Here is a 922,746-nt window from a genome sequence, read left to right as displayed (position 1 = left end):
GACGCCGCCGCCGTCGATGAGACGGCGCGCCTCGCCGGCGCTCGCAGCCATGCCGGCATCGGCCAGCAGCTTCGCCAGATAGACGGTGCCGTCGTCGTTGGGCGTCAGGTCGGCCGCGAACTCGGGAATGTCGTCGGGCACGGCGTGCTGCTTGAACACGAGGTCGAACTGCTCCTCGGCCGCCTGCGCCGCCGCCTCGTCGTAGTACGCCGCCACGATGTTCTGCGCTAACGCGCGCTTCACCTTGTTGGGATGCAGCTCGTCGGCGGCCAAGCCGCGCTCGATTTCGTCGATCTGATCGACCGGCAGCGCGGAGGCGAGACGGTAGTACTTCACCATCAGCTCGTCGGGAATGGACATGACCTTGCCGAATATGTCGGCGGGCTCGTCGGTGAGGCCGATGTAGTTGCCGTAGCTCTTGGACATCTTCTGCACGCCGTCGGTGCCTTCGAGCAGGGGAAGCGTGAGGCACACCTGCGGCTCCATGCCCATCTTCTCCATGAGCTCGCGGCCTGCGAGCAGGTTGAACAGCTGATCGGTGCCGCCCAACTCGACGTCGGCCTCGATGACGACCGAGTCGTAGGCCTGCATGAGCGGATAGAGGAATTCGTGCAGGCTGATGGACTGGTTCGACGTGTAGCGGTTGTGGAAGTCGTCGCGCTCGAGGATGCGGGCCACCGTGAAGTTGCTGGCCAGCTTCAGCAGGCCCTCCATGTCGAGGGCGAGCAGCCACTCGGAGTTGTAGCGCAGCGTGGTCTTCTCGGGATCGAGGATTTTAAACGCCTGGTCGACGTAGGTCTGAGCGTTCGCCTTGATCTGCTCGGACGTGAGCTGCGGGCGCGTGGAGTTGCGGCCCGACGGATCGCCGATGAGCGCGGTGCCGTCGCCGATGATGAGCGTGACGCCGTGACCGAGGTCCTGGAACTGACGCAGCTTGCGCAGCGGCACGGCGTGCCCGAGGTGGATGTCGGGAGCCGTGGGATCGACGCCCAGCTTGATGTTGAGCGGCTTGCCCCGCTTGAGCTTCTCGAGCAGCGCGCTCTCCGGCACGATCTGCGCCGCGCCGGAAGCGATGGTGTGCAGTTGTTCTTCCGCGGAAAGCATGATCTCCTCTTTCTATATATACACGTAGCTCATGATTCTATCATAGGGGGCAAGGAAGGGGCGCGGGAGGCTGCGAGGGATGCGAAGAGGGGGCATTGGTTGCGCCCGCGCGAGGTGGGTTGGTTCCAGAGGCTCGACGCGGGCGCATGGGAGGTTAGGAGACTCCCCTGAACAGGTGGCCGCTGGTGGTGCCGGGGGTTTTGGCGATGGCGTTGCCGTCGGCGTGGGCCACGTTGCGCGCGCGGACGGCGCGCTGCACGGCCTTCGTCGTCTCCTCGACGTTCATGAGCGTCGTGTCCACCATGAACGACGTCACACCGGCGTGGATGAGATCGGGCAGCGTCTGCGCCACGTCGAGCTGCACGCCGTTGAACAGGTGGCTGCGGCCCATGGCATCGGTGATGACCGGGAACTCGTACTCCTTGCGGTCGCGCAGGTAGTGCGGGCTCTTGCGCCGCGGGCACGCGTCGCAGTTCTCGTCGCAGGGGCCCTGGCTCATGAGCAGGCAGTGTTCCGTGACCATGAGCTCCTGGGCGCCGATGATGGTGAGGCCGAGCTCGACCGGCGCATCCTCGGCGATGTCGGCGATCTGCCCCAACGTGAGTTCGGGCGACAGCCACACGCGCCGCGCGCCCAACTCGGCGGCGGCGGCCAGCGACAGCGGGTTCGTGATGGGCACGTGCGGGCCCACCTCCACCTCGGCACCGAATTCGGCCGCGCGCACGAGCCCGGCCAGGTTCTCGGCGACGACCGGCTTGCCCGGCTTGACGTAGCGCCAGGGATCGAAGTCGAGGGCCGCCTCGCGCGTGCCCGGAACCTGATCGTGCTCGACAGTGGGCAGGGCGACGACGGCCTGCTTCGGATAGCCGGCCTGCTCGGCGGTCGAGGAGCGCTGGCCGGCCACCACGGCCTCGCCGCGCTTGTAGTTGAGCGCCGGCACGTAGATGATGTCGGCGCCGGCGCGCTTCGCCGCACGGGCGCACGCGGGGTTCGTGGCCCAGGCCGCGATGCGCACGCCGCGCGGGCGCGCGGGCGCGGGAGCCGTGCGCTCCCGCACGCGCAGCAGCGCACGGTCGCGCATGGGCGCGAGCAGCCGTTCCGAGAGGTCGTCGAGCGCAGCGGCGCGCACGCGATGCAGCTGCGAGAAGCCGATGCCCACGCCCTCGTCGAGCTCCACGTCGAGCGACACGAGCTCGAACGGGGTCTGACCCAGGCGGTCGATATGCGCCCGCACGTCGTCGGCGGCCACCGGCTTCGTGCGCGCAGCCTCCACCGCATCGCCCTCGGCCGAGCCGACCACCGTCGCGGCCGCTTCGCTGTAGGCGGCGCTCGGCGCCAGCGAGAACTCCACGCGCAGCGGCTGGCCGATGCGCAGCACGGCGCGACCCGTCACCGCCACGCGCGGCTCGAACAGATCGTCTTCGAACGCCGCCTCGGCGCTGCGCACGCGGAACACGCGGTCGCCCTTCCCCACCGGCCGGTCGGGCGACACGCGCACGTTGCCCTGCGCATCGAGCGACACCTGGTCGAGCGTATAGGCGAAGTGTCCTTTGTTCGTCCAGAATTCCAGCACGTCGTCGACCGCGAGCGGGCGCTCGGCCGCGACGGTGGCGATGCCGTTCTTCGCCGACAGCACGCGTCCCACGAACACGCCGCGATTGTTCGGACGGCCGTAGCTCATGATGTCGTTGCCGCGCTGGTTTTCCAGGTAAGCCGTGGTGAAGCCGCGCGAGAACGCCTCGGCCAGCGTGGCATGCTCGCCGTCGGTGGCCCGCACGGCCTTGCCGCTTGCCGCGGCGCGTTCGGCAAGCGTGCGGTCGAGCACGGCGCGGTACGTCTGCGTGACGGCGAACACGTACTCGGGAGACTTCATGCGGCCCTCGATCTTGAACGAGGTCACGCCCGCGTCAACGAGCTGCGGAAGCAGGTCGATGGTACACAGATCCTGGGGAGACAGCAGGTGCTCGCCGGGGGCCGGAAGGTTCTTGCGCAGCGCCATGTTGTGCAGCGTGTAGGGCAGGCGGCACGCCTGGGCGCACAGCCCGCGGTTCGCCGAGCGGCCGCCGATGAGCGACGACATGAAGCACTGCCCCGAGTAGCATACGCACAGCGCGCCGTGGGCGAACGACTCCACCTCCATGTCGAACCCGTCCGCGACCTTCGCAAGGTGCGCGATCTCGGGGATGGACAGCTCGCGGGCGAGCGTCACGCGCTGCGCGCCCAGCTTCGCCGCCGCCTCGATACCGGCGGCGTTGTGCGTGTTCATCTGCGTGGATATATGCAGTCGCGTCTTGGGGAGCGTGCGCGCGATCTCGGATGCGATGCCGATGTCCTGCACGATAAACGCATCGGCGCCGGCACGGTACGCCTGGCGCACCGTCTCGAGCGCACGCGCCACCTCGGAGGGCAGCACGGCGGTGTTGAACGTCACGTACACGCGCACGCCGCGCAGATGCGCGTACGCGCATGCGTCGGACAGCGTCTCGAGCGTGAAGTTGTCGGCGCCGCGGCGGGCGTTGAACGATTCGAGGCCCAGGTACACGGCGTCCGCCCCGCCGCGCACGGCGGCTCGGAGCGCCGCGGCGTTGCCGGCCGGCGCGAGCAGTTCGATGGCATGCTGCATGGTGATTCCTTACCTATATATAGTAGTGCGTCGCGCACCCTGTGGAACAGGATGCGATCCGGTGTAGAGAGTTCCGGAGTTCTCCGGTCGAACGTTACGATTCGGTATCAGCGCTATGGTAGTATAGTCGAACGATGAAAATTCGGCGAAAACAGCGCGAAATGCGCACCCACGCGGTGAAATGGGCCCTCCTCGTGACGGTGGCCGCCTTGTGCTTCGTCGGCTATGCCGGGGTTCAGGGCGTCGTCGGCGTCATGGAGGGCTGGACGAAGGACCTTCCCAGCATCGAGGACACCGACTTCACCAACACGTCCCGCGAGTCCGTGATGTACGCCGGCGACGAGACCACGTTGCTGGCCGAGTTCCAGCTGGAGAAGCGCGACCCGGTTGCGTACGAGGACATCAGCCCGTACGTGCTGGAGGGCACGGTGGACACCGAGGACGTGCGCTTCTACGAGCACACCGGCGTGGACATCCCCGGCATCGCGCGCGCGTTCGTCAACAACCTGCGCGGGGGCGACCTTGAGGGCGCGTCCACCATCACGCAGCAGCTCGTGCGCAACACCGTGCTTTCAGAAGAGGCGAACGACATCTCGTTCGAGCGCAAGATCCGCGAGGCCCAGCTGGCCATCGACCTGGAGAAGCGCTTCAGCAAAGACGATATCCTGGTCAAGTACCTCAACATCATCAACTACGGCGACGGCTGCTACGGCATCGAGGCGGCCGCGCAGAACTACTTCCAGGTGTCGGCGCTCGACCTGACGCTGGCGCAGGCCGCCACGCTCGTGGGCATCCCCCAGTCGCCTACCTACCTCAACCCCAAGGCGTATCCGGACGACTGCCTCGAACGACGCAACGTGGTGCTCGACCGCATGCTGACGGCCGGCGACATCACGCAGCAGGAGCACGACGACGCGCAAGCCGAGGAGCTGGGGCTGAACCCGGCGCCCGACGCGCCTGCGGACGGCATTTACGCGTACCCCTACTTCACGAGCTACGTGCGCACGCTGTTGTTCGACGAGAACAATCCCTACGGGTGCTCATACGCCGACCTGTTCAAGGGCGGGCTGACCATCTACACGTCGCTCGACCCGGCAATGCAGGATGCGGCGCAGGCGGCGGTGGACGACCAGCGCGCGAGCATGGCCGACAACCTGGACGCTTCCATCGTGGCCATCGACGTGGCGACCGGCCAGGTGAAGGCCATGACGCGCGGCGTGCCCTACGGCCAGGGCGAAGGCGAGAGCCAGGTGAACATCGCCACGGGCGACGGCGGCACGGGCCGTCAGGCCGGCTCCACGTTCAAGGCGTTCACGCTGGCCGCCGCCATCGAGCAGGGCATCTCGCCGCAAACGCTGGTCGATTGCTCGTCGCCCCTGAAGGCGGGCCAGGACGGTGCGCCCCAGGACTTCGAGAACTTCGGCGGCGCGAACTACGGCATCCAGTCCATCCAGAGCGCCACGGCCATCTCGTCGAACACCGGCTACCTGCGCCTGTCGAACAGCATCGGCCAGGCGTCCACCACCGAGATGGCGAGCCGCCTGGGCGTGACCTCGCCCATGGATCCCGTGTACACCGCGACCGAGGGCGTGGCCGACGTCAACCCGCTGGAGATGGCCAGCTCCTACGCGACGCTGGCAAGCGGCGGTGTCAAGCGCACCCCCACGGTGATCACGAAGATCGTCGACCGCGACGGCACCGTCATCTACGAGGCGGGCGACACGAGCGAGCGCGTGCTGGACGAAGCGGTTTCCGCCGCGACGACGAAGGTGCTGCAAACGGTGTTCACGCAGAGCAACGGCACGGCCACGTCCGCCCGGCTGAACAACGGGCAGCCCGTGGCGGGCAAGACGGGCACGGCAAGCCTGTTCACCGACCACTGGCTGGTGGGCTACACGCCCAGCCTGTCGTGCGCTGCGTGGATCGGCGACCCGTCGGGTGCCGTCCCCACCGACACGTCGCTCACCGCGAACGCGCTGTGGAAGGACTTCATGGATCGGACGACCGACGGCCAGGCCATCGAGAACTTCCCCACCGTCGCCGACCCGCCGTACAACAACCCGTACAACATCGCCCAGAAGAACAAGCTGGGCAAGAAGGTGGAAGACGCCAAGAAGGACGCCGACGACAAGGACGACGATGCCGACGGCGGAACCAAGGACGTGAACTCGGCGCCGAGCACCGTGGGCAAGACGTTCGACCAGGCAATCGAGCTGCTGAACGGCTACGAGGCCGGCTACGTGCAGGAGTATTCGGACACCGTGCCGGAGGGCACGGTGATCAGCCAATCGGTGCAGGACGGCCAGGTGGTCATCGTCGTGTCGAAGGGGCCGAAACCGGCTGCGTAACGAAGACAAAAAAGAAGCGCCTCCCACACGGAAGGCGCTTCTTTTTTGTCTTCGCGGAACGTGCGCTACAGGTGCGCCACCACGAGGTCGCCCATCTGGACGGTGCCGACCACCTTGTCGGCAGGCGTGCAGACCTGCTTGATGTCGCCGGTGCGCCAGCCCTCGTCAAGCACGGCGGTCACCGCGCGGCGGATGTCGTCGGCGGCTTCGCCCATGTCGAAGCTGTAGCGCAGCATCATCTCGACGGACAGGATCTGCGCGAGCGGGTTCGCGATGCCCTTCCCCGCGATGTCGGGCGCGCTGCCGTGGCTGGGCTCGTAGAGCGCCGTGCCGTCGCCGAGGCTGGCGCTGGCCAACATGCCCAACGAGCCGGTGATCTGCGCGGCTTCGTCGGACAGGATGTCGCCGAACATGTTCTCGGTCACCACCACGTCGAAATCGACGGGGCGGCTGATGAGCTGCATGGCCGTGTTGTCCACGAGCAGGTCCTCGAGCTCCACGTCGGGGTACTCCTCCGCGCCGATGCGGTGCACGATCTCGCGCCACATGCGGCTCGTCTCCAGCACGTTCGCCTTATCGACGCTGGTCACCTTGTTGCGGCGCTTGCGCGCGGCCTCGAACGCCTGGCGCGCGATGCGCTCGACCTCGTACTCGCGATACTCTAGCGTGTCGTAAGCGCGCTGGCCGGAAGCGCCGTCCGTACCGCAGCCCTCTTCGTCGTAGAAGCGCTCGCGCAGGCCGAAGTACAGGCCGCCGGTCAGCTCGCGCACGATCATCATGTCCACGCCGTCCACGATCTCGGGCTTGAGCGTAGATGCGTCGGCCAGCGCAGCGAAGATCTGCACGGGACGCAGGTTCGTGTACAGGCCCAGCGCCTTGCGGATGCCCAGCAAGCCCTGCTCGGGACGGGGCTTCGACGGATCGGTGGTGTCCCACTTCGGGCCGCCGACGGCCGCCAGCAGCACGGCGTCGGACGTTTCGGCCACGCGCAGCGTCTCCTCCGGCAGCGCAACGCCCGTCGCGTCGATGGCGCATCCGCCCAGCAACGCCTCGGTGTACGAGAACGCCGTATCGTACTTCGCGCCCACCGCGTTCAGCACCTTGACGCCCTCGGCGATGATCTCGGGCCCGATGCCGTCGCCGGGAAGCAGGCAGATGTTGTAGGTTTTAGTCATGGCTCTACTCCTCGCCAAGCTTCGCTTTCGTGCGGTTGATCAGGCCGCCGGCTTCGATGATCTCGCGGATGAACGGGGGGAACGGCTGGGCCTCGAAGGTCTGGCCCGTCGTCTCGTTCACGATGACGCCCGCGTCGGCGTCCACGTTCACCACATCGCCCTGGCTGATGGCGTCCACCGCTTCGGGGCATTCCATGATGGCGAGGCCCGTGTTGATGGAGTTGCGGTAGAAGATGCGCGCGAAGCTCTTGGCGATGACCACGTCGACGCCGGCCGCCTTGATGGCGATGGGCGCGTGCTCGCGCGACGAGCCGCAGCCGAAGTTCTCGTCGGCCACGATGATGTCGCCGGGTTGCACGCGTTCGATGAACGAAGTGTCGAGGTCCTCGAGGCAGTGCTTCGCCAGCTCGGCCGGATCGGACGTGGTCAGATAACGGGCCGGGATGATGACGTCGGTATCGATGTCGCGCCCGTACCGGTGCGCGGTTCCTTTGAATTGCATGGTCGCAGTCCCTCCTAGTCCAAGTCTTCGGGCAGGCCGATGTGGCCGAGCACCGCGCTCGCCGCGGCGATGGCCGGCGAGGACAGGTAGACCTCGCTCGTGGGGTCGCCCATGCGGCCGACGAAGTTGCGGTTCGTCGTGGCGATGGCGCGCTCGCCGGCGGCCAGGATGCCCATGTAGCCGCCCAGGCAGGGGCCGCACGTGGGCGTGGACACGGCGCAGTTCGCGTCGAGGAACACGTCCATGAGGCCTTCCTCCATGCACTGGCGGTACACGGCCTGCGTGGCGGGGATCACGATGCAGCGCACGTCGGGATGGACGGTGCGGCCGCGCAGCACGTCGGCGGCCTGGCGCATGTCGACGATGCGGCCGTTCGTGCAGCTGCCGATGACGGCCTGGTCGATCTTGACGTCGCGCGCCTCGGCGGCCGGGCGCGTGTTCGACGGCAGGTGCGGGAACGACACGGTGGGCACGATGGAGGCGGCGTCGATCTCGTACACCTTCGCGTACGTCGCATCGGCGTCGGAGTGGTACTCGGTGTAGGGGCGCTCGGTGCGGCCGTCCATATAGGCGCGCGTCACGTCGTCGACCTCGATGAGGCCGGCTTTGCCGCCCGCTTCGATGGCCATGTTCGAGATGCTCATGCGCTCGTCCATGCCCATGGTCCGAATAGCGCTGCCGGTGAACTCCATGGCCTGGTAGAGCGCGCCGTCCACGCCGATCATGCCGATGATGTGCAGGATGACGTCCTTGCCGGTGACGCCGGGGGCAAGCTCGCCCTCGATCTTGAACAGCAGCGACTCGGGCACCTTGAACCACGCCTTGCCGGTGGCGTAGCCCACGCCGGCGTCGGTGGAGCCCACGCCCGTGGCGAACGCGCCCAGCGCGCCGTACGTGCAGGTGTGGCTGTCCGCGCCGATGATGAGGTCGCCCGCGCCGACGACGCCCTGCTCGGGAAGCAGCGCGTGCTCGACGCCCATGCAGCCCACCTCGTAGTAATGGGTGATGCCCTGCTCGCGCGCGAAGTCGCGCACGATCTTGGCCTGCTCGGCGCTCTTGATGTCCTTGTTGGGAACGTAGTGGTCGGGCACGAGGGCGATCTTCGTAGGATCGAACACCTTCTCGACGCCGATCTTGCGGAATTCTTTGACGGCGATGGGGGCGGTGACGTCGTTGGACAGCACGAGGTCGAGATCGCATTCGATCAGCTGACCCGGCTCCACTTCGTCGAGCCCCGCATGGGCGGCGAGGATTTTCTCCGCCATGGTCATGGGACGTGGCATGTGTGCTCCTTTGTGCGGTGGGTCTCGGGTGCCCGCGCTTCCCCGCGCGAACTCCTGGAAATCGCCGTTCATTGTACCACTCGCTTTAGCACGCAAAAGGAAGAGCCCCGGAGGGCTCTTCAATAATGAAGCGATTTACAGATTTTACCGGTCGATTACCAGGATCCGTGGTATCCGTAGCCGTAGGAACCCGAGTCCAGGCTTCCCATCATCCCGTACACCGCAGCGGAGATCGCGCCGGTGATCAGGAAGCTCATGATGAACCAGAACACGATGTTGATGACGAATCCGATGACGGTGAACTTGAGCGCGTCGCTCTTCACCTGCGGCATCTTGTCGACGTTCACGAGCCACGAGATAATGATGCCCGGGATGCCCATGAGGGCGCCCACCACGAGCCAGGCGAACTTCATGCCGCCGGTGAGCTGCATGAGCGGCGCAGGCGGGTAGAATGCCTGGGGCTGCGGCTGGGGCGCGCCGTACATCGGCTGTTGGGGCTGCGGTTGCGGCTGGGGCTGCGCGGGCGGAACCTGCTGGCCCATCGGGGGCTGTTGCTGCGGCATCGGCTCGGTCGGGGGCTCGGGCGTGACGGGAGGCTGCGGCGCCGCGTCGGGCTGCTGCGGGGCGTTCGTGTCGGTGCTCTTCATATCGTCAGCCATGATAACCTGCTTTCGAATCGATTGTCGTTTCCAGCAGTATAAAGCCCTCACCTGCGGAAATCAGTAAGATTCGCGTATCCGTCATCGAACCGACATGAGAATACACCAGTTGGTGTAGAGGGAGAGACGAGGGGATGCGAGACGAAGGGACGGGGGTGAGACAGAGGGACGGGGTAATCGTCTCATTTTGCCCGCAAAATGAGACGATTACCCCGTCCCTCTGTCTCACCCCCGTCTCACGACAGCGCGGTGCAGAGGGCGTCGAGCAGCGTGATGGCGAAATGCTGCGCGGAGCGACCCTCGCCTGCATCCTCCCACATGGTACCGGGAAGCTCGACGGCGATGCGCGACGGACTGACGGCATCGGCCACGCCGATGGCCGTTTCCAGACGCAGCGACAACGTCTCCTCGTCCTCGAAGCTGACGCGCGGCACGGTGGTCACCGTCAGCTCGCCCGGCAGGACGATGTGCACGAGCAGCATCGAGTCGTCGGGGGCGACGAGCAGCGAGTCGGCGCTCATGATCTTTGATGCGGGGTTCGTGGCCAGCGCGAGGTTCGACATGCGCGATGCGACGCTGCGCGTGAAGTCCTGCGTGCCGAACAGGCACAGCGCATTGCGCTCGAGCACGTCGGCGGCGCGGGCGAACCCGAGGTGGCTGGAACCGTGCACCGCCTCCTTGCCCTCCCACGAATGGTGGAGGTTGCGGATGGCGGCGTACGTGTAGGCGCCGGCGATGCCGTCGGACGGCAGGCCCAGGTTGAGCTGGAACTTGCGCAGCGCAAGCTCGGTGAACGCGCCGAAGATGCCGTCGGTGGCGCCGCAGGCGAAGCCGAGCGCGCCCAGCGCGTGCTGCAGCTCCAGCACGTCATGGCCGTGGAAGTGCGGCATGCGCAGGTACAGGGTACGGTCGCCCAGCGTGAACGAGGCGTCGACGAGCGCCGCCCACACCTTCTCGGTCACCTCGTCGGTGAGGGGCAGGCCCGCGCCGCCGCAGAACGCCTGCACGGCCTCGGCCGTGGTATCGCCGAACTCGCCGTCAACGTCGGCGGGATCGAGCAGCCCGATGGTGACGAGGCGCTGCTGCACGTCTTCGACCGCGGGACCGGTGTCATGTCGCTTAATGGTTTCCATGAGCGTCATGGTAGCGCAAGATGGAAGCGCCGCCCCAGACGGGGCGGCGCTTCCACCAAAGCAACAGAGGCATAGACATGGTCGGCAAGCCGCTGGAAAAGCTTACTTCAACCGGTTGACGAACCAGTCGGCCATGCTCACCAGCAAATCGCGGGCCGTGGACGGGCGCACCATGTCGGTAAGGCGGTTCTTCGCGATGCTCGTGAGGTTCTCGGCGTAGTTGCGCGCGTAGTCGATGCTGCCGGACGCCTCCATGATGGCGACGGCCTCGGCGAGCACCTTCTGGTCCTTCTCCTTCGACGACAGGATCTCGATCAGGCGATCGCGATCGTCGGAGCGCTGCAGCGCGTGGACCACCATGAGCGTGCGCTTGCCCTCGGTGATGTCGTTGCGGAAGTCCTTCTGCGTGCTCTCCTCCGAACCGACGAGGTTCAGCAGGTCGTCCTGTATCTGGAACGCGAGTCCGGTGTCCAGGCCGTAGTTGCGCAGCGCCTCGATCTCGATCTCGGTGCCGCCGCCGATGATGGCGCCGATGGCCAGGGGCACCGCGCCGGAATAATGCGCGGTTTTGTGCGTGGCCATGACGAGGTAGTCCTCGGGCGTGATGTCGTAGCGGCCGTCGCGCGCCCATCCGATGTCGAGCGCCTGGCCCTCGATGGTGCGGCGGGTCATGTCGATGAGCTCGGTGATGACGCGCACCTTCGTGGCGTCGTCGAGGCTCTGGTCCGACACCACCGTGCCGTTGACGAGGGAAAGCGCGAGGTCGCCCGCGTTGATGGCCAGCCCCATGCCCTCGGTGAGGTGCATGCACGGCTCGCCGCGGCGAAGCTCGGCCTCGTCGGCGATGTCGTCGTGGATGAGGGCCGCGGTATGGAAGTGCTCGATGGCAGCCGCGGCGCTGGTCGCGCGCGCCATGTCGCCGCCCACGGCGCGACAGGCCGCGAAGCAGATGAGCGGGCGATGGCGCTTGCCGCCGTTCTGGCTGTACGCCGTGAGCGGCTGGTACAGGTAGCGGTCCATGTCCGCGTGCGTGCCCTTCGGGATGAAGGAGTTCACCAGGTCGCCCACGCGGTCGGCGTACGACGTCAGGTACTGCTCGAACGACTCGGGAGGTTCTTCTACGGCTGCGATGATTTCGTTGATTGTCTCCATAGCACTTTCTCTGTAGGCCTGGGCGAATGATCCGCTCGACATGGTATCACAAAGAAAAGCGAGCACTTTCCGTGCGCTGCGCCAGCGGCTTATTTTTCCGGGTTTCTCCGCATATCAGGTTGAGAGTATGCAACGCTTTGCGTCAAGTGTCGCTTAGCTTGCTACACTGGGAGCATCGAAGATCCCGCGCGAAAAGGAGGCGTCCATGAACGTCAGCCCCGCATTCCAAGCATTCGCTCAAGAGGCTCCACAGCACCAGCAGGCATGGTCGGAGGCGGTGCAGGCGCTCGGCGCGGCCAGCGCGCTCGACGACAAGACCGCCGCTCTCGCCTACCTCGCCGTCATGGCCGCGGCGCGTCTCGATAGCGGCCTGCCGTTCCACGTGAAGATGGCGAAGATGCACGGTGCCACGCGCGACGAGGTGATCAGCGCGGTGCTCATCGGGCTGCCGGCCGTCGGCAACGTCGTGACCGCGTCGCTGCCCGCCGTGCTGGAAGCGTACGACGAGGAGTAGGAAGCGGAAAACGCGTGCTATGGAGAAGGTGGTAGGAGCGGTGGGACTCGAACCCACAAGACCGAAGCCGGCGGATTTTAAGTCCGCTGCGTATGCCAATTCCGCCACGCTCCCGTGCGCGAGGGCTCGCTGAAAACGAGCAGGCCCTATGGTAGCAAACTTTATCGGACGGCGGGGCCTGAGCGCGCCGCTTCATCCAAAATGATGCCGTGAAGGATGTCCGACTCGCTCACCGTGAACGAGTCGACGCCGGCCAGGTCGAGCACCGTCTGCAGGATCACCATGCCCGCCACGATGACGGGCGCCCGGCCCGGATCGAGCCCGACGATGCGCTCGCGCTGGGCAAGCGGCACGCCTTCCAGCTGGGCGGCCACGTCGTCGAGCATAGGCCGCGTGACGCGGGCCTTGTGCACGCGGGACGTGTCGTACACCTCCATGCGCTCGTGGATCGACACCACCGTGGTGGCCGTGCCGGCCACCGCCACCAGCCGCTCGGGCGCGAAGCCCGCCCCCCGCAGCTCGTCGAAGTAAGGGCGCATGCCCTCCTCCACCCACGCGCGGGCCCGCTCGAGCTCGGCGGCGCTGGGCGGGTCGGTGACGAAGAACTTCTCCGTCACCCGACGGCATCCGATGTTGAACGAGTGCGAGCGATCGGGCCGTCCGCCCGCGCGCCCGGCAATGACCTCGGTCGAGCCGCCGCCGATGTCCACGACGAGCAGCCGCTCTCCCAAAAAGTCGCACGACGCGCCCGCGAACGAGAGCGCCGCCTCGCGCTCGCCGGGGATGACGGACAGCGTGACGCCCAGGCCCGCCAGCAGCGCCTCGAACTCGTCGGCATTGCGCGCGTCGCGCGCTGCCGACGTTGCCATGGCTTTCATCGTGATAGCGGGATGCTCCGGCGCGGCGAGCCCGCGCAGCACGTCGAGGAAACGCGCGACGGTATCGGCCACGCGCCGCATCGCCTCGGGCTTCAGCATGCCCGTGGCGTCCACACCCTCGCCGAGGTTCGTGATGGCGTACTCGCGATCGAGCTCGTGGAGCCGCCCGGCCTCGTCCACGTCGGCCACGAGCATGCGGCACGTCACCGTGCCGATGTCGATGGCCGCGTAACGACCCGCCTTGTATCCGCTTTCGGCGCGCTCGGGTTCCGCGATGGCGCTCATGACGACCCCTCTCCTCGGTCTATTCGACGCCGAACAGGGCGTCGAGGAACGGCGAATACCACGTTTCCGGAGCCTCGACGCTGCCCGGCGTGATGTTGGCTCGGAACGAGGACGCTTCCTCTTCGTCGAGGTCGAGGCCGCGCACGTTCGCCGTCTCCTCGCCCTTCTTCACCCAACCGAACTGCTCGTGCGCGCGATCCTCGATGCCGGCGTCGGTCTGCAGCGACGAGACGTCGCTTTCCAGGGCGCCGTTGCGCTCCTCGAGCGCCGCGTACTCGGCGGCCAGCTGGTCGCGTTCTCGCAGCGCATGGTAGTACTGCTGCGCGGGCGAATACAAAAAGGCGCATGAGAGCACGAGACAAACGACGACGGCCGCGCTCGCGATGAACTTCGGAGACGACTTGAGCGACGCGAGCGAGCCCAGCGAGAAGCCGCGCTTCGCCGAAGCCTGCGCGCTTTCCGCGTTCTGCATACGCGCGGCCTGGCGGTGCTTCGCGCCCATCTCGCCCTTGTACACCGCGGCGCGCGGGCCCGCTTGCGAAGCATCGGAGGGCTTCGAGCCGCCGAACTGCTTGGTGAACGCGCGCTCGGCCTTGCTCTTGGCGCGCGCCTTCTTGCGCTGCTCCTTGCGGGTCAGGCGGCGCTCCTCGACGTCCTCTTCGGGCTGCTCCTCGATACGCTCGTCAAACGAGGTGAAGCGTCCCGCACCGTACGGGCCGGACGAGCGACGGGCGCTCGACGACGGACGCGGCGCGGCATGGCGGCCGGCAGGACGGTCGAACGTCGAGATGCGGGCGAACGAACCGTCGACTACGCTGGCGGACGGTCGCCGCGAAGCGCTCGCGGAACGCGCATGCGCCGGCGTGCGCGCGCTCCCCCGGCTCTCGCCTGGTTGACGGAAGGGCGACTCGAACGAGGGGATGGCGTCGACGGTGTGGATAACGGGGCGCGATTCGGGCGCAGCAGAAGCGGGGCGACGCGCACGGGTGTCGCGTTTCGCCTCGTCAAACGAGAGAATATAGGGCTGCGTTGCCAAGGAAAAGGGCTCCTCTGTGCATCGTGTTTCGTGTTTGGTTTGTTTAATGCAGAAGCTTGGGAAAGCATACCACACCGACGCCCGCCTCGCCACCGAGGCAGGGGCGGGCGGGCGCGTCGTTAAGAACTTGTTGAATGCTCGCGTGATCGAGGAAAACAGCGCATGACCGCGAGCCGAAAACCGGCCTAGAGGTCGAGTTTGTTAATATAAGAACTCCATTTTTTGAAGGACTCGTCGCTGATTGCGTGCTCCATGAGGCAGGCTTCCTTTTCAGCCTGCTCCTCGGGAATGCCAAGCGCCTTCGTGAGGAACGTGAACAGCATGTGATGGCGATCGAGCACCGACATGCCGTAGGCGTACCCTTCTTCGGTGAGCGTGATGTCGCCGTAATAGGGCTGGTCGGCTAAGCCTTTTTCCTTGAGCGAGCTCACGGCCTTGTTCACCGAGGCCTTCGACACGTCGAGCTTCGTCGCGATGTCGACCGACCTGACCGATACCTCCGTCGTGCCTCCCAGCATCACGATGGCTTCAAGGTAGTCCTCGTGCGACATGGACATTTTTTCCACGGAACCCTCCTTCTGTTCGTTTCCTCATCGTACCACACGACTGGCTGAACCGGGCGAAACCGGACGCCGAAGCGGGTCGTGAAGCAAGGGGGAGGAGCCGACGAGGGAAGGGGGTCCCTCGTCGGCGTGCTGTGCGATGGGCGGCCAGACGAGAGGAGAGCCCCCACCACCGTGTCAGCAAAAAGAGGAGGTGTCCGCGAGTTCGATTTCTTCGGCCTCGCTGACAATTGTTAGTCTACGATAACTTGCGGACGTCAGCAATATAAGTTCACCAAGGTTTACAATTCCTCCACATTGGCCCGCCCCCACCGCTCTCCCGAAAGCGACGAAACGGATGTTTCACGTGAAACATCCGTTCGATACACGATGCCGCCGTATCGCTCGCGCATCCCGGAGGGCCCTCGATGGCAGGTTTTTCACCGAATTCGGAGCTTTGGGACGGGGTCAGGGGCGCGGCTGCGCATCCCTTTCCGAATAAGGCCAGGTGTCTGGAAGGCGCTTGCCCTCCGGCGCGCCGCAGCGCCCTCCCGGCCGCGTCGACGATTCCGAATTCGGTGAGAACTTGCCATCCCGGGCGTCTTCCGCTGCACGGCGGGCGCCCGCGCGGGCCCTTCCTGGGATGATGCGGCGAACAGGGAGTCGGAACGGATGTTTCACGTGAAACATCCGTTCGCTGATCGCTTTGCAGGCGCGCGGCGCTTAGCGGCGAGGCTCGGCCGCGGCGTGCTTCTGCATGTCGGCCACCATGCGGTCGGCGGCACCGCAGCCGGAGCAGCCCGCGCATCCGCCGGCGCATCCGCCGTGCGCGTCATCCCCCTTGTGGCAATCGCACGGGCCGTTGCGCACCAGGCGTCGAATCGCGAGGAACGCGAGCGCCAGCACGACGAGTCCGACGACCACCGTGGACGGGGTGAATTCCAAACCGAGCATCGTACGTCCTTTCTCCGGCGCCGCTTACGCGACGCCGCCCTCAGCTTCGAGCTTGCCTGCGGCCTCGCCCTTCTTCTTGTCGAAGGCGGGCATGGGCCGGAAGATCTGGAACAGCATGCCGGCCAGCACCACAACCGCAACGCCGGTCCACAGGTTGAACGTCAGCTCGCCGGTGATGAGGCCGCCGAACTGGTAGAACATCAGCCCGATGCACCATGCGAAGACGGTCATGTAGCCGATGGTGAACCAGGTCCATTTCGCGTTGCCCATCTCGCGCCAGATGGTACCGATGGCGGCGAAGCAGGGCGCGCACAGCAGGTTGAAGGCGCAGAAGGCGAGGATGGCCGGCACCGATCCCGCGAACAGGGCAGCGAACGCGGCCCACATGGCAGGATCGGTCTCCCCAACCTCGCCCAGGCTGGTCAGAATGCCGACGGTGGCCACGACGTTCTCCTTCGCCACAAGGCCGGTGACGGACGTGACGGTGGCCTGCCAATCTCCGAAGCCGAGCGGCGCGAAGATCCAGCCGATCGCGTTGCCCAAACCCGCCATGAGGCTGTACTGGATGTAGTTGTCCGTCTCGGTGTCGAGCAAACCGAAACCCTCGCCCGCGTCGCCGAAGTTCATGAGCAGCCAGATGACGATGGTGGACAGGAAGATGATCGTACCGGCTTTGACGATGTAGCCCTTGATGCGGTCCCACGTGGACAGCAGGACGGACTTCACCGTAGGCATATGATAGGTTGGGAGCTCCATGACGAAGGGCGACGCGGGGCCGGCGAACATCCTGGTCTTCTTCAGCATGACGCCCGAGACGATGATGGCGATGACGCCCAAGAAGTAGAACGCGGGCGCAATCCACCAGGTTTGCTCGGTATTGCCTCCGGCGATGGCGCCGAACACGAGCGCGATGATGGGCATCTTCGCGCCGCAGGGGATCATCGTCGTCGTCATGATGGTCATGCGGCGGTCCTTCTCGTTCTCGATGGTCTTCGTGGCCGTGACGGCCGGCACGCCGCAACCGGACGCGACGAGCATCGGGATGAAGCTCTTGCCGGACAGGCCGAAGCGGCGGAACACGCGGTCCATGATGAACGCGACGCGCGCCAGGTAGCCGCACCCTTCGAGCAACGCCAAGAGCAGGAATAGGATGATCATCTGGGGGATGAAGCCGATCACGGCGCCGACGCCCGCGACGATGCCGTCCATCACGAGGCTCTGGAGCCACGGGGCGACGTCGACCGCTTCGAGGGCGCCTCCGATCACCGCTCCCAAACCGGGGATCCACAGACCGTACGAGCCGTCGGAGGGGTCGGGCTCCTCTTCGGCCAACAACGCCAGCTCCTCCTCGCTCGCACCTGCCTCCTCGGCGGCGGCCACGGACTCTTCCCATGCGCCCACGGCCTCTTCGTAGGTCGCGCCGCCGGTGTACAGAAAGCCGTCGCCGGAGATGCCGTCGTTGGCCCAGTCGGTGACCACGCCCGTGCCCACGGAGATGGCCAGGTAGTACACGAGCGCCATGACCACCACGAAGATGGGCAGGCCCAGCCAACGGTTCGTCACCACGCGGTCGATCTTCTGCGTGGTGGTCATGCCCTTGCGCGAGCGCTTCATCGTCTCGTCGACGACGTGCGTGATGGCGTTGTAGCGCTCGGACGTGATGATGCTCTCGGCGTCGTCGTCGAGCTTGCCCTCCACCTCTTCGCGGATCGCCTCGACCGCCTTGAGGTCGGCTTCGCTGAGCTTCATGTTGGCAACGGTGCGCTCCTCGCCTTCGAACAGCTTGATGGCGAACCAGCGCGCGGTTGCCAGGGACACGCGGTTGCCCAGGATGCCCTCGATCTTCTCGATGGCCTCTTCCACCTGCGCGTCGAAGGGCATCTTCGGTTCGGCGGGCTTGCCGGCCTTCGCGGCGTGCACGGCGGTTTCCATGAGCTCGGCCATGCCGTGCCCCCTGAGCGCCGTCGTCTCGACGACGGGGCAGCCCAGCTGCTTCGACAAGCCGGCCACGTCGATCTTGTCGCCGTTCTTCTTCACGAGGTCCATCATGTTGAGCGCCACCACGACGGGCACGCCCAGGTCGAGGATCTGCGTGGTCAGGTACAGGTTGCGTTCGAGGTTCGTCGCGTCCACGAGGTTCACGACAACATCGGGGCCGCCTTCCAACAGGTAGTCGCGCGTCACGATCTCCTCAGGAGAGTACGGCGACAGCGAGTACACGCCCGGCAAGTCCGTGATGACCACGTCCTTGTCGCGGGTGTACTTCCCTTCCTTCTTCTCAACGGTCACGCCCGGCCAGTTGCCAACGTACTGGCTGGCGCCGGTCAGATCGTTGAACATCGTCGTCTTGCCGCAGTTCGGGTTGCCGGCAAGCGCTATGCGAATTCCCATGTTCAGCCTTTCCATCTGCTTCGAAGCCTCCAGGGGTCTGCCATCCCCCGTCGGTCTGTTATAAGTTAGCTGCTACTAACTTAGCCTCAAAAAAGAAGCGCCGCGGCGCCTCTACCCTCGTCGTCTGGCGCTCGCGCCCGGCAACGTCAGCCGACGAGGATGCTCTCCGCCTCGCTCTTGCGCAGCGACAGCTCGTATCCGCGCACCGTGACCTCGATCGGGTCGCCCAACGGCGCGACCTTGCGGACGAACACGCTCGTCCCTTTGGTGATGCCCATATCCATGATGTGGCGCTTGAGCGCGCCCTCGCCGTTCAGGCGACGGACGGTGGCGGTGTCGCCGATAGCCACGTCGCGCAACGTTCGACCTTGAACTTCTGCCATATGCCTTTCCCTTTCCTTGAGGTTCCCTACGATCGCGCCAACCTGATGAGCTTTGGACAACGTGAGGCATCGGATGTTTCACGTGAAACATCCGTTCGTGCTTTGCCGCAGTCGCGTGACCGCGCTATGCGGCGGCATTCGTGATGATGCGGGATGCAACCTGGCGGTTGAGCGCAACCTGGGTGCCCTTGACCTCGACGATGAGGTCGCCGGCCGCCTCGGAGACCACCGTCACCCGCGCGCCCTCGACGAAACCGAGGTTCTCCAGATGGTGATGAAGGTCGCCTCGGCCGCGCACCTTCGCGATCGTGCCGGTCTCGCCGCCCTTGAGAAACGAGAGCGGCATCTGCTGGCACGCGATGCCGGGCGCGGACCCCGCGTCCGAACGACCGACCGTTCCCTGCATGCTTGCAACCGTTGCGTTGTCCATGGTGGCTCCCATCGAGTTAGCTTCATGTAACAAAAGTATCTTATAGCAAACTTTTGCAGAATGGAAGCCTTGGCTAACATTTTTTGAAACCGTTGACGGAGCGTCGTGCGCGAGAGGGCGAGGTGCACGACGGAGCGTCGTGCGCGACGGGTGCGGTGCGCGATGGGACAAGAGAGACGAGACGAGCGGGCGAGGACCGGACGTCCCCTGCGGGCTCAGTCGTCTTTGAGGGTCATGGCGTTCACGGCGACGATGACGGTGGACAGGCTCATGAGAACCGCGCCCACCGCAGGGCTGAGCAGGATGCCCACAGGAGCGAGGATGCCGGCGGCCAGCGGAATGGCCACGATGTTGTAGCCGGCGCCCCACCAGAGGTTCTGCTTGATCTTGCGCGTGGTGTTCGTGCCGAGGTCGAGCAGGCGCACGATATCCTCGGGGTCGCTTTTCACGAGCACGACGTCAGCGGAGTCGATGGCAACGTCGGTGCCCGCCCCGATGGCCACGCCCACGTCCGCGCGCGCCAGCGCCGGCGCGTCGTTGATGCCGTCGCCCACCATCATCACCACATCGCCTGCATCGCGGCGCTGCTGCACGAGCTTCACCTTGTCCTGCGGAAGCAACCCAGCTTGGAGCTCGTCGATGCCGAGCGCGTGCGCCACGGCACGGGCCGCCGCCTCGTTGTCGCCGGTGAGCATGACGGGGCGCACGCCGCGCGCCTTGAGCGCTTGCACCGCTTCGCGGGCGGTGGGTTTGATCTGATCGCCTTGCGCCACCACGCCGCGCACCTCTCCGTCGATCACGAGGTAGCTGACGGTGAGACCGCGACCCGCCAGCTCGTCGAAGGCGGCGCGATCGTAGGGAATGCGCTGCTCGTCAAGGTAGCGCGCGTTCGCGATAAGGGCGTGCGAGCCGTCCGCGAGCACGCCCTTCAAGCCGACGCCGGCGACGGCTTGCACGTCGCGCGCGTCCGCGGGACGCACGTCGCGCTCGCGCGCAGCGGCCACGATGCTGGCGGCCAGCGGATGCGACGACGACTGCTCGAGGCCCGCCATGAGCGCGAGGACGCGGTCGTCGGCGGCGTCGGGGGCGGCGTCGGGGGCGGCGTCGGCGCGCCGCTTCCCCACCGCACGCACCTCCGCCACACGGAAGTCGCCCTCGGTGAGCGTGCCCGTCTTGTCCATCATCACCACGTTCATCTGCGGCGCCACCTCGAGGGCGCGACGGCGGCGCACGAGCAGGCCGTGGCGCGCGCCAAGCGAGGTCGAGCGCGCCGCCACGAGCGGAATGGCCAGGCCCAACGCGTGCGGGCACGCGATGACGAACACGGTGACCATGCGCGTGAGCGCGTCGGACACGCTGCCGGTGACGGCGAGCCACGCGGCGAACGCGGCGAGGCCGACGCCCACGGCGGCGTAGAACAGCCAGCGCGCCACCTTGTCCGACAGCACCTCGGCATGCGATTTCTCCTGTTGGGCCTGCGAGACGAGCTGCATGACCTGGGCGAGGTAGCCCGACTGCCCCGTGCCGGTAACGCGCACGTACAGCGTGCCGTCGCCGTTCTGTGAGCCGCCGAACACCGTGTCGCCCGCCTTCGCCTCCACGGCGCGCGCCTCGCCCGTGACGAGCGCCTCGTTGACGGACGACGAGCCGTCTGTCACCTCGCCGTCGGCGGGCACCTTCTCCCCCGCCTCCACCATGACGGTTTGGCCTACCTGCACCTCGTCGAGCGGCACGTCGGCGTATGAACCGTCCGCCTGCTTCACGTGCGCCTGCGCCGGCAGCAGCTCGGCCATCTCTTTGAGCGCGTCGCCCGCCCCCATGACGGCCCGCATCTCGATCCAATGGCCCAGCAGCATGATGACGACGAGCGTGGCCAACTCCCAGAAGAAGTCCATGTGCATACCATCGTCGTGGAGGATGGAGCCCATGACGAACGCGTACATGCTGTAGACGTAGGCCGTGGTGATGCCGAGCGCCACGAGCGTCATCATGGCGGGCTTGCGGTTGCGCACCTCGTCCACCGCGCCCCGTAGAAACGGCCAGCCGCCGTAGGCAAACAGCGCCGTGGCCAGCACGGCCACAAGCCAGTCCGAACCGGGGAACGACAGCGTGATGGGCAGCGCAAGCCCCATCGGCGATGACAGGAGCAGGATGGGAACCGCCAGCACGAGGCTCACGAAGAACCGCCGCTTGAGGTTCGCTCCGTGCATCATGCCGCCGGATGAAACGTTCTGCCCGTGGCCCATCGCGTGCTCCTTGCTCCGCATTGTTCGTTGAGTACATCGACTGTGAGGAAAATAGTAAGGAGAGACGCGCGAAACGGCGGACGACCGCGGGTTTCGTCACGAAGCGGTAGCCCACAGGACACCGAGCGGCTCTGACGTTGGGGGTTACGCGGCAAAAAAGGACTCCGCCGCGCATCGGCCCCCCAGCTTCCTGCTCGGCCAGGCGCCTGAGCGTCACAAAATCCACCGCTGCGAAGCTCGATTCCCGGGCGCGCGTCGTAGCGGCGATGCGCGCCCTGGGCAAACGTCTACGAAGCGGGCGAAGATGCCAGGCGGAAGGCCGCTGAAAGCCCTCCGAGGCGGCTGGATCGCTCCCCAGCGATTGATTTTGTGTCTCGAGCGCCGTTTTCGGTGCGCTCGCGGGCGGTCGTCCCGCAGGCTGCTTCCCGATGCCGGGGCCGCCGGGATCGGTGTCGAAACGGCGGCGCTATGTGTGGCGAAACCGGGTTTTTGGCAGCCTTGGCGCACCTTTGCGAGATTCCTGCGGGCAAAACCTCAGATCGCCGATTCTCGCGACCGCGAAGCAGCGCCTCCGATCGCCTCGGAGCTGCCAAAAACCCGGTTTTGCCACACACCGAGCCCCCTCCGCGTACACGATGATCGCTTGGAGCCAGTTTCCGACAAGCCGAGGGATCGGCGCGCGGAAACGTTCCGATCCATGCGAGCCTCGCGCCAGGAGGGCCGTGCGCGTGGGGGCGCATGGAAATCCCGTGCCGATTCTGCCGCCGGGATAATTCTCAGCATAGTATACTGAGACGTGATACTGGTTCGGCGGAACACGGACGAAAGTGCAGGACATGGCTCAAAACCTCTACTCCGACACCCGCGGGCAAAGCGAGCGCCCGATCACCTTCACGGAAGCCGTCATCGACGGTTTGGCCGCAGGCGGCGGCCTGTACGTGCCCGAGCGCATTCCCGAGCTCTCCCTAGAGGACATCGCGGCGCTGGCGCAGCTGCCCTACGCCCAGCGTGCGGCGCGCATATACGAGGCTTACCAGGTGGACCTGCCCGCCGAGACCATCGAAGAGCTCATGGCCCAAGCCTACGGCGACAACTTCGACGACGAGCACATCTGCCCCATCACGTCGCTTACAGCCGACACCCACGTGCTGGAACTGTGGCACGGCCCCACGAGCGCGTTCAAGGACATGGCGCTGCAGTGCCTGCCGCGGTTCTTCTCCGCAAGCGCCGCTCAGCTGCGCGAGCAGGGAAAGCTCGACCACGACTTCCTCATCCTCGTAGCCACGTCGGGCGACACGGGCAAGGCCGCGCTCGAGGGCTTCCGCGACGTGGACGGCGTGTCCATCGCCGTGATGTACCCCGACGGCGGCGTGAGCGACATCCAGTTCAAGCAGATGGCCACGCAGCGCGGGCGCAACGTGCAGGTGTGGGGCGTGCGCGGCAACTTCGACGACTGCCAAACCGGCGCGAAGAACGTGTTCGGCGACGAAGCGTTCACGGAGCAGCTGCTGGAAGAGCACGGCGTTGCGCTGTCGAGCGCGAACTCCATCAACTGGGGACGCCTCATGCCCCAGATCGTGTACTACGTGTCGGCCTACGCGCAACTGGTGGCCGACGGCAAGCTCTCACTGGGCGACGAGCTGGACGTGTGCGTGCCCACGGGCAACTTCGGCAACATCCTGGCCGCCTACTACGCCAAGCGCATGGGCGTGCCGCTGGGCATGCTGTACTGCGCCAGCAACGAGAACCGCGTGCTCACCGACTTCATCAACACGGGCACCTACGACATCTCCGAGCGCCCCTTCGTGCTGACGCCCTCCCCTTCGATGGACATCCTCGTGTCGTCGAACCTGGAGCGCCAGTTGTTCGAGCTGACGGGGCGCGACGCCGAAGCCATCGCCGGCTGGATGTCCGACCTGCGCGAGCAGCGCCGCTTCCGCGTGGACGAGAACACGTTCGCCCGCGTGAGGGAGCTGTTCGCCTCCGACTCCATCGACAACGCCACGTGCCTTCGCACCATCAAGCGCGTGTTCGACGAGCACGGCTACCTGCTGGACCCGCACACGGCCGTCGCCTACCAGACCGCCGAGAACCTCCGGGGCGAGAACCCCGTGCTCATCGCGAGCACGGCGCACTGGGCCAAGTTCGGCGACAACGTATATCGCGCGCTGCACGGCATCGAGCCGGGCGCCGCACTGCCCGACGACGTGGCCGTGCTTTCCGGCTGCGAGCTGAACGACCTGATCGCACGCGAGGCGGGGGCGAACGACGTCCCCCGCGGCCTGGCCGAGCTCGACGCGCTGCCCATCCGCTTCGGCGACGTCATCGACGGCGGAACGAACGACATCGAGGCGGCGGCGCTGCGCTTCCTTGCAGAGCTGGACGCCTAACGCGCCCCCGCGCGCACCGGTCACGAGAAAAGGACGGAACACCATGAGCGACCTTTCGAACCTGAAGCCGACGATCCGGCTCTCCATCATGAACCCGGACGCCGAGAGCGGCTCGCTGTTCGGACGCGGCATCGCCAGCCTGTGCCTGGGCGTGCGTGAGACCGGCTCGCTCAACGCCGCCGCCAAGGGCATGGGCATGGCCTACAGCAAGGCATGGCGCATCATCAAGGAGACGGAGGCGGCGCTCGACCTGCAGCTGCTCAACCGCGACGGCGCGCACGGCAGCGATTTGACCGACGCCGGCAACAAGCTCCTCGATGCCTACCTCGCCATCGAGGAGAAGCTGCAGAAGGAAGCCGAAGACCTGTTCAGCGACGTGCTGAAGTAACACCGTGTCGCTTTCGCACGAGCGCACGCCACGGAAGCTGCTGGGATTCCGATCGGGGAATCCTTGGAAAAGCTCGTGTGCGCTCGTGTTCTTCTGCTTGCTCTACCTTGCATTCGTCCTGACGCTCATGCCGCCGGTCGCAGCCGGCAACCAAGACGTGCTGGTGTACAAGGCCATGCACGCGACCTTGTTCGCGATCTTCATTCTGCCGATCGTCCTTCTCTCCGATTTCGCCTGGTGCCGGCGCGTCCCCTTCTTCTCGTCGCCGCGCGCATCCCAGCGCATGCTGGGCGTCGGCCTGCTCGCCGTTCTCCTCGTCTGCCTCTGCGCGAACCTCGCGTACCTGCACACGCCCGAATACCGCGCGGCCGCAGCCCATCGCACGGCCGTGGCGTTCGGCGCGGAAGACGCGAGCATGCCCGCGTCCGAAGGGAGCGCGGGCATGTCGGGAGAGGTCGCACGCGAGACCGGGCACGGTTCCGAACGCGACGAGGGAGCAGGCCTGTACAACGCGTGGAACGAGCGGCACGAAGGCTGCGGCACCGATTAGGCGGCCGCGCTCGCGTCGAGCTCGATCCAGCTTCTCGCTGCTTCGATCAGGCGAACGTAGACGTCGCGTTCTCCGTGCTGACGCGCGAAAACGCACAGCGCGGGCACCCAGCTCGCCAGGTGCCGCCTGAGGAACTCGTCGGCGAAGCGGCCCGCCGCGCGTCCCTTCTCGCCCCCCATCGCCTCCAAACGCCGCACGTGCGCCATGAACGCCAGCTCGACCGAAAGATGATCGGGGCGCAGGCCGTTCACGAGCGGCGGGAACCCGCGCAACGCGCGATGATCGAACCCGTACGCCCGGTAGCAGGCGAGCACCTCGGTCATGCGGGGGCCATCGAGATGACCGGGCTCGAGGCGACCGTCCTCGCCTTCCCGAGCGTCGAGCATGCAGCTCTCGATCGCAGGAAGGTAGCGCGGCGACACGGCGACGACCAGGCGATCGTAGAAGCTCTGTTCCACATCGGCATCGTCGTCGACCGCCCCGGACGCTACGTGGCCCGCGGCCTCGAGCAGCTTCGCCATGCGATTGCGCACGTCCTCGTCCGGCACCGTGACCAGCACCGACGCGAACAGCGCGTAGATGGCGGCCGCATCGGCACGATCGTTTTCCATTTCCGTCTCCTTCCCTATCGTCCGGGCGCTCGGCTGGATCGCGAGCGCCCGGACGGATCGACGAGCGCTAGAACCCGGCGCCCATGCTCATACCCACCGCGGCTACGACGATGACGTAGCGCAGCGCGAACCCGCCGACGCAGGCGGCAACGTAGCCCACGAGGGCGAGCGTCGTCGCGCGGTGATCGGCCGAGCGCAGGCGCACGATGCCGGCCACCAGCGGAACCGCCACCCCGCACGCCACGGCGCCCAGCCAGAACACGAGCGCATTCGATCCCGCCAGCATTCCCTGAACGGTGGCCGTCGCAGCCACGGAACCCGCCTCGCCGCCCGTGATGGCCGTCACCGCCAGCAGCACGATCAGGAACAGCCCGACCAGCGCCGGCAACGCCGCTTCGACCTTCGGCAGAAAAGCGATCCCTTCAAGCTCGTCGCGAGCGGCGAAGTACGCGACGGCCGAGACGAACGCGAAGCCCGTGAGCGCCGCCGAGCACACGAACAGAAACGGCAGCACCGCGAGATTCCACAGCGGATACGATGCCGAGTAGCCCAGCAGGACGCCCGTGTACGTGGCCACGCCGGCGGCGCACACGATGCCCAGCACGTCGAGCGCGCGCGGCACGTCCTTCTTACACAGCTGGACGACCAGGCTGATCACGCTGACCGCCAAAAAGAGGCTGAGGCAGATCACGCCCCAGGTCATGGGCGAGCCCAGGTTCGTGACGAGGTAGAAGAACCGCACGGGATCGCCCAGGCCGGCCCTCGCGTCGATCATGAGCGTGAGCGCCCCAGCGGCAACCGCGACCGGGCCCACGATGGAGCCGATGAGCCTGATCTTCTTCGAGCCGCCCGGCGCCCAGCCTGCCAGAATGGAGAGCAGGAACGCACCCGCGCCCAATCCTGCCAGGAACAGATCGCATGCGACAACGCCATCCCACACCGCCATGCTACTCACCCCTCTCCATGTCTTCGAGTTTCACCGCGACGCGGCCTCCGTGCAGCACCGACGACGACTTCGGCAACGCGTTCGTCTCGGCGAGGCCGACGTAGCACGTGTTGGTCTCGATGCCGAGCTCGGGCAGCATGCCCTCAACCTGCACCTTCGCCACTTTCCGAGCAACTTCGCTGTTCGGATCGTTCAGGTCGCCGAACAGGCGGGCATGGGTGGGGCAGTTGCCGGCGCATGCCGGTAGCAGCCCCTGCGACGTGCGATTCACGCAGAACGTGCATTTCTCCACCTCGCCCGCATCGTTTTGCCACCGCACGGCGAAGGGGCAGGCGGCCATGCAGTACTTGCAGCCGATGCAGCGGTTCTGGTCCACGAGGATCAGTCCGTCGTCGTTGCGGTACGTTGCCCCCGTGGGGCATACGGCCAGGCACGGCGCATTGTCGCAGTGGTTGCACAGGTGCGGCACGTTCGCGCGCACAACCTGCGGGTACTCGCCCGCATCCCACGTTTCGATCCATGTGTTGAACTGCTTGACGGCCAACCCGTTCTCGAACTTGCATGCGTTCACGCATGCGTGGCATCCGATGCACAGAGACACGTCGATCAACATGAAGGGCCGCTTGCCCGATTTCGTCTCAGCTCGTTGCATGATTCACCCTCTATTCTTCTCATCTCATAGGTCCACAAAGGTCAGCGAGGGATCCCATGGTGCCCGAGATCGTGGGGAGGGCGAGGGCGAAGCGTACAACGGGTACGCGAGCCCTCGGCCTCGCCGCGAGGTCGGGTGTCATGGGAAGCCGCAGCGTCGACCGGTTCCGACGGCCGTCAGGCCGTCGGAACCACCAATTTGAACATGCCGCCGTTGCGGCCCGGCGTGGACGCCTCGGGGTCCGAGAAGGCGAAGATGCCGCCTTCGCCCACCTGCGGATCGAGCATCTGGCAGAGCTGGACGCCGGCGTCGATGTCAGGATTGCCAGGGATCGTCTCGTCGCCTATCGTCAGATCAGTGGAGCCGTACGCGTCCTGCGTGTAGCCGAACGAAATGCCGATGGTCCCCCGCGCCGTGCCGCCGCGCACCATGGCGATGCCCTCCATCACATCCCCCGAGGGGTTGACGGCCTGCACGGTGTCGCCGTCCTGGATACCCAGCTCGCGCGCGTCTTCGATGTTGATTTCCAGATAGTTGTGCGGCGACAGCTCGCGCAAAAGCGCGCTGTCGGACAACATGGTGACGCAGCGGAAGTACGGCTTGTGGCTGGCCGCGGCGAAGGGATACTCCTCGCGGGAGTACACGTCCTCGATGGGCGTGCCGTCGCTGAACACTTCGGCATGCCAGCCGAGCGCCCCCTCGTAGTGCTTCCCGGTGTAGTGGTTCTTCACCGAGCCGCGCTCTTCGGAGTAGAAGTTCACCATGTACGCGCCCGCATACGTCTGCCGGCCCTCGTCGTCGAACGTGTCGGCCTCGGGCCACGTGCGGCACCCGCGGCTGAGCAGGCGCTGCACCTTCGGCCACTCCTCGGCCGTGACGGCCTTCTTCCACGCGTCCGGCAGGGTGTCGAGCGCCTGCATCTCGATTTCCTCCTGAGAGAGGTCGTCGATCACGCCGTCCTCGTACGCCACGTTCGCCAGCGCCTTGACGTAGTAGTCGCAGGCATCGTTGAACGGGAGCTTCTCGCCCGTCGCCGACAGCAGCCCCTCGTCGCCGTAGCCTGGCAGCCCCAGCTTGCGCCCGACGTCGCAGAGGAACGCATCGAAGCTGGCGTGGCGACCGTCGTCGAGCTTCATGGACCTCGGCTCCACCATCGGCCACTGCAGGAAGTTGCCCTTGTGGCCCCACCATGCGGCATGCTGGGAGATGCCGAAGTGCTCGCGGTACATGGTGTCCGGCACGATGTAGTCGGCCATGTGGGCGAACGTGCCTTCGACCACGTCCGAGCATATGGCCAGCGGGATGATGTCGGGATCCTTGAACGCCGCCATCACCTCGTCGCGCATGGCGCCCGGCGTTGCTTTAATGGGGTTGCACTGCCACGTGAGCAGGATCTTCGCCTTATGCGGGTAGCCGTTGGCCAGCGACAGCACCATCTGGTTGTCGGACGTGCCCACGCCTCCCGGATACCACGGCAGCAAGGGCTTGGGGTCCTGTTCGCCGGCGGCGACGCGGCGCTTGTACTCGCTCGTATCCTCCCACGCGAACCCGGTGCGGTCGACGCGCGCGTCGGGCTTGTCGGTGGGCATGCCCTCGGCCTTGCTCAACAGGTAGCGGTCGCCATTTCCGGGCCCCACCACGCCCACGAACGTGGCGATGAGGCTGCCCTTCATGCAAAGGGCGCCCGTGAGGCCCGCCAGCGTGGAGAAGCAGCTGGTCGCGTCCGTGCCGTTCGCCGACGTGACGCCGCCGGCGCCGTTGACGGACGACTTCGTGCCGTGAGCGACGAACTCGCTCGCCACCTCTTCGATGACCTCGACCGGCACGTCGCACGCCTGGGAATACTCTTCGATGGTGTGCTCGTTCGCGCTGTCCTTGAGGAACAGGTAGGCCGTGCGCACCTTCACGCCGTTGACCTCTCCTTCCCACTCCATGAGGCCCTTGTCGCTGTCGAGGCTGACGGCGGGCTGCTTCGTGGCGGCGTCGATGCACACGTACTGGTCCTCGAAAGCGTTTTCCTTCTCGGAGGGCTCGAGGCCCGCATCTTCGGGATGCATCATGCGGCGGTAGTTCGGATGGGCCTCGTCCACGATGACGAGGTGCGTGGCGTTCGTGCACGCGTTGAAACCCAGCTTGACGGCCTGGGGCAGGTTCGGTGCGCACATGAAGTCCTCGTTGTACTTCTTGTTGTCGATGATCCAGCGGATCATGCCCATGGTCAACGCCGAGTTCGTGGCCGGCTTGATGGGATACCACACGGCGTTGTCCTGCGCCGGGGTCACCACGCCGTTTCCGAGGTTCGGATCGAACACGACGATTGTCGCCTGCTTGTTCTCGATGGTGGACGCAACCCGTTTGAGGTCGCTCATCACGCTGCCGCCGTTGGCCCCGGGGAAGGTGCCCATCCAGATAGCGTACTCGTTGAACTCGGCGTCGATGCCGAGGTCGTCGCCGTCGCCCGACTGGTAGGGGTAGACGCCCTTCGCGCCGTAGCACGACGAATGGTGGGAGTACTTGTTGGAGCTGCCGTACATGCTGATGAAGCGCGTGGACGTCTGGCCGCGGCCGTCGGTGCGCCCGCCGCAGTAGATGAGGCCGTTCGCCTTCGAGCCGAACTCGGGGGCGTCGGGCACAAGCGGCGTGTCGAAGTCGCGCACGGCGCGGAACCCTTCGATCTCGCGGTCCTCGCCGATGTCCTTGAACAGCTTGCCCCCTTCGACCACCTCTTCGATGAGCTGATCCCAACCGATGGGCTGCCATTTGCCCTCGCCGCGCTTGCCCGCGCGCTTGAGCGGCATGGTGATGCGGTGCGCGTTCAAGTACACGTCGAGCGCGCCGAGCGAACGGCCGCAGCACGTGGCCGCCCCGGTCTGCTTCGAAGGCGACTGCGTCATCGTGCGGTACGCCTCCGTGAGCGGCTCGTCGAACGGCAACACCGGATAGGCGTTGCACGGGTTGTACGGGTTGCCGCCCTGTGCCAGTATCTCGCGCGATTCTCGATCGAGCTTCAGCCGCACGCCGCACATGGCGTAGCACCCCACGCAGTTGCTGTAACGCACGATGACCTCGTCGTTCACCTTGATCTGGTCGGTGTCCGGATCGTACGTCGCCTCCAATTTGCGACCGCGGCCCGAAACCGGGAATTCCGGATCAACCGGCGCCGCCTCGAGCGCCTCGGCATCGTCCGGCAGCCCGATCCCCACCAGCGCCGACGCGCCGACGAGCCCGGACAGCTGGGCGAATCGCCTTCTCGACATATCCATGGTTCCCATGTACGTTCCCCCTCTTCTCGTCCCATGCTTGCACCACGTAGATCAACATAGACAACGGCTGCCGAAGCCGCATCGGTATGATCGAATGGAACGGGCGCGCTGGGCCGAGAAAGCATCATTGGAACTCAATGATTTTCCGTTCGCCGAGTTCAACGCCTCGTGGGAACGGCCCTTCTCTCAACCCGTCCAGGCGATATAGGGTAAAATCGACGCATGGACAGCAAAGCCGGGGAGGGCAGGTATGGCTGAAACGCGGAATCCATCCGTGCTGGGACCGATCAGGCTCATCGTCGCCTCAAGCACGCGACGACGCGCTTTGGCCGCGTTCGTCATCCTGTACGCATGGGAATACCTCGCGTTCTTTTCGAGCGCGTTGACCAAAGGGTCGCCCGTGCTGAGCCCGAGTCTTCCCGAGCAATGCTGGTGCGCTGCCGGGCTGGCGCTTGCGGTGAGCGCTACGGGCCTGCTCGTCAGACGACGCTCGAGGCCCTTGCGCTTTTCTCGCAGGGTCTACCTGCTCGCCGCCGTTCTGATGGGTGCCTGCTGCCTCGGCATCTGGATGATGCACACGTACAACGTGCTGCCCGACGTGCTGCCCTTCGCCTGCTCGGCCCTCATCGGCCTGCTTCTCCCGTTGATGTACCTCTACCGGATCGACCACTTCCCCGAGCTCGAAACCTCGTTTCTCGGCACCTTCTTCGGCTTGGTGTCGGTGTTCTCGCTGCTGGTGTATCTCGTGTTCATCATGCTTCCCACCGGGTGCGCCGTGGCGTTCTGCACGGTGGCTCCGCTGGCGTTCGCGCTGATGAGCTCCGACCTGCCCGACCTCGAGCGCCGCCCTGCCGGCGCCGAGCGCAGCGCTCCCTCGAAGCTGATCGAGCACGATGCGCCTTTCTCGGTGAAGCCGATGCTGTTGAACTACGCAAGCGCCTTCATCTTCATCGTCTGGCTGAACTTCGCCTTCTTCCGCGTGATAGCCGCTCCGTGGGATTTCGAGTCGCGCTCGTGGTACTCGCCTTCGGTCTTCGTCACCACGTTGCTGGTGACGCTCACGCTGTTTCTGATCATTCGCAAAACCGCGACCCGCACGCATCAACGGGGGCAGGCCCGCTTCGCCATCGTCGTGTTCGCCGTGAGCTATCTCATCCTGTACGTGCGGTTCTACAGCCCGCTGCTCGCGACCATCGCGTTCTCGTTCTGCTTCGCCTGCATGATCGCCCTCGAAGCGCTGGCCTGGAGCTTTTGGTATCAAGCCGTCAAGCAGGACCGGCGCTTCGCTTCGGTGCCCCTGCTGATCTACCTCATGGCGAAGGGGGCGGGCATTTTCGCTGGCGTGATGTTAGGCGAGCAGTCGTGCCTGATCACCAATGGGGTTATACCGGTCACGGCCCCCCTGTTCTTCCTCGTGGTGCTGTTCGCATGCGGCATGGCCATCAAGTTGGAGGACTTCGACAAGCTGTTCATCGGGGGCGACGCGCGGCCGCTGCAAGGATACGAGACCGACTTCGGAAGGCTCGTCATCGCCGACGCGATCGAGTCCGCCGCCGAGGGTCCGACCGCCTCGGCGGCGGACTCGATCGCGTCGGCGATGACCGCCGAGAGCGCCGCGGATGCGCTTGCCGAACGCTTCGCGCTCTCCCCGCGCGAAACCGATGTCGCGCGCCTGCTGCTTGCCGGGCGCAACCGGCCGTACATCAAGGATGCGCTGTTCATCTCGGCGGGAACGGTGAACTCGCACATCTCGAGCATCTACCGCAAGACCGAGGTGAACTCGCAGCAGGACCTCATCTCGCTGGCCGAGGCCATCGGCGGCGAGGCGCATCCGCGGACGGACGCTTAGCGGTCGCGGTAGTAGCGGACGACGAGCTGGGTACGGTTCTTCAGGTCGAGTTTTTGGAGGATGGCGCTGATGTGGTTGCGCACGGTTCCCTCGCTCAGGTACAGCGTGGCCGCGATCTCCTTGTTGTCGAACCCCTCGGCAACCAGATCAACGATGGCGGCCTCCCGCTCGGTGAGATCGTCGTGCAAATCGCCGCCCGACGCGCCGGCGGTCTTCGTCGGCGGGGTGCCGCCGCGCATGAGCGCGTCCATGCGATCGAGAACCTCGCTGCCGAGCACGCTCTGGCCGGCCATGACCGTGCGCAACGCCGGCGCGATGGTGGCGACTTCCTGCTTGATGAGGTAGCCTTTCGCCCCCAGGCGCAGGGCGCGCACGATGTACTCGTCGTCGGAGAACGTCGTGAGGAACACGATGCGCGCATCCGGGTGCTCGCCGAGGATGCGCTCGGCGGCGTCGAGCCCGCCCGTCCCGGGCATTTGGATGTCCATGAGCAGCACGTCGGGGCGCTCCCGCTCGAACAGCTCCACCGCCTCGCTCCCGTCGCCGCCGAGCGCGCACACTTCCACGTCGTCCTGCGCCTCGAGGATGGTTTGCAGCGACATCCGCACGAACGGGTCGTCGTCGACGATAAGCGTCCTGATCATACCCTCTCCTTCGATGATTCCTTCGGTATGGTGGCGAACACGCGGAAGCCCTTGCGATAGCCGGTGCGCAGCCGGCCGCCCAACGAGCTCACGCGCTCCTCCATCGTCTGCAGGCCGATGCCGGCGTGCGCAGGCGCGTCGCCCGACGCCGCAGGGCGCACCTCGCCGCCACGAGAGCCGTCGTCCTGCACCACGAGCTGATAGAGCGCCGGGTACTCGATCACCGACACGTCGACGCGCGTGGCGTCGCTGTGCTTCGCCACGTTCGACAACGCCTCGCGCACGACGGCCACCAGGCCGTACGCCACGGGCAGCGGCACGTCGCGCACATCGTACACGAGGCGCACGCCGTCGAGGCCGCAGGCTCCGATGACGCCGTCGAGTCGCGCACGCAGGTCGAACGCGTCGTCGTGCAGGTCGTGCACGCTTTTGCGCACGGTGTCCATGGCCTCGTGCAGGGTCGCGCCCACCGAAGCCAGCTCGCCGCGCACGCGCTCGTCGTCGGCATGCACCACCTGCAGCGCCTCCACCTGCAGCACCGAGCGCGTGAGCAGATGGCCTACGTTGTCGTGGATCTCGCGGGCGATACGGCTGCGCTCGGACAAGGTGGCCAGGCGCACCTCGTAGTCCTGTGCGGCTATGAGCTCGCGGTTCTTGTTCGCCAGCGACAGCGATGCCTCCTGCGACTCGTCGCGCAGCACCCGGTAGCGCTCACGCTCCTCGCCCATGCGCGCGGTGCGCCACGCCATGAGGCAGGCCGCGACGCTCATCACGGCCACGGCGGCCACGAGCAGGAAGTCCTGGGTTCGCAGCGCGAAGGCGAGCGGCACGGTCCAGCTGAACCTAACGGGCCAGAACCGCTCGGCGGACAGCACGTACGCGACCGCAGGCAGGAGCACGACGAATTCCGGCACGAGCAAGGTCGTCAGCAGAAACGCGCCCGCCGCCGCGTAGCGTAGGCGCGCGTGCGGATACACGTCGAAGCAGCACACCACCACGATGGCGCACAGCAGCGCCGCAACGTGCGCGCCGGCGAACATCGTAAACGGCAGCAGCAGCAAGCACAGCGCGACGAGGATGATTTCGTCGATAACCCGATCCATGCGACACAGTATAGCCGAGCCGGGGGACGGGAGTGAGACAGGGGGACGGGGTAATTGTCTCATCTTGAGGGCAAGATGAGACAATTACCCCGTCCCCCTGTCTCACTCCCGTCCCCCTGTCCCCCTGAGAGGTTCGTGACAAATGTCATGGCCGGGGGCGAAACCGATGACGACGCACACTTCCGCCGAAAGCCCCGCGCGAGCATGATGGAGGCAGGAAAGAAACCGCGGAACGAAACCGCACACGAGGAGGAACCATGGACATCGTAGCCGTCGACAATTTGGTCAAGCGCTACAACGAGGTGCTCGCGCTCGATCACTTCAGCCTGCACATCGAGCCGGGCGAGATATTCGGCCTTTTGGGCCCGAACGGGTCGGGCAAGACCACCGCCATCAACTGCATCCTGCAGCTGCTGACCTACGACAAGGGCACCATCGAGCTGTTCGGCCAGGCCATGCGCCCGTCGAGCTACGATCTGAAACGCCGGATCGGCATCGTGCCCCAGAACGTGGCCGTGTTCGAGGAGCTGAACGTGCGCGAGAACATCGACTACTTCTGCGCGCTGTACGTGAACGATCGGGCAAAACGCCGCGACCTCGTGGACGAGGCCATCGCGTTCGTCGGGCTGGAGGACTACGTGAAGTTCCGCCCCCGCAAGCTGTCGGGAGGCCTGCTGCGACGCCTGAACATCGCGTGCGGCATCGCGCACAAGCCTGAACTCATCTTCTTCGACGAGCCCACCGTGGCCGTCGACCCGCAAAGCCGCAACGCCATCCTCGAGGGCATCCAGAAGATGAACAGCCAGGGCTCCACCGTGGTGTACACGAGCCACTACATGGAGGAGGTGGAGGAGATCTGCACGCGCATCATGATCATGGACCACGGGCAGGCGCTGGCCACCGGCACGAACGCCGAGCTCAAAGCGATGATCGGCACGGGCGAGAAGATCCAGATCGACGCGCCCGAGCTCAACGAAATCGCCTTGGCGCACCTCGACGAGCTGCCGCACGTCACGCGTGCGCTGTATCGCGAAGGCACGCTGGAGCTGGCCTGCCAAAACGGCACGCACAACCTGAGCGATGTGCTGGCGGTGCTGCAGAAAGACGGCGTGCAGTTCGGACGCATCTACGCCGAGCCGCCCACGTTGAACGACGTGTTCCTGGAGATCACCGGCACCGAGCTGCGCGATTAGCGGCGGAAGGACGGTCATCATGTTCAATGTTTTCAAAGGTGCCCTGCTCACGCTGACGCGCGAAAAGAGCGTGTTCATCTGGTCGCTGGCGTTTCCCCTGATCCTGTCCACCATGTTCGTGTTCATGTTCGCGAACCTGGACGATGCGGGGCAGTTCGAGCCCATCCCCACCGTGGTGGTCGACGAGAATCTCGACGCCGCTCCCGGGTTCTCCGAGATGATAGACACGCTGTCCGAGCCGGGCGACGACCAGATGCTCGACGTGGTGCGCGTGAACACCGAGCAGGAGGCGCGCGACCTCATGAGCGGCAACGAGGCTGCGGGCGCCGGGTACTTCAACGTCGCGTCGGACGGCGCCGCCGGGTACTTCACCGTGGACGCCGACGGCGAGCCCACCGTGCATGTGAAAGCCGGCGTCACGCCCGACTCGCTCGACAGCGCCTACCAGTCCATCCTGAAGACCATCGGGGACGCGTACGTGCGCAACGCGGCGCTCATCGAAGACGTCGCCGCCACGAACCCCGCCGCGCTGGCCGATACGGCGGCGCTGGAGAAGCTGCTCGATACCGGCGACCTCACCGAGAAGATCGATGTCACGCAGAACCCGCCCAAGGAATCGGTGCGCTACTTCTTCGCGCTGTTGGGCATGGCGGCGCTGTTCGGCGGGCAGATCGGCATGATCGCCATCTGCCGCACGCAGCCGAACCTGAGCCCGCTGGGCGCGCGGCGCGCCGTGGCCGCGCTGAGCCGCGCGAAGACGCTCACGGCCACGCTGGCCGCGAGCTGGGTGCTCACGTTCGTATGCATCATCATTGCGTTCGCGTACATCCGCTTCGTCGCCGGCGTCGACTTCGGCGGGCGCGATGCGATGTGCGTCGCGGTGATCGCGGCGGCGGCCCTCGTGGCGACGGCGTTCGGCACGCTGCTGGGTTCGCTGCCGAAGGTGGACGAGGGCGTGAAAGGCGGCCTTTTGTCGGGCATCGTGTGCTTCGCATCGCTGTTCGCCGGATTGTACGGCTCCCCCACGATGAAGCTGGCCGACACCATCACCGCCACTGCGCCGGCGGTGCAGCTGGTCAACCCCGCAGTGCAGATCTCCCAGGCGTTCTACAGCATCATGTACTACGACACCTACCAGCGCACGATCGAGCACATCTTGATCCTGCTGGCCATGGCTGCGGTGCTGTTCGCCGCATCGGCTTTGTTCATTAGGAGGCAGCGCTATGCAAGTCTTTAAGATCGCGATCAAAACGGTGCTGCGGCACCCCATGTACCTCCTCGTGTACGCTGGCTTCCTCAGCTTGATGGGCGTGTTCATCGCGAGCGGCCTGACCTTCGGAGGCTCGAGCGACAACGAATTCTCGCCGTACGAGACGAAGTTCGCCGTGATCGATCGCGACGCGAGCGCGTTCTCGGAGGGGCTGACCGCCTACCTGCGCGAACAGGGCACGGAAGTGCCGGTGGAGGACAGCCCGATGGCCTTGCAGGATGCCGTCGCCAAAGGCCAAAGCTCCTACACGCTGATCATCCCCGAAGGGTTCGGCGAGGCGTTCGCGAAGGCGGCGCGGGAGGGCGACGAGCTCCCCACGCTGGAAACCGTGTACAGCTACTACTCCACCGAGGGCAACCTGATGGACCAGATGGTGAACGAGTATCTGGGCATCGCGCGGGCGTACGCCGGGCTGGAGGGAGCCGCGTCGCTGAACGACATCGTGCAGCACACCGACGAGATCATGGCGGAGGCCGCCGAGGCCGACAGCGTGCAGGTTGGAGGCACCTCGTCGGAAGCGCAGCGGTTCGTGTTCTTCCTGCAATGGGGCACCTACACCCTGTTCGCGTCCATCATCGTGTGCGTGGGCGTGCTCATGACCACGCTCAACCGCACCGACCTGCGTCGCCGCAACCTCGTGTCGCCGTTGCCGACGCTCTCGTACGGCTTGCAGGTGGGGGCCGGCAGCCTGCTGGTCATGGTGGCGGTGTGGCTGTGGACGATCTGCCTGGGCCTGACCGTGTTCCACGAGGCGGTGTCGATGATCAGCGGCACGGGCCTTGCGCTCATGCTCGCGGCGTCGTTCGCGTTCGCCACGATCCCGCTTTCGGTGGGCTACCTGCTCGGCCAGCTGGGCGTTGGCGAATTCGCAAGCAACGCGCTGGGCAACATCCTCGGCATGGTCATCTCGTTTCTGGGCGGCGCTTGGATCGCCTTCGACTTGCTCGACCCTGCCGTGCAGACGGTGGCCCACTTCCTGCCCGCGTACTGGTACACGAGCGCGCTGCAAAGCGCAGCCGACCTGACCGTCGCCTCATCTGACGCGGTGCTGCCCATTTTGGCGAACATCGGCGTGATGCTGCTGTTCACGCTGGCCATCTTCGCGGTGGCGCTGGTGGCAGGACGCCTGCGCGTGCAGAGCAACGAAGCCGGCGGCAACGCGGGAGCCGCGAGCGCGGCCACCCGCGCGTAACCGCCGGCTCGCCTGCGAACGCGAGCGCTCGTAGGCGAGACGCGCTAGGGAGCGCATCCGACAGGATTGTCGGATGCGCTTTTGCGCGGGCGTCCCTGTTTCGGGGGATTGCTCAAACGCTCCTTCACGCTCCACAGGTACACGTAGTTGTCGCGGCCCTGCTTTTTGGAGGCGAGCTGGCCCGAGCCGACCATCTGGCGCACGCGGGCATCGCTCACGCCGAGCATGGAGGCCGCCATCCTGGTGGTAAGCATTCCCCGCTCGGTATCGACGTCGACCGAAACGGCCACCAGCAAGCCCTCGTGGTCCTGCGGGTACGTCGGCTTCGGCAACGGCTTGTCGAGCTGCAGGTAGTCGTCGATGAGGAGCCAGAGGACCTCCTCTGCCATCGTGACGGCATCTTCCATGTCATCGCCGTCGGTGTAGCCGCCTTCGAAGTCGATGAAACAAACGCTATAGCCTCCCAATTCGTTCTCGGTGAACACAGCCGGATACACGTAATGCATGTCAACCTCGCTCTCGTCGATTGCCCGATCAACGCCACCCGGCATCTTTGCGAATTCTTTCCCACGTACCCTTCGCCAACTCTTTGCGATGGAGCGGGACAGTGACCCTTTTTCCGTCCTTCGACAACTTCCGATGAGATCCTTTACAGCCGTTGCCCTGCCAGCCTTCCCTGAGTAATCGACGGTATATCTCGAACGGTTTCGGAGGCATGCGATCGGCTCCTTCCCAAAACTATAACTTAAACGTTAGTATTACTCAAGCGTAAGGTTTATGACAGGGCGATGCCGTCGTAGACGGGGACCGACCATTGCAGGTACGCGACGGTATTGCGGGTGATGCGCGCCGAGCGGGCGAGGCCGCCCTCGCCTGCAGGCGTCGCATAGGCTCCCGGCTCGCAGGTCGCTTCGCGCATGCGGTCGTGCTGCTTGAACCACGCGCTGCCGCCTCGATCGAACGAGAGGCGCTCGCCGTAGAACAGCTCGCGCGCTTGGGGAAGCTCGACACCGTGCGCAAGCGGCCGAAGCCCGCCCTCGTCGGCGAACAGCTCGCGATCGGCGAAGAGGGCGACGGTTCGGTCGGTGGGCGCGTAGGAGACCCTTACGCGGTTGCGCCCGTACAGCGCGAGCCCCGCTTCAGGCACGGCCGAGCCCTCGACGAAGGGCTGCGTGCAGGCGGCGTCGAGGTACCAGCCGTCGAAGCCCGCGCAGTCGGGGCGCGTCGCCTGCGCGGCAGCCCGGGCGTTCGCCCGATAAGCGGTCCCTGCTTCGACGGATTCCGAGAACACGGGCGAACCGGCGCCGTCGGCGTAGTAGGCGATGCGCGCGTACGGCTGCCACTGCGCGTAGTAGGTCGTGCTCGACCCGATGGACACGCGATCGCCCGCCTTGCCGATGGGCGAGCCGCCCGAAGGGGCGTCGTACCATCCCTTGAACGCGCAATCCGCCTTCGTTCCCGGATCGGGCAGCTCGACGACTCCCTCGCTCCATTGCGCGTAGAGGTTCGTGGTTCCCGTCGTCGTGCGCAGGTTCCTGACGGAGACCCGGTTCCCGTACGACGCCCCGCCTCCGTCGGCGCGCGTGTTCCACGACTTCCATTTCCATGTGCAGTCCAGCCGCGTGACGCCCGCCGACCCTCCCTGGGCGTCGCACGTGAGCGCGTAGCTGCGCCGGAACCCGTTCGAGGTGAGCGTCTTCGCCGCATCGTACACGTGCGACGACGACGCGGTGCTTCCGGAGGTCGCGCCGTTTCCGTTGTAGGACACGGTGTAGGAGATCGGCTTCCACACGGCGTACAGCGGGATGACGTTCGAGCCCGAGGGCGACGGCTGGCCGGCGGACGGGTCGCGGAAGAACGCCGTGGGATGCGTACCCTCCCAATCGTGCGGGATGTTGCTGCACTGTTGGAGGTTCCAATCCTCGTATCCCACCTTCTGGCCGGGAGCGATGTCCACAGCCCCGTTCTTGACGGTCGACCACCCTTCGAACGTGTAGCCGACCCTCGTGGGTTTCTGCGATGAGATGTTCGCCGTGGTGCCGATGTACTTGTAGTGCGCTGCGGGCGCGCCGGTTCCGCCGTTCGCATCGTAGGCGATTTTCACACGCGGCCAGAAGTCGACGTACCCGTAGTTGTTGAGCCCGTAATCGGCGTTCGTGAGGTACACGTGGCAGGCCATGAGCGCGTCGAACCCTCCATGCTTGGACACGACGGAGCCGCCCCATCCGTATCCGTACGTGGCGATGCACCCGAACCCGTTGCCGTTGCCGCTGCCGTCCAGCTTGCCGCTGCCCATCACCGCGCCCGCCCGGGTCCATCGGCCGTTGCCGCCCGAGTACCAGGCGAGGTCGTCCTGTCCGTTCGCGACGCTCCAGACGGCGAACTGGTAGGCTTCGATTCGCGAATGGATGCCGCCGGGAGCGTTCCAGCTGGGCATGTCGAAGCGCGGACCGATGGGGTCGGAGCCGATGAGCTCGAGGTAGTTCGCCGACGGGTCGACCCTGATCCAGGCGCGATTGTAGATCGACGTGGTGTTCGTCGTCCGATAGGAGTACGCGAAGGCCTCGCCCGTCTCCAGGGCGGCGAGGCCGAAGCTCGCGCACAACAGCACGGCCGCCGCCAGCAGCGTGCGCGCGATGCGTTGCTTTTCACGCTTCGGCATGAGCCCCCTCCTCGCTTTGCCGCACCAAGGCGCGCTCGAACGCCGCATCCGCATCGTCTTCGAGCACGAAGCTGGCTTCGGCGACGGCGCGCAGCTCGCCCTCGGCCATATCGCGCGCGTCGATCGCCCGGTAGACCACCTCGAGAGCGTCGGATTTCGGCGCGCCTTCCCCATAGCTCCGCGCGGCCGGATCGCTTGCGGCGAGCACGGCGCCGTCGCGCAGCATGAGCATCGGCAGCTGGGGAACGATCTCGTACGACCCCGCGCCGAGATAGGCGGTGCGCACGTCTGCCCCCTCGAAGACGAGCTGCTCGTCGCACGGCGAGCCGTCGAGCTGGGTGCCCGAGACGAACACTCCCAGCTCGGTGTTCTCAGGCGACCAGCCGTCGCATCGCAGGGCGACCTCCAACTCGATCGTGCCTGCGTCGCCGCCTGCGGCATCGTCTGTGTATTCGCACGCCCTCCAGCCGAAAAACGCGACGGAGGCCACCACGACCGCAGCGACCGCCGCCACGCCGTACGCGACGCGCCTCTCGGGCCTCGCTCCCTTGTTCAACCCTCGCTTCACGTAAGCCCCCTCATCCCATCGAATTGTTCAAGAAGTCCAGCAGATCGACCACCGTCGGCACCACCACGAGCGCAACCGTGGGCGGCAGGAAGCACAGCGATAGCACGATATCGAGCTTCGTCGGCATCTTGCGGATGCGCTCCATCGCCTCCGCCTGCGCCGTCTCGCGCGCCAGCGCCGCCTGGGCGGCGAGCCCTTCGGTGAGAGACGACCCCTGGCTCACCGCCTGGGTCAGTTGCGCGACGAACGCGCTGACGTCCTGGCTGCAACACCGTTGCCCCAGGTGCTCGAGCGCCTCCTCGCGCGAACGTCCCAACAGGTTCACCTCCTGGTCGACGAGCGAGAACTCTCGGGCAAGGGGGCCGTCCATGCTCTCGGCCACTTCGCGAAAGCATTGCTCGATCGGGGAGCCCGCAGCGATGGCGATGCCGAGCAGCTCCATCGCGTCGGGCAGCTTGAGCTCGATCGCCCTCCTCCGCCCGCGCTCCCTGCGCGACAGCCACCATGACGGGGCCATCCAACCGACCGCCGCGCCGCAGCCCGCAGCTCCCGCCACCGCGAACGGGGCGAACCCTGCGCCTGCTGCGAGAACGCCCGCGAACCCCGCGCACCCCAGCGCGGCCACGGCGCGGATGCTCCGCCATGTCTCGGGCTCGAGCTCCACGCCGGCTCTGGAAAGGCGCTCGCGGCTCGACTCGATGTCGGCGCGGGTGAGCGGCACGTACCGGTCGAGCAGCGTCGCGAGCGCGTCGAACGCCGCTCGGAAGCGTCGGCGGGGAGACGAGGCGCCCGCCCGGCCGTCTTCCGCGGAAGCGCGCGCCGTCGGCGTCGCAACGACGGCGGGCCGGGCAAGGGCCGCGTAGCGCACGAGCCCCTCGTAGGCCGCAAGTCCGACCGCCGCGCCGAGCACGAGCATCGCGCAGATCGCCGCGCCCGCACCTCCCCCGATCATGACTCGCTCCGATCGACCGCCGTGATGCGCTGGCAAGCCAGCAGCCCGAACGCCTCAGAGCACGCTGCGACGCCCAGCACCGCCCAGCCGAGCGGCTGGGTGCGGTAGAACTGAGAGAAGTCCGCGTTGGTCGCGAACATGATGAAGAAGATCGCGGGCATGGCGAGCGCGACGAACCACTTCGCCAGGCGCGTGCCGGCGAGCTCGGTCTTCAATTCGCGCGACGTGCGCAACCGTGCCGCAGCATGCGCGGCTACGAGGTCGAGCACGGGCGCGATGGCTCCGCCGAACCGCTGCTGTATCCTGACGGCCGCTGCGAGCGCGCGCACGTCGGGGCTGCCGGTTCGGCGCGCCATCGCCTCGAACGCCGCTGCGAGCGACGTGCCGTACGCCGTATCGGCCAGCACGCGCGCGAGCTCCTCGCGCAGCGGGTCTTCCACATGGGACGCGGCCGTGCGCAGCGCGCGTTCGAGCGTGAGCGAGCTGCGCACGCTGGCCGCGATCTGGGGAAGCGCACGGGCGAGCTGCCGGTCGAGCAGCTCTTTGCGGCGCTTGCGCAGAAGGCGCAGCCGCGCCGCCGATCCTGCCAGCACCGCGAAGCCGGCCGCCGCCCCGGCAATCGCATCGCCCGCAAGCGCGGTGACCAGCGAAAACGAGACGAAAGCAAGCGCGGCGACGCCCACCGCCCAGCTCGTCGCCGACGCGTCAACTCCCGCTTCGTGAAGCGCGCGGGCGAGAAACGGCAGCTGCGGGCCCTTCCGCTCCTTCGCAGCGGCCTCCCCCGCTTCGTAGAGGCCGCGATCGCTCAACGCCCTGCCGCGCCACGCCGCGCGCTCCTGCCGCACGAGCACATACGCCCACGCGGCAGCCGCAACGCACCCCGCAACGAGGCCTCCCGGCAACACGAGTCCTATCATGGTTCAGCCCTCCTCACTGCTCGAAAAACCAGGCGGGGTCGTACCACACCCCCGACGCGCGCATGCGCTCCTTGATGCGCTGAGGCTGCACGCCGCATGCGCGCCACGATCCGGCGACGGAGCCGTATGCATCGACGCCCTCGACGTCGAAGACGAACAGCTCTGCGCGCGGGATGACGAGGCTCCCCTCGGGAAGCGGGTCGACCGCCACGACGCTCGTCACCCGGCGCGCCCCGTCCTGCATGCGCTCGACGTGCACGACGAGGCCGCCTTGCAGGGACTCGGCGATCTGCTGGACGATGACGTCGCGGCTGAGATCGCCGTCGGCATAGCCCACCATCGTGCGCAAGCGGCTGATGGCATTGCCCGGGTCGTTCGCGTGCACCGTGGTCATCGAGCCCGGGTGGTCGGTCTGCATGGCCTGCAGCATGTCGTACGCTTCGGCGCCGCGGCACTCGCCCACGATGATGCGGTCGGGGCGACGGCGCAACGACAGCGCCACGAGCTCGCGCATGCCCACCGACCCCTCGCCTTCCGTGTTCGCCTCGCGTGTCTGCATCCGCTCCACGTGCGGCGTTTGCAGGCGCAGCTCGGGCGTGTCCTCGATGGTGATCACCCGTTCTTCGGGAGGGATGAACCCTGAGAGCGCGCCGAGCAACGTGGTCTTGCCCGATCCCGTTCCGCCCGATATCACGAGCGGGCAGCGCGCCTGCACCGCCGCTCGGAGAAACTGCGACATCGCATCGGTCAGCATGCCCATGCGCACGAGGTCCTCCATGCCCAGCATGCTCGACGAGAACGTGCGCACGTTGAGGGCGGGGCCGTCGGGAGCGATGGGCGGCACCACGTAGGTGGCGCGCGCCCGGCCCCCCGGCAGCATCGCGCAGCCCATTGCGTGCGCTTCGTCGCACCGCTTGCCCGACTGCTCGGCGATCTTGTTGATGATGCGGCGCAGGTGCTCCGCGTCGTCGAACTCCACGTCCGGTCGGTACTCGATGCGCCCCGCACGCTCCACGTACACGATGGGCGCGCGGAAAGGCAGCGCGGGATCGTCCAGGTCGACGCCGCCGCCGTTGACCATGATCTCCGTGACGGACTCGTCTTCGAGCAGCCTTTGGAGCGGCCCGTAGTGGAGGAAGTCGTCGATCATCGCGCGGGAAAGCTCCTCGAACTCGTACGGGGGAAGCGGCACGCCCGATTCGCGCGCGACCTCTTCCACGAGCCGGCGGATGAGCTCCTCGACCGCAGCGGGGCCGACGGCGTCGCCGCGCAACCGCACCGCAGCCTCGTCGCGCACGGCTCGCTTGATCGCGCGCTCAGTCGCCCTGTCCATCGTCGCCCACCTCCCCGAGCGCATCGTCTGCGGCTATGAGGACGAGGCTCACCCGTCCCGCGAACTGGGCTTCGCGCACCGCATCGGCCTCGCCGGGCGAAACCTCCACGGTGACGGAAGCGGATCCGCTCTGCACGCCGGTCGCATCGTCTCCGACCGCGAGAACCCGGGCCCTCTCGCATACCGTCTCGAGGAACGCCTCGCCTGCAGACGCGCCTTCCGCCGACACGATGCGCACGGCATCGTAGGGCCGCACGTGGCCCGCGAGCCCCGTCTCCACGTCCACTGCGAGCGTGACCGCCTGCATGCCCGCGCCCAGCTCGGAGGAAAGGCGATCGCCGCCAGCCCCCGTCACGAGCGACGAGGACAGCTGCGCCCCTGCGGGAATGTCGACGAGGGCGCGTCCGCCCGAGAGGCCCCCTTCGGCGCCGAGCGCTTCCGCTCCCAATGCCGAGGACGCCCGATAGGACGCGGGCACGTCTTGCACCTCGATGTCCTCGGCCGTGAGCGCATCGCCGGCGCGGATGTCCGCGGCCGCCACGAGCGTGGGAAGCGCTCCTGCGGTTGCGTGCTGCACGGCCGAGCGCGAAGCGGCGGCTGACCACACGCCGTACGACACCGACACCGCCGCCAATGCGACCGAGACGGCGACGATCGTCGCCAACCGTTTGACGCGCGGCGCGTCCTCCTTCCGCGGCCGAGCCTTCGCGGCGGGCTTCACGCGATCGCCCGCGACGGCCGGCATCGACGCCGTCGCCTGCACGCCCCCTCGAGGCGCCCCGAAGCCCGGTCGTCCTACCCCTCCGCCCGCCGCCGGCCCGTCCCCGTCCGTTCCGCATCGCGATGCCCGCGCCGCAAAGCCTCCGCCCCACGCCGCTGCATCGCCGCCGTTGCCGCCCATCACCATAGCCCGTTCCTCTCTCGTTATCGCCGGCACCGCGCCGGACTATTCCCGTTCTCCGCGCGACGCGGACCGCGCCGCTTCTGCAAGCTCCGCAGGAAAGGCATCGAGCGAGCTCAGCGCCTCGTACGACCAGGAAGTCGCATCCGCTCCCGCCGGATAGTCGTACCGGCCGCAACGCCTTTGCGCCGGGCGCCACACCCGCTCGCCGGCGTACGGCATCGCCGTCATCACCCGGTACGACGCGACCGGCAGCGTATCGATGCCGAAGCCGCGCGCGAACACCGTCGGCGAATCCTCCTCGAGCTGCATGCCGATGGCCCAGTGGCGCTCCGTCGAGGAAGCGCTCGCCTCCGGCGCTTCGTAGAACCATACGGACGCCTTCCCCCGAAACCCCGCGTCGCGCACGGTGCGGGCCACGCGGTCGGCCACCATGCGCCCCGGGTCGTCATCGTTTTTCGCCACGAGCGCGAACGATGCATCCATGCAGGCGGCGCGCGCGGCATCGAGCGCGTTTTCCTGACGCGCCTTCGCCGCGTAGGCGATGCCCTGGTCGACGGAGAACGCCACCACTGCGAACAGCACGAGCGCCGCCACCACCGCGAGCGGCACCATGGAACCGCGCTCGTCGCGGCGACCCCTCGCATTCATAACCCCTCCTGCCTGATCTCGATCACCCGGTCGTCCGTGAACGTGCACTGCACGTGCCGCTCGAGCACGCGCCCCGTCAGCCCGGGCAGATCCGCGATGGCCGGCAGCCGGTAGCGCACGTCGTACGACACCGCGACCATCGTCGCCCGCTCCTCGATCACGCCGCCGTCGCGCACGGGCCGCTCCCCATTCGTCTGCTCGCTCGTCCAGCAGACGCGCTCGACGTGCAGACGCTCGGGATCGAGCTGGGTCGATGCGCCGAGGATCCCTTCCTTGACGAACCGTTCCTTGTCCGCCGCCAGCTCGAAACCCGCGGCGTCGAGCTGGCGGCACGCGCGCGTGATCTCGGAAGACACCTGGCTCGCCGCAAGCGTCATGCCCGCCAGCTGCATGATCGAGAACAGAACCGCCAACAACAGCGGCATCGCGATCACGAACTGGACCACCTCGCTTCCCCGCTCGCCCTCCCTCACCACGCCCCTCCTTCCACCGTCTCGTCCGCAACGCCTCGAACCTGGGCGTGAAACGCGAACCGCCCCGCGCCTTCGCCCTCGCTCCCGCCCGACAACGCCGCCCCGAGCGGCGTGAGGTACTGGCCCGCCAGCTCGAGCGATACCTCGACGGGCCTCGACCGAGCGTGCGACGCACGCTCGTCGTACGCACCCGACGCATCGTTGTAGAACCGGTGCGCGTAGGCGCGATCCTCCACTTCCCCATAGCGGACCGACACGCTCAGCCGCAAGCCTTCGCGATCGAGCGCCGGCGCCGCGGCGTAAGCCGCCTCGCGCAGCTGCGACTCAGCGACGTCGCCCGCAGGACGCCCCGAAGCTTCGCGGCACGCCGCGTGCGCAGCATCGTCGAGCGCCATGGACAAAAACACCGAGCGTCCCAGATCGACCACGGCGAAGAGGAACAGGAGCAGCAGCGGCAACGCAACGACGAACGTCACGACGCTGCTGCCCCGCTCCGAGCGCCCTTTACGCCGCACCGGACGTGATTTTCGAGAACATGTCGGTCACCGAGGTTCCCGCTTTCGTGATGGCCGTCTGGATGTTGCCCTGCAGCAACAGCAGCGCGGCTCCCAGCCCTACCGCGAATCCCAGCACGATGACCGTCTGCACGATCTCGGAACCGCCGTCCTCTTCGCCCACCACGAGCCATGCCCGAGCCTTGCTCAGCTTTGCTGCCGCATCTTACCTCATCGTGTTCATACCTTGCTCCTTCTCGTCGATTCATCCCATACCGTGCAAGCTCGCCAGCGCGCCGCCGACCAGCCAAACCGCGAGAAACGGCGCCATCGGGATGCCGCTTCTCCACGACAGCCTCCCCGCGGCGATGCCCGCAAGCGAGAACGCTGCCGCGCCGCCGTAGCACAGCGCGGCTCCCACCGGCGTCGCCGCGCCGCTGACCAGCGAGAGCGCCGCCATGCATCGCACGTCGCCGTACCCCACCGGCGCGCGGCCCGCATGGCCGAACAGCCGGTTCGCCGCAAGGCAGCACAGCACCGCGATCGCAGCGAACGCACAGCCAGCCAGCACGCCGCGAAGCCCTGAGGTCGATGCCTGGAAGACGAGGCCCGCCGCCGCAAGGGCCGCGCAGGTTTCGAGCGGCACGATCCTCGCCCGCAGGTCGCAAACCGCGGCCACCGCCATCGCGACGGCTGCCGCCGCCAACGCCGCCCCCGGCCCCGGCGAGTTCGCCTGCCACACGATCGCGCAGCCCGCCGCCGCGCCCGCCAGCGCCAAGAGGCAGCGATGCCGACGCTTCGCGCGATACGAGCAGCGCGCTTCTTGATCGGATTCGCCGCGCGCCGGCTCGACGGCATCCACCGCGCACCCCGCCTCGACGAGCGCCCGCAACCGCTCGCGCGGCAGGCTTCCCGCCTGCGCGTCGCGCACCGTCTGCTCCCTCCACAATCCGAGCGACCCCTCGACTCCTGCCGCGCGCGGCGAAGGCTCCCGCTGGGGATGCGCCCGCTTGAACGCGCGGTACGTTGCGAGCGAATCCCACCACCACGCACGCGCACGACGATAGGCCCGTCCCAGGAGGACGGAGGCCAGCCAAGGCACGGCGAGCCCGCCTATCAGCCCGCCCGCGCACCCGGCCGCGACGACGAGGGCGACCGGGCCCGTCACGAGCAGCCTGCCGCGCTCGCCAGCACCCCGCCGCCCGCCGGGGCGTCGCGTGCATGGGTGCCGCGCAGAACGCGCTCGCGGCCAACCCCTTCCGCACGCACCGCGCCCTCGGGCTGAAACCGCACGACGAGCCCTCCTTCCCGGCCCGCCGATTCCACCGTGGGCGCGTACCCCGGCAGCTCGAAACGCACGGTCCACCCGGCCCCGTCGCGCGGGGGAGCGGCAGGGCGCTGTTTCGCCGGCGCGGAAGGCGCCTCCTCGCAACCGGCCCGACCCGGCACCAGATCGCCGCCCAGCCCCTCGGGGCGCATCGCCGGGCAGCGTCCGCCCGGAACCGCTTGCATCGCGCCCGATGCCGACGCCGCAACCGGCGCTGCAGCCGACATCGCCACCGGTGCCGCAACCGGCACAACCCCCGGCGCCGCAACCTTCGGCCGCGGCTCGGCCGGCTCCTCTCCATAGCGGTGCAGGCACCCGAAGCACACCTCGGCGTCGTCGAACGCACGAGCCCCGCATATTGGACACGTCTTCATTGCCTCTCTCCTTTCAGACAAACCACGCCCACGCGATCCCCTGCGGAAAACCATGGAGTCGCACAGGACGAGAACCGCTCGACCACCGCCTCGGCGTCCTTGTTGCGCAACCGCCGGAACGGCCCGACGTCGCGATGAGCCTCCAGCACGAGCCCCGCCGCATCCACGAACGCGATGTCGAGACGGTGTCGCATGCCCGCCGTGTGCACGTCGTTGCACGGAACGAACAGCAGCGCCTCGCCGTGCTCGGACGAGAACAGCAGCCCCCGCGCCCTGCGCACCGTGCGCGTGGCGAGCCGCAGGGGCCGCCCCGCCGGCGCATCGCTCCTTCGTTCGTCCACCGCCGTCACGCTCCTTCCTCCGTCGTGTACCGCACGACCACGCTCGTCCAGTCGCCCACGTCGATGCAGGCGACGAACATCCACCGATACCGACCCTTTTCCTTCACGAACGACCCCGTTCCCTCATGGCCGCTGCTCACGCCGCTCCATCCTTTTGCGCGCAGTTCCCCTTCAAGCGCGGCGAGCGTCTCCGCAGCCCCTCCGGCGCAGGAAAATCCCAACACGCCGTTGCGCTCGTCCGCCCGCACGTCGCATCGCCCCTCGAGTCGCAGCGCCTCGTCTTCGAAGCCCGCGGGAGGCCCGGCGTCGCTCGCCTCGGTCGGCGAGCGAGCCGCCTCGCGCAGCACGCCCGGACGGTCGGCCGACGCGAGCGCGAGCGCGACGACCAGCCCCGCGACGAGAGCGGCCGCGATCGCCCAAGCACGCCGGCGGCGGACGCCGATCGACGGCGCGCTCATAGCAGCACGCCCGGCTTGTAGCAGTCGACCGCGATGCTCGCCGCATGCGTCAACGGCGGCAGGGCGATCCCGAACACCGAGGAGCGCAGGCCCAAGCCGAACAGCGTAGGGTCATACTCCAAGGTGCCCGTGAACCGCGTGTGCCCGCCCGCGGTCCCCTCCACCGACACGCGCGCCTCCTCGTTCGCCGCATCGAACGCGGCAGCCAAGTCCGCTTGCACGAGGGCGACGCTTTGCTCGATGCCTTGACCGGAGGCGGGCGAGGTCGCATATACTCGCACCGCATCGCGGAAGGCGTCGTCGAACGCGGCGCACTCCGAGAAGAACGTGAGCGCGTTCACCGCGATGACCGCCACGACGATCAGCACGGGAAACGCCACCGCGAGCTCGACCGTCATCTGGCCCCGCTCGTCGCGCGCTTGCATCACTCCCATATCCTCACCCCTGTCACCTGCGCGTATACCCCGCGCAACGCGTCCGCCACCCGTTGCACCAGATCGGATGCCGCATCCTTCGCCGCCTGGGGCAGCGCGATGCGCACCGGGAACGACGGGCCGCCGTCCCAGAGCTCGATTTCGGCGATCTCGACGGTCCCGTCGAAGCCCTGGATGCCTTCGACCGCCTCGCCCTCCACCAACCCCACGATCGAGGAGAACACGTCGTTCGAGCCCAGCGGGTGCGCTATCGCCTGCTCCTTGAGAGAGAGCAGGCGCGCGCCGAACGCCCCTTTGTCCCGCGCGGCAACGTGCGCCGAATTCACCAGCACCGGCTTGAGCGCGTCGAGCTCGGCGGGCGCGAGTCCTGCGGCTCGCACGACCTCTCGCAACGTCCCCGCCGCCCACGCGCCCAAGCCGCTCGCCCCTGCGAGCGGCAGCTCGTCGAGCGACGTCGACACGGCCTCGTCGAGCGCTTCCTGGCCCCGTGCGTACGCGCCTAGGAGCCCCGACCAGCAATCGAGCACCGTGCCCAGCGCTCCCACGGCCGTCCCTCCCTGGTCCTTCACGCCGTCGAGCAGCGACGACACCACGGTGGCCCCCTCTTCGGAGGAATCGGCGACGAGCGTCGCGGCCGACACCGCGGCCCTCGCGCCAAGCGCGCCGCTGCCGCGCACGAACGAGCTGCCGAACCCGTCCGCCGCAGAGACGCTCCCCGTGTTCGCCACGAGCGCGACAACGCCGTAGCGCCCCGGAGGCTGCGCCGAGAGGCGCTTGCCCGCGACCTTGCCGAGCGCGTCTTTCACCTGGTCGAACAGGCCTCCTGCGCGCCGCTTCACCTCGCTTGCCAGCGGATCGAGCTTCGCGCGGGCCTTCTCGTAATCGTCGGCCGCCTTCGCGACGGCTTCGTAGTGGTACTCGAATCCGTTCTCGATAGACGACGAGGCGGCGGCCACCTTGCCCATGCTGGCTGCCGAGAATCCGCATTCCGGACACTCGGCGAACGACTCCGCCTCCGTCTGGGCGATCGACACGAGGCTGCCCGCCCCGGCCGCCGCAGGGCACCCGGCCCACGCATGGGCCGTGGCGCGCCCCGCCTCGTCCACCGTGCAGGGGTACGCAGCCTCCGTGTACAGCGCCGTCGCCCTCATCTCCGCTGTGTTCTTCGGAAGGTGCGGGAACGACGCGTCGAACGAGTCGTCGCTCTCGTGCACGTACCCGCGCCCTACCTCCTCGACCGCGAACGCGTAGAACCGCTTGCGCAGCGCCGAGCGCGCCTGCTCCTCCACCGAGCCGCCCTCCGGCGCCTCCGCAGCGAGGCGTCGCGGATAGTAGGCCTGCGCGCGCTTGAGCGCTACGGAGAACGACCAGGTATCCACGCTTCTGAACAGCGGGTTCTCCGCACCGTGCATGCCCGCCAACGTCGCCGCGCGCTCGTACATGCAGTAGGACGGGTCGAGGCCGCAGTCGTGCTCGAACGCGCGCAGCTTGGCCTCGTTGGCCCGTTCGGCGGCGCGCTCGGCCTCGTCTGCCGCCTGGCGCACCTCGTCGGCCTCGTCGCCCACCGCCGCGCCCACCTCCTCGAGCTCGGCGGCCCCGTCCACGGAGATCTCCTCTCCCGCAGCGGGCGTGAGCACGGCAAGCGCCACGTAGTTCGACGAGGAGCCGTTGTTCGCCGATGCCACCGACGCCGCGTTCGCTGCGGCGAGGAACGGCAGCAGCCGTTGCAGGCGATCGAGCCCGTCGGCCGCCTTCTCGGCGAACCGGTCGCGCGCCCGGGCCACGTCGCGCCCCGCTTTCAGCAACGTCTCGGACGCGGAAGCGGTGGCCGGCGTGCACAGCGCCGCCACGCCGAGGCCCGTCGCCACGAGGCTCGTCAACGACAGCGACAGCACCACGGCGTCGCACACCCGCACGACGATCATGAATTCGCCCACCTCGTTCTGAGCGGCCAGCGCCGCGGCATCGGCCACGTTCTGCACCTCCGACGACGCGGAGCCCACCCGGTACGCCTGCCCTGCCGAGAACACGAGCGCCAGCGTGATCAGCAGCGCCAGCACCATGCCGACCGTCGTCATGCCCTCTTCGTCCCGGAACGCATCGATCATCATGACGCCCACGCCCCGATCCACCCCGCCGGGTCGGACCCCGCTTCGGACGTGCGAACCCACGACGGCTGCGTCGGCTGCTCCGCCGTCACCCGCACCTCGAGGTTGCCGTTGCCGTTCACGATGCCGAGCAAGGCGCCCGCCGCATCGATCAACGGCAGCGGGCGCACTTCGTTCACGATGGTCACGCGGACGACGTCCGAACGCTCGTCGCCTTCGAGCCGGATGTCCCAGCTGCACGCGCCCTCGTGCACGTGGAAGCAGGAGACGGGCGGGACGGCCCCGAGCCGGTGGCGGATGAACGCCTCGCAGCTCTCGGCCATGTCGCCCGCAGCGGCCGTCCTCGTCGCGAGCAGGCGGCATCCCTCGGACGCCGCCGCCTGCATCACGAGGCGGTCGTACAGCAGCATGCCGGGCTGCATGAGCAGCAACAACCCGACGAACAGCACCGGCAGCAGAAACGCCGCCTCCACCGTCGCCTGACCCGACTCGCGCCTTCGCAGCATGCCCCCTCCTTCCTCTCTCCGTTCGCTAATACAGAAACACATCAGCCACCGACCCCGGCATCGCCATCTGGACGTGGTGCGAGGCCGACGAGAGCGCATGATCGACGAACATACCGGCCTCCAAGCCGCGCCACAGGGCGCCGCACGCGATCACCGCCGCCAGAAACGCTGCCGTGACCAGCGCGAACTCGATCGTCCCTTGGCCGCGTTCATCGGGAGCGCACGACGCGCTCCGTGCCAGGCTTTCGCTTACAGCCCGTTGATCCCTTCCGCGATGGCGTTCCACAGCTCTTGCAGCTTCGGCCGGAACACGGTGATCGCGATGATGGCGATCACCACCAGCACGCCCACGAGGATGGCGTATTCCGTCGTCCCCTGCCCATCCTCTCGATCGAGCGCTCGCCGAGCACGGCACGTCGCCCGCGCCATCCATCTCCAATACGCTTCCATGCGCAAACCTCCTCATCTCATAACCCTTCCATCAGCTCGAGCAGCACTGGCCCCAGCACGAGCAGCAGCATGGCCGGAAGGATGAGCGTGCCGGTGGGCACCATCATCTTCACCGGAGCCTTCGCCACCTGCTCCTCCACCTGCGCACGGTGCACCGCGCGCGCCTCGGCCGCAGCCGACTCCAGCCCCTCGGCCAACGACGAGCCGAAGCGCAGCGAGCGCACCATGCCCTCCACGACGCGCGCGAACAGCGGCGAGTCGTACGAGGCGGCCAGGTCGCGCAGCGCGTCCTCGCGATTCGTCAGCCCCAACGACCAGGCACGTTGAGCGCCCGCGCACGCACGCGCCAGCTCCGACGCGAAGTGCGACCCGTACAGCGCGAACCCGCGGTCGAACGACAGGCCGCTGCGCAAGCCGAGCGTCACCACCTCGAGCATCTCCGAAAGGTCGCGCTCGAGCCCGTCGGCCCGCATGCGGCGCGCCCGTTTCACGGCCCGGGGCATCGCGAGCGCGCCGGCCGCCGCCCCGGCGAGCGCGCCGAGCACGGCGAGCTCCGTGGACAGCACCGCGCCCACGAGCGCGCCCACGAGCACTCCGGCGCACGTCAGGCGCACCGCAGCTTCGCAAAACCCTTCCGCCGATACGACGCGCTCCAAGCCTGCCTGCTTCGCGTGCCGGGAAAACCACCTTCGAGCTCGCAAGAGCCGCAGGCGGCCGGCCAGCGAATCGGTCGCGCCGAGGGCGAGCCTCTGGCTGAGCCCTGCCGCGTACCGCACGAGGCGGGGCTCTCCGCCTGTGGGTTCTCCGTGCGCGCCGGATGCGGCCGCCGCCCGGCGCAACCGCTCGCGCCGCGTTGCGGCAGCCCGCCGCCGCAGCAGCGCGGCGCCCGCCAGCCCGCCGGCCGCCCCGGCGGCCGCCATGGCCGCCGCAACCAGCAACGGTGCCTGCGCATACCCCATCACCCCACCTCCACGGCCAGCATGCGGCGCACCGCCGCGATGCCCGCCGCCTGCATGCCCAACGCCAGCACGAGCAGCGCAATCCCCAGCGGGCTCTCGAAGAACGGCGCGAGGAACCCTTCGCTCACCAGCGAGAACACCGCTATGAGCACGAAGGGCAGCACGCTCACCACCCGCGCCGACAGCTTCGCCTGCGCCGTCTGCACGCGCAGCGCGCGCCGCAGCCCGATCTCGTTCTCCACCGTGTCGCGCGCGGCGTCGAGCACCTGCTTCATGCTGCCGCCCGCCTGGTGCTGCACGTCGAGCGCGACGGCGACGAACGCCAGCTCGGCCACCGTCGAGCCGTCCCGCAGCACGGCGAGGGCCTGCTCGGCGCTGCCGCCGGTCTCCATCCGATGCGCCGCGCGGGCGAACAGCGACCCGAGCGGCCCCTTCACCTCCCCTGCCACCTGCTGAAACGTCTGCAGCAGCGACAATCCCGACTGGAAGCACACGCCCATCGAGCGCAACGCGTCGGGAATGCCCTCGCGCAGGGCATCGCGCCGCTTGTCCTGCACCGTGCGCAGCCAGACGACCGCGCACGCGCACAAACACGCGACGACGGCGATCCCGCACACGGGCGAGCGCGACAACGCGCACGCGCCCAAGCCGACGACGGCAAGCGCCGCAACGCACGCCGACAGCAGCGATTCCTCCGTCGTCATCAGGCCGTGCGCGTCAGCCACCCGTACCGCTTCCCGCACGAGCACCGCGAGCTTCCGATTGCCCAGGAGCGCCCGCGCAACCGGAAGCATCCCGCGCACCCCGTTGCGCAGCAGCCAGGCGATCCTACCCGGGCGGATCTCCGCATCGACGGCGATCGCCGCAGGTCGGCGGCGTGAACGGCTCGTCAGCGACACGCTCGCCGCCGTCCCGCAGCCGAACGCGGCAAACGCGCCTACGCCGGCGAGCACGAGCTGCGCTTCCATCGCTCCACCTCCTCGAACCCGGCCACGCCCTTCTCCGCCACCTCGTCGATCCACGACGGGAGCGCCGCCCACCGGCCCGCAGGCGCCGCGACGCCCCGCGCGAACAGCGCACGGACCGTGCAGCAGCGCTTCTCGCCGTCGTACGCGAGCTCGGCCACGTCCGAGACGAACCGCGATCCGTCCAACGCGCGAGCCGTCTGCACGACCACGTCGAAGGCGCTGGCCACGTTCGACTCGATGACGTCCACGGGCAAGTCCACCGCGTAGCGCACCATCGTCGCAAGGCGCGACACCACGTCGGACGGAGAGTTCGCGTGCAGCGTGGTCAGCGAGCCGTCGTGGCCGGTGTTCATGGCCTGCAGCATATCGAGCGCCTCGGCACCGCGGCACTCGCCCACCACGATGCGGTCGGGGCGCATGCGCAGCGCGTTGATCACGAGGTCGCGGATGGTCACCTCCCCCGTGCCCTCCGCGTTCCGGGGCCGCGCTTCCAGGCGCACGACGTGCGGATGCTCCAGGAACCGCAGCTCGGCCGAATCCTCGATGGTGATGATGCGCTCCGACGGCGACAGCTCGCACGACAGCGCGTTGAGCAGCGTGGTCTTGCCGCTGCCCGTGCCGCCCGACACGGCGATGCTCTTGCGCGTGCGAACCGCCCACACGAGAAACGTTCGCATCGTATCGTCGAACGACCCCGTCGCCTGCATGTCGTCCAAGGTCATCACCCGTTTCGCGAACTTTCGGACGGTCATCACGGGGCCGTCGAGCGCAAGGGGCGGGATGATCACGTGCACGCGGTGGCCTTCGGGCAGCCGCGCGTTCACCATGGGCGACGCCTCGTCGACGCGGCGCCCGAGCGGCCCCAGCACGCGGTCGATGAGCGCGCGCAGCTGCCCCTCGTCGGCGAAGCGCTGCTCGCTGCGGCACAGGCGCCCGTCGCGCTCGAAGAACACGTCGGAGGGTCCGTTCACCATGACCTCGGTGACCGACTCGTCGGCCAGCAACGGCTCGAGCGGGCCGAAGCCGAACACCGTGTCGATGAGATCGTCGGTCAGGCGCTGCCGCTCCCGTTCGGAAACGCCCGCCCAGGCGGCGCCCTCGAACGCCTGGCGACAGGCGCTTTTCAGCTCGTTGCGGGCACGGCTGGGCTGCTGCGCCATGATGGCGGCGATCTCGTCGATGGACACGAACGCCTGAATGTGCTCCTTGAGCTGCTCGAGCGCCCCGTCGCCTGGCGCGGGGGCGAGCGACGGCGCATCGTCGACGTCGCGCACGCGGCTCATGAGAGACATGCCGCCTCCTTCCTCCTGCGGCGCGGCCGCTTGTTCATCGGCAGGCGGAACCCCGTCGCGCGCGGCGACCCGTCCTCCGGTTGCGGCACCGCGCGCCCGCCGGCAGGCAACACGGACGCCAGCACCTGCTCAAGGCTCGCGCACAGATCGTTCTTCGATGCGAGCAGCTCGAACGGCAGGCCCGAACCCAGCAGCTCCTCCACGTCCCCGCCGCCGTCCTTGAGCTCGAACACGTGGGCGCCGCGCAGCGCGCACGACACGTCGATGGACGTGAACAGCGCGTTCTTCGCGCACCGGTTGAGGGCGTACAGGAAGGGGCCAGTCGCGATGCCGCACCGCGCGCACAAATCGAGCGCGTGTTGGCAGGCACGTAACGACGACGGACGCTGGTCGACGAGGAACAGGGCCTTCGAGCTGCGCTCGAGCAGCAGGGCGTGTTGCTCGGCCCAGGCGGCGCCCGTGTTCGCCACCACCACGTCGAAGCGGGCCATCAGCTGGTCGAGCAGCTGCGGAGCCTGCCCGACGACGGCCTCGCTGTCCTCGAGGCGGCGCGGCGCGGCCAAAAGCGCCGGTTGCCGCCCGTCGGAGCGCAGCTGGTCGAGGCGCGCCGGCGCGGCCAGCACGTCGTCGACGGTCAGCGGGTCCTGCGCGCCCATGAGCGCCGGGACGTCGCCGAATTGCAGGTCGAAATCGAGCAGCAGGGTGTTGAAGCCCATCCGCTGCGCGACGAGCGCCGAAAGCACGGCCACCGTGCTCTTGCCCGCGCCGCCGCTCCCGCTGACCACGGGCAGCAGGAACCCGGCATGCGCCCGCGGGCGACGATCCTCGAGCTGCGCCGACCGAGGCGCGGGAGCGGGCGCGGGCCCCGGGACGGGTCGCGCGACCGGAGCGGACGCAGTCGCGGGCGCATGGGCCTGCGGCGCCGTCGTCGGCCACGGGCACGCGTAGGCCTGCTTGCGGCGCGCGTAGCGATCGGCCAGCGCCTGGCGCGTGAGGGAGGCGTCGATGCCCGTGGCGCTCACCCTGCTCTTGAGCGAACCCGTGTCCTCGAACGCCAGCATGCACACGCAGCGGTCGCTGCGGTCCCGCTTGAGCGTTGCCGCCAGGTTGATAGGCGCCACGTCGTCGCTCGACGCCACCCACACCTCGTCCACCAGGCGATCCGCGCGCAGGAACCGGCGCGCTTCCTCGGCGGAGGAGAAGAGGCGAAGCCACCCTTGAGCCGCCAGGTTCTCGCCTGCCAGCCCGATGGCCTCGGGATGCTGCAAGCTCATCGCGTCGGCGCACAGCGCCACCAAAGATCCGCTCATCGCTCCCCCTCGCTTCCCGGCAACGTGAAGTACAGCTCGGTTTTCTGCGCCGCCGCGACGATTTCCTGCACCGACTCGGGCGCGACGGCCACGGTGATCCACGAGACTTTCGCATCGGATGCCGACCCCTGCGTGCTCGCGCTCGTGGCCAGCACGAGCACGCCGCTTGCCAGCACGTCGGTCGACGTGCCGCCGGTGGCGTACATGTCCACCTGCGAGCCGGCCGCGACGGCGCCGCCCACCGCCTGCACGTCCTTCGCCGGAACGCTCACCGCCGTCAAGCCCTCGGGCACGTCGAGGCGGTTGCCCGCTTCGCGAAAACGCCGCCCCGACAGCACCTCGCCCGCGAGGATCGTCGACGACGCCTTCCTCCCCACCACGTCGTCGGCCGACCGAAACGCCTCGGCGGGCAGCAGGTCGGCCACCCACAAACGCGTCTCCACCGCACCCGCATCCACCGATTCGCCCGCCGCGATATCGCGTTTCGCCACGCACACTTCCAGTTGCTCGCCCCCGTAGCGCGCCAACGCCTCCGCCCGCGCCGCATCGGCTTCGCCGCGCACGCCCTGGGTGTATGCAAGCACGCATGCCGCGCACGCCAACCCGCAGGCAATGCCGACGATCGTTGTTCTGCTCCGCTTCATATCGTCCTCTCCGCCGTTTTCCCTCCTTTCAGTATGACCAGCTCATCTCACGTTTCGATGGCACAGTTCACCATGAAAAACCGTCTGGACCTTGCGCGTTTACGACGCCGATCCAACGCCGATTCCACGTTTCGTGCCACCCGTTCCAATGCGCATTGCACGTGCTGCGCCACAAAATCCCACGCCGTTCCAGCGCGTCTTGTCGCGCCGGGGCGAGAGATGAGGCTTTCCTGGGGATTCGTTGCGCGAATGCGTCTTCTATGCGAGAATGAATGCTCGCTGCACGGCGCGTGAAATGCGGCGACAAAACGGGCGATTGGCGCAGCGGGAGCGCAGGTCCCTTACAAGGACAAGGTCGGGGGTTCAAATCCCTCATCGCCCACCACGGCAAGCAAAAGGGGCCGTCGGATGTTCCGACGGCCCCTTTTTTCGCAGTCGCACACGAACGAATGTTTCACGTGAAACATCGAGCGTCGAGGCGCTTTCAAGCCGCGCCGCCCTCGTCGCAAACCGGGACGACACCTTACCGCCCGGCTTGCGCACGTTTTTCGCCTCAATGTTGCGCTTCGAGCGGGTTGCGGGCGCATCGATTCTCGTGACCTGGGAAAATGCCGCGCCGGGTCAGCCGGCGGCGTGCGAAGCTCCTTCCGGAAAGGCTCCGACGCAACATTTGGGAGCAAACTGTGCAAAACGGAGGAGAAAGGGGGCGGAAACGAGCGCCTCTCACGAAACATCCGAAGCGCGGCAAGGCAGCGGGTGGTGCGACGCGCGGCCACCCCGCTCCACGCATACGCTCGCGACGCGCAGTCGCCTCTCCCCACGCCCCACGCATACGCTCGCGGCGCGCGGCCACCTCTCCCCACGCTCCACGCACACGCTCGCGGCGCAACGCGCGGCCCCCGCCCGCTGCTACTTGCGGCCCTTCGGAGCCCAGTCTCTCATGCCGGGGATGGCACCGCCGGCCACTTCCCAGAGGTACAGGCTGGCCACCGAGCCGTACGGCGCGTAGCGGCGGCGGTACTTCGCGAACAGCTCGGGCGTGATGCGCCGATGGTGGTACACCATGCGCAAGCCGCGCTGGATGGCCAGGTCGCCCCAGCTCAGGATGTTAGGACGTTGCATCGAGAACGTCATGAGCATCTCGGCCGTCCACACGCCGATGCCCGGCAGCGCCGAGAGGACGCGGCACACCTCGTCGTCGGGCAGCTCGGCCAACCCGTCGAGGTCCACCTCGCCGGACAGCACGCGCTCGGCCGCCCCCTTGATGTAGCTCACCTTGCGAAACGAGATGCCCACCCGCTGCAGCTCCTCGTCGGGACAGGCGGCCATCGTTTCAGGCGTCACCTCGCCGAACGCCTCGAGCACGCGATTCCAGATAGTGATCTGGGCTTTCGTCGAAATCTGCTGGCCCACGATGCAGTTCACGAGCGCGGCGAACAGGTCGGGATGCACCTCGCGTTCGATATGCCCGATAGCCGCCATCACCTCGGCCAGCTTGGGATCGCGCGCGGCGAGGTACGCGACCTCTTCTTCGCCGTATTCGAACACCGCCATGCCGGGCCCCTCTCGTCGCCACGCCTCGTTTCGCCCCAGTATAACGAAAGACCCGGCCGAGGGAGGGGCCGGGTCTTCGATAATCTCGAGGCGGGAAGGGAGGGAGGTATCCCGCCTCAAGCGGATATGCTCGCTTGGCTACTTCGTGCTGCGCTCGCGCAGCTCATGGCAGGTGCCGCATTCGTACACGCCGCGGTGGTGGCACTGGGCGCAGTACTTCTTGGCATCCTTCTGCAGGTCCTTCGAGTGGTTGTTGTGGCAGTCGGTGCACGTAGCCGGGTTCTCCTCGTGCTTCTCGCCCGCCGGGCGCTCGTGGGGGTTCACCGTCGTGCCGTTGTCGTCGGTGAGCGCCGTGGAGTCCGCGGTCTTCGCGGCCATGTCCTCGAGCGTGCCGTGGCACGACTCGCACGTGGCCGGGTCCACCGTGACCATCGTCGGCTTCGAGGCCGGCTTGTCGCCGAACTTCACGTCGGCGTGCGCGGTCGAAAGCTCGCTCTCGGCGGTATGGCACTGGGCGCACGTCACGCCTTCTGCCTTATGCGCCGTGCCCTGCGGGCAGGCTGCATCGGTCTCGGACTCGGCTTCGGTGGTATGGCACATCGAGCAGTCGGAATCCATGGTCCAGTTCACGGGCTGGCCGTCCATGGCCGAGGCGCCGAAGCCCGAGCCCGAGCCGGAGCCCTCTGCCTGCTGCCCGGACTCGGCCGGTGCGTCGGATTCCGCCTTCGGCGCGCAGCCCGCGAGCGTCCACATCGCGGCCGTGAGCGCGAGGACGACGCCGAGGACGGCGAGCACGACGAGGCGCCGGTCGGCGGTGTGTGCTTGCACGGTCATGCGCTTCTCCTATCAATCTCGTCTTGCGGTTGTCGGGCGGTTTCCCGCCCCCGAGCCCGCCGAGGAACGGCGGGCCGAAGGTCGGCGGTTTCCCGCCGGGGTGCGCCCGCCGGGGGAGCGGCGGGCGCAGGGGGTAGATTCGCACCCGGCGCCACTGGGGAGAGGGACGCCGGATCGATCATCGATACGGATCCGCTACTTCGCGTCCCAGGCCTCGAGGCCTGCGGCGTGACGAGCGGAAATGCGGCCCCACACCTGGTTCTCGGCGTTGTTGCCGCCGGTGATGCCGTAGCTGTGGCTCTGGAAGTTGCCGAAGCAGCCCGCCGCGTACAGGCGCGGGATGGGGTTCTGAGCCGGGTCGAGCACCTGGCCGTGCTCGTTCTTCATCGGGCCGCCCAGCGTGGAGCAGGAGCCGGGGTAGATGGAGATGGCGTAGTAAGGGCCTTCGTCCAGCGCGACGAGGGTCTTCTCGGCGCGGTCGAAGCGCGCGTCCTTCTTGGCCTCGCAGAACGCCTGGTACTCGTCGAAGGTGGCCTTCAGCGTGTCCACGTCCATCCAGTGGTCGAAGTCCTTGATCTTCTTGCCCAGCTCCTCGAGCGTGTCGCCCTTGAGGATCCAGCCCTTGTCGAGCTCGGCCTTGTTGTCCTGGCTCCAGCCGTCCCACGCGCGGATGGAATCCGGCAGGTCGGACGCGAAGTTGCCGCACTCGAAGGAGTCGCCCTGGCTCGTGGACATCTTGCCGGCGTCGAAGCAGCTCTGGTCGAAGATGCACCACGACGGGATGCGGTCGTAGTCGTCGATGGCGTCGTCGAAGTGCAGCAGCGTGTGCCAGCCGTTGTGCGGCGAGCCCATGCTGTTCTCGTTGACGTAGCGCTTGCCCAGGCGGTTCACGTTGAAGTAGCTGAAGCCGGGCATGAAGTACAGGATGGAGAAGTCGTTCTCGGGGTCGCGCGTCCACATGGAGTACATGGAGATCGCCATGTCCATGTGCCACAGCTTCGCTCCCACGTCCTCGACCATCTTGATGCCGTCGCCCGTGTTGTACTGCCAGCCCTCGAACTTGAAGGGATAGCACTTGAGGTACTCGTTCTTGAGGTCCTCGTTGAACTCGAAGCCGCCCAGCGTCAGGATGACGCCCTTGCGGGCCTTCACGGTCTTCTCCTCGGAGCCGATCATCGTGTACGCGCCGACGATCTCCTTGGTCTCCGGGTTCTGGATGAGGCGCTCGTCATGGCAGTCGAACATGACCTGCACGCCCAGCTTCTCGCGCTGCGCGTCCAGCTCGTGGAACGACAGCATGCCGAAGCCGTCGACGGAGGACAGCTTGCAGGAGCCCTCGTAGGCGTTGTCGTCCAGGAAGTAGTACTCGGGGATGGCGCCGGCCAGCGCGACCTCGGACACCTCGTAGGTCATGCCGTACTTGTCGGCGTACTCGGTGTTGCGGGCGCACTCGTTCACCCAGGCGTCGATCATCGGCTCAGGCGTCTTGCCGTGCGTGAAGGCCTTGATGTACTTCGCGAAGCGGTCCTTCTCGCTCTCCTCGACGATGGTCCACTCGCCGTTGTTGATGGAGCTGTTTCCGCCGCCGCGCTCGGGAGCCTTCTCCAGCACGATGACTTCCTGGCCGCACTCGTCGGCGCCGATGAGGGACGCCCACATGCCCGCGCCGCCGTAGCCGATGACCAAGAGATCGCACTCGTAGTCCCAGCTCTTCGGCATCCAATCGCCCGAAGCCGCGCCCGTCGAGCCCGACGCGCAGCCGGCCAGCGCGGCGGAGCCCGCCACGGCGGCGGCAGCGACGCCCGCACCCTTCAGGAACGAACGACGGGAAACTCCGCCTTCCATGCCTTTGCTCATAGTGTTCCTTCCTCCTACTCGGATGAATGCCCCTCCTTCGAAGCATCCGTTCTTGCCTTTCTCACCCTACGCTTCCGTCGGAGCGGGCACATCTGACGAGCAGTCTGATTTTCAGCACGGCATCTGACGTTGGATAGGATTTTCCAGGTCAGCCACCTATCGGATGCTCCATCCGATTTGATCAACGTTTGAAATTGCGTATGATGATTCCTATAGTTTTTGTTGCAGACGGGAGGGAGCCGCGCCCAAGCGCGGCCCGTGGCATGGACGCTGGGGAGAGATGCACATGCAGTACGGCACCAACAAAGGTGAGGGCATCGGCGCGCTGTCGGCCGATGCGACCGAAGGGGCTACCGATGCCGAACGCGATTCGCGCACGCTCGACTACCTGATAACCGTTATCGGATTCGGCCTGTGCCGTGCGTGGATCGTCTTCTGCCTGGGCGCGCCGCTCATCGCCGGGGCCGCGTCTTCGTTCACGTGGGCCTATTTGCTGTTCGGCGCACTGAGCGCACTCGCCGTGTCCTTCATAGTGAATCGCAGCGGCAAGCGCGAGGGTGTCGTGCGCGTCGCGCTGTTCCGCCTCACGCCCGTCGCCCTTGCGACCAGCGGCGTGGTCATCCCTCTCGCGCTGACCACGGACAGCGCCCCGCTCATGGTGGCCGGGCTCGTCCTCGGCGGCCTGGGCGCCGGACCGTTGCAGGTGCTGTGGGGCGACCGTTTCGCACGGCACGCCACCAACTTCGCCGCGTTCGCCTCGCCTATGGCAGCCGTCGTCACCGCGCTCGTGGCCGGCATGTCGAGCGACCACACGAGCTTCATCGGGTTCGCGGTGATCCCCCTGCTGTCGTTCGGCCTGCTGCTGTTCGAAGCGAACCGTACCGGATTGTCCTGGAGCGACCTGGCGCGGAAGCCGCGCGAGGCGAAGACCGCCGAGCTGGCCGGCCCGAGCGATGCGATGCGTGCGGGCGACGAGAGCAACCGGGACGAGCGCGGCATGAAGTTCGGCGTGGGCAAGCTCATGTTCTCCATCATGACGTTCTCGTTCCTCTGCCGGCTCTTCGATGCCATGCCGTCGCACGCCGACCCGTTCTCCTTCATCGGCGGGAGCGCCATCTTCGCGCTCATCGTGGTGGGCGTGGTGTTCCTCGTCATCGTGGCGAAGCTGGGCGACCGCTTCAACGCCGCGCTCACCTACCGGTTGTCGCTGCCCATCATGGTGGCGGGATTCGTGGCCATCGCACTGTTCTTCGACACGCATGCGGCGGTGTCCATCCTGCTGATCAACGTGGGATACGAGTTCTTCGACATCCTCACCTGGGTGCTGTTCGTGGACGTGTCGCGCAGGAAAAACGAGAACGCCCTGCACATCTTCGGGCTGGGCGTGGCGTTCATGTTCGCGGGCATGGGCGTGGGCACGATGGCGGGAAAGGCGTGCGACGCGATGATCGCCAGCGGCGACGTGCAGATTTCCGTCGTGGCCATGCTGGCCACGCTGTGCCTCGTGGTGGTGGCGTTCATGGTGCTGCCCGAGGGCGTGGTGTCGCAGCTTTCGCAGACGATGCGCACGAACCGCAAGGAGAAGGAAGCCGAGGAAGAGCCCGCCGTCGCCGTCGCGGACGCACGCGCAGGGCGGCTCGAGCAGCACTGCGCGTGCGTGGCGCGGGACTACGGCCTGACGCCGCGCGAGAGCGAGGTCATCGTGCTGCTGGCCTACGGCCGCACGCTGTCCATCATCGCCCGCGACCTGCAGATAGCAAAGGGAACCGCCCGCACCCACATCGAGAACATCTACCGCAAGCTCGACGTCCACAAGCAGCAAGAGCTGATCGACTTGGTGGAGACGTACGAGTAAGGGGCGCCTGCGCGCCCGATGAGACGGAGGGACGGGGGTAATGTCTCATCCTGCAGGATGAGACATTACCCCCGTCCCTCCGTCTCATCCTCGCTTGCGCTATTCGGCGGGCTGACCCTCTTCATGCTCCGCCGCTGCGGCGGCTTCGCGTTCGGCCTTCTCGCGCTCCAGCTCTTCGAGCACTTCCTTTGGGGTTTTCGGACGGGGCAGCTCGTGCGAGATCGCCTCGGCCAAAGCTTCCTCATCTGCGCCTTCGATGGCGATGCCCTTGATCACGTCGCCGATCGTCAGCTCTTGCATCGCGTCGAGGCCATCGACGACCTGGCCGAACACGGTGAACTTGTCGTCGAATTCAGGCTGCTCCGACAGCGAGAAGTAGAACTGGCAGCTCCCCGAGTTCGGGTCGGACTTGTGCGCCATGCAGAGGCTGCCCAGCACATGCTTGTTGTTCGGGTTGGCCTCCCATTCGTCGACGATGGTGTAGCGCGCGTCGCCCGTGCCGGGATGGATGCCGCGAATCACGCCGCGCGCTGCGGCGTCCACCTGCGCCGGGCCCAGCGTGCGCGTCGTCGGGCAGCCGCCCAGCACGACGGAGCCGGGCTTGTGCGCATGGAATTTCAGCTTGTCGTAGAAGCCGCGCGCCGCCAGCTCGATGAAGTTGCCCACGGTCACGGGCGCGTCCTTGCCGGCCAGCTGCACGCGGATCGTGCCGCGCGACGTCTCGATGACGGCGACCTCGTTGCCGTTGGGTTGGTAGTGCGGGGTGTATACGGGCAAGACGATTCGTCCCATGGATGCCTCCTTGTATCGCTCGAATCTAGTGCATCCCCCATGATACCCGCGGCGCGTTTCTCCGCATCAGATGGAGCATCGTATTTCTATCGGAGCCCCGCGCCACGTACGCCCACGCGCGCGTGGTCGCCCGAAAAACGAGGAAAGCGGCCGAGAAGTTCGTGTTTCGGCCGACGATGCGCACGGCGATCGCCGATACGCTTCGACGTGAAAAGGGGTATCATCGGATGACCGAGACAGAAGAGAGGAATCGCCATGCCGTCGATCGTTCGCGCCGTGTATTTCAGCCCCACGCACACCACCAGGACCATCGTGCAGGAGGTGGCGAGCGCACTGGCCGCACCGCTGGAAGCTTCCGTCGAAACCGCGGACCTCACGTTGCCGCGGCGGCGTCCGGCCGACGTTTCGTGCGGGGCCGACGACGTGCTCGTGTTCGGGTTCCCCGTGTACGCCGGGCGTGTGCCCGTGCTGCTGCACGACGAGTTCGCGCATCTGGAAGGGCGCGGGACGCCGGCCGTGATCGTGGGGCTGTACGGCAACCGCGACTTCGACGACGCGCTGCTGGAAGCCGCCGACCTGCTGGGCGAGCGCGGATTCAACGTGGTCGCCGCAGGAGCGTTCGTCGGAGAGCACTCGCTCACGGCGCGCGTGGGAGCCGGCCGCCCCGACGCCGACGACGTCGCCGCGGCGCAGCGCTTCGGCGCGGAACTGGGAGAGCGCCTGGCGCGCGCACGCGAGCTCCCCGCGCCCGCCATCAAGGGCAACCGCCCCTACAAGGAGCTCAAGCCCGGCGCCGACGTGCGCCCGATCACCTCTGACGCGTGCACGAGCTGCGGCATCTGCGTCGCGCGCTGCCCGCTCGGCATCATCCACGAAGACGACCCCGCGCTCGTCGACGCCGGATGCCTTCATTGCTGCGCGTGCGTCAAGAGCTGCCCCGAGGACGCGAAACGCTTCTCGAGCGAGTCTACCGACCGAGTGATAGCCATGCTGGAATCGACGTGCCTCGAACGCAAGGAGCCCGAGCTGTTCTGGTAGGGCGCACGTCTGCGCGAGCGCAGCGCACCATCGGCGCCGCTGCGCTCGCAGACGCGAGGCGTCCCGCTAGTCGATCAGCGCTTCGCCCAGCACCGAGTCGAATCGAACCGACGTGCCGTCGGCGTAGGCTACGTTCCACACGCGGTAGTCGAGATGATCGGGCACGCCGCCGCCTTCGAGCGCGCAGCCCTCACCAGACGTGTCCACGTCGTCGCCTGCGCGGCCGCCGACCTCGACCGCTTCCGCCTCCACCGCGAAGTCGCCGGCATCGACGTCGGCCGCGCGATCCTCGGCTGCGATGTCCGACGGGTCGACGCCTTGGCGCAGCGCCGCCTCGGCCTCGGCTACGGCTTCGGCAAGCTCGCTGTCCGTCGGCGCGTCGCGCTTCGATTGCGAGCCCTGCAGCTCGCCGGTCCACCCCTCCCCCGTCGCAAGATCCACCTCTTCCGAATAGCGGTCGACTTCCTGCAAGACGGGTCGATGCTCGGCCTCGTACTGCTGCGCTTCCAGGTACTCGGCGCGATGGGCGTCGGCGCGCTGCGCCTCGATGCTGGCGCATGCGGGGATTCGGATGGCGGCGATAGCGTCCGCGCCGAACGCGCCTCCCACGAGCAGCTGACGCGCACGGGCGACGAATCCGGCCGCCTCGGGCGGGATGGAGGAGTCCTTCATGCGAATGGCGATGACCGGCCCCGTGCCGAACTTCACTTCGGCCCACGCGAACGGCACCGGCTGCTCGCCGTTGTTCTCGCGAGCGTCGTTCTCGCGCGCCACGAGCGCCGATGTTTCGGCGAACTCCTCGTCGAGCCAGGTGGTAAGCGCGTCGCGCCACAACGGATCGTCGTCGGCCTCGGCGGTCACCGCATCGTCGCCCAGGTCGAACCGCAGCACGTTGGCACGCTGCGAGCCCTTCGCGGCGCGCACCACGTCGGTGGGGGCGACGGCCGTGAAGCGGCGCGCCATCTCGACGCTGTCGCCGCCCTGATAGCTGTCCTCGTCGAGGACGATATGCAGTTGCACGGGAGGATGGATCGATGCGGGCATAGTGATTCCTTTCGACGCGCGCCGAGCGCGGGCATCCGAGGGCGGGCGCGGCGCTTCGGCGGAATGTTCAGTATCCGGGCATTGTCGCCCACGCCAACCGTCTCGCACCTGGCCGCGCCCGCCCGTTGCGCAATCGTTGCGCCCCCTTAACGCGGGAGACGCAGGCGCAATCGTCGGGATGAGACAAAGGGACGGGGTAAATGTCTCATTAAGAGACAACGGGACGGGGTTGCCGTCTCGCTTCTGCCCCGTCGTAGCCGCGAAGCGGGAATCGCTGCCGCTTATGCAACTTTTTCGACTTTGTGGCAAAGTGGGCGGCGTGCCACCAGGGGTTTTGTCTCCCCTGATTCCCGCCTCCCGCCGACTCGGCGAACAACGGCAGTGAAACGCCTGATGAGGGGATCATGCGCAGAAGCCAGTTTGCCATAAAGTCGAAAAAGTTGCAGAGATGCCGCCAGATGCCGCTTTCGAGGCGTGCGTCGATCGAAGCGGTTGCGTCGCACGCGAGGCGGACGACGCGAAGGGGCGCGAACGAGACAAAACCTCCGTCCCTTTGTCTCATTGCAGAAAAGCCGCCGCCCCAGGGAGGGAGGGGCGGCGGCTCGTCGATGAGGGCCGGGGGCCGCGGGAGGCGGCACCCGGGAGGAATGGCTTAGATGTCGAGGCTGGGGATCTTCGCGTCGGCGTCGCCGCCGGCGGCGTTGATGCCGGCGATACGGCCGAAGGTCACGCAGCGGCCGTGCCCGATGCCCGGCACGTAGGTGGGATAGTCGCCCGCGCCGAAGAACTCGCCGGCGGCCGAGCCGCACACGTACAGGCCCTCGATCGGCTTATCCTCGGCGTCGAGCACCTGGCAGTCGGTGTTCGTGCGCAGGCCGCCGCACATGGTGAGCAGGCTGGCCACCAGCTTGCCGGCGTAGAACGGCGGATCCTGCACCTTGCCCATCACTTCGGGGCGCTTGCCGAAGTCGAGGTCCTTACCCAGGTCGCACAGCTCGTTGTAGCGGGCGACCGTGGCCTCGAGGTTCTCGGGCGGCACGCCCATCTTCTCGGCGAGCTGCTTCAGCGAATCGGCCTTCAGCGTCTGGCCGCTCTCGACCTCGCCCTCGAGCACGATCTGCTGCGCCTCCAGGTTGTACTCGCCGCCCACGGGCTGCGTGAGCTGACCCCACTGCAAACCGCCGCCGAGGCCGGCGTCCATCTGGGCCTTCACCTGCTCGAGGCCGTGGGAGTCGTAGATGGTCCAGGCGTCCTTCTGCGTCTGCAGCGCCTTCGTCACGCTCTTCGACTGGGTGTTCACGTCTTCGTTCTTGAAGCGCTTGCCCTCCCAGTTCACATGCAGGAAGCCGTAGCTGGCCGCGCCGAAGTCGAGGTGCATGACGGCCGAATGCGGCTCGGATTTCTGCATGGCCGCGCCGGCCCACAGGGCCTGCTTGTGCATGTCGCCGGTGTCGACGTCGGGCGGATTGTAGAAGCGGCCGTCCATGGCGTAGGCGGTCATGGGCGAGTAGTACTGGAACATCTCGTCGTCGGCGGCGTAGTCACCCGAGGCGATGATGACCGACTTCGCGTTGATCTGGGTGTACTCGTTCTTGCCGGTGGCGACGATCGCGCCGGTCACCGGGCCGTCGCCGTCGCGGACGAGGCGCTCGCTCTTCGTCTCCCAACGAATCTCGCCGCCCAGCTCCTCGATGGTCTCGTACAGCGCCGGCACGAGCACCGCGTTGCCGTACACGTCGCCCACGCCCGAGCCCTTATAGAACGTGAAGTTGATGGTCTCCTCGTACTTGTCGGCCTGGTAGAAGATGTGCGTGACCGGGTACTCGGTGTAGTCGGGGCCCTTGTAGTAGCCGTCCCACAGCAGCGCCTCGAGGCCCTTCTTGGTGGCCAGGTCGTACAGCCAGTCGAAGCACGCGCCGCTCTTGTGCGCGAACTCCCACAGCAGCGGCTCCTTCACACGGCCCTGCGCCCAGTTGATCCAGCGACGCACGACGTTGTTGTAATTGGGCTCTTCGACGAGGCCCTGATCCACGAGACCCTGTTGCACCTTCGTGTGGAAGCCGGCGATATGGACGCCGCGCGCAACCACGCACTCGGGGTTCTTGTCGATGGTGATGACCTTCTTCGCGCCCTCCTCGAGCGCGGCGATGGTGGCGCAGCAGCCGCCGAGGCCCGCACCCACGACGAGCACGTCGCAGTCCTCGGTGTTCGTGATCTTGTCCGCAGGGATGTCCTCGGGCGCGATCTCCCAGCTGTGCATGCCGGCCACATCGGGACCGGCCGAAGCGCCGCTGTCGGCCACGGGCATGCCGCCCGTCGCGCCGTCGGCCGCGCCGGACGTCGAGGCCTTGCCCGCATCGGCGGAACCCTGTGGCGCACAGCCTGCCAGCCCGGCGACGGCCGCACCCGCGAGCGCGGTGCCGCCCAGACCCAAGAACGCTCGACGCGAAAGACCTTGCTTCTTCTCTTCCTCCATGAGTGATTCCCTCCTCCATTGCTTGCTCGCGGCCCCTTGTCGCCGCGTTGCATCGACCATACGCCCGACCTCGCCGGTCATCATCCCGTCGACCGGGGGAACTTCGCCTCCCCTCCCGGATTTCCCCCTACCTGGGGGATGCTTTTCGCACGGGCAGAGCAGCAGAAGATGATGCGCTCGCGTATAATCTCCGACGGGGATCGCTGTGGGATACGCCATCCGCGCGCGGCGCGCGATTCAGGCGTTCGATGCATGCAAGGGGAGGATGCGGATGAAACCATCGTTGCGCAAGGAGCTGTGGCGCACGCCCGACCTGTTGGGGTTCGCGGCCCATTGGACCTGGATCTGGTGCGTGTTCTGGAGCTCGCTGTTCTACGGCGAGGGAACGCTGCTCGGTTCGTCAGGCGGTGCGGGCGCGGCAACGGGGCTTGCAGGCATCGCGCTCGAGCCGCTCTGGGTGACGTCGCTGCTGGCGAACGTGGTGACCATCGCGTTTCTGCTGCTGCTCTCCTACGTGCGCAATCCGCTGTCCGACGTGAAGGGGCTCCCCCAGCTTGCCGCCGCGCTCACCGCGCTCGGCACCGTCGCCATCTCCCATCCGGCGCTCGCCGGCACGGGCGATGCCGCCTCGACCCTCTACCTGACCGGATCGCTGCTGACCGGCGTGGGCAGCGGCATCGTCGTGGTGCTGTGGGCCGAGCTGCTGGCATCGTTAGGATCGCAGCGCACCGTGAACTACAGCGTGGTGTCGCTGCTCATCGCCGCGGTGGCGTACTTGCTCGTGCGGATGCTGCCCGTCGACGCAGCGCAGCTCGTGGTCGCCCTGCTCCCCTTGGTCAGCATGGGATGCTTCGTCCACTTCAAGCGTAGCGTGCCCCGGCCGCCGCGCGCGATGCGCAACGTGCGCGTGCACGAGAAGCCTCCCGTGCGCATGATGGTGATCGCCGTGTTCTTCGGCGTGTCGTTCGGCGCCATGAAGGGACTCATCGCCCCGGTGGGCGACGATTGGATCGGCGTGCGCGACCAGCTGAACATCATCGCCATCGCAGGCGGCGCGCTGGCCGTGTTCGTCACGATGAGCGTGTACAAGATGGACTTCGACCACCTCACGTACCAGATCGCGCTGCCGCTCATGGCGGCGGGGTTCCTGTTCCTGCCGCTGCACGAGCCGTGGAACGTCATCGGCACCGCCGTGCACCAGTTCGGCTACCAGTACTTCTACATCGTGCTGTGGGCGCTGTGGCCCGTGCTGGCGTCGCGCGGCAGGGTGCCGACCGGTTGGGTGGTGGGCTGGGGACTGCTGTGCATCCAGCTAGGGCAGTTCGTCGGCTCGGTCGCGGCCGCCCTCGCGCTCACCGTGGTGCACGGCGACCTCGGGCTGGCCATGCTGTCGGCGGGCATCGTGTTCGTGATCCTCATCATCGCGCTGTTCGCCATGGGAAGCGGGTCGGCGAACACGGGTTGGGGGTTCGTGAAACCGATGGAGGAGGCCGACGCCACGTCCGACTTCGAGAAGGCGGGCACGCGCCTGGCGCGCAGCTGCCGCTTGTCGCCGCGCGAGATCGAGGTGTTCTTCCTGCTGGCGAAGGGGCGCAACCGCGCCTACATACGCGAGGAGCTGGTCATCGGCGACGAGACGGTGAAGAGCCACGTGAAGAGCATCTACCGCAAAACCGACGTCCACTCCCAACAAGAGCTGATCGACCTGCTAGAGCGAGAAAGCGGCGTGGAGGGATAGGTTCTGCCGGAATTGAGGCCCGCCGTCCTCATGAGGACGCTCATGAGGACGGCGGGCGACTCGTTGCAAGGTTTGGTCTGCTTTCTGCAACTTTTTCGACTTCGTGGCAAGCGGAACAGAGTGCCACCTGGGGATTTACTTGCACATGGTGGCCTCGCGGTTGCCGCGCGTTTTCTTGCGCTTGCGAAACGCCTGATGGGAGAACCGGCTTCGGGAGCCCACTTGCCACGAAGTCGAAAAAGTTGCAGAAGAGGCGCCGGAACCCGCTCGGGAGCCCGGCCCCGGCCCTCCTCGAGGGCGATCCGTCGTTTGCAAGGGGGTATGGGGAGACGAATCGCGCTCGAGGAGGGCCGGGGCCTCTCTGTGCGCCTGCGGGAGGGCTCACCTGGTCGGCGGCGCCCCCGCAGGCGCTATCGGGGGGATGCGCTAGTAGAACATGAACACGCTGAGCCCCAGGTTGTAGAAGACGACGCGCATGCAGACGGCTCCGACGAGGGCGGCGATTATGGCTGCCGGGGCCCAGAGCTTCCAGTTCCCCGTGCGCCTGCCCATGAAGGCTGCGGCCAGGGGGACGATCGCGCCTACCGCCACGGCGCCGAGCCACAGCAGCGGGGCCTGGGAGCCCACCGTCGCGGCGGCGTCGGCCATGGCCTTCGTCGGGTGGGTCGGGTCGAAGTAGAGGCCGACGTCGGCGAAGGAGCCGGCGGAGAGCTGGAGGAAGGCGGCGAAGGCGAGGGCCGCGAGGGCGTTCGCGGCGGCGCCGGCGAGGGCCGCGAGACCCGCGGAGGCCCCGGCGCCGGCTGCGCGCTCGGCGGGCTGGTCCCCGGGTCCCCCTGCAGCCAAGGCGGAGAGGAGGAGGAACGTCGCGGGCCCCAACACGCAGGCGTTGCCGAGGACGTAGAGGATCCAGAGGATCGAGTCCCACGCGGGACGGGCGGCCATGGTGTACGAGTGCGCCATGACGGCCACGAGCGCCACCGACAGCGCGACGGACAGCCACGCCAGCCACTTCGGCACGCTCGCGCCGTCGTCGGACTTGCGCATGAGCACGAGGTAGGCCACGGCGACCACGGCAAGCACCACGATCGCGATCAGCTCCTGCGTGATGCCCGAAGTCAGGTGCCCGAACCCGTTGAAGATCCGCTCCCAGTGCTCCAGATGGAAGAACACCGCGATCCCGCCGGCGGCCAGCAAGACGGCCGACACAACCCAAGCCGGCACCTGCGCCCGCTTCCCGACGCCGAACACGGCCATCAAGGCCTGCGTCCCGAACAGCCCCGCGCTCCACGCCACCAGCGTGGTGAACAAAATCAAAGGCCACTGGAGTTCCATTATTCACCGCCTCCTTGCCACGTACGATTGCGCAGGATGTACACGAAGCTCGGGTTGTTCCCCACGTTTGGCAGGCGATACACATCGCTTTCGGCATACGACTCGATCTCGTCGACCAACTTCGCGCGACTCTGGACGGTCGCATCGTAGTCGACGTTCCTTGAAGCGATATCGATGGGAGCCGGGCCCTCGAAACCTGCGATCCCTTGCTCCAGATCACCGAAATAGCGCGCACGGCCGCCACATTGCGTGACGCACTGCGGCAGCTCTCCCTGGGCGATCTTCTGCTCGCACAAGGTGCACTTCTCCACCACGCGCTCGACCTCGTTCAAATACCGCACGCCGTACGGGCACGACATCGCGCAGAACTGGCAGCCGATGCACTTGGACTTGTCGATCTGCACGGTTCCGTCCTCCAGCTTGTGCGAGGCGCCGGTCGGGCACACCTTCACGCACTCGGGGTCGGCGCAGTGCTGGCATTGCACGGTGAGAAAGTACATCTCCACATCGGGGAACTCGGCGCCTTCGAACTTCGGATTCGGGCCGATGCGCAGCACCTTGTTCCAATACGACCCGATAGGAACGTCGTTCACCACTTTGCAGGTCACCGAGCATGCCAGGCAGCCTACGCACCGATTGAGATCGGTGGCAATCGCATACTGAGTCATAGCCTAGTCCCTCCCCTCGTAGTTCGGCAGCCATTCCTTCAAACGCGGGTCATCGGGCGACGTGATCATCTCGGTCCCGTCGACGTCGCACGGCACGGGATTGCCGAACGGCGAGTTCTCGGGCGTGGCTTTGTACACCTTCACGTTGTAAGCGCGCGCGTACGAAGATCCGCACAGAGGATCGCGCATGTCCTTGTTCACCAGGCAGTTGATGCTGATGAGGTCGAAACCCTTCGTCGCGCCGTGGAACTCGGGCAGCCACCACTGATGCTCGCAGTTGATGGTTCCCGGGCGGATGCCGTGATAGAGATCCGCCACTTGTCGCACCTTGCCGCGCTCTGTCTCGATCCACACCCAATCGCCCTGTTCTATGCCGAGCTCAAGCGCATCCTTCGGGTTGATCTCTACGCGCGGCACCGGCCACAACTCGCGGCACCACGGCAGCTGCCGGTGCTCGGAATGGAAGTACACGGGAATGCGACGGCCCGTCGTCATGATGTAGGGGTACTCCTGAGCCCGCTCAGGCTGTGCAACGGGGCTCTCCGGGGGCTCGGAATACGTGGGAAGGTTGTACCGGCCGTCAGGATGGTACGTCTCGATGATGGTCGACCATATCTCCTGCTTGAGCGTGGGCGTCTGCAAGCCCGGCTTGCCATCGGAGCGGCAGTGGCCCGTTTCGTAGCGTCGGTAGGTGCCCCAGTCGTCGGGGTATTCCTTCTTGCAGTCGCGGAAACCGGTCTTCTGAAACTCCTGCTTCCATTCCTCCCAGGTAAGACCCATCGGCTCGCATGCCGCATCAAGCTCCTTGATGGAGTCCGGCCACGGATCGTCGGGGTCGGCGCTCCAGGGAATGCCCATGGCCTTGCACAGCTGGATGATGATGTCCACGTCGAACCAGCTCTCGCCGAGGGGCTCCACGCACTTGCAATGGCTTCCCTCCATGCCGCCAGACCCTTGGGAGCGGCGAGGGCAATCCACCTCGAGCCAATGGCGCGCAGGCAGCAGGATATCCGCCAACTGGGACGTGGGCGTATGCCACAGGTCGATGTCCAGCAGGAAGTCCAGCTTCTTCAAGCCTTCCCAACCCCAAAGAGCGTTGGACATGTTCATCACATCGCCCGACTGGCAGACGCCGCCGTACAACGGGTACGGCGCCCCTTCGTTGTTGCACGCATCCCAAATGGCCGTCGAATCGGCCCAGATGCCGTGATGCTTGAGCAAAGGAATGTCCTCCACGCCCAGCACCTTGTCCCACAAGTCAGCCGACGCCATGGGCAGACCGCTGCCCATCATGGCGAACTCTTCGTCGAAAGTCGCGGCCGTTGCGCCGCGATTGCCGCCGGGGGTGTCGAAGTTCCCCGTGATCCCCACGATGAGATCGCAGATACGGCTGTTCTGGACCGAGTTGCACGCATGCTCGATGGCCAGCATGTACTGGATGCCACCGTTGCCGTATCCGGTCGATGGATCGATGGGCGTCGCATAGGTGATGGCCGCCTCGCGCAAAGCATCAGCCGAAACGCTGGTGATCTCCTCCACCCTCTCGGGCGTGAAATCGGCTACGTAGTCTGAGAACGTTTGCCACACCGTTTTGCAGACCGAAGTCGAACCGTCTTTCAGGGTGACTTCCACCTGCCCGAATATCTGAGGATCGATCTCCGGATCGAACCCGGTAGGATCGGGCACCCAACCTTGCGTCACGCCGGGTGCGAGGTGCTTTTGCCGCGCCTCCTTCCCCGTCAGCGTGCGAGGCTGCTCGCCCTCCCAGTATCCCGTATCCGCATCGAAATACGTAAGCCGCTGGTTCAACTGATCGTAGACCATGAACCGTTTCGGACTGCCGTCTTCCTGCACATCGGATTCCTTGAGCAGGCGCGTTTTGATTTCTTCTGGACCGCCGGCACCCATCTGCTGCCAACCGGAAGGCTCGATATCCTCGCACACGAGGAACGGGCCGTTCGTCCACCGCTTCACCCAAAGCTCGTCGTATAGGTTGTTCTCCATGATCACGTTGAGCCAGCCGAGCCCCACCGCGCCGTCGGTGCCGGGACGCAGCGGATTCCATATGTCGGCTTCTTTGCCGAGGTTCGTCTGACGCGGATCGACGATGATGTGCTTGTCCGCCTTGACTGCAGCATCGACCGTCGTGCGACACGAGTCATCGTAGTTGGACAGCTCCGAAGCGCCGCCCCATTGCACGAACACGCTCGGCCGGTCGACCGTGGCCATCCAGCTGTACGCACGAGCCGACACCATGCCGGTGGCCACATGGCGGGGACCCTTGCAAATCTGGTACGCCTGATGGGTGTTCGCCGTGTTCAGAATGCCCTGCATGCCGAGCGCGCTCGCCATGCAGTAGATGCGGCTGGTGCCGCACATCGAGAACATGGAGTTCCCGCCGCGCTGCTCCTTGATCTCGTTGAGCTTCGTGCCGGCTTCGGCGAGAGCCTCGTCCCAGCTGATGCGCACCCAACCCGGATCGTCGTCGCCCTTGGGATTCGTGCGTTTCATGGGATACGCGAGCCGATCGGGATGGTAGCACGCCTGCAGCGAAGCCTGCGACTTGCTGCAGCTGTTCCCCGACGACGCGAACGAGCTCTCGTCCCCCTCGATCTTGATAGCGCGGCCGTTCTCCACCGTCACCCACACGCCGCATTCCATCTTGCCGCACCCGCGGCACATCGTGCGAATACGCTGCACGCCGTCCGACGACGCAACCGTTCCGCTGTCGTGCTCTTCGGCAAGCGCCGCCGGCGCCGTTGCCGACGTCAGCGCAAGCGCAGCGCTCGTCACCCCTGCGAGCCTCATGAAGCTGCGACGGCTCATGGTGCCAAACGACCGCCTTTGCGTGGTGTTCGCCATAGCTCCTCCTCTGCCGGTTCCCTTTTCACCCGCACTCCAACGAGCGGGCCGGACCAAGCGTCCGTGCGAACCATGATGCAGATCGAGCGCGAGTTGAGCACCCCACCGCTGATGCGAACTCTGTTCAACCAGGTCAGAAACCCTACTATCGAGCTCATGAAAGACCTACCACCGAGAGTGGTATTTCGCCATCCGCCCGCCGCCGCGGTATCGGCGAATTGCTATACTGACGACAATGCTCGAACGAGCCTTATCGCCATGGGGATGTGAGTAAAAGGGGGTCCGCATGACAGACGAACGAGGATCGTCGCCGCTTGCGCTGGCGATTCGCGAGGTGCCGGGAATCGCGATCGCTTCGATCGGCTTCGGATGCGCGCTGCTCGCCGTCGAAGGCGACCGCCTCTCGACGATCAGAACCGTCAATATCAGCGGCGAATACCACGCCGTCGCGTCGCTCGTATCGTTCCTTCTCCTGATCATGCTGGCTCTTGCGTATCGCAAGCTGGACGCGCCCACCCACGTTCCCGCCGCGATCGTCATCGGCGCAGGAGCGTTGATGACGGCTTCCATGTTCGTCGTCTTGCAGCAAAGCGTATGGGAGGACAACCCCATCGTATCCTCCATCGCGCGCATCGTGTTCGGGCTTGGAGAGGGCGTCATCCTGTTTCTCTGGATGAAAGCGCTCTTTCCCTACGGGGCGCGCGCCTGCGCCGCCGTGCTGGGCCTGGGCACCATCGTCGTAGCGGCAATGAACAGCCTCATCGCGTTTCTGAAGGTGGATGCCGCCTACGGCACGGTATCGCTGCTCCCCATCGTGTCGATGGTGCTGCTCTGCTATTTCAGGGAATACGCCCGTTCGCGCGCGCCGCGTGCGGATCGCGACGACATCCCGAGCGAGGACGCCTGCGCGAGCCCGGAGCGGAGCTTGGTGGCGGGAATCGGCTGCCCCGATCGATCCCTCATCGTCCCCTCGGACCAGGCTCCTCGCGGTCGACGAGTATTCGTCGTGACGATGATGCTGTCGCTGGCTTGCTATGCCGTGGTGTTCGGACATATCCACTACCAATGGATTCCCCTGCAAGACGGCGGGACGGTATCGCTCATCATCCAGCTGGGCACGGCCGTGGGCACCGCATGCGGCGGAGCGGCTATCCTCGTGCTCGTCCAGTACTTCTGGAACAGGCGGAGCCTCGAGCTGTACAAGGTGTTCCTCATACCCACCGTGCTTCTTGCCTTGTGGCTGTCGTCCTTCGTGAACGAGACGTGGATATTCCTCTACCTCGTCTTGCTGAACATCACGCAGAAGCTGGTGTTCCTCTTTATCATGCTGGCCCCCTTCCTCATCGAAAGCAAACGGCCGTACCTGATGCCCTGGTGCGTCGCGTTCCTCTCGTTCACCGCAGGCAAGGCGGCGAGCTCTCTTCTATTGGAGCATATGTCGCCCGACGTATTCGTGTCCAGCTCGGTCATCGCGCTTGTCGTATTGTTCGCCTGCGGAGCCATCACGTCGCTTTCGGGAAGCATCACCGACTACCACACGCCAATCCGCGGTCAATGGCCCGGCCCTGACGCACCCGACGTTCACGATGCGCTTCCCCACGCGAACAAGCTGCAGAACGCGTGCCATGCGCTCACCGACCAGTACCAGCTGACGGGGCGCGAGGAGGAGATCCTCGTATTGCTGGCACGCGGCCGCACCGCGCAGCATATCGCGGACACGCTCGTCATCACGCAGTCCACCGCGAAGACTCACCTCCGCAACATCTATGCGAAGATGGACGTCCACAACCAGCAGGAGATCCTCAATCTGGTCGAGCAGACCATCGACGAGCAGAAGAAGGCATGAGCGCGCTGCACGGCCATTACCCTTGCGACCGAAGCTCTTTCAGCCTCCGGAAAAACGTCGAGACGCTCACGCCGAGCCGAGCCGCCGCCTCTTCGGCATCCAGCTCGCGCGCTTCATAGCTCGAAACCACCTCACGCAGCACGAGTTCGTCCATCGGCTTGCGCTTGCGGCCCTTGTACGCGCCCCGCTCGGCAGCCGCGCGCACACCCGAGATGCGCTTCTCCTCGCGCGCGCGATACGCCTTCTCGTACATGGATAGAAGGACGTCGTGCAGCACCTTGCGCTCGCTGTCGGCAATAGGCTCGCCGTTCAGAAAGAGGGCATCGCCTCGGCACAGCGCCGAAAGCACCGCTCTTGCAGCCTGCTCGGAGTTCGCGGCGCCCGCGATCGCGTCGGCCACGTCGACATCGGTACCGACCTCGCGTTCTTCAAACGGCCGAACGTACAAGCCATCTCCTATGTAGCGCGTATCGGTCCTGATGAGCCATTCGATCTTGTCGAGGTACTCCATGCCGCATGCATCGAGGAGCTGCCACAAGCCCTCGCGGCTCTCGGACGGTGCCCGCTCGCTCACAAACGTCGGGGTGACGTTCTCGCGCACGTACTCCCGCTTACGCAGCGACAGGTCGTACCCCGGCACCCCCTGAAAAAGCGGGGGCTCGAGCAAATCGATCACCGGCCAATTCGGAACGAACGTATAGCGAAACGACTCGTCCTCGCGCACCAGGTACGTGATCGCCCCCACCTCGTATACCAGGCCCCCGGGACCATCGAGGCTGATCATTCCCGTAGTCGTCGATTCCCTCATGCGCCCCTCCTCACCAGGTCCGAATAGGGGGCTTCCAGAATGCCCCGATAGCGCGCATCGAGCATATGGCAGTAAAACTCCTTGCGCCGATCGCTTATGTTCGGAACGGATCGCACGAGCTGATGAGCCGCTTCCAAGTCCATACGCTCCATGACCTCTCGCAGGGCTCGATTGCACTCGTCGAATTCCAAGCTGGACACGACGTCATAGTACGAGCTTTTCCGCCCACGCAACCGGATTTGAGAAGTGGGGAACCCGTATACGCGCTTCGCCGTCTCGTCTTCCGATTCCATGACGCGCTCCATCTCATCCTCGTCGACAAGCGCGGGGAACAGGCACGAGCCGTTATCGAAGGTCGGCGCGAGCGAATAAGCACCATTGCGTTTGACGAATCCCCAGTTGGCTCCATGTCGATCGAAATTTCCGAGGAGCGCATCGACAACGAACGTCTCCCAGAACATTGCGATCGTCCCCGACACATCGACGAGCTTCGAATTGTCGCGAAGCATCTGCATGATGTCCGCGTATTCGTATTGATACCGTTCCTTATCCTGGTCGAGCGTGCTCTCGCCCACATCGTTGAACGGGACGAACTGTTCGCCCGCGCCTACGAAGCTCTTGCAGGCAACCACGTCCTCGCCTTCGAATGTGCCGAGGAAGGTCTTTTGGGCATCGAATCCAAGCAGCTCGAAGATATGCGAGCCGAGGTATTCGGAAACGTGGTTGTACCTCATGCCGAAAGGCGTGCGTTTGCGAAATTTGAGCATGTAGTCACTGAAGGTTCCATCACCGTTGGGAACAAGGATGGATTCCTTGCGCTCCGAGCCTCCGTAGTTTATCCAGCCGCGCTCATAGAGGGAGAAATCGATCAGTTCCATGTGTCAATGCTTTCATTAACGATAGATTTTTATTTTGATAGTATAGAACGGCTATCGAGGATTGTCAAAATTCAAATCTATCGTTAATGAAAGCATTGGCAAAGCCCTCCTCGAGAGCGATCCGTCGTTTGCAAGGGGGTATGGGGAGACGAATCGCGCTCGAGGAGGGCTGAGGGGGTCGCGCGCACCGGGGAGGGCTCCGACCCGTGCGCCTGCGGAGTGGCTCGCCGGTCGGCGGCGCCTCCGCAGGCGCTATCGGAGGATGCGCTAGTAGAACATGAAGACCGAGAGTCCCAAGTTGTAGAAGACGACGCGCATGCAGACGGCTCCGACGAGGGCGGCGGCTATCGCGATCGGGGCCCAGAGCCTCCAGTTGCCCGTGCGCCTGCCTAGGAAGGCGGCGGCGAAGGGGGCGATCGCGCCGACCGCCACGGCGCCGAGCCACAGCAGCGGGGCCTGGGAGGCGACCGTCGCGGCGGCGTCGGCCATGGCCTTCGTCGGGTGCGTCGGGTCGAAGTAGAGGCCGACGTCGGCGAAGGAGCCGGCGGAGAGCTGGAGGAAGATCGCGAAGGCGAGGGCCGCGAGGGCGTAGAGGGCGGCGCCTGCGAGGGCCGTCCTACCGGCTAGGGCCCCGGCGTCGGCTGCGCGCTCGGCGGGCTGGTCCCGGGGCGGCACTGCAGCCAGGATGAGGAGGAACGTCGCGGGCCCCAACACGCAGGCGTTGCCGAGGACGTAGAGGATCCAGAGGATCGAGTCCCACGCGGGACGGGCGGCCATGGTATACGAGTGCGCCATGACGGCCACGAGCACCATCGACAGCGCGACGGACAGCCACGCCAGCCACTTGGGCACGCTCGCGCCGTCGTCGGACTTGCGCATGAGCACGAGGTAGGCCACGGCGACCACGGCAAGCACCACGATCGCGATCAATTCCTGCGTGATGCCCGAGGTCAGGTGCCCGAACCCGTTGAAGATCCGCTCCCAGTGCTCCAGATGGAAGAACACCGCGATCCCGCCGGCCGCGAGCAGCACGGCCGACGCGATCCACGCCGGCACCTGCGCCCGCTTCCCGACGCCGAACACGGCCATCAAGGCCTGCGTCCCGAACAGCCCCGCACTCCACGCCACCAGCGTGGTGAACAAAATCAAAGGCCACTGGAGTTCCATCATTCATCACCCTTCCAGTCGCGGTTGCGCAGGATGAACGCGAAGTTCGGATCGTTGCCGACGTTCGGCAGATGATGCAGATCGGTGCTCGCATCGAAGTCCTGCGCCAACTCGCCCAGCGTCACGCGGTTGCCCGCATACAGGCCGTCGTAGGTGCGATCGGTGTCGTAGCCGACGGCGGGGGCTTCGAACGACTCGATCCCCTGGTCCAGATCGCCGAAGAACCGGGCGCGCCCTCCGCACTGGATGACGCATTGCGGCAACCCGCCCTGCCCCACGATCTGCGCGCACAGCGTGCACTTCTCCACGACGCCCTCTTCCTCGTTCAGGTACCGCACGTTGTAGGGGCACGACATCGCGCAGAATTGGCAGCCGATGCACTTCGCCTTGTCGATCTGCACGGTGCCGTCCTCCAGCTTGTGCGAGGCGCCCGTCGGGCACACCTTCACGCACTCGGGGTCGGCGCAGTGCTGGCACTGCACGGGCAGGTAGTACATCTCCACGTCGTGCGACGACGTGGCCCCCTCTTTCAGCGAGGGGCCGATGCGCAGCACCTTGTTCCAATAGTTGCCCACCGGCACGTTGTTGACCGCCTTGCAGGCAACCATGCAGGCCAGGCAGCCGACGCACCGGTTCAAATCGGTGACGATCGCGTACTGGGTCATGGCTTTACGCCTCCTCTCGGATGGTGTAGTTCGGCAGCCATTCCTTCAGGCGCGGGTCGGAGGCATCGTAGATGATCTCGGTGCCGTCCTCGGGCGCGCAGGGGATGACCTTGCCGTCGGGGCAGTTCTCGGGCGTGGCCTTGTAGATCTTCACGGGCACGCCGCGCATGTGGGACGACCCGATGAACGGATCCTGGCCGTAAGGATCCCAGATGCACTCGATGTTCGACAGCTCGAACCCGTGCGTCGGCGCGGGCAGCTCGGGGAACCACCAGGCGTGCTCGGCGTTCGCCCACCCCTTCGCGATGCCGTAGTACAAGTCGACGCACTGGCGCACCTTGCCCCACTCCGTCTCGATCCAGGCCCAATCGCCCTGCTCGAGCCCCAGCTCGGCAGCGTCTTCAGGGTTCACCTCCAAACGCGGTGCCGGCCACAGCTCACGGCACCACGGCAACTGCCGGTGCTCGGAGTGGAAGTACACGGGGATGCGGCGGCCGGTGGTGAGGATGATGGGATACTCGTTCGTGTCCACGTCTCCCTTGGGACCCGATTTCGGCTCGTCGTAGTGCGGCATCATCTCGTGCACCAGATCGAACTTGCCGGGGTTGAACTCGTTCGCCTTGTCCACGCAGTACGTCTCGAACACGAGCGGCCAAAACTCCACGAGGCCCGTCGGCGTGGGGCAGCCGAAGTTGTTCACCGGCACGCCGTCGTCGCCCACCTTCCCGCTGAACGGAGCGCCCGTACACGCGTCTTTTGCGATGCGCATCCAGCCGGTCTCGAAGCGGCGGTACGTGCCCCAGCGGTCGGGCTCGATCTCCTTGGCGTTGATCCAGCCGTTCTCCTGGAAGTCCTCCACGAAGTCGTCCCAATGCTGCCATTTCACCTTGGGATTGGTCTTCGAGTTGTTCTGGAACCAGTCCTCCAAACGCTCGTCCACGTGGTAGCCGCCGGGCGCGTCGCCCGCGATGTTGGTCCAGGTTCCGTTCGGGCCGCCCACGGCGTCGAACAGCAGGCGGTTGATGTCGTAGTCGAACTTCGTGTCGCTGGGCGGCTCGACCGCGCGGATGGTGGCGCCGATGCCGCCGGACGCGCCCTGGGACACGCGGATGTTGTTGATCTCCAGCCAATGCTGGCACGGCAGCAGGATGTCGGCCATCTCGGTGCCGGGATGGTGGAACATGTTGATGTCCACCCAGAAATCGAGCGACTGCAACGCCTCCCAGGCCAGGTTCGCGTTCGACATGTTCATGAACGAGCCAGATTCGTTGATGCCGCCGCGCACGGGGTACGGCTCGCCGGTGAGGCAGGCGTCCCAGATGCGCGTCGCGTCGGCCCACTCGTTGTAGTACGCCGTGATGGGGAACTCGTCGGCGCCCACCATGTTCGACAGCGTGTCGTAGCGGTCGGGCACGTTGAGGGGATCGGGCGTGACGCCTTCCACGGGGATCTCGCCCAAGGCGATCAGCTGGGCTTTCACTTCCTGCGGCATGTTCGAGCCGGGCGCGGCCGTGGCCTGCTCGTCGATGGGCGAGCGCGTGAGGCCGCGGTTGCCGGCGGGCGTGTCGAAGTTGCCGGTCATGTAGATGAGGTGCAGCACCGCGCGCACCGTTTGCGTGCAGTTGCCGATCTGGTCGGGCGCGAGGTTCAGATGGATGCCGCCGTTGCCGTAATCCTGGCCCTCGGGGCGCGTGGCCCACACGAGGCACGCCTCCTCGATGAGCGCAGGGTCGAGTCCCGTGATCTCGGAGCACCACGCGGGCGTGCAGTCCTTCACCGACTCTTCGAGGTACGCCCACACCGGCTTCGCCGTGTGCTTCATTCCATCGAGCAGCTCCACCTCATGCGTTTCATGCAGGTCGAGATCGATGCCGGCTTCCTCCAGCTCGTGATAGGACAGTGGCGGCAGATACCCTTCCTGCGACGTGCCCTGGTACACGACCTCCATCTGGTCGCGCGTGGGGGCCACGTGGTTGCAGCCCTCCCATTGCGTGGTGTCGACGTCCCACATCACCAAGCCGCCCGCTCCGTCGTTGGCAGACGAGTTCCACGCGTAGAACTTGCGCGGGCTGCCGCCTTCCACCACGTCGCTTTCCTTCAGCAGGCGCGTCTTGAGCTTCGTGCCCACGATGTCGGCGGGGATGCCGGCGGTGTTGAGCGGCGTGGACAGGTCGATGTAGCGGCCGCCCGTAGGCTCCCGATCCTCCACCACGAGGAACGACGAGTTCGTCCAGCGTTTCACGAATTCCCAGTCCACCAGGTCGTTCTTGATGACGAGGTGCTGCCAGCACAGCGCGAGCGCGCCGTCGGAGCCGGGGCGCAGGTTCAGCCAGTAATCGGCCTCCTTGCCCGAGCCGGACAGGCGCGGATCGATGCAGATATGCACATCGGCCTCGGTCATCTTGTCCACGAGGTTGCGGCAGCTGTCGTCGTAGTTGGAGTTCTCGGGCGCGGTCCCCCATTGCACGTACACGCGCGGTCCGTCGCGCAGCGCCATCCACGGCGCTCCGTCGACCGAGGTGATCCAGCCCATCAAGCGGCGCGGCCCCTTGCAGATCTCCGACGCCACATGCGCGTTCGGCGTGTTGAACAGCCATTTGTAGAACGCGTAAGGCCCGTACACCCACTGGCGCGACGTTCCCGCCATGTTGAAGATGCACTGTCCGCCATAGCGATCCATCAACTCGTTGAACTTGGTGCCGATGGTTTCCATCGCCTCGTCCCACGTGATGCGCTGCCAACCGGGATCCTCGCCCTTGGGATTCGTGCGCTTCATGGGATGGTAGATGCGGTCGGGGTGGTACGCCGCCTGGATGGACGACTGCGACTTGCCGCAGCAGTTTCCGCTCGACTGGAACGACGATTGGTCGCCCTCCACCTTGATGGCGCGGCCGTTTTGCACGGTCACCCACACGCCGCACTCCATCTTCCCGCAGCCGCGACAGCAGGTGCGCACGCGCTTCACGTCGTCGCCGCGCGCAGCCGCTCCGGCGTCTTCGGCCAGCGCCGCGTTCGGGGCGACCGTCGCCGCGCAGGCCAACGCCGCACCCGTCACGGCCGTGAGCTTCGTGAACGCACGGCGCGTCAGATTGAGCTTTCCCATTCCTCCTCCTTCTCCGTCTCGTCCTTGCGACGGCTTGTCGAGAACGCCCGCCGCTTTGTTCGAGCATGCGCGGCGGAGGGCGTCCGCGCATCATGCGTTTCTGCGAAAAATCGGGCGATCCGAACGCTTTCCCATCATGCATTTCCCATGATTTTGGAGAAACGCCTGATGAGCGAAGCATGATGTCGCGTATCAACCTATCGGGCCACGCAAGCCGGACGGATGGCGCACGCTATAATGAGCCGCAGGGGATCGAGATCTTGAGGGGGAATTCTCGTGACGCACATGCCGAAACCGTTGACCACCGCTCGGGACCGCCTGCGCGAGACGTCGCCGCGCAGCCTGCTGAACCTGCGCATGCTCGGCTTCGCCCTGGCGCGCGCTTGGGTGTACCTCATGTTCCTGGGAGCCGCCACAAGCTCCATCACCTGGAACGGGCAACCGCTTCCCGGCGCGGCCTACCTGGTATCGACGCTCGTGCTGTGCGCGACCCTGTTCGCAAGCGCGATCTTCCATCGGCGATTCACGGCTCTCATCGGCCGACGCGCGTTCCGCTTCCTCGGCCCGGCCCTCACCACCCTCGGCACGCTGGCCCTCGCCTGCGCGACGCTGCCGACCGTCCCCGCGTTCGCGCTGTGCGCGGTCGGATCGGCGTCCACCGGCATCGGTTCGGGACTCATCGACTTGGGATACGGCGAGCTGTACCGCAACGTCGACCCCCGCCGCACGTCGTTCGAGGCCCCGCTCGCCTTCCTGATCGCCGCGGCCCTCTTCCCCGCCGTCCTGGCCTTGCCGCCCGTAGGCGCATGCGTGATTTGCGCGCTGCTGCCCGCCGTATCGGGATGGATCCTGTTCGTCAAGCTGAAAACGTGGTCGTCGAAGGCCGAACCGGTCGTGCAGCCGTTCGAGATCCATTTGGGGAAGTTCTCGTGGAAGATCGGCATCTGCGCCTGCCTTATCGGCATGGCCGACGGCGTGGTGCGCGCGGTGTTCATCACCGCGAACGGGGCCAGCGTGGAGAATTTCTACCGCTTCCCATTGCTTTGGTCGAGCCTGCTCACCATCGCCATCGTCTACGGCTGCGTGCTGCTCTCCAGCAAAACGGGCCTGCGCCCCGTGTACCGCTCGGTGATGCTGGTCATGGCCGTGTTCTTCATGCTGCTGCCCGTGTTCACCGGCTTTTCCGAGATCGAGAGCACCATCGCGCTGGCCGGCTACGGCACGTTCAACGTGCTCATCTGGATACTGCTCGCCGACATCTCGTTCACGTACCGGCTGTCGGGCGTCATGGTGTTCGGCATCGGCTGGGGCATGGTGACGCTCGGCGTGCTGCTCGGTTCCTCGTTGGGGCAGCTCGTGTGCACGTTCGCGCCGTTCTCGCCGCAGAGCCTCAGCCTGATCGCGCTGCTGGCGACGCTGGCCATCCTCATCTCGTACATGTTCGTGTTCAACGAGAACGACCTCATCGCGCTGGCGAAGGGCGATGAGGACAAGGGCGGCGCCGAGCCGAGGCGCCAGCGTTTCCAAGACCGCTGCAAGGACGTGGCCGGGGAATACGGTCTGTCGCCGAAGGAAACCGAGATCATGATCCTGTTCGCGAAGGGCCGCTCGAGCACCCGCATCCAGGAAGACCTCTACCTGTCGCGCGGCACGGTGACCACCCACCTGCGCCACATTTACCAAAAAATGGACGTCCACAGCAAGCAGGAGTTCCTGGACGTGATAGAGGGGCGGGAGTAGCGCGCGCAACCCAGGCGTCGCGACCGTCCCTCGCAGCATTTCGCCTATGGCTGCAGAAGCGAGAGCCTCGCCCGCTTCCGATGAGACAAAGGGAGACAAAGGGACGGGGGTAATGTCTCATTTCCCTCACTTCGCGACCCAAAACCGATCGCGAAGCAGGAATCGCACCCTCTTCTGCAACTTTTTCGACTTTGTGGCAAGCGCGTTCCCGAAGCCGGCTTCTCCATCAGGCGTTTCACGGATGCAAGGAAAGCGTACAAGCGGAAAGAGGCAGCGGCTCACGGAGAAATCCCTGGTCGAGTTTCGCCACGCTCGCCACAAAGTCGAAAAAGTTGCAGAAGAGGCACCGAATCCGGTTTTCGGGAGGGAACGCCTAAGGATGGAAAGGCTGCCAGCCCTCTTCGAGAGCGATCCGTCGTTTGCAAGGGGGTATGGGGAGACGAATCGCGCTCGAAGAGGGCTGGCAGGAGGTTGTTTCACGTGAAACATCCGTTCTTTTACTGCTGATGTTTCACGTGAAACATTTCTGCAGGTGCCGCGCCGTCGGCCGGGCGGCGCGGCACCGGGGGGCTAGTAGAACATGAAGACCGAAAGCCCCAGGTTGTAGAAGACGACGCGCATGCAGACGGCTCCGATCAAGGCGGCGGCTATCGCGATCGGGGCCCAGAGCCTCCAGTTGCTCGTGCGCCTGCCTAGGAAGGCGGCGGCCAGGGGGACGATCGCGCCGACCGCCACGGCGCCGAGCCACAGCAGCGGGGCCTGGGAGGCGACCGTCGCGGCGGCGTCGGCCATGGCCTTCGTCGGGTGCGTCGGGTCGAAGTAGAGGCCGACGTCGGCGAAGGAGCCGGCGGAGAGCTGGAGGAAGATCGCGAAGGCGAGGGCCGTTACGGCGTTGGCGGCTGCGCCGACGAGGGCGGCGAGACCCGCTGGGGCCCCGACGTCGGCTGCGCGCTCGGCGGGTCGGTCCCCGGGTTCCCCTGCAGCCAAGGTGGAGAGGAGGAGGAACGTCGCGGGGCCGAGCACGCAGGCGTTGCCGAGGACGTAGAGTATCCAGAGGATCGAGTCCCACGCGGGGCGGGCGGCCATCGTGTACGAGTGCGCCATGACGGCCACGAGCACCACCGACAGCGCCACGGCGACCCACGCCAGCCACCTCGGCACGCTCGCGCCGTCGTCGGACTTGCGCATGAGCACGAGGTAGGCCACGGCGGCCACGGCCAGCACCACGATCGCGATCAATTCCTGGGTGATCCCGGAGGTCAAATGCCCGAACCCGTTGAAGATCCGCTCCCAGTGCTCCAGATGGAAGAACACCGCGATCCCGCCGGCCGCGAGCAGCACGGCCGACACAACCCACGCCGGCGCCTGCGCCCGCTTCCCGACGCCGAACGCCGCCATCAAGGCCTGCGTCCCGAACAGCCCCGCCGACCAGGCAACCAGGGTGGTGAACAAAATCAAAGGCCACTGGAGTTCCATGGTCTACCCCCTCCACTTTCGGTCGGAGCGCAGCAGGTACATGAGCTCCGGGCCATTTCCAACATCGGGCAGACGATGGATTTCGTCTTCCGTATACGGTTCGACGTACTCCTTCAGCGTCACGCGCGTCTGTTGCATCTCGGCGTAGTCGCAAGACAGCGCTTGCGGATGCGCCGGCGCTTCGAAGTTGTCCACGCCCTGGTCCAGGTCGCCGAAGAAGCGCGCACGCGAGCCGCACTGGGCCACGCACTGCGGCAGCTCGCCTTGGGCCACCTTCTGCTCGCACAGCGTGCATTTCTCCACCACGCGTTCCTCCTCGTTCAGGTAGCGAACGTTATAGGGGCAGCTCATGGCGCAGAACTGACAGCCGATGCACTTCGACTTGTCGATCTGCACGGTGCCGTCCTCGGCCTTGTGCGAGGCGCCCGTCGGGCACACCTTCACGCATTCGGGGTCGGCGCAGTGCTGGCACTGGATGGGCAGGAAGTACATCTCCACATCGGGCCAGTCGCCGCTACCGCCCTCTTTCGGGTTCGGCCCCACGCGCAGCGTCTTGATCCAGAACGACCCCACGGGCACGTTGTTGACCGCCTTGCAGGCGACCGTGCAGGCAAGGCAGCCGACGCACCGGTTCAGATCGGTGATGATTGCGTACTGCGTCATCGTTTACGCCCCCTCTCCCATCCACGCTTCTTCGCCTTCGACGCGGGATCGCAGCCCCGTCCCCATCCATTCCTTCAACCGCGGGTCGCCCGCATCGCAGATGCACGGGTTGCCCTGCGGGTCGCACGGAACCGGGTTGCCGAACGGCGAGTTCTCCTCGGTCGCTTTGTACACCAGCACGGGAACCGAGCGCATCGTGGCCGCGCCGCACACGACGTCCTGGCCGTACGGATCCATCACGCAGTTGATATTCACCAGCTCGTAGCCATGGCTGGCCGAATCCATCTCGGGGAACCACCACGCATGGTTGGCGTTCACCACGCCTTTGCTGATGCCGTAGTACAGATCCAGCACCTCGCGCACCTTGCCCCACGGGCTCTCGATCCACACCCAATCGCCCTGCTCGAGCCCCAGGCGCGCGGCGTCGTTCGGGTTCATCTCCAGGCGCGGCGCGGGCCACAGCTCGCGGCACCACGGCAGCTGGCGATGCTCGGAGTGGAAGTACACCGGCTGGCGCGCGCCCGTGGTCATGAGGAACGTCGCATCGGCGTGCTCCTGCAAGCTGGCAGGATAGTCGGCGTTGCGGATCTTCGACTCGTCGATGTCGGCGGCCTTCGCGGCGTCGAAGTACTCGGGCGTGGTCACCGGCGAGTTCGTGGGCTCGCGGTACACGGGGAACTTGTCCTCGTCGCCCAGATACGCCTCGCACACGAGCGACCAGATCTCGATGAGGCCCGACGGCGTCATGAAGCCCGGATGGTCGTCCACGAGCGGATACAGGTTGAAGCCGCCCTGCTGGCGACGCCAGCCCATCTCGTGGCGGCGGTACGTGCCCCACCGCTCGGGATGCCACGTGCGGCAATCCATCCAGCCGTTCTTCTGGAAGTGCTCTTTCGCCTGCTCCCAGGTGGGTCCGTCGGGGAACTCGGCCGTCTTCCACGCGTCCACGTTGTCCTTGAGCACGCGGCTGCGGTTCGGCCAACGGTAGTCGGTCTTCTCGCCGAAGTTGAGGATCTCGGACGGCTCGGCCGACTCGTCCTTCGTGTTCCACGGCACGCCCATGGCCTTGTACATGCCCACGTTCCAGTCGGGGTCGTAGATGCACTCGCCCGGAGCCTCGACAGCGGCGCACCCGCAGCCGAAGAACCCGCCGGCGCCCTGGCTGACGCGCGTCGTGTCTACTTCCAGCCAGTGATAGCACGGGAAGATGACGTCGGCGTTGCCGTTGTTCGGGCAGAACCACAGGTTGATGTCGGTGAAGAAGTCGAGCTTCGTCATGGCCTCCCACGCCACGTCGATGTTGCCCATGTTCATGAAATCGCCCGACTGGCACACGCCCGCGTGCAGCTGATACGGCACGTCGTTGTCGAGGCAGCCGTCCCAGATGGCGTTCGCATCCGCCCAGCGCGCCCAGTAGCGGTTGAGCGGGAAGCGCTCGGCGTCCACTTCGTTGGCCTGGCGCTCGAATACGGTCTTGGGATTCGGCCACGCTTGCGACGTGCGGAACGCGCCTCCCATGCGCTTGGCGATGACGAGGGCCTCCTCATGGCTGGGCACCTTGTTGCCGTAGCGTTCGGCCAAAGGCGAGTCGTTGTCGATGAGGTACTGCACGAAATCCTGCATCTTCGCGGCGAGCCCTTCGAGATCAACATCGCGGCCGTCCCATGTCTTGGCCTCGTCGCCGTACGGCGCGCCGAGCTGCATGTTGGAACGCCCGGGGTTGCCGTCGAACTGAGCCTTCGACGAACCGCGGTTGCCGGCCGGCTCGTCGGAGTTGCCGGTGATGCACGAAAGGATCTGCAACGCGCGCACATTCTGAATGGAGTTGCCGTTCTGATCGGTGGCCAGCTGGAAGTGGATGCCGCCGTTGCCGTGGAGCGGGTTGACGCGCGTCGTCCAAGCCCGCACGGCTTCCTCGTTCTTCCCAGCCGGAACACCGGTGACCTCTTCGGCCTTCTCCATCGTATATTCGCTCGTCATCCGATGGAACGCATCCCACACGGTGCGCGCCTGGTGCACGGAGCCGTCCTTGAGCGTAACCTCCACCTCGCCGGGCAGCAGCGCCGGGCGCTTCGGCAAACCCTTGGGGTTGCAGGCGTCCGAGCCGTCGGGAAAGCGGTCGGGCTCGGTGGCCGGGTCGGCGAACGTCGACTGGTCGGGCAGCCACGCGTCGGCCACGAGCGGCTTGTACGGATGCTCGATCCACGTGCCCGTGGTGGGGACGCGGTGCTCCTCGCCCTCCCACATGCCGAGCTCGGCATCCCAGTACGTCAGGCGCTCGTTCGCCTCGTCCCACACGATGAAACGCTGGTACTTGCCGTCCTCCTTGAGGTCGGCCTCGGTCAGCAGCTTCGTCTTCATGTTGATGCCGCCGTTGCCCTCGACCAGCCAGCCTTCGGTGAGGTTCGGCTTGTCGTCGACGTAGAGGAACGACGCGTTCGACCAACGGCGCACCATGGTGTCGTCGTAGGCCTCGTTCTCGATGACCCAGTTGAGCCACGACAGCGCCAGCGCGCCGTCGGTACCGGGGCGCAGCGGCAGCCAGATGTCGGCCTCCTTGCCCAGCGGCGTGACGCGCGGGTCCACCACGATGTGCTTCGACGCGCGGTGCGCGACGTCGGTGACGGTGCGGTTCGTGGAGTCGTAGTTGGAGTACTCGCACGCCGTGCCCCACTGCACGTACACGCTGGGCTCGGCCTCCACCTCCATCCACGGCGACCCCATCTCGTCGGTCATGATGCCGCCGAAGTGGCGCGGGCCTTTGCACACCTGGTAGGCCAAGTGCGCGTTCGGCGTGCCGAACAGCTGCTTCATGCCCTGATAGGGCCCTAGCGACCACACGCGCGACGTACCGCACATCACGAAGATGGACTCTCCGCCGTACTTCTCCTTCACCTCCTTGAGCTTCTCGCCGCATATCTCGAACGCCTCGTCCAGCGTGATGCGCACCCACCCGGGATCGTCCTCGCCCTTGGGGTTCGTGCGCTTCACCGGGAAGCGAAGGCGGTCGGGATGGTACAGCGCCTGCATCGACGACTGCGACTTCGAGCAGCAGTGCCCGCGGCTTTGCGGCGCGGACTCGTCGCCTTCTACTTTGATTACCTTGCCGTCGCGTACGGTCACCCAAACGCCGCACTCCACTTTGCCGCAGGCACGGCAGCACGAGCGAACGCGTTTGACCTCCCCCGCATCGGCATCGACGCCCTCGGCGAGCGCCTGCATCGGCTCGGCGACCGCTGCGAGCGATGCAGCGGCACCGGTGACCGCCATCGTCTTCATGAAGCTGCGGCGCGTGAGCGTGAGCTGAGCCATTGATCCCCACCTTCCTTTCTCGTCTCTCGCTTCATACCTGAAACGATGGAGCCATCCTAGGCGGCGAAAGCGGGTACGCCCTCCCAGCAACGCTATGATTTTGCGTCGATGCGGGGCGGCCGGGCATCATACCGAGGCTATGATTTTTTACAAAACCCCAGGAAACAACTATCAACGAAGGGGAAAGGTGGCAGGCGCGGAGCAGCAACCCGACGACGGTGCAGTATGATGGGCGGCGAGGGTTCGCAGACGAGGGGGAAAGCGGGTACCTGATGGAAATCAAGCTTCCGCGGCTCAAAGTGGAGGTGCGCGAGGACGAGGGGTTTTCGCTGGGAAAGCTGTCGCCGGCGCTCATCGTCGGTTTCGGCGCCCATTGGGCATGGGTCTATCTCACGATGTTCAACGGCCAGCAGCTGTTCTTCTGGAATGCAGCCGACGCCGCGGTGCCGGCCGGACTCTTCCATCCCGTGTCGCTCATATTCTTCGTCATGTCCCTGCTGAGCTACGGCGTGCTGTCGCGCGCGTACCGCCGTCTGTTCGCCACGCAGCGGCGCCGCGCGCGCATCCGATTCGTCGGTGCGACGCTCGGCTGCATCGGCACGCTGCTCATGTGCCTGGCGGACGTCGGAACGCCGCTGGGAATCGCCGCGCTCGCAGCGGGAGGCGCAGCCACCGGCATCGGCTCGGCCATCCTCCTGATGAGCTACGGCGTGTCGTTCGGACAATGCGACATCGCCACCATCGTCACCAGCACGGCGCTCTCGCTGGTGGCGGGCATCGCGCTGTACACGGCGGTGTCGAACCTCGACCTGCTCCATCCGCTGGGAGCCCTGGCCGCAGCGCTCATTCCGTTCCTCGAATGCTGGTGCCTCTACCGGTGCAGCACCGTGCTCGTCGACAAACTCGAGTTCGCTGCCATCACGCTCAAGGTGAGGAAAACCCCGTTCGCGCTGCGCCTATGCGCGCCCAGCCTGCTGTTCGGGTTCGCGTTGGGCACCGTACGCACGCAGGCCATCGCCGACATGCACCTGGTCGGAGGATTGGGAACGCAGATCGTCTGCATCGGGGCGGCCGCGCTCACGGCGTGCGCGCTCATGATCGCCGTCATGCTGACACAGCGCCAGCACATCAACTTCATGTTCCGCCCTCTGCTGCCCCTCATCGCGATCGCGCTGGTCGCGGTCTACTTCATCGCCGACGCAACGCCCTTCACCACGTTCGCGCTGCTGCTGTGCTACCTCCTGTTCGAGGGCACCATGTGGGTGAGCTACGCCGACATCACCCAGCGCTTCCGCCTGACGTCGTTCGTGGTGTTCGGGTTCGGACGCGGGGCGCTCGCGCTGGGCGCGCTCCTCGGGATAACCGCCTCGCTCGCCGTGCCTGCACTCGACTCCGCCGTAAACCCGGCGAACACGCTGATCATCGTGCTCGCATGCATCATCTTCGGCTTCGGCGCTTTGCCGCGCGGAAGCGAGCTTCGCGCCCTCATCGTGGGCGAGTCGGATAATCCGGCAGGTGAGGCGCTTCGCGGGCGCGGGCGCGCCGAGTCGCCCGAGAAGGCGCGCGCCGGCCGGTTCAAGCGCAAGTGCGAGCTGGTGGCGAACCGCTACCTCCTGTCGAAGAAGGAGACGGAAGTCCTGTTCCTGCTGGCGAAAGGCCGCAACGCCGCCTACATCCAGGAGCAGCTCTACATCTCCGAGGGCACCGCCCGCACCCACATGCGCCACATCTACAAAAAGCTCGACATCCACACCCAGCAAGAGCTGATGGACCTGGTGGAGGGGGCGGAGGAAGAAGCCGCGTAAGCGAAGCGACCGCGGGCGCGGCACTTGAAGCGTCGACCGACCCGCTCCCCCAACACCCAAGCTCGCTAGCGGTAGCGGAGCAGGAATGAGACAAAGGGACGGGGTTAACGTCTCACTCGTCGCCGTCGCCAACGCGAAACGGACATCGCGGCCGCTTCTGCAACTTTTTCGACTTTGTGGCAAGCGAGAGGAAATCCGACCAGGGGTTTCTCCGAGCATTGCCGCCGCTTTCTAACAGCACGTTTTCTCGCGACCGCGAAACGCCTGATGGGAGAAGCAGCTTCGAGAGCGCGCTTGCCACAAAGTCGAAAAAGTTGCAGAAGCGGCACCGGAACCCGTTCGGATACAACCGACCAGGCCCTCTTTCGCAGACCGGTTTCGGCCGTGCCGCCCCGAACGCGGCGGCACGGCCAGCCCCCTCGACGCTGCGCACGCCGCTTTAGCGCTCGTACACCTGGTCGCAGCCGAGGAGAGCCTTCATGGAGTGCCAGATCTGGTGGGGGTTGCCCGGAGGGTTCTTGAGCGGCTTCATCGGATAGCGCTCCTGCGCGCCCGACAGCAGGTCGACGGCGAACACCTCGTGGGACAGCTCGAGCGCCCCCTGCGCGCAGATATCGGTGCAGCACCGGCACTTCACGCAATCGACCGGACGGTGCGTCACGCCGATCGAGCCGTCCTCGCCCGCGTACTTCGCGATGGCCCCGGTGGGACAGAACGTAGCGCACATCTGGCACGACGAGCACTTCTCGGGGTCGATGATCACGTGACCCCACAGGCGCGTGTCGATGAGCACGTCCTGCGGCTGCCCCAGCGCGCCGAGCGCCGCAAGCAAGCGACCGCGGCGGTCGGGGATGAAATGAGGCAGCGTGCCGTCCTTGCCAACCTTCACGAACTTCGGCTCCGGCGGCTCCTCCACGCCCAGCGCGTCCTTGACGGCGTAGTCGGCGGTGACCGCCGCGGCGCTCTTCGCCTCGTCCTTCACGCTGGAGAAGAAGCTCCGGCGGCTTGCGTCGTAGCCCTCGTCGCCCGACCGGCGCACGGCCGAGGGAAGCTTTTCCACCAGGTCGATGCGCATATCGTTGTTCCAGGTTTCCAGCAGCGCGAGCGCCGTGTCGCGCACGAGCCGGGCCGTCTCGAACCCCGAGGCGTGCTCGCACTCCGCGCACCGCGCCTGCACGAGGACCACGCGTCGCGCGCCGCGCGCCGCCAGCGTGACCAGCAGGCTCTCCTCCACGCGTCCCAAACAGGTGACGCCCACCACCTTCGCGGGGTCGTACAGCCCGTCCGCCGCGGCAAGCAGCTGTTCGCACGCGACGACCACCTCGCCGTCGGCCGCCTCGCAGGCCGCGCGGCACGATTGCAGCAGCTCGGCATCGTTTGGACGATGCGCCTCGAGCGCGCAGGTGGGGCACACGGTGGCGCAGGTGCCGCACCCGATGCACCGCTCGGGCTCGATGGTCAGCTCGTTGTCGTCGTAGGAGATGCAACCGCTCGTGCACACCTCGGCACACTTCATGCACGTCGCGTTGCGATTGCGCACAACAGCGCAACGGCCCTGATGAACCGTGATGTCGGCGCTCTGAAGTTGTTCGAGCAGACCGAGGAAATTAGCCACGTGAGCCATGACTTCACCCTTTCTCGTCTACCCCCTTGCACCGCCTAGTATAGCCACTTTCGCCGCAGCGTGCGAGAAAAATCGCGCTTGACACCTTTCGCGGCGCTCCCTATCATGTGGCCTTGGGGAGTCCGCCGGCACGCAGGTTGCGTGCGAAGCGGACATTGTTTGCAAAAGTGGGAACCTCAGGGGTGAGGTTCGCGGTGCTGTGCGCCGTAGATGCAAACAATGTCACGAGGGGCGGAACATGACTCACGATTCCACGAACCAACACCTTTCTCTTGAGCCCGACTACGACGGGTTCGATCCACTTGAAGACTTCGACGACGACGAAACCGAAGGGCGTGCCGACGAGTTCGTCGCCACGGTGAGCGCCGCCGAGGATGCGCTCGCACGCGAGAACGCGGACGCCGGTGCGGACGCGACCCCGTCCGGCGCGTCCGTCGCCTGCGAGCGCCCCGCCGAGGAACGCATCGACGACCTGCTGAAAGCCATGGCGCCGCGCCGCACGGTGCTGCTGGGCATCCTGGCCGCGTGCGCCCAGCCGCAGCCCGCCTCCGCCGTGAAGGCGCAGGTGGACGAGCTGCAAGCGAACAACTTCTCGGTGTACAGCGCGGCCAACCTGTGCTCCCTGCTGGAGAAGGCGGGCGCGCTCGAGCGCGTCACGGCCGACGGCGATCCCGCCGACGACGCCGAGATCGAGCCGGAAACCGTCGTCGTGGACGGCGTCGAGTACCTGGAAGCGCGCGAGCCCGTCGAAACCTACTGGCTTGCCACCGCGCCCGGCATCGCGGCGCTCGAAGCCGACAAGCCGCTCGACCGCCTGCGCGCCCTCCTGGAGGAGGATGCCGCCTACGCGCCCATCTACCAGCGCATTCTCAACCTGTGCGCAGCGGATGGCGGCGCCGCCACGCCCGCTATCAACGACGCGGTCGACCACGATCCGCTCGTGCAGAAGCCCCGCTTCTACGCGCCCCACTTCATCGACCGGCTGGAGAAATGCGACGCGCTCGTCTGGAAGAAGGCGTGGTGCATCACCGACATCGGCCGCACCGGCCTCGACCTGCTCGCCGACGCCCCCGCAACCGCCGCATCCAAGGAGGACTAACCATGACCGACGCAACCGCATCCGCACCCCAGCCCCTCGCCGACGAGGCCACGATGCAGGAGTTCATCACCCTCAACGAGCAGCGCGCCGCCACGTACGGCCTGCTGTCGCGCCTGTACCGCGTGGAGGTGGACGAGCCTCTCCTCGACGAGCTGCGCGGCATGCGCTTCCCTGCCAAGACGGGCAACAAGAACGTGGACGAGGGCTACCGCCTGCTGGCCACGTACCTGAGCAACACCTGGGACAACAGCATCACCGACCTCGCCATCGACTACGTGCGCGTGTTCATCGGGCACGGCGTGGACGCGTTCTCGGCCGCCTACCCGTTCGAATCGGTGTACACCTCCGAGAAGCGCCTGCTCATGCAAGAGGCACGTGACGAGGTGCTGGCCATCTACCGCAGCGCCGGCCTCGACAAGCAGGACACGTGGAAGGAGGGCGAGGACCACGTGGCGCTCGAGCTGGAATTCCAGCAGATCATGGCCACGCGCACGGTGAACGCGCTGCGCGGCGGCGACGAGGCCGAGGCGATCGCCCTGCTGACCGCGCAGAAGAACTTCCTCGAAGACCACCTGGCGGCATGGGCCCCCATGATGACGTCCGACATGAAGCGCTTCGCGCAGACCGACCTCTACCGCGGCCTCGCGTACCTGACGGACGGCTTCCTCCAAACCGACGAGGCGTTCCTCGCCGACGTGCTGGCCGCGGACTAGCCGCGCGGGATCGAAAGAAGGAGCGATGGAGAACAAGCAGGAGAGAACCTACGCCGGCATGACGCGCCGCACGCTGTGCTTGGGCGCGGGCGGCGCGGCGGTCATGCTGGGCTTGGGCGGATTGAAGTACGCGGGATCGCAGTCCCTCGTGCGCCCGCCGGGAGGCCAGGACGAGGAGCGGCTCATCTCGGCGTGCATCCGCTGCGAGAAATGCTACGAGATCTGCCCGCGCGACGTCATCGCGCCCGCCCACCTCGAGGACGGCGTGCTGAACATGCGCACCCCCACGTTCGACTTCTCCGCGAACTGGTGCGACTGGTGCGCCGACGAGCACGACGGCACCCCGCTGTGCGTGAGCGCCTGCCCCACCGAAGCGCTCAAGCTGCCCGCCGACGCCACGGCCGAGAACACCATCATCGGCAAGGCGGTCATCCACGAGGATTGGTGCCTGGCCTACAAGCTCACCGGATGCCGGTTCTGCTACGACGCGTGCCCCTACGAGGCCATGGAGCTGGACAAGGACAACCGTCCCATCGTGCTGGAGGACAAGTGCAACGGATGCGGCGCGTGCGAGAGCGTGTGCGTCTCGCTGCAAAACGGCTCCATCGCCGAGGGGGCCACGGCGCGCGCCATCGTCGTCCACCCGCTCGACGAAGTTGAAGGATAGGTGCCCCCATGAAGAAGAATTCCAAAACGCTGCGCACCGCCTGCGCGCTGGCCATCATCGCCGTCGTCACCGTCGGCTTCGTGACGAACGTCGGGATCGGCACCATGTCGGCGCCGGGCATCTGGGACATCTCCATCCTGTGCCCGCTGGGCGCCCTGGGCACCATGCTCGCCTCCAAGATGATGGTGCCGCGCGCCGTGATCTCGCTGATCGCGATGGTGCTGCTCATCGTCCTGTTCGCTCGCGCGTTCTGCGGATGGATGTGCCCCGTGCCGCTCGTGCAGAAGCTGCGCGGCGTGTTCGCGAAGAAGCAGCCTGCCAAGCGCGACGATGCCGTCGACGCCGACGTCGACACCAAGCCCGAGCCCGCTGCCGCGCCGCTCACGAAGGCCGAGGCCGACGCGCTGAGCGTCTCGTGCTCGAAGGGAGCGAAGGACGCGGGCGGATGCGCCTCCTGCGCGGCCAAGCGCGGGGCCGCGCCCGACGCGCGCCACTTCGTGCTGGGCGGCGCGTTGGCGTCCACCTTCGTCTTCGGCTTCCCGGTGTTCTGCCTCGTCTGCCCCATCGGGCTCACGTTCGCCACCATCCTGCTGGTCATCAACCTGTTCGCGCACGGCGACGTCACCTGGTCGCTCATCGTGGTGCCCGCGCTGCTCATCGCCGAAGTGCTGCTGTTCAAGAAGTGGTGCCACAAGCTGTGCCCGCTCTCGGCGTTCATGAGCCTCATCGCGAAGGCGAACAAGACGTTCGTGCCCACAATCGACGATGGGTTGTGCCTGGAGACGGCCAAGGGAGCCGCGTGCGGAGCCTGCGGCCGCGCCTGCGAAGAGGGCATCGACCCGCGCCATCCGCAGCTGTCGCGCGCCGCATGGAGCGAGTGCACGAAATGCCGCGCCTGCGTGGACGCATGCCCCGCGAACGCGATCACCATGCCGCTGCTGCCCAAGCGCTCGTCGGACGCACCCGTCGCCACGACCGTCGATGCGGCCGGCACGAGCGACGCTCGCAACGCCGACGATGCGCGCACCGCACCGTAAACCCCTCCCGCACGGCCCGGCCAGCTGCAGCAGCCGGGCCGCGCTTCCGGAATCGGGCGCGCCCCGCTTCCGGGCAAAAGGCGGCTTGGCAAGGGCTCTGGGGGACAAGCCGCCTTTTGCCCGGAAGCGGCACCCCTCCCCCTCCCTCCCGATGAAAGAGGGGTGCCGCTTCCGCACCGAACCTGACGAACGCGACCTGGAGGAATGAAAACCCATGACAGGTGAAACGACCTTCGAAACGACGGAATCCCTGCTCATCACCGGAGGCGTCGGCAGCGGCAAGACGCAGCGCCTCGTCGAGCGCGCCGCCGCGCTGCTGACGAAGGACGCAGCGGCGCACAGCGTGCTGGTGCTGTGCGCGACGCCCCAGGCGGCGCGCCTGTTCTCGGAGCGGCTGGCCGCCCGGGCAGGCGCCGAGCGCGCCGCGGGCGCGACCGTGACCACCGCGCGGGCCTTGGCGCTCGACGTGCTGGCCGACGATGGCGCGCGCCGCTGGTCGGGACGGGAGCCGCGGCTGCTGACCGCCTTCGAGGAGACGTTCCTCATGGAGGACATGAAGGTGAGCGGGCTCAGGCCGAGGCGGCTGCGCGAGATGCTCAAGTTCTTCTACCGGTCGTGGACCGAGCTGGCCGACGACGATCCCGCCTGGCTGCTGCCGGGCGAGGAGACCGACGTCCATGCGCTGCTGAAGGCGAACCTGTCCTTCATGCGCGCCATCGTGGAGCCCGAGGCGGCGAACCTCGCCGTGCGCTACCTGCGCGGCTGCGACGAAGCGCGCGCCGCCCGCTCCTGGGCGCACGTGCTGGTGGACGACTTCGCGTGCGCGAGCCGCGCCTCCCAAACGCTGGCGAGCCTCGTCGCCGCACGCTCGATCGCCGTGGCGGGCGATGCGGAAACCTGCATCGAGGTGTACGATTCCTACCCCTATGCCGACGGGATCGACGAGTTCCTCGCGACGCATCCCCACGCCGTTCACGAGCGGCTGGCCGCCGATGCGGCCGCCGCGCGCACCCCGCTGGTCCTGCGCAGCGACACCCCCGAAGCCGAGTTCGAGCTGGTCGCGCGCACCGTCGCCGAGGCCGTCGCCGCCGGCACGTCCGCGCGGCGGATCGTCGTGGCCGTGCCGAACGGCGTGTGGTCGCGCAACGTGGTCGTCGCGCTCGCGGCGCAGGGCGTGCGCGCCGAAGCGCTTCCCGACGCGCAGCCTTTGCGCGGCGACATCCGCGACAACGCCCGCTGCGTGCCCGCGCGCATCGCGACGGCGCTCAACCTGGCGGCGAACCCGGACGACGCCGCGGCGTGGCGCTGCTGGTGCGGCTTCGGCGACTACCTCGTGAACAGCGCGGCCCTCGCCAACCTGCGCTCGCGCGCCGAGGAGCAGGGCATCGGCCTCGTGCAGGCGCTCGCTGCCGTCGACAGCAGCGACGACCAGGTGGTGGGCGCGCAGCGCGTGGCCGAAGCGCACCGCGCCGGGCGCGCGCTCATCGAGCAGGCGCGCGGGCTGACGGGCGAGGCGCTGCTCGACGAGCTGGCGCGCATCGTCACCGGAGGGACGGAGCAGCACGCACCCGCCGTCCTGCGCGAGCGGTGCCTGGCCGACGACGGCTCGGGCAGCGGCGGCGCGGCCGACGATGCCGCCGCGATGACGCGGCGCCTGGCCGAGCGCCTGCTCGCACCCACCCTGGAGGCTGCCGACGCGGTGGCCGTCGTTCCCTACGACCTCGCGTGCGGCTTCTCGCCCGACCTGCTGATCGTCGCCGGCTTCGTCAACGGCTTCATCCCCTCCCGCGACTACTTCGACGCCACGGTGACCCCGCCCGAGCGCCAGGAGAAGATGCGCGCCGTCGACGAGCGGCGCGTGCGCGCGCTGACGGGAAAGGCCGGCCGCACGCTGGCGCTGTCGTATTTCACGTCCACCGACCTCGAAAGCGCGGGCAAGCTGAAGCTCAAGATCAGCCGCATCCGCCTGAAGGACGGCATCCGCACCTGCGCCATCGAGCCCAGCGTGTTCCTGGATGAGACAAAGGGACGGGGTTAATGACTCATTCAGAGAGCATCGGGACATGATCGACGGGGGAATGAGTCATTAACCCCGTCCCTTTGTCTCATTGCACAGCTAGAGACCCAGCATGATCCTGATGATCTCGTCGTTGGTGGCGCGCATGCCGTCGCGGCCGAGGCGGGCGATGCTGTCGATGGTGTTCTCCACGCCCTTCTTCACGATGCCGTCGCCGCCGTAGAACTGCTGGCCGTCGCGGTACATCACGTAGCCGAGGATGCCGGCGTTCACCGAGAAAGCGATCTTGCCGGCGCACGAGGGCTTCGCGCCGTCGCACACCATGCCCGCCACGATGGACAGCGCGTTCACCACGGCGTGCACGGCCTCCTCGTAGCCGCCGCCGTCGAGGTACGCGATGCCGGCGCCCGCCGCCGCGCCCGCGCACACGGCGCCGCAGAACGCCGATAGCCGCCCGATGCCCGTTTTCTGATGGATGGCCACGAGGTTCGACAGCACGAGCGCGCGGTAGAGCTGCTCGTCGGTGGAACCCAGGTGGCGCGCATACACGATGAGCGGCACCGACACGGTGATGCCCTGGTTGCCGCTGCCGGAGTTGATGACCACGGGCAGCTCGCAGCCGCTCATGCGCGCGTCGGACGCCGCTGCGGCGCACGCGCACGCGCGCACCTTCACGTCGTCGCCGTAGGCGCCCAGCATGACGCTGCCGATGTTCGCGCCCCAGTCGCCGGCCAGCCCCTCGCACGCGATGGCGTCGTTGCAGACGATTTGCCGATCGAGCAGGTCGCGCACGTCGTCCAGCTCCGCGGTCATGGCGAAATCCCAGATGCCCTCCATCGACAGAACGCCGCGGTCGGTCATCCCCTCGGCCGAGCCTCCCTCGGAGGTGGGCGCGCTGTCGCGCAGCACGGCGCCGTCGCGCTCCTCGCGCACGATGTTCGTATGGAAGTCGGCGATGCGCACGAGCGCGCTGCGCGCCGGAGCATCGGGGGCTTCGGCGAACACACGCACGACGATGTCGAAGTCGAGCCCCGTATCGGCGCGCTTTACCGTGATGGGCGTGCGCTCCAGGTACGCCGCGACCTCTTCGATGTCGGCCGGGGACACATCGGCGATCACCTCGAGGCTGCGATCGGCCTGCCCGGCCACGATGCCTGCGGCCGCTGCGGCTTCGATGCCCTTGAGCCCGCCGGTATGGGGAACCACCACGCTCTTCGCGTTCTTGATGATACTGCCGCTGGCCGCCACCTCCACGCGCGCGGGAAGCGCCCCCAACAGCTCGCGCGCACGCGCGGCCGCTAGCGCGATGGCGATCGGCTCGGTGCATCCCATCGCGGCGACGAGCTCCTCTTCGAGGATGGCCACGTACTGCCCGTACCGCTCGTCCGTCCGCTCCATGAAGCACTCCTTTTCGCTCCGCCCGTCGCATGCAACGAACCATGATAGCACCCCGTGCGCCCTTCCGTGCCGCGCCCACGCTGCAAACCGCGTGCGGCGCGCCTCCCCCGTTTTCGGGTATCTTCGGCGTTTTGCCTGGACACGGGCCGATATACCCGGTTCCGCGCGATGACGCGGCGAGGGGCGGCGCGTAGCATGCAACCCGTCGAAATCGTACGAACGAGGAGGGAACCATGGGAGAACACACCATCAGCCGCCGCAACTTCTTGGCAGGGCTCACCGCGACGGGCGCGCTCGCCGCAGCCGGCGCGCTTGCCGGATGCGCCCCGCAGGCGCAGGCGGAAGGCGGCAAGGACGGCAAGGCCGACGCCGCCGTGCAGGGCAGCTGGCGTGACAAGCCGGCGATGCCCGCCGACATCGCCGAGACGCTAGAAGCCGACCTCGTGGTGGTCGGTGCCGGCAACGGCGGGCTCGTGGCGGCCACCACGGCCGCGCAGAACGGCGCGAAGGTCATCGTGCTGGAAAAGGGCGGCAACATCGCCGCGGCGCGCGAGGCCGTCGGCGCGCTCAACTCCGCGCTCGAACCGGACCATCACGAAGACGTCCCCACGCTGCTCAATCACGCGAACCAGACCCAGGCCGGCGACGCCAACATGCTGATGTACAAGACCTGGGCCGAGAAGTCCGGCGAGATGATCGAATGGATGAAGGAGACGCTCGAGCCCAAGGGCATGCTGTTCCCGTTCGAGTGGCACAAGCCCGACGACCCGCATGCCTACTACCCGGCCATGTGCTACAACCCCTGCATGGGCGAATACAACCCCGACGGCCCGAACTACGGCGCGTACGCGCACCTCGAAGTGATGAACGAGGTGCTGGGCGAGCTGGGCGGCGAAGTCATGTTCATGACGCCCGCGAAGATGCTCGTGCAGGACGAGTCGGGTAAGGTGACCGGCGTCATCGCCGAGTCGAAGGACAAGGGAACCATCCAGATCAACGCAAAGAACGGCGTCATCGTATGCACGGGCGGCTACGGCGCGAACGACGAGATGCTGCAAGACTTGTGCCCGGGCAACTCCAATTGGTGCGTGCTGCGCGACAGCGTGACCGAAGAGGGCGACGGCATCCGCATGGCGCTGTGGGCCGGCGCCGAGCTCGAGGCCGGCGGCTCCTGCATGATCTGGAACCGCGGCATCATGTTCGACGACACCGAGTTCGACGGTTCCTACCAGGGCGGCGACATCTTCCTGCCCAGCAGCCAGCCGTTCCTCCACGTAAACGCCAACGGCGAGCGCTTCATGAACGAGGACCAGTGCTACCCCATGAGCTACGCGGGCGGCGCGAACCAGCCCGGCCACTTCTCGTGGATCGTCTGGGACGGCAGCTACTGGGAGGACATCGAGCAGTTCGACACGTGCGGATGCTCGCGCCTGTTCCCCGCGCCGTCGGGCACCGCGTTCAACGCCGACGTGTACGACTGCGAAGCCATCACGAAAGAGCATCTCGACTCGTTCTGGCTGGAGCCGCGCATCGAATCGGGCGCGCTCAAGAAATGCGACACGCTCGACGAGCTGGCGAAGGCCATGAAGTTCGACGCCGACCAAACCGCCACGTTCAAGGCAACCATCGAGCGTTACAACGAGCTGGTCGCGGCGGGCGAGGACTCCGACTTCGGCAAGCCGGCCTACCGTCTGAGCGCCGTGGACGAGCCGCCCTTCTACGCCGCGCGCATCGCCGGCGAGCTGCTGGTCACCATCCATGGCGTGATCACGAACACCGATTCGCAGCCGCTGCGCAAGGACGGCAGCGTCATCGACGGCCTGTACGTGTGCGGCAACGACCAGGGCGGTTTCTATCCCCACAACTACCCCAGCAACTTCACGGGCATCAACGCGGGCCGCACCGCCACGTTCGCCCGGATCGCCGCCAAGCACGCTTTGGGCGTCGCGTAAGCGCGCAGCATCAACCTCACGTCCTGCTCCCCCTTGGGGGAGCAGGACGCTTCGCGCGGAGGTCGGGACGCTTCGCGGAGATGAGGCCCGCGTGAATCGTCCCGCGTCTTTCCGCTTCTTTATATGACTTAAAGCATCATGGACAAAAAGGCGAGTATTCTCTAGATTATCGTCGGAAAAACCGGGAGCCAAAATTTCGCTTTCGCATAAGGCCTGGTGAAAGGGCCGCGCGTTTAATTATGTCATTCCAAGGATAAAGAATACTCCGGTTTTTGTCCATGCGATGGACGACAAGCAGAAGCGAGCGGCTCGTCAGACAGACACACCCCCCCCCGAGCAGCGACGATCGACGCGAGGTCGCTAGTGCACCAAATCGATGAGCTCTTGGCGGCTGTGGACATCGAGCTTGGTGTAGACGTGCTTGGCGTGGGTGGCGGCCGTCTCGCGCGAGATGACGAGGGCGTCGCGCACGTAGGGAATGGAGCGCCCGCGCGCCAGCAGGTCGAACACCTCGGTCTCGCGCGGGGTGAGACCGCCGCGACAGGCGAGCTCGAGGATGCGGACGGTCAGCTCGTCCACCTCAGACGCGGCATCGGCGACGGAATCGCCGGGGAGCGTCGGCGAAGGAGCGGACTCGCCGAGCGCCGCGACCGCGGCGTCCTCCTTGCCCGCACCGAACGCGAACGCCCGACCGTCGCTGAGCACGAACATGGTCGCGCCCACCAGCAGCGCGATGGACACCGCGACCACCTGGTCGAGCGAGAACGCCCCCGCCCCCATACCGGACTCGATCAACACGAGCGCCACCACGCCCAAGAGATCGCCGAGGTGCACGAAGATCCACCCGAGCCCGTAGGACTGCACGGGCGTCGCCGCCCCCTGCACAGCGTAGCGTGCGAAGTACATCTGCGTGATCAGGCAGAACGCGAATCGCGCGGCGATGGCCACCACGTAAGCGACGTACGCGCCCGCGCCCTCCCCCAGCACGATGAACGCCGCGAAGCCCACCACGAGCGCCGGGCACATCCACCGGTAGAGGAACGACAGCGACACGCGACGCGGTCCCGCCGTTGCCGACAGGCCCACCATCAACATGAACGCGATGCTCACCACGAGCGCCACCTGTGAAGCCGTCGCATCCTGCCCCGACGACGCCGACCAGAACGAGCCCTCGACGCACACGAACAGGCATGCCGCGAGAATGCCGAACCCGGCACGCCCCATCGACTTCAACACGCGCGGCAGCCCCTTGAGCGCGCTGTCGTGCGCCTCGGCGAACGCACGCTGCTCGGCAGCGCCGCGATACTCGGCCGTCGCCTTGCGCCCTTGCGCGTCGCGCCACGACAGCAGCAGGCACAAGCCCGACAGCAGGGGAAACGCCGTCACCACCGCAAGCGCCATCCAACCCTGCATCGCCGAAACCACCAGCACGAGCACGGCGGCCGCCACAGCCGATGCCGGCGCGAGGAACTCCACTTCCTCCTGAGTCACCTTCGCGTAGTACTCGCCCCACATCACCCACATGAAGCCGCTGCCGAACCCCGTGAGCACCCCGCCGGCCACGAACAGCACGGCAGTCGCCCCGAAATCGGGCAGCTCGCAAAACAAAAGCGGCGTGGAAATCGCCGTGGCCAGCGGCGCGATCCAGAACAGCGCCGCGTGCTGGGTGGGCGAGCCCAGCCGCTTCTCCAACACCACGATGAGCACGAGCATGATCACCGACATGGACACGGGCAGGCCCGTGAAGAACAGGTCCCAACCCGCGCCGCCGCCCGCCAACGTCGAGGCTTTCGCGCCGGTGTAACCGCTCACCGCGTTGGTGTAGAACACGCAGAACACCCAGGCCAGCAGAAACGCCCAACCCAGGCGCCGCAGCGGCGCGAACCGCTCGACCGCCTCCACGAGCGACCGCTCGCGCCGTCCTTGCGCGCTCTCGACCATGCGCCCCGTCTCCCTCCGCCGTCATTCACGTCCCGTCTTTGTACCACAGGATGCGGCTCTTGGCAAAAGAGCTTGCGCCGAGGGGGGGGGGGCAGCTGCTATCATGGTGGGAAGCCGACCGCACGAGAAAGGAACGCCCGATGAGAAGCAGAACCTTCGCACTGCCGGCGGCCCTCGCGTTGTGCTGCGCCCTGACCGGCTGCTCGGGCCTCGCCACTGCCGAGCAGAAATCGGTCTACCGCGACGACGCCCGCATCGCCCAAGGAGCCGACACGTATTCCGTGGTGGACAGCAGAGGCTCCATCTTCGACCGGCACCTCGGCGAGCTGAACGGCCTGGAAACATGGCTCCAGCTCTCCATTCCCGAGGAAGGCGGCGCGTTCCGCATCGACTACGACGTCGACGTATCGACCGGCGACTTCAAGCTCGTGTTCGTCGACGGCAAGAACGTCGACATCGTCTACGAAGGAACGGGCGTCGGCAGCCGCACCTTCACGTTGGAGCCGGGCGACTACGCCCTCAAAGCCGTCGGCACGCATGCGGGCGCCGACATCGAGCTCAAGCTGCAAGCGAGCGAAGGCGTGGCGGGCGTCGAGCCTGACGGCCTGCTCGGCGATCCGCGCGACGTGGAGCTGGAGCCGCTCAAGGACGACGCGTAGCGCGTGACCTCCGCGCGGTCGGACACGCGAATTCGCCCGTGCTAAGCAATTTTTTCGTTTTGCGAACGATTCGGCGTCTCAAAGCGCCCTCGGATGCCGACCCGCAAAGACGGTCTTCGCGTTTCCGCAGGTCGGGCGATGCTAACCTGGTCGCGGCAAGATAGCGCGCGCCCCGAACGTTCGCAAAACGCAAAAATTGCTTGGAACTTGGCGATTCGCGTGTCGCGCGGCCCCTACCCCGCCGCGCGCATGACCATGCGCTTGACGTCTTCGCGGTACTCGGGGCGCACGAGATAGTACGCGTACGCTTCCAGCACGGTTCGGAAAGCCACGCCGCGGCCGACGATCTTGAAGTACCCGATGCCGTGCGAATCGTGCAGGTCGCGCACTTCACGGTCGGTGAAGATCACCGGATGGCCCGGCTCATGGTCGAAGAACTCGGCGCGCTGGGCCACGCACTCGAAAGGCCGCATCGCGCCCGAGCGCTGGTCCTCGCTGTTGTGCAGGTAGTGCTCTTGGCGATGCGGACAGCGGTAGGCGCAGAACTCGTTCACCATGACCTCCACCTTGTCGCGGTCTTCGAGCGCCGCGAGGAACGCCGGGTCCTTGTGGCGGTTGTAGTCGAGCACCACGTAGTCGTAGCGCTTCGTCATGCGGTTCACCTCGGCTGCGTCCGCCAGCGCGCGCGTGGTGGACAGCACGCAGCGCATGCCGTAGCGCTCGCGCACGTAATCGCCCACGAGATCGGCGTACACGATGGCCTCGGCACCGTAGCGGCTGGCGATGGCCAGCATCGCGTTCAGGTACTCGTCGCGCACGTCGTCCTCGCCGGCCAGCATGTTCGTCAGCGTGAGGCGCGCCTTCACGCCGTGCTCGGCCAGCAGCGAGAACGCCTCCTCCATCTGGCGAGGCGTGGAACGCTCGCGCATAAACGCTCGTCCGCCGTTCAGATTGCACGCGGGAAAGCATCCGTACACGCTGTCGATGCGCACGCCGTCTTGGAACAGCGCCGGGCGCTGCTCGAGCAGACTGATGAAGAACAGGTTGAGCCCGAGCCCCACCGTGAAGTCCGGCAGCGTGTACTTGATCATGTCGATCCTCCGATACTTACTGGTCGTTCGTAACGTCAGCGAGAGGCACCCTGGTGGCCGAGATCGTGGGCAAGGCGAGGGCGAAGCGTACTTCGGTACGCGAACCCTCGCCCTCGCCGCGAGATCGGGTGGCATGGGAAACCGCAGCGTCGACCGGTTCCGTCGGCCGTCAGGCCGACGGAACCCCTTTAGAACATGCACATCTCTAAGTCTTCGCCGAGCGTCGAGTGCAGCTTATCGTACATCGACGAGGGCTTGTTCGGGGTCCACGCAGGACGCTTCATGGCGAAGCATACGGCTTCCTTGCCCATGAACTGCTTGATGGGCACGCGCCCGCTCACCGTGATGGCATGCTCGGGGCAGATGCGCTCGCACAGACGGCACTGCATGCAGGCGCTCGGACGGTGCACGACGCCGAACACGCCGTCCTCGTCGAGCTTTTTGATGGCGCCCGTGGGGCAGAACACCGCGCACATGCGGCACGAGCTGCACCGTTCAGCGTCGATGGACACGGCGCCGATCACGCGCGTCTCCACCTCGTCCGCCTCCGGCTGGCCGATATGCTGCAGGTAGTTGTACAGGCGCACGCGACGCGTGGGAACGAACTGCGACAGCGTGCCGTCGGCCCCCACCTTGCGATACGCCGCGGGAACGGGCTCGGCGTCGGCCATCCCCAGCTCCGCGGACACCGCCGCGCCGGCTGCACGGGTCGACGCGTCCTTGGCAGAGCGGAAGAAATCGCGCCGCCCCACCCCGTCGCCGCCCTGGCGACGCGCGCCGCCGGACGCGTCGGAAACCAGCACGCGTTCGGGCACGTGCTCCACCACCTCGACGGGCATGGAAGACCCGAACGCCTCCAGCAGGTTGCGCGAGCCCTCCACCACGTCGCGCATGAGCGCGCCGCCCGGTGCATGCGGGCACGTCTCGCACGGACCGCACGCGAGGGTCGCGTCGAAGGCGCGGTACGCCGCCAGCCCCACGAGCGCCGACTCGTCCATGCGGCCCAAGCACGGCACCGCGCACGCGGCCGGCGCGTCGTCGACCGCGACGCCGGCCGCCTCGAGCGCCGTCTCGCACACGATGACGGGATGGCCCTTCGTCGCCACGATAGAGTGCTTGAGCTGGACCGTCAGCTCGGCGTCCGTCGGGTTGCGCAGCTCGATGGCGCAGGTGGGGCACGCTGTGGCGCACGTGCCGCACCCGATGCAGCGCTCGGGCTCCACGAGCAGCTCGCCCGTGCGGTACGCCAACGCGCCCGACGTGCACGCCTCCACGCAGCGCAGGCAGTCGGCGTTGCGGTTGCGCACCGAGATGCAGCGCTCCTCGTGCACGGCGATGGCGTCGCTCTCGATTTCTCCCAGCAGGGCCAGCAGGCCGTTGATCAGGGACATGGCCTACCCCCTTTCCGGAATCTCGTCGACAGGCAGCTCCGTCACCTGCGCCTGCTTCTTCGGCAGCAGCGGGAACGTGATGGCGTGCTCGGGGCACACGTCGGCGCAAGCGCGGCACTTGCTGCAGTCGTTGAGCGTCGTCTCGCCCGCCGCGATGTCGTGCAGGTTGATGCCCTCGGGGCACGCCTGCTCGCACAGGTTGCAGGCCTTGCCGCGGCCCTCGCGCAGGCACTTCCCGGCGTCCACCTGGGGGCGGAACGTCCGGTTCAGCCCGCTGAACAGCGAAAGCAGCGCGCCCAGGGGGCAGAAGCGCTGGCACCACTTCGGCAGCAGCAGGATCTCCAGCGCGATGATGAGCGGGAAGGCGACGACGGTCCACGTGGTGTCGCCGAACGCGAACAGGCGCATGACCAGCAGCACCGTGGCGAACGTGAGGCCGATCGGGCAGATGAGGCAGAACACCGGGAAGCCGAAGACGAGCGTGGATCCCAGCGCCGCCGCGAGGATGCCGTGGCGGCTGTCGATTTTGATGCCCTTGGCCTTGCCGCAAGGAGAAGCGCAGGCGGAGCAGGGGGTACGGGGAGCGGGAGCGGGGTGCGATGCGTCCGTCTCGTCACCTGCGGAATGAGACGTTAACCCCGTCCCTTTGTCTCCTTTCTTCTTTCCCCGCGACATGAAGTGCACGGGGCATGCCCAGGCGCAGAACACCTTGCCCAGCGCGATGCACACCACGAGCACGACCGCCACGCTGATCACGGCCATCGGGATGGCCGTGCGCTCGGCGATCATGGCCAGCAGCGCGCCCAGGGGGCACAGCAGCGTGATGGACTCGAAGCCGATGCCGCAGAAGTTGCCGATGCCGCCGGCCGTGAAGTATCCCACGGCCACCACGGCGAGCACCGCCAGCATGATCAGGAACCGCAGTCGATAGGTTTTGAGCTTCTTCATCCCGCTCACGCCTCCACTTCTTCGGTCGGACGAATGACGATGGCGCGATCGGTGGCGCCGGCCGTGATGGAACCGGCCGACAGCGAGATGCACGCCAGCTCGCAAGCGCCGCAGCCGTTGCACGCGTTTACATCCACCACGGGCACGTTGTCGGCGCCCAGCTCGAGCGCCTCGTAGTTGCACACGTCCACGCACTCGTGGCAGCCCATGCCCTTCGCGGCCAGGCACCAATCGCGGTTGAGCTCCGCCTTGCCGATGATCGCCGTGGACGGGTCGGGGCACACGAGCGCATGCGTCGGGCACGCCGCGACGCACCTCGGCCCACCCGGCTCGTTTTCGCAGAAATCGCACCATCCGCTCTTGAAGTCCATGCGCGGCGTGCGCGCGTTCAAGATGCCGTCCTCAAGATGAGCAGGCGCAATGGCATGCTTCGGGCACACCTCGCGACACTTCTCGCAATGTAGGCAGCCGCGCACGAGCTGCTCCTCGTCCTGCCCTCCCGGCGGGCGCAGCAGCGTCTGGCTCGGAAGGTACTTCACGCCGCCCAGGCCGATGACGGCACAAGCGCCCACGGCGCCCAGGGCGAACGTGCGGCGCGACACGCGGGGGCTCGCAGCGCGCTTGGGCTCGACGTCGTGCTCGCCCATCACGCAACCTCGACTTCCGCCTCGGCTTCGCACGCATCCGCTTCCGCGACTTCGTTTTCGGACAGCACGGCGTCCAGGAATTCCCGGTCGTTGCGCAAAAAGCCGTCGGTCAGCTTGCCTAGCCCCTTGTAGAAGTCGGTCTGGGGGAACTTCCGCAGGTCGGCCGCCATCATGGGGTACCATGCCAGCAGGTGGTCCTCCAGGAAGTTGCGCTGCGACAGCAGCAGCTTCAGGCACTCGTCCTCGTCGCCGGCCTCGTACGCGGCGATGGCGCGCTCGCACAGGATCTGCTCGAACTCCAGCTCCAGCGCGATGTGGTCCTCGCCCTCCTTCCAGCTTTCCTGCTTGTCCAGGCCGAAGGCGCGGTACAACACGAGCACCTCGTCGCGCGCGTCCTGCATCATGAGACGCTTCGGGCTCGTGTACACCGACTCGTACGGATACGCGGCCGAGAAGCCGTCGTTGCCCGACCCGATGAACGCGCGCACGTAGTCCACCGCCAGCTCGGTGAGCACGCATCCGTCGGCCTGGCTCAGGTAGCCGCAGATCAGCCGATAGCCCTCGTCCACCAGCTCGTTGCCGGTGTTCGTCGGGAAGCGCATGGACAGAAGCGTGTCGTAGAGCTCCTGATCGACCTCCACGCGGAACAGGCGCGAGAGGAATTGGTAGGTTGCCCTGCGGCCGCGCAGCACGTCGGCGAAGTCGATTTCCTGATCATGGGACATGAGTAGCTCCTTCTCTAGCGTTCGGTCGAAGAGGTTGCGGCGAACACGCCGGACGCGAGCACGCTGCGGCCCAGATCGGTGATGGTCCAGGCGTCGCGCCATTCGATGGCGCCCGTCTCTTCCAGCTTGCCGCGGAAGAACCCGCAGAAGCGGCGCGGTTCTTGGCACAGCGGATCGCCGTCCACCGCCTGATCGAGTTCCTTGGTGGGGCAGCCGCCCTCGCGCGCGCACAGCTCCAGCACGCGTTGGAAGATGGGCAGGTAGCGCTCGTCCTCCGTGACCTTCTCGACCACGCGGTTCTCGTTGACGTGCGCAGCGACGGCGTCGAGTCCGGCACGGGTGGCCCGGTAGCGGCACGGCGCCGCAGGCGTCACCGAGATGAAGTCGCCCTCGTCCTCGGCGGGCACGGCGGCGTCGGCGGCGGCATCGTCGACGCTGTCGGCGCCCTCGGTGCCCTCGTCCGCGATGCGCTCGAGGGCGCCGTCGCGCTCGAGCAGCTGCACCACCTGCGCCGAGCCGTACACGCTCGTGGTGGCGGGATACGCCGCGTCCAGGTCGATCACGATTTCGTCCATCGTCTTCGGCTCGACGCAGAACGCCACGGCGTGCAGCAGGCGGAACTGCTGGCCGGGAATGCCCGCCAGCAGCTTCTCGATGCGCTCGGCCGGCGACAGCGGCACCACCGGAGGCACCACGCTCTTGTCGGCGTCGGGGATGGGCGGCAGGTAGTCCGCCTCGGCGTCGTCCCGCTCGCCGTCGTCCAAACTCAAGTCGGCCAGGGGGTCGAAATCGTCATCGATCACAAAAACATCGACATCGCTCATATCTCTCAGTCCTTTCAAAACACCGGGGGTTGGGAATCGCGAGGGTCCGGCGGCCGGCAAGCCGCCGGAGCCTCTACATGGTCGTGGATGCGTAGAGCACCTTGGTTGGCAGCTCGCGCGGCACATCGGGCGCCAGGGACAGCGCTTCCTCGTCGAGGGACGCGAACTCGGACGGCGCCACGCTCGCCAGGCGCTCGCCATCGCGCATGAACACGCGCGTGGTCTGCACCTTGGTAAACGCGGTGTTCTCCAGGCGGTCGCGCATGAAGCGCGTGCACACCGTGCGCTCGCCGGCCGTGGCCAGCACGTCGAGGAACAGCGCGCGCTCGCGCTCGAGGGCCACGCGGCGGTGGTCGATGGTGAACTTGTCGTCCACCGCATCGTTCGCGGGAAGGAAGCCGTTCACGAGGCCGGTGACGAACGCGATGCGCACATGGCGCCCATGGCAGCGCGCGTACGCGACGACGTGCACGGCGTCGCGCGCAACGTCCTCGACCGGCGCGCGGAACGCTTCGCGCGCCAGGCGTTCGATGTCGGCATGCGCGGCATCGTCGCCCAGCAGTTCCACCAGGCGCGGGGACAACGGCATCCCGTGCGCGTCGAACAGCTCCACGGCGGCTTCGCGCGTCAAACCGCCCGCGCACGCCCGCTGCAGCTCGTCCAGCTCGTCGAGCGGGCCGTCGAACTTGCCGAAGATCGTCGAGGCGCGGTCGGCGTCCCGCTGTGTACGCAGCTGCGCCACGGCCTCCGACGCGGCGATGTCGCGCTCGCGCGCATACGCCATCAGCTCCAAGAACGCGTCCGAGCGCAGCAGCCAGTCGCCGAATCCCAACCATGAACGCAGCGACGTGAAGTCGTGCGGGTCGAGGTACAGGCGCAAGAACGCGGCCAGCTTGAGGTCGGCGAAGCGGCCCTCAGTGCGGGGGTCGCCCTTGATCTTCCCGCCGCCGAAGCCGCGCTCGACCGCGACGCCGCGCGCCTCGAGGGCGGCGGACACGCGCGCGCCCCAAGCGGCGTTCGGCACCGCCACCAGCACATCGCGCGGGGCGACACCGTCGTTCAGGCACGCCTCCACCGATGCGGCCACGAACGCGCACTCGGCCTCGGGATCGTCGAGCGCGCGGCTCTCGCGCACCGCCTCCGGCCGTTCGGCCGCCAGCGTCACCAGGCAACCGGCCTCGTCAGCCAAGGCGCGGAACCCCTCGAAGCACGGGTACGGCTCCTCGGCGCTCGGCGCGGCCAGCGTGCGCCCGGCGGCCACGAGCCCGCTCACGGCCAGATGGCGCACGAGACGCTGCGACGCCTTGCTGAGCGAGCCGTAGTCGTCGACCACGAGCGTCAGCGGCTCGGGCTCGATGCCGGCGGCCACCAGGCCGCGATAGGCCAGCGACGACACCTCGCACGGCAGCAGCGCGCGCCGCACCTCGAGGTTCTCGGTCAGGATGGCGTGCACGGTCTGCTCTTCGGCGGTGATCAACCAGCGCTCGTCCTCGTCGGCGCACTCGCTCATGCTCTTGTAGAAGAACTTGAGCATCTCGCGCAAGCGGCCGGGCTTGAGCCCGCTCACCTTCACGTCCTCCATGAGCACGGCCAGCTCGTTGTCGTCGAGCACGCGCGCGGCGCGGCCCACGGCGTCCTGCACCCGCGCATCGCCCATGACAGCCAGGCCCAGCTCGCGCATCGACACCACGTCGGCCTCGCCCAGCAGCGGGTCGTCGCCCACGAGCGCCCGGTAGCGCCCGGCCGCCACCGCGTCGGCGCACACGATGCGCACGGGCGAGCCCGTCGCGGCAACGCTGCGCGCGCACGCCAGCAGCGCCGGCGCGACGTCGTCGGACGCGTCGTGCTCCAAGCACGCGCAAACGCTGGCAGCTTCGCCCGCTTCCTTATGCAGTTCTTCAAGAAGATTGTTCGCCGCGTCTTCGACGGACGCAGCAGTATAAGCACTCATATTCGGTCTCCATCCACGTTCTTCGGATGAAGCCCTTTGCTCGAAGCCCCCCAGCTTCATAGCGCTCTCACTCATATGCAGTATGCCCAACCGGCGCGGTCGCGTCTACCATCATTCCGAAACGGAATGGATGAAATCGAGCGCCTCCTGCTTGTCGCCCACGCCCAGCTTGCGGTACACGCCGCCCAGCACGTCGGCCACCTCGTCGCGCGAAAGCCCCAGCTCGCCCTCGATCACGTCGAAGCCGCGCTCCTCCACGTACAGGATGAGCGCGCCCAGCTCGCGCCGGTCGAGCCCGCAGCGCTCGGCCGCGAGCCGGCACTTGCAGCGCCTCCGCCCGCCCGCGCGCTGTCCGCAGCCTCGACGCCCGTCGCGCCCGCGGCCCCCGCATCCGCACCAGCGCCCGGCGCCTGCCCGTCGCGCGCCGCATGCACGAGCGCGACCGTGGCGCGCAGCAGCTGCTCCATCTGCCGCGCCTGGGCGTACAGCACGCCGCCCGCCTCGGTCAGGCTCACGCCGCTGCGGTCGCGCACGAACAGGTCCGCCCCGAACTCGCGCTCGAGCAAGGCGACGTGTTTGCTCAACGTCGACTGCGTGAGATGCAGCGTGCGCGCAGCCGCCGTGAAGCTGCCGCATTCGGCAACCTTCGCGAACTCGCGCAGATACGTCGTCTCCATCGCCTCAGACCGCCTCGTCCGGCGAGTCGATTGTCTCGTGGGCTAGATCGATAAGCTCTTGGCGGTTGTCCACGCCCGTCTTCTGGTAGATGTGCCGGATATGGGTGCTCACCGTGCCGGCCGAGATGAACAGCGTCTCTTGGATGCGCGAGATGGTGCGTCCTTCCAGCAGCAGCGGCAGCACGTCGGTCTCGCGCGGCGACAGGGCGAAGCGCTCCGAGATGAGCGCGCACGGATCCACGGGATCGGCCGGCTCCTCGTCGCGCTCTTCGGGCACCGTGCCCATCAGGCTGACCTCACCGATGCCGATTTTGACGAGATCCGTCTCCGTGAACAGGAACAGGTGCGCGATGAACAAGAGCGACACCGCCACCAGCGTGACCAGGGTGAGGTCGAACATGCTCACGCCCGTGGCCTCCAGCGAGTGGGCGAACAGCGAGCCTGCGGTCTCGCCGCCGTACAGCGCCACGAACCCCAGGCCGATGGTGCGCGCCGGGCTCACGCGAAAGCTCGACGCCACGTCGATGCACACCACGCACAGCACCAGCACGAAGCAGTGGTAGCCGCCGAAGATGAGCGCGCTCGAGTACGTGTTGTTGTCGGACATGAAGGGCGTGGACAGGCAGCCCAGGCACAGCATGAGCATGGACACGCGGTACGAGAAGAAGATGCTGTCGCGATGCAGGAACACGGCGATCAGGCAAATCACCAGCACGCCGATGAAGCCGCCCAGGAACAAATACGCGCCGAAGATGTCCTGCACCTCGTAGGTTTTGAAGCCCGACACCACGTCGAAGAACCCCATGAGCATGCCGATGAGCACGGCGCCCAGAAGCGCCTTCGCGAACAGGGCGATCGTTTGACGGGAGAGCGGCTGCTCGGGCCCGCGCGGCAGCTGGGGCGTGGTGCCCGCACAGCGCCTGAGCAGCAGCGCCGAGAGCACGGGCATGACCACGATGAGCGCGATCACGGGCACCGTCGGCCCCACGATCAGCAGAAACCCCACGACGATGGCAGCGCACAGCGACGCCGCAAGCTCCACGAGCGCCAAGCGTCCGCCCAGCCCCGATTCCAACTCGATCCAGCACAGGAACAGCACGGCCGATCCCGTTCCGGTCATGACGGCGCTCAAGCCCAGCACGAGCATGCCGACGGGCGTGGTGGGGTCGGAGAACGGCGTGAGCACGCTGCCCACGCTCATCATGATGGCGGATCCCAGCACGATGGAACGGTTGGCGCTCACCCGCTCGCGCCGCACGATGACGGCGACGAACAGCATGGTGACCACCATGGCCACGAGCGATATGAGCAAGCTGGTGTACAGCGAGCCGCGCACGTCCGACGAGAACCCGTACGGCACGATGCTGTAGAACATCATGAGCATCCACAGCCACTGCAGGGCGGCGCCCGCAATGCGCCTAAGCGAAAGGCTCGTTCCTAACGCGGTATCCCATGCACTCCGAAGCTTTTCCATGCCTGCCCCACCCCCTGAGCCCGTGCGAAACACTGCTCGCGTCGACCCCTCTGTCGACGCGTTCGATTATACGGAAAAGATGAGCGTCCCTCTTTGAGGAAATTATCCTAGTTTCGAGACAATTTACGGGAGACGATTACCGTATTGCCTGATCAACTACCCATCGTTTTATTCATGATCACAAAATCATAAGAATTTATGATGCGGCAAACCCCTGCTTCGCAACCTTTGCACGATGCTCGGCAGGCCCTCGCATCCGTATGGTCGGCCTATGCGACACGGGGACTTTGCACCGCATGCGGCATCCGGCTTCACGCGGCAGCCCCCCGCCCCGTTCCGCATGACCGAAGGACGAGCACGACAAGCAAGACGAGAACGAGGAGAAAGAAGGAGGAGGAGTATGGGTAACCTGACCATGTCACGACGCACGTTCGTCAAGACCGCCGCCATCACCGGTGCGGCAGCCGCGGCGTTCGGCGCTTCGACGCACACCGCGCTGGCCGAAGAGACGTACAGCAGCGTGTCCGGCAACGACACCGTGGCCGTGAAGACGTGCTGCCGCGGATGCGGCAAGATGGAGTGCGGCGTCAAGGTCATCGTCCAGAACGGACGTGCCATACGCGTCGAGGGCGACGAGGGAGCGTTCCAGTCCATGGGCAACTGCTGCACCAAGTCGCAGTCGTCCATCCAGGCGGCGTACCACCCCGACCGTCTGCACTACCCCATGAAGCGCACGAACCCGAAGGGCGAGGAGCCCGGCTGGCAGCGCATCTCGTGGGACGAGGCCATGCAGTCCATCGTGGACAACTTCATGGACATCAAGGCGAAGCACGGCGGCGAGGCCATCGCCTGCCAGGTGGGCACCTCGCGCATCTGGTGCATGCATTCCGAGTCCATCCTGAAGAACATGCTGGAGACGCCGAACAACGTGGAAGCCTGGCAGATCTGCAAGGGCCCGCGCCACTTCGCCACCACCATGGTGTCGCAGTTCGCCATGTCGTGGATGGAAACCATCACGCGCCCGAAAGTGTACGTGCAGTGGGGCGGCGCGTCCGAGCTGTCCAACTACGATGACTCCTGCCGCACCACGGTGGACGTGGCGTCGCGCGCCGACGTGCACATCAGCGTCGATCCCCGCATGGCCAACATGGGCAAGGAAGCCGACTTCTGGCAGCACCTGCGCCCCGGCACCGACGGCGCCCTGGCCCTGGCCTGGACGAACGTCATCATCGAAAAGAAGCTCTACGACGATTTGTACGTGAAGAAGTGGACGAACGCCCCGTTCCTCGTGTGCGAGGACATGGAGCCCTCCGGCTTCCCCACCGTGCGCACCGACGGTTCGTACTGGGACGTGAAGACGCGCCTGCTCAAGGAAAGCGACATCAAAGAGGACGGCAGCCCCTACAAGTTCCTCGTGTACGACAACAACTGGGAGAAGCTGAAGGCCGAGGGCGTCGAGCACGAGTACGGCGCGTTCACCTGGTTCAACGCTGACCAGGAAGGCGTCATCGACGAAACCGGCGGCTTCTGGGAAGGCGAGAACTACGACTCCGAGAAGGCGCGCGAAGGCCGCGAGGCCTCGCAGGACAACCTGCTGCCGGGCCAGACGCAGGGCTGGATCCCCGATCCCATGCCGTTCGATCCCGCCATCGACCCCGCGCTCGAAGGCGAGTTCGAGATCACGCTCAAGGACGGCAAGACCGTGAAGGTCAAGCCCGTGTGGGAGTACTACAAGGCTCGCGCCGCCGAGTACAAGCCCGAAGTCGCCGCGGAGATCACCGGCATCCCCGCCTCCGAGATCGAGGCGGCCGCCACGGCGTACGGCACGCGCATCGACCCGTCCACCGGCTACGGCAACGGCGGCATACAGTACATGCTGGCCGTCGAGCACTTCTGCAGCGCCATCCAGAACTGCCGCGCCTTCGACAACCTCGTGGGCATCACCGGCAACATGGACACCCCGGGCGGCAACCGCGGCCCGACAATCGTGCCCATCGACGGCGACCTACAGGGCTTCAGCGCCTGGGCGCCGGGCGCCTCCACCCCGCCGGCGGAGGTCAACCAGAAGCAGATCGGCATCGACAAGTTCCCGCTGATCGGCTGGTGGCAGTACTGGTGCGACAGCCACTCGCTGTGGGACGCCGTCATCACGGGCGATCCCTACCCGGTGCGCGCCCTGTGGAACGAGTCCGGCAACTTCATGAGCCAGACGAACACCACCCGAGCCTGGGAAGCGCTGCTGTCGCTCGACTTCTACGTGGACCTCAACCTGTGGCACACGCCGCAAAACGACACGGCCGACATCATCCTGCCGGTCGCCCACTGGATCGAGCTCAACTCGCCCCGCGCGTCGCAGGGTTCCGCCGGCGCCATGGGCGCCACGGTCAAGTGCGTGCAGCCGCCCGCGGAGGCCAAGTACGATCCCGAGATCGTCATGGACCTCGCCAAGCGCATGAACTGGCAGTGGACCAACGAGCCCGGCAACGAGTGGCCCGACATCAACTGGCAGCTGGACGACTCCATCAAGCTGCTCACCGATGACGAGCTGACCTACACCACGTGGCACGTCGAGAACGGCAAGCCCACGTTCGAGCGTCACGGCGTTCCGATGGCCGAGGTCACGCCCAAGTACAAGACCTGGGACGAGTACGTCAAGGCCTTCCAGGAGCACGGCTGGTGGCAGGCGAAGGACATCGAGCCGCGCAACTGGGGCACGTACCGTCGCTACCAGACCGGCGCGATGCGCGCACGCGACCGCGTGTGGGCCCGCCTCGACTACACGGCCGGCAAGGGCATCGGCGACTGGAAGCCGGGTTGGTTCACCCCGACGATGAAGCAGGAGATCTGGTCCACCGTCATGGAATCGCACCATCCCGACCATCCCGAGTGGTTCGTTCCCAGCTACACCGAGCCGCCTCACGGCCCGAAGGACGGCGACCGCATCAAGGAGTACCCGCTGACCGCGACCACCGGCCGCCGCATCCCGGTGTACTTCCACTCCGAGCATCGCCAGCTTCCCTGGTGCCGCGAGCTGTGGCCCGTGCCGCGCGTGGAGATCAACCCGAAGACGGCCGCCGAGTACGGCATCGAGCAGGGCGACTGGGTGTGGATCGAAACCGAGTGGGGCAAGATCCGCGAGGTGGCCGACCTGTACTACGGCGTGAAGGAAGACGTTATCAACCTCGAGCACACGTGGTGGTACCCCGAGGTGAAAGACGCCGGTCACGGCTGGCAGTACTCCCAGGTCAACCAGCTTATCGACCACGGTGCCCAGGACCCGCACTCCGGCACGTCCAACCTGCGCGCCTACCAGGTGAAGATCTACAAGGCCACGCCCGAGAACTCGCCGTACAACAACCCCGTGCCGTGCGACTCGACCGGCACCCCCATCATCCATACCTCCGACGACCCCCGTCTGAAGGAATGGTTGCCGAACTACGAAGGGAGGGAGTAAACCATGACGAAGGCTATCATCACCGACCTCAACCGGTGCGTGGGCTGCCTCGCGTGCTCGGTCGCCTGCAAGGCGGTCAACAACGTGCCCATCGGCAGCTACTGGAACAAGGTCGTGCGCGTGGGGCCGAACCCCATCCCGGGCGGATCGGGACAGTACCCCGACGTGTACATGTACTTCCTGCCCATCAGCTGCCAGCACTGCGAGAACCCCGAGTGCGTGAAGGTGTGCCCGACCGAGGCGTCGCACGTCGCCGAGGATGGCTCCATCCAGATCGACAAGGAGAAGTGCATCGGCTGCCAGTTCTGCGTCATGGCCTGCCCCTACGGCGTCCGCTACCTCAACGAGGAGGAGAAGGTCGTCGAGAAGTGCACGCTGTGCGAGCAGAAGCTGGCCCAGGGCGAGCTGCCCCAGTGCGTCAGCCAGTGCGGCGGCAACGCCCGCTACATCGGCGACACCGAGGCCGGCTACGAGTCGTTCGAGGGTTCCGAAGACCCGTTGGGCAACCGTCGCAAGATGCTCGACTTCCTCGAGCCCTTCACCGACGCCGACGTGCACAGGCTGCCCGACGTGGGCAACAAGCCCTCGTACTCCTACATCCTACGCGACCATCACTGGGAAGGAGGTGATGAGTAATGGAAACTCAGTGGCCTCTCGTTATCTTCACGCTGTTCGTATGCTTGACCTGCGGCACGCTGGGCGGCATGTCCATCCTGGCGCTCAAGGGCGAAGGTAAGAACCTGCAGATGACTGCGCTCATCACGTCCGCCGTCTCGCTCGTGGTGGGCGGCATCGGAGCCTTCCTGCACCTCGAGCATTGGGAGCGCATCTTCAACGGCTTCGGGCACATCACGTCCGGCATCACCCAGGAACTCATCGGGTGCGTGGCGCTTGCCATCGTCATCGTCGTGTGGTTCGTGATGCTGCGCGGCGAGAAGCCGGTTCCCAAGGCGCTCGCTTGGGTGACCATCGTGGTGGCCGTGCTCATGGTGGCCGCGACCGCGCACTCCTACTTCATGCCGGCCCGTCCGGCGTGGGGCCTGGCGCTCGTGGCGTTCTACCTGGGCAACGCCTGCCTGCTGGGCGCTGTGGCCATCTGGCTGATCTCCATCCTGAAGAAGGACGAGACCGCCGAGGCGACGGGCATCCAGCTCACGTTCATCGCCGCCCTCGTGCAGCTCGTGGCCGACGTGGTGTTCGTCATCGCCTGCGCCCTGTCGAGCTTCGCCCAGTACGGCCACTATGCCGACCCGACGTCCATGACCACGGCTCCGACGCACATCGACAGCCTGCTGGGCATCATGGTCACCGGCGCGGGCGCCCCGATGTTCTGGGGTTCCATCATCTGCGTCATCGTCGCGGCGGCCTGCGCCCTCGTGGCCAAGAAGAAGGTGGGCGCCTCCAAGACGCTCATGGTCGTCGCCGCCATCGTGGCGCTGGCCACCTCCGTGATGTTCCGCGTGCTGATCTACCAGCTGGGCTACCCCGTGGTCCTGCTGTACTAAGCGCGTAGCGTTCCACGATCCCGCGTTCCGGGGAGGAGCTGCAAACCTCCCCGGAACGCGGGATCGTGGAACGCTACGCGCTTAGTACAGCAGGACCACGGGGTAGCCCAGCTGGTAGATCNGGCGCTGGCCACCTCCGTGATGTTCCGCGTGCTGATCTACCAGCTGGGCTACCCCGTGGTCCTGCTGTACTAAGCGCGTAGCGTTCCACGATCCCGCGTTCCGGGGAGGAGCTGCAAACCTCCCCGGAACCGATCGAGGCAAGCGGGGCGATCCCCTTCCCTCCAGCCCTGCTTGCCTCGATCGCCCGCCGCAACCCCTCCCCTCATGCGGCGCAGCAGATCGACCCCCGGCCCGGCCGTCCGCCCCTCCCCCAGATTGCGGACCGCCGGGCATCCTTGCGTCTTGAATGCCGACGGCGATGCACGCGCGGGCACCTTCGGCGCATGTGCACGATAATCGCTGAAATGCTGCATGATCGCGCTTCGATTCGTAACCCTCAACCGCGCTTCCCGCAGCCGCCCGCCTCCGGGAAGCTTCACGTGAAACAACGACCCCCTGTTTGGCGCATAGCCGCAAGAACGTTCCGCCCGAGGGCATGCGGGTATCCTGGTACACGGGGGGGGTTTCGGCAGGAATTTCCCCTATTGGCAACCCCGCTGCCCGCCCGGCACCTGCAGCCGAGGTCACGACCTGGCCTTTCCCTCCGACCCTCCCGGAACGGAGGGCTTCTGGAAACGTCCCATCGGCCAATAGGGGAAATTCCTGCCAACCTTGGCCTTCCCGCTGAGATTTCGCGCCGAATAGAGAGTAGGCACCTCCGTTCGCACTACGCGCTCCGTGCTCCTCATCCCGAGCCCGCGCTTCCGCCTCGAGTAGCCCACCAGCGGAAACCCTCATTTCGCGAAAAAGGGGTGATGCGCATCGCCGGGCGCTTGCGTACGCTCGAACCGTCGTCGACGACAAACACGACACATCAGCGGGAAGGGGACTATCATGGGGAAACATGAACAGCAGAACGGCGTTTCGCGTCGAAGCTTTCTGAAGGCGTCGGGAGCCACGGCGGCCGTCGCCGCCGGCGCGCTTTTGTGGGGCTGCGCGCCCAGCAGCGCGCAGGAAGGCGCCTCCACCGAGTCGGGCATCCCGACGTCGTGGGACGAGGAAGCCGACGTGGTGGTGGTCGGAGGAGGAGGTGCCGGCATGTCGGCCGCGCTCATGGCCGCCGAAGCGGGAGCCTCCGTCATCGTGCTGGAGAAAGGTCCCACCACCGGAGGATCGACCGCCTTGTGCGGCCAGGCCATCATGGGCGTAGGCACGTCCGTCCAGAAAGCCGCCGGTATCAAGGACTCAGTCGAGGAGGCCATGAAGTACTTCTCGGCCATCGGCGACGGGCGCGACGACCTCGTGCGCTTCGTGGTGGAGAACAGCGCCGACGCGGTGGAGTGGCTGATCGGATTGGGGATGCAGGTGCCCGCCGAGATCGGCAACCCGGGCCTTGTGTTCGGCGGCCAGGAGAAAGAGCGCGCCGACCTGACCGCGCCCGTCATGCGCACGCACTACGCCGTCAAGCCCGATCCGGGCCTGTGGCCCGTGCTGCAGAAGGCGGCCGACGCCCAGGAGGGCATCGTCGTGCGCACGGGCACGCCGGTGGCGAAGCTCGTGCAGCATCCCGACACCGGCGAGGTGCTGGGCGTGCTGGCGGGCGACGGGAGGCAGAAAGCCGTCAAAGCCCGCAAGGGCGTGGTGCTGGCGGCGGGCGGGTTCGCGCGCAACGCCGACATGATGCACGCGCTCATCTCGCGCTACGACGTGCAGACCACCGCGAACGAATGCGACACCGGCGACGGCATGAACCTCGGCCTGTCCGCCGGCAGCGGCGTGGGATACTTCGGCATGCTGTCGAACGTTCAGTTCTCCAAGCCCGTCATGCCGTGCGCCTTCATCGTATTGGGACCCGACACCATGGAGGGCAAGCCTCCTTTCATCTCGGTGAACGTACAGGGCGAGCGCTGGACCAACGAGCGTAAGTTCTACTCCTACATTTGCGACGATCTGCTGAAGCAACCCGAAGGGCGCGCCTTCGTGCTGACGTGCGGCGACGCGGGCAAGGCAGGACTTGGACGCGCTGCCGAGCAGGCGTTTGCAGGCGATACCATCGCCGAGCTGGCTGCCGCCATGGGCGTGGGCGCGGATGCGTTGAGCGCCACGGTCGAGCAGTGGAACGCCTCGTGCGCCCAGGGCGCCGACGCGCAGTTCGGGCGTCCGAGCGAGCTTTACCCGCTCGAGAACGGTCCCTTCTACGCCGCGGAGGTGAAGCCCGGCTGCGCCTGTTCGTTCGGGGGCGTGACCGTCGACACCGAAATGCGGGCGATGCGGGCCGCGGGCGACGAAGCCATCCCGCGCCTGTACGCGGCCGGCACGAACAGCATGGCGCTGGGACGCTTCTACCCCACATGCGGATCGGCAGTGGCCACGGCCATCACCACGGGACGGCGCGCCGGCACGAACGCTGCGGCCGAAACGCCCTGGGAGGAGTAGCCCCAGCACGCACCCGGCATCGAGCATAAAGCAAAACGCGCGCGGAACCGCAGCTGAGTCGCGGCGCGTTTTGCTATGCTGGGCTCACCCCTCCGAACACCCGCATCGGACCCGAAGGAACGCATGAAACGCGCGCGCATCCATACCCTGCTCCTGCTTATGGGCGGCTTCATCGCCCATAAGCTCAGCATCCTGTTGGCATGGAACGGCGACGCCCTCGCCGAGCTCCCCTGGGACAACCTGCAGCCCAACTGCTTCGTCGCGCTGTTCTGCACCTGGGGCGTCGTCACGGGCGTCGTACTGCTGGGCACCTTGGCGCTGTTTGCGCACAGGGGGCTGGGATGGCCGAGCGCCTCGCGGTTGCTGGCGCCCGCGTTCGCTCTGGCGTTGGGCGGGGCGCTCGCATTCCTCTCGCTCGTGTTCTCCGGCTCGTCGATGCTGCCGGTCATGCTCGCTGCCGGCATCATGTCGGCGGGATACGCCCTGCTGCACTTCGTGTGGGCCGTGCTGGCGCTGCGCTCCAGTCTGCTGACCGTCCTCGCCGCCCTCACCGTGGGGCAGCTGGTCACCTCGCTCTCGTTCCTGGCCATCAAACAGGCCGGGACAGAGGTGCAGGCCAGCTTTCTCATCGCCTCGTGCGCCGTCCTCTTCGTCACCGTGCACGCCTTGGCCGCGCGCGAGAGCAGCTCCGACGACCGATTGCCCCTCGTATCGTCCGAGAAGGCGCGCTCGCTGCGCGACCCGCTCATCATCGGCATCGCCGCGTCCGCGCTGGGCGTGGGCATCCTGTGGGGCTCGTCGCCGTCGCTGCGCGATTACACGCTGTGGGTGTTCGGCGCCGTGGCGGTATGCGCCACGTTCTTCGCGGTGTCGCTCGCCCGCAAGCGCGAGGCGAACCCCGAGGCGCTCATCCGCCTCGTGTTCGCCATGCTGGGCATCGCTATCCTGCTGAACGCCGTCGTCCCCGACTGGCACGCCGTGTTCATGGGCGCGGTGTGGGTAGGCTACTCCATGCTGTCGCTGTGCGTGTTCTTGCTGGGCAGGAACGGCGAGGGCGCAAGCGACCGCCCCGACGGTACGCAGCTGGTCGTCGCCCTGGCCCTCTTCGACGTCTGCATCGCGCTCGGCCTGGCTACCGGACGCGCCATGAGCGTTGCCGCGCCCTCGATCGAAACGCCTACCACGGTGGCGGTTGCGCTGCTGCTGGCGTTCATCTTCCTGTTCGGCACCCGCACGCGCGCCCGCGCGAACCGCGCGGAGGAACGGCCCGCCGACATCGAGGACATCAACGAGGTTATCCGCGTCCAGTGCCGGACGTTCGGCGCGCGCCATGACCTCACCGAGGCCGAATGCGACACGCTGTTCTACGTGGTGAAAGGGCTTACCATCAAGCGTATCGCCGGGGAGCGCTTCGTGTCGCTCAACACCATCAAATCCCAGATGACGAGCATCTACCGCAAGGTGGGCGTGCACTCGAAGCAAGATCTGCTGGCGATGCTCGAGCGCGAGCATCCCCGCACCTCGTAGCGTCACGCCGCACCTCCGCCTCAAGCATGCGCCCAGAGGCGGTGGCGCTCGGTGAGCGCTCCGCATCGGATGTTTCACATAAAACATTTGTTTGCGATGTGCGGGCCGACGCATGACGCGCTGAGCGAGCGCGCGCGGCGCGTCCAACCTCCTGCATGAGGCGTGCGATGCCTCGTTTCCCCCTGCCGCACGAGGCATCGCACAGCGGAAAAACCCGAAGCCTTGCGGGGACTCTTCCCGACCCCTCATGCGGGTAAAACGATTATATTCCCTGGTGAATAGTCATTTTTGTGCAGCCGCCTACATACGCACGAACACCGTTCGCGAGGCCTCGTTCTTCTTGAACACCCGTTCACCTGACGACGTATTTCCAATCGCCGCAGTAACATTTCTGAGCCGAACGTCGCGCCCGTACCATAAAAAGGGAAATCGGCGTCGGACGAGCGCCGGTGAACGGAAGGAGAGCAACCATGCCCTGGTTCGACCTCGCGCCCTGGCTCATCGCCCTGGCGCCCTTCGCGGGACTGTTCGCAGCTGCGTTCGCGAAACGCAAAGACCCCGCCATCGTGGGGGACAGAGTCTACCGGCACGACCCCCCGGCCCGCATCTCGCACTGGACGCACGCCTTGGGCGTGGCCGTCTGCCTCGTGTCGGGCATCATCCTGGGACTCAGGTTCACGCCCGCGTTCGTGGAGGACGGCCCGGCCGCCGTCGTATGGATGAACGTGCACTTCGTAGCCGCGGTCTCGTTTCTGTTCGGTACGTTCTTCTACCTGGGGAACACCATCATCTCGTGCCACCGCTTCAAGGAGCATCTCCCCTCGCGCGACGCCGTGGTCACGACGATCCATCACTACGGCCGCAAGCTAGGCTTCAAAAACCTCACGCCCGTCGAGGAGGACAAGTACTTCGAAAGCGAGAAGATCGCCTACCTCATGGCGCTCGGATGCTCGGTGCTGCTCGTGCTGTCCGGTCTGGTGAAAGCACTGGCGCACGTATTCCTCACGCTGCCCGACGCGTTCATGAACGTCATCACGTGGACGCATGACCTGGCCGCCGTGCTCATGCTGCTGTTCTTCCTCGCTCACGTGTTCTTCGCCGCCATCGCGCCCATGGCGTGGCGCACCTTCCCCTCGATGCTGTTCGGGTGGATGCCGCGCGACGAGGCCGAGCACGAGCACGTCGCCTGGATGAGGCGCCTCAAGGCCGCCGGACGGATCGAGGAGCCCGCGAGCACCCCGTCGGCTCCCGCGGAACCGGCAGCCGACGGCGCCGCGGCAGCGAGCGTCCCCGAACCCGCCAAGGAGGTGTAGCCGGCATGGACGAGCACGATGACGAGCGCATCGTCGAAACCCCCGAGGCCGACCGCCTGTTCGCCCCGCCCACGCCGGAAGAGGCCGCTCACGCGCTGCGCGACCTCGGATGGAACGAGCGGTTCGTGTGCACGCGCATGGCATCGGCGCGCGGCAACACCGAGACGTACGTGTACAGCCTCGAGCAGGCCGCCGTGCTCTTGCTGGACGGCAGCTCCTCGGGCCTGTCGCTGAGGTCGAACAGCTCGCTTCTGTGGGTCAACCTCGACGCCTTCGTGCGCTGGGTGCGCGAGACGATCGGCGACAGGGCGTTCGCCGACGTGCTGGAAGCCAAGCTGGCAGAACGAGAGGCGTACAACGACAAGCTTGAGACGCTGCGCCAGGTGATGAGCCTGCGCATGGCGCACTACGCGCCCTACTTCCGCGAAGACGAGAGTGAGGAGAACGACCAATGACGAACCAAGACGAGACCACGGCGCAGGCCAAGGAAGGCCTGACCCGTCGCCAGTTCCTCGCCGGCATCGGAGGGTTGGGAGTCGGCGCCATCCTGGGCGGCGGGATCATGGCCATCGCCCTGCCCGACGACGTGTACGCCATCGAGGCATCCGACGGCTACCTGCTGGTGGACACCAAGAAATGCGCAGGCTGCGAAAGCTGCATGCTCGCCTGCTCGCTCGTGCACAACGGCAAGGAGAACCTGGCGCTCTCGCGCATCCAGATCGCCAAGAACGCGCTGACGAACTTCCCCATCGACATCGCCCAGCACCAGTGCCGCCAGTGCCCCTACCCCTCGTGCGTCGAAGCGTGCCCCGTGGGCGCCATGCACGTGGATCCCGAAACCCACGTGCGCATGGTGGACGAAGGCAAGTGCATCGGGTGCGAACGCTGCGTCGAGGGCTGCCCCTTCACCCCCTCGCGCGTGCAGTGGAACTTCGAGGAGAAGCACGCGCAGAAGTGCGACCTGTGCAAGAACACGCCGTTCTGGGATCGCGAAGGCGGCCCGCGCGGCGACCAGGCATGCGTTTGCGTCTGCCCGATGAAGGCGATCACCCTGGTCAACGAGCTGCCGGTCCAAACCGACGAAGGCTACGAGGTCAACCTCAGGAACAACAACTGGGACGCGCTGCACTTCCCCATCGACGATGCCGGAGCCGTGCCGCCGGCAATCCGCAACCCGGCCAAGTTCCAGGCGAAGAAGACGGACGACTCATCGGCGAAGATCGCGTAGCGCGAAACGGCGCAAGATAGGAGAAACGGAAATGGGCGACACCTTGTTCGGATACGCGGGGAAGATCCTCGTGCTCGATCTAACGACCGAATCAAGCGAGATCATCGACAGCGCGCCGTACCTCGAAGAGTGGATCGGCGGCCACGGGCTCGCTTCGAAGCTGTTCTGGGACTACTGCACCGACAAGACCGTGGAGGCGTTCGATCCGAAAAACGTGATCGTCATCGCATCGAACGTGTTCGCCGGCACCTTGGCACCCGCCGGCGCCGGCCGCATCGAGATGACGGGCATCGGATCGTACTCGAATCCCGAATGGTATTCCCGGTCGAGCATGGGAGGTCGCGTGGGCGGCATGATGAAGGCGGCTGGGTTCGACGCCGTCGTCGTGCAGGGCAAGGCCGAGAAGCCCGTGTGGGTGAGCGTGGTGAACGGCGCCGCCGAGATCAAGAGCGCCGAGAGCCTCTGGGGCAAGGACACCTGGGAGACCCAAACCGCCATCTGGGACGACATCACGCACAACACCCCCACCGGCGACTGGTTCGAACTCACCAAGAGCCGCGACGGCGGGCGCTCGGCCAACCGTCCCGCCGTGATGGCCATAGGCCCGGCGGGCGAGAATCTCGCGCGCATCGGCACCGTGCAGCACGACGCGGCGCACGCCTCCGGCCAAAGCGGCTTCGGCGGCGTATGGGGGTCGAAGAACCTCAAGGCGATTGGATTCCTCGGAACCAATTCAGTTGCCATCGCCGACCCGGGCGCGCTCATGAGCATTCGCCTGGAAGTGCAGGAGAAGCTCGGCTACAACGTGGACAACCCGAAGTACCAAGCGCCCGACAAGGGCATCGGCTACTACAACACGTTCGTCCACAACCCCTACGGCAACGACCCCAACGTGGCGTCGCGCCCCGACGGCTGTCAGGGCTGCTTCCGCAACTGCCGCAACACGTACGCCGACCACGAGGGCAACTCGGGCATGCTGTGCACGGCGGGCTACTACTACACGGCCAGCGGCAAGGACCTCGACCGACGCAAGACCACGTCGCTGCTGAACCAGTTGGGCATCAACGGCTACGAAGCCGACATGCCCACCTATCTGTACAACCTCTACAAGATGGGAGTCATGGGCAAGGGGAAGGAAATCGACACCGACCTGCCCTTCGAGCAGTACAACAAGTTCGATTTCATCGACACCCTGCTGCATCGCATGGCCAACCGCGAGGAGATCGGCGACGACCTGGCAGAAGGCCTATCGCGCGCGGCCGAGCGCTGGGGCCGCTGGGAAGAGGACTCCGCAAGCATTTTGAAGCGTCCGAACTGGGGCTATGCCGAGCACTACGACCCGCGCCTCGAGGTCGAGTGGAGCTACGGCTCCATCCTGGGCGAGCGCGACGTGCTGGAGCACGGCATCAACTGGCCGCTGCACCACGCCGGCACCATGCCGATGCTCATCGGGGAAACGCCGCCGTGGAGCGCCGAGGAGCTGGTCAACCAGATCGTGAAGGCGAACGGCCTGAACGACCCGATGTGCTACAACTACAGCGCCGAGGGCATCTACGCCGATCCGAAGCTCAAGGCGTGCTCGTGGCTGCGCCACTACTCGCGCTTCTGGTCGAACTCGACGGGCCTGTGCGACTGGATGTGGCCGAACTTCATCAACTTCGCGAACTGGAACCCCGACGACTTCGCGGGCATGTCGCCCGACGTCGAGGTGGCCATGTTCAAGGCGGTTACCGGACGCGACCTGTCCTACGAGGAAAGCCTCGAGCACGGCCGCAAGTTCTACATGATCGACCGGGCGATCTGGGTGCTGCAAGGCCGCGAGCGCGAAGCCGAGCAGTTCGCCGAATACGTGTACGAGCAGGTCACCGACACGCCCTACGGACTGCCCGCGTACGAGGACGGCGCCTGGCACTGGTCGACGTGCCTCGGCCGCAAGCTCGACCGCGACAAGTTCGAGGACGCCAAGACGCGCTTGTACGCGCTCGAAGGGTGGAACGAGAAGGGCTATCCGATGAAGAGCGAGCTCGAGGGCTTCGGTTTGTCCGACGTCGCGCAGGCCTTGGACGCCGTCGGCAAGCTGGGCTGATCGGATGCCAAGGTGAGCCCTTCGAACACCTTCGACGCAGCCGCGATGGGCGCGCAGTTCCCGCTCATCGCGGCCGGCAGGCTCGAGGACAAACCCCTCGCCTATCTCGACAATGCGGCTACGACGCAGAAGCCCACGTGCGTGCTGTCGTCCCTCGAGCGCTACTACCGTTGCGAGAATGCGAACGCCGATCGCGGGGCGTACCCGCTGGCCCTGACGTCGACGAAGCGGTACGAGAGGGCGCGGCGCACGGCGGCGCGCTTCATCGGCGCGGATGCCGACGAGATCGTGTTCACCTCGGGCGCCACGGCGGGGCTCAACCTGGTTGCGTACTCCTGGGGGATGGCGCACCTGGAGCCCGGCGACGAGGTGGCGCTCACCATGGCCGAGCACCACAGCAACCTGCTGCCTTGGCAGCAGGTTGCCCAGATCAAGGGCGCGAAGCTCGTGTACCTATTGCTCGACGAGCAGGGCATGGTCCCCGACGAGGAGATCGACGCCAAGATCGGCCCGCGCACGAAGATCGCCACCGTGGCCCATGTCTCTAACGTGCTGGGAAGCGTGCTGCCCGTGCGGCGCATCGCCGACGCGGTGCACGCGCACGGCGGCGTGCTCGTGGCCGACTGCGCGCAGAGCGTCGCCCACCTGCCGGTCGACGTGCAGGCGCTCGGCGCCGACTTCCTGGCGTTCTCGGGCCACAAGATGTTCGGGCCGCAGGGCATCGGCGTGCTGTACGGCCGCCGCGCGCTGCTGTCCCAGATGGCTCCCCTGCTTCGCGGCGGGGGCATGATCGACAGCGTGTTCGAGCAGTCCGCCACGTTCGCCGACGCGCCAGCGCGCTTCGAGGCCGGCACGCCCAACATCGCCGGCGCCGTCGGTCTGGCCGAAGCCATGCAGTTCATGTTGGGCGTGGGATACGATGCCGTGCGCGCGCACGAACGCCACCTCCTCGAGCGCTTGCTGAACGGCTTGGCAGCGCTGCCGGCCGTGCGCGTGCACGGCGCCCCCGCGCTCGGAACCGGTCCGTGCGGCCCGAACGACGAGGTGGGCCGCTGCGCCGTGGCGTCGTTCAACGTGAGCGGCATCGACGCGAACGACGTGGCCGCCGCGCTCGCCCGCGACAACATCGCCATCCGCGCCGGAGCCCACTGCGCCGAACCGCTCGTGCGCTTCCTGGGAGAGCGCTCCACCTGCCGCGCCAGCCTGGCGCTGTACAACACCGACGAGGACGTGGATCGGCTGCTCGAAGGCCTCGAGCATGCGAAGCGCACCGTGTCGCGCATGATCATGGCCAGCATGCATTAGCGACGCTTCGTTCTGCGCCCGGCATAACAGGGCGACCGACCTCATCATTTTCCGTTTGCCGGGCCCCAACCCGTCGCCGAAGTCCTACAATGGATCAAAGGGCTTGAGGACAGGAGATCCGATGCCGGGCAGCCGACAAAAGAGCGTCTCAACGCAGGGCCACACATACGTTATCAACCGCTCGTACCGCGTCGTCTACCTCGACCACGCTGCGCGGCGCGTGTTCCCCGGAGGCCGGGTCGGCGAGCTGTGCTACGAATGCTTCCGTGGGCAGACCGAGCCCTGCAAGGACTGTCCCTGGAATCCCGATTCCGACGAGCATGCCACGCAAAGCGTCATCTACAGCGCGCGCGTGGGCCGGTGGTACGAGCTCACCTGCCTCGAGCTGGATTGGTTCGACGAAGGCCCCTGCGTGCTGTTCTCGGGCCATCCCGTCGATGAGCACAGCCGCGGCCTGTTCAGCTCGCTGAGCGAGCCGTCCTCTTACGACGAGCTGTTCGAACTCAACCTCACCGACGACGCGTACAAGGTGCTCTACCACGAACCCGGCAAGTTCGTGATCCCGGCGGTCGAGGGGCGTCTCGGCACCATGTTCCCCGACGTGCGCGATCACATGATCCATCCCGAGGACCGCGATCGCTTCGCCGCGTTCTGGGACTTCGACACGCTGCTCGATCGCATCGAAGGCGCAGGCGGCGCACTGCGCGGCGAGTTCCGCAAGCGCCTCGTATCGGGAGGATGGAACTGGGCGGCCATGACCGCGGTGTCCGTCAAGCGCGGCGGCAACGGCGAGCGCGTGGTGATGTGCTTCATCGCCGATGCCGAAGACGAGGTGCGGCGCCGCACGTCGCAGGCCGAGCGCTCCCAGATCCAGCTGCTGCGCGAGCGCGATCAGCTGACCGGCCTGTACAACGCCACCACGTTCTACGATAAGGCCGAGCGGCTCGTGAACGGCACGCCCGAAACCGCCTACGACGCCGTGTACATCGACATCGAGCACTTCAAGATATTCAACGAGTGGCACGGGCGCGAGGCGGGGGACGCCATCCTGCGCGCCATCGCCGAACGCATCGAGGCCATCGCCCGGCACCGGGGCGGCATCGCCGGCTATCTGGGCGGCGACGACTTCACCCTCATCCTCCCCCGCGGCCTGCTCACCGAGGAGAGCGTGGAGCTGGAGCTGAAGAAAGAGCCGTTCGACTCCGAGGACACCATCGGGTTCCAACCCGCTTTCGGCGTGTGCGCCATCAACCGCCCCGACGTTTCGGTGGTCACCGCCTGCGACCACGCGATGATCGCGATGAACTCCGTCAAGGGAGCGTACACCAAGCGCATCGCCTGGTACGACCCGGGCATGACCGAGGAGATGGAGAACGAGGCCAAGATCCTTCTCGAGGTGAAGCGGGCGCTGGCGAACCGCGAGTTCGTGCTGTACTGGCAGCCCCAATGCAGCACGCGCACCGAGCGCATCGTGGGCCTCGAGGCCCTCGTGCGCTGGCAGCATCCCGCGCGCGGCCTCGTCATGCCGGGCGCATTCATCCCCGTGCTCGAACGCAACAACTTCATCGCAAGCCTCGACCTGTACGTGTGGGACGAGACGTGCCGCCACATCCGCTCGTGGATCGATCGCGGCGGCACTCCCATCCCCGTGTCGGTGAACATCTCGCGGGCCGACCTGTACGCCATCGACGTCGTCGAGTCGTTGGAAGGCCTCGTGACGAAGTACGACCTGGATCACAAGCTGCTGGAGCTGGAGATCACCGAGAGCGCGTACGCCGAGGACCAGAAAATGGCCGACGCGGTGGCGCGCCTCAAGGAGCTCGGCTTCACCATCCTCATGGACGACTTCGGCAGCGGCTACTCCTCGCTCAACATGCTGAAGGACATCACCGTCGACATCCTGAAGATCGACATGGGCTTCCTCACGCGGCAGAACGAATCGCAGCGCAGCGAGAGCATCCTCGAGGCCATCGTATCCATGGCGCGTTTCATGGATCTGCGCATCATCGCCGAAGGCGCCGAGACGAAGGAGCAGGTGGACTTCCTGCAGGGCATCGGGTGCGACTACGCGCAGGGGTACTACTTCCACCATCCCATGTCCACCGAGGCGCTCGAGAAGCTGCTGGCGCAGGACGGCATCGTGGACTACCGCGGCGTGCTGAGTCCCAGCATGGAGCTCATCGACGTCAACGCCCTGCTGCACGACGACATGATCAGCCGCGCCACCGTGGACAACCTGATCGGCGGCCTGGCCATCTACGACGTGTACGCCGACCATTTCGAGCTGTCGCAGGTGAACAACGAGTACTACCACGTCACCGGCTGCAATTCCGTGGACCTGCGCGAGCGCCAGCACCTCATCTCGCGCCAGGTGCATCCCGACGACCTCGGGCTCGTGCGAGCCATGTTCGCCGAAGCGTACGAGCACCCCGTCACAGGCGCCGAAGCCACGTTTCGCCGCTACCGCCTGAACGGCGAGCTCATGTGGATGCGCATGCGCGCGTTCTTCCTGCGCCGCGAGAAGGATCGCACCATCTTCTTCGCCTCGCTGTCCGACGTAACCGGGCAGAAGGAGCAGGAACAGGAGCTTGAGCTCGAGGACGAGATCCTGCACCGCATCATCCAGCAGTCGGATCTGAACGTATGGGTGTACGACATCGCATCAGACCGCCTGGCGTTCCAGAACCTCTCGTCGAGCGGCATCGCCTCGTTGTTGGCCGCCTCCGCCGACGAAGAGGACACCGCCAGCCTGGGCGACGACGTGAGCAACGTGTTGCGCCGCCTGTCGCGCGAGGCCATGTGGGGCCGCCCCGCCGCGCGCACGATCAAAGTATGGTCGAACACGGGCGAGCCGCTGACGCTGCACATCGAGCGCGAGATCGTGCCCAACGCCAACGGAAAGCCCGCGCGCGTCATCGGCTATCTGGAGGATCCCTTGCAGGATTCGCAAGCCAAGCTGGCGCGCGCGAACGACAATCGGCTGCTCGACATTCTCAAGGGCACGGCGGTGGATCACTGGTACGTCAACGTGAACACGAAGAACTTCCTCAATTCTGCCGATCGGCGCGCGTGGCGCTACTGGGCCGGGCTCTCGCTGGAAGACTGGTCGAACGTCACGCTCGAGGACCGCATCGGCCCCTACCTCAGATCGAGCGAGGACGCGGAGGCCATCGAGCGCTTCCTCGACTTCGACGACATGCTGCGACGGTTCGACGACGAGGAGCGCTACAGCTCGCTCGAGTACCGCCGCACCGACGAATCCGGCGAGCGCTGGATGGAGCTGAGCTATCGCATGGTGCAGCTCGAGGAGGGCGGCGCCGTCTACGCCTACCTGTCGGTCACCGACATCGACGAGCGCAAGCGCCGCGAGCTGGATTTGGAGAACAAAGCCGAGCACGACGCACTCACCGGGCTGCTGAACCGCCAGAGCGCCTCGTTGCGCATGGCGACCGCCCTGGAACGCACCGTGGAGCGCGGCTATCGCGGCGCGTTCGCCATCATCGACCTCGACGACTTCAAGCAGGTGAACGACACGTACGGCCACCTGTCGGGCGACACGGTGCTTGCCGGCGTGGCGCAGCATTTGCGCGCAGCCTTCAGGAAGGGCGACCTCATCTGCCGCTGGGGCGGCGACGAGTTCGTCGTGTACTGCGAGGACATGGAACGCGAGGACATGGCAAGGCGCATCGCCGATTTGAGCGCGAGCCCCTGGAACGCGACGGTGCAGGGCAACCAGGTGATCGACCTGTCGGTTTCGACCGGCATCGCGATGGTGCCGCAGGACGGCAGCGCGTTCAAAACAGTCTACGAGCGGGCCGATCGAGCGCTCTACCAGGCGAAGTCGAAAGGCAAGGCGCATTTCTGCTTCTTCCAAACAGGAGCGTCTCACCCCGTCCCCCTGTCTCACTCCGCCCCTCTGTCTCACACGCCGAGGCCTGCCGTCATGTGCATCATGTAGAACGCGAAGCGCATGATGAAGATGCCGCCGAGCACGAGCGCGGCAGCTCCCGCCGTGCGCGCGACGGACAGCCGGGCGCGGCCCCAGAGCGCCGCGACGTCCAGGCCGATGCCCGCAATGCCCAGCACGCCGAACGCGCCGATCATGAGGCCGTACGAGGGAACCAGCTGCGCGGCCGTCAGGTACGAGTTCTCGATAGTGCCCAGGTCGGCGGCCTGCAAGCCGAACGTCGCAACGTTGGCCGCCAGCGCCAGCGCGGCCACGACGACCAGCACGCGCCCCCTGCGCCCCGCGACGGGCTCGTACCCTGCGATGCGCAGCCCCGCGACGGCGAGGACGGGGCCGCCGACGAGAGCGTTGATCACGAGGTTGACGGGCACGTAGACGGTGTACCACGACACGATGGTATCGGCGGCGTAGGCGAAGCCCACCGCCACCACGAACACCGCGCCCGCCAGCATGGCCAGCACGAGCCAGGCCCGTTGCAGCCGCACGCGGGGATGCTCGGCGAAGTTGTACAGCCAGTACAGCCCCGCCAGCGCGAGGAACACCACGGCGAAGAACACCTCGGTGGACAGCGGGCTGCGCCCCACGCCGATGAACACGTACAGCGCGTTGGCTGGATTGCCCAGGTGGGTGGCCGACGCCACGAGGCCAACCATGGCCACCACGAGAGGAATGCCCAGAAACACGTTGAGGCGCTGGCGCATGGCGTCGGACGTGCCGCGCGCCAGCGCGGAAAGCCCCATGCAGATGAACGCAACCACGCCCGACGGCGCCAACGTCGTGAACAGCACGAGCGTGATCTCGCCGAGCGCGGTGTCGAATCCTGAAATCATGCAGGCGATCCTAGCGGTAGAACCTCGGGTAGACGACGTCCAGGGCCAGCTCGTTCTGGATGCCTTCGAGCGACGCCTTCGTCAGGCGCGCGAGGCCTTCGTAGAACGGGTGCGCGGCCGCCTCGGCGAGCTCGTCGAGGAAGTGCGACGACCAGGTGAGCAGGTGCTTCCGCAGGTACTCGTCCAGGTCGGCCGGCCGCTCGCGCGCGAGCCACGCCATGAGCGCGAGCATGAGGCCGATGTGGTCCTCGGGGTCCTTGTCGTCCGTCTGGCGCGCGATGCCGCGCCCGCGCATCCAGCGGCGCAGCTCCAGCGTGCTCGCGCCGAACACGACGCACTCGCGGTCGGTGTACACCGAGCCCCAGGGAGGGGCCGGCTTCGGCGCGGGGCCGACGAACAGGCGGCGGTACTCCCACACGAGGCCGTCGTCGTCCGTGCCCGCAGCCAGGCCGGCCGCCATGAGGCCGAGGTCGGCGCGCGCCTCCCCCTCGTCGGCGAAGGGCCATTCGGCGGCTGCCGCCTCGGCGTCGAGGGCGGCCATCGCCTCGAAGGCGGGGCCGGCGTCGCCCTTCACCGGGTCTTGCAGGAAAAACGGCCCCAAGGTCTCGCCGACGAAGGCGATGGCCTCGCGCACGTCCTCGGACAAGGGCACGGTTGCTTCTTCGCTCATTGCTCGATCTCCTTATCGGTTGCCCGAAATCCAACTTCCAACAGGTTCGCCACCGCACCGTCCTTCGACTCCGCCGGACGGGCGTCGTCGGGAGGCTTGATGAACAGGTTCGGCACCGTCGCGGCCGGGTCGGGCAGCGGCGCGATGGCGGCGCGCTCGCCCAGCTTCGCCATCTCCTCGGCCGTGCCGAAGTCCAGGGCGCGGGCCGGGCAGGCCTCGACGCACACCGGCTTCTCGCCCGCGGCCACACGCTCGATGCAGCCGTCGCACTTCACGCTGTGCCCCTTGTCGCGGTCCACGCGCGGCGCGTTGTAGGGACACGACAGATGGCAGTACCCGCAGCCGATGCAGTGTCGTTCGTTGACGCTGACGAGCCCGGTTTCCTCGTCCTTGTGCATGGCCTCGGTGGGGCACACGCGCACGCACACCGGGTCGTCGCAGTGGTTGCACGCCACCGTCACGTTGTACGAAAAGCAGGTGGAGCTGAACGTGCCGTCGTCCGCGCGCACGGTGTCGCCGCCCGTGTACTCGTACACGCGGCGATACGCGGTGCCGACGTCGAGGTCGTAGGCGTCTTTGCAGGCGAGCATGCACGTCTTACACCCTGAGCAACGCGTCCCGTCGAAGAAAAAAGCCTGTTGAGACATGTGGCGACCTCCTCTCGTCAACACGATCCGCAACCATCGGCCCCCTTCCAAGAAGGCGGGGCACGCCTATTCTAGCGTACCCCGCCTTCCCTCGCGCCGAGCGCTTCAGATCGCCACGAGCCCCTCATGCAGAGGCCCGTGGCGCTTGTTCGTCGCCGAGCGCGTTACGCAACCTCAAGCGGGTTCGCGATCTCGGCTGCGCCGACCGGCTGAGCGTCGGCGGACGCCTTGATGTAGATGTTCGGGCTCGTCTCGGAGGGGTCGGGCAAGGGAGCGATGTTGCCTCGCTCGCCCAGCTTCGCCATCTCCTCGGCCGTGCCGAAGTCCAGGGCGCGGGCCGGGCAGGCCTCCACGCACACCGGCTTCTCGCCCGCGGCCACGCGCTCGGCGCATCCGTTGCAGCGCACGGCCTTCTTCTTCTCCTCGTCCACCTTCGGCGCGTTGTACGGGCACACGATGGCGCACGTGCCGCAGCCGATGCACTTCTCCTCGTCGATGGACATGAGGCCCGTGTCGGCGTCCTTGACGATGGCGCTCTGCGGGCACTTCTCGAAGCAGATCGGCGTGTCGCAGTGGTTGCACGACATGGACAGCGGATAGCTGACGCACGTGGTGGTCAGGATGCCGTCGGCGTCCTTCACGGTGTCGCCGACGGTCACCTCGTACACATGGCGGAACGAGATGCCCAGATCGATGTTCTTGTAGTCCTTGCACGCCATCTGGCAGGTCTTGCACCCGGTGCAGCGCGTGCCGTCAAAGTAGAATGCCTGTTGAGACATGGTATATCACCCTTATCTTCGCTCGTCGCCCTACGCCTTGGTAACCTGGCAGATGTTGCTGTGCTGAGGGTTGCCCTTCGCCAGCGGAGACGGACGATGGGTCGTCAGCGTGTTGATGCAGCCGCCCTTGTCCACGCGATCGCCGTACATGTCGGCATCGTGCCACGCGCCCTGCGAGATGCACACCGTGCCGGGAACCACGCGCGGCGTGACCTTCGCCAGGATCTCGATTTCGCCGAACGCGTTCTTCACGCGGATCTTGTCGCCCTGCTTGATGCTGCGCTCCTTCGCGTCGGCGGGGTTGATCCAAGCCTCCTGCGGGTTGACTTCCTTGAGCAGCTCGATGCCGCCCCAGGAGGAGTGCGTGCGACCGCGGTAGTGGAAGCCGCTGCAACGCAGGGGGAACTCATCGGTGGGCACGTCGGTCTCGGTGAAGCCATGCGTGTACACCGGGATGGGCGAAATGAGGTCTTCCTCGCCGAGCTCCCAGGTGGAGGCGATGCCGGCCAGCGTTTCGGAGTAGATCTCGATCTTGCCCGTGGGCGTGTCCAGCGGGTTGGCCGCCGGATCGTTGCGGAACGCCTCGAACGCGATGGTCGCGCCCTTCGGGTTCTTGCGCGTGTAGACGCCCATTTCCATGGCCTCGTCGTACGTCGGCAGCTCGGTGTCCTTCTCGCGCGTCTTCTCGTAGAGTTCCTTGATCCACTCTTCCTGCGTCTTGCCCTCGGTGAACTGGTCCTTCACGCCCATCTTGTCGGCGATGAGGGTCAGGGCGTCGTAGAGGGTCTTGCGCTCGAACTTCGGCGTGGTGCACGGCTGGCCGCTGATCATGTAGGCGTTGTCGCCGCCGGTGCCGATCTGCGACACCTGCTCGAAGCGGAACAGGTCGGGCAGCAGGATGTCGGCGTACTTGGCGGAGTCCGTCATGGCCGTCTCCCACACCACGATGAACTCGCACTTGCTCTCGTCTGCCAGGATGTCGTGGGCGTAGTTGATGTCGCCGTGCTGGTTCGTCAGGCAGTTGCCGGCGTAGTTCAGCATGCACTTGATGTTCTGGTTGAGCTTGTCGGCGCCCGTCACGGCGGAGTTGAGCGCCGTCATCTCCGTGCCATGGTCGATGGCCTCGGTGAACAGGAACACGGGGATCTTCGCCTTGATGGGGTTGTCGCCGGCCGGCAGGGACGTCAGGCTGATGGAGTACGATCCCTCGCGGCAGCCGTTGCTCGTGCCCGGCAGGCCGACCTGGCCGGTCAGCAGCGGCAGCATCATGATGGACCAGCAGTTCAGCTCGCCGTTGCTGCGGCGCTGCGGACCCCAGCCCTGCACGACGTACAGCGGCTTGGCCTCGCCGATCTCCTGCGCGAGCTCGCGGATGCGGTCGGCGGAGATGCCGCAGATGGGGGCTGCCCACTCGGGGGTCTTCTCCACCATGTCGTAGCCGGTGCCCATGATGTAGTCCTTGTAGGACTTGTTCTGGCCCTTGGCGCTCTCGGGCATGGTGTCCTCGTCGTAGCCGACGCAGTACGTGTCGAGGAATTCCTTGTCCACCTGATCGTTCGCGATCAGCTCGTGCGCGATGGCGGAGCAGAGCGCGGCGTCGGTGCCGGGGTTGATGGGCTGCCACTCGGCAGAACGGCCCATGACGGAATCGTTCATGCGGGGGTCGATGTAGATCATCTTGCCCTTCGTGGTCTCGCGCAGGTGCACCCAGTCGTAGTGCGACACGGCGCCGCCCTGACGCGTCTCGGTCGGGCTCGTGCCGAACGCGAGAATGAGCGCGGCGTCCTCGGCGGCGTTGAGCGTGCTGCCGCTGAAGCCGGATGCGCCGTAGGTGTGGGGCACGATCATTTCCATCTGCATGGCGCTGTAATCGCCGTACGAACCCAGGTAACCGCCGAGGCAGTTCATGAAACGAGGCAGCGAGCGCGCCGTCGTGGAGCTTACGCCCGTTGCGTAGGGGATGTACACGGATTCGTTGCCGTACTCGTCGATGATGCGCTTGAGCTCGCTGGCGATCGTGTCAACGGCTTCGTCCCACGAGATTTGCTCGAACTTGCCTTCGCCGCGCTTGCCGACGCGCTTCATGGGGTAGTTGATGCGGTCGGGGTTCGCGAGCCAACGGCGGTACGTGCGGCCGCGCAGGCAGGCGCGGGGCTGCACCTCGTCGAAGCCGGCGTCCTTGCTCGTGTAGGTTTCCACCCAGGCGACCTCGTCGTCCTGCACGTGGAACTTCAGGCTGCAACGGCCGGGGCAGTTGATGGCGCAGTGGCCCCACGTCGTGGTCTCCTCGACGGCCTGCGTCGTGGCGGCATCGCCGCTCTTGCCCTGCTCCGCGCTCGGCGAGCAGGCGAACAACGTGCCGCTGCCGAACGCTGCGGCACCCAGGCCGGCCAGCGCCGAGCCCTTGACGAACGTGCGACGGGAAACGCTATCCATCGGATTTGTCATGGTCCCTCCCTCTTTCACTCTCTCGTCCTATGCTCCGCTTCCCAGGCGGAACGCTTCGCATTGTGGCACTCGCGCCTCTCCGCCGTGTCACATAAAATATGCGAACTTGGAGTTTTGCCTGATCAAGGCTGTCACCCTCACCAGCTTTCGACCGAGATCAAGCGACTCCGCGCCTCTGTGCCGAACTCTTGTTGGCATGCGACCGGTCAAAACAGGAGCAATGGACGGCAGGTCTCGCGCTCTGCCGGCTGAGTCGGCGGAGGGTCGCAGGGAGCCCTGTTCCTCGGAGCACGGTAATAGAATCGAAGAAAATTTTCGATATTTTACCGTATCGGGCGATCGAAGCTTGGGAATCTCCTGCGAAGACGGGAAAATCATCGAATGGAGCGAGAAAAGCCGGATTCGGGGCGATTTGAAGCGGTTTTCGGACGCTGGATCCCGAAGTTCGGTACAATATTGTCGAAAAATCCCGAATTCCTTACCGTAATCGCTCCGCAGCCGGAAGGGCTCGTTGAACGCGACTGCGACACGCTCGAGCCCCGTCTTGTCCGAGATGCAGAACTGCACCTACTTCGAAATCGGCGAGACGGTGGTGGCGCCCTTCTTCCAGACGGCGCGCGAAGAACGGGGAAGTCGGGTATACTGCACAGGCATCGAACCGCTCGCAACCACAGGAAGCCGCCGTGCGCATCAAGGGAATCGCCAGCATCTTGAAGCCGAACATCACCTCGCTCGGCTACGGCCTGTTCTTGGCCATCAACGCCGCGGGCGTGTGGGGTGGCGTGTTCCCGTTTTTGCCAATGGAGTTCCAAACCACCGAGATCGTGTTCTGGTTCTTCCTCGCGCAATCGCTCGTGTTCTCGTTCAGCTACTTCGCCAGCGCCCTGGGATCGTACTTCTTCCCCGGGCCGACGCGCACGTTCATCGTACGGTTGGCCACCATGCCCTACTTCCTGGGATGGTGCTGCCTCATCGCGGCCATCTACCTCGACGCATGGGCGCTGCCGCTCGTGATCGTCGGCGGCGCGCTGCTGGGGCTGGGCTCGGCCGGTTTTTACATGCTGTGGCAGCGGCTGTTCGCCAGCCAGGATTCCGACACCGGCAACCGCGATCTCATCCTTGGCACCGTATACGCGGCGGTGCTGTACTTCTCGCTGTACCTTATTCCGCAAGCGGTCACGGCGTTCCTCATCCCGCTCGTGTTCCTGCCGCTGTTCGGGTTGACCATCGTGCTGAAAAGCCGCGAGATCGACCTCGACCAAGCCATGTTCCAGGACGTGCCGCGCGACCATCCCCGCGTGTACCAACGGCTCGCGAACGATTATTGGCGCAGCGCCCTGTGCGTGGGCGCGCTGGGATTCTGCACCGGCATCATGCGCTCGCTGGCCATCGGCGAGCCGACGGTGGGATCGCTCGTGAACGTGCTGTCGATGGGCGGCTCGCTGACCGCCGCCGTGGCGCTGCTGGTGCTGTGGCAGTTCAAGAACCTCAGCGTGAACGTGGTGGGCGCGTACCGCATCTTCTTCCCGTTCGTCATCACGTCGTTCCTGCTGCTGCCGTTTCTCCCCGAGGAGTACGCACGTTGGCTGGCCGGCGGCCTGTACGCCGTGTACAGCGTGGCCATCATGCTCATGATGATCCAATGCGCGCAGGCCTCGCGCGACCGCGGCATCAACCCGGTGTTCATCTACGGGTTCTTCGGCGGTATCGTGTACGCTTTGCACGACGTGGGCTTCATCGGCGGGACGTTCGCCGAGCAGACCATGATCATCGGCATCGCGCCGCTTGCCGTCGTGGCACTCGTGGCGGTGTATTTGCTGGGGCTCATGTACTTCATCGGACAGGGCGGGTTCCGCCGCATCCTCGGACGCAGCGGCTCCGGCCGCGACGACGCGGCGGCCAGCATCGAGCTTGTGGCGCTGCGCGCGCATGCGGTGGAGAAGAGGCCCGCGAACGCCGAGGCGGATGTTGCGCCGGCAAAGAAGGCGAACGGCAAGCGAGGCGACAAGCCGCCGCGCAACGCTCGACCCCGTCGCGAGGAGAAGGAGCGCGTGTACCTCGACCGCATCTCGAAGCAGGCTGCGCTGCTGCAGCAGCATTATCGCCTAAGCGAGCGCGAGACGGAGGTCATGGAGCTCATCGCCCGCGGCAACACCGTGGCGCGCATCGCGGAGGACCTCGTGGTCACCGAGAACACCATCCGCACGCATTCGAAGCGCATTTACGCGAAGCTCGACATCCACAAGAAGCAGGAGCTGCTCGACCTCATCGAGTCGTTCGACCCCAACGATCTACAGGAGTAGCGAGCATTCGCATGGGGCTGCGATGGAAAAGCAGCGCCAAAGGTCGAGCGCGCGTCGCTTCCGGCGCATCGCAGCTCGCATGCAGCCGTGGCGGATCGAAGGATTCCGCCCAGGATGATCCGGCTCGCGTCGATCTCGGTTTGGCGGCGAGGCGGCGTACTGCTACAAACGTACCGATTTCGGCGGCTCGTACTCTGCTCGTGCCCGGTTCCGGAAGATCGTTTCGACAAAAAGCCTGGTCACGGGAAGCAACCTCCACTTGATCCATTCGAGCACGCCGAAATCGGCAGTTTTGCAGCAATCGATGGTAGCCCGCTGCGCGATTCGACCCCGAAGCGCACGAAAAAGCCGCCGGCTCCCGAACGGGGCGCCGACGGCTCGCCAACCGCTGCAGCAGAAAGCTGCTGCTAGAACTGCAGCGCGTAGAACATGACACGCGCCACGATGAGCGCGATCAACACGGCCGCGTTGCCCGCGACGAGCACGGGAACCGCCGAGCGAACCGCAGTCCTGGCCTCGTCGCGCTCGTCGGCCATATCGCGCACGGGGATGGCTGCGGCTGCGCCAGCCGTGCGACCCATCGGCGCAACAGAGCGATCAGGCGAATAGGCAGAGCGCAGGCACGCGAGTGTGACGACGAACCCCACGATGGCGATGGCCAGGTACACCCACCCGCCCGGAAGAGCGTCGGAGCCGGGGAAGAACGCGCTCACCAGCGCCTGAGCGTTGAGCATCTGGGCCGTCACGGCGAAGATGGACGCCAACGCGCCGATCAACGCGACGATCAGCGAGAAGCGGGCGAATCCGGTGCCCCGCGTCTCCGACAGCGAACCCGCAGCCGCGATGACGAGCGTGCCCAGCGGCACGCCTCCGACAAGGCAGAAGCCCGCGAATCCGATGGGAACGACGATGGAGGCCCAGGTAGCCACGCCGGACGTCATGTAGACGACGCCGATAGAGACGGCGTAGGCGATAGCGAGCACGCTCATCGCCGCGGCGAAGGCCTTGCGCACGCCGTACGTCATGACGCCCGCCATCGCGACGATCCAATACACCACCGCCGCCACGGCGAACACCACGGCCATGACCACCGCGAACGTCAACGCGCCGGGATCGACGCCCTGGAACGCCAACAGCGTGGACTGGGGAGATCCGAAGAACATGAACGCAGCGGCCAACCCGACCGCCAGGATGACGAGCGGCAGCGCCGTCCATCGGTCGATGCGTTGCAGCGCGTCGGGCGTGAAGTCCGTCGTGAGGAACGCGTTCGAAAGCCCGACGAACGCGCCGGACGCCATCGGAGCTATCGCCGTGAAGAGCAGCAGCGGAAGCTGCGCGAAAACAAGATCCATGGTCATCAACCTCCTTGGAGCGAGAAGCTCCGAACGAAACCGTTGCATCGGTTCATCCTAGGTTGACCCATGGCTCCCGCAGCGAAGCCGCTCCGAAGTTCAGCGCCGCGTTGCTGCATCGTGACAACGCCGTCAGGATGACACGTGACGCCCGGATACGCAACGATCGCGTATCCTTCGGCTCGCCTCGACCTGATGACGGGCAGCATTTGTTAGGGTAGCAACCTTCGTCACTCGGCCCGCATGCAGAGGAGGTTTTGCATGACCCGCATTCAAAGAGGCTGGGCGGTGGCCGCCGCCCTCGCTGGAGCGCTGCTCGCCTGCACGATCGCGCTGATCGCGGCCGCCGCGATGCCGCCGGCGCCCTCGATCGCGCTCGCGCTTCTCGCCTGCATCCTGTTCACAATCGCAGCTCGCCAGGCGCGCCGCCCGTAGGCGGCGCGGAGATCGGCGTCAGCCCAGATCGAACACGTCTGCGATGCGGTAGACGCCGGCGGGCTTGCCATGGAGGAACGCGGCGCAGTCGACGGCGCCGCGGGCGAAGCAGTCATCGCTGTAGGAGTAATGGGTGATCTCCAAGCGCTCGCCGAGGCCGCCGAAGTACACCTTGTGGTCGCTCGTGATGTCGCCGGCACGCAGCGAATGGAAGCCCACGCCGCCGGGCTTGCGCGCGCCGTGGCCGCCGCGGCCGTATTCGGCCAGCTCGTCGAGCGTGGTGCCCTTGAGCTCGGCGATCATGTTGCCGATGATGACGGCGGTGCCGCTGGGTGCGTCCAGCTTGCAGCGGTCGTGTTGATCGATGATCTCGATATCCGTCTCGTCCACGAGGGCCCGTGCGGCGATCTCCACCAGCTTGAGCATCACGTTCACCATCTTCGACGTGTTGCATTTGAAGATCACCGGAATGCGCTGGCCGGCCGCCTCGAAGCGCTCGAACTGCTCGGGCGTGAACCCGGTGCTGGCGGTGACGAGGGCCTTCCCATGCTCGACGGCCAGGCCGAGCGTTTCGAGACATTGCTCCACGCTGGACACGTCGATGAGCGCATCGCACCGGTCGATGACGGATGCGAGGTCGTCCACCACGGGGATGCCCAGGTCGCGCCCGAGGCCCACCACCTGGCCGAGGTCGCGGCCGATGTAGTCGCGCCCCGCAGGGCCCACGCCGCCCACCAGCTCCATGCCCTCGCGCTCGTCCACGAACCGGCTGATGGGCTGCCCCATCTGCCCATGACATCCGACGACGATCACCTTCATGCCGTGCTCCTTCCCTGCCGTATGGCAGCGTCGCCTGCGGCGCGCTGTTCGTTGCCGTCAGTATAAAGGGTGCGACCAGCAAGCGACAGCGCACGACCGCGTCGGCGGCGTTCGGGCGACGCGCGGCGCGCCGCTATCGCTCGGGCGCTCGAGCTCGGCACGGCACTCGAGGCACCTGCTGACGACGTCGGTTTCCCGCCAGAGGCGAATATGGCAGAAATGTGCGGGTATGCGACCGAATCCAGGGACTATCATCCGAAATTCGGTTCGATCGAACATAAAGCCCCAGGTCGAGTTCTTCAATCGCCGGAATCCATTTGCATATCCGCAAATTTCTGCCGCGAACACGCCGCCCAACCAACAACGCGACGGGCACCAAGGCCGGGAGAGGCGGGCGGACGCTACCCCGTCGCATCCTCCCCGCCGAACAGCACGTCGAACAGGTAGCGCGTGATGGTGGCGCGGCGCACCACGCCGATAAGCTTGCCGTTCTCGTCGATGACCGGCACCTTCTTGAATTTCTTCTTCGCCAGCACGTCGGCGATCTCGCCCACGGTTTGGTCGGCCGTGGCGCACAGCACCTTCTGCACGGCCAGCTCCATGACGTTGCGATGCTTGAGCGCGCGAGCCTTCTCCTCGAAGGACTCGTTGTCGTACAGCACCATGTTGGCGTAGCCGCCGCCGAAGATGGAGCGCGTCTTCTGCGCGGCCACCGCCTTCATGATGTCGCCGTCGCTGATGAACCCCACCACGTGGAGCTCTTCGTCCACCACGGCGAGGCCGCTCGTGCCCAGCTCGTTGAACAGGGCCACCACCTCGCCGAGATCTTGATCGTAGCGGCACGTGAACACGTCCCGCTCCATGATGGCGCCAATCGTCTGGTTCATCGTCCAGCTCCTTCCCGAGCCTCTTCCAAATCAACCGCACACAAAGCCTCGACCTGCGGTGCAGCCGTCGCGATCGCGCGCTTCTTCACGTTGCGCACCTTCAAGATGGCGATGATCAGCGCGACCGCCGCCACCGCCGCGGAGATGCCGTACGCCACGTCGATGCCCGCCGCCGTGGACGCCACGGGGCCGGCCTCGGCGTTTGCCGCGGTCACCATGGTCATCACCGTCACGATGAGCGCCGTGCTCACCGCGCCGCCCACCTGGCGACCCGTGTTGCTGATGGCGTTGCCGTGCGCGATCATGTCGTTCGACAGCGCATTGATGCCCCAGGTGGTCACCGGCATGTTCGCCAGCGTCAGCCCCGAAGATTGGACGACGTAGAACACCACGAGGTACGCGACCGTCGTCTTGTCGTCGACGAAGGACAGCGCCGCCAGCGAGCCGGCGAGCCCCGTCAGGCCCACGATGGCGATGACGCGCGGGCCGAACCTGTCGAACAGCATGCCGCTGATAGGGCTGAGGAAAATGGTGGCCACGGCGCCGGGCGTCATGAGGATGCCGGTTTCGAACGCCGTCAGCCCCAAAACGTTCTGCAGGTAGATGGGCAGGATGACGCTGCCCACGGCCAGCGCCGAGTTGACCACCGTCACGATGACGGCCGAGTACGCGAACGTGGGCGTCTTGAGGGCGCGCAGTTGCAGCAGCGGCTCGTCGATGTGCAGCTGGCGATGGATGAACCACGCGAGCGCGACCACGCCTACCACGATGCTGCCGATGACCACGGCGTTGCTCCAACCCAGCGTACTGGCGCTGGAGAAGCCGTACAGCAGCCCGCCGAACGCGAACGTGGACAGGATGATGGACGGCACGTCGAGGTGTGGGCGCTTGAGCTCGCCCACGTTCGTGAGCAGGAAGAAGCTCACCACCAGCACGAGGATGGCCAGTGGGATCATCGCCCAGAACATCATGCGCCAACCCCACGCGTCGATGATGCCGCCGGCCAGCACGGGGCCGGCCGCCGGCGCGCAGCTCATCACGATACCGGCCATGCCCATGGCCGTGCCGCGCTTCTCGGGCGGGAAGATGAGCATGGGCACCACGCCCACGAGCGGCAGCTGCACGCCTGCGCCGGCCGCCTGCAGCACACGGCCCACGATGAGGAGCTCGAATGAGGGGGCCGCTGCGCACAGCGCCGTGCCCACGATGAACGAGACGAGCGAAACGAAGAACAGCTTGCGCGTGGAGAAACGGTCGATGAGAAACCCGGTGATAGGCACCATGATGCCGTTGACCAGCATGTAGATGGACGTCACCCACTGCGCAGTGCCGGCCGAGATGGAAAACGCGTCCATCAGCTTGGGCAACGCGGGCGACAGGACGGTCTGGTTCAGGATGGCAAGGAACGCACCGGCCAGCACGATGCCGATGACGGTGATCTCCTTGCGGGTCACCTTGTGCTGCTGGGCTATCAATTGTTGCTCGTTCAAGAGCGCATCAACTTCCTTTGCGAACGCGTCGAAGACCAAGCCGCGCCGAAGCGGCGGTCGATCGTCGAGTATGGGATTTCGAGGGGAATGAAAGCTGCCGGGGACGCGTCAGCGGACGCGCATCACCCGAGGGGGCTCGTTCAGCGCCAACCCTGCCACACGCCGTAGTCCACTTCGCCATGCGCGCGGAACGCGGCCGTGCGCGAGCGGCGCCGCGAAAGCTGGGCGAGGCTGGCGTAGCGTTCGTATAGGTTCAGAAGCGATTTCATAGCGGGCAAGTATACCGGAAGCCGAAACCCCCGTATCTTCGAGAAAGCGGCCCGCTTCAAGCGATTTCCACAGTTCCGGCAAAAACGGCAACGATCCGCAAAGCAAGGCATCGGAGCCGAAGGTTCGTGGCAGGTTTCGACGGAAAACCGCCTTCGGCAAGCCCTTGGATCGGCCCGCATGCAACCGAGCTGGGGGATCGCTTTCCTGAACTGGGAAAACGTAGAACGATACATCGTGGATCGCACGAGGGTGCCCGCAGAAACGCGGTTTTCCGTCGGAAACCGCCACAAGACGGACCGTATCCGGCGCGGGGCGCGGGGCGAGCCGTATCGAGCGCACGACCCGCCCAGCGCCGTCCGGCAGAAGGCGCTTCTACGCTTTCCGCACGTCCACCCAGAGGTCGAATTGCGCGGCGCCGCCCCCGATGGGGTCGCAGACGCCGCCTCCACCGGCGAGCTTTTCCTCAGGCAGCAGCTCGTTCATGCAGAACCCGCGCCCGCGTCCTCCGGCCAGGCCGGTCTTCTGCTTGCCGGGCTCGTCGCCATCGAGGACGCCTTCCTCTTCCAAGTAGTCGGGCGTCGGGCCAACCCGCTCGCCGTCGATGACGATCGGACGCGCGGCGTAGCCCGCGTGTCCGAACGAGTAGTTCGCACCCACCACGCCGGGACGGATGCCCTCGGTCACGCGCACATGCCCGGCCAGCACGCCCTCGGGTCCCACGATCTCCACGGCGTCGCCGTTCGCCAACCCGCGCTCGGCGGCATCGGCCGGCGCCATCCACACGAAGTTCTCGGTGGTCAGCTCGCGCAGCCACGACGAGGCGATGGTGCGGTGCGTGCCGTTCGTGCGGGCCTTCCAATTGATGAACGCGAGCGGGCGCTCGGAGGGGCGCTCCATCGGCGTGCCATCGGCGAAGGCGACAGGCGCCGCATGGGCCAGGCCGTCGAAGTTCTCGCCGGTCAGCGCGTCTTTCAACGAAGCCGTCTTCGGATCGTAGAACGCGCACAGCCCGGCGTAGCGCGTCTTGATGAGGTCGCCCTCGTAGCCGTCTCCCTTCGTCGGGTCGGCCGACGCGAAGCGCCCGCCGCGGTTGAGGACGTACACCACCTTCGGCCACTCCTCTTCCGCGACCGCGGCCTTCCACGTCGCGAGGTCGAAGGCGTCGCCCAACGCACGGGTGCGGGCGCGCTCGAACAGGGCCAGCTCGTCGGCATCGGCGTCGGGCACCGGCTGCTCGCCGGCGTACGCGATGTTCGCGGCCATCTTCAACCAGTAGTCGTGCTCGGTCGAGAGCGCCGCCGCACCGCCCGCGCCGCCCTTGCCCACCGGAACGGCATGCTCGCCCACGCCCGGCAGCTCGAGGCGCTGCATGATGTCGAGGTAGACGTCCTCCACCGAGCGCGGGCCCTCGTAGGCGCGAACGGCCGGCTGGCCCAGCTGGATGAGCTGGTACTGCTGGTTGGGGTAGATGGACTCCTGGCTGAACCGCTCGAGGTAGGTTTTGTCGGGCAGCACGAAGTCGGCGAAGCGCGACGTGTCGCCGATTTCCACGTCGAACGACACGAGCAGGTTGATCTTGGCGGGATCGCCCAGCACGTCGCCGAGGCGCTGGCCGCCCGGCGTGGAATCCACGAGCGAGTGGCGGTGGACGAACAGCGCGCCCAGGTGGTCGTACACGTAGCCGGCGCGCAGCGTCGGGACGATCTCGTGCGACAGGTTTCCCGGCAGCGGGTACCATGGCCGGGGTGCCGGGTAGCCGTCCTGCTTGAAGTAGCTGGTCTTCTCGTACTCCGTCTTCTGGCGCGTGATGGGAATGCCCCAGCCCGCGTGCGCGTCCGGTACCGTCTGCAGGTCGTAGCGGCCCGTGAACGGGGCGAACTTGGCGGCGGCGGCGATATGGCCGCCCTTCCAATCGTGGTTGCCGATGAGGAAGTTGAGGTAGCCCACCGCGCGTACCGCGTCGAACCCGTTGGCGTGCATGGCCGGGCCGCGGTAGCTCATGACGCAGGCGCGCTTGCCGTGCGAGGTGAACTCGCGCGCAACCTCCTCCACCACGGCGGGCTCGATGCCCGCGTCGGCGGCGTACTCCTCGAGTGTGCGCTCCTCGATGCGCTCCTTCAAAAGCTGGAACACGCTTTTCACGCGCGTCGGCGCGCCCTTGACCTCCACCTGGGCGTCCGCCAGCAGATCGGCCGCGCCCTCAACGGCGTCGGCGGCGGTCAGCTCGCCGTCCACGAGCACGAACCGCGCGTCCTCGGCCAGCGGCTCGCCGTCGGCGCCCGGCTCGCCTGAGCGCCCGAGCAGCTTCGCGGTGACGACGGGGCGGTTCGGCAGATCGACCGCCACGAGGTGCGTAGCATCCGACCACGTGGGCTCGCCGAGCGCCGCGGCCGCTTTCTTTCCGGGCGCCGCCAGGTACCGGGCGTCGTAGCGCTCGTTGGCGACGATCCACGACATCAGGGCGAAAGCCAGCTCGGCGTCCTTGCCGGGCACCACGGGCAGCCACCCGTCGGCCTTCGACGCGCTGCGCCCCTGGCGCGGGTCCACCACATAGAGCTTCATGCCGCGCTCGCGCGCCGCCGACAGGCGCGGCGCCAGCCACGACGGCCCCTTGTTCGCCGTCATCGGCTCGGTACCCCAGATGATGAGGCATTCGCAGTGGTCGATGTCGGCGTACATGCGCTTGTGGTTCGTCGTGGGATGCGTGCGCACGTTGGCCATGACGCCGGTCATGCCGCACACGCCGCCGTGGTTGAAGTTGTTGACGGAGCCGAACCCCTGCTGCGTGAGGCGGTCGCCGATGAGGAACATGCGATCGCCGCCGGCCGAGCAGAACAAGTTGGACTTCGGGCCCAGGTCGGGGTGCGACGTGTCGATGAGGATGTCGGCCCACTTCGCGTCGAACGCGTCCTGGGTCATCTCGCCGGACTCCACGAGCGCGACATCGGCCTCCACCTGCTTCTTCGGCGCCCAGGCGTACCATTCCGCAATACCGGGCGTGCCGAGGGTCGGCGAGCCGTGCACGATCTCGTCGAGCGCCGTGTCCCAGTCCACCGTTTCCCACTCGTCGCTTCCGCGCGCGCCGACGCGTCGCAGGGGCTTCGCGATGCGGAAGCGATCATGCGCCAGCTGGATGCCCGCTTGGCCCTTGAGACAGATCATGCCGCCGTTCGTTGCGCGACCTGCAACCGCCATGTCGTCGCCGGGGGCAAGCGCGTCCTCGGGACGCGTCGCGTAGGGGACGGGCGCGTAGGGCTGCGAATTGAGCGGCGAGTACGGGTTGCCCGCGATCTTGCGCACGAGCGCCGTGGCGCCCTCGTTCGCGCCTGCGCCGTCGGCGGCGTCGGCCACGCGCACCTTGATGGTGCAGTACGTGTTGCAGTTGTTGCACATCGACAGGATCACGTCGTCGGCCGCGTACGCGCCGGTGGCAAAGCCGCGCCCGTGCGGCTCGTCGGTCAGCGGGTCGTCGGCGGCCATGTAGGCGCCCAGGCCGCCGCCGGCCAACACGGCGCCGGCGGCAACCGCGCACCCGGCGCCGATCACCGCGCGACGCGACGGCGTGCCGAACATGCTCGCGTGCTGCGGCTCGTCTGCCGGATCCCGATGCTCTTCGTCTCTACGCTGCGCCTCCATCGCGCACCTCCTTCGCCCACGAGCCCTCGTCGCGCGGCGCCGCACCCGCATCAGATGCCGCCGCCGTTTCCGCATACGCGCTCTCCAACCGCTCCTCGCCCTCGCTCGCGCCCACGCGCTCGAGTGGCAACAGCCGTACGGCCAGGCCGTAGCAGCCCACGGCCAAGCCCAGCACGAACACGGCCACCATCACCTCGCCCGCGCTGGGCACGTACGCCGGGGTCGGCAGGCTGGCCAGAAGCGGCACCGAGAACCCGGCTACCACCAGCACGTAGCGCAGCGCGAGGATGCCCGCCATCGCCGAGAGCGCCGCACCCACGGCCCACGCGCCTCCTGCGGCCGCGTCCGCGCGTCCGTTGCGCGAGCGCGCCGCGCCTACCGCCAGCAGCACCGCGGGCGCCACGAGCCCGAGCCCGATCTCACCCAGCCAGAACAGCGGCGCCAAAGGACCCGCCACCATCACCTGCACGGCCGCTGCCACCGCCGGGTCGCCCGACAACAGCGCAGGCGCCACCTGGAAGAACACGCAGAACGCCAGCGCGAACAGCGACGCCGCCAGCACGCGGTTCAGCCCCGCGAGCGCGCCTGCGTCCGGCCGTGCGCCGCGCAAGCGCGCGAGCAGCCGGTACGCCACGATCAGAAACGCGGCAGCCGTCACGATGGCCATGACGTAGAACAGCACCGACGTGATGCCGCCCTCCCACAGCCCGCGGGTCTTCACCGCGGCGAAGAACATGCCCGTGCCGCCCGGAGGGCCCACGAACGACGTGGCCACGCCCACGCCGGCCAGCACGCGGATGGCCAGGTTCACGTTGCCGCGCCGCCTGAGCCCCTCGTCGCTCGACGCGCCCGCAGCCGCGCCCGCATCGCCGTCCCCGTCGCCGCCCGCCGCTGCCTCCGCCGCGCGCTTGTCGCTGAGCAGCACGAGCGCGAACTGCACGACGGCGATCGCCATGAAGAACACGTACGCCTTGATTTCCCAGGCCAAAGGCGACGACCAGTGGAAGAACAGCAACGTGCCCAGCGAATGCCGGATGGCGCCCAGGTCGATGCCGATGAAGACCATCGACACGATCAGCGACACGATGCTCAGGCCCAGCGACAGGCGCGCGATGGGCGCGAAGCGCGGCAACCTCAGCAGGTACACGAGCGCCGACACCAGGTACAGGCCGCCCGCCAGCCCCGAGAACCAGATGTACACCACCACCCACAGGCCCCAGGGCACGGCGTTCGTGGCTCCGGCCATGCCCAGCCCGTTCGCCAACCGGTCGAACATGGAGAACGCGCCCGCCGCCAGCAGCACGCCCACGACGACGGCCCAGGCCACGGTGGCGCGGCGCGAGAACGGCGCCGGCAGCGCGTAGGTCCGCGGCCGCGGGCCGCCCGACCCCTGCACGCTTTGCGCCCTCTGCTTGTCAGTTGATGCCATAGCTTCTCACCTCGCTCATTTCAGGTAGTAGACGGACGGGTTCGTGCCCAGCTCCTCGCGCAGGCGGAACGCCCGCGGCGAGGCCGCCAGCTGCGCCACCTTCGACGCCGGGTCGCTCAAGTCGCCGAAGTACCGCGCATCGCCGATGCACGTCTCGCAGCATGCGGGCGCCTCGCCCTCGGCGATGCGGTGCGCGCAGAACGTGCACTTGCGCACCGTGCCGTACGTGCCCCGATACGCGCCGCGCGCGCCGCGATCCACGCCGTACTCGGGCGCGGTCACCTGGTCGGCGGCCTGCATCTCGAGAGCGTACGACGATCCCTCGTCGGCCGAGCGCGCGCCGTAGGGACAGGCGGCGATGCAGTACTTGCAGCCGATGCAGCGGTCGGCGTCGATCACGACGATGCCGTCTTCGCCGCGGTACGTGGCGCGCACCGGGCACACCGACACGCACGCCGGGTTCTCGCACTGCATGCAGGGACGCGGCACCGCCTCGATGCGCACGTTAGGGTACGCGCCCGTCTCCTGCTCGAGCACCACGTTGTACGTGATGCCGGGCGGCGTGCGGTTCTCGGCTTTGCATGCGACGGTGCACGAGTCGCACCCGACGCATTTCGCAAGGTCGATGACCATGCCCCAATGCGGAACGCGGGAGTCTTCCATGGATGGCACCTCGATTCGTACGAATACAGGCGGGCGCCGCGCGGAGGGGGATGCGCGGCGCCCTCGGGAGGGGAAACGGCGGCTCCGAAGGGGGTCGGTCCGCCCGCGTCCCGCCAGGGAGTAGCGGGACGCGCGGATAAGCGAGAGGAGAGAGAACTACAGGAACAGCACCGGCAGCGCAGCCAAGATGACCAGCAGGCGCAACATGAAGCCGCCCACCAGCACGCCGGCCTCGCCGATGACGCTGACCACGAGCGAGGTGGTCGACGTCTCGACGCGCTTCGCGATGAACACCGGGTAACCCTCGATGAGGAACGGTGCCACGAGGCCCAACAGCACGATACCGCCCCAGAACGCCGGGGCGTACTGCCCCACCACGAGCGACTGCACCGACGCCGCGCCCTCGAAGCTGCCCGCCGCCACGATGATGAGCATGGTGAACAGCACCACCATCTCGATGGCCGACAGGATGACGTGCGACTTCTTGATGAGCCACATCTGCTCGAAGCGCTCGCGATCGACGATGAGCCCCACCAAGGAGGTGGCCGCAAGGCCCGCCGACAGCGCCGACACCACGAACAGGATGGGCAGGATGGCGTTGTTCCACAGCGGGTACGCCTTCACGACGCCCAGCAGGAAGCCGGTGTAGGCGGCCACCGCGAACGCGAACACGATGCCGATCCACGTGAGCCACTTCGGCACGCGCTTCTTCAGGATCTCGAGCAGCGCGACAACGAGCGTCACCGGCATGTACACGCAGATGAAGTACACGCCCAGCGTCATCACCGAACCGGGGTTCGAGATGAGCCAGAAGAAGCGCAGCGGGTTCATGAGCCCGGCTTCGGCATCCAGCATGAGCATGAGCAGGCCGATGCCGACGAACACGGGAGCGATGATGCGGCCAGCGACGCGCATCTTGACGCTCTCAGGGTACTTGGCTTCGACGAACGCGGACGTCAGGAACGCTCCCGCCGACGCGCCGGCCAGAAACAGGTACCATGCGATCATAGGTCCCCAAACCATGGTTCATCACCTCACGTAGTAGATCTTGGATACGGTCAGATTGTCGGCCAGCGGCTGCGCGTGGTACCGCGCGATGGCCTGGTTGATCTCGCTGTCGGGATCGTCCAGGTCGCCGAAGATGCGAGCGCCCGAGATGCAGGTGCCCACGCATGCGGGCGGGTTGCCCGGGTTCTCGCCATCCCAGCAGAAGCGGCACTTCTCCACCACGCCGGTCTTCTCCTGCACGATGCGGGCGCCGTAGGGGCACGCGGCCATGCAGTACTTGCAGCCGATGCACTTGTTCTCGTCGACCAGCACCACGCCGGAATCGGTGATGTAGGTGGCGTGCGTCGGGCACACGGCCGCGCAGGGAGCGTCCTCGCAGTGCATGCACTGGGTGGGGACGACCTCGTTGTAGACGTTGGGGAACTCCCCCGTCTCGATCTCGTGGTACGTGATGAACGATTCTTCGGGTTCCAGATGGTTCCTCATCTGGCAGGCGATGCGGCAGGCCGAGCAGCCGACGCACTTCTTCGTGTTGATGAGCATTCCGTAGCGTGCCATGTTACGCCTCCACCTTCTTCACTGTGACGGCTACTTCCTGGCTCATCATCGATCCCACGCCCGGCTCGGCGTCGAGGGGGATGAAGTCGGTCAGGCTGATGCCGTACTGATACGCGCGGGTCTGGTACGGCGAGTCTCCGCCGTAATGCGTGGGCAGGAACACGACGCCGGGCTTGAGGCGCTGGGTCACGCGTACCTCCACCTGGCCGGTGTGCTCGCTCGACGACACCTCTACCGTGTCGCCCGTCTGGATGCCCAGGTTCTCGGCGTCCTTTGCGGCCATCCACAGACGCTCCATGTGGTACTCGCGCGAGATGGCGTTGAGCGCGGCGATGTTCTGCGTCATGGTGTGGGAATGGATGCCCTGCTTGCCGCCGATGATGGCGAACTCGCCGTCCTTCGGCTCCACCTTGCGCGGCACCCAGCCGATCACCGGGTTGAGACCCGCCTCGCTCACCTTGTCGGTTTTGAACTCGAACTTGCCCGACGCCGTCTTGAACGTGGGGGTTCCGTACTCGAAGTGCGGGTCGGGCAGCTCCACCACGCCGTCCTTCTTCATCTGGTCGAGCGTCACGCCCACGGTGGCCAGTTGCGCCTCGGCCCAATCCTCGGCGGTGAACTGGAAGTACTCGCCCACGCCGCACGCCTCCGCCAAGCCGTTGAAGATCTCATCGCACGTCTTCGTGTCGGGATGCACCTTGTCGATGGCCACGGTGCGCATGCCCACGAAGTGCTTCTTGCCGCCCACGAACTCGGGAAGCTCAAGGCGCTCGAGGTACGTCACTTCGGGCAGCACGTAGTCGGACTGCAGCGCGGTTTCGGACATCTGCACGTCGATGGTGACCACGAGGTCGGTCTTCTCGAGGGCTTCGGCCCACTTCTTCGGCTGCGCATAGCCCTTCGCCGCGTTCGAATTGTAGAAGAACAGGCCCTTCATCTCGCCGTTGAGCGCGGCCTGCAACGCGGCGACGTTCGTGCCGGCGCTGGCGAGAGCGAGCGGGTACTCCTTGTCGCCCACACGCTTGGCCTCGGGCTTCGCGGGCGCCTTGAAGCGAGCGTCCTCGATGGCGCCGGCCTTCGGCGAGGACGTCAGCAGCGCTCCGCCCTTCGCGCCCCAGCTGCCCAGAAGCGCGTTGACGGCCGTGATGGCGCGCGCCGTGTCGAACGAGTTGTTGTACGAGCAGCCGATGACGGCTCGCCAGCCCGACTCGATGGAGGCCGCCGGAGCCGCCTTCGCCATGGCGCGGGCGAGCTCCTCGATGGTGGCCGCCGGGACGTCGGTGATCTTCTCGGCCCACGCGGGCGTGTACTCTTTGGCCTGCGCGGCGAACTCGTCGAAGCCGTAGGTGCTCTGCTCCACGAACTCGTGGTCGTACAGATCCTCTTCGATGAGCACGTTCGCCATGGCGAGCAGCAGGGCCAGATCGGTGCCGGGATTGATGGGCACCCAGTCGCTGGCGAAGATGCCGGAATTGTTGAGGCGCGGGTCGACGATGACCACGCGCGTGCCGTTCTCGGCCGCGTCGGCCAGGCTCTGCACCGACGAGGGGCGGATGCCGTCGCCGTAGCTGCGCCCGATGAACATGACCATCTTGGCGTTGGCGAAATCGTTCGAGAAGCCCGTGGCGCCGATGGTCTGCTGGTAGGCGCTCTCCTTCGACAGGTTGCACGACGAGGAGTGCGCGTACACGTTCGCCGAGCCCAGCGCGTTCATGAAGCGGGCGGAGTATTGCTTGCCCGAGGGGCGCGGGTCCTGGATGATGGCCAGCGACTCGGGCCCGCTCTGCGCGATGATGGCCTTCGTCTTCTCGCCGATCTCCGTGAACGCGGTGTCCCAGTCGATGGGCTCGAACGAGCCGTCGTCCTTGCGGCGCATCGGCTGAGTCACCCGCTCGTCGGAGTACGCCATCTGGGCCAGGCCATGGCCGCGGCCGCAGATGCGCCCCTTCGCGTACGGGTGCGTCTCGTTGCCTTTGAGCGTCCACAGCTGGCCGTCCACCGTGGTGGCCACGAGCCCGCACTTGCTGGAGCAGCCGTTGCACAGCGACGGAGCCGTTTTGACCGCGCCCGGTTCGGCCGCTGCGGCGCGCTCCGCCTGCCATGAGCCGAGCGAGATGGAACCCGCTGCGCAGGCGAGCGCGGCCGTTGCGGCCGAACCCTTGAGGAACGTTCTACGCGATACCGTTGTTTCCCTCATTCCTTTCCTCCCTTTCTTGCCGTTCGATCGTCTTGTCTATCGCCTGTCGCCCTGAGCGTAGGCGCGAAGCGATGCGTCGCGCCCGTCCAGGACGGAGAGGGTTATCCTGTTCGCCAGCGCCGTGAGCGCCCGCAGAAACGCGATGCCGTCCAGCAGGTTCCGGCGACGTGCGGGCACGAGCGCCCCGTTGTGCGCCACCATGTCGGCGCGGTCTGCCAGCGCTGCATCGTAATCGCCCAACCAGTCGAAGTGGTCGGCTGCCAGCTGGCGCGCGGCGGCATCGTTTTCAGCCGCCAGCAGCAGCGCCAGCAGCTCCAGCTCGAGCGTCAGATGGTCGGGCATCGAGGCGAACGCCTCGGGCACGCGGATGTCCAGCTGTCCGTACACCGCATCGAGATGCCGCGCCGGGTCGCCGAGGTACAGCCCCAGGGCAGCGCCGAACGCGTTGCCTTCCTGCGACGACCAAGGCTTGTACAGCGACTCCACCGGCATGGCGGCGAGCGGCATGCCCGGTACCAGCAACTCGTCCTGGAACGACGAGCGCACCTGCCACGACGGAAGCGCGAGCGCGTCTCCGAGCGATGGGCCCGCAGCGGCGCGCACGTCCTGCCATGCGGCGTTTCGCTGCACATGACCGTAATCCTCATGCTTCAGATGGGAAAAAAGCGGCGCGATGAGCGATAATAGCGAGGCTGTGTTCTTCATGGCCATAGCGGGCACGGTTCGTCCTTTCTCGACGCGGCTCATCCTAGGCGCGGCGAGGGAAGGCCGGGTAATCAGTTTCTGGTGATTTGATTGTTTTGCCTGATGAGAAGCATCATAAGCGCACAATGTGAGATAGTGCCGACACGAAAGCGTTACGCGTTCGTCGATTCGGGAGGAGCTGGATGTGAGCACACGGCTGGCGGTTGCGCGCGACCGGCGCAGCATGCGCATGGTTTGGAAAACGTTGCGATTCCGTCACGTCGGCCTCGCTTTTTTCTGGGCATGCAGCATGCTCACCTTCCGCAGCTCCATCCTGCTGCAGGGGCCCGCGAACACGCCGGAGCTCGAAACGCTCGTCGTGCTCGTCTCGTTCATCGCGAACATGACCACCCTGTTCGCCATCGCCGCGTTCATGGAGCGCGACCCCCGCACGTTCGACCGCTTGCCCGGCTGGCTGTTCTGCGCGTTCATCGTCGCCGGCCTCTTGGTCATCGACGTTGCGGGACGCAGCAGCTCGGAAGGCGCGATGATGGCGCTGCTCGTGGGCGGCTCGGTGCTGGCCGGCATCGGCTACGGCTACTATTGGGGGAGCTGGGCGGAATACCTCGGCCGCATGCACCCCTCGCGCACGTCGTTCTACGTGCCCGTGGCGTTCCTTCTCACCGCAGCGCTGTTCCTGATCATCTCGCTCTCGGCCGAATACGAGAGCGTTCCGCCGCTCGCGCTCATGCTGCCGCTGCCCATCCTGTCGCTCGTCTGCCTGCGACGCTGCCATGCGGAGGTGCCCGACGGTCGCTACGCGCGCACGGTTGACTCGAAGCGCTATCTGACGGCGCTCGCCTCGCTCGTCTCGCTCATCGTGGCGAGTCTCGTGCTGTCGTTGCTGTTCGGCCTCGTGTGGGAGATGACGGTGCTGTCGGTGGGGTCGGTGAACGAAGCGCATCAGGCGCCGCTCGTGGCGAACCTCGCCGTGGCCGTATGCCTGATCGGGCTCGTGCTGTACGCGCACAAGCGGATGGATCTGGCGCTGGCCTTCCGCGTCATCGTGCCCGTGATCGTCATCCTGTTCGCGGTGCTGCCGTTTTTCTGGGAGACGAGCCCCGTGGCGCTCAACGTCATCATGAGCGCGAGCTACGGGGTGTTCGACGTGATCATCTGGTACATGGTGGTGTCGACCGCTTACGACTTCGCCGTGTCGGGCTTCGTCATCGGCGGGCTCGTGCGGGCGCTGTCCATCCTGGCGCGGCTGCTGGGCATCGGCATCGGCTATCTGCTCATGCTCATCCCGGGAAGCCCGTCGCTTTTGATCGTGGGCGTATCGGTGGGTGCGGTGTACGTGCTGGCCATGCTGGGGCTGTTCTACCGCACGCGACGCCGAGGCGCGCCGATCGTCGCGACGGAGGAGCCGGACGCCGAGCCGGCCGCACCGGCGGTGCCGACCGCGACCGAGCCCGCCGCGGCGCCTGAGCCAGCGCCCTTGGCGCAACCCGATGCGGAGGCTATCGACGAGCCTGCGACCGCGTCTCCCCTGAGCGAGGAGGCCGCGTTCGAGATGATCGCCGAGGACTTCAGCCTCACGCGCCGCGAAGCCGAGCTGCTCCCCTTCATCGCGCGCGGGCGCTCGGCGCGCGTCATCGCCGACGCGCTGTTCGTGTCCGAGAACACAATCCGCACCCACACCCGCCGCATCCTCGAGAAGACCGACCTGCACTCCAAGCAGCAGGTCATCGACCTCATCGAGAAGTACCGCTAGCGCGCTGGGAGTGAGACAGAGGGAGGGAGTGAGACAGAGGGACGGGGAGTGAGACAGAGGGACGGGGTAATTGTCTCATTTTGCGTGCAAAATGAGACAATTACCCCGTCCCTCTGTCTCACTCCCCGTCCCTCTGTCTCACTCCCTCCCTCTGTCTCACCCCGGTAGCGCGCCTGGGGCGCTTCGACGCAGAATTCCCGCGCGCATGCGCACGGTCGCCCGATTCGTACGGATTACCGCCGAAAACCGTACGAATCGGGCGACAGTCGATTTCCCAAGAGCCACGCGCAAAAAACGGGCGCCGCGGAGAGGGATGCGGCGCCCGTCGGGCAGTGCGTATGTCGCGCAGAGCGCGTTGGATGCTGCGGCTCTACAGGTACATCACCGGCAGCGCGGCCAGGATGACCAGCAGGCGCAGCACGAAGCCGCCCACCAACACGCCGGCCTCGCCGATGACGCTGACCACCATCGACGTCATAGACGTCTCGACGCGCTTCGTGATGAACACCGGGTAGCCCTCGATGATGAACGGAGCCACGAGGCCCAAGAGCACGAGGCCGCCCCAGAACGCCGGAGCGTACTGGCCCACCAGCAGCGCCTGCACCGACGCGGCGCCTTCGACGCTGCCCGCGCTCACGATGATGAGCATCGTCGCGAGCACCACGATCTCGATGGCCGACAGGATGACGTGCGACTTCTTGATGAGCCACATCTGCTCGAAGCGCTCGCGATCCACAATGAGGCCCACGAGCGACGTGGCCGCGAGGCCCGCCGACAGCGCCGACACCACGAACAGGATGGGCAGGATGGCGTTGTTCCACAGCGGGAAGGCCTTCACCACGCCCAGCAGGAAGCCGGTGTAGGCCGCCACCGCGAACGCGAACACGATGCCGATCCACGTGAGCCACTTCGGCACGCGCTTCTTCAGGATCTCGAGCAGCGCCGACACGAGCGACACCGGCATGAAGACGCAGATGAAGTACACGCCCAGCGTCATGACGGAGCCGGGGTTCGCGATCAGCCAGAAGAAGCGCAGCGGGTTGTGCAGGCCGGCTTCCGCGTCAAGCATGAGCATGACCAGGCCGATGCCCAGAAAAACCGGGGCGATGATGCGGCCGGCCACGCGCATCTTCACGCTATCGGGATACTTCGCCTCGACGAAAGCCGAGGTCAAGAAGGCACCTGCCGACGCGCCGGCCAGAAACAGGTACCATGCGATCATAGGTCCCCAAACCATGGTTCATCACCTCACGTAGTAGATCTTGGATTCGGTCAGGTCGCCCGCGAGAGGCTGGGCGTTCGTGCGGGCGATCTCGCGCGAGATGTCGCTGTCGGGATCGTCGAGGTCGCCGAACACACGCGCACCGGAGATGCAGGTGCCCACGCACGCCGGCGGGTTGCCCGGCTCGCCTTCGTACCAGCAGAAGCGGCACTTCTCGATGACGCCGGTCTTCTCGATCTGGATGCGCACGCCGTAGGGGCACGCCGCCATGCAGTACTTGCAGCCGATGCACTTCTCCTCGTCGACCAACACCACGCCGGATTCGGTGGTGTAGGTGGCGTGCGTCGGGCACACCTGCTGGCAGGGGGCGTCCACGCAGTGCATGCACTGCACGGGCACGGTCTCGGCGTACACGCTGGGATAGGTTCCCTGCTCGATCTCCTGGTAGCTGATGAACGCCTCTTCGGGCTCCAGCTTGTTGATCATCTGGCACGCCATGCGGCAGGCGTAGCAGCCCACGCACTTCTTGGTGTTGATGAGCATTCCGTAGCGGGTCATGTTACGCCTCCACCTTCCTCACCGTGACGGCCACTTCCTGGCTCATGGTGGCACCCGTGCCGGGCTCCATGTGGAACGGCACGAAATCGGTCATGTTCAAGCCGAACTCGTACGCGCGGCTCTGGTACGGCGACGATCCGCCGTAGTGCGTGGGCAGGAACACCACGCCCGGGCGCATGCGCTGCGTCACGCGCGCGGCCACCTGGCCGGTATGCTCGCTCGACGCGATCTCGATCAGGTCGCCGTCGGCGATGTTCAGCTCGGCCGCATCCTGCGCCGAGATCCACGCGCGCTCCAAGCCGTACTCGCGCGAGATAGCGTTCATCGTGGCCACGTTCTGGGTCATCGTGTGCGAGTGGATGCCCTGCTTGCCGCCCACCAGGAAGAACTCGCCCTGCTTGGGCTCCACGAGGCGCGGTGTCCAGCCGATGACCGGGTTGAGGCCGGCCTCGCCAACCGCCTCGGACATGAACTGGAACTTCTCCGTCGGGGTCTTGAACTTCGGCGTCTTGTACTCGAAGCCGGGATCGGGAAGCTCCACGATGCCCTTCTCCTTGAGCTCGTCGAGGCTCACGCCCACCGTCTCCAGCTGCGCGGCGGCAAGCTCCTCCACCGTGAAGGGGAAGTACTGGCCCACGCCGCACGCCTCGGCCAACCCGGCGAAGATCTCGTCGCACGGCTTCGTCTCGGGATGGATGGGCTCGAGCACCTGGGTGCGCATGGCCACGTAATGCTTCTTGCCGCCGATGAACTCGGGCAGCTCCATGCGCTCGAGGTAGGTGCACTCGGGCAGCACGTAGTCGGACGCGAGCGCCGTCTCGGACATCTGCACGTCGATGGTGACCACGAGGTCGGCCTTATCGAGGCCCTCGCGCCACACCTTCGGCTGGGCGTAGCCCTGCACGGCGTTGGAGTTGTAGAAGAACACGCCCTTCATTTCGCCGTCGAGCGCAGCCTGCAGCACGGCCAGGTTCGAACCCATGCCGCTGGGAGCGAGCGGGTACTCTTTGTCGCCCACGCGCTTGGCCTCGGGCTTCGGAGCGGAGGGGAACTTCTGCTTGTCGATGTCGCCCGCCTTCGGCGAGGACGTGAGCAGCGCGCCGCCCTTCGCGCCCCAGCTGCCCAGAAGCGCGTTCACCGCCGTCACCGCGCGGGCAGTGTCGAACGAGTTCTGGTGCGCGCAGCCGAACGCCGCGCGCCACGAAGCCTCGACAGCGGCCGCAGGGGCGGCCTTGGCGAGCGCCCGGGCGATCTCCTCGATGGTGGCCGCCGGCACGCCGCACTGCTGCTCGGCCCACGCCGGAGTGTACTCCTTGGCCTGCGCCGCGAACTCCTCGAAGCCCACGGTGCTCTGCTCGACGAACTCGTGATCGTAGAGGTCTTCTTCGATGAGCACGTTGCAGATGCCCAGCAAGAACGCCAGGTCGGTGCCGGGCTTGATGGACACCCAATCGGTGGCGAAGATGCCCGTGTTGTTGAGGCGCGGGTCCACGATGACGACGCGCGTGCCCTTGTCAGCCGCAGCGGCCAGGCTCTGCACCGACGAGGGGCGGATGCCGTCGCCGTAGCTGCGACCGATGAACACGACCATCTTGGAGCTGCCGAAGTCGACGGAGAAGTTGCCCGTGCCGATGGTCTGCGCGAAGCCGGCCTCCTTCGAGGAGTTGCAGGCCGCGCCGTGCGTGTAGATGTTGGCGGAGCCGAGCGCGTTGATGAAGCGCTTGGAGTACTCCTTGCCCGAGGGGCGCGGGTCCTGCACGATGGCCAGGGCTTCGGGGCCGTTCTTGGCCAGGATGTCCTTTACCTTCGCGCCGATCTCGGAGAACGCGGTGTCCCAGTCGATGGCCTCGAACGAGCCGTCAGCCGCGCGGCGCATGGGCTGGGTCAGACGCTCGTCGGAATAGGCGATCTGCGCCACGCCGTGGCCGCGACCGCAGATAGTGCCCTTGGCGTAGGGATGCTCGTCGCTGCCGCGCAGCGTGAACAGCTGGCCGCCGAGCGTGGTGGCCACGAGGCCGCACTTGCTGGAGCAGCCGTTGCAGAGCGACGCGCCCTCCTTGCGCTCGTACGATCCCTCGGCATGGGCCGACTCGGCCTGCCATGCGCCGAGGGAGCACACGCCCGCGCCCGTCGCGGCCAGCGCCGCGGTGGCCGCAGACCCCTTGAGGAACGTCCGCCGTGTTACGGATGAGTTCATTTCGCTTCCTTCCTTTCCTCCCTTGTTGGTGCCGTTTTCGCCTCGTCCGGCATCGGCGCGTCCTGCCCTATGCGTTGCGCGAGCTCGCCCAGAAGCGCAACGTACGCGCGCACCTGGCCGATGCCGCGCGCCAAGGCGGCGCGCGCCTCCTCGTCGAAGGCCGAAGCCGAGGCCGCCTGCTCCGCGCGCTCGCCGAGCGCTGCGTCGTAGGCGTCGAGCCAGTCGAAATGATCCCGTGCAAGAAGGCGGGCAGCCTCCTCGTTGCCCGCTTCCACGTAGAGCGCGAGCAGCTCGCACAGAAGCGTCAGATGGTCGGGCATCGCCGCGAAACGCTCCGGCACCTCCACCTGAAGCGCATCGTAGAGCGCCTGCACGTGGCGTGCCGCGTCGCCCAGGTACATCCCGCGCGCTCCGCCGAACTGCGAGCCCGGCAGAGACGTCCAAGGCTTGTAGAGCGACTCCACCGGCATGGCCGCGAGCGGCATGCCCGGCGTGAGCACCTCGCGCTCCACCATGCGGCGAGCGGCATCGTCCACCGGATCGGGGACGGCGAGGCCGCATGCGGCGAGCGAGCGCCGGACGTCCTCGGGCAGCCGGACGGTTTCGAGCTCGTTGCAGCACGAGCCCTCCCCTTCGGCTTCCGTCGCGTCGCCGGCTGAACCGGTCGTGAAAACCGGAGCGCACGCCAGTAATCCTATCAGTATGGTATCATTTTCCACGTCGACCATCGCAGCCCCCTTCCTTCGACGCTGGCCATGCTATGACGAGGGTGTCGGGGCAGTATCATCAATTATTGATGATTTGATTGTTTGCGCTGGTGGTAAGCTTTTCTACAGCAACAAGAGAACTGCGCGCCGTCTGTCGGGAAGCGGGCGGCGCTGATGACGAGGAGGGGTTCGTTCATGCCCGAAGGCCTGTCGCGCTCACGCGATCGACGCAGCATGCGCATGGTGTGGAAGACGCTGCGCATGCGCCATCTCGGGCTCGCGTTCTTCTGGGCGTGCAGCATGCTCACGTTCCGCAGCTCCATCCTGCTGTCGGGGCCCTTCTACACCACCGGGTACCAGACGCTCGTCGTGATCGTGTCGTTCGTCGCCAACATGACCACGCTGTTCCTCGTGGCGGCGCGCATGGAGCGCAACCCCTCGTTCTACGACAAGCTGCCCGCGTCCGCGTTCACCGCGTGCATCATGGCGGGGCTCGGGCTGCTCGCAGGATCGGGCGTGGCCGCAAGCTCCGGCTTCCTGCCCGGCGAGGTGGCGCTCGCGCCGCTTCTGGCGGGCGCGGTGCTGGCGGGCGTGGGCTACGGCTACTTTTGGGGAAGCTGGGCGGAATGCCTCGGGCGCATGCACCCCTCGCGCACGTCGTTCTACCTTCCGGCGGTGCTGCTGCTCACGGCGTTGCTGTTCGTGGCGTTCTCGTTCTGCTCGGAGGAGCTGGGCGTGCCCGCGCTGCTGCTCATGCTGCCCCTTCCCGTGCTGTCGCAGCTGTGCCTGACGCGCTGCAACCGCGAGGTGCCGTCCGAGCGAGCCGCGCTCTCCACGGACCCGCAGCGCTACCGCACGGCGCTCGGCTCGCTCGTGAGCCTCATCGTGGCGAGCCTCGTGCTGTCGTGCCTGTTCGGATACGTATGGCAGATGACCGTGGTGTCGGTGGACTCCGCCTACGAGGCGCATCGGCTGCCGCTCATCGCCAACGTGGTGGCGGCTGTCGCCCTCATCGGCCTCGTGCTGTTCGCGCGCCGGCGCATCGACCTCGCGCTCACGTTCAAGGTGATCGTGCCCATCCTCGTGGTGCTGTTCGCGCTCATGCCGGCGTTTTGGACGACGAACCCGGTGGAGCTCAACGTGGTGATGAGCGCCTGCTACGGCGTGTTCGACGTGATCATCTGGTACATGGTGGCATCCACGGCCTACGACCTATCCGTTTCGGGATTCGTGGTGGGAGGCATCGTGCGCGGCATCTCCATCATCGCGCGCCTCGTGGGCATCGGCATCGGCTACGTGGTCATGCTCATTCCCGAGAGTCCGTCCATCCTGGTCATCGGGGTATCGGTGGGTGCGGTGTACGTGCTGGCCATGCTCGCGTTGCTCCAGAACACGCGCCATCGGTTCTCGTTCCTGAACCTGGGGAACGCCAAGGCCAAGGAGGAGAGCGAACCGGCGGCGGCGCAGGGGCCGGAGCCGCGGCAGGCGGCGGCGCAGGCGGCCACGGCGCTCGAGTCGGGGAACGGGGAGCCCGCCCCTGTCGCCGCGGCACTCGCGGAGCCCGACGGCGACGTGTTCGACCAGATCTCCGACTACTACGGCCTGACGCGTCGCGAGGCGGAGGTGCTCCCCTATCTGGCGCGCGGGCGCTCCGCGAAGGTGATCGCCGAGGCGCTGTTCGTGTCGGAGAGCACCGTGCGCACGCACACGCGGCGTATTTTGGAGAAGACGGCCCTGCACTCGAAGCAGGACCTCATCGACCTCATCGAGAAGTACGAGTGAGCACCATGAACCCCGCCCTTTTCAAGCCCTGCACCGTCGGCATCGTCCGCGTCATCACCCAGGACCAGGAGCGCACCGATGCGCATGGGCGGCTCGTCGAGCGAGCTTTTTCACAGGTGCGCACGATATCGCGCTGCATCCCCGACCAGCCCGAAGGCGTGCACGATGCCGACACGTTGCGCGGAGCAGAGCCGAAAGTGGTTGCGCTCGCCCGCCAGCTGGTCGAGCTGGGCGCCGACGGCATCATCGTGAGCTGTGCCGACGATCCTGGCGTGGCCGAAACGCGCGCCGTCTTAGACGTGCCGGTGGTGGGCGCGGGCGAGAGCATGGCCGCTGCCGCCGCGCGCCACGAGGGCCGCGTGGGCGTCATCGGCATCACGCCCGAAGCGCCGCCCGCGTTCAGACGCATGCTGGGGGCGCGCTTGCTGGCGAACCTCGTGCCCGACGGGGTGCGCGACACGCGCGATCTGAACACGCTCGCAGGTCAGCGCGCCGCGATCGCGACGGCTCGCAGGCTGCGCAGCGAGGGCGCATCGGTCATCGCGCTTGCGTGCACGGGGTTTTCGACCATCGAGCTGGCGCCGATGCTGGAAGGCGCAGCCGGCATCCCCGTGCTCGACCCCGTGATGTGCGAGACGCTCGCGCTGCTGCGCGCGCTTGGCAAGTAGGGCGGAGCGAGGCAGGGGAACGGGGAGTGAGACAGAGGGACGGGGTAATTGTCTCATTTTGCCCGCAAAATGAGACAATTACCCCGTCCCTCTGTCTCACTCCCCGTTCCCCTGCCTCGCTCCGCCCCCCCTATCCCTCGGTGACGTCGCCGGACTGGTTGAGGCTGATGGGGTCGCCCACGAACGTCGAGGGCACCTGGAACAGCGTCTTGAAGAAGTCCTTGGTGCGCGCAGGCACCTCGCGCAGGTCGTACTGGAACTGCTTGGAATAATCGTGGTAGTCGCTGGCCACGCCGATGGCCTCGAGGCCGAGGCCCTGCGCGGCGTACAGCGCGCGGTACAGGTGGTAGGTCTGGGTGGCTACGACTATGCGCTGCGCGCCGAACACGTTCTTCGCGCGGTACATGCTCTCGTACGTGGAGAACCCGGCATGGTCGCAGAAGATATCCTGGCTCGGCACGCCTTGGGAAATGGCGTAGTCCTTCATCACTTGCACCTCGTTGTACGATACGGTGCTGTTGTCGCCGCTCATGATGAGCTTCGGCGCCGCGCCTACCTTGTACAGAGCGATGCCGTCGTCGAGACGATCCTGCAAGATGCCCGACGGCGTTCCATCGGCGAACACGGACGCGCCCAGCACCACGATGGCGTCGGCGTTGTAGCCCTCCGCCGCCTGAGGCTCGACGATGCGGTCCTTCGTGCTGACGACGGTCACCACGTTCGTCACCGCGAACACGGCAACGACCACGAGCATGCATCCGAGCACCAAACCCAGCATCGTCTTCAACCATCCATGTTTCTTACGTCGTGTCATAGGGGTCGATGATAGCAAACCACACGACGCCCCCGCCAGACGATCTCCCGCTCGTCATCGAAACTCAAAGCCGATTACACGATAATAGCGCGAGAGAGGAGCGGCGGGTTCTCAGGGCAGGATGCAGCGGTGGCCGGGCGACGAGCTGCAGCCGTTGCACGAGACGCAGCGCGGCGCATACGCTCGATCGCCCATCCAGAGGTTCGGCAAATCCGGTTCGCAGATGAGCGGACGGCATAAGCCGAACCCGGCGATGCCGTCTTCGATCGCAAGGCGCTCCATCGCGGCGAAGCGACGGTTGCCTCCCGTGAGGATCACGGGGATGTCCGCCTCGCGCACGAGCCGCTGCGCATAGGCGGCGAAGAACGGCTCGCCGGCATAGTCCTTCGCACGGCAGGCGCGCCAGTTCCCGCTCACCTCGATGGCCGACACACCGCGCGCCGCAAGCAGCTTCGCCACCTCGATGCTGTCGTCCTCGGTCAGGCCTCCCGCCACGCCGTCGGAACTGTTCAACTTCACGAGCAGCGGGAACTCCGCGCCCGCCCGCGCTCGGACGGCGTCGACGACCTCGACGAGGAAACGGGCGCGGTTCTCGAGAGAACCGCCGTACTCGTCTGCGCGCCGGTTGAGCAGCGGGTTCAAGAACTGGCTGAGCAGGTAGCCGTGCGCCGCGTGCAGCTCCACGCCGTCGAATCCCGCGGCCTGAGCGCGCGCGGCTGCGTCGGCGAACGCATCCGCGAGCACCCGCAGGTCGGTCGCGCTCGCTTCGACCGGGATGATGCCGGTCTTCGGATGGGCGACGGCCGACGGCCCGAGGATGCGCGCGCTCGGCGGATCCAGCTTCGTCGCCGAGCCGCCGTACACGATTTGCGACACGACGCGCGCCCCGCGTTGATGCAGATCATCGACGAGCTTTCGGTATTCGGCAACGAACGAGTCGTCGTAGATGCCGAGCATACGCGGGTTCGGCTGCTCCTCGCGCGTGACGTATGCATAGCTCACGATGATCGTGCCCACCCCGCCTCCGGCGAGCTCCTCGTAGACGGCGCGCAGCTCCGGCGTCAGATGCCCGTCGTCGGTGGCCAGCGCCTCGTAGGTGGCCGCTCGTACGAACCGGTTCCTCGCCCGCAGCGTCCCGATCTGCAACTCCTCGAACAAGACGCTCATGGCATCGCCTCCTCATGCGCGAACGTTTCCAGCAACTCTTCCCGCAACGCGATGTGCGCATGCGCGAATCCCGGATCGCGGTACTGCGGACGCTTGCCCGTCAGCTTCGCCAGCTGATGCGCCAGACGGTTGAACGGTCCCCCGTCCATTGCCTGCCCCTGCGCCACCGTCGCCACCGCGAAGCCCAACGCCTGCAGCGTGGCTCAACGACGCGCGCCGCTCGTTTGCCTCTGCAAATCGAGGTGATAGAGCGCGCTGTCGTATTTGACGACCGACTACGAGGAATCCTTGAACGCACTTTAACATAGAGTTGCCGTCGGCGATATGCATCACCGACGCGCCCGCAAGCAAGGTTCACACAGAGAGCCGAGATCGTTGTCTCGCGTGCCAATCCATGAGTTTCTGCCTGCCGAAAGAGGTCAGTGCATACGCATTCTCAAGCTGGGCGCCGTTGTCGAAATAGCGCGGGATCACCGTGAGAGCTCCTTCTTTCTGCAGCAGCTTGCAGACCCGGCGCACCTGACCGTTGGACAGGTCCAAGGAACGCGCCAGGCTGCTATACGACAGGCAAGGCAACTCGCCGGGTTCTGCAAGTCTCTCAAGGTACGAAAGCACGTGCATCTTTCGATCCTTCATCACGGCATTAGATATTCTCGCCAAGGCGAGCCCCCTTTCTGATTGTCGGTAGAGACAACATCACGACACCACGATCCGGGTTCCCAGCTCGGCCCCGTTGAGAGGCTGCGAAGGGTCGTCCAGGCTGAACGTCGCTATTTCCACCGTCACGGGGTACGTACCCGCATCCAGCGTCCGGCTCAGATGGATGCTCGGAATGGCTTGGCCGGGAGGCACCAGGTCGGATCGGTACAGCACTTCGCCGCCGTCCTTCAGTTTCACGGTGAATCGCATATAGCAGGGATTGCCCTCGGTGTTGACGAGGGGCACCTCCACGGTATCGGTTCCCGCCTTCATATCCCAATCGGAATAGGTAGGTATGCGTATCCTGCCCCGCTCGCCACCATCGGGGTTCTCGTATCCGGGAATGCTGTACTCGGCAGCAGCAGGGTCGATGCGAACGTCGTTCTTCGGCTGCGTGAGAAGAACCGTCGTCGCAATCGCTGCACCAACGAGCGCGAGAAGGATGAGAGCAGCGAGGGCGATACGCCTTTTTCGCCTGGAACGATGCCGGTCGTCGGCCAACGCATGGTTCAACGTCGATTCCACCTTTCTGTGATGTTCGGAACAGACGCCGCCCCGTCGCAGACGCGACGGGGCGGCGATCGTTTCGGGAAACGCGCCTACGGAATGACCGTCTTGGCGTCGTCGTAGGTGAAGGTGAGCGTGTCGGTGTGCGAGCCGCTCTCCGCAGCGTCGCCAGTACGCTTAGCAACGCCCACTGCCGTGCTGTTCGTCTTGGTGAACGTGCCGATATCGGTCTTGGCGGTGCCCGTGGTCGTGTCGAACTTCTGCGTCGTCACTCCGGCTCCGGTGTAGGCGATCTCGTAGGCAACCGGATCGAGGGGGGCCGTGGATTTCTGCAGCTTGAAGCCGTTCGCGGACTTGAGAGCGAGCTTCACTCCGGCGTTAGGGAAATCTTGATCCGGAATTTGATCGACCGAACCGCCGGGCGTGGTGTTGTACAGGTTTACCGTTGCATCCACGCCTACGGCTTTGTCGGGGCCGAAGGGGATGGAGGTGGGGATCTCGAAGCCCCAGCCGTTCGTGCCGGGCACCTGCTGCGAAGACGAATACGTCACGTTCGTCGTGCCGGTCTGCTCTACCGCGAACGCGGGAGCCGCCGCCCCAACGGTCAGAGCGGCAGCGCACGCCCCCGTCAACAGGATACGCCCCACATTGCGGTTCATCTTGATGTTCATGCTGCACTTCCTTTCGCTCGCATGCTTTCCGGCATGCATGTCTGTTTGCCGCGGGAGCCGACGTGCCGCCCCCTTGCTTCTATGTTCACGCACTCTCGTGCGGTTGAACCTTGTTTGCGTCGTCGGCGCGGAACCGGAAGCGGTTGGCGCATCGCGTGGCGCACCATGCGCAGAGCGCTACCAGGACCAGGGCGCTTACGCCGATCCAGAGGCCATCGCCCGTCCGCGTCAAGCTGTGCCAGATCCCGCCGGACGCATCGGTACCGCCGCCCTCCGCGAGAGGCGCCGTGCCGAACGCCACCTCGATGTCGACCTGCGCATCCTCCGCCGCCAGCGTCAGCAGTCCTTCCCCGCTGATCGCACCTGAAACGTCCTCGCCGTCCACAAGCACGGATGCGACGAAGGATCCTTCATCGGGCACTATGCGAAAATCAAGGAGCTGGCCCCGAGATACTTCGACCTCGACCGTTCCATCGCGCACGACGACGAGGGGCGACGGTGCTTGCGAAGAGCGCTGCCCCGCCCCGGCATCCTGCACGGAACGAACGCCGACCAGCTCGAGCTGGCCCCGTCCGCTCGCGGTTACGGCGAAGGGCCAGGTCTGAGGCGAGTATTCGACGATGGCGCTTCCCGAGCGCTCGTCGGCCCAGGCAGTCGCCGGCATCGCCGCAGGCAACGCGCACAGCAAGCAGAACACGAGAAGCCCTCCGCACACCAGTTTTCGAGCCGACGAACGCGTCATGGGGTCACCCCCTTCTGCACGATGTCGACGCGGAACGTCATCGTGCCCGCATAGCGGACGTTCGGCTTGAACACGCTGACCGGGTCGATGCTTGCCAGCATGAAAGATCCCGCTTTCTTCGCCCCGTCGCTCGGATCGATCGTCATGAGCGGTGACGGAACCGCGCCCGGGTTGTCGGCATCGTTGACCCCGGGATCGTACACGCCTCCATCAAGCGTCTGCACCTCGATCACCTTGGCATCTCCATCGCCCGAGAGCGCGAGCAGGGGCGCATCCGCAGACGGGCGCGTCACCGACACCTGGTACACCTGGTCGGAAGGCCACGTCGCACCGGGGGCTTCCGCCTCGGCCGAAACGGTCACCGCGTGATCGTCCGGACCGCCATCCGGCGAAGTCGGCTCGGAGTAGAGCCTGTTGCCGGAAGGCTCCAGCGAGATGTGCTGGGGGATCGAGAGGAATCCAAGCAGCGCAGGGTCGTCGGCTCCCAAGTCTACGGCCTTCCACTGCGCGTAGAGCGTCACCGTGCCGCCCTCGACAGGCGCAGGATCGGGCGTGGCGATCGAAGCGCCCGGGGAGAAGAAGTTCGACCCCTCCGTGCGGTCGCCCTCGGGCAGGTCGGGCGAGGTCGCCCAGCCGACGAACGCGTAACCGCCCATGGCGAACCCGTTCTCGGGAAGCGCTGCGGGCCGGCCGTACGTCAGGCCCGCAAGGCCGGTCGTCGTACCGGAGACCCAAGCCTCGTCAGGCACGGTTGCGCCCTCCGGGCCGGCCTTGCCGAGCTTCGGGTCCTGTGCGACCATGAACTCCCAGTTGTCGTCGAACTCGACGTCGTAGGAGTTCGCGATCCACCGGTTGTAGAACTCGGGCTTGTCGCCGTCCACGGCCGTCACGGTCTCGGGATCCACCGGCGAACCCGTCCCGCCCGGCCCGGGGCCGGTTCTCCACCCTGCGTTCGCCGCGGCGTCATAGGCACCCGGCTGCGTGCGGTACCCAGGTTTGTTCAGGCCGAAGTTCGCGATCCCGTGCATCTCTTCGACGGGGGTGTGCCCTACGCCCACCCATTGGACGTGCGTGCCGATCAAATCGGAGAAGCCCTCGTCGCCGTAGTAGTTGAACTCGAACGGCACGCCTTTGTCCACCGATTGCAGCGTCACCGTACCGTGCGAGAGCGGCCCCGAGCCTCCCGTGCGCCATATCTCGTAGCCGTACGTGAACGTGGAGCCCGCCGTCTCGACGAGGGCCTTATCGTACGTCGCCACATGATCCTGCTTCCACGTAGCGACGTTGTCGGGCTGAACGTTCGAGCCGACGCCCGGTACGTTCAGCCCGACCGCGTCCACCCGGTCGTGCACCAACCCTAGCGCATGGAGCGCCTCGAGGATGATATCGGCCTTGCCCGGCCCGCCCGCGGCCGAGTCGCCCCAGACGGCGGGCTCGTCCACCGTTTGACCGGCCAAGATGTCTGCGCCGACGCTTCCCGGCTTGTCGAGGTTCGCATTGCGCGGCAGTTCAAGACCGGCCATGTGGTTGCCCGCGAAGGCCCGAGCGCCTACCGATTGCAGCGAGTCGGGCAGCTTGACGCCGCTCAGCTGAGCGTTCTCGAATGCAGAAGCGCCAATCGAAATCACCGTACGGCGGTCGAGGGGGAGGTAGCCCAGGGGCTTGCTCGGATCGAGGGGGTTCGGAAACGCGCCGAGGTTCGTGTTCATGAACGCCTTGTCGCCGATCTTGACGTTGAGCTTCGTCACCCCGCTCGTCGGTTCCGGGATATCGATGTACGAGAGCGAGGTGCAGTCCTTGAAGGCGGATGCGCTCAACGTGATGGTGATCACTGAAGAGGATCCGAAGACACCGGTTCCCACGTACACGGTTTCGAGCGAGGAGCAGCCCTGAAACGCCTGCTGCCCGATGGCGTTCCCGTTACTTATGCTATCCAACAAGGGAGCGTTGTTGAAATTGAAGGATCTGAGGCTGGTGCAACCCTGGAAAGCTCGGTTTCCGACGCGGTGAAGCGTATTGCCCTCGGGCACGGAAACGTCTATCAGGCTCGTGAGGCCCTTGAACATCTCGTCGGGGACGACGATCCAGCTTTGGGAAAGAACGACCTTCGTCACCCCGGGGTTGTCCGCAATGATGCCTGCCGCAGGTATCTGAGTGGTATTCTTGGCGAACGATATCTCGCCCGACAGCCTGTTGCCCGCGAACGCGTACGCCCCAAGGGTGGAGAACACCTTCCCGCTTATGGGATCGTTCGCTATGAGGTTGTTCTGAAACGCGCTGCTGCCCAGGGAGACAGAGCCCGCCTGAAACGTAACGGCGGTTATCCGGCTGTTGACGAAGGCAGAGGATCCCACGGTGTTTATGCTCGCAGGGAACACGAGAGGACCCGCTATCCTGTTATCTGCGAACGCCCTGCTCGGGATCGAGCTGAGGGCAGTGTCGGACGGGATGTCGAGCGACGTGAACTTGCATCCGTCAAACGCCTGCAACCCAAGATCGCCCAGCGTTTTAGGAAGGGAGAGCGACCCCCCTATCCCCCCGTCACCCATGAACGCATAGTTTCCGATCGACCTAAGGTTCGGGGGGAGGACCACGCCCGTCACTCCCGATGCGTCCTTGAAGGCATACGATCCTATGGCCGTGAGCTTCGCACATTTCGAGAAATCGAGCGCGCCTGTCAATCCCGAGCCCGCGAATGCCTGCGTCTCGATGCGCTCCAGATTGACCGCTTGGGAGAAGTCGATGCCGCACTTCAGGTTCTGGTACTTGGTGTACCCTCCCTCGATCGCGACGACCTTCTTGTTGGTAGCCGGATTCGTCGCGGGCACGTGCACCGTGCCCGACGTGATGGTTCCGCCAGTGTAGCCGGTTATCTTGCAGGTGTCGTCATCGATGCCGGCGAAGGTCCACGAGAATCCCGGAGGGTCGGCTGCCAAAGGCGCAGCCGCCAGCGCATTCGGCACCACCGCTTGAGGAGTCGAGGGTTCCGTTTCATACGAGTCCGCCTCTTGCGTAGAGCTGGAATCGAGCGCTTCGGAACCGCCTTGCGCACCTTCGTCGACAACGTCGACGATGCTCTCATCGCTTCTCGCATTCTCATCCTTATCCGGAATCTCAGCTTCTTCGCCCTGAGCAGGAAGGTCGGCCTCCACAAGCGTTTCGGGCTCGGCATCGGGCGCAGGCGGAGTCGACGGCTCGTCCGCCGAAACCCCTTCGCCGTACTCCATCGGCGCCGCGATGGGAGCGGGGTTCTGCTGGTCAGAGCCCGCTTGCGTTTCCTCTCCAACGGCATCGGAAGCCGTCGGGAGCGCTGCGACCAGCAGCAACGTCGCGCACAGAACGCCCAGACATGCCTGCGTGCTTCGCTTGATGCGCTTGATCGTTCGGCGAACGCCGTTTCCTCTTTTCTGGGTTTTGACCATACAAGAACCTCTTAGCATCCTTTTCATTCGTGGACTCCCGGCACCTCTCGCGTTTCATGCTCATCCGGTTTTTCTCGACAAGCATCGAGGTCAGCGTGCTTCGTGCGCGGAGCCCTTTTCGCATTCAGCCCCCCCCCCCGGCCAGGCGCTCCTCGAACGAAGCCCTATCGAGCGGGGGCGCGTACAGGAACCCTTGCGCGCAATCGACTCCCACATCCCTGAGGAACGCGGCCTGCTCCTCGGTTTCAACGCCCTCGACGGTGACGGCCAGACCCAGATCATGGGCCAGCTGCACGAGGGACCTGATGACTGCCCCGTCGCGCTCGGACATCTGCGTGCGCAGAAACACTTTGTCGATCTTGACGACATCGACGGGAGAGCCCGCCAAAGACTCGAGCGACGTCGATCCCGCGCCGAAATCGTCGACCGCAACGGAGAGACCGGCGTCGCGCAATTCCGCAAGCGACGCTTTGAGCTGCGCGCTGTCGATGCTCCACGCCCGTTCGGACACTTCCAATCTGAGCAAGCGCGACGGGAGGCGGTATGCGCGCAGCAAAGCCTCGATCCTGCGCAGCAGGTCCGGCACGCGGAGGGAGAGGCGGGACACATTGACCGACACGGGGACCGCCTTCAGCCCCGCATCGATCCATTCCCGCAGATGAACGAGCGCGCGCACGATCATGTGCATGTCGAGCTCGACGATGAACCCGGTTTCCTCGAGCACGGGCACGAACCGGGCAGGACTTGGATAACTACCCGTGACGCGATTCCAGCGCGCGAGGATCTCCACCCCCGCCAAGCGGTTGTCCGGACACGATACGATCGGCTGGAACCGCGGGCTGATCAAGCCCTCGCGCAAGGAGGGAGCGAACTCGCGGACGATGTCCTGGAAGAAGTACGCCTCGTCGCGCAGCTCGGCACGATAGGTGCGCACCCGGCTCTCGCCTGCGCCGTGCTTCGCCGCCCGAAGGGCGAGCAGCGCATTGTCGAGCATGCCGGCCGCGTCGAGGTCATGGCCCTCGACTTCGTACACGCCCGACCGGACGCTGCAGAACGCGCCTTCGGGACGATACGAAAAACGGGCGAGGAACACGGCCTCGTCCAGAAGCTCTCGGGGAACGAGCAGGGCGAAGCGGTCCGCGTACAGGCGCGCCGCCGCGCTTTCGGGGCTCAGCAAGCGGGAAAGAGCGTCGCTGAGCAACACGAGCAGGGTGTCGCCGGCGTCGTAGCCGAAACGCGCGTTGTACGCGCAGAACCTATCGACGTCGACGCATACGAGAACGTAACGGATGCGCGGATGCGCCGAGACGAGCTCGTCCACATGCGCGAGAAAACCAGCGCGCGTTTCGAGCCCGGTTAAGCCGTCGCACTCATAGCACGGTGAAGCCCCCCCCCCCGCTGACATGTTCTGTCGACCGGAGGAGATCGAACGGTTAGAAGCTATGCATCGAGATGCTGGGGAAGTAAGATACCCCCCCCCCCAGCTATAACGGAGGCATCGGGCATCCGGCGCGAACTCTTCGCATGAGCTTGATCTGCGGATATCTGAGCCATGTCCCGTCCTCCCTAAATTCCTATTGCTTTTGTAGCAAATCTAATGATTCGGATAAGTATGACGAGGAGACTCGTATCCGTCAACCCTAAAAATGACGAACGCACTGTCTTTATAGGGAGAAACCCGAGAAGTCGCTCCGCAAAAATTAGGGCGGTCCGGACAACCGGACCGCCCTGCAACTAGCAGCTTGTCGCACGGACCTACTTCGCGACGATGTTCACCAGGCGACCGGGCACCACGACGACCTTCTTGACGTCCTTGCCCGCGAGCGCCGCCTCGACGGCGGCGAGGCCGGCGGCCTTCACGTCGTCCTCCGGCGCGTCGGCGGCAACGGTGATCTTGGCCTTCACCTTGCCGTTCACCTGCACGGCCAGCTCGACCTCGTCGGCCTTGGCCTGCTCGGGATCGAACGCGGGCCACGGCTGCGTGTGCACGGAGCCGTCGTTGCCCAGCACGGCGCTCCACAGCTCCTCGGCCCAGTGCGGCGCGATGGGCGCCATGAGCTTCACGATGACCTCGGCCACGTCGGCGTCGATGGCGCGGGAGCCCTCGCACGCCGCGCGTTCCTCGGGCGAGCACTTGCGCAAGTAGTCGCTCGCCGCGTTCGTCAGCTCCATGATGGCGGCGATGGCCGTGTTGAAGTTGTTGCGATCGAAGTCGTCGATGACCTTGCCCACCACGCGATGACGCTCGCGGTTGAGCTTTTGCAGGGCCTCGACGCCTTCGGCCTCGCTCGCGCCGGGCTGGTAGAGCGACTCGTCGTCGGCCTTGCCCACGAGGTCGTTCACGATGCGCCACGCGCGGTTCATGAACTTGTATATGCCGGCCAGGCCGCCCTCGTCCCACAGCAGATCCTTGTCGGGCGGGGCCATGAACAGGATGTAGGCGCGCACGGCGTCGGCGCCGTACTCGGCGATCATGTCCTCGGGGGCGATGACGTTGCCCTTCGACTTCGACATCGTCTCGCCGTGCTCGTCCTTCACCATGCCCTGGCACAGCAGGTTCGCGAACGGCTCGTCGAACTCGAGCATTCCCAGGTCGCGCAGCACCTTCGTGTAGAAGCGGCTGTACAGCAGGTGCAGGATGGCGTGCTCGATGCCGCCGATGTACTGGTCGACGGGCATCCAGCGGTTCGCCTTCTCGGGCGCGAACGGCAGCTCCTTGTTGTGCGGATCGGTGTAGCGCAGGTAGTACCAGCTCGAGCACGTGAACGTGTCCATCGTGTCCGTCTCGCGCTTCGCCGGGCCGCCGCACGTCGGGCACGTCGTGTTCACGAACGCCTCGTGCGTGGCCAGCGTCTCGCCCGCAGCGAGGTCGATGTCCTCGGGCAGGCGCACGGGCAGGTCGCTTTCGGGCACGGGAACGAGCCCGCACGTCGGGCAATGGACGGCCGGGATGGGATTGCCCCAGTAGCGCTGGCGGCTGATCAGCCAGTCGCGCAGACGGAACTGCACGGTCTTCTTGCCCTTGCCCTCGGCGGCGAGGTCGTCGATGATGGCGTCCACGGCCGGGCTGTGCTTGCCGCCCGTCATGCCGGTGTACTTCCCGGACTGCACGAGCACGCCCTCGGCGTCGTAGGCCGCTTCCCAGTCCACCGACGTCACCACGCGTTCCTGCACACCGTTGAGCTGGGGATACAGCGGATCATCCTCGCCCAGAATGATGGGGATGATAGGCAGGTCGTACTTGCGCGCGAACTCGAAGTCGCGCTGGTCGCCGCACGGCACGGCCATGACCGCGCCGGTGCCGTAGTCGCTGACGATGTAGTCGGCCACCCACACGGGCACCTTCTCGCCGTTGACGGGGTTCACCATGTAACGGCCGGTGAACGCGCCATGCTTCTCGCGGTCGCCCTGGGCGCGCTCGACGGCGCTCACCTTGGCGGCCTGCTCCACCACCTCGCGCACGCCGGCCTCGTACTCGGTGCCCTCGACCAGCTCCATGAGGCCCTGGTACTCGGGCGCCAGCAGGAAGAACGAGCAGCCGAACAGGGTGTCGGGACGCGTGGTGAACACGGTGATGGTGTCTGCCTCGGTGGGTTCGGCCGGAGCTTCGCCGTCGGGCCCGCACAGCACGAAGTCGATCTCGGCACCTTCGGAGCGGCCGATCCAGTTCGCCTGCATCTGCTTGACGCGCTCGGGCCAGCCGTCCAGCTGATCGAGGTCGTCGAGCAGTTCCTGGGCGTAGTCGGTGATCTTGAAGTACCACTGCGTGAGGTCTCGCTTCTCCACCGCGCCGTGGCAGCGCCAGCACTGGCCCTCGGTGACCTGCTCGTTCGCCAGCACAGTCTGGCAGTTGGGGCACCAGTTCACCGGGCTGTTGCGGCGCTCCACCAGGCCGCGCTTCCAGAACTGCAGGAAGATCCACTGGCCCCAGCGGTAGTATTCGGGGTCGCACGCCACCACGGTGCGGTCCCAGTCGTACGAGAAGCCCATGCGCTTGAAGCTGGCCTTCTGCGTGTCGATGTTGGCGTAGGTCCACTTCGCCGGATGGCTGTTGTGCTTGATGGCCGCGTTCTCGGCCGGCAGGCCGAACGCGTCCCAGCCCATGGGATGCAGCACGTCGAAGCCGCGCATCTTGTAGTAGCGCGCCGTGACGTCGCCGATGGTGTAGTTGCGCACGTGGCCCATGTGGATGTCGCCCGAAGGATACGGGAACATCTCGAGCACGTACTTCTTCGGCTTCGAAGCATCCTCGGTTACTTTATACAGGTCGATGTCGGCCCACTCCTGCTGCCAACGGGGCTCGATCTCGTGCGGGTTGTACGGTTTCATGGTCATGGGCGTATCCTCGTCAGGCCGTCGCCCGCCCGCGCGCGTCCGCGCGGAGGGCCTTTTGTTCGCGAATGTTCCCATTATAGTGATATTGGCCGAAACGCGAAGTGCGAGATGAAGAATTTGCGGACGATCTGGGAGAAGCGATCGGTGCCCTATCGTGAATCCGCCAGCGCCGTCTTCAACAATCCGCTCTCGTCTGCCGTTTCAGCCAAATCCACCACGCGAAGCGTTTTTCCCAGAGGGGCGAGCACCTTGATAAGCGTGTCGAGGCGCGGGGCCGTATCGCCTTTTTCGAGCCGTGCTATAACGGGCTGCCGCACCCCTGCCGCTTCTTCAAGCTGGCTTTGGGACAGTCCGCTGGCTTTCCGCGCAGATGAAACCTCCTCGATCACTCTGTTCCGCTCGTTCTCCTCGACTTCGGCCCCCTTCCCGTTCTCATACAACTCGTTTCCGGAAAGGTCGAGATCGTCGTTCCACGATATACCGTAGCCTCCACCGTCGACCCTTACTTGAGAGAACAGCAGAGGATCTCGCAAGGCCTCGAAAGCTTTCCAGGTTTTCGTCAGCGGCTCCACGTCGTAAAACTTGGCTTCTCCGCCCTGAAACCACACCAGCAAGGTCATTCGATACAGGGGGTATACCGCCGTCACCTTCCTGAACACTGCTTCACGATCCTTTCGTTACGCCAGAGGGGCAAGCCGACGAAACTCCTGCGTCTCCCACATGTCCAACAATTCGACTTGATGAACGAGAATCCAATCGCGAACCAGGCCGAATGCCCTTTGAGGCAATGATCCGTCCATAATCGAAACATCGCGTATGCCGATAGCAGCAGCATACGCGTCGCAGAACGCATGAACATGGGGAGGGTTGTGCTCGCTTTGCTGAAAGTACATGCGAATGACGATACCATAGAACATCGCAATGATCGGCACGAGCACCCCCTTCATGATTCTTTTTAAGCATTATATCATAATAACTTATTAGTATGTACGAGAGAAAACCTTACTGTACGAACACCAAACAGTCGTCGGATGAACGCTCCTCGTCGAGCGCGTAGCCGGCGACGTCGAACGCACGCAGGTCATCGGGGCGCTCGACGCCGTGCTCGGCGCACCAGCGCACCATGGACCCGCGGGCGGCTTTGGCGGCGGTCGAGCGCTGCACCAGGCGGCCGCGCGCGTCGACGGTGCCGAACAGGCAGGTGATCATGCGGCACGAGCCCGCGACATGGGGCGCGACGGCCTTCGCGTACTCCACCGATGCGAGGTTCACGATGACGTCGGTCTCTGCGGCGAGTGCGCTATACAGGCGATCGCCCCAGAACTCGTACAGCGTGCGCGCGCCGTCCACCGCGAGCTTGGCCTGCATCTCGAGGCGATAAGGCACGACGCCGTCGAGCGGGCGCAGCACACCGTAGAAACCCGAGAGGATGCGGAGGTGCTGCTGCAGGTAGCCCAGCTGGTCGGCCGTCATCACCTGCGGCGCCACGTGCTGGTACTGGATGCCCTCGTAGGCGAGCACCGCCGGCGTCAGCGCGCCCGCATGCACGTCGAGCGTGCGGAAGCGCTCGTAGTTGAGCTCGGCCAGCGCATCGCTGCACTGCCACAGCGCCTTCGCTTCGTCGTACGACAGCGCCCGCACCGCGTCGGCCAACCGCGCCGCCTCGTCCGCGAACATGGGAAGCTCGCGCCACCCAAACGCGTCGTCGACGCAGTTCATCTTCTTAGCAGGAGATACGATGATGCGCATGCTGCTCCTTTAGCTCGCTTCCACCTTCAAAATCACGGTGGTTCGGTACACGTCGTCCTCTTGGGAGGTTTCCAGCTTGCCGTCGTGGCGGTCGGCGAGGGTTTTGAGGATGCTGAGGCCCCAACCGTGCTCGGGCAGGCGCCCGCCACGGCCCGACCGCGAGCTTGCGCGGCGATGCACGCCAGGCTCCGACGGCGCGCAGCTGTTCTGCATGCGCACCACGAGATAGCCGGAATCGACGCGCGCCTTCAATTCGATGAACCGCGCGCTCGCAGGAACCTTCGCGCACGCGTTGGTCGCATTGTCCAGCAGGTTCGAGAACACCGCGCACAGCTCTACGCTGGGCAGCGGGATGTCGTCGGCCAACGCCAGGTCGAGCGAAAGGCGGATGCCCGACTCCTCGCACACGGCGGCCTTCATCGAAACGAGCGCGTCCACCACAAGATGCTCGCACGAGCGCTTGCTCGCGGAATCCATGATGCCCACCGCCTTCAACAGCCCCTGCGACGCCGCCTCGGCCTCGCGTTGCTCCAGCAGCTCGTCCACCGCGGCAAGCTCACAAGCGACGTCTTCGCGCACGCGGCGTGCCTCGTCGATATCTGCGGACAACCGCTGCAGATACTCCTCCTGCGCCTGCAGCTGCTCCTCGAGCAGGCGCACGCGCTCGCGCGAAAGCTCGCGCTTTTCGGATTCTTCCAGCGCCCTGAACAGCAGCAAGTCGACCGGGCCGCACAGGGTGCCTACGACCACGATCAATACGAACATCCAAAGCGGCAAGAAGTAGGCGATGGCGTAGTAGAACAGGAACACCACGATGCACAGCTGGCTGAAGGGGAACAGCAGGTTGATCAAAAGGCGCGCCGGCGGCACGTCGCGCAACCGACGGGCAAGCACTACCATGATCGAGCACATCAGCAGCAACACGCACGCCGCAACGGCGACCCTCACGATCACGAGCCCACCCCTTCGCCTTCATCGGAACCCGAACACAGGCGCTGCACCAAAACGAGATGCTCGCGCGCTTCTTGAAACCTTCCGCGCTCTGCCATCGCCAGAATCACCTGGACGTGATTGCCCAGGTCGTGACGCAGACATACCGTACGCTCGACGCCTTCGACGAATTCTCCATATTGCGCCAAGTACCGATCCAACTGCGCCTCGAGCATCGTCGCGCGCTCGTCGTCGCGCCGTTTCTGATCGTAACGATTCATCGCGACGATCAGCAGCAAGTCGGCCACGAGGCCCAGCAGGGACAGCAGCGTGCCCGCCACATAATACGGCATCGATTCGCCGATCAAGCCGAACGTCAAGAACAACATAGCGCTCACCAGCACGAGCTGCAACAGCGTGAACAACGCGGGAAGCCACGCGACGCGCCCGCGCTCCTGATCCTTATCGTCGAACCGGCGCACGATCGCGCAGAGAAGCGCGAGCAGCACGGCAAGAAGTGCGAGGTGAATAGCGTGGGTGGCGAAGAATGCTCCGGGATGCTGTCGAACCGCATCGTAGTCGGAAATAGGAGCGCCGGTCATCGTCATCCATAGCGCTCCGCCCGGCAGCTCCACGAAGAAGATGACCAGATGAGCCAACACGATGATCGATATTCTGCGCGCCAGGCTGCCCTTCGACATGACCAAGAAGGTGAGCGACATCAGCACGGATGCGATTGGCCTGAACCCGAAGTCCATGTGCGATCGCAAACCTGTCACGAGCAATACGAGCCCCAGGTACAACACCCAATAGACGGGAAGACTGCGAATGACGAGCATCTTTGACAACGCATAAGCAAAGACAATTTGAGCGGGCAGAACCCCGGCGATGTCGATAAGGCTATCGGGCATGCAGAAGCGCGTCCCCTACAGCTTGGACTGGATGTGCGCGAAAATTGCCTCGCGCACGAGCTTGCGGCGTTTTTGGCTGACGGGGACGGACACGCCCGAGGCGAGCATCACGCTGTCCCCTTTCAGCTCCTTGACGTGATCCATGTTCACGAGGAAGCTTTTGTGACATTGGACGAACGAAGCGGGCAGCTCGGCCGCGAGATCGGACAACGATGCGTACGCCTCGATATCTTCGGTCCCCGCATGGATGCGGACCTTGCGCCGATCGCTTTCGATATAGCCGATCTGCTCCGGCGCGACCAGCACCACCTTGCCGCCGAAGCGAATGCTGAGCGGCTTGTTCGCACGCGCCGTGAGCCGCTCGAAAGCACGGTCGAGCGCGTCGTCCAAGTCGTCCTGGGCAACTGGTTTTGCCAGGAAGTACACGTGCTCGGTGCGATACACGCTCGTGCAGTACTCGATGAAGCCGGTGACGTAGATCACCTGCGTGCCGCACCCGGCGGGGAAATGGCGCTTGACCAGGTCGATGCCGTTCGCGTCTTCCGATCCCAGCTCGATGTCCATCATGAGGACGTCAACGGGCGAGCCTTCCGCTAGGCGGGCCTCCAAAGATGCGGCGTCGGAGATATGTTCGACGACCACCTCGCCGCCGCGCGGGGAACGCCCGACCATGCGGCACAGGATCTCCGCTTGAGCGGCATCATCTTCTACTAGTACAACCTGGTACATGGCATCGGCTTACGTCTTTTTTGGCTGATAGGAAGGGCGAAGCGGGCTTCGCTTCACGAGATTATATACGATGACGCCCCCCCCCCCGCCAAGTTTCCGATCATTTCGATACATACCATGATACAAACGATGATATATGATCTCGAGCGCGCGAGAATTCGCCGCGCTCGGCGAGGGCCATGGCCGCATGCGCCTGGTTGCGCACGTCGTGGCGCATCTTCGCCGTCTGCTCGACCTCGACGACGAACGCATCGCAGCGCGCGAGGCACGCGTCAAGGGCGGCGTCAAGCATGCGCGCCCGCTCGCCATCCTTCTCAGCGCTCATCGCGCGGTCCATCGACGAGAACAACAGGATGTCGGCCACCAGACACAAGGCGCACGCCGCAATCGCAACCGATAGGGACAGCGCACTTGCATCAACCGCGGCAATGGAAATGCCCAACGCAAGCATCAGGAAGATGTGGGTCATCGCGAACGCCGCGAATATCCACGAAAGACGGCTCCCCTCCATGCCTGCAAAGCGCCGTGCAACGCTCGAAACAAAGCGCAGCAACAGGAGAAGGACGAGCCAGCTCACTACGCTAGAAACCGCATACGCAGACAGGTGCGCGAGAACGAACTGCACGTACACACCCTCGTTTTCGGGAACAGCCTGGCCCGTCACCAGGGCGAACACGGCGTAGAGTACGAGCATCGCGCACGACTCGCACACGAATGCCGCCAACACGGTCACTGCACGCACGGGCGCGCTTCCCTCAAACAGGAAGAATGGGAGCGCGCATTGCACGGCGAAAATCAGAGCGACGCCAACCCATACGTCCACAAAACCCGCACCGAAGCCGTTAAGCATCGTTTCCGTTCCCACGAACACGATGCCGAACAGCAACGGAAAGCGCATAGGCAACACGCGCGACAAGCCGAACGCGAACACCGCCGAGCCGAGCAAAGCGTCGACGGTATAGAAGACAGTTGCCGCATTCACGCCCTACTCCTCGGCCAGGGCGTCCAGCGCCCATTGGGCGGCTACCATGCTGCCTTTGACCAGGACGCTTTCGTCCACTTCGTAGTAGCAGCTGTGCTGCGGATGCTCGGCGCCCACCTCGGGATTGCGGCAGCCGATGAACGCGAACACGCCCGGCACTCGGCGCAAGTACTCGCTGAAGTCCTCGCCCGACAGCGTGCCCTCATACGAGCCGACGGCTTCCTCGCCCAGCACCTCCACCACGGCGCGACGCGCCAGCTCGGCGCAGGCCGGGTCGTTCGCCAAACCCGCGTTGCCCGACTCGAACGTGAAGCGTGCCTCGGCATTAAACGCGCGGGCGATCTTGCCCACGATGCGCTCGAGGCGATCGGGCACCTCGGCGCGCAGCCGGTCGCTCCACGTGCGCACCGTGCCGGTGAGGTAGGCCGACCCCGCCATGATGTTGCGCGCCTCGCCGCCGTGGAACTCGCCCACCGTGACCACCACCGGCTCGAACGGCGACACGTCGCGGCTCACGAGGATCTGCAGCGCGGTAACCATCTCGGCGCCCACCACGATGGCGTCCACGCCCTTGTGCGGCATGGAGCCGTGCGCGCTCACGCCTTCGATATCGATGCGGAACCAGTCGGTGTGCGCCATGCGCTGGCCCGGCTCGCACGAGACGAGGCCCGCGTCGAGCTCGCTCCAGATATGCGCGCCGAAGATGGCGTCCACCCCGTCGAGGGCGCCGGCGTCCATCATCATGGTGGAGCCGATGGAAATCTCCTCGGCCGGCTGGAACAGCACGCGCACCTCGCCGCGCAGCTCGTCGCGCAGGTCGTTCAGCAGGCGCGCGGCACCCAACATCATGGCCATGTGGCAATCATGGCCGCAGGCATGCATGATACCCGGGCACGCGGAGGCGTAGGGCGCGCCCGTCTGCTCGGTCACGGGAAGCGCATCGATGTCGGCCCGCAACGCAACGCACTTTCGCCAACCGCCCGACGCGGTGCCCGCAATGGACGCTACCACGCCCGTGCCCGCCACGCGCTGGTACGGAATGCCCAGTTCATCGAGCTGCGCACACAGCTCGTCGGACGTCCATCGCTCCTTGCCGCTCAGCTCGGGATGGCGGTGGAAACGCCTCCTCAGCGCGATGACATCCGGTCCGATCGCGGCGCCCATCGCTCGAAGACGCTCGGTGGTGGTCGGTTGCAGCGTGCTCATCGAAGTTCCTTTTCTCCAGATGCTTTTACCAGCAGCGTACCATACCTGCAACGTTACAGGCTGATGCCGTAGGTCATGTGCATCATGTAGAACGCGAATCGCATGACGAAGATTCCGGCGAACACCAGCACCGACGCTGTGGCAGCCGACGCCTTCGACACGCCGCGCCCGCGCAGCAGCCCCGCTGCATCCACTGCGAGTCCCGCCGCCGTTAGCAAGCAGAAAGCGAGTACCATCGCCCCGTAGGCGGGCACGAGCTGTTCGACCGATACGAGGTAGTTCCGCATACTCAGCACGCTCGCGCCCTGGGCGGCGTACACGGCCACGTTCGCCACGAGGGCTGCCAGCGAAAGCGCAAGCAGCGCCCCGCCCGGACGCCCCGCAAGCGGCGACCAACGCGAGAACCGCAAGCCTGCGAGCGCCAGCACCGGGCCGCCCACCAGCGCGTTCAGGCACAGTGCGACGGGAACGAAAGGCGTGTCCCAGGTGATCACCGTTCTGCTGGCATAGGCGAACGCCACCGAGGCCAAGAATGCGAACGACGCGACGATGGCAGCCCCCAGCAGCGCGTTCTGCACGCGCGGGCGCGCATGCTCGGCGAACTGGTAGAGCCAATGCGAGCCCGACGCGCCCAAGAACAGCACGGCCGCGCACACCTCGTTGGACAGCGGGCTCGCGCCCACGCGCGAGAACACGTACAACGCGTTGTCGGGATTGCCCAGGTGGGTGGCCGACGCCACGAGCCCCACGAGCGTCACGAGGAAGGGGACGAGCAGCGCGCCGCTCACCCGCTTGCGCTCGTCGCCCCGCGCACGCAGCGCCGCCGCGCCCATGATGGCGTACGCCACCGCGCCCGATGGGGCCAGCGTGGTGAACAGCACGAGCGTGATCTCGTTGAACGCGGTGGCGAACCCGGTCATCGCATGCGCCTACCGATAGAAGCGAGGATAGGTCACGTCGAGCCCGCGCGCCTGCTGGATGCCTTCGAGCGACGCCTTCGTCAGGCGCGCGAGGCCTTCGTAGAACGGGTGCGCGGCCGCCTCGGCGAGCTCGTCGAGGAAGTGCGACGACCAGGTGAGCAGATGCTTCTGCAGGAAAGCGTCCAGGTCGGCAGGCCGCTCGCGCGCGAGCCACGCCATGAGCGCGAGCATGAGGCCGATGTGGTCCTCGGGGTCCTTGTCGTCCGTCTGGCGCGCGATGCCGCGCTCGCGCATCCAGCGGCGCAGCTCGAGCGTGCTCGCGCCGAACACGACGCACTCGCGGTCGGTGTACACGGAGCCCCAGGGAGGGGCCGGCTTCGGCGCGGGGCCGACGAACAGGCGGCGGTACTCCCACACGAGGCCGTCGTCCCCGCAGCCGCCGGCAAGGCCGCCCGCCATGAGGCCGAGCGCGGCGCGCGCCTCCCCCTCGTCGGCGAAGGGCCATTCGGCGGCGGCCGCCTCGGCGTCGAGGGCGGCCATCGCCTCGAAGGCGGGGCCGGCGTCGCCCTTTGCCGGGTCTTGCAGGAAAAACGGGGCGAGCGTATCGCCCACGAACGCGATAGCCTCAAGCTGAGCCTGGCGTTCATCGGTTCGAGCATCCATAGTTGTTCCCCTCACACGAGTTCGCGTACATTGTGGACCAAGCCTTCCGCAAGCACCCGGTCCGCCTGTTCCTCAAGGCATACGGGAAGGTTCAGCACCAGGTTGGGAGCCGTTTTCGACGAGTCGGGCAGCGGGGGCATGTCGGCCGCCCAACCGTAACGCGCCCGTAAGTCGGCGATCGGTCCGAAGTCGAGCGCGCGCAGCGGGCACGCTTCCACGCAGACGGGGGTGCGCCCTTCGCGCACCCGGTCGAGACACCCGTCGCACTTCACGCTGTGCCCCACGCCGCGATCGACCTTCGGCGCATGGTACGGGCACGACAGCGCGCAGTAGCCGCAGCCGATGCAGCGATGCTCGTCCACGCTCACGAGTCCTTGCTCGTTCTTGCCCATGGCGCCGGTCGGGCACACCTCCATGCATGCAGGATTCGAGCAGTGATTGCACGCCGACGACACGTAGAACGCAAAACAGTCTTGCGTCCAGCACCCGCGCTCGTCTTGTGTCCAACTGCCGCTTGCCACCTCGTACACCTGGCGAAACGACACGGAAGCATCCAAATTGCGGTAGTCTTTGCACGCGAGCATGCACGTCTTGCAGCCCGTGCATCGTTTCGCATTGAAGTAGAAACCGACTTGCTCCACCGCGTCCTCCCCCGATCGTCGGCCATGCCGACGCGCCGCCCGTCCCCTTGCGACGCCTCGGGTGCCGCGCGTTCCAGCTGCGCGGCACCCGTTCGATTCCGTTCAGAAGATTCTACGCGATCTCGCGCTCGTTGAGCACCGATCCCGTCGTATCTCCAGCCGGTTTCGCGTTCACCGGTTCGGTGATTACGATGTTCGGCTTCGTCTCGTCAGCGCTGGGCAGCGGTGCCACGGCCGCCACCTCGCCGTACTTCTTCCGCAGCTCCGAAATCTCGCCGAAATCGAGCGCGCGCAGCGGGCACGCTTCCACGCAGATAGGCTGCTTGCCTTGCGTCACGCGGTCGGCGCACAGGTCGCAGCGCACCGCCTTCTTCTTTTCCTCATCCACCTTCGGCGCGCTATACGGGCACGTGATGGAGCACGTGCCGCACCCGATGCACTTCTCGGGATCGTTGTTCACGATGCCGGTGTCGGGATCCTTCGAGATAGCCCCCTGCGGGCACTTCGCCATGCAGGCCGGGCTGTCGCAATGATTGCACGCCACGGAGACATAATAGCTGAACGCGTCGTTGCTCCACAGCCCGTCAACCTGGTTCCACGAACCGCCGCCGTACTCGTACACCGTGCGATACGACAGCTCGGGCGACAGATCTTTGTTATCCTTGCAGGCCAAGACGCACGTTTTGCAACCCGTGCAGCGCTTGCCGTCGAAATGAAATCCATACTGAGTCATGGTCTACCCCCTTAGGCCTTCTTGACCTCGACGAGATTGGTGTGTTGCGGGTTCGCCTTCGCCAGCGGCGTGGGGCGAAGCGAGGTGAGCGTGTTGATGCAGCCGCCCTTGTCCACCTTGTTGCCGGACATGTCGGCGTCGTGCCACGCGCCCTGGCCCATCGACACCACGCCGGGCATGATGCGCGGCGTGACCTTCGCCACGATCTCCACCGTTCCGCGGTCGTTGAACACCTGCACCGTGTCGCCGTCCTTGATGCCGCGCTCGGTCGCATCGAGCGGGTTCATCCACAGCTCCTGCGGGTTCGCCTGCTTGAGGACGTCAATGCAGCCGTAGGATGAATGGGCGCGCGCCTTGTAGTGGTAGCCCGGCATCTGTAACGGGTACGTCTCGCGCAGCGGGTCGTCCCAGCCCTCGGCGCCCGGCGTGTAGACGGGAAGAGGATGGATAATGTCGCCTTCGGCCAACTCCCAGGTGTCGGCGATCTCGGCCAGCTGCTCGGAGTAGATCTCGATTTTGCCCGACGGTGTCTTGAGCGGATTGGCCTCGGGATCGTCGCGGAAGTCCTTGAGCGCCACCTGATGGCCGTCCGGATCCTTGCGGCGGTACACGCCCATCTGCTTCATCTCGTCGTAGGAGGGCAGGTCGGCGTCTTCCTTGCAGGCCTCTTCGTAGCAGTACTTGAGCCAGGCCTCCTCGTCGCGTCCTTCCGTGAACTTCTCCTCGTTGCCCATGCGCTTGGCGATCTCACGCAGGTCGGCGTAGAGGGTGCGGCGCTCGAACTTCGGCGACGTCACCGGCTCTCCCATTATGATGAAGCCCATGTTGCCGGCGTAGTCGTTGGAGACGAAGTTCGGCTGCTCCACCGGCATGAGGTCGGGCAGCAGCACGTCGGCGTACTTCGCTGAGTCGGTCATGAACGTCTCCCACACCACGATGAACTCGCATTTGCTCTCGTCTTGCAGGATCTCGTGCGTGCGGTTGATGTCGCTGTGCTGGTTCGTGATGGTGTTGCCGGCGTAGTTGAAGATCATCTTGATGGGCACATCCAGCTTGTCCTTGCCGCGCACGCCGTGGGCGAGCTTGGTCATCTCGGTGCCGTGATCGATGGCGTCGGTCCAGGTGAACGTCGCGATGGACGTCTCCACCGGGTTCTTGTCAGAGGGAACGGAGAACGGCGAGAAGTAGAAGCCGTCAAGGTCGGAGCCCGTGTTGCCGCCGCTGATGCCCACGTTGCCCGTGAGGACGGGCAGCATGCAGATGGCGCGTGCGGTCTGCTCGCCGTTGGACTGGCGCTGCGGGCCCTTGCCCTGGTAGATGGCGCACGGCTTGGCGGTGCCGATCTCGCGGGCCAGCTCGACGATGGTGTCGGCCGGGATGCCCGTGATGCCCTCGGCCCACTCCGGCGTCTTCTCGACCCCGTCTTCGCCCTGGCCCATGATGTAGGACCGGTACGATTTGTTCTGGCCCTGGGCGCTTTCGGGCATGGAATCCTCATCGTAACCGATGCAGTACGTGGCCAGGAAATCGTGGTCCACGAGGTCTTCCTCGATCAACACGTGCGCGATGGCGTCCACGAGCGCCGCGTCGGTGCCGGGACGGATGGGGACCCACTGGTCGGCGCGCGTGGCAACCGTGTCGCTGTAACGCGGGTCGATGACGACGACCTTCGCGCCGCCCTGCTCGAGCGCCTGCTCCAGATGGTAGGTGGGGCCGGCGCCGCCCGCCTTCGTCTCGACGGAGTTCTCGCCGAACATTACGACCAGCTTCGCGTTCACGATGTCGGAGTTCGAGTTCGCGGCGCGCTTGCCGTACAGGTACGGCAGCGCCGCGGAAATCTGCGCGGAGCTGTAGCTGCCGTAGCGCCCGAGGCATCCGCCGTTCATGTTGATGAAACGGGAGAGGAACGAGCCGATGTTGCTGGCGTTCACGCCCGAAGCGTAGTGGTTCCAGATGGCCTCGGGACCGTACTCGTCGAGGATGCGCTGGTAGTTCTCGGCGATGAGGTCGTAGGCCTCATCCCACGAGATCTCTTCAAACTTGCCTTCGCCGCGCTTGCCGACGCGCTTCATGGGATAGCTCAGGCGGTCGGGGTGGTTGATCCAGCGGCGGATGGAGCGGCCGCGCAGGCACGCGCGGATCTGATGGTCGCCGTACACGTCGTCGCCCGTATTGTCGCTTTCGACCCACGTCACTTCGTCGTTGGATACGTGCAGGCGCAGCGCGCAGCGTCCTTCGCAGTTGACCGAGCAATGGCCCCATACCACGCGCTCGTCGGCCGCCTCGGTTGCGCCGCTTCCTTCGGTGCCCGCGCTTTCCGATTGGGGCGAGCACGCAAACAGCGTTCCCGTGCCGAGCGCGGCCGCGCCCAATCCGGCTAGGGCCGACCCTTTCACGAACGTGCGGCGAGAAACGGCATGCTCTTTCGTTTTCGTCATGATCCCTCCTTGATTCCCTCGTCTGCTCATGCGTTCCGTATGGACGAAACACCGCGCATTGTAGGCTCCTCGGCTTGTCCGCGTGTTACATGAAATATGTACATTTTTCGTTTAGCCTGTTCAGAGCTTTGCAGTGCGAGAACATCATCATTCCCCGCCCTGAGGTTGTCTCGGTATACTGACGAGGGTAATTCTAACGACCGGGGATGCGCATCCAGGGGAGGATCATAATGAACGCGGCGACCGTACTGCGCGCTTTCAAACCGAATACCACGCTGTTCGGCTACGCGTCGTTCCTTGCCGTGAACGCCGCCGGCGCATGGGGCGGCGTGTTCCCGTTCCTGCCGATGAAGATGCAGGAGCCGCAAACGCTGTTCTGGTTCTTCCTCGTTCAGTCGCTCGTGTTCGCCGGCTGCTTCTTCCTGAGCGTGGTGGGCTCGTACCACATGCCCGGGCCCACGCGATTTTTCATCGTCAGGCTGTCGGCCGTGCCGTATCTGCTGGGATGGTTCTGCCTCATCGGCTCGATGTACCTGGACGCATGGATGATGCCCCTCGTCATCGCGGGCGGCGGGTTCATCGGCGTGGGGTCGGCCGGGTTCTACATGCTGTGGCAGCGCCTGTTCGCCAGCCAGGACTCCGACACGGGCAACCACGACCTCATACTGGGAACCGCGTACGCCTCGGTGCTGTACTTCGCGCTGCATCTCATCCCCCGCGCCGTCACCGTGTACCTTATCCCGCTGGTCATCATGCCGTTTTTCGCGCTGGCGATATCGCTGAAGAGCCGCGAGATCAATTTCGACCAACCCATGTTCGAAGACGTGCCGAAGAAGAACAGGGACGTGTACCGTCAGGCGATCTCCACCCTTGCGCGCCCGGCGCTGTGCGTAGGGTCGCTCGGGCTGTGCGCGGGGCTCATCCGGGCGCTCGCCATCGACGACCCTTCCATAGGCTCGCTCGTGAACGCGCTTTCCATGGGCGCGTCGCTGGTCACGGCGGTCGCGTTTCTTGTCTTGTGGCAATTCAAGAGCGTCCGGCTCAACGTGGTTTCGCTGTTCCGCATCGTGTTTCCGGTGATCATCACCGGTTTCGTGCTGCTGCCGTTTTTGGGCGACGTATACGCTCGCTGGCTTGCGGCCATCCTGTACGCGGCGTACAGCGTCACCATCATGCTCATGATGATCCAGTGCGCCCAGTCGTCGCGCGACCACGGGACGAACCCCGTGTTCGTGTACGGGTTCTTCGGCGGCGTGGTGTACGCCCTGCACGACGCGGGATTCATCGGCGGAACGCTTGCGGGGCAGGTGGCCATCCCAGGCCTCTCGTCGCATGCCGTGGTGGCGCTCGGCGCCGGGTACCTGCTGGGATTCATGTACTTCTTCGGGCAAGGCGGCTTCCACAGCGCGCTGCGAGGGGTACGGGGCTCAGTGCCGGACGTCGAGCTCGTGTCATTGGGACCGCTGCCCGACGCCGCTTTCAGGCGGGAGGGAACGTCCCGTCCCGCACGCAAGCATGCCGTCGGCGAGCCCGTCTATCAGGATCGTATCTCCAAACAGGTGGCGCGCATCCGTCAGGAATTCCGGCTGAGCGCGCGCGAAGCCGAGGTCATGGAGCACATCGTGCGCGGCAAGACCGTGGTGCGCATCGCCGAAGAGCTCGTGATCTCCGAGAACACCGTACGCATGCACTCGAAGCGCATCTACGCCAAGCTCGACGTGCACAAGAAGCAGGACCTCATCGATCTCGTGGATTCGTTCGACCCGGAACCGGGAAGCTAGCCGCGCGCCTTCGCTTCTTCGAGTCGCTGCTCGAGGTATGCTTGGTGCTTGCGTTCCTCTTCGGTCCAGTCGCCGAACAAAATGTCCCGGAGCGCGTCGCTCGCGCGTCCCTCGCCGTCTGCGCTGGAGAACAGGCAGCGCTCGCTGCGACTGTAGAGATCGACGCTGTCGAACATGCCGGAATCCTCGAGCACCTTCAGGTTGTCGACGATGCTCTCTACGATCAAAAGGTGGTGCGCAGGGTCGACCGCGCGCGGCTCCGTGCCCGCGATGCGCATCTGCTCGTAGCGCAGCTGACAGCTGACCAGCGATATCTCGGGTTTCACCGCCATGAGCGCCAGCGACACACCGTATCCGCGACCGCGCAAAAACGCCGCCGTTCTGAGGGGAACGTCGGAGGTGCGCAGCGTCCCCTCGATGACGAGGTTGTACCCCATAATAGAAAGGGCGTCGATGACCGCCTCGACCATCCGGCCGGCCCATGCAGCCGTATGAGCCGGGGCATCGATCCCGTATTGCGCGCTGATCTGATCGAATCGAGGATGATAGCCGCGATAATCATCGCCGTTAACGATGACAATGTTCTGATCGAACTCATCCCGACACAAACGATGCAGCATGGTTTTTCCCGAGCCGCTTTGTCCACCCAACAGAACTGCCCTCGGATCATCCCTCACCGTTATGCGGGCGTTGGATACAAGCAGCTGCACAATCGACTGAAGCCCTTCACAAAATTCTTGATCAGAGTAATCTTCTATGTTCGTCATGTCATGCGGCTCTCGCATCGCATCCATGTACGAGATTGATTAAGCAATCGATTCTTCCTTTAAGCTCAGCTAACCGTATCCTGTTGGAGTTTTCTCGATATGTGATGCTCGGCATAATCTGCGCAAGCTGCTTGAGAGCGTCTTCATACACTAACGTTGCAACCTTATCGCCCTTTTTCCGTGCGGCAATAAGAAGGTTCGAAGTCTTCCCTGCTAACTGTGCAGCTTGCTCGTTGAGCACTTCCTGCTGCAGCGTGATCTCGTATATCTCGTTGATGTCCATGATGTCCCCGTCCTCGTCGAAGGAAACCAGCGCGTACACGATCTTCTCGGTTTTGTCCCGCTGGCTTTTCGTCAGCAGCTCTCCGTCCCGCTCGAGGCAACCCCGCATGAACGCGGGATCGTCCGCGGCGCGTATGAGGTTCGCGTTCGCCTTGCTGGGCTTTTGCCCGTTCTCGTAGCGCACGACGCTCGCCTCGCCGAGCCCCAGCAAGCGAGCGAACCCCTGCTGCGTCAGCCCGTACTTCTCCCGAATGCGTTTGATGTCTCGCGGCGTCAGTTCATTCGACATATCTGCCTCCGATAGTATCTATCTTTTGATTGAAATAAGTATATCATATGATCGACCATCATGAAAGCATCGGCACAAAAAAGGGGCGCCATCCTCGAACGGCGCCCCTTCCAGCAGTGCATCGACGGCGGCTCTACGCCCAATCCCTGCGCATGACCTCCCATTTCGCGTCGCGCGCGGCAACCACGCTGGCGACATCCTCGTCGGTGAGGGCCTTGAAGCGGCCTTGGCGGCGCAGGTAGGCCTCGACGCTGGCGAATTCGCGCGGGTTGCGGTTCAGCTTGAACGCGCCGCACTCATACTCGGCCAGGTACCACAGGCCGCAGTCGACGATGTCCTTCGAGATGTCCACCGTCTCGTCCACGTCGCAGCCCCACCCAGTCGGGCACGGCGCCATCACGTGGATGTACTTCGTGCCGCGGATGGCAGCGGCGTGCTCCACCTTGCGGATGAAGTCGTTGAGGTAGCCGATGGACGCGGTGGCCGCATACGGGATGCCGTGCGCGGCCACGATCTCGAACATGTTCTTCTTCTGCGTCAGGCAGCCGTGCATGTTCGAACCTGCCGGCGTGGTGGTGGTCTTCGCGCCGAACGGCGTAAGCGAGCTCTTCTGGATGCCCGTGTTCATGTACGCCTCGTTGTCGTAGCAGATGTACAGCACGTCGTCGTTGCGGTCGATGGCGCCCGACAGCGCCTGGATGCCGATGTCGGCCGTGCCGCCGTCGCCCGCGAAGCCCACCACCGTGCAGTCGTCGGGCTTCTTGCCCTGGGCGCGCAGGCCAGCCTCGATGCCGGTCAGCACGCTGGCTGTTGCGGCGAACGGCGTGATTATCGCGTTGTTGGCGAAGCTGAGCTGCGGGAAGTTGAAGCCGACGGCGCTCATGCAGCCCGCAGGCAGCGCGCACACCGCATTCGGCCCCAGCACCTTGAGCGCCGCGCGCACGGCGAGCGAACCGCCGCAGCCGGCGCACGCCTTGTGGCCGAAGAAGAACTCGTCGTTGGAAATGGTCTTGGCATTCACGGCCATGGTTACTTCTCCTCCTTCTCGGCAGCGCCCAGCGCGTCGGCGGGCGAATCGATGCCGAGGAACGACACGCGGGGCAGGTCGACGCCCTCGGCCGCCTGCGCAAGCATGGCGAACATGCCCGTCGCCTGTGTCTCGGATATGTCATCGCCGCCCAGGCCGCCCACGAAGTTGTAGGTGGGCACCCCCACGGCCGCCTGCTGCAGCGCGGAGTTCACGTTCGTGAACACGGTGCCCTCGGCACCGAACGACACGTCCTTCTCCAGCACGCCCACGGCCTTCGCGCCGCGCAGCGCCTCGGCGATGAGCGCGCCCGGCATGGGGCGCAGGTAGCGGATGCGCAGCATGCCCGCACGAACTCCCTGGGCGCGCAACTCGCGCACCACCGAGCGCACGAGCCCGGCCGCCGACCCGAGCGTCACGAGGATCACATCGGCGTCGTCGCAGCTCAGCGTCTCGATCATACCGGAGTACCGACGACCGAACGCTTCCGCGAACCGCTCCTCCACCTGCGCGACCACGGCAGGCGCATCGAGCATGTCGCGGTGCTCCCAGTACTTGAAGTAGCGGTTGTACTCGGGACCGGCCGAGAAGCCGATGTTCACCGGGTTCTCGAAGTCGAACCGGTTGCCCGCGGGCTCGTAGGGCGGCAGGAACGCGTCGGCCTCGGCCGGCTCGGGCACGTCCACCGTCTCGTAGGTGTGCGTGAGCGCGAAGCCGTCGAGGTTCACCATCACCGGCGTGGCCACGCGCGCGTCCTCGGCCACGGCGTAGGCCATGAGCGCCAGGTCGAGCGCCTCCTGGTTGTCTTCGGCGTACACCTGGATCCAGCCATGGTCGAGCAGCGCCAGCGAGTCGCGCTGGTCGCCGTAGATGTTCCAAGGGAGCGCCGTGGCGCGGTTCGCGTTCATCATGACGATGGGGAACCGGCCGCCCGACGCGTAGGTCAGGCACTCGGCCATGTACAGCAGACCCTGGCTCGACGTGGCCGTGAACGTGCGCGCGCCTGTGGCCGACGCGCCGATGGCGCACGACAGCGCCGAGTGCTCGGATTCCACATGCACGTACTCGGCCGTCAACGATCCGTCCTCCACCATCTCGCTCAGGCGCTCCACCACCACCGTCTGCGGCGTGATGGGGTACGCGGAAATCACCTGCGGGCGCGCCAGGCGCACGCCCTCGGCAAACGCCTCGTCGCCGGAAAGGAACCGTTTCATCGAGCATCCGCCTCGCTTTCAGGGATCATCGTGATGGAACCGAACGCGCACGCCTTCGCGCAGATGCCGCATCCCTTGCAGAAGTCGAGGTCGATGGCCACCGGCGCGGGCGCTACCGCAGGCCCTACGACGTCAGCGAGGGTTTCCGCAGTGCCCGAGCTGGGGTCGATGGCGGAGGCGTGGCGTGCTTGGGCACGCGAGCCTTCGCCAGCGGCCGCGGATCGGGTGCTGCGGGAAGCCGCAGTGCCGGCTGGTTCCGTCGGCTGATAAGCCGGCGGAACCTTGTACACGGTGCCGTCGGGACAGTACAGGTAGCACTGGAGGCATCCCGTGCACGACGCGGCGTCGATCACGGGGCGCTGGTTGCGCCACCCGGCGTTCTTCACCGTGAGATAGCCCGCCTCGAAGCACGTGGAATGCGCGAAATCGGAAGGGTCGAGCGCGCCGGAGCGAAGGGTGGGAATATGGACGGCAGGCCTGCGAGCTCCTTCGGCGTGCGACGCGAGGGGTTCGTCGGATAGACCCGAATCGCCCTCCACGCAGGAGCCAGGGGCGGCGGACCCAGGAACAACGCCCGTTGCGCAGGACGCACAGGCCGTCGTCATCGCTTCCCGAGCCGCCTCCACGATCGCGATGTTCTTCGCATGCAGCTTCGCCGGCATGTACTGACGGATGGCCTCCTGCACGTTCTCGACGCTCACGCGGTCGCACAGCGCCGACAGCGCGCCGAGGAACACCGTGTTCGGAATCGGCCGACCCAGAATAGCGGCCGAGATGCCGTCGGCATCGAGCGCGACGATCCGCTCGTCGTCGAACGCGCGCGTGCTGTTCACCAGCACGACGCCGTCGGGCTTCAGCTCGTTTTCCCAGCCCGCGCCCAGCAGCGTGTCATCGAGGTAGATGACGTAGTCGGCTTGGGACACCGCGCTGCGATCTCCGATGGGCTGGTCGGACAGCTTCGCGAACGCCCGCATCGGCGCCCCGCGCCGCTCGGGGCCGAACGACGGAAATGCCAGCGCATGCGCACCCGCGTCAAGCGATGCCGCCGCGCCCAGCAGCCGTGCCGCCGTAAAGGCACCCTGGCCGCCTCGGCCGTGCCATAGTATCTCGATCATGAACTCTCCCCTTCGCATCTTCGCACGTTGGTCATGCAAGTATAGCGCTCGCATGCGCAGCGGCGCGGCGCGCACCGGCCAAAGCGCGCACGTTGACGGCCAAACAGCACATCAAGCTCGGCCAAGAAGACGCAGCCTTGCGGGTGAGGGCGCAGGCGTTCTCCCAAGAGACCGGCGCGGCTGATGCGTCCCTTTACCCCGAGGAGGCTGTCACGATTCTGGGCGCGAATCGTCAGCCATGACAAAATCGAGGGGCTCTCACGTGCACGCGGAGGGAGCTCGATGTGTGGCAAAAGCGGGTTTTTGGCAATTCGGAGGCGATCGGAGACGCTGCTTCCCGGTCGCGAGAATTGGCGACCTGGGGTTTTGCACGAAAGCATCTCGAAAAGGAGTGCGAAGACTGCCAAAAACCCGATTTTGCCACATATAGCGCTGCCGTTCCGCCGATCCCGGTTCCGAGAAGCAGCTCACGGGATGGCGACCCGCTCGTACAGATGTTTCACGTGAAACATACCGCCCACGAGGCGGCGGGGCGCTACGTCTGCACGCTACGGTTGACATACCTGAAGATCCGCCCCTTCACGAGCTGCGCCAACAGGTGCACGGTCGGCGAGAGGCACGGGCGCGTATCCACGGAAAAGTCATCGCGAGTCACAAAAATCGCCCCAGCGGCGATTTTTGCGACTTGACGGCTCACGACCTCTTCCTCGCGCGGTCTTCTACCGTTGCTGTGTATCTCGTCCATCCACGCCATGATGAACTATACTTTTCAAAACACGACTTGGTTCGAGAAGGGGCTGAGAAGCACAGCATGGCGCGCTTCACGTTCAAAAAAGAGCAGGCCGAGGGGCTGCACGCAAAGCACCGCGAAGACCTTGAGCATCCGGAAGACCTCGCCGAAGGCGGGTCCGCACCGTCCGACACGACGCCGTTTCTTGGGGCGTCTTCGCGCGAGCGCCGCGAGGCAGCCGGGAGCAAGCCCCGCAAGCCCAACTTCATCACGCGACAAGTCAACCGTTGGTGCAACCGGCTGCTGGGAGCGGTGTCCGAACGCTCGCTGGCCGACCAGGAGGAAGAGTACGCCGCGCACCGCACCACCCGCGACTACGTGTGGAACACGGTGGGCGTGGGCGCATGGGGCATGGTGTTTCCCATCCTCACCGTCGTGGTCACGCAGCTCGTGGGCGTCGAGCAGGCGGGCATGTTCTCACTCGCGTTCGTCACCGGCACGCTGCTCATGATCCTGGCCAACTACGGCGTTCGTACCTACCAGGTGTCCGATGTGACCGAGGAGCATTCGTTCTCGGATTACCAGATCAACCGCTGGATCACCTGCGAGTTCATGGTGCTCGTCGGCGTGGTGTACTGCATGGTGCGCGGCTACGAGAGCCAGATGTTCACCATCAGCCTGGGCGTGTACCTCTACAAGATGGTGGACGGCCTGGCCGACGTGTACGAAGGACGATTGCAGCAGGTGGACAAGCTGTACCTGTCGGGCGTGTCGCAGGCGTTCCGCTCCGTCGTGGTGCTCGTGGTGTTCTCTCTGTGCCTGCTCGTCACGCGCAACCTCGCGGTTTCGTGCATCGTCATGGCCGTCGCGGCGTTCGCCACCTTCATCGTGCTCACGTTCCCGCTGGCCATGTTCGAGACGCCAAGGTCGAAACGTTGGAACGTCGGCAGCATCGTCGAGCTGTTCAAACAGTGCTTTCCCCTGTTCATCGCGCTGTTCTTGTACGCGTTCATCGACAACATGCCGAAGTTCGTGATGGAAGGCGTGCTGAGCTACGACAACCAGCTGTACTTCAACGCGCTGTACTTCCCCGCGCAGGGCATCCTGCTGACCGTCGGGTTCATCTACAAGCCGCTGCTCGTGAAGATGGCGAACGTGTGGGCCGACCCTGCGAAGCGCAAGCGGTTCGACCTGATCATCGTCGTGATCATGGCGGTCATCGTCGCGGTCACCGGCGTCACGGCGCTTGCCATGGCATGGATCGGCATTCCCGTGATGAGCTTCTTGTACGGCGTGGACTTCGAGCAATTCCGCGGGCTATGCTACATCATGCTGGCAGCGGGCGGCGTGACGGCGGCGATCGACTTCCTGTACCAAGTGATCACCGTGCTGCGCCAGCAGCGCTCCGTCACGAAACTGTACGTGATCACGTTCGGATTCGCGTTGTTCGTGCCCATCCTGCTGGTGAACTTCACCGGGCTGCCCGGTGCCGTGATCGGCTACCTCATCGTGATGTGCATCCTGTTCGTGCTGCTGATCTGGGAATACATGCGCATCCGCATGGCGCTCTCGCACGAAAAGACGGCAACGGCCGAGATGCCCCGGCCAATGCGTCCCAGCGAGGCGCGTGCCGAGCGCGCCCGCCGCGAGCAGGTACGCGCGAAGTGGGGCGCTCACGGCGCGCCGCCCATCAGCGACGACGCCCTCGACTTGGCCGGCAGGCACCGTGCGCTCGACGAAGACGACGACCCGTTACTTCAGTAGCCTGTCGGTTTCAAGCAGGACACGGCTTCACGCAGCGCTTGATCAACCCCGCGATGAGCAAAGCTGCGGTTTCCGATGTTTCACGTGAAACATCCGTACGTGTTGCACGGCATCGCGCATCGAGCGCCTCTCTTCGGTGGCGCAAAAAGCGCCCCTCAAAGGAGGGGCGCTTCACGTTGCGAGGGGATGCTTCCTAGAACCGCGCGTACTTCTCGAGGTTCTTCTTGAGAGTGTCGACGAATCGCTGACCGATGTCGCTGAGCGCTTCGCCCTTGCGCACCACGTAGCCGAGGTGCAGCTTCACGTCGGTGTCGAGCGGCACGGTGTTGAGGCCCGCGCCGTCGGAGATGCCCACGAGGATGCCGCTCGTCACCGTGTAGCCGTTGAGCGCCACGATGAGCTCGGACAGCGATGCGCGGTCGGTGCACGCGATGCTCTTGGCGCGCGGCACGCTGGCCAGCGCTTCCTCGGCGAAGGCGACCGGCGCGTCCTCGTCCTGCTCGAAGTAGAGGTACGGGAAGTCTTCCATGTCCTCGAGCGTCAGGACGCTGGCGTTCACCATCGGATGGCTCTTCGGCAGAGCGACGCGCGGGGCCGACTGGATGAGTTCGACGAACTCGAGACCCGCCGCGTCGAGCGCGGCGTTCACCTCGTCGGCCGTGGCCGACGTCTCGAACAGCACGCCCAGCTCGCTCTTCCCGTCGACGACGTCGTCGATGACGCCCTGCGTCGTACGGTCGCGTAGGGCATAGCGGAAGGAATCGCCGCCGAGCGCCAGCACGGTGTGCGCGAACGTCTGCACGTTGAACAGGTAATGCTGGCCGGAAACGGCGAAGGTGGTTTCAGTGGTCATAGATGGTCCCTTTCCTATCGCGTGACGCAGCCGCGCTCGTCGATGAAGCGCGAGGCCTTGTGTTCGGACGACGTGCCCAGCTTGCCTGCATCATACACGATAACCTTGGCCGGGCGCACGCCCGTGTGCGCCTTGAGCGCAGCCTCGGTGCGGCTCGCTACCTCGTCGTAGGGTTCGTCGCTGCCGAGCGAACGCTCGACGGACACCTCGTACTTGCAGGTGAAGTTCTTCTCGTACACGCGAATGGAGTACTCACCCGTGAGGCCGTCCAGGCCGCGCACCACGTACTCGATGTCGCTGGGGAACACGTTGACGGCGCCCACGATGAACATCTCGTCCTTGCGGCCCGTCACGTGGATGCGGGCCAGCGTGCGGCCGCATTCGCAGGTGTCGGTGCTCACGTAGCCGATGTCGCCCGTGCGGAAGCGGATCATCGGGCGGGCCTTCTTGCACAGCGTCGTGTACACGAGCTCGCCCGTCTCGCCCGGCGCCAGCACCTCGCCAGTCGTCGGGTCCACCGTTTCCACGAGGATCTGGTCCTCCACGATGTGCAGGCCGTCGTGCGCCTCGCAGGCGGCTGCGCATGCGCCGTAGATGTCGGACAGGCCATAGAAGTCGACGACCTTCGCGCCCCACAGGTTCTCGATGGCCTCGCGCGTCGATGTGATGGAACCGCCCGCCTCGCCAGCCACGATGATGGTGTGGATGTTGAAATCGGTCTTGGGATCGAAGCCCTTCTCCTTCGCGATCTCGCCGAGATGCCACGCGTAGGACGGCGACGTCCAGATGACCGTGGGTTGGTACTGCTTCAGCACGAACAGCAGGCGGTCGGACGGCACGGCGCCCACCCAGATGGCCAGCGCGCCCAGTCGCTGCGCGCCGATGACGTCGGGGCCGCCCACGTACAGGGCGAAGTTCAGGCCGTGCACGTAGCGGTCGTTCGGGCGCATGCCCGCTTGCCAGAACAGACGCGCCTCGGTGTCCTGCCACAGATCGAAGTCCTCCTGCGTGAAGGGGCTGACCGTGGGAACGCCCGTCGAGCCGGACGAGGTGGCCATGAAGATGACCTCCTCTTCGGGCACGCTGCACATCTCGCCGAAGAAGCTTCCCACGTGCTGCGTCTCGCGCTCGGTTTTCTTGTCGCAGAAGGGGAACTTCGCGATGTCGTCGAGCGTTTGGATGTCGGCGGGCTTCACGCCGGCCTCGTCGAACGCGCGCTGGTAGTAGACGGTGTTGTCGTATGCGTAGGCCACCATGTCCTTCAGGCGTTGCAGTTGCAGCGCCTCAAGCTCCGGCCGCGGCATGCATTCGATCTCCGGATCATAGTACTTCTGATCGTAGGGGATGTCCTTCGCCATGGTTGCTCCTTGTTCGTCATGCGGTTTCGTCGCTGCCCGCACGTTCGCCCCGCCGAGTTGAGCTTCGGAATGTTTCACGTGAAACATTCGTTCGCTATCAGGGCTTTTCGCGTGCAATGCAGCGTATTGCATGAAACCACGAACGCTGCCGAAACACAACCTCCCGGGTCATTCGATGTTTTGATGGTTTGCTATCTATCGAACAGATAGCTGGGTAAAATGGCGGAAAGAACGTCGAACGAACCGCCCGACGTCCCGAAGATTCGACGCCCGAGCACGGAAGGCACCTCCCATGACCCTGCAGCAGCTGCGCTACCTCATCGCCATCGCGGAATACGGCTCCATCAACGCGGCGGCGCAAAACCTGTACGCGTCGCAGTCGAACCTGTCCACCGCCATCAAGGAGCTGGAGCAGGAACTGGGCATCACCGTGTTCACGCGCAGCAACCGCGGCGTGACGCTGACGAACGACGGCACCGAGCTGCTGGGCTACGCGCGCCAGGTGATCGAGCAGGCCGACATGCTGGAGATGCGCTACGCCGACAAGGGCTCCACCCACCTGCGGCTGGCCGTGTCCACGCAGCATTACGCGTTCAGCGTGCAGGCGTTCGTGAACGTGGTGGAGGAATGCGTCGGCGAGGAGTACGAGTTCATCCTGCGCGAGAGCACCACGGCCGAGATCATCGACGACGTGCGCACGTTCCGCAGCGAGGTGGGCATCCTGTACACCGACGACTTCAACCGGCGCGTGCTGCAGAAGGCGTTCGACGACGCCGACGTGGCCTACGCTCCCCTGTTCGACGCGCGCGTGCACGTGTTCGTGGGCGAGCACCACCCGCTGGCGGGCGCCACGCTGCTGCGTCCCGACGACCTGGCCGACTATCCGCGCTACTCGTTCGAGCAGGGCACCACCAACTCGTTCTACTACTCCGAAGAGCCGCTCAGCCACCTGCCGCACAAGCGCAACATCCGCATCTCGGATCGCGGCACGCTCACCAACCTGCTGACCAGCTACAACGGCTACACCCTGTCAACCGGCGTGCTGTCGGCCGAAATGCACTCGGGCATCGCCAGCATTCCGCTCGATGTGGACGAAGCCATGCAGGTGGGCTACATCATGCACAACGAGCGCCGCCCGAGCGACCTGCTGCTGCGCTACATCGACGAGCTGCACGCCATCATCGAAGCGAACCCGAGCGTCTCCGCGCTACCGTCCTGACGGCGAGGAGCGCGCCTGCGGCCAGCGCGGCCGCGAGAACGCCCGCGAGCGCGAGCGCGCCGGGCGCGGCGTCGCCGGTGGCGGGTAGGATCGCGCCGGAACCGCCCGAGGAAGCAGGGGTCGGAGACGGCTGGGGCGTCGGCGGCACGGGCGTCGGCGTGGGCGTAGGCGTGGGATCGACGGCCCGCACCTCCACGGCCTTCGCGACGGCCGGATCATCCAGCGAGGTGATCGTGCCCGCCCCCGTTCCAATGACCTGGCCGTACGTCATCTTGAACCTATCCGTTTCCACTTCGATTGCCTGCGGGGCGCCGCCTGCGGGAGCCACCACCGAGCTGCGCTCCAGCGTGATGCGGCTGCCGGGAACCTGGCCGTACGCCCAGATGGCCGCCGTTGAGCCGCTCGCTTGCACGTTCGCGTGGCGCATGATCAGGTTGACCGTGCCGCCCTCTTCCATGTTCTCGGCGCGCAGGCCCACGCCCAACCCCTCGGACGAGGCCGCCGTGGCGCGCACCGTGGAGTCAGCGATCGCGAAGCGGTCGCTCGAGAAGCTGAAGATGCCAGCCGCATCGCCCGCCGCCTCCACCTCGACGTTCACCTCGGAGCCGTTCGCGATGAAAAGCCCTATCGTGTTGATGCCGTTCGCGAACCCGGGCGACCCCGCGGTCGCGTCGACGCGCACGTCCACCTGCGAGCCGTTCGCCTCGAAGCCCTCGTTCGCCGTCATGCCCATCGAGCCGCCCGGGCCCTGGGCCGACACGGAAACCGACGACCCGTCGATACGGGTGGCGCCGCTCGAGGCCGTTCCCACTGCCGACGTCTCGTCGCCATCCGACGTCACGTTGACCTCGACCGACGTGTTCTCCACTGCGAGATCGCCGTACGAGTAGACGCCGTACAGCACGTCGCCCTCGCCGGCCGTGGCGTTAACGGTCAAGCTGCCGTCGCCTTCGACGGTGAGCGCGCCGCCCTCGTCGTACCCGGTAACGAGAGCCGTGTTCCCTCCGTCGCGTGATGCGTCGTAGTCGATCACGTTCTCGCCGGTCAGCGTGATGTCGAGCGCGCCGTTCGCCGTGATCCTGCCGCCCACGTAGTCGGTCATCCCGAACGCGTCGGCACCGTCCCACTCCCACGTCCCGCCGCCCGAGCCGTGCCCGGACGCGGCCTTGTCGTACGATGTTCCCTCCACGCTGATCTGCGTGGATGCGAACGCCGTCATCGGCACCAGCAGCAAGCTCAGCATCGACGCGGCAACGCAGGCGAACAGGCGCGAAGCGCGGGATCGAACGGCGCAGAATCGGTTCATGGGAGTCCTCCAAGTCGACAGCATGATGGTTCCATCCTACGCGCCCGGCCCGCGCACCATCACGCCACTCCACTCCCGAAAGCGAAGCGTTTCCGTCCGTTCCCCCGTGCGCAAAAAAGCGCCGCCCGCGGGTGCGGACGGCGCTCGAGGTGCTTATGCGACCCAAATTTTTAACGCAACTCGTCTCGAACGGCGTGACCAACAAGCGTGCCCGACACGAGCGCCATCATATGGGAGAAACCACCCGTCATGAAGCCATAGTTCGACACGATCACCGAACCCGCCGCCTTCAAGTTGTCGAATACGAGAGCTCCGTCTTCCCTGATCGGCGCGAACGACTCGTCCACCTTGACGCCGATGTCTGCGAGGTTGTACAGCGTCCTCATGAGGAACGCGTAGTATGGGCCGCTCTCCGCGATCTCCACCATGTCGCCGTGCGCCGTGTCGAAGTCGACCCCCTCGCCTGCCTGATACGCGGCTCGGTATTCCTCGATGGTCGTTGCGAATCCGTCGGCGTCGATACCCGCCGCCCCGGCGAGCGCGGCCAGATCGTCCGCCTTCCAAGCGACGCCTCGGTTGCAGGCGAAAGTCAGCTCGTCCTGAAATTGCTCGACCGCCTTGCCGCTCACGATGCCGAACACCTTATTGTCCGGCTGCGCGATATAGGTTTTGTTCGCCACGGCGCGGCTGCGTTCAGCCTCGTTGAAGAAACGCTTGCCCTCGACGTTCACCATTACGCACGGAGCATAGTTCTGCAGGATCGCGGTCTTTCCGTAATGTCCGACGCGACCGTCAGGGCCAGGCTGGTAATGCACTTTTCCGTCGAGCACGACACCGCCCGCATCTTCGACCCATGCGATGCCGTCGCCGGTCGTTCCCGCGCAACCGAAATGAACGGCGCCCTCCGCACTGGGCACATACTTTTTCATGCGTTCGCCATGAGCTCCGAGACAGCCGGTGGCGAGAATGATGCGCTTCGGACGAATCGTATAGGCAAGGCGGTTCGCCTTGTCGACCACCTTCACGCCAGTCACCGTCGAACCCTCGACGACCAGTTCTTCCACCTGCGTGCTTTTCCGTATATCGACGTTCGCATCGAGGACCGCGAATTCGAGGGATTGCGCCAGGTACGGACCGCCCGCATTCGAGCCATGAACATAGCCGTTCGCATCCGGCACCTGGGCGGCATTATCGCCCGTCACCGGGTCGCGAACCGTCCACAAGGCAGACGGAAGACCGCACACAGGCTCTGTCTTTCCGAGCGCATCGCTCACGGGCATGTAGAGGCCTCGATCAGCGAGAGCGCGTGTGACCGGCCCCGTTCCATCGAGCACCTTCGCGAACAGGATCTCGTTCATGTATCCTTGAGCGTCGTTTTCCTTCGTGAACGCAATGAGCTCGCCCGTGGGGCTCTGCGATCCCACCGCCTCGTTGTACCGCGTGCCGTTCAGCGCGAGGATCATGCAATCGGATACGCGAATGCATCCACCCGTGTACCCGAGCTGCTCGACCAGCACCACGTTCAACCCGCTGTCGGCTCCGGGAGACATGACCTCATCCGTACGAGCGGCCAAGGCGGCGCACAGCCCCGCCGCACCTCCCCCGATCACCAGCACGTCGCAGTCCACGTCGTCGCCCGCCACGACTTCCGACGTCGGAGCCCCCATGAAAGGCGATATGTCGACACCTGCCTCGTCGAGCGCGTTCTTAGCCGCGTCCATGATGCCCTGGCTGCTCCACGTCGCGCCCGACACGGCATCAACGTTCAGCGATTGCCGCTCCACCATAGCTCTCGTGATGCCCTCGATAGCCGCATGCGAGATGAACGGCGAATCGCCCGATTCCAGCACGTGGACGCTTTCGAGCGCTCCGTCTTCGGACAACGAGACCGCCACCTTGATCTCGCTCTTCAAGCCCGAAGCTGCCCCCTTGAGTACCCGAGCCCCTTCAGATGGCTCCTTTGCTCTAACATCTTTCGCGGGGGCACATCCGACCGTCGTAAGCATGGCTCCCGCGCCTATTGCGACCGCACCCGTCAAAAATCCCCTTCGTGAAACATCCCTCATGGTCTCCTCCTTCGACCGCTGCTTGCATGAGCGGAAGCGAAGCGCATCCGCCCTTCCAAGCTTGATGGCTCAAGAGAAGTCCGACAATGATACGAACCCTTTGAAACCTTCGAGATTCACTCGAACGAAAGGTATGATTTAGCGTTTTCCGCCCGCCTCGACGAGGTCGATAAGCTCTTGGCGAGAATGGACGTCAAGCTTTCGATAGATATTGTGCGCATGCGAGCGCGCCGTCCCCTCGGCGATGCACAGCTCACTTTGCACGTAAGGAAGACTACGGCCGACTGCCAACAATCGCAGGACTTCGGTCTCGCGATGAGTCAACTCATAACGTGACGACATCTCTTCGAAGACGGCATCGAATGAACGCTTGTCCCCGTCCGAACTACGGAGCGCAAGCATGTCAAAGGAGCTGGTGAAGCATAGCAAGTACACCATGACGCACACAACAATGCCAATCGCGAACAGGAAAATGCCGGCGGTGGAGTCGACGTTGAACCCGTGCAGCGACGCGTAATAGTACACAAGGTTCACCGTCTTGGTCACCAAATGCGAGATCAGGATGATTGACAGGCTGGGAAGCAGCTTCGATTTCGCGGCTAAAACCATGAATACCATGAGCACGACCATCATCGTCGTGTGAACAAACATCGAAGCCACCGCTTCGAAGTTGAAGAAGTTCTTCGTTTCCAACGATGTCAGCAACCCGACGACAAACGACATGGTCACCACGGCCGCCATGCAATAAAACCTCAGTTTCCCGTTGCTGTTCAAGTTGTCCCTGTCGGCACGTTCCATCCGTCGCGGGTAACGACCCCGGAAACAGACAAACGCCGCTGGAGGAAGCAGCGCAACAACGAACATAGCTCCGGAAAATGCCGATAGCAGATACAACAAGGGGATGCACACGAAATAACCCGCGATAGCTATACCCACGATATCCTTGACACCCGGTATCGTGGTAAGCGCAAGATAGGACAAAAGCACGCATACCACCTGGCCGAAGCAAAGCGCAGCCAACGTTCCCACCAGCAAGACCAGGTTGGCCATACCGTCCAGATCGAAAAGCGACACAACGCAAACAGTTTCAACTGCCATCGCCGCAACGAGCGAACAGACGAGCAGCGCTCTTTGCGACAAAGCATCGAAAGTCCGCAGAAATGTGACGGCAATCAGATAGGAAAGGAACAATGAGGCGTAGTACGAAAGATAATGCGAGCCTCCGAATACCATCGAAAGATCGAACGCCAACGGCCACCTCGACAAGAACTGAACCATCCAAATGTAACAACAAGCCACGCCGGCGATGTAGCGTAAGCGCGTTTTCCCCGAGATAGCCTCATGCGACATCGTAACCACAGCATTCGACAAGGAAGACCCCTCCCATCCGCCTTGAGCACTGAGCGATTCGCTCGTTAGTATAGAGCAAGCATGGGGGTTCGCACCGGAGGTCGACGCTCCTTTTATATGCAAAAGCGCCGCCCGCGGGTGCGGACGGCGCTTCGACGTACGTTGGCGCGCTGAGTGCCGAGCGGCTTAGTGGATGGTGCTGCTCACGTAGGGGGTCTTGTCCTTGAGCACCACGTCGTGGGCACCGCCCTCGACGATGGACGTCGACGACACCACGGTGAGCTTCGCCTTGTCCTGCAGCTCGGGGATGGTGAGCGCGCCGCAGTTGCACATCGTGGACTTCACCTTCGACAGCGTGAGGTCGACGTTGTCCTTGAGCGTGCCAGCGTAGGGCACGTAGCTGTCCACGCCCTCCTCGAACGACATGCCCTTCTTGTCGCCGCCCAGGTCATAGCGCTGCCAGTTGCGGGCACGCGCGGAGCCTTCGCCCCAGTACTCCTTCATGTAGGAGCCGTTGATGTTCACCTTGTTCGTGGGGCTCTCGTCGAAGCGGGCGAAGTAGCGGCCCAGCATGACGAAGTCGGCGCCCATGGCCAAGGCCAGCGTCAGGTGATGGTCGTACACGATGCCGCCGTCGGAGCAGATGGGGATGTAGACGCCCGTCTCCTCGAAGTACTCGTCACGGGCCTTCGCCACCTCGATGGTGGCCGTGGCCTGGCCGCGGCCGATGCCCTTCTGCTCGCGCGTGATGCAGATGGAGCCGCCGCCGATGCCGATCTTGATGAAGTCGGCGCCCGCATCGGCCAGAAAGCGGAAGCCCTCGGCATCCACCACGTTGCCCGCGCCCACCTTCACGTCGTCGCCGTAGTGCTCGCGAATCCACTCGATGGTGAACTTCTGCCAGTCGGAATAACCCTCGGAGCTGTCGATGCACAGCACGTCGGCACCGGCCTCCACGAGCGCCGGAACGCGCTCGGCGTAGTCGCGCGTGTTGATGCCCGCACCCACCATGTAGCGCTTGTGGGAGTCCAGCATCTCGTTGGGGTTCGACTTGTGCGAGTCGTAGTCCTTGCGGAACACCAGGTACATGAGGCAATCGTCGTCGTCCACCACGGGCAGCGAGTTCAGCTTGTTGTCCCAGATGATGTCGTTGGCAACCTTGAGGCTGGTGTCGGCCGGGGCCACGATCATCTTCTCGCGCGGGGTCATGAAGTCGGCCACCTTCGCGTCCATGGACATGCGGGACAGGCGGTAGTCGCGATCGGTGACCACACCCACCAGCTTGCCGTGCGGCGTGCCGTCGGCGGTGACGGGCATCGTGGAGTGGCCGTGCTCTTCCTTGAGGGCCACCACGTCGGCGAGCGTCATCTCGGGCGACAGGTTCGCGTCGCTCGTCACGAAGCCGGCCTTGTAGTCCTTGACGCGGGCGACCATAGCCGCCTGGTTCTCGATGGTCTGCGAGCCGTAAATGAACGACAGGCCACCCTCGGTGGCCAGCGCGATGGCCATGCCGTCGTCGGACACGGACTGCATGATGGCGGACACCATGGGGATGTTCAACGAGATAGGGGCTTCTTCGCCACGCTTGAACTTCACGAGCGGCGTCTTCAAGCTCACGTCGGCGGGGATGCACTGGGCCGACGAATAGCCGGGGACAAGCAAGTACTCGTTAAAGGTACGGGACGGCTCGTCGAAATAGTATGCCATGAACTCCTCCATCTGCGATCGGTGCGGTGATCCGGCGGCCCGGCGACGCGACCGCGCCGTCAAGTCCACCGTTACTCAGGTGTTACCCGCTATTATAGCCACGGGAGCCCCGCCCACGCGAGCAATCCCAGGGAATATGGAGAAAAATATGCGCCTCCCATCCGGCACCGCAGGCCAGGCCGGCGCTCGCAGACGTATCGCACGCCAGACGATTGCACTTCGCGCCGAATCCCTACCTGACCGCACAGACGAAGCGGGAAAACAGGGGTCCGTGTGACTTTTTCGAGGTTGTGGCAGAGCGTTCAAAAACAACATCCTTCTGACCTGCGGTTTCAGAAAACGTAATTAGCACGACGTTTTGCAGATTCCATCGGGAAAACCACCGTCAGCAAAACCCCTGATCATGGCTGTGCAGAATTCTTCCCTCTGCCACAACCTCGAAAAAGTTACACAAGGGAGCACAAAACGCGCTCTCGAAGAAATTCAGTGCCCAAACCGGCCGGTCGGCAGACCGAAGCAACCATGTAGAGCGTACGGGGAAGAACGGGTGAACGAATCCGCGAGCGCCCGCACGCAACCGTCACGGCGCAAACAACTTCCTCGTTTCGCCAAGTCTACCCGCTTCTACCCGATGCTACCGGCTACCCCATCCCCAACCAGGTTCGCACAATAGGCACGTAGCCCGCCACGAACACCACCGTGATCAGACCCGGCAGCACGTAGCGCACGTACAGGCGCGTCCAATGCGGGAAGCCGATGCCCTTGCCGGTGTCGGCCTCGCGGACGAACGCGTTCCAGCCCCAGCCGCGCTTCGACGTGCAGAACAGCAGCAGCACGAGGCTGCCGATGGGCAGCACCGTGTTCGAGATGAGGAAGTCCTCGATGTCGAGGATGTTCCCGATGCCCGGCACCTCCACGCCGGCCCACAGGTTGAAACCCAGCACGCATGGCAGCGACAGCAACGCCAGCGCCACACCGTTCACCAGGCACGCCTTCGTGCGCGGCAGGTTCCACTCGTCCATGCTGAAGCCCACGATGTTCTCGAACACCGCAATAACGGTGGACAGCGCCGCAAAGCTCATGAACAGGAAGAACAATGCGCCCCACAGCTGCCCGAACGGCATGTGCGAGAACACCGAGGGCAGCGTGACGAACACGAGGCCCGGGCCCGCTCCCGGCTCCACGCCGAACGCGAAGCACGCCGGGAAGATGACGAGGCCCGCCATGATGGCCACGAGCGTGTCGAGCCCCGCGATGCTGAGCGCCTCGCCCGTGAGGCGCCGATCCTTGCCGATATAGCTGCCGAAGATGGACATGGACCCCACGCCCACCGACACCATGAAGAACGCCTGTCCCATCGCCGCGAACACGGCCTCGAAGAACGTGCCCCACCCGTTCGCGAACAGCTTTCCGAAGTCGGGCATGAGGTAGAACGCGAGGCCCTCCCCCGCGCCCGGCAGCGTGACCGCGCGCACGCACAGGATGGCGAGCACGGCGAACAGCGCACCCATCATCACCTTCGTCACGCGCTCGATGCCCTTTTGCAGGCCCGCGCGCGTCACCGCCACGCCGATGCCCACCGTGAGGACCATGTACGCGGCCGACTCGACGGGGTTCGCCAGCAGCGCGTCGTACACCGCCGAGACGCCGGACGCGTCGAGCCCCTCGAACGTGCCCATAGCGCTGCGCACCATGAACGCCAGCATCCATCCCGTCACCACGGTGTAGAACATCATGAGCAGGTAGTTCCCGCCCAGCGCGATCCACTTGAAGCGGTGCCACTTCGATCCGGCGGGCTCGAGCGTGTCGTAGCTGCGCGCGATGCCCTTCTGGCTGGCGCGCCCCACCGAGAACTCCATGATGAGGATGGGCAGCGCGAACACCAGCAGGAAGAACATGATGAGCAGCACGAAGGCCGCGCCGCCGTACTGCCCCACGATGTAGGGAAAGCGCCACACGTTGCCCAACCCGATGGCGCAGCCAGCGCTGATCAGGATGAACCCCAAGCGCGAGCCGAATTTTTCTCGAGCCATGAATCCTCGCTTATCGAAAAGCGCCCGGATCAAGCGGCCCGGGCGCGCATATGCAATGCGAGCAGTGTAACGGAAAACGACGACGCGGCCAATTGACGGTTTCGCGCCCTTCGGAGAGCGTGCGCCCGCGCATCGCCAACTTTGCGCCTGTGTCGAGAAATCCTCCAGTCGTGGCCGTTTTCGACGGATATCCGTCGTTCGGAAGGGCTTCGCCCGAACACGCGCGCCGCTCATAGGAAGACGTTTTCCAAAGAACCAGTTCAGCGGCTTGGTGCATTTTTCCGAGCCGCGAGATGCTTTGAACGGCGACGTATATCCGTCGAAAACGGCCACGAAACGAGAATTCACGAGCGCGCCGGCCGAGCAGACGCAAGCGGGCGCACTCGCCGCGCCCGCCCCGCTGTCCCGCAGTCGCAGCCCCTACGCGTTCTTCAAGAACGCCTCGTAGCCTTTGAACGCCTCGTAGATGTCGGCTTTGCTCGTGACTTCCCAGGGGGAGTGCATCGACAGCACCGGCACGCCGGAGTCGATGACGTCCATCCCATATTTGGCGGGGATGTAGGCGATGGTCCCGCCGCCGCCCACGTCCACCTTGCCCAGCTCGGCGGTCTGGAACGACACGCCCGCGTCGTCCATGACGCGGCGGATGCGCGCGACGTACTCGGCGTTCGCGTCGTTGGAGCCGCTCTTGCCGCGGCTGCCCGTGTACTTGTTGAACACGAGGCCGCGCCCGAGGAACGCCGAGTTCTTCGCCTCGAACGCGCTCGCGTAAGCGGGATCGAAGCCGGCGGACACGTCGGACGACAGCATGCTGGAGGACGCCAGCGCGCGGCGCAGCGGCAACGGGCCGCTCTCGCCCGCCAGCTCCATGACCTCGGCGATGGTGTTCTCGAAGAACTGCGACGCCATGCCGGTGGCGCCCACGCTGCCGATCTCCTCCTTGTCCACGAGCACGCACACCGCCGTCTTCTCGGGCGCTTCGGCGAGCGCAAGCTGCGCGACCAGCGACGTGTAGGCGCACACGCGGTCGTCCTGGCCGTAGCCGATCACCATGCTGCGGTCGAACCCGAGATCGCGCGCGCGACCGGCGGGAACCACCTCGAGCTCGGCCGAGAGGAAGTCCTCTTCGTCGATGCCGTACGTATCGGCCAGCAGCTTGAGCGCGAACGCCTTGACGGGCTCCTTCTCGGCGTCCTTCGTCTCGCTTTCGCCCCCGATCGCATCCGCATCTGCATCCTGCGCGGCGCTGACAGCCGGGCGATTGCCGATGAGGAGGTCGAGATCCTCGCCCTCCACCACTTCGTTGGCCTTCTTCGCCATCTGCTTGCCTGCCAGGTGGATGAGCAGGTCGGTGACGCAGAACACCGGGTCATCCGGGTCGTCGCCCACCTGGACGTCCACCACGGTGCCGTCTTTCTTCGCGATCACGCCGTGCAGCGCCAGCGGCAGCGTGACCCACTGGTAGTTCTTGATGCCGCCGTAATAGTGCGTGTCAAGCAGCGCGAACCCGTTCGATTCGTACAGCGGGTTCTGCTTGAGGTCGAGGCGCGGGCTGTCGATGTGCGCGCCCAGGATGTTGAGGCCCTCGGCGAGCGGACGCTTCCCGAGATGCGTCAAAATGAGCGCCTTGCCATGCGCCTGCGCCCACACCTTGTCGCCCGCTTTAAGCGCGCGACCCTCGCGCACCGCCTCGACGAGGCTCACGTAGCCGTGCTCTTCGGCCAGCGCAATCGCTGCAGCAGCGCATTCGCGTTCTGTCTTGTTGTCCGAGATGAAGTCGATGTACTCGGCTGCCAGATGCTCGAGCGCCTCGAGGTCGGCCTCGTCGTACTTCTTCCAAGCTACGTCTCGTTCCATATGCGGTCCTTTCATCGCAAAAGACACGGTGTCCTATCGTCTCGTTCGCGCTCAATTGTAGTGCGACTTCGATTAAAAGTGGCCCACGCGAATCGTTCTGTCAAAAACTCGCGGAAACCGAGGCCTCGGTACGAGGAAATCCGACTGATGAGGTGAGATCATGAGGACAGAAAGCAGCCGCTTGGCTAGGTTCGGCCAATGCAGGTGCAGCGCTTTGGCAAGATGGAGCTTTTCGACGGATACTGCCGCGCGTTAAGCTCCCTGCCCCTCGGAATACGGTAAAGAAATCAGAAATAAATTTTGATATCTTACCGTAACAAGCGAACAGCATCTCGGGGTCGCTTCCAAAGGCGGAAAATCCGCTCAAGTCAGCCGAAAAAGTCGGGCAGTGGGCGGCCAAAGACGATTTTCAAGCTCGAAATTCCAAAGTTCGGTACTATATCGAGAAAAAATTCCGGATTCATTACCGTAGTTGCGCGCTCGCTACGCTATCTGCATCTTTTGGTTTCCGAAGGTAACCGTTCGGTAAACTCGGTGAAGATTGGGGATTCTCACCATGAGAAAGCGGGAGAATCGACCATGATTGACGAACTATCAACCATTGCGTAACACCTGCGCTTCCTTGGCGAAGCGCGCTCGAAAGGCACCTCATGCTGCAACTGCTCAATATATGCAAGTCGTACACGACGGCCGACTTCACGCAAACCGCGCTCGACAACGTGTCGGTTTCGTTCCGCGACAACGAGTTCGTGGCCATCCTGGGCCCCTCGGGCTCGGGCAAGACGACGCTGCTCAACATCGTGGGCGGCCTCGACCATTACGACTCGGGCAACCTCATCATCGACGGCATTTCCACCGAACAGTATAAAGATAAGGATTGGGACGCCTACCGCAACAACCGCATCGGCTTCGTGTTCCAAAGCTACAACCTCATCCCCCACCAGACGGTGCTGTCCAACGTGGAGCTGGCGCTCACGCTGTCGGGCGTGTCGCGCGCCGAGCGGCACGATCGCGCCGTGGCCGCGTTGCAGCAGGTAGGCCTGGGCGACCACATCAACAAGAAGCCCAGCCAGCTGTCCGGCGGCCAGATGCAGCGCGTGGCCATCGCGCGCGCCCTCATCAACGACCCCGAGATCCTGCTGGCCGACGAGCCCACCGGCGCCCTCGACTCCAAGACGAGCGTCCAGATCATGGACCTGCTCACCGAGATCGCGAACGACCGCCTCGTCATCATGGTCACGCATAACCCCGAGCTGGCCGAGGACTACGCCACGCGCATCGTCACGCTCACCGACGGCGTCATCCGCTCGGACACCGACCCCTTCGACCCCACCGCCGAGGACATGCGCGAGAGCGAGAAGCCCGCGCGCCGCACGAAGATGTCGTTTTTCACGGCGCTCGCGCTGTCGTTCAAAAACCTCATGACGAAGAAGGGCCGCACGCTCATGACGGCGTTCGCGGGCTCCATCGGCATCATCGGCATCGCGTCGATCCTAGCGCTGGCCAACGGCGTGAACAACTACATCAAATCCGTCGAGGAGGAGACGCTTTCGGAGTACCCCCTGCAAATCCAGAGCACCGGCTTCGACATGACGTCCATGATGTTCGGCGCAGCGGGAGAGGGGGCGGAAGCCTCCGGCGACGGCGGCACCGAAGAGAAGCCTGAAGACTCCGTGCACGTCGTGGAGATGGTGTCGAACATGGTGTCGAGCATCGGGTCGAACGACCTGGCCTCGCTCAAGGAATACCTCGACAGCGGCGAGAGCGACATCGACCAGTACACGAACGCCATCGAGTACACCTACAACGTTGCGCCGCAGATCTTCAGCTCCGATGCCGAGAAGCTGCGCCAGGTCAACCCCGACAAATCGTTCTCCGCGCTGGGACTGGGCTCCTCCACCAGCTCGAACAGCCTCATGTCCATGTCCATGAGCACCGACACGTTCTACGAGATGCCGAGCGACCCCGGCCTGTACGAGTACCAGTACGACGTGAAGGCCGGCCGCTGGCCCGAGAACCACAACGAGGTGGTGCTCGTGCTGACGGGCAACGGCGGCATCAGCGACTTCATGCTGTACACGCTGGGCCTGCGCGACTCGGCCGAGCTCGACGACATGGTGAAGAAGTTCGCCGCCGAAGAAGAGGTGACCGCGCCCACCGACATGGAGGACCCCTCCTACGAGGACATTCTGGGCGTCTCGTTCAAGCTGGTGAACGCCGCCGACTATTACGTCCACGACGACGAGTTCAACGTGTGGAAAGACAAGACCGACGACGAAGCGTACATGCGCGAGCTGGTGGAGAACGGCGAGGACATCGAAGTGGTGGGCGTGGTGCAGCCGCGCGACGACGCCACTGCCACCATGCTGAGCTCGGGCATCAACTACCCGGCGACGCTGACCGACTACGTGATCGAGGAGGCCGCCGACAGCGCCATCGTGAAGGACCAGATCGCCCACCCCGACACGAACGTGTTCACGGGCAAGTCCTTCGATGACGAGGGAGACGACGAGGACGCCTTCAGCATGGAGTCGCTGTTCACCATCGACGGCGACGCCATCCAGGCCGCGTTCAAGTTTGACGAAAGCGCGCTGACCAGCGGGTTGTCCGGCATGTCGCTCGATCTTTCGGGGCTGTCGCTCGACATGGGCTCACTGCCGGCGTTCGACGGCTCGTCCATCACCATCGACCCCTCGAGCATCGACATGGGGCAGTACCTCGACTTCAGCGACATCAAGCTCGATATGGGCGACGTGCAGCCGGACATGGATTCGGCGAAGATGCAAGCCGCCATGAAGGAGATCATGGAGGGCTTCCAGCCCTGGTACAAGAACTGGGCGCAGGAGCAGGTCGCGCAAGGCAAGGTTCCTACCATGGAGGACGGCGCCAAAGCCTACCTCGCAAGCGACGAGGTCCAGAAGAAGATCGCAGCCGCCATCATGGGCTCCATCGACATGGACAAGGCAACCGAGGCCCTGCAAGCCCAGCTGCAGCAGCAGATCGGCGCGAAGATGCAGCAGGCCGTGCCCGCCATGGCCCAAGCGCTGCAAAGCCAGCTGCAGGCGTCCATCTCCACCGCCATGAGCTCGTACATGCAAAACGTGCTGGGCGCGTACATGCAGCAGATGTCGGCGGCCGTGGAGGCCCAGGTGTCGGCCGCCATGCAGCAGTCGATGAGCCAAATCGCGGCGAATATGTCCAACGCCATGAGCATCGACGAGTCCGCGTTCCAGAACGCCTTCAAGATGAACATGAGCGAGGAAGAGCTCGGCGAGCTGATGATGTCGCTCATGAACACCGAGGACACCTCGTACGACAACAACCTGAAGAAGCTGGGCTACGCCGACCCCGCCAAGCCGGGCGGCATCGACATCTACCCCATCGACTTCGAGAGCAAAGAAAAGGTCATCGAGATCCTCGACGGCTACAACGACCGCATGACCGACGAGGGCCAGGAAGACAAGGTCATCACCTATACCGACTTCGTGGGCACGCTTATGTCCTCGGTCACCGACATCGTGAACATGATCAGCTACGTGCTGGTGGCGTTCGTGGCCATCTCGCTCGTGGTGTCGTCCATCATGATCGGCGTCATCACCTACATCAGCGTGCTCGAGCGCAAGAAGGAGATCGGCATCCTGCGCTCCATCGGCGCCAGCAAAGGCGACATCAGCCGCGTGTTCAACGCCGAGACGATCATCGTGGGCTTCACGGCCGGCGTCATCGGCATCGGCCTGACCGCGCTGGCCTGCATACCCGCCAACGCCATCGTGTACTCGCTGTTCGACGTGGCAGATGTGGCCTCGCTTCCGTGGCAGGCGGCCGTCATCCTGGTGGCCATCAGCGTGTTCCTCACGTTCCTGGCCGGCCTCATCCCCTCGAGCGCCGCCAGTCGCAAAGACCCCGTGGAGGCGCTGCGCAGCGAGTAAGCGCCTCGATCCCCAAACCCTGGAAACGCGCGGCACGCATCGGCCGCGCGTTTCTTTTTGTCCGCAACAACCCCGCTCATCCGCGTTCCAGCGCACGCTCCCGCTCCTCCTTTCGCGCACGGAGAAAAGTATCGGCTGAAACCTCATCCCGGATGATAGTTCTGCATTTTCGGGACTCGTATACTGGCGCTGGCGGCATAGGCACCGCTTGGCCGCTTCGGCTCCCATCTCGACAAAAGGGGTTGTTATGTCTCGCATCCAGAAGATCTCGCGCGGCGCCGCGGCTTTCGGAGCGCTCGTGTTCGCGCTCGCGCTTGCGCTGGCGTTCTCGTTCAGCGCCAACGGAAACGCCCATGCTGACGTGAAGCCCGCGGGCACGATCGAGGATATGCAGCAAGTCGCGTCGAATCCCACGTACGACGGCACGCCGCAGCAAGGCTACGGGGAACCCCGTACTGCACGTACACGGACGACGACGGAGCCGTGCACACGTACACCGGGCCGTTCACCGTCACCTACACGGGCACCGTCCACGAGGGCACAGCCTACGAGTATTCCTACGGCCCCGCCACCGAGGCGCCCACGCAAGCCGGCAGCTACCAGGTTGAGCTCTCGCTGCCCGGCAGCGCGCCCTGCACGGCAGCTCCCTCCGCAAGGAGCTTCATCATCAAGCGGGCCCCGCTCGCCGCCACCGTATCGCCCGACGATGAGAACGCAACGAGGCCCTACGACTACTCGGAAACGCCGACGTTCACGGACGTCAAACTGACAGCATTCACGGGCTTGGCGCCCGACGACAAGGGAAAGGTGGACATAACCGTAACCGGCGACGCGCTGAAGCGGGACGGCACGGGCGCACTGGCTCCCGATGGCAACGTCGCAACCGACAACGGCACGCCGGCAGGGAACCCGACGGGAAAGCCGTTCAAGGCCACGAGCGTGTCCTACAACAACCCGACCAGCTGCAACTACGATCTGCAGACGGGCCCCGATGCGTACAGCGTATCGGGTGAGGTCATGATCGTCAAAATGCCGATGAAGGATATCAACGAAGCGACCAAGCACGAAGTATGGAACGAGTACGGCGCCTCCTATAGTATGCCCGTGTATTCCATACCGAAGGGCAGCACGTCTGCCGACTACACGATCATCACGGACATGACGGAAACCCAGGGTCTGTATAAAGCCGAGATCGAGAACATAAACAATGAGACCTATCTCAAGGTCTACGCCAACGGCAAGGGCGACGACGCCTACGACGCCGTGACGGTTCGGATGAGCGCGCTCGAAAACCATGAGGACTTCAACGTCACCTTGCACGTGCAGTACTTTAGGGAGACAGTGAAGGCTATCGAAGGTGTGACCGCGCTGCCCTCGCCCGTCAAATACGACGGCCAACCCCATGCAGGTTTCGAGGGAACCCCGACAGCCTACTACCTCTACAATGGCAACCGCGTGGACTACGGCACCTCGCCAGACGAAACGTTCGCCATCTCCTACACCGGCACGGCCGCCGACGGCACGCGCTACGATTCCGCCACGCCGCCCACGAACGCCGGCACCTACCAGGTGACGATAGCGATCTCGCCGGGCCACGTATGCAAGGGCTCGACCACGTTCGACTTCGCCATCGTACAGTGCTCGGCCAGCGTCACCTGGATGGACACGCTCAACCGCATCCATGGGGACGGCAAGGAGGTGACCGCGCACGTCGTCGGCGCCGTTACCGGCACCGACGTGTCGCTGACGGTAACGGGAGGCAACGAGACCGACGCGGGCACGCACAGAGCAACTGCCGTTCTCGCAGGCGCCGACCGCAGCAACTACGTCATCCAGGACGGCTCGGATTCCGTTTCCTACACCATCGGCAAAGCCGCAGCGTTCGATTTGAGCACGACGGCAACTGCGCTGGTTGGCAGCCAGACCACGGTCGACCTCTCCAGCCTGTCAGGACTGCCGAACGACCTCGGCCCCGATCCCGTTCAAGCCGCGACCACGTTCACCAAAAACGGGCTTGCCGACGCGCAATTCGACGCGGCGTCGGGCAAGCTGACGCTCACCGCTTCCAGCAGCGTCACAACCGGCGCAACCGACACCGTGCGCATCGCGCTTTCCGGCATGACGAACTACGAGAACAGCACCATCGTCGTAGCCGTGCAGTACGAGAAGGCTTCCGCAACCATCGGCGGCATCGATGCGCGGAACGCGGCTTACGACGGATCGCCGCATGCGGGATACACGGGCACCCCGACGGCCGCCTATCGATTGACCAATGCGGGCGAGCCGCTTGTCTACAACGGGCCGTTCGACATCTCCTACACCGGCACGGCCGCCGACGGCACGGCTTACGGACCCGTATCCACGCCGCCCACCGCAGCCGGAATCTACCGGGCGACGTTCGCGCTGCCCCAAAACGCGCCCTGCACGGGCCAGCCGGCCGTGCTCGATTTCGCCATCGACAAGGCGTCGCTCGTGTTCCGCGCGCTCGACGCCTCCATGACGGCAGGCGATTCCCTGCCGCCGCTCGGCTACGCCGCCGAAGGGCTCGCGGACTCCGATCACGTCATCCAGGAGCCCCGCCTGTCGGTTGCGGGCGACACGACGGCAGCCGGCTCCCTCGCCATCGCCATCGACGGCGGCATCGTAGACAACCAGGCATGCTACAACGTGTCCTACGCGGGCGGCACGCTCACCGTCAACGCCGTCCCGAAGCCCGAGCCCGCGCCCGAGCCTCCGGCGAAGCCTGAGCCCAAGCCCCTTCCCAAGCCCACGGCGGAGCCTGAGGCCGAGGCCGCCATCCCCGCAACCGGCGACAACGCCCTGCCTGAACTGCTCGTTTGCGCAGCGGGAGCCGCCGTGCTCGCCATCGGCATCGCCGCAGGAAGGCGTCGCCGCAACGAGCGGGAGTGACCGCGGCCCCTACAGCAGCCCCAGCTCTCGCGCGCGCAGAACGGCGTCGGGCGCGGCGTGGACGTCCAGCTTGCGGTAGGTCGCCTGCACGTGGCTTTTCACCGTGGGCAGCGACAAGCCGGTCTCGGCGGCGATCTCGGCATTGCGCAGGCCGCGCGCGAGCAGTTCGAGCACGCGCTTCTGCTGCGGCGACAGCTTCACCGGCTTGGTGCGCACGCCGAGGTTGGCGCATACGCCGCGGAAGCGCCGCGCGCGATCGTGCGCGGCCAGGTAGGCCTCCTGCACGAACGCGCGCTCGAGCGGCCCGTCGTAGCCCGAGCGCGCCAGACGCTCGACCAGGCTCTTCAGCACCGGCTCCACCGCTGCGCCCTCGTCGGCCACCACGCGGAAGAACCCGTAAGGCGCGAGTGCTTCCATCCCCTCGAGCAGCACGTCCACAGCGTCGGCCCGTCGCCGAGCAGCCCACAACAGCGCCGCCAGGAGCGCGCACGCCTCGCCCACGTCGAGCGGACGGTTGAACGACCGCCCGAATGCGCGCAAGCGCTCCAGCAAGCGTTCGGCCTCGTCCGCCTCCCCGAGCACGATGAGCGCTCGCGCGGTGGTGAAGTGCTGGAACGAGCGCACGAACTCGATGCGCTCGACGTCGGTGACGAAGTACTCGTCCAGCCACGCACGCGCTGCGCGCTTGTCCGCATCGAACAGCGCGAGCTTCGCTCGGTACGCTTTCAGGTTGGGCAGGAAATGCGGCGCTTCCGTCTCCGTGAGCGCCACGAGGTCGTCGAGCGCAACCGCAGCCTCCGATTCGCGCTCCATCTGCCACAACGTCGCGTGCTTCATCACCATGATGCATACGCGCCCGTCCTCGCGGTTCTCCGGCACGAGCGCCTTCTCGGTTTCGCGCAGCCCAGCGAGCGCCTCGTCCAGGCGATTGCGCTCGTAGGCGAAGCACGCGGGCAACAGCGGACGCACGTAGCCCCATTCCGCCCCCAGCAGCGGCGCGAACGTGCGGCCGATCAGCTCCATGCCGCCGTCCTCCAGCGCGATGGCCGAGTAATCCACGTTGCTGCGATGCGGATAGGGCAGGTTGTGCGTGAACGACGCGATCTCGGTGGCCAGCCCCGACGGGGTGAAGCGCTTCACGAACCGGCCGAACAGCGAGAATTTCCGCGCCTTCTCGATGATGGTGGTGCGGTGGTCCACGCTGTAAGCCAGAAGCGCGAACTCCATGAACCGCGAGTCCGACGCCGCGATGCGCGGCAGGGCTCGGTACAGCTCGTCCAGGTGGTGCTCGAACGCCGTGCGCTGGCTGGTGAGATAAAAGTACCACGCGGCCAGCACGCGCAGAGGCGGGCACACGCGGTACGCGTCGGCGGGAAGCGACTCGATATCGAGCGTGCGCAGGAAGTCCGCGTAGTCGGCAACCGAGCCGCGCGCGTTCTCGAACAGGAACAGCAGCAGGTAGGTGTCCATGCCGGAGAAATCGCCGCTCTCGAACCAGAACCGCAAGGCGCGCGTGTAGTCGTGCCGGTCGCGGAAGTGCTCGGCCGCGCGCTTGCAGAGCGCCACGCGGTCCACGCCCGCCTCCGCGGCCTTCTCGCGCAGAAAATCGCGGAACAGGTGATGGTAACGGTACGTGTCGCCGTGCAACCGCGAGAGGAAGGTGTTCGTGCGGGCGAGGCGCTCCATGACCTCCCGGGCGTCGTCGCGCCCGGACAGCAGCGCCGCCAACGTCGGGTCGAACTCCTCCGCCACGCTGGTGGCCAGGCAGAACGAGCGCAGCTGGTCGTCCCAAGCACCCCACACCTGCTCTTCGAAATAGCTCGCGAACAGGTAGTGGCCGTTGCGTCCGTCCGTGCGATCCGACTTCGCGAGCGCCGCCACGCCGATGGCCCACCCCTCGGTGGCTGCGTGCACGAGACGCGTCTCGTCGGGCGTGGGGAAGCGGCCGAGCGCGTTGAAGTAGCCGCGTATCTCGTCGGGCGCGAATCGCAGATCGTCCGCTCCGAGCACCGCCGGGCCCTCCGTGCCGCCGAGCGTGCGCCATTCCTCGGGCAGCTCGGCGCGCGACAGCAGCAGCACGGCGAACGCGCCGGGCAGGCGACGGAGCACGGCGGGCAACGATTTGACGATCTCGCGGTTGCGAATGAGGTGCATGTCGTCGACGATCAGCGCGTAGCGGCGCTCGAGCGGGCGCATCTCCATCACCAGCTGCACCGTGTGCTCCACGGGCGATGCGGAAAACGTCGGGCTTCCCAGCACGGCGCGCATGCCCGCATTATCCGGCTGGATGGAATAGAGGCCCCATGCCAGCTGCTTGTAGAACACCGAGGGCACGTCGTCGTAGCGGTCGAGGCCGATCCACACGCACGCGCGTTTCGCCTGCTTCAACCACAGCAGCGCCGACACCGTCTTGCCGCTGCCCGCCGGCGCGCCCAGGTACACGAAGCGCCGCGTGCGGACGGCTCGGCCGATGGCGTCCACCACCCGCAGGCGCGGCGCGCACACGTCGGGAAGGTCCGCCGGTGCGAACTTCTCGCTTAGAATCAGCTCTGCGTCGTCGCGCTCCATAGCATCCCCCTCATTCCCTTTCGAGGGAGAAGTATATCGCCAAAACCTCATCCCGAATGATACTTTTCGCTGACAGGCGCCGATATCGTGTCATACAGGGAACGTTTCACGATCCCACGGCCGAATAAGAGGAGGTGCTCCAATGAACCGATCAAACGACGCATTCGACTTCGCCATCCGCGTGGCCGAACTGGTGCGGTACTTGCGCGAGAAGCCCGAGCGCTTTCCTCTTGCCGCCGAGATGCTGGCCGCCGGCGTGCGCGCAGGCATGGCGGCGCGCGATCTGGAAGATTTGGCGGACGCCGCCCAGGCGTCCCGCGCTCGCGAGGCCTCAGCCGCCATCGACGAAGTGCGCTACTACCTGGAGATGGCCGTGCGCTCCGGCTACCTGACCGAGCTCGAAGCGGCTCGCGTCCGTCAGATGGGAACCGACCTGCGGGAAGCGCTCGTCGGCGAGCCTCCGCCCCCTCCCGCCGACGAGCCTTCTCCCGACCCCGTCCAAGGAGCTTCTTCATGAACGCCGCCGCACGAGCATCGGCATCGCCGCAGATCGCAGGATCGTCCGCCGCCACACCTAGCCCGAACCGTTCGCGTCAGACACCGAGGAGATGTCCATGAAACCGAGCAAGCGAACATCCCAATCCCTGCGCTCAACGCTCTGCCTCCTGCTTGCGCTGAGCATGGTCGCCCTCGTCGCTCCGTTCCCCGGAGCCGGCGCGGGCGCCGCGTTCGCCGAGCAACAAGAAGGCGATGCGCCGAAGCCGCAGGACGCCCCTTCCCCGGACAACCCGGACGAGGGACTGCCGGCCGACCCCGCAGCCGAGCCGACGAACGGCACGCCCGCCGATCGAGTCGACGATCCAGCTGACGACCCTGCAACGAACCCCGCCGACGGCCCCGCAGCGGCCCCTGCCGGCGATGCCGACAGCGCGCCAGCGAGCAGCTCCGACGCCCAGCCCGCTCCCACCGCCGACAGCGGCGGCCCCGAGGTGCGCGGACCCGGCGAGTACCTCATCACGAAGCTGGCCGACGAGGCCATCGACTTCGCCGACAGCGCCATCGTGGCAACGCTCGACTACGCGGCCGAGAAGACCGGCTACAACATCTTCTCCAAAGCGGGCGACCTGCTCACGCTGCCCTCCGGCAAGGGCGACCGCGAGCTCGAGAAGCTCTGCAACGAGATCCTCGACGAACTGGCCGTCGTCGACGAGGACATCAAGAACCTCGGAGACCAGCTGGAAAGCGACATCCTGCACCTCGAGAGCCTCATCTCCACGAACCAATGGGCCACCGACCGCCGCACGCTCACCGAGCTGGCGCAGAAGTACACCGACGCCTACAACGACTATCAGCACTACCTTCAGGCGGCGGCGGACTTGAGCGAGGCAAAGGAGTCGGGCGACCCGAACGCCGCCATGTACGAGACGAAGATGCAGGGCTACCTGGAGAACTTCACCGACAAGTTCGACCCGACGAAGGTAGGCGATCCCATCTCGTTCGCAAGCGACATCCGCAAGCTCGCCTCGGTGTGCTGCAAGGCGTACCCCAGCTTCGGAGTCACCGCCGACGCAGGCGACCTCCCGCAACTCTTCCTGCTGCAGGAAGCCAACTCGGTGTGCAACCAGACGCAGGCCTTCGAGCACCAGAAGTTCGCCGCGCTGACCGCGCAAGCCAACGAGTGCATGGCCGCCTTCGCGCGCCTTTCCTACGTGAACCGGCTCTGGGTGGACTACCAGGCGTCCGTCGCGCCCGACAAGAAGGTCCCCGCGAAGTACCTCACCGAGCAGGAAACAGTGGCCAACCAAGTCGTGCAGGCCGTGAACGACCTTTCCGCGCAGATGCAGGAATACGGTGGCGGCCTCATGCGCCCCTACGACTTCGAAGTGCTGGCGGATATCAACTACTCGAACGGCGGAACGACGCACATGTACGGCCATTACCTGGCGTTCTCCCGGCCGAAGGACCTCAAGATCGGGGCTTCTTGGACACGGCCTTCGATGCTGGCCTACCAGGGCAAGCCGATAGGCTCGAGCACGCCGTTCTTGCTCATGCAGACCGACCACGGCCCGCTTAAGCACAACGACCTGATCGTGTACCAGCGCGACTCCGAGCACACGCCGCGCGGCACGAACTACTGGGACTACTCCACCATGAACCAGGACTGGTACAACCTGGTGGTCACCAGGGACGCGAACTACCGGCTCATCGACGACGCCTCGTCGTTCGCCAAGCTGGTCAGCCCCCAATCCTACGCGCTGTCGGGTGGGCAGGATCTCATCCCCTACCTGGTTAATTACGGCGGCATGGACGCGAGCCTGCTGCCGCCGAGCACCACCACCGCGCTCACCATGAAATGGAAGTCGGCAGCGACCACGCACGACGTCAGCGAGCATTTCAATCATCCCGGCATGGTGGGCAGCTGGTGCTTCACCTATGATTACGTGGCCGACCTGACCCATTACCGCCTGGACCAGAGCTCCAAAGAACTGTCCAAACGAATGGCCACCGCGAACACGAGCCCCTACCACTACGACGAGAAGCTGAGGAATCAGCCGATGCTGGTCATGATGGAGGGTGTGAGTCCGCAGACCCACACCCTCGGCATCGAGCAGACACCCGAGACGAGCGTGCACGTGCAGGATGCACGCGGCAACCTGACGGCATCGGGCGCTTGGCTCAATTCGGCTCAGCGGCTCACCATCACGGTGGCTTCCGGAAACTTCGGCGAGCTGCAGCTGGTCGACCGCTTCGGAAACGTACTCGACACGCTGCTCACCGCGGAGGCGTTCGACCTCTGCGCCGACGAGCACGGCATCGTCACGCTGTCAACGACCATGCCGTACCAGGACTGCATGGTGCGCGTCGTCGATCCCGGCCAACAGCCGGCATCGCCCGCCGACCCGGCAGCCTGCGCGCTGGGCGGATTCGACGACGGCCAGCTGTTCGAGCCGGGCGCGAGCGTATCGTTCGCAGCGAGCGGCACGGAAGAGGACGCGATCAACGCTCCATGGGGCACGCAGCGGCTGCGCCCCTCCGCATGGAGCGTCGCGCTGCTGACCGATTCCGACGCCACCGTCATCGCCGACGGCGCTTGGACGGCACACCCCTTCGAGGGGATGCTGCCCACGGGCGGCATGGTCGACGGCACCTATCGGCTGACGGCGACGTTCGCTCGCGAGCGCTTCGAGAACGGGGCCTGGGTGGACGTCGGCGCGGCCCACGCGCTCAGCCGAACGTTCACGATCCACGACCAACACGTGATCACCGGCCCAGAGGAACCCGCAGGGCCGGCTGTCGCCCCCGGAGGCACGGGCGTTGCGCTTGCGCCTACAGGCGACTGGCCGGCCGGATGGCTGGCGATGCTCGGCGCGCTCCTGACCGCGGCCATCGGAGCGATCTCGCTCTCGCTTCATCGGCTGCGCGACCCCAAGGGAAAGTGAGTATACTCCTATGACCTGCAACCATCGCATCGATCGACGCTCGTTCATCGCCGGAACGTTCGCCACGGGAGCACTCGTGGCCGGAGCTGCCGTGTGCGGTTGCTCGACCGGCGGCACCAATGGAGGGGACAACCCATCCGGCGCTGAGGGCTTTGCTCCACGCAGCCTTACGGCCGATCCCAAGCCGGCAACCGAAACCACGCGCGCCGCCAACGACGCGGTATACGCGCTGCTCGACTTCTCCGACGAGCAGGAGCGCGCGTTCGCCACTCGAGGCCTCATCGCCGCTCCCGACGCGCTCGAAATCGTCGACGACACCGGAAAAGCGGTGTGGAGCCAGAAAGCCTACGCGTTCCTGGACGGAGCCGACGGCCAGCCGGCCGATGCGCCCGACACCGCGAACCCGAGCCTTTGGCGTAATGCGCAGCTCAACCACCTGTACGGTCTGTTCGAGGTCGTAGAGGGCATTTACCAGGTACGAGGCTACGACATGACGAACATCACGTTCGTGCGCGGCGACACCGGTTGGATCGTGTTCGACCCGCTCATGAGCTGCGAATGCTCGCGGGCAGCCTTCGCTTTAGTGACCGAGAATCTTGGCGAACGACCCGTCACCGGCATCGTCATGAGCCATCCGCACGTCGACCACTACGGCGGCATCAAGGGAATCGTGAGCGAGGAGGACGTGGCCGCGCGCAACATCCCGATCATCGTTCCCAGCGAGTTCGCCGAACATGCCGTGTCCGAGAACGTCTACGCCGGCAACGCGATGGGCCGCCGCGCGGGATATCAGTACGGCACGTTCCTGGAGCCGGGCCCGCAGGGAAAGCTCGCCATCGGGATCGGCATGGGACAATCGACCGGCACCGTCACCTACCTTCCGCCGAACGACGAGATCGTCTCCACGGGCGAGACACGCGAGGTGGACGGCGTACTCATGGAGTTCCACATGACGCCGGGCACTGAGGCGCCGGCCGAGATGAATACGTGGTTTCCCCAGTTCAAAGCGTTATGGATGGCTGAAAACTGCACCGGCACGCTCCACAACCTCTACACCCTGCGCGGAGCCGAGGTTCGCGACGGCAACGCGTGGGCGAACTACCTCATGGAGGCAAGGGCGCGCTACGGCAGCGAAGCGCAGGTGACGTTCCAGTCGCACAACTGGCCGCATTGGGGCAACGACGAGCTGAACGAATACCTCGTGAACACGGCGGCGATGTACAAGTTCATCACCGACCAGACGCTCATGTACTTGAACCAGGGGCTCACGTCCAACGAGATCGCTCACCTGATCCAACTGCCGCCCGCGCTCGAGCAAAGCTGGTATACGCGTCAGTACTACGGCACCGTCGCGCACAACGCGAAAGCCGTCTACCAGAAGTACATGGGCTGGTACGACGCGAACCCCGTGCACCTGAACGCGTTGCCGCCGCAGGAATTCGCCCAGAAGCTCTCGGCGTACCTCGGCGACGCGGATGCCGTGCTGGCGAAGGCCCAGGCCGACTTCGACGACGGCCAGTACCAATGGGTGGCCGAAGTGACGAACCTGCTCGTGTTCGCCGACCCGTCCAACCAGCCCGCCCGCCTGCTGTGCGCCGACGCGCTCGAACAGCTGGGCTACGCGGCCGAGTCGGGTCCGTGGCGCAACGCCTACCTCACCGCCGCATTGGAGCTGCGCAACGGCGTGGATGCCGATCCGCGATTCCGCGCCACTGGCAGCGCCGACATCCTACGCGCCATGACGCCGGACATGATGCTCGACTATGTTGGGGTGCTGTTGGACGCGAACGCGGCCGCCGATCTGAACCTCACCGTGAACCTCGCGTTCACCGACGAGGAGCCGTACCTGCTGATGGTGCGCAGCGGCGTGGTGCTGTACGAGCGCGGGACCCAGGCCGACGAAGCCGATGCCACGCTCACCCTGCCGCGGCTCGGCATGTTCGCTATTTTGAAGAATGACCAGGAGGCGCAAGCCGCGAACATTCGCATCGACGGCGATCAAGACGTCGTGGAAAAGCTCACGGAACACCTGGTCTCCTACGAGTTCTTCTTCAACGTCGTGGAGCCGTAGCTGACGGATGGGCGCGAAGCGGCATGCACGGCTGCAACGACCGCATGACCACCGAAGGCCGGGAAGGTCATTACCGCGCCGCCCCGGCACACCGAAGGGCCCGCAGCTCGCACCGAAGCCGCGGGCCCTTCTTCAAGGGAGGGGAAGGATCGTCGTCTATCGTCTAGAGGCCGGCCACCGTCTTGCCGGCGAGGCGGCCGAAGGTGATCGTGCGCCCGCACGCGACGCCGGGCAGCAGCTCGGGATAGTTGTTCGCGAAGAACCCGCCTGAGTCGTTCCCCGCCGCGTACAGGCCGGGAATGGGGTCGTGGTTTCCGTCGAGCACTTGCAAGTCGGTGTTCACGCGCAAGCCGTCGAGCGTGCACAGCAGCTGGCCGCCGATGGTGGCCGCGCGGAACGGGGGCGTGTCGAGCGGCAGCATGCGATAGCCCTCCTTACCGAAGTCCTCGTCGACGCCCTTCTCGCACAGCTCGTTGTAGCGCTCGACGCTTTCGACGAACGCCTTGGCGGGAATCTGCAGCTTCTCGGCCAGGCCTTCCAGCGTGTCGGACTCCACCACCACACCCGCCGGGATCAACGTCTCCTCCATCATGCCCGTTTCGGACTCCACGTTGAAAATCTGCACGTGGCCGCCCGTCGGGCTGGGGATGATGCGCGAGCACGCCAGCGTGTGGAACTGTTCCACCTGCTGCACCCAGTTCGCATCCCAAATCTCGCAGTACACGCCATCGCGCTCCAACGAGCCCGCTGCGTACATGAAATCGTACGGAACGCTCTCGTTGCAGAAGCGCTCGCCGTCCTTGTTCACCTTGAGGAAGGGCTGGCTGCCGATGTGCGTCATGATGCCCGGTTGCGTGTAGGCGCAACCGCCCTTCGCACCTGCCGGAACGCCGCCGCGGTCGAACACCATCACCGTCGGCTGCTCGTCCATGGCCGCACCCGCCCAGAGAGCCGCGCGGATGCCGTCTCCGTTGTTCGACTCGCCCGGCGCCTCGAGCGCGGTGCAGTGATCCACCGCCATCTTGTTCTTCGCCGTCATCATGTCGACGTTGCTGCAATATCCGCCCGTCGCGATGATCACGCCCTTCGACGCGTTGACGCGCACGTAGCCATCCTTCGACTCCGCGAGCACGCCGCTCACGCGCCCCGTTCCGCCGTCCTCGCGCTCCAGTTGCTTCATCGCCGTCGACACCCGCACGTCCACGCCCAGCTCTTCGACCTTCTTCGCCACGAAGTCGAGGCTCTTCAGCTTCTCGTCATCGTTCTGCACGTTGTGCTGCATCGCGAACGTCTTGTACGCGCCATGGTCTTCGGCGCCGACGTCCGTTTCCAGGAACACGTACGCACTCGGGTCCTGCTCGCGCACCACCGCGTCGAGCCAGTCGACCGTCTCGCCGGAATGATCGGCCCACAGGCGGATGAGCCGCTGATCGCAGCGATGAGACGCATAGAAGCACAGCTGCTCGATCACTTCGTGCTTGTCGATTTCGACGCCCTTCTCCTGCTGCATCGACGAGCCCAGCGCGCCGATCCACTCGCGGCAGTTGGCGCCCACCTGCGGCGTTTTCTCCAGCAGCACCACCCGCGCGCCCTCTTCGGCGGCCGCGGCGGCGGCGAACAACCCGGCGTTGCCCCCGCCGATCACCACGACGTCCGTCTCCACGGTTTCGACGATATCCGACGCGGCAACCTCTTCGGGCGCGCCCAGCCAATCGGCTCCGGCGTTCGATTCGGCCGCATCGGCGTCGGCCGCCTTCTGCTGCGGCGAGCACCCTGCAAGTCCCGCCGTCGCCACGCCCGCGGTTGCCAGCGCGCCTAAACCGAGAAAGCTCCGACGGCTCAATGTTCCCTTCGACTTCATACCCATCCTCCTTCTTTCACGACACACGCCCTCTTGCGAGGCCTTCGCCAACCAACGGAACCAGCATGAAGCCGTTCGCGCACGGGCACATCGCGGCTGCTGGGGGATTTCGCCCCGCGCAGGGCCCGTTCGCTATCCTAAAAAAGAGGGGAATTTACCCTCGCACCCCCTCTCACCGGGGGTTGGATATGGTACAAAGACATGAGTTGCAGAGGGGAGGGGGCAACGGCATATGGCAAGCGTCAGCACGTTCTTGAAGGACATGAGCGAGTGCATCGACGCGCGTCTTCTGGGCGCGTCGGCATCGTTCGGCTCGTACGCGCTCGGGCTGGGGGCGCTCGCTTCCGTCCCGTCGTCGTCGGGCGGGCTCGAAGACGCCGCGCGCTCGGCGCTGCCGCTTGCCGCGCTCGTCGGCCTCGCCCTCTGCTTCACAGCCAGCCGCCGGGACGCGAGCTTCCCCCGCCGCGGATGGCTGTGGGCGGCGAGCGCCGCGTTGGCCCTGTGCGCGCTCGCCCTGTTCCTTGTCGGCGACGCGCTGGTGGAAACGGCAGCGTCATGCGTCGCCTGGGCGGCGCTCCCCTTCTGCCTGACGGCGCTCGTCCGACGCTTCGGCGTGCTGCCGCTTCGCCGGCGGATCGCCATGAGCGCTGCGTCGGTTATCTGCGCCCTCGGGGGCCTGCTCGTGCTCGCGCTGCTTGCCGCTCCGGTCGCGTTCGCGGTCATGGCCGCCCTGCCCCTCGCCGCCACCGCCTGCCTGCCCGAGCCGTCCGAGCTTCCCGGCTGCGAGGATGCCGAACGACCCGACGCGGCGGTTGGCTCGCAGACCAATCCGGTTCGCTTCGCGCCGTCGTTCCTGGTCACCGCGCTCACCTACAGCGCGCTCGCATCGCTTTCGGCCGGTGTCGAGATGCCGGACGACAGCGCGCTCGGATTGCCCGCCCGCGCCGCCGCGCTCTCGATCGCAGGCATCGTGCTGCTGTCGCTGCACAAAGGACGCAAGGGGTTCGTGGAAGACTCCAACTCGGCGTACAAGCCCGTGCCGCCGCTCATGGCGCTCGGCCTGGTGCTGATCGCCTGGACGCCCGAGCCGTTTGCCCTGTGGGGAGCCGCTCTCGTCGCGGCCGGGTTCAGCGTGTTCTTCGTCTACTACTGGATTATCATCGGCAACCACATCCAGAAGTTCTCGTGGAACGCCGCGCAAGCGGCGGCTTGGGCGTGCGCACCGCTGTTCGCGGGCCTTGCCGCAGGGCGCCTGCTTTCCGGCGGCATCTTCGCCGTGACGGAAAGCCCGCTGCAAACCACGGCGGTGCTGGGCCTGTTCCTGCTCGCGCTCGTCCTGTGGGCGGTCGCGAAGGGCGACCTGTTCGCGAACGAACCAGGAGACGCCTCGAACGTTTTCAAACTTGAACCGCCGATGCCTGCCGCACTCGCCCACGAGGACGAGGCCGCGCTTGCAGCGTTCGCGCAGCGCTACGGCATCTCGAAGCGCGAGCAAGACGTGGTGCGCCTCCTGTCGAAGGGACGCAACGTCCCCTTCATCTGCGACGAGCTGTTCATCGCCAAGAGCACCGTCCAAACCCACATCAAGCACATCTACGCGAAGACCGGCGCCACGAACCGCCAAGAACTCCTCGACGTCATCGAAGCGGTCAGGTGATCGAGCGCCCACATTGTGGACGTTGTGCGAATCGGGAAACTGGTTCGATTACCCCCTTGCGCGGCGTTGTCGTTGGGGGTATGATTCTTATTGAGATTGATTCTCATTAAGAGGGCACAGACGAAAACGTAAGACGAGAAGGAGATTTGCTCATGAAGGTACGTTCCGAGATCCCCACCGCTGACAATTCCACGAACATGGACGGCTTCGGCACCTGCGAAGTCGGCACCACGCTCGACAACCTGAAGGCCGCCATCGGTGGCGAGACCGGCGCCTCTGCCAAGTACGCCGCGTTCGCCAAGGCCGCCAAGGAGCAGGGCTACGACCAGATCGCTCGCCTGTTCGAGGCCACTTCGGCCGCCGAGCAGATCCACATCGGCCTCGAGTACGCGCTCGTCGCCGAGATGGAGCCGGGCTTCGAGAAGCCGGCCGCCCCTGAGGCCGAGGGCGTGCAGACCGACCTGAACCTCATCATGGGCGCTCAGGGCGAGATCTTCGAGACCTCCGACATGTACCCGGCGTTCATCAAGAAGGCGCAGGAAGAGGGCAACACCAAGGCCGTGCAGGTGTTCACCCGCGCCAAGCTGGCCGAGTCCGTGCACGCCGAGCGCTACCTGGCGGCGTACAACGACATCGACGCTCCCGACGACGATGCGTTCTACCTGTGCCCCATCTGCGGTTACATCCACAAGGGCGAGAACTTCGAGAAGTGCCCCATCTGCTTCTGCCCGAAGACCTCCTTCAAGGCGTTCTAAGCCCCGTTTTTCCATCTGCCAAGCGAAACGGCCGCCCCTCGGGTGGCCGTTTCCATATCTGGGGCACGATGCGCTTCTCACGATGCGCCGATAAAGCCTCAGCCCGCCCCGCCGCCGCTCTTCCCGATGTTTCACGTGAAACATTTGTACTGGTTGCCCGTTCGACGCACAATCCCCGGTTTTGACCCGCCTCCAACGGACTCTGCGCCCGTTCGTCACCCGCAGTGCATCCGCACGCTGTCGAAATGGCAAAAAGCAACCGGATTCGGATGTTTTCGGGCTGCCTTAGCGGGGCCGGGTGCTTCCAGCAGCACGGAGCTCGTCGTGAACAGGCATTATGCGGGACAAGACCTCCAGATGCGGCTGTGGCCCGGCCGAAAACACCCGAATCCGGTTGTTTTTTGCCATCGGCGCCCCGTTCGGAAGCACGAGGGGCAGGGCTCGCGAGGCGGGTGCGACCCGTCGGGCAGTTGCGCCCTGATCGTGAAGTTAGTGCATTTGTACTAGCCATCCGCTCGACGCATGGCTCCCGACAACTCCCTGATCGCCCCCATTCGGTGCAGTTTTCACTCGAATGTTGCATATTCGCAGCGCGCGGAGGATCGCAAGGCGACAAGGTGAGAAACGACCTGGGAAAACACGCGTCATCGGGAAGGCACGGGAGCGGCAGGAGGTCGAATCCGCAACATTTGGGCGAAAACCGCACGCGAGAGACCGCCTCCGACTCCGCCCGCCGTTCCCTCCCGAATGTTTCACGTGAAACATTCGTTCGTGCGATACCCGGGGACGGGTTGCGCTATCATGGGGGTTCACACGAAAGAAGGCTCACATGGAACAGGAACCCATCTCCCTCACGATTGACGGCATCCTCGCGCACAACCACTCGTTCGTCGAGCGTCGCGAGTTCGAGCGCTACGCCACCGACAAGTACCCCGACAAGAAGCTGGCCATCGTGTCGTGCATGGACACGCGCCTCACCGCGCTGCTGCTGGCTGCGCTCGGGCTGAAGAACGGCGACGCGAAAATCATCAAGGTGGCCGGCGCCGAAGTGGCGCACCCCTTCGGCAGCGTCATGCGCTCACTGTTGATCGCTGTGTGCGAGCTGGGCGTGGAAGACATCATGATCGTGGCCCACACGAACTGCGGCGCACAGCACATGAGCGGCAAGGAAATGGTGGCGAATATGGAGCGGCTCGGCGTGTCGGCCGAGCGCATCGAGTTCGCGCGGCATTGCGGCATCGACTTCGACAAATGGCTGGCCGGCTTCGGCGACACCGAGGAGGCCGTGCGCAAGAGCGTCGACATGGTGACGAACCACCCCGTCATGCCGCCTCACGTGCGCGTGGCCGGCTTCATCATGGACTCCGACACCGGCGAGCTCACCCAGGTGGATTGCTAGGCGCGAGGCGCCAGGCGACAATGCGCACGCTGACGCGTAGTTCACTACCCCTTCGGAACCTTCGGCGTCTTCAGGGAATCGGTCATGTTGTTGAGGGCGGCGTCGCTGAAGCCCTCGCTGTAGGCGCTCGGGATGACCACGGTGCCGCCCGATCCCTTCACGCTCTCGTACAAGAGGTGCATCGTGCGCAGACGCAGGGCCACCTCGTTCTCCTCGTACACGTGCGCCGCGTCCACGAGCATGGCCGAGATGTCCTTCTCCACCTCGGCCAGCACCATGCGCGCGTTCTTCTCGCGCTCGGCCTGGGCCTCGGTGGACATGACTTCCTGCAGCTCCTGGGGAATCACGATGTCGCGGATCTCCACCGACAGCACGGTGACGCCCCACAGCGACGTGCGCTCCTCGATAACTTCCTGCAGCTCCTGGTCCAGCTGGTTGCGGCGGATGGCCACCTCCGACACGCTCGCGCGGCCGATGGCGTCGCGCAGCGCAGTCTGCGCCACGAGCGACACGGAGTTGTAGTAGTTCTCCACCTCGAGGCAGGCCTTCTCGGCGTCCCACACCATCCAGAACAGCACGGCGTCCACGTTGATGGGAACGAGGTCGCTCGTCAGCGTCTCCTCGGCGCCGAACCCGGTGACCATGATGCGCTGGTCGGCCTTGAGGGCGGTCTGCTCGATGAAGGGGATGGTGAAGTACAGGCCGGGGCCCTTCGAGCGGCTGAACTTGCCGAACCGCAGCACGACCACGCGCTCCCACTGCATGGCGATGTGGATGGACATCTCGGCCAGGCACGCCAGCGCGAAGCCGACGAGCACCACCCATACGGTGAACGCGCCGGCGATCAGGTAGCCCGCGGCGATGGCCAGCACGAGCGCCACCACGAACACGAACGCCGAGAACATGAGCGAGCCGTTCTGCGACGTGCGTCGGTCGGTGCGCGAGTTGTACTTCTCGATGGAGAACGGCTTGGCGGCCGGCGCGTCAGTTTGATTCTTTCCTTTGCGATTTTTCATACAAGCCCCGTCTCATGCTCGCGCCGCCTTCCACGTCCTGCTGGACGCGATGGGCGACGTCGATCATCCTCAACATGATTTCATCAAGCGTCATGCCCAAAGCGAGGCACCGCCTGATGCTCTCCTCGATTTCCGTATCGGCGATGGACTGCACGTCGTCGGCAGCCAGGTTCCCGATATCACGGACGAACACACCGCGCCCTCGAACCGACTCCACGTATCCGTCGTGCTCGAGGTTGATGTACACCTTGCTCACGGTGTTGTAGTTGATGGCGGCTTCGGCGGCGAGCGTGCGGACGCTGGGCAGCTGGTCCCCGGGCTGGTAGTGGCCGGTCTTGATCAAGTAGACGAACCGGTTGCGCAGCTGCACCCACACGGGCAGCCCCGACGACTCGTCTATCTCGAATAATGCCATGCCACTTCCCTACTCCGTCTACAGGGGACCATCCGTCCCGCATTGTACAAGATAACCAGCTTGCTCAGCGGCGGCAACCGCGCATCTTCAATGCATCCCCGACCAAACAACGCAGAACCGCAGCAGCAGCCCGCCCGCGATGCACAGCGCATCCACCGGCAACAGCCGCACCAGACGACTCGTCGCCGCCACATACGCCTCGCTCGCCAACGGGACGAGCAGGCCCAAGCCCATCAGCCCCACGACGAACCATGGGCCCAGCCCCTCCGGATCGAACAGCACCGCCAACGACGCGTGGGCGAACGGATCGAGGTACGCCAACCCCACGAACGCGGCGAGCGCCGTCACCTCGAGCGCCAGCACGACAAGGTGCGCACTATGGAGCCGAAGCAGCCGATCGTCGAGCAGCCGCACGTCCCGCCCGAACGCGCTCAGCACGAACACTGACGAAAGGCCTGCCGACAGCGACGACAACACGAACAGCACCGGCACCGCCACGTTGAACCACAGCGCAACGGCCTCGATGCTGCCCACGTACACGCCCGTGTACCCCATCATGAGCAACGACGCCGCCGCGCACACCGCTTCGCCCGTTTTGCGCGCGGGCGCATGGACGAATGGGATGTACAGCACGTTCACGGCCAACAAAAACCCCGCCACTAGAAGGTTCGCCAGCAACGTGAACGAACCGAACGACAGGATAGAAAGCGTCGGTCGAGTGAACAGCATGAACACCCGCTCGGGACGCCCAAGATCGAGTAACAGGCACAGCGCTGCTAGACACAGAACGACGAAGCCGGCGCCGAAGCACCGGGCTTTGAGATCGTCGAACGCTTTCGTTTGAGCCTGCGAGCGCCGCACGCTTCGATGGAATGCGAGCGACCAGATTGCCGTCACGAACATGATGCCCGCCCCGCATCCCCCAAGGAACAGGTAGAGCACCACCAAAGTCCCGAACACTTCAACTCCTCTCCCCCGAAGTCGTTCAGTCCATGATAGGGCCTCGCCCTCCCTCTGGCTAGCCGCCCATGCGCTTGAACACCTGCCCATCCTCGTCGAATGCAACGTCGAATCGCCGAGCATAGCATGCACACAGGCCGAATACGAAGTCGCCCGCGCCTCGGAAGTAGTTGGATGCCGCGCGCTCGTTCACGCTGTAACGCCAGGCCGCAAGCCAAGGTAGTACATGCTCGACGAGAAACGCCTCCTGATCGTGCGCAAGCTCAGCCGCACGCCGCTCGTCGTTCTCGGCACGCGCCTCGGCCTCAAGCCCTATCAGATGCCCGACGAACCCCAGCATGAGGCCCAGATGATCGTCGGGCTCCGCGTGAAGGCGCTCGATCTTCAAACCATAGCGCTGGTACCACGCACGAACCTCAAGCGTGTGCTTGCTGAACAGCTGGCTGTTCGGATCGACGTAGAACGATTCCCAACTGGGAGCGTCGGGCGTTCCAGCACCCACGAACAACCGGAACCATTCGCGCTTGAGAGCAGCCAGGCGCTCCTCGTCGAACGGTTCGTCGCACCAGGCATCCATTGCCGTCAAGCCCGCGCGCACGTGGGCATCGTCCATGCCGAATGGAGCCTCCGCGAACATGCGCTGCTCCACCTGACCGGCCACTTCGGCATCGTCCGGCTCGCAATACAGCAGACGCGAGGCGGCAGCGAAGCACGCTTCCACGCACGCAAGCGTTTCCTGGTCGTACGGGATACTCATTGATGCCTCCTTTGGTACTGCCGTCTCATATGGCACATTCATTCATCGTTTCGGTCGAACGAGCCTATTCTGGCACGAATTTGCGGTTTGGGTACAAAGAACAGCTGCGAGACCGAAGTTCGGGAAGAGCGACCTGGCCTTTTTCGAACATCAAGCCGAAACCGCATGTTCTGAAGGAGTTTTTTGCGCCCAAACCGAAAATTCGTGCCAAGTTCTGCGATCGAAACCCTCTTGAGAGCTTCATCCCGCTGTTCGAGACGTCTCCCAGCCCGAACAGCCGGGCGACCGCCGCAACGGTCGCCCGGCACCAAAGCCGCTAGATCTCTTCTTCCAGGTTCACGAGCGCGCCTGTTCCGCTGCCCGTCTTCTGGGCGTTGCGGTGCGGGTTCATGATGAGGTTCGGATGCGTCGTGTCCTTCGGCAGGGGCTCCACTTCCACGTCGCCCTCCCCGTACTTCGCGATCATGTCCTCGCGCGTGCCGAAATCGAGTGCGCGCATGGGACAGCCGGTGACGCAGATAGGCTTGCCGTCCCCTTCAACCTCGGCTTTGCACATATCGCACTTCATCATGTAGCCCTCTTCTTCGCCGTACGTCGGGGCGTCGTAGGGGCATACGGTCTGGCAGGTCTTGCAGCCGATGCACACCTCGTGATCGGTCCACACGATGCCGGTTTCCTCGTCCTTCTGCATGGCGCCCGTCGGGCAGTTCGCCACGCACGCCGGATCGACGCAGTGGTTGCAGGCCATGGAGACGAAGTAGCCGAACACGCCGTTGGGCACGTAGCTGCCCGCCTCGTTCTGCTCCCACGTGCCGCCCTGGTAGTTCAACACCTTGCGGTACAGATTGTTTACCGGAAGCTTGTAGGTTTCCTTGCAAGCGACTTGGCATGTTTTGCAGCCGGAGCACTTGTTGGAATCAAAGTAGAATGCGTACTGAGCCATGATGCACCTCCCTTATTCCACGCCGACCGGCATGACGATGGGCCGATTCTTGTCGGGATCGAGCTTGATGTCGCCCGTATACTTCTCCACCTGCACGAGCGTGCCGGTCCACGATTGGGACGCTTCGCCGGAAGACTTCGGCGCCTGCAGGATGTTGGGGTCGCCCCCGATATCGATGCCCGTCGCCTCGTCGATCTGGATCCACGCGCCGTCCTGCAGCGCCACCGAACCGGGAACGAGCGTCGGAAGCACCTTCGCAGGACGGAGCACCTGGCCATGAGGGCTGGTCATAAGCACGAGATCGCCGTTCTTGATGCCGCGCTCGGCGGCGTCCACCTCGCTCATGAAGCATTCCTGCGGGAACGCCTCGCGCAGCGATGTGACGTTGTCGTTCACCGTGTGGGCGCGGCGCAACGAATGAGGCGTCCACAACAGCAGCGGGTATTCGTCGGTTTGGGTGCCCTGACCTTGTTCGGGATCCCCGATCTGCCATTTCGCGATCGGCGAGATCGTGGAGAAGCCAACCGAGTTGACGTAGCCTGACAGCATCGGGCAGTAAATCTCGAACTTGCCCGTGGATGTGGCCAGGGGATTCGCCGCTGGATCGGCGTAAAATGCCTTATACGGGATGTTCGTCAGCTTGTCGCCGAAAGAGCGCTTGGCCTTGTAAAGCCCCTTCTCCTTGAGCTCGGCCACCGTCATGATGCCTTCTTGCGGGGCTCCCTCAACGCCAAGTTCGTCGATGTCCTCCTGCGTGATGGTCAACAGCGGGGCGTATTGCATGGTGTCGTGGTCGGTCATGTACATGGCGCCGGCAAGCGATGTGTACGTGCGCTCGGCATCGGTCATGGTGTTCACGGCCGCAGGGTCTACATTCAATCGCTTCGCAAGCTCTTCCGCCACGTACGACTCGGGCTTCGACTCGAACAGCGGTTCCATGATGCGATCGGCCCAGTACACCGTCTCGGAGTTGTTCGTCCAAGCGAGGTTGCCCTTCTCCCACCACGTGGCAATCGGCAGCACGATGTCGCAATACTGACGCGACGGATCGAAGAACGGGTTCGCGCCCCACACGAAGTCCATTTTCCGAAACACCTCGATGGCCGCATTGGCGTTCGGCAGCGAGTTCAGCGAATTCTGATAACCACCGGAATAGATCACATGAATGTCAATCGGCTTCTTGCCGCCGGGCCATATGTCGCGACCGTATTCACCGTTCAAGATGGAAACCCAGCACTCGGTGTGATCGATCTTCTCCCATGACGCAGGGTCTTCGATCTTCGACCAGTCGGGAGTCGACATGACGGAAGGAGGCGTCAGCGGGTTCGCTGGATTCTTCTTCGCGCCGTTCGACGAATCGCCTGCCGACACGAACGGAGCACCCGACATGCCTTCGTGCAAACCGACCCAGCTGGCGTAGTTGCCCGGCGTGCCGAGGCCGCCGTGCATCATGGCGAGCGTGTAGAATGCCTGCGCGAACATCTCACCCGCAGGTATTTTCGTCGTGGATTGGCCGGCGAAGAAGTCCACCTTCTCGGCTGCGTGGATCTCCTCGGCCAGACGGCGAATCGTATCGGCTGGAACGCCGCAGATGGCCTCCGCCCACTCGGGCGTCTTGGGCTCGTTGTCGTACGTGCCCAGCACGTAGTCCTTGAAGTTGTCCTCGGCCGGAGCCCCCTCGGGCATATGCTCGGCGTCGAATCCCACGCAGTACGTGTCGAGGAATTCCTGATCGTACAGGCCGTTCTCGATCTGATGGTACATCATGCCGATGCACAACGCCGTATCGGTGCCAGGACGCACGGCAACCCACTCGTCCGCAACCGCCTGTACCGTCTGGTTCAACCACGGATCGACGATGATGACCTTGCCACCCTGTTCGCGCGCGTAGTCGAGCTGATATGCGGTGTTTCCGCCCTTGTTGGCCATCCAGTTATTGCCGAAATGGAAGTGCAGATCGCTCTCGGCGACGGACAATGCGTCGGGAGCGTTGAGCATGCCGCCGGTCATGAACAGTTCGGGAAGCGGCCACGAACCGAGCGAAACGGTGCCCATGTCGTGGTGCACGGCTCCGCCCAAGCTGTTGAGCAGGCAGATGACCGGATCGAAGTACGTGTCGCCGATGTCGTCGTAGGCGGCGGCGAGAATCGATCGGTTGCCATACGTATCGTACGCCTTCTTCATCTCGGCGGCGATGTAATCGAGCGCGTCGTCCCAGCTGATACGCTCCCACTCGTCCTTGCCACGCATCTCGCCGTTGGGATTCTCAGGACTCCAGCCCTTGCGCTTCATGGGGTACTTGATGCGCGCCGGCGACGTGATGTTGCTGATCTGCGCGCGTCCACGCGGACAGGCGCGGCGCTGGGGCACCTCGATCGAATCCTCATCTTGCTCGTCAGTTCGTATTTTGAGCGGCACACCGTCCTCTACGTACACCTTGAGCAAGCAACGCGAAGAACCGCAGCTGCAATTGTTCATGCAGGCTCCGGTTTTCCACTCGCCCTTCCCCTCTGCAGCGGGAGCGGCTCCCCCTTCATCGGAACCCGCGTCTCCCGCAGGTGCGCAGCCCGTGAATCCGACCAATGCCGCAGCGCCTGCAGTAGCCGATCCCCATTTGACGAAACTGCGTCGTGTCAGCGAATTGCCCATTTTTGACCCCCTCTTCATCGCGTCCGGGAAACAAAGCCCGTATACGGAATGTCCCCCCGACAATTCCAATCACGACCGTCCTTGAGCTCATACCGTCATACTTTCATATGATGCTCATTGCGGCCATAGTATCACCATAAACTATGACAGTCAACGAAGAATAGCACGTAGTATGTCCCTAAGTTGAGGACAATTGCCCAGGAAAACGACCTGGTGGTTCAACAGTAGCTGCCATATTGCTATTCAAGCTATACTATGATAGTATGACAGAATCGTGACCAACAAAGGGGGTTGGTATGAGGTTCTTGATCGCATTGGCGTGCTGCATCGTTCTTGTTGTTCCACTTGCGAAGCCGTTGAAGCGCTACCCTGTCCCATTCTACCTCGCGGCGCTTGCGCTTGTGGGCCTGTACTGGTTCGGGACGAGCGCGAACGCGACGGGCGGCCTGTGGCCGCACTTCATGCCGCTCATGCAGCGATGCGCACTTGCATTCGCGCTGTTCACGGTCGTGATGTTCGTGGGCGTGTTCGACGAGGGGTCGCCCCTGCGGGCGCGGCTCATGCCCATCCGACGGCAGCTGTCCATCCTGGGATGCGTGTTCGCGCTTGGGCACCTGGCATTCTACGGCGTCTCCTACGTGCCGCGGCTGGGCTCGGCGTTCGCCGGGAACCTCGGGTTCTCGCTGGCTCTCGCAGGGCCGCTGACAGCTCTCATGGCCGTCTTGCTGGTCACCTCGTTCCAGGCGGTGAAGCGGCGGATGAGCGCCGCGCGCTGGAAGAGCGTGCAGCGCCTGGCATACCCGTTCTACCTGCTCACGTACGTGCATCTCGCGTTGCTGCTGGGTCCGTCCGCGCTCGCCGGACGCGACACGGCCGCCATCAGCCTGGCGGTGTACTCCGTTACGATAGGCGTCTACGCTGTGCTGCGCATGCGGCGCGCCCTCCTGCGCCACCACGCGCCCGACCCGCATGCCGCGACGGTCGGCTGACGCGCCTTCGACGTTCCCTCCCTCCCCTGAACGGGCGGCTCGCACGAGCCGCCCGTTCGCATCAGCAGCCGCAACGCCCGATGTTTCGTGCGAAACACCTGTTCTTGTGCCTCTTATGCCGTACGCGCGCTCGGTAACCTGCTTGTCAGGCCCACTTGCGAGTGACGCCGCGGGCGTCGGCGAGAGCCTCGTCGCCCCACTGAGCGAAAAGGTTGTCGTGATAGGTGTCGGGACGGTAGGTTTTGGCCTGGCCGTAGCCGTCGATCACTTGGATGGCGTTCAGCATGTCGCGCGCGATGACGGCAGGATCGTCCGCCTCCGCGGCGCTGGCGGGCAGGGCGCGCCACACGTAGGCGAGCGGACGGTCGTACTGGTCGGTGACGCTCGTGTCGTACTGCAACCACAGCGTGTCGCCTTCGCCCACAAGCTCTTTCATGTGGTCGGATGCCAGCACGCCCTCCTCGCAGTTGCGCTCCTCCTGAGGTGCCACGCTCTCGGGGGTGTCTATTCCGATCAAACGCACCGACACGTGGTCGCCGTTCTCGGTCGCAACGGCGAGCGTGTCGCCGTCCACCACGTGGCGCACCGTCACGCGTTCGAACGAGGCGGGATCGAGGTGCGCGCGCTGCGTCTCCGTCCCGCGCGACGCATCCCGATCGGCGGCGCGGTACGCCGCGTCGCTCACGCCTGCGGACGCTGCGCCCGAAATCGACGTCGCAGCCGCCTGCTGCGACGAGCTCGGCGACGGAGCATCGGCTATGACGGCATTGATCCACGACGCGCCCAGCAGCACGACAAGCGTGATGACGGCAGCGGCCCGCCGGGACCGTTTCGGATGTTTCACGTGAAACATTTGTTCCCGTTCCACCGTCACGAGAGCCCCTCGCCCACTTCGAACAGCGTCTGGCCGTCGAGCGACGCGATGCGCACGCCCAGCACGCGACCATCCTCCACCACCATGCGTCCCGTGCACTTCGGGAACCCGCCGCGCGGACGGAACGGCGCGCCGGGGCAGACGACGTACGACGCCGGGCGCGCCTCGGGCCCGTACACCAGCTCGGGAACATGCGTGTGCCCGTGGACGCACACCTGCGGGATAGGATCGCCCGCTGCCAGGCCCGCGCAGCCGTTGAACCCGATCTGCACGTCGCGCGGATAGTGCGCCACGAGGAAGCGCACGCCGTCGATGACGGGGTGCGCGAAGCGGCACACCCGTGCGCCGTACTCGTCGAAGTCGTCGTTGCCGAGCACCACCGTGGTCGGCGCCAGCGCCTTGAGCGCATGGAGGATCTCAGGGCCGCCGATGTCGCCCGCATGGATGATGTGGTCAACGTCGGCCATGGCCGCAAGCGCCTCATCGGGCAACCGTCCGTGCGTGTCGGATATAAGACCGATAACGGTCATGCCGCTCCTTCCCTCGCTGCAAACCGAGCAAGCACTCAGTATAGGCCAAGGAACCGTGCCTTTCGCAACCCGTAAAACCTTCGTTGAGCCTTCAAAAATGACGAACTCGTTACGAATTAGCACTCTCGGTTGTCGAGTGCTAATTCTCATCTTAGAATGGGGGCATACCAAGCGAGGCGGCGTGCCGGCGCAGCCGGAACCACCGCCCACCACGTAAGACGAAAGACGACACGAGGAGTTGATGAACATGGCTATGATGGTACCGATGCGAAGGAACCGCAACCTGTTGAGCGAGCTGATGACCGACCCGTTCGACGCGTTCTTCGATGCGGCAACCGCTCCGATGCAGGCGATGCAGAAGATGTCCCCCACGCTCATGCGCACCGACATCAAGGAAACGGACGCGGGATACGAGCTGACTATCGACCTGCCCGGCTTCAAGAAGGACGACGTGCAGGCCGAGCTCAAGGACGGCTACCTCACCATCACCGCCCAGACGCAGTCCGAGTCCGAGGACAAGGACGAGAAGGGCACGTACGTCCGCAAGGAGCGCTTCAGCGGGAAGTGCAGCCGCACGTTCTTCGTGGGCGACGACATCGAGGAAGACGACATCAAGGCGAAGTTCGAGGACGGCGTGTTGAACATCGCCGTTCCGAAGAAGCAGGAGCAGCCGAAGCTCGAGGAGAAGAAGACCATCTCCATCGAAGGCTAGGCATTCGAACAGCGAGGCATCCCCGCCGCGTACTGGGGCGCGGCGGGGCGGGAAAGGCGACCGCGAGGTCGTCTTTCTTTGTGAGCTGATCGCGTACGGCCGACGCGATGCAGGAACCCGTACGGATGTTTCACGTGAAACATCCGGCTCGAGGTGCGTGGTATCATGAGGAGAACCCGATTGGAGGATCCATGGACGAAACCGTACGCGACATCGAGACGTTCCGCAGCTGGGTGGCCGACACGCCGCCGGGCAGCATGGTGTTCTTCGGCGGCGCGGGCGTGTCCACCGAGAGCGGCATCCCCGACTTCCGCAGCCCGGACGGCCTGTACGCGCAGAAGTACCCCTACCCGCCCGAGCAGATGACCAGCCGCAGCTTCTTCGACGAGAACCCTGGCGCGTTCTTCGATTTCTACTGCGACCGCATGCTGGCGCTCGACGCCCAGCCGAACCGCGCGCATCGCAAGCTGGCCGAACTCGAGCAGGCGGGCACGCTGGCCTCCGTGGTGACGCAGAACATCGACGGCCTTCATCAGAAGGCGGGCAGCGCGCGCGTGTTCGAGCTGCACGGCAGCGTCCTGCGCAATTTCTGCATGCAGTGCGGCGCGCCCTATCCCGTGGACGACCTGCTGGCCCTTCGCACGCAAAGCGCCGACGGCATCCCGCGATGTCCCGTCTGCGACGGGATCGTCAAGCCCGACGTCGTCCTGTACGAGGAGCCTCTCGACGAACGCACGATGCACGGCGCCGTCGACGCTATCGCGCTGGCCGATCTGCTGGTCGTGGCAGGCACCTCCCTGGCCGTGTACCCGGCCGCGGGGCTCATCGACTTCTTCACCGGCAGCCGGCTCGTCATCGTCAACCGCACCCCCACCCCGCGCGACCGCCAAGCCGACCTCTGCATCGCCGCGAACGTCGGCGAGGTGTTCGACTTCTAGACCGCGCACGACCGCCTTCGAGAACAGGAGCCTGACCCCATGCCCAAACCCGCTTCCGCCATCCCCCAGCTCTCCGACATCCGCCAAGTATCCGACGGCTGGATCAAGAAGTACGTCCTGACGTACGCGATGCCCGACGGCTCCACATACGAGTACGAAAGCGCCTCGCGCAAGAACCTCGACGCGTACCGCGCCGAGCTCGACGCCAACGCGGCCGGCGAAGCGTCGCCCGCCGATGCCGTATGCATCGTCGGGCAAACTGCAACCGACGAGCTGCTGCTCATCCGCGAGTTTCGCTACCCCCTGAACAGCTGGTGCATCGCGTTCCCGGCCGGCCTCATGGAACCCGGCGAGGATCTGGCAACGTGCGTGGACCGCGAGCTGCGCGAGGAGACGGGTTACGCTCTACGCGCCGACGCGGGCGAAGCGGCGGCGCTCCAACCGTTGCCGCAGGCCGGCTACTCGTCGACCGGCCTCACCGACGAGACCGTGCACGTCGTGTTCGCCCAGGTGGAAAAGGTGGCCGACGCGCAACCGGAACCGGCGGAGCTCATCGAGCCGTTCCTGCTGCCCATCGCCGACGTCCCCCGCTTCCTCGCGGAAAACGAAACCCCCATCGGCACCCGCGCCCAGCTCGTCCTCGAAGCCTTCGCCCGCCACCACTAGCCGGCGGTGATGCTCTCGGCTTCGTCGTCCAGTCGAAGAAGAAGCTCCGCTTGGGAATGTACGCCCAGCTTGCTGTAGAGGTTGCGCATATGCGTCTTCACCGTCGACTGGCTCACCACCAGCTTCTCGGCAATGTAGGGAGCGCGGTAGTTCTGCGCCAGCAACACGAGGATCTCGCGCTCGCGCGGGGTCAAATCGAAGCGCGCGGCAACGGCGGCGCAGCGCTCCTCAAGACCCGCGCGGGCCGCCTCGACCGCGGCCACCTCGCTCGCCTCGCGCCTCGCCGCCTGTCGCTGCATGATCAAGAACGACAGCGCCACCCCTCCCGCGAACGTCGCCAGCACGACCACTACCGTCAAACTTGCGTACAGCGGGGCGGGCACGGCTGCGTGCAACCCCGCGAACAGGGCACGGATGGCGATCATGAAGGCGAACGAGAACAGCAGGGGCGTTGACGCATTCCCTTTGCGCACCCTCTCTGAGAATAAGAACGGCGTCATCATGATGTAGAACAGCGTCACCTTGTACGTGGAATCCACGATGAGCATGTGCAGGAACCATAAGTCGCCCGACGCCTGCGCCGTGTAGAACGACACGAACGTCACGGGAAGCACGAACAGCTCGTACACCAGGATGAAGCTGCGGTTCCATACGCGCTTGACGACGAGCAGCATGATGAGTCCGGCAGCGACGATGCCGCACCCGATAGCCATTTGGATCAGCGCCGCCATCGCCGCGTCGCCCTGCAGCCCCATCCACGTCGACTGCGACGAGACCATGGGGCCGCGACACACGAGGGGCAGCGCGATCAAGCTGACCGCGACGGCTCGATCCTTGAACGTCGAGCAGGCGAAACGAGGAAGCGGACGGTCGAGCTCGTCGCCCGCCCGGCGCTCGCCACCCTGAGGTTTTGGCCCGTACAGCACGAACAGCCCTCCGGCAACCACGGGCAGCGCGCCCAGCAGCACGCGCGCGATCTCTCCCGAGAACAGCGCGAGGCCCATGGTCAGCAGCCCGGACAACAGGCACGCGGCGGCGAACGCACAGGCGGCGCGGCGCGCGCCCAGCGAAATGAGGCGCTCGCCCCACAGGACCAGCAGCAAACCCGTTCCCACGCGATACAGTACGAGCGTCGCCAGCGCCAAACCGTCATCCACCAGCGAAGCATACAGAAGAAGCCACGTGGAAGCCACCGACAGCAGGGCGACCGCGCCACGCACCGAGCGGCGATCGCTCACGCGCCACGCGGGGCGCAGGCGATACAGAGCGACGATCGCCAGCATCACCGCAGCCTCGACGGCGTACGGAACCGGCGCGAACATGGAAAAGCTCACGAAGCGAGCAACGGGCATGCGCTGGATCTCAAGCGCCATGAGCGCGCACGCCAACCCGACGACCGCGCAGCCGATGCCGGGCGTTCGCGAGAAGAACAAACGAACCGATCCCATGAAACCCCTCCTCCCACGATACGTTTATATCAGAAAACCAGGATGAGATGATCCGCCGCCTGCAACTTCATACCGTTTGTAGGAGGAAATTCCCCCTCTCGCTTGGTAGGTTCGAACAAGCTTGGATGCCGGGCCGCGAACCGCCCTCCCTCCCATGCGGCTCAAGGTCCGCATCCAGGCATGCACGCATCAAGGAAAGGAGAGGGAGCTATGGAACTGAATCGTCGAGATTTTCTGAAAGGGGCGCTTGCCACCGGCATCGTCGCCACGGGGGCAGGGCTCGCAGGCTGTTCGCCGGCCGCGCCGGAAGCGAACGGCGGCGAGACCGCATCGACCTACCCCGCAGGGCTTCAAGCGAGCGACTTCGAGGAGTCGCCCGTCGTCGTCGAGCCCATCACCGACATCGCCGAGGAGAAGACGTTCGACGTCGTGGTCGTCGGCGCCGGCACGGGCGGCGTCCCCGCTGCGCTGAGCGCGCTTGAAGAAGGCGCGACCGTCGCCGTGCTGCAGAAGGAGTCGAAGCCCATCGCCCAGGGCGGCACCTGCTCGGGCGTGCTGCTCGACCAAAGCGACGAGCAGGGCGTGATGAACTACCTGCAAGGATACCTCGAGGATTGCCGTTGGCGCGCCGACCGCAAGCTGGCCGAAACGTACTGCAGGTACTCGGGCGAGGCCATCCGCTGGACGCAGGTGCGCACGGCCGAAGCGGGCTTTCCGCCCTACACGGTGCGCCCCACGGCCGTGACCGAATACGAGGACGGCTCGAAGTGCGCGCGTCGCAGCATCATGTTCGGACCGAAGCCGTACAACAACGGCACGATGGTGGAGCATTTGGCCGAGCTGGCCGCAAGCAAGGGCGTGGAATTCTTCTATTCGACGCCAGGCGTGCAGCTGGTCACCGACGACTCCGGAACCGTCACGGGCGTGATCGGCAAAAGCGGCAGCTCGTACATCAAGTTCAACGCGACGAAGGGCGTCATCCTCTCCACCGGCGACTACCAGAACAACCAGAGCCTCGTGGAGCGCTACTGCCCCGACGTGAAGGAGTTCGACCGCAAGCAGAGCAACAAGACCGGCGACGGCATCCTCATGTCCATGGCCGTAGGCGCCGGGTTCGTGCCCGTGGGCCACTCCCACATGATGCACGATTTCGACTCCGGCCCCATGTTCGACGAGCCGTTCCTGTTCGTGAACGAGAACGGCGAGCGGTTCATGAACGAGGACTGCGTGTTCGAGGAAGTGAACTGCGTACTGCGCAACCAGCCGAAACCTGGCTGGTACTCGCAGATCTTCGACGACGACTACGTGGAGCAGGTCACAGAATGGGGCGGCAAGCCCACCGACAAGGAAAAGATCCAGGTGTACATGCCCGACGTCGAGATGGATCGCTCGGCCGAAAGCGGCGCGAACGTCATCGAAAGCCTCATCGGCACGTATCGCTGCGACACCCTCGACGAGCTTGCCGCGAAGCTGGAAATCCCCGCCGACGCGCTCAAGAAGTCCGTCGCGCGTTACAACGAGCTGGTCGAAGCCGGGTTCGACGAGGACTTCGGCAAGCAGGCGAAGTACCTCAAGAAGATCGAGAAGGCGCCGTTCTGGGGCATCCATAAGCATGTGCGCGTATCCGCGCTGTGCGCCGGCGTCACCGTGAACGAGAACTACCAGGCGCTGCGCACCGACGGAGAAGTCATCCCGAACCTTTGGGTGACCGGTTTCAGCGCCGGCCAGCTGTGCGGCAGCCCCGATTGGTCGATGTACCAGGGCGGCATGTCGGCCGGGCATTGCATCATGACGGGACGCATCTGCGGCATACAGGCAGCCACCGGCGGCAAGCTGGAATCCAAGAGCCCCGTCACGGAAGCCGACGTGGAAGCGCTGGCGTAACCGGGCATCGAAGCGTCGCGGCGGCCGTCGAGGCCGCCGCGGGTCAGGCTAGCGGTTGGTCACCTCGACCTGCAAACCCTCCATCACGTCGAGGGCCTTCTCATGCAGGGCGGGGTCGAACGACGCGGTGCAGGCGGCATCCACGATGATGGGCACCTCGGGGCAGGCCGCCTGCGCGAGCACGGCGTTCGAGATCACGCAGATGTTGGACACGAGGCCTACCAGCTCGATGCTCTCGAACGGCGGCTTGTCCAGCTCGGCGGCGGCTCGCTGCGCCACGCGCAGCCACTCGAACAGGTCGGCCGAGCCGAACGTCGGCTTGCTGAACACCTCGTCTATCGGGCGCACGAGCGACGCGATCTCGCCGTACAGCGCGTGCCCGGGCGTCCCCTCGACGCAATGCTCCACCGGCAGGTTGCGCCCTTCGCGCGTTTTTAGGTAGTCGCGACGATGCGTGTCGAGCGTCCACACGATCTCGTCGGCGCGCTCTCGATATTCGGCGACCTTCGCGGCGATGGGGCCCGCCAGCTTCTCTGCCCCGGGAAAGCCCAGCGCCCCGTCCACGAAATCGTTCTGATAGTCCACAACGATCAACAGGCGTTTCATGCGCTCTTCTCCTCACTCTCGGCTTGCATGCTCCTCAGCTCGCTCAGCAGCCACAGGTACTGATCCTGCACGCGCTCGTACGCCGCCGCCACCGGCAGGCACGCAGCGGCGACCGAAACCATGATGGCATCGTAGTCGCACGTCATCGCGTCCACCACCGCGGCATCGATCTTGCCTGCGGCGACCTGCTCGGCCAGCAACTCGAGCACCTTTTCCTTAGGATACGCCTTCTTGTAGCTGCGCGTGCCCACGAGCGCGCTCACGATGTCGGCCACCGCGATGATGCGATCGGGCAGCGCCAGCTCGTCGGCATGCAGCCCGCGCGGGTACCCCGTTCCGTCGAGCTTCTCGTGGTGGCGCACAGCCGGCAAAATCATGGAGAGCTCCACGCAGTCTTCGAGAATGCCCTCGGTCAGCGCCACATGCGTGCGCATGACCGCCATTTCATCGTCGTCGAGACGGCCCGGCTTCTCCAGAATGGACAGCGGGATGCCGATCTTGCCCACGTCGTGCACGAGCGCGCTCGCATACACGCGCGCGGCGGACGGCTGGTCGCCCATCAGACGCAACGCCAGCTCGTAAGCAACCCATGCCGTGGTTACCGTATGGGTGACGGTGTGACGGCTGCGGAAATCGATGACGTGCACGAGCATGTCGAGATACGACGTGGCCGAGCCCGTTCCCGACGGATCGGCCACGATATGTGCGAGATCGGGCGCGCTCACCCCGTCGCGCAGCACCGACAGCATGTCGAAGCGTCGCTGCGCCTCGGAGAACAGCGCCAGCGCATCGGGCGAGAACAGCCCCGGACGCACATCCGCCAGCAAACGCTCCACCTCGGCCGCGTCGACCTGCGGGTGCTCGAGCAGCAGGATGTCCACGCGATCGGCCACATGCAAGGCGCTGGCCAGGAATTTCACGTACGGGTCTTGGTTCGTGAACCCGTCGTAGGGCATGTGGTGGTACAGGATCACCTCAGCGTAATCGACGAGGGGCGACAGCTCCTTGAAGAACAGATAGCCGTAAAACGAGTGCTCCCACACGCTGTCGGTCTCGAACGCCACCATGCGATCGATCTCCTCCGTGCGGTACGCCCCCACGTCGTGCAGCAGCGCGACGAAGTAGGCCGCCCGCCGCTGCGTCGCGTCGACCATGCCGCTCACTTCCAGCATGGCGTCGAACAACGTGGCAACCCGCAGCCCGTGATCGACAAGCCGCGGGTCCACGCAGTTGAGCGCGCGTTGCACCATGACGGACACCGCCACGATGGACAGACCGTCATCGAATCCCTCAGGATGCGAGAAGCGAGGCTCACGCGAAACCGTCAGCCCTCCCTCGTACGATCCTGCGGGAAAGCCGCTCAATCGAGCTTCGCCATCTGGGCGCGCGCCTTGTCCAGCTGCGCCTGCACGTCGATGCCCACGATGTCGAGGCCCTCGGCCGCCACGAAGCGGATCTCGGGGATGCCGAACATCTTGGCGATGCCGCTGACGTACTCGAAGCCGAAGTTCGCCCCCTCCACGAAGCCGCCGCACGTGGTGATGTACGTGATGCGCTTGGCCTTGCAGATGCCCTCGCAACGCGCGTCTTCGGTGTAATGGAACGTCAGCTCGCACACGCTGACGTGCTCGAGGTAGGTCTTGAACGCAGCCGGGAACGAGAGGTCCCAGTACGGAACGCCGATGACGATGTCGTCCGCTTCGGCGAACTGGCGCGACAGGCTGAAGATGGGATCGTCCCACTCCCCCGCCTTCTGCTTCTCCGTGCGGTAGGCCACCATCTCGGCGTCGAACGGCTTGAGGTCGAGCGCCGCGACGTCGACTTCCGTGACGTCATCGAAGCGTTCCAGGTATTCACGGCACAGCGCAAGCGTGCGCGAGGCCTCGCCGCGCATGCACGCGTTGACGAACAGCGTGGTCATTCGTTCTCCTTCTGTCTATGCGAACCGAAGCGCGTGGGTGAACCCGGCCCAGCTGAGCGGGTCGGTGTCGCGCACACGCGCGCCAAAGGTGGGGGCGTGAACGTAGTGCGAGCCGCCCGCGCTGCACGCGATGCCCGCGTGCCCGTTATAGCCGTCGCCGTAGCTGATCCACAGCACGTCGCCCGGCTGCGCCTCGGAAACCGGCAGACGCGCGGCCGCGGCGTAGTACATGGATTCGGTCTGGTGCGGCACCGAGATGCCCACCTGGGCGTACGCCCACGTCACCAGGCCCGAGCAGTCGAACTCGTTCGGGCCGGCCGCGCCCCACACGTAGGGGCAGCCGATACGCGACAGCGCGTAGTCCACCACCGAGCCCTGCGACGGGATGGAGGCGGTGTTCGTGCTGTACGCGTACGTGCGCGTGACCTGGGCCGCGACAGCGGCGGCTTCGGCGGCGCGCGCCGCTTCCTGCTCCTGTACCAGCAGCGCCTGCGCCTCGGCGTCCAACTGCTGCAACGTGGTTTCCAGCTCGGCGATGGTCAGCTCGGCGTCGGCTTTGATGCGCGCCGCTTCCTCGGTCTTCTCCGCGGCGATGCGCTCCTGCTCTTCCAACTCGAGCTTCGCCGCTTCAACCTCGGCGCGCAGGTCTTTCGTCTCCTGCACCATCGCGGCATCGTTGTCGTTGATGTCGTTCAGCAAGTCCCAGCTCGTGGCGAACTCTTCGAACGTGGCGGCGCCCAAGATGATGTCGAGCGCCGTGGTTTGGCCGTTGCGGTACATGCTGCGCGCACGCTTGCTCAGCTTGTCCTGCAAATCGGCGATCTGGGCGTTCGCCTCGTCGATGCGCGCCTGAGCGTCGGCAACGGCCTGCACCGCCGCTTCGTGCTCGTCGAGCGCCTTGTAGTAGTTCTCGCCGGCGATGGTCAGCTGCTCTTGCATCTCGTTGATGCGGGCGCGGACGGAATCGGCTTCTGCGAACTTATCGGCGGACGTGGGGTCGGCGAACGCAAGCGTCGGCCGCAACAGCGTGGCCGCGCCCAAGGCGGCTGCACCGAATATAAACGTGCGGCGATCGATGCCGCGCGCGAAGTCAGTCATGTAAACCTCCTCGTATTCGCTGCGCATACCTCACCGTTGAGTCGTATCCTCTTATTTTGGACGATTCGGCACCGCAACGAGCAACGAATTCGTGACAACTATAACACGGCGACTTGACGGTTTCACAATCTTCACGTCCTGCACGTAGCCGCAGATGGCGATTCGAATTCCAAGGGTTCCATAACGTCGCCGACGCCCAGGCCGCCGTGGGCGCAAAACGGCACCCGTGACAATTTCAGGACGTGCGATTCGGGTTTTGCCGGTTCGACGGCAAGAAAAACCCCAGGTGGCGGAAAACCCTTTCCCTTTCCGGAGTTCGCCGCCGTCGCGGAAATTGTCATGGGTGGCGTTTTGCGCCCAAAAGAGCAATGCCGAAGCCGGGATGGAACGGAGAGGGATGCCGCACCGCGCGCCCCGAGAGAGCGAGGGTTCCATGGCGGAAAGGGGGAGAAATTCGTCGTCGAAACGTCCCGTTTGGGCTCCCGGAACGAGCACCGCTCGAATTCTACCAGGTCGGCTCTATGGCCTCAGGGCGCTTCGCATGCGGGAAGGCGTTTCGACGACGAATTTCTCCCCCTTTCCGCCACGAACGACCGGCGCGATCGCTCGACAGCGCTAGACGCTTCCGGCCTCTCCATCGTCCAACCGGGCCAATGCGGCCCTCATCGTCTTCGTCACCGTCACTCGGTTCATGTTCAACAACGAAGCGATGTCCTCATGCGTGAGCTCGTCAAGCCCTATCCCCTGGCTTTTCAAATGCTTGAGCACGTATACGATCTTGTCAACGCTATCGGGCAGGGCGAGGTGATAGGAGAAGTCGATCATCCGCGCCAAGTTGCTCTCCATGTTCTTCAAGAACAGGTTGGTAAGCACAGGGAACCTATCTGCCAGGCTCCGCGCATCGGCAACGGATATCAGCCCTCCCCTGACCGGCTGCAACACTTCGGAGAACGAGCTTTTGTGGGGAAAGGGATCGGTCAAAGGAGTACCGAAAAACGTGCCGAGAGCACATCCGGGGCCGTCGAACGACAATCCGAATTGCTTTCCATTCGGAAGCACGATCTTTTGGACCGCCAGCCCCTCCTTGATGATGAACAGTCTCGGATTGTACGTGGGGACGTAAAGCCGTTTATACTTTCCGTAGTGTACGGACGTGCACACATCGCATAGATGCGTGCGAACCTCGGGGGCAATTTGCGCGCAAAACGGATTCAGACACGTGCATGGCTTGCTGGTGCTTTTACTCATGGACTCACCCCGTAACGCTCGATTGAAAAGCAAGCGAATCCCCTTTCGCGCTGCCTTATATATTCTAGATGATACCTATACTTTACATGCAGAGCGGCACGCGATCAAATGCCAAAATCCCCTGTACGTCCGAAAGGGATCCCGAAAACCGGAGTCCCTTCCGAACGCGCATATCATCTTTTACGGGCGCGGCGAACACGCCGAAACTTACCCGTACCGGTATTCAATCCCCATCGAGGGCTGAGGATTCTCCCAACTTACGACGATCGTATCCCCGCATGCTATGCGGCACGTGCCGCATTCCAGGCAGCCTGCGTAGTCGAAGGACCTCGCTCCCTCGTCGTCGATCTTGTACAGCGCCGCAGGACACACGCGGACGAGCTTCATGAACTCGTCCAGCGGACCGTTCTCATCGAGCAGGATATGGGCATGTCCTTCATCGACGTTGTACTTGTTCAGGCTCAGGCACTCGTCCACGTTGACGGTGATCGGGCACAGCTCGCTCATAGGGCCTTCATCCCCTTCCTCGCATCTTTGAAGATGGCGCCAAACCCAACGCGCTTGACGATGGGCATGATCGATTTCTTCAGCGGTTTCACCGGGCTGCCGTCCACCACGAACATTTCGTTCATGATGTCGCGGATCATGGCGGGGTACTCGTTGAAAAGCCGGGTCGTCTCCTCCATGAAATGCGGGAACCGTCTGAACTGGCTCAGATCCTGCAAGACGAAGCCGCTTTCAAGCGCCGCGACGTAACCGCCCAGGCCCGCCTTCGAGGTGTCGCCCGCATCGAGGGCCTTCGCCGCGCATCGGCCGGCATGCATGCCCGCAGCGATGGCGTAGTCCATGCCGCGTACCATGTACCCGAGGTTGACGCACATCATGGCCGATTCTCCGGCGAGCATCACGCCGTCGCCCACGAGCTCGGGCATCATGTCCAAACCGCCCTCAGGCACCATGTGCCCCGAATGCTCGACGACCTTCCCCCCTTCGATGAGGGGAGCCACCGCCGGATGGCCCTTGAAGTCCTCGAGCATCTGGTAGATCGGCGTCGGAGACTCCGCCAGCGTGGAGATGGTCGCGACCAAACCCAGGGAGATGGACGATTTGTTGGCGTACATGAAGCCGCCGCCGATGGAGCCGTGCGTCGCATCGCCCACGAAAAGCCACGCGGCTCCCTTGCCCTTCCCGCACAGCAGGCGATCCTCGATCTGCGAGTCCGGGACCTCGATGACCTGCTTGATGCCCACCGCCATCGCGGACGCAGCGGGACGCCTGAAGCCAACCGCCTGGTCGATGAGGAGCGAGTTCACGCCGTCGCACAGGATGACCACGTCGGCCGTGATCTCGTCCTCGCCGGCGCTCACGCCGATGACCTTGCCGGCATCGTCCTTCAGAAGGCGCTCGACGGCGATGCCGTAGATGTACTCAGCTCCGGCGTCCTCCGCCTGCATGGCCAGCCACTGGTCGAACGGCCCGCGAAGCACGGAGTACGAGTTGCTGCCCTCGCGCTGCATGAGGTCCGACGTGAAGTCGACGGTGAAGTTCGCATCCGGAGCCAGCATGGAGATGCGCTCATGCGTGATCTCGCGCTCGAGCGGCGCGTCCTTCTCGAAGTCGGGGAACACTTCTTTCAGGGAATGGGCGTACAGACGCCCTCCCGTCATGTTCTTCGCGCCCGCATAGTTCCCTCGTTCGATGACGAGCACGCTCTTCCCTGCTTTCGCAAGCTCGTACGCGGCGATCGGACCCGCGCAACCCGAGCCGACGACGATTGCGTCAAAATCAGCCATATGCCCTCCCTAGTCGAATTACCAACGCCAAACGCAAACAGAACCCCGAGCCGATCCTCACTCGTGCGAGATAAGCCTATGGCGCAGCACCTTCCCTGCCTCGTTCGTCGGCAGGGACTCTACAAAATGGAACTGCTTGGGAATCTTGTACGAATCCAAGCGCAGCTTCAAGAACGCTTTCAAAACCTGCGCGCGATCCTCGTCGGAAGCAGGATGATCTTGGGGCTTCATGACGACGTACGCGCATATCTTCTTGCCCCATTCGGGGTCGGGAACCCCCACGACAGCGGCCTCGCTCACCTCCGGATGGCGCAGGATCTCCCGCTCCACCTCGCACACGTAGACGTTCATCCCCCCGGTCACGATCATGTCGGTGCGGCGGTCCGAGAAGTGCAGATAGCCCTCGTCGTCCAGATAGCCCATGTCCCCCACGCAGTAGAAGCCGTCGGGGCTCTTGACCCGCTTCGCCTCCTCGTCATCGGAGAGGCGCATCGCGACCCCTCCCGTCCTCCGCATGTAAATCTCCCCGACGACGCCCGGAGGCAACTCCACGCCGTCCTCGCGGATGGCGATCTCGCAATCGACGGCCTTCCCGACGCTGCCCGGATGCTGCAGCCACTCGTCGCCGCGGATGACCGTCATCCCGATCAGCTCGGACATGGAATAGATCTCGTAGACGTGCTCCGCCCCGACAAGGCCTATCCAGCGGCGCTTCAGCTCCTGGGTGCAGAAGCCTCCCGTATGGCAGAGCGCCGTGAGGGACGAGAGGTCGGCGTCGTCGACCTCGGGCAAGGCGGCGATGCGCCTCATCATCGTCGGAACCATGGAGATCGCGTTCACCTTCAAGTCCACGATAAGCTCGAGCGCCTGCCGGGCGTCGGCCTTCTCCATGATCGCCAGTCGATGCCCCGCCATCAGCCCCATGAAGGCCGAGCTCCCGGCCGCACCGTGGTTCAACGGCCCGATGAGCAGCTGGGTCTGATCGTAGTCCTGACCGCTCATGCGGAACCAGTCCGCGAGGATCTCGGCCGATGCGCCGATCGCCGAGTCCTGCATGACCGCTTTCGGCGTGCCGGTCGTTCCCGCCGTCAGGATGATCTTGCACGACGTGCATGCGGCGTCGGCGGGCAGGGCGCTCGGGTCGACGTCTTGAAGCCGGGGGTCTCTGGGGGCGTACACATGGCAGTTCTCGCGATGCCCGCATTCCCTCTCCGTCACCATCACGGCGGGGTCGAGGGCGTCGAGCACCATCTGCCGCACCTCCTCGGAAAGCCTTGTCGAGACGGGGACGTAGCATCCCCCGGCTTTCCATATCCCAATTGCCCAGACGATGTGGTCCGAGCAATTGGGAAGTTCCACGATGGCACAGAAGGGGCGCTTTTCGCTCGCATCCCAAAGCAGGGCCGCAACGCTGTCGCTCGCATCCCGCAGCTGCGCGTACGTCATCGCGCGACGCTCGCCCGAGCGGGACACCTCGACGAGCACATCCTCGTCGGGACGCTCCTCCGCGTAGCCGTCCATGATCTCGCCTATGGGACGAAAAGCGTTCAGGTCCATGTTCATCCTTCCGTGCCTACCGCAACGTGCCGCGCGATCCCCGCTAGGCGCGCTTCTCCAGCTCCGCGATCAAGGCGGGGACGGCTTCGTAGAGGTCTGCCGGCATGCAGTAGTCCGATTGCTTCATCAAGGCGCAGTCCTCATCCTTGTTGATCGTGGCGATGACCTTGGAATCGCCGATGCCGACCGTATGCTGCACCTGACCGGAGATGCCGATCTCCACGATCAGGTCGGGCTTCACGAAGTTGCCGGAAATGCCGATGTAGCGCTCGGTGGGCATCCAGCCGTTGCCTTCGGCGAGCGGACGGGTGCAGCCGACCTCCGCATGCAGGAGCTTCGCCAGCTTCCCGATCATCTCCAAGTCGGACTCTTCGGAGATGCCCCTGCCGACGGCTACGATGCGCTTCGCCGCTGCGATGTCGACCGCCTCCGAGGCCTTCTCCTTCGTCTCGAGCACGCGGATGGACCACGCCGGCTCCACGTACGCCGCCTCGATGACGGAACCGTCCTCGTCCGCCTCCTCCGCAGCGAAGGAGCTCGGCCCGAACATCGCCATGCAGATCCCGTCGCTCTTGACCTTCCGGTGCGCGCCGCCTCCGTACACGAGCTGGCTTGCAACAAGATCGTCGCCCATGTCCTTCACGTCGGAGAACACGTTCACGCCGAGGCGCGCCGCAAGGCGGGCCGCCAGCGCTCGGCAGACGACCGTCGTGCCGAAGAACAGCGCTGCAGGGCCTTCGTCCCTCACAAGCTTCTCCATGGTCGGGACGTAGTCCTCGGGCGAGGACCCGCCGGCTCCGAGAACGTACGCATCGGCCCCGATCCGCACGACTTCCTGCGGGTCGAGCGTTCCGGGAACCACCAGGACGGCAGGCTTTTCCTTCCCGATCGACCGTGCGCCCGCAACCAGCTCCGCGACAGCCGACTGCGTGTCGGCGTAAACCCAGATCCTAGACATTGGCGAAACCTCCTTCCAGTAGGCCGTCGCGTTCCAAGGCGTTCACGAACTCGGTCGCGATCTCCTCGGCGCTGCCCTCGATGACGATGCGCTTGCGGTCCTTCTCCTTAGGAGCGCGCAGCTCAAGAACGGTGGAAGCCGCGGGAACCTCGCCGATGTCGGCGAGCGACAGCTCCGTGACGGGCTTCTTGCCGGCGTCCAGGATGTCCCGCATCGAAGGGATGCAGGGTTCGAAGATATCAGAGGTGACGCTCACCACAGCTGGGAGCGGGATCTCCAACGTGTGCACCGCGTTGCCGACCGTGCGCTCGGCGACGAGCTTGCCGTCCTCGATGCCCACGAGCTTGCTGACGGCGTTGGTCGTCGGGACGCCGAGCATCTCGCCGAGCTGCAGCCCGACCTGGCGGGCGTACTCGTCGCTCGAGCCCTCGCCGCACACGACGAGGTCGTAGCCCTCGAGCGTCTGCACCATCTTCGCCAGCAAAGCGGCGGTCTGATGGCTGTCGAGCTGTTCGAGCGACGCGTCCTGGAGCAGCACCAGCTCGTCGCAGCCGCGCGCCAGCACGCCCTTGCGCGTCCGGGAGTTCTTCAGCTCCTCGTTGCCGACGCTCAGACCCTTCACCGTGGCATCGCAGGTCTTCGCGAGCGAGACCGCCGCCTCCGCAGCCGACAAGTCGTAATCGCCCACGATCCACTTCGCCTTCTCGTACGTAATGTCGCCGTTGGGCAGGCCCTTCACGTCCTCGCTGTCGGGCGACAACTTGTAGCAGAATAGAATATCCATGCACTACCTTCTTTCTAACTCGATCTCATAAACCGTCTATTCGGCGCTTGCGGCGCCGGCTTCCGCGTCTTCCTTCGGATCATGACGGGGATAGAAGAACGCGAGGATCAGGCACAGCGCGATGACGATGCCCATCGTCATGGCAACCTGGGGGAAGGCGGCGCTGTAGTCCATCACGCCGTCGGGACGCAGGGCGAGGCCGGTCAGCATCGGGATGAACACCGCGACGCCGATAGGACCGCCCAAGTCGCCGAGCATCCTGAACGTGCCCGATGCCGAGCCGCGAGCGCTCTCGTCGGGAACCTTGGCCATGGCGCTCGTGGTGAAGAGCGGGGTGTTGAACGCGTTCGCAACGCCCAGGAAGCCGCACGCGAGGAACACCATCCAGATGGGGCTTTGCGCGTTCGTGAGCATGAACGTCACGCAACCTGCTATGTTGAGGATGATCGGGATGAACGCGACCGTGCGCCAGTTGACCTTGGCCATCAGCTTGCCGACGAGCACCGCCGAAGCCGTCATGATGATGTACATGAAGGAGAAGATGGTTCCCGTCATGGCTGCAGGATGGCCCATGCCGAGCACGACGACGTACGAGAGCATGTACATGAAAGCCTGGAGCATGGCGCTGAACACCATGTAGATCACGATGGGGATGCTGAAGTTCTTCGACTTCACGAACTTCAAGTTGACCAGCGGGTTCGCCTTCTTGGTTTCAAGCACGATGAAGGCGATGCCGAAGACCAGGAACAGGGCGAGCAGCCCGATGACGATGGGCGACGTCCACCCGTTGAGGCTTGCGAGCGTCGGCGAGAGCAGGAAGCTGCCGACGGCGATGAACATGCAGACCGCGCCGGAGACGTCGAACTTCGTCTTCTCCTGGACTACGGCGGGAATCTTGGGCAGGACGAATATCACGATGATGCCGACCAGGCCCGCGAGAGCCGCGCCGGTCGCGTACATCAGCCGCCAACCGAGGAAGTCGGCTGACAGGAACGCGCTCGCGATGAGCGGCCCGAAGATCGGGCCGGCGGTGCAGCAAGCGCCGAAGATGGTGAAGTTCTTCGCGATCTTGTCGGGCGGGAAAAAACGCCCGATGAACGTCATGCAGGCGGGCATCGCGCACGCCACGCCGAGGCCCTGGGCGAAGCGGCCGCCGAGGTACACGGGCAGAGCAGGAGCGATGGCCAGCAGGAGCGTGCCGATCGCGAACACAATCAGACCGGCCACCAGCGCCTTCTTCAAACCGGCCAAGTCGCCGAACCGGCCCATCACCGGTGCCAGAACGGCGGCGGCAAGCGCGTAGAACACGTTGATCCACGTGATGTACACCGCTTCGAACTTCAGATCGGCCATGATGGCCGGATAAGCGGGCGTGTTGACCGTCACCACGACCATCATGATGAACACGCCGGCAAAGAGAATGTACAACGATCGCGTCGGGTTCTTCAATTGCACGTCGGACATGGTCTCTCATCCCCTTCCTTGCACGGATAGTCTTGTCGAGTGCTGACAGCGTCGAGCTCGCCCGCCGGCTTGCTACGGAGGCAATGTCTTTCCAAGCCCTTACGAAATGCCTGCGTTTCGACGGGCGAGCGCGAACTGCTTATTCGAGATGTTGCTTACGGACTACAAACGCAAGTGGCCGTGCAGGCGCGAGAGATCTTCCTCTCCAAGACGACTCCCGCGCCCGCAGCAGCTTTCCGCTGTACCGTTATTGCGAGGGCTCGAGACCAAACTTTTGGTCGAGCCCGAGGTACCTGATCGACTCGTCGCGGTCCCACTGCTTGATGGTGCCGCCGTCGTAAAGCGCCTTGATCTCGTCCTCCGAGAACCCGAGCTCGCCCAGGATGTCGTCGTTGTCGTTGCCGAACAACGGGGCGCCTCGCCAGATCTGAGCGGGATTCACCTTGAACTTGTTGATCAGGCCGATGCCCTTGAGCTTGCCGAAGATCGGATCCTCCCATTCGGTGAACACTTCGCGCGCCTGGAAATGGGGGTCGTTCTCGCAATCCTCGAGCGTGTAGACGCGCTGGCAGGGGATCTTCTTCTCCTTCATCACGGCCTCGACCTCTTGCGAGTCGTGCGCCGCGCAGTAGTCGGCGACAGCCTTGTCGATGCGCTGGCCGCGCTCGGACCAGATGACGTCGCCGCCCATCCCTGCGGGGAAGTCAGGGTCGCCCGTGCCCGGCTCGGGCAGCCCGACGATCGGATACCCGGCCTTGGCGGGGCCGGCGCCCGACATGCCGATGAAGATGGGCACGCCGTCCTTGCAGGTGTAGAAGCTGAACGCCGCCGCCAGGTTGTCGGCGTTGCCCGTGCGCGGCGTGACCTTGCGATCGTTCAGCCAATCCGCGGGCTTCGTGTTCATGATCTTGACCATCGTCTCGTACTGGGCGACGTCGGCCGACTCCCCCTTGCCGCTGCGCAGGGAGGAGATGTAGCACGCCATGGCGCACCAGCACGTGTTGAGCGCCGTCACGTAGTCGCAGATGTAGGGGTTGACCTTCATCGGGGTGTCCGGCATGCCGTTGAGCGACATGTACCCGGAGAACGCCTGGCCTGCGGCATCGTAGGAACCCTGCTTCACGTACTCGGGGAGGCCCGTCTGGCCGTATCCCGACGTGTGCACGATGGCGAGCCGGGGGTTGTACTCCCACAGAAGCTCGTCGGTGAGCCCCCACTTCTCGTACGTGCCGCCCTTGGAGGACTCGATCCAGATGTCGGCCCACTTGATGAGCCTCAAGAAGACCTTCCTGCCCTCCTCGGAAGGGATATCGAGGGCCATGTTGAGCTGGTTGCGATGCTCCTGCGACCAGCCGTAGGTGCCGCGCGTCCCATCGGGAGCGCGCACGCTGTCCACATGGATGACCGTCGCGCCGCTCTCCGCCATGAGGCAACCGGCGAAGGGGCCTGCGATGATCTGGCCCGTATCGAGGACCTTCACCCCTGAAAGCGGGCCGAACGCAGGGACGTCAAATGTATGAGCCATACTGTCCATCCTTCCTTGATCCGGTGAGCAGGGCGGTTGCCGAACCCCATCGGGCAACCGCCCCGAGGCCTACTTGAACTGCTTGAGGATCTGCGGAGCGGTGCTGAAGATCATCACCTGGTCGCTGCCGGCGCCGATGCGGGACGAACGGCACTCGCAGTAGTACTTCATCACGCGATGGTTGCCGACGAGGCCGAGGCCGCCCAGCACCTGCACCGCGTCGTCGACGACCTTCTGGCAGGTCTGGACCATGAAGTACTTGAGCAGCGCATGGTCGACGCGGACGTCCATGTCCTGATCCTTCATCCAGGCGACGCGGAACAGGTACGAGCGCATCAGCTCGACGTTCATCTTCATCTCGAAGATCTTCTCCTGGATCAGCTGGTTCTCGCCGATGGGACGGCCGTACTGCACGCGCTGGTTGGCGTACGCGGCGGCGTCCTCGAAGGCGTTCTCCGCCACGGCCAGCGAGCCGGCGACGGAGGCGATGCGCTCGATCTCGAAGTTCTTCATGCTCTGCTTGAACCCGGCGTGCTCAGCGCCCAGGATCATGGATTTCGGCAGCACGACGTCCTTGAGGAAGATCTCGCAGATGTGCAGGGGGTTCTTGCCGCCCAGCTTCGGCAGCGTGGTGATCTCCACGCCCGGCGTGTCGGCGGGCAGGATGAACATCGTCACCGCCTGGTAGACGTTCTCGACGGCGGCGTCCTTGGCGAGCAGGAGGATGTAGTCCACCTGGTTCGCGATGGTGTTGTAGTGCTTGCTGCCGTTGATGATGACGTTGTCGCCGTCGTGCACGTACGAGGTCTGTAGGCCGGCCACGTCGGAGCCGGCGTTCGGCTCGGACATGCCGAGCGCGAAGGGGGTGCCGCCCTTGAGGTACTGCTCGACGATCAGCTTCTTGTGCTCGTCGGAGCCGAACTCGTGCAGGTCGCGCAGCGTGGTCATGCCCAGGGTGTAGAAGCCCGCGAGCGGGCCGCCGTACTTGTTGATGAGGTAGGCGACGAGAGTCTGCGTCACGAGGTCGGCCGGGGTGCCGCCGAACTCCTCGGGCGCGCCGATCGCGAGGAAGCCGTTGTCGGCCAGCGCCTTCCACGCGTCCATGGGGAACTCTTCATTCTCGTAGGCCTTGTTGAAATCCTCCTGCGTGAAGTTGCGCTTGAGGCATTCGGTCAGGCTGTCGGCAAGAAGCATTTGCTCGTCGGTGAAACTGAAATCCATAACACTCTCCTTTGTTCAGGTGCTGCTAGCGTTGGACGCTCTGATTGGAAGTGCATACGTGAAGTCTTTCGCCCCGGTTCAGAGGCTCTTGTTTCGTCCTACAGGTTCGCGTTGGCCGGAAGCGCGTACGTCACGAACTCCGCCTCGGAGAGGACCGTTCCGTCCTCGTCGGTGATCGTGAGGTTGAAGGGAACGCGACCGCGACCGCGCTCTTCGATCATCTTGACCTTCGCTGCAGCCTCCTCTTCCGGCACCTCGACGTCGACGATCATCGCCGACTTGCCGGGCGCGACGTACTTGATGGACGCGCTCTGGATGATCGGGACGAACTTCCCGGTGCCGAACACCTGGGTGAACAGCGCGCCAGCGGAGACCTCTGCCAGAACGAAGAGGCTCCCTGCATACGCGACGCCCACGTGGTTGACATGGATGAAGCTCAGCGGCATGCGCAGGCGGATGTGACGGTCCTCGATCACTTCCGGCTCGATTCCCGCCAGGTTGGAATACAGGCACGGGCCGTGGGTGTACTCGAACCTCACTTGCGGATCAACTTCAGTCATAAGAAACCCCTTCCTTGTCGGCTACCAAGAATTCTTGGCATCTCTATAGTAAAAGGGGCGGTTTTTGGAAGCAGTCAATCACGTCACGAGTAATATGTAACGCGGGAACAAGTATTTTGTAGCCAAAGCTACAAAAAGGATCGCTGTGCGAAGCCGAGCAGGGCCGTGCACCGGCGTGCCCCGCCGCGCATCATGCCCCGCCGCGCCCCTCCGTGCACCGCCGCGCCCCCTCTATGTTAAACCACCATCGACATAGAGATCCTCCAGTCGTGGCCGTTTCCGACGGGTATCCGTCGTTCGGAAGGGCTTCGCCCGAGCAAGCGCACCGATCATAGGAGGACGTTTTCCAAAGGGCCAGCTCAGCGGCTCGGTGCATTTTTCCGCGCCGCGAGACGCCTTGAACGGCGACGTGTACCCGTCGAAAACGGCCGCGAAACGAGAATCCCTATGTTGAACCGCCGTCGACATACGCCGGGCCGTACCGGGACCGACGGGGTCGAGCCGCCCCCCATGCATGCTGCAGCCCGGCAAGGAAGGCTTGCGATCGGGCCCGATCGCAAGCAGCTGAGCCGATTTGCGGGCGAACGTCAGTACGTGTCAACGGTGGTTTAATATAGAGCGCGCCCCGCCGTGGGCGCAAAAGGGCACCCATGACAATGTTCGGGACGCGCAACTCCAGCTTCACTGTGAGGCGACAACAGAAACCCCAGGTGGCCGGAAATTCTCGTGCCGCCTGGGGTTCGCTATTGCCCCTGAAATTGTCATAGCTGCCGTTTTGCGTCCACGTCAGCGACACAAGGAGCCGAATAAACCAGCACGGGCCCGCAGCCGGGGAGGGAGAGGCTGCGGCCCCTGCTTCGCGTAGGTGCGCGTAGGTGCGTTAGGCTTTCAGAAACGCGGCCACGTTGTTGGCCGCCTCGCGACCCGAGTTCACCTGGTTGCCGAACGCAGTGCCCGGCATGTTGATGGTGTACACGTGGCGGTACAGCATGTTGCCGTCGTTGCCGATAGCGTACAGGCCGGGGATGGGCTGCAGCTGGTCGTCGAGCACGCGACGCTGCTTGTCGGTGGTGACGCCGCCCACTTCGAAGAAGAAGCTGTATCCCAGCTTGGCCAGATAGAACGGGCCGTTCTCGATGGCCACCATCTTCTCGGCCGGCTTGCCGAAGTCGTCGTCGTTGCCCTTCTTCGCCAACTCGTTGTAGCGTTCGACCGTCTTCGCCAGCGCGTCCGCATCGAGGCCGCATGCGTCGGCCAGTCCCTTGATGCTGTCCGCCTTGAACAGCGTCTCAGTCTTGTCGCCGCTCACCGCGTCCTCGAACATGGCGCGGCCCTCATCGGTGGTGCCGAAGAACGTGTCGAAGATCCCCTGATCGAACACTACGTAGTTCGCCAGGTTGTCCTTGCCGGGGATGCACTGGAGCACGAGGTTGTCGTCGGTGAGGTTCTCGCGCGTATAGCGGTCGCCGTCCTCGTTGACCCACAGCACCGGGCCGCCCGCCGCGATGCCGAAGTAGCCGTTCACGGGGTTGAGCGCGTCTTTGTGGAAGTCGATGGGAGGCAGCGCGGGGATGTTGTACAGGATACTCTGCGCGGAGTCGGTCATGAAGTCCTTCGCGCCCACCTCGAGCGCCATGCGGTAGGCGTCGCCCGCCGCATTGGACGAGCCCACCACGAACAGGTTCTCGATGTCCCAGCCCTGCTTCTCGATGAGCTCGGGGTTGCCGCCGAAGCCGCCGGTGGCGAACACGACGGCCTTGCAGTTGTACTGAACCACGCCCTCGTCGCCCTCGGCGTACGCGCCGACGATCGCGCCGTCCTTCTGGATGAGCGCGGTGGCGGCCGTGTTGAGGTGCACCTCGATGCCCAGCTCTTCCACGCGCTTGATCATGGGCTCGACGTAGCCGATCTTGCACTTGCCGTCCTTGAACCAGTGGAACGTGGGGTACAGGCCGCCGTTGTACTCGTCGATGACCCCGCTGTACATGACGCCCTGCTCCAGGCACCATTCGATGTTCTCGGCAGACTTCGCGCACAAGTCCATCCACAGCGCGCCGTTCTGGCGATGCTGGCCGCGCACGAGCTCGGCCTCGATGATCTCGGACGGCGTCACGTGAATGCCCTGCTCCTCGGCCATCTTCGACTCGATGGCGAACATGCCCTCCACGAAGCTGGCGTTGCCGCCCAGCTCGGAGCCCTTCTCGATGAGGATGAAGCTGGTGTTGTTGAGCGCCGCCTGCACCGCGCAGGCCAAGCCGCTGCCGCCTCCGCCCACGATGAGCAGATCGGTATCGTAGGTGGCGTCCACCTTGTCGTAGGTCTTCGGGCCCGCGGCCGCATCCGCCTTCGCGTCGGACGCATCGGCTTTCTCCTGCGACGGAGCGCATCCCGCCAGACCGCCGAGCGCCGCGATGGCGCCCACGCCGGCCACGCCCGTCAGGAACGACCGGCGCGACAGATCCATCCGCACGCCCTCGCCCGCAGCGTTCTTGAACATATCGAACTCCCTTCCTTGATGATTCATTCCGTTGCCGCCCGGCTCCCTCGCATCGAGCGGCGCGGATCGGCTCGCTTGCGCTATGCTGTGATGCCAGCGCCCGCCAGCGATCCGTCGAAGGCCAGTGTGCGAGCGAAGCGTCGCGAGCGCCACCCCGCCGCCGGGGGAAGCAGCCGAAAACGGCGGTTTCCCCCGGCTCGGGGGAGGACGGATGTTCTGCTGAGGGGTACCGTGGGAAACGCTTGATCAAGGGGAGGGGTCTCGATCGTGAATCACCATGCGCTCATCAACGAGCAGCGAGAGCGCTCGCTCGTGCTCCATCGGCTTGCGGAAAGCATCGCCGCGCGCCCGTTTTTGCTCGCAGCCCTCACGCTGTATTGGACATGGGTGAACATGGCCTTCCAGGGGCCGCTGTTCTTCCCGTCCGTCACGCTGGCATCCGGGCTGCTGTTCCCTTCATGGATCGGGCCGGTGGGCGTGAGCGCGCTTGCCTACTTCGTGCTGGGCGCATGGTTCAAGCGCACGAACGTCGTGTTTCGCCAGCGATGGTACATCGGCGCCATCGCTGCGGTCATGGCGTGCGGCGCGTTGCTCTCGTATCTCTGGATCGAGCTGTGCGACGCCTCGCTCGGACAGGTTCCGGGCATCGCCCTGTACGCGCTGGGATCCTCGGGGATCGGTTTGGGCACGGCATGCCTGCTCATCGAATGGGGGCGCGTGTTCGGCTATCTGGGCCCGCGCGAGGTGCTGTTCCACGGCATCGTGGCCATGCTGCTCTCGGCGCTGCTCATCTGCTTGCTGTCGTTTCTGCCCCTCATGTTCGGGCAGATGCTGTTCGTGATGATCCCCGTTCCGCTTGCCGCGTGCTGGTATCGGGCCATGCGCAGCTTCCCGCGCAAGACGCTGTTCGACCACGGCATGGACGCCACCTTGCGCACGCCGTACAAGTTCCTGATCACCGCACTGCTGCACGGCCTCGCGCTGGGCGTGCTGCTGGGCAGCACCGTGGTGCAGGCCGACGAGTCGAACACCATCCTGCTGAACGCCTTGAGCTTCGTGGTGGCGGCGCTGCTGTTGTTGCTGACCGCAGTGTTCGTGAAGATGGACTTCAACCATCTGATCTACCAGGTAGGATTCGGCATCATGGCAACCGGCGCGCTGCTCATCGCGCTGTTCGGGACGATCCCGGCGCTCGGCCAGTCGGTGCAGTTCGTGGGATTCTGCTATGTGCACCTCATCATGTGGGGCCTGTGCGCCTACCTGACCAAAACGTTCGACCTGCCCGCGACCTGGGTGGTGGCGTTGCCGACATGCTGTCTCATGCTGGGGCAGCTGATCGGCGGATCGTCGGCGAGCATGCTCATCCAGCAGGAAGACGCGGGCTATTGGATGCAGGTCATGGCCACGGTGGTGTCGTTTGTCCTGCTGATGGCGGCGCTTTTGATGATGAGCAACCGCAATCTGACCACCGGATGGGGCATCGCGCAACCGGGCGGCACGGCGCGCTCGGACGGCAGCCTCGACGCGGCCGTGCAGGTGATCGTCGTGGAGAACGGCATCACGCCGCGCGAGGCAGACACGCTCGCGCTGCTGGCGCGCGGCCGCAACCGCAAGCACATCAGCGAGGAGCTGGTGGTGTCGGAGGAGACGGTGAAGAGCCATGCGTCGAGCATCTACCACAAGCTGGGCGTGCATACCCAGCAAGAGCTGCTCGACCTGGTGGAAGCCCGCGCCGCCCTGCTGCGCGAAGCCGAGCAGGAAACGCCGTTCGCGTAGGGGGGGGGTGCGCCCCGCCGTACCTCGCCGTGGGCGTAAAACGGCACCCATGACAATTTTGGACGTGCGATTCGGATTTCGCTGCTTCGACTGCAAGAGAAACCCCAGGTGACGGAAAACCCTTTCCGCTCCTAGGGTTCACTGCTGCCCCGAAAATTGTCATGGGTGCCGTTTTGCGCCCAAAAGCGGGGCGCCCGCGTTCTACCGGCGCTTCTTCTCGGCGTCGTCGAGGGCGTTGAGGGCGGCGTTGTAGCCGCCGGCTCCGTAAGAGAGGCACTTCGACACGCGCGCGATGGTGGTGGCCGACGCGCCAGTGGCCTCCTCGATGGCAGCGTAGGACTTGCCGGCGTCCAGCTGGCGCGCCACGGCCAAACGCTGGGACGTCTCTTTGATCTCGCGGATGGTGAACAAGTCTTCGAGCAGGGAGAAGATCACGTCTTCGTCGTCGAGCGCCGCGAACACGCGCAGGAGGTCTTCGACTTCGGGCGTTCTGAGATCGCTCATGCTACTCCCCAATCCTCATCAGGCCGTATTCGATGGAATCGACCAGCGCGTTCCACGACGCCTCGATGATGTTCTCCGATACGCCCACCGTGCCCCAGCTGCCGTGCTTGTCGCGCGTGGTGATGACGACGCGCGTGATGGCGTCGGTGCCCACGTTCTCGTCGAGGATGCGCACCTTGTAGTCGACGAGCTCGATGTCGGCGACTTCCGGGTAGAAGGCCGTGATGGCCATGCGCAGCGCGTTGTCGAGAGCGCCGACGGGGCCCGCTCCCTCGCCCGTGGCAACGAAGCGCTGGTCGCCCACGTGGATCTTGATCGTGGCTTCGGACATGGCGTCCTTCGCCAGCGCGCCGGTGTCCTCGTGGTCGTCCACGATGACGCGGAAGCTCTCCAGCGTGAAGTGCGGGCGGTACGCGCCGAGGTGCCACTGCAGCAGCAGTGCGAGCGAGCCATCGGCCACTTCGTAGGAATAGCCCACCGCCTCGCGGCGCTTGATGTCGTCGAGGATCTCCTGCGTCTTGTCGGCGTGCTGCGTCAGGTCGATACGCAGGTTCTTCGCCTTCGCGATGAGCGACGCCTTTCCAGCCAACTCGCTGACCAGCATGCGCTGCGTGTTGCCAACCGCTTCGGGGCGCGTGTGCTCGTAGGCCTCGGGGAAGCGCGCAATGGCGCTGGCGTGCAGGCCGCCCTTGTGCGCGAACGCCGAGGCGCCCGTGTAAGGATGATGGTTCGGCACCGAGAGGTTGCACGTCTCGGCCACGAACTGCGCGACGCCGGTCAGGTCGCGCAGCCGCTCCTCGCCCACGCAGGTGCAGCCCATTTTGAGCTCGAGGTCGGCGATGACGGTGAGCAGGTCGGTGTTGCCCACGCGCTCGCCGAAACCGTTGACCGTGCCCTGCACCTGCACGGCGCCCGCGCGCACGGCGGCGAGCGTATTGGCCACGGCGCAGCCCGAGTCGTTGTGACAGTGGATGCCCAGCTGCTGCTCGGGAAGCTCGCGCGCGACCGCGGCGACGATGGCTTCCACCTCGTGCGGCAGCGCGCCGCCGTTCGTCTCGCACAGGTCGATGGAGTCGGCGCCCGCAACGCTCGCCGCGCGCACGCAGGCCATCGCGTAGTCGGCGTTCGCCTTGTAGCCGTCGAAGAAGTGCTCGGCGTCGAACACCACCGTAAGCCCCTGCGCTTTAAGGTGCGCCACGGAGTCGCGGATCATGCGGAGGTTCTCGTCGAGCGTGGTCAAGAGCGCGCGCGTGACCTGCTCGTCCCACGTCTTGCCCACGATGGTGACCACGGGGGCGCCGCTGGCAACGAGGTCGGCCAAACCGCGGTCGTCCTCGGCCGCCACGTCCTTCTTGCAGGTGGAGCCGAACGCCGCGATGCGCGCGTGCTTGAGCGGCATGTCCTGCACGCGCTGGAAGAACGCGATGTCCTTCGGGTTCGACGCCGGGAACCCGCCTTCGATGAAGTCGACGCCGAACGCATCCAGCCGCTCGACGATGCGCAGCTTGTCCTCAAGCGACAACGTGATGCCTTCGCACTGCTCTCCGTCCCGCAGCGTGCTGTCATACGTGAGGATTCGATTCACCTGAGGCGCTCCTTTAGAATCTACAGGTCCAATAAAGTCAGCGAGGGGCGCTGAGGTGCCCGAGATTGCCCCGTTTCGCGACCGAGCGTGCTTTCGCACGTGAGGGCAAGCGAAAAAGTGGCAAGATTGGGTGCCTCAGCGCCCCGTAGCGTCGACCAGTGACGACGGCTGTTAAGCCGGCGTAACCTCGTCCAACCACTCGCCGTACTCTTCGATGTTGCCGTACACCACGGCGAAGAAGCGGTCTTGCAGCAGGCGGGTGATCTCGCCCGGCTTGCCCACCTCGCGACCGTCGACGCTGCCGATGGGCGTGAGCTCGGCGGCCGAGCCGGTCATGAACACCTCGTCGGCCACGTAGAGATCGCTGCGCGTGAGGCTTTCCTCGATGGCGGGAATCTCCAGGTCGTCGGCCAGGCACAGAATGGTGTCGCGCGTGATGCCTTCGAGCAGGCCGTCGGACAGCGGCGGCGTCGACAGGATGCCGTCGCGCACGATGAACAGGTTCTCGCCCGTGCCCTCGCACACGAGGCCCGCTTCGTTCAGCATGATGGCCTCGACATAGCCGTGCTGCTTGGCTTCGAGCTTCGCCAGGATGGAGTTCATGTAGGAAGCCGTGGACTTCATCGACGGCGGGATGGCGTTGTTCGAGCGCTGACGCCACGACGACACGCCCACGGCCACGCCGCTTTCGAGCGCGTCGGCACCCAGGTAGGTATCCCACGGCCACGCGGCGATGGCCACGTCGGTGGATGCGCCGGTGGGGTCCACGCCCATCACGCCGTACCCGCGGTACACGATGGGGCGGATGTAGCACGACGGCAGGTTGTTCTTGCGGATGACCTCGAGCGTCGCCTCGCACAGCTCGTCCACCGTGTAGGGCAGGTCGATCAGCGCGATCTTGCAGCTGCGGTGCAGGCGCTCCATGTGGTCGCGCAGGCGGAAGACGTAGCTCTTCTTCGTCTCGGGGTTCTGATAGCAGCGGATGCCCTCGAACACGCCGGAGCCGTAATGCAGCGAGTGGGACAAGACATGCGTGGTAGCCTCGGCCCAGGGGAGCATTTCCCCGTTCTTCCAGATGTAATCCACTTCGGTGATGTCTGCCATGTTCGCATCCCTTCTCGCATGGGCTTCGGTCCCCAGCCTGACGTGCGGGTTCGTTCCTGATTCGTCCGATCATTGTACTCCAATCGGCTAAAGTGCGCGAAGGATTCCGGCAAAGGGTCACCGATTCGACGAAAGGGACAAAAAACGTTGGACGAATGCGTTCGATTGGCCGGAAGCGCTCTACAGCTCTTCGAGGTGTTCCTGCAAGAAGTCGCGAAACACCGGCATATCGAAGCGCACAGAGTCGCGCCCCGATTCGCCGATAATCCCCTGAGCAAGCAAACGCCGCTTGTACTGCGAGGCGTAGTTGCTTTTCACGCCCATGCGCTCCGCCACGTCAGAAAGCTTGCTGTCCCGATCGTCCACGAGCATAGCACCGAGAAAGCACGAGTCGCCACCGGAAAGCTCGCGATAGGTATTTCCAGGTTCTTTCAGCAGACAGGGAGGGAACCTTGCATGACCGCCTCCGCAGTCTCGCAAAGTTCCCTCTTGAATGGACAGGTTGCCCCGCGGAAGCGCCTACGTGCTCCGATCGGTCGAGGGCCCTACCATATCGGCTTGTCTGCGTTCGGGGGCTCCATGCCTTCGGGAAGCGTTTGCGTGCTCACCGCGGTCAGCCCGTAAGTCCCGGCAATATAATCGACGGCGTTCAATGCCGCCATGCGACCCCCCGTTTGATTCCAGCCAGCCGCGATGGCGGGGAACACCGTGTAATTCTGCCGAGGGTTCAACAAATTGCCGAGCGAATCGCAGCCGAACGCATACAGCCCTCCGATCGGAGTCGATCCGTCCTCGCGGCATACACGCACTTGAGCGTCCACGGAAAGCCCTCCGCAGGTCGCGAACATGACGTTCATGAGCTTGATCGCGTAAAACGGGCCCTCTTCGAGGGCATCGAGAAGCGAGGGGTCTTTCCCGAAAGCATCGTCGCTCCCCTTCTTGCACAGCTCGTTGTATTCGCCGACCGTCGCTTTCAACGTGTCGGGATCGACCCCCATCTGGCCGGCAAGGTCTCCGATCGTGTCGGCCTTCCACGCCATGCCCTCCTCCACGCACGCGTCAAGGGCATCGTATATTTCCGGCACGGGCATTTCGCGAGGAACGCCGCCTTGGCACTGATAGACTTCCCAGCGACCCACCTTGTTGAGACCTTCGCGAGCCACCTCGTCCAAAGCCTTTTTCGACCAAAGGGAGTAAAAGAAATGCCCGCATTTGTACGATGGCCACGACGAGACGTGAATTCCCGCCGAGAAGAGCTGCATGATCTGGTTCTCGTCAGCGAAACGTTTGCCATCGGGTCCAACGGCTAGTTGATTGCCGCTCAAACCCAAACCAAGCGGCGCGTCGTTGATCGTCCACGTGCTGTATCGGCCGGTGAAGTTGTTCAGGGAGCCCTCATCCACGTTGATCGGATACTTCTTGAGGAAATGAGGCAAACCTATATGCATGATGATAGGAGACATGCCGATATTGCGCGTGCCGGCTCCGAGGTCGATGGCAGACTGCACCATGAGCCCCGTGTCGGTGCCCGTTCCCAAAAACGGATACGGTCCGTTGTACGGCTCGGGAAGCAGCTTGGAGAGCATATCCCCGTTAGCGCCGAATCCGCCCGTGCCCATGACGACCGCTTTTGCGTTGATCACGTACTCTTTGCCGGTAGCGACGTTGCGCGCCTTGACGCCCGAAACCGCATCCACCTCATCGTCATACACAATTTCATAGCCTTCGGCCTCAAGCTCTATACGAGCTCCTTGCGCTTGCGCGCCGGCCACGAACTGCCGCAGAAAACCATCGACGATGATACGGCGATCTTCGAACGTTCCGGGTTGGTGCATGGGGGCGGGCATCGTATGGAACGAAACGGTTCCGTTCTGGCAGCCTTCGGGATCGGCACCGCCGATTCGCCACCCGTTTGCCAGCTGCCAATCCAACGTGTCTCCCGAATTATCGATGAACATTCGAACGACGTCGAGGTCGGCCAGCGGAGAGCCTTCATCGTCGCTCACCCAATCGGTCCACAAGCTGAAATACTCGTCGGGATCAAGAAAGGGCTGCCCATCGTTGAACATCTTCATGGGCTCTTTCGGATTGACCGATTGGATCATGTGCGTGAGGCACGACCGCCCGCCCACCTTTCCGGCGCGATCGATGGCCATGATGCTCACGCGGCCTCCTCCGTTCAGAGCCTGCATGCGCTCGGTTGCCGCCTTGAGCGCGAAGCATCCTCCCACGCTCAGCCCGACGATCAGGAGATCGACATCGATTTCCTCCACGACCCCTTCCTCCGCTCGCTCAACCGGATTGTGGAACGCCTCAACCGCGCTCTCGTCGTACCCCGCCGCCGCATATGCCTGCTTAAGGGCGTCTTCAATGGCGTTTTTGGAGGTCATCGAGGAGCTCGTAGCACCCGTGATCGCATCCACATCAAGCGATTGCGCTGCGATGATCCGGGGAAATAGCCGATCGCGAACGCTCATAAGAATGGGCGTCGTCTCCCCATGCTCGAATCTATCCTCGGGCACGTTGATTTCCAAGATAGAAGTCTCGTTAACCGTAACGGTAACGGGCAGCTCGAACAGGCCTTTATGGCCAAGAGCCTTGCCCACGTACGTCCCCGGCTCCATATGCGCCCCGTCGGTGACAGCCGCACGATCCGACGCCGCCTGCGGAGCGCATCCTCCCAAAGCCGCAATGCTCGACGTGCCCAAAGCAGCCAAAGCTCCGAATTTCAGAACGTCCCTTCGGCTTACCGCGCTCTTATCGATGTTTCCCATGGTTCCCTCCTGTCGTGATCACGCTTTTGCGCTTGACGAGCACTATGGCGTTCGCATCGCAGAGCGACTTCGTCGGAAACAGCCGAAAACGCCGTTGCAGGCTCGTCCGAAAGGTGTGATTTCTCAAAACGTGAGCAAAGCAGCACGTTCTGCGACAGCTCGTCGCAAAGAAAACGGGGTATACTTGCCGCAAAATCGAAGGCTTGCGCAGGGGAGAGCACGCAAGGGGGACTATATGGGAAATACGGAAACCGGCGCCTCTAAACGCAACAGCGCACTCGGGTTTTTCAGATTGCTCGGTTTTGGATACTTCCAAGCTTGGGTGTACTTCGCCGCTCTTAATCCGGTGATGTTCTCGCGAAGCTCCTTTTACGAGACCGAATCGCCTTACATTATGCTGATGCTCTCAGGCTTCCTTTGCGCGAGCATCCTGATGCTCGTTTTAATCAATGCCGCGAAACCTATCTTCGAAAACCCGTCATTCCTTTTTGCCTCAAGCCTGGTTGCGGGCTTGGGAACGCTGCTCATGGGATTCGCTTCCAGCAGCGACCTCCATCTAACCATAGCGGGCATCATGCTGGTCGACGTGGGTACGGCGGCTTTGATGATGTATTGGGGAAAGTTCTGGTCCATCATCAACACCGACAGGATGAGCCTTCACTTGATAGCATCAAGCCTGTTCGCCGTAGTGCTGTACGTTGTTTTCGCCGCATTGCCGGCAGAGACGCTGGTTGCCGCCATCGCGGTCTTGCCGCTCGCGTCGGCTCTCACCCTCATGCGATGCTCCAACGAACCTCGAAGGCGCCCTGACGAACATGCGACCGTGGCGCCTTCGATCTGGAAGCTGCTCTCGGGAATCGTAACCATCCCCATAGCCTATAGCTTGATGCGCGCGCTCTTTCTCCAGGACAGCCTGGCCCTGTTCGGCGAATCGTATCGCAACGTCATGGCGGCATTTGCCGGTTTCGCCATCATCATGGCCTTCATCGTACTGGGCAGAGGAAAGCCGTTCATAGGGAGGATGTATCGGTTCACGCTCACCTTGGTGCTTTTCAGCCTGGTATCGCTCTTCGCTCTGCCCGATAGTTTCAAATGGCTTGTCTCAGCGGCGATGATGCTTGGGTATTCCATATTCTGCGAGCTCGTCTGGCTAATGCAGCCGGAAATTGAGATTAAACTCGGAAAACGCGACCTCAAGCTGTTCGGATGGAATCGCATCGTCGTTCACGCCAGCGCCTTTGCCGGCATCGTGGTGGGCAACTGGCTGCTCGGTCAATCTTGGCTCACCGATTCGGCCGCCACTGCAGGCTGCATGCTCATGACGCTGCTGGTCGTCACCGTGGCCGTAAACGCCCTTTCGGAACAGGACTTCATGTCGTTCGTCGATCCCATCAAGGTGGAACAGACCGACACGAGGCCCATCGCATCGGAAACCGACCTGACGACAAATTGCGAGCGGTTGGCAGCAGAATACGGACTGTCGAAACGAGAGCTCGACGTGCTGATGCTGCTTGCACGGGGCAGGAGCCTTCCATACATCGAAGAGCAGCTCTTCATCTCGAATTCCACCGTGCGTACTCATACGCGCAACATCTATCGCAAACTCAACGTACATACCCGTCAGACGCTTCTCAGCCTGGTCGAAAGCCGAATCAGCTAGACACGGCCACGCGTCCAACAGCCTCCCTGCTGCGCCCCAGGTCTTTCTTGATCCTGGAGCGCAGCGCTTCCCTCCAAACGTGCCGGCTACGCCTTGCTCAGGGCATCTTCGACGGCGGCGATGATCGCTTTGCTGGTGATGGTGGCACCCGACACCACGTCGACGTCGACCGACCCCGCCGCGACGATGCTCGCCGGCATCGAGGCGATCGCATCCCCGGCGATGGAGGGCGTCTCGTTCTGCTCGAGCACGTCCACCGCGGCGTAGTCCCACGCCAAAAGCATCTATCGGAAAGCGGACGTGCACACCAAGCAGGAGCTGGTCGATCGTGCAGCCGGGATGCGCGATCGCTAGAAAGGGGGAGCCGCGGAAGCTTGCTGCATGCTGGGTACCCATCTTCGCTCCTAAAACACGCCACAGCTGCTGTGGCGTGTTTTAGGAGCGAAGATGGCTCTGAAGACGCGTCGCGGGTTGGATGCGCCGAAGCGGAGTCCAACCCGTAGCGTCTTTAGGTCATGTCGGCGGATGCGCCTCTGCCGCGCATGCCGCGCTGGACGTCGCCGCCTTGGCCGGCGGGCATGCCGCCGCCTCCGGCGCCGAGGCCGCCCATGCCGCCGGTTGCGGTGGTGGACGCAGTAACCTCGGTGGAAGCGCCGCCGCTGATCGTACCGGAATCGGTGTAGCCGTCGGCGTTCGCGCCGGTCACGGTGGCGCCTGTCACGAGCGAGTACGAACCGCCCTCCTCGAACGCGGGGCTGGATGCCAGCACCATGCCGAACTGCTTGGAGGCCGTGAGCGAGGCTACCACCGTGCCGTCGGCGTCGACGACCGCGACGCTGTCGCCCGCGTTGCCGCCGACGGTGGCGAACGCGAAGGGCTGCTCGCCGCTCGTGAAGTTCTGCGCCATGCCCGTGGAGCCCACCATGAGCACGGTGCCGCCCGTGACGGTGGCCGTGAGATCGTAGTCGAACGCGCCGTCGCCGCCGCTCGTGGGACCGTTGACCAGCAGCACGCCGCCCGCGACCTCGACGGATCCGTTGCTGTCCACGGCGTCGCCCGCGGCGTCGAGCACGGTGTAGCCGCCGTTGATCTGGATGAGGCAGTTCTCGTCGCCCATCCCCATGCCGCCGCCTTGGCCGCCCGCGCCGCCCTCGGCAAACGCGTTGTCGGGCGCGCCGTTGTTGAAGTCGCGCTCGCTCGGGGGTTCGCCGCCAGCGGGCGGTTCGCCGTCGGCAGGGGCATCGCCCATCGTGGGAGCCTCGCCGTCCGCGGGGGCGCCGTCGCCCGACGGCGCTGCGGGAGCGGCATCGATCGCAGCAGCAGCGCTTCCAGTCGCGTCCGCCGTGGCAGAGCCCTCCTCTCCGTCGGCCAAGTCGGCCGGTGCTGCGTTGATGGCATCGTCGCTGGCCACGATGTGGGTATCGCCGCCGTTGATGTACAGCTTCTCGGCTTCGTAGCCCTCGTAGCACGCGGTCACGTTCACCGTGCCGTCGTCGATGACGAGCTTCGTCTCGGCATGGAACGCGTCGTCGCCGGTCTCGATGTCGAGCGTGCCACCCGCCAGCAGCCCCTCGAGGCCGGAATGCAGCGCGTCGTCCGTCGCGGCGATGGAGAATTCGCCGCCCGCGATGCGCAGATAGGTTTGCGCCTGGATGCCGTCGTCGCCCGCCTCGATGGCGAACGTGCCGCCGTCGATGGAGACGAAGCCCTTCACGGCGTTCGTGTCTTTGTTCGACTTGATGCCGTCGCCGCCGGCCGTCAGCGTGAAGTCGCCGTCGAGGATCTTCACGCAGTCACGACCGCGCAGCGCGTCCTCCGCCGCCGACACCGCGTAGGTACCGCCCGTGACGACGAGGTCGTCCTTCGAGCACACCGCGTGACGGTACGCGCCGGTCACCGTCAGCGTGCCCGAGCCGTTCAACGTGAGGTCGGCGCGGCTGAACAGCGTGGCGTACGGCTCGTCGGAGCCGTCTTCCAGCACGTACTCCGCCCCGTCGGTGAGCGCGTTCTGCGTCCCGTCGGCCAGCGTGACGAAGCACTTGTCGGCCTGCTTCACGTACACGGCGGGCCCGTCCTCGTTGTGGATGGTCGCACCCGCGAGCACCATCTGCACCTTCGCGTCCTCGGGCGCCTCGACCACCAGCTGGCCGTCGTCGAGCGAGCCCGACACCACATAGACGCCCGCAGCCGTGATGGTCACCGTGGAGCCGTCCGCCGTCGCGCCAGACCCTTCGACGGTAGCCGCGCTGCCTGCAAGCACGACATGCGTCGCGGCAGCATCGTCGTAGGAGGGGTCCTGGTCGCGGTTGCTGTAGTCGAGGTCGAGCGCCGACGCGTCGAAAGAAGCCGCGACATCGGCGAACGACGTGGCGTCGGAAGCGTCGCTGTCCGCCGTCGCGTCGGCGGAGGAGACGCTAGCGGAGGCGGCGGGTTCGGCGTCGCCGCTTGACGCGCACCCGTGCATCAGCAGTGCCGAACACAAGATCATCAACAGCACGATGCCGCACACGAAGGGGCTCAAGCCCTGCAGTTTTCCGTTCATCACAACACATCCTTACTCGCGGCAGCGCGGCCGCAGGTGATCTTGAGATTGCCGTTGCGGCAGCGCAGTTCGTCGATCATGCGCTTCTCAAGGCCGGGCTGCTTCATGCGCACGGCGTACTCGAGCAAGAACAGGCTGCCCATGTTCGTGGTTTGCACGAGCGTCAGCTCATGCTCGTCGGTGTAGCGTTTCAGCACGTCGTCGAACACGCCGTCGTACTCGAGGTCATCGGGAATGGTGATCTTCAGCGTCTTCTCCGGCTCCTTCTGCTTGCCGAAGGGCGACAGCACGTAGCCCACGTTCACGATGGCCACGATAATGGTGAACAGCACGGCCAGCGCGATGAATCCCATGCCCGTGGCCAAGCCGATGGCCATCGCGAGGAACACGCTGCCGATGTCCTTCGCGCTGCCAGGGATGGAGCGGAAGCGCACGAGGTTGAACACGCCCATCACCGCGATGCCCGCACCCAGGTTGCCGTTCACCAGCGTGATGACCATCTGCACGATGAGCGGCAGCAGCGCCAACGTCACGACGAAGTTCTTGGAGTACGTGTGGCGGAACATGTAGATGGCGGCCACCGCCGCGCCCAGCACGATGGACGCGAGGCAGCACAGCAAGAAGTCGACGGTGGACACGCCCGCAACGAGCGATTCCGCCGATCCGAATATCGAGGTTAAAGCCGCATCTAGCACGATTGGTTCCTTTCAGGTAGAGGGATGGGGGCTCTTCGAGGCCTTCGGACACGCGAATCTCGAAGTTCCAAGCAATTTTTTCGTTTTGCGTACTTCGAACACCGCAGTAAGCCTCCAGCGGAATCGCTCACCTGGCCTTTTGCGAAGCGTCTTGAAATGCGAAGTCGTTTCGGAGCGGGAAACGTTCGCAAAACGTCAAAATTGCTTACTTCGAGCCGATTTCCGTGCCCGCAGCGCCTCAGCAACTCAGCAACGGGTGGGCGTGTGGGACGGGGCGCGAAAGCGGCGCGGGCGGCTGCGCAGCGCGGCGGCGAACCGCTCGGCCTTCTGCTCGGCGGCCGCTTGGGACGCGCGCGCCACAGAGGGCATCGCCCCGCCCCGACCAGCAGCGGCCGTGCAGGCCCGGTACGCTTCCCCGTACTTCGAGAACGACGACGGGTACGCCTCGCACGCATCGAGGGCCCGGACGAGCCACAACGGAAACGGGCCCGACGACTTGATCTCCATCACGGCGTCGCCGGACGACAGCAGCGCGTGCGCGGCGTCGGAACGCGGCGCGAACAGGTCGCGGTAAGCGATGGCGGCGTCGAAGGTGATGCGCAGGTCATCCGGCACGTCGGCAGGCGCGACGGACGCCAGCACCCCTGAGCCAGCGGCCCCGTCGCCGCACGCGAGCGACGCGTACGCCGTGCGCTCGCAGGTGATGAGCATCGAGGGCCGCAGCGGCCGATGGCGCGCCGCGAACGCATCGATCTCGCGGGCGATCTGCACGCTGCGCGGCGACAGCGATTCGGCAGCCATCTCCGCGTCGGCCAGCGGGAAGCGCTCGCAGGCTTTCTCGTACGGCGTTCCGTCCAGATAGGCGCAGGCGGCGGCCAGCGAGCACCCCACCCGGCGCTTGTACACGATGCCCTTGTACTTCGTCTTGATCTCCACGAACACGCGGTCGTGAGCCTGCGGCGCGCCGTACCCGCGCAGCCGCAGCTTCTCCTTGTACAGCGGCTTGTCCAGCGACCGCTCGATGAGCGCGCGCTCGGGCGTGTCGAGGTAGCGGCTCACGATGCGCGTGCGGCCGAACGCGTCGGGCGCCATGCGGCCGCGCAGCGCGGCCGTCATCGCGCGGTGCTGCCGCGCATCGAGGCGATACTTCACTTCCTTGCGTTCGAATACGTCGGTGAACGTTGTCATGGGATACCGCTCCTTTCCATCAGACACCGCATCCTAGTCGCGCAGCCTGAAAGTTCCCTGAAAGGCCCCGCCGCCCGCGGGCGACCGTGCAGGAACGCCAAGGCCGGGAAGGTCTCACGCCCGAGAGGGTTCCCTCCCCCTGTCCTCAGCATCCCCGCAGGGGGATTCGACGCGTTTCTTTCAGATGCTTTTCAGGGTTGCCGCTACAATGGAAGCGAGGCACTCGAAGGAAAGCGGGTCGGCATGCAGGTCCTCATCATTGAAGACGACGTGCGCCTGGCGCGGGCGCTCGCGCACATACTGGCCGAAAACGGCTACCAGACAGATGTCGTCCACGACGGCGCGTCGGGCCTCGCCTACGCGGAATGCGGCGACTACGACGTGATCATCCTCGACGTGATGCTGCCGAAGATGGACGGGTTCGCCGTGGTGGCCCAGCTGCGCCGCGAGAGCATCAGCGTGCCGGTGCTGCTGCTGACCGCGCGCGACGCCGTGCCCGACAAGATCACCGGCCTCGACAGCGGCGCCGACGACTACATGACCAAGCCCTTCGCGCCCGCCGAGCTGCTGGCTCACCTGCGCGCGCTGACGCGCCGCCAGGGCGAGGTGCTGTTCGAAAAGCTGGCCGCCGGCGACCTCGTGCTGAACCTGGAAAGCCACGACCTGTCGTGCGACGCGAAGTCCATCCACCTCAGCTACAAGGAGTTTTCCCTGGCCAAAGTGCTCATGGCGAACGCCGGGCAGGTGGTGTCGAAGGACATGCTCATCGCGAAGGTGTGGGGCGTGGAATCGAGCGCCGAGGACAACAACGTGGAGGCGTACGTGTCGTTTCTGCGCAAGAAGATGAAGTTCCTCGGGTCGTCCGCGCGCATCGAGACGCTGCGCCGGGCGGGCTACCGCTTCGTCGCGGACGCCGGTGGCGCGGCAGCCGAGGTCGCCGCTGGCGACTCCTCGGAAGACGGAGGCCCCGCATGCTGAAGAAGCTGCGCATCAAGTTCATCGCGCTCAACATGGCCACCGTGGCCGTGGTGCTGGCCGCGGTGTTCACCGCCATCTGCGTCATCAACTACCAGCAGAGCGTCGCCCATGTGCACGAGACGCTCGACGGCGCCCTTGCCCACGTGAGCGACGCGTCCGGCGCGCCGGGCGGCGGCCAGCCCGGAGGAGGCGCCGGCGCGCAGGCGCCGACCGACGTCGATCGCGAAGGCTCCACGCCACCCGAGATCGGCGGCAAGCGCGGCGGATCGGACCCCACCATCCCCGTGGCCGTGTTCTCGGTGGGCGACGACGGCGCGCTGACCGCCGTCCCCACGCGCACGACGGCCTCCATCGCCGACGACGTGCGGACGCAGGCCGCAGAAGCGCTGGCCGACCAACCCGACGGCACCGGCAACCTGGACGGCCTGGGGCTGTTCTACGAGAAGCGCGTCGTGGGAGGCACCACGTACCTCGCGTTCGTGGACATGAGCGCCGCCAGCGGCTGGCAGACCCTGGCCCTCACGCTGGCGGGCGTGGGCGTGGCGGCGTTGGCGGCGTTCTTCGTGGTCAGCATGTTCTTCTCGCGCTGGGCGCTGCGGCCCGTCGACCGCGCATGGCGCCAGCAACGGCAGTTCGTGGCCGATGCGTCCCATGATCTGAAGACGCCCCTCACCGTGATCCTCGCGAACACGTCCATCCTGCTCGAGCACCCCGAGCGCAGCATCGCCAGCCAAAGCCAGTGGATCGAGAGCACCCAACACGAAGCGGAACAGATGCAGGAACTCGTGGGCGACCTGCTGCTGCTTGCACAGGTGGACGAAGGCGCCTCGAAACCGACGATGGAGCGGCTCGACCTTGCCGATCTCGTGGAAGGTGAGCTGCTGCAGTTCGAGTCCGTTGCCTTCGAGCGCGCCATCGACCTGCAATCGCGCCTCGACGAGAGCGTGCTGGTGCGCGGCAACGCGATGCGGCTGCGCAAGCTGGTGGGCACGCTGCTGGACAACGCGTGCAAGTACGTCGACGACGGCGGTAGCGTGGATGTCGCGCTGCGACGGGGCGCGCGGCGCGTCGAGCTGTCAGTGCACAACACCGGCTTCGCTATCGCGCCCGAGGACCTCCCCCACGTGTTCGACCGCTTCTACCGCGCCGACAAGGCGCGCACGCGCGACGACAGCGGCTACGGCCTGGGGCTGGCCATCGCGCACGCCATTGCCGAGGAGCACGGCGGCACCCTCGTTGCCGCCAGCGACGAGGCCCGCGGCACCACCTTCACCCTCACGTTGCCAACCTTGCCCGCCTGACGGCGGGCGCGAAGTCTTTTATACTGGGAGTTCAACCTGAACCTTCATGCGCCTGTCGGGCGCTGCTTTGCAAGGAGAATCACGCACATGGCACTGCACTCGTGGCTGGCGCAACCGCAACGGCGATTGGGGCCGTTGGGGCTTATCGTACTGCTGGTCATCACGTCGCTCGTCACTCCCCTGTCGCTGGACATGTACACGCCGGCCGTCCCGCACATGACCGAACATTTCAACACGTCGGAGGGCATGGTAAACCTCACGCTCGTGGGGTATTTCCTGTTCTTCGCCGTGGGCCTGCTGGCGTTCGGCCCCACGAGCGACCGCTACGGCCGCAAGCCCGTGCTGCTTGCAGGTATTCTCACGTATGCGCTGGCCAGCGCGTTGTGTGCGCTGTCGGCGGACATCGTCATGCTCATCGCCATGCGCATTCTGCAAGCCCTCGGCGCCGGAGCGGTGAGCGCGGTGTCCACGGCGGTGGTGAAGGACGCCGTCGTTCCCGAGCGGCGCGAGGCGCTGCTGTCCGTGGTGCAGGTGATGTTCGTGGTAGGGCCCGTGCTCGCACCGGTGGCGGGCGCGCTCATCCTGCAGGTCGCCGACTGGCGCATGACGTTCTGGGTGCTCGCGGCCATCGGGCTCGTCTGCGCGGTGCTGGCTCTGCTGTTCGACGAGACGCTCCCCGCCCAAGATCGCTACGAGGGCACCGTGCTGGGCAGCATGAGGCAGCTGGGCGCGGTGGCGCGCAACAAGGGGTTCTCGGCGTTCCTCGGCATCGTCGGCCTGTACAACCTGCCGTTCATGGCGTACATCGCCGTAGGATCGTACGTGTACATCACGTTCTTCGGGCTGACCGAGCTGGGTTACAGCATGTACTTCGCCTTCGCCGCGCTGCTGACGGCGGCAGGGCCGTTCATCTGGCTGGCAGCATCGCGCTTCGTGTCGGCGCGCCGCTTCACGAGCATCCTGCTGGCAGTCGCGCTCGCATCCGGTGCGGCCATGCTGGCCGTGGGCGAGCTGGGCCCGACGCTGTTCTGCGTCACGTTCCTCGTGTTCGCGCTGACGGAAGCCGCCGTTCGCCCCTACAGCACGAACGTCTTGCTGTCGCAGCAAGACGGCGACACCGGGGCCGCGTCGTCGCTCATCAACTTCGCGCATACGGCCATCGGCTGCTTGGGGATGCTGGTGGCCGTGCTGCCGTGGCCGAACTACGTGGTGGGCGTGGGCGCGATCATCGTCGTCTCGATGGGCGTCGCCCTCATCGGCTGGGTGGCGCTCCTGCGCTCCCGCATCCCGCTCAAGGGCATTAAAGACGTCGACGCAGCGCGCCCCGCGTCCCCCAGCGCGGAGGGCGAAGCCGAACCCGCCTACGACGAGGGGTAGGATCTATCCCCTCAGAACTTCGACGATGGTACGGTCGGTGCGGAGCTCGGCGTCCCAGACCTCGAACGCCAGCAGGGTTTCATGCGCTTCTTCGACGGCTGCGGCCTGCGCTTCTTCGAAGACCTCGCGATAGCACAGCTCGAACGTCTCGCGCTCGACGCGCCAACCTCGAAACATGCCGCCGGGCAGCTCGAGCAGGCACATGTTGGCCTCGTGCGGCGCCGTTAGCTTCTCGCCCGGCAACGCCCTCACTTCGAGCGCGACGTACCAGGACGGCCCCGCCCCCTCCTCCGCGCCGGCCATCGCCCTCCCCGTTGCGCCACGCTGCAGGCAGATCATGCCCTGCAAAAACAGCGGCGCGATGCCGGCGCGCTTCGTTTCGCCGTACAGCTCGGTCATGGCCTTCGTGTAGCGCTTCGCGTCGAACGCCGGACGATCCCACGGTATCGCCAGGAACGTGCGGTCGCCCAGCGTGCGCTCGTACGGGGTCGGCGAGGTGCGCAGCGCATCCTGCACGGCGATCTCCGAGCGATAGCCGTCCAACTCCATGAGAATGGCCTGCGTTGCGCGCAGCTTCTCCTTCGCCAGACCGTATGCGCGCTCCAACAGGGACGATATATCCATCACGCCGCGCTCGGATACGTAGTCGGCCAGTTCTTTGAGGGGTACGCCCAGCTGCACGCACGACACGATCACGTCGAGCTCGTTCATCTGGCGCAGCGCGTAGTAGCGGTAGCCCGTGTCGGGGTTCACATACGCGGGGCGCAGGATGCCGATACGCTCGTAGTAGCGCAGCGCCTTCACGCCCACGCCCTTGAGGTGGGCAACCTCGCCGATGGAAAGCAGGTCGTTTCTCATGGCGCTCCTCCACATTCTGCACATGGGGCGATTGACTCGTCCCTTAGGGGATACTTTAGGATATCAGAACTTGATCAATCAGGGTCAAGCGAATAGGAGGAATCATGTCACCCTACGTGCTGCTCGGCATCGCCGTCGTCTTCGAGGTGTTCGCCGACTCCATGATGAAGCTGTCGAACGGGTTCACGCGCAAGCTGCCCGTCGTCGGCATCGTCGTCGGATACATCGTCGCGTTCTACCTGATCGCGCAAACGTTGGAGCAATTGCCGCTCGGCTTCGCCTACGCGGTGTGGACCGGCCTCGGCATCGCTCTGACCGCCGTAGTGGGCACGGCGTTCTGGCACGAGGGATTCAACGCGAAGAAGGCGATGGGCCTCGTGGCCATCATCGCCGGCGTGGTCGTATTGAAGATGGGAGCGTAATCATGGACCGCATTCATCCGTATGCGCTGTTGAGCGTATCCATCGTGCTCGAAGTGTTCGCCACCACGATGATGAAGCTCTCGGTTGGGTTCACCGTGCCGCTGTTCACGGTGCTGACCCTTATCGGCTACCTCGCGTCGTTCACGCTGCTCACATTCACGCTGAAGCATTTGCCGCTGGGCCTCGTGTACGGCATCTGGGGCGGCGTGGGCACCGTGCTGACGGCCGCCATCGGCATCATCGTCTGGGGAGACCCCTTCAACTGGATCACGTGCGTCGGCATCGCGCTCGTCGTCGGCGGCGTGGTGCTGCTGAACCAGGGCACGCAGGAGATCGAAGATCGGCGCAAGCAAGCAGGCGATGCACGGTAAGGCAAACGCCGACCCCCTCGTGCGGTGTCGCACGAAACCTCGAGCGACACCGCCAATCTGGTCGTCAGAGGATAGCGAATTTGGCAAAAAAATCGACTTAGGAAGATGATTCGACGGTTTCCAGGGTAAGCTCATCACGAAACCCCAGGTCGCTAATTATCCATGACTGCCAGAATCTTCCTAAGTCGATTTTTTTGCCAAAGTCTGCGACATCGCACGACACCAAAGGGTAATCGGTAAGCGCAACGGCGTGGCAAGCGAATCGCGCGTGACCTTATGCGTACCGCCCGAAAAGAAGCGCCTCGGTCCATTCCGAACCGGGGCGCTTCGTATGCCGAATTATGCAGGTTCTTACACGTAGAACAGGATGTCGTTGTACGTCGGAACGGGCCAATGGTCGCGGTCCACGAGCACTTCGAGCCCATCGACGGCGGCGCGCAGCTTGTCCATGACCGGGATCACCTCGTGCGCGTAGGTGTTCGCCTTCTCCTGCTCGCTTTCGATCTCTAGCGTCTCGTGATGCAGCTTGCCCAGGGTGCGCAGCTGCGTGTCGATCTCTTTGATGCCCAGCAGCAGACGGCGCAGCAGCTCTTCCTGCTGATCGGTGTCGGCACCGGCGCAGGCCGCGCGAATGGCGTTGATGTTGCCGGCCACCTCGGCCGCATAGTCGTTGATCGCCGGCAGAAACGCGCGCCGAACCATGCGCTTCATCGTGCGCACCTCGATGTTCAGCAGCTTGTTGTACTTCTCCAGCTTCACCTCGTAGCGGCTGCGCACCTCGGTCTCCGTGAGCACGCCGAACTCCTCGAACAGCGCGATGCTCTTCGGATCGACGAAGCACGGCAGGGCGTCGGCCGTCGTGGGGTGGTTGGCCAGACCGCGGCGCTCGGCCTCGATCGTCCACTCGTCGGCGTACCCGTTGCCGTTGAAGATGATGCGCTGATGCGCCGTCAGCACGTCGCGAATATAGGAGATGGCGGCGGCTTCGAACTCCTCGCCCGCCTTGCCTTCCATCGCGTCGGCGAAATCCTTGAGGCTCTTCGCCATCGCCGTGTTCAGGATCATGTTCGCGTCCGACAGGTTCACCGACGAGCCCGGCATGCGGAACTCGAACTTGTTGCCCGTGAACGCGAACGGAGAGGTGCGGTTGCGGTCGGTGTTGTCCTTGAGGAAGTTCGGCAGCACGGCCACGCCCAGGTCCATGGCCACTTTGTCTGCGCTCGTGTACTCGTGGTCGTCGATGAGCGCGTCCACGATGGCGTCAAGCTCGTCGCCGAGGAAGATCGAGATGATGGCCGGCGGCGCCTCGTCGGCGCCGAGGCGATGGTCGTTGCCGGCGGAGGCCACCGACATGCGCAGGAGCTCCTGGTAGTCGTCCACAGCCTGGATGACGCCCGTGAGAAACACGAGGAAGCGCAGGTTGTCCATGGGGCTCTCGCCGGGGTCGAACAGGTTCTTCTTGCCGGCCGACAGCGACCAGTTGTTGTGCTTGCCCGAGCCGTTGATGCCCTCGAACGGCTTCTCGTGCTGCAGGCACACCAAGCCGTGATGCGATGCCAGCAGGCGCATCTTCTCCATCGTGAGGAGGTTCTCGTCCACGCCGCGGTTCACGTTCGTGAAGATGGGCGCCAGCTCGTGCTGGGCCGGGGCCACCTCGTTGTGCTTCGTGCGCGCCGGCACGCCGAGCGCCCACAGCTCGTCGTCAAGCTCCTTCATGAACTCGTTGACGGTGGGGCGGATCGCGCCGAAGTAGTGCTCGTCGAGCTCCTGGCCTTTGCAGGGCGCGTAGCCGAACAGCGTGCGGCCCGTCATGATAAGGTCCTGCCGCTGCGCATAGGCTTTCTCGGAGACGAGGAAGTACTCCTGCTCGGCCCCCAAGGTGGGCACGATGCGCTGATGCGGCTCGCCGAACAGGGCGAGCACGCGGTTGGCCTGCTCTTCGACGGCGCTCATCGAACGCAGCAGCGGCGTCTTCTTGTCGAGCGCCTCGCCGGTGTAGGAGCAGAAGGCGGTGGGAATGCACAGCACCTCGTCTTTGATGAACGCGTAGGAGGTGGGGTCCCAAGCGGTGTAGCCGCGGGCCTCGAAGGTGGCGCGCAAGCCGCCGGACGGGAAGCTCGACGCATCGGGCTCGCCTTGGATCAGCTCCTTGCCGGAAAAGCTCATGATGGCGCGACCGTCGCTGCACGGATCGAGGAAGCTGTCGTGCTTCTCGGACGTGATGCCGGTCAGAGGCTGGAACCAGTGCGTGAAGTGGGTCGCCCCCTTCTCGATGGCCCATTCCTTCATGGCGTGCGCCACGACGTTGGCCACCTCGATCTCGAGGGGCTTACCCTCTTTCATGGTTTTGATCAGGCTCTTGTACGTTGCAGAAGGAAGGCGCTCCTGCATCGTGTGCTCGTTGAACACCATCGAGCCGTAAATATCCGAAACCTTCGCCATGAGGATGCGCTCCTTACTCGTTGCGTTCAAAGCGGGGCGCCCGTCCGCTGCGCCTGCGGAGGGGCCATCCGCATACGATAGCACGGCAGCCGGGCAAACCACGTGATCAACTTGCCGTAATCAAACTAACGGCGAAATGTTTCAAGAAGTTTTCGAGGATGGCGACGCGTCACAAGGCGGCCTCGATGAGCTCGCCCTCCTCCTGCATGCCAAGCGCGCGCTGCTCGGCCACGACGGCCGCCAGCAGATCCTGTTGCGAGTGAATGCCCATCTTGCGGTAGATGTTGCGCACATGGGTTTTCACCGTCTCCTTCGACAACGTCAGCTCGTCGCAGATGACCGCGCGGCTGGCCCCGCGCGCCAGCATGGCGAGCACTTCGCATTCGCGCGCGGTCAAATCGCTGCGGCGGCATACCAGATCGCACGCCTGATCGAAACTGTCGGGCACCGCGCCGATGTCGCCGGGCCGCGCCATGCCCCACCCCATTTGCAGGTTCTTGCGGTCGCTCATCACGAGCGAACTTGCCAGCAGGACGAACACCATGACGGTAGCCAGGTCGCGAGCCGTATGCACCGTGATGGGCATGGCCGCCACCATGGTGCTGCCCACGAAAGCGCCGGCGATCTGCCCGAGCAGCAGAACGCACGTCGTGATGGCGAACACCCAGTTGGCCGGCAGACCGCGTTGACTGATGAGGAACGCACAGAGCGCCCACAACATGATGTCGACGAAACGGTAGCCCATCGCGTGGATGAGCAGACCGCCGAGCGCATCAGGGCCGATCACGGCCAGCACGAGAAATCCGACCGACATGATGAGGAACCCCACCTGGTAGATCAGCTGGTTGAAATCCATTCGGAAGAAGAGCGCACAGGTGAGCAAAGCCAAGGCGGACAGGGCGAAGCTGACTGCCGAGAGCGCGACCACGGGCTCTTCGCCGCCACCGAGCAGCAACACGGCTTGCACGATGCCGAACGAAACCCCCTGGATGAACGACGTGACGAGGAACCTGCGCGGAACGCGCAGCTGCGCTTCCAAGCCGTACGAAAGCAGCTGCGGCGTTGCGGGAGCGTCCTTCGCGAGCAGCATCATGCTGGCGGAGGGCACGAGAAGCGCGACGACCCATACCGCATACGCCGGCAACAGCGTGATGACAACCGTGATCAGGGCGGCGACGAGCGTTCCCACCACGCCGTGCAAGATGGTGATGCGCGGGCCCAAATCGCCGAACGCACGACCCCATTCAACGTGCAAGCATGCCGTGCCAGCCCCCATGAGCAAGCCTCCCAGGCACACGACCGCTTCGTTCACCGGCGCCACGGTGAGCGGGGAGAACGAGAGCACGCCGCATGTGGCCACACCCGCCGACATGGAAGCAGGCACGGCGATGCAGTACCACCTCCCCTGCGGCACGGCACGCTTCCATTTGAAAGCCAGTCCCAACACCAGGAACGTGCAGGCGTACGCCGACAACGGCACGATCCATCCGGGCAGCGGGAAGTCGAGCGCCGCAAGGAACGGGGGATTGAAGAACGTCGTCTGGAACACCAGCCACACCCACGTCCAAAACAGGCCGAAACCCACCGACAACCGTGGATGCACACGCATCTCGCGGCGAAACGAGCGCAGCATGCCGTGACGCTCCTGCCATCCCGTCAAGCCGCAGCTGGGCGGAACATCCCGGCTGCGGCTTTCCTGTTCGTTTGGCACGGTCTCCATCGCCCCTCCCCGAGCTGCTTGTTTCCGTGGATTGCATGGTAGCACAGCGCACGCCCGCGCCAACATCGTTCGCCTACCCCTTCCGGGGGTAGATTCGATTTCTGGCGATTTACCGCGCAAAGGGGATAGCCGGGCGCGCCGCAGCTTCGGTATGGTCTGCGCCAGGAGATCGACCGCGTCCACCGTAGTCGATCAGCGAGCATCAGGGAGAGAGGGAGTTCAATCATGTCGAAAAACGAATGCGCCGCACACGCCTCAACGGGAGTTTCTCGCCGCCAGTTCCTCATCGGAGCGGGCCTGGCCGGCTTGGGTGCCGCAGGAGCCGGCCTCGCCGGTTGCGCGCCCAGCGGCACCCAAGCCGCCGAGAGCAAGGGGGCCGAGGGCACGGCGTCGGCTGGCGGCGCGGCCGATTCCGCGAGCCTCGCCAACAACCCGTTGGGCGCGAACGCTGCCGTCGAGTGGTCGTTCATGACGCCCCCGGCCGACATTCCCGCCGATCAGATCACCGGTACCGAGGATGTGGACGTGCTCGTGGTGGGCTGCGGATTCGCAGGCGCCATCGCCTCGGTCGCCGCTGCGCAGGAAGGCGCGAAAACGCTTTGCATCGAGAAGTGCAACACGTATTCCGGCCGCGGCGGACACATCACCGCATACGGCTCGAAGATCGTGAAGCAGTATGTCGAAGAAGGCTGGTTCGAGGAGGCCGACTACGCGCACATCGTGCGCCGGCTGACCGAATGGGCCACGGGTCGCGTGAAAGAGCCGCTGCTATGGCAATTCGCAAAGAAGTCAGGCGCGTGCATGGACTGGCTCGTGGACCTCGTGGCCGAGTCGGGCTTGCAGCCCACGCTGTGGGCCGGCTACTACAAGGGCCCCGACTACACCGAGGAGCCCATCACGCACTTCTTCTACGATGACACCACCGACTTCGTGTACCTCGACGGCGTGTCCAAGGGCCTTGGGATGGCCGTGCTCATCCCCGCGGTTATCGAACAGGGAGAGAAGCTGGGCGTGGAGTACCGCTACGAAACGCCGTGCGCTCGCTTGCTGCGCGACGGAAACGGACCCGTTACGGGTGCCATTGTGGGCGCGGAGGGTTCGTACAAGCAAATCAACGCGAAGTCCGTGATCGTGGCCACGGGCGACTACCTGGATGACGACGAGATGCGCACGCGTTACCAGCCCTTCACCTGGCACGCCGACAGCCGCCTGTACATCCCTTTCGGCATCTCCACCGGCGACCTGCACAAGCAGGCCATGTGGATCGGCGGCGCCATGCAGCCTTCCGAGCCGCACTGCGCTACCATCCACCTGGAATCCGGTGCCCAAAGCTATAACTTCCTGCACGTGAACAAGAACGGGCAGCGTTTCATGAACGAGGACGTGAACACGCAGTCGAAATCGTGCGTGAAATCGTACCAGCCTGAAGGCAAGGCGTTCACCATCTACGATGCGAACTCGCTTGAATCGTTCGCTCAGTCGTGCAACGACGGCATCTCGGGCGGCATCTCGTCTGACCAGCAGTACCGTCGCTTCGGCGTGCCGTTCGACATGGACGTGGAGCTGAAACTGCGTCAGGCGAAGATCGACCAGGGGCTGCTGTTCCAGGCCGACACGCTGGACGAACTGGCCGAGAAGGCGGGCATCGACGCCGAAGGGCTGAAGGCTACCGTCGCACGCTACAACGAGCTGGCCGCCAAAGGCAACGACGATGACTTCGGCAAGCGTCCTGAGATCCTGTGGCCTATCGACACGCCGCCGTACTTCGCCGGTCAGCTGGTCTCCACGCTGCTTGCCGCCTCGGGCGGCCTGCGCCAGGACACGGCGTGCCACATCCTCGACGAGGAGAACAACCCCATCGAGGGCCTGTACGTGTGCGGCGCCGCGGGCGGCGAGTACTTCTCGAACGATTACCCCACCATCTGCCCCGGCACGAACCACGGCCGCTGCCTGACGTTCGGTCGCATCGCCGGCATCAACGCCGCAGGAGGAGACGCCGAGAAGGAGATCGCCGATCTCGAGATCGTCAGCGCCATGATGCCCGAGGCCGAGCGCGTCAATACCGTGACGGCTTCCGCGAAGTAGCCCTCCCCGTAGGCTCGGGGCACGCCCAAGCGAGCCCCGAGCCTCGAGCACCAAGCCCCGCCGGCCCCCTCCCGCCGCACGGGGCTTCTCGATGTCACACGTACGACCAGGGAGTCAGATCGCCCAAGGCGGCAACCTCGCCCATCGGCACGCTGCGAGCGAACCCGGGAACGTGCGCGCACGAACCGGTCGCAACCCACCGCTCCACGGTCGACACGACACGGTCGCGCGCCCCCATCGAAAGCTCGCGTGCCGCCGTCGATCCGCTCGGCACGCCGCATTCCAGCGCATTGACGAACAGCGTCTCGAACGGCGTCGCGCGCTCGTCTCCCAGGACGATGATGCTGAGCGGAGCCCTTCCGTCATCGAACAGGCCCCCGGGCAGGGACACGACCGCGCGGACGCATCCCGATCCGATCATGGCGGCGCGCACCTGAGGCTCGCAGCCCCTCGATTCGTGCAGCACGGCATTGCTCGCCGCCAGCACGGCGATGCCGTCCGGAGCCCGATGGGCAAACGCCTGCTGCACCCATGCGAGGTTCGATTTGTTCCGCGGAGGAACGCCGAACTTCCAGCGCGCATCGCCGGGGTCGGGCGCATGGTCGGTCCATTCCCCCTGGTTGGGAGGCAGCACCGACACCACCGTGTCGGCAAGCTCACCCGCATGCGCGTCCTCGGTCAACGCGGAGCCCACGGCCAGCGCGCCGTCGCCGAAGGACCATCCTTCACAGCGCGCAGCCAGCTTCGCCGCGAGCGCATCGGAGAAGCGGGCGGTCTGGCCCCCGCAGCGCGCTGCGGGGGCGAGGCGTCGCAACGCCGCCAGCGCATCGCCAGCACCCAGGTGCGGGTCGTACGCTTGCGCGGCAGAAGGGTTGAACGCGAGCGCGATGCGCGCAAGGAGGTCGCTGAGGGAAGCGGGGCACGGCGCGTCCGGCTCAGGCTCGTTTCCCAGAGCGAGCCAACGAAGCAGCGTCCCGCCCTCGCGGTCGATCCGCAGATCGCGCACCCGCTCGATCATGCGCCGCTGCGACGAGGCGTCCAACGACGACGCGCTCAAAGCGAGATCGCTCAGGAACGACAGCCCCTCGTCCTCGGCAGCGAAACGCTCGAGCTCCGCATCGACCTGCGCCAGCGCGTCCTCGGCTGCGAGGACGCGCGCCCAGGCCTCACCGTCGTCGACCAGGCGCACGAACAGTACCGGCAGCACCTCCCATGCCGCGTCGAACAACGACGCGGCCGCGCCTTCCGCATGGGCGAGATCCGACCGGACATCCTGCACGAGCGCCTCCAGCGCCTCGTACGTCGTCGGCCCGGCAAAGCGCTTGATCGCCTCTTCGCGCCCAGCAAGCAAGTCGTCGACCAGCGTTGCGGCGGCGGCGCGCGCCTCCCGCACCGCGCGCTCGCCCTCTTCGACCTCGCTGAGAATCGCCCGCATCTCGGCGTACCGTTCATCCCGCTCGTCCTCCCCGATCAGGGAAATCTCCAACGAGCCAAGGCTCTCGAGCGGAAGCGCCAGCGCCTCAACCGCACGATCGGCCACGCGCAAGCGCGGACGGATGCCCAGCGAGGCGAGCGCGAACACGAGCGCATCCACCGTCAGCGGGGCAGACGCGTCCGTCGTCAAGGCCACCGTGTCAGCCAACGGGTACGCGCCTTCGGCCATCATGCACGCCACAAGGTACTGCCCCGCCTGCCCCACGACGATGCACGGCTCCCGCACGCCTTCCTCGTCCGTACGCGCCATAACGCCCTGCGACGATACGGCCGGCAACGCGCCCTGAGCGCTGCGCTTGTCGGCCGGAAGGAGCGAGCCCTCGCGCATCGCGCAGGCGCTTCTCAGCTCCATCGTCCGCGACGAACGCTCGGCGGCTTCGCGGTAGACTGCGACTCCCTTCTCGAACAGGCGCCGACAGCGCGCCGCGCTCTCGCGGCAGCGCGCTTCGCACTCGTCCAAGTACCGCGCCACCGCGCGGCGAACGTCCGCCTCAGGCCATGGCACGGGAATATGCCGCAAGCTGTTCTCCGTGAGGCGCACGGTCTGCCCGCTCATGTCCGCATGCGCGGATGCCGGGATGCGCGATAGCACGTGCCGCAGATAGACGGTGTCGTCGTCATCGTCGCACGCGATCACGTGGTACAGATCGGTCGCCGAGAACTTCCCACGCGCTTCCGTCACCTGCAAGCATCCGGTGGGGGCCTCCACATTGCACACCGACCCCAGCAGAAGGAACCGCCCCTCGAAGGCATAGTCGTCGAACGGGACGAAGCCCGCCTCGACGTAGAGGCGGTACGGCCCCTTACGCAGCAGGCGCTGCGCCCCCCTCACGGGCGCGCAGCGGTCGTCGAATATGCGCGCGACCCCTTCCAGGCGTTTCATCTCAATCGCCATCGTATTCCTCTCTCTTCCTGAACTCCTCAACCAAGTCGAACACCTGCTGACGATTGTGGACATCGAGCTTCCGATACAGGTTCTTGCAGTGCGAGCGCACGGTGTTCTCCGACACGAACAACGTCTCCGACATGCGCGCCACATCGCGGCCGCGCATGATCAGCTCGAGCACGTCGGTCTCGCGATTGGACAGCCCGTAAGTCTTCTTCAGCAGCCGGCTGTACACGGGAACCATATCCTGCGCCACGATGACGTTGCGCACGAGGGGACGGGGCGCGGGACGGTCGTCGGATGCGCGCACCGCCGTACCGTCCTCATCGGAGGACGCATTCCCTTCAGGCTCAGAATCCGCCGTCCCGCCGATGGGATCGAACGCCCGATCGACCTTACCCTTGCGTCGCATGTTGACCACGACCCCCGCGAACGACAGCATGTAGGTCGACATGAGCGCGATGACGAGAATCTGCGACACGTCGTACGTCTGCCCCAAAGCGTCGCCCACCGCGCGGCCGATCAGCACCCCGCCGTATACGATGCTCGAGAACACCCCGAACACCGCGATCGGATCCACTTGCCGCAAATGGGCGATCTTGATGCAGGTGATCATCATGAAGATGGACACGAGCGAGAACGCCGCGTTCGCCACGCCGGCGAACAGCATGCGGTAGCCTGCGTCGAAGAACGGCAGGAACAGGAAACCGGTCATCACCGCGAGAAACACCGCCGTGTACACCGCCGGAAACGAAAGGCGGCCGCGCACCTTGTCCCAGACCAAGGCCAGGCCGCCGGCCGCCACCAGCATGCCCAAGGCGAGCGTCACGTTCAAGACAGCCGAATCGCCGCCGCTTTGCTGGGCGAACATGCGCGACACCCCGCCGACATATCCGATGGCGGCGATGCACAGCATGTAGCGCCATGTGCTGGACACGATGTTCGTGAGCGTGGTGCCGCCGCTCTGCCCGACGACTATTCCCGAAGACACCCGCCGGAACACGTCGCCGCGGCACCGCCGCAAAAACAGCGCATTGAGTGCGACGACGCAAAACACTACGATCGCGTACAGCCAATACGAGGCGACGCACGTCACGATAAGGTAGAACACCGCCGACAAAGCGGACCCGGCGATGATCCGTCGCGCCGCATCGTCCGCATCCTGTTCGGCGAACAAGCGCTGCCACATCACGAAGGACAGCGAAGACCCCGCCCCGACGAGGAACGCGGAAAGGTTCTGCAGTGCCGCGTTCTGCACGAATACCGTCGCGAACAGGCCCGCGTATCCCAACACGAGGCACACCGTGGAATGGTAGGTAGTGTCGCGTTTGCATTGCGAGGGGAAATAGAGGCATCCCAACCCGAAAGCGAGCAGTATGCCGATGTAGCCGATCGACCGCGCAGTCTCGCCGCCGCTCATGCCGCTGAACGAGAGCGACGTCATGGATGCGATATGCAGCAATCCCCATGCCGACGTGGAGCTCAAAACCAGGTAGATGGCGAACCCGACGCTGTATGCGTCGAACGCGCGCGAGATCTTCCGCAACATGGCACCCTCCCCGATGCTCTTCCCATGATGCCACCATACCCTCCCCATCCCTTCCCATGGGTGAAAACGGCGAAATTCACCCATGCCATGTGAGGTTTGCCAACGGGATGTTCGTAGACTGCGAACCGTTGAACAAGCATGCAATACCGCATGCTCGGGGTAAGGAGGACCGTATGATCACCAAGGGAACGGCGTTCGATCGCCGCAGCTTCCTCAAGGGCGCGATGCTTGCAGGTGCGGGCACCGCCGCATTCGGATTGGCGGGCTGCGCGGCAAACGGGGGCGGCTCGAGCGATGCCGCATCGAACGCATCGGCGGGGTCCGGCAACGCAGGACAGTTGAGCGCCGAAGCCATCAACAAGGGAACCTGGTCGTTCGAGATCGCGCCCGAGCCCGTGGCCGACAGCGAGATCACGCAAACTTACGAAGCCGACATCATCGTTGTAGGCGCAGGCGTCTCCGGTTTGGCCTGCGCAGCGTCCGCTACGGAAGAGGGAGCCGACGTGATCCTGTTCGCCGCCAGCTCCCAGCCGGTTGCGCGCGGCGGCTCCAACCACGGCATCGGCACGAAATTCCACGAGCGCTTGGGCATCACCGACTACACGAAGGACACCATCGACGGCTTCATCCGCCAGGAGCTGGCGCGCAACGGCTACCGCGTCGATCAAAAGAAGTGGTACAAGTGGATCAACAACAGCGCCTCCACCATGAACTGGCTCATCGACCTCATGGAGGCGAAGGGCTACACCACCACGATGGAGATCGGCTACACCGATACCGAGGGCGTGTTCACCGCGCACCCCGGCTCCCATAACTGGGTGGAGCAAACCGACGGCAAGGAATCGGGCGCGGCCACGGGCGAGAACCTCGTCATCGCCATGTACGAGGAAAAGATCAAGGAGCAGGGCGGCCAGATCCACTACAGCGCCATCGGCCAGTACCTCATCCGCGAGGACGACAACACCGGGCGCGTTTCCGCCATCGTCGCCAAGGACCCCGACGGAAACTTCGTGAAGTACGTTGGCAAGAAGGCCATCGTGCTGGCAACGGGCGACTTCTCCGCCAACCAGGACATGATGGCGAAGTACTGCTCCTGGGTCGCACCGCTTTTGCAGTACAACGAGGTCGATTACGACGCCATGTTCCAGTTCGGCGGTCTCGGACCGGGCGACGGCCAGAAGATGGGGCTGTGGGTAGGCGCCGCCTGGCAGCAAACGCTCCCGAACGCGCCGATGATCGACGCCGTGGGCCCCATGCCCTACCGTCAATCCATCGCCGATTTCTCGGGATTGCTGCTCAACAAGAAGGGCGAGCGCTATTCGAACGAAGACGTCATCTTCTCCTACGGCACCTACGCCATGATGATGCAGCCCGATATGACGCGCTACGGCATCTGGGATACCGCCTACGCGAACTGGTTCGACACGTGGGAAACGTTCGGCACCACCATCGTGGAGAACGAGGGCAAGAACGCGACCACGCCTGAGGAATACCTCGCCTCATGGGACAGCAACGTGGAGAAGGGGACGTTCGTCAAGGGCGACACGATCGAGGAGGTCATCGCGCAACTCGACGGGCTCGACCCCGAGAACGCGAAGAAGTCGGTCGATCGTTACAACGAGCTGTGCGAAGCCAAGTACGATGACGACTTCCACAAAAGCGCGACGCTCCTCGCACCCATCAAGGAAGGACCGTTCTACGGTTGCAAGCTCGAGATGAGCCCCGCCAACTTCCTCTGCGTGACGGGCGGCCTGCGCACCAACGAGAACATGCAAGTATGCGACGAGCAGAACGAGCCGATCGAGGGCCTGTACAACCTGGGCATCATGGTGGGCGACAGCTACGCGAACTGCTACAACTTCGCCATCTGCGGACACAACCTGGGCATGAACTGCAACACCTTCGCCTACATGCTGGGCAAGGACCTCGCCGAGGCATAACCGACTTCTCGGCGGCCGACACGCGTTCGCGCCTGCCGGCCGCGCTCTTCCCAGAACGCGCCGGAGCCATCCTCCCTCCCTCGGCTCCGGCGCGTTTCAAGCCTAGGCCCCGCCGGCCCCTCCCGCCGCGCGAGGCATCTTCGAACCGTACTACCAGTCGATTTCCTCGTAGTCGAAGCCTTGCACGCGGAGGCGGGCGAACAGCTCTTCGGGGGTGATCGCTTCGACGGGCGAGGCTTTGAAGTCCTTGACGTTGCGCGTGACGATGTAGTCCGCCTTGATTTTCGCGGCGCACTGGGCGACGAGGCAATCCTCGAAATCCGCCCAGCGCGAGCCGAGAGCACGCTTTGCATCCTCCGGCGATACTCCTACGACCTGGAGGAACGACAGGTTTTGCTCGATCATCTCCTGAGCGGCGTCGCTGCCGTAGTCTTTGCGCAGCAGGTAGTAGATATCGGTCAGCATGTTTACGCTGATGTAGGTGGACGCTTCCTGCACCACGCCCAGCAGGCACGCGCGGCGAGACAGCTCGTAGAACGGTTCGCGCCGGCCGATATGATCGAGGATGATGCTGGTATCAAGCATCAAGTCCATAGCGATCCTTCAAACGCGCGTCTCGCAGCTCTTCGTCGGTTATCGTCAGGGGGCGCTTCGTATGCACCCGATCGAACGCTTCGATGCGACGGCGCAGCTCGTCCTTGTCGGGCTTCTCGCTTTTCTCGAACGGAAGGCCGTCGTGCTTCACGGTGTATTCGAACAAACGCCTGACAGCCGAGGACGGAGTGTAGCCTTCGCGTCGCATGATCGCGGTGGCCCGATCCTTCATGTCGCCGTTCAACCGCACGGTCATAACCGACTCCATGGCACCTCCTTCGTATGTAGTACATGTACTACAGTATAGAGGGAAGCGCCGCAGCCCGCAAGGGCCAGCCCCTACCCGAACGCGTCCAGCTGGTCGAGGAGCTCTTGGCGGGAGTTCACGTCGAGCTTGCGGTAGATGTGGGTGGTGTGGGTCTTCACCGTGCCGGTAGTCACGAACAGGGCGTCGGCGATGTAGGGAAGCGTCCGGCCGCGCGCCAGGTAGCCCAGCACCTCGGCCTCGCGCTTCGTCAGGCCGTGGCTCTGCGCGAAGCGCGCTGCGCGCTCGAGCACGACGGACTCCGGGTCGGCGGCCACGGGCTCGCCCGGGTCGCCCGAGGGCTCGACGGGCGCCGGCGAGTCGGCCGAGGAGCGCTCGCCTGCCGATTCCGCTTCGCCCGCGCGGCGCACCAGCATGAAGAACAACGCCAGCAGGCCCAGGCCGCACATCACGTCCATCACGAAATCGCCGGAGCCGAACAGAGCGTACACTTGCTTGCCCACCACGTTGCCGGCGAACACCACGCCCGAGATGAGCCCTTGCCCCACGCTGAACGACAGTAGCGGCGACAATCCCAGCTCCTGCGTGCTCTGCGTGATGACGAGGAACACGAGCACCTGGAGGAAAAACGCGCTGCCCTGCACGAGCGCGCCACCCACGGGAACAGCCGCCGTCCCGAATACCATGATGGCCACGAGCCCCACCGCCGTGAATGTGACGGTGATACGGTACACGCCGTCAACCGAAAACGACGTGCGACGCGCGGTCAGGGGCACGAGCACCATGGTCGCGATGCTCGCGCACACCACGATACCGCCGAAGAACAGGCTGTCCACACCCGCATACGAGCGCCCCATCAGCACCGACGCCATGAGATTGCCGATGAACGCGGCCGCGATCAGCACGCTGACGGCGCGCCACGGAAGCACGCGAGCCTCCCACGAGCCCGCCATCAACTCGCCGGGCGTCTCGGCCTCGTCTCCCATCGCGCGCGAGGGGAACACCTCCGACGACAGCTCGTGGCGCATGGCCGCGTCGCTGCGCCACAGGGCCCAGGACGCCAGGGGCAGCACGCAGACGAGCGCGATGCTCGCCGAACCGGGGATCTGCGCCACTACGAGGTACAACAGGTACGCCACCAAAAACGACAGCACCACGAGCGAGCGCATGCGCCGAGAGCCCAGCGAGTAACGGGCGCCCCACGCCACGCCCAGCAGCATGACCGCTCCGCCGTCAATCGCCCCGCAGGCCACGATCACGGCCAGCGCACCCGCGCGCACCGCCCACGCCAGCACGAGCGTGGTCAGCGCAGCCAGCAGCGCCGCAACGAAGAACGCCCCGCGCTTCACGATGAAGCGCCGCCAGCGCGACGCGAGCACCACGACGAGCGCGCATACCAGCACCGAAGCCTGCGACGCGAAGAACCCGTATTCCAAGCCGATGCTCGCATCGAGGCCGCCGCGCTCGGGAAACAGCGCCGGGCTGAGAAAGCAGAGAAACCCCCACGCCCACAAGAGCGCCGAGCCTAAAACCACCCTCACGTTGTTCGCGCGCATCATGCGCCCCCTCCCCAATCTCGCGCATGCCCATCAGGTCGCTTCTGGGTATCCTACCGCATGCGCGCTCGCCAAGCCGCGACAACGAACGATGCTCACCTGGGAAAACGCAAAAATCTACCGTTTCGTCAGATGCGGTTCGACCCGTCGTTTGCCATGCTGCAACACAAGGAAGCCGTGCCGAGAAGCATGACGGGGCACAAGGCCGAGCATGTCGGCCTCAGTCGCGGCTTCAAGCGAACAAGGGAGGATCTCATGAACCAGCCTGACAAGAACACGTCCAACCGTCTCAGCCGCCGCTCGTTTCTGACGGGAGCGGCCGCAACCGCCGGCCTCGCCGCCTTCGCGGGGCTCGCCGGCTGCGCGCCGCAGACCGCCGCAAGCGACTCCGCGACGGCGGCAACCGCATCCGGCGCCTCGGCATCCGGCAGCGCCCCGGCGGGCGTCATGCAGACCACCGACCCCGCCCAAGCCGTGTGGCCCGTGGTGGAAGAGGTGGAGGTGGGCGCCGCCGGCGAGGGCAAGATCGCCTTCGTGGCCGAGCCCATCGCCGCGAACGACATCGTAGCCACGCACGACGTGGACGTGGTGGTGTGCGGCCTCGGCCCCGCCGGCGACGCAGCGGCGCTGGCCTGCGCCGAGCAGGGCCTCAAGACGGTGGCCGTGGAGAAGCAGACCACCGGCAACTACAACTCCGCCACCATCGGCGGCACGAACTCCAAGCTGCACGAGCATTGGGGCATGACGTACGACACCGACGCCTGGATCAGCGACGCCATGGTGGATTGCGCCTTCCAAGGCGACATGGAGCTGTACCGCCACTGGCTTGAGAAGAACGGCGAAGCCGTGGACTGGTACATCAGCCACTTCGACAACCAGAACCCCGACGACTACCCGCTGACGTTCGCCGCGGGCGACTTCCCCGATTTCCGCGACGAATGGGACAAGACGTCGCTGTCGCGCTCGTGGAACACGTCGCTCAACCTGCCCTACCCTCCGGGCGAGCTGGCGGGCATCCTCGCCGGCATCCTCGAGCAGGCCGGCGTGGAGATCCGCTACAGCTGCCCCGCCTGCCAGCTGGTCACCGACGATTCGGGCAAGGTGACGGGCGTCATCGTGCAGAGCGACCAGGGCTTTGAGCAGTACAACTGCGCGAAGGGCGTGGTGTTGGCAACCGGCGGGTACGAGTTCAACCAGCAGATGCTCAAGGAGCGCTGCCGCCCGCGCGGCGTGCCGGGCAGCTGGCTGACGGGCGCGTTCGGCAACACGGGCGACGGACATCAGATGGGCCTGGCGGTGGGCGCCGCCGAGGACGAGTTCCCGCACGCCATCATGCTGGACCCCGAGCAACTCATGCCGTATCTGCGCGTGAACAAGCTGGGCAAGCGCTTCACGCCTGAGTACGAGCCGTACGGCCACTTGGCGCTGGCCATCCAGGCGCAGCCGGGCACGTACGACTTCTACGTGGTGGACAGCGCCATCGGCGAGAAGATCGACAAGATCTGGACGCCCAGCTCGTCGTGTTACGGCCCGAAGGAAGTGTGGACCGCGGCCGCCATGAGCGAGAAGGCCCTCAAGGCCGACACGCTGGAGGAGCTGGCGAAGCTCATGGAGGTGCCCGAGGACCAGTTCACGGCCACCATCGAGCGCTGGAACGAGATGGCTGCCGCCGGCAAGGATGAGGACTTCAACTTCCCCGGCGAAATGATGATGACCATCGACACGCCGCCCTACTACGCCACGAAGGAGTTCGCCGACGGCCTGTGCACCGCGGGCGGCCTGCTGGTGGACACCGAGTGCCGCGTGCTGACCAAGGATCGCCAACCCATCGACGGCCTGTTCGCCATCGGCCTCACGTCGGGCGGCATGTTCTTCAACACGTACCCGCACAACCTGAACTGCCTGAGCCACACCCGCAACTGCCTCATGGGCTACACCGTGGGCCAGGTCTTGGGCGGCAAAGCGTAACCTCGCCGCACCGCTTGCACCCGTATCCGTAGGCCCCTCCCTCCTCGAGGCCCCCGCCGGCAGCACGCGGGCGGGGGCCTCCGAACGAGCGATCTACTTCGAGCCGCTCCAGCTTCCCGAGCCGGAGCCTTCGGCCGCGGCGGCAGCCGCCTCCTCCGCCGACTTCTCGGGCTGGGCCAGCGTCGCCTCCTTCACCGCCGCCGGCGTGGCGGCGTCGAACGTCGCGGCGCGAGCGGCGGCCAAGGCGTACGACGCCTGGACGAACGATATCTCCAGCGAACGCCCCTTGCAGCCGACGAAGCACTGACCGCAGCTTTGACAGTTCTCGGGATACGCGATCACCGACTTCATCTCGTTCTCGTCGAAGCGGAACACGTCCATCGGGCACACGGTGACGCAGTTCTTGCACCCGATGCAGTTGTTCAAATCGTAGCGAATGACGCTCATCTCAAACCCCCTTCTTATTTCTTCCAGCTGCCGGACGACTCTTCTTCGGGTAAGCCCTTCGCCTTGGCTTCGCCGGGGAACCTCACGCCGTAGCGCGTGGCGTAATCCTCGGAACGGTCGCCGGCCCACTCTTCTTTCACGGGAATCTTGTCCAGCGCCATCGAACCGTCGTCGCCCTTCGTGATGGCGATGTAGCACAGGTACGACTCGTCGTCGCGGTAGGGATAGTCGGAGCGGTAGTTCGTGCCGCGGCTCTCCTTGCGCTCCAAGCTGGCGCGCAGCTTCATCTCGGCGGACAGCACCTTGTGCTTCATCTCCAGGCACAAGCGTTGCTGATGCGGGTTCGTGGCCTGCAGCTTGGGGATCACCTTGTCGCGCATCTGCTGCACCTGCACGAGCGCGGCGTTCAGCGATTCCTCGGATTTCGAGATGAGCACCCACCACGGCGCCATGATGGCGTGCAGCTGGTCGCGGGCCCAGTCGGGGCTGAAGCCCTTCTCCATGGCAAGCGGCGCCTCCACCTCCGCCGTCACGGCGTCGATCGTCTCCTGCAGCACCTTTGCCTCGGCGGCGCCGGCGGCGTACGCCGCGGCGGCCTTTCCTGCGATGTCGCCCTGGATGGACGTGAAGTTCGAGGTGAAGCCCACGCCCACCGGGTATGCGGAACCCGTCACCGCGCAGCCGTTGATGCCGTCGCCGGCCACCCACAGGCCCGGGATGCCCGTGGCGCCTTCGAGGTCGTCGAAGCCGCACCACACGCCCGACGAGAAGTGGGAGCACATGCCCACCGCGGCACCGTAGCAGTCGCCCTTCGGCTTGGGACTCATCATCTTCCCGATGCGGATATCGTCGTCCTTGCCGCTCAGGCTGCCGCCGCGTCGCCCGATGTCGGCCGCCGCTTGGTCTTCGATGTTGGTGCCGTCGTTGGCGGCGAGACCGTTGATGGTGTTGGTCACGCGACCCATGACCATGGTCTTCTCTTTCGTCTGCGCGTAGCTGACCGCCGTATCGGCCGTGATGTCGCCGCCGCACAGCCAGATGTTCTCGAGCCAGTCCCACGAATTGGTGACGAAGGAGTCGCCGGACGCGTACGACGCGGTCACATGGAAGTCGTCGTACTCCTTGCCCACGATGGGAAGGCCCAGGTTGTAAGCGATGTACTCGCCATCGAACGTGTCGCCGCCCACCGGGTAGCCAGTGGGTTTGTAGCATCCGCCGCCCATCGCCATGACGACGGACTTCGCGTGAAAGGTCATCACGGCGCCGCTGGGCACGTGGAAGCCCACCGCACCCGTCACCCGGTCGCCATCGCGCGCCACGTCTACCACCATCGTATAGCTGACCACCTCGATGCCGTTCTGCTCGAGCAACGGCAGCCAGCGCGCATGGCGATCCTTGTCGAGATTCGCCTCGTGGTAGCCCTGGAAGTCCAGGTCGTCCCAATACTCGGTGTCGACGCAGCGGTCGAACCGGTCCATGAGACCCCATCCCGCCAGGCGCTCGTACGCCTCCTTGGAATGGTCGATCCACATCTGGTACCAGTCTTGGTTGCTCACGTATTCCGAGCCGATCATGATGCTTTTCTTGAACGCGTCGGCATCGTCGCCCATGTCGGGGTCGAACCATCGATGCGAGCTCGGCCAGGGCGACAGGCCCGAATAGCCCGGGCAGCCCTTGTCGACGAGCACCACGCTGGCGCCCGCTTCCTTCGCCGCCATCGCCGCGTTGAGCCCCGCGAACCCGCCGCCGATGACCAGCACGTCGCACTCGTACGTCGTGGTGTCGGGCGCGGCCGCTTCCGGTACGGGCAACTCGACCGTAGTGCGCGGCTCGCCGGTCGCGGCGTTCGCCTCGCTGCCGCTGGCGGTGGCTGCCGTCTGCGGCGCGCAGCCTCCGAGGGCCGCCATCATGCCCAGGCCGCCTGCGGCCAGGCCTCCGGTGCGCAGGAACGCGCGGCGCGACATGCCTTCGGGGGTGATCCCCATCCTCTTCTCGCTCATAGACCTCTCGCTTCCTCCCAAACCCCGCTCGGGGGCGTGTTTGCCGCCGAGGAAAGCGCGGACGCGCCGTCGGATCCGGCCACGCCGCATGCGCCTCGGCACCGCGAGCATCCCGCAAAACGCGGCCTTCGCGCATCCTACGAAACGTATAAACGAGGTTGAAAAAGGCGAAGCGAGGTCGTACGAAACGTATAAAGGCCTGATGAGAGACGAGTTGTCGGACGTTTGGACTTGCGGGCGACCATCGATCGCCGCGTCGTCAATGGACGCGGTACCCGTCGATCAGCGCGATGAGCTCTTGCTTGGAATGGATGCCCAGCTTGCGGTACACATGCGACAGGTGCGCCTTCACCGTCGACTCGGACACGATGAGCGCCTCGGCGATCTTCTTCGCCGAGTAGCCGCGATACGTGTACACCACCACGTCCAGCTCGCGCTGCGTGACGTCGAATGCGCCCGTGGCCTCTCGACACAGGTTCTCCTGCCAGCTGTCGCCCTGGGCCTCGGCCTGCGTGGCCATGCGCCGCGAGAACGACACGAGCACGCCGATCCCCACCGCCGCCGCGGCGAACGCGCCCGTGGCCGCAACGGGCGTCACGAGCGGCAGCTCGGCCAGCAGGCCCAGCACGCCGCTGCGGTACATCACGTCGAGCGCGATGAACTGCGGCACCGCCAGCACGAACACGCCGAATAGCCCGAACACCAGCGACGCCGACAATCTGCGCCGCGCTGTCTCGTACGCCAGCGTGGCCGCCAGCAGCACTTCCACGCCATGCTCGGCAGCCACGAGGATGCGCTTGCATACCAGCACCCCGTCGCCTGCGGGATCGCCCAACGTCACCATCAGCAGCGCGCCCATGTACGCCAACGTGAGAACCGCGATGGCCGTCACCACGTTCGAGAACGTCATGCCCTTGCGCGCGAACAGCCCGGCCAGAAAACCCGTCACCGCAAGGCCGGCGAGCGCCGTCACCAACTGCGGCATGAGGCCGAGGCTCCCGGCGCTCGACACGCCCGTCCCCATGGTGGTGAACGCCCGCACCGCCACCACGCCGAAGTAGATGAACACCGCGCACAGCGCGAGGACGCCCCACGGCAGCACCTTGAGCGAGGCGAAGCTGTGGGATGCAGGCTCGCGGTAGGCGCGGCGGGGGCCGAAGGCGAAGCAGATCGCCGACAGCGCGGGGCACGCGCACGAGAACAGGGCGAGGGCGCCGTTCCCGACGATCAGCAACAGGCTCCACAACAGGCTGAACAGGCAGTACGACAGGCAGATGTACATCACGGAGCGTTCGATGCCCTGCGCGCTGGCGAACGCGAACCAGCTGATCGAGAACACGGCCACGTACAGCGCCACCAGCGAGATAGCCACGCCGCTCGCAGCTTCGGAGAAGGCGCCGAACAGCGGCGAGCAGAACAGCATGACGCTTCCCACCAGGCCTGCGGCGCCCGCGACGGCGCGGATGACGGGCAGATGGGCGTCCAGCTTCCCCATGCGCCCGCGCAGGGCGATGGCGATCGCCAGGAACAGCACGAGCATGATGGAGTACACCATGTGCTGGGCCGAAACGGCGCCCACGTTGGCACCGTCGAACTGGGGCGACAGGGAGAACGGATAGTACGGGGACACGTGCACCGAGAACCACAGCAGCGCCATGCCCGCCAACGGCACGACATCGGCCTTGCCGAGCGTATGTTTCCCCTTGATCCCTTCCATAGCCCTAGAGTATACCATCGCCGCTTACGTACCCCATCGAGCGAAACGACCGAAGGTCTTCGGCGGCGCATTGGCGTTGCGGCGTGGCTTTGGCGCGAAGTGGGCGCAAATGGGGAGTCCTGACAAAAATCGAGCTCTCGAAACACTCGCCCGCGCCGCGCTGGGAACAAAACGCCTGGTCGAATTATTTCTGAGCGTGGAAATGCGGCCTTTCACTAGCTGAACACTGTCACAGCTCACGCTTTGCGCCCAACCATCCAGGCGCGTCAAGATGAGCCACGCGCGCAGAGCAGCGGGAGGGGAGGACGGGGAAATGAGACATTATCCCCGTCCCTTTGTCTCATCCTAGCTGTGGCAGGTGTGGCATTCGTAGACGCCGGCGTGATGGCAGCTTGCGCAGGCGTCGGCGGCGTTCTCGTCCGGCGTGGCCTCCTCGTGCATGGTGTGGCACTTGGCACAGACGAGCTTGTCGTGCTCGCTGTTGCCGGGAAGCTCGTGCGGGTTGACCGTCAGGCCGTTGTCGTCGGTGAGCACCGTGAGGTCGGCGGTTGCCGCGGCAACCTCGGCCAGGTCGTGGCACGACAGGCACGCCTCCTTCGGCACGTCGGTTTTCTTGAGCTTCTTCGGCACCTGGTAGTCGTTCATGTCCACCTCGGCGTGCGCGCTCTCCAAGCCCGACGTGTCGGTGTGGCAGGATGCGCAGGCCAGGTCGCCGTGACTCGCGGATATCTCGCAGGCAGCGTTCGTCAGCGAGTCGCCCTCCGCCGTGTGGCACGTGGCGCACTCGGCGTCGGCCGTCCAGGTGAACGACAGGCCCGCCTGCTCGCTGGCGTTCGCTTTCGCCGCGTCGCCCGCGGACTCCTGCGGCGCGCAACCCGCCATGCCGAGCGCGCTCGCGCCCGCCACGAGGCTGATGGCCATCGCCAACACCGTGACCGTGCATACTCGTTTCTTCATGGGTCCTTCCTTCTTCCGTTGTCGCTAGGCCGCGATCTCGGTGCCCTCGAACGTGCCGGGCGCGGTTTCGAGGTAGTTCGGGTTGCTGCCGCCCGCATTGCCGGAGAACGTGGCGCCGTTGTTCGCCACCACGCCGCCTTCGCTGACGATGGCCGCCGCGTCGCCCGATGCGGTGCACTGCGATATCTCGCTGCCCGCCTCCAGCGTGAGGTACGCGCCGGAGCCCGCCACGTGCACGGCGCTGGCGCCGCTGGCTGCGTTGCCGCCGGTCAGCGCCGCGCCTTCGTCAAGCGTCAGGCGACCCAGGTCGGAGACGAGCACCAGGGGGCTCTCGAGGGCCGCGGCGCTCGCGCCGTCGAGCACGACGTTCTTGAGCGTCACGAACCCGTCGGTGATCTGGAGCATGGGGCCCGCGTCCGCGTCGCCGCGCACGATGGAGAACGGAGCGTCGCCGTCGCTCTTCACCGTGATGGTGGTGCGGAAGCCCACCTTGGGCACGGTGCCGTCGGCCGACAGCGGCGCGTCGGCCAGCAGCGTGACCGTGCCGCCGCCGTTCTGGTTGGCCTGCTCGAGCGCCTCGCCGAAGGTCTTGAAGTACGAGGATATGTACTTGCAGGTCATGCCCTGCTCGAGCGCCTCGGCGTCCTTGTCCTGCTTCTCGGTTTTCGCGGGCTTGTCGGCCTCGCCGGCCGCCTGGTCCTGCGCCGCGGTCCCCGGCGCGTCCGCGGCATCGGGGGATCCGGCGCCCTGACCGCTCGCGCAGCCCGCGAGGGCAACCGCCAGCAGCGCGGCGCACAGCAGCGCGCATGTTTTCCGTAACAGTGAGAGCTTCGTCATACTCATCGGAGCATCCTTTCAAAATCGCTCGCCTTGCCAGCGGGCTCCCGGGGAGGGAGGGAGCGGGAGCCGCCGGCAAGGGAGTTCGGGTAATGCGAGATCAGCGGGCTACTTTGCGTCCCACGGCTCAAGCGTCATGGCGTGCTGCGCGGCGATCATGCCCGACGACAGCGCTTCGAAGATGTTGCCCAGGCAGTACACGAAGCCGTTGAAGGAGCCGAACTCGCCGCAGTTGTACAGGCGCGGGATGGGCTCGTAGGCCGGCGACATCGTTTGGCAGTTCTGGTTGCGCACGGGACCGCCCTGCGTGTTGATGCTGGAGAAGCCCAGCTCGATGGCGTAGTAGGGACCGTCGCCCAGCGGGAGCATGTGCTTGGCGTCGCGCGCGAACTCGGGGTCTTCGCCCGCCGCCGCGTACTCGTTGTACTGCGCCACCGTGGCCTTGAGCGCTTCCGCGTCGATGCCGTTGATGGCCTCGTCTGCGGAACGGCAGGGGCGCTCGGCCTTGATGTTGGCCGCCAGCTCCTCCAGCGTGTTGCCCTTGAAGATCCAGCCCTTGCTCACAGCGTCGTCGTTCGTGCCGAACTCGAACCACGGCTCCTCGGGATGGTGGTAGTTGTACACGCCGGCGTACGTGTTGATGATCCCGGCACGGCCGGAGCCTTCCCACAGCGGCTTCTCGTCGAAGAACGCCTGGTCGAACACCAGGAAGAACGGCAGATGGCGGTAGTCGCACGCCTTGGCGTCGAAGTCGAGGCCCGTGATGTGCTCCATGTCGTGGGCGCCGGTGCGATCCTCCTTCATGAAGCGCTTGCCGTTGTAGTCCACGATGAGGTAGTTGTACGGCTTGATGCCGTCCGTGGCGTCGGTGGAGATGGAACAGTTCGCCTCCTCGGAGGGCTGCTTGAAGCACAGCGCCGCCCACTCGAGGCCGTGCATGTGCCACAGGTCGGCGCCCACGCTCTGCGCCAGCGCGAAGCCGTCGCCCTCGTTGTTCGGCGTGCCCCAACCGTACACGCGCACGCCGGGGTTGTTGTAGTTGTACTGGATCCACGGGTTGTTCTCGTAGCCGCCGCAGCACAGCAGCACGGCCTTGTTCGCCTTGTACGTGAGCTCTTCGCCGTCGGGGCCCTGCGCCACCACGCCGCAGACCTCCTTCGTGTGCGGGTTCTGGATGAGGCGCGTGGCGCGGTTGCTGAGGCGCACGTCCACGCCGTAGCCCTCGGCCACCTCGTCGAGCTCCTCGAACAGGTACATGCCCACGATGCCGTCGCGACCGGACACATAGCCGCCCTGGTACTCCTTCGGGCGCTTGTGGCCGTCGTTGCTCTCGTCGACCCAGTCGATGTTGATGCCGTACTGCTCGCACCACGCGGGCAGCTGCTGGGACTTCTGCAGGAATTCCTTCATGTCGTCGTCGTTGCGCACGGTGCCGAACGCGCCGTGGTTGAACGTCTTCCACCACTCGTCGACGTCAACCTCGGCGCACGTGTGGATATGGCCGCCCGAGCACCCCGTCGATCCGCCGTCGCGCTCGGCCGACTTCTCCAGCACGATGGCGCTCACGCCCGCGTCGGCCGCGGCGATGGCGGCGGTGGAGCCGCATCCGCCGTAGCCCACGATGATGAGATCGGCTTCGTCGGTCCACGACGACGGCATCCATTCTTCGCTTGCCGAGGCGCTCGAGCACCCCGCGAGCCCCACGGTGGCCACGCCGGCCGCTCCGGCCATCGCGAGGCCGGCACCTTTGAGAAAGCTCCTGCGGGAAAGATCGGTTTTCATGGTATCGCTCCTATCTCGTACCCTTCCTTGTGATCCGAGGCGGGGCGTCTCCTCGCCTCCGTCGCCCTCGGAACGCTTTCGATTCTTGCAGGGGCCATCGGCAAAATCACTCCATGAACTGGGTGGGAGCTCTACCCGAAAGGTGTGGTTCTGGATTTCACCCCCGAATCTTGCGGCATGGCGGAGACATGTTGGGTATGATGGCGGTGCGGCAGGGGAAGCCGTTATCGCAGGAGGGGGTCCGACGATATGACGAATATTCGCACGCAGGTTTTCGGGTCGGCGGCGGCGCTGCCGCTGCTGGGGCTCAGCCTCATCTTCGCCTGGGTGTACGCGCCGCTGCTCGTGGGCGAGCAGTTCTATTTCTTTCATCATCTGGGGTTCGGCTGCACGCTGGTGGCGCTGGCGCTCGCGGTGTCGCTGCGTCCGCACCCGGCAGCGGCAAGCGCGCGCGTCGTGCGCACGGCATCGCTGCTGGCCACGGTCGCCATGGGACTCGTGCCGCTCGCGTTGTTCGTGCCGGGCTCCGCCAACGTCGCGTCCATCGTGGCGGGCGGCCTGCTCAGCGGCGCGGGCACTGCGTGGATCCTGGGGCGCTGGTTCTGCCTGTACTGCCGGTTCCGCACGGAGCTGGCCGTCAGCTACACGCTCATGGCGTTCTCGCTGTCGTCGTGCATCCGCTTCGCGCTCGTGCCGCTGTCGCAGCTCTCATCAATGGCGATGCTGGCTGTGCTGTGCGTATTGCCGTTCTGCTCGCTGTTCCTGGCGAATCGCTGCGAGCGCGTGGATCCGGGCCTGCTTGCGCTGCGGAAATCGTACGACGTGACCGCCCCGGCCTCCGAGAAGCCGCCTTTCTCCGGCACGATGGGCTTCTTCGTGGAGATCGTCATCTACGGCCTCGTGTTCGGGGTGCTGCGCAACGGCATCTCGGAATGGTCGAACGACTCGGCGTCGTTGTATGTAGGTCACCTGTTCCGCATCCTGCTGCCGGTGCTGCTGCTGGCGTGGATCACCATCCCGCGCAGCGACGAGCGCAAGGAGCGCATCCTGCGCGGCGCGCTGCTGGCGTGCGCGTTCTGCGTGACCGTGGGCATCTTCTTCGGCGACTCGCCCACCGTGGTCATCTCGTCGCTGACGCTGGCGGCGCGCAACTTCGTGACCATCCTGCTGTACCTCATGCTGTACCGCACCGTGCGCGATTGCGAGGCGCATCCGCTGGTGGTGTTCGGCATCGGGCGCGGCGTGTACGAGCTGGCGCTCACCGTGGGGCTGCTGCTGTTCAGCGTCACCGACGTGTCGTCGTTCATCGCCTCGATGCCCATCACCACATTCTACTTCGTCATGACGTGCGTACTGTTGTTGCTGCTCAACAGCTTCTCGCGCATCACGGCGGTGATCCGCCGCACCCCGCCGGCCGCCGAGGCCGCGCTGCACGATTGCTCCCTCGACGAGCGCTTCGCCGCCATCGCCGCGCGCTACCAGCTGTCCGAACGCGAGACGGAGGTGATGCGTCTGTTGTGCCGCGGCCGCACGAAGCGCTACATCGCCGAAACGCTGTACTTGTCGGAAGACACCGTTCGCTGGCACTCCAAGCAGCTCTACCGCAAGCTGGAAGTACACAGCAAGCAGGAGCTCATCGACCTGGTGGGCATGGAGTGACGAGACGATTGTCGCCCGAAACGTACGGTTTTGACCGGAAAACCGTACGTTTCGGGCGACAATGCGTCCTCCTGCCGTGATTCGCGTCTACAGGCAATACCCTCCTCGCGCCGACCCGTCCACTACGGGATGGGTCTCGACGAGGTACGTGTCGACGGAGCCGATGAACTCGGAGGCATGGGCAGCCAAGCGCTGGAACTCCTGGGAATCGTAGAAGCACTCGAAGGCGTCCCTGCTCTCAAAATACAACTCGGCCATGCCGTCGCACGGAAGCTGCTCGCTCGCAACGCTCTGCCCCTCGACGAAGCGGTCGATCACGAGATTCTGGTTGTAGCCCGCGTGGCCGGGAACCGCCTCGACCAGCTTGGCATGCGCGTAGCACCATTCGCGACGAAACTCCGCAGCGCTCACCCCCTCCGCCCGGCTCAGGAACGACACGTGATGGATCAGGTTCTTTCCCCGCATATAGGGCGGCACTTCGCGCACCACCGTGCGAGAGAAGACCAGGATGTCGCACAGACGCTTCTGCAAGAGAACCTCGGCATCGTCGAGAAGGGCGTTGCCGGTTTCTGCATCGAGCGACCGAACCCCTTCGAGCATATCGTTGTACGTGTCGAAATGGAGCTCAGAGTACCCGTCGATGTCGATGGCGCCGCCCCCGATCGGATGGCGATGCCCGCTGTCGACTACGAGGTTTTGGTTGTATGCTCGCAGGTTCTTCATCCCTGCGGCAATCGGCCCATGGATATGCAGCCAATGGTGCGAAAAGGACTCCTGGGTAAAGCTGTCGTTCTTCTTCAGCAACCCGCATCGGACAATCACGTGCTCGCTCCCTTCCCTGAACCGCCTTCACATCATGAAGACCTTGTACGCGTTCGCGCAGTCCTCGTAACGCTTTTTGATTTCAGCTTCACCGCGCAGGTACGTTAAGGACATCTCGGTGAAGTACCACCGTCCGTCGATCTTCGCATACGCGTTGTCGTAATGGGCGCGGCCCACGAACTCGCCGCCGCGCCCCGCATCGTAGAGGTCGTCCTCGAGCGACCAATGGGAGATGGCGGTTCCCTCGCCCGTCAGCTCGATCCAATGGTGATGCCCCTGATGGCTCGAGGTGACGCCGTCGGCGAACTTCGCCTGCATCGTGGCGAGCATCCCCTCCCGACCCTCGTAGCGCCCGCCCGTCGTATTGTTGACGAACACGAAATCCTCGACGAGGCACGCCCGCAAACCGTCCCAGTCTTTCGCATCAAGCGTATCCCAATAGCGCGCCTGCAGCCGTTCGATAGCCCGCATATCCTCCAAGTCCTCGATGCGCTTCTCAAGCTCTTCGAGTGTTGCCACGACCTCCCCCCTTCCCTCTCGGTGCTAGGTCAAGCTGAATCCGCCTTCGTTGTAGATCGTCTCGCCCGTGATGAACGAAGCGTCTTCCGAAGCCAAGAACAGGGCGACGTCCACCGTTTCGCGAACTTCGCCGTAGCGGCCGAACGGCATCTTCGCCAAGAACGCGGCGCTCCGCTCCGGATCGTTGATCGTCCCGGCGGCAATGCGCGTTTTCGACGTTCCGGGAGCGATCGCGTTCACGTGGATACCGTACTTCGCCAACTCGAGCGCCATCACCTGCGTCAGCATTTTGACGGCGGCCTTCGAGGGACAATAGGGGGTGATGCCGCCGATGGTCTTGCGGGAGCTGTTCGAGCTCGTGTTCACGATGGAGCCCTTCACGCCCAGTTCCACCATCGTGCGCGCCACCGCCTGACCCACGTAGAATTCGCCGTTCAGATTGGTGGCCATCACGTCGAGCCACCCCTCTTTACTGCATTCCAGGAACGGCTCCCGATGGCAGATGCCGGCATTGTTCATCAGCACGTCGATGCGGCCGTACCGGTCGATGACCTTCTGCACGCTTTCCTGCACCTGGTCGTAGTCGCGCACATCGCAATGCACGCAATAGACCCGGTCGTTGTCCCCGAACACCTCCTCCATCGTGTCATCCTCGATGTCGAAGATGGCGACCTGGGCGCCTTCCTTCACGAACTGCTCGACCATGCCGCGCCCAAGGCCGTTGGCACCGCCGGTAACCAAGGCGATCTTGTCTACAAACCGCTCTCTTTCCATCGTTATCATCCTCCTTATCAAGCTACCGCTAGAGGCTCTGCCCGCCGTCCTCGAAGATAATCTCTCCCAACATGAAAGAGGACTCTTCGGAAGCAAGGAACAGCGCCGCATCCACAGCCTCCCTCACTTCGCCGTAGCGGTGCATGGGAATATCGTTCAAGAACTGCTCGTTCATCTTCGGGTTCGAACGGGTCGGCTCGCTCATGCGGGTCTTCGTCGTGCCGGGACCGAACGCGTTGACGCGTATGCCGTACTCGGCAAGCTCCTTGGCGAACTGCTTGGTGTATATTGAGATGGCGGCCTTGGTCGCCGGATAGGCGCCCAGGTACTTCGGGATGAAGCGGAACGTGTTCGAGGACGTATTGACGATGACGCCCTTCGTCTTCTTCTCCACCATGCGCTGCGCCACGGCCTGGGCCACGTAGAACGAGCCGTTCAGATTGGTGGCGACCACGCGATCCCACGCTTCCTTCGGGCACGTGAGCATGCCGTATTTCTCTCCGTCCTTGAAGCAAATCCCGGCGTTGTTCATGAGGATGTCGATACGGCCGTACTTCTCGACAGCCTCGTCCACCATGCGATGGACGGCATCGTAGTCGGTTATGTCGCATGCGATGGTGTGGACGCGCTCTTCGCCCCCGAATGCGTCCTCGAGCGTGTCGACTTCTATATCGACCGCAACGAGCTCCTCGACGCCTTCCTTCAGGAACCGCTCGACCATGCAATGCCCGATGCCGTTCGCAGCCCCCGTCACCACTACAACCTTGTTGTCAAACCGAGCCATGACACTTCCCTCCTCCTTGATTGGCTACCTCAATCGGCACGCAGGGCGCGTCATTTCTTATCGGCCGTCGCCAGATGGAGGTAGGTCGTGGCGCCGCCGTCGGCGGCTATGAACTCGCCGTTGATGAAGCTGGAATCGTCGGACGCGAGGAACAGCACCACCGTGGCGATTTCCTCGGGAAGCGCGTAGCGCTTCATGGAGGACGCTTCGACGAGGCCGGCACGATTCTGGCCGCGCGGAAGGGTCATGCCGGAAAGCACGAGTCCCGGACTCACGGCGTTGACGCGAATGCCGTAGGTGCCGAGGTCGGTGGCCGCGGCGCGCGTCATGCCCATGACGGCTGCCTTGGCCATGGCGTAGCCTATGAAGCTTCCCGGACCGAAATGCGTGCCCTGGTAAGAGCACGTGTTCACGATGGTGCCGCCACCGGCTTCGATGATGGCGGGCGCGCAGTAGTGCATGCCGTTGTACACACCCCAGCAATCGACGTCCATGATACGCGTCAACGATTCGCGCGTCTCGGTGAGCACGGTGCCGTTCTGGCACATGCCGGCGTTGTTCACCAGCACGTCAAGGCGGCCGCTCTCATCGAGCACCTTCTTCACCAGCGCCTGCCAAGCATCCTCGTCGGCGACGTCCATCGGAAACGCAACGGCCTCCCCGCCGTCGGCCTTGATGGCTGCTTCGACGCGATCCAGCCCTTCCGTTACGATGTCGGCCATGTACACCTTGGCGCCCTGCTGGGCCATCATCTTGGCTTCCATCTCGCCCTGGCCGCCTGCCGCGCCGGTCACGATGGCAACCTGGCCTTCGAACCTCCCCGTCCCTTCGGCAACGCGCGGCCAGCGCTTCGCCTGAGCTTCGGCATAGATCTTCTCTTCAAACGCCTTTTGATCAGGACCCGAGACAATAGCGTTATCGAAAAACTCCGCTCGCTTCGATTTCATTGATCCTCCCTTTTCGATGCAGAATGTCCCAAAGGGGGACTGTCCCCATTTGGGACATTCCCTTTTCTCTCACGAAGGCCGCGCCGCGCCGAGTTCGCGATGCGGCCCTCGCTGCGTTTACTTCTTCAGCTCCACCGGCACGGCTTCGACGAAATACGTCGTGACGGTACCGATGAATTCGGCCGCATGCACGCTCGCGCGCACCTTGAAACCGGGCGTGCTGTAGCACTCGTCGAAGGCATCCATATCCTCGAACCAGAACTCGACCATGCCCTCCACCGGCAGGTCGGCATAATGGACGGGCGCGCCTTGCACCATGCGATCGATGACCAGGTTCTGGTTGTACCCGCAGTAGCCGCTCATCAGCTTTACGAGCAGGGAATGGGTGTACCACCACTCATCGTGGAACGTCATCGCGTCGACGCCCTCCGCGCGATCGCAGAAGGAAACGCGCTTGATGGCCTTGCCGTCAAGGTAAGCAGGAACGGGCGTGTCAACCTTCTTCACCGCGACCAGCGTGGAAACAGGCTCCTCGACGAGCGGCTCCAAGGCGCTCTGCAAGGCATCGCCGACCTCCTCGATCGCACGCTCCATGTCGCCGTAGCTATCGAAGAACATCTCGATGAATCCGTCGATGTCAATGGCGCCGCGACCCAAATGGGAGCGCTGCTGGCGATCGGTCACGAAGTTGATCTCGCACTTCCGCAGCTGAGGCATGCCGGCGACGACCTCGCGCACATCCCCCATCATCCCCTCGCGGAACGCCTCCTCGGAAACCCCTTCTTTGCACTTCAGCAAGCTAATCCTGGAAATCATGTTCTACCCCTTCCTCAGATCATTCGGGAATTTTAGTATCCGGCAGCGGTTGGGCACCTTCAACAACGCACTTGAAAGTGTGCAACTCACGTTTTGGTAAGATGCTTTCGACCAGCACCTATGGCAGGCTTACGCTTCTGCGGCGTCCTTTGCCTTCATCTTCTTGAAGAACATCCACGCCAGCGACAACAGCACGAGGCCGACGATGCAGAGCGCACCGAGGAACGGAAATGCGGAGCTGTAGCTGCCCGTGGTGGCAAGCGCGTTAGCGGAGACCACCGGCCCGATGAACGAGGCCAGCGTATAACCGATGAACATGAAGCCGTAGTTCTGGCCCGCATTGCCGGGGCCGTAGGCATCGGCACACACCGAAGGCATGATGGCCATAATGCCGCCGAAACAGATACCCAGCAAGCATGCTTCAATAATGAAGATCACCGTGCTCGTTGCATTGGCGAACAGGAACAAGTGGATGACCGCCGTCACCGCAACGGCGACGAACATGGTTTGGAAGCGTCCGAACTTGTCGGATATGGCGCCAAGCCCCAAACGGCCCGTGCCATTGGCGATGGCGAAGATGCCCACCATGAGCGCGCCCGTCGCGGCGTCCATGCCAGCTTGCACCTGTCCCACCAGCGACACCGTAGACAGCATCACGCAGCCGGTGCAGGCAACGGTGCCGAAGAACAGCAGAAGCGTCCAGAAGAACGGGGTCTTCAGCATCTGGCCGGACGTGTAGTTCTTCACGCGCTTGGTGTCGCTTTCAGCCGGCGGATTCCAACCCTCGGGCTTGAAATCGGCCGCGGGCATCTTGAGGAACCGGGAGAGGACGATGAAGCCGACGATGCAGAACACGCCCACGATGTTGAACGCGATGCTCACATTGAAGTTCTCGATGATCATGTTGCCCATCGGAGCCGTGAACAGCGGGTAGATGGCCATGATGGCCAAGGCTACGCCGTTGGCGAAACCGCGCTTGTCGGGATACCACCGTGTGGCGATGGCGAGGGCCAAGTTGTAGCAAATGCCGTCGCACACGCCTACCAACAGGCCGAAGGATATGTACAACACCGGAATGGTGCTGGCGAAGCCCGTCAAGAACCAGCCCAGGCCGAAGCCGATGCCGGCGACGGTCATGATAACGTGTGCAGGCGCCTTACGCTGCAGCCACCCGCCGATCGGGCCGCTCAGGCCGATCATGGCGATCACGATGGTATAAGCGAACGACACTGACTGAGGCGAGAAGCCGTAGGCCTCCATCAGGGGCTTCTGGAAGATGCTCCAAATGTTCAGTGACGCTGTCAGCGCACCGCACAAGGCCGCGCAGATCAGGATGACCCCGCGGCGATACGTTTTAACAGACATACTCTTTCCTCCTTGTTTCCTTCGAAATCGCATTCCGAAACGAACAAGCGGTTCGTCTCGCGTGAAACCCCAACTCCGCCCTCCAGTCACCTCCTTCGGGTCGCGTCGCCTTCGGTTTCCCTTCATGCACTCCGTGTCCCGCCGGGTCGCGTACGGTGACACGACGGGACACGGGATGATGCCCTAGAGAAGACAGCCCACACGGCGCCCGTCGGCGAACGCGTGCTTGAGAAACGCGTTTTCGCCGCCAAGCGTCGAGCCGATTTCATACACCTCATCGACGTACAGCGCAGCCATGTTGCAGAACGCCCCATCGCGCCGTTCAGGCAGCATGACCATCATGGAATCGCACGGCACCAGCTCCTCGCCGCCGTCGGCGAACTTCAGCAGCGCCCCCTGCTTGCTGAATTCCGCTACCGTGGCATTGCGCACGACGCGAACGCCTTGACGATCGAACCACGGCACGATGCGCTCCTTGTACTTGATCGGGATCAATCCGCCAACGTCCTCGTCTTCGGCAACCAGCACGATGTCCTTGCCGCGCTTGCGCATGAACTCGGCACATTGGGCGCCTTCGGCTCCGGCTCCCCATATCACGATCTTCTTGCCCACGGGGAAGAACTTCTCGCTCATCGTGGCGAGCTTGTCCGGGCCGAACATCTTGAGCGGCACCTGCGCGAGTTTCGACATCAGGGGGATGGTGAACACGTTCTTGCGGTTGATGCCGGGAATATCGGGGATGTAGTAGGGCGACGAATTGGCCACGACCACCGCATCGGGAGCCTCCCGGCGAATGAGACGCTCGTCCACTTCGGTCTTGAGCTTCACCTTGACGTCTGACTTCTCGACCATGGCGGTCAGATGGTCGAAGATGTGCATGACCTCTTCGCATCCACCGCTCTTGATCATGGCCGCCAGCTTGGTGCGGCCGCCCAGAGCCCCCGACTTCTCGTACAGCGTCACGTCATGCCCGCGCTCGGAGAGGGTCAGAGCGCACTCCATGCCAGCAGGACCACCTCCCACCACCATGACGCGCTTCCTCTTCTCGACCGGTCGAGCGGCAAGTTGGCGCTCTTGACCCAACGTGGGGTTCACGCGGCAGATGCGCGGCTGCGTCACCGGGTCTTCGCAGCTCGCACAACGCGTGCAGCGCATGATCTCGTCGGTGCGCCCCTCTTCCACTTTTCGCGCGAACCAGGGATCGGCCCACAGCGTGCGCCCGAGCGCGATGACGTCGGCGTCGCCGGCCTCGAGCACGCGCTCCGCCAAATCCTCGTTCATGCGACCTGCCGTGATGACCGGAACATCCACCGCATCTTTGATCTGCCGTGCAACAGCCGTCCACAGTCCAACGCCTCGGTATTCGTCCATGTAGGGTTCCATGAACGCATCGGGTTCAGGGTAGGGGAAGTAGTCCGGGCAGTAGCGGAACGGCGTGGAGCCGTATCCGTATCCGGCGATGCTGATGTACTGGGCTCCGGCCTCCACGAACGCCTTGGCATTCTCGGCAGCCTGATCAGCTGTGATGCCCTGCTTCGTGGGATGGAACTCGCGTCCGTTCAAGCGGCAGCCGATGACGAAATCGGGGCCGCACGCCTCGCGAATGCCCTCGATGATCTCCCGTACGATGCGCGTGCGGTTCTCGACACTCTGGCAGCCGTACTCGTCGTCGCGCTTGTTCCACAGCGGGCTGACGAAGCTATCGAGGAAGTAGCCGTGCGCAACATGCACCTCGACGGCGTCGAACCCGCCCTTCTGCAAGCGCACGGCAGCTTCGATCTGCAGACGCTGCTTCTCGTGGATCTCGTCAACGGTCAGGCCGCGCGGAGCTTGGCACCACGGCTTGGGAACCGGCATCTCGTCTTCGGTAAGCGTAGATGAGGAGATCGGCGGAAGCCCATCGGGAGTCGGGCCGGCCGAAGGGCCGATGTGATGCAGCTGGCCGATGGTGAGGCACCCGTGCTTATGGACGGCCTCGTTGAGCTCGATCATGCCGGGAATGAACTTGTCATCGTAGGCGCCGAGGTAGATGCCCCCTGCAGGCTCCCACAATATTGCCGCGACGTCGATGGCTGCGACGCCCCCCTCCGCCATGTTCTCGTACATGGCGATAGCGTCGCTGCCGTCGGCGGTGCAATCTTCGTTCCAGCGCCACGACGACTGCGGAGCCTTGATCATCCTGTTCTTCAGCACGAAGGTAGGCGCTATTTCAATCGGAGACAAAAGCTTCTCGTAGCTTTTCATGCAACTCCCCTCCCTTGTCTCCCGATTACAGCTTCAGCGCGGCGGCGCGGCCCTGACCCACCGCGTCGACCATGAGCGTGTTGCCCGGTCCTTGGCAGGCCCCGATGACATGCACCTCTGGGGCAAGATCCTTGAGCTGGTCGTACAAGCTCAAGCCGGAACCAGGAGACTTGAACACGAGGATGCTGTCAGCCTTGAGGTAGCGCTCCTCGCCGTCTTTGGCGTACGCGATGCCGCGCTTGTCGATGGAGCGGTACTCCACGCCGGTGACGATGTCCACGTCGTTGTCCCGCAGCCACTTGAGCGACCTGCTCTTGTAGCGCGGCGGCAGGCCCTCTCCCACCGTGTCCAGGTCTTCGAGCACGGTGACGTTCTTCCCGCGCTTGCGCAGGAAGATGGCACCCTGCACGCCTTCGATTTGCGCGCCGAGCACGACGCAGTTCTTGCCGATGCCCGGCAGGGCGATCTGCGAGAGCTTGTTGATGGCGTTTGCGCCGAAGAGCTTGAGCGGCTTTTCGGCCAGGCGGGTGAGCTGGGGGACCGTGGAAACGATGCCGAGGTCGATGCCCGGAACGTCGGGCGTGCCGTACACCCCTCCCGTGGCGACGATGATCGCATCGGGCTTCATGGCGCGCACGTAGTCGGGCGTGACTGTCGTCTTGGTCTTGATGGTCAATCCCGGCGTCTTCTTCGCTTGGGATGTCAACCAGTCGATGAGCGCTGGGACGTTCTCGCATACGGTGCCCTTGACCATAGTGGCAAGGTTGAGCTCAAGGGCTAAGACGGATTCCTTCTCGCACAGCGTGACCTCGTGGCCGCGTTCGGCAGCGACGCGAGCGGCCTCGAGCCCTGCCGCTCCAGCGCCCACCACCAGCACCTTCTTCTTGGTTTCCGCAGGAGTGACGGCCATTTCGCGCTCGCGCAGGAACGCCGGGTTCACGCGGCAGCGGCGGTGCGGCGTCTCGTTCATGCGCAGCTCGTCGCACGTCGCGCAATGATTGCAGCGTCGGATGTCCTGCGCGCGCCCTTCCGCGATCTTGTTGGGCATGTCAGGGTCGGCCCACAGACCGCGTGCGAACATGGCCAGGTCGACCTCGCCCTTCTCGAGCGCCGCTTCCGCCTTTTCCGGCGTGGCGAATCCAACGCCGAACACGGGAGCGGACACGGCTTGCTTGATGGCGGCGGCAGGGGGAATGGAGAGGCCTTCGCCATCCAAACGGTCGAGGTACTGCTTCATGTCGTCGTCGGGTGACGGGTACATCCAGTAATCGAGCGCGAACTGCATGGGAACCGGACCGTAGCCGTAGCCCGTCACGCTGATGTAGTCGGCGCCGGCGGCGTCGTAGAACTTCGCGATCTCGACGCCTTCCTCGATGGTGATAGCGTCCGGATGACCGTACTCCTGACCGTTCGTGCGCACGCCTACGATGAAGTCCTCTCCGCAACGCTCTTTCACGCCCCGGATGATCTCGCACGCCAGACGCGTGCGGTTCTCGATCGATTGGCAGCCGTACTGATCGTCGCGGTGGTTCCACACGCGCGAAGCGAAGCTCAGCAGGAAGTAGCCGTTCGCCGCATGCACCTCGATGCCGTCGAGACCGGCCTTCTTCGCACGCTCGGCCGCATCGATATAGCGCTCCTTGAACGCCGCGATCTCCTCGAGGGACAACCCGCGCGTGGGATTGCAATACGGTTCGGGGCTTGGAAGCTCTTCTGCGCTCAACGTCGATGAGCACCACGCACCGCCCTTGGTCTTGATCGCGGCGCCGTTCTGGAAGATCTGGGCGATAAGCTCGCATCCGTTTCCGTGCACAGTATCGGCCAGTTGGGAAAGGCCGGGGATGAACTTGTCGTCGTACAAACCGCCCAGCGGATAGGTCTCCACGGTGTACACGCCGCCGTCCGCGTCGTCGATCAACGTCGCAGGATCGTCGCAGATCATGCCTCCCAAGATGATGGCCGAAGCGCCGCCCTTCGAAATCGCATCGTACAGGCCGATGATCCTCTCGTTGCAAAATTGGCCCGGATCCCATGACATCGCGGACGACGGCGCTTTGACCATGCGGTTTCGCCACTGATGGGTGCCGATGGCAATCGGCTCAAGCAATTTGTCATAAGCTCTCATAACGTTTGTTCCTCTTCTCGTGCGTCTTTACTGAATCGTCTGTCGTTGCGCGAAAGCTCGCCAAACCTCACGCGGAAGGCGCGACAACCGGATAGGTTTCCGTCAGATAGGTGCTGATCGCCCCCACGAATTCCGAGCAGTGCGCGGACGCGCGGGCGTACTCGGGGGATGCGCAGAACTCCTCGAAGGCTTCGTTCGTCTCGAACCACATCTCCGAGACGCCCTCGACGGGAAGCTCGTCGTACGGTATGGACACGCCGCCGTCGATGCGATCGATGACGAGATCCTGGTTGTACCCCACGCACCCGGGAACGGTCTGGACTAAGCGATCGTGAACGTTCCACCATTCCTTGACGAAACGCTCGGAACTCACGCCTTCTGCGCGGCTGAGGAACGACACGCGCTGGATGAGCTTCTTGCCGCGCAGGTACGCGGGAATCCGCACGACCTCGCGCTTGGCCAGCACGAGGATCTGGCAGTGGGGATTGGCGAACAAAGGGACGTCGTTCGCGCCTTCGCCGTTCAACGACGCCACGCCCTCGAGCATGTCGCCGTAGCTGTCGAACTGCAGCTCGGAGTAGCCGTCGATGACCACCGGACCCTGATCGGCCGCAGGGCGAAGCTCGCCGCCGACCACGACGTGCTGATCGTACTGGCGCAGATTCGCCATCTTGCTCGCGATGGGCCCATGCACGTTCAGCCAGTAGTCCTTGAACTCCTCCATGCCCATGCCGTCTTTTTTCTGCATCAATCCACATCTGCTGATCATGGCGATCATCCTCCCTGAATCGAATCTGCGGGCGACTGCGCGCTTCGGCGACCCCTGCGCCCTGCTTGCACGAGCCTCGCCGCGTCGCAGCCCGGATAGCTCGTGACCTCTGCATACCCGCATACTATGGGTATTCGAAACCGGCCTCAATAACGCACTTTAAAGTCACAAGGGCACAAAAAAGTAAGGAGGTTGAGGGGGCGGACGGGGAGTGAGGCAGAGGGACGGAGTGAGGCAGAGGGACGGAGTGAGACAGAGGGACGGGGTAATTGTCTCATTTTGCTAGAAAATGAGACAATTACCCCGTCCCTCTGTCTCACTCCGTCCCTCTGCCTCACTCCGTCCCTCTGCCTCACTCCCCGTCCGCCCTGTCCCACTGCCAGCTACACGAGTCCCACCGCTCTCAAGCAGGTGAGAACGAAAACCAGCACCGCTGTCGTAACCAGCACATATGGCCCGTTCCACTGTAAACCGACCTTGACGGGCGACCGTCCCACCATATCGGAAACGGCAACGACGTTAGCTGACGCAGGACATACCGCATTGCCCATCGCCCAGCTGATGCACAGGACGAGCGCCAGATAGACCGGCGTCGCACCGCAATTCGAAGCGCTGAGAGCTCCGCCCATCACGGCGACCGCCGCGATGGGATGCATGCCCGCGGCCGAAGCGATCAGCGTGATGCCGATCACCGCCACGGTCAGAAACAGCACGTTTTGCCCGGTCAGCAACACGAGGGCGCCTGCTATGGCATCGCCTGTATGGGAATAGCCGATGCTATAAGCAAGCATGCCGGCGCCGGCGAAGAGCAGTATCTGGTTCTTGGTCTGAGGAAGCTTGTTCTTGCAATAGTCGCTCTTGAACACCGCCGCATAGGTCGGCAACCGCCTTATCGCCGTCATCCATACGAGCGGGAAAACGAGCGACGCCATGGCAACGACCATGATGACCGACAGGCCGAGGAGCTGGGAGACCGCCACAATGGAGGCGATCAGCAGGAACGCGAATGCGCATAGCTCGACGACGTTGCGCACGTCGAGCGTCCCGCCAGCCTCTTCCGCCATGCAGGGCTGAGTCCCTCTTGCCCGTTCCTGCGCATACGTCATAAGGAAGCCAACCGCTCCGGCGATCAGCGCGCACGCAAGGGCATAGGGCGCGAATACGATCCAATCAATGCCCGTCACTTGCACGACCAACGCGATGGTCGCCGATGTTGGCGCCCATATCATGCACGTGACGAATCCCCTGCTGAGAGCAGAACTCACCAGCTTCTTATCGCTGCTGTGACAGCTGGTACGCGATACTTCGTAGGCCAGCGGAACCGCTGCGATGCTGATGAGCACGCCGATGAAAGCGGACATAATGCTCACCAACGCGTAAAAACGACTGTCGCTCCGCGCGTATCGAGCGAAGATCTCTCGCAACGACCGGCTGTACCCTCCATGCTGTACGGGAATTCCCAACAGCGGAACCATGATGAACATGACGATAAGATACGCGTTCTCCTGCAACGACCGCACCCAAACTTCGAGCGGCGCATGCGCCTGCGCCAACAAGACGCCGCCCAAGGAAAAGAGCACAGCCCCGATGACCCTCGACGACCCTGTCGACGCCGCAAAGCTCATCACGATGACGACGATCAGCAAACCCGTGTTCAGATCGTCGAGCAGAGGCACCTTCAGAACCGCATTCGCCAAGTAGCCCAACCCGAAACAAAAGGTGACCCCGCTTCTCGTCGTTCGAACGAGGCTCCTCACGTTGCCCATACCATCTTCTTTCTTGCGCACCGCCTCCGAACGAGGGAGCACGGGGGATCGCATCCCCCGTGCTTCTCCGCTAGTCCGACACGCTCTTTCCCTTGACGTAGTACCCCTTCAAAAGGAAGATCGTGGTTAAGAGCGTTATGAGGACAGAACCTATCATCAAGTAGGTGATGGACAGGTTGTCGCCCGTGGCCGCGATGAGCGCTGTTGCCGCAAGGGGCGCCAGGCCGCCGAAGACCGCCGCCGCGATGTTATAGGAGAACCCGATACCGCTGTTGCGGAGCTTGGTGGGAAACACTTCAGCCGAAACCACCACGATAGCCACCGCGAGAATGGTCTGGAACACGATGAGGACTCCCAGCAAGCCGATCATCAAGATGGCATTCGTCTGCTGAATCAGGACGTAGAACACCGGATAAGACAAGATAAGGAACCCAAGACACCCGACGATCAGGCACTTCCGCCTTCCCACCTTGTCGATAAGCAAGCCCACGATGGGGCAGAGCAGCAGGTTGATAGCGATGACCGACGTATTGACGATGAACGCGCTCGAAAACGACGTCCCCATGAATTGCGAGATGTACGTCGGCATGTAGGTGATCAAGATATAGTAGGTCGCACTGGAGCCGACGAGCAGCCCGATCACCGTGATGATGGACTTCTTATAGCGCAGGAACAGATCCTTAACCGGCGTATGGTCCTCTTCCTTCACTTCCTCTTTCGCCTTCAGGAACTCAGGGGAATCGGGAACGTTCCTGCGCATGTGCATGCCGTAGAAAGCGATCAGGATGCCGCAGAGAAACGGCACGCGCCATCCCCACTCGTACAGAGCCGCTTCAGGCAGAAGCGTTGTGACGAGCAACCCGGCAGTGGATCCCAAAAGCAGGCCGCAGCCCACGCTGAACGGCTGCCAGCTGCACAAAAAGGCCCTGTTGTTCGGCGTTCCGTATTCCGAGATGAATGTCAGCGAGGAGCCGAATTCGCCTCCCGTTGCCAGGCCCTGCAGCAGGCGCAGCACCGTCAGAAGGATGGGAGCAAGAAGTCCCACCTGGGAATACGTTGGCAAGCATCCCATGAGCATGGTGCAGATGCCCATGCAGAGGATGGTGAGCGTCAAAGCCTTGATTCTTCCGTGCTTGTCGGCGTATGCGCCGATCAAGATGCCTCCGATGGGTCGAACGAGAAAGCCCGTTCCAAAGACCAAGAAGCTGAGCAAGAGCCCGACGATCGGATCGTCGGCGACAAAGAAATCTGCGGAAATGATTGCCGCGAAGTACCCGTACAACCCGTAGTCGAACCATTCCAGCATATTTCCAAGGCTCCCCGAGAACACCGCCCTGGCCAACGAGGTTTTCTTCTTTGTAGTTGCCTCCATGTTGTATCCTCTCCCGAGAAAACTTGAGACGATCGTGTTGCGCGCGATGGATCCATGGATGTTCAGCCGGCGGACTTCGCCCCCTCCCCTTGTCGATGACGGCGCCGTCCCCCAACGCGGCGCAAGCGAGAAAGATGCGGAGCGCGGCGGCACGCCCTGCGTGAGCGCGCCGCCGTCAGGCTCGGCTCAACCTACGCCAACGCGATAGGCTGCGACTCAACCAGATACGTCGTGATGTTGTCGATGAACTCTGCGCCATGCGCGCCCGTGCGCTTGAACGCGGGCGACCCGTAGCACTCGTCGAACGCCTTCATGTTCTCGAACCAGAATTCCACTACGCCTTCGATGGGCAGTTCGTCGAACGGCACGGACTCCCCGTCCACGATACGGTCGATGACGAGGTTCTGGTTGTACCCCGCGTACCCCGTCATGGTCTTGACCAGCGCCGAGTGCATCTGCCACCACTCGTCTTGGAACTCCGCAGCGCTCACGCCGTCCTTTCGCCCAAGGAACGACATGCGCTTGATCAGCTTGACGCCTTCCAGATAGGCGGGAACCGGCGTATCCACTTTCTTCACCGCCACGAGCACCGGGATATCGGGATCTGCGAACTGAGCGTAATCGGTCGCAAGAGCCTCCTCAAGAGCGGCCACGCCGCGCACCATGTCGCCGTAGCTGTCGAAGAACATCTCGGTATAGCCGTCGATTTCGGTCGAGCCGCGGTCGAATGGCGAGCGCTGCTCGTTGTCCACCACCACGTTCGTTTCACACCCCTTGAGGAAGGGCATCGTGGACAAAAGCTCCGCATGCGCCTGCGTCAAATACGCAGCGAACTCCTCAGCCGTCGTTCCCTCTTTCCGTTTGAGCAAGTTGATTCTCGAAATCATGCCGATCATCCTTTCCGAAACGTACCCCTGTCCTTGTATCGCACCCCGTTTCGAGATGCGGTTCTATCTCGTATTCTGTGGACGCGGGAACACCGGCGCAATAATGCACTTATAAGTGCGCTTCTTACTCGAAAGTGAGGCGGACAGGTTATCGGAAAGGATTCGGGTAGCAAATACAAGGTCTGCGAAGGCTATTCTTCGCGCGCGTCGCCCTCGCACGAACCGCCGCACACGTCGAACGTCGAAGGATCGAACTGCCAGGTGATGCGCTCAACCGACCCCCGCTCGGCTTCGTCGCCATCATCGCCGTAGACAAGCATGCCGTCGCCCATCCTGCCTTTCGTGCGCTGCAGCGTCTCTGCGGAGAACCCTCCGTACGCCGCGCCCCAATCGCGGATGAAGTACAGGACGTTCGCGAAGCTGACGCCTTTCGTCGTGAGCAGATAGTCGACCCGCAGCGGCTTGACCTCCACGACAACCCGCTCGATGATGCCCACCTGCTCCAACTCGCTGAGATGCTGGCTGAACATCTTGTGGGAAATGTCGTAGGGTATGCGCTTTCTCAGCTCGCTGTAGCGGGCTCTCTTACCAGGAGCCATGCTCAAATACCATACGATAAAAGGCTTCCACTTGCCTCCCAATATCGAAGCGACGTACGAAAGGGAGCACGAAGTTAAATCATCCATTTTCTCGAGCATACGACTCACTTCCCTCTACTAACAATCCAACGGACAGCGTGACCGATTATAGAGAAGACGGAGGATCGCCAAGCTAGCGAATCCATCAGCAAGAAAACTGCACCATCGTGAGTATGGAAGATGACCACCTATCGTCAGCGCTCCTTGCGCCGCGCCTCATGCACCAAAGGCATAAGGCGAATTATATGTGTCCCATAAGACACAATTCAAACTATTTCCCTAAGGTAAGTATCTCTAGCGAGCGAGAACAGCGCAAGAACGCACTTGAAAGTAACCGGATTACCCTAGCGGAGGTTGCGGACCGGAATCGAAGGAACCCATGCAGCTACAGCGCATCCTTTGAGAAACGTCGCCGACGGCTTAGCGATAGAGACGCCGCAAAACTTGGCAAGTTCGAACCGATATGCGAGGATTTGCGAGCCGCTGGACGAGACGCGCACCGCCGCTTCGCAAGAAAGTCCTGCTCGCAACGTCGTGCGCTCGTTTTATAGCCACATGAGAACAGCCATTCCGACGCAAAGTTGCCCACTCGCATTGCTCTTTGGTTACCCAACGTTGGCATGGAGTGACGAGACAATTGTCGCCCGAAACGTACGGTTTTGACCGGAAAACCGTACGTTTCGGGCGACAATGCGTCCTCCTACCGTGATTCGCGCCTACAGCGCGCGCTCGTACATGACGAAATCGGCGCCGCCCTCGTCAACATTGTCGTAAGCAAGCTGGTAGGTCCCGCAGTCTTCGAAGCCGCACGACTCGTAGAGACGCCGGGCGCGCACATTGAACGGGAACGTGTCGAGGCGCACGGCCTTCTTGCCGGCCGTCTGCGCGATGTCGATGCAGGCTTCCACCATGGCGCGCGCGTATCCGCGCCCGTGATAGACGGGCAACGTGCCCAGCACGTGCACCACCAGCACCTCGCCGGGTCCGGCTTCCACGCGCCAAGGCACGCGTTCGTAGCCGTCGGAGCCTTCGCCGTTCAGCACCATGGCCGATGCGATGCGCGACTCGCGCTCGCTCGCGCCCTCACCTTCGTCAACGAGGCCCACGTACACCTCGCCCGCCTCCACCGAGGCGCGCAGGAATCCCGGCGACGGATGCACGCCGTGCTCCCAGCATACGTCGAAATCGGTGTCGCGCATCCCGTCGATCATCTTCGTGTAGAAATCCATCACCTGGTCGAACTCGTCGACCCGCGCCTGCCTGATTGCCAGCATGGCTACATCCTCTCCTTGCGAGTCTTCTTCAACAACGCCTCGCCCGCAGCAGGCAGCAGCAACCCCATCGCCATCGCGGCAAGCGCCCACGGGAGGCTCGCCAACGGGAAGCACAGCAGCACGAGCACCACGGCAGCCGCGGCCTTGCGCGAGAAGCCGGCGATGAGCGCCGTTGCAACGACTGTGACGCACAGCAGCGGGTCGAGCCCCGTCAGCCCTGCGATGCCGTACCCGAAGCTGATGCCGCAGAACAGCAGCGGGAAGAAGGGGCCGCCGCTCCAGCCCAGCCCCAGGCACAGCGCCACGAACACCGTCTTCACCGCTCCGGTGAGCAGGAGCGTCGCGGACGAAAGACCGGTCCACGTCACCATGAGCTCGACCGCCTGCTGCGACCCCGGGAACAGCACGTTCGGCAGGAACAGCGCCGCCGCCCCCAGGGCCAGCCCGCAGACAACCGGCTGCAGCGCCGGATGCCGATCCAGCTTCCCCGCCAGCCAGCGCGATGCGCGCGTCGCCGCACCGTACAGCAAAGCCAGCATGCAACCTGCACACGCCAGCGGCAGCACCCACACCAGCGACTCGACGCTCCACGGGATCGCGTCGAATCGCGGCAGTGCCATACCGCCGCCGAACAGGGTGGTGAACAGAACAGCACCGGCAACGCCGCCTGCCACGCCGAGGGGATACAGCACCAGCTTGCTCGCACGCGGAAACGCCTCGGCGGCAGATGCCAGCACGCCTAGTCGAGTCGACGCGCGCTTCAGGCGCTCGCCCACCCAGGTGCAACCCGACGCGATAAGCCCGGTCAGCCCGGCCTCGGGACCCACCGAGCCGCCGAACGCGATGGGCAGCAGAAACGACACGGAGCTCGGCGCGATACGCCCGACCGAATAACCGCCCGTCGCCTTCACGTCGGCCATCACCTGATCGAGCGGCTTGGGCGCGCTGTGGAACCGCGCGTTCCACAGGCCGATGGCCGCGCCGCCGAGCGTGCACACCACCACCGGGAACAGGAGCCAGCCGCCCGTCAGGCCGCGCAGCCCGCCCCATACGGCATCGACCAGCCAATACGCCAAACTGAGCAAGGCCCAGATGCCGAACCCCACCAGCAGGCCCAACAGCGCGGACAGCAGCCCCAGCACCGCGTGTGCGCCCACGGAGCGCATGCGACCTGCCGTCTCCGTCCCTCGTCTCTCCATCGTGCGTCACCTTCCCGCCACCGCGCCCCTCGTCGCCCGAAAGCAAAGGAGCCCATCCACCAACGTGAACGGGCTCCTTGAAACAACCTGTGTAATTCGCGAACGCGATCCTAGCGCTTCGAGAACTGCGGGCGCTTGCGGGCCTTCTTCAGACCGTACTTCTTGCGCTCCACCATACGGGAGTCGCGCGTGAGGTAGCCGGCCTTCTTGAGCTCGCCGCGGTAGTCGCCAGCGGCCAGGAGCGCACGGGAGATGCCATGACGCAGCGCGCCGGCCTGACCCGAGATGCCGCCACCGTTGAGCGTGGCGATAACGTCGAAGTGCTCCATCGTGTCCGTGACCTTGAACGGCGTCTTCGCGTAGTTCACGAGCGCTTCGCGACCGAAGTACGCCAGCGCGTCGCGGCCGTTGATCGTCATCTTGCCGGTGCCGGGAACGAGACGCACGCGAGCGACGGCGTTCTTACGGCGGCCGGTGCCGTAGTACAAAGCTTCACCTGCCATGGGTTAACCCTCCATCTTGATCTCGCGAGGCTGCTGAGCCATGTGCGGATGCTCCGCACCGGTGTACACCTTGAGCTTCTTGCCCATGGCGCGGCCGAGCGTGTTCTTCGGCAGCATGCCCTTCACGGCATGCTCGATGACGCGCTCAGGATGCTTGGCCATGGCCTCTTCGAAGGTCTCGGACTTCAGCCCGCCGGGGAAACCGCTGTGGCGGTAGTAGCTCTTCGACTGAGCCTTCGTGCCCGTCACGCGGATCTTGTCCGCATTGATGATGACCACGAAGTCGCCGGTGTCGACATGCGGCGTGTACTGCGGCTTGTGCTTGCCCTTGAGAATCTGAGCGGCCTTGGCAGCGACGCGACCGAGAACCTGGTTCTCAGCGTCGATCAAGACCCATTCGCGCTCAACTTCGTTGGGCTTCGCGTAATACGTCTTCACTATCTTCCTCCAAAAATCCTGTCCTACCCCGCCGTGCGGGGCGGGTCTCCGTCGCCTGTTGGCGGCTCGGATGATGCCGGGCCGACCGCGATGCGGCGAATGATCGGTTTCAAAAGTGCAGGTCGATCGGATGCCGGGTTCCTACGCCGACGCGCAACCTCAGGTCTGGACTCCCTTGTTTGCGCTTCCGCCTCTCACTGCATGCACGGGGCTTTCGAAAGCGAACCTTTGCATTGTATACGGGGGTTTCGCCAGAAGTCAACGGAAATCCTCCGCGATGCGCCCGATCTGCACAAAGAGTCCCGAAGCCCCCAAGCCCCCCCCCCAGCGAACGAATGTTTCACGTGAAACAATTGGGCTTATAACGCATCTTTTAATTTGCTTTTAATCGTACTGTCCTATGCTTGTTCTCAGCAAACGCGCAAAGGAGATCCTTATGTCTGCACCCATCATCCGCTCCTCCACCGACATCCGTTGCAATTACATCAGCATCGAAGCGCTTGCCAAGGAAACGGGCAAGCCCATTTACCTGACGAAGAACGGTCTCGCATCGCTCGTGGTCATGGATGCGGCTGCATTCGATTACGATCGCTACGTCGGCCTGCTCATCGACGAAGCCGTCGAGCACAACAAGAAGCACCCGAAAACGTACAATCCGGAGGAAGCGAAAGTGGAAGTGCACCGCAGGGTTGCAGAGAAGCTGGCCGATCATGAACTATGAGATCGAGTTCACCGAAGGCGCTATCGAAGATCTCTCGTTCCTGTCCGTCTATGAAATCCAATCCACGTTTTCGCCCGAGCTCGCACAAGACCGTATCGACAAGCTCATGGAGTCCATTGACCAAGCCCTCAGCACCTTCCCCGCACGCAACCCGAAAAGCCGTGCGGGTTCACCGAGACGCTGCGCCGCAAGTTGATCGTTGGGAAGTATGCGGCTTTCTACCGGATCGACGAGGACGAGGGCGTCGTGTATGTCGAACGCATCCTTCATTTGAAAGCAGATTTCAGCCGCATTCATTTCGGAAATTAGTTCATGAGCGCGCAACCGAATCCGCATCTCATGGCAGATTTCGACGAAAATCCGCATGAGCGAGCTCTCCGGAGCAGGCTGCTGCGTTGGCTGCAAATGGTGCCCGCACATAATGCCAGTTCGGAGAGACGCCGACTTCCGTAGCTTCCTAGAGAATTCGGGGCGAAAGGCGGTTAACCGTCGAAAACCGCCACGATGCAGGCACTTCGTGCACGCGCGGACCGCAAGGCATCTGACACGGCAAGCCACTCGGTCTGCCGTCGAGGAATAATCAGAACAAATGTTTCACGTGAAACATCCGCACGCAACGGGCAGGACGACGCAGCAGTGCGACGCTGCGGCGGGCGAGCGACAGCGCCACGCTGCACGGCGCGGCAGCAAACGGGCGGCGAATGCGAAAAGCCCTGCGCCGGGAGGGAGGGGGCGCAGGGCTCGGAGAGGGTTGCAGGCTGAGCGCGCCGCAGACGCAAAACGCACGCGGGGCCTCGGCGCGCGGGGCGTCTCGGGGCCCGCGGCCCGGGGCGCTTACGCCCCGGCCAGCTCGTGGCCCAGCAGGTAGCCGTAGGTGATGCAGCGTCCGTGGCTGTTGCCCGCCACGTTGATGGGATAGTCGACGGCGCAGATGTCGCCCATCACGTTGCCGAGCGCGTACAGGCCCTCGATGGGCGCGCCCTCGGCGTCGAGGCACTGGAAGTCGTTGTTCGTGCGCAGGCCGCCGGGCACGGCGAGCAGCGCGGGACCAACCTTGAGCGCGTAGAACGGGCCTTCCTTCACCGGCGTCAGGAACACGGGCTTCTTGTAGTAGTCGGTGTCCTCGCCCGCTTCGCACATGCCGTTGTAGCGCTCCACCGTGGCCTTGAGCGTGGCGGCGTCGCAGCCAATTTGCTTCGCCAGCTCATCGAGCGTGTCGGCCTGGTAGGCGTTGCCGGCCTTGATGTACTCGGGGATCTGCGTCTCGAAGTACTGAGGCGCCAGCTCCAGGTCGCTGCCGTAGGGGCGGAACGAGTCCCAGAACATGCCGCCGCCGTAGGGCAGGCCGTTCACGAGGTCGGTCTTCCAGTTGGCGTCGAAGATGGACCACGCCTCGCCGTTCGGCTGGCGGTTGATGGCCAGCGACTTGCCCTGCACCCAGGTGTCCTCGCACATGAAGCGCTCGCCGTTGTCGTTGACGAACAGGAACGGGCCGTGGAACCAGCAGAACGCCTGGGGGTGCATCATCGTGGGCAGCGGCAGGTCCTGTAGCTGTGCGCCAACCCACATGCCCATCTTATGGCCGTCGCCCGTGTTCACGCCCACGGGCGTGTACTGGCTGCGCGGCTGGCCGTACTCGGCGCAGATGGGAGCGTATGCCTTGCACATCTCGAGGTCGCCGCCGATGTCGCCCGTGCACAGCACCACGCCCTTGCTGGCGTTGTACTGCACGTAGCCGTCCTTGCCTTCGCAGATGCAGCCGGTCACCTTCGAGCCGTCCTTCACCAGCTGCACGGCCGGCGAATCGAACACGAATTCCGCGCCGTCTTTCACCGCGTCGTTGTAGCACAGCTCGGCGCCGGCGAAGCCCGTCGAAGTGAGCCCTGCTTCCTCGGGGATCATGAGCATGTGGTAGCCCGGCTGCTCGGCGTACACGTCGTCGTGGCTGTAGAACGCGCCCACCATCGCGGAGCCGCCCACGGCCTCGGCCTTGGCCAGCAGCCAGTTGGACGCCTCTTCGGAGCTGTTGAAGAACTTGACGATGAGGTCCTCGTTCGCACGGCTCGCGCACTGGGCGATCCAGTGCTGTTTGGCGTTCACCTTGTCCACTTCGATTCCCAGCTCGTCCATGTAGTGCGAGTTGATGGCGCCGAAGCCGCCGCCACGGCCGTTCCAGCTGGACGTCTTCTCGACGACGGTCACCTTGCCGCCCTTCTCGGCCGCCGCTGCGGCGCACGCGCAGCCGGCCAAACCGGCGCCGATGACGAGGATGTCGGTGTCCACCGTCGACGTGATGTCGGTGATGGGATCGGGAACCACTTCCCATGCGTACTGCGTCTCGCCCGTGCCGCCCGCCGCGCTTCCGGACGCGTCGCCGGACGCCTTCGCATCGCCGCCCGCGCTCGCTGCGGGCGAGCAGCCTGCCAGGCCCGCGCCGGCCGCGACAGCCGCGGTAGCGCCCAGGCCCAGAAACGCGCGACGGGACAAGCCGTCTTTCATGATATCGGTCATCGAAAACCCCTTCCCTCGAAAAGCAGAATCCCTTGTTCTGCATGGGCCCTATCCTGGCCGAACGGCCGCGCGCGGGCATCTGGCGAAGCGGCCCATTTTCGCCAAAACCGTCAACATGGGCCATTGCGGCCCATACGCTCACCCAGGGTTTCGCTTGCGCTCCCCCGCCTGTTTTGCTAGGTTTGAAGCGATGCAACGAGGGACGGGGATGGGGAGCGATGCGCACGAAACCGCAGGATGACGAGCACGAGGGTTTCTCCGGCTGGCGCTTGCTGGGGTTGGGATTCTGGCAGGCCTGGTGGATGATCAGCATGTGCACCGACGTGCTGCTGCCCACCACCGACCGCTACCCGTTCGCGGGCAACACCACGCTGTGGGTGCTCGTGCTGACCACCCTCGGCTACCTCGTGGTGGTGACGCTCTCGCGACGCCTCTCGCCCTTCCTCACGCATCGCGCAAGCTTCATCGCTGCGGGCGGGCTGACCGCAGCAGGCACCGTGACACTGCCCATCGCACTGACGTTCGGCTCGGGCGCGGCGGGGTTCGCCTGGTTTGTCGCCGGCACCGTATCGCTGTCGCTGGGCAACGCGCTGTTGCTTATCATGTGGGGCGAGTTGTGGAGCGCGTTGGCCACGGGACGCGTGGGACGGCACCTGTACGTATCGTACACGTTCGCGTTCGTGCTGTTCTTCGTCGCATACGCGCTGCCCGACGCGGCGGCCGTCGCCTTCACGGCGGCACTGCCCATCGTGTCGGCCGCAGTGTTGGTGGCCTGCAAGCGAGAGCCGCGTCGCGAGCCCTCGGTACTGCCGCTCGACGTGCGCACCATCCCCGTGGGGCGCATGTTCGCGTGCATCCTCGTAATCAGCATCGTGTACGGGGCTTCGCAGGGCATGGTCAACACGTTCGCCGAGGGCGATGCCGCGTTCACCGCGAAGGCGCTCGTGCTGGCAGGCTGCGCGCTGGCCGCCATCACGTTGTCGATGGTGGTGGCGCCCTCGGCTGCCGAGCCCATCGCCCTGTACCGCCCCGTCATCCCCGCGATGGCGGCGGGGCTTATCCTGCTTCTGCTGCTGCCCGCGCCGTACCGCTTTCTGGGTGCAGGGCTCGTCATCATGGGCGTGTACTGCCTCGACATGTTCATGATGCTCGTGTCCACCGACGTGGCGTTTCGCGGGCGCATACCCGTTGCGCTGTCGTTCGGCCTGGTCATCCTATGCGCCCGCACCGGCACGCTCATCGGGTCGTTCGCCGCCGACCGGCTGCTGCATGCGCCGTTGTGGTCGGAGGCGTTGCGCTCCGACGTCTTCCTCGTCAGCGTGCTGGCCCTCGTGCTGGTCGGCATGCTGTTCTTCACCCAAACCGACGTGCAGAAGCTCTACGCTACCTCGCGGGCGGAAACCGCCGATGCCAGCCTCGAGCAGAAGTGCGCCGCCATCGCGCGGATGTGCCGCCTCACGAACCGCGAGGTCGAGGTGCTCGTGCTGCTGGCGCGCGGGCGTACGGTGCGCTACATCTGCGACGAGCTGTCCATCGCGCAAGGCACCGCGAAGCACCACGTGAGCAACATCTACCGCAAGGTAGGCGTGTTCGACCGCCAGGGGCTGCTCGACACCATCGAGCAGGGCGGCGTGGGGAAGCCGGGCTGGGAGTAGCAGGCCGCACAGGGTGCGGGCCGCTACTCCCAGCCCGCGCGCCAGGGCGTCCCCCGCGCCGTTACCGAGGCCGGTAGATGGCGCAGTTGTTGGGCGTTTCGTACATATCCACCTGGGACACGGGAAGGCCCTGCTCCGTCAGCCGCTCGCAGACATAGCGCGCCAGGTTCTCGGACGTGGTGCGGAAAGGCAGGACGGTCAGGCTGAAATCCTCGGCCTCGAGGGCGGCCAGCGTCGTCGCGGCCAGCGAGCCCTCTTCCACGAGGAAGGTGTGGTCCAGCTCTTCGGCCAGGTCGCGCACTGCGCGCTTGAACACCCCGAAGTCCACCACCATGTCCTTCATCGTCCCATCGGTTTGCAGATCGGCGACTTCGAGGTACACCACCATGCGCCATCGGTGGCCGTGCAGGTTCTCGCACTTGCCGTAATAATCGGTCAGGAAGTGGGCCGAGTCGAAGCTGGCCTCGGTTTTCAATCCGTACATGATGGCTCCTTTGCGTGCCCGTATCGTTCGCCGCCATAATAGCACACTCGCGCAGCCACGCCCCACCTGTACGCATAGAACGAATGTTTCACGTGAAACATTCGAAATGAGGCAGGGCCCTTGCCGCCCAGCCGCGGCGCTTGGCCTTCCGGCGGATCCCCGAGCCAAAGGTCCGCCGTCCACCGACCCGCTTCGCCTCGACCGGCCCCGCCGTCGGCGGCGATCAGGCATGGAGAGACGCTTTCAAGTTGCCGGGAGGGCCGCAAGACGCTCCAATTCCCGGAGTTCGGTAATGGAATTGGAGAAAATTTTCGATATTTTACCGTATCAGGCAAGCTGGGCTCCAAAACCCCCTCCGAAGGCGAGGAAACCTCCCGAAAATCGCCCCGCGCGACGGGAAAAGCCGGATTCAGGGCGGCCGAAGGCGAACTCCGGGCACGAGATTCCGAGGTTCGGTAAAATATCGGGGAAAAATCGTGGATTCTTTACCGTGGCAGCCGCGCTGCCGGGCATCCGCCTCTGCATTTGACCGCCGCCGATGCGTGCCGACACGCGCCCGCGCGGCGACACGCGTGCCGAACGGCCCGGGGAACCTTCGCCCCGGGCCGCACGCCTACCTACATCTCGCGCCGCACCCGCACGATGACCGCTTGGTGCGGACGGAGCTTTGCGGCGAGCACATCGGCTCCGTCGACGGCGCTCACGTCGCCCGCCTCCACGAGGCGCTCCAAGCCGCTGCGCGAAACGCCCAGCTTGGCCCGCAGCACCTCGGCCAGGCGCAGACCCGCAAGGTCGCCGCCGTCGATTTCAACCCGGCAGTCCTCGCCGCCGTCGGGCAGGTCGCCTTCGACGACGAAGGCGACCTTGCCCCGGCGCGCGCCGTTGCGCCTGAGCAAGCCGACGTCGAGCGCGCATCGCAGCGCCGTCTCGGGGTCGTTGCCCGTGAGGCGCTCAAGCTCTTCCCGGTCGATGCTTCCTGGGCGCCCGCGGCTGATCACGGCGCTGTTCCACACGCTTCCGCACGTGGCACACCGATAGATGAGCCATACGTCCAGCCGCTTCTTCTGGGCGTTCACACGGAACATGCCCGTGGACGAGAACTCCGCATCAGCACCGCACGTCCCACAAGGGCGCAGCGCGACCGGCGCGCCGGTCGCCTCCACGCGCCATGCAATCGTTTTCATGATGATTTGTGCCTTCCTTCGCAATCCGAATACGCTCGATTTGGAAGGCAGGCACAGGCGGCACCACGCCGTTATTCAGCTTTTTCATACGGGGAACCTCTCTGATTGTCTGTTTGTCTCAACCGGACGAGCCCGTCGCGAATCGGCCGACGGGCATTGCCCATCGCAAAGCGACCGCGCGTTGCGCGGCAGCGGAAGGGGCGGATGTGTCGCGTGATTTACCGGTTGGGAGGAACAGTCATGAGAGGAGATCCTTATCGCTTGGGTTACGGGCCATACGGCCCGGGCTCGCCATCATACCGGGCGGCTCGGGCCGCGTCAACCATGAGCGCAGCGCCCGCCGTTGCAAACGCAAAGAAGGGGGCGCCTCCCCAGGAAGCGCCCCCTTCGGCTCAGGCGGCCGTGAACTCGGCTACGTCCGCGAGCGGGCTGGCCGCACCGTCGTCGTTCACCGAGCGCACGAGCAGCCGGTAGAGTCCGGGCCGCTCGGGCGTGTACGAGAACGTCCAGTGCACCCACAGCTCGTCGGTGGAATCCGACACGTCGTACGTGGTCCAGTTCGCGCCGTTGTCGAGCGAGAACTGCACCGACACGATCTGCTTGCCGTAGTCCTCGGCGTACCCGTTGAACGTCACCGGCTTGCCCACGGATACCTGCATCGGAGCGATCATCGTGCGCCCCCTAGCCCTGCGTTCCCGCGAGCACGCCCGCATTGGGGCTGTTGGGATGCTCGTCGGCCGCACCCGGAGTCGCGGGCGCGACGTCCTCGGTGGACACCACGATTTCCACGACGTCGCGCACGAAGTAGTTCGCCGGCGTCTTCGTCATCCACAGCTGGTTGCTGCCGCCCACGGAGGCCGACAGGTCCTCGTCGTTGATCTCGTAGGACAGCACCGCATGGCGCCCCACTACGTAGCCCAGCGGGAACGTCTGCTGCGTGCCGTCGGCCGACACGAACGTCACCGCGTTCGCGCCCGGTGCCGCGCCAGCCTTCGCCAGCAGATGCTCCACCGGGATGCCCGTCACGTCCGCGGTGACGATGGCGCGCCCGCCGGCAGGGTTGCCGCCGCAGGTGCAGGTCATCACCTTGCTGGTGGATTCCTCGTTGGCAAGGTCGCCTACCGAAGCGGTGAACGCCGCCTCCACGTCGCCCGACACGGACAGCTTCCAGCCCAGCGGGTTGTCCGCCACGAGGGGCACCGTCGCGCCGCAGACGGCTTGCGACACGCGCTGGAAGAAGGTCTTGATCACCTCGTTGGACGTGATGGCGGTTTGGTCGAACGAGAACTCGCCTTCAACCCGTGCGGGCATGACCTGCGCGCTTTCAACCGTCGCGCCGGTCGTCGCAGCCTCGGTGCCGCCGGAAGCCAAAGGCTCGTCGGCAGCGGGTTCGCCAGCCAGCGCCACCGTCGGCGCGCCTGCCATGGAGGCGACCATGGTGAATCCGGCAAGAGCAGAAATCGTGGCACGACCGCGTTGCGTCGTCGTTTTCATTATCGTACCCCCTACTCTACCGTGAACATGAACTGGGTGTTGTACTGGCATACGCGATCGGCGCCGTCGGGCGTGATGCTCGTGGTGCGGATGTCCAGCAGGTAAGCGCCGGGCGCGGGCGGCGTGAAGTCCATCCGCCAGTACGTCCAGTTGTCGGCGTTGTTGTCGGGCGTGTCCACCACAGTCCACGTCTCGCCGTGGTCGAAGGAGAACTCCATCTTCTTGATGGGCTCGTCCCATGCGTCGGCGAAGCCCTCCAGATGCACGGTCTTCGCCTCCTCTCCCGACAGCACGATGCCGGTGGGATAGTTCAGCACGCCGCTGTTGGGCTTGGAGTAGATCTCGCCCGTGCGGTCGTCGGTGAACTGGCCTACGTACAGCTCGGCGTCAACCTTGTCGTCGGGCACCGTCATGAACGTGAGGTTGGAGATGCGCTTCGTGAAGTTGCCGCCGGACGTCTTGTTCACCCAGATCATGCAGGGATAGCCCTGCGAGTTGGGCAGCAGCTCGCCGTCCATCTTCGTGACGATGACCGCGTCGTTCTCAAGCAGCCAGTCGATGCCCATCTTCGCGTAGTCGTACCCGTCGCTGCCGATGGGGCTCACCACGTTGGCGCCCGATTTCGGCTTCGCGTAGTCGATGATGGCCTTCAGCGGAATACCCTCCACCTCGCTCTGCATGATGGTGGCCTGGCCCACGCCGTTGATGGTGCAGTCCATCTTCATGACCTGCTTCACGGTGCCGAACTGCTGCTCCATCTCGGGAAGCGTCATCTCGACGGGGTTCTCGCAATCGCCGTCGATGGAGATGACCCAGTTCTCGTAGATGGACGTGTCCACCTTGGAGTCATCGGTCAGCCACTCGTTCGGCTCGTCCTTGACGGTTTTGAAGATGCGGTTCTCGGCCGGCGTGATGGTGGTCTGATCGTAGGTGACCGAGGCCTTCAGCTCGTCGGATGCCACGTCGGTGATGCCCTTGTACAGGTCGTACTTCACCTCGTCCCAGCGCTCGAACACGCCGGTGTTGGAGTCGATGTAGTGGCACGACTGGCAGTTACCGTTGTCGTCATCGACGAACATGGTGCTGTTCATGTGCAGCGTATGGATGGCGTCGGCCAGCTTGTGCCCCGAGTAGGAATCGGAGTGGCAGGCGATGCAGTTCTGATAGCTCTGCTCGGTGGGGTACCCGAAGAAGATCAGGCGATGGTACGTGGGCAGGCTCATCAGGGCGTTCTCCAACGTGTGGCACGAGGTGCAGCCGCGGTTGTCGGCGTCGAGGTAGGTGTTGTTCCACCCCAGCTCGTCGGTGGGAACCGGCTGCACGAGGTTGCCGTTGCGGTCGGTGTAGCGGCGCGGCGCCTCGGCTTTGGCGTTGGACTCGTTCTTCTCGGTGTTCTTGTAGAAATCGGGCAGCGACGCCACCCCGTCGACGAAGCGGCCCTCGGTGGGGAACCCGCTGAACGCGGACAGCTCGTCGGGGCCGTCGCCGGTCTTCGCGCTCGTCTTGCCGTCGGTGCTTTCCGTGCTCGTGCCGGCGGCCAACGCGCCGTCGCTCGACGCCTTCGGGCTGCATCCCCATACGGCGAACGAAGCGACCAGCGCAACCGCGACCAGCACGACCAGTGCTTTCGCGTTGCTGGGGGCGTGCAGGCGTGCACGCCCTTTCGTGGTGTCTTTCATTGACCCTCCTTTGACAATGAAAATGGCCGAACTCCCCCGAATCCTCCTTTCTCCTCGCTTTGTCACTCGTCGTCCGACCGGCGGCGCCGCTGCGGCCCGTCGTGGTCGGCAATGGGCGTGCGCCGGAAGTCGTAGTGCTCGATGTACGTTTTATCCAGCAGGGACTTCTCGTAAAAGCCCACGTCTTTGTTGTATTCCGCAGCGATGTCGTCCGCGCTTTTGAACGCGTCGCGCAGCGAGCCGTCTTCGCGGTAGAAACGCGAGAACGCGTCGGCGCAATGCTCCTTGAGGTAGGTGAGGAACACCTCGCCGAAGTTGTCGGACGCCACGAAGAAGTGGCGGATGCCATCGTCGTGCTGCCGGAGGAACCCCTGGTCCAGGAGCCGCGCGAAGTCGCTGCGCGCGCAGGGATACGACACGTCGTAGCGATGCACGTGGATGCCGTAGGTGAACTCGGCGTTGCTGTGGAGGACGGCCTCGAGCAGCACTTCCTTCTGGCGGAAGTTCATGCTCTCGTCGGCGTCGATGATGGCGCGGAAGCGCTCGCGGCGGCGCGCCATGCCGTCGAGTTTGGTCATGGTCCAGCGCTGCTCGTCGACGATCAGCTGCACCGCTTGCTCGAAGAAGCGCGTCCAGTCGAAGTAGCCGTCGCAGGCAACCACGAGGTCCTCGGGCGCGCACGCCAGGCCGTGGCCGCGGCCGCCGTCGTCGTCGCGCGGGTACAGCAGCTTGACCACGGGCACATGCGCCGAGAAGTGGTAGCCGGCGCGGTGCAGGATGAGGAAGTACAGCAGGAACGCCAGCACGTTGTTCCCGGCAGGGAACAGGCGGAACGTCTTGAAGTAGTACAGCGCGATGAGGGCGTCGACGAGGGTGTGGTTGCCGTCGGGCACCCACACGTGCGCGCAGAACGACTCGAGCGCCTTCGCGCGCAGCTCGTCGACCGCGTTCGCCTCGCGACTCTCGATCTCGCGCACCTCCTTGATGGAGATGCCCTCGGTGAGCGCCGCGTACAGGCGCTCGACGAACGCGATGTCGAGCGGCTCGTCGCGGTAGTCCTCCACCGTCAGCAGGATCTTGCCCGCGTTCGACACGAGCAGCTCGATGCCGTTGGCCGGCTCGCACGCCTGCACGCACACGCGCCTGAGCTGGGCCGCGTCGAGGTCGGCGTTCTCCAGCCGCACCGCGCGCACCACCTCGCTGGCCGCGAGGTTCAGCTCGTAGTGGCCGCCTTCGGGATCGGTCAGGATGCGTCCGTAGTGCACCGCCAAACCCTCGTTGAGCTGGAATTCCTCCAGCAGCTTGTTCAGGCGCCACGTGGGCGCGTACCAGTTGTTCGAGGAGGAGGGCGCGTCGCCGGACGCCGCCGCGTCGAAGGGCACGGGCAGCACGTGACCCTGATGGCGGCGCAGGTTGTTGAGCGCGAACCAGTACAGGAACAGGTCTTCCTGAGACACGTCGAGCTCGGCCGCGAGCGATTCGAACGTCTGCGCGTTGCGCGCGGCCAGCGACAGAGCACCGCCCAGCAGCGAAAAATCGTCCGCTATGAGCCTCTTCGCCATGAGCCCCCTCTTCCCATACCCTTCTCACGTGCATGTTCGCAGATGTGGTGCGCGAACATCAAGATACTGAGCCGTGACTAGAAACTATTTACCACCGAAGGGGAAAAGGGTTGCTAAAGAGGGTCTGAGCTGGTTGCGATTTCTCCAATGCGAAAAGCAGAACCTCGAGCATGCACTATACTACGTTCGGAAATAGGGATATGTCCGTTCTTGGAGGTGCCCACAGCCGCGCATGACGAATATCCTGGAAACGCAACGATTGCTTCTTCGACCGCTTGTTCTCGCAGACGCGGAAACCGCATTTCGCGGATGGACAGGCGATCCGGAGGTGTCGAAATACGTCAGTTGGCTCCCGCACCGATCCATCGACGATGCGATCGAATGGGTGCAAGAAGTAACGTGGAAACACGATGCTGCGGGGAACGTCCTGAGAAGCGACACCTTCATCTGGGGCTTCGTCCTGAAAGATACCCATGAGCTGTTCGGTTCCGGCGGTCTGATATGGGAAGACGAATGGAACCTCTATCAAGTGGGATACAACATCATGAAATCGCATTGGGGCTGCGGCTATACGACCGAGGCTATGCGAGAGATCCTTCGATATGCAGCTGCGGATCTGGGGATAACGAGAGTCGCCGCCAGCCATGCAAAGGAAAACGTCGCTTCGGCGAAGGTTCTTGAGAAATTGGGATTCGCGTACGAAGGGGATGGCGTGTCGTTCCATATCGACGGCGCTCGATCGTTTCAGAGCCGACGATACTCACTTAAGCTCGATTCTCCAGCCGATTGAAACGCCGCAGAGGCTCGACACCGCGATGCGACGACGCGCAAGACCGCGCCGCCGCCGGTTTGCTCTCGGGAAACGTATATGCGAAGCGCACTACTCCTTGTTACCGAAGATGCTGCCCAACAGGCCGCCGAACGGCGAGCCTTCGCCCGTGATGTTGGCGATGGCGTCGTGCACCGCGCCGTTCTCCATCAGGCCGGAGAGGTGCTCTTTGAGATCGCCGCCCTTTTCCTGCACCTGGGCGAGCACGCCCTCGGCCACCGCCGCGATGTCGGTGTCGCCCAGCGAGTGGCCGGTGATCTTCTCGATAGCCGCACCCGGGTCGGCGACGACCTCCTGCAGCATCTCGGGAGCCTGCTGCACCTCGCCCACAACCTTGTCGATGATGGCCTGGATGTCCATGGTCGTCCTTTCGCGTCGATGCGTTCACTGGGCTCAGTATAGCGAGCGCGCGACGCCGCTCAGCCCGAAGACCGCAGCTGCAACGAGCGGTTGAGCCTGGTCAGTCATGCACAACGTAGGTGGGGATCCTGCTTGCTTTGCGCATCTCGATCAGCTCTCCCGAACCGTAACGCACGTACAGCGTGCCTTCGCCCTCGTTGTTCGCGTAGGCGAGATGCACCCAGCCCGCTTCGTCGCCGTGCTCGTCTATCAGCAGGTAGACGTTCGGATCCGCCGTCTCCTTGATTGCGCCCTTGACGGAATTGGAGCCGTCTTGCGCCTCCCACGAGCGCTCTTCGTCGAACACCTGAAACGTGATGGACTCGCCGCGCGTGCCCGCGATGAGCTGGTACGTGCCCCGCAGCTCGAAGCCCTCGTCCACGCCCTGACGGAAGCGGTTCAGCTCTCCCGCCATGCCCGCCGCGGCGAACAGCGCCACGAGCAGCGCCGCCCCCGCAGCCACCGCGCCGATCCGAGCGAACAGCTTCTTGCGTTCCATAGGGCACCTCCGCGATCGAGATTGGCCTGGGCCCCATCGTACCACGGCGAGGCTCAGGCCAGCCCCTACACTGCCGCGAGCGCCTGGTCGACGTCGGCGATGAGGTCCTCGGTGGCCTCGATGCCGCACGACAGGCGGATGAGATCGGGCGTGATGCCCGCAGCCGCCAGCTCGTCGTCGTTCATCTGGCGATGCGTAGCGTTGGCCGGATGCAGCACGCAGGTGCGCGCGTCGGCCACATGCGTGGCGATCTGCGCCAGCTTGAGGTTCGCCATGAACGTCTCGGCCGCGGCGCGCCCGCCGGCTACGCCGAAGCTCACCACGCCGCTCGCTCCGTTCGGCAGGTACTTCTGCGCAAGGTCGTAGCAGGCGTCTCCCTCGAGGCCGGGATAGCGCACCCACGCGATCTTCGGATGAGCGGCCAAATGCTGCGCCAGCGCCAAGCCGTTCTTGCTGTGCTGTGCCATGCGCAGGTGCAGGCTCTCCAGTCCCAGGTTGATGAGGTAGGCGTTCTGAGGCGACTGGATAGCGCCGAAGTCGCGCATGAGCTGGGCCGTCGCCTTCGTGATGAACGCGCCTCCCAGCCCGAAGCGCTCGGTGTAGGTCACGCCATGGTAGCTCTCGTCGGGCTCGCACAGGCCGGGGAACTTGTCGGCGTGCGCCGTCCAGTCGAACTTCCCGGAATCCACGATGGCCCCGCCCACGCTGGCGCCGTGGCCGTCCATGTACTTCGTCGTGGAGTGCGTCACGATGTCGGCTCCCCATTCGATGGGGCGGCAGTTCACCGGCGTGGGGAACGTGTTGTCCACGATGAGCGGCACGCCGTGCGCGTGCGCCGCGGCGGCGAAGCGCTCGATATCGAGCACCGACAGCGCTGGGTTCGCGATGGTCTCGCCGAACACCGCTTTCGTGTTCGGCCTGAACGCGGCCTCCAGCTCCTCGTCGGTGCAGTCGGGCGCGACGAACGTACACTCGAGGCCCATGCGCTTCATCGTGACGGCCAGCAGGTTGTACGTGCCGCCGTAGATGGCCGAGCTGGACACGATGTGGTCGCCCGCCCCGGCGATATTGAACACGGCGAAGAAGTTGGCCGCCTGGCCCGACGACGTGAGCATCGCGGCCGTGCCGCCCTCGAGCTCGGCGATCTTCGCCGCCACGAAGTCGTTCGTAGGATTGGCGAGACGCGTGTAGAAGTAGCCGGCCTCCTCAAGGTCGAACAGGCGGCCCATGTGCTCGCTCGTGTCGTACTTCCAGGTGGTGGACTGGTAGATGGGGATCTGGCGCGGCTCGCCGTCGCCGGGACGGTAGCCGCCCTGCACACAGGTGGTGCTGATGGATTCGCTCATGGGTGCTCCTCGTTGCATGGATATCGGTGAAATGATTCGGCTCATTATAGCCATCATGGTTTTCCAAGCGGTAGTTCTATCTTCCGATAGCATAGTATCGATAATTCAGATAAGCAGGTCATCTGATTAGAAGGTATCATGGCTAAGACGCTGGAACGACCTACGAAATGCGAGGCCCATCATGCCTATCAGAATTCCCGACTCCCTGCCCGCCACCGAGGTGCTCGAGAGCGAGAACATCTTCGTGATGACCGAGTACCGCGCGATGCACCAGGACATTCGCCCGCTGAAGGTGCTGCTGCTCAACCTCATGCCCACGAAAATCGTCACCGAGACGCAGATCATGCGCAAGCTGTCGAACACCCCGTTGCAAATCGACGTCAACCTGCTGCAAACGGCCAGCCATGCGGCGAAGAACGTGTCGGAACAGCACCTCGATACCTTCTACACCACGTTCGACGACATCAAGGACCAGCGCTTCGACGGCATGATCATCACCGGCGCGCCGGTGGAGCTGCTCGACTTCGAGGACGTGGACTATTGGGACGAGCTCGCCCGCATCATGGACTGGTCCGCCACGAACGTCCACTCCACGTTCCACATCTGCTGGGGCGCGCAAGCCGGCATCTACCACCACTACGGCATCCCCAAGTACGAGCTGGAGAACAAGCTGTTCGGCGTGTTCGATCACGACGTGGTGAAGCCGTCATCGCCGCTCGTGCGCGGGTTCAACGACTCGTTCCGCGCACCGCACTCGCGCTACACCGAGGTGCACGCGGCCGACATCGAAGCGCATCCCGACCTCGAGCTGATCGCCATGTCCGACGAAGCCGGCGTCTACATCGCGAAGAGCACCGACAGCCGCCACTTCTTCGTGTTCGGGCACCCCGAGTACGACGCCGGCACGCTTATGGTGGAGTACGAACGCGACGTGGCGAAGGGCCTCGACATGCCGCTCCCCCGCCACTACTTCCCGAACGACGACCCGACGCAAACGCCGAAAGCCACGTGGCGTGCGCACGCGCAGCTGTTGTACACGAACTGGTTGAACTATTATGTGTACCAGACCACGCCATACGATTTGGCGAAAGTAGGCACCGAAGAGGACAGCGTCCATGAGTGATTCAGAGCGAAAACCGCACTACATCCTGCGACCGGTCATCACGCCGGTCGCAGGCTTCAAGCCGTCGGAGAAGGGGCCGGCGCCGCGTACGGCCGACCCGTTTTTGCGCCCCGCCCAGGAAGACGACGACGGCTACGACCCGTTCAGCGACCGCCCGCCAACCCCCGAGCCCTCGTTCCAGGAGGATCCCTGGCGATAGGCGGCTATCGAGGTTCCGCAGAAATCGCATTATTTTTCGCAAAATAGTTTGCATGATCGTTTGCATCTTGGTACACTGGCAAGCAATGAAAGCCGGACCGAGGAGGACGCCATGCCTATCAGCGTCACCGCGACGGAGGTCGCCCGCAACTTCAACGGAGTGATGGAGAAGGCGCGCGCGGCCGGGAGTGTGACCGTCATCAAGAACAGCCGCCCCATCGCCCAGATCATCCCGATCGACAAGGTGGAGGAGGAACACATGGAAAGCAACGCGGTAAAGCTAGGGAAAGAGTTCATCGACGAATACGCTGACGTATTCGCAGAGCTCGCAAAATGAGTACGGCTTGGACATACCTCGCACATGAAGACGTGAGGGCAATTCATACGTACTTGATCGAACGCTTCGGCGGTCTCGACGGGCTAAGAGACGAAGGGTTGTTCGATGCGGCCATAGAGCAACCTCGTCAGACGTTCGACGGGGTCGATCTATACCCAACAGCAGCAGAAAAAGCGGCGCGGTACGCCTACGGCATCGTCAGGAACCATCCGTTCGCCGATGGGAACAAACGGACGGGTGGTGCGTCCATCGGCATGTTCCTCAGACTCAACGGAATCAAGTTCAAACCCCGCCATGACGAACTGCTGCAGACGGTGTACGCCCTCGCCGACGGCTCTTTGAGTTACGACGAGCTTGTGGAATGGATCGAACAGCAGCTGTAACGCACGAGGCGCGCCCAGTGGCGCGCCTCGTGTTCTCTAGTTCCAGCCGATAAAGGTCTCGGCGTCGAGACCTTCGAAGCTTTCGACGAACCGCTCGGCGACCTCGCGCAACGCCTCGCGCGTACCGGAAATATCGCAGTCGTAGATTCCGAGCGTGCGATACCCGGCGGCGGTCAGCGTGCCCACCGCGTACACCGAGTCCTCGACGCCCCAGGTGGTGGCCAGGAGCGTGCCCATCGCCTCGCGCGCGCGGTCGTACACGGCGGGCTCACGCTTGGACGCTCCCACGTCGTCCACCGACACGATGGCATCGAAGTACGGCGCGAAGCCGCAGCGCTCGAGGCCCGCCTGCAGGTACGGCTGCGGGCTCGACGAAGCCACGCTCATGCGTACGCCGCGCTCGGCAAGCCCCTGCACGAACGCGAGCGCACCCGGGCGGGCCAGCGCGCGCTCGCGATAGAATTCCAGCATGAGCTCGTCCATCATGGCGACCACTTCGTCGCCTGACGCTCCCAGCCCGAACCGCTCGTGAAAGAACGAGCCGCACTCGGGGATGGTCATCGAGGTGAGCGCGTCGGTTTCGGCCGCAGACAGCGTCACGCCGGCTCGCCGAGCCAGCTCGCCCTCGGCCTCGCGCCACACTTTCATCGAATCGAGCAGCGTGCCATCGCAATCGAAGATCACGCCGATAGCAGAAACATCCGTCATAGCCAGATCCTACTTCACGCCGTACTGGTCGTAGTATGCGTCGAGCGCGGCCTTCACGTCGTCGTCGATGACGACGCGGCCCTGCACCTCGCGGTTGTGCAGGCACTCTGTCACCTCGGCCATGCTCACGATGGACGCGACGGGGAAGCCGTACTTCTCCTGGACTTCCTGCTGCGCGGTCACCACGCCTCCCTTGCCCACTTCCATGCGGTTGAGCGACACGATAAGGCCCTTGACGTCCACGTCGGCCGCGCCTTTGAGCACGGGATACGTCTCGTCGATGGATTTGCCCGACGTGGTGACATCCTCCACCATGATCACGCGGTCGCCGTCGTGCAGCTCGCTGCCCAGCAGGTTGCCCGCGTCGGCGCCGTGGTCCTTGACCTCTTTTCGGTTGGAGCAGTAGCGCGCCTCCTTGCCGTACAGCTCCTGGAGCCCGATGACCGTGATCACCGACAGCGGGATGCCCTTGTACGCGGGCCCGAACACCACATCGAAGTCGAGCCCGAAGTTGTCATGGATTGCGCGCGCATAGTACAAGCCCAGACGATGCAGCTGATCGCCCGTCACATAAGCGCCCGCATTCATAAAGAAGGGGGATTTCCGGCCGCTCTTCAGCGTGAATTCGCCGAATTTGAGCACTTCGCTTTCGACCATGAACTCGATAAACTCTTGCTTGTACTGCTCCATAGGGGGTCCCTTCCTTCTCTTCCGTCGCGCCCCGCGCGCCCGCTGCGAACCATGATACTAGAAAGCGCCGCTGACTGGTTCGAAACCCTAGGCAACATCGCTCGACAAAGCCCGTCTGCCGCATGACGAAATCGAGCCTGGACGCACTGGAAGGTTGGAGGGGTTGCCCCCTCCCGGCGCTTGCGATCACCTCGGCCGCAGCGCGCTGGTGGAAAGAGCGTCTGCTGGATTGCAGGAGAAGCGGCAAACGACTTGCGGAGCGACAACCTGGCGCCCGCCCGACTTTCGAGTGGGGGAACCTGGCAACCGTGCAGCTTTTCTCACCGGTTTTGTTAATTTTTCGACTTTGTGGCAAGTTCATCCCGAAGAACAACCTTGTCACCAGGCCTTTTCCTTTTGTGGAAAACGGGCTTGTCGAGAATCGCCGCAAGGGGGTGGAAAACCCCTTGTGGAGGTCGACCGCGCTTGCCATAAAGTCGAAAAATTTACAAAACCGGTGAGAAAAGCTGCACGGAGAGCTCGCGGTTGCCGACGGGGCGACCACTGCGATCGCTGGCTCCGTCGCAGGCCGCAAGGCGACTACTGCCGTCGGCTTATCGCAGGCGGTCGCTGCGGCCGCTGGGCTCATCGCAGGCCGGGCTCGCACTGCGCCGTCGACTCGCCGTCGGTCGTGCGGCCACCGCAATCGTCAGATCGCCGCCGGCCCGGGCACCCATTGCGATCGTCGGTTCATAGCAGACCGGGCGCGCACTGCGGCGGGCTCATCGCAGGTCGTGCGAGCATTGCAATCGGCGGCTCGTCGCAGGCGGTCGCCGCGGCCGATGAGCCCGTCGTCGGTCTCCCCCGGCCGGCTCCACGTCGCGGGCCGCGCGGCCACAGGGCCTACCGAGCTTCCACCCGTTCGCTATCCCGACGACCCGCGAAGCCGCTCCACCTACCGGCACACCCTGGGCGCAAAACGGCACCCATGACAATTTCAAAGGTCCGCCGCCAAGGAAAATCGAGCGAAGCGATTCTTGCCACCAGGCATTATACAAATAGCAGCTGCCATCCGACCGCCGTGGCACGCCCGGAAATTGTCATGGGTGCCGTTTTGCGCCCAGGACGGCAGCGCGACCCGCCGTCTGCCGCCTCTTGCGCCCAGGGTTGCCGAGCTGCGGCTTAACCTTGCTGCCCCAACAGCTCGCGCACGTGGGCGCTCGATGCCCTCAAGCGCTCGGCGGCCGCCTTGATGTCGGACACGTCGTCGACCGACGCCGCCTCGGCCTCGCGCGCCTTCTTGCCGAAACCGGCAGGACGCTTCGACAACGCCTTGCGCAGCGTCTCGGCATCGGCCTTGACCTGCTTCTTCTCGTCCTTCTCCAGCTGCTTGCCCACCTGGCCGAGCGCCCGGTCCACCTCGTTCAACAGGCTCTGAGCCTCCTCGCGGGCCGCCATGGCCTCGCGGCGCTCGTTGTCCTGGGAGGCGTACTGCTCGGCATCGCGGATGGCGCGCTCGATGTCGTCGTCGGACATCCGGCCCGAATCGTCGATGGTGATGGACTGCTGCTTGCCCGTATCCAGGTCCTTCGCCGACACGGTGAGGATGCCGTTCGCATCGATGTCGAACGTCACCTCGATCTGCGGCACGCCGGCCGGCGCGCGCTTGATGCCCTTCAGCTTGAACGTGCCGATGGACTTGTTGTCCTTCGCCATGGGGCGCTCGCCCTGCAGCACGTGGATCTCCACGCTGGTCTGGAAGGCGGCGGCGGTGCTGAACACCTGCGAGTAGTTCACCGGCAGCGTGGTGTTGCGCTCCACGAGGCGCGTGGCCACGCCTCCCACCGTCTCGATGGACAGGCTGAGCGGCGTCACGTCGAGCAGCAGGATGCTGTTGTCGGCCTTCACCAGGCCCGTGGACGTGCCCGACAGCGTCGCGCCCTGAATGGCGGCGCCCATGGCCACGCATTCGTCGGGGTTGATGGACGCGGACGGTTCCTTGCCCGTGAGCTTGCGCACGTGATCCTGCACGGCCGGAATGCGCGTGGAGCCGCCCACCAGCAGCACGCATCCCAGCTCGGAGGCGGCGATGCCCGCGTCGTTGAGGGCGGTCTGCACGGGGTTCGACGTGCGTTCGACCAGGTCGCGCGACATGTCGTTGAACGCGGCGCGCGTGAGCGTGGTCTCGAGGTGCAGCGGGCCCGACGAACCCTGCGCCAGGAACGGAAGGTTGACGTGCGCGGTGTCGAGCGACGAAAGCTCCTTTTTCGCCTCGCGCGCCGCTTGCGTGACGCGCTGCAGGGCCGTTTGGTCGCGGCGCAGGTCGATGCCGTGCTCGCGCTGAAACGCGTCGAGCAGGTAGGCCGCCACGCGCTCGTCGAAGTCGTCGCCGCCGAGATGGTTGTCACCCGACGTGGCCAGCACCTCGATGACGTTGTCGCCGATCTCGATGACCGACACGTCGAACGTGCCGCCGCCCAGGTCATACACCATCACCTTCTGAGGCGTGCCGTTGTCCAGCCCGTAGGCCAGCGCAGCGGCCGTGGGCTCGTTGATGATGCGCAGCACGTCGAGGCCGGCGATGCGCCCAGCGTCTTTCGTAGCCTGGCGCTGCGCGTCGTCGAAGTACGCGGGCACCGTGATGACCGCCTGCGGCACATCCTGGCCGAGGAACGCCTCCGCGTCGCGGCGCAGCTTGCGCAGTATCATGGCGGACAGCTCCTGCGGCGAATAGGCTTTGCCGTCCACGGTGGCACGCCAGTCGCTGCCCATATGGCGCTTGACCGACTCGATGGTGCGGTCGGGGTTCACCGCCGCCTGGCGGCACGCGATGGTTCCCACCAGACGCTCGCCCTCTTTCGAGAACGCGATCACGCTCGGCGTGGTGCGCTCCCCTTCCGCGTTCGGCACGATGACGGGCCGGCCGCCCTCCACCGTCGCCGCGCAGCTGTTCGTCGTTCCGAGATCAATGCCGATCGTTGCCATAGGTGCGTCCTTTCGGGTTGGGATTGCGTAAGTGTGTTTCGAAGGTGCGACGAGGGGCCGGCAGGCCGCCGAAACCATCAGAACGGCATGCCGCAGAGGCGGCAGAGCGTGGGGCCGAGACACCAGACTCCGCAACAGATGAGCCCCGGATCGACGCCCATGCTGAAGCCTTGCGACTGGCTCTCCTGCTGATAAGCCTGCCCGGTCTGCTGGAACTGCCGCTGTGCGCGCTGATAGTCCAGGTTGTTCGGATCCATGCGCACCGCGCGCCTGATCTGCTCGAGCGCCATGAGCGTGTTACCGGCGGCGTCGTTGGCAAGCGCGCTCAGATAGTACCAGCGCGCCGAACGGCCGTCGCTCGTCACGGTGTTCAGGATGTCGACCGCTTGCTGACCGCGCCCCGTATTGATGGCGTCGATGGCGTTGCGCATCTGCACGCTGTCGCCCGCCGCCGCCTCGGGATGGATGGGCTCGCGGCTGCCGTAGCCTGCGCCGCCGAAGCCGAACAGGTCGTCGAAGTCGAAGCCGAAGCCGCCCGACCAGCCGTAGGGGCCCTCGGTGCCGTAGCCTGAACCGCCGCCCGCGCCTTGGCCTTGGCCCGCGCCGCCGCCCGATCCGCCGTAGCCCGCGCCGCCCTTCGGACCCGACGCCGCGCTCGCACGACGATCGCGCGCCGCGTACTTCTCGGGATTGATGATGCGGTCGTACGCCTCGTTGATCTTGTTCATGCGATCCGCCGCAGCGGGATCGTTCGGGTTCAAGTCGGGATGGTTCTCGCGCGCCTTCTTGCGGTACGCCTTCTTCACCTCGTCGGCGGACGCATCACGGCTCACGCCCAGCACGTCGTAGGGGTTCTCAACCACGGCGCTTCTCCTTGTCGTTTTCCTTCGCATGGTACTTCTGCCACACGCCCGCGTACACCACGCTGCGCAACAGGCGCAGGTCGCGTTCGAGCGGCAACCGCTCGAACGCCTCGGCCACGCCGGCCATGAGCAGGTTCAAATCCTCGTGCACGTCCTCCGCACCGGCTTCGATATCCACCAGCGGGTTGTAACTGCCCGAGGCCCTATCGTCCTCGTAATCCATCGCCGCGTCCATCACGTACACGAACTTTCCCAACCGTGCACCCAATCTCCGCAGGTCGTCGGCCCAGAAGTCGTCCGGTCGGTAGACGAACAGCTCGCCCATCAGCACGCCGAAGCGGTTGGCGGCCGCATCGGGCGCAGGCGCCTCCATGGAGCCGCCCGGCGTCGAGGCCGCCTCACGCGCCGCCGCCTCGATGGCGCCGATGTCGGCCATGCCCGCCTCGATGGCCTTGCACAGGCGCGGATTCCGCGCGCGAATGGCGCGATACGGCCCGGCCAGCGCGCCGGCGAATACGCGCGCCCGCACGCTGCGCTCGTCGTTCCAGTCGTCGAGGCCCTTGTAGTACGCCAGCGCCACGGTCACGTCGGCCGCGTAGTCGATGCACGCGCTGCTCACGAACCCGTGCGGCTTCACCGGATGAGGCACGCAGCGCCCTACGCCCTCGTGCTCCTCGGGCTCGTACAGCGAGCCGAGCAGCAGCGCCAAGAACACCAGGTCGTAGGTCAATGCCACGCGGCATCGCTGCCCGCATCGTTGGCCGATCGCACGGCACAATCCGCAGTACGCGGCATGGTAGCGCTCGCGCTCGGCGTCGTCCAAACCCTCCCAGCTGGGAACCACGTAACCGAACATGCTCAGCGCCCCAGCTTCTTCGAGAAGTCCGCAAGCGCCCGGAACCCCCCGATGATGGCGTCGAACGTTTCGGGCGGCTCGGCGACGAACGCCTCGCCGTAGCGGCGCTGCACTTCGCCGTCGACGTCGGCGAGCAACGCGCGGCCCTCGTCGGTCACCCGCAGCTTGAGCGAGCGCCTGTCCGTCTGGCTGCGCTGTCGCTCGATGAGCCCGCGGTCTTCCAGCTTGCGACACACCGACGGGAAGTTCGTGCGCAGAATGCCCGCTCGATCGCTCAACTGGCCTGCGGTCAGGCCCGGCGTGCGCACGAGCTCCATCAGCACGTGCATCTGCTGCAGCGTCAGGCCGTACTGTTGGCAGACGGGAGCCATCGTCTCATGCAGGATCTTCTGCACGTCGTAGGTGACGGTGAAAAGCTCGCGCTTGAACGTCGAGAGGTCCACGGCGATGTCCTTACGACTTCTGCTTGGTCTCGGTCTTGCACTTCGGGCACACCACGCGCAGCGTGCCCTTGCCGCGCGGCACCGAAAGCACCTGGCCGCAGCCCTTGCACCTGAAGTAGCGCGTCGTTTTGCGGTTCGTCCACTTCTTGCGCATGAGCGACAGCTGCTTGCGCGGCTTCTCCACGACGCGCTCGAACGCCGCGTTCTCGCGATCGCGCGCGGCGATGTTCTTCGAATAGCTGCGGAACAGCGAGTACGCCAGCACTGCGAACGCCACCCATGACAGCAGGTCGAGCCCCGGGATGATCGACGCCAGCAGCATGACGATGCCGACGACCACGAGGAAGTTCGACAGCGTGTCGGCTCCGCGGCGCCCCTGCATCATGCCCGCGAGCTTCCACTGCAACCGCTCGAGAAAACCTTTCACGCGAACCTCTTTCCATCGCATACGGTCCCTCGGAGCCGCTGCGCTCATGCCGATGCCAAGCACTCGGCTGCTTTCGATCTCTCAGAAGATATAGTATTAAGGTAAGAGTACTTATCGACCGCGACACGCCGATGTCATCGAACTGACACGATGCTGCCACAAACCGCCCACAGGACGGGGGCTACCCCAGAAACTCCCGCTCGAACTCGGCGATGGGTGCCGGCCGGCCGATGTAGTAGCCTTGCGCGCGCGTGCAGCCGGTGGTTTTCAGCGCTTCGAATTGCTGCTTCGTCTCGATGCCCTCGGCCACCGATTCCACGTGCAAGTCGTCGCAGAGAGTGGCAAGGCCGCTCACCACGCGCATGGTACGGTCGATCTCGTCGATGCCGCCGATCAGCGACTTGTCCATCTTGAGCACATCGAAATCGAGCTGCACGAACAACGACACGTTCGCGTTGTCCACGCCGAAGTCGTCGATGGCCACGCGGAAGCCGAACCTGCGCAGCTCGTCCGCCACCTCGCTCAGCAACAAGCCTCCGCGCCCGCGCGCCGACTCGGTCACCTCGATCTCGATAAGCGCAGGATCCAACCCGTAGTCCGCCACCGTGGCGCGCACGAAGTCGACGAACCCCTCGATGCCCACGGTCATGCGCGAGAAGTTCACCGCGATGGGCACCACCGGACGGCCCTCGCGCTGCCAGCGCGCCACCGTTTCGCACGCGCGCGACAGCGCGTAGAAGTCCACGTAGGATATCTCCCCCATGTCCTCGAGCGCCGGGATGAACGACGCGGGCTGCGCCTCGATGCCGCGCTCGGGATCGAGATAGCGGATGAGCGCCTCCGCGCCTACAAGCTGGCCGGTCCGCGTGGAAACCTGCGGCATGAGGAAGATGTCGAGCAGCCCTGCCGCCACGGCCTCTTCCGCGCCTCCCGGACGCACCAAGTTGCTGACGGCGGCATCTTGCGCCAGGTCGACGCCCATGTCCTCCGCACGGTGCCGACCGCGCTTCGCCCGCTGCATGCGGTCGCCCGCCGTATCAAGCAGCGACGCCACGTCGTCGCAGCGCTCGCTCCAAGCCTGTCCTGCGGAAACGAGAAGCCCCCGCTCGGAGAACCGCGCCACCGCGTCGCGCGCCATGCGGTTGAACGTCTCGAACCCCTCGGCAAGGGCCACCGCGCAGAACTCGTCGTCGCCAATGCGGTACACGCGCTCGCCGAATACCGCCTTCATGCACGCGGCGATGCGCCGCAGCGAGGCATCGCCCTCTTCGCGGCCGCACTCGCGGTTGAGCGTGGCCAAACGGTCGGCGTCCACGAGGAGCACGCCGATGTTGCCGTAGACCCCGCAATCGTAATCGCGGTGGAACGCTCCGCGCGAATACGCGCTCGTCAAGCCGTCTTTCCAGGTAAGATCGTCAACTTGACGCTGCGTGATGACGCGCTTCATGCTGGCGGAAATGAACGAGGCCAGCCCCAACAGGGGCTTCTCGATGATCTCGAGCCGTCCCTTCTTCGGATCGTCGGCGCCCAGGTAGCCGACGAGCAGCCCGTCGATCTCCAGCGGCACGGCCACCAGCGACTCGATCCCCTGAGCCGACAGCACGTCGTACTCGGCTCCTCTACCTTGCGCCGCCAAGCCGCTCACTGCGTTGACGATCACCGCCTTGCCCTCCTTGAAGCTCTCGATCCACACGTCGATGATCGAGAGCGGAAGATCGCTCAGGTTCTGGATCTCCGGCGAGACGCCCGGAGCGCACCACTCATGGGTGTTCGACATGCGATCCTGATCGATTTCGAAGACGTACGTGCGCCCCGCTTCCAGGAACTCGCCGAGCGTCTTGAGCACCGTGTCGATAGCCGTGCCGAACGCCTCGTTCTCCAACATGCGGATGCACTCGACATTCAGTTCGTTCGCCGCAGCCAAGAACTTGAACTGCTCTTTCTCGCGCTCGTGATCGGTGATGTCGAACGCGATCTCAAGCCGCGCCGGGCGTCCGCTCCACTCGATGAGCTTGTCGCGTAAGAGGTAGTGGCGGTTCACGACGGGATTCTCGAATTCCCATTCGTGGAACGAGCGGTTGCTCAACCGGTCATTCGTGCAGAACGGGCATGGGGAGGTGCGACCTTGCAGCGTTTCGTAGCACCGATGCGTGCCGTCGTCGGCATCGCGGCCGTAGATGTCTTTGCCGGCCTTGTTGATGTACAGCAGCTCGTACGTGACCGGATCGCTGATGTAAATGAGCTCCGACAAACCGTCGAGGAGCGAATTCATGACGTTCTGCATGAGCACTCCCCCCTGGTTCGAACATGCCGTTTTCCGCCGTATAACCCGGCAAGACATTATAGATGAAGTGCATTACCCCTGTTAGGGGGTGGTGTAAAAACGAAACGGCCCCGCGCGTCAGCGCGGAGCCGTTCACGGTGCGGCATGAAAAAAAGCGCGGTCTTACTCCTCCACGCGGATGACGCTGGGCTCGTCGCGCAGCACGTCATCGAGCTCGGCGATCTCGGCCAGGACATCGCGCACGCTCTTCTCGCGCGCGGTGTGGGTGACGTACACGAGATCCACCTGGCCGCCCTCCTTCTTGCCGCGCTGCACCACGGAGTACACGCTCACGTTGTGCTTCGCGAACACGCCGGCCATCGCAGCCAGCACGCCGGATCGGTCGGCCACCTTGAAGCGGATGTAGTACTTCGTCTTGAGATCGTCCATCGGCACGATGGGAAGCTCGTCGGTGCAGGTGCAGCCCACGAGCGGCCCGACGCCCAGCGTGACGTGGCGCGCCACTTCCAGCACGTCGCCCATCACGGCGCTCGCAGCCGGGCCCGCGCCCGCGCCCTCGCCGAAGAACATCGTCTCGCCCACGGCGTCGCCCGTCACGTAGATGGCGTTGTACACGCCGTCGACGGTGGCCAGCTGGTGCGATAGCGGCAGCATCGTGGGATGCACGCGCACGTCCACGCCCTCGTCGGTGCGGTGGGCCAGCGCCAGCAGCTTCACGCAGTAGCCCATGTCGCGCGCCGCGTCGAGGTCCATCGTGGTGACGTTGCGGATGCCCTCGGTGTGCACGTCGTCGATAGTGACGCGCGAATTGAACGCGATGGACGCAAGGATGGCGATTTTCGCCGCCGCATCGAATCCGTCCACGTCGGCGGTGGGGTCGGCTTCGGCGAAGCCCTTCTCCTGCGCCTCTTTGAGCGCGGCGTCGTAGCTGAGGCCATCCTCCACCATGCGCGTGAGCATGTAGTTCGTCGTGCCGTTCACGATGCCCATGACCGAGCTGATCTCGTTGGCGATGAGCGAGTGCTTCATCGGGTCGATGATGGGGATACCGCCGCCCACGCTGGCCTCGAACGCGATCTCCTTGCCGGCCTCGTCAGCGGCCCCCATGACCTCTTCGCCGTAGGTGGCCATGAGCGCCTTGTTGGCCGTGACCACGTTCTTTCCCGCCTTGAGCGCGCCCACCACGATCTCGCGCGCCACGGTGGTGCCGCCGATGAGCTCGATCACGATGTCGATGTCAGGGTCGTTCAGGATGTCCTGGAAGTCCTGCGTGAAGATGTCCTCCACACCGTGGGCGATCGCCTGCTCGGGGTTGCGCGAGCACACGCGCACGAGCTCCACGTCGATGCCGTAGTGGCGCTTGAAGTCTTCGCGATGGTTCTTGAGGATGTCGATGCACCCGCCGCCCACCGTGCCCGTGCCGACCAATCCCAGTTTTACCGTCATGCTGTTCCCTTCTTCGTCCTTCCCGAGCGCGCCGATTGCGGCAATCGCCCGAGTCGCCGTGCTTACGGCAGCATCCTTGTCAGATCCCGAGCCCCGTAGAGAAACCGGCGCACCTCTACGATTTCGTCAAGCACTACGTAAAATACCATGTAGTTTCCCACCTCGAACCAACAGTACGGGTTCGGGCGATGTACGGTCGTCTTGTATACCGCCGCGGATTCCGGCAGTGCAAGATGATCGAGAATTCCCGCTTCAACTGCATCGAGCAGCCGTTCCGCCGCAGCGGGGTTATGGAGCTCCTCAGCGATGTAGGTGACTGCCGAATTGAGGTCGCTCCAGAACAGGGGCAGATATTGAAGTTTATAGCGCTTCGTGGAGCCGCCCACTCCGAAGCCCCTTCCTTATCGAGTCGAATACCTCGTCATGCGCGTAGCGCAACGCCGTGGTGGCGGCTTGCGTATCGGCCTCGTCGAGCGCATGTTCGACCGTCCCGTTGATGCGCTCGAACTGCTCGATGCTCATCACAACCATAGAACCGTACCCGTTCTTCGTCAGGAACACCGGGCCGTCGTTTTTCACGGACGTCTCGATGTCGCCATAGTGGTTGCGCAGATCTGAAACCGGTCTGATATTCATTGCCACCTCCTTGGCTCGTTTGATATCGTAATTTTATCCGAATTCTATCATTTTAACGAAGGAACAGCAATCGACCAGCCATTGCAGTCGCGATCTCGCTATAGGAACGCCGCCTTCGCGACACCGTTCCTACAGATCTCGCGCCATCAGGTCGTCGTACGTCTCGCGCCGCGTGGTCACGCGCGCCTCGCCGTCCTTCACGAACACGACGGCCGGGCGCGGCTGGCCGTTGTAGTTGCTCGCCATAGTGTAGCAGTACGCGCCCGTGCCGAAGACGGCGACGATATCGCCCAGGTCAGCGTGCTGCATCGGCATGTCGATGACCACGGCGTCGCCGCTTTCGCAGTGCTTGCCCGCAATGGTGACGATCTCGGTGCGCGGCTGGCCGGCCTTGTTCGCGATGACCGGCTCGTAATCGGCGTGGTACAGCGCGGTGCGGATGTTGTCGGACATGCCGCCGTCCACCGCCACGTACTTGCGGATGCCCGGCAGCGTTTTCAGGATGCCCACCGTGTACAGCGTCACGCCCGCGGTGGCCACGAGGCTGCGGCCCGGCTCGGTGAGCAGGCGCGGTTCGACCACACCGAACTTCGCGCACGCCGCATGCACCGCCGACGTGACCGTTTCGGCGAACTCGTCGATGGAGGCCGGCTCGTCGTCGGCCGTGTAGGCGATGCCCAAGCCGCCGCCCACGTCCAGCTCCTCGATGCGATAGCCGTACCCTTCCTCGATGCGCGCCATGAGCTCCACCATGACCTCGACAGCCTCGGGATAGGAGTGCAGCGCGAAGATCTGCGAGCCGATGTGGCAGTGCAGCCCCGCCAGTCGCACGTTCGGAGCCGCCAGCACGTCCTTCACGCAGCCGTACGCGAAATCGTCGCGCATGGTGAAGCCGAACTTCGAGTCCTCGCAGCCCGTGCGGATGTACTGGTGGGTGTCGGCCTCGACGCCCGGCGTGATGCGCATGTAGATGGCCTGCTCGACGCCCAGCTCGCCGGCGATCTCGGAGATGCGCGCCAGTTCGATGCGGCTGTCGATGATGATGCGGCCCACGCCCGCCTCGATGGCTTCGCGCAGCTCGCGCGGCGTCTTGTTGTTGCCGTGCATGAACACGCGCTCCATCGGGAAGCCCGCCGCGCGCGCGATGGCCAGCTCGCCGCCGCCCGACACGTCGAGGCACAGCCCCTCCGCGTTCACGATGCGCGCCGCTTCCTTGTTGAGGAACGCCTTGCTGGCATACACGACGTCCGAGTTCTCGTAGCGGCTGCGAAACGCCGCCAGATAGGTTTCCATGCGCGTGCGCATGTCCTGCTCGTCCATCACGTACAGCGCCGTGCCCTGCTCGCGCGCCAGCTCCACCAAATCGACGCCGCCCACGTACAGGTGGTCGTCCTTCACCTCGGCGGTCAAGGGCAGCACCGCGCCCAGTTCCATGGTGGTGCGGTTGTCCGGTTGTTTGCTCAAGTCGGCTGCGGGAAGAGACATGTGATTCCTTTCATGCATCCTGGGAATTCGCCTAGTTTACCATCCTCGTCACGCACGCGGTTTGCACACGGCGAAAATGCCGCAATCATCCACCGCGCGGCGGGTGACCGCACGAACGGCGCGCAGAACACGCGCGGCCTCCTCCAACCGCACGGGCAGACACGCGAATCCGCCCGAAGTAAGCGATTTTTGCGTTTTGCGAACCGATCAAGCTGCTTCGTAACGGTCTTTGCGGAGGCGGGCAAACCTGACCTGGGGCGATGCGTGCGCCTTTTTCTACGGCAGGAGACCGGAGGTCCCACGAAGCCCCGCATCGTTCGCAAAACGAAAAAATCGCTTACTTCGGGCGGATTCGTGTGTCGGCACCTACGGTCGGAGGGGATCGCCCAACGGCGCGACCCCTCCTCACGACGATGCAGCTCGTCGATACGCTCAGCTAACCGCCCAATAGCCGGAGGCACGTGCCCACATCTGCGTTGAACCGGGAGCGCACGACACGTCGTAGCAGCCCAAACGACTGCACCGCCGCACTCCATGTGCACTCCAAGCAGGAGCTTATCGATCTGGTGGACGAGCACCGCTATCTGAGATGCGGGAAACTCCGAGCGTTCGCGGTTCGCTGCTACCTCGCGTTTTCTGCTGGCGTATAATGGGGCGATCATCCTCAAAGAAGGGAGCAGCATGGCTCAGCAGGAACCGTCGATCGACCAGTGGCTTGCGGAAGCGAAGCAGGACCCGAAGGCCGCGCAATGCGGCATGTTCCTCACCCATAACGGCGTCGTGCGCATCACGCCGAAGCAGCAGGTGCGCGAGGGCATCGAAGGCCTCGGCGAAGTTGCCCAGGTGGAATTCTCCTACGACGCGGCCGGCGTCGACGCTGCGGTCGAAGAAGCCCTCACCTGGCCGGGCGTCTACTACGTGCGCACGTGGCTCAACGAGGGCGTGCTCAACGTGGGAGACTCCATCATGTACGTGCTCATCGGCGCGGACATCCGCCCGAACTGCATCGACGCGCTGCAAAAGCTCGTCGGTAAGATCAAGAACGATCTCGTGGTGGAAAAAGAGGTCTACGCGTAAAGCAAATCCGGCTCTGCATTACGGGCGACTTCATGCGACGCCCTCCGATGGAGCGCCGTCTTTTGAGCCGCACGCGGAAAGCGGCGAAGCGGAAGAACATCCTGCTTCGCCGCTTTTTTCTCGTTCTGGGCACATTTTCCAACGCCGCATCGTGTTGGTGGCAAGGAGGCGATACCCCATATGCAACCAACGCTCAGGCAGGACGACTTCATGGAGCGCGCCATGCGCATCTGGGGAAGCACCGTCTACCGCCTGGCCCTCAACCAAACGCAGTCCCCGCACGACGCGGACGACGTCTGCCAGGACGTCTTCTTGCGCCTGCTGAAGGACGCGACCGTTTTCAAGGATGACGAGCACCTCAAGGCGTGGTTGCTCTGCGTCACCGTCAACTGCTGTCGCGACCTGCACCGTTCGGCATGGAAGCGACGCGCCGAGCTCACCGATGTGGTCCCGGATGCGACGGACGAAGACCCCTGCGGCGATAGCGCCGTGCGTGCCCTGCGCGACAGCGACCTCGGACGCGCATTGGGACGCCTGCCCGGCAAGATGCGCTTGATCGTGCACCTGTATTACTACGAGGGGTACTCGACCGAAGAGATCGCCCGCCTCGCGCATTGCGCGCCCGCCACGGTTCGCACGCGTTTGCGCCGGGCGCGCACGCAACTCGGGAACATGCTGGGAAAGGAGGCATCCTTTGGGACGGACAGGACAACCGACTGAGCGGGACGGCTACCGCGCGCTGATGGACGACATCGAGATGCCGAGCCGCGTGCACGACCGCGTCATGCGCGAGGCGCATCGCCTGCGCAAGGCCGAGGAAGCGCACGCGCAACCAACCCGTCGCCGCTGTCGCCCGCAGCACCATGACATGCCGAGCCACCGCTCTCGCCGTTTCGTCGGAGCCGTCGTCGCCGCAGCCTGCGCGCTCGCCCTCGTGAGCAGCATCGCGTTCGCCATCTCGCGTCAATTCGACGGGCCGACGGCGGAAAACTCCTTCACCCTCGATGCGTCTACCAGCAGCTTCGGCCATGGCGGCTTCATGAAAGTGTGGCACAGCGATCCGGAAATCGACCCGAACAACGCCGACGACGCGCCCGACTCGGGACAGCGCTACCTCTCGGTTGCCTACCTGTTCGACCTCGCTTGCACGGGGACGAACGTTGCGTCGCTCACGTACACGGTGGAGGGCGACCGCGCGCTGTTCTACACGAACGAGCGCGTTCCGGATTCCACCTACCGGGAAGGCGACGACCCGTACGTGGAGTATCGTGCCGCAAGCTTCACCATCGGCTACGACGAGCAGAACGCGAGCAAGACCGACATCTGGCGCGCCCTGCGGGTGTCGTTCCCGTTGGAGGGCGAGATGGCCGAGCTCTACGATGCCGCCACCGAGGAGTTCTACAGCGGGCGACGCGAAGGGGACGTCGGGCTGCACGAGAACCTCAACGCACTCCTCGTCCGCCGCTACGCCGACATCGTCTCCCAGGCGCGGCTCACCGTTACGGCGACGTTCGAGGACGGGTCGACCGAGACGAAAGCCTACGTCATCGCCCCGGTCGACGATCTCGAAGAGAAGGTGCGCGCTTACGGCGACGCTCTGCGCGCCCAAGCTGCGCAGCAGGAGGCGAGCCCCTCCGATGGGTCCGACCCGGTCGTCGGCATCGCCCAACCACAGTTGTTCACGTTCAATCAGGTTGAATAGAGAACGGCCCCGGGCAGGGGCCGTTCTCGTCGGAGGGGTATGGAGGGACTGGGGGGATTACGCGAGGGCTGCGGCCACCACTTCGCCGACGTTCTTACCGAACACGGTGATGTCGCACACCGCGTTACCGCCGATGCGGTTGTTGCCGTGGATGCCGCCCGTCACCTCGCCGGCCGCGTACAGGCCGGGGATGGGGTTGCCGGACGCGTCGAGCGCCTCGTTCTTCTCGTTGATCTTCACGCCGCCCATCTCGTGATGGATGCCCGGGGCAACCTTGATGGCGTACATGTTGCCGTCGGCGAAGGCGATGCAGCCCTCGGTGCGGCCGAACTCGTCGGTCGCACCCGACGTGGTGATGGCGTTGTACGCGTCGATGGTAGCCTGCAGCGTCGCAGGGTCCACTCCGATGGCCTCCGCAAGCTCGGCCACGCTGGCGCCCTTCTGCACGAGGCCCGATTTGTCGTACTTCGCGATGGCCTTGTTCGCGTCGTACACCTGCTGGTCGAACGTGCACCAGGCGAAACCGCCCGGCTGCTCCAGCTCGGCCGCCGACACCTTGTCGCGCGTGGACATCTCGTCGAAGAAGCGCTTGCCCTCGCTGTTCACGAGGATGGCGCCGCCGCCGCGTACGCCCTCGGCTATGAGCGTGGAAGACTCCTGCTCCACCGTCGGGTGAATCTGGATCTGGTCCATTTGCACGAGTTCGGCCCCTACGCTTTCGGCCATGGTGTAGCCGTCGCCCGTTGCACCCGGCTGGTTCGTGGTCACGTAGCCTTTGAGGTCGGGGCGGTACTGCACCACCATATCGGGGTTCGAACCGAGGCCTCCCGTGGCCAGAATGACCGCCTTCGCGCCGAGCACCGTCTCCTTGCCGTCGAGCTTCACCTTGACGCCCGTCACCGCGTCGCCGTCCTTGACCAGCTCTTTCGCTTCGCAGTTCATCTTGATGGGGATGTTGCGCTCCTCCACGGCGGCCACGAGGCCGGGTACGAGCGTGAGGCCCACGGCCGATCCGTCCGTCGGACGATGGCATCGCTTGACGGACATGCCGCCGGTCATCGTGATGTTGTCCAGCTTTACGCCCAGACCATCCAGCCAGTCGATGGCGCCGGCCGAGTTGTCGCACATGAACTTCACCAGCTCGGGATCACCCGTGTTGTGCCCGCCGTCGAGCGTCTCCTGCGCGAACAGATCGTTGCTGTCCTCGATACCCTGCTCCTTCTGGAACTTCGTCTCCGAGGCGTTCATGCCGCTCGACGAGAAGTTCGTGTTGCCGCCGTTCACGCCCATCTTCTCCAGCAGCACGACATTCGTGAGGCCCTTGTCGTACGCGGCAATGGCTGCAGAAAGCCCGGCGCCGCCGGTGCCGATGACCACCACGTCGTAGGACTCGCCCGCAACCGCTCCCGCTTCGCCAGCCGACTTCTCGTCCTGCGGCGCGCAGCCCGTCAAGCCGAAGCTTCCCAGCACGCCCAGCGCTCCCATTGCGCCCACGCCAGCGATGAAGCTGCGGCGCGTCAGACGGTGCGGTGCGTTCATGCCGTTCTCGAATTCTGCCATGGTTCTTACTCCTCCCTTGAGCCCGAGCGCGTTCGGCCGCGCCGGGCATTGCCTTGCGGATTCAACAGTATCGAAATGGTTGAAGCTGCCTACACCCATGATGGGCGTACTTGCATAAACCCTTATAATGATGCCCGCAATGACGATGAGATGTCCGGGAGGGAATTCGCACGTTGATGAAACCCGCACGCGAACAGAGCGCCGCGCGAAGCGCGTCGTTCGGCATAGTTGCAGCAGGATTGGCCTGTCTGTTCGCGGGAATCTGGACGAGCGACGGGGCCGCCTTGATGCTGCTCGACCCGCCAGGCGGCGACCTCGCCATGCGCGTCTCCTCGCTCATCGTGTACATCGCTCTGTTCGTCGGGGTGCGGCGGCGCTTGCACGGTGCGCGCGCCGAGCACTGCGACCTCACGCGCTTCCTGACCATCGCCTCCGGTGCCGCCCTCGTCGCCTACGCGTTCGGCAGCGCGATCATGCTGAGCTCGGGGCCGTTCGACGGCTCCACGCGGGCCGTTGTCGCATCCCTCGCATTCTTCCTGCTCAAGGGCATCGGCGCGCCGTTGAGCGTGGCGCTCGTCTGCCTGAGCGCCACGCTTCCCTACCGCCTCGTCGCACAGGTGTCGGCGCTGGGCATCCTGAGCGCGTTTGTGCTGAAGGAGGCGGCGGAGGCGTTGGCTGCGTTCGCCCAGCTGGGAGACGTGGGCGCGTTCGTCATCGGGAGCGCTCTCATCGCTGCTGCTGCCGGCCTCGTGATGGCGGCGCTGCAACGTCAACGCCCGGTCGTCAGGATCGATGCATCTGCGGAACCCTCGGAGGAGTACGCGACGGTGCTGCTGCCCTTCCGCACGCTCGCCAATCGAAACCTGGTCGTCGGAGTGGTGGTGGCGTCCATGATGCTGGGGTTTTTGCGTTCGAGCTCCTCCATCGGATCGGTCGACTCCCCACCCGCCGTGATGGTGGCGCTCGTGCTCATCATCGCGACCATCGGGCTTTTGCCGGCCATCGGCGTACACGAGCTGTTCCGCGGGGCGCTCGTGTGCACGGCGGCCGGCTTCCTGCTGGGGCCCGCGCTGGATCTGCTCGCAGCCGGCGGAGGAGACGTGCTGGTCAGCATCGGCACGTCGTTGTTCGAAGTGGTGGTGTGGGTGGTGGCCGTCGTCATCGTGCGCTCGTGCACCGAACCGCTGCTTGCCGCGGCGGCGGCGCGGCTCGTCATCGTGGTGGGGCATCTGGTCGGCGCGGCTCTCGGCATGCTGGCCGAAACGTGGGAGCAGGTGGACGCCACCGCGCCCGAAGCGTTCTCCCTCGTCATCGTGTTCGCCTACGTCATCATGCTCGTGTACCTGTTCAACGACCCGGTGGCGAAGCTGCCGTTCACCGCGGGGCGCTTCGCCGCACCGCAGCCCGAAGCCCCCATCGCTTCCGCAGCGTCCTCCACGGAAGCGCCCGCCCCGAGCGATCCCGACCCGTGGGAATCTCGCTGCGCCGTCGTCGCACGCGAGCACAATCTGACGCCGCGCGAAACCGACGTGCTCGCACAGCTTGCACGCGGGCGCGACCTCGCGTTCATGGAGGAGAAGTTCGTCCTGTCGCGCAACACGGTGAAGATGCACATCAAGCACGTGTACGAAAAGCTGGGCGTGCACAGCAAGCAGGAAGTCATCGACCTCGTCGAATCCACCCGCCTGCAATCGTAGCCATCGCCTACAAAGCTTCAACGACAAGGCAAACGTCCGGCTGCACTTCCGTGCGACCAGGCACTCCCGAGCCGTTTTCTTCTAGAGTAGTCCCACTCTATCCGGCAGCGCGCCGCAAACCGCGGTGCGCATTCTTGAAGAAAGGCGGCATCTATGGGAAAGTTTAAGCGCTTTTGCATGATCGTGTTCGTCGTTGCTGCCGTGCTGGGCGTTGGTGTGCTCGCTACGCTCTGGTTCGCATGGGAACCGCTGTTCCCGGCTATCGCGTGGCTTATGAGCATGCCTTGGTTCTTCATCGTGGAGGCTGTGCTGCTCGGCATCACGGCGGTGGGACTGCTGGTCGTGTTGATTCGCGCCATCACCGCTCCGGGCAAGAACTCGCAGCTCGAACTCGAGCGCGACAACGGCAGCATCGCCATCACGCAGAATGCCATCCAGTCCACGGTCAAGCACGTCGTTGAGAGCCATCACGGCCTGTCCACGGACAACGTGAAGGTCCACATCGAGAACAAGCACGATCCGCGCATGAGCATCCACGCGAAGATCGATCCGGGCCGCAACGCCGAGCTGGGACAGCTGGGCGCGAAGCTGCAGGACGAAATCGCCGCGACGCTCGAGGCCTTCACGGGCTACCCGGTGGATTCCGTGCGCATCACGTTCGCCGGCGACGCCGACGTGGTGACCCCCGCGTTCACGCAGCAGGCCACGAAGTACACCGACGATACCCATCGCCCGCACCAGACCAAGCCGGTGCCGGCCCATGTGGTTGAGTAGGTGATGCGCCCATGACCCAGTCTACGATGCGCATCCATACCGCGCCGGCCCCCGTGCAAAAGCCGAAGCAGGCAGCCAAGCCGAAGCCGAAGCAGTCGAGCGCCTCCGCACCCGCACGAGCGAACGCGAATGCAAACGCCTCCGCACCTGCGAACGCGAAGCGCGAGGAACCGCAGGCCCAGCAGCGCACGGCCGACACGCCGTCCGACGTGATCGCGAATGCGGCGGCGGAAACGAAGCGCGACAAGGGCGTGTACGCGAGCATGAAGCGCGCGGTCTCCCCCTACGTCGAGCATCACAGCCATGCGGTGCTGTACGGCATCATCGGCTTCATCGCGGCGGCCCTCATCCTCATCGTCGGGTTCTGGCCCACCGTGCTGCTGGCCGTGTTCGCCGCCATCGGCGTGATCATCGGCAAGTACCGCGACGGCGACAGGAAAACGCGCCAGCAGATGAAAAGCATCCTCGATAGGTTCAACTAGCGAAAAGCCTCGCGTGCCGCGCCCTTCCCGTTCTCGAGATTCGCGCAGCCCGAGGCGTTCGCTCCCCCATTCTTCATGCTACAGAAAGGAACTACCATGACTCAGAGCACCATGACCAAGCCCGCCACCTCCACCTCCACGTACAACCCCTACTCCGACATGGACACGGAGAAGAAGAGCGACACCGCCGCAACCGCCTCCGACGTGTCCGCCGAACCGGTGTACAAGCTGGTCATCGACGAGAACGTCGTCGAGAAGATCTCCTCGCTGGCCGCGCAGAAGATCGACGGCATCATCGACATGAAGGGCAACGTGCTGTCCCGCATCCAGGAGGGCCTCGGCGGCGCCGACAAGACGAAGGGCGTGGACGCCGACATCGTCGACGACACGAACGCTAAGATCAACCTCGACGTCATCATGGAGTACGGCAAGTCCGCTCCCGACATCTTCGACGACATCAAGAAGGTCGTCGGCGGCGACCTCAAGGACATGACCGGCCTCAACGTGGTCGAGATGACCGTGAACGTGGTCGACGTCATGACGCCGGAAGAGTACGCCGAGAAGAACGGCTCCAACACCGACGACGGGCAGCAGGACGGCACCAACTAAGCTGGTCGCCCCCTCTGCGTCGTGCAGCGGAGCCCCGTCCCGTCCGGACTCCGCACCCTGCGCTGCAAGCCCGCCTCGCGTCGACGCGGGGCGGGCTTTTTCGCGGAGGCAGCCCAAGCGCCTAGCGCGATTCCGGCTGCTCCCAAGGATCGAGCGGGCTGGGCACGTCGGCACGGCGCAAGCGCGCGTACACGTCCTGAGCCCCGAAGCTCGCAGCGCTGGCGCCGCCGGCCAAACCCGATTCGAGCGCCTCCACGTCCCCCAGCGCGTCGGCGAGCTTGCGCATGGCCGACTCGGCCTGCCCGCGCGCCGTTCGAGCGGCCTCCACGGCGCGATCGCGTCGCTCGCGCTCGGCGTTCGCCACCGTGTCGGCGTTCTCGCGCGCTCGCGAGACGATGGACGCCGCCTCGTTGCGGGCCTTCTCCAGCACGTCGGCGCGCACTTCCTGCAGCGTGCGCATGAAGTCGTCGGACGACGGCGCAACGGGCGCGCTGCGCTCGCGCGCCTTGAGCTTGGCGGCCAGCCCCTCCGCGCGCGAACGCTCCTCGGCAAGCTCGGCTCGCAACCGTGCGAGCTCGGCATCGGCGTGTGGGCTTGCCTCGGTTCGTCGGGCGGCCGTCTCGGCATCGCGCTTCGCCTGGTCCAGCTGGCGCACGAGGTCGTTGATGCGCTCCTCGTACAGGCCGGCCAGCTCCTCGATCTTGCCGAGCGCATCCATCTCGTCGATGCCCCCGATTTTCTTCTTCTTGAACTCCAAGCTCTCCACGAACGTGCCCACGATGCTCGACACGTCCATCGACGAATCCGTCATAGCTCCTCCACTCTTTCCCTATGGCTTTCCTGCCGCAAGCGTTCCCCGTATGCGCGAAGCGCCGCCACGCCCTGCTTCGTGATCAAATGAGCGTTGGACAGCTCTCCGCCGTCTTCGGCGAAGCGATGGTGCACCTCGATGTAACCGCGCTTCACGAGCAATCGAACGAGGTTGCGAACGCGGTTCTGGGACATGCCCAAATCGTTCGTCATGGTCCGGTACGACACGATGGCGAAACGAGGCTCGGGCGACGATCGCGACACGAGGTACTCAAGCAAGATGAACGCGTTGTGCTCAACGACCGACCGTTTTACCCGAGGCACGTCACCGCCTCCTTTCCGAACGTCGCCGAGCGACGACGATGGCAACCAGGGCGGCCGCCGCAGCGACCGCCGCGATGCCCACCGCGGCCCCCAGCACGTCGCCGGTCTTCACGGTCGCGGAACCGCCCGAACCCAAGTCCGAACCCGGCCCGGCTCCTCCCGGCTGCACGCCTGCGCCCCCGGAGCCACCGGGCTCCGCGTCGTACGCGGGCTTGAATTCCACGTGCACGATATGGTTGCCCTGCACGTCGCGCAGCGTGTACGCGGTCGGCGCGCCCACGCTCGTCCCGTCGACGATCACGTCGGCCACCTTGTAGCCCGTGTCGGGCGCGAAGGCGAAGGCGGCATCGGCCCCTTTGCGCACCGTCACGTCGCCCGCCGGCGAGATGCTGCCGTGCTCTCCGGAGCTCGCGTTCACGGTGAACGTCGCATCGTCGTCGCCCGGATCAGGGTCGACGTCGGGATCCTTCACCTGTTCGAACGCAACCGTCACCACCGCGTCGGCGCTCACGTGCTCCACCGTCCACGCGGACGGGGCTCCCACGCTCTCGCCGTTCACGCGCACATCGGCCACGCGCCAGCCTTCCGCCGGAAGGAACGAGAAGGAAGCCCTGCCGCCCAGCGGCACGAGCGCCGCAGTCGGCGACACCGAGCCCTCGCCCGATACCACGTCGGCACGCACGCTGAACCACGCCTGCGGCGCGGGCGTGCCCTTGCGGAACGACACGGTCACCCGCACGTCCTCCACCATGGCGGACACGAGGTACGCGTCGGCGAAGGGCGTGACCGCCTCGCCGTTCACCAGCACCTCGTCGATTACGTACCCTTCGTCGGGAAGGAACTGCACGAGCGCGCTTTGCCCGTGCTCCACCTCCATCGGCTCGGCCGGATCGACCGCGCCGTGGCCGCCCACGACCTCGGCGGTCAGGGTATGCCGCACCGCAGGATCGGCCTGCACCTCCTCGAACACCACCGACAGCGTGCAGTCGCTGTTCACCGGCCCAAGCGACACGCGGTTGCCCGACACGCTCACGGGCACACCGTTCGAGGCCTTGACCTCGCCGATCCGGTAGCCCGCGTCGGGAAGGAGCACCGCGCGCAGGGTGCCTCCGTCGGCAACCTGCCACGCATGGCCCTCGCCGTCCGGTGCGGGCACCACCGAGCCGCCGCCGCGCACGTCGAGCGCGACCTCGCGGCCCGCGCCCGGGGTTTTCTCGCCCAGCGTGGCGAACGCACCCAGCACGTCGGTGGCGAACGAGAGCCACTCGCGCGCATCGTCAACCGTGCAATCGGGGCGCTGCGTGAGCGCATCGGGACCGAGAAACAGCACGCTCTCGGGGAAGTTCCACGTCTCCCCCACGCGCACCGAAGCGCGCAGGCCGTCCACGTTCGCGTTCGACGAAGCCACGCGCACCGCCTCTTGCCCGGGGAACCGCACCGAGACGTGCACGTCGCCCACGAACGGATCGACGCTCTCGTCGGGCGCTCCGCCCTCGAACACCACCTCGATCACCCATGCGCCCGTCACGCGCGCTGCCCGCCCCCATCTCGAGCGCAAGGCGGGTCGGGTCGAACTCGTCCAGCGGCGTGACGATGATGCGCGCGCTGCGATGCAGATAGCCCGCCACCTTGATGTCCGCGCCAGACGACTCGTCATGGAAGTACAGCGGTTCGGTCACCTGGGGGTACCCGTCGTCCCCCAGCTCTTCGTCCGTATCGTCGGCGCCGTCTCGCCATCCGTACGCGTCCGAGCACACCACGCGAATGCGCGCTTCGACCTTCTGCGGCGCCGCTTTGTCGCTGTCGGTGACCGAGAGGACGTACTCGTATTCATGGCCTTCGACCAGCTCGCCCGCCGTGAACTCGTGGGTGATCGGGGACGAAGCGTCGGGAAGGCTCCCGGCGTCCGAGAACGTCGCGTCGCCCTCGCCGTCCATCGTGCGCGTCCAGGCATAGTAGTACGGCGCGATGCCCCCCGCCACGGTCACCTGCAAGCTTCCCGGCCCGTTCAGCAGCTCGTCGGCCGAACCTGCCAAGTCCGGCGTCTGCCCGAGGATGCGGAACGAGTCCACGTACACCGACACGGTGGTGCTGGCCTCCGCCTCGCCCGTAGACGAGGTCACCGACTCGCCCGGACCCACGGCGGGCTCGGCCAGCGCTCTCGCGGGGGTCAGCAGGCAGGCGAACAGCGCCGCCAGCACGAGGGCCGTGACGCACGCGAAGACCCGTCTCGCCGCGCAGACGCGGTTCTCGGCAGGGCTATCTACGATGCAGCGCATGCATACCAACGCCTTCCATTATCCCGCCACCATGATGGTGACCTCGGCAGCGGCCTCGCCTACGACGGCCTCGGTTTCCGGATCGAGCGCCGTGAACACCGCGGTCGCCGGATACGTTCCCTTGTCCAAGTCCACCTTCAGCGTTCCTTTTGTGATGTGATGGTTCGGCTCGAGGATGCCCGACTCGTACACTTCCTCGCCCGTCTCGTCGAGCTTGACCGTCACGTCCATGAGGTAGTTGTTGTTCGGCACGTTCTCGATGCGCACGTCGCCCTCGCTCGTCCCGTCGGGAAACGACAGCACCTCGGCGATGGATATGTTGAACATGCCCTCCTCCACCACGCGGTTGAGCTCCGCCTGTATCTCCTCGGGCGTCTTGCCCTCAAGCTGCCCCACGTCGGCGTTGGGGTTGTGGTAACGGCCGCCGCCGCTTTCCTCAAAGGGATTGAAGTACCACAGCGCGCCCGCGCCCACAACGGCCACCACGAGAAGCGAGCACACGGCCGCAATGACACGACGGCGCCTACGGGCGCGTTTCTGGGCAAGCTCGCGCTTGCGCTCGAAGACCGAGCTCCCCTGGCGCTGCGCCGGCTCGTTTTTCTTGTCTCGCGTCATTGCAATCGTTTCCTCGCTCATCGTGATATCGGTTCACCTGCGGGGGCGCTGGACGAGGCGCCCCCGCATGCATGCGGATTCGTGCTGTCGGTTACGCCGTTGCGCGACCGATGGTGTACACGAGCGTCGCGGCGGCGGCAGCAGCCGAGGATTCCTCGCCAAGCGCCGTGTCGAGCTTCGTGGTGCCGTTGATGCCCACGGCGAGCGACGTGGGAGCATCAGCGCTCCGCTTCGCGGCGATCTTCCACTTGGTGGCCGCAGAGCCCGTCGAGGTGTCGACGCCAGCGGACGTGATAGCCACGCCGCCCGTGGTCTTGCCGTTGCCGTCAGCGATGCCCGGGAAGAGGTCGATGTGGATGGCACCGGTGTTTCCGCTGGTCACTGCCGTGGTCGTGGTCACCTTGGCATCGGCGTAATCCCAGCCTGCCTGCTCGGTGGCCTTGACCTTCTTCACCTGCACGTCGAAGTAGGAGTCGTTCACGATGGAGTAGTTCGTGGGAACGGCAGCGAACGCGGCGCCGGGGGCACCGGAGGCGGCCACGGTCAGGCCCACCGGCACGGTGACGCTGATCTGGGAGTCGGTACCGAAGATCTTGACGTCGGTCGAGGCGTCCGTATCGGTCGCGAGATCGGTGATATCGGTCGTGTCCGTGTCGACGCCCGTCCCGGTAACGTCGGCCGCAAAGGCCGCCGCCGGGGAGAGCGACATCGCGAGGGCGCAGCCCAGGCCGCAGGCGGCGATGGAGCGCAGTTTCGTGCTTTTCATGGTAGTTCCTTTCGTCGTATGCCAATACGTAGACTTGATGCGAGATACCAGGGGCCGTCGTCTTCGCCCTCAAGCACCCGCTGATGGAAAGCGCTTCGGCAATGCCTTCGTCCGAAGCCTTCGTCCAGAAGCTTCTTTACCCGCTGGCATCACCCCCCTTCCCGATGAGCAGGGTCACTTCCGCCGCCGCCTTGCCTTTCTCGTCGTGCGTTTCTCGGTCGTACGCCGTGAAGGTGGCCACCGCTTCGTGCATGCCGGGCTCGAGCGCCTTTGCCAGGGAGATGTCTTCGATGTAGTTGCCGGGGGCGATGCCCTTCGACACGTACACCGACTCGCCCGAATCGGTCAACGTGATATCGACGGTCATGTCGTAGGGGTTGTTCGGCACGTTCTCGATGTACGCCTTGCCCGTCGCATCCGGCGCGGAGAACTCGATCACACTCGCAATGGATATGTTGAACATGCCCTCCTCCACGATGCGGTTGAGTTCGGCCTGCAGCTCGGCCGGCGTCTTGTTGGGCGCCTGCCCCTCCTGGGCGCTCTCGTCGAAGAAGCCCTCCAGCGGGTTGTCGGCCGCAGAGCCCAAGAGCGCGAACGCGAGCGCCGCCGCAACCGCAAGCGCCACGATGGCGGCGACTGCGAGGACGGCGATACGGCGCTGGCGCTTCTTCTGCGCGCGCATGCGCTCGGCGCGGATGGCTACGGCTCGCTTGGCGTCGCTTCCCGGCGCGCTCGCCGGGCGCTCGGACGCAGGGTTCGCTGCGGCGGGGCCGGGCGTCGCTTTCACCGGCTCGAACTCGCCCGTGAGCGCGCGACGGAACTCCTCCTGGGCCGCGCGGTGCGGGTCTTTGCGATCGGACATGGCTACTCACCTCCTGTCGAAGAAGCTTCGGGGACGATTGCGAACGTGTACGCTATGTTCAGGAACGACGCCGCCTCCAGGGGATCGGCGATCTGCTTCATCGGGATGGACATGGGCGCGGACAGGGCGAAGTCGCACCGCAGCACCGTCGGCGAGCCGTACCCGGGAAAGGCGCTCATCCAGAACGCTTTGGTTTCCGGAAGCGAGGTCTCCTGGGGCAGCAGCGTGCCGACGCCGCCCTCCTCGAGCGTTTTGCCGTCGAAGATGGCCGTCCCGTTCAGCGACATCGTCACCGCGTCGGCATCCTTGTACAGCCCCTCGGGGAACAGGGCGGCCAGATCGGCGCCGGCGCCCACGCTCACCGCCGTCACCCGCACGGGCGCCTCAGTCTTGGACACGATGCTCAGCTGCGGGGCCGGGCGGCCGTCGTCGGGGTCCAGGTCGGGGTTCACCGTCACCGTGCGCACGTCGGGGTTCGCCGTGTCGAAGCCGATCTGCGCCGTGAGCGTCGTGGGCACCGTCACCACGATGGGGATCTGGGTCCACACCGCCTGCAGCTCGAGGGTGCCGCCATCGGCGGGCAGCGCCACGCCCGTCCCGTCGCCCTCGCCCACGTCGAAGCCCGCCGCCGCGAGGTTCGCCTTGAACGTGAGCGCGGTGTCGTAGCGCGCGGTCGCGTCCGTCGCCGCCGAGAAGCGCCACCCGGCGAATTTGTATCCTGTGCACTCGACCTGCGGCATCGTGACTTGGGAGGCGTCCGCCTCGAACGCCACGGGGCCCGCGTCGGCAGGATCGGCGATCACGATGTCGTCCGGCGGATAGGTGCCTGCCGGGTCGTCGGGATCGTCGGTCGGGTTCGCGGTGAACGACAACGTGTAGGAGTTCTCGATCCAGTCGGGCACGAGGGCGATCTGGCTCGCCGCCGCCGGAACGGCGGGGCCCGAACCCGAGGCGGCCGTGTCGAAGCCCGCCGCGGCCAGGTTGTCGATGAGCGTCTTGCCGAAGTCGTACGTTGCCGACGACCCTTCGGCGCGGTCGGCCAGATGCCACGTTCCGGCGAACGTGTAGCCGGGGCGCGCCGGAGCGGTGGGGGCGGTCGCCTTCGCGTCGGACTTCACTGCAACGGCGGCCTCGCCCTCTCCGGCGGCGCCGTCGGCGTCGGCGTCGAACAGCACGGTATATTCGTTCGATGCCCACGACGCGTACAGCACCACGCCGGAGCCGTCGTCGGGCACGTCGGGGGCGGACGCGTCGCCGGCATCCGTCATGTCGAATCCCGCAGCTTCGAAGTTCGCCTCCATCGTGAGGGCGAAGTCGTACGCCGCGTCGGCCAGCACGGGGGCCTCGTCGGTGCCGCCGACGCGCAGGCGCCAATCTCCGAACGCGTAGCCGGGACGTTCGGGGTTCGTGCCGGTCGGCTGGGCTACCGTCCCGTTGAACAGCACGGTTCCTTCCGGGCCGGTCGGCGTGGGCTTCCCTCCGCGGGCGTCGAACGTCACCGCGTACCCGCACGGCTTCCACACCGGGGCCAGCATCAGCGTGTCGGCGCTCGCCGAAGGCTCGAAGGACGCGGCCGTGCAGTTGTCCTCGAGCGAGAACAAGAAGTTGTAGACGGCGTTGCCGGTGGCTCCGGCTATCGCCCAGTTTTCGAACAGGTAGCCCGGGCGCGCGGGGTCGGTCGGCTTCTTGAGCGGGGTGTCGGCGACGCCGGCGTTGAACACGACGCCGGACACGCTGGTCTCGCCCTCGTCGGCCGTGCCGTCGCCGTCGAGGTCGAGCACCACGCTGTACGTCTTCGGCGCGAACGTGGGCACCAAGCGCACGGTGGCGCCAGTCGTCTTGGGAGGCACGGCGCTCGCGCCCTCGAAGTTCGTCTGCATCGTCGCATCGAGCGCGAACGAGGCGTCGAGCGGCGCGCCCTCGGCGTTCACCAGATGCCACGCCTCGAAGGAGTAGCCCGCCTTCTGCGGCACCGCGACGGCGCTCGGGTTCTCGAACGAGCCGGTATAGGAAACGTCCTCGATCCGGGTATCGCCCTTGGTCGCGTCGTAGGCGCCGTCGCCGTCGGCATCGAAGAAGAACGCGTACGCGTTCTCGGAGAACACCGGCACGAGCACCACGCGCACGGCGTCTTCGGCCGGCGAGAGCGAGGCCGCAGCGAAGTTCTCCGACAGCGTTGCCGTCGGGTCGAACGCCGTCGCATCCTCCGCGCCGGCGAGCTTCCAGTGCTCGAACGTCCAGCCCGCGCGCTCGGCGGCCGGAACCGCGTCGGCGTCGGGCACCGCCGCGTCGAACGACACGTCGGCCTTGGCAGATTCGCCATCGCCGGCCGAGCCGTCGCCGTCGGCGTCGAACAGCACCGTGTAGTCCTTCGCGGTCCACGCCGCGGCGAGGCCCACCTTGAGCCCCTGGCTCGTGCCGGGAGCCGTCAAGCCGGCCGCGTGCAGGTTGTCGGCAAGCGACGCGTCGAAGTCGAACGACACCGCGGCAAGCTCGGGGGCATCGTCGGTTCCTCCGGTCACCAGCCTCCAGCCGTCGAAGGAATACCCCGCGCGCTGCACCGTGGCCGGCGCGGTCGCCTTGCCCGTGAACTTCACGCTCGCCTGGCCGATGGAGGCGGGCGCGCCGCCTGCCGGGTCGAACGACAGCGTATAGGTCTGCTCGCTCCAGCGGGCCTTGATGGAGATCGGAGCCGTGGGGTCGTCGGGCACGAGGGAGGCCGCAGCAAGGTTCTCTCCCAGCGTCTTGGCGAACTGGTAGCCGTCCTCGACGAGCGTCCCGTCGCTTTTCACGAGGTGCCAGCCGTCGAACAGGTAGCCCTCCCGCGTGGGCTCGGGGCTGGGAGCGGCCTTGCCGGCCGTGACCCAGGCATCGAAGGCAACCGAACCGGGCGCGGCGGGGTCGTCGTCGGTGCTGCCCGTGCCCGCATCGAACGACACCGGGTAGGCGAGCGCCGTCCACTGGGCCGCGAGCGTGGCGGCCTCGCCGTTCTGCGGCGGCGTGGCCCCTGCAGCGGAGAAGTTCTCCGCCAGCGTCTTGCCGAAGTCGAACAGCTCCGTGTTGTCGACCGCACGGCCGGACAGCGCCCATCCGGCAAACGTGTAGCCCGCCTTCGTCGGCGCGGTCACCGCAGCGGCTTTGCCGTCGTAGGAGACCGTCTGGGTCGCAGGCGCCTCGGAGCCCCCGTCCGTGTCGAACGCCAGCTGGTAGGAGTCGGCCGTCCACTTGGCGAAGAGCGTCAGGTCGGCCTTCAGGGCCGTCGAGAAGTCGAACGCATCCACGTCGAGCGTGGCGCCGCCGTCGGAGCTTGCGAACCAACCCGCGAACTGATAGTGCTCGCGCGTAGGCGCCGGCGTCGGCGCCGTAGCCGCGTTGCCGGGGACGACGGTCTGGGTGGCGAACACGGCAGCGTCGCCTTCCGAGCCGTCGTTGCGCAGGAAGGTCGCGTACACCTCCTTGGAGGCCGTCACCTCGACCTGCGCGGGCATCGACGCGAACGACGAGCTGGTGGCCGGCAGGCGCACTTCGTACGAACCGGCCGCCAAGCCCGTGGCCGACCCGCCGCTCGAGGGAATCCAGACGGTTTCGCCCGCTTTGCGATACTCGATGGACGTAGCCCCCGCGACGGTGATCGAGCCGTTCGAAGCCTTCGACGAATCGGCAGGCGCCGCCTTCGCGTCCGCCGGCGCCGCAGGGCGTGCGGGAATGTCCACGTCGGTCCAGCCCGACGCGGGGATGTCCAGAAGGGCGAGGTCGGTGGAAGCGGTTTGCCTCAGCGAGAACACGGTGGCGTTTTCGCCGAGGTAGTCGGTGATCGCGCCGCCGCGCTCGACGGCGTCGCCGGCGCCCGACGATCCGCTCGTCGCCTCGTGGCCCGAGGGGAAGGACACCGTTTCCTTCACGTAGTCGATGATGAGCTTCGAGGCCGCAGGGGCGGACTTCGCCGTGTAGAACTTGGCCGAAGCCTCGTCAGAGACCAGCTTGTAGTGGTTGTCGTCGGCAGCCATGCGTACGAGCACGGTATAGCAGGTTGCAGGATCGAGCCCGGTGAACAGCGTGGAAGCGCTGCGATCGTCGCCCTCGCCGGTCGTTGCAGCCACCCGATCGGTCCACGTGATGCCGCCGTCGATGGAGAATTCCATCGTCGGATCGGCCAGCCCGTAACCCGTCGGAACCTTCGCGGACACGGTCAGCGACGTGTCGGTGGCCGTCGCGGTTATGTCGCGCGGAGGATCTTGCTTGGCTTGGCGCACCTGCACGTATGCGGGCACGGCCGCGGTGTACACGGTCGAGCCGGTGGACGAGCGGTACGTCACCGTCACGGTGTCGTCGTACACGCCGGGGGCCAGCCCCGCCACCGGCGAGACCTCGCGCGTTTCGTCCGTCGCCCCGGCCGCGACCGAGCCCGATGTCGTTCCCGACACCGCGAAGCTCGACGAATCGGCCTTGCCCAAAGCGACGCTCATGATCTCGGCCGTTGCCGTGCCGGTGTTCTTGATGGTGATGGGGCGTGTAGGCGAGGGGCTGTAGCCCCAGTCCAGCTGGTCGAACGACCGCACGAGCGTCTTGATGGACAGGGCGGAATCGGTGGTGGAGGCCGTCACCGAAAACGAGGCGGGAGCATCGTCGGTCGCCGCCAGGCGGACCTCGTAGGTGCCGTCCTTCGTCACGTCCACGTAGCGCGTCGTGCCGTCGGGAGCGGTTTTGAGATCGCCCGCTTCGATGGGCGTCCAGGTGCCGCCGCTGCCCCACTCGCGATATTCCATACCGGCAGTCACGTTCTCGAGGCGCAGGGAATCTCCGTCCTTCGAGCCCTTGACCTCCGCATCGCCTTCGGCCGTCGGGCCCTCGGCGCGTGCGGGGACGGACACGTTTTTCGTCTCCGACGCGAACGCGCTGTCCTGCACCGCCGCTGTGCGAACCTGGAACTCGAACGGGTCCTTCTCGCTCCAGCCGATAAGGGTGAGCCCGATACGCGTGTTGGCCTCGTAACGCATCCATGAAGCGGTTCCCGCGCGTCGGAACTGGATGTCTTTGCCGCCCACCACGAACTCGTCTGCTTGGTAGTCGATCCAAAAGCCTGCGTTGTCGCTCGCGCCGACTGTGCCTTGCACGGGCGCTTCGGGACGCGCTGGGACGGCAAGCGTCTTCTCAAGGGTCACGGCTGGATCGTAGGAGGGAGCGGTTCGGTACCAGAACGTGGCACCGGTAGACTCCACCCCGGATTCCGCCTCGAGGCGAACCATGTCGTCGAGCGCGTCGGTCAAGGGCACGCTCGCGCCGCCCGTGCCGTTCAGCCAGGCGTCGGCCGTGCCGTAGCGCCAGGTTTCTCCGTTGTTCGCATCCTGCGCGCGGTACTGCAACGTCTTGGGCATGGTGGCGCCCTTGGGGATGACCTCGTTGACGTAGTCGATGGCCAGCTTCTCGGAGGGGGCCGGATACGAGCGCACGCCGGGAGCCGGAACGGCGCCCGAGGAGCGCGTGACGATCTGGTAGGTTTTGTCCGCGGCCGTCGGGAACGACTGCGAACCGCCCACGGCGACCGCCTGCCAGCCCCCGCCCGCCGCGACCTTCGTCTCTGCGTCGTAGACCATGTACTCCTGGGCCGCGCCTGCTTTGTTCGTGACCGTGATGGTTTCGCCGTCCTCGCTGCGCGCGACGTCGGCGGGCTTCACGTCCTTGAACGAGGCGGGCGGCGTTTTGATGATGGTGCCCGAAGCGGAGGCGGGACCGTATTCCACCTCGTCGTAGCCCTTCGGGCGGCCGACCACCACGTAGGGCGTGTTGGGATTGAGGCCCTTGAAGTCAAGGCGGCCCGTATCGGACGACGCCCATGTCTTCACGACATTGACCGGCTCGGCCGGGCCGTCGCCCGCCGCGTTCGCGGCGACGACGCCGTACTCGACGTCGTCGCGCGCGGGGTCGACGATGAGCGTGGACGTGCCGTCGTCCTCGCTCAGCGCCGTGACCTGGATGTTGCCGATGGACGAAGCGTCCCCGCCCGACACCGGCTTCACCGAGAAGTCGTCGTAGCAGTTCTCGTCGAGCACGGAGGAGGGCGTGAGGTTCTGTCCCATCACCCCGCCGATGGCGTTCGTCGGCACCTCGACGATGCGGTACGTCTTGCCCGGCGTGAGGTTCGTGAAGCTGATGGCGCCCGCGCCGGGCACGAACCACCCCTGGCCGCCCGCCGCGACGATGGCCGCGTCCTCGGAGAGCACGGTGTCGCCCTTCTTGGCCGAAAAGTTCGAGACCTGCGTGATCGAGGAGCCGCGCACTTCGAGCAAACCGTAGGCGTACCCGTCCTTCGACGCGGCCGAAAGGATGCCGTTGCCCTGGGAATCGACATCGGAGGACGCCGAGATGGGAGAACCCTGGGCGAAGGAGATGTTATCAAGCCAGTTCGCATTACCTTCAAGCGTCGAAGCATAGGAGGTAAACGCAAAAACAGTCAAAGGCTGGCTTTCAGGAACCGTATAGGATCCGGAATAGCGTTTTGTCGATTCTTTACCATCGGCCATAAGTCGAACGAAATAGAGCTCACCCTGAGGATCATAGGCACCCGTGGTCGTATTGATGCGAATCGAATAATCCTTGTCAGCCGCGAGGGAATCGCCATTGTATTCTTTCAACGCATTGACGATAGAGGCGAAATAATCATCCTTATTAACGCCGTACGGATAGTCTTCCGAGAACCTCCCATATGAGGTTTGCATTCCGCTGAAGGAAAAACTGGGTGGTCCAATGACAAGCGCCATCGTATCCGCTCCCCTTTTTCCCGCATGGTCTAGGGACCACGTGTAGACGCTTCCAGGAACGGCGCTAACATGCTGGTAAAGTGACGAGTCGTAGTCCGCTGAAAGCTCAGCACGGCTCCCGTTAATCTCGACGATCTTTTGACTGGTGGTTTCCCAATGCTCATTGGCATACTGAGTTGTCTGCCATCCGGGCACGTCAACCCAGTACGTGACATGCCCAGCATTCGTGCCCTTTTCATCGAAACTGCCATTTAGCAGAGAAGCCCCCACGGAATCACTTTCCACGATCTTCACAGCGGATGTGGAGCTGGTAGTCTTCTCGCCTGTTTTAACGTCCGTCACCTCGACATAGTAGTAATAGGTGCCTGCTCCGAACGTCTTCGCCGATTCGTCCACGAGGTTCGCCGATGTCGCTCCCGAGATGGCGCTACCGCCGGAGTTCGAGTCGGAGGTGTTGCGGTACCACTGATAGCTCAGCAGGTTCTTCGCGGAGGAGAACGCCTGGGAGTACAGGTACACCGGGTTGCCCTTGGCGAACGTGCCGCCTACCGGCGCATGCGTGATGGAGATCGTCCCGTTCGCCGCCGCCGCGGCGGCAACCGCCTGCTCGATGGCGGGCGAAGGGACCAGGCTGAGGGCCAGCGTTCCCGCCAGCAGCAAACGCGCGACAAGACGTCCAAAAATGTAGAAGCGCCTTGCGGCGCTCGTCTTGTGCAGCTCATCGGCTGCGGCGTGTGCACCGCCTCCGCTTAGGATGACAGCGTCGGCCCCTTTCAAAATATCCCCTCGTCTCTCACTTCAGCATCGGTTCTTCAACGTACCGGTTATAGGCAATATTGCCTATAACACCATGCGAGCAGTATGCCCGATACTGGTTATCAATGCAAGTGCGAGATTGGATTTTTTGGCTAACCCCTGGCGAAAGGCACCATTGATCTCTTACGAACCGCTGTGGCGCACGATGAAACGCGAAGGAGCGACTACGTACACGCTCCAGAACAAGGGCGGCATCAGCAGCTCGACCATCAGGCGCATCAAGGCCGGCGATTCCATCTCCACCAACTCGATCGATGCCCTATGCGCCATCCTCAAGTGCAAAGTGGAAGAAGTTATCGAGTACCAGCCTGATTAGGGCCATCGCACCCCTGATCGCCGAGCGAGCTTGCTCCCCTTTCGTCACTTCATTCTCATACAACCCGCTTCCTCAACGAGCGCCTGCGCCTCCATCCGGACTCGAACCGCTGAATACTGCAGGATATCGAGCATCCCAGCGACGAACGACAACCCTCCATCCCTATCGGCCCTTACCGCGACATGGAGGCAATCGAGCGCCTGCGTGATCGCGTCGCACCCCATGGCCACCGTCACCATCCGCTCCACCATGTCGTCGGACAGATCGCAATCCTCCCCACCTTGGCACGTCCCTTCGCAGTCTCCCATCGAGCGAACCCCCTTCGTGCGGCACGCCGAGAGCGTGCAGCCCGTCATGCCGCGTATCCTAGCCCCAGATTGATTGCATCGCTACCAAAAGAATGACCTCCCCCTGGCGTAAAGCAAGCACCCATAAAATAGCGTCAACACTTTCACGGCATTGCCTATGCTTGCACTATGGTTTCGAAGAATATGGCAGGAGCAGGGAGACGCATTCGCCGGCACAGGCTCTTCACCGGCATGAGCTCGCGATCCTGAGCTTTGATGCTCGACCTTCACTACAACCAGCCCTAATAGATCGAATGAGAAAATTCGAACCCGCTTTCGCAACGATGTGCAAGATCGTTCGTAGGCTCGATGTGGATATATGCGATTTGCTGCCAAACGAAAAGGAATAGAAACCCGAGTGCGGAAAGCGCAACAACTGACCCTGCAATGGTTTCGCGTGAAACTCTAAACGAGGAGAGTCCTAGACGGGCAGCCGGACGCGACCGTTGATGACGCCCTATGTGATGCAAAATCGGGTTTTTGGCAATCCTGACCCGCTTGTAGATGGAATTTCGCGGCGATGAAATTCGGTGATCTGGGGGTTCTTCTTGAAGACCCTTCGAAAGAGGATGCCAGACTGCCAAAAACCCGATTTTGCATCACATAGGAGCCGGATTCGGTGCAAGAGCCGGGGCGCGGGGCAACGCGCATGCATCCGGCGGTCGAGGAGCCCGTCCTGTTTACTAGACGAGCGAAAAAGGGGCTCGGTCGTCCCGAGGGGATGGGTATGGCGAACCGGAACCTGCATGCGTCCCGAACCGTCGAAGCGAGTCCGCTCCTCAGGAAGCACCACTTCCTGAGGCTCGCTTCGCAGCAACGTGCCCTACCCCGCCTTGCGCACGTCTTCCGTGATCTGAGCGAAGTCGCCCTTTGCAGTGCAGTAGCGGTCGAGATCGCACGTGTTCACGCTCTCGACGCCATCGAGGCGCGTGACGGCGCCCAGGCCGAAGCCCACCTGCGGCACGCCTTCGGCGGACAGCTGCGCGAAGCGATCCTCCTTTCCCGTGCGCGCAAAGCGCAGCGGGAGGTACTCGACGAACCCGTGCTCGACCAAGGCGTTGCGCATCTCGCCCAACTGGCGCGCCAGCTCCTCGGATTCCGCCTTCAGCTCGGGGGCCACCCGCGCCAATGCAACGTGCGTCGCATGCGAGCGCGCAGCCGCAAGCGCCGTGCGCCGCACGGTGAGCGCGCCGTCCTCCCCGTCGCGCGCCCTATGACCGAACGCCAGCACGAACCCCAGCGTGTCGTTCGCATAGGAGTGCAGGAAATGGTCGCAGATGATGGGCAGGTCGTTCAGATTATCCACCCGATTGAGGCGCGCGAAGTCGACGGGGTTGAGCGACAGCATCTCGAAGTCGAAGCGTGTCACGCCGGCACGCCGGAAGAACGGCATGGTGGCGCCGCTCACGTTCGCGATAGACGAGCGCATGGTGACGGGCGCGTCTTCGGCTACGTCGCAGGCCTGCCGCACGGCGCGCACGATGCGCGCGACATCCGCGCCCGCGTTTGATGCCACGCCGCCGCCCAACCGCACGGCGCGCACGCGACAATCGTCGAACTGCCCCGCGTTCGCCTCTATCTCGGCCACAAGCGCATCCGCGTAACGCGCCATACGCTGGCTATCCCATCCAAGGATCATGCCGTCGCGTCTGAGCGCGTCGTCCTTCACGCAAAACGGAACGGACACCTGCACGATCGCATCGCGTTTCTCTGTCATGGTGGGTTGCTCCTTTTCTTCGCTTCTCGTGCGAAGCGGCGACCGCCCGAGAGCGACCGCCGCGCGCCATGGGCCGACTGGCATCAGGGAGGGAGGGGTGCGCCAGCCGGCCCGAATCAGCTGATGCGGCGGCTACGCCTTCACGTCTTCGATCACGCTTTCCGCAGCGCAATAGCCCGAGGTGAGCGCCGAGGCGCAGCTGTTGCCGGCCGTGGGCGTGGCGTACTGGATGCCGTAACGCTGGCCGCACGTGTTGCCCGCAGCGTACAGGCCCACGATGGGCTCCTTCGCACCGGTGAGCACCTGGTAGCGCCCGTCAGTGCAGATGGCCGCGTGCTGGCACAGGCCGCCGGAGGGGTTGCCGCCCGTCGTGCCGAACGAGGCGAAGAACGGCGCGTCCTTGATGGGGAACAGGTTCTGCGGGTCGCAGCCCCAATCGTCGTCGTGCCCCTTCTCGCACAGCTCGTTGTAACGGGCCACCTCGGCGAGGAAGTTATCCTTGGCCTCTCCGGTGTAGCCGACGATCTCGGCCAGCTCCTCGAGCGTGTCTGCCGCGTATACCGTGGAGTACTCTTTGCCGAAACGGGCGAAAGCACGCACGTCGAAACCGTCCTTGCCGGTTTTGTAGTTCGCCATGTTCTCGCGCACTTCTTCTACCATGTAGTCCGAGCTGCGGTCCATCGTCTCGTGACCGTACCCCTGGTGGGACAGGTATTCCTCCCAGTTGGCATCCGTCACGTTCACCAACAGCTGACCCGCGGGAAGCATGTCGAGGTAGCCGTTGGAGCCGTGCTTCACCATGGTCTCGTTCATGAAACGCTTGCCATCGTTGCCGAAGCACGGCCACGCACCGCCGAACGCGAAGCCCGGCACGCCGTTGATGCCCGCGGCTTGACCGGCGCGGGGACCGCCTTCCATCGTGCCGCCGGCCCACATGCACATGCGGATTCCGGAGCCGTCGCGGCCCATGCCGCCGATGGCGGTAGCGTCGGTACGGTCGCTGCCGAACGACCAAGCCAGGTTGCGCATCTGGTCGGACAGGTCGAGACGCATGTCGGGGTTGCCGCCGAAATCGCCGGCCGCCACGATGGTCGCCTTCGCGTTGATCTGGTGGTACGCGCCATCGACGTCCTGGAAGATGGCACCAGTCACCGCATCGCCGTCCTGCACGAGCACCACGCCCTGGTAGCCCCACTTGATAGTGCCGCCGGCATCCTCGAATGCCGCATGGACCGAGCGAATGACGAACGGCCACATGTTGATGTTCGACTCCTCATCGCGCCACTGGGTCATCGCAGGCCACGACTTCTGACCGCAGCACTCGCCGCTGAAGTTTTCGTTGCCCTTGTAGTTCGAGGTTTTGGCGTACTTGTCCACGTACTCGGTGGGAATGTGCCCCACCATCCAGTCGAGCATCTCGCCCGAACGCGTGGCGTAGTCGCGCACGATCTTCTGGTGCGCATGGCCGCGCGATAGGCGCATGTACTCGTTGAACACCTCGGTCGTATCGATCTCGGGCGTGCCCTTGTCCAAGAACAGTTTCGAGTTGTAACAGGCCATGTCGCAGGCATATTCGTCGTACTCGTCGTACGTCTGCATCTCGGCGAGGAAGACGTTCGCACCCTCCTCCTGGCAGCGCAGCGCTGCCACGGTGCCCGCGTTGCCCGCGCCGATGACCAGCACGTCGCACTCCTCGGTGTCGGCGACGTCGCTGACCTCGGGAGCGTCGCCCAACCACGCCGGCTTGTTCAGCATGAAGTCGGCTGGCTTAATGCCCAGCTGCTCGCAACCGCCGCCAGCGGACAGCACGCCGTCGCCCTTGAGGGCAATGTATTCTTCGGGCGTGGTCGGCGCTTTCGCGCTGGCGTTCTGACCGCGGTTGAACGTCGACAGCTCCTGCATCACGTCGTACGTGCCGGCTTCACCGGCATCGGCCGCCGCTGCCGAGGCGGTGGATGCCGACTGCTGCGGCGAGCATCCGCCCAGCGCGCCCAGCGCGGCGACGCTCATCGTGCCGGCGGCCGCCCCCTTCAAGAAATCGCGACGCGACCAGCTGTGCTTCGAGGTGGTTCCCATGTTCCCGCTCCCTTCAATCAAATATCCGTGTTCCCGTTTCGTCACCGCGAGGTTTGTTGTGCGGCACCGAACGTTCGGCTACACTAACGGAGCAGGCTTGGGTTCCGCCATCACTGAAAGCGATGATTTCAAAGCTCGCCCGAGGTGCCGCACGGAACCGCACTATCGCTGTATTTGGTGATTTGCGCTGTCTACGAGGGAAAACGCCAAGGCGTTGCAGGGGGGACATGGGAAGCGCACAACAACACGTTTCAGGGCGGGCGCGATCATCGTCCGTCTCGTTCAGGCCTGCGTTGCTGGGCGCCGGCCTGCTGTTCTCCGTGTTTCTCAACACGATCCGGTTCTTTCCCGCACTGGAAACGGACGTCGCCTTCTCGCTGCATCCCTTTGCGGTGTACACCGGCTGGGGTCTGCTCGGTTGCGGCGTCGTTCTGGCAGCGCTCGCTTTCCTCGCGAAACGCGCCGACCGTCCCGCGCCCGACCTCACCCGCACCGCGCCGGTGCTGATGGGAGCCTGCCTCACCGCGATCGGCTTGCAGTTCGTGCTGCCGCTGTACGCACAGCTGCCGTTGCCGTTCATCGAGCCTGCCGTGTTCGGCGTGGCGTTCGGGGTAGGACTCACCATGCTCACCGCAGCTTGGGGATCGGTGTTCGCACGGCTCGAGCCCGAGAACCTGCTGTTCAACAGCGCGCTCGGCATTATGCTCGCAGCCATCGTCCATTTCGCCGCCGAGCCGATTTCGCCCTCGTCGGTCGGATTGGCGATGATCGCCTGCTCGCTGGCAGCCTCCGTCGCGCTGCTGTTCGTTGCGCGCACTCTCGAGGAGCCTGCCGCATCGCAGACCGTCGATACCGAGATCACTGGAAGCGAAGACCATCGCGCACGACTGCGCAAGGCGCTCGCTATCTTGTGGATGCCTCTCGTGGGAGCATGCATCACCTGCTTCATCTTCGGGCTCACCTGGGATCCTGTCATCTCCAGCGAGCAGACCCGCCTGCCCGACCCGCTGGGCGCATGGAAATCGCTCATCGGCCCATCGCTGTTGGCGGTTGTTGTCGCGCTCATCGTGCTGCGGAAAGCGGATTCGTCGCCGCTGCGCCTGCTCAATCAAGCCGTGTACCCGATCGCCGTAGCCCTGCTGCTAGCGCTGCCGGTGATCAGCACCGACAGCGACATCACCGCGGGCATCATCGACGTGCTCACCCAGGCCAGCTTCGCCGTGATCGCGCTGGCCATATGGTGCAGCATGGCAAGCGCCGCCCGAAGCGTGCCTCTCGCCGCCGCGTTCGTATTCCCCGCCTGCCTCGTGCTGCTGGCGTTCGCGTTCGTAGCCGGCCTGTGCGGCATCGCCTTCATCGGCACCGACGGGCGCGCCATCTGCCTCGTCATGCTCACCGTGTACCTGGCACTCATCGCCATCTCGTTCGCGCAGGGGTCACGGCAGCGCGAAGGCCGCCGCACCGAGCCGCGTGGAGCGGACGACTCGCGCACGTACATCCACCGCCGTTGCGACACGCTTGCCGCCGAGCGCGGATTATCGCCGCGCGAACGTGAGGTTCTGTACTACCTGGGGCGCGGCTACAACCATGGCTACGTCGCCGAGAAGCTCTACATTTCCGAGAACACGGTACGCACCCATGTGCGGCACATTTACGGGAAACTGGGCATCGGCTCCCGAGAGGAGTTGCTTGCGCTCATCGACGCCGAAGACCCGGAAACGGCGGGAGCGTCGCGATGAACATCCTCGATTACCTCGGTAACGAGTTCGCCTCGTTCGAGGAAAAACCGTTCAACCCGATCGATTCGGCGACGCTTTCACAGTTCTGCATGGTTCGTGCCGAGGGCATCGTACCGCCGCTGCGCGAGCGGAAGGCGTTCAGGACGTTCGGAACCGTCGTGAAGAACCTGCTGTCCCCTTCGGGACGCCCCGCCCGCTTCACCGACGCGCTGCGAGCCGAGCGGTACGAGCACATGTTCTCAGGCCTCATTCCCGGTCGCGTGAAAGAGAACATGCTCGCCCTCGCAGCCAGTCCTCGATTCCGTAGCATGGTCATCCGCGACTACCTCAGCCTGTTCGACGTCGAGCGGCAGACGCAGTTCGCCGCCATGACGTTCGTGTACAAAAAGGAGTTCGCCTACGTGGGATTCCGCGGCACCGACACGTCCATCACCGGCTGGCGCGAGAACTTCAACATGGCCTACACCGCGCCCGTCCCCGCGCAAGAGCAAGCCGCACGATACCTTGAAGCCGTCGCCCCGCACCTGCCGCGACGCTTGTTCGTGGGCGGCCATTCGAAGGGCGCCAACCTCGCGCTGTACGCCGCGCTGCACGCGCCCGCCCCTGTGCAGGAGCGCATCGAGCGCGTCTACACGCACGACGGCCCCGGCTTCAAGGCGGGCGCGTTCTCACTTGACGACTGGCAGAAGCTGGACGGACGCATCCATCGCACCGTGCCGCAAGATTCCATCATCGGGATGCTCATGGAGTCGCACACGCAGCCGCGCGTCGTGCACAGCACCGAGCGAGGCCTCATGCAGCACAGCCCGTTCTCCTGGGAGATCAACGGCGACGACTTCGCCTACCTCGACGACCTTACCGACAACGCGAAGTTCACCGACGCCTTGCTCACCGAGTGGCTGGCGCGTTATTCCGACGATGAGGCCGCGGCAATCGTCGATGCGCTGTTCAAAGCGATTGAGGCATCGGGGGCTCAAAACGCCACCGAAATCTTCTTCGGCGGAGCCAAAACGGTGACCCTGCTCAGCGAGGCCGCGAAGAACATCGACGGCGCGGCGCGCGACACGCTCGTCGGCGCCCTCGGCTCGCTCGCCGAGCTGGCCACCCATCACGTTACCCAGGGTATCTTCGGCATGTTCGCGCCCAAGCCGAAGGAGCGCTCCTAAGCCGCAGGCACCTCGTCCACGAGGCTCGATCCGCCTCGTCCGGACACCGGCGCCCAAAGGCGCTTCGCGGCAGCCATGCCCACCACGAGCAGCGCCGCGCCTGCCACGCTCGCCCCGATGCCGAGCAGCAGCCCCGGATCGTACGATCCGAAGCGATCGAACAGGAATCCGTACACCGATATGCCGAGCGACCCGACGAGCGACGTTCCGATGCTCACGTACGAGAACAGCGCACCGTAATCCTTCGACCCGAATGCGCTGCGCACGAGCAGCGGGACGGTCACCGTCACCATCGAGGTGAGCACGCCGAACAACGCTGCACCGGCCATGACGAGCGCAACGTTTCCGTTCGAAACCAGGAACAGGGCGAACGCCGCCGCCCCCACGCCGAATCCGCACAAAGTGGCGTTCCGCGGACCCACCGCATCGGTGAGCCAGCCCAACACGAGCTTTCCCACGATGTTGCTGATCATGGCGATCGAGGGAAGGAATGCGGCGACGGCAGCGAGGCCTACCGTGCCCGCGTACGTGGGCATCAGCTGCAAGAACGCGCTTTCGAGCGCAACGAAACCCGCCACCAGGAACACGCACACGAACGCCAGCGAGCGCACGGCACGCTTCGCCGAAACCCCCGCTGCAGCCTCGGACTCTCCATCATTCGCGTCGGCTGTCGCCGTCTCCTCGTCGCCCACCCCGTACGCATCGCGCGGATCGGCGGGCTTGTACTTCATCACCAGCAACGAGAACGGCAGCACCAGCGCCGCAGCGATTACGGCGAGCACGGCGTATGTGGGCCTCCAGCCCAACGATTGGATGAGCGCGCCACCCAGCGGGTTCATCACCGCCCCGCCGATGCCCGAGCAGGCCATGGCGATGCCCATCGCCAGGCCTGCCTTTTTCTTGAACCAGTTGCCGATCATGATAGGCGCCGGAAGCAGAAACGCGAACGCCGAGGCCGTTCCCAGCACCGCTCCGGCCACATACCACTGCCATTCCGCATGGAACTGGCCCATCGCCGCGAACGCGAGAGCGGCCACCACCATGCCGACGCTCACGAGCACGCGCATGCTTACCTTCGACAGCAACTTGCCCGCCACAGGGAGCGCTGCCGTCATGCATAAACCCTGAATCGTGAAGTACAGCATGAAGCTCCCTTGCGAGAACTGCAAATCGCCGAGCACAGCGGGAACCATGATGCCCGCCGCGTTGTTGATGGTGCCCATGCCGCCCGCTTGCAGAAAGCAGCAAGCGATGAGGATGAGCCATGCCGGATGCAGTCGGCGCGAACGCCGTTCACCGCTCGTTTCGTTCGTCATGTGCTGTCGCATGCGCATACTCCCTTCTCCGCCCCCGGTCGCCAGACCGTCGGGCGTTGTCGGTTAAAAGATGCGCCATTCAATCACGTTACGGCACGGATCGCCCGCCCCTTGCTGCGGGCGTAGCGTTTCGCTCGGCAAACAAACAGGGTCGGAACCTCGTTTGCTCGCGAACGGTCGATTATCAAGGTGCGAAAGGTTTTGCCGATGCGGGGACTTCCAGCACCGTGCTGCAGCGATCATCGGCGCCGAGACGACGTGCAGGCGACGCATGGCCTTCGCCGCTCACCGCCGCTATCCACCGCGGGTGCAGCGCCCCGGCCGACGCGTCAGGCTCGCGAAGGCGCGTCAGCGACATCCTCCTGAGAATCCTCTTCGCCGCTCAGCTCTGCGGCCGCGGCCTCTATCACATCGCCAAGAACCCTCCTGAAGTCTTGGGCATTCTTCGACGTGATGACCGGCCTGCCAGTCTGGGCCTCGATCTCCTCGCGCGCGTTGCCCGCCACGGAACCGCCCCTCTGAGCAACCTCCTTGTTTTGCTCGAACGTGTCAGGCTCTTCGACTTTCGACAGCTCCGTCGTCGTCGCCTCGGCAAGCATGTTGAGCACCAGCTCGAGCGTGCTCATGTTGTCTCGAAGGTTCTCCTTCGACAGGCCTTTATGGTTCTTGTATTGGCGTGTGGTCATGCCAGCCCACGCTTTCGAAATCTCATCCGTGAGGATGGCGAACTCCGACCCTTTCGATACGCCGCGCTCGAGCCACTCGTCGGTCAACTCTTTGCGCACCGAGATCGCCTGCAAGCGCTGGTTCACCCATTCAGGGCTGTAGCCCTTTTTGAGATACGTCTCGAGCGCGCGGTCGATACCCTGCTCAGGATCGACGGTTTCCTCGATGCGCTCGGCGCCAACCTGGGCGAGCCACAGCTTGAAGGGCTCGGCCTTCGGAGAGGGGATGGATTGGACGATGCGGAGAACCTGAGGCGTCGTAGCTACATCGGTTTCACGAAGCTTGCCATCAGGCGCCTTCATTTTCAAGTGTACGATTTTATCGTACACTTCGCTTCCCTCCTCCTGCAGCTTACGTTTGAGGTCGCTCCAATACCTGCGAGGATTGCTGCTCTCAGTCAGCACCGCCACAACGTCGACCACCGAGAAATACCACTCTTCCTCGTCTTCGTTCCAAAGAGCGCGAATGCGGGAATCCTCGTACAGCTTGAGAGATTGGATGGGTGCCATGGCCACCTCCTTACGTCCTGGGCGTCTTGGACTGGAGGTGCCTGGCCGAGCACAACGCCGCTTTATCAGTAGATCCATTATAGCATAAAATGAGTACAGATGTTCTTGAATTTCAAAAACTTGATAGCTCGATGTGAGCCTGCGCTACAAGACGAACACCCCGTCGAGCGAGCCGTGCCTCAACGCGTTGTCGAGACGCGGCACGAGGTCGGCCGCGGCCCAGCGCACAAGCTCCCGCGCCGCTTCCTCATCGGAGCCGCGCAGGCCCAGCGCGTCGCACGCCCGGTCCGCCGCCCCAACAAGCAGCTCCCTGCGCTCGGCTGCCGAGCGATCCGCCAGCAGTCGGCCAATGCACGCGCGACCTCCTTCGCCAACGCATAGACCGCACACGTCGACGCCCGCGAGCGCGCAGCCCACCGCATTCGTCGCCACCGGCTCGAACAGATTCACGATGAGCTCGCCGTACGCCGGATGCACGCGCCTCAGCACCGCCTGGCAGCGCCCCAGATCGCACCGCCGCAGGAAGCGGCATTCCGCCAGCAGCCGTTCGAGGTACCCCGTCACGTACGCCACGCCCTGCATCGCCTCCGGCATGGGACGGCAGAGCGGATAGTCGATGTCGGCCGGAACCTCGTGCGCGAAGAATCGCGGCTCGTAGCGCGCCCCGAAGTCGCGCAGGCTTTCCAGCGTATCCCGCAGTGCGACGCTCTCCAGCAGCGGCATGCTGAGACACACGTCCTTCCACAGGCCTTCCACCTGAGCCGTCTGCTCTTCGATGCGATGCAGGTTGCGCGCGAACACCTCCTCGGCACCCTGTTCGAGCACGTCGAGCATCGCCGCCTCGTCGGGATCGTCGGCGTCCACGCCCAGCACGAAGCACACCGATTCCAACAAGCGATGCGCGTCGTACTCGGGAATGGACGTGCTCTCGCCCATCGTGAACAACGCCACCTGCTTGGCCAGCACGCCCCACACCTCCGCCTGAAACGCCGTGCCTACGTCGACGGCATCGTCGAGCCGCGTGCGCAGCGCCCGACCGTCGTCACAGAAACGAGGATCCTCCGATGCGGCTGTTCGCGTCGAATCCGATACGGTACAGCTCGTCGTAGCCGTCGTAGTACTCCGCGGCGAATTCGTTGCTGGGTCGCCCGAGGCGTTCTTCGTCGAACACACGGTCGAACTCGTCGTGCAGTCGTTCGTCGTCCTCGTCATCGCTCTCCTCTTCCTCCGCCTCGCGCTGCGTCGTCTCGTCGTACTCCCCCGCCAACTGGCCCGCAACCTGCGCGCGCAGCTCCGCCAGCTTCACGCCCTCGAGCGCGTCAACCGCACCGTGCACACGCTCGTCGAACGCCGTGCGCAACGCGGAAACCAACTCGTCGTCGGATATCCCGCCGCACGTTTCAGCCTCCTCCTTGTAGCGGTAGAACGCATCCTGCACGTCCGCGAGCGTCTCGGCATACGTCTCCTGAAGCAGGTACGGCGAATCGCGAAACGCCGCGACGATGTCGCGCAACGCCCCGCGCCCGAACTCCACGCGCCCTGTCGCCCGAAGCGCTTCGTGCCGGCGCTCGGCGAGACCGACCATCTGCTCCTCCGTGAGGCTCAGCCCGTACGCCGCCGTCGCCTCGTTGCAAGCCGTCAGGTCATCCCGCGACGCCGCAACCTGCAAACCCTGCTGCCAGCCTGCGGACAAATCAAACCCCATGCGCATCACCTACCCATCGTTTTTGCGTGCAGCTATATATACCGCGCACGTCCGGCAAACGCACGACTCGACTTTTATGCGATTGTGTGGTAATATATTCCCAGATCAAGCGGGCAGGAACACGACTTCATGCCCGCTTCTTCATTTCTTGGAGCGGTTCGGCAGAACGTCCGTTTCAGCCCTTCGAAGGTCGACAAGGATCCTGCGCCAGCAAATCTTGAATTCTTGGTCGGTTTTGCACGATATTCACCGCATTAAGCCGTCGACGATGCCAACTTGAGGAACGAGCGCAGCGGCATTGGCACAACATCCCAGTTCAGAAGCCGTACCGCGCTCATGCATCCCGGCAGATCCCGCGCACGTCGGTGAATATCGTTCAAAATCAGCCAAAACGAGCCATTTCGCCGGCACGAGCAACCGTGCGGCATCGCGCCTTCGCCCGTTACTTCTTGAGGATCCTCTTCAGATACGCAGCATCCAGCAGGTTCACCGTCTCGAACTTCCCTTGGTAGAACACGGCCCAATTGTTGAACACGCAGGGCAGATCCTTCGCTGCTTGCAGCGAATCCACCGGGATCAGCGTCAGGGGAACCTCGTTCTCTTCGCAGTACCGCTGCACTGCGGCGATATGCCCGGGCACATACGGGCATTGGAAATCATAGTATATCGTCAGCTCGTCGCGCTCGATCGCCTGGGCCTTGGCGCGCGGCGTGAACGACGGCACCGTGCCGTCGAACGACAGCGCGAGCAGCTCGTAGCCGTCATCGGTGGCGTCCACCGCCTCGAAACCGAACTTCTTCGCGAACGACTGGTCGGACAGCCAGGACTTCTGCTTCTTCGAACCCAGCATGCACACGCCCGATTTGCCCTGCGCCCGAGCGTCATCCAAGCAGTACTCCATGAGCGCGCGCCCGTAGCCCTTCCCCTTGGAGGTGCCGTACGCCCAGAGGCAGTACACGTACAGGTAGTTGTCTCCCGCGATGGGGACCCACGCCGTTTCGAGCGGGGCGTATTCGATGAACACCGGGTCTTTCACCTGCAGTTTCCGGAACACATGGCCCTCGCGCAGCCGGTCGGCGAGCCACGCGCGCTTCGCCTCGACGCCCGGATGGGGCTTTCTGACGCGGATGATGCAGGACAGGTGCTCGTCGGCGAGGTTCTCCGGCGTAAGGTTGACGAATTCGGCGTCCATGATTCTCCCGTCTTACAAGTCGCGCATGAGCTCCTGCTTCTTCGAAGCGTACTCCTCGTCGGTGATGGCGCCTCGTTTGCGCAGGTCGTCAAGTTGAGAGAGACGCTGGTACGCGAACGCGCTCGCACGCTGGCCCTCGTCGAGCGGTTGGGACTGAGGCTGCGACGAGGCGTGCGTGCGCTTCACCAGCAGCACGATGATGGTCACCAACAGCGCGATGGGCAGAATCGCCACGACGAACGCCATGAATCCGATGAGCATTTCAGGAACCCCCATGCCGAGTATCCTCATAACGCCGCCTTCCCTTCGACGGGGAGCAAGTACTGGCAGTATAGCAAGGCGGCGCGCCCCTTGGGGCACGCCGCGCAAAATGGCATAAAAAGGGACTGTCCCCCTTTTATGCCAACAATGTCCCAAAGGGGCCTGTCCCCTTTGGGACACTTTGTCCCCTTTGGGACACTTTGTCCCCTTTGGGACACTTTTATGCCGTTACTCCGTGAAGTAGCTCACGCCGCCCTCGAACAGCTGCTGGTAGCGGTCGCCGGGAACGTTCTGGTACAGACCGTAGCCGCGACGCTCGCTGTGGCCCATCTTGCCCAGGATGCGGCCGTCGGGGCTCGTGATGCCCTCGATGGCCAGCACCGACCCGTTCGGGTTCACGTCGAGGCCCATCGACGGCACGCCCTGCTCGTCCACGTACTGCGTGGCGATCTGCCCGTTCGCGGCCAGCTCGGCCACCAGCTGAGGGCTCGCCACGAAGCGGCCTTCGCCGTGGCTCACCGGCACCGTGTGGATGTCGCCCACCTCGCAGCGGCTCAGCCACGGCGAAAGGTTCGACGCCACGCGCGTGCGCACGAGGCGGCTCTGGTGGCGGCCGATGTCGTTGAACGTGAGCGTGGGGCAGCTCTCGTCCATGGGGCGGATGTCGCCGAACGGCACGAGGCCCAGCTTCACGAGCGCCTGGAACCCGTTGCAGATGCCCAGCATGAGGCCGTCGCGGTTCTGCAGCAGGTCGCGCACCGCCTCGGTCACCGCGGGAGCCCGGAAGAACGCCGTGATGAACTTCGCAGAGCCGTCGGGCTCGTCGCCGCCGGAGAAGCCGCCGGGGATCATGATGATCTGGCTGTTCTTGATGGCCCGCACGAGCGCATCGGTGCTCTCGGCCACCTTGTCCGGCGTAAGGTTGTTGATGATGAGCGTCTCGGCCACGGCTCCCGCTTGCTCGAACGCGCGCGCCGAGTCGTACTCGCAGTTGTTGCCCGGGAACACGGGAATGACGACGCGCGGTTTCGCGATCGTGCCGTTGTACACGAGCGGCGCGGCGCCGTCGAAGGACACCGCCTCCACGGCATCGCCCTCGGAGCGGTACGGGAACACCGGCTCCAGCTTGCCCTCCCACGCCTCCTGCAGCTCGGCGAGCGAAACGACCTCGCCGCACGCCGCGAACTCGTAGGCCTCGGTCGTCTCGCCGATCTCCTCGACCCGCACGGCCTCGCTTCCCGCCGGCAGCTCCACGCACGGCGCAAGCTCCACGAGGAAGCTGCCGTACGCAGGCGCGAACAGGTCGTCGGCGGTCACACGGTCGGCCAGCTTCACGCCGATGCCGTTGCCCACGCACATCTTGAACAGGGCCTCGGCCGCAGCGCCGTAGCCCGGCGTGGACACGGCCAGTGCCGCACCGTCGCCGATGAGGCGCTCCACCAGCCCGAAAGCCTCCACCAGGCCGGCAGCATCGGGCGTCACGCCGTCGTACGACGCGGGCGCGACGCGCACCACGCGGCTGCCCGTCTGCTTGAACTCGGGCGACGTCGCGCGATCCACCGAGCCCACCGCGGTGGCGAACGACACCAGCGTCGGCGGCACGTCGAGCTGCTCGAAGCTGCCCGACATGGAGTCCTTGCCGCCGATGGAGCCGACGCCCAAATCCACCTGCGCCATCAGCGCGCCCAGCACGGCGGCCGTGGGCTTGCCCCAGCGCTCGGGCTCGTCGCGCAGCTTCTCGAAGTATTCCTGGAACGTGAGGTACATGTCCTCATGGAGGAAACCGGCGGCCACGAGGCGCGCCACGCTCTCCACCACGGCGATGTAGGAGCCCGTGAACTGGTTCGCCTCGGTGAGGTACGGGTTGAAACCCCAGGCCATGCCGCTCGTCGTGGTGGTCTCGCCGAACACGGGCAGCTTGGCCACCATGGCCATCGCCGGCGTCAGCTGACGCGACCCGCCGAACGGCATGAGCACCGTGCCCGCGCCGATGGTGGAGTCGAAGCGCTCGGACAGGCCCTTGTTCGAGCACACGTTGAGGTCGGTGACCAGCGAGGTCATGCGCTCGGCCAGCGTGTCGCCCGCCCAAGTGCGCTCGTAGTCGCCGCCGCGCACGATGCGCACGTCCTGGTGCTTCGCCGCGCCGTTGCTGTTGAGGAAGTCGCGGCTCACGTCCACGATGGTGGCGCCGTTCCACTCCATGCGCACGCGCGCCTCCTCCGTCACCGTGGCGATGGGGGTGGCTTCGAGGTTCTCCTCGTGCGCGTAGCCGATGAACGCGTCCACGTCACCGGGCGCCAAGGCCACGGCCATGCGCTCCTGGCTCTCGGAGATGGCCAGCTCGGTGCCGTCCAGGCCGTCGTACTTCTTGGGCACCTTGTTGAGGTCGATGAGCAGGCCGTCGGCCAGCTCGCCGATGGCCACCGACACGCCGCCCGCGCCGAAGTCGTTGCAGCGCTTGATGAGCTGGCACGCGTCCTTGCGACGGAACAGGCGCTGGATCTTGCGCTCCACGGGCGCGTTGCCCTTCTGCACTTCGGCACCGCAGCTCTCGAGCGATTCCAGCTTGTGCGCTTTCGACGAGCCCGTCGCGCCGCCGATGCCGTCGCGGCCGGTACGGCCGCCCAGCAGCACCACCACGTCGCCCGGCGCAGGCGTCTCGCGACGCACGTGGTCGGCCGGCGTGGCGCCCACCACGGCGCCGATCTCCATGCGCTTCGCGGCATAGCCGGGATGGTACAGCTCGTTCACCTGGCCGGTTGCCAGGCCGATCTGGTTGCCGTACGAAGAGTAGCCGGCGGCCGCGGTGGTCACCAGCTTGCGCTGCGGCAGCTTGCCGGACAGCGTCTCGGATACGGGAACCAGCGGGTCGGCCGCACCCGTCACGCGCATGGCCTGGTACACGTAGCTGCGACCGCTCAAGGGGTCGCGGATGGCGCCGCCCACGCAGGTGGCCGCGCCGCCGAACGGCTCGATCTCGGTGGGATGGTTGTGCGTCTCGTTCTTGAACAGGTAGAGCCAGTCCTGCTCCTCCCCGTCCACGTCGACCTTCACCTTCACGGTGCAGGCGTTGATCTCCTCGGACTCGTCCAAACCGGTCAGCACCCCGCGCGCCTTCAGCCAGCGCGCGCCGATGGTGCCCATGTCCATGAGGCACATCGGCTTCTCGTCGCGACCCAGCTCGTGGCGCATCGCCAGGTACTGTTCGAACGCGGCGCGCACGGCCTCGTCGTCGATCTCGACGGTATCCAGCACGGTGCCGAACGTGGTGTGGCGGCAATGGTCGGACCAGTACGTATCGATCATCTTGATCTCGGTGATGGTGGGGTTGCGCCCCTCCTCGGCGAAATACTGCTGGCAGAACACGATATCGGCCACGTCCATGGCCAGGCCGCGATCGGCGATGAAGGCCGCCAAGCCAGCCTCGTCGAGCTCCAGGAACCCGTCGACCGTCTCCACCATGCCGGGGACGGGCTGCTCCATGTGCAGCGTGTCGCGCACGTCGAGCGAAGCCTCACGCGCCTCGATGGGGTTGATCACGTAGTGCTTGATGGCGGCGATATCCTCGTCGGACAGCGCGCCCTCGAGCATATACACCTTCGCGCTGCGCACCTCGGGGCGCTCGCCCTGGCTGATCAGCTGGATGCACTCGCTTGCCGAGTCGGCGCGCTGGTCGAACTGGCCGGGAAGGTACTCCACGGCGAACACGGCCGCACCGTCGGCCGCCGGCATGTCGAGCGTGGCGATGTCGGACTGCGGCTCGCTGAACACGGTGGGCACGCACTGCTCGAACAGCTCGCTCGAGATGCCTTCCACGTCGTAGCGATTCACCAGGCGCAGGTTCTCAAGCGCCTCGATGCCCAACAGGCTGCGCAGCTCCTCTTTGAGCTGCTGGGCCTCGCCGTCAAAACCGGGCTTCTTCTCCACGTAGACACGAGAAACCATGGTCCCCACCTTACTTCGTCGAATCCTTCTCGGCCTGCTTCGCTTCCTGCTTCTCGGCCTTGGCTTCCTGGGCCTTGTTCAGGCGGAAACCGCTGCCGAACAGACCGCGCTTCTTCGGCTGCTCCTCGATGGCCGGCTTCTCGGCCTCCTGCTGCTTCGCGGCGCGCTGCGCAGCCTTCTGCTGCTTCTCGGCGGCGCGCATCTCCTTGGACTTCTTGGCCATCATCTCTTCCTGATACGCGCGACGCACCTTTCGGATCTTCGAGAAGTCCACGTACAGGGCGCCGATGATGCACACGTACGCCAGGCCGAGCACCACGTACGTGGCCGCCTCGGGCAGGAAGGAGCGGCCGACCCACGACAGCGCCGTCATCACGATGGCGCCGATCAGCAGGCCCCACCATATCTTGCGGAGGCGCTTGTACTCAGGAGTCGGCGGGTTGTAGTACTGCCGATCGATCTCGGTCTGCTTCGCGCGGGCGGCCTTCTTGTCGGCCTTCTTCTGCTGCTTCGTCTTCGTCGCAGGCTGCATGCGCACCGACGAAGCCGCCTTCGTCTTCGGCTTCATGGTGGCCGCGCTCTTGCGCGTCTGGCCGCGATGCTCGTCGGTCTGGTACCGGTCGTTCATGGGGTTGCGCTGGGACATAGGTTATTGCTCCTTCAACGACGGAATGCGCGCAGCCCCCTTGGCCGCACGCATTCCGCTCGACTAACGCATTCTTAGTAGACGAACTTACGACCCGTTATACGCTCGTAGGCCTGGATGTACTTCTCGCTCGTGCGATCGATGATGTCCTGGGGCAGGCGGGGCGGGTTGCCCTGGCGATCCCAGTTGGCGTTCAGCCAGTCGCGCACGAACTGCTTGTCGAAGCTGGGCTGATCCTTGCCCTCGGCGTACTCGTCGCCCGGCCAGAAGCGGGACGAGTCGGGGGTCAGCACCTCGTCGGCAAGGATGATCTGGCCGTTCAGCCGTCCGAACTCGAACTTCGTGTCGGCGATGATCACGCCGCGCTCGGCCGCATGGTCGCGCGCCGTGGTATACACCTTCAGCGCAAGGTCGCGCAGCTGGGAGGCGTCGTCCTCGCCGATGATCTCCACGAGACGCTCGAAGCTGATGTTCTCGTCATGGTCGCCGATCTCGGCCTTCGTCGACGGCGTGAAGATGGGCTCGGGCAGCTTCGACGAGTTCACGAGGCCCTCGGGCAGCTCGATGCCGCACACGGTGCCCTGCTTCTGATACTCTTTGAGGCCGCTGCCGGCCAGGTAACCGCGCACGATGCACTCGGCGGGGAACATGTCGGCCTTCTTCACCAGCATGAAACGTCCACGCAGGTAGTCGGCATAGGGCTTGAACTGCTCGGGCAGGTCGGCCACGTCGGAGGAGATGAGGTGGTTCTCCACCACGCCGTCCAGGAGCTCGAACCAGAAGCACGACAGCTGCGTGAGCACCGCGCCCTTGTGGGGGATCTCGTCTTCCAGGATGTAATCGAACGCCGAGATGCGGTCCGTCGCCACAAGCAGCAGCTTGTCGCCCAGGTCGTACAGGTCGCGGACTTTGCCCTGCGCATCGGGCTTGATGTCGATTCCGGTCATGCTGGTCCTTTCGTTGCTCTCTCGAAACGCCGCACGAGGTGCGGCGGTCGGCGCTCCCCTTCTCCGTCGGCACGCCCTATTATCGTCTATTTCTGATCTTTACGCGACTTCCCGCGCGATTTTTGCGATTTCTGCCCACGCTGCTGATCGTCGCCCTGGTACAGCGGGATGTGGATGGTGAAGCACGCGCCCTCTCCCTTGCGTCCTTCCACCTGCACCCACCCGTTGTGGCGCTCGACGATTTCCTTCACCACGGACAGGCCGATGCCGAGTCCGCCGCTCTCGCGGGTGCGGCCCGCGTCGGCGCGCCAGAAACGCGAGAACACCATCTTCGCCTCGTCGGGCGACAGGCCGATGCCCGTATCCTGCACGCTGATGGACGCCATGATGTCGCCGCGCTTCACGCGCACGGTGATCAAGCCGCCCTCGGGCGTGTAGCGCACGGCGTTCGAGATGAGGTTGGCGGTGGCCTGGCGAATCATGTCCGCATCGCCCAGAACGCGCACGCCCTGCTCCATCTCGTACTTCAACGTGAGGCCCGAATCGGCCACGAACGCCTCGTGCGTGGCCACGATGCCGGCGATCAGCTCGCCCACGTTGACCACTTCCTTCTTCATGGGCGTGGAGCGGCTTTCCAGACGCGACAGCTTCAAGATGGCGTCGACGAGGCGGCTCAGGCGCTGGACCTCGGAATTCACCGTTTCCAAGCGCTCTTCGTCGGCTTCGAACACGCCGTCCACCATCGCTTCCACGGTGGACTGGATGGCCATGAGCGGCGTGCGCAGCTCGTGCGCCACGTCGGTGGTCAAGCGGCGTTCGAGCTCGCGGTCGCGCTCGATGGAGTCGGCCATCGCGTCGAACGTCTCGCCCAGGTGGGCGATCTCGTCCTCGCCGTGCAGCTCGGTACGGGCCGACAGGTCGCCTTCCTTGATGGCCTTCGCGGTGGTAGTCATGCGGTTTATGGGGCTGACCAGGGTGCGTGCGAACAAAAAGCCGATGCACGAGGCCAGCACGATGGCGAGCGCCGTCGCAAAGATCATGGCCTGGTACGAGTTGTCGCGGAACTCCTCGTCGGTCTGGCTCAGAAGCGCTTCGGAACCGTAGACCCACATGTGAACGGATCCGATGGCGGCGTTGTCGACGACGATGGGCGCCATGGCAATCTGGTCGCTGTCGCCTGGCGGCGGAGCCAGCGACCCGCGACTGTAATCCCTGTTCGGCATGCCGCCGGTATCTTCGCTGGACGCCGTCGTGGAATCATACACGACGCTCCCCGTTTGGTTGTCGAAGATCTTGACGCCCACGCCGTTCAGCTTCGCAGCGTATCCCGCCACGGTTCCGACGCCGGCGTTGTCGAACGATCCCGTGTCCGCGTAGATCTCGGCGATCTGCTCGGCCGTGGATTCGGCGAGCTTCTTGATGTTGGCCTGCGTGTACGTTTGGAAGTGCTGCTCCCACACGAACGACAGCACGCCGATGGCCACGAGCGCGGTCATGGCTGCGATGAAAGCGAACGCCGCCGTGACGCGCGTCGTGTACGTCAGATTGTCCCAGCCGAAGCGGATGCTGCGGCGTTTCTTGCCGGTGCCCTCGTGCGGCACCACGATGGGTCCGGTGGCCCCGGCGCTCGCGTCCGCGTCGACCGTCAAGCGCTCGACCGCGGGCTGCGATGCTTCAGGTGCATCTACGGTAGATGAAGGAGCCTGTTCGTTGGTTTCTCGCACGTTGGTTTACTGCGCAACCTTCGTGGGATCCTCGAAGCGATAACCCACACCGTGCACGGTGTGCAGCCACTTCGGGCTCCGCGGGTTGTCGCCGATCTTCGCGCGCAGGTTCTTCACGTGCGAGTCGATGGTGCGCTCGTAGCCCTCGAAGTCGTAGCCGAGCACCTTCTCCACCAGCTCCATGCGCGAGTACACGCGGCCCGGGTAGCGGGACAGCGTGGTGAGCAGCTTGAACTCGCTGGCGGTGAGGTCGATCTCCTCGTTGTTGACCAGCACTTTATGGCCCGACACGTCGATGGTGAGCTCGCCGAACTCCAGTACTTCGCGCTGCGGCTCGGAATCGGCGTGCACGCGGCGCAGAAGCGCGCGGGCGCGAGCAACCAGCTCGCGGGGGCTGAACGGCTTCACCAGGTAGTCATCGGCGCCCAGCTCCAGACCGATGATGCGGTCTTCCACCTCGCCCTTAGCGGTGAGCATGATAATGGGCACGTCGGAGTTGTCGCGGATGGCGCGGCAGACGCGCTCGCCCGGCACGCGGGGCAGCATGAGGTCGAGGATGACCAGGTCGAAATGGTGCTTCGAGAACTCCTCGAGCGCCTCCTGACCGTCGCCGACCGCCGTCACCCAGTAATTCTCTCGTTCGAGGTAGGCCGTCACGGCGTCGCGGATGGCCTTTTCGTCTTCAACCAAAAGGATGCGTCGTGTTTCGTTGCTCATGGATCACTCCTCAAGCTCGCTGTCATCTCGGATAATACGCGTCTGCGTTCCCTACGTAGACCAGTTCCCGAGCGTAGTGGTCGTGTTTGCGTTTATTGTAGCAATTAGACCAGAGGCCGCTTTAACCTGTGCGTGAAATGACACAATAAACACCATGGTAACCCGCAGATCAACACACGCTAACCACGCGAAGCCGACCGTTGCAAAGAAACGCCTTGCGAACAGGCGCACCACCTCCGATGGAGGCGCGCTGTACGCCGGCGGCAAAGCCAACTCGCGCGGCGGCCACGTCGGCAACGTGGCCGGATACGGCAGCGGCAACGGAAGCGGCGGCCGTCGCGGCGGCACCGCAGACGTCGGCAACGTGGCCGGGTACGGCAGCGGCAGCTCCATCGGCTCGGCCGGCTCGCATCGGCGCTCGTCCGCCGCATCGTCCTCCTCTCCGCGCAGCTCCTCGAACGGCGGCGCCAACGGAAGCGGCGTGCGCGTCCCTACGCCCAACGGTGGGGAGATTCTGCTCACCCGCCGACACTTCCTGTACGGCGCGCTGGGCGCGGGCGCGCTCGCGGCGGTCGGCGGCGGCGCGTCCGTCATCATCGAGCAGACGAAGAGCGACCCCGACGACGACCTCGTGGTGCTCGAAGTGCCCGAGAGCGCGGTTCTGTCGTCAACCTCCGACGAGTTCGCCAACACGTTCTCCCAGGTCGAAGACCCTGCTACGCTCATGAACCTCGTGGGCAGCTTCGAGCTGCCCTATGGCACGCTCGTTTGGGCGAGCGACGACGACCTGGCCGCGTGCCTGCTGCCCACCGACACCGGCAAGCCCCTAACGCAGGTTGCCCTGCTCTCGCTGGACTCGGGGGCCTACCCCATCGTGCTGGAACAGGCCGTCGGCGTCGACGAGGGCTTCGAGATCTACGACGTGCGCGCCACGTCCTCGGGCCTCATCTGGGCCGAGGCCGACATCCTCGACGGCGTCTGGCGCGTGTACACCGCACGCAGCGACGGCGCTTCCCTGGGCAATCCCGCGCTCGTGGAAGAAGGCGGCAGCGAGTGGGAGATGCCCACCATCGCCGCTGTCGGCAATCGCGCGTTCTGGCAGGTGCTGCCGAAGGCGAGCGGCCCGAAGAAAGCCGAACCTTCGCTGTTCAAGCGCGCAACGATGGGCGCCACCGACACCGAAACGCTGTGGACCTCGATCGGCCGCATGGCGACGGCCCCCTACGCTGCCGGCGATTCCGTGGTAATCACGCCGCGCACCGACACGTCGTCCATCCATTACCAGCTCGTGCGTCTGGATGCGAGCACCGGCGAGGCGCGGGACGCCATGGCTCTGCCCACGTCCATGAAGCCCCTCGAGGCCGGCTACGGCAACACCGGGTTCATGTTCTCGTTCGATGCCGGCTACCAGCACGGCGACGGCATCGCCAACCTGGGCACCTACGTCCCGGCCGGCGCCGTGACGAACGGCGACTACAGCGCGGCCCCGTGGTTCCGCTTCGGCCGCAACCCCACCGCGCCCCCCGCCTGGTGCGGATCGTACCTCATGGTGAAGTCGCTCACGCAGGTCGTGGGCATCAATTTCGACACGAGCGAATGGTTCGCGTTCGACGTGAAAAGCGGCGCCGACAATTACGGCGAGTACCTGGCGTCCACCGGGTCGCGCGACCGCGCGGTCACGTTCACGAACGTCGACGACAAACCCCTCGACGGCGAGGCGAAGAAGTACTGCCTCGTCCGCGTGTGGATGCCGGCCTCCTAGCGCAAAAAGCGCTGCTCGAAGTCTTCCAGGGGGATGGGGCGACTGTACAGGTAGCCCTGCCCCTTGCGGCAACCCAGCCCGCGCAGCACGCGCTCCTGATCGGTCGACTCCACCCCTTCGGCGATCACGTCCACCCGAAGCTCGTCGCACATCCCGATGATGTGCTTGAGCACCGTCTGCTTCGTCGCGTCGTCCACGACGGACTCGATGAGGCTCTTGTCCAGCTTGATCATGGAGAAATCGATGCTCGACAGGATGGACAGGTCGGTGTACTTGGTGCCGAAGTCGTCGAGCGACAGCGTGAACCCGGCACTCAGAAGATCGTTCGCGGCGCGGAACAGCACGCTCTTGCCGATGGCCGCGAAGCTCTCGGTGATCTCGATCTCGAGGTTGCTCCTGCTGAGGTCGTGCCGCGACACGATGCTTTCCATGCTGGTCACCAGGTCGTTCTCCAGCAAGGTGCGCCGTGAGAAGTTGAACGATACGGGAACCGCATGGCCCTCGCCCTCCCAGCGCTCCACCACCTGGCACACCCATTCGAACACGAACAAATCCACATGGCGGATGAGGCCGCTGTCCTCGAACCCCTGGATGAACCGCGCGGGCGAGATGATGCCCAGCTCGTCGTCGCGATAGCGCACGAGCGCTTCGGCGCCCACCAGCCGCCCATCCGTCATGCTCACCTTCGGCTGCAGGTACACTACGAACTTGCCGTCGCCCAGCGAGGCCACGAGGTTGCGCAGCGCCGTGCGCCGATCGTCGTCGTCCTTGTCTTGCTTCACGTCGTGATGGCGCTTCTTGTCGGCCTCCATCGCCTCCGAGGCCTGGTTCGTCAGCACGTCGAGGTCCTTCTCCACCTCGTCCCACGAAGACCCCAGGGCAACGGTGAACAGCCCGTTCGACTTCACCATGGCGCGCAGGTCGCGCATACGGTTCTCGAGGCCCTCGCGATCGAGGCCGGGCACGACCGCCGCGAACTCGTCGCCGTTGAGCCGATAGACGCACTCGGACGGGAACACGTCGAGCAGCATGGCGGCGAACTGCTGCAGGTAGTAGTTGCCGGCCGCGAAGCCCTTCGAGCCGTTGATGGCGCGCATGTTGTTCACATTCGCGGACACCACGCCGACGCAGCACGCGCCGTCGGCGTCGAACTCGGCCAGCATGCGCTCGTAGCTCTCGCGATTCAAAAGCCCGGTCAGGTCGTCATGGCTGCTGGCGTGCAGCAGGTCCTCCATCATGCGTCGCTTGTCCAGCTCGCTGGCGACGAACACGGAGAACGATTCGAGGAAGGCCACGTTCTGCAAGTTCGCACCGAGATTCTCCACCGAAAGGTAGCAGACGGCCGCCGCGTCCTCCCGGTCGCTTCGCAGCCTTATCCAGCGCTCGTTCGCCACGCCGTTGTCCTTCATGGAACGATACCGCGGATACGACGAGCGCAGCACCGCCTCCGGGCTCTCCACCATGACCGGCTCGTCCCAGCGCTGCGCCGCAAGCCAGAGGTCGAGCGAACCGTCGTCGGGCGCGGGCAACGTGCGGGCGCCCGGCGTGCGCGACCAGCAGGCCAGGCACGTGAGCGGCTCGTCGGCACGGGCACGGGCCCAGAAAAGCGCGCTTTCTGCGCGGAAGAAATCGCCCACCGTCTCGAGAGCGCGGCTCATCACCTCGTCGGAGTCGCGCGCCGCGTTCATCTGCTGGATGCCTCCCAGCAGGCAATGGGTTTCCGAAATGCCACTGTCGAGCGAGTCGACGATGCTCTTGTTGTTGGACACGTCCACGGCGATGGCCAGCAGCACTTCGCGCCCCGCCCACGACACCAGCTTGTTCTTGATGAGGAACTCCTGGTCGAGCGCCTTGTTGTCGTTGCGCCACATGAAGAACTTGTCGGTGGACCAGTTCGCCTTGCTGCAGAACGGACAGGGCGTGGCACGCCCCTGCATGGCCTCGTAGCACTTCTTGCCCATGCAGCTGATCGGCGATTCGCCGATACGCGCGTAGAACGCCTGGTTTCCGCAGATGAGCGTGAACGTGTCGGGGTCTACGAGGTACGCGATCTCGCCGTATGTCGAAAGGAACTCCGCGAACGAGGATTCGTCGGGATGCCGCACGGCATCCTGGACGCCTTCCCACTTCGGCGCATCCGCATGCGGGAAGCTTTCACGTTCAGCCTGCGCGCCCCGATCCCGCTCCTCGAGGGAGTCGACGACAAGAGACGCCGCGTCGGCCTCGGCGCGATAGAAGCGAAACGTCGCTTTCCCGGCGGCTTTCGCTTCGTACAGCGCCGCGTCGGCGCGGCGAAACCCCTCGTCGTACGTCATGCCGTCGGGCATGAGCGCCGCGCCCGCGCTGCACGAGAGCGCCGGGTCGGCCTCGCGGGCAACCCGCTCGAAGATGTCGCTCAAGAGGCTCGCCACATGCTCTTCGTCGAACGCGCTCGCGATGAACAGCACGAATTCATCGCCGCCGAAACGGCCGAGCACGTCGTCTTTTCCGGCCGAGCAGCGCACGTCGTGCACAAAGCGCACGAGCGCCTGGTCGCCCACCTTGTGGCCCCAACGATCGTTGATGGCCTTGAAGTCGTCGATGTCGAGGACGACCAGCGCGCTCACGTCGTGCGGAGCCGTGCTGCGCAGGCGGCTGCGGACGGCTGTTTCGGCCGCTTTCTTGTGAAGCACCTCCGTCAGCGAATCGCGCTCCGACGCGCTTTGCATCTGGAGTTCCTGGCGCTTCTTCTTGTCGATGTTCTTGATGCTGAGCAGCGCCAGCACGTGATGCGTCGTCGGATCCCTCAGGAGATGGACGCTCAGCTCCATCCACGCCATCTGGTTCTGCTCCACGATGCGGCGAAATTCGCAACCGAGGTGGTCGATGCCGCTCTCGAGGGAGCTGATGAAATTCTCCCTGCGCATGATGTCGATGTAATGGGCGCGGTCGTCTGGATGGACCACGCGGTTGATGAACGTCTGCACGATCTCGGTATACGACACCTTGTCGATGACCTCGTTGTACAGGTTCCACATGCCGCCGATTTTCAGGATGACGTCGTCGGTGGCGTCGGCGTGCGCATACGCGTCCTTCTCCGAAAGCAGCGCATAGTAGAACTGCGTTTCGTTCAGGTACGACATGGCCAGCTCTTTGTGCTCGGTGATGTCCGCGAGGACGCCGCCGATCATCCCGCTCGCCGCAGCGTCGGGCGCATCGGGCGCGAGCGTCAGGCGGTACCAGCGCCAGCGGCCGGTCTCGGGGTCGGGACCGCCCAACCTCAGATCGGCCGAAGATCGAGCGCCCTGCACGACCGCATGGTCGAACGCCTGGAGCAGGTTGCCCTGATCTTGAGGATGCACGAGACCCTCATCGACGAGCACTTGGGGGAAGCGCTCGCACACCCCGTTCGCGCAAGGGAGTCCGCCGAACAGGGCCGCCTCGAGCAGCACGCGCGCGGAACGATGCGCAGCGTCGTACGAGAACACTTCGATGCCCGCAACGCCCGCAACGGACGTCCCTTGTTCGCGGAACTGCTCGATGGAGGCTTCGTCGATCGCCTCGCGGCTGCAATCGCGCACCTTGCAGCACAGCAGCGATTCATCGGGGAGCGAAACGGCCTCCGTCTCGAACACGCGCGCGTCCCGCGACGAAGCGAGGCGATGGCGGAAGCGATCCTTGCCCGAAGCATGCGCCTCGCGCACCAAGCGAGCGAGGTGCTCGACCCCGTCGGTGTCCCACAGCGCGCTGATGCGGTGCGCGTAGCGGTACCCGACCTCGTCTTCGGAGCACTCCATCAGTTCGTAGAACTCGTCGTTCGCCCACACCAGCGTGAGATAGCGATCCTGCTTGATGAGGCACCACGCCCCAGGCAGATGCGCGAAAAACGGCGCCGCCTCCGCGACAAAGCGCTGCGCCCGCACGTCTTCGCCCATCGCCTCGGCACCCCCTTCGACTTCCTACCAAATAGATAGAGTATATTCTTACCCCTCAGACTTTCAAGACGGGGTGTTGAATAAGCCACGTTGAGCGGGTTTTACCCTTATGCCTTTCACCAGGCGATATGACTCAATTGAAAAGACCTCCCCCGAAGGGAAGGTCTTTGAGAACCGTCGCGCCGCATCGAGCTATGCTTAGAACTCCAACTCCTTGAGGCGGTCGAACACCACGTCTTTGCGGGTGAGGAAGTCCCAGGGGTCGAATATCTCGTCGAGAACCTCGGCCGAGAGGTTCGCCTCGGGGTCGGCCTCGAGGTTCTCGCGGTAGGTGGGGCCGTCCACGGCGTTCTGGATATCCTCCCACACCTTCATGGCGTTGCGCTGCACGATGACGTAGGCGTCTTCGCGGCTGATGCCCGTGTCCACAAGCGCCAGCAGCACCTTCGAGCTGAAGATGAGGCCTTTCGTGCGCCACAGGTTGTGCTCCATCTTGGCGGGATAGGTCTGCAGGCCGTCGAGCATCCACTGCATCTTGCCGAACATGTAGTCGAGCGCGATGAAGCTGTCGGCCAGCGCGACGCGCTCGGCGCCGGAGTGGCTGATGTCGCGCTCGTACCACAGCGCCACGTTGTCGAAGGCCACCTGCGCGTTGGACTTCACGGTGCGGGCCAGGCCGCAGACGCGCTCGGCCGTGATGGGGTTGCGCTTGTGCGGCATGGCACTGCTCCCCTTCTGGCCCTTCGCGAACGGCTCCTCGGCCTCGATGACGTCGGACTGCTGCAGCAGGCGCACCTGCATAGCGATGGACTCCAGCGTGGACGCCGTCACCGCGAGGCCGGCCATGACCTGGGCGTGACGGTCGCGCGCCAGCACCTGGGTGGACAGCGGGTCGGCCTCAAGCCCCAGGCGCTCGCACACGAACTGCTCGACGAACGGGTCGATGCTCGAGTACGTGCCCACGGCGCCGCTGATGGCTCCCGTGGCGGCCACCTTGCGAGCCTCCTCCATGCGCGTCTGGGCGCGCTTGAGGGCCCAGGCCCAGCTGCCGAACTTCATGCCGAACGTCATGGGCTCGGCATGGATGCCGTGCGTGCGGCCCACGCACAGCGTCTCCTGGAACTCGAACGCGCGGCGTTTGCACGTCTCGCCCAGCTGCTTGATGTCTTCGAGGATGATGTCGATCGCCTGCGTGATCTGGTAGGACAGCGCCGTGTCGCCCAGGTCGGACGAGGTCATGCCGTAGTGCACCCAACGGCTGGGCGGCTCTTGGCCCTCCGGCACGTCGGCGTCGATGTACTCGGCCATGTTCGTGGTGAACGCGATGACGTCGTGGTTCGTCACCTTCTCGATCTCGTCGATGCGCTCAACGGTGAAGTCGGCATGCGCGCGGATCCACGCGGCCTCCTCCTTCGTGATGCCGGACTTCCCCAGCTCGGCCTGCGCCTCGCACGCCAGCACTTCGATTTCCTTCCAGATGGAGAACTTGTTCTCAAGCTCCCAGATGGCGCCCATTGCCGGGCGCGTGTAACGGTTGATCACGCCGGTCCCTTTCCCACGTCGTACCTGATGGCAACCAGCATACCGCAAACAAGCTCCCGAGAGGCACATTTCACGGAAAGCGCCGAGGAACGACGTAGCTTCGGCGCTACTCCCCCGCGCCCTCGAAGTCGAAAAAGCTGCCGACGCTCACCTCGTACGCTTGCGCCAGCGCATACAGCGTGCTCAGCTTGGGAGCGCGCTTGCCCTGCTCAATGTAGCCGATAGAAACGCGATCCATGCCCACCATGGTGCCCGCAGCCTCCTGCGACAGGCCGCGCGACTTCCTGACCCTCTGCAATCGAGCGCCTAGTTGCTTCTGGAAGGTTTGAAAACTTTGCGTTTGCATACTAAGAACCTTATAGGGTTCGTGACAGGGACACCACAAACAGCAAGTTTGCAGTTTTATGCCGAGACGATCTATAATGCAAACTATCTGTTTGCATTTCATGAGCTATGGGTGACGGGAGGAGATCGGCTATGAGCAGCTTGTGCGTCCTCGCTGTTCCCCGAAAACGCGAGCAATCGTTCTCGCTGCACGCGCAGCGACTGCTGCCGAGTCTGATATCCCGCTGTGTTTTTCCGCGTGCCGAGCGCTTGCGCAAACGCCAGGGAGTCTGGGTGATTGTAGAATCGCCCCTATTTCCCGGGTACGTTCTTGCCGAGGCGTTCGATCCCGACGCTCTCGCGGCAGCCTTGAAGGTCGATGGCGGCCGTCGCGCACGCTTCGCGGGCACGCTTTCGCCAGAGGAGCGTGCCCTTCTCGAATCGATCATGGAGCCGAACGGGCTCGTGCGTCTCTCGCGCGGGCGGATCGAGAACGAACGGCTGCTCGTGCACGTCGGCCCGCTATCGGGCCTTGAGAGCAGCGTGATCCGCGTCGACCGACACAGGCGAACGGCCCTCGTCGCACCTCAGGGCGCACGCGAGGATTCGAAGAGCGTCCTCGTCGGGCTCGAAGTCGCGTCGAAAACGTAGGGTGCATCGGCGCCGCAAGAGACCCGGCGCGTAATCGTTCGCGAAAGCACCCTTCCATCGCTTGGCACAAAATGAACGTTATGAACGATTCGAAGCCGTTATAGAAATTCACGACCTGGTATTTCTCTGAAACGCATCGGGAATATCCGCTCAGAATCGTTCATAACGTGAAATCTCTGCCAAGGCTTGCCGCGGGGGGCAGACTGGGCGGGCGGACGCAAGGGGTGGGCGGACGGATGCGAGGGACGGTCGGACGGACGCGCAGGGAGGCGGGACGGCCGCAAATGGGCGGCTATCCTTGACTTCACTATCCTTGATCGAGTAGTATATTTCCCATTACTTCACTAGGTTTTCGAGAGGACTGGGCTATGGAGCAAGCACGGAACCGCAAGGCCGTCGCGCAGGGACGCGTCCGTTCCATCAACGTGTCGAAGCGCAAGGGGACGCGCAAAACGCCGTGCGAAGCGGCGGTGACGGTAATCGCGCATCAGGGCGTTGCCGACGACGCGCATGCCGGCGACTGGCATCGCCAGGTGTCGCTGCTCGCCTGGGAATCTATCGAGAAAGCACGTGCGACCGGCCTGGACGTGGTAGAGGGCGACTTCGCCGAGAACGTCACCACCGAGGGCATCGACCTGCTGGCGCTGCCCTTGGGCACGCGCGTGCGCATCGGCGACGACGTGCTGCTGGAGCTGTCGCAGATCGGCAAGGTGTGCCATACGAAGTGCGCCATCTACCACCTGGCCGGCGACTGCATCTTCCCGCGCGAGGGCATCTTCTTCGTCGCGCTCGAGGGCGGCGCCATCAGCGTAGGCGATCCGGTGGAAGTCGTGGCGCTCGGCGACGGCACCTGCGCCTACACCCCGCCCGAGGCCCTCGCCGAGCTGGCCGCCGCGCAGGAGTAGCGCCGGGCGCCCTCACGGCGGTGAGACAAAGGGACGGGGTTATTGTCTCATTGCGCGCAATGAGACAATAACCCCGTCCCTTTGTCTCACCGGAGCAGTACCGTTAGAGTCCCTTGAACAGCGCCCTCACGTCATCGAGCACCTCGTTGTCGACGACGACGATGGCCTTGTCGCCGGGATAGAGCACGGTTTCCTCGCTGGCCACTTCCACGTTGTCGTCGTCCTTCGGCGACACGGCCGCGATCAGGCTGTTCTCCGGCATGGGCAGCGACGACACGAGGATGCCGGCCTCGTTGGAATGATGGCGCATGCGCGGAACCACGATCTCGGTGAGCATGACGTTGCCGTGCGTCAGCGACGACGCGACGCTCACGCTGCCCAGCAGCGTCTCCTCCTCGATGAGGTTCGCGATGAGCGTGGTCGACGACACGCACTCGATGCCCACCTCCTTGAAGATGCGGAGGTTCTTCGGACTGTTCACGCGCGCGATACAGCGCGGCACGTTGAACACACGCTGCGCGATCTCGCACGATACGAGGTTGTCGTCGTCTTGGCCGGTGGTGGCCACGAACACGTCGGCGCGGCGGATGCCGGCGTCTTCCTGGTACTTCGAGTCGCATCCGTCGCCGTGGATAACGAGGTAGCGCCCCTGGAGCGCCACCGACAGGCGGTCGGCCGTCTCGAGGTTCTCCTCGATGACCGCCACGTCGTTGCCGCTTGACAGCAACACCCCGGCCAGATATTCGCCAACCTTGCCGCCACCTGCGATAACGATGTACATGCAGTCTCTCCCTTAGTCCTGGATATAGCGGGCGAACGATTCGATAAGCTCATGACGCACGCAGGCAAGCACCGAGTCCCCGTTGTAGAGGATGGAATCGCGCGTGGGAATGGAGCTGGCGGAGCCGTCGCTGCGCTCGAATGCGATGATGCGGATATCGTGGTCGCGCTCGAGCTCGCCCACGCGGATGGTGCGCTTGTCCGTGGAGCTGAGGTCGAGCGAGAAACGCAGCACCTCGAACTCGCCGAACGTGTCGAGGTGGGCGCCGTGGCCCGACACGACCTTGCTGAACACGTCCTCGGCCACGAGCGAGGTGCCGCACACGTAGTCGATGCCCAGCTGCATGTAGGCGCGTTCGTGATCGGGGTTGTACAGGCGCGCGATGACGTGCGGCACGCCGAACAGGCGGCTGCCCACCTCGGCGCACATGAGGTTCGTGTTGTCGAACTGGGTGACGGCAGCCATGACGTCGCAGTCCTCGATGCCGGCCTTCACGAGCGTCTCCTCGTCGAAGCCCACGCCCTGCACCGTGGAGCCGTTGAAGTTGCGGCCCAGGTTGGCGAACGCGTTGGCGTTCTTGTCGATGACGCACACGTTGTTGCCGTTGTCCGACAGCATGTTCGCCAGCTGAGATCCGACGCGGCCGCAGCCGACGACGATCACGTTGCTCATACCGATCCTTTCACCAAGCGCCCGCGCGGCGCCGATTTTCTGCTGCGCCCTAGCATACTGCATGGACGCGAGCGCGGCCAGCCTCGCCATAGAACGGCGACAAAGGCGTAACGTGAAGCAATCAGGTACTTAGGAACGAATGTTTCACGTGAAACATTCGCGCGACAACGCACAATACGCGTCAAAAAAGAACCGCCGACTCACGGCCGGCGGAACGTTTAGATCTTCATCATTTCGGCGATGGTTTTATCGTACCAGTCCATGTACGTGGGCGGACAGTACTTCTGCGCCGCCGCTACAGTGATGGAGTAACCGTAGCCGGATGCCAAGCCCGCCACGTGGGCGTTGATGGCCTCTTCCCAGCTGTTCCACGTGGTGGAAGTCATCCAGCCCCACGCATTGAACTGTTTGAAGGGTTTCGCGCCCTTGGAGCTTTCGGTGTTGGAGATGGCGGGCGACCAGCGCGGGTCGACGCCGTTGTTCCAAGCGGCCTCGGCGAACGTGGCGCCCTGTCCCGCCAGCGGAGAGCCGGCAAGGTATGCGTCGATGCGGGCGGTCCACTCGGAAATGAAGGCGTCTTTGCCCACGGAGAAATCGACATCGGGGAGCGCGGCGGCTGCGGCGGACGCAGCTTCGCGCGCGGCGGCGGCTTCCTGCTCGGCCTTCGCCTGCTCGGCGGCCGCGATGCGGGCCTCCTCCTCGGCGCGAGCGGCCTCTTCGGCAGCGATGCGGGCGGCCTCTTCTTCGGCCTCGATAGCCTCGATGCCTTGCGAGATATCGCGCGACGCGGTGCTCGTGAGCACGGTGGTCTCGCGCGCGGAAGCGTCAGCGGTGTCGGAAGTTGCAACGGAGGATTGCGTCGCGGCGCTCGTGGTTGACGCATCGATGCCGAACGAGTCGATATCGTGCGCGGCGCCGCTTCCAGCAGAGGCGAACCCAAAGCCGATGCACCCGGTCAGCACGCAGGACGCGCAGCCAACCGCGAGAATCTTCGCAGCCAGGTTCGACTTCTTTTGTATGAAGCGCTTTTTAGCCAAAACGTCGGTTACCTTTCGTTGAACAGCGCACGACCTCGAGCCGCCGAAGCGGTTGACAGCGTAGTAAGTTGTGTGGGGGTTTGCTGCCGGAAGGCGATATGCTGTTGTGACAGGACGTATTCTAGCCGAGAAGGGGGGTCGAGGGCAAAGTTTTGTGGAGACGCCCTACATGATTTGTTCGCTTGACAAGAGGTGAAACCGCATTTCAGCAGGTGAATTGCCTTACTCTGCGGTGCACGAAAAAGCGAACGGAATGTGTTGCTTGAAACGCCGCGCTCGAACCTCAGTCGATGGTCAAGGTGATGACGGCCTCGCCGGCGCCGATCCCCTCCCACGGCTGCATGTCGAAGTGGTATTCGCGACCGTACGGAGCGGATATCACGAGCTCTTCGGTGGCGCCCGGAACCGAGTACCAGAGCATGCCCACGACGCAGAACGCCGCAAAGCACAGGCCCGCCAACAGCGTGAGCGTCGGCGACTTCAGCGCTCCGCCCAGCAGCAGCAATCCCACCACCATGAGCAGCAGCGGCCACAAGCCGACCAGCATCAGCTCGAGCGACTGCCAGCCTATCACGCCGAGGCTCATCAACACCAGCACCACGCCGGAGAAGAACGCGATGAGGCCGTCCACGAACTGGCGCATGCGATGGCCTTCTTCTCCGGGGATGACCATGCGCACGATGCCCAAGATGACGAAGATGAGCGGCCAGTACTGCCACCACACCACGCCCTCCATCATGCTGGCGACCATGGCTGACACGCCGAAGAACAGCAGGAACGACCCCGCCCACAAGGCGGCTTTCACGCTGGAGTTCGGCGTCGGCTTCGCCGGTTGCTGGGGCGGCGGCGCAACCGGCGCCCACCCTTCGTACGGAGGCGTCGGAGGCGGGGCGAACGAAGGCTGAGGCGCGCCTGCGACGTTGCCGGGACGCACGGGCGAGGACGCATGCGCGGCACCCGCGGGCGGCTCGGGGGGCACATGCGCAGAGGACGTGTAGGCAGGATGCGTGTAACGCCAGCTCGCCGCCTGCGCCGGGCTGGGAGCCCGCGGGGCTTTCGCCGCGCCCACTTCGTCTTTGCGAGATGCGTCGAAGTCGACCGTGCCGTACGTCTCGGAATGGACGGATTGGGGCTGCACGTCGAGCGGGGCCTCTTCCTTCGGCTCGAGCGGCAGCACGATCCACAGCACGATATAAGCAGCGCCCAACAGGCCCGCCGAGGCGAAGGTGAACACCACCATGATGATGCGAACGATGAGGGGGTCGACGTTGAAATAATCGGCCACGCCCGCGCACACGCCGCCTATGAGCGCCTTTCGCGAGCGGAGCAGCCGTTTTTCACTCGTCACGCTTCCTCCTGGTCGATCGCCTCAGCGGCATCCACGCGGGATGGGGAGGGATCGTCCAGTCGTTCCACGCGCACCGTCGATATGCGGCGGCGACGCATAGCCTGTATCTTGAAGCGGTATCCGTCGAACTCAAGCTCCTCGCCCACCTGGGGCACCGAGTCGAGCATGCTCATGAGCCAACCCGCGATGGTCTCGTAATCGGCCGAATCCTCCACCGGCCACCCGAGCTCCGCGGCGTCTTCGACGGGGAATCGCCCGTCAACCAGCCAGACGTTCTCGCTCTCCTGCTCGACGAACGGGTTCTCTCGATCCGTTTCGTCCACGATCTCGCCGACGACTTCCTCCACAATGTCCTCTACGGTAATTAAACCATCGGTACCACCGTACTCGTCAACGACGATGGCCATCTGTTGACGATTCGTTTGCATCTCGGCGAGCAGCGGGAAAAGGTCCTTCGTCTCGGGGACGAACATGGCCTCGTAGGCGTACTCGACCACGGGCTCGTGCTCTTTGCCGTCCATGAGCGGCCCCACGAGGTCCTTGAAGTGGACGATGCCCACGATACGGTCGATGTCCTCGTGGTACACCGGCAGGCGCGAGTAGCCCGTGCCGCGCATGCGCTCCACAGCCTGGCGCACCGTGTCGGTATCCTCCACGAACATCATGTCCACGCGCGGCGTCATGATCTCGTGCACCGTCATGTCGCCCAGGTCGAGGATGTCGTGGATCATGCGCTTCTCGTCGTCGAGCAGCTCGTCGTTGTCCGTGACCATGTACTTGATCTCTTCTTCGGAAACGTTCTGGCGCTCGTCGGCGTTCTTGATGCCGAACAGGCGCGACAGCCCGTTCGCCGAAGCCGAGGTCAGCGCGACGAGCGGCGAGGCGATTTTCTGGAACACCATGAGCGGGCCGGCCACCATCTTGCTGACGCGCTCGGCATCGGCCAGCGCGATGCGTTTCGGCACGAGCTCGCCCACCACGATGCTGAGGTACGACACGATGAGCGTGATCACCACGGGGGCCAAGCCGGGCGCGATGACCGCGAGCCATCCGATGTTGAAGCCGGACAGCCATTGCGCCAGCGGGTCGGACAGGTTCGTGGCCGCCGCTGCCGAGGCGAAGAACCCGACGAGCGTGATGGCCACCTGGATGGTGGCGAGGAACTGGCCCGAGTCGGCGGCCAGGCTCAGCGCACGCTCGGCGCCCTTGTCGCCTTCTTCTGCTTCGCGCTGCAACAGCACGTGGCGCGCGTTGACGAGCGCCATTTCCGACATCGAGAAGTATCCGTTCACCAACACGAGCACGAACGTGACGACGATGCTAATCCAAATATCCATGAATGCGATGCAACTCCTTTAGCAAGCGATCGATGCGCAGAACGTGCGCCTCGCGTTGCAAGCCCCCTGCTCGCAACGCCCGTGGGGCTGTCATGCCCGCGCGCTTACGCACGCCGCCGCTTACATAACGTACATAGAGATGGCCAGAAACTGCAGGATGCTTCCGGCGAGAACCCAAAGATGGAACAGGGAATGCATGTACGGCACCTTCTTCAACACGTAGAAGATGCACCCGATGGAGTAGCAGATGCCGCCGCCCACGAGCAGCCACAGGCCCGGACCCGGAATGGCCTCGACGAGCGCCGGGAGGAACCATACGACGCACCAACCCATGAGCAGGTACAGCACGGCGGACACCCAACGCGGACGGAACACCCAGAACGCTTCGCAGGCGACGCCGGCCAGCGCCACGAGCCATACGAACGCGCACAGCCACTGGCCGCCGGAATCGGCGAGCGAGATGAGGCAGAACGGCGTGTAGGAGCCGGCGATGAACAGGTAGATGCAGCTGTGGTCGAGCACTTTGAACACGCGCTTCGCCCGCTCGACCGTGATGGCATGGTACAGCGTGGACATCGTGTACTCGAGCAGCATGGTGAGCGTGTACACGAGCGCGGCGAACAGGTAGATGCCGCCTCCGTCCTCGAGCGCGCGCACGACGAGGATGGGGATGGCCGCGATGGCCAGCAGGATGCCGACGCCATGCGAGATCGAGTTCGCGATCTCCTCGCCCGTGGAGTACTCGCGGACGTTATGCTGTTTGCTGGTTGCTCCAGCCGACGCGCTGACGCTCATGCCGCCACGGGCTTTCGGCTTGAATTGGGACGGCGTCCAGCCGTGCACGAGCTGGGGCGCGTCGCTGCGAGGACGCGCGGACGCCTGAGCCTCTGCGTGGGAGGATCCGGCTCGTCGGGCGCTTGAAGCGCTTCGGATATGAGGTGTTGCGGTTGCATTCATGCTCCTACTGTATCACAGCGCCACGAGGCTCCATCCACGCCAACCAGGCGCGCGCATCGTCCTCTTTCGCATCGATGAGCCTGATGGTAGTGCCTCCGACACCCGCTGCAGTGCGTGCATTGATCGTAGCAGTGCCGGCATTGCGTTGAAAAGGATTCGTCTTCGTGTAACCGAACTGTATCTTTTTGCGCGGGAAGCTGATGGTCTCGCGCGCGAAACCGCCGTTGCTCACCTGCATGAAACGCTCGTTGTACGCGAAGCCCGAGCCGCGGAACCACAGCACGGCGCCCACCGCGTCGAGGATGAGCAGCACCACCGCCAGCGCATAGCCGAACAGCGCGCCGTTGTTGACGAAGAACAGCGCCATCGCCTCGTCGGGCACCGCAGGGTTCGCGAGCACGTTCACCGCGATCTGCCCCACCGCCACGAGAACGGCCAGCCAGAAGCCCGTGCCCTGGATAACGCAGCGACGGATGATGGCGCGGCGCAGCCCCACCGGCGCCACCGGAATGTTCTCGGTGGGAACGTCGGCGAACTCGGGGATGATGCCGGCGAGGATCTCGGGCACGCGGGTCATCTTCACGAAGGGATGGATGACGAGGCCCTGCTGGTTGAGGCCTTTCTGCTGGTCATCGGAGCTTTCCGCAGCGGCGTCGATCTTGCCGAGCGACAGCTCGCAGTAACCCAGGAGGCGGCGGATGAAGCTCTGCTTGACCACGACCGACTGTACGCGATCGACGTCGACGCCCTGGAAGCGATGCTGCAAGAGGCCGTGCTCCACCTCGATGCGGTTGTCGCGGCGGCAGGCGCGAAACCCGCCGTACGAGATGCAGGAGCCGATGGCGGACAGGACCCACAGCACCAGCGACGCGCCGAGGAAGGCGGCCACGCCCGCGGCAATGAGATTGCCGCCGAACAGCTGGATGCTCGCGCCCACGACGTTGCCCACGAGCGGCTCCATGGTGCCCGCGAGAATAGGCGCGAGCTCGCCCATGAACTGCGCGACCGCGCCGATGATGCCGACGACCACCACGAAGAACGCCGTGTTGTTCGACAGGCCGGTGAAGATGAGCTCCTTGTTGGACATGCCGTACTCGAAGGTCACGCGGCCCGTGTCCACCTCGGCGCCGCCGAACACGCCGCGCACGTCCTGCCAGATCTCGGCCGGCGCGTCCAAGACGTTAGCGCCCTCGTGGGCAGCCTGCGGAGCGACGCCCGCCGCAACTGCAACGGCTGCCGCAGCGGCCGCGGGAGCCGCGCCGCCCTGCACGGCGACGGCGTACTGCTTGCGCGCGAACAGCTCGCGTCGCAGCTCTTCGGCTTGCGTCTTCTGGACGTACGGCACCATGACGGCCTTGTTCGACGCACCGCCCGCCGTGTCGATGCTCACGCTGCACACGCCGAAAATGCGCTGGATGAGCGTCGCGCGCTGGTCAACGGACTGGATGCGCTGGTACGGCACGTGCACGCGCTTCTTGTTGAGGATGCCCGAGTACAGGTTGAACTCCTCGGGACCCAGCTCGTAGTAGAGGTGCTTGTACGAAACCACCTGGTAGACGGCGATGAGCGCTACGAGCACGACGATGCCGACGATCACGATGCCGATGATGATCATGATCACGGGAATGTCGCTGCGCGTGATAGACTCGCCGTCGGAAATGGCTCCGATGATGGCCGAGAACGAGGAGAACGCCACGATTGCCAGCAGCATGAACGCCGTGCGCAGGCTGCCGAGCCAGATGTAGCTGTGATGGACGTGGTGCTTTTGCAGCTCCACGGGCTGCGGCTGCGGCTGCGGTGCAGGTTGGGGCTGCGGGGCAGGCTGAGGCGCTTGCTGGAAGTCCGTCATCACACGTCCTCCTGGGCGAGACGCGCGAGCTCGGCGGCGCGATCGCGCAGCTGCTCGGCGACGTCGGCGCCGAGGCCGGGGATTTCATGCTCGCCGGCGGCCGTGGCCACCGTGACGCTGGACAGGCCGAACGCACGCAAAATGGGACCTTGGCGCGTATCGGTGTTCTGCACGCGAATGAACGGGATGACGAAGCGCTTGCGCCACACGATGCCGCGCGCGATGTCGAGATAGTCGTTGGACAGCTCGTAGCGCCAGCGCATGAAGCGGATGGGCGGCAGCACCACGAGCCAGATGACGAGGCAGACCGCGAACACCACGGCGAGGACGACGAGCACGATGAACATCCACGGCGCCGGATCCACCGCCGCAGCGATGGCGAACGGAACGAAGCAGCAGAGGAACACCACGGTGAGCCAGATCGCATCGTTGATGCGCCACACGGTTTTTACCTTCGGATCGAGCTGATGTGCCGGCAAGTCTTTCATACCTATCCTTCTCGTCAACGCCCTCACAATATGTTCCCTCATCATACCAGAGAGCGTGCGCATGCGTTGTGCGCAGGAGCAAGACCGGCTATGATGCTGCCAATCATGAAGGAGCATCCATGTCGCATCGCTCGTCCGCATACCGCACCGCCGGGTTCACCCTGGCCGAACTGCTCGTGGTGGTGGCCATCGTGGCCGTCCTCGTGGCCGTCGCCATCCCCGTGTTCACGGGCGCGCTGGGAAGCACCGAGGAAGCCACCTGCGACGCAAACCGCCGCTCGGTGAAGAGCATGTACACGACCGCCTGGCTGCTCGACCAGAACCGCGACTCCCAGCAAACGCTGTTCGACACGTGCGTCGCGCAGCTCAAGAAGCAAAACAACGACGTGCTGTGCCCGAGCGGAGGAAACTACACCGCCACGTTCACGTCGAACGGCGCCGCCATCGTCACGTGCAGCAAGCACGGGCTGGGGCTCGACGACGAGCTAGGAGGCTGGCTCGCAACGTACGACGGGCCGTACACCGGCGACGAGAGCGCCCGAAAAGCGTACGCCGCCGACAAGGGCCTCACGTCCTGGCCCCCCGTGAAGGGGCTCGATAAGGAGACGTACTATCTCCAGTTCAAAAGCTACAACAACAGCGCGGCGAACGCTTTTCTGTACGCCGGGCCAACGTCGACGATTGAAAACAGCAACTCATGGCGAGCAAAGTACCTATGCGACAACAACGGCCTCTACGGAACGCCTGGACAGTGGTACGAGCTCCCCAAGGTGGAAGGCATCTCCATGTACGGCAACGGAGCCGAGGAAAAGCTGATCAAGCTCCTTGAAACCGGCACGCCGGTCACGCTCGAAGGCGACAAGTTCGTCAAATCGGCCTAGGTTCCGAGTGTTTCACGTGAAACATTTGTTTGTGCAGTATACTCAGGCGGATTAAACCTGCGAGTGAAACGAGGTTTCCCATGCGCTACGACGAGCTGCAAGACGAAATCAAGAACGCGATGCGCGCGAAGGACAAGCCGAAGCTGTCCATCCTTCGCCAGGTACACGGCGAGATCAAGAACATCGAGGTCAACGAGCGCCGCGACATCACGGACTCCGACGTGGACGCCATGCTCAAGCGCCTGATCAAGCAGACGAGGGAGACGCTCGACGGCTCCATCAAGGCCGGCAACGACCAGGAGCGCACCGACACCCTCGCCGCCCAGGTGGCCATTCTGGAAAGCTACCTGCCCAAGCAGGTGTCCGGCGACGAGCTGATCGCCCTCATCGACGAGGTGCTGGCCGAGACGGGCGCCTCCACGAAGAAGGACATGGGCCGCGTCATGGGCGCGCTCACGCAAAAAACGGGCGGCAACTTCGATAAAGCTGCCGCCGCGAAAGAACTCGGTCAGAAGTTGTCGTAGGCTCTACAGCCCGAAGAGGTAGTCGAGCTCATCGGACCAGGAGTCTTGGTCCACCTGCCAGGAGTCGCCGGTTTTGACGAGGTCGAGACTCACGTAGTTCGTGGTCATGGCGGTGGTCTTGTCCATGGCGGCCTGGTAGAGCTCGCCGAGGAGGGCCTTCGCGCCGGCTTCGTCGAGAGTCTGCATCTCGCCGGCGTCGATGGCCGCCTGGGCATCATCCATGAACGTGGTAGCGAAGGCCATCGAGTCGCGCAGCGTCACGTCGGCATAGGCGATGCCCGTGCCGTCGCCGTTGTCGTACGCGCCGTCAAGCTGGTAATCGAAGTCGGTCAGCATCCATTCGACGAACGCTGCGGGATCGATGCCGAGATCGGTCAGACTGTAGCCCGTGGCGTCGGCCAGCTGCTCGTCGGCCTCGACGGCGATCTGCTGCATGGTAGCGGCGTCCTTGTTCTTCAGCAGGTCGAGCTTGTCGGTCATCGCGGCTTCCATTTGCTGGTCGCCCTCCGTGATGGCGGACAGGTCGGAGGTGGAAGAAGAATGGTATTCGACGTCGTCGTAGGCGGCCACGAACGCGAGCATGCCCAGGCCCAGCACCACGTACAGGAAAAACGCCAACACGGACAGCACGATGCCGACGATGCCGCACACCTTGCCGCCGGTCGCCTTGCCGTCCTTCCCCGCCGCTTTGACAGCCTGCACGGCAAGCACGATGGCGACGATGCCCAGCACGATGCCCAGCACGATCGTCGCCGAGAACAGGATGGCCAGGATGCCGCATACCAGCGCGCCGACGGCTTTGCCGTTGGATTGCGGCGCAGTGGGCTGATAGTATCCCGTAGGCTGGGCACTCGGCTGCTGACCGGGTTGCTGCGGCTGGCCGTAAGGCGCGGTTCCGGGAACGGGCGCGGTCGGCTGCGCGTAGGGGCTTGCCGGCTGGGTCGGCTGGGTCGGTGCCGGCGTCGGGGTCGCAGGCGGAACGGGCTGCTGGGGCGGCTGCGGCTGAGTCTGGTCGTCCATGGTTGATTCCCTCTCTTGTTTGTCGTTGCCGACAGTATAACGTAAGCGAAGCCCTCGGGTTTCCGAGGGCTTCGCGAAGATAGAGCTTTCGTTGAGGCGAGGCCGGCCTAGTAGTGCGCCAAATCCTCGTCCTTCACGCGACCGCGGAACGTGCGGTAGATGATGACGTGGTAGATCAGCACGAGCGGCAAACCGACGCACGTGATGATAGTCATCCACATAAGCGTCAGCTCGGACGACGAGGCGTTCATGGCCGTGATGACTCCCCCGACGCTATCGGATGCCGAGAACACGAAGTTCGGGAACATCGAAGCCGCCAGCAGCAACACGAGCAGCACGGCCGCGCCGGACTGGGCGATGAACGCGCCCAGGTCGCAGTCCTTCTTATTCGCGAAGAAGATCGACGCGCCGATGGCGACCACGAATAGGACGGCCAGCACCCAGCGCACCGCGCCGAGCATCGGGTCCATCGCCGGCTGGATGCCCGTGAGGGCGAACGCCGTCACCGCGACGAACAGCACGAGCGCGACGATCTGCAACGGGAAGCGCAGCTTCGCGGCGCGCGCCTGCAAATCGCTGGGCTTCGGCGCCTTGAGCGACAGCCAGGTTGCGCCCTGCGCCAGGAACATCGACAGGCCCAGCAGGCCGCACAGCAGCGTGAACGGCGTGATGAGGCCCAGCAGCGGGATGCCGGTGTAGTCGCCGTTGGCGCTCATGGGAATGCCCGCGTAAATGTTGCCCACGGCAACGCCCAGCAGCAGAGCCGGCAGCAGCGAGCCGATGAAGAAGCAGATGTCCCACACCTTCGCCCACTTGAGGTCGTGGCCGCGATACTCCACGGACACGGCGCGCACGATCAGGCCGAACAGCACCAGCATAACCGCCAGGTAGAACCCGGAGAACGTGGTGGCGTACGCCGCCGGGAACGCTGCGAACAGCGCACCGCCTGCGGTGAGCAGCCACACTTCGTTGCCGTCCCACACGGGCCCGATGCTCGTGCGCACGACGGCCTGCTCTTTATCGCCCTTCGCGACGAAGGGATACAGCACGCCCGCGCCCAGGTCGAACCCGTCGAGGACGAAGTAGCCAGCGATCAGCACGAAGATCAGGAGGAACCAAAGCCCCTGGAAGAACGTGATTTCCATGACTACTCACCTCCCTTCGCAGCGGCAACTTCGGTCTCGACGACGGGACCTTCCTTGATGAAGCGGCCCATCGTGCGAGCCCAAGCCACCATGAGGAACGCGTACACCACGAGGAACAGCACCATCGTGATCATGAGCTCGGGGGCGGACACCGACTGCGACACGCCTTCGCTCGTGAGCAGGCTCACGCCGTCGGGGCCGGTCGCGGACGGGTACACCACCCATGGCTGGCGACCGACCTCGGCCGTGAACCAGCCCGCCTGGATGGCGATGAGCGGGAACACCGGGGAGATGAGCACGAGGCGCTGCAGCCACTTCATGTTCTGGATCTTGCCGCCGCGCAGCGTGAACACGAGCGCGAGGATGATCGTGAGCATGATGAGGCCGTACATCGCCACCATGAGGTGGTAGGTCTGGAACACGAAGTTCACGGGAGCGGTCTCGGGGTCGATAGCGCCGTACTCGGCGGAAGCGGCCAGCTCGTTGAGGCCTTCGTACTCGGTGTCCCATGCGCCGGTGGCGAGGAAGCTCGTGCCGCCCGGGATGGAGAACGGGCTGATGACCTTCTGGTTCTCTTCGTCAACCCAGCCGAATGCGTACAGCGGGGGCACTTCGGAGTCGTACATGCCCTCCATCATGGCCAGCTTCGTAGGCTGCTCCTCGGCCACCACCACGGCGGACGAGTGTGCGGTGACCAGCATGACGCAGCTGACCACGATGCCTACGACGGCGCCCAGTTTCATCGTCTTCATGGCGAAGTCGGTGTGGCGCTTCTTGATGAGGTACCACGCGGACACGGCCATGGCCACGAACGCGCCCATGATGAGCACGGCGACGATGGTGTGCGAGTAGCGCGGCCACACCGAGGGATTCATTGCCGCGGTGAGGAAGTCGGTGATGACGGCCTTCGAGCCGTCGGCGGACAGCTCCGCGCCGGCCGGCGTCTGCATCCACGAGTTAGCGATGAGGATCCACAGGGCCGACAGGGCCGAGCCGAACCACACGAGCCAAGACGACACCATGTAGAACTTCGGCGACACGCGCTTGCGGCCGAACAGCAGCACGCCCAGGAACGTCGACTCGAGGAAGAACGCGAGCAGCGCCTCGGCGGCCAGCGGCGCACCGAAGATGTCGCCGACGAACCTCGAGTAGTCCGCCCAGTTCGTTCCGAAGGAGAACTCCATCGTGATGCCCGTGGCCAAACCCAACACGAACGTCGCGGTGAAGATCTTCACCCAGAATTTGGTAGCCGCCGCGTCCTTAGGATCGCGCGAGCGGTAGTACCGTGTTTCGTTGATGGCAAGGATAAGTCCCAAACCGATGGTCAACGGCACAAAAATGAAGTGATATGCCGCCGTGCAAGCGAACTGAATGCGCGCCAGAAGCACGGGATCGGAGAAGATATCCATCGCACACCCCCTTACTCTCGTCTGTACCGACAGATGTCTATGGTGGTCATTGTATCACCATTCGTAGAAAAAATGTTATTGGAGGAATAACATTTTTAGGGGAATTGGGTGCGCGGGGCGCGTAGGCAGTGCGCGGGGCGCAGGATGCATGGGGGGCGTCCGAAGCACCGCCGACGGCCGAAGGCGCCAACCAAGCACACCGGACGCTTCACGCGAAGCATCCGTGCTGGTTTCCCTGCTTGACACATAACTCCAAGCAAGCTTTCCTGCTCCGTCTCTGTGCAGTTTTCACCCAAAGGGTACGGTTTCGCGGCACGCGGCAGCACATAAGGCGGCGAGACAAAGGGCGATCTGGGGAAACGCTCGCTATCCGAGAAGGCGTGCAGGCTGCTGAGGCTGGATCCGCAACATTTGGGTGAAAACTGCGCATCGGAGCCGCACTTGGGTGGCCGATGCCGCATCCGCATCCTATTCGATCATGCGCCGTCCCCGGCCGGAACGCCCCCGTTCAATCGCGCGATGTTTCACGTGAAACATTCGTTCGCTATTTGCTTGACGCGTAATTTTTCCGCCGCGCGGGGAGGTCGGGAGCAGGGGGGCCGACCTACCGCCCTGCCACGTTGGGCGCAAATCGGCAGCCATGGCAAAATCGAGGGCCCGAAACCGCCTCTGCAGACGGCGCCGCGAAACGCCACCTGGCCTTTCTTCGTTGGCCGGAACGGAAACCGCTCGGGAAATTGTCACAGCCCTCGATGTGCGCCCACGCTCCCGCGCGCGCCGCGCCCCCGCCGGCCAGGTCGGACGGCGGGGCGCGGCGGGGATCACGAGATGTGGCCCAGGAAGTCCTTCGTTCGATCGGACTTCGGATGGTCGAAGACATCCTCGGGGGTACCCTGCTCCACGATGAAGCCTCCGTCCATGAAGATGACGCGGTCGGCCACGTCGCGAGCGAAGCCCATCTCGTGGGTGACCACGATCATGGTCATGCCGCCCTTCGCCAGCCCCTTCATGACGCTCAGCACGTCGCGCACGAGCTCGGGATCGAGTGCGCTCGTGGCCTCGTCGAACAGCATCACGTGCGGGTCCATGGCCAGCGCACGGGCGATGGCCACACGCTGCTGCTGGCCGCCCGACAGCTCGGAGGGCTTGTAGTCCACGCGATCGGCCAGCCCCACCCGGGTCAACTGCTCGACGGCGATCTTCTCGGCCTCTTCGCGGGCGCGGTGCAGCACCTTCTGCTGCGCGAGCATGACGTTCTTCTTCGCCGTGAGGTGCGGGAACAGGTTGAAGTTCTGGAACACCATGCCCACCTTGGCGCGCACCTTGTTGATGTCGGTCTTCTTCGCGGTGATCTCGGTGTCCTCGAAGAAGATGCGCCCTTCGGTGGGCGTTTCCAGCAGGTTCACGCAGCGCAGCAGCGTAGACTTGCCGGAACCGGACGGCCCCAGGATGACCACCACTTCGCCGCGCTGCACCTCGAGATCGATGCCGCGCAGCACCACGTTGTCGCCGAACGCCTTGCGCAGCCCCTCGATGCGGACCACCGGCTCGCCGGTCGCTTGCTTGGTTTCTTCGCTCATATCCGCACCTCCTTAATGGCTGATATGGTTGGAGCCGGCCAGCGTCTCGGACATGCGCAGGCTCTTGGACACGGCGGCGTCGGAGTCGGGCAGCACGGCCTCTTCCGACGTGATGGTGACGTTCTTCTTGCGCCGGCGCCCTCCCGCCATGCGGCGCTCCATCGAGTTGATGAGCTTCGTCAGCGGAATGGTGACGATGAGGTAGAAGCCCGCGGCCACGATGTAGGGCGTCACGTTGCCCGTCGCGGCCGTGATCGTCTTCGCGTACATCATGAGCTCGGTCACGCCCACGGCCGCCAAGAGCGAGGTATCCTTGTACATGAGGATGAACTCGCTGGTCATCGTCGGGATGACGCGCCGCACGGTCTGCGGGATGATGACGAACAGCATGGTTTGCGCGCCGTTCATGCCCAGCGATCGCGAGGCCTCGAACTGCCCCTTGTTGATGGACTGGATGCCCGCGCGGAAGATCTCGGCCAGATACGCGCTCGAGTTCATCACCAGCACGATGGCGCCCAGCACGAAGTTGTCCACCTGCAAGCCCATGAGCGGCAGGCCGAAGAACGCGATGTACAGCTGCAGGAACAGCGGCGTGCCGCGCACGATGTTGATGTACGTGGCGCCGATGGCGCGCGGGATGCGGCTCTTCGCCATGCGCAAAAACGACCAGATCAAACCCAGCGGGATGGACAGCGGGAAGCTGACGATGACGATGCCGATGGAGATGAGCCAGCCTGCGACGAGCGCCGGCACCGACGTGACGATGAGCGTGGGATTGAAGAACAGGTTGAGGAACTTGTTGGAGTTCCACGCTTGCACCCACTCCTGAGCGCCCAGCCACGACGAGAGCTGCTCGGCGGGCGACGTGCCCACCACGGTGATCGTCTGATCGGTCGCGGGCATGTCGTGCTGCTGCCCGTCAGCCGTCGTATAGCTGCCCGCCAGGCCGAACGTCCCGCCGCCGCCCGGGAGCAACGTGCGGTTGAGCTCGATCATCACGAGCGCGCCTGCCGGCGCGGGCTCGTCGAGCGCCACGGTGACGGTGGTTCCCTCCACCGTGGTCTGAGAGCTCGCCTCAAGGCGATCGAGGTCAGCGATGACCGTGGTCTTCACGTTCTCGGCCTCGACGGCCGTGCCTTCGGGCATCTCGAGAACCACCGACGCGATGGATTCGTCTTCGGCAGACTGGCCTTGCCACGTGACGCGGGTCGCCGTGGCGCCCATGACGGTGGTGCTGTCGCCGTCTTTGTTCGGCTTGGCCGTCCAGCGCTCCACGTCCAGCGCGTGCGCCTGAATCGGCAGCGCGAAAGAAAGCGCCAACGCCGCCGCGACCAAAGCCACAGCGACGCCGACGACGTTCTTTCTCGCATGCGAGAATAGAGGTAGCATGTTCGTTCTATCCGCGGATTACTGGAGCCACGTGGCTACGAGCTCGTCGTACTTGCCGTTCTCGCGCACCGCCTTGATGGCCTTGTTGAGGGCCTTGGTGAGCTCGGGGTTCTCCTTGCTGACGGCGATGGCGTACTGCTCGCCCGTCGGGATCTCCTTGATGATCTCGCAGTCGGCGTACGCGGTCTTCACGTAGTAGTTCGCCACGGGCCAATCCACGGCGATCGCGTCGATCTGACCGGACTGCAGCGCAGCGAATATGGCGGTCATCTCGTCGAATCCCACCATCTCGACGTCCTTGATGTTCTCGGCGGCCCATTCGTAGCCGGTGGTGCCGGTCTGGGCGCCCACCTTCTTGCCCTCGAGCTGAGCGACGTCGGTGATGCCCGCGTCCTTGAGCACGGTGATGCTCTGGTTCACGTCGCAGATGGGATCGGTGAAGTCGACCGATTCCAGGCGCTCGTCGTTGATGGTGATGCCCGACACGCCCACGTCGGCCTTGCCGCCGGTCTTGATGAGCGGCACGATGGTGTCGAACTTCGTGGACGGCAGGTAGTTGACCTCGACGCCCAGCTCCTCGGCGAGCAGGCCCATGAGGTCAACCTCGAAGCCTTCGGGCTTGTCGCCGTTGAGGTTCTCGAACGGCGGGAAGTCGAGCGAGGCGGCCACCGTCAGCTTGCCGTCGTTGATGAGCGTGTAGCCTGCGTCGGTTCCGCCGGCGCTGGTGGTGCTTCCCTGGTCGCCTGTGCCGGACGAACAGCCGAACAGCGTGAGCGATGCCGCCAACGCGCCTGCGGCGATGAGAGCGCCCCATTTCTTGATGTTCATGATCCTCCCCTTTCACTGCATCCGCTTTTCTCAAACAGGTATAAGTATGATGCAGGTGCACTACTATACGACCCCGCGCGCCCTTTATCAAAGGGCGGCGCGCCAAGAGAGGGGTTAGCTGGGCGTGATGACCCCCGAGCGGTCGTTTCGAGAGCCTGTGCGGTTTAGTGCTCTAAAGCGGTGGAGCATCAGGACCACAGGGCGCATACGAGGTAGAGCACCGCGAGGAAGCTCGCGTTGAACGCGGTGAAGCGCGCGACGAAGCCGCCCGCCGTCTGGCGCGCGATCTCGGGGCGGCGGCCGAACGCGGCTTTGACCGCACGGTACTGGTTGAAGGTGATGAGGCTGGCGAGCGAAGCCACGAGCGTGCCCGCGCCGCCGATGTTCACGCCCACGAGCAGCGCCTCGTAGCTGTCGGTGAAATGCGACAGCAGCACCGCAGCAGGAACGTTGCTGATGACCTGGCTGGCTCCCGCGCTGGCCAGCAGCGCGTTGCTTGCCATCGCCTGCGACAGGACCTCGTCGACGGCAGGCATGCGCGCCATGTTTCCCGCGAACACGAAGAAGCACGCGAACGTGAGCAGCAGCCCGAAGTCCACCGACCGCAGGGCGCGGCGGTCGAGTGCGAGCAGCACCGACACGACGGCGACGAGCGCCACCGGGTACGGCACGAGGCGGAACACCGAGGCAATGACCAGCACGAGCAGCGCCCCGCATGCGAGGGCGCGGCGGCGATCGACGGTCGCGGGAGGCTGCTCGGAGGCGCGAGGCGCGAGGCGCGCTTCGGGGTCGCGGGGCGCGGGCTTCGCGAACACGGCGCAGCATACGCCGATGAGCAGCACCGACACGGCGAACGGCAGCGCCATGACCGCGAGGAAATCCGCGAGCGGGATGGAGAAGCGCTCGAACAGGTAGAGGTTCTGCGGGTTGCCGAACGGCACGATCATGCCGCCGAGGTTCGCCGCGAGGCTCTGCATGATGAAGGCGAAGGGCAGCGCGCGCTCCCACCCCGCCTTGAGCAGCGTGGCCGCGCAGAGGGGCAGCATCATGATGAGCGCCATGTCGTTCGTGGCGATCATCGAAAGCACGAGCGTGATGCCCACGATGGCCGCGATCGCGGCGCGACAGGTGGAGAAGCGCGCCACCATCGCGCGGGCCGTGGCCTCGAACACGCCCGCATTGCGCAGCGCCCCCACGAGGGCGAGGATGCCGAACAGGCAGGCGAGCGTTTTCAGGTCGAAGTACCCCAGGTAGGCGGCATCGGGCGGCACGGCCAGCATAGTGGCCGCCGCCACCGTCGCCGACACGAGCAGCACTGCGTGGGTCCGCGCGAAACGGGCGCAGGCGGCAACCGCGGCGCGCGGGCGATCCGCAGAACGGTCGGGTGCCGCGGCCTTGCCCGAGGCGCGAACGGCAACCGATTCCCTGCACGCGAAAACGCCCCTTGCATCAGGGGCGTTGCGTGCGTCGGGCGGTGTCGAACCGTGCATCATGCCATCAGTGTATCGCGTCGGCGCGTGCGGCACAACCGGGGCCGCGCCGCCCGTTCGCCGCTGTGCTCATCGCGACCGCCCCGCACCCGCTTCGACTCGGCATCGGATGCCAGGTGCGAGCCACGTTGGCAGAGAATACGCGATATGAACGAGAATATCCATGGCTAACTTTTTGCGACCTGGGGTTTTCCGAATCGACCGAGAGAATCAAAGCGAAAAATCGTTCATATCGTGCGATCTCTGCCAAGCGGATGCATGCAACGGGCGGGGCGAAGGGATCGCAACCCTCGGCCTACGCGCCCACGGGCCGCACGCCCACGCTTTCCACCGACCCGAACGCCCCGTGGTAGTCGGAGCCGCCGGTGCATACGAGGCCGTAGCGTTCGGCCAGATCCGCGCAGCGCGCGTGGTCGGCGGGGCCGTGGTCGGGGTGGAAGCGCTCGATGCCGCCGAGGCCGCATGCCACGAGGCTGGGAAGCAGGTCGTAGCTGTCGAGCTGACCAGGATGCGCGAGCACGGCCAAGCCGCCGTCTTCCACGATGGCGCGCACCGCGTCGTGCGCATCCACGTAGTCGATGTCGCGATCGCAGATGCCGCCGTTCTTGAACAGGCTGCGGTACAGCGCGCGATAGCCCTCGCTCGTATACTGCTCGTCGGTGAGCGCCGCCATGATATGCTGCTTGTACAGGCACGTCGAGGCGCGACCCAGCTCCAGCGCGCGTTCCGCGTCCACCGCGTAGCCCGCTTCCACCAGCCGGTCGAGCTGCCACAGCGAGTTCGCGTTGCGCCGCTCCAACACGGGTCCGCACAAGGCCGCCAGGGCGGGCGCGCCCCCCTCGAGCCCCAAGCCCAAGATGTGCACCTTGCGCCCGCGCTCGAAGTCGTATGCGCTCACCTCGATGCCGCCCACCACCTGCACGCCCATCCGCTCGCCTAGCTCGCGCGCCGCGGCCAACCCGGCGGTGGTGTCGTGGTTCGTGAACGCCAGGCGCTCGAGGCCGCGCTCGCGCGCCTGGGCGAGCACCTGCTCGAACGTGTCCGAACCGTCGGACATCGTCGAATGCACGTGGAAGTCGGTTTTGCCGAGCGCCCCGGGCGCGCCGTCGGCAAGCCCCGGCGCCAGCACTGCTTCGCCCGATGTTTCACGCGAAACATCCGTTCGCCGCATATCCCTCACGCCATCATCCCTTCCTGCATGTTGAACTCATGATCGCACAAGCCTTCCATGAATTCGAGGTCGTGGAAGATGCCGAGCATCGTGGTGCCCTCGGCTTTCAGCTGCTCGATGAGGGCGCGTACCTTGAGCTTCGACGCGTTGTCGAGCGAGGCGGTGGGCTCGTCGAGCAGCAGCAGGCGCGGGCGCTTGATCATGGCGGCGGCGATGTTGAGGCGCAGCTTCTCGCCGCCCGAGAACGTGCGGGGATACAGCTCCCACAGGTTCTCGTCGAGGTCGAAGTGGCGCAGCATGCGCTCGGTCTCCTGCTCGGCGCGGGGGCGCTCGTCCGCGCCGTACGCCTCGAGCGCGCTTTTCAGCACGATGTCGTAGGCCGTTTGCCGCGGCAGCGCGTTGAGGAACTGCGAGACGTACCCCAGCTCGTAGGCGCGCAGGTACAGCATCTGGCGCTGCGTGGCCTGCGCCAGGTCGAGCATGCCGAAGCGCTGCGAGTCGTACAGGATGCGGCCGCGCTCGGGCAGGTTCGTGCGCCAGATGCAGCGCAGGATGGTGGACTTGCCGCTGCCGCTGCGGCCCGTGATGCCCACGAACTGGCCCGGTTCGATGGCGAAGTCGATGTCCTGGCACCCCTGCACGCGGCGGTTCACGCGATGGAGCAGGAACGTCTTCGACAGGCCGTCGATTTCGAGGAGCGCCATGCTACACCGCCTCGACCAGGGGGCGGGACAGCTGCTCGAACGAGACGAGCTGCTCGGTGTCGCGCCCGTACCCGCACGGCTGATCGGGATAGTGCGAGCGGAACACCGAGCGCCCGCCCACGAACGCGCGCGTGACCACGGGCATCGTGCGCGCCGCGCCGTCGCAGGACGAACCGCACGAGATCTCGCGCACGAGCAGCACGTCGGCCCGCTTCCCCACCGCGATGGAGCCCACCTCGTCGGCAATCCCCGCGGCCTTCGCCGGGTTGATGGTGACGAGCGCGAACGCCTTGGCGATGTCGAGCCCGCACGCATCGCGCAGGGTGAACACCGCGTCCAGCAGCGCCGCCGGGTAGTAGTCGCTGCACAGCACGTCGATGGCGCCAGCCTGCACGGCCTCGCGCGCGCTCAGGTTGCCCGAATGGCTGCGGCCCAGCATGACGTTCGGCGCGCCTGCGATGGTGTGCATGCCGCGTGCCCGCGCCGCGCGCGCGATGTCGAGCGAGATGGGGAACTCGGAAATGGTGGCTTCGAGGCCGTCCATGAACGCCAGCTTGTCCTCGCTGTCGTCGTCGTGAGAGGCGATGGACACGCCGCGCTCGCGGGCCACGCTCGCCAGCGCGGCGATCTGCGCGTACGTGAGCTTCTCGCTCTCCTGCTGCTGGCGCACGATGGCGCGCACCTCCTCGTCGCTGACGTCGCGGTAGCCCTTGAGCGTGTCGCCGAACACGAGCAGGTCGCGGTACTGGCCCTGCCCCGGGGTGTGGTCCATGAACGACACGAGGTCCACCTTGCCCGAGCGCAAAAAGCCCTCGATGTCGTCGTACAGATCGACCGAGTCCAGCTCGACGCGCATGTGCAGGCGGTGGCGGATGAGGTGGTCGCGCTCCTCGCCCTCGCGCAGGCCCGCCACGCGATCGATGAGGGCGCTCACGTTGCCGAAGTTGCGGATGGGCTTGTGGTCGAAGACGTGCGCGCCGTACACCGACAGCGAGTGGAAGATGGTGGTCACGCCGTGCGACACGAGCTCGCGGTCGGCCTTGTACAGCGACGTGGACAGGTCCATGACCACGCTCGGACGCGGCGAGGCCACGTTCTCCACGTAGTCCGAGTGGATGTCGATGAGGCCGGGCGCCACGTACGCGCCGCGCGCGTCCACCACGGGCAGCACGCCCATCGTGGCGTCGGGCTGCGCGTCGAAGTCGGACGCGCCCACCGGCTCGATGGAGGCGATGCGCCCGTCGATGACCACGACGTCGCAGTCGGGGAGCACGCGGTCGGCGCACACCACCGTGCCTCCGCGAATGATGCAGGAATTGGTGTCCATGAAGAGGTTCCTTTCGAGGTTGGTCGGACAGGAGCTCGGCGACCTGTCCATGCCGCCGCCAGGCGGCATGAGGGGCGTACAGGTTGGCGTAGTCAGTCAGCGAGGGGCGTTGGAGCGCGCCGAATTCGTGGGATGGCGAAGGCGGTGCGTACCTTGGTACGCAAGGCTTCGGCATCGCGCGAAGGCGGTGCACCCCGACGCGCCGCAGCGTCAGCGCTATTCGCTGCTCGTCAGAGCAGCGAATAGACGAGCTGCTGGGTGTAGGCGTGCTGGGGGTCTTCCAGGATCTGGTCGGTCAAGCCGCTTTCGATGACGCGACCGTCCAGCATGACGAGCGTGCGGTCGGCCAGCATGCGGATGACGCCCAAATCGTGGCTGACCACGAGCATGCTGACGTTGAAGTCGCGACGGATCTGCTGGATGAGGTCGAGCACGGCGGCCTGCACGGACAGGTCGAGTCCCGTGGTCACCTCGTCGAGCAGGAGGATGGGCGGGTTGTTCGACAGCGCCTTGGCGATCTGCACGCGCTGCTGCATGCCGCCGGAGAAGTTGCGCGGCGGCTCGGCGGCTCGCGAGAGCGGGATGCTCACGCGCTCGAGCAGCTCCTCGCCGCGATCGCGCATGGCGCCCACGTGGCGGTTGCCGGCGGCGATCATCTGCTCCGCGATGTTCGACAGGCTGGAGAAATCCATGCGCAGCCCCAGGTAGGGGTTCTGGTACACCATGCCGAACACCGTGTTGCGGATGGCGCGCTGATGCTGGGACGACCGTTCCAGCAGGTTCGCCGCGCCGCCGTCGAACGGGCGGGCACGCACGTCTCCTTCCGTGGCCTCCTCGTCGAAGAACAGGCACTTCATGAGCGACGACTTCCCGCTGCCCGACTCGCCGACGATGCCGACGATCTCGCCCGGGAACACGTCGAGGCTCACGTCGCGCACGGCGTGCACCGTGCCGCACCGCGGGCACACGTTGCGCTCGAGCTGCGCGACCGCGCCGAGGCAGTGCGGGCATCCTGCCCCGAAGCGCTTCGACAGGTGCCGCACCGACAGGCACGGCTCCTCGTCGACGCCGAATCGTTGCGCATCAAGCATGGGGAGCTCCTTCCTCGCGTCGCTGCGCGCGATGTCCCACATGGGGACTGTCCCCATGTGGGGCACGCGCGCACCATGAGGTGTCGTTGCATTGGTAGTACGTTTCGCCGGTGGCTTCGTCGACGAGCTCGTCGAGGTAGACGCCCGTCGCGCCGCAACGGCGGCAGCGCTTCCCGTCGAAGCGCTCCACCGCGAAGGGGTAGTCCTCGAAGTCGAGGGGGACGACGTCGGTGAAGGGCGGCACGGCGTAGATCTTCTTCTCGCGGCCGGCTCCTAACAGCGTGAGGTGCCGCGCCTGGTTGAGCTTCAGGTTGTCGAAGCGCGGGATGGGCGACGGGGCCATCACGTAGCGGCCGTTCACCAGCACGGGGTGGTCGGCGCCGGTCGTGGTAGCGTCGTACCGCACGATCTGGTCGAACAGCTCGAGCCATGCGCCGGTGTAGTCGGCTTCGGCATGGAGGCGCTTGGTGGCGGCCTCGCTGGGCTCGAAGCTGCGCAGCGGCTCGGGCGTGGGCACCTGCAGCACGAGGATCTGGCCCTCGTCGAGCGGATGCTCGGGAATACGGTGGCGCGACTGGATGAGCGTGGCCGATTCCGTGTCGTCGGTCACCTCCACGTCGGTGGTGTCCACGACGAGCTTCTTGATGTTGACGGCGTTCACGCTGTCGTCGGATCCCTGGTCGATCACCTTGAGCGTGTCGTCGGGACCGATGATGGCCAGCGTGATCTGCAGGCCGCCCGTGCCCCAGCCGCGGCCGATGGGCATCTCGCGCGAGGCGAAGGGAACCTGGTAACCGGGGATGGACACGCCCTTGACGAGGGCGCGGCGGATTTCGCGCTTCGACGCCTCGTCGAAGAACGCGTAGTTATAGCGCTGCTGCATCGCTGGCCTCCTTCGGCTCGGCGGCGGACTGATCGCGCGTGCCGCGCACGCTGGACAGCTTCGACTGGAACGTGACGTAGTGGGGCAGCTTGAGGTGCGAGATGAAGCCGGTTGCTTCCACGCCGTCCACGTGGTAGAGCACGAACTCCTCGTCTTCGGTGGGGAACCGCGCATCTCCGTGCTCGAGGCAGTGATCGAGCACGCTCATGGCGATGGCCTTCGTCTCGGCGCGGCCGAACACGAGACCGTAGCCGATGGCCAGCGACAGGCCGTCGTCGTCGGAACGCGCGTCCGAGCCCGCGCCGCCGCCGGCCGCGCCTTCGTCCTCGAACACGCTTTCCACCTCGGTCACCGGGATGGAGCCCAGGTAGTAGGCGTCCTCGGCGCCGCCCGCCTCGAGCGGATGGTCCACGGCCACGGCCACGCGGCCCGCGCGCAACTCGCCCACCGTGGGGTGCGCGGGACCGAAGCCGCGGATGGCGGCGTAGCCGAGCGCCTCCACCGCCTGCGTCATACCGCGCGCGAGCGTCTGCAAGCGCACCGAGCGCGGCGCGGGGAACGACAGCGGCACCATCGTGGCGTCCACCGGCTCGGCGTCGTCGGCGTCGACGTGCGCGAGCAGGCCCTGGGCGCGCAGGTAGTCCAGCACGCGCGGCATGACCGCGGGAGCGGCGTCGCGCCCGGACGCTTCGGCGGCCTCCTCGAAGTGGGCGGCCAGCTCGGCGCGCTTCTCCGCCAGCTCCTCGGCGCCCTCGGTTTCCAGATCGAACGCCAGCAGCCGGTGGCTGTAGTCGCGCGTGGCGCCGAGCACCTGGCCGCCGGGCACGTCCTTGAACGCGGCCGACACGCGGCGGGCAACGCGCATCTGCGCCGTGTCCACCGGACGCGAGACGTAGGGGCGCTCCAGCGTGGAACGGAACGCGCGCAGCAGGAACACGGCCTCGTCGGGGGAGCCCTGCGCCTGCTTAAGCGCCAGCGCGGCCAGGCGCGGCGCGTAGAGCGAGGCCTCGCCCATCACCTGATCGACGAGCTCGGGGAAGGTGCCCTCGATCTCGTCGGTGCCCCAGGCGGACGACGCGCTCACGCGCTCGTATTCCAGCAGCTTGAGGCTCTCCTCGATGGCTTTGCCACCACCGCAGACGGCAACGTAGCCCATCTAGCACACCCCCTTTGCTGCGCACGCGTCTAACGCGTCGAAAGCGCCGAGCGCGACATCGGAATGTTTCACGTGAAACATTTGTTCCTTTATCGCACTACATTGCGTCGATTGTTTCATGTGAAACATCGACGAGGGATCACCGACGAGGGTCGCGCTGGAGCTGCGCGGGATGGCCACGATGCGGCCATCCGGGTCCACCAGCACGATCTCGATGCCGCACGGGAATTCGTCACCGCGCGCCTCGCGAGCGCGCACCCAGTCGGCACGGTCGACGGCGAAGCGGTTCTCGCACTCCACGCCCGGCCCGCGCAGCGCCACCACGTGCACGGCTGGCTCGGCGACCTCGCCGCCCTCGGGCACGTCGGCCAAGCGCGCGCAGCCCATGAGCACGGTGGCTCCCTTCTCCGGGGAGAGCAGCGTGCCGCGGCACGCCTCGGCCACCGCCTCGCACGCCGTTTGCGCATCCGCGCGGGCGGGCACCACCACGAAGTCGGCGTCGTGCAGGGGCACGCGGCGCGCGTGCGTCTCGCTCGTGAGGTAGGCGGCCGCGGCGTCAGCCTCGGAATCGGCCACGCAGAACGTCACCGCCTGGTCCACGAACAGGCGCGTCAGCAGCTCTAACGGCGCGTCGAGCGAGGCGGGACGCGCCGGATGCTCGGGCACCGACGCCATCTCGTGCACGGTGCCCGGATGCGCGAACGCGTCGAGCACGCAGCGGAACGCCCGCTGGGTGCGGTGCAGCTCCGCGTCTTCTCGTATCATCATGCTTCACCTCCGCTCGCCGAGCGAGCGGAGGGCGCCCGCTCGGGCGCATAGTCAGGGACTGGACGAGCCACTGGCTTGTCCAGCGTCGAGAAATCCACCTTCGTCGCCGCGGTCCGGCGCGCCTCGCGCTCGTCGCGGGCTTCGACACGCGCAAGCTCGGCGCGCAGCGGTGCGTCCCAGCGGGAAGCCCACGCGTCGCCGGCCGCTCCGGAGAACGCCGCGTCCACCACGGCCAGCTCGTAGGCGCGGCAGCGGTCGCTGCCCAGCACGAGGCCGAGGCCCACCGCGTCGTTCAAGCGCACGCGGCACGACGTCATGAGCGCCTCGCCGAGGAAGAACAGGCTACCCTGCGCCGTTTCGCGCGCCTGCACCATCACCAGTTCCTCGCGCGGCTCGTCGAGCACGACGAGCGCTTCGGCGCCCTGTTCGCGTTCGACCTCGCACACGATGACCCGCGCCAGCGCGGGGTCGCCCTCCACGAGGGCGCGCGTGCGTTCGTATCGTTTCAACAAAGTAGTACTCCCATCTGGTTTTCGTTTTACTGGTCGTTCGTAAGGTCAGCGAGGCCGTTCGCGGCGAGTGCAGACGTCGCGAAAGTGCACCGAAGCGTACTTTGGTACGCGAGGCGCGCTTGGAGCGCCGCCTGCGCCGCCACGGACGACCGCAGCGTCGAGTTTTCCGGCCGGCCGTCAGGCCGACGGAACCTATCTCTGCACGATGTAGCGTTTGCGCAGCTTGGTGGCCACCACTTCGAGCACGATGGCGACGGCCAGGCATAGGTACACGATCAGGCCCACCTCGTGGATGTTGTAGTAGAAGCTTCCCGCCAAGAACAGCTGGTAGCCGATGCCGCCCGCGCCCGCCACGGCGCCCACGGCCACGGCGTTCACGAAGTTGATCTCGAAGCGGATGAACGTCCACGACAGCATCTCGTTCACCTTCTCGGGCACCACGCCCTGGAACACCACCTGCCACCACGATGCGCCGCTGGCGCGCAGGGCCTCCAGCACGCCGGGGTCCACTTCCTCGAAGCTCTCCGAGTACGCCTTCACCAGGTACGCCACGCTGTGGAACATGAGGCCGATGACGGCCGCTTCGGGCCCGAGGCCGATGGCCACCGAGAACACGAGCACCCACAGGATGGTGGGCACGGCACGCGCCACGCTCATGAACACCTTGATGGCGTTGCTCACGCCCTTGTTCGACAGGTTGCACGAAGCCAGCAACCCCAGCACGAACGCGATGACCGCGCCGATGAACGTGGTCAGCAGCGCCAACGCCAACGACACGAACAGGCCCTCGATCACGTCGGGCAGCGTGAAGTGGCCGCCCAACCCCGGCTGCAGCATCATCGTGACGAAGTCCTCGAAGGCCGCGGCCATCGCCGCGGGAAACGCCACCTTCCCGTAGTCCATCGTGACGAGCGTGAACGCCGTCACCAGCGCGAACATTCCCAGCACCGCGTACAGCGACACGTTGGACTTGGAAGCCACATGCACCTTGATCTTCCCCGACCTCGCCGTGCGCATTCCGCGCGCCTCGTCCGTCGCACCCGTCATATGATCCGCCTCCTCACGAAATTCGAGATGAGCTCGCAGGCGATGACCACGAGGATGATGGACAGCAGCACGAGCCCCGCAATGTCGTAGCGAAAGCTCTTGTAGTACACGTCGAACACGAAGCCGATGCCGGTGCCGGTCAGGATGCCGATGAGCGTGGCGTCGCGGATGTTCGTCTCGATCATGTACAGCACCCAGCTGACCACCGACGTGATGCTCAGGGGAACGACCGCCTGCGCCACGATCTGGCCGTAGCTTGCACCGCACGCCCGCAGCGCCTCCACCGGCCCGGAGCTCATCTCGTCGATGCTCTCCAAAAAGCACCGGGTCAGGTAGCCGAAGCTCGTGAGGAACAGGGCGAAGAACCCGGTGAACTCGCTCTGCTTGAACGAGAACAGCAGGATGAATGCCCAGGCCACCACGGGGATGTTGCGGAACAGCGACGCGACGGCGCGCACGAGGAGGGGAAACGGCCCGCCCACCCCCACCGTTCGCGATCCCAACACGGCGCATATATACGCCAGAACCGCCGCCGTGCAGCTGGAGGCGATCGAGGCGAGAATCGTCGAACCCAGGGCGGGCAGGATGGTGCCCAGCTTCTGGAGGGAGGCGAAGGAGGGGGCGAACTGCGTCGCCATCCAAGCGAACCCGCCCGGGACGTCGAGGATTGCCTGCATGAAGTCGAAGCCGACGTACGTGCCCGACAGCGCACCGAGCGCCACGAACACGAACGCCATCGCCGCGATGGCCAGCGAACGCCTCAGGAAGAACGATCCATCGTAGGATCCGCGCGGAACCGCCCGGCGGGAGCGCCATCCTGCACGCATCCCCGCCAGCGGTCCCGCTGGCTGCACCGCGCGTTCCGTCATGCGGCCACCACCTCGGGCGCAGCTACGTCGGCGAGCGCCGGCGACGGCGCGCCTTCCGCGTCGGCTGCAGTGCCGTAGATGCGCGCGATCGTTGCTTCATCCAACTCGTCGGGGGTTCCGTCGAACACGAGCCTGCCGCCCGCCAGCCCCACGATGCGGTCCGAGAATTCCAGCGCGATCTCCACCTGGTGCAGGTTCACGAGGCACGCCACGCCCAGCTCGTCGGCCGCCCAGCGCAGATGCTCCATCACCGTGCGCGACGACTTCGGGTCGAGGCTGGCGATGGGCTCGTCGGCCAGCATGAGCAACGGGTCCTGCACGAGCGCCCGGGCGATGCCCACGCGCTGCTTCTGCCCGCCCGACAGCTGGTCGGTGCGGGTGTAGGCGAACTCGGAGAGGCCCACCTGGTCGAGAATCTCGAACGCGCGGCGCTTCTCCTCTTCGCTGAACAGGCCTAACATGCCCGCGACGGTGGACTTGTAGCCCAGACGCCCCTGCAGCACGTTCTCGATGGCCGTGGCGCGGTGCACCAGGTTGTAGTGCTGGAACACCATGGCGATGCGGCGGCGGCACGTGCGCAGCGCGCGGCCGCGCACGTGCGTCACGTCGTCGCCGTCGAACGTCACCGCGCCCTGCGTGGGGTCGATGAGACGGTTCACGCAACGCAGCAGCGTGGACTTGCCCGCGCCCGACGAGCCGATGACGCTGACGAACTCGCCTCGATGCACCTGGAGATCGACGCTATCGAGCGATTTCGACCAGCCGTCGTAACTCTTCGTCAGACCGCGCAGGTCCAGCAACACCTCGCTCATTACGCAGCCCCGCCCAACGTGCGGATGGGCTCGTACCAGGCGTCGTCGGTCTTCACGAAGCACGTCTTCTCGGAATCCTTCTCGAAGATGCCCTTGGCGTTCTCGTCCTCGGGATCGACGAAGATCTGCGGGTCATTCGCCACCTTGTCGGAGCAGAAGTAGTCGACGATCTTCGTGCGGTCCTCGTCGGAGATGGCTTCCTCGTTGAAGCAGATGGGCGAGTTCAGCACCGGCGTGATGGCGATGATGACGAACTCCTTGCCGCGCACGGTATCGAAGGGAGCTTCGGCGTTGTCCTTCGCCTTGTACACGGCGCCGATGCTGTTGGCCTCGCCCGACACGAGGTCGAGGTACATGTCCACGTCCACGTCGTCGAACGCGGCCACGTCGGCGTCGCCGGACAGCAGGTTCACGGCCGAGCCCTGGTGCGAGTTGCCGAACAGCACCTCGGAGAAGAACTTCCCGCTCTCGAGCAGCTCGTCGGAGCTGTCGAGGCCGAATTCCTGGACGATGCCGCTCGAGGGCACCTTGAAGCCTGAGGTGGACGTGGCGGACACGAACGAGAACGACTTGCCCTCGATGTTCTCGATGGAGTAGGAGCTGCCGCTCTTGTACTGGTCGGCGTCCTCTTTGCGTACGCAGATGCGGCTGTAGTAGCAGGCGCCTTCGAGGCCGCCGTCCTCGTCGCTGTTCGTGAACGCGGCCAGCACCTTCGGATTCTTCTTGTTGGCCTGCACGTAACCCTCGGGGCCTAAGAGCGCCATCTGCGCCTTGCCCGACGCGATGGCCTCGATGGCCACGTTGTAATCGGTGGAGGTCAGCAGGTTTGCCTCGCGGCCGCATGCGGCCTTGATAGCCGCGCCGATGGCCTCGCGCGAGGCGGTGAGGTCGGAGGACGAGTTGTCGGGCAGCCACACCATGGTGATGGGATCGGTGGATACTGCCGCAGAGCCCGCGCTCGCGTCGGCCGAAGTCGCGCCCGCCGCGGCGCCCGAGCCGCCCGCCGTGCATCCCGTCAAGGCGCCGAACATGCCCGCCATCGCCAGCGCCGCGCCGCCCGCCACGAACTGGCGCCTGCTCAAAAACCCTTCTGTCATGGTTGCGTTCCTCTCATATCCCCGGCGCCCATCGCCGGGATCGCATGCGTCTTCGGCACGGGCCGTCGCTGCGGCCAACGTGCGAGAACCATCGTAAGAAAGGAAGGTAAGAACGAGGGAAGGGGCGCGTAAAGATGCCCCCAAGTTTGAGCAAAGGGGGCATCAGGAACGGGAAAGGTTTGGGTAAAACGCGGGGCGTAAAACGCGGGGCAGGCGGGGCGGGGCGCGCAAGGCGCTGCGGGCGGGGCGCGGAGCAAAATGTTTCACGTGAAACATCCGTTCGCGGCGCCTCGTGCGCGGGCTTGCCGGCGGGCACCCTACTCGAAGTGCTCGGCGGCCACCTCAAGCTGGCGGACGATGTCGATGCCCTGGGGGCACATGGCTTCGCAGGCGCCGCAGGAGATGCACGTCGAGGCGGGACCGGGAGCGGCCTGCCACGAGTAGAGGCCCTTCACGAAGTCGCGGTTCTCGGTCATGAGCTCCAGGTTGAGCAGGCCGAGGATTTCGGGTATCACCACGCCTTGCGGACAGTCCTTCACGCAGTACCGACAGTTCGTGCACGGCACCGATGCCATGCCGCGCAACGTGTCGACGGCGGCGTCCATCGCGCGCTGCTCGTCGGACGAGAACGGGCGATTCGCTTGGTAATCGGTCACGTTCTGGCGCACCTGCTCCAGGTTCGACATGCCCGAGAGCACGGTGAGCACGTTCGGCAAGTTGTAGCAGAAACGGTACGCCCACGAGGCCAGGCTGGCGTCGGGGTCCGCCGCGCGCAGCACGTCGGCCACGCGTTGCGGCAGATCGACGAGGCGGCCGCCGCGCGCGGGCTCCATGATCACCACGGGCACGCCGTGCGTGTCGGCGATCTCCATGCAGCGGCGCGCTTGCACCACCGGGTCGTCCCAGTCGAGGTAGTTCACCTGCAGCTGCACGAAGTCCATCTGCGGGTGCGCCTTCAGCAGCGCCTCAAGGGCATCGGGGCCGTCGTGCATGGAGAAGCCGACGTTCCCGATGAGCCCCTCCTCTTTCTTTTGCAGCGCAAAATCCCACATGCCGTAGTCGTCGAACTTGGCGGTGCGCTCGCCGCCCACGTTGTGCAGCAGGTAGAAGTCCACGTAGTCGAGGCCCAGGCGTTCGAGCGACGTGGCCAGGTTGCTCTTGGCCTCCTCGGCGCTGGGCGCTGCCCAGGCCAGGCATTTCGTGGCCACGGTGTACGCGTCGCGCGGGTAGCGGTCGACGAGCGCCTCCTTGAGCGCGCGCTCGGACGCGCCTTCATGGTAGACGAACGCCGTGTCGAAGTACGTGCCGCCTCCCTCGATGAACGCGTCCACCATCCGCTTGAACTGCTCGACGTCGATGCTCTTCTGATCGGCGGGATCGAGCAGCGGCAGGCGCATGCAGCCGAAGCCCAGCTTCGGCGTGGTTTCGAATTCCGGTTTCATGGTGCTCCTCTCGATAGGTCCGCTTGTCATAGTAGAGGCTGGAGCGGACTCCAAGTCAAGTAGATTTTGGAAAGGGGCCCAGCCTCTCCCCTGCGTACGCGATGCGGACGAATGCCTCACGCGAAGCATTCGGGGAGGTCGGCAAAGCCTCTGAAGGGATCGCTTGGGACGTCTCAACGCTCCCGACCGACGGCGGAGGAGCAGTTCCCCCTTCCTCGCAGCGTGACCGAGAGCCAAACCGGTTTTGAGGCCTCTCGTGCAACTTTTTCGACTTTGTGGCATGAATACGAGTCGAAAACGGGCCTTCGGACGAACATCGGTCGCACTCGGACGGGATGTTCCCGGAAAACCTCTGGTCAGCTTTTCCGTAGTCTCTCTCGGCTTGCCACAAAGTCGAAAAAGTTGCACGAGAGGCCTCAAAACCGGTTTGGCTCGGGCAGGGATCGGCCCGTCGCGCGGGGGGGGTGCCGTAGTCTGGCAGCTTACGATGGGCAAGGCGGCCCATCGCGCGCGGAGGGGGTCAGCGACCTCGGGCGAGGAGGGCTTCGCGCCCATCCGCATCCAGCGGCCCGTCGCGCGGGGGCACCGGATGTTTCACGTGAAACATACGTTCGTCAAAGAGGCGTTATAGCTCGTTGAACAGCACCCGGAAGTCGTGCTCGAACACGCTGTCCTTCAGGCGTATGAAGGCGATGTCGTGCTCGATGGCCGGGCCATCCAGCTCCACGATGCGCAGCGTGCCAGCGGCCAGCTCGCGCGTCACGGCCGCTTCGTACAGAAACGAGATGCCCAGATCGCGCTCGACGAATATCTTGATGACGTCGAGACTCTCCACCACGCTCGTATGCGCGAAACCGTCCACCGTGAGGTTCTGGGCCGCCAGCGCGTGCTCGAGCACCGCGCGCGTGCCCGAGCCCGTTTCGCGCACGATGAGCCGCTCGTCGAACAGATCCTCCACGCGCACGGGCTCCGCGGCGAACTCGTGGTCGGCGGCGCACACGCACACGAGCCGCTCGGTGCGGAACACGTCCCACGCATACGCGCTCTTGTCGAAGAAGCCCTCCACGAACGCGCAGTCGATCTTGCCCGCATCGAGCAGCGCCAGAAGCTCGCCCGTGCCGCCCGAGCGTACCGTAGCGTGCAGCTCGGGATGGCGCCGCAGATAGTCGGCCAACGGCGCTGCAACCAGGTACTCGCCCGCCGTCAGCGTCATCCCCACGGCAAGCTCCACGCGCGCGCCCGTGGCCGCACTGCGCACGCGCTCGCGCAGCAGGTGCTCGTCGTGCGCCATCGTGGCGAGCGCGTCGCGCAGCAGCGCGCCCGCATCGGTGAGCTGCAGCTTCTTGTTGCGGTACGTGAACAAGGGCACGCCGTATGCGCGCTCGAGATGAGCGACGTGCTGTGACACCGCCGGCTGGGTGATGCTCAGCTCCTCGGCGGCGCGCGTGTAGTTCATCGTCCGGCAAACGGTCAGAAACGTTTCGACGCGGAAATCCTGCATTGCGGCTCCTATCAGGCGAAGCGCTATTCATAAGATAAATTTATCATAACATAACTATTTAAAAGTTTTCTTTTGCATTCGGTGGTGAAAGAATGGGCACCGGCCCCCAAGGCTGCCGCGTGCGTGTTTCAGATGGAGCATCGCGCGGGACCCCTCCCACCCACGCGTATCAAGGAGTATGATGCGCGACAGTAGAAAGGTTACGCCGTGCGCGATATCATCAAAAAGGTACCCATCCCCACCGCAGGCGTTGCGCTCGGCTTGGCCGCGTTGGGCAATTTGCTGCAACCCTACACCGAGATCATCCACATCGTCTGCGGCGCCCTGGCGCTGCTGCTCATCGTCTTGCTCGCTGCCAAGATCATCATGTTTCCCGGCATGATTCGCGACGACTTGCACAACTCCATCATGGCCAGCGTGAGCGCAACGCTCTTCATGACGCTCATGCAGCTGGCCGGCTACCTCGCCCCGCTCGCCTACGTTCCGGCGTTCGTGCTATGGTCGGCCGCCATCATCGCGCACCTTGCGCTCATGGGCTGGTTCACCGTGCGGTTCATCGCGCATTTCAAGCTGCACGAGGTGTTCCCCACCTACTTCATCTGCTACGTGGGCATCGTCGTGGCCTCCGCCACCGCCCCCTCGTTCGGCATGGAGCCGGTGGGCCACCTGCTGTTCTGGTTCGGGTTCGCGTGCTACCTGGTGCTGCTTGCCCTCGTGACGTACCGCTACGTCAAGCACGAGATCCCCGAGAGCGCCCGCCCGCTGTTCTGCATCTACACCGCGCCGATGAGCCTGTCCATCGTAGGCTACCTGGCCACGGCCCCCGAGCCGAACCCCCTGTTCGTCGGCATCATGCTCGTGCTGGCGCAGGCGCTGTTCGTGGTGGTGCTGACGCGCCTGCCCATCCTGCTGCGCCTCAAGTTCTACCCCAGCTACGCGGCCATGACGTTCCCCTTCGTCATCACCGCCACGGCGCTCGTCAAGGCGCTCGCGTTCTTCCAAACAAGCGGCCTGTTCGTGCCCGAGGCGCTGTACGTGCTGTTCGCGGCCGAAGCGGCGGTGTCGGTGGTCATGGTAGGCTACGTGCTCGCGCACTACCTGCACTTCTTCTTCAAGCGCATCGAGGCGCCGGAAAGCGCCGCCGTCATCCGCGAGAACAAGCAGATCGCCCGCTTCTCGGAGAACTTCGAGAACTAGGAAAGCTTGGAAGCATGCCAGGTAGCGGATGCTCCACGTGGAACATCCGCTTGCGCATGGGACGACCACTCGCCCACGCGCAAGGCGCCCTCGCTCAATGAGACAATAACCCCGTCCCTTTGTCTCATTCCTCCCGTTCGAGGGCACGGGCCAGAATTTGCATGCGCGCTTCCACGTCCTCGATGATGCGGCTGCAATCCTTAAGCTCGTCGTAGGAGTCGATCCCCTGGACCTCGCTCACGGACTTGTACTTCAGATCGTGCTCCAAGCTGGCCCAGAAGTCCATGGCGATGGTGCGCAGCTGCACCTCGACGGGAATGAGCTCTTTCTTGTCGAGGAAGTACACGGGGATGCGCACGATGACGTGCAGGCTGCGGTAGCCGTTCGGCTTCGGGTTGTAGATGTAGTCTTTGATCTCCACGATCTCGAGGTCGTCCTGCTTCTGCAGCAGCTCCAAGAGGTTGTACACGTCGTGGATGTACGAGCAGATCACGCGCACGCCGGCCACGTCCATGATGTAGCGCTCGAGGTTCTCGAGCGTGGGCTCCTTGCCGTAGCGCTCCAGCTTCTCGAAGATGCTCGCGGGCTTCTTGATGCGCGACTCCACGTGATGGATGGGATTGCGATGCTTCTTGAGGTTGAGGTCCTGGTCGAGGATCTCGAAGCGCACCATCATCTCGCGCATGGCGGCCTGGTACTTCTGGATGATCTCGCGGGTTTTCGCCTCGGCGTCGCGCAGGCGCTGCAGGTCGTCGATGGGGCCGCGCAGGTCGTCGGTCAGCAGGAAGGGGTAGCGGTGGACGTCCCCGCTCTTCTGCTCGTCAACCACGAGGCGGCGATCGGAGGGTTGCTGCGCTGCGTCTGCCATGACGAAAACTCCTTCGGGCAACGGTGTTCTACTCGCCCTTATGATAGCCAAGCCGACGTCTGCGCGCCGCCCCGGCCGCCGAACCCCGCGCAATCACCAGATGCGACACCGCAGGCGTACGGGGAAGCAGCTGCCGCCGGCGCTGCGCGGGATCCTTCGATTCCGCCACCGCGCCGCTCCGCGCACGACGACAGCGCCGTGCTACTTCTCGTGCACGCAGATACGGTTTTTGCCGGAACGCTTGGCCTGGTAGAGGGCCTCGTCGGCCTTCACGAACACGTCGCGGTACGCCACGTCGTCGTCTTCGGGAACGTACACGCCCATGCTCACCGACGGCACGCTGTCCAACGAGCTCACCTTCACGGCGGCAAGCTGGCGCTTGACCTGCTCGAGCTTGTCCAGGGCAACCTCGAGGTCGATGTTCTTCAGCAGCAGCACGAACTCGTCGCCCCCTACGCGGCCCGCCACGTCGGATTCTCGGAAGTTCGAGCGCAGCACGCCTCCCACCTCATGCAGCAGCATGTCGCCCACGATGTGCCCGTACGTGTCGTTCACGTGCTTGAAGTCGTCGATGTCGAGCGCGACGCACACGCTGTGCCGCCGCACCGACGCATCGGCGAGCGCCGCAGCCACGAGATCCTGCGTGGCCGCATGGTTGCTCAGCCCGGTCGTGGCGTCGTATTCGGCGCGGAACCGCAGGTCGTGCTCGTTGTTGATATCCTCGATGAGACCCACGAGATGCCACGACCCCGCATCGTCATGGGCCACGAACAGGTTGGCGCGGTACCAGGCGTATCCGGTGCCGTAGTAGTCGGCCCGGTACTCGATGGCCACTTCGCTCGCGCCCGATCGGGCGTTTTCGAACATCTGGCGCACATCGTCCATGCTGTCGGGATGCACGACCTCGCTGCGCGCCGTCGTCAGCGTCTCAAGATAATGAGGTATGACCTGGGCTTCCATACCGCTTCCGTTGCGATCCATGTACAGCAGCACCGTGTCGGAATCGGAGTCGTAGTCGAAGCTCATCTTATGCGTCATCTCGCTGAGCAAGCGGTACCGCTCGTTCTGCCACGAGCGTTCGCGCTGGTCGCGCAGCTCGTCCGTCACGTCGCGCACCACCGCGTACAGCGCCAGCGCGTCGTCGGTTTCCCTCATGACACGGCCCTGAATGCGCACGTCGATGGGAACGCCGTCCTGCCGTACCGTGCGCAGGCCCACATCGAGCTCGCCGCCGTCCTCGATGAAGCCCTGCCGGTTGCAGTACTCGTCGAGCTCCCGCACCTCGTCGCTCAAAGCGAGCGGTGCGTCCCATTCCAGGTTCTCGGGCGCGCCCGGCAGCTCGTCGCCGAACATCGTGCGCAGACGGTCGTTCGCATAACGCAGTCGAACCTCCCCATCGTGCGAGGTGAACACGCCCACGCCCACCGGAAGCTTGCCCATGGTGTCGAGAACGCGCATCGTCACCTTGCGGTCCTCAACCGATATGCGCTCCGTCACGTCCTTGCTGCAACACAGGATGCCGTGCTCCGACACGCGCAGCAAGAGGCTTTGGTACCAGCAGCGCCGGCCGTCGAATTCCATGCGGTACGTGCACACGACGGGGCTGTCGCCGTCGCTTTCGAGGCATTCGTCAAGCGCGGCGCGCAGGCGGGCGCGATCCTCGACGTCGGGCAGGCGGTCGGTCCAGAACTTGAACGCCTTGTCGAGGGGCAGCGTCTTGCCGGTGCGCGGCCTGCCCGACGAGTACAGCGACCGATACGTCTTGCGGGCGCCGTCGAACTCGATGATCTCGTCGTACACCGAGCACAGCACCGTCGCGTAGCGGCGGATATCCTGCTCGTAGCGTTTTTGCTGGCGTTCCGACACGTCCAAGAACGCGCTTTGGATAAGGGCGCGGCCGTCGACGTCGCGCTCGAGCGCCGATGTGCCCTCGATCCACCCGGTAGAGCCGTCGCGACGCACGAACCGATACGTGAAGTCGAGAGGAGCGGCCCCGTCGTTGAGCGCCTGCACCGTCTGGCTATGCAGGGCATCATCGTCGTCGTGGATGGGGATGATCTTGCCCCCGGCCATCCCGGCGCGATAGGCCTCGGCGTCGGCGTAGCCGAATATCTCGCAGCCCTTCTTATTGATGAACAACACGCGCGGATCATCGCCCACCGTGTAGCGCACGATACCGCACGGGACGGAGTCGTTCAATCGATGCTGCAGCTCGCTCTGGACGCGAAGGCGCTTCTCGTTCTCCTTCTCGTGCGTCACGTCGATGAAGACGGCTACCGCGTACAGCGCGACGTCGTCGCGGTACATCGTGGATGCCGACAGGTGCAGCCACGCGACGCTTCCATCCCGATGCAATACGCGCATGACGCACGACGAACGGGCCGCGCCCGACACCAGCTCCGTCGCAACCGCTTCGACGATCGGCCGGTCTTCCGGATGCACCACGGCAAGGGCGTCGAAGCGCGAATGCTCCTGGTATTGCTCGCGCGTGTAGCCGATCATTGCGGCGGTCGTATCGCTGAAATCGAGCAGCCGTATGCCTCCGGAGGACACCTCGTAGAAGGCGAGCCCTCCCGGAATAGTGTCGCGCGTGGCTGCGAGCCGATCGCGCAGGGCCTGCTCCTGGGTGGTCTCCTCGGCGAGCAAGTACAGGTTGCTCAAGTCGCCGGCGCGCGACAGCAGGCGCACGCGGACGCGGATCCAGCGACCGCGGCCGTTGCTGCGAAGGCGCAGCTCGCTTTCGGCGTCACCCTCGCCGGCAACCGCCCGACGGAGGGCTTCCCGCAAGGGCCCGCGATCCTCTTCGAGCAGCTGCGCCAGCATGTTCTTGCGCAGCCGTTCGGCCATCGCAGGATCTTCGGCCATGCCGAACAGGTTGGAGAACTCGTGGTTCGCGCGCACGATTTCAAGCGTTTTGTTATCGTACTCGGCGATGGCGGCAGCGCCCACGTAACTGTTGAAGATGAGTGCCAACTGAGAATCCGCATTCCAGAATTCGGCCACGTCATCCTGCATGTTCTCGGTGCGAGGCCGCTGCAGACCTTCATGGGCGCTCTCGGCCAGCATACGCTCGAACGTCTCGCGATCAACCGGCCGCGAGAACAGGTAGCCTTGCATGTACTCGCACCCGATGCTGGCAAGGTAGGCCGCCTGCTTCGACGTTTCCACGCCCTCGGCGATGGTCGGCAAGTCCAGCCAGCGCGCCATGCGCACGATGGACGCCAGGATGAGGCCGCCGCGCGTGCTTTCGTGTGTGTCGAGAAAGCCCATGTCCAGCTTCAACACGTCCACCGGCACGTCCTTCAGCGTGTTGAGCGACGAGTAGCCGCTGCCGAAGTCGTCCATCTCCACGGTGAAGCCGGCGCTGCGCAGGTCTTTGACCGCCCCGATGAGCTGATCGGGCGATTCCATGTAGGCGCTTTCCGTGATCTCGAGGTTGAGCAGGCTGGGAGGAACGTCGTAGCGCTCCGCCAGGCCCTTGAGGTACGAGCACAGGTCCGCGCGGTAGATGTCGGCACGCGACAGGTTCACCGACAGGTGCGGGACGGCATCGACGCCCCATTCGTCGATCCATGCGCGCAGGCAGCGGCACGCCTGGTCCCACATATAATAGTCGAACCGGGAGATGAGGCCGTTGCGCTCGAACACGGGAATGAATTCGGCAGGGCCCAGCAGGCCGCGGTCGGGGTGCTGCCAGCGCGCGAGCACTTCGGCACCGGTCATAAGCCCGGTCGCGTAGCGGTACTGCGGCTGGAAGAAGGGCACGAACTGGCCCTGGTCGAGCGCCGCGGTCATCTCGCCGGCCAGCTGCTGCTCTTTCAACAGCGACACGCGCAGCGTTTCGTCGTACAGCACGTAACGGCTGCCCACGGAGCCGCCCTTCGCGGCGCGTAGAGCCAGCAGGGCGCGGTCGCACATGAGGCTGACGTCCAGCTCGGAATCGTCGATGGGGTACACGCCCATGCGCACGAAGAAGGTGAAATCCTCGCGATAGGCGCCGAACCACTCGTTGAACACGGCCAGCATGCGATCGGGATCGAACAGCACGCGAGGAAAGCAGCCGATGAAATGGTCGGCGCGCAGGCGGGCGGCCACCGCGCCGGTCGGAAGGTTGCGGTGGATCATCTCGCCGATATCGGCGAGCAGGCTGTCGCCCGCCGAGGTGCCGAAGAGGTCGTTGTACGCCTTGAAACGGTCGATGTCGCCGTATACGAGGACGTACGCCTCATCGGGATGGGCGTCGATCAGGGCACGCACGCGCGTGTTGAATCCGCTGCGGTTTAGAAGACCGGAAAGGGCGTCTCGCTCAGAAGGGCTGAATGAGCCCCCCCCCCCCGACGGTTTTTTCTTCCTCCAGCGAGTCTTTTTCGATTCCAAATTCCCATGCAGGACGCATCGCCCTCCTCGCCTTCTTGGTAGGATATATGACGATGGGGATACAGTTTAGCGCTTTGCAGCGGGGTATGCTATCAGATACGACGAAGAGTTGATGCAATCGCCGAACGAACCGTTTTGCGTGCCGCAGTGCGGCGCGGCTATGCGCGCTCGGTGCGTTTGGCTTCGCTCCACAGCGCCTCGCGGTCGTCGGGAGCGAGGTCCTCGACGGCGCGGCCCTGCTCCCACGCGGCGCGTTCCATGTACGCCCAGCGATCTCGGAACTTCCGACACGTGGAGCGCAGGGCGCCCTCGGCGTCCACGCCCATGCGGCGGCCCACGTTCACGAGCGAGAACAGCACGTCGCCGAACTCGTCCTCGACGGCAGCGGCGGCCGCCGCGCGGGCGGTCTCGGCGGCGGAATCGTCGGTCGAGGCCGCACCGACATCCACCTTGCCGTTCGCGGCCTTCGGCGCCGCTTCGTAGGCATCGCGCAGCTCGCCGACCTCTTCGCGCACCTTGTCCCACACGTCGTCGAGCGACTCCCACTCGAAGCCCGCGGCGGCGGCCTTGCGCGAGATCTTCTGCGCCTGCATGAGCGCCGGGAAGCTGGTGGGAACGCCGTCGAGCAGGCCCTCGCGCGGCGCGCCCGTCTCGTCGGCGGCACCGTCGGCGCTGCCCTTCTCGGCCAGCTTCACCTGGTCCCACAAGTCGAGCACCTCGCTTGCGTTCGCGGCTTGCACCTCGCCGAACACGTGCGGATGGCGACGGATCATCTTCGCGTTCACGTCGGCGCACACGTCGTCGATGGTGAACTCGCCGTCGTCGGCGGCGATCTGGCTTTGCAGGACTACCTGCAGCAGCACGTCGCCCAACTCCTCGCGCAGGTGCGCGACGTCGTTCGTCTCGATCGCGTCGACCGCCTCGTAGGCCTCCTCGATCATGTTGTGCGCGATGCTCTCGTGCGTCTGCACGCGATCCCACGGGCACCCGTCCGGCGCGCGCAGGGCGGCGATGGTGGCGACGAACTGGTCGAACGGGGGATGTGCGGAGGCAGTGGATGCGAGATGCGAGGCAGGAGCGGGGGCGGGGACACTATCGGGAGCGGGCGCGGCGCCCGCGGTTCGTTCGGAGGTCATGGCGTTCCTTTCTTCGTTTGCTCAACAGCAGTATACCGCCGCGCGAGGGCCGTGGTATGCTGCACGGCGATGCGAAAGGATACCGGTATGAACCTGCCCGCCACCACGAACGACCGTCCCGCGCGCGTGCGCCGCGCCGCCTGGCTGGCACGGCTGGCGTTTCTGCTCGTGTTCGTCGTCAACGTGCAGTGCGCGGTGTCGTTCGTGCTGTGGCCGGACGCCTACGCAGCCTCGTTCGAGGTGGCCGGCGTGCCCGGCGCCGCGGCCGTGCAGGGCCTCGGCATCGCGTTCCTCATGTGGAACGCAACCTACCCCGCCGTCATCGCCAACCCGCTGCGCTTCCGATCCGTGGCCGTCATCGTCCTGGTGCAGCAGGCCATCGGCCTCGTCGGCGAATCGTGGCTGCGCTTGGGGCTGCCCGCCGGTCACGCCGCCCTCTCGGCCAGCATCGAGCGCTTCATCCTGTTCGACGGCCTCGGACTGCTGCTCATGGCCGCCGCCTTCGGATGGCTGGCATGGGTCGAGCGGAACGGGAGCATGGGCTGGCGAGCCGAATAGGCTGCCCATTCGCCTCGCGCTGATGGCCGACGCCATGGGAGCAGCCGGCGCCGCGGGAGCCATGGGAGCCATGGGAGCAGCCGGCGCCGCGGGCGCCATGGGAGCAGCCGGCGCCGCGGGAAGCCGCTGGCAGAGATCGCACGATATGAACGAGAATAGACGAGGCTAACTTTTCGCGACCTGGGGTTTCCCGATTTTGCTGTGCGAATCAGCACGCAGAATCGTTCATATCGTGCGATCTCTGCCAGCAGCTTCCCGCGGCGGGAAACCTGCGGGCGTTTCACGTGAAACATCTGTTCCCTCGGGCACCCGGCGCGACCGAATCGGATATACTGGCTGCTGATTCGAGGAAGCGGCGGCGAGGAGTGTTTCATGGCAACGAGTTCGGATGCGTCGGCCCTGTCAGCCGGGGCGCTTGCGCAGATTCGCGTGTTTCAGCAGAACGAGGTGACCGAGTCCGAGGTGTACCGACGCATCGCCGCCGGCACCAAAGACGCGGACAACCGCGCAACCCTGCTGCGCATCGCCGATGAGGAGGCGAAGCACGCCGGCATCTGGCAGCGCTACACCGGCGAGGAGATGAAGCCGCAGCGGGGTAAGGTGCTGCGCTATTCGCTGATCGCGCGCGTGTTCGGCTTCACGTTCGCCGTCAAGCTCATGGAGAAGGGCGAGGAGAAAGCCCAGATCTCCTACGACGAGCTGGCGAAGGAAGCCCCCGAGGCCCTCGACATCCGCGCCGACGAGGAGGCGCACGAGCACGCGCTGCTGGCGATGCTCGACGAGGAGCGCCTGTCGTACGTGGGCAGCATGGTGCTGGGCATGAACGACGCGATGGTGGAGATGACCGGCACGCTGGCAGGACTCACGCTGGCCATGCAGAACACGCGGCTCATCGCGCTGTCGGGCCTGATCACCGGCATCGCAGCCACACTGTCGATGGCGTCGAGCGAGTACCTGTCGTCGAAGAGCGAGGGACGCTCGGACGCGCTGAAATCGGCTACGTACACGGGCATCGCCTATCTCGTGACCGTGGCGCTGCTCATCCTGCCGTACCTGTTGTTCGACGAATCGCACTACTTGTGGGCCATGGGCACGATGGTGGTCATCGTGTTGCTCATCCTCGTGGTGTTCAACTACTACCTCTCGGTGGCGCAAGACCTGCCGTTCAAGAAGCGGTTCGGCCAGATGGCCGGCATCAGCCTGGGCGTGGCGGCCCTGTCGTTCGTCATCGGCATCCTCGTGAAGCAGTTCCTCGGCGTGGACATCTGATGTCCCCAAAGGGGACAGGCACCTTTGGGGACATCGTCAGTGTCCCAAAGGGGGACAGTCTCCATTTGGGACACTCTGCGACGCGGGCGAGCCGTTTGTCGGAGGACGGCGTGGCTCGCCCGGTCGCACGGATGATCGGGGCACTACGGGCAGCGCACGGACGCCACGCCGCCCGTGCGCTTACGCCAGGATGGCGGCCAGATCCTCTTCGGGCGTGCTGATGGGGCGCACATCGAACTCGCGAACGAGCACGTCGAGCACGCCCGACGACACGAACGCCGGCAGCGTCGGCCCCAGGTAGATGCCCTTGATCCCGAGGTGCAGCAACGTCAGCAGGATGCTGACGGCCTTCTGCTCGTACCACGACAGCACCAGCGTCAGCGGCAGGTCGTTCACGCCGCACCCGAACGCCTCGGCCAGCGCAACGGCCACGCGGATGGCGCCGTACGCGTCGTTGCACTGCCCCATGTCCATGATGCGCGGCAGGCCGCCGATGGTGCCCAAGTCCAGGTCGTTGAAGCGGAACTTTCCGCAGGCCAGCGTCAGGATGATGCTGTCCTCGGGCGCCTGCTGCACGAAGTCGCGGAAGTAGCTGCGGCCCGGGCGCGCGCCGTCGCAGCCGCCCACGAGGAAGAAGCGGCTGATGGCGCCCTGCTTCACCGCGTCGACCACCGTGTCGGCCACGCCGAGGACGGTGCCGTGGCCGAAGCCCGTGGTGAACGCGCCGTCCGCGTCGGTCACCGTCGCGTATCCGCCCAGCTCGAGCGCACGCTCGATGAGCGGCTCGAAGTTCTTGCTGCCGTCGGGCGTGGCATCGACGTGCGCCATCCCGGGGTACGCCACGGGACCCGTGATGAACACGCGGTCGGCGTAGGATGCCGCCGGCGGCATGAGGCAGTTCGTGGTGAACAGGATGGGCGCAGGCAGGTCGGCGAACTCGACGCGCTGGTTCTGCCAGGCGGTTCCCAGGTTGCCCTTGAGGTGCGGGTACTGCTTGAGCTGCGGATAGGCGTGCGCGGGCAGCAGCTCGCCGTGCGTGTAGACGTTCACGCCGCGACCGGCCGTCTGGTCGAGCAGCAGCTTGAGATCGTGCAGGTCGTGGCCCGAAACCACGATGAAGGGGCCGGCCTCCACCGTGCGCGCCACCGTCGTGGGCTCAGGCATGCCGAAAGTCTCGGTGTTCGCCTGGTCGAGCAGCTCCATGCAGCGCAGGTTTACCTCGCCCACCTTGAGCGACAGCGGGAGCAGCACGTCGGCGCCCGCCTCGGCGTCGGCCAACGCGGCCAGCCCCTCGTGCAGGAAGGACGAAACCGCGTCGTCGCGATAGCCCAACGCGGCCGCGTGGTACGCGTACGCGCCTAAGCCGCGCAAGCCGAACAGCACGAGCGACTTGAGCGAGCGCACGTCCTCCGGCGCGTTCCACAGCGCTGCCAGGTCGTAGTCGGGCGCGGCCTCCATGCCGGCCGCTGCCGCGACGGCATCGCGCTCGGCATGGGCGCGCTCCCGCAGGACGGTCAAGGCCGCGTCATCGAAGTCCACGTTCGTCAGCGTGGCGAACAGGCCTTCCATCGCCAGGTCGTCTGCCGCGCGCCGCACCTCCGCGCCGACCCCCGCCGCGCGCACCGTCTGCGCGAGGCTCACGAGCGCGCCCGTGACCTCGTCCTGCAGGTTCGCCGTGCTCGCCTGCTTGCCGCACACTCCCGCCGCGCCGGTGCAGCCGTCGCACCCGACCGTCTGCTCGCACTGGAAGCAGAACATCGTCATCGTATCGTCCACGTCTCGTCCTCTCTCGCACCTGCGCCCCGGATGGCCCCAAAGGTGCCTGTCCCCTTTGGGGCCATCCACCGTTGGCGGGTCGGGGCGCGGCGCTCGGTTGTCGTTCCCTTGCCTGACGACGCTCACCCTACGATACTGGTGCAAGCATTTCCGTTGTATTTGCAACAAAGGAGCCCCATGGACCGCTACCTGCCCCTCATCGGCCGCTCGCCCCTGTTCGAGCGCATCGACGCCGCCGACCTCGAGCTCATGCTCCAGTGCCTCGGCGCGCGGCAGCGCTCGTTCCCCAAGAGTGCGTACGTCTTCCGCGTGGGCGACCGCACCACGTCGATGGGCATGGTGCTGGAGGGCTCGGTGCGCCTCGAGAAGGAAGATTACTGGGGCAACCGCAGCATCCTCGCGTCGTTCGGCCCCGGCCAGTCGTTCGCCGAAGTGTACGCGTGCGAACCCGACCTGGCCCTCGACATCAACGTGGTGGCTGCCGAAGACGCCGTGGTGCTGCTCCTCGACGTGGGGCGCATCACCAGCATGTGCCCGTCGTCGTGCGCGTTCCACGCGCGGCTCATCCGCAACCTGCTGGGCATCATCGCGAAGCGCACGCACGCGCTGACGCGCAAAATCGAGCACACCGCGAAGCGCACGACGCGCGCCAAGCTGCTGTCGTACCTCTCCGACCAGGCCGAACGTGCCGGTTCGAACCGCTTCGCCATCCCGTTCGACCGCCAGGAGCTGGCCGATTACCTGTCGGTGGATCGCAGCGCCATGTGCGCCGAGCTGTCGCGGATGAAGAAGGACGGCATCATCGACTACAATAGGAACCGGTTTGAAATCGTGCGAAGGAGCTCCCTATGATCGATCCGCGCAAGGCGGCCCTCATTATCATCGACATGCAGCACGGGTTCGTGGACCCCTCGTCCGCGCTGTGCGTGGAAGGGGCGCTGTCCACGGTGCCAGCCTGTGCGCAGGCGCTCGACCAGGCGCGCACGCTGGGGATGCCCGTGATCCACGCCGTGCGCGAGTACGCCGCCGACGGCTCGGACGTGGAAGCCGTGCGACACCGCACGTGGGTCGAGGGCGGCAAGCCCGTCTCGCGCGCCTGCGCCAGCCCCCGCACGCTGGAGGAATACGCGCCGCTGTCGCCGCAGCCGGGCGACCGCGTGATCGTGAAGCCGCGCTTCTCGGCGTTCTTCGGCACCCAGCTCGACCTGATCCTGCGCCGTTTGGGCGTGGGCACCGTGGTGCTCATCGGCACCACCACGCCGAACTGCATCCGCAGCACCTGCTACGACGCGTTGTCGCTCGACTACAACGTGGTGCTGCTGGAAGACTGCACGTCGTCGCGCACGCCCGAGGTGCAGGCGGCGAACATCGAGGATATGGCGCACATCGGCGCGCACGTCATGGACTGCGACGAGTTCTGCGCGCAGGGCCTGGCGAACGTGCGCGACGTGGTGGCCGAAGCCCGCGAGGCGTGCGCGGGAGGCACCATCCTATGATCATCGAAGTCTCAACGCTCGACGACCCGCGGCTCGACGCGTTCGCGCGGCTGACGGAGGCCCAGCTGCGCAGCAAGCTGGAACCCGAGAAAGCGCTGTTCATCGCCGAGTCCGGCAAGGTGATCGAGCGTGCGCTGGCAGGCGGCATGGAGCCGTTGTCGCTGCTCATGGAGGCGAAATGGCTACCCGCGATGCAGCCGATCATCGATGAGATCGCCGCACGCTGGGGCAGCGAGGTGCCCGTGTTCGTCGCACCGCACGACGAGCTGACGAAGCTCACCGGGTTCGAGCTGACGCGCGGCGCGTTGGGCGCATTCCGACGCCCCGCGCTGCCAAGCGTGGCCGACATCGTGCGCGGCGCGCGCCGCATCGCCGTGCTGGAGGACATCACGAACCACACGAACGTCGGGGCCATCTTCCGCTCGGCCGCCGCGCTGGGCATCGACGCCGTGTTGGTGACGCCCGCCTGTTACGACCCGCTGTACCGCCGAGCCGTGCGCGTGTCGATGGGCACCGTGTTCCAAGTGCCGTGGACGCGCATCGGCGAGGAGGCCGGAGCGGGTGCCACCGGCGCGGGCGGCTGGGCCGAAGCCGGCGTGCCGCTGCTGCACGAGCTGGGATTCAAGACCGCGGCCTTCGCGCTGACGGACGACTCGGTGTCGCTCGACGATGCGGCCCTCAATGCCGAGGAGCGGCTCGCGCTGGTGTTCGGCACCGAAGGCGACGGCCTGGCGCACGACACCATCGGCCGCTGCGACTACACCGTGCGCATCCCCATGGCCGGCGGCGTGGACTCCCTCAACGTGGCCGCCGCCAGCGCCGTTGCCTTCTGGCAGCTGCGCTCGAGCTGAGCGCGAATGTCCCGGATGGGGACTGTCCCCTTTTGGGACATTCGCCGCCTACAGCGCGTCGTCGGCCGGATGGCCCGTGTGGTTCACCTTGGTGGCCAGCGGATGCTCCTTGAGGGTGAGCATGAGAACGAACCCCACCACCAGCAACGGCACCACGTACAAGAAGATGGGCACGAGCGCATCGCTGTACGCCGACGTGATGATGTCGCGAACGGGTCCGCTCAAGTGGTCGACGAATTCGGGCGTGATGCGGTTCATGCTGATGTTGTCCGCCTTCGGCAACTGCGCGACCAAATCCGCCGACAGCCTCGACGTGAACAGCGCTCCCACAAGCGACGCGCCCAGCGTCGAGCCGATCTGCCGGAAGAAGTTGTTCGCCGCCGTGGCGGTTCCCACGATGGCGTGCGGGAACTCGTTCTGCACGATGAGCACGAGGATCTGCTGCCCCAGCCCGATGCCGAAACCCAGCACGAACAGGAACACGCCGGTCAGTACGAGCGGAGTCCCCACAGTGAGCTGGGACAACAGCACGAAGCCCACCGATGTCACCGCGCAGGAGGCGATGGGCATCCACTTGTAGCGCCCCGTTTTCGTGGCAAGGAAACCGGTGCCGACCGCCGTGATCAGCACGCCTGCCATCATGGGAACCGTCATAAGCCCCGCCTGCTCGGGAGCCAGCCCCTCGACGATCTGGAAGTAGGTGGGCAGATACGAAATGGTGCCCATCATCCCCAGCATGATGAACATGCCGGTGACCGTGCATACGACGAAGTTGCGGTTCTTGAACAGCAGAAGGGGGACGATAGGCTCTTTCGCGTGGCGCTCAGCCAAAACGAACGCGACCGCCGCCACGAAGAACAGCGCGAACAAGCCGAATATCTCGGGCGAGGTCCAGGCGAACAGCGTGCCGCCCCATGCGGTCGCCAGCACGAGCGACGACACCGACAAAGCCATCGTCGTCATGCCGGCGATATCGATGGGCGGCCGATCGTCGCGCCGCTCGGGTTTCGTGAGGAAGAACGCCACGGCAGCGATAGCAAGCAGCGCCAGCGGGATGTTGAACGCGAACAGCCAGCGCCACCCCGTCACCTGCACGAACCAGCCTCCCAGCAGCGGCCCCACCACCGTGGACACCGCGAACACCGAGCCCATGAGGCCCATGTACTTCCCTCGTTGGCGCGGCGGAACGATGTCGGCCCCCCGAGCCCCTCCACCGCGCGGCCCGCGATGAGCCCGTCCATGCTGGGCGCGAGCCCGCACGTCGTCGACCCCACGATGAAGATGGACAACGCGATGATGAACAGGTACTTGCGGCCGAACAGGTCGCCCAGCTTGCCGTAGATGGGCATCATGATGGTTGATGCCAGGATGTAGGCCGTGGTCACCCACTGCATATGGTCGACGCCGCCCAGGTCGCCCACGATGGTGGGCAACGCGGTGGCCGTGACCGTTTCAGACAACGTGGAAACGAACATCGCCAAAAGCAACCCCGCGAACACGGCTGCGACGCCTCGTTTGCGTTCGGGCTGAGGCTCGCTCGTCGGCACGGCCCCTTGCTGCGCCGATGCCGCCGCCAGCTCTTGCGCTCGCGTTCGCGCTGCCTCGTCCCGCGTCTCTTCATCGTTCGATTCTTGCGCGATCGTCTTGGGCTCATCGCCCTCGTGCACGCGCGCCGCGTCCGCCGCCGCAGCCGCCGTTCGGTCTACGCCTTCCATACCTGCTCCTTATCGCTGCATGATTCCTCCCAGTATGCCCGCGTCGCGCGCGTGAGCGGCCGCACGTAGCGCATGGAAACCGAACGGTCAGCAGCGCGTCGCGCGCTCGTGGGATGGCGGAATGCCGACCAGGGTGGAGAAATGGGCGCAAATCGATAGCCCTGACAATGTTCCCTGTAGCGAACTCAGGTCGCAGCCGTCCCGAGCGCTGCGCGACCTGGGAATATGCCGGTCGCCTTTCTGAAAACCCGATGCAAACGACCCAAAACACCGCCTGAAATTGTCATGGGTGCCGTTTTGCGTCCAAGTCGAAAGCAGCTCTATGGGGAAAGGCCATCGACGTCCCGCAGATCCAGCCCGTTGCCATCCTATGGCGAGCGCAAGCGAGTTCGTCGGATCCCGTGCGTCGCCAGCCGGAAGCGTGTCTGTTGGCACCGCACGGGACGCTTCGACTCCCGCAGCTTCGACGCCGCACTCAGGATGATAGGGGGCCGCGGGTTGCATCGCCTCCGCTCGTGGCGACAACCTGAGTGGAGGCATAAGTCGATGGCAGTTCCCGCTGGAGCGTTGCCCCCGTCTCGCCACCGGAATGTTTCACGTGAAACATTCGTTCTGACTCCCCTGTTCGGCGCATACCCCGTCGAGCCTGCCCGTCCCGTTCCGTTTCCGTGCAGTTTTCACCCACATGTTGCGGTATTTGCGGCACCGAGGGCGGTACGAGGCAACGCGGCGAAGGGCGACCTGGGAAAACGCTCCCGATCGGAAAGGCACGGGGCCGCAGGGGGCCCGGATTCGCAACATGTGGGTGAAAACCGCGCATCGGAGACGCGCAGGGGATGCCGCAGCTCGTTCGATTACGCGCCGAGCGAGAAGACGGGGGCATTCGTACGTTTTCATTCGTGCGCCACCCCCGTGCGCTATGCGTTTTGCATGCGGGCGAAACCCGTCAGCAGTTCCGCGCGCGCGTCGAGTAGAATACTGGGAGCGAGGAGGGAGGGGCCATGCAAGACGAAGCGAAACCGGAAACCGCAGGCGCGAAGCGCGCGTTGGCTGGCAGCGCCGTGGGATACGGCATCGTGTGCGGGCTGACGTTCCCTCTCATGATCTCCAGCACGTTTCTTCAGGAAATGAGCCTGTCGCATGGGGCAGGCGACGCGTTCGGCGCGCTGTTCTTCCTCGCGTACGCCTTGACGATGGCGGGCACCGCGCTGGCCTATGCGTTGCGCCGCAAGCCCACGCGCCGCGCGCGCATCCTCAGCGCCTTCGCCGCCGCCTTCCTGGGCAACGCCCTCATGTTCGCACGGCTCGTGGGGCTGATCGAGGGCGGCTGGCTGTACGCCATCGCTGCCTCGGGCCTGATCGGCTACGGGCTGGCCACAGCCGAGTTGGCGTGGATGGCGCGCATCACCAGCCTGCATGAGCGCGGCGAGGTGTCGCTTGCGCGCGCCGTTCCGCTGTCGTTTCTGTGCGGCGGCGTGGTGGCGGGCATCATCTTCGTGGCTTCGGGCACCGTCGAGCTGCTGTTCGCGCTTGCGATCATCGTGGTTTCGGCGCTGCCGTTCGTGCGCACGGCCCCGCTCGACGTGGCAGCACGGCGCGTCAGCCTTGCGCAGGGCGGAGCGGGCGACTTCGTGAAAGCGGTGTCGTACCTGGCCGTGTTCTCGTTCGTGTTCGGCGCGGTGAGCCAGGTTGCCACCGTGGTCGAGGAGCCCATTCCCATCGCCGTGCAGGCCGTGTTGGGCATCCTGCTGGCGGCCGGCATCATGCTGGCGTACGTGGTGCGCAAGAAGCACGCGCTGTCGGTGGGCGACCTGTACGACATCCTGTTCCCCATCGTGGCCGTGGCGCTGATCGCGCTGCCGTTCATCACCTCGCCCATCGTGCACGTGATCGCGGCGGTGCTCGTGTTCGTGGCGTTCTACCTATCGGGCATGAACGTGCGCATCGCCGTGTGCCTGCTGGGCGAACGCGACCACGTGTCGATGTGGGTGTACCTGAGCGTCGCGCTGGGGGCGTCGGCGCTGCTGATCCTGGCAGGCGTCGCGTTCGGCGCGGCGGTGATCGCACAGGATCTGCTGGTGACGGGACTTGCGCTCATCTCGCTCGTATCGCTGTTCGTGCTGGCGCTCAACCCCATCGTGGCGAAGCGGCTGGAGGGCCGGCGCGCGCGGACGGACGCGCCGTCGTCGTCGACCGCCCCGGAGACGAGCGACGTGCGCACGATGCAAGTTGAACTGCTGCGCGCGTTCGCCGAGGACCATCACCTCACCGCGCGCGAGACCGACGTGCTCATCCTGCTGTGCCAAGGCCGCACGCGCACCTACATCGCCGACGAGCTGGGACTGTCGCCGAACACCATCAAGGGCTACATCCACAACGTGTACCAGAAGAGCGGCGCCGTCGACAAGCAAGACCTCTTGGATCGCGTCGAGCTGCACGCCGAAGGGCGGTAGCCACCCACCACCCCCTCCACTATGGAGGGTTTTTTGCATCCACCCACTTTGGCGCTGGCGGGGCGCAGCGCGGCCTGACAGGATGGCAACAGCGGATCGGCCGGAGGAGGGCCGACCGGAAGCATCGTCAACAGGGAGGATCATCATGACAGCAGAGGGAAAGAACATCGCATCCGCAGGCGTTTCGCGCCGCTCGTTCCTCATGGGGCTGGGCGCCACGGCAGCCGTCGTGGCCGGCAGCGGCCTCGCCGGCTGCGCGCCGCAAACCACCGCGGCCCCCGCGAGCACCGATGGCGGCGACTCCGCAAGCACGGCAAGCACCGGCGCGACCGGCACGCAGAAAGCCGACACCATCCAGGCCGCCGCGGAAACCCCCGCCGAGAAGCAGGAAACGAAGGACGTCGACTTCGTCGTCGTAGGCAGCGGCGTTGCCGGCATGAGCGCAGCCGTGGAGGCGTCGCGCGCCGGCGCCAAGGTGGTCGTACTCGAGAAGCACAACGTGACCGGCGGCGACTCGTCCATCTGCAGCGGCAACTTCTACTGCTGCGGCGCGAAGAAACAGGACGAGCTGGGCTACACGGACTACGGCACGCCCGAGGAAGTGGCGCAGTTCTTCTTCGACCAGTCTGACGGCGACGCGAACATGGACATCTGCCGCCTCGTGGCCGAGAACGGCGGCGCGGCCATGGACTGGCTCGTGGAGCTGGGCTGCGACTTCGACAAGAAGCCCGGAGACAACGTGTCCGACCGCTCCATGCTGTCGACGACCAGCGGCAAGGGCATCGTGGACAACCTCATCGCCGAAGCGGAGAAGAACGGCGTGGAAATCATGATGGAAACGCGCGCCATCGAAGTGCTCATGGACGGCGGCAAGGCCGCGGGCGTGAAAGCGCGTCAGGGCAAGACCGAGTACACCATCAACGCGAAGGCCGTCATGCTGGCCTCGGGCGGCTTCGACGGCCAGGATTGGGCGAAGGAGCTGTACGCGCCGGGCGCCGTGGGCTGGCACACGTTCTCCAGCCCCAGCAACACCGGCGACGGCATCGAGCTGGCGAAGCAGGCGGGCGCGATGACGCTGCTCAAGGGCGGCCTGTCGCAGATCCACCTCGTGGGTCGCGAGCCGCTGCCGCTCAACGACGAGCTGAGCGTGCTGCGCATGGTGAACACGGGCGTGTTCGTCACCGACCTGGGCTATCGTTGCGCAAACGAGTCCATGACGAGCCAGTTCGACTACTTCACCCCGTTCGTCGAAAGCGGCCGCAAGGAATTCACCATCATCTGCGACTCGCAGCAGCCCGAGAAGCGCCTGGAACTCATCAAGAAGGGCGTCGAGAAGGGCGTGGTCGACACGGCCGACACCATCGAGGCGTTGGCCGAAGCGGCCGGGCTGCCTTCCTATCCGCTGATGAAGACCATCGAGCGCTACAACGAGCTGTGCGAGGCCGGCGAGGACACCGACTTCCACAAGAAGCCCGAGGACCTGCAGGCCATCACGCAGGCGCCGTTCTACGCCATCCAGATCACGCCGAACACGAACGACTCGTTCGGCCAGCTGGCCATCAGCACGAAGGCCGAAGTCCTCGACGCGAACCGCCAGCCGGTCCCCGGCCTGTACGCCGGCGGCACGCTGGGCAACGCCGAGCTGTTCTACATGCGCTACGCCGTGAGCGGCTCGTCCATGTGCATGGGCACCGTCACTGGCCGCATCGCCGCCCAGTCGGCCCTGGAGTACTACGGCGCCTAGCGCACGTCGATCGTTTGCGCCCGTGCGCGCCATCCGCATCGCCTTCCCTCCCCTCGCGCCCTCCGGTCTTCCGGAGGGCGCTTTGCATGCGTACGGGTACGGCGTGGGCGCAAAGCGGCAGCCATGACAATGTTTCTTGAGGTGAACTTGAATCGGGGTATCGCCGAGAGTTGCGCGACCTGGGCATATGCTGAAGGGCTCGTCCGCAGCCCGACTCAAGCGGCCCAAAAACACGCCCGAAATTGTCACCGCTGTCCTTTTGCGCCCAGGTTCGCGAGCCGGCCCACGCCAGGTACGGCTGCCCCCCTGACGGGCGGGCCGCCCGGGGCGGGCTCCCCGTGGGGCGGGCCGCCTCGCGGGCGCCCCATGCATCGTCGTGCCGTTGGAATGGCAAGTTTTCACCGGATTCGGACGTTTGCGCTCTGCTTTTGGCAGACGCGGCACTTCAGGCGGGACGGAGGTTCCTCGTGATCAGGTATGATGCAGGACGGAGCATCCCGACGCTCCCGCGGCCCGGCCTGCAAACGTCCGAATCCGGTGAAAACTTGCCATCCGAGCCCTCGTCAGATGCACCAGGGTCCGGGCCGCGCGGGGCAGGCGCGGCTCGTCGGATGTTATGCGCCGAACGGGGAATAGGAACAGATGTTTCACGTGAAACACTCGGAGACGGAGGGCTGAGCGCGACGAACGCTGATCCGGCGTGTCCTTGAACGCTCGCTACTCGCTAGCCGAACGCTTGCCGAACGCTCGCTGCTCGCTTGCCGCACGTTCGCTGCTCGCTAGCTGCTCGCTTGCCGTTCGCTTGCTGCTCGCCTGCCGTTCGCTAGCCGTTCGCTAGCCGAATTCCTGCCGAACGCTTGCCGCGCGTTCGCTGCGCTAGCCGCACCACCGCGCGGGCGGCGTTCGCCGCTCGATCCCCACCAAGTTTGTGAATTTTGACCCGCATGCTTGACTTCATGTTCTGTATGCAATAGTGTTACAGTTACCAACTGTACCAAAGGGAATTACATTTCGAGGATGGGAAGCACTATGAACGCTCGCAAGAAGATTCGCGGAGGCCTGATTGCCGTTGCGGCGATGGCGCTGGCCGGCACCATCGCGCTGGCAGGATGCTCGGGCGCGCCCGCCGGATCGGGGGACGCGTCGATGAGCGCCGGCAGCGCCGATACGAACGCCGGATCTGCAAGCGCCTACGCGAAGATCACCGCCGACGAAGCCAAGGCCATGATGGATTCCGGCTCCCCCACCATCGTGGACGTGCGCACCGCGCAGGAGTACGCCGACGGCCACATCCCCGGCGCCATCAACATACCCGTGGAGAGCATCGGTTCCGACAAGCCGGCCGAACTCACCGACGCGAACGCCGATCTTATCGTGTACTGCCGCACCGGCGTGCGCAGCAAGCAGGCCTCCGACAAGCTGGTCGAACTGGGCTACCAACACGTCAACGACATGGGCGGCATCGTCGATTGGACCGGCGACAAAGTGACCGGCGACCAACCGAAGTAGCATCTCCCCCCGAGTCTTCCGAGGCTCGTGCGCGCTCCGACAGAACACCGACACGTGGACAGGTATGGGCAAATACTTCCCGCATGCAAACTACCGGAACGCGCACGAGCCTCGGAAGACGCTTCCATAACTCACTCCTTCCAGAAAGGAACCCTCATGAAACACTACGATGCAGCCATCATCGGCTTCGGCAAAGGCGGAAAGACCCTAGCCGGGGCGCTGGCGGCCGCGGGCAAGAACGTCGCCGTGATCGAGCAGTCGTCCCGCATGTACGGCGGCACCTGCATCAACGTGGCCTGCATCCCCACGAAGACCCTCGTGCACGCCGCCGCGCTGTCGCAGGCGCAGGGCGGCACGTTCGCCGAACGCGCCGAGCGCTACACCGACGCCATCGACGAGAAGGATCGCGTGACCGGCATGCTGCGCGGCAAGAACTACCACAAGCTGGCCGATGTGCCGAACGTCGACGTCATCGACGGCCGCGCCTCGTTCGTGGACGCGACGCACCTCGCCATCGAGCCGGCAGCGGCGGCCGACGCCACAACCGACGCCACCGCAGCCGCACCCCAGCAGATCGAAGCCGATCGCATCTTCATCAACACTGGCGCGCACCCCTTCGTGCCGCCCATCCCCGGCATCGACAGCCCGCGCGTGTTCGTCAGCGAGACGCTGCTCGACCTGCGCGACCTGCCCCAGCGCCTCGTCGTCATCGGCGGCGGCTACATCGGACTCGAGTTCGCCTCCATGTATGCGAATTTCGGCGCGCAGGTGACCGTCGTGCAGGACACCGAGGAGTTCATCCCGCGCGAAGACGCCGCCATCGCCGCCGCGGTGCTGACCAGCCTCGAAGATCGCAGCATCCGCATCGTGCGAGGCGCGCGCGTCCTGCGCATCGACCACGAAGCCGCCCAGGACACCGTCGTCGTCGAGGTCGCCGGCATCGAGGAGCGCATCCCGGCCGATGCCGTGCTCGTGGCCACCGGGCGCCGTCCCAACGTGGAAGGGCTCGGCCTCGAACGGGCGGGCGTGGAGCTCACCGAGCGCGGCGCCGTCCGCACCGACGAGCACCTCCGCACCACTGCGCCGAACATCCACGCGATGGGCGACGTCGTCGGCGGCTTGCAGTTCACCTACATCTCGCTCGACGACTTCCGCATCGTGAAGGACGACCTGCTGGGCGACGGTGCGCGCACCACCGAGAACCGCGGCGCCGTGCCCTACAGCGTGTTCCTCGACCCGCCGTTCTCGCGCGTGGGCATGACCGAGCGGGAAGCGCGCGACGCGGGATTCAACGTGAAGCTGGCCGAGCTGCCCGCAGCCGCCATCCCCAAGGCGCAGGTGCTAGGCAAACCGGTCGGCCTGCTGAAGGCCGTCGTGGATGCCGATACCGACCGCCTGCTGGGCGCGCACCTGTTCTGCGAGGAGTCGCACGAGATGATCAACACGGCGAAGCTGGCCATCGACGCCGGACTGCCGTACCAAACGCTGCGCGATGCCATCTACACCCATCCCACCATGAGCGAGGCCTTCAACGACTTGTTCGCCGCCGTGAAGGAAAGCTGACGCCACGCAGAAGGGGCCCCAGATTTCCCAGGGGCCCCTTCGCGTTCGATGTCCCAAATGGGGACTGTCCCCGTTTGGGACACCCGTTTGGGACACGAGCTCCGTCGTGCGTCGGCGCTCCTATCGCACGGCTGGCTGTTGCTGGGTTGCGCAATGGACGTTGCCGCCGCCCAGGAACATCTCATGGCACTCGACGCCCACCACCTTGCGGTCGGGGTACGCCTCGGCCAGCACGTCGGCCGCCTCGCGATCATGCCGCTCGTCTCCGAACAGCGGATACACGATGCCGCCGTTCGCCGTGTAGTAGTTCGCGTACGAGGCGGGCAGGCGCGTTCCCGCCTCGGGAGGCCAGCCCTCGCACACCTGGTCCATGCCGTCGCGCTCCTCTTCGGTCAGCAGGATGGGGTCGGGTATGTGCAGCTTGCGGATGACCAACTTGCGGCCCTTCGCATCGGTCGTCGACGACAGAATCTCGTAGCAGCGCTGGGATATCTCGTACTGCGGATCGCTGGGATCGTCGGTCCACGCCAACACGCATTCGCCGGGCGCGGTGAAGTTGAAGACGTTGTCCACGTGGCCGTTCGTCTCGTCCAGGAAAATTCCCTGCTCAAGCCATATGACCTTCTCCACGCCCAGGTAATCCTTCAACGTGTCCTCGATCTCCTGCTTGCTCATGTCGGGGTTGCGTCCGGGGCTCAGCAGGCACGATTCGGTGACCACGAGCGTCCCTTCGCCGTCCACGTGTATGGAGCCGCCCTCCAGCACGAAATCATCCAGCCGGTAGCGGTCGCAGCCCACGAGGCTGCACACCTTGGCCGCCACGCGGTCGTCCTTGTCCCACGGGAAGAACAGCCCGTCGAACAGGCCTCCCCACGCGTTGAACGTCCAGTCGACGCCGCGCAGCTCGCTGCCGTCGGTCACGAACGTCGGGCCCGTGTCCCGAATCCAGAAATCGTCGTTGGACACCTCGACGATCTGGGCGAAATCGCCCGCAGCGATGCGCGCCACGTCGTACTGGTCGTCGTTCACGCAGATGGTGACGGGCTCGAATTCGGCGATGGCGCGGGCGAACTGCAAGAACGCCTTCTGAGCGAGCTTCGCGCCGTAGCGGAACGTATCGCGGCGCTGGGGCCAGATCATCCAGCAGCGCTCGTGCGGCTCGAACTCGGCCGGCATATGAAACCCGTCATGGGCAGGGGTGGTGGTCAAATCGTTCATGCGACGCTTCCTTTCTGGAGGTCTTCTTCGCCGTCGGCAACACGCTCGGCGGCGGCGGTTTTCTTGGCGGCGCGGGCGATAAGCACCTCGCCGACGATCTGGGAGATCACGACGCCCCCGATCATGAACAGCACGTAGCCCAACGGGTCCTCGCCCTCAGGCGGCACGACGAACCCGATGATGGCCACGGCCAAAAACAGGAAGTTCAGCACGGCGACGACCATCGGGAACCGCTTGCCGGGAATCTTGAAGGGGCGCTCGGCATCAGGGTCGCTTTTGCGCAGCTTGATGAGGTTGAAGGACATCACGATGTAAGGAAGGAAGAAGATGATGGAGGTGAACGCGAGGAGCGTCCAGAACAGCTCGCTGCCGGAGCTTGCGGTCAGCCCGTACACCAGCATGAGCGCCGTCGACGCGAGGCCCAACAAGACGGCGGGGCCGATGGGCGCATGCGACTTCGTGCTCTTGGCGAACCAGCCGGGCAGCTCGCCCGCTTCGCCCGCCTCGAGCGCCACGGCGTTTCCGCCGATCATCCATCCGAAAATGTAACTGACGTAGACCAGCACGAGCGCGATAGCGATAACGCCCACGAGCACCTTGCTGCCGCCGTACACCACGATGATGGCGTCGATCATGCCCGCCGCGGAGTCGATTCCGCCCTGGGGCAGCACGAACAGCACGGCCATGGCGCTCAGCAGGTACACGACGATGGATACGACGCCGGCGATGAGCAGCGCCTTCGGCACGTCCTTTTTGGGATTCTCCATCTCGCCGGCGTTGCACGAGATCAGGTCCATGCCCGTCAGACCGTAGATGTACACCGGGACCAGGGCGAGCAGGCCGATGTCGAACGTCGGGAGGATGGTGTCGAGCGAGAACACGTTCTGGCTGCCCTGCGTGAAGGCGTAGTAGAAGCCTCCCACGATGAGGGCGGCGCACACGAACAGCTTCAACACCGATCCCACGTTCGAGACGATCTTGGTGTGCTGCAGCGAGATGCAGTTGAGCCCGACCGCCGCCCACGTCCCCACGATGGCGATGACGGTGATGGCCATCGTCGACAGCTCGAGGCCGAACACCTGCTGCAGCACGATGATGAGCGTCACCAGCGTGCAGGGGACGAACGACACGACGTTGAGCCAGTACCACCAGGTGGTGCGGGCAGCCCACGTGCTGCCGAACGCCTTTTGCGTCCACACGTAGATGCCGCCCTGATCAGGATACGTCGAGCCCAGCTCGGCGCAGATCAGCCCGTGGCAGATCAGGTACAGCGCGCCGAACACCAGGATGCAGAAGATCATCGAAGGGCCGAGCGACGCCTGGGAGCCGACGAGCTCGATCGAGAAGAACGACGCGAACGATAAGCAGAGAATGTCGAAGAGCCGTAGTTTCTTGTTTGTGGCCATTTCAAGCCCCGTTCCTTGCGGCCCGTTTGCACGGGCGTTCCAGTTTGCCGCAGCAGCAGAGTGGAATCGCGTTTCGGGATGCCGTCAGTATCGGCCAATTCCAGCGCCGGATGCCGCAGAACGGGCATTCCGGCACGGATGGAACAAGATTATCATTCGTTACACTTGCGTATACCGCGTTACTTTTCAGGTCTCATCAGGTGATACGAAAGCAACTCGATGATGGCCATCATGGAGACGCGCGACGAGAGCTCTTCGCTGTTGAACACGATATGCTCGGCGAACACGTAGAAGTCGATCGTGCTCAAGCTTTGCAGCGTGTTGTTCGCCGAATGCGTGATGGTGGCTATCACGGGCTTGTGCCGCGCTTGGACGCGTTCCACGAATTCGACGACCTCCAAATCCTCCCCGCTCATCGACACGAGCAGCGCGACGTCGCCGTCGCGGAAGCGATCGATGGCCGCCTTCGTCTCGAACTGGTTGACCGGACAGCTCGCACGATAGCCCAAGCTGGTGAGCAGGTGGTACGCGAAATGGGCGACCTCCTGATCGAGTCCCACGCCGAAGCAGCAAATGCGCACGTCGGGGGAAAGAGCGGCCTTGAACTGCTCGATCTTGTCGGCGGTCAGCACGCGCACGCTCTCGATGACGTTCTTGAGGTACTCCTCGCTGTAGGACTGCTTCCACAGCACGGGCGGCAGCTCCGACTGCTCGGCCGCATGGCTGGCGAAGCGCAGCGACTCGGAAAACTCCCGATAACCCGAGAATCCCAGCTTCCGAGTGAACCGCATGATGGTGGTCGTGGAGACGAAGCATTCCGCGGCCAGCATGCGGATCTGCATGGTCTTGACCTCGTCGATGTTGCGCACCACGTACTCGAATATCTTGCGCTCGCTCGCGTTGAGCTCGCGCACGTGCTTGTTCACCTGATCAAAGAAGTCCATGGGCGCTCCTCGCGTAACGGTGTTCTCGAAAAAGTAACACATGACCAACCCCGTTGCAAGTGTTCCGAAAACCGTCGCGAGCGGCCGCCGACTCCGCGTCGTCGGGTATTCTGATCGCGCAGCAGCACGACCTCGCACTGCACGAGAGAGCGAGGAGAGGAATCGCGTTCGGCCCGCCATCGTTGCCCGGGAACCCGCAACCATACGCAAAGGACGTGATTCGCATGACCGCACAAACCAGGACAAAAGGAACCGTCACCCACTTCCTCGACACCATCGACCTCAGCAAGCAGGAGATGCTCGACCTGTTCGAGACCATCCGCATGCTGAAGGAGGCTGACATGCAGGGCGCGGTGCCGAAGATCCTCGAAGGCGCCTCGCTGGCCATGATCTTCGAGGAACCCTCCACCCGCACGCGCGTTTCGTTCGAGACCGCGATGACCGATCTGGGCGGCCACGCGCTGTACCTGAAGCCGGGCGAGATCCACTTCGGCTCCCACGAGGCCATCAAGGACACCGCGCGCGTCATCTCCAGCATGTGCCACGGCATCATGCTGCGCGCCAAGGAGCATGAGAGCGTCATGGCCCTCGCCGAGCACGCGAGCGTCCCCGTGTTCAACGCGATGACCTACTACAACCATCCCACGCAGGGCGTATGCGATTTCTTCACGATGAGCGAGAACGTTCCCGAAGGAAAGCGCTTCGAGGACATCAAGGTGGTGTTCGTGGGCGACTCGCGCGAGGACACGGGCATCATGAGCAAGGAAACGGGCCATATGTGCGCCACGCTGGGCCTGGACTACACGGTGTGCTCCCCCGCCCGTTACTCCATGTCGGAGGGCGAGCAGGCGAAGATCCGCGCGAAGATGGCCGAGACGGGCGGCACGCTCACCGTGACCGACGACGTGGATGCCGCCATCGAAGGCGCCGATTTCATCGTGCCGGACGTGTGGACGTACTACGGCTACGAGGAGGAGGAAGCCGACCGTCTGGCGTCGTTCATGCCGAAATACCAGCTGAACATGGACATGCTCGACCGTGCCGGCGCGCAGTGCAAGGCGCTGCACTGCCTGCCGGCCAACCGCGACGTGGAGATCACGAGCGAGGTGCTCGACCACCCGACCCGCTCCATCGTGTTCCAGGAAGCGGAGAACCGGCTGCACACCCAGCGCGGCCTGCTCGCCTGGTTCCTCTATCCGCGCATGCGCGAGGCCGACGCGGCGCTCAAGCAGTACAACGAGGGCAGGCTGCGCAGCTTCCTCGACACGAAGCTGAAGTAGGCGCGCCGACGCGCGGTCGCGCGGCGCGAAACGCGCGCAGCGCAGAAGGGGCCCCGGAAATCCGGGGCCCCTTCGCGTTCGATGTCCCAAATGGTGCCGATGTCCCCAAAGGTGCCTGTCCCCTTTGGGGACACCCTTTGGGGACACCCTTTGGGGACACCCTTTGGGGACACCCTTTGGGGACAATGTTTACTTCGCGATGAGCACAGGGATGGGAGATGCGTGCAGCAGCTTGTGGCTGACGCTGCCCATGTACTCCTTGAGGCCGCTCAGGCCGCGGTTGCCCACGACGAGCAGGTCGTAGTCGCGCTGGTCGATCAGCTTGACGATCTCGGTGGCGGGGTTCGTGCCGGTCAGCAGCAGCGAATCGGTGCGCGCGGCAACGTCCTCGCCCATCTTCTGCTCCGCCTCGGCAAGCAGGTCCTCGCCGTCGGAGATCATCATGTCGAGTATGTCCTTGAAGTTCGCCATCTGCGTCTCGTCGAGCAGCGGGATGGGCACCACGTACACGATGTCTACGTGCGCTTCGGGATTCACCGCAGCCAGGCTGGCGGCCATGTGGAGCGCGCGGTCGGCGCCCTCGGATTCGTCGAACGCCACGAGCAACTTGTTAACGGCCATGGTGGGCCTCCTCTCGGTCGCGGCGAGCGCGGTGCGCCGCCTGAAAACGTCCTACCTCCAGTATAGGGCTTTCCGCGCGAGCGGGGAAACAACTTGCAAACGCTTTCGTGACCGCTTTCGCGCGGATCGCGGCCCGTCGCCCAGCGGGCGGCGGCGTGCCCTAGGATGGATGTCTTCGGCAGCGCACCAAAATGTCCCCAAAGGGGCCTGTCCCCTTTGGGGACATCGACGAAAGGACGGCTCATGGAACAGTTCGACGCAGCGATCATCGGGTTCGGAACGGCGGGCCGCGCCCTGGGCGGCGCGCTTGCCGACGCAGGTCAGAACATCGCGGTCGTGGAACAGTCCGACACCATGTACGGCGGCGCCTGCGTGAACAACGCGTGCATCCCCACGAAGTCCCTCGTCGAGTCGGCGCGGCTCTCGGCTGCCATCGGCGGCCCCATCACCGAGCGCGAAGAGCGCTACACCGCGGCGATCGACGTCATGAACGAGCTGCGCACCGCCTCGCGGATGCGCAACTACCACGCGCTGGCCGATCGGTCGAACGTCAGCGTCATCGATGGCCGAGCATCGTTTGCAGACGCCTCCCACCTGCGCGTTTCCACGGCAAGCGGCACGCGCGACATCGAGGCGAAGCGCATCTTCATCGACACCGGCTCGCTGCCGAAGCTGCCCTCCATTCCCGGCGTGGACAGCCCGCGCGTGTTCGTCAGCAGTTCGCTCATCGACCTGCGCGAGCTTCCGCGCCAACTCGTCATCATCGGCGGCGGCTACGTCGGCCTCGAGTTCGCCTCGTTCTACACCGACTTCGGCGCGCAGGTGACCATCCTGCAAGACGGAGACGCCATCCTCGCGCACGAAGACCCGGAAACGGCCGAAGCCGTGCGGAAAAGCCTCGAGGACCGCGGCGTCACCATCGTGTACAACGCCGACGTGACCCGCATCGACGACGAGCATGACCAGATGCTCGTGTTCGCCCAGGTGAACGGAGAGGAGAAGCGCTACCCCGCGCATGCCGCGCTCGTCGCCATCGGTCGCACGCCGAACACGACCGGCCTCAACCTGGAGGCTGCCGGCGTCGAGCTCACCGATCGCGGCGGCATCAAGGTTGACGAGCATCTGCGCACCACGGCCGACAACATCTGGGCCATGGGCGACGTGGCGGGCGGCATGCAGTTCACCTACATCGCCTACGACGATTTCCGCATCGTCGCGTCCGACCTGCTGGGCGACGGATCGCGCACGACGAGAAACCGCGGCGCCGTCCCCTACTGCACGTTCGTGCACCCGCCGTTCGCGCGCGTGGGCATGACCGCCGAGGACGCGCGCGAAGCCGGTTACGCCGTGAACGTGTACTCCCTGCCGGCTGAGGGCATCTCGCAGGCGCACATCCTGCGCGACCCGGTGGGCCTCATGAAGGCCGTGGTGGACGCGAACTCCAACGTGGTGCTGGGCATGGACCTGTTCTGCGAAGACGCCCAGGAGCTGGTGAACACCGTGAAGCTGGTCATGGACGCGCGCATCCCCGCATCCGTGCTGCAAAGCGCCGTGTTCTCGCATCCTTCCATGACCGAGGCGTTCAACAACCTGTTCCTGCCGGAGCATTTGGAGCGGTAGGAACCGCGCTCTCGAAGCCTCGCGAGCCCGCGATCCTCGCACGCATCCTGCGCTCGAGATGCCTCGCGGGTTCGCGAGGCTACGCACGCCCCCTGCGACCGAGAGGCCTCGCGAGCCGCGAGGCTACGCACGCCCCCTTGCCCGCGCAGCCTCGCGATCCTGTACGTGCCTCCCGCGCCACGTAGCCTCGCTCGCACCCCTTCGCGCTGCGACGCACAGGGGTGCGATATACCCCTTTTCACTCTCCGCGTCGAGCCTTCAACTTAATATTTAAGGGGATTGACTTGGGCTTTCTCTCAGCAGACTATGGTAGCGCTGCGGTCCGTCGCGGCTAGAAAGGAGCGCCATCATGGCCATTGAAGCGTACTGCATGAAGTGCAAAGAGAAGAAGGAAATGAAGAATCCCGCGGAGAGCACCACGAAGAACGGCAAGCCCATCACGAAGGGCACATGCCCCGTGTGCGGCAGCACCATCTGTCGAATCGGCGCGGCGAAATAGCGCCGATCCGCGTTTCTACGCATGACGAGAAGCCGAATGCGACGCCACGGGAAGGGCATCGCGTTCGGATGGGGATACGCCACCAGGAGGGTATATGGAAGTTTCACCTATGAAGAAGTACGCCGCAGAATGCTTCGGCACGTTCGTCCTCACGCTGTTCGGCTGCGGCAGCGCCGCCGTCGCCGGCGCCACGTTGGGCACGCTGGGCATCGCGATGGCGTTCGGTCTGTCCATCGTAGCGATGGCGTTCGTCATCGGCAACGTGTCGGGCTGCCACATCAACCCGGCCGTCTCGTTCGGCCTGTTCCTCGACAAGCGCCTGTCGGCCAAGGACCTTGTCGGCTACTGGGTCGCCCAGTTCGTCGGCGGCATCATCGCCGCTGCGGTGCTGGCGCTCATCATCGGCATGTGCGACCTCGGCGGCGTGCTGGCAACCGGCCTCGGCTGCGACGGCTACGAAGCTGCCTCCGCAGTGGGCCTGTCCATGATCGGGGCGGTGATCGTCGAGATCATCCTCACCTGCATCTTCGTGCTGTCGGTGCTGGGTTCCACCGCCGACGAGAAGACGGCCCCGTTCGCCGGCATCATCATCGGCCTCACGCTGGCCTTCGTGCACATCATGGGCATCCCGCTGACGGGCACGTCCGTGAACCCCGCACGCAGCTTCGGCCCGGCCCTCATGATGGCCGTGAACGGCGACATGACCGCGCTGTCCCAGGTGTGGGTGTTCATCGTGGCCCCGCTCGTGGGCGCCGCCTGCGCTGCCGGCATCTGGATCGCGTTCAAGAACAAGAAAACGGCCTAACCGCTTCGCGCGCATAATTCGAAGAGGCCCCGACCAGGTGAGGTTCGGGGCCTCTTCGCGTTTGGCGGGGGAGACAGAGGGACGGGGTAATTGTCTCATTTTGCGAGCAAAATGAGACAATTACCCCGTCCCTCTGTCTCCCCCGCCTCTGCTTCCCTACTTCTTCACACGCGTCGCCGCAGCGGCTGTCACGAAGCGCTTCACGGGATCGGTACCCATGAGCATGCGCTCGTTGACGAGCCAGCGCTCGAGCGCCAGATAGGCCGGAGCCTTGTCGCTCTTGAGGCTGACCAGGCAAATGGGGATGGCGACGGCATCTTCCGCCGCGATGAGCTTGATTTCGGTTCCAGGGTGCAGCTGGCCGAGCGCCGGAATGCCTACCGCGAACGACAGGCCGTTCTCCTTCGTGATGAACGCATCGTAACGCTCCGGCGTCGTGGGGCAGAAGCGGATGTCAACGCCGCGCGCGCGATACACCGACACGATGGATTCGTTGAACGTGTCGAACTGTTCCGAGACCGAAACCGGATAGGGGCGGATATCGGCCAGCGTCACCGTCTTGCGCTGCGCAAGCGGATGGGTGCGCGCCATCACCACGCCGGGCATGATCTTGCCGATGGTCATGCAGTCGAGTTCGGGATGGTTGAACGCGCCTATCACGATAAGCGCTTCGAGGCTTCTCGCATACAGCGCGTTCACGCCGCGCGCGCCGGTCTCCAAGCTTACGGATGCGTCGATGTTCATGTTCTTGCCGATGAAGGCTGCAATGTTGGCGCGCGCCTGCTCGTGGCCGTAGAACGGCGGCGTGCAGAGGCCCAGCCTCAAAGACGAGATGCCCTCCGCGCGCCGGTTGTGGGCGAACGCCTCCAGCTCGTCGAAGTCGCGCAGCACGGGTTCGGCTTTGGCGTAGAAGGCCTTGCCGAAGAGCGTGGGGTGCACGCCGCGGCTTTCGCGCACGAACAACTCGTTCTTCAATTCCCGCTCAAGGTCCGCGATAGCTTTTGAAACCGCTTGCACGGTCACGTACTGCTTCTTGGCGGCTGCCGACAGGCTGCCATCCTGGAATACAGCAACGAAATATCTTATCTGTTTGATATTCAAAAAAGTCTACCTCGGGGCCTATGGAGCACGTATCGTTTCGGAAATTCTACCGCGCCCATCCGCTATTACATCCGAGACGCGTTCCGTTCAACTATCTTTTGAACAACCGTTTGACGGGCGAGAACCCCTTCGCGCTGCACCTGCGTTTGCATGCTCGGAATATGCGTGTCGCTTGCAAGCACCTTGCCGCACAACGCGCTGATTGGTGTAAGCTTCATAGGGCATCAATCGCACGCGAAGAGGAGCATGGCATGGCATCCCCCGGTTTTCCCATCCGCAGCGCAGTCGACGACGCGCCGCGTCGTATCGGCATGCCGCGCGCGCTGCTGCACTACCGCTACGGCGCGCTGTGGACGGCGTTCTTCGAGGAGCTGGGATGCAATGTGGTGGTCAGCGAGCCCACCGACCGCGGCACCGTGGCGCGCGGCGACGCGCTGTCGAACGACGAATGCTGCCTGGCCTCGAAAATCTACCTCGGCCACGTGGCGTCGCTCGTGGAAGACGGCCGCTGCGATGCGGTGTTCGTGCCGAGCATCGCCAACGTGGGGCGCCGGCGCGGATTCTGCACGAAGTTCCAAGCGCTGCCCGACCTCGTGTCCAACACGTTCTGCGACGAGCGCATCGAGCTGCTGTCGTGCCTGGTCAACGAAGTTGAGGAGCGCAAAGGCATGAAGGAGGCCCTCATCGAGCTGGCCGCGGCCGAACGCCTCGCCGGGCCGCGCGAGACGAAGCGCGCCTGGAAGGCGGCCTCGCGCGCGCAGGAGCAGGCCGAACGCTCTGCGCTGCTGGGGCAGACCCGCGCGCTGGCGCAACTGGATGCCTCGCGGGCGGCGGCCCGGCGCCCTGAGGACGCGCCCCTGGGCATCCTGCTGGCGGCGCATCCTTACATCGCGCATGACGCATTCATGGGCGGCGCGCTGGTGGACATGCTCGAGCGCATGAATACCGTGGTGCTGTTCGCCGACGAAGCCGACCGCGAGCGCGCGCTCAAGGCCAGCTTCGAGTTCTCCGACACGCTCCCGTGGATCGTGAGCCGCGAGCTGGTGGGCGCCATCACGCAGCTGCACGACCGGGTGGACGGCATCGTGCTGGTCAGCGCCTTCCCGTGCGGGCCCGATTCCATGACCGACGACGCCATCGTGCGTTGCATCCAGGGCCGTCCCGTGCTCAACCTCACCATCGACGCGCAGAGCGGCACCGCCGGGCTCGAGACGCGCGTGGAGAGTTTCGTCGACATCCTGCGCTACCAGAAGAAAGGGGGCTACGTTGGCGCGTGACACGAAACGCGACGTGGTCAACCCGCTGCACACCGACAGCGAAGAGGAGGCGCGCGGCGTCCGCGTGGTAGTGGGCACCGAGCGCGGACCGTTCAAACTGCTGCCGGCCCTGCCGAAGAAAAGCCGGCCGAAGCGCGACCGCCACGCCCGCACCCGCGTGGCGTTCTTCCGCTACAGCTACTACGACATCGCGTTCAAGTTCTTCGTGGAACACGTGCTGGACGCCGATTTCGTCACGCTGCCGAAGCCGACGAAGCGCACCATCGAGCTGGGTTCGCGCCATTCCAGCGACACGGTATGCGCGCCGTTCAAGCACATCCTGGGCGACTACATCGAGGCGCTCGAGCTGGGCGCGGACGTGCTCGTGCAGTTCGCGGGGCCTTGCCGCCTGGGCTACTACGGCGAACTGCAGCAGTCCATCTTGCGCGACATGGGCTACGAGTTCGACATGCTGAACTTCGCCATGCTCACCGGCAAGCCGCTGACCGAGTACATCTCGGTGTGCAAGAAGAAGGTGAATCCCGACCTGTCGGTGCCGCACGGCGTGCGCAACATGCTGGCCGTGTTCAAGATGATCGAAAACCTGGACGAGGTGAACGACTTCTATCTGGCGAACGCGGGCTTCGAGGCCGAGCGCGGGTCGTTCGAACGCGCACGGGAGACGTACTTCGCCGACATGCGCGGCGCCGCGAACGAGCGCGATATCGCCGAAGCGCAGCGCGCCGGCCTCGATGCGCTGCGGGCGCTGCCGCTGCGGCGCCCCGCGCGCCCGCTGCGCGTGGGCATCGTGGGCGAGTACTTCACGGCGGCCGACCCCGCCAGCAACCTGGATCTGGAGCGCAAGTTCCTCGACATGGGCGTGGAGCTGCATCGCGCGCTCACCATGACGAACCGCAACCTCCGCTACAACGAGAAGAACCTGCGCGCGAGCATTTCCGACTACGTGCGCTACGACATGGGCCCCACGTCGAGCATGACCATCGCGGCGGCGCTGCGCTACGCGCAGGAGGGGTTCGACGGCATCGTGCACGTGAAATCGTCGGGCTGCACGCCCGAGGTGGATTGCATGCCGGTGCTGCAGCGCATCAGCCGCGACACCGGCGTTCCGGTGCTGTACCTCAGCTACGATTCGCAGACGAGCGACACGGGCCTCGACACCCGCCTCGAGGCGTTTTACGACATGATCGCCATGAAGAAGGAGAAGACGGCCCGATGACCGAAGCAAATGCGACTCACATGACCGAAAACGTCAGCGAGGGGCGCTCTGGTGCCGAAGATTGCCGTGAAAGCCCTGCGAAGCGTGCTTCTGCACGCGAGGAGGGCTTGGAGCGGCAAGATTCGGTGCCAGAGCGCGCCGCAGCGTCGAGCGGGCCGTTCGTCCCGTCAAGGCGAACGGAATGCTACCTAGGCATCGACATCGGATCGATTTCCACGAAGGGCGTGATCATCGATGCCGATCGGCGCATCATCGCGCGAACGTACCTGTGGACCGAGGGCAACCCGGCCGACGCCGCGCGCCGGGTGGTGGCCGACCTGGGATCGCAGGTGGATCGCGACGCGGTGAGCGTGCGCGCCGTGGGAACGACAGGCAGCGCACGACGGCTCGTGGGCGCCATGTGCGGCGCGACCGTGGTGAAGAACGAGATCACGGCGCACGCGGTGGGTACGACGTTCCTCCATCCCGACGTGCGCACCATCCTGGAGATCGGCGGACAGGACTCGAAGATCATCTGCGTGGAGAACGGCATCGCCGTGGACTACGCCATGAACACGCTGTGCGCCGCGGGCACGGGCGCGTTCCTGTCGAGCCAAGCGCATCGGTTGGGCGTGGAGGTGGAGGAGTTCGGGGACATCGCGCTGACCTCGAAGAAGCCGGCGAACATCGCGGCCCGCTGCACCGTGTTCGCCGAAAGCGACCTCGTGCACAAGATCCAGGTGGGCTACGCGCGCGAGGACATCATCGCGGGACTGTGCCGCGCCGTGGCCACGAACTACCTCAACAACGTGGGCAAGGGCAAGCAGATCGCCGCGCCCGTGGTGTTCCAAGGCGGCGTAAGCAAGAACGTCGGCGTGGTGCAGGCGTTCCGCGACGAGCTGGGGATGGACGTGACGGTCGACGAGGACGGTCACCTCATGGGCGCGTTCGGCGTGGCGCTGCTGGCGGCCGAGGCCGCGCCGCGCGCGGCGAGCGCGGGCGATGCGGGAGGCGAGGACGAGGCGTTCGACTTCGACGCGCTGCGCACGTTCGAGTTCGCCACCCGCGAGGTGGAGTGCCAGAAGTGCGCGAACCACTGCGAGATCATCTGCGTCTACCGCGACGGGACGATCATCGACTCCTGGGGCAACCGCTGCGACAAAGGTGCCGTGAAGGCAGGATAGCGACGCGGTTGCGGAAAGCGGCGAGGCGAGCGGCACCGAAAGTCGATTTCGTGGCAGATTTCGCGAGTTTTTCGTCATAGTTCGAGAATCGACGGAACCCCCGGCATTGGGCGCAGCGATTTGACCTGCGAAAATGCGGGATCACTGAACAGAAGCGGGCATCGTAGGCGAAATTCTGAACCTCCGACGACGAAAAACTCTCAAAATCTGCCACGAAGCCCCGGCCTGCTAGCGCGGCCTCAGCCTTCGCCGAACTGGAAGCCGGGGTACAGCGTCATGCCGCCGTCGACGAACAGCGTGGTGCCGGTCACGTAGCTTGCCTGGTTCGACGCGAGCCAGGCCGCCGCCGCGGCCACGTCTTCGGGCGCGCCCACGTACCCCATCGGGATGAGCCGCTCGGTAGCGGCGCGCGCCTCGGGGTCGGCGAATTTCTGCGCGTTGATAGGCGTGTTCATGGCGCCGGGCGCGATGGCGTTCACGCGGATGCCGCGGTCGGCGTACTCGAGCGCCAGCGTCTTCGTCAACATGCCGACGCCCGCTTTGCTGGCCGCGTAGTCGGCGAAGTGCGGCCAGGGAATCACCTCGTGCACCGACGACAGGTTGATGATGCAACCCGGCATATCGTGTTCGAGAAAGTGTTGAATCGCGCGCTGGGAGCCCGCGAACACGCCGGTGAGGTTCACGTCGATCACGCGCTGCCACTCTTCGATGGTCTTCTGGTCGGTCGGCGCGTCCGCCTCGATGCCTGCGTTGTTCACCCAGATGTCGACGCCGCCGAACGAGAACATCGCCGCATCGTACAGCGCGTCCACGCATTCGGCCTTGCTCACGTCCGACTGCACGGCAGCCGCCGCGCCGCCCGCCTCCTCGATGGCCCGCACCGTCTCGCGCGCGCCCTCTTCGTCGGAGCGGTAGTTCGCCACCACGTTCATGCCCTCGGCGCCGAAGCGCCGCGCCATGGCGGCGCCCAACCCCTTCGAGCTGCCCGTCACCACCACCGTCTTGCCCTTGAGATCGTCGAACATGAGAGCCTTCTTTCCGCGCAGGGTCGCCGAACCTATCGTCCTGCGACCATACCGCACCCGCACGCACCCGCGACGCTCCGCACGTGCGCCGTCGCCTGCCCGTCGAGGATGCGTAACCGCCTCGGCGGCGAGAATCGCATGGAACTTGCGATGCGCGGGGCGCGCGGCTCCGGGATACTGGTTAGGCAAACTCGAGGGAAAGGACTGGCATGCTCGTTGAATTCAAGGGGATGTTCCCCGATGTGGAGCGCGCGGCGTTCATCGCGCCCAATGCCGCCATCTGCGGCGACGTGGCGATGGCCGAGGGCAGCTCGGTATGGTTCAGCGCGGTGATCCGCGGCGAAGTGGCGCCTATCCGCATCGGCGCGAACAGCAACGTGCAGGACAACGCCATGCTGCACAGCGACTACGGCTGCCCTGTCACGCTGGGCGATCGCGTGTCGGTGGGCCACAACGCCATCGTGCACGGCGCCACCATCGAGGACGACGTGACCGTGGGCATGCACGCCACGGTGATGAACGGCGCGGTAATCGGCCGCGGGTCGATGATCGCGGCCGGTGCGCTCGTGAAGGAGCGCTCGGTGATCCCGCCGTGCTCGCTCGTGGTGGGCGTGCCCGGCAAGGTGATCCGCACGCTCGACGCCGAGGCGGTGGCGCGCAACATCGAGCACTCCCAGGAGGCCTACATCGCCGATGCCCAGGAATACGCCCGCGCCCGCATAGTGCAGTAGCGCGAGAGGGTCGCGGATTCGACGACTCGTGGCCGCTTTTGACGGACGTACGTCGTTTGCATGCGCAAAACGAGTTCTTCATGAGGTTGTCAATTCGAGGTTTCTACGTTTCCCCAGATCGGTGGACCTCTCAGGATGCCGAATTCCCAAATGGCCTCGGGCGATGCACGTATACCTGTCAAAAACGGCCACGAGTTGCGACTGCTGCGACGCGGGGGTCGACGCAGCTGGTGCCGAGAGGGCCGGGCGCCGCGCCGCGCCCGGCCCCTCTCCTCGGGCGATCGTCTGCTACTCCCACTTGAAGAAGCGCACGGCGATCGCAGTGCACGCCACGGCCCACACCACCATGATCACCACCGGCACGATGGCCTGGTCAACCGGCAGCCCGAGCGACGTGGCCTTCAGCAGCTTCACGCCCTGGGTAAGCGGCAGCAGGTCGGCCACGCGCTGCACGGCGGTGGGCATCATCTCGTAGGGCAGCGTCGTCCCCGACAGCAGCAGCATGGGGAAGTACAGCACGCTGGCCAGCACGCCCGCGATCTTCTCGTTCGGAGCAAGGCCGCCCACCATCATGCCGAGCGCCAGCATGGCCGCCAGCACCAGCACGTACGACCCGACGAACGCCGGCCACGAGCCCGTGAACGCGTACCCGAAGAACAGCGCGGCCACTCCGAACACGAGCACGGCCGAGATCAACGCGTACACGGTGTAGATGGCCACCTGCACCGCCAGAATGGTGTACACGCTGATGGGCGTCACGAAGTAGCGTTTGAGGATCTTGCGGTACCGGTAGTTCGACACCACGAGCGGCAGACCCATCGCGCCGCCGGCGCAGATGGCGATGGCCGATACCGCGCCCACCGACTGCGCCACGAACGTGTAGTCCGCGCCTTCGTAAGCGGGCTGGCCGCCGAACATCATGCCGACGACCAGCATCACCACTACGGGCATGATCACGGCGAAGATGGGCATGTTCATGTCGCGCAGCGACAGGCGGAACTCGACTCCGAACAGGGTGCTAAAGGCTTTCATGGGCGCCTCCTTCGGCGGGATGAGGGGTTGCGGTTGCATCACCGGGTGCGGCGATCGCGGATGCGTCGGGCTCGGCGGACTCGGCGGATGCGTCGGGTTCGGCTGTCCCAGCGTGCTCGACGCGCTTGGCGGATGCGTCGGGCTCGGCGTACGCGAGATACGCGTCCTCGAAGCTGGCGAAGGGACCGGACGCCACGGCCTCGGCCACCGTGCCGGAAAAGACGATGCGTCCCTTGCGCAGGATGGCGACCTGATCGCACAGCGCTTCCACTTCGTCCATGAAGTGGCTGGTCAACACGATGGTCATACCCTGTTGGCGCATTTCGTCCAGCAGATTCCACACGTCGCGACGCGCTTTCACGTCAAGCCCCGTGGTCAGCTCGTCGAGGAACACCACCTCGGGACGCGGGATGAGCGCCAGCACCACGAACAGGCGCTGGCGTTGACCGCCCGAGAGCGATTCGACGGCCTGCGAGCGCACCTCCGCCAGGCCGAATCGCGCAAGCAGATCGGCCGGATCGTCGGCTTCGCGATACAGCGCGCGCGTCGCGCGGCACAGCTCGTCCACCGTGATCTTGTCCTGGTAACGCGCCTCCTGGAACTGTACGCCCACCCGCTGGAACAGCTCCTTGCGCCGAGCTCGCGGGTCAAGGCCCAGAATGGTGACGCTCCCCGCATCGGGGCGGTTCACGCCCAGCAGGCATTCGAGCGTCGTGGTCTTCCCCGCTCCGTTCGCGCCCAGCAGCCCGAACGTCTCGCCGGCGGCCACGTCGAAGCTTACTCCGTCCACCGCAGGCGCGTCTCCATACGATTTCACCAGGTCGCGTACATGTACTACGTCGTTCATACGTCCTCCTATCTTTCGGTCGCCGAAGATACTAGAAGACGCGCCAACTCTGGTGGCAAAGTGGAGGGTTTGCTCAGGCGAGATTTTTCATGCGCTCAAGCAGTTCGATCATTTCGAAGGCGTTGCGCTCCGCCGCATCGAGCGACGTGAGCAGGCGGTCGCACACCGACAAGATGTCATCGTCGGGATCGGGATGGTCCAGCACATGCCCGATGTCGGCAGCCGCATCGCGGTCGAGCGCGTCGAGCAACCGCAGGATGGCGGCCAGCGAGTAGTTCGCGGCACGCAGCGCGCGAATGATGGCCAGACGGTTGAGATCGGCGGCGCTGTACACGCGGTAGCCGTTCCGCTTGCGTTTGACCTGCAACAGGCCGTTCATCTCCCAATTGCGCAGCGCATCGATGCTGGTGTCCAAGGAGTCGGCCGCCTCCTTGCGCGTCAGCATGAGCGGCTCGGTGCGAGCAGGGCCGTCGGCACGCGCCAGCAGGTCGCGCACATGGCGAAGGGCGTCCTCGGCAGCGGTGCGCTCGCGTCGCAGGTGGTCGATGCGCTGTTCGGCCAGGGCGATCGCCTCATCGTAACGTTGACGCGCCATCGCCTCGACGATGGCGAGCACCTCCCGGCGCAACCCGTTCTGCACGAGTTCCACGTTGAGCGCCGCGCGCACGAGACGAACCTGCAGCAGATGCAAGTCGGTGAACACGCGATATCCGTTCGGGCGACGCTCGGGCGCGGTGATGAACCCGATGCGCTCGTAGAGACGCACCGTGTTCGGATGCACGCCGACGGCCCTCGCGATGTACGAGGTGGTGTAGGTGCGAGGCTGTTCCATGCGCCGAGTATAGCCGACGAACGCCGTGCGCAAACATGCGAATTCGGGGATTCCGGTTCGCACGCCCCGCACGGTATACTGAATGGGCCGCGTTTTCGCGCTCGTTTCGAGGAGGCACCCATGCTGCACCCGCCCGCTCCCCACCGCATAACCCGCCGATCGTTCTGCACGCTCTCCGCCGTGGCGCTCGCCTCGCTCGCGCTGCCAACCCGCGCGCTGGCCGACGAACCGGCGATCGCCGAAGCCGCACCGCAACCCGGCCCCATCGTCATCGTGCACACGAACGACGTGCATTGCGCCGTGGACGACAATCTGGGGTACGCGAAACTCGTGAACTACGTCGGTACCATGCGCTCCATGTACGGAGCTGGCAACGTGACGCTCGTAGATGCGGGCGACGCCGTACAGGGCAAGGCCATGGGCACGCTGACGAACGGCGAGTACCTTATCGACATCATGAACAAGTGCGGCTACGAGTTCGCCATCCCCGGCAACCACGAGTTCGACTACGGGATGACCCAGTTCAACACGCTGGTCGCGCGCGCGAAGGCGAAGTACCTTTCATGCAACTTCACCGACCTGCGCACGGGGAGCCTCATGTTCGACGCGTGCGCCATGCGCGAATACGGCACGGGCGCCAACAAGAAGAAGGTCGCGTTCCTGGGCATCTGCACGCCTGAATCGCTGACGAAATCCTCCCCCGCCCACTTTCAAGAAGGCGGGTCGTATCGCTACGGCTTTTGCGAGGACGAGTCCGGCGCGAAGCTGTACGACGCCGTGCAGCGGGCCGCGGACAAGGCGCGCGCCGACGGAGCCGACTACGTGGTGGCGATCGCGCACCTCGGCCAAAAGGGCGTGACCGCACGCTGGACCAGCACGTCCGTAGTGGCGAACACGAGCGGCATCGACGTGATGATCGACGGGCATTCGCACGAGCTGTACGCGCAAACGCCTCCCAACAAGAACGGCGAACCGGTGCTCGTCACGCAAACGGGAACCCAGCTGGTGGGAATCGGCCAGGTGGTGATCGACCCCGCGTCCGGCACGATTACCGCGTTCGCGTCGGACGGTGCGAAAACCGTCACCGCGTCCACAACGAACGGCACCGCCAGCATCATCGAGACGTGGAACGGCAAAGACGCCGACACGGCCGCCTACATCGCCGGGCTGCAGGCGGATCTCGCGCAGATCACCGGACGCGTCGTCGGGACGTCGGACGTGCGTCTCGTCGCGCTCGAAGACGACAACTACACCTGGGCCGTGCGTGCGCACGAGACGAACCTCGGCGACTTCGTGGCCGACGCGTATCTGGCGCTGGCCTGGCACGGCGGGGTCATGGCCGACATCGGCTTCGTCAACGGCGGCGGCATCCGCGCGAACATCGAGCCGGGCGACGTGACGTACGGCGACCTCATCAACGTGCAGCCCTACAACAACCAGCTGTGCTATGTGGACACGCTGGGCCAGAACATCCTCGATGCGCTGGAAGCGGGCGCGGCGAAGCTGCCGGAGCCGAGCGGCGGGCTGCAGCACGTGTCCGGCCTCACCTACACCGTGCGCACGGACATCCCGTCGTCGGTACAGATGCCAGGCGGCAGCTTCGGCGGCGTGACGGGCGAGTACCGCGTGCGCGACGTGCGGGTGAACGGCGAACCGCTCGACGTGAACCGGCGCTACAAGCTGGTGTCGCACACGTTCTTGCTCGTGGACGGCGGCGACGGCCTGAACATGTTCATGAACGACGAGGCCGTGCTGCTCGATTTGGACAACAAGGCCCTCATCGAGTACATCCAGTACGATTTGAAGGGGGCGATCGGCGAGGAATACGCGAATCCCGCAGGTCAGGGTCGCATCGTGATCAAGGACGGTCCCGATCCGGAGCCCACGCCCCTGCCGACGCCCGAGCCCGAGCCCGTCGAGGAGCCCGCGGCAGGCCCCGGCCCCGGCGGCAAGCCACTCGCAGCCACCGGCGATCCCGCAGGCACCGCGGTCGTCGGAGCCGTCGCGGTCGCAGCGGCAGCGGCAGCGGCAGCAACAGGAGCCGTCGCCGTAGGCGCGCGGCGTTAAACCCCCGCCGCAGAAAAGTTGGACGCAAAACAGGAGCCATGACAATTCCGAGCATGCCTTCGGCTCGTTCTCGTCGCCCGATGAAGAGGGTCCTTACCGTAAGACCAGGTCGCACGCCCCACCACTTCGAAGCACCCGAGGTTTGCCACGGAAAACTTTGTCATGGCTACCCTTTTGCGCCCTTCGAAAGCTAAGCAAAGGCCCTTGCCGCCAAGACGACAAGGGCTTCCCAAGAAGAAGTTGCTTCGCGCGTTTCACGTGAAACATTCGTTCGCGCGCGGCAAAAACGAAGGGGCCTCGCCAGCACGAGCGCCCCCGCTTCAACAAGTTTTACGCCATCAGCTTCGTCACGGCGTTCGCATAGGCTACCGGATCCTCGATGGGCAGGCCTTCAACCAGCAGCGCCTGGTTGTACAGCAGCTCCGCGTACAGCTTCACCTTGTCGGCGTCGCCGGCTTCCTGCGCAGCGCGCAGCACGTCGAACACCGCGTGCTTCGCGTTCACTTCAAGCACGCGCTCGGACTTGATGGCGTCGCCGCCGTCGGGCATCTGCGCCATGATGCGCTCCATCTCGAGCGACACCGGGCCCGCCGCGGTGATGCACGCCGGCGCATCCTCCAGGCGCGACGACACGGCCACCTTCGTCACCGAGTCGCCCAGCGCATCCTTCATGGCGGCGAACAGGGCCTCGTTGTCCTTCGTCGTCTCCTCGGCTTCCTTCTTTTCCTCCTCGGAGGCCAGATCGAGGTCGCCCGACGCCACGTTCTTCAGCTCCAGCGGCTCCGGCGCCTCCTCACCCTCGGACGCGGGCGCGCCGTACGTCATCATCGCCTGGAAGCAGAACTCATCGACGTCCTTCGTGCACAGCAGCACGTCATAGCCCTTCCCTAACACCGTCTTCACGATGGGCATCTTGCCCAGGCGCTCGATGCTCTCGCCCGCCGCGTAGTAGATGGCCTTCTGGTCGGCAGGGGCGGCGGCCAAGTACTCGTCCAGCGTGACCAGCTTCTCCTGCTTTGCCGAGTAGAACAGCAACAAGTCGGCCAGCTGGTCCTTCAGCGAGCCGTAGCTGTTGTAGATGCCGAACTCCAGGCCGCGGCCGAAGTTCTCGAAGAACTTCTCGTACTCCTCGCGGTCGTTGTCGCGCATCTTCTTCAACTCGGACGTGATCTTCTTCTCGATCTTCTTCGCGATGGCGCGCAGCTGGCTGTTGTGCTGCAGCGTCTCGCGGCTGATGTTCAGCTGCAGGTCCTGGCTGTCCACCACGCCGCGCACGAAGTTGAAGTGGTCGGGCAGCAGCTCCTCGCACTTCTCCATGATCAGCACGTTGGAGCTGTACAGCGCGAGGCCCTTCTTGAAGTCCTTGCTGTACAGATCGTACGGAGCGCGGCCGGGGATGAACAGCAGCGCGTCGTAGCTGAGCGCGCCCTCGGCGTGGATGCTGAACGTGCGCGCCGGGTCGGTGAAGTCGTGGAAGTCGGTCTTGTAGAACTCGTGGTACTCCTCGTCGGTGACTTCCGACTTGCTGCGCTTCCAGATGGGGATCATCGAGTTGATGGTGTCGATCTCAGTGTAGTCCTCGTATTCCGGCTGGTAGTCGTCGCCGGCGTCCTCGGGCTTCGGCTTCTGGCGCGTCTTCGACACTTCCATCTGCACGGGGTAACGCACGTAGTTGCTGTAGCGCTTGATGAGGTTCTTCAGGCTGAACTCGCTGAGGAACGTGTCGTAGCTATCCTCGTCGGTGTTGTCCTTGATGGTGAGGATGATGTCGGTGCCGTGGCCCTCGCGCGTGGCCTCCTCGATGGTGTAACCCTCGACGCCGTCGCTCTCCCAGGCCCAGGCCTCGTCGCTGCCGTACGCCTTCGACACGACGCGCACCTTGGACGCCACCATGAAGGCGGAGTAGAAGCCCACGCCGAACTGGCCGATGATGTCCACGTCGTCGCCCTGCACGTCGGCGTTGTCCGTCTTGAACTCCATGCTGTCGGAGTGCGCGATGGTGCCCAGGTTGCGGTCGAGTTCGTCCTTCGTCATGCCGATGCCGTTGTCGCTGACCGTGATCGTGCGCGCGTCCTTGTCGAACGCAACGCGGATGCCCAGCTCGTCCTTGCCTAGCTGGATGTCCTTGTCGGTGAGGCTGCGGAAGTACAGCTTGTCGACCGCGTCCGACGCGTTCGAGATGAGCTCGCGCAGGAAGATCTCGCGGTTCGTGTAGATGGAGTTGATCATGAGGTCGAGCAGCTTCTTGCTCTCGGTTTTGAACTTGCGCATAGTTGGCGTCGCTCTCCTTTTCGTACGTGCCGGACTGCATCTTTAGCAGTCTCGGGCTTCGAGTGCTAACACGTGATTTTAGTGCGGCACGCGGAGATGTCAAGCGGAAGACGCCCCGATTGCAGAACAGCTGCACAGGAGAGGCAGAACGCCTCCTGCGCTCCCCGTCGTGCAGACAGCCGGAAGCGCAGCTTCGACTGGCTATGTGCGGGAAAATCGGGGTTTTGGCAATTCGCCCTCGTCTCGAACGCCATCGACAGCGCGCCGACGACGCGCATCGCCAGAAAACCCCAGGTCGCGATTTTCCGAACGCACCAAACAATCGAGCAGGATTGCCAAAACCCCGATTTTTCCGCACATCAGACAGACGACTCCTGCGCACGCGAGACAACGGCCGGAAAGCCCTCGAGCGGCCGCCCAAAAGGACGGCCGCTCGATCAGAAGGGAGGGATGGCTCCGCTCAGCGCGCGGCGCTACCCGGTGGGCAGGTCGGTGCTTTCCTTCGCGGTCAGCCAACCGGCAGGGGTTTCGGCGTCGGCGTGGCATTGGGTGCAGTAGTTCACCGACGCGCGGTGGGCCTTGTGGCACGAGTCGCACGTGATGTCGCCGTGGTAGGCCAGGTGCGGGTTGCGGGTCATGCCAGCGGTCGCGTTCGCCAGGTCGTCGCGCGTGAGGTTGTGGCACGACTCGTTCAGGCAGAACTCATCCGACGCAACGCCGCGCGCCGCTCCCAAGTCCGCGAGCGTGGCCTCCTGCAACGGCACGCCGTAACCGCCCGTTACCCAGGACGCGCCCTCGGCCATCTGCTCGCCCAGCGTGGGAACATGGCAGTCAAGGCACGTCTTGCCCGAGGCCTTGTGCGCCACCGCCAGCATGCTGGACGTGTCGGCCACCTCGTTGCCCCACTTGTCCACGCCCGCCTCGCCCAACGGCTGATCGTAGGTTTCGACGTAGGGATCCATCGGCGTGTGGCAGATGGCCGCGCAAAAGCTGGGCTGCTCGTGCCACACCCAGAACCCCATGCCCGCCACCACAAACACGAGCGCGACCGTACCGACGACGATGGGCCACTTCTTCGGCTTCATGGCAACCACCTACGCTCGCTCGACTTGACACAGGCCCGACTTGAACGGCGGGTAGCCCGTCACGTGGTCGAACTCGCGCTCGGTCAGCTTGTTCACGTTCGCCTTCTCCCAGCCGTGGAAGATGTCCACCACGCCCGGCAGCACGAGGTTCGTCACCTCAAGCTTCACCTCGATCTCGCCGAGGTGGTTGAACACGCGCACCTGATCGCCGTCTTCCAGACCGCGCTCAGCCGCCGTCTTCGGATGCAGGCGCACGATGGGATCGGGCATGAACTGGTTGAGCCAGGGGCAGTCGCGCAGCTTCGAGTGCGAGTACATGGGCACGCGCGAGCCCGTGTTCAGAATGAGCGGGTAGTCCTTCGCGCGGTCGGGCGTGCTGATGGGGCTGCTCACCGGTTCGTTGTACAGCGGAAGGCCCTCCAGCCCGCATTCCTTCATCACTTCGGACACCAGCTCAATCTTGCCGCTGGGCGTGTTGAAGCCGGGCTGGCCGTCCTTGCGGATCTTGCCCGTCTCGTACTTCTTCGGCTCGTAGGGGGCGCCGCCCGGCACCGCGTAGCCGTCGGGGTTGTCGCGCAGGTCCTGCATGGTCACCTCGAGGCCCGACGTGCGCAGCACCTCCGCCAGCGCCTCTTCCACGCTGCCGTCGAAACATTCCTCCGCATAGCCCAGGCGGCTGCCCAGTTCCATGGCCACCTGCCAGTCCTCGCGCGCCTCGCCGCGCGGCGTGATCACCGGTTCGCGCAGGTAGATCTTCCGACCGAACACCGCGAAGGGGGCCATGCGCTCGAAGCACATCGCAGCGGGCAGGATGATGTCCACGTAGTCGTGCGTCCAGGGACGGATGTAGTAGTCGGCCGCGCAGGCGAAATCGAGCTTGCCGATGGCCTCCTGGTAGAGGTGGCTTTGCGGCCACATCATGGCGTTGCCACCGAACATCACCATGGCCTTGATCTTGCCTTCGTCCACGTATTCGGGGAAGCGGTTCGTCTGCATCTGCTTCACGAACTTCGTCCACACGGGGAAGTCCTGCAAATCGTACCGCTTCGAGGCCAGGTCGGCATCGTAGATGTCCTCGCGGTTGAAACCGGCCGTGCTGGCGAACAGGTCGAACGGCAGGCCCGGATTGATCTCCAGGCCGCCGGCCACGTCCACGTTGCCCGCCAGCGCCACGAGCGACGCGATGGCGCGCATGTTGTTGCCGGCGTTGGTGTGGTGCACCTGCGGGCTCGCGCTGCTGATGAACCCTCCGGGGGTTTCCTCGCCCCACAGCTTGGCGGCCGCCTCGATTTTTTCGGCCGGCACCCACGTGATTTCGGCAACCTTTTCAGGCGTGAACTCTTGCACGTACTCTTTGAACTCATCGAACCCGTGTGTCCAGTTCTGGCAGAACTCCTCGTCGTAGTAACCGTCGCGCAGCATGACGTGCGCGATGCCCAAAGCCAGTGCGCCATCGGTACCGGGGCGCAGCTGCAGATGGATGTCGGCAAGTCCTGTCACCGTGGGCGTGACGCGCGGATCCACCACGATGAACTTGCAGCCCTTCTCCTTCGCGTTCATCAGCTTGCCGAAGCGGTTCGGCAGCGACCACGCCGGGTTGAGCGACCAGATGAGGCACGACTTGGAATTGTCGTTGGGATTCGCGCCGAGCGTCTGAAAGCCGTACACGAGCCCCGTGCCGATAAGCGTGGCATAGGCGCAGGTGGAGCTCTCGTTGCCGTACGTGGGCGTGCCGAACAGGTTGGCCAAGCGGTTCACCGCGCCGCGCGGCTCCTTCGGGTCGCCGCAGTAGAAGAACACGCCCTCGGGGCCCATCTCGTCCTTCACCTTGTTGAGCGCGGCGACGATGGTGTCGTACGCCTCGTCCCAGGTGATCTGTTCCCAGCCGGCGTCGCCCTGGCCCTTCGGCTTCGTGCGCTTCATGGGGTGCAGCAGCCGATGCGGGTCGTACAGCTCCTGCAGCGCGGACAGGCCCTTCGCGCACAGCGGGTCGTTGGGGTAGTTCGCGCGCGACACCACGCGCACGATCTTGTCCTCCTTCACCGTGGCGGTGATGCCGCATTTGGGCGAGTGGTTGCACATGTCGCAGTACGTGTGCTTCGTCACCTCGGGCGCGGCCTCGTCGGCGAACGCGTTGTCGGGGTAGACGAACTCGTAGCCGCCTTCGATGGCGGTGATGCCGATGGCCATGGCCGCGGCGCCCTTGAGGAACCCGCGGCGCGACAGGCCAGGCGCGGCCGTCGTGCGAGCGGCGTTCGCGGCCGTCGTGCAGGCAGCGTTCGCGGCTCCGTTCGTGCTCTCGTTCGCCAGCTTACTCATGGTCCTCGCCGCCTTTCGTCTCGACTTCCGCCTTGCTGTCGCGCTGGTTCTTCACGCCCACGGCGATGCCCGCGCCCGCCGCAGCCGCAACGGCGACGGCGCCGATGGCCGCCGGCAGCGGAATGCCGGGGTCGGCCGGCTCCGAGTCCACGCCCTTGTTGGCCACGGTCTGCACCTCGGCATGCGGCAGCAGGTTCTTCGGCATGCCGTCCACCGGCATATAGTAGAAGTGCGTGTTGCGAATCTGCACCGGGTCGTTCTTCGAGATGAAGACGCTGACGGGGCTCTCGGGATCGTCCAAGTCGCCGAAGTAGCGCGCGTTGCCGGGGCAATTCTGCACGCAGGCGGGCTGCAGCCCCGCATCGAGGCGGCCCGCGCAGAAGATGCACTTCTCCACCACGTGCGTGCGTTGGATGCCCTCGGCCTCGTACGGTGCCTGCTCGGCGGTGTCGAAGTAGTTGCCCTCTACGTCGTTTTGTATGCGCGCCCCGTACGGGCACGCGTGGATGCACGACCCGCAGTTGATGCACTCGTCGTAGTCCACCATCACGATGCCGTCGTCGCGCACGTACGACGCGCTGGTCGGGCACGCGTTGACGCACGGCGCGTCCTCGCACTGCATGCAGGCATGCGGCAGGTAGCAGCGCCGATTGTCCGGATCCTCGCCCCACTCGCGTGCTTCAACCTTTCCCCAGGCCACACCCGGTTTCGTGTTGTTGTGCATCTGGCACGCCACGACGCACGCGTAGCATCCCGCGCAGCGCCGTAGGTCGATAGCCATCCCCATGTTCGCCATCGGTTCCTCCTCGTCCTGTTGGATTTTCAACCTGCCTGCACTGTACGAAACGGGGAAGGACGCCGGTAGAAGCCCCGGCGCAAGCTGGCGCTGTCGTGCGCAAGCAGACGATGTTGCGTAGGAAAGAATCGGCGGGCGCGGCGCGCCTTGGGATACAATAGGGACGCCCGCGGCACACGACGACAGGAGGGGTTCGTGACCACGACGCAGGACTACGATGCCATTCTCATCCCCACGCTTCCGTTCAAGCAGCTGCGCTTCGGCGAGTATCTCGACCAGGCGCGCAAGCGAAAGCTGTTCAAGGGCGAGTACATCGACCTCACGTGCATAGACAAGGACGACCGCTACTTCTATTACGTTGAAAAAGGGCAGCTGAAATGCTGCTACGAGAACGAGGACGGGGCGCAGATCGTCCTGTACTACCGCAATGCGGGCAACGCGTTCCAGGCGGAGTACCACCGGTTCGCATCGATCGGGCAGAACCGCATGAAGTTCGTCGCCACGAAGGACACGGTGGTGTTCGCGTTCACCATGCAGCAGCTGTTCGACATCGTGCGCGACGATTTCGAGCTGTTCGACGAGCTCATGTACGTGGTGCACATGAGCTTCGCGCAGATCGGCCACCGCATCGGGAACACCGGCATCCAGTCGTCCAGCAAGCGCATCCTCACGTGGCTGACGAAGCTGTGCGAAGTGCGCGAGCCCGACGCCGAGGGCGCGTACCGCATCGAGTGCAACCTCACGCTGCAAGCGCTCTCTGACATCCTGCTGGTGCACATCACCACGTGCAGCAAGCTCGTGACCGCCCTCGAAACGCAGGGCGTGATCGAGCGCACGAAGACGCACCTGCTGGTGAAGGATTACGAGAAACTGCTCGCGTACAAGAACGAGGAGAACCCCGTGCTGTATTAGGGGGCTTGCAGAGGCACGCTCGCGCGAAGGTGGACGCAAAACGGCACCCATGACAATTTCGAGGGTGCCGTCGGGGTCCAAAAGACTCGCGAGGTTTTCACCACCTGGGGTTTTCCGCTTTCCGAAGGCGCACAACGAGAGCAATGCGCCTTCGGATTGTCATGGGTGCCGTTTTGCGTCCAGGCGAACGACACCCCGTCCCCTACACTCCCTGCAAGCAGGTGTCCATGGCGTAGCGCAGAACGTCGGAGCGGTTGACGGTTCCCACGATGGCGCCGTCGCGCACTACCGGCACCTTCTTCACGCGGCGCGTCGCCAGGAGGTCGCACGCCTCTTGCAGCGACGATCCAGCGTCGAGGGACACCAGCTTGTCGAACGCGATCACGCTCACCGGCAGCTCGATGAGCTCGCGCAGACGCTCGTCGAACGTTTGGTTGTTGGCGGCTTCCACCAGGGAATACGATCCCGTGATCAGCGGATGCTTGTCGGCCAGATAGCGCATCACGTCGCCGTCGGACACGAAGCCCGCCGGCCTCCCCTGCTCGTCCACCAGCGGCAAGCCTCCCACTTTGAGGTCGACGAACGCGCGCATCGCTTCGCGCACCGGCGCGGCGTTCGACAGCGTGTAAGGATCGGCCTCCATGAGGGCCGCGAGCACCGACTGCGGAGCGGCCGCGCGCTCCACGGCCCGCTCGGACGCACGCCGCCGCGCCGCGCGAGCGTACACGAGCGCCAACGCGAACCCGGCAACGCCGATGACTGCGGCAACCACCATCGCAAGGGCGAATCCGTCGGCCGTCGCCTGAGCGCCGCTTGCGCCGCTGGCCGCAGCGCTCGCCTGCCCCGACGACATGATGCCGATGTACAACGACGGTCCGATGCATGCCGCGATCTGCACGAACGTGGTCATGAGCGCCACGCCGAAGGGGTTTTGCTGCGGCGGCAACGCCCGCAGGCCTGCCGTCTGCGAGGGCGAGAAGATGAAGCCCACCGCGACGTACATCACCAGCATGGCCACGAACACCGCGGGCACGGACAGCTGCGGTGCGACCACCACGAGTGCGATGAACCCGACGGCGACGCCACCGAATCCCAATGGCAGCAGCGGCCACTCGCCGCGCTTGTCCATAATACGGCCGCCCAGCAGCGTCGAGCCCGCATTCGCCAGTACGGGCACGAGGATCACGAGGCCGGCCGCGAACGCGGTCATACCCGCCGCACCCTCGAAGTACAACGGCAGCAGCACGCTCATCGAGAACATGCTCATCATGGCGATGGTCACCAAAACGAGCGCGGGCCAGAACGAGCGGTTCTTCATCGGAGCAAGGTCGATGAGCGGATGAGCGCACCGCAGCTGGCGCACGACGAACACCGCCGCCGCAGCCACCGCCAGCGCCAGCGTCGCGGCAGCCATCACGCCGTTCGTCGTCAGCTGCGTCAGGCCGTACGACAACGCTGTCAGCACCACGGCGGACAGCACCACTGATACCGCGTCGAGATGAGCCTCGCTCGTTTCAAAGTTCTTCACATAGAAGAAGCCGAGCACGGCCAGCACGGCCATCGCCACGATAGGCACGATGAAAATGCTGTGCCAGCCGAGCATGGTTACCAGCGCACCGCACACCACCGGGGCGAACGCAGGACCGAACGTGATCATGCAGCCGCCGACCGACAGGTACGTTCCCAGCTTGTTCTTCGGCGTGACCACGAGGATGGTGTTCATCATGAGCGGGATGAAGATACCCGTGCCCACGGCCTGCACAAGACGCGCGATCAGCAGCATCTCGAAGCTGCCGGCCACGAGGCCCATGGCCGACCCGACGATGCTCAACGCGGCCGCGCTGAAGAACAGCGTGCGCACATGAAAGCGCCGGTAGAGGAACGCCATGCACGTCACCACGACGGTGGCAACGATCATGTAACCGGTGACCAGCCATTGGGCTGTCACGGAGTCGACGCCGTAGTCCGCCATGATGGACACGAGCGCCATGTTGACGAGGTTCTCGTTGAACCCCGCGAGGAATGCGCTGCCGTACAAAACAGACAACAGCAGCACGAGAGATTTCCCTTGCATACAGGAAACGTCCTTTCATCTTCGGTTGTCTTGATTGGCCCCATCGAACCTACCAGCGCAGAAGGCGCCTTTCGGGGAAACGAGACACGCCGCATCCGCACCAGAGCGCGTCGCAGCACCTTCGATTCTAGCGAAACGAAAGCGTTTTCGTAAGTGTTTTTTCGTCTCGAACGCGTACGCAAGATTCGCGTGCAAACCACGTGAGGAGCGCGTGGAAACCGCATCGGGAACGCTGGCAAGAATCATGGAAACCACGTTGGAAACACGTGGAACAAGCGCTGGATCGAGAAGACTCTCTTGGAGTTCGCTACCCGCGTCATCGAGCTTGTTCTCATGATAAGGAGCGCGCTCCTAACCCGCAGGGGAAAGGAGCGCCAAGACTAAACCCAAACCGCCGAAGCGATCCGAGAGCCGTGGGGAGTTAGCCGCTCCCTGCGGCTCGGCCCCAGTATACAAAACGGATCGCCGCGCCGCAAGAGAAATGTAACCGCCAGGTTTCACGCCGCACTTTCGCGCGAGTCGCTCTCCTGTTGCTCCGCGCGCTCCACGCGGCGCTTCGCGAGCCAGCTTTCGACGCCCACGGCGGCGATGCCGCACCAGATGAGCGCGAAGCACACGGCGTGCGCCGGGGTGAACTGCTCGCCGAAGAACGCCACGGCCAGCACGAGCGCGATCGTGGGGCTGACGTACTGGATGAACCCGAGCACCGTCATGGAAATGCGGTTCGCGGCGGCCGAGTACAGCAGCAGCGGGATGGCGGTGAGCAAGCCGCAGCCGACGAGCAGCGCGAAGTCGAGCGTCGGCGATGCCACCGCAAAGGGGTCGGGCGTGGCGGGCACAACCTGCCAGATCCAGGGAGCGAGCGCGCCCACCGTCAACGCCACCCCGCCCAGCAGTCCCGTGAGCAGCGACTCCAGCGCCATGCCGGGCAGCGCCGGATAACCGCCCTTCTTCTTCACCGCGCCGTACGCGCTGAACGACAGCGCCAAGGCAAGCGCGATCCACACGTCGCCGCCGTGCACGATCATGAAGTACGCCACGCCCGTTGCAGCCAGAATTGTGGCTACCTTCTGCATGGGCGTCAGCCGCTCCTTGAACACGAGCAGGCCAAACGCGATGTTGCACAGCGGGCACAGGTAGTAGCCGATGCTCGTCTCAAGCAGATGCCCGCTGTTCGCCGCCCAGATGTACACGCCCCAGTTGCACGTGACGATCAGCCCCGACGCGAGGAACGTGCCCACCGCGCGCGGGTCGCGCAGCAGATGGACGAACCGCGTGCGTTTCACGAACGCGCACAGCAGCACCACGAACACGCACGACCACACCATGCGCCACGACAGCACCTCGAGCGCCGGAACGGCCGACAGCAGCTTCCAGTAGACCGGCATGACGCCCCACACCAGATGGCAGCCAATGCCCTGTAAAAAGCCGATCCGCTCGGACCGGCTGTCTCGAACCGCGATGTCTTCCATGCTACAACCGAATTCCCATCTGCTCGAACACATCGTCGGAAAGCGTCGCGCCACGCACGCCGCACACCGCGCCGGCGACGCGGTTCGCAAGCGCCAAGGCGTCCTCCCACGTCCGTCCCGCCATGCGCGCCGCGGCAAGCGCGCCCAAGTGCGCGTCGCCCGCACCGACGGTATCCACCACTTCGACGGGCTCCGTAGGCACGAGCACGTGTCGTCCGTCTTCAAACAGGTGCGCGCCCTCTGCGCCAGCCGTCACCACCACGGCGTTGCCGCACTCCCGCGCCAGCGCGTAGCCGGCTTCTTCGAGCACGTCCAAACCCGTGTACGTGCGCGCCTCCAGGTCGTTGAGGTGCCACACCGGATGCAGCGCGTTGATGCGCGCCGTCTTCTCCGCGCCCACGCCCATGATGCGCGGGCCAGGCGCGAAGAACAGCGGCAGCTCGGGATGCTGCTCGAAAAAGCCGACGATGGCGTCGCCACCCGCGCCCTCCACCTCGTAGCCGCTGGCCAGCCCGCATCCGTATCGCGTGACGTCGACGTCCTCGAACCACGCGGGCTCGAAGTAGCGGTCGATGCCCGGCATCGTGAGCATCGTGCGCTCGCCGTCAGGCTCCACGAAACACACGCACCCGCCGTTATCGCGCCCGTCCGGCACACGCAGCGCTTCCAGGCCGCGCCCGGCCAGCTCACGCTCGGCGAACCCGGCGAATACCCCGTCGCCGACAGGCGCGAACAACCGACACGGGGCACCGAGTTGCCGCAGCACGTTCGCCGCATTGAACGCGCATCCGCCCACGGTCGCCCGCACCTCGTCGGCCACGATGCCCTCGCCCGACCGCGGCAAGCGCGGCACTCGGCACACCATATCCACCATGATCGCGCCAACCGCCAGCACGGCGTTCGTCTCGTTCGCCATCGTTCTCCTTCTCAGCTTTCCGCCACTACGCAAAAGCGGCCGCGACGCAATCGCCGCGGCCGCCCCTCGTACCGTTAAACCGCTGAATATTGCGGCGCTACACGTCCAAATGCTTGAACGCTTCGGGCACTTCCTTGTAGCCCTTCGATTTCACGGCCCCGATGATCAGGCCGATGACGAGCCAGGTGACGCCCACGGCATACGTGGCCAGCTCGAAGCCGGTGAACACGTACCCGAGGATGAGGATGCCGATGAACGGGCAGATCAGGTACATCAGGATATCCTTGAACGACGCGCGCTTCTTCTCCTTCACGAAGAAGAACCAGAACACGGCGAAGTTCAGAAGGATGAACGACGACAGCGCGCCGAAGTTCACGAAGCCCGCCAGCGTGCCCATGTAATCCTGCAGCGGAAGCGCCAGGCACAGCGTGACGACGCCCAGGAAGATGGATGCAACCCACGGCGTGCGGAACTTCGGATGCACCTTGCCGAACACGCGCGGGATCACGCCGTCGCGGCCCATGCTGTACAGCAGGCGCGAGGATGCCATCTGAGCGTTGATGATGTTCGCGATGCCCACGGCGATGATGTTGACCAGCAGCATGATCTTGTAGAACACCGGGCCGCCCACCAGGTACACCGAATCAAAGAAGCCCATGTCGGGATCGGTGGCCGCCCAGTCGGGCTGCACGATGGCGGCGATGTAGGTCTGCGCGACGAACACGACGATGATAATGGACAAAGCGATGATGATGCCCTTGCCGATGTTCTTCTCAGGCTCGCGCGTCTCCTCTGCCAGCGTCGACATGCCGTCGAAGCCCAGGAACGAAAGCGCGGCGATGGAGATGCCCGCCGCCACGAAGTGCGCGTCAACCTGGCCCGGCTGGTAAATCGGGTCGAGCACGAAGCCGCCTGCACCGCCGCCGCCCAGCACGAAGTTCGTGCCGAGGGCGATGAATGCGACCACGGCCACGATCTCGACGACGAAGATGACCCAGTCGACGCCGCGGCTCATCTGGATGCCGCGGATGTTGACGAACGTGTTGAACGCGATGAACGCGACGGCCCACAGCCACGCCGGACTACCCGGTACGAGCGCAACGCCCCAGTTCATCACCATGACGATGAGCAGGGAGGGCACCAGCACGTAGTCGAGCAGGATGAGCCAGCCCGCCATGAAGCCCACGTGCGGGTTGATGCCGCGCTGCACGTAGGAGTAGACGGATCCCGCGATGGGGAACCGCTTGCTCATGCGCATGTAGCTCATGGCCGTGAACAGGATGGCCACGAAGCCGATGATGTACACCAGCGGCGTCATGCCGTGGCTGTTCTGCTGGATGGTGCCGAAAATGGACTGCGGTGCGATGATCACCATGAACAGGACGCCGTACAACACCACGTCCCACAGTCCCATACCCCTTCGCAGCTCTTGCTTGTAGCCGAACTGCTCGATGTTCTCTCCGGATACCTTCGCCGGAGACCCGTCTTGAGCCGACATGGTCGGTCCCCCTTACTCTTGGCGCGGTTGTGCCGCGCTTCTCCATCGCTCCGCTGCGCTAAAGCGCTGAGATGCCAGCGCACTTGCGCAGATAAGCGGCCTGCCCGTATTATCGCGCGTCACACGCGCGAACGCCATCTTTTATTTGGCGGTTTTGGCGTCGTTTGGCGCCTAGGCCCTCGTTCAGCGCTCGTACGACTCTTTGAGCGCCTTGAACGCGGGCATGCTGCGCTCGATGGTGGCGCGCGGGATGCAGTAGCTCACACGCACCCAGCCGCCCACGCCGAAGCTGTCGGACGGCACCAGCAGCAGCTCGTGGGCTTTCGCGCGGTCGCTGAACGCCTGCGCGTCGTCCTCGAGCGCACGCACCCACAGGTAGAACGCGCCCTGCGGCTCCACGAACTCGTAGCCCAACTCGCCGAGGCCCGCCGTCAAAAGCTCGCGGTTGGCCGCGTAGGCCGCAACGTCGGAAGGCTCGTCGATGCAGCGCTCGATGACGCGCTGGAACAGCACCGGCGCACAGATGAACCCGAGCGCTCGTCCTGCCCCGGCCACCGCCGTGGACACTTCGCGCGCGTCGTCCATGAGGTCGGACACGTACAGGTAGCCGATGCGCTCGCCCGGCAGCGACAGCGACTTCGAGTACGAGTAGCACACGATGGTGCGGGCCCACACGCACGGCACATAGGGAACCTCGTCGCCGTACGTGATCTCGCGATACGGCTCGTCGCTGATGACGTACAGCTTGCGGCCGAGCTCTTCCTCCTTGCGCGCGAGCAGCGCGGCGAACGCTCGGAGGTTCTCGCGCGAGTACACGGCGCCCACCGGGTTGTTCGGCGAGTTGATGATGATGGCGCTCGTCTTCGGCCCAATGGCCTGCTCGAGCGCGTCGATGTCCAGCTGGAAGTCGGGCACGTGGGCCGGCACCTCCACGCAGGTGCATTCGGCCGTATCGATCCACACCTTGTACTCGGGGAAGTACGGCGCGATGATGATCACCTCGTCGCCCGGCTCGGTGACGGCCGAGATGGAGATGGCGAGTCCCGCCGCGGCGCCTGCGGTGAGGTACACCTGCTCGGGCTGGGCCGGCACGTCGTAGCGACGGCGGATATGGTCGGCCACGGCCTGGCGCACGCGCGGATCGCCGGCTGCCGGCGAGTAGCCGTGCAGTGCGCTGGGCTCCTCGTCCATGAGCTCGATGACCGCCTGCCTCACGGCCTCGGGCGCGGGCACGCTGGGGTTGCCGATGCTGAAGTCGAACACGTTGTCGGCGCCGATTTCCGCCTTGCGCGCCATGCCGTAGGCGAACAGCTCGCGAATCGCGCTCGGCTCGGCTCCCAACCCGTACATTCTCTCGTTCACCATGTGCACCACGTCCTCGTCCTGTCGCACCGTTTCATCGTTGATTTCGATGAGGAACAGGGTAGCACACCGCTCGCGTGCGAGAATCGCCCTTAGAGGAACGGCGTACGATGACGATTTAGTGACATATACTTCGATTCGGTGGCGAGCCTCCATAATGAACGCTGTTCACCTATAGGCAAGGAGGCGCATCATGAAACGACTTATCAACACCGCGCTCGTCTACCTCATCGCCGGGGCGGCGGCGGGCGTGTTCTTCCGCGAGTTCACGAAGTTCTCGCAGTTCGACGGCACCACCACGCTCGGGTTCATGCACCCGCACCTGCTGGTGCTCGGGTTCGCCATGTTCCTGATCGCCACGCTGTTCGCGCTGGCTGACGACTACACGCACGACAAGCTGTTCATGCCGTTCTACATCGTGTACAACGCGGGGCTCGTCGTCACCGTATGCATGATGTTCGTGCGCGGCGTGGCGGAGGTCACGGGCGCGCCGCTCGTGCTGCCCGACGCTGCGCTCTCGGGCATTGCCGGCCTCGGCCACATCATGATCGGCGTCGGCCTCGTGCTGCTGGTCATCATGTTCAAGCGCGTGGTGAATCGCAGGGTGAGCGCTCGGGCGTAAGATCCCCTTCCCTCTCAGCGCGAAGCCTGCTCGCACGCCTTGGACCAAGCCCCGCATACCCCTCGGCCATCCCGAGCGGCCGGCGTAGCAGCCCTGCGACAGATGTTCGCTGCAGGGCTGCTACGGTAATGGATTCGAAATTTTTCTTCGATATTTTACCGAAGCTCGGGGCCTCGCGCCCGGAGCGCGCCTTCAGCCGCTCCGAATCCGGCTTTTCCCACCGCGCGAGGCGGTTTTCGGACGGTTTCTCCGCCTTCGAAGGGAGTTTTGGAGCCCTGATTGCCTGATACGGTAAAATATCGAAAATTTTCTCCGATTCTATTACCGTATTCGAGAAACAGAGCGCTCTGCGACCCCTCCGACAGCTTCAAGCGACGCCCGAACCGAACCGCGGCGAACGCGAGGCCGATCGAAGCAAGAGAGGCACCCGCCGGAACCCCGGCCCGAGGATCCGGCGGGCGGCCAAAATACACCGAGGCCGCTCGGGGAGGGGCGAGCGGCCTCGGGCGGTACGGCAGGTTGCGGCCTCGCGCGCCGCAGCCGCCCGGCATCCTGCGGCGCGCATCGCGCGCGCCGCAGGATGTCGGCTACTTGCCGGCGGCGGCGTTGCGGCCGGCGAGGCGGCCGAACGACATGGCCATGGAGTGGCTCGCGCCGGCGACCGTCACGGGGTAGTCCACCAGGAAGCGCCCGCCCATCGTGTTGCCCGCCACGAACAGGCCGGGCACCGGGTTCTTCTCGGCATCGAGCGCATGGCAGTCGACGTCGCAGTCGATGCCGCCGATCAGCACGAGCATGCCCGAATCGCCGAACGGAGCCACGTAGTACGGCGGGTTCTCGATGGGGAACAGGCGCGTGGACACCTTCGAGAAGTCCGTGTCTTTGCCCGCATGCGCCAGCTCGTTGTAACGCTCGATGGTCTCGGTCAGCGCGTCGGCCGGGATGTTCACGGCCTTGGCCAGCTCCTCGATGGTGTCGGCCTGGATGATGGAGCCCGCCTCGATCTCGCTCGCGAAGTACGTGTCGGACGCATAGCCCGCAGCGAAGTGGTTGATGGCATGCTCGTACTCGGCCTCCTGCTCGGGCGGGATGTAATGAGTCACGCCACCGAAGCACTGGGGCATCACCGACAGCTGTTCTTTCCACTTGCTGTCGAAGATCTGGTACGACACGCCGCCCTTCTGGCGCTTGATGGCGTTCTGCAGCTCCTGCGCTCCCACGTCCTCGTTGGCGAAGCGCTTGCCGTCCTGGTTCACCATGAGGTACGGGTCGATGCCAATGGAGTTCGTGCCCAGGCTGTGCGTCATCGGCGCGTACGGGCCGTCCTCCATGACCGCGCCGGCCCACAGGGCCATCTTATGACCGTCGCCCGTGTTCACCGGCTTGCCGCTCTTATCCATGCTGCTGAAGAACACGCCGTACTTCGTGGCCTGGGGCGCATAGTACGTCAGCATCTCGGTGTCGCTCGACATGTCGCCGCACGACAGCACCACGCCGTTCTTCGCATTGACGCGCACGATATTGCCGTCCTCGTCGGACGCGTACACGCCCACCACCTTGTCGCCATCCTTGATGAGCTGCTCGCCCTTCAGGTTGAAGCGCGCCTCGGCGCCGGCTTTCTGCGCGGCCTCGAGCGTGCCGTGCATGGCCCAACCGTGGTCGGGCAGCAGGTGCACCATGCCGGGAAAGCAGGGATAGTTCTCTTCGCGCCAGTTGTAGTTCTCGTTCGCCGGGCAGCGCTCGGGGAACACGTAGGGCTTCTCGGGATCGGTGGGGGTGTCGTGGTCGCTGGTCAGCAGCTCGTGCTCGGCGGTACCGATGTACCAGTCCAGGTCTTGTCCCGAGTTGCCGATCCAGTAGTTCAGCAGCTGCGCGTTGGGGCGGTTGCCCATGACCCGCATCAGCTCGTTGACCACTTCCTGCGTCTCGGGCTGCTCGATGCCCAGCTGCTTGTGGATCTCGCTGCCGAACGTGCCGAACTCGCCCGATCGGTAGCCCACATCGGGGCCCTTGTCGAAGCCGAACACCTTGGCGCCCGACTCGGCGGCCTCGCGCAGCGCGCACACGCCCGCCAGGCCGAGGCCCACTACGCACACGTCCACGTCGACGGTCTCGGTCACCTTGGACTCGTCGATGGGCTCCGGCGCGTTCAAGAACGACGGCACGAACTCGGTGGGCTTGCCGCCCGACGCACTCGCGCCTGCGCCCGTCGCGCTTCCGCCGTCGGCCGCGCCCGCGTCGGCACCCGCGTCGCTCTTCGCTGCCGGCGCGCATCCCGCAAGGCCCGCAGCCCCGGCTACCGCAGCCGTGGCCCCCAGGCCGAGAAACGAACGACGGGTAAGCTTCTGTTCCTTCATGATGATCCCCTTCCCTCTTCTATCGATCAACAACGTCTCCCAGCATAGGGAGCATGCGCAAAACGTGCGTCACCCGGAGCTGCCAAGGCTGGGTTTTCTGTCACCCGAAACGGCCAAAATGGTCGGCGCAACGTCTCCTAGCAGGTATCATGTACGGCAAGGCGCAGCATCCGCACGGGAGGCGGAATCGTTCGAGACACGGAGGGAAGATCGAACATGGCGACGCGCGCAGCATGCTTCGCAGGGTATGCGTTTCTCCTGCTTGCCAATATTCTCAGCTACCATGCGACCACCGCATTCGCCAGCGTGCCCGCCTTCGACGGCGACGCCTACAGCACGGTGCTCAGCACGGTCCACGTCGTCGTGTTCGTCGCGGTCGTCCTGCGCTCCCGCAACGCCGTGCGCGAACCGCTGGGGCCGCGGGCGGCCGTCGTCGCCGCCGTGGCGCTGTGCGCGGGATTCGCGTTGGTGCTGGGCGGGTGCCCGATGGGCGCGCAGGCCGCGTTCGTGGCGGGCGCGGCGCTCATCGGCGTGGGGCAAGCGCTGCTCAGCCTGCTGTGGCTGTCGGCGCTGCCGTCGTTCTCCTACCGCACCAGCTACCTGTTCCTACTGGGAAGCCACGCGGGCGCCACCGCGCTGTGCGCGCTCGTGCTGCTGTGCCCGCAGGAGTGGTACATCCCCATCACCGTGGCGTCGTTCCTGGTGGCGTGCGCATGCGCCACCCAGCTGCGCGTCGAGCGGCCGCTCGAGCGCACGTTCTCCGGGCAGATCGCCGACATCGCGCCGCTCGTGGGCAAGGGCGTGCTGGCCGTGGGGCTGTTCGCGCTGCTCAGCGGGTTCGTCACCAGCCTGTCGGGGCAAACCGACGTCGACCCCACGCACATGCAGTACCTCGTGCTGGGCATCTCCGCCTGCGTGCTGGTGATCATGTCGGTGCCCGCGCTGCTGTACCGTCAGCCGTTCAAGCTGGAAGGCAGCTACCGCGTGGCGCTGCCGTTGTCGGCGCTGGGGCTGCTCGTGATGCCGGGCCTCGTGGACGCCATCCCGCCCGCCATCGCCGGCACGCTAGCCACCACGGGCTACATGATGTGCGGCATCGTGCTGGCCTGCACCATCGCCGAGGTGGGGAAAGCGGCGCGCGTGCCCGTCATGCCGCTGTTCGCCGCCAGCGACACGGTGTCGCTGCTGTGCCTGCTGGCGGGGTCGGAAGCGGGCATGCTGAGCCGCGTGTACCTGCCGGGCACGAACGCCGGGTACGCGCTCATCGGGCTGGGCACGCTGTACCTCGTGATGCTGGGGGCGTCGTGGCTGCTGGGGCGCGAGCGCATCCCGCGCGGCATCGATGCCGACGGCGCGCCGCCCGCGAAGCAGGGCGCGGCAGCATCCGAGGCTCGCAGCGCCCAAGCCGTCGCGCCGACAGCCGCGCGCGGCGACGCGGCGACGCCCGGAAATGCGGGCGCGTCCGAGCTCGACCGCATCGCCGCCGCGTACGGACTGAGCGAGCAGGAGACCACCATCTTCAAGCAACTGCTGGAGGGTCGCACCATCGCCCGCATCGCACAGGACCTGTACCTTTCGCCGAGCGCCGTGAAATACCACGCGCAGAAAATCTACCGCGCCTGCGACGTGCACACGCGCGCGGAGCTGTCGGCCCTCATGCGCCAGCCGCGCCTGGCCGACGCCGCCGCTGCCCCCGCCGCCCCCATGGACGCGGGCGCGAGTGCCTTGTCGCCCGATTCGTACGGAAATCGTACCGAAACCGTACGAATCGGGCGACAATCCGCCGCCGAGAACCCGATGCAGCCCCTCGCCGCCTCGCGCGCGAACCCCTGCGCCCGCCTGGCCGCCCAGCACGGCCTCACCGACCGCGAGCGCCAAACGCTCGAGTTGCTCGCGCTCGGCGAGACGGTCGCCGCTATCGCGAGGGCGCTTGACGTATCCGAGAACACCGTGAAGACGTACGCGAAGCGCGTGTACAAGAAGCTCGACGTTCACTCCAAGCAGGACATCATCGACCTCTGCCGCGAGGGGTGAAGCCGGAAGATGCGAGGAGCTCCCGGTCGAGCCGGGAGCCCCTCGTCGTTGCGGTCTTCCGCCCTATTCCCCGAACAGCAGCTTCTCGAACTCGTCGACGGGAACGGGGCGCGAGAATACGTAGCCCTGCAGCATGTCGCATTGCATGGCGCGCAGGCGGCTGGCTTGGCCGGGCTCCTCAACGCCTTCGGCCACGGTCTCCATGTCGAGCTTCTTCGCCAAGCCCACCACCGACTCCACCACGTCCCATTCGCGCTCGCCGACGGCGTCGCCCGCCGAGAAGAACGCGCGGTCGAGCTTCATCGTGTCCACATCCACGTCCTTCAGCACGTTGAGCGACGAGTAGCCGCTGCCGAAATCGTCGAGCGAGCAGCGGTACCCGCGCGCGTGCAGCAGGTCGATCACGCCCATGAACGTCTCGGGGTCCCCGAACACGAGCGTCTCGGTCAGCTCGAACTCGATGAGCGAGGCCGGCACGCCGTACCTCTCGCGAATCCGCTCGTATGGTGCGAGAAACTCCTGGTCGCGCAAGTGCGCACGCGACATGTTTACCGAGATCGGAACCGGCGTCCTGCCCTGTTCGATCCACGACGCAAGCAAAGCGCACACCTGCTCGAACACGCACAGATCCACCTCGATGATAAACCCGTTGCGCTCGAAGAAAGGCACGAACTCGTCGGGCGGCACGAGACCGCGCACCGGGTCGATCCACCGCACGAGCGCCTCGGCGCCGCCGATGACGCCTTCCTCGAGCAGCTGCTTGGGCTGGAAATAGGCAACGAACTCGCCCCGCTCCAGCGCGCCATGCATGCGGTTCTCCATATCCTGCTCCGAAAGCAGGTTCTGGTGATCGATGTCGTCGTAGAACATGCACGTGAAATGCCGAGCATTGGGAGCATTCTTGCCGGCGTTTCGCGCGAAGTTCGCACGATCGCGCATGATGGTCATGGGCAGCCCCGGTTCTTCGATGGGGTACACGCCCACGGTGAACGACAGGAAATACGGACGTTCCGCATCAACGTTGAATTTGTTGACGTCCTGCACCATGCCGTCGATGCGATCGAGCATGACGTCGAAGCGCTCAAGGCGCATGAGCAGGTTGAACGCGTCGGCGCTGATGCGGCCGACGCACTCTTCGCCGCTCAGATGCTCGCCAAGGCACTCGTACACGTAGCGCAGCACCATGTCGCCGCTCTTCGTGCCCTGGATCTCGTTCAGCAGCTTGAACTTTTTGAGGTCGAGCGCCACAAGCGCATACGTACCGCGCGGCGCCTCATCGATGGCGGTGCGCGCGGTGAGGTCGAACCGCGTCTGGTTGAACCCTTCGGTCACCGGATCGACGAATGCCATGCGCTCCAGGTCCGCGTTGGCCCGCTCCAGCGCGTTGCGCGCCTCCACAAGGTCGGTGACGTCGGTCATGGTGGTGTAGGAAAGCTGGTAGCCGTCCACGTATTCGTCGATGAACGTGCTGGCAAGCTTGATCCACTTGAGGTCGCCCGCCGTGGTGTGCACGCCCGTCGTGCAGGTATAGCCGCCGCGGTCGTTCTCCAAAGCGTCCACGACGCACTCGTTCAAGACGGCAAGGAACGACGGGTCGTCCTCGTAGAAGCATACGGGCGAGTTGTGGTACACCGTGGCATATTCCTCCGGCGTGGTGCCCAACATCTCGTAGAAGTAGGAGTTGGCCCATACCAAGGTGAAGCCGTCATCGATCTTATGCTTGCTGACGCTGATGCGCAGCGTGTCCATAAGCACGCCGTACTCATCCTGCGGCGTGGATTCGCTCCCGCCGTTTCGAGAGAGTTTTCGGATATCGCTCATCGCTGCTCCTCTCCGCCCGTAGGCGAGAGGCAATTTTACGCCTTTACCAGCGATTTGGAAGGAGGCGGCGAAGAAAACCACCGCCTCCGCCCCATTATCTTACTGCTTGACCACCAGCACGTCGCAGCGGAGGTTCCTGATAAGGAACGTGGACACGCTGCCCACGAACACGTACTTGATGTTCGACAGCCCGCGCTCGCCGCATACCACGAGGTTCGGCTCGAACGGCTCGATCAGCTCGTGCTCCAGCGTGTCGGCAATGCGGCCCGCGCGCACGGCGATCTCGACCGAGGGGATGTCGGGGTTCTGGCGCGCCTCGGCCAGCACGTCGGCCAACTCGGTTTCGAGGCGCTTCTGGCCCTCGGCGCACAGCGCTTCGAAGTCCACGCCCGAAGCCTCGTAGGGTACCGAGTCGATCACATGGCCGAACATGAGCTTGGCATGGTTGTCCGCCGCGAGCGTGACCGCGCGCTGCGCGACCGCTTCCTGCGTCGACGCGCCGTCGAGCGCGGCGAAGATTCGAGCGTATTCCTGCGCCATGATCGTTCCTTTCCTCGCTTGCATCCTGGCCTCATTGTACCCCAAGCCGTCCGAGAACGAGCCCCGGACGCTAGGACGTAATCAGCAGGATAACGCCCACGCACAGCAGCAGCACGTACGTGAGCTTGAGAAACTTCTCCTGGCTGATCTTCTTTTGCAGCTTGCTGCCCAGGAACGTGGCCAGCACGGCCAAAGGGATGCAGAAGACGATGATCTGGATGACATCGCCCGTGAAGTGGCCCTGTTGGAACGCGATGAGCGCGTACATGAGGTTAAGCGCGGTCCACGTGGCCGACAGCGTGATGCGGAACTGCTGCTGGTCGCGCAGCTTCTGCACCGCGTAGATAACCAGCAGCGCGCCGCCCGACACGAACATGCCCTGGATGAGGCCGGCCAGGGCGAGGATGATCCACAGCGCCCACTCCGGCATGAACTTCTGCTGCGGCATCGCCAGGTTCTTGATGCCGATGATCACGATGACGGCGCCGTAGATCTTCAACAGGATATGCAGCGGCACGAGCGTGTCCAGCCAGATGCCCACGAACATGAACACCACCATGACGCCGAGGATCTTGCCCAACTCGCGCCAGTTCACGTGTTTGATGTTGAGCACGGTCAGCAGGCCGCAGGCGAAAAAGCCCATTGCGTTGAGGATGGACACCGTTGATTCCAAGCCCAGCAGCGTCGTGCCCACCGGCATGGCGAAGATGTTGCCCGCGAACCCCGTGATGGCCTGGACCGTGTAGGCGAAAAAGAACGCGGCCAGGAAAAGCGCTTTTTCCATATATGCTACAATCCTATCTATATGACCAGCGTACAAGTGTAGCACGGCATACACGCCAGAGGACGGAATTGCATGGCGGGATTCACCATCACCATCGCGGGGGACTCGGCGCTCAACCTGGAATTCGCCCACGCGATATCCGCGGAAACGAGCGCCAAAATCCGCATGGCCGCAGAGAACCTTACCGCAGACCCCGTGCACGGGGTCACCGAGCTCGTCCCGACGTTCTGCTCGCTCATGGTGTACTACAACCCCCTCGTCATCACGTTCGACGAGCTGTCCACGAAGCTGCGCTCCAAGCTGCGCGACGTGGGCGAGGCCGATCTGAGCATCCGCAAGATCGTGCCCATCCCCGTGTGCTACGGGGGCGAGTTCGGACCCGACTTGGCGAACGTGGCAGCGCAAGCAGGCCTCACCGAGGACGAGGTCATCGCCATCCATACCGATCGCGACTACCTTATCGACATGCTGGGCTTCCTGCCCGGCTTCGCCTACCTGGGCGGCCTCGACGAGCGCCTGCACACGCCGCGCCTCAGCGTGCCACGCACGCGCATCGAGCCGGGCAGCGTCGGAATAGGCGGCGCGCAGACGGGCATCTACCCGCTGGCCTCCCCAGGAGGCTGGCAGATTATCGGCCGCACGCCGCTCAAGCCCTACGACCCCGATCGCGAGGAGCCCATCCTGTACGCGGCGGGCGAGTACCTGCGCTTCGTGCCCATCACGCCCGACGAGTACACCGCCATCGAAGCGCAGCTGGCCGCGGGAACCTATTCGTACGGCATCTTCGTGGAGGGCGAGTAGCATGGGCCTGGTCGTAAAGAAACCCGGGGTGATCACCACCATCCAGGACACCGGCCGCTTCGGCTACCAGGGAAGCGGCTTTTCCACGAACGGCGTGATGGATCATCGCGCCTTCGCCATTGCGAACCTGCTGGTGGAGAACGATCCGAACGCTCCCGTGCTCGAGTTCGCCCTTGCCGGACCCACGGTGCGTTTCACCACGAACACGTGCATCGCCATCACGGGCGGCGATTTCGCGCCCACGCTCGACGGCGAGCCCGTTCCCTCGTACGCCGCCATCATGGTGCGTCGCGGCTCCATCCTGCGCTTTAAGGCGTCGCGCACCGGATGCTACGGCTACCTGGCCATCGCGGGCAACAGCGTGCGCGTGCCCGAGGTGATGGGAAGCCGCTCGACGAACCTCAAGTGCGAGTTCGGCGGCTGGAAGGGACGCGCGCTTATCATCGGCGACTACCTGCCGTTCTCCACGAAGAGCGTGGACTTCCTCCCCAACCTGGGATCGCACCGCATCGACGGCGACGGCGAGTTCTACGGCTTCGACCGCGACGAGGTGACCGTGCGCGTGGTGCCCGGCCCGCAGCAGGACATGTTCACCGACGAAGGGCTGGCCACGTTCTACGGCCAAGCGTACGCCACCACCACAAAGTGCGACCGCATGGGCTACCGGCTGGACGGCCCGGAAATCGCCACGAAACACGGTTCCGACATCATTTCCGACGGCATCGCGTTCGGCGCCGTGCAGGTGCCGTCCCACGGGCGGCCCATCATCATGCTGGCCGACCGCCAAACAACGGGCGGCTATGCGAAAATCGGCACCATCGCCAGCGTGGACATACCGAAGCTCGTGCAGCGCCCTCCGGGCAGCAAGGTGCGCTTCGAGTCCATCGGCGTGCAAGAGGCTCAGACGCTGCTGCGCCAGGAAGCGCGCCTGTTCGAGATGCTGGCCCTGAAGGTGCGGCGCCCCAGCGCCGACGGCATCTCGCCCCGACGCACGGCGCGCCGCTTGACTCCCATCCTGGAAGAGCAGGCGCGCAAGTCGCAAGCCGACATGCTGTGGATCGATCGCGCCGACCGATCGGAGCGCATCGGCAACCGCAACGCCCTGGGAAGCATCCCGAAGCACCACCGACCATCGGACGCAACCGACACCACCGAACACACGACGACGTAGACGAGAAGATAGTAGACGGGGTTCAGCACCGCCACAGAACCCCGTCGCAAACGTAGGGAGATTGCCATGGATACGAAAGCCATCGAAGAGTTGATCGCCATCATGGACAAGGCCGAGCTCACGGCCTTGCGCGTGGACGACGGCGACACGAAAATCGAGCTGGAGCGCAACCACGGCCCGCTCTCATCAACCGCGCTGCCGCTCATGGCCGACCGCGTGAGCGCGCTTTTGGCCGGCAAGACCGAAAGCCACGAGGCGGCCGCAGTGGAAGACGCCGACGAAAGCTCCATTCTCGTGCGCAGCCCCATGGTGGGCATGTTCTACATCTCGCCGAGCCCGGACGAGGACCCGTTCGTCAAGGTGGGCCAGGAAGTGCTGTCCGGCCAGACGCTGGCCATCGTCGAGGCTATGAAGATGATGAACGAGATCACCACGCCCGCCCCCGGTATCGTGGTGGAGGTGCTCGCCGCCAACGGCACGCAGGTCGAGTACGACCAGCCGCTGTTCCGCGTGGCCACCGCCGCCGGCGAAACGCACTAGGGCGCGCGCCATGTTCGACAAGATACTCATCGCCAACCGCGGCGAGATCGCCGTCCGCATCATCCGCGCCTGCCGCGCGATGGACATCAAGACGGTGGCCGTGTACTCCACAGCCGATAAGCATTCGCTCCACGTGTACCTGGCCGACGAGAGCGTGTGCATCGGACCGCCGGCCGCGCGCGATTCGTACCTGAACATCGCCGCCATCCTCGCCGCGGCGAAGGGCACCGGCGCGCAGGCCATCCATCCCGGCTACGGCTTCCTGTCCGAGAACTCCACGTTCGCGAAGCTGTGCCGCGAGAACGACATCGTGTTCATCGGCCCCGCGCCCGACGTGCTCGACCGCATGGGCAACAAGAGCCAGGCCCGCAAGACCATGATGGAAGCCGGCGTGCCCGTAGTTCCGGGCACGAAGGAGCCCGTGCACCATCCCGACGAGGCGCTGGCGCTGGCGCGTGAGATCGGCTGGCCCATCATGATCAAGGCGTCGTCGGGCGGCGGCGGCAAGGGCATGCGCGTCAGCTACGACGAGCGCGATTTCTCCGAACAGTTCTCCATCGCGCAGCGCGAGAGCGTGGGCGCGTTCGGCGACAACACCATGTACCTGGAGCGCTGCGTGCTCAACCCGCGCCACGTGGAGGTGCAGATCATCGCCGACACGTACGGCACCGTGGTGGCCCTCGGCGAGCGCGACTGCTCGGTGCAGCGCAACCACCAGAAGATGATCGAGGAAAGCCCCTCGCCCGTGCTCACGGAACGCGTGCGCGACGAGATGCTGGAGGCGGCCGTGCGCGCGGCACAGGCCGTGGGCTACACGTCGGCGGGCACCATCGAGTTTTTGCTGGACGACCAGCTGAACTACTACTTCATGGAAATGAACACGCGCATCCAGGTAGAGCACCCCGTCACCGAGATGGTCACGGGCACCGACCTCGTGGAGGAGATGATCCGCGTGGCGGCGGGCGACCCGCTCACGTTCACGCAGGACGACATCACCTATCGCGGCCACGCCATCGAATGCCGCGTGAACGCCGAGCAGCCCGAGCGCGGGTTCCTCCCGTCGCCCGGCACCATCTCGCAGATGCACCTGCCCGGCGGAAACGGCGTGCGCGTGGACACCGCGGCCTACGACGGCTACGAGATCACGCCGTACTACGACTCCATGATCGCCAAGGTGATCGTGCACGGCCGCGACCGCACCGAGGCCATCGCGAAGATGCGCACCGCGCTGGAGGAGATGGTGGTGGTAGGCGTGAAGACGAACCTCGATTTCCAGTACGCCATCATGGAGAACGAGACGTTCGCCGCCGGAACCGCCGACACCAGCTTCATCGAGAAGTTCTTGAAGGGCGAGGTGTAAAAGCGGGAGCGGGGCGCAAAACGAAACTTATGGCAATTTCCGATCTCGTTTTGCGCCCTCAACATCATCGATATCCTCATGCACACGTGGTAGTTGCGCCATGCGACCCGAAAACGCGATATGATTAGCACCACGCAAATGTTTCTGAAACGAACCCGAGGATCATCATGCCCGAACAACTCGACCATGCCTTTGCAGACGCCAACCACCCCATTAGCGAAGACATTGCCAACGAGCTTGAAGCTCAAATATTCTCGGGAAAGCTAAAACCGGGCGATCGCCTTGTGGAGCGCCAACTCGCACAAGACTTCAACGTGTCGCGACAGCCTGTGCGCGACGCATTGAAACTGCTCATGCGGCACGGGCTGATCAGCCAACTTCCCACCCGCGGTGTGGCAGTGGCAAGCCTGCGTCCCAAAGAGCTCAACGACTTATTCGTAGTACGAGAGAGCTTGGAGGCCCTGGCTGCTCGTTTGGCGTGCCAAAACGTGGCGAACGGTGCCGACCCGACCAGGCTCAAGCGCTTGCTTGATGAGAACAAGCGAGCCATCTTGGCACGCGACAACGAAACGGCCTTCCGAACCAATGCAGAGTTTCACGAAGAAGTGCTCGCCCTCGCCGACAACAAGATGCTCACCGACATCCTGAACCCCATCCTCATGCGCATGCATCGACTGTCCGGCGACAAACTGGACTTGTCCACCGTGCATGCCGAGCACGTGGACCTGTACGAGGCCATCACATCCGGCGATCTCAAGATAGCCGACATGTCGGCGCGCAATCACACGTCGTCGTACAAAGACCGCACCAGGAAGAAGCTTTCCGAAAGTGACGAGGACGCAACCGCCTCATAACTCATCGTTCCTTCAACCAGGCGAGCAGGCGACGCATTAATTCTTCGTACGCCGGCGTATCGACCATCTGGTCGTAGTCGTGTCCGCGCGCATCGACAACCCACGTCGTGCAATCGGGAGACAGTGCGCACAGCGCGCGCGATGCCGCAGGGTCGACTTCGTCGTCAAGCGCACACCACGTGGCAAACGTCGGCGGAAGCTCCCGCTCGGAACCATGTTCAAAATCGTAGGCATCCAGCTCGTCCGGCGACACATCGAGCAACGTCCCCATAATACCTTGCTGGCGTGCGAACACGTATAGCAGCAGGCGCTCCATAGCAAGATCGTCGAACACCGGTTTGGTGCGAATAAGACCGAAAGCCACATCTTGCGCAATGGGATGGTCAGCTCGATAGCATTGGTCCGGCTCGAACAAGCGGAGATGCCGCAAGCTCGCATAGCCATAAAATGCAAGGAACGCGCGAGGGAGGCTTCGTTGCGCCTGCTTGAGTCGATCGATAAGCGCCACCCACAGGAACGTCCCCGCCGAACGCCCGAACGCGTAATACGCCTCGCCGTCAATCACTCCTTCGTCCATGAGCTCGATGAGACAGGCGGCCGTCGATTCGACAATGGCAGCAAGGCCGGTTTCCGGTGCCAGAGGATAGCCGATGGAAAGGATATCGAACCCCTCGTTGAGAAACCGGCGAACCGAGCACTCGGGGTAATCTCGCATACTTCCGTACACCATGCCTCCGCCGTGCACATACACAACGGTGCCTCGGCGATCGGAACTCAGAGCGGCCCTCATCACGTAGGGAATTCCTGCAGCCGTTGCACTCGCACCCTCCACGCCTTCCCCCCCCCCTTCTCAGCCGAACACTCCCTGCGCGGCAGCACACAAGCCGAATACCATATCGTAGCCCGACGTCGAACCATGTCGAACAAATGCAAGCAAGTGGCGAGCATCGCGGTACCGCATGAAATCAAGAACGACTTCCGGATACCGCCCATCAAGCGCATGAGAGAGCATCGCGCGACTGAGCGGAGCCATGCCATCGAGAGATCGCTCGATGTTGGCTCTCATACGAGCTTCTGCAGGCAGCCCGCACGCCGCGCAACAGGCGAGCGCCCCCAGAAGATAATCGTCAGTGCTCGGCGTGAGCCCACATCCAAAACCTGATACGTCGACGAAAGGATCGCCTTCGCCCTTGATCGAGCGGGCATGCCGCTTGAGTAACGCAGCCACGGCGGGGTCGCATGCTGCCGCTCGGTAGAGGGATTCGCACGGAGAGAACAAGGCGAGGAAACGACCCATCATTGCACAAGCCTCGCCCAAGAAGCGCTCGCCACCGCGCGGCAGCGACACGTCGAACCTCTCAACGCACTCGCCCGCGAAGAAACGATCGTCTTGCGGAAGCCGATCCACCACGATGCTGTTGGGCCCGGCAAGCCTGCCTTCTGCAAGCACGCTGATCAGCACCCCATCTGTGCCTTCGGCCATAACCGCATGGCGAAACCGGGCGGTTACCGTTAGCGCCATGGGGAGGACAAGGTCATCGCTCGCTCGCATGACACGCATATGCCCTCCCCCTTTCAATCCGAATCCTCTGGTCACGCTTACTGTAAGAACGCCTCTGCCGCTTTCACGAAGCAGGCGATGGGCGCTTTCACAAGACCGGCTCCTACCTGGCCGATGCCGGGATCTTTATGCGCCATACCCGTGGTGATGGTGGGCTCGATGCCCGTTTTGAGCACTTTCAGGACGTCGATGCCCGTTGGCGACCCGCGGAAGTCGAGCGTCGGAAGCTTGAGCAAGTCGTTTTCCGCGTCGGTGATCTCGTACATCTCGTTTGTCGTGGTGATACCATCGGCTACCGTGCCGCCAACCAACTGCACGATTGCCGGAGCCGCTGCAAGGGAGAATCCTCCCATACCGAACGTTTCGGTGATGGACGAGTCGCCGATATCGCGCGCGGCATCCTCCTGCGAATACCCCGGGAAATACAGGCCCTCAGGATAGTTCGCTTCGGCGACGAACCATCGATCGCCAAGGCCGGACACCTTGATGCCGAAGTCCACGCCGTTGCGAGCCATAACCGTGACAATAGTGGAGCCTTCTACTCCCGATGCGGCAAGGGACATCGTTTTTGCCATGGCCATGGTCAGGTTAACGTTGAACATCTCCGTGTTCTCAAGGTGCTCGATGACGCGGTACACATCGTTCGCTGGAGCGTCCACCTGGACAAAGTGCTTCGCAAGTGCCCGAATAAGCAGAGCCGTGGAAGCCTTGTTGCGATTATGGTTATCGTCGCCCATCTGAACAGCCTGCGCCGTGATGCCACGATAATCGATGCCACCTGCTTGCCTGATGGCTTCATCGAGGATGGGGTAGAACACGTCACGCAGCCAGTTCATGCGCGCGATGACGGCTTCGTCGTACGCACCGAAACGCAGGCATTTCCCCTGACCTTCGCATACGTTCGAATACGCCGTCGTGTCGTACGTCACGTTCTCCATGATGAACACCGGCATGTGAGACGTGATGACGCCCGCCATAGGCCCGACGGCCTGGTGCTCGTGATTGGGCGAGAATTCGATAGCACCGGACTCGATGAGCGTCACTGCGCTTTCCGTATCGGTGGCGAGCCCCTCGTAGATGAGAGCACCGATAACCGCGCCTTTCATGGGGCCGCACATGCGTTCCCACTCGATGGGCGGGCCCGCATGGGTAACCAACGTAGCGTGCATACCGGGGATCACGTCTTTCGCCAACGCCATTCCCACCAGTCGCACATCGGAGCGCTGAAACACCTCGAGCACTTTTTCGTTTGCCGCCTCGATCGTCATGGCTACCTACCTTCCCAACAATGCGGCCAACTTGTTGGCCAGATCTTGATTACGTTTGTCTTCCTCGCTGGGAGCGCTCCAGCTCATCTGAATCACCGGAATGTTCTGCGCTTTCAAGTCGTCGTAAAACGCTTCGATTCCGATGTTGACCACCTTCGTTGGTTGGCCGAACAGGCCCTGCACCTTCTTCATCCTTATCGCTCCTTGATTTCCATGGCGCGGCACACCACATCGATTGCCATCTTGTTGCTGGGCGCAACCAAAATTCCCGCCTCTTCGAGCTCGGCGATCACCGAGCTGAGGCACTGCGGATCGGCTTCAGTGCCGATGACGTTTGCCACTACGGGCACGCGGCCGTCAGATGAGTGCAGCAGCTTGATGAAATCCTCGTGGGGACGAGCACTAGCACCGTATCCCAATACGAAATCGAGCAGCACGATGGACGTCTTCTCGTCGTTCAACGCACGTTCGAACGCCTCCGCGCGCAAGGTGGAGTCGATCATCGGATGCGCACGTCCTTCCGTGTACTCGTCTTCGCCGAAATCGATGACCACCTGTGCAGCTTGATCGACGGGATCGACCCCACGAACTCCGGACAAATTCGTGACCACCGCTCCTCCGTGCTGCTTGAAAAGCAACTCCGCCTCGTACGCCAACGTTCCACCCGAGTAATACGCGCGAACGAATCCATCGGGCCTCCCGATAGCTCTGGCAAGTCCCTGCGCCTTGTCCTCAAGCGTTGCGGCACCCCAAAACGGCACAACCGCTTCCCCCTTCGCCAACCCAGCGGCAACGAGGGCGCACTCTTCGAGCGAGCGAGCAAAATGCACGTGCTCGCCCATACCCTCGCTCGGCTCCGCACCAATTAGGTTGAGCACTACCGGCTTGGTCACGCGTTCTCGCACGTACGCGAGAATCTTGTCGGTGATCGCTTCCGACGGCGGTTTCGAGATCAGCACGATCGCCTTCGTGTCATCGTCTTCGTTCAGGGTTGCGAGAGCCTGTAGAAAGGTCAGGCCGCCCACCGCTTCCTTCAAATCTCGTCCACCCGTACCGATATTCTGGGTGATGCCCACCCCGTACGCATCGAGAAGTGCCATCACTTCCTGAGAACCCGTACCAGAAGCCGACACCATGCCCACCGATCCTTCGGAAACGACGTTCGCAAAGCACAGGGGAACGCCATTGATCACCGCGGTTCCGCAGTCGGGGCCCATCACGAGCAAGCCTCGCTCAGCTGCCTCCTCCTTGAGGGCGCGCTCGTCCTCAAGCGAGACGTTGTCGCTGAATAGCATAAGATGCAACCCTGCCGCCAATGCGTCGCGAGCCACTGGCACGGCGTGCGCGCCCGGTACCGATACGATGGCTATGTTCGTGCCGGGTTGCAGCTTCAAGGCCGATTCGAAGGTACGAGGTCGGTAACATGCCCCCTCCTGCGATTCGGCGTTGTGCGCCAACTGCCGCTCCATTTCTTCCACGGCCCGCTCAAGCGCTTCGTCCGTCTCGGCCTCAAGGGAGATGATCAAATCCGAAGCTCCTGCCTGACGACTCTCCTCGCTATCCATTCCCTGACGAGACAGGTTTTCTTTGTTCAGTTCGGTTCCCATGACCACCGACGCCTTGCTCACGCCTTCAACGTCCGCTATAGCCTTTGAAACCAACATGAGCTTCACCGAGTCGTAGTACAAGCCCTTTCGAAGTTCAACTTTCTTGACCACGTTATTCCTCCTGAGTATCGAGACGGACGACGCTGCTGCTACGCCTCTTCGTGCAATTCTTCGAGATTCTTTCCAAACGTTTCGGGCGCGAACAAGGCGAGCACCGCCAACAGCACGTACATCGCGAACACCACGCCGAACAGCACCGGCAGACCAAAGGCCGCATAGATGCTCGTCGCCACAATGGGCATAACCGCCTGGCCCAGCATGCCGCTGTTCACGATAACGCCAGTACCCGTACCGCGTATCTTGGTGGGATAGAGTTCAGGTGCCCATGCCCATACGGTGGTATTGCAGGTGAGAACGAAGAAGTTGAACAGGAAACCGAATACCAGGATGCCCACGAGCGATGTGCCGAACAGCGCGAAACCCAACCCGGACAAACCGGCGAGCACGCCGCACACCGACATGACGATGCGGCGAGGCACGTGCGAGTTAATGTACGACGCCAGCACCGTGCCAAGAACGGCACCACCTTGCATAACGGCCGTGAAACCCAGGCTTCCGGCGATGTCGTATCCGCGCGACACAAGGATGATGGGCATCAGCGTAAGAATGCCAACCTGACCGCCGAAGCTGAGAAACGAACCCAAACCCACGGTGAGCGTATTGCGCAGGTACGTTCCGGAAAAGACAGCAGCGAATTCTTTAAGCATGCTGCCTTTTTTCTGCGGTCGCTCGGCGTCGACGACGTCTTCCGAAAGGTATTCCGTCACCGGACAATCATGCATGAGATGGCCGGAGGCGATACGGGAAAGCGAATGGTTGGCCGACTTGATGTCGCCTTTCGACACGTAATAACGCGGGGTTTCGGGGATGTACCGACGAATCACGAATACGAGCAGCGCCGGAATAGCGAGCAAGCCGTAGTACCAGCGCCATGCCATCGCATCGCCGCCCAGCAGCGGAGCGAGCGTGCCCATGATCAGCGAGCCGAACAGGAAGGCGAGCACGTTACCCAAGCCGCCCGCTCCGAAGTTGAACAGGGACACTGCGCGCCCGCGCCACGAGGTAGGCGTCAACTCGGACAACAACGGCAAAGCGATGGTCAGCTCGCCGCCGAGGCCGAGGCCCACGATCATTCGACCTGCAAGCAGCACCTCGTAGCCAGGAGCAAAGGCGCAGATCAGGCCACCTAACGTGTAAATCGCCAAGTTATAATTGAACATCGTCTTGCGACCGTAGCGGTCTGCCAGCGCACCGGTTGCCAAGCCGCCGATTACCATCGAGAGGAATGTGACGGTGGCAACCAAACCCACCTGGCTATCGCTGAGCCCCCACACCAGCTGCAGCGAAGGACCCGTGATCGACGCCGCATTCTGTTCGAACACGTCGAAAAAGCCACCTGCCAAAACCAGACCGAGAATGGTCCAATGGGCTTTGGTAAGCCCGATGCCATCGAGGGCATCGCCAACGGTGCGGTACTTCCCCTTCGACGGTGTCGCGTTCTGCATGGACATGAATACCTCCTTAAATACCGATACAGGTATGAACATGCGCTTCGACCACCACCATCCTTTCCGCGCTTGGTTTTTTGCTGCATCCCCAACGCATTCGGTATGCCAACTACTTGATTATCAAGGTCATATTTCAAGTTTTGGTATCCCAAATATGCCGTCATTATAGGAGCTTCCTTTGTCAATGGTGGTTTTTTTGGTATCCCAAATTGCTTTTGTGCACCTGCACGGGAAAATGCGCTTGCGGAAAAAGATCCTGCAAGAAGCACACGTACGCGCAGAGCGTGCGATAATGTCAGCACGTGACGGAAAGGAGATCGTATGACGAACGACGTTGTTCCCGCCAAGCCCGAAGGCGTTGCCGACGAGGTTTGGGCCCAGATGCTTGCCGCGTCGCCGGTGGAGGCGCGTCGGCTGATCCGCTCGGGCGCGTTCACGGCGCCGACGAGCGGCCTGTGTCCCGGCTACGCGCAGGCGAACCTCATCGTGCTGCCCCGCGAGCAGGCCTACGACTTCCTGCTGTTCGCGCAGCGCAACCCCAAGCCCTGCCCGCTGCTTGAAGTGACCGAGGTGGGCGCGCGCGAGGCCACCATCTGCGCCATCGATTGCGACATCGCCACCGACTTCCCACGCTATCGCATCTACGAGCACGGCCAGCTAGTGGCCGAGGTGGAGAACGTCGAGGACTACTGGCGCGACGACCTGGTGTCGTTCGTCATCGGCTGCTCGTTCTCGTTCGAGAGCGAGCTCATCGAGGCCGGCATCGAGATCCGCCACAACACCATGGGCTGCAACGTGCCCATGTACCTCACCGGCGTGCCATGCACGCCCGCCGGCAGCATGTCCGGCAACATGGTCATGTCGATGCGCCCCATCCCCTACGACCAGGTGGTAAAGGCGGTGCGGATCTCCGGCGCCATCCCAAAGGTGCACGGCGCGCCCATCCACATCGGCGACCCCGCGGCCATCGGCGTGCACGACATCGCGCATCCCGAGTTCGGCGACCCCGTGGACATCCGCGACGGCGAGGTGCCCGTGTTCTGGGCCTGCGGCGTGACGCCCCAGTCCATCGTCATGAACAGCAAGCCCCCCTTCGCCATCACCCACGCCCCGGGCTGCATGCTCATCACGGATACGAAGAACGTGGACCTGAAGGAATAAGGTCGCACCTGGACGCGATGCTGGTTGGAACACGCGTTCCAACCAGCATCGCGATCACGAAAATTCGAACGAGTGTTTCACGTGAAACACTCGCACGCAACCCAATACAATGGACGCTGTCTGACAGACTGACCTGACGCATGACGACCAACGTGCCATCGAGGACACAGCGAAAGCACGTGAAGTATTCGCGGCGTGTCGGCCGTTGCTCTACAATAGGGGTCAAACCACGCAGGAAAGAAGGGTGTTATGTATCGCATCGACTTGAACAGCGATCTGGGCGAGAGCTTCGGGCGCTATACGCTGGGCCTCGACGACCAGATCATCCCGCTCGTCTCAAGCGCGAACATCGCGTGCGGGCAGCATGCGGGCGACCCCGTCGTGATGCGCAAGACGGTGGGCATGGCGAAGGACGCGGGCATCGCCATCGGCGCGCATCCGGGCTACCCCGACCTGCAAGGGTTCGGTCGACGCGATATGCACCTATCGCCGGACGAGGCGTACTCCTACATGCTGTACCAGATCGGTGCGCTGCAAGCGTTCTGCTCGGCGCAGGGCGTGCAGCTCGCGCACGTGAAGCCGCACGGCCAGTTGTACAACCATGCGGCCGTCGACCCTGAGCTAGCGGCCGCGCTGGCACAGGCCGTCCGCGACGTGGACCCGCAACTCGTGCTGGTGGGCCTTGCAAACAGCGCGCTGGTGGACGAAGGCCGCAAGCTGGGCCTGATCACGGCCGAGGAGTTCTTCGCGGACCGCAACTACACCGACGAAGGGCGCCTGGTTAGCCGCAACGACCCCGCCGCGCTCATCCGCGACGAAGAGCACGCCATCGAGCGCGTGAAGAACGCCATCCGCGAAGGAGCTGTGCTGTCCGTCACGGGCAAGCTGGTGGATCTTCACCCCGACACGCTGTGCGTGCACGGCGACTCCCCCACCGCGCTCGCCTTCGTCAGCCGCATCCGTCAGGAGCTCGAGCAAGACGACATCGCCATCAAAGCGGTGGGCGCGGAGTAGGCTCTCGACGCAGCCGAAGTCGACAACGCCACGAACTTTGTCGCCCGATTCGTACGGTTTTGCGCGAAAAACCGTACGAATCGGGCGACAGTGCTGATGGAGTGGCCCCGCACGACGGGAGGGAGCGTCGCGCGGGGCCGGTTGAGGAGGGGCCGCGCCATACGGCGGCGGCCCCGGGATGAGCGATTGCGGCGGTTTCGTGCCAACGCGTGCATCGACGCGATGCCGCGCTCCAGGTGCTACTTGGCGGCCAGCGCCTTGCCGATCATGCGGGCGAACGTCACCGAGCGGCCGCAGCAGTTGCCGGTGGACATGTTCGGGTACGTGTGCGCGTAGTACGAACCCGAGTCGACGCCGGTCACGTACAGGCCCTCGATAGCCTCGCCCGCCTCGTTCACGGCCTGGAAGTTCTCGTTGATGGTGATGCCGTCGAGCGTGCACAGCATGTAGCCCGAGGTGCGCACGCCGTAGAACGGCGCCTTGCGCACGGGCGACAGGCGGAAGGCCTCTTTGCCGAAGTCGGGGTCGACCTGGTTGTCGTAGTTCTCGTTCTGGCGCTCAACCGTCTTCTTGAGGTTCTCGGCCGGGATCCCCAAGCCCTTCGCCAGCTCCTCGATGGTGTCGGCTTTCACGATGTAGCCGTCGGCCAGCAGACCCTCGTTGATGCCCTTCACCGTCTCGAGCGTCATGTTCGTGGGCGCACCGTTCTCGAAGGGGTACACGCGCGCGCAGCCATGGATGTCGAACTGCTCGAGGTAGGTCTCGTAATCCGAATCCCAAATGTCCACCACGGTGTGGTTCGGCTGCGTGAGCGCGGCGTTCAGGATGTAGTCGTACGGGCCGGACTCGTTGGCGAAGCGCTCACCGTTGAGGTTCACCTTGAGCCACGGGTTCGACCCCATCCAGAACAGCGATCCCGTGGTCTGCGCGCCGCCGAACTCGTCGGGCTTCACGGCAACGCGGTCGAACACCATGGCCGTATGCACCTCGTCCATGCGCGCACCCGCCCACAAACACGACTTGATGCCGTCGCCCGTGGTGCCGTCGATGGCGATGGACAGCGAGTACTTGTTCAGCGTCTGCGGCTGCAGCGCCTTGAGCATGTCCTCGTTGCGCGCGTAGCCGCCCGTGCACACGACGGTGCCCTTGCTGGCGTTGATCTTGATGTAACCGTCGGAGCCCTTGGCGATGGCGCCGGTCACCTTCCCGTTCTCATGCACGAGCTTCACGAGCGGCGTGGTGAAACGGAAGTCCACGCCCACCTTCTTGGCGTAGTCGCCCAGCACGATCTTGCCGTTCGTCACGTCCTTGAGCCCCGCGAACTCGGCATCAGCCGGCCAGCTGGGGATGTGGCCCGTGGCCCAGTGCTTGTAGATGGACGGCTTGGCGTCGTTCGCCGCCTCGAAGAACAGTTCGAAGCCGGCCTCTTCTAGACGATCTTGATACCAGTCGATCGCCTCGCCGGAATTCTGCGCCCAGATATGGTAGAGACGCGGGTTGCAGTAGCCGTCGGCGTAACGCATGAGGTCGTTGCAGATCTCGTTCTCGTCGATCTCGCAGCCGGCCTCCTTCTGCAGACGGCTGTTGAGCGACCCCAGGTTGTCGCGCACGCCACCGCCAATGCCGGCCTTCTCGAGACAGACGACCTTCGCGCCCTCCTCGGCAGCTGAGCAGGCGGCGAACAACCCGGACGTGCCGGCGCCGCACACGAGCACCTCGGTGTCGATGGTTTCGACGATCTTGTCCTCGGGAATCTCGGGCTCCGCGCCCAGCCAGTCGTTCACCGCTTCGGCAGCAGCCTCCTCTTTCGAGGGCGCGGCGCTCGGCGAGCATCCCGCCAAACCGGCGCCTGCCAACGCGGCGGCTGTGGCTCCCAAGCCCAGAAACGCGCGCCGGCTCAATCCCTTGTTCGCATCCTTCATGACGCTCCCCTTCCTTCTTGTACGTATCATCGAAGCGTCGAAGCGCCTCGATTGGAACGCTTTCAACTCTACGGCTCGCCCGACCGAAATGCGTCACGTCACCCGAGTGAGGCGTCTCATACGGGTCGGGTGATTTTGCCTTCCGTCCCCTTGCGCGCCAGCGGCTCCTGATAAAATAGCCCCCGGAAACACTGCACGATGCCTATCCGGGGAGGGGATGCACGCATGGCTGCCGCGTTCCCTCATACCGCGCCCGCGCCGGCGTCGGCGGCAGCGCATCCGCTGCGCTTTCTCGTGTGCACCGTTGCTCTCATGGGTTCGTTCATCGGCTACTGGCTGCTGAACTACAGCGCCTTCCCCTTGTTCGATCCCGTGTTCCTGTGGACGCGCGAAGCCAGCGCCGTCGCAGGCGGCCTCACGCTCACCGCGCTCGCGTTCGCCTCGTACTGGTATCCGCGCCTGTTCACGAGCCGACGCTTTTTCGCAGCCGCGGCATCAACGATGGTCGTCGGATCGCTCGTCATGGCTCTGGGTATCTTCGGGGCGCTGCCAGCCGTGCTCGTATGCGGCGCGGCGCTGGTCACCGTGGGGACGGGGCTGTCGAACATCATCGTGGGCATCGGGTGCATCGGGCTGGACGCGCGCCGCCTCGGCATCAGCGTGACGCTGGCGTACGTGCTGGCCTACGCGCTGCGCAGCGTCTTCGCGCTGCTTCCGTGGGGCGTGAACCTGGCGCTGTTCTGCATCATTCCGCTCGTCGCCGTGCTCATCATCGCGCCGTACGCGCGCCCGCTGCTCAACCAGGTGTACGCGGAGGGCTCGCCCGCACAAGCCGCGGTCACGGCGCCGTCGTCGTTTCTGCCGTTCGGCCACCAGCTGTTCGTCACGCTGCTGCTGTTCCGCTTCATCTACGGCTACACGCTCACGTTCGGCGAGGTGGGGCGCGTGCCGCTGCTGGCGCTCGGCGCGTTGGTCCCGTTCGTGCTGGTGCTGGGATACGTCGTGCTCAGCCGCAAGGATTTCTCGCCCGACGCGTTCTTCCAGCTGTCCATCCTGTGCTCGGTGGCCGGATTCCTCGTGCTGTCCATCGCCACGGTGAACGGCACGCTGATCAGCACGCTCTTGTCGTGCGGCACCGGGTTCTTCGAGATTCTCATGTACTTCGTGCTCATCGCGCTGGGGGCGAAGAACACGGTGAGCGCGCTGCCGATGCTGGCCTGGGGCAATGCCATGGCGTCATGGGGCACGCTGCTGGGCGCCAACTTCGGGCGGTTCACGAACGAGATGACGGCCGACGCCACCACGACGTCCATCATCTCGGCCTGCCTCGTGTCCGGAATCGTCGCGTACGTGGTGCTCGTGCAGAAATCGTTCAGCTTTTCGCACACCATCCAGGGAATCCAGCCGCTTGCGCCGCTCGTGTCGGCGACGGGCACCGCAGGCGACGGCCCGTTGTCCCCCGTCGCCGACCGGTGCGCGGCCATCGGCGAGGCCGCCGGGCTCACCGATCGCGAGCAGGAGATTTTCGAGTACCTGGCGCGCGGCCGCAACGTCCGCTTCATCCAAGACGAGCTCACCGTGTCGTACAACACGGTGAAAACCCACGTCAGCCACATCTACGCGAAGCTCGACGTGCATTCGCACCAGGAGCTGATCGACCTGGTGGAGCGTCAGGCTTAGCGAGCGACGACGCGGACGCGCGCGCCCATTCGCCCGAAACACACGTTTGAGAGCGCTGAAGCGTGTGTTTCGGGCGAATGGGCGTTGCGACCGACGGCGACCCCGGCTCGCGCAAGAGCCGGGGCCGCCCACTGCGCGGCTACTCGCCGGCGCCGTCGTCCTCCAGCGCCGCAGCGGCCTCGTCGATGCAGCGCAGCGCGTTGAGGCTGCGCGGGTAGCCGATGTAGGGCACGCACTGGGACACCACCTTGATGAGGAACGCCCGGTCGTTGCCCAGGCGGATGTTCGCTTTCGCATGGCTGACCAGCTGCGGTTCGCACCCGCCTTGAGCGGCCAGGAAGCACAGCGTGATCATCTCGCGCTGAACGTCGTTGAGCCCGGTGCGCGTGTAGTAGTCGCCGAAGCAGTTCTCGGCTAGCCAGCGGTTGATGTGGCGCGTTTCCTCGGGGCCCGACCGGTAGAAGTCGGCCATCTGCGGCCCGAAGAGATCCACCTGCTTCTGCACGCCGGCCTCGAGGCGCGTGTCCTCGGTCGTGGTGGCCTGCCCCTCGAGCGGCAACGATACGAGGCGGTGCTCCAGCAGCTCGTTCACCGCGTACAAAAACGGCAGCATGCGCCCCATCCCGACGTACGGTGTGGCCTGGTAGACGATCTCCTTCACTTCCACCGGCGTGAGGCCCACGTTGAATGCGCCCTTCGCCATGGCTTTGAACAGGTCGATCGCCTGCGCCCCGATGAGCGATGCCAGAATCGCCATCATACGCGTACGGTCGTCCAGGTCGTCGCTGGCAGGCACTTCGCCGAAGGCGAAGCGGTCGAGGCGCTCGACGAATTCGGGGTCGGTGCACGCCAGCGGCGAATCGAACCCGGGGAAGAGCCGCTTGCGGTAAGCCCTCGCTTGCTCGTTGATCTCGGTCATGCTTGCTCCTTCTCACGTGCGTGTTGTATTGAGGTCATACTAACCCCTGGAGCCGACTCAAAGTCAACTGTTACCAAAAAAGAAACACATGGCCGAAGACAATCGCGCTCACGGATTCCCCAGCAGCTCCTTTCGAAGGGCTCTATTCGTCTGCGTGAACTTCGGGTCCTTGTAGCGGAGCTGCTTGCCGACGCGCCCAGCGATCACGTGCGCGATTCCATTCATCTCGCCCCCATCGTTGAGCTGCCAGTTCGTAACCGTCAGCACGGTGATCCCCATCGAAACCAGCGCGTCTCGGCGCATCGAGTCCTTCGACACCCGATCGGCTTCAACGTGCAGCCCGCCATCGTATTCGACATCGAGCTTCGCGGCCGGCCAGTACAGATCGCACACAAGATAGGCGCGCCCTGCGATTCGCCGCTCGCGCTTCCCTAGATCGATGCGATGGTTCAATACCGGCATTGCGATACCGTAGCCTCCGAGGGCATAAGGCAGGTTGAGCAGCATCGTCAAAATCGTTTCGCGCGGCGAAGCCGATCCGCTCGCGACGTAGCTCAGCGCGCGTAGAGCGTTCGCCCTCCCGCGAATTCGTTCCGCCCGCTCTGCGAACGCCGCAAGCTTTTCGACCGTAGTGAGCGGCATGCATGGCCGCATTTCGCCGTTGGAAACGTCGTACGTGCCGCACAGCTCGAACCCCAGTTCGATGAGTTTGGGCAGCGTCATACCGGTCGCCATCTGCAGGAAGCACAGCTCGGGCGAGCACACGCAGAATCCGTTGCACGTATCGAGCACCGACCCAGCGGGAAGCGGACCGCTCTGCACATGGGCGATCACCTCGCTCGACGACCGACGCGCAGAAGGCTTCCCCACCAGCACATGCAGGGGTCGATGAAGCCACCAGGGACCAGGCTCGGCGAGCGCGCCTTTGTTGGGCGCCTCGTCGAGCAGAGCACTCGTATCTTCGAGAGCGCGAAAGCTCCTTGAGCCGATGCGCACCGACCGCCAGTATTCGAGAGCCGATATGTGGCTGAGAACTGGATCCATTTACTCATGATAGTCCCTCCGCGCAGCACGCCGCAACGCAGTTCAGCACAAAATCGTAGTTATGCATGATTTTCGCCGCTGCTTTTCTTTGTTCCAGAGAAAAAGGCCAGGTCGGAAATTTAGTGCTCCGAAATAATCGTGCATAACTACGATTTTGTGCTGCCGGAGGAAGAACGAGAGAAGGAAGGAGAAAGCGGAGGATAGAGGAGACGGAGGATGCGCGGAGCGGGAATGGCCGACGCAGAGCGGGGGCGCACGGGTCGAGAAAGCAGCGGAAAGCTCGACCCGCCCGCCCACGCATCTACCCCAACAGCTCGCGGTACACGCGCTCGTCCTCGTCTCCGAACACGTTGAACACCACGCGCTCGATGCGCTCGTCGCGCGCGAGCCACGCCCGCACCTCCCCCACCGCGATGCGGGCAGCGCGTTCGCGCGGGAAGCGGAACTCGCCCGTCGAGATGCAGCAGAACGCAAGGGACGCGCAGCCCGCAGCGGCCGCGGCGTCGAGGCTCGCGCGGTAGCACGACGCCAGCTGCTCATCCTGCGCGGCGCTCGGCGCTCCGGTGGGGACCTGCGGCCCCACCGTGTGCACCACGAAGCGCGAAGGCAGGTTGAACGCGGGCGTCACCTGCGCGTTCCCCACCGGCTCGTCGTGGCCCTGCGCGCGCATGAGCTCGCTGCATGCCAAGCGCAGCTGCATGCCCGCGAACGTATGGATGGCGTTGTCGATGCAGTGGTGCCCGGGAATGAAACAGCCCAGCAGCTTGCTGTTCGCGGCGTTCACGATGGCGTCCGCCGCAAGCGTCGTGATGTCGCCGCGCCACAGCGCCAGCCGCCCGTCGACCCCGCCGTCGCCCACGGACGACAGCGTGCCCGCATCCGTCACGCCCGCCCGCGCGATGCGCGAGCGCAACACGGCGTCCTGCGCCTCCAGCACCGCGGCAGGCACGGGATGCGGAAGCCGCATGTTCATGAGCGAACGCGCGAGCGTCCAGCGCTCCTCAGGGTCGTCGGGCACCGCAAGCCCCGCAAGCTCCTCGCGCTCGGCGGCTAGAAACGCCACGAGCCGTCCCAGCGCCTCGTGCACGTCGATCTCGTCCATACCGCGCCTCCCTCCGCAGCCTGCTTCCCGCACGCTGCTCCGACATCATCCCGCTCGGAGCGAAGATGCTCCCGAAAACGAAGCGCCCGCCGAAACCGGCGGGCGCATGAAGTGCCGCTCGAGCGCTTACGCGCCGATCAGCGCTTGCAGCGACGTGATAAAGCTCGACATGTTGCGCCAGCACATGAACAACGTGATCACGATGATCACCACGCCCGCGCAGTTCGCGAAGATGTGATTCTTCCACTTGCCCAAGTCCTTGCCGTTCGCGCAGTACAGCACGAAGAACGCCATGATGGGCAGCAGGATGGCGTTCGCCGCCTGCGCCACCAGGATGAGCTCGGTCGGGCTCTTGCCCAGCACGACGGCCATCACGCAACCGGCCACCAGCACGATGATCCAGATAAGCTTGAAGCGCAGATCCTTGGTCGTCTTCTTCCAGCCCAGCACGCCGTTCACCGCGTAGGCGGCCGAGAACGACGCCGTGATGGCGCTCGAGAAGCCGGCGCACAGCAGGCCGAGGCCGATCATCCACGTGGCCCACGAGCCCAGCAGCGGCTGCAGCGCCAACGCCATGTCTTTGCCGTTCGTCACCACGGTCTCGGTGCCGTAGATGTTCGCAGCGGCGCACACGAGGATGGCCATGGAGATGATGCCGCCCAAGCCGATGCTCAGGACCGTGTCGAAGCGGGCATCGGACACCTGCTCGGGATCCTTGAAGCGCTCGGAGGCGCCGGACGCGTGCAGGAACAGGTTGTACGGCACGATGGTGGTGCCGATGAGGCCCACGGCGGTCAGGATGCCCTTCGAGCCCTCTTCCGGCAGCGTCGGCACGAACAGGCCCGTGGCGATAGCGCCCCAGTCGGGGGACGACGCGATGGCGGTGACGAAGAACACCACGCCCATGAACACGACGATGGCCGTGAGGATGACCTCGACCACCTTGTACGAGCCGATCCACATGGCGATGAACGCCAAGATGCCCAGCACCACGACGATGGGGATCATCGGGATGTCGGGCGTGACGGCTTGGATGCCCAAGATGCCGCCCGTGATATTGCCCGTCTCGTACGCGATGTTGCCCACGAAGATGGCGATGATAACAATCACGATCGCAATCCACATAAGCGTCTTATTAGGAATACGATCGCGGATGTTTTCACCCAGACCCTTACCCGAAACGATGCCCACGCGCGACGCCATCTCCTGGAAGATGATGGTGGCCACCGTGGCGAACAGCAGCGCCCACAGCATGGTGTAGCCGTAGCTCGCGCCCGAAACCGTGCACGTGGTAACGGTGCCGGGGCCGATGAAGCCTGCGGCGACGAGCGCGCCCGGACCGACGTTCTTGAACTTCTGAACGATGGAACTGCTCATACCTCTCCTTTCCCAATGCTCTCGAGCAGGCGCCCTTGCGCCCGCGTTTCCCCATTACGATGCCTGTACTTTAGCAGAATAAAGGCCCCGCGTATACGCCGAGCCTACAGAGCGGACGACCCTTTCGGCGACGGCGAGGCCGCGTCTTCGAAGTCGCAGCGGTTGCGACCGTCGCGCTTGGCGGCGTACAGCGCCTCGTCGGCGCGGCAGTAGAGGTCGTCGAACGAATCGCCCGCATGCGCCAGCGCCATGCCGACGCTGATCGTGGCGCGACAATCGGTTCCGGGATAGACGTGATGCTCGATGGCGCGTCGCAGGCGATCGCATTTCTCCAGCACCGCATCCGGCGAGCTGACGCGGTCGAGGAACACCATGAACTCGTCGCCTCCCAAGCGTCCCACCACGTCGCCCATGCGGAAGCTCTCGCGCAGGATGCGGGCGATATCGGTGAGCACGCGGTCGCCCACGAGGTGGCCGTACGTGTCGTTCACTCCCTTGAAGCAGTCGATGTCCACGATCAGCAGCGCTCCCTGCTCGCCATCTTCGAGCGTTCTCAGCTGCTGGGCGGTGCGCAGGCGCGTGGTTTCGGAATTCAGCAACCCGGTGAGGCTGTCGCGCTCGGCGCGCGCGACCAGCTGGTCCTTCTCGCGCCGCTCCTCGTCGATAACCTCGATCTTGCCCACCGTGTGCGCCACGCGCCCCGACGCGTCCTCCACCGGATCCACCGTCACGCGCAGCCAATGCTCGATGCCGTCGGTGTCGGGCATCCGCACCTCCTCGACGCGATGGTCCTTCCCGCCGAGCAGCTCGACGAAGGCGCGCTTGCGATCCTCATCGAACACGGCCGGCCCGTCGCACTCGAAGGTGAACGGCTCGCTCAGCCCTTGGTGACTGTTGCCCGGCACCGAGATGATCAGCTTCTTCGTGCGGCGATCGTATTCGAAGAAACTGTCGTCGCAGAGAGCGTACAGCCGCAAGCGCTTCTTGAGGTCGAACGCCGTCTTCGCGTTGTTTCGCGCGCGCAAGCCCAACAGGACCAGCACGAACAGCACTACGAGCAGGCACACCGCCGATGCGACCGCGACCGCGACGGCCGGGTTGGCGCGGATGAACTCGCCCAGGTCGAAAGGCCGCTCGCGCAGCACGTTGCCGTTGATGACCGCCTGGCGCTCGACGTCGGTGAGCGAGCCGACCGCGCGATCCACGATACCCAGCAGCATCGTGTCGTCCGAACGCACCACGCCGAAGCTCACGCGTCGCGGCTCGTAGGTTTGCGGAGCGATGCGCACCTCGCGAAATTCCGGCGTGTTCAGAAAGTACTGCATCACGTACTCGTCCACGTACGTGTAGTCCGCGTCTCCCTTGAATACCGCGCGCATGCACGCCGCAATCGAGGAGAATCGGTTCACGTTGCCCACGAAATCGCCGTCGTAGCGACTCGAAGCGCTGATGGCGAGCCGCTTGCCGGCGATGGCACCGTCGGCAACGCCCTTGTTCGCCACCAGCACGTACGACGCGCTCACATACGGCTGCGTCAACGCGAGGTCTCGCTCGCGAGCGACAGCGTAGTTGTAGTCGATGCCTGCCACCATGTCGATGGACCCCGCCGCCTGCAAGGCGTCCAGATCGTCCGCCGTCTCGGCGGCGACGTACTCGAATCGCAACCCCGTTTTCTCCGCAACGGTTTTAAGCAGGTCAACCGAGATGCCTTTGATCTGGCCATCCTCTTCGTACTGGTACGGCGGCTGGTCGCTCAGCACGCCCACCCGTACCGGTGCGGCGCTCCCAACGTACTCCTCCTCGGCGTCCGTAAGCGCAAACGAGGACGATGCCACCGAGAAATAGCTGTCATGCAGCCGCGATCGGAACAGAGGATCCATCTGATCGACGCGGTCGAGCGCATCGTCGAGCTCGTCGACCAACGTTTGGTTGCCGCGCGCGGCGGCGAAGTACAGCGGGTGCGACGTCACATGGACCACGGTGCGCAAGCCCGTCGCATCGGTCATGTCGGCTGCAAGCTCCACATCGGCGCGGTCGGCGAGCACCGCATCGCGGGCCTCGTCGGCGTCGGCGCACCCTGCCACCTCATAGGAAATCCCGCTCTGCGCGCAAAACGCTTCAAGGTCGGCTACCAGGGGCGAACCGGATGTCGCCGCCACGCGCAAAGGACGGTCGGCGCTGACGCCGTCGAGCGGATCGGCCTCGGCCTTGGCGGAGGCTCGCAGCACCACGCCCAACGTGGCGAAGCTGTCAAGCGTGAAAGAGAACGACTCCTTGTTCGCATCCGTCGCCATCAAGCCGACGGCGAGATCGGCCTTATCGGCGTCCAGCAATTCGCGCAGGTTTCGGTAAGCTTCCGGGCCGGCGCCTTCCACGGGGAGGAATTCGTAGGTCCATTCCGTGTACTGAGCCATGCGCTCAAGGTACTCGTAGGCGTAGCCCGTGACCGCCCCCGTCTCGCTCACCTGCAGCATGGGCTCCTGCTGCACGTACGCGACGCGGACGACGCGGGAGGGATCGGGAGGGATCTCGTCGGCGAATGCGAGCGAGTTCGGCATGACCGAGACGACCGGCAAGGCGGGAATCGCCAACATCAACGAGCATGCGAGCGCAAGCGCGACGCGGACGACCCCGCAAGGGCCGCCGCCGGTTCGTTGTTCGTCTTCCTGCCCCAATCCCCTGCCTGCTTCCCCTTTTGGTTGAGGCTCATTATACTCTCCGAAGCGCAGGGGGAAAGAGGCAACGCGGGCCTACTCCGACCGTTCGATCAGGTCGATCACCTCGTCGCGCGAATGCACGTCGAGCTTCTGGTAAATGGACTTGATGTGGTACTTCACCGTGTTCTCCGACACCACGAGCTTCTCGGAGATCGCGCGCGCCGTGCGGCCCTGTCCCAGGTGCACGAGGATCTCCGACTCGCGCGGCGTGAACCCATGAGCTTCGGCCACGTGGGCGCACCGGGCCTCGAGCGCGTCACCCTGCTGCTCGGCCGTGGGCGCCCCGCCCTCGGGAACGACGTCGATGCCGCGCAGGTTCTTGTCCTTGAACAGGAACATCGACACCATCGCCAGCAGATAGATTGCCACGAGCGCCACCGCCGTCAGGGCGATGTCGCCCTGCCCCAGCGTGTGCGCGTTCAGCATGCCCACCAGCGTCCCCGCCATCTGCGCCGCGTTCGTGCAGAGGAGCGAGCACGAGAACAGCAGCGCCGCCGGCAGCTTCGTATCGTGCACGGTATGCGCCACCATGCACCATAGGATGATGCCCGCCACGAGCGTTCCCAGCTGGGCGCACGCGTTCGCCAAGCCGCCCACGCCGTTCCAGATGAGCGGCAGCAGCAGGAAGCCCGCCGCCGACAGCGGCAGCGCCATGCGGTACACCGACCCCAAGCTGGGCTGGCTCTTCACCAGCAGCGCCGGCAGCAGCAGCGCCACGATGACGACGGCCTGCGTGATGAGCGACGTGGATTGGAACGTCCCCAGCGGGATTGCCTGCGACAACGACAGCTGCAGCATGAGGCCGCTCATGAACGAGAGGATGGCCGTGCCCAGCACGGGCCGCCACAGCGCGGACAGCGCACCCTTGAACACCGGCGCCGAGTACTCCTCGGCGATGGGCTCGCGCGCAGCGAGGCACTGACGGCAGAACACCACGGACGCGAAGAACAGCAGCGCGCCCACCGGCAGCATGATGGCCGAAGGCAGCAGCGTTACCACAAGGTACACGACGAGACTCAGCCCGCTGCTCATCAGCACGAACAGATACACGCGCCGCAAGTCGAACGTGCCCGAGAAGCGCGCCCACAACAGGTTGATCAACGCGTCGCCCGCGCCGAAGAACAAACCGCCGGCAACCAGCCACCCTACCAGCTCTTCGAGCGGCACGAACCCGGCGAACTGGAACGCCATGCGCGTGACGATGAAGCCCGTGGCCGCAACGCCCGCGCATACGAGGATCACGGCGGGCGAGAACCCGCGGCCCGCGCGCCGCGCCAGCGCGATCATCGCCGCGTACACCGCCATCCGCGCCGCAATCACCGCCACGAGGAACAGCGACTGCACGAGGGCGCCCGACTCGCCCAGCGAGGTGAGCACCGTCGGCGACTCGAACGACATGTAGCCGAACGTCAGGTACAGCGCATACCCGCTCATGAACACGACGTCGCGCGCCCGCATGCCTGTAAACAGATCCTTCAAACAGCTCATCGGCCCCTACCCTCCGTCTGTTTCCCTGCCAGTATATCCCATCCCCATCAATTCGTCCCTTGCTCATGGTTTGACGTCGGGCCGGGCCGGTGCGTGACAGGGTGAGACAGAGGGACGGGGTAATTGTCTCATTTTGCGAGCAAAATGAGACAATTACCCCGTCCCTCTGTCTCACCCTGTCCCCCTGTCTCACTCCCCGTCTCGCACCGGCCTATCTCATCTCGGCTACCCACCCGTATCAGGTAGGGATTTCATCGGGCAAAACTCGAAAACTACCCGCGCGAAGGTGTGGCAGGGAGGTGCGCAGGCACGTATGGTAAGCGGCGCAGGGAAGGATTCCGCAAGGGAAATCCTCACGATGAAGCGGACGGCGAGGGGCCGTCGCGCTTCTCATCGAAAGGAGAGAGGGACATGAAAGAAGCCAAACTGAGTCGCCGTGCATTCCTGGGCCTCGGAGCCACCGCGGCCGTCGCCGCCGGAGCAGCAGGCCTGGCCGGCTGCGCACCGCAGCAAAGCGCCAGCACCGCATCGGCCGAGGGCAACGGCGGATCGAACGGGGCCGCGGCATCGGGCGTCTCCCCCACCAGCTATACCCCCGACTTCCTCACGCCGCCGGAGGTTCCCACCGACATCAAGGAAGAGAAGGACTGCGACGTCCTCGTCATCGGCATGGGCTTGGCCGGCACCGCCGCCGCGAAGGAAGCCGCCGAGGCCGGCAAGAAGGTCATCGTGCTGGAGAAGCAGCCCGAGGACAGCTACTCGGTCATCTCCATGGCCGGCGACTTCGGCGTGGTGGGATCGCAGATCCAGAAGGACCTGGGCATCGAGTGGGCACCCAAGGCCGACATCATGAACGAATACGTCAAGGAGACCGGCGGTCGCTGCGACACGTGGATGATGAGCTACTGGTACGATCATTCCGGTGAGGACTTCGACTGGTTCATCGAGGGCGCCGACTACGAGGTGCTCAAGTCCACGGCCGCCAACCGCGAAACCGACAAGCCGAACTTCATCCGCCCGAAGTGCTTCCCCAAGCTGGACACGTACGACTACAAGGAAGAAGTGTACCCCTACTTCCACGGCACCATCACCACGAATCCCAACATGCAGTGGGCGTGCGAGGCCGCCTTCAACGCCGCCATGGCCGCAGGCGCCGAGCTCATCTACGAAGCCGAGGGCGAGCAGCTCATCAAGGAAGGCGACAAGGTGGTGGGCGCCTACGCCAAAACGAAGGACGGCTACCTCAAGGTGAACGCCAAGGCCACGGTGCTGTGCTGCGGCGACTACGGCGCGAATCCCGAGATGCGCCACTACTACGCGCCGTGGACCGAGGAGTTCATGGGCGGCGTCGACGATGGCCGCGGCCAGCTCATGGGCATCTGGGCCGGCGGCTGGATGGAGCTGGGTCCCCACGCGCCGATGACGCACCACATGGGCGGCGCCCTGGGCGTGGACAGCTTCCTGCAGCTCAACATGGAGGGCAAGCGCTTCATGAACGAGGACGTGCCCGGCCAGAACATCGCCGACGAGCACACGCGCCAGCCTGTCGCCAAGGATCCCGAGCTTGCCAAGGCGGGCGTGAAAGCGTGGCAGATCTTCGACAGCAAGTGGCCCGAGCAGATCATCCACATGCCCGACGGCCATGGCTACACCACGTACTTCGTTCCCGATGACAAGATCGCCGAGTACGAGACCGTGCTGTCCGGCTTCGGCCTGGGCTACACGACGCAGGCCATGGTGGACGAAGCGGCCGACGTCAAATGCGACACGCTGGAAGAGCTGGCCGAGAAGACGGGCCTGCCCTACGACACGATGAAGGCCGAGATCGACCGTTACAACGAGCTGTGCCACAACGGCCTCGACGAGGACTTCGGCAAGATGTCGAAGCGCATGTTCCCCGTCGAGAACCCGCCGTACTACGCATGCAAGTTCGGCAACGCGGGCATGCTGGTCATGTTCGGCGGCCTCGAGTGCAACCACGACCTGCAGGTGACCAAGGACGGCACGAACGACCCGATCCCCGGCCTGTACGTGGCCGGCAACACGATGGGTCGCCGCCTCCAGGTGGACTACCCCGTGGTCGTGGCCGGCATCAGCCTGGCCACCGCGCTGAGCTTCGGCCGCCTGGCCGGCAAGAACGCCGCCGCCAGCGTGTAAGGCTCCGAGGACATCCCTCCAGAGAGGCGGCTCCCTCCCCCTCTGACCCGCCGCCTCCGATGCGAAGGGCCCCTCTCGCCAAAGCGCGAGAGGGGCCCTTCCTCACCTGTCCCAAACGGGTGTCCCAAATGGTGACAGTCCCCATTTGGGACATTCTTACATCATGCCAGCGGCGAAGAACGCGTAGCGGGCGATCACGACGCCTGCGGTTGCGAGGACGCACACGGCCACGGCGCCGGCCTGCGCGGGAAGCTTCCCTGCACGGGTCGCGACGGCCGCAGCGCTTGCGGCGAGCGGCCCCACGATGCCGGCGGCGACGAGCAGCCCCGTCGCATCGTGGCCGACGCGCGCCACGTACAGCCCGAACGCGCACAGCACCGCGGCGAACGCGACGCCGGCGGCCACGTTGGCCGCAGCCAGGATGCCATTCGCCAACGCCGACCGATCGAGCAGCGCGCACAGGCCCGCGCCCAACGCGAGGTCGCCCACCAGGAACAGCGGAACGGTTGCAGCGCCGCTCCAAGCCGGCAGGCCCAAGCTCTGGTAGTACGCCAGGCCCGTGACCACCATGAGCCCTACGGCAACCAGCCCGCCAACCCAGCGAACCGGGCGCACCGAGGCCCCTTTCACCTTCGCCAAGGCGAGGTCGGCGACAATGACCAGGCCGAACGCAATGGACCAGTACGCCTCCTGCGCGATCATGGAGCCGGGGTTCGCCATGCCGTTCACGAATCGTAAGGGCTGTCCCAGGTGCAGCAACGTGCCGCACAGGCCCAACCCCAGCAGCGCCAGGCACACGAGCGGGAACAGCCACGGGCGCGCAGACTCCGCAGCGCATGAGCCCGTGCGCCCATTCCCGCACAGAGCATCGATGGCATACGCTCCGGCAGCCAAGCCGGCGAATGTGGTGAACACGAGCAAGGGAAGCATTTCAGCTAACATCGTTCATCCCCTCTTTCCTATATATAGTAGACCGACGGATGCGTGCCGGCCTCCGGAAGGTACGGCTGCGCGTGCTGCTGTTGCATGAGCTTGCTCGGGGCGCTCTCCGGATCGTTCAGATCGCCGAACACGCGCGCGTTCGCGGGGCACGAGGCCACGCAGTACGGCTCGATGCCCTCTGCCACGCGCTCGGCGCAGAAGGTGCACTTGCTCATCACGTGGTCGACGTCGTTCATCGACGGCGCGCCGTACGGGCACACCCAGCTGCAGTAGCCGCATGCGATGCACACGTCCTGATTCACCGACACGATGCCGGTGGCAGGGTCTTTGTGCATGGCCCCCGACGGGCAGTTGTTCACGCACGCCGGGTCCTCGCAGTGGTTGCACAACAGCGGCCGGAAGGCCAGCGTGGTGCGCGGGAACGTGCCCGTCGACTGGTACAGCACCTCGCCGTCCAGGCTTTCCAAATGGTTCCAGTGCGCGCTGCCGGGAACCTCGTTCGATATCTTGCAGCTGACCGTGCAGGTCTGGCAGCCCACGCAATGCTGCGTGTCAATCACCATGCCGTATCGTTTCTCGGTCATGATCTCCTCCTTTACGCCTTCTCGACTTCGACGAGCACGTCATAGAAGGCGCTGTTCGTCATGCTGTAGGCTTCTTCGGCGTCACAGATGGTGTGATGGGTCAGATTTTGGTAGCAGCCCTCGATGAAGTAATCGGGCGTCCACCCGCTCTGCGTGGCCACCGTGCCCGGGATGATGCCCTCGGTGAGGAACGCGCGGATCTTCATGTCGCCACGATCGTTGAGCACGCGCACCACGTCGCCGTGCGCAATGCCGCGCGCCTCGGCGTCGACGGGGTTCATCTGCAGCAGGGGCTCGTCCTGCACCACCTCGAGCGCCGGGTTCAGGATGTGCTGGGTGTGCACGTTCAGGCGGTCATGGTACTGGATGTACACGAGCGGGTACTTCGCGGCCAGCTCGCCCTCGCGCGGGTCCTCGCACGGCGGCTGCCACGTGGGGACTTCCTCGTCGAACGCCACCATGGACTCGGTGTAGAACTCGAACTTGCCGGTATCGGTCTTGTATCCGGTGCCGTCGGCGTAGACGATGGCAGAGTCGTACAGCGCGTCGGAGCGGCCGTAGATGCCCTGCTCGACCACGTCGCGATCCCAGTCGAAGTCGTCCCACGCCGGGTGGTCGGTGCCCACGAACTGGCGAATCCACTCTTCGTCGGTCTTGTTCCAGTACTGCTCGACGCCGGTCTTCTTCGCCAGCAGCGACATGATCTCGACGTCGGACTTGCTCTCGCCCATCGGCTCGATGGCAGGCTGGTTGAACATGGCCCACGGGCTGCGGTCGACGAGGTCCCAATGCTCCCAATACGTGCAGGCAGGAAGCACGATGTCGGAGTGCTTCGCCGTCCACGTCCACCACGGGTCGACCGTCACGATAAAGTCGATGGCCGGGATCACCTCGTTGATGATGCGGTTGGAGTCGGGGCTCATGTTGATGAAGTTCGAGTTGGCGATCCACAAGAAGTCGATGGGCACCGGGTCGTGGCTCACCGCCGCCGAATACACTTTGGAGGACGGCACGAGGTTCGCCTTCTTGCCCGTGTCCGACCAATCGGCGAAGCCGTACACCGGGCCCGTGTACCCCGCGACCGGCTTGTTGGTGGCGGTGCCGCCCGCATGCGACGCCCCGCCGCCGGGAACGCCGATGTAACCGGCCACCATCGCCAGCGTGGCCACGGTGCGGAACGGCGCGTAGGAATGGTACACGCGCTGCATCCCCTGGCCCATGCGGATGCCGGCAGGCTGCGCCTCGATGTACTCCCGGGACAAGCGCTCGACCACGTCCGGGTCGATGCCGCAGATTTCGCCGGTGCGCTCGAGCGTGTACGGGGCGCATGCGTCAACGAGGTGGTCGAAAGCCGTGCGGCACGCCACGCCGTCCACCGTGAACGAGCCGGACAGCGCGGGCTTGACGCTTCCGCCCTTGATGGTGGCCGCATCGGGAGCAGGAACCGCCGCGCCCGTCAGCTCGTCCCAGATCACGAACGTGCCGGCGTCCGCGCCCGCTTCTCCCTGCGCGGCCGGGGCGGTGCCGATGGAGCCTTCGTCGGCCTTCGAGGCCCCCGTCGCCGTGGCCACCACCGCGCCGTCCACCATGCGCAGGTACGCGCCGTCGTCCTCGCGGATGAGGTAGGGGGCGACCGATTCCTCCACCAGCTTGTCCTTGGCATGCAGGTCGTTGCCGATGATCCAGTTCATCATGCCCAGCGCCAGCGCCGGATCGGTTTGCGGCTTGATGGGGATCCACTCGTCGGCCATGGCCGCCGTGGAGCACTGGCGCGGGTCGATGACGATGACCTTCGCGCCGTTCTTGCGCGCGGCCACGTAATCGCGCAGCTCGGACGTGTGCGTGTCGGCCACGTTGCGGCCCCACACGATGAGCAGCTTGGAGTTCAGGTAGTCGCGCGAGTCGTGCGCGCCGCGATGCGTGCCGAACACCATGGTCATGCCCATGGACGCGCCGTGATCGCCCATGATGCCCTCGATGTCCCAGGTGGTGGCTCCTACGGTGGCGGCGTAGCGGGTAGGCGCCTCCCACGACAGCTTGCCCAAGTCGCCCGTGAACGAGTAGAACGAAGCGGCCTGCGGGTCTTTGGCCAGCACGGCGTTGAGCTTCTCGGCGATCTCGTCGATGGCCTCGTCCCAGCTGATGCGCTCGAACTCGCCCGACCCGCGTTCGCCCGTGCGCCGCATGGGGTACATCACGCGCGCGTTCTCGTCCTGCAAGCGCTGAATGTAGCTCATCGAGCGCAGGCACGCGTTGGCGTACCCCGGCCGTCCCGGCATGTCGCCCGGCTCCACGCGCACGAGCTTGCCGTCGCGCACCGTGCCGCGCAGATGACAGCGCGACGTGCAGTTCACCGTGCACACCGCATGCACGGCCTTCTCGCCGGCAGCTGCCGGGACCTCATCGGCCAGCGCCTCGGGCGCGCCGACGCCCTGCGCCCCGAAGCCCAGCGCCGATGCGACGGTTATCGCCCCGACGCCCTTGATGAACGTGCGACGGGTCAGCTTGCCGTCGCGCATGAAGTACTCGGGTTCGCATGCGCCAGCATGCGTCTCGGTCGTCTCCATCTCACCCTCCTCTTTCCTCGTCTTCTCCGATGGCCCCAAAGGGGACAGGCACCTTTGGGGCCATTCTTGCGGACAAGCTGGACGATACGCCGGCCGCGGCGCGCGCTCCACACACGGCAGTGTGGTGGGCACACGGTTGGGCCGCCCACCCAAACACAGGCCAGCCCCACAATGTTGTGGGGGCTGCACAGGGCTGGTTGGACGAGGAGGACGCGAAGCCGTATCATCTCCTGCGCGAGGGGAGGGGAAACCATGGGAACCCGCGGGGAGCAAAACGGCATGAGCCGTACAAGATCAACAAGGTCGTCTGCCGTCGTCACGGCGCTCGTCGCCGTCACCGCCTTCCTGTTGTTCGGGCTCAACAATACCGAGACCACCGCGCTTCCCACCTACGTCATGTCTCTCGGCGCCGGACCCTTCGTCGCCGGTCTGCAGAACAGCCTGTTCGTGCTCATCGCCGTACTCGTGCGCATTCCCTTGGAGCGTGTCGTGGAACAGCGGGGAAGCCGCTTCGCCATGATCGCAGGCGCGTTGGGATACACCGTGCCATGCCTGCTGCTCTCAGGTTGCACCGAGCTGTGGCAGGTTGTCGCCCTGCGCTTGGCGCAAGCGTTCGGTCTGGCGTTGTTCCAGCCCAGCGTGGCGCAGTACCTCGCAGCCACCACGCCCGCCTCCAAGCTGGGGAGGCGCCTGGGGATCGTCCGGTTCGCAACCACCGCTTCGCTCATGGTGGGGCCGGTGACCATCTTCCCACTCATCGACGCGCAGGGATACGGGGCGTTCTTCTTCGCGCTCGCGCTCGCGGGGACCTGCGGCACGGCCGTCGCGCTCGCACTGCCGCGCGACCGTGCGCGCACCGGCGAATCGTCGCGCGCACCATCAGCGAACGCGGAAGCCGCGACCGCGTCTCCGGCTCCCTCCCCGACCTCGCGCGCCTCCCTTCCCGCCTCCGTTCCCCTGCGACAGCGGGCGCTCCTCCTCGCCGGCCCCCTCCTGCTCGCCTCGGGCTACAGCGTGGTCATGAATTTCGGCCAGACGCTCGCCGACGAAACGCTCTCGTCCTGCGCCGACGGCACGCTGTTTGCGTTCTTGAGCACAGGAGGGCTCGTCGGCAGCCTCGTCGCCGGATGGGCGACCGACCGGTTCGGCGCGAAACGATCAGTGGGCTGCACCATCGCCGCAAACGGCATCGGATTGCTGCTCATGGCGATCGGCTGCGCTCCCGAGCCCGTCCTCGCGGGAGCGTTCCTGTGCGGAGCGGGATACTTCGGCGCCACCGCCACGCTCGTCGCTGCCGCGGGCGCATCCCCAAGCGGCAGCGCCAGCACGTTTTTGGCGCGACAGCAAAGCGCCCTTGACGTGGGGATGATCGCGGGAGGACTGCTGGCCGGAGCTATGATGCAAAGCGGCTTGCCGGTGTCCGCGACCTATCTGACCACCTCGCTCGCCGCAGGGGCGTGCCTTCTCGCGTGGGGTATGATGTATCCGAGCACCAAGGAACAATCGAAGCGCTAGGGAGAACGCATGGAAGCAATCAGCCTGTTCGTGCAGCCGAAACCGCTGCTGAGCGAAACCATCGAGCGCATCGTTGCCGACGGCACCCTCAAAGCCCGCTCGCTCGAGCTGAGCCCGGGCGACCACCTGTTTCGCGAAGGCGACGACATGCGCGAAACGTTTTACCTGACGAGAGGGCTAATGCGGCTGTACAGCGGCACGCCCGACGGATACACCAAAACGGTGTTCTTCCACAAGGCGGGCACGCTCATCGGCTTCCAGGGGTTTCGTCCCGAAATCGACCGCAAACCGTCCATCCTCAACGCGAAGGCCACCACGAAGGTCGAAGCCTTCGCCATCGACGCCGAGCGCTTCGGAGCGTACCTCAAGGCGCACGGCGACGTGTGCTATGCCATGGCGCAGTACCTGTTCGAGATGATGTCGCTGCAAACGCGCGAAGCGGTGAACGCTTCCATCTACCCCGTGTTGCAACGGTTCTCCGCGCTGTTGCTCACGCTTGCGCGCGAGTTCAACTCGGCGCAGGCGCCGGCCATCATCCCGTTCAGCAACGAGGAGCTGGCCGAGATGCTGGGCGTGCACGTGAACTCCATCACGAACTCCGTCGTGGCGTTGCGCAACGCCGATTGCGCCGAGCGTCAGCGCGGCGCGCTGGTCATCACCGATTTCAAGAAGCTCAAAAGCATCGCCGAGAACCTCATCGTGGAGAACTGACAGAGGTGAGGCAGGGGGACGGGGTGAGACAGAGGGACGGGGTAATTGTCTCATTTTGCCCGCAAAATGAGACAATTACCCCGTCCCTCTGTCTCACCCCGTCCCTCTGCCCCGCTGCCCGTCCCCCTGCCCCGCTCCGTCGCTACGACATCTTCCAGAAATCCTGGACGAGGGCTTGACGGTTCGCCTGACCGGTCTTCTGCAGGATGTTGTGCACGTGCACTTTCACAGTGCTCAGCGCCAGGTGCATGGACGATGCGATGTTCTGGTTGTCGTTGCCCAGCAGCACGTAACGCAGCACCTCGCACTCACGCTCGGACAGCTGATGGCGCTTGCCGTACATCATGAGGTTGTCGTCGATGAGCTCCTCTTGGCGCCCGCCGCCGCGCATGGGCGGCCGGTCGAAACGCAGCGACAGCGCGCGGAACGCATCGCGGCACGCGAAGAACACGCAGCATAGCATGAGCGCGTTCTCGGCAAAGTTGCGCTCGGGAGCGTACGCGCGCGGCCCGATCAAGATAGGATCGGGCAACAGGAAGACGAGGGCGTCCTCCACCACGATGGAAATCCCCAGGAACCACAGCGCAGCGTACAGCCATCGATGGCGTCGAAGACGGCCGCGTTCGGCCGCATCCTTCGTCCTGAAATACCATGCACCCGCGAAGGCCAGCATCCAAAACAGGTAGAACGCACGCGGGAAGTAGAACGCGAAGCTGCGCACGTCGTTCTCGGGCATCACCGCCAGCACGGACACGCTAGCCACCACGAACACCACCGGGGGAATCACCTTGAGCGCCTTGCGGGTCTCGCCCAGGTAATCGCACACCAGCAGCCAGAACGACGTGAGGCATCCGCCGCCGGTGATCACCAGCATCAGCGACATGATCAGGGCGTACGCAGCCCCAACGCCCGCATCTGCACCGGTGAAGAAGTCGTCCTGAAACACCCACGCCACGTCGAAGAAGTAGAACAGGAAGCCGAAGAAGGCGAACAGCATGGTTCGCTTCCGCGAGACGAGGTACGCAGACAGGCAGGCGGCCGAAGCCAGAATAGAAGCAAGCAGCACGAACAGCGTGTAGTGGAAGAGCACGAAACCCACGAACAAGCACCTCTCTGTCATGCGCAAGCGGCCGTCGGAACCATTGATCCATAATACACGAAACGGCATCGTCCCGGATACATTCTCTCAACCGTCGACGCAGCGTCTTCGCCGCCGGAACCCCTTCGCGTATTCTATCAGGCGTTTAATCAAGGTGTAGAGCGCAATCGGCAACGCTAAACTTTCTTTCGATGCCGGTAAACCCGCTTTACATCTTCCCATCCTGCCCCGCCGGGTGCATGGTGGACTCAACGCGCCGAACGGCATAAAGGACCGCACGGCGACTTGGCGAAGATTGGTTCCCCAGAGGAACCGACGTAAAGGAAGAAGGAGGGTTGCACATGTCAGGAGTGAACGTCAAGAGCGAGATCAAGCCCTTGAAGAAAGTCCTGCTGCACCGCCCGGGCAAAGAGCTTCTGAACTTGACGCCGAACACGCTCGAAGAGCTGCTGTTCGACGACATCCCGTTCTTGAAGGTCGCCCAGGAGGAGCATGACGCATTCGCGCAGGCTCTGCGCGACAACGGCGTCGAAGTGTTTTACCTGGAAGACCTCATGGCTGAGGTTCTCGAGGCCAACCCCGAGCTGCGCGAGCAGTTCCTCAAGCAGTGGATCGAAGAGGCCGGCATCCGCACGGATCGCTACCAGAAGATCATCTTCGACTACATGCAGGAGAACTACCCCGACGCCAAGGACTTCGTGCTGAAGACGATGGAGGGCATCAACCTCACCGAGCTCCACACCGACAAGTCCAACTCGCTGGTGGACCTGGTTTCCGAGTCCTCCAAGATGGTCATCAAGCCGATGCCGAACCTGTACTTTACCCGCGACCCGTTCGCGATGATCGGCAACGGCGTGTCCATCAACCGCATGTACTCCGAGACCCGCAACCGCGAGACCATCTACGGCGAGTACATCTTCGCGCACCATCCCATGCTCAAGGGCACCCCTGAGTACTACAGCCGCTACAACACGTTCCACATCGAGGGCGGCGACATCCTCAACATCAACGACAAGGTGCTGGCCATCGGCATTTCCCAGCGCACCGAGCCCGATGCCATCGACGCCATCGCGAAGAACATCTTCAACGATCCGACGAGCCCCATCGAGACCATCCTGGCGTTCAACATCCCGAACTCCCGCGCCTTCATGCACCTCGACACCGTGTTCACCCAGATCGACGTCGACAAGTTCACCATTCACCCGGGCATCATGGGCCCGCTGACCGTGTTCGAGATCACCGCCGAAGGCGAGGGCATCAAGGTCAAGGAAGTGAACGGCACGCTGGAGAGCATCCTGGAGACCTACATGGGTCATCCCGTGGAGCTCATCCCCTGCGGCGGCGGCGACCGCATCGCGGCCGAGCGCGAGCAGTGGAACGACGGCTCGAACACGCTGTGCATCGCCCCGGGCACCATCGTGGTGTACGAGCGCAACGACGTGACGAACGCCGTGCTCGAAGGCAAGGGCCTGAAGCTGATCGTGGTCCCGTCCGCCGAGCTGTCCCGCGGCCGTGGCGGCCCGCGTTGCATGAGCATGCCCATCGAGCGCGAAGACTAAACTGCAGCGTCTTCTCCGCTACCATCGGTGGTCGCGCGTGATGTGCTCCGCGTGACCACCACCTTCCCCAGGCGCCCCCTGCGCTGAATCCGGTCCCAAATGGCGAACGAGAACCGGGTTCAGCGCAGGGGGCGTTCCATATTCTCGAGCAGCAAGCGGGCTACCGCGCGAGGAGATTCGGGGTTCTGGCCCGTGATGATGCGGCCGTCCTGGATGGCGAACGAGGCGAACGGACGCTTTTTGCGGAACACGGCGCCGTGCGCCTTCGCCACCCGCTCGTTCCAGAACGGGATGGCCGCGCTCTTGCCGCTCAGGTACTCCTCCATAGTGGTGAACCCCGTGATGTTCTTCCCCTCGACGAGGTACGTGCCGCGGTCCTGCACGAACAGCAGCCCTGCGATGCCATGGCACACCGAGGCGAGGTAGCCTCCGTTGCCGTACACCTCGAGGCACAGCCGCGCCAGCCCCGTGCTGCTGGGAAAATCCCACATCACGCCATGTCCGCCCGTATAGTACAGTGCAGCGTACTCCCCTGCGTCCACGTCGTCGGGATGCATCGAGTGGGCGAGCGCGCGTTCCTGGAAGTCGCGCGTGCGATACAGCACGAACGTGGCATGGTCGATGTACGCAGGTTTCATGCTGCGCGGGTCGAGGGGCACGAAGCCTCCTTTTGGGCTGACGTAGTCCACTTCGAAACCGCGCTGGCTCACCTCGTCCACGAACTCGGCGGCCTCGCCCAGCCACAGCCCGGTCGCAGCGACCTTCTCCCCATACGTAGGGGTGTTGGTCAGGGCAATCAGGATCTTCTTTTTCATCGCACGCTCCTCCTCGACGCCGTCACTGCCATCGATCATACGGTGCACCCGTCTCATCGATCACGCTCATCGTCATCCGTAAGCGATTCGAAGGGAATTCGTTGCGTCGCAGATCAGCTGCGATGTAAAGCACTTTTGACAGGGTGGGGCGAGGGTGAAAGGCCCTTCGTCAAGACCATTTGATGGTACACTTTGCCGCATCATGGCAACCTGCGATCAGCGAAGGGAAACGCATGGAGCTCGGCAGTCAGATCAAACGGCATCGGACGGAACGAGGACTCTCACAAGACGATCTTGCCACGAAGATATACGTCTCGCGCCAGACCGTCTCAAGTTGGGAGAACGACAAGACCTACCCCGACGTGGAAAGCCTGCTGCTGCTCAGCGTCCTCTTCGACGTAACAGTCGACGAACTGATCAAAGGAGACGTGGAAGCCATGAAAGAAGCAATCGCGAACGACTACAAGAAGATGGTCGCCCTCAGCTGGGGAGGTTTGGCCATTGCGATCGTAGGGGCCGTAGCTGCCATCGCCGGCATAACCCGATGGGATTGGGGCGTCGTGCCGTCCGCCATCATCGGCCTTTTGGTATGGGGCATCGGCATGGCGATGCTCATGAAGGTGGAGCGCATCAAGAAACAGAACGACGTGGTTACCTACCGCGAGCTCGTTGCGTACTCGAAGGGCGAGCCCATCGACCGCAACAACCCGCGCAGCCGACGCGCCCGTCAGCACCGCATCCTCAGGGGCGTCGTGCTCACGCTGGCCGCCGCCGTCGTCGGCGCCCTGGCCGGCTACTTCGGGTACATGTTCGGCATCTTCGGGTAAACCCATCGCGAGCGGTTCCTGCAACCCCGCGAAGCCGTGACCGACGCTCCCCTGCCGTTTCGCGCGAGAGCACGGCAGGGGGATGAGGTCGCCGCCCGCTTTCTGTTGCAGGAGCCGCGAAGCAGGGAATGCAACCCCTTCTGCAACTTTTTCGACTTTGTGGCAAACGGGGTGGAACCTGACCAGGGGCTTCTTCCGACGCTGCTGCAGCCTCCCGCTGCTGCGCTTCCCTGCAAACGCAAAACGCCTGATGAGGATGTTGCCTTCGGAAACGCGCTTGCCACAAAGTCGAAAAAGTTGCAGAAGGGGCGCCGAATCCCGCTTTCGGCGGGGATTCGGCGCCGGGACGCAACGGGCGGGACGCGCCGGTGCGGACAGGCTGCGCCGGAACGGAAGGCTGCGCCGCACCCGGCGATCCGAGACGAGCTGGCTGCGCCGGGACGCAACGCGGGCGGCGCCGAGGGCTGCGCCGGGACGCAACGCGAGCCGTGCCGAGGCGGACGGGCCACGCCGGGCCGCGACGCAACGGGCGGGCCGCGACGACCGGACAGAGCCGCGACGGGCGCAATCCGCACTTCGAATTTTCGATTCTGGGCGCAAAACGGCACCCATGACAAAATCACAGCCCCCGACCTACCCTTTCGGCCGGAGCAGGGATACGCCACCTGGCCTTTCCCTGCTCCGGCCGAAGATTCGGAACGAGATCAACTAGCAAAATTGTCATGGGTGCCATTTTGCGCCCACAAACGACCGGCGGGCCACGCCGCACCTCTCCGTACTCGGATGGGGCGCGCTCATCGCCCCCCCCCCCACCAGTCGGACAGGGACGTGCCGCGCCCCCGCAACGGAGACGCGCAGTCGGACAGGGACGTGCCGCGCCCCCGCAACGGAGACGCGGCACGAGCGCTATCGGTCGGTTACTTCTGGGTCGTCGGGGCCTTCGTCTGCACCTTTTCGCCCTTGTCGACGGCCGCACGGCCACCATGGTTGAAGCCGGTTTGGATGACGCCCTGAGTGTTGCCGGTGACGAACTTCGCCTTGTTCAGCGTGTCCATCTCCTTCTTCATGTCCTCGACCAGCTTGATGCACAGCTGCATCGAGAAGTCGGCACGCGCCACGACGCGCTGGACGGTGGTGTCTTGCATGTCGGCGGGCATCGGGTACGCCGGCACCAGCCAGCCGCTCATGCGCAGGCGGTCGGACAGATCGTACAGCGACCACTCCACGTCGGCGTCGTCCTTCAGCCCCCAGCACACGATGGGGATCTGCGACGCGTCCTCATAGATTTCGAAGATGCCCATCTCCTTGAGCTCGGCGGCCAGGTAGCGCGCCACGTCGAGCGTGCGCTCCTGGATCTCCTTGAAGCCCTCGAAGCCGTTGCGCATCAGCACGTAGTACTGGCCCACGATCTGCGACGCGCTGCGCGAGAAGTTGATGGCCATCGTTGCTTCCTCGCCGCCCAGGTAGCTCACCCAGAAGATCAGGTCCTCGGGCAGCGCCTCCTTGCTGCGCCACACCACCCAGCCGATGCCGGGGTACACGAGACCGTACTTGTGGCCGGAGCAGTTGATGGACCACACGTTCTTCAACTGGAAGTCCCACACCAGGTCGGGCTCCACGAACGGGGCGAACATGCCGCCCGACGCGCCGTCCACGTGGATGCGGATCGGCAGCTTCGGATGCTCCTGGTTGTACGCCTCCACCAGCTCGTCGAGCTTCTGCACGTCGTCGAACTTGCCGGTGTACGTGATGCCGAGGATGGCCGTGATGCCGATGGTGTGGTCGTCCACGTAGTCCATGACCGTGTCCATGTTCAGCGACAGATGGTCCTTCTCAAGCGGCACGAGACGCATCTCGATGTCCCAGTAGCGGCAGAACTTCTCCCAGCACACCTGGTAGCCTGCGGAAATCACCAGGTTCGGACGCTGCGAGGTGTAGATGTCGATGCCCGCGTCCTTCGCCAGCTTCTTCCAGCGGAACAGCATGCCGAGGCCGCCCAGCATGCACGCCTCGGACGAGCCGACGGTGGACGTGCCCATGGGCTCCTCATCGGGGTTCGCGTGCCACAGGTCGCCGATCATGGCGACGCAGCGGTTCTCGAGGTCGGCCGTCATCGGGTACTCGTCCTTGTCGATGGCGTTCTTCTCCATCGTCTCGGCCATGATCTTCGTGGCCATGGGCTCCATGTACGTCTGGCAGAACGTGGTGAGGTTCTGCGTGGCGTTGCCCTCGATGGACAGGTACTCCTTGATCATCTCGTACGTGATGCGCGGCTCGACCGGCTGGTCGTTCATCTTGAGGCGCGGCATGGCAACGTCGGACGCCTCGGAGCCGAAGATCGGCGTAGAGTACTTGGTGCCCTCGTCCATGCTGTCGAGGATCTTGCTGGTAGATGTCTGCTCTTTCATGAAAACCTCCTGTTTCGAAGTTTGATACCTGATTGTTCGCCGCGCGCTAGCGGGCAGGTTTGTCGGTGTCGATGCCCGTCTCGCGCTCCGGATCGGGCGTATCGGGATCGGCCTGGGGAACGCCTTGCCCGACCACGCCTTCCGTCACGCTCTTGCGCAGGGAAGGATCGCCCTGTGCCGCGCGATCGAGCAGGTCGTCGCGCACGTCGGCCGCATCGGCTACGGGACTGTCTCCGCGCGATGCGCCGGTTGCCGCATCGCGCATCGTCGCGTCCTCGTCGGGGATGTCGCACGGGTACGGCATGGGGTTCTGCGGCGTTGCGACGCCGCAGGCCGGCGGCTGCTCATCCTGCGCATGGCGCGCTTCCGGCGTGGCTTCCACACTCGGAGTGCGCAGCGGATCGGCGGAGGCCTGCGGCTCCTTGGCATCCACCGGGATGGGGCCGGCGGGCCTGCTGGTCACGCCAACCACCACGGCCGAGATGCCGTTCGCTACGCGCTCGCTCAGGCCGCCGCCGGCAACCGCGCCGCTCGCGCCGGCCGACCGCGGGGTTCCCGCAGCGTCGCGCGGCCCGCCCATCGTGTCGCGCGCCTTCGTGCGCTTGTTCAGCTTGCCGCTGCCCTGCGTACTGGACGTGGCGGCCGGTGAAGCGCCGACGCGCGGATCGGCCGACGTCGGATCGGACGGCGGGGCGGTCATGCGCGTCGGTGCGGCGTGCGCACCCTGCTTGGGAGCCGCCGGGCGCACCGGCATACCGGACGCCGTCGTCGCCGTCGCTGCCGCAGGGGCCGTCACGGCGGCGGCAACGGGCGTGCCGCCCTTCGGCGCCCAGCGATGCCGCAATCCGTAGATGATGAACGGAATTGCCACCGATATCACGAACGCCACGCCGAGCGTCGCCTGGTACACCATGTTCGACTGCGCATCGAGGTTCGACGACGGGAAGAACGAGATGATCAGCGTTGCCACGGTCATGATCAGGCCCACGCCTGCCACGATAGCCTTGAACGGCGTACCGCCGGGTAGCTGGAACGAACGCTGCAGGTTCTTCTTCTTGAAGATCAGATAGAAGTATCCGAGGAAGAACAGCACGTAGCCCACGAGGTAGATGACCACCGTCAGGCCGATGGCCGTCAGGTAGCCCACCGACGAGCTGGACCCGCCGGACAGCGCGATGGATCCGCACAGCACCGCGTCCCACACCGTCACGATGACGGCCTGGATGACGACGGTCTTCACGGACACGCCGTGCTTGTTCACCTTCTTGAACGACGGCGGCAGAATGCCGTCATGCGCGGTGTCGAGCAGCGCGCGCGACGGGCCCACGATCCAAGCGGAAATCTCGGCCAGCACGCCCAGCGCCAGCAGCAGCGCCACCACGAACACGACCCAACTCATGGACGGCCCGATGTGCTGCACGAAGATGGCACGGAACGCCTCGATCACGCCGAACGACAGGTTGCCGTCCAGCACCGATGCCGGAAGCGTGGTAGCAACAGCCAAACCGCCCAGCGCGTCGAGCGCGATGGTGAGGATGGCCAGCACGATCATGGCCAGCGGGTAGTTGCGGTTCGGGTTCTTCAACTCGTTCACGTGCGACGCGGACGCCTCGACGCCCATGTACGCAAGAATGAACGACGCGAAGATCACGAGTGTGTCCACCTTGCCGAAGTCGGGCACGAACGTGGCAACGTCCATGGTGATCTGCGACGCCCCACCCGTGGCGAAGTAGTAGATCAGGCCGGCCAGCAGCACGAGCACCGGCACGATGATGCCTCCCACGAAGCCCACCTTCGAGATGCGCGCCGTGTATTTCGTGCCGCCGAGCTGCGTGAGCGTCAGCAACCACACGATGGCGGCCACGCCGAAGAACATCACGAGCGGGTTGTTGTAGAGCGCGTCCCACCTGAACACGTAGGCCAGCGCCGCCAGGATGAAGAACGCCATGGTGACAAACCCCACGGTGATCTGGAACCACTGGAAGAACAGCGCGGCGAAGCCCCATCGCCTTCCCAGCGTGTTGCCCACCCAGGCGAAGATGCCACCCGATTCCCATCCTTTTACCGTGGCCATCTCGGCCGCGCACAGCGCAACCGGCAGGAACCACAGGATACCGCCGATGATCAGGAAGAACACCAGCTGGAACCCCGAAGACGCAAACGACGGGTACTCGTACACCGTCATCACCATGGAAGCCGTGATGGCGAAGAACCCGAAGAACGTCAGGGTTCGTTTGAACGACGGCCGGCTTACCTTGCCGATCGGGCCCGCATCGGCCGAGGTCGTCTCGACAGTACCGCGAGTATCGCTCATGTGCCTCAACTCCTTTCCTCACCTTATGAAGCGACGTCGCGCCGCTCTCTACAGCAGCGGCGCGACGTCGCACTCGAACGTTTGAATACGTTCTACCAGACAGGTTGGAAAGGAGAACGGCGACGGGAGGGCGTTCACCCTCCCGTCGCCGAAACGTGAGTTGCTAGATTACTGGGCTGTGCGCTCAGGTTTTCGCTCAGGACGCTTTGATGTACGTATCCACGGCGTCTTGCAGGATATCGGACGCGAATTTGCGCACGTCATAACCCTCCGAGATGGCGGCCACCGCCGCCCCGTCCACCACGGTGCCCACCATGCGCGGCGGCATGTTGATTTCCGCTCGCGCGAGGATGCGCTCGATGGCGGCGTCGAGCGAGACGCGGCCTTTCTGATAGGCCTCGGTCACCACGTCAGACTCGGCCGCGGCGATCAGCTGCGCGTAATGCGCCGACGGCACCACCGATTCGTCGGGCAGGCAGGCTCGAATGAGCAGGTCGACCACGTGACGGCGGCATTCCTCCGGATCAAGCCCCTCGGCAGCGGAGGCGGCTTTCTCCGCGCGTTCCGCCCACAGCTGGATGTTGTAGCGACCGGCCTCGTGCAGCAACTGCGTCACCGAGTCGAAATAGTACCCGACCGACGACGAAGCCGCGCCAGCCCACTTCGCAACCTTGCGGTACGTCACGGCCTTCGGCCCCTGCTCGCGCAGCAATGCCGCCGCAGCAAGCACGAGCGACGTGCGCGTGATCTGAGCTTTCAAAGACTTGGGCGTCTGCGATGTTTCGGCCATGCGTCCTCCATCGTACGGGCGGCGCGAATGCGCCGTCTCATGAGCGAACGCCGCCCAAACCAGCAGGTCTGGACGGCGTTCGTTTGTATCCGCAATACCGTCGTTGCAGGCCGTAGGGCCTTACACGTCGGCCAGATCCTTCCCCGTATGCTCATGTGATAGTATCATCGCCACCAGCGCGATACAAGACACGCCGACCATGTACCAGGCAGGCGCGAGATTAGAGCCGGTAGCGGCAATCAGAGCCGTCGAGATGAACGAGGCCGAACCGCCGAACAGCGCGTTCGCCAGGTTGAACGACAGGGCGAAACCGGTGTAGCGCACCGCCGTGGGGAACGTCTCGGTCAAGTAGCTGGACAGCGTGCCGTCATTGATGGTCAGCACCAGGCACATAACGAGCTCGACCGCCAACACGGTGAAGAACTGCGCCGTGTTCAGCAACATGAACGCCGGCACCGTGAGCACGATGAACGACACGCAGGCGATGATGAGCATCTTCTTGCGCCCGAACTTGTCGGACAGGTGCCCCATCCCGAAGATGAACGCCACGTACGCCACCAGGCAGATGGTGGTGATCAGCGACGACTCGTTCGCCGGCATCATGACCACCGTCTCGAGGTACACCGGCAGGTACGTGAGCACCACGTAGAAGCCCACCGCGTTCAGCATGGCTGCGCCGAAGGAGATGATGAGCTCCCTCGTGTGGTGACGGAACAGGTCGCGAATCGGATGGTTGGAATCATCGGTTTTCGTGATGGCCGCCTGCATCTCCTGGTAGGTCGGCGAATCCTCGAGCTTGGTCCGGATGTAGTGGGCGATGAGGCCCAGCGGGCCGGCCAGCAGGAACGGGATGCGCCAGCCCCACTCGTTCACGGCCGCGTCGGGCAGGATCGTGTACATGACGGTGGCGAACGTCGAGCCCACCAGCAGGCCCACGGCCGTCGAGGCCGGCACGAGCGAGCAGTACACGCCGCGCTTGTCGGAGGGCGCGTACTCCGCCAGGAAGGTGGCGGCGCCGGCGTACTCGCCGGAGGCCGAGAAGCCCTGGATCATGCGGAGCAGCAGCAGCAGGATGGGGGCGGCCAGGCCGATGGCCAGGTAGCCCGGCAGCAGGCCGATGCAGAACGTCGCGCCCGTCATGAGGAAGATGGACGTGGACAGGGCCCACTTGCGGCCCTTCTTGTCGCCCATGCTGCCCCAGAAGATGGCGCCGATCGGGCGCAGCAGGAACGACAGCGCGAACACTGCGAACGTCTGCATGAGCGCCAGCGCGGGGTCGTCGCCCGGGAAGAACACGTTGGCGATGACGATCGCGAAATACGAATAGGTCGCGTAGTCGAACCATTCGATGAAGTTTCCAAGGAACGATGAAACGGCTACTTTTCTGATAGTGGAACGTTGGTCGTTAGATCCCATGGTAATCCCCTAAGAAATTAGCAGCTTCGTTAAAAGTACACGCAAGCTGTCGGCGTATTTGGTGCTCCAAAGAAGCCCCCTTCAATAGTCGGGAAACGCCTTAACCTGAGGTAATCATACCGCATACCAAGCAATAAAAGGTAAACCTGTTACCTTTCATTCATGTTTGAACCGGCAGGCGCCACACCTGTCAAAAGGCGTGGAGCCCGTTTTGCAGCAAACGGGCTCCACCTAAAACGCCTCGTGAAACGCATAGTTTTGCTTACTGCGTTCTCGTCGACAGGCTGTCAGGCAACCCGAAGGTTCCAGTCACACGCGAATGCGATCAGTAGTCTTCGAGCAGGTCCACCTGCGCCTTGCTCGCGCGCATGATGAAGTTGTGCTTGGCCTTCTGGCCGCCCTGCGCCAGCTTGCGCAGGATGACGCGCTTCAGGCGCGGGTAGTCGTTCATGCCGTACCAGGCCACGGCCGTGCCGCCGACGTAGGCCTCCACGATGCTGTGCACGGGCAGGCCCGCGTCGCGCTTCGCGTCGAGGGCCAGGTACTCCTGGATCTCGGCCGCGCACACGTCGCGGATGACCTCGGGGCTGATCTCCAGGTCGCGCGACAGCTGGCGCAGCTGGTAGTCGACCTCGGCCTCGTCGGCGTGCGGGAAGTACGTCACGTCGTAGGTGACCGCGTTGACGCCCGACGCCTTCGCGAACTGCAGCATCGACTCGAGGGACACCATCTGCACGTGGTCCTCGGTGCGCTCGGCGATGTCGAGCTCGGCTGCGAAGCCCTGCACGCCCTGCGCGGCGAACGCTGCCTGCAGCTCCTCCTCGCTCTTCGCGGCTTCGAATTCGACCTCTGTCGCAATGTGGGTCAGATTGCTCGTAATCTTCATGTGCCACACCTTCCTCTCAAGAGTGGGGTGGCCGAGGACGTTTCGCCTCATCGGCCACCCATTCCTTACGCTTCAGCGCAAGCCGTAGGCCTTACGGCAGATCGAGGTCTTCCTTTTCCGCCTCAGCCTGCAGGCGAGCGGACAGGTTCTCGCTGATCTCCTCTTGCTGCTTCTGCTTGCGACCGGCGACCATGCCCTTGATGGACGGGATCGCGCCGCCGCCGATGATGAGGATGGCACCGAGCGCCGTGTTGATGGTGAACGGCTCACCGAAGATCACCAGGCCGCAGAACAGCGCCACGGGGACCTCCCAGTACGCGATGGTGCCGTAGTCGGCGGCCGGCAGGTTGCGGCCAGCCACCAGCAAGAAGCCCAGAGCGATAGGACCGCAGATGATCCACAGCAGCACGGCACCGATCCAGTTGAACGTGGTGAAGTGCACGTTGAGGGCCCAGTTCTCCATGCCCGGGTTGGCGCCGAGGGAGTTGAGGATGATGGTGATGACGCCCGCGCCCAGCACGGCGAAGATGAAGTTCCACACGCCACGAGCCGTGGTGTCGGCGTCCTTGCGGTAGCCGTTGAAGAACATCGAAGCGCCGTAGAACACACCGGAAGCGAGGCCGAACGCGTCGCCGATACCCTTCATCGGGAACTCAGCCGTAGACGGAGCCAGGTTGAAGTCGAAGCCGAACACCGAGCCGCCCACGCCGAAGCCCAGCAGGCCTTCGCCGAAGAGCATGCCGATGAACACCGCGCCCAGGCAGATCCACTGCAGTTTCGACATCGGTTCCTTGCGGAAGATACGCGCCATCAATACGCAGATGACAGGGCCGATGTAGATGAACAGAACCGCGTTCGAGATCGTGGTCAGCAGCGTGGACGTCACGTAGCACGCCAGCGACATGCCGATCATCAGGCCGCCCAGCGCGATGGCCGGGGTCAGCTTGAGCTTCTTGAACACGTGCACCTTGTGCGTGGCCACCATCAAGATGAGGAAGAACAGCACGCCCATGCCCATGCGGCCGACGGCCATCAGGGCGCCGATGCTGTCGCCTGCGTTGAATCCGGCTGCGCCGTCGAACATGTCGGTGCGCGTAGCCCAGCGGCTGAACAGGGGCACGAGGCCCATGCCCGTCGCCGAGATGAGCATGGCGATGGTGCCGAAGCCGAGACGCATCTCGTAGCCGTCGGACCCGTCCTTGCCATTGCCCAATTGCTTGTTGTTGTTGTCTGCCATTGGTCCTCCTTAAACCAGTAGCAAAAAGATATGCCCCACCTAAGCCCCCTGGTGAGGGGACCTTTGTCATGCAAGATCGAATGCGAAACTCGGATACGGACCCTTGCGTCTTACCTTTGATCCTACATGACCGAACTCTGTTGTGCGTGATTGTCGAGTTTGAGAATGAAAAAGGGGACCCGGAATGCTTTGCAAACCGAATCCCCTTTCTTTTTACGAAGTGACGATGCCTGTCGGTGACAAGTAGGTCAAGCTACGCGCTTAGTCGTTCCACATCTCGGGATGGATGAGGGTCGGGTCGGCGACGCGGTTCGGGAAGTAGTCGAGGCACTCGCCCTCGCGGAACACGTCCGCCGTGGAGCAGTGCAGGCCGCCGCCGAACGGGTAGGCGTCGCGCAGGTCGCAGGGGATGACGTTCATGCCGAGCTTGTCCATCTGCTCCTGCTGGTAGACCTCGGAGGCCTCCACGATGACGGTCTTCGGGTCGAGGACCAGGCAGTTCATGGACAGCCACACCGAGCTGTAGCACAGCGCCGGCGGCTCGTCGTGGGCCGGCTGGGCGGCGTCGACGATCTGCCAGTCGTTGGCCTCGAAGATCGCGCGCTGCTCGTCGGGCAGGTGGCGGTGCGGGTTGTTGATGATCAGGCCCGGGCGCAGCGGCACGAAGGTCGCGTCGATGTGGATCGGGTAGGGGTCGCCGGGGAAGTTCACGGCGTGGACGCGCAGCTCGGGGTAGTAGCGCTGGAACCACTCCATGGCGGTGCGGTTGGTGGTCAGGCCGTGCTGGATGAACAGGTCCTTGCCCATGCGCATCACGTCAGCGGCGTCCCACATCGGCTCGACCTCGGTCGTGACGAAGTCCTTGTTGGCCGTGCGCACGAGGCGCTCCTCGAGGGTGATCTTCTCGTCGTAGTAGTTGTGCTTGTAGGAGGCGTCCGTCAAGCGGGGGCGGGGGGCCTGGGTCCACTTGAACTCGGGGTCCTCGTCGAAGTACTGCTTCATGAGCGGCCAGTAGGCCAGGTACTCGAAGTAGCGGCAGCGGAAGGAGTTCGCGGACGCCATGATCTCGTTGCCGACGGTGAGCAGGATGTCGCGGGGCGGCATGCAGGTCATCATGGAGTCGTTGCGGAAGTCGGGCGTGCCGATGGCCTGGTTCCACTGCAAGGGCGTCGGGCGGTCGACGACCACGCCGCGGTCCTCGAGGATCTTGACGAGGTTGTCGAGGCACTCGTTGCCGCGCTCGACGGTGGCCGTGGGGCGCGGGCCCCACATGCCGCGCATCTCGGAGTCGACGGGCACCTTCTCAGAGGTCGCGGGCTCCTCGGGCGGGATCATCGAGTAGTCGCAGCGGCCCACGATCACGCGCTTCAGCGGGTCCCAGTCGTTCCAAGAGCTGACTATCTTCGCCATGACAGTCTCCTTTCTCCGGCAGCGCTTCCGGCGTTGCCTATTGGATGGCACAACTACAAACTGCAGCTTTGCTGGATAGAGCGCCGCGGCTTTGAGCCCGCCGTGGCAAGTCTTTCCAGATTTGCCGATGAGCCAGTTATACCATCTTTTTTGTTCATCTGCAACATGAAATTACGTGGACATTTGAGCAAAACGAATAAGTAAATTGTTCAAATGCACAAAAATGTTGAGCGGCGAGGTTTTCTACTTTATGCAGTTTTCGGCCCGATATTGGATATTATCCGCAATTGATTCCCTCGTTCTGTATAGCGATGGAAACAAACGGAAAAGTCATGCACGGGACGCATCGAACATGAGTGCGTTGCCAAACATAAGGCGTGCACAACCAACCGCATAATTTTTCCAAAAGGAAATTTTTCCGCAACAGCCCGACACCGAAACCTGACAATTGGCGGATGCGGCATACAAGGCCCCGCGCAAACGCGCCTTATCGAGAACGCTCGCCGGCTTCGGAGTCTTCGGCCAGCAGGAGGTCGAACATCTCCTGACGGCCGTGCACGTTCAACTTAGTATATATATGCGAGATGTGGGTTTTCACCGTGCCCTCCGACAACACCAATTCTTCGCTGATGAACGCGCGCGATCGACCCTGGGCCAGCATCATGAACACCTCGGTCTCACGCGGAGACAATCCGGCACGTTCGGCTATCTCGCTGCGACGGTCGACGACCAACTCAGGAGGCGTTGCGGGACGATCCTCTCCCCCACTGCGATCAACCAACCAGATGACAAGCGCGACCAGCACGAGCGCGACCAGCAGGATGATCGCATTGTTCACCACGCCCAAACTGAAGAAGCCTGCCACCCACACGATAGACACCACGTCGTAAAACCCTGCCGCCAGCCCGACGACGCGGAACGGCGATGCGCCTTTAAGGCGGATCGCCGTGACGGCCAGCGTCCAAAACAGCGCATGGGCGAGCGCCTCCACCGCGGTGATGAACACCTCAGCGGCAGCCGACACGACGCCCTGAGACGAGGGTGCAAGGGCCGATACGAAAAATGCGATAAGCACCACGAGAAACGCGGGCATGAACCTGCGATTGAGGTGGGTTTTCGCGCGCTTGACTAACACGGCGTACGACAGGCCCACGAGCACGGCAGCCACGCTCAACGTTCCGACGACGGACGGCATCGTTCCCGTGAACTGGTTGAGCGGGTCGCCGAAGAAGCCAAGCGGGGTCAGAACGCGCGTGGTGGCAACCGCCAGCGCGGCTACGAGGATCTGCGGAACCACATAGCGATACGAATTCGTCGCTCCGAGCGCGGGCACCCATTCGTCGTCTTCGACGCGGGTGCGCGGGCCGCGCTCCCCCGCTTCCGCCAGCGCAGCGATGGCGAACGGCAACATGATGGCAAGCCCTACCTGCATCGCTTCGGAAAGCACTCCCGTGAACATCTGCACGAGCACCGTCTTCAAAGCTAGGCTTGCCACGATGCTCCCGATGGCGCACGACATGCTTTGCGTTTTCGCCAGAATGCCGCAGAACAAGCAGGTGAACCACGTATAGCCTGCGCCTGCTACGATGATGCCCAGCAGCGCGACCGCTTCGGGCTGGAAGAAGGTCTGCTGCGCCGCAACGGCGAACGCCATGGTGCCGAACGAAGCGGCCAACGGCATGCAGAAGAACAGGATGCGCTTCGAACGCTCGAAAGCGCGAGGGAGCGCCGCCATGGCTGCCGCCAGAAGCAGCAACCCCAGCAGCCAATAGATCCTCATATTGCCGAGGCCCACCAGCCCCGAGTACGACTGTGCGAACCCCGCCGAATGGCCGAACAGGTCGGCCCATGCAGCCAGCAAGGCCCAACCCATGGCAATGCACCACGCGGTGCGATAGTGTTTGACAGCGCTTAGCACCGATCCCTCCCAACAGCTTCGGTCGCCCCATCATACACCGGCCGACGAGCGGCGCAACATCATCCGTTTTGGGGATGCGCCTCATCAGCCAAAATCTCCCTTTTCGCCGATGGGCAAGACGCGCGCAAACCACGATGATCTGGGTTGTTGTCGATTCTACGCAATCAAGGAGGGGTTATGAGCACCAAAGAGAGCATGATCGCGGGCCCGGCGCAGACGCGCCGCGGGTTCGTGAAGACCGCAGGCATCGCGCTGGCAGGAGCAGCGGCCATGGGACTGGCAGGCTGCGCGCCGTCGGGCGGTTCGAGCACGGCTGCGAGCACCAGCGACGACGGCACGTGGGACGAGGAGTTCGACGTCGTCGTCGTGGGCGGCGGCATCGCCGGACACGCCGCAGCGCTCACCGTCGCTACCGAAGGCAACGGCGCGTCGTGCCTGCTCATCGAGAAGGGTTCCACGCCCAGCGGCAACAGCCCGTTCTGCAAGGGCGACTCCATCTGGACCAAAGACGTGAAGGCCATGAGCTCCTACATGAAGCAGCTGGCGCACGGCACCACGCCCGACGACGTGCTGGACGCCTACGCAGAAGGGCTCGGCTGGGTGTACGACTGGGTCATCGAGATGGGCGCCAACAAAGACGAGATGAGCATCACCGAGCCCACGACCGACCCCGAGGAGCGCAACGCCGAGTACCATGAGCTGGAGAACTCGTACGCGTTCGGTTACTTCGCCATCGGCAAGAACAAGGATGTGGAGGTCAAAGGGCCCAACCACGTGCAGGTGTTCCTGGAAGAAGCAGTTGCCAAGCACGGCGACACGGTTGAGTACCGCCCCGGCACGCCGCTGGTCGACCTCGTGCAGGACGCCGAGACCGGCGCGATAACGGGCGTCGTCGCGGGCGAGAAGAACCAGAAGCGCATACGCGCCAAGCGCGGCGTCATCCTGTGCCTTGGCGGCTTCGAGCACAGCCCCGAGATGATGCAGAACTACCTCGGGCAGGGTGCCGCCGTCCCCGCTGCCGGCTCGCTGAACACCGGCGACGGGCACCGCATGTGCGCTCAGATCGGCGCGGATTTCTGGCACATGAACAACGTGGCCGGATTCTGGATGGCGGGGCGCGACCTCGAGAACACCGCGTACACGAACCCGCCGATCTTCAAACCCGCCCCGAAGGGCTTCGGCATCACCGTTGGCACCAACGGCCGCCGCTTCTACATGGACTGGGACGGCTACAACGTGCGCGAGAAGTACCCGTATATGTCCGACATGAGCGTGCATGTGGGCTCGCGCCACGGCCATATGCAGTTCGGCGGCGAGTGGCCGCACCTGCCCATGCCATCGAAGGCGTGGTTCGTGTTCGACTCGGAGGGGCTGGCGCAGGGTGCCATCCCGCCGTCGGACGACGGGGCCACGCCCGATGAGAAGGGCTACGCCCATGCCGCCAATACCATCGAAGAGCTGGCTGCGCTGATGGAAGTTCCCGTCGACGAGCTGGTGACCACCGTCGATCAGTGGAACGAGTGCTGCGCAAACGGCAAGGACATCTTCTTCCACCGCCCCGAAAGCACGCTCGTGCCGGTGCAGACGCCGCCGTTCTACGCGCAACTGTGCGCGCCGTCGTTCCTCAACACCGACGGCGGCCCCGTGCGCGCTGCCGACGGCGCGATTCTCGACTATGACGGCAATCCTATTCCCGGCCTGTACTCCGCCGGCGAGTTCGGCTCCATCTGGGGTCATTATTACGAAGGCGGCGGCAACGTTGCCGAGTGCCTGATCTTCGGTCGCATCTCGGCGCAAAGCGCCATCGCAGCGGCGGCCGAGTAACCCGCCTGTCCGCATAGGGCGATGCCGTCTCCCTCCCCTTCCCCGATGGCGCCGCCATGGCACGTGCACCGGAAAGCAACGTTTTCCGGTGCACGTTGCTTTTCATGAGAAGGAGGCGCCGCCCCCAAGCGGGACGGCGCCGGACGGGACGGTGCCTGGCAGAGCGGCGCCAGGCGCGGAAGCGAAGCGTCGCGCGATGTCAGGGGCGTGCTACCCAGACTCGCGAGAGACCTCCGCGAGAGACCCCGCGAAAGACTCCTCTAGTACGAATTTGCACTTATGAACGATTTTTTGCGTTTGGAATGGATTGGTTTCGGCAAACCACCAGGTCGCGATTTTTTCCGTTTCGGAAAACCGTTCATAAGTGCAAATTTGTACTAGCGAGATTTCCAAAGAGCGCGGAAGACGCGCTGAAGAAGCCGCCGCGGGGATGACGCGGAGGACCCTTCAGCGTCGCCCCACCAGCCGATCAGGACGTCGACGCAGCTCAGTAGTACCGGTAGTAAGCGGCGCAGCTGCCTTCGCTGGACACCATGCAGGGGCCCACGGGGTTCTCGGGGGTGCATACCGTGCGGAACAGCGGGCACTCGTTGGGGGCCATGATGCCGCGCAGGACGTCGCCGCAGCGGCAGCCTTTCGGATCCTGCGTGGGCTCGATATCGGGCTGGAAGCGGCGTACGGCGTCGAACTGCGCGAACTCCTCGCGGATGCGGTAGCCCGAGCCGGGAATCTCCCCCAGGCCGCGCCACAGCGCCGTGCACGTCTTGAACACCTCGTCGATGGCGGCCAACGCCACAGGATTGCCCTCGGGCATGACGCCGCGCGCGTAGGCGATCTCGATCTCGGCGCGGCCTTCATGCAGCTGGCGCATGATCATGGCGATACCCTGCAGCACGTCCACCGGTTCGAACCCGGTAATGACGCCGGGGATGCCGTACTTCTCAGCCAGGAACTGATAAGGCTTGGCGCCGATGATGGTGCTCACGTGGCCGGGCAGGATGAGCGCATCTACCTTGAGCTGCGGGTCGTTGATGATGGCTTCCAGCGCGCCGGGCATGTTCTTGTGGGCGCCGAACACGCTGAAGTTCTTGAGGCCGGCCGCGGCCGCGCGCTTGATGGACATGGCCACGAGCGGCGTGGTGGTCTCGAAGCCAACGCCCACGAACACGATCTCGCGGTCGGGGTTCTGCTCGGCCAGGGTGAGCGCGTCCAGCGGCGAGTACACGATCTGCACGTTGCGGCCCGCCGCCTGCTCGGCCAGCAGGCTGGACGTGGAGCCCGGCACGCGCGTCATGTCGCCGAACGTGGCGATGGTGACGTTCGGGACGCGCGCAAGAGCGATGACCGTGTCGATGTCCTTGTTCGAGGTCACGCATACGGGACAGCCCGGGCCGGACGCGAGGCGCGTGCCTTCGGGCATGAGGTTGCGGATGCCGTTGCGCGCGATGGCGACGGTGTGGGTGCCGCACACCTCCATGAGCGTGGCGCCGCCCGCAGGCGACAGTTTCGCGATGGACTCGATGAGGCCGCGCGCGAGCTGCGGGTCCTTGAACGCCGCCAGCTCGGCTTCCATCGTGGCCGCATCGACCGTGCGCGACTCGTGCGCGGGACGGACTTCGGGCGAGGCGGACGCGGATGTTTCACGTGAAACATCCGTTCCTTTCGGGGAGTTCATCGGGGCACCTCGTCGGTGACGGGGATATCGTCACCCGCCAGCTCGGGGAACTGCTTGATGAGGTCGATGGTTTCCTGCGCGTAGTCGGGGTCCACCACCTCGATGGCGAACCCGGCGTGCACGAGCACGAAATCGCCGACGTTCGCCTGGGGCGTGAGGTCGATGGAGATGTCGCGCGTGACGCCGAGGATGTCCACCGTGGCCAGGTGGTTGTCCTTCATCTCCGTTACTTTTGCAGGTATGGCTAAGCACATGGCTGTTCTCCTTCTTCGTTGTTCGAGGCCCATGCTACCACAGCCTGGCCGAAGGAAACGCAGCCGTCGTTGGGCGGTAGGTCGCGGTTGACGGCCACCGTGAATCCGGCGGCCTCGAGCGCGGCCAGCGCGTGCTCGATCAGGTAGCGGTTCATGAAGACGCCACCGGACAGGGCGAGCTCGTTTATGTTGTACAAGCTGCGCACGAGCTCGGCCGCCGTGACGATGGCCTGCACGAACGCGTCGTGGAAGCGGCGCGCGATGATGCCGACGGGCACGCCGGCCACCAGGTCGTCGAGAAGCGCGGCGAACGTCGGCGCCGCGTCGAACAGCACGACCGAGGTATCTTGCGCGGTGCTGGTGGGGGTTGCGGTGTTCTTCACCACAGCGATGGCGTAGCGCTCGGCGGCGCTCGCGTCGGCATCGGATGTTTCACGTGAAACATCCGTTCGCGCGTTTTCGGAATCGCTGCCCATAGCCGCCTCGAGCAAGATCGCCGGCTCGCCCTCGTACGTGGGCTCGGTGCAAATTCCCAAAAGCGCGCTTGCCGCGTCGAACAGGCGGCCGACGGACGAGGTCATGGGCGTGTTGAGGCCGCGGTCGATCATCTGCTCGCACACGGCCGCCTGCTCGCCGAGCGCGTTCAGCGCGTCGGTAGCCCCCGGATGTTCCAGCAGGTCGAACGCCCACAGCACGCCGTAGGCCATGCGCAGCGGATGCTTCACCGCAGCCGCGCCGCCCGGCATGGGCACGTAGGCGAAGTTCGCGAACCGCTCGAACGCGGACAGATTGCTGAGCAGCACCTCGCCGCCCCAGATGGCCCCGTCCACGCCGTAGCCGGTGCCGTCGAACGCGAAGCCGCACACGGGGCCGGTCAGGCCGTGCTCCCCCATCACCGACACGATGTGCGCGTGATGGTGCTGCACCTCGGTCACGGGAAGGCTCTGCTCGTGCGCCCACTTCGACGTGAGGTACTCGGGGTGCAGGTCGCAGGCGATGCGGGTCGGCTCGATTTCGAACAGCGTCTCGTAGCGGGACTTCGCCTGGAGCCACGCGTCGTACGTCTCGGCGTTCTCGAGGTCGCCGATGTGCTGCGAGACGAACGCTTCGGCGTCGCGCGTGAGCGCGAACGTGTTCTTCTGCTCGGGGCCGGTGGCGAAGAGGGGGCCGGACGCAACGCCGTCGCTCGCGGGCAACGCGATCGGCAGCGGCGCGTATCCTCGGGCCCGGCGGATGAACTGGACCGCTTCGCCGGCGCTGCCCGCCTCGATGACGCGCACCACCGAGTCGTCGTAGCGGGCGCGGATGGCGCGATCGTGCCCGAGGAAGGCATCGGCCACGCCGAACAGCTTCTCGTAGGCGTCCTCGTCGTCTATGACGATGGGCTCGTCGTGGATGTTGCCCGACGTCATCACCATCATGGCGTTGAGACAAAGGGACGGGGTATTCGTCTCATTCCCCTGAGCCCACTCGCTCCCTTTCTCATCCGGAATGAGACGAATACCCCGTCCCTTTGTCTCATTCGCGAAGTCGTGGAGCAGCAGGTGCTGGATGGGAGTGTAGGGCAGCATGACGCCCAGCTCGGGCAGCGCATCGGCCAACCCGGGGGCGAAGGCGGCGTCGGCGCGCTTGCGCAACAGCACGATGGGACGTTGCGTGGCCGTGAGGATGCCTTCTTCGGCCTCGCTCACTTCGCAGAAGCGGCGCACGCTGGCCACGTCGTCCATCATCACGGCGAACGCTTTGCCCTCGCGGCGCTTGCGCGCGCGCAGCAGCGCCACGGCCTCGGGGTTCGACGCGTCGCACACCAGGTGGAAGCCGCCCAGCCCCTTCACGGCCAAAATCTTCCCGTCAAGCAACAGCTCGACAGCGCGTGCCAGGATGGCGTCGCTTTCCTTGCGCGTGGAACCCCACGTCGTCGGGCCGAGCGGCGCATCGATGTCGCCGGCCTCGTGCTCGCGCCAGCTGAGGTGCGGGCCGCATTCGAAGCACGCGTCGGGCTGCGCGTGGAAGCGGCGGTCGAGCGGGTCGCCGTACTCGCGCGCACAGCGCTCGCACATGGGGAAATCCTTCATCGACGTGCTCTTGCGGTCGTAGGGCAGCTTCTCGATGATGGTGAAGCGCGGGCCGCAGTTCGTGCAGTTGATGAACGGGTAGCGGTAGCGGCGGTCGTTCGGATTGAACAGCTCGCGCGCGCAATCGTCGCAGGTGGCGAGGTCGGGCGAGACGAGCGTGGTCTTCTCCACCGCGCCGGCGTCGGAAAAACGGATCTCGAAGGAGTCGAAGTCCTCGAGCGGCACTTCCTTGAGCGTCACCTCTTCGACGCGCGAAGCGGCCGGCGGGTTCTCGGACAGCTCGATGACGAACTCGTCGAGCAGCTTCGTCTCGCCCTCGGCATGGATGAACACGCCGTCGGTGGCGTTCAGCACCCAACCGTCGATGAGGTACTTCTTCGCCAACCGGTAGACGAAGGGGCGGAACCCGACGCCCTGCACGATGCCTTTGACCTGTATGTCGAGCGCTTCTTTCATGTGCACGCCTCCGCGTAATGCCGTGGACTTCGAATGAGACAGAGGGACGGGGTTAATGTCTCATTCGCGAGAATGAGACATTAACCCCGTCCCTCTGTCTCATTCGATACGCCGTCGAACCGCTTACGCCGACGGCACTTCCATCGTTTCCAGGATGCCGCAGATCACTTCGGCAAGCTGCCGCAGCGTGACGCCCGAGTTGTCGGGCAGGTGCAGATGCACCACACGCCGACCGCGATCGGCCAGCGTCACGAGGTCGCCCGAAGCCTGCGCCTTCGCGAGCGAACCGAGGCTTTCGGCCTCCTGCTTCAGCGGGATGTCCTTCAGCTCGTCGGCCGACAGGATGAGGAACACGCCGCAGTTCGGGCCGCCCTTGTGCAACTGCCCCGTGGAGTGCAGGTAGCGGGGACCCACTTCGAGGCAGGATACCACGCCGCGCTTTTCGGCCACGCCGTGACGGATAGTTTCGAGCGCCTCGCGTCGACCCTCGCCCGTGAACGGCAAAAACGCGTTGAGCGCGAAGAAGTCTCCCGGCTGGATGCTGCCCAGCAGCGCACGCAGCGCACTGCGCACGTCGGTGCAATCCTTGAAGCACGGGGACAGGCGCACCTCGACCTCGCCCATGTGCACGTCGTCGATGAAGTCCTGCACGAAATCGGGCTCGGGCTGGCCTTCCTTGAGGATGTCGAGCACCACGGCCTTCGCCGACGCCACGTCGGGCTGGTCGAAGGGGCAGATCTTCATGAGGTAGCCGCACATGGCGATGGCGTACTCCCACATCACGAAGTGCTCGGCAAGCTCTTCCACCGAGTCGATCTTGTAGTTGGCGCGCGGGATGGCCGGGTCGATGTAGGACAGGCTCATCTCGAAGTTGCGGCGCTCGTCCCACAGGTCGGTGCGCGTGAGGTACATGATGACGCTGCGGTCGCCCGGATCCTTCTTGAGGAGCAGCGAGTCCACCTCGATGTTCGGCAGGATGCCCTGGCCGTCTTTGCCCAGGCTTTCGGCCACCAGCTGCTCGATCCACAGGCCCAGCACGCGGCCGCGCTTCGGCGTGAGGAACGTGAACTTGTTGCGACCTTGCAGGTAGTTGTCGTACAGGAAGGACGCCAGGCCGATGGCCGGGTTGTCGATGGCGTCCTCGCTGCACTGACGCTCGGCGTCGATGGCGTGCGCCATGAACTCTTCGAGGTCGATGCCCACGAGCGCCGCCGGCAGCAGGCCGAACACGGACAGCGCCGAGAAACGGCCGCCCACGGTGGGCTCGCCGGAGAACACCGCGGCCCAGCCTTCTTCGCGCGCTTGGCGCTCGAGCATGGAGCCGGGGTCGGTGATGGCCACGAGGTGCTCCACGAGCTCCTCTTCGCTGATGCGATCGGCCACAGCGTCGCGCACGGCGCGCAGGGCGAGGCGCGGCTCGATGGTGCCGCCGCTCTTCGAGGAGATCACGAACAGCGTGGTTTCGGGCTTCGCCTCGGCCAGAATGGCGCGCACGCGTACGGGCGAGTCGGAGTCGAGGGTCTTGAACGTGATCTTCGACGAATCGGGCTTGTTGTATTTGGTGATGGTCATGGGCGCCTGCGTGGAGCCGCCCTGGCCGATGAGCACGACCGTCTTCAGCCCTTGGGCGATGATCGAGTCGGCGAAATCTTGAATGTCGCGCAAAGAGTACGGTGGATTGCTGGCAAGATCCGTCCACCCCATGTACTGCTCGGAGCAGGAACGCGCTTCGTCGGAGAAGCCGTACAGGCTCGCATCCTTGTCATGGATACGGCTGGCAACGCAGTCCTTCACGAGCGTTTTCGCGGAAGGATACAGTTTTTCCACATCACCGGATAGCATACAACCTTCTTTCAGCGTAATTCTCTTCATTCTAGCAAACGGTACCGGGGGCTGACCATCGGGTTTGCGCTTGTGACGGAGTTGTGGACAAAACGTGTGCGCGAATGCCCGCGCCCTGACACGCTTCGCAAAACCTAAGCGTATCCGTATTAATTCAATATTGATTATTGATATTAATTGATATATAGTATCGTTTATCAGATGAGCAGAGAGGGCTCATCGGGAAGACGAGGGAGGAAACATGTCCGATATCACGAGAAGGAACCTGCTGAAGGGTGCCGCCGTCAGTGCCGCTTCGATTTCCGCGCTGGGTCTGCTGGCCGCCTGCGGCGCCGAGCCGAAGGCCGACGCCACCACCGAGCCCGCTGCCGACACCGCCAAAACCGACGCCGGCGCGAACAGTGAGTACGTGGCTGAGGTGCTCGATCCGCAGGGCATGCCCGACGCGGCTACCGCCAGCAACTTCAACGTCATCTACGACAGCAAGACCACCGTGGGCACCACCTACGAGAACCTCATGACGGCAATCACAGGCGAGACCGGCGCCACCACGAAGTACGAGGCGTTCTCCAAGGTTGCCAAGAACGAAGGCTTCGACGTGCTGGCCCGCCTGTTCCAGTGCACGGCCGACGCCGAGAAGATCCACATCGGCCTCGAGTACGACCTGGCGAAGGAGATCGACCCCGCCACCGAGAAGCCCGAGCCTCCCACGGTCGAGGAGCACGAGAGCGACATCAACCTGATCTCGGGCGCCAACGGCGAGATTTACGAGACGTCGGACATGTACCCCTCCTTCATCAAGAAGGCGCAGGAAGAGGGCAACAACAAGGCCGTGCAGGTGTTCACGCGCGCCAAGCTGGCCGAAGCCTACCACGCGAAGCTGTACATGGACGCGTACACCACCATCGACACCCCCTTCGACGGCAAGTACTACCTGTGCCCCATCTGCGGCTACATCCACAAGGGCGAGAACTTCGTCGCCTGCCCCATCTGCCTGGCCCCCAAGTCGTCCTTCACGGCGTACTAAGCCGGAAGCCTGCATCAGCTCCCCGAAGCGCCCGCATCTGCGGGCGCTTTCTTGTGTGGCGCCCGCCTGGGCACCTGCGGCCGGCGGCTCGCGAGATCGTTCGGCCTCGGCGGACGCCGGCAGCTGTCGGCGTCCGCGCTCGGGAAGACGTCCTGCACGAAGGAGCGTTTGGCAGAGATTGCACGATATGAACGATTTTGCGGAGCAATGTAAAATCACGACCTGGGGTTTCTTTCAAACGCCGCCTTAAAGGCCTCCCGAAATCGTTCATATCATGCAATCTCTGCCAAAAGGCTGCGGCCTGTGACGAATCGGCAGCCGCATTTGTCGCGCGCGTCTGATTACCGGCGGCATTCCGCACCTTGAAAAGAATCGCCGACAGCACTCCTCGCGCGTGCGACGGATTGCGCGGCGATCATCGTCTCGGGGGTCGTTTTCGACAGCCCCCTCTTTGTAAAACAAGGCGTATAGGCTATCGAATTCGCGTTGCGATCTTGCAACGCCGCAGTACAGCAGCACGTTCTTGCCCCAAGAGCCCGGGAGCGGGAGGGTTCGCGGCGCCGAGCACTTATAATGCCCGATGCGTACGTACCATATGAAAAAGGAGAGAACCCATGGCTGCGGATTTTGTATTGCCCCAACTCGATTCCATCATCACGCTCGACGATATCCGGAAAATGAAGGACGTCGACTTCGTGAAAAACGTGCAGGACAAGCGCGTGAAGATGGTGGTCACGAACAATCAGATCTCGAGCGTGGTCATCTCGTCCGATCTGTACAACGTGTTCCTTGAGGCAGTGGAGAAGCTGAAGGCAGCGCAGTCGTCGAACGCTGCGGCCCCCACCGCCTAGCCACACGGCGAACAGCACGCCTCTTCTGCGCCCCGCTCGATGCGGGGCGCAGTTTTTCACCCTATCGTCTCGCAATCGAGCGTGCTGGCTTCGAGCAACGCAGCGTAGGTTTCTCTATCGAGGCCTTCGCCTTCGTGCTTTACCGTGAACACCGCTTTGCCGTCCTGCACCGAACCGGAAACCCAAGCATCTCCGAACCGCGCTTCCGCATCCTCGAGAACCTGGGCCGCCTCCGTCTCGCTTTCCGCCTTGAAGCTGATAGTGCTCTCCGCAACAAGCCCGTCCACGTCGAATCGCGCCGTCTCCTCCACCGTGCGCGTCGAACCGTCGGCGCCTTGCACCGCGTACCGGAATTGCCGCTCGCCCGACGCCGACTCGGCGTTGACGGCTATGGGCGCGGGCGGCGTCGCACGCTCGTCGTGAACCGCGGCGTACACGGCATAGCACGTGCAAGCGATCGCGAGCGCGAACAAGCACGCGCTCAGCAGATACCAGATTCCACCGGTACGCTTACCGGATCGAGCTGCACGCTCGGTTGAAACAGGATGCAAAGGCGACGCAGAAGGACGACGCTTCGGGCTCGTTGAGGTCGACGCTTTCGAAACGGAAGACGGCTTCGCAGACGCGGACCGCTCCGGCTTCGCATCGGTCGCAGAGGGCTGCTGGAGTTGCGGCTTCTCGGGGGGCTCGGCCTGCGCGGACGGGGCGGCGGCGAGGGGGTCGGACGCGGGGGCTGCTGCCGCGCAGACTGCTGAACAGGTGCCGGCTGCGAGGGCTGCGAGGGCTGCACGGGCTTCGCAGGCTGCGAGGGCTCAACAGGCTGCGAGGGTTGTGCGGGCTCAACAGGCTGTGAGGGCTTCACGGGCCCAACAGGCTGCGCCGGCAGCGCGGGCTTTGCGGGCTTTGCAGACTGCGCGAGCTTCGCAGATTGCGCGGGCTTTGCGGGCTTCGCAGATTGTGCGGGTTGTGCGGGCTGGGCCTTCTCGACCGAGGAGGAGACGGGCTCCTGCGCCGGCAAACACTCGGGAAGTTCGAGAGGGCGGCTCTCCCCTGCCAGGTATCGCACCGCAGGCGTCACCGGAATCGCGGGGAGGGCCGCACTCGCCGGAGAAGACACGCGGGGAGCGGGCGCCTCCTCCGGCCCGACGAGCTCCTCATGCGACGCAGGAGGTCGAAACGCCGGAGCGTCGGCGAAACGGCTGCGCACCGTCTGCTTGGGGGATGCCTCGGTCGGCGCCTCGTCGATAGCCTCGTCGGCGTGCCGCGCGCCAACCGTCAAGACATCGAGCGCAAGCGGCACGACGGATTCCGTTTTCATCGCATCGGGCGTAACCGCTTGGTCGCGCTCGCGTTCCACCTCTAGACCGAGCAGGGCATGGAGGTCGACGGGGGCGGAAGCGGGGCCGACCTCGATCAGGCTCTCAGCCTCTTCGACGTGAGGAGGCTCCGGAGCAAGCCCCAGCATCCCCAATAGATCGGGCGCAGAAGCGGCAGCGCGCGCTTCCGATTGCCGTTCGTCGGCATCCGGCTCCTCGGCTTCGAGCTGATTTCCCAGCAAGGCATCGAGGGAGAACGAGGATCGTGAGTCTTGAGTGTTCAACATGCTGTTCCTTTATCGAATCGAGCGGCGTTTTGTCGGGGCGGATGTTCGCGATGCGATGCCATGCTGTTTGCGGCGACCGACGGCGAGAAAAGCCAAAGCCGCCCCTGAGCTTGCAACCGCAAGCGCAGGGGCGCGGGACATGCGACCGTCGGCAGCGGGCAGCTCGTCCGACGAACCGGCACCCTCTTCCACGGCGCGAGCTTCTCGTGCGACCTGCTTCGCAGCTTCGACGGCAGCCTCGTCGTACCGCAATTGCCAAGGACCGAGCTGCATATTCCATGCGCCCACATGCTCGGGCGTCGGCTCCTGTTCCGGAGGAGCCGGTTCGAGCGGCTCCTCCGGAGGATCGACCGTCTGCGTGATCGGGGGAACCGTCGTCCCCGGGTCCGGAGCGCTCGCATGCGCGTGCGTTGCCGCGATCGCAATCGAACCTGCGGAGCCCATCGCCAAAACAGCCAAAGCAAGAAAAACGCGCCGAAGCGGCACGCTCTTCCTATCGCCCATCGAGCGCATTTCCGGATACTGACTTGCCATGCGTTCCTTCCAAGCGGGATCGCCTATCCGGGCGATCCCGCATATCTCGTTGCTACATGTATTCCAGCCTGCGCACTTCGCGCAGGATCATGCGCCCTTGCGACGTCAGGGCGTACCCGTTCGCCAGCTGGCCGCCGTCCTCGGCGTAACGCGACCTGCGCACAAGGTGACCCTGCTCCTCCAACCGGCCGCAGAGGAATCGCACCTGCTGCGGCGTCATCTCGAGCCGCAAGGCGATTTGGCGATACGACAGCGGCGCCACATGATCGCGATTGCGCGTCGACACCTCCGATACGTAATTCAGAATCCGAATCGCGTTCTCCCTCATGATCTTGTTACTCGTTCTCGACATCATTTGTCACCCCCTGCCAATCTCCTCTTGAGCGCTGCGCGCTCGATCTTGCATGCGTCGACGAGCCACGATGCCGACTGCCAGGGCCCCTGCCGCCAACGCGATGAGCGCGGCTTCGGTCGCCCCGTTCCCGTCTCCCGTCTTCGCGGCGACCTCCCGCATCAGCGACTTGACGGGGTTGCTCCCGGCTCCCCCCGGAACCCCTGCGCTTTTGAACGTGACGACCAGCGTGTGCTCGGCGCGCACGTCTTCGAAGCGGTAGCTGCTCGGCGACCAGGCAAGGCGCTGCCCATCGATCACCACGGCGTCGACGGTGTACCCCTCGTCGGGTATGAAGTAGAAGTCCTGGTCGGAGCCGGAAACGACGCGAACCGCGCCCTCCGGGGACACCCGGCCGTGGCCGCCCGAAACGCCGGCTTCGATGACGTGCTTCGCCAGAGGCGGCACGCTCTCGCGGGCGAATCGGGCATAAACGCTCGTATCCTTGCGCACGTCCTCAAGCTCGTAGCTGCCGTTTCTCGCCTTTTCAGTGACGTCCACCCCGTTCACGACGAGCGACGCGAGCCGGTATCCGGGACCCGCTTTCATCGTGAACAGCACCGACTCGCCTTCCTCCACCTCGAAGGTGCCTTCGGGCTGGATGCTGCCGCCCTCCGACGACCCGGCCGTCACCTTGTACGTGGGCGAAGGCTCCGGCGGCGTCACGGCCGTCGACTTGAACGACACGTCCAGCGTGCAGTCTTGCGTGACGTTGGTCAGGCGGTAGGCCAGGTCCTGCACGTCGCCGGTGACGTCTTGGTCGCCGTTCAGCACCACGCGGTCGAGCTCGTAGCCCTCCTCCGGAAAGAACGTGAACAGTAGCGACGAGCCGTGAGCCACCTTCGTGAGACCGGACGGCTGCACCGTGCCGCCGACGGTGGACGCCACGGCCGTGACCCCATGCACGATCGGATCCACCGGGTCGGGATCGTCCGGCTGCTTCTCGCGGAACGTCGCGTGGATGGTCGCATCGGCTTCGAGGTCGAACAGCGTGTACGTGCCGTCGATCGGAATGACCGGACGCCCGTCCACCTCGACGCCTTCCAGGACGAACCCATCGTCGGGAACGAAGGCGAACGCCTGGCTCTCGCCCCTGTTCACCCGCACGTCGCCGCCGGGCGTCACGGCACCGCCCCGCGAGGACGTCGCGTGCACCGTCACGTACCGCGCGGGCTCGGGAACGGGTTCGTCAGCCTCGAACTCGGCGCGCACGTCCGTATTGCCCGCGACGTCGGCGAGCGTGAACACGCCACCGCTCACCTGGTCGGTGACGTCCCGGCCGCCCGCGCTGAGCGACGACAGATGCCAGCCCGCATCGGCCTTCACCGTGTACGTAAGGGAGCTGCCCGTGGGCACCCAAGCCGTGCCCGACGGCGAGATCATGCCGCCCGACGACGCCGACGCCGTCACCTCGTGAACGGGCACGGGCGTCGGGACGGGATCGCCCTCGCCCAGCGCTTTGAAGCGCACGCTGATGACGGTGTCGTCGGTGACGTTCTCCACCGAGAAGCGATAGCCGCCGGCCGCGCCGGGCACCGAGCGCGCCATCATCAGCGCAGGAGCGTACAGCGGTTCCGCGTCCACCCGGTCGCCGTTCACGGTAACCGCATCGAGGTCGTAGCCCTCTTCGGGGAACACGTGGAACGTCTGCGAGCCGCCGTGGGCCATCGCGAACGCGCCCGACGGCGAGACCATGCCGCCTTCGCCGCTCTCAGTGCTGACCTCCACCTTCACGTCGACGGTGACCAGCGGCACGTCCGGCTCGGGCTGCGCCTTCTTCGCGAAGGTGACCGCGACCGATGCGTCGGCCACGACGTCCCTCACACGGTAGGACACGCCGCCGTGCTGCACGACGACGCCGTCCACGCTGACCTCGTCAACCTCGTAGCCCTCCTCGGGCTCGAACGTCAGCAGCAGCGACCCGCCTTCGATCACCGTCGTGTCGCCCGCAGGCCAGACCGAGCCGTGCTCGCCGGCGCTCGACGAAATCGTGTGGGTCGTCGGGGCGGGAGCCGGGTCATCGGCGTCGTCGTCGGCGAACTTCACCGCGATGGACGTGTCGGCGGTTGCGTTGAACAGGGTGTAGCTGGAACCGCTGAACGCGAACGCCTTGCCGTCCACGGTGAGCTCGCTGACCCGCTTGCCCTGGTCGGCCAGGAAGAAGAACGTCTGCGTCGCACCCTTCGGCACGCGCACGTCGCCTGCGGGCGAGATGGAGCCGCCCGCGCCGGCCGAGGCGTTCACCGTGACGTACTCCTGCACGGGATCGTCCTTCTGGTCGGGTGCGAACGTGACGCTGATCTGGTGATCCTCGGCCACATCTTCGAAGCGGTACGCCAAGCGGTCGTACGCTTCATAGGCCACACCGTCGACGGTGAGCACGTCCACATGGTAGCCTGCATCGGGAATGAGCGAGTAGAGGACCGAGCCGCCCTCGATTACCGTCGTGGCCCCCGCCGGCGAGATCGCGCCATGGGCGCCGGCCCGTGCCGTGACGGTGTGGGTGGTCACCGGCGGCACGGGCTGGTCGGTGCGCTTGAACGTGACGCGTACGGTAGTCTCCTGCGTCAGGTCGAACAACGTCAGCACCGATCCGGCCACCGTTACCGGCTGCCCGTCGACCGTGACCTGGTCGACGGCGTACCCGTCGGAGGGAAGGATGGCGAACATCTGGGACGACCCGTGCAGCACGCGCACGTCACCTGCGGGCGAGATGGAGCCGCCCGCGCCCGCCAGCGCGTGCACGGTGACGTACGCCGGAGTCGGCGGGTCCACCGTGATGCGCTCGAACACCGCGCGGATGGTATGAGCGGCGCGCACGTCCTCGAACGTGTACGACGCGGCAGCCGGACGATCCTCGCCGTCGATGACGAGCTTGGCCAGGCGATAACCTTCGTCGGCCGCGAACGTGAAGCGGGCGTCCTTGCCCTCCACCACGTCGATCGAGCCCCGCGGCGAAATGGAGCCGCCCGCGGTGGCCGACGCTTCGACGACGTGCGTCACCGGCTCCGGCGGGTCCACCTTCGCCAGCCTGAACGTCACCCGCAAAGTCATGTCTCGTTCAACCTTGGAAAGCGTGAGGGAGCTCTCGCCGTCCATCAGGCTGCGCGCGTCTTCGCCGTCGAGCAGCACCTGGTCGATCTCGTATCCCGCGTTCGGCAGCAACGCGAACGTGTAGGGCGAGCCGAGCTCCACCTGCACGTCGCCCGACGGGTCGATGCGGCCGTTCGGGCCTGCGGTGGCGCTGATCGTCGCGTACGTCGGCTCGGGCGGGTCGACCTTCGCCGGCTTGAACGCGGCGGCGATGGTATGGTCGGCCGTGACGTTCTCGAACGCGTAGACGCCGTTCGCAGCTTCGGCGGGTTCGCCGTCGACCAGGAGGGAGTCCAGCTCGAAGCCCTCGTTCGCCGCGATATGGAACACGGCGTCCTCGCCTTCGCGCACCGTCACCGTGCCGGACGGCGTGATGGTGCCGCCCTGGCTCGCGGTGGCGGTGATTGCGAACGTGCGCGGGATGGCCTCGAACGCGACCTGCACCTTCATATCGCGCACGACGTTCTGCAGCGTCAGCACGCCGTCGTCGCCGAGCTTTCCCCGGGCTTCCACGCCGTCCACCAGAAGGGACGCCACGCGATTCCCCTCGTCGGGCAGCACCGTCACCCGCGCCGTGCCTGCATGGGGCACGGTCTGGGCCTGCGGGGACACGGTGCCGCTGCCGGTCGAGCTGGCCGTCACCTCGTGCAACGGGGTCGGGGGCGCGATGCCCGCCTTGTACGTCACCACCACTTCGACGTCGGCCGTGACGGCCGAGATCAGGAAGGAGTCGCCGAACACGTTCACCGGTTGGGCCCCGCCCTCGCCCGAGCGCATGGTGACGGACTGGATGGCAAAGCCGTCGTCGGGGACGAACGTCACCGTGGTGCTTGCGCCCTCGAGCACCGACGCCTCCACGCGGCCGTCGGGCGCGCCATCGTCGAGCGCCACGCGGCCGTTGCCGCCCTCCACCCGCGCGACCACCGCGTGCGTCTTCTGCGGGTCGTCGGGCACCTCGGCTTTCGCGAACGAAGCCTCGATGCGATGGTTGGCCCGGACGTTCTCGAACGTGTAGGCGTTGCCCGTCAGCTCGACCGGCGAGCCGTCCACCTCGACGCCGTCGACCACGTAGCCCGCATCGGGCAGCACCGTGTACACAGCGGTGGATCCAGCGGCGAATTCCGTCACGCCGTCAGGGGTGATGGCGCCGCCCTCGCCTGCCGTGGCCGTGATGGAGAACGTCGACCCCGCCGGTGCCGGATAGGCGACGGCGAACGCGCCGAGCGTGCTGGCGGTGAACGTAACCGAAGAGCCGCCCGCATCGACGGCGGCGGTGTACGTGACGACGGAGCCATCGGGCCCAAGGCCGAGCACCTTCACGGCATCGCCCGCCGCGGCGGCCTCGGCCGACAGCGGCAGCGTGACCTGGAGCTCGCCCACGAAGGCGGCCTTGCCCTCGGGAGCGCCGGCAAGCGCCAGCTGCCACGCCGATGGATCGAGCTTCATGCCCTCGGCCGCCTGCTGCAAGAAGCCGTACGGCGCCGAGCGGTCGTCCAACTCCTCGGCTGCAAGCTCGGCCAGGCTGTGGATGCTCAGGCCGTGCACGCGCGGCAGAGCCTCGGCGTCGGGAAGCGTGGTTTCCAGATAGCCGTCCGACACCGTCACGGTCACGGAGGCTTCCTTCGAAGCGCCCGAACCGTCGGTCACCAGGACGGTGTAGCGATAGGCCTTCCCGGTTTCCAGCGTGTCGACGTGCTGAGACAGCGGGTATACCGCAGCGTCGGCGCCCTCGATGGGCTGCGCCGGTTCCGGTCGGCCGTTCTCGTCGAGCACCGCGCGCGACCACGCATACGTGAACGGCTCGGTGCCCGTGGCCTGCACGTTGAGGTCGAATTTCTGGTTGCCCCTGATCTCGGCGATGCTGGCGGCGAAGTCGGCCGTGATGGACAGGGTCAGACCGTCGACCGCCAGCAGATGCAGCTGCGTGGTGGCCGTGCCGGTAGCGGGATCCACCCAGCCCATATCGCCGACGGAAGGGGCCGGGCCGGGCTCGCCGCCCTGATCGGCCGAAGCGGGAAGCGGCGTGTACGATATGAGCAGGCATACGCACAACAGCGCTGCCAGGAAATTGTGTACATACCTTCTCATAGCCAGATCCTTCTTCCTTCGCTTCAGTTGAGAACCGAAATCGTGAGCTTGGCGGCCGCTTGGCCCACCAGCTCTTCGGTTTCGGGGTCGTGCGCGTAGAACACCGCCGTGCATGGATAATCGCCGGCGTCCAGGTCGACGGAGAGCTTCGCCGTTTGGATGTGGTGGTTCTGCTCGATCATGCCCGACGTGTACACGGTCTCGCCCGTGTCGTCGCGCGTGATCTCCACCTTCATGAGGTACGGGTTGTTGGGGACGTTCTCGATGCGCAGCTCGCCCTCGGACTGGCCGTCCGCAAACTCCACCTGCGAGGCGATGGAGATGTTGAACATGCCCTCTTCCACGATGCGGTCGAGCTCGGCTTGGATCTCCTCCTGCGTTTTGCCCTCAAGCTGCCCGAGCGCCGCGTTCGGGTCGCGCCCTTCCGAACCGGTCGAGCACGAGCGGAACGCGAAGAAGCATGCGACCAGCACCGCCACGACGGCCACGACCAGAGCGACGTAGAACACCGGCGGGAGCGAAGTATGGCGAGGCGCGCTCGCGGCGTCGCGAGGGGTGGGGTTGTCGGTGGTGGGGTTTTCGGGCTGCATGCTGTTGGTCTTTCTCGAACGGGCGATTGAACTTACTGAAGGCGCCAAGGCGTGGAATTAGACGGTGCGGCCTCCCTCCCCAATCGAAAGGGAGGCCGTTCTGCCGCGATTCTGCTCTGCTTACGAAGCGGTGGGAACCTCAACCGTGTACTTGATCTTGATTGCCGGATAGGTCTGGTTGTCGGTCAGGGGAGACTTGACGTAGCTCGTTCCGGCCAGCGTCAGGCCAAGTTCTCCGCCCTTGGGAACCGTGAAGAACGCATCGCTGCTCAGATCGGTAGCAGCCGCCGACTTGATGATCTGCGGAGACGAAGCACCCGCCTTCACGGTCATGGCCAGCTCGCCGGTGCCCTGGATATCGGCGCTCTTCGCCGCAACGGCGTCCCACGTGCCATCATCACTCTTGGCGCCCTGAACCGCGGTCACCTTCAGATCGGCCGTAGCGTTGTTGTTAACGATCTTGTACGCCGTGGCGGACGGGGCAGTGATCGTACCGCCCTTGGACGGCGTCACGATGGTGATGTCAACCGGAAGAGTGGCCTGTATCTGCGAAGCGGAAGCGAACACGTTCACCGCCGTCGACGCGTCGCCCTTGGTGTCGCCCGCTTGCGGCGTGAACGAGCCTGCGTCACCCACGGTCACGTCGGCAGCGAACGCCGGGGCGGCGCCCATGGCGAGCGTTGCAGAAAGGGCCAGAGTAGCCAGAACTTTCTTCGTGTTTTTCATAGTTGGTCCTCCTTGTCGTTGTATATGCTTAGGCGTTCTACAAAATGGTCGATGCATGATTCGTCATTAACCACCTCGATCCCTGTTCCGAGAGTCGTCCATGCCTATCAGCCTTTGATCGACAAGGTCACCTTGGCGGCGGCCTTGCCCACTTCGTCGAGCGACTCTGCATCAAAGGCGGAAAACGTAGCGGTTGCTGCGTAATTCCCTGCTTCAAGATCCTTATTGAGCACGATGGTTTCCAAGTAATTGCCGGGCTTGATACCCTTGGATTCGTATACCGCCTCGCCTGTGTCATCCAGCGTTATAGCCACCTTCATGACGTAGCGATTGCCGGGAACGTTTTCGATATAGGCAGTCCCGGGCGAAGCGCCATCGTCGAACTCGATGACGCTGGCGATGGAGATGTTGAACATGCCCTCCTCGACGATGCGGTCGAGCTCGGCCTGCACCTCTTCGGGAGATTTGTAAGGCGCTTGACCCAAAATAGCGTTCGCGTCGTAGAAGTCGTCTTGCTCAGAGCTTGCAAACCACCAGATGCCGCCGCCGATCAGCGCGAGCACTGCCAAAACGACAACGATGACGATCCAACGACTCGGCTTCTTGCCATTTTGAGCGGTGGGTCTTTCGGGATGCGGCGTAGCATGATCGGCTGGCTTCGCGCCATCGATAGTGGGCAAATTGTTCAAATCGATGCTCATACGTCCTCTGTCTTTCTCGTCTAGCTCGTTGGTAGTAGATGCAACACGTTCGCCGCGCTCCGAGGTTTCGAACGGCGCGATCGACGCTGACCCGAAGGATCCTCGCGTCGCGCCGTTCGACATCGGCTTCTTACGGTCTTGCCGTTACTTCGTAGGTCAGGTCGGCGACGGTCGTCGTGAAGTCGTAGAGGCGAATTCCGACCTTGGCTCCTTCGGGAATCACCAAACCAACCGAATAGTCCAAAATGCCCGGCGAAGCCGCATTTTGCGCTGCGGCCATATCGAACCCACTAGGCGTGACCGTTCCGGTCAGCCCTAACTCGTACGCGTTCGCCGTGTCGGGCGGCAACCCCGGCATCAGCTTCAGTTTCAGGTTCTCGCGCGTCGCAGCTTCCGGGAATACCTCATCGGCAGCCAGGCCTTCTTTGGAGTTGATAGAGGTCACTTCGAGTGGCACCGGCGTGAACGAGCGCATCTGCACCGCAACAGGCTGGCTCTCCCCCGAAGCGGAAAGCGGTATCGTCGCTTTCACCGGAACTTCGACCCGCGTGATCAACGTGTATTTGCCATAGAGCACGTATGGTTCTGAAAGCCCCTGCTCGGTTATGCTTTTAGCGAAATCGAACTTCGTGGACGCGGTGCATTCCTGGCTCGTGCACCATCCCGAAAACGCATAACCGAACCGCGCCGGAGCTCCGGGATCAGCCAACATTCCAGTGGTATCCGTGAGCATCGTCTGCGAAGTGGTGAAGTCCGATGCGCCGGGAGCCTGCAGCTTGAAGGAAACTGCATTGACTCCATCGGGCAAGCCTTCTTCGGAGCTCACCAGATCACGACTGAAGTTTGCTTTCCAATATCCTGCTGGATCATTGGTCACAGAAGCAGGAGCAAGCTTGGAAAGATCCCCTCCCGCACAGAAAGTAGTCAGCGGCGCATCGGGCGTATATCCCCTGGCTCCAAATAGAAGCTCGTTGAATCCCTTTTCCGAACTCAATCCTGAAAGATCGAGCGTTGAGGGCAGCGAAACGAGCTTCGGGCAGGCGTTGAACATCTGCCTTGCATCGGAAATCTTTGATACGTCTTCAAACCTGAATCCTTCGGGCAACGATTGAAGCTCCATACACTCGTAGAACATAGCTTGCGCATTCGTAACAGAGCCAGGAATGGTGAACCTCGACGGAAGAGAGCGTAATGATTTGCAGCTCTGGAACATACATTGCGCGTCTTCCAGGCCATCGTTGAGCACGAAGCTTTCGGGGATCGACTCAAGCAGCGTGCAGCTCGAGAACAACCATCCAGCATGTTTTACCGAAGCCGGCAACGAGAAACCGTCGGGCAATGTCTTCAACTGCGTTTTCGAGAAGGCCGTGTACATGCTTTCCACGTTTTCCGGAATGACAAATCCGCTCGGCAGTGAAGTGAGACCTGTCAGATGGAACGCGTTACTCATTTCTATCAGCGAACTTGGGAGTACGAAATCATCCGGAATCGACGTCAAGGCTCCACTGTTCTGGAACAACCGAGCTATGCTGACAACGCCTTCCGGCACATACACCTTCGATATGTCCTCAAGCGCCGGCATGCCTGCAAACCAGTACCGCATGTTCGGTTCCGCATTCACAGAATCTGAAGCAGCGTCAGGATCGGCAGCAAGCTTGATGCCCGGCTCCATGACAACGCGCTTCACTTGATCGCGGAAGGGCGACCAATAAGTTGAACGCGGCCAATCGTCGCCATTTCCGCTTTCCGGCGTATCCCACAAAGGAAGTATCTCTGCACCTGGGACATCAGGCCTGATAGTGAGCGTGCCATCGGACGACAACGACCACGAGGCGCTGTAGAGTCCATCCGTCGTCGGCAGGTCGCCGGACGTCTTTTCGTATTTGGCATAGAGAGTGTAAGGCTCGGCGGTCAGTTGGCTGGCCACCGTCTGCTTGAAATCGAACTTCACCGTACAAGCGGCATCGGTATACCAACCTAGGAACAAGCAGCCCGAGTATGCAGGAGCGACTGGGTCGACCAGCAAATCATCGCTATTTGAAAGCACCTTCATCCAAGCGTTGTTGTACGCACCAGCTTCATTTGGCAACTTGAAAGAAACCAGGTGCTGATTAGCGGGTGCTTCGGTTTCGTTTTTCAAGACGCGATTGTAATTACCGGCCCAAAAAGATACCGGGTCCTCGGTTACCCACGAAGGCAGCAAGTTTGCGAAGTCTCCCGCATAATAGGTGTCCAGGGAAGAGGCACTCGTAAACATGGTTTTCAGTTCTTCTTCTGAGACGGTGTTCGAAAGTCGCGAAAGATCCAGCGATTCCGGCAAGCGGGTGAGGCTGCGACAATCGGCGAACATGGAATCGATTCCGATAGCCTTGTCGACGGCATCGCCCTTGCCGATTATGTTTTCCCCGCTAAACGTGAATCCTTCTGGTAGCGATCTAAGACTGGTGCATTCCTTGAACATGCCCGCCGCATCGCGGGCAGATGCAGGGATCGCAAAACCATTTGGAAGAGATTTCAAGTTGAAGCAACGCGTAAACATGTAGCGCAAATTCTCTAAATTCTCACACCCAGCTAAGGTAAGGCTTGCAGGCAGCTCTTGAAGCACATGGCAGTTTCCGAACGTCCATCTGGCATCGACAATGGTTTTCGGCAGAGCGAAAGAGGACGGAAGAGTCTTGAGCTTCCGACAATCGCTAAACATTCCATTGGTGCTTTCAAGCTGCCCATCATCACCGGGCAATATGAAAGATTCTCCAACTTCCTCCAGAGAAAGGCAGTGCTGAAACAGGTTCTCGAGCGTTCTTGCATTTGCGGGAATAACAGCTTTTGAAACATCGACAAGGTTTTTCATGTTGGCAAACCAAAGCGTCAAATCCTCAGCTCGTAAGTTCTTTGAGATCGTCACTTTTTTCACACGGTCAATATACGGTCCCCAATGTGAATCCTGCGATTTGTCAGCCTCACTGTTGTAATACCATCCGAACGGCAATACATTGCCATCGCCGCTTATCCGCAGCTCTCCTTCAGCGGTAAGCTCCCACCAGGCTTCGCCGGAACCTTCAACAACGGGCAACTGCCCTTCACCGAGCGCCTTGTCGCGCCCGCCAGCAACGATCCATTTGCCGTAAAGCGTCGTGTCGGCGGTCAGCTCGGTGTTGAAGTCGAACGGCTCAAGGCAATCCTCGTCAGTGCACCAGCCCGTGAAGGAATAGCCCTCGAGCTGAGGCGTCCCGGGATTCGCGACGATGCCCTTCTCGTTCGTCACGATCGTCGTGCGGTTCGTCCAGGCGAACGTACCGTCTTCCGAAGGCGTAGCGTTTTGCAGCCTGAAATCCACCTTGTAGGAGCTGCGGTCAGCAGGATCTTCGACAAGTATGCGGTTCTGGCTCTTCCAGTCGTATTCGAGAACGCTCGGATCGGAGCCCGAATAGTACGTAGCGATGCGCGACTCGCCCTCAGCGAGAGGTACATAGAACGCACTTTCATTCTGCTGCGGTTTAGCAGGGAATGAAAAACTTGACGGCAGCGACGTAAGGGATGGGCAGTTGCTAAACATACCGCTCATCCATACGGTGCTGTCGGGAATAAAGAAACCCTCTGGCAGGGTTGCCAAAGACAAGCAATCGGTGAACATATATGACACGTTTGCGTTCTTGCTTGTTTTAGAAAACACCATAGACGGGGGCAGCGACACAAGGGACGAGCATCCGTAGAACATGCTCGAAGTATTCTCTACCTCGTCAGGAATGGAAAAGCAATCAGGGATGTTCTTGAGCGACGTGCAGCCCATGAACAGCTGATGGAGGCTAACCGCTCCTGTGGGAATTTGCATATCGGTCAAATCGACGAGGTTCGCCATGTCTTTGAACCAACAATGCATATTTCGATCAATGGCGAAGCCCGCCGACATAGCGATTTTTTTCACCTGGTCACGGTAGAGTCCCCATGCAGCATCCCCGCCTTCCTCGTTCACGTTGTTCGGGAATTTCAAAGCAACTTGTCCCGATCCGCGCAACGACAGCATGCCGCCATCGGTGAGCGTCCACCAAGCATCACCCGTACCTTCGACTGTTGGCAACGTGCCGCCAAGCGTGCCGGGAGCCATCACGCCGTAAAGGGTGGCGTCCTCGGTAAAGGGTTTCGTGAAGTCCGCGCGCTGAGTGCACGCCTCGTCCGTATACCAGAGCGTGAACACGTAACCCGGCCATGTGGGAGTGACGCCAGGCTCGGCAAGCATTCCATCAGCATTCGTGAAGAGCGTGCTCCATGTAATGCCCTCTCCCGTTTCGCCCTGCGCCTTTATGTTGAAGACGATGGACTTGGCGTCAGCCGGCTTGTCGCTCAGTTTCGTGAAGGTACGGTTGTCATTTGCCCAGGAGTAGTTCGTTACCGCTCCATTCGTGCCGGCGTAGTACATCGGCAGGGGACTATCCGTGTAAAAGACGCCCTTACCAGTTTGAGCGGTCGCAAATACTGGAAGGGTGAACGTCGAAGGTAACGACACGAGCGACGTGCAGCCTTTGAACATCGTGTTAATGTCCGTAACAGTTTCCGGAATAGAGAAACCTTCAGGCAAGGATGCCAGAGAGGAGCATTCGAAAAAGAGGCTTACCGTCCCCTTCACAGAAGGAGGCAAGCGGAAACCGGAGGGCAACGTTCGCAGAGAGGAGCACTTCGCAAACATGCCGTTTAAAATGGTAACGGTGGCATCGCAACCATCCATGCTCAGCCCCTCCGGCAGCTCCTTGAGCGATTTGCACTCCAAGAACATGTTGTTGAAGCCGTCTCCGCCTTTGACCGTTTGCGGCAGCCTGAAGTTCGCCGGAAGATATTCAAGCGAGGTGCATCCGGCAAACATCTCTTTGCACGAATCAATGGAAGTCGGCAAGGTGAAGTTCTCCGGCAGCTCGATAAGTGAGCGACAGCTTGTGAACATGTTTTTGAAATTTACCGCGCCAGCAGGAAGTTTGAAGTTTCTCGGCAACGATTTGAGATAGAAGCACTCGTTGAAAAGACTCGAGAGGCTCGTTATTCCATCATGGAGCACGAAGGTGTCGGGGACCTCTTCGATACCCGATCCAGCAAACATGCATGCGACGTTCGTGACGCCGTTCGGCACGCGCACGCCCGAGATATCTTTCAGATTCTCCATGGTCGAGAACCAGAACTTCATGTTGACAGCATCGACGGAATCTTCAACCACGATGCTTTTGACAAATTCGCGTACTGGCCCCCAATGGTTCTTGAAGATTGAAGGTTGCGAGGGTCCCCATGTGGTCCATCCCAAATCCTGGATCACGGCGCCTTCGCGCACGCACCAGATTCGCAAAGTGCCATCATCGGTGAGCTCCCACCGACCATCGTTAGTGTTGCCATCGGTGGGCAGTTCGCCTGCCGATGCCGTGATCGACACCTCAACAGTCGAACTTGCAAGCTCCACCGGTACGTCGCTGCCGGTGTAGACCAGCTTCGCAGTAGCAGTGAAGGAGCCAGCGTCAGCCTGCGGGGTTACCGTGAAGGTATGGCCGTCAGCCACCGCAGCAGGTTCGATAGTAGCAATGTTCCCGTCGACGTTCTCCCACTGGATTGCAGTAGAGAACGCAGAATCCGTCGGGATCGACGAGTCTATTGCAAGCTTTATCGGGACGTTTACCGGTACTGTGACCTTTGCTGGAGCTCCCGTAGCAAAGGCTGTCACATCGCTTAGGTTTGTTTTCTTCCATACATCTACCGTGCTCTGCGGACAGTACATGCGCACGGGTTGGGGACAACGATAGAACGACGTTGTTTCAATCGAGACATTGCTTGAGAGGCAAATGACTTCCTGAAGGTTTCGATTTACATCGACCACCTTCGGCCCCATAGATTTAAGCGATTCTGGCAATACGATGCCTATCAACCAAGGAAGGTTTTTGAAAGCGGACATGCCAACCATCTCGACCCCATCGGGAATCTCATAATAGCCGCCTGCTGCGAAAGACTGTCCAGCCCCAGCATCAAGCATGGTCTTCCCGTCAAAAGTGCAAAGCGCACCATTTACCGCACGAAAGTTAGTATTCTCTTCATCCACGACGAGGCTCTTCAAGCCGCCGCATTGTCCAAATGGCCCAAAGCCTACCGTTTTGACCGAAGCGGGAACCACCACCGATTCTATTCCCGACATTTCGAAAGCCAACGCTCCCAATGATTCCAGCGAGTCTGGGAGCACCACGTCTCGTAAGCTTGTGGTTTTAAAGAAGGCATCGAGCCCAATGGACCTGACGCCCGGCATTTCGGGAAACTCGAGCAACGATTGATCTTCGCTAAATGCCTGACTACCAATTTCGGTAACCGTCGACGGCAACTTCATGGTGGTAATGCCTTGGCACTTCGCGAACCCAAGAGCTCCCACGCTCGCTACCGTGTACGTGAAGCCATCCTTAACAACCGTTTGGGGCACAAGGATGTCGCCGATGGGCGCCTTGGCTTCGTCATCACTTTTGGCGACCGACACCGTGCCGAATTTGCCCACACCGTCAATCGTCAGCACCGTATACTTGAACCATGAGCCGTCACCAGTTTGCGCCTCAAACGACGTTCCTATGAGGGCGTTCGGATCGATGTCCCATTTGGCATACAGCGTGATGTCCTGGGTCACCGAGACGGAGAAGTCGTGCGGGGAGAGAACACAATTGGGATCATCGTACCAACCCGCGAAGATAAACCCATCTCGAGCAGGTGGAACCGGCGCGGTAATGGTATCGCCATGGTTCACGGTGATTGCAGGCACGTTATCGCCGATCGAGCTGAACGTGACCGTATAGGTATTGATGCTCCATTGCGCCGTGAGGCTCACGTCGCGAGCCGGCATCGTGGGGCTGCTGGAATCGGAAGAGAGATCCCAGGTTTGCGGCGTAGGCTCGTCCGACAGCCATCCGGTGAACTCATGCCCGGTCTTCGTGGGATCGGCCACGGCCTTGGCATGCGCCCCAAAAGCAACCTGTTGGGGTTCGATGGTAGCGGGATCGCCCCCGGCAGTGTCGAACGTCAGCGCGTAGCTGTTGGGAGTCCACTTCGCGTAGAACGTCTTGTCGCCGGTCGAATTCGCCGGAATGGTCGCAACCGCGGTGCCGGCCAGACCCGAGTTGTCATACCAGCCGTTGAAGGTGTAACCACCCTTCGTAGGCATCGGCAGCGTGATCATGGGTGATTTGATAGTGAAGCTGGCCGGAGCATCGTTCGGCAGCGTCCCGCCGTCCAGATTGTAATTGATGGCGTAAGTGGCGAGTTCAGCCTTGTAGGTACTACCAATACCCGAAGGGATTGCGTTGTAAGGATACAAGTTCCCGCCCGAATCGACCCAGTTACCAGTGTAGCCAGGATTCGGTTGCGCAAGGAGTCCAAGACTATACCGCGAGCCGACAGTCACCTCTGCAAGATTGGTGCAACCGTCGAATATGCCGCTCGCGCTTGCCACTTTGCCAGTATCCCAATTTGAGAAATCGAGAGATTGGAGATTGGCGCAGCTTCCGAACATGCCGACCATACTCGTAACATTCTCAGTTTTGAGCATGGAGACGTCTATATTGCCGAGCTTGGAGCATCCGTTGAACATGTTTGACATAGTCGTGACGTTTTGGGTGTTCAGGTTGCTCAAACCATTGATTGCCATTAGCTTGGAACAGCCTTCGAACAAATGGCTCACATTAGAGTCCGCTTTAAGGCCCGCCGCTATTGTCGCAGTCTCAATTTCAGCATTTTTGACCCAGGGAAAGGTGCCGTCGTCGACATAGTCCGGCAGCGTGCCGCTTACGCCGTCGGTTGGGGCCAAGACGAGTTCGTTGTCGGAGGTGATGTACCACGTGACAGTATCGACTCCGTTAGTGCCACCGATTATGCCACCAGTCGCGCCTTCAGGGATGACAGCTCCCCATTTAGCATAAAGAGTCATCCTGTAAGCATTTGTGCTTGAATCGAGATTGATTTCTTCATCATTAATTCTGAAACCCGTCGAATCAAAATCCCAAGCTTCTACAGGTCTATTATGAAACCACCCTAGAAACGTATAGCCCGGCCTTTGCGGGTCATCAGGTTTTTTGACATTTGCATCTTTAACGAGCAAGACTGGGTCGTACGGGATGCCACCGAACATCGTATTTCCCATAGCAGAGAAACTCTGATCAGGCGGAACAGGACTTCCCCCTTTTACGTCAAAAGAAAAAATGAAGTTTCTCATAGAATACGCGTAAGTCGTCGGCCTTCCGGCCACCACTTCCACCACTCGCACGCTTCTGCCCAGCTCCACGCCGTCCAACGACAGGGCGACGGTCACTTCCGATGTGCCGAGCTTCTTGCCGGTCACCTGGCCGGCTTCGACGGAGATAGGCGTGGCGGCATACGAGTACGTCAGCTCGCAGCCCTCGGGAACCTCGCACACTCCGCCCTCGAACAGATCGGCGGTTTCGTCGACCTCAAGCGTAAGCGGATCGCTCGTAAGTGAAATGCCGTACGGCAGGATATGGTTTCCGCTGGCCACGAGGCCGGGGTTCCAGGAGTATTCGCCTGCTTCGTTGTAGGGGGCGTAGATCGCAACGCCCGTGCAGCCCGCAATCGCGTCGGCGGCGACGGACGGGGCGTTCGAAAAGGTAACGATTCGGGAGAGATCGGGGCAATCGGCGAAAGCGCGCGAGCCCACGGAGGTGACGCTGGCCGGGATCACGGCGCGCTGCACGGCCGTGCCCGAGAACGCGCCGGCGCCGATGGCCGACACGCCTTCGGAAAGTTCGACGGACGCCAGGCCGGTGCAGCCGGCGAAGGCGTCGTCGCCGATCGCGGATATCGGCGCGCGTATCTGCACGGAGGTGAGCGACTGACGGCCCTGGAAGCCCGCCGGAGCGATGGCGGACACGCGATACTCAACGCCATCCAGCTTTGCGGTTGTAGGAATGACCAGATCGGCTTCGGGGTCGTTTTCGCCCGTCCACGAAACGGCAAGCGTGTAGTCGTCGAGCAGCTCGTACACGAATCCGCTCTGGGTGGGCGCGGGCTGCTGGATCTCGCCTGGAACGGCCGGCTCTATGTAGTTGGTGAACCCCGCCTCGTCCCACACGGCTTTGCGAGCGTCGTAATCATCACCGGAAGCCAAGGCCACCATCGCCTTCGACAGCGTTTCCAAGGAGAAGGCTTTCCCCTCGATGGTTTCCACATGCCCGTTCGCGATGATTGACGCCAAACTCGAGCACGCCGAGAACGCCCCGGAGGCGATCACGCTTGTTTCAGGAGCCACGATCACCGAGACGGTGCGCGCCGGGGCCATAACCAAGCGCGTACGATCGGCGCTGTACAGCACGCCGTCCACCGACGCGAACGTTTGATTTCCCTCTTCCACCTGGAACGCTTCGAGGTTGCGACACCCCGCGAACGCGTCGTCCGCGAACGACGTCATGCTATCGGGAAGCGACGCGACGGGCTGCTTGCCTTCCGGGCACACCAGCAGCGTAGAAAGCTCTTTGTCGAACAGCATGCCATCGTGAACCGCGTGCAGCTTGCTGCGCTCGCCCACCTCGATGCGCTGAAGCGAGGAGCAGCCCTTGAACACGTCTTTGCCGAACGCTTCCAGCGTATCGGGGAGGACGATGGACTCGATCCCCTCGCAATCCTTGAACGCCTCGTCGGCGACGGCTGTCACCAGATACTCGTCCGAACCGCTGAACACGGTTGCGGCCACGATCACATCGCCCTTCGGAGCGGAGGCGTCAACGCAGCCAGCCACCGTAGCCGTACCGCCATCGGAGTTCACCACATAGCTCAAACCATCGACGATGACCGTGCCGGCCGTAGCGACAACTTCCTCCCCCTGCGCGAGCGGCACGTCGACGCCAACCCGATCCGGGTTCACGACGGTCGGAGAAGAAGGAACGTCGGCAGCGGTGCCATCGGCGGAAGTTTCAGCCCCGCCTTCGGGAAGCGCGTTGGCAGCCCCTTCTTCAACAGGCTTTTTATCGGCAGGCGCTTGGTTTTGCGTCGCATCGGGAGCAAGCGGCTTGTCCTCGTTCACCTGCTCGTGCTTTTGGGGCTTCTCTTCCGGGGCGGTCTCGCGGGCCGGATCGCTCTCCGTTGCCAGCACGTCGGCAGTCCCTTCATCGGCGAACGCATAGAACGGCGCGCTGTCCATCAAAGGACCGGCGGCCAATAGGCACGACAAAACGACGGCGCACGCCGTCTTTCCGACTCTGGATATCCGGATGTAATGCATCGTTATTCCCCTGCTCGTGGCAAACCCGCTATGGCACCCTTTGTAACCTATGGGACACAAGGGCCAAACACCCGCAGTATATACGTTTCCCCCATGCGGTAAATAATGTCCGAAAACAAAGCGATTTAGTGGAAATTACGGGTCGTTTACGTTTCAGGTTTAGAATTTGCAGGTGAGGTTCCATTTTTCGTTCAAGCCGCTCACGCGAAACGACACCTGTCGTTTTCGAAAACCCAGACCCCGCCACTCTGTTTAAATCGCAGCCCCCTGATATAAATAGACCAGGTCAGGTTCCCTTTTCATTACATTCTCACTTCGAGTTACTCATGGTTGTCGCAGGATCGGCCATCGCGAGGGCTACCGGCGTGCACCGTCCCCACGATGCCCCGACGTCGAAAGCGGGCACAATACCTTCACAGCCATGCTGGGCGTATTTCGACACCCCCGTGAGCAAAAATGAGCAGCACAACGGGGCCACCCACGGTACCGAACGCTAGGATTTCTTGACGATCGCGAGATCCCGAACGCTGCTTCGCAACGCGTCTTCGTACGCCTCCCGATCGAGTCGGTTCATGCTGGCGTCGATTTCCGCGTGCACGTTCGTCCCGTCCACCTCAACGACGCGGACCGCCGATCCGTAGTCGCGGCGAACGCTTTCCGCAAAGGCCTCCGCCTCTTCCGCGCCGCCGAATTCGACTTCCATCGCCGACGTCTCGCATAGCCCGTTCGCGCCGAAATGCACCGACTCGGTCACTGTTTGACCGTTCCCCGCAGCATCCGTCGTGACATAGCGATACACGACCGTGCCCGATCGATCCTCCGACGGCGTCGACGGCGCGTCTTTTTGCCCTGCGCTTTCGGCCTGCCCCTCGCTGCGACCGGGCTGACCTGCTCCGGGATCCGACGCCTCGGAAGAAGAGGGGGTTTCGACCTGCGCAGCCTGCGGCGCGTCGCCGGCATCGCCGGGGTCGGAACATTGCGTAGCCGCTCCTAAAACGAGCGCGACCAGCAGCAACGAAGCGACAATGCCGGCAGCGATCTTGATGCGCACGATCCGGCAATGCTCGAGCATTCCTTCCTTCATGCCCTCGGAGATGCTGTGCGGGCGCTCCTCGAACATCGGGCTTGCCTGTTCGCCGCCCTTGCTCCATTCGGGCAAAGAAAACTCGCGCTCGGCGCTTGCGTCGGCAGGCTGCTCGTCAAGATCGCTGGCCGCGATGATCTCGGATTCGAGCTTCCTGCTCAACGCGTTGAGGCGTGCGAGACGCGAGTCTTTGGACCGGGGAAATGGGGTTGTGGCGGGAGTGGGATTGGGGTTGGGCGCGGGGTTGGACGCGGAGTCGGGTTGGACGCGGAGTCGGCCTCGGGAGTCGGCGCGGGGACGACCTCGGGGGCGGTTTCGGCAACGAGGGTTGCGGGAGCGGATGCGGTCGCGACCGCAGGAGTCGGCGCGGCTTTCAGTGCGGGGGCCGCAGAAGCCGATGCGATAACGCGCTTCCTCGACGGCGTTTCGTCGGCCGGCTTAGCAAGCGTCTCCTGAGTCGCGCGCGCTGCGTGCTTCCCCCCGAAGGCGCGCTCTTTCACCCGGCCGTTCGCATGCTTCCCCTTGCGCACGGGCGCCATCTCCGAGCCTGCCGTTGCCTTCGCACGAGCCGCTTGATCTGCCGTAACGCACTTGACCCCGTCGGATCGACGACCACCCGCAGATACCGGCCGGGAGTCGGGCACATGCTTGGACGCTGGGTCGGGAACAGGCTTGGCCACGGGCTCGGATGCGCGCGCGGGATCGGGCGCAGACGTCAGCTCGGGTTCGGACTCGATTTCGGGTTCGGACCCACGCCGCGGAAGATCGATGGGGCTCGCCAGGGGTATCTTGGGAAGCGTCGGGAGCGTTTCCAGCGTCAGCGGCACGTCCGACGGATCGGGCGCCGCGCCCATGAGATCCAGCAGCAAGTCGGACGCAGGCTCGAACGCGTGCTCGTCGACGCTCGCCGCGCCAGCCGGAGCCCCGCCGGACAAACCGAGCAAGGCATCCAGCGTGAGCGTCCCTTGTTGTTCGTCTGACATGCCCTGAATTCCTCCGTTGAAACGCGACCTCCCGAATACGGGGGCACATTATACGGCTTTTTGAAAACCGCGCTAGCTGGGAGCCAAACGCGCCACGTGTTGGGTCGCGCTCTCCCCTCTTGGCAGAGATCGCACGATATGAACGATTCTGTCCAGCCATTCGCGAAGCAGAATCGCAAAACACCAGGTCGCAAAAAGTTAGCCTTGTCTATTCTCGTTCATATCGTGCGATCTCTGCCAGCGCCGAGCGACGACCGGCTTCCGCGCCGACACTCCGAGCGGGCTTCCCGGCCGGACGCGCCTACGCGCTGCTTCACGCGAACGATCAGCACCCAAGCAGCTCGCGCCTCAGCGCGCGGTTCGCGCGCGTGAACTCGGGATCGACGTAGCGAAGGCGTTTCCCTGTGCGCTCGGCAATAGCATGCGCGATCGCGTTTGTCTCACCGCCGTCATTGAGCTGCCACTTCGTCACGGTCATAACGGTGATCCCCATCGACACCAACGCGTCTCGTCGCATCGAATCCTTCTGCATGCGTTCCGGATCAGCATGGTCGCCGCCGTCGTACTCGACATCGAGCTGCGCATCGGGCCAGAACAAATCGCACACGAGATACTCTCTGCCAGCTATGCGACGCTCCCGCCTCCCCAGATCGATGCGATGATTCAGCAGCGGCATCTGCAAGCCGTATCCGCCCATCCGATACGGAAGAGTAAGCTGCATCGTCAAAATAGTCTCGCGAGCCGACGCAGACCCGTCCGCGACATAGCGCAGCGCCTCGGCCGCCTTCCTCTTGCCACGCACGACCCCCAAGCCGGCAACGTAGGAGGAAAGCTTATCGATGCTGGTCAGCGGTGTACATTTGCGATACTCGCCGTACGAGAGGTCGTAGGTTCCGCATAGCTCGAACCCGAGCTCGATTAGCTTGGGCAACTCCCACAAAGTGGCCATTTGAACGAAGCAGAGCTCTGGCGAACAAACGCTGAACCCGTTCATGGAGTCGAGGATCGAACGCGCGGGCAACGGCGCGCTTTCGACGTGGCAAACCGCTTCCCTCGATTTCCTACGAGCGGAATCGCTCGACACCAGCACATGCAGGGGGCGCGCAAGCCACCATGGACCCGGCTCGGCAAGCGTCCCCTTTTTGGGCGGCTCCAAGAGCAGCGGGCGGGCGTCCTCTACGGGACGGAAGCTGCGCTGACCGATCCGAACCGATCTCCAGTATTCGAGTGCCGATATGTGACTGAGCACGGGTTCCATAGACTCATGATAATGGCTCGACTTGCCGAACAGAAGAGCGCCTGGCAGAGATCACGCGATATGAACGATTTTGGATGGCTTTTTTGACGGAACTTCGGAGAAACACCAGGTCGGATTTTTTGTCGAAGCGCAGAATCGTTCATATCGTGCGATCTCTGCCCGACGGTTGCCGCGCGGGAGCAGCGGGAGGGAAGAGGCCGCGAGGCGAGGCCACCGGGGCACGATCGGGGAACGGGCGCGGCTGCGGGGCCGAGAGCGAGGCGCACCGGGGGCACGATCGGAGGGCGGACGCTGCGGGGCCGGGAGCGGGCCGGGAGCGAGGCGCGCCGGAGAACGGGGCGCAGCGAGGGGCGCTGGACAGGGGCGCTGGGCAGGGGCAGCTAGAGCTCCTACGAAGACGGGGCCGCATATGCGGCCCCGCAGGAGAACAGAATCACGTAAAAGGTGCGAAAGGCCTTACAGTCCCAGCGCCTTCTTCAGGGCGGAGACGCGGCGGCGCGAGACAGGGATCTTCTCGTCCACGGCGTTCAGCGTGAGCAGCAGCGTGCCGCCCGACACCGATTCGATCTCCTCCACCATCGACAGGTTCACCAGGTAGCCGCGATGCACGCGGAAGAACCCGTGGCCGTCCAGGCGCTTCTCCAGCTGGGCCAGGCTGACCGTGGAGAAGTAGCGGTCCGTGTCCGTCTGCAGGTACGCGTAATCGTCGCGCGCCATGACGAAGCGGATCTTGTCAATGCCGATGAGGATCTTCTTGCCGCCTTTTTCGACGGGGATGCGCTCGGACTTCTGCGCCTGTACGTGCAGCGATACATGCTCGCGCACGCGCGAGATGGCCTGCGACAGACGCTCGGTCTCGACCGGCTTCACCAGGTAGTCGATGGCGTTCACCTTGAACGCGTCCAGCGCGAACTCGCTGTAGGCCGTCACGAACACCACCGCGGGCGGGAACTTGAGGTGCTGCAACGCCTCGGCCAGCTGCAAGCCCGTCGCTTCGGGCATGTTGACGTCGAGGAACATCACGTCGCACGGGTATTCCTTCAGCTTCTCGATGGCCTCGCGCACGCTGGCAGCTTCGGCGACAACCTCGGTCTGCCCCAGTTCGTCAAGCAGGAACTTCAGCTCTGAACGCGCAGGAGCCTCGTCATCGACGATCATCGCTTTCAACACCTAAGCCTCCTACCTTCCGTACGTTTTCTTTCGCTCATTATAAGTCATGGAACGCCGAAACCGCCCAAAAGCCGGAAGATAGGAACAACCAAACCGACGAAAGACCATCAACCGCCGTTGGCCATCGGTAAACCAGCCGTTACCCGCGCGGATCGTCCGTGAGGTAGCGGGCGCGCAGGGCCTCGCGCTTCTCGTCGGTGACGTTCAGCTGGTCGCGCACGTAGGCGTCGAGACTGCCGTAATGCTTCTCGACCGCGTCGAGCGCGGCGCGCAAAAAGCGCGGATCGGCGGAGTTGATCACGTGGATGCTCTTGTCCAGCTTGTCGCCCAAACCGAACGAGGCCAGCGCGTCCATGATGTTCTGCGTCTCGGACTCCACGTACTTGTTCGTGGCCAGGTAGTCCTGCTCGATGGCCTCGCGCGTGACGCCCAGCACGTACAGCAGCAGCGCGGCGGCCAGGCCGGCGCGGTCCTTGCCGATGGTGCAGTGCCACAGCACCGAGCCCTCGTCGGTAGCCAGCACGTCGTCGAAGAACTGGGCGAAGCCGCGCTGGCTCTGCTCGTCCAGCATCATGCGCTCGTACACTTCCTCCATGATGCTGGCCGGGTTCTTCTGCACCGTGCGCAGCATTTTGAGCGCCTGCATCATACCGCCTTCGCGCGTGACGCCGAACGTGGATGTGCTCAGCACCGGCGCATCCACGAAACGCACGCCCATCAGGCCGTCCTCCGGGTCGGGATGCTCCTTGCGCTCCTCTTCGGTGCGCAGGTCGATGACCGTGCGCACATGGTAGTCGTCCAGCAGGACCTCGAGATCACGGGCGGTTGCGTGGTCGAGCGCGCCCGAGCGCAGCAGGCGTGCGTGCTTCACGTAGCGGCCGTCGTCCGTGGGCAGTCCACCCACGTCGCGCGTGTTGGGAAGGCCTTCCAGCACGATGCGGCCGCCTTCCTCGTTCTCGAGGCCTTCGGCCGGAGCGATGCCGATGGCGGGGGCGAAATCGGTGGGGACGGTATCGAATTCGGGCATGCGAACCACCTTTCAAAAACAGAAACGCCCGAACCGGGCGCTTGTCGGCCGACGGGCCGCCGGGAAGGACGCGGCGCCCCGGCAGCGCGCGGCCGCCGGGGCGTTCGTACGAAAATCGTTACTGGAGGTCGAGCTGCATGAGCTTATCGAGCGTGAGCGCGTAGATCTTGAAGGACTGTTTGAGCAGGTCCTCGCTGACGCCCTCGTCGGGACCGTGCATCATGCCGACCCATTCCGGATCCTTGATCCACGGCTTCTCGGGGCCGAAGCTGGCGCCGCTCTTGAACTCGCGCGCGTACGTGCCGCCGCCCATCGTGAACGGCTTGGCGTCCTCGCCCGTGGCCTCGTTGTACGCGTTCAGCAGCGCCTGGATCACCGGGCTGTCCGGCTTCACGAGGAACGGCACCATGAGCAGCGTGTTCTCGAACGTGCCGCCGATTTCGTCGGTGAGCTGGCGCAGACGCTCGCTGATCTCGTCGGCCGTGATGGACGTGGGGAAACGGCTGTCGAGCGTCTGCACGAAACGGTCGTCCTCGATCTTGATGGTGCCGCCGATGACGGTGAGCGGGCCGAAGTACTCGTCGGAGCTCTTGATGCCGATGCCGCCGCCGTCGGTGTGGTTGAGCAGCTTTTGGTCGAGCTCGAAGAACGCGCGCTCGTCGGCGGTGCACAGGTCGTGCTCCAGCAGGTAGTCCACGATGAGCCCGATGGCGTTCACGCCCTCGTCGGGCATGGAAGCGTGGGCGCCCTTGCCGGCGGCGGTGAGCTTCGCGCGGCCTTCGCCGTCGGCCGTCACGGTGATGCGGTCGGTGTTCGGCAGGTTGGCGGCGTCGGCCTTCACCACGGCTTCGGCGATGCCGGGCACCGCGTTCGTGGCCGCGCCGCCCGTGAACTCGAGCACCACGCGGTCGGCGATGGGCTTGCTGGCGATGACGCCGTCGTAGCCGCCCTTCTCGCCGTAGCACACGGGGAATTCGGCGTCGGGCGTGAACAGGAACGCAGGGTCTTCATAGTGCTTGTGGTAGTACGCCACGTCGGCCATGCCCGATTCCTCGTTCGCGCCGAACAGGAAGCGAATCGTGTAGGGGAACTCCGGCACCTCGCCGGCATCCTGCATATCCTTCCAGAACTTCATGGCGTGCAGCGCCACCACGCTGGGGCCCTTGTCGTCGAGCGTGCCGCGTCCGACGAGGTAGCCCTCCTTGCGCGTGACCGCATACGGCTCGAAGGTCCAGCCGGGGCCGGCGGGAACCACGTCCATGTGGCCGATGATGCCCAGCTGCGTCTCGCTTTTGCCGGGAAAGTCGGCGAACCCGATGTAGCCCTCGACGTCGTGCGTTTTGAAGCCCATGTCGCCCGCCAGCTTGAGCGCCGCGGTGAGCGCCTCTTTCGGGCCGGGGCCGAACGGCGCGCCCTCGGCCGCCTTGTCTTCTTCCTGGAAGCTGGGGATGCGGACGAGCGTCGCGATGTCGTCGACCATCGTCTCCCAGTTGTCCTCGAGGTACGCGTCGATCTTCTTGGTCAGTTCTTCGTGCTCCATAGGTGCCTCCCGACTCTCGGTGCGCGTGCGCTTGTTGGTGCCGGCGCGACAGCATGGCCGCGCGGCGAAGATCACCCCATTATGACCGTTGCCGAATCGACACGCCAGGGCATCATGCATATGTTGAGCGATTGTCGCCGAAGGTTTGTCGCCGGTGCGCAGCATTTTCTCCTCGACGGGCACCGGGGCATCCGGTATACTTTCGTGATGCGCCCGAGTGGCGGAATGGCAGACGCGGCGGTCTCAAAAACCGTTGTCCTAGACGTGCGGGTTCAAATCCCGCCTCGGGCACCATCCGCATATGAAAACGAACCCCGATCCGGGGTTCGTTTCGTTTCACCCGATGAAGTCACGCAGGCGAAACGCAAGCATTACCTCAAAGAGCGTGTCTGCATCCGAAAGATCGATGTCGAATAGCTCTCGTATCCGTTTGACACGGTAATTGACCGTGTTGGCATGAACCGAAAGATTCAGCGCCGTTTCAACGACGTTCTTGTTCGACTCCGCATACGTGCGAAGCGTTTTCAGATATTCGGTACCGTTTTCCTCATCGTAGCGGCTCATGGCCAAAATCGCCGGGTGCATAAGCCTTTCGAGCTCATGCGGGGGCAGCTTGGAATACCAGAACAAGGAGAACTCCTTGTAGCGATCGCAGTTGACCAACATTCCAGGCTCCGGGTCTCTCATTTGAGGAAAGCTCTGCATACACGAATGCACGTCCAAGCACGAAAGGACGTCATCGAACGAGCCGCTGACAAGCACAACGGTTTTGAAACTATAGGCAAGCTCACGGAGCTTGTCCTCCGTTGACGAATCGATGTCGCCGTCCGCGATATCGAACAGTACGTTGATCGTCTTTCCCTTCGAAACAACGGGGCTATCGAGAAAAATCCTCTGGATGGCCGAGCGAAGAAACGATTCGGGCCTGTCTTCGGACAAGGCAACGCAAATCAGCCTCCACTCCCTGTTTTCGTACGCCTTCCAATCCCTCACGCGCAACGCAAGCTGCGCGGAATTCGTTACCGCCCCGAAGAGAAGCGCCCTGAAAGCATCTTCGTTCGTGCGCTCGAATCCTCCTACACCATGAGCCGCGCACATGAGGGCAACCAGATGGGCTATCGTCGCGACTAGATCTCCGTCAACGGTCTCGAGGGGTATATCCGCTCGGGGGATGGACAGGTTTCCGTAGTAACGTGTCCCGATCGCGATATTGCAGAATATCTTCTCGACCCTGCCGTTTCCGACATCGCCTCCTACCTCATTTCCATCAAAGAGGTAGATCGGTTTGCTCTGGCTGTCGGCTTTGCGAACGACGTCGAGGAATGTATGGAACGCCAACTCGTCGTTCGCGAGCAATTGACGAATATCGTCAATGTCGGATGCTGGATAACCTGGAGAAGTGAATGCAAGCTCCAAATCGTTGTCAGGCGAAAAGCGGATGGGGGTTCCTATAAGCGCCGCAGCGGCATCTATGAACTGCTGCATGTCGACGCACTCGTACACCATGGGCAGCAGTGTCGATTCTGCCCTTATTGAAAGCATCGACATGTGCGCTCGACTTGTGCAAACACACAAGTCGCCCCCTCCCGCGTTGGTAAAAATCCAATAACAGAGCCCTCAACTGGTCAGAAGACCAAATTACACCCTTTCGTTTTTCACATTATACTATATCGCCCTTTCTCCTTTGCGCGTATCTTGCTAACCAGCAAGCGCCTGCGTTCGTATAAAGAAACAAACTGAAGGACTGCTCGAATCAGCAGGAAGGGGATCTATCGTGGTCGAGAATCAAACGCCGGAAAGCAGTTTCACGCGACGCAATTTTCTCAAGGGAGCCGCTGCAGGAATCTTCGGCACTGCCGCTATCGGAGCACTTGGGGGCTGTTCGCCAGCACAGACGGCAACCGCCCAGTCGGGTTCGTACACCTACGCGGATACGGTCAAGTGGGACGGCGAATACGACGTACTCATCATGGGGTTCGGCGGGGCGGGAGCGGTTGCCGCTCACTACGCAGCGAAGAACGGCGCAGAGGTGCTGCTCTTCGACGTCGCACCCGAAGGGCACGAAGGAGGCAACACCCGCTACTGCGCCCAATGCATCGCGTTCGGCAAGGAAGGGGACGAGGATAAACTCTTGACTTACTACGAAGCGCTATCGGGAGGCATCGAGTATGACGAAGACGTCCTGCGCGCGCTCGTTGACGGCATGGTTCAGATACCGAGCATCCTCGTGAATGAATACGGCATCGAGAAGGTGACGAGTTTCAAAGGGCAGGCAGCTTGGAACTGGGGGATTCCCGAATTTCCCGAACTCGAAGGCAGCGATGCCGTCGACGTGGGAACCATCAACGGCAAATTCTCCGATGCCGCTCTATGGAACCTGTACCGAGACAAAGTGTATGAGGAGAAAAACCAGATCGACGTGTGGTACGAGTCTCCCGGCACCGCGCTCATCCAAGATCCGGACACCTTGACGATACTCGGCGTAGCCATCGAACGGAAAGGCACCCCGCTCAACATCCGGGCACGGAATGGCGTCGTCTTAGCATGCGGCGGCTTTGAGAACAACCCGCGCATGGTGAACGACTATCTGGGACTTGCCGTCTACAACCCCATCGGCACGTTGTACAACCGGGGCGACGGCATCTCGATGGTTCTCGAAGCAGGGGCGGATCTTTGGCATATGGGCGTCTACGAGGGAATTCGATTTCTCGGAGGCGCTGGCCTCGAGGCTCCTATGGGCGAGCGATCTCCGTATGGAACCGTAGGCATTCCCGGATTCGATACGGGCGGCAGCTACGTTCTCGTGGGATCCGACGGCAGCCGGTACGTGAACGAGACCTACATGACCAGGCACGGGCACGTATCAGGGCACGGCGAGTGGCCCCACCCCCAGCATACGAAGCACAATCACCTGATCATGGATCAGGCCCATTACGACCTTATCGCCCAGGCGAACCAGTTAGACGACAGAATGGCATCCCTGATTGTGCAAGCAGACAGCATCGAAGCCCTCGCAGGATCAATCGGCGCCGATCCCGCCGTCTTGAAGCGCACGATCGAGAAGTACAACCTCTACGCGCAGCAAGGCGAGGACTGGGAGTACGATCGAGATGCAGCGACTATGAAGGAAATCGGTTCCGGCCCCTATTACTCGTTCCCTATGGTAGCGCGCATTCTGAACACCCAAGGCGGCCCACGCCACGATGCCAATTCGCAGGTCCTGGATGTACAAGGCAATCCCATCCCGCATCTTTACGCTGCCGGCGAATTCGGTGGTTTCACGTCAAAGAACTACCAAGGCGCGTCGAATATGACAGAGTGTCTCGTGTTCGGAAAGATAGCCGGCACGAACGCGGCGGAAAAGAAGGACGATCTAGCTTTGTACGCCGCTAAAAGCCAGGTGGAGTCCGATTTGAGCTACACCCTCGGAGCTGAAACGGATGCCGTCGACAGCGCCGAGTACCAGGTTGCCGAAAACGAGTATGTAGGAGCGGCGTCAGGACTCGGCGGAGAGATCGTCGTCAAGATCAAGATGGACGATAGCACCATTGAGTCCGTAGAAGTGCTTAAGGAAAGCGAGACTCCCGAAATCGGCGGCGAAGCACTCAAGAAGCTTCCGCAGATGGTCCTCGATAAGCAGTCCCCTGACATTGATGTCGTCTCGGGTGCCTCCGTTACTAGCAAGGCTTTTGTTGAAGCCGTTAAAGCAGCGCTTGAGAAAGCGGGGGCGTAGCGCTCGAGCGATGCACGGCCGTCCACGGCGCGCGATGCGAGACTCCTCCAACTCGCATCGCGCACCCGCACGTTGGCACTTACGCCTCCGCGGCTGGGTTGCCGCATACGCCAACGAACAGGGGGATCCCCTGCGACGACGTGATTTGGAACAGGAACGGGCGATCGAGGCGCAGCTCCACCTCGTCGCCTTCGGGAATCATCGCGGACATCTCGCTGATGCCGATGTTCGTGTAGGCGCTGGCTTCGGCGCCCTCTTCATCCCAGGCGATGTGGCTTTCCTGCTTGACCATGGAGATGTACGCCGGCGTGGACGTGAGGTTCGAGAAATCGGCCCGGTCGTCGAACGCCGCTTCCATGCCCAGGCGCTCGAGCGCCGGGATCAGATCGAACTCGGTGTCGAAGGCGGCTTTCGGCACCACGTAGGTGATGAAGCCGTACTCGTCTTCGTTGGCGTCCACGGCGAAGGCCTCGGCCAGGCGCTGCTCGTCGGACAGCAGGTCGTCCACCGAGACGCCCTCGTTCGGCAGGACGAACGTCATCATGGTGCCGCCCGTGAACGCGAGGCTGGCGCGCAGGAAGTCGTCGGTTCTACGGTAGCCTTGCAGCGAGTCGATGCGCTGCGTCATGAAGTCGGTTTCGACATCGCCCGCGGCGGCGTGGAACGTGGCGGACGCGGTGCTCGCCGCATCGAACGGGTCCGTCCAGCTTCCCTTGAAGTACACGGTGTTGATGATGGACAGCAGCAGGTCACGCTCGGTTTTCACCTGGGGGTCGATGGTGCCGCCCGTTTTTTCGGAAATCCACGCGGCCATGGCTCGATCGGTGGCTTCGGTGCCGAATTCCACCGAGAACGGCGTGGCGTAGAACTGCCCGGTGGCGGTGTCGACGAACGACTGCTCGAAGGGATTGTCCTTCGCCATCCAGATGGAGTTCGCCAGATCGACCGTGGAGAAGGGATCGGTCGCCAGCACGCGGAACAGGTTGCCGCACTGCTCGGGCACGCTGACGCCGGCGGGCGCTCCCAGCACCGCATCGATCTCGTCGCGCGTCTGGCCTGCGGCGCCCTCGTTGGCGAGCGCCAGAGCGTAGTACAGGCTGAGCGGGGAATACATGCGGTTGGGATCATCGGCGACGGGCTCGCCGCCGTCGTCCGCCGCGCCGCCCAGCACCGAAGCCGAGCTGCGGTACGCGAACGCCGACAGCGACTCCACGAACGGCTGGTCGACGGGGTTCTTCTCCAGCGTGTCGAGCCACGCCTCGGGATCGTCCTCGGAGGCCTTCTGCGGCATGGCCGGCTGCGCTACTGCGAACTCGCCGGTGCGCTCGCCCGTCGGCTCGCTGGTCGGCTCGCCAGCTGGCTCGATGGTCGACTGCTGCGTGGTGCACGCGCCGAGCAGCGCGCTTGCCGCCAACAGCGTCGCGAGCGCTGCGAACAGCGTCAACGCCTTCCATGTGAGGCCATCGCCCCGATTCGCCTGCCGCTTCCCTCGCTCCATCGTGCTCCCTCCGTCGAACCTGCTTGATCCGTCAAAGGGTAACACGATCGAGCCGCCCGAATTGTCGGGAATGAGGCTAGAACAACATGCCCAAAAACGCAGCGATGCCGCCGGTGACCACCATGATCACCCACACGATGAGCCAGAACAGGCAGCCGAACCAGGCGAACAGCTTGCCGCCCTCGCTCCAGCCCCATCCGTCCCTGCCCATGAACCACGCGGCCAGCACGCCCAGCAGGCCGCCGAACAGGCCCACGCAAAAGTAGCCGAACTTGGCCAAACCGGAAATTTCCCGCATCGGAGACTCCTTTCAACGTTTGAAAAGAAGATCGTAGCTCCGATCGACAGCAAGCGGGGTGCGGTGCGCGATCCGTGATGCAGCTGATCGCCGCGCGGTTCCTGTTCGAAAACGAAGACGGGCCGCTTCTGCAAGAGGGATGAGCAGAAGCGGCCGTATGCGGAATAGCTTGGTTGGGTGTCCCCCATGGGACCAATGTCCCCAAAGGGGACAGGCACCTTTGGGGACATTCGGCACCTTTGGGGACATTCGAGCGCTAGGCGCGCACCTCACCGCCCTTCTTGCGGGCGGGGACCTGCTGGCCGGTGGCGGCCATGCGCTCCTCGTGAGTCATCTGCGCCAGCTCGTGCACGCGCTCAACGTCCACGCCCAGCGCTGCGGCCAGTCGATCGCCGTATTCGGGATCGGCCTTGTAGCAGTGAGCCGCGTGGCGCAGGCGGATGTTCTCCGTGACGCCGTCCATGTTCGCGGCCGTGTTCGAGATGAGCACTGCGCGCTGCGGCTCTTCCATCAGGCGATACAGGTCGCCCGGCTGGTAGAACGTGTCGTCGGTGGGGTCGTCGGCGGGATCCCATGCGTCCATCGGGCCGAACAGGTCCAGCGGCGGCTCGGCCGCGTCGGCCTGCTGCTGCCACTGCCCGTAGCTGTTGGGCTCGTAGCCGATGGTTCCGCCGAAGTTGCCGTCGGTGCGCATCATGCCGTCGCGATGAAACTCGGCGTAGGGGCAGCGCGGTCGGTTCACCGGGATGTGGTTGTGGTTCACGCCCAGGCGGTAGCGCTGCGCGTCGCCGTACGCGAACAGGCGGCCCTGCAGCAGCTTGTCAGGAGACAGGCCGATGCCCGGCACGAGGTGCGTCGGCGCGAACGCAGCCTGCTCCACCTCGGCAAAGTAGTTCTCGGGGTTGCGGTTCAGCTCCAGCTCGCCCACCTCGATGAGCGGGAACTCCTTGTGGCTCCACGTCTTCGTGATGTCGAACGGGTTCTCTTTGTAGTTCTTCGCGGTGGCCTCGTCCATCACCTGGATGGAGAACGTCCACTTCGGGTACTCGCCGCGCTCGATGGCGTTGAACAAGTCGCGCTGATGGCTCTCGCGGTCGCCCGCGATGATCTGGCCGGCCTCCTCGTCGGTGAGGTTCTTGATGCCCTGCTGGGTTTTGAGGTGGAACTTCACCCACACGCGCTCGTTGTCCTCGTTGATCAGGCTGAACGTGTGGCTGCCGAAGCCGTGCATGTGGCGGTAGCTGGCGGGGATGCCGCGGTCGGACATGACGATGGTCACCTGGTGCAGCGCCTCCGGCAAGCTGGACCAGAAGTCCCAGTTGCTCTGCGCGGAGTGCATGTTGGTGTGCGGGTCGCGCTTCACCACGTGGTTGAGGTCGATGAACTTCTTGGGGTCGCGCAGGAAGAACACGGGCGTGTTGTTGCCTACAAGGTCCCAGTTGCCGTCGGGCGTGTAGAACTTCATGGCGAAGCCGCGGATGTCGCGCTCGGCGTCGGCCGCGCCGCGCTCCCCGGCCACGGTGGAGAAGCGGACGAACACCTCGGTCTCGGCGCCCGGCTGGAACACCTTCGCCTTCGTGTACTGGCTGATGTCGCCGGTTACCTTGAACGTGCCGTACGCGCCGGAGCCCTTCGCGTGCATGCGTCGCTCGGGAATGACCTCGCGGGCGAAGTGCGCCAGCTTCTCGATCATCCAGTTGTCCTGGAGCATCATGGGGCCGCGCTCGCCCGCGGTCAGGGTGTGGTTGTTGTCGGCGACGGGGTTGCCCGCCTCGTTCGTGAGGCGCGTGGTATCGAATTCGTTGGCCATGGCGTGACCCTTTCCCTTTTGCTGCATCCGCTTGCGCGTTGCAGCATCTCTGTGTGATAGATTCACCATACCTGGCCGATTGTTGGAATGGAATACTAATTGATACTAATTCTCATTAAAGTCACAATTGGGGTGACTTGCGCGGGAGGGGTGGCGGGAGGCACATCTTCGCCCGAAACACACGCTACGAGGCCCGGATGCGTGCGCTTCGGGCGAAGACGGGTGCGAATACCCGTGCGGGAGAGCAACTCAGGAGCGGGGCGCGATGCGGGAATCGACCTACGAGCGAGGCACGATGCGGACAAATGTTTCACGGGAAACATCCTGCCGCGAGCCAAGTGCGTGACGCGAGCGACGGGGTTCGGCAGATGAGCGCGTGCCGCGCGGCCCGCGCCCGCTCTTACTCCCCGCGCAGCATCTCGTCCAGCTCGGCTCGGCTGTGGATGCCGAGCTTCTGGTAGATGCGGCGGGTGTGCGACTTGAAGGTGCCGTTCGCGATGTAGAGCTCGCGCTCGATGTCGGCAGCGCTTTTGCCGAGCGCCAGCAGCTGGAACACTTCCTTCTCGCGAGGGCTCAGGCGGTAGCGCTCGCCCAGCTCGGTGCAGCGCGCGGCGAATCGTCCCTGCTCATCGCCGTCCTGCGCCAGCTTCCCCACGCCGAAGAACGACGCACCCCACCGCGAGTACTCGCGCTCGGACAGCAGCACCATGCTGGCCACCACCACGAGGATCACGAGCGGCACCGACACGGCCGCGTCGTCGGGCAGCACCGGGATGACCCCCTCCGCCATGCCGGCCGACACGAGGTGGCCGCCCACGCTGGCGAACATCACCAGCTCCTCGATACCGCACAGCAGCACGGCCGACACGCCGTAGCGATGCGACAGGTCGCACAGCAGCACCGTCAGCATGAGGAACATGAGCGCGTAACCGGCGGACACGAGCACGTCGGACACCGCGCTGTTCGACGAGAACGACAGCAGCGTGGCCAAGAGGCCGCACACCATCAGCACGAACGGCGTGCGGTACACCCGCGTGAAGTCGAACTTGTGCGAGAAGAAGTACGACACGATGAATAAGATAGCCGAAGCCAGCATCACGCCGAAGATGAACAGGTCGTTCTGGAACGTCGGCGCGCCCTGCTTCACGCCCAGGACGAACTCGTACACGCCCAGCACGATGACGAGCTTCCACGGGAATCGCAGCTTGCCCCACGTGCGCTTCGGCAGATCCACGGCAGGGATCTTCGCAAAGCCCACCTTCAGGCACGCGAACGACAGCAACGGCAGCACGAGCAGGGCCACCACCAGGCGCGACTCGCCCATGCCGAAGGTCATCCACCCGATGACCGACCCCAGGAAGAACGCGCCCGACACGTACAGCACGATCTGCAGCGAGTTGAGGCACGCCTGCAGCTCGGCCCATTGCAGGATGGACAGCGCCGCGCCCACGCCGGCCAACAGCGCGCTGGCCACGACGAGCGGGAAGGCCGCCGACGCCGACGAGCCCGCAGCTCCCGGCGACGCGACCGCCAGCTCGTACAGCAGCACCGACGCCACCATGCACACGGGCGCCACGATCACGACCGCGCGGCGCCGATACAGCGGCGCCAGCTTCCGCGCCGCCACCACGCAGACGATGAACACGGGCAGCATCCCCAGGCTCATGAGGTCCTGGCCGAACCACGGGCTGTCGGGATAGAGCGCAGCGAACCGCGCGAACGAGATGTCGTCCCACGCGCGCACGAACGCGAAGCCGAAGAAGCACAGCGACAGATAGCGCAGGTCGGCGATGCGCCGCTGCGCGTCGTGCAGCAGGTCGACCGGGGCGTCCTGCTCCCCCGCTCGCTCCCCTCCGCGCTCCCCTGTATGGCCTTCGGCTGTCTGCATGCTGGCATTGTACCAAACGCGCCACGCGGTCGCGCAGCCGGGTGGAGCTTTCTCCAAAAACAGCTTCCCACCTGGTCGGTTTACAGTTCGGGTTACAAAGTTCATACGCGGTTTCATCCTCGCAAAGCATTGCCGCGGCCGCCGGGCGGGCGTACCTTCTGGTCATTCGCCAGGGAGGGCGACGGCGGCCATACGGAACGCGGGCCGGCCGAACCGATTCAGGAGAACTAAGAAGAGGAGCATCATGAACGAACTCGGACTCAACGGGCTCACACGCCGCAGCTTTATGAAGACCCTGACCGTGGCCGGCGTCTCGGTCGCCGTCTTCGGCCTTTCGGGCTGCGCGCCCACCGCCAACGCGTCGACCAAAGGCTTCAAAGCCGGCACGTACACCGCTTCGGGCCAGGGCAAGTTCGGCCCCGTGCACGTGGAGGCCACGTTCAGCGAGGACGCGCTGACCGCCGTCGCCGTCACGAAGCATGAGGAGACGAAGTTCATCTCCGACGCCGCCATCGAGCGCATCCCCGCGGCCATCGTGGAGCACCAGTCCCTCGACGTCGACGTCATCACGGGCGCGTCGCTGACCAGCATGGCCATCAAGAACGCCGTCACCGACTGCGTGAAGCAGGCCGGCGGCAAGAAGAACGCGCTGGCGGGATCGTACGTGCCGCCCGCGCCGTCCACCGCCGTCGAGGAGCTCGACGCCGACGTGGTCATCGTGGGCTCGGGCGCATCGGGAACCGTCGCCGCACTGACCGCTGCCCGCCTGGGCGCGAAGAAGGTCGTCGTGCTGGAGAAGAGCTGCACTATCGGCGGCAACGCGCTGGTGTCCGGCGGCTACCTGGAGTACATCAACGCCCCCGACGAGCTGCGCGAGAAGATGACCGATAGCTACGAGAACGAGTTGGCCGACGAGCTGGCGCAGGCGCCTTCCGTGATGACCCCCGAGCAGGTGGCGCTGCTCCAGGCCGATTACGATGCTTGGAAAGCCTCGGGCAGCGACAAGGTGTTCGACTCCATCTACCTGCACGCGCTGCAGTACAAGCTGCAAGGCGAGGGCGAGTACGACGAGATGCTGCGCACAGCCGAGAACATCGCCGACCTCGACGACTGGCTGGTGTCCGAAGGCTTCCAGTTCAAAGACCTGTGCGGCATCGTGGGCTACTCGTGGCCGCGCTGGACGTCGCCGAAGGAAGGCGTGTGCGGCCAGGGCTACTTCATGTTCTACCAAGACACTATTGAAAAGAACGACTACCCGGTGGAGATCTACCTGAACACGCCCGCGAACGAGCTGATCATCGAGAACGGCGAGGTGGTGGGCGCCGTGGCCACGGGCCCCGACGGTACCACGTACCGCGTGCGCGGCGAGAAGGGCGTCATTCTGGCGACGGGCGGCTTCTCGGGCAACCCCGACATGCTGCGCGAGTACAACACCATGTGGCCGTTCAAGGAAGGCACCGACATTCCCACGACGAACGCATACGGCCACACGGGCGACGGCATCACGATGGGCCTGGCCGCAGGAGGCACCGTGGCGCTCATGGACACCCAGATGCCCTTCCCCTTCGCCGACTGCAAGAACTCCACCGACGAGACCACCGTGGGCGACGACATCGACTGCGCCATCGTCAACAAGGAGGGCAAGCGCTTCATGGACGAGGTGAAGGACCGCTACACGATGACGCAGCACATCATGGAGCAGACCGACCAGATGATGTTCATGATCTCGGATGCCGACACCTGCCGCGTGAACGGCGACGTCAACCGCTACGGCCACAACCTGCAAAGCCTTATCGACCAGGGGCAACTCTACCGCGCCGACACCATCGAGGAGCTGGGCGAGCAGATCGGCTGCGGCGGCGCGGCGCTGGCGGCAACCATTGAGCGCTACAACGAGCTATGCCGCGCGGGCGAGGACCCCGACTTCGGGCGCACCACGTTCTCCGAGGAGAGCCCCATCGAGAACCCGCCGTTCTACGCGAGCCCCCGCACCTGGGCCATGCACATCACCGTGGGCGGCCTGAACGTGGACATCTACGATAGCTACCAGGTGCTCGACGAAAGCGGCGCTGCCATCCCCGGCCTGCGCGCCATCGGCGAGACCATCATCGGCAGCTGCGGCATCGGCGTGCAGGGCGAGGGCTTCGCCGTGGCGAACGCCCTGTTCGGCACCGACGCCGCGTAGCCGCAACCCCGCTTACCCGCGCGCCGCGCACCACGGCGCATCCCCTCCCGAAGCGCATCGACCGGGTCCCCCAGGACCGGGCCGATGCGCTTTTTGATTCGACGGGCTATGCCTCGGACAGGCCCGCGCCCGCCAGCCCGCGCCTGCTGCCACCCTGCGACCAATCTTTGGCCCTATGTGATGCAGAATCGGGTTTTTGGCAATGCTTTCTCACATCAGCCGACGCCGAGACCGATTCGTTCCGAAGAAACCCCAGCTCGCATTTCGCCGAACTCAAAAAAACGATCGATCCGATCAACCGTAGTCGGGCAGAATTGCCAAAAACCCGATTCTGCATCACATAGAGCTCGTAATCCTGACACGAACCGTCCTCACGAGCAGGTTTCGTTGCGCCGAAGATGGTTGAGTATCGTTGGGTTACGCCTCGATGGACTCCACCAGGTCGATAAGCTCTTGGCGCGAGTGAACTCCCGTTTTCGCGAAGATGCTCTTCGTATGGGTGCGCACCGTGTTCTTCGATATGACCAGCTCCTCGGCTACATACGGCACGTCGCGTCCGCGCGCCAGGAGATCGAGGACCTCGGCCTCTCGACGCGACAGCCTATATCGCTCGACCGCAACCGCGCAGCCGGCTGACACCGTATCGCCCGCCACATCGACGGACGAAGGGGACAGCTCTTCCCCCGAGGCCGCCTTGCCGCGCCTCGCCTTCCTTCCATGCGGCGCCACCATCGCAACCGACAGAGCATAGACCGCAACCAACGCGACAACCGACAGCTCCGCCAGCCCGACGCCTCGACCCGCGCCCACGTACAAGCCCACGACGGAACCCGCGAGAGAGCACGCATAGACGATGCCGGCGAAAAGGCCGTACACCAGCACGGGGGCAAGCGATTGGTTGCGCGCCGTCCGAGCGCACGACACCACCATAAGCGAAGACGTAACCGAAAACACCAGAAACACGAGAGAGCGAACCACCTGGTGAAATGTTCCCTCAAGAAGCGGCAGCAGCAGAAACGCCGTAGCCGTGAGCGGGAAGAGTATCTGATACAGACGCATAAGCGTCACGCGTTCGTACAGGAGTTTCCAGGTAGCCAGCAGGGCAACCGAAGCCGCGAGCAAGCCGATCATATTGCTCTCGTTTGTTTGCCCTATCGAACCGCCGACCGCAAGCGAGCCGACGCGCACGATGCCTACGATGAACGCCGAGAACGCAACGCAAAGCAGCGGACGCCATAATTCGGAAGCAGCTTCGCGGCACCGATCGCGCCGTTGCTCGGGCACGGTATCGAACATGGGGTGCACTTTCGGCGCGCACTTCCAAGCAATACGGGTGAGAAGCACCGCAATGGGCGCGAACGCGAACAGCGATGCCCACGGTGCCGCGTTCGCCGGCAGCACTTCGACGGCGAAAAACAGCAGCGCCGATATCCCGGCGGCGACAAACACGACAATGCCCGCCGTGAAGACCTTTTGCGCGGCTACGACCTCTTGCAGAGCGCCGAACATGAGACCGCTCCCCCAGCCGAAGCATGCGCCCACTACGACAAGCGACCAACCGGACGGGATCACGCCGCCGTTTTGCAAGACCACGAGCAGCGCGCCCGCAAGAAAGAGAACCAACGCCAACACCGGCGAACGCCACAGCCTCGCCTTAGGATGACGAAAGGCAACCAACCCGGAAACCGCAAGCGACAGCGGAAGCGTCGCGGTTCGCACGAAGTACTCGAGCATGAGCGCATCCGGGCTTTCCTGCGCAGTCAGGAATCGAAGGTACCCTCCCCACAACGTTACCGAGGTGCATGCCAAAAAGAACCCGTAGGCAAGCGCAACCAGCACCTGCTCTCGCTTCATGTTTTTCAGAACGAATCCCACCGATCCGCACCTCCCTCCGTGCACGGATAGCAAGCGGCCGAGCCCCTCGCCCGAGCCCCCCGCGCGCTCATTGTACCGCACCGTTCGACCTCCTTACCGGGCACTCGCGACGTCCGATCTTCTGGACGAAAAACCACCTAGGGTGGGTGAGGTCTTGTTTCTCCTGATCGTTTAGGCTGCGATCAGCTCGGGGCGCAAACGTCGCCGAACGGCGCGGTGCCCCGAAGAAGCAATCCAAGGAAGGGAGTTTCATCATGGAGGGCAATCTGAATCGTCGCAGCTTCGTCAAAGGGGCGGCGCTGAGCGCCGCGGGCCTCATTGCGGGTAGCGCGTTGGCCGCATGCTCGCCCGCAACGGGAACGTCGGAAAGCAAACCGGATGCCGCTCAGACGGCGGTTGCGAACAGCGCCGGGCAGCAATGGAGCTTCGAGATCGCACCCGACCCCATCGGCGACGACGCGATCGCGGAGACGGTCGAAACCGACGTCGTGGTGGTGGGCGGCGGCATGAGCGGACTGGTGGCCGCCGCTTCCTGCGCTGAAAACGGCTTGAAGGTGACGCTCATCAGCGCATCGAAGGGACCCGTGAGTCGCGGCGGATCCAATAACGGCGTGTACTCGAAGGTTATGGAGGAGATGGGCATTCCGCGCATGGATCCCACGTGGTTCTACCGCAAGGAGTACCTGGCCAACGGCGGCAACTTCAAACCGGCCCTGTGGTACAAGTTCTACAACAACTCCGAGGAAGCCATCAACTGGATCATCGACATAGCGGCCAAAGCCGGCATCAAGACCACGATCGAGTCGGGCCCGGAATACAAAGAGGGCGACCCCATGTTCACGCCGCCCGCGGCCCACGCGTTCTACGTTGACGACAGCGAGTTGAAGGGCTCCATCGGAAACGGCGAGGGACACATCGCAACGGAGATGGGACGATACGTCGCCGAAGACCTGGGAGTAGACGTGCGTTGGAACGTCAAGGGCGAGCAACTGGTGCGCGGCGGGGTCGCCAACGGCACCGAAGGACGCGTGGACGCGGTCATCGCCTCCAACGCCGACGGTACGTTCACCAAATACGTCGGTTCCAAGGCGGTCATCATGGCAACCGGCGATTTCTCCCACGACAGGGACATGATGGAACGCTACTGCCCCCAGGCCGTCGAGCTGTGCGACTTCACGACCGACATCAATTACGACCAGGGCATATGGATGGGCGGGCTCATGCCCGGAGACGGTCATAAAATGGAGCTGTGGGTGGGCGGCGCATGGCAAAAGGAGCCCAACAACATCATGCTCGGCCGTCCCAATCTTCCCGGCGACCAACCGTATACGAGCCATACCGGCCTCATGGTGGACAACGCCGGCCACCGTTTCATGAACGAGGACGCGTTGGGAGGCCTTGCCTGCGCAACCATCATGCATCTGCCCGAGAAGACCGCCTATTGCATCTGGGGAGCCAATCGCGCCGAAGCGGGCGGCCCGTGGGGCGCCATCAACTACCCTCATGGCGAGTACTTCACCACTGAAGAGGTTATCGAACGCTGGGACACGGATGCCGACGGCTTCGGCATCGTCAAAGCGGATACGCGCGAAGAAGTGATCTCGAAGCTCGGCCTGCCCGCAGCGACCATCGAGACCGTCGAGCGTTACAACAAGATGTGCGAAGCGGGCGTAGACACCGACTTCTACAAGACCGCCGACAAGCTCATCCCCATCGGCGAGAACGACGGCCCCTTCTACGGCGCGTCCTTCTCCCCCGGCTTCCTCACCTCTTTGGGCGGCCTGCGCACCGACCCCGACCTTCGCGTGCTCGACAAGGACGATCAGCCGATCGAAGGCCTGTTCAACGCCGGTTGCATGATCGGCAACTTCTACTCGGGCACCTACACGTTCGCGATGGAGGGCATGAACTACGGAGCCACCTGCATCACCTTGCCGTACGTCCTCGGCAAGGATCTGGCCGCAGGCAAGCTGGATTAAACGCATGCCGAGGGGCGCATCCGCGTCCCTCGGCGACGTGCGGCAGCTTTTCGTTAGATCTTATACATGAACTGGAAGACGTCCTCGCGCTGGATGATGATCTGGACGCCGAGGGACTCGCCCACAGCCTCAAGCTTCTCCTGCACCGCGTTGAAGTCGGCCACCTCGGGATTGAGCGTGGTCAGCATGGTCATCGAGAAGATGTCGTCCAGGATGGTCTGGCTGATGTCGTCGATGTTCGCGCCGCATGCGGCAAGCGCCGTGGCAACCTCGGCGACGATGCCGCTGCGGTCCTTGCCCAGAACGGAGACTACACACTTCATTGATTGGTTCCTTTCCTCATGGTCTTCGATAGCGAACGAATGTTTCACGTGAAACATTCGCGACACCGTGCCGAAACGACGTGCGAGCCTTAGCGGCGTGCGAAGATGAGCGACAGCGCTTCGGCGCGCGTCGCTTGGCTTTTCTCGAAGGCACCGCGGACGGCGCTCGTCATGGTTTTCGTGCCCGGCTTCTTCACGCCGCGCATGCTCATGCACATGTGCTCGGCTTCCAGCACCACGATCACGCCCTGCGGATGCAGTTGTTCGATCAGGGTGTCGGCGATTTGCGAGGTCAGGCGCTCCTGTACCTGCGGGCGCTTCGCGAACGCATCCACTAGGCGCGCGAGCTTCGACAGGCCGCAGATACGCCCGTCGGCCGCCGGGATGTAGGCGACGTGCGCCACGCCGAAGAACGGCACGAGGTGATGCTCGCACATCGAGTAGAACGGGATGTCGCGCACAAGGACCATTTCCTCGTGATGCTCGTCGAACGTGGTTTCGAAATGCTCGGCAGGGTCTTCGGTGAGCCCGGCGAACACCTCTTCGTACATCTTCGCCACGCGCTCGGGAGTTTTCAGCAGCCCCTCGCGCCGGGGATCCTCTCCCACGCCCTCGAGAATGAGCCGCACGCCCTCTTCGATTTTCGCTCTATCCATGACCATCTTTCTATCGTCGTGTGTCGCCGTGCATCATACCACGAGCGGGCCGTCGGCTTCGTCGTTCGCGCAAGCGCCCTACAGCTCCAGCTCGATGCCCACCGGGCAGTGGTCGCTGCCGTAGACTTCGTCGTAGATGCAAGCGCTGGTAATCTTCGGGGCAAGCTCGTCGCTGACCAGGAAGTAGTCGATGCGCCACCCCGCATTCGTCTGGCGCGCCTTGAAGCGGTAGCTCCACCACGAGTACGCGCCCGTCACGTCGGGATGCAGGTGGCGGAATGAGTCGACGAACCCGACTTCCAGCAGGTCGGTGAACTTGCCGCGCTCCTCGTCCGAGAAACCGGCCTTGCCGCGGTTCGGGCCCGGGTTCTTGAGGTCGATCTCCTGATGCGCCACGTTGAAGTCGCCGCACATGACGACGGGTTTCGGGTCGGCTGTCTCGCCCGGCTGCGTCAGCGGCAGCTCGCTGATGCACACGTGCCCCTCGCCTGGAGCGGGGCGCTCGACGGGCGCGCCGGCGGGCAGCACGCCCTCTTCGAGACCCTTGCAGAAATCGCGGAACGCGTCGTCCCACTCCATGCGATGGGCGATGCGCGCCAGCTCGTTCTGCGCGTTCGGCGTGTACACGTCCACGAACCAGAACTTCGGGAACTCGAGCGCCACGATGCGCCCCTCGGTGTCGAGATGCGGGAAGCCTAAGCCGTGCAGCGCCTGCAGCGGCTCCTCCTTGCAGAAGATCGCGGTGCCGGAGTAGCCCTTCTTCTCGGCATAGCTCCAGTACTCGCGATATTGCGGCAGGTCGAGCGTCGCTTGGCCCTCCTGCAGCTTCGTTTCCTGCAAGGCCACGATATCGGCGTCGATTTCGCACACGATGTCCTCGAAGCCCTTGTTGAGCACGGCGCGCAAGCCGTTGACGTTCCACGAGATGAAGCGCATAGGTTCCTCCTCCGTCGCCCCGCGACGATTCCCGGTGTGTTGCGATCAGTATAGCGGAACGTTGGCAGGCATCCACCCGCACGAGGATGCGAGGCCGATCCTCGATGGCGCAATGGTGAAAGCATGAGCGTTCGCGTAGTATATACGGGATCGTCATACGAACGAAGGAGATCGCATGCTTCGAACCGTACGCCTCGCGACGCTGTCGGCCGTCGCCTCGATCGCCATCGTCCTCGCGAGCCTCACCATGCCGCCGAGCGCATACGCCTCGGAAGAGCCGCTCTCGCCGTGCGTCGCAACCGACGAGCAACGCGCGATTTACGCCGAGGACGGCACGCTGGAGGAGCGCGCCGCGTTCCAAGAAAGCCTCGACAACGACGAGCCCACCGCGGGCCTCATCCAGCAGGCCATCGCGCGCGAGCAGGCGAGCAACGGCATCGCCGCGAACGCGGTTCCCGGCAACGACGGCGGCATGGCCACCGTGGGCAAGGCGCACGTGCTGGCGCTGCGCGTGTCGTTCCCCGACAAGAAGTTCGAGGCGGGCGACACGCTCGAAGCGCTCCAGGCGCTCATCGGCCCGCGCAACGAGGGAGAAGCCGCGCTGCCGAGCGCCGGACCCTACCCCTACGAGAGCCTGCACGACTACTACCAGCGCGCATCATACGGAACGCTGAGCATCACCGGCGAAGCCTTCGATTACCAAGCGCAGCACGAGCGCGACCACTACACCGCCAACATCGGGCAGCTGTACAAGGAAGCGCTCGACCACCTCGAGGCCTCGGGAGTCGACCTCGCGCAGTTCGACGCGAACGGCGACGGCCGCATCGATGCCGTCTACCTGCACTTCGCGGGCGCCGATACCGGCTGGGGCAGCGTGTGGTGGAGCAACGAGCAGGTGCTGAACGTGCCAGACGCCACGTACGCGAACGGCGCCGTGCAGCTGTGGAACGCTGTCGCGCTGGCGAACCCGTGCGACACGGCATGGGCCGCGCAAACCATGATCCACGAGACGGGGCACGTGCTGGGCCTGCCCGACTACTACCAGTACGCCAGCCAGCAGGGAGGCTCGACGGGACGGACGGGCATCCTCACCTTCGACATCATGATGCTGAACCAGGGCGACCACAACGGCTTCTCGAAATGGATGCTGGGATGGCTGCCCGAAAACAAGATTACCCGTGTGTTCGCGAACGAGAACGGCATCGACGTCAAACGCGACGGCGCCGTGGTGCAGCACGTGGACCCCGCGGAGGACGGCAGCTCGTCCGTGGAGCAAGCGCTCGCGGCGTTCACGTCGGACGACCTGCACGAAACGGGCGGCATCATCGTGGTGGCGAACGAGGACGAGAGCATGTTCTCATCCTACTATCTGCTGCAATACGACCAGTTCGCCAGCAACCAAAGCGTGTACTACGGAGGCGCGCAGGGCGCCGAGAACATCCCGCTCCCCTCGGGATTCCGCCTGTACCGCGTGCAGGCCGAGGTGGGCTCCGGCGGAGACTACCTTGTGCACTCGAACGCTTACGGCACCACGCACAACCAGCTCATCGAGCTGGTCGACCCCGACATGAGCGAGCCCCATACGGAAACCAGCTCGCTCATCCCCTCGGCCATCGGATCGGACGAGTACGGCTGCATGCTCTACGAGGGCGACGGGGTGTCGCCGCAGGGGTATCCCTCCACGAACTTCTACGAGAACGCCAACGTCGGCTTCACCGGACTGACCATCTCGGTCACGGAAAGCGAGACCGACCAGGGCACGGTTGCCATCTTGTACTCGAACGCCGACAAGCCCGCCGACCCCGCCGACTTCACCCTCACGCCCACGTTCGACGCGGTGTCGAACGTATGCATGCTCACCTTCGAAGCCTCGCTCGCGCCGATGCTGACCTCGCCGCTTCCGGCCGCGACGCAGCTGATCGTGGACGGGCAACACCACGCCCTCCTCGACATCGCGGTGGACGGCACCACCGTGACCCTTTCCTGCCTGCTCGACGCCGGCAGCATCGGGCCGTCGTCCACGTGCGAGATCGTCTTCCCCGCCGGCCTGTTCACGCTGTCCCGCACGAGCGAGGGCACCACGTTCTCGCCGGAGATTCGCCTGCCGCTCAAAGCCAACGCGTCGCTGACCGCCGTCAGCCGCTCGGGCGTCTACCAGGGCACCGAGTACACCGACGATCTCGTTGCCACGAGCGACGTGTTCACCAGCCCGAACGGAACGAAGCGCTTCTTCCAGATCGCCGACGGCGCGCTGCGGCTGCACACGCTCGACGCCGACGATCTCGCGCGCGTGACTCCGCGCACGATCGAGGGGGTGAGCATCCCCTCAACGATCGAGCGCGCGTCGATCAACGTCACCCCGCTGTCCGATACCAGCGCGTTCGCCATCGTGTCCGCGCAGTACGGGCCCGGCACGGGATACTGGATCGACCTCGAAAGCGGCACGGTGACGGCCTCGCATCCCTTCGACCAGACCTCCACGCAGCCGTGCACCGCCAGCGGCACGACCGTCCTCGTGGTCACGTACCATTACGGACCGGAGCGCGGTCAGCTGGTCACTGCGCTGACGCCGCGCGAAGACGGCTCGGTGCAAGCGCGCTACGGCTGGACGAACGCGCAATCGGCCGCCTCCGTCGACACCGACACGCTCGCTTTCGGCTTCGCGAACGATCAGGGCGACACGATGGATGAAGCGCGGATCGTGCAAACGGGAACCATCGTCGAAGCGCTGCGCGACGGTGCCGCAAACCCCGAAGACGCCCCGTTGGCGGGCGAGCTCTGCACGCCCGAGCGTGCAGAGGTCACGCTGCCGCTGCACGAGCACCGCGCGCTGCAAGACGTACAGCGCGCCGACGCTGGCTACTACGCGCTGATGGGATCGGAATTCTCCTCCACAGCGGAGGCGTCGAACCTGCTCATCCGCTTCGACGATGGGGGTGTCGAGCAGGCACGCGCCGCCGTCAAAGCACGCGGGGGCACGGAGTACCGGCAGCTGAGCGTCGCTCGCTACGGCACCGTGGCGCTGACGGCGCGCACCGAGCTGGCGAAGCCGAAGGTCACACGCTCCGACGTGCTGTTCTGCAACGCGAACCTGCAACCGCTCTCCACGCTGACCACGGCGTCGAACGGCATGGGCTCTTGGCTCGACGACGGAAGCTGGCTGAGCGTAGGCCTGAGCCTGGAAGCGTCTTCGGGGCCCAAGGGGTCGCCCGAGGAAGCGGAGGCCGTCGGAGCGACCGAAGGCGGGGGAACCGACGACCGCCTGCGCGTGAACTACGCGATCACCGAGCAGCTGGACAAGGAACCGACGAAGCCGGAGGAACCAGATGACCCGGCGAAGCCGGAGGAGCCCGCGGGGCCGAGCGAGGACCCGCAACCGCTTCCGAAGCCGGACGGCACGGGCGACGATGCGGCGCGCAAGCTCGCGCCCACCGGCGACCCCACCGGCCCGATCGCGTTTGCAGCGCTGGTCGCGACGCTGGTTGCCAGCGGTGCGCTCGCGCGCAAACGCTCCCGGTAGGTTACTTGTGGTACGGCTCGCCGCGCGAGATCTTCTGCGCGCGGTAGAGCTGCTCCAGCAGCACGACGCGCGCGAGGTTGTGCGGCAGCGTGACCGGGCCGAACGACAGCGTCTCGTCGGCGCGCTGCCGCACCGCGGCGCTCACGCCGTCGGAGCCGCCGATGACGAACGAGATGTCGCTCGCGCCGTTCAGCTTGAGCGCGTCGATGCGCTGCGAAAAGCCTTCGCTCGAGCGCTGTTTGCCGTCGATGGCCAGCAGCACGACATGCGTCGCAGGCGCGAGTGCGGCGAGGATAGCAGCGCCCTCCCGATCGCGCGCCGCGTCCACCCCGCCCGCGCGAGCAGGGTCGATGTCGGCGATCTCGCGCACCTCGGTCTTCGCGTACGGCTGCATGCGCTTGAGGTACTCGGCGCACGCGTCCATCCAGAACTTCTCCTTCAGCTTCCCCACCGCCACAATGGTGAACTTCACGCCGCACCCTTTCTCCCGCTCGCCCCGCGCTTCGATGCTAGCCATGATACCCGAACGGGGGCGGCACCAACGGCGGCGCAAACGCGTTTGGGATGGTTCTGCATTCGCCGAATCGCCAGCTGCGGGACTTGACGGCTCTCCTACGATGAGCGGGTCATGTCGATACGCGCCCTCGCACGAGCGGCGCTGCAACCCTTCGAGGAGGGACTATGAAGAGAATCGTCGCATTGGGAGCGGCGGCGGCCCTGGCCGCAACGCTGGCCGGCTGCGCGAGCCCGTCCGGTCAGGAACCCGCCGACAGCGCCCCGAGCGCATCCGAGCAGCAGGCGAACCAAGCCCCCGCGCAGGAGAACAAGCTGACGGTGGTGGACTCGGGATGGTCGGCGGACGAGCAAGGTTACGTCCACTACGGCATTATCATCAAGAACGAGGGCGCCCAGGGGGCGCTGTTCCCTGTCATCAAGGTCACGGGCAAGGACGCCGACGGCGCCGTCATCTCGTCCGACGAGCAGACGCTCATGGAAATCAACCCGGTCCAGGAGCTTTCCTGGGGCGGCCAGGCGGGCAACGGCACCGCGCCGGCCACCGTCGAATTCGAGCTGAGCGTGGGTTCGAGCAACTGGCAGGATGCCGATGCGGCCGAGCCGATGTTCGAGGTGAGCGGGCTCAGCGCGCAGGATAGCGGCTACGGCACCGTGAACTTCGTCGGCGAGGTGACCAACCTGACCGACGCCGACATGGACCAAGCGGCCATCGTCGTGCTGCTGCGTGACGGAGCGGGCGCGATCGTCAGCGGCTACACCAGCTTCGCCTCCAACGTGCCCGCCGGCGGCACCACGTCGTTCGACGTGTTGGGCTATGGCGTGCCTGCCTACGAGACCATCGAGGGCTCGGCGCAGCCCTGGTAAGGCTCGAAGCATTATCGCGCCAACCAGCAAGAAAGCCGCCCATGGGCGGCTTTCTTGCGTTGGAGGGCGATGCGTTTAGCGCTCGATCGCAGGCTCTTCCGAGTCGGGCGCCGGAGCCGACGTTTCCCCCGACTCAAGCTTCGGAGATCCCACTTTGATGGAGATGGACTTCGTGGGGCAGTTGCCCACGCAGTCGAGGCAGAAGGTGCAGGACTCCAGCGTCGCGGCGCCGGGGCGCGCCACGTCCACGTCCTCGGGGCAGACGGTCGAGCAGGTGCGGCAGCCCTCCTTGGAGATGCAGGTGGAGCAGTCGGCCTGCGGGCGGGCGCCGAAGCCGAGGCGGGCGCGCAGCTTGCCCACGAGCCCGAAGAAGAAGCCGAGCGGGCAGACCGACGAGCACCAGCGCTTGAACAGGAAGAGCTCGGCCAGCAGCATGAGCGGGAAGATCACGAGCTCCCAGCCCGGCTGCAGGAGCACGAACACGCGGTTCAGGGCCCACAGCGTGCCGAACACAAGCCCGATCGGGCACAGCAGGCAGAACACGGGGAAGCCGACGGCGAAGGACACGACGAGGAGCACGAGGAGCACGGCGCCCTGGGCCTTGAGGCCCGCACCCGAGGCGGAGGCGCACGATGCGCAGCCAGCCGTCCGGTCGCCTAGGGGCGCCTCGCCGCTTCTGCCGAGGATGCCGCGCGGCGTATGGCCGCCGAAGACGTTCTTGAGCAGCTGCGAGGGGCACAGCCACGAGCAGAACGCCCGGCCGACGAGGAACACGATCGCGAGCACGGCGAGCACGCCTGGCAGCAGCGCCCAGGGGATCGAACCGGAGGCGGCCGCTATCTGGGCGAACCCGACGGGGCACAGCGCGCAGAGCGTGCCGATTGCGGCGTTGCCGCCGAGGTGCGCCGCCGCAACGGCCAGGACGAGCACGCCCGCCGCCACGGCGATGCGGGCCATCTTCATATGCGTCTTCATGCGGCTCCTCCCGCCTCTCGCGTCGCGTCCGGCCCGTCGGGGTGGACGCCCTTCGTATGCGGGGCGAGCGCTTCGCCCGCACGGGCGAAACGGCCCGTCTGCAGCTCCTCGCTGCCGATCGATCCCGATACGTGCGCCGCAACGCTGGCACGCGACACCACGACGATGCCCTTGTTCTCGACGCTCGCGTCATAGGCGCGGAGCGATGCCGAGGGGCACACCTGCTCGCACTTGCCGCACCCGTCGCAGTAGTCCGGATGCACGACCGGGCGATCCTGCTCGTCGAGCGTGATGGCCCCCTCGACCGGGCACTCGTCCTTGCACACGGTGCAGCCCGCCCAGTCCCAGGCCACGCACGCGTCGCGCACGACCACGGCCACGCCCATATCACGCTCGGCGAGCCCTCCATAAGCCAGCGCGCCGGTTGGGCACGCGTCCACGCACTTCATGCAGAAGTTGCAGAACCCGCGCTCGTAAGCGATCGTCGGCGTGCCGTAGGCCACGAGGCTCTCCGCCAGGGGCACCGGGGTCACGATGCCGTAGGGGCACGCCTGCAGGCACTTCTGGCAGCGGTCGCACGACGCCACGAGCTCAGCGCCCGAGGCCGCGCCCGGAGGCCGCACGAACGCAGCGTCGGCCTGTTTCGTCACCGCACCGAACCCGCCGACGCCCACGAGCGCGACGCTTGCAGCCCCCGCTGCGAGGAATCCGCGCCGGGAAATCTCCTCCACTCTCATCATCCCTCTCGTCTCGAAATGTCCCAAATGGGGACGGTCCCCATTTGGGACATTTACGCCACCACGTCTGCCAGCGCGGCCTCGTCGGCGCGCAGGTACGTTTCCGTGAACGCCGCCAGATGCTCGTAGAAGCCGCCTTCCGCGGCGGCCTTCAAGTCGCCGAGGAACGAAGGCACCCAGTTCAGCAGGTGCTCCCGCGCGAACGAGAGCTGGGCGCGCAGATGCCGCTCGGCCCCGTCCTCGTCGCCGGCGCGCAGGGCCTCGACCGCGCGCCCGCACAGCAGCGCCATGAAGGCCAGCTCCACGGCCAGGTGGTCCTCCGGCTCCTTGAAGCCGGGGTCCTTCGCGAACCCGGCCGCGCGGTAGACGTGCAGCACCTCTGCGTAGGCGTCCTGCATCATGAGGCCGCCCTCGCTCGTGTACACCGACTCGTACGGGAAGGCCTTCTGCGCCGTGCGCGGGCCCATCCCGAAGAACGCGCGGTCGAACACGTCCGCGAGCCGCTCGAGCCCGTCCTCATCGCAATCGGCAAGGTCGGCGCGCAGCGCCGCGAACCCGTCCGCCAGCGAGGCGTCGTCGGAGTCGAGCGAGGCCTCCCCCGCCAGCTCCTCGGCGAAGGCCGCGTCGACCTCGGTCTCGTAGCAGCGCGACAGCAGCGCGTACACGCGGCCGCGGTTCTCGCAGAATNGGGGGGGGGGACGAAGGGACGGGGTAATCGTCTCGCTCCGCCGCGCGAGCGGGGGAATGCACATGCTTTAAGCGGAGTGAGACGATTACCCCGTCCCTTCGTCTCGCTCAGGGCGCGCCCGCAGCTGGGCGCGCCCTTCCGCTGTCAGCGGCTCATCAGTGGTAGATGAACTGCTCCACGCTCGTGCCCACGGCGTACATGATGACGCGCAGGGCCACCGCGCCCACGGCCGAGCATGCGCAAGCCGCGAACATGAGCCCGGCCAGCGTCGAAGGACTCGGCACCTGGGCGGCGTCGCCCTTGCCGGCCTTCACGAAGGCGAGCACCGTCAAAGCCGCAGGGGCAACCATGCCCACCAGCACGACGCCCGCCCAGAACATCGCCGCAAGGTCGCCCGAGATTAGGCGCTCGATGGAACGCGAGGGGGCCTGGTACGGCGCGATGGCGATCCACACCACGTACGCCACCGTCGTCACTACCATCACAGCGACGCCCGCAAGCGCCAGCTTCAGCGCGAAGCCGCCTTCTTCGGAGGCCTTGCCGCGCAGCAGCACGAGGCCCGCCATCAGCGTCATGCCCAACGCCAGGCCGGCGCCCAGGAACATGAGCGGCAGCGCAACGCTGTCCCACGCCGGGCGAGCGGCGATCAGGTAGGACGCTCCCGCCACGAACGGCAGCACGATCCCCAGCACCGCGCCCAGCACGCCGAACACCTTCGACGCCACCGGGTAGTCCTTCTTGGCGAGGATCAGGTACGCCAGCGAGACGATGCCCATGATGGCGACGATGAACAGCTCCTTGGACAAGCCCGAGCCAAGGTTGCCCAAGAGATGCGTCGCGCGCTCCGGGTGCCCCATGTGCAGCACCGACACGCAGCCGCCCACGCCGAGGCAAACCAAAGCGATCAGGGCGCCCAGGAACCGCACGTCGCGGAACTTGCCCTTCAGCTCGCCCACGCCCAGGAAAACGAACGAACCCGAGGTCACGCCCAGCAGCACGCTGAAGATCAGAAGGGGCCATTGGATTTCCATGCTCACTCATCCCCTTTCCAGGTGAACTTGTCCAAGCCGTACGACACGCCCGGATGGTTGCCCACGTCCTTCAGCTTGTGGACCTTCTTGCTGGCGATCATCTTCGCCACATCGGACGACGGGTCGTCCGCGTCGCCGAACAGGCGCGCCTGGCCGGGGCAGTGCTTCACGCACGCCGGCTTCTCGCCCTTGTCGATGAGGTGCGCGCACATCGTGCACTTCTCGATGACGCCCTTGTCCTTGCTCGTATCGTAGGTGCGTACGCCGTACGGGCAGGCCATGACGCAGTACTGGCAGCCGATGCACTTGCTGTGGTCCACCAGCACCACGCCGTCTTCTCGACGGTACGAAGCTCCCGTAGGGCACACGCTGACGCACTCGGGGTTATCGCAGTGCTGGCATGCCACGGGCAGGTAGTACATCTCGAGATCCGGGTACGTGCCAGACGGGCCAACCGTCAGCACCTTGTTGTAGAACGTGCCCAGCCCCACGTTGTTCTCCTGTTTGCACACCACGGCGCAGGAGTGGCAGCCGATGCAGCTATCGAGGTCGATAGCGATGATGTTCCGCGTCATGCTACGCCACACCTCCCTTCACGGTCACCTGCGACACGCCGTTCGCCTGATCGTCGGAGGCGATCGTCTCGACAGACAGCGGCAGGAATATTTTCAAGTCCTCGGAGTTCATGCAGATGTTGTCGGGCGCGCCTTCCTCCGCCTTGTAGATCTTGCACAAACCGCCGTAGTTGTCGGTTCCCACGGCAGGGTCGTAGGGGCCGTTGTTCTCGAACAGGATGTTGCAGTTGCAGTCGAACGCGCCGTGCAGGTCGTCGGTCGCCTCGCGCTCGGGGAACCACCAGTCGTGCTCGACGTGGATCATGTCGGGCTTCATGGCGTCGGTGAGGTTCGCACGCTGGCGGATGCGGTCGACGTACGTCTCGATCCATACCCAGTCGTCCTGCTCGATGCCGTGCTCGGCGGCAGTCGCCGGGTTGATGTCGACGGTCGGGAACATGTGCACCTCGCGCATCCACGGGCTGTTGCGGTACTCGGTGTGGAAGAACGCGTGGCTGCGACCGCCGGTGATCAGGGTGTAGGGGTACTCCTCCACCAGGTCGGGACGCGAGCGCTTCGTGATGGGCGGCTCGATGTACATCGGCAGCGGGCCGTTGCCGTACAGGAACAGGTCCTCGCTCCACAGCTCCATCTTGCCGTTGTCCGACTGCGGATGCGCGGGCACCTCGGTGCCGTCGGGCAGCGTGTAGCCGGGCGTGCGATAGACGGCGCCCTGCTTGTTGCCGCGGTACATCGTGCTGAAGCCGGGCTTCATGTCGCCGCTCTTTCGCATCATGCCGCTCTTGTACTTCGGCATGCCGCGCACTTCGCTCATCTGCACGCCGGTGATAGAGATGCGCTCGCGGAAATCCTCGAAGTTCGACTTGAGGTTCTCGGGGAGGGTCTTAGGACCGGCCAGCATGTAGTCGAACCACTCGTACTTGTCCTTCCAGTACATGTTCACGTTCATGTACTTGGCGAACTCGAAGCAGATGTCCATGTCGTCCTTGCACTCGCCGACGGGCTCGTGGAACGGCTGGCGGATAAGCAGCGTATGGCTCGTGGGGAACCCATGACCGGAGTGCGGCCACTCCACGCGGTCGACCTCGTTGGGATGCGCGGCCGGCAACAGGATGTCGGCCAGCTCGCCCGACGGCGTGATGTACATGTCGACGTTCACGAAGAAGTCGAGCTTCTTCATGCCCTCGGCGATCTGACGGCCGCTTTCGATGGACATGATGGGCTCCGACGTCTGCTGCCACAAACCGTGGATCTGGAACGGGTCGCCTTCCAGCATAGCCTTCGTCGTGGCCGCGCCGAAGCCGCCTTGCTGCCCTAACACCACCTGGCCGCCGTTCTGCTGCACGGTCTCGACCAATTCGCCCGTCTTGTCGTCGGCGACGAATATCTTCTGGTGCCCGGTGTTCTGGCACACGGACAGGCGGTTGATGTTGCGTGCCGTGTCCATGCGAAGATCGCTCATGAGGCCCTGCATCTGAGGAACGATGTCGAACATCGAGTTCTCGTAGCCGGTGGCGGGCTCGCGGCCGATGTTCTGCCCGCCCTTGGTGTCGAAGTTGCCAGCAAGGGCCATCATGATGGTGAACGCCTGGGAGATGCCGGACGTGTTGATGGAGAACTCCACCTTCTGGCCGCGCGTGAAGCACGCATGCGGGCTGGCGTCGATGTAGAGCTTGATCGCCTCGCGGATCTTGTCCTCGGGGAGCTCGCAGAACTCGGCGGCGCGCTCGACGGTCCACGGCGTGACGTGCTCGACGAGGATGTCCCAGCTCGTGCGGTAGGTCTTGCCGTTGATCTCGCGGCTGCCGGACAGCGCGGGCTTCGCGTCCTCGACGATGTTGCCGTCGGCGTCGAGCCACTGCAGGGCCTTGTCGCCGCCAACGCCGTTCTTGTTCTGCCAATCGCCGGACCAATAGATCAGCTGGTCGCTGTTCTCGTCCCACGCGGGATACAGCTCGACGTTGCCGCCTTCTTTGATCATCGACTCGCGCAGCTGGTAGCCCGTGCCCTCTTCGTCGATGAAGAACGGCGCGTTCGTCCAGTAGCGCGCGAAGTCGGTGTCGCACTTGTCCGAATGGACGATCTCGTTGATGAACGCCAGCGCCAGCGCCATATCGGAGCCGGGGCGGATAGGCAACCACAGGTCGGCCTTCGACGCCGTGCAGGTGTAACGCGGATCGACCGCGATGACCTTCGCGCCGCGCTCCTGCGCCCGCTTCACGGTGAGCCAGTCGTAGTAGCCGCGGCTACGCTCCTGGCGGCACCAGATGAGGATGCAGTCGGCGTTGTTGCCGTCCCAACCGGTGTACTGCGTCTCGTCGCCGTACAGGCGCTGGCTGGTAAAGTACGATCCGAGCCAGCACAGGTTGCCCACGCCGAACGTGGCCGTGGAGCCGAGCTCCAGCCACAGACGGTTGATGGCTTGGAACTGATGGTTGTCGCGACCGGTGCCGTACTGGTGCGCGATCGTGTGCCAACCGTAGTTCTCGCCGATCTTGGTGTACTCGTCGCGTGCGGTTTCGTAGGCCTCTTCCCACGAGATGCGCTTCCACTTGCCTTCGCCGCGCTCTCCAACGCGCTTTTGCGGGTAGCGAATGCGCGTGGGGTTGTACAGCTCCTGCGGGATGGCGAACGCGCGCCCGCACAGCGTGCCCTCGCTGAACAGGTCGGGGTTGCCCTCAACCTTGACCAGGCGGCCGTCCTTCACATGCCCGAACAACGCGCAGCGGCCGTAACATTGGCGGCACGCGCTCGGGATTACCTTAACATCGCCTGTCGAACTCTCGGCCTTGCCCTCAGCGTCCTGCGCGAATGCGCTCGCAGGGCTCAGGAGCATGGCCGAAGAAGCTGCCAGAGCCGAAGCTTTCACAAAGCCTCGACGACTCATATGTAGCGACATCTCTCCTCCGTTTTCCTCGCCTATCGTCTTTCTGCTTGGCCAAAGCAAAATCGAACCCATGCGTCCGATCCGCCCCTCCTTCACCTCGAGAAGCGCATCGACCCACCGGTGCTGCGAGTATGCGACCGAAGAGAGAAAACCGCATACCCCCAGCAACCATATTCACGAAGGGAAACCGGAAATACCACCAAAGGTGGTAGAAGAGTATCGCCTGGTGAAGCACACGGTGCGGGCGGCTACTCTTTAATGCTGTCCTCGGTACTCTCGACCAGATCGATCAGTTCCTGCTTGGAGTGGATGCCCATCTTCTGGTAGATGTTGCGCGTATGCACCTTCACGGTGCCGTCCGAGATGTACAGCTTTTCGGCGATGGATTGCTTGTCGCGGCCTTTCACCATGAGCGCCACGATCTCGCTCTCGCGCTTGGTGAGCCCCCACTTCTCCGCCAGGATCAAGCAGCTTTGCTCGAAGGTGAGCCCCACCCTTTCCTCGGAGTCGTCGATGGCCACCATGCCCCAGCGCGTTTTGAGGTTGCTCGCGCTCATCAGGTAGATGGCCACCAGCAGCACCCCGAGCAGGAGGTAGACCAAGAACGTCGGCGGCAGAATGGCCGCGGAACCCGTCTGTCCGCAATAGCTGAACAGAGCCAATCCGACGCAGCTGCCCAGCATGGCTCCTACAACCGAGCTGACGCTCAGAAGGTAGTAGTCGGATCCGAGGTAACGCACGAGGTACACCACCAGCGCCAGGATGGTCGCAGCGAACAGCTGCCTCCCGACCAAGAAGATGAACGTTCCCACGTTCAGCGCGAGCGCGCCCTCGAACACGAACAGCGAGACTCCTGCCGCCATGATGGGAAAGCACACCCTGAATATCGCGTTGTTGTAGTTGCTTCGAGACCTCAGGAGCACGGCGAACATGAGCGCCGCCGACACCACGTAGGCCAGCGAGAACACGACGATCTTCGCGTCGTCCCCCATCTTGGCGTGGTCCACAGCGGCCACCACGCCTTCCATCACGCATGCGGCGATGATCGTGAGCAGCAGGATCTTGGGAACCTTCTGGCCCTCCTTCACCTCCACCGAAGTCACGCTCGTGCTGGCCGACGACGAGGCGCGCAAGCAGTACAGCGTCAGCGCGGGGTTCAAGCACATGACAAGGATGAACACTTCCATCGGCACAAGGCTCGAAAGGGGCGCAACGACCAGCAACGCCACGCACGCGGCGATATTGCAGCGCACCGAGCACGACACGCCCACCGATGCCAAGCGACGAACCATTTCAGGGAGAAAGCAGACGAAACCCGCTGCCGTCAAGGCGATGCAGGGGATGATGGCCCACGACTGACGCAGCGCGTGCCCCACGATCAGCTGCAACAGCGGGGCAAGCGAGGAGCACACGCACGCTGCCACCAGATAATGATCGTTATCGATCTTTTTCCCGAACGCTCTATACACCACGAGCAGCGCCAAGCACAGCGCTAAGGCGGAAATCACCGCTACGAAGCTGCCAAACAGAGGGATCGTGATCGATTCCAGATACTCGGACGGTATGCGGAAGTTCCGATAGAGGAAGAATATCTCGCAGCAGGAAAGGCAGTACGCCGCGATGAGCAGCATCTCGCCCTTTTGCATGGCCGTCGTCTTCTTCTTGCCCGATGTGGTGCTCCCCACACGATCGCCCCCCGCGCTCGTCATGACTACCCCCATGGATACCATTCTATCCGAGGAGCGATGATTGCCCATACCCCCTAAGGTGGTATTCGGGCAATCATCAGCCGGTAAGTATGCGAAAGCGCGTTGGGTCTACCGATGCGTCGGCTCGGTCTCCTCCGTATCGAGAAGATCGGCAACCGGCTCGCTAGGCGCCTCCTTCGGGTCGCCTATCCTGATCTTGATGGACTTCGTGGGGCAGTTGCCCACGCAGTCGAGGCAGAAGGTGCAGGACTCCAGCGTCGCGGCGCCGGGGTTCGCCACGTCCACGTCCTCGGGGCAGACGGTGGAGCAGGTGTGGCAGCCCTCCTTCGAGATGCAGGTCGCGCAGTCGGCCTGCGGGCGGGCGCCGAAGCCGAGGTTCGGGCGCGCCTTGCCCACGAGCCCGAAGAAGAAGCCGAGCGGGCAGACCGACGAGCACCAGCGCTTGAACAGGAAGAGCTCGGCCAGCAGCATGAGCGGGAAGATCACGAGCTCCCAGCCCGGCTGCAGGAGCACGAACACGCGGTTGAGGGCCCACAGCGTGCCGAACACAAGCCCGATGGGGCACAGCAGGCAGAACACGGGGAAGCCGACGGCGAAGGACACGACGAGCAGGACCGCCAGGACGGCGCCCTGGGCCTTGAGGCCCGCGCCCGAGGCCGAGGCGCACGACGCGCAGCCCGCGGCCCGGTCGCCTAGGGGCGCCTTCCCGCTGCGGCCGAGGACGCCGCGGGGCTCGCGGCCGCCGAAGACGTTCTTGAGCAGCTGCGAGGGGCACAGCCACGAGCAGAACGCCCGGCCGACGAGGAACACGATCGCGAGCACGGCGAGCACGCCTGGCAGCAGCGCCCAGGGGATCGAACCGGAGGCGGCCGCTATCTGGGCGAACCCGACGGGGCACAGCGCGCAGAGCGTGCCGATTGCGGCGTTGCCGCCGAGGTGCGCCGCCGCAACGGCCAGGACGAGCACGCCCGCCGCCACGGCGATGCGGGCCATCTTCATATGCGTCTTCATGCGGCTCCTCCCGCCTCTCGCGTCTTGCCCGGCCCGTCGGGGTGCACGCCCTTCGTATGCGGGGCGACTTCGCTCCCCCGCGGCACCGCAACCGTGCGCTTCGACGCCAGCTCGGCGCTGAGAACCGCTCCGGCCGTCTGCGCGGCCTCGCTCGCGCGCGAAACCACCACGATGCCGCGGTCGGAGGCCGCCGCGTTGTACGCGCGCAGCGATGCCGAGGGGCACACCTGCTCGCACTTGCCGCACCCGTCGCAGTAGTCCGGGTGCACGACCGGGCGATCCTGCTCGTCGAGCGTGATGGCCCCCTCGACCGGGCACTCGTCCTTGCACACGGTGCAGCCCGCCCAGTCCCAGGCCACGCACGCGTCCTTCACTACCACGGCCACGCCGAGGTCGCGCTCGCGCGGCCCGCCGTAGGACAGCGCTCCCGTAGGACATGCATCGACGCACTGCATGCAGAAGTCGCAGCATCCGTTGCGGAACGACAGCGTCGGCGTGCCGTAGGCCACAAGGCTCTCGGCCAGGGGCACTGGCGTCACGATGCCGTAGGGGCACGCCTGCAGGCACTTCTGGCAGCGGTTGCACGCGGCCACCACCTCGGCGCCCGAATCTGCGCCGGGCGGCCGCACGAACGCGGCGTCGGCCTGGCGCGACACCGCGCCGAACCCGCCGGCCCCCACCATCGCCGCACCCACGACCCCCGCTGCGAGGAATCCGCGCCGGGAAATCTCCTCCACTCTCATCATCCCCTCACGTACTTGCCTTCTATCTTCGATGTTTCACGTGAAACACGCTCGACCATCGGTCTGATCGGCCTAATTCGGCACAAATGTACGGTTTGGGCGCAGAATCCTGCCTGCTATCGGCGAAAACGAGTCCGAGCATCTGCATAATGCCTGGTCACGATTTCCATCTCGTCTTCAATAGCGCCCAAACCGTCATTTTCTGCCGCGAATGCAGGAGGCTACTCCACTACCTCGGCGAGAGCGGCCTCGTCGGCGCGCAGGTATGCCTCGGTAAACGTCGCCAAGTCGAAGTAGAAGCCGTCCTCGGCCGCCTTGCGCACATCGGCGCAGAAGCGGTCGATCCAGTTCAGCAGGTGCTCCCGCGCGAACGAGAGCTGGGCGCGCAGCTGGCGCTCGGCCCCGTCCTCGTCGCCGGCGCGCAGGGCCTCGACCGCGCGCCCGCACAGCAGCGCCATGAAGGCCAGCTCCACGGCCAGGTGGTCCTCCGGCTCCTTGAAGCCGGGGTCCTTGGCGAACCCGGCCGCGCGGTAGACGTGCAGCACCTCGGCGTAGGCGTCCTGCATCATGAGGCCGCCCTCGCTCGTGTACACCGACTCGTACGGGAAGGCCTTCTGCGCCGTGCGCGGGCCCATCCCGAAGAACGCGCGGTCGAACACGACCGCGAGCCGCTCGAGCCCGTCCTCATCGCAATCGGCAAGGTCGGCGCGCAGCGCCGCGAACCCGTCCGCCAGCGAGGCGTCGTCGGAGTCGAGCGAGGCCTCCCCCGCCAGCTCCTCGGCGAAGGCCGCGTCGACCTCGGTCTCGTAGCAGCGCGACAGCAGCGCGTACACGCGGCCGCGGTTCTCGCAGAATTCGATGAGGTTCTCGGCAAGCTCGGCAGGCATGGTATCGGTCATGATTGCTCTCCTTGGTCCTGAAGGTTCGGCCGTCCCCCGTACCTGAACGCAGCCGGGAGGGGGTTGCTGCGTTCAGGCACGGGGGAAGGTCGAGGGAGTGAGACAAAGGGACGGGGTAATTGTCTCACTCCCACTCAAAGTACGTGCATTCCTCCGCTCGCGCGGCGGAGTGAGACAATTACCCCGTCCCTTTGTCTCACTCCCGCAGTCGCGATCAGTGGTAGATGAACTGCTCCACGCTCGTGCCCACGGCGTACATGATGATGCGGATCACCACGGCGCCGATGGCGGTGCAGGCACAGGCGCCGAACATCATGTAGGCGAGCATCTTCGGATCGGCCACGCCGGAACCGCCGTCGCCCTTCGTCGAGCGCACGCAAGCCAGCACGGTCAGCGCAACCGGCACCACGATGCCGATGATCACGACGCCGGGCCAGAACATCGACGCGAGGTCGCCCGAAATCAGACGATCGACGGAGCGGGTGGGCGCCTGGTACGGCGCGATGGCGATCCACACCACGTAGGCGATCGTCGTCACGGCCATGATGATGACGCCCGCCAAGGCCAGCTTCAGCGCGAAGCCGCCTTCTTCGGAGGCCTTGCCGCGCAGCAGCACGAGGCCCGCCATCAGCGTCATGCCCAACGCCAGGCCGGCGCCCAGGAACATGAGCGGCAGCGCAACGCTGTCCCACGCCGGGCGAGCGGCGATCAGGTACGACGCGCCCGCCACGAACGGCAGCACGAGGCCGATGACGCCGCCCAGGATGCCGAACACCTTCGACGCCACCGGGTAGTCCTTCTTGGCGAGGATCAGGTACGCCAAGGAGACGATGCCCATGATGGCGACGATGAACAGCTCCTTCGACAGCCCGGATCCCAGGTTGCCCAGCAGATGCGTCGCGCGCTCAGGATGTCCCATGTGCAGCACCGACACGCAGCCGCCCACGGCCAGGCAGATGAGAGCGATCAGAGCGCCCAAGAACCGCACGTCCTTGAACTTGCCCTTCAGCTCGCCCACGGCCAGGAACACGAACGAACCCGACGTGACGCCCAACAGCACGCTGAAAATCAGAAGTGGCCACTGGATTTCCATGGTTACTCATCTCCCTTCCAGGCGCACTTGTCCATGGCGTAGTCCACGCCCGGATGGTTCCCCACGTCCTTCAGCTTGTACGTCTTCTTGGACGCGCGCAGCTTCGACACGTCGGACTCGGGATCGTCCAAATCGCCGAACTTGCGAGCCTGGCCAGGGCAGTGCTTCACGCACGCCGGCTTCTCGCCCTTGTCGATGAGGTGCGCGCACATCGTGCACTTCTCGATGACGCCCTTGTCCTTGCTCGTATCGTAGGTGCGTACGCCGTACGGGCAGGCCATGACGCAGTACTGGCAGCCGATGCACTTGCTGTGGTCCACCAGCACCACGCCGTCCTCGCGCTTGTAGCTGGCTCCGGTGGGGCACACGCTGACGCATTGCGGGTCGTCGCAATGCTGGCACGCGACGGGCAGGTAGTACATCTCGAGGTCGGGATAGGTTCCCGACGGGCCCACCGTCAGCACCTTGTTGTAGAACGTGCCCAGCCCCACGTTGTTCTCCTGCTTGCACACGACGGCGCAGGAGTGGCAGCCGATGCAGCTATCGAGGTCGATATCAATAATGTTGCGAGTCATGTTACTTCGCACCCCCCTTCGTCACCTGCGTGACGCCGTTCTGCTGGTCATCGGCGGCCAGCTGGTCGGCGGTCAGCGGCAGGAATATCTTGAGGTCTTCCGAATTCATGCAGATGTTCTTCGGCGCGCCGTCGTCGGCCTTGTAGATCTTGCACAGGCCGCCGAAGTTGTCGGTGCCCACGGCGGGGTCGTAGGGGCCGTTGTTCTCGAACAGCACGTTGCAGTTCGAGTCGAACGCGCCGTGCAGGTCGTCGGTGGCCTCGCGCTCGGGGAACCACCAGTCGTGCTCGACGTGGATCATGCCCGGCTTGATGGCCTCGGTGAGATTCGCACGCTGCTTGATCTTGTCCACGTACGTCTCGATGTACACCCAGTCGTCCTGCTCGATGCCGTGCTCGGCAGCGGTGGCAGGGTTGATGTCGACGGTCGGGAACATGTGCACCTCGCGCATCCACGGGCTGTTGCGGTACTCGGTGTGGAAGAACGCGTGGCTGCGGCCGCCCGTGATGAGCGTGTACGGGTACTCGTCCAACAGGTCGGGGCGCGACAGCTTCGTGATGGGAGGCTCGATGTACATGGGCAGGGCGCCGTTTCCGTACAGCAGCAGGTCCTCGGACCACATCTCCATCTTGCCGTTGTCGGACTGCGGATGCGGCGGGATCACCGTGCCGTCGGGCTTCTTCGCGCCGGGGAAGCGGTAGACCGACCCCATCTTGTTGCCGCGGTACATGGTGTTGAAGCCGGGGCGGAAGTCGCTCGTCTTGCGCATGAAGCCCGTCTCGTACTTCGGCGCGTTCTTCACGGTTGCCATCTCCACGCCGGTCACGCTGACGCGCTCGCGGAACTCTTCGAAGTTCGCGCAGCTCAGCTGCGGAGGAAGCGTCTCGGGGCCCTTCACCATGTAATCGAAGAACTCGTACTTGTCCTTCCAGTACATGTCCACGTCCATGTACTTCGCGAATTCGAAGCAGATGTCCATGTCGTCGCGGCACTCGCCAAGCGGCTCGTGGAACGGCTGGCGGATGAGGTACGTGTGGCTGGTCGGATAGCCGTGGCCGGAGTGAGCCCACTCCACGCGGTCGACCTCGTTGGGATGCGCTGCCGGCAGGATGATGTCGGCCAGCTCGCCCGACGGCGTCATGTACAGGTCGACGTTCACGAAGAAGTCGAGGTTCTTGAAGCCTTCCACGATTTCGTGGCCGCCCTCGATGGAGAGGATGGGCTCGGACGTCTGCTGCCAGTAACCGTAGATCTGGAACGGGTCGCCCTTCGCCATGGCCTTCGTCGTGGCCGCGCCGAAGCCGCCCTGCTGGCCGTAGATGACCTGGCCGCCGGAGTTCTGCTTCGTCTGCTTGAGCTCGCCGGTGGCATCGTCGGCAACGAGGATGTCCTGGTAGCCGGTGTTCTGGCACACGGACAGCTGCTTGATGTTCATGGCCGTTTCCTTGCGGCGCTGGCCCATGCGACCTTCCTTGTTCGGCACGACGTCGAACATGAAGGAGTCGTAGCCGGTGGCGGGCTCGCGGCCGATGTTCTGGCCGCCCTTCGAGTCGAAGTTGCCAGCAAGGGCCATCATGATGGTGAACGCCTGGGAGATGCCGGACGTGTTGATGGAGAACTCCACCTTCTGGCCGCGCGTGAAGCACGCGTGCGGGCTAGCGTCGATGTAGGCCTGGATGGCTTCCTTGATCTTGTCCTCGGGAAGCTCGCAGAACTCGGCGGCGCGCTCGACGGTCCACGGCGTGACGTGCTCGACGAGGATGTCCCAGCTCGTGCGGTAGGTCTTGCCGTTGATCTCATGGCTGCCGGACAGCGCGGGCTTCGCATCGGCCACGATGTTCCCTTCGGCGTCGAGCCACTGGAACGCCTTCGGACCGCCCACGCCCTTCGCGTTCTGCCAGTCGCCGGACCAGAAGATCAGCTGGTCGCTGTTCTCGTCCCACGCGGCGTACAGCTCCTCGTTGCCGTCCTCCTTGAGGTACGACTCGCGCAGCTGGTAGCCCGTGCCGTTGCCGTCGGCATCCTTCTCGTCGATGAAGAACGGGGCGTTGGTGTACATGCGCGCGAACTCGGTGGCGCACTTGTCCGACTTGATGATCTCGTTGATGAACGCCAGAACCAGCGCCATGTCGGAGCCGGGGCGGATGGGCAGCCAGATGTCGGCCTTGGAAGCGGTGCAGGTGAAACGCGGGTCGACGCAGATGACCTTCGCGCCGCGCTCCTGCGCGCGCTTGACGGTGAGCCAGTCGTAGTAGCCGCGGCTGCGCTCCTGGCGGCACCAGATGAGGATGCAATCCGTGTTGTTGCCGTCCCAGCCGGTGTACTGCGTCTCGTCGCCGTACAGGCGCTGGCTGGAGAAGTACGAACCCACCCAGCACAGGTTGCCCACGCCGAACGTGGCCGTGGAGCCCAGCTCGAGCCACAGCTTGTTGATGGCTTGGAACTGCAGCATGTCGCGGCCCGTTCCGTACTGGTGCGCGATGGTGTGCCAGCCGTGCTCCTCGCCGATCTTCGTGAAGCGGTCGGCCGCTTCCTGATAGGCCTCTTCCCACGTGATGCGCTTCCACTGGCCGGAGCCCTTCTCGCCCACGCGCTTCTGCGGGTAGCGCACGCGCAGCGGGTTGTACAGCTCCTGCGGGATGGCGAAGCAGCGTCCGCACAGCGTGCCCTCGCTGAAGAGGTCGGGGTTGCCCTCGATCTTCACGAGGCGTCCGTCCTTGACGTGCCCGAACAACGCGCAGCGGCCGTAGCACTGGCGGCACGCGCTCGGGATGATCTTCACGTCGTCGGACGAGGTGGTTGCGCCCGCTGCCTCGTCGGCTGCGGCGGTGGTGGCCGACGCGCCGAGCAGCAGCGTCGAAGCGGTCGCGACGGCCGAAGCCTTCACGAAGCCTCGGCGGCTCATCTTTAGTGACATCTCTCCTCCTTTTGCCTCACTCTGCATGTAGGGGTCGGAGAGTTGGAAAGGTTCGATGAAGATGCGCCGTTGAAGAAATCCCCCTTCGAAGCGCCCCCGCACTGCAAGTTCCCTCGCTCGTTCCCCTATTACTTGCATGGCTAACTATATCATCTGATATTATTAGTGCAATGACTTTTAGCTATCTTTATAAAGAATAGTCGTGAGCACGAGGAAGAAATTGAGTTAACTGTAGCGAACAGGTAAAACCGCACAGATGTTTCACGTGAAACATCCGACTCTGCCATACAGGTGACGCCGAATGGGCGACCCGCGCTCTCTTCCCTGTGGCGCAGAGACGCGGGGGGCACCTCGCTCCGCGTCTTGCAAGCACCGCGCCTGTCGCGTGCCGCGCCTGTGCACGCCGCGCCGATCGCTTGCCGCAGACGCGCAACACACGTCCCGCCGGTCGCGAGCTGCGGGCGCGCAACGCATGCCGCGCCGGTCGCGAGCCGACGCGCAACGCTTGCCGCGCCGATCGCGTGCCGCGGGAGCGCAACACACGTCCCGCTGATCGCGAGCCAACGCGCAACGCTTGCCGAACCCCGCGCCTGCCGTGCCGGTCGCGAGCCGTGCCTGTGCACGCCCCCCGTCGATCGCGAACCGCCGGCTCGCAAGCACCACCCTGCGCTCAAAAACGGGAAGCGTACGGATGTTTCACGTGAAACATCCCGGCTGTTAGCCTGAAGGAGCGGAGCGTTGGCAACATGGGCGCAAAGTGGCACCTATGACAATTTTGAAGCCCATACAGCATCGCGGTCAGCGCGCGAGAATTGCATCACCTGGTGTTTCTTTCGCTACTGGAAGATCGCAGCATATGAAACATGCGCCCGAATTGTCATGGGTGCCTATTTGCGCCCACCAAAGAGCAAGGCTCGATGCGCAGACCGCGCCTTCCGTCTTGCTTCGACGGATGAAGGGAGCGTGTACCGGCGGCGTGGTTTTTGGGCGCACGGGGCGCAAAGAAGTTGACGGATTATTGTCAGTTGTGATTAATTGAGCAGGTACTTTAATGCCCTTATCGCCGTTCAGCGTGGCCAGCGCAGCGTGCGGATGTTCCGCTCGCCCCTCCCCACCTCCGCGCGACATGCCAGAAGCAGGTCAAGTATGATCAACAAGCATAACAGCCTCATCGGATTCCTCGTATACGACGCCCAACGCGCCATCGCAAAATCGTTGGAAGCCGCCCTGAAGCCCTACGAGATCACGCCGGGCCAGTGGAACCTGATCAACCAGCTGGACAGCGCGGGCGAGCTATCGCAGAAGCAGCTGGCAGAACGCACGCGCAAGGAGCAAGCCACCATCACGCGCTACCTTGACACGCTCGAGCGCAAGGGTCTGGTAGTGCGCAAGCAGCACAAGTCAGATCGCCGCGCCCATGCGATCTCGGTGACGGACAAAGCGCATGAGCTGGTCATGACCGTTCAGCCGATCACCGTCGACGCGGCGGACCGCCTGATCGAGGGCATCGACCAGGCGGATCTCGACACGTTCGTCACGGTGTTGGCGAAGCTCAAGGAGAACGCCGACAACTTCTCGGCCAGCAACTAACGGCGCCGAGCGCGGCGGCGCGCCGCCAGCAGCGCCGTTGCAAGCGCGCCGAGCGCGAGCGCGCCCACCACCCCCGCCACCGCAAGCGGGAGCCCGTCGCCCGTGCGCGCAATCGAGGCTACGGACGAAATCTTGCTCGGCGGATTAGAAGTCGACGGGTTGCCCGGCGTCGTGGGATTCGTGGGATTCGTGGGGTTCGTCGGGTTGGTGGGATCCGTCGGATCGACCGGGTCGACCGGGTCAGGCGGCACGAGAGCATTCTCCATCGTGAGCTCGGCTTTCGACGGTTGCCCCACCGCCACGGTGAATTCCACCGGCGTACCGTCCAGCACGTAGCCCTCGGGGGCGGAAGTCTCCACGAAGCGGTAGGAGCCGACCGGCAGGTTCGCGACCTCGATGATGCCCTGCTCGTCGGTCACCAGGGCTTCGTGGTCAACCACCACGGCCCACGTGTCGTCGGCGAGGCGCTGCTCGAGCTTGAACGTCGCACCGGGCAGCACGGTCGCAGGATCGTCGGCGTCCACCTTGGTGAGCTGCGCACCGCCCAGCACCGGGGTCTTCTTGTTCGTGGCCGTCACGGCGGCCTCCAGCCCCGGCGTGTCCTCGGCGAGGGTGAACTCCACCGGCTCGGTTTCCAGCTCGTAGCCCTCGGGGGCCGACACCTCGACGAAGCGGTACGTCCCCATCGGGAGATCCTCCACCGTGATCAGGCCGTTCCCGTCGGTGGTCAGGCTCTCGGAGCCCGCCACCGGCTCCCAGCCGTCGGCCGTCTGGGCCTCGAGCTTGAACACGGCGCCCGGCAGCACGGTCGTCGGCGAATCGGCGTCGACCTTCGTGAGCACCACCTTGCCCACCGGCGGCTCCTTGGCGTTCTCCGCCGTGATGTTCACGACGATGGGCGCTGGGGCGGCCGCGTCGATGGCGAACTCGCGGGGCGTCCCGTCCAGCACGTAGCCCTCGGGGGCGGCCGTCTCCACGAAGCGGTAGGAGCCGACCGGCAGGTTCGCGACCTCGATCAGGCCGTCGCCGTCGGTCACGAGCGCGTCATGGCCCGGAACCGTCTCCCAGGAGTCGTCGGCGAGCCGCTGCTCCAATTTGAACGTCGCGCCGGGAAGCACCGTCGACGGCGAATCGGCGTCCACCTTCGTCAGCACGGCGCTGCCGAACACGGGGCTCTTGACGTTCGTAGCCGTCACGGCCGCCTCCAGCCCCGGCGTGTCCTCGGCCAGGGTGAACTCCACCGGCTCGGTTTCCAGCTCGTAGCCCTCGGGGGCCGACACCTCCACGAAGCGGTACGTGCCCATCGTCAGATTGTCGACCGTGATCAGGCCGTTCCCGTCGGTCACCAACGCGTCGTACCCGGGAACGTCGACCCACGAGCCATCTCCGGCGCGCTCCTCCAGCTTGAACGTCGCGCCCGGCAGCACCGTTCCCGGCGCGTCGGCGTCCACCTTCGTCAGCACGGCCTTGCCCAGCACGGGGCTCTTCGAGTTTTTAGCCGTCACGGCCACCGTGTGGTTCGGCGTGGCCGACGTGATGGCGAACTCCACCGGTTCCGATTCCATGATGTAGCCCGTCGGCGGTTCCAGCTCGACGAAGCGGTACTGGCCCAGCAGCAGCCCCGTGACCGTGACCAGGCCGTTGGGGTCCGTCGTCAAGCGCTCGGATCCGGCTACCGCTGCCCACGAGTTGTCGGGCTGCATCTTCTCTAACTTGAACACCGCGCCCGGAAGCACGATGCCGGCGTCGCCCGCATCCACCTTCGTCAGCACGGCCTTGCCGTCCTTCACTTCCACGCCGCCCGAGATCACCGTGAAGTAGGCGCCCGTTGACGACTCCTCCGACGAGCTGTCGCCGTACGTGAGCGTGGCGGTGTTGTCGTATTGCCCGGTTTCGGACGCATCGGTGCGCAGCTCCACGATGAACGATGTGAAGTCGCCTCCGTTCGGACCCGACGCGCTGAAGTACTTCATGATGATATCCTTCTGCGTTTGGGTGACGCCCTTCTGGTCGAGCAGCTGCGACAGGCCCAGTTCGCCTTGGCCGTTCAGAATATTGCGGATGTTGAGCGCGCTCGTGCCGTCGCCCGAGGGCACGTCGCCGAAGCCGATGTACACCACGCGATTCTCCCATACGCCGATGGTGGGATCGTCCGCAGTCCTCACGCTCGCGGCAAATTCCTCCTGCGTCAACCCGTCGGCCGCCGACTTGTCAACCAACGTGAACAAGTCGGTGATGGGATACGCCGCGTACTGCTCGGTCTGAGCCTCGCCCGCATCGGTCGTGGCCACGACGGGCATGTACACCACCACCCCGCTCGACGTGATGGCCTGGCCGCCCTTCAACTCGTCGGTCAACAGGAGGTCGCGCTGTTGCGGCGAGGGCGTCGAACCGCCGGCTGCGTAGTCCGCATACGCGTTCACGATGTTGTCCAGGTTCACGCCCATGTTCCACACGATCTGGTTCTGGCCGGCAACCTGCGAGCCGTATTTCAGCAACGGCGTTCCAGGCAGCGGCGTTGGCGTAGACGGCTCGACGTTGATGGACGGCAGCAGCTTGCCGTTCACTTCGAACACGATGTCGCTGCCCGTGCCGGTCACGTAGCCCTCAAGCGAATAGAACCCGTTGTGCAGCGACGGGAATTCAGCGCCCTCGGCTGAAAGCGTTGTGACGATGGTGATCTGCTTATTGGGGATCATGCTGCCGTTCGCGTCGCGGTTTCCGTTGACTACGTACGACCCGATAACCTTCGACGTCCCCGGATCGACGAGGTTGACCGGCCCGAAGTCGCTGGCAATGAAGTGATTCTCGCCGTCGATGGTGAACGTGAACGTATCGTTCGCGTTCACATCGGTCATGTCGGGAATGCTCCAGTCGATGTAGATGCGCACGTACGCGCCGCTGGTCAGCGTGGTTCCATCGGGAATGTCCTGCCAGGTGTTGCCCGATTTCTTCTGCAACTTGATGCCGTCGATCGACACCTTGCTGGTGACGTCCATAGCCGCGCGCGGCGTGGGAGCGTCGTCGGCGACGTCGGGCGTCGCCTCCTCGGCGAACGCCGGCGAGCGAAACGCCAGAAGGCAGAGAACGACCAACCCCATCAGCACGAAGAACGCGCGCAATCGACCCGCGCGCGAAGGCGGACAGGTGGGAACAGTCGGCTGGGGAGCCATAGAGGACCTCCTCGTGTATGAAATGATGTATTGGCCGCAACAATACGGAGGACGCTTCCATCTGCAGCTGAGACGTTCGAACGGTGCACCGTTCGTAGCGATGCCGAAACCGTCCCGCCACAATCCCCATTTTCAGAAATGTCAAACAACGGCTTAACAACGGAAGCGTTCCTTGCTACAATCAGCTGCACAATTTCATAGCGTCACCCCGTTGATACGTCCTGGATCGAAAGAAACAGGGCGCGGAAGGGGCCTCTGGAGAATCCCGGCCATCGGATCGGGTGCCGAAGGGGCAAGGCGCATCGCCGCGAAGGAGATGCCGCCGAAACTCTCAGGCAAAAGGACAGAGCAAAGCTAACCAGCTTGTCGCGTGAGCATGAACGTATGCTTTCCTTCTCATCCTCCAGAGCAGCCACGTCGTATACGGGTTTCGCAGAAGTTGCCCGTAACGCAGGCTGAAGGAGGATTTGGTGGAAGGCTTTTTTAGTATGATCAACGATGGGCTCGTCGCTATAGACGACTTCATCTGGGGCGTGCCGCTCATGGTGTTGATCCTGTTCGGCGGCATTTTGCTCACCGTGCGTCTGCGAGGCGTGCAATTCAGGCAGCTGCCGCGCGCGCTGCGCTACATGATCAAGAACGAAACCGGCGGCGAAGGCGAAGTGACCAGCTTCGGCGCGCTGTGCACGGCCCTGTCAGCCACCATCGGCACCGGCAACATCGTCGGCGTGGCCACGGCCATCGTCGCCGGCGGCCCCGGCGCGATGTTCTGGATGTGGCTGGCAGCGCTGTTCGGCATGGCGACGAAGTTCTCCGAGGGCCTGCTTGCCGTGAAGTACCGCAGCGTCGACAAGAAGACCGGCCATGTGCTGGGCGGCCCCTTCTACTACATCGAGCGCGGCATGGGCAAGAACTGGCGCTGGCTGGCGAAGGTGTTCGCGTTCTTCGGCATGTGCGTGGGCCTGTTCGGCATCGGTACGTTCACGCAGGTCAACTCCATCTCCAGCGCCATCACCGGGTTCTTCGACCCCGAGAAGAACGCAACCGTGAACATCCTGGGCATGGACTACTCCATCTTCACCGTCATCGGCTCCATCGTGTTGGCCGTGCTGGTGGGCCTCGTGGTCATCGGCGGCTTGAAGCGCATCGCGAAGGTGTCCGAGCGCGTCATCCCCGCGATGGTGGTGCTGTACGTGGGCTTCTCGCTGCTGCTCATCATCACGAACATCGACAAGATCCCCGGCGCGTTCGTCACCATTTTTGAAAGCGCATTCGGCCTGCAGGCGGCCGCGGGCGGCATGCTGGGCGCCATCATCATCGCCATGCAGAAGGGCATCGCGCGCGGCATCTTCTCGAACGAGGCCGGCCTGGGCTCCGCCCCCATCGCCGCTGCCGCCGCGCAGACGAAGGAGCCGGTGCGCCAGGGCCTCGTGTCCATGACCGGCACGTTCCTGGACACCATCGTGGTGTGCTCGATGACCGGCCTCGCGCTCGTCATGACCGGTGCGTACCAGATCCCCGGCCTCGAAGGCGCTGCCGTGACCACCGCGGCATTCCAGGCGGGTCTGCCGTTCATCCCGGGCGAAGTGGTATCATTCGTGTTGATGGCCTGCTTGGTGCTGTTCGGTTTCACCACGATCCTGGGCTGGGACTACTACGGCGAGCGCTGCCTTGAGTACTTCAGCAACGGTTCGATGAAAGCCGTGAAGACCTACCGCTGGCTCTACATCGCCGCCGTGTTCATCGGCCCGTACATGACCGTGGCTGCCGTGTGGACCATCGCCGACATCTTCAACGGCCTGATGGCGCTGCCGAACATGATCGCCCTCATCGCGCTGTCCGGCGTGGTGGTGAAGGAGACGAAGGACTACTTCGCCCGCCTCGCCGCCGCCGGAAACGAGGACGAGATGGCGCCGCACCTGCCCGGCGACAACTGGGACATCCCGCCCATCGATCCGCTGGACGACCGTCTGGGCGCGGCCAACTAACCCACTCCGCGCTCAAGCGCGCAACAGCAGAGAGCACCCTCTCGGATCGCAACCCCGAGAGGGTGCTCTTGCATTGGGGGGGGGAGCTTGGCATCCTGAGCGGAGGCCCTGCCGGAAGGAGTGCCCTCCTGAGCGGGACAGGGAAACTGCGGAATCGAAAGATCCCGCATGGCGCCAGCCACCGATGGCGGCGTTTTGGCGATCCTGCACGGCGCCAGCCACTTATGGCGGCGTTTTGGCGATCCCGCACGGCGCCAGCCGCCGATGGCGGCGTTTTGGCGAGGAAGCGGGGAGTCCGCTGTTAAACCAAGATTGACATAGTACCCTTTCCGGGACACGGAAAGCGGGTCCCCAGCCCTACGATGCGGTTGTCGAAAGAGCATCGGGGAAAGGACCCGCCATGAGCATTATAGGCCAAGTGAAGGACATGACCCTCGCCGAGAAGCGGGATCTCGCCGACGCGCTCAGGGAGGCCATTGCCGAGGACCTCGCGCTGGCGGGGCGGGGCGAGCCCGACCGCTGCCCGAGGTGCGGCTGCCCCTCCTTCGTGCGGAAGGGCCGCGACGCGGGCGGCTCCCAGCGCTGGCTGTGCCGGGGCTGCGGGCGCACGTTCGGGGCGAAGACGCTCGGCCTGCTGGGCCGGTCCAAGCTGCCGCCCGCCGCTTGGATGGAGTTCGCGGCCTGCGCGGCCGACGCGCTGCCCCTGCGGGAGACGGCCCGCCGCTGCGGGACGAGCCTGTACACCGCCTGGTTCATGAGGATGCGGGCCTGCGAGGTCATGGGGCGCAGGCTCCTGCCCCTGCGTGGCGATTCCTTCGAGGTGGACGGCACCTACCTCCACGAGTCCATGCCGGGCAACCACTCGCGGAGCCGGTGGTTCGATCTGGGCCGCCGGCCCCACCGCACCGGGCACGACGCGGGGTCGGCGGGGCTGGCGAAAGGAGTCTGCGTGCTGTGCGGGGTAAGCGAGCTCGGGGACTGCTTCTGCGAGCTGGCGGAGGCCGAGGATTCCGCCGACATCGGGATCGTCTTGGGGGCGAAGCTGCCGGCGGGGTGCTCGGTGGCGACCGACGGGTGGAGGTCCTACAACCGCGCGGCGCTCGGGGGAAGGCCCCACGAGGTGCGCGGCGGCAGGGGCCTCGCGGCGGTCAACTCGCTCCACTCGCGCCTCAAGGCGTTCGTCGGGAGGTTCAACGGAGTGTCGAACCGCCGCCTGCAGCGCTACTTGGACTGGTTCTGCTACCGGGAGCAGTTCCGGAGCTGCGCCGGGGACCGCAGGGAGCTCCTGTACTCCCACGAGGTCTCGGGGCGCTACGTCTGCACGAGGGAGCTGGTGCACCTCGAGCCGCGTCCGTTCTTCAGCTGCATCAACAGGTGGGCCGTCGGCGAGAGGTACGGGTATATGTCAATGGTGGTTTAACAGCGGAGCGGGGAGATTCTGGCAGAAATTTCGAGGTAGGTAAGTCATTTGGGACAACGAGAGCTTCCATTTTCTGGCTGATTTGCCATAAACCCAGGTCACAAGTTTTCTAGGAAATGAGCGTCCGATATATTCAGCGTAAAATTTACCTACATCGAAATTCTTGCCACATTTGTCTCGTCCGAACGCCTGAACCGAAATTGGGGAAGGCATCCACCGATTCCGCGCACGCTCCTTCAACTCCGGCCTACGGCGTCCGCTCAGGACGACAAACCAGGGGCTGCGCTCGCCCGGAGACGACAACCCGCCTCTACCCCGCTTGCGGGCCCTCGTCCTCCCAGGCTCCCTCGCCGCCCGCGGGGCGGCCCTTGCGGACCGGCTTCTCCACATCGTTGAGCAGCTCGAACAGCTCGTTCTTGCTGTGGATGTTGAACTTGCGGTAAATATGGTTGATGTGCGCCTTCACCGTGCCCTGCGACACGTACAGCACGTCCTCGATCTCGGCCACCGTGTCTCCCTGAGCGACGAGCTGCAGCACCTCTTCCTCGCGCGGGCTGAGGTTGTACGCGCGCGACAGGTCGGACACGCGGATAGACATCCGCCCCTCCGCGGACGCGCTTCCCACCGGGTCGTCCTTCAGCACGATGCCCCACTTCGCCGACAGACCGCGCTCGGTGAAGAAGATCACGACGAACGTCAGCACCACCGCAATCGCCACGCCGCCGTACAGCACGGATGTGGCCTCGGCTCCCAGGTTCGCCGACGCGCCGGCGAACGCGAGCCATCCCACCAGCTCCACCACGTAGCGGATGCCGCGCTCGATGCCGTTGATCCACACCGCGTTCACGCCGAACCGATACGTGATGTTGCTCATCACGATCATGATGTACATGGACAGCATGGTGTAGCCCGCGTCGTAGCACAGCGCCATGATCTGCGCGTTCGTTCCGAATGTGGGCATCACGAACAGGAATCCCACGATGAACAGCGGAAACGCGAGCTGGTAGATGGTGTCGAAGTTGAACCAGCGAGCCGTGGACAGCACGCCGAAGAACACGAGCGCCGTCACGAACATCGCGCCCACCACGTTGCCCGGCACCAACAGCTGCGTGGGCAGCGCGCCGAAGCCGCCCGCGAACGTGCACACCGCCATGAGCAGGATGGGCTTCCAGGGAATGGTCTTCGGGTCGCCCTCGTTCATGGCTGGTGGCAAGTCGCGCTCGGGCAGGCGTCGCATGCTCGAGCGCACGCACGCGAGGCACACGAGCGGCAGCACGATGGAGAAGAACGCGAGGTATGGCACGCTCATGCCCATGAACAGCCATTTCACCACCTCGCCTACGAAGATGGCCATGGCGTGGTACAGCGCGACGCGCATAGGATTGAGCGAACCGTAGAACTCGGCCCACATGAGGATGAGCGACCCGAGGCCGCCACCCGCGGCCAACAGCCCCGCCACCTTGAGCGCCGGCACCGGCACCGCGAAACACGCCACCACGATGAGCGCCGACCCGCCCACCATGCTCGCGCCCGTCAGCAGCACCGCCGTGCGGTTCGCCCATAGCGGCGTCACGCGACGCGCCGCGAAGGCCAGCGCCAACGACACGATGCCGATGGCCCCTTCGAACAGGAAGTAATCGAACACCGAGATGGTGGGAAACGCGTCGTAGCGGAAGAACGTCGCGAGCCACGCACGGTAAAGCCCGACGCCGAAGAACACGAAAGGGATGGCCGCCACGCGCAGCAGCACCGCTTTCCACCGATCGACGAACCCTTGTTGCGCTTTCTGAGCCACGCTCCTCCCCTCAATCGCCCTCCCATGATACCCAAGAAAGGCCAGCTTGCAAGAGGGTTATAGCGCGGGTTAAGCATTTAACCCGGATGGACAATTGCCGCAAGAACACGGAGCGGTAGGCTGTGACCAGCGCTTGATCAGGGAGTAAGCGCATGGGATATCCGGTGGCGGCAGGAGCCGGTGCCGGCTTCGTAAGGGAGGAAAGTATCATGGAACGTTTTTCTCGTAGGCAGTTCATCACCGGCGGCGCCGTGGCCGCATTGGGCGGCACGCTCGCTTTGGCCGGGTGCGCGCCCAGCGGATCGTCCGACGCGAAGGGCTCGTCGAACGGCTCGGGCGCAGGCAGCTCCGCCGGCGTGGGATCGGGCATGGGCAAGCACGGGCAGTTCGACGTGGAGGTCATGGTCACCGACGGCAACCTCGACCGCATCACCGTCCTCAACTCGCGCGAGACGCCGGGCATGGGCGACGTGGCCATGGAAGAGCTCACGCAGCTGATCGTGGACAACCAGACGCTCAACGTGGATACCGTGTCGGGCGCCACGCTGTCCAGCATGGCGTTCATCGGCGCCGTAAGCGACGCGCTCGACCAGGCCGGTCAGAAATCGAGCGACTGGAAGAAGCGCGACAAGGCCACGCCTGCGCAGGCCGAGCTGCCCGCGTCCACCGACGTCGTGGTCATCGGCGGCGGCGGTGCCGGCTTCGCGGCGGCCATCACGGCGGCCAACGAGGGCAAGAACGTCGTGTTGCTGGAGAAGATGGGCGTGTTCGGCGGCGACACCGCGCTGTCCGGCGGTGAGATGGCCGCGCCCGGCAACTGGATTCAGGTGCAGGAGGGCATCGCCGACAGCCCCGACGCGCTGGCGAAGGACATGCTGGACGGCGGCGACAACGCGGGCGACCCGGCTCTCGTGCAGATCATCGCCGAAGGCGCGCTGGACAGCTCGCAGTGGCTCACCTTCGAGGGCGGCATCTCGTGGAAGCACGACCTCATGCAGTTCGGCGGCCACAACACGAAGCGCTCGATCATCCCCATCACCCACAGCGGCAGCGAGATGACCACGAAGCTGACGAAGCGCGCCGGCGAGATCGACACGCTGACGCTGGCGAAGAACACGCCCGCGGTGGAGCTGGTGAAGAGCGGCGACGCCATCACCGGCGTGAAGGTGAAGAACAACGTCACCGGTGCCGAGTCCACCATCGCGTGCAAGGCCGTGGTGCTGGCCAGCGGCGGGTTCGGCTCCAACATCGACATGCGCGTGAAGTACAACCCGGCGATGGACGACTCCATCCTATCCACCGACTCGGTGGGCGCCACGGGCGACGGCATCACCATGGGCGAGGCCGCGGGTGCGAACCTCATCGACATGCAGTACATCCAAACCTATCCGGTGTGCGACCCCGAAACCGGCTCGCTGCTGTACGTGGGCGACGTGCGCCTCGAGAGCCGCGCCATCATGGTGAACAAGGAGGGCGATCGCTTCGTCGAGGAGCTCGACCGCCGCGACGTGCTGTCGAACGCCATTGTCGAGCAGACCGACGGCAAGGCGTACATGCTGTTCAACCAGTCGAACGCCGACGAGACCGGCCTGCTGGTCACCCATGAGGACGAGTACGAGAACCTCGAGGCGCGCAAGGTCATCGTGAAGGGCGACACGCTGGAAGCCGTGTGCGAGCCCTTCGGCGTGGATGCCGCCGAGCTGGCGAAGACCGTCGAGAAGTGGAACCAGTACTGCAAGGACGGCAACGACCCCGACTTCAACTTCCGCGGCGACTTCAACCCCATCGAGGACGGCCCCTACTACTTGATGGCCTACAAGCCGGCCGTGCACTACACGATGGGCGGCCTGCACATCAACACCGACGCGCAGGTGCTCGACGACGCCGAGACGCCCATCGCGGGCCTGTACGCAGCCGGCGAAGTGGCCGGTCACAAGATGGGCACGAACCGCCTGGGCTCCTGCTCCATGTCCGATATCTACACGTTCGGGCGCATCGCCGGCAAGAACGCCGCCGCGTTCACGGCCTAGCGCACCCCCCTTTTCCATGCTCCCGCACTCTGCGCTGAGCCCCCTCCCCGGCCGCGCCCTCCCTCCGGGCGCGGCCTACCCCAAGGACGCGTTCAGCTTCTGCACGATAGCGGACAGCTGGACGCGTTCTTCCTCGTCGAGCGCCGACAGCATGTCGGTCGCGAACGCGCGCTGCCCGGTGCGAGCGTCCTGTGCCCGATCGCGACCGCGGTCGGTCAGCGCCACCAGCTGCGCGCGCCGATCGTCCTCATACGTGAAGCGCTCGATGCAGCCCTCGCGCTCCAGCTGCGCGATCAGCGGCCCCAGCGATTGAGGTCGCATGCCCACCGCTTCGGCGATTTCCACCTGCGACAAATTGCGCGAGGCGAAGCCCTCGGCCATAGCTTCCTCATGCCCGGCCAATATCGCCAGCACGAAGGTGGCTCCCCGACCGCCCGTCACCGTGCGGGCGCGGCGCGTGAGCACCTGGTTCATGTGCGCGAGCTCGCGCATGATGGCGTCGTCGCTCAGTCGTGCTCGCATAAAGCCTCCCGTCGATTGCCTCGTTCGGCGAACGAATGTTTCACGTGAAACATATTCGCATCACGCGCAGCGCTTGTCAACGCACGCACCTCGCGCGCCACGAACACGCTTGTCACCAGCACGGACAAACCGTCGGAAACCGGCACGCACACCACCACGCCCTGCAGCCCGCTCAGGCCGAACACGGCGCTCAGCACGCCAGGCAGCACGAGGTACAGTGGGATGAGGAACAACACCTGCCGCGTCAGCTCCAGCACCGCGGCCTTGAACGGCTGGCCGCTCGACTGGAAGTAACTCGACCCGACGATCTGGAAGCCCACGAGCGGGAACAGGATGGTGTACACCTTGAGCGCCCACACGGAGAAGCTCTCGAGCTCACCCGACACGCCGAACAACGCCACGATGGGCTCGGGGACGAGATGCGCCACCGCGAAGAACAGCACGCCGATTCCCACGCCCCACGCGCAGGCCCACGCGAGCGTCGACAGCACGCGCGACCACAGCTTCGCGCCGTAGTTGAAACCGATGATGGGCTGCGCGCCCATGATGAGGCCCACGAGCGGCATGATGGCGAACATGGTGGCTTTCTGCGCCACGCCGATGGCCGCGAGCGCGCCCTGCACGCCGATGGGGTCCTGCGCCCCGTAGACGCCCACCACATGGTTGAGCACCACGCTGACCACGGTCGTTGCCACCTGCATCACAAACGACGCGACGCCCAGCGTGATGATGCGGCCCATCAGCCGCAGATCGGGCACGCAGCACTGCGCGTGCAACCTGAACGGCGCGTTCTTCGACGCGACGAAGTACCACACCACCGGCGCCATGCCGCAGGCCTGGCCGAGGATGGTGGCCAGCGCGCTGCCCTGCACGCCCCAGCCCAGCACCAGCACGAACAGGTAGTTGAACGCGATGCACATGAGCGTGCCCAGCACCATCGTGCCCAGCGCCAGGTTCGGCTTGCCCGCCGTGCGCAGGAAGTTGTTGAGGCCCATGCCGACGGACTGGAACACGAAGCCGAAGCACACGATCTGCACGAACGCCTTGGTGGGCGCCCAGAGGTTCTCGGGCGTCGCGATGAGAGCCAGGAGAGGATCGATCAGCACGCACGCCGCTATCGCTACGAGCGCCGCCACGATTACCAACAGCGTGGCCGAGTTGCCCAGCGTGCGCTCCACCTGGTTCTTCTTACCCTCGCCCAGCTGGATGGCCGCCAGCGCGTTGCCGCCTTGCCCGGCCAGCATCGAGAATCCCATGAGGATGGTCTGCACCGGCAACGCCAACGTGGTAACCGCCACGCCCATCTCTCCCACGGCCTGCCCTAGAAACGCGGTATCCACCACGTTGTACATCGAATTGAACACCATGCTGATGATAGCCGGCACGGAAAACTCCAGCAGCAGCCTGCCGATGCGCTCCGTCCCCAACCGATCCGTCTTCGCCACACGCACCATCTCTTTCACATCTCCTAGTAATTAGTAAGTTTCCTTATTGTATACAGAACGAGACGCTCCTTTGTTTGGAAAATAAGTTTCCTTATCATTTCTGCACAATCGATCGATCGCGAATCCGGAGAAAGAGGGTACAATGGCAAAAACGCATTCGCGTGGAACCCGCAGGAACACGGAAGGGACCAGCATGGATCAGCATCTCGTCTTCGCGATCAGCAGGGAGTACGGAAGCGGCGGCCGCGAGATCGGCGAGCGCCTCGCAAGCGAGTTGGGCATCGCGTACTACGACAAGCTGCTGCTCAAGCGCATCGCCGAGGAGAGCGGCCTCAGCGGCGACGTGGTGGAGGACTTCGACGAGAAACCCATGCGGCCGCTGCTGCTCAATCCCAACAGCTTCTTCTGCGGTACCGACATCGAGCATCCGGTAGCGTCGCGCATCTACAAAACCGAGGTGGACATCCTGAAGTCCATCGCCGACGAGGGGCCGTGCGTCATCGTCGGGCGCTGCGCCGACTACGTGCTGGACGGCCATCCGGGTCTCGTCAGCCTGTTCGTCAGCGCGCCCATGGAAGCGCGTGTGGCGCGCGTCATGCGTCGCAACGACCTCTCTGAGGCCGAGGCGCGCAGCCGCATCGCGCGAGTCGACAAGAACCGCGCCAGCTACTACCGCTACTTCACCGACGAGAACTGGGGACAAGCGCGCAACTACGACCTCTGCATCAACTCCGGCGACCTTGACGCGATGGGCGCCGTCTCGGTGATCCGAACGTTCGTAGAAGCTCGGGGAAACTAGCTCAGCAGACAAGAATAAGTGTTTCCTGTGAAACAATTGTTCTATTATCGCAGTACATTGAGTCGATTGTTTCACGTGAAACACTCAGGATTCGCCGTCCTCGGCGGAACGGCGTAGCGGCGTAGCGGCGTAGCCGTGAAGCGGCGCAGCGGCGGAGCCGTGAAGCGACGCAGCAGTGGAGCCGAGAGATCGCGTACGGCGCCAGCCGGAAACCTTCCGGCCTCAAGACCGCGCGGGATCCTTCGGCTTCGGCCTATGGCCTTCGCTCAGGATGGCAAGCCGCCGTGCGTTCGCGAACGCATGATGCAAAACGGCCCCGGGATGCCGGGGCCGTTCGTTTTAGGCAGCTTGCTCGAGCGACGCCAAGATGACAGCCAGCTCTTCGGGCGTGTCGAAGGGGCGCTCCTCCTTCGTTTCGACGATGAACACCTCGCCCTTCCACGTCTTCTGCTCGATCTGCTTCGCTTGATCCGATCCTTCGACCGCCTCACCATCGCGCTTCTCAGTATCGAACTTCTTCGTCCGCACGAAGTACTTCACCGCAAAACGGTCCTTGTCGGGAAAATCCTCGCGCGAGAAATCGTACTTCAAGTCCTGCAAAATCCTGGCGATCACCTCGGGCATCGGTTGGGAGCCTTCGATGGCAGCCAAGCCCCGCTCGCTGTTGAACGTAGCTTGATCGCCCACGTACACGGTGCGAACGCGCTGTCGGCGCGTGCGCTCCATCTTCACGATGATGGCGATTGCGACCACGATGACCACCCACCACGCGATGGACAGCACCAGGTCGAGCGGCTCGTCCACCTGATTGAGCCCCAGAAAATACCAGAGCCACAGGAAGAACGCCGAAGCCAAGGCCAGCAGGACGAATACGATCACGTTGCTTTTCTTCATGATGGAACCCCTATTCGCCCAAACCGGCGGCCAGCGTCGCGCCCGCCGGAGCGCCCTTCGGCATCAGCGGCACCGTCACGTTGTCGTTGGCCGACGGATCGCCGGGAGCGGGGTCGCCGCCCCCGGTCAGATCGTCTTCGTACTTCTTCAACTTGTGAGAGAACAACCCGCGACGCAACGCCACGCATGCAGCGTAGATGACCGACACGATGATGCCGAGGATGATGTACCAATGCACCCAGCACCATGCATGCGAGCCAGCAGCCAGCGGCGTGCCGTCGTCCTCGATCTCGGTTTCGCGCGGCTGGTTCTGAGCGAGCGGCGTCGCGTTGTCGCCGATGACCGTCTCCGCCGCATTCGCCAGCGCGTCCACGATAGGCGTGACGATAGGCGTCAGCGGGTTGTCAGCCGGCGGGGTGCCCGGCGTAGGCAGCGGCGTCGGCGTTGCAGGCGGCGTCGTACCCGGCGTCGCGGGGGTCGGCGTGACGGGTCCCACAGTTCCACCCGCCGTGATGGTGAACGTGCCCGGTACAACCTTCACCGCGTAGTTCGGGTTAGCGGCGTAGTCGACCGTGATCGCATCGGCGTACACGCCAACGGCCTCGTCCGTGCCTGCACCCGTACGGACATACGTGATAGCTCCCAGGTCGTCCGGGTTCACGAGGCCCTGGACCGAGCCGCTGAACACCGGGTCGGCCGAACCAGCGGTCTTCGACGCATCGTCGACCGTAATGACCACCTGCATAGGATCGACGCGCAGCGTTCCGGGCTCGATGTTGATGGTCGGATAGTTGGCCGTCACGTCTTCGTCGGCCGCATTGCGGATGACGTAGTCCGTGATGGTTCCCTCGCTCGTGCCCGCATCGGTTTGCGAGCCGCCATAGGTCACCTCAACAGTGTCGCCCGGAGCCAAGCCGATGGGATTGAACCCGGAAGGCTCGAGCGGCGTGCCGTCGTACGTTTTGCTGCTATCGTTCACGACGAGCGTCACTTCGCCCGCCGGAGCGATGATGAAGCGGCCCGCCAGTGTGGTGGCAGTGTAGTTGCTCAACGCACCCAGCTGCACATCGCTCACCGTGATGTCGTACGTGCCCGCGTTCTCGCCTGCCGTACGGGTGAGGACGTACGAACCGTTGAAGGTATCGCCGGCGACGAGGCCGGACACGGACGCCGTCAGCGCCGGATCGCCATCACCGTACCGCTTGCCAGTATCGTTCGCCGCGATGACAAGCTCGGCAGGATCAATGGTGAAGCTGCCCGCCTGAACCTTGATGTTGAACTGGTCGCTCACATCGTTGCCGTCGGCGTCCTTCACCACGGCGACGCCCTCAACCGGGATGGTCGCCATGGAATCGGCCACGTTGGCGCCCGAAGCCTTCGAGGTCAGACCGGAAACGTAATAGGTCTGGCCGTCGGCCTGCACCGGAATACCTTGAGCTGTCTGATCGACGAAGCCGTCAACCGCATGCGCGGTGCCGTCGTAGGTGAACGTGCCGGACTGGGCCGTCACCGTCGCATCGTAGCGCGCATCGCGGTTCTCGACGGACAGCTGACCTTCGACCTTGCTTACCACATAGTTGTCGAGGTTCGTGCCGTCGTTCACCTTGATGACGAAAGCGTTCGGAGCGGTCTCGCCAGGCAGCGTCGCCGAGCCGGTGAATACGTAGGCCGCGCCTTCGCCCGTCGCCCATCCATCCTCCACGGCGAGCGGCTCGGAGCCGTTCGTCAGAGGCCTGCCGTCGTACTTCTTGGACAGGTTGGCGGACTCCAGCGTCAACGGGCGCTGCTCGATGACGAGCGAGCCGGGCTGCGTGGTGACCGCAAACTGATCGCTCACATCGTTGCCGTCGGCGTCGCGCACCACCGGCGTGCCGCTCACCGTTGCCGTATACGTACCGGCATTGGTGCCTGCAACGTCGGCTGCAAGGCCGCTGACGTAGTACGTGCGACCATCAGCCTGCACGGCCACGCCCTGGTCCGTCTGATTCTGCAAGCCGGCCACGCTCTGCTCGCTACCGTCGTAGGTGACCGTCGCGGAGTTCGCCGTCACGGTAACCGCGTACTGAGCACCGCGGTTCGTCACCGTAAGCGAGCCGTACCGCTTGTCGATCTGGTAGTTCTCGGCCTTCGCGCCCCCGTTGAGCGCATAGTCGAACATGTTGTCCGAGGTGCCCACGAGCGTCTGCGTGCCTGTGAACGAGTAATCGGCGCCCTCGCCCGTCGCCCAGCCATCGCCCGATACGGCGATGTTGTGGTTCACGAGCTCCGTGCCGTCATATGCCTTGGTGCCCGAACCGCTCTGCAGAACCACGGAGCGCTTGCTCACGACAAGCTTGCCGGTCTCAGGAGTGACGGAGAATTGATCGGACACGTCGTTGCCTGCGGCATCGAGCACCACCGGCGTGCCGGCGACGCGAGCCACGTAGGTGCCGGCATCGGTGCCGGCGGCATTGGCGCTCAATCCGGTGACGTAGTACGTGTTGCCACCAGCCAGGACGGGAATGCCTTGCGCCGTCTCGTTTTCGAAGCCGGAAACATCGTGCTCGCTACCGTCGTAGAGAGCCGTATCGGAGGCAGCCTTCACCGTCACGTTGAATGTAGCGTTGCGGTTGGTCACCGTCAGCGTGCCTTCGATGAGCTTCATCGTGTAGTTCTCGGCTTTGGTGTTCGCATTGAGCGTGGCCTCGAAGTGGTTCGGCGACGAGCCGACGAGCGTCTGCGAGCCGGTGTACGAGTAGCTCGCGCCCTCGCCGTCAGCCCAGCCGTCGCCCGAAACGATGACATCGTGCGCCACCAGCGCCTCGCCGTCGTATTCCTTCGTGTCAGTAGCGCTCGTCAGATTCACCTGGCGCTTCTCGACGGACAGCGAGCCCGCAACGGACTTGATGTTGAACTCGCTCGTCACATCATTGCCGGCGGCATCGCGCACCGTCGGATTGCCCGTCGCCTTAACCTGGACCGTGCCGGCATCGGTCAGCTCGGCCGAGGCGGTCAAACCCGCAACGTAGTAGGTGAGCGCACCCACCTGCACGTGAATGCCATCGACGGTTTCGTTCTTAAATCCGGACACAGTCTTCTTCTCGCCGTCGTACTGGAACGTCGCGGAGTCTGCCTCCACCGTCGCTTCGTACTTGGCATCGCGGTTCGTCACCGTGAGCGTGCCCTCGCGCGTATCGATGCTGTAGTTCTCGGCCTTGGTACCTCCCGTCAAGGCATACGTAAAGGTATTGCTGGAGAAGCCAACGAGGGTTTGAGATCCCGTTACGTTGTACGCAGCACCTTCGCCGTCAGCCCAGCCGTCGCCCGCAACGGCGACGTTGTCGTTCACGAGCTCCGTGCCATCGTAGGGCTTCGAGTCGGTCGCGCTCTCGAGGACAACGGAGCGCTTGTCCACCTTCAGCGTGCCGGGTACGAGGGTGATCTTAAACTGGCTGGTCACGTCGTTGCCCGCAGCATCCTTCACCACCGGCGTACCGGAGATGCCGACCGTTGTCGTGCCAGCGTCGGTGCGGGTCGCACTCGCAGCGAGCCCCGTCACCGTATAGGTGACGCCGCCGAACGCGAACTCGGTCTGCACGAAGCCGTCAACAGACTTCTGCTGGCCGTCGTACAGGAACGCGCCCGAATTGGCCTCGAGATCGATGGCGTACTTCGCATCTTCATTGCGATCCTCGATGGTCAGCTGGCCCACGCTCTTCGTTGTCGCGTAGTTCTCAAGTTTCGTACCCGCATTGGCATGAATGTTGAACTCGTTGGAAGCCGTGGCACCGGGCAGCGTCACCGATTCGGTGAATTCGTATGTTGCGCCTTCGCCTTCGGCCCAGCCCTGTTCAAGATAGAGCGGGGTATCGCCGTTCGTCAGCGGCGTGCCGTCGTACCGCTTGGACAGGGTGGCGGACGTCAGCGTCAACGGGCGCTTCTCGATGGTCAGCGAGCCCTCCTTGAAGGTCACGTTGAACTGGTCGGTCACGTCGTTGCCCTCGGAGTCGACGATCTTCACGTCGCCGTGCGGAACAACCTGATACACGCGTGCATCGGTGCCCTTCGCTTCAGCGGTGACTCCCGACACGGTGAACGTGGCACCGTCGATCGTGAACTCGGTCTGCTTCAAGCCGCTGACACTCTTCTCGGTGCCGTCGTACGTGGCGGCAAGGGAATTCGCTTCGAGCGTGAGATCGAACCTCGCATCGCGGCTCTTCACCGTCAGCGCGCCCTCGACCGGGTTGATATTGTAGTTCTCAGCCTTGGTCGCACCGGTCAACGTATAGGTGAACGTGTTGGGGCTGGAGCCGATCTTGGTCTGAGAGCCCGTCACCTGGTAGGTGGCCCCTTCGCCGTCGGCCCAGCTTCCTTCCGGAACCGTGACCGTGCTGTCCTTAAGCGGCGTGCCGTCGTAGTACTTCTCGGCCGTCGCGCTGGTCATCGTCACGGTGCGCTTTTCGATGGTGAGCGAGCCACCGACCGTCTTCACGTCGAACTGATCGGTCACGTCGTTGTCCGCGGCATCCTTCACCACCGGCGTGCCGATCACGTTAGCCGCGTACGTGTTGGCGTCGATGCCCTCGGCGTTGGCCGACAGCCCCGAGACGTAGAAGTCCAGCCCGTTCGCCTGAACGAGAACGCCCTTATCGGTTTCGCCCACGAGACCGGAGACAGCATGCTGCTCGCCATCGTAGGTAACCGTGTCGGAGTTGGCCGCAACGGTCACTTCGAACTTGGCGTCAGCATTGTACACGCGCAGCGATCCGAACATCGGCGTAATAGTGTAGTTCTCCTCGCTCGCTCCGCCCGTGAGAACGTAGGTGAACGTGTTGTCGGAGAAACCGACCACCGTCTGCGAGCCGGTCACGTTGTACGACGCTCCCTGACCCGGTGCCCAGCCGTCGCCCATCACGTCCACCGTGTCGTTCGTCAGCGGCGTGCCGTCGTAGGGCTTCTCGTCGGACGCGCTGATCAGATCAACCACACGCTTGTCGATGACGAGCGAGCCGTCGACCGTCTTCACGTTGAATTGGCCGGTGACGACGTTGCCCGCAGCGTCCACCACCACGGCGGTGCCTGCGATGGTCGTCTGGTAAGTGTCCGCGTTCGTGCCGGACGCCGAGGAGGTCAGGCCCTTCACGTAGTACGTGCGGCCGTCAGCCACCACGGGAATGCCTTGGTCGGTCTCGTTCTCGAAGCCGGAAACCTTCTTCTCGGTGCCGTCGTAGGTGAACGTGCCGGAGTTGGCCGTCATCGTCACATCGTACTTCGCATCGCGATTCAGGATGGTCAGCTGACCCTCGATCTTGCGCAGGTTGTAGTTATCGAGGTTCGTGCCAGCGTTCGGGACGATCTCGAACGCGTTGGGAGCCGTCTCGCCGGGCAGCGTGACCGAGCCGGTGAAGCGATAGGTAGCTCCTTCGTCATTGGCCCAGCTGCCGGCAGTCACATCTACGGCGTGATTCTCGAGCGGCGTGCCGTCGTAGGGCTTCTCGTCGGACGCGCTTTGCAGCGTTACGGGACGCTTGTCGATGACGAGCGAGCCGCCGATGGTGTTCACGTTGAACTGATCAGTTACGACGTTGCCTGCAGCGTCCGCCACCACGGCGGTACCCTCGATAACCGTCTGGTAGGTGTCTGCGTTCGTGCCGGAAGCGGAAGCGGTCAGACCGGAAACGTAGTACGTCTGGTCGCCCGCCTGCACGGCAACCGCGCCGTTCTCTTCGCCTACGAAGCCGGAGACCGACTTCGTCGTGCCGTCGTAGGTTTCGCTCAGGGAGTTCGCCGTGAGCGTCACCTCGTACTGCGCGTCACGATTCGTAACGCGCAGCGTCCCCTCGGTCTTGTCCACCTGGTAGTTGTCGAGGATCGTGCCAGGTTTCGGCATCACGGTGAACGCGTTGGGCGCCATGGTGTTCGGCAGCGTCACCGAACCGGTGAACTGGTAAGTAGCGCCTTGGCCGTCAACCCAGCCGTCTTCCGTAGCGAGCGGCGTTTCGCCGTTCGTCAGCGGCATACCGTCATATTCTTTTGAGAGCGTGTCGGACGCAAGCGTCACCGTACGCTTGCCGATGGCGAGCGACCCGTTGTGGACCGTCACCTTGAATTGGCTGCTCACGTCGTTGTTGCTCTCGTCAAGCACCTGCGCGATGCCCTGCACGGGGACGGTGCCCGTCGAATCGGCAACGTTGGTGCCCTCGGCCTTGGACTCGAGGCCCTTCACGTAGTAGGTGCGCCCGTCGGCCTGCACGGGAATGCCCCGGTCGGTCTCGCCTTCGAAGCCCGAGACCTGCTTCGCGGTGCCGTCGTAGGTGAACGTGCCGGAGCTGGCCGTCACGTCGACCGCGTACTTGATATCCTCGGGGCGGTTCTCGATGGTCAGCTGGCCCGGCTTCGTCGTCACGTTGTAGTTGTCGAGGCTCGTGCCCTCGTTCGGGCTGATGGTGAAGTCGTTCGGCTTTGTCTCATTCGGCAGCGTCACCGAGTTCTTGAACTCGTACGTGGCACCCTCGCCGTCGACCCAGCCCTGCTCTGCAAGCGGCGTGTTGCCGTTCACGAGCGGCGTGCCGTCGTACACCTTGGAGAGCGTGGCAGACGCGAGCGTCAGGTCGCGCGTCTTGATGACGAGCGAACCTGCCGTCGTCTTGACAATGAACTGATCGGTAACGACGTTGCCCTTTTCGTCAGTCACCACCGGCGTTCCCGTAACGTTCACGCCGTACGTGCCGGCATTCGTTTCCGTGAAGCTCGCATCGAGTCCCGTCACCGTGAACGTTGCGTCTCCAAACGTGAACTGCGTCTGCTTCAAGCCCGAAGCAGATTTCGCGGTTCCGTCGTACGTGTCCGTCAAGGAGTTTGCCTCAACCGTGATCTCGAACTTGGCATCGTCCGCAAGGCCCTCAACAGTGAGCGTGCCAAGATGCTGAGTAATAGTGTAGTTGCCGACCGTCGTGCCGTCCTTCAGCGTGTACTCGAACGTGTTGTCGGACGAAGCGACGGCGGTCTGGGAGCCGGTCACGTTGTACTCGGCACCCTCTCCCGCGATCCAGCCGTCTCCCGATTCGGTAATGCCCGATGCAGTCAACGCCGTGCCGTCGTACGGCTTGGAAGCCGTGGCGCTCGTCAGCTCCACCGTGCGCGGCGTGATGGACAGAGTGCCGTTTACGGTGGCCACGTTCGTATAGCGATCAACGTTCTGCACCTCGTAGCCGGTGATTGCATTGTTGCCCACGCCGCTGTCAGCGACGTTCGTCACGGTGCCCGACACCGTGGCGCTCACCTTGTCGCCCGTGGGCAGCGTGTACGTGCCATCGGAATCCGGAGTGACGGCAGTGCCGCCGTACGAGACGGTATAGCCGTTATCGGAATGCTCGGAGCCATCGTACTTCCACGACTGCGAGTTCGCCGTAATCACCAAAGGCTGCGTAGAGGCAACGATCTCAAGGTTGCCGACCGTCTTGTTGATATCATAGTTGGACGTCACGTCCTTGCCGCTGGCGTCAACGATGCGAATCGTGTCGAACGAGCCCTTGTATTCGCCCGGCTCGGTGCCGCTGATCGAGTAGTCCGCGCTAGCCAGATGGCCGTGCACGAGCCCTCTTTCAACGCCCCAATAATTGAAGCCCTCTACTTTGTAGGTATCCTTGCTGTAGGCGAATCCCGTGTACTCCTGCGGCTCGTCCCAACCGTCACCTGTTGCATTGATCGGACGCGGCGTGATCTCCAACATGCCCTCGACGAAAGTGACGTCGTACTGATACGTCACATCGACTCGTTTGTCATCGATGATCTGGAAGTTGCTCGTATCATGGAACTTCACCGGATACTCGCCCACGTCGATACCTTCAGCGGAAGCTTCGTCTCCCGAGAAGGACACCCTCGGACGCTCGCCGCCATCGAAAATGTATACCGTATCGCTCTGCACCTGGGTCTTGCCGTTGTAGACCAAGCTATCCGACTTCGCTACGACCGTCAGCTTCCGCTTTGCGGCGAAATGAGCGACGAACGTCGTTTCCGTGAACGCGCCTTCGGTGTTCTTCGCATACTTCTCGACAACCGCCTTGCTGATGGTGTTGTCCGTCGAGATGATCTTGTCCGAACCCTGCACGCTCCAACCGGCGAAGTAATAGTGTTCATCAGCCTTGGCCGCCGAACCTATCACGCCGCCGTCCACTGCGCTGATCCCATTGCGCTCGGGGCTGACGCTTCCGCCCTCGGTCGCCTCATAGGAGATGATCACGGATTCCTGCTCGAAATGCGCCGTGAACGTCGTGTTTTCGTAAGCACCGCTCTTTTTGGCGATCGCGTCCACCGCACTCGCCGTGAGCGTCGCATCCTCGGACGCGTCAACCGTCGTGCCGTCGGCGGCAGTCGCGGTCCACTTCACGAAGCGATAGCCAGGCTGAGGCTCCGCCGTGGAACCGGTCGCGGCTCCCGTGGCCGGTGCAAGCGTCTCGTTCGGACGGCTCACCGAGCCGCCTTCGCCTGCAACGTAGGTCAGCGTGACATCGGAGGACTCTTTGAACCACGCTACGAATTCCGTGGCCGTATAAGCACCCGAAGCTTTGGCATAGCGATCGACGTCCTCGGATGTCAGCGTCGGCCGGTCGCTTACCGTCTCGTCTCGCACGGTCCACTTTTCGAATTCATATCCGCTCAGGGGCACAGCCGTCGATCCAACGGGCGTTCCGGTTGCAGAACGAACGACATCCGTCACACGCCCCTTCTGGTCGCCAGCCTTATCCGTAACGTTGCCACCGCCGGTTTCGGCAATCGCGTAGACGAGCGGAACATCTCGCTCACTCCACTGCGCAACGTAGTCTACGCTCGCCGCGACTTCGGAGCCCTGCTTGTATTCGGGCGACCATCCGGAAAATATGTAACCGGGCTCACCCGTCGGCTCCGGAGCAGCAGGGGTTGATGCGCCCCACTCGAGCGCATCATGCTCGACAGCCGCAAACGTTCCCTGATCGCCAGGCAGGAACGACACGACGAACTGCTGCTTGAAGTACACTTTGAGCACAAGCGAGCCATCGCCTGCGACGGTACCTTCATAGACGGACTGCGCGGTCTCGTCCAACACGTACCCATCCCGAGCCGGTGTCCTGTCCTGCGCCGTAACCGCAACTTCGCTATCGGTCAGCTCCTGGCGGCTCTCCAACAAGGAAGCCTGCTCTGGATACGAACCCTGCTCTTGGTAATAGTATTCGACTGCGTAGGACGATGCGCTCGCCGCCCACTGAGCATACAACGTCGTATCGCTCTCGGGCATGGAGAACGTCTCGCCTGGCTGATAGGTCGTACCGGTGCCATCGGAGGAAGTGTTCCAGCCGGTAAAGGTGTAGCCGGCGCGTTGCGGCACTTTATCGCTCTTCACCTCAACGGCGTTGCCGTGCTCGTATGTGCTGCGGTCGAAGGGCACCGTACCCGACTCGGCCCCGTTGCCGTCGTAATTGACGGTGTATCGCGAAACCGCAACGTAGCGGGCATAAAAATCAGCGGCGCCAGTGAGCGTATAGGGGAACGTCACCTTCTCACCCGTGCATCCCTCGTTCGTGTACCAGCCATCGAAACGATAGTTCACGCCAGAACTATCAGTCTTCACCTCGGGATAGGCATTGGATTTGGGCGCCGTGGTCTCATTGATGTTGAGCGTGTAATTTTCCACCGGAGCGTAGCCGGTCTCGCCCGCATCCCATAAATGGTATACGGCGCTCGCTTTTTCTTTCGCGGTGAAAGAAATAGTCATATCGACATGCCAGCAAGGTTTGTTGCTATCATGGGAGACTTTATCAGAATCCTTCCAACCCTTTGGATACGTAATCTTGTAAGGCTGGTATTCGATATTCACCTCTTCCACGCTCACGCCGTACTTTTGAGCGACCGCTTCCTTGATGCTGGCCTCTTCAGGGTACGTGATAACGCGATCGGTAGTATCGAGGGCGAACTGACCCTGCCCGCTCACAAACTTTTTCCCCTGCGAATCAACGAGCCCCGTGGTATTGATGGACCCCTTGCCAACATACAGCCAGCTTTTGCTATGCAGATCCATGGGATCGCCACCGGGCGTCAATGCGTAGAAATATGCGACCTCGACAGTCGGTTGAGCGGCTGTGACCTCGATGGTGGTCGAAGCGGTTACATCCGTATTCGGAAGAGCGGCCGTGATAACGGCCTTGCCCTGCTTCACGCCCGTCACGACGCCCTTGCTGTCAACCGAAGCGATGTTGGCATTGCTAGACGACCACACGACGCCCTTCGTGCTGGCCTTGGCCGGCTCCGTCGCAATCGTGAGTTTCGTGGTAGAACCAACAGCAATCGTTTTCGAACCTTCAAGGGCGGTGAACGCAGTCGCAGGTTCAGTCGACCCAGCTTCAACGACTTTGAAATAGTAATAGGTTATTTGATCGGCAAATGCTGCATCTATATACATATAGGTAGCGCAAAAGAGGGCATCTGAAGGCTTATCGCCCGTTATCGAGGCCACATTCGTGACCGGATAATCAAAACCATGAGGCGTTGCATAGTCCCCGGGCCACGTCCAATCGTTATCCTTCCCGCTGCTCCATGACCAGTTGCACGATCCGGAAGGACTGACCGCACCCGTCATCGTCAGAGTCTCTCCAACGGGAATCAGGTACGGATCGCTTTGCGTGCCCGACCCTTCGATGGAGGAATCGGACAGGGCGCTCGTCGCTGCGCGGGACTCGATGGCCAACACGGGAGAAAAATGCTCGAGCGATGCTTCGGTGCCTTCGGCAACCTTTTCGACATCGGCAATGTTCTCATCGGCATGGTACAGCGCAGTATCGTTCGCGTTGAGGCTGGAGCTTCCTACTGCGATCGACACCGGACCGTTCGGCTGGATCTCGTTGCCTTCGGCATCGTAGAGCGTCACGTCGAACGCCACGTAATTCACCAGCTCGCGGCCCTCTTCCGTCGCCTTCTGTTCGGCGATGCCCTTCACGTCCTCGCCGGTAAGCGGGACGACTTTCATCGTCGCGCCCTCGGGCAGCACGCCTTCGGTCGCTTCCAGCGTGACGATCGCGCCGTCGACGGTCTCAGTCAGCGTGATGGCAGGAGCAGCCTGCTCGTCTGCCGGCTTTTCGGCCTCGTTCTTGGGGGCGTTATCCAGCGGCTTGGCGACGGCATCCGCAGATGCGTCGCCCTGCTCAACGGCCTTCGCCTCAACCTCGATGACGAGATTGCTGGTCACTTGGTCGGCGGGAACCGTGTATTCGCCGGTCTCCTCGTCGGCTTCGAGCTCGGTCTCGGTGCCGTTGACGACGGTCTTCACATGATCGATCTCGTAGCCGGTGTCGGCATACGAGGAGAACACCAGCTCCTTGTTCAGCGGGGCGTTCATGGATTCGGTGGGAAGCGCGATGGTCTGGCCCAGGTACTTCACGTAGGCATGCGTGAAGTCGAGGCTGACGGAAGCCACGCCGGGCTCGACGGTTTTCACCTCTTCAACCGGAGCTTGAGGTTCGGTCGTCGCCGGAGCTTCGGGCTCGCTCTGAGCCGGCTCGGTCGCTTCGGGCGCGGCAGGCGCGGTTTCGGGGGCAGCCTGCTCGACGGGATCGGCCGCCGGGGTTTCGACGGGATCGGCGGGCGCGTCGGACGCGTCGTCGGCGGTAGCGGCCGCTGGGGCATCGGAAGATGCCTCACCTTCGGCAGCGCTTGCCAACGACGTGAGGCTGACCAGCGAGAAAGCAAGTACGAAGGACATGAAGACGGCGAGCGCCTTGCCCTCGAACGTGTTCTTCACGTCACAGAATTTTTCCAACATGCCCATACGATCACCGAATCCTTCTTGATTGCGCATAATCGGCGCCCTTGCCTTTTCGAGCGCCGCGTGCAAAAGTGACTCGCTCATACGTGATCTGACATGCTGTGTTGCAAATTCTGATGTGGTAGGTTCCGGGCATGCCGAGACATGCGGTGAAAACCCAACCTTCATTTTAGCACACGGGTCCTCTGTATCAAAGAGGGGGTATCGATAAATAGGACTATTCAACAATCATTTGAACAGTGATCGTTGACCTCGCATAACACCGTTTACGGGCGGTGCGCATGGAGAACGTCCCATGCTCGCTTCCACCCCTTCCCAAACGGCTATAATGGGTGCGCATGAGCACCGGCGACCGCAACGGTTCGCAACACACGACGAACGCGAAAAGAGATCGTGGAAACACGCAGCACATCAGGTTACCCTCCCGCACGGGCGGCGCGACGAACCGGCCGTGCATTCGCGCGCACCATCGCGTGCGCATTGTGCCTCGCGCTTGCGTTGGGCCTCATCGCAGGATGCGGCTCGAACGGCGGCGGATCCGCCCGCGCAACCACGACGACGAACGCCGGCGAGGGCGATTCCACGAGCGGCCCCGCATTCCAACGCCCCGAGCTGGCCACCTCCGCCTTCAATGCCGAAGGCGCCGTCACCGACCACGGCGGCTCGATCGACACGTCGTCGCTCGCGCAGGGCTACGTGGCGGCATCGGCCGAGAACGGCAGCCGTCTGAAATTCCAAGTCGTCAAAGACGAGCTGGCCTACAACTACGACCTCCCCAACGACGGCACGCCCATCATCTGCCCGCTCAACATGGGAGACGGCGCTTACGAGTTCAACATCATGCAAAACACGAGCGGCAACAGCTACGTCCAAATCACCACCGCGCAAGCCGATGTGGCGATGGACGACGAGTTCGAGCCCTATCTGCGCCCGAACGTGTTCTGCGACTACGATGCCGACAGCGCGAGCGTGGCCCAGGCCAACAAGCTGTCCGAGGGGGCGCAGAACGAGGGCGAGGTGCTGCGCAACGTCTACACATGGATAGCCGAAAACATTTCCTACGACACGGCCAAAGCCGAGCAGCTTGCCGATGCGACGGGCTACGTGCCCGACCCCGATGCCACGATGGCCGAGAAGAAGGGCATCTGCTTCGATTACGTCAGCTTGGGAGCCGCCATGTTGCGCAGTCAGGGAATCCCGACGAAGATTATCACCGGATACGTTTCTCCTGATAATATTTACCATGCGTGGAATATGGTATATCTTGACGGTAGCTGGATAAGCGTGGAGGTCAGCGCCGTCGCGGACGCCTGGACGCGCATCGACCTGACCTTCGCAGCTGCCGATGGGGCCGGACAGTACGTTGGCAACGCCAAGGACTACACCGATCGGTACACGTACTAACGTGAATCGACGTGCGGAAATACGAGAGCTTCGAGACGAGAAGCGCGTGACAAGGAGCGAAACGATTATGGCCACTACCGTGCTTGAGAGCAGCGCCGTCAGCGCATTCTGCGAGAGCGTCGCCATCATGCTGGCCGCCGGCATCCAAACCGACGAGGCGGTGAGCCTGCTCGGCGAGAACATGGAGCGGGGCTCGTTCAAGAACGCCTGCAATGCCGTGTACGCGCGCCTTATCGCCGGCGAAACGCTGGCCGACGCGCTCAAGCATTCGGGCTCCTTCCCCAACCACGTCGTCGACATGATGCGCGTGGGCGAGGTGTCGGGGCGCCTCGAGCCGACGCTGCGCACGCTTGCCGTGTACTACGACGAAGAGGGCCGCCTGTTCGCCAAAATGCGCTCGAGCATCATCTATCCCGCCGCGCTGCTCTGCGTCATGTCCGTCATCCTCGCCTTTACGGTAGCGGTCATCCTGCCCGTGTTCGTGAACGTGTACGAAAGCCTGTCCGGCGATTTGGCCGCCGGCTCGTTCAACACCGTGAACATCTCCATCGGCATCGGCTGGGCGGCCCTTGCCATCACGCTCGTATGCACCGCGTTCGTGCTGATCATGGCTGTTGCCATGCGCAGCGAAGGCGGACGGCACCGCCTCATGTCGCTTGCCGAGAAGCTGCCCGGCACGCGCGGCACCATGCACCAGCTGGCCTTGAGCCGTTTCACGTCGGCGCTTGCCACCTACGTGGCCTCGGGCATCGACACCGACACGGCCATGAAGGAGGCCGTGGCCATGGTCGACCACCGCTCGCTCAAAGCTCAGCTTGAAGGCGCGCGCGGTGAAATGCTGGACCTGACCGCACCGAAGAGCCTCGCGCAGGCCATCACCGACAGCGGCGTGTTCGAGCCCGTGTACGCCCGCATGCTCACCATCGGCGCGCGATCCGGCAGCGTGGAGAACGTGTTGGGCCGCCTGTCGCTGACGTTCTTCGACGACGCCATCGTGAAGATGGATCGCCTGGTGGACGGCGTCGAGCCGATGCTGGCCGCCTTCCTGACCATCGCCGTGGGAGCCACGCTCGTCTCGGTCATGCTGCCGCTCATCGGCATCATGGGATCGATCGGCTAGGTGCGCCCATGTATCATGAGCGATCGACAAAGCAGCGCCGCCGCAGTCGGGGAATCCGGCTGGTCGTGCTTGCGCTCGCGATCGTGCTGATCGTCGGCGGTTGGTTCGCGGCGGGCATTGTGGGGCAGAACCTGCGCGAGCAAGGAGCCCTGTCGGTGCGCAACGCCATCCTCGACAGCGCGAAGCAGTGCTGCGCCATCGAGGGCTCCTTCCCTGCCTCGCTCGAGCATCTTGAGAACGAGTACGGCCTGCGCGTGAACCGCGACGATTACGTGATCACCTACGAGGTGTTCGCTGAGAACATCATGCCGAGCGTCGTGGTGGTACCGCGATGATAAGCGATCGCCCCAGCGGGCAGGATGAGGATGCGGTCATGGAAGCTCTGACCAGTCGAGGCATAGCGCAAAGCGCCGAGAACGGCCACGAATTCGGCCGGTTCTTCACCGTGATCCTGTTCGCGCTGTTCGTAGCCGTGCTGCTTATCGCAATCATGGCGGGCACGGGCCTGTATCGCGCACTCGTGGACGTGCGCGACCAGGCCGACACGTCGCGCCTGGCCACGGGGCTCATCGCCAACAGCGTTCGGGCATCGGACGCCACGGATGCGGTCGGTGCGGGCCAGGGCCCCGAAGGGCGCTCGCTCGTGCTTTCCGAGCACTTGGAAAACGGCACGTTCGAAACGCGCATCTACGCGTATCAGGGCATGATCGTGGAGGAGTACGCGCTGGCAGATGCGGAGTACACGCCCGACAAGGCCACCCCCATCGTCGCTTCCGAGCGGTTCTCGTTCTCCTACGAGAACGGGCTGCTCTCGGTCGAAACGGACGACGGCAACGTGCAGATCGCGCTGCGCAGCTCGATGGGAGGTGCCTAACATGGCGAAGCTTTCCCCGGGAACCCTGCTCACCGGGCGCCGCGGCTCCGACACCACGTGGCACGGCACGGCGTTCGTCGTCGAGGCGCTGGTGCTGCTCGTGTTCCTGGCGTTCGCGCTGGCCACGTTCATGCAGCTGTTCGGAGCGGCGCACGCGCGCGGAGTCGAAGAGCGCGTGCTCACCCAGGCCGTCTCCCTCGCCTCCAACAACGCCGAGCGGTTCGCCGCCGCGCCCGAGTCGGGTTCGATGACCGAGACGTTCGATGCCGAGGGCGCGCGTGCGAACGGCTCGGAAGGCGGCGAGGATGCGTACCTCGTGAGCCGCGACGTCGCGTCCGAGCGCTCGGCGGCCGGCACGCTGTACCGCGCCACCATCAACGTGGAGCATGACGGGGACGTGGTGTACACCATCGACACGGCCCGCTACGTAAGCGACGACGCGACGAAGGAAGGCGGTGCAGCATGACGACGCGCGGGCGCGGATCGGTGCGCATCGGGCCCATCAGCCTGTTCGCCCTGGTCATCATTTTGTGTCTAGCGGTCATGGCCGTGCTGTCGGTAACCACGGCGCAAGCCACGTACGCGGCGGCCGAGCGACAGGCGACTTTCACCAGCGATACGTACGCCAACGAGAGCGCAGCCCAGCAGTTCGTGTCCGAGATGGATGCCGTGCTCGCGCAGGTGCGCGAGGCGGGCGGCGGCACGAGCGAGGCCCTGGCCGCGATCGAACGCGTGCTGCCCGAGAACGCCAAGCTCGAAGGCACGCAGATAGAAGCCGAATTCACGACCGATAGCGGGCGCACGCTCACCATCGATCTGGAGATACACGCGAACGCAACGTACACGATTACGGCATGGAAAGCAACGACGCTGTGGACGAACGACAGCCAGGGAGAGGCGCTGTGGTCGGGCGCTGCGCAAACACGATAGGAGCAACGAGATGAGACTTGAAGAGCTGCTGCGAGAGATGGTCGACGCGAAGGCGTCCGATATCTTCATCATTGCGGGCCTGCCTCTGGCCTACGAAGTGAGCGGGCGGCAGATCCGCCTCGACTCGGCGCCGCTCATGCCGGCAGACACCGAAACGTTCGTGCGCGCCATCTACGAGGTGTCCGGCCGCAGCATGGCGCAGTTCATCGACAACGGCAACCACGACGACGACTTCTCGTTCGCCATCGCGGGCATCGGCCGCTTCCGCGCCAACATCCTGCGGCAGCGCGGGTCGTACGGCGCGGTCATCCGCGTCATCCCGTTCGGTCTGCCCGACCCGGCCGAGTACCACATTCCCGAGGAAGTGCTGCGCCTCGCCTCGCTCCAGAAAGGCCTCGTGCTGATCACAGGACCGGCAGGCGCGGGCAAGTCCACGACGCTGGCCTGCATCATCGACAAGCTGAACCACGAGCGCGCCGGCCACATCATCACGATGGAGGATCCCATCGAGTACGTGCACCGTCACGGGAGCTGCATCGTCACGCAGCGCGAAGTGCCCACCGACATCGCCACGTACAGCGAGGCGCTGCGCTCGGCCATGCGCGAGAGCCCCGACGTCATCCTGCTGGGCGAGATGCGCGACTACGAGACCATCGGCACGGCCGTCACGGCAGCCGAGATGGCGCAACTGCTGTTCTCCACGCTGCACACCACGGGCGCGGCCGGAACGGTGGACCGCATCATCGACGCCTTCCCCGCCTCGCAGCAGCGCCAGATCCGCATGCAGCTTTCCATGGTGCTCGAAGCCATCGTGTCGCAGCAACTCGTGCCCACGGTGGACGGCAGCGTGGCCCCCGCGTTCGAGATCATGTACACGAACACGGCCATCCGCAACCTCATCCGCGAGGAGAAGACGCACCAGATCGACAGCGTCATCGCCGCCGGCGGCGCCTCGGGCATGCGCACGATGGACCAAAGCCTGTTCGACCTCGTGAAGCAGGGCCGCGTGGCCAAGGAGATGGCGCTGCAGTACAGCATCCATCAGGAAGCGCTCAAGAAGCGGTTCGAGGTGGAGGGGCTGTAAGGGCGCTGCGCGCTTCGCGTTTCGCGCTCGCACCCGGCAACGAGCAAGCCCCCGCAGCTCACCGTGAGCTGCGGGGGCTTTTTGCGCGACGGGACGTTTCCGGCCGGGAGGGGTTATCCCAGGCGCACGCCGTCGGGAACCTCGCGTTCGGGCACGGCGAGCGCCGGCAGGATACCGTCCTCGTAGCCGATGTCGTACACCATGCCCTCCGACACCTCGCCCGCCATTTTGCGCGGCGCGAGGTTCACCACGAACAACGCCTGCTTGCCGGTGAGCTCGGCTTGGCAATCTTCGCGCTCCTCCTTCATGCCCGACAGGATGGTGCGCGTGAAGCCGCCGAAATCAACCGTCATCTTGATGAGCTTCTTGGAGCCCTCCACGTCGTCCACCGCCACGATGCGCCCCACCCGGACGTCGATCTTGTCCAAGTCGTCGATCGTGATGGTAGGTTTCACCGGAGCAGGTGCAACGGATGCAGCCATGGAGTTCTCCTACTTCAGCGCGTCGGCCACTTTGCGGGCTGCGGCGGTGATGGACAGGTCGTTCACGTCGACGGTGACCTCGGCGTACTGCTCGTACAGCGGCAGGCGCTCGTCGTACAGTTCGCGCAAGCTCATGCCGATGCCGCCCTTCAACACCACGCCGCGCTCCTGCAAGTCGCTCAGGCGGTTGACCAGCTGGTCGAACGTGATCTTGAGGTACACGATGGTGCCGATCTCCGCCAGGTGCTCCATGGCCTCGTCGGAGTACACGGCCGAGCCACCCGTGGCGATGATGGACTTCGACGCCGTCAGGTCGCGCAGGATCTCGTTCTCCACCTGGATGAAGCCCTCCGGGCCGCACGCGTCGATGAGCTTCTGCAACGTCTTGTCGCAGCTGTTCTGGATCACCAGGTCAGCGTCGATGAAGTCGTAGTTCAAGATCTTCGCCAGCACGATGCCGAGGGTCGATTTGCCGGCACCGGGCATGCCGATGAGCACGATGTTGTCTTTTTCAGCCATGGAACTTCCTCCCTTGATGCACACAATGGGAGCATTGTATCACGGCAGCTCGGCGGGAACAGCCTCCTGTTGCCGGGCCGCGGCCTCGCTGCGGGCGACGCGGGTGCGTTTCAGCGGGAACGTCTCGCTGACCAGGATGGCGCCGAAGATGAGCACGAATCCCACGACCAGCTTGAGCCCGATCTGCTCGCCGTACAGCAGCACGCTGAACAGCACGCCGAACACCGACTCCAAGCTGAGGAACAGCGACGCCTGAGCGGGCGGCACGTGCGCGAGCGCCACGTTCTGGATGACGAGCGCCACGCACGACGCGAAGATGACGAGGTAGGCCATGTTCCAGAAGAACGCAGGCGTAAGCTCCGACGCGGACGGAAGCGTTTCGAAGCAGGCCCCGTACGCCACGCCGCACGCGCCGCCGATGAAGAACTGCATCACCGTGAGCACGAGCACGTCGTTCGTCTCCGAGAACTTCGACACGTACACGATATGCACTGCGAACAGCAGCGCCGACACCAGCGTCATGAAGTCGCCGTAGCCCATGCTGAGCTCGGCGAGCGAGCCTTGCAGCGACACCATCCCGATGCCGGCCACCGCCATGACGGCCGCGCCGATGTTGAACACGGTCGGGCGCTTGCGCGCGATGACCCACCACGCGAAGGGAACGATCACACAGTACGTGGCCGTGAGGAACGCGTTCTTGCCGGGCGTCGTGTTGTCCAGCCCGATGGTCTGCACCCAGAACGCTAGGAAGCACAGCACGCCCAGGACGAGGCCCTTGACCAGGTAATCTTTCGTGAACGCCAACCGCATGCGCCGCCAGAACACCGCCGCCAGCACCGCGCCCGTGGCCAGGAAGCGAAACCCGATGAGGTACGCCGGCTCCAGCACGTCCACTGCGTCCTTCATCACGACGAAGCTGAGACCCCAGATGACGGTGGCCACGACCAGCAGCAGCTTGTACACGCTCGCCGGGATGCGTCCCGCTATGTTGGAAAATCCGTTCATGGCGCATCAGTATAGCGCCCGGCGCGAGGGGGCGTATCGTTAATCAGTGAGTATTTGCGGGGAAGAGCGCCCGATCGAGGCGCGCGATGCTGCAAAATCACCGCCGAAAAGCGAGTTCGGCTCCTGAACGGGGCGCGTCGGCTTTCTGGACGCCTCCTCCGGGAATCCTGCGAGCAGAGATCGAGCTTCGCAGCGCGATTTCGCGTGACGAACGAATGTTTCACGTGAAACATTCGCAAGCAGGAACGGGCGGCACGTCGGGGCGGGGGCCGCTCCCGTGCGAAGTCCCCGAGTTATGCGCCCTCGTGGCAGCGGAAAGCCCCGAAAAGCGCCCGGCCCCCGCTGCCGCGGCCGCAGCAGCGGAACGCTAGTACACTTGTTTCAATATCGCAGTACATCGCAACAAATGTTTCACGTGAAACATTTGGGGCCGGCTCGCGGGACGCCCTGAGACCGGGGGGCTCCACGCGTAAGATCGTCGGCAGCGTCAGATGTGTATAAGAGAACAGGGTTCGGGGGTCCGGGGCTCGCAGCCTGCTCGCCTAGCGGGCGCCGCCGCCTCCGCCGAAGCCGCCGCCTCCGCCGCCGGAGAAACCGCCGCCGAAGCCGCCGCCGCTCGAGAAATTCCCGCTGGCGCCCGACAGCGCCGCCTGAGCCGTCGACATCGTGTTCGACAGCGACGTCTGCAGCATGTCACCCACCGAGGGCATCGCGGCGCCCGCGGCCGTGTGGCCGCCCGTGTACCAGAACCACCACGGCATATAGGTCATGCCCATCGAGCCGTCGTATTCGAACAGCTGCGGCATGGTGGTCTGCAGCTGCTTGATGGCCTGATCAGCAACGCCGAACAGGTACGCATACACCATGAACTCGCCCCACACCTTCACATCGGTGGGCGGACGCTCGTCAAGCGACGAGAAGTCGGTCAGCCAGTTGCGCAGTGCCTTGCTCTTGGCGGTCAGCTCGTTGCCCCTCACGCTGCGGCGCGGCATGTAGTTTCCGATCACGCCCAGCGCGATGGCCGTCGGAATCATGAAGATCAGCGGGATGAAATTCGACATGAGCAACCAAATCGCGATGCCGGCCACGGCTACCACCACGGCGAGCGCGATGAGATAGCCCTGGTAGCGCTTGCCCTTCGCTTCGAAGAAATCCTCGCGGTTCGTCTCGGCCGACAGCATGCCCTGCCAACCCTTCATCGCATCGACGAATTCCTGCGGGTTGTCCTCGCCGTACTTCTTAATGGTGCCGAACCACAGCGAGTCGGCGCCCTGGGCGAATCGCCCGAACAGCAGATCCAGCGTATGCCGATCCACCGGATCGGTCACGCTGTCGGCAGCCGGCAGCTTGGTGAGGTAGTAGTCGTCCACGGTCTTCGTGCGACCGAATACGCCAGGCTCCTCGTAGCTGCCCGCGTCGATGCGGATCGCGCCGATATGCGCGAGATGCATGAGCGTTGCCGTGAAGTCGTCCTGGCTTTCGCGATCCCAGCGCCACAAACGGCCGATAGCCGCCGGATGAACGGTCGGATCGGGCACGTCGCGCCAGTATTCGTCGGTGAACGTGGGCTTGTACTCGCGCCCGAACTTGAAGTACGCGCGCAGCGCCCATGCGATGAGCAGCACGCAGACCACGCCGCAGCCGATGACGAACGCAAGCGACAGCATGCGGTTGCGATTCGCCTCGTCCGACCACGCCTGTTCCTCTTTCAGCACTTCGTCCAGACGGTTCTGGCCCTGGTGCAACGCGGCGCTTTCCGGCGACAGGTTCGTCAGCCACTCCACGGGGAACACCACGCGCGCCTCGGCGTACTGCCCCGCCGCAACGTGCGGCACGGTATACGTCACGGTGCCATCGGCGTTCACGGCAACCTTGCCGTCGAGCGGCCCGTGGCCCCACGCGCGCACGTTCTCGCCCGGCACCACCTCGGTGCCCTGCGGCACGGGCAACGCCAGCGTCATGGTGACGTTATCGGAATCCTCGGCCCATTGCGAACCAACATACTGCCAGTACACCTCGCCCACGTCGTTGTACGCCTGCGCGCCGTTCACCACCGTGTAGTCCAGCTCGATGATGCGACGGTCGTCAGACGCGTTGAAGAATACGTACACGCTGTTCATCGGCGCGTCGAACGAGTACGAATCGTTCCCCGGCCCTCCCGAATCGCGCCAGCTCAGCACGAACGACTCGCTGGGAAGCGTCGTCCAGTCTCCCACCACCGTGCCGTCGGCGTCGACGTTCGCCATGCGCACGCCGTTGACCTTGATCGACGCATTCGCCGGAAGACCGTTGAACGTCCACCATACGGCGGTGAAATCGCCGTCGAAATCGAACGTCCGCTGCTCGGTCACCTGCAACGCTCCGTCGGTTTCCACCTGAGCTTGGATATCCACTTTGGGCATGGTGTACGACTTCGCGTGCGCCTGTCCGGGGGCAAGCGCCACGAGCGCGCACGCGAACGCAACGAGGACCGCGCAGGCAAGCGCGGCGTTTCGCCGGGAAAAAGCGAAGGATTCGCGGAGTTGCGAACCGCTCATGTTTTGCATGATCATGCTCCTTGCAACTTGGAGGTGGTCACGGTATCATAGCAAACCGCACCTATTATACTGCGGAGAGCTGACCGAGAGGCCGAAGGTGCTCGCCTGCTAAGCGAGTACACCCCAAAAGGGTGTCTGGGGTTCGAATCCCCAGCTCTCCGCCACCGCATTTTTCAAAACCCTCGCATGAGGGTTTTTTACTTCCTTCGCCAACGCTTCACGCGAGAACCGGGCGTGGTCGTTTTCGCGGCCTTGATGCGATACGCGGGGTTGTGCCGCAAGAACACGGAGCGGCAGATCCGCGTGACGGCAAGCCCGATCAGCGCCGTAAGCAGGAAGCTGAACGCCAGATCGAACACCGCATCGTTGCGCTCGAGCCACGCGTAAGCGCATACGAGCAGGAAGAACACCGACACGCCGCCGGTGATGGCGGTGAACATCTTGATGAGCAGCTCCTTCGCCCGGTTGGGAGAATAGCGCCACGCCGCGACGATGTACACGATGACAGCCACCACGGCCAACACGATGAGCATCGGAACGATACGCGACAGTCGAGCGACCACGTAAAGCACTCCTTTCCCAGGTTGGGATGCATGCGCACCCTGAAGCTTGCACTGATCGCATCATACCAGACCCGCACGTGCCGAACGGAGCGCCATCGCGAACAGCCACCTATTCGTCGCTCTTTCCCGTCACGAACGTCGCGAAGAGATGGCAGATCTCGCTTTTCCCGATGGGCTTCACCGCGAACCCGTCCATCCCGGCATCGAACGCGCGCTGCCGATCCTCCTCGTAGGCGTTCGCCGTGGTCGCGATGATGGGAGGCCGCTCGCGACCCGCCTCTCGGTAGCGGTCCACGACGATGCGCGCGGCCTCGAGCCCGTCCATGCCCGGCATTTGGATGTCCATGAAGATGAGGTCGAAGCGATCCTCGGGAGCGCCCTCCAACTGATCGAGGACGTCTAACCCGTTCCACGCGCGTTCCACCGTAGCGCCCGTGGAAGCGATGATCTCCTCGGCTATCTCGCCGACGATCTCGTTGTCCTCCGCTAGCAGCACGCGCACGTTCGGCCAAATGCAGGGCGCGTCCACGTCGACCGCGTTGGGGCGCTCGGTCTCGATGGATTCCTCCAGCCGCAGTTCGCACGCCTCGCCCGCGCAGGATTCGAACGGCAGCACCAGCGTGAAGCGCGATCCGCGGCCGCGCTCGCTTTCCACCCGCACGGAGCCGCCCATCAGGTCGGCCAGGTTCTTCACGATGGACATGCCGAGTCCCGTGCCCTCCACGGACAGCCGCGTGGGAACATCCTCGCGCTCGAACGGGTCGAACATGCGCGACATGAACTCCTTCGACATGCCGATGCCGTCATCCTCCACGATGAAGCGGATCAATCGCACGCGCATCTCGAACTCGTCGCGGCTAGTCGGCTTCAGCGAAATGCCATGCTGCGCGGCGTATGCTTCACGCTCGTCGCCCCTCAGCTCTTCCACGCCGAAATTCACCATTCCGTTCGGCTCGGTGTACTTCACCGCATTGCCAAGCAGGTTGATAAGCACCTGGTTCACATGCATCTCATCGCCCAGCACGAGGCCGTCGTCCACATCGACGTGCGTGACGGTGAACGCGAGGTGCTTCGAATCGGCTTGCGGCCGCACCATGGAACCGAGCGTTTCCACCACAGCGTGCACGTCGAACGGCTTCGTCGCCAGGTCGATCTGCCCGCTTTCGATCTTGCTCATATCCAGCACGTCGTTCACAAGGTTGAGCAGGTGGTGCGATGAAAGCTGCACCTTCTCCAAACTCTCCATTACGCGCTCTCGTTCGTCGACATGCTCGAGGGCGATGTCGGTCAGGCCCATTATGGCCGTGAGCGGGGTGCGGATATCGTGCGAGACGTTCGATATGAAACGCGATTTCGCCTCGTTCGCTTCCTGAGCCGAATCAACCGCACGACGCAAGCTCTCCTGCAACCCCTCTTGCTGGCGATTCTTGCGGCTGATCACCATGAAGAACAGCACCAGGGAAATCATCACGGCCGCCATGAGCACCGTCGCCGTGAATATGGCGTCCTGGCGCGTCTCGTTGACTGTCGTGTACAGCTGATCGAACGATTGGGAGGCAGCGTCGATGATGTCGGTATTGAGTTCGAGCATCTCGTCGATGCGCGGATCGATGGCGGTGGCGAGGAATCGCGCGATCGTCTCGTCGCTCGCTTCGCTCAGGCTTATCGCGATAAGCTGCTCCTGCTGGGTGCGGAATTCATCGTAGCTGCTCGCCAGCGCGTCAGCCTTATCGGGATTGCCACGATGACGCCGTTCGATCACTTCGATAGCTTGCCGCAGATCTTGATCGATGGAGGCGAACTCCGATTTGACGCTGGCGATGGTCTCGGGCGTGCGCGCGAACGCCAAGCGGTCGTCCAGCGTGCGCACCTGCATGAGCAACGTCTCGGATCGGCCGGCGGCCACCGTCACCGCGTAGGGGTGCTCCTTCAAGTCCTCGGTTTTCGTGTCGATGGCGTTCATGTTCACCAACAGCACGGCGTAGAACGACACGAGCAGCGCCATGAGCACGAGAGCCGCAATAAGGTAGACCGGATCCGAGTCGAGCACACGCCCGAGACGATCATGCTTCCGCGATGAAACCTTCTTCATGAAACCGCTCCGATATACGGGCGCAGAGTCCACGGCGACGAGACGCATCAGGGCCGGATTCTGCGCATTCTGCCCGCACGATCCCGCAACGAGATAGCGCAGCGAATCCTACGCGAAAGATTTTTTCAAACGAGCGCCGCAACCTAGGCTGCGGCGCTCGTCGAACACGCTTAGAACTGCACCTTGGGAGCGACTTCCGCACCGGCCGTCGCATCGAAGCTATCGCGCTCCTTGAAGCCCATCATGCCGGCGATCAACACGGCGGGGAACGTCTGGATGGCCGTGTTATACTTCATGACGGTGTCGTTGAAGCTTTGGCGCATGTAGCTGATCTTGTCTTCGGTGTTGGAAAGCTCAGCCTGGAGCTGCTGGAAGTTCGTGTTCGCCTTGAGGTCCGGGTAGGCCTCGGCCACGGCGAACAGGTTCTTCAGCGCGCCGGTGAGAATGCCGTCGGCCTGCATCTTGCCCTCGGGCGTGGGCGCGTTCATGACGGCGGTGCGCGCTTTGGTGACCTCTTCGAGCGTGCCGCTTTCGTGGGCGGCATAGCCCTTGACGGTTTCGACGAGATTCGGAATGAGGTCGAGACGGCGCTGCAACTGCACGTCGATCTGCGCCCAGGCGTTGTCCACCATGTTGCGCAGTTTGACGAGGTTGTTGTACAGCCCGATCACGGCCACAACCAACACGACGACGATGACGAGGATGATGATCAATGGGATGCTCATAGCTCTCCTTTGCTATTACGTAGCAAGCATTCTACCATCGCACGAGCCTTTGGGGAAAGACGCAACTATTCGGTAAACCGAACTGTAACGCTTATATATCGCGAAACTGACGGAAACGGCCCGTTTCGCGGGTCTTCTCCCTGTTCGTGCTAGGTTCAGCGTACCACGTCGCCCGTGCCATTCGCCTCCGACCGAAAGGATCGCGATGCCCGCTCCGCATATCGTCACGACGTTCCGGCAGCGCAGCAAGCCGGCCAAGGTATCGGTGATCGCACTGTTGCTGCTGCCGCTCATCGGCTTGGGATGCGTGCTGCTCCCCGGCGACATCGTGCACGCGCTGCCGTATGTGCTGGGCGTCGTCATGACGGTTTCGGGCGTCGCAAGCATCGCAGCGGGCGTGCGGTCGCGTCGCATTGAAGGCGGCAGGCACAGTATCGGAACGGGGCTGGTCATGAGCGTGGTTGGCGTGGTCGCGTTCCTGCAAGGAAGCGATTCCATCAACTACATCGGCGTCATCTGGGGCGTATTGGGCCTGCTGAAAGCCGCGCACGGGTTCGACGACGCGCTGCGCCATGCCGCTGCGCACGAGCGGTTCGCGTTTATCTTGGCGTTCGCCGTGTTCAACCTCGTGGTGTCGGTGCTGCTCGTGCTCAACCCGTTCGCGAACATCGACCACCATATCATCGTACTGGGCGTGGAGCTGTTGGCGTACCCCTTCCGACTCGTGCTGACGAAGCAGGGAACGCGCGTGGAAGCGGATGCCGCCTAGCCGCCTGCCGCCTAGCGCACGCGGGTCGGCACCACGGCCGCGCGCGTCGAGCCGAACGTGGTGGCGCGTGCCCACCAGCCGTGCATGCGGGCATCGGCAGCAACGCGCCCCGCTGCGGCGAACGAGGGGCACTGCACGAACACGGCCGAACCGCTGCCCGACATGAGCACGTGCTCGACGTCAGCGCGCTCGCTCGCCCATGCGCGGATGTCCACGAGCTCCGGAAGCAGCTGCTCGGAGACGGGCACCAGGTTGTTGCACAGCGGCACGTCGACGGCTTGCGTCGCGGCGAGCGCGGCTTCGCGGCTGGCCTGCGGAATCACCGTGGGATGCCGGTCGAACGCTCGGTACGCCTCGGCCGTTGACACGCCGCCTTCGGGCTTCACGAGCACGACGCTCGTGCGCATGGGCTCAAGGTCGTGAGCGAATTCATCGCCCACGCCGGTGAAGCACGCGCAGCCGCCATGCAGGAAAAACGCCACGTCAGCGCCGAGGGCGCGCGCCGCCTCCTCGATGCGCGGATCGTCGGCCGGCACGCCCCACAAGCGGGCCGCGCCCAGCAGCGCCGCAGCGGCATCGGAAGAGCCGCCGCCCAACCCCGCTTCGGCGGGAATGTGCTTTTCGACGCAGACGACCATCCTCTCGTCGCTCGCGCGGCCGAGCTTGTCGGCCAGCAGACGCACGGCCTTCGCCACGATGTTGCGCTCCGTGGGCACGTCGAGTTCCGGAAGCCCCTCGCGCGCGATGCACGTGATGTCGATCGAAAGCCCCTCGCCGCAACCCGGCGCCAGCTTCATGTGCAGCACGTCGTGCAGCATGAGCGAGTGCATGATGCTGACGGCCTCGTGGTAGCCGTCAGCGCGCTTCCCGCCGATGTCGAGGAACAGGTTCACCTTCGCCGGCGCCAGCAGCTCGACCGCATCGGGGCCGGTGAAGCCGGCAACGTGAACGCCCTGCGCTCGGCGCGCCACCTCCAGCATGTCCACCGCGTGCTCGTCGTTCGCCAGGCGCTCGGCACGCGCCTCCGCCTTGGTTTGCGTCATGAGGGGTTCCCCCGTTTCTTTCTCTTTTTCGCAAAGAAGCTTCGCAGCAATTCGGCGCACTCGTCGCCCAGCACCTGGGGCGTGGCTTCGAAGGTGTGGTTGAGGCGCTTGTCGGCGTTGACGGCGTACAGAGTGCCGAGGGCGCCCGCCTTCGGGTCGGCGGCGCCGTACACGCAGCGGTCGACGCGCGCCTGATGCATGAGGCCCGCGCACATCACGCACGGCTCCAGCGTCACGTACACCGTGCAGCCGGTCAGCCGCCATACGCCCAGGCGATCGGCCGCCTGCTTGAGCGCGATGAACTCGGCATGCCCGGCGGGATCTTGCGTCGTCTCGCGCAGGTTGCACGCCCGCGCGATCACCTGCGGCTCGGCCAGGGGACGGCGGGTCGCGGGGTCGATGGGCTCGTACACCACGACGGCCCCGATGGGGACTTCGTCCAGCTCTTCGGCGCGATGCGCCTCCTCGATTGCCATGCGCATGTAGTCTTCGTCGGTCATGCGGCTTATTATATGGTATCCTACCGATGCATTCGGGAACGCGGCGCGAAAAAGCACGACGCGCGACGATGCGGATCGAGGCGCTCTTGCGCGCTCGCCCGCCGAACCCGAGGCAACCCCATGCGGAGGCGTGGCCGAGTGGTTGAAGGCGGCAGTCTTGAAAACTGTTAAGCCGCAAGGCTTCGTGGGTTCAAATCCTACCGCCTCCGCCAGAAATGCGACGCGCCCGGCAGCCAACGGCTCCGGGCGCTTTTCTTACGCGCCGACAAGCCCGACGACGCTACGGGCCCCGCGTTCGCGAACGAGTTTCACGTAAAACCGGCGTTCGAACCCTCCCCTGCTTGACGCGCGACCGCAACTCGAGGCCCCGGCTCGCAGACGCCCACGCTATGCAGCCGAAACCGAAACGCGCTCCTCGCCCAGCAGGGGGAGGAGCGCGCTCTATCGGATGCACCCCGAGTGTTTCACGTGAAACACTCGTTCGCTGCGGGTGCGCGGCCTAGCGGTCGCCCATGGCGACGTAGTCGCGCTTGCCGCTGCGGATGCTCTTGTACGCGGGGCGGATGATGCGCTTGCCCGAGACGATCTCCTCGAAGCGGTGCGCGGCCCAGCCGGACATGCGCGCGCACGCGAACAGCGGCGTGAACAGGTCCTCCGGGATGCCCATCATCGAGTACACGAAGCCGGAGTACATGTCGATGTTCGCGCACATGTCCTTGCTCGTGCCCTTCTCGCGCAGAATCACCTCGGGCGCGAGGCGCTCGATGCTCTCGAGCAAGCGGTACTCGGCCTCGTACTCCGTGCCCATGGCCAGCTTCTCGGCGAACTGCTTGCAGATGATGGCGCGCGGGTCGGACTTCGTGTACACCGCGTGGCCCATGCCGTAAACGAGGCCCGTGTTGTCGAAGGCCTCCTTGTTGACGATCTTCGCCAGGTAGTCGGCCACCTGGCCCTCGTCGGACCAATCGGCCACGTTCTCCTTGAGCTCCTTCTGCATGGCGAGCACCTGGTGGTTCGCGCCGCCGTGCTTCCAGCCCTTCAGCGAGCCGATGGCGCCGGCGTACGTGGAGTACGGATCGGTGTCGGACGAGGTCAGCACCCGCGTGGTGAACGTGGAGTTGTTGCCGCCGCCGTGCTCGGCGTGCAGGCACAGCATGATGTCGAGCATGCGCGCCTCGTCGGCGGTGAACTGGCGGTCGGGGCGCAGCATGGACAGGATGGTCTCAGCCGTGGACTGGCCGGGGACGAAGCGATGCATGATCATGGAGCCGTTGTTGAAGCGCGCCTGCTTCGCATAGTAGGTCAGCACCATGATGCGCGGGAGACGCGAGATGAGCGAGATGGCGGTGTGGATCTCGTGCTCGGGCGAGCGATCCTCGGCTTCGGAGTCGTAGGCGTACAGCAACAGGATGCAGCGCTGCAGCATGTTCATGATGTCGGGCGGCGTGTCGCGCATGATCATGGACGCGGTGAATCCGTCGGGCAGCTCGCGCTCGGCGTCGAGAGCGGCGATGAAGCGATCCAGCTGTTCCTGCGTGGGCAGCTCGCCCATGAGCAGGAGGTACGCGACTTCCTCGAAGTTGAAGCGACGATCGGCGGCATCGGTGCCCAGCAGGTCGTACACGTCGTAGCCGCGATAGCGCAGCATGCCCTCGTCGGCCACCTTCTCGCCGTCGGACACCACGTAGCCGTGGACGTTCGCGATGTTCGTGAGCCCCGCGATAACGCCGGTACCGTCGGCGTTGCGCAAGCCGCGCTTCACGTCGAACTGCTCGTAGCTTGCCGGATCGATAGAGTTGATCGCCTTGAAATTCTCGTACAGAGCGATCTGCTTTTCACTAGCCATGGCGCATCCTTCCTGCCGCGCGAGCGCGGCCCCTCTTCCAAACTGCCGAAATGTACGCGACGACCGCCCTCGAACGTGCGGCCTCTGGTGGATATGGCAGATGGGGAAATACGTCTCTCTTTACTATGATAAAGCGCAGCGGCCCCCTACGCAATGAACACGGGTCGGTTACTCGGGGAAAACCACACGTTCGGTGAACGCGATGCCGACAACCGATGACGGTTGGGCAACACGCCAGCGCCCCCATCGTCGCCAACCAATACTTCCGTACAATGGAAGCGAACGCGTGCGAAAGCGAGGAATACCCTTGATCGAGTCCATGTTCGCCTTGCTCGTCGAAAAGCGCGCTTGGTTTTTCGACCTTCTTCTGCAGCATATCGGCATTTCCTTCATATCCATTGCGCTGGCGGCCCTCATCGGGTTGTCGCTCGGCATCGCCATCGCCGCGTGGCGGCGCGGAGCGAAACCGGTGCTCGCGCTGGTGAACTTCGTGTACACCATCCCGTCCATCGCGCTGTTCGGCTTCCTCATTCCCGTCACGGGCATCGGCGACCTCACGGCCATCGTGGCGCTCACCGTGTACGCGCTGCTGCCGATGGTGCGCAACACGTACACCGGCCTCACCACCATCGACCCCGCCATCATCGAGGCGGCGCGCGGCATGGGTTCCACCGACCGCCAGCTGCTCTACCGCATCGAGTTGCCGCTGGCCGCGCCCATCATCATGAGCGGCATCCGCAACATGGCCACCATGACCATCGCGCTGGCCGGCATCGCCAGCTTCATCGGCGCGGGCGGCCTGGGCGTGGCCATCTACCGCGGCATCACGACGAACGCCCCTGCCATGACGCTGGCGGGCAGCGTGCTGATCGCGCTGCTGGCCATCGTGGTTGACCTGCTGCTGGGGCTGGCCGAGAAGTCGACGCGCCGCCACCTCGAGCCGTCGAGCGCGCGCCATCGCAAGCGCACCGGGACGCAGAAGGGAGCGGGCCAAGGCTTTCGGCGGCGCACGGGCGCCGTCGTAGCCGTGGGCGCGGCCGTGGTGCTGATCGCAGGCGGGGCCTTCGCGTTCGCGAATCGCGGCGGAGGCGACAACGTGGTGAACATCGCGACGAAGCCCATGACCGAGCAGTACATCCTCGGCGAGATGCTGAACACGCTGATCGAGCACGACACCGATCTCACCGTGGAGCTGACGCAGGGCGTGGGCGGCGGTACGTCGAACATCGAGCCCGGCATGGAGAAGGGCGACTTCGACCTCTACCCCGAGTACACCGGAACAGGCTGGAACGCCGTGCTGAAGCATGACAGCACCTACGACGAGTCGATGTTCGACACCATGCAGCAGGAATATGAGTCGCAGCTGAATCTCACGTGGGTGGGCATGTACGGCTTCAACAACACGTTCGGCCTGGCCGTGAGCAAGGACGTGGCCGAACGCTACGGACTGCGCACGTACTCCGACCTCGCGAACGTGGCCGGCGAGCTCGCTTTCGGCGCGGAACCCGACTTCTACGACCGGCAGGACGGCTACCCCGGCTTGCAGGCTGCCTACGGCATGGACTTCGGCACCACGCGCGACATGGACATCAGCTTGAAGTACCAAGCGTTGTTCGAGAACAAGGTGGACGCCATCGTCGTGTCAACCACCGACGGCAAGGTGGCCGACGATCGCCTCGTGGTGCTCGAGGACGACCAGCACTTCTATCCCTCGTACCTCTGCGGCAACGTGGTGCGCCAGGACACCCTGGAGAAGCACCCCGAGCTGCGCGACGAGCTGCTGAAGCTGCAAGGCGCCATCACCGACACCGACATGGCGCGCATGAACAACGCCGTGGAAACGCAGGGGCAGGAGCCGAAAGCAGTGGCCGATGCGTTTTTGACCGAGAAGGGGCTGATGTAGCATGGAAACAGCATCCGCGCATACGCGTTGCACGGAATCCCTCGATGCCGACGGCTTCGCCGCTGCCCAGGACGACGCGTGCGCGCCCGCAGTGGCATTCGAGCAGGTGACCAAGCGCTTCGGCGACGCCGTGGCCGTGAACGACGTGGACCTCGCCATCGAAGAGGGCGCGTTCGTCACCATCATCGGCAGCTCGGGCTGCGGCAAAACCACGCTGCTGAAAATGGTGAACGCGCTGGTGATGCCCGACGAGGGCGACGTGCTCGTACACGGGCAGGCCACGTCGAGCGTCGATCCCATCGAGCTGCGCCGCAACATCGGCTACGCCATCCAAGGCAGCGTGCTGTTCCCCCACCTCAGCGTGGAGCAGAACATCGCGTACGTGCCCACGCTGCTGAACAGCGGCGACAGGGGCCGCACCGAGGCGGCCGTAACGAAGTGGATGGACATCATCGGGCTGCCGCGCGACATCATGGACCGCTACCCCGCCGAGCTGTCGGGCGGCCAGGCGCAGCGCGTCGGCATCGCCCGCGCGCTGGCGGCCAGCCCCGACATCCTGCTGGCCGACGAGCCGTTCAGCGCCGTGGACGCCATCACCCGCAGCAGCCTGCAGGACGAGATCAAACGCATCCACCGGCAGACGGGCATCACCGTGCTGTTCGTGACGCACGACATCGACGAGGCGCTCGACCTCGGCGACAAGGTGCTGGTCATGGAAGCAGGCCGCGCCGTGCAGTTCGCGCCGCCCTGCGAGATCCTGCGCAGCCCCGCCACCGAATTCGTCGACCGCCTGGTAACCCGCAAGCGCACCGTGTACGCACGCTAGCGGCGAGCGAGGTCAACGAATGCGTCGCGTCGCGTACGCTCATTCGCCTCAAACACACGCATAACGCGCACGAGGCGTGTGTTTGGGGCGAATGCGTTCACGTGCTGCGTGCGGGCGCCTTGCGCGCAGGATGACAATGGGGCCGCCTTCCCCCTTGCAGGCGACGACGAAAAATTTCCTCCTTTCACCCCCTTCTAAAAAATAGTCAACGGGGTAGCATGATCTCCAATCCGTTGACCGAGCGGTCAACGGCCGCAGAGCGGCAGGAAGGGAGGCGGCGGCAATGAGCGCAACGGACGATAGGGGGCATGCGGACTTCAGCAAGTTCGAGAACCTCCCCGAACAGCGACGCGAGGCTATCGTCAACGCCGCCGTGGAAACGTTCGGTCGATGCGACTACAAAAGCGCTTCGACCGAGGACATCGCACGACGCGCTGGCATCTCGAAGGGCCTTCTGTTCTTCTACTTCAAGAACAAGAAGGAGCTGTACCTCTACCTCATGGAGCACCTCATGGAGAAGGTGTCCGATCTGGTGGTGGACGACGGATTCTACGAGATCGACGATTTCTTCGATCTGCTCGTGTACGCAGCTGAAACCAAGCGCAAGGTGCTTTCGCGTTTCCCCTACCTGCTGGAGTTCTCCGTCCGGGCCTTCTACCCGGAGCACAAAGACATCAAGGACACGATGGACAGCTGGACGCAGCGGCAAATCGACCTGATGTTCTCCACGTACTTCAAGAACGTGCGGTTTGACCGGTTCCGCGACGACATCGACCCGAAGTACGTGCTCGACCTGCTGATTTGGCTGGCTGACGGCTACCTGCACCAGCAGCGCGCCCTGCATCAGCGCCTCGACATGGATGCGATGCTGGACGAGATGTACCGCTGGTGCGACATGCTGAAAGCCTATTCGTACAAGGAGGAATACCGATGAGCGCAACAATCGGCCCCGCGATTGCGATCGAGGGGCTCAAGAAAGATTACGGAAGCGGGCGCGGCGTGTTCGGCGTGTCGTTTGCCGTGGAGCGGGGCGAGGTGTTCGGCTTTTTGGGACCGAACGGCGCCGGCAAGACGGTGACCATGCGCAACCTCATGGGCTTCATCCGCCCTGATGAGGGCACCGTGAACATCAACGGCCTGAACTGCTTCAGCCAGCGCGCCCGCATCCAGGAGCACCTGGGCTACCTGCCCGGCGAAATCGCCTGCATGGACGAGATGACCGGCGCGGCGTTCCTGGAATTCATGGCGCGCATGAAGAAGCTGCGCGACCGCACGCGCATGGAGCAGCTGATCGAGTACTTCGAGCTGGATCCCGCGCGGCGCATTCGCAAGATGTCGAAGGGCACGAAGCAGAAAGTGGGGCTGGTCTGCGCGTTCATGGCCTCGCCCGACATCGTCCTGCTCGACGAGCCCACGAGCGGCCTCGACCCCCTCATGCAGAGCCGCTTCATCGACCTCGTGCTGGAAGAGAAGCGCCGCGGCACCACCATCTTGCTGTCGTCGCACCTGTTCGAGGAGGTCGAGCGCACGTGCGATCGGGTGGCGTTCATCCGCGGGGGCAAGCTGGCCGCCGTAGAGCGCATGGACGACGTGCGGAAGTCGCGCAAGCGCATGTTCGTCGTCACGTTTGCCGACGAGGCCGCGCGCGACCGCTACGCGGCGGCCCACCGCGACACCGGTGTCAGCGTGCAGAAACAGGGGACGACCAGCGTGGAAACGGCCGTGTCCGGCAACCTCGACGCGTTCGTGAAGGACCTGGCCGCGTACGAGATCGTCGATCTCACCGCGCGCGAGCAGACGCTCGAAGAGCTGTTCATGCACCTGTACGGCACCTTCGGCGACGCGTCGAACCGCAGGTCGGGGTTGAAAGGAGGCTCCCATGAATAAGACGCTGTTCGCGAAGGAGCTGCGCGCCAACCTGTTCGTCAGCGGCATCATCGCCGCGGTGCTGGCTATGTACATCGGCATGATCGTGAGCATGTTCGATCCCGAGCTGGGCGAGAGCCTCGATCTCATGATGCAGAGCATGCCCGAGGTGTTCGCCGCATTCGGCATGTCGACGCAGGCCACCACCCTTATCGACTTCATGCTGAACTACCTGTACGGGTTCCTGCTGACCATCTTCATCCTCGTGCTGATCCTGATTATGGTGAACAAGCTGATGGTGCGCTACCTCGATCGCGGCGCGATGGCGTACCTGCTGGCAACGCCGAACAGCCGCACGCGCATCGCATGCACGATGATCGGCGTGATGGTGGCTATCCTTGCCGCCCTCATGGTGGCGGTTACGGCGCTCGAGGTGGGATTCGCCGAGACTCTGTTCCCCGGCGAGCTGGACATGCAGGCGTTGTTGCAGGTGAACGCGGGGCTGTTCGCGCTGTGGCTGGCTATCGCGGGCCTGTGCTTCCTGTCGGCCTGCCTGTTTTCGAACGCCACGGCGGCTCTGTGGGCGGGCGGCGGCCTTTGCATCCTGTTCTTCCTCATGCAGATGGTGTCGAAGGTGGGCGACAAGTTCGAGTTCCTGGAGAACGTCAACCCCTTGACGCTGTTCGACTACTACGGCTTGGCCGCAGGCGACGCGTCGGCAGTCGGCGGCGCGATTGCACTGGCCGCGAGCGCGGTGGCGCTGTTCGCCGCGGCAGTGGCGGTGTTCGACCGCCGCAACCTCAGCATCTAGCGACTTGGGAGGGACGGCGCGCTGCCGCCCCTCCCTGCGCGTTAGGCCTGCTCTTCGACCTTCGTGAACGCGCCGTTTTCGACCGTCGTCTTGAGCACGACCGTCTGGTCGTCGTCGGAAGCCTCCCACGAGCGCGCATACGTGAACGTGATGGCGGCCTCGCCCGATCCGTCGGCCTTGAAGTTGAAGGTGTGCACGCCGCCCTCGCCCGTTTTGGGCTGAGCGCCGTCGCTCGCGGGGATGAACTCGTCGCCGTCGGGCTGCACGCCCTCGCCGTCGATCTGGTAGGTCCACTCGTATCCCGTTGTGGGATTCGCGTCCAGCTTGACCTCCAGAGCGCCCTGGCTGAATTTCGCCGAGCCCTGGGTGATCTCCACCTCCGAGCCCGCGGACGCGCATCCCGCGGCAAGCGCGACGAAAGCCGCCATGCACACCCCGACCAGCGCGAGTTTCAGATGCTTCTTCATAGCGTCGCTCCCTTCGTCGTGCCTTTTGACGCGCGCGTTGCCGCGCCGTCCCCCGCATTATACGGGGAATGCGCTATTCCTGGACGCTCACGTTCGTGAACGCGCCGTTCTCCACTGTCGCCTTCACCACGATGGTCGTCTTCACGTCGTTCGCGTCAGACGTGTTCGCCAGCTTCATCGTGATGGTGGATTCGCCGTTGTTCTGGTCGTCGGCCAGGAAGCCGAACACGTGCATGCCGGCCGAGCCTACCACGTCGTTGGCGTTCTGGTCGTTGTAGTCGGAGGACGGGATGTCGGCGTCGGTGTCCTTCAGCACGGTGTTGCCGTCAACCTCGGCCGTCCACTGGTATTCGACGTTCGCGTCGGAATCGAGCAGCGCAAGCATGTCGCCCTGGGAATAGGCTACCCAGCCGTTCGAGACCTTGAGCACGGTGCCGTCGCCCGTCTCGTTCGCGTCGTCGTTGGCGTTGTTGTCGCTGTTGGCGTTGTCGCCGCCGCCGTTGTTGTCCTGGCTTTCGTTCTGGCCGGCGGCGTCGTTGCTGGCGCTGTTGTCCGTGGCCGCGTTGTTGTCGCTCGAGCAACCGGCGACGGCGAACAACGCCAGCACCAGGGCGGCAAGCACGCCGATCATCGACCATTTTGCAGTCTTCGTCATAAGAAGCCTCGCTTTCTACGTTGGATTAGGACGCGTTCCGACCCATCGTATGCGCGCCCGCCCGCGCCGAGGCTGAGTAACGGAGCCTGTCAACACCCCGCAACGGGAACGAATGTTTCACGTGAAACATTCGCATAACGCCGGAAGGCATGCGAAACGGGTCGCGAATGCACGAAAATGCACGCTGCGAAGCTCCTCGAGCGTGTTAGGGCGCCGTTTCGCCGCAAGGAACGACGAGCCGTTTGCACCACCTGGGGTTTCATCCACCGCAAACTCGCTCGGCCCGCCGTTTGCAGCTCCGGAAGCTTCACAGCGTGCATTTTTGTGCATTCGGAGGTCGGTTTTCGTGCAAGCGCGCCGCGCGCTTCGCACAGCAGCGGCTTCCGCACGAGAAAAAACCCGCGCTCGTTCGACTATCTCTTCGTTTCCCCTGCTCAATAACCAACTTGGTGCACTTTTTCAAAATCTCGCAAAAAGTCGTTGACAGCATAGGACAATACCGGCATAATAACTTTTGCTGTTTCGACGTGCGCCGTTACCTCAGCTGGATAGAGGGACTGACTACGAATCAGTACGTCGGGGGTTCGAATCCCTCACGGCGCACCATTTCAGCTTCTTATTCCGCAACGACTGGCAGCAGCACGTGCGGATTTTTTATTGGTCAGGGAAAGGAACGTACTTGAAGGTTCGAAAATCGAAACCTCACAGTAAGTAGTTCATCCTTCGCCTTCCCTTACGCCGGCGGTCGAAGGATCGCTACGTGTTAGTAAGGGAACATACTATGCTCTATCTCTCTCAAATGATGGGGAAGCCCGTCGTGGATACCGAGGGCGAGAAGATCGGCACGATCTCCGACCTGGCGATTTCCACCGGCGAAGTGTTTCCGCGCATCACGAGCCTGGCCTTCCAGGGGCCCGGCAAGGTTCCGTTCATGATCTCGTGGCGCAAGTACGTCGACACGTTCGACGAGGACGGGATCACGCTCAACGCCGAAGCTCACGACATCCGCTTCAGCTATCTGCAACCTGACGAGGTTCTGCTGGCACGCGACCTGCTGAACCGTCAGATCGTGGATACGCAGGGCATGAAGGTCGTGCGCGTCAACGATCTCAAGCTGTCCGTGTCCGGCTCGCAGCTGCGCCTGCTGGGCGCCGAAGTGGGCGCGCGCGGCATTCTGCGCGGCTTGGCCCCGTGGCTCGAGCGCGCCGTGGTGGCCGTGGCGAAGGTGTTCGGCAAGAAGATCGACGAGCAGATCATCGCCTGGAACTACATGGACCTGCTCGACCGCGACCTGTCCGAGGTGCAGCTGTCCGTCACGCACAAGCGCCTCGACGAACTGCACCCCGCCGACGTGGCCGACATCCTCGAGCAGCTGGATCCGCAGCAGCGCGCCAACGTGTTCCAGCATCTCGACGACGCGCAAGCCACCGAGGCCATCTCGGAGATGGACGACGAGTACCAGGCCGACTTCATCGAAGACCTCGACGACGCACGCGCCGCCGGCCTTTTGGGCGACATGGACCCGGACGACGCGGCCGACATCGTGCGCGACCTGTCGTACGAGAAGGCCGAGACGCTGCTGCGCCTCATGGGCGTAGAGGACGCCACCGAGATCCGCCGCCTGCTGGGCTACAAGGACGGCACGGCCGGCGGCATGATGACCACGCAGTTCGTGTCCGTGAAGGCCGACAATACCGTGGGCGAGACCATCGAGGTGCTGCGCGAGCTGGACGAAGACCACCCCACCGTGCATTACGTGTACGTGCTGAACGACTACGACGAGTTCGTGGGCGTGCTGAGCTTGCGCACCCTCGTGCTGACCGACGACGCCAGGCCCGTGCGCGACGTCATGTTCGACGACGTGATCTCGGCGACGCCGGATGAGACGGAAGAAGACGTGGCCGCCGACATCTTCAAGTACGAGCTGCCCGCCATGCCCGTGGTGGACGAGCACGGCGTGCTGCTGGGCATCGTCACCGTCGACGACGCGTGGGACGCCATCGAGGAGGACGTGAGCGGCGACAAGACGAAGGCCACCCTGCTCAAGGTGCTGGGCGGCCTCGTGGCGGCCATCCTGTTCCTCGCGCTGTACACGCTCGTCCTGCTGCAGATCATCGGCTACGCCGGGAGGTAGCGCCATGATGATGAAGAAGGACGAGAAGCTCGAGCTGCGCGCGGGGACGAAGGCTTCCGAGACCGCAATGGTCGAGCTGGACGGGAGCGCGGCCGAGCTTGCCGAAGCGCCCGCCGCAATCGAGAAGAAGCAACCCAAGAAGATCTGGCTGCTGCTGGCCGCGCTGGGCCCCGGCATCGTCACCGCGATGGCCGGCAACGACGCCGGCGGCATCTCCACCTATTCCACCGTGGGCGCGAAATTCGGCTTCGCCACGCTGTGGGTCATCCCCATCATGTGCATCCTGCTCATCGTGGTGGAAATGACGGCCGCGCGCATGGGCGCCGTCACCGGCAAGGGCTTCGCGGCGCTCATCCGCGAGCGCTTCGGCATCCGCCTGACCGCGCTGGCCATGCTGGCGCTGCTCATCGGCAACGTGGCCACCACGTTCTCCGAGTTCGCCGGCATCGCAAGCGGCATGGAGATGTTCGGCGTGTCAAAGTACCTGGCCGTGCCCGTGGCGGCCGTGGCGGTATGGCTGCTCGTGGTGGGCGGCAGCTACAAGCGCGTGGAGAAGGTGTTCCTCATCCTGTCGCTGGTGTTCGTCACGTACATCGTGGCGGCGTTCATGGCGCAACCCGACTGGAACAACGCGCTGACCAGCACCGTCGTGCCGCACATCGTGAACGATCAGAGCTTCGTGTCGCTGGTCATCGCGATGATAGGCACCACCATCGCGCCGTGGATGATGTTCTTCAACCAGAGCAACGTCGTGGAGAAGGGCGTGTCGGTGAAGGACCTGTTCTCGCAGAAGGTGGATGTGATCGCCGGCACCATCGCCGCCTGCCTCGTGGCGTGGTTCATCATCGTGACCACCGGGTCGGTGCTGTTCCCTCAAGGCATCGAGATCGAGTCGGCAGCCGACGCGGCGCGGGCGCTCGCGCCCTTCGCGGGGCACTATGCCGAGGCGCTGTTCGCCATCGGCTTGATCGCCGCATCGTTCTTGGCCGCCTGCGTGCTTCCGCTGACCACGGCGTTCGTCATCTGCGAAGCGTTCGGCTGGGAAGCGGGTGTTTCGTTCAAGTGGAAAGAAGCGCCGCTGTTCAAGAGCATTTTCACGTTCGTGATCGCGTTCTCGGCCGTCATCGTGCTGGTGCCGAACATCGACCTCATGGGCGTGATGCTGACCGCCCAGTTCGTCAACGGCCTCGTGCTGCCCGTGCTGCTGGTGTTCATGGCCATCATCGCCGCGGACAAGCGGGTTATGGGCGCGTATCGTTCGCGCATCGTGTCGCGCGTGCTCATCTGGGTCACCGTGGGCATCGTCACCGTGCTCACCGCCGTGCTGCTGGTGATGCAGGTGCTGGGCATCTAGACCCCGCGTCGGGGTCAAAAGGAGTGCAGCCGCCGGGCTGCGTTGACGCGTTACTTGGCGTCAACCAGGCGGCGGCTTTCGTCCTTGAGTCGTTCGGCCAGAAACATGCGGCTGTTGTCGCCGTTGCGTGCGCAATCGAGCAGCATCTGCACCGTCAAGCTGGACAGGTAGGCGTCCATGCTTTCTTCGATGAGATCGTACGCCTGCTTGATTTCCTGCACCATCGCCCCGCCCTTGCGGGCATCGCGCTTCGCGCGCGTGGACTGCTTGGCGTCGTCGTCGAGCGCCTCCATGATTTCCAGCACGTTCGTGTCGGCCGGGTCTTTCGCGAGGCGGTAGCCGCCGTGCTTGCCCGGACGGGCCTCGATGATGCCCGCGTTGCGCAGCAGCTGGGCCAACTGGATAAGGTAGTCGCGCGGGATGGACATATCCTCGGCGATGTCTTTAGAGGAGCATGTGGTACCTTGCGCAGCCAAGTACAAGATGGCGCGCATACCGTAATCGGTGGATGCCTTGAGTTGCACTGCTGTCTCCTAACTCTACGTCGCTCGGCACGCATGATGCCTGGTGAGCGACCTACTTATATATGCCTGGCAGTCAATTTTCCCTTAGAAAACAACAAACGACGCATTCGCAGCGTCGTTCGCGTTCGTGCACCCTTGCGGCTGCGAGGGGAACCATCTAAGGTGGTTCGAGTGTACCCAATGCAAAATGATTATAGCAAGGTCAATGATGGGTTTGCAGGTCAAATCGAATTGAAACGGTTACGTTTGCGCTAACTCCCCACACCTCCGCCATTATCGTGCAACGGCGCCGTTACGTCGATGCTATACTGCGGCATATGGAGACGAAAAAACAACTGCGCTCGCGCGTGCTCGCACGGCGCGACGCGCTGCCGGAAGAGGTGCGGGCGGGCAAGAGCGCAGCTATTTGCGCGCGGCTGGAGCAGGAGTTGGCCGACGCGCTCGAGGGAGCGCCGGGCGGCACGAGCGTTGCGGGCGCGGGGACGGGGGCCGCCGGGGCGCCGGGCGGCGCTGGTGCGGGCGGGTGGACGCCGACTGTGGCCGTGTTCGCGTCGATGCGCAGCGAGGTGGACACGCGCGCTTTCGTGGACGCGGCGTATGAGCGCGGCTGGCGCGTGTGCTTCCCCTGCATGGTGCGCGAGGACGCCGGCTCCGCCGGGGCCGAGGCCGCCGCGCCGTCGCGCATGGCGTTCTACCGCGTGGAGCGCGAGCAGCTTGAAGCAGCGCGGACGGGATTCCTCGGAGCCCCCCTTCGCTGCCTAGCGTGCGCAGCGCTTGAGCGCGACGGGTATCACGCCGTGGCGCCCGGCGAGCTCGATGCGGTGGTGGTGCCGCTCGTGGCCTTCGACGACGCCGGGCGCCGCCTCGGCTATGGCGGCGGCAACTACGACCAGCTGCTCCCCCGTCTGCGCTCCGATGCCGTGGTGATGGGCGTGGCCTTCGACGAGCAGCGCGTGGACGTCGTTCCCTGCGAACCCCACGACGTGACGCTCCCTCGCGTGGTGAGTGCATAGAGGGAGCGGGACCAAACGCGCTCGCAAGCGCCGCCGTACGCTTCCCCGCCGCCGCCCCGCCGCGAGGATGTTTCACGTGAAACATCCGTTCGATGAAAAACGCAGCAACGAGCCCTTCCTTCCCCCTTCTGCACTCGGTGTTAGCACAAAATCGTATGTATGAACGATTCTGCCGACCAAAATGCGTCATGCGAGAAAGAAACACCTGGTCAGATTTTTCTCTATAACGAAACATCGTTCATAAACGCGATTTTGTGCTAACACCGATCGTTTCGCGGGAGCCTGCGGAGACACCTTGCCCCTCCCCAACGCCCGGACCGCGGGTGCGTTATAGTGGGGCGCGACCGTTTCGCGCAATCAGAGAGGCATCAATGACCGCGCACGCTTCCGACAAAACGAGAGTCCTCGCCCTCGCCATCGTGGCCACCCTCGGGTTCGGCCTGCTGCAGGGCGCGCGACTGCTCGATCTTAACACCGGGCCGTACAGCCCCAGCCCGTACGCCATCGTGGGTCTCGTCGCCGACGGCCTCACGTTCATCGTCGTCGCCGTGCTTTCGTACCTCGGGCGCATCGATCGGGCACGTCCGCTGTTCGTGGCGGCCGTCGTCGTCAGCTCGATATACGCGCTACTGGTCGCGTCGGGCAGCACGGGCGACGCCGCGCTCATCGCCATGCAGGTGACGGCGGGCATGGGCTGGTCGCTGTCCATCCTCTGCTGGATGGAGGTGTTCACGAGCTATCGGCCGAGGATGTCGCTTCTCATGATAGCCGCCGCGTACCTTGTCGACACGCTGCTCCCCCCGCTGACCAGCTCCCTGTTCCCCGGCGGGCGCACCGTCATGCTGCTGGCGTCGTTCGTCCTTTCGACTGTCGCCCTGTTGTGGTGTTTACGCAACAACGCGTTCGTCGCCCAGCAGATGAAGGAATCGGTCGTGCCCGCCACATCGATGGCGGAGGCGCTGTCGCGCACGAAGCGCGCGGTGGTCGGCACGTTCGCGTTCTCGCTGATCTGCGGATTCGTGATCGAGCTCGACATCCACAACAACCTGCAGTACGCGCAGACCGATCTCACCGGCCTGTTCGGCATCATCGCGGCCGTCGCCATGCTTGTGGTGCTGCTGGTGGCGAAGCCACGCAAGGCGAACATCGACTACATCACGCCCGTCACCGCGCTGTGCCTCGTCACCATCCTGCTGTACCGCAGCCTCAACGTCGCCGACGGGCACGTGGCGGGGTCGCTGATGACTGCGTTCCTCATCTCGTTCTACGTGCTGCTGTGGCTCATGTTCATCAGCGAGGCCAACGAGCGGAAGCTGCCCGCGTTCTTCCTGCTGGGACTGGCGCTGGGCGTTGCACGGCTCTCGGTGGCGCTGGGACGCTTCACGGCGCAGACGCTGCTGGAGCGCACGGGCGTCGATCCGCAGCTGGCGCTCGTCGGATCGGTATGGCTGCTGGTGGCCACGTTGGCGCTCATGTTCTGCAGCTACCTTCGGTATGCGGCGAAGCGGGGCGCGGCGGATGCCGGGAAGTCCGGAGCCTTCGCCGACGAGCCGCCCGCCAGCGCGCCCGCGCACCTGGGCGCAGGCGACGCGCTGGCGCAGATACGGGAAACCTACGGGCTGACCGCCCGCGAGCACGAGGTGATTGCGGAGTTCGCAGCGGGCCGCAGCGCCCGCGCCATCGCCGAGCGCTTCACGCTGTCGGAGCACACCGTGAAGACCCACTTGCGCCACGCCTACGCGAAGATGGACGTACATTCGCGCCAAGACCTGCTCGACCTCATCGAGGAGACGGACGCTGCCGCGAGGAGCTGAGAAGCATCCTGCGGCAGCGCCCGTTCGGGAGGGGTTTACGCCGTGGCGAGCGCGGCGCCCGTCAGGCGGCCCATGGTGAGCGCGCTCGAGTTGGAGCAATGGCGCACGAAGCTGCGGTTGTACATGAAGCGGTGCGTGGCCTCGCCCACCGCGAACAGGCCGGGGATGGGGCTTCCGTCCTCGCCGAGCGCCTGGCAAGATGCGTCGGTCTTCACGCCGCCCATCGTAGCCACGTAGGACGGCACGAACTTCACCAGGTAGAACGGCCCGTCGCCGTACGCCGCCAGCATGTCGGCCTTCTTGCCGAACGCCTCGTCCACGCCTGCAGCGGCGGCCTGCTGATACGCCTCGAACGTGGCGACCAGCTGCGGGGCGGCCGCAGCGGCGGCCAATTCCTCAACCGAATCGGCCTTCAGCGCGTCGCCCGTGGACAGGCCCTTCTCGATGAGCGCGGCCACCTCGGCGTTCGAGCTGTCGAACAGCACGTAGTACGGACCCGCCTGGCTGTCGGTCATGGACGTGGCCAGCGCCGTCACCGGGGCCGCTTCGTTCACGAAGCGCGCACCCGTGGCGTCGACGAGCATCTTCGACGACGTGGCCGCGCCTTCCATGCCCGTGTCGCACAGCTTCTTGAAGCCCGCGTCGGCCTTCGTCAACGCACGCGTGGGCATGATGACGTTCGGGATGACCCACGGATCCTCGTACAGCGCAGCGCCGATGGCAGAGGCCATGGTCATGCCGTCGCCCGTGTTCATCGCGTTGCCCAGGTATTGGAAGCCCATCTCGTTGATGGCGGGAACCAGCTTGTCGCAGTACTCCGCGCTGCCGCCGAAGCCGCCGGTGGCCAGCACCACGGACTTCGCGCGCAGCTCCTGGGTGCCGTCGGGGCCCTTCACCTTCACGCCAACCACGGCATCGCCGTCCTTGACCAGCTCCGTCGCCTCGGTCGAGAGCATCGTCTGCACGCCCAGGCGCTCGAACTCGGCCGCGAACACGTTCGCCAACTGCACGCCAGCCTCGGTGGCAGGGTCGGCGCTCACATCGGGCTTCACCGTATCGGTGCCCACCATCTCCTTCGTGAACGACTTCTCGAACGTGATGCCCATCTGCTCGACCCATGCGATGGTGGCGCAGCTTTCCTCCATGAGGTGCTGCATGCGGTCGTAGTCGGGGTACGGCGCGTCCACCTTGCCGATTTCGGTGAGATCGCGGTACCGGGCGACGAACTGGTCCATGGTATCGGGCGCTTCGGAGTCGTAGCGCCAGTCGGCCTGGTTCTCGGGAACCTGGGCGATGGACACGTTGCCCTTGGATGTGAGGAACGTCGACGTGAGGAAAGGCGCCTTATCGACGAGGATCACGCGGGCGCCGTTCTGCGCTGCGGAAATGGAGCATGCCGCGCCCGCCAGGCCCGAGCCGATGACGACGATGTCGGCCTCCGTCGCCTCGCTCGCGGCTGCGCCTGATGCGCCGTCCTGCTTCTTGGATTCAGGTTGCGGGCTGCATCCGGTCAGCGCGAGCGACCCGCCCAGCACCATAGCGCCTACAACGAACTGCCTTCTGGTGAACATGCTCCCCATTGCTCTCTCCTCTCGTAGATAGGCGGCCGAGCCGCCCCGAACGACCCGCACTATACGACGGAGCGGAGGGCGCACCATCGCACGAAAGGATGTAACTTCCGATCGCACGAAACGAGGGAGAGGCCTCCAACCTGGGGAATTTTCATGCGATGCGGCGTGGTGTGGCGTGGTGCGGTGCGGCGTGACGCGATGCGAGGAAACGGCGTTTCACGTGAAACGCTCGCGTCCGCCGTTAAACCAATATCGACACGACCTCTTCCCAGAACCGCGGCTCCACGGCGAAACGGCCGTTTTCCGCCACGATTTTTCGATACTGTACGACCCTTGTCCGAAGATGATGGCAAAGAAAGCCGTCCGACTTGGTCGTTCGCTTTCTGGGACAACCGCGCACGGTCGATACGGTGCTCCGATTCGTACCGTATCGAAAAATCGTGGCGGGATGACGGAATCCACCGCCAAGCCGCCCTCGGCACCCCGCCAGCCGACCCGCAGCCCGCGTCTCCGATCGGACGAAGCTCATGCCACTGTTGGTTTAACAGCAGACGCTCGCTCGACTAGCACAAAATCGCAGTTATGAACGATTTTGGCGGTAAGAAAGCATCGCGCGCAAGAGAAAGCCCAGGTCGCGATTTTCGCTGAGGCATAGAATCGTTCATAACTGCGATTTTGTGCTAGGCGCGTGAGTGCCATCCAGAGCGGAGGCCGCAGGCCGGAGTCGAAGGATCCTGCGCGGCGCCAGGGGGGGTCGGCGGGCGGGCCAGGGGAGGCCAGGGGAGCAGTTGGCGGCGGCGCTGGTGGACACCAGGGGTGGGCGGCGGCGGTGGACACCAGCGGGCGGCGCCAGCGCGGGGGCCCCGGCCTTTCCGCCGCAGCCCCCGCGCGCTCGCGCGTTACGCCTTCACCGCTCCGTACTTCGAGCGATGGAGCACCAGCACGGCGGCGATCATCAGCACCGCGCCCACCACGAGCGCGATCCACGGATTGCCGGTGAAACCGGCGATGATGTAGCCCACGAGACACACGGCGGCAACCACCGACGCGTACGGCAGCTGCGTGGCCACGTGACGCAGGTGGTTGCACTGCGCACCGGCCGACGACAGGATGGTCGTGTCCGAAATAGGCGACACGTGGTCGCCGTACACCGCGCCGCCCAGCGTGGCGCCGATGGCCACGAGGAACAGCGGATCCTGAGCCGGGAACACGCCGATGACGATGGGCAGAATGAGCGCGATGGTGCCCCACGACGTGCCCATGGCGAAGCCGATGAACGCGGCCACGATGAAGATGACGGCAGGCAGCAGCGCCAGCCCCACGCCGATGCTGTTCAGGAAGCCGCTGACGAACTCGCCGGTTCCCAGCAGGTAGCGGCACGTGCCGCCCAGGCTCCACGCCAGCACGAGGATCATGATGGCGCCCACCATGGAGCGCACGCCCTCGGCCACGCCGTCCATGTAGCCCGACAGCGTCATCAGCTTGCGCGGCAGGAACATGGCCGCCGTCACCACGAGCGCCACGCACACGCCGATGCACAGGCCGAACACCGGGTTCTCGCCCACCGCCGTGGCGAAGTCGACGCCCTGGAAGAAGCCGCCCGCGTACAGCATGCCCAGAATCGAGAAGATGATGAGCACCACAATGGGCACGATCAGGTCGAACACGCGGCCCTTATCCGAGATGGACATGCCCTTGAATTCCTCGACCGCGATCTGCGCGGCCTCGTCGAGCTCGTCCTCCTCGGCGATGACCGTGTCCAGCTTCAGCGGCAGCGCGTCGGCCGCGTCGCGATCGGAGATGCCCACCGTGGACATCGACTCGAGCGCGCTGTCCTTCGGCGGAATGCGATGCTGCTGGTCAGACGGCTGCGCGACCTCGGCCTCGGCCACGCGCATGGGGCCGAAGTCCTTCTTCGACGCGCACATGAAGAAGACGAACACGATAGTGAGCAGCGCGTAGAAGTTGTACGGGATGGACTGGACGAACGTGGTGAAGCCGCCCTCACCCAGGTAGCCGCCCACGGCCACAGCCCACGACGACACGGGCGCGATGATGCAGATGGGCGCCGCGGTGGAGTCGATGATCCACGCCAGCTTCTCGTGGCTGATGTTGAAGCGGTCGGTGACGGGGCGCATGACCGCGCCCACCGTGAGGCAGTTGAAGTAGTCGTCCACGAAGATGATGATGCCCAGCACCGCGGTCAGCACCTGCGCCATCTTCGCGTTCTTGATGTGCGTGGACACCCATTCGGCGTACGCACGCGAGCCGCCGGCAGCCGCGATGACCACCACGAGCGCGCCCAAGAGCGCAAGGAACAGCAGCAGCGCCCCGTTGCCGGCTATCTGCTCGGCCATCATCTGCGGCACCATGGTGAACGAGTCGACGAGCGGCTCGACGCCCACGCCGTTGAGCGAGAACTGGTAGATCACCATGCCCACGAACACGCCGATGGCGAGCGAGGAATACACCTCCTTCGTGATCAGCGCCAGGCCCAGCGCCAGAATCGGCGGTATGATCGACCATACCCCCGTGCTAATGAGGTCAAACCCTTCCATATGCGTCCCCTTCGTCGTGCAATTCGCCGAACGGCATGCACGTGGTTCCGCCTTCATCCTCGCCGCGCTTCTCCCAACGCGATGCTTGAGGACGCAGGCCGAATCGCCGTCGCTCGGCACCAGTCGCTTTAGTATACAAGCACGCGCGATAAAGGGGCTAGGAAAACGCCGATGTTTTTAGTCTGCGACGCGTTACAACTGAAAAAGGGCGACGGCGGCGAAGGGCAGCCAGAGCACGAAGATCGCCACGAACGGCCAACGATGGGCGTTGCTGACGGCCACGAACTCGCGGATGAATGCGGTGGGCCAGAAGTAGCGCGCAGTCCTGCTGCCCACGCCGTCGGCGGCGAGCCCGATCTTGTGCGCGTACTCGGCGGTGCGGAACACGTGGTAATCGCTGGTCACCACGGCGGCGCGGTACGCGCCCGCGCCCGATCGCGCGTCCATGATGGCCTTGGAGTTGCGCAGGTTCTCCATCGTGGTGGTCGAACGGTCCTCCTCGATGATGGCGTCGGCAGGCACGCCGCGCTCCTCGATGAGGTACGTGCGCATGGCCTCCGCTTCCGACACGGCCTCGTCGGCGCCTTGGCCGCCCGACGCGATGATGACCGCGCGGCGCCCGTCGGCCTCCCAGAGCTCGACGGCCTTGTCGAGGCGCGCGGCCAGCAGCGGCGTGGGCTTCGTTCCCGACAGGCCCGCGCCGTGCACGACGATGTAGTCGTAGTCGCGGCGCTTCGGCAACCGTCGGTACAGCCACGAGTACAGCAGCAGCGCCGAGAACGTGAACGCCACGTACGAGCCCTCCATGATCACGAGCAACGCCAGCGCCAGCACGATCGGCGTAACCCGCATAAGCAAGAACAGCGGCGCTGCCACGCACACGAACACGATGAACAGCGCGAACAGCCCCGGCAGCAGATGCGATAGGCTGAGCCCCTCGCGTTTGACCACCACGAAGGTGTTCGCCAGCAGGAACACGACGAGCGCCACCGTGCCGAACGGGATAGCCGCCAGCCCGATGAGCACGAGCCACGGAAGCTCGAACTGAATGGACATCCCGTAGAACGCGAACAGACACAACAGCAGGAAGTACAGCGCGTTGCGGAACTGCCGCGGCTCCTTGCGGAAGTTCTTGATGAACAGGAACCCGAACACGAGTGCGGGAAAGTATATGAGAAACAGTGTGAAAAGCATGGGTAGGCTTCCGACGGGGTACAGAAGGATAGGCACGGTCATCGATAGTATAGCGTTCGACGCTCCGCCGTCATCGAATTGTTCCTTTAGGGCCGGGCATCGCCCGCGGGCACCTGCACCTGCGGAGCGCGCCCGACGAACGGATGTTTCACGTGAATCACGCGAGAGTTCGGCCAAGCAAATGGCGAGCAAATGAGATCCGACTCGGCTTTGGCGCGGATGGTCCCGCAGCGCTCCTGGTCAGAAGCGCTGCGGGAGACGAATCGACCCTGGAGCGCTCGGCGCGAGGCATCGAGCGCTCCCAGAAAAGCAAATGACGAGCAAATGAAAACCGCGTGCACGCCGCCAGGCGCCCGTGACGCCCGCGAGCGCACCCGCCGCGCAGCCGCGCCGGGCCCACTCGCGGCGCGCCCGCGCGCGGACCTATTCCGCTTCCAGCTCCTGCTCGTACTCGCGGTCGATAGCGCCCTCGGCGTGCGGCGGGTCGACCTCGAAGTCCACGCGCTTCGTGAACATGCTCACCACCGGCACGATGATCAGCGACAGCACCATCGCGATGGCGCCGCAGTTGATGGGCGACGCGATGAATGCCGTGCCCACGAATCCGGCGATCATGTTGCCCGTGGTCAGGCCCACGCCCACGATGAAGCTGGCCCACACGGCCGGGCGCGACACCCGGCGCGAGTACAGCCCCCAGAAGAAGGGGCCCAAAAACGAGCCGGCCAGCGCGCCCCACGAGATGCTCATGAGCTGCGCGATGAACGTGATGGACGAGTTGTACTGCACGAGCGCGATCACCGCCGAAATCACGATGAACACCACGATGAGCACGCGCATGTAGCCCAGCTGCTTCTTCTCGCTCATGTTCTTCACAAGGTTGTCTTTGATGAGGTCGAGCGTCAACGTGGACGACGACGTCAGCACGAGCGACGACAGCGTGGACATGGACGCGCTCAGCACCAGCACGATCACGATGCCGATGAGCAGGTCGGGCAGCGTGGATAGCATGGTGGGGATGATGGAGTCGTACACCGGCGTGCCGGCGGCCGTCATCTCAACCTGTCCGCCGTACAGGCGACCGAACCCGCCCAGAAAGTAGCTGCCGCCCGCCACCACCATCGCGAACACGGTGGAGATGATGGCGCCCTGCTTGATGGCGGGACCGCTCTTGATGGCGTAGAACTTCTGCACCATCTGCGGCAGGCCCCACGTGCCCAGGCTGGTCAGCACGATGACGCCCAGCAGGTCGGGCAGATTCGGCCCGAAGAAGCTGACGAAGGGGCCGGCCATCTCGGACCCCTCGGCCGGAATGAGCGACAGCGTGGTGAGCGCTTCGGTGAAGCCGCCGTTGTTCACGAGCACGGCCACGATGACCGCCACGATACCCAACAGCATGACGATACCTTGGATGAAGTCGTTCATGACGGTGGCCATGTAGCCTCCCAGCACCACGTACACGCAGGTGATAACCGCCATGCCGATGACGCACCACTCGTACGGCAGCCCGAACGCCATGCCGAACAAACGCGACAGGCCGTTGTAGACGCTGGCCGTGTACGGGATGAGGAACACGAAGATGATGGCCGCGGCCGCGATGCGCAAACCCTTCGACTGGTAGCGCTCGCCGAAGAACTCGGGCATCGTGGACGCGCCCAGGCGATGCGTCATCTCGCGCGTGCGCGGGCCGAGCACCCACCAGGCCAGCAAGCTGCCGAGGATGGCGTTGCCGATGCCGATCCACGTGGCGGCGACGCCGTATTTCCAGCCGAACTGGCCGGCGTAGCCCACGAAGATGACGGCGGAGAAGTAGCTCGTGCCGAACGCGAACGCGCTCAGCCACGGACCTACGTTGCGGCCGCCCAGAATGAACCCGTCAACGCTTCCGGTATGTCGTCGGCAGTAAATGCCGACGCCCACCGCCACGCCGACGAAAATGAGTACCATGCATATCTTCTCGATCATGGGAGATTCCTTCTCGATCATATACCTACAGGTCGTGCTACTCGCAGCGGCGCGAACGAATGTTTCACGTGAAACACTCCAACGCTACCTGCTGATTCGCAGGAGGCGCACATGACTTTGCCGGGGCGCGGCACCCGTCAGCACAACACCGACGAAGCACCACGGGCAAACCCATGTGCTAGAGGTATCGATAGGAATAATAGGAAAGTGCGCGGTAGGCGGTCGCGTCGGCCTCGGGGGTCGGTTTCGCGGCAAATGCGGACGCGAGCGAGTCCGCAGGGCGCGGGGCGACGGATCGGCACACGGCCGCAACGGCGAGCTGGAGGCGCCAGCGCTGTTCGACGGCAGTATGTCCCTTCGCAGAATGCATGGGCATACTTTACCATAGTGGAGCAGCCCGCACCGTGAAAAAGTTAGCGAATCGAGGCGATCGCGCGCGTCGCGCTTGCCGCTCCCGCTTAGTGGGCGCAAATCGGCACCTATGACAATGTTCGGAGGGAATTTCGCCTCGGGTCCCCGCTCGAACCGAAGAAACCCCCGGTCGCGCTTTTCGAAATCGCCGTGGGGGAGGGTCCAGAGGCCTCTGATTTGTCATGGCTATCGATTTGCGCCCACACTTGAGGAGCGAGCGGCGGCCTGAATCGTGCCGAATCGCGCCGAGTCGCCCCAACCTGCCAGAACAGATGCCTCACGTGAAACATCCGGCCTCGGCGGCACGGCCCCACCCTTGAAAACATCCGACCCCGACGGCACGGCCCAGCCTGTGGAAGCAGCGGGCCGCGCCGGGGTTCGGTCGTTTAGTACCGGCTGTCGAAGATGCGCTTGGTCTTCTTCTCGCTGCGGGGCAGCTCGCCCATGGGAACGCCCTTGGCGTCGGGGGTGCAACCGCACTTCGCCTTGAAGATGAGGGCCAGCTCTTCTTCTGCGCGCTGCTTCGCCTCGTCGTGCAGCGGGGTTTCGAACAGCACCGTGAGCACGTCCTTGCCGCTGATGTTCTCGATCATCACCTGGTACTCGCTCGAGGTGCCGTCGGTGGCGGCGATCACTTCCTCCACCTGCGCGGGGAAGATGTTGCAGCCCTTCACCTTGAACATGTCGTCGGTGCGACCGGTCAACGTGTCGATGCGCGGGTGGCGATGACCGAACTTGCAGGAGCAATCGCCCGGGATGATGCGCGTGAGGTCGTGCGTGCGGTAGCGGATGAGCGGCGCGCCTTGCTTGCGCAGCGTGGTCAGCACGAGCTCGCCCACTTCGCCGTCGGGCACGGGCGCGCCCGTCGCGGGGTCGACGATTTCCACGTACACGTAATCGTCCCAGATGTGCATGCCGTGATGCTCGTTGCACGAGATGCCGATGCCGGGGCCGTACACTTCGGTAAGGCCGTAGATGTCGTAGATCTCCACACCCAGCTCGCCGGCGATGCGCTGGCGCATCTTGTCGCCCCACCGCTCGCTGCCGATGACGCCCTTGCGCAGGTGAATCTGATCGCGAATGCCGCGCTCGGCGATCTCCTCGGCAAGCAACAGCGCGTAGGAGCTGGTGGCGCACAGCACGGTGGACTTGAGGTCCTGCATCATGCGCAGCTGCTTCTCGGTGTTGCCCGGCCCCATGGGGATGGCCATCGCGCCCAGGCGCTCGGCGCCCAGCTGGAAGCCGATGCCCGCCGTCCATAGCCCGTAACCAGGGGTGATGTGGATGCGATCGCGGTTCGTGATGCCCGCCGTCTCGTAACAGCGCGCGAACTGGATGGCCCAGTCGGTGACGTCCTGCTGCGTGTAAGGGACGATGACCGGCGTGCCCGTGGTGCCGCTGGAGCTGTGGATGCGCACGATTTCCTCGTCGGGCACGGCCTGCAAGCCCAGCGGATAGGCGTTGCGCAGGTCGTCCTTCTCGGAGAACGGGAGCTTCTCGAAGTCCTCCTGCGTCTGCACGTCGGAAAGGTCGATGCCCTCGAACTTGCTCGCGTAGAACGGCGAGCGCTCCATAAGGGTTTTGAACTGGTCTTTGATGAGCGTGAACTGATCGTTGGTAAGCTGCATGATGGTCCTCTCGGGAACGATATCTTCTACCGGATATGAAGATGCTTCAAGCCCGCAAGCGCGAGTCTTGAAGCTAAAGCCATCGCCCTGCCGAAACCACGGCTCGGGAGGAAAGGATGTCGTTCACGTGTTCCATGCGTCCATTCTAGGCGAAGCGCGCGCGATTGCAAACCCGCAACTTCGCCCTCGCGCGCGACCGGTTGCCGCTCACCAGCTGAAGCACGCCTTCCCGTTTCCCTTGCTAACGTACAGCGCCTGGTCGGCCGCTCGATAGAGATCGAAGAACGTGCATCCGCGCACCACGCGCACGATGCCCACCGAGCATCCCAGCTCCACGTCGCGCTGGGCGGAGCGGGCTCCCCACGATTCGATGAGCTGGCGGGCTTTGACCTCGGCGTCGCTGACGGACAGCGGGCTCGTGGAGAACACGGCGAACTCGTCGCCGCCCATGCGACCGATGAGCGCATCGCGGGGAAACACCTGCTCCAGCACCTCGGCGAACTCCTCGATAACCCGGTCGCCCTCGGGATGGCCGAGCGTGTCGTTCACCGTCTTGAAGTTGTCGAGGTCTATCATGAAGAAGGCGCTGTCTTCGGCCCCCTCTATGAGCGAGGCCGCGACATGCTTCTCGAATGCCGCGTGGTTCAGCAGCTCGGTCATGGAGTCCAGCTCGGCGCGGCGCTCCATGGCTTTGGAGTGTTCGAGCGCGGCGTTCGCCTGCTCGGTAGCCGTCTTGGGGTAGTACTCCTCGCGGCGCTGGTCGACGTTGGGCGTGGAATGGTGCAGGTGGGTCAAAAGCCAGCGTTCGCCGTCGCGCCGGAATACGAGCGTGAAGCGGGTGTCCATCTCGACGAGCAGCGGCTTGGGCCGGTCGGGGCGCTCGCGCACCCACAGCGTGCCGAACACGAGACACGAGTCGCAGCCGATGGGGCGCGCTTCGCAATACTCGTCGAGGATCTCGAAGACGACGTCCTGGGCTTCCTGCTGATCGCGCTCGAGCCCTGCGAAGAACGACGCGATATCCGCGTAGAATTCGTGCTTGCCCGTGCCGATGAGCGACAAGAGCTGCGGATCCATGGTATCCACGATGAACTGGACGCTCTCCTCCGAAGGCTCGATGACGTAAGCGCGCCACAGCTTGCGCGCCAGCTCCTCAGCTTCCGCCAGCCACGCCCGATCCATCGCTTCTCGCATGGCGTCCTCGCCTTCTATTGCCCATACCGTCGGGGGCATCAGTATAACAGCATCCCCCTGTAACCGAAACGGTGGAAGGGGTGCCCGTTCGGCTGTTTCGGCTCTACGCCCGCGCCACCGCGTCGACGGCTGCCAGGTTGAGGGCGACGAAGCGGGGCTTGACGCACTCCTCGAGCGCGCGGCGCAGGTCGTCGAGGTCGAGTGGTATCGCCCCGACGCTCAGCGCGCTGGCGAGCAGCACCGAGTTCAGCACCTTGCGGCTGCCCACTTCGTCGGTGAGCGCGACGTCGTCGACGGCGACGAAGCGCGCGCCGGTGCCGGCCAGCGATCGCTCGATGCGCGCGATCACGTTGTCGGCGCGGTACGGCCGGTCGGACAGCGCCGCCGTGACCGGCTGGATAGCCGTGGTCGCGGTGACCAGCAGGCCTTCAGGAGCGAGGAACGGCAGAACGCGCGCGGCCTCGGCCGGCTCGAACGCGATGATAAGGTCGGCGGTTCCCTCGGCAAGCAACGGCGCGAACACCTCCTCGCCCGCGTCGCCCATGCGCACATGCGACACCACGTTTCCGCCGCGCTGCGCCATGCCGATGGTCTCGGCCGTGCGCACCTGCCAACCCTTGTCTTGAGCGGCCTGGGCCAGCACCTTCGCTGCCAAAACGGTGCCCTGACCGCCCACGCCCGTCAGCATCACGTTACGCATGGGAACCCCCTTCCACGGCTGCGGAACCGTCCGCGGCGGTCGCGTTGCCCGCGCCTTTGCCGCCGCCGGCATCGGCACCGGCGCCGCCGCTAACACCGCCAGCCTCGCCGCCCGCACCCGAAGATGTTTCTCGTGAAACATTTGTTTGGTCACCGGCCGTCATCGAAAGCGCGTCGAAGGGGCACACCTGGGTGCACAGTCCGCAGCCGTTGCACAGGCTGGCGTCGACGAACGCCTGACCTAGCTCTTTGCTGCGCGGGCCGCGCGCATCGGCGTCGAAGCCGATGGCCGGGCACCCGATCTCGGTGATGCACTTCTTGCAGCCCGTGCAGATTTCGACGTTCACGGCGGCTGGTGCGGCCGGCTTCACTAGCTGCACGCAGGGAGACTCGAACAGGATGGCGCTGGGACCTTCGTAGTCGAGCGCCTCTCGCGCAGCGGCCACCGACGCGTCCAGATCGAGCGGGTCGGCATGCACGATGCAGCCGAAACCGACCGCTTCCAGCACGCGCTGGATAGAGATGGGCTCGCGCTTCGGTCCCATGAGCGTTTGGCCTGTTCCGGGGTGCGGTTGCGACCCCGTCATGGCCGTGGTGGCGTTGTCGAGCACGCACACGGTGATGTCGTGGCCGTTGTACACGGCGTTCACGATGCCCGGCAGGCCGCTGGCGAAGAACGTCGAATCGCCTACGAACGCAAGCGTCTTCTTATGCGGCTCGGCCACGGCGAAACCCTGCGCCATCGTGATGCCCGCGCCCATGCACAGGCACGTGTCCACCGCATCGAGCGGCATGGCGTTGCCCAGCGTGTAGCACCCGATGTCGCCACACAGCACGGCGGGTGTTTTGCCCAGCGCGCGCTTCACCGCGTAGAAGCTGCCGCGATGGGGGCAGCCGGCGCACAACACGGGCGGGCGCACGGGCAGCGGATCGTCTTCGGCAGCGTAGGCCGCAAGCGCGTTCGCGGGCGCGACGGCATCGGGGATGCCGAGGAAGCGCGCGATGCGCTGGGCGATGTCGTCCACGTCGTTCTCGCCGCGGTCGCGCGCATCGCCGGTCAGGCGGCCGCGCACCTCGTAGGAGGCGTGCGTGCGGCCGGCGTGCACGAGCAGCGCGTCCTCCAGCACGTGGTCGAGCTCCTCCAGCACGAGCACCTCATCGAGGCCTTCGACGAACCGCGCGGCCGTTTCCTCCGGGAAGGGGTAGGGCGTGCCCACCTGCCAGAATCGATAGGCCGGCATTCCCGCGTCGGACGCCGCTGCGCGCGCTTCCACCATGCGCAGCGCCTCGCGGGCGTAGGCGGCCGACACGCCGCCGGCCGCGATGCCGAGGCGCGGCGCCGACGCGCTCGCGGAGTCGCTGGCCGCGGCAGCGCCCCCCTCCAGAATCGGATTGAACGCCGCAAGCGCGGGCTCAACGGCGAAATCGTGCGCGATGGCCGCGAGCCGCTCGTTGATCTCGCCATGCGCCTGGTAGGCGCGGCGCGGGAAGATGATCCACTTGGGATCGCGCTCGAAACCCTCCTCGGGCACCGGGCGCGCCTCGGTAATGTCCTCCACGTCGAAGAACGTCGAGGCGTGGTTGATGCGCGTGGTGGGCCGCACGATGACGGGCGTGCGGTAGCGCTCGGACAGGTCGAAAGCGGCCTGCATCATGGCAAAGCCCTGATCGGGTGTAGCGGGGTCGAGCACGGGCAGCTTGGCGAACGACGCGAAGCGGCGCGTGTCCTGCTCGGTCTGCGACGAGATGGGGCCCGGATCGTCGGCCACGAACAGCACCATGCCGCCCTTCACTCCCACGTAGTTCAGGCTCATGAGCGCGTCGCTCGCCACGTTGAGGCCCACCTGCTTGCAGGTGAACAGGCAACGCGCGCCGGTGTACGACGCGCCGGCCAGCAGCTCGAGCGCGCTCTTCTCGTTGGTAGACCACTCCACGTGGATGCCGCGCGCAGCCCCGTCGGCGTGCAGCTTCGCCACCGTCTCGATGAGCTCGGACGACGGCGTGCCCGGGTAGCCCGCCACCACGCGCACCCCGGCCTCCAGCGCCGCATGCGCGAACGCCTCGTTCCCCATCAGCAGTTTCTTCGTCATGATCTCGCCTACCCCATCACGTACGAATGTTTCATGTGAAACATTCGGCTCTTGCTTTTGCGCTTACGCTTGAGGTTCCATGATAGCGCACGCACGCGCCCCTCGCGCGATCGTATCCGCGAGGGGCGCGAGGGACCAAGGCCGACCGCACGGAAATACGCCCCCGCATACGACACATACAGGGGCGTAGGAAGCGCCGAAAGCCGGCGGCGTACGCGGCTGGCTGCACATTCCGCCCCAAACACACGCTCGCCGACGAGCGGCGGGGACTGCGGCACCGGTTCCGAGAAGCAGGGGTCGAGGGCGAAATCCGCCGTTAAACCGAGATTGACATTTCGCAGGCCGGCGCCGCACGGGATCCTTCGACCCGCTTGCGCTCGCTCAGGATGACGATCCGGCCGGGCCTATGCCAATCTCGGTTTAACAGCGGATTTCGCCGCTCGTGGCAGATTCGGCGAGTTTTTCGTCGCTTTTCGCCCGGATGCGGCCGCGGCTGCGCGCTCGGCTGCCGAGTCGTTCTCGTCGTCCCAGGTCGTAAGCGAGCGGGGAAGCGCGCTCCGCCGAGCGGAGCCGAGAGACGACGAATTTCTCGCAAAATCTGCCACGAACCGGCGATCTCTATGCTAAACCGCCGTTGATACGTACCGACGTTCGCCCGCAAATCGGCTCAGTTGCATGCGATCGGGCCCGATCGCATGCCCTCCTTGCCAGGCTGCAGCATGCATGAGGGGACAGCTCGATCCCGTCGGTCCCGGTATGACCAGGCACACGTCAACGGTGGTTTAACATAGAGGGGCGCGGCCCGTGGCGGTTTCCGACGGAAAAACGCCGTCGGACGGTCCCGTCCGACGGCGTTTCCCGCGAGCCCTCCCCGCGGTGCCTCTGCGACCCGGGAGAATGGGGGACGGGCGGACACCCGGGCGGGCGGGGAAGGCGCCCGGAGGCGTTTTTCCGTCGAAAACCGCCACGAGACCGGGCTCCTCGCGCCGACGGCGAAACGGCGGACGCATGCCGGATAGGACGAGGCGGGAACCTGGGTCCGCCCGGGAAAAGCGCTCGGGCGGGCGTTGTGCGTCAAAGGGGAGTCAGAACGGATGTTTCACGTGAAACACTCGAGCCGCGCGTGCGCGGCAGCCGGGCGCTCGCGGCGGCAGCGCGCTCGCAGCGGCAGCGCCCGCCGCGCAGCTCGCGGGGCTTTAGGCCTCGGCCATACCCTGCTTGAAGTCGATGATCTTCTGGCGAGCGCCGTCGCAGCCGGTACCGAGGATCTGCACGGCCAGGATGGCCGCGTTCTTCGCGCCGTTGATGGCGACGCAGGCCACCGGAACGCCGGAGGGCATCTGCACCATGGACAGCAGCGAGTCGAGGCCGCCCAGGTCACTCGTCTTCATCGGCACGGTGATCACGGGGTTGGGGGTGTACGCCGCCACGACGCCGCCCAGGTGCGCGGCCTTGCCCGCCGCCGCCACGATCACGCGGATCCCGCGCTCGTGCGCCGTCGAGGCCCACTCGTGCACTTCGGCCGGCTTGCGATGCGCGCTGGCCACTTTCACCTCGTACGGCACGCCGAACTCATCGAGCTGCTTCATGCAGGGTTCCATGGCGGGCATGTCGCTCTCGGAGCCCATGATGATGCCTATGACGGGGTTCTTCTGTTCGCAGGACATTCGCTCTCCTTCTGTTGCGCTGATTGGTTGCCCCTCAGTGTAGCGAACCGAAGCCGCCCGCGCTATCCCACAATGCGCCTGATCACCGCTTCTACGTCGTCGGCCTCGGGCAGCCCCGACGCCGGATCGTCGGACACGCGGTACAGGGCGAACTTCGCCGCCTCAAGCGCCTCGGCCACGACGATGTTCGCCTCCTCGGTCACGCTCAAGATAGCCGGGCATGCGCGCGCAGAGGGGTGCGCCTCGAGGTACGTGCCGACGATCTCGCGAAAGTCGCTGACGAAGCCGAAGGTGTTGTCCAGGAACAGGCGCATGAGGGCGGGCGTGTCTTTCACGAGCGCAACCCGCTGCGCGGCGATGTCGCTTTCCCAATCGAACGAGCCTACCACTTCGAGAAACAGCGACAGCGTAGCATGGAACATCGAACACGGCATGAGCCGGTCGAACGCCGCATGCACCTGGGCGGCGTCGAGATCGTGCACGCCGAGCCCTGCGATGGCGGCGTCCTTCGTGGGGAAATAGTTGAAGAAGGTTCCCTGCGACACGTCCGCGCGCTCGCAGATGAGCGCCACGGTGACGCTGTCGTAGCCCAACTCACCCACCAGCGCGATGGCCGAGCGCTCGATAGCCGCGCGCGTTGCGCGGCGCTTGCGCTCGCGCAGTCCCATGGATCGCTCGCCATCCGTCTGTCGTTGCGTCATCGTCAGCCCTCCGCGCATCGCTGTGCCGTGCACTCTGCATTATACGGGCGCAGTCCTCTTTCCGGAGCTTTGCGTCGAAATTGTCAGTTTTACTACAAAATTATAGTCACTTCATTTTTAAGGTTGCTATAATGCTCGTCGTCGCTAACGAGACGGATCGGAAGGAGCGCGCTATGAGGATATTCGGAATGGGCATGCCTGAGCTCATACTTATCATGGTGGTGGTGCTCATCATCTTCGGGCCGAAGAACCTTCCGAAGCTCGGCGGCATGCTGGGGCGCGGCGTCAAGAAGATCCGCGGCCGCGTCGAAGACGACGATGTTGACGCCGCCCAAACCGCCTAACTCGCGTCAATCCCACATGCTGGCCAGCCCCGCATGCCCCTGGCCGTTACCATAGTTCCCAGCCTGCCATCAGGCCCGTTTGCGTGCACCCAAAGTTAGCACCCCCACTTTACCCCGCCCAACCCCGCGGCTATAATCCCACGGTATCACTTCGGTTTTAACGCGGGCGACAGGACAACAAGCGAATGCGTGCTTCCTCGCCGAAAGGAGCTCCTTTCTTGGGCGCGACAGCAGCAGTAACGCGAGAGGTTGCGCACGACGATCGTGCCATGCGCACCCGCTTCCACGAGCTCATCTCCACCGGCGAGCCGTTCGGCGTGTTGGCCTTCGGGGTCGACAACTTCGACCGCATCAACAATCTCTTCTCGTACGAATTCGGCGACCGCGTGCTCGAGAGCATCGCCGACCTGATGGCGGAACTCGCCTCCGACGGAGCCGAGACGTTCCGCTTTGACGGCGACTGCTTCGGAACGGTGGTGCCTTCCGTCGTTGACGCGGACGACCTCCAAACACTGTTCGACCGCACGTTGGCCGCCACATCCGCAGGCTTCACCATCGACAACGCCTCCATCGCGTTCGGAATCACCGGATGCGCATGCCTTTACCCCGCCAACGGTCGCAGTGCCGAAGAGCTGTTCCGCAACTTGCACATCGCGCTCATCGACGCGAAGCGAAGCGGTCGGTCCACGTGCACCACCTGCACGGACGCCCTCTGTGCCGCATCGCGCAAAACGCTGCTGCTGATGGAGACGCTGCAAGGGTGCATCGCCGACGATTACAAGGGATTCTCCGTGCTCTATCAGCCTTTCGTCGACACGCGCAGCGACGAGGTGCACGGCTGCGAGGCGCTCATGCGGTGGAACGACGAGCAGTTCCCCGAAGGCGTGAGGCCCTTCGAGTTCATTCCCTACCTCGAAGAGAGCGGGCTGATAACCGCCGTCACCACGTGGCTCATGGACGTGACGTTTGCGCAGGCGGCGCGTTGGATCGAGCACGACCCCGCCTTCATCATGAACATCAATTTGTCGAAGTACGTTCTCGACGACCCCGAATTCAAGTTCTGCATCCTGAAGGCGGCTAAGACCCACCAGGTCGATCCGCATAACATCATGCTCGAGCTCACAGAGAGCGGCATGATCACCGACGCGGCCGGGCTCGGCGACACGTTCGATTTCCTGCGCAGCCAAGGATTCGGCGTGGCATTCGACGACTTCGGCACGGGCTACGCCTCGCTCAACCTGTTTCGCGTCATTGCAGCCGACGAGCTGAAGATCGACCGCACCTTCCTCGACCGCATCACGTACGACGTGAACGATCAGCGCATCGTGTCGCACATTATCGACCTCAGCCACAGCATGAACCTCAGCGTATGCGTCGAGGGCGTCGAGACCGAAGAGGTGCTCGCCATCGTGCAATCCATGGGTGCCGACTACATACAAGGATTCTTCTACGACCGCCCGCTCGATGCGCAGACGTTCGAGCAACGCTACCTGCGAGGCGAGGCGCAGACCAGCGAGGACGGGGGATCGACAGCGCGCTCCATCGTCTACGCCCATGCGAAACCAGTGCAGCCGCTGTCCCCGAGCGCCCTCATCGATCGTGCGCACGCGGGCGTGTTCCAGGTGGCCATGGACGAGGACTTCACGTTCATCACCTGCAACGAGGGATACCGGCGCATGTTGGGATACACGGCTCCCGAGATCGAGACGAAGCTGGGAAACCGAGCGCTCGCCATCGTTCATCCTGACGACATGGATTACGTCAACGAAGAGATCCGTCGCCAGCTGGGCCAGGGCGACACCGTGCTCATCGAGTTCAGGATCCTGCGCGCCGACGGCCAACCGCTGTGGATCACCGGAACCGGGAACGTGGTAAGGCCGAAGACCGGCACGCCCTATCTCGTCGTGGTCATCATGGATACCGACCGCTTCAAACGCGAGACGCTCGAGAACGCCAAGGAGCTAGCGCTGCTGCGCCACATCCTGGACAACGCGCCCGTTGCCATCAAGTGCCTGAGCTACGACGAGTATTTCACCGTCAAGCATCTTTCGGGCACGTTCCTGTCCACCATCGGCTACACGCCCGACGAGATCCGCGACCGGTTCGACAACCGCTACATCAACCTCGTCCATCCCGACGATATCGCTCCGGCCGTTGCAACCGTGCAAGAGAAAGCGCAGCCGGGCCGCGTGTTCGATCTGTGCTACCGCCTGCGCGCCAGCGATGGGCGCATGCTGTGGCTCAACACGAAGACCAAACTGTGCGAGCCCGACGAGAACGGCGTGAGCGATTTCGTGTCGGCGGTCATGGAGGTGGAGGGACCGGGGGCGCTGAGCGAAGGGCTGCTGCTGGACAATCGCTATCAGACCGCGTCCCAACGATGGGGAGACGTGCTGTTCAACCTGTACCTCGATACGGGCAAGGTCGAATTCACCGACAATTACCAAGACGAGCTGGGAGCGCCGCCCTGCGCGACCATCTCCGAGCAGCTGGCGCTCTCCCCCGAAAGCGATCGAGACGTCATCGTCGCATGCATCGAGCAGGCGACCCACGGGCTCGTGCCGCCGCCTATCGAGATGCGCATCGCACCGCGTGGCGATCAGGACTATATATGGTGTTCGCTATCGTTCAATTGCGCGGAAACCTCGGAGGGCAACCCCGTCACCATCTTCGGGCGTATCAAGAACATCGACGCCGAGAAACGCGAGCGCGACGAGCTGCTGCACGATTCGCAGACCGATCCGCTCTGCGACGTGCTCAACAAGATCACCGTCGAGCGCGTGGTCGAGGAAACGCTGCGCGGCGCACCGTCCGAAGCACACTTCTCGTTCGGCATCATCGACATCGACAACTTCAAGTCCGTCAACGACACCGCCGGTCACCTCATGGGCGATCAGATGCTCGTCACCATGGCGACCGCACTCAAAACGCTCGTATCGGAGCAGGGCGTGGTGGGACGTATCGGCGGCGACGAGTTCATGGTGCTCCAACCGTGCGATCCGGATCCCCGGAAACAGCTTGAGTTCGGACAACGCATCATCGACACGCTCGCCCATGCAGGCACCTTCGACGACGAGGCCGTGCGCCTGCGCACGAGCGTGGGGCTTGCGTGCTACCCCGAAGACGGCACCAGCTTCTACGAGCTGTTCAAGCACGCCGATGCCGCGCTCTATCTGGCGAAGGAGCGCGGCAAGAACCGCGCGTGCGTGTACCGCGAATAGAGGCGGCGCGGCGCGCTGAGAAAACCTGCGCTTTTCGCTTGACCCCAGGACGTGCGACCGGTACAATATCGTTCCACGTCCTCACGGACGTTTGATGTGGTCGGGTAGCTCAGTTGGTAGAGCAGCGGACTGAAAATCCGCGTGTCGAGGGTTCAAGTCCCCCTCCGACCACCATTTGCATGCAGAAGCGCTCCCTGAAGGGAGCGCTTTTTCGTTGCCGGGTGTCTCACGCGAAACATCCGGCCTGGTCGCTCGCTCACGCATCCCGAAAAACAAGATCGCAGGAAGCAGGGCACGCACGACGCCCGACGGGTTGACGACGCCGCAGGCTGCTTACGCCGCCAACGCATGCACGAGAGCGTAGACGCAGCATGCCAAGGGATAGAGAATGAGCAGGAACGCATAGTATGCGGTGAGCGTGCCGGAGATCGTGAGGGCGTCGACGCGCTCTCCCATGCGGCTGCGCACATCGCCGGCTACGAGGAAGAAGGCGCAAAGCGCAAGGGAGACGATGCTGTACACGGCGAACGGGGTGACCAGGAACCACGTCGTCTCGTCCTTCGCGCACATGCCGCCAGGCGTCGCAAGCAGAAAAGCCAGCACCACCACCACGTTGATCATCGACGCCGGCATCACGGCGACCACGAACGCATGGACCGCGCCGAACTGCACTTGCTTGATCCAGAACGCGAAGAAGGCTAGAGAGGTCGCGAGGACGACGAGCATCACGATGATGGCCGTCGACGATCCGAACCACAAAGCTCCATCCATACCGATCGCGTTGCTCACTCGCTCCCCATACCCTACCAGTCGCGTTTCCCCTCCCTTCGAGGATACCCCACCTTGAACACGCGATCTGGAACCCCTCGTGTTCATCAGTAAAGGTTCGTTGAAGCTCGCGGCTCGTTTGAAAGCGGCAATTTTGACACCCTCCCCCCGTTTATTTCCTCACGGAACAGGCTATACTAGAGGCTCGTACCACACGAGAGGAACAAGACGGGGTCGCGTGATCACGAGAGCATTGCATCCAGCATTTTTGCACGCATGCGCGAGAGCGTTGCTCTCGGCTCTGCTAGCGTGCGCGCTCTTCCCCGGCATCGCGCTCGCCCAAGACTCCGGCGCCGAAGCGCCGAAGCGCACGGTCACCGTGGGCTACATGGACAGCACTGGCGTGCTGACGAAAAAGAGCGACGGGACGTACGAAGGGTACACGTACGACTATCTCATGCGCGTGGCCCAGTTCACCGGCTGGACGTTCGAATTCGTGGAAGCCGAAGGCGAAACGAGCAACGACCAGGCTATCGACCTCATGGAGATGCTCGACAACGGCGAAGTTGACGTTATCGGCGGCATGACGTACAGCCCCGCGCTCGCCGAGATGTACGAGTATCCGAAGAACAGCTACGGCTCCGCGCACACCTCGCTGTTCGCGCCCAACAACGGCGCCACCGTTTCCCAAACCAACCTGTTCACGCAGGACGAGTTGCGCGTGGCCATCCTCTCCACCGCCAAGCAGCGCCGCGCCGAGCTCGAATACTACTGCAAGCAGAACGGCATCAACCTGACCACGATCGAATGCGACACCATGGAAGAGCTGCGCGGCAAGACGCTTTCGGGCGAAGCCGACGTGCTTCTGGACATCGACATCAACGCGCAAGAAGGCTTCCATATCGTCGCAACATTCGAAGAACGCCCCTACTACTTCGCCAGCCCGAAAGGCGATCGCACCGTTATCGACGAGATCGACGCCACCATCGTGCGCATCAACCAGGGAAACCCCCAGCTGCAGGAAACGCTGTACGACAAGTACTTCATGAAGTCGGAGACCAACTTCGCGCTGACCGACCAGAAATTGCAGTACGCGCAGAACTACGAAACGCTTCGCGTGGGCATCGTTGCCGAAAAGGCCCCGCTTCAGTCGTTCGACAAGCAGACCGGCGAGTTCAAAGGCGTCACGCAGGGCGTGTTGGAATACCTTTCCGAGCATACGGGGCTCACGTTCGAAGTGGTGAAGATCCCCCGATCGGACGATCTAGACGCAGCCATTCGCGATGCCGGCGTCGACATCGTCGCCGGCGTGAACGACAACGACAGCACCTCCACCGACCACAGCCTCGCCTTGACGGCGCCCTACATGTCAACCTCGACGCTGCTGGTGTACAACAAGTTCGTCGACCCCGACGAGCTTCAAGGCAAGACGATTGCGCTGCCGTGGGAGCTGGGAGAAGTGGCTCCCGAAGGATCAGACGTGCGCCTGTACGACACCCTGGAGGAATGCTTCGAGGCCGTCAATTCCGGCAAGGCCGACTACATGTACGGCACGTCGTACACCACGCCGTACTATCTCAACATCGACAATCTGAGCAACCTGCTGTATCTGCCCACGTCGACGAAGACGATGGACATCTGCTTCGGCATCGTGCAGCCGATCGACCCCGACCTGCTGGTCATCTTCAACAAGTCGCTGCGCGATCTGAGCACCACCGAGCTCGACTCCATCATCTACGACAACTCGCTGATCGACCAGAGCGAGCAGATCAACCTGTTCATCAGCGACCATCTGCTCGAGTTCGCCATCGGGTGCATATCGCTGCTGCTCATCATCATCGTGCTGCTCATGCTGTACCTTCGCTCTCGCATGACGGCCGCACGCGCCGTGCGCGAGGAGAACCTGCGCTTCCAGGAGCTGTATCGCCTGGCCAACGAACAGTTCTTCGAGTACTCCATCAAAACGGACACGCTGCGGATATCGAAGTCGAAGTCGATACTTGCCGATTTCGCCGACGAGGGCGATGTGGGCAAGGACGACCAGTCTTCCTACCTCGCGTTCGTCAACGCCCGCGCGCGCATCAAGGAGAGCGGTAGCCCCGAGCTGCTCGACGCCTTCACCGCGCCGGCGCATTCCGTGACGGAAGTGCTGTGCAACACCGGCGCGCATCCCGACAGCGCGCGCGAGTGGCTGCGCATCACGTCTCACTTCGTCGAGGACGAGGACGGCAAGCCCATCTCGGTCATCGGCAAGATCACGAACATCGACGAGGAGATGCGCGAGAAGATGGATCTGTCCGAGCGCGCGCATCACGACGGGCTGACCGGCCTGCTGAACTGGAAGACGTTTCAAGAGAAAGCGGGGGCGCTACTGGTCACCGGAAACGCCGGAGCGCTGCTGGTGGTGGACACCGACGACTTCAAGAGCGTGAACGACACCTACGGCCACCTCGCAGGCGACCGCGCCCTGCAGCAGACGGCCGCGGCGCTGTCGAAGGCGTTCCGGCCGCAGGACCTGATCGGACGCTTGGGCGGCGACGAGTTCGCCATTTGCATCGACGGGCACATCGAGTACGACCGTCTCGTCCAAGCCTGCGCCGCAATCGTCGAGGACGGCGTGACCTACCCGGACCAGCACGGCACGCAGCACGCCGTGACGCTCAGCATCGGAGGCGTGGAGCTGCACGGTAAAGCCTACTCGTATCAGAGTGCCTACCGCCAAGCGGACAAGGCCCTCTATCGCGCCAAAGCGGACGGCAAAGATCGCTACGTCATCGAATACTACCGCTCGGAGCAACGCCCCGAATAGCCCTCCGCGCGACGGCTCCGAGCAGCGACCCCAGCGCCCCGACCAGGCTAGTTCTTGGTCTTCTCGACGAGACCGCTCGTGTTCGTGGCACCGTTCGTCGTTTCCAGGTACGTCACATTGAGCGTTGCGTTCACGCTGCTGACGCTCCCATCGGCCAGCAACTCGCCCGTCATCGTGAAGTCGGTGATCTGACAGCGATACGTACCGTTCTCCAGCTGGCGCACCACATCGAGCGCGGCTGCATAACTGGGCACGGTGAACGAAACCGCAACGGTTCGACGTACCAGCTCGCCCTCCACCGTGGGCTGGCCGAACGATAGGTTGTACGTGGCGGCGCCGGCGAGCAGGGTGTTCAGCTCGTTCAGCTCGTTGCGGATGTTGTCGTAAACGGCAACCTCGGGCAGCGTCTCGTCGTCGCCCAACTCGTCGAGCTCGGCCTTCATGCGCGCGCGGTCGGCAGCCAACGACTCCTGGACGTCGATGTTCGTCTCGATGCCCGCAAGCTGCTGGTTGTTCGCCGCCATCGTGTCGGCGACGTTCTTCACCACGAGGAAGTAGTAGCACGCCACGATCAGCAGCACTGCCAGAATCAGAATGAGCACTGTCTCGCGCGTGGAGAAAGAGCGGTTCAAAATACTACGCCGCGCCATTTCAGGCCCCCTCTCCCTCAGCCGAGGCTTCCGCTTCGGTTTCCAGCGGGCCCTTGAACACGATCTGGATCGTGGCCGACGTGCCGCTGTCGTTCTCGCCTTGCGCCGTCGACACCGTGACATGCGCCACGCGCTCGTCGCTTTCCAGGCTTTCCACCAGCGACGACACCCGACTCAGATCGACGCCGAGGCATGTGGCCGTCACCGTGTTCGACACCACGCGCAGCGAGTCGAGGTAGCCCACGTTCATGACCTTCTGCTGCAGCAGATCGAGCACCGTGTCGCGATCGACCAGGTTCTGCTCCTGCTCGCTGAGGCCCGGCACCACATAGCGGTCGTACTGCGCGTTCAGCTCTTCGTAGTCGGCATTCTCGGCGATGAGCGCATCGAGGCGCGCTTGGGCGGCGGACACCTCGTTGCCGCTTTCCATGCTGCTCGCCAGCGGATCGACGACGGCGAACTTCGCGAATATGCCGATGAGCACGAGAGCGATCGCGAACAGCGCCAGCTGCACGACCAGGTTGCCGCGCGCCTGCTCGGTATCGACCAGGTTGATGGACGTTTTGGTGGGATACGCCGGGGCTTTGCCGCGCTTCAGCGAGCCGAGCGAGACTTCCTGCTTCAAGTCCATGGCTACCGCCCCGCATTCATGGTCGCGCCGATGGCGGCCGGGCAGCGAAGCGCCTCTTCGACGGGCACGCGCGAAGAAGGAAGCACGTCGACGATGGAGGCAACGCGCAGGTCGGCATGTGCGGCCACCGCTTCGACCAGCGGATCAAGCAACGATCCGCCGCCGCAGCAATACGCCACTTCGATGGTGGTGTTCGGGTTGTTGAAGCCGTAGAAGTTCAGCGCGCGGCCGATTTCGACCGCGATGGATTGGTACACGCCACGCGCGCCCTCGGAAGTTTGAGAGTGTTCGTAATCGGCGCGTTTGTACTGGTCGGCCACATGCTCGTCCACGCCGAACTCATGCGCGATCGCTCGATCGATATCGATGCCGCCGATCTCGATGACGCGCGCCACGTCGTAGGCGCCGTCGAGGAAGAAGTGCAGCTTGGTCACGTGATGAGAGAAGTCGATGACGCAGCAGTTGGCCAGCGCGCGGGAGTTGCCGCCGATGAGGTTCTGATAGGCCGCCTGCTCGGGAAGAGCCACCTTCAGCTTCAGCCCCGCGCGGCGGAACATCTCGGTGTAGTCGGCGATAGCCTGCTTCGAAGCCGCCACCGCGAGCAGCTCCATGCCCTCGGGCTTGCCATCGGAACCGTTCTGCATGCCGAGCATCGCATAGTCGTAGATGTAGCGATCTTTGCCCTGCGAGATGTAGTCGCGGAACTCGTAAGGCAGGTTCAGCGCGAGCTCCTTCTCGGTCATGGCGGGCAGCGACAGACGGCGGAACAGGCTGTCGGCTGCCGGCACGACGAACGCGACGTCCTTCGGCATGCCGCCCGTGCTCTTCACAACGCCCTTGATGAAGTCGGCCATCGCGTCGTGGCTGACCACGCGCCCGTCGGCAACGAGGCCGTCAGGAAGCGTCTCGATCGCTACCTTGGTAACCGTCTCGCCATCGCAGACCGCCAGCTTGACGCTGCTGTCCCCGATGTCGACACCCGTGTACGTTTTACCCATGCGGCGCGTTTCCTTTCAGCCCGCTGCATATCTTGTCAGAACAACCCCGCGTACCACGTGAGGATGGTCGGCCCCGCCAGCAACGTGAACACCGTCGCCGCCGCGATGGCCGGCCCGAACGGGATCGCCTTTGTTCGGATGTTTTCGTCGGAAAACCCCCGAGCAACTGCGAACGCCAACCCCATCACGCATGCAACCAGCAGGTTGAGCATCGACCCTGCCAATCCCAAGAACAATCCCACCATGAACAGCAGCTTCACATCGCCGCCGCCCAGCGATGAGCGCTTCGTCACCATGTCGAACACGAGCGACAGCAACAGCACCCCGCCCGCCACGCCGACAGCACCCACGATGCCATCGAGCGCCACTGCTCCGCCCGGATGAACCCAAGCGGCGAACAGGCTGCCCACCGAGAACGCATCGGCGCGCGGCACCGGGATGAACCAGATGGTGATCAGCCACAGCGCGCACCCCGCTACTACGAACCCATTGGGGATGGTGTACGTGTCCAGGTCCATGAGGGCTACCGCCATGAGAATGCAGACGAGCACCAGGTACGCCGCCGTCTGTACGGACACCCCGTAGCGCACGATCAGCGCCGCGAACAGCACGGCCATGAGCACTTCGACGACAACGTAGCGCGGGCTCACCCGCTGCCCGCAATGACGGCATCGACCGCGCAGCGCGAGCCACGAGACGACGGGGACAAGGTCGAGCGCGCCCAGCACGTGCCCGCACGAGACGCAATGGCTGCGGCCGGCCAACACGCTTTCGCCGTTTGCCTGCCGCCACGCCAAGCAATTCACAAAGCTCCCCAAGCAAGCACCGAGCAGGGCGGCGATCCCAAGAAGGACCGCCGCCTGAACAGGTGAGAATGCTGCAAAAGGGATGGTCACTTAGCCCGCAGGGGTGGGATCAGGAGCGACGTTCTGTCCAGTAACTGTCACGTTGATAATTGCCGAGCCTTTCGCAATCTCCGCACCAATTGATGCCGCATCATCAGTTTCACCGAAAGAGTTATCGGCAGACGAGGTCCCCTTGGTGAGGTTCGTTACCGATCCGTCTTTGTTGACCGTTGCATAGAAGGCTTGCGATTGGGTTTTGTCCGTAATACTCTTGTCAAGTAGATACGCCGATATGGCTTCCGCTTTCACAGAGCGGACCGCCGACTGCCCAACAGCCTCATTGGCGCTACCCATTGCACCCGAGAACACCGGTACCGCAATTGCCACGAGCACGGCCACGATCGCAACAACGATCAGCAGCTCGGCCAGCGTGAAGCCGCCGCGATCTTCGCGCACCCTCTTAATCATCTCTTTCACTCTCGTTCCTTTCCCCAACGTAAACTTTTTGTTTATGCACACCCCGGGGTGCCGATAAACTTACATGGCAGCATACAACGAAAACATCGGCAAATACAGCGCAATAACGATGAATCCCGCAAACAGCGCCATCAGCACGAGCAGGGCCGGCTCCATGAGCGCGAGCGCTTTGTCGGTCACGCGCTGCGTCTCGTCGTCGTAGAACACGCCCATGGTTTCCAGCGTGCTTTCAAGTTCGCCGGTTTGCTCGCCGACGACGGTCATCTCGATGAGCGTGCGCGGCAGATACGTGCTCGCCTCAAGCCCCTCGCCAAGCGAGCGACCCTCCTCCAGACCGGCTTCCATGCGTCCCACCTCGCGCGATAGCACATGATTGCTCATCACGCGCGACGTGATGGCAACGGCGCGCGTGATCGGCAGACCCGCCGCAACCAGCATCGACATCGTGTTCGCAAACTGAGCGGCGCCCGAATACACGCCTACGACGCCCAGAACCGGCAGCTTCAGCTTCATGACGGCGAACGTCGTTTTTCCTTGCTCCGTGTTGCTGAACAACTTGACGCCCACGATGATAAGCGCGATGACCACGACAATGATCAGAATATTGTTCGTGACGAAATTCGAAGCATCAATCAAAAATTGAGTCATGGCCGGCGTGTCCGCGCCCAGCGACGAGATCATCCCCGTCATCGAAGGGATCACCATCACCATCATGACCGCGATCACCACCACGGCGATGATCGCCACGAAGATGGGGTACGTCATCGCGCCCTGCACCTTCGCCTGCACTTTCGCCCGCTTGTCGTAATAGCCGTGCAGGCGCTCGAAGCTCTCGGGCAAATGACCGCTTTCCTCGCCGGCGCGCACCGTCTCGATGAACACGCGCGGGAGGTTCTCGCCCTTGTTCTGGAAGCTTTCGGCCAGGCCGTGGCCCGCCGACACGTCTTCGGCCACTTCCGACAGCACGCGTTTCAGGTACTTGTCGTTGGTTTGGTCGGCCACCAACGACGTCGCGCGCGAAATGGCGAGTCCGGCGTTCAGGATGGTGGCGAACTGGGCGCACATGATGGCGAGGTTCTTCTGCTTGGCCTTCGGCTTCGTAATGTCCATGGCCAGCAAGTTCTTGCCCTCGCGCACGGGCTTGACGCTTTGCACGATACGGCACTGCTCGCGAGCGCGCTCCATGGCCTCGATCTCATCGAAGGCCTCGACGACGCCGTCCACGCGGTCGCCGGCGGCCGTCATTCCAGTGTAGGTGAAGGTGGGCATCAGCGGAGGTTCTTTCTCACGTAGTCGACGTCATGAGCGGCGGCGATGGCGGTATCGGACGCGATCTCGCGGTTGCGCGCAAGCGCGATCAACGCATTGTCCATGGTCACGCTGCCAGCGGCGGCCGACGTTGCCAAAGCGCTGGCGATCTGCGGAGTCTTGCCCTCGCGAATGAGGTTGCGGATGGCGGGCGTCACCATCATGAGCTCGCAAGCCAGCGAGCGTCCCATGCCGTCGCGACGCGGCAACAGCTGTTGCGACAGCACGGCCACGAGCGTCGTGGACAATTGCATGCGCACCTGGCGCTGCAAGCCTTCGGGAAACACGTCCACCATGCGGTCGATGGAGTCGGCGGCCGACTTCGTGTGCAGCGTCGCCAGCACGAAGTGGCCCGTCTCGGCCGCGGTCAGCGCCGTCTGGATGGTGTCGAGGTCGCGCATCTCGCCGATGAGGATGATGTCGGGATCCTCGCGCAGCACCGCGCGCAGAGCATGGTGGTAGCTTTCCGTGTCCTGACCCACCTCGCGCTGCGAGATGATGGATCGATCAGGCGTGTAGATGTACTCGATAGGGTCTTCCATCGTGATGATGTTCTCGGCGCGCGTGTGGTTGATGCTGTCGATGAGCGCCGCGAGCGTCGTCGATTTGCCGCTGCCGGTTTCGCCCGTCACCACCACGATACCGCGTTGGATGTTGGGGAACTCCATGACCGCCGGCGGCAATCCGAGCGTTTCGAGCGCCGGAATGCGATCGGACAGCAAGCGCAGGGCCGCGCTCACGTGCCCCTGCTGGCGGAACAGGTTGATGCGCACGCGCACGCCCGCGATCGTCTCGGCGCGGTCGAGCTCGCCGATGCGTTTGATGCGATCGAAATCGTCGCCGGCCAGCTCGCGTGCCAGCTGCTCGCAGTCCTCGTGCGCAAGCGGTACGTCCCCGTCGACGCCCGCATCCATGAGGCGACCGCCCACGCGGAACTTCACGGGCAGCCCGCACACGAGGTGCACGTCGGACGCGTTCACTTGATGCGCCAGGTCGATGATCTGTTCTACGTTCATGAAAAAATCCTTCACTCAAAGGGAGGTGGTCGTGATCGCTATTCCAGCGCCGTGATGGTCTTGCGGGCCTCTTCGACGGTGGTGACGCCGGACAGCACCAATTCGCGGCAGCTATCCTCCATCGTCTTGAACGAGCCCGTGCGATCGATGGCGTCCTTCAGCTCTTCGCGCGTGGCGCCGCCCGTGATGTGGCCGCGCAGCGCACGGTCGATGACGAGTATCTCGAACACGCCCGTGCGCCCGCGGTACCCCGTGCCGAAGCACATGGGGCACCCGGCTCCGCGGAAGAACTTGACGGAAGGATCGTACGGCAGCCCGATCGCGTCGAACTCTTCAGCATCGGGACGATACTCCTCACGACAATGCGGGCACACCTTGCGAACGAGACGCTGGGAGATGACGCCGCGCACGCCGCTGGCGATGAGGTACGGTTCGACGCCGATGTCGATGAGGCGGTCGATGGTGGACGCAGCATCGTAGGTGTGCACGGTCGACAGCACGAGGTGTCCGGTGATGGCGGCGCGCATGGCGATCTCAGCCGTCTCGCCGTCGCGGATTTCGCCGACCGCCACGATATCGGGGTCCTGGCGCAGAATCGCGCGCAGGCCGCTGGCGAAGGTCATGCCCGTCTTCTCGTTGATCTGCACCTGGTTCACCGCGTCGATGTTGTACTCGACGGGGTCTTCCAGCGTGACGAGGTTCACCGAGTCGGTGTTCAGCTGGCGGATCATCGTGTACATCGTGGAGCTCTTGCCCGAGCCCGTGGGGCCGACGATCAGCACCATGCCGTTGTTCGCGCCGATGAGGCGCTGGTACTTGTCGAGGTTGTCGCCTTCCAGACCGATGCCTTTGGGGTCGAACAACGCTTCGCTCTTGTCGAGCAGACGAATGACCACCGTCTCGCCATGGATGGTGGGCAACGTGTTGATACGCAGGTCGATGTCCTGCTTCTTGAGGCGGATGTTGGCGCGGCCGTCCTGGGGCACGCGACGCTCCGAGGTGTTCATGCCGCCCATGATCTTGAGGCGCGAGATGACCGAGGCTTGCAGTTCCTTCGGCACGGTGAGGATCGTGCGCAGCACGCCGTCGATGCGCATACGCACATGCAGGTCTGCTTCGCGCGGCTCGAGGTGGATATCGCTCGCGCGCTCGGTGGCGGCGCGTTCGATGATGCTGTTCACGAGGCGAACCGTAGGGGCGGACTGCGCGTCGGCGTCGTCTCCCAGCGTGGAGGTTTGGAACGAGCCGGCCGCCGCGTCGTCGGAACCCGTAGCGCGCGCGTCGCGCTTCATCTCCTCGATGGCGCGCGCGGCGCCCTCGTTGCCGTACAGCGTCATGATGGCGCGCATCAGCGAGTCTTGCGTGGCCACCATGGGGACGACGCGTTTGCGCGTGGCGTTCTTCACCGCTTCGATGGCCATGAAGTTCAGCGGGTCGCTCATGGCGAGGCACACCTCGTCCGGCGTGGTGCGCACGGGAACGACGTTGTACTGACGCGCGACGTTCTTCGAGATCACGCGGCTCATGTCGGGGTCGAGGTCGATCGCCGACAGATCGATGAACTCCACGCCCAGCTGCATCTGCAGCGCCTCGATGAGGCCCGCTTCCGTGATGACACCTTCGGCGATAAGCTCGTCGCCCAGGCGGCGCTTCGTCTCCTTCTGCTGCTTCAGGGCGTGACCCAGCTGGTCCTCGGTGATGAGGCCCGCGTCGATCAACACGTCTCCCAAACGTTTATGGGCCATCTACGATCCTATCCTCTTCACGGTCATGGTGGTGTCGGCAAGCGTGGAGCTGCCCGATTGTACGGTTATGCGGAACGACCAGGTGCCAGCAGCTGCGTCGTACGAAAGGCTAGCAAGCTGAGGCGTGAGACCGTCCTTGGTCGAGGCAAGACGAGCCGCTGCACTGCAATTCAGCCAAATCCCATCTTCTCGCGTTTGAAGCACGGCCGTCTCGTGTCGCGTAGCACTCGTGAAGTACAGCGGATTGCCGTCCGACTGAACCCCGTCGCCCTCCACCTCCAACGCGTACACCAGCTCGTCGCTTACCTGCTCCACCGCCTGCGACAGCAGCGCGTCGGCCTGCGTCTGCAAGGTGATGCGGCTGTACGAGCTCATCGCGGCCCCGAGCCCCGCGGTCACCGCGACGCACAGCAGCCCGATGAAGATGATGCTGATCAGCTGCTCAGCGATCATGAACCCCCGCGTGTCGCGCAGACGGGAGGCAAGAAGAAGGCGTATCCCTTTTGCGTTGCAACTCCTCACGAACCCGCCTCCCCGGAAACGGCCGGCTGATCGTCGGTCGAATACGCGGAATACTCTCCCGAGCTGAACAGGAGGACGTCGACTTCGCAATCGCTCAAGTCGAAGTTGAAGGTATCGGGAACGAGCACCGCGACCTTGCCCGGCGTTCCTCCATCGTACAAGTTCGATTCGGCGGTGAGCGCACCGCTCAGCTCTTGCTCGCTCTTCGCAGTTACGCTCACCGACGCCATGACCATCGTCGCAAGCATCGTGGCGCCGAGCACGGCTATGAGGATGGCGACGAGGGCCTCGACCATGGAGTCTCCACGCTCGTCGGAAAGCTTGGCGTGCGCGACCTCGCGCGCTCGACGAATCATGAGCCCCCTCCCGTCGCTTTCTCTATGACCGTGTTGTCGCCGTAGGAGAACCGTACCAGCTTTCCGTCGATGTCGTAGGACGGCGTGCACTGGATGAACACCCTCATGTTGTAAGGAGAAGCTGCAGAAAAACTCTTATCAAGAGACATGTTCACCGTGATATTCAGATCGGTGTCCACCACGAGCGTGGCATACACCGGCTTCGTGCCTTGAGGCGGTTTGATCTCTATGCTGCTCGCCCCAGGTTTTCCGATGATGTAATCGGCAGACTGGACCAGAATGCTCTCGGTTCGCTCCTTGCTCCAGAAGCTCTTCCCCAACTGCGTGCGCACCTGGGACACATCCGCAACGGGCGCTTCGCCGTTGTAGCTGACGCCGATCGTCACCGCGTTCTTCCTGACCGTGTTCACGGTGCCGTTGACGGTTTCCTCGATCTCCTCCGAGCCGCCCAACTGATCGGCCACCAGCTCCGCAGCCGATTGCATGGCGTATTCGTCCTGCTGCAGCTCCTTATGCGTCTGCACCGATTTCGCCTGCACCGAGGCGGCCGTCACTACGACGGAGCCGACGATCCCGCAGATCAGGAAGAATACCAGTGCAATGACGATGGAGGCGCCAGAGGTGTCTTCTTTCAAGCGGTATGTTCGTTTTTTCCAGGTCAATGGTTCCCTAAGACTTTCCCACATACGTGGCATCGAAAGGTACAAGCTCGCCTTCGCCGATTTGGTACCACGCTTTTTCCGGTTTCCAGTCGATGGGAGCGAACGGCACATCCGATTTACCGGCCAGACTTCCTGCCGAAAAGCCCTTCTCGTTTAGATCCGCAGCCAGTCTCAGGGTGATGCCGGACAGCTTCGGATGGTTCAGGTTCTCGTTATATACCTGCGAACCAACCGCGTACCCGATGAAGCCGCCAAACAAAAGCCCGTCTTTGGATGCAGAATACGACGTCTTTCGAACCACTTTGAAAACCGAATCTTCAATAGAGCACGCGTAAAGGCTCGAACCCGTGGAGCTACCGACGAGTCCTCCGATCTTCACGGTGTCTCCCCAGTCTTCATCCTTCATTCGACTATACGCCCACTCGACCTGTTCGACGCGCGAGCGATACATCTGAGAACCGCTGAAATACCCGACGAGGCAGCCCATTCCATTGGGACTCTGGTTGGCAGATTTGAATAACAGGCTTGCTTCGTTGCCATCGGCATCAGGTCGCCCCACAACAGCACAATCGTTGATGAAGCTCGATTGAGCATAACCGACCAACAATCCGAACGACTGCTGGCCAGCTCCGCTGAGTACAACCTGGCTTCCAGAGATCGTCAGCACGATGTTGTTGAGCGTAGCACCGTCTATCTCTCCAAAGAGACCTTGTCCATGGTTGTTCCCCGAATAGTATCCGTTGCCGTCTTTCGTCATACAATACACGTAGGCATTGTCTATTTCATACTGAACCTCTCCACTCTTGCCCGTATACGTGCCTCTGAACACCTCGTTGAATTTAACGGCGGACGGCAAGTACCGGTTGGCATCTGCCATGTCCAAATCATGTTCCTGGACGAAATGGTGAGACATATAGAAAGATTGTAGCGATACGTTGACACCGTTTTCTAGATTGATCCCGTTGTTCCATTTGAGCGATCCCGGGAACTGAGCTGCATGCCGGACGCTCCAGGGGTCGACCGCCGTGCCCCATTGCTTTGCCGCTTCATCATCCATGGTTACAGCGTGTGCGAAGTTGACGTTCAAGTAAAACGTCGCGCTGAGATCGGTCTTCTTCAATGAAACGCCTAGTGATAAATACCGCTGGGAGCGCAGGGAGTCGCTCACGTTCTCGGTTTTGATTCGATATGCGTAATAGAGAGCATCGCCGATCGCGATCACTTCACCCTTCGCGAAGCTGTTCGGACCAATGGAGCCTTTGATCTCGATTTGGCCAAAAGGGGTGTCGGCCGGAACGAGGAGGAAATATCCCCAGTCGGCGATTTGATTATCAAAACCGAGGCCGCGCAGTGGTTCCGACCCGTCACGATAATCGGTGTAGCCGTACGATCCCGACACGTTGCCATCCTGGTCGAATTCCAAGTACACCAGACCGAGCGTTGTCTTGGGCTTTTCTTTCTTGGCATACGTCGCGCTGAGCTTGGTTCCTTTTTGATTGAGTTGCTCAACGTAAGCTCCCACCAGATCGCCCGCCGCACACGCGACAGACCCTACGCCGTCTTTGGTGTCAGACGTCGTCCACCCCGAAAATTCGTATATGTAGTCCTCGTCTTCCTTATTGGGCAAGCTTTGGATGGTCGCCACATCCCCGTCGTCGACCAAAACGTGAGGGACGTACTGATCGGGATAGTCGAGCTTGGTCTTCGCATCATCGTCGTAGTATGACAGAACTCGGTAGAACCGGAAGTCTTCGAGCGTGGTCAGCTTGAAGTCGTAATTCGATCCCGAGCGACAGGTATATTCGAAGTCGTTCTCGTTTTTCAGAAGCGCTTCCGGCATTGCCTCGAGGGCGTCGAACGATTCTCCCCGGAAAAGCCAGAGCGCCACCTGGGTCATCCTGGTGCTGCGAACGCCCGAAAGGTACTGATCGTTCTGGCCGCCCCCGTATTCCCTGATGTTCTTGAACCCGATCGCCGGAGCTATCGAATAATACACGCGAACGTTCGCGCCTTTATTGAGATAGGACGTCCCTTGTTCGAACCCAGCTTCAATCTGGCTGGTCACGACCCATGAAACGTCGGAAGACGAAGCTCCGAATTCACCCTCGAACGCGGCGCGCGCCGAGGTGGATGAGGGATTCGTTCCTCGCGAACTGGTCTGATCGGTGCCCGATTTCAAGAAAGAAGCCACGAGATCGCTTCCCTGACCCTGAGTATCGCTCTTGCTCAAGCTCGTGAAATAGGCCTGTACTTCGGACGACCTCGGAGCCGTACGCACGTACAACATGGCATTATCGTCTTCGTCGGCGATCTGCAAACCGGGATACGTGGACGCGGTATTGTAAAACGCGCTCGCATTGAAAGCTACGGTCACTATTCCAAGCTCGTCGGTATCCATGCCCGCAATGCTGTTGTACGAGGTCCCGTTTTTGTCGTACCACGTGAAGCACTCGTTCAAAGGCGCATAATCGTACTGCACCCCTGCCTGCGTGAACTTCGCCCACTCCCACGCGTCGCCGTTCAGGTAGCCCACGCGCATCATCTCGCCGTTGTCGGCGCGCTTCAGCCAAAGCTCCCAGATCTGATACTCATGCTGGTTGTACGAGCCCACGGTCGCCTGAAAGCGGAACGTGCTGTCGTTGCGAACCGAAGAGGAAGGCACGCTGGCGCCTTTGTACGACTGGTATGCGGCTTGCGCGTTCTCCGATTTGAGCTTCGCGTTCGCATCGGTGCGGCGCAGGTAATGGTCCATGTCTTCCGAGAGTTGCATGACATCCTTGCCAACGGCCGGATCGCCTGTATCGTCGGTCACAAGCACGACAGGCTCTTTATACGGCGATGCCTGGGATTCTCCATCCCCGTCAGAAGCATTGTCGTCAGCCGCCTCGTCGGCTTTCACCGCTTCCGAATACGGGTTCGTCACCATGAAGGTGAGCTTGCCGACCGATTCGGGCCACTTGATGTTGGCAGCGGCCTTCGCAGGAACGCACGGTCTCTGCGAGTCTTGAAGCTCGACCTGCACCTTCAGATCGTCGTTCCTCTGGCATTTCGCGAAAATGCCCTTCAGCGTATCTGAACCTTTGGCGGTCGCTTTGTCCGACAGTTTGTTGAGATCGATGGAGTACACGTTTCCGGGCGCAACGCCATCACGACCGACCAGGACAACCACATCGCTCGCCTCGGAACCTGAAAGCCCGAACGCGTCCGTCCCCTCGTCGTCGCTCACAGAGAGGGTCGACGCCTCTTTGCTCAAGCCCGACAACACGAACGATACTCCCTGAGTCGTGTTCTCGATGCGCACCGTCGCGTTCGTCGAGCCTGCGCTTCCGTCTTCGGAGATGTTCGGGTCCTGGATCATCAGGCAGCCGGTCTTTTCATCCACCCAAATCACCGGATTCCTGAGAGCAACCTCGGAGGTCGCACCCGCAGGGGTGCCTTCGTAGTAGCCGACCATAGGGTTGTTTCGCAAGCGACGGTCCTGATCGTCGGGAGCAGCGCCGTTCGCGGTGTAGTAGGTCAGAACAGCGCCGTCGGCAGGAGTTGAGGTTCCGAAGAACCCCGACTTGCCATCGGAATAGAACACCCTGGTCACCGACGCGGTGGAAGCGTCGAATTCGATGATGTAATCAGCATTGCGAACCGTGTCGTCAATGGAGAGAGACGGAGCGATGCCTTGCGAGCGCGCGGTGGCCGCGGTCATGAGGCGCACGTTCGTATCAGTCTGCGCCAGCCGGGCTACCGGGAAATCGCTCTTGTAGTTGTCGCCGTCTCTCACCAAGTCCATCCACGTGCCCGACACCTTCTTCGCGGTCATCTGGGTTTGGGCAGCGTTGGCGATGGATTGGGCTGCGCTGTTGAGCTCGACCATGCGCATGTTGTTCTGAGCGGTCATGAAAGAAGGAATAGCGATGGCCGCAAGGACGAGAATGATGGCGATGCTCATCATCAGCTCAGCGAGCGTGAAACCCGCCGTATGCTTAACCCGATCGGTCATTGCTATGCTTTTTCCTTCTCCTACCAGGCGATTGAGCGCAAAAAGCTTTAGCTATGCATCATAACACTTACGACACGGGGGGATATCGAAACTGGAACGTATACAACAGAAACGCCCGCGGCAATGCGCGGGCGTTTCAACTTTTGATTGACGGGTGCGGCGGGTTATTTTCCGTCGCCGAAGATCAGCTCTCGCTCTTCGCCGACGAGGGCGGCGCGGGCCTGGTCGCGTAGGTTGTTCACGCCGATGAAGAACTGGCGCATCATCACCACCATGAGGTAGCGCCCCTTCGGCGTGAGCGTCAGCTCGTCCGCATTGTCGCGATCGAACGCGCCCGACGCCTTCATGAACGCCATCTCCACGGGCAAACCGCGCTCCACGGTCACGCCGAAATCCTTCTCGAACTGGCGTTTGTCGAGGCGCAGGCCGAACAGCTGCATCATGAAACGATACCGCATCTGATCGTGCTTCGAGAACGTGGCCTTGCCCATGAGCGACATGCGGTCGTGCTCGATAGCGTCGTTGTAGTCGTTCACCGAGAACGTGTTCACGTACAGGTTGTTGCCCAGGTACGTGATGCCGCCGCTGCCGATGGCCGGATACTCCTCGTAATCGACCACGTACTCGTCGATCATCGCGTCCTCGCCTGCCGCGCCCGTGCCGCGCTTGTTGAACGTCCAGGCGCTGCCGTGCTCGAACAACGGGTTCTCGCCACCGGCCAGCACTTCGGAGATGATCTCGTAGAAGCGCTGCTCGCGGGCGTAATCGACCTTGCCCACGGTACGAGCGAGTGAGCGGGCGACGCTGGGGCTTGCCATAAGCGGGTAGAACGTGGTTTGGCTCGTGCCGCTTTCAACCACGCGCTCGATATCGGAGAACAGCACGTCTTCGGTCTGCGCCGGGAAGTTGAAGATCATGTCCACGTTGAGCGACGTGAAGTAGGGGCTCGCCTCGCCGATGCGCTCGAGGATTTCCTCGCCGCTGCCGTACTTGTCGTAGCGGTCCATCTGCTTGAGCAGGTCGTTATCGAAGCTCTGCACGCCCACCGACAGACGCTGGACGCGGCCTTGCAGCTTGTCCAAGTAGGCCGGGATCAGGTGGTTCGGGTTCGTCTCGCTCGACACCTCGCCGATGGAGAACGTCTCGCGCGCCATGTCGATGGTGTCGCACAGCTCATCGATCATGATCGTCGGCGTGCCGCCGCCCACGTACAGGCTTTCGAAATCGTAGCCCAGGTCCTTCAACATGAGCATTTCCTTGCGCATGTTGGCGAAGTAGGGCGTTGCACGATCCTCCGCGAACGGGAAGCGGTTGAACGAGCAGTACGGGCACAGCCGCTCGCAGAACGGCACGTGCATGTACAGCATGTACTTCTGGCCGGGAACCGGGCCGGGCACGCGTCGTTCCTGCGTCGGTTCCAGACGCAGGTAGTTCTTCGTGCATTGACGCACGACCGTGGTAAGCAAACGTTCTGAAAGCATCTAAAACTCTCCAGTCCAAAAAAGTCAGCGAGAAGCGCCGAGGTGCCTCGCATTGCGGTGTTGCGCGGCCGAGCGTGCGTTCGCACGTGAGGGAAAGCGCAAAAGCCGCAAGGCGGGGTGCCTCGGCGCTTCGCAGCGTCGACTAGGTGCGCCGTTCGGCAGAACGGCGCACCGTCAGTTCTCCCACGCGGCACGCCCGGCGGCGGCGCGTTTTCCGATATCGCTGCGGTATTGTTTACCCTCGAAGTTGATGAGGTCGCACGCCTCGTACGCCTTCTCGCGGGCGTCGTCGAACGAATCGCCCAAGGCCACCACGTTCAGCACGCGGCCGCCGGCGGTGACCAGCTCGTCGTCGAAGTTCTTGGCGGTTCCGGCATGGAACACCGTCACGCCCTCGATCTCCTCGGCCTCGTCGATGCCGAGGATGACCTTGCCCTTCTCGTACGCGCCCGGGTAGCCTTCGCTGGCCAGCACCACGCATACGGCCCACTGCTCGGACCAGCGCAGGTCGATGTCGTCGGGACGGCCCTCGGCAACGGCCAGCATGATATCCACGAGGTCGGACTCGAGGCGGGGCAGCACCACCTGCGTCTCGGGGTCGCCGAAGCGCGCGTTGAACTCGAGCACCTTCGGGCCCTGGGGGGTCAGCATGAAGCCGCCGTACAGCACGCCGCGGTAGTCGTTCACGAACGGGTCGCGCGCCGTAGCGGCCGCCGAGCGCTCCATGATCTCGCGCATGGCGGTGAGCTCGTCTGCTTCCACGATGGGCACCGGCGAGTACACGCCCATGCCGCCGGTGTTGGGCCCGCGGTCGCCGTCGAACGCGCGCTTGTGGTCCTGCGCCGTCACCATGCAATGAGCCTTGCCGCCCGTGACGAACGCGAGCAGCGAGCACTCGGGGCCGGTGAGGAACTCTTCGACCAGCACCACGTTGCCGGCGTCGCCGAACGCGCCGTCGAAGCAGGAGCGCACGGCGTCTTCCGCGTCCTCCAGCTCCTCGGCCACGATGACGCCCTTGCCCGCCGCGAGGCCGTCGGCCTTCACCACGATGGGCGCGCCCAGCTCGCGCACGTAGGCCAGCGCCGGCTCGAGTTCGGTGAAGCTCGCGTAGCGCGCCGTGGGGATGCCGTTGGCGTCCATGAATTCCTTGCTGTACGTCTTGCTGCCCTCGAGCTGCGCGCCTTGCGCATCAGGGCCGAACACGGCCACGCCTTCGGCGCGCAGCACGTCGGCCACCCCGGCCACGAGCGGAGCCTCCGGGCCGATGACCACGAGGTCGATGCCGTGCTCGCGCACGAACGCAAGCACGTCCTGGCCGTTTTCGGCGTTCAGGCCCGCGACGTTCTGGGCGATGCCGTCCGTGCCGCCGTTGCCCGGCGCCACGTACAGGTTGTCGGTACGCGGGGACTTCGCCAGCGCCCACGCGATAGCATGCTCGCGGCCGCCGCCACCCAATACCAAGATGTTCATGTCAGGTCCTTTCAAACCCAAAGCCCTCTCAATGGTTCAATGCCATGTTTCACGTGAAACATTTGTTCCCTTATCGCACGCTTTTGCGACGATTTGTTTCACGTGAAACAAACGGTGCCGCACAGGTCGTTCGTACAGTCAGCGAGAAGCGTCGAGGTAACCGAGATCGTGAGGATGGCGGTGGCGAAGCGTACTTCGGTACGCGAGCCGTCGGCATCGCCGCGAGGTCGGACGCATCGACGCTTTACCGCGTCGAGCCGTTCCGCCGTTCGGCAGAACGGCGGAACATCACCGATCCCAGCCGCGCATGATGGTCTGGTCGCGATCGGGGCCGACGGCGATGATGCTGACCGGCACGCCGGTGATCTTCTCCAGGTACTCGACGTAGCGCTGCGCGTTCTCGGGAAGTTCCTCGAACGTGCGGCATCCGGTGATGTCGACGTCCTTCCAACCCGGAAGCTCCTCGTACACGGACTTCGCATGGAACAGCACGCTCTGCTGCATCGGGAAGTAATCGTACAGCTTGCCTTCGCACTCGTAGGCCGTGCACACCTTGATGGTGTCGAACGCGCTCAGCACGTCGAGCTTCGTCAGCGCCACGTCGGTGAGGCCGTTGACCTCGGCCGCATAGCGCGCGATGACCGCGTCGAACCACCCGCAGCGGCGCTTGCGCCCCGTGGTCACGCCGAACTCGTGGCCCACCTTGCACAGGAGCTCGCCCACTTCGGCTTCCTCGCCTTCGCCGCCGTCCTCGGGGAAACGCTGCTCCGTGGGGAAGGGGCCCTCGCCCACGCGCGTGACGTAGGCTTTCTGGATGCCGAGCACGCGATCGATGACCGTGGGGCCCACACCCGTGCCGGTGGCGGCGCCGCCGGCGCAGCACGACGAGGACGTGACGTAGGGATACGTGCCGTGGTCGATGTCGAGCAGCGTGCCCTGCGCGCCCTCGAACAGGATGGACTTGCCGGCACGCACGGCCTCGTTCAGCAGCTGGGCCGTTTCGGCCATGTACGGCTTGAGGATGCGCGCGTAGGGGAGGTACTCCTCGCAGATCTCCTCCACCGTGTAGGTGTGCAGACCGTAGATCTTCTCGAGGATGGGATTCTTCTGGGACAGCACCGCCTCCAGCTTGAGACGGAAGATCTTCTCGTCGAGCAGATCCTGGATGCGGATGCCCTTGCGCGCCACCTTGTCCTGGTAGCAGGGCCCGATGCCGCGCTTCGTGGTGCCGATCTTGTTGTCGCCGAGGCGCTTCTCGTCGGCGCCGTCGAAATCCTTGTGGTAGGGCATGATCACATGCGCGTCGCACGAGATCTTGAGGTTCTTGCAGGAGATGCCCTCGGCTTCCAGCATGGCCATCTCCTTGATGAGCACGCCCGGATCCACCACCACGCCGTTGCCGATGACCGGAACCGCGTGCTCGTACATGACGCCGGAGGGCATGAGATGCAGCGCGAGCTTCTTGTCGCCGTGGATGACCGTGTGACCCGCGTTGTTGCCGCCCTGGTAGCGAACCACGTAATCGTACTCGCGCGCGATCAGGTCGGTGACTTTGCCCTTGCCTTCGTCGCCCCACTGGGCGCCAATCAGAACCGTGCTCGGCATGTCTCTTCGTCCTTTCGGTGTTTGTATCGCAGAATCACAGTATATTACAGTTCGACTTCATTCAGCGTCGAATCGGCTTCCCTCATCGTCTCGACGATTTCTTCATGGCAGGTGAAGAGGATCACCTGGCGCATCCGGGCAAGCTCGGCCAGCGCGCGGGCAGCGCCGGCACGACGGGCGGAGTCGAAGTTCACGAGTATGTCGTCGGCCAGGATGGGAACGGCGCGGCCCACGTTGTCGGCGGTCATGAGCAGCGCGATGCGCAGCGCGAGGTACAGCTGCTGGCACGTGCCGAGCGACAGGTGGCTGGGATCGCGTGTCGTCTTCACCGCGTCCGTCACCTGCAAGCGGCCTTCGGCAGTGAGGCTCACCTTGGTCCAGCGGCCGTCGGTCATGAGCGAAAGCAGGCGGCTAGCCTGGCGATACACTTCCGGCTGGCTTTTGCTTTCCCAGGTGGCGATGGCCGACTCGAGCATGCGCCGCGCCAGCAGCAGCCGCGCGTAATCCTGCGCGCTCTCGTCTTGGCGCGTGCGAATCTGCTGGTAGAGCAGCTTGTACTCGTCGAAATCGCGCAGGTGCTCGGCATGGGAAAGCTCCTGCTTGAGCTCGCCGTAGCGGCGGTTGAGGCCCTCGCTCGTCTCGAGCAGGCCCATGCGCTGCTGGGACTTTTGCGCGATGGCGTCGTCGATGGCGTCGATCGTGCGCTCGGCGCGCAGGTCGATGCGCTCGTACAGGCGGCGGCGCTGGCGCTTCGCGGACGCGAGCCTCTCCTCGAGCGCGCTGCGGCGCGACACGAGCGCCTGCAATCGCTGCTGGAACAGGTTGTTCTCGGCGCGGACGTCCTTGGCCTCGTCGAGCAGGGTGCGCGAGCGCCGCAGCGACCCCTGCGCCTCGACCAATCCCGCGGCATCGAGTTGCGCGCGGGCGCGATCGCGGAAGGCTGCTTGGCTCTCGAGGCACGCTTCGAGTTTCTTCTTGTCCTGCAGCATCACCCATTGGGCGTCCTGCTTGCGGGCCTCCTTCGCCTCCTCCTCCTTGTTCGGGCGAAACAGCATCACCATCGCGGCGAGGGCCAGCATGAGGGCGAACACCACGAGGCCGATGCCGAGCGCCGTGAACGACAGGCTGGTGATCTCGCGCCCGTGGATGAACAGCGGCAGCCCGGCGCTCACGAACAAAAGCGGCAACGCGATGGACAGGCCCACCTGCACGCTGCGCTGGCGGCGCAAGCGGTCGCGCTGGGCGCGCTCGTCGGCGGTTTCGAGCAGCGCTTCGTAGGCGGCTTTCGACGTGGCGAAGTTGTCCTGCGCCAGGTCGACGGCGTGCTCGCACTTCGCCTCGTCGACCGCCAGCGAGTCGATCTGGTCGCGCAAAGCGCGCTCGTCCGACGTGCCCAGGTTCGCCAGCTCGGACACGCTGCTCGTATTGGCGCAATGTGTCGTGACCAGCACATCTTCCTCGTCGTGAAGGGAGGCTATCTGATCGGCCAGCGCGTCTATCTCATGGTCGAGCTTTTCGATGTTCGCGCGCTGAGCGGTCAGCGACTCGATGGAGGCGTTCAGCGCATCGAGGCGCGCGAGCAGCTCGTTGCGTTGGGGCTCTAGCTCGCGGAACTCCTTGTCCTGGCGCTTGAACCGTTCGGCCTCTTCGGCTGCAACCGTCATCTTCGCGCGCAGCTCGTTCTGCTGCGTCGTGAGGTTGGCGATGGAATGCTCGATACCGGCGGCGCGCGAGGTGTATTCCACGAGCTTGTCCTGCACGGTTGCCAGCGCATGGGCGGGCGAGGCGCCCGTGCCCGAGCCGGCCGTGAGCAGCTTCGCCGTGACGTCGGTGGTATTGCGCAGCGTCCGAAGCTCGTCGCTGGTCAAGGAGAACATCGTCTGGAACGTCTCCTTGTCGATGTCGGCCACCAGCGACGCATCGCCCTGGAGCCCTTCGCTGTTGCGGACGCGGGAAAGCTCGAGCTCAGAATGTCCCAAATGGGGACTGTCCCCATTTGGGACATCCGAGAAGAACAGCGAGCCGGAGCGCTCGGCGTTCGACGGCTTGTAGGTGTTGCGGCTGCCGCGCGCCTCTTCCCAGCCGAACAGCACGCCGCCCACGAACGACGCGAGTGTGGTCTTGCCCGCTTCGTTCGGTCCGAACACCACGTTGAGGTGCGGCCCGAAAGGACCCACCACTTTATTTGAGAACGCGCCGAAGCTGACGATCTTGATGCGCTCGAGATAGGATTGCTTCATTGGTCATCATCCTGAGCAAGCAGATCGAGCACGAGGTTCTCGGCGGCCTCCGCGAACTTGTCGATGTTGCGCGTGTAGGCGCTGGGCAGCTGGATGTTCTTCTTGATGAACTCGTCCTGCAAGAAGGCGATGGCCTCGTCCGGGTTGCGGCGCTGCGCGTCGGCCACCTGCAGGAACACGGCGGGGAACAGCCCTTCGCGGCGCAGCGCCTCCTTGTCGCGCGGCGGCACGGTGAGGTTTACCAGCGCGTCGCAGAAGAACGCGGGGTACGCGTCGTTCACGTGCTTGCGCAGGCCCGCAACCACATCTTCGCGCCCGAGCATGGCATGGAGCGGCGTGGCTCCCTCCAGCGCGATGCGCACCACCATCTCCTCGCAATGCGCCTTGCCGTTCTCGCGGAACAGCTCGCGCATGATCTTGTCGGTGATGTCGGGGAGGTTCGCGCAGTCGGCCACGTCGATGCTCATGCGCTGCCACACGACGCTGGCCGTGGGGATGAACTCGATCTCGTTCTTCGCGCCATCCCGCAGCGTGACGCAGTAGACGCCCCGCTCTCCGGTCTCCTTGATGTCGCGCCCCTGGATGCAACCCGAGAACACGAGCCGTGGGTCTTCGAAGGACGGATGGGCGTACTTCATATGGATGTGCCCGAGCGCCCAGTAATCCATGCCCGCGCGCATGAGGACAGCCGGATCGACCGGGGCTTTCACCGGGTCGAGGTTGAGGCCGGTGTGCAGCAGGCCCACGGCGAACGGAGCTTCGGCGGCGCGCGGATGTTCTGCGGCCAGCGCGCGCTCGGCGGCTTCGCGCGTGACGCCCTCGGCGATGCACTCGTCCATCGGCCACGTCTGATTGTAGTAGCCGCGCCCACCGATCAGGCACAACGGCTCGCCGTCGCGCTCCACGAGCGCGAAGCCGGGGCGATCGCCCGGCAGCATGGTGGCGTTTGCGGGCAGCGAGAAGAAATCGTGCTGCCACGAGGTGTACGGATCATGGTTGCCGGTGACGAGGTACACCGGGATGCCAGCGTCGTCGAGGCGCTCCAGCCCGCCGAAGAAGTGCAGGTAATCGCTGTACGACGGGCGCGCGGAGTCGAAGATGTCGCCCGACACCACGACGAAATCCACGTCGCGGGCGATGGCCGCATCGATCACACGGTCGTACGCTTCCGGGATGGCGGTGAGCAAGCGGTTCGCCCACTTGGAGGAAAGCGCGCGCAGCCCGCGGAACGGCGCTCCCAAATGGAGGTCCGCAGCATGGATGAATGTGAGGCGTTTCGGCATGTGCCCAGTGTACCGCGAAACGGCTCAACAGGGGCTTTACATATAGCCGCCCGCGCGCGAATCGTCGATGAAATCCATGAAGCGCGTGTACTCCGCGTTGAAAGCCAGCGGGATGTCGCGCGTGGGGCCGTTGCGGTGCTTGGCCACGATCAACTCGGCCGAGCCCAGGTCGGGGCGATCTTCGCTCTCGGCCTCGATCTCGTCCATGCTTCGGTCGATGAACATGACGATGTCGGCGTCCTGCTCGATGGAACCCGACTCTCGAAGGTCGGACAGCATCGGGCGCTTCTTGCCGCGCATCTCCACCGCACGGGACAGCTGCGACAGGGCGATGACGGGCATGTCCATCTCCTTCGCGAGCACCTTCAGGCCTCGCGAGATCTCGCCGACCTCGACGGCGCGGTTGCCGTCCTTGCGCGACTGCGGCGGCGACATGAGCTGCAGGTAGTCGACGATGATGATGCCTTTTTCCGCAGAGCGCAGCTCGCGGCGGGCCTTGGCGCGCAGCTCGAGGATGGACAGCGACGGCGTGTCGTCGATGAACATGTCCAGCTTCGACAGCGTGTTCGACGCGTCGGCGATGGCGCCCCAGTCGGATTCCTGCACCTGGCCGGCGCGCAGGCGCGAGAGGTTCACGCGGGCTTCGGCGCACAGGATACGCTGCACCAGCTGCGCCGCGCTCATCTCGAGCGACAGGAAGGTGACGGTGGCTCCCGCTTTGGCGGCGTTCGTGGCAAGGTTCAGCGCGAACGACGTTTTGCCGACGCCGGGTCGCGCGGCGAGAATAACGAGGTCGCCGCCGCGGAAGCCGTGGAACAGGTCGTCGACGTCCTTGAACCCGCTGGGGATGCCGGCCATGGCGTCCTTCTGCTCGGCCAGCTTCGTCAATTCCTCGAACGCCTCGGTGAGCAGCACGTCCATGCGCTTGAACGCGGACGACACGCGCTTCTCGGTGACGTGGAACAGCGTCTTCTCCGCTTCCTCGACCACGACGCCCAGGTCGTCGGGCGCATCGTAGGCCAAAGCTTCGATCTCGCCCGAAGCGCGGATGAGATCGCGCAAGATAGACGTGCGCTTCACGATTTCCAGGTGGTTCTGCCAGTTGGTGAGGGCGAACGTGTTGTCGGCGAGCTCGATGAGGTACGCTTTGCCGCCCACGGCTTCCAGCTGGCCCATGGCTTTCAGGTTGTCGGCGAGCGAGATGTGGTCGATCGGGATATGGCGCACATACAGGTCCATCATGGATTCGTAGATGTGCTGGTGAGCGAAGCGGTAGAAGTTCTCCTTCACCAGCTTCGGCGCCACTTCCTCGATGGCCTCCTGGTTCAGCATGCAGGCGGCAAGGACGGACCTCTCCGCTTCGATGTTCTGCGGATCGATCTTGCGACGGTCGGATGCGGCACCATCGTCAGGTGCGAAGTCGGCGCTGTACGGCGCGGATGAAGACATGCTCGAACTCCCTCTCGAATTGCGTGAGCCCCTATGATACTGCAACGGTTATCGCAGGTCATTAGTTATTTTTGTGCAGCATTGCCTCGGTTTTCGGTTATCCACCGACACAGGAAAACCCCCTCCGTGCACCATCAGGGCGAAGGGGGTTTTCCACTGTTTCCACAACCGAGGGCTGTGGATAAATATTTTTCCGAGCAAGCGCTCCGGCTGCTATTCAGCGGCCTCGGCGGTCTCCTCTGCAGGAGCCTCGACGGCTTCTTCAACCGTCTCGACTACCTCGGCCTCTTCCTCAACCGGGGCAGCCTCGTCGGCACCGCCGACGAACAGCTTCACCGTCGTCTTGATGTCGCGGTACAGCGAGATCGTGACCTCGTGCTGCCCGGACGTCTTGATGGCGTGGCCCAGCTCGATGCGGCGGCGATCGACGTCGACGTCCGTCGCGGCCTTGATGGCGTCGGCGATCATCTGAGCGGTCACGGAACCGAACAGCTGACCCTCTTCGCCCACCTTGGCCTCGACCTTGACGAGCGCGCCGTCCAGCGTCTCCTTGATCTTGGCGGCATCGCCCAGGCGGTTCTCCTCGCGCTTGGCGATGTTGTGCTTGCGCTGCTCGAGCTGCTTCAGGTTGCCCTTCGTAGCGAGGATGGCAGCCTTCTGCGGGAGCAGGTAGTTGTTGGCAAAACCGGGGGCCACGTCGACGACGTCGCCCTCACCGCCCTTGCCCTTCAATTCTTGGAGCAGGATGACTTTCATGGTTCCTCCTTGCGCCTAGCGACTGCGGCGGTCGCCGCGGCCGCTGATGGCGGGAACCGCGTAGGGCATCAAAGCCATCTCGCGAGCGCGCTTCACGGCGTTCGCGATGTCACGCTGGTGCTGGGTGCAGGCACCCGTCACGCGGCGCGGCTTGATCTTCCCGCGGTCGGTAACATACTTGCGCAGCATCTGGGTATCTTTGTAGTCGATGTACTGCGTGTCCTCTTTGCAGAACTGGCAGAACTTGCGACGCGGCTGCTTCGCGTAATCGGACATTGTCTAACCTCTTTCGTGTCGCTTAAAACGGGATATCTTCGTCATAGACCGAAGAAGAGGCATCAACCACCGGTGCGGCAACCACGGGAGCTGCAGCGGGAGCGGAGTAACCGCCGCCCATGCCGCCACCGTACGACGACGAATCGTTGCGGCTCGACATGAACTCGAGCTCGTCGACGATCACTTCGATCTTGCTGCGCTTCTGGCCCTCGCGCTCCCACTGGCTCCAGCGGAGCTTGCCCTCGATGGACACCTTGGTGCCCTTGTTGAGGTAGCGCGAAAGGCTTTCGGCGCGCGCGCCGAACATCGTGCAGTCGATGAAGTTCGGATAATCCTCCCACTCACCCGTCTGCTGGTTCTTGCGGCGGTCGTTGACCGCCACGCCGAAGCCGAGCACGGGAAGCCCGCTCGCGGTGGAGCGAAGCTCGGGGTCGCGGGTAAGGTTTCCGCTGATGATAACTCGGTTGATGCTCATGTGTGTCTACCTCTTCTCATGCCGGACACCGGGCTGTCCGCCCAGGCCCTCTACGTCGTCTCCTAGTCGCGGTCCGTGCGCTTGACGATCATGTGGCGTTCCACAGCGTCGGTAATACGCAGAACGCGATCGAGTTCGGCAACGTCAGCGGGATCGGCGTGGAAATCGATGAGAGTGTAGTCACCATCGGTCAATCCGTTGATCTCGTAAGCGAGTTTACGCTTGCCCCAGTTGTCGACGTTGTCAACCGTGCCCTTGGCATCAGCGATCGTGGTGTCGATACGCTTCATAACAGCGGCGCGGGTTTCCTCGTCGATAGACGGAGCGACAAAAAACAGCAATTCATAAGCCTTCATCAGCTCACCTCCTTTGGTCTTTACGGCCCCGGTGCTGAGAAGGCAAGATAGCCGGGGCAGGATTAGCCTGACTATTCTAGCAAACGGGAGCCGAAACGACCAATACAATCTTTTCACCTATCGTTTCAGCACTGTTTCGCCATACTTGCCATTTCTTAGCAGCGTGCCGAACATCTGGTATCCATCATAACAACCTCGTCTCACGCGGCGATGGCACGTTTCCAGCGCCCAGCTTTCTCAAGCTTGCGCGAATCCAGCGCTTTTCCAACGCGGATTCCATATTCCTTGCCACCGTTCCCAACGCGGATTCCACGCGGCGCGCCCATGATCCTCACGCGCATCCAACGCCGAGCGCACCGCGTACCTCATTCGCGGGCCGCGTCCTGGAACAAAAAAGCCGCGGCCCAGGTAGGAGCCGCGGCGTGTGATTCGCTGAACGTGGTGGAAAACGAACGGAACAAGCCTTATTCCTCGTCCTCGACGGCGTCTTCCTCAAGATACTTCTCGTCGATGTCTTCCTCTGCGTATGAGTCGGCGTCGCTCAACGCGATCATGAAGTTCGGCGCCTCGCCCACGTACGCGGGTTCTTCCTCGAACGTCACCTTGCCCTCGTCGTCCATCTCGTAGAGGTAGCTCACCGCGTAGCCGGCGTCCTCGCCCGGGACGCCGCCCTCGGCGATGATCGCGTCCTTCACGCCGTCATCCACTTCGATGTAGCCGTCGTAGCACAGCGCGTACGCCGCAGCGCCGCGCGCATGCTCCACCGTATGGCGAGCAAGGTTGAAGCACTCCTCGGCGGTGTCTGCGGGATGGTTCTCGATGAACAGGTTCTCCTTCACCACGAGCGCCGTGAACGGCACCACGTCGGCTCCCTGCGTCATCTTCTCCTTGGCTTCGTCCAGCGAGAACAGGAGCACCTTCTCCAGAATCTCGGGGATCTCGGGTACTTCGACGTCAGAGCTCTCAACTTCGCGATCGGCCATAGCCTTGTCCTTTCAAATGGATACTTCGTTGCAAACCAGTGTAGAGCTTGCCAGCGCGGCTGCGTACGCCGTCGCGCGCTTATTCGGCGTATCTGCAGAACTGACGAACCGCAAGGGGACGCCGGGCGAGGAATGCGAGGAATTCGACCGAATGTTTCACGTGAAACATTCGTACGGTCAGATGGAGTAGAGGGCGATTCGCGCTGGACGCGGGCGAGGGCGAGGGGCACGGGCGGGCGAGGGCAACGTGTAAGGGAAAGGGCACTGGCAAGGGACGAGACTCAGAACATGCGAAGCCACACAACAAAGCGTAGGGAAAACCGGGATCCAAGAACGGATGTTTCACGTGAAACATCCGGTCCGGCCGCCTACTCGACGCATGCCGACCGCAGCGTTCGGCCTCGACGGATGCGCGGGTGGCCATCTTTGCATCTCCAAGCCGTCGAAATGGGGCGAAATCACCGATTTCGGAAATCGTGCGCCCCAAGCAGGCACAGGACGATGCCGCAAAGCAGAGGACACGGCGAGCAGCCGCGATGCGGAACGGAACTCCCCTGCTCGCAAGATGCCACGCCTCTTCCGAAATCGGTGATTTCACCCCATTGAAGACCCGTCGGATGCTCGAAGCGACGATTTCGCGCCCCACACGAAAAACGCCCCGGCTCAGTGCGAGCCGGGGCGTTGGGCGATCGAGCATGAGACTCGGAAGCGAGCCTAGTGGCAGCAGCACTCGTGAGCTTTGCGACCCTTCTTCTTGCCATTGATGCCCTTGTCCTTCATTGACAGGATGAGCTTCTCGGTAATGGCGTTCAGCTGGGCGATCTCCTCTTCGGACAGGCAGTCGATGATGTCGTCGGCCGTCTTGTCGTTCGCGACGATGCGCTTCTCGGCGACCTTGCAGCCCTCGTCGGTGAGCTTCACGGCGTAGGTGCGCTCGCCTTCGGCATCCTCGATGGTAACGTAGCCGTTGCGCTCGGCCTTCTTCACGATGTCCTTGAGTTCGCTGCGGCTGAGGCCGAGGATCTTCACGAGCTCGCGCTGCGTGGTACCGTCGTTGTCGATGAGCGCGTTCAACAGCGCGCCCTGTCCGCGCTTGTAGCTCTTCGGCCCGTTCTTGTGGAAAGCGAGGCGGGTGAGCTTGCTTGCCTTTTTGAGCTGCGCGAGGGTTTGGGATGCCTGGTTCATGGAGGGTCCTTCTTTCTTATTTCTGTCTCTCTCAGGCAACTATAGAACTCGCCGCACGCAAGCGGTCGATTATCCACGAATATTCACTGAACAATTATCTTTCCAGTTGAATGACCTTATTTGCATTATTCGAGAATAATGCTTGAACGAGCATCGCCGCGATAGCGTCCGCTCCAGGGACTTGCCCATAGCACGTAGCGATCCTTAAACCAACGAACTGAGCGTTTCACCTAGGGCATCGCCGGCAGGGCTTTCAGCGGAACACGGGAGCCCCGCAGCCAAGGAGAACGTCGCTGCTTGCGAAAGTCGGATCGCTCTCGAGGGCTTCGGAGTTCGCAAGCGCTTCATCTCTTGCGAACGTCGCCCGATCGAGAACGGCGAGACCAGCAAGGGTGAGGGAATAAGCATTGTCGTCGGTTCCACCGTCGGAACGATGACGATGTTCGACGCTTACCAAACCGGAGTCTCTCAGATATCTCACGACGCTGCGAGCTTGCGAGCTTGAAAGCCCCGTTGCGTATCCTATCATCTTGTACGATGCGACTGTGCGCCCATCGGCGCCACGTTCGTCGCGGATGCATCCAAGCACTCGCAGCCGCCGATCGCGAGCCTCGACCATCTTCACTTTCGGCATCGCGACGATCCTTCGACGCCTGCAAGGTCCCTCGCTTCCTGACGAGCCTTGCGCAATCGCGCGCGGCCGAAAGGCGTGATCCGGTACCCGTTAGGTATACGGGCGCCCATCTCGGAGTATTGGGGAATTGCCTGCACGCAGCCCTCAAGCAGCAGCTCGTCGCGCGCATGGATCACGCGATGGCGCGTGAGCCCCAAGTCGGCCGCCATAGCATCGATCGACACGTGCGCGGGCTGCCTGGAGTCGGAGCATTCGGCAAGGTAAGCCAGCATCTTGTTCTTGGTTTCCTCGACCGCACGGTAACTCGTCTTCGGCATCGTGGAACCGCCTTATCGACGGCTTCTCGCGTACGAAAGAGCCTCGATGCCGGCAGGGGTGAGGAAATAGGCGTTTTCGGCGGTGCCCCCGTTGGGATAAGTGCGAGAAACCACGCGAACAAGGCCCGCCTCGACGAGCGACTTCTTCACGCCGCGCAGCTGCGCCTCGCTCAAGCCGAGACTCTTTGCCATATCACGCGTTGAGGCGATGTAGCCGGCCGACTCCTCCTGATGCAGCAAGATGAAGCAGAGCGCGTGCAGCTTGCGCTCGGCTATGATCGAATTCTTCACGCGAGCCATATCGGCACCACCTTCCCTTCCCTCAGCTCCGACGACGCCCTCAAACGGCACGCACCTTGATGGTGGCCTGCGTGCCGTACTCGCCCGTGGGTATGGGTTTGCCGCCGGTCTTGTCGTCCACGGTAACGACCAGATCCTGATCCGCACCCGGCTCGAGCTGGTCGATGATCACAGCACCCAGGCCCGACCCTTCGGACAGCTCCACGGTGCGGTCGCCGGCGATGCTCACACCCAAATAGCCGAGAGCCTTGCCCTTGCCCGATACCCCGTCGACCACCGAGTCCACGGCAGCGGAGATGGCCGCGGTCGACTCGGGCAGGTTCCTCACGGTGCCCTTCGCGGACGTGAAGCCCATGAAGCGCCCATCGATCACGCTCGTCTCGATATGGATGTCCACCGCAGACGATGACGAAGGCACCTCCACCTTGATGACCGCAGGGGCCGGGGAGGCGACCGTCGCCCCAATAGAAAGCTCGCGTTCGCCCTCGCCTCCCACGCCGTAGACGACGTCGGCCGCGAACGCGGATGCGGGCAGGAGGGCCAGGGCGAGCGAGATCGCGAGGACCGCCGCCAAGGCGGCCGGGCCCGCCGTCCGGGGAGTCGATGGTTCGAGCAGCATATCGTCGTTTCCTTTCTCGGGGACGCAGCGCCCGACGAAACGCAAGTGGTCGGGCGAGCAGGCCGCCCCTTGCGAGGGCGACCTGCGGGGGGGGCTAGGCAGTGGGCACGGATACCTTGAGCACGGCCGTTACGGTGTGCGATCCTTCGAGACTCGTCAGGTCCTCGCTCGGCGAAGCCGAGGCGGTCAGCGTGAGCGAGCCGACGCCGGGATTGGTGGCGCCGTCGGCGGTGCCGGCGAGGTTCGTGAACAGCGGCGCATCGATCGAATCTCCCTTGGACAAGGAGTAGTCGCTGCCCGGGGTGCCCATCGTAGTAGCAGGCGCAAGCGAGAGCGAGATCTTTTCCAGCAGGTTGCTGTCGTCCGCCACCTTCGCCACGGACACGTCCACGGCGGAGTCCTGCGAGTAGTTGCGCACCTCGGCCTGCACCGGGAGCGTCTTGTCAGCGTCGATGACATGAGCGCTTCCGCTTCCCACCTTCGTGGCGACGCCGATAGGCAGCTGGGAGGGAACCGTGACCTTGATGACCTTGGCGCCCGGCGCGTGCACCGTGGCCTTGATGTCGGTGGGAGCCTCGAACGATCCGCCTGCGATCTCCGCTTTCTCGTACGAGCCGTCTTCGACGCCGGGAGTGGCGGCGAACGCCGGCACGGCGAAGGCGGCGGCGAGCGCCGTAGCCGTCAGCACGGCGGCGATGTTCTTTGCTTTCGTCATTTCAATCGTTTCCTTTCGTTGGGTTGCGCCCGTCTGTGCGGGGCGCATTATCGATTCGAACCTTGGCCGGGATCCTGCACCGAGATGACCACCTCGGCCGCCGCTTGGCCGAGCGGCTTCTTCGTGTCCTGCTGATACGACCGGATGAGAGCCGTGCACGTATAGCTTCCCGGCTCCAGCCTGACGTCCAGCCGGTCGCTGTCTACGTAGCTGCCCGGAGCGAGGTACCCAGTCTCGTACACCGCTTCCCCCGTGTCGTCGCGTGTTATCTCCAGAGTGAGGAGCTTGGCGTTGTTCCCCGGGTTCTCGAAGAGGATCGGAGCCTCGGCATCGGGACTTTCAAGGTGCATCTGGGTGTTCAGCCCGAACGCGATCATGCCCTCGTCCACCTTCTGGGCGAGCAGGGCCTCGAGCTCGTCTTTGCTGTAGTCGCCCATGGGACCCACGACGACATTGGGCTCCATGCCGTCGTCAGCCGGCGGCGCGAGGAAGCACCAAGCGCCTGCGGCAGCCACGAGCAGCAAACCTAGCACCAGCAGCACGAAGGGCCAGCGGCGGCGCGCGGTCATACAGCCGTCCTGATGCTCATCGGCCATCGCGCGCACCCCTCCTTCGAAGGGCCAGCGCTATGAGCGCCGCGGCCGCCAGCAGCGTGCCTGCGGCGCACAGGGCAACAGGGCCCAGCGCGTCACCGGTGACCAGCAAAGAGGGAAGCCGCAACAGAGGGCCTGCGCCGCCGTCATCGCCGGGAGCGCCAGGCGAGCCGGCGGGCTCGGTGCTACCCGAACTACCGCCCGAGCCACCCGAGCCGCCGGCCTTCTCCATGACGACCTCCCAGCGCTCGCCTTCATCGCCTTTGCAGGTGTGGACGCGCTCGTAGCGGGTGTGCCCGTCAGCCTCGACGGACACCAAGTAGTCGCAGCCCGCCACGATGCCCTCGAGGTCGGCCGTGCCGTCCGGAGCCGTGACCGCCGATCCCGCGCGCACCATGCCCGACGCCGTCCGAGCCGCAAGCGCGGGCTCGACGACGGCGGGCACGGGCGCGTCTGGATCCGCGTAGTCCGATTGCAGCGCGTAGGCTACGCGCGCGCCGCCCACGTGCTCGCCCAAAAGGTTGGACACGTGGACGGACACCGGATGGACGGGAGCGTCGGGATCGTCCGCCGCCGCCACCGACATGGACAGGTTGAGGTCGAACGATCCGTCGCCGCCCACCTCGTCGGCGAGCGCCGCGCGCGGCCAGGCCAGAAGGCAGAGCGCGAGCAGGGCCGCGAGCGCGCATGCGCACGCCGTCGTGCGGCGCGGCGCCGCCTGAGTTCCCGCTGCCGCGTTTCGTTGCCGGATCATCGTGGTCGCCTCCCTCTCGTCGTCATGGCGTCGGCCGCCGGTTACGGAGCCGGCGTCGTCTCGGGTGCGGTGGCGGTGATGGTGAAGGTGGGCACGATGGTGAACGTGTCGCCGTTGCTCCATCCCGTCGTGGTCTGGCCGTAGAAGCTCATCGTGGCGGCGTTGCTGCTATCGCCTGCAGCCGTCGCGGCCTTCGGGGTGGCCAGCTTGCCGTACTCGGCGGCGTTGAACGCGTAGTACTTGCCCGCCGCCGTGGTCAGCCAGTCGGCTTCGGTGGCGAAGCTGGCGGGCTTGCTGGCCGCATCCTTCACGGCGAACATGACGGCCTTGTCAGCGGTAAGCCCGTCCGCTTTCGTGACCAGCGCGGGAGTGCCGTCGGTCGCGCTGATCGCACAGCTGGAGATGTAGGCGTACACCGGCACCGCCGAGGAGTTGGTCACGGTGTAGTCGGTGGGCACGTTCGTGAGCTGGGCCGCGACGCCGGCGGCATCGTCCGTCGCCGTGATGGTGGGGTCGATGGTGAACGCGGCCGTGGTGGGCACGGACACCGAGAGCTTCGTGGCCGTGATGGTGCCGGTGATGGTAGACGCCGTGTCGCCGGCTGCGGTCACCTCGGTCGTCCCGGCAGCAACGGGATCCGCAAGGGCCGTCCCCGGAACGCATACGGCGGCCGCCGTGGCCAGCGCCAGCGCGCAGGCTCCGAACTTCTTCTTCAACATGGTGCTCCTCCTTTTGGTTTCGCGCCCTCGCTTGTGCGGGGCGCCCCTTTCTCGGCAGTGCTTTTCTTCGCGCGACGTTTTCTCATAAGCTCATACACGGCCCTCCCCTCGCGCCGGGAGGGCGCCCGCGTAGTCGGGGCATCGCCCCCTGCCGGGCGGACCGGTGCCGCGCGCCGACGCGTCGCGGGACGCAGGAGCCGAAACGAGTCTCTCTTCCACGTCCGGCCCCCTATCCCTGCACGTAGACGGTGATCTCGGCGGCCGCCTGGCCGATGGGGGTGTTGTCGGACAGCTTGTAGGTGGAGAACTGCGCCGTGCACGGGTACTCGCCCGCTTCCAAGTCCACGTCAAGCGGAGCGCTTTCTATGTACTGGCCAGGGTCGAGGTAGCCCGACTCGTACACCTTGTCGCCCGTGTCGGTGCGGTAGATTGCCACGGTAAACCGGTTGTTGTTGATCTCGGCGTTCTCGATCATGAGGTTGCCGGGGCTCGCGCCGTCGGGAAACGCCGGCGTGGCGTTGATGGAAAACGTGAGCATGCCCTCGTCCACGATCTTGTCCAAGTCGGCGAAGTCGCCGGAGAGCGAGCCCACCTTCACGTTGGGGTCGGGTTGCATGCCGTCGCGGTTCGGGTCGGGCATGGTCATCCATACGAACAGCGCGACCGCCGCCGCGATAAGCAGCACCAAAAGCACGGCGATGGCGGCCCACAGCTTTTTATGGGGCTCGGGGGCCTTTGCGTTCGGGAGGGTTTGCTGGGTGATCTCTTCCATCATGTTCCTTCCGTCATTTCACGCGAACGGTCACGTCGCTGGCAAGCGTGTTCACTTGGGTCGCGCCCGAATACACCAGAACGACAGCGCGCATTTCGTGGTCGCCGGGCTCGAGCGCGCGGTCGAGCCGCACGGCGGGCACGTAGCTGCCGGGGGCGACCATGCCCGAGCGGGCCAGCTCCTCACCGTCAACTTCCAGTACGACGCGCGCCGAATACTGGTTGGCGGCGGGGTTTTCGAACTGGATGGGGCAGTTCAGCGATCCCTCGGCCATGGTGCACAGCTGATTGAGCACCATCTGGAAGCTGCCGGGAGCCACATCGATGTCCGCTGCGTTCAGGGTGCCGGCCTGCGCGTGCGCGTCGGGCAGCAGGTAGATGCGCTCTTGGACGGGATCGGGCAGGCGGAACAGCCCGAACCACGCCCCGGCCACAAGCCCCGTCATGACCAGCAGCACGCCCGAGAGCGCGATGCAGGCGGTGCGGAACTTGTGCGAACGCTTGGCGGGGATGGCCGGCATGCCGGCCGCAGCCTGGGCGGGAGCAGCGACGGAGGCTGCAGGCAGGGGCGCGGCCGGGCACGCAGACGTTTCACGTGAAACATCCGGTGTCGCAGCGGGCGCGGGGGCGGCCGTACCCGCGGGAACGGCCGCGGCGGCAGGGGCCGGCGTGCCGGAAGCGGGGTCGGGGGATGAGATCGCCGGGACCGAGCGGGCAAGCGCCTCGCGCGAGACGCCCTGCTCCTCGGATACAGCAGGCGCCGCATGCGCAGGTCCGGGCGCTGCCGCCTGCGCGGCCTTCAACGATTCTATCGCCAATGTCGATGCCTCCTCGGCCATGGCCACGGCCAGGGCCGCGTCGTCGGATACGGCCGCCATGGCCTCGTCGGCCATGATGGACGCCACCTGTGCGTCCTGTGCGGCGGAACGCTGGGCATCGGTCCCGTGCGCGGGCACGAGACGCTGGGCTGCGACCGCCAGGCGCTTGGCGGCGAGCGCCTTCTCGCGTACGCGCGCGGCTGCTTCCCCGCCAGGAGCGCCCGCCGTGCTCGGTATGTTCGTCTGCTCGCTCACGCGGTCCTCGTCCTCGATTCCCTACTTGGCGCCGGCGCTCAGGACGGGTGCGGCCACGTCGTTCTCGGACAAGCGGAGGTCATAACCAACCGTATAGCCGAACACACCCGTGGTGCCTATGTAGGTGCCGGTGTAGTCCATGCCCCACTTCCATCTGACGACTTCGCCGCCGGGAACGGAGAACGCGAGCGGCACCTTGGCGTTTGCCGGGTCGTAGTACAGGGGCGCGTCCAGCTTGGCGAGCTCGCCCGTGCCGTCCGAGCCGAGCACGAACAGCTTCGCGTTGCCGGGTTGAGTGACGGGATCGGAGGTGGCCTTCAGCACGTCGGATTCGGCGACGGGATCCAGGACCGCATTCACCTTGTCGCCGGCAGAGAGCTCGGTGTTCTGGGCCATCGGCACCACGCTCTTGACAGAACCCGCCACGGGCATCGCGTTGTTGCTCTTCAGGGTGGAGGGCGCCGCCGCCTTCGCGGCATTGTCGCCCTGGTGCACTTCGCCGTCGGGGGACAGCTCGAAGGACGAGGATGTCTCCACCGGCACCGCCACGTCGAGCGTCTTGTTGCCCTCGAACGCCTTCACCGTGACACTCACCTTGTAGTGCGCATAGTCGTCGGCCACGATGAAGGAGGTGCTGCGGGCATCGCCGCTCGTGTACGCGGCGGCCGTATGCAGATCGATGCCGGCCAGGTTAGTACCAAGCAGCGCCGTATCGCCGGTTGCGCTCGAGGGCGTGAGCGACACGTTGCCGGCAGCCAGCGCGAACTTTCCGTTGGCGGAGGTCGTGCCCCACGTGGAGAAGGCCGCGTCTACGTCGGCGGCGCTCGCCAGCGTCGCACCCGACGGGTTCGCCGGGGCCTGCTCCAGAGTGACCGGGCCGGAGAGCGGCTTCTTCACCGGACCCTCCATGAATTCGCCTGTCGCCTTCTTGGAGCTATCCACCTTCGTGGAGATATCCTTCGGATCGAGCGTGACCGTAAGCTCCTTGAGCTTCAGGTCGCCGAACACGGGGTAGCCGCCGTTCTTCAAGGCCGAGCCGTTCTTCTGCTCGTCGGTGGTCCACACGGTGGAGGCGGGGGCCGTCCCGTCGGCGCTCCCCACATAGGCCGAGCCGTTGAGCAGGTAGGCCGCGTTCCAGGATTTCATCTGGGCGTCGGTGAGGGGGGTGCCCTGGTTCTCGTAGTACATACCCGAATCGGGGATGTCTACGAAGCAGCAGTCCACGGACTCGCCGATCGAGGAATCCCCGTTGCAGATGGGGAACTCGGCCACCGTCTCGCTTGCATTGTAGCAGCCGACGACCCTGCTCGCGTTATAGGCGATGCCGCTCATGCTCCCACCGTTGTTGTCGTCGTCGAACCGGCCGACGTTGTAGCAGTAGGCCACCTCGTTGGAGTTCGCGTCGCCGACGATCCCGCCGTTCGAATCGTTCCATCCGCCGACCGTGCCGTGGTTCGCGCAGCGCTCGACGGCGTAGACGCCCGCCTCGCCGAGAGGCGGCAGCGTCCCGATGATGCCGCCGGTCTCATAGCAATAGGTGGTCGAAACCGTGGCGCGGTTGACGCAGTTCTCGACTTTGACCGCGTAGTCGCCCGCATCGTATTCCTCGCCGACGCCGTCGTATCCGCCCGCCACCCCTCCGAAGCTGCTGCTGCCATCCTGGGACGTGGAGGTCACGCTGCCGTGCTCGCCGGTAACGATGCCTTTCAGCGTGGCGTTGCGGACGACGCCGATGAAACCGACGTATTCCTCGCCCTCGGCCCGCATGTAGTCCACCGCGTGGCCGCCGCCGTCGAACACGACGCCCTTGTAGCCGGAACCGGCCTCGCCGCCGTACCAGTGCTCGAGGTCCCACGTCTCGGTGCTGTACCCCTTGCCGATCGGCACCCACAGAAGGGCGTTCTCGGCGGTCTTCTCCTTGCCGGTGTAGGCCGAGCCGTCCAGGTCGACGTCGCCCGTGATGCGGACGCTCTTCGATCCGTACTCGCGCGCGGTGGCGCTCGTGTTCACCTTGTAGGCGAACCAGGCCAGCTGCTCGGGGCTGGATATCTCGTAGGCGCCGTCGGACGCGGTCGAGGGCTGCAGGGAGACGGCGATGGCGTCCACCCACGCGCCCACCTCGCCCCAGTCGGCCGCAGCGTCCATGGACTCGCCCGCGGTGCAGAGCACCGGGTAGCCCGCGTTCTCGCTTGCGTCCTTCGCCTTGCGCCAGGTGGCGAGGTCGGCGAGCTTCTGCGTGCCGTCGCCGCCGTTGAGTGCGTAGGCCGCGCCCCAGGACTTCAGCTGGTCGTCCGCGAGTTTGGTGGCTTGGCCGGCAGTAGCGTTGTTGCCGAAGGCGGGCAGCCCGTTGTCCAGATAGTAGCAGTTGGTCGTGGGGCTCTGCGCGTTACTGTGCCACCCGTTGATGGCGCCGTACGTGACCGGAGCAGTTACGCTACCAGTGTTGTAGCAGCTCTCCACGCGGGTTCCGTAGGCAGAGTCCCCGGTCGTGGAACCGACGATGCCGCCGGCGCACGTCTTCGCAGCGGAGATCGAGCCGGTGTTGTAGCAGTTCGAGACGGTGCCGAACACATAGCCCGCGATGCCGCCGGCCATGGTGTCCTTGCTGTCCGATCCCGTGCCGGTGACCGACGCGGCGTTCCAGCACCGCTCGACCGACACGGCGGCTTTCCCCTTCACCCTCTCCATCTTGCCCACGATGCCGCCGACGGTGTGGAGCCCCTTGACCGAGCCGCTCGCCACGCCGAAGTCGTGCACCGACACTGCGGCGGAGTCGGTGCCTTGCAGTGTGCCGAAGAAGCCTACGCGGCCCGTGCCCTCGTTGACGAAAAGGTTCTCAACCGCGTGCCCGCCGCCGTCGAATTCGCCGGAGAAGCTCGCGATGGGCTTCCATTTGAGGCAGTTGGAAAAGTCGGAGGCGACCGAGGCCTCTCCCGTGTAGGGTTTACCCGACAGGTCGATGGGCGCGGCCAGCTTTGCGTGCTTGCTCTTGTAGTTCGCGTTGTCGGCGTTCACCTTGTACGCGAACCAGGCCAACGCCTCGGGGGAGCCCAGATCGTAGGCATCCGCGGCGCTGTCGGCGGTCTGCGCCGGCTTGCCGGCGATGAGGCCGGCGTCCACGCCCGCGCCGACGACGCTCCAGTCGGCCGGCGCGGCCAGCGTGCCGAACGAGGGGTACCCGTCGTTCTTGGATGCGTCGTAGGTCCACGGCGTTCCCGCCTTCTTGCCGTTGAGCGCCCAGGCCGCTGCCCACGACTGCATCTGGTCCGTGGAAAGCGCGGTCACGCCGGCTTCGGCGGGGGCGGTCGATCCGTACGCCGTCGAATCGTAGAACACGTTGTCGGGCTTGCACTTGCCCGTGCCCGAGCTTTCGCTGTAGCAGACGGGCTTCGAAGCCTTCCCCACGTAGTAGCTGTTTTTGACGGTGACCGGGTTGTAAGAGCGACCCACTATGCCACCGCCGTGCTTCCTGAGGGCATCCTCACCCACATTCGCGCGCACGTAGCAGTTCTCTATGGCGGCGCCGCCCTCATGCACGTCGCCCACGATGCCGCCGGTCATTTCCGTGGGGCTTGCTCCCTTTATGGTGCCTCCGTTCACCGCGCAGCCCGAGATGACAGCATTGGCCTCGGCCTGGCTGACGATGCCGCCGACGGTGATGTAGTCCGACGCGCAGGAGACGCTTATGTCGACATCCTCGAGCACCACGTTCTTCACCGTGCCTCCGTGCAGGAAGGCGAATAGACCCCAGCCGCCTTTTCCCGGCGCGGAAAGGTTGTTCTGATACAGGTTCTTGATGACGCGTCCCTGGCCGTCGAACGTGCCGCCGTAGGTGCCCGGTGCCTTGCTGTGCCCGGGACCGACCTTCGCGATGGACGACCATTGCAGTTTGGCGTCGGGCGTTCCGCCGTACTTCGTGCCGGTGAGGTCGAGGGCGGACGCCGTTATCTTGGCGCACTTGGTGTATGCGATTTTAGGATCCCCGGTGTTCGACTTGTACGCGAACCAGGCGAGGGCCTCTTCGCTGCCCAGCTGGAAGGCGTTCGCCTCGTTGTCGCCGGTCTCCGCCGGCTTGCCGGCTATGAGGTCTGCGTCCACGCCGAAGCCTACCTCGCCCCAGTCGGCGGCTGCGCGCAGTTCGCCGAACGAGGGGTAGCCGTCATTGGCTGCGGCATCGTAGGCCCACGCAGTGCCCGAGCCGTAATTCTTGCCGTTCAAGGCGTACGCCGCAGCCCAGGACTGCATCTGAGCCGTGGAAAGGCCTTTGACACCGGCGCGCTCGGCGCTTCCGGTGAACAGCGTGGAATCGTAGTAGCAGTTGGTGAAAGTCGCATTTGATTGGTTCTGAGAGCACAGGGGGCTGCCCTGCGCCGTGCCTGCGAAGTAGCAGTTCTTCATCTTTGCTCCACTAAGGGCCCGGCCCAAGATTCCGCCGCCGCCAGAGCCCCCCGTCACCGTCACGGAAGCGCGCACATAGCAGTTCTCGATGGTGCTGCCATTCGCATGGGAATCGCCCATGATGCCGCCGACCATTTGAGCCGTGACGACCGTGCCCTTGATGGTGCCGTCGTTCACCGCACAGCCCAAGACGACAGCGCCGCCCGCAGCTTGGCTGACTATGCCGCCGACGGAGACATAAGCCTTCGTGTTGGAGATGTTTATGTCGACGTTTTCGAGCACCACGTCTTTCACCGTGCCACCGTACAGGAAGGCGAACAAACCCCAGCCGCTGGCGGCTGCCGCGGAAGGGTTGCTCTGATACAGGTTCTTGATGACGCATCTTTGGCCGTCGAACGTCCCGCCGAAGGTGCCCGGTACGGTGCCATGCCCGCCACTGACCTTCGCGATGGACGACCATTGCAGCTTGGCGGAGGAAGTGCCGCCGTACTTCGTACCGGTAAGGTCGAGGGTGGACGCCGTTATCTTGGCGCACTTGGTGTACGCTTTGGTGGTATCTTCGGTGTTCGACTTGTACGCGAACCAGGCGAGGGCCTCTTCGGTGCCCAGCTCGAAGGCGTTCTCCGCGTCAGCGCCGGTCTCCGCCGGCTTGCTGGCGATGAGGCCGGCGTCTACACCGAGGCCCACCTCGCCCCAGTCGGCGGCGGCGCGCAGTTCGCCGAACGAGGGGTAGCCTTCGTTGGTTGATGAGTCGTATGCCCACGCGGTGCCCGAGCCGTAATTCTTGCCGTTCAAGGCGTACGCCGCAGCCCAGGACTTCATCTGTTCGGCCGTAACGCCAACGCCTTGGTTCGATCCGGACATGCCGTCGGTGGTGTAATAGCAATTCGTTGCCGAGCGCCGGGCAGTGATCTTGGAGTTGGTGCTGCCCGTTCCAGCGTTGTAGCTGTTGTACACATAGCCAGAAGAACAGATTCCCCCCGAACCATAACCGCCGGATCCGGTTTTAAGGTATCCTCTGTTGAAGCAATACTCGATTCTACCGTCGCAAGCCTGTCCAGCCACGCCGCCCGAATCGCCTTGAGACGTCGTGACGGATCCGTAATTCCCACAGTACGCCATCGATGCGACAGCCTGGTTTGTCGGCAGATTTCCAATAATGCCGGCAGTTTTCTGGCTACCCTTGATAGTGGCGTAGTTCACACAGCTTTCCACGCGTATGGCATGAGTCGTCGACCAGCCCTCGAAGCCTCCGGCCACACCACCTGTTCTAGCTTTCCCGGTCACGCTGCTGTTCTTGCCGATGGTGACACCCTTGATCGTGCAGTTGTGAGCGCAGCCGATCAGACCCGAATAGTCGACGGCGCGGTTCACTAGCATGTAGTCCACGGTCTTTCCGTTGCCGTCGAAGACGACGGTCTTGTACTCGCCTTGGCCGCTGGCGGCAGCGTCGGCGCCGAACCAGTACGTCCCATCGTTGCCGATGGGGGTCCATGGCATGGCGTTGGCAAGGCTCTTCGCGACCGCCGTGTACTTCGACCCGTCCAGGTCGATGTTCGCCATAAGCTTGGCGCTCTTAACACCGTAGGCGCGATCCGTGTTCACCTTGTACGCGAACCAAGCCAACGCCTCGGGGGTGGATATCTGGTAAGGATCGTCAACGGTGCCGGCCTGCGTCGGCACGAAACCGTCTCCCGTAAGCTTGCCGTTGGCCACGGCCTCGCCCACCTCGGCCCAGGCGCCGAAGTTGATGCCGAACACGGGAAGCCCGCCGTTCACGTTTTCGGAGTCGAACACCCAGGGGGCATCCTTGCCCACACGCCCGGCGTTGAGCGCCGTGACGAACTTTGGTAGCTTACCATCGGAGATCGACCACTCGGCATAGTAGCCTTTGTCGCAGTATCCGTACTCTCCAAGCCCCGAAGGGTTGTCGCTCACCAAAAAGTTCGGGCGATCGGGGTCGGTATAATCGTAATTTTGCTGTTCCCCACAGATCGCATAAGCGGCAGAAGTCGTAGTCGTAGGCGTGGCGATGACACCCGCATTGTAACAAGCTCGCACAATAGCGCTCGTTTTAGAATTGTCAAGGCTGGGCGCGCCTCCGGTTATACCTGCAGCAACATTCTCCTCCTTATTTCCACCTATAACACCAACGTTGTAGCAGTCTTCGAGATAGTAGCTGCCATACGTGCTCCATGCGGCTCCGGCAATGCCGGCGACGAGCACGCAGAAGCTCGTCTCCGTACCCTCTTTCTTACTGATTACCGCGCCGGCGTTCGAACACCGGGATATCATGGTCTCGCCCTCGTAGGTACCCTTGTCATCATATGCAACACCTACGACGCCGCCGGCGGCAACGGAGTTGCTCGCCATAGACAGATTGTCAAATGATGCATCGTTGCACGCCGCCGTGACCGTCGCCGACGACGAGCAATTCTCCACGAGGGTCGATCGGGCCGTGCCCACGATGCCAGCTGCCGTGTACAGCTTGGAGTCTAGCAAGGTGAGGTAACCCGTGGATGAGCACGTCTTATCCAAACGGACGTTCTTCACGGTGCACTGCAAAGCTTCGCCGATGAGCGCCGCCGATGAACCGCGGCCCTCGACCTTCGCGTCCTTCTCGTCGGTGGCGCCTTGCACGCGCAGATGCGATATGACACTGTCCCCGCCGTCGAAGGTGGTACCATACAACGGCCGGCTCACGCTCCTCCCCTCGGACTCTTTCCAGTAGGAGTTGCCGATAGGCTCCCATGCCAGAGGCTCCGCCCACGTTCCGCCATAGGCCGCGCCCATCATGTCCAACGCCGGCGCTTCGATGCGCGCAGGCTTCTGCACGGGCTTGCTGCCCTCGTCCTGGTAGGAGGGATCCGCGGATCCAGACATCCGGTACGTTTCCCTTACATGATAGGAATAATATGCCAGCTGCTCGGGGGTTCGCAGGATATACGTGCCGTTTACCACTTCTGGAAAGGCGGAATTGTATTCCGAATCAACCAGAGAGCCTTCTTCGACGGCCTTGCCGATCTCCATCCAACTGGCTATGTCCGGCGCGCCGTGGAGCACGGGGAAACCCCCGTTTTCCCCTGCGACAGAGCTGCCCCATACCGGGCTCTCGCGAGAGCAGTTCAGCGAGGCCGCGAACACGCCCGTCTTCATATAGTCCGAGTCCACCTCGGTAATCATCGTAGGATCGACAGTGAACCCGATAGCGTCGCTAACGGGCTGCACGTTGAATTTATCGAGATCCGTCGGGTCGATGAACACGCGCCTGGTCTGGGAACCATCCAGCCAAGTAGCTACTACCAGGCCTGTTGATGGGCCTGCGGGAACGCTGAATACGCTCGGCTTCGCATACGAGTTCCTTATCGAACCGAACAAGACGCCGGCCACGCCGCCAATGTGCCCGGCACGCTGGCACGCGGTGATGGCGCCGGTTGAGTAGCAGTCTTCAAGGGTTGCAAGACAGCCCTCCTCGCCGACCGTGCCCGCGATACCGCCTATTTTGTCAACTGATCCAGCATCCTTGAAATCGATATCGCCCGAGAACCCGCAGCGCTCTATGGTGGCCTCGCAGTGTGCCCCCCCAAGGCCTACAATGCCCCCAACCGAATTGTAGGTCTGTGTACCGTAAGGTCTGATGGTTACACGCGACTCGATGTCGTGCAGACGCAGCTTGCTTTTGGTCGAATCGTAGTAATAACCCAGTCCTCCCACAACGCCGCCAACCGCATCGGCCGTTCCCGCAACAATGGTTCCCTCGAGAATGAATCCGCCGATGGTCGTTTCCAAACCCTCGCTCCAGCTTTCTTCGCTGGTGCAGGCCTGCAAGAACAATCCTCCGACCATTTTTTCGCGGCCGCCGCCCTCCATATCGACAGAAAGGCCGCTTATCGTATGGCCTGCCCCCTCGAACGACCCGTAGAATAGATCGCCCCAAGGCTCCCATGTCAACGCAGGGCTGACAGTCCCGTTCTGCCAAGCCAGGCCTCCGTACTGCATTCCCGACAGGTCGATGTCGGCTCCGAGCCTGATGCAGACGTAGTTATTAGTGAATTTATACCCCGTGTTTGCTTGGTAGAACAGATAGGCCAGCGCCTCGGGAGTGGTCACACGGTAGGGATTATCCTTCGTGCCGTCGCCAACGGGCTGGTAGTCGCGCAACGACCCGTTTGCCACCTCCCTGCCCACGTCCGCCCATGAGGCGTACCTTGCCCCTGTCACCGCGCCGGCAACGAACGGGTAGCCGTCGTTGCGACCTGACGTATACGACCAAATAGGATTCGAGCTACCGGTCTCCGAATATGCGTTGAGGAAGCCGACGAAGTCCTCCGACGTGTCTTTCGTTTTCATCTGGTCGGTGGTGAAACCGGACGGAAGGGGTTGGCTCGAAGACGAAGAATCAGTGGCGGACATGCCATGCTGCACGGAAGACGAGCACATGTCGCGATTGTAACTAAAGTAGTTAGCGATCGAATCGAAATGGCTTGCTTGAATATAGCCAAACACTCCGCCGCCCTGCCCCCTCGGCGCAGGGACGTCAGCTGGCAACCCGGATTTGTCGGTCAAGCTATCCGTGTAGGAAGTTGTGACGGCGGCGGCGTTGTAGGTGGAGAAGTACTGATATGACAGCGGACTTGGGTCAAGAGTGCCGAAGATGCCGCCCGCCAGGAAACCGCTGTGAACGGGGCCGCGGTTGTAGCAGTCACGCGTGAAGATGTTGCCTTCGGCAGATCCCACAAGCCCTCCCGCACAGCCGCCATAATTCGGATAGCCAAGCGGTCCGCCGTTTTTGGTCGGACCCGCATAACCGCCGGTGCTCTCGACGGCGCCTTCGTTGTAGGATCGGGTGATGGTGCACAACGCACTCTCCTTGGTCTCCATACCCAGATCCTGACCCGCGTACCAGCCAACCAGACCGCCGGCGTAGAGCACCGGCGAGGTGACGGTACCGATGTTTTTGCAATCGCTTGCCGTGAACCTGGCCGATCCGACAGTGGGCAGAATAACCCCGACGAGGCCTCCTGCGATAGCAAAATGATAATTCCGAGGATCGGCGTTGAACTTTTTTATATTGTTGAGGCTCGAGTGCGACCAATTCATCAAATTCTCTGGGAACATCTCACCGTCGGCGTAGATAGTGCCTTTGTTCGTGCAGCTTTGCATCTCGCACACGGCCGCACCACCGACGGCGCCCACCAAGCCTCCGGCGTATCCACGGCTCTTCACCTCCACATTTGAGGTCACGTTCCGAAGCGAAAGTGAAGCCGGGCATTCCTCATAACCCAGGTAACCAACAACTGATCCCGCCGCATTGGGCAAGATGTTCGAACCGGCCGTTGTCATGTCAATGACCCCTTCGAGAGTGAGGTTGGTCACGACGGCTTTCAATTCACTACTCCCACTATGAACCGTGCCGGCAAAGAGTCCTAGACCGGCCATATTTGAGACGGCGCTGGTGTGGTGGTCCGTTGACCTGCCGTCTGCCCACACGTGCATGCCCGAGATGGTGCAGCCCGCACCGTCCAGCTGGATGTTGCTCTCTATGTTCCAGCAGGTCCATGGAAGGGGGCTGCCGTCGGCGGTGTAGGAGGTGCCGGATAGGTCGATGTCGTTTGCAAGGACGATTTTGTTGTCAGTGTTCCGATAGGCACAGTAAAGGCTGTAGGCGAAGCCTTCCGGCGTGGATACGGCCAAAGGGTCTTCTTTGTAGCTTCCCATTCCGTATTTACCCTGGTCGACGGCCTCCGCCACTTCGAGCCAGTTTTTGAATATTGGCGTCGCTGCAGGGGCCGGGTCGTCGGCCGCTGCAGGGGCGGGCTCGGCGGCAAGGGCCTCGGGCTCGGCCTGCGCCGCGTTCGGGTTTGCGGGGCGAGCCGGGGCGGGGTATCCACTGGTGCGGTCGGGGTCACCAGAAGACCACACGACGGCGTCGCCTTCGCGACCGTCGTTCAGGAGTTCCGCGGCGTCTCGCAGCTGGTCGGGAGGCAAGGCTCCGTCGCGGTCGGCGACGGCGATGCCCTCGTAGGCGGCCTCGTTGCCCGGGGCGAGGTAGAGGCTCGTGCGCACGAGGTCCTCGTAGGCGCCGTCGGCGGTGAGCGTGGTGGCGAGGTAGGCGCCGTTGGCGGCGGCCTTCACGCTGCCTGCGTTGTAGGAGGTCTCGACGGTGCCCGCGCCCGCGCCGGCGATGCCGGCTGCGGCGGAGTCGGATGAGGCGCTAGCACTCGACACCGCGCCTAGGTTCGCACAGTCGGCGATGCGGCCGTCGTTCTCGCCGGCGATGCCGCCGACGAGGGAGGAGGGGGCAGGATCGGAGGCGTCGCCCTCAGCAGGCTGCCACGATACGGGCATGCGGTTCACCACGCCCTCGATCGCGCCCTTGTTGATGCCGGCGACCGCTCCGGCGCGCGAGCCTTCCGTCGTGACGGAGGTCTCGGCGAGGGCTGCAGCCTCCCCGCCCTGCGCGGCGGCCTCCTCGAGCTGCCTTTGCGTGCGGCCGAGCGAGAACCAGCGCACGGCGCCGGTCTCGGCGACGGTGCCGGCAAGGCCTGCACCCTGCGTGCGGAACAGGATCGCGTGGCCCTGGCCGTCGAGTTCAGCGGCGAGGGTTTCGATGGGCGTCCAGAGGGTGCCGGCTTCCGCGTGAGCCGTGCCCGTCAGGTCGATGTCGGCGTCGAGGCGCGCGAACGTGTTCGCGTCGCCGGCCTTGTGCGCGGCCCACCAGGCGAAGGCCTCGGGGGTGGATATCGCGTAGGGGTCGTCTTCGGTGCCGATGCCCGCAGGCTTGAAGCCCTCGCCCTCGAGCTCGCCGGACTCGACCGCCGCGGCCACATCCGACCACGTGGCGTAGACGGGTTCGGGCTGCTTTTCTTCAGTTGCTTCGTTGTGCGAGGAATCGGCGGGAGCTTCTTCCCCGGCGGCCTGATCTTCGGCAGGCGCGGTGGGGACGGTCTGGGTTGTGGGGTTCGACTCGGGATCCTGGGATTCTTCGGATGCGGGAGCGTCCGGCTCGGGCGCCGTTTCTGCGATATCGGGGTCAGCAGGGGCTTGCGGGCTTTCGCCTTCCGCTACTCCTTCGTCTCCCTCAGGGGCAGGCTCTGAATAAGCACCCCCCCCCCGTCGCCATGTTTTCAGAGGGTTGGGCAAGCGCCGACATGTCGTTCGCGATCGGATTCATAGTAACCACCAGCAGGGCCGAAAGCAGGACGGACACTGCCTTTTGGAATACGTTCGCACGAGCTGCATGATGCCGCACCGAGATAACGGAGGCCATAGCGGTATGACCGTATTTCTCTTTCCCCATGAGCGTGTTCCGCATAACGTTTGCCCCTTGCGTTCTTATCGTTCGACCACTCGAAGCACTCGTGTCTATAGACGCGGAAAGGGGCGGTTCAAACCGTTCCCCTTCACATGCCGCTTTCAAACCCGGCGCTTCAACTTTCGTTGTCACCAATAATGTTGCCAGGGGGGAGGCGATTCAACCCCATTGAGAAACTTGACCGACGAATGCAAGTGATCGTCCGTCGAATGCAAATAAACCAGAGGGGTGTGCTATCTCCGGACAACCGGGAAAAGCAGTAAAGACCATCCGTTATAACACAGCGTTTTACTGGGGTTATACGTTGCGAATACTCCTTTCACTCGGCTTCACTCTCGCATCGTAGGCTTTATGCAGCCCCCAGCTCTTCGCAACCAGACAAAGAGGAGTCGACGAAGTTCTCGTTCAGGACCGCTCTATCCCGCGACCGGCGTGCTTCTCGATAGCTTCGACCACACCCAGATAGCGGCGCTCGGCAATAGGGCGCGTAGAGCCGTCGTCGAGCTCCACGCGGTACCGCCACATCGACTCGACCCTATGCGCATTCACGACACAGGAACGATGGGTCCGCACAAAACACGGCGGCATCTTCCCTTCGATGGACGACAACCGTTCGCGATCGGCGAACGATCCTCCATCGTGAACGACGATGCACCCTTCTTCCGCAGCATCCAAGCAAATGATGCGATCTTCCGCAATGAAACGCGCGCGGCCACCGGGTTCATCGAAGCGGATAGTAGCGCGCCCTTCACTTTTCGAAGCCGTTACGCTGATCACCGCGTAATCAATAGGATCCTCGCCGGGCACCGACGTACGCTCGACACGTGGCGGCACATCGTAAGCGTTCGATATATGCAAGTGCACGATGCGCGGTCCTTCAGGCGAAAGCCCCCATACAAATGTGGCCGACTGACGGAACTCTACCTCGGAAGCCGTCGAGTCGGGAACGAGGGCGCCATACGTTGCCACCACCACGCAGGTGGAACCAACCGTGCGGATACCCCAATGCTCGTCGACCAGCTCTACCCTGTTACCATATTCGGGCTCAACGAGCGAGCGCATCTCCGTGGCGCTGCGAGCGTGCTGACACGACAGTGGGCCGATCCACGTCATATCTTCAGCCATCGGCAGCATCATGGAATCTATGTCGCGGCGCACGTAATGGTCGACCAGCACCTTACGGGAACGAGCCACCATAGAGCGATCCGAAGGCCAGCCGTCTCTCGAGCCCCTTCCAACATAAGCGCGATCAACCGCCATATACGTCCCTTCCCGTTGCATACCTGCAAACGTATCAACAAACAGAACAGAGCTTTCCGTACGTTGAGTTTTCGCCCGCGCACCTTCTGCATAGAGAACCTCGTGTGCGTTTTGAGATAGCCGATGGTAGCACAGGGAGTGCGGCCTACCGCTTAATTTGAACCTCACCTGGAAAAACATGATCGTAGGAAGGATGACGAGCATATACCTTCACGTGAAGCGCTTTGAAAACGAACGGTCTTCCAAAGAAAAACCCTCCTGACAAAGTCAGGAGGGTTTCTTTTTATCTGGCGGAGGAGGAGGGATTCGAACCCTCGTCACCGGGGTTGCCGGTGAAACGGTTTTCGAGACCGCCGCATTCAACCACTCTGCCACCCCTCCGCGGGGTGCGGGGCCGGGCCCCGTATGAAACGCGCCTCGAGGGCGCGGGAATAATCTGGCGGAGAGATAGGGATTCGAACCCTAGGTACTCTTTTGGAGCACACACGATTTCCAATCGTGCACCTTCGGCCAGCTCGGTCATCTCTCCGCTTCGGTGGTGCGCATGCTCGCGCGTTGCGCGGTCATGCAGCAGCTACGTAGTATACAACAGCTAATAGGCACTCACAAGCGAGAAATATTCCTCTTCACGAGCATCATCGAATTTTCCCTCGCCGCAGCGTACGGGAGCAGGCGCGGACATGCGCTGAACACGGAGGGGCACGTCGAAAAGATCGCTCATCACCTGGTCGTTCATCAGGGATTCCTTCGTTGCGTCGGCGTGGACCAAACCGTCTTTGAGCAGGACCACGCGCTTGATTTCTGGGATGATGTCCTCGGGGTAATGGGTGACCAGCACGATGCTCTTGCCCGCCTGCGCGAGCGTGCGCATGCTGGAACGCACGTAGTACATGCCCTCGGGGTCGAGTCCCGTGCAGGGTTCGTCGAAGACGAGCGCATCTGGATCGTGCACGAGCGCGCGGGCGATGAGCACGCGGCGCGCCTGGCCGGTGGACAACGTCATGATATCGCGCGATGCCAGGTCGTCCACGCCGAGCAGTTCCATCGCCCCGAGCGCCCGCACACGGGCGTCGTCCACTGCGGCATCGTCGGCCCGCACCGGAACGCCGAGCGTCCCGAACAGGCCGCCGGCCACCACGTCCACGGACGGCAGATGCACGGCTATCTGATCCTGCATCGACGACGACACGACGCCCAAGCTCTGCTTCACTTCGGCCAGCGTCGCGCGGTCGCGGCCGCGGAAGCGCACGGGCGGCTCGTCCCGATGCAGGGGAAGCACCTCCCGCGTGATGAGCTTCACGAAGGTCGACTTGCCCGAGCCGTTCGGTCCCAGCAACGCCAGATGCTCCCCTTCGGCAAGCTCGAACGATTCGATCGACAGGATCGGCGCGCCGGCACGCTGCACCACCGCGTTGTGCAGTTCGAAGAAGGGAGGTGTGCGAGTATCCATAGCGCTCCTGGTCGTAGCCGCATGTTTCACGTGAAACATGCGGACGTGCGTGCATGAAAAACGGCGGGGTCCCGAAGGACGCCCGCCGTGTCAAACGTGCTCAGCTCATGAGCCTAAAGGCTTAGGCGGCTTCCGCAGGCTGTCCATCGGCAGCGGCAGCATCGCCGCCCTCGGTGGAACCGGCATCCGCGTCGCCCTCGGCAGCGCCGTCGGCGGCGCCTTCGGCTGCACCGTCGGTCGCGGCAGCGTCCTCGGAAGCGGGAGCATCGGAACCATCGGCCGGCTGGCCGTCGGTCGCTTCGCCCTCAGAGGAACCGTCAGTCGCACCATCGGTCGCGCCGTCGGTGCCCTCATCGGTGCTCGGAGCGGGATACTTCGACATGTCCACGTCGTAGGGCAGGCCCTGCGGCATGTCGTTGATCTTGATGTCGGCAGCCTCGGTGGCTTCGTCGAGCCACTGCTGGTAGGCTTCCTGCTGCCTCGTCGACTTCAGCGACGAAGCGATGACGGAGATCCACTCTTCCGGAATCTGATCGAGGCTCGTCACTTCTTCGGGAGCGGTGTACACGTCGGTGCACTTGATGATATGGATGCCGAACTGCGTGGTGACCAAGCCGCTCAGCTGATCCTTCTCAAGGGGCTCCAGCCCGTCTTTGTACTCCTGCGCGAGGTTGCTCGGGTTGTTCCAGCCCACGTCGCCATCAAGCTCGACCGAACCGGGATCCTGGGAGTATTCCTTCACCGCATCGACGAAATCGAGCTCGCCGGAGTTGAGCTTGTCGAGCACTTCCTGAGCCGTCGCCTCGTCATCGGAGTTGAACAGGATATGGGAAGAGCGCTTGGAGCCGTCGTACGCGGTCGCGTACATCTGCGCGTATTGCAGCATGTCGGCATCGCTCGGATCCTCGTCGGAAGCGAACGAAGCGTACAGCTTGTTCTCCTTGAGCTTCTGCTCGATCTCGGCGCGATAGCTCTCCTCGGTCATGCCGGCCTGATCGAGCGCCGCCTGCCACTTCTCATCGGTATCGTAGTTCTGCTTCACCTTGTCGATCTGCTCGTCGATTTCGGAACTCTCGACGGTGATGCCCTTCTCCTCCACGCCCTCTTTCAGAAGCTCGCGCTGGGCATAGGAGTTGAACACTTCTTCGCGCACGGAAGCAGGCGTGTACTCGTTCTGCGAAAGCCACGTGCCCCACGACTCTTCGTCGTCGGCGCCCAGCTGTTCGCGCACGCCCTGAATGTAGTTCGTGACGGTGTCTTCGGCGATTTCCACGCCGTTGACCGTGCCCGCCACACCGCCGGTGCCGGCCGAGGCGTTGCCCTCGCTCGAGCAGCCGGCCAGGCCCCATGCGCACGCCGCCGTCAGGCTCACCGCGCATACGGTCTTCATGATGTACGTTTTCTTCATATGACCCTTCCCTCGAACATGGGCTTCTTCGTCACACCGCCGACCGAAGCGCCCATGAGATAAGTACTGCGCTGTATTCTCGCACACGTGAGAAAACGGGTTCTTGCGTTGCACAATATACCCATTATCGATTCACAGTCCCCACGCCAGGTTCAGGGATAAACCCGCCGGTTGGGACGCAGAGCGCGCCGCATCCCAACCGGCGGCGATGGCTACTTCTTGGCAGCCTTCTTGCGGTCGGTGGCCGACAGCATGCGCTTGCGCAGGCGGATGCTCTTCGGCGTGACCTCCACCAGCTCGTCGTCCTCGATGTACTCGAGCGCCTCTTCAAGCGTGAACGTGATGGGCGGCGTCAGCGAGATGGCCTTGTCGGCGCCCGACGAACGCTGGTTGCCCAACTGCTTCGACTTGGCGATGTTCACCACCATGTCGCCTTCCTTCGACGACTCGCCCACGATCATGCCCTCGTAGCAGTCCTCGCCGGGGCCGACGAACAGACGGCCGCGCTCCTGCAGCGCGTCGAGCGCGTACGCCACGCTCTTCTCGGTGGACATGGAGATCATCGAGCCGTTCTTGCGCCCCGACATATCGCCGCGGAAAGGACCGTATTCGGAGAAGTGGTGGAACATCGTGGCCTCGCCGCGCGTGACGTTCAGCAGGCGCGTGCGCAGGCCCATCGTGCCACGGGACGGGATCTTGAACACAAGGTGCGTCTGATCGCCGCGCTGGTACATGTCGGACATCTCGCCGCCGGCGCTGCCGAACACCTCGATGGCCTTGCCCGCGTACTCGCTGGGCACGTCCACGGTGGCTTCCTCGATCGGCTCGAGCTTGCGGCCGGCCTCGTCCTTCTTGATGAGCACGCGGGGACGGCCCACCTGGAACTCGAAGCCCTCGCGGCGCATCGTCTCCATGAGCACCGACAGGTGCAGCACGCCGCGGCCGGCAACCTCCACGCCGGTCTTGTCCTCAAGCTCCTCGATGCGCATGGAAATGTTGCTCTCCTTCTCGCGCATGAGGCGCTCCTTGAGCTGGCGCGCTCCGACGATCTCGCCTTCGCGACCGACGAGCGGGCTCGACGAGGCCTCGAACACGATAGCCATCGTGGGCTCTTCCACCTGGATGGGGTCGAAGCGAACGGGGTTCTCGCGGCTCGTCACCATATCGCCGATGTCGGCGTCCTCGACGCCCACCACGGCCACGATGTCGCCGGCGTGCACTTCCTGCTGCTCTTTCTTGCCCAGCGCCTCGAACGTGAACACCTGCTTGATGTTCGTGTTATAGCGCGTGCCGTCGTTCTTGATGACGAGCGCGGGCTCGCCCTTGTGGATGGTGCCGGAGAACAGGCGCCCCACGCCGATGCGACCGACGAAGCTGGAGTGGTCGACCGTGCAGATCTGGAGCGCCACCGGGCCGTTCGGCTCGCAATCGGGAGCCGGAACCTCCTTGAGGATGGTTTCGATCAGGGGGATCATGTCCATGTTGTCGTCATCGGGCGCGTAACGGGCATAGCCGTTCATGGCGCTGGCGTAGATGACGGGGAAGTCGAGCTGCGCGTCGGAGGCCTCGAGCTCCACCATGAGGTCGAACACCTCGTCGACCACTTCGTTGGGGCGCGCGCCCGGGCGGTCGATCTTGTTCACCACGAGGATGATGCGCAGACCCTGTCCGAGCGCGTGCTTCAGCACGAAGCGCGTCTGGGGCATGGGACCCTCGAACGCGTCGACGATGAGCAGGGCGCCGTCGGCCATGTTCAGCACGCGTTCCACCTCGCCGCCGAAGTCGGCGTGGCCGGGCGTGTCGATGACGTTGATCTTCACGTCGTTGTACGTGACGGAGATGTTCTTGGACAGGATGGTGATACCGCGCTCGCGCTCCTGATCGTTGCTGTCGAGCACGCGCTCGTCCACCTGCTGGTTCTCGCGGAACACGCCGCTGGCGTACAGCAGACGGTCGACGATCGTGGTCTTACCGTGGTCAACGTGCGCGATGATGGCGACGTTGCGGATGTTCTCTTGCTTCATGCCTTCCTTCTTCTTTCTAGTCAAGCCGCGCCTGTGCGGTGCGACGATGATCCTGATGACGGAGACCCGTGCGCTCAGCACGGGACAGCTGGATGCATTGTCGGCCGAAACGTGCGTTTTTCGCTTGAATTCCGAACGTTTCGGCCGACAATGCGCCCGTGCGACGGTCGGGCGCGTGAGAAACGGCGCGCTACACGTCGTCCAGCTCCTCGGCAAGTCGGCGTTCTTCCTTGTTGAGCTCGGCGATATGCTCGTTGAGCGTGGTGATGGTGCGCTGCGACGATACGATTTGGACGATGCCCCATACGGCGGCGGCGCTCGCGATGGCCGCGACGATGCCGAACAGGCCGAACGGGCGGCGTCCCGTGAGCAGCGCCACAAGACCGCCGATGACGGTCATGGCGATGCCGTTGCGACGCTCGTCGAGCACTACGTCGCGCTGCTTGACGAGCTGCGTGCGCGCGGCGGCGATGCCGGCCATGCGGGCTTCAACCTGATTCGACGAGGTGTAGCTGCGCGCGCGCTCGGCAGCGGCGCGCGGGTCGCGCGCCGAGGTACGCGAACCTTTTCCGCTGGTCAGATAATCGTATGCTTCTTGGAGATTTTTGAATTGCTCGGTCGCACGATCCTGGAGCTTCTTATTGTTGGCGAACCGATCCGGATGCAGGATCTGCACCGTTTCCTTGTACGCGGTTTTCACATCCTCGGGCGTGGCATCGTCGTCGAGGCCTAAGATGCGCAGTGCTTCCGTTCGATTCATAACTCCCCAGATGGCGATTTCGCGGTTGGTATCCGATCTGGGATTCTACCACGCTGCCCGCGCATGCGCGAAGCGCGCGTCCTGCGCTCACAGAATGCACGTGGTAGCAGCGACAGCGGGCAACGGGGGACGACAGGGCCGCACGACGTCCGGCGCAGTGTTTCATGTGAAACATTTGTTCGCTTATCATGGGCGATTGCGACAATTGTTTCATGTGAAACATCCGGGTGCGGGGCAGCCCGGGGGCGGTTCCGCGCAGCCGAGCGGCGCGCCGGGCGCATAAACAACGAACCCCCGCTGTTCGGCGAGGGTTCGTATAGAAGACGTATGGTGGAGCATAGGGGGATCGAACCCCTGACCTCAGGCTTGCAAAGCCCGCGCTCTCCCAGCTGAGCTAATGCCCCATGGTGCGCTTTTTCTGGTCTAGATATTAATAAACGCTCCACCGGCTAACTCGGCTCACGGTGGAGCGTTTATCGCTAAAAGTGGTGGGCCCGAATGGATTTGAACCAGCGACCTCACGCTTATCAGGCGTGCGCTCTAACCAACTGAGCTACGGGCCCAAAAAAAGTGCCTGATCACTATACGTCGAATCGCTTGGTTCGGTCAAGCACTTTTTTGAATATTTCTTACCGCATTTTGAATATTCGGGAACAAGGGCGTTTTTCCAAGCGTCCGTTCCGCTTCGTTCATTACATGGTACGCTTACCCCGACCAACGCATGTCGTGCCGAAAGGAGGCGGGTTTTTGAACATCAAGCAGATCAACTACTTCATCACCGTCGCCGACCACGGCAGTTTGTCGTCGGCGGCGCGCGAACACGGCATCTCGGTGCAGGCGATGTCCAAGGCGATGACCGATCTGGAAAGCGAGTTCGGCGAAAGCTTGTTCGAGCGAAATCATCAGGGCATCTCCCTCACGCAGCTCGGCGAGACGTTCCGAGCGAAGGCGGAGCCGGTCAGCGATTCGTTCCACGCGCTCGAGGAGATGGGGGAGCTCCATGCCAAAGAGCTCTCCAAACTGCGGTTGTTCCTCTGCGCGCCCGCATTCTGTCGCAACGCGAAAGCGCGCACCGACATGGCCGCGTTTTTCGACAACTACCTAGGCACGGAGACGGACGTGGCCATCGGCACGGGCGAGGCGGGACTCGACTCGATCCGCAGAGGCGAGTGCGACGCGCTCATCACCATCGGCACGTTCGATCATCCCGATTTCGATTGTTACACCGTGGGCACCGTGCCGGCCGGCATCTGCATGGCGGCGAACCATCCGCTGGCGCGCCTTGAAACCGTCTCGCTGGCACAGCTCGAGCCGTACCGCGTCATCTCGTCGAAATCGTTCGACCACTTCAACGAATCGATCCTCGTCACCTACCAGAAAGACGGTCTGAAATCCCCGGTAGTGGAGCCTCCTACGTTCGACATGCCGCGCCAGTTCTACGTCAAGCACGCAGTGTGCTTCATGGTGAACATCGCCCCGCTCGGAGAGATGCTCCCCCGAAGCACGATGGTCCCCATCGCGCCCAAGGACGCGAAGGCGATCCCCATCTGCCTCATCACGCTGAAAGGCTCGAAGCCTCCTTCGTACCAGCGCATGGAGCAGTTGTTGAAGGGCCGCGCCTGATTCGGGCTGCCGTCCGCATCTTGACACCGAATCGCCACGGCAATGCGATCGCCGATCGGGCCAAAGCGCTATAATCGGAACACGCGCCGCATCGGCGCAGCGTGCAAAAGCCCGAGGAGGAGCATCGATGATTCCCGTTACCATCCAAACGCTGATCGTGTCAACGGCTCCGTCGCCCTCCATCGTCGTGCTGCAGCCCGTCGAGGAGATCGTCCAAGAAGGGAAGTCGCGCATCGTGCCCATCTGGGTGGGCGTGAACGAGGCCACGCAGATGGGCATAGCCCTGGAAAAAGCCCGCTTCTCGCGGCCGATGACGCACGATCTGTTCCTCGATGCGCTCACGAACCTCGACGCACAGGTCGACCACGTGGTGATCAACGACGTGCAGGGCTCGACCTTCTTCGCGCGCCTCACCCTGCGCCAACATGATCGGCTCATCGACCTCGATGCGCGGCCGAGCGATGCAATGGCGCTGGCCGTGCGGCAGAAAGCCCCCATCTACATCGAGGAAGACGTGCTCGAACGCGCATCGTTCCCCTACGTGCTGAGGCGGGAGGAGCCTGCCGCCGCGACCGAAGCCGAGCTGTCGGAGTTCAAGAAGTTCCTGGAAGAGCTGGCCCCGGAGGATTTCGAAGGCTGATCGATCGGCCGATCCTTTTATTTCACCTGCCATAACGCCATCAGAGCGTCGGTGACCGCTTGCACGATGCCGTGCGACAGCCCGCCGTTGTCGGCCAGCAGCAATCCCATGATCGCCGTCAAGCTGATGGCTCCCGGCTCCTTGGGACGGCCCGGCGCGCCCGGTTTCTTCAGCACGAACATCGACGGCTTCACGTAGGACACCGCGGGCGCGGGGTTGGGCGCCTCTTGGGGAGCATCCGACGACTCCGCCGCCTTACCCGGCGACTGCTGCCGCTCCAGCGCTCGACGGCGCCATCCTCCGCGGGCGAACGTCGCCACAAGGAACCCGCCGCGCAGCCATTCGTCCACGCACATGGCTATCCACATGCCAACGATGCCCCAGCCCAGCCCGATTCCCAGCACGTAGCCGCCGCCCACGGCGAATATCCACGACGAGATGACGTTCACCGTGACCGGGGTCTTCACATCGCCCACTGCGATGAGCGCCTTCACCATGACGATGTTGAGCGCGCGGCCGATGCCGAGGAATATCTCGACGAGCAGCACCTGCCGCCCCAACTCGTGCACGGTGGGATCGGCGGTGAACAAGCCGAATACCGCATCGGCGTTCACCCAGATCAACGTAGATACGCAGGTGGTGAGCGCGACGGCGATGAGATCGGCGACCCACACGCGCCGCGCCACGGCGTCGAATTTCCCCGCGCCGAACAGGTACCCCAACACGATCTGCGTCGCCTGCGACAGCGCGATGGAGTAAAGGTAGGCGATACCCGCGATCATCGAGCAGTACACCTTCACCGTGACCACCGTCGTGCCCAGGACGTTGATAAACGACAGGATGACGATCTGCGCAAGATCGTAGTTCATCTGCTCGCCCGAGGAGGGGATCCCTACGCCCAGCATGCGCCGCAACGTGCTCCACGGGAACGGACGCAGGTATCGCAGGCGCATGCGCACCTCGGTATGCCGCAGCACGAGACGGCAAGCCACCGCGAGGCCGACGACGCGCGCCACCACGTTCGCGACCGCCGCGCCTTCCACCCCCAGCGCCGGCACGAAGCCCACGCCGCCGATGAGCGCGGCGCTGGCCGCGATGTTAACCGCGTTCATGACAAGGCTCGCACGCATGACGTCGCCGCCGCGCGCATAACTGCGCAGCAGAGCCGTGAAGGCGAAGAACGCTCCCTGGACGACCGTGGTCGAACCGACGATCAGCAAAAACGACGAGGCCATCCCCGTAATGGAGCCGTCGATGTGCAGCCATGAGAAGAATTGCGGCCAGAAAAGGAACAGCACCGCCGTCATGACGGCTGCGAGGCCGATATTCACCACGAGCGCCACCGTCGCAATTTCCGACACCTTGCTCGTCGCCGACGATTTCCCCAGCACGCGCGTCACGAGCACGGTGGAAGCCGTTCCCATAGCTGACAGCGCGATGGTCACGATGTTGAGGATCTGCAACGCGTTGCCCACGGCGGCGGCAGGTTCGGTGCCGAGCGGTGCGAGCATGAATTGGTTGATGTTCCCGATCATAATTTGCATGAACAGTTCCACGAACAGCGGAACGGACAGCACGAACACATCGCTCGCCAGGGTTTTGTCCGCAGGCGAGCGCTGAGCGCGTTTCCGGAGCGCAGCGCGCGCTGCGGTGAATCGATGCATGGGTTTCCGTCCCCCTTTCGCTTCGGCAACAGTCACAAGGCGTGCAGTATACGGCACGTCAACAACCTGCCAGGGGGCTTGCGATCCCTTCATGGGATTTGCATTCATGAGCGTTTAGGGAGAGAAATGTTTCACGTGAAACATGTGCCAGTGGGAACGCGGTGAGCGCGCAGAGCGATGCAGAGCGAAGGGTCCCGTTCGGCTATCGAGCAGCGACGCCTCAGGCTGGTGCCGCATAGAGGCCCCGACTTCGCCCTTGCCGCGCGCTTCGGCGGCGGTTTGCGTAAGCGGCTCCTCCATCGCCGCTCGAATCGGCGGGAGGGGTGGCAGCACGAAACGTTTCACGTGAAACACTCGGGGAGGGCGAAGCAAGGGCCCCGCAATGCGGGGCCCTTTTCGTGGTGCTCGTTACTCTTCGGTCGGCTCGCTCGCCTCGACCGCTTCGATCTCGGCAGCCCCGACTTCGCCGCCGTCTTCAAGCTCGTCGATCGCGCTCTCGTCGAGCTCCTCACCTTCGACTTGCGCGCCGGAGGCTTTCTTCTTCTTGCCGCGGCTCGAAATGGCCACCGCGGTCACACGGTCCTTGTCGGCCGTCTTCATCACGCACACGCCCTGCGTGGAGCGCCCGAGCTCGGAGATGCCCGACACCGGGGTGCGTACGCACACACCCTCTTCGGACATGATCATGATCTCGTCGTCTTCGCCGACGATCTTCATGACGGCCAGCAGGCCCTTCTTCTCAGTCATCGTGATGGTGAACACGCCCTGGCCGCCGCGATGGTGCTCGGGGTACTCGGCGATGGGGGTGCGCTTGCCGTAACCCTTCTCGGTGATGACGAACAGGTCGGTGTCGGGCTGCGCGATCTCCATGCCCAGCACCTTGGCGATCGGCGGCACGTTCATGCCGCGCACGCCCATCGTGTCGCGACCCATCGCGCGCACTTCGCCTTCGTCCCACATGATGGCCTTGCCGGCCGACGACACCATGAGCACCTTCTCGCCCTGGGCGACGCGCTTCACCGAGATGAGGCGGTCGTTGTCCTTGAGGCTGATGGCGATGAGGCCGTCGCGGCGGGTGCGGTCGTACAGGTCCATCGACGTCTTCTTCACCATGCCGTGCTCGGTGGCGAACATGAGGTACTCGTCGGACGGGAAGTCCTTCGTCGCGATGACGGCCGAGATCGTCTCGCCCTTCTCAAGCGGCAGCAGGTTCACGATGGCCGTGCCGCGCGCATGGCGCGACGCCTCGGGAAGCTCGTACACCTTCAGGCGATACACCTTGCCCTTCGTGGAGAAGAACAGCATGTAGGAGTGCGTGGATGCCACGAACAGGTGCTCCACGTAGTCGTTGTCCTTGAGGTTCACGCCCTGCATGCCCTTGCCGCCGCGCTTCTGCTGGCGGTAGGTGGCCACGGGCAGGCGCTTCACGTAGCCGGCCTTCGTCATCGTGACGACCATGCTCTCCTCGGCGATGAGGTCCTCGACGTCGAGGTCCTTCGCCGCCTCGGACAGCAGCGTGCGGCGCGGGCTGCCGAACTTCTTCTTCACCTCGAGCAGCTCTTCCTTGATGATCTCGTGCACGAGCTTGTCATCGGAGAGCACGCGCTTGTAGTAGGCGATCTTCTCCAGCAGCTCTTTCAACTCGTCTTCGATCTTCTGATGCTCCAAGCCGGTGAGGCGGCGCAGGCGCATCTCGAGGATGGCGGCGGTCTGCTTGTCCGTCAAGGCGAAGCGCTCGGTCATGCGCTCGGCGGCTTCCTTGTCGGTCTGCGACGAGCGGATGATGTGGATGATCTCATCGATGTTGTCGAGCGCGATGATCAAGCCTTCGAGGATATGCGCGCGCTCTTCGGCCTTCGCCAGCTCGTAACGCGTACGACGGACGATGACCTCCTCCTGGTGCGCGATGTAGTAGTGCAGCATCTCCTTGAGCGACAGCACGCGCGGCGCGCCGTCGACGAGCGACAGCATGATCACGCCGAAGCCCACCTGCAGCTGCGTGTGCTTGTACAGCTTGTTGAGCACCACCTGGGGGATGGCGTCCTTCTTGAGGTCGATGATGATGTCGATGCCGTGGCGGTCGGCGCCGTCGTGGATGTTGCTGATCTCGGGCAGCTTCTTCTCGCGGACGAGCTCGCCCAGCTTCTCCAGCAGGCGCTGGCGGTTCACCTGGTAGGGAATCTCGGTGACCACGATGGAGCTGCGGCCGTTCTTGCCTTCCTCCACCTTGCACTTCGCGCGCACGGTCAGCGAGCCGCGGCCCGTCTCGTACGCGTCGCGGATGCCCTTCTTGCCCATGATGATGCCGCCGGTGGGGAAGTCCGGTCCGGGCAGCGCCTTCATAAGCTCTTCGGTGGTGATGTCGGGGTCGTCCAGCATGAGGCACGTGGCGTCGATCGTCTCGCCCAGGTTGTGCGGCGGGATGTTCGTCGCCATGCCGACGGCGATGCCCTGCGAGCCGTTCACCAGCAGGTTCGGGAAGCGCGCGGGAAGAACCGTGGGCTCCTCGAGGCTCTCGTCGTAGTTCGGCTGGAAGTCGACCGTCTCTTTTTCAAGGTCGCGCAACAGCTCCATGGCCACCTTGTCGAGACGCGACTCGGTGTAACGCATGGCGGCCGCGCCGTCGCCGTCGATGGAGCCGAAGTTGCCGTGGCCGTCCACCAGCGGCACGCGCATCGAGAACGGCTGGGCCAAGCGCACCATCGTGTCGTACACGGCGGAGTCGCCGTGCGGGTGGTACTTGCCGATGACGTCGCCGACCGTACGGGCCGATTTCATGTGCGGACGGTTCGGCGTGTAACCCGACTCGTTCATGGCGTACAGGATGCGGCGATGGACCGGCTTGAGGCCGTCGCGCACGTCCGGCAGGGCGCGCGAGACGATAACGCTCATGGCGTATTCCAGGAACGACGTCTGCATCTCCTTGCCGAGGTAGGCCGAGCGCACGATCGTGCCCTCGCCGCCGTTGGCGCCCTCGACGATGGAGCCGTGGGGGTTCGCAATCTTCGACATGTCGATCAGCGAACGCGCCTTGTTCTCCTCGGACACGAACGCGCCGGGACGCGACTCGTCCCCGTCGTCCTCAACGTCGTCGAGGACGTCGTCTTCATCGGACTGCTCGGCCGCTTCGATATCGCCCGCGTCGTAGTCCTCTTCGGCGCGATTCAAAAACTCGTCGAAAGAATCGTTGTTGTCTGCCACTTAGCTTCTCCTTAAATGTCCAGGAATCGGACGTCGCGCGCGTGCTTCTGGATGAACTCCTTGCGCGGCTCCACCTGGTCGCCCATGAGGTCGCTCACCACGCGCTCGGCTTCGGCGGCGTCGTCGATGCTCACCTGCAACAGCGTGCGGGTAGCCGGCTCCATCGTGGTCTCCCACAGCTGGTCCGGGTCCATCTCGCCGAGGCCCTTGTAGCGCTGCACGTCGAACTTGTTCGGGTCGTCGTACTCGGCCAGCACCGAGCTCAGCGCGCTCTCGTCGTAGATGTAGCGTTCGATCTTCGGCGAGCGCGAGTTCTTCTTCTTGAGGCCGAAGATGGGCGGCTGCGCGATGTAGATGTAGCCGCGGTTGATGAGCTCCGGCATGTAACGGTAGAAGAACGTCAGCAGCAGGATGCGGATGTGCGCGCCGTCGACGTCGGCGTCGGTCATGATGATGATGCGGTGGTAGCGCGACTGGTCGGCGTCGAAGTCGTCGCCGATGTTCGTGCCGATAGCCGTGATCAGCGAGCTGATGGTGTCCGACGACAGCGAGCGATGCAAACCGGCGCGCTCCACGTTGAGGATCTTGCCGCGCAAGGGCAGGATGGCCTGCGTCTTGCGGTCGCGGGCCTGCTTGGCCGAGCCGCCTGCGGAATCGCCCTCTACGATGAAGATTTCGGAGTTCTCCGGGGTCTTGGACGAGCAGTCCGCCAGCTTGCCGGGCAGCGCGAACGAGTCGAGCACGCCCTTGCGGCGCGTCATCTCGCGCGCCTTGCGGGCGGCTTCGCGGGCCTTGAGGGCCTGGGTCGCCTTGCCGATGATGCGCTTGGCCGGGGTCGGGTTCTCCTCGAGGTACTCGGCGAGGCCCTGGGTCACGGCGTTCTGCACGAGCGGGCGGATCTCGGTGTTGCCGAGCTTCGTCTTCGTCTGGCCCTCGAACTGCGGGTCGTGCAGCTTCACGGACACGATGGCCGCGCAGCCCTCGCGCGTATCGTCGCCGGAGAGGTTGGAATCCTTCTCCTTGAGGATGCCCTTGGCGCGGGCGTACTCGTTGATGGTGCGCGTGACGGCCTGCTTGAAGCCGTCGAGGTGCGTGCCGCCCTCGTGCGTGTTGATGTTGTTCGCGAACGCCATGACGGAGTTCGTGGAGTACGAGGTGGACCACTGCATGGCCACCTCGACCGTGCCATCGTCGTTCTCGGCTTCGAAGTAGATGGGCTTGTTGAGCGTTTCCTTGCCCTCGTTGAGGAACTTCACGAAGTCGACGATGCCGCCGGCGTACTGGAACACCTCGGTGCGCGGGTTGCCGTCGGCGTCGGTGACGCGCTCGTCGTACAGCACGATCTTGAGCCCCTTGTTGAGGAACGCCATCTCGCGGAAACGGTTCGCCAGGGTGTCGTAGTCGAAGACGGTCGTCTCGGTGAAGATCTCAGGGTCGGGCCAGAAGGACACCGTCGTGCCGTTGCCCCGCTTCGTGGGCCCCAGCTCGCGCAGCTTCTCGGAAGTCTTTCCGCGATCGAAGGCGATGAAGTACTCCTTGCCTTCCTTGCGCACCTTGACCTCGACGTGCGAGGACAACGCGTTCACGACGGAAACGCCCACGCCGTGCAGGCCGCCGGACACCTTGTAGCCCTCGCCGCCGAACTTGCCGCCGGCGTGGAGGATGGTGAGCACCACCTCGACGGTGGGGATCTTCTCTTTCGGGTGCTTGTCGATGGGGATGCCGCGCCCGTTGTCGTCGACCGTGATCGAGTTGTCCGCGTGAATCCACACCTTGATCTCGTCGCAGAAACCGGCGAGGGCCTCGTCGACGCCGTTGTCGACGACCTCGTACACCAGGTGATGCAAACCGCGCGGGCCCGTCGAGCCGATATACATGCCCGGACGCTTGCGGACCGCTTCCAGGCCCTCGAGGACCTGAATGTCAGAACCGTCGTAATGGTCAGGTTTGTTTGCCACTGACATGCTCCTTTTGTAGTGCGATGTGTGAGTGCAGCGCCGATTCGCGCCAACCTGCAAATTTTACCATACCTGCTTCTTGATACCAATAAAATCCATCACTTGTGAAGGGTTCTAACAGGCCTAGAAGGGGCGATCTTCAATTCGAACGTTATTTTTCGCATAACGATGCTAGATGCGATGTTTATCGGCACGTATCGCCCTCTCGAGGGCTCGCCGCACCGTCGGGCTCTCTACCGCGTCCACGCTGGCCTCAAGCGCCGCTTGCTCCTCGGGGGTCAAAGGCGCTCGCGGGGCCTCGTCGCTCGTCGGGCGCGGGGGCCGCCCTCCGCCGCCGCTCGATTCCGCACGGCGGAAAGGGTGGCGGGCTTTCATGTCGAAGCGCGATGGCAGGATCTTGAACGTCTCCACATGCTCGCCCTGCTCTTTGAGCTTCATCTTGAGGAATTCCTGACGCGCGTCGAGGTCCGATCGGATGAGGCTGTCATCGGAATATACCACGAGCTGGGCACCGGTTCCCGTGTGCGAGGCCTTCGTCGGCGCGCCCTTCACCACCTCGTCGGCAGCCATGATGTACACGGCGTTCACGTGGTCGAGCACCATCTCGGCGGCGTCCTTGTATACGGCTTCGACCGCATTGCGCCACGCCACGTTCACCGCGGCGGCGCGCTGCGCCTTGCGCGATGCATCGTCGCCCGCCGCCAGCACGGTCACGAGCTCGTTGATGCTCTCGCCCAGCCTCCTCATACGCGATTCCTCCCCAGTTCCACGATGCGCGCGGCATCCAGAAGATCGTCATCGAAATAGGCGAGGTTCGTGGTGGTGATGAACGTCTGGATGTCGCCCGAGATGAATGCGACGAGCGCGCGGCGGCGCGCGGCGTCCAACTCGCTCATCACGTCGTCGAGCAGCAAGACGGGCTTCTGGCGCAGGATGTCCTGGATGAGCGTGGCCTCTGCCAGCTTGAACGCCAGCACCACCGAACGCTGCTGGCCCTGGCTGCCGAACAGCGCAGCGTTCTTACCGTCGATGAAGAACTCGATGCGGTCGGCATGCGGCCCCACGAGCGAGCGATGCCGCACGCGCTCCTCGCCGCCGCGCCGTGCGAGGGCGTCGGTCAGCGAAGCGCGTGCCTCGTCGCGGCCGAACGTGTGCGTTGCGAACGCGAGGGGATCGTGCTCCTCCCACGAAGGCGTGAAGCCCGCCTCGAGGTGTTCGGTGCCGTCGGTGATCTCGGCGTAGTACGACGCCATCGATGCCGCCAGCTTCTCGAACAGCGCCGCGCGGTAACACGAAAGCTGCGCGCCGCACGTGATGAGGGTCTCGTTCATTGCCTCCACGAGTGCGGCCGGAGCCTCGTCCTTGAGCAGGCGGTTCTTATGGCGCAGCACCTTCTCGTAGTCGCGGCGGATCAGGTAGTGGTTCGCCGAGAGCTGCGAGCCCAGCGCGTCGAGCGCGCCTCGGCGCACCGTCATGGACCCCTTCGCCAGCTCGAGGTCGTCCGGCGTGAACGTGACGGACGGCACGAGGCCCTTCAGGTCGGCCGTGCGTTTCGCCTTGCCGTTCAGCAGGTGCTTCTTCTTGCCCTCGGACAGCTGAACCGTCAGCTCGAGCTGACGGCTGCCGTCGGTGACGTCGGCGGAGAGGCGCCCGAAGGACGACCCCGCGCGCACGAGCTGGTCGACAGGCGCGTGACGGAACGACGACTGGGCCGTGAGCAGACCGACGCCCTCGATAACGTTCGTCTTGCCCACCGCGTTCGGGCCCACGAGCACCGTGAGCGGACCGACGCCGTCCAAGTCGAACCGCTCGTAGCTGCGGAAGTTCAGGAACGAGATATGGGTGATGGACAGATCCACGGCAGGGCGCGCGCGTCCTTACGCGATGCGCACGGGCATGACGAGGTAGAGGAAGTTCTCTCCCTCGTCGGCCTTGAAGATGCCGGGCTTCATCGACGATTGCACCTCGAGGAACACGTTATCGGTGTTCACCGAGGACAGGCCGTCCAGCACGTACGCGTAGTTGAACGCGATCTCCACGTCCTCGCCCTCGCCGGCGCACGACAGCGTCTCCTGAGCCGAGCCCACGTCCTGCGCGACGGCGGACAGCTGCACGGTCTGCGACGCCATGTTGATGTCGAAGCGCACCGGCGAGCTGGTCTGACCCAAGAGCGACGTGCGCTTCACGCCAGCCACGAGGTGCCCTACGTCCATGCTCACGCGCGTGGCATAGGAATCGGGCAGCAGCTGACGGTAGTTCGGGAAGTTTCCCTCGAGACGTCGGTTGATGAACACGGTGTCGTGGTACGTCACCACGATCTGGTTCTCGGCCAGCGCCAGCTTGAGGTCGTCCTCCGATCGCGGCAGCGACGAGATCTCCTGCAAGAACGATCCCGAGATGACCGCCTGGAATTCCTCGACGGCCGCGTCGGGAAGCTCGGCCTCGGTGATGGCGAGGCGGTACGAGTCGGTGGCCACCATCTTGAGCGTGGTGCCCTCCAGCGTGATGAGCACGCCCGTGAGGATGGCGCGGCTCTCGTCCTTCGACACGACGCGCGCGACGCGCTTAACCATCGACGAGAACTGCGAGAACGGGATGGACACTTCCTGCTGAACGTCCACATGCGGGAACCCGGGGAAATCTTCGGCGTCGAGCGTCTTGATGGAGAACGACGCGGTGTCGCAGGTGATGACCGCCGAATCGTCCGCGGCTTCGACGTGCACGGCCGCGTCAGGCAGGTTCTTCACGATCTCTGAGAACAGCTTGCCGGGCACCACGGCCTTGCCCGTCTCCTCGATGAGCGCCGACACCGAGTATTGAATGGACAGCTCGAGGTCGGTCGCCTGAAGCGTGAGCGTGTCGTCGTGCGCGTCGAGATAGATGCCCGACAGGATGGGAAGCGTCGATCGGGTTGCGATGCCTTTGAGCACCACCGATAAAGCGTTCTGCAATTCCGATTGGTTGATGCTGAATTTCAAGACGTTCCCTTTCTCTAGAAGCAGCGAGCGCTTCCGCCATTATAGAGGTTCGAATGTTTCACGTGAAACATTGCGCATGATCGGTATGACTTCGGTTTGCGCGGTTTTCGGTTTTGCCCTTTGTTCTTGCTCTTCTTTAAATATATCTAAGGTTTTAATAGTTGTAATAATAAGGACGGTGGAAATGTGGATAACTCACGTTCCTGCACGTCAACGTTAAGAATTCTTCCTAAATCGAACGTGTAGATCGGGTACCCTCCCTCAACATCAATTATCGCCTTTATTATCTTTCCATAGGGGTGTACCACTTTTCGGCAACTTGTCAGTCATGTTTCAGTCATCTTTCCGCCGTACGTGCGTACGCTACATCTCGTTGATGAGCCCGCGCAGGGCTTCCAGCTCCTCGCGCAGCTCGCGGTTCTCCTTCATCTTCTCCTCGACGTTCGTCACCGAGTACATCACGGTGGAGTGATCGCGGTTGAACTTCTTGCCGATGTCGTTGAACGGCAGGTCGAGCATCTGACGACATAAATAGATAGCGATCTGCCGCGCGTAGATGATGTTGCGCGTGCGCTTCTTGCCTACGAGGTCGGCGTGGCTCACCTTGTAGAAGTTCTCCACTTCCTTTTGGATGTCGGCGATGGTGAGGCGTCTCGACGGGCCGCCGGTAAAATGGTTCTCCAGCAACGTGCGCACGTCGTCCAGCTTGAGGTTGGGCTGGTTGAAGAACGTCATCTGATAGATCACCTTCGTGACGGCGCTCTTCAGCTCGCGGATGTTGGAGCTCGAACTTTCGGCGATGTACATCTGGATGTCGTCGGGGATGTTGAAATCGGACGATCCTTCCGACTCGCGGTACTCGTCCACGAAGCTCTTCACGATGCCCAGCTTCGTCTCGATCTCGGGAGGCTGGATGTCGAACGTCCCGCCCGAGTTGAAGCGGCTGCGATAGCGCTCGTCGATATCGATGTTCTTCGGCGCGCGGTCTGCCGACAGCACTACCTGGCGGCCCTGGCTGGTTAGCTTGTTGAATATCTGGAACACGATGTCGAGCGTCTGCTTCTTGCCCTGCAGGTACTGGACGTCGTCGATGAGCAGGACGTCAGCCTCTTCGTAGCGCGTCTTGAAGTTCTTGTAGCTGGACTTCTGCTTGTCGTGCGCGGCGCTGGCTTCCATGTAGTCGCTCAGCAGCTCGGCCGAGTCGACGTAGATGGTGGACAGCTGCGGCATCGTCTCGTTGATATAGTTCTGGATGGCGCGCATGAGGTGCGTTTTCCCCAAGCCCGACTTGCCGTAGATGAACAGCGGGTTGAGGTGGGCCTTACCCGGCATCTCGGCCACGGCCACGGCCATGGAGTACGCCATGCGGTTCGAGTCTCCGATGACGAAGTTCTCGAACGTGAGCGTGGAGGCCGGGCTGTCGGGCCCGTCGAGTGCGATCTCGCGAGGACGCGGTTCTTCGCCCCCCGCTTCCCCGCCTCCCTCGTCGCGCACGGCTTCGGCGCTCGGCGCGGAGGCTGGCGCGGCTGTAGGTGCGGGGGCCGGAGCCGCACCTGTACCATATGCCGTTCACGGTGATCATCGAAGTGGACATCACGGCAACCGAACAGGCCGCCGGGGCCGGTGCGGGCGCTGGCGTCGGAGCGGCGGCCTGTTCGGTTGCCGTGATGTCCACTTCGATGATCACCGTGAACGGCATATGGTACAGGTCGTTCAGCGCTCGCTTGATGAATTCGACGTAGTGTCGCTCGATCCACGTCCTGATGAAGTCGTTGTCGGCGGTGACCATGAGGAACCCGTCGCTCATGGCCTGAGGATGCAGACGCGAGAAGAACGCGTTGATCTGCGAGGGGTCGATGTTGTTGTAGCTTTTAACCTGGTCGCAAACTTCCGACCAGACCTGCTCGAGTTTTTCGCTGTTCATAGCTTGCTTCCTTGCTGGGGGCACCGCGAATGTTTCACGTGAAACATTCGCCGGCGTCGAGCGGGAGCCACCCGCCGCCGCCTTGATTGTACTATAGGGAATTTGCCACGTGGTAACCAAGATCGGTCAGAATGCGCTTCTGCCCGACCGTTTTCTCGATGAGTCCCGACTCTTCGAGCTTGGACAGCGTCACGTACGTGCTCGATTGCGGCACGCCCGTCAGGCGCGACAGGTCCGTGACGCCCAGCGCTCCCTCGTTGAGGAATATAGGCAGGAAGTCGCGCTCACGCTGCGACAGCGGCGGGATGAGCGGCGCCATGGAGTGCTGGGCGGCCATGTTCTGTCCACGGTACGCCGGCATCCCGGCCTGGGGATAGTAGGGGTTTCCCGCCGCGTACGGATCTTGCGCGTAACGAGGAGGCACGTACTGGGGCTCGGGCTCGTATCCGTACGGCGGTCGAGCGGGAACCGGGGCGGGGGCGGCTTCCTGGGGGTACGGAGGGTTCCCGTAGCCGTATTGCACCGGGTAGGCGGGCTGTTGCAAGGGGGCTTGCTGCTGCGGCTGCACCTGCTGCTGCGGCTGCGGCGCCAGGTCGCGCACCGGGTAGGCGGGCTCCAGTGGAGGCAGGTCGGCGCTCGGCGACGCCGTCTCTCCGGCGCGCAGGCTGATGGTGACCACGGCGCCTGTCCCCAGGTTGTCTTCGATGGTGATGGTGCCGTGCGAGAAGTCGAGGTACTCCTTCACGATGGGAAGCCCCGACCCTACGCCGCGTATATAGTGCTTCATCGGCTCGATGGCCGACGTGAACCCAGGGATCTGCGCTTGATCCTTATAAGGTATGCCCGGGCCCTGGTCGGCGAACCGTATGGTGTTGCCGTCGTCGAGGATCGAGACGGTCGCTTCGGCGAATCGCGCATGGATGAAGTTTTCCGACACCTCGCGGATGACGGTGTACGGAATGGTCCCTCCCGCGTTTTTCGCCTGTTCATAAATTTTCGATGCGAGGCTTTCAATGAATTCAGCCGTCGGTGCCGGATGTATCTCCGTTACACGCGGAGCGCTTCGGAGATCGTCGTACAACGCGATGCGCGCCACGGCATGCACGTGCGTGTAGTCGAACGACTCCAAGCCTTCATCAGCGGATTCATCCTGATGATCTGCTTTTTCAATCTGGTTGTCCAATGGTGTTCCGTTTTCAGATTCGATATTCAGCATTTTTCAGTGACATTCAATGGCATTGTAGCCTTTTTTCGTTTCCGAATCTATCCACCTGGGGAATTCATAGTATTCAAACTAAGACATTCATTCTTTCCTAAATCTCACATAGCTTTCCACATGGGCTTTTCAACGTTTTCCACTTTCTATTCAGAAAATGTGGAAAACGTTGAAGAATGCTTTCTGGAAAACGTACGAACGTTGGTGAAAACCGTGCAAAAATGTTGATAGATTTCGGCTCGGAACGCGTTCTGACGGAAAAATCCTGCTTCAAATGGAACATGACCGTTTGGCTTCATTCGCGTGAAGAACGCGTAACGTCTTGCCCGGTCGCATGAATAACTCTTTGTGTTGATAGAGTAAAACACCAGGTCAAACCTTTGTTAATATCTATGATCACCTTTAATGCCTGATGAGAGGCCTGTAAAATTTTGAGAAATCATCTCTTGACAAACCGATGACGTTGGAGATTTCCACAATGCCTCTCGAATGAAACGCGAGTTTTCAACATTTTCCACAATTTCACTGAGCAGCAAAGGGGAAAACGGGGCGAAAAATGAACACCCCTGGGTCGGTTGAGGGCATTCAGAACATCCTTTCGAGATTTTCCACGTTGAAACGCTCATCGCGCGCGTCAGGTCTATTCGAGCCGACCTGGAAAAAATGATGAACCCATCTTGTGAGTTTTCCTTGACTCCCCGGTAACGTGAGCTATACTTTCGAGGTTGCTCTAAAACCATGAAAGGGAATCAATATGAAGCGCACGTATCAACCTAACACTCGTAAGCGGGCTAAGTGCCACGGTTTCCGTGCTCGTATGTCGACGAAGGGTGGCCGCAAGGTGCTGGCCGCTCGCCGCGCCAAGGGGCGCAAGCGTCTCTGCGTGTAAAGAGAGCTTTAGGTTGGAGACCATCAAATCCCGCGGGGATATCTCCGATCTGTTCTCATGCGGCAAGCGTCTACATACGCCGTACCTTACGTTCATAGTGTTACCCACGAAGCAGCACGGCCAGCAAGGTCGTGTTGCTTTTATTGCGGGTAAAAAGTCGGGGAACGCGGTATGGCGCAACAGCGCCAAACGGCGCATGCGAGCCATCTGCCATGAGCTGGGCGGTCCTTGGGCGGGCTATGATGTGATATTTCTCGCGAAGTCGGGCATCATGAGGAGTTCTTATAGTAAAGTGCATACAGCATGTGCCGAGGCGTTGAAACGAGCTGAATTACGTTAGGGACGAGAGGGATGAAAGCTTTTCTGAAGCAAGTGCCGTGCAAACTGGCGGTGTTTCTCATCACCTTCTACCGAGCTGCCATTTCTCCTCTGTTCCCTTCCTGCTGTCGTTTCACGCCGACGTGCTCCGAGTACGGGCTCGTTGCGTTCCAACGCTACGGGTTCTGCCGGGGCCTCAAGCTCACGGTCAAGCGTGTGCTGCGTTGTCGTCCGGGGGGTTCGCACGGCTACGATCCTGTTCCTTGAGGTGTCGTCGCACGAGCTTCTTTGGTATAGAGGAAGGAACAACTGAACATGTGGGACGTATTTAAGGATTGGATATTCGACATCATCCAATTCTTCTACAACTTCTGCGGCGACTGGGGCCTGGCCATCATCATCGTCACGGTCATCTTCCGTATCTTGATCTCGCCTTTGATGCACAAGCAGACCAAGTCGTCATTCCAGATGCAGAAGGTGCAGCCGCTCATGCAGGAGCTGCAGCGCAAGTATGCCGACGACCAGCCGCGCTTGCAGGAGGAAATGCAGAAGCTGTACGCGGAAGTGAAGTTCAACCCGCTTGCCGGCTGCCTGCCCATGCTGCTGCAGATGCCTATCTTCATGGCGCTGTTCCAGGTGCTCAGCGAGATGGGCTCGCGTACGTCGGGTACGACGTACGAGTTCTACAACCTGGTTCCCAGCTTGGTTATGAAGCCCTCTGAGGCGATGGCCGCTGGTTTTGGAACATTTGTTCCCTATTTGATCCTCATGATCATCTTCGCAGGCGCTACGTTTTTGCCTATGGTTCTCATGCAGATGGGCAACAAGGATAACCCGCAGCGCAAGCAGACCATGATTATGGCTGCCGTCATGAGCGTGTTCATGCTGTGGATCAGCTGGGGCTCGCCCGCCGGCGTGCTTTTGTTCTGGGGTGCCTCCTCGCTCATGGGTATCGCCCAGCAGCAGATTTCGATGCGCATCATGAAGAAGCGCGATGCCGAGGCTGCCGAGACCATCGAGGTGAAGCCTATCGAGGTTGACGTGACCCGTAAGCAGAAGAAGCCGCGTCCTACCAAGAAGGATACGACGAAGCGCAAGTAACAGCGATTGTTTCACGTGAAACATTGAGGAGTCTGCCATGGCTGAAGAATTGGTTGATGAGAAGCCTCTTGATGAGGAACCCTCCGAACTGACCGATGAGGATCTCGATCGCATTGCCGATACGGCGATCGGCGCGCTTCAGGATATCCTCAAGTACTTCGATGTGGGCGAAGTGACCATCGACGAGTACGAGGGCGACGAGGGTGAGCTGATCCTCGATATCACGGGCGATGATCTGGCGGTGCTCATCGGCCGTCACGGCAAAACGCTTGATGCGCTGCAGTTCCTTGTCTCGGCGATCACCGTGCGCACCATCGGGTTCCGCTACCCGGTCATCGTGGACGTCGAGGGTTACAAGAGCCGCCAGCGTGAGAAGCTCGAGTCGATCGCGCGTTCTTCGGCGAACCGAGCGGCCGGTCAAAACCGCAGCATCAAGCTGCGTCCGATGACGCCGTACGAGCGCCGTATCGTGCATATCTGCCTGCGCGATGACGATCGCGTGGAGACTGCGTCCGAAGGTGAAGGCAGCGCTCGGCACGTGGTGATCCTCCCCCGTTAACGCGAACGCACAGAACGACCCGAATTTGGAAGCCCGCATCGAAAGGTGCGGGCTTTTTCGTGCCTGAATGTTTCACGTGAAACATTGGAAACACCATGCTGGGAATGTTTCACGTGAAACATTCCTTTATACTGAGGGCATATCAACGTAGAGGAGTTGGAAATGCACGACGAACTTTTGAAGCGCCATTTAGAATTGGTTATCGAAGCGAACAAAACCACCAACATCACGCGCATATCGACTTGGGACGAGGGTATGCTTCTGCATGTGGAAGACTCCCTTGTTGGGCTTCCAGAAGTTCAGGACGCGCCTATGGGCCGTTTGATCGACATTGGATCGGGAGCAGGATATCCCGGCATACCCCTTGCAATCGAGACCGGCCGTGAAACGCTGCTCGCAGATTCGGTCGGCAAGAAGACAGCGATCCTTGCATCGATGGTGAAGGAGCTGGGATTGACCAATGTAGAGGTGTACACCGGTCGTATTGAGGATCTTGCGCGCGAGATGCCTACTGCATGTACGGTGGTCACCGCTCGAGCGCTCGCGCAGCTGTCGGTTCTCATGGAACTTGCGAGCCCCCTGCTTCAGGACGGAGGCAGATTGGTTTGCTATAAAGCGAACGTATCGGACGAAGAATTCGAGCATGCACTCACGCTGCAAGAGCGTCTCGGCATGAAGCTTTCGTCTGACCGCACCGTGTCGCTCGGCGATACGTGCCGCCGCATCATCTGCTTTGAGAAAACCGGCCAGCCCTCGATCAAGCTGCCGAGGAAAACCGGGATGGCCCAAAAACGGCCGTTGTAGGTTTCAGAATGTTTCACGTGAAACATTCTGAAACCTAGCGCCGTTCTCACGTTGCTCTAACGTTTATCTTTCATCTGTCGAAACAGATCCGCATATTCCTGCACATCGTTGCGACGGTTGAGCACTTCCGCATGGATCATCTCGCATACGCCTTCAAGGTTCTCGATCACATCAGTGTTCGTGAACCTGAGCTCCTTGATCTCCAACATCTCTAGATACGTAGTTCGTATGCGGTCATAGTCTTTTTGGCTCTTCGTATAATGGCTGTCACCGTCGAGCTCTATGCTCAACCGCGCTTTACGACAGTAGAAGTCAAGGATGTACGATCCTATGACTTTCTGGGCCACGAATGGTGTAGGATATTCCCTTAAGAACGAAAACCAAAGTCTCCGCTCAGCATAGGTCATTTGTTTTCGCATCGAGCTTGCCCGTTGAGCGAGTAATTGCCGCCGAGTAGTGTTCATCAGCTACCTCCTTTTCCCTATCTAGTATTGTACACACGTGGTCTTACGCGCAGATGGTAGGTTTCTAGCGCGCAGCCTATGCGAATCTCATACCGTTTGCCTCCGTTTCCAATGCGGTTTCTATAAATGTTTCACATGAAACACTATTGGTTCTAACGTGCTTCGAATGTTTTACGTGAAACATTTTGGACGAGTGTTTCACGTGAAACACTAAACAGGGTATACTGTGTTCGCGGTTAAGAAAGGGGGTCCCTGTGGGACTATTCGATGGTCTCAAACGAGACAAAAAAGCAGCAGAGACTGTCAAGCATGAAAAGGAAGAGATCGTAGAGGACGAGTTGATCATCGATCACATCGAAGTGGTTGAGCGTGAGACGACGAGACCGGTGGTCGAACAAGAAGTACCTCCCACTCCAATCAAGACGATCAAGGAGAAGGCGCCCGTCAAGCACGTGGTTGGTCAGACGAAGGTTATGGCCATCATCAATCAAAAAGGCGGCGTCGGGAAGTCTACGACTGCGATCAACCTTTCTGCCGCATTGGGCGAGCTGGGCAAGCAGGTGTTGCTCGTCGATCTCGATCCTCAGGGCAATTCTTCAAGTGGACTGGGAATCGAGAAGAGCCAGGTCCATAACTGCGTGTACGACGTATTGTTGAACGACGTGGCGATCGAGGATGTGATCATCCCAGATGTGGGCGAAGGATTAGACCTCGTACCAGCCACGATCAACCTCGCAGGGGCAGAAGTAGAGCTTGTGTCTGAGATGGCCCGTGAGAATCGCTTAAAAGACGCCGTAGGAAGCCTTCGCGGCAAGTACGACTATGTATTTATCGATTGTCCCCCTTCTCTCGGCTTGTTGACGGTTAATGCGCTTGTTGCTGCTGACAAGCTTCTGATCCCCATTCAGTGTGAGTTTTACGCGCTGGAAGGCGTGACAAAACTTCTTGATTCAATGAAACGTGTCAAAACACGCCTGAATCCCACGCTGGATATCTTCGGTGTGCTTCTGACGATGTACGACGGTCGCACGACGCTTTCACGACAGGTCGTGGAAGAAGTGCGCAGCTATTTCGGCAAAACGGTGTTTGCGACGCTCATTCCCCGCACGGTCAAGCTCTCCGAGGCACCGAGCTTCGGTCAGCCTATCACGCAGTACGACCCGTCGGGCAAGGGAGCCCAATCGTATATGAACCTCGCAAAGGAAGTGGTACAACGTGGCTAAAGCGAACAAAAGCGGGTTGGGCCGTGGTCTGAACTCGCTTCTTGGCGGCGCATACGAGGAAGCGGCCCCCCTTGAGGCTACTCCGAAGCGCGTGTTGGTGGAGCAAGAGCGCGAAGAAGTGCCGATGTCGGCACCAGCGCGACCTGAGCCCGAATCTGAACTCCAGAATGTTTCACGTGAAACAATTCCCCCAATGCAGGAGGAATCGATCGTCGACGGTGAGAGCCAGGTAACCATCAAGAGCGTCGTGCAACGCCGAACCGACGAGGTTCCTATCGAGTCAGTGAGTCCGAACCCTGATCAGCCGCGTACGAACTTCAAAAAAGAGGCTTTGGAGGAACTTGCAGCGTCTATCGAGAAAGATGGCCTGCTGCAGCCGATTCTGGTGCGCCCGGTCGGGAGTAATGAGTACCAGATCATTGCCGGTGAGCGTCGTTGGCAAGCATGCAAGCTCGTGGGTTTGAAGACCGTCCCGGTGCGCATCAAAGATGCGGACGATGATCAAGCGCTCGAACTCGCCCTCGTTGAGAACATCCAGCGTTCTGACCTTAATCCTATCGAAGAAGCGTATGGGTATCGTCGTATGATGGAGCGACGCAATCTTACGCAGTCCGAAGTGGCCCAAGCGATGTCGAAAGGCCGCTCTACGGTGGCGAACGCGCTCCGTTTGCTCGAACTTCCCGAAGAAGCGCAGCAATTGCTGTTCGAAGAAAAGATTTCTGCGGGACATGCACGCGCGATTCTGTCCATTCCCACGAAGGAAGGGCGCCAGAAGCTCACGGACAAGCTCGTTGCAGAGAAGCTTACCGTGCGCGAAGCGGAAGCGATTGCGCGTTTGTTCTCGGGAAAGCGCAGTGACACCCCCACGAAGAAGGAGCCGTTGCCGAAGACGTACAAAACGGTGGCAAAGGCGCTGAAGGATGTTCTGCATACGCCGGTGAAAGTGAAGTCGTCGAACGGCAAGAACAAAATCGAGATTGAATTCCAAGATGAAGAAGATCTCGAGCGGTTGTTTGAGGAGCTCATCGCCGCCGCATCCTAAGCGAAGGCAAAGGAAAGCCCCGAATGTTTCACGTGAAACATTCGGGGCTTTCTTATTTGAAGGTGTTTTTAAGCTGCCCGCATGCTCCTGCTATATCGGAGCCTCGTGAATCGCGGAGCGTTGCTTCCGTCCCTCGCCTCGAGATCTCGGAAAGCCACAGATCGATCGTTTCCAGCGGACTCGGTTGGAATTCCGATCCCTCTATAGCGTTGATAGGAATCAGATTCACATGGCACATGAGATTGGAGCAGAATTTTTGCAGCGCCTTGAGGTCGGCAGGAGCGTCGTTCACGCCTTCGATCATGATGTACTCCAGAGTAACGCGGCGGCTTGTCTTCGCGACATACTCTTGGAGTGACTCCTTCAATGCCGGTAGCTTGTAGCGCGCCACATTCGGCATAATAAGGTCGCGGATCGGTTGCCGCGCCGCATGAAGAGACACGGCGAGGGTGAATTGCTCAGGTTCTTCGGCAAAGCGCTTCAAACCAGGCAGAATCCCGCAGGTTGACACGCTGATATGCCGAGCACCGATCTCCAAACCCTTTTTATGGTTGAGGATGCGCAGCGCAGCCAAGGTGTTGTCGTAGTTGAGGAACGGCTCTCCCTGGCCCATTCCCACGACGTTGGTCACGCGCGTGCCCATGTCGTCTTGCGCGATGAGTACTTGGTCGACGATTTCTCCTGGCGTGAGGTTGCGCGCAAATCCCTCTTGGCCGGTTGCGCAGAACGCGCAGCCGATAGCGCATCCCGCTTGCGTGGAGAAGCACACGGTCAAGCGCTCGCCATTGCGCGAAGGGATGGCAACGGTTTCCACCCGGATTCCATCATCGAATTCGATGAGATACTTGCGCGTTTTATCCTTCGACACCTGACGATCGACGATGAGAGGCGTCGTGAGCGGAAAACGCTCGGCAAGAACCGTCCGCAGCGCGCCAGGGAGGTTCGTCATCTCGTCGTAGCTGGTTGCATGTCGTTGGTAGAGCCATTCCTGCAGCTGTTGAGCGCGGAAGGCGGGCTGCCCCAATTCCTTCATGAGAGAAGCGAGTTCGGGGAGCGCGTATGTTTTGATTGGTTTATCCATAGCGGTCATTATACATGTTTCACGTGAAACATCCCTTTGCTATACTGCAACGAACGTATCAAGGATGATGAAAGAAGGATGCATGTCTGATTGCCGGGTGGCATTGCTTGCCGGAGGAAAGAGTGGGGAACGGGAGGTATCGCTTGCATCGGCCGAGGGTGCGCGTGAGGCCCTTGAGGAAGCAGGATACATCGTCACGCAGCTCGATCCTGCTGAAAAGGAGGACCTGAAGCGTCTTATCGACGGTCCTTTCGATGTTGCGTTTCTCTGCTTGCACGGTAAGTACGGCGAAGATGGCACGGTGCAGGGACTTTTGGAGACGATCGGGCTCCCGTATATCGGATCAGGCGTCTGGTCAAGCGCATTGGCGATGGATAAAGTGAAGTCGAAAGTGTATTACGAGCGGGCCGGCATTCCTACTCCGCCGTCCGTGCCGCTGCAAGCGGGCGATTCCTACGATGTAGACGAGATCGTCGCGAAGCTGGGAACGCATTGCGTGGTAAAACCGGGTACGGAAGGAAGCGCGCTTGGCGTATTCATCGTCGAAGGGGCGCAGGCGATCGCTGAGGCGATCGAGAAGGCATTCGCCATCGACTCCGAGGTTCTGATCGAACGCTATATAAAAGGTAAGGAATTGACGGTCGCGGTCATCGGCCACGACGAGGTGCAAGCGCTTCCCATCATCGAGATCGTGCCGAAAAGCGATTTCTACGATTTCGAATCGAAATACGCACCCGGCGGCTCGCAGCACCTGTGCCCCGCGCCGCTTCCTGAGGAAACGACGCGTATGGTGCAGGATCTTGCGGTGCGCGCGCATCGCGCGTTGTCGTGCGAGGGGGTTTCGCGCTCAGACTTCATCTTGGAAGAAGATGGATCGTGCTGGACGCTGGAGACGAACACCATTCCGGGCATGACGGGAACGTCGCTGCTTCCCGATGCGGCACGCGCTGCTGGAATCTCGTTCCCCGAGTTGTGCACGCGCCTTATCGGCTACGCCCTTGCGTAGAATGTTTCACGTGAAACATTCTGAGGTTAGAACACGCCGCACGATTTGAGGCCGAACAGGGCAAGGGCGACAAGCAGCAGCAGAAACAGCCAACTGACGGCATAGCAGCCCTTGTTGCCCTTGCGTCCCTGCTCGATAAGCTTCTCGGACATCTTGCGACGGCTCTTCATAATCACCGTGCCCGTCTCCTTCTCGGGAAACGCCACGGTTTTCTTGGGAGTCCACGAGCCGTTGCTGGATACAACCTGTTCGACGCCTTGTTCTCCAAGGTCGACTTCGGGGCGCACGCCGTCGGACAAACGCTGGGCGGTCGAGGCGATGAAGGGCTCGAATGCCTGATCGAGGGTAGGATCGTAGCATATGACCGCCGCTTGACCCCAGTAATGGCCGGGTTCGGGATGGTCGGTGAACGCGACGAACGACAGTAACGCCTGCAGGTTCCATCCGCGCGCAGCGAGAACGCTCAACTCGCGTGAGAACGCGGCGTCGAAGAAACCGATGAGACCTCCGAAGCGGTTCTTCATCCAAGCAGTGGACACGCCATGCTCGGTTTGGAACACGATCTCGAACACGTCGCCGATGAGGTTGTCGGCTCCCAGCAGCGCTGCAGCGTCTTTCTTCGAAAGGGTGTCGAATCGTGCATACGTTCCGAAATAGCGCTCTGCCTGCATGTTCTCTCCTTTGAGCCGTTCTTTTTGTCAACGTCGGCGTAACGGTTTGTGTGTTCACATGATAGATGATAGGCTACCCGTATGGATAAACAAAACACTCCCTGGCAGGATGCCCTGCAAAGTTTCATAAGCGATGGTACCTCGGAGGCCATCTGCGATCGGTACGCTTCGCTCCCGGAAATCGCCGCAACGGCGGATTTCGGCGATCTTGACCACAATATCGTGGTACTGGACACGGAAACGACGGGTTTCTCGTTCCATCACGACGAATTGACGCAGATCGCCGCGGCACGTATGGAAAGCGGCGAGATCGTTGAATGGTTCATCACGTTCGTGAACCCCGGCAAGCCCATTCCGGAGGATGTCGCGCACCTCACCGACATTCACGACAGCGACGTTGCCGATGCTCCGTCTCCTTCGGATGCTCTGGCGAAACTCGTAGAATTCGTCGGCGATGCGAAGGTGGTTGCGCATAACGCCGAATTCGACCGCACGTTCACCACGCGCCATCCGAGCGGCTATCCCCTGTTGAACAACACGTGGATCGACTCGCTCGATCTCGCGCGCATCGCGCTTCCGCGCTTGAAGTCGCATCGTCTACTCGATCTCGTGCGCGCGTTCGGCGCTCCCTTGTCGACACACCGCGCTGACGCCGACGTTGAGGCAACCTGCGCTATATTCCGCATCCTGCTGGCCGGCGTCGCGACGATGCCCCCGGCGCTCGTGTGCGAGATCGCGCATATGGCGACCCCTGACGAATGGTCGACGCAGATGGTGTTCGATCAGTTCGCGCAGAAGTACGATGTTTCACGTGAAACATCTGAGTTGAAATTTTCGCTACGCACGTTGCGCCGCGATCGTTTGGGCAAACTGGAGCGGGTTGCGAAATTGGATGCCGACGACATTGCAGCAGACCCGCAGCGCTCGCTCGCATTTCCGTCCAATGATGACATCGTTGAAGCTTTTTCCGAAGCGGGGCTCGTGGGCGCGCTGTACGACGACTTCGAGCCGCGCATGGAGCAGGTTGCCATGGCCGAAGCCGTGCGCAACGCGTTTTCAAGCTCGGAAAACCTGTTGGTGGAGGCTGGAACCGGCGTAGGAAAATCCATGGCATACTTGGTGCCCGCCGCTTTGACAGCGCGTGCCAACAACATCGCCGTGGGTGTGGCAACTAAAACCAATACCTTGCTTGACCAGCTGGTTTATCATGAACTACCCGCTTTGGCGAAAGCGCTTGAGGCTTCCGATCCCGAGCGCCCGCCACTGACGTATGCACCGCTTAAAGGGTTCTCGCATTATCCGTGCCTGCGCAAGATCGGGCATCTGGTGGCCGAAGGCGCGCAGACGAAGCTGTTCGGCAACAAGGAGCAAACCCAGGCTCCTTCGCTCGCGGCGTTGCTGTCGTTCATCGAGCAAACCGAATACGATGACATGGACAGCTTGAAGATCGACTACCGCGTGCTGCCGCGGCGCATCATCACGACCACGGCGAACGACTGCTTGCGCAGGAAGTGTCCCTATTTTGGTACTTCGTGCTTCGTTCACGGCTCGCGTCGCCGTGCGGAGGCGCTCGATATCGTGGTGACCAACCATAGCCTGCTGTTCTGCGACCTCGTGGCCGACGGCGGATTGCTTCCGCCGATCCGCTACTGGGTGGTGGACGAGGCCCACGGCGCCGAAGCCGAGGCTCGCCGTGCGTTCTCGCTGTCGCTATCGGCTGAGGATATCACGCGTCTGGCCAACCGCGTGGGGGCCGATGAGGCGTCCCGCAACGTGTTCGTGCGCGCCGAACGCCGCGTGGTGGTTCCCGGCATGGAAGAGGGATCGTCGCTGTTCTACGCGCTCACCGGAAAGGCTCGAGCGGCTGGCAAGGCGTATGCCGACGCGGCGCGCGATTTCGCCGCGCACCTTAAAGACCTCCTGTTCTTCGATCAGAACAGGAAGGGCAAAGGCTACGAGATCGTAGAGCTGTGGATCAATGCCGACGTGCGCTCGAGTGCAACGTTTGCCCAGGTCGCAAGCTATGGACGTGCAATGACCGAAGCAGCCGAGAAGCTGGTGCGAGTGTGTCAGGAGCTCGTGGGCTACCTGGAAGACCTCGAAGGCGCCGCCGAGATCCAGCGCGAGATCGCATCGACGGCGATGGAACTCAAAGAACAGATGAACGCGGCCGACATCATCTTGGACAAGGCTCCGGAAACGTACGCCTACGCCGCGACGTTGAGCCGCAAGAAGGATCGCGTCGCCGAGAAATTGGAAGCGCTGCTGATCAACGTGGGCGAGGCGATGAACGAGACGCTGTTCGAACGCACGCATTCGACGGTGTTCGCATCCGCCACGCTGGCCGTTGACGACAAGTTCGACGCGTTCGAGGGCGCTTTGGGTCTGAACGCGTCGGAGCATTCGACCTGCCAGACATGCAAGTTGGATTCCAGCTATGATTTCGACGCGCACATGACGGTGTACGTGGCCAGCGACATGCCCGAACCGAATGAGGCCTCTTACCTCGCGGCTCTGCAACGGCTGCTGGTTGACGTGCATCGCGCGCAAAGCGGCTCGATGCTGACGCTGTTCACGAACCGTCGCGAGATGGAGCGATGCTTCGAAGAAGTGCAACCCCAGCTCAAAGAGGATGATCTGCGCGTGGTGTGCCAGAAATGGGGCGTGTCGGTGAAGGGCCTGCGCGACGACTTCCTGGCCGATGAGCACCTGTCGCTGTTCGCGCTCAAGAGCTTCTGGGAAGGCTTCGATGCGCCGGGGGCCACGCTCAAGGGCGTCATCATCCCGAAATTGCCCTTCGCTAAGCCGACCGATCCGTTGTCGTGCGAACGCGCATCGCGCGATGACCAGGCGTGGCGACGTTACGTGCTGCCCGCCGCCGTCCTTGAGACGAAGCAGGCTGCCGGCCGTCTCATCAGGAAGGCCGACGATACGGGCGTGCTCATCCTTACCGACCGTCGTCTGCTGACGAAAAGCTACGGCAAGGCGTTCCTCAACTCGCTGCCCAGCAGAACCATTAAAGTGATGACCTCGGCCGAGATCGCCGCCGATCTCGAACGTGCGAACAACGGGTAGCGCGAGGCGATCCGACAGGTACGCATGGGCAAGCGGGAAGATAAAATAACGCGCGCAGCGCACATCAAGAAGCATACGCGCGGCACGTCGAACGAGATATCGTTCAGCGTGCTGGACGCTGCGAAGAACGCGCTCGACGGTGACGTGAACGACGTGCAGAAGCACGGACCGGGGCGCATCTCGCTGTTCACGTTGCCGGGAAGGCACAAGAAGCCGGCCCCCACGCCGACGAAGGAGCGCGGGTTGCCGCTTTCGACCGGCGACTTCGTCTCGGTTGACGACAGCGCAACCACATCGAAGATAGGAGCCCTCCCTTCGGCGTCGCGTCCAGCGACTCAATCGGAAAAACCCCCTTCAACGTCCCTTGCGACGGTTCCGGCGAAGCCCAAGCGCTCCCCCGAAGAGGAGATCGCCCGCAGAAAAGCTCGCCGCCGCTTGAGCAAATGGCTCGCTATTGCGGTGATCGTGGTGGTGAGCGTCGGTCTGCTGGGGGCCGGCGGCATGTACCTGTATCGCGATTATCAGAACCAGCAAGGTCATATCGCGGTGCTCGACGATGCATTGTCGCTGGTCAAAGAAGCAGATGAAACCATACAGCAGCTCGATGAAGTGGTGAGCAACCCCTTTGCGGAGGGGAGCGAAGAACAACGCTCTGCGATCCAAGCGCAGCTTGAAGGGGTCGAGCAGAAGCTTCGGGATGCCGACGACAAGGCACGCACGGTATCGCTCGAGCTGAACGGCGCGCGCGAGAAGGAAGCCGCCAATCAGACGGTGGCCGCGATTTCCGCGCGTTATTCGCTGATCGAACAGGGGCAGTTGCTCATGAATGCGGCAACGGAAGCTCAAAGCGCTGCCGAACAGGTGGATACCGCATGGAAGACTGTGCTCGAGGGCGACGACCTGGCGCGTCAGGCCGCTCAGCTGGTAACCGACACGACGGCGGAAAACGTGGAAGCTTCCAAAGAGAAGACGAACGAGGCGCTGGCTTCCTTCGATGCGGCGCATGCGGCGTTCTTGGACATCCAGGTGGCGTATCCGCTGGCGGATTTCACTCAATTCGTCGATTACGTGGCGAAACGCCAGGAATCGCTCGGGTACGCCATCGCTTCGGACGATGCGATCCTCGCTAAGAACAAGGAAGAAGCCACGGCTCAGAACAACGCGTACAACATAGCCGACGCCGAGGCCGCCGCGCTCGCGAAAGCGCTTCCCGAAGATCCCTCGAGCCTCGTGGACGAAGCCTTCGAAAACGCCACGGCTGACGTTGCAAAGGCCTATTCAACAGCACGTTTACAAGCCCGCAGCGCAGACGCTTTTATTAGTGATTATTTGGGTGCGGAGAGCAAATAGCGTATACTTGCATCATGTGTGCCTTGTAGAATCGCCAACGAAAGGCAAAAGAGTATGCCGGACATACTAGATCACGTCGCATATCTATCACAGGAAATCGGCCCTCGCCCCGCGGGAACCGAAGAAGAGCAGCAAGCGGCGTTGTACATTACCGAGCAGATGCAGAAGGACGCGGGTCTTTCCGCCATCATCGAAGATTTCAGCGGCGCTCCCGGAGCCGAGGCTCCGCGTGTGATCTGCTGCGCAGCAACGCTGGTCATCACCGTCCTCGCCCTGTTCCTGCCGGTGGTGGGCGTGGCATCCATCGTCGTCACGCTGATCGCCGCGCTGCTGTTCGCTGCCGAGGTGTTCAATCGCCCCGTGCTGTCGCGCGCCTTCGCACGCGGCGTTAGCCAGAACGTGGTGGCGAAGTACGAGCCCAGCTACTCGGCGGAATCGGGCGGATCCCGCCGACGCAAAGTCATCGTGGTGTCCCGCTACGACAGCGGAAAAGTGCGTGCCGAGCTCAACGGCCCCCTGCTCTCGATCCTCCCCATCCTGCAATGGGCGACGTTCGGCGCGATGGTATTCCTCCCGTTGCTGCTGATCGTGCGCAACGTGGTGTTTCTCAACGCGGAAGGCGTCACCGCCATCGTGTTGAACGTGCTGGCATGCATCGCGCTCGTGCTGGTGGCGCTGCCGCTCGTGTTCGCGCTGCTGCACAAGCTGGCTTCGTACAACGAGGCCGCGAACTGCAACGCCGCCGGTACGGCCGTCATGATGGAAGTTGCGCGTCGCGTCGGCCGCGGTCGCGTGAGCGAGGCCGAGCTGTCCGCCCGTTCCGATGCCGCGATTCACGGCGAAGCCGCTGCGCGCGAGGCGGGCCTTGTACCCGAAGGGGCGCAGCTCGTGTACGAGGCCGCCAGCGTGAAGCCGCCCGAGCCTGCTCCGCAGACGCCCGAAGCGCGCCTTGCCGCCGCAAAGGCGGCGGTTGCCGCCCTGTCCGGCAAGCCAGTGACGGGCGTATCGGCTTCCGACATCGCTCAGAACCTCGTGCAGATCAAAGAACCGCCTCTGCCGATGCCGACCGACGAGGGGTACCGCGAGCTGCGCGACGAAACGCGCGAGGCGCTGTCCAGCATTCCCGAGGACACGATGCAGGAAGCGCTGGCAAACGCGGAAGCCGCTGCGGCTGAAGAGGCCGCGCGCGCTGCGGCCGAAGCAGCCGCCCTCGCTGCGGCGACGGCTGGCATGGCTGCGTCCTCGTACGCTGCCGTGACCCAGGCGAGCGAGCCGAGCGACGGGGTGCCCGATTGGTTCAAGAAAGCGCAGGAGAAGGCCAAGAAGCCGCGCGCTGACAAGCCCGTTCAGCGCTCGAAGTTCGCAAGCGCGCTCGACGCCGCAGACGAGGAGAGCGCCGGCCACTTCGCCGAAGCGGGCTCCTCCGCCGACCGCGCGTCCGAGGCTGCAGTATCTTACGAGCGTGCAGAGGCTCGCGAGGTCAAAGCTCCCCAGTGGCATACTTCCGAGGTCGAAGCCGCTGCAGCCCCTGCAGCAGCCGAAGCGGCGGAAGCTCCCGCTCCTGCCGCCGAGGGCGTGTACGAGATGCCCGCGCAAGAGGGTGCCGCGCAGGTGCCGGCCATCTCCGCGGAATCACAGCAGCAGTCCGCTCCTGCGCCAGCCGATCCGTACTCCACGACGGCGATGCCTCCCATCGACGTGAGCGAACTGCGTCTGGGCGATATACCTCCCATCGACGACGTTCCCATGCCGTCGTTCCTCGATCCGCGCAAGGTGCAGGAAGAGGCTCGCGCCGCCCAGGCCGACGAGCAGCGCACCGGCAACCGGGTCGACGTGACGGGCGCCCCTATCGGCGCAAGCGGCCGCATCGACGTGGTCACCGAGCATTACGACGAGTTCTCAGCTGGTCCGCAAGCGGAGGCGGCGGCTCCCCGTCCCATCGTGCTTCCCGACATCGGCGTGTCGGCTGCGAACCTCACCCCCATATCGGAGCTTCCGAAGCAGCGCGCTCCGCTGGCCGACGTGGAATCGTCGGGCAAGAGCGCGGCCAAGAGCCTTCTGACCATGCTCCCCTCGATCAGCGTAGGCGACGAATCCTCCGATGATGCGGCATCGGCCGAACGCGCGCCCGAGCCCGAGCAAGCCGACGTTGCCAAGAAGCATTCGCTTCGCTCGATGCTTCCGTCGCTTTCCGGCTCCATCAGCCGTACCGACATCGCCGAGGGCAAAACATCGAACGTCAGCGCAGCCGGCGCGTTCGTGCCGGCAGGGGCGACGGGAACGTTCGCACCCATCGGCGACGAGCTGCTGGACAACGTCGACCCCGAGGACATCTACATCGACGATGCCGATGATTCGGCGTACGATCAGAACTTCACCGAAACGGGCGCGTTCGCCGGTCCGGGCTACGTGGAGATGCCTAAGTCGCGCGTGCACCGCCTGTTCGACCGGCTTCGTCGCAAGAACAAGGACCAGGAACCCTCGCCGCAAGAGTGGCTCGAGGTGGACGAGTCCTTCGACGCGCGTACGGTGGGTGCCGAGCGCGGCGGCTGGGAGAGCTTCCGTGAGGACGGCCTGGCCGACCCCGCTGCTACGACTCAGTTGGATCCGTACAACGCGGGCTATGAGAACGACGAGTACGGCACGTTCGAAGACGACGGGTTCGATGGCCCTTACGACTACGACAACGTCGACGAGTACGATGAAGGCTACGGCCCCGACGAGCGTCGTCCCTGGCATGGTGGCGCGTTCTCGCCGCGCCGCATGGAGAAGGCCGAGCTCGACATGGAAGATGCTCCGAGCGAGGTGCTCGATGCGGTCGACTTCGACGATCCCGACGTGCCTGCCGAGCTCAAGCAGATCTACCAGTTCCGCAACCCCGACATCAACACGGAAGTATGGTTCGTCGCGCTGGGATCTGAACTTGCTCAGAACGGCGGCATGCGCGCATTCCTCACCGAACACCAGCAGGATCTTCGCGGCTCCATCATCATCGACCTCGATGCGCTCGGTGCGGGCGATCTGTGCATGATCGAGCAAGAGGGCATGTACCGTACGGTGAAGACGTCGTCGCGCATGAAGCGCTACGTGAAGAAGGCATCGCAGGCAACCGGCTTGAGCGTAGGCAATGCCCAGATCAAATGGAAGGACAGCGCATCGTCTTATGCTATCAAGCAGGGTTACCAAGCCATGCACTTGGTGGGCATGGACGGCGCGAAACCGGCCTTCTTCGCGCAAGGCGACGACGTGCTGGAGAACATCGACGAGCAGACGCTCGAGGCGAATGCCGACTTTGTTATGGAGTTGTTGAAGAATATATAGGTGCCCCCTCGCGTCCCCGGTAGGTGATTTTCAGCCTGCCGTATAATACGGGTTCGTGTGCGCTGGCTACGGCTGGGAGCATGCCACGAAGGTGCGGGATGAAGCGTCCTGCTCAAGTACAGAACAGAGAGGTGTTTTTGCAGCCATGGCTATTGAAGCTTATTGCGTGAAGTGCAAGGCCAAGAAAGAGATGAAGGATCCCGTCGAGAGCCTGACCAAGAACGGCAAGCCTATCACGAAGGGCAAGTGCCCCGACTGCGGCACCACCATTTGCCGCATCGGTGCTGCGAAATAACCTCGCTCTTACCCGATGAAGAAAGGACGGCTGCGGCCGTCCTTTTTTGTTTCCAAGGGTTGCTTCTTCGCGGCTTGCACCTGGTGTATGATGGTTAAATGGATAACTTCGTCAAGATACTCGATGCGCTGACGGAATACGTGTACATCTCCGATATGGAGACGCACGAGATTCTCTACGTCAACAAGCCGGCGGCGCGCCTGTTGGGCAGCACATGGCGTGATCGCCCATGCTACGAGGTGATTCAAGGTTTGGATGAGCCGTGCCCATTCTGCACGAACCACTTGCTGAAAAGCGATGCATTCTACACGTGGGAGCACTACAACGAGAAGTTCGACCGATTCTACTCGCTCAGAGACGAGATCATCCAGTGGAACGGTCGCCCTGCACGTTTCGAGATCGCGTTCGATCAAACCGAGCAGGTACGGGGTCTCAAGGCTCAACTGGGGCTCGAGACGTTGCTCGTGCGCTGCATCATGGAGCTGCAGGATATCGACGGATTCTCGGGCGACATCGTTTCGGTGCTGCGCATGATAGGCGAATTTTTGGGTGCCGATCGGGTCTACCTGTTCCAGGTGACGCCCGACGGCAAAGCCTTCAATAACACTCATGAGTGGTGCGCGCCCGGCGTAGAGCCGCAGATCGACCAGCTGCAAAACATGGATATCGAAAACGTGCGTCAGTGGATGCCCATGTTCTTGGAGCGAGAAACCATCATCGTGAAGGATCTGGAAGAAATCAAGGACACCTTCCCGAACGAATATGCGATGCTTTCGCCCCAGGGCATCGTCACCATGGTGGACGCGCCGCTGCTTGTCGAGGGCGAGCTGATCGGGTCCATCGGCGTTGATAATCCGGCCGCTATCCACCTCGATCACTGTGGATCGTTTTTCGAGAGCCTGTCGTACTTCCTTTCCATGGAGCTGGAGCGCTATCAGGCGCGTGAGCGATTCAGGAAGCTCAGCTACACCGATGCGCTCACCGGCTTGGCGAACCGCAACCGCTACATCGCCGATGTGAGCCGACTCGACGAGGAGGACCCTTGCAGCCATTTCGGCGTTGCCTATCTCGATCTGAACGGGTTGAAGGCGATCAATGACGAGAAGGGCCATGCCGAAGGCGACCGCGCGCTCGTGAGAGCAGCCGAGGTGCTGCGCGAGGCATTCCCCCGTGCGCGCGTGTATCGGCTGGGAGGGGACGAGTTTCTGATCGTGTCGTTGGATTCCCTCGAAAGCGAGTTTCGTGCGCAGGCGGAGCTCGCGCAGAAGATGCTCGAGGATCGCGCCTGCTCGATGGCGATGGGATTGTTTTATGCAATAGATCCGTGCATGTTGGAAGATGCGGTTGCCAAGGCCGATGCCGCGATGTATGACGACAAGCGATCGTTTTACGACGAGCGGACGCGACCTTAAGCGCCCTTCCGCGCGTCCTGAAAATCCAAGGTGTAGCCGACGGCATCGGAGAAGATGGTCTTCAGCGCGTCTAGCGAGGTAAGCTCTAATTGTCTCGAAAGGCCCGCGAAGTACTCTTCAAGGCGGGTGGATACCTTCATAGCAGCCTGGGATCCTTTCTCGGTAAGATGCACCGTCAGGCTTCGAGCGTCGGCAACCACTCGTTGTCGTTCGATGAATCCTCGTTCTTCGAGGTTTCTCAACATGCGCGACACGGCGCTGGGCTGCAATTGCAGACGCTTCGCAAGCTCGCCGGGCCTCAACGGCTCTTGCGAAGCGTCCAATTCCAGGAGGGCGCGCGCCTCGTCGTGGGTGAGTCCCACCTGCGAATCGAGCAGCGACGTGCATGCTCGGTCGAGCTCGGTGACGAGGTTCAAAAGGCTGCGGATGGTGTCGTTCGCGTCGCGCATACCAGGCCGATCCTACCCGTACCTATACTCCACGCCCATGGTGGGCTGGGGGTTCTCCCACTTCTTGACGATGGTGCCCTCGCAGGCGATGCGGCAGGTGCCGCACTCGAGGCAGCCGACGTAGTCGAAGGACTTGGCGCCGTTCTCGTCGATCTTGTACAGGGCCGCCGGGCACACGCGAACGAGCTTCAGGAACTCCTCCGCGTCGGGGTCGTCGACCAGCTCGATGTGGGCGTTCTCCTCGTCAACCTCGTACTTGTCGATAGCCAGGAACTCGTCGACGTTGACCGTGATCTCCTCGACCTTGCTCACAGCGACTTCACCGCCTTCCTCACCTCGCCGGCCAGCTTGAACAGGCCGCGCTTCCTCACGATGGGCATCATGCGCTTCATGAGCGGCTTCTGCGGCTCGCCGTCCACGCTGAACAGCGCGTTGAAGATCTCCTTCATCATGACCGGGTAGTCGTCGAACATGCTCGACCAGCCCTCCATGGTGTGCGGCCACTTGCGGAACGTCGCCAGGTCCCGGATGACGAAGGAGCTCTCCATCGCGGTCTTGTAGGAGGCCAGGCCCGCAGCCGACGTGTCGCCCGCGTCGAGCGCCTTCGCGGCCGCGAGCCCCGCCATCTGGCCGGACGCCACGGCGAAGTCCATGCCGCGCACCTGGTAGCCCATGTTCATGCACAGGCCCGCCGACTCGCCCGCCACGAGCGCGCCGTCGAAGACGTAGCGCGGCACCATGTCGTAGCCGCCCTCGGGCACCATGTGGCCGGAGTGCTCCACGAGCTTCGCGCCGCGGATGACGGGGGCCACGGCCGGGTGGTTCTTGAAGTCCTCGAGCATCTGGTAGACCGGGACCTCGTTGGAGCCGTCGGCGGCCAGCGAGATGGTGGCCACGAGGCCGAGCGAGACGGAGTCCCTGTTCGTGTACAAAAAGCCGCCGCCCACGTTGCCGTGCGTGCAGTCGCCCACGAAGAGCATCGCCGCGCCCTCGCCCTCGGGCACGAGGAAGCGGTCCTCGATCTGCGAAGCCGGCAGCTCGAACACCTGCTTGACGCCGACGGCCATCTGGCTCGCCTTCGGGCGGGGGTTGCCGAGGCTGCGCTCGCACAAGAGGCTGTTCACGCCCTCGGCGACGATCGTCACCTCGGCGGTGATCTCGTCCTCGCCGGCGCGCACGCCGACGACCTTGCCGCTCTCGTCCTTCAAGAGCTCCTCGACCGCGATGCCGCAGATGTACTCGGCGCCGGCGTCCTCGGCCTTGCTCGCGAGCCACTGGTCGAAGGGCGCGCGCAGCACGCTGTAGGAGTCCTTGGCCTCCTCGGCGAGCTCGGGGCTCGTGAAGTCGATGGCCATCTGCGAGGCGGGGTCCATGAACGCCATGCGCTCGTGGGTGATCTTTCGCTCGAGGGGGGCCTCCCGCTCGAAGTCGGGGAAGACCTTCTTGAGCGAGTGCGAGTAGATGCGCCCGCCGGTCATGTTCTTCGCGCCGGCGAAGTTGCCGCGCTCGACCACGAGGACGCTCTTGCCGGCCCGGGCGAGCTCGTAGGCCGCCACGGCGCCCGCGCACCCGGAGCCGACGACGATCGCGTCGAAATCGGTTTCAGACATCTTCCATCCTTTCCTTTTAGTAAGGCCGCCAGTCGAAGCCCATGGCGGCGAAGTCAACGCAGGGAAGGTTCCGGCGGCGCCCACCAAGCGAGTTCCGCACGAGCCGAAACGTCCAGTGGACGTTTCGCGCGAGCAGGACTGCCGAGCGACTGGGCGTTGCCGGAACCTTCCCGGCCAGGTGCGCTACAGCGCCGCCGCCAGCTTGGGCAGGACGTCCTTCAGGTCGCCCACCAGGCCGTAGTCGCACTGCTTGAAGATGGGGGCGTTCTTGTCCTTGTTCACGGCGAACAACGTGCCGGCACGGTTCACGCCTACCATGTGCTGCATCTGGCCCGAGATCCCGATGCCGAGGTACACCTTCGGCGACAGCATGACGCCCGACACGCCGATATACGCCTCGCGGGGCATCCAGTCCACGCCTTCGGCCAACGGACGCGAGCAGCCGCACTCGCCGCCGAGCTTCGCGGCCGTATCGCGCATGAGCTGCAGGTCGGCCTCCTCGGCGAACCCGCGCCCTCCGGCCACCACCACGTCGGCGGCCACGAGATCGACGTCGCTCTTCGGCAGATCCTTCGTTTCCACGACGCGCAGGCTATGGGCCGGCACGTCGAAGGGCGCCTCTTCCACGATGTCGGTGCCCGTCGCGGCGGCGCTGTCGAACACGCCTGCGCCCACGGTGTAGATGGCGACGGGGCCGGTCGCCTTGCTCTTGCGCTGGCCCACGCCGCCGAAGTACATAGTGGTGGCGAGGTCGCCGTCGAATTCGATGACGTCGGTGATGACGGCCGTGCCCCGATGCGCGGCCAGCCTTCCGGCGATGACCTTCATACGACGGGTGGGCTCGACAAGCACGACGGTCGGATCCTCAGCGTCGACGACGGCGTTCACGCTGGCATACGCGTCGTCGAGGGAGCGATCAGCCGGCACGTCGATGTGAACGGCCTTGTCGGCGACGCCGGTCACGGCCTCGACGCCGGGTGCGACGAGCACCACGTCGTCGGCCATCGTGCGCGCGCCCGCGCACAGGGCGCGCGCGGCGCCCGGGGTTTCAGCGATAACGCATGCTTTCATAGTTTGATCCACCTTTCCTACAGAGCCGCTTTGAGCGCGGCGGCAAACTTATCGATATCGCCATCGACCGAGGCGTCGAGCATCTCGAGCTTGCGCTCGGCCTGTTGGGGAGCGAGCGTGGACGCCACTTCGATGACGCTGGGAACCGCCTCGGAGGCAGCGTTGACGGAGGAAGGCTTTTTACCGGCGGCCAGGATGTCCTTCATGCCGGGGATGCGCGGCAGCGCCGCGTCGGGAACCACGCTGATCACGGCAGGGAGGTCGATCTGAATGGTTTGCATTTGCGTTTCCAGCATGCGGTCGCAGGTAGCGATGGCTCCTTCGATCGAGATGGCGCACACGGCGGTGGCCACGGGCAGATCGAGCGCGTCGGCCAGCTGCACGTCAACCTGCTGCGCGTAGTTGTCGGCCGAGCCGTCGCCGCACACGATGAGATCGGCCGCGTCCAGCTCGTCGATCATCCGAGCGAGCAAGGCGGCGGTCGCATGGGCGTCGAGGTCGGCGCATGCGTCGTCGGCGATCATGACCAGCTCGTCCACACCGCGGGCGAGGATGCCCTTCTTCAGCTTGGAGTCATCGGCTTTCGCATCGGCCACCGACACGGCGACGACCTTCGACCCTTCGTGGGCGGCTGCAAGCTGCACGGCCGCTTCGACGGCGTTCAGGTCGTACGTGGATACGATGCGGTGGGCCTTCGAGTCGTCGAGGCTCCGGTCGGCCGCTACGACGATGTCCTGATCGTCGGCCAGCACCTTGATAGGAACAACGATGTTCATGGGATGCATTTCCTTTCTCTCTTCGTCGTCTCCGCCGCATATGCGGCATAGACACATCGAACAAACGACGCCATGCACCCTCGTTTGCCCGATGCTTCCATGCCGGCCGGCAGCGCCGCGACCATCCCTCCCTGGTCGCGGCGCTTGGGCGGTTACTGCTGCGCCTTGGCGGCAGCAGCTTCGAACTGCTTCTCGAAGAAGATCTTCTTCGCCACGACAAGGTGGTACTCGCCGGTCTGCAGCACATCGCCGTTCTGGTCGATCATCGACATCTGGATGATGATGACGCCGCGCTCCGGCTTGTTGTCGTCTTTGGCGACGATCTCGGACGTGGTGTACACGGTATCGCCGACGGCCGGCATCTTCAGGAACTTCCAGTTCTTCGTACCCTTCGTGGCAAGGATGGAGTTGTTCATCTTGGCCATCATCGGGTCGGACGGATTGATGGACGGCGTGAACGTGTAGATCAGCATGTGCTGGGCCAGCACGGTGTCATGCCCGTGGGCCTTGCAGTACTCGATGTCCATGTGGATGGGCGCCCACTCGCCGGAGATGCCGGCGAAGTTGAGGATGTCGGCTTCGGTGATGGTGCGGCCCGTTGTGGCCGGGGTCGCGTGGTTCAGGGGCACGTCCTCGAAGAACCAGGTGTCCTTGAACTTCTTGTCGAAAGCAGCTTGCAGTTGCTCGTTCATGCTGAGTTCCTCCTTCAGGTTTCGGGTTGGTCGTCCGGGCTAGTTCTTCTTAGCGATGGAGTAGTAGCGCACGTTATCCAGAACGAGCGTGCCGTCCTGATCGATGCCATGCACAGCCATCTCGATGGTGCCCGTGCCGTCGCCGTTGTCGGTCTTGTCGGTGATCTCGCACTCCAAATGGATGGTGCTGTTGAATTTCACGGGTGCCATGAACTTCACGTGCTTGAAGCCCGTCAGGTCGCCGAGCGTCTCGGCCGTGGCCGACCAGAACTCGGTGCGCTTGAGCATGCCGCCGGCCAGCGTCAGCGTGAGGGCGCCGTGGGCGATGTTCTCGCCGTACATGCCGGTCTTGGCGAACTCGTGGTCGAGGTGCACCAGGTTGTAATCGCCCGTGATCTGCGCGAAGTTCACCACTTCGGCGTTCGTAATGGTGCGGCCGCCGGGCGACTGGAACTTGTAACCAACCTCGACGTCTTCAAAATACAAAGGTGCTTGCAGCATTCTGACTCCTCCTTACGTAGATGTACGTGCTTCTCTATTGCATTGCCCGCCGCCTGCGGCGACAGGTCGATACCGTTTTAGATCGCGCGCTAGGCGTGGGGCGTGTGTTCCGAAAGCCCTGCCAGCCGCTCTTCGATCAATTCCTTCCTTCGAATCTTCCCGAAATCGGTGCGGGGCATCCGATCGAGCAGCTCGAAGGTTTTCGGGCACTTGTACCCGCTGATGCGCTCGTGCAGGAACGCTTTGAGATCCTCGAACGAGAACGTCTCGGGTGCGGCGACCTCGAGGATGGCATGGACCCTGCGGCCCCACTCTTCGTCAGGGATGCCGATGACCACCGCGTCGGTGACGCCGGGGAAGTCGAAGATGGCGTTCTCGACCTCCTTCGAGTACACGTTTTTCCCGCCGGTCACGATCATGTCCGGCCGACGATCCGAGATGTAGAGGTAGCCGTCGTTGTCGAGCCAACCCAGATCACCCACGCTGAAGTAGCCGTCCTCCGCACCGCGGATGGGCGGCGCACCCAGGTAGTGGGTGATGAGGCCCGGGTCGGGTCGGCCGTAAATCTCGCCTACGGTGCCGGCGGGGAGAGGCTTTCCGTCCTCGTCCCTGATCTCGATCGAGCAGCCGATAGGGCGTCCCACGCTGCCGCGATGCTCCAGCCATTCGTCCCCGCGGATGACCGCCGACCCTACCATCTCGGTGGCGGCGTACAGCTCGTACAGCCTCTTCGCGCCCACGCGCTCTATCCAACGAAGCTTCACCCGGTCGGGGCAGGGGCCTCCGCTGTGGAATACGGCTTCGAGGCTGCTCAGATCGCACTCGTCGAACGACGGGTGGTTCATCATGCGTTCCATCATGGTGGGTACGAGCCCGACGCATTGGATGGCGTGGCGCTCGATGATCTCAAGCGCCTGCGCCGCGTCGAAGCGTTCCATGATGTACACCGTCTGCCCGAAGAACAATCCCATGTAGGTGGCGTTGCTGTACAGGTTGTGGAACAGGGCACCCGGAACGAGCTGGCGCTCCCACGCCAGCTGCCCGGTCATGGACGTCCATGCCTCCAGGTCGGCTCCGCAATAGGCCGGCCGGATGCCCTGCACCACGAGTTTCGGCTTTCCCGACGAACCGCCGGTGGCGATGGCCCGCGCGGGAGCCACGGCGAAGAACGGCAGCGTTTCGGCGCCATTCGGGAACTCGCCGGCGATCCACTTCTGCACGGTGCTCCTCGACACGACATGCTCCGCGTGGTGGGCGGCGCCGTCCGATACGAGCACCTTGCAGTCGACCAATTCGAGCAGATCGCTCTGCTCGGTCGCCGTGTCTTTCGGCGATACGAACGCGCAGCAGGCACCCAACTGCCACGCGGCGATGGTTGCAACGACATGCTCGATGCAGTTCGGCAGGGCGATTACCACGTAGTCGCCCTCGCAAAGCCCCATTTCATGCAAGTGGCTGGCCACCTTCTCGGTCGCCTCGAACAGTTCCTTGCGAGTGAGCTCCTGCTCCGACCCGTCCTGGCGAAGCTCGGCCAGGGCCGTCTCGTCTCCCCAATGATCGGCAAGGCGCAGCAACTGGCTCGCCAGGGCCGTCACGGTCGTGGGTATGTACTCGTCTCGCGTTATCATGAATCCTGTTCCTCCCCTCGCATCGATCGTGTTGTTCGACATTGGCAGCTTACTGATTGAAACGGGGTGCCCTCTTCTCTTGGAATGCCCGCTTCCCCTCCTCGTGATCGGGAAGGAAGCTGAGCACCGGCTGCGCGAGGCTCTCGATTTCGAACACCTCGTGGATGTTGTAATCAACGCAAGCATTGACCAGCCGCTTCGTCATGCCGATCGCATAACGTGGCCCTGCAGCAACCTGCTTCGCGTAGGCGATGGCGGCGTCGAGGTACTCGTCCGCGGGCAGCGTTTTGAGTACAAGTCCCATGGCCTCCGCCTCGTCGGCGCGCACTTTGCGGCCAGTGAACATCATGTCCTTGGCCTTCTGGGCGCCGATCAAATGGGGCAGGAAGTACAGCCCGGCGAAGTCGGGTATGAGGCCCACCTGCACGAACGCTTGCACGAAGCTCGCCTTTTCCGAAGCGAACACGATGTCGCACGCCAGCGCCAGATTGCACCCGCCGCCTGCCGCCGCGCCGTTGATAGCCCCGATGATGGGCTTTTCCAGCTGGAACATCGGCAACAGGATATCCCGTGCATAGCCGACGATCCCGTCGCGCACGAGGGCAGGGGTTATCTCGACCTCGACCGGCTTCATGTAACCGCCGGCGCAGAACCCCCGGCCCTCCGCCGTTAAGACCACCGCGCCGATGGAGCTGTCGGATCCGGCGCGGTGGAGGGCCGCAACCAAACCCTCCACCAGGTCGCTATCGAGGGCGTTCATGATCTCAGGACGGTTCAACGATATGATCAGCACGCCGTCTTCGACGCGCGTCAGCACTGCTGTCTTGTTCTCGTCCACGGAAAACCTGCTTCCCTTCGATAGATGCTTAGCGGTAGCGCTTGAGGATCTGCGGTGCAGTGTTGAACACCATGACCTGGTCGGATCCGCCGGCGATGCGCGCGCTGCGGATATCGATGTAGTAGCGGCCCACGCGATGGTCGCCCACCACGCCGATGCCTGCGAGCACCTGGATGGCGTCGTCCACCACTTCGCACGTGGCCTTCGAGCAGTAGTACTTCGCCATGCCAGCGAGGATGCGCACGTCCTGGCCCTGGTCGGCCTGCCAGCACAGCTTGTACAGCATGTTCATCATGTTCTCGATCTTCACGGCCATGTCCATGATCATTTCCTGAACCAGCTCGAATCGGCCGATGGTCTGGCCGAACTGCTCGCGCTGGTTCGCGTACATGCACGCGTCCTCGAACGCGTTGACGGCCGTGGCGATGACGCCCGACACGTTGGCGATGCGCTCGCGCGTGAAGTTCGCCATCGTCTGCATGAATCCGTTGTGCTCCACGCCCAGCACGGCGGAGCGCGGCACGCGCACGTCGTTCAGGAACACTTCGCAGATGCTGGTGGGCGCGTCCTCGTGGCCCATCTTCGGCAGCTTGTTGATGGTGACGCCCGGCGTGTCGCGGTCGACGATGAACATCGTAGCGCCGCGGTGAACGTTCTCAACGGAGGGATCTTTGGCCAGCACGATGATGGCCGGGGCCTCCATGCCGCACGTCGTGTAGTGCTTGCCGCCGTTGATGACCGCGGTGTCGCCGTCCCATGCGTAGGACGTCTGCATGCCGGCAACGTCGGAGCCGGTGGAGGGTTCGGAGATGCCGAGGGCCAGCGGCGCGCCGCCCGCGATATAGGGCTTCACGTACTTGTCGATCTGCTCGGGCGTGCCGAACTCGCATACGTCGTACATCGTGGGCATGCCCATGGAATAGAACGCGGCAAGCGGGCCGCCGTAGCGGGAGATGGTGAAGTTGGCCAGCGCCACCGTCATGAGGTCGACGTCGGTGCCGCCTACATCCTCGGGCAGCCCGAGGCCCGTGAAGCCGGCTTCGGCCATGGCTTTCCAGGCGTCCCACGGGAACTCGGCGTTGCGGTAGCACTCGCGCTCCTTCTCGGCGGGCATCTCGCGCTCGAGCAGTTCCTTGATGCTCTCGATGAGCAGTTCCTGCTCCTCGGTCTTAGAGAAATCGATCATTGCTTCGTGCCTCCTTGGGCGGTCGAGCCGCGCGGGTTGCGGGGAGCCGGAACCCGCGCGGGTTGAAGGTTCGTCGTGCGGTCTTTCGATGCGGCCCTGCGCAGCGAGGCTATTCGGCCTTCTTCTTCGCGGCGGCGGCCTGCGCCATCATCTTCTCCATGTTGTACTGATCTTTGTTCCACTGATCTTCTTCGGTCACCAGACCCTGCTCGCGCAGCTCGTCGATCTTGGCGTCGTCGAAGCCGTACTCCTTGAGCACTTCGCGGGTGTACTCGCCCGGGTAGCCGGAGGGGCCGAACTCGGCCTCGCCCGACGAGAAGATGGCCGGAGCCTTGACGATGCCAATGTGGCGGCCGGACGGGTAGTCGATGCCCTGGAAGAAGCCGGCGTCCCATGCCTGCTGATCGTCCTGCAGGTCGGCGAAGTGCTGGCACAGGTCGAACGGGATATCCGTGGTCATGAGCTTCTCGATGGCCTCGTCGCGGGTGACGTTCGCGAGCACCTTGCTGATGATGGGCGTGATGTCGGCGGACGCGGCGAGCGCGGTCTGGTAGTCCGGCCACTGCGCGATGAGATCCTCGTCCATGCCGAACGCATGCACGAACTCGGGCCAGGAGTTATGCCACTGCAAGCCCATGAGCGCGATGGCCTTGCCATCGGAGCACATGTACGGACGCGCGAGCGGCAGCACGGAATTCGGGTCGGTGGGATACTCGTCGCCGTACGCGGCGGTCACGATGGGCACGCCCACGCTCCACATGCCGGCATGCATGAGGGCGACGTTCACTTCCTGGCCCTTGCCGGTGCGCTGCTGCTCGACGTATGCGGCCAGCACGGCCATGGCCAGGTAGGTGCCGGTGGGGATGTCGCCGAAGCCGAAGTACGGGATCATCGGGTTGTCGCCCTTGATGGGGCAGTCCAGGTCGTAGCCGGCGCGCGCCGCATAGGAAGCAGCGTCAAAGCCGCCGCGGGGAGCCCACTCGCCCTTGGTGCCGTAGCCGGACGTGTTGCCGCAGATGATCTTCGGGTTGATTTTCGACAGGCTCTCGTAGTCGAGGCCGAGCTTCTTGGAGTCCTTCGGGCGCAGGTGCGACAGGAACACGTCGCAGTCCTTCAACATCTCCTTGAGGATGGCGAGTCCTTCGGGCTTGCGGGTGTCGAGCGTCATGCAGCGCTTGCAGGAGTTGATGGAGTCCCAGCCTGCCTGATCGCCGTTGTAGATGTGACGGGCGAGGCCGATGCCGCGGTTGCTGTCGCCGGTGGGCGGCTCGACCTTGATGACGTCGGCACCCCATTCGCCGAGGATGCGACCGCCCATGGGGGCTGCCATGAACGCGGCGATCTCGATGACTTTCATGCCTTCCAGAAGTTTCAGAGCCATGATGTTTCCTCCTCTTTCTAAAGGATCGTTATGCGGGGCGGGGTGCCCCGCAATGAAACCAAATCGGGTGGCGCGATGCGCCGGGTGAGTGCGCTAGGCCTTCGGCATCCACATGGCCTGGACCTTCTTGCCGGTCTTGAACGCCATGATCATGGACAGCGCGCAGACGATGATGAAGCACAGGATCATGACGAGCGCCCCTGTGAAGCTGCCCGTAGCGTCGTAGATGAAGCCGTAGGCGGGGATGAGGATCATGGAGCCGATGCCGGTAGCCATCATGACGATGCCGTAAATCGAGCCGAACTCCTTCTGGCCGAACAGGGTGCCCAGTACGAGCGGGCCGATCACGCCGAGCGTGGCGGACAGGCAGCCGTAGAAGAACAGCGAACCGAAGAACATATAGAGGTTCGTGCGGAAGAAGATCAGGCCGAGCAGCGCGATGAGGCCGCACGCGCAGGCAACCATCGTAGCCTTGAGAGGGCCGAGCTTGTCGGAGATGGTGCCGAAGACGATAGCCGCGATGGCGGTGCCAACCATGTACGCCGTCATGGCGAATCCGCTGGTCACCGTGTCGTAGCCAGCTTCGATAGCCAGGGTGGGAACGATGGAGGCGAAAGCCAGCGTGCCGGTGAGCAGCACCATGAAGATGAAAAAGAACCAAAACGTCGGGGTCTTCAGCGCCTGCTTCGACGTGAGCCCGGGCAGGTTCTTGGCGGCCTCGGCAGCGGCAGCCGGATCTGCATTGGCTGCGGCCTTGATGTCCTCCTCGGTGGCGCCGAGGGGCAGCTGGCCCTTCTGCTCGGGGGTGCGGAACAGGATGAGCGCGGCGGGGATCACGATGACGAGCGCGAGCACGCCGAGCACGACGTAGCCCATGCGCCAGCCCGAAGACGCGATGATCGACGACACGACCGGCGACAGGACGGCGGAGCAGATGGCGACGAAGCTCATCATGATGCCCATGGTCAAACCGTTCTTATCCTTGAACCAACGGTTGATCATCATAGGACCCACGAGCTGCGTGGCGAACACCGAGCCGAACGCCATGAGCGCGGCCAGCGCGTAGAAGCCCCAGACTGCGTCCACCAAGGACAAGGCCGCAAAGCAACCCGCCTGGACGGCCACGGCCACCACCGTGATGATGCGGATGTCGAACTTGTCGAGCAGACGTCCCGCGAACGGGCTCCAGAACATGGTGACGAGAGCCGAGATGGACGACATCATCGCCACCTCGCCGACGCCGATGTGCATATCGGCGCTGATGGGCTGGAAGAACAAGCCCATGCCGCTGTTGATGCCGCCGCGGCACAGACCCATCATCAGCAGTACGCCGATAAGGACGAACCAGGCGAAGCTTATCCCCTTCTTTTTGGCTGTAGTGGTAGCCATGTTTACCTCCTGTGTGCGGCCGCTGTGAGCGCCGCTCGCAATAACAGTATTTCCCCGCAAACCGTGCTTCGCCCTGGCTGCCATGCGGCAAACCCCTGTCGAAAACGATTCGTGCTGGGATGACGTCGGCCGTGCCCACGGCCGTCGCGTCGCCTTCCGGGAGGCGGGATATGATTCCTAGCAGCCGATAAGCGATCGAAGATGCAATACGCCCGTTCGCCGAACACCTTGAAGCGCGCGGCCGTTGTTCGTATACTTTTGTACCAACGATCTGGTGAGAGGATCGGATGCTAGGGGCATATCCGGAGTTCCTCCGGGAAGGTAGGGCGTCAAGGCCCTACCTTCACCCCCTTTCTCTCCTTGCTGCGGGCACGACAAGAAAAGGGCAAGCGCCGCCCTTCGAAGGGCGCACTTCCCCTAAGGGCACCGTGCTAGGAAAGGAAGATGAAGAGCTTGGTTGCCGAGGCGTCTCCGTAATTGGCGGAAGAATACGCAACGCGGCGCGTGTTGAGGAACGAAGCGAACAGCGCGCCCGTCTTCGGCAGCGTGAAGCTGGAGAAGAAGCGTTTGAATTGACGGGGACAGACTTTGCGGTTCCACGCCCACTTGCTCATGAGCATGCCCATCTTCGCTCGGCGCAAGCGCGGGTTCCGCTTAATGTAGGATTTGACGTTCATTTGAAACATCAACACGGTCCTAACATCCCCAGGTATTCGTCAAGGTATGACGACGAGCATTAGTTTAGACGCTAAAACACTTACTGTCAACTAGATTTAGAAACATGAATCAAGTAGTCGTGGCATACGCCCGATTATCTGCGCTTTTAAGAAGCTTGAGGCACGTGCGGTCATCGGCGCGGTACAATACCGCATCATGAAAGAGAAAGCCACGCTATTCGAGTACGTGCATCGGCACCTCGCGGACGATATCGAGCGAGGTACGTTGCGCTATGGCGACAAGCTCCCTTCCATGCGCGATCTGTGCGAACGCTACCGGGTGGGCATCAGAACCATCCGCGACGTGCTGGGCGCCCTGAAAGCCGAAGGCTACATCGCCGTGGAGGAGCGCAAGCGCGCCGTGGTTACGTATCGCGCGCCCGATGACGAGGACGATCGAAGCCTTCGCGCGCTGCTCGCGCGACGCGATGCGATTGCCGATTGCTATCGAACGCTCGAGCTGGTCATGCCCTCCCTCTTCTTCCTCTCTGCGCGGTCGTGCTCCGACGACGAGCTCAGCAGCTTCGTCCGCGAAGCCGCGCGGGTGGAGCAGGGGCAGCGGTCAGAGGAGTGGCGCCTCGCCCGCTCGTCGACCGTGCTGCACAGCCTGTTGGAGAAAACAGGGAACCCGCTGTTCGCCTCCTGCTATGCCAGCCTCGAGCGCATGGCGCGCGTGCCGGTGATCGCCGGGTTCGACAGCCCGTTTGCGCGCAGCATCGTGGAAGTCGAGGGAAGCGTGCTCGCATGGATGCTCGCTTCGCTGGAATTGCGCGACGCGTGCGAGGCGCAGCGGCGCTTCGGCCTCGTGTTCCGCAACGCGGGCGCGCGCGTTGCAGCGTACCTCGACGAGCTGTCCGCCTCCTGCGCTTGCTCGACCGGAGAAGGGCGGCCTTCGAGTTACGCCTGGAACGCGAAGGCGGGCCTCGAGTTCGTGCACGGGCGCATAGCGCGCACGATCGTCGAACGCATCGCGCGGGGAGAATTCGCCGACGGCCAACTGCTTCCCTCGATCGCCGAGCTGTCAGCGGCGTACGGCGTGTCCCACTCGACGGTGCAAAAGGCCTACGGCATGCTGAACGCCATCGGCATCGCGCAAACCGTCAACGGGTTGGGCACGCGCGTGCACCTGGGCAACGCGAGCTTTCCCGCGTATTGGCTCGAGGATCTTTCGTTCAAACGCGACGTGGGGACGTACGTGCATGCGGTGCAGATGCTGTGCGCCGTGCTGCCGCCCGCGCTGGACGTATCCGCGTCGCGCATCGACGATGTTGCCGCAGAGGCGGAGCGCATCCTTGCGTGCGAAGAGGGCGATTGGGCGGTGTCGAAATCGCTTACGGAAGGTTTCATCGCGTGCGTCGAGCCGGTTGCGTTGAGGACGATCCTGCAAGAGCTTAACGACCTGCTGCTCTGGGGTCGCTTCTTCATGCTGTTCGCCACCTCGAAAGCGAGCGCCGATGCGCTGCTGTCGCTCGCCCATGCCGCGCTCGGCCAGGCGCGTGCCGGCGATGCCGAAGGGTTCGCCCGTTCGATGGCCGCGTACTATCGCCTGATGCTCCAGTCCGTGCTCGCGTTCCTTGAAAGGGCGGGCATGATGGAGGCCGACCACGTGCTCATTCCCTAGAGCCGTGTCGGTTTTCCAACGGTTTGCAGCCATTGCAGCCTGATGCTATATTCTGATACTGTATACAGCAAGGTCTTGTATGATCAGGTATAACTATTATACCAATCAGAGGTAGATGGTTGGGCTCAAGGGGAAGTCGATGGCTCAAAGGTTGGCTGGCGCATGAAACGCGTCTCAAGCGCGCGCCGGATGCACATCTTCGCATTGACGATGCTGGGCGTCGTCTTGCTGACGGCGCTGATCGTCGGCTATATGAAGCTCGTCCAGCATGTTGTGTACGAGGAGTGCAGCGGACACCTTGAGGAAATATACTCGCAGGTGAACGTCTCCTTCGGGAATCTCGTCTCGAAGAATTGGAATCTTCTGGACGGTTGGGGCTACCACATCGAACATGCCGCCTCGTCCGAGGACGATCTCGCCGCGTTCTTGCGGGAGGAGCAGGAGAAGTGGGGGTTCACGGACTTCTACTTTCTCGACACCACGGGGAACTACCTGACGTTCATGGGGGATGCAGGGTTTCTGAACCTCAACGCGCAGCTCGATCGGGTCATGATCGACGGGGACAGCGCGGTGGTGGACGCCCTGCTGCCCGACGGGTCGTCCTTGACCGTGTTCGCCATCCCTCTGCACGGCGGCACGTACCGGGGGTTCTCCTACGATGCCATCGGTGTCAGCTACAACACTGCGGACATGGCGCGCTCCATCGATGTGAACGCGTTCGGCGGCCAGTCGGATTGCTACGTGGCGTATCCCGACGGCCGCATTCTCCTGTCCGCGAAAGAGGAGAACTCGTCGTACAACTTCGTGGACATGCTCGCCGAGCAGTCGAGCCTCGGCGACGGCGACCTCGAGCGCCTCAGGGAAGACCTGGCTCGCGGTACGAGCGGCATGATAGCCTATCGATTGGACGGAATCGAGCATTACCTGGTGTATCGTCCGGTAGGGTTTCAGGATTGGATGCTGCTGGGCAACGTGCCGGTCGGCGTGGTGAACGCCAGCATGAACCAGATACAGGGAGCGACCGTCGCGGTGCTCGTGGCGGTGTTCGCGCCGCTTGCGCTGGGTACCGTTCTGTTCCTGCTGCGCCGCAATCGGCGCAAGCTCGATGCCAAGGAGCTGGCCATCGAGTATCGCGAGCAGCTGTTCAGCATGCTGGTGCGCAATGCCGACGACATTTACGTCATGTTCTCGCCCGAAGGGTTCGCCGTGGAGTACGTCAGCCCCAACGTGGAGAAGCTGCTGGGCGTGTCGCCTGACGACGTGAAGCGAGATATTCGGGTGCTCTCGGAGTCGGCAGTCGATCCGTCGTGCGGTCCAGGGCTCGATGCCATCACGTCGCTGGAGGAGGGAGAGTGCCTTCAGACGTATCGCGAGCGCGTTCGGACGAGCACGGGCGAGGTTCGCTGGTACCAGGAGACGCTGTATCGCGAATCCATCAAAGGCGTAGGCAAGTACGTGCTCGTGCTGTCCGACCGCACCGAAGAACGCACGAACAGCCTGCTGCTCGAACAGGCGCTCGAGATCGCGCGGTCGTCGAACGAGGCGAAGAGCCAGTTCCTTGCCAATATGTCGCACGATATCCGCACGCCTATCAACGCGATCGTGGGCATGACGAACATCGCGCGGGAGAGCGGTGAGGCGAGCGAGAAGATAGCGGGGTGCCTTGATGCCATAACCGTGTCGTCTCGGCACCTGCTAGAGCTGATCAACGACGTGCTCGACATGTCGCGCATCGAAAGCGGCCAGCTTGAGCTGCAGGAGCGTCGGTTCGATCTCGACGACATCGTATCGGAGGTAGAGGCGATCATCCGCCCGCAAGCGCAGGCGAAGCGCCAGAACCTGCGCGTCGATTGCTCGAAGGTGAAGCACAAGGTGTTCTCGGGCGACGAGCTTCGCATCAGCCAGATTCTGCTGAACCTCGCATCGAACGCGGTGAAGTACACGCAGGAGGGCGGCTCCATATCGTTCGTGGTGCGCGAGTTGAAGAAAACGAGGCCCAGCTACACCCGCGTCGTTTTCGCGATCTCCGATAACGGCATGGGGATGTCGCCTGAGTTCGTCGAGCGGATTTTCGATCCGTTCGAGCGAAGCGAGGAGGCGTCCTCGTCGCGCATACAGGGAACCGGGCTGGGGATGTCCATCACGAAAGCGCTGATCGACGCCATGGGAGGAATCGTCGAGATCGACAGCGAGGTCGGGCGCGGCAGCGCGTTTCGCGTGACGCTCGAGCTGCGGTTGGTTTCGCTGAAGGAAGGATGCCCGCCGCTCGACGAGGTGGCGGAACCCTCGTACAGCTTCGTCGGCAAGCGGTTCCTGCTGGCCGAAGACAACGAGCTGAACGCCGAGATCATGATCGAGCTGCTGGGGCATCGCGGTGCCGAGGTGGAATGGGCCGAGAACGGCGAGGCGGTGCTCGAAGCGTTCTCTCGGCGCCCCATCGGGTACTACGATGCCGTGTTCATGGACGTGATGATGCCGGTGATGAACGGCTACGAGGCCGCGCGGGCGATTCGCGTGCGCGCCGGCTCCTGCGCAGACGACGTGAAGATCATCGCGCTCACGGCGAACGCGTTCGCCGAGGACGTGAAGACCGCGCTCGACGCGGGGATGGACGCTCATGTAGCGAAACCCGTCGATGTCGACGGGCTGGCGTGCGTGCTCGGCCGGGTGTGCGGATGAGCACGCACGGCCGCTACAATTCCAGCCACATCGCGGGGCGCACCCCGCAGGCGAACGGTTTGCCGAAGGGTGAGCCCAGCAAACCGGGTTCTTCTTTCGGGCTTTCCATCTGACCGTACACGTCATGGCCCTCGTGGCATACGCCCGGCTCGCCCGTGCTGCTGACGGTGGCCGCGAACCGGGAATCCTTGCCCGGCGAGCGCAGCCACCACCATCCGAGCAATCGGTCCTGGAACCCTGCGCGCCAAAACGCGTGAAGCCGTTTCAGCTCCGAGATCCCCGCTTCGCCATCGGTTCGCGTTGGCGTGGGAAAATAACGTTCAACCTCATCGATGGATAGCAGGAACACGCGATCGACGGTCGGGTTGCCGCCGTGCGTTCCATGCTTCGCGTTGGCCGCGTTGCGGTTCTCCACTTCCAGGACGCGGGATTGTACGGTGAGCGGAAGCGCACGGTAGAAGCTGCCGTTGAGCCACCTCCTGAGCGTGCAGTGCTCCCAATCGACGGCGCCGCCGGGGGTATGGTACGGCATGAGCGCCACGCACGATTGGGCGATTGCGAGAACCCGGTCGTTCTCCTCGTCAATATGAACTCCGTGCAAGCGTATGTCATCCAAATTCGAAGCCTTCCTTACTACCTTATTGCAAGAGTACACAATAAAATGATTCTCAAATCGCCTTGATCAGAGAGGATCAATTCAGTAGTTATTACATACCTTACTGTATAGGTACACAATATGTAAGAGCATCAAATTCAAATGTTTCACGTGAAACATTGCGCGGATTTTTCGTGACGTTCGCGCACCCGGGATAGTTGCGCTATAATTCGTGATCATGCGGGTGTCGCCAAGTGGTAAGGCCCAAGCTTCCCAAGCTGTTGCACTAGGGAAGCCCCGCGAAACATGCGAAACGCATGGTCGAGAAACTCCCAGTTCAGGACGCTGTTTTTTGAAACTCGGGAAACTCTTCTCCTCTCCTGGTTCTCCGTGAAACCCCGAATTTTCCAGTACGTTTCCAGTACTTTTCCGAAACGTGCGGCCTGCGCGCGGCAGCGCGGGCCCGTCTGGCCTCCGAATGCGGATTTTCCGCGGAAACGGAGGCAGGCCATGCCATGCAGGATCATCGCGGTGGCCAACCAGAAGGGCGGCACGGGCAAGACGTCCACGACCCTGAGCCTGGGCGTCGCGCTCGCGAGGCGGGGCAAGCGCGTGATGCTGGTCGACTCCGACCCGCAGGGCGACCTCACCAAGTCGCTCGGGTGGGCGGACCCCGACTCGCTCGACGTCACGCTCGCGAACCACATCCAAGCCGCCATCGACGGGGACGACCCCGACCCCCGGGCGGGGATCCTCCGGCACGCGGAGGGCGTCGACCTCATGCCCGCCAACATCGACCTCGCGGGGCTCGAGATGGCGATGTTCATGGCGATGTCGCGCGAGCGGCTGCTGGGGACGTGGATGTCGTCGTTGAAGGAGGGCTACGACTATCTCTTTGTCGACTGCCCGGCCTCGCTCGGGATCATCCCCGTCAACGCCTTCGCGGCCGCAGACGGCGTGCTCATACCGGTGTCCGCCGAGTTCCTTCCCGCCGCCGCCATGACGGGCCTGCTGAAGTCGGTCGAACGGGTCAGGCGGCAGATCAACCCCTCGCTCGAGGTCGAGGGCATCCTCGTCACGCTCTTCGACGTCCGCAACAACCTCGCGCGCGAGGTCGAACGCACCGTGCGCGGGCAGTTCGGGGGAGCCTACCGGGTGTTCGACACGGTTGTCCCCCGCGCGGTCTCCGCTGCGGAGTCGCCCGCATCCGGCACGAGCATTTTCTCCTACGACGGCGGCGGCAAGGCAGCCGAGGCCTTCGCGCGCCTCGCGGAGGAGGTGCTGCGCCATGGCTAGGAAGAAGGCGACGATCGAGCTGCCGACCGTGGACAGCCTCTTCACGTCGCAGGAGGAGCGCGAGTCGGAAGGCTCGGAGCGCGTGGCCCTCGTGCCCGTCGACGCAGTGGAGCCCTTCCCGAACCATCCGTTCCGGGTCTCCGACGACGAGGAGATGGCCCGGCTCGCGGAGAGCGTGGCGGCCAACGGGGTGCTCGTGCCCCTCACGGTGAGGCCTCTTGGAGTGGGCCGCTACGGGCTGGTGAGCGGACACCGTCGCAAGCGGGCGGCGGAGCTCGCCGGGCTCGCCGAGGTGCCCTGCGTGGTGCGCGACATGGGAGACGACGAGGCGACCATCGCCATGGTCGACTCGAACATGCAGAGGGAGGCCATCCTGCCGAGCGAGCGGGCGTTCGCTTATTCGATGCGACTTGAGGCGATGAAGCGCCAGGGGCAGCGCACCGACCTAACTTGTGCGCAACTTGCGCACAAGTTAGACGGCAGGAGGTCGAGGGATATTCTGGCCGAAGAGCTCGGCGTGAGCAAGGACAAGGTGCAACGCTTCGTGCGGCTCACCTTCCTCGTCCCCGGATTGCTCCAGCTGGTCGACGAGGGGCGCGTGAAGATGCTCCCCGCCGTCGAAATCAGCTACCTCTCGCGCGGCGAGCAGGAGCAGCTCCTCGACGCCATGGAGGCGCAGGCGTGCACCCCCTCGCACGCCCAGGCGCTCAAGATGAAGCGCTACTCCAAGGAGGGCGCGCTCACGCCCGCGCTCGTGCGCTCCATCATGGAGGAGGAGAAGCCCAACCAGGTCGAGCTGTTCAAGATCCCCAAGAGGAGCATCCAGCGCTTCTTCAAGGCCTCGGCCACCAAGGACGAGATCGAGTCCCGCATCGTCCGCGCTCTGGAGCTCTTGGAGCAGGCCGAGCGCCGCCGCGACGGGATGGGCGGCGCATGATGGGAAACGTGATGCACCGGGGCAAGGGCTCGTTCACCCACGTGGAGAACACCGTGTTCTTCGACCACGCCCTGAGCCTCAAGGCCAAGGGCATCTACTGCCAGATCCGCTCGCTGGAGAACAACCCGGAGTGGGTGTTCACCATCCGGGGCTTCTCCACTCTCGTGCGCGACGGCGTGGACGCGGTGACCGCCGGCATAAGGGAGCTCGAGGCGGCCGGCTACGTCATCCGCGCCCGCAAGCGCAGCGGCAACGGGCGGTTCGTGACGGCCGAGGAGGCCACGTGGGTGACCCTCGACGACCCCGCGATGCATGAGGAGGTGGCGGCGGAGCTGAAGGCGGAGGGTTTCGCCGTGCTCTCCGAGTTCTCCCGCGAGCCTCCGGCCAACGTGGAGAACGAGCCGGAGGCCTTTGAGGAAGGCGAGGGCAAAGGGGCCGACGTCCCCGAGAAAGCCCAGATCGTCGCCAGAACGGGAAAACCCGTATCTGGAAAAGCCACATCTGGGAAACCGGCCCCTATAAATTACTCATCGGATAAAGGGCCTGACTCGAATAAACAGCCCCCCTCTTGTCCCCCCGAGGGCGGCTCGCCGGACGGGGGCGACGGGTTCGTCCCCTACCGCAAAGGAGAGTTCCCCGAGGCGTTCGAGCGGCTGTGCGCGATGTCCATCAAGCCGGTGGCGTCGCTTCGGTTCAAGCGCGACTGCCTCGCGGCCTGGGAGCGCCGGGTGGCCGAGGGCTTCTCGCCCGAGCAGATTCTCGACGCCTACGCCGCCTACGCCAAGAGCTACTGGCTGCGCAACGGCGACGACCCGGCGCTCGCGAAGAACCTCGCCCGCTGGATCGAGGGGGAGGGCGGGCTTCGCGCCTACTCTGACGAGCCCATACCGCCGGACCTGCTCGACGTCGACGGCGGGCCGCTCGACATGGTGGGGCTGGCCCAGGCCGATCCCGAGTTCGCGAAGCTCTGGCGGCGGGTGGAGACGAGGCGCGCGGTCCTGCGCTCCCAGCTCTACGCCGTCGACCGAGGAACGCCGGAGACGGAGGTCATGAGGGCGTGCGAGGAGGACGCGCACTACGCGCGCTACCTTCGGGCCTGCCAGGAGCGCTACGATCGCTACCTCAAGGTGCTCGACCTGTTCCGGGGCCCGGGCGCCGGCCTCGGGGAGGCGCGCGAGACCGTCGTCGCGGAGAGCCCGAACCCCTATGGAAGGAGGGTGCTGGCATGAGGGCAGCATGGAAGTTCGCGAAGTGGCTCTTCCGGGCCGTGTTCCGATTCATGTGAGGAAGGCGGCCGCAAAGGGAAGGCCCCCTTCGCCGCCTCGATCGTCTGGGGAAGGTGTGCATTCCCGCCGCCGGGCTGGATGATGCTTATAATGGACGAGTCACGCTAACCGAATACCTACGCCAAATACCGAGCAGAGGGGCATCTGCCGTTTGGGTATTTGGCGTACATTTCCCACAGCGTGACAACTGAGGTGGATGCCTCTCTTCTCCTTTGCAAGGGGCCGCGCTTCCTCAGTGGAAAGCCCGACGAAAGGAAGCCCCATGGCCGGCATCCCGCAGACCACTCTACCTGAAGAGGCCGTGGCCGCAATCGTGCGGTCCTCCGAGAAGCTGGAGGGTGCCGCATCCATCCTCGCCATGCTCGAGGACAAGGCCGACAGCCGGCCGGTTACCGCCTCCGAGCTCTCCGCCGTCCGCTGCATCGTGGAAGCCTGCGCCGCCGATTTGGACAGGGCGTGGGAAAGGGCCTAGGAAAACCGGGGTCGATCCCTTGAGGCCGACGCATGCAAAACCTGAAGTTTTTAAATTTGGCAGCATATTCCCAACTTGCCCCATTACGCCAATCGTCTTCTCTAACCGTTTGGCCTTTGACAAGTTTGACGAGGCCATCGCATCGCACAATGAGAGCTGACCATTGCCTTTGCGCACTTGCGCCGCATATCGAATCTCTTCTCACATATAATTAGTCCAGAGAATCATTTCTAAGGCTATGAGAGCGTATGGGAGAGTCGCATGTCTACGGAATGGGAAATACTCGAAGTCGTTCGCGAATACATACTGAATGGCCACAGCCGCCATGCGGTTCTAATCGATGGGGAATGGGGCACTGGGAAAACAAGGTTCGTCAAAGAAGTTTTGAAGCCGAACCTCGAAGGCATAGAAAACCCTTATATAGTCATCAGGGTGTCTTTGTTCGGGGTTGCCAGCTCCGACGAGCTGTTCAACCGTGTCGTGGAATCAGCCGTAAATGAGTACGCGTCCATCGAAAGCGATCCAACTGGAAAAAGGTCGGAAGATCTGGCGAAGTTCGCCAAAGAAGCCGGCATCTCCTCTGTAAAAAAGCAACTGAAAAAGGTTGTTGGGAAAACAGGCGTGAGCTATAGCGCATCTCCCAAGCTCATGGCGTCTTTGATGTGCGGAAAGAGATGCCTGATCGTATTCGACGACGTGGAGCGTCGCGGCAAGATATGCGATGACGAGCTCTTCGGGGCAATCAACGATCTGGTTGAAGGACAGCAGAGGAAGGTTCTGCTCGTTGCGAACAATAAAGAACCCGCCAAGGCTATCCCCAAAGAGATTATGGAAAAGCTGATCTGGCCTGTCTGCCAATTCACGCCCGATGTCGAGCGTTTGGCGCACAGTCTTCTCGGCAACGCCCTGAGCCGCTATCCCTCTGATCTTAATGCCAACCAAGAGCTTGTCCGAACGCTACAAGAACGCGGTTTCCGCAATGCCCGAGCCCTTCTGAAAGCCACGGATCTGGTTGCGCTTATTGCCGACACTAGCTTCGTAAAGGATGAGAGTCACGATATGGCAAGGAAGCAATCCACACTGCGTGATGTTTGGGGCTTCGTTTGCTCGGTAGCTCAAGGGGTGTATCCGAGCATGCCCTCTGAAGGTCATGATGAGCGTGAGTCTTTCGCTGATATCTTGAATAGGCAAGTCGAGAAAGAGAATTTCGAGAAGTTCTCCCTGCTGCCTTTCGTCCGGCAGTATTTTGATAAGGCCGAGAGCCCTGATCTGGATGTAATGAGCGAGCAGCTGGTGGATTACGCGAACAAGTACCATCCTCAAACCCTACGAGAGCAAAGAGCATTGGAAGCACAAGACGTGGTGTTCGGGTCTCGCATAGACGATGACGATGCGGAAAAAGCCAAAGGCTCCATTCTCGAAGCTCTCGAATTCAGACAACTGGGGGTATCGAACATCCCCAAAAGCCTATGTGCGCTGTCTCTGCTCGAGTCTTGGGGGTTTGTCGACGAGGACACTTGGAACGATGCCATACGTTTTGCGGATGAGATTCTTTCGTCAAATATCATGGAATCATATCGCCTGATCAGCTCAGATGACTTTTCATGGAGCTGCGCGTTCTTCGAGGGAGGGGGCAAAGGAGTCGAAGCTGTGCGTGCCTTGAAAAAAGACACCTTCGATCGATACGACGCTTGCGCCTCTGACGAGATGAAAAAGTCGATAGATGTGTCTTCGCCCGATTCCGGATCGGATCTCGCCGAGTTCATGGAAGAGCGCTTGCGCAGCGACCACTTTGATTTCAGGCTCTTCCCTGAAGATCTGTTTGTCGCCTGCGTGAAGTCCAGCAGCGTCGGTTCCTTGGTTGCCCTCAGGGTCTTCCTTCAAGGGCTCGAAGAGAGAATGCTTTCCATAAGACGATTCGAGGGAACTGAGGAATGGCTTCAGAAATCCGTTGAACTCATACGCAATATAACCCCAGCCTCCAAGATGAAAAAAGTCCATATCGATTGGATGATCACCTCGATGGAAGGGATGTTAGAGCGGCTGAACTGCAAGTCGAATTGAATCAACGCATCTTTTGCGCTGATAACTTGCTGGCGATTCGTTGTTCCGAAGAGTTCCGAAGAGTTCCGAAGATCCGCTTGAAAATGAAAAGGCTAGCGCCCCGCGCTTTCTATTCTCTCGATTAGATCGTTCGCCCAAGCCACCGCCTCGTCGATGCCCGGCTTGACGGGAAGGTCCGCCGCTTGCGCCGCGTACAACGCGTCCCAGCCTTCGCCCTTTGCCACGACGGGGGGCCACGTTTGCGCCTTGCGGTAGGCGAACAGCCTCGCGCACGTCCGCCGGATTTCGGCCAGGTCGAGCTCGGCGTTGGCCGAGATAAGCTGGAGGTCCACCAGGTCGCGGACGCGGTCGCCTCCGCCCGTGACAGCGTGGATCTTCTGCGCGACCTGGTGGACGAGCGGCATGAGCGGCACCTTGCCGGGTGCGGGAAAGCCCATCTCGACAAGCGCGCCGGCAGCGTCCTCCGTCTCTACCCAGTCGGCAGCCTCGGCGTCCCCGATCTCGTTGTACCCGACTTCCAAGGGCACCGTGCACCAGGGCTTGCCGTTGTACGACAGCTTCACGTCAAAGGGCCTCATCACGTATTCCTGCGGGACTCCTTGGGGATGCGCCGGATCGCGCGGCATGACGCGGCCGGTGAATCCCTCCCAGCCTTTCGCGAGCGTCGCTGCGAGCTTCTCGGCATAAACCCCCGGATCGGTCGCCGTGGCGGTGTCAAGATCGGTGGTGAACCTGGTCGCCGCGTTGCCGAAGCGCATCTTGAGGGCGCTTCCCCCTTTCACCACGCCGTCCGGGAGCATCTGCGAGACGACGACGTTCGCCACGAGGGTGCGCATCCTCACGTACTCCTCGGGCGATCCGCCGCACGCCCTCCGGATGGCGTCGTCCAAATGTCGCATGCTGCTCGGCTTCTTCTTCATGCCTCAAGCTCCTCCACGAGCCTCTCCTTCTCGCCTTGCGTCAGGTACCCCAGGCGCGCGGCCTCTTCGGCCGCCTGTCGGGCGCGGAAAGGTCCCATCGTCCCGGCAGCCTCTTTGACGGCATCGGCCGCGGGCTGGGATGGCACGCCTTCGTAGCGCACGACCTGCTCCCTCGGTCGACGCCCGATTACCTGCACGCCCTCGCCGAGGCGCCTTCTCACTCTGCTGGGAGATGCGACCCACATGCGCCCTGGATCGATGGGGGCGAGACCCAGAAGCGCCACGACCGACTCCCCGTAGAGGTACGCGTCTGGACCGGCGGACTTCACGGCGATGGCGTAAGGGGATGCTTCCTGGTAGGGCCAAACTGGCATCCTGTAGACGCCTCGGGCAACGCGCTGGAGCTTTCCCCTCCGAGCCAGCTGGGTCAATTCCGCATTCGACACGCCAAGATCCCTCGCTTCGGCAGAGGTGATGAGCCCGAAGTCGTCCACCGCATCGTATATTTCGTCAATCTTCGCCATGTCAAAAGTATAGCGTATTTGTACTACTTTTGACATTCTCATTTGCATTGGGGCTCAACCGTCATAGACCGATTGTGACCCTGCTCATAGCGTAGAGGACGCGCAAAGACATCAGCTCCGTATTCCCATCTAAGCGGCGTTTTCGCGAGCGGCGTGGTCGACAACGCCGGCTCCTGTTTCTGGACTTCCTCATGACAGTCCTCGCCTCCCTCGATGCCACCGATCCGACTCTAGCCCACGCAGCGGTTCCAAGGCAAGCGTGCGACGCGCCTGCGAACGGGCGCCCTTCTCGCCGCCTCCCCGACCTCCTCCTCGCCCCGCCCCCGGCGTCCTTGGAGCCCGCATGCTCGGCCGGGAACCGGGCCGCGCGCAAGGGCCGCGAAAACTTTCCGGCAGGATGCAGCCGCATCCATGCCCTCCCGGAAACTCTGCGCCCTGGCGGGTTTCGCTTCCTCCCTTGCGCGCCTCCCGAACCCCGGCCGGAGCACGGGCCGCAAGGCCCGCCCAGAGGGGGCGGGGCGAAACGAACAGGAGGTCAGAAAGATGGAGACGACGAAGATCCCGCTCGCCCAGTGCATCGAGAGCAAGCACCAGAACCGCAAGGACCTGGGCGACGTCTCGGGGCTCGCCCGCAGCATCGAGGTGAACGGGCAGATCACGCCGCTCATCGTGGTTGCCGACGGCGACGCCTACCAGCTGGTCGCGGGGCACCGCCGGACGGCGGCCATGAGGAAGCTCGAACTCGAAGAGGCCGACGCCTACGTGATGGACGGCTGGGACGACGCGCGCATCGCGCAAGTGCTCAACGCCGAGAACAACCACCGCAAGGAGCTCACCGAGGCCGAGCGCGGCCAGGGCGTCCAGACGATGCTCGCGCTGGGCGTGCCGGTGGCCGACGCCGCCGTGAGCGCCGACATCGACGAGGAAAAGGCCGAGGCCTACGTGCGCGGCTCGAAGCTGGTGCCGGTGGACGCCGTGAATCTGGACTTCGACGCGGTGGCGCTCATCGGCGAGTACGACGACGTACTGACCGAGGACGACGTGGTGGCGGTGTTCTCGAAGAAGAGCTACTGGGAGCGCATGGAGGTCTGCCGCAAGGCGCGCGGCCGCGCGAGCAAGAAGGAGCTCGCGGAGAGGCTCGCAGCCGAGGGCGTGCGCGTAGTGGAGCGTTCCGACGCCGAGGGCATGCACTGGTGCGACGGCGAGTGCGGGCATGACGGGATGGTCGCGGTGGTGAGCGCGACCTACTTCGGGGAGGCTCGCGCAAGCTACTACTGCGACGACGCGGAGCACGTGCACGAGCCGAGCGCCGAGGACGTCGCCGCCGAGGAGGCGTTCATGAAGCGCGCGGCGGTCATGGACGCCTACCAGGACCACGTCCTGGAGTTCGTGAAGACGGCCTGGCCGAAGTTCCCCGGCAAGGGCCATGCGAAGCTGCGCCAGTGGGCGCACGAGGCGTTCGAGGCGCGCTACGAGTGCGAGCCGGACGACGCCTGGGCCGGCTTCAGGGAGCCGAGGGGCAAGGCGCTCGACCAGTTCGTCCTGATGCGCACCGTGCCGGAATGCGTGCCGTGCCTTTCGGGCCACGTCCTGAGGGAGGGCTACGAGCCGTGGGCCTACGACTTGGACGACCTGCTCTCGTTCACGTCCTTCCACGACGACGTGCTGGCCGCGGCGGGCTTCGAGGACACGCCCGACGAGCGCGAGCTCATGGAGCGCCTGCGCGGGTTCCTCGCCGAGGAGGGCGAGGGAGAGGACGTTGCCGAGGAGGCCTGGCCCGAAGGCCCCGATGACGACGAGCCGCCGTTCGACGCCGACGAGGTGATCGAGCCCGTGGCGATGGCGGCCTGACCGCTCCCTGCCGGGAGGCCGCCCCGGCCTGCGGGCGGCCTCCTTCCCCGACGGCGACGCGGCTTCTCGGGCGCAAGGCGAAGCCCGCCCTCCCCGGCGCTCCTCCCAGCTCGGCCCCTCCTTTCCCCGGCCACCACCTCGGGCGCATGCTGCCCGGAACCGCGCCGGGGCGCAAGGGACGCGAAAAACCTTCCGCTGGAAAACCACTAAGGCGACCGGAAGCTCAGGCCTGCGGTTTTCGCTTCTCCCCTTGCTCCCCGACACGACCCCGGGCGGACGCATCCCCAAGGAGGCGCCCCGGAAAAGGAGGGGCGCCGCGAAACGACAGGAGATCGTCATGGGAAATCAGGCCGTCATCACCACGCGCGAGCGCAAGTTCGGGCTCTACCTGCACTGGAACGGGGGGCGCGACACCGTGGGCCCGCTGCTCAGGTACTGCGAGCTGCAAGGCTATTGCCCGCCGAGCGAGGACGACTACGGCTGGGCGCGCCTGTGCCAGGTGATGGGAAACTTCTTCGGGGGATCGCTCTCGCTCGGCCTGGGCAGGTACACCACCGACAGGCGCATGGACCCCGGCGACAACGGCATCTACGTCATCGAGGGCTGGAAGATCGTCGACCGCATCCACGAGAGCGCCGGCTGCGAGGAGCAGCTGGTGTACGACTTCGACGAGATGCTGCGCGCCTTCGACGAGGCCATGCCGGAGCGGTTGCGGCTCGGCGGGTTCCTGGACTCGGTGGAGGTTCCCGTGGGCGAGCTGCGGCTGGGCGACGAGGTGTGGCTGCGCGACAGTGTGCGCGATAAGTGGGAGGCGTTCCCCGTCGTGGGCTTCGGGCAGCCTGACGGGAACCGCATCGTCGTGTGGGTCGACTTGCCGGACGGCAGGAAGGGCGTCACCTACCCGGACTTGCCCTACGTGGCCTGGTACGACCACGACGGAGACTTCAGCTGGAACCCCAACAACTACGTGCGCGGCGCCACGGCCCGCATCAAGCCGAGGGCGTGAGGCCCTGCCGACTCCCGCAAGCGAGCCCGTCGGCCCCTGTTCGGCCGGCGGGCTTTCTCTTCGCCGCTCTTCTCCGCGCGTCCTCTCCCGAACCGGCCGTCCCTTCCCGCCTCGAAGCCCGCATCCTCGCCGAGAACCGCGCGGGCGCGCAAGGGCCGCGAAAACTTTCCGCGAGAAGAAAACCTCGCCGACGCCTCGCGGAAACTCGGTGCCCTCCGGGTTTCGCTTCCCCCCTTGCGCGCCCGCGCGGACCCCGGCGGCATCCGGGCCACGAGGCGGGCCGAAGGGGCCGGCCGAACGACTTAGGAGGTCAACCATGGAAGAGGTCAAGACGAGCGCCACGCAAGCCGCAAGCCGCTTTCTCTCGCATCGAGGCTACGACGTCCTCGAGACGGGCTGGAAAAGCGAGGCCGGCACGGCGGACATCGTGGCCCGGGACGGCGCCGCGCTCGTGTTCGCGAGGGTGAGCGTCCGGCCCGGCGGGTTCCCCGCCGAGGGGCGCGGCGCCCTGGACCGCTGGGGCCGGGAACGGGTCGCCCTGGCCTACCTGGCCGAGCACGACGTGGCCGACGCACCCATCCGGTTCGACGACATCGACATGGCGATCGTCGGAACCGGCCGCGCCATGATCCGCCATCACATCAACTCGATGTACGCCGACATCCCCCAACGCACCCTCACGGAGGCCGCCTAGACCTCCCGGCCCCGCGAGGGGCGCGCCCTCCGGCCCCGGCCGGAGGGCTTATGCATCTACGGACTCCAAATTTGAAAAAGCACGTCCGGGAACGCATGCCTCTCATTTACGGTAGCGATTACCTTTGCAGGGTCGTCGACAGCTAGGGCCACGCTGAATCGCGCCCTCGTGACAGCAACGTAAAACTTGCAGGCGCTTTCCTCAGCGAGAACCTTGCCCTTGAGCAAAAAATCGTTGATAGTATTGGTGGCAACCACAACAACGTGATCGCACTGCATTCCCTTGCATTCTCCGAAATTGGCGACAGTTGACCCCTGAAAAACGCCGCTCATCTTATTCCAGCGCAAAACGGTCGCACCGTATTGTGAAGCGTACTCTTCGACAACGTCCTTTGGGATCACGAATACACCGCTATGTTCTTCTTTGCATTCCACATGGGATATTGTTTCCGGGAAGGCGGCAATCTCCCTGATTATGGCATCGGACAACCGCGCTATCTCGGGAACGAATCGATGAGTCTCATTCAGGTTCTCTATAGTGCAAAGCTTTTCCATCTCTTTCCGTTTGTAGAATCCAAGAGCCTTGATGCCCCTATAAGGCTTGTGCTTGGTGTCGTGCTTCGACGTTGCGATGACCGACTGCCTTGGATCAAGCACGACCGTCGTCTCGATTCGTGACTTGAATAGCATTTTCACAATCTCGAGATCGTTTCCTCTCAGGTCTTGCGCTTCGTCGATGTATATCAAATCATAAAGCAACTCAAGCCTCCGGAGTGGTGCTTGCCTTGCTGCTTTTATGACTTCAACTGCGAGCTTCGCTAAAGTTCCCGGATACGCATCCCCTTCTTTGTTGAAATAGCGATCAGCGCCCCCGAGGTATTGAAAGGTCTGAGGGCTAACGCCCAGCCCACGCAACTGTGCATCGGGGAATAGAAGTGGCAGATATGGTCGGACTATCTGGTTGAGGAGAAAGGCCATCCACCCCATAACGCAGGGATGTTCGTTCGTGCGGCCACTGGCCATTGCGATTCGGTTTGCGTCTTCAAGCTGGTTTCTTTCCGTGTATGTAAGGACGAGGATTCGCTTCCGGTTGCAGCTCGAGGAGATTTCCTCTGCAATTCTTCGCGTCTTACCTGCGCCAGCGACAGCGACCAGAACCTTATTCATCTTGGCTGATGAATTCCACGGCGGCTGCGATATATTCTGGAGCAACCATATTGTCTTTTTCGGGCGAGCTGCACGAAACAAAGGCCCAAGCCCAGTCTGTCTTATGGTCTTTCATGTAATCGACAATTTCAGAAGAATTCGGAACGCCATCGAACCCCACTAGTTTTGCAAATGCTGCCAGGTTGCGTTCGTTCGCTGCGACCATCTGCGGCTCAAGGGACTTAAGGTCGATGTTTTCGCCAACGAACATGCGCCTGCGATCGTTCAAGTACGGTTTGGCATCGTTCTTCCACTTTTCCGGCGGCTTGCCGTCGTTGTCCCTCAAAACAGCAACGGGTCCCTTGTTCAAAGCGCTGGCTAACTCCAATGCCCTCTTGCCTCGAACACCATAGGAGATAACGTCGATGCCGCTGCTCTGGGGATCGCTCGAATGCTTCATCTCGTAAGCCCAGTTGAATATCATTTCGTCGGAGGGGCCCTCGACTAGAACGATCTTTTTTCCAAGTACTATTCTGAGAGTATCGACGCCGCTTTGTTTGCGAAAGTAGGCGACGGTATCGTCGCTCAGGTCTTCGATGCAACGCGGCGAGCAACCTTGGGAAAGAAGCGCTAACTTATCGAGGCCTAGTCTATTGAGGACAAATGCATTATGGGTTGTGACGAAGAGCTGTCGGCCAGACAGGTGGGACTCTATCAGCCCCATGAGCCTTGTCAAACTGGTATGCGACAAATGATTCTCAGGCTCCTCCATGAGCAGCACTTTCTTCGATGCTGCCTTTTTGAGGGCAAGCCTCGTTCTCGCCTCGACCTGCACGCCTCGACCAGCTAGCGATAGAGGTAGCCCTTCCTTTTGTATCGTCACGGAATTACGCCAGTCCGAACGTGAAGACTGGTCCATTTGAAAGCTTATCCCTTCGATTATCCCCTCGTCGTCATCTTCGACGATGCCGCTCAAAACCTCCTCATCGATGCTTTGCTTAAGATCGCGGTACATACGTGCAATTTTGCGCTGCTCCTCGTCAAGAATGTGGGCATCTACGGTGTTCCTTGCGTAATAATCTACGACATACGCTGAACGAGCCGGATTTGCATCGACGCGAAAGCATGCCACCGAATCGGGCGTTTTTGCCAAAGGTGCTCCTCTGAACGATCGCCACGAGACGGAGTAGTACTCGACTGGCAGAAGATGTTCCTTGCGTTCGTCTTGACGTGCAACCGAGTAGAACTCTTCACGCAGGTCGTCGTCGACGGTGATCGATAGAGCGATTCCCGGCGCATCTTCTTCTAGGGAGTTGTTTGCACCCTGAAGATGGGCGATATCGCCACGGTCTTTCTCAAAATAGAGCTCTATGAGTATCGCAGGAGGTTTGACGGTTCCATCTCCTTTTCTCATGGAGTCGTAAAAGTCGTCTACATCGTCTTTGTTGAACCAATGAGGGTCAAGCGACTCAACGGCCTTTGATCCGCCTAATCGACAGCGCATCGCCAACTCGATGGCATCTAGAATCGTTGACTTTCCAGAAGCGTTGTCGCCAACGATGATGTTGACACCAGCCTTTGGTTTCCACTCGAAGTAGCGGAGAATGCGGAACCCGCGTACCAATACCCTCTTTATCATGGCGCCTTCTCTCAAAACCTTATGGTGTGGCTAATTATAGTCCGACTTGATCCCAAGCCAAGCAAGAGGCCTATTCCGTGTACACAGTCCACGGAATAGATCTTCGCAGCCGCTCGGGGCAGGCCCCGGCGGGCGGCCCGCCCGGGCGGGCCGGGCCGTCGTCATCGGAACGGGGACGGGCGTCCCCGTTCCGGCCCTGGGATCGCACGCCTCGCTTCGCGCTCGGCTATGCTTCGGCGGGGGATGCCCCGCGCCCCTGGAGAAGCGGGAACCCGCGAGAGCGAAAGGCAGCGCCGACCTTGGAGAGGCACCCCAAGCAGATCCACGTGAGGGCGTCGGAAGGCGAGACGGCCCGCGCCAAGGCGCTCGCGTCCTCGCTCGGCATGACGCTCTCGGACCTCGTCCGCTGCCTGCTGCAGCTGCCCGCCGACGCGATCGAGGACGGCCCGCGCCTCGTCGTGGTTGACCGCGCGACCGCCGCGAAGCTCGCGCGCGAGATGCGCCGATGGGGACACCACTACAACCAGGCCGTGCACGCGCTCAACGCCATCGCCTACTACCTGCGCGCGAACGACATGGACGCCGCCGACGTCCTCGAGGAGCTGGAGCGGGCGCGCCTCAAGCTGGAGGCCATGCAGCCGGGCGTCTCGGCGCTGCGCGAGGAGACGTCGGCGCTCCTGGAATCGGCGCTCGCGTTCCTCGGGCGGTGATCCGCCGTGCCGATGCTCAAGACCATCTCCGGCCACACCTCCGCCCGCGGCATCTTCCGCTACCTCACCAAGAAGAACCGCGCGCTCGCGACCGACCTCATAAACATCGACGCTCCCGGCCCGGAGCAGCCCGGCCGGCCCCTCGACTGGGCGCGGGCCATGGACTCCACGCGCCGCGCCTTCGGCAACGACCTTCCCTGGCGTGGGAAGCGCGTGCGCACCTACAAGCACTACGTGGTGTCGCCCGACCCGAGGGACGGCATCTCGCTCGAGGCCCTCCGCGAGCTCGCCGCCGCGTGGGCGTCCGAGCACTTCGCCGACCACGAGGTGGCCGTCGTCTACCACGACGACAACCAGAACGGCATCCCGCACGCGCACGTGGTGGTGAACAACACGAACCTGGAGACGGGCCGGCGCCTGCAGGACCCCGACCCGAAGGCGCTCGCCGCGTCGCTCCAGAGGATGGCCGAGGAGAGGGGGCTTCGCGCCCTCAAGCCGCCCGAGCCAGAGGGCGTCGCCGCCCGCGCGGAGAGGCGCAGCCCGCGCGCCCGGCCCGCGACGTACCGCGGCGAATACGCCCGCCGGGCCGAGAAGGAGATCCTCGGGCGGGGCGACTACTCCTGGACGGCCGACATCCGCGCCCGCGTGCGCGTCGCGCGGGCCGCGGCGCGCAGCGAGGAAGAGTTCAGGGGCATCCTGGCCTCCCTGGGCGTGACCGTCTCCGACAACTCGCCGAAGGCCCCGCGCCGCGACTGGGTCTACGCGCTCGCGGAGCACCCGACGCGCCGCGTGAGCGGGGAGCGGCTCGGGCTGTCCTACGGTCGCGAGCGGCTCGAGCCGATGCTGCGCGCGGGAGGGATGGGCGGGCTTTCCGGCGAGGGCGGGCGCAAGGCGGCCGACATCGCCCGGCGCGCGGTCGAGGTGGGCAACCTCGAGGAGCTGGGCCTGCTGTCGGATACGGTCGCACTCATCGAGGCATCGAGGGCGACGAGCCTCGCCGACCTCGACGCGTTCGCCGCACGGAACCCGTCCGCGGGCTTGCGGGACGCCGCCGCGATCGCCGGCTACGCGAGGGCGGCGGGCATCCTCCCGGAGCGGAGGCCCGAGGCCCGCCCCCGCAAGCCGGCGAGCGCGAGGGGCGCCCGGGGCGGCGGAGGAAGCGCAGAGGCCGGGCGGGGCTCCCGCTCCGACCTGCCGCAGGCCTCCAGGCAACGGCAAGGCAGGACGGAGGAGAAGGGAAGATGATCCTCAAGGCGTACTACGCGGGCGGCCGCATCGACGTGTTCGACACCGACCACCTGGTGGACGGCGTCCCCCAGCCCGGGAACCTGCTGACCAACTACACGCTCGACCTTGCCGACGTGAACGGCGAGAGCCTGTGGCTGCGGTCCTACTACTACGAGGCGGCCCCGGCATACAAAGAGGAGCCCGGCCCGACGGGGCTCCCCGTCGCCCGCAGGCGCGACGGCTGGAGCTTCCTGATCGCCGACGAAAACGACATCCCGAAGCTCAACCGCCTGACCGTGGACGGGGAGATGGTGCTCGTCAAGATAGCCGGCGAGCTTGTCGATGCGGCAGCCCTCTCGTGGGCGTACGACGTTGCCGAGGAGTACGTGCCGCGGGCTGCGGCGGCCTTCGATTTCCTCATGCGGGGCTCTTTCGGAGAGGACGGCGACTCGGTAGAGGCGTCGGCAAACGCCTGCGGGCTCCCCTCCTCGCTCGTCCCCTTCCTCCAAGGGCAGAGGCGCGATCCTGAAGTTTAGCTCCGCCATCCTGCGAACAGCGCCCAAATGCGAGAGAAAGTCGCCTCGCCCAGCACCGGCGCAGCCAAAAGGGATCGCCAGTCAGCGGGCCGCACGGTAAACACCGCCGAGCCGTCCCCGACATTTAACAAGAATATAAAGGTTCGGCCAAATCCGATCGTGAGCTAAAGTGCACGTGAGGGTCGGCGCAAGGCCGCTGGCCGACACGGTAACCGAACGGTGGAGTTCCGGTAGCGAAAGATAAGACCCCGCGTCGCGCGACGGGGCCCGAAGTCCTCGAAGATGTAGCCTCCCAGGTGCCGCGAAAAACCGACAGAAGGAGGTCGCCCATGCTAATCCCGCGGTTGTTCCAAAACGTCCTGCTGGGCAGGTACCGCGACTGGCTCGTCGAGCGCGAGCTGGCGCCCAACACCGTCAGCAAGTACACCCGCGACGTGCGGCGCTTGCTCGAGTTCGTGTCCTCGTCCCCCGTGCCGAGCCTCAGCAAGAAGTCGGCGCTCATGTACAAGTCCGACCTCGTGGAGCGCTACGCCCCGGCGAGCGTCAACTCCATGATCGCCGCCGCCAACAGCTTCTTCAAGTTCCTCGGCAAGCCCGAGCTCTCCATCAAGCAGCTGAGGATCCAGAGGCGCACGTACCTCGGCACCGGCGAGGAGCTCACGAGGGACGACTACCTCGAGCTCCTCGCGGCCGCAGAAGAGCAGGGCGACGGCAAGGCGAAGCTCATGCTCGAGACGCTGTGCTCCACCGGCATGCGGGTCGGCGAGCTGAAGTTCGTGACGGCGGAGGCGCTGGCCGACGGCTTCGTGAGCATCAACATGAAGGGCAAGGTCCGCATCGCGTGGATACCCGAGGAGCTGAAATCGGGACTCGAGGCCCTGGCCGAGCGGGAGGGCATCCGCTCCGGCGCGCTGTTCCGCTCGAAAAACGGCGTCGCGCTGCACCGCACCTACGTGTGGAAGAGGATGAAGTCGCTCGGAGAGGCGGCCGGCGTCGACGCCGCGAAGGTCTACCCGCACAACCTGCGCCACCTGTTCGCCCGCACGTTCTACTCGGCCCACAAGGACATCAGCGCCCTGAGCGACGTGCTCGGGCACTCGAGCCTCGCCACCACCAAGATATACACCATGACGTCCGGGAGGGAGTGCCGGCAGCAGCTGGCCCATCTGGGCCTTGTGGCCTGACGAACGAGCGGGCTGCTACATAATGTCGATTATGTAGCAGCCCGCTCGAATTTCGCATGTCTTTTCGCCATGGAGCGCCCTTGGCGAAATATAAGCTACCGGCATCATAACAAAAGATTAGACAAATAGAAAACGTTTTTTCAACGGGAGCCTTACAGGCGCGCCCGGCAACGCGTGAATTCCCGCCTTCGGGCACGCCAACTAGACCCCGGCTCTAAACGGGGCCATCGCTGCTTCGCCTTCGGCGATCGAGGTGGGCAACTCTGCGCAAAAATGCCTTTGCCCAAACCTCGAAACGGCACGCTCTTAACGCCGAGGCGTTTCGCACCCATTCCGGCTGCTACATAATCGACATTATGTAGCAGCCCGGGGAAGACCGGGGCAGCGCTATGAAGACGACAACCGAGCACGCAGTGCTCATCGCCCTATGCCTCGCTTCCTACGGCGGCATGCGCAGCGCCAAGGACATAGCCGCCTTCACGGGAATACCTGCGGCTTCCGTCGCGCAAGCAGCTTCCAAGCTCCGCCAAGCCGGCCTGATCGACTCGATTCGAGGGCATGCGGGAGGCTACTGCTTGCCGGGATCGGCCGAAAACGCCTCCCTTTTCGACATCGTGACAGCCATGGAAGGGCGCAGAGACGCCGTCGCCTGCGTCCGCCCCGAAGACCCTCCTTCTCGCCGGAAGCTCGTTTCGGACCCCGTCTCCAGGCGAGGAGCCGAAAGGCTCGATTCCGCCGTGCGGGCCCTGGCCCTCGTCGACCTTCGCATGGACGAAATCCTTCGAGAGGCGACGCTTGAGCGGCTGATGCTCGGCCGGGACGGCCCGACTGCCTCTGACGACTTTTCCGTGCCCGCCGCAATGCTCGGCTCGCGCGATGCCTGCGTTACGAACACACTAGGACCGTCGAAAGGAAAGGAGAGTGGCTATGGGGCCAGTAACGATTAGCGAAAGGAGGAAGCGGCCTTCGCCGAGCATGGCGGCCAGATCTGCGCTCGCCGTCCTGCTCGCCCTTGCGCTCGCCGCTCCCGTGCAGTTATCGTACGCAGCGGACTCCCCCGCTGCAACAACTGCGGAAAACGCAGAGGGCGCGCGCGCCGCGCAAGACGGTTCTTCGGAAGGAGCCGAGACCTCCCAGCCTGTTGAGTCGGAGGCTGATTCTCCGACGCCGGATCAGCCTTCGTTGAATATCGAGGGTCCGGGCGAATCAGACGCGCCGGTTGCCGAGTCGAGTGCCCAGCCAGGCACCGAATCGGGGAGCGCGGACGCCATGGAGAGCGCCTCGACCCTGGCGCTCGGCGACACAGAGGTCAGGCTCGCCCAATCGAGCATCGACGCCGGAGTAGACCCGGAGAACTTCCTCCCGGGTCTTGCCGGGCAAACGGACATCAGGCTCTCGGTCCTCTACCGCCCCGACCCCAGCCAGTCCGGCAGGTGGTTCACGGTGAAGACCCCCGACGGCTTCAGCATAACCACGGCGCCGACGTCCCTCGAGTCCGGCACGATAGAGAAAAGCAAGGATTCGAAAACCCTCACGGTCAAGCTGCGCGACGACGTTTCGGTGGACGTGGCATTCGACATCGTGGTCTTGCAGAACGCAGAGGCGATCTACGATATGGCGAGCGCCGCCGACGTGGTGCAGCGATTCGCCCTGGACTCGTATACGAACGCCGGCGGCGCGGAGCCGGTCGGCTCTTCTTACCTCGACTTCAAGACCGCCAAGTTCGCCCCGGCCGAATACTCCTTCGCCATAGACAATGCCGCCAAGTCTTGGGGCGACGTGTCGACATCGAGTCGTCCTATGGTCTCCTACTCCTTGACCGTCACGAAGAGGGCCTATACCGCCCATGATGCAGATTTCAGAATCGCCGTGCCCCGCTCTCTCGTCTCTGCGGAAGGAGATGTTCTCGGGATGGCGAGTGTAACCGGGGCTGAGCCCGTCACCTCGGATAGCGAGTACTACTATTATCGACCGAATACGAGCTCCGGCAGCGGTTACTTCATGTTCGACCACGCGTATGGCAAAGACAGCTCGGCGGTTCTGAAAATGGAGTTCTCCCTGAAGCCGTTGTCCACAGGCGCCATGTTCTCGGAGGAGCTGTATTCGTCATCGTCCGACATGGGCTTCCAATCGTCGGTGCCCGACGCTGGCGCAACGTGGAGCTTTGACAAAAAGCTAACGTTGGATACTTCGGTTCCGGCTGCTGCGCAACGTGCGTTCTCTTTTTCTCGTCCATGGAAACAGGAAGTGATGGCGGGGGAGACGGGCATCTCCGGCACCATGGGACTCACGTTTACCCAGGCATATCCCAACATCGCGATCAAGCAGGCCGAGGCGGTCATCGACTTCCCCGTCGAAGTGGTACTGAAAGAGGCGGCGTCGGATGCGTACGGCGGCGCTTGGACGTACGTGACGAACAAAGGGAACAGCATCAAGGCGGATGCAGTTCCGAGTCTGGACCCCAATGACGAATGGGTTGTCCAGGCAAAATACCGCGGCCCCGTCTTCGGGAATGGCAACTCCCTGCCTACGGCCTGGGGCTTCGCCATGGACGTTCGCTCAGTGTATCCGGACGGGACCGCCGTACCCGACAAAACGGTGTACTGCAACTACTCGCTCACCTCCCTAACGGAATCCGTCCCATCGTCAACGGGCAACTTCTCCTTGAAGATCGCAGCTCCAAAAGACGATCTGGCCATCCGGAGCTCGGTGTTTGACGTTGGGATCGGGTTGTCGTCGCAAAGCATCGGAGACCTTAGGTTTCTCGGCTCCGGTTATACAAAGACATACGAAGATCTCAAGGTGACGATCGACGATCCGGCTATCTTGGGTGTGGTGGATCGGTTGACCTTTACCTCCAGGTTGAAAGAGGCCGTTGTCGAGTACTCCACCAACGCAGGCACGACGGGCACGGTAAAGGCATCCGATGCAGGTCTTAGCAACCCTTGGGGTCTTACCGTCTCTATGAAGGATTACGTTCCAGAAGGGGAATACCTGACAGCGTTGTCTTTTAGCTTCGAAACGCTCGACGGCAGAAACCTTGCCGACAGCATTTCCCTGAACTCTCAAGCTGTTGTGCCCGGAAGCCTCCCCTCTGCTCCGGAAACGGATCTGGATGGGAAAACCGTCTATACGAGTTTTACTTGGACTGCCCCGGGTTCAAACAATAGAACCTATGCCTTTAGCACGCGCTTCTACAAGGCGGTCGACCAGCAAATACTATCGGTCGAGGACATGTCGTGGTTCACGTACTGCCCAGATGACTACCCGGTTTCTGGTAGCGGCCATGTAAACAATATCCCGATCGCACGAATCAAATTCGCCAAAAACGCCGATAGCAAGCGACTTCTCTACCAGGGAATGGAGGTCGATCTCTCCGGCACCGATCCGCGCGTCCTGGCGCTTGTAAGCAAAGTGCGGGTGAGCGGGGGCTTTCTTACCCAGTCCCATGTCGTTCAGTACACGACCAACTTGGATCCTGCTCCCCGCTTGTCCGAGCCTTATCGCGACAATATCGATCTTGGTCTGCAAGAAGGGGAGTACCTGACTTCTCTTAAGTTCGTGCCCATGAACGACAGCAAGCAGTTCGATCCTCAATCCGCGGTGACCGTCGAGCTCCTCATGTCGGACCGTTCGTGGAGCTTCGTGAACCCCGACGAGCCTTTCCCCGACGAGCCGACCAGCTACCCGGTGAAGGCGATGTTTTCGGCAGCCAACTCGACTTCGTACGACAGGGCCGGCGAAAGCGCCTCGTTCTACAACAAGGCAACGGCGAAGATCATGGGATTCGCAGCTTCTGGCTCGACCAAATCCTCAAGCGTCTACCAAGGAGACACCTTCACGTACTCGGGCTACTTGAGCGCTTCTGTGGAGTATGCCGGTGCTTACAAAGTGCAGTCGCCCACGTATTACTTCAAAATCGACAAGGATTTCGCATATGAGGCAGCCTCGATGCGGGTGGTGGGCCAAGACGCAGTGGCGACAACTTACTTCACTGCGGACGGCGATATTGTGCTGAAGGTGGAAATACCAGACTACACGTTCTACTCGCAAGCCAATTACTCTGCGCCGTTAGCGTTCGAGTACTCCTTCGACTTGCGCGTCAAGCCGATGGCGAACCCCGGCTCGGGGAAGGTGCCGGTCGTTCAGATCTGGGCTGACTTCAACGCGAGCACCGGGGCGCCAGACGAGGGCTTCGTGCCCGTCGTGCTGGAAAACACCACGACGGACGCGGCGGGCGACTTGGGCCTTCCCGTCGGAACGCCGCTCTACATGGCATCCATGTCCGCGAAGCAGAACGTGCTCGAGCTGGTGGAGGTGGGCGCGAGCGCGCTCGCGACGGCAGACGCGGCCCTCGGCTCCGACGTCGAAGGGCACGACGATAGCGACTTCGGGCAGCAGCTGTCGCTGGTGTCGCACGTCGACAGCGCCACCAAGGACTGGATCGCGTACGTGCCCGTGCCGAAGGCCGGGCTGTCCGCCCGGTACCAGGAGCAGGAGGACGGAAACCTCGGCGTCAAGGAGACCGCGCCGTCGGACTACTCGCAGAACCTGACCGGCCCGGTCACGGACGCGGGCGACGACGCCGTGGTCACGTATTGCATCGACGACACGCCGTCCTTCGACCTGACCGGGGGCGCGGAGGGCACCTACGTCGATGAGTCCGCCATATCCGATTGGTCGCAGGTCACCATGATTCGCATCGCGATCCCCGAGATGGCGGCGCGCGAGAAGCGCTTCCCTGTCGTCCATTACACGAGCGACCGTAAGGCGGAGACGGGCGATAAAATGGCGTACTCCGGTATCTACTACAACTTCAAGCTCGGCGACGCGACCGACTGGTACCGCGGAGAGGGCGCGTACGGTGCGAAAAACTCCTTCGCGCTCGTCGACTTCCTCGTCACGGGCTACGCCTGGTCGCAGGAGCCTGCAGCCGCCGCGGCGGAGCCGGCGGCCCCCGAGGCCGACCGCTCCCCCTTGGCTGGGGTCTCGGTCTCCACCGCCAACGCGGTGACGGGCGCCGTCCTGTCCGCCACGACGGGCGCGGACGGCAAGTACAGCCTGGCGGTCCCGAGCCATGGCGACTACGCGCTGACGGCTCAGGCCCCCTCCTCGCGCTACGAGCTCGTAGAAATGGGCGCGCCCGGCGATCCTAGCGCATCCAAATTCGATCCTGCGACCGGCGAGGCGTCGGTGACGCTCAGCAAGGTCGACGTCTCGCACGTGAACGCGGGCTACTCCGCGACCGGCCCCATCTCCGACCCGACGGTGTTGCCGGTGACGGGCGGGCCGGGCACGGTGCCCTTCGCGCTCGCTGGGCTCGCGATGATGGCGGGAGCGGCGCTCGCGTTGCACCTGCGCCGCAACCACCTCCCCCGTCGCCGCTAGGCCGCGCCTAAGCGCCTTGAAGGAGGTGGTGCCCGTCGAGGAGGTTGACGACCCGGCGATCACATTGAAGGCCTGCGGCCCCCGAAGGCGCCGCAGGCAAGAACGAGAGACGGAACGACTATACGAAGGAGAGGATCGCATGATGAGATCATCATCGCTCCCGAAGCGGGCGGCGGCATTCGCGCTCGCTGCGGCCATGACCTGCCTGATGCTGCCGGCGGCCGCGTTCGGCGCCGGCACGTTCGGCATCGAGGTGCACAAGTACCAGGACACGAGCTGGACCGGCGGCACCGCCGGCGACGGCACGGAGATCACGCCCCCGACGGGGGCCCAGCCGCTCGAGAACGTCGAGTTCAAGGCGTACAAGGTCGTCGCCGGCCACGAGGCCGACGTCGACATCACGGCCGAGAAGGTCGCCGCCGACAAGGGCACCTACCTCGGCGCCGGCGCGGCCCCGGCCGGCACCGAGACGACGGCCGCCAACGGCACGGCGAGCTTCACCGGCCTCGACGAGGGCCTGTACTACGTGGAGGAGACCGACAACGCCGCGGTCGCGACGAAGGCCGCGCCGTTCCTGGTGCGCCTGCCCATGAACATCAACGGCACGCTGGCGAGCACGGTGCACGTGTACCCCAAGAACACCGTCGAGGGCGCCCCGCCCGTCGACAAGGGCGGGCATGTCGAGCCCGGCGCCCAGGTGGGCGACACGGTCGACTGGTACGTGAAGGTGGGCGTGCCCGAGGACTACGCAACGGGCAAGAAGCTCGTCGTCAGCGACACGATCGACGCCCGCCTCGCCTACGTGGCGAACTCCGCGACCGTCGGCGTGGGCGCCACGCAGGCCGCAGCAACCCCGGTCGCCTTCACCGAGGCGATAGCGGGCGCGAAGGTCACCTGGACCATCGACGCGGCCGCGCTCAACGGCATGGCCGTCGCCGCGGGCGACTCCATCTGGGTGAAGTTCCAGACGAAGATCGTCACCATCGACGGCAACCCGATCCCGAACCAGGCGCACGTCGACTACACGAACTCCCTCGGCGCCACGGTGAGCGGCGACTCGGGCACCAACCCCGTCGACCCCGACGGCCCCGGCCCGAACCCGCCGATCGATCCCGAGATCGGCTTCGGCGACCTCGACCTCACCAAGGTCGACAAGAAGGACAACGCCGCCCTCGCCGGCGCGCAGTTCGAGCTCTACACCAAGGCCGCCGACGGCAGCTACGTGAAGGTCGCCGCGTTCGGCACCCAGACGTCCGACGCCAACGGCAAGATCGCCTACGCGGACCTCGCCGAGGGCACGTACTACCTGAAGGAGGTCAAGGCGCCCGCCGGCTACGAGGCCCCGGCAGACGGCACCTACACCGAGTTCACGGTGGAGAAGGATGCGGGCACTGGATCCTATGACGTGCTTAAGACCATCTCCAACACCATGAAGGGCGAGGACGCCTTCCTGCTGCCCATCACCGGCGGCATGGGCGTGATCCCGTTCGCCGCGGCGGGCATCCTGCTCATCGGCGGCGGCCTCTACCTGGTTGCGCGCTCCCGCAAGCGCGACGCCGCGTAGGCCGGAGGGGGCGCGTCCGTGAGGCGACCGGCCAAACAGGCAACGAACGCAGTCCGGCCGGGCCCGCAGGGCGCGGGCGCCCGGGCCGGGCGGCGCCCCTCGGGGCGCCGCCTGGCCGACCTCGCCGTCTCGCTTTTGCTGCTCGCGGGGGCGGCGCTCCTCGCCTACCCCTCGCTCGCGGAGTGGCAGGCGCGGGAGGGCCAGCAGGCGAGCGTCCGCACGTACCTGCAGGCGGTCGAGGAGGCCCCCTCGCAGGAGCAGGAGGACCAGCTCGCGCTCGCGCAGGCCTACAACGAGGGGCTCGCCGCTGCGACGCCCGCCGACCCGTTCTCGGACGGGGGCGCCGCGCCGCCCGAGAACGGGTCGGGGTCGCTCGCGGAGGAGTACCCTCGCATCCTCGACGTGTACGACGGGATCATGGGCTACCTGTCCATCCCGTCCATCGGCGTGGAGCTGCCCGTCTACCATGGGACGAGCGAGCGGGCCCTCCGGCTCGGCGTCGGGCACCTGCCCCAGACGTCGCTGCCCATCGGCGGCGAGGGCGCCCACAGCGTGCTGTCGGCCCACACGGGGCTGCCGGAGGCGAGGCTGTTCACCGACCTCGACGAGCTGGTCGAGGGCGACCGCTTCTTCGTGCGCGTGTACGGGCGGACGCTGGCCTACGAGGTGGACCGCATCTCGGTGGTGGAGCCCTCCGACACGGCGGGGCTCGCGCGCGCCGAGGGCGAGGATCACGTGACGCTCGTCACCTGCACCCCCTACGGCATCAACTCGCACCGCTTGCTGGTGCGCGGGACCCGTGTTCCCTACGAGGCCGAGGGGACCGTCGCCGACCAGGCGTACGGCAACCCCTTCCCGTGGTGGACGCTCCTGCTGCTCGCGGGCTGGGCCGCCGCCACGGCGGCGCTGTGGAGGAGCGGGAGGGGCCGGGTTGGATAGCAGGACGCGGAAGGCGGCCGGACGCCGGCCGAGCCCCCGCCCCCCGCGGAAGGCGTCGATCGCGCTCGCGGCGCTCCTGATCGCGGCGGGCGCGGGCGCGATCGGTTACCCGTTCGCCATGCAGGCGCTCTACCGGGCCGATGCCGAGCAGGCCGTGGGCCGCTACGACGTCGAGTACGGCGGCGCGGCTGCTGCGGGGAAGTCGGCGTCGGGCAAGGACCTGGACCGGCTGCTGGCCGACCTCGAGGCCTACAACGGGCGCATATTCGAGGAAGGGCAGGCGGGCCTCAAGGACCCGTTCTCCTACGAGCAGCCGGCCGTCGACCTCGCGGCCTACGGCTTCGACGAGGACATGATCGGGTACCTGGAGGTGCCGAAGATGGGCCTGCGCGTGCCCGTGTACCTGGGGGCGAGCGAGGAGAACATGGCGCGGGGGGCGGCGCTGCTCGGCGAGACGTCCGCGCCAATCGGCGGCGAGAGCACGAACGCCGTCATAGCCGGGCACCGGGGCATGGCCACCGCGGCCATGTTCCGCGATATAGAGTCGTTGGAGGTGGGGGACGAGGTGGAGGTGGCCAACCCGTTCGGCAAGCTCGAATACCGGGTGTCCGAGATAAGGGTGATCGACCCGGGGGACCGCGAAGCCGTCCTCATCCAGCCCGGGCGCGATCTCGTGACCCTGCTCACCTGCCACCCCTTCCCGACCAACGCGCAGCGCTACCTCGTGTACTGCGAGAGGCGGCGCTGAGGAAGCGGCCGGACGACGAGAAGACGCAAAGGAGAAGCGATGGCGAGAACGGCGGCGCGAGAGCTCGAGGAGAGGAAGGCCCGGGTGCTCGGGCGGTTGAGGGACGCGGGCGCGGCCGACCGGCCGATTCCCCTGTCCCTGTCGGCCTTGAGCGCGGCGCTCGGCATCACCGAGTGCCGCGCGAGGTGCAGCCTCAGGGCCCTGAAGGACGAGGGGATGATAGCCGTGCGGCCGCGGTTCCTTCCGAACGGCGGCCAGCAGGAGAACGCGTACCGCATCACCGCGAAGGGCAGGAACTGGCTCGTCCTCGTCGGGGACGAGCCTCCCTCGGGCGAAGGCGGGCGGGAAGACGACCATGGAGAAAAGGAGCGCGGATCATGTCGATTGAAGCGTACTGCATGAAGTGCAAGCAGAAGAGGCAGATGCTCGAACCGAAGATGGGGAAGACGAGCAACGGGAAGGCCATAGCGAAGGGCTCCTGCCCCGTGTGCGGCTCGACCATCTGCCGCATCGGGGCCGTTCCGGACGGCAAATAGCCGGGGACCGGGCCCGCCCCGGAGCCCTCGAAGGAGGAGGAGACGTGGAGAACGAGTCGAGGCTGCTCGTCGAGCTGGAACCCGAGGAGGCCGAGGCGCCCGAGCGCGAAACGCCCGCCCCCGCGGCGGCGCCCGCGCGCATGCCGGCGGCCGCCAGGGCCGCGTTCTTCGCGCTCGGGCTGGCCCTGTCCGCGGCAGGCGTGCTCGCTTCGTGGCTCGTCGGCCGATCCAGGTCGGTCGGGGCCGCGCACGAAGCCGCCGGCGCAGCGGCGATCGGCTGCATCATGAACGCCTTCGTGCTCGCAGCGATCGCGGCATCGAGGCTGCTGTCCTGGACGGCCTCGATCCTCGCCTAGGCGCCGGCGCGCAGAGAACTGATCGGAAAAACGAAACTAAGGAGAAGAACCAAATGGAGAACGAACCTATGCAGTACCAAGTGGAGATGCCCTCCCTTTCGGGAGGGGCGAAGTTCGGCTACGGAGCGCTCGGCTTCTTCCTCATGCTCATCGGCGTGCTCGTCGCCTGGCTCGTCAACAAGGACAAGGCGCCGGCGGTCAAGAAGTCGGCCATCGTGAGCTCGGTGGTGGGCATGGCCATCGGCTTGGTGGCGTGGATCGCGTTCTACGCCGTCGTGTTCGCGGGCGTCATGGCGACCTACGGGGCGTACTTGTAGCGGATCCGCCGGAGGCGCCGCGGAAACGGCGCCCCGGCGCTTGGCAGACAAGGAGGAAGGCCGGTGAAGATAAGGCAGCTGAGGCTGTTCGCCGACGCGTGCGACGAGGGGAGCCTCTCGGGCGCCGCGAAGCGCAACAGAATGTCGGTGCAGAACGTCTCGAAGGCCGTGGGCGACCTCGAGAGGGAACTGGGCCGGCCGCTCTTCGACCGGAGCGGCAGGGGCGTCGCCCCCACCGATGCGGCGTGGGCCCTCCTGCCGTATGCGAGGATGGCGCTCAAGGCGTTCGAGCTGTGCGAGTCGTTCGGCTCCTCGCTGCGCGGGCCGGAACCGAGGCCCCGCGCCGACTAGTGAAAGGAAGCACCGCATGGCAAGAGAAAGAGCGATGACGCGGCGGTCGTTCGCCGCCCTGGCACTCGCGTCCGCGATCGCCGCGCCGGCGGCCCTCTCGGGCTGCGCGGCGGGAGGCGCGGGCCCGGAGTTCGACGTGCGCGTCGAGCGCGCGTGGACGACGGGGGGCCGCGACGGCAAGAGGATGCTCGTGCTCGACCTTGTCGTCAAGAACAACGGCGCCGAGAGCGTGCCCGCCGACTACGCGGGCTATTCCTGCGCGACCGCATCGCAGGGCGGCGCCGCACTGGCCCAAGGCTACCTGTCCTCCGAGGTGCCCGGAGCGCTGCCGACGATGGGCGGCAACCTGGCTCCTGGAGAAGAGGGGCGAGGCCAGGTCGCCTTCGAGCTCAGGGGCGACGGCCCCGCCGAGGTCGTCGTCGCGCCCGCGACGGTCGACGGCAAGTCGACCGTCGAGCTCTACCGGGAGACGCTCAATCTCTCCCGGATCGAGAAGGTGGAGTCCGAGGCGGGCTTCGACCTCGAGGTGGGCGGCGCGACGGTCGCCGACGACGGCGAGGGCAAGGACCTCGTGGTGGTGGACTTCACGTTCACGAACAACGCCGACGAGGCGCGGTCGTTCGGCAGCGCGGCCGACGTGCAGCTGTACCAGAACGACGTGGGGCTCAAGCAGGGCCACCTGCCCTACCGGCATCCCTCCTACGACGAGAAGAGGGACGGGAACAGGACGGCCAAGGTGAAGAAGGGCGCCAGCGTCGAGGTGCAGGCCGTCTGGGAGCTGCTCGACGCCGCCTCGCCGGTGGAGCTCAAGGTCGTCGACTGGGAGAGCTACGACCAGCGCACGGTGCTCGAGAAGACCATCGAGCTGGCAGGCTCTGCGAAGGCCCCGGCCGCAGACGCCGGCGCGAAGGCGTAGGGATGGCCCGCCCCGCATGCCGCCGCGCGGCCGGCGCCCTCCTCGCATGCGCGATCGCGCTCGCCTGCCTCGCCGGCTGCGCGCCGGCCGGCGCCTCCGAGCGCACGGTCGAGCAGCGCGCGGCGGCCGAGCTCGAGGAGGCCGCGAGGCTCGACGGCCCGGCCTTCGACGCCGCCGCGGCGGCGCTCTCCGCACGGGCGGGCACGGAGCGCTACGGGGTGGACGCGGCCGAGTTCTGCCGGGAGCTGCTCGCGGGCCTGTCCTTCGAGGTCCGCGGGGCGGACGTGGACGGCGCGAGGGCGACGGTCCGCGTCGACGTGACCCGCAAGTCGACGGACGGCGCCCTCCTCTCCTTCGCCGCCGCGTTCGCCGAGTACCGGGGGAGCGGCGCCTTCCTCTCGGACACGCCCGAGGAGGCCGCCGAGCGCACGGGCGAGCTGATCCTGGAGGCGGTGAGGGAGGCCCCCCTGGAGACGGTGGCCGCGGAGCTCCCCTTCGAGCTGGAGGGCGGCTCGTGGGAGCCGGCGCAAGGGTACGGGGAGGAGCTGTCGCGCGTCCTGGCGGCGCCCGGCGGGCGGAACGAACGAACAAGTTGAGACGATCGAGAAAGGCGAGGAAATGGAAGACGTGAAGAATGAGAACCCAACCAACGGAACGATCCTGGGCAGGGCGGCTCTCGCCGCCCTGGCTCTCGCGACGGCGGTCGCCTTGGGGGCCGGGCTTTCCGGCTGCGGCCAGCCGCCGGAGGAGCTGATCCGCAGCGGCGTGGAGTCCGAGCTCTCCGAGATCAAGGCCATGGAGGGCGGGGCGTGGGACGACGTCATGGAGGGCATGGCCGCGGGCTCGGCCGGCCTCGAGCAGTACGGCGTCGACGGCGAGGGGCTCGCCCGGGCGCTGCTCGAGGGCTTCGACTACCAAGTGGGAGAGGTGCAGGTGTCCGGCTCCGCCGCGACCGTCGAGGTCGAGACCACGTGCAAGTCGCTCGCGGCCGTCGGCGAGGCGTTCAACGCCAAGGTCGAGGACTATGCGGAGAGCGCGCCTGCCGAAGGGGCCGACGAGTCGACGGTGGGCAAGCTGCTCATGGAGGCGATGGCCGAGGCGCCCTTGGAGACGACGACCATAACCCTGCCCTACGCGCTGAACGGGAGCACGTGGGAGCCGGGCGCGGGATTCGAGGCCGCGCTCATGCAGATGTTCGGGATGTAGCGGTCCGGGCGACGAGGCGTTCCGCGGGAGAGAGGAAGATCGATGCAGAAGGATGCGAGCATGAGCAGGAGGTCGTTCGCGGCCCTGGGGGCGGCCGCGCTGGCCTCGGCCTGCGCGGGAGCGCTGGCGCCCCGGGGCGCGGCGTGGGCCGATCCGTCCGGGACGGCGAGCGTGGAGGCCGAGAACGGGTGCGTGAGGATCACGCACCCGGACCAACCGACGTCGTCGAACATACCGCAGGCGACGAGGGACGACCCGCCGCGCGCCTCGGTGACGGTCGGCTCGACGGCGGAGCCCTCCTGGCTGAGCGTGTCGGGCGTGCCCGCGCATCGGGACTGCGCGTTTCTGCGCGTGACCGTCTCCGACGGCGCCGGGGGCTTCGCCGAGGTCGCGCGCTACGACGAGGATGAGGGCAAGCCCTCCCTGCTGGCATGGGACTTCGATCTCGGGGCGACCGCCCTGCATTTCCGGCAGACCGAGATCGGAGGAGACGCCTTCAACCTCAAGATGAGGCTGGGCGAGCCGGTGGCGTTCCCGCTCGCCTTCCGCTACGAGTACGCCCCGGCGCCCGTCTACACGATCTCGTTCCACGCCGACAGGGGCTCGGGCAGCGAGGTCGTCGCCGTGTACGAGCGGCACTACCTGGACGAGCGCGGCGAGCCGCCCGCCGTCTCCCGGCCGGGTCACCTGCTGGTCGGCTGGCGCGACATGGACGGCCCCGCCTCCGGCCCGCCCGCGTGGTACGAGCCGACGCTGTGGATGGAGCGGGCCGACCTGGACTTCGAAGCCGTATGGGAGGCGAGGGAGTACGCGGTGTCCTACGACCTGGCCGGCGGTGCCCTGGACGGCGCCGCGACCGCGGCCGGCCGGGTCGTCGGGTTCTCCGACAAGGGGATCCTGCCCGTTTCGGGCGCCGATCCGACGAGGGAGGGCTTCGCCTTCGCGGGCTGGGCCTGGCAGGGCAGGCCGGTGGCGCCCGACGACTCGGTCGAATCGCTCGCGGGGAACGACTCCGTCGCGTCGCTCGAGCTCGTCGCGCAATGGACGGAGGCGCCTGCGGGCGACGACGTCCCGGCCGCCGGCGCGCCCTCGGGACCGGACGGCGGGCCGGATAGCGTAAAGGCGGTTGCGGGAGGGACGGGCAAGCGGCTCGCCGCCACGGGCGACTCCCCGGCCCTTCCGACGGCCCTGTCCGCGGTCGCAGCGGCCGCGGCCGCGCTCGCGGCGTCCTCGGCGCTCGGCCGGCGGGGGCCGGGAGGCGCAGCGGACGACGAGTGACGAATCCCTCCCGAGGCGAGACGCGGGGAGGGCCTCATGGCAATGCCGCTGCGAAGCGGCGGATCGGAGCGAATCATGGAAGACAGAGAGACGACGGCGGGCGGCGGCGACGTCCCGGCCTCGGTCGGTGGCGCCCAGGAGGAAGGCTGGGTTCCCGGGCCCCTCGCAGAATCCGAAGCCCGACGGGGGACGGCCCCGCCGCCACCTGTCGGGCAGCCTGCGACGGCTCCTCCGCCCTTTCCCGCCGCCCCGCCCGCGCCCCTGCCGGGCGCGGGGAAGGCGACCGCCGCGCTCGCCCTGGGCATTGCGGCCATCGTGCTGTGCGCCGCCCCCCTGCTCGGCATCGCCCTGGGCGCAGCCGCCGTCCTGGTCGCGGGGTCGTACCGGAAGCTGCTCGGCGAGGACGGCGGGGTCGATCCGAGGGCCGGGCGCGCCAAGGCGGGCCGGGTGTGCGGCTTCGTCGGCATCGGCTTGGGCGCCTTGTGGACCTTGGTCTGGGCGGCGGCGATCGCCATGGGCGCGTGGGCGGTCTCGGTCGCGGGGATCCACGAGGGTCCCGACCCGCTGGCGGAGCCCCCGGCCGCGACGCAGGGGCCTTCGACCGGGGGAGGCCCCGAAGCGGGTCCGTCTGGCGGATCTGCAGGCGGCTCGGCCGCGGACCCCGACGACGTGATCATCGCCGGCGGGGCGGACGTCTCGTCCAAGTACGTGTTCGAGGTGGACACGGCGGTCGTGGGCCTCGACGAGTACTCGGAGGCCCCGGTGGTCGTCCTCGTGGGGGATTTCACGAACGAGTCGGACGAGACGGTCTCGTTCTCCGACGCCCTCGGCGCGACCGCGTCCCAGGGCGGCCGGGAGCTCTACTCCGCCTACCTGAGGGGCGCGGACGTGTTCAACTACGAGTCCATCGCGCCCGGCGAGACCGTGCCGGTGTTCGTCGGCTGGGAGCTCGGGGACGCGGAGTCGGACGTCGAGATCGTCGTCTACGACCAGTACCACTACGCCAAGCAGGCCGTCTTCGAAGGGGCCTACACGATAGACGAGCTCTTGGCCAACACCGAGGCGCTCTCCAGCGAGCTGGAGGGCATCATCGACGAGGAGCAGGAGCTGGCCGCGTAAGCCGGCGGGCCCTCGGGGAGGAGGGGGAGATGCGCGACAAGCGCATGGCCGTGTTCGCGGCCGCATACGAGAAGGGATCCATCGCCGCCGCGGCGAGATGCCTCGGCATCCCGTACCAGGGGGCCCTCCGGCGCGTTCGCGACCTCGAGGGAGAGCTCGGCGGGGACCTGTTCGTCAGGGCGCCGTGGGGCGTCGTCCCCACCCCGCTCGGCCAGGAGGTCCGCGCCGGGCTCGACCGGGAAGCTGGAGGGGAGGGATAGCGCCGTGGAGATAGGGCTGCTCGACTACCTGGTGCTGAGGACCTCGCCGACGTTCGTCTCGAGCCTGCGGGCCGCTCCCGGCCTCTGCGCCAGCGCGATCAGGAGGATCGACGACGCCGAGGCCTTCGGGATCGACGAATGGAACGAGGCGGGCGCCTACCTGTGCCCGGGCTACGTCGCGCGCGGCGACTGCGAGTCCGCGAGGCGAGCCTTGGCCGAGGCGCTGGACCGGAACAGAATCGAGGGCGCCGACGGGCGCCGAGGAAAGGACGAGAGATGACTGAGAACGAGAACGACCCGAACGTCGGCGGAGGGCCTCGGGGCTGCCCGCCGCCTCCCCCTCCGGGATACGCCGGACAGGCTCCCTGCCCTCCGCCGGCCCCTCGGCCGGCCCAGCCGCCGGTCCCGAGCGTCCTGTCGATGGCATGGGCCGACGTGCGCGCTTCGAAAGGCTGGTTCGGCAAGGCGGCGCTGCTCGCGCTCGTCATGATGGTGCCGGTGCTGAACTTCTTCGCCGTCGGGTACCTGCTCCTGTGGGGATGCGACGCGGCGCGCGGACGGCGCGAGGCGCTCCCTCAGGGGACGTTCAGGGACGGCTCGTTCGCGCTCGGCTTCTACGTCCTCGCGATGTGCTTCATCGCGGGCGCGGTCGTGGGGCTGGTCGCCCTCGTGCCGATCCTCGGCCTGCTGGCCCTCGCGGCCATGGTGGTGCTGTACCCGCTCCTGTACGCCGCCTTCCTGCGCATCGGCCTGACCGGCCGCTTCGGGGCCGCGTTCGACTTCTCGGAGATATGGGCGCGCTTCCGGGCGGGCATGGGGCAAGCCATGCTCGCCTGGTGGGCGCCGTCGCTGATCTCGTCGGCCGCGGTCTCGGTGCTGGCCGTGCCGATCGCGCTCCTGGCGCTCATGCCGATGTTCGCGGCGGCGGGCTTCGCGGGCGCGGGGTCGGAGATGGCCGCCCCCGCCGTCCTCCTCGGGGTGGGGGCGTTCTTCCTGATCGGCGCCCTGATCGCCTACGCGGTCATGCTCCTCTCCGCCTGCATGCAGATGGTCGTGTTCCGCGCGTTCGGCCACTGGGTGGCGCGCTTCGCGCCGCACTGGACGGTTCCTGCGGCTGGGTTCGGGGAAGGAAGCCGGCAGTGAGCGTCGCCCGGACGAGGCGGTCCGTCAAGAAGCTTGCGAGCGCACCCGACGTTTTCGGGAGCCCTCGCGACCGGGCTCCCGCGCGACGAGGCGGCAAAGACGGGCTGTCCGACTGCTCGTCATGCGCGAAGCGCTTCAGATGGAAATGCGGGAATCACGGCGGCCGCGGTCCGATTCCCGCGGTTCGGCACGATTTGCCTGGCGGCGAAAGAAGGGTGTCCGAAGACGTATTCTTGCGCAATTCCGGTGACATAGCATCGATTCTGAGAAACGCGGTGCAGGAGCGCGGCATCAGCACGGCCGAGCTCGCGAGGCGCATCGGCTCGGATCGCAAGCGCCTGTGGTACGTTCTGAACGGCCAGCGCGAGATGCGGGTGGACGAGTTCCTGAAGCTCTGCGTCGCCCTCAGGCTGGATCCGTGCAGCTTCGTGACGAAGGACATGGTCGAGGGGATAGCGGCCGCCACGAAGGGCAAGAGAAAGGGGTAGCGCCCTCGCATCGCGCGAGGGCGCTGCTGGTCTCAACGCAGTTTGCCGAAAAACGCAGGCGCATTGGCTCACAGTATGCCCGACGCAAACGGATGAGTTCTGGCGACCTGCAGAGCTTTAGGGATGAATCCGAGAATCTTACGCTGAAGAAATGACCAGCAGCGAATTATGGAAGTGGCGCAGAGCGTCCTTCGTGGCTCGCTTGGCTATTGCTCGGACGGAGGCAGACAGCGACTCGTCGCATGTTCGGAAAGGCCGGTGATCTCGAAAACGGGAGTCATCGATTGGCGAAAACCCCTCGATGTCAGCCCAAGTTGACGGATTTCCAACCATGATTGGTAGATGAAACGGCCCCCTTCCCCTTAAATCGAAGAGCGTTCATACTGACATCGAAAGAAAGGACCTACGTATGAAGTTCGATGAGAGGCTTATATCTCTGAGGAAGCAAAAGGGGCTTTCCCAGGAAGAGCTCGGATACGAGTTGGGCGTGTCGCGCCAGACTGTCTCGAAGTGGGAGTCCGGCCAATCCTATCCTGATTTCCAGCGCCTCGTGCTGCTTGCGGACTACTTCGAGGTGACCCTCGACGAGCTGGTGCGCGGCCTTGACGTGCGCGACGTGCGCTCCCTCAACGAGTCGGAGAAGCAAATTTCGTCTATCTACTCCGACGTGGAAGGAGGCAAAGCAACCATGCGGAAGTACATCCGACTGCTTCTCGGCCTCGGCGCAGCTGTACTGGTGTTTTTGGCTGGTATAACGGTCTACGGCATCTTCTTCGCAAGCTAGGCCGCAATCCACCCGAGTCGGGCGGAAGCTCATTCCCTCAAACAACGAATACAACGATGCGCATTGCTGCGCCTCTAGCCCCGTGCGTTTTAAGGGAGCTTGATGCGGCAATGCGAAGACAGGAGCTCATTATGCTCTCATTGCGAAACGTGAGCCTTGCCGTAAAAGGCAAGAGGCTTCTTTCTAACATGACGTTCGATTTTGAAGATGGCAATGTATACGGGATTCTCGGCCCTAACGGTGCCGGCAAGACAACCATGCTCAAGACGATGATCGGGTTGGCCGACAACAGCGGAGAGGTGCTCTCCAACGGCCGGCCGGCTCATCCAAACGAGTTCGGCAGTCTTATCGAGTACCCAGCGTTCTACCCCCGATTGACCGCGCATGAGAACATGGTTGTCCATGCTCGATACAGAGGCATCGGCAACTCCGGCATCGAAGATGCCCTTGCCGAAGTTGGCTTATCCCAAGCTCGCGACCTCCAAGTCAAGAAGATGTCCCTGGGGATGCGCCAGCGACTGGGGATTGCGCGGGCGTGTCTCGGCTCTCCGCGTTACCTTCTGCTCGACGAGCCAACCAACGGGCTTGACCCCATGGGAATTAAAGAGGTGAGGGGTCTTCTTCAAGGGCGGTTGCGCCAACCAGGCAGATGCATCCTTGTGTCCAGTCATAACTTGCACGAAGTGGCAGCTGTAGCTGACGAGCTTGTGTTCGTGCGAGAAGGCAAGATTGCCGCCGTATCCCCGGACCTCAAGGACGCATCTGCGCTGGAGTCTCTTTACGAGCATGTGTTCAGCGATACTGCGGAGAAGGGAGTACGATGATGCGCCTCATACGCAACGAGTTCGCAAAGCTCAAGAAAGACCGGTCCATGGCATTCCTGCTCGTTCTGGCGCTCCTGCCCGTGTTGACGGGCACGGCGGGTGCCGTCATCGGCGGGAAAAGCGATGCGGCCGACGTGCTCTTCTTCGTCAACAACCAGTTTGCCATGTTTTACCCCATGGCCGTATTCATACTTGCAGGATCGCTGCTTTGCCGCGAGTGGCGGGATAAAACCTATCTGAGCTGGATCAGCTACGGAATACCGAAGAGCCGGCTTCTCTTGTCGAAAATGGCAATCTGCGCAACGATTTCTTTTGCGATGGCGGTGATCGAGCTGGTGCTCCTCGGCGCGCTCTGTGCTTTTGCATCGCCGCACGGTCTTCAAGAGGGGCTTGCTGTTTGGTGCTCTTTCGCCCCTGGCTTCATGGCGGAAGCGCTCTCCATTATCATGGTGTGCACGTGCGCTGGATTCCTGGTCGCAATCGTATCGCGCAGCTCGGTGGGGGTAAGCGCGGCGGGTGTCATGTACGGCTTCGTATCGTGCTTCTTCATCGGGTCTGAATGGGGGTTCCTTCTTCCTGGCAGCTTCGCATATCGTGTTGCCATGGCGTTCCTCGATCCTGCGACCTACTACGATGCTTCCTTGATCGCTACTGCGGGAGGGGCGACTGCAACCATAGTCTGGTGCGCCGCGCTCTTTCTCGCCGCGCTTGTCGTTTTCCGTCGCAAAAGGGGAATCGAGGAGTGAGCGCCGGACGGCGGCTTCGTATACTTCGGCGCCGCCGGATTGGAAAGTGCGCCCCATAACACCTCCTTAACCGACACCCATGAAGGCTCTGCGGATGTCAGAGGCTGGGTCTCTTATGATGAACGCTGCCAAATCGATGAGCGAAGTGCGTCTTGAGCGAGGCATGAGCGTCGCCGAGCTCGCGAGGCGCATCGGCTCGGACCGCAAGCGCCTGTGGTACGTGCTGAACGGCCAGCGCGAGATGCGGGTGGACGAATTCCTGAAGCTCTGCGTCGCCCTCAGGCTGGATCCGTGCAGCTTCGTGACGAAGGACATGGTAGAGGGGATAGCGGCCGCCACGAAGGGCAAGAGAAGGGGGTAGCTCCCTTGCATCGCGCGAGGGAGCTACCGGTGGAGAGCGGGCGTTTGATAGCGCGCCGCTAGCCCAAAGCCCGCTCGGCATCCGCTCCGACCTTCACGCAGGCGTAGCCGGTGAGGGCGCAGGCTCCCATGGCGAACCCTGCGGCGAACAGGACGAGGCCCATGCTATACCTCCTCTCCCTCTTCGACGGGAGCACCGTCCTTCTCGTCCTTCCGCTGCCTGCGACACCCCAGCGCGCCGACCGCGACGGCGCAGGCGGCCGCCCCGGCGAGGCACGCGAGCGGGATCCACGTCGCCGTGTCCCCGGTCTGGGGCATGCCGGGGCTCGGCGGGTTCTCGGCGGGAGGCTCCTCGCGGGGCGGTTCGACGAGGAGCACGCTCTGGCCCATGTCGTCGATGTCCGCATGGACCGCCACCTCCTCGCCGTCCAGCGACAGGCTCTCGAAGGCCACGACCGTGCGCCCCGCCAGCAGGGAGCCGTCGAAGGAGAACTTCACCTCGACAGAGCCGTCCGGCTCCTCGGGGACGAACCTCACGACGGACTCGAGGATCTTGCCGTCCTTCTCCAGGGGCTTCGCCTCGGCCTTGTCGACGAGGATGCCAGTGAGAACGTACTCGCGGCCCGGCTCCAGGTTCTCGTAGCGCACCTCGTCGACGATGGCCACCTCCTCGTCCGCCGCGGCCTCGTGGTCGCCGTCGTCGGCGTCGGCGGCCGTGGTCCCTATCTCGGGCTCCGGCTCGCCCAGGCGAACCGTCTGCCCCTTGTCGGATATGTCGGCGTGCTCGCACACCTTCTCGCCGTCCCGGTACAGGGCCTCGAACGCCACGACGTCGTGCCCCCGAAGGGCGCTGCCGTCGAACTCGAAGGCGACCGTGACGTGCCCGGAAGGCTCTTGCGGCACGAACTCCGCCTCGCCTTCGACGCGCTCTCCGTTCACGAGGACGGGCTCGCCCGTCGCGGCGTCCATGAGGACGCCCTTGGCGGTGTAGCTTTCGCCGGGGACGATGCCGCGGTATATCACCTGGTCCTCGATGCGCACGGTCGAGTCGGCCGAGGCCTCGTGGTCGCCGTCGGCGGCATCGGTGGCGACGGTGCCGATCTCGGGCGCCTCCTCCACCCTCACGGTCTGCCCCTCGTCGTAGATGTCGGCGTGCGCCGCGACCTCGACGCCCTCGAGCACGAGGCTCTCGAACGCCACGATCTCGCGCCCTGCCAGAGCCGACGCGTCGAAGGCGAACTCCACCTCCACCGTGCCGGAAGGCGCGATGGGCGAGAACTCCCTCTCGGACGTCACGGGCTCGCCGCCCGACTCCAGGGGCTCGCCCGTCGCCTTGTCCATGAGCGTGCCGCGCACGGTGTAGGCCTTGCCGGGCACGAGATTCGCGTAGGCAACCTTGTCCACCACATTGACGGCGCCCTCGGGCGCGAGCACATGGTCGCCGTCCGCCTTGTCGGCGGCCTCGGTCGCCAGCTTCGGCAGGGGCTGGTCGTCCACGGTGCCCAGGTCGATGTCGAGGCCCGTGGCGGTCGTGTCGCGGCTCACGTTGAAGGTGTCCGACCACAGCTCGTAGCCCTCGTTGGCCTCGCAGCGCATCTCCTCGATCGCGTACTCCCCGTAGGGGAGCGCGCCCAGCCGGTCGTCGGGCTCGGCCATGGTGCCGTCCTCGCCCAGCCCGAACCAGATCCCCGACTCCTCCACGATGTCCGCAGTGTCGATGTAGTCTTCGCCCAGAAGCTCATCGTTGGCGTTGACCACGCCCTCGCGGCTGCGCCAGTCGCTTGAGGTGCTGAGCATGCCGTTGCGGTCGGTCACGGCAACATGAGCTTCTCCCGTGGTGGAGTTGGTGATGAGGAAGGGCACGAACGCGAGCTTCCCGCCACCGATAGACCCCTTCTTCTGCAGGTGCATGTCGTGGCGCACAACCTGGTCTCGCCACAGGAGCGCGCCGCCCTCGCGGTCGGCCTTGACCACCCTGCCGCCCTCCCGCACCACGAAGGTGCGGGGCTCGCCGTCGGTGAGCAGGTAGCTGTCGTTGGTGGACGTCTCCGCGATGGTGTAGGTGCCGAAAGGCAGCGTGTCGGAGGCCGTCTGGGCGGTGTAGGCCCGCGCTTCCGGGTTCCAAGCTGTCTCGATCTCGGCGACGACGCTTCCCGTGGGGAAGTACGTGCCGCCCACCATGACGCCGTGCTCGGAGGCGTTGACGACGGTGAACCCGATGCCCGCGAGCGAGCTGCCGAGGCAGCCCTCGTCGCCGATGCTCGAATGCCCGGCGCCCCCCAGCGCCTCGCTCGCGGAAAGCTCGAGGTCGTCCTTCTGCACCTGAACGCCGCCGCGCGCCACCTCGTTGAGCATGCCGTCGCCGTACACGAGCTGGTCGAACTGGCCGTCCTCGCGGATCTCGACCACATGGCTCACGATGCCCTCGCCCGTGTAGCCCTCGGGCGCCTTCGTCTCCACGACCTCGTAGGTGCCGAAGGGAAGCGCCCGCACGCCCGTCGTCGCCGTCCAGGCGTCGAGGGAGGCGTCGTACTCGGTCGCCACGGTCATGACGGCCTCGCCGGGCTCGAACGCCTCGGATTCCTGGAACGCGCCGTCGCCGTTCGCGTCGTGCCAGACGGCCGCGGCGGATCGGTTGTACACCGTGAACTCCGCCCCCTCGAAGGTGGCGTCGCCCTGGGCGTAGTTCCAATAGGTCCCGTCCTCGTGGTCGTAGCGCTCCGCGTCGCCCTTGCCCACCATGAGGCCGCCGCGCTGCACGGCCTCGCCGAACTCGCCCGCAGGAGCGATCTCGACGACGGCCTCGCCGCCCTCGGCCATGTCCGCCGTCACGCGCAGGCGGTGGGGTTCGCGGTCGAGCAGGTAGCCGCCGGAGGCATCGAGCTCGCGAACCTCGACGTCGCCCAGGGGGATGCCCTCGAACACGACGGTCGCGCCCTGCGTGCGCCCTTGCACGGTTTCCGTGGCGCCTCCGCGCTCGTAGCTCGCCTGGTACAGCGCGCCGTCGAGCGTGGCGTCGCCTTGGGCCTGCCCCTTGCCCGTCTCCTCGTCGAACTTCACAAGGACGAGCTTCGCCGTGACGGGCGGCTCCGTCGAGGAGAAGGCGTAGCCGTTGGCCGGCGACGCCTCGTAGACGTTCGGGTCGAGCGCGTAGCCCGGGGAAGGCCTCACCTCCTTCGCATAGAACGTCTCGCGCGTGGCCCCGAGGCTGCCGGACTCTCCCGCGCCGGCCGCGTCGGTGACGATCTCGGCCACCCGGCCTCGGTCGGCTTCCGCGTCGGCCCGGGAGGAGTATACCCCGTACACCGCCCCCGCGTACGAATAGTCGGGATCGCCGGCCGCCCAGCTCTCGGAAGCCGTCTTCGCCACCTTGACCGTGGTGCTGTAGGTGAACGAGAGGATCACCTGGGTGGAGGAGCCCGTGCGGAGCATGAACGGCTCGAACGACGAGGGGACCTCGCCCGCCCGGGCGGCGATCCTGCCCGTCGCCCCGTCGTTCACGAGGCTCCCGTCGCGGCCGAAGCCGATCACGTTCCAACGCACCCACTCCCTGAAGCCCTCCGAGCAGCCGAACAGCGCGTAGTCCCCGTCGCTCGCGTAGGTGTCCGCCATGAGGATGTGCGCGAGCGCCATGTAGCGGTCGGCGCTCATGGCTCCGCCGTCGTACCATGCGCTTGGCCACAGCGACGCGTCGAAGCCGGGCGAGCCGTAGGAGAACCAGATGTCGGCGGCGAGCTCCGCCGTGCGCCCGCTCGGCGCGGAGAGCGTCTGCTTAGCGTAGGATCCGGCCTCGGGCGTATACTTCGAGGGGTTGGCGCACCAGGCGGTCTGGCCGTCCACCTCGAACCAGGTGGTGTGGTAGGAATCGTAGAGGATGTCCGCCCCGACCGAGAGCGCCGCGCCCTGCGCGGCGTCCGCCTTGCCGGGAAGCCCGAGCGCGGGCAGCATCGCCCCCAGGGCGAGCGCTGCGGCGAGGAGGACGCGCACGGCCTTGCCGGCGCCCGTTCCCTTGGACGCCGTCCCCGCAACCGCCCCGCTCATCGCGCCTCACGCCCTAAAGGGCGCCCGCCGCCGTCCCTCTCCATGTCGCCCGCGGCGTCCCTCGCCGCCTCCGCGCGCTCGGTCAGGCCGCGGTCGTCCTTGGCGTGCTCCTCCGCGTAGCGCTTGCGCGCCTCGGAGAGCGCCTCCTTGAGCTGCGCGGGGGCGACGGCGAGCGTGTCCTTCTGGCGCTTGCCGTCCTCGCCGAGGACGGGCTTGCCCTCCGCGTCGAGCACCGACTTCTGCAGGCGAACCTCGCGGTCGGCCAGAAGCGGTATGTCGCGCCAATGCTCGCCCCTGAACCTCGAGGGGTTCACGAACAGGGGGCTGAACTCGTAGCCTCCCACGTCCTTCCCGTCGACGAGCGTGCCCGAGGGGATGCGCGCGACGTTGAACGACTTCTCCTCGCCGGTCCTCTTGTCGGTGTACTTGATGCCTTCCTTCACGAACGCCTCGTGCAGCGAGATGTAGACGTTCTTCCTCTGCTCTTCGGCCATGGGCCTCTCCTTCTCTTCGCTTTCCACCGCGCCCGCCCTCCGGGGGGCGCAACCGTTTCGCGCGTTCGCCGTCACGGGCCGCGCGCCCTGCCGCCCACGCCCGTCACCCGCCCATGACCTCGCGCGCCCACGACCCGCTCTTCACGAGCGAGAGGATGAGGAGCACGCACATGGCGAGGTACTGGAGCGCATAGGACAGCCCTCCCACGATGGAGTCCACCACCGGCACGCCGGCGCTCGCCGCGTCGAGGCCCCCGAGCACGATGGGGAACGACACCAGGAGCACCAGGATGATGACGCCCGCGAGGCACACGGCGGCGAAGCTCTTCAGGTAGCCGACCCCCATCTGGCGCGTCTCGTCGAGCGACATGAGCGCGAAGGGGATGGGGCTGAACGCGGCCATGACGTAGATCTGGATGGCGCGCGCCCAGCTGACCACGAGCGCCACCACGTAGGCGACGATCACCACGAGCCAGCTCGCGAGCGCGACCACCAGCATGGCGAGCAGCGCCGCCACGTCGTCGTCGGTCGTGGCGATGGACACCTCGGAGAGGTCCAGGGGCGCGCCGCCGCCGAACAGGCCGGCAACGCGGTCGATGGCGAGCTTGACCACCTCGTAGACGGCCTGCATGAGGTCGAAGCTGTTCTGGACGAGGAACAGGAACACGGCGAAGAACACGAGCATGAACACGACCTCCTTCACGCCGGGCATGCTCGCGTTGCCGTCCATCCTCTGCGACACCTTGATGAGCTGCACGGTGAACACGAACGAGAGCATCCCGCATCCGATGGGAAGGATGGCCGCCTGCCAGACGCCGTGCACGACGTCGTACATGGTGACGTCGCCCGCGCTGCCGAGCATCTGCTCGAAGCCTGCGGAGAGCACGCCGTCGGCGCCGATGGACCTCAGCATGTCCGTCTGGCCCGCGAAGATCCAGTTGCACGTGTCGCGAAGGATCCCGCAGAGCCAGGCGTTGATGTCGCCGGCGATGTCCGCGGACGCGGGCGCGGGCGCGGCGAACAGGAGCGCGCACAGGAGCGTCGTCGCCGAGAAGGCGATCGCGAACCCGTCCTCGGCAAGGGCCTTGCGGAAGCTGGTCGTCATGCCGGCCCCTAGCCCTGGACGCTGAACGCGCCGCCCTCGTAGACCGCCGTTACGATCGTGCGCGCGGCGTCGTCGAGGTGGAAGGTGGCGCTCACGCGGCCGACTTCGACGTCGAGGTACACCTCGCCGTCGAAGTCGGCCCGGGTCGCCGAGGGGGCGTGCGCGGCGCACCATGCGGTGATCGCCTTGCCGAGGTCCTCGGACTTCCCGTCGACGAGCGTTGCGTAGGGCTCGCGGACGCCCGCGACGTCCACGGGCTCTCCGGCGGCCTTGCCTTGGACGTAGCGCCCCTCGGCGGCGAACCCGTCGGAGGCGACCTCGAGGGAGCCGTCGGCCCCTTCCAGGACGATGGTCGTCGCCTGGGCGGCGGGGCTGCCGTCGCGCACGATCCGCACGTCGAGGTAGCGCTGCCCGTCCGCCTCGCCGGCGCCGACGACGTCGAACGCGGCGAGCTTCGCCGACGAGCCGTCCGATTCGACGAACGATCCGGCGCGGAACGCCACGGTCTTCCGCGGGTCGCCCGGCGCCTGCCAGACGTTGCCCTGCAGGTCTGCGAGGATTCCCTCCTCGAGGCCGGCCTCGCCTTCCCGTTCTTCCGGGTCTGAAGGGTTTTCGGCGCCGCCCGGCTCGGCGGGCTGCTCGACGGGGGCCTCGCTCGCCTGCTCCCGCGCGGCATCCTCGGCCGCCGTGCGGGCGACCGAGCAGCGCACCGCCGTGCTCGCCACCACGATGGCCACCATGCCTATCGCCGCGGCGAGCATGACCTTGTTCTTCTTCTGCATGTCCTCTCCTCGTCTCATCGGTAGCGGACGGCGCACGTGAAGTACGCGATCCCGCTCGCGCGCCTGCACACGTCCCCGGTCTGGGGCTCGTGGATGTACTCGTCGCCGCCCGCGTAGATGGCGACGTGCCCGGGCCTCCAGAGGATGTCGCCCGGCTCGGCCTCCGACAGCGGCACGCGCCGCCCCGCGCTCGCCTGGTCCTCGGAGTAGCGGGGGATGGATATGCCCACCTGCGCGTAGCAGTACTGGGTGAGGCCGGAACAGTCCAGGCCGACCCCCGGCGTCGAGCCTCCCCAGACGTAGGGCACGCCGAGCTGGCTCTCCGCGGCCGCCACGATGGCGTCCCCATGGGCGGCGCCGCTCTCGAGGTCGGCCAGGCTCATGCCGTCGAAGCGCCGCAGGCCGTAGGCGTCCATGGCGGCCTTCAGGGAGTCGACGTATCCCGAGGAGGTGGCGTAGCCCGCGTCCTTGAGCCCTTCGGCCATCTTGTCCGAGTCGCGGGCGGCGATCGCCTCCCGGATGAGGGCGTTCTCCGAATAGCGCGCGTTCGCGAGCAGGACGCGGCTGCGGAACACGACGCACTCCCGGTGCCCCTTGAACACGGTGAAGTCGGCCATGACGCCCACCGTCTCGCCGCCGTACTCCTCGCTCGTCGCCCACGAGCTCTTGCCCGCCACCTCGGGGCAGCCGAGGAACGACGGCGCCCACTTGATGCCGAAGAGGTTCTTGTCGCGCTCGGCGAGGGCGGAGAGGCGGTCGCCTTGGCCGCTCTCGCAGACGATCTGGGCGAGCGTGCATCCCGCCGGGTGGCCGTACTCCTCCTGGCACTCGAGCGCCGCCTCCACCATCTCGTAGGTGATGTAGGGAGGCAGGCCCTCGAGCGACGCCTTCGACGCCTCGTCCGACCAGAAGCAGAACAGGGCGCTGGCGATCTGGGAGGCCGCGAGCGCCGCCAGCACGAAGCAGAGGGCTCCCGCGAGCACGCCGCCGAGGGGGCCCGCCGCCGACGCCGCCGCCGAGGCGGCCGCCCGCGCCGCGCCCTTCCGGGCGGCCGCGGCCGCGCCCTTCGCGGCGGGCTCCGCCGCGCGCTCCTGCGCCGCCCTGGCCTTGAGCCACGTTCGCCTCGATTGGATGCGCCTCGCGTCGCCCCCGTCCTTTCCGGCCTTCGGGCGCCTTCCGCTCGCGGAGGCGCGCGCCGCATGTCGGCGCGGCGGTCCGGCGATCGCCTCCGGGGACGCCCCGCCCTCGGCCCGCCATGCGGCTCGCGCCGCGCGGGCGGCCCCGCCCTCGGCCTCCCGAGGAACCCTCGCGGCCCGCGGCGGTCCGGCGAGCGCCTCCGGGGACGCCCCGCCCTCGGCCCGCCATGCGGCTCGCACCGCACGGGACGGGCCGCGGCCCGTCCCGTGCGGTGCAGGCCCTCCGTCCCCTCGAGCTCGTCGCTCTCGTCGGCCTCCCGCACCGCCGCGTCCGCGACGGCGGCCCGCAGGTTCAGGCGGCCTTGGGCGGCCGGCCCCTCGGCGCCGGGCGGCTCCGCGCCTTCTCCGACGCCGCCCCCCGCCGGGTTGCCGGCCCGCTGCGACGGGCGCCGCGCCCTCGCGCCGGCTTTTTCGGGGTCCCGGCCCGCGCAGGCCCGGCGCTCGCCGCTGCGCACGAGCCCGGCGCTCGCCGCGTCCGTCCGCCCGACGCGCGCGACGTCGGCGGCGTCCGCCGCGCCCGCCCTCGCGGCGGGGTCGTCCGCGCTCCTGGCGACCGCGGCTCTCTTCCCGTCGGGCTCCGTCACGGCCTCCCGCCTTCGCGCCGCTTCGCCCGCTCCGCGAACTCGCTCTCGCGCTTCTTCGCGGCTATCTCCTCGGGCTTGGTGTTGAACAGGTCGTAGAGCGCGCCCTTGGGGAAGTCGTCCTTCAGGGGCACGCGCGCGCCTCCGGCGATGAGCAGGCCCTCGCCGGCGCGCACGGACTCGTCGATGTAGGAGGCCTCCTGCGCGCTCATGTCCAGGAGGTCGGCCCATGCCTTGCGGTCGAGCGGCGACTGCTTGTGCAGCAGGATGAAGTCGGAGTTGAGCACCATGTTGCGCGCCTCGTCGTGCTCCAGCATGTAGACGCTGTTCTGCGTGATGCCGGTGCACACGAGGTTGAACTTGCGGCCCTCCGCCCAGAACTTGGAGAAGTACGCGATGATGGAGGGGTGCCCGAACAGCGACTGCACCTCGTCGATGTAGAGCCAGGTGGTCACGCCCCGCTCGAAGTTGTAGTACATGCGGTTGCGCACGCACTCGAGCACCGCGATGATGCCGAACGCGCGCATGTTCTCCGAGAGGTCCTTGAAGTCGATGTTGGTGACGCGCCTCTCGAAGGAGACGTTCGAGGGGTGGTTGAAGAACGACAGCGCGCCCTTGACGTAGCGCTCGTAGCGCAGCGCGATGTCGCGCGCCTCGGGCTCGGGCTGGCCCGCCAGGATGCGGTGGAAGTCCCCGAGCAGGGGCAGGCGGCCCTCGCCGGCGCACTCGGCGTAGGCGAGCTCCACGCAGCGGCTGATGATGGACTTGTCCGCCTCGGGGAGCCCCTGGGACCCCTCCGCCATGGCGGCCGAAGACAGCGCGAGGAAGGCGTCGATCTTGAACGCAGTCTGGCTCGCCGAGGACTGGTGCGCCACGTCGGAGAGGTCGAAGGGGTTCAGGTGCGTCCCCGAGTCGGGCGCGAAGCGGATGGACTCGCCGCCGTTGGCCTCCACCACCGGCGAGTACTCGCCGGCCGGGTCGAGGATGACGATCTCGTCCTGCGGGTAGGCGAGTATCGTGTTCTCGATCTCGCGCTTCACGGAGAACGACTTGCCGGATCCGGGCTTGCCGGCGACGAACCCCATGGGGCTCGCGAGGCGCTTGCGGTTGCAGAGCACGAGGTTGGACGACTGCTTGTTCTGCCCGTAGTAGCCCCCTCCCTCGTGCGCGAGCTCCTGGGTGGCGAAGGGCATCTGGATGGCGACCTGCGCGGTCGTCATCATGCGGGACACCTCCACGTGGTTGTGCCCGAGCGGCAGGATCGAGTTCAGGCCCTCGCGCTGGCGGTAGTCGAGCGCGTCCGCCTCGATGGAGTTCCGCCGCGCGGTCGCCACGATCTGCATCACCCGGTCGTCGAGCTCCTCGCGCGTCGGCGCGTAGGTGTAGGCGAGCCCCGTGTAGACGTAGAGCCGCTGGTTCTTGTTCTGCAGGTGGTCGAGCAGGTCCTCCGCCTCCTCCTTCGAGTACTTGAGCTCGCTCGGGAGGATCTGGAAGTCGTAGCCCTTCTTAACGGCGCTCATCTGCTCGTCGATGATCTCCTTGTCCATCCAGGCGATGCGCTTCTTCACGTACGCCACCGCCTTCGACTTGTCCATGGCCTGCACGTGGATGGAGACGGCCAGCGGGATGGGCAGGTCGATGACGTCGGCGAGGCATCGGTCGGTGAGCTCGCTGCCGAAGCGGTTGAGCGAGAGCACCTGGCACCACGCGCCTTCGGACTTGAAGCACGTCGCGCTGCCCTCGGGCTTGAAGTCGAGCGACGAGGGGCATACGAGGTCCTTCGACGTGAGGCCGGTCTTGGCGCCCACCGCCCCCCAGTCGAACATGAAGGGCTTGCCCGGGCGCAGGAGGCCGTGGATCGCCTCGAGGCGCTCCTCTCCCGAGAGCACGCGCGACGCGCTCCTCATCTTGGCGAGCGTGCGCTCGGCGTCGCCCCTCATGCGGGCGAGCTTGGGGACGGCCGCGTCCACGCTCGGCGCGCCGACGGAGAACGTGAGGTAGCGCTCGCGCACGAGGTTGGACACGCCCTCGCGCATCTTGTCGTTGAGTATCCGGTTGTACTCCGCCGCGTAGGCGGCCGTGTCCGGGTCGTCCGTGGCGAAGAACGACTTGCGCCCGATCTCGGAGGCGGGGACGGGCCGGTTCACGGCCGAGAGCTGCACGCAGCTCTCGGCCCCGAAGTAGTCGAAGAGCTGGCACCAGCCGGAGAAGATCGCCTGCTGGCTCTCCTCGCGCGCGGACTGGTAGCTGATGTCCTCGAACGAGATCGTCTGGCTGAAGAGCCCTTCCTCCACCTGGGCTATGCCGTCCTCGTACATGAGGTCGTAGCCGATGGCGGCGTAGACGTCCCGCGCCGCCCGGCGGCGCTTGCGCTTGCGCGCCATCTGGCCGGTGAGCTCGCGCTCCTGCTCGGCCACGCGCCGCTCGAGAGACTTCGGCCTGGCCGCCCGCGCGCGGGCCTCGCCCTTGCCGCCCTTGTCAGATGCTTTCCGGCCCACGGCGCTCGGCCCCCTTCCTCCTGGCGGCGCGCCGCGCGCGCCCGTCGACCTTCGGGCACGCCACGGGCCCCGCCGACGAGCCGGGGCGCGATCCCGTCGCGTAGACGAGCACCCCGTCCTCGAGCAGGTGGTCGGCCAGAAGCGGCAGGAACTTCTCGGCGGGAAGGCCCTTGGGCCTCCAGAACCCCATGAGCCAGAACGGCATGGAGGCCGCCATGACGGGCAGCGTCGCCGCGTCCACGGGCACGCCGAAAACGAGGTTGGACACGGCCGCCGCCGCGACCGACGAGGCGAGGCCTCCGGCGGTGCAGGCGAGCGTGCGGGCCGAGAGCTTCCCCACCACCTTCTCGATGTACTCCCCGATGTCCTTGTGGACCGATACGCTCAGCATGGGCGCCCCCTAGGCCGGGAGCCAGGACGTGTCGAGCATGCCGAAGTACACGGCCGCGGCGACGATGATCGCCCCGCCCGCGATGGTCGAGATGGCGCTCGCTATGGACGCGCCTCCCTGCTGCTCGCGTATCGCGAGGCCGAGCGACACCGCTCCCCATACGATCAGGAAGCCGCCCAGGAAGGTCACGCATCCCGAGACCAGGTTGATGATGTTGGCTAGCATTCCGCGCGTTCTCCTTCTCCTCGTTCCTTCTCCGCCCGCGCCTTCTCCGCGTACTCCCCGAAGTCGAAGGGGCTCTCGTAATCCGCCCCCGGATGGCCGGGGTAGACGGAGCGCCACCTCGGGTGCCGCGACACGTCGTACTTCCTGTCGCGCAAAGGGCTCGCTCCCGCGATGAGGACGATCGCCTCGTCGCGGGGCAGCTTCGCCACCTCGGCGGGCTGGATGAGGTCGCGCTCGACGGTGTTCCAGTTGCGGGTCGAGGATGCCTGGGCTCCCCGGCTCTCGTTCCACGTGACGGTGGTCACCGTCTCCTTGCCCACCGACTCCGCGATCTCCTTCACCGTGTCGGTGGACTTGCCGCCCAAGAACAGCGTCGTGTCGCAGCAGTCGACGATGGTCGCCGCGTCGTCCTTGTAGGCGCTTTTGAGCTGGGAGAGGGATTGCAGGCCGAAGGCCATCGAGATGTTGCGGCTGCGCACCACGGCGACCATCTTCTCCACGTCGGGGAGCTTGCCGATGTTGGCGAACTCGTCCATGAGCAGCATCACGGGGGTGGGAAGCGCGCCGCCGTAGCGCAAGAGCGCCCGCTTGCACAGGATGTTCATGGCCTGCCACATCATGATGGCGAAGAGGAACGAGTACAGCGACGAGGTGTCCGACATGATCGCGAACACGGCGCGCCGCTCGCCCTCGTCTCCCAGGCGGTCGAGCTCCATCTCGTCGAAGCGCACGAGCTCGCGCACCTGGGGTATCGCGAAGGGCTCCATGCGCGTGTTGCACGAGACGAGGATGGACTTCAAGGTCTTGCCGGCCGCGTCCTTGAACATCTTGTAATGCAGCAGGCAGAAGTCCGCGTCGATCGCGATGGGCTCGGCCACCTTGACCCAGCGGCCCGCGCCGGGGGCGTACGAAGCGCGGCGCCCGGGGTCGAACGGGGCCTCGCCTTCGGCCGCGACGTATCGCAGGCCCGTCTCGACCTCCTCGAACAGGAGGTCGAGCGGGCTTCTGTAGTCCTCGTCGGCCTCCTTGGCCTTGGCGAGCGAGAGCAGCGTGACCAGCCCCGAGAGCGACCGGTCGGCGGGCGGGCAGTGACGCACCAGGTAGCCGATGAGGGCCACGTAGAGCAGCCTCTCGGCGTTCTCCCAGAAGGGGTCGCCCGCGTGCTCCTTGTCGCCGGATGTGTTGTCGATGAGGCAGGCGACGAACTCCAGGATGTCCGCCTCGTCCTCGACGTAGGCGAGCGGGTTGTAGTGCAGCGACTTCGAGAAGTCCACCGTGTTGAACGAGAGGATCTCGTACCCGGCCGCCTCCAGCATGCTCCCGAGACGGGGGAGCGACTCGCCCTTGGGGTCGGTCACCAGGTAGTTGGCCGACATCTGCATGACGTTGGGCTCGAAGAACCCGCGCGTCTTGCCAGCGCCGGAGCCGCCCACCACCAGCACGTTGCGGTTGCGCTCGTAGCGCCGGTCGTGGTCGGGGCGGCTCATGGCCATGCCGAATCGCTCGGTGAGGACGACGTTGTTGTCGGGGTCCTTGAGGTCCATGAACCTGCGGCCCTCGCGCACGGTGCCCCAGCGCGCGCTGCCGTGCTCCTCCCCCTGGCGCTGGGCCCGCCCATGGGTGAGCGACCAGGCCCATGCGAGCCAGGGGGCGCAGGCGGCCACGAGCCCCGTCGCGAGCGCGGCAGCATCGAGCGAGAGGGGGCCGTGGCCAGCGAGATAGGCGGGAAGGCCGCGGAGGGCGGCGGAGAGGTTCCAAGCGGGGTTGCCGGGAAGCGACAGTAGGCAGCCGACGTAGGCGTCCGCCAGGGCGAAGGCCAGCGCCGAGAGGACCGCCGTCGCGACGACTCGCGCCGGCCTCATTTCGACCGCACCTCCTGGAAGCGCGGCCCGCGCTCCGCGCTGCGCGCGGTGGCGGACCTCTCGGCTTCGAGCGCGGCCGACGCCGCGCGGGCGTGCGCGGCCCTCTTCTCGAGGGGCCGGTAGTCGCGCAGCACCGGCACGCCGTACTTCTGCCAGACGGTCTTCGCGTGGGCGGGGCCCGGCTTCGCAGAGGATCCGCGCTCCGCCTCGGCCGGCCGGCGCGCCTCGATGCCGGAGGCCTCAAGGTTCTCGCCTCGCCCCTCCACCCGCTGCCTGATCGCCTCGGCGGCCTTCTCCTTGGCCGCATCGGTCTCCTTCGCCAGCTCGCCGAAGGACTGCCACACCTCGCGGGCGTCGGCGATGCGGAAGAGCAGGTACTCCTTGCCCGTCTGGGGGTCGGGGAACCACGTCGACTCGACGCCGTGGGCGCCGAGCCTGCCCTCGATGATGTCCTTGATCCCGTCGTAGTCCTCGATCCCCTGGAACTCCGCCATGTCGAGCTTCGCCCATTCGGGCGACACCTCCCGGGCGGGCAAGGCGGAGTTTCCTCCGCCCGCCTCCCGGGCCGAGCGCGTCGCGTTCTGGAACGCGCGCTGCATCCGGCTCGCCCGGTCGTACATCGCCCGCTCCCCCATGCGCTCGCCGAAGCGGGTGAAGTTGTCCAGCATCTTCTCTCCGGCCTCGTCGCCGTAGTCGCTCGCCATGGCAGCTGCTCTCCTTTCGTCTGGGCCAAACTCCTTCGCGCCGGATCCGCCGCCGAAGGCCTATCGACGCCTCGTGAGCTCCCGCGCCATCTCGGATGTGAGGAAGTTCCCCAAGCCGAGATTGAGCACGACGCAGAGCCGCACGAACTCGTCGGCCCTCATCTGGCGCTGGCCGTCGAGGATGTACCACAGCCGCTTGCGGTCGATGGAGGCCCGGCGCGCGAGCTCGGCCACGCTGATGCCGCGCAGCTCCCGCGCCTCCTCCATCCTCACGACCACGAGCTTCGCGTGTTCCATGCCTCTGTCGCCGCCGCCGGCAAGGGCAGCCGGCCCTCCTGTCCGCATAAAGGGTTTCGATTACCCCAAAGCTAACTTATTGACGGGGGCCTGGTGTCGTTTCGTGTTAGATCAGGGACATTTGTCCCCGATATGGGAACAAGCAGGGACGGCAGGGGATCCGCGCCGGACGTGAGCGCCTTCGCCCGACCGCGCCGCGTTCCCGTTTCGGGGACGTCTTGCCCCGAAACGATGCCGTTCCGCCTGCGAGGCTCCCGAAGGCGCTAGGGTTGCCGCATCCGCGACGCGCGCACGTTGCCGAAACCGGCGAAACGCGTGCCGCGCGCACCTTGAAAAAGGAAAGGATCGCTTGAAAGCAGAAGCCCGCCGCTGCTTCAACCGTGCGCGCGAACGGCGTCGCATCGTTGAGCGAACGGACTCTGCACCCCATCATTGGCGGCGATGAAGCCATCGCCGCCGGCCATTGAAGGAAAGGAGGCGGGGATGGACGGAAACTGCGGCGAGGTGGAAGTTGACGAAGACCGGCTCGTAGCGGCCGACCCCGACGGGCTCTACCTGTTCATGCTCAACGGTTACCCCTACATGATGACGCCAGACCAGGTGGCCGCGTTCACGGGCACGACGAGCCAGGAGATACGCAAGCTGCTCGCCCGCGACGAGATGCGGGGGTGCCGCATCGGGGTTCGCTGGCTTGTGCCGAAGCTGGCGCTTCTCAACTACCTCTACAAAGATCGCCGCGCGGAATGAGGAGGCGATTGCCTTGGGCAGGCTGGCATGCGACAAGCCCTACAACGTGGACGAGGCGCGCAAGAAGAAGGGGCTGCCGCGCCGCAGGCGCAAAGACCCCAGGGCCACCGCCTACGAGCTCACCATCAGGGTGCCGGCAGAGTACCGGGCCTACTTCGACGGGAAGAGGAAGCTCACGCGCACCGTGTTCGCCCTCAACAAGAAGGACGACCTCAAGGCGCAGGCGAGGGCGTTCGAGGACGAGAAGAACGAAGAGCTCGAAAGAAGGCTGGAAGAGCGCGGATGGGTGAGGCGGGACGCCGGGCAGCGTGAGGGGGAGTTCTGCACCACGCCGCTCGGCGACTACATCGAGCGCTACATCGCCATCCGCAGCAACGGCTCGGTATCTCCCGAAACCATCAGGAACGAGACGTCCAACGCGAGGTACGTGAACGCGACCATCGGGAGCATCCCGATCAACGAGGTCACCTCCGACGACATCGAGGACTGCCTTCTCAAGGTCCCCGAGCTGTCGGAGAAGTGGGCCCTCGAGCGCCAGAAGGCGTGGGAGGAGAACCGCAAGACCGCCGAGTGGGCCAAGAGGCACGGGTCACTCGCTAAGCCCTTCAAGCCCCTTAGGGTGGCGGGCCCGGACAAGCAGGCGAAGATCCTCAAGTTCCTGCGCGAGGTCATGAACTACGCCCTGGAGAAAGAGGACATCGCGAAGAACGTGGCCAAGGCGAAGTTCCTCACCCGCGTGTTCAAGAAGAGCAAGCCGCTCATCGACCCACTCATGGCCGACGACGCCGCGCGCTTCCTGCACGAGGTAGAGCTGCTGGCGGTCGGCTTCTTGAAGTTGAGCCTCCTGCTGCTCCTCAACACCGGGATGCGGCCGGAGGAGATGCTCGCGGTGCGCACGGGCAACATCATCTTCGGTGAGGACGAGACCGTCATCAAGATCACGAGCGTGGTCAGCCGCGACGGGAAGGAGATCATCGACTACCCCAAGTCCGATGCCTCCCGGCGCTCGGTCCCCGTCGACGCCTACACTGCGGACGTCGCGAAGCTGTGGATAGAGCTGAAGTCCAAGCTGATGCGGGAAATGGGCCTCAGGCCGACCATGAACATGCCCCTTTGCTCTCCCGGCATCACGGTCTGGTCATATCAGAACTGGAAGAGGAATTGGGACGAGTTCGCCAGGAAAGTCGGCTTCGAGGGCGTGCGGCCCTATGCCCTGCGCCACACCTTCGCCACCTTGAACCTCGCCAACGGCGAGAACATCAAGACGGTGTCGGTGCTCATGGGCCATGCGAGCTCGGCCTACACGCTGGACCTCTATGCGGGCTACGTGCCGAACACGGGGCTCGGCATCGGGACGAGGTACATGAACTACCTGAGACGGGCCGCCTAACATATATAGATGGAATATTCGCCAAAGTTCTTCCAAGAAAGGACAAGGTAAGGTTATAATTCGTTCCCATGCGGGCGTCGTATAATGGTTATTACGGCAGCTTCCCAAGCTGCACACGCGAGTTCGATTCTCGTCGCCCGCTCCATAGCTTTTGATCGAAAGTCGCCCGTCAAGGCGACTTTCGTGTTTGATTGGCGAAGAATTGATCCATTTGAAAACGCCCCGAGTTTTCCAGTATTTCGTCCAGTATTTTTGGTAGAATGAAAACCGGTAAATGTAAGAAGCGAGGTCAGACGGGAAATTTGGGTAGCACTGAACCAAGCAGCGTTGTGGCTTCCCAAGCTTGTATTCGCGGGTTCGAGTCCCGTCACCCGCTCCATGAACCTACAATCCAAGCTTCGGCTTGGATTTTTCATATCGCGAGGTGATGAGATGGATCGGTTCGATACGCTGGTGTTCGACCTCGACGGCACGTTGCTCGATACGCTGCCTGATTTGGTGGTGTTGACGAACGCCGCCCTCAACGAGCAGGGGTTCCCCAGTCGCACAACCGATGAGGTTCACAGCTTCGTGGGCAACGGCGCCCGCGCGCTCATGTATCAGGCCGTTCCGGCCGACGCGACTCCCGAGCAGGCCGAGGCTGCCATGCGCCGTTGGATGGAGCTGTACCCCGTCATCGGGAACAAGCTGACGAAGCCCTACCCGCACATGGAGGAAACGCTCGCCGAGCTCTCACGGCGCGGCATCGGCTTGGGCGTGCTGTCCAACAAGTTCGACCAGGGCGTACACGACGTGATCGACGCTTACCTCCCCAACCTGTTCGCCGTGCAGTACGGCGAACGCGCGGACATTCCGCGCAAGCCGGACCCCACGGGGCTGCTGCGCTCCATCGCCGAGCTGGGCTCCGTGCCGGATCGCACGGCGTACGTGGGAGACTCGCCGGGAGATGTGGCGGTGTCGCGCAACGCCGGCACGTTCGCCGTCGGCGTGGCGTGGGGTTACCACCATGCGGACGCTCTGCGCGAAGCGGGAGCCGACCTTGTCATCGAAGACGCGCGCGAGCTGCTGCAGCTCGTGGATGCGCGCTAGGTGGCGGGTCGCGTGGAGGATCGGACGCAGCGCGTGAAGCCGTCGAAGAAGTTCGCTGCCGCCAGCTGGGCGCTCGTGGTGGCGTGGGCGTGTTTCATCTTCTTCATGTCATCGAACACGAGCACGGGGCTCAACACGGGGCTCGGCATCTTCTCGAGCATCTACCAGGCGATGCAGGCCGTGCAGGCGCAGCTGTTGGGGCCGGGCGTGGACGTGCTCTCGTCCATCGCGCACTTCTGCGAGTACACGGTGTTCGGCGCACTGCTGGCCAATGCGTTGCGCTGCCACATGCCGTTGCGTCGGGCGTGCCTCATCGCCATCGCGTGCGCGAGCTTGTACGGGGTGAGCGACGAAATCCACCAGCTGTTCGTGCCCGAGCGCATGTGCGATCCGGTCGACTGGATGGTGGACACCGCAGGAGCCACGCTGGGTTCGGGTATCGCGTATGCGGTGCTGCGCAAGCGTTCGGACGGGGGCGTTCGTCCTCAGTAAAGCCGCGCATGACGTGGGACGGCGGCAGGCGCGTTGGCTTTCCGGTGCTCGATCTCGGCCCGAATGCCTTCGTCGCTGTGCTTCGTCAGCAGGAAGTCCGGCGTCGTGGCGAGGGAGTCGGCCAGCTTCGTGATGACCGACAGCCGTATGTCGGCCGTCCCGTTCTCGATTTTGTTGAGAAGCGGGCGCCCGATCTCCACCATGAGCGCGAGGCGCGTTTTGGTGATGTTGCTGTACGAGCGCATGCGCCTGACGTTCTCTCCCAGCACGGGCGAGAACCTGCTCTGATCAGGCTCGTCATCATTGACCGGACTATGTTCGCGCTCGGCTTGCATGCTCTCTAGAGTACCGGCGCGCGCGGATAAGGCTGTAACCGCCTGAATACGTTTCGGTTCATTTTTAGAAAATGTGCGCTTTGTACCTAGCCCGTGCCATTTTTATGGTGAGCGGTCAACGATGTTACAATATGTTCCATACGTGATGAATTTATGCGTACCATCTCGGAAAATGACAGGTTCCTATCGCTCCCGGATGGTAAGCGGAGGAGACCATATGGCGTCAAGAAACTCACGAACGAACCGCAAAGAGGCGCGCTCTTCGCGAGCTCCCCAGTCGGCGCGCGCCGTGCGTTCGGCACGAGCCGCGCAATCGGGCCGCATCGCCCCGCGCGATCAGGCGGCCGCTTTCTCTCGCGACGCCTATGGCGATAGTTCTTCGTATCGGCCGGCGTATACCCCTGGCAGCCAGGGTGCGGGCGCGAACGGCGCATACGAGCGTCAGACCGCGGCAAGCCAGTACTCGCGCAACAACCCGAACTATTCCGCCGCTCGCAAGAAATCGGGTCGCGGCAAGAAGATCGCACTCGGCGTGATCATCGCCGTCCTCGTGGTGGCCGTCGGCGGAGGATCTGCGTTCGCTCTGTGGAAGAACTCCATCAACGATCAGCTGACCAAGGGAAACAAGTCCGACGAAGAGATTATGGCCATCAACGACACCCTCAAGGCCGACAAGGACATGACGTTCACCGAGCCGTTCTACATGATGCTGATCGGCACCGACGAAGCCGAGGACAGCACCGAGGACATGCACCGCTCCGACACGAACATCGTGGTGCGCATCGACCCCGAGAAAAACCAAGCGACGATGGTGTCCATCCCTCGCGATACGAAGATCGAGATCGACGGGTACGGCACGAACAAGTTCAACGCCGCCTACGCGTACGATGGGGCAGCGGGCGCCATTCGCGAGGCGAACCAGCTGCTGAACGTCGAGATCTCGCATTACGCCGAAGTGAACTTCGGCAAGTTGAAGGATTTGGTCGATGCCGTGGGCGGCGTGGACGTCGAAGTCAGCGAGCGCGTGGACGACCCCGATGCGGACGGCACGTCGGCGCATCCCGAGTGGCCGCGCGTCATCATCGAGGAGGGCGAGCAGCACCTCAACGGCAACGAGGCCCTCGTGTTCGCGCGCAGCCGCGCCTACGCCGATGGCGACTTCACGCGCACGGCGAATCAGCGCAAGCTGATCATGGCCATCGTCAACAAGGTGCTGGATCTGAACGCCACCGACTTGCTGGGCGCCGTCCAAGCGGCATCTCAGTGCGTTACCACCGACTTGGCGGTGGGCGACATCGTCGCGCTCGCCCAGCAATTCCAGGACGAAGGCGACCTCACCATCTACTCGGCGATGGTGCCCTCGACCACCGCGATGATCGGCGACGTGTCCTATGTCATCAACGATCCCGTGGCCACCAAGGAAATGATGAAGCTGGTCGAGGCGGGCGAGGATCCGAGCACGGTCGTTTCGACTGGCAACGTGGACATCCCCGAATCCACGGGCAGCACCGGCGGTGGAACGACGGGCACGTACGACAATTCAGGATACGGCACGGGCGTCGGCACGGGCGCGGACACTTCCGGCTACTACGATCCCGGTTACGTCGATCCGACGACGGGCGACGGATCGTACAACGGAGGCTACGTCGACAATGGGTACACCGACAACACCGGGGGAACCGGCGACGCTGGAGCCGGCGGATACGACGAAGGTACGGCAGGCACCACCACGGGCGGCGGCGGAACCTCCGATCCAGGTTACACCGATCCGGGCACGTACGATGGAACGGCCTCGGCAGCCTAGCGCATACGGGAAACGTGAGCGGCGTCGACTTCGGTCGGTGCCGCTTTTTCGACGGCTCTGCAACCATGCCGTCAACCTTCGGTTCGTTCCTTGAGTTTTCCCGAGCCTTGGGGGATACTAGCGAATCATGAGCGGCGCACACAATCACGAACACACGAAAGAACGACAGGACGCTCGCTCCTCGGCCTCGTTGCGCTCTGTGCTCGTCGTGCTCGTTTCCATCGCGGTGGTGGGCCTCGTGGTGTACGCGATCTTCCATGCCTATTCCAACGCGCTGAGCGATGAGTTCTACGAACTTGCAAGCGACAGCATGAACGATTACACGGCCGCGCAAAAAGTGGAAGTCGAGTCGTTCATCGGCGAAGTGAGCTCCACTATCTCCACGATGCGCGTGCTTGCTGAGTCTCCCGACGTCGATCTGACGGGCTCCACGTTCACGTCGTATCTGGAAGAGTGGAACGAGCAGGGATCCTTCCAGATCACGTACGCGCCTATCGAAGCGCTCGAAGCGGGTGTTGAAAGCAACCCCAACGAGCGGGATGCCAATACGCTTGATCGTTTGAAGGCGGGCGAGACCGTGGTGTCCGATGTGCGTAAATCGAACCGCTTGAACGGCTACTATTTCAGCATCGCCGAGCCGATCGAGCGCGACGGGCGCGTGGTGGGCGCGCTGCGCAGCATCGTGAAGGCCGAGAAGCTGTTGGAAACGAGCCAGCTGAGCTCGCAGGTAACGCTGCTGGGAACCCTGCTGATCAAAGGCGACGGCACCGTCGTCTCAGTTTCGGAACGCTATGAGCAGGACAACGGCAAAAATCTGTACGACCTTCTGGACAGCAAGGGTGTTTCCGCAGACCAGATTATCGATATTCGCTCGACCATCGAGAACGATCGCGACGTGGCAACCGTGGCCATAGGCAAACGTGACGGACTCATGACGTTCCTCACGTCCATCCGCCTCGATGTGAACGACTGGACCATCGTCAACTTCACGCAGGAAAGCGCGCTGGCCGAGCATTCCGAAAGTATCCTGCGATCAACGGTTATCACCGCGGCAATTCTGATCGTGATCAGCGCCGCAGCATGCCTTGTGGTTGCGCTGATCGTCAGTCGCGCCCGCCGTCGCGCACGGCGCACGGCCGAGCGCTACGAAGTGCTCGCCGAGTTCTCCGATACCGTGCTGTTCGAGTACTCCTATCCGCGTGACACCTTGGAACTCACGCCGAACGCGCGCGGGATGTTCTCGCTCAGCTCGTTGACCGCGAAGGACTATCTGGCCAAGGGCATTCCGCTCATCGACTTCCTCGAAGACGATTACGACCGCGTGCATATGATGTTCGAGCAGCCTGCGCCTCCGAACGAGTTGCGCACCATCACGTGCCGCGCGCGGGTTCTTTCCGGCGAGTACCGCTGGTTCTCGTTCACGTGCCGCTATCTGTACGAGGGAACGCAGCCCTACATGGCCGCAGGGAAGATCGTCGACATCACGAAACAGCGTGAAACCGAGGAATTGCTGACGCGCAAATCGCAGATCGACGGTTTGACCAAGACGCTCAACAAAGTGACGTTCCAGGAGAAGATGGCTGCGCTGTTGCCCGCCACCGACAAGGGATTGCTGTTCGTCATCGACATGGATCGCTTCAAGCAGATCAACGACGAGCACGGCCACAGCATGGGCGATCGCGTGCTCGAAGGAGTGGCGCGGTCGCTGCTCGACGTGTTCCGGCATCGCGATCCGGTGGGACGCGTTGGCGGCGACGAGTTCGTGGCGTTCCTTGCGGGAGCCGACGACGATGCGGTGATAGATGCGAAGCGCGAGGCTCTGGAAACGCTGATCGCAGAAGCCTCGCGCTCGCTGGGCGTGCCCATCGCCATGAGCGTCGGGGTGGCGCGCTACCCGCAGGACGGCGCCACCTATCAACAACTGTTCGACGCGGCCGATCAGGCCATGTACGACGAGAAGAACGGTGGACGCGGCTAGGCCGTAACCTCTCCCGCCGTGGCGTAGCCGTCCGGGTTCTGAGATTGCCAGCGCCAACCGTCTACGCACATGCGGTCGAGATCGTACTGCGCAACCCAGCCCAGCTCGTCGCGAGCCTTGTCGCAGGCCGCGTAGTTCACGGCCACGTCGCCCGCGCGGCGTGGCTTGATCTCGTAGGGCAGCTTTCGCCCGCAGGCGCGCTCGAAGGAGTGCACCACGTCGAGCACGCTCGAGCCCGTGCCGGTTCCCAGGTTGAAGATGCCCACGCCGCGGCGCGTGCCGTCGGCGGCCGGCTCGCCGGCCATCGTGCCTGCCGTCTTCGCTTCGCCGGTGCCAACTTTGCCGCCCATCCAGTCGAGCGCCGCCACATGGCCGCGTGCGAGGTCCACCACGTGGATGTAATCGCGCACGCCGGTGCCGTCGTGCGTGGGATAGTCGTCGCCGAACACGCCGACGCTCTCCAGCTTGCCTACGGCCACCTGCGCAACGTACGGCAGCAGGTTGTTGGGGATGCCCTTGGGATCTTCGCCGATCAGGCCGCTCTCGTGCGCGCCGATGGGGTTGAAGTAGCGCAGCAGCACGACGTTCCACTCGTTGTCGCCCACGTACAGGTCGGTGAGCACCTGCTCGAGCATGGATTTCGTCCAGCCGTAGGGGTTCGTGGCGTCGTGCTTCGGGCAATCCTCGGTGATGGGGATGAACTCGGGCTCGCCGTACACGGTGGCGCTCGACGAGAACACGAGGTTCTTCACGTCGTGGTCGCGCGCCACGTCGCACAAGGCCAGCGTGCCGGCGAAGTTGTTCCAGTAGTACTCGAGCGGCTTCTGCACGCTTTCGCCCACGGCTTTGAAGCCGGCGAAGTGGATGATGGCGTCCACGTCGTTCTCGGTGAAAATGCGATCGAGCGCCCCGCGATCGAGGATGTTGGCCTCGTAGAAGGTCAGGCGGTCATCGTCGGCGGCAAGGCCGGTGATCTGCCGTACGCGATCGAGCGCGAGCTCGCTCGAGTTGCTGAGGTCGTCCACGACGACCACGCGATAGCCCTGTTCCAGCAGCTCGACGCAGGTGTGGCTTCCGATGAACCCGGCTCCGCCCGTAACGAGCACGCAGATATCGGCATGGTCTTTGGCCAAGCTTTTGTTCGCCATTGAAGCTCCTCTCCGGACTGTTTGATGACATGGTAGCAGGTGGAGCGCTTGCTGCGAGTGAATTCGTCAAAAGCACCATGCCCGGCAGCGGGAGCCCCTTACGGATGCGAATGTCCGCTCGGTAAATATGATTGAAAAGATCATGGACAAAAACGGGAGTTTTCTCTAGATTTCTAACCCGAATTTGCATATGGGACATTCCGCGTTTGCATAACCCCTGATAGAAAAGATGCTTCGAGTATTATTCCAAATTGAGGATAAAGAATACTCGCCATTTTGTCCAAGCGGGTCGTTCGTTCGCTCCCCTTCGTGCTGCGGAAGTCGTTCGCGCCTCCCCCTTCGTGCTTCGGAAGTCGTTTGCGCGTTCTTTCGCATTCGCGGTGGATCGACTGCGTGCCCTTTCCTGTTCGCGGAGGGCGCGAACGCAAGCGGCGAAACCACGCTTATACGCCCGCATGTTTCACGTGAAACATGCACCGCTCCGTCGCGTCCAGGGGATGCAGCCTATCCCCCGAAAGGGGCCAATCGCGGGTTTCCCCAGGTGCCCCCTCGATGGGGGATGCGGGTTGGTGCTGCGCTGGGATAGGGTGCGAGGCGTTGCGGAGAGGGGGAGCGCCGGAGGGAGGCGCGATCTTCGCACGGAAGGGAGCGACATCATGGAACTCGATCGCAGGAACTTTCTGAAGGGAGCGGCGGTCACGGCCGTCGGAGCCATGGGCGCGGCAACGCTGGCCGCCTGCTCGCCCGCGAACAAGGCCGACAAGGATGCGGAAGCCGCCAGCGCCGGCGCGCCCGACGGCGAGTCGTACAACACGGCCGCCACTGCCCAGCGCAAGTGGGCCTTCGAGATTCCGCCCGAGCCCATCGCCGAGGCGGACATCAAGGAAACCATCGAAGCCGACCTCGTGGTGGTGGGTTGCGGCACCGCCGGCCTCATGACCGCGAACAGCGCCGCCGAAGCGGGCGTGGACACCATCATCGTGTCGGCTTCGACGAAGCCCACGTGCCGCGGCGGCTCGAACAACGCCGTGTACTGCAAGGCGTTCGAAGAGCAGGGCTACCCGCGCGTTCCCGTCGAGCAGTACGAGAAGGAAATCTTCTGCCAGACGCACAAGGTGGACCAGCGCAAGTGGTACCAGCATTACAACCACTCTGAAGAGGCGATGAACTGGACCATCGATCTTATGGAGAAGGCCGGTTACGGCATCACCATCGAGATCGGCACGCCCGACGACGAGGACAGCCTGTACCTGCAGCGCACGGCCGCCGTCGGCTGGGACCTTAACGGCCAGACGCCTCCCGAAGAGGGCCTCGAGATTGTTACCGGCAAGATGCAGCCCTTGCTGGTGTGGGAGCTCGCCCGCCATCTCGAAGAGGATCTCAACGGGAAGATCTACTACAAGAACATCGCCGAGCAGCTCATCCGCGAGGACGGCAACGCGGGCCGTGTGACCGCGGTCGTCTGCAAGCGCGAGGACGGCACGTACGCGAAGTACGTGGGCAAGAAGGCCATCGTGCTGGCTACAGGCGACTTCTCGGGCGACCGCGACATGATGCGACGCTACTGCCCCGAGACGGCCGACTACGTCGCCGACGACGTGTACGACAAGGATCCCGACTGGGATCAGGGCTTCAAGTACGGTGGCATCTACAAGGGCCAGGGGCAGAAGATGGGCCTGTGGGTGGGCGCTGCGTGGCAGAAGAGCTTCCCGAACTGCACGATGGGCGCGTACTGGGGCCCGGGGCCGCGCAACCTGTACACGAACCATCTGGGTCTGCTGGTGGACCGGGACGGCCAGCGCTTTATGAACGAGAATTGCATCGGACCGCTGGCCAGCCAGCACATCATGATGCTTCCCGAGAAGAAAGCGTACGCCATTTGGGATGCCGGCTATGCCAAGCACGAGGCCGTGTCGGGCGACTGGACGAACGACTCCATGATGACCGGCGACGAAGCCGTCGCGGCGGCGGTTGCCTCCTGGGACAAGGCCGCGACGGGCGCAAACAAGAACTACGTCAAGGGCGACACCATCGAAGAGGTCGTGGAGAAGCTCGGGCTGCCGAAGGAGGCGGTCGAGACGGTCAAACGCTACAACGAGCTGGCCGCGAAGGGATCCGACGACGACTTCCACAAGGATGCGAAGCATCTCCACCCCATCGAAGAGGGTCCCTTCTACGGCGAGATGACCGACAACTTCGGGTTCCTCACCGTCATGGGCGGCCTCAACACGAACGTGAACATGCAGGTGTGCGACGCTGACGATCAGCCCATCCCCGGCCTGTACAACGTTGGCACCATGGTGGGCGACGTGTTCGCCGGCACCTACACCTTCATGATCGAGGGCGCGAACTACGGTATGACCTGCGTGACGTTCGGCTACCTCACCGGCAAGTACATCGCCGAGAACGAATAGCCTCCTCCCGCGCGCCGTCCGTTCGGACGGGGCAGCAACCAGCCCGCGCTCCACCCTCCCGGGGCGCGGGCTTTTCGCTGCTTGGGGATTACTGCTCGAGCGACGCCGCGCGCTGGGCGGCCAGCTCGATAAGCTCCTGCTTGGAATGCACGAGCAGCTTCTGGTAGATGCGGCCCGTGTGCGTTTTCACCGTTTCCTCGGCCATGCTCAACTCGCGCGCGATGGCCTTGCGGCTGTAACCTTTCACGATGAGGTCGAACACTTCTATCTCGCGTTTCGACAGGCGATGCTCAGTGGCGATGAGCTGGCAGGCGACGGCCAGATTGCCTTCTTCGTTGTCGACCGCGCCGCTCTCGCCCGGGCTCACCGCGCCCCAGCCGGTGCGAATGTTGCGACTGCTCGTCATGAACAGCGCAGCCAACAGCAGAACGAACGCCACGAACACCGCCAGCAGGCTCCAGTCGGCGATGAGCACGTCCAGCAGGCTGCCGACGAACTGGCCGGCCAGCAGGCACGCCGTAGCCGAGCCGATGATCCAAATGGGCGGCTGCCCCAAGCCTTTCGTCAGATAAGCGCACAACGAGCACGACATGAGGTACTGGAAGCAGTAGCCCGCATCAAGCGACAGCGCGCCGGGCAGCAGCGCGGGCTCGAACGTGCCCACGATGAAGAAGCCGGCCGCCATCAGCGGAAAGCCGATGCGGTAGATCAGCACGTCGAAGTTGTTCTTCACGGCGATGGCGCAGAAGAACAGCAGGGCAACGGCGGCGAAGTACCCCATGCTCACCACGAGAGCCGAGCTGCCGAAGTTGTTGATCAACAGGCTGTGCATGACACCGAGCGCGAGACCTTGGAACGCCGATGTCACGAGGAACTTGGTAGGCGGGTGCACTTTGACCTGCATGCCTTGTCCGTACAGCTCGCGTCGCGGGAACTGGGCGATGCTCTTCCAGATGCAGGCCACCATAGGCAGCGGCATGAGAACGAGCACCACTTGGCCCACTTTGCCGGGGAACAGCGACAGCGCAAGCGCCCCCACCGTGCCGATGAACAGCGCCGCGATACCGTTGAACAGCACTTGCAGAGGGCCGATGCAGGCGAACACGCGGCTTGTTTCGAGGTTGACGTTCGCCGTTCCGCACCCGATGAGGATGGATGCGGCCAAGTAGGTGACCACGGCGAGGTCGTGGTGATCGTCCATGAGCGCCGGGTACGCGCAATACAACATGGCTCCCAACATCAGCACGGTGCACAGTGCGTACGGAAACCAGCGCGCCTCGCTGAACCGGTTGGCATGCTTGTATCCCAGGCACCAAACCAGGTACGTTATCACGCTCGCTATCAGCAGTACGGTGCCTTTCGGCAGGGGGAAGCTCTCGGCGAGCGGGGAGGGATCGAGGAACAGGTACGGGCTTTGGAACAACAGGATCGTTTGCATCCAGTACAGGCCGAAGCCGATGGACAGGAACGGGTGCTTCGCGAGGCTCTCCTTGAATTGGCGAACGTAGCGCCGCCGGTCGTCAATGCGATTGAATGCGCTTCCCATGATCCCTCTTCCGCCCCTCATCCCCAACGAACACAGAATAGCAGACGTTTTCCCGCAGGGGTTATCCCGTAACGTATATATTATTCTTGACAAAGTATAATAATCGTCGTACAGTATGGCTCGTGGAACTACCGACTCCAACGGTTCTCCTCGTTTCACTCGTCCATGCACAGGCCGCCTCCCCCGCGGCCTGCGCTGCATTCGGAGCCCGTGCCCCCCCCCGTGTCCCGAGCCGAACCGTCTTCGCTCCCCGACCGCGCGTCCTTCGCATCGTGAGCCGCACCGACCGCGCGGCGTCCCGACCGCGCATTCTTCGCGTGGCGCGCTGCCTCCTCGCCCGATCGCGCTCCGTATCGCGCCGAAGCGCCCTCGCGCTCTCCGAGCTCGCAGTGTTTCACGTGAAACATTTGTTCCCCTGTCTATTTTGCGACGAAACCGCGCCTTGCCCGTTCGATTGACTATACTGGTGAGCATCAGGCTTTGAGAAAGGAAGCTCCGTGGCAGAAATACACTTCGGAACGGATGGCTGGCGAGCCATCATCGGCGAGGATTTCACCGACGACAACCTCGTGCGCGTCATCGACGCGGCGGCGCGCGTGTTCAAGGAAGACGCCCTCGCGGCCGGGCGCGCGGAAGACGCACCCGGGACCCTCATCGTGGGCCACGACTGCCGCCAGGACGCGCACGCCTACGCGCAGCTCGCGGCCGAGGTCGCTGCGTCGCAGGGCTTCGCCGTCAAGCTCACGCAGGACTACTGCCCCACGCCCACGCTGTGCTGGTCGGTCGCCCAGGATGCCGACGCGGTGGGCGGCATCATGCTGACCAGCAGCCACAACCCGGCCGAGTACCTGGGCGTGAAGCTGCGCATGTCCGACGGCGGTGCGGCGGGCAAGGAGTTCACCGACCGCGTGGAAGCCGCCTTCGCCGACGAGCCCACCGAGGCGCGCGGCACGTGCGAGACGGTCGACCTCATGACCCCGTACCTCGCCACCCTCAAGGAGCGTGTGGATGCCGAAGCCATCCGCAGCGCCAACCTGCGCGTGGTGGTGGATCCGCTGTACGGCGCGGGCCGCATCTACCTGGCAACGCTGCTGCGCGATCTGGGCGTAGAGGTGTGCGAGATCAACAACGCCGAAGACCCCACGTTCGACGGTTTGCATCCCGAGCCCATTCCGCCTTGGGTGGACCGCTGCATCGCGAAGGTTCCCGAGCTGGGTTACGACGCGGGCTTCATCAACGACGGCGACGCCGACCGCATCGGCGCGGTGGACGAGCACGGCAACTTCGCGAACCCGCACCGCATCATCACGCTGCTCACCTCGCACCTCGCCGAGGACAAGGGCCTTTCCGGCCGCGTCGTGTCCACCATCACCGCATCGGCCATGCTCGCCCGCCAGTGCAAGCGCCTCGGCCTCGAGCTGACCAGCACGCCGGTGGGTTTCAAGTGGATCTACGCCGAGATGGAGAAGGGCGACGTCATGCTGGGCGGCGAGGAATCCGGCGGCATCGGCATCCCCAGCCACGTCATGGAGCGCGACGGCCTGCTGATGGCGCTGCTGCTGTGCGAGACGATGGCGCAGCGCAGCATGAGCCTGGGCCAGCTGGTGGACGATATGTTCGAGAAGGTGGGCAAGCTGGAGTTCGAGCGCCAGGGCCTGAAGATCACCGACGAGCAGATGGCGAACTTCCGCTCGAACATCGTGCCGAGCTACTCGCCTGCCGAGATTTGCGGCAAGAAGGTGGTGGACGTGGATCGTCGCGACGGCGTGAAGTTCTACCTCGAAGGCGATGCGTGGGTCATGATGCGCCCCTCCGGCACCGAGCCGCTCGTGCGCATCTACGCCGAGGCCGAGACGATGGACGAGGTGCGCGACTTGTTGAAGGCCGCCGAGGGCGTCGTCACCGCATAAGGCCGCCGCGCTGCACCCCCTCCGCGTCCCGCGCCCGTGCGCGTGTTTCACGTGAAACGCCCCGAGAGCAATCGTGCTCCCGGGGCGTTTCCTTTCAGCTCATTCGCCGAAACGGGGCAGCTTCTTCAGCAGCGCCCAGGCGATCTGCTTGTCCTGCCCGTCGTCGAGCATCCCGTCGAAGTCGCGGAACGCAACCGCGCTGCGTCCGAACGCACGGCTGGGCTTTCCCAGGGGGACGTCGCAGCGCAGCGCGCGTCCGAGCGCGTGGGCCGCCGCTTGATCGGTCGCGATCAGGCAGAGGGGGTCCAGCCCTTCGACCAGCAGGAACAGCGCCTGGTCGTCCAACCCTTCGACCGTGGCGAACGTGCATGCCGCCGGCCCGTAGCCGAGCGATGCCATCGCATTGCCGAGCGCGACGCGGCTGCGCTCGCTCAAGGCGCGCGAACTCGCCACGCATACGAGTGCCGAGCGCGCTCCATCAAGGTGCTCGCCGAACAGCTCCCACGTTTCGTCGAGAGCAACTTCGTACATGTTACCATTCGCAGATTTTTTCACACGATCCCTTGCGGTCGAGAGGCGTTCGCCGTATAACCGTAATAATAGCAAGAAACGTTCGCTGCGGCATGCGCGTCGCGGCGGCATCACGATAGGAGAGCGCGTATGTGCACGAACGGAATCAACACGGGGCAATTCGAGCAGATGATCGAGCAGATCGACGACCACATCAAGCTGGAGCGCCGTTGGGCTCACAACCTGGGGCACCTGGCAGGCGACGCCGGGTTCGCCACCGTCTCCGAGAAGATGCATGCCGCGCAGGCCATGCTCGATGACGTGCGCGCCCTGCTCGACGAAGCCAAGGACGCGCTTGAGGACGATGCCGAAGCGTCGGCGAACGTCACCGTCAATCTCGTGTAGGCTCGCGGGCGGCTTATGAGCAACGACCTCATGCGCTTCTCGGTGGCCATGCCCGAGGAGCTGCTCGTCCGCTTCGACCAGTTGGTTGCGCGTCGTGGCCTGGCGAAGAATCGCAGCGAAGTGGTGCGCGACCTCGTGCGCGACGCGCTGGTCGAGGACGAGTGCGCCACGCCGGGCACGGAGGTGGTGGGCACGCTCACCATCGTGTTCGATCACCACGCCAGCGATCTGCAGGAGAAGCTGCACGCCATCCAGCACGACTACTTCGAGTCCATCATCTCGTCCATGCACGTGCATCTCGACGCGCACCATTGCCTCGAGATCATCGTGCTGCGCGGCGAGACGGGCCTCGTGCAGGACATCGCGAATCTTATCCTGGGCACGAAGGGCGTGAAGAACGGCCGCCTCGTCGTCACCACGACCGGGCAGTATATATAGGTAGAAGATTCCGCCGGCCCGCAGAGGGCCGGCGCTCATGTTCGAACGAATGTTTCACGTGAAACATTCGTTCGCATCAATTCATTGAAGGGCAAGGAGCGTTATGGATACCACGGTCATGCTGGGACACGGCAGCGGCGGCACGATGATGAAGCGCATCATCGACGACGTGTTCTTCGCCGCCTACGCCGGCGACGAGCTGCTGCGCGGAGACGATGCGGCGGTGCTGCCCGCGCCCGCCCCGGGCGAGCGCCTCGCGTTCTCGACCGACAGCTTCGTGGTGACGCCGCACTTCTTCCCGGGCGGCGACATCGGGCGCCTCGCCGTCTGCGGCACGGTGAACGACGTGGCCACGAGCGGTGCCGTCCCGCGTTACCTCAGCTGCGGATTCGTGTTGGAAGAGGGCTTCCCCATCGAGAACCTCAAGCGCATATGCGCTTCGATGGCCGAATGCGCACAAGAGGCCGGCGTGCGCCTGGTCACCGGCGACACGAAGGTGGTGAACCGCGGCCACGGCGACGGCGTGTACATCAACACGAGCGGCGTCGGCACCATCCCCGAGGGCGTCAACCTGGGCGGCGCGCAGTGCATGCCGGGCGACAAGGTGCTGGTCACCGGCACGTTGGGCGATCACGGCATCACTATCATGAGCTGCCGCGAATCCTTGAGTTTCTCGGCCGACCTGGAAAGCGACGCCGCACCCCTCAACCACCTTATCGCCGCGGTGCTGGAGGCGGCGCCGCACACGCGCTGCTTCCGCGACCCCACGCGCGGCGGCCTGGCGTCCACGCTCAACGAACTGGCGGCCCAGTCGGGCACCGACATCACCGTGGACGAGGACGCCGTCCCCGTCAAGCCCGCCGTGCAGGGCGCGTGCGACATGCTGGGCTACGATGTGCTGCAGGTTGCGAACGAGGGCAAGATGGTGTGCGTGGTGGCGGCCGACGAAGCCGACGCGGCGCTCGCCGCCATGCGCGCGAACCGATACGGCACTGACGCGGCCGTCATCGGTGAGGTGTCGGCCGCCCGTCCCGAGCGCGGTTCCAAGGTGTTTCTGCGCACGGCGTTCGGCGGCACGCGCATACTCGACATGCTCGTCGGCGAGCAATTGCCGCGCATTTGTTAGAAGTTCTCCATACGGTGCGGAGGAGGTGCGAGAAGCATGCGCTTACCTGCGAAAAGGGGCGCAGCGGCTGTTCGAGAGCCTCTGAAACCGCCACGCTCTCGATAGAGAATTTACCGCCGCACCCTGAGAAATTCGGCGTTTCTTCTTGCATTTGCGGACAACAATGGTATCTTGCGGGCATAAAGTTTTTGGGGAAGTGACCCGACGCATCCCGTCGGAATACTTTGGACGAGAAGGAGTTAACTATGTCTCACCCGGTTATCGAAGCCGATGAGTGCATCGGTTGCGGCATCTGCGTCGATGCCTGCCCGCAGGAAGTGCTCGAAGTTGTCGGCGGCGTCGCTGAGGTCGTGAACGAGGATGCTTGCATCGCGTGCGGCGACTGCGTCGAGGAATGCCCCATGGGCGCGATCCCCGAGGTCATCGAGGACTAACCTCCTGCTTCAACCGCTTTAGCAAGCGCATCAAGAACCCCCGCCTCCCCAGGAGGCGGGGGTTCTTTGCGTTCGGGCAACAAGTGCATGGAAGCGGCGTAACGATGCGGCGTGGGGGCGGCGAGCACTGAGGCAGATCGCTATAGTTTGGTTCGTTAACAAAACTTACATGACAAATTGGTAACTAACTTGACACCGACAGACTTAGATTATATAGTCGGAAACATCGAAGAGAGCTTGAGCTTGCGGAGCGCATCCGCAGCCGTCGCCCTCCATCGACAAAGTGCGCCCGCGGGCGTGCTTTGACGCATAGACAGAAAACGACTGCTAACGACTTACTGAGGTAACAACTCCAACAGAGAGGAAGCAGGATAATGAGCAAGATTCTTGGTATCGACTTGGGCACGACGAACTCCGCCATGGCCGTCATGGAGGGCTCCGAGCCCGAAATCCTCGTGAACGCCGAGGGCGACCGCACCACCCCGTCGGTCGAGGGCTTCCGCAAGGACGGCGAGCGCGTCGTCGGCAAGGCCGCGAAGAACCAGGCCGTCACGAACCCCGAGAACACCGTGTCGTCCGTCAAGCGCTTCATCGGCCGCTCCTACGATGAGACGCCGGAAGAGCGCAAGACCGTCAGCTACAAGCTGCAGAAGGGCAAGGACGGCCGCGCGGTCGTCGACATCGACGGCAAGGACTACACGCCGGAGGAAATCTCCGCCATGGTGCTCCAGAAGCTGAAGAACGACGCCGAGAAGCAGCTGGGCGCGCCGGTCACGCAGGCCGTCATCACGGTGCCCGCGTACTTCAACGACGCGCAGCGCCAGGCAACGAAGGACGCCGGCAAGATCGCGGGCCTCGAAGTGCTCCGCATCATCAACGAGCCGACGGCCGCCGCGCTGGCCTACGGCCTCGACAAGACGAACAAGGACGAGAAGATCCTCGTGTTCGACCTGGGCGGCGGCACGTTCGACGTGTCCATCCTGGAGCTTGGCGACGGCGTGTTCGAGGTTGCCTCCACCGCCGGCGACAACCACCTGGGCGGCGACGACTGGGACCAGCGCATCATCGATTGGATGGCCGACAAGTTCAAGGCCGAGAACGGCATCGATCTGCGCCAGGACAAGATGGCTCTGCAGCGTTTGAAGGAAGCTGCCGAAAAGGCGAAGATGGAGCTGTCCTCCACCACGCAGGCCAACATCAACCTGCCGTTCATCACGGCCGACGCCTCCGGCCCGAAGCACCTCGACTACACGCTGACGCGCGCCGAGTTCGAGCGCATCACGAAGGACCTGCTCGACCGTGTGAAGAAGCCTGTTGAGCAGGCGCTCAAGGACGCCGGCCTCAAGACGGGCGACATCGACGAGGTCATCCTCGTGGGCGGCTCCACCCGTATGCCTGCGGTGCAGGATCTCGTGAAGAAGCTCACCGGCAAGGAGCCGAACATGTCCGTGAACCCGGACGAGGTCGTCGCCATGGGGGCTGCCGTTCAGGGCGGCGTGCTGGCCGGCGACGTCGAGGGCATCCTGCTGCTCGACGTGACCCCGCTGTCGCTGGGCGTCGAGACCATGGGCGGCGTGATGACGAAGATGATCGACCGCAACACCACCATCCCGACCCGCAAGACCGAGATCTACTCCACCGCGTCTGACAACCAGACGTCGGTCGAGGTGCACGTCCTGCAGGGCGAGCGCCAGATGGCCGCGGACAACAAGACGCTGGGCAAGTTCCAGCTGACCGGCATCCCGGCCGCGCGCCGCGGCGTGCCGCAGATCGAGGTCACGTTCGACATCGACGCCAACGGCATCGTGAACGTGTCGGCGAAGGACCTGGGCACCGGCAAGCAGCAGCAGATCACCATCTCCGGCTCCACCGCGCTGAACGACGAGGAAGTCGATCGCATGGTGAAGGACGCCGAGGCCCATGCCGAGGAAGATGCCAAGCGCAAGGAAGAGATCGAGGTTCGCAACAACGCCGACGCCCTGGTGAATGCCACCGAGCAGACGCTGCAGGAAGTGGGCGACAAGGCTCCGGCCGACGTGAAGTCCGCCGCCGAGGAGGCCATCGCCGAGGCGAAGTCCGCGCTCGAGGGCTCCGATATGGACGCCATCAAGGCTGCGACCGAGAAGATGCAGCAGGCGGGCTACAAGCTGGCTGAGGTCGTGTACTCCACGCAGGGCCCGGACGCCGCCTCGCAGGCTGCCGCCGCTGAGTCCACCCCGGCCGATGACACCATCGAGGCCGACTACGAGGTCGTCGAGGACGACGACAACAAGGAAGGGAAGTAATCGCTATGGCCCAGCCCAACCAGCCCACGCCCGAGCGCGCGGCTCAAGGCGCAGGCAAGAGCATTCCCATCGAAGATACCCGACCTGCGGCTGAGGAAGCTCAGCCGCAGGAGCGGCCCGCCGACGAGGCTTCCGAGGCTCAGGCCGAACCGGTCGAAGCCGAAGCGGTGGAGGCCGAGGTCGTCGAAGACGCCGGTCCTTCGGCCGACGAACAGGTGGCCCAGGCGAAGGCCGAAGCCCAGGAGTGGCAGGACAAGTTCATGCGCCTGCACGCCGAGTGGGACACCTACCGCCGTCGCACGACGGAGCAGCGCGAGATCGAGAAGGCGCGCGCAACGGAGAAGCTGGTCACCAGCCTGCTGCCCGTCATCGACGACTTCGAGCGCACCATCGACTACGCTACGAAGAACGGTGAAGGCGGCTTGTTCGACGGCGTGAAGGCCGTGCATGCGAAGCTGGTCGACGTGCTGAAGAAGGACGGCGTCGAAGTGATCGACCCGGCCGGCGAGGCGTTCGACGCGCTGGAGGCGCAAGCGGTGGCTACGGTGGACGATGCCAGCGTGCCCGATGAGACGGTGTCCGAGGTATACCAACGAGGTTACAAGATGGGAACGAAAGTTCTCAGGCCTGCAATGGTAACCGTCACTTCCGGCGGTCCCAAACGGGAGAAACCGCAGGAAGACGCGGAAAAGCAAAAGTAAATGACCATGAGCGGGCAAAGCCACCAGGCAGCCCGCTTTTGGTTTACGGAAGCCGGTTGAATTCAACAACGGAAACAACAGGCTTTCGGTGGTGAGTCAGATTGGCTTGAAGGTTCTGCGTTCGTGAGCAAAGCGGCCTGATGGGCCGTGTGCGAACGGACGCAGGTTCTGAATGCCAAGCTGGCCGCCACCGGAAGCCGTCAGGTTGATAAAGGAGGTGGAGCGCGAATGGCGGCGACTCCCGACTACTACAAAACGCTAGGCGTTCCACGCACGGCGACGGCCGATGAGATCAAGAAGGCCTTTCGCAAACTCGCGCGCACGCATCACCCCGACGCCGGTGGCGACGAGGCGAAGTTCAAAGAGCTCAACGAAGCGTACGAGGTGCTGTCGGACGAAAAGAAACGCAAGCTGTACGACCAATACGGCACGGCCAACGAGCATCAGATTCCTCAGGGTTGGGGCGGAGGCGGTTCCGTCAACGTCGAGGACATCTTCGGCGGTGCGGGCGGAGGCGGCTTCGGCAGCTGGGCCGATATCCTGGAAAGCATCCGTCACGGCGAAGGCGCGTTCGGAACGGACTGGGATTTCAACGACATGTCGGGCTTCGGAGGCGGTCGCCAACCGCGTCCGCGCAAGGGCCAGGACATGAACGTCACCCTCAACGTGACGTTCGACGAGGCATTCAAGGGTGCCGAGAAGCGCGTGACCGTGCGCGTTCCCGGACGCGGCGATTCCGAGACGCTCACGGTGAAGATCCCGGCCGGCGCCGTGGACGGCGGCCGTCTGCGCTTCAAGGGCAAGGGCGGTCCGGGCGAGAACGGAGGTGCGGCAGGCGACCTGCTGATCACCACGAAGATCGACCCGCATTCGTTCTACACCCGCAAGGGCGCCGACGTGCTGATGGACGTGCCCGTGAGCGTGGCCGAGGCCGCGCTGGGCGCGAGCGTGGTGGTTCCCGCTCCGGACGGCACCAAGGTGCGCGTGCGCGTGCCGAAGGGCACCCAGGACGACACCGTGCTGTCGGTGAAGGGCAAGGGCGCCCCGAAGGTGAAGGGCGACGGCTCGGGCGATTTGAAGATCACCGTGAAGGTGGTCGTGCCCAAGGACATGAACGAAGGACAGAAGAAGGCCATGGAAGACTACCTGGCCGCCACGACTGACGACGTGAGGAGCTGGTGATGAGCGACCGCACCGACCGCAACCGCCCGCTGTACATGATCAGCGTGGCCGCGCAGCTGGCGGGCGTTCACCCGCAAACGCTGCGCGCGTACGAACAGAAGGGGCTCGTATCGCCCCAGCGCACGAGCGGCAACACCCGCATGTACTCGCCGGCCGACATCGAGCGGCTCGAGCTGATCAACGAGTTGACGAGCGAGGGCATTAACCTGGCGGGCGTTATCCGCATCCTCGATCTCCAGGGCCGCCTGGAGGAGCGCGACAACGAGCTGGACGACCTGCACAAGCGCGTGCGTCGTCTGGCCGATCGCGTGCACGAGCTGGAAACGCGCGAAAGCGTGAACGCTCTCGTGCGCGTATCCGACTTACCGACTGCTTTGCGGCAGCTGCCCTAAGCGAAGGAGGAACGTTGCAATGAACATGGGTAACCTGAACAAGCTAGCCCTGACCGCTCAGGAAGCGCTGCAACAGACGATTGTCATCGCATCCGAGAACGAGTCATCGCAGGCGGAGCCCATTCACATGTTGAAGGCTCTGCTGGAATCGAAAGAGAACAACCTATCGGCCATCATCAAGCGCATCGGCGCCGAGCCGTTCCAGCTGCAGGCCAACGTGGACGCTGAGATTCAGCGCATGCCGAAAGTCAGCGGCAACCCCGGCATGATGAGCGGGGTTCCGGGCCCGGCCTTGATGAACCTTATCGACGCCGCCGTGAAAGTGGCCGAGAAGCTGGGCGATAGCTACGCCACGAGCGAGCATCTGCTGATCGCGCTGTCCGAGGACAAGGGCGCGGCGGGCAAGATCCTCACCACCGCAGGCGTCACGCGCAAGAGCATCGAGGCCGCCTATGAGGAGCTTCGTGGCGACACGCGCGTCACCGATCAGCAGAACAAGGTGCAGTTCGAAGCACTGGAGCAGTATGGCCAGAACCTCACGCAGAAGGCGCGCGAGGGCAAGCTCGACCCGGTCATCGGCCGCGCCGAGGAAATCCGCCGCACCATCCAGGTGCTGAGCCGCCGCACGAAGAACAACCCCGTGCTCATCGGCGAGCCGGGCACTGGCAAAACCGCCATCGTCGAGGGCCTTGCCCAGCGCATTGTGGCGGGCGACGTGCCCTCGTCGCTGAAGGATCGCGACCTCGTGGCGCTCGACTTGGGCGCGATGGTGGCCGGCGCGAAGTACCGCGGCGAGTTCGAAGACCGCTTGAAGGCCGTGCTGCGCGAGGTGAAGCAGAGCGAGGGACGCATCATCCTGTTCATCGACGAGCTGCACACCATCGTGGGCGCCGGCTCCACGGGCGACAGCTCCATGGACGCGGGCAACATGCTGAAGCCCGCCCTTGCGCGCGGCGAGCTGCACGCCATCGGCGCGACGACGCTCGACGAGTACCGCAAGTACATCGAGAAGGACGCCGCGCTCGAGCGTCGCTTCCAGCCCGTGCTGGTCACGGAGCCTACGGTGGAGGACACCATCGCCATCCTGCGCGGCCTGAAGGAGAAGTACGAGATCCACCACGGCGTGCGCATCACCGACGCGGCCATCGTGGCGGCGGCCGAGCTGTCGAACCGCTACATCTCCGACCGCTTCCTGCCCGACAAGGCCATCGACCTCATGGACGAGGCCGCCAGCCGCCTGCGCATCGAGATCGACTCGATGCCCGAGGAAGTGGATGCCGCCGAGCGCAAACTCACCCAGATGCAAATCGAGGAGCAGGCGCTCATGAAGGAGAGCGACCAGGCATCGCAGGAGCGTTTGGAAGCGCTGCGTCGCGAGATCGCCACGGCTCAGGAGGACCTCGACAAGCGCAAGGCCGAGTGGCAGAACGAGAAAGATGCCATCGAGCACGTGCAGAACCTCAAGAGCGACCTCGAGGGCGCGCAGCTTGAAGAGGAACGCGCCACCCGCGAGGGCGACCTCGTGAAGGCGTCCGAGATCCGCTACGCGCGCATCCCCGCACTGCAGCAGCAGCTTCATGCGGCCGAGGAGGAGCTCAACGTGAAGCAGCAGGACGGCGCCATCCTCAAGGAGGAGGTGTCGGACGACGAGATCGCCGAGGTCGTTTCCACGTGGACGGGCATTCCCGTGCAGAAGATGATGCAGGGCGAGATGGCCAAGCTCGTCGACCTCGAAGAGAAGCTGCACGAGCGCGTGGTGGGCCAGGACGAGGCCGTGTCCTCGGTCGCCGGCGCCATCCGCCGTAACCGTGCCGGGTTGTCCGACCCGAACCGTCCCATCGGCTCGTTTCTGTTCCTGGGCCCCACGGGCGTTGGCAAGACGGAACTGGCGAAAGCGCTCGCGGAGTACCTGTTCGATAGCGAGAAGGCCATGGTGCGCATCGACATGTCGGAGTACATGGAGAAGTTCTCGGTGCAGCGCCTGATCGGTGCGCCTCCGGGATACGTGGGCTACGACGAGGGCGGCCAGCTGACCGAGGCCGTGCGCCGCAAGCCCTACTCGGTGATCTTGCTCGACGAGATCGAGAAGGCGCACCCTGACGTGTTCAACATTCTGTTGCAGGTGCTCGACGATGGCCGCCTGACCGACGGCCAGGGCCGCGTGGTGTCGTTCAAGAACGCCATCATCATCATGACGTCGAACGTGGGCTCGCAGTTCATCCGCGAGTTCGCCGAGCACGGCGACGAGAAGGCCATGAAGCAGGCCATCGACGGGGCCTTGCGCGCGACGTTTCGCCCGGAGTTCATCAACCGCATCGACGACGTGGTGGTGTTCAACGCGCTCAACATGACGAACATCGAACCCATCGTCGACCTGCAGCTGGAAGAGGTGCGCGACCGTTTGGCCGACCGTCGCATCACGCTCGACGTGACGCCGGCGGCGATGGAGCACCTGTCCATAGACGGCTACGATCCCATCTTCGGAGCGCGTCCGCTGAAGCGCCTCATCCAGAAGGAGATTGTCGACCGTATCGCCCAGAAGGTGGTGGAGGGCAAGCTGCGCGACCGCAGCCATGTCCTCATCAGCATCGACCAGGACGGCAACTACGAGTGCACGGTGGAAGAGCCCCTCGAGCTCGACGCCATGCCCATCGACGACCTGCTGATGGACGGCGAGAAGTAGCTACTCGGCACTACGTTCGCGAACGGACAAGCGCGAACGAACAAGCAGCGGCCCGACGGTTTCGTCGGGCCGCTTTTGCGTTGGGACGCTCTGCGATGTTTCACGTGAAACATCGCGGGTTGTCGGGGTGCGAAGCATGGGGGCGCGCAACGCCGGGACACTGAGCACGGGTTACACGAACTCGCCCTCGCGGATGACGCATTCTCCGTCGAGGTAGAGGGTGGGCTTGAGGATGATGCCGTCGAGGTGGCAGGCGGCTTTCGTGGTGCCGCCGAACGAGGTGTTCGTGCCGAAGGCGATGTGGACGGTGCCGTAGAGCTTCTCGTCTTCGAGGATGATGCCGCACAGCTTCGCCGCTTCGTTCGTGCCGATGCCCAGCTCGGCGATGGTGCCGTTCTCGGGTTGGTCGAACAGCACGTCGAGGCGCTCGGCGTAGGGGCCTTCCGCATCGCCGCCCTCCATGTGCACGAGGCGCCCGTTCTCGATCGTGACGACGAGCGGCTCGGCCAGCGTGCCGATGCCCACCATGGAGCCGTCGACGGCGGCCGTCCCGTTCGCCTCGCTTTCGAGCGGCGCGATGTACGCCTCGCCCGAGGGAAAGTTGCCGCTCGCGCCCGGCTCGCGGTAGATGCCGGGGCTGGCCACGCCGTCGCGCCCGGTCAGCGCCAGCTCCAGCACCTGGCCGTCTTTTTCGATGCGTGCGTGCGATGCGCGCGAAAGGCGCTCGGTGAGCGCGCGGGTGCGCTGTTCTACCTGGGCGTAGTCGGCGCAGGCGGCGCCGTCGCGCAGCATATCCATCGTGATGCTGGGCATGGTGACCACGCGCGTGCCCGCCCCCGCGGCTTCGATGCGCGCGTTCGTGTGCGTGATGGACTTCGCCGTGGGGCACAGCGCGACGTCGGCGGCTTTCATGGCCGCAGCCACCGGCGCGGGCGGCTCCTCGCCGGCTACCGAGCCCTCGGGCATCTGCATGATGAGCGCGTGGCGGCCCATGGCGCAGGCGGCTCGGTAGAACAGCTCGCCCACCTCGCGCGTGGGATCGTCGGTGACGATGAGCAGCATCTCGTCCGGTTGAAGAGCGAGGTTGGTTTCAATGATGGACCGAGCACGTTCTGCGAGGTTCATTCCGTACCTTTCGTTCGACGATGTTTCACGTGAAACATTTGTTCTTGTATCGCAGTGCATTGCGCCACGTGTTTCACGTGAAACACGTGGACGGCAAGAAGGGTGAAGCTTATGCCTCCGGGTCTTCCGCAGGCAGCGCGCCCATGCCTTGCAGATGGGCCATGCTTCCATAGCGCTCCACGAAGCGTGCGTGCTCTTCCTCGTCGTAGAACGCGCATTTCCCCTCGCCGAACGCCTTCGCTGCCTCGATCATGAACGACCCTGCCTCGTCCAGGTCGGTCAGATGAGTGGCTCCGGTCGCGCAGCCCGGGACGGCCGTCTCGGTGGTGATAGCCACGCCCACGACGGGCGCATCGGTGGCCGTGCAGGGTTGCAGGATGGAATTCAGGTGGTACAGGCCGTTGCCGTACGGCGTGATGTCGGCCATGGACAGCGGGTACGTGCGCGCGCGGCGACCGGTGGCGATCTCCACGAGCGATACGAGGTCCTCGCTGACGCGCAGGATGCAGCCCTCCTTCACCGTGGGGGAGATCATGAAGCCGCGCTCGTTCATGATGCGGTTCCCCTTCGTCGTGTCCACCACGAGCACCGCATCGAGCGGGGTGCCGCCCACTTCCTCGCGGTTCACGTCGGCCGTGGCCACGGGCGAGCCCATGAACGCCACGGGCTCATGCGGGAAGGTGGGGGCGTGCGGGCACACGTGGGTGGAGATGAACACATCGCCCGGCAGCACGTCGCCGCGCGCGTGCATCGACAGCAGCTTCGCCGCGCAGGCCAGCGCGGTGAGCGCGCCGTCGCCGTCCGACACGAACCCGATGCGCTCGGGCCGCGCGCCCAAGCCGCCCAAACGTCCCAGCAACCCGATGGTGGGCGCGTCGCCACCCGTCGCGCGCCCGCGCGAGCCGGGGATGCGCACGCGCACCATGTCGGTGGAGCCCTTCGGCCCTTCCAGCACGTACGTCTCGGCATCGCACGCGGGGTCGATGCCGCGCAGGTAGTCCACGACGCCCGCGCCGCTCGCGGCAGGCGAATCCAACAAATCGTACAGCTCGATCAACTGTTTGAAAATCATGGGAAGGTGTCTCCTTTTGCCTCTATGGTGTCGCTTTCCTCGTTCGGTTCCATGATAATACGGTTCTATGCAGTTCGTAGCATCTTCGACGAAAGGTTCCATTCCATCATGAGAAGGAAAATCGGCATCAAAGAGATCGAGGATATGGCGCTTGGCGCGACGGTCCTCGGCGCGGGCGGGGGCGGCGACCCCTACGTCGGCAAGCTCATGGCCATCGAGGCCATCAAGAAGTACGGCGAGGTCGAGCTGATCACGCCCGACGAAGTTCCCGACGAAGCGATGGTATGCGTGTCGCAGATGATGGGCGCCCCCACTATCATGGTGGAGAAGATCTGCAGCGGCCTCGAGCCTATGGCCACGTACGACGAGCTGGTGAAAGAGCTGGGCCAGGAGCCGTACGCCATCTACGCGGTGGAAGCGGGCGGCGTGAACTCCACCATCCCGTTCATCCTGGCCGCCACGCGTCAGATTCCCGTGGTGGACTGCGATCTCATGGGCCGCGCGTTCCCCGAGCTGCAAATGGTGACGCTCAGCATCAACGGCGTGCAGGGCCTCCCGGCGGTCTTGGCCGACGAGAAGGGCAACACCGTGACGGTGCGCGGCATCGACGACACGTGGCTCGAGCGCATCTCGCGTCAGGCCACGTCGGTGATGGGCGGCTACACCATCCTCGCGTCGTATCCGTGCACGGGCAAACAGCTCAAGGATTACTGCATCCCCAACACGCCCACGCTGTGCGAGGAGATCGGCCGCACGCTGCGTGAGGCGCGCGAGCAGCACGCCGATCCCATCGAGGCCGTGCTGAACGTGACGAACGGGTTCCGGCTGTTCCGCGGCAAGGTGGTTGACGTCGAGCGCAAGACCGACGGCATGTTCGTGCGCGGCCAGGCCGTGGTGGACGGCCTCGACCAGGACAAAGGCAGCCGGATGGTCATCGAGTTCCAGAACGAGAACCTCATCGCGCTGCGCGACGGCGAGCCGGTGACCACGGCGCCCGACCTCGTCATGTCGCTGGACATGGAGTCCGGCGCGCCCGTGACCACCGAAGGCCTCAAGTACGGCGCCCGCGTCGTGGTGGTGGGCATGCCCTGCGCCCCGCAGTGGCGCACGCCCGAGGGCCTGTCCGTGGTGGGCCCGCGCGCGTTCGGCTACGACATCGATTACGTGCCGGTTGAGGAGCGCATGGCGGCGAAGGCGGCGGCAAGCGAGCAGGAGGTGCAGGCGTAATGGCAGATCAGAAGCGTATCTGGCGTCTTGGTATCGACGTGGGCGGCACGAATACCGACGCTGTGATCATCGACGGCGATCTCAACCTGGTCGCTGCGACGAAAAGCCCCACCACCGAGGACGTCATGGGCGGCATCGAGGCTGCCATGCACGAGGTCATCACGCAGATCGGCGCCGAAGCAGCGAAGAACATCGGGTTCGCCATGCTGGGCACCACGCATTGCACGAACGCCATCGTCGAGCGCAAGCGCCTCAACAAGGTGGCCGCGCTGCGCGTGGGTGCGCCGGCCACGACGGCCATCAGCTGCATGGCCGACTGGCCCGACGAGCTGAAGGACGCCATGCGCGTGCGCGACTTCCTCGTGCACGGCGGCAACGAGTTCGACGGCCGCGAGATCAGCCCGCTTTCCGAGGACGAGATCCGCGGGGTGGCGCGGGTCGTTCGCGAGGACGGCTTCGAATCCGTTGCCGTGACCAGCGTGTTCTCTCCGGTGTCCGACGCGCACGAGAAGCGCGCCGCCGCCATCCTGCGCGACGAGCTGGGCGAGGGCTTCCCCATCACGCTGTCGTCCGAGATCGGGTCGCTTGGCTTCCTCGAGCGCGAGAACGCGTCCATCCTGAACGCGGCGCTGTACGACGTGGCGCGCACGACGGCCGACAGTTTCGAGGCGGCGCTCGCGTCCGAGGGCCTCACCGACGTGGCCGTGTATCTGGGCCAGAACGACGGCACGCTCATGTCCGTGGACTACGCGAAGCGCTATCCCATCTTCACCATCGCCTGCGGCCCCACGAACTCCATCCGCGGCGCGTCGTTCCTGACGCAGGAAAAGGATGCCGTGGTCGTTGACATCGGCGGCACCACCACCGACGTGGGCGTGCTCGCGCACGGCTTCCCGCGCGAGAGCATGGTGGCCGTCGAGATCGGCGACGTGCGCACGAACTTCCGCATGCCCGACCTCGTGTCGGTGGGCCTCGGCGGCGGGTCGCTCGTGTGGCGTCTCGACGACGGTCGCGTGACGGTGGGTCCCGACAGCGTGGGCTACCTCGTCACGAAGAAGGCGCTCTGCTTCGGCGGCGACACGCTGACCGCAACCGATATCGTGGTGGCGAAGGGGCTGGCCGAGGGCGTGGGCGACCCCGCGCTCGTGGCCGATCTCGACCCGGCGCTCGTGAATGCGGCCTATGCGGAGATCACGCGCATCATCGAGGATGCCGTGGACGCGATGAAGACCTCGGCCGGCGACGTGACGGTCATCCTCGTGGGCGGTGGCTCCATCCTGGCTCCCGACCACCTGGAAGGCTCGAACAACGTGCTGCGCCCGCAGAACTTCGGCGTGGCGAACGCCGTGGGCTCGGCCATCGCGCAGGTGTCCGGCCAGATCGCCAAGGTGTTCTCGATGGCCGAGACGCCGCGCGACCAGGCGCTTGCCGAATCGAAGCAGCGCGCGTGCGACGAGGCTGTCGAAGCCGGCGCCGACCCCAGCACCGTGGAGGTGGTCGACGTCGAGGACATCCCGATGGCCTACCTCGGCGACGCGCTGTGCATCCGCGTCAAAGCCGTCGGCGATTTGATGCTGTAGTTCGGTTCCGGCGGTCGGCAGACCGCCGGAACTGCTCGATGCTGCGGTCGACCGCAGTGCCCGGGCGTCCGTTCCTGTGATAGGGGTGTCGTCGATGGTTGCCGTTTCTGCATTGATCGTGATCCTGGCCGGAGTAATTATTGTTGGGCAGATAGCAGGTGCGTTTCTATGCAAGAGCATGCTTTCGCGACTGGTTCTGCTGTGCCTTTCGCTCGTAGGCTCTCTCGCAGTGCTCGTGTCGATCATCTGGATACTATCCGAGTGCGCTGCTCAGGGCGATTGGCGGGCAATCGAGGACACCGCAAGAGCATGGTTCATTGCAGCTGCGGCGTTCTCGCTTATCGTCGGATCGTCCGCCATTGCGATGTGCATCAGAAGCAGGATTTCAACAAGGGTGGATCGAGGGGCGTAGGCGCGACGGCCGCCATCGTCGATCCGACTGGCAAGGCGCGTCGCGCCTTCGTCGTGCGATAATGCACGGATATGGCTTGTAGCGCAAAGGAGAACTCATGACCAAAATGAAACAAAGGGCGGCAAAACACCCCGCGCACCTGGCGCTTATCCAGTTCGAGAGCGAGTTGTGCGACCCTGCGGCGAACACCGAGAAGGCGTGCCGCATGATCGCTGAGGCGGCGGCCGAGGGCGCCGACCTCGTGGTGCTGCCCGAGCTGTTCTCGACGGGTTACGAGCTGAACATCGTCGGCCCGCACGTGCCCGAGCTGGCCGAGCCGGTCGACGGCCCCACGGTGCGTGCGTTGCAGGACGCCGCCCGCGCGGGCAACTGCTACGTGGTGGCGGGCCTCGCGCTTGCCTACGACATGGCGGGCGTGCCGTTCAACAGCTCGGTGATCATCGATCGGCAGGGCGAGCTCATGGGCACCTATGACAAGCAGCACCTGTGGGCGCTCGAGCGCTTCTACTTCCGCTCGGGGTGCGATTGCCCCGTGTTCGACACCGACTTCGGGCGCATCGGCGTGATGATCTGCTACGACATGGGATTTCCCGAGGTGGCGCGGATGCTGGCGCTGCAGGGCGCCGACCTCATCCTGTGCCCGTCGGCGTGGTGCGAGGAGGATATGGACGTGTGGGACGTGAACGTGCCCGCCCGCGCGTTGGAGAACACGGCGTTCGTCGCGGCCGTCAACCGCTACGGCGTTGAGGACCAGCTGGTCATGCCGGGCCACACGAAGGTATGCGATCCGCGCGGCCACGTGGTCGCCGAGCTGGTCGAGGAAGCCGAAGGCGTGCTGCATGTGGAACTCGATCTGGACGAGGTCGTGGGATATCGCCAGCGCAGCCCCTATCTGCGCGACCGACGTCCCGATCTCTACGACCTGGTGCTGCTCCCGTAGATGTCCCAAACGGGGACAGTCCCCCTTTGGGACATCCGTTTGGGGAACGCAGGTGCGAAAAAGCCCCCTATGTTTCACGTGAAACATAGGGGGCTTCGCTTTGTGGGGTGCGCGGGGCAATGCGCAGGGCACAGCCTCTTTACAACACCTGATCCGTTTCGGAGAACGTGACGGTGTCCGTCTTCTTCATGGATGCGTACACCTTCATCACGACCCAGTACAGCACGCCGGCCAAGATGAGCGAGTTGAGGCCGGGAATGCCGACGTTCATGATGCTGGTGACCTCGCCCACGGCGAAGCCGGCGATCCAGCAGACGATGGCGATGGGGTTCCACTTCTCCACTTTCTCGGGCAGTTCGCCCTTGGCGCGCGATGCGTCGAGCGTGGCGCGGCTGCGCTTCAGCACGAAGTAGTCCACCACCATGATGCCGGCGACAGGCGGAATGGCCACGCCGAGCAAGGTGAGGAAGTTGGTGAAGTAGTTGATGATGCCGATGACCGACAGCAGCGTGCCCACGATGCCGAGCGCCCACACGAGGCCGTTGCGGCTGAGCGCTTTGTTGAACAGCGCGTTGATCATGGTGGCCAAGCCCAGGCTGGACGAGTACAGGTTGATGTCGTTCAGCTTCACCGTGGAAGCCACCACGATGATGACGCCGATGATGCCCGAGGTGCCCATCATGATGTCGACGATGTTCTCGGTGCCCATGGCGTGCGCCAGCAGCACGGCCAGCAGGTTCATGCCCAGCTCGCCCACGAACGTGCCGATGAGCGTCATCCAGAACACCTGGGTGCCGTTCTTCAGGAAGCGCGCATAGTCGGGCGTGCAGATGGCGCCGGCGATGAAGCCGCCGGCCACCATGGTGGTTGCCGCTCCCAGCGTCAGCGCCGGTCCCGGAGGCGCCGTGGTCAGAAGCTCGGTGATGGTGTGATCTTGCAGGATGATGGCCGCGGCTACCACGACCACGATCACGAACAGCGGCACGAACACCGTGGCGAAGTTCGCGATGGCCTTGATGCCGAACACCACGAGCAGCGTGATGCCGAGGCCCGTGATGACGGCCCAGAGGATGTACTCGGGCGTGATGCCGGGCATGATCCCCGGCATGATCTCCTGCGTACCGATGAAGTCGGTGAACGGGACGATCTCGGCCATGCCCTGGCCGAACACCGCGTTCTGCACGCCGAACCAGCCCACCATGGAGATGGCGACGACGCCGCCGAACAGCGCCGAGCCCACCTTGCCGAAGCCGGCCCAACGGGACAGCAGGCTGGTGGACAGGCCTTCGCGCGCGGCTGCCGTGCCGAGCGCCCAGCTGACCACCTGCAGCAGCACCGAGCCGAGCATGGTTGCCAGGAAGGCGTCCCAGAACGTCAAGCCGTAGCCGAGCGCCGCGCCCAGCATGAGCTGGGATACGCAGCAGATCGCGCCGATCCTGATGAAAAGAATCCGCCAAAACGGCTGTTTCGCTTCATCAGGAACGCGCGACAACGAGTAGTCGATGTCGTTTTCAGGAGCCATGATCTTCCCTTTCTCGTCCCTCATCGTACTTTTGATCGTGTGATCAAAAGAATGGTGGGATTATACCCTGCTCGTGTGTGCTTAGATAGCTACGTGTGTAAACTTTATTATGGGAAACGTCGAACGGTAGACCGGGGGTGCCGTCCTCCCCGATTCCCGCCCGTAGATCCAAGTCATCGTCATTGTGTCTGTTGCTTCGTCCTGCGTATCGCGGAGCGGTCATTTGTACTAGAATACCCGCATGCGTAAAAGAAACATGGACATCCGACAGATCATCGAGACGCCGCTGCTGGGCTACGGCGTGGTGCTGCTGTCGCTCGCATGCTTCTTGCTGCTGCTGTGGACGCTGATCATCCTGGTTAGGATCGTGCTGGGTTAATGTGGCAACGGTTCACATTGTACGATGTCCGGGTCATCGGCCATTACCTCGGCGTGCTCATCCTGTTCTCCAGCTTGGCGCTGCTGGTGCCGTTCATCACGGCCATCGCATGCGGTGAGTGGGTGCCGGCGACGCACTATCTGCTGACCATCGGCATCTCGCTTATCCTCGGCTCCGCGCTGCGCTACCTGCGCATCGATCCGGGCCGCCTCAACCGGCAACAGGCGCTTGCCGTCACGGGTTTCGCGTGGATCGTGCTCGCGTTCGTCGCATCCATTCCGCTGTACCTCTCCGGCCATTACCTCAGCTACCTCGACGCGCTGTTCGACGGTGTGTCGGGCCTGACCACTACGGGTGCCAGCATCATCGTCGACCTCGATCACCTCTCGAACGCCGATAACATGTGGCGTTTCATGATGCACCTGCTGGGCGGTTTCGGCCTCATCGTGGTGGCGCTGTCGTTCGGGTTGTTCGGCAAGCGCGCGGGCGCCAGCTTGTACATGTCGGAGGGCCGCAGCGAGCACGTGGTGCCGAACGTCGTGCAGACCACGCAGTTCATCGCGAAGATCGGCATGGGAATGATCTTCGTCGCCACAGTCATCCTGACTGCGGTGTGCCTGTTCATCGGCATGGAGCCGTTGCGCGCGTTCCTGCAATCCCTTTGGCTCGCCATCTCGGGCTTTACCACGGGCGGTTTCGCGCCTATGAGCCAAAGCGTCATGTACTATCATTCGTTCCCGCTCGAGATCGTGCTCATGCTGCTCATGCTGCTGGGCTCCATCAACTTCGTGCTGCATTCTGAAGTGTGGAAAGGCCACGTGGAAGTGTTCTTCCGCGACCTCGAGATTCGCACGATGGTGCTGTGGCTTGCCGTGATGACGTGCGTACTGGCGGCATCGCTCAGCGCCAGCCCCGAGTTCTCCAGCCTGCCCGCCATGCTGCGCCGCGGACTGTTCATGGTGATCTCGGCGTTTTCGACCACCGGCTTCCAGAACATCACCACCAACGAGCTGACCACGGCGCTTTCGTCGGGCGCGTTCTTCGTGCTGGCCATCCTCATGGCCGTCGGCGGCAGCGGCGGATCCACGTCTGGCGGTTTGAAGTTCAGCCGCATGGGCGTCATCATGAAGTCGATCATCGCCACCATCAAGGAGGCTCTTGCGCCCGACAGCGCGCGCGTCGTGGTGTCCTACAACCACGTGGGGCGCCGCATCCTGTCGCCCGAGATCGTGAAGGAGGCCATGACGGTGTTCGTGCTGTACGTGGCTACGTACGCGGTTGGCACGCTCGTGGGCATTGCGCACGGTTACGAGGCGCCGCAGGCTATCTTCGAATCGGTGGCCATGGCCAGCAACGGCGGCGTGTCGTCGGGCCTGTCGTCTCCCGGCATGCCCGCGTCGCTCGAGCTGTTCTACATCGCGCAGATGTGGGCCGGCCGTCTCGAGTTCGTCACGCTGCTGGCCCTCGTGGTCGAGATCATCGTGTCGCTGAATCCGAAAAGGCGGGTGTTGAAGGCATGAGGCCGAGGCTTCGTCGCATACCATGGTTCGCAGGCCTTGCCGCGGCGCTGTGCCTGGTGCTCGCGCTGTCGGTCGCGGCGTACGCCGACGAGCCCGCAGAGGGCGACAATGCGGTGAACACGCAGCAGCTGCCCGACAGCTCGTTCATCTACGACACGTCCATCATCGACCTCAGCGGCGCCGATGCCTACTACGACAACCAAACCGTCCAGGTGACGGGCGAGGTGATCGGCGACAGCATTCGCGCCGGCGTGTCCGGCCGCCACCAGTGGATCACCCTCTCTTCTCAGGGCGACTCCGCGACGATCTCGGTATACATGAGCAACGAGTCGGCAGCGAAAATCGACACGTTCGGCAAGTACGGCACGACGGGCACTACGCTGCAAGTGCGCGGCACGTTTCATCTCGTGTGCGCCGACCACGAGGGTCTGAGCGATCTCCACGCGGAAGCGGTGACCGTGGTCGCGCCGGGCGAGCAGCACCCCGACACGTTCGACTTCCGCGCGTTCGTGCCCGGCATCATCGCGGTCGTCGCGGGCCTCGTGCTGCTGGGCGTGTTTTACTGGTTGAGGGAACGGCAGCGGTAGGCGCACCGTTCTGCGAGGTAGATAGAAGGAGGGCTTTTGCGTACAGGCCAGGTCGTCAAGCTTGATCGCGGGTACCCGCTCGTGCGCACCGACGAAGGGGAGTTCGTGCGCTGCGAGCACGCCACCGCGCTGGTGAAGGGCGAGGAAGTGCGTGCCGTGATCGGCGACTTCGTGGAGGTGACCGTGCCCGAGGGGCACGACAAGGGCATCATCGAAAGCATCGTGCCGCGCTCGCGCGCTTTCGTGCGCAAAGATCCCACCGAGCGCGCGTTGCCGCAGGTGCTGGCCGCGAACTTCGACCGCGTGTTCGTGGCCCAACCGCTGTCCGACGTGAACGTGCGGCGCCTCGAGCGCGAGCTGGTGCTGGCGTACGAGACGGGCGCGGCGGTGACCGTGGTGCTGACGAAGGCCGACCTTGCCGAAAGCGACGCCGAGGTGGAAGCGGTGCGCGACCGCGTGCGCGCGCTGGCGGGTCCCGACGTGCAGACGATCATCGTGTCGGCCGACGATTCGGCCAGCGTGGAAGCCGTGCGCGCGCTGGTGCCGCCGAACACGACGGCCGTGCTGATCGGCAAGAGCGGCGTGGGGAAGTCGAGCCTGGTGAACATGTTGGTGGGCCACGAACTGCAGGAAACCACCCCCGTGCGCGAAGACGGAAAGGGACGGCACACCACGGTGAGCCGCGAGATGGTGGCCATTCCCGGCGGCGGCTTCATCATGGACATGCCCGGCGTGCGCGGCCTGGGGCTGTGGGAGGCCGACGCCGGCATCGGCGCTGCGTTTGCCGACATCGAGGAGGTGGCTGAGCGCTGCCGCTTCCGCGACTGCGACCATGAGGACGAGCCGGGGTGCGCCGTGCGCGCCGCCGTTGAATCCGGCGAGCTCAGCGAGGAGCGTTTCGCGTCCTATCAGGCGCTTCGCCGCGAGACGAAGGATTTGCGCGCCCGTCGCGAAGAGGCGCGCCGCATGCGCGGCGAAAAGGCTTCCGATCGCGGCAAAGCTCCTCGCAAAGGCGCGCGTAGGAAACGATAGCTGATAAGAAAGGACGCCGCCTACGGGACGGCGTCCTTCGCATGCAAGCAGGGGCTCATCGGCGCGCAGGGTGCAGGTTAGGCTTTCGCCGCTTCCCGTTCGGCTTCGGTGACGGGCAGGCCGTTCTTGTAGCCCACATGGAATTCGGCGCGCGATCGCATGGACGAAACAGTGCCTGCGAGAGGCGATCGACGGGGATCGCACGTTGTACGGCGAGCGATAGGATTGCCGTTCGGACAAGCTTGCGCAAAAGTTTTTCGCGGACTCTACCATGATCAGTCGAGTCCATTTAACCTGATGTTCTGATGAAAGGGTGGGCATTCTCCCAGATAAAACGCTTTTTGCGCCCGGTAAGACGTTGTGGTACGGTTGAAACGCGCTGCGAATGCGGACGAGAGGGCGGCGCGGGGGATGCTCATGGGGAAACATGCTTTCAGCCTGAAAACCATCTATCTGGCTGCGTTGACGGCGGTATTCGCCGTGTCGTTTTTCGCGTTCGTCGCGTTCGACCTCTATTCGCAGCAGAAGCAAACCGAGCAAGCCATGCTGGAGGAGGCGCGCACGTTCGCGCGCGAAATGGACGCGGTTTGGCAGTTCATGGACAACTCGCAGAACGTCATCAACAACACGTCGGACGGCGTGTACGAGTTCAAGGGACTGCATTGCTCGGTGGTGGGCAAGAGCATCGGCAGGCTGTTCTCCGCCGGCAGCGATTACGCCATCCGCTACACGAACTTCAACCCTCGCAGCGAACAGGATATCCCCGACGAGTTCGAGACCGAAGCGCTCAATGCGTTCTACGCCGATCGTTCGGTGACCGAATACTACGGCGTCGCCTCCTACCAGGGCGAAGATCGGTTCCGCTACCTGCAAGCGCTTGAGGTGGACAACGGATGCCTCGAATGTCACGGCGATCCCGTGGGAGAGCTCGACATCACCGATCATGCGAAGGAGGGCTGGACCCTCGCCTCGGTAGGCGGCGCCATCAGCATCGTGATTCCCCTCGATCAGCAGCAGGAGGCCATGCGCGACAACGTCATCCGCGATGTGGCGTACTTCTTCATGATCACCGTGTTCATCGGCCTGGTCATTTACGTGGTGACCACGGTGTTCGTGCTGCGGCCTCTGGGCGGCATGCACGTGGCGTTCGGCGAGTTGAAGCAGGGTCGCCTGGGCGCATCAATCAGCCAGCGTTTCGCAGCCAAGGAAGTGCGCCGTCTCATCACCGGTTTCAACGACATGGCGGCCGAGCTGCGCGGCATGTACGAGCACCTCGAGTCGCAGGTGCAGGAGCGCACCGTTGATCTGCGCGAGGCGAATGCGCTGTTGGAGCGCCAGCGCGACAAGCTGGAGCAGCTGAACGCCGACCTGGCGCAGGAGACGCAATTCAAGTCCGACCTGCTGAGCATGGTGAACCATGAGCTGCGCACGCCGCTCACGTCCATCATCACGTTCGCTCAGATCTCGCGGGAGGCGTGCGACCCGGCGAACGAGCACGATCGCCGTTCGTGGGAGGAAATCGAGAAGAACAGCCAGATCCTGCTCAACATGATCAACAACATGCTTGACATCGCGCGCTCGGACGCCGGCAGCATGAAGGCGACCTGCGAACCGATGGATCTTGGTGACGTGGCGGCATCGGTGAAGGCCACCATGGCGCCGCTCGCGCGCAAGTACGAGGTTTCGTTCCGCACGAAGGTGGCGTCGGACGTGCCCCTGGTGAACGGCGACTACGAGAAAACCACGCGCATGCTGGAGAACCTGGCCAGCAATGCCATCAAGTTCACGCCCGACGGCGGGTCGGTGGAGCTGCGCGTGGCGTACGACGCCGGCGCGCGGACGGTAACGCTGTCGATGGCGGACGACGGCATCGGTATCGCACCCGAGGACCAAGCGCGCATCTTCGAGCGGTTCGTGCAGGTGGACAGCACATCCACGCGCAAATACAACGGCAGCGGCCTGGGGCTGGCGCTCGTGCGAGAGTACGGCGACATGCAGGGATTCTCCGTGTCGGTGTCGAGCGAGCTGGGTGCCGGCAGCACGTTCGTCATCACCATTCCGGAGGATTCGATCGTGGGCGAGATAGAGGGAGAAGACGATGTATAAGGTCATGCTCATCGACGACGAAGACAACCTGCAGCAAGCCATCGAGCACCTGCTGGTGTCGAACGGCTACGCGTTCTGCGGCGCGAAAGACGCGGAGCGCGGGCTGGAGGTGCTGGCGGAGGAGCACCCCGACCTGCTGTTGCTTGACGTGATGCTGCCGGGCACGAACGGCTTCGACCTCTGCGCGCGCATCCGCGAACAGGGTCGTCGTATCCCGGTGATCTTCCTTTCGGCGAAGTGCGACATCGTAGACAAGAGCATCGGCTTCCGATCCGGCGGCGACGACTACGTCACCAAGCCGTTCGACTCCACCGAGCTGCTGTTGCGCATCGAGGCGAACATCCGCCGACACAAGGACACCATCGACTTCGCCCGCTGCCGCAACCGCGAGGGTGTGGCCCGCATCGGCGACTTGGAGGTGCGGTTCGGCGAGTACGAGGTACGCGTGAAGGGAAAGCCGGTGGCGCTCACCACGAAGGAGTTCGAGATCGTGGCGTTTCTAGCGGCGCATCCCGGCAAGGTGTTCACGCGCAGCCAGATCCAGGAGTACATCTGGGGCGAGTCCGACGCTGACTGCAAGCCCACGAACAACATCACCGTGTTCGTGCGCAAGATCCGCGAGAAGATCGAGGAGAACCCCTCCGAGCCCAAGTACCTGCTCACCGTCCAGCGCGTCGGCTACAAAATGGCTGATGACCTGCATCGTTAATATCCGGTTAACAACTTCTTAACCCAAAACTTATATCCCATTTATCGCAATAACCTTGTCTGCTCCGTAGAGTGGAACCAGTGAGAAGCCCAGGGGAGATGCGGCTTTTCCGCTCGCTCTTCGGGGAAGGGCCGTATCCCTCCCTCGATCCCTTTCCCGAAGAGCGAGATTCGATTGGCCTATGGCCGATGGGACGAGAGGAGAACACATGGCTGATCATTCGACGCATGGTTTCACCCGCAGGAGCTTCATCAAGGGTGCGGCGGCGCTGACGGCAGCGGGCGCGCTGGTGGGTTGCAGCCCTCAAACCAAGAACCTCGAGGAAACCGACGCGAAGCAGGAGGTTCCCGAGACGCAAATCTTCTCCGGCGTCTGCCGCGGCAACTGCGCCGGCGGCTGCTTCCTCAACGTGCACGTGCGTGACGGTCAGGTGGTGCGCACGTCCATGCGCGAGATGCCCGATCCGCAGTACAACCGCATCTGCATGAAGGGCCTCAGCCATCCGCACCGTATCTACAGCGACGAGCGCTTGAAGTACCCGCTGCGTCGCTCCGGCGAGCGCGGCGCCGACGAGTGGGAGCGCATCAGCTGGGACGAGGCCCTCGACGAGATCGCCGAGAAGTGGAACGGCTACGTGAAGGAGTTCGGCCCCGCATCGGTGGGCTTGTTCACAGGTTCGGGCAACTACGGCCTGGTGAACGGCATGTCCGTCGGAGGGGTGACCAGCCGCTTCCTGGCAGCTTCGGGCATCGCATACCTCAACCAGACGGTGGATGCGGCCGCTAACTTCGCGACGAGCCGCCTGTTGGGCATGGGCTACTACTCCACAGGCAACGAGCCGGCCGATATGATGAACGCCAAGACCATCCTCATCTGGGGCGCGAACCCGGCCATCAGCCAGATCCAGAATATGCACTTTCTCATGGAGGCGCGCGACAACGGCACGAAGCTCATCGCCATCGACCCGATGTTCAGCCAGACGGCCGCGCGTTGCGACGAGTGGGTGCCGGTGAAGCCGGGCACCGACGGCGCTCTGGCGCTGGGCATGATGAACTACATCGTCGAGCAGGGCTGGCAGGACCTCGATTTCCTGCGCGAGCACAGCGTGGCGGCTTGCCTGGTGAAGGAGTCCGACGGCAAGTTCCTGCGCCAGGCGGACCTCGACGGCTCGCAGCCGTCGGCCGACGACGCTAAGAACGCTGCAACGTCCCTGGTCATGGGCAAGGATGGCACGCCGGTCCTCGTGGGAGAGGTGGCCGACCCCGAGCTGGAAGGCTCGTTCGAGGTCGAAGGCATCAAGGTGTCCACCGCCTACCAGCTGCTGCTCGACCGCATCGCCGAGTATCCGGTGAGCAAGGCCGCCGAGATTTCCGGCGTGTCCGAAGATCTCATCAAAGACGTGGCCGAGCAGTACGCACGCAACACGCCGGCGAGCATCTACACGTTCTTCGGTCTCGACCATTATTGGAACGGGCATTGGAGCCAGGGATGCGTAGGCACGCTGGCCATCCTCACGGGCAACGTGGGCAAGGCGGGCGCGTTCTGCGGCTTCCAGGAATGCCTCGGCTCGGGCCTGGGCAACGCGGTGCTCGCCTCGCCGGAAGGCGCTCCGGGCCAGGCGGCGAAGTACAACGCGCCGTTCCTGACCAAGGCGTTCGACGAGGGAGAGTACGCAGGCCAGCCGTTCAACCTCAAGATGGCCATGTTCAGCCACACGAACGCCGTCACCAACATGGCCGACCGCAACGACACGCTCAGCTGGATGAACCGCTGCGAGTTCCTCGTGGGCGCCGACATGCTGATGACCGACACCATGCGCTACTGCGACATCGTGCTTCCCGTGGCGCACTGGTTCGAGAAGGAGGACGTGTTCGTGTCGTACGCGACGCATCCCTTCGCGCTGTTGCAGGAGAAGGCCATCGAGCCCGCATTCGAGAGCCGCGCCGACATCGACATCTTCAACGATTTGGCGGACCGCGTCGGTTGCGGCGACCTGTTCAAGATCACGACCGAAGAGTACATCGAGCAGGTGTTCCAAACGAAGCAGGCGCAGGCCCTGGGCGCCGACTTGGCCACGCTGCGCGAGAAGAAGGCCGTGCGCCAGGCGGGCAAAGAGGGCGAGGCGTACGTGTACGGCGAGGGCGGCGTGTTCGCCACCACCAGTAAGCTTGCCGAGCTGTATGTGGAGAACCCGGTGGGCAGCAACCCCTACACCGAGGGCTGGGACCTGGCTAAAGAGCATCTGGCGTACTGGGAGCCGGCGTTGCAGGTGGGCGACGAGGCGCGTCGCGAGACGTATCCCATCCAGCTGCTTTCGGAGCACAGCCGCTTCCGCACCCACACTCAGTGGTTCGAGGCGACCATGCTCAAGGAGATCGACACGGAACCCTTCATCAAGCTGAGCCCCGCCGACGCCGCGACGTACGGCATCGCGACGGGCGACCGCGTGCGGGCGTACAACGAGCTGGGTTCCGTGGTGCTGACGGCCCAGATCAACCCCGGTTTGCCTGAGGGCATGGCGACGTGTCCGAAGGGTTGGGAAGCCAAGGAGTTCATCGAGGGCAGCTTCACCGAGCTGTTCACCAAGGAAGGCAATCCGTTCTGCTCGAACCAGGCGTACTTCGACTGCACCGTCGCCATCGAGAAGCTGTAGGGGGATACTATGACACACTATGGAATGGCCATCGACCTGGCCCGTTGCATCGGATGCCACACGTGCGCGACCGCGTGTAAGATGGCGAACAACCTGCCCAAGAACGTGCATTTCAACCGCGTGCGCACCGTCGGCGGCGACAGTATGGACACCGCCGCGGGCGAATACGGCGCCAACACCATGAGCTTCCTTCCCGTTCAATGCCAGCATTGCGAGAACCCGGCGTGCTTGGACGTGTGCCCGACGGGCGCGACGACTAAGGACGAGGAGACCGGCATCGTGTCGGTGGACAGCGAACTGTGCATCGGGTGCGAGTCGTGCATTAAGGCGTGTCCGTACGAGGGCGTGCGCACGCTCATCAAAAGCCCTGAGTACTACCTCGAAGTCGTGGTGGGCGAGTACGACGCGCCGCCGCACAAGGGCGGCACGGTGGAGAAGTGCACGTTCTGCAAGAACCTCATCGACCGCGACGAGGTGCCGGCGTGCATGCAGCTGTGCCCGGGCCGCGCGCGCTACTGGGGTGACCTCGACGATCCCGAGTCGGCCGTGTCGAAGGCCATCGAGGGTCGCGAGACGATGTTCCTTCAGGAGGAAGCCGGCACGAAGCCGAGTGTATACTACTTGCAGTAACGGCGCGCACGGCCAAAGGGGGATCGCTCCCTTTGGCCGTGGCATCCGACAGATGCATCTTCGCTCCGAAAACACGCTTCATGCGCTGTGGCGTGTTTTCGGAGCGAAGATGTCGAATCGAGGGGGACTCATGGGGCGAGAAGAGGCGGTCAGACGGGCGGTGGGGAAGGCCGACGGGTACGAGTTGCTATCGTGCCTGTTCGCCTACCCTGACGAGCGCGTGGCGAATGGGCTGGTCGACGGCGCGATTGCGGAAGACGCGCGCACGTGCCTGGTAGATGCGGGTGTTGCGCAGAGCGAGGCCGGGCAGGTTGGCGACGCTTTGCGCTCGTGGCGCGGCGCGGCGGCGGCCGATCTGCTGTCCGAGATGCGGATCGCGTACTCGCGTCTGTACCTTGCTCCGGGCGGACACACGCCGGTACAGCCCTACGAAAGCGCGTTTCTCCATGTAGAGCGCGGGTTGCCGGGTATTCCGTCCCTGTTCCGTACGCCGGTGACGATGGACGTCGAGCGCTGCATGCGCGAGTCCGGCGTCGCGGCGAAGAACGCTCGCAGGGAGCCATGCGACAGCGTTTTCGAAGAGTTCGAGTTCCTGTCCTACCTGTATGCGAAGCTCGCCGATGCGTTGAGCGGCGACGATGGCGAAAGCGCTGCCGGCTGGACGGAACGTCTGCGCGCGTTCGAGGACGAGCATGCCCTGGCGTGGCTGCCGGCGTTCATGAGGCGCACGCGGGAGCTTGCGGGGGACGGTCCCTACGCGGCGTTCGCCGGGCTCGGGTTGACGACGATGGGGGTACGGTCATGATGGCGATCGTTGTTTTGGCGGGGGCGGCGGTATTCGCTTTCGCGTGCAAGCGCCCCCTCAAGGCGTGCCCGGCGGCGTTCTACGCGCTGGCGGTCGCGCTCGACGTGCTGTTCGTGGTTGGCTCGTACATGAAGCTGCCTGCGGCGGTGTACGACGTGCTGTTCGTGCTGCTGCACAAGTGCACCCTGGCCACGGCGCTGTTCGCGGTCGTCATGTACATCGGGGTGTTCGCGCGCGATTCGCGCGTGGCGTCGTATCTTCGTCCCGTCCGCGCCGAGCTTTCCATCATGGCGTGGCTGCTGTCGCTGGGGCATATGGCCATCTATCTGTCCTCGTACGCGACCAGCCTGTCGTCCGGTCTGCCGCAAACGAACGTGGCCGTGGCGCTGGCAGTCGCGCTCGCGCTGTTCGCGCTGCTTATCGTCTTGGGCGTGACTTCGTTCAACTTCGTGAAGAAGCGCATGAAAAAGGAGACGTGGAAGCGCGTGCAGCTGCTGGCCTATCCGTTCTGGGGTCTCGTGTACGTGCATCTGCTGCTCATGCTGCTGCCCTCCGCGTTGCGCGGCGGCGCGCCTGCGCAGGTTAGCGTGGTCGTGTACTCGGTCGTGTTCCTCGGCTACGCTGTCCTCCGCATCCGCCGCGCGCTGGTGGACCGGCGGCGCGCCCCCGCAAAAGCGGCGGCGACCGCGTAGCCGACGCCAACCTTTCGAAGTGCGACGATCTCAGCCCGTTGGTGCTCCTTGGGCCGGGTGGCTCACGCTCCCTATAACCATGATCAAAAGCATCATGGACAAAAACAGGAGTTTTCGCTAGATTCTGAGCGAGAATCGGGAAGCGACACGGTGGGTGGTCACATCGTGCCTGGTCAGCAGCTTGACTGTTTGATTATCCCCGAAAAAAGATAAAGAAAACTCCGATTTTTGTCCACTCCGAGGTTTTGTACGAGGCGTTCGGAGGCCAAGCCGAGCGCGAGCCGAGCGAGCGCGGCCGCGGTCGCAGGTCGCGCGAGATGCCTCATCTGCTATACTGCCATACGGCCTCGTCGGCTGTGGATCTCACGCCTGCGTTCGACGACGGCTCCGCGTTTGCATCGTTGGGCCCTGCACTCGCGGATTACGAGCTGCCCAAAGCCCGCGGCTTCGCGCCGCGTGGAGAACAGGAGCATATCCATGAACAAGAAGACGACGTACGTCGCCCAAGCGGGCATGATCGCGGCCGTGTACGCGGCCGCCACGCTCATCGCGCTCATCGCGCTGCAAGGTTTGGCCTGGGGGCCGGTGCAGTTCCGCATCTCGGAAGCCGTGTGCGTGTTGGCGGTGCTCACCCCGGCGGCTGTGCCCGGGCTCACCATCGGTTGCATCATCGCGAACCTCATGGCGCTCGCCATCAACGGCACGGGAGCGCTCGGCATGCTCGACGTGGTGTTCGGCAGCCTGGCGACGTTCCTCGGCGCGCTGTGGTGTTGGAAGATGCGCGAGCGCCCGAAGCTGGCGCTGCTGGGGCCCGTGATCGCGAACGCCCTCATCGTGCCCGCGTACCTGCCCATTCTGCTGCAAGGCCTGGGATATTACACCATCCCGTTCACGTCCATCGCGCTCGACGGCCTGTACCTGCCCATGTACCTGTTCGGCATGGTGGCCACCGGTTTGGGCGAAGCGCTCGTGATGTACGCGTTGGGCCTTCCGCTGCTCTCGGCTCTCAAGCGCTTCAACGTGGTGAAGAAAACGGCTGCTTCGTAGGAATCGGCGCATTCGCCCATGATTCAGGTAACCGTTGAACGAGAAAACGGGGGACGTTGGTCCCCCGTTTTCTCGTTTTTCAAGATAGGCTAGCTTTGGCACATTTCGATTTCCGTTTGCGGCGGCGCTTCCTTCAGGGATTTTCGTCGAACGTAAGAAGCTCGCGCACGTCTATATCGAACACATCGGCTAAAGCAAGTAGCGTGTACAAACGCGGATTCATCGGGGTGCCTGGCTTCGATTCGCCCTTCTCGAACTTCTGATAGGTATACGTCGATATCCCTGCCTTGTGGGCAACGCTCTCCTGGCTCAGACCGCGTTCGTCACGCAAGGAGCGTAAGCGATCTGCCAGTTTGAGCGAGAATCGTTCCGGGGTCGTATACCTGTCATGTCCGTCCATAAGTCCACTATTCAGCAAATGTCTCCTAGACACCACCAGACACGTATGGCAATATATGTATGGTATCCTCAGGTGAGGGCTCTATTTGGTGTCGTTTTACGTGCGGATACGAGAACAAACAGCGTAAAAACGAGGTTTCGTGAAGTCGTTTGCGATCTGCTTGAAGTAACAGCATAAGCAAGTCGGCTGCATCGTTGCTGGCTGGTGCGAATTGTTTTCTTCTTGTTGGCAATGGGTTGAGAGGAGGTGTCTGACGGAAGGGGGTCGTGCAGGTGCCCTCGCTGCCGCACTTCCCGGAATTGCTGTAGCGGCTTCGTTCGAAACGGACGAACTCGGTATCTGCACGTTGAGCAGTCTGGCACATGGTAGCGGTACGTGCGACAGCGCTATCGACGGCGGCAGGGCAGAAGCTTCCTGGCTTGGAGGCTGCGGGCCTGACGACTGCCTCGTGGCGCCGCAGGAGAAGCTAAACGGGTTTTCCATCTGAGACAGCGGAATGCGGCGTTTGGAAAGGGAGGAGAGGGAAGCGGATGAAAACGAGGAGTGTGCATGATCCGACGAACAAGGCGGCCTCGTGCGGACTCGTTTCGTTCGCTTACGTCGCGATGACGATGCTTGTTGTGGCTGCAGCTGTCGTGGTGTCGGGATGCAGCTCGAAAGAAGCGTTGCAGGTTTCAATGGAGCCGGGCTATGAAAGGACCGTCCCTGAACAGACCTTTTTCAACGTCGAACGTGCCTCTGCGAACCTCGATGCTGTGCTTGATGTTTCGTCGGTCGCTCAAGGCTATGTGGCGGCTTCCGCTGTTGGGGAAACCCGATTGAAGCTGCAGATTATCAAGGGCGACCGAAGCTGCGCTTACGATCTTCCCCGCGACGGCGAGCCGTTCTTCGCCCCCATCAGCATGGGAGACGGACCCTACACGTTTCGCATAGCATTGAGCACGAGCAGCGATTCCTATGTGGTGCTGAACGAAAAGCACGTCGAGGTCCAACTGGAAAGCGAATTCGAGCCGTTCCTCGCATCCAGCTCGCTATGCGTTTTCGACGATGAAAGCGCCTCGGTGCGCAAGGCGAACGAGCTTGCTGGCACCGTAAACAACGAGGAAGAGGTGGTCCGCCGCGTGCATTCCTGGATTGTCGAGAATATAAAGTACGACGCGGAAAAAGCAGCGCAATTGGCCAATGCGAGCGGATACGTCCCCGATCCAGATGCTACGATCGCCCTCGGAAAGGGCGTGTGCTTCGACTATGCAAGTCTCGGTGCGGCGATGCTGCGAAGCCAGGGAGTGCCGTGCAAGATCGTTACGGGAACCGTTTCCCCCGACAACGTGTATCACGCTTGGATCGAGGCGTACGTCGATGCCGACTGGAGATCGCTTTCTCCCGGGGAACACGAAGACGCATGGACGCTCATCGATCTCACGTTCGATGCGGGCGGCGCAGGTGGGGGCGTCAACGAAGAAAGAACGTATCACAAACGATACGAGTATTAGATACGGTGAAAGGCAAAGATGAGGCATGCACGCCTATGGCTACGATGCGCGCGCCATGCGCCAAGGTAAGCCCTCACCGCCGCTCGTCCCATGTTAGCCTCTCAAAACGTATCGAAGCGCACGTTGATCTTAACGCTTGGCTTCACTGATTCGGTGAATTGGGGGGACCCTGGGGTTGATATCGCTACAATATGGGGTTGGGCCAAGCCCGCGCAGTTGTAGTCGAATGAAGGACGTGCATTGAACCCAGTTATTGTGATCCCAACCTTCGTGTCCGCGCGTCGCCGCAAAGAAGGCGGCAGCGTGCTCACGACCTACGATCACGCGACCCCCATCTCGCAGCCCGGCGAGCTTCCGCGCTTGCTCGCGTCGTTGCAGAAGGTGCGCGGCGCCGGCCAGATCATCGTGCTCGTGGTCAGCGAGCCGTCGATCGAGAACCAGGCGGCCGAGAAGGTTCAAGGCATCGTCTCGCGCTTCCCCTCGCTGAACACCGTGGTCATCGGCGCGCCCGAGCTGGCGCTCATCCAGCAGCGCATGGAGCAGCTGGGTCTGGGCAAGCTGCAGAAGGAGATCGGCCTGTCCGGGTACGGCGCGGTGCGCAACCTGGGCCTTGTGATGGCCGACGTGCTGGGCTTCGATTCCGTGGTGTTCCTCGACGACGACGAAGTGGTGGACGACGCCGACTTCCTGCAGAAAGCCATGTACGGCCTGGGCAAGCTCACGAAGAAGGGCATCCCCATCCTGGCCAAGACCGGCTTCTACTTCAATTCCGAAGGCTCGTACCTGTCGAAGAGCCAGGACAAGTGGTACAACCACTTCTGGCAGCAGGGCAAGGCCTTCAACAAATGGATTTCCAAAGCCATGCGCGGGCCGCGCCTCTCGCGTTCCAACCACACGTGCGGCGGCTGCCTGGCGCTGCACAAGGAGGCGTTCAAGCGGCTGTCGTTCGACCCGTGGATCGCGCGCGGCGAGGACTTGGACTACATGCTTGACCTGCGCATGTACGGATCCGATATCTGGTTCGACAACCAGTGGAGCCTGCGTCACCTTCCCCCCGAGACCGAAAGCGAGGGCACGCGCTTCCGCCAGGACATCTTCCGTTGGCTGTACGAGTACCGCAAGATGGAGTACAGCCGCACGCAGATCGACCTGCTGCAGGTGAAGCCCTCCTCGCTCGAGCCCTATCCGGGTCCGTTCCTCGAGGCCGGCATCACGAAGCGCATCCGCATGACGGCGTTTTTGCGCAGCCTCGCGCGCCCCGACAAGAAGGCCTACCGCAAAGCGGCGAAGGCGGCCACCGGCGAAGCGACGACGTACGCTCAGCGAAACTGCTCGAAGTACTTCGAGTTCCAGTTCGTGTGGCCCGAGCTCATGGCGCGCATGGAGAACGACCAGATCCTGCGCACAGCGCTCATGCAGTCGGCCGCGCAGCGCCAGGCGAACACGGGCAACGGCGCGGAACGCCTCGTTGCGGCTCAGGCGGCGGTCGCCGCGGCCGGCATCGACCCGGGCGTGACGAGCGAGATTCGCCTGAACGTGGCGGAGTAGCATCATGGACGTGCTCGCCCTGTTCGTGCTTCCGGCTCTCGTCGGCGTGGTCATCGGCATCATGTCGGGATTGTTGGGAATCGGCGGCGGCACGGTCATGGTGCCCATCTTCAGGCTGGCGTTCGGCATGAGCCCCGTGATGTCCACCGCCACGTCGCTGTTCGCCATCATCCCGACTTCAATCTCGGGTGCGGCGTCCCATATCCGACACAAGACGTGCATCGTGTCCCTCGGTGTGGCTGCGGGTCTCGGCGGCGCCCTCACCTCGCCGCTGGGCGTGTGGCTTGCGCAGATCTCGCCTGCATGGCTGATCATGGTGGCTGCGGCGCTCATTATCGGATGGTCGGCCGTGAAGATGCTGGGCAAGGCGTTCAAGCTGCGTTCGCAGAAGCGCGCCCAGCAGACATCGGCGCAGAGCGCGGCGGCCGTCGACGAGGCCGCGCTCGAACGCGCGGGCGACGCCGCCGCCAACGACGACGCGCTCGACGACCCGGTCGCAAGCGCGCAGGCGCAGGCCGCCGATCCGGAGCCGCGCAAACTCACGCGCAAGCAGCTGCTTATCGGCGTGGCCATCGGCTTGGGCGCGGGTGTGGCTTCCGGCTACGTGGGCGTAGGCGGCGGGTTCATCATGGTGCCGCTCATGCTGTCGCTTATTGGCATCGAGATGCGTCAGGCGTCCGGCACGTCGCTGATCGCGGTGATGATACTCGCCATCCCCGGCGTCATCGAGCAGGCGCTGCTGGGCAACATCAACTACACGGCCGGCATCGCCATCGTCGTCGGATCCATCCCCGGCGCGGTCATCGGCGCGCGTCTCGTGCGCGTCGTTCCCGAGCTTGCCCTGCGCTTCGTCTTCGGTGGCTTCCTGATTGTGGCCGCCGTCATACTTGTGCTCAACGAATTCGGTATACTGGGCTGATGGGCTCAGGCGCGCTGCTTGGGCACGGATGAGCAACGCGGGAGGTACCATGCAGGAAGAGACGAGAGACGCGAAGTCGGCGCTGCCGCGCTTTTTCACGCTCGAGATGTTCATGTTCACCGTCACGGCGCTTTCGGGCCTCGTGCTGCTGTGGTCCATCGCGGTGCCGTACCGCAACGTGGCCATCATGGTGTGCGCGGGCGTGGTGTTCACGCTGTCCATCGTGGTGGTCATCCGCCTTATCATGGACCCCGACTCGGTGCGCGCGCGTCAATCGGACTCCATGTTGAAGCTGGCCAGCCAAACGCTGGCCTGCATGAACGACGGCATGGATCGCACGGCCGCCCAGAAGATCTGCGGGTTGCTGCTGCCATCGACTGCGGCCATCGCCGTGGCCATCACCGACAAGGACCAGATCCTCGGCTATGCGGGCTTCGAGGAAGCGCAGAACCCGTCGGGCAGCATCATCCGAACGCATGCGACGCACGCCACCCTGGCGGACGGCAAGCTGCGCATCCTGTTCACGCCGGAGGACATCGGCTTTCCCAGCGGGACGTCGAACATCAAAGCCGCCATCATCGTGCCGCTTGTGGTGGGGCGCAACGTGGAAGGCACGCTCAAGTTCTACTACCGCCGTGCGAAGCACATCAGCGAGACGCAGAAGTCCATCGCCGAGGGCTTCGGCAAGCTGCTCTCCACGCAGATGGCGGCGTCGGCGCTCGAAGAACAAACCCAGCTGGCCACGCGCATGGAGCTCAAGATGCTGCAGAGCCAGATCAATCCGCACTTCCTGTTCAACACCATCAACACCATCGCCTCGCTGATCCGCACCGATCCCGAGACGGCGCGCAAGCTGCTGCGCGAGTTCGCCGTGTTCTACCGCCGTACGCTCGAGGACTCGGCCGACCTGATCGTGTTCGCGCGCGAGATGGAGCAGACGAAGCGCTACTTCACGTTCGAGGTGGCGCGCTTCGGCTCCGACCGCGTGGAAATGGAAATGCGCGTGGACCCGCGCGTGGAGGACATGCTCGTGCCGCCGTTCTTGCTGCAGCCGCTTGTGGAGAACGCCGTGCGTCACGCCATGCCGTCCGAAGGCAAGCTGACCATCGAGGTGACGGGCGAAGTGGTGGGCGACGACGTGATCGTGCGCGTGTGCGACAACGGCGTGGGCATGACCGAGGAAGCGCGCTGCAACATCCTGCATCCCGAGTCGTCGAGCGGCTTGGGCATTGCGGTGAAGAACGTGCACGATCGCATCTGCGGGTACTTCGGGCCCGGCACGCACATGGACGTGGACAGCGAGCTGGGGCGCGGAACCTGCGTGATCCTCGTGCTCAAAGAAGGCGCGCTGCGCGAATATCAATAGACTGCGAAAAACAGCCAAAGACTCGCAGAGGCGCGTTGGGTCCTGCAGGCTCTCATAATCGGGGGCGGAGAGATTGTGTTAGGCGATAACGTGCACCGGCATTCGATTGGTCAAGACGGGCCTTTCGGGAAAGTCCTCTTCCGTTTTGCCGAGTATGATAGAGCAGCATGGTTCGAAACCCTCAGGTAGGCTGAGACGTTCGAGGGTTTCGGGGCAAACGAGGATTGCCGCGATAGGATACCAAATACAGCACGAGCCCAATCCGAGCTCGGTTGCTTCAAGCGCCATGTTGTGCACGATCATAGCGGCGCTTGAGTACATCGTGTTCTCTCGTCCGGGGTGTATTTGAGCCGAGACAAGGATCATCATCGGAGCACCGTAGAGAGGATGGCTGAACGTGCCGCGGACGAGGTTTCTGCCCGCCTGCTCGATTTCGTATAGAAGGCCGAGATTCGTAATGACGGTGAGATGGAACTTGTTGTAGTCTGCCATGACTACGGGAGCTGCTTGCGCTGCGTATAGTACAAGTTCAAGCTCGCGTTCGCTCACAGGTTCTCCGGTGTAGCTTCGCACGGATTTTCTGCTGCGTATGACACCCATGGTCTCCATGGTTGCCTCCTTCACTTTACACATCGCTTGACTTCGCTCGAACGTTTGTATTTGGAGAGCAGTCAAGTCGGCAAACATTTCTCAAATGCTCAATGTGATCGCTGTAAAAGCATATCGCAGAATACCGCTTTGCATGTCCACATTGGAAAACGTCCCATATGTGGGACTGCATACACGATTCAGCTCTTGAAGTGCAGCTTTTGCGGAATCACCATAGCGACCTGCTCAATAATGGGATGCTTATTGCAGTGGGGAGAATGCCGTATATCATAAAAAAGTATTTCGTATGCTTTGCAGCAGACAGGTGGGTGGAACCATGGAAATAAAGTCTCTCTCAGAGATGCGCATCATCAAAAGCTTTCTGAGTAACATGGAATTCAAAAAGAGCTTTTTCGGGGGCTATGATCGAGGGGATGTTGAGGGTCAGATCTCTCGGTTAGTGGAATTGTATGACGATCTTCTTAAAAAGGCCGACCAATCTTTCAAAGAAGAATTGCAGGAAAAAGATCGGAAGCTGCAGACGGGCATTGAAGAAGCTTTGCAGCAGGCGAGCGAGAAAGCGACCGAGGGACTCGCTTCTGAATATGAAGCGGAATACCAGCAGCGCGTTTTTGAGATTCAGGAAGAATACCAAGCGAAGAGCAAAAACCTAAAAGAGTCCGTCGTTCTGTTGGAAAAAGCCGCTAAGCAGATGTACGTGAAAGCGAAGGAAGAGTCCGCCAACCGCATCGATCAAGCGAATGCCCAGGCGGATAGAATAATCGAAAGGGCAGAGGCGGAGGCTCGTCGAATCGCGGCTGAGGCTCAGCAGCAGGTTGCACAGCATTCCGACGAGGCTCGTCGATCGCTTGAGAACCTGAGATCCCATATCGACAACGAGAACTCTCAACTGGCAAGCCTCATGGTGGAATATGCTCGCCTCGTGGAAGAGATCAGAGGTAGAGACGAGTCTATGAAAGAGCGCATAGATTCTTTCTACGGTTCAATGGCCGATATCATCGAGCAGAACTCTCGCTTGGATGCCGGTGTTGCCCGACAGGGCTCGAGCATGTCGGCCGCATCGGATTCTTCCATGTGGACCGAGTGGCTGTCGTCGATCTTCGATTCGATTCGCGAGGATGATGACGATGACGCCACCCTGATAGGTCATCGTCGTTTTGTCGCGAGCGTATCCGATGCCCAGAAACGAGTGGCTTCGCAGGATAACGAGGATGGCATCCTCGAAAAGAAGCAGGTGAGAGGCGCTCATGCAGTCAGGGAATCTGATTTCGAGTTCAACTTGGACTGAGATGCGCCGATGTTTTCCCACGGCGGTTATGGCATAGGGAACCGTTAATCGAATATACGGTATGTGAGAGACGGAAGCGTTGGTCGATGCTTCCGTCTCTCCTTTGGCTACCTGACGAGCGTGAGAAGGACGTATCCCAGTAAAAACGTCAGGCATACGCCAACTGCGCCTCGGATTGCCGCCTTCATCCCGCGCGCGCCTGATGATACGATGTCGGCCGGCGCAGCTTTCCGTTTCTTCCTGAATCTCCTGAGGCGCAGGTGCGCTATTTCGACATGGTCGAGGGGGATGTTTTC

General features: G+C 64.3%; 736 protein-coding genes, 12 tRNA genes, 2 pseudogenes and 1 riboswitch (2 of these 751 running past the window's edge). Of the genes and pseudogenes, 254 read left to right on the top strand and 496 right to left on the bottom strand.

Translation table 11 applies throughout. From position 1 onward, the window contains the following. Both tyrS and C1A15_RS05475 read right to left on the bottom strand, forming a co-directional pair. Positions 1–1,104, bottom strand: the 5' portion of a protein-coding gene (tyrS, locus tag C1A15_RS05480) for a tyrosine--tRNA ligase (RefSeq protein ID WP_101721616.1). 108 nt of this gene lie to the left of the window's left edge; the window shows 1,104 of its 1,212 coding nt (coding positions 1–1,104); the start codon lies at positions 1,102–1,104; the stop codon falls past the left edge of the window. A 154-nt stretch (positions 1,105–1,258) separates the two neighbouring features. Further along, positions 1,259–3,727 carry a U32 family peptidase gene (locus C1A15_RS05475; RefSeq protein WP_101721615.1) on the bottom strand — a complete coding sequence of 823 codons (2,469 nt, stop codon included), beginning with the start codon at positions 3,725–3,727 and terminating at the stop codon, positions 1,259–1,261. Between the two features lie 161 nt (positions 3,728–3,888). On the opposite strand from C1A15_RS05475, the gene C1A15_RS05470 reads away from it, so the two are divergent. Beyond that, the gene (locus C1A15_RS05470) at positions 3,889–6,075 is read left to right on the top strand and encodes a transglycosylase domain-containing protein (RefSeq protein ID WP_101721614.1); all 2,187 of its coding nucleotides are present in this window, start codon (positions 3,889–3,891) and stop codon (positions 6,073–6,075) included. Positions 6,076–6,140: 65 nt separating this feature from the next. On the opposite strand, the gene leuB is transcribed toward C1A15_RS05470, so the two are convergent. The 6 genes from leuB to C1A15_RS05440 all read right to left on the bottom strand — a co-directional run bounded on the left by leuB (position 6,141) and on the right by C1A15_RS05440 (position 11,979). Continuing rightward, positions 6,141–7,250 (bottom strand): 3-isopropylmalate dehydrogenase, encoded by a 1,110-nt coding sequence (gene leuB / locus C1A15_RS05465; protein ID WP_101721613.1) that lies wholly within the window; start codon positions 7,248–7,250, stop codon positions 6,141–6,143. A 4-nt stretch (positions 7,251–7,254) separates the two neighbouring features. Beyond that, on the bottom strand, positions 7,255–7,752 hold the full coding sequence (locus C1A15_RS05460; RefSeq protein WP_101721612.1) for a 3-isopropylmalate dehydratase small subunit: 498 nt from the start codon (positions 7,750–7,752) through the stop codon (positions 7,255–7,257). 14 nt (positions 7,753–7,766) lie between these two features. Continuing rightward, positions 7,767–9,035, bottom strand: coding sequence for a 3-isopropylmalate dehydratase large subunit (leuC, locus tag C1A15_RS05455; RefSeq protein ID WP_101721611.1), 1,269 nt, complete (start codon positions 9,033–9,035; stop codon positions 7,767–7,769). Between the two features lie 155 nt (positions 9,036–9,190). Next, positions 9,191–9,694 (bottom strand): spore coat protein SP96, encoded by a 504-nt coding sequence (locus C1A15_RS05450; RefSeq protein WP_101721610.1) that lies wholly within the window; start codon positions 9,692–9,694, stop codon positions 9,191–9,193. A gap of 236 nt (positions 9,695–9,930) precedes the next feature. Further along, complete coding sequence (locus tag C1A15_RS05445; RefSeq protein WP_101721609.1) at positions 9,931–10,836, bottom strand: peptidoglycan-binding domain-containing protein; 906 nt, start codon at positions 10,834–10,836, stop codon at positions 9,931–9,933. A 93-nt stretch (positions 10,837–10,929) separates the two neighbouring features. After that, positions 10,930–11,979: a polyprenyl synthetase family protein gene (locus C1A15_RS05440; RefSeq protein ID WP_101721608.1), complete on the bottom strand. Its 1,050-nt coding sequence runs from the start codon at positions 11,977–11,979 to the stop codon at positions 10,930–10,932. 205 nt (positions 11,980–12,184) lie between these two features. On the opposite strand from C1A15_RS05440, the gene C1A15_RS05435 reads away from it, so the two are divergent. Beyond that, entirely contained in the window at positions 12,185–12,493 is a 309-nt protein-coding gene (locus C1A15_RS05435; RefSeq protein WP_015760044.1) for a carboxymuconolactone decarboxylase family protein, read from the top strand. Positions 12,494–12,522: 29 nt separating this feature from the next. Here the strand turns inward: C1A15_RS05435 and C1A15_RS05430 are convergent. From C1A15_RS05430 to C1A15_RS05390, 9 genes are all read right to left on the bottom strand, one after another. Next, a tRNA-Leu gene (locus tag C1A15_RS05430) sits at positions 12,523–12,607 on the bottom strand. Between the two features lie 47 nt (positions 12,608–12,654). After that, positions 12,655–13,656, bottom strand: a complete 1,002-nt coding sequence (locus tag C1A15_RS05425; RefSeq protein ID WP_101721607.1) for a Ppx/GppA phosphatase family protein — start codon at positions 13,654–13,656, stop codon at positions 12,655–12,657. Between the two features lie 19 nt (positions 13,657–13,675). Beyond that, positions 13,676–14,692, bottom strand: a complete 1,017-nt coding sequence (locus C1A15_RS05420) for an FtsB family cell division protein (RefSeq protein ID WP_180953002.1) — start codon at positions 14,690–14,692, stop codon at positions 13,676–13,678. A 185-nt stretch (positions 14,693–14,877) separates the two neighbouring features. After that, positions 14,878–15,258 (bottom strand): metal-dependent transcriptional regulator, encoded by a 381-nt coding sequence (locus C1A15_RS05415; protein ID WP_101721606.1) that lies wholly within the window; start codon positions 15,256–15,258, stop codon positions 14,878–14,880. 699 nt (positions 15,259–15,957) lie between these two features. After that, positions 15,958–16,188: a hypothetical protein gene (locus tag C1A15_RS05410; RefSeq protein ID WP_101721605.1), complete on the bottom strand. Its 231-nt coding sequence runs from the start codon at positions 16,186–16,188 to the stop codon at positions 15,958–15,960. A 24-nt stretch (positions 16,189–16,212) separates the two neighbouring features. Then, entirely contained in the window at positions 16,213–18,579 is a 2,367-nt protein-coding gene (gene feoB, locus C1A15_RS05405; protein ID WP_101721604.1) for a ferrous iron transporter B, read from the bottom strand. Positions 18,580–18,725: 146 nt separating this feature from the next. After that, positions 18,726–18,962: a FeoA family protein gene (locus C1A15_RS05400; protein WP_101721603.1), complete on the bottom strand. Its 237-nt coding sequence runs from the start codon at positions 18,960–18,962 to the stop codon at positions 18,726–18,728. A gap of 124 nt (positions 18,963–19,086) precedes the next feature. Continuing rightward, a complete protein-coding gene (locus tag C1A15_RS05395; protein ID WP_245864933.1) occupies positions 19,087–19,392 on the bottom strand; it encodes a FeoA family protein in 306 nt (101 codons plus the stop codon). Positions 19,393–19,607: 215 nt separating this feature from the next. Beyond that, positions 19,608–21,638, bottom strand: coding sequence for a copper-translocating P-type ATPase (locus tag C1A15_RS05390; RefSeq protein WP_101721602.1), 2,031 nt, complete (start codon positions 21,636–21,638; stop codon positions 19,608–19,610). Between the two features lie 836 nt (positions 21,639–22,474). Here C1A15_RS05390 and thrC point away from each other — a divergent pair. The 3 genes from thrC to C1A15_RS05375 are packed head-to-tail and all read left to right on the top strand — an operon-like array spanning position 22,475 to position 24,966. After that, entirely contained in the window at positions 22,475–24,028 is a 1,554-nt protein-coding gene (gene thrC / locus C1A15_RS05385; protein WP_101721601.1) for a threonine synthase, read from the top strand. A 43-nt stretch (positions 24,029–24,071) separates the two neighbouring features. Continuing rightward, entirely contained in the window at positions 24,072–24,416 is a 345-nt protein-coding gene (locus C1A15_RS05380) for a winged helix-turn-helix domain-containing protein (protein WP_101721600.1), read from the top strand. A 4-nt stretch (positions 24,417–24,420) separates the two neighbouring features. Next, on the top strand, positions 24,421–24,966 hold the full coding sequence (locus C1A15_RS05375; RefSeq protein ID WP_101721599.1) for a hypothetical protein: 546 nt from the start codon (positions 24,421–24,423) through the stop codon (positions 24,964–24,966). Here C1A15_RS05375 and C1A15_RS05370 read toward each other — a convergent pair. From C1A15_RS05370 to C1A15_RS05355, 4 genes are all read right to left on the bottom strand, one after another. Next, positions 24,963–25,577, bottom strand: a complete 615-nt coding sequence (locus C1A15_RS05370; RefSeq protein WP_101721598.1) for a TorD/DmsD family molecular chaperone — start codon at positions 25,575–25,577, stop codon at positions 24,963–24,965. The genes C1A15_RS05375 and C1A15_RS05370 overlap by 4 nt on opposite strands. 67 nt (positions 25,578–25,644) lie before the next feature. Then, positions 25,645–26,523: an NrfD/PsrC family molybdoenzyme membrane anchor subunit gene (gene nrfD, locus C1A15_RS05365; protein ID WP_101721597.1), complete on the bottom strand. Its 879-nt coding sequence runs from the start codon at positions 26,521–26,523 to the stop codon at positions 25,645–25,647. 1 nt (position 26,524) lies between these two features. Then, a complete protein-coding gene (locus C1A15_RS05360; RefSeq protein ID WP_101721596.1) occupies positions 26,525–27,175 on the bottom strand; it encodes a 4Fe-4S dicluster domain-containing protein in 651 nt (216 codons plus the stop codon). A 176-nt stretch (positions 27,176–27,351) separates the two neighbouring features. Further along, positions 27,352–30,447 carry a molybdopterin dinucleotide binding domain-containing protein gene (locus C1A15_RS05355; protein ID WP_101721595.1) on the bottom strand — a complete coding sequence of 1,032 codons (3,096 nt, stop codon included), beginning with the start codon at positions 30,445–30,447 and terminating at the stop codon, positions 27,352–27,354. Positions 30,448–30,688: 241 nt separating this feature from the next. Between C1A15_RS05355 and C1A15_RS05350 the strand changes: the two genes are divergently transcribed. Next, the gene (locus C1A15_RS05350; RefSeq protein ID WP_245864932.1) at positions 30,689–32,287 is read left to right on the top strand and encodes a response regulator transcription factor; all 1,599 of its coding nucleotides are present in this window, start codon (positions 30,689–30,691) and stop codon (positions 32,285–32,287) included. Here the strand turns inward: C1A15_RS05350 and C1A15_RS05345 are convergent. Both C1A15_RS05345 and C1A15_RS05340 read right to left on the bottom strand, forming a co-directional pair. Beyond that, the gene (locus C1A15_RS05345) at positions 32,284–32,931 is read right to left on the bottom strand and encodes a response regulator transcription factor (RefSeq protein ID WP_101721594.1); all 648 of its coding nucleotides are present in this window, start codon (positions 32,929–32,931) and stop codon (positions 32,284–32,286) included. The two genes, C1A15_RS05350 and C1A15_RS05345, sit on opposite strands and share 4 nt — an antisense overlap. Continuing rightward, a complete protein-coding gene (locus C1A15_RS05340; protein ID WP_101721593.1) occupies positions 32,928–34,034 on the bottom strand; it encodes a sensor histidine kinase in 1,107 nt (368 codons plus the stop codon). The genes C1A15_RS05345 and C1A15_RS05340 overlap by 4 nt, the downstream gene beginning before the upstream one ends. A gap of 257 nt (positions 34,035–34,291) precedes the next feature. Between C1A15_RS05340 and C1A15_RS05335 the strand changes: the two genes are divergently transcribed. Genes C1A15_RS05335 through C1A15_RS05325 form a run of 3 tightly spaced genes read left to right on the top strand, consistent with a single transcriptional unit; the run spans position 34,292 to position 37,689 of the window. After that, positions 34,292–35,227, top strand: coding sequence for an ABC transporter ATP-binding protein (locus tag C1A15_RS05335; protein WP_101721592.1), 936 nt, complete (start codon positions 34,292–34,294; stop codon positions 35,225–35,227). A 19-nt stretch (positions 35,228–35,246) separates the two neighbouring features. Then, on the top strand, positions 35,247–36,464 hold the full coding sequence (locus C1A15_RS05330; RefSeq protein ID WP_101721591.1) for an ABC transporter permease: 1,218 nt from the start codon (positions 35,247–35,249) through the stop codon (positions 36,462–36,464). Then, a complete protein-coding gene (locus C1A15_RS05325) occupies positions 36,451–37,689 on the top strand; it encodes an ABC transporter permease (protein WP_101721590.1) in 1,239 nt (412 codons plus the stop codon). The genes C1A15_RS05330 and C1A15_RS05325 overlap by 14 nt, the downstream gene beginning before the upstream one ends. Positions 37,690–37,733: 44 nt before the next feature. On the opposite strand, the gene C1A15_RS05320 is transcribed toward C1A15_RS05325, so the two are convergent. The 26 genes from C1A15_RS05320 to cpaB (C1A15_RS05195) form a co-directional block, all read right to left on the bottom strand. Beyond that, positions 37,734–38,240, bottom strand: coding sequence for a type II toxin-antitoxin system HicB family antitoxin (locus C1A15_RS05320; protein ID WP_245864931.1), 507 nt, complete (start codon positions 38,238–38,240; stop codon positions 37,734–37,736). Next, a complete protein-coding gene (locus C1A15_RS05315) occupies positions 38,224–38,406 on the bottom strand; it encodes a type II toxin-antitoxin system HicA family toxin (protein ID WP_101721589.1) in 183 nt (60 codons plus the stop codon). Before C1A15_RS05315 ends, C1A15_RS05320 begins: the two co-directional genes overlap by 17 nt. Before the next feature lie 58 nt (positions 38,407–38,464). After that, on the bottom strand, positions 38,465–40,351 hold the full coding sequence (locus tag C1A15_RS05310; protein ID WP_101721588.1) for an InlB B-repeat-containing protein: 1,887 nt from the start codon (positions 40,349–40,351) through the stop codon (positions 38,465–38,467). Next, positions 40,338–40,919: a hypothetical protein gene (locus C1A15_RS17195; RefSeq protein WP_245864930.1), complete on the bottom strand. Its 582-nt coding sequence runs from the start codon at positions 40,917–40,919 to the stop codon at positions 40,338–40,340. The genes C1A15_RS05310 and C1A15_RS17195 overlap by 14 nt, the downstream gene beginning before the upstream one ends. Before the next feature lie 10 nt (positions 40,920–40,929). Continuing rightward, a complete protein-coding gene (locus C1A15_RS05300) occupies positions 40,930–41,871 on the bottom strand; it encodes a type II secretion system F family protein (protein ID WP_101721586.1) in 942 nt (313 codons plus the stop codon). After that, complete coding sequence (locus C1A15_RS05295) at positions 41,868–42,788, bottom strand: type II secretion system F family protein (RefSeq protein WP_101721585.1); 921 nt, start codon at positions 42,786–42,788, stop codon at positions 41,868–41,870. The genes C1A15_RS05300 and C1A15_RS05295 overlap by 4 nt, the downstream gene beginning before the upstream one ends. Positions 42,789–42,801: 13 nt before the next feature. Then, a complete protein-coding gene (locus tag C1A15_RS05290) occupies positions 42,802–44,121 on the bottom strand; it encodes a TadA family conjugal transfer-associated ATPase (protein WP_101721584.1) in 1,320 nt (439 codons plus the stop codon). Continuing rightward, a complete protein-coding gene (cpaB, locus tag C1A15_RS05285; protein ID WP_245864929.1) occupies positions 44,105–44,884 on the bottom strand; it encodes a Flp pilus assembly protein CpaB in 780 nt (259 codons plus the stop codon). The genes C1A15_RS05290 and cpaB (C1A15_RS05285) overlap by 17 nt, the downstream gene beginning before the upstream one ends. A gap of 183 nt (positions 44,885–45,067) precedes the next feature. Further along, on the bottom strand, positions 45,068–45,673 hold the full coding sequence (locus C1A15_RS05280; RefSeq protein WP_101721582.1) for a TadE/TadG family type IV pilus assembly protein: 606 nt from the start codon (positions 45,671–45,673) through the stop codon (positions 45,068–45,070). Then, complete coding sequence (locus C1A15_RS05275) at positions 45,670–46,149, bottom strand: TadE family protein (protein WP_245864928.1); 480 nt, start codon at positions 46,147–46,149, stop codon at positions 45,670–45,672. Before C1A15_RS05275 ends, C1A15_RS05280 begins: the two co-directional genes overlap by 4 nt. Continuing rightward, positions 46,143–46,622, bottom strand: a complete 480-nt coding sequence (locus C1A15_RS05270; protein WP_101721581.1) for a TadE/TadG family type IV pilus assembly protein — start codon at positions 46,620–46,622, stop codon at positions 46,143–46,145. The genes C1A15_RS05275 and C1A15_RS05270 overlap by 7 nt, the downstream gene beginning before the upstream one ends. Positions 46,623–46,650: 28 nt before the next feature. Further along, complete coding sequence (locus C1A15_RS05265) at positions 46,651–46,827, bottom strand: hypothetical protein (RefSeq protein WP_245864927.1); 177 nt, start codon at positions 46,825–46,827, stop codon at positions 46,651–46,653. Positions 46,828–46,905: 78 nt separating this feature from the next. Continuing rightward, entirely contained in the window at positions 46,906–47,808 is a 903-nt protein-coding gene (locus C1A15_RS05260) for a prepilin peptidase (RefSeq protein WP_101721580.1), read from the bottom strand. Further along, positions 47,805–48,341: a hypothetical protein gene (locus C1A15_RS05255; RefSeq protein WP_101721579.1), complete on the bottom strand. Its 537-nt coding sequence runs from the start codon at positions 48,339–48,341 to the stop codon at positions 47,805–47,807. Before C1A15_RS05255 ends, C1A15_RS05260 begins: the two co-directional genes overlap by 4 nt. Then, on the bottom strand, positions 48,338–48,682 hold the full coding sequence (locus C1A15_RS05250) for a DUF192 domain-containing protein (RefSeq protein ID WP_245864926.1): 345 nt from the start codon (positions 48,680–48,682) through the stop codon (positions 48,338–48,340). The genes C1A15_RS05255 and C1A15_RS05250 overlap by 4 nt, the downstream gene beginning before the upstream one ends. Before the next feature lie 5 nt (positions 48,683–48,687). Further along, complete coding sequence (locus tag C1A15_RS05245) at positions 48,688–49,140, bottom strand: hypothetical protein (protein ID WP_245864925.1); 453 nt, start codon at positions 49,138–49,140, stop codon at positions 48,688–48,690. Beyond that, positions 49,137–49,574, bottom strand: a complete 438-nt coding sequence (locus C1A15_RS05240; RefSeq protein ID WP_245864924.1) for a hypothetical protein — start codon at positions 49,572–49,574, stop codon at positions 49,137–49,139. The genes C1A15_RS05245 and C1A15_RS05240 overlap by 4 nt, the downstream gene beginning before the upstream one ends. Beyond that, positions 49,565–51,685: a pilus assembly protein TadG-related protein gene (locus tag C1A15_RS05235; protein ID WP_245865081.1), complete on the bottom strand. Its 2,121-nt coding sequence runs from the start codon at positions 51,683–51,685 to the stop codon at positions 49,565–49,567. The genes C1A15_RS05240 and C1A15_RS05235 overlap by 10 nt, the downstream gene beginning before the upstream one ends. Continuing rightward, positions 51,682–52,188: a TadE/TadG family type IV pilus assembly protein gene (locus tag C1A15_RS05230; protein WP_101721577.1), complete on the bottom strand. Its 507-nt coding sequence runs from the start codon at positions 52,186–52,188 to the stop codon at positions 51,682–51,684. Before C1A15_RS05230 ends, C1A15_RS05235 begins: the two co-directional genes overlap by 4 nt. A 25-nt stretch (positions 52,189–52,213) precedes the next feature. Next, the gene (locus C1A15_RS05225; RefSeq protein ID WP_245864923.1) at positions 52,214–52,474 is read right to left on the bottom strand and encodes a hypothetical protein; all 261 of its coding nucleotides are present in this window, start codon (positions 52,472–52,474) and stop codon (positions 52,214–52,216) included. Beyond that, positions 52,438–52,638, bottom strand: coding sequence for a Flp family type IVb pilin (locus tag C1A15_RS05220; protein WP_101721576.1), 201 nt, complete (start codon positions 52,636–52,638; stop codon positions 52,438–52,440). Before C1A15_RS05220 ends, C1A15_RS05225 begins: the two co-directional genes overlap by 37 nt. Before the next feature lie 17 nt (positions 52,639–52,655). Further along, complete coding sequence (locus C1A15_RS05215) at positions 52,656–53,597, bottom strand: type II secretion system F family protein (RefSeq protein ID WP_101721575.1); 942 nt, start codon at positions 53,595–53,597, stop codon at positions 52,656–52,658. Continuing rightward, positions 53,597–54,565 carry a type II secretion system F family protein gene (locus tag C1A15_RS05210; RefSeq protein ID WP_101721574.1) on the bottom strand — a complete coding sequence of 323 codons (969 nt, stop codon included), beginning with the start codon at positions 54,563–54,565 and terminating at the stop codon, positions 53,597–53,599. The genes C1A15_RS05215 and C1A15_RS05210 overlap by 1 nt, the downstream gene beginning before the upstream one ends. Further along, positions 54,535–55,857: a TadA family conjugal transfer-associated ATPase gene (locus tag C1A15_RS05205; RefSeq protein ID WP_101721573.1), complete on the bottom strand. Its 1,323-nt coding sequence runs from the start codon at positions 55,855–55,857 to the stop codon at positions 54,535–54,537. Before C1A15_RS05205 ends, C1A15_RS05210 begins: the two co-directional genes overlap by 31 nt. Then, entirely contained in the window at positions 55,845–57,167 is a 1,323-nt protein-coding gene (locus C1A15_RS05200; protein WP_101721572.1) for a CpaE/TadZ family protein, read from the bottom strand. The genes C1A15_RS05205 and C1A15_RS05200 overlap by 13 nt, the downstream gene beginning before the upstream one ends. Further along, the gene (cpaB, locus tag C1A15_RS05195) at positions 57,164–57,811 is read right to left on the bottom strand and encodes a Flp pilus assembly protein CpaB (protein ID WP_101721571.1); all 648 of its coding nucleotides are present in this window, start codon (positions 57,809–57,811) and stop codon (positions 57,164–57,166) included. The genes C1A15_RS05200 and cpaB (C1A15_RS05195) overlap by 4 nt, the downstream gene beginning before the upstream one ends. Positions 57,812–58,121: 310 nt before the next feature. On the opposite strand from cpaB (C1A15_RS05195), the gene C1A15_RS05190 reads away from it, so the two are divergent. After that, positions 58,122–58,196, top strand: a tRNA-Val gene (locus C1A15_RS05190). Positions 58,197–58,720: 524 nt separating this feature from the next. On the opposite strand, the gene C1A15_RS05185 is transcribed toward C1A15_RS05190, so the two are convergent. The 3 genes from C1A15_RS05185 to C1A15_RS05175 all read right to left on the bottom strand — a co-directional run bounded on the left by C1A15_RS05185 (position 58,721) and on the right by C1A15_RS05175 (position 62,056). Next, positions 58,721–59,365, bottom strand: coding sequence for a DNA-3-methyladenine glycosylase family protein (locus C1A15_RS05185; protein WP_101721570.1), 645 nt, complete (start codon positions 59,363–59,365; stop codon positions 58,721–58,723). Positions 59,366–59,503: 138 nt separating this feature from the next. Further along, a complete protein-coding gene (locus C1A15_RS05180; protein ID WP_101721569.1) occupies positions 59,504–60,199 on the bottom strand; it encodes a cytochrome c3 family protein in 696 nt (231 codons plus the stop codon). 195 nt (positions 60,200–60,394) lie between these two features. Beyond that, complete coding sequence (locus C1A15_RS05175) at positions 60,395–62,056, bottom strand: FAD-dependent oxidoreductase (RefSeq protein ID WP_101721568.1); 1,662 nt, start codon at positions 62,054–62,056, stop codon at positions 60,395–60,397. Between the two features lie 286 nt (positions 62,057–62,342). Between C1A15_RS05175 and C1A15_RS05170 the strand changes: the two genes are divergently transcribed. Next, entirely contained in the window at positions 62,343–63,911 is a 1,569-nt protein-coding gene (locus C1A15_RS05170; protein WP_245864922.1) for a helix-turn-helix transcriptional regulator, read from the top strand. 99 nt (positions 63,912–64,010) lie between these two features. On the opposite strand, the gene C1A15_RS05165 is transcribed toward C1A15_RS05170, so the two are convergent. Continuing rightward, entirely contained in the window at positions 64,011–64,703 is a 693-nt protein-coding gene (locus C1A15_RS05165; protein WP_101721566.1) for a peptidylprolyl isomerase, read from the bottom strand. A gap of 255 nt (positions 64,704–64,958) precedes the next feature. Here C1A15_RS05165 and C1A15_RS05160 point away from each other — a divergent pair, with 255 nt between their 5' ends. Further along, positions 64,959–65,741 carry a 4Fe-4S ferredoxin gene (locus C1A15_RS05160; protein WP_101721565.1) on the top strand — a complete coding sequence of 261 codons (783 nt, stop codon included), beginning with the start codon at positions 64,959–64,961 and terminating at the stop codon, positions 65,739–65,741. 66 nt (positions 65,742–65,807) lie between these two features. Here C1A15_RS05160 and C1A15_RS05155 read toward each other — a convergent pair whose 3' ends face one another. Continuing rightward, positions 65,808–66,785 (bottom strand): hypothetical protein, encoded by a 978-nt coding sequence (locus C1A15_RS05155; protein WP_101721564.1) that lies wholly within the window; start codon positions 66,783–66,785, stop codon positions 65,808–65,810. A 652-nt stretch (positions 66,786–67,437) separates the two neighbouring features. Next, the gene (locus tag C1A15_RS05150) at positions 67,438–69,261 is read right to left on the bottom strand and encodes an FAD-dependent oxidoreductase (RefSeq protein WP_101721563.1); all 1,824 of its coding nucleotides are present in this window, start codon (positions 69,259–69,261) and stop codon (positions 67,438–67,440) included. 271 nt (positions 69,262–69,532) lie between these two features. On the opposite strand from C1A15_RS05150, the gene C1A15_RS05145 reads away from it, so the two are divergent. Next, entirely contained in the window at positions 69,533–70,999 is a 1,467-nt protein-coding gene (locus tag C1A15_RS05145; protein ID WP_101721562.1) for a LuxR family transcriptional regulator, read from the top strand. A 426-nt stretch (positions 71,000–71,425) separates the two neighbouring features. Here C1A15_RS05145 and C1A15_RS05140 read toward each other — a convergent pair whose 3' ends face one another. Genes C1A15_RS05140 through C1A15_RS05130 form a run of 3 tightly spaced genes read right to left on the bottom strand, consistent with a single transcriptional unit; the run spans position 71,426 to position 75,861 of the window. Then, on the bottom strand, positions 71,426–72,331 hold the full coding sequence (locus tag C1A15_RS05140) for a dimethyl sulfoxide reductase anchor subunit family protein (RefSeq protein WP_101721561.1): 906 nt from the start codon (positions 72,329–72,331) through the stop codon (positions 71,426–71,428). Further along, positions 72,331–72,999: a 4Fe-4S dicluster domain-containing protein gene (locus tag C1A15_RS05135; protein ID WP_101721560.1), complete on the bottom strand. Its 669-nt coding sequence runs from the start codon at positions 72,997–72,999 to the stop codon at positions 72,331–72,333. The genes C1A15_RS05140 and C1A15_RS05135 overlap by 1 nt, the downstream gene beginning before the upstream one ends. Positions 73,000–73,002: 3 nt before the next feature. Next, the gene (locus tag C1A15_RS05130; RefSeq protein WP_101721559.1) at positions 73,003–75,861 is read right to left on the bottom strand and encodes a molybdopterin-containing oxidoreductase family protein; all 2,859 of its coding nucleotides are present in this window, start codon (positions 75,859–75,861) and stop codon (positions 73,003–73,005) included. A 286-nt stretch (positions 75,862–76,147) separates the two neighbouring features. Between C1A15_RS05130 and C1A15_RS05120 the strand changes: the two genes are divergently transcribed. Further along, positions 76,148–77,707, top strand: a complete 1,560-nt coding sequence (locus C1A15_RS05120; RefSeq protein WP_101721558.1) for a helix-turn-helix transcriptional regulator — start codon at positions 76,148–76,150, stop codon at positions 77,705–77,707. Positions 77,708–77,723: 16 nt separating this feature from the next. Here C1A15_RS05120 and C1A15_RS05115 read toward each other — a convergent pair whose 3' ends face one another. The 5 genes from C1A15_RS05115 to C1A15_RS05095 form a co-directional block, all read right to left on the bottom strand. Next, entirely contained in the window at positions 77,724–78,515 is a 792-nt protein-coding gene (locus tag C1A15_RS05115; RefSeq protein ID WP_101721557.1) for a recombinase family protein, read from the bottom strand. After that, positions 78,512–79,393: a HipA domain-containing protein gene (locus C1A15_RS05110; protein WP_101721556.1), complete on the bottom strand. Its 882-nt coding sequence runs from the start codon at positions 79,391–79,393 to the stop codon at positions 78,512–78,514. Before C1A15_RS05110 ends, C1A15_RS05115 begins: the two co-directional genes overlap by 4 nt. Positions 79,394–79,660: 267 nt before the next feature. Continuing rightward, positions 79,661–80,560 (bottom strand): hypothetical protein, encoded by a 900-nt coding sequence (locus C1A15_RS05105; protein WP_101723707.1) that lies wholly within the window; start codon positions 80,558–80,560, stop codon positions 79,661–79,663. Next, on the bottom strand, positions 80,560–81,225 hold the full coding sequence (locus C1A15_RS05100; RefSeq protein WP_009608205.1) for a 4Fe-4S dicluster domain-containing protein: 666 nt from the start codon (positions 81,223–81,225) through the stop codon (positions 80,560–80,562). The genes C1A15_RS05105 and C1A15_RS05100 overlap by 1 nt, the downstream gene beginning before the upstream one ends. Positions 81,226–81,229: 4 nt before the next feature. Next, complete coding sequence (locus C1A15_RS05095) at positions 81,230–84,328, bottom strand: molybdopterin-containing oxidoreductase family protein (protein WP_101721555.1); 3,099 nt, start codon at positions 84,326–84,328, stop codon at positions 81,230–81,232. Between the two features lie 285 nt (positions 84,329–84,613). On the opposite strand from C1A15_RS05095, the gene C1A15_RS05090 reads away from it, so the two are divergent. Continuing rightward, entirely contained in the window at positions 84,614–86,068 is a 1,455-nt protein-coding gene (locus tag C1A15_RS05090) for a LuxR C-terminal-related transcriptional regulator (RefSeq protein ID WP_245865080.1), read from the top strand. 570 nt (positions 86,069–86,638) lie between these two features. Here the strand turns inward: C1A15_RS05090 and C1A15_RS05085 are convergent. The 3 genes from C1A15_RS05085 to C1A15_RS05075 are packed head-to-tail and all read right to left on the bottom strand — an operon-like array spanning position 86,639 to position 91,519. After that, on the bottom strand, positions 86,639–87,544 hold the full coding sequence (locus C1A15_RS05085) for a DmsC/YnfH family molybdoenzyme membrane anchor subunit (protein ID WP_101721553.1): 906 nt from the start codon (positions 87,542–87,544) through the stop codon (positions 86,639–86,641). 3 nt (positions 87,545–87,547) lie between these two features. Beyond that, positions 87,548–88,207, bottom strand: a complete 660-nt coding sequence (locus C1A15_RS05080; RefSeq protein WP_101721552.1) for a 4Fe-4S dicluster domain-containing protein — start codon at positions 88,205–88,207, stop codon at positions 87,548–87,550. Positions 88,208–88,210: 3 nt separating this feature from the next. Next, positions 88,211–91,519, bottom strand: a complete 3,309-nt coding sequence (locus C1A15_RS05075) for a molybdopterin-containing oxidoreductase family protein (protein WP_101721551.1) — start codon at positions 91,517–91,519, stop codon at positions 88,211–88,213. A gap of 272 nt (positions 91,520–91,791) precedes the next feature. Here C1A15_RS05075 and C1A15_RS05070 point away from each other — a divergent pair, with 272 nt between their 5' ends. Then, positions 91,792–93,324: a response regulator transcription factor gene (locus tag C1A15_RS05070; protein ID WP_101721550.1), complete on the top strand. Its 1,533-nt coding sequence runs from the start codon at positions 91,792–91,794 to the stop codon at positions 93,322–93,324. Between the two features lie 439 nt (positions 93,325–93,763). Here C1A15_RS05070 and C1A15_RS05065 read toward each other — a convergent pair whose 3' ends face one another. Then, positions 93,764–94,948: a 4Fe-4S binding protein gene (locus tag C1A15_RS05065; protein WP_101721549.1), complete on the bottom strand. Its 1,185-nt coding sequence runs from the start codon at positions 94,946–94,948 to the stop codon at positions 93,764–93,766. Between the two features lie 238 nt (positions 94,949–95,186). On the opposite strand from C1A15_RS05065, the gene C1A15_RS05060 reads away from it, so the two are divergent. From C1A15_RS05060 to C1A15_RS05040, 5 genes are all read left to right on the top strand, one after another. Further along, entirely contained in the window at positions 95,187–96,047 is an 861-nt protein-coding gene (locus tag C1A15_RS05060) for a hypothetical protein (protein WP_101721548.1), read from the top strand. Between the two features lie 2 nt (positions 96,048–96,049). Beyond that, on the top strand, positions 96,050–96,760 hold the full coding sequence (locus C1A15_RS05055) for a TorD/DmsD family molecular chaperone (RefSeq protein ID WP_101721547.1): 711 nt from the start codon (positions 96,050–96,052) through the stop codon (positions 96,758–96,760). 25 nt (positions 96,761–96,785) lie between these two features. Next, positions 96,786–97,427, top strand: a complete 642-nt coding sequence (locus C1A15_RS05050) for a 4Fe-4S dicluster domain-containing protein (RefSeq protein WP_101721546.1) — start codon at positions 96,786–96,788, stop codon at positions 97,425–97,427. 8 nt (positions 97,428–97,435) lie between these two features. After that, positions 97,436–98,464 carry a 4Fe-4S binding protein gene (locus C1A15_RS05045; RefSeq protein WP_101721545.1) on the top strand — a complete coding sequence of 343 codons (1,029 nt, stop codon included), beginning with the start codon at positions 97,436–97,438 and terminating at the stop codon, positions 98,462–98,464. Between the two features lie 214 nt (positions 98,465–98,678). After that, positions 98,679–100,502, top strand: a complete 1,824-nt coding sequence (locus C1A15_RS05040; protein WP_101721544.1) for a UvrD-helicase domain-containing protein — start codon at positions 98,679–98,681, stop codon at positions 100,500–100,502. A gap of 78 nt (positions 100,503–100,580) precedes the next feature. On the opposite strand, the gene C1A15_RS05035 is transcribed toward C1A15_RS05040, so the two are convergent. Next, the gene (locus C1A15_RS05035; protein ID WP_101721543.1) at positions 100,581–101,879 is read right to left on the bottom strand and encodes an L-cysteine desulfidase family protein; all 1,299 of its coding nucleotides are present in this window, start codon (positions 101,877–101,879) and stop codon (positions 100,581–100,583) included. Between the two features lie 233 nt (positions 101,880–102,112). On the opposite strand from C1A15_RS05035, the gene C1A15_RS05030 reads away from it, so the two are divergent. Then, the gene (locus C1A15_RS05030; RefSeq protein ID WP_101721542.1) at positions 102,113–103,831 is read left to right on the top strand and encodes an FAD-dependent oxidoreductase; all 1,719 of its coding nucleotides are present in this window, start codon (positions 102,113–102,115) and stop codon (positions 103,829–103,831) included. A gap of 360 nt (positions 103,832–104,191) precedes the next feature. On the opposite strand, the gene C1A15_RS05025 is transcribed toward C1A15_RS05030, so the two are convergent. Further along, a complete protein-coding gene (locus tag C1A15_RS05025; protein WP_101721541.1) occupies positions 104,192–105,772 on the bottom strand; it encodes a helix-turn-helix transcriptional regulator in 1,581 nt (526 codons plus the stop codon). A gap of 140 nt (positions 105,773–105,912) precedes the next feature. Here C1A15_RS05025 and C1A15_RS05020 point away from each other — a divergent pair, with 140 nt between their 5' ends. After that, positions 105,913–106,431: a hypothetical protein gene (locus C1A15_RS05020; RefSeq protein ID WP_101721540.1), complete on the top strand. Its 519-nt coding sequence runs from the start codon at positions 105,913–105,915 to the stop codon at positions 106,429–106,431. Positions 106,432–106,664: 233 nt separating this feature from the next. Here the strand turns inward: C1A15_RS05020 and C1A15_RS05015 are convergent, their stop codons facing one another. The 10 genes from C1A15_RS05015 to C1A15_RS04970 all read right to left on the bottom strand — a co-directional run bounded on the left by C1A15_RS05015 (position 106,665) and on the right by C1A15_RS04970 (position 116,159). Continuing rightward, positions 106,665–107,522 carry a hypothetical protein gene (locus C1A15_RS05015; protein WP_101721539.1) on the bottom strand — a complete coding sequence of 286 codons (858 nt, stop codon included), beginning with the start codon at positions 107,520–107,522 and terminating at the stop codon, positions 106,665–106,667. A 188-nt stretch (positions 107,523–107,710) separates the two neighbouring features. Continuing rightward, positions 107,711–108,913 (bottom strand): 4Fe-4S binding protein, encoded by a 1,203-nt coding sequence (locus tag C1A15_RS05005; protein WP_101721538.1) that lies wholly within the window; start codon positions 108,911–108,913, stop codon positions 107,711–107,713. Positions 108,914–108,916: 3 nt separating this feature from the next. Then, positions 108,917–109,861: a 4Fe-4S binding protein gene (locus C1A15_RS05000; RefSeq protein ID WP_101721537.1), complete on the bottom strand. Its 945-nt coding sequence runs from the start codon at positions 109,859–109,861 to the stop codon at positions 108,917–108,919. Positions 109,862–109,866: 5 nt separating this feature from the next. Next, positions 109,867–110,508 carry a 4Fe-4S dicluster domain-containing protein gene (locus C1A15_RS04995; RefSeq protein ID WP_101721536.1) on the bottom strand — a complete coding sequence of 214 codons (642 nt, stop codon included), beginning with the start codon at positions 110,506–110,508 and terminating at the stop codon, positions 109,867–109,869. Further along, positions 110,508–111,233, bottom strand: a complete 726-nt coding sequence (locus C1A15_RS04990; RefSeq protein ID WP_101721535.1) for a TorD/DmsD family molecular chaperone — start codon at positions 111,231–111,233, stop codon at positions 110,508–110,510. Before C1A15_RS04990 ends, C1A15_RS04995 begins: the two co-directional genes overlap by 1 nt. Before the next feature lie 14 nt (positions 111,234–111,247). Then, positions 111,248–112,057: a hypothetical protein gene (locus tag C1A15_RS04985; protein WP_101721534.1), complete on the bottom strand. Its 810-nt coding sequence runs from the start codon at positions 112,055–112,057 to the stop codon at positions 111,248–111,250. A 73-nt stretch (positions 112,058–112,130) separates the two neighbouring features. Further along, a complete protein-coding gene (locus tag C1A15_RS04980) occupies positions 112,131–114,008 on the bottom strand; it encodes a DEAD/DEAH box helicase (RefSeq protein WP_101721533.1) in 1,878 nt (625 codons plus the stop codon). Positions 114,009–114,119: 111 nt separating this feature from the next. Then, positions 114,120–114,245 (bottom strand): hypothetical protein, encoded by a 126-nt coding sequence (locus C1A15_RS17330; RefSeq protein WP_281254112.1) that lies wholly within the window; start codon positions 114,243–114,245, stop codon positions 114,120–114,122. Next, the gene (locus C1A15_RS04975) at positions 114,242–114,685 is read right to left on the bottom strand and encodes a LysR family transcriptional regulator (RefSeq protein WP_245864920.1); all 444 of its coding nucleotides are present in this window, start codon (positions 114,683–114,685) and stop codon (positions 114,242–114,244) included. Before C1A15_RS04975 ends, C1A15_RS17330 begins: the two co-directional genes overlap by 4 nt. Positions 114,686–114,689: 4 nt before the next feature. Then, positions 114,690–116,159: a response regulator transcription factor gene (locus tag C1A15_RS04970; RefSeq protein WP_101721532.1), complete on the bottom strand. Its 1,470-nt coding sequence runs from the start codon at positions 116,157–116,159 to the stop codon at positions 114,690–114,692. Positions 116,160–116,559: 400 nt separating this feature from the next. Here C1A15_RS04970 and C1A15_RS04965 point away from each other — a divergent pair, with 400 nt between their 5' ends. The 11 genes from C1A15_RS04965 to C1A15_RS04915 all read left to right on the top strand — a co-directional run bounded on the left by C1A15_RS04965 (position 116,560) and on the right by C1A15_RS04915 (position 135,073). After that, positions 116,560–119,613 (top strand): molybdopterin-containing oxidoreductase family protein, encoded by a 3,054-nt coding sequence (locus tag C1A15_RS04965; protein WP_101721531.1) that lies wholly within the window; start codon positions 116,560–116,562, stop codon positions 119,611–119,613. A gap of 3 nt (positions 119,614–119,616) precedes the next feature. After that, complete coding sequence (locus C1A15_RS04960; RefSeq protein WP_101721530.1) at positions 119,617–120,249, top strand: 4Fe-4S dicluster domain-containing protein; 633 nt, start codon at positions 119,617–119,619, stop codon at positions 120,247–120,249. Beyond that, positions 120,249–121,118, top strand: coding sequence for a dimethyl sulfoxide reductase anchor subunit family protein (locus tag C1A15_RS04955; protein WP_101721529.1), 870 nt, complete (start codon positions 120,249–120,251; stop codon positions 121,116–121,118). Before C1A15_RS04960 ends, C1A15_RS04955 begins: the two co-directional genes overlap by 1 nt. Before the next feature lie 996 nt (positions 121,119–122,114). Further along, positions 122,115–123,656 (top strand): FAD-dependent oxidoreductase, encoded by a 1,542-nt coding sequence (locus tag C1A15_RS04950; RefSeq protein WP_101721528.1) that lies wholly within the window; start codon positions 122,115–122,117, stop codon positions 123,654–123,656. Positions 123,657–123,779: 123 nt separating this feature from the next. After that, positions 123,780–125,183: a helix-turn-helix transcriptional regulator gene (locus C1A15_RS04945; protein WP_146001810.1), complete on the top strand. Its 1,404-nt coding sequence runs from the start codon at positions 123,780–123,782 to the stop codon at positions 125,181–125,183. A 470-nt stretch (positions 125,184–125,653) separates the two neighbouring features. Next, complete coding sequence (locus C1A15_RS04940) at positions 125,654–126,496, top strand: cytochrome b/b6 domain-containing protein (protein WP_101721526.1); 843 nt, start codon at positions 125,654–125,656, stop codon at positions 126,494–126,496. A gap of 5 nt (positions 126,497–126,501) precedes the next feature. Continuing rightward, the gene (locus tag C1A15_RS04935) at positions 126,502–126,951 is read left to right on the top strand and encodes a hypothetical protein (protein WP_101721525.1); all 450 of its coding nucleotides are present in this window, start codon (positions 126,502–126,504) and stop codon (positions 126,949–126,951) included. Further along, positions 126,948–127,724, top strand: a complete 777-nt coding sequence (locus C1A15_RS04930) for a 4Fe-4S dicluster domain-containing protein (RefSeq protein ID WP_101721524.1) — start codon at positions 126,948–126,950, stop codon at positions 127,722–127,724. The genes C1A15_RS04935 and C1A15_RS04930 overlap by 4 nt, the downstream gene beginning before the upstream one ends. Positions 127,725–127,755: 31 nt before the next feature. Beyond that, a complete protein-coding gene (locus C1A15_RS04925; protein ID WP_101721523.1) occupies positions 127,756–129,810 on the top strand; it encodes an aldehyde ferredoxin oxidoreductase N-terminal domain-containing protein in 2,055 nt (684 codons plus the stop codon). Between the two features lie 12 nt (positions 129,811–129,822). Continuing rightward, positions 129,823–131,115 carry an aminotransferase class V-fold PLP-dependent enzyme gene (locus C1A15_RS04920; protein ID WP_245864919.1) on the top strand — a complete coding sequence of 431 codons (1,293 nt, stop codon included), beginning with the start codon at positions 129,823–129,825 and terminating at the stop codon, positions 131,113–131,115. 121 nt (positions 131,116–131,236) lie between these two features. After that, the gene (locus C1A15_RS04915) at positions 131,237–135,073 is read left to right on the top strand and encodes an EAL domain-containing protein (protein ID WP_101721522.1); all 3,837 of its coding nucleotides are present in this window, start codon (positions 131,237–131,239) and stop codon (positions 135,071–135,073) included. Here C1A15_RS04915 and C1A15_RS04910 read toward each other — a convergent pair. From C1A15_RS04910 to C1A15_RS04890, 5 genes are all read right to left on the bottom strand, one after another. Further along, positions 135,037–135,912 (bottom strand): dimethyl sulfoxide reductase anchor subunit family protein, encoded by an 876-nt coding sequence (locus C1A15_RS04910; protein ID WP_101721521.1) that lies wholly within the window; start codon positions 135,910–135,912, stop codon positions 135,037–135,039. The genes C1A15_RS04915 and C1A15_RS04910 overlap by 37 nt on opposite strands. A 10-nt stretch (positions 135,913–135,922) precedes the next feature. Then, positions 135,923–136,582 (bottom strand): Tat proofreading chaperone DmsD, encoded by a 660-nt coding sequence (gene dmsD / locus C1A15_RS04905; protein WP_101721520.1) that lies wholly within the window; start codon positions 136,580–136,582, stop codon positions 135,923–135,925. Continuing rightward, positions 136,579–137,229 carry a DMSO/selenate family reductase complex B subunit gene (locus C1A15_RS04900; protein WP_101721519.1) on the bottom strand — a complete coding sequence of 217 codons (651 nt, stop codon included), beginning with the start codon at positions 137,227–137,229 and terminating at the stop codon, positions 136,579–136,581. The genes dmsD (C1A15_RS04905) and C1A15_RS04900 overlap by 4 nt, the downstream gene beginning before the upstream one ends. Positions 137,230–137,393: 164 nt before the next feature. Continuing rightward, positions 137,394–138,008 (bottom strand): 4Fe-4S dicluster domain-containing protein, encoded by a 615-nt coding sequence (locus C1A15_RS04895; RefSeq protein WP_101721518.1) that lies wholly within the window; start codon positions 138,006–138,008, stop codon positions 137,394–137,396. Between the two features lie 30 nt (positions 138,009–138,038). Further along, positions 138,039–140,456, bottom strand: coding sequence for a DMSO/selenate family reductase complex A subunit (locus tag C1A15_RS04890; protein ID WP_101721517.1), 2,418 nt, complete (start codon positions 140,454–140,456; stop codon positions 138,039–138,041). Between the two features lie 800 nt (positions 140,457–141,256). On the opposite strand from C1A15_RS04890, the gene C1A15_RS04885 reads away from it, so the two are divergent. Continuing rightward, on the top strand, positions 141,257–142,759 hold the full coding sequence (locus C1A15_RS04885; protein ID WP_342746822.1) for a helix-turn-helix transcriptional regulator: 1,503 nt from the start codon (positions 141,257–141,259) through the stop codon (positions 142,757–142,759). A 407-nt stretch (positions 142,760–143,166) separates the two neighbouring features. Here C1A15_RS04885 and C1A15_RS04880 read toward each other — a convergent pair whose 3' ends face one another. Then, positions 143,167–144,111, bottom strand: coding sequence for a DmsC/YnfH family molybdoenzyme membrane anchor subunit (locus tag C1A15_RS04880; protein ID WP_101723705.1), 945 nt, complete (start codon positions 144,109–144,111; stop codon positions 143,167–143,169). 261 nt (positions 144,112–144,372) lie between these two features. Between C1A15_RS04880 and C1A15_RS16970 the strand changes: the two genes are divergently transcribed. Next, on the top strand, positions 144,373–144,546 hold the full coding sequence (locus C1A15_RS16970) for a hypothetical protein (protein WP_180952999.1): 174 nt from the start codon (positions 144,373–144,375) through the stop codon (positions 144,544–144,546). Between the two features lie 18 nt (positions 144,547–144,564). On the opposite strand, the gene dapB is transcribed toward C1A15_RS16970, so the two are convergent. The 11 genes from dapB to C1A15_RS04830 form a co-directional block, all read right to left on the bottom strand. Continuing rightward, positions 144,565–145,365, bottom strand: coding sequence for a 4-hydroxy-tetrahydrodipicolinate reductase (dapB, locus tag C1A15_RS04875; protein WP_101721515.1), 801 nt, complete (start codon positions 145,363–145,365; stop codon positions 144,565–144,567). Between the two features lie 401 nt (positions 145,366–145,766). After that, on the bottom strand, positions 145,767–146,252 hold the full coding sequence (locus C1A15_RS04870; RefSeq protein ID WP_101721514.1) for a CBS domain-containing protein: 486 nt from the start codon (positions 146,250–146,252) through the stop codon (positions 145,767–145,769). Next, positions 146,249–147,742 (bottom strand): MDR family MFS transporter, encoded by a 1,494-nt coding sequence (locus C1A15_RS04865; protein ID WP_180952998.1) that lies wholly within the window; start codon positions 147,740–147,742, stop codon positions 146,249–146,251. Before C1A15_RS04865 ends, C1A15_RS04870 begins: the two co-directional genes overlap by 4 nt. 140 nt (positions 147,743–147,882) lie before the next feature. Beyond that, complete coding sequence (locus tag C1A15_RS17325; protein WP_281254110.1) at positions 147,883–148,011, bottom strand: hypothetical protein; 129 nt, start codon at positions 148,009–148,011, stop codon at positions 147,883–147,885. 373 nt (positions 148,012–148,384) lie between these two features. Beyond that, complete coding sequence (locus C1A15_RS04860) at positions 148,385–151,648, bottom strand: molybdopterin dinucleotide binding domain-containing protein (RefSeq protein WP_101721512.1); 3,264 nt, start codon at positions 151,646–151,648, stop codon at positions 148,385–148,387. Next, positions 151,632–153,077 (bottom strand): NrfD/PsrC family molybdoenzyme membrane anchor subunit, encoded by a 1,446-nt coding sequence (nrfD, locus tag C1A15_RS04855; protein WP_101721511.1) that lies wholly within the window; start codon positions 153,075–153,077, stop codon positions 151,632–151,634. Before nrfD (C1A15_RS04855) ends, C1A15_RS04860 begins: the two co-directional genes overlap by 17 nt. A 15-nt stretch (positions 153,078–153,092) precedes the next feature. Beyond that, positions 153,093–153,740 (bottom strand): 4Fe-4S dicluster domain-containing protein, encoded by a 648-nt coding sequence (locus C1A15_RS04850; protein ID WP_101721510.1) that lies wholly within the window; start codon positions 153,738–153,740, stop codon positions 153,093–153,095. Positions 153,741–153,896: 156 nt separating this feature from the next. Beyond that, entirely contained in the window at positions 153,897–154,763 is an 867-nt protein-coding gene (gene nrfD / locus C1A15_RS04845; protein ID WP_101721509.1) for an NrfD/PsrC family molybdoenzyme membrane anchor subunit, read from the bottom strand. A gap of 6 nt (positions 154,764–154,769) precedes the next feature. Then, positions 154,770–155,306 (bottom strand): 4Fe-4S dicluster domain-containing protein, encoded by a 537-nt coding sequence (locus tag C1A15_RS04840; RefSeq protein WP_101721508.1) that lies wholly within the window; start codon positions 155,304–155,306, stop codon positions 154,770–154,772. Between the two features lies 1 nt (position 155,307). After that, positions 155,308–157,503 (bottom strand): molybdopterin-containing oxidoreductase family protein, encoded by a 2,196-nt coding sequence (locus C1A15_RS04835; protein ID WP_101721507.1) that lies wholly within the window; start codon positions 157,501–157,503, stop codon positions 155,308–155,310. Between the two features lie 36 nt (positions 157,504–157,539). Continuing rightward, positions 157,540–158,133 carry a molecular chaperone TorD family protein gene (locus C1A15_RS04830; protein ID WP_245864918.1) on the bottom strand — a complete coding sequence of 198 codons (594 nt, stop codon included), beginning with the start codon at positions 158,131–158,133 and terminating at the stop codon, positions 157,540–157,542. A gap of 259 nt (positions 158,134–158,392) precedes the next feature. Here C1A15_RS04830 and C1A15_RS04825 point away from each other — a divergent pair, with 259 nt between their 5' ends. Then, positions 158,393–159,961: a helix-turn-helix transcriptional regulator gene (locus tag C1A15_RS04825; RefSeq protein ID WP_101721506.1), complete on the top strand. Its 1,569-nt coding sequence runs from the start codon at positions 158,393–158,395 to the stop codon at positions 159,959–159,961. 370 nt (positions 159,962–160,331) lie between these two features. Here the strand turns inward: C1A15_RS04825 and nrfD (C1A15_RS04820) are convergent, their stop codons facing one another. The 4 genes from nrfD (C1A15_RS04820) to C1A15_RS04805 are packed head-to-tail and all read right to left on the bottom strand — an operon-like array spanning position 160,332 to position 164,666. Beyond that, positions 160,332–161,198 carry an NrfD/PsrC family molybdoenzyme membrane anchor subunit gene (gene nrfD / locus C1A15_RS04820; RefSeq protein ID WP_101721505.1) on the bottom strand — a complete coding sequence of 289 codons (867 nt, stop codon included), beginning with the start codon at positions 161,196–161,198 and terminating at the stop codon, positions 160,332–160,334. A 6-nt stretch (positions 161,199–161,204) separates the two neighbouring features. Beyond that, the gene (locus C1A15_RS04815; protein WP_101721504.1) at positions 161,205–161,741 is read right to left on the bottom strand and encodes a 4Fe-4S dicluster domain-containing protein; all 537 of its coding nucleotides are present in this window, start codon (positions 161,739–161,741) and stop codon (positions 161,205–161,207) included. 1 nt (position 161,742) lies between these two features. Continuing rightward, on the bottom strand, positions 161,743–163,938 hold the full coding sequence (locus C1A15_RS04810) for a molybdopterin-containing oxidoreductase family protein (protein WP_101721503.1): 2,196 nt from the start codon (positions 163,936–163,938) through the stop codon (positions 161,743–161,745). Then, a complete protein-coding gene (locus C1A15_RS04805; RefSeq protein WP_101721502.1) occupies positions 163,935–164,666 on the bottom strand; it encodes a molecular chaperone TorD family protein in 732 nt (243 codons plus the stop codon). The genes C1A15_RS04810 and C1A15_RS04805 overlap by 4 nt, the downstream gene beginning before the upstream one ends. Before the next feature lie 174 nt (positions 164,667–164,840). Between C1A15_RS04805 and C1A15_RS17320 the strand changes: the two genes are divergently transcribed. Both C1A15_RS17320 and C1A15_RS04795 read left to right on the top strand, forming a co-directional pair. Next, a complete protein-coding gene (locus tag C1A15_RS17320; protein ID WP_101721501.1) occupies positions 164,841–166,427 on the top strand; it encodes a response regulator transcription factor in 1,587 nt (528 codons plus the stop codon). Between the two features lie 5 nt (positions 166,428–166,432). Further along, positions 166,433–167,095 (top strand): aspartate/glutamate racemase family protein, encoded by a 663-nt coding sequence (locus C1A15_RS04795; protein WP_101723703.1) that lies wholly within the window; start codon positions 166,433–166,435, stop codon positions 167,093–167,095. A gap of 130 nt (positions 167,096–167,225) precedes the next feature. On the opposite strand, the gene C1A15_RS04790 is transcribed toward C1A15_RS04795, so the two are convergent. From C1A15_RS04790 to C1A15_RS04680, 23 genes are all read right to left on the bottom strand, one after another. Further along, positions 167,226–167,873 carry a SanA/YdcF family protein gene (locus C1A15_RS04790; RefSeq protein ID WP_101723702.1) on the bottom strand — a complete coding sequence of 216 codons (648 nt, stop codon included), beginning with the start codon at positions 167,871–167,873 and terminating at the stop codon, positions 167,226–167,228. A gap of 147 nt (positions 167,874–168,020) precedes the next feature. Further along, positions 168,021–169,076, bottom strand: a complete 1,056-nt coding sequence (locus C1A15_RS04785; RefSeq protein WP_101721500.1) for an NADH:flavin oxidoreductase — start codon at positions 169,074–169,076, stop codon at positions 168,021–168,023. Further along, positions 169,073–169,264 carry a hypothetical protein gene (locus tag C1A15_RS04780; RefSeq protein WP_101721499.1) on the bottom strand — a complete coding sequence of 64 codons (192 nt, stop codon included), beginning with the start codon at positions 169,262–169,264 and terminating at the stop codon, positions 169,073–169,075. Before C1A15_RS04780 ends, C1A15_RS04785 begins: the two co-directional genes overlap by 4 nt. A 166-nt stretch (positions 169,265–169,430) precedes the next feature. Next, positions 169,431–169,697: a hypothetical protein gene (locus C1A15_RS04775; RefSeq protein ID WP_101721498.1), complete on the bottom strand. Its 267-nt coding sequence runs from the start codon at positions 169,695–169,697 to the stop codon at positions 169,431–169,433. Between the two features lie 75 nt (positions 169,698–169,772). Then, the gene (locus C1A15_RS16815; protein WP_146001809.1) at positions 169,773–170,288 is read right to left on the bottom strand and encodes a hypothetical protein; all 516 of its coding nucleotides are present in this window, start codon (positions 170,286–170,288) and stop codon (positions 169,773–169,775) included. Positions 170,289–170,374: 86 nt separating this feature from the next. Then, positions 170,375–170,953: a hypothetical protein gene (locus C1A15_RS04765; protein WP_101721496.1), complete on the bottom strand. Its 579-nt coding sequence runs from the start codon at positions 170,951–170,953 to the stop codon at positions 170,375–170,377. Between the two features lie 85 nt (positions 170,954–171,038). Next, on the bottom strand, positions 171,039–171,695 hold the full coding sequence (locus tag C1A15_RS04760; protein WP_101721495.1) for a hypothetical protein: 657 nt from the start codon (positions 171,693–171,695) through the stop codon (positions 171,039–171,041). Then, on the bottom strand, positions 171,692–175,117 hold the full coding sequence (locus C1A15_RS04755; protein ID WP_180952997.1) for a leucine-rich repeat domain-containing protein: 3,426 nt from the start codon (positions 175,115–175,117) through the stop codon (positions 171,692–171,694). The genes C1A15_RS04760 and C1A15_RS04755 overlap by 4 nt, the downstream gene beginning before the upstream one ends. A gap of 124 nt (positions 175,118–175,241) precedes the next feature. Beyond that, on the bottom strand, positions 175,242–176,522 hold the full coding sequence (locus C1A15_RS04750) for an EAL domain-containing protein (protein WP_101721493.1): 1,281 nt from the start codon (positions 176,520–176,522) through the stop codon (positions 175,242–175,244). A gap of 350 nt (positions 176,523–176,872) precedes the next feature. After that, complete coding sequence (gene leuS, locus C1A15_RS04745; protein ID WP_101723701.1) at positions 176,873–179,446, bottom strand: leucine--tRNA ligase; 2,574 nt, start codon at positions 179,444–179,446, stop codon at positions 176,873–176,875. 155 nt (positions 179,447–179,601) lie between these two features. Then, positions 179,602–180,111: a helix-turn-helix domain-containing protein gene (locus C1A15_RS17110; protein WP_219618178.1), complete on the bottom strand. Its 510-nt coding sequence runs from the start codon at positions 180,109–180,111 to the stop codon at positions 179,602–179,604. A gap of 18 nt (positions 180,112–180,129) precedes the next feature. Continuing rightward, on the bottom strand, positions 180,130–180,399 hold the full coding sequence (locus C1A15_RS04735; protein WP_219618177.1) for a DUF4160 domain-containing protein: 270 nt from the start codon (positions 180,397–180,399) through the stop codon (positions 180,130–180,132). A 55-nt stretch (positions 180,400–180,454) separates the two neighbouring features. Further along, complete coding sequence (gene yaaA, locus C1A15_RS04730) at positions 180,455–181,201, bottom strand: peroxide stress protein YaaA (RefSeq protein WP_101721492.1); 747 nt, start codon at positions 181,199–181,201, stop codon at positions 180,455–180,457. A 9-nt stretch (positions 181,202–181,210) separates the two neighbouring features. Next, a complete protein-coding gene (locus C1A15_RS04725; RefSeq protein ID WP_101721491.1) occupies positions 181,211–182,155 on the bottom strand; it encodes a sensor histidine kinase in 945 nt (314 codons plus the stop codon). Beyond that, a complete protein-coding gene (locus tag C1A15_RS04720; RefSeq protein WP_101721490.1) occupies positions 182,152–183,042 on the bottom strand; it encodes a hypothetical protein in 891 nt (296 codons plus the stop codon). The genes C1A15_RS04725 and C1A15_RS04720 overlap by 4 nt, the downstream gene beginning before the upstream one ends. A gap of 15 nt (positions 183,043–183,057) precedes the next feature. Next, positions 183,058–183,771: a LytR/AlgR family response regulator transcription factor gene (locus tag C1A15_RS04715; RefSeq protein ID WP_101721489.1), complete on the bottom strand. Its 714-nt coding sequence runs from the start codon at positions 183,769–183,771 to the stop codon at positions 183,058–183,060. A 100-nt stretch (positions 183,772–183,871) separates the two neighbouring features. Continuing rightward, positions 183,872–184,753 (bottom strand): hypothetical protein, encoded by an 882-nt coding sequence (locus tag C1A15_RS04710; protein WP_101721488.1) that lies wholly within the window; start codon positions 184,751–184,753, stop codon positions 183,872–183,874. Between the two features lie 3 nt (positions 184,754–184,756). Then, the gene (locus tag C1A15_RS04705; RefSeq protein ID WP_101721487.1) at positions 184,757–185,959 is read right to left on the bottom strand and encodes an amidohydrolase; all 1,203 of its coding nucleotides are present in this window, start codon (positions 185,957–185,959) and stop codon (positions 184,757–184,759) included. Positions 185,960–186,012: 53 nt separating this feature from the next. Further along, complete coding sequence (locus C1A15_RS04700) at positions 186,013–186,879, bottom strand: dimethyl sulfoxide reductase anchor subunit family protein (RefSeq protein WP_101721486.1); 867 nt, start codon at positions 186,877–186,879, stop codon at positions 186,013–186,015. A 9-nt stretch (positions 186,880–186,888) separates the two neighbouring features. Next, a complete protein-coding gene (dmsD, locus tag C1A15_RS04695; RefSeq protein WP_101721485.1) occupies positions 186,889–187,542 on the bottom strand; it encodes a Tat proofreading chaperone DmsD in 654 nt (217 codons plus the stop codon). Positions 187,543–187,553: 11 nt separating this feature from the next. Next, positions 187,554–188,183, bottom strand: a complete 630-nt coding sequence (locus C1A15_RS04690; protein WP_101721484.1) for a DMSO/selenate family reductase complex B subunit — start codon at positions 188,181–188,183, stop codon at positions 187,554–187,556. A 112-nt stretch (positions 188,184–188,295) separates the two neighbouring features. Continuing rightward, positions 188,296–188,916: a DMSO/selenate family reductase complex B subunit gene (locus C1A15_RS04685; RefSeq protein ID WP_101721483.1), complete on the bottom strand. Its 621-nt coding sequence runs from the start codon at positions 188,914–188,916 to the stop codon at positions 188,296–188,298. Positions 188,917–188,927: 11 nt separating this feature from the next. Then, on the bottom strand, positions 188,928–191,354 hold the full coding sequence (locus C1A15_RS04680; protein WP_101721482.1) for a DMSO/selenate family reductase complex A subunit: 2,427 nt from the start codon (positions 191,352–191,354) through the stop codon (positions 188,928–188,930). A 230-nt stretch (positions 191,355–191,584) separates the two neighbouring features. Between C1A15_RS04680 and C1A15_RS04675 the strand changes: the two genes are divergently transcribed. Further along, positions 191,585–193,135 carry a helix-turn-helix transcriptional regulator gene (locus C1A15_RS04675; RefSeq protein WP_101721481.1) on the top strand — a complete coding sequence of 517 codons (1,551 nt, stop codon included), beginning with the start codon at positions 191,585–191,587 and terminating at the stop codon, positions 193,133–193,135. Here the strand turns inward: C1A15_RS04675 and C1A15_RS04670 are convergent. The 5 genes from C1A15_RS04670 to C1A15_RS04650 all read right to left on the bottom strand — a co-directional run bounded on the left by C1A15_RS04670 (position 193,132) and on the right by C1A15_RS04650 (position 197,829). Next, entirely contained in the window at positions 193,132–193,902 is a 771-nt protein-coding gene (locus C1A15_RS04670) for a zeta toxin family protein (protein WP_101723698.1), read from the bottom strand. The genes C1A15_RS04675 and C1A15_RS04670 overlap by 4 nt on opposite strands. 1 nt (position 193,903) lies before the next feature. Then, positions 193,904–194,473, bottom strand: coding sequence for a helix-turn-helix domain-containing protein (locus tag C1A15_RS04665; RefSeq protein ID WP_101721480.1), 570 nt, complete (start codon positions 194,471–194,473; stop codon positions 193,904–193,906). Positions 194,474–194,606: 133 nt separating this feature from the next. Beyond that, positions 194,607–195,500 (bottom strand): thiamine pyrophosphate-dependent enzyme, encoded by an 894-nt coding sequence (locus tag C1A15_RS04660; protein ID WP_101721479.1) that lies wholly within the window; start codon positions 195,498–195,500, stop codon positions 194,607–194,609. A gap of 2 nt (positions 195,501–195,502) precedes the next feature. After that, a complete protein-coding gene (locus C1A15_RS04655) occupies positions 195,503–196,714 on the bottom strand; it encodes a transketolase C-terminal domain-containing protein (RefSeq protein WP_101721478.1) in 1,212 nt (403 codons plus the stop codon). Next, positions 196,711–197,829 (bottom strand): 2-oxoacid:acceptor oxidoreductase family protein, encoded by a 1,119-nt coding sequence (locus C1A15_RS04650; protein ID WP_101721477.1) that lies wholly within the window; start codon positions 197,827–197,829, stop codon positions 196,711–196,713. Before C1A15_RS04650 ends, C1A15_RS04655 begins: the two co-directional genes overlap by 4 nt. Positions 197,830–198,640: 811 nt before the next feature. On the opposite strand from C1A15_RS04650, the gene C1A15_RS04645 reads away from it, so the two are divergent. Beyond that, positions 198,641–200,323: a lipopolysaccharide biosynthesis protein gene (locus C1A15_RS04645; RefSeq protein ID WP_245864916.1), complete on the top strand. Its 1,683-nt coding sequence runs from the start codon at positions 198,641–198,643 to the stop codon at positions 200,321–200,323. A 193-nt stretch (positions 200,324–200,516) separates the two neighbouring features. On the opposite strand, the gene C1A15_RS04640 is transcribed toward C1A15_RS04645, so the two are convergent. Together C1A15_RS04640 and C1A15_RS04635 are read right to left on the bottom strand one after the other, a co-directional pair. Continuing rightward, positions 200,517–201,176 (bottom strand): LysR family transcriptional regulator substrate-binding protein, encoded by a 660-nt coding sequence (locus C1A15_RS04640; protein WP_101721476.1) that lies wholly within the window; start codon positions 201,174–201,176, stop codon positions 200,517–200,519. 14 nt (positions 201,177–201,190) lie between these two features. Further along, on the bottom strand, positions 201,191–202,534 hold the full coding sequence (locus tag C1A15_RS04635) for a phenylacetate--CoA ligase family protein (protein WP_101721475.1): 1,344 nt from the start codon (positions 202,532–202,534) through the stop codon (positions 201,191–201,193). Positions 202,535–202,826: 292 nt separating this feature from the next. Between C1A15_RS04635 and C1A15_RS04630 the strand changes: the two genes are divergently transcribed. After that, a complete protein-coding gene (locus C1A15_RS04630) occupies positions 202,827–203,753 on the top strand; it encodes a LysR family transcriptional regulator (RefSeq protein ID WP_101721474.1) in 927 nt (308 codons plus the stop codon). Here C1A15_RS04630 and C1A15_RS16810 read toward each other — a convergent pair. The 6 genes from C1A15_RS16810 to C1A15_RS04600 form a co-directional block, all read right to left on the bottom strand. Continuing rightward, the gene (locus C1A15_RS16810) at positions 203,713–205,059 is read right to left on the bottom strand and encodes an LPXTG cell wall anchor domain-containing protein (RefSeq protein WP_146001808.1); all 1,347 of its coding nucleotides are present in this window, start codon (positions 205,057–205,059) and stop codon (positions 203,713–203,715) included. The two genes, C1A15_RS04630 and C1A15_RS16810, sit on opposite strands and share 41 nt — an antisense overlap. 170 nt (positions 205,060–205,229) lie before the next feature. Further along, complete coding sequence (locus C1A15_RS04620) at positions 205,230–206,972, bottom strand: FAD-binding protein (protein WP_180952996.1); 1,743 nt, start codon at positions 206,970–206,972, stop codon at positions 205,230–205,232. A gap of 291 nt (positions 206,973–207,263) precedes the next feature. Next, positions 207,264–208,376, bottom strand: coding sequence for a response regulator transcription factor (locus C1A15_RS04615; protein ID WP_180952995.1), 1,113 nt, complete (start codon positions 208,374–208,376; stop codon positions 207,264–207,266). Positions 208,377–208,661: 285 nt separating this feature from the next. Next, complete coding sequence (locus tag C1A15_RS04610) at positions 208,662–210,182, bottom strand: IMP dehydrogenase (RefSeq protein ID WP_101723696.1); 1,521 nt, start codon at positions 210,180–210,182, stop codon at positions 208,662–208,664. Positions 210,183–210,823: 641 nt separating this feature from the next. After that, entirely contained in the window at positions 210,824–212,215 is a 1,392-nt protein-coding gene (locus C1A15_RS04605) for a sodium-dependent transporter (protein ID WP_101721471.1), read from the bottom strand. 420 nt (positions 212,216–212,635) lie between these two features. Next, positions 212,636–214,072, bottom strand: coding sequence for an aminopeptidase (locus C1A15_RS04600; protein ID WP_101721470.1), 1,437 nt, complete (start codon positions 214,070–214,072; stop codon positions 212,636–212,638). A gap of 650 nt (positions 214,073–214,722) precedes the next feature. Between C1A15_RS04600 and C1A15_RS04595 the strand changes: the two genes are divergently transcribed. Together C1A15_RS04595 and C1A15_RS04590 are read left to right on the top strand one after the other, a co-directional pair. After that, on the top strand, positions 214,723–218,001 hold the full coding sequence (locus tag C1A15_RS04595) for an ABC transporter ATP-binding protein/permease (RefSeq protein WP_101721469.1): 3,279 nt from the start codon (positions 214,723–214,725) through the stop codon (positions 217,999–218,001). Positions 218,002–218,484: 483 nt separating this feature from the next. Beyond that, positions 218,485–220,911, top strand: a complete 2,427-nt coding sequence (locus C1A15_RS04590; protein WP_101721468.1) for an MBG domain-containing protein — start codon at positions 218,485–218,487, stop codon at positions 220,909–220,911. 9 nt (positions 220,912–220,920) lie between these two features. On the opposite strand, the gene C1A15_RS04585 is transcribed toward C1A15_RS04590, so the two are convergent. Beyond that, a complete protein-coding gene (locus C1A15_RS04585; protein ID WP_101721467.1) occupies positions 220,921–223,479 on the bottom strand; it encodes a winged helix-turn-helix domain-containing protein in 2,559 nt (852 codons plus the stop codon). A 142-nt stretch (positions 223,480–223,621) separates the two neighbouring features. Between C1A15_RS04585 and C1A15_RS04580 the strand changes: the two genes are divergently transcribed. From C1A15_RS04580 to C1A15_RS04570, 3 genes are all read left to right on the top strand, one after another. Continuing rightward, a complete protein-coding gene (locus C1A15_RS04580; protein WP_101721466.1) occupies positions 223,622–223,996 on the top strand; it encodes a four helix bundle protein in 375 nt (124 codons plus the stop codon). 97 nt (positions 223,997–224,093) lie between these two features. Further along, positions 224,094–226,919 carry a hypothetical protein gene (locus C1A15_RS04575; RefSeq protein ID WP_101721465.1) on the top strand — a complete coding sequence of 942 codons (2,826 nt, stop codon included), beginning with the start codon at positions 224,094–224,096 and terminating at the stop codon, positions 226,917–226,919. A 10-nt stretch (positions 226,920–226,929) separates the two neighbouring features. Next, entirely contained in the window at positions 226,930–228,990 is a 2,061-nt protein-coding gene (locus tag C1A15_RS04570; RefSeq protein ID WP_101721464.1) for an alkyl/aryl-sulfatase, read from the top strand. A 163-nt stretch (positions 228,991–229,153) separates the two neighbouring features. Here C1A15_RS04570 and C1A15_RS04565 read toward each other — a convergent pair whose 3' ends face one another. Then, positions 229,154–230,851 carry an FAD-dependent oxidoreductase gene (locus C1A15_RS04565; protein WP_101721463.1) on the bottom strand — a complete coding sequence of 566 codons (1,698 nt, stop codon included), beginning with the start codon at positions 230,849–230,851 and terminating at the stop codon, positions 229,154–229,156. Positions 230,852–231,083: 232 nt separating this feature from the next. Between C1A15_RS04565 and C1A15_RS04560 the strand changes: the two genes are divergently transcribed. From C1A15_RS04560 to C1A15_RS04550, 3 genes are all read left to right on the top strand, one after another. Continuing rightward, positions 231,084–232,508 carry a response regulator transcription factor gene (locus C1A15_RS04560; RefSeq protein ID WP_101721462.1) on the top strand — a complete coding sequence of 475 codons (1,425 nt, stop codon included), beginning with the start codon at positions 231,084–231,086 and terminating at the stop codon, positions 232,506–232,508. A gap of 152 nt (positions 232,509–232,660) precedes the next feature. Next, on the top strand, positions 232,661–233,263 hold the full coding sequence (ngr, locus tag C1A15_RS04555) for a nigerythrin (RefSeq protein ID WP_101721461.1): 603 nt from the start codon (positions 232,661–232,663) through the stop codon (positions 233,261–233,263). A gap of 829 nt (positions 233,264–234,092) precedes the next feature. Further along, positions 234,093–234,662, top strand: a complete 570-nt coding sequence (locus tag C1A15_RS04550) for a beta-class carbonic anhydrase (RefSeq protein ID WP_101721460.1) — start codon at positions 234,093–234,095, stop codon at positions 234,660–234,662. 44 nt (positions 234,663–234,706) lie between these two features. Here the strand turns inward: C1A15_RS04550 and C1A15_RS04545 are convergent, their stop codons facing one another. The 6 genes from C1A15_RS04545 to C1A15_RS04520 all read right to left on the bottom strand — a co-directional run bounded on the left by C1A15_RS04545 (position 234,707) and on the right by C1A15_RS04520 (position 241,123). Further along, a complete protein-coding gene (locus tag C1A15_RS04545; protein ID WP_101721459.1) occupies positions 234,707–235,678 on the bottom strand; it encodes a slipin family protein in 972 nt (323 codons plus the stop codon). After that, complete coding sequence (locus C1A15_RS04540) at positions 235,647–236,093, bottom strand: GntR family transcriptional regulator (RefSeq protein WP_101721458.1); 447 nt, start codon at positions 236,091–236,093, stop codon at positions 235,647–235,649. Before C1A15_RS04540 ends, C1A15_RS04545 begins: the two co-directional genes overlap by 32 nt. A gap of 87 nt (positions 236,094–236,180) precedes the next feature. Continuing rightward, positions 236,181–237,053 carry an NrfD/PsrC family molybdoenzyme membrane anchor subunit gene (gene nrfD / locus C1A15_RS04535; protein WP_101721457.1) on the bottom strand — a complete coding sequence of 291 codons (873 nt, stop codon included), beginning with the start codon at positions 237,051–237,053 and terminating at the stop codon, positions 236,181–236,183. Between the two features lie 58 nt (positions 237,054–237,111). Next, positions 237,112–237,810 (bottom strand): TorD/DmsD family molecular chaperone, encoded by a 699-nt coding sequence (locus tag C1A15_RS04530; RefSeq protein WP_101721456.1) that lies wholly within the window; start codon positions 237,808–237,810, stop codon positions 237,112–237,114. Between the two features lie 316 nt (positions 237,811–238,126). Beyond that, positions 238,127–238,753 (bottom strand): 4Fe-4S dicluster domain-containing protein, encoded by a 627-nt coding sequence (locus tag C1A15_RS04525; RefSeq protein WP_101721455.1) that lies wholly within the window; start codon positions 238,751–238,753, stop codon positions 238,127–238,129. 12 nt (positions 238,754–238,765) lie between these two features. Continuing rightward, on the bottom strand, positions 238,766–241,123 hold the full coding sequence (locus tag C1A15_RS04520; protein ID WP_245864915.1) for a molybdopterin-dependent oxidoreductase: 2,358 nt from the start codon (positions 241,121–241,123) through the stop codon (positions 238,766–238,768). A gap of 575 nt (positions 241,124–241,698) precedes the next feature. On the opposite strand from C1A15_RS04520, the gene C1A15_RS04515 reads away from it, so the two are divergent. Further along, the gene (locus C1A15_RS04515; RefSeq protein WP_101721453.1) at positions 241,699–242,391 is read left to right on the top strand and encodes a ferric reductase-like transmembrane domain-containing protein; all 693 of its coding nucleotides are present in this window, start codon (positions 241,699–241,701) and stop codon (positions 242,389–242,391) included. Between the two features lie 145 nt (positions 242,392–242,536). Here the strand turns inward: C1A15_RS04515 and C1A15_RS04510 are convergent, their stop codons facing one another. After that, positions 242,537–243,235 carry a thermonuclease family protein gene (locus C1A15_RS04510; protein WP_180952994.1) on the bottom strand — a complete coding sequence of 233 codons (699 nt, stop codon included), beginning with the start codon at positions 243,233–243,235 and terminating at the stop codon, positions 242,537–242,539. A 26-nt stretch (positions 243,236–243,261) separates the two neighbouring features. After that, positions 243,262–243,795, bottom strand: coding sequence for a metallophosphoesterase family protein (locus C1A15_RS04505; protein WP_101721451.1), 534 nt, complete (start codon positions 243,793–243,795; stop codon positions 243,262–243,264). Between the two features lie 247 nt (positions 243,796–244,042). Between C1A15_RS04505 and C1A15_RS04500 the strand changes: the two genes are divergently transcribed. From C1A15_RS04500 to C1A15_RS04490, 3 genes are all read left to right on the top strand, one after another. Beyond that, positions 244,043–244,507 (top strand): Hsp20/alpha crystallin family protein, encoded by a 465-nt coding sequence (locus C1A15_RS04500; RefSeq protein WP_101723695.1) that lies wholly within the window; start codon positions 244,043–244,045, stop codon positions 244,505–244,507. Positions 244,508–244,698: 191 nt separating this feature from the next. Continuing rightward, a complete protein-coding gene (locus C1A15_RS04495; protein WP_101721450.1) occupies positions 244,699–245,445 on the top strand; it encodes an NAD-dependent protein deacylase in 747 nt (248 codons plus the stop codon). Positions 245,446–245,484: 39 nt separating this feature from the next. Further along, a complete protein-coding gene (locus C1A15_RS04490) occupies positions 245,485–246,111 on the top strand; it encodes an NUDIX hydrolase (RefSeq protein WP_101721449.1) in 627 nt (208 codons plus the stop codon). On the opposite strand, the gene C1A15_RS04485 is transcribed toward C1A15_RS04490, so the two are convergent. Then, the gene (locus C1A15_RS04485; protein ID WP_101721448.1) at positions 246,108–247,559 is read right to left on the bottom strand and encodes a helix-turn-helix transcriptional regulator; all 1,452 of its coding nucleotides are present in this window, start codon (positions 247,557–247,559) and stop codon (positions 246,108–246,110) included. The two genes, C1A15_RS04490 and C1A15_RS04485, sit on opposite strands and share 4 nt — an antisense overlap. Positions 247,560–247,769: 210 nt before the next feature. Here C1A15_RS04485 and C1A15_RS04480 point away from each other — a divergent pair, with 210 nt between their 5' ends. Beyond that, the gene (locus C1A15_RS04480; RefSeq protein WP_101721447.1) at positions 247,770–249,443 is read left to right on the top strand and encodes an FAD-dependent oxidoreductase; all 1,674 of its coding nucleotides are present in this window, start codon (positions 247,770–247,772) and stop codon (positions 249,441–249,443) included. Between the two features lie 48 nt (positions 249,444–249,491). Here the strand turns inward: C1A15_RS04480 and C1A15_RS04475 are convergent, their stop codons facing one another. From C1A15_RS04475 to C1A15_RS04405, 15 genes are all read right to left on the bottom strand, one after another. After that, complete coding sequence (locus C1A15_RS04475; RefSeq protein ID WP_101721446.1) at positions 249,492–250,049, bottom strand: cysteine hydrolase family protein; 558 nt, start codon at positions 250,047–250,049, stop codon at positions 249,492–249,494. Further along, entirely contained in the window at positions 250,046–251,413 is a 1,368-nt protein-coding gene (locus C1A15_RS04470) for an HD-GYP domain-containing protein (RefSeq protein WP_245864914.1), read from the bottom strand. The genes C1A15_RS04475 and C1A15_RS04470 overlap by 4 nt, the downstream gene beginning before the upstream one ends. Next, positions 251,410–251,970 (bottom strand): NAD(P)H-dependent oxidoreductase, encoded by a 561-nt coding sequence (locus tag C1A15_RS04465; RefSeq protein ID WP_101721445.1) that lies wholly within the window; start codon positions 251,968–251,970, stop codon positions 251,410–251,412. Before C1A15_RS04465 ends, C1A15_RS04470 begins: the two co-directional genes overlap by 4 nt. Positions 251,971–251,985: 15 nt before the next feature. After that, positions 251,986–253,011, bottom strand: coding sequence for a C40 family peptidase (locus tag C1A15_RS04460; RefSeq protein WP_425430952.1), 1,026 nt, complete (start codon positions 253,009–253,011; stop codon positions 251,986–251,988). Between the two features lie 672 nt (positions 253,012–253,683). After that, entirely contained in the window at positions 253,684–254,316 is a 633-nt protein-coding gene (locus C1A15_RS04455; protein WP_146001806.1) for a Crp/Fnr family transcriptional regulator, read from the bottom strand. A gap of 207 nt (positions 254,317–254,523) precedes the next feature. Next, positions 254,524–254,823: a ferredoxin family protein gene (locus C1A15_RS04450; RefSeq protein ID WP_101721443.1), complete on the bottom strand. Its 300-nt coding sequence runs from the start codon at positions 254,821–254,823 to the stop codon at positions 254,524–254,526. Continuing rightward, entirely contained in the window at positions 254,820–256,109 is a 1,290-nt protein-coding gene (locus tag C1A15_RS04445) for an FAD-dependent oxidoreductase (RefSeq protein WP_101721442.1), read from the bottom strand. The genes C1A15_RS04450 and C1A15_RS04445 overlap by 4 nt, the downstream gene beginning before the upstream one ends. Before the next feature lie 57 nt (positions 256,110–256,166). Continuing rightward, positions 256,167–257,666, bottom strand: coding sequence for a class I adenylate-forming enzyme family protein (locus C1A15_RS04440; protein ID WP_180952993.1), 1,500 nt, complete (start codon positions 257,664–257,666; stop codon positions 256,167–256,169). Positions 257,667–257,709: 43 nt separating this feature from the next. Next, a complete protein-coding gene (locus C1A15_RS04435) occupies positions 257,710–258,624 on the bottom strand; it encodes an electron transfer flavoprotein subunit alpha/FixB family protein (protein WP_101721440.1) in 915 nt (304 codons plus the stop codon). Then, entirely contained in the window at positions 258,617–259,408 is a 792-nt protein-coding gene (fixA, locus tag C1A15_RS04430) for a putative electron transfer flavoprotein FixA (protein WP_101721439.1), read from the bottom strand. Before fixA ends, C1A15_RS04435 begins: the two co-directional genes overlap by 8 nt. Before the next feature lie 36 nt (positions 259,409–259,444). Continuing rightward, on the bottom strand, positions 259,445–260,872 hold the full coding sequence (locus C1A15_RS04425) for an MFS transporter (RefSeq protein WP_101721438.1): 1,428 nt from the start codon (positions 260,870–260,872) through the stop codon (positions 259,445–259,447). 247 nt (positions 260,873–261,119) lie between these two features. Next, positions 261,120–262,397, bottom strand: a complete 1,278-nt coding sequence (locus tag C1A15_RS04420; protein ID WP_101721437.1) for a CoA transferase — start codon at positions 262,395–262,397, stop codon at positions 261,120–261,122. Positions 262,398–262,466: 69 nt separating this feature from the next. Further along, positions 262,467–263,618, bottom strand: coding sequence for an acyl-CoA dehydrogenase family protein (locus C1A15_RS04415; protein WP_101721436.1), 1,152 nt, complete (start codon positions 263,616–263,618; stop codon positions 262,467–262,469). Between the two features lie 98 nt (positions 263,619–263,716). Continuing rightward, a complete protein-coding gene (locus C1A15_RS04410; protein ID WP_101721435.1) occupies positions 263,717–264,178 on the bottom strand; it encodes a PaaI family thioesterase in 462 nt (153 codons plus the stop codon). An 880-nt stretch (positions 264,179–265,058) separates the two neighbouring features. Further along, positions 265,059–266,675 (bottom strand): FAD-dependent oxidoreductase, encoded by a 1,617-nt coding sequence (locus C1A15_RS04405; RefSeq protein WP_101721434.1) that lies wholly within the window; start codon positions 266,673–266,675, stop codon positions 265,059–265,061. Positions 266,676–266,942: 267 nt separating this feature from the next. On the opposite strand from C1A15_RS04405, the gene C1A15_RS04400 reads away from it, so the two are divergent. Then, positions 266,943–268,451: a response regulator transcription factor gene (locus C1A15_RS04400; RefSeq protein WP_101721433.1), complete on the top strand. Its 1,509-nt coding sequence runs from the start codon at positions 266,943–266,945 to the stop codon at positions 268,449–268,451. 201 nt (positions 268,452–268,652) lie between these two features. Here C1A15_RS04400 and C1A15_RS04395 read toward each other — a convergent pair whose 3' ends face one another. The 5 genes from C1A15_RS04395 to C1A15_RS04375 form a co-directional block, all read right to left on the bottom strand. Continuing rightward, positions 268,653–268,955 carry a YerC/YecD family TrpR-related protein gene (locus tag C1A15_RS04395; RefSeq protein ID WP_101721432.1) on the bottom strand — a complete coding sequence of 101 codons (303 nt, stop codon included), beginning with the start codon at positions 268,953–268,955 and terminating at the stop codon, positions 268,653–268,655. Between the two features lies 1 nt (position 268,956). Further along, positions 268,957–270,540, bottom strand: a complete 1,584-nt coding sequence (gene cimA / locus C1A15_RS04390; RefSeq protein ID WP_101721431.1) for a citramalate synthase — start codon at positions 270,538–270,540, stop codon at positions 268,957–268,959. 171 nt (positions 270,541–270,711) lie between these two features. After that, a complete protein-coding gene (locus C1A15_RS04385) occupies positions 270,712–271,644 on the bottom strand; it encodes a branched-chain amino acid transaminase (RefSeq protein ID WP_101721430.1) in 933 nt (310 codons plus the stop codon). A gap of 180 nt (positions 271,645–271,824) precedes the next feature. Continuing rightward, entirely contained in the window at positions 271,825–272,010 is a 186-nt protein-coding gene (locus C1A15_RS04380) for a hypothetical protein (RefSeq protein ID WP_180952992.1), read from the bottom strand. A gap of 179 nt (positions 272,011–272,189) precedes the next feature. Further along, complete coding sequence (locus C1A15_RS04375; protein WP_101721429.1) at positions 272,190–274,418, bottom strand: FAD-binding protein; 2,229 nt, start codon at positions 274,416–274,418, stop codon at positions 272,190–272,192. Positions 274,419–274,653: 235 nt separating this feature from the next. Here C1A15_RS04375 and C1A15_RS04370 point away from each other — a divergent pair, with 235 nt between their 5' ends. Next, positions 274,654–276,078, top strand: a complete 1,425-nt coding sequence (locus tag C1A15_RS04370) for a LuxR C-terminal-related transcriptional regulator (protein ID WP_180952991.1) — start codon at positions 274,654–274,656, stop codon at positions 276,076–276,078. A gap of 86 nt (positions 276,079–276,164) precedes the next feature. Here C1A15_RS04370 and C1A15_RS04365 read toward each other — a convergent pair whose 3' ends face one another. From C1A15_RS04365 to C1A15_RS04350, 4 genes are all read right to left on the bottom strand, one after another. Beyond that, positions 276,165–276,356 (bottom strand): FMN-binding protein, encoded by a 192-nt coding sequence (locus tag C1A15_RS04365; RefSeq protein ID WP_180952990.1) that lies wholly within the window; start codon positions 276,354–276,356, stop codon positions 276,165–276,167. Positions 276,357–276,586: 230 nt separating this feature from the next. Beyond that, on the bottom strand, positions 276,587–278,620 hold the full coding sequence (locus C1A15_RS04360) for a carbohydrate-binding domain-containing protein (RefSeq protein ID WP_245864913.1): 2,034 nt from the start codon (positions 278,618–278,620) through the stop codon (positions 276,587–276,589). Continuing rightward, entirely contained in the window at positions 278,620–279,315 is a 696-nt protein-coding gene (locus C1A15_RS04355) for a DUF4956 domain-containing protein (RefSeq protein WP_101721427.1), read from the bottom strand. The genes C1A15_RS04360 and C1A15_RS04355 overlap by 1 nt, the downstream gene beginning before the upstream one ends. A 246-nt stretch (positions 279,316–279,561) precedes the next feature. After that, complete coding sequence (locus C1A15_RS04350) at positions 279,562–280,503, bottom strand: polyphosphate polymerase domain-containing protein (RefSeq protein ID WP_101721426.1); 942 nt, start codon at positions 280,501–280,503, stop codon at positions 279,562–279,564. A gap of 243 nt (positions 280,504–280,746) precedes the next feature. On the opposite strand from C1A15_RS04350, the gene C1A15_RS04345 reads away from it, so the two are divergent. The 3 genes from C1A15_RS04345 to C1A15_RS04335 all read left to right on the top strand — a co-directional run bounded on the left by C1A15_RS04345 (position 280,747) and on the right by C1A15_RS04335 (position 284,159). Continuing rightward, on the top strand, positions 280,747–281,481 hold the full coding sequence (locus C1A15_RS04345) for a response regulator transcription factor (protein WP_245864912.1): 735 nt from the start codon (positions 280,747–280,749) through the stop codon (positions 281,479–281,481). Beyond that, on the top strand, positions 281,475–282,782 hold the full coding sequence (locus tag C1A15_RS04340) for a sensor histidine kinase (RefSeq protein ID WP_101721425.1): 1,308 nt from the start codon (positions 281,475–281,477) through the stop codon (positions 282,780–282,782). Before C1A15_RS04345 ends, C1A15_RS04340 begins: the two co-directional genes overlap by 7 nt. 87 nt (positions 282,783–282,869) lie before the next feature. Then, positions 282,870–284,159, top strand: a complete 1,290-nt coding sequence (locus C1A15_RS04335) for an MFS transporter (RefSeq protein WP_245864911.1) — start codon at positions 282,870–282,872, stop codon at positions 284,157–284,159. 3 nt (positions 284,160–284,162) lie between these two features. Here C1A15_RS04335 and C1A15_RS04330 read toward each other — a convergent pair whose 3' ends face one another. Next, a complete protein-coding gene (locus C1A15_RS04330) occupies positions 284,163–285,017 on the bottom strand; it encodes a MerR family transcriptional regulator (RefSeq protein ID WP_180952989.1) in 855 nt (284 codons plus the stop codon). A gap of 104 nt (positions 285,018–285,121) precedes the next feature. On the opposite strand from C1A15_RS04330, the gene C1A15_RS04325 reads away from it, so the two are divergent. Next, positions 285,122–285,439, top strand: coding sequence for a DMT family transporter (locus C1A15_RS04325; RefSeq protein WP_101721423.1), 318 nt, complete (start codon positions 285,122–285,124; stop codon positions 285,437–285,439). Between the two features lie 2 nt (positions 285,440–285,441). Continuing rightward, positions 285,442–285,810, top strand: coding sequence for a DMT family transporter (locus tag C1A15_RS04320; protein ID WP_101721422.1), 369 nt, complete (start codon positions 285,442–285,444; stop codon positions 285,808–285,810). Positions 285,811–286,161: 351 nt separating this feature from the next. Here the strand turns inward: C1A15_RS04320 and C1A15_RS04315 are convergent, their stop codons facing one another. Together C1A15_RS04315 and C1A15_RS04310 are read right to left on the bottom strand one after the other, a co-directional pair. After that, positions 286,162–288,252: a glutamine synthetase III family protein gene (locus C1A15_RS04315; RefSeq protein WP_101721421.1), complete on the bottom strand. Its 2,091-nt coding sequence runs from the start codon at positions 288,250–288,252 to the stop codon at positions 286,162–286,164. A 169-nt stretch (positions 288,253–288,421) separates the two neighbouring features. Then, on the bottom strand, positions 288,422–289,972 hold the full coding sequence (locus C1A15_RS04310) for a helix-turn-helix transcriptional regulator (protein ID WP_245864910.1): 1,551 nt from the start codon (positions 289,970–289,972) through the stop codon (positions 288,422–288,424). 225 nt (positions 289,973–290,197) lie between these two features. On the opposite strand from C1A15_RS04310, the gene C1A15_RS04305 reads away from it, so the two are divergent. Next, on the top strand, positions 290,198–292,057 hold the full coding sequence (locus C1A15_RS04305; RefSeq protein WP_101721419.1) for an FAD-dependent oxidoreductase: 1,860 nt from the start codon (positions 290,198–290,200) through the stop codon (positions 292,055–292,057). Positions 292,058–292,151: 94 nt separating this feature from the next. Here C1A15_RS04305 and C1A15_RS04300 read toward each other — a convergent pair whose 3' ends face one another. Both C1A15_RS04300 and C1A15_RS04295 read right to left on the bottom strand, forming a co-directional pair. Then, on the bottom strand, positions 292,152–294,446 hold the full coding sequence (locus tag C1A15_RS04300) for an N-6 DNA methylase (RefSeq protein WP_101721418.1): 2,295 nt from the start codon (positions 294,444–294,446) through the stop codon (positions 292,152–292,154). Further along, positions 294,436–295,986 carry a LuxR family transcriptional regulator gene (locus C1A15_RS04295; protein ID WP_180952988.1) on the bottom strand — a complete coding sequence of 517 codons (1,551 nt, stop codon included), beginning with the start codon at positions 295,984–295,986 and terminating at the stop codon, positions 294,436–294,438. Before C1A15_RS04295 ends, C1A15_RS04300 begins: the two co-directional genes overlap by 11 nt. A 173-nt stretch (positions 295,987–296,159) precedes the next feature. On the opposite strand from C1A15_RS04295, the gene C1A15_RS04290 reads away from it, so the two are divergent. Next, on the top strand, positions 296,160–297,926 hold the full coding sequence (locus C1A15_RS04290; protein WP_101721416.1) for an FAD-dependent oxidoreductase: 1,767 nt from the start codon (positions 296,160–296,162) through the stop codon (positions 297,924–297,926). Between the two features lie 150 nt (positions 297,927–298,076). On the opposite strand, the gene C1A15_RS04285 is transcribed toward C1A15_RS04290, so the two are convergent. The 3 genes from C1A15_RS04285 to C1A15_RS04275 form a co-directional block, all read right to left on the bottom strand. Further along, positions 298,077–298,520, bottom strand: coding sequence for a type II toxin-antitoxin system VapC family toxin (locus C1A15_RS04285; RefSeq protein ID WP_101721415.1), 444 nt, complete (start codon positions 298,518–298,520; stop codon positions 298,077–298,079). Further along, positions 298,504–298,788, bottom strand: a complete 285-nt coding sequence (locus C1A15_RS04280) for a type II toxin-antitoxin system RelB/DinJ family antitoxin (RefSeq protein ID WP_101723690.1) — start codon at positions 298,786–298,788, stop codon at positions 298,504–298,506. Before C1A15_RS04280 ends, C1A15_RS04285 begins: the two co-directional genes overlap by 17 nt. A gap of 71 nt (positions 298,789–298,859) precedes the next feature. Beyond that, a complete protein-coding gene (locus tag C1A15_RS04275) occupies positions 298,860–300,344 on the bottom strand; it encodes a helix-turn-helix transcriptional regulator (RefSeq protein WP_101721414.1) in 1,485 nt (494 codons plus the stop codon). Between the two features lie 252 nt (positions 300,345–300,596). On the opposite strand from C1A15_RS04275, the gene C1A15_RS04270 reads away from it, so the two are divergent. Beyond that, on the top strand, positions 300,597–302,309 hold the full coding sequence (locus C1A15_RS04270; RefSeq protein ID WP_101723689.1) for an FAD-dependent oxidoreductase: 1,713 nt from the start codon (positions 300,597–300,599) through the stop codon (positions 302,307–302,309). A gap of 93 nt (positions 302,310–302,402) precedes the next feature. Here C1A15_RS04270 and C1A15_RS04265 read toward each other — a convergent pair whose 3' ends face one another. The 6 genes from C1A15_RS04265 to C1A15_RS04240 form a co-directional block, all read right to left on the bottom strand. Beyond that, positions 302,403–302,756 (bottom strand): 4Fe-4S dicluster domain-containing protein, encoded by a 354-nt coding sequence (locus C1A15_RS04265; protein ID WP_101721413.1) that lies wholly within the window; start codon positions 302,754–302,756, stop codon positions 302,403–302,405. A gap of 14 nt (positions 302,757–302,770) precedes the next feature. Beyond that, positions 302,771–304,756, bottom strand: coding sequence for an FAD-dependent oxidoreductase (locus C1A15_RS04260; protein WP_101721412.1), 1,986 nt, complete (start codon positions 304,754–304,756; stop codon positions 302,771–302,773). A 259-nt stretch (positions 304,757–305,015) separates the two neighbouring features. After that, positions 305,016–306,473: a helix-turn-helix transcriptional regulator gene (locus tag C1A15_RS04255; RefSeq protein ID WP_180952987.1), complete on the bottom strand. Its 1,458-nt coding sequence runs from the start codon at positions 306,471–306,473 to the stop codon at positions 305,016–305,018. 345 nt (positions 306,474–306,818) lie between these two features. After that, positions 306,819–307,430, bottom strand: coding sequence for a cytochrome c3 family protein (locus C1A15_RS04250; RefSeq protein ID WP_101721410.1), 612 nt, complete (start codon positions 307,428–307,430; stop codon positions 306,819–306,821). A gap of 24 nt (positions 307,431–307,454) precedes the next feature. Next, positions 307,455–308,267: a hypothetical protein gene (locus C1A15_RS04245; protein WP_101721409.1), complete on the bottom strand. Its 813-nt coding sequence runs from the start codon at positions 308,265–308,267 to the stop codon at positions 307,455–307,457. Positions 308,268–308,375: 108 nt separating this feature from the next. Further along, positions 308,376–310,049: an FAD-dependent oxidoreductase gene (locus C1A15_RS04240; RefSeq protein ID WP_180952986.1), complete on the bottom strand. Its 1,674-nt coding sequence runs from the start codon at positions 310,047–310,049 to the stop codon at positions 308,376–308,378. A 249-nt stretch (positions 310,050–310,298) separates the two neighbouring features. Between C1A15_RS04240 and C1A15_RS04235 the strand changes: the two genes are divergently transcribed. Next, positions 310,299–311,708, top strand: a complete 1,410-nt coding sequence (locus C1A15_RS04235; protein WP_101723688.1) for a response regulator transcription factor — start codon at positions 310,299–310,301, stop codon at positions 311,706–311,708. An 87-nt stretch (positions 311,709–311,795) separates the two neighbouring features. On the opposite strand, the gene C1A15_RS04230 is transcribed toward C1A15_RS04235, so the two are convergent. From C1A15_RS04230 to rplM, 18 genes are all read right to left on the bottom strand, one after another. After that, positions 311,796–312,530 carry an EthD domain-containing protein gene (locus C1A15_RS04230; RefSeq protein WP_101721407.1) on the bottom strand — a complete coding sequence of 245 codons (735 nt, stop codon included), beginning with the start codon at positions 312,528–312,530 and terminating at the stop codon, positions 311,796–311,798. Between the two features lie 27 nt (positions 312,531–312,557). After that, on the bottom strand, positions 312,558–313,049 hold the full coding sequence (locus C1A15_RS04225) for a nuclear transport factor 2 family protein (protein WP_101721406.1): 492 nt from the start codon (positions 313,047–313,049) through the stop codon (positions 312,558–312,560). 24 nt (positions 313,050–313,073) lie between these two features. After that, complete coding sequence (locus C1A15_RS04220; protein WP_101721405.1) at positions 313,074–313,823, bottom strand: SDR family NAD(P)-dependent oxidoreductase; 750 nt, start codon at positions 313,821–313,823, stop codon at positions 313,074–313,076. A gap of 28 nt (positions 313,824–313,851) precedes the next feature. Further along, a complete protein-coding gene (locus tag C1A15_RS04215; protein WP_101721404.1) occupies positions 313,852–314,607 on the bottom strand; it encodes an SDR family NAD(P)-dependent oxidoreductase in 756 nt (251 codons plus the stop codon). A gap of 50 nt (positions 314,608–314,657) precedes the next feature. After that, complete coding sequence (locus tag C1A15_RS04210; protein ID WP_101721403.1) at positions 314,658–315,554, bottom strand: SDR family NAD(P)-dependent oxidoreductase; 897 nt, start codon at positions 315,552–315,554, stop codon at positions 314,658–314,660. Positions 315,555–315,671: 117 nt separating this feature from the next. Beyond that, positions 315,672–316,370, bottom strand: a complete 699-nt coding sequence (locus tag C1A15_RS04205; protein WP_101721402.1) for an EthD domain-containing protein — start codon at positions 316,368–316,370, stop codon at positions 315,672–315,674. A gap of 129 nt (positions 316,371–316,499) precedes the next feature. Then, positions 316,500–317,735: an L-lactate MFS transporter gene (locus C1A15_RS04200; RefSeq protein WP_101721401.1), complete on the bottom strand. Its 1,236-nt coding sequence runs from the start codon at positions 317,733–317,735 to the stop codon at positions 316,500–316,502. A 183-nt stretch (positions 317,736–317,918) separates the two neighbouring features. Then, positions 317,919–319,979, bottom strand: coding sequence for an oxidoreductase (locus tag C1A15_RS04195; RefSeq protein ID WP_101721400.1), 2,061 nt, complete (start codon positions 319,977–319,979; stop codon positions 317,919–317,921). A 25-nt stretch (positions 319,980–320,004) separates the two neighbouring features. Further along, complete coding sequence (locus C1A15_RS04190; RefSeq protein ID WP_101721399.1) at positions 320,005–322,104, bottom strand: oxidoreductase; 2,100 nt, start codon at positions 322,102–322,104, stop codon at positions 320,005–320,007. A gap of 67 nt (positions 322,105–322,171) precedes the next feature. Beyond that, positions 322,172–322,873 (bottom strand): EthD domain-containing protein, encoded by a 702-nt coding sequence (locus C1A15_RS04185; protein ID WP_101721398.1) that lies wholly within the window; start codon positions 322,871–322,873, stop codon positions 322,172–322,174. Positions 322,874–323,256: 383 nt separating this feature from the next. After that, entirely contained in the window at positions 323,257–324,639 is a 1,383-nt protein-coding gene (locus C1A15_RS04180) for a transporter permease (RefSeq protein ID WP_101721397.1), read from the bottom strand. 70 nt (positions 324,640–324,709) lie between these two features. Next, positions 324,710–326,011: an MFS transporter gene (locus tag C1A15_RS04175; protein WP_101721396.1), complete on the bottom strand. Its 1,302-nt coding sequence runs from the start codon at positions 326,009–326,011 to the stop codon at positions 324,710–324,712. Between the two features lie 191 nt (positions 326,012–326,202). Further along, complete coding sequence (locus tag C1A15_RS04170; RefSeq protein WP_101723687.1) at positions 326,203–326,898, bottom strand: EthD domain-containing protein; 696 nt, start codon at positions 326,896–326,898, stop codon at positions 326,203–326,205. A 191-nt stretch (positions 326,899–327,089) separates the two neighbouring features. Then, complete coding sequence (locus C1A15_RS04165) at positions 327,090–327,584, bottom strand: winged helix-turn-helix transcriptional regulator (RefSeq protein ID WP_281254150.1); 495 nt, start codon at positions 327,582–327,584, stop codon at positions 327,090–327,092. A gap of 668 nt (positions 327,585–328,252) precedes the next feature. Continuing rightward, positions 328,253–328,810: a GNAT family N-acetyltransferase gene (locus C1A15_RS04160; RefSeq protein ID WP_101721394.1), complete on the bottom strand. Its 558-nt coding sequence runs from the start codon at positions 328,808–328,810 to the stop codon at positions 328,253–328,255. Positions 328,811–328,812: 2 nt separating this feature from the next. Next, the gene (locus C1A15_RS04155) at positions 328,813–330,009 is read right to left on the bottom strand and encodes a chloride channel protein (protein ID WP_101721393.1); all 1,197 of its coding nucleotides are present in this window, start codon (positions 330,007–330,009) and stop codon (positions 328,813–328,815) included. Positions 330,010–330,119: 110 nt separating this feature from the next. Further along, entirely contained in the window at positions 330,120–330,512 is a 393-nt protein-coding gene (rpsI, locus tag C1A15_RS04150; RefSeq protein WP_101721392.1) for a 30S ribosomal protein S9, read from the bottom strand. A 3-nt stretch (positions 330,513–330,515) separates the two neighbouring features. Next, entirely contained in the window at positions 330,516–330,950 is a 435-nt protein-coding gene (rplM, locus tag C1A15_RS04145; protein ID WP_015759926.1) for a 50S ribosomal protein L13, read from the bottom strand. Positions 330,951–331,386: 436 nt separating this feature from the next. Between rplM and C1A15_RS04140 the strand changes: the two genes are divergently transcribed. Genes C1A15_RS04140 through C1A15_RS17180 form a run of 3 tightly spaced genes read left to right on the top strand, consistent with a single transcriptional unit; the run spans position 331,387 to position 331,980 of the window. Then, the gene (locus C1A15_RS04140) at positions 331,387–331,671 is read left to right on the top strand and encodes a prevent-host-death family protein (RefSeq protein ID WP_101721391.1); all 285 of its coding nucleotides are present in this window, start codon (positions 331,387–331,389) and stop codon (positions 331,669–331,671) included. Continuing rightward, positions 331,661–331,867, top strand: coding sequence for a hypothetical protein (locus C1A15_RS17185; RefSeq protein ID WP_245864908.1), 207 nt, complete (start codon positions 331,661–331,663; stop codon positions 331,865–331,867). Before C1A15_RS04140 ends, C1A15_RS17185 begins: the two co-directional genes overlap by 11 nt. Continuing rightward, on the top strand, positions 331,864–331,980 hold the full coding sequence (locus C1A15_RS17180; RefSeq protein WP_245864907.1) for a hypothetical protein: 117 nt from the start codon (positions 331,864–331,866) through the stop codon (positions 331,978–331,980). The genes C1A15_RS17185 and C1A15_RS17180 overlap by 4 nt, the downstream gene beginning before the upstream one ends. A 525-nt stretch (positions 331,981–332,505) precedes the next feature. Here C1A15_RS17180 and C1A15_RS04130 read toward each other — a convergent pair. Beyond that, positions 332,506–334,182, bottom strand: coding sequence for an FAD-dependent oxidoreductase (locus C1A15_RS04130; RefSeq protein ID WP_101721390.1), 1,677 nt, complete (start codon positions 334,180–334,182; stop codon positions 332,506–332,508). A 218-nt stretch (positions 334,183–334,400) separates the two neighbouring features. Here C1A15_RS04130 and C1A15_RS04125 point away from each other — a divergent pair, with 218 nt between their 5' ends. Continuing rightward, positions 334,401–335,837, top strand: a complete 1,437-nt coding sequence (locus C1A15_RS04125) for a helix-turn-helix transcriptional regulator (protein ID WP_101721389.1) — start codon at positions 334,401–334,403, stop codon at positions 335,835–335,837. 61 nt (positions 335,838–335,898) lie between these two features. On the opposite strand, the gene C1A15_RS04120 is transcribed toward C1A15_RS04125, so the two are convergent. From C1A15_RS04120 to C1A15_RS04095, 6 genes are all read right to left on the bottom strand, one after another. Continuing rightward, positions 335,899–336,321 (bottom strand): 6-pyruvoyl trahydropterin synthase family protein, encoded by a 423-nt coding sequence (locus C1A15_RS04120; RefSeq protein WP_101721388.1) that lies wholly within the window; start codon positions 336,319–336,321, stop codon positions 335,899–335,901. 617 nt (positions 336,322–336,938) lie between these two features. Further along, positions 336,939–337,505 (bottom strand): DUF1062 domain-containing protein, encoded by a 567-nt coding sequence (locus C1A15_RS04115; RefSeq protein ID WP_101721387.1) that lies wholly within the window; start codon positions 337,503–337,505, stop codon positions 336,939–336,941. A gap of 392 nt (positions 337,506–337,897) precedes the next feature. After that, on the bottom strand, positions 337,898–338,176 hold the full coding sequence (locus C1A15_RS04110; RefSeq protein ID WP_101721386.1) for a molybdopterin-binding protein: 279 nt from the start codon (positions 338,174–338,176) through the stop codon (positions 337,898–337,900). A 10-nt stretch (positions 338,177–338,186) separates the two neighbouring features. Continuing rightward, positions 338,187–338,999 carry a molybdopterin-dependent oxidoreductase gene (locus C1A15_RS04105; RefSeq protein ID WP_101721385.1) on the bottom strand — a complete coding sequence of 271 codons (813 nt, stop codon included), beginning with the start codon at positions 338,997–338,999 and terminating at the stop codon, positions 338,187–338,189. Positions 339,000–339,010: 11 nt separating this feature from the next. Continuing rightward, positions 339,011–340,678: a molybdopterin-dependent oxidoreductase gene (locus tag C1A15_RS04100; RefSeq protein WP_101721384.1), complete on the bottom strand. Its 1,668-nt coding sequence runs from the start codon at positions 340,676–340,678 to the stop codon at positions 339,011–339,013. 62 nt (positions 340,679–340,740) lie between these two features. Beyond that, complete coding sequence (locus tag C1A15_RS04095; protein ID WP_101721383.1) at positions 340,741–342,240, bottom strand: Fic family protein; 1,500 nt, start codon at positions 342,238–342,240, stop codon at positions 340,741–340,743. Positions 342,241–342,472: 232 nt separating this feature from the next. On the opposite strand from C1A15_RS04095, the gene C1A15_RS04090 reads away from it, so the two are divergent. Then, positions 342,473–343,030: a GNAT family N-acetyltransferase gene (locus tag C1A15_RS04090; RefSeq protein ID WP_101721382.1), complete on the top strand. Its 558-nt coding sequence runs from the start codon at positions 342,473–342,475 to the stop codon at positions 343,028–343,030. Between the two features lie 90 nt (positions 343,031–343,120). On the opposite strand, the gene C1A15_RS04085 is transcribed toward C1A15_RS04090, so the two are convergent. From C1A15_RS04085 to C1A15_RS04075, 3 genes are all read right to left on the bottom strand, one after another. After that, positions 343,121–343,429 carry a hypothetical protein gene (locus C1A15_RS04085; protein ID WP_101721381.1) on the bottom strand — a complete coding sequence of 103 codons (309 nt, stop codon included), beginning with the start codon at positions 343,427–343,429 and terminating at the stop codon, positions 343,121–343,123. 100 nt (positions 343,430–343,529) lie between these two features. Beyond that, complete coding sequence (locus tag C1A15_RS04080) at positions 343,530–343,967, bottom strand: hypothetical protein (RefSeq protein ID WP_101721380.1); 438 nt, start codon at positions 343,965–343,967, stop codon at positions 343,530–343,532. 65 nt (positions 343,968–344,032) lie between these two features. Then, positions 344,033–345,313 carry an O-acetylhomoserine aminocarboxypropyltransferase/cysteine synthase family protein gene (locus tag C1A15_RS04075; protein ID WP_101721379.1) on the bottom strand — a complete coding sequence of 427 codons (1,281 nt, stop codon included), beginning with the start codon at positions 345,311–345,313 and terminating at the stop codon, positions 344,033–344,035. Between the two features lie 181 nt (positions 345,314–345,494). On the opposite strand from C1A15_RS04075, the gene metA reads away from it, so the two are divergent. The 4 genes from metA to C1A15_RS04055 all read left to right on the top strand — a co-directional run bounded on the left by metA (position 345,495) and on the right by C1A15_RS04055 (position 347,354). Continuing rightward, entirely contained in the window at positions 345,495–346,436 is a 942-nt protein-coding gene (metA, locus tag C1A15_RS04070; RefSeq protein ID WP_101721378.1) for a homoserine O-acetyltransferase MetA, read from the top strand. After that, entirely contained in the window at positions 346,429–346,635 is a 207-nt protein-coding gene (locus C1A15_RS04065) for a hypothetical protein (protein WP_101721377.1), read from the top strand. The genes metA and C1A15_RS04065 overlap by 8 nt, the downstream gene beginning before the upstream one ends. 111 nt (positions 346,636–346,746) lie before the next feature. Further along, positions 346,747–346,971: a type II toxin-antitoxin system prevent-host-death family antitoxin gene (locus C1A15_RS04060; protein WP_101721376.1), complete on the top strand. Its 225-nt coding sequence runs from the start codon at positions 346,747–346,749 to the stop codon at positions 346,969–346,971. Continuing rightward, entirely contained in the window at positions 346,968–347,354 is a 387-nt protein-coding gene (locus C1A15_RS04055; RefSeq protein ID WP_101721375.1) for a type II toxin-antitoxin system death-on-curing family toxin, read from the top strand. The genes C1A15_RS04060 and C1A15_RS04055 overlap by 4 nt, the downstream gene beginning before the upstream one ends. A gap of 36 nt (positions 347,355–347,390) precedes the next feature. On the opposite strand, the gene C1A15_RS04050 is transcribed toward C1A15_RS04055, so the two are convergent. Together C1A15_RS04050 and pyrE are read right to left on the bottom strand one after the other, a co-directional pair. Further along, the gene (locus C1A15_RS04050; protein ID WP_101721374.1) at positions 347,391–348,062 is read right to left on the bottom strand and encodes an HAD family hydrolase; all 672 of its coding nucleotides are present in this window, start codon (positions 348,060–348,062) and stop codon (positions 347,391–347,393) included. Positions 348,063–348,071: 9 nt separating this feature from the next. After that, complete coding sequence (gene pyrE, locus C1A15_RS04045) at positions 348,072–348,752, bottom strand: orotate phosphoribosyltransferase (RefSeq protein WP_101721373.1); 681 nt, start codon at positions 348,750–348,752, stop codon at positions 348,072–348,074. A 122-nt stretch (positions 348,753–348,874) separates the two neighbouring features. On the opposite strand from pyrE, the gene C1A15_RS16805 reads away from it, so the two are divergent. Continuing rightward, complete coding sequence (locus tag C1A15_RS16805) at positions 348,875–349,252, top strand: hypothetical protein (protein ID WP_146001804.1); 378 nt, start codon at positions 348,875–348,877, stop codon at positions 349,250–349,252. A 661-nt stretch (positions 349,253–349,913) separates the two neighbouring features. On the opposite strand, the gene dnaK (C1A15_RS04040) is transcribed toward C1A15_RS16805, so the two are convergent. The 10 genes from dnaK (C1A15_RS04040) to lysA form a co-directional block, all read right to left on the bottom strand. After that, a complete protein-coding gene (gene dnaK / locus C1A15_RS04040; RefSeq protein ID WP_101721372.1) occupies positions 349,914–351,716 on the bottom strand; it encodes a molecular chaperone DnaK in 1,803 nt (600 codons plus the stop codon). Positions 351,717–351,793: 77 nt separating this feature from the next. Next, a complete protein-coding gene (locus C1A15_RS04035; protein WP_101721371.1) occupies positions 351,794–352,579 on the bottom strand; it encodes a DnaJ domain-containing protein in 786 nt (261 codons plus the stop codon). Next, complete coding sequence (locus C1A15_RS04030) at positions 352,572–353,435, bottom strand: DUF5685 family protein (protein WP_101721370.1); 864 nt, start codon at positions 353,433–353,435, stop codon at positions 352,572–352,574. The genes C1A15_RS04035 and C1A15_RS04030 overlap by 8 nt, the downstream gene beginning before the upstream one ends. 2 nt (positions 353,436–353,437) lie before the next feature. Beyond that, complete coding sequence (locus C1A15_RS04025; RefSeq protein ID WP_101721369.1) at positions 353,438–353,878, bottom strand: MarR family winged helix-turn-helix transcriptional regulator; 441 nt, start codon at positions 353,876–353,878, stop codon at positions 353,438–353,440. A gap of 10 nt (positions 353,879–353,888) precedes the next feature. Further along, complete coding sequence (locus tag C1A15_RS04020; RefSeq protein ID WP_101723686.1) at positions 353,889–354,305, bottom strand: hypothetical protein; 417 nt, start codon at positions 354,303–354,305, stop codon at positions 353,889–353,891. A gap of 181 nt (positions 354,306–354,486) precedes the next feature. After that, positions 354,487–356,589, bottom strand: a complete 2,103-nt coding sequence (locus C1A15_RS04015; protein ID WP_101723685.1) for a sensor domain-containing diguanylate cyclase — start codon at positions 356,587–356,589, stop codon at positions 354,487–354,489. Between the two features lie 162 nt (positions 356,590–356,751). After that, positions 356,752–358,035 carry a homoserine dehydrogenase gene (locus tag C1A15_RS04010; RefSeq protein WP_021410485.1) on the bottom strand — a complete coding sequence of 428 codons (1,284 nt, stop codon included), beginning with the start codon at positions 358,033–358,035 and terminating at the stop codon, positions 356,752–356,754. A gap of 62 nt (positions 358,036–358,097) precedes the next feature. Further along, on the bottom strand, positions 358,098–358,421 hold the full coding sequence (locus tag C1A15_RS04005; RefSeq protein WP_101721368.1) for a type II toxin-antitoxin system RelE/ParE family toxin: 324 nt from the start codon (positions 358,419–358,421) through the stop codon (positions 358,098–358,100). Then, positions 358,396–358,671, bottom strand: a complete 276-nt coding sequence (locus C1A15_RS04000; protein ID WP_021410476.1) for a type II toxin-antitoxin system Phd/YefM family antitoxin — start codon at positions 358,669–358,671, stop codon at positions 358,396–358,398. The genes C1A15_RS04005 and C1A15_RS04000 overlap by 26 nt, the downstream gene beginning before the upstream one ends. A 129-nt stretch (positions 358,672–358,800) precedes the next feature. Continuing rightward, positions 358,801–360,156 carry a diaminopimelate decarboxylase gene (gene lysA / locus C1A15_RS03995; RefSeq protein ID WP_101721367.1) on the bottom strand — a complete coding sequence of 452 codons (1,356 nt, stop codon included), beginning with the start codon at positions 360,154–360,156 and terminating at the stop codon, positions 358,801–358,803. Between the two features lie 681 nt (positions 360,157–360,837). On the opposite strand from lysA, the gene C1A15_RS03990 reads away from it, so the two are divergent. The 3 genes from C1A15_RS03990 (at position 360,838) to C1A15_RS03980 (ending at position 362,935) form a co-directional block, all read left to right on the top strand. Next, positions 360,838–361,233 carry a molybdenum cofactor biosynthesis protein MoaE gene (locus tag C1A15_RS03990; RefSeq protein ID WP_101721366.1) on the top strand — a complete coding sequence of 132 codons (396 nt, stop codon included), beginning with the start codon at positions 360,838–360,840 and terminating at the stop codon, positions 361,231–361,233. A gap of 210 nt (positions 361,234–361,443) precedes the next feature. Then, complete coding sequence (locus C1A15_RS03985) at positions 361,444–361,953, top strand: RNA polymerase sigma factor (protein WP_245864905.1); 510 nt, start codon at positions 361,444–361,446, stop codon at positions 361,951–361,953. Beyond that, positions 361,928–362,935 (top strand): hypothetical protein, encoded by a 1,008-nt coding sequence (locus C1A15_RS03980; RefSeq protein WP_101721364.1) that lies wholly within the window; start codon positions 361,928–361,930, stop codon positions 362,933–362,935. The genes C1A15_RS03985 and C1A15_RS03980 overlap by 26 nt, the downstream gene beginning before the upstream one ends. Positions 362,936–362,992: 57 nt before the next feature. Here the strand turns inward: C1A15_RS03980 and C1A15_RS03975 are convergent, their stop codons facing one another. After that, positions 362,993–364,495, bottom strand: coding sequence for a flavocytochrome c (locus C1A15_RS03975; protein ID WP_245864904.1), 1,503 nt, complete (start codon positions 364,493–364,495; stop codon positions 362,993–362,995). Between the two features lie 176 nt (positions 364,496–364,671). Between C1A15_RS03975 and C1A15_RS03970 the strand changes: the two genes are divergently transcribed. From C1A15_RS03970 to C1A15_RS03955, 4 genes are all read left to right on the top strand, one after another. Then, on the top strand, positions 364,672–366,192 hold the full coding sequence (locus C1A15_RS03970) for a helix-turn-helix transcriptional regulator (protein WP_101721363.1): 1,521 nt from the start codon (positions 364,672–364,674) through the stop codon (positions 366,190–366,192). A 153-nt stretch (positions 366,193–366,345) separates the two neighbouring features. Continuing rightward, positions 366,346–366,966 carry an alkaline shock response membrane anchor protein AmaP gene (gene amaP, locus C1A15_RS03965; RefSeq protein ID WP_021410463.1) on the top strand — a complete coding sequence of 207 codons (621 nt, stop codon included), beginning with the start codon at positions 366,346–366,348 and terminating at the stop codon, positions 366,964–366,966. Positions 366,967–366,977: 11 nt separating this feature from the next. After that, positions 366,978–367,448: a DUF2273 domain-containing protein gene (locus tag C1A15_RS03960; RefSeq protein WP_101721362.1), complete on the top strand. Its 471-nt coding sequence runs from the start codon at positions 366,978–366,980 to the stop codon at positions 367,446–367,448. Positions 367,449–367,544: 96 nt separating this feature from the next. Then, positions 367,545–368,057 (top strand): Asp23/Gls24 family envelope stress response protein, encoded by a 513-nt coding sequence (locus C1A15_RS03955; RefSeq protein WP_101721361.1) that lies wholly within the window; start codon positions 367,545–367,547, stop codon positions 368,055–368,057. A 121-nt stretch (positions 368,058–368,178) separates the two neighbouring features. Here the strand turns inward: C1A15_RS03955 and C1A15_RS03950 are convergent, their stop codons facing one another. From C1A15_RS03950 to C1A15_RS03915, 7 genes are all read right to left on the bottom strand, one after another. Further along, on the bottom strand, positions 368,179–368,868 hold the full coding sequence (locus C1A15_RS03950; RefSeq protein ID WP_101721360.1) for a hypothetical protein: 690 nt from the start codon (positions 368,866–368,868) through the stop codon (positions 368,179–368,181). After that, a complete protein-coding gene (locus C1A15_RS03945) occupies positions 368,865–369,191 on the bottom strand; it encodes a helix-turn-helix domain-containing protein (protein WP_101721359.1) in 327 nt (108 codons plus the stop codon). The genes C1A15_RS03950 and C1A15_RS03945 overlap by 4 nt, the downstream gene beginning before the upstream one ends. A gap of 1 nt (position 369,192) precedes the next feature. Then, positions 369,193–370,719 (bottom strand): hypothetical protein, encoded by a 1,527-nt coding sequence (locus tag C1A15_RS03940; RefSeq protein WP_101721358.1) that lies wholly within the window; start codon positions 370,717–370,719, stop codon positions 369,193–369,195. 769 nt (positions 370,720–371,488) lie between these two features. Beyond that, positions 371,489–372,085 (bottom strand): hypothetical protein, encoded by a 597-nt coding sequence (locus C1A15_RS03930; RefSeq protein WP_101721356.1) that lies wholly within the window; start codon positions 372,083–372,085, stop codon positions 371,489–371,491. A 91-nt stretch (positions 372,086–372,176) separates the two neighbouring features. Continuing rightward, positions 372,177–372,851 (bottom strand): hypothetical protein, encoded by a 675-nt coding sequence (locus tag C1A15_RS03925; RefSeq protein ID WP_101721355.1) that lies wholly within the window; start codon positions 372,849–372,851, stop codon positions 372,177–372,179. A 136-nt stretch (positions 372,852–372,987) separates the two neighbouring features. Then, positions 372,988–373,713, bottom strand: a complete 726-nt coding sequence (locus C1A15_RS03920; protein WP_101721354.1) for a hypothetical protein — start codon at positions 373,711–373,713, stop codon at positions 372,988–372,990. Between the two features lie 2 nt (positions 373,714–373,715). Further along, complete coding sequence (locus tag C1A15_RS03915; protein WP_146001802.1) at positions 373,716–381,248, bottom strand: InlB B-repeat-containing protein; 7,533 nt, start codon at positions 381,246–381,248, stop codon at positions 373,716–373,718. 184 nt (positions 381,249–381,432) lie between these two features. Between C1A15_RS03915 and C1A15_RS03910 the strand changes: the two genes are divergently transcribed. Beyond that, the gene (locus C1A15_RS03910; protein ID WP_219618176.1) at positions 381,433–381,603 is read left to right on the top strand and encodes a helix-turn-helix domain-containing protein; all 171 of its coding nucleotides are present in this window, start codon (positions 381,433–381,435) and stop codon (positions 381,601–381,603) included. 44 nt (positions 381,604–381,647) lie between these two features. Here the strand turns inward: C1A15_RS03910 and C1A15_RS03905 are convergent, their stop codons facing one another. The 3 genes from C1A15_RS03905 to C1A15_RS03895 all read right to left on the bottom strand — a co-directional run bounded on the left by C1A15_RS03905 (position 381,648) and on the right by C1A15_RS03895 (position 385,743). Beyond that, the gene (locus tag C1A15_RS03905; protein WP_180952985.1) at positions 381,648–381,959 is read right to left on the bottom strand and encodes a hypothetical protein; all 312 of its coding nucleotides are present in this window, start codon (positions 381,957–381,959) and stop codon (positions 381,648–381,650) included. An 814-nt stretch (positions 381,960–382,773) separates the two neighbouring features. Then, complete coding sequence (locus C1A15_RS03900; RefSeq protein ID WP_101721350.1) at positions 382,774–383,667, bottom strand: coproporphyrinogen III oxidase; 894 nt, start codon at positions 383,665–383,667, stop codon at positions 382,774–382,776. Positions 383,668–383,799: 132 nt separating this feature from the next. Further along, positions 383,800–385,743, bottom strand: coding sequence for an FAD-binding protein (locus C1A15_RS03895; RefSeq protein WP_101721349.1), 1,944 nt, complete (start codon positions 385,741–385,743; stop codon positions 383,800–383,802). A 227-nt stretch (positions 385,744–385,970) separates the two neighbouring features. Here C1A15_RS03895 and C1A15_RS03890 point away from each other — a divergent pair, with 227 nt between their 5' ends. Further along, positions 385,971–387,482 (top strand): helix-turn-helix transcriptional regulator, encoded by a 1,512-nt coding sequence (locus C1A15_RS03890; RefSeq protein WP_101721348.1) that lies wholly within the window; start codon positions 385,971–385,973, stop codon positions 387,480–387,482. Continuing rightward, the gene (locus C1A15_RS03885) at positions 387,479–388,648 is read left to right on the top strand and encodes an Mbeg1-like protein (RefSeq protein WP_101721347.1); all 1,170 of its coding nucleotides are present in this window, start codon (positions 387,479–387,481) and stop codon (positions 388,646–388,648) included. Before C1A15_RS03890 ends, C1A15_RS03885 begins: the two co-directional genes overlap by 4 nt. Here C1A15_RS03885 and C1A15_RS03880 read toward each other — a convergent pair. The 11 genes from C1A15_RS03880 to C1A15_RS03830 all read right to left on the bottom strand — a co-directional run bounded on the left by C1A15_RS03880 (position 388,645) and on the right by C1A15_RS03830 (position 402,336). After that, a complete protein-coding gene (locus tag C1A15_RS03880) occupies positions 388,645–389,976 on the bottom strand; it encodes an MFS transporter (protein WP_245864903.1) in 1,332 nt (443 codons plus the stop codon). The genes C1A15_RS03885 and C1A15_RS03880 overlap by 4 nt on opposite strands. A gap of 317 nt (positions 389,977–390,293) precedes the next feature. Next, positions 390,294–391,199 (bottom strand): BRO family protein, encoded by a 906-nt coding sequence (locus tag C1A15_RS03875; RefSeq protein WP_101721346.1) that lies wholly within the window; start codon positions 391,197–391,199, stop codon positions 390,294–390,296. Positions 391,200–391,343: 144 nt separating this feature from the next. Further along, complete coding sequence (locus C1A15_RS03870; protein WP_146001801.1) at positions 391,344–392,165, bottom strand: DUF6179 domain-containing protein; 822 nt, start codon at positions 392,163–392,165, stop codon at positions 391,344–391,346. A 76-nt stretch (positions 392,166–392,241) separates the two neighbouring features. Continuing rightward, entirely contained in the window at positions 392,242–392,904 is a 663-nt protein-coding gene (locus tag C1A15_RS03865) for a DUF6323 family protein (protein ID WP_146001800.1), read from the bottom strand. A gap of 442 nt (positions 392,905–393,346) precedes the next feature. Beyond that, positions 393,347–394,096 (bottom strand): GNAT family N-acetyltransferase, encoded by a 750-nt coding sequence (locus tag C1A15_RS03860; RefSeq protein WP_101721343.1) that lies wholly within the window; start codon positions 394,094–394,096, stop codon positions 393,347–393,349. Between the two features lie 12 nt (positions 394,097–394,108). After that, positions 394,109–394,372, bottom strand: a complete 264-nt coding sequence (gene ccmI / locus C1A15_RS03855; RefSeq protein WP_245864902.1) for a c-type cytochrome biogenesis protein CcmI — start codon at positions 394,370–394,372, stop codon at positions 394,109–394,111. A 213-nt stretch (positions 394,373–394,585) separates the two neighbouring features. Then, complete coding sequence (locus tag C1A15_RS03850) at positions 394,586–398,302, bottom strand: phosphoribosylformylglycinamidine synthase (RefSeq protein ID WP_101723682.1); 3,717 nt, start codon at positions 398,300–398,302, stop codon at positions 394,586–394,588. Between the two features lie 10 nt (positions 398,303–398,312). Then, on the bottom strand, positions 398,313–398,948 hold the full coding sequence (locus C1A15_RS03845; RefSeq protein WP_021410487.1) for a hypothetical protein: 636 nt from the start codon (positions 398,946–398,948) through the stop codon (positions 398,313–398,315). Between the two features lie 74 nt (positions 398,949–399,022). Then, positions 399,023–399,895 carry a phosphoribosylaminoimidazolesuccinocarboxamide synthase gene (locus C1A15_RS03840; protein ID WP_101721341.1) on the bottom strand — a complete coding sequence of 291 codons (873 nt, stop codon included), beginning with the start codon at positions 399,893–399,895 and terminating at the stop codon, positions 399,023–399,025. Positions 399,896–399,981: 86 nt separating this feature from the next. Further along, positions 399,982–401,619 (bottom strand): sensor histidine kinase, encoded by a 1,638-nt coding sequence (locus C1A15_RS03835; RefSeq protein WP_101721340.1) that lies wholly within the window; start codon positions 401,617–401,619, stop codon positions 399,982–399,984. Between the two features lie 6 nt (positions 401,620–401,625). Next, a complete protein-coding gene (locus C1A15_RS03830; protein ID WP_009305830.1) occupies positions 401,626–402,336 on the bottom strand; it encodes a response regulator transcription factor in 711 nt (236 codons plus the stop codon). Positions 402,337–402,490: 154 nt separating this feature from the next. On the opposite strand from C1A15_RS03830, the gene C1A15_RS03825 reads away from it, so the two are divergent. Next, complete coding sequence (locus C1A15_RS03825; RefSeq protein WP_245864901.1) at positions 402,491–404,098, top strand: Tat pathway signal protein; 1,608 nt, start codon at positions 402,491–402,493, stop codon at positions 404,096–404,098. Here C1A15_RS03825 and C1A15_RS03820 read toward each other — a convergent pair. From C1A15_RS03820 to C1A15_RS16960, 3 genes are all read right to left on the bottom strand, one after another. Further along, positions 404,095–408,012, bottom strand: a complete 3,918-nt coding sequence (locus tag C1A15_RS03820; RefSeq protein ID WP_101721339.1) for a bifunctional diguanylate cyclase/phosphodiesterase — start codon at positions 408,010–408,012, stop codon at positions 404,095–404,097. The two genes, C1A15_RS03825 and C1A15_RS03820, sit on opposite strands and share 4 nt — an antisense overlap. A 198-nt stretch (positions 408,013–408,210) precedes the next feature. Continuing rightward, on the bottom strand, positions 408,211–409,554 hold the full coding sequence (purB, locus tag C1A15_RS03815) for an adenylosuccinate lyase (protein ID WP_101721338.1): 1,344 nt from the start codon (positions 409,552–409,554) through the stop codon (positions 408,211–408,213). Between the two features lie 106 nt (positions 409,555–409,660). After that, entirely contained in the window at positions 409,661–409,900 is a 240-nt protein-coding gene (locus C1A15_RS16960; RefSeq protein WP_281254102.1) for a helix-turn-helix domain-containing protein, read from the bottom strand. Between the two features lie 131 nt (positions 409,901–410,031). On the opposite strand from C1A15_RS16960, the gene C1A15_RS03805 reads away from it, so the two are divergent. Then, positions 410,032–410,529, top strand: a complete 498-nt coding sequence (locus tag C1A15_RS03805; protein WP_101721336.1) for a hypothetical protein — start codon at positions 410,032–410,034, stop codon at positions 410,527–410,529. 368 nt (positions 410,530–410,897) lie between these two features. Then, a complete protein-coding gene (locus C1A15_RS03800) occupies positions 410,898–411,434 on the top strand; it encodes an MOSC domain-containing protein (RefSeq protein WP_101721335.1) in 537 nt (178 codons plus the stop codon). 103 nt (positions 411,435–411,537) lie between these two features. Here the strand turns inward: C1A15_RS03800 and C1A15_RS03795 are convergent, their stop codons facing one another. The 8 genes from C1A15_RS03795 to C1A15_RS03760 all read right to left on the bottom strand — a co-directional run bounded on the left by C1A15_RS03795 (position 411,538) and on the right by C1A15_RS03760 (position 419,903). Continuing rightward, on the bottom strand, positions 411,538–412,215 hold the full coding sequence (locus C1A15_RS03795) for a potassium channel family protein (protein ID WP_101721334.1): 678 nt from the start codon (positions 412,213–412,215) through the stop codon (positions 411,538–411,540). Between the two features lie 12 nt (positions 412,216–412,227). Beyond that, complete coding sequence (locus C1A15_RS03790; RefSeq protein WP_101721333.1) at positions 412,228–412,887, bottom strand: potassium channel family protein; 660 nt, start codon at positions 412,885–412,887, stop codon at positions 412,228–412,230. 218 nt (positions 412,888–413,105) lie between these two features. Next, entirely contained in the window at positions 413,106–413,924 is an 819-nt protein-coding gene (locus tag C1A15_RS03785) for a CMP-2-keto-3-deoxyoctulosonic acid synthetase (RefSeq protein WP_101721332.1), read from the bottom strand. A gap of 283 nt (positions 413,925–414,207) precedes the next feature. Beyond that, positions 414,208–415,272, bottom strand: coding sequence for a PspC domain-containing protein (locus C1A15_RS03780; RefSeq protein ID WP_101721331.1), 1,065 nt, complete (start codon positions 415,270–415,272; stop codon positions 414,208–414,210). After that, entirely contained in the window at positions 415,269–416,609 is a 1,341-nt protein-coding gene (locus C1A15_RS03775) for a hemolysin family protein (protein WP_101721330.1), read from the bottom strand. The genes C1A15_RS03780 and C1A15_RS03775 overlap by 4 nt, the downstream gene beginning before the upstream one ends. 120 nt (positions 416,610–416,729) lie before the next feature. After that, positions 416,730–417,404, bottom strand: coding sequence for a PAQR family membrane homeostasis protein TrhA (trhA, locus tag C1A15_RS03770; RefSeq protein WP_101721329.1), 675 nt, complete (start codon positions 417,402–417,404; stop codon positions 416,730–416,732). 166 nt (positions 417,405–417,570) lie between these two features. Next, the gene (locus C1A15_RS03765) at positions 417,571–419,415 is read right to left on the bottom strand and encodes a PH domain-containing protein (protein ID WP_101721328.1); all 1,845 of its coding nucleotides are present in this window, start codon (positions 419,413–419,415) and stop codon (positions 417,571–417,573) included. Next, the gene (locus C1A15_RS03760) at positions 419,415–419,903 is read right to left on the bottom strand and encodes a PH domain-containing protein (protein WP_101721327.1); all 489 of its coding nucleotides are present in this window, start codon (positions 419,901–419,903) and stop codon (positions 419,415–419,417) included. Before C1A15_RS03760 ends, C1A15_RS03765 begins: the two co-directional genes overlap by 1 nt. A gap of 119 nt (positions 419,904–420,022) precedes the next feature. Here C1A15_RS03760 and C1A15_RS03755 point away from each other — a divergent pair, with 119 nt between their 5' ends. Next, a complete protein-coding gene (locus C1A15_RS03755) occupies positions 420,023–420,784 on the top strand; it encodes a prepilin-type N-terminal cleavage/methylation domain-containing protein (protein WP_101721326.1) in 762 nt (253 codons plus the stop codon). An 80-nt stretch (positions 420,785–420,864) separates the two neighbouring features. Next, positions 420,865–421,308 carry a GatB/YqeY domain-containing protein gene (locus C1A15_RS03750; RefSeq protein ID WP_101721325.1) on the top strand — a complete coding sequence of 148 codons (444 nt, stop codon included), beginning with the start codon at positions 420,865–420,867 and terminating at the stop codon, positions 421,306–421,308. 3 nt (positions 421,309–421,311) lie between these two features. On the opposite strand, the gene C1A15_RS03745 is transcribed toward C1A15_RS03750, so the two are convergent. The 21 genes from C1A15_RS03745 to C1A15_RS03645 form a co-directional block, all read right to left on the bottom strand. Continuing rightward, complete coding sequence (locus C1A15_RS03745) at positions 421,312–422,328, bottom strand: DUF4190 domain-containing protein (protein WP_101721324.1); 1,017 nt, start codon at positions 422,326–422,328, stop codon at positions 421,312–421,314. 107 nt (positions 422,329–422,435) lie between these two features. Continuing rightward, complete coding sequence (cydB, locus tag C1A15_RS03740; protein WP_101721323.1) at positions 422,436–423,473, bottom strand: cytochrome d ubiquinol oxidase subunit II; 1,038 nt, start codon at positions 423,471–423,473, stop codon at positions 422,436–422,438. Between the two features lie 2 nt (positions 423,474–423,475). Continuing rightward, positions 423,476–424,882, bottom strand: a complete 1,407-nt coding sequence (locus C1A15_RS03735) for a cytochrome ubiquinol oxidase subunit I (RefSeq protein ID WP_101721322.1) — start codon at positions 424,880–424,882, stop codon at positions 423,476–423,478. Positions 424,883–425,703: 821 nt separating this feature from the next. After that, positions 425,704–426,462, bottom strand: a complete 759-nt coding sequence (locus tag C1A15_RS03730; RefSeq protein WP_101721321.1) for an amino acid ABC transporter ATP-binding protein — start codon at positions 426,460–426,462, stop codon at positions 425,704–425,706. Positions 426,463–426,474: 12 nt separating this feature from the next. After that, on the bottom strand, positions 426,475–427,851 hold the full coding sequence (locus tag C1A15_RS03725) for an amino acid ABC transporter permease (protein ID WP_101721320.1): 1,377 nt from the start codon (positions 427,849–427,851) through the stop codon (positions 426,475–426,477). Positions 427,852–427,869: 18 nt separating this feature from the next. Further along, positions 427,870–428,679 carry an ABC transporter substrate-binding protein gene (locus tag C1A15_RS03720; RefSeq protein ID WP_101721319.1) on the bottom strand — a complete coding sequence of 270 codons (810 nt, stop codon included), beginning with the start codon at positions 428,677–428,679 and terminating at the stop codon, positions 427,870–427,872. 188 nt (positions 428,680–428,867) lie between these two features. Continuing rightward, entirely contained in the window at positions 428,868–429,995 is a 1,128-nt protein-coding gene (locus C1A15_RS03715; RefSeq protein ID WP_245864900.1) for an SLC13 family permease, read from the bottom strand. Positions 429,996–430,464: 469 nt separating this feature from the next. After that, positions 430,465–431,340: a phosphoribosyl 1,2-cyclic phosphate 1,2-diphosphodiesterase gene (gene phnPP, locus C1A15_RS03710; RefSeq protein ID WP_101721318.1), complete on the bottom strand. Its 876-nt coding sequence runs from the start codon at positions 431,338–431,340 to the stop codon at positions 430,465–430,467. Positions 431,341–431,345: 5 nt separating this feature from the next. Beyond that, entirely contained in the window at positions 431,346–432,044 is a 699-nt protein-coding gene (locus tag C1A15_RS03705) for a phosphonate C-P lyase system protein PhnL (protein ID WP_101721317.1), read from the bottom strand. Position 432,045: 1 nt separating this feature from the next. Next, on the bottom strand, positions 432,046–433,371 hold the full coding sequence (locus C1A15_RS03700; protein ID WP_101721316.1) for an alpha-D-ribose 1-methylphosphonate 5-triphosphate diphosphatase: 1,326 nt from the start codon (positions 433,369–433,371) through the stop codon (positions 432,046–432,048). Positions 433,372–433,601: 230 nt separating this feature from the next. Further along, complete coding sequence (locus C1A15_RS03695; RefSeq protein WP_101721315.1) at positions 433,602–434,462, bottom strand: ATP-binding cassette domain-containing protein; 861 nt, start codon at positions 434,460–434,462, stop codon at positions 433,602–433,604. After that, positions 434,455–435,345 (bottom strand): alpha-D-ribose 1-methylphosphonate 5-phosphate C-P-lyase PhnJ, encoded by an 891-nt coding sequence (locus C1A15_RS03690; protein WP_101721314.1) that lies wholly within the window; start codon positions 435,343–435,345, stop codon positions 434,455–434,457. Before C1A15_RS03690 ends, C1A15_RS03695 begins: the two co-directional genes overlap by 8 nt. Next, a complete protein-coding gene (locus tag C1A15_RS03685) occupies positions 435,329–436,501 on the bottom strand; it encodes a carbon-phosphorus lyase complex subunit PhnI (protein WP_101721313.1) in 1,173 nt (390 codons plus the stop codon). The genes C1A15_RS03690 and C1A15_RS03685 overlap by 17 nt, the downstream gene beginning before the upstream one ends. After that, positions 436,502–437,269: a phosphonate C-P lyase system protein PhnH gene (gene phnH, locus C1A15_RS03680; protein WP_101721312.1), complete on the bottom strand. Its 768-nt coding sequence runs from the start codon at positions 437,267–437,269 to the stop codon at positions 436,502–436,504. After that, positions 437,266–437,781, bottom strand: coding sequence for a phosphonate C-P lyase system protein PhnG (gene phnG / locus C1A15_RS03675; protein WP_245864899.1), 516 nt, complete (start codon positions 437,779–437,781; stop codon positions 437,266–437,268). The genes phnH and phnG overlap by 4 nt, the downstream gene beginning before the upstream one ends. Positions 437,782–437,973: 192 nt before the next feature. Continuing rightward, positions 437,974–438,828, bottom strand: a complete 855-nt coding sequence (locus C1A15_RS03670; protein ID WP_101721311.1) for a PhnE/PtxC family ABC transporter permease — start codon at positions 438,826–438,828, stop codon at positions 437,974–437,976. Beyond that, positions 438,825–439,697, bottom strand: coding sequence for a PhnE/PtxC family ABC transporter permease (locus C1A15_RS03665; RefSeq protein ID WP_101721310.1), 873 nt, complete (start codon positions 439,695–439,697; stop codon positions 438,825–438,827). The genes C1A15_RS03670 and C1A15_RS03665 overlap by 4 nt, the downstream gene beginning before the upstream one ends. Beyond that, positions 439,694–440,509 carry a phosphonate ABC transporter ATP-binding protein gene (gene phnC, locus C1A15_RS03660; protein WP_101721309.1) on the bottom strand — a complete coding sequence of 272 codons (816 nt, stop codon included), beginning with the start codon at positions 440,507–440,509 and terminating at the stop codon, positions 439,694–439,696. Before phnC ends, C1A15_RS03665 begins: the two co-directional genes overlap by 4 nt. After that, positions 440,509–441,606 (bottom strand): phosphate/phosphite/phosphonate ABC transporter substrate-binding protein, encoded by a 1,098-nt coding sequence (locus tag C1A15_RS03655; protein ID WP_101721308.1) that lies wholly within the window; start codon positions 441,604–441,606, stop codon positions 440,509–440,511. The genes phnC and C1A15_RS03655 overlap by 1 nt, the downstream gene beginning before the upstream one ends. Positions 441,607–441,923: 317 nt before the next feature. After that, entirely contained in the window at positions 441,924–443,048 is a 1,125-nt protein-coding gene (locus tag C1A15_RS03650) for an aldo/keto reductase (RefSeq protein ID WP_101721307.1), read from the bottom strand. 625 nt (positions 443,049–443,673) lie between these two features. Further along, positions 443,674–444,549 carry a LysR family transcriptional regulator gene (locus tag C1A15_RS03645; RefSeq protein WP_101721306.1) on the bottom strand — a complete coding sequence of 292 codons (876 nt, stop codon included), beginning with the start codon at positions 444,547–444,549 and terminating at the stop codon, positions 443,674–443,676. 207 nt (positions 444,550–444,756) lie between these two features. On the opposite strand from C1A15_RS03645, the gene C1A15_RS03640 reads away from it, so the two are divergent. Next, positions 444,757–445,746, top strand: a complete 990-nt coding sequence (locus tag C1A15_RS03640; protein ID WP_101721305.1) for a TDT family transporter — start codon at positions 444,757–444,759, stop codon at positions 445,744–445,746. A 124-nt stretch (positions 445,747–445,870) separates the two neighbouring features. On the opposite strand, the gene C1A15_RS03635 is transcribed toward C1A15_RS03640, so the two are convergent. From C1A15_RS03635 to mazG, 3 genes are all read right to left on the bottom strand, one after another. Further along, positions 445,871–446,614, bottom strand: coding sequence for a GTP pyrophosphokinase (locus tag C1A15_RS03635; protein WP_101721304.1), 744 nt, complete (start codon positions 446,612–446,614; stop codon positions 445,871–445,873). A 201-nt stretch (positions 446,615–446,815) separates the two neighbouring features. Continuing rightward, entirely contained in the window at positions 446,816–450,871 is a 4,056-nt protein-coding gene (locus tag C1A15_RS03630) for an EAL domain-containing protein (protein ID WP_219618175.1), read from the bottom strand. A gap of 278 nt (positions 450,872–451,149) precedes the next feature. Then, the gene (mazG, locus tag C1A15_RS03625; RefSeq protein ID WP_101721302.1) at positions 451,150–452,127 is read right to left on the bottom strand and encodes a nucleoside triphosphate pyrophosphohydrolase; all 978 of its coding nucleotides are present in this window, start codon (positions 452,125–452,127) and stop codon (positions 451,150–451,152) included. 87 nt (positions 452,128–452,214) lie between these two features. Here mazG and C1A15_RS03620 point away from each other — a divergent pair, with 87 nt between their 5' ends. Together C1A15_RS03620 and C1A15_RS03610 are read left to right on the top strand one after the other, a co-directional pair. Next, positions 452,215–452,685 (top strand): hypothetical protein, encoded by a 471-nt coding sequence (locus C1A15_RS03620; protein ID WP_101721301.1) that lies wholly within the window; start codon positions 452,215–452,217, stop codon positions 452,683–452,685. Positions 452,686–453,057: 372 nt separating this feature from the next. Further along, entirely contained in the window at positions 453,058–453,954 is an 897-nt protein-coding gene (locus C1A15_RS03610; RefSeq protein ID WP_101721300.1) for a VIT1/CCC1 transporter family protein, read from the top strand. Positions 453,955–454,134: 180 nt separating this feature from the next. Here C1A15_RS03610 and hcp read toward each other — a convergent pair whose 3' ends face one another. Beyond that, positions 454,135–455,730 (bottom strand): hydroxylamine reductase, encoded by a 1,596-nt coding sequence (gene hcp, locus C1A15_RS03605; protein ID WP_101721299.1) that lies wholly within the window; start codon positions 455,728–455,730, stop codon positions 454,135–454,137. Positions 455,731–455,907: 177 nt separating this feature from the next. Here hcp and C1A15_RS03600 point away from each other — a divergent pair, with 177 nt between their 5' ends. From C1A15_RS03600 to C1A15_RS03590, 3 genes are read left to right on the top strand one after another with little or no spacing between them, the layout of a single operon-like run. Then, a complete protein-coding gene (locus tag C1A15_RS03600) occupies positions 455,908–456,582 on the top strand; it encodes a Crp/Fnr family transcriptional regulator (protein WP_101721298.1) in 675 nt (224 codons plus the stop codon). Beyond that, entirely contained in the window at positions 456,579–457,226 is a 648-nt protein-coding gene (locus C1A15_RS03595) for a cysteine hydrolase family protein (RefSeq protein WP_101721297.1), read from the top strand. Before C1A15_RS03600 ends, C1A15_RS03595 begins: the two co-directional genes overlap by 4 nt. Continuing rightward, complete coding sequence (locus C1A15_RS03590) at positions 457,223–458,077, top strand: TrmH family RNA methyltransferase (protein ID WP_101721296.1); 855 nt, start codon at positions 457,223–457,225, stop codon at positions 458,075–458,077. The genes C1A15_RS03595 and C1A15_RS03590 overlap by 4 nt, the downstream gene beginning before the upstream one ends. A 48-nt stretch (positions 458,078–458,125) precedes the next feature. Here the strand turns inward: C1A15_RS03590 and C1A15_RS03585 are convergent. Continuing rightward, a pseudogene (locus C1A15_RS03585) lies at positions 458,126–459,792 on the bottom strand (MDR family MFS transporter). A gap of 1,001 nt (positions 459,793–460,793) precedes the next feature. On the opposite strand from C1A15_RS03585, the gene C1A15_RS03580 reads away from it, so the two are divergent. The 4 genes from C1A15_RS03580 to C1A15_RS03565 all read left to right on the top strand — a co-directional run bounded on the left by C1A15_RS03580 (position 460,794) and on the right by C1A15_RS03565 (position 467,061). Further along, the gene (locus tag C1A15_RS03580; protein ID WP_101721295.1) at positions 460,794–462,245 is read left to right on the top strand and encodes a helix-turn-helix transcriptional regulator; all 1,452 of its coding nucleotides are present in this window, start codon (positions 460,794–460,796) and stop codon (positions 462,243–462,245) included. A gap of 145 nt (positions 462,246–462,390) precedes the next feature. Further along, positions 462,391–463,989, top strand: a complete 1,599-nt coding sequence (locus C1A15_RS03575) for an FAD-dependent oxidoreductase (protein WP_101721294.1) — start codon at positions 462,391–462,393, stop codon at positions 463,987–463,989. Positions 463,990–465,018: 1,029 nt separating this feature from the next. Next, positions 465,019–465,498 carry a rhodanese-like domain-containing protein gene (locus C1A15_RS03570; protein ID WP_101721293.1) on the top strand — a complete coding sequence of 160 codons (480 nt, stop codon included), beginning with the start codon at positions 465,019–465,021 and terminating at the stop codon, positions 465,496–465,498. Between the two features lie 156 nt (positions 465,499–465,654). Beyond that, positions 465,655–467,061 (top strand): FAD-dependent oxidoreductase, encoded by a 1,407-nt coding sequence (locus tag C1A15_RS03565; protein WP_101721292.1) that lies wholly within the window; start codon positions 465,655–465,657, stop codon positions 467,059–467,061. Positions 467,062–467,181: 120 nt separating this feature from the next. Here the strand turns inward: C1A15_RS03565 and aguA are convergent, their stop codons facing one another. From aguA to C1A15_RS03550, 3 genes are all read right to left on the bottom strand, one after another. After that, complete coding sequence (gene aguA, locus C1A15_RS03560) at positions 467,182–468,279, bottom strand: agmatine deiminase (protein WP_101721291.1); 1,098 nt, start codon at positions 468,277–468,279, stop codon at positions 467,182–467,184. After that, complete coding sequence (locus C1A15_RS03555; RefSeq protein WP_101721290.1) at positions 468,276–469,685, bottom strand: APC family permease; 1,410 nt, start codon at positions 469,683–469,685, stop codon at positions 468,276–468,278. Before C1A15_RS03555 ends, aguA begins: the two co-directional genes overlap by 4 nt. A gap of 179 nt (positions 469,686–469,864) precedes the next feature. Beyond that, entirely contained in the window at positions 469,865–470,629 is a 765-nt protein-coding gene (locus C1A15_RS03550; protein WP_180952983.1) for a MurR/RpiR family transcriptional regulator, read from the bottom strand. Between the two features lie 224 nt (positions 470,630–470,853). Between C1A15_RS03550 and argF the strand changes: the two genes are divergently transcribed. Further along, positions 470,854–471,909, top strand: a complete 1,056-nt coding sequence (gene argF, locus C1A15_RS03545) for an ornithine carbamoyltransferase (RefSeq protein WP_101721288.1) — start codon at positions 470,854–470,856, stop codon at positions 471,907–471,909. Between the two features lie 189 nt (positions 471,910–472,098). Here argF and C1A15_RS03540 read toward each other — a convergent pair whose 3' ends face one another. Beyond that, positions 472,099–472,530, bottom strand: a complete 432-nt coding sequence (locus C1A15_RS03540; RefSeq protein WP_101721287.1) for a universal stress protein — start codon at positions 472,528–472,530, stop codon at positions 472,099–472,101. Positions 472,531–472,773: 243 nt separating this feature from the next. Here C1A15_RS03540 and C1A15_RS03535 point away from each other — a divergent pair, with 243 nt between their 5' ends. The 3 genes from C1A15_RS03535 (at position 472,774) to C1A15_RS03530 (ending at position 475,454) form a co-directional block, all read left to right on the top strand. Beyond that, positions 472,774–474,150, top strand: coding sequence for an FAD-dependent oxidoreductase (locus C1A15_RS03535; RefSeq protein WP_101721286.1), 1,377 nt, complete (start codon positions 472,774–472,776; stop codon positions 474,148–474,150). A 349-nt stretch (positions 474,151–474,499) separates the two neighbouring features. Further along, a complete protein-coding gene (locus C1A15_RS16955; RefSeq protein ID WP_180952982.1) occupies positions 474,500–474,649 on the top strand; it encodes a DUF5679 domain-containing protein in 150 nt (49 codons plus the stop codon). 94 nt (positions 474,650–474,743) lie between these two features. Then, complete coding sequence (locus C1A15_RS03530) at positions 474,744–475,454, top strand: aquaporin (protein WP_101721285.1); 711 nt, start codon at positions 474,744–474,746, stop codon at positions 475,452–475,454. A 156-nt stretch (positions 475,455–475,610) separates the two neighbouring features. On the opposite strand, the gene C1A15_RS03525 is transcribed toward C1A15_RS03530, so the two are convergent. Further along, the gene (locus C1A15_RS03525; RefSeq protein WP_101721284.1) at positions 475,611–476,555 is read right to left on the bottom strand and encodes a LysR family transcriptional regulator; all 945 of its coding nucleotides are present in this window, start codon (positions 476,553–476,555) and stop codon (positions 475,611–475,613) included. 251 nt (positions 476,556–476,806) lie between these two features. On the opposite strand from C1A15_RS03525, the gene C1A15_RS03520 reads away from it, so the two are divergent. The 3 genes from C1A15_RS03520 to C1A15_RS03505 all read left to right on the top strand — a co-directional run bounded on the left by C1A15_RS03520 (position 476,807) and on the right by C1A15_RS03505 (position 480,211). Further along, complete coding sequence (locus C1A15_RS03520) at positions 476,807–477,832, top strand: acyl-CoA dehydratase activase-related protein (protein WP_101721283.1); 1,026 nt, start codon at positions 476,807–476,809, stop codon at positions 477,830–477,832. Then, positions 477,822–479,048, top strand: a complete 1,227-nt coding sequence (locus C1A15_RS03515) for a 2-hydroxyacyl-CoA dehydratase (RefSeq protein ID WP_101721282.1) — start codon at positions 477,822–477,824, stop codon at positions 479,046–479,048. Before C1A15_RS03520 ends, C1A15_RS03515 begins: the two co-directional genes overlap by 11 nt. A 107-nt stretch (positions 479,049–479,155) precedes the next feature. Continuing rightward, positions 479,156–480,211, top strand: a complete 1,056-nt coding sequence (locus C1A15_RS03505) for an acyl-CoA dehydratase activase (RefSeq protein ID WP_245864898.1) — start codon at positions 479,156–479,158, stop codon at positions 480,209–480,211. Between the two features lie 239 nt (positions 480,212–480,450). On the opposite strand, the gene C1A15_RS03500 is transcribed toward C1A15_RS03505, so the two are convergent. Further along, complete coding sequence (locus C1A15_RS03500) at positions 480,451–481,236, bottom strand: glucose 1-dehydrogenase (RefSeq protein WP_101721281.1); 786 nt, start codon at positions 481,234–481,236, stop codon at positions 480,451–480,453. A 209-nt stretch (positions 481,237–481,445) separates the two neighbouring features. On the opposite strand from C1A15_RS03500, the gene C1A15_RS03495 reads away from it, so the two are divergent. Next, positions 481,446–481,967, top strand: coding sequence for a gamma carbonic anhydrase family protein (locus C1A15_RS03495; protein WP_101721280.1), 522 nt, complete (start codon positions 481,446–481,448; stop codon positions 481,965–481,967). Positions 481,968–482,255: 288 nt separating this feature from the next. On the opposite strand, the gene C1A15_RS03490 is transcribed toward C1A15_RS03495, so the two are convergent. The 3 genes from C1A15_RS03490 to C1A15_RS03480 all read right to left on the bottom strand — a co-directional run bounded on the left by C1A15_RS03490 (position 482,256) and on the right by C1A15_RS03480 (position 484,678). Beyond that, a complete protein-coding gene (locus tag C1A15_RS03490) occupies positions 482,256–482,999 on the bottom strand; it encodes an ABC transporter permease (RefSeq protein WP_101721279.1) in 744 nt (247 codons plus the stop codon). Continuing rightward, positions 482,986–483,846 carry an ABC transporter ATP-binding protein gene (locus tag C1A15_RS03485; protein WP_101721278.1) on the bottom strand — a complete coding sequence of 287 codons (861 nt, stop codon included), beginning with the start codon at positions 483,844–483,846 and terminating at the stop codon, positions 482,986–482,988. The genes C1A15_RS03490 and C1A15_RS03485 overlap by 14 nt, the downstream gene beginning before the upstream one ends. Before the next feature lie 73 nt (positions 483,847–483,919). Beyond that, complete coding sequence (locus tag C1A15_RS03480) at positions 483,920–484,678, bottom strand: MerR family transcriptional regulator (protein ID WP_101723678.1); 759 nt, start codon at positions 484,676–484,678, stop codon at positions 483,920–483,922. 120 nt (positions 484,679–484,798) lie between these two features. Here C1A15_RS03480 and C1A15_RS03475 point away from each other — a divergent pair, with 120 nt between their 5' ends. Further along, a complete protein-coding gene (locus C1A15_RS03475) occupies positions 484,799–486,745 on the top strand; it encodes a bifunctional metallophosphatase/5'-nucleotidase (protein WP_101721277.1) in 1,947 nt (648 codons plus the stop codon). A gap of 330 nt (positions 486,746–487,075) precedes the next feature. Here the strand turns inward: C1A15_RS03475 and htpG are convergent, their stop codons facing one another. The 4 genes from htpG to C1A15_RS03455 all read right to left on the bottom strand — a co-directional run bounded on the left by htpG (position 487,076) and on the right by C1A15_RS03455 (position 493,216). After that, complete coding sequence (gene htpG / locus C1A15_RS03470) at positions 487,076–489,016, bottom strand: molecular chaperone HtpG (protein WP_101721276.1); 1,941 nt, start codon at positions 489,014–489,016, stop codon at positions 487,076–487,078. 473 nt (positions 489,017–489,489) lie between these two features. Continuing rightward, on the bottom strand, positions 489,490–490,101 hold the full coding sequence (gene cgr1 / locus C1A15_RS03465; RefSeq protein ID WP_101723677.1) for a cytochrome c-type protein Cgr1: 612 nt from the start codon (positions 490,099–490,101) through the stop codon (positions 489,490–489,492). A gap of 9 nt (positions 490,102–490,110) precedes the next feature. Continuing rightward, complete coding sequence (locus C1A15_RS03460) at positions 490,111–492,420, bottom strand: molybdopterin-containing oxidoreductase family protein (RefSeq protein ID WP_101721275.1); 2,310 nt, start codon at positions 492,418–492,420, stop codon at positions 490,111–490,113. Continuing rightward, on the bottom strand, positions 492,413–493,216 hold the full coding sequence (locus C1A15_RS03455) for a 4Fe-4S dicluster domain-containing protein (protein ID WP_101721274.1): 804 nt from the start codon (positions 493,214–493,216) through the stop codon (positions 492,413–492,415). The genes C1A15_RS03460 and C1A15_RS03455 overlap by 8 nt, the downstream gene beginning before the upstream one ends. A gap of 195 nt (positions 493,217–493,411) precedes the next feature. On the opposite strand from C1A15_RS03455, the gene C1A15_RS03450 reads away from it, so the two are divergent. Further along, a complete protein-coding gene (locus C1A15_RS03450; protein WP_101721273.1) occupies positions 493,412–494,128 on the top strand; it encodes a Crp/Fnr family transcriptional regulator in 717 nt (238 codons plus the stop codon). 202 nt (positions 494,129–494,330) lie between these two features. Here C1A15_RS03450 and C1A15_RS03445 read toward each other — a convergent pair whose 3' ends face one another. From C1A15_RS03445 to C1A15_RS03425, 5 genes are all read right to left on the bottom strand, one after another. Next, positions 494,331–496,202, bottom strand: coding sequence for an MFS transporter (locus C1A15_RS03445; protein ID WP_101721272.1), 1,872 nt, complete (start codon positions 496,200–496,202; stop codon positions 494,331–494,333). Between the two features lie 497 nt (positions 496,203–496,699). Then, a complete protein-coding gene (rarD, locus tag C1A15_RS03440) occupies positions 496,700–497,674 on the bottom strand; it encodes an EamA family transporter RarD (RefSeq protein WP_180952981.1) in 975 nt (324 codons plus the stop codon). A 1-nt stretch (position 497,675) separates the two neighbouring features. Continuing rightward, a complete protein-coding gene (locus C1A15_RS03435; protein ID WP_101721270.1) occupies positions 497,676–498,590 on the bottom strand; it encodes a carbohydrate kinase family protein in 915 nt (304 codons plus the stop codon). A gap of 97 nt (positions 498,591–498,687) precedes the next feature. Then, on the bottom strand, positions 498,688–500,088 hold the full coding sequence (locus tag C1A15_RS03430; protein ID WP_101721269.1) for an APC family permease: 1,401 nt from the start codon (positions 500,086–500,088) through the stop codon (positions 498,688–498,690). Between the two features lie 183 nt (positions 500,089–500,271). Beyond that, positions 500,272–501,453 (bottom strand): pyridoxal phosphate-dependent aminotransferase, encoded by a 1,182-nt coding sequence (locus C1A15_RS03425; RefSeq protein ID WP_101723676.1) that lies wholly within the window; start codon positions 501,451–501,453, stop codon positions 500,272–500,274. A gap of 190 nt (positions 501,454–501,643) precedes the next feature. Between C1A15_RS03425 and C1A15_RS03420 the strand changes: the two genes are divergently transcribed. Continuing rightward, positions 501,644–502,072, top strand: a complete 429-nt coding sequence (locus C1A15_RS03420; protein WP_101721268.1) for a DUF2871 domain-containing protein — start codon at positions 501,644–501,646, stop codon at positions 502,070–502,072. 587 nt (positions 502,073–502,659) lie between these two features. On the opposite strand, the gene C1A15_RS03415 is transcribed toward C1A15_RS03420, so the two are convergent. Beyond that, complete coding sequence (locus C1A15_RS03415) at positions 502,660–504,429, bottom strand: FAD-dependent oxidoreductase (protein WP_101721267.1); 1,770 nt, start codon at positions 504,427–504,429, stop codon at positions 502,660–502,662. A 216-nt stretch (positions 504,430–504,645) separates the two neighbouring features. Here C1A15_RS03415 and C1A15_RS03410 point away from each other — a divergent pair, with 216 nt between their 5' ends. Continuing rightward, positions 504,646–506,463: a LuxR C-terminal-related transcriptional regulator gene (locus tag C1A15_RS03410; RefSeq protein ID WP_101721266.1), complete on the top strand. Its 1,818-nt coding sequence runs from the start codon at positions 504,646–504,648 to the stop codon at positions 506,461–506,463. A 63-nt stretch (positions 506,464–506,526) separates the two neighbouring features. Here the strand turns inward: C1A15_RS03410 and C1A15_RS03405 are convergent, their stop codons facing one another. From C1A15_RS03405 to C1A15_RS03395, 3 genes are all read right to left on the bottom strand, one after another. Next, the gene (locus C1A15_RS03405; RefSeq protein ID WP_101721265.1) at positions 506,527–508,284 is read right to left on the bottom strand and encodes a putative bifunctional diguanylate cyclase/phosphodiesterase; all 1,758 of its coding nucleotides are present in this window, start codon (positions 508,282–508,284) and stop codon (positions 506,527–506,529) included. Positions 508,285–508,383: 99 nt separating this feature from the next. After that, positions 508,384–508,824, bottom strand: coding sequence for a universal stress protein (locus C1A15_RS03400; protein WP_101721264.1), 441 nt, complete (start codon positions 508,822–508,824; stop codon positions 508,384–508,386). Between the two features lie 70 nt (positions 508,825–508,894). Then, on the bottom strand, positions 508,895–509,608 hold the full coding sequence (locus C1A15_RS03395; protein ID WP_101721263.1) for a sulfite exporter TauE/SafE family protein: 714 nt from the start codon (positions 509,606–509,608) through the stop codon (positions 508,895–508,897). 72 nt (positions 509,609–509,680) lie between these two features. Between C1A15_RS03395 and pxpB the strand changes: the two genes are divergently transcribed. From pxpB to C1A15_RS03370, 5 genes are all read left to right on the top strand, one after another. Next, positions 509,681–510,409 carry a 5-oxoprolinase subunit PxpB gene (gene pxpB, locus C1A15_RS03390; RefSeq protein ID WP_101721262.1) on the top strand — a complete coding sequence of 243 codons (729 nt, stop codon included), beginning with the start codon at positions 509,681–509,683 and terminating at the stop codon, positions 510,407–510,409. 1 nt (position 510,410) lies between these two features. Further along, a complete protein-coding gene (locus C1A15_RS03385) occupies positions 510,411–511,580 on the top strand; it encodes a 5-oxoprolinase subunit C family protein (RefSeq protein ID WP_101721261.1) in 1,170 nt (389 codons plus the stop codon). A 66-nt stretch (positions 511,581–511,646) separates the two neighbouring features. Beyond that, positions 511,647–512,120, top strand: a complete 474-nt coding sequence (gene accB / locus C1A15_RS03380; RefSeq protein WP_101721260.1) for an acetyl-CoA carboxylase biotin carboxyl carrier protein — start codon at positions 511,647–511,649, stop codon at positions 512,118–512,120. Positions 512,121–512,130: 10 nt separating this feature from the next. Next, a complete protein-coding gene (gene accC / locus C1A15_RS03375; RefSeq protein ID WP_101721259.1) occupies positions 512,131–513,480 on the top strand; it encodes an acetyl-CoA carboxylase biotin carboxylase subunit in 1,350 nt (449 codons plus the stop codon). 167 nt (positions 513,481–513,647) lie between these two features. Next, entirely contained in the window at positions 513,648–514,334 is a 687-nt protein-coding gene (locus C1A15_RS03370; RefSeq protein WP_101721258.1) for a GntR family transcriptional regulator, read from the top strand. Between the two features lies 1 nt (position 514,335). On the opposite strand, the gene C1A15_RS03365 is transcribed toward C1A15_RS03370, so the two are convergent. From C1A15_RS03365 to C1A15_RS03345, 6 genes are read right to left on the bottom strand one after another with little or no spacing between them, the layout of a single operon-like run. Next, on the bottom strand, positions 514,336–515,124 hold the full coding sequence (locus tag C1A15_RS03365; RefSeq protein WP_101721257.1) for an alpha/beta hydrolase: 789 nt from the start codon (positions 515,122–515,124) through the stop codon (positions 514,336–514,338). Positions 515,125–515,184: 60 nt separating this feature from the next. Beyond that, positions 515,185–515,895, bottom strand: a complete 711-nt coding sequence (locus C1A15_RS03360; RefSeq protein ID WP_101721256.1) for an oxamate carbamoyltransferase subunit AllH family protein — start codon at positions 515,893–515,895, stop codon at positions 515,185–515,187. A 38-nt stretch (positions 515,896–515,933) separates the two neighbouring features. Next, positions 515,934–517,163, bottom strand: a complete 1,230-nt coding sequence (locus C1A15_RS03355; RefSeq protein WP_218958745.1) for a YlbE family protein — start codon at positions 517,161–517,163, stop codon at positions 515,934–515,936. 6 nt (positions 517,164–517,169) lie between these two features. After that, positions 517,170–517,355 carry a hypothetical protein gene (locus C1A15_RS17105; protein ID WP_218958744.1) on the bottom strand — a complete coding sequence of 62 codons (186 nt, stop codon included), beginning with the start codon at positions 517,353–517,355 and terminating at the stop codon, positions 517,170–517,172. A gap of 2 nt (positions 517,356–517,357) precedes the next feature. Continuing rightward, positions 517,358–518,881 (bottom strand): acyl-CoA synthetase FdrA, encoded by a 1,524-nt coding sequence (gene fdrA, locus C1A15_RS03350; protein ID WP_101721255.1) that lies wholly within the window; start codon positions 518,879–518,881, stop codon positions 517,358–517,360. A gap of 38 nt (positions 518,882–518,919) precedes the next feature. Next, entirely contained in the window at positions 518,920–520,341 is a 1,422-nt protein-coding gene (locus C1A15_RS03345) for an MFS transporter (RefSeq protein ID WP_180952979.1), read from the bottom strand. A 318-nt stretch (positions 520,342–520,659) separates the two neighbouring features. On the opposite strand from C1A15_RS03345, the gene C1A15_RS03340 reads away from it, so the two are divergent. After that, positions 520,660–521,499: a putative hydro-lyase gene (locus C1A15_RS03340; RefSeq protein WP_101721253.1), complete on the top strand. Its 840-nt coding sequence runs from the start codon at positions 520,660–520,662 to the stop codon at positions 521,497–521,499. A 249-nt stretch (positions 521,500–521,748) separates the two neighbouring features. Then, a complete protein-coding gene (locus tag C1A15_RS03335; RefSeq protein ID WP_101721252.1) occupies positions 521,749–522,513 on the top strand; it encodes a LamB/YcsF family protein in 765 nt (254 codons plus the stop codon). A 239-nt stretch (positions 522,514–522,752) separates the two neighbouring features. Here C1A15_RS03335 and C1A15_RS03330 read toward each other — a convergent pair whose 3' ends face one another. Then, entirely contained in the window at positions 522,753–524,435 is a 1,683-nt protein-coding gene (locus C1A15_RS03330) for an FAD-dependent oxidoreductase (RefSeq protein ID WP_101721251.1), read from the bottom strand. A 225-nt stretch (positions 524,436–524,660) separates the two neighbouring features. On the opposite strand from C1A15_RS03330, the gene C1A15_RS03325 reads away from it, so the two are divergent. Then, positions 524,661–526,115, top strand: a complete 1,455-nt coding sequence (locus tag C1A15_RS03325) for a response regulator transcription factor (RefSeq protein ID WP_101721250.1) — start codon at positions 524,661–524,663, stop codon at positions 526,113–526,115. Between the two features lie 139 nt (positions 526,116–526,254). On the opposite strand, the gene C1A15_RS03320 is transcribed toward C1A15_RS03325, so the two are convergent. From C1A15_RS03320 to C1A15_RS03295, 6 genes are all read right to left on the bottom strand, one after another. After that, positions 526,255–527,034 carry a carboxymuconolactone decarboxylase family protein gene (locus C1A15_RS03320; protein WP_101721249.1) on the bottom strand — a complete coding sequence of 260 codons (780 nt, stop codon included), beginning with the start codon at positions 527,032–527,034 and terminating at the stop codon, positions 526,255–526,257. 108 nt (positions 527,035–527,142) lie between these two features. Beyond that, complete coding sequence (locus C1A15_RS03315; RefSeq protein WP_245864897.1) at positions 527,143–528,030, bottom strand: DUF559 domain-containing protein; 888 nt, start codon at positions 528,028–528,030, stop codon at positions 527,143–527,145. 349 nt (positions 528,031–528,379) lie between these two features. Then, on the bottom strand, positions 528,380–529,180 hold the full coding sequence (locus C1A15_RS03310) for a protein-ADP-ribose hydrolase (protein WP_245864896.1): 801 nt from the start codon (positions 529,178–529,180) through the stop codon (positions 528,380–528,382). A gap of 126 nt (positions 529,181–529,306) precedes the next feature. Continuing rightward, a complete protein-coding gene (locus C1A15_RS03305; protein WP_101721248.1) occupies positions 529,307–530,557 on the bottom strand; it encodes an Nramp family divalent metal transporter in 1,251 nt (416 codons plus the stop codon). 104 nt (positions 530,558–530,661) lie between these two features. Beyond that, positions 530,662–533,232: a transporter substrate-binding domain-containing diguanylate cyclase gene (locus C1A15_RS03300; RefSeq protein WP_245864895.1), complete on the bottom strand. Its 2,571-nt coding sequence runs from the start codon at positions 533,230–533,232 to the stop codon at positions 530,662–530,664. Positions 533,233–533,307: 75 nt separating this feature from the next. Then, a complete protein-coding gene (locus tag C1A15_RS03295; protein WP_101721247.1) occupies positions 533,308–534,762 on the bottom strand; it encodes a response regulator transcription factor in 1,455 nt (484 codons plus the stop codon). Positions 534,763–535,173: 411 nt separating this feature from the next. Between C1A15_RS03295 and C1A15_RS03290 the strand changes: the two genes are divergently transcribed. After that, positions 535,174–536,919 (top strand): FAD-dependent oxidoreductase, encoded by a 1,746-nt coding sequence (locus C1A15_RS03290; RefSeq protein WP_101721246.1) that lies wholly within the window; start codon positions 535,174–535,176, stop codon positions 536,917–536,919. Between the two features lie 156 nt (positions 536,920–537,075). Here C1A15_RS03290 and C1A15_RS03285 read toward each other — a convergent pair whose 3' ends face one another. From C1A15_RS03285 to C1A15_RS03275, 3 genes are read right to left on the bottom strand one after another with little or no spacing between them, the layout of a single operon-like run. Next, complete coding sequence (locus tag C1A15_RS03285; RefSeq protein WP_101721245.1) at positions 537,076–537,861, bottom strand: DmsC/YnfH family molybdoenzyme membrane anchor subunit; 786 nt, start codon at positions 537,859–537,861, stop codon at positions 537,076–537,078. A 17-nt stretch (positions 537,862–537,878) separates the two neighbouring features. Next, the gene (locus C1A15_RS03280; protein WP_101721244.1) at positions 537,879–538,445 is read right to left on the bottom strand and encodes a 4Fe-4S dicluster domain-containing protein; all 567 of its coding nucleotides are present in this window, start codon (positions 538,443–538,445) and stop codon (positions 537,879–537,881) included. An 11-nt stretch (positions 538,446–538,456) separates the two neighbouring features. Further along, positions 538,457–541,012, bottom strand: coding sequence for a molybdopterin-dependent oxidoreductase (locus tag C1A15_RS03275; RefSeq protein ID WP_101721243.1), 2,556 nt, complete (start codon positions 541,010–541,012; stop codon positions 538,457–538,459). Between the two features lie 252 nt (positions 541,013–541,264). On the opposite strand from C1A15_RS03275, the gene C1A15_RS03270 reads away from it, so the two are divergent. After that, complete coding sequence (locus C1A15_RS03270) at positions 541,265–542,527, top strand: MFS transporter (protein WP_180952978.1); 1,263 nt, start codon at positions 541,265–541,267, stop codon at positions 542,525–542,527. Positions 542,528–542,536: 9 nt separating this feature from the next. Further along, positions 542,537–543,238, top strand: coding sequence for a Crp/Fnr family transcriptional regulator (locus tag C1A15_RS03265; protein WP_101721242.1), 702 nt, complete (start codon positions 542,537–542,539; stop codon positions 543,236–543,238). Between the two features lie 142 nt (positions 543,239–543,380). On the opposite strand, the gene C1A15_RS03260 is transcribed toward C1A15_RS03265, so the two are convergent. After that, the gene (locus C1A15_RS03260) at positions 543,381–544,337 is read right to left on the bottom strand and encodes a helix-turn-helix transcriptional regulator (RefSeq protein WP_101723671.1); all 957 of its coding nucleotides are present in this window, start codon (positions 544,335–544,337) and stop codon (positions 543,381–543,383) included. A 341-nt stretch (positions 544,338–544,678) separates the two neighbouring features. Between C1A15_RS03260 and arcA the strand changes: the two genes are divergently transcribed. Further along, positions 544,679–545,896, top strand: a complete 1,218-nt coding sequence (gene arcA, locus C1A15_RS03255) for an arginine deiminase (RefSeq protein ID WP_101721241.1) — start codon at positions 544,679–544,681, stop codon at positions 545,894–545,896. A gap of 119 nt (positions 545,897–546,015) precedes the next feature. Here arcA and C1A15_RS03250 read toward each other — a convergent pair whose 3' ends face one another. Further along, positions 546,016–546,711, bottom strand: a complete 696-nt coding sequence (locus C1A15_RS03250; protein ID WP_245864894.1) for a type 1 glutamine amidotransferase domain-containing protein — start codon at positions 546,709–546,711, stop codon at positions 546,016–546,018. Positions 546,712–546,944: 233 nt separating this feature from the next. Here C1A15_RS03250 and C1A15_RS03245 point away from each other — a divergent pair, with 233 nt between their 5' ends. After that, positions 546,945–547,538 (top strand): helix-turn-helix transcriptional regulator, encoded by a 594-nt coding sequence (locus C1A15_RS03245; protein WP_101721239.1) that lies wholly within the window; start codon positions 546,945–546,947, stop codon positions 547,536–547,538. A gap of 917 nt (positions 547,539–548,455) precedes the next feature. Here C1A15_RS03245 and gad read toward each other — a convergent pair. From gad to C1A15_RS03205, 8 genes are all read right to left on the bottom strand, one after another. Beyond that, the gene (gene gad / locus C1A15_RS03240) at positions 548,456–549,946 is read right to left on the bottom strand and encodes a glutamate decarboxylase (RefSeq protein ID WP_101721238.1); all 1,491 of its coding nucleotides are present in this window, start codon (positions 549,944–549,946) and stop codon (positions 548,456–548,458) included. Positions 549,947–549,992: 46 nt separating this feature from the next. Then, positions 549,993–552,260 (bottom strand): amino acid permease, encoded by a 2,268-nt coding sequence (locus C1A15_RS03235; RefSeq protein WP_101721237.1) that lies wholly within the window; start codon positions 552,258–552,260, stop codon positions 549,993–549,995. Positions 552,261–552,456: 196 nt separating this feature from the next. Next, positions 552,457–553,050, bottom strand: a complete 594-nt coding sequence (locus C1A15_RS03230; protein WP_101721236.1) for a TetR/AcrR family transcriptional regulator — start codon at positions 553,048–553,050, stop codon at positions 552,457–552,459. A 120-nt stretch (positions 553,051–553,170) separates the two neighbouring features. Then, on the bottom strand, positions 553,171–554,466 hold the full coding sequence (locus C1A15_RS03225) for an MFS transporter (protein WP_101721235.1): 1,296 nt from the start codon (positions 554,464–554,466) through the stop codon (positions 553,171–553,173). A 325-nt stretch (positions 554,467–554,791) separates the two neighbouring features. Beyond that, entirely contained in the window at positions 554,792–555,352 is a 561-nt protein-coding gene (locus C1A15_RS03220; RefSeq protein WP_101721234.1) for a hypothetical protein, read from the bottom strand. A 91-nt stretch (positions 555,353–555,443) separates the two neighbouring features. Further along, entirely contained in the window at positions 555,444–556,589 is a 1,146-nt protein-coding gene (locus C1A15_RS03215; RefSeq protein WP_101721233.1) for a DMT family transporter, read from the bottom strand. A 261-nt stretch (positions 556,590–556,850) separates the two neighbouring features. After that, entirely contained in the window at positions 556,851–557,999 is a 1,149-nt protein-coding gene (locus C1A15_RS03210; RefSeq protein ID WP_101721232.1) for a serine/threonine protein kinase, read from the bottom strand. A gap of 487 nt (positions 558,000–558,486) precedes the next feature. Next, positions 558,487–559,872, bottom strand: coding sequence for a helix-turn-helix transcriptional regulator (locus C1A15_RS03205; protein WP_101721231.1), 1,386 nt, complete (start codon positions 559,870–559,872; stop codon positions 558,487–558,489). 222 nt (positions 559,873–560,094) lie between these two features. Between C1A15_RS03205 and C1A15_RS03200 the strand changes: the two genes are divergently transcribed. Next, a complete protein-coding gene (locus C1A15_RS03200) occupies positions 560,095–561,741 on the top strand; it encodes an FAD-dependent oxidoreductase (RefSeq protein ID WP_101721230.1) in 1,647 nt (548 codons plus the stop codon). Positions 561,742–562,228: 487 nt separating this feature from the next. On the opposite strand, the gene hypD is transcribed toward C1A15_RS03200, so the two are convergent. The 4 genes from hypD to C1A15_RS03180 form a co-directional block, all read right to left on the bottom strand. After that, entirely contained in the window at positions 562,229–563,416 is a 1,188-nt protein-coding gene (gene hypD, locus C1A15_RS03195) for a hydrogenase formation protein HypD (RefSeq protein ID WP_101721229.1), read from the bottom strand. Then, on the bottom strand, positions 563,413–563,670 hold the full coding sequence (locus tag C1A15_RS03190; protein WP_101721228.1) for a HypC/HybG/HupF family hydrogenase formation chaperone: 258 nt from the start codon (positions 563,668–563,670) through the stop codon (positions 563,413–563,415). Before C1A15_RS03190 ends, hypD begins: the two co-directional genes overlap by 4 nt. Further along, positions 563,661–566,201 carry a carbamoyltransferase HypF gene (locus C1A15_RS03185; RefSeq protein ID WP_101721227.1) on the bottom strand — a complete coding sequence of 847 codons (2,541 nt, stop codon included), beginning with the start codon at positions 566,199–566,201 and terminating at the stop codon, positions 563,661–563,663. Before C1A15_RS03185 ends, C1A15_RS03190 begins: the two co-directional genes overlap by 10 nt. 123 nt (positions 566,202–566,324) lie before the next feature. Then, a complete protein-coding gene (locus C1A15_RS03180) occupies positions 566,325–568,043 on the bottom strand; it encodes a glucose-6-phosphate isomerase (RefSeq protein WP_101721226.1) in 1,719 nt (572 codons plus the stop codon). A gap of 241 nt (positions 568,044–568,284) precedes the next feature. Between C1A15_RS03180 and ngr (C1A15_RS03175) the strand changes: the two genes are divergently transcribed. Beyond that, positions 568,285–569,070, top strand: coding sequence for a nigerythrin (ngr, locus tag C1A15_RS03175; RefSeq protein ID WP_101721225.1), 786 nt, complete (start codon positions 568,285–568,287; stop codon positions 569,068–569,070). Positions 569,071–569,684: 614 nt separating this feature from the next. After that, positions 569,685–569,921 (top strand): hypothetical protein, encoded by a 237-nt coding sequence (locus C1A15_RS03170; protein WP_101721224.1) that lies wholly within the window; start codon positions 569,685–569,687, stop codon positions 569,919–569,921. A 56-nt stretch (positions 569,922–569,977) separates the two neighbouring features. Here the strand turns inward: C1A15_RS03170 and C1A15_RS03165 are convergent, their stop codons facing one another. From C1A15_RS03165 to C1A15_RS03095, 13 genes are all read right to left on the bottom strand, one after another. After that, positions 569,978–570,394, bottom strand: a complete 417-nt coding sequence (locus C1A15_RS03165) for a hypothetical protein (RefSeq protein ID WP_101721223.1) — start codon at positions 570,392–570,394, stop codon at positions 569,978–569,980. 1,139 nt (positions 570,395–571,533) lie between these two features. Continuing rightward, positions 571,534–572,058, bottom strand: a complete 525-nt coding sequence (locus C1A15_RS03155; protein ID WP_101721221.1) for a hypothetical protein — start codon at positions 572,056–572,058, stop codon at positions 571,534–571,536. Positions 572,059–572,110: 52 nt separating this feature from the next. Then, positions 572,111–572,386 carry a hypothetical protein gene (locus C1A15_RS03150; protein WP_146001798.1) on the bottom strand — a complete coding sequence of 92 codons (276 nt, stop codon included), beginning with the start codon at positions 572,384–572,386 and terminating at the stop codon, positions 572,111–572,113. 30 nt (positions 572,387–572,416) lie between these two features. Then, positions 572,417–577,630 (bottom strand): InlB B-repeat-containing protein, encoded by a 5,214-nt coding sequence (locus tag C1A15_RS03145; RefSeq protein WP_146001797.1) that lies wholly within the window; start codon positions 577,628–577,630, stop codon positions 572,417–572,419. A 23-nt stretch (positions 577,631–577,653) separates the two neighbouring features. Beyond that, entirely contained in the window at positions 577,654–578,220 is a 567-nt protein-coding gene (locus C1A15_RS03140; RefSeq protein ID WP_101721218.1) for a hypothetical protein, read from the bottom strand. 120 nt (positions 578,221–578,340) lie between these two features. Beyond that, positions 578,341–578,946 carry a hypothetical protein gene (locus C1A15_RS03135; RefSeq protein WP_101721217.1) on the bottom strand — a complete coding sequence of 202 codons (606 nt, stop codon included), beginning with the start codon at positions 578,944–578,946 and terminating at the stop codon, positions 578,341–578,343. 107 nt (positions 578,947–579,053) lie between these two features. After that, entirely contained in the window at positions 579,054–579,647 is a 594-nt protein-coding gene (locus C1A15_RS03130; protein ID WP_146001796.1) for a flagellar protein FliS, read from the bottom strand. Positions 579,648–579,777: 130 nt separating this feature from the next. Continuing rightward, positions 579,778–589,881 carry a leucine-rich repeat protein gene (locus C1A15_RS03125; protein ID WP_101721215.1) on the bottom strand — a complete coding sequence of 3,368 codons (10,104 nt, stop codon included), beginning with the start codon at positions 589,879–589,881 and terminating at the stop codon, positions 579,778–579,780. 493 nt (positions 589,882–590,374) lie between these two features. Further along, a complete protein-coding gene (locus C1A15_RS03120) occupies positions 590,375–591,127 on the bottom strand; it encodes a hypothetical protein (RefSeq protein ID WP_101721214.1) in 753 nt (250 codons plus the stop codon). Positions 591,128–592,273: 1,146 nt separating this feature from the next. After that, the gene (locus C1A15_RS03110; protein ID WP_245864893.1) at positions 592,274–593,206 is read right to left on the bottom strand and encodes a PDDEXK family nuclease; all 933 of its coding nucleotides are present in this window, start codon (positions 593,204–593,206) and stop codon (positions 592,274–592,276) included. 456 nt (positions 593,207–593,662) lie between these two features. Continuing rightward, on the bottom strand, positions 593,663–594,376 hold the full coding sequence (locus tag C1A15_RS03105) for a LytR/AlgR family response regulator transcription factor (RefSeq protein ID WP_009305719.1): 714 nt from the start codon (positions 594,374–594,376) through the stop codon (positions 593,663–593,665). Positions 594,377–594,515: 139 nt separating this feature from the next. Beyond that, complete coding sequence (locus C1A15_RS03100) at positions 594,516–595,403, bottom strand: tyrosine-protein phosphatase (RefSeq protein WP_101721212.1); 888 nt, start codon at positions 595,401–595,403, stop codon at positions 594,516–594,518. A gap of 118 nt (positions 595,404–595,521) precedes the next feature. After that, positions 595,522–596,943, bottom strand: a complete 1,422-nt coding sequence (locus C1A15_RS03095) for a Sapep family Mn(2+)-dependent dipeptidase (RefSeq protein ID WP_101721211.1) — start codon at positions 596,941–596,943, stop codon at positions 595,522–595,524. A gap of 211 nt (positions 596,944–597,154) precedes the next feature. Between C1A15_RS03095 and C1A15_RS03090 the strand changes: the two genes are divergently transcribed. Further along, positions 597,155–597,237: transfer RNA gene (locus C1A15_RS03090), tRNA-Leu, on the top strand. A 42-nt stretch (positions 597,238–597,279) separates the two neighbouring features. Here C1A15_RS03090 and C1A15_RS03085 read toward each other — a convergent pair. Beyond that, positions 597,280–598,491, bottom strand: coding sequence for a PucR family transcriptional regulator (locus C1A15_RS03085; protein ID WP_101721210.1), 1,212 nt, complete (start codon positions 598,489–598,491; stop codon positions 597,280–597,282). A 226-nt stretch (positions 598,492–598,717) separates the two neighbouring features. Here C1A15_RS03085 and C1A15_RS03080 point away from each other — a divergent pair, with 226 nt between their 5' ends. Next, on the top strand, positions 598,718–600,676 hold the full coding sequence (locus C1A15_RS03080) for an FAD-binding protein (RefSeq protein WP_101721209.1): 1,959 nt from the start codon (positions 598,718–598,720) through the stop codon (positions 600,674–600,676). A gap of 79 nt (positions 600,677–600,755) precedes the next feature. Here the strand turns inward: C1A15_RS03080 and C1A15_RS03075 are convergent, their stop codons facing one another. The 4 genes from C1A15_RS03075 to C1A15_RS03060 form a co-directional block, all read right to left on the bottom strand. Beyond that, a complete protein-coding gene (locus C1A15_RS03075; protein ID WP_101721208.1) occupies positions 600,756–602,174 on the bottom strand; it encodes a serpin family protein in 1,419 nt (472 codons plus the stop codon). 76 nt (positions 602,175–602,250) lie between these two features. Then, positions 602,251–602,472, bottom strand: a complete 222-nt coding sequence (locus tag C1A15_RS03070; protein WP_101721207.1) for a hypothetical protein — start codon at positions 602,470–602,472, stop codon at positions 602,251–602,253. 256 nt (positions 602,473–602,728) lie between these two features. Beyond that, complete coding sequence (locus tag C1A15_RS03065; RefSeq protein ID WP_101721206.1) at positions 602,729–604,282, bottom strand: catalase; 1,554 nt, start codon at positions 604,280–604,282, stop codon at positions 602,729–602,731. Between the two features lie 400 nt (positions 604,283–604,682). Next, complete coding sequence (locus C1A15_RS03060) at positions 604,683–606,170, bottom strand: helix-turn-helix domain-containing protein (RefSeq protein WP_180952977.1); 1,488 nt, start codon at positions 606,168–606,170, stop codon at positions 604,683–604,685. A gap of 244 nt (positions 606,171–606,414) precedes the next feature. Between C1A15_RS03060 and C1A15_RS03055 the strand changes: the two genes are divergently transcribed. Further along, a complete protein-coding gene (locus tag C1A15_RS03055) occupies positions 606,415–608,355 on the top strand; it encodes an FAD-dependent oxidoreductase (RefSeq protein WP_180952976.1) in 1,941 nt (646 codons plus the stop codon). Positions 608,356–608,772: 417 nt separating this feature from the next. Here the strand turns inward: C1A15_RS03055 and C1A15_RS03050 are convergent, their stop codons facing one another. After that, a complete protein-coding gene (locus C1A15_RS03050) occupies positions 608,773–610,230 on the bottom strand; it encodes a helix-turn-helix transcriptional regulator (RefSeq protein ID WP_245864892.1) in 1,458 nt (485 codons plus the stop codon). 254 nt (positions 610,231–610,484) lie between these two features. Between C1A15_RS03050 and C1A15_RS03045 the strand changes: the two genes are divergently transcribed. After that, positions 610,485–612,209, top strand: a complete 1,725-nt coding sequence (locus C1A15_RS03045; RefSeq protein ID WP_101721204.1) for an FAD-dependent oxidoreductase — start codon at positions 610,485–610,487, stop codon at positions 612,207–612,209. A gap of 53 nt (positions 612,210–612,262) precedes the next feature. On the opposite strand, the gene C1A15_RS03040 is transcribed toward C1A15_RS03045, so the two are convergent. The 3 genes from C1A15_RS03040 to C1A15_RS03030 all read right to left on the bottom strand — a co-directional run bounded on the left by C1A15_RS03040 (position 612,263) and on the right by C1A15_RS03030 (position 614,124). Then, positions 612,263–612,532, bottom strand: a complete 270-nt coding sequence (locus tag C1A15_RS03040) for an ACT domain-containing protein (RefSeq protein WP_101721203.1) — start codon at positions 612,530–612,532, stop codon at positions 612,263–612,265. A gap of 89 nt (positions 612,533–612,621) precedes the next feature. Then, on the bottom strand, positions 612,622–613,188 hold the full coding sequence (gene folE / locus C1A15_RS03035) for a GTP cyclohydrolase I FolE (protein ID WP_101723667.1): 567 nt from the start codon (positions 613,186–613,188) through the stop codon (positions 612,622–612,624). 78 nt (positions 613,189–613,266) lie between these two features. Beyond that, positions 613,267–614,124, bottom strand: coding sequence for an exodeoxyribonuclease III (locus C1A15_RS03030; RefSeq protein WP_101721202.1), 858 nt, complete (start codon positions 614,122–614,124; stop codon positions 613,267–613,269). 175 nt (positions 614,125–614,299) lie between these two features. Here C1A15_RS03030 and C1A15_RS03025 point away from each other — a divergent pair, with 175 nt between their 5' ends. After that, on the top strand, positions 614,300–617,644 hold the full coding sequence (locus C1A15_RS03025) for a metallopeptidase domain-containing protein (RefSeq protein ID WP_101721201.1): 3,345 nt from the start codon (positions 614,300–614,302) through the stop codon (positions 617,642–617,644). A gap of 1 nt (position 617,645) precedes the next feature. Here the strand turns inward: C1A15_RS03025 and rlmH are convergent, their stop codons facing one another. Continuing rightward, positions 617,646–618,116, bottom strand: a complete 471-nt coding sequence (rlmH, locus tag C1A15_RS03020; RefSeq protein WP_101721200.1) for a 23S rRNA (pseudouridine(1915)-N(3))-methyltransferase RlmH — start codon at positions 618,114–618,116, stop codon at positions 617,646–617,648. Positions 618,117–618,325: 209 nt separating this feature from the next. Between rlmH and C1A15_RS03015 the strand changes: the two genes are divergently transcribed. After that, complete coding sequence (locus C1A15_RS03015) at positions 618,326–619,024, top strand: FxLYD domain-containing protein (protein ID WP_101721199.1); 699 nt, start codon at positions 618,326–618,328, stop codon at positions 619,022–619,024. Positions 619,025–619,099: 75 nt separating this feature from the next. Here C1A15_RS03015 and C1A15_RS03010 read toward each other — a convergent pair whose 3' ends face one another. From C1A15_RS03010 to C1A15_RS02950, 13 genes are all read right to left on the bottom strand, one after another. Beyond that, positions 619,100–619,999, bottom strand: a complete 900-nt coding sequence (locus C1A15_RS03010; RefSeq protein ID WP_101721198.1) for a 4Fe-4S binding protein — start codon at positions 619,997–619,999, stop codon at positions 619,100–619,102. Then, complete coding sequence (locus tag C1A15_RS03005; protein ID WP_101721197.1) at positions 619,996–620,739, bottom strand: 4Fe-4S dicluster domain-containing protein; 744 nt, start codon at positions 620,737–620,739, stop codon at positions 619,996–619,998. Before C1A15_RS03005 ends, C1A15_RS03010 begins: the two co-directional genes overlap by 4 nt. A 50-nt stretch (positions 620,740–620,789) precedes the next feature. Continuing rightward, on the bottom strand, positions 620,790–621,401 hold the full coding sequence (locus C1A15_RS03000; protein WP_245864891.1) for a TorD/DmsD family molecular chaperone: 612 nt from the start codon (positions 621,399–621,401) through the stop codon (positions 620,790–620,792). A gap of 178 nt (positions 621,402–621,579) precedes the next feature. Beyond that, positions 621,580–622,455, bottom strand: a complete 876-nt coding sequence (locus C1A15_RS02995; RefSeq protein WP_101721195.1) for a dimethyl sulfoxide reductase anchor subunit family protein — start codon at positions 622,453–622,455, stop codon at positions 621,580–621,582. Between the two features lie 2 nt (positions 622,456–622,457). Further along, positions 622,458–623,030 carry a 4Fe-4S dicluster domain-containing protein gene (locus C1A15_RS02990; RefSeq protein ID WP_101721194.1) on the bottom strand — a complete coding sequence of 191 codons (573 nt, stop codon included), beginning with the start codon at positions 623,028–623,030 and terminating at the stop codon, positions 622,458–622,460. A 1-nt stretch (position 623,031) separates the two neighbouring features. Next, positions 623,032–625,899: a molybdopterin-containing oxidoreductase family protein gene (locus tag C1A15_RS02985; protein ID WP_245864890.1), complete on the bottom strand. Its 2,868-nt coding sequence runs from the start codon at positions 625,897–625,899 to the stop codon at positions 623,032–623,034. A gap of 266 nt (positions 625,900–626,165) precedes the next feature. After that, entirely contained in the window at positions 626,166–627,626 is a 1,461-nt protein-coding gene (locus tag C1A15_RS02980) for a helix-turn-helix transcriptional regulator (protein ID WP_180952975.1), read from the bottom strand. Between the two features lie 108 nt (positions 627,627–627,734). Then, complete coding sequence (locus C1A15_RS02975; RefSeq protein WP_101721191.1) at positions 627,735–628,637, bottom strand: 4Fe-4S binding protein; 903 nt, start codon at positions 628,635–628,637, stop codon at positions 627,735–627,737. Next, complete coding sequence (locus tag C1A15_RS02970; protein ID WP_245865079.1) at positions 628,634–629,380, bottom strand: 4Fe-4S dicluster domain-containing protein; 747 nt, start codon at positions 629,378–629,380, stop codon at positions 628,634–628,636. The genes C1A15_RS02975 and C1A15_RS02970 overlap by 4 nt, the downstream gene beginning before the upstream one ends. 221 nt (positions 629,381–629,601) lie before the next feature. After that, positions 629,602–630,279, bottom strand: a complete 678-nt coding sequence (locus C1A15_RS02965) for a TorD/DmsD family molecular chaperone (protein WP_101721189.1) — start codon at positions 630,277–630,279, stop codon at positions 629,602–629,604. A gap of 214 nt (positions 630,280–630,493) precedes the next feature. Beyond that, positions 630,494–631,372, bottom strand: a complete 879-nt coding sequence (locus C1A15_RS02960; RefSeq protein ID WP_101721188.1) for a dimethyl sulfoxide reductase anchor subunit family protein — start codon at positions 631,370–631,372, stop codon at positions 630,494–630,496. A gap of 2 nt (positions 631,373–631,374) precedes the next feature. Next, positions 631,375–631,947, bottom strand: a complete 573-nt coding sequence (locus tag C1A15_RS02955; protein ID WP_101721187.1) for a 4Fe-4S dicluster domain-containing protein — start codon at positions 631,945–631,947, stop codon at positions 631,375–631,377. A 1-nt stretch (position 631,948) separates the two neighbouring features. Next, positions 631,949–634,864 carry a molybdopterin-containing oxidoreductase family protein gene (locus C1A15_RS02950; protein WP_101721186.1) on the bottom strand — a complete coding sequence of 972 codons (2,916 nt, stop codon included), beginning with the start codon at positions 634,862–634,864 and terminating at the stop codon, positions 631,949–631,951. 1,146 nt (positions 634,865–636,010) lie between these two features. On the opposite strand from C1A15_RS02950, the gene C1A15_RS02945 reads away from it, so the two are divergent. After that, positions 636,011–636,454 (top strand): MarR family winged helix-turn-helix transcriptional regulator, encoded by a 444-nt coding sequence (locus tag C1A15_RS02945; RefSeq protein WP_101721185.1) that lies wholly within the window; start codon positions 636,011–636,013, stop codon positions 636,452–636,454. Here C1A15_RS02945 and C1A15_RS02940 read toward each other — a convergent pair. Further along, complete coding sequence (locus tag C1A15_RS02940; protein WP_101721184.1) at positions 636,451–639,627, bottom strand: MSCRAMM family protein; 3,177 nt, start codon at positions 639,625–639,627, stop codon at positions 636,451–636,453. The two genes, C1A15_RS02945 and C1A15_RS02940, sit on opposite strands and share 4 nt — an antisense overlap. A 245-nt stretch (positions 639,628–639,872) precedes the next feature. Continuing rightward, a riboswitch (glycine riboswitch) is annotated at positions 639,873–639,984 on the top strand. Between the two features lie 113 nt (positions 639,985–640,097). Here C1A15_RS02940 and C1A15_RS02935 point away from each other — a divergent pair. Together C1A15_RS02935 and C1A15_RS02930 are read left to right on the top strand one after the other, a co-directional pair. Next, positions 640,098–641,615 (top strand): alanine/glycine:cation symporter family protein, encoded by a 1,518-nt coding sequence (locus C1A15_RS02935; RefSeq protein ID WP_483863809.1) that lies wholly within the window; start codon positions 640,098–640,100, stop codon positions 641,613–641,615. Between the two features lie 400 nt (positions 641,616–642,015). Next, positions 642,016–643,035 carry an IS1595 family transposase gene (locus C1A15_RS02930; RefSeq protein WP_101721182.1) on the top strand — a complete coding sequence of 340 codons (1,020 nt, stop codon included), beginning with the start codon at positions 642,016–642,018 and terminating at the stop codon, positions 643,033–643,035. 310 nt (positions 643,036–643,345) lie between these two features. Here the strand turns inward: C1A15_RS02930 and C1A15_RS02925 are convergent, their stop codons facing one another. After that, a complete protein-coding gene (locus C1A15_RS02925; protein WP_101721181.1) occupies positions 643,346–644,830 on the bottom strand; it encodes a helix-turn-helix transcriptional regulator in 1,485 nt (494 codons plus the stop codon). A gap of 209 nt (positions 644,831–645,039) precedes the next feature. On the opposite strand from C1A15_RS02925, the gene C1A15_RS02920 reads away from it, so the two are divergent. After that, positions 645,040–646,860 carry a flavocytochrome c gene (locus C1A15_RS02920; protein ID WP_101721180.1) on the top strand — a complete coding sequence of 607 codons (1,821 nt, stop codon included), beginning with the start codon at positions 645,040–645,042 and terminating at the stop codon, positions 646,858–646,860. Positions 646,861–646,935: 75 nt separating this feature from the next. Here the strand turns inward: C1A15_RS02920 and C1A15_RS02915 are convergent, their stop codons facing one another. Together C1A15_RS02915 and C1A15_RS02910 are read right to left on the bottom strand one after the other, a co-directional pair. Continuing rightward, positions 646,936–647,382 (bottom strand): MarR family winged helix-turn-helix transcriptional regulator, encoded by a 447-nt coding sequence (locus C1A15_RS02915; protein WP_101721179.1) that lies wholly within the window; start codon positions 647,380–647,382, stop codon positions 646,936–646,938. After that, entirely contained in the window at positions 647,367–648,827 is a 1,461-nt protein-coding gene (locus C1A15_RS02910; RefSeq protein ID WP_245864888.1) for an MATE family efflux transporter, read from the bottom strand. The genes C1A15_RS02915 and C1A15_RS02910 overlap by 16 nt, the downstream gene beginning before the upstream one ends. 193 nt (positions 648,828–649,020) lie before the next feature. Between C1A15_RS02910 and C1A15_RS02905 the strand changes: the two genes are divergently transcribed. Then, a complete protein-coding gene (locus C1A15_RS02905; RefSeq protein ID WP_101721178.1) occupies positions 649,021–649,626 on the top strand; it encodes a cytidylate kinase-like family protein in 606 nt (201 codons plus the stop codon). Between the two features lie 339 nt (positions 649,627–649,965). Here the strand turns inward: C1A15_RS02905 and C1A15_RS02900 are convergent, their stop codons facing one another. Then, the gene (locus C1A15_RS02900; protein ID WP_101721177.1) at positions 649,966–650,520 is read right to left on the bottom strand and encodes a hypothetical protein; all 555 of its coding nucleotides are present in this window, start codon (positions 650,518–650,520) and stop codon (positions 649,966–649,968) included. 10 nt (positions 650,521–650,530) lie between these two features. After that, entirely contained in the window at positions 650,531–662,296 is an 11,766-nt protein-coding gene (locus tag C1A15_RS02895; RefSeq protein ID WP_101721176.1) for an MBG domain-containing protein, read from the bottom strand. A gap of 390 nt (positions 662,297–662,686) precedes the next feature. Here C1A15_RS02895 and C1A15_RS02890 point away from each other — a divergent pair, with 390 nt between their 5' ends. The 7 genes from C1A15_RS02890 (at position 662,687) to C1A15_RS02860 (ending at position 667,705) form a co-directional block, all read left to right on the top strand. Next, positions 662,687–663,697, top strand: coding sequence for a transglutaminase-like domain-containing protein (locus C1A15_RS02890; RefSeq protein WP_146001795.1), 1,011 nt, complete (start codon positions 662,687–662,689; stop codon positions 663,695–663,697). 67 nt (positions 663,698–663,764) lie between these two features. Next, a complete protein-coding gene (locus tag C1A15_RS02885; protein WP_101721174.1) occupies positions 663,765–664,817 on the top strand; it encodes a type II secretion system F family protein in 1,053 nt (350 codons plus the stop codon). Between the two features lie 8 nt (positions 664,818–664,825). After that, positions 664,826–665,152 (top strand): hypothetical protein, encoded by a 327-nt coding sequence (locus C1A15_RS02880; RefSeq protein ID WP_101721173.1) that lies wholly within the window; start codon positions 664,826–664,828, stop codon positions 665,150–665,152. Between the two features lie 38 nt (positions 665,153–665,190). Beyond that, the gene (locus C1A15_RS02875; protein WP_101721172.1) at positions 665,191–665,691 is read left to right on the top strand and encodes a DUF4860 domain-containing protein; all 501 of its coding nucleotides are present in this window, start codon (positions 665,191–665,193) and stop codon (positions 665,689–665,691) included. A 1-nt stretch (position 665,692) separates the two neighbouring features. Further along, positions 665,693–666,157, top strand: coding sequence for a type IV pilus modification PilV family protein (locus C1A15_RS02870; RefSeq protein ID WP_101721171.1), 465 nt, complete (start codon positions 665,693–665,695; stop codon positions 666,155–666,157). Further along, on the top strand, positions 666,154–666,621 hold the full coding sequence (locus tag C1A15_RS02865; protein WP_101721170.1) for a S4A5 electrogenic sodium bicarbonate cotransporter 4: 468 nt from the start codon (positions 666,154–666,156) through the stop codon (positions 666,619–666,621). Before C1A15_RS02870 ends, C1A15_RS02865 begins: the two co-directional genes overlap by 4 nt. A gap of 10 nt (positions 666,622–666,631) precedes the next feature. Further along, entirely contained in the window at positions 666,632–667,705 is a 1,074-nt protein-coding gene (locus C1A15_RS02860; RefSeq protein WP_101721169.1) for a type IV pilus twitching motility protein PilT, read from the top strand. A 113-nt stretch (positions 667,706–667,818) separates the two neighbouring features. Here C1A15_RS02860 and C1A15_RS02855 read toward each other — a convergent pair whose 3' ends face one another. From C1A15_RS02855 to C1A15_RS02840, 4 genes are all read right to left on the bottom strand, one after another. After that, positions 667,819–668,187, bottom strand: a complete 369-nt coding sequence (locus C1A15_RS02855; RefSeq protein ID WP_101721168.1) for a tRNA-binding protein — start codon at positions 668,185–668,187, stop codon at positions 667,819–667,821. A 9-nt stretch (positions 668,188–668,196) separates the two neighbouring features. Then, a complete protein-coding gene (locus C1A15_RS02850) occupies positions 668,197–668,706 on the bottom strand; it encodes a shikimate kinase (RefSeq protein ID WP_101721167.1) in 510 nt (169 codons plus the stop codon). A 39-nt stretch (positions 668,707–668,745) separates the two neighbouring features. After that, positions 668,746–669,711, bottom strand: coding sequence for a DMT family transporter (locus C1A15_RS02845; protein ID WP_101721166.1), 966 nt, complete (start codon positions 669,709–669,711; stop codon positions 668,746–668,748). Positions 669,712–670,253: 542 nt separating this feature from the next. Next, on the bottom strand, positions 670,254–672,257 hold the full coding sequence (locus C1A15_RS02840; RefSeq protein WP_101723665.1) for a DUF2207 domain-containing protein: 2,004 nt from the start codon (positions 672,255–672,257) through the stop codon (positions 670,254–670,256). Positions 672,258–672,321: 64 nt separating this feature from the next. Here C1A15_RS02840 and C1A15_RS02835 point away from each other — a divergent pair. Next, a tRNA-Ser gene (locus tag C1A15_RS02835) sits at positions 672,322–672,412 on the top strand. 33 nt (positions 672,413–672,445) lie between these two features. Here the strand turns inward: C1A15_RS02835 and C1A15_RS02830 are convergent. The 3 genes from C1A15_RS02830 to C1A15_RS02820 all read right to left on the bottom strand — a co-directional run bounded on the left by C1A15_RS02830 (position 672,446) and on the right by C1A15_RS02820 (position 675,628). After that, the gene (locus C1A15_RS02830; protein ID WP_101721165.1) at positions 672,446–672,811 is read right to left on the bottom strand and encodes a guanylate cyclase; all 366 of its coding nucleotides are present in this window, start codon (positions 672,809–672,811) and stop codon (positions 672,446–672,448) included. 109 nt (positions 672,812–672,920) lie between these two features. Beyond that, positions 672,921–674,903 carry an ATP-binding protein gene (locus C1A15_RS02825; RefSeq protein ID WP_101723664.1) on the bottom strand — a complete coding sequence of 661 codons (1,983 nt, stop codon included), beginning with the start codon at positions 674,901–674,903 and terminating at the stop codon, positions 672,921–672,923. Positions 674,904–675,073: 170 nt separating this feature from the next. Beyond that, positions 675,074–675,628: a LemA family protein gene (locus tag C1A15_RS02820; RefSeq protein ID WP_101721164.1), complete on the bottom strand. Its 555-nt coding sequence runs from the start codon at positions 675,626–675,628 to the stop codon at positions 675,074–675,076. Positions 675,629–675,833: 205 nt separating this feature from the next. Here C1A15_RS02820 and C1A15_RS02815 point away from each other — a divergent pair, with 205 nt between their 5' ends. Further along, on the top strand, positions 675,834–676,397 hold the full coding sequence (locus C1A15_RS02815; protein WP_101721163.1) for a DUF308 domain-containing protein: 564 nt from the start codon (positions 675,834–675,836) through the stop codon (positions 676,395–676,397). Between the two features lie 11 nt (positions 676,398–676,408). Here C1A15_RS02815 and ispE read toward each other — a convergent pair whose 3' ends face one another. After that, positions 676,409–677,440 (bottom strand): 4-(cytidine 5'-diphospho)-2-C-methyl-D-erythritol kinase, encoded by a 1,032-nt coding sequence (gene ispE, locus C1A15_RS02810; RefSeq protein WP_101721162.1) that lies wholly within the window; start codon positions 677,438–677,440, stop codon positions 676,409–676,411. Next, entirely contained in the window at positions 677,437–677,940 is a 504-nt protein-coding gene (locus tag C1A15_RS02805) for a nucleoside deaminase (protein ID WP_101721161.1), read from the bottom strand. Before C1A15_RS02805 ends, ispE begins: the two co-directional genes overlap by 4 nt. A 124-nt stretch (positions 677,941–678,064) precedes the next feature. Here C1A15_RS02805 and C1A15_RS02800 point away from each other — a divergent pair. Then, a tRNA-Ser gene (locus tag C1A15_RS02800) sits at positions 678,065–678,152 on the top strand. Positions 678,153–678,439: 287 nt separating this feature from the next. On the opposite strand, the gene C1A15_RS02795 is transcribed toward C1A15_RS02800, so the two are convergent. Then, positions 678,440–679,786, bottom strand: coding sequence for a citrate/2-methylcitrate synthase (locus tag C1A15_RS02795; RefSeq protein ID WP_101721160.1), 1,347 nt, complete (start codon positions 679,784–679,786; stop codon positions 678,440–678,442). 307 nt (positions 679,787–680,093) lie between these two features. Here C1A15_RS02795 and C1A15_RS02790 point away from each other — a divergent pair, with 307 nt between their 5' ends. The 5 genes from C1A15_RS02790 to C1A15_RS02770 all read left to right on the top strand — a co-directional run bounded on the left by C1A15_RS02790 (position 680,094) and on the right by C1A15_RS02770 (position 685,192). Next, positions 680,094–681,689 carry an ABC transporter permease/substrate-binding protein gene (locus C1A15_RS02790; RefSeq protein WP_245864887.1) on the top strand — a complete coding sequence of 532 codons (1,596 nt, stop codon included), beginning with the start codon at positions 680,094–680,096 and terminating at the stop codon, positions 681,687–681,689. A gap of 1 nt (position 681,690) precedes the next feature. Continuing rightward, positions 681,691–682,515: an ATP-binding cassette domain-containing protein gene (locus C1A15_RS02785; RefSeq protein ID WP_245864886.1), complete on the top strand. Its 825-nt coding sequence runs from the start codon at positions 681,691–681,693 to the stop codon at positions 682,513–682,515. 283 nt (positions 682,516–682,798) lie between these two features. Further along, positions 682,799–683,449: a TetR/AcrR family transcriptional regulator gene (locus C1A15_RS02780; RefSeq protein ID WP_101721159.1), complete on the top strand. Its 651-nt coding sequence runs from the start codon at positions 682,799–682,801 to the stop codon at positions 683,447–683,449. After that, positions 683,446–684,402, top strand: a complete 957-nt coding sequence (locus C1A15_RS02775) for an ABC transporter ATP-binding protein (protein WP_101721158.1) — start codon at positions 683,446–683,448, stop codon at positions 684,400–684,402. The genes C1A15_RS02780 and C1A15_RS02775 overlap by 4 nt, the downstream gene beginning before the upstream one ends. Beyond that, positions 684,395–685,192 carry an ABC-2 transporter permease gene (locus tag C1A15_RS02770; protein WP_101721157.1) on the top strand — a complete coding sequence of 266 codons (798 nt, stop codon included), beginning with the start codon at positions 684,395–684,397 and terminating at the stop codon, positions 685,190–685,192. The genes C1A15_RS02775 and C1A15_RS02770 overlap by 8 nt, the downstream gene beginning before the upstream one ends. A gap of 41 nt (positions 685,193–685,233) precedes the next feature. Here the strand turns inward: C1A15_RS02770 and C1A15_RS02765 are convergent, their stop codons facing one another. Both C1A15_RS02765 and C1A15_RS02760 read right to left on the bottom strand, forming a co-directional pair. Continuing rightward, entirely contained in the window at positions 685,234–685,659 is a 426-nt protein-coding gene (locus C1A15_RS02765; protein WP_101721156.1) for a protease inhibitor I42 family protein, read from the bottom strand. Between the two features lie 73 nt (positions 685,660–685,732). Next, a complete protein-coding gene (locus C1A15_RS02760) occupies positions 685,733–686,314 on the bottom strand; it encodes a protease inhibitor I42 family protein (protein WP_101721155.1) in 582 nt (193 codons plus the stop codon). Between the two features lie 529 nt (positions 686,315–686,843). On the opposite strand from C1A15_RS02760, the gene C1A15_RS02755 reads away from it, so the two are divergent. From C1A15_RS02755 to C1A15_RS02745, 3 genes are all read left to right on the top strand, one after another. Continuing rightward, positions 686,844–686,920, top strand: a tRNA-Arg gene (locus tag C1A15_RS02755). 175 nt (positions 686,921–687,095) lie between these two features. Continuing rightward, positions 687,096–688,448, top strand: coding sequence for a magnesium transporter MgtE N-terminal domain-containing protein (locus C1A15_RS02750; RefSeq protein ID WP_101721154.1), 1,353 nt, complete (start codon positions 687,096–687,098; stop codon positions 688,446–688,448). A 4-nt stretch (positions 688,449–688,452) separates the two neighbouring features. After that, complete coding sequence (locus tag C1A15_RS02745; protein ID WP_101721153.1) at positions 688,453–689,802, top strand: Nramp family divalent metal transporter; 1,350 nt, start codon at positions 688,453–688,455, stop codon at positions 689,800–689,802. Between the two features lie 50 nt (positions 689,803–689,852). Here the strand turns inward: C1A15_RS02745 and C1A15_RS02740 are convergent, their stop codons facing one another. Continuing rightward, entirely contained in the window at positions 689,853–690,326 is a 474-nt protein-coding gene (locus C1A15_RS02740; RefSeq protein ID WP_101721152.1) for an Rrf2 family transcriptional regulator, read from the bottom strand. A 317-nt stretch (positions 690,327–690,643) separates the two neighbouring features. On the opposite strand from C1A15_RS02740, the gene C1A15_RS02735 reads away from it, so the two are divergent. Then, a complete protein-coding gene (locus tag C1A15_RS02735) occupies positions 690,644–691,339 on the top strand; it encodes a 5-formyltetrahydrofolate cyclo-ligase (RefSeq protein WP_245864885.1) in 696 nt (231 codons plus the stop codon). 371 nt (positions 691,340–691,710) lie between these two features. Further along, a complete protein-coding gene (locus C1A15_RS02730; protein WP_101721150.1) occupies positions 691,711–693,153 on the top strand; it encodes a helix-turn-helix transcriptional regulator in 1,443 nt (480 codons plus the stop codon). A gap of 35 nt (positions 693,154–693,188) precedes the next feature. Here C1A15_RS02730 and C1A15_RS02725 read toward each other — a convergent pair whose 3' ends face one another. From C1A15_RS02725 to C1A15_RS02680, 10 genes are all read right to left on the bottom strand, one after another. Next, positions 693,189–694,733, bottom strand: a complete 1,545-nt coding sequence (locus tag C1A15_RS02725) for an FAD-dependent oxidoreductase (RefSeq protein ID WP_101721149.1) — start codon at positions 694,731–694,733, stop codon at positions 693,189–693,191. A gap of 890 nt (positions 694,734–695,623) precedes the next feature. Further along, on the bottom strand, positions 695,624–697,282 hold the full coding sequence (locus C1A15_RS02720; RefSeq protein ID WP_101721148.1) for a Na+/H+ antiporter NhaC family protein: 1,659 nt from the start codon (positions 697,280–697,282) through the stop codon (positions 695,624–695,626). 192 nt (positions 697,283–697,474) lie between these two features. Then, the gene (locus tag C1A15_RS02715; protein WP_101723661.1) at positions 697,475–698,476 is read right to left on the bottom strand and encodes a YdcF family protein; all 1,002 of its coding nucleotides are present in this window, start codon (positions 698,474–698,476) and stop codon (positions 697,475–697,477) included. Positions 698,477–698,899: 423 nt separating this feature from the next. Further along, the gene (locus C1A15_RS02710) at positions 698,900–700,438 is read right to left on the bottom strand and encodes a sodium:solute symporter family protein (RefSeq protein ID WP_101721147.1); all 1,539 of its coding nucleotides are present in this window, start codon (positions 700,436–700,438) and stop codon (positions 698,900–698,902) included. 797 nt (positions 700,439–701,235) lie between these two features. Further along, on the bottom strand, positions 701,236–702,477 hold the full coding sequence (locus C1A15_RS02705; RefSeq protein WP_101721146.1) for a phenylacetate--CoA ligase family protein: 1,242 nt from the start codon (positions 702,475–702,477) through the stop codon (positions 701,236–701,238). A 207-nt stretch (positions 702,478–702,684) separates the two neighbouring features. Next, entirely contained in the window at positions 702,685–703,671 is a 987-nt protein-coding gene (locus C1A15_RS02700) for a diguanylate cyclase domain-containing protein (protein ID WP_101721145.1), read from the bottom strand. 103 nt (positions 703,672–703,774) lie between these two features. Continuing rightward, complete coding sequence (locus tag C1A15_RS02695; protein WP_101721144.1) at positions 703,775–704,371, bottom strand: indolepyruvate oxidoreductase subunit beta; 597 nt, start codon at positions 704,369–704,371, stop codon at positions 703,775–703,777. Further along, positions 704,364–706,460, bottom strand: a complete 2,097-nt coding sequence (locus C1A15_RS02690; RefSeq protein ID WP_180952974.1) for a thiamine pyrophosphate-dependent enzyme — start codon at positions 706,458–706,460, stop codon at positions 704,364–704,366. The genes C1A15_RS02695 and C1A15_RS02690 overlap by 8 nt, the downstream gene beginning before the upstream one ends. A gap of 1,196 nt (positions 706,461–707,656) precedes the next feature. Further along, positions 707,657–708,127 carry a 5-(carboxyamino)imidazole ribonucleotide mutase gene (purE, locus tag C1A15_RS02685; protein WP_101721143.1) on the bottom strand — a complete coding sequence of 157 codons (471 nt, stop codon included), beginning with the start codon at positions 708,125–708,127 and terminating at the stop codon, positions 707,657–707,659. A gap of 62 nt (positions 708,128–708,189) precedes the next feature. Beyond that, a complete protein-coding gene (locus C1A15_RS02680; RefSeq protein ID WP_101723660.1) occupies positions 708,190–708,828 on the bottom strand; it encodes a TetR/AcrR family transcriptional regulator in 639 nt (212 codons plus the stop codon). A 173-nt stretch (positions 708,829–709,001) separates the two neighbouring features. Here C1A15_RS02680 and C1A15_RS02675 point away from each other — a divergent pair, with 173 nt between their 5' ends. From C1A15_RS02675 to C1A15_RS02665, 3 genes are all read left to right on the top strand, one after another. Next, positions 709,002–709,172 carry a twin-arginine translocase TatA/TatE family subunit gene (locus C1A15_RS02675; protein WP_101721142.1) on the top strand — a complete coding sequence of 57 codons (171 nt, stop codon included), beginning with the start codon at positions 709,002–709,004 and terminating at the stop codon, positions 709,170–709,172. Between the two features lie 218 nt (positions 709,173–709,390). Continuing rightward, positions 709,391–712,393, top strand: coding sequence for an EAL domain-containing protein (locus C1A15_RS02670; protein WP_180952973.1), 3,003 nt, complete (start codon positions 709,391–709,393; stop codon positions 712,391–712,393). 98 nt (positions 712,394–712,491) lie between these two features. Then, a tRNA-Phe gene (locus C1A15_RS02665) sits at positions 712,492–712,567 on the top strand. 159 nt (positions 712,568–712,726) lie between these two features. On the opposite strand, the gene C1A15_RS02660 is transcribed toward C1A15_RS02665, so the two are convergent. Further along, positions 712,727–713,182, bottom strand: a complete 456-nt coding sequence (locus C1A15_RS02660; protein WP_146001794.1) for a hypothetical protein — start codon at positions 713,180–713,182, stop codon at positions 712,727–712,729. A 217-nt stretch (positions 713,183–713,399) separates the two neighbouring features. Between C1A15_RS02660 and C1A15_RS02655 the strand changes: the two genes are divergently transcribed. Next, the gene (locus tag C1A15_RS02655) at positions 713,400–715,970 is read left to right on the top strand and encodes a transporter substrate-binding domain-containing diguanylate cyclase (protein WP_245864884.1); all 2,571 of its coding nucleotides are present in this window, start codon (positions 713,400–713,402) and stop codon (positions 715,968–715,970) included. Between the two features lie 47 nt (positions 715,971–716,017). Here the strand turns inward: C1A15_RS02655 and C1A15_RS02650 are convergent, their stop codons facing one another. The 44 genes from C1A15_RS02650 to C1A15_RS02430 all read right to left on the bottom strand — a co-directional run bounded on the left by C1A15_RS02650 (position 716,018) and on the right by C1A15_RS02430 (position 768,406). Further along, positions 716,018–716,620 (bottom strand): hypothetical protein, encoded by a 603-nt coding sequence (locus C1A15_RS02650; RefSeq protein WP_101721139.1) that lies wholly within the window; start codon positions 716,618–716,620, stop codon positions 716,018–716,020. A gap of 1 nt (position 716,621) precedes the next feature. Next, entirely contained in the window at positions 716,622–717,251 is a 630-nt protein-coding gene (locus C1A15_RS02645; protein WP_101721138.1) for a hypothetical protein, read from the bottom strand. Between the two features lie 2 nt (positions 717,252–717,253). After that, positions 717,254–718,249: a pilus assembly protein PilM gene (gene pilM, locus C1A15_RS02640; protein WP_101721137.1), complete on the bottom strand. Its 996-nt coding sequence runs from the start codon at positions 718,247–718,249 to the stop codon at positions 717,254–717,256. A gap of 35 nt (positions 718,250–718,284) precedes the next feature. Continuing rightward, positions 718,285–719,145, bottom strand: a complete 861-nt coding sequence (locus C1A15_RS02635) for a prepilin peptidase (RefSeq protein WP_101721136.1) — start codon at positions 719,143–719,145, stop codon at positions 718,285–718,287. Further along, entirely contained in the window at positions 719,146–719,562 is a 417-nt protein-coding gene (locus tag C1A15_RS02630; RefSeq protein WP_245865078.1) for a prepilin-type N-terminal cleavage/methylation domain-containing protein, read from the bottom strand. It abuts the gene before it with no gap. Between the two features lie 69 nt (positions 719,563–719,631). Further along, positions 719,632–720,840, bottom strand: coding sequence for a type II secretion system F family protein (locus tag C1A15_RS02625; protein WP_101721134.1), 1,209 nt, complete (start codon positions 720,838–720,840; stop codon positions 719,632–719,634). Then, complete coding sequence (locus C1A15_RS02620) at positions 720,840–721,895, bottom strand: type IV pilus twitching motility protein PilT (RefSeq protein ID WP_101721133.1); 1,056 nt, start codon at positions 721,893–721,895, stop codon at positions 720,840–720,842. The genes C1A15_RS02625 and C1A15_RS02620 overlap by 1 nt, the downstream gene beginning before the upstream one ends. A 38-nt stretch (positions 721,896–721,933) precedes the next feature. After that, positions 721,934–723,640: a GspE/PulE family protein gene (locus C1A15_RS02615; RefSeq protein WP_101721132.1), complete on the bottom strand. Its 1,707-nt coding sequence runs from the start codon at positions 723,638–723,640 to the stop codon at positions 721,934–721,936. Continuing rightward, positions 723,641–724,093, bottom strand: a complete 453-nt coding sequence (locus C1A15_RS02610) for a hypothetical protein (protein ID WP_101723658.1) — start codon at positions 724,091–724,093, stop codon at positions 723,641–723,643. A gap of 65 nt (positions 724,094–724,158) precedes the next feature. Further along, a complete protein-coding gene (locus C1A15_RS02605) occupies positions 724,159–724,518 on the bottom strand; it encodes a type IV pilus modification PilV family protein (RefSeq protein WP_101721131.1) in 360 nt (119 codons plus the stop codon). Then, a complete protein-coding gene (locus C1A15_RS02600) occupies positions 724,515–725,153 on the bottom strand; it encodes a hypothetical protein (protein WP_245864882.1) in 639 nt (212 codons plus the stop codon). Before C1A15_RS02600 ends, C1A15_RS02605 begins: the two co-directional genes overlap by 4 nt. Positions 725,154–725,187: 34 nt before the next feature. After that, complete coding sequence (locus tag C1A15_RS02595) at positions 725,188–729,174, bottom strand: type II secretion system protein (RefSeq protein ID WP_101721129.1); 3,987 nt, start codon at positions 729,172–729,174, stop codon at positions 725,188–725,190. Positions 729,175–729,338: 164 nt separating this feature from the next. Beyond that, positions 729,339–730,655: a coproporphyrinogen III oxidase family protein gene (locus tag C1A15_RS02590; RefSeq protein ID WP_101721128.1), complete on the bottom strand. Its 1,317-nt coding sequence runs from the start codon at positions 730,653–730,655 to the stop codon at positions 729,339–729,341. Between the two features lie 174 nt (positions 730,656–730,829). After that, positions 730,830–732,125: a phosphoribosylamine--glycine ligase gene (gene purD / locus C1A15_RS02585; protein ID WP_101721127.1), complete on the bottom strand. Its 1,296-nt coding sequence runs from the start codon at positions 732,123–732,125 to the stop codon at positions 730,830–730,832. Between the two features lie 288 nt (positions 732,126–732,413). Further along, the gene (locus C1A15_RS02580) at positions 732,414–733,730 is read right to left on the bottom strand and encodes an adenylosuccinate synthase (protein ID WP_101721126.1); all 1,317 of its coding nucleotides are present in this window, start codon (positions 733,728–733,730) and stop codon (positions 732,414–732,416) included. Positions 733,731–733,774: 44 nt separating this feature from the next. Continuing rightward, a complete protein-coding gene (locus tag C1A15_RS02575; RefSeq protein WP_101721125.1) occupies positions 733,775–735,970 on the bottom strand; it encodes an ATP-binding protein in 2,196 nt (731 codons plus the stop codon). Beyond that, positions 735,967–737,253, bottom strand: a complete 1,287-nt coding sequence (locus tag C1A15_RS02570) for a metallophosphoesterase family protein (RefSeq protein WP_101721124.1) — start codon at positions 737,251–737,253, stop codon at positions 735,967–735,969. The genes C1A15_RS02575 and C1A15_RS02570 overlap by 4 nt, the downstream gene beginning before the upstream one ends. A 36-nt stretch (positions 737,254–737,289) precedes the next feature. Beyond that, positions 737,290–738,702, bottom strand: coding sequence for a replicative DNA helicase (gene dnaB, locus C1A15_RS02565; protein WP_101721123.1), 1,413 nt, complete (start codon positions 738,700–738,702; stop codon positions 737,290–737,292). Positions 738,703–738,915: 213 nt separating this feature from the next. Then, the gene (rplI, locus tag C1A15_RS02560; protein ID WP_101721122.1) at positions 738,916–739,458 is read right to left on the bottom strand and encodes a 50S ribosomal protein L9; all 543 of its coding nucleotides are present in this window, start codon (positions 739,456–739,458) and stop codon (positions 738,916–738,918) included. 15 nt (positions 739,459–739,473) lie between these two features. Next, positions 739,474–739,734, bottom strand: coding sequence for a 30S ribosomal protein S18 (gene rpsR / locus C1A15_RS02555; protein WP_009305603.1), 261 nt, complete (start codon positions 739,732–739,734; stop codon positions 739,474–739,476). A gap of 22 nt (positions 739,735–739,756) precedes the next feature. Then, positions 739,757–740,209, bottom strand: coding sequence for a single-stranded DNA-binding protein (locus C1A15_RS02550; RefSeq protein WP_101721121.1), 453 nt, complete (start codon positions 740,207–740,209; stop codon positions 739,757–739,759). 62 nt (positions 740,210–740,271) lie between these two features. Next, the gene (gene rpsF, locus C1A15_RS02545; protein WP_101721120.1) at positions 740,272–740,565 is read right to left on the bottom strand and encodes a 30S ribosomal protein S6; all 294 of its coding nucleotides are present in this window, start codon (positions 740,563–740,565) and stop codon (positions 740,272–740,274) included. A 464-nt stretch (positions 740,566–741,029) separates the two neighbouring features. Next, positions 741,030–741,548 (bottom strand): hypothetical protein, encoded by a 519-nt coding sequence (locus tag C1A15_RS02540; RefSeq protein WP_101721119.1) that lies wholly within the window; start codon positions 741,546–741,548, stop codon positions 741,030–741,032. A gap of 714 nt (positions 741,549–742,262) precedes the next feature. Beyond that, a complete protein-coding gene (locus C1A15_RS02535; RefSeq protein ID WP_101721118.1) occupies positions 742,263–742,733 on the bottom strand; it encodes a MarR family winged helix-turn-helix transcriptional regulator in 471 nt (156 codons plus the stop codon). A 253-nt stretch (positions 742,734–742,986) separates the two neighbouring features. Then, positions 742,987–743,367, bottom strand: a complete 381-nt coding sequence (locus C1A15_RS02530; RefSeq protein ID WP_101721117.1) for a hypothetical protein — start codon at positions 743,365–743,367, stop codon at positions 742,987–742,989. After that, entirely contained in the window at positions 743,355–743,684 is a 330-nt protein-coding gene (locus C1A15_RS02525; protein WP_101721116.1) for a hypothetical protein, read from the bottom strand. The genes C1A15_RS02530 and C1A15_RS02525 overlap by 13 nt, the downstream gene beginning before the upstream one ends. Before the next feature lie 12 nt (positions 743,685–743,696). After that, positions 743,697–743,984, bottom strand: a complete 288-nt coding sequence (locus C1A15_RS02520) for a helix-turn-helix domain-containing protein (protein WP_101721115.1) — start codon at positions 743,982–743,984, stop codon at positions 743,697–743,699. 40 nt (positions 743,985–744,024) lie between these two features. Next, positions 744,025–744,603 carry a hypothetical protein gene (locus C1A15_RS02515; RefSeq protein WP_101721114.1) on the bottom strand — a complete coding sequence of 193 codons (579 nt, stop codon included), beginning with the start codon at positions 744,601–744,603 and terminating at the stop codon, positions 744,025–744,027. A 94-nt stretch (positions 744,604–744,697) separates the two neighbouring features. Next, complete coding sequence (locus C1A15_RS02510; protein ID WP_101721113.1) at positions 744,698–745,318, bottom strand: hypothetical protein; 621 nt, start codon at positions 745,316–745,318, stop codon at positions 744,698–744,700. 47 nt (positions 745,319–745,365) lie between these two features. Continuing rightward, positions 745,366–745,914: a hypothetical protein gene (locus C1A15_RS02505; protein ID WP_101721112.1), complete on the bottom strand. Its 549-nt coding sequence runs from the start codon at positions 745,912–745,914 to the stop codon at positions 745,366–745,368. Next, positions 745,904–746,665, bottom strand: coding sequence for a hypothetical protein (locus tag C1A15_RS02500; RefSeq protein WP_101721111.1), 762 nt, complete (start codon positions 746,663–746,665; stop codon positions 745,904–745,906). The genes C1A15_RS02505 and C1A15_RS02500 overlap by 11 nt, the downstream gene beginning before the upstream one ends. A gap of 41 nt (positions 746,666–746,706) precedes the next feature. Beyond that, complete coding sequence (locus tag C1A15_RS02495; RefSeq protein ID WP_101721110.1) at positions 746,707–747,384, bottom strand: hypothetical protein; 678 nt, start codon at positions 747,382–747,384, stop codon at positions 746,707–746,709. Between the two features lie 229 nt (positions 747,385–747,613). Beyond that, a complete protein-coding gene (locus C1A15_RS02490; protein ID WP_146001793.1) occupies positions 747,614–748,159 on the bottom strand; it encodes a hypothetical protein in 546 nt (181 codons plus the stop codon). 10 nt (positions 748,160–748,169) lie between these two features. After that, on the bottom strand, positions 748,170–749,228 hold the full coding sequence (locus C1A15_RS02485) for a hypothetical protein (protein WP_101721108.1): 1,059 nt from the start codon (positions 749,226–749,228) through the stop codon (positions 748,170–748,172). A 21-nt stretch (positions 749,229–749,249) separates the two neighbouring features. After that, positions 749,250–760,454, bottom strand: coding sequence for a M26 family metallopeptidase (locus tag C1A15_RS02480; RefSeq protein ID WP_101721107.1), 11,205 nt, complete (start codon positions 760,452–760,454; stop codon positions 749,250–749,252). A gap of 892 nt (positions 760,455–761,346) precedes the next feature. Beyond that, positions 761,347–762,201 carry a LytTR family transcriptional regulator gene (locus C1A15_RS02470; RefSeq protein WP_180952972.1) on the bottom strand — a complete coding sequence of 285 codons (855 nt, stop codon included), beginning with the start codon at positions 762,199–762,201 and terminating at the stop codon, positions 761,347–761,349. A gap of 288 nt (positions 762,202–762,489) precedes the next feature. Then, a tRNA-Ser gene (locus C1A15_RS02465) sits at positions 762,490–762,582 on the bottom strand. A 56-nt stretch (positions 762,583–762,638) separates the two neighbouring features. Then, positions 762,639–762,730 (bottom strand) — tRNA-Ser (locus tag C1A15_RS02460). A 63-nt stretch (positions 762,731–762,793) separates the two neighbouring features. Further along, entirely contained in the window at positions 762,794–763,651 is an 858-nt protein-coding gene (locus tag C1A15_RS02455; protein WP_101721104.1) for an ABC transporter ATP-binding protein, read from the bottom strand. Positions 763,652–763,772: 121 nt separating this feature from the next. Continuing rightward, positions 763,773–765,059: a SurA N-terminal domain-containing protein gene (locus tag C1A15_RS02450; protein WP_101721103.1), complete on the bottom strand. Its 1,287-nt coding sequence runs from the start codon at positions 765,057–765,059 to the stop codon at positions 763,773–763,775. 212 nt (positions 765,060–765,271) lie between these two features. Continuing rightward, complete coding sequence (gene typA, locus C1A15_RS02445; protein WP_101721102.1) at positions 765,272–767,083, bottom strand: translational GTPase TypA; 1,812 nt, start codon at positions 767,081–767,083, stop codon at positions 765,272–765,274. Between the two features lie 190 nt (positions 767,084–767,273). Further along, positions 767,274–767,843, bottom strand: coding sequence for a J domain-containing protein (locus C1A15_RS02440; RefSeq protein WP_101721101.1), 570 nt, complete (start codon positions 767,841–767,843; stop codon positions 767,274–767,276). A gap of 328 nt (positions 767,844–768,171) precedes the next feature. Then, a tRNA-Ala gene (locus tag C1A15_RS02435) sits at positions 768,172–768,247 on the bottom strand. 82 nt (positions 768,248–768,329) lie between these two features. Then, positions 768,330–768,406, bottom strand: a tRNA-Ile gene (locus tag C1A15_RS02430). Between the two features lie 184 nt (positions 768,407–768,590). Between C1A15_RS02430 and C1A15_RS02425 the strand changes: the two genes are divergently transcribed. Together C1A15_RS02425 and C1A15_RS02420 are read left to right on the top strand one after the other, a co-directional pair. Further along, a complete protein-coding gene (locus tag C1A15_RS02425; protein WP_101721100.1) occupies positions 768,591–769,466 on the top strand; it encodes a LysR family transcriptional regulator in 876 nt (291 codons plus the stop codon). Positions 769,467–769,593: 127 nt separating this feature from the next. Then, positions 769,594–770,106, top strand: a complete 513-nt coding sequence (locus C1A15_RS02420; RefSeq protein ID WP_101721099.1) for a bifunctional nuclease family protein — start codon at positions 769,594–769,596, stop codon at positions 770,104–770,106. 17 nt (positions 770,107–770,123) lie between these two features. Here C1A15_RS02420 and C1A15_RS02415 read toward each other — a convergent pair whose 3' ends face one another. From C1A15_RS02415 to C1A15_RS02380, 8 genes and pseudogenes are all read right to left on the bottom strand, one after another. Beyond that, entirely contained in the window at positions 770,124–771,770 is a 1,647-nt protein-coding gene (locus C1A15_RS02415; protein ID WP_245864881.1) for an MATE family efflux transporter, read from the bottom strand. Between the two features lie 408 nt (positions 771,771–772,178). Continuing rightward, on the bottom strand, positions 772,179–774,971 hold the full coding sequence (gene gyrA, locus C1A15_RS02410; protein WP_101721098.1) for a DNA gyrase subunit A: 2,793 nt from the start codon (positions 774,969–774,971) through the stop codon (positions 772,179–772,181). A gap of 11 nt (positions 774,972–774,982) precedes the next feature. Continuing rightward, a complete protein-coding gene (gyrB, locus tag C1A15_RS02405) occupies positions 774,983–776,935 on the bottom strand; it encodes a DNA topoisomerase (ATP-hydrolyzing) subunit B (protein WP_219618174.1) in 1,953 nt (650 codons plus the stop codon). A 165-nt stretch (positions 776,936–777,100) separates the two neighbouring features. Further along, positions 777,101–777,676, bottom strand: coding sequence for a phosphoadenosine phosphosulfate sulfotransferase (locus tag C1A15_RS02400; protein WP_101721096.1), 576 nt, complete (start codon positions 777,674–777,676; stop codon positions 777,101–777,103). Beyond that, positions 777,673–778,788 carry a DNA replication/repair protein RecF gene (gene recF / locus C1A15_RS02395; protein WP_101721095.1) on the bottom strand — a complete coding sequence of 372 codons (1,116 nt, stop codon included), beginning with the start codon at positions 778,786–778,788 and terminating at the stop codon, positions 777,673–777,675. The genes C1A15_RS02400 and recF overlap by 4 nt, the downstream gene beginning before the upstream one ends. A gap of 18 nt (positions 778,789–778,806) precedes the next feature. Continuing rightward, complete coding sequence (gene dnaN / locus C1A15_RS02390) at positions 778,807–779,907, bottom strand: DNA polymerase III subunit beta (RefSeq protein WP_101721094.1); 1,101 nt, start codon at positions 779,905–779,907, stop codon at positions 778,807–778,809. A 363-nt stretch (positions 779,908–780,270) separates the two neighbouring features. Then, positions 780,271–781,831: pseudogene (gene dnaA, locus C1A15_RS02385) on the bottom strand (chromosomal replication initiator protein DnaA). Positions 781,832–781,922: 91 nt separating this feature from the next. Further along, positions 781,923–783,014 carry an ATP-binding protein gene (locus tag C1A15_RS02380; protein ID WP_245864880.1) on the bottom strand — a complete coding sequence of 364 codons (1,092 nt, stop codon included), beginning with the start codon at positions 783,012–783,014 and terminating at the stop codon, positions 781,923–781,925. 787 nt (positions 783,015–783,801) lie between these two features. Between C1A15_RS02380 and rpmH the strand changes: the two genes are divergently transcribed. The 6 genes from rpmH to rsmG all read left to right on the top strand — a co-directional run bounded on the left by rpmH (position 783,802) and on the right by rsmG (position 786,718). After that, a complete protein-coding gene (rpmH, locus tag C1A15_RS02375; protein ID WP_013981168.1) occupies positions 783,802–783,936 on the top strand; it encodes a 50S ribosomal protein L34 in 135 nt (44 codons plus the stop codon). A 13-nt stretch (positions 783,937–783,949) separates the two neighbouring features. Further along, the gene (rnpA, locus tag C1A15_RS02370) at positions 783,950–784,276 is read left to right on the top strand and encodes a ribonuclease P protein component (protein ID WP_101721092.1); all 327 of its coding nucleotides are present in this window, start codon (positions 783,950–783,952) and stop codon (positions 784,274–784,276) included. Positions 784,277–784,287: 11 nt separating this feature from the next. Further along, entirely contained in the window at positions 784,288–784,521 is a 234-nt protein-coding gene (gene yidD / locus C1A15_RS02365) for a membrane protein insertion efficiency factor YidD (RefSeq protein WP_101721091.1), read from the top strand. A gap of 48 nt (positions 784,522–784,569) precedes the next feature. Then, complete coding sequence (locus tag C1A15_RS02360) at positions 784,570–785,355, top strand: YidC/Oxa1 family membrane protein insertase (protein WP_101721090.1); 786 nt, start codon at positions 784,570–784,572, stop codon at positions 785,353–785,355. 37 nt (positions 785,356–785,392) lie between these two features. Next, a complete protein-coding gene (locus C1A15_RS02355; RefSeq protein ID WP_101721089.1) occupies positions 785,393–785,914 on the top strand; it encodes a Jag family protein in 522 nt (173 codons plus the stop codon). Positions 785,915–786,076: 162 nt separating this feature from the next. Continuing rightward, positions 786,077–786,718: a 16S rRNA (guanine(527)-N(7))-methyltransferase RsmG gene (gene rsmG, locus C1A15_RS02350; RefSeq protein WP_101721088.1), complete on the top strand. Its 642-nt coding sequence runs from the start codon at positions 786,077–786,079 to the stop codon at positions 786,716–786,718. A 56-nt stretch (positions 786,719–786,774) separates the two neighbouring features. Here the strand turns inward: rsmG and C1A15_RS02345 are convergent, their stop codons facing one another. Continuing rightward, positions 786,775–787,182, bottom strand: a complete 408-nt coding sequence (locus tag C1A15_RS02345) for an endonuclease domain-containing protein (protein WP_101721087.1) — start codon at positions 787,180–787,182, stop codon at positions 786,775–786,777. A 338-nt stretch (positions 787,183–787,520) separates the two neighbouring features. Between C1A15_RS02345 and C1A15_RS02340 the strand changes: the two genes are divergently transcribed. Together C1A15_RS02340 and C1A15_RS02335 are read left to right on the top strand one after the other, a co-directional pair. Next, the gene (locus C1A15_RS02340) at positions 787,521–788,405 is read left to right on the top strand and encodes an AAA family ATPase (RefSeq protein WP_101723657.1); all 885 of its coding nucleotides are present in this window, start codon (positions 787,521–787,523) and stop codon (positions 788,403–788,405) included. Beyond that, positions 788,398–789,447 carry a ParB/RepB/Spo0J family partition protein gene (locus C1A15_RS02335; RefSeq protein ID WP_101721086.1) on the top strand — a complete coding sequence of 350 codons (1,050 nt, stop codon included), beginning with the start codon at positions 788,398–788,400 and terminating at the stop codon, positions 789,445–789,447. Before C1A15_RS02340 ends, C1A15_RS02335 begins: the two co-directional genes overlap by 8 nt. A 52-nt stretch (positions 789,448–789,499) precedes the next feature. On the opposite strand, the gene rlmN is transcribed toward C1A15_RS02335, so the two are convergent. Next, entirely contained in the window at positions 789,500–790,528 is a 1,029-nt protein-coding gene (gene rlmN / locus C1A15_RS02330) for a dual-specificity RNA methyltransferase RlmN (RefSeq protein ID WP_180952971.1), read from the bottom strand. A gap of 64 nt (positions 790,529–790,592) precedes the next feature. On the opposite strand from rlmN, the gene C1A15_RS02325 reads away from it, so the two are divergent. After that, a complete protein-coding gene (locus C1A15_RS02325; protein WP_101721084.1) occupies positions 790,593–791,534 on the top strand; it encodes a D-alanine--D-alanine ligase family protein in 942 nt (313 codons plus the stop codon). Between the two features lie 26 nt (positions 791,535–791,560). Here C1A15_RS02325 and C1A15_RS02320 read toward each other — a convergent pair whose 3' ends face one another. Beyond that, on the bottom strand, positions 791,561–792,205 hold the full coding sequence (locus tag C1A15_RS02320) for a hypothetical protein (RefSeq protein ID WP_101721083.1): 645 nt from the start codon (positions 792,203–792,205) through the stop codon (positions 791,561–791,563). 81 nt (positions 792,206–792,286) lie between these two features. Here C1A15_RS02320 and C1A15_RS02315 point away from each other — a divergent pair, with 81 nt between their 5' ends. From C1A15_RS02315 to C1A15_RS02300, 5 genes are all read left to right on the top strand, one after another. Beyond that, entirely contained in the window at positions 792,287–795,280 is a 2,994-nt protein-coding gene (locus C1A15_RS02315; protein WP_101721082.1) for a helicase C-terminal domain-containing protein, read from the top strand. A gap of 24 nt (positions 795,281–795,304) precedes the next feature. Beyond that, on the top strand, positions 795,305–796,630 hold the full coding sequence (locus tag C1A15_RS02310; protein WP_101721081.1) for a hypothetical protein: 1,326 nt from the start codon (positions 795,305–795,307) through the stop codon (positions 796,628–796,630). 141 nt (positions 796,631–796,771) lie between these two features. Beyond that, positions 796,772–799,951 (top strand): aminopeptidase, encoded by a 3,180-nt coding sequence (locus tag C1A15_RS02305; RefSeq protein ID WP_101721080.1) that lies wholly within the window; start codon positions 796,772–796,774, stop codon positions 799,949–799,951. A 145-nt stretch (positions 799,952–800,096) separates the two neighbouring features. Further along, positions 800,097–800,246 carry a DUF5679 domain-containing protein gene (locus C1A15_RS16940; RefSeq protein ID WP_009305565.1) on the top strand — a complete coding sequence of 50 codons (150 nt, stop codon included), beginning with the start codon at positions 800,097–800,099 and terminating at the stop codon, positions 800,244–800,246. Positions 800,247–800,344: 98 nt separating this feature from the next. Next, the gene (locus C1A15_RS02300) at positions 800,345–801,658 is read left to right on the top strand and encodes a sensor domain-containing diguanylate cyclase (protein ID WP_101721079.1); all 1,314 of its coding nucleotides are present in this window, start codon (positions 800,345–800,347) and stop codon (positions 801,656–801,658) included. Here the strand turns inward: C1A15_RS02300 and C1A15_RS02295 are convergent. From C1A15_RS02295 to C1A15_RS02235, 13 genes are all read right to left on the bottom strand, one after another. Next, a complete protein-coding gene (locus tag C1A15_RS02295) occupies positions 801,655–802,107 on the bottom strand; it encodes a MarR family winged helix-turn-helix transcriptional regulator (protein ID WP_101721078.1) in 453 nt (150 codons plus the stop codon). The genes C1A15_RS02300 and C1A15_RS02295 overlap by 4 nt on opposite strands. Before the next feature lie 12 nt (positions 802,108–802,119). After that, the gene (locus tag C1A15_RS02290; protein ID WP_101721077.1) at positions 802,120–802,419 is read right to left on the bottom strand and encodes a ferredoxin family protein; all 300 of its coding nucleotides are present in this window, start codon (positions 802,417–802,419) and stop codon (positions 802,120–802,122) included. Next, the gene (locus C1A15_RS02285; protein ID WP_101721076.1) at positions 802,416–803,717 is read right to left on the bottom strand and encodes an FAD-dependent oxidoreductase; all 1,302 of its coding nucleotides are present in this window, start codon (positions 803,715–803,717) and stop codon (positions 802,416–802,418) included. The genes C1A15_RS02290 and C1A15_RS02285 overlap by 4 nt, the downstream gene beginning before the upstream one ends. A gap of 183 nt (positions 803,718–803,900) precedes the next feature. Next, entirely contained in the window at positions 803,901–804,788 is an 888-nt protein-coding gene (locus C1A15_RS02280; RefSeq protein ID WP_101721075.1) for an electron transfer flavoprotein subunit alpha/FixB family protein, read from the bottom strand. A gap of 17 nt (positions 804,789–804,805) precedes the next feature. Continuing rightward, a complete protein-coding gene (locus tag C1A15_RS02275) occupies positions 804,806–805,564 on the bottom strand; it encodes an adenine nucleotide alpha hydrolase family protein (RefSeq protein WP_101721074.1) in 759 nt (252 codons plus the stop codon). Positions 805,565–805,716: 152 nt separating this feature from the next. After that, entirely contained in the window at positions 805,717–806,256 is a 540-nt protein-coding gene (locus C1A15_RS02270) for a MaoC family dehydratase (protein WP_101721073.1), read from the bottom strand. 39 nt (positions 806,257–806,295) lie between these two features. Further along, positions 806,296–806,757, bottom strand: coding sequence for a MaoC/PaaZ C-terminal domain-containing protein (locus C1A15_RS02265; protein WP_101721072.1), 462 nt, complete (start codon positions 806,755–806,757; stop codon positions 806,296–806,298). A gap of 89 nt (positions 806,758–806,846) precedes the next feature. Further along, positions 806,847–808,385, bottom strand: coding sequence for a class I adenylate-forming enzyme family protein (locus tag C1A15_RS02260; protein ID WP_101721071.1), 1,539 nt, complete (start codon positions 808,383–808,385; stop codon positions 806,847–806,849). Between the two features lie 49 nt (positions 808,386–808,434). Beyond that, entirely contained in the window at positions 808,435–809,223 is a 789-nt protein-coding gene (locus tag C1A15_RS02255; protein WP_101721070.1) for an enoyl-CoA hydratase/isomerase family protein, read from the bottom strand. A 28-nt stretch (positions 809,224–809,251) separates the two neighbouring features. Beyond that, positions 809,252–810,409 (bottom strand): acyl-CoA dehydrogenase family protein, encoded by a 1,158-nt coding sequence (locus C1A15_RS02250; RefSeq protein WP_101721069.1) that lies wholly within the window; start codon positions 810,407–810,409, stop codon positions 809,252–809,254. Between the two features lie 109 nt (positions 810,410–810,518). Continuing rightward, positions 810,519–811,790, bottom strand: coding sequence for a CaiB/BaiF CoA transferase family protein (locus C1A15_RS02245; RefSeq protein WP_101721068.1), 1,272 nt, complete (start codon positions 811,788–811,790; stop codon positions 810,519–810,521). A gap of 93 nt (positions 811,791–811,883) precedes the next feature. Further along, entirely contained in the window at positions 811,884–813,179 is a 1,296-nt protein-coding gene (locus tag C1A15_RS02240; RefSeq protein WP_101721067.1) for an MFS transporter, read from the bottom strand. A gap of 431 nt (positions 813,180–813,610) precedes the next feature. After that, complete coding sequence (locus C1A15_RS02235; protein ID WP_245864879.1) at positions 813,611–813,865, bottom strand: hypothetical protein; 255 nt, start codon at positions 813,863–813,865, stop codon at positions 813,611–813,613. Positions 813,866–814,052: 187 nt separating this feature from the next. Here C1A15_RS02235 and C1A15_RS02230 point away from each other — a divergent pair, with 187 nt between their 5' ends. Beyond that, positions 814,053–815,516, top strand: coding sequence for a GntR family transcriptional regulator (locus tag C1A15_RS02230; protein WP_101721066.1), 1,464 nt, complete (start codon positions 814,053–814,055; stop codon positions 815,514–815,516). Positions 815,517–815,678: 162 nt separating this feature from the next. After that, positions 815,679–818,195: an ATP-binding protein gene (locus C1A15_RS02225; protein WP_245864878.1), complete on the top strand. Its 2,517-nt coding sequence runs from the start codon at positions 815,679–815,681 to the stop codon at positions 818,193–818,195. A gap of 13 nt (positions 818,196–818,208) precedes the next feature. On the opposite strand, the gene C1A15_RS02220 is transcribed toward C1A15_RS02225, so the two are convergent. Beyond that, positions 818,209–818,811 carry a DUF6273 domain-containing protein gene (locus tag C1A15_RS02220; RefSeq protein ID WP_101721065.1) on the bottom strand — a complete coding sequence of 201 codons (603 nt, stop codon included), beginning with the start codon at positions 818,809–818,811 and terminating at the stop codon, positions 818,209–818,211. 489 nt (positions 818,812–819,300) lie between these two features. Here C1A15_RS02220 and C1A15_RS02215 point away from each other — a divergent pair, with 489 nt between their 5' ends. From C1A15_RS02215 to C1A15_RS02195, 5 genes are all read left to right on the top strand, one after another. Then, complete coding sequence (locus tag C1A15_RS02215; protein WP_101721064.1) at positions 819,301–820,086, top strand: ParA family protein; 786 nt, start codon at positions 819,301–819,303, stop codon at positions 820,084–820,086. Next, positions 820,079–821,023, top strand: coding sequence for a ParB/RepB/Spo0J family partition protein (locus C1A15_RS02210; protein ID WP_101721063.1), 945 nt, complete (start codon positions 820,079–820,081; stop codon positions 821,021–821,023). Before C1A15_RS02215 ends, C1A15_RS02210 begins: the two co-directional genes overlap by 8 nt. Further along, entirely contained in the window at positions 821,020–822,252 is a 1,233-nt protein-coding gene (locus tag C1A15_RS02205) for a helix-turn-helix domain-containing protein (protein WP_101721062.1), read from the top strand. The genes C1A15_RS02210 and C1A15_RS02205 overlap by 4 nt, the downstream gene beginning before the upstream one ends. A gap of 319 nt (positions 822,253–822,571) precedes the next feature. Next, positions 822,572–822,781, top strand: coding sequence for a hypothetical protein (locus C1A15_RS02200; protein WP_101721061.1), 210 nt, complete (start codon positions 822,572–822,574; stop codon positions 822,779–822,781). A 261-nt stretch (positions 822,782–823,042) separates the two neighbouring features. Then, entirely contained in the window at positions 823,043–824,845 is a 1,803-nt protein-coding gene (locus C1A15_RS02195) for a P-loop NTPase fold protein (protein ID WP_101721060.1), read from the top strand. Positions 824,846–824,937: 92 nt separating this feature from the next. On the opposite strand, the gene C1A15_RS02190 is transcribed toward C1A15_RS02195, so the two are convergent. Then, on the bottom strand, positions 824,938–825,765 hold the full coding sequence (locus C1A15_RS02190) for a nucleotidyl transferase AbiEii/AbiGii toxin family protein (RefSeq protein WP_101721059.1): 828 nt from the start codon (positions 825,763–825,765) through the stop codon (positions 824,938–824,940). Further along, on the bottom strand, positions 825,762–826,289 hold the full coding sequence (locus C1A15_RS02185) for a type IV toxin-antitoxin system AbiEi family antitoxin domain-containing protein (RefSeq protein ID WP_101721058.1): 528 nt from the start codon (positions 826,287–826,289) through the stop codon (positions 825,762–825,764). Before C1A15_RS02185 ends, C1A15_RS02190 begins: the two co-directional genes overlap by 4 nt. A gap of 543 nt (positions 826,290–826,832) precedes the next feature. Between C1A15_RS02185 and C1A15_RS02180 the strand changes: the two genes are divergently transcribed. The 3 genes from C1A15_RS02180 to C1A15_RS02170 all read left to right on the top strand — a co-directional run bounded on the left by C1A15_RS02180 (position 826,833) and on the right by C1A15_RS02170 (position 829,840). Further along, positions 826,833–828,140 (top strand): ParB/RepB/Spo0J family partition protein, encoded by a 1,308-nt coding sequence (locus tag C1A15_RS02180; protein ID WP_101721057.1) that lies wholly within the window; start codon positions 826,833–826,835, stop codon positions 828,138–828,140. 337 nt (positions 828,141–828,477) lie between these two features. Next, positions 828,478–829,146, top strand: coding sequence for a hypothetical protein (locus C1A15_RS02175; protein WP_101721056.1), 669 nt, complete (start codon positions 828,478–828,480; stop codon positions 829,144–829,146). A 316-nt stretch (positions 829,147–829,462) separates the two neighbouring features. Then, positions 829,463–829,840 (top strand): YraN family protein, encoded by a 378-nt coding sequence (locus tag C1A15_RS02170; RefSeq protein WP_101721055.1) that lies wholly within the window; start codon positions 829,463–829,465, stop codon positions 829,838–829,840. A gap of 56 nt (positions 829,841–829,896) precedes the next feature. On the opposite strand, the gene C1A15_RS02165 is transcribed toward C1A15_RS02170, so the two are convergent. Continuing rightward, positions 829,897–831,006, bottom strand: a complete 1,110-nt coding sequence (locus tag C1A15_RS02165) for a UvrD-helicase domain-containing protein (RefSeq protein ID WP_101721054.1) — start codon at positions 831,004–831,006, stop codon at positions 829,897–829,899. Further along, a complete protein-coding gene (locus C1A15_RS02160; protein WP_101721053.1) occupies positions 830,999–832,624 on the bottom strand; it encodes an ATP-dependent nuclease in 1,626 nt (541 codons plus the stop codon). Before C1A15_RS02160 ends, C1A15_RS02165 begins: the two co-directional genes overlap by 8 nt. A 299-nt stretch (positions 832,625–832,923) precedes the next feature. Here C1A15_RS02160 and C1A15_RS02155 point away from each other — a divergent pair, with 299 nt between their 5' ends. The 27 genes from C1A15_RS02155 (at position 832,924) to C1A15_RS02030 (ending at position 855,605) form a co-directional block, all read left to right on the top strand. Further along, entirely contained in the window at positions 832,924–833,334 is a 411-nt protein-coding gene (locus tag C1A15_RS02155; RefSeq protein WP_101721052.1) for a hypothetical protein, read from the top strand. A gap of 12 nt (positions 833,335–833,346) precedes the next feature. Further along, positions 833,347–834,579: a relaxase/mobilization nuclease domain-containing protein gene (locus tag C1A15_RS02150; protein ID WP_101723654.1), complete on the top strand. Its 1,233-nt coding sequence runs from the start codon at positions 833,347–833,349 to the stop codon at positions 834,577–834,579. Next, positions 834,576–835,097 carry a hypothetical protein gene (locus tag C1A15_RS02145; protein WP_245864877.1) on the top strand — a complete coding sequence of 174 codons (522 nt, stop codon included), beginning with the start codon at positions 834,576–834,578 and terminating at the stop codon, positions 835,095–835,097. The genes C1A15_RS02150 and C1A15_RS02145 overlap by 4 nt, the downstream gene beginning before the upstream one ends. A gap of 329 nt (positions 835,098–835,426) precedes the next feature. Continuing rightward, complete coding sequence (locus C1A15_RS02140) at positions 835,427–836,281, top strand: tyrosine-type recombinase/integrase (protein ID WP_101721051.1); 855 nt, start codon at positions 835,427–835,429, stop codon at positions 836,279–836,281. A gap of 389 nt (positions 836,282–836,670) precedes the next feature. Next, a complete protein-coding gene (locus C1A15_RS02135) occupies positions 836,671–837,228 on the top strand; it encodes an RrF2 family transcriptional regulator (protein WP_101721050.1) in 558 nt (185 codons plus the stop codon). Beyond that, on the top strand, positions 837,209–841,669 hold the full coding sequence (locus tag C1A15_RS02130; protein WP_146001792.1) for a carboxypeptidase-like regulatory domain-containing protein: 4,461 nt from the start codon (positions 837,209–837,211) through the stop codon (positions 841,667–841,669). Before C1A15_RS02135 ends, C1A15_RS02130 begins: the two co-directional genes overlap by 20 nt. Positions 841,670–841,808: 139 nt before the next feature. Next, positions 841,809–843,233: a SpaH/EbpB family LPXTG-anchored major pilin gene (locus C1A15_RS02125; RefSeq protein WP_101721048.1), complete on the top strand. Its 1,425-nt coding sequence runs from the start codon at positions 841,809–841,811 to the stop codon at positions 843,231–843,233. 18 nt (positions 843,234–843,251) lie between these two features. Next, positions 843,252–844,172, top strand: a complete 921-nt coding sequence (locus C1A15_RS02120) for a class C sortase (RefSeq protein ID WP_101721047.1) — start codon at positions 843,252–843,254, stop codon at positions 844,170–844,172. Next, a complete protein-coding gene (locus C1A15_RS02115) occupies positions 844,165–844,920 on the top strand; it encodes a class C sortase (RefSeq protein ID WP_101721046.1) in 756 nt (251 codons plus the stop codon). The genes C1A15_RS02120 and C1A15_RS02115 overlap by 8 nt, the downstream gene beginning before the upstream one ends. A gap of 39 nt (positions 844,921–844,959) precedes the next feature. Next, positions 844,960–845,322: a hypothetical protein gene (locus C1A15_RS02110; RefSeq protein WP_101721045.1), complete on the top strand. Its 363-nt coding sequence runs from the start codon at positions 844,960–844,962 to the stop codon at positions 845,320–845,322. Beyond that, positions 845,298–845,456: a DUF5679 domain-containing protein gene (locus C1A15_RS16935; protein ID WP_180952970.1), complete on the top strand. Its 159-nt coding sequence runs from the start codon at positions 845,298–845,300 to the stop codon at positions 845,454–845,456. Before C1A15_RS02110 ends, C1A15_RS16935 begins: the two co-directional genes overlap by 25 nt. Before the next feature lie 44 nt (positions 845,457–845,500). Next, a complete protein-coding gene (locus C1A15_RS02105) occupies positions 845,501–845,812 on the top strand; it encodes a hypothetical protein (RefSeq protein ID WP_101721044.1) in 312 nt (103 codons plus the stop codon). Positions 845,813–845,865: 53 nt separating this feature from the next. Then, positions 845,866–846,129, top strand: coding sequence for a hypothetical protein (locus C1A15_RS02100; RefSeq protein ID WP_101721043.1), 264 nt, complete (start codon positions 845,866–845,868; stop codon positions 846,127–846,129). A 63-nt stretch (positions 846,130–846,192) separates the two neighbouring features. Further along, positions 846,193–846,480, top strand: coding sequence for a LysR family transcriptional regulator (locus C1A15_RS02095; RefSeq protein WP_180952969.1), 288 nt, complete (start codon positions 846,193–846,195; stop codon positions 846,478–846,480). 16 nt (positions 846,481–846,496) lie between these two features. Next, a complete protein-coding gene (locus tag C1A15_RS02090) occupies positions 846,497–847,396 on the top strand; it encodes a DUF5067 domain-containing protein (RefSeq protein ID WP_180952968.1) in 900 nt (299 codons plus the stop codon). A gap of 2 nt (positions 847,397–847,398) precedes the next feature. Beyond that, on the top strand, positions 847,399–847,992 hold the full coding sequence (locus C1A15_RS02085; RefSeq protein WP_101721040.1) for a hypothetical protein: 594 nt from the start codon (positions 847,399–847,401) through the stop codon (positions 847,990–847,992). 22 nt (positions 847,993–848,014) lie between these two features. After that, a complete protein-coding gene (locus tag C1A15_RS02080; RefSeq protein WP_101721039.1) occupies positions 848,015–848,602 on the top strand; it encodes a hypothetical protein in 588 nt (195 codons plus the stop codon). A gap of 60 nt (positions 848,603–848,662) precedes the next feature. After that, a complete protein-coding gene (locus tag C1A15_RS02075) occupies positions 848,663–849,880 on the top strand; it encodes an InlB B-repeat-containing protein (RefSeq protein ID WP_180952967.1) in 1,218 nt (405 codons plus the stop codon). Positions 849,881–849,955: 75 nt separating this feature from the next. After that, positions 849,956–850,999, top strand: a complete 1,044-nt coding sequence (locus C1A15_RS02070; protein WP_146001790.1) for a DUF5067 domain-containing protein — start codon at positions 849,956–849,958, stop codon at positions 850,997–850,999. A 29-nt stretch (positions 851,000–851,028) separates the two neighbouring features. Next, positions 851,029–851,259 (top strand): helix-turn-helix domain-containing protein, encoded by a 231-nt coding sequence (locus tag C1A15_RS02065; protein ID WP_101721036.1) that lies wholly within the window; start codon positions 851,029–851,031, stop codon positions 851,257–851,259. A gap of 4 nt (positions 851,260–851,263) precedes the next feature. Then, positions 851,264–851,539, top strand: coding sequence for a hypothetical protein (locus C1A15_RS02060; RefSeq protein WP_101721035.1), 276 nt, complete (start codon positions 851,264–851,266; stop codon positions 851,537–851,539). Positions 851,540–851,679: 140 nt separating this feature from the next. Further along, positions 851,680–852,402 carry a DUF4013 domain-containing protein gene (locus tag C1A15_RS17175; RefSeq protein WP_101721034.1) on the top strand — a complete coding sequence of 241 codons (723 nt, stop codon included), beginning with the start codon at positions 851,680–851,682 and terminating at the stop codon, positions 852,400–852,402. A gap of 215 nt (positions 852,403–852,617) precedes the next feature. After that, positions 852,618–852,890: a helix-turn-helix domain-containing protein gene (locus C1A15_RS17170; RefSeq protein WP_245864876.1), complete on the top strand. Its 273-nt coding sequence runs from the start codon at positions 852,618–852,620 to the stop codon at positions 852,888–852,890. Between the two features lie 409 nt (positions 852,891–853,299). Beyond that, positions 853,300–853,674: a helix-turn-helix domain-containing protein gene (locus tag C1A15_RS02045; RefSeq protein WP_101721032.1), complete on the top strand. Its 375-nt coding sequence runs from the start codon at positions 853,300–853,302 to the stop codon at positions 853,672–853,674. Between the two features lie 131 nt (positions 853,675–853,805). Continuing rightward, complete coding sequence (locus C1A15_RS02040; protein ID WP_101723653.1) at positions 853,806–854,498, top strand: ATP-binding cassette domain-containing protein; 693 nt, start codon at positions 853,806–853,808, stop codon at positions 854,496–854,498. Further along, positions 854,495–855,244 (top strand): ABC transporter permease, encoded by a 750-nt coding sequence (locus C1A15_RS02035; protein ID WP_101721031.1) that lies wholly within the window; start codon positions 854,495–854,497, stop codon positions 855,242–855,244. Before C1A15_RS02040 ends, C1A15_RS02035 begins: the two co-directional genes overlap by 4 nt. A 115-nt stretch (positions 855,245–855,359) precedes the next feature. Then, positions 855,360–855,605: a helix-turn-helix domain-containing protein gene (locus tag C1A15_RS02030; RefSeq protein ID WP_101721030.1), complete on the top strand. Its 246-nt coding sequence runs from the start codon at positions 855,360–855,362 to the stop codon at positions 855,603–855,605. A 164-nt stretch (positions 855,606–855,769) separates the two neighbouring features. Here the strand turns inward: C1A15_RS02030 and C1A15_RS02025 are convergent, their stop codons facing one another. From C1A15_RS02025 to C1A15_RS01975, 11 genes are all read right to left on the bottom strand, one after another. Then, positions 855,770–859,645, bottom strand: a complete 3,876-nt coding sequence (locus C1A15_RS02025) for a VaFE repeat-containing surface-anchored protein (protein ID WP_101721029.1) — start codon at positions 859,643–859,645, stop codon at positions 855,770–855,772. Then, on the bottom strand, positions 859,642–860,139 hold the full coding sequence (locus C1A15_RS02020) for a DNA gyrase (protein ID WP_101721028.1): 498 nt from the start codon (positions 860,137–860,139) through the stop codon (positions 859,642–859,644). Before C1A15_RS02020 ends, C1A15_RS02025 begins: the two co-directional genes overlap by 4 nt. Before the next feature lie 103 nt (positions 860,140–860,242). Continuing rightward, the gene (locus C1A15_RS02015) at positions 860,243–861,244 is read right to left on the bottom strand and encodes a VirB6/TrbL-like conjugal transfer protein, CD1112 family (RefSeq protein WP_101721027.1); all 1,002 of its coding nucleotides are present in this window, start codon (positions 861,242–861,244) and stop codon (positions 860,243–860,245) included. Positions 861,245–861,252: 8 nt separating this feature from the next. After that, positions 861,253–862,026, bottom strand: a complete 774-nt coding sequence (locus tag C1A15_RS02010) for a hypothetical protein (RefSeq protein ID WP_101721026.1) — start codon at positions 862,024–862,026, stop codon at positions 861,253–861,255. A 14-nt stretch (positions 862,027–862,040) separates the two neighbouring features. After that, positions 862,041–863,402 (bottom strand): C40 family peptidase, encoded by a 1,362-nt coding sequence (locus C1A15_RS02005; protein ID WP_180952965.1) that lies wholly within the window; start codon positions 863,400–863,402, stop codon positions 862,041–862,043. Positions 863,403–863,802: 400 nt separating this feature from the next. Beyond that, positions 863,803–866,187: a VirB4-like conjugal transfer ATPase, CD1110 family gene (locus C1A15_RS02000; RefSeq protein WP_245865076.1), complete on the bottom strand. Its 2,385-nt coding sequence runs from the start codon at positions 866,185–866,187 to the stop codon at positions 863,803–863,805. 94 nt (positions 866,188–866,281) lie between these two features. Then, entirely contained in the window at positions 866,282–866,692 is a 411-nt protein-coding gene (locus tag C1A15_RS01995) for a PrgI family protein (RefSeq protein WP_101721025.1), read from the bottom strand. Positions 866,693–866,701: 9 nt separating this feature from the next. Beyond that, positions 866,702–866,917 carry a hypothetical protein gene (locus tag C1A15_RS01990; RefSeq protein ID WP_101721024.1) on the bottom strand — a complete coding sequence of 72 codons (216 nt, stop codon included), beginning with the start codon at positions 866,915–866,917 and terminating at the stop codon, positions 866,702–866,704. Beyond that, positions 866,911–868,779 carry a VirD4-like conjugal transfer protein, CD1115 family gene (locus tag C1A15_RS01985; protein ID WP_101721023.1) on the bottom strand — a complete coding sequence of 623 codons (1,869 nt, stop codon included), beginning with the start codon at positions 868,777–868,779 and terminating at the stop codon, positions 866,911–866,913. The genes C1A15_RS01990 and C1A15_RS01985 overlap by 7 nt, the downstream gene beginning before the upstream one ends. Beyond that, entirely contained in the window at positions 868,776–869,483 is a 708-nt protein-coding gene (locus C1A15_RS17165) for a hypothetical protein (protein ID WP_245864875.1), read from the bottom strand. Before C1A15_RS17165 ends, C1A15_RS01985 begins: the two co-directional genes overlap by 4 nt. 60 nt (positions 869,484–869,543) lie before the next feature. Continuing rightward, positions 869,544–869,780, bottom strand: a complete 237-nt coding sequence (locus tag C1A15_RS01975) for a helix-turn-helix domain-containing protein (RefSeq protein WP_101723651.1) — start codon at positions 869,778–869,780, stop codon at positions 869,544–869,546. 483 nt (positions 869,781–870,263) lie between these two features. On the opposite strand from C1A15_RS01975, the gene C1A15_RS01970 reads away from it, so the two are divergent. The 5 genes from C1A15_RS01970 to C1A15_RS01950 all read left to right on the top strand — a co-directional run bounded on the left by C1A15_RS01970 (position 870,264) and on the right by C1A15_RS01950 (position 873,498). Further along, entirely contained in the window at positions 870,264–870,527 is a 264-nt protein-coding gene (locus C1A15_RS01970) for a helix-turn-helix domain-containing protein (RefSeq protein WP_101721022.1), read from the top strand. 13 nt (positions 870,528–870,540) lie between these two features. After that, positions 870,541–871,917 (top strand): tyrosine-type recombinase/integrase, encoded by a 1,377-nt coding sequence (locus C1A15_RS01965; protein ID WP_101721021.1) that lies wholly within the window; start codon positions 870,541–870,543, stop codon positions 871,915–871,917. Between the two features lie 70 nt (positions 871,918–871,987). Next, positions 871,988–872,062 (top strand) — tRNA-Gly (locus tag C1A15_RS01960). A 287-nt stretch (positions 872,063–872,349) separates the two neighbouring features. After that, positions 872,350–873,006: an HAD family hydrolase gene (locus C1A15_RS01955; RefSeq protein ID WP_101721020.1), complete on the top strand. Its 657-nt coding sequence runs from the start codon at positions 872,350–872,352 to the stop codon at positions 873,004–873,006. 12 nt (positions 873,007–873,018) lie between these two features. Further along, on the top strand, positions 873,019–873,498 hold the full coding sequence (locus C1A15_RS01950) for a VanZ family protein (RefSeq protein WP_245864874.1): 480 nt from the start codon (positions 873,019–873,021) through the stop codon (positions 873,496–873,498). Here C1A15_RS01950 and C1A15_RS01945 read toward each other — a convergent pair. Then, a complete protein-coding gene (locus tag C1A15_RS01945; RefSeq protein WP_101721018.1) occupies positions 873,492–873,767 on the bottom strand; it encodes a helix-turn-helix domain-containing protein in 276 nt (91 codons plus the stop codon). The two genes, C1A15_RS01950 and C1A15_RS01945, sit on opposite strands and share 7 nt — an antisense overlap. A 283-nt stretch (positions 873,768–874,050) precedes the next feature. Here C1A15_RS01945 and C1A15_RS01940 point away from each other — a divergent pair, with 283 nt between their 5' ends. Together C1A15_RS01940 and C1A15_RS01935 are read left to right on the top strand one after the other, a co-directional pair. Further along, on the top strand, positions 874,051–875,637 hold the full coding sequence (locus C1A15_RS01940) for an LCP family protein (protein WP_101721017.1): 1,587 nt from the start codon (positions 874,051–874,053) through the stop codon (positions 875,635–875,637). Positions 875,638–875,845: 208 nt separating this feature from the next. Then, positions 875,846–877,615 (top strand): GGDEF domain-containing protein, encoded by a 1,770-nt coding sequence (locus tag C1A15_RS01935; RefSeq protein ID WP_245864873.1) that lies wholly within the window; start codon positions 875,846–875,848, stop codon positions 877,613–877,615. On the opposite strand, the gene galE is transcribed toward C1A15_RS01935, so the two are convergent. Next, positions 877,612–878,763, bottom strand: coding sequence for a UDP-glucose 4-epimerase GalE (gene galE, locus C1A15_RS01930; protein ID WP_101721015.1), 1,152 nt, complete (start codon positions 878,761–878,763; stop codon positions 877,612–877,614). The genes C1A15_RS01935 and galE overlap by 4 nt on opposite strands. A 656-nt stretch (positions 878,764–879,419) precedes the next feature. On the opposite strand from galE, the gene C1A15_RS01925 reads away from it, so the two are divergent. Beyond that, positions 879,420–881,177, top strand: coding sequence for an FAD-binding protein (locus C1A15_RS01925; RefSeq protein WP_101721014.1), 1,758 nt, complete (start codon positions 879,420–879,422; stop codon positions 881,175–881,177). Between the two features lie 88 nt (positions 881,178–881,265). On the opposite strand, the gene C1A15_RS01920 is transcribed toward C1A15_RS01925, so the two are convergent. Then, positions 881,266–882,723, bottom strand: coding sequence for a response regulator transcription factor (locus C1A15_RS01920; protein ID WP_180952964.1), 1,458 nt, complete (start codon positions 882,721–882,723; stop codon positions 881,266–881,268). A gap of 497 nt (positions 882,724–883,220) precedes the next feature. Here C1A15_RS01920 and C1A15_RS01915 point away from each other — a divergent pair, with 497 nt between their 5' ends. Then, complete coding sequence (locus C1A15_RS01915) at positions 883,221–884,633, top strand: phosphohexomutase domain-containing protein (protein WP_101721012.1); 1,413 nt, start codon at positions 883,221–883,223, stop codon at positions 884,631–884,633. Between the two features lie 99 nt (positions 884,634–884,732). On the opposite strand, the gene C1A15_RS01910 is transcribed toward C1A15_RS01915, so the two are convergent. Beyond that, positions 884,733–885,164: a hypothetical protein gene (locus tag C1A15_RS01910; protein WP_180952963.1), complete on the bottom strand. Its 432-nt coding sequence runs from the start codon at positions 885,162–885,164 to the stop codon at positions 884,733–884,735. Between the two features lie 129 nt (positions 885,165–885,293). Between C1A15_RS01910 and C1A15_RS01905 the strand changes: the two genes are divergently transcribed. From C1A15_RS01905 to clpB, 9 genes are all read left to right on the top strand, one after another. Then, positions 885,294–885,548, top strand: coding sequence for a dynein gamma chain protein (locus C1A15_RS01905; protein ID WP_101721010.1), 255 nt, complete (start codon positions 885,294–885,296; stop codon positions 885,546–885,548). 15 nt (positions 885,549–885,563) lie between these two features. Further along, a complete protein-coding gene (gene nikR, locus C1A15_RS01900) occupies positions 885,564–885,986 on the top strand; it encodes a nickel-responsive transcriptional regulator NikR (protein WP_101721009.1) in 423 nt (140 codons plus the stop codon). Between the two features lie 103 nt (positions 885,987–886,089). Beyond that, the gene (gene hypE / locus C1A15_RS01895) at positions 886,090–887,112 is read left to right on the top strand and encodes a hydrogenase expression/formation protein HypE (protein ID WP_101721008.1); all 1,023 of its coding nucleotides are present in this window, start codon (positions 886,090–886,092) and stop codon (positions 887,110–887,112) included. 245 nt (positions 887,113–887,357) lie between these two features. Further along, a complete protein-coding gene (locus tag C1A15_RS01890; RefSeq protein WP_009305423.1) occupies positions 887,358–887,546 on the top strand; it encodes a 4Fe-4S binding protein in 189 nt (62 codons plus the stop codon). Positions 887,547–887,920: 374 nt separating this feature from the next. Beyond that, complete coding sequence (dnaK, locus tag C1A15_RS01885) at positions 887,921–889,831, top strand: molecular chaperone DnaK (protein WP_101721007.1); 1,911 nt, start codon at positions 887,921–887,923, stop codon at positions 889,829–889,831. Positions 889,832–889,836: 5 nt separating this feature from the next. Next, a complete protein-coding gene (locus tag C1A15_RS01880; protein WP_101721006.1) occupies positions 889,837–890,532 on the top strand; it encodes a nucleotide exchange factor GrpE in 696 nt (231 codons plus the stop codon). Between the two features lie 228 nt (positions 890,533–890,760). After that, on the top strand, positions 890,761–891,714 hold the full coding sequence (locus C1A15_RS01875) for a DnaJ C-terminal domain-containing protein (protein ID WP_101721005.1): 954 nt from the start codon (positions 890,761–890,763) through the stop codon (positions 891,712–891,714). Continuing rightward, entirely contained in the window at positions 891,714–892,106 is a 393-nt protein-coding gene (locus C1A15_RS01870) for a heat shock protein transcriptional repressor HspR (RefSeq protein WP_101721004.1), read from the top strand. The genes C1A15_RS01875 and C1A15_RS01870 overlap by 1 nt, the downstream gene beginning before the upstream one ends. A gap of 19 nt (positions 892,107–892,125) precedes the next feature. After that, entirely contained in the window at positions 892,126–894,789 is a 2,664-nt protein-coding gene (clpB, locus tag C1A15_RS01865) for an ATP-dependent chaperone ClpB (RefSeq protein ID WP_101721003.1), read from the top strand. Positions 894,790–894,960: 171 nt separating this feature from the next. Here clpB and C1A15_RS01860 read toward each other — a convergent pair whose 3' ends face one another. Beyond that, positions 894,961–895,914, bottom strand: coding sequence for an aminopeptidase (locus C1A15_RS01860; RefSeq protein WP_101721002.1), 954 nt, complete (start codon positions 895,912–895,914; stop codon positions 894,961–894,963). Between the two features lie 109 nt (positions 895,915–896,023). Beyond that, the gene (locus C1A15_RS01855) at positions 896,024–896,986 is read right to left on the bottom strand and encodes a DUF1177 domain-containing protein (protein WP_101721001.1); all 963 of its coding nucleotides are present in this window, start codon (positions 896,984–896,986) and stop codon (positions 896,024–896,026) included. 108 nt (positions 896,987–897,094) lie between these two features. Between C1A15_RS01855 and C1A15_RS01850 the strand changes: the two genes are divergently transcribed. From C1A15_RS01850 to C1A15_RS01835, 3 genes are all read left to right on the top strand, one after another. Then, the gene (locus C1A15_RS01850) at positions 897,095–898,213 is read left to right on the top strand and encodes an S-methyl thiohydantoin desulfurase family protein (RefSeq protein ID WP_101723650.1); all 1,119 of its coding nucleotides are present in this window, start codon (positions 897,095–897,097) and stop codon (positions 898,211–898,213) included. Next, a complete protein-coding gene (locus tag C1A15_RS01845; RefSeq protein ID WP_101721000.1) occupies positions 898,213–899,793 on the top strand; it encodes a hydantoinase/oxoprolinase N-terminal domain-containing protein in 1,581 nt (526 codons plus the stop codon). Before C1A15_RS01850 ends, C1A15_RS01845 begins: the two co-directional genes overlap by 1 nt. Positions 899,794–900,302: 509 nt before the next feature. Further along, positions 900,303–901,145, top strand: coding sequence for a nitrilase-related carbon-nitrogen hydrolase (locus C1A15_RS01835; RefSeq protein WP_101720998.1), 843 nt, complete (start codon positions 900,303–900,305; stop codon positions 901,143–901,145). A gap of 139 nt (positions 901,146–901,284) precedes the next feature. Here the strand turns inward: C1A15_RS01835 and C1A15_RS01830 are convergent, their stop codons facing one another. Further along, positions 901,285–902,667 carry a purine-cytosine permease family protein gene (locus C1A15_RS01830; protein ID WP_101723649.1) on the bottom strand — a complete coding sequence of 461 codons (1,383 nt, stop codon included), beginning with the start codon at positions 902,665–902,667 and terminating at the stop codon, positions 901,285–901,287. A gap of 256 nt (positions 902,668–902,923) precedes the next feature. Here C1A15_RS01830 and C1A15_RS17315 point away from each other — a divergent pair, with 256 nt between their 5' ends. The 11 genes from C1A15_RS17315 to C1A15_RS01780 all read left to right on the top strand — a co-directional run bounded on the left by C1A15_RS17315 (position 902,924) and on the right by C1A15_RS01780 (position 914,827). Continuing rightward, positions 902,924–903,046 (top strand): hypothetical protein, encoded by a 123-nt coding sequence (locus tag C1A15_RS17315; RefSeq protein ID WP_281254097.1) that lies wholly within the window; start codon positions 902,924–902,926, stop codon positions 903,044–903,046. Continuing rightward, complete coding sequence (locus C1A15_RS01825; protein ID WP_101720997.1) at positions 903,046–904,566, top strand: TrkH family potassium uptake protein; 1,521 nt, start codon at positions 903,046–903,048, stop codon at positions 904,564–904,566. Before C1A15_RS17315 ends, C1A15_RS01825 begins: the two co-directional genes overlap by 1 nt. Further along, entirely contained in the window at positions 904,563–905,153 is a 591-nt protein-coding gene (locus C1A15_RS01820) for a hydrolase (RefSeq protein ID WP_245864872.1), read from the top strand. The genes C1A15_RS01825 and C1A15_RS01820 overlap by 4 nt, the downstream gene beginning before the upstream one ends. A gap of 36 nt (positions 905,154–905,189) precedes the next feature. Continuing rightward, entirely contained in the window at positions 905,190–906,185 is a 996-nt protein-coding gene (gene rsgA / locus C1A15_RS01815; protein ID WP_101720996.1) for a ribosome small subunit-dependent GTPase A, read from the top strand. A gap of 417 nt (positions 906,186–906,602) precedes the next feature. After that, positions 906,603–908,291, top strand: a complete 1,689-nt coding sequence (locus tag C1A15_RS01810; RefSeq protein WP_101723648.1) for an ATP-binding protein — start codon at positions 906,603–906,605, stop codon at positions 908,289–908,291. Next, positions 908,284–909,000 (top strand): response regulator transcription factor, encoded by a 717-nt coding sequence (locus C1A15_RS01805; protein WP_101720995.1) that lies wholly within the window; start codon positions 908,284–908,286, stop codon positions 908,998–909,000. Before C1A15_RS01810 ends, C1A15_RS01805 begins: the two co-directional genes overlap by 8 nt. A gap of 208 nt (positions 909,001–909,208) precedes the next feature. After that, positions 909,209–911,653, top strand: coding sequence for a molybdopterin-dependent oxidoreductase (locus C1A15_RS01800; RefSeq protein WP_180952962.1), 2,445 nt, complete (start codon positions 909,209–909,211; stop codon positions 911,651–911,653). 9 nt (positions 911,654–911,662) lie between these two features. After that, positions 911,663–912,283, top strand: a complete 621-nt coding sequence (locus tag C1A15_RS01795) for a 4Fe-4S dicluster domain-containing protein (RefSeq protein WP_101720993.1) — start codon at positions 911,663–911,665, stop codon at positions 912,281–912,283. Positions 912,284–912,413: 130 nt separating this feature from the next. Further along, positions 912,414–913,088, top strand: a complete 675-nt coding sequence (locus C1A15_RS01790) for a TorD/DmsD family molecular chaperone (protein WP_101720992.1) — start codon at positions 912,414–912,416, stop codon at positions 913,086–913,088. Next, positions 913,085–913,780 (top strand): ferric reductase-like transmembrane domain-containing protein, encoded by a 696-nt coding sequence (locus C1A15_RS01785; RefSeq protein ID WP_101720991.1) that lies wholly within the window; start codon positions 913,085–913,087, stop codon positions 913,778–913,780. Before C1A15_RS01790 ends, C1A15_RS01785 begins: the two co-directional genes overlap by 4 nt. A 477-nt stretch (positions 913,781–914,257) precedes the next feature. After that, a complete protein-coding gene (locus C1A15_RS01780; RefSeq protein WP_101720990.1) occupies positions 914,258–914,827 on the top strand; it encodes a QueT transporter family protein in 570 nt (189 codons plus the stop codon). A gap of 133 nt (positions 914,828–914,960) precedes the next feature. On the opposite strand, the gene C1A15_RS01775 is transcribed toward C1A15_RS01780, so the two are convergent. Beyond that, the gene (locus C1A15_RS01775) at positions 914,961–915,227 is read right to left on the bottom strand and encodes a helix-turn-helix domain-containing protein (protein ID WP_101720989.1); all 267 of its coding nucleotides are present in this window, start codon (positions 915,225–915,227) and stop codon (positions 914,961–914,963) included. A 530-nt stretch (positions 915,228–915,757) separates the two neighbouring features. On the opposite strand from C1A15_RS01775, the gene C1A15_RS01770 reads away from it, so the two are divergent. The 4 genes from C1A15_RS01770 (at position 915,758) to C1A15_RS01755 (ending at position 920,553) form a co-directional block, all read left to right on the top strand. Continuing rightward, positions 915,758–916,720, top strand: coding sequence for a transglutaminase-like domain-containing protein (locus tag C1A15_RS01770; protein WP_101720988.1), 963 nt, complete (start codon positions 915,758–915,760; stop codon positions 916,718–916,720). 240 nt (positions 916,721–916,960) lie between these two features. Then, positions 916,961–918,268, top strand: coding sequence for a glycosyltransferase family 2 protein (locus C1A15_RS01765; protein WP_101720987.1), 1,308 nt, complete (start codon positions 916,961–916,963; stop codon positions 918,266–918,268). A 4-nt stretch (positions 918,269–918,272) separates the two neighbouring features. Then, a complete protein-coding gene (locus C1A15_RS01760; RefSeq protein WP_101720986.1) occupies positions 918,273–919,187 on the top strand; it encodes a sulfite exporter TauE/SafE family protein in 915 nt (304 codons plus the stop codon). A 49-nt stretch (positions 919,188–919,236) separates the two neighbouring features. After that, complete coding sequence (locus tag C1A15_RS01755; RefSeq protein ID WP_101720985.1) at positions 919,237–920,553, top strand: histidine kinase; 1,317 nt, start codon at positions 919,237–919,239, stop codon at positions 920,551–920,553. Between the two features lie 78 nt (positions 920,554–920,631). Here C1A15_RS01755 and C1A15_RS01750 read toward each other — a convergent pair whose 3' ends face one another. Beyond that, entirely contained in the window at positions 920,632–921,162 is a 531-nt protein-coding gene (locus C1A15_RS01750; RefSeq protein WP_180952961.1) for a nitroreductase family protein, read from the bottom strand. Between the two features lie 340 nt (positions 921,163–921,502). On the opposite strand from C1A15_RS01750, the gene C1A15_RS01745 reads away from it, so the two are divergent. Next, positions 921,503–922,450 carry a hypothetical protein gene (locus tag C1A15_RS01745; protein ID WP_146001788.1) on the top strand — a complete coding sequence of 316 codons (948 nt, stop codon included), beginning with the start codon at positions 921,503–921,505 and terminating at the stop codon, positions 922,448–922,450. Between the two features lie 107 nt (positions 922,451–922,557). On the opposite strand, the gene C1A15_RS01740 is transcribed toward C1A15_RS01745, so the two are convergent. Beyond that, positions 922,558–922,746: the 3' portion of a hypothetical protein gene (locus C1A15_RS01740; protein WP_146001787.1), read on the bottom strand. The gene runs 66 nt beyond the window's last position; only the last 189 of its 255 coding nucleotides appear in the window; its start codon lies off the right edge, out of view — the gene reads right to left on this strand; its stop codon occupies positions 922,558–922,560.

Source organism: Eggerthella timonensis, from assembly GCF_900184265.1.
Classification (GTDB): domain Bacteria; phylum Actinomycetota; class Coriobacteriia; order Coriobacteriales; family Eggerthellaceae; genus Eggerthella; species Eggerthella timonensis.
Note: the sequence above shows the minus strand (reverse complement) of the source record. Positions and strands in the feature narration are given on the sequence as shown.

What these genes read in the sequence shown, in the direction of transcription:
- C1A15_RS05475 (WP_101721615.1), bottom strand. Translation starts at nt 3,727, where the DNA reads ATGCAGCATGCCATCGAACTGCTCGCGCCGGCCGGCAACGCCGCGGCG.
- C1A15_RS05470 (WP_101721614.1), top strand. Translation starts at nt 3,889, where the DNA reads ATGCGCACCCACGCGGTGAAATGGGCCCTCCTCGTGACGGTGGCCGCC.
- leuB (WP_101721613.1), bottom strand. Translation starts at nt 7,250, where the DNA reads ATGACTAAAACCTACAACATCTGCCTGCTTCCCGGCGACGGCATCGGG.
- C1A15_RS05460 (WP_101721612.1), bottom strand. Translation starts at nt 7,752, where the DNA reads ATGCAATTCAAAGGAACCGCGCACCGGTACGGGCGCGACATCGATACC.
- leuC (WP_101721611.1), bottom strand. Translation starts at nt 9,035, where the DNA reads ATGCCACGTCCCATGACCATGGCGGAGAAAATCCTCGCCGCCCATGCG.
- C1A15_RS05450 (WP_101721610.1), bottom strand. Translation starts at nt 9,694, where the DNA reads ATGGCTGACGATATGAAGAGCACCGACACGAACGCCCCGCAGCAGCCC.
- C1A15_RS05445 (WP_101721609.1), bottom strand. Translation starts at nt 10,836, where the DNA reads ATGACGCTCATGGAAACCATTAAGCGACATGACACCGGTCCCGCGGTC.
- C1A15_RS05440 (WP_101721608.1), bottom strand. Translation starts at nt 11,979, where the DNA reads ATGGAGACAATCAACGAAATCATCGCAGCCGTAGAAGAACCTCCCGAG.
- C1A15_RS05435 (WP_015760044.1), top strand. Translation starts at nt 12,185, where the DNA reads ATGAACGTCAGCCCCGCATTCCAAGCATTCGCTCAAGAGGCTCCACAG.
- C1A15_RS05425 (WP_101721607.1), bottom strand. Translation starts at nt 13,656, where the DNA reads ATGAGCGCCATCGCGGAACCCGAGCGCGCCGAAAGCGGATACAAGGCG.
- C1A15_RS05410 (WP_101721605.1), bottom strand. Translation starts at nt 16,188, where the DNA reads ATGCTCGGTTTGGAATTCACCCCGTCCACGGTGGTCGTCGGACTCGTC.
- feoB (WP_101721604.1), bottom strand. Translation starts at nt 18,579, where the DNA reads ATGGGAATTCGCATAGCGCTTGCCGGCAACCCGAACTGCGGCAAGACG.
- C1A15_RS05400 (WP_101721603.1), bottom strand. Translation starts at nt 18,962, where the DNA reads ATGGCAGAAGTTCAAGGTCGAACGTTGCGCGACGTGGCTATCGGCGAC.
- C1A15_RS05395 (WP_245864933.1), bottom strand. Translation starts at nt 19,392, where the DNA reads ATGGACAACGCAACGGTTGCAAGCATGCAGGGAACGGTCGGTCGTTCG.
- C1A15_RS05390 (WP_101721602.1), bottom strand. Translation starts at nt 21,638, where the DNA reads ATGGGCCACGGGCAGAACGTTTCATCCGGCGGCATGATGCACGGAGCG.
- thrC (WP_101721601.1), top strand. Translation starts at nt 22,475, where the DNA reads ATGGCTCAAAACCTCTACTCCGACACCCGCGGGCAAAGCGAGCGCCCG.
- C1A15_RS05380 (WP_101721600.1), top strand. Translation starts at nt 24,072, where the DNA reads ATGAGCGACCTTTCGAACCTGAAGCCGACGATCCGGCTCTCCATCATG.
- C1A15_RS05370 (WP_101721598.1), bottom strand. Translation starts at nt 25,577, where the DNA reads ATGGAAAACGATCGTGCCGATGCGGCCGCCATCTACGCGCTGTTCGCG.
- nrfD (WP_101721597.1), bottom strand. Translation starts at nt 26,523, where the DNA reads ATGGCGGTGTGGGATGGCGTTGTCGCATGCGATCTGTTCCTGGCAGGA.
- C1A15_RS05360 (WP_101721596.1), bottom strand. Translation starts at nt 27,175, where the DNA reads ATGCAACGAGCTGAGACGAAATCGGGCAAGCGGCCCTTCATGTTGATC.
- C1A15_RS05355 (WP_101721595.1), bottom strand. Translation starts at nt 30,447, where the DNA reads ATGGGAACCATGGATATGTCGAGAAGGCGATTCGCCCAGCTGTCCGGG.
- C1A15_RS05350 (WP_245864932.1), top strand. Translation starts at nt 30,689, where the DNA reads ATGGCTGAAACGCGGAATCCATCCGTGCTGGGACCGATCAGGCTCATC.
- C1A15_RS05345 (WP_101721594.1), bottom strand. Translation starts at nt 32,931, where the DNA reads ATGATCAGGACGCTTATCGTCGACGACGACCCGTTCGTGCGGATGTCG.
- C1A15_RS05340 (WP_101721593.1), bottom strand. Translation starts at nt 34,034, where the DNA reads ATGGATCGGGTTATCGACGAAATCATCCTCGTCGCGCTGTGCTTGCTG.
- C1A15_RS05335 (WP_101721592.1), top strand. Translation starts at nt 34,292, where the DNA reads ATGGACATCGTAGCCGTCGACAATTTGGTCAAGCGCTACAACGAGGTG.
- C1A15_RS05330 (WP_101721591.1), top strand. Translation starts at nt 35,247, where the DNA reads ATGTTCAATGTTTTCAAAGGTGCCCTGCTCACGCTGACGCGCGAAAAG.
- C1A15_RS05325 (WP_101721590.1), top strand. Translation starts at nt 36,451, where the DNA reads ATGCAAGTCTTTAAGATCGCGATCAAAACGGTGCTGCGGCACCCCATG.
- C1A15_RS05320 (WP_245864931.1), bottom strand. Translation starts at nt 38,240, where the DNA reads ATGCCGGGTGGCGTTGATCGGGCAATCGACGAGAGCGAGGTTGACATG.
- C1A15_RS05315 (WP_101721589.1), bottom strand. Translation starts at nt 38,406, where the DNA reads ATGCCTCCGAAACCGTTCGAGATATACCGTCGATTACTCAGGGAAGGC.
- C1A15_RS05310 (WP_101721588.1), bottom strand. Translation starts at nt 40,351, where the DNA reads ATGCCGAAGCGTGAAAAGCAACGCATCGCGCGCACGCTGCTGGCGGCG.
- C1A15_RS05300 (WP_101721586.1), bottom strand. Translation starts at nt 41,871, where the DNA reads ATGATCGGGGGAGGTGCGGGCGCGGCGATCTGCGCGATGCTCGTGCTC.
- C1A15_RS05295 (WP_101721585.1), bottom strand. Translation starts at nt 42,788, where the DNA reads ATGATAGGACTCGTGTTGCCGGGAGGCCTCGTTGCGGGGTGCGTTGCG.
- C1A15_RS05290 (WP_101721584.1), bottom strand. Translation starts at nt 44,121, where the DNA reads ATGGACAGGGCGACTGAGCGCGCGATCAAGCGAGCCGTGCGCGACGAG.
- C1A15_RS05280 (WP_101721582.1), bottom strand. Translation starts at nt 45,673, where the DNA reads ATGAATGCGAGGGGTCGCCGCGACGAGCGCGGTTCCATGGTGCCGCTC.
- C1A15_RS05255 (WP_101721579.1), bottom strand. Translation starts at nt 48,341, where the DNA reads ATGAAGACGTGTCCAATATGCGGGGCTCGTGCGTTCGACGACGCCGAG.
- C1A15_RS05245 (WP_245864925.1), bottom strand. Translation starts at nt 49,140, where the DNA reads ATGAGCGCGCCGTCGATCGGCGTCCGCCGCCGGCGTGCTTGGGCGATC.
- C1A15_RS05240 (WP_245864924.1), bottom strand. Translation starts at nt 49,574, where the DNA reads ATGGGAGTGATGCAAGCGCGCGACGAGCGGGGCCAGATGACGGTCGAG.
- C1A15_RS05235 (WP_245865081.1), bottom strand. Translation starts at nt 51,685, where the DNA reads ATGATGATCGATGCGTTCCGGGACGAAGAGGGCATGACGACGGTCGGC.
- C1A15_RS05230 (WP_101721577.1), bottom strand. Translation starts at nt 52,188, where the DNA reads ATGCTGCGAAGGCGCGAGTCGGGTCAGGCGACGGTGGAGGCGGCGTTT.
- C1A15_RS05220 (WP_101721576.1), bottom strand. Translation starts at nt 52,638, where the DNA reads ATGGAAGCGTATTGGAGATGGATGGCGCGGGCGACGTGCCGTGCTCGG.
- C1A15_RS05215 (WP_101721575.1), bottom strand. Translation starts at nt 53,597, where the DNA reads ATGGGGTATGCGCAGGCACCGTTGCTGGTTGCGGCGGCCATGGCGGCC.
- C1A15_RS05210 (WP_101721574.1), bottom strand. Translation starts at nt 54,565, where the DNA reads ATGGAAGCGCAGCTCGTGCTCGCCGGCGTAGGCGCGTTTGCCGCGTTC.
- C1A15_RS05205 (WP_101721573.1), bottom strand. Translation starts at nt 55,857, where the DNA reads ATGTCTCTCATGAGCCGCGTGCGCGACGTCGACGATGCGCCGTCGCTC.
- C1A15_RS05200 (WP_101721572.1), bottom strand. Translation starts at nt 57,167, where the DNA reads ATGAGCGGATCTTTGGTGGCGCTGTGCGCCGACGCGATGAGCTTGCAG.
- cpaB (WP_101721571.1), bottom strand. Translation starts at nt 57,811, where the DNA reads ATGAAGCGGAGCAGAACAACGATCGTCGGCATTGCCTGCGGGTTGGCG.
- C1A15_RS05185 (WP_101721570.1), bottom strand. Translation starts at nt 59,365, where the DNA reads ATGGCGGTGTTCGAATACGGCGAAGAAGAGGTCGCGTACCTCGCCGCG.
- C1A15_RS05180 (WP_101721569.1), bottom strand. Translation starts at nt 60,199, where the DNA reads ATGACCGTGCAAGCACACACCGCCGACCGGCGCCTCGTCGTGCTCGCC.
- C1A15_RS05175 (WP_101721568.1), bottom strand. Translation starts at nt 62,056, where the DNA reads ATGAGCAAAGGCATGGAAGGCGGAGTTTCCCGTCGTTCGTTCCTGAAG.
- C1A15_RS05170 (WP_245864922.1), top strand. Translation starts at nt 62,343, where the DNA reads ATGCAGTACGGCACCAACAAAGGTGAGGGCATCGGCGCGCTGTCGGCC.
- C1A15_RS05165 (WP_101721566.1), bottom strand. Translation starts at nt 64,703, where the DNA reads ATGGGACGAATCGTCTTGCCCGTATACACCCCGCACTACCAACCCAAC.
- C1A15_RS05160 (WP_101721565.1), top strand. Translation starts at nt 64,959, where the DNA reads ATGCCGTCGATCGTTCGCGCCGTGTATTTCAGCCCCACGCACACCACC.
- C1A15_RS05155 (WP_101721564.1), bottom strand. Translation starts at nt 66,785, where the DNA reads ATGCCCGCATCGATCCATCCTCCCGTGCAACTGCATATCGTCCTCGAC.
- C1A15_RS05150 (WP_101721563.1), bottom strand. Translation starts at nt 69,261, where the DNA reads ATGGAGGAAGAGAAGAAGCAAGGTCTTTCGCGTCGAGCGTTCTTGGGT.
- C1A15_RS05145 (WP_101721562.1), top strand. Translation starts at nt 69,533, where the DNA reads ATGAAACCATCGTTGCGCAAGGAGCTGTGGCGCACGCCCGACCTGTTG.
- C1A15_RS05140 (WP_101721561.1), bottom strand. Translation starts at nt 72,331, where the DNA reads ATGGAACTCCAGTGGCCTTTGATTTTGTTCACCACGCTGGTGGCGTGG.
- C1A15_RS05135 (WP_101721560.1), bottom strand. Translation starts at nt 72,999, where the DNA reads ATGACTCAGTATGCGATTGCCACCGATCTCAATCGGTGCGTAGGCTGC.
- C1A15_RS05130 (WP_101721559.1), bottom strand. Translation starts at nt 75,861, where the DNA reads ATGGCGAACACCACGCAAAGGCGGTCGTTTGGCACCATGAGCCGTCGC.
- C1A15_RS05120 (WP_101721558.1), top strand. Translation starts at nt 76,148, where the DNA reads ATGACAGACGAACGAGGATCGTCGCCGCTTGCGCTGGCGATTCGCGAG.
- C1A15_RS05115 (WP_101721557.1), bottom strand. Translation starts at nt 78,515, where the DNA reads ATGAGGGAATCGACGACTACGGGAATGATCAGCCTCGATGGTCCCGGG.
- C1A15_RS05110 (WP_101721556.1), bottom strand. Translation starts at nt 79,393, where the DNA reads ATGGAACTGATCGATTTCTCCCTCTATGAGCGCGGCTGGATAAACTAC.
- C1A15_RS05105 (WP_101723707.1), bottom strand. Translation starts at nt 80,560, where the DNA reads ATGGAACTCCAGTGGCCTTTGATTTTGTTCACCACGCTGGTGGCGTGG.
- C1A15_RS05100 (WP_009608205.1), bottom strand. Translation starts at nt 81,225, where the DNA reads ATGACCCAGTACGCGATCGTCACCGATTTGAACCGGTGCGTCGGCTGC.
- C1A15_RS05095 (WP_101721555.1), bottom strand. Translation starts at nt 84,328, where the DNA reads ATGGGAAAGCTCAATCTGACGCGCCGTGCGTTCACGAAGCTCACGGCC.
- C1A15_RS05090 (WP_245865080.1), top strand. Translation starts at nt 84,614, where the DNA reads ATGCCGAAACCGTTGACCACCGCTCGGGACCGCCTGCGCGAGACGTCG.
- C1A15_RS05085 (WP_101721553.1), bottom strand. Translation starts at nt 87,544, where the DNA reads ATGGAACTCCAGTGGCCTTTGATTTTGTTCACCACCCTGGTTGCCTGG.
- C1A15_RS05080 (WP_101721552.1), bottom strand. Translation starts at nt 88,207, where the DNA reads ATGACGCAGTACGCAATCATCACCGATCTGAACCGGTGCGTCGGCTGC.
- C1A15_RS05075 (WP_101721551.1), bottom strand. Translation starts at nt 91,519, where the DNA reads ATGGCTCAGCTCACGCTCACGCGCCGCAGCTTCATGAAGACGATGGCG.
- C1A15_RS05070 (WP_101721550.1), top strand. Translation starts at nt 91,792, where the DNA reads ATGGAAATCAAGCTTCCGCGGCTCAAAGTGGAGGTGCGCGAGGACGAG.
- C1A15_RS05065 (WP_101721549.1), bottom strand. Translation starts at nt 94,948, where the DNA reads ATGGCTCACGTGGCTAATTTCCTCGGTCTGCTCGAACAACTTCAGAGC.
- C1A15_RS05060 (WP_101721548.1), top strand. Translation starts at nt 95,187, where the DNA reads ATGACTCACGATTCCACGAACCAACACCTTTCTCTTGAGCCCGACTAC.
- C1A15_RS05055 (WP_101721547.1), top strand. Translation starts at nt 96,050, where the DNA reads ATGACCGACGCAACCGCATCCGCACCCCAGCCCCTCGCCGACGAGGCC.
- C1A15_RS05050 (WP_101721546.1), top strand. Translation starts at nt 96,786, where the DNA reads ATGGAGAACAAGCAGGAGAGAACCTACGCCGGCATGACGCGCCGCACG.
- C1A15_RS05045 (WP_101721545.1), top strand. Translation starts at nt 97,436, where the DNA reads ATGAAGAAGAATTCCAAAACGCTGCGCACCGCCTGCGCGCTGGCCATC.
- C1A15_RS05040 (WP_101721544.1), top strand. Translation starts at nt 98,679, where the DNA reads ATGACAGGTGAAACGACCTTCGAAACGACGGAATCCCTGCTCATCACC.
- C1A15_RS05035 (WP_101721543.1), bottom strand. Translation starts at nt 101,879, where the DNA reads ATGGAGCGGACGGACGAGCGGTACGGGCAGTACGTGGCCATCCTCGAA.
- C1A15_RS05030 (WP_101721542.1), top strand. Translation starts at nt 102,113, where the DNA reads ATGGGAGAACACACCATCAGCCGCCGCAACTTCTTGGCAGGGCTCACC.
- C1A15_RS05025 (WP_101721541.1), bottom strand. Translation starts at nt 105,772, where the DNA reads ATGGTCGAGAGCGCGCAAGGACGGCGCGAGCGGTCGCTCGTGGAGGCG.
- C1A15_RS05020 (WP_101721540.1), top strand. Translation starts at nt 105,913, where the DNA reads ATGAGAAGCAGAACCTTCGCACTGCCGGCGGCCCTCGCGTTGTGCTGC.
- C1A15_RS05015 (WP_101721539.1), bottom strand. Translation starts at nt 107,522, where the DNA reads ATGATCAAGTACACGCTGCCGGACTTCACGGTGGGGCTCGGGCTCAAC.
- C1A15_RS05005 (WP_101721538.1), bottom strand. Translation starts at nt 108,913, where the DNA reads ATGTCCCTGATCAACGGCCTGCTGGCCCTGCTGGGAGAAATCGAGAGC.
- C1A15_RS05000 (WP_101721537.1), bottom strand. Translation starts at nt 109,861, where the DNA reads ATGAAGAAGCTCAAAACCTATCGACTGCGGTTCCTGATCATGCTGGCG.
- C1A15_RS04995 (WP_101721536.1), bottom strand. Translation starts at nt 110,508, where the DNA reads ATGGGCGAGCACGACGTCGAGCCCAAGCGCGCTGCGAGCCCCCGCGTG.
- C1A15_RS04990 (WP_101721535.1), bottom strand. Translation starts at nt 111,233, where the DNA reads ATGTCCCATGATCAGGAAATCGACTTCGCCGACGTGCTGCGCGGCCGC.
- C1A15_RS04985 (WP_101721534.1), bottom strand. Translation starts at nt 112,057, where the DNA reads ATGAGCGATGTCGATGTTTTTGTGATCGATGACGATTTCGACCCCCTG.
- C1A15_RS04980 (WP_101721533.1), bottom strand. Translation starts at nt 114,008, where the DNA reads ATGAGTGCTTATACTGCTGCGTCCGTCGAAGACGCGGCGAACAATCTT.
- C1A15_RS04975 (WP_245864920.1), bottom strand. Translation starts at nt 114,685, where the DNA reads ATGGAGACGACGTATCTGCGCGAGTTCGCGAAGGTTGCCGAATGCGGC.
- C1A15_RS04970 (WP_101721532.1), bottom strand. Translation starts at nt 116,159, where the DNA reads ATGGAAAAGCTTCGGAGTGCATGGGATACCGCGTTAGGAACGAGCCTT.
- C1A15_RS04965 (WP_101721531.1), top strand. Translation starts at nt 116,560, where the DNA reads ATGGGTAACCTGACCATGTCACGACGCACGTTCGTCAAGACCGCCGCC.
- C1A15_RS04960 (WP_101721530.1), top strand. Translation starts at nt 119,617, where the DNA reads ATGACGAAGGCTATCATCACCGACCTCAACCGGTGCGTGGGCTGCCTC.
- C1A15_RS04955 (WP_101721529.1), top strand. Translation starts at nt 120,249, where the DNA reads ATGGAAACTCAGTGGCCTCTCGTTATCTTCACGCTGTTCGTATGCTTG.
- C1A15_RS04950 (WP_101721528.1), top strand. Translation starts at nt 122,115, where the DNA reads ATGGGGAAACATGAACAGCAGAACGGCGTTTCGCGTCGAAGCTTTCTG.
- C1A15_RS04945 (WP_146001810.1), top strand. Translation starts at nt 123,780, where the DNA reads ATGAAACGCGCGCGCATCCATACCCTGCTCCTGCTTATGGGCGGCTTC.
- C1A15_RS04940 (WP_101721526.1), top strand. Translation starts at nt 125,654, where the DNA reads ATGCCCTGGTTCGACCTCGCGCCCTGGCTCATCGCCCTGGCGCCCTTC.
- C1A15_RS04935 (WP_101721525.1), top strand. Translation starts at nt 126,502, where the DNA reads ATGGACGAGCACGATGACGAGCGCATCGTCGAAACCCCCGAGGCCGAC.
- C1A15_RS04930 (WP_101721524.1), top strand. Translation starts at nt 126,948, where the DNA reads ATGACGAACCAAGACGAGACCACGGCGCAGGCCAAGGAAGGCCTGACC.
- C1A15_RS04925 (WP_101721523.1), top strand. Translation starts at nt 127,756, where the DNA reads ATGGGCGACACCTTGTTCGGATACGCGGGGAAGATCCTCGTGCTCGAT.
- C1A15_RS04915 (WP_101721522.1), top strand. Translation starts at nt 131,237, where the DNA reads ATGCCGGGCAGCCGACAAAAGAGCGTCTCAACGCAGGGCCACACATAC.
- C1A15_RS04910 (WP_101721521.1), bottom strand. Translation starts at nt 135,912, where the DNA reads ATGATTTCAGGATTCGACACCGCGCTCGGCGAGATCACGCTCGTGCTG.
- dmsD (WP_101721520.1), bottom strand. Translation starts at nt 136,582, where the DNA reads ATGAGCGAAGAAGCAACCGTGCCCTTGTCCGAGGACGTGCGCGAGGCC.
- C1A15_RS04900 (WP_101721519.1), bottom strand. Translation starts at nt 137,229, where the DNA reads ATGTCTCAACAGGCTTTTTTCTTCGACGGGACGCGTTGCTCAGGGTGT.
- C1A15_RS04895 (WP_101721518.1), bottom strand. Translation starts at nt 138,008, where the DNA reads ATGTCTCAACAGGCATTCTACTTTGACGGCACGCGCTGCACCGGGTGC.
- C1A15_RS04890 (WP_101721517.1), bottom strand. Translation starts at nt 140,456, where the DNA reads ATGACAAATCCGATGGATAGCGTTTCCCGTCGCACGTTCGTCAAGGGC.
- C1A15_RS04885 (WP_342746822.1), top strand. Translation starts at nt 141,257, where the DNA reads ATGGAGTTCCAAACCACCGAGATCGTGTTCTGGTTCTTCCTCGCGCAA.
- C1A15_RS04880 (WP_101723705.1), bottom strand. Translation starts at nt 144,111, where the DNA reads ATGGATCTTGTTTTCGCGCAGCTTCCGCTGCTGCTCTTCACGGCGATA.
- C1A15_RS16970 (WP_180952999.1), top strand. Translation starts at nt 144,373, where the DNA reads ATGACCCGCATTCAAAGAGGCTGGGCGGTGGCCGCCGCCCTCGCTGGA.
- dapB (WP_101721515.1), bottom strand. Translation starts at nt 145,365, where the DNA reads ATGAAGGTGATCGTCGTCGGATGTCATGGGCAGATGGGGCAGCCCATC.
- C1A15_RS04870 (WP_101721514.1), bottom strand. Translation starts at nt 146,252, where the DNA reads ATGAACCAGACGATTGGCGCCATCATGGAGCGGGACGTGTTCACGTGC.
- C1A15_RS17325 (WP_281254110.1), bottom strand. Translation starts at nt 148,011, where the DNA reads ATGAAATCGCTTCTGAACCTATACGAACGCTACGCCAGCCTCGCCCAG.
- C1A15_RS04860 (WP_101721512.1), bottom strand. Translation starts at nt 151,648, where the DNA reads ATGGAGGCGCAGCGTAGAGACGAAGAGCATCGGGATCCGGCAGACGAG.
- nrfD (WP_101721511.1), bottom strand. Translation starts at nt 153,077, where the DNA reads ATGGCATCAACTGACAAGCAGAGGGCGCAAAGCGTGCAGGGGTCGGGC.
- C1A15_RS04850 (WP_101721510.1), bottom strand. Translation starts at nt 153,740, where the DNA reads ATGGAAGACTCCCGCGTTCCGCATTGGGGCATGGTCATCGACCTTGCG.
- nrfD (WP_101721509.1), bottom strand. Translation starts at nt 154,763, where the DNA reads ATGGTTTGGGGACCTATGATCGCATGGTACCTGTTTCTGGCCGGCGCG.
- C1A15_RS04840 (WP_101721508.1), bottom strand. Translation starts at nt 155,306, where the DNA reads ATGGCACGCTACGGAATGCTCATCAACACGAAGAAGTGCGTCGGCTGC.
- C1A15_RS04835 (WP_101721507.1), bottom strand. Translation starts at nt 157,503, where the DNA reads ATGAGGGAAACAACGGTATCGCGTAGAACGTTCCTCAAGGGTTCGGCC.
- nrfD (WP_101721505.1), bottom strand. Translation starts at nt 161,198, where the DNA reads ATGGTTTGGGGACCTATGATCGCATGGTACCTGTTTCTGGCCGGCGCG.
- C1A15_RS04815 (WP_101721504.1), bottom strand. Translation starts at nt 161,741, where the DNA reads ATGACCCGCTACGGAATGCTCATCAACACCAAGAAGTGCGTGGGCTGC.
- C1A15_RS04810 (WP_101721503.1), bottom strand. Translation starts at nt 163,938, where the DNA reads ATGAACTCATCCGTAACACGGCGGACGTTCCTCAAGGGGTCTGCGGCC.
- C1A15_RS04805 (WP_101721502.1), bottom strand. Translation starts at nt 164,666, where the DNA reads ATGGTCGACGTGGAAAATGATACCATACTGATAGGATTACTGGCGTGC.
- C1A15_RS17320 (WP_101721501.1), top strand. Translation starts at nt 164,841, where the DNA reads ATGCCCGAAGGCCTGTCGCGCTCACGCGATCGACGCAGCATGCGCATG.
- C1A15_RS04795 (WP_101723703.1), top strand. Translation starts at nt 166,433, where the DNA reads ATGAACCCCGCCCTTTTCAAGCCCTGCACCGTCGGCATCGTCCGCGTC.
- C1A15_RS04790 (WP_101723702.1), bottom strand. Translation starts at nt 167,873, where the DNA reads ATGCTGGGTTTGGTGCTCGGATGCATGCTCGTGGTCGTTGCCGTGTTC.
- C1A15_RS04785 (WP_101721500.1), bottom strand. Translation starts at nt 169,076, where the DNA reads ATGAGCGTCTTGTTCGAGGAGTTGCAGATCGGGACGCTGCGGGCGAGG.
- C1A15_RS04775 (WP_101721498.1), bottom strand. Translation starts at nt 169,697, where the DNA reads ATGCACGTGCTTTCGTACCTTGAGAGACTTGCAGAACCCGGCGAGTTG.
- C1A15_RS04765 (WP_101721496.1), bottom strand. Translation starts at nt 170,953, where the DNA reads ATGAACATCAAGATGAACCGCAATGTGGGGCGTATCCTGTTGACGGGG.
- C1A15_RS04760 (WP_101721495.1), bottom strand. Translation starts at nt 171,695, where the DNA reads ATGACGCGTTCGTCGGCTCGAAAACTGGTGTGCGGAGGGCTTCTCGTG.
- C1A15_RS04755 (WP_180952997.1), bottom strand. Translation starts at nt 175,117, where the DNA reads ATGGTCAAAACCCAGAAAAGAGGAAACGGCGTTCGCCGAACGATCAAG.
- C1A15_RS04750 (WP_101721493.1), bottom strand. Translation starts at nt 176,522, where the DNA reads ATGTCAGCGGGGGGGGGGGCTTCACCGTGCTATGAGTGCGACGGCTTA.
- leuS (WP_101723701.1), bottom strand. Translation starts at nt 179,446, where the DNA reads ATGAAACCGTACAACCCGCACGAGATCGAGCCCCGTTGGCAGCAGGAG.
- C1A15_RS04735 (WP_219618177.1), bottom strand. Translation starts at nt 180,399, where the DNA reads ATGAAGGGGGTGCTCGTGCCGATCATTGCGATGTTCTATGGTATCGTC.
- yaaA (WP_101721492.1), bottom strand. Translation starts at nt 181,201, where the DNA reads ATGCGCATCATCGTATCTCCTGCTAAGAAGATGAACTGCGTCGACGAC.
- C1A15_RS04720 (WP_101721490.1), bottom strand. Translation starts at nt 183,042, where the DNA reads ATGCCCGATAGCCTTATCGACATCGCCGGGGTTCTGCCCGCTCAAATT.
- C1A15_RS04715 (WP_101721489.1), bottom strand. Translation starts at nt 183,771, where the DNA reads ATGTACCAGGTTGTACTAGTAGAAGATGATGCCGCTCAAGCGGAGATC.
- C1A15_RS04705 (WP_101721487.1), bottom strand. Translation starts at nt 185,959, where the DNA reads ATGAGCACGCTGCAACCGACCACCACCGAGCGTCTTCGAGCGATGGGC.
- C1A15_RS04700 (WP_101721486.1), bottom strand. Translation starts at nt 186,879, where the DNA reads ATGACCGGGTTCGCCACCGCGTTCAACGAGATCACGCTCGTGCTGTTC.
- dmsD (WP_101721485.1), bottom strand. Translation starts at nt 187,542, where the DNA reads ATGGATGCTCGAACCGATGAACGCCAGGCTCAGCTTGAGGCTATCGCG.
- C1A15_RS04685 (WP_101721483.1), bottom strand. Translation starts at nt 188,916, where the DNA reads ATGACTCAGTATGGATTTCATTTCGACGGCAAGCGCTGCACGGGTTGC.
- C1A15_RS04680 (WP_101721482.1), bottom strand. Translation starts at nt 191,354, where the DNA reads ATGACGAAAACGAAAGAGCATGCCGTTTCTCGCCGCACGTTCGTGAAA.
- C1A15_RS04675 (WP_101721481.1), top strand. Translation starts at nt 191,585, where the DNA reads ATGAACGCGGCGACCGTACTGCGCGCTTTCAAACCGAATACCACGCTG.
- C1A15_RS04670 (WP_101723698.1), bottom strand. Translation starts at nt 193,902, where the DNA reads ATGACGAACATAGAAGATTACTCTGATCAAGAATTTTGTGAAGGGCTT.
- C1A15_RS04665 (WP_101721480.1), bottom strand. Translation starts at nt 194,473, where the DNA reads ATGTCGAATGAACTGACGCCGCGAGACATCAAACGCATTCGGGAGAAG.
- C1A15_RS04660 (WP_101721479.1), bottom strand. Translation starts at nt 195,500, where the DNA reads ATGGCCGTGAATGCCAAGACCATTTCCAACGACGAGTTCTTCTTCGGC.
- C1A15_RS04655 (WP_101721478.1), bottom strand. Translation starts at nt 196,714, where the DNA reads ATGAAACGGTTCCTTTCCGGCGACGAGGCGTTTGCCGAGGGCGTGCGC.
- C1A15_RS04650 (WP_101721477.1), bottom strand. Translation starts at nt 197,829, where the DNA reads ATGATCGAGATACTATGGCACGGCCGAGGCGGCCAGGGTGCCTTTACG.
- C1A15_RS04645 (WP_245864916.1), top strand. Translation starts at nt 198,641, where the DNA reads ATGGCGCGCTTCACGTTCAAAAAAGAGCAGGCCGAGGGGCTGCACGCA.
- C1A15_RS04640 (WP_101721476.1), bottom strand. Translation starts at nt 201,176, where the DNA reads ATGACCACTGAAACCACCTTCGCCGTTTCCGGCCAGCATTACCTGTTC.
- C1A15_RS04635 (WP_101721475.1), bottom strand. Translation starts at nt 202,534, where the DNA reads ATGGCGAAGGACATCCCCTACGATCAGAAGTACTATGATCCGGAGATC.
- C1A15_RS04630 (WP_101721474.1), top strand. Translation starts at nt 202,827, where the DNA reads ATGACCCTGCAGCAGCTGCGCTACCTCATCGCCATCGCGGAATACGGC.
- C1A15_RS16810 (WP_146001808.1), bottom strand. Translation starts at nt 205,059, where the DNA reads ATGAACCGATTCTGCGCCGTTCGATCCCGCGCTTCGCGCCTGTTCGCC.
- C1A15_RS04610 (WP_101723696.1), bottom strand. Translation starts at nt 210,182, where the DNA reads ATGGCATACTATTTCGACGAGCCGTCCCGTACCTTTAACGAGTACTTG.
- C1A15_RS04605 (WP_101721471.1), bottom strand. Translation starts at nt 212,215, where the DNA reads ATGGCTCGAGAAAAATTCGGCTCGCGCTTGGGGTTCATCCTGATCAGC.
- C1A15_RS04600 (WP_101721470.1), bottom strand. Translation starts at nt 214,072, where the DNA reads ATGGAACGAGACGTAGCTTGGAAGAAGTACGACGAGGCCGACCTCGAG.
- C1A15_RS04595 (WP_101721469.1), top strand. Translation starts at nt 214,723, where the DNA reads ATGCTGCAACTGCTCAATATATGCAAGTCGTACACGACGGCCGACTTC.
- C1A15_RS04585 (WP_101721467.1), bottom strand. Translation starts at nt 223,479, where the DNA reads ATGGAGCGCGACGACGCAGAGCTGATTCTAAGCGAGAAGTTCGCACCG.
- C1A15_RS04580 (WP_101721466.1), top strand. Translation starts at nt 223,622, where the DNA reads ATGAACCGATCAAACGACGCATTCGACTTCGCCATCCGCGTGGCCGAA.
- C1A15_RS04575 (WP_101721465.1), top strand. Translation starts at nt 224,094, where the DNA reads ATGAAACCGAGCAAGCGAACATCCCAATCCCTGCGCTCAACGCTCTGC.
- C1A15_RS04570 (WP_101721464.1), top strand. Translation starts at nt 226,930, where the DNA reads ATGACCTGCAACCATCGCATCGATCGACGCTCGTTCATCGCCGGAACG.
- C1A15_RS04565 (WP_101721463.1), bottom strand. Translation starts at nt 230,851, where the DNA reads ATGAAGTCGAAGGGAACATTGAGCCGTCGGAGCTTTCTCGGTTTAGGC.
- C1A15_RS04560 (WP_101721462.1), top strand. Translation starts at nt 231,084, where the DNA reads ATGGCAAGCGTCAGCACGTTCTTGAAGGACATGAGCGAGTGCATCGAC.
- ngr (WP_101721461.1), top strand. Translation starts at nt 232,661, where the DNA reads ATGAAGGTACGTTCCGAGATCCCCACCGCTGACAATTCCACGAACATG.
- C1A15_RS04550 (WP_101721460.1), top strand. Translation starts at nt 234,093, where the DNA reads ATGGAACAGGAACCCATCTCCCTCACGATTGACGGCATCCTCGCGCAC.
- C1A15_RS04545 (WP_101721459.1), bottom strand. Translation starts at nt 235,678, where the DNA reads ATGAAAAATCGCAAAGGAAAGAATCAAACTGACGCGCCGGCCGCCAAG.
- C1A15_RS04540 (WP_101721458.1), bottom strand. Translation starts at nt 236,093, where the DNA reads ATGGCATTATTCGAGATAGACGAGTCGTCGGGGCTGCCCGTGTGGGTG.
- C1A15_RS04530 (WP_101721456.1), bottom strand. Translation starts at nt 237,810, where the DNA reads ATGAGTATCCCGTACGACCAGGAAACGCTTGCGTGCGTGGAAGCGTGC.
- C1A15_RS04525 (WP_101721455.1), bottom strand. Translation starts at nt 238,753, where the DNA reads ATGGCTCAGTACGCATTCTACTTTGATTCCAACAAGTGCTCCGGCTGC.
- C1A15_RS04515 (WP_101721453.1), top strand. Translation starts at nt 241,699, where the DNA reads ATGAGGTTCTTGATCGCATTGGCGTGCTGCATCGTTCTTGTTGTTCCA.
- C1A15_RS04505 (WP_101721451.1), bottom strand. Translation starts at nt 243,795, where the DNA reads ATGACCGTTATCGGTCTTATATCCGACACGCACGGACGGTTGCCCGAT.
- C1A15_RS04500 (WP_101723695.1), top strand. Translation starts at nt 244,043, where the DNA reads ATGGCTATGATGGTACCGATGCGAAGGAACCGCAACCTGTTGAGCGAG.
- C1A15_RS04495 (WP_101721450.1), top strand. Translation starts at nt 244,699, where the DNA reads ATGGACGAAACCGTACGCGACATCGAGACGTTCCGCAGCTGGGTGGCC.
- C1A15_RS04490 (WP_101721449.1), top strand. Translation starts at nt 245,485, where the DNA reads ATGCCCAAACCCGCTTCCGCCATCCCCCAGCTCTCCGACATCCGCCAA.
- C1A15_RS04485 (WP_101721448.1), bottom strand. Translation starts at nt 247,559, where the DNA reads ATGGGATCGGTTCGTTTGTTCTTCTCGCGAACGCCCGGCATCGGCTGC.
- C1A15_RS04480 (WP_101721447.1), top strand. Translation starts at nt 247,770, where the DNA reads ATGGAACTGAATCGTCGAGATTTTCTGAAAGGGGCGCTTGCCACCGGC.
- C1A15_RS04475 (WP_101721446.1), bottom strand. Translation starts at nt 250,049, where the DNA reads ATGAAACGCCTGTTGATCGTTGTGGACTATCAGAACGATTTCGTGGAC.
- C1A15_RS04465 (WP_101721445.1), bottom strand. Translation starts at nt 251,970, where the DNA reads ATGACCACGCTGTTCGTCAACGCGTGCATGCGCGGCGAGGCCTCGCGC.
- C1A15_RS04455 (WP_146001806.1), bottom strand. Translation starts at nt 254,316, where the DNA reads ATGAGTAAAAGCACCAGCAAGCCATGCACGTGTCTGAATCCGTTTTGC.
- C1A15_RS04450 (WP_101721443.1), bottom strand. Translation starts at nt 254,823, where the DNA reads ATGAGCGAGCTGTGCCCGATCACCGTCAACGTGGACGAGTGCCTGAGC.
- C1A15_RS04445 (WP_101721442.1), bottom strand. Translation starts at nt 256,109, where the DNA reads ATGGCTGATTTTGACGCAATCGTCGTCGGCTCGGGTTGCGCGGGTCCG.
- C1A15_RS04440 (WP_180952993.1), bottom strand. Translation starts at nt 257,666, where the DNA reads ATGGACCTGAACGCTTTTCGTCCCATAGGCGAGATCATGGACGGCTAC.
- C1A15_RS04435 (WP_101721440.1), bottom strand. Translation starts at nt 258,624, where the DNA reads ATGTCTAGGATCTGGGTTTACGCCGACACGCAGTCGGCTGTCGCGGAG.
- fixA (WP_101721439.1), bottom strand. Translation starts at nt 259,408, where the DNA reads ATGGATATTCTATTCTGCTACAAGTTGTCGCCCGACAGCGAGGACGTG.
- C1A15_RS04425 (WP_101721438.1), bottom strand. Translation starts at nt 260,872, where the DNA reads ATGTCCGACGTGCAATTGAAGAACCCGACGCGATCGTTGTACATTCTC.
- C1A15_RS04420 (WP_101721437.1), bottom strand. Translation starts at nt 262,397, where the DNA reads ATGGCTCATACATTTGACGTCCCTGCGTTCGGCCCGCTTTCAGGGGTG.
- C1A15_RS04415 (WP_101721436.1), bottom strand. Translation starts at nt 263,618, where the DNA reads ATGGATTTCAGTTTCACCGACGAGCAAATGCTTCTTGCCGACAGCCTG.
- C1A15_RS04410 (WP_101721435.1), bottom strand. Translation starts at nt 264,178, where the DNA reads ATGACTGAAGTTGATCCGCAAGTGAGGTTCGAGTACACCCACGGCCCG.
- C1A15_RS04405 (WP_101721434.1), bottom strand. Translation starts at nt 266,675, where the DNA reads ATGTTCAAGAACGCTGCGGGCGAGGGCGTGCGGATGGATCTGTCGCGC.
- C1A15_RS04395 (WP_101721432.1), bottom strand. Translation starts at nt 268,955, where the DNA reads ATGAGCGATCTCAGAACGCCCGAAGTCGAAGACCTCCTGCGCGTGTTC.
- C1A15_RS04385 (WP_101721430.1), bottom strand. Translation starts at nt 271,644, where the DNA reads ATGGCAGACATCACCGAAGTGGATTACATCTGGAAGAACGGGGAAATG.
- C1A15_RS04375 (WP_101721429.1), bottom strand. Translation starts at nt 274,418, where the DNA reads ATGGGAAACATCGATAAGAGCGCGGTAAGCCGAAGGGACGTTCTGAAA.
- C1A15_RS04370 (WP_180952991.1), top strand. Translation starts at nt 274,654, where the DNA reads ATGGGAAATACGGAAACCGGCGCCTCTAAACGCAACAGCGCACTCGGG.
- C1A15_RS04360 (WP_245864913.1), bottom strand. Translation starts at nt 278,620, where the DNA reads ATGAACGGAAAACTGCAGGGCTTGAGCCCCTTCGTGTGCGGCATCGTG.
- C1A15_RS04350 (WP_101721426.1), bottom strand. Translation starts at nt 280,503, where the DNA reads ATGACAACGTTCACCGACGTATTCGAACGCAAGGAAGTGAAGTATCGC.
- C1A15_RS04345 (WP_245864912.1), top strand. Translation starts at nt 280,747, where the DNA reads ATGCAGGTCCTCATCATTGAAGACGACGTGCGCCTGGCGCGGGCGCTC.
- C1A15_RS04340 (WP_101721425.1), top strand. Translation starts at nt 281,475, where the DNA reads ATGCTGAAGAAGCTGCGCATCAAGTTCATCGCGCTCAACATGGCCACC.
- C1A15_RS04335 (WP_245864911.1), top strand. Translation starts at nt 282,870, where the DNA reads ATGGCACTGCACTCGTGGCTGGCGCAACCGCAACGGCGATTGGGGCCG.
- C1A15_RS04330 (WP_180952989.1), bottom strand. Translation starts at nt 285,017, where the DNA reads ATGAGAAACGACCTGCTTTCCATCGGCGAGGTTGCCCACCTCAAGGGC.
- C1A15_RS04325 (WP_101721423.1), top strand. Translation starts at nt 285,122, where the DNA reads ATGTCACCCTACGTGCTGCTCGGCATCGCCGTCGTCTTCGAGGTGTTC.
- C1A15_RS04320 (WP_101721422.1), top strand. Translation starts at nt 285,442, where the DNA reads ATGGACCGCATTCATCCGTATGCGCTGTTGAGCGTATCCATCGTGCTC.
- C1A15_RS04315 (WP_101721421.1), bottom strand. Translation starts at nt 288,252, where the DNA reads ATGGCGAAGGTTTCGGATATTTACGGCTCGATGGTGTTCAACGAGCAC.
- C1A15_RS04310 (WP_245864910.1), bottom strand. Translation starts at nt 289,972, where the DNA reads ATGGAGACCGTGCCAAACGAACAGGAAAGCCGCAGCCGGGATGTTCCG.
- C1A15_RS04305 (WP_101721419.1), top strand. Translation starts at nt 290,198, where the DNA reads ATGTCGAAAAACGAATGCGCCGCACACGCCTCAACGGGAGTTTCTCGC.
- C1A15_RS04300 (WP_101721418.1), bottom strand. Translation starts at nt 294,446, where the DNA reads ATGGCGATTGAGATGAAACGCCTGGAAGGGGTCGCGCGCATATTCGAC.
- C1A15_RS04295 (WP_180952988.1), bottom strand. Translation starts at nt 295,986, where the DNA reads ATGTTGCGGAAGATCTCGCGCGCGTTCGACGCATACAGCGTCGGGTTC.
- C1A15_RS04290 (WP_101721416.1), top strand. Translation starts at nt 296,160, where the DNA reads ATGATCACCAAGGGAACGGCGTTCGATCGCCGCAGCTTCCTCAAGGGC.
- C1A15_RS04285 (WP_101721415.1), bottom strand. Translation starts at nt 298,520, where the DNA reads ATGGACTTGATGCTTGATACCAGCATCATCCTCGATCATATCGGCCGG.
- C1A15_RS04280 (WP_101723690.1), bottom strand. Translation starts at nt 298,788, where the DNA reads ATGGAGTCGGTTATGACCGTGCGGTTGAACGGCGACATGAAGGATCGG.
- C1A15_RS04275 (WP_101721414.1), bottom strand. Translation starts at nt 300,344, where the DNA reads ATGATGCGCGCGAACAACGTGAGGGTGGTTTTAGGCTCGGCGCTCTTG.
- C1A15_RS04270 (WP_101723689.1), top strand. Translation starts at nt 300,597, where the DNA reads ATGAACCAGCCTGACAAGAACACGTCCAACCGTCTCAGCCGCCGCTCG.
- C1A15_RS04265 (WP_101721413.1), bottom strand. Translation starts at nt 302,756, where the DNA reads ATGAGCGTCATTCGCTACGATTTGAACAACTGCATCGGGTGCAAGAAC.
- C1A15_RS04260 (WP_101721412.1), bottom strand. Translation starts at nt 304,756, where the DNA reads ATGAGCGAGAAGAGGATGGGGATCACCCCCGAAGGCATGTCGCGCCGC.
- C1A15_RS04255 (WP_180952987.1), bottom strand. Translation starts at nt 306,473, where the DNA reads ATGGAAGGGATCAAGGGGAAACATACGCTCGGCAAGGCCGATGTCGTG.
- C1A15_RS04250 (WP_101721410.1), bottom strand. Translation starts at nt 307,430, where the DNA reads ATGAAGAAACGAGTATGCACGGTCACGGTGTTGGCGATGGCCATCAGC.
- C1A15_RS04245 (WP_101721409.1), bottom strand. Translation starts at nt 308,267, where the DNA reads ATGACGAAGCTCTCACTGTTACGGAAAACATGCGCGCTGCTGTGCGCC.
- C1A15_RS04240 (WP_180952986.1), bottom strand. Translation starts at nt 310,049, where the DNA reads ATGAAAACCGATCTTTCCCGCAGGAGCTTTCTCAAAGGTGCCGGCCTC.
- C1A15_RS04235 (WP_101723688.1), top strand. Translation starts at nt 310,299, where the DNA reads ATGACGAATATTCGCACGCAGGTTTTCGGGTCGGCGGCGGCGCTGCCG.
- C1A15_RS04220 (WP_101721405.1), bottom strand. Translation starts at nt 313,823, where the DNA reads ATGGAAAGAGAGCGGTTTGTAGACAAGATCGCCTTGGTTACCGGCGGT.
- C1A15_RS04215 (WP_101721404.1), bottom strand. Translation starts at nt 314,607, where the DNA reads ATGGCTCGGTTTGACAACAAGGTTGTAGTGGTGACGGGGGCTGCGAAC.
- C1A15_RS04210 (WP_101721403.1), bottom strand. Translation starts at nt 315,554, where the DNA reads ATGAAATCGAAGCGAGCGGAGTTTTTCGATAACGCTATTGTCTCGGGT.
- C1A15_RS04205 (WP_101721402.1), bottom strand. Translation starts at nt 316,370, where the DNA reads ATGATTTCCAGGATTAGCTTGCTGAAGTGCAAAGAAGGGGTTTCCGAG.
- C1A15_RS04200 (WP_101721401.1), bottom strand. Translation starts at nt 317,735, where the DNA reads ATGTCTGTTAAAACGTATCGCCGCGGGGTCATCCTGATCTGCGCGGCC.
- C1A15_RS04195 (WP_101721400.1), bottom strand. Translation starts at nt 319,979, where the DNA reads ATGAAAAGCTACGAGAAGCTTTTGTCTCCGATTGAAATAGCGCCTACC.
- C1A15_RS04190 (WP_101721399.1), bottom strand. Translation starts at nt 322,104, where the DNA reads ATGAGAGCTTATGACAAATTGCTTGAGCCGATTGCCATCGGCACCCAT.
- C1A15_RS04185 (WP_101721398.1), bottom strand. Translation starts at nt 322,873, where the DNA reads ATGATCAGCAGATGTGGATTGATGCAGAAAAAAGACGGCATGGGCATG.
- C1A15_RS04180 (WP_101721397.1), bottom strand. Translation starts at nt 324,639, where the DNA reads ATGGGCAACGTGAGGAGCCTCGTTCGAACGACGAGAAGCGGGGTCACC.
- C1A15_RS04175 (WP_101721396.1), bottom strand. Translation starts at nt 326,011, where the DNA reads ATGGAGGCAACTACAAAGAAGAAAACCTCGTTGGCCAGGGCGGTGTTC.
- C1A15_RS04170 (WP_101723687.1), bottom strand. Translation starts at nt 326,898, where the DNA reads ATGATTTCGAGAATCAACTTGCTCAAACGGAAAGAGGGAACGACGGCT.
- C1A15_RS04165 (WP_281254150.1), bottom strand. Translation starts at nt 327,584, where the DNA reads ATGGATGATTTAACTTCGTGCTCCCTTTCGTACGTCGCTTCGATATTG.
- C1A15_RS04160 (WP_101721394.1), bottom strand. Translation starts at nt 328,810, where the DNA reads ATGCTGGCAATCAGGCAGGCGCGGGTCGACGAGTTCGACCAGGTGATG.
- C1A15_RS04155 (WP_101721393.1), bottom strand. Translation starts at nt 330,009, where the DNA reads ATGGAGAGACGAGGGACGGAGACGGCAGGTCGCATGCGCTCCGTGGGC.
- rpsI (WP_101721392.1), bottom strand. Translation starts at nt 330,512, where the DNA reads ATGGCAGGTGAAGCTTTGTACTACGGCACCGGCCGCCGTAAGAACGCC.
- C1A15_RS04140 (WP_101721391.1), top strand. Translation starts at nt 331,387, where the DNA reads ATGTCTGCACCCATCATCCGCTCCTCCACCGACATCCGTTGCAATTAC.
- C1A15_RS17185 (WP_245864908.1), top strand. Translation starts at nt 331,661, where the DNA reads ATGAACTATGAGATCGAGTTCACCGAAGGCGCTATCGAAGATCTCTCG.
- C1A15_RS04130 (WP_101721390.1), bottom strand. Translation starts at nt 334,182, where the DNA reads ATGACCGATATCATGAAAGACGGCTTGTCCCGTCGCGCGTTTCTGGGC.
- C1A15_RS04125 (WP_101721389.1), top strand. Translation starts at nt 334,401, where the DNA reads ATGCGCACGAAACCGCAGGATGACGAGCACGAGGGTTTCTCCGGCTGG.
- C1A15_RS04120 (WP_101721388.1), bottom strand. Translation starts at nt 336,321, where the DNA reads ATGTACGGATTGAAAACCGAGGCCAGCTTCGACTCGGCCCACTTCCTG.
- C1A15_RS04115 (WP_101721387.1), bottom strand. Translation starts at nt 337,505, where the DNA reads ATGAAAACGATTGCATGGCGCGTGGAGGCGACCGGCGCGCCGGTCGCG.
- C1A15_RS04110 (WP_101721386.1), bottom strand. Translation starts at nt 338,176, where the DNA reads ATGATCGCTCCGATGCAGGTATCCGTGGGCAAGCCGGTGACGTTCAAC.
- C1A15_RS04105 (WP_101721385.1), bottom strand. Translation starts at nt 338,999, where the DNA reads ATGAAAACGACGACGCAACGCGGTCGTGCCACGATTTCTGCTCTTGCC.
- C1A15_RS04100 (WP_101721384.1), bottom strand. Translation starts at nt 340,678, where the DNA reads ATGAAAGACACCACGAAAGGGCGTGCACGCCTGCACGCCCCCAGCAAC.
- C1A15_RS04095 (WP_101721383.1), bottom strand. Translation starts at nt 342,240, where the DNA reads ATGGCGAAGAGGCTCATAGCGGACGATTTTTCGCTGCTGGGCGGTGCT.
- C1A15_RS04090 (WP_101721382.1), top strand. Translation starts at nt 342,473, where the DNA reads ATGACGAATATCCTGGAAACGCAACGATTGCTTCTTCGACCGCTTGTT.
- C1A15_RS04085 (WP_101721381.1), bottom strand. Translation starts at nt 343,429, where the DNA reads ATGGACATCCAGGCCATCATCGACAAGGTTGTGGGCGAGGTGCAGCAG.
- C1A15_RS04080 (WP_101721380.1), bottom strand. Translation starts at nt 343,967, where the DNA reads ATGGAACGCAAGAAGCTGTTCGCTCGGATCGGCGCGGTGGCTGCGGGG.
- C1A15_RS04075 (WP_101721379.1), bottom strand. Translation starts at nt 345,313, where the DNA reads ATGAGCGAATCCATCAGCACCACCTGTGTGCAGGGCGGCTACCGTCCC.
- metA (WP_101721378.1), top strand. Translation starts at nt 345,495, where the DNA reads ATGCCTATCAGAATTCCCGACTCCCTGCCCGCCACCGAGGTGCTCGAG.
- C1A15_RS04065 (WP_101721377.1), top strand. Translation starts at nt 346,429, where the DNA reads ATGAGTGATTCAGAGCGAAAACCGCACTACATCCTGCGACCGGTCATC.
- C1A15_RS04060 (WP_101721376.1), top strand. Translation starts at nt 346,747, where the DNA reads ATGCCTATCAGCGTCACCGCGACGGAGGTCGCCCGCAACTTCAACGGA.
- C1A15_RS04055 (WP_101721375.1), top strand. Translation starts at nt 346,968, where the DNA reads ATGAGTACGGCTTGGACATACCTCGCACATGAAGACGTGAGGGCAATT.
- C1A15_RS04050 (WP_101721374.1), bottom strand. Translation starts at nt 348,062, where the DNA reads ATGACGGATGTTTCTGCTATCGGCGTGATCTTCGATTGCGATGGCACG.
- pyrE (WP_101721373.1), bottom strand. Translation starts at nt 348,752, where the DNA reads ATGGAGCAGTACAAGCAAGAGTTTATCGAGTTCATGGTCGAAAGCGAA.
- C1A15_RS16805 (WP_146001804.1), top strand. Translation starts at nt 348,875, where the DNA reads ATGACGAAATCGAGCCTGGACGCACTGGAAGGTTGGAGGGGTTGCCCC.
- dnaK (WP_101721372.1), bottom strand. Translation starts at nt 351,716, where the DNA reads ATGGCAACGATCGGCATTGATCTCGGAACGACGAACAGCTGCGCGGCG.
- C1A15_RS04030 (WP_101721370.1), bottom strand. Translation starts at nt 353,435, where the DNA reads ATGTTCGGTTACGTGGTTCCCAGCTGGGAGGGTTTGGACGACGCCGAG.
- C1A15_RS04015 (WP_101723685.1), bottom strand. Translation starts at nt 356,589, where the DNA reads ATGCAGAACGTCATGAATTCGCTCCTCGACGGTTTGTCGGAGCTCATT.
- C1A15_RS04010 (WP_021410485.1), bottom strand. Translation starts at nt 358,035, where the DNA reads ATGACGGTAAAACTGGGATTGGTCGGCACGGGCACGGTGGGCGGCGGG.
- C1A15_RS04000 (WP_021410476.1), bottom strand. Translation starts at nt 358,671, where the DNA reads ATGAATATCAGACCGGTTTCAGATCTGCGCAACCACTATGGCGACATC.
- lysA (WP_101721367.1), bottom strand. Translation starts at nt 360,156, where the DNA reads ATGTCTCTTCCCGCAGCCGACTTGAGCAAACAACCGGACAACCGCACC.
- C1A15_RS03990 (WP_101721366.1), top strand. Translation starts at nt 360,838, where the DNA reads ATGGCTCAGCAGGAACCGTCGATCGACCAGTGGCTTGCGGAAGCGAAG.
- C1A15_RS03985 (WP_245864905.1), top strand. Translation starts at nt 361,444, where the DNA reads ATGGAGCGCGCCATGCGCATCTGGGGAAGCACCGTCTACCGCCTGGCC.
- C1A15_RS03975 (WP_245864904.1), bottom strand. Translation starts at nt 364,495, where the DNA reads ATGGCAGAATTCGAGAACGGCATGAACGCACCGCACCGTCTGACGCGC.
- C1A15_RS03970 (WP_101721363.1), top strand. Translation starts at nt 364,672, where the DNA reads ATGAAACCCGCACGCGAACAGAGCGCCGCGCGAAGCGCGTCGTTCGGC.
- amaP (WP_021410463.1), top strand. Translation starts at nt 366,346, where the DNA reads ATGGGAAAGTTTAAGCGCTTTTGCATGATCGTGTTCGTCGTTGCTGCC.
- C1A15_RS03960 (WP_101721362.1), top strand. Translation starts at nt 366,978, where the DNA reads ATGACCCAGTCTACGATGCGCATCCATACCGCGCCGGCCCCCGTGCAA.
- C1A15_RS03955 (WP_101721361.1), top strand. Translation starts at nt 367,545, where the DNA reads ATGACTCAGAGCACCATGACCAAGCCCGCCACCTCCACCTCCACGTAC.
- C1A15_RS03950 (WP_101721360.1), bottom strand. Translation starts at nt 368,868, where the DNA reads ATGACGGATTCGTCGATGGACGTGTCGAGCATCGTGGGCACGTTCGTG.
- C1A15_RS03930 (WP_101721356.1), bottom strand. Translation starts at nt 372,085, where the DNA reads ATGACGCGAGACAAGAAAAACGAGCCGGCGCAGCGCCAGGGGAGCTCG.
- C1A15_RS03925 (WP_101721355.1), bottom strand. Translation starts at nt 372,851, where the DNA reads ATGAAAAGCACGAAACTGCGCTCCATCGCCGCCTGCGGCCTGGGCTGC.
- C1A15_RS03920 (WP_101721354.1), bottom strand. Translation starts at nt 373,713, where the DNA reads ATGTCCGATCGCAAAGACCCGCACCGCGCGGCCCAGGAGGAGTTCCGT.
- C1A15_RS03910 (WP_219618176.1), top strand. Translation starts at nt 381,433, where the DNA reads ATGAAACGCGAAGGAGCGACTACGTACACGCTCCAGAACAAGGGCGGC.
- C1A15_RS03905 (WP_180952985.1), bottom strand. Translation starts at nt 381,959, where the DNA reads ATGACGGGCTGCACGCTCTCGGCGTGCCGCACGAAGGGGGTTCGCTCG.
- C1A15_RS03900 (WP_101721350.1), bottom strand. Translation starts at nt 383,667, where the DNA reads ATGACAGAGAAACGCGATGCGATCGTGCAGGTGTCCGTTCCGTTTTGC.
- C1A15_RS03895 (WP_101721349.1), bottom strand. Translation starts at nt 385,743, where the DNA reads ATGGGAACCACCTCGAAGCACAGCTGGTCGCGTCGCGATTTCTTGAAG.
- C1A15_RS03890 (WP_101721348.1), top strand. Translation starts at nt 385,971, where the DNA reads ATGGGAAGCGCACAACAACACGTTTCAGGGCGGGCGCGATCATCGTCC.
- C1A15_RS03885 (WP_101721347.1), top strand. Translation starts at nt 387,479, where the DNA reads ATGAACATCCTCGATTACCTCGGTAACGAGTTCGCCTCGTTCGAGGAA.
- C1A15_RS03880 (WP_245864903.1), bottom strand. Translation starts at nt 389,976, where the DNA reads ATGCGACAGCACATGACGAACGAAACGAGCGGTGAACGGCGTTCGCGC.
- C1A15_RS03875 (WP_101721346.1), bottom strand. Translation starts at nt 391,199, where the DNA reads ATGGCACCCATCCAATCTCTCAAGCTGTACGAGGATTCCCGCATTCGC.
- C1A15_RS03865 (WP_146001800.1), bottom strand. Translation starts at nt 392,904, where the DNA reads ATGGGGTTTGATTTGTCCGCAGGCTGGCAGCAGGGTTTGCAGGTTGCG.
- C1A15_RS03860 (WP_101721343.1), bottom strand. Translation starts at nt 394,096, where the DNA reads ATGGACGCCGAATTCGTCAACCTTACGCCGGAGAACCTCGCCGACGAG.
- ccmI (WP_245864902.1), bottom strand. Translation starts at nt 394,372, where the DNA reads ATGGGGGTTCCTGAAATGCTCATCGGATTCATGGCGTTCGTCGTGGCG.
- C1A15_RS03850 (WP_101723682.1), bottom strand. Translation starts at nt 398,302, where the DNA reads ATGGTTTCTCGTGTCTACGTGGAGAAGAAGCCCGGTTTTGACGGCGAG.
- C1A15_RS03845 (WP_021410487.1), bottom strand. Translation starts at nt 398,948, where the DNA reads ATGTCCCAGCGCAACCCCATGAACGACCGGTACCAGACCGACGAGCAT.
- C1A15_RS03840 (WP_101721341.1), bottom strand. Translation starts at nt 399,895, where the DNA reads ATGACCGGAATCGACATCAAGCCCGATGCGCAGGGCAAAGTCCGCGAC.
- C1A15_RS03830 (WP_009305830.1), bottom strand. Translation starts at nt 402,336, where the DNA reads ATGAGCAACGAAACACGACGCATCCTTTTGGTTGAAGACGAAAAGGCC.
- C1A15_RS03825 (WP_245864901.1), top strand. Translation starts at nt 402,491, where the DNA reads ATGGTAACCCGCAGATCAACACACGCTAACCACGCGAAGCCGACCGTT.
- C1A15_RS03820 (WP_101721339.1), bottom strand. Translation starts at nt 408,012, where the DNA reads ATGGGCGAAGACGTGCGGGCGCAGCGCTTTGTCGCGGAGGCGGCGCCG.
- C1A15_RS16960 (WP_281254102.1), bottom strand. Translation starts at nt 409,900, where the DNA reads ATGCAAACGCAAAGTTTTCAAACCTTCCAGAAGCAACTAGGCGCTCGA.
- C1A15_RS03805 (WP_101721336.1), top strand. Translation starts at nt 410,032, where the DNA reads ATGAGCAGCTTGTGCGTCCTCGCTGTTCCCCGAAAACGCGAGCAATCG.
- C1A15_RS03800 (WP_101721335.1), top strand. Translation starts at nt 410,898, where the DNA reads ATGGAGCAAGCACGGAACCGCAAGGCCGTCGCGCAGGGACGCGTCCGT.
- C1A15_RS03795 (WP_101721334.1), bottom strand. Translation starts at nt 412,215, where the DNA reads ATGTACATCGTTATCGCAGGTGGCGGCAAGGTTGGCGAATATCTGGCC.
- C1A15_RS03790 (WP_101721333.1), bottom strand. Translation starts at nt 412,887, where the DNA reads ATGAGCAACGTGATCGTCGTCGGCTGCGGCCGCGTCGGATCTCAGCTG.
- C1A15_RS03775 (WP_101721330.1), bottom strand. Translation starts at nt 416,609, where the DNA reads ATGGATATTTGGATTAGCATCGTCGTCACGTTCGTGCTCGTGTTGGTG.
- trhA (WP_101721329.1), bottom strand. Translation starts at nt 417,404, where the DNA reads ATGAGCGTCAGCGCGTCGGCTGGAGCAACCAGCAAACAGCATAACGTC.
- C1A15_RS03765 (WP_101721328.1), bottom strand. Translation starts at nt 419,415, where the DNA reads ATGACGGACTTCCAGCAAGCGCCTCAGCCTGCCCCGCAGCCCCAACCT.
- C1A15_RS03760 (WP_101721327.1), bottom strand. Translation starts at nt 419,903, where the DNA reads ATGAAAGACTTGCCGGCACATCAGCTCGATCCGAAGGTAAAAACCGTG.
- C1A15_RS03755 (WP_101721326.1), top strand. Translation starts at nt 420,023, where the DNA reads ATGTCGCATCGCTCGTCCGCATACCGCACCGCCGGGTTCACCCTGGCC.
- C1A15_RS03750 (WP_101721325.1), top strand. Translation starts at nt 420,865, where the DNA reads ATGCGCTACGACGAGCTGCAAGACGAAATCAAGAACGCGATGCGCGCG.
- C1A15_RS03745 (WP_101721324.1), bottom strand. Translation starts at nt 422,328, where the DNA reads ATGGACGACCAGACTCAGCCGCAGCCGCCCCAGCAGCCCGTTCCGCCT.
- cydB (WP_101721323.1), bottom strand. Translation starts at nt 423,473, where the DNA reads ATGGAAATCACGTTCTTCCAGGGGCTTTGGTTCCTCCTGATCTTCGTG.
- C1A15_RS03735 (WP_101721322.1), bottom strand. Translation starts at nt 424,882, where the DNA reads ATGGATATCTTCTCCGATCCCGTGCTTCTGGCGCGCATTCAGTTCGCT.
- C1A15_RS03730 (WP_101721321.1), bottom strand. Translation starts at nt 426,462, where the DNA reads ATGAGCGAAGAAACCAAGCAAGCGACCGGCGAGCCGGTGGTCCGCATC.
- C1A15_RS03725 (WP_101721320.1), bottom strand. Translation starts at nt 427,851, where the DNA reads ATGCTACCTCTATTCTCGCATGCGAGAAAGAACGTCGTCGGCGTCGCT.
- C1A15_RS03720 (WP_101721319.1), bottom strand. Translation starts at nt 428,679, where the DNA reads ATGAACATCAAGAAATGGGGCGCTCTCATCGCCGCAGGCGCGTTGGCG.
- phnPP (WP_101721318.1), bottom strand. Translation starts at nt 431,340, where the DNA reads ATGCGGCGAACGGATGTTTCGCGTGAAACATCGGGCGAAGCAGTGCTG.
- C1A15_RS03705 (WP_101721317.1), bottom strand. Translation starts at nt 432,044, where the DNA reads ATGGCGCTCCTCGAAATCGACGGCCTGTCGAAGACGTTCCTGCTCCAT.
- C1A15_RS03700 (WP_101721316.1), bottom strand. Translation starts at nt 433,371, where the DNA reads ATGGACACCAATTCCTGCATCATTCGCGGAGGCACGGTGGTGTGCGCC.
- C1A15_RS03695 (WP_101721315.1), bottom strand. Translation starts at nt 434,462, where the DNA reads ATGCTTGATGCGCAACGATTCGGCGTCGACGAGGAGCCGTGCCTGTCG.
- C1A15_RS03690 (WP_101721314.1), bottom strand. Translation starts at nt 435,345, where the DNA reads ATGCAGCAGCGCTATAACTACGCGTTCTTCGACGAGGCGTCGAAGCGC.
- C1A15_RS03685 (WP_101721313.1), bottom strand. Translation starts at nt 436,501, where the DNA reads ATGGGCTACGTTGCCGTCTGCGGTGGTGGCAAAGCCATCGAGGAGAGC.
- phnH (WP_101721312.1), bottom strand. Translation starts at nt 437,269, where the DNA reads ATGATGATACGAGAAGACGCGGAGCTGCACCGCACCCAGCGGGCGTTC.
- C1A15_RS03670 (WP_101721311.1), bottom strand. Translation starts at nt 438,828, where the DNA reads ATGACGGGTGCGACGGACGAGGCGCGCGGAATGCGCACGGCGAGGTCG.
- C1A15_RS03665 (WP_101721310.1), bottom strand. Translation starts at nt 439,697, where the DNA reads ATGACGGAACGCGCGGTGCAGCCAGCGGGACCGCTGGCGGGGATGCGT.
- phnC (WP_101721309.1), bottom strand. Translation starts at nt 440,509, where the DNA reads ATGAGCGAGGTGTTGCTGGACCTGCGCGGTCTGACGAAGAGTTACGAC.
- C1A15_RS03655 (WP_101721308.1), bottom strand. Translation starts at nt 441,606, where the DNA reads ATGACAGAAGGGTTTTTGAGCAGGCGCCAGTTCGTGGCGGGCGGCGCG.
- C1A15_RS03650 (WP_101721307.1), bottom strand. Translation starts at nt 443,048, where the DNA reads ATGAAACCGGAATTCGAAACCACGCCGAAGCTGGGCTTCGGCTGCATG.
- C1A15_RS03645 (WP_101721306.1), bottom strand. Translation starts at nt 444,549, where the DNA reads ATGCAGGATTTCCGCGTCGAAACGTTTCTGACCGTTTGCCGGACGATG.
- C1A15_RS03635 (WP_101721304.1), bottom strand. Translation starts at nt 446,614, where the DNA reads ATGGCAGACGCAGCGCAGCAACCCTCCGATCGCCGCCTCGTGGTTGAC.
- mazG (WP_101721302.1), bottom strand. Translation starts at nt 452,127, where the DNA reads ATGACCTCCGAACGAACCGCGGGCGCCGCGCCCGCTCCCGATAGTGTC.
- C1A15_RS03620 (WP_101721301.1), top strand. Translation starts at nt 452,215, where the DNA reads ATGAACCTGCCCGCCACCACGAACGACCGTCCCGCGCGCGTGCGCCGC.
- C1A15_RS03610 (WP_101721300.1), top strand. Translation starts at nt 453,058, where the DNA reads ATGGCAACGAGTTCGGATGCGTCGGCCCTGTCAGCCGGGGCGCTTGCG.
- C1A15_RS03600 (WP_101721298.1), top strand. Translation starts at nt 455,908, where the DNA reads ATGGACCGCTACCTGCCCCTCATCGGCCGCTCGCCCCTGTTCGAGCGC.
- C1A15_RS03595 (WP_101721297.1), top strand. Translation starts at nt 456,579, where the DNA reads ATGATCGATCCGCGCAAGGCGGCCCTCATTATCATCGACATGCAGCAC.
- C1A15_RS03590 (WP_101721296.1), top strand. Translation starts at nt 457,223, where the DNA reads ATGATCATCGAAGTCTCAACGCTCGACGACCCGCGGCTCGACGCGTTC.
- C1A15_RS03580 (WP_101721295.1), top strand. Translation starts at nt 460,794, where the DNA reads ATGCAAGACGAAGCGAAACCGGAAACCGCAGGCGCGAAGCGCGCGTTG.
- C1A15_RS03575 (WP_101721294.1), top strand. Translation starts at nt 462,391, where the DNA reads ATGACAGCAGAGGGAAAGAACATCGCATCCGCAGGCGTTTCGCGCCGC.
- C1A15_RS03570 (WP_101721293.1), top strand. Translation starts at nt 465,019, where the DNA reads ATGAACGCTCGCAAGAAGATTCGCGGAGGCCTGATTGCCGTTGCGGCG.
- C1A15_RS03565 (WP_101721292.1), top strand. Translation starts at nt 465,655, where the DNA reads ATGAAACACTACGATGCAGCCATCATCGGCTTCGGCAAAGGCGGAAAG.
- aguA (WP_101721291.1), bottom strand. Translation starts at nt 468,279, where the DNA reads ATGAACGATTTGACCACCACCCCTGCCCATGACGGGTTTCATATGCCG.
- C1A15_RS03555 (WP_101721290.1), bottom strand. Translation starts at nt 469,685, where the DNA reads ATGGCCACAAACAAGAAACTACGGCTCTTCGACATTCTCTGCTTATCG.
- C1A15_RS03550 (WP_180952983.1), bottom strand. Translation starts at nt 470,629, where the DNA reads ATGGACTTCTTTGATCAGGTGAACAAGCACGTGCGCGAGCTCAACGCG.
- argF (WP_101721288.1), top strand. Translation starts at nt 470,854, where the DNA reads ATGACCGCACAAACCAGGACAAAAGGAACCGTCACCCACTTCCTCGAC.
- C1A15_RS03540 (WP_101721287.1), bottom strand. Translation starts at nt 472,530, where the DNA reads ATGGCCGTTAACAAGTTGCTCGTGGCGTTCGACGAATCCGAGGGCGCC.
- C1A15_RS03535 (WP_101721286.1), top strand. Translation starts at nt 472,774, where the DNA reads ATGGAACAGTTCGACGCAGCGATCATCGGGTTCGGAACGGCGGGCCGC.
- C1A15_RS16955 (WP_180952982.1), top strand. Translation starts at nt 474,500, where the DNA reads ATGGCCATTGAAGCGTACTGCATGAAGTGCAAAGAGAAGAAGGAAATG.
- C1A15_RS03530 (WP_101721285.1), top strand. Translation starts at nt 474,744, where the DNA reads ATGGAAGTTTCACCTATGAAGAAGTACGCCGCAGAATGCTTCGGCACG.
- C1A15_RS03520 (WP_101721283.1), top strand. Translation starts at nt 476,807, where the DNA reads ATGGCATCCCCCGGTTTTCCCATCCGCAGCGCAGTCGACGACGCGCCG.
- C1A15_RS03500 (WP_101721281.1), bottom strand. Translation starts at nt 481,236, where the DNA reads ATGTTCGACGATCTCAAGGGCAAGACGGTGGTGGTGACGGGCAGCTCG.
- C1A15_RS03495 (WP_101721280.1), top strand. Translation starts at nt 481,446, where the DNA reads ATGCTCGTTGAATTCAAGGGGATGTTCCCCGATGTGGAGCGCGCGGCG.
- C1A15_RS03490 (WP_101721279.1), bottom strand. Translation starts at nt 482,999, where the DNA reads ATGAAAGCCTTTAGCACCCTGTTCGGAGTCGAGTTCCGCCTGTCGCTG.
- C1A15_RS03485 (WP_101721278.1), bottom strand. Translation starts at nt 483,846, where the DNA reads ATGAACGACGTAGTACATGTACGCGACCTGGTGAAATCGTATGGAGAC.
- C1A15_RS03480 (WP_101723678.1), bottom strand. Translation starts at nt 484,678, where the DNA reads ATGGAACAGCCTCGCACCTACACCACCTCGTACATCGCGAGGGCCGTC.
- C1A15_RS03475 (WP_101721277.1), top strand. Translation starts at nt 484,799, where the DNA reads ATGCTGCACCCGCCCGCTCCCCACCGCATAACCCGCCGATCGTTCTGC.
- htpG (WP_101721276.1), bottom strand. Translation starts at nt 489,016, where the DNA reads ATGCGCAAGTTCAAAACCGAGAGCAAGAAGCTGCTCGACCTCATGATC.
- cgr1 (WP_101723677.1), bottom strand. Translation starts at nt 490,101, where the DNA reads ATGAAGCCGAAGAAGTGGCCCATCGTCGTCGGTACGGTCGCGCTCGTG.
- C1A15_RS03460 (WP_101721275.1), bottom strand. Translation starts at nt 492,420, where the DNA reads ATGAGTAAGCTGGCGAACGAGAGCACGAACGGAGCCGCGAACGCTGCC.
- C1A15_RS03455 (WP_101721274.1), bottom strand. Translation starts at nt 493,216, where the DNA reads ATGGCGAACATGGGGATGGCTATCGACCTACGGCGCTGCGCGGGATGC.
- C1A15_RS03445 (WP_101721272.1), bottom strand. Translation starts at nt 496,202, where the DNA reads ATGCAAGGGAAATCTCTCGTGCTGCTGTTGTCTGTTTTGTACGGCAGC.
- rarD (WP_180952981.1), bottom strand. Translation starts at nt 497,674, where the DNA reads ATGGAAGACATCGCGGTTCGAGACAGCCGGTCCGAGCGGATCGGCTTT.
- C1A15_RS03435 (WP_101721270.1), bottom strand. Translation starts at nt 498,590, where the DNA reads ATGGCGAACGAGACGAACGCCGTGCTGGCGGTTGGCGCGATCATGGTG.
- C1A15_RS03430 (WP_101721269.1), bottom strand. Translation starts at nt 500,088, where the DNA reads ATGTCGGCTCAAGACGGGTCTCCGGCGAAGGTATCCGGAGAGAACATC.
- C1A15_RS03425 (WP_101723676.1), bottom strand. Translation starts at nt 501,453, where the DNA reads ATGGTGAACGAGAGAATGTACGGGTTGGGAGCCGAGCCGAGCGCGATT.
- C1A15_RS03420 (WP_101721268.1), top strand. Translation starts at nt 501,644, where the DNA reads ATGAAACGACTTATCAACACCGCGCTCGTCTACCTCATCGCCGGGGCG.
- C1A15_RS03415 (WP_101721267.1), bottom strand. Translation starts at nt 504,429, where the DNA reads ATGAAGGAACAGAAGCTTACCCGTCGTTCGTTTCTCGGCCTGGGGGCC.
- C1A15_RS03410 (WP_101721266.1), top strand. Translation starts at nt 504,646, where the DNA reads ATGGCGACGCGCGCAGCATGCTTCGCAGGGTATGCGTTTCTCCTGCTT.
- C1A15_RS03405 (WP_101721265.1), bottom strand. Translation starts at nt 508,284, where the DNA reads ATGAGCGATATCCGAAAACTCTCTCGAAACGGCGGGAGCGAATCCACG.
- C1A15_RS03400 (WP_101721264.1), bottom strand. Translation starts at nt 508,824, where the DNA reads ATGGCGCAGGAATACGCTCGAATCTTCGCCGCGCTCGACGGCGCGTCG.
- C1A15_RS03395 (WP_101721263.1), bottom strand. Translation starts at nt 509,608, where the DNA reads ATGGAAAAAGCGCTTTTCCTGGCCGCGTTCTTTTTCGCCTACACGGTC.
- pxpB (WP_101721262.1), top strand. Translation starts at nt 509,681, where the DNA reads ATGGCGGGATTCACCATCACCATCGCGGGGGACTCGGCGCTCAACCTG.
- C1A15_RS03385 (WP_101721261.1), top strand. Translation starts at nt 510,411, where the DNA reads ATGGGCCTGGTCGTAAAGAAACCCGGGGTGATCACCACCATCCAGGAC.
- accB (WP_101721260.1), top strand. Translation starts at nt 511,647, where the DNA reads ATGGATACGAAAGCCATCGAAGAGTTGATCGCCATCATGGACAAGGCC.
- accC (WP_101721259.1), top strand. Translation starts at nt 512,131, where the DNA reads ATGTTCGACAAGATACTCATCGCCAACCGCGGCGAGATCGCCGTCCGC.
- C1A15_RS03370 (WP_101721258.1), top strand. Translation starts at nt 513,648, where the DNA reads ATGCCCGAACAACTCGACCATGCCTTTGCAGACGCCAACCACCCCATT.
- C1A15_RS03365 (WP_101721257.1), bottom strand. Translation starts at nt 515,124, where the DNA reads ATGAGGGCCGCTCTGAGTTCCGATCGCCGAGGCACCGTTGTGTATGTG.
- C1A15_RS03360 (WP_101721256.1), bottom strand. Translation starts at nt 515,895, where the DNA reads ATGCGTGTCATGCGAGCGAGCGATGACCTTGTCCTCCCCATGGCGCTA.
- C1A15_RS03355 (WP_218958745.1), bottom strand. Translation starts at nt 517,163, where the DNA reads ATGACGATCGAGGCGGCAAACGAAAAAGTGCTCGAGGTGTTTCAGCGC.
- C1A15_RS17105 (WP_218958744.1), bottom strand. Translation starts at nt 517,355, where the DNA reads ATGAAGAAGGTGCAGGGCCTGTTCGGCCAACCAACGAAGGTGGTCAAC.
- C1A15_RS03345 (WP_180952979.1), bottom strand. Translation starts at nt 520,341, where the DNA reads ATGTCCATGCAGAACGCGACACCGTCGAAGGGGAAGTACCGCACCGTT.
- C1A15_RS03340 (WP_101721253.1), top strand. Translation starts at nt 520,660, where the DNA reads ATGACGAACGACGTTGTTCCCGCCAAGCCCGAAGGCGTTGCCGACGAG.
- C1A15_RS03335 (WP_101721252.1), top strand. Translation starts at nt 521,749, where the DNA reads ATGTATCGCATCGACTTGAACAGCGATCTGGGCGAGAGCTTCGGGCGC.
- C1A15_RS03330 (WP_101721251.1), bottom strand. Translation starts at nt 524,435, where the DNA reads ATGAAGGATGCGAACAAGGGATTGAGCCGGCGCGCGTTTCTGGGCTTG.
- C1A15_RS03325 (WP_101721250.1), top strand. Translation starts at nt 524,661, where the DNA reads ATGGCTGCCGCGTTCCCTCATACCGCGCCCGCGCCGGCGTCGGCGGCA.
- C1A15_RS03320 (WP_101721249.1), bottom strand. Translation starts at nt 527,034, where the DNA reads ATGACCGAGATCAACGAGCAAGCGAGGGCTTACCGCAAGCGGCTCTTC.
- C1A15_RS03310 (WP_245864896.1), bottom strand. Translation starts at nt 529,180, where the DNA reads ATGGACGAGATCGACGTGCACGAGGCGCTGGGACGGCTCGTGGCGTTT.
- C1A15_RS03305 (WP_101721248.1), bottom strand. Translation starts at nt 530,557, where the DNA reads ATGAGCAGTTCCATCGTTCAGAAGTTCAAGAACGTCGGTCCGGGCGCG.
- C1A15_RS03295 (WP_101721247.1), bottom strand. Translation starts at nt 534,762, where the DNA reads ATGAGCTGTTTGAAGGATCTGTTTACAGGCATGCGGGCGCGCGACGTC.
- C1A15_RS03290 (WP_101721246.1), top strand. Translation starts at nt 535,174, where the DNA reads ATGAAAGAAGCCAAACTGAGTCGCCGTGCATTCCTGGGCCTCGGAGCC.
- C1A15_RS03285 (WP_101721245.1), bottom strand. Translation starts at nt 537,861, where the DNA reads ATGTTAGCTGAAATGCTTCCCTTGCTCGTGTTCACCACATTCGCCGGC.
- C1A15_RS03280 (WP_101721244.1), bottom strand. Translation starts at nt 538,445, where the DNA reads ATGACCGAGAAACGATACGGCATGGTGATTGACACGCAGCATTGCGTG.
- C1A15_RS03275 (WP_101721243.1), bottom strand. Translation starts at nt 541,012, where the DNA reads ATGGAGACGACCGAGACGCATGCTGGCGCATGCGAACCCGAGTACTTC.
- C1A15_RS03270 (WP_180952978.1), top strand. Translation starts at nt 541,265, where the DNA reads ATGGGAACCCGCGGGGAGCAAAACGGCATGAGCCGTACAAGATCAACA.
- C1A15_RS03265 (WP_101721242.1), top strand. Translation starts at nt 542,537, where the DNA reads ATGGAAGCAATCAGCCTGTTCGTGCAGCCGAAACCGCTGCTGAGCGAA.
- arcA (WP_101721241.1), top strand. Translation starts at nt 544,679, where the DNA reads ATGTCAGGAGTGAACGTCAAGAGCGAGATCAAGCCCTTGAAGAAAGTC.
- C1A15_RS03250 (WP_245864894.1), bottom strand. Translation starts at nt 546,711, where the DNA reads ATGAAAAAGAAGATCCTGATTGCCCTGACCAACACCCCTACGTATGGG.
- C1A15_RS03245 (WP_101721239.1), top strand. Translation starts at nt 546,945, where the DNA reads ATGGAGCTCGGCAGTCAGATCAAACGGCATCGGACGGAACGAGGACTC.
- gad (WP_101721238.1), bottom strand. Translation starts at nt 549,946, where the DNA reads ATGAAAGAGCAGACATCTACCAGCAAGATCCTCGACAGCATGGACGAG.
- C1A15_RS03235 (WP_101721237.1), bottom strand. Translation starts at nt 552,260, where the DNA reads ATGAGCGATACTCGCGGTACTGTCGAGACGACCTCGGCCGATGCGGGC.
- C1A15_RS03230 (WP_101721236.1), bottom strand. Translation starts at nt 553,050, where the DNA reads ATGGCCGAAACATCGCAGACGCCCAAGTCTTTGAAAGCTCAGATCACG.
- C1A15_RS03225 (WP_101721235.1), bottom strand. Translation starts at nt 554,466, where the DNA reads ATGGGATCTAACGACCAACGTTCCACTATCAGAAAAGTAGCCGTTTCA.
- C1A15_RS03220 (WP_101721234.1), bottom strand. Translation starts at nt 555,352, where the DNA reads ATGAAGATTACGAGCAATCTGACCCACATTGCGACAGAGGTCGAATTC.
- C1A15_RS03215 (WP_101721233.1), bottom strand. Translation starts at nt 556,589, where the DNA reads ATGGCAGACAACAACAACAAGCAATTGGGCAATGGCAAGGACGGGTCC.
- C1A15_RS03210 (WP_101721232.1), bottom strand. Translation starts at nt 557,999, where the DNA reads ATGGCGAAGATAGTCAGCTCTTGGAACGACTGGGACCCGCTGAAGCGC.
- C1A15_RS03205 (WP_101721231.1), bottom strand. Translation starts at nt 559,872, where the DNA reads ATGGGTTGGGCCTTGCTGGCTGCATGGGCCGACCTGTTCGGCCATTCG.
- C1A15_RS03200 (WP_101721230.1), top strand. Translation starts at nt 560,095, where the DNA reads ATGAGCACCAAAGAGAGCATGATCGCGGGCCCGGCGCAGACGCGCCGC.
- hypD (WP_101721229.1), bottom strand. Translation starts at nt 563,416, where the DNA reads ATGAACTCCCCGAAAGGAACGGATGTTTCACGTGAAACATCCGCGTCC.
- C1A15_RS03190 (WP_101721228.1), bottom strand. Translation starts at nt 563,670, where the DNA reads ATGTGCTTAGCCATACCTGCAAAAGTAACGGAGATGAAGGACAACCAC.
- C1A15_RS03185 (WP_101721227.1), bottom strand. Translation starts at nt 566,201, where the DNA reads ATGAAAGAAGCGCTCGACATACAGGTCAAAGGCATCGTGCAGGGCGTC.
- C1A15_RS03180 (WP_101721226.1), bottom strand. Translation starts at nt 568,043, where the DNA reads ATGCTATCCGGTGATGTGGAAAAACTGTATCCTTCCGCGAAAACGCTC.
- ngr (WP_101721225.1), top strand. Translation starts at nt 568,285, where the DNA reads ATGTCCGATATCACGAGAAGGAACCTGCTGAAGGGTGCCGCCGTCAGT.
- C1A15_RS03170 (WP_101721224.1), top strand. Translation starts at nt 569,685, where the DNA reads ATGGCTGCGGATTTTGTATTGCCCCAACTCGATTCCATCATCACGCTC.
- C1A15_RS03155 (WP_101721221.1), bottom strand. Translation starts at nt 572,058, where the DNA reads ATGGCAAGTCAGTATCCGGAAATGCGCTCGATGGGCGATAGGAAGAGC.
- C1A15_RS03150 (WP_146001798.1), bottom strand. Translation starts at nt 572,386, where the DNA reads ATGAGGGAGAACGCGATTCGGATTCTGAATTACGTATCGGAGGTGTCG.
- C1A15_RS03145 (WP_146001797.1), bottom strand. Translation starts at nt 577,630, where the DNA reads ATGAGAAGGTATGTACACAATTTCCTGGCAGCGCTGTTGTGCGTATGC.
- C1A15_RS03140 (WP_101721218.1), bottom strand. Translation starts at nt 578,220, where the DNA reads ATGCAGCCCGAAAACCCCACCACCGACAACCCCACCCCTCGCGACGCC.
- C1A15_RS03135 (WP_101721217.1), bottom strand. Translation starts at nt 578,946, where the DNA reads ATGAAAAACACGAAGAAAGTTCTGGCTACTCTGGCCCTTTCTGCAACG.
- C1A15_RS03130 (WP_146001796.1), bottom strand. Translation starts at nt 579,647, where the DNA reads ATGAGCATCGATTTGAACAATTTGCCCACTATCGATGGCGCGAAGCCA.
- C1A15_RS03125 (WP_101721215.1), bottom strand. Translation starts at nt 589,881, where the DNA reads ATGCATTACATCCGGATATCCAGAGTCGGAAAGACGGCGTGCGCCGTC.
- C1A15_RS03110 (WP_245864893.1), bottom strand. Translation starts at nt 593,206, where the DNA reads ATGGAACCCGTGCTCAGTCACATATCGGCACTCGAATACTGGAGATCG.
- C1A15_RS03100 (WP_101721212.1), bottom strand. Translation starts at nt 595,403, where the DNA reads ATGCCCGAATTCGATACCGTCCCCACCGATTTCGCCCCCGCCATCGGC.
- C1A15_RS03095 (WP_101721211.1), bottom strand. Translation starts at nt 596,943, where the DNA reads ATGGAGCACGAAGAACTGACCAAGAAGATCGACGCGTACCTCGAGGAC.
- C1A15_RS03085 (WP_101721210.1), bottom strand. Translation starts at nt 598,491, where the DNA reads ATGTCGATGCTTTCAATAAGGGCAGAATCGACACTGCTGCCCATGGTG.
- C1A15_RS03075 (WP_101721208.1), bottom strand. Translation starts at nt 602,174, where the DNA reads ATGGAGCGAGGGAAGCGGCAGGCGAATCGGGGCGATGGCCTCACATGG.
- C1A15_RS03070 (WP_101721207.1), bottom strand. Translation starts at nt 602,472, where the DNA reads ATGCGGGAAATTTCCGGTTTGGCCAAGTTCGGCTACTTTTGCGTGGGC.
- C1A15_RS03065 (WP_101721206.1), bottom strand. Translation starts at nt 604,282, where the DNA reads ATGGCCAACGAATTCGATACCACGCGCCTCACGAACGAGGCGGGCAAC.
- C1A15_RS03060 (WP_180952977.1), bottom strand. Translation starts at nt 606,170, where the DNA reads ATGCAGACAGCCGAAGGCCATACAGGGGAGCGCGGAGGGGAGCGAGCG.
- C1A15_RS03055 (WP_180952976.1), top strand. Translation starts at nt 606,415, where the DNA reads ATGAACGAACTCGGACTCAACGGGCTCACACGCCGCAGCTTTATGAAG.
- C1A15_RS03045 (WP_101721204.1), top strand. Translation starts at nt 610,485, where the DNA reads ATGGAGGGCAATCTGAATCGTCGCAGCTTCGTCAAAGGGGCGGCGCTG.
- C1A15_RS03040 (WP_101721203.1), bottom strand. Translation starts at nt 612,532, where the DNA reads ATGAAGTGTGTAGTCTCCGTTCTGGGCAAGGACCGCAGCGGCATCGTC.
- folE (WP_101723667.1), bottom strand. Translation starts at nt 613,188, where the DNA reads ATGGATAGAGCGAAAATCGAAGAGGGCGTGCGGCTCATTCTCGAGGGC.
- C1A15_RS03030 (WP_101721202.1), bottom strand. Translation starts at nt 614,124, where the DNA reads ATGCGCTTCATCTCGTGGAACGTCAACGGCTTGCGCGCCGTGCTCAAC.
- C1A15_RS03025 (WP_101721201.1), top strand. Translation starts at nt 614,300, where the DNA reads ATGCTTCGAACCGTACGCCTCGCGACGCTGTCGGCCGTCGCCTCGATC.
- C1A15_RS03015 (WP_101721199.1), top strand. Translation starts at nt 618,326, where the DNA reads ATGAAGAGAATCGTCGCATTGGGAGCGGCGGCGGCCCTGGCCGCAACG.
- C1A15_RS03010 (WP_101721198.1), bottom strand. Translation starts at nt 619,999, where the DNA reads ATGAAGACGCATATGAAGATGGCCCGCATCGCCGTGGCGGCGGGCGTG.
- C1A15_RS03005 (WP_101721197.1), bottom strand. Translation starts at nt 620,739, where the DNA reads ATGATGAGAGTGGAGGAGATTTCCCGGCGCGGATTCCTCGCAGCGGGG.
- C1A15_RS02995 (WP_101721195.1), bottom strand. Translation starts at nt 622,455, where the DNA reads ATGGAAATCCAATGGCCCCTTCTGATCTTCAGCGTGCTGCTGGGCGTG.
- C1A15_RS02990 (WP_101721194.1), bottom strand. Translation starts at nt 623,030, where the DNA reads ATGACGCGGAACATCATCGCTATCGACCTCGATAGCTGCATCGGCTGC.
- C1A15_RS02980 (WP_180952975.1), bottom strand. Translation starts at nt 627,626, where the DNA reads ATGACGAGCGCGGGGGGCGATCGTGTGGGGAGCACCACATCGGGCAAG.
- C1A15_RS02975 (WP_101721191.1), bottom strand. Translation starts at nt 628,637, where the DNA reads ATGAAGACGCATATGAAGATGGCCCGCATCGCCGTGGCGGCGGGCGTG.
- C1A15_RS02970 (WP_245865079.1), bottom strand. Translation starts at nt 629,380, where the DNA reads ATGAGAGTGGAGGAGATTTCCCGGCGCGGATTCCTCGCAGCGGGGGTC.
- C1A15_RS02965 (WP_101721189.1), bottom strand. Translation starts at nt 630,279, where the DNA reads ATGACCGATACCATGCCTGCCGAGCTTGCCGAGAACCTCATCGAATTC.
- C1A15_RS02960 (WP_101721188.1), bottom strand. Translation starts at nt 631,372, where the DNA reads ATGGAAATCCAGTGGCCACTTCTGATTTTCAGCGTGCTGTTGGGCGTC.
- C1A15_RS02955 (WP_101721187.1), bottom strand. Translation starts at nt 631,947, where the DNA reads ATGACTCGCAACATTATTGATATCGACCTCGATAGCTGCATCGGCTGC.
- C1A15_RS02950 (WP_101721186.1), bottom strand. Translation starts at nt 634,864, where the DNA reads ATGTCACTAAAGATGAGCCGCCGAGGCTTCGTGAAGGCTTCGGCCGTC.
- C1A15_RS02945 (WP_101721185.1), top strand. Translation starts at nt 636,011, where the DNA reads ATGATCAACAAGCATAACAGCCTCATCGGATTCCTCGTATACGACGCC.
- C1A15_RS02940 (WP_101721184.1), bottom strand. Translation starts at nt 639,627, where the DNA reads ATGGCTCCCCAGCCGACTGTTCCCACCTGTCCGCCTTCGCGCGCGGGT.
- C1A15_RS02930 (WP_101721182.1), top strand. Translation starts at nt 642,016, where the DNA reads ATGAGCATTATAGGCCAAGTGAAGGACATGACCCTCGCCGAGAAGCGG.
- C1A15_RS02920 (WP_101721180.1), top strand. Translation starts at nt 645,040, where the DNA reads ATGGAACGTTTTTCTCGTAGGCAGTTCATCACCGGCGGCGCCGTGGCC.
- C1A15_RS02915 (WP_101721179.1), bottom strand. Translation starts at nt 647,382, where the DNA reads ATGCGAGCACGACTGAGCGACGACGCCATCATGCGCGAGCTCGCGCAC.
- C1A15_RS02905 (WP_101721178.1), top strand. Translation starts at nt 649,021, where the DNA reads ATGGATCAGCATCTCGTCTTCGCGATCAGCAGGGAGTACGGAAGCGGC.
- C1A15_RS02900 (WP_101721177.1), bottom strand. Translation starts at nt 650,520, where the DNA reads ATGAAGAAAAGCAACGTGATCGTATTCGTCCTGCTGGCCTTGGCTTCG.
- C1A15_RS02895 (WP_101721176.1), bottom strand. Translation starts at nt 662,296, where the DNA reads ATGGGCATGTTGGAAAAATTCTGTGACGTGAAGAACACGTTCGAGGGC.
- C1A15_RS02885 (WP_101721174.1), top strand. Translation starts at nt 663,765, where the DNA reads ATGGCCACTACCGTGCTTGAGAGCAGCGCCGTCAGCGCATTCTGCGAG.
- C1A15_RS02880 (WP_101721173.1), top strand. Translation starts at nt 664,826, where the DNA reads ATGTATCATGAGCGATCGACAAAGCAGCGCCGCCGCAGTCGGGGAATC.
- C1A15_RS02875 (WP_101721172.1), top strand. Translation starts at nt 665,191, where the DNA reads ATGGAAGCTCTGACCAGTCGAGGCATAGCGCAAAGCGCCGAGAACGGC.
- C1A15_RS02870 (WP_101721171.1), top strand. Translation starts at nt 665,693, where the DNA reads ATGGCGAAGCTTTCCCCGGGAACCCTGCTCACCGGGCGCCGCGGCTCC.
- C1A15_RS02865 (WP_101721170.1), top strand. Translation starts at nt 666,154, where the DNA reads ATGACGACGCGCGGGCGCGGATCGGTGCGCATCGGGCCCATCAGCCTG.
- C1A15_RS02860 (WP_101721169.1), top strand. Translation starts at nt 666,632, where the DNA reads ATGAGACTTGAAGAGCTGCTGCGAGAGATGGTCGACGCGAAGGCGTCC.
- C1A15_RS02855 (WP_101721168.1), bottom strand. Translation starts at nt 668,187, where the DNA reads ATGGCTGCATCCGTTGCACCTGCTCCGGTGAAACCTACCATCACGATC.
- C1A15_RS02850 (WP_101721167.1), bottom strand. Translation starts at nt 668,706, where the DNA reads ATGGCTGAAAAAGACAACATCGTGCTCATCGGCATGCCCGGTGCCGGC.
- C1A15_RS02845 (WP_101721166.1), bottom strand. Translation starts at nt 669,711, where the DNA reads ATGAACGGATTTTCCAACATAGCGGGACGCATCCCGGCGAGCGTGTAC.
- C1A15_RS02840 (WP_101723665.1), bottom strand. Translation starts at nt 672,257, where the DNA reads ATGCAAAACATGAGCGGTTCGCAACTCCGCGAATCCTTCGCTTTTTCC.
- C1A15_RS02825 (WP_101723664.1), bottom strand. Translation starts at nt 674,903, where the DNA reads ATGAAGAAGGTTTCATCGCGGAAGCATGATCGTCTCGGGCGTGTGCTC.
- C1A15_RS02820 (WP_101721164.1), bottom strand. Translation starts at nt 675,628, where the DNA reads ATGAGCATCCCATTGATCATCATCCTCGTCATCGTCGTCGTGTTGGTT.
- C1A15_RS02815 (WP_101721163.1), top strand. Translation starts at nt 675,834, where the DNA reads ATGCCCGCTCCGCATATCGTCACGACGTTCCGGCAGCGCAGCAAGCCG.
- ispE (WP_101721162.1), bottom strand. Translation starts at nt 677,440, where the DNA reads ATGACGCAAACCAAGGCGGAGGCGCGTGCCGAGCGCCTGGCGAACGAC.
- C1A15_RS02805 (WP_101721161.1), bottom strand. Translation starts at nt 677,940, where the DNA reads ATGACCGACGAAGACTACATGCGCATGGCAATCGAGGAGGCGCATCGC.
- C1A15_RS02795 (WP_101721160.1), bottom strand. Translation starts at nt 679,786, where the DNA reads ATGGCTAGTGAAAAGCAGATCGCTCTGTACGAGAATTTCAAGGCGATC.
- C1A15_RS02785 (WP_245864886.1), top strand. Translation starts at nt 681,691, where the DNA reads ATGGAAACAGCATCCGCGCATACGCGTTGCACGGAATCCCTCGATGCC.
- C1A15_RS02780 (WP_101721159.1), top strand. Translation starts at nt 682,799, where the DNA reads ATGAGCGCAACGGACGATAGGGGGCATGCGGACTTCAGCAAGTTCGAG.
- C1A15_RS02775 (WP_101721158.1), top strand. Translation starts at nt 683,446, where the DNA reads ATGAGCGCAACAATCGGCCCCGCGATTGCGATCGAGGGGCTCAAGAAA.
- C1A15_RS02770 (WP_101721157.1), top strand. Translation starts at nt 684,395, where the DNA reads ATGAATAAGACGCTGTTCGCGAAGGAGCTGCGCGCCAACCTGTTCGTC.
- C1A15_RS02765 (WP_101721156.1), bottom strand. Translation starts at nt 685,659, where the DNA reads ATGAAGAAGCATCTGAAACTCGCGCTGGTCGGGGTGTGCATGGCGGCT.
- C1A15_RS02760 (WP_101721155.1), bottom strand. Translation starts at nt 686,314, where the DNA reads ATGACGAAGACTGCAAAATGGTCGATGATCGGCGTGCTTGCCGCCCTG.
- C1A15_RS02750 (WP_101721154.1), top strand. Translation starts at nt 687,096, where the DNA reads ATGCTCTATCTCTCTCAAATGATGGGGAAGCCCGTCGTGGATACCGAG.
- C1A15_RS02745 (WP_101721153.1), top strand. Translation starts at nt 688,453, where the DNA reads ATGATGATGAAGAAGGACGAGAAGCTCGAGCTGCGCGCGGGGACGAAG.
- C1A15_RS02735 (WP_245864885.1), top strand. Translation starts at nt 690,644, where the DNA reads ATGGAGACGAAAAAACAACTGCGCTCGCGCGTGCTCGCACGGCGCGAC.
- C1A15_RS02730 (WP_101721150.1), top strand. Translation starts at nt 691,711, where the DNA reads ATGACCGCGCACGCTTCCGACAAAACGAGAGTCCTCGCCCTCGCCATC.
- C1A15_RS02725 (WP_101721149.1), bottom strand. Translation starts at nt 694,733, where the DNA reads ATGGGGAGCATGTTCACCAGAAGGCAGTTCGTTGTAGGCGCTATGGTG.
- C1A15_RS02720 (WP_101721148.1), bottom strand. Translation starts at nt 697,282, where the DNA reads ATGGAAGGGTTTGACCTCATTAGCACGGGGGTATGGTCGATCATACCG.
- C1A15_RS02715 (WP_101723661.1), bottom strand. Translation starts at nt 698,476, where the DNA reads ATGCTTTTCACACTGTTTCTCATATACTTTCCCGCACTCGTGTTCGGG.
- C1A15_RS02710 (WP_101721147.1), bottom strand. Translation starts at nt 700,438, where the DNA reads ATGATCGAGAAGATATGCATGGTACTCATTTTCGTCGGCGTGGCGGTG.
- C1A15_RS02705 (WP_101721146.1), bottom strand. Translation starts at nt 702,477, where the DNA reads ATGCAGCTTACCAACGATCAGTTCACGCTCATCAAAGACCAGTTCAAA.
- C1A15_RS02700 (WP_101721145.1), bottom strand. Translation starts at nt 703,671, where the DNA reads ATGCGAGAAGCGATGGATCGGGCGTGGCTGGCGGAAGCTGAGGAGCTG.
- C1A15_RS02695 (WP_101721144.1), bottom strand. Translation starts at nt 704,371, where the DNA reads ATGCGTAACGTGATGCTGACGGGCGTGGGCGGTCAGGGCACCGTTTTG.
- C1A15_RS02690 (WP_180952974.1), bottom strand. Translation starts at nt 706,460, where the DNA reads ATGACGAAGAAACTGCTGATGGGGAACGAGGCGTTCGCGCATGCGGCG.
- purE (WP_101721143.1), bottom strand. Translation starts at nt 708,127, where the DNA reads ATGTCCTGCGAACAGAAGAACCCCGTCATAGGCATCATCATGGGCTCC.
- C1A15_RS02680 (WP_101723660.1), bottom strand. Translation starts at nt 708,828, where the DNA reads ATGACGCAACGACAGACGGATGGCGAGCGATCCATGGGACTGCGCGAG.
- C1A15_RS02675 (WP_101721142.1), top strand. Translation starts at nt 709,002, where the DNA reads ATGAGGATATTCGGAATGGGCATGCCTGAGCTCATACTTATCATGGTG.
- C1A15_RS02650 (WP_101721139.1), bottom strand. Translation starts at nt 716,620, where the DNA reads ATGGCGCGGCGTAGTATTTTGAACCGCTCTTTCTCCACGCGCGAGACA.
- C1A15_RS02645 (WP_101721138.1), bottom strand. Translation starts at nt 717,251, where the DNA reads ATGGACTTGAAGCAGGAAGTCTCGCTCGGCTCGCTGAAGCGCGGCAAA.
- pilM (WP_101721137.1), bottom strand. Translation starts at nt 718,249, where the DNA reads ATGGGTAAAACGTACACGGGTGTCGACATCGGGGACAGCAGCGTCAAG.
- C1A15_RS02630 (WP_245865078.1), bottom strand. Translation starts at nt 719,562, where the DNA reads ATGATTAAGAGGGTGCGCGAAGATCGCGGCGGCTTCACGCTGGCCGAG.
- C1A15_RS02625 (WP_101721134.1), bottom strand. Translation starts at nt 720,840, where the DNA reads ATGCCCACCTTCACCTACACTGGAATGACGGCCGCCGGCGACCGCGTG.
- C1A15_RS02620 (WP_101721133.1), bottom strand. Translation starts at nt 721,895, where the DNA reads ATGAACGTAGAACAGATCATCGACCTGGCGCATCAAGTGAACGCGTCC.
- C1A15_RS02615 (WP_101721132.1), bottom strand. Translation starts at nt 723,640, where the DNA reads ATGGCCCATAAACGTTTGGGAGACGTGTTGATCGACGCGGGCCTCATC.
- C1A15_RS02610 (WP_101723658.1), bottom strand. Translation starts at nt 724,093, where the DNA reads ATGATCGCTGAGCAGCTGATCAGCATCATCTTCATCGGGCTGCTGTGC.
- C1A15_RS02605 (WP_101721131.1), bottom strand. Translation starts at nt 724,518, where the DNA reads ATGATTCGTCGAGCGCGCGAGGTCGCGCACGCCAAGCTTTCCGACGAG.
- C1A15_RS02595 (WP_101721129.1), bottom strand. Translation starts at nt 729,174, where the DNA reads ATGACCGATCGGGTTAAGCATACGGCGGGTTTCACGCTCGCTGAGCTG.
- C1A15_RS02590 (WP_101721128.1), bottom strand. Translation starts at nt 730,655, where the DNA reads ATGCTTTCAGAACGTTTGCTTACCACGGTCGTGCGTCAATGCACGAAG.
- purD (WP_101721127.1), bottom strand. Translation starts at nt 732,125, where the DNA reads ATGAACATCTTGGTATTGGGTGGCGGCGGCCGCGAGCATGCTATCGCG.
- C1A15_RS02580 (WP_101721126.1), bottom strand. Translation starts at nt 733,730, where the DNA reads ATGCCGAGCACGGTTCTGATTGGCGCCCAGTGGGGCGACGAAGGCAAG.
- C1A15_RS02575 (WP_101721125.1), bottom strand. Translation starts at nt 735,970, where the DNA reads ATGAAGCAATCCTATCTCGAGCGCATCAAGATCGTCAGCTTCGGCGCG.
- C1A15_RS02570 (WP_101721124.1), bottom strand. Translation starts at nt 737,253, where the DNA reads ATGCCGAAACGCCTCACATTCATCCATGCTGCGGACCTCCATTTGGGA.
- dnaB (WP_101721123.1), bottom strand. Translation starts at nt 738,702, where the DNA reads ATGTCTTCATCCGCGCCGTACAGCGCCGACTTCGCACCTGACGATGGT.
- rplI (WP_101721122.1), bottom strand. Translation starts at nt 739,458, where the DNA reads ATGAAAGTCATCCTGCTCCAAGAATTGAAGGGCAAGGGCGGTGAGGGC.
- rpsR (WP_009305603.1), bottom strand. Translation starts at nt 739,734, where the DNA reads ATGTCCGATTACGCGAAGCAGCCGCGTCGCAAGTTCTGCCAGTTCTGC.
- C1A15_RS02550 (WP_101721121.1), bottom strand. Translation starts at nt 740,209, where the DNA reads ATGAGCATCAACCGAGTTATCATCAGCGGAAACCTTACCCGCGACCCC.
- rpsF (WP_101721120.1), bottom strand. Translation starts at nt 740,565, where the DNA reads ATGAAGGCTTATGAATTGCTGTTTTTTGTCGCTCCGTCTATCGACGAG.
- C1A15_RS02540 (WP_101721119.1), bottom strand. Translation starts at nt 741,548, where the DNA reads ATGGCCGATCGCGAAGTTGAGAGCTCTGACGTCGAAGTACCCGAGATC.
- C1A15_RS02535 (WP_101721118.1), bottom strand. Translation starts at nt 742,733, where the DNA reads ATGAACCAGGCATCCCAAACCCTCGCGCAGCTCAAAAAGGCAAGCAAG.
- C1A15_RS02530 (WP_101721117.1), bottom strand. Translation starts at nt 743,367, where the DNA reads ATGCCGAAAGTGAAGATGGTCGAGGCTCGCGATCGGCGGCTGCGAGTG.
- C1A15_RS02525 (WP_101721116.1), bottom strand. Translation starts at nt 743,684, where the DNA reads ATGCCGAAGACGAGTTACCGTGCGGTCGAGGAAACCAAGAACAAGATG.
- C1A15_RS02520 (WP_101721115.1), bottom strand. Translation starts at nt 743,984, where the DNA reads ATGGCTCGCGTGAAGAATTCGATCATAGCCGAGCGCAAGCTGCACGCG.
- C1A15_RS02515 (WP_101721114.1), bottom strand. Translation starts at nt 744,603, where the DNA reads ATGCTGCTCGAACCATCGACTCCCCGGACGGCGGGCCCGGCCGCCTTG.
- C1A15_RS02510 (WP_101721113.1), bottom strand. Translation starts at nt 745,318, where the DNA reads ATGACGAAAGCAAAGAACATCGCCGCCGTGCTGACGGCTACGGCGCTC.
- C1A15_RS02505 (WP_101721112.1), bottom strand. Translation starts at nt 745,914, where the DNA reads ATGGCCGATGAGCATCAGGACGGCTGTATGACCGCGCGCCGCCGCTGG.
- C1A15_RS02500 (WP_101721111.1), bottom strand. Translation starts at nt 746,665, where the DNA reads ATGATCCGGCAACGAAACGCGGCAGCGGGAACTCAGGCGGCGCCGCGC.
- C1A15_RS02495 (WP_101721110.1), bottom strand. Translation starts at nt 747,384, where the DNA reads ATGTTGAAGAAGAAGTTCGGAGCCTGCGCGCTGGCGCTGGCCACGGCG.
- C1A15_RS02490 (WP_146001793.1), bottom strand. Translation starts at nt 748,159, where the DNA reads ATGATGGAAGAGATCACCCAGCAAACCCTCCCGAACGCAAAGGCCCCC.
- C1A15_RS02470 (WP_180952972.1), bottom strand. Translation starts at nt 762,201, where the DNA reads ATGGCGGTTGATCGCGCTTATGTTGGAAGGGGCTCGAGAGACGGCTGG.
- C1A15_RS02455 (WP_101721104.1), bottom strand. Translation starts at nt 763,651, where the DNA reads ATGGATACTCGCACACCTCCCTTCTTCGAACTGCACAACGCGGTGGTG.
- C1A15_RS02450 (WP_101721103.1), bottom strand. Translation starts at nt 765,059, where the DNA reads ATGAAGAAAACGTACATCATGAAGACCGTATGCGCGGTGAGCCTGACG.
- typA (WP_101721102.1), bottom strand. Translation starts at nt 767,083, where the DNA reads ATGAAGCAAGAGAACATCCGCAACGTCGCCATCATCGCGCACGTTGAC.
- C1A15_RS02440 (WP_101721101.1), bottom strand. Translation starts at nt 767,843, where the DNA reads ATGAATCGAACGGAAGCACTGCGCATCTTAGGCCTCGACGACGATGCC.
- C1A15_RS02420 (WP_101721099.1), top strand. Translation starts at nt 769,594, where the DNA reads ATGATTCCCGTTACCATCCAAACGCTGATCGTGTCAACGGCTCCGTCG.
- C1A15_RS02415 (WP_245864881.1), bottom strand. Translation starts at nt 771,770, where the DNA reads ATGCATCGATTCACCGCAGCGCGCGCTGCGCTCCGGAAACGCGCTCAG.
- gyrB (WP_219618174.1), bottom strand. Translation starts at nt 776,935, where the DNA reads ATGTCAGTGGCAAACAAACCTGACCATTACGACGGTTCTGACATTCAG.
- C1A15_RS02400 (WP_101721096.1), bottom strand. Translation starts at nt 777,676, where the DNA reads ATGAGGAGGCTGGGCGAGAGCATCAACGAGCTCGTGACCGTGCTGGCG.
- rpmH (WP_013981168.1), top strand. Translation starts at nt 783,802, where the DNA reads ATGAAGCGCACGTATCAACCTAACACTCGTAAGCGGGCTAAGTGCCAC.
- yidD (WP_101721091.1), top strand. Translation starts at nt 784,288, where the DNA reads ATGAAAGCTTTTCTGAAGCAAGTGCCGTGCAAACTGGCGGTGTTTCTC.
- C1A15_RS02360 (WP_101721090.1), top strand. Translation starts at nt 784,570, where the DNA reads ATGTGGGACGTATTTAAGGATTGGATATTCGACATCATCCAATTCTTC.
- C1A15_RS02355 (WP_101721089.1), top strand. Translation starts at nt 785,393, where the DNA reads ATGGCTGAAGAATTGGTTGATGAGAAGCCTCTTGATGAGGAACCCTCC.
- rsmG (WP_101721088.1), top strand. Translation starts at nt 786,077, where the DNA reads ATGCACGACGAACTTTTGAAGCGCCATTTAGAATTGGTTATCGAAGCG.
- C1A15_RS02345 (WP_101721087.1), bottom strand. Translation starts at nt 787,182, where the DNA reads ATGAACACTACTCGGCGGCAATTACTCGCTCAACGGGCAAGCTCGATG.
- rlmN (WP_180952971.1), bottom strand. Translation starts at nt 790,528, where the DNA reads ATGGATAAACCAATCAAAACATACGCGCTCCCCGAACTCGCTTCTCTC.
- C1A15_RS02325 (WP_101721084.1), top strand. Translation starts at nt 790,593, where the DNA reads ATGATGAAAGAAGGATGCATGTCTGATTGCCGGGTGGCATTGCTTGCC.
- C1A15_RS02320 (WP_101721083.1), bottom strand. Translation starts at nt 792,205, where the DNA reads ATGCAGGCAGAGCGCTATTTCGGAACGTATGCACGATTCGACACCCTT.
- C1A15_RS02315 (WP_101721082.1), top strand. Translation starts at nt 792,287, where the DNA reads ATGGATAAACAAAACACTCCCTGGCAGGATGCCCTGCAAAGTTTCATA.
- C1A15_RS02310 (WP_101721081.1), top strand. Translation starts at nt 795,305, where the DNA reads ATGGGCAAGCGGGAAGATAAAATAACGCGCGCAGCGCACATCAAGAAG.
- C1A15_RS16940 (WP_009305565.1), top strand. Translation starts at nt 800,097, where the DNA reads ATGGCTATTGAAGCTTATTGCGTGAAGTGCAAGGCCAAGAAAGAGATG.
- C1A15_RS02300 (WP_101721079.1), top strand. Translation starts at nt 800,345, where the DNA reads ATGGATAACTTCGTCAAGATACTCGATGCGCTGACGGAATACGTGTAC.
- C1A15_RS02295 (WP_101721078.1), bottom strand. Translation starts at nt 802,107, where the DNA reads ATGCGCGACGCGAACGACACCATCCGCAGCCTTTTGAACCTCGTCACC.
- C1A15_RS02285 (WP_101721076.1), bottom strand. Translation starts at nt 803,717, where the DNA reads ATGTCTGAAACCGATTTCGACGCGATCGTCGTCGGCTCCGGGTGCGCG.
- C1A15_RS02280 (WP_101721075.1), bottom strand. Translation starts at nt 804,788, where the DNA reads ATGAAAGCATGCGTTATCGCTGAAACCCCGGGCGCCGCGCGCGCCCTG.
- C1A15_RS02275 (WP_101721074.1), bottom strand. Translation starts at nt 805,564, where the DNA reads ATGAACATCGTTGTTCCTATCAAGGTGCTGGCCGACGATCAGGACATC.
- C1A15_RS02270 (WP_101721073.1), bottom strand. Translation starts at nt 806,256, where the DNA reads ATGAACGAGCAACTGCAAGCTGCTTTCGACAAGAAGTTCAAGGACACC.
- C1A15_RS02265 (WP_101721072.1), bottom strand. Translation starts at nt 806,757, where the DNA reads ATGCTGCAAGCACCTTTGTATTTTGAAGACGTCGAGGTTGGTTACAAG.
- C1A15_RS02260 (WP_101721071.1), bottom strand. Translation starts at nt 808,385, where the DNA reads ATGATAACGCGAGACGAGTACATACCCACGACCGTGACGGCCCTGGCG.
- C1A15_RS02250 (WP_101721069.1), bottom strand. Translation starts at nt 810,409, where the DNA reads ATGATCGATTTCTCTAAGACCGAGGAGCAGGAACTGCTCATCGAGAGC.
- C1A15_RS02245 (WP_101721068.1), bottom strand. Translation starts at nt 811,790, where the DNA reads ATGGCTCTGAAACTTCTGGAAGGCATGAAAGTCATCGAGATCGCCGCG.
- C1A15_RS02240 (WP_101721067.1), bottom strand. Translation starts at nt 813,179, where the DNA reads ATGGCTACCACTACAGCCAAAAAGAAGGGGATAAGCTTCGCCTGGTTC.
- C1A15_RS02235 (WP_245864879.1), bottom strand. Translation starts at nt 813,865, where the DNA reads ATGTTTCAAATGAACGTCAAATCCTACATTAAGCGGAACCCGCGCTTG.
- C1A15_RS02230 (WP_101721066.1), top strand. Translation starts at nt 814,053, where the DNA reads ATGAAAGAGAAAGCCACGCTATTCGAGTACGTGCATCGGCACCTCGCG.
- C1A15_RS02225 (WP_245864878.1), top strand. Translation starts at nt 815,679, where the DNA reads ATGAAACGCGTCTCAAGCGCGCGCCGGATGCACATCTTCGCATTGACG.
- C1A15_RS02215 (WP_101721064.1), top strand. Translation starts at nt 819,301, where the DNA reads ATGCCATGCAGGATCATCGCGGTGGCCAACCAGAAGGGCGGCACGGGC.
- C1A15_RS02210 (WP_101721063.1), top strand. Translation starts at nt 820,079, where the DNA reads ATGGCTAGGAAGAAGGCGACGATCGAGCTGCCGACCGTGGACAGCCTC.
- C1A15_RS02205 (WP_101721062.1), top strand. Translation starts at nt 821,020, where the DNA reads ATGATGGGAAACGTGATGCACCGGGGCAAGGGCTCGTTCACCCACGTG.
- C1A15_RS02200 (WP_101721061.1), top strand. Translation starts at nt 822,572, where the DNA reads ATGGCCGGCATCCCGCAGACCACTCTACCTGAAGAGGCCGTGGCCGCA.
- C1A15_RS02195 (WP_101721060.1), top strand. Translation starts at nt 823,043, where the DNA reads ATGTCTACGGAATGGGAAATACTCGAAGTCGTTCGCGAATACATACTG.
- C1A15_RS02190 (WP_101721059.1), bottom strand. Translation starts at nt 825,765, where the DNA reads ATGAAGAAGAAGCCGAGCAGCATGCGACATTTGGACGACGCCATCCGG.
- C1A15_RS02185 (WP_101721058.1), bottom strand. Translation starts at nt 826,289, where the DNA reads ATGGCGAAGATTGACGAAATATACGATGCGGTGGACGACTTCGGGCTC.
- C1A15_RS02180 (WP_101721057.1), top strand. Translation starts at nt 826,833, where the DNA reads ATGGAGACGACGAAGATCCCGCTCGCCCAGTGCATCGAGAGCAAGCAC.
- C1A15_RS02175 (WP_101721056.1), top strand. Translation starts at nt 828,478, where the DNA reads ATGGGAAATCAGGCCGTCATCACCACGCGCGAGCGCAAGTTCGGGCTC.
- C1A15_RS02170 (WP_101721055.1), top strand. Translation starts at nt 829,463, where the DNA reads ATGGAAGAGGTCAAGACGAGCGCCACGCAAGCCGCAAGCCGCTTTCTC.
- C1A15_RS02165 (WP_101721054.1), bottom strand. Translation starts at nt 831,006, where the DNA reads ATGAATAAGGTTCTGGTCGCTGTCGCTGGCGCAGGTAAGACGCGAAGA.
- C1A15_RS02160 (WP_101721053.1), bottom strand. Translation starts at nt 832,624, where the DNA reads ATGATAAAGAGGGTATTGGTACGCGGGTTCCGCATTCTCCGCTACTTC.
- C1A15_RS02150 (WP_101723654.1), top strand. Translation starts at nt 833,347, where the DNA reads ATGCTCAAGACCATCTCCGGCCACACCTCCGCCCGCGGCATCTTCCGC.
- C1A15_RS02145 (WP_245864877.1), top strand. Translation starts at nt 834,576, where the DNA reads ATGATCCTCAAGGCGTACTACGCGGGCGGCCGCATCGACGTGTTCGAC.
- C1A15_RS02140 (WP_101721051.1), top strand. Translation starts at nt 835,427, where the DNA reads ATGCTAATCCCGCGGTTGTTCCAAAACGTCCTGCTGGGCAGGTACCGC.
- C1A15_RS02135 (WP_101721050.1), top strand. Translation starts at nt 836,671, where the DNA reads ATGAAGACGACAACCGAGCACGCAGTGCTCATCGCCCTATGCCTCGCT.
- C1A15_RS02130 (WP_146001792.1), top strand. Translation starts at nt 837,209, where the DNA reads ATGGGGCCAGTAACGATTAGCGAAAGGAGGAAGCGGCCTTCGCCGAGC.
- C1A15_RS02125 (WP_101721048.1), top strand. Translation starts at nt 841,809, where the DNA reads ATGATGAGATCATCATCGCTCCCGAAGCGGGCGGCGGCATTCGCGCTC.
- C1A15_RS02110 (WP_101721045.1), top strand. Translation starts at nt 844,960, where the DNA reads ATGGCGAGAACGGCGGCGCGAGAGCTCGAGGAGAGGAAGGCCCGGGTG.
- C1A15_RS16935 (WP_180952970.1), top strand. Translation starts at nt 845,298, where the DNA reads ATGTCGATTGAAGCGTACTGCATGAAGTGCAAGCAGAAGAGGCAGATG.
- C1A15_RS02100 (WP_101721043.1), top strand. Translation starts at nt 845,866, where the DNA reads ATGGAGAACGAACCTATGCAGTACCAAGTGGAGATGCCCTCCCTTTCG.
- C1A15_RS02090 (WP_180952968.1), top strand. Translation starts at nt 846,497, where the DNA reads ATGGCAAGAGAAAGAGCGATGACGCGGCGGTCGTTCGCCGCCCTGGCA.
- C1A15_RS02085 (WP_101721040.1), top strand. Translation starts at nt 847,399, where the DNA reads ATGGCCCGCCCCGCATGCCGCCGCGCGGCCGGCGCCCTCCTCGCATGC.
- C1A15_RS02080 (WP_101721039.1), top strand. Translation starts at nt 848,015, where the DNA reads ATGGAAGACGTGAAGAATGAGAACCCAACCAACGGAACGATCCTGGGC.
- C1A15_RS02075 (WP_180952967.1), top strand. Translation starts at nt 848,663, where the DNA reads ATGAGCAGGAGGTCGTTCGCGGCCCTGGGGGCGGCCGCGCTGGCCTCG.
- C1A15_RS02070 (WP_146001790.1), top strand. Translation starts at nt 849,956, where the DNA reads ATGGAAGACAGAGAGACGACGGCGGGCGGCGGCGACGTCCCGGCCTCG.
- C1A15_RS02065 (WP_101721036.1), top strand. Translation starts at nt 851,029, where the DNA reads ATGCGCGACAAGCGCATGGCCGTGTTCGCGGCCGCATACGAGAAGGGA.
- C1A15_RS17175 (WP_101721034.1), top strand. Translation starts at nt 851,680, where the DNA reads ATGGCATGGGCCGACGTGCGCGCTTCGAAAGGCTGGTTCGGCAAGGCG.
- C1A15_RS02045 (WP_101721032.1), top strand. Translation starts at nt 853,300, where the DNA reads ATGAAGTTCGATGAGAGGCTTATATCTCTGAGGAAGCAAAAGGGGCTT.
- C1A15_RS02040 (WP_101723653.1), top strand. Translation starts at nt 853,806, where the DNA reads ATGCTCTCATTGCGAAACGTGAGCCTTGCCGTAAAAGGCAAGAGGCTT.
- C1A15_RS02035 (WP_101721031.1), top strand. Translation starts at nt 854,495, where the DNA reads ATGATGCGCCTCATACGCAACGAGTTCGCAAAGCTCAAGAAAGACCGG.
- C1A15_RS02030 (WP_101721030.1), top strand. Translation starts at nt 855,360, where the DNA reads ATGATGAACGCTGCCAAATCGATGAGCGAAGTGCGTCTTGAGCGAGGC.
- C1A15_RS02025 (WP_101721029.1), bottom strand. Translation starts at nt 859,645, where the DNA reads ATGAGCGGGGCGGTTGCGGGGACGGCGTCCAAGGGAACGGGCGCCGGC.
- C1A15_RS02020 (WP_101721028.1), bottom strand. Translation starts at nt 860,139, where the DNA reads ATGGCCGAAGAGCAGAGGAAGAACGTCTACATCTCGCTGCACGAGGCG.
- C1A15_RS02015 (WP_101721027.1), bottom strand. Translation starts at nt 861,244, where the DNA reads ATGACGACCAGCTTCCGCAAGGCCCTTGCCGAGGACGGGTTCGCGATC.
- C1A15_RS02010 (WP_101721026.1), bottom strand. Translation starts at nt 862,026, where the DNA reads ATGCAGAAGAAGAACAAGGTCATGCTCGCCGCGGCGATAGGCATGGTG.
- C1A15_RS02000 (WP_245865076.1), bottom strand. Translation starts at nt 866,187, where the DNA reads ATGGCGCGCAAGCGCAAGCGCCGCCGGGCGGCGCGGGACGTCTACGCC.
- C1A15_RS01995 (WP_101721025.1), bottom strand. Translation starts at nt 866,692, where the DNA reads ATGCTGAGCGTATCGGTCCACAAGGACATCGGGGAGTACATCGAGAAG.
- C1A15_RS01990 (WP_101721024.1), bottom strand. Translation starts at nt 866,917, where the DNA reads ATGCTAGCCAACATCATCAACCTGGTCTCGGGATGCGTGACCTTCCTG.
- C1A15_RS01985 (WP_101721023.1), bottom strand. Translation starts at nt 868,779, where the DNA reads ATGAGGCCGGCGCGAGTCGTCGCGACGGCGGTCCTCTCGGCGCTGGCC.
- C1A15_RS17165 (WP_245864875.1), bottom strand. Translation starts at nt 869,483, where the DNA reads ATGGCGAGCGACTACGGCGACGAGGCCGGAGAGAAGATGCTGGACAAC.
- C1A15_RS01975 (WP_101723651.1), bottom strand. Translation starts at nt 869,780, where the DNA reads ATGGAACACGCGAAGCTCGTGGTCGTGAGGATGGAGGAGGCGCGGGAG.
- C1A15_RS01970 (WP_101721022.1), top strand. Translation starts at nt 870,264, where the DNA reads ATGGACGGAAACTGCGGCGAGGTGGAAGTTGACGAAGACCGGCTCGTA.
- C1A15_RS01955 (WP_101721020.1), top strand. Translation starts at nt 872,350, where the DNA reads ATGGATCGGTTCGATACGCTGGTGTTCGACCTCGACGGCACGTTGCTC.
- C1A15_RS01940 (WP_101721017.1), top strand. Translation starts at nt 874,051, where the DNA reads ATGGCGTCAAGAAACTCACGAACGAACCGCAAAGAGGCGCGCTCTTCG.
- galE (WP_101721015.1), bottom strand. Translation starts at nt 878,763, where the DNA reads ATGGCGAACAAAAGCTTGGCCAAAGACCATGCCGATATCTGCGTGCTC.
- C1A15_RS01925 (WP_101721014.1), top strand. Translation starts at nt 879,420, where the DNA reads ATGGAACTCGATCGCAGGAACTTTCTGAAGGGAGCGGCGGTCACGGCC.
- C1A15_RS01920 (WP_180952964.1), bottom strand. Translation starts at nt 882,723, where the DNA reads ATGGGAAGCGCATTCAATCGCATTGACGACCGGCGGCGCTACGTTCGC.
- C1A15_RS01910 (WP_180952963.1), bottom strand. Translation starts at nt 885,164, where the DNA reads ATGTACGAAGTTGCTCTCGACGAAACGTGGGAGCTGTTCGGCGAGCAC.
- C1A15_RS01905 (WP_101721010.1), top strand. Translation starts at nt 885,294, where the DNA reads ATGTGCACGAACGGAATCAACACGGGGCAATTCGAGCAGATGATCGAG.
- nikR (WP_101721009.1), top strand. Translation starts at nt 885,564, where the DNA reads ATGAGCAACGACCTCATGCGCTTCTCGGTGGCCATGCCCGAGGAGCTG.
- hypE (WP_101721008.1), top strand. Translation starts at nt 886,090, where the DNA reads ATGGATACCACGGTCATGCTGGGACACGGCAGCGGCGGCACGATGATG.
- C1A15_RS01890 (WP_009305423.1), top strand. Translation starts at nt 887,358, where the DNA reads ATGTCTCACCCGGTTATCGAAGCCGATGAGTGCATCGGTTGCGGCATC.
- dnaK (WP_101721007.1), top strand. Translation starts at nt 887,921, where the DNA reads ATGAGCAAGATTCTTGGTATCGACTTGGGCACGACGAACTCCGCCATG.
- C1A15_RS01880 (WP_101721006.1), top strand. Translation starts at nt 889,837, where the DNA reads ATGGCCCAGCCCAACCAGCCCACGCCCGAGCGCGCGGCTCAAGGCGCA.
- C1A15_RS01875 (WP_101721005.1), top strand. Translation starts at nt 890,761, where the DNA reads ATGGCGGCGACTCCCGACTACTACAAAACGCTAGGCGTTCCACGCACG.
- C1A15_RS01870 (WP_101721004.1), top strand. Translation starts at nt 891,714, where the DNA reads ATGAGCGACCGCACCGACCGCAACCGCCCGCTGTACATGATCAGCGTG.
- clpB (WP_101721003.1), top strand. Translation starts at nt 892,126, where the DNA reads ATGAACATGGGTAACCTGAACAAGCTAGCCCTGACCGCTCAGGAAGCG.
- C1A15_RS01860 (WP_101721002.1), bottom strand. Translation starts at nt 895,914, where the DNA reads ATGAACCTCGCAGAACGTGCTCGGTCCATCATTGAAACCAACCTCGCT.
- C1A15_RS01855 (WP_101721001.1), bottom strand. Translation starts at nt 896,986, where the DNA reads ATGATTTTCAAACAGTTGATCGAGCTGTACGATTTGTTGGATTCGCCT.
- C1A15_RS01850 (WP_101723650.1), top strand. Translation starts at nt 897,095, where the DNA reads ATGAGAAGGAAAATCGGCATCAAAGAGATCGAGGATATGGCGCTTGGC.
- C1A15_RS01845 (WP_101721000.1), top strand. Translation starts at nt 898,213, where the DNA reads ATGGCAGATCAGAAGCGTATCTGGCGTCTTGGTATCGACGTGGGCGGC.
- C1A15_RS01835 (WP_101720998.1), top strand. Translation starts at nt 900,303, where the DNA reads ATGACCAAAATGAAACAAAGGGCGGCAAAACACCCCGCGCACCTGGCG.
- C1A15_RS01830 (WP_101723649.1), bottom strand. Translation starts at nt 902,667, where the DNA reads ATGGCTCCTGAAAACGACATCGACTACTCGTTGTCGCGCGTTCCTGAT.
- C1A15_RS17315 (WP_281254097.1), top strand. Translation starts at nt 902,924, where the DNA reads ATGGACATCCGACAGATCATCGAGACGCCGCTGCTGGGCTACGGCGTG.
- C1A15_RS01825 (WP_101720997.1), top strand. Translation starts at nt 903,046, where the DNA reads ATGTGGCAACGGTTCACATTGTACGATGTCCGGGTCATCGGCCATTAC.
- C1A15_RS01820 (WP_245864872.1), top strand. Translation starts at nt 904,563, where the DNA reads ATGAGGCCGAGGCTTCGTCGCATACCATGGTTCGCAGGCCTTGCCGCG.
- C1A15_RS01810 (WP_101723648.1), top strand. Translation starts at nt 906,603, where the DNA reads ATGGGGAAACATGCTTTCAGCCTGAAAACCATCTATCTGGCTGCGTTG.
- C1A15_RS01805 (WP_101720995.1), top strand. Translation starts at nt 908,284, where the DNA reads ATGTATAAGGTCATGCTCATCGACGACGAAGACAACCTGCAGCAAGCC.
- C1A15_RS01800 (WP_180952962.1), top strand. Translation starts at nt 909,209, where the DNA reads ATGGCTGATCATTCGACGCATGGTTTCACCCGCAGGAGCTTCATCAAG.
- C1A15_RS01795 (WP_101720993.1), top strand. Translation starts at nt 911,663, where the DNA reads ATGACACACTATGGAATGGCCATCGACCTGGCCCGTTGCATCGGATGC.
- C1A15_RS01790 (WP_101720992.1), top strand. Translation starts at nt 912,414, where the DNA reads ATGGGGCGAGAAGAGGCGGTCAGACGGGCGGTGGGGAAGGCCGACGGG.
- C1A15_RS01785 (WP_101720991.1), top strand. Translation starts at nt 913,085, where the DNA reads ATGATGGCGATCGTTGTTTTGGCGGGGGCGGCGGTATTCGCTTTCGCG.
- C1A15_RS01780 (WP_101720990.1), top strand. Translation starts at nt 914,258, where the DNA reads ATGAACAAGAAGACGACGTACGTCGCCCAAGCGGGCATGATCGCGGCC.
- C1A15_RS01775 (WP_101720989.1), bottom strand. Translation starts at nt 915,227, where the DNA reads ATGGACGGACATGACAGGTATACGACCCCGGAACGATTCTCGCTCAAA.
- C1A15_RS01770 (WP_101720988.1), top strand. Translation starts at nt 915,758, where the DNA reads ATGAAAACGAGGAGTGTGCATGATCCGACGAACAAGGCGGCCTCGTGC.
- C1A15_RS01760 (WP_101720986.1), top strand. Translation starts at nt 918,273, where the DNA reads ATGGACGTGCTCGCCCTGTTCGTGCTTCCGGCTCTCGTCGGCGTGGTC.
- C1A15_RS01755 (WP_101720985.1), top strand. Translation starts at nt 919,237, where the DNA reads ATGCAGGAAGAGACGAGAGACGCGAAGTCGGCGCTGCCGCGCTTTTTC.
- C1A15_RS01750 (WP_180952961.1), bottom strand. Translation starts at nt 921,162, where the DNA reads ATGGAGACCATGGGTGTCATACGCAGCAGAAAATCCGTGCGAAGCTAC.
- C1A15_RS01745 (WP_146001788.1), top strand. Translation starts at nt 921,503, where the DNA reads ATGCGCATCATCAAAAGCTTTCTGAGTAACATGGAATTCAAAAAGAGC.